This window comes from Ensifer sp. GW821-FHT05G01, from assembly GCF_059419585.1.
The window spans coordinates 1-911,247 of the sequence record NZ_JBWKSC010000001.1; the positions used below are offsets into that span (position 1 = coordinate 1).

The window sequence follows — 911,247 nt, forward strand, 5'->3', positions numbered from 1 at the left end:
CCCGGTAGCTCGTCAGGCTCATAACCTGAAGGCCGCAGGTTCAAATCCTGCCCCCGCAACCAAATCATAAAAGCCCGCTAGGTGAAAACCGGCGGGCTTTTGGCGTTCTCGAGCCATCGACAAAGCGAGCCAAGCGAAGCTCGAACCGACCTTGTGGCCGCCTTCGAAAAAACTTCACGGTGACGCACAATTCCGGCTTGCAGCTCTAGTCGCTAGAGGTCGTAGCCTTGCGGCAAGATATGCAAGGAGCAGGTCATGGCAGGCAATATTCGTGAAAACCGCTATCGGGTCGAGGGCATGGATTGTGCGTCCTGTGCCTCGAAGATCGACACCGCCGTCCGGCGTATGCCGGGTGTCGAGGATGTCTCGGTTTCCGTTGCCGCGGGTACGATGTCGGTCAAGCACGCCGACGACGGCGCGCTTGCGGCGAACATCGTCAGTAAGGTCGGAAAACTCGGTTACCGGCTGCATCCAATCACCGGCCACCAGAAGCCGGCCATTGTTGCCGCACACACTTGCTCGGGCGACCATTCTCACGACCACGACCACGACCACGACCACGACCACGACCATTGCCATGGGCATGGGAATGACGGCGGCAAGCACGCGCACGCCAGCCATCACACGCATGATCATGGCAACAGCCACAACGCTGCCCGGCCATCCGTGTCACAGCCGCCAAATTCCCATGCACACGATCATGGCCCAACGACCGGTCCCTGGTGGCGATCGGGCAAGGGCCGGCTGACGATTGCCTGCGGTGTGGCGTTGGCCGCCGCCTACGGCCTCGGTCACCTTGTTCCGGCCACCGAGCCCTGGATCTTCACGCTTGCCATGCTGGTCGGTCTGCTGCCGATCGCGCGGCGCGCCTTCGCTGCCGCAACCTCGGGCACGCCGTTCTCGATCGAGATGTTGATGACGATTGCCGCCGTGGGAGCCGTCTTCATCGGCGCGACGGAAGAAGCGGCCATGGTCGTCTTGCTCTTTCTCGTCGGCGAACTGCTCGAAGGCGTGGCCGCAGGCAAGGCGCGGGCGAGCATCCAATCGCTGACGGCACTGGTGCCCAAGTCGGCCTATCTTGAGCGCAACGGCCGCGTCGATGAAGTGCCGGCCGAAAGTCTTCATGTCGGCGCCGTCATCCTCGTGCGCCCCGGCGACCGTGTTCCAGCCGATGGCATCATCCTCTCGGGCGAAAGCGCCGTCGACGAAGCACCAGTCACCGGCGAAAGCACGCCGGTGCACAAGGCTGAAGACGACGCACTCGTTGCCGGAACGGTCAATGGCGACGGCGCCCTGCGCGTCCGCGTGACGGCTGCCGCCTCGGACAATACTATTGCCCGCATCGTACGGCTGGTCGAGGAGGCGCAGGAAAGCAAGGCACCGACCGAGCGCTTCATCGATCGCTTTTCGCGCTACTACACACCCGGCGTCGTCGTCGTCGCAGCACTCGTCGCGATCCTGCCGCCGCTTCTGGGTGGCGGCGTCTGGAGTGAATGGATCTACAAGGGGCTGGCGATCCTGTTGATCGGTTGCCCCTGCGCCCTGGTGATCTCGACGCCGGCAGCGATCGCCGCCAGCCTTTCGGCCGGTGCGCGCCGCGGCCTGCTTTTGAAAGGCGGCGCCGTACTGGAAAATGTCGGCAAGATCACCGCTGCGGCCTTCGACAAGACCGGCACGCTGACCGAAGGCAAGCCCCGGGTCACGGATGTCGTCGGCTTCGGCCGCGCCGAAAACGAAGTGCTGGGCCTTGCCGCAGCGCTCGAGCAAGGATCGAGCCATCCATTGGCACGAGCGATCCTGCAGCGTGCCGGAGAGTTGAAGTTGCCGATCCCGGGCATAGCGACGGTAAAGGCGATCGGCGGCAAGGGCCTTGAGGGCGTAGTCGGCACGGCCGATGTGTTCCTCGGTTCGCCGCAGGCTGCAAACGATCGCGTGCCAATGTCACCGGAGCAGAACACGCGCATTGCGGCACTCAACGACGAGGGCAAGACGGTTTCGGTGCTGATTGCTGACAACGCGATCGTCGGTGCAATCGCCATGCGCGATGAACCGCGTCCGGATGCCGCCGCCGGCGTGAAGGCGCTGACCGATGCCGGCATCCATGTGGTCATGCTGACCGGTGACAACCGCCGCACGGCAGAGGCGATTGGCCGGCAATTCGGCATGGAGGTGCGTGCAGAACTGCTGCCTGAGGACAAGCAGCGAATCGTCGGCGAATTGAAGACGTCCGGCTTTAACGTCGCCAAGATCGGAGATGGTATCAACGATGCGCCGGCGCTTGCTGCGGCCGATGTCGGCATCGCCATGGGTGGCGGCACCGATGTGGCCTTGGAGACGGCCGACGCAGCCGTGCTGCATGGCAGGGTTGGAGACGTCGCGGCGATGGTGAACCTTTCCCGCTCTACAATGCGAAACATTTTCCAGAATATCACTATTGCGCTTGGCCTGAAGGCCGTTTTCCTCGTCACCACGATTGCCGGAATCACCGGTCTGTGGCCGGCCATTCTGGCCGATACCGGCGCCACGGTGCTGGTGACCATGAATGCGCTGCGCCTGTTGCGGCCCGCCAGAACGGCTTGAAGCAAAGACATAAAACGGAGCCGGCGGCATCGAATGTCGCCGGTTTTTTGTTGCGATGACCGTTGATCTGCCTGTGTATATTCATGCTGGACTCTCATCAGCGATCCGGTGAGAGTATAAGGAGATCTCGATTGAGGGCTTCCGTGCCGGGAAATCGATGATAAACTTATACCAAATGGTAAAAAAATCGCCGGCACGGTTTCTGGGAAGAAGACCGAAGCGGGCCAGTTTGGGGATCGCAAGGCCAATATGGACAGTATTGCCATCGAACTGCGTGGGATCGACAAGAGCTTCGGTCCGGTTCACGCCAACAAGAATATCAATCTGAAAGTCCGCAAGGGTACGATCCACGGCGTCATCGGCGAAAACGGTGCAGGCAAATCGACCCTGATGTCGATCCTCTACGGCTTCTACCAGGCCGACAGCGGCGAAATCCACGTGGACGGCAAACAGGTGACGATCCGCGACCCGAATGCGGCGATCGCCGCCGGCATCGGTATGGTGCATCAGCATTTCATGCTGGTCGAGAACTTCACCGTTCTCGAAAACATCATGCTCGGCGCGGAAGAAAGCCAGATCCTCAACAAGGGCATTGCCAAGGCGCGTGACGAGTTGAAGCGGCTGGAGCGCGAATACGCGCTCGAGGTCAACCCGGACGCGGTCATCGAGGAATTGCCCGTTGGCCTGCAGCAGCGCGTCGAAATCCTCAAGGCGCTCTACCGCCGCGCCGATATCCTGATCCTCGACGAGCCGACCGGCGTGTTGACGCCGGCCGAAGCCGACCATCTTTTCCGCGTTCTCGAACAGCTGAAGAGCCAGGGCAAGACCATCATTCTCATCACCCATAAGCTTCGCGAAATCATGGCGATTACCGATGAGGTTTCGGTGATGCGGCGCGGCGAGATGGTGGCGACACGCACGACGGCGGAAACCTCGGTCGAGGAACTGGCCGAACTGATGGTTGGCCGTCGCGTGCTGCTGCGCGTCGAAAAGGGCGAAGCCAAGCCAGGCGACGTCAAGCTGTCCGTCAACGGACTGACCGTCAAGGACGGCCGCGGCGTCACCATGGTCGACAATGTCTCGTTCAACCTCAGGGCCGGCGAGATCGTCGGTATTGCCGGCGTTGCCGGCAATGGCCAGTCGGAACTGCTCGAGGCAATCTCCGGTATCCGTCGAGCCGTTTCGGGCGAGGTGCTGCTCAACGGCAAGCCGATCAACGTCACTGGCCATGTCGATCCCAAGGAGCTGCGCGATCGCGGTCTCGCCCACGTGCCGGAAGACCGGCACCACGTCGGCCTGGTTCTGAAGTTCGAGGAATGCGAAAATGCGATCCTTGGCTATCATCACGACAAGCGTTACCTCAATGGCGTCTTCCTGAATGTCGATGCCATCCGCAAGGATGCCGAGCAGCGGATCGCCGAATACGACATCCGCCCGCCGAACGCCCGGTTGAAGACCGCCAATTTCTCCGGCGGCAATCAGCAGAAGATCGTTCTCGCCCGCGAGATGGAGCGGAGCCCGGATGTGCTGATCATCGGCCAGCCGACCCGCGGCGTCGACGTCGGTGCCATCGAATTCATCCACAAACGGATCATCGAGATGCGCGACCAGGGCAAGGCTGTCCTGCTTGTCTCCGTCGAACTCGATGAAATCCGCGCCCTGTCGGACCGTATCCTGGTCATGTTTGCCGGCCGTGTCGTCGGCGAGCGCGATCCCGATGCGACCGAGGGCGAGCTGGGCCTGTTGATGGCCGGCGTCGAAGGCCGCAAGGAGGCCGCAGAATGAGCAATCCCTATGCAAAGCTTCCGGGCTGGGTCGAATACGGCCTCGTCCCGCTGGTCAATCTCGCCGTCGCGTTTCTCGTTGCCGGTCTCGTGGTTCTGCTCGTCGGCGAAAACCCGCTCGAAGCCGCCTACCATCTGATCAACGGTGCCTTCGGCCGCGGCGAATACATCGGCTTCACGCTCTATTACGCCACGACCTTCATCTTCACCGGCCTTGCGGTCGCAGTCGCCTTCCACGCCGGGCTTTTCAACATCGGCGGCGAAGGTCAGGCCTATGTCGGCGGTATCGGCGTCGCGCTCGCGTGCCTCTGGCTCGACCAGACGATGCCGTGGTTCGTGGTTTTCCCGCTGGCGATCATCGGTTCGGCCCTGTTCGGCGCCGCCTGGGCGTTCCTGCCCGGCTGGCTGCAGGCCAAGCGCGGCAGCCATATCGTCATCACCACCATCATGTTCAACTTCATCGCGTCGAGCCTGATGGTCTATCTCCTGACCCGGGTGTTGAAACCGCTCGGCTCGATGTCGCCACAAACCCGCACCTTTGCGGAAGGCGGCCAGCTTCCCAAGCTTGACTGGCTGCTGTCGATCTTCGGGCTCGATATCGGAACCGCGCCGTTCAACGTGTCGTTCCTGCTGGCGCTGGTCGCCGCCTTTGGCGTCTGGCTTTTGATCTGGCGCACCAAGCTCGGCTATGAGATGCGCACCATGGGCCACAGCCCGTCGGCCGCCCGTTATGCCGGCATGAGCGAGAGCCGCATCACCGTCATTACCATGATGATCTCAGGCGCGCTTGCCGGCATGATGGCGCTCAACCCGATCATGGGTGAGCAGGGCCGCATGCAGCTCGATTTCGTCCAGGGTGCAGGCTTCGTAGGCATCGCGGTTGCTCTCATGGGCCGTTCGCATCCCGCCGGCATCATCCCTGCGGCCGTTCTCTTCGGTGTGCTCTATCAGGGCGGCGCCGAGATCTCGTTCGAAATGCCGTCGATCTCGCGCGACATGATCGTCATTATTCAGGGCCTCGTCATTCTGTTTGCGGGCGCCCTTGAAAACATGTTCCGGCCGGCGATCACCCGGTTGTTTTCCACCTCCAGCCGGCGCGCCGCGGTCGTTGCCCAGACCAAGGGAGCTTGAGCCATGGATTTCTTCCACGTCATCGTGGTGCTCCTCGAGTCCACCATCCGCGTCTCCGTACCGCTGATCTTTGCCGCCCTCGCCGGGCTCTTCACCGAGCGTGCCGGTATCTTCGATATCGGCCTTGAGGGCAAAATGCTGGGTGCGGCCTTTGCCGCCGGCGCGGTCGCCGCCATCACCCAGTCCGTCTGGCTGGGGCTGCTTGCCGCCATCCTCATCTCGGTGGCCCTGTCGCTGGTTCATGGTTACGCATCGATCACCCAGCGCGGCAACCAGATCGTTTCCGGCGTCGCCATCAACTTCATCGTCGCCGGTTCCACCGTCATCTTGGGCGAAGCCTGGTTCCGTCAGGGTGGGCGCACGCCGGCGCTGGCCGAAGGCGCCCGGTTCCAGACGATCAATTTCCCCTTCGCGGACACCATTCGCGAGGTTCCCTTCATCGGACCGATCTATGCCGACCTGCTGTCCGGCCATTTCATACTGACCTATCTGGCCTTCGCGATGGTGCCGCTCAGCTGGTGGATCCTTTACCGCACCCGCTTCGGCCTCAGACTGCGCGCCGTCGGCGAAAACCCGGGTGCCGTCGACACAGCCGGCATTTCGGTGATCTGGATGCGGTATCGCGCCGTCATCTGCTGCGGCATCCTGTGCGGCTTTGCCGGCGCCTACCTGTCGCTGGCGATGACCGCAGGCTTCGTCAAGGGCATGACGGCCGGCAAGGGCTATATCGCTCTTGCAGCCTTGATCTTCGCCAAGTGGCGGCCGTTCAACATCATGCTTGCCTGCCTGCTCTTCGGCTTCCTCGATGCATTTGCGATCCGTCTGCAGGGCAATCCCCTGCCGCTGATCGGCCAGGTGCCGGTGCAGCTGATGCAGGCACTGCCCTATATTCTCACCGTCATCTTGCTTGCCGGCTTCATCGGCAAGGCCATCCCGCCGAAAGCCGGCGGTGTCCCCTATGTGAAGGAGCGGTAAGACCATGGAAAACGAGCTCTTCGAGGCCGCCCGCGAGGCGATGGCCAAGGCGCATGCGCCCTATTCCAAGTTTCCGGTGGGTGCCGCGATCCGTGCTGAAGACGGCCAGATCTATACCGGCGCCAACATCGAGAACCTCTCCTTCCCGGAGGGATGGTGTGCCGAGACCACTGCCATCAGCCACATGGTCATGGCCGGCCAGCGCAAGATCATGGAAGTTGCCGTGATTGCCGAGAAGCTGGCGCTCTGCCCGCCTTGCGGCGGCTGCCGGCAGCGGCTTGCGGAATTCTCCGGCGCCAGTACCCGGATCTATCTCTGCGACGAGACGGGCGTGAAGAAGACGCTGGCTCTGTCGGATCTGCTGCCGCACAGCTTCGAGACCGAGATCCTCGGATGAACAGCGCTGCGGAATTTCTGCGGGACAGGCTCGGTGGCCTGTCTCCACGCTATGGCATTGTCCTCGGGTCAGGACTTGGCACACTTGTCGAAGCGGTCGGCGGCGCAATCCGCATTTCCTACGCGGACATTCCCGGTTTCCCTGTCAGCAGCGTTTCCGGCCATGCCGGCGAGCTCGTCGCAGGTTTGCTTGGCGACGTTCCGGTCGTGATGCTGTCCGGCCGGGTGCACTACTACGAGAGTGGTGATGCCAACGCCATGCGCGTGCCGCTGCAAACCCTGAAGGACCTCGGCGTCGAGAACCTGGTGCTGACCAATTCCGCGGGCTCGCTCAGGGACGATCTGCCGCCCGGTTCGGTGATGCGGATTTCGGATCACATCAATTTTTCCGGCTTCAACCCGCTGATCGGCGTTGAAAGCGACGATCGCTTCGTCGGCATGACCAGTGCCTACGATGCAGAGCTTGCCGCGCGCATGCAGGGTGCCGCCGAGCGACTGGGAATTCCCCTGCAGGCGGGCGTCTATATGTGGTTCTCCGGGCCGAGTTTTGAGACGCCGGCGGAAATCCGCATGGCGCGCGTGCTCGGAGCCGATGCCGTCGGCATGTCGACCGTGCCGGAAGTGATCCTTGCGCGCTTCATGGGCCTGAAGGTCGCGGCAGCCTCGGTGATCACCAATTTCGGCGCGGGCATGACCGGTGGCGAACTCAGCCATCATGAAACCAAGGACATGGCCCCCGTCGGCGGCAAGCGGCTCGCCGCGATTCTCAAGGAAATGATTTCCACCGAAGCGGCGGCCAACTGACCATGCTTCCCCAGGAGATCATCCGTCGCAAGCGAAATGGCGGGAGCCTCGAAGCGGCAGACATTGCACGCTTCGTCCGCGGTCTCTCCGATGGCTCGATTTCGGAGGGCCAGGTTGCGGCCTTCGCCATGGCCATCTGGTTTTCAGGCATGAGCCGCGACGAGACGGTGGCGCTGACGCTGGCGATGCGCGATTCCGGCGATACGCTCGACTGGAGCAGCATCGCCCGCCCCATCGTCGACAAGCACTCCACCGGTGGTGTCGGCGACAACGTCTCGCTGATGCTTGCCCCGATCGTTGCCGCATGCGGCCTGGCCGTTCCGATGATCTCCGGGCGGGGATTGGGTCACACCGGCGGCACGCTCGACAAGCTCGAATCCATACCCGGCTATGATATCCAGCCGTCGGCGGCACTGTTTCGCAAGACGGTCGACGAGGTCGGCTGCGCCATTATCGGCCAGACCGCCAATCTGGCGCCGGCCGACAAGCGCCTCTACGCCATCCGGGACGTCACCGCGACCGTCGATTCCGTTCCGCTGATCACCGCATCGATCCTGTCGAAGAAGCTTGCTGCCGGCCTGCAGTCGCTGGTACTCGACGTCAAGGTCGGCAATGGCTCGTTCATGAGCGATGCCGGCGAAGCAGAGGTGCTGGCCCGATCGCTGGTCGATGTCGCCAATGGCGCCGGCGTGCGCACGTCGGCGTTGCTCACGGACATGAATCAGCCTCTGGCCGATGCGGCCGGCAACGCGCTCGAGATCTGGAACTGCCTTGCCTTTCTCAAAGGCGACAAGCGTGGCACCCGTCTGGAAACCGTCGTGATGGCTTTCGCCGCCGAAATGCTTGTTGCAGCCGGTGCGGCAGTCGATCCGCCGGCCGGCGAGGCACTCGCCCGTGGGGCGCTTGAAAACGGTGCGGCGCTCGAGCGTTTCGCCGGGATGGTGCATGCGCTCGGCGGTCCCGCGGATTTCGTCGATCGGCCGGGACAATACCTGGTGCCGGCGCCGGTCATCTTGCCAGTGGAAGCCGAAAGCGACGGCTTTTTGCAGTCCTGCCGGACTCGCGATCTCGGGATGAGCGTTATTGCTCTGGGCGGCGGGCGGACACATCCGAGCGACCAGATCGATCATCGCGTTGGCTTCTCCGCGTTGAAGCCTCTGGGAACGCCGATCGCCAAAGGGGAGCCCTTCGCGTTCGTCCATGCTGCGGACGAGAATGCGGCGGTGCGGGCGCGCCAAGAGATCCGGTCACTCTACGTGATCGCCGACATCCAGCCGGAGACGCGTGCGCCGGTCCTTTCAAGGATCACCTGACCAGGTGCAGAGCGCCGTCTTCGACGCGATAGGATGATAGCCGGCTGAGGAAGCTCATGCCCACGAGCATTCCGGAAAGCGACTTGTCAGGCAGCACGAAGGCGTCGACGTCCCGCAGGGATATGCCGCCAATTTCAACCCTGCTCAGCTTCGTGCGTGCTGCGTCGACCTGGCCATTGGCCGTTCCAACCCGAACGTCGAATTTAAGTGTCGCCGGTGAAAGGCCGAGCCTGCGCGCGGTCGAGACATTGATCGCGATCGTGCTGGCGCCGGTATCGACCATGCCGCGTTCGGTGCGGCCGTTGATGCGGAAGGCGCCGAAGAAATGGCCCGAGCGGTCGGCTTCGAGTACCACCGCCTTGCCCGATGCATATGTTGCCGTCGTTGCCGGAACGGGGGTGCTTGCCGCCGTCTTGCCCGCATCGGTGGTCTCGGGGCTTGAGAGATAGGAACTCGCAAGGTCTGGGATGACCAGGGCCGCAACCGCGATGCCGCCGGCAAATGTCAACAAACGTCCGAACAATGGCCTGGCCTCCCGTGCATTCAAGCATGTCGCGCAAGAACGTGCCGATCGAGCGTTCAGTAGAGCAGGGGAAGGCTAATAGGGCACAAAAAAACCGCCGGTTTGCCGGCGGTTTTTGGTCAATTCTTCGCTCTGGTTAAGAAACGGAAAATTACTTCGTTCCGTACATGCGGTCGCCGGCATCGCCAAGCCCGGGCATGATGTAGCCGAGTTCGTTCAGATGGCTGTCGATCGATGCAGTGAAGATCGGCACATCCGGGTGCGCAGCCTGGAAGTTGCGGATACCTTCGGGCGCTGCGAGCAGGCAGAGGAAGCGCAGGTTCTTCGCGCCGCGTTCCTTCAGCTTGTCGATCGCCGCGATCGAGGAGTTGCCGGTCGCAAGCATCGGATCGACGACGATGATCAGCCGCTCGGACAGGCTTTCGGGTGCCTTGAAGAAGTATTCCACCGCTTCCAATGTATCGTGGTCGCGATAGACGCCGATATGCGAGACGCGGGCCGAAGGCACCAGTTCGAGCATGCCTTCCAGCAGGCCGTTGCCAGCGCGCAGGATCGAAGCGAAGACAAGCTTCTTGCCTTCCAGCACCGGCGCGTCGATCTCCTGCATCGGCGTCTCGATGCGCTCCATCGTCAATTCCAGATCGCGCGTTACCTCGTAGCAGAGCAGCGTCGAGATTTCCCGAAGCAGTCGCCGGAAACCCGCGGTCGAGGTTTCCTTCTTGCGCATGATGGTCAGCTTGTGTTGCACAAGCGGATGATCGATCACTGTTACGCCGTCCATGGCCACCTTCCCGGAAGTTTCTGTATACGCCCTTTTTCCATGGAATGCTCCGCGGCCGCAAGGGCGTTGGGCGGCTCGTTGCGTTCATCCCCAGCCGTGCCGTTCGCCCGGACAGGCACAGGCACGGGTCAGAGGCGTGAAATCAGGGCCTGACGTGTCGCCTCGTCGACGAACGCCGCCTCGATCGCGGTCCTGGTCATGCCGTTGATGTCGTCGTCTTCGAAGCCCATCACCGACGAAGCGATGTCGTATTCCTGGGCAAGGGAGGTGTGGAAGAAGGGCGGGTCGTCAGAATTGAGGGTCACCCGAACGCCGGCCTCGTGCAGGGCCCGCAAGGGATGGGAGCCGAAATCCGGGAAGACCTGCAACGAGATGTTGGATCCGGGGCAGACTTCCAGAACGACACGCTCATCGGCGATCCGCTTGACGAGATCCGCGTCCTCGATCGCGCGCACGCCGTGGCTGATGCGCGACGGCCTGACATGGTTGAGCGCATCGCGCACGCTGAAGGCGCCCGAAAGCTCGCCTGCATGGATCGTCAGACCCAGGCCGGCATCGCGCACGATATCGAAGGCCCGGGCAAAATCGGCGACGCTGTGCATGCGTTCCTCGCCTGCCAGATTGAAGCCGGTGACCAGAGCGTGCTCTCTTTTGGCGGCAAACTCGGCCGTTCTGACGACAGATTCCGGACCGAGATGTCGGATGCCGGTGATCAGCATGCGGGATTCGATCCCGGTCTTTGCCTTCGCCGCCTCCATGCCAGCGGCCAGGCCCTCGAGGTAGGCGTCGGCGCCAAGCCCGATGGTGTTACCGTGATCCGGCGAAACGATGATCTCGCTGTAGATCGTTCCGGCTTCTGCCAGTTCCGTAAGATAGGTTTCGGCAAGAAGCGCATAGTCTTCCTGCGTTCGAAACAGCGAGGCGACTGCGTCGTAGCATTTCACGAAGCTGGTGAAATCCGCCCAGACATAGGCGCGGTCGGCGATGATTTCACTGGTATCGAGCCCGTACTTCTCCGCCTGCAACAGCGCCAGTTCCGGCGGTGTCGCGCCCTCGATGTGGCAGTGCAGTTCCGCCTTCTTCAGATGTGCGGTCAAATGAGGCTTCTCCCGTGTAGGCCCGGTGCGATCCCGAGATGTCTGGCGACCGTTTCGCCGATATGTGCAAAGGTGTTGGCGATCCCGAGCGAACGGCTGCGTACCGCCGGCCCGAACATCAGCACCGGCACGCGCTCGCGTGTATGGTCCGTTCCGCGCCAGGTCGGGTCGCAGCCGTGATCGGCGGTCAGGATGATGATATCGCCGGGTTTCAGCCTCCGGTCGAGATCGGGCAGCCGTGCGTCGAAGGCTTCGAGGGCTGCGGCATATCCCGCGACATCGCGGCGGTGGCCGAAAAGCATGTCGAAATCAACGAAGTTGGTGAAGACGAGGTCGCCATCCTCGGCCTCATCGATTGCGGCAAGGCTCGCATCGAACAGCGCCATGTTGCCGTCGGCCTTGGTCAGCTTCGTCACGCCCTGGTGCGCGAAGATATCGCCGATCTTGCCGATCGCGTGCACCGTGCGGCCGGCGTGCGCCAGCCGGTCGAGAACCGTCGGCTCCGGCGGCAGAACCGAGTAGTCGCGCCGGTTGCCGGTTCGAACAAAGGTCTGTGGGCTTTGCCCGATGAAGGGGCGGGCAATGACGCGGCCGATATTGTGGTCGTCGACGAGGCGGCGAACGACCTGGCAGAACTCCAGCAGTCGGTCCAGCCCGAAAGTGTGCTCGTGTGCGGCAATCTGAAAGACGCTGTCGGAGGAGGTGTAGCAGATCGGCTTTCCCGTCTGCATATGCTCCTCGCCGAGGCGGGCGATGATATCCGTACCGGAGGCGTGGCAATTGCCGAGAATGCCGGGGATGTTGCCCTCGCGGCAGATCGCCTCGACCAGCTCGGCGGGAAACGCGTCGCCTTCGGCCGGGAAATAGCCCCAGTCGAACATGACAGGCGTACCTGCAATCTCCCAATGGCCTGAGGGCGTATCCTTGCCGCGCGAGACTTCGCTCGCAGCGCCGTAGGCGCCGTAGACCCGGCCTGGCACCGGCATGCCCACCGGCACCCGCCCCGTTGCCAATTTCGCCGCGTGCATGAGCCCGAGCGCCGACATGTTGGGAAGATTGAGCGGCCCTTCGCGCAAGCCTGCGCGATCTGCCGCCCCGGTCGCGCAGAATTCGGCGATGTGGCCAAGCGTGTCCGCGCCCAGGTCGCCATAGGTTTCTGCATCCGGCGCACCGCCTATGCCGAAAGAATCGAGGACAAAGAGAAACGCGCGCGCCATGAACGATCCGGTAAGCCGGAGCGCGGGGCAAAGCCCACGGTCCGTTGCTGCAACGAGCGCGGAAGCAGATGCCGCCAGCGCAATCCCGAAGGAATAGCGCCGGCGAAGTCGCATTGCAATTGGGTTCGGTTATGCTGCGATCAGCAGTCGGGGCACTTTATGATTTCCGCCTGGCGCGAACGGAAATAGGCCGTCTTGGACAGGTTGATCGTCTTGAGTGTGCTGGACCCCAGGCCCTCGGCAAAGAGCAGAAGCTCGTGCGGAACGACGAGTTCGGTGCGAACGACGAAGGCTTCGGTGGTGGCAAACTGCGCCGGTACAGTTGTCGCAGAGTTTGCGGGGTAGGGTATCGCGCCACTCTGATCGCGCGACCAGATCACAGTGCCTTTGTTGGCGGCGTCGACTTTGATTCCGGTTATCTTCAGGGTGTATCCAGAATTCTGGTAGGGTGCGAGGATGCTCTTGGCGACACTCGACATGTTGCCGAGATAGGTTTTGTTAACCTCTGACTGTTGCGCCACCATATCCGCCACCGAGCTTGCGGCCCGTTCGACCTTGTTCTTCACCGAGAACCCCAGGGTCACTTCGAACGCCCCGATATAGGCGACGATCAACATTGGGATCACCATGGCGAATTCGATCGCGCCGAAACCGCTGCGGTCTTTTGCGAGCAACGTAATCGCGCCGCGAGTACGGGCAAACAAGGCGATTGTCTTCTTCGTAAGAGAGGTCACGGACGCCCTCATTCGTTTTCGTTGCGGAAAGTCGCGGTCGCGACCATGAGATAGTCTCGTGGCATGCTCGCACCGGCGGGGCGCAGATTGGTCACGAAAGGACGGACAAGGTCCGTGATCACGCTCCATCGGTAGTACGCGCGCAGCACGTTGTATGTGCCCGGTCCTCCCGGTGCGAAGGAGAAGTTCCCGGTATTGATGTCGTTGGATTTGGCCATTCGCGGTATATCGACTGGCAGTTGAGCCAGGTCGGTCGTGCTCTTGACATCGATAAGCAACCTGCTCGGAATGTTCACTTCGTTGCCGGTGCACGTCAGCATCACCGAGATCTCGGCGCAGAACGCCTGACGGAACTGTTTCTCCGTCATGTCGGTGGGCTTGCCTCTGGCGAAGGTGATCTCGCCAGTGCGAACTTTGCGCGCCATCACCTCCGTCGCGTTGGCCAGGAGGCGCTCGCCCGCAAAGGCAAAGAATGTCTCGAAGCAGGCAAAAGTGACCACAAGGAACGGGATCGCCAGAATCGCGAACTCGATCGACGCCGCGCCACTTCTATTCCCAAACAGACGCCGCAGCGGACCGCGATTTGATCTCGAAGATTGCCTAGAGCCTTGAACTTCCTGTTCGGCCAACATCTCGTCGTCCCATCATGTTACGTTTGATGGGTGAGAAATAAGGGGTAACTCTTGATATTTCGTTCTCGATGATCATCGGCATTTTAATGATCGCCGGCGTTTTTTACCTGATTCTAATTGGTGGCGCCGGTCGTTTTGCGTTCGGCATGCCGCTCACAGTTCGGGGTGCACGACAGCACGGTACGTGAAGTCTGCTTGTAGACACGCACGGTATTGCCCTCGTCGATAGAGACGAGAATGCGCTCGTCGACAATCGCATTGCCATCCTGGTCCAGGATCACAAGGTTCGTCGTGCCGAAATTGCGGCCTGTGACGACGATGGTCTTTGCGTCGGCGACCGTTGCGTCGGCAACATCAGCGTTGCCGATGATCACTTTGCTTACGGGGCGATCAAGCTTGAGGACGCGCGCGTGATCCATGTAGACGCGCATGATGTCATCCTGGGCAAGGGCGGGCCGGGTTGGAGACACCGCAAAAAGCCCGACGAGCACGAGAAGAGATAAACTGGCTTGGGCGGTCGTGGAGGGCACAGACATGGGGCGTCCTTGAGGTGACATCGCCGCATCCTCGCGCGTCTTGGTGAATGAAGCGTTAAGGTACAAGCGTCTCGCCAGCGGCCTGGAAATGTTTGCCGTTCGTTTACCCAAAAATCAGCGATGCGACGTTCATCTTTTAGTAACCGCCTTCCTTAAGTCGGTAGCAATCCGGCGGGCATAGGTTGGGCTCATCCGATCAACGGCAACAGTTGGCGGACGTGCTGAACAACAATCGCGAAGTAGGAGAATCATCATGAAGAAGATTTTTGCCCGTCTGATGAAGGACGAGTCTGGCGCAACTGCAATCGAATACGGCCTCATTGCTGCCCTCATCTCCGTTGCGCTGATCGGTGGCGCGACCCAGCTGGGCAACGTTCTCGACGGCCAGTTTACGTTCCTCGCCGATCAGGTGACCGGTTCGCAGACCGCGCCGTAAGGCAACCTTAAGCCTCACGGAATGAAAAGCAGAAAGCCGCCCTTGTTGGCGGCTTTTTGTTACCTTGGCAGATATGTTCAAGAACATCCCGCCTTTAAGACGAATCGCTGAAGGCGGATAAGATGCTCAGGAATCAAAGTGCCGGAGCTCCCTGGTGCGTTCTTCCGAACGCACGGCGCTCTAAGTCTCGCTCGCGGAGTGGATTTCGATAAATGCTCTTGTTGGCCTTCCTTGCAATCTTTCCGCTGTGTCTGATTTGGGCCGCTGCCTCAGATCTGATGACGATGACGATACCGAATCGTCTGTCGCTGCTTCTTGCTGTTGGCGCGGTCCTCGCGAACGTCGCCGCCGGCTCCGGTTTCGTTGACATCGGTTTCGATGTGGCTGCCGGTCTGCTGGTCTTCCTTTTGTGCTTTTGCCTTTTTGCCTCCGGTGTCATGGGGGGCGGTGACGCAAAACTATTGAGCGCCTGCGCTCTTTGGTATGGGCTGAACGGCTCTCTTCTGGCGTTCCTGCTGTATGTCTCGCTTATGGGCGGCGTCTTGACTGTGCTCATTGTGATGTTGCGGTCCAGCCAGCATGTGTTGCTTGCCGCCGGCATTCCAATCCCTGGTCTTTTGCTGACCGCAAAGAAAATTCCCTATGCAATCGCCATTGCTGCCGGCGCCTTCCTGGCCTTTCCGGCCTCGCCCTTGTATCGAATGGCTCTCGCGCAGTTTGGCCTCTAGCGTTGATGGGTGCGGAAAGCTGCTCGGAAGGAGACTGTTAACCATACCCGTAGATGGGTCGTTAACTATAATTACACCAATTCCTGATCAATCTGATCCCGGCATATCTGCGGGGCACAGAAACGATCATGAAACCGGTTCGCATCATCATACTGACGGTGGCCGTCGCGTCGGCGGCGATGGCCGGGTTGTTGGCGATGAAGCTGACCCGCGGTCCTGCCCGGCTAACGGCCGAGCCCGTCATTGAGCGGGCTCCGACTGTCAATGTCCTCGTAGCCAGCAAGAGCTTACCTGTCGGGTCTCGCCTCGGCGGAGACGCCGTCCATTGGATGGCCTGGCCCAAGGACGGCATCGTCGATGGCCTCATCACCGAAGAAAACCGCCCATCGGCGATTGAAGACCTGACCGGCGCCGTCGTTCGGCTGCCGATATTCAATGGTGAGCCGGTGCGCAACGAGAAGGTTGCCGACTCCTCAAGTCGAATCATGTCGTCGCTCCTGCCTGCCGGCAAGCGCGCGGTTGCTACGGAAATTACCGTTGCGACAGGCGCCGGCGGTTTCATCCTGCCGAACGACCGGGTCGACGTCATCATGGTCCGCAAGTCGGACAACGATGTTTTCCTGACGGAAACGGTGCTCAGCAACGTCCGCGTTCTGGCGATCGACCAGCAGGTCGAGGAGAAGGACGATGGCTCCAAATCCGTGGTCGGCACCACGGCGACCCTGGAGCTGACCCCTGATCAATCAAAGGTCATGACCGTCGCCCAGCAGATGGCCGAGCGTATCTCGCTCGCCCTTCGCAGCGTCGCGGATGCTCAGGAGCCCGATACGAACGCAGCGGATTATCTTTTGAGCGGTGATGGCCAACCCAGCATTCAGGTCATCAAGTCTGGCTCCATCGTCAAGGGCGACGGTTCAAGTCAGGGCCAGCAACAATGAGCGATCGAGTGGAGCACAAGGTGAAGCGGATCGGAAATAAGTTTCGGGCGTCTGTTGCTGCGGGCCTGTCGTTTTGCCTGACATTTTCGGGCATCGCGCTGCCAACGCTCCCGTCCGCCCATGCGGCTGCCTCCTCGGTCGTCAGGATCGTCGAAAGCGGGCCGGGGGCGAAGAAGAAGGTCAGCCTTGGGCTGAACAAGGCCGTTGTCGTCGATCTACCTTCCGATGCCCACGATATTCTCGTTGCTGACCCATCCCTCGCCGATGCCGTTACGCGCACATCCAGACGGATTTATCTCTTTGGTAAATCCGTGGGGCAGACCAACATTTTCGTATTCGGGCCGAACGGCGAAGAGATCGTCAGTCTTGACGTCGAGGTCGAGCGCGACATCGCCAACCTGCAGTCAAACCTGCGCCGTTTCATTCCCGATGCCGACATCAATGTCGAAATCATCTCCGACAACATCGTCCTGACAGGCACCGTGCGCACGCCGCTCGATTCGACACGCGCCGTCGACCTCGCCAAGGCCTTCCTCCAGGGCGGTGAAGCGACCACACGCAACATTACCGCGCAGGGCAACAATGGTGATGCCGATATCTTTGCTGAGGATCGGCAGGTCTCGCAGATCGTCAACCTGCTGACCATCGATGGCGATGATCAGGTCACGCTGAAAGTTACGGTTGCCGAGGTCAGCCGCCAGGTCCTCAAGCAACTCGGCTTCAACGGCAGCGTCTCCGATGGCGACAGCAGCATCGGATTCCGCAACCCCGCCAACCTCGGAGACGCCATCGGGCTCGGCGCAAACGCACTCATCAAGGGCTCGATTGGTGGAACGACGATAGCAAGCTACATCAATGCGATGGAGCAGGCAGGCGTGATGCGCACGCTTGCCGAGCCGAGCTTGACCGCGATTTCGGGCCAAGAGGCGAAATTCTACGTTGGCGGCGAGTTTCGGCTGCCCGGCATGCAAGAGGTCGAAAGGGACCCCACCACCGGCCTGAGTAAGGTCAAACGCGAGGTCAACGACGTCGAATACGGCATTCGCCTGAACTTCAAGCCTGTCGTTCTCGGTCCTGGCAGGATCAGCCTGCAGGTCGAGACCGAAGTGTCGGAGCCGACCTACGAAGGCAGTGTCGTTACCGGCAACGGCTCCAACGCCATCCCCGGCAACACCTTCCTCGGCATTCGCAAGCGCGAGGCATCGACCAGCGTCGAGCTTCCTTCTGGTGGTTCGATCGTCATCGCCGGTTTGGTGCAGGACAACATCCGTCAGGCGATGTCCGGCGTGCCGGGCGCCTCGAAGATCCCGGTCCTCGGAACGCTCTTCCGCAGCAAGGATTTCGTCCGCAACGAGACCGAACTCGTCATCATCGCGACGCCCTATCTCGTGCGGCCAGTGGCCAGAAGCGCGATCTCCAGGCCCGACGACAATTTCAATGCAGCCAATGATTGGGAGAGCTTCTTCCTTGGTCGCGTGAACCGGATCTACGGGCGCCCGGAAGCATCCGCTCCGGCTGGCCGCTACCACGGCAACGTTGGCTTCATCTACAAATAGGCTGGGTCATGCAAACGCGAAGCAGCTTCCACGAGAATTCTGAAAGGCCGAGTGCCATGCCCCTCAACAGATCCGGAATGCCCGCCCGTCATTTGCGGCATGTTGCAATCCTCGTCGTTGCCGCGGGGCTGCTTGCCGGCTGCGGCACCAAGGACAATCTTGCAACGGGCTCCATCCCGGATGACTACCGTACCCGCCACCCGATCGTGCTTGCCGAAGGTGAGCGTACGATCGATATCCCGATCGCCTCCGGCGATCGCCGGTTGACGCAGGGCACGCGCGACGTCATCAGCGGCTTTGCGGCCGACTATCGCAATTTGTCGACCGGTGTTGTCCAGATCATGCTGCCGCGCGGCTCGGCAAACAGCCACGCAGCCCAGGCCATGCGCAAGGAGATCCGCAGCGTTCTCGTTGCCGCCGGTGTCCCGGCCAAGCGATTGATCGAGGCGGGCTACGAGGCCGGTCCGATGGGTGACGCTGCACCTGTTCGCATTAGCTATGTGGCGATCACCGCCCAGACGTCCCCCTGTGGTGAATGGCCCGAGGACGTTGCGCTCAATACGATCCAGAACCGCAACTACTATAATTTCGGCTGCGCATCGCAATCCAATCTGGCGGCGCAGATCGCCAATCCGACCGATCTGCTCGGCCCGCGTCAGATGTCGCCGATCGATGCCGAGCAGCGTGGTCAGGTCATCAAGGACTGGCGCGGAACCGAAAAGAGTGACGGACCCGTCATCGTCTTCAATTGATATCGTTGGGATCATCAGATGAGCACCATTGAGTACAGGATCGAAACGGGCGCCGCGGCCGGCGACCTCGCCTTCGATACCGTGCAGCCGGGTGACCTCGAGCAGGTCCGCCCGCTGCCGCGCATCTCGATCCACGCGTTTTGCGAAACCGAGGCGATGCAGCGACTGATGGAGCGTTGCGGCCAGGATCGCCGTATGGCGAAGGTCAGCTTGCGCATCAACAACGGCGGCATCGATGCCGCGGCCAACATGTTTGCGAGCGTGTCGACGCCGAACCTGATCATTCTGGAAACATCGGCCGATCCGCGGTTCCTGCTGAGCGAACTTGCGCCGCTGGCCGCGGTCTGCGATCCGAGCACCAAGGTGATCCTCGTCGGCAAATACAACGATATCGGGCTTTATCGCGAGCTCATCCGCAACGGTATTTCGGAATACATGGTCGCGCCCGTGGCAATGCCAGACGTTCTGTCCGCGGTCGCATCGATCTTCGTCGATCCCGACGCCGAGCCATTGGGACGCAGCCTGGCGTTTATCGGCGCCAAGGGCGGCAGCGGTTCGTCTGCCATCGCGCACAATTGCGCCTGGGGAATTTCGAACCTCTTTTCGACGGAGACCATCCTTGCCGATCTCGACCTGCCTTATGGCACCGCCAACATCGATTTCGACCAGGACCCGCCGCAAGGCATATCGGAGGCGGTTTTCGCGCCGGAGCGGCTCGACGAGGTTTTTCTCGATCGGCTTCTGACCAAATGCTCCGACCATCTTTCGCTGCTTGCGGCGCCGTCGATGCTGGATCGTGCCTATGACTTCGAGGGCGGTGCCTTTCATCCGATCCTTGAGATCTTGCAACGCAGCGCGCCGGTTTCGGTGCTCGACATCCCGCATATGTGGACGGATTGGACACGCTCGGTGCTCGGCGAATCCGATGAAATCGTCATTACGGCGGTGCCGGATCTCGCTAGCCTTCGCAACACGAAGAACCTGCTTGATGCCTTGAAGAAGCTTCGGCCGAACGACAAGCAACCCCACCTTGTCTTGAACCAGGTGGGCATGCCGAAACGTCCGGAGATCGCGGTGAACGAATTCTGCGAATCGCTGGAAATCGAAGCGGCAGCCATAATTCCGTTCGATGCGGTCCTGTTTGGCAATGCATCGAACAGCGGCCGCATGATTGCGGAGATCGACAAGAAGTCGGCAGCAGCCGAAACCTTCTCCCAGCTCGCGCACCTGCTCACCGGCCGCGCGTCGATGAAGAAGGCGCGGCGCGGCGGTCTCGGCAAGATGCTTGCGGCGCTCGGCAGAAAATAGACGGCGCACAGAACGGGCGGATCAGGAACATGTTCGGCAAACGCGGAAACGAAGGCTTCGGCAAGGGCGGCACCACAGGTGCCGCGATGCCGCCGATCGCCCCGGTCACGCAATCGGCGGTGATCGAGCGCGCCGCGGTGCCGGTGCTTGCCGACCCGCAAACGTCCGCCGCTCGCCCACAATCTCCAGCCCCGGCACAAAGAAAGCGACCCGCGCGCACCGAGGACTACTACGATACCAAATCGCAGGTCTTCTCGGCTCTGATCGATACGATCGACCTGTCGCAGCTGGCCAAGCTCGATACGGAAAGCGCTCGCGAGGAAATTCGCGATATCGTCAACGACATCATCACGATCAAGAACTTCGCGATGTCGATCTCCGAGCAGGAAGAGCTGCTCGACGATATCTGCAACGACGTGCTTGGCTACGGGCCACTGGAGCCGCTGCTCGCGCGCGACGACATCGCCGATATCATGGTCAACGGTGCCGGCCAGACCTTCATCGAAGTCGCCGGAAAGACCATCGAGTCCGAGGTCCGCTTCCGCGACAATGCCCAGCTTCTGTCGATCTGCCAGCGGATCGTGGGGCAGGTGGGGCGGCGCGTCGACGAATCCAGTCCCATCTGCGATGCGCGTCTTCCCGACGGCTCGCGCGTCAACGTCATCGCGCCGCCGCTCGCCATCGACGGCACGGCACTGACCATCCGCAAATTCAAGAAGGACAAGCTGAAGCTCGACCAGCTGGTGAAATTCGGTGCGATCACGCCGGAAGGTGCCGTCCTTCTTCAGATCATCGGCCGCGTCCGCTGCAACATCGTCATTTCGGGTGGTACCGGTTCGGGCAAGACGACGCTCCTCAATTGCTTGACCGGCTTCATCGATCTCGACGAACGGGTGATCACCTGCGAAGACACGGCCGAACTGCAATTGCAGCAGCCGCATGTGGTTCGTCTCGAAACCCGGCCGCCGAATATCGAAGGCGAGGGTGAGATCACCATGCGGGATCTCATCAAGAACTGCCTGCGCATGCGACCCGAACGCATCATCGTCGGCGAAGTGCGCGGACCTGAGGTGTTCGACCTTCTGCAGGCGATGAACACCGGCCATGACGGCTCGATGGGAACCATCCACGCCAATACGCCGCGAGAATGCCTCGCCCGCATGGAATCGATGATCGCCATGGGTGGCTTCACGCTGCCGGCCAAGACTGTCCGCGAGATCATATCCGGATCCATCGACGTCATCATCCAGGCTGCGCGCCTGCGCGATGGTTCGCGCCGTATCACCCACATCACGGAAGTGGTCGGCATGGAAGGCGATGTCATCATCACGCAAGACCTGATGCGTTACGAAATTGAAGGCGAAGATGCCAACGGCCGCATTATTGGCCGCCACGTTTCGACCGGCATCGGGCGTCCGCATTTTTGGGACCGCGCCCGCTACTTCAACGAAGACAAGCGCCTGGCGGCGACGCTCGACGCCATGGACAAGGGCTAGGATCCGCGATGTTCGGCATAGGCCTTCCCGTCCTCGCCTTGGCTGCCCTGGTCGCGATATCGGCGTCGGCGCTGGCCTATGGCGTGATGTATTCGCGCATCGAAAGCGAGAAGAAGACGGAAGGTCGTGTGCGCAGAGTGAGCGCGGCCGAAACAGATCGGGTCAAGGTCAAGGCGGCCCGTGACCGCGTCAACGAGATGTCGAAGCGGCGCAAGTCGGTCCAGGATTCGCTTAAGGAGCTCGAGAAGAAGCAGCAGGAAAAATCGGCGAAAGCCGCGCCCTCGATGAAGGCGCGGCTGGCGCAGGCAAATCTGTCTATCTCGTTGGCAAAATTCTATGTTTTCAGCGCACTGTTCGGTCTCTTTGCAACCTTTGTCGCGTTGATCCTGGGTGCCGGTCTGGCCATAGCCGCGGGCATCGGCGTCATTGTCGCTGCAGGCCTGCCGCGTTGGCTGGTCAACTTCCTGATCAAGCGCCGTTGCAAGAAGTTTCTTGAAGAGTTCCCGAACGCGCTCGACGTCATGGTTCGGTCGATCAAATCCGGCCTGCCTTTGAACGACGCGCTCCGCCTCATCGCCAATGATGGGCAGGAACCGGTAAAGAGCGAATTCCGTAGGGTGGTGGAATCGCAGCAGGTCGGGCTGAGTGTCACCGATGCCTGCGCCCGTATGATCAATCACATGCCGCTGTCGGAGGTTAATTTCTTTGCGATCGTGATCGGCATTCAGGCTCAAGCCGGCGGTAACCTGTCCGAAGCGCTTGGCAACCTGTCGAAGGTCCTGCGCGAGCGCAAGAAGATGAAGGCCAAGGTCAATGCTCTGTCGATGGAAGCCAAGGCTTCGGCCTGGATCATCGGTGCCTTGCCATTCATCGTGTCGACCCTCGTCTATCTGACATCGCCTGACTACATGATGATCCTGTTCACCGATCAGCGCGGGCATCTGATTATCGGTGCGGGTCTCGTCTGGATGAGCATCGGCATCCTGATGATGCGCAATATGATCAACTTCGACATCTGAGGTGCAATTATGGGCGAAGGATTGGTCAAGGCGCTCACGGATCCCAACATCATCCTTGCTGTTCTCGTCTCGTTTGCGGTGCTGGCGACGTTCTATTCGCTGGTGGTGCCATTCTTCGAGCGTGGAGATCTCGGCAAGCGGATGAAATCTGTGGCCACCGAGCGGGAGCAGATACGCGCGCGGGAACGCGCCCGCCTCGCCACGGAGGTCTCGAACGGCAAGGCCAGTCTGCGCGGGCAGAACAACACGTCCGTTCGCCAGGTCGTCGAACGGTTGAACCTGCGCAAGGCCCTCGTCGACGACAATACCGTCAACCGCCTCAAGACTGCCGGCTATCGCTCGCAGAATGCGCTCAATACGTTCCTTTTCGCGCGGTTCTGCCTTCCGTTCCTGTTTCTGGTCGTCGCGGTCGTCTACATCTTCGTGCTCGGCAATTTCGCCGAGAAACCTTTCATGATGCGGTTCGCATTCGCCATCGGATTTGCCTATGTCGGTTTCTATGCGCCGAACATCTTTGTCGCCAATGCCATCGCCAAGCGACAGCACTCCATCCGTCGCGCCTGGCCGGATGCGCTTGATCTCCTCTTGATCTGCGTTGAATCCGGTGTGTCGATGGAGCTCGGCATGCGACGCGTCGCCGACGAGATCGCCTCCCAGTCGCCGGCCTTGGCAGAAGAACTGGTGCTGACGACGGCCGAGCTTTCGTTCCTGCCCGAACGCCGTATCGCGCTTGAGAACCTTGGACAGCGCACCGGGCTAGATGACGTCAAATCGGTGGTACAGGCGCTGATCCAGGCGGATCGCTACGGAACGCCGATCGCCCAGGCGCTGCGCGTGTTGGCACAGGAAAGCCGTGACCAGCGCATGAATGCAGCGGAAAAGAAGGCGGCCGCTTTGCCGCCGAAGCTCACCGTGCCGATGATCCTGTTCTTCCTGCCGGTTCTCGTCGCCGTCATCCTCGGTCCGGCCGGCATCCAGGTCGCCGACAAATTCTGACATCCCGGATCAAAGGTAACGCAAGGGAAGGGCGGGCAGGTGCAGCGCGCCAGAGGGCACTTTGAGTGCGTCAGCCGACAATATGGCGATTGCCAGCTGGCAAAGCTCAGTTGGTGTTCGCGTCGTCCGCCTTGGCAAGCTCTTTCCATGCGCCCTGCTGTGACAGCATCGAGCGCAGATACGTCACATTTGCCTCGGCCTGATCGCCCGACAGTTCCTGGCGGGCGATCGTTTCGGCCTCTTGAAAGCGTCCCTGCAGGCCCACGGCAAGTGCCAGGTTCTGTCGCACGCTGCTGTCGGCGCCCGGTTGGCCCGCTGCCGATTTCAAATAGGTTTCGGCCGTGCGCAGGTCCTTGGTCAGAAGATAGGACATGCCGAGGTTGGAAAGCACCGACGGCTCGTTCGGCTTGAGTTCCAGCGCCTCGCGGTAGCGCAGGCGTGCCTCCTGGGATCGGCCGAGTTGGTCGAGGATTGCGCCTTCTGCCGATTTCAGCTTCCAGTCCGGCCGGTCCGGTGTCTGGGCGCGGCTGATCGTGTTCAATGCCTGTTCCAGCTGGCCGGCGGCCGCCTGCGCCTTGCCGTAGGCGCCGAGAACTTCGCGGTCCTGCGGATGGTTGATCGCGACCTGCTGCATGACGGCGAGTGCCTGTTCGTTGCGTCCGGTCATACGCAGGAGGTTGGCGTAGTTGAGCCCGGCCTCGCGGTCCTTGGGGTTCTTCTCATAGGCCTGGCCGATGCTTTCGGCCGCCTGCGACAGCTCCGATGCGGTCATTGATTGGACGGGCTTCGACGTGCGCGAGATCGAACCGGTCGTCAGTTCCTTCTTCGGCTGGTTGGCGCAACCGGCCACAGACAGGGCGACGATCGCGATCGCAGCGCCTTGTATGAGACGGGTGACATTTCGGGATGAGATCGTGTTGTGTTTGGCCATCGGCGGTGTCCCCAGCATGCATTCGCGCACCAGAACTCCAAACAACATCGGCGCAACTTTCACTCCAGCAATAATCTGTTAACCCTAACAGAGCGTTAATTGCGCGAATCCATCTCTGTCAGCCGAGGACTTCCATGGCCCCCTATCAGTTCATCGAACGGCCGTCGCCGTTCAACACCAGCGCAGGCAAGACGCTGCCGATCTTCGCAGTCACGCCGGCGCATATCGAAACGGGAGCCATCGATCCGATCGCGCTTGATTGGGCGCGCAAGGCCGGCTTCAAGGCCGAATCGGGCGCCGTGCTGCTGATCCCGTCTTCGGATGGCCATCTCGGCGGCGCGCTCTTCGGTCTGGGCAGCAACCCGTCCGAGGCGCCGTTCCTGACCGGCAAGCTCGCGCGCGCTCTGCCGGCCGGAAAATGGCATATCGAAACCGCACCGCTGACAGCCAACCGCCTGGCGCTCGGCTATGGCCTCGGCTCCTATCGTTTCGAGCGCTACAAGTCGGCAAAGGGCGAGCCGCCGACCTTGTTGATCCCGAGCGATGCCGATGCGACCGACATCAAGCGCCAGCTCGCCGGCGTCTTTCTTGCCCGCGACCTCATCAACACGCCGACCAACGACATGGGACCGGAAGCGCTGGAAGGGGCATTCCGCGCGCTTGCGACGCATTACAAGGCCGATGTCTCGGTGATATCGGGCGAGGCGTTGCTGACGCAGAACTTCCCGCTCGTGCACACCGTCGGCCGGGCCAGCGCCGAAGCACCCCGCCTTCTCGAGCTGCGCTGGGGCAAGAAGGGCCACAAGAAGGTAACGCTGGTCGGCAAGGGCGTCTGCTTCGACACCGGCGGCCTCGACATCAAGCCCGCGTCCTCCATGCTCCTGATGAAGAAGGACATGGGCGGTGCCGCCAACGTCATGGGCCTCGCGCTGATGATCATGGACGCAAAGCTCAAGGTCGACCTGCGCGTCATCATTCCTGTCGTCGAGAACTCGATCTCGGCCAATGCCTTCCGCCCCGGCGATATCTATCGCAGCCGCAAGGGCCTGACGGTGCAGATCGACAACACCGACGCCGAAGGCCGGCTCATTCTTGCCGATGCGCTCGCCTATGCCGATGAGGAAAAGAACGATCTTCTCGTCGATATGGCAACGCTCACCGGTGCCGCCCGCGTTGCGCTCGGCCCCGACCTGCCGCCGTTCTTCACCGACGACGCTGAGCTGGCGCACGACTTGACGGAAGCGAGCCTCAGCGTTGACGATCCGATGTGGCGCATGCCCTTGCACATGGGGTACGACAAGGATGTCTCGGCGCGCATCGCCGACCTGACGAACGCGCCTTCCGGCGGCATGGCAGGCTCGATCACCGCAGCACTCTTCCTCAAGCGCTTTGTCACCAACACCAAGAGCTGGGTGCATTTCGATATCTTCGGATGGGCGCAGTCCGAACGGCCGCATTCGCCTATTGGCGGCGAGGCCCAGGCCATTCGCGCGCTTTACCAGCATATCGGGCAGATGGCCAAGTAAGGCTTAGATCAAGACGACCGGCGCTGTCCCTGCGCCGGTCGCTTCAAAAAGAAACGCTTGCGTAACGGTCCGTGTCTATGGTGGGGCGGGACAGCGCTGCGCTTTGATTACAGCGCACAGGCTGCTGTCGCCGTTAATCGTCTGCATGACACTTCAGCCGAAGAGGCATGCGGCTGCGCAGGAGTTGCCATTGCCGGTCGAGCTTACGCCTTCCCAGGCCCTTGGGCTCTGGCACACGGTTTCGCTGGAACAGGTGCGTGTCGACGGTCGCGATCTGACGCTGCGCCAGATGGCGATCTTGCTGCAGATCTATCTCGTGCCACCGCCCCACACCGTTCGCGGCCTTGCCGCAACGCTCGGCGTCACCAAGCCGGTCATCACGCGCGCGCTCGATACCATGGGCGCGCTCGGGCTTGTCGATCGCGTCCGTGATGATCGCGATCGACGCAATGTCGTCATCAAAAGGACAGTTGACGGTGCTCTTTATCTTGAAAAGTTCGGCGATCTGATCATTGATCAGGGCCGCAAACAGCCTAAGTGAGTTGACATGTCGACACTTCCCGATCGCCGCCTGAATGCCTATCGAGCCGACCTCGCCGAAAGCCGCCTTCGCGGCGTCGTCGATGCCGAGCGCTACGTCGAGGGAAGCGTCGCGCGCGTCTCCGTGCCGGTGACGCCGCTTCGGGCAAAGCCCGATCTTGCCTGCGGGACCGATACCGAGCTGCTGCTCGGCGAATCGGTTCGCGTGCTCGATACCAATGAGAGCTGGTGCTGGGTGAAAGCTGATCTCGACGGCTATGTCGGGTACCTTCCGGAATATTGCCTGGCACCCGTAGTCAAAAGCCCGACGCATGTCGTCTCGGCACCGCGCACCTTTGTCTATTCCGGGCATGACCTGCGTTTTCCGACCGTCTACCCGCTGTCGATGGGGAGCCGACTGACCGTCATCGACGAGCGCGAGACCCGCGGCACCCGCTATTTCCTGCTTGATGGCGGCCAGGCCGTGGTTGCCAACCATTGCATCGAGGTCGGCAAGGTTGTCGAAGGCGACTATGTCTCCGTTGCCGCCCGTTTTGTCGAAACGCCCTATCTCTGGGGCGGCCGCTCCGGTTTCGGCATCGATTGTTCCGGTCTCGTCCAGCTGTCGATGATGATGGTCGGCAAGCTGGCGCCGCGCGATTCGGACATGCAGGCGGCCGGCCTCGGCACGCCGATCTCCCGCGAAGAGCTGAAGCGCGGCGACCTCGTCTTCTGGAAGGGACATGTCGCGTTGATGGAAGACGACGAGACGCTGATCCACGCCAATGGCCATACGATGACCGTTGCGCGCGAAGGTCTGGAAGCCTCGATCGAGCGCATCGGCTGGCTCTACGAACAGCCGACGGGCTATCGCCGTCCCTGACGATTCAACGGCTCAGTAGCCGGCTAATTTGTCGACGACGTGCTGCAGCGGCTGCCCGCTTTCGAGGCGGGAGATCTGCTGTTCGACGTGGCGGAACAGCGCCTTGACGTCCGAGGACGCGGCGACATGCGGTGTCATATAGACGTTCGGCATCTGCCAGAAACGGCTGTCGGGCGAAAGCGGCTCCTGCTCGAAGACGTCGAGGGAGGCCGCGTGGAGAATGCCCGCGTCCAGTGAACTCAGGATATCGGCTTCGTTCTGGCTGCCGCCGCGGCCGCCATTGATGAAGACCGGGGCGCCAAAGGGGCCATTGCGGCTCAGCTTGGCAAAAAGCCCGGCGTTGAAGATGCCTTGGGTCTCAGGCGTCAGCGGCAGCAGGCCGACCAGGAAATCGGTACGCGCCAGGAAGGCATCCAGTTCGTCGCCGCCATAGGTCTCGATGCCGTCGACGGCCTTCTTGCCGCGCGACCAGCCGACGACCTTGAAGCCCATGACGGAAAGCTTGCGGGCCGCATCCTGGCCGAGCACGCCCATGCCCATGATGCCGACAGTAACGTCGGCCGCTTCCGGCTGCGATAGATCGCGCCACTCGCGCTTTGCGGCAAGCGCTTCATAGGTCCGGTGCTGACGCAGATGCATCAGGCATTGCATCACCACCCATTCGCTCATGCGGGTCGTCAGGCTGCGATCGACGAAACGAACAAGCGGCACCTCCGGCAGCCCCGGCAACGTCAGCACATGGTCGACGCCGGCGCCGCCGGAGAAAACCACCTTGAGATCGGGCGCCCTGTCGAAGAGGTCGGGGGCCGATTTCCAGACCACGGCGTAGTCGACACCCGAGAGGTCACGATTGTCATGGACGGCGTCGGCGCGGTTGATCACTTCCCGATCCGGAAAAGCACCTTTGAGCGCTGTTTCCACTTCTTCCGGGATGAATTTCAGATCGACGATGACAGGGCTTTTTGCGGGCATGGCGGGAACTCTACTGGCGGATGGCGGTGAGGTTGACGGCTTCGAGGTTGAAGGCGGCGGCCATCAGGGCCTTGGTGTAATCTTCCTGCGGCGCATTGAAGATGCGCTCCGCCGGGCCCTGTTCGACGACCTTGCCCATGCGCATGACGATCATCTCATTGGCCAGCGCCCGCACCACCTTGAGGTCATGGCTGATGAAGAGATAGGCGAGGTCGTGCTTGTGCTGCAGGTCGCGCAGGAGATCGACCACCTGCGCCTGAACGCTCATGTCGAGCGCCGATGTCGGTTCGTCCAACATCACGAATTTCGGTTTCAGCACCATCGCACGCGCAATCGCGACGCGTTGGCGCTGGCCGCCAGAGAATTCGTGCGGATAGCGCCAGCGGGTGGCGGCATCGAGACCCACTTCCTCCAGTGCCGCAGCAACGCGGGCATCGCGCTCGTCGTCCGACAATGTCCGCTCGTGGATTTTCAGTCCTTCGGCGATGATGTCGGCAACCGACATGCGCGGGCTCAGCGAACCGTAGGGGTCCTGGAACACCACCTGCATCCGGTTTCGAAGCGGCCGCATCTCGCGGAAACTATAGGCATTGATGTCCTTGCCGACGAATGCGATGCGCCCCTTGGACGAGATCAACCGCGTCAGCGCCAGGCCGAGCGTCGTCTTGCCCGAGCCCGATTCGCCGACGACGCCGAGCGTCTGGCCGGCGCGCAATTTGAGATCGATACCGTCGACCGCCTTCACATGATCGACGACCTTGCGCAAGAAGCCGGCCTTGATCGGAAACCACACCTTCACGTCATCCGCTTCCATGACGATCGGCTTGGAGGCGTCGGAAGGAGGCGGGTTGCCCCGCGGCTCGGAAGCGAGCAGATGGCGGGTATAGGCATGCTGCGGATTGGCGAAGATCTCGGCGGTCGGTCCGGTCTCGACGATCTTGCCCTTGGTCATCACACAGACGCGATCGGCGATCTTGCGCACGATGCCGAGGTCATGGGTGATGAACAGCATCGACATGCCGTGTTCGTCCTTGAGCTTCTTGAGAAGTTCGAGGATCTGCGCTTGCACGGTCACATCGAGCGCCGTCGTTGGCTCGTCGGCGATCAGCAGCTCCGGCCGGTTGGCAAGCGCCATGGCGATCATCACACGCTGGCGCTGGCCGCCGGACAATTCGTGCGGGTATGCTCCGAGCCGCTTCTCCGGTTCGCGAATGCCGACCTGGTTCAACAGTTCGAGAATGCGCGTACGCGCAGCAGCACCTTCGAGCCCCTGGTGCAGCTCGAGGATCTCGCCGATCTGCCGCTCGATCGGGTGCAGCGGATTGAGCGACGTCATCGGCTCCTGGAAGATCATCGTGATGTCGTTGCCGCGCACCTGGCGCAGTTCCGCATCGTTGGCCTTCAGAAGGTCCTTGCCGTTGAAGCGGATTTCACCGCCCGGATGGCTTGCCGAAGGGTAGGGCAAAAGCTTCAGGATCGAGTTGGCGGACACGGACTTGCCGGAGCCGGACTCGCCGACAAGCGCAACCGTTTCGCCGCGCTTGATGTCGAAGGAAATGCTGTCGACCGCAATCGAGGTGTTGCCGCCTTGGTGGAAGGCGACCGACAGATCACGGACGGAAAGAATGGGATCGGTCATCGTCGCGCTCACCGGAATGTCTTTCTCGGATCGAAGGCATCGCGGGTCGCTTCGCCGACGAAGATCAACAGAGACAGCATCACCGACATCACGCAGAAGGCCGTTAGCCCGAGCCAGGGAGCCTGCAGGTTGGATTTGCCCTGGGCGATCATTTCTCCAAGGGACGGCGAGCCCGGCGGCATGCCGAAGCCGAGGAAGTCGAGCGAGGTCAGCGTGGTGATCGAGCCCGACAGGATGAACGGCAGGAAGGTCAGCGTCGCCACCATCGCATTCGGCAGCAGGTGCCGGTACATGATCGTGCCGTTGCCGACGCCAAGTGCACGCGCTGCATTCACATATTCGAAGTTGCGTGCCCGCAGGAACTCGGCGCGCACGACGCCGACGAAACCGACCCAGGAAAAGAGCAGCATGATGCCGAGCAGGATGAAGAAGCCGGGCGGCAGGATCGCGGCGATGATCAGGAGAATGTAGAGCACCGGCATCGACGACCAGATCTCGATGAAACGCTGCATCAAAAGGTCGGTCCAACCGCCGAAATAGCCCTGCACCGCGCCGGCCGTCACGCCGATGACCGCCGAGGCGATGGTGAGCACCAGGCCGAACAGCACCGAGATGCGGAAGCCGTAGATCATGCGCGCCGTCACGTCGCGCGCCTGGTCGTCGGTGCCGAGCCAGTTGAGATTACCGGCGATGCAGTTGCGGTCGGCCGAGCCTTCCGGATAGGCCGAGCAGCGCTCGTCCTTGCTCATCAGCCAGAAGGGCTTTGTCGGCGCCGAATGCGGAATGTTGGAGTTGACCGTCTGGTAGGAGTAACGGATCGGCGGCCAGACCATCCAGCCGTTGGCCTCGATCTCGTCGCGGATGAAATCCGAGCGGAAGTCGGTCTCGGCGAGGAAGCCGCCGAACTTCTCCTCCGGATAATCCACCACGGCAGGAAACAGGATCTCGCCCTTGTAGGAGGCGATGATCGGCCGGTCGTTGGCGATGAACTCGGCAAACAGGCTGAGCACGAACAGCAGAAGGAAAATCCAGAGCGACCAGTAACCGCGCCGGTTCGCCTTGAAATTCTGCCATCGCCGTTGGTTCACTGGTGAAAGGAAACCGCGTGGCGGGGCCGCAACCTGCGTGACGGTCGGGGTGACGGTGTTCATCACACGTCCCTCCGCTCGAAGTCGATACGCGGATCGACCCAGGTATAGATCAGGTCGGAGAGCAGGCTGACGACCAGTCCCATCAGCGAGAAGATGAACAGCGTCGCAAAGACGATCGGATAGTCGCGCTTGACGACGGAATCATAACCGAGCCGGCCAAGGCCATCGAGCGAGAAGATGTACTCGATCAAAAGCGAACCGGTGAAGAAGGCCGAAATGAAGGCGCTCGGGAACCCGGCGATGATGATCAGCATCGCGTTGCGGAAGACGTGGCCATACAGCACCTGGCGGTCGTTAAGGCCCTTGGCCCGTGCTGTCGTCACATACTGTTTCTTGATCTCGTCGATGAACGAATTTTTGGTCAGCAGCGTCGTCGTTGCAAAGGCCGAAAGCAAAAGCGTGATCAGCGGCAGCGTCATGTGCCAGAAATAGTCGAGGATCTTCTGCCACCAGGGCAATTGCCAGAAATTGTCCGAGACGATGCCGCGCAGCGGAAACCAGTCGAGGAACGATCCGCCGGCAAAGACGACGATCAGGAGGATGCCGAACAGGAAGCTCGGAACGGCGTAGCCGACGATGATGATTCCGGATGTCCACACGTCGAAGGTCGATCCATCAGACACCGCCTTCTTGATGCCGAGCGGGATCGAAATCGCGTAGGAGAACAGGAGGATCCAAACCCCTAGCGAGATCGAGACCGGCATCTTCTCCTTGATGAGGTCGATGACCGAGGTGTTGCGGAAGAAGCTCTCGCCGAAATCGAAGCGAATATAGTTCCACATCATCGTGCCGAAGCGTTCGAGCGGCGGCTTGTCGAAACCGAACTGCTTTTCGAGCTTGGCGATGAATTCCGGGTCGAGCCCCTGGGCACCGCGGTACTGGCTGCCCTGATCGCCACCGGCCTGCATCAGGTCGCCGCCGCTGCCGCTCAAGCGGTCGGAGCCGCCGGCGTTGGTCAGGTCGGAGATCACCTGCTCGACCGGTCCGCCCGGCGCAAACTGGATGACGGTGAAGGAAATCGCCATGATGCCGACGATCGTCGGGATCATCAAAAGCAGGCGACGCAGGATATAGGCACCCATCAGGCCAGCCTCTCGATCGACGTGTTGCCGGTGGCCCGGACCCGCGAAGCGTTGGCGTGCGCCCTATGGTGTTTCAATCCTCACGTCTCCTTGCGGCTCTCAGGCCCAAGCCGGGCCTATATTCGTTATCAGTGATTCGTTTTTCTGCATTTGGAATCGAGACGGCTTCCGAGTGCAAGGGCTTCATTTGGCCGTGGCGTTTTTCGACCACCAGGTATCCGGGAAGCCAGTCCCGTAATAGGGGAGCTCCTGTGTCCGGGCGAGGTGGTTCCAATAGGCAACGCGGATCGCCTTTGAGTAGAACAGCGGCACGACGTAGCGGTGGGCGAGAAGGACGCGGTCGAGCGCCCGTGTCGTCGCAATCAGTTCGTCGCGGTTCGGCGCGAAGATGATTCTTCGGATCAGCTCGTCGATCGCCGGGTCGGAAATGCCGACATAGTTTCTCGACCCCGGTTGGTCGACCGAGCCCGAGCCCCAGTAGTCGAGCTGTTCGTTGCCGGGCACCAGTGTCTGCGCCCAGATTCCGTAGATCATGTCATAGTCGAAGCTTCTGACGCGATTGGTGTATTGCGAATCGTCGACGGTGCGGATGCGCGCATCGATGCCGATTTTCTTGACGCTGTTGATGAACGGCGTGACCGTGCGCTCAAAGGACGGATTGGACAGAAGCAGCTCGAAGGAGAAGGGCTCGCCGGTCTTGACGTTCACCAGCCGGTTGCCCTTGAGCTCGTAGCCCGCCTCCTTGAACAGTTCGAGCGCCTTGCGCAGGTTGCCGCGCACCTTCTGCGGGTCACCGTTCACGGGGTTCTTGTAGGGCGTGGTGAAGACTTCGGCCGGAACCTTGTCCTTCAGCTCCTCAAGGATTTCCTTTTCGCGGCCCTCGGGAAGGTTTGAGGAAGCAAGCTCGGTGCCCCAGAAATAGCTGTCAACGCGCTGATAGGCGTTGTAGGCGAGATTGCGGTTCAGATCCTCGAAGTCGAAGGCGTAGTTCAGCGCCTCCCGCACCCGCTGATCCCTGAATTTCTCACGGCGCATATTCGGCACCAAGGCCTGCATGACTCCCGTTGCACGCAACGGATTCTCGATCTCCTCGCGGACCACACGGCCGTCCTTCATGGCCGGAAAGTCATAGGCCGTGGCCCAATGGCTTGCGCTACTGTCCTGGTAGAAGTCGACATTGCCGGCGCGAAAGGCCTCGAACTGCACGTTCCGGTCACCGAAGAACGCGTAGCTGATCGCGCCGAAATTGTGCTGCCCGACATTGACGTTCAGGTCCTTGCCCCAATAGTCGTCCCTCAGCTCAAAACGGATCGAGCCACCCGGCTGGAACGAGGCGATCTTGTAGGGGCCGGAGCCCATGACCGGCTCCAGTGTCGTGCGGGCGATATCACGTTTGTTGCCCTTGGCGTCCTGGCCTTCCCACCAATGCTTCGGCACGATGGGGAACTGGCCGAGAATGTTCGGCAGTTCGTGGTTGTTCTTCTCGTCAAAGCGAAAGGTAACGTCGCGCTCGCCGGTTTTTTCCGCCGAAACCACGTGGCGGTAGTAGTTGGACAGGAGCGGATTGTGCTCTTTCACCATGTTGAAGGAGAAGATGACATCATCAGGCGTTACCGGCATGCCGTCCGCCCACTTGGCCTCTGCGCGCAGGCGAAACGTGGCCGACGAAATGTCGTCGGGATAGGAGACGCCCTCGGCAAGCAGGCCGTAAGCGGTGGTAATCTCGTCCTCGGCGGATTTCAGCAGCGTATCGAAGACGAGGGACGCAACACCGCTCGCCGCCTCGCCTTTGGCGAGAATCGGATTGAACGTGTCGAACGTGCCGGTCTCCGAGAGCCGTAATTCTCCGCCTTTCGGGGCATCCGGATTGACATAGTCGAAGCGGGCGAAGCCGTCCTTGTGCTTGGGTTCGCCGATCGACGACGTGCCATTGCGCCAGACCGGCTGTTCTTCGGCATGCGCTGCAGGAGGAAGAAGAACAAGTGCGGCCGCCAGAAGCGAGGCCGCCAGGCCAGGTTTCACGGTCCTGCAGAAAATTGGCATCCAGCCGGTACCCCTTATATTTCAACGTTCTTTTACGAGAGAATAGGCGAAATCGGGCCAAATGACAGGCGCCGCCGCAAATCAGGCGAAATTTTTGCGTCACATCCCGGTGATCCGCAAGGCTGAGGCAAAGGCGGCACCTTAGGATCAGGGGATATCGGGCATCTCGCACCCATTGCCGGTGCGGTTCGCCCTTGGGGAATGAACGGAACGGAATTGGATATGGTTGCTGCAATACGACGCTGTGGCTCGGCGCTTCTGGCGCTCTTGCTCGGAACGAGCGTCTTGATCGCCGATGCCGCCAGCGCAGACGACACGCCGGCCAAGGCGCTGTTTGGCGCCAAATCACTGCCGGCGCAGATGGCGCCCTCGTCCTACGGTTTCTATGCCAAGGGTTGCCTTGCCGGCGGCGTGGCGATCCCGACGGATGGCCCGACCTGGCAGGCCATGCGGCTGTCGCGCAACCGTCGCTGGGGCCATCCGCAGATGATCGCGCTGATCGAACAATTCTCCCATGATGCTGCCGAAAAGGTCGGCTGGCCCGGTCTGCTGCTCGGCGATATCTCGCAGCCGCGCGGCGGCCCCATGCTGTCCGGTCACGCTTCGCACCAGATCGGCCTCGATGCCGATATCTGGCTGACGCCGATGCCGCAAAGGACCCTGACGGGCCGCGAGCGCGAGGACATTTCCGCGACATCCATGCTGCAGAAGAACAAGTTTCTGACCGTCGATCCGTCGATCTGGACGCCGTCGCATGCGCGGTTGATCATGCTGGCGGCAAGCTACCCTCAGGTCGAGCGGGTTTTCGTCAATCCGGCGATCAAAAAGAAGCTCTGCGACACCTGGAACGGCGACCGCTCGGCGCTCGGCAAGGTCAGGCCGATCTATGGCCACGACTATCATTTCCACGTCCGCATCAAATGCCCCGAGGGGTCGTCGACCTGCAAGGACCAGGCGGCGGTGCCGGCCGGCGATGGCTGCGACAAGTCGCTTGCCTGGTGGTTTACCGATGAGCCTTGGGCGAAGCCGAAGAAAAAGCCGGGCGAAAAGCCGGTGAAGCCCCGCCTGACAACCATGGCCGACCTGCCGAAGGCGTGCACGTTGGTGCTGAACGGCCCAGCGCCGGCCTCCGAGCAGGATGTGACCTTTGGAATGGCCTATCGCGCCGCCTCACCGGCACCCGCAGAGCAAGGCATCGAGCAGGTGATCGGCAATGCCGCAAGCGATTTGCCGCCATCGGACGTGCCGGTGCCGCTGCCGCGTCCGACGCTGCAATAGGCGTCTTGGCTTGCGGCTTTTCAATCCTGTTACGCTCATGTATACGGCGATCAAATCGATTTAAATTTGATGGCGGGGAGATGGCATGGCGGATCGGAAATGCGTGGCCCTGATCGCGCACGATCAGAAGAAGGACGATCTTGCCGCCTTTGCCAAGGCAAACGAAGCGGTCTTTGCGCAGTGGAAGATCGTCGCCACCGGTACGACCGGTGGCCGCGTTCTCGATGTTTGCCCTGGTCTCGATGTCACGCGGCTGAAAAGTGGCCCGCTCGGCGGCGATCAGCAGATCGGCGCGATGATCGCGACCGGCGATGTCCAGCTGCTGATCTTCTTCGTCGATCCGCTGACGGCGATGCCGCATGATGTCGACGTCAAGGCGCTGATGCGACTTGCGATCGTCTATGACATCCCGATGGCGCTCAATCGCGCCACAGCCGAGCAGTTGATCGACTTCAACCACAACTGATAGAGAATTTTTCGAAACCTCACGGCGACGATCAGGATGGACAGTGCGATGCCCGGTGCGAGTGACAACAGCTTTTCCTTTCCGATCCTGATCGGCGATATCGGCGGCACAAATGCGCGCTTTGCCTTGCTGCTCGACGCCTTTGCCGAGCCGAAGCAACTGCAGCCGATCAAGACAGGCGATTTCGAGACGATCGAAGAAGCGCTGCAGAAGAGCATCCTCGACAAGACGTCCGTCCAGCCGCGTTCGGCAATCCTTGCGGTCGCCGGTCCGATCAAGGGCGATGAAATCCCGCTGACCAATGCCGGCTGGGTGTTACGCCCGAAGGACATGCTCGAAAGCCTTGGCCTTGAGGACGTGCTGATCATCAACGATTTCGAGGCGCAGGCGCTGGCCGTTGCTGCTCCGGCGGCTGAAGATCTGGTGCAGATCGGCGGTGGCAGCGTCCGCCCTCTGACCTCTCGCGTCGTTCTCGGCCCAGGTACCGGGCTCGGGGTGGGCGGTCTGGTCTTTGCACAACACACCTGGTTTCCGGTTCCGGGCGAAGGCGGCCACGTCGATATCGGTCCGCGCACGGAGCGCGACTTTCAGATCTGGCCTTTCCTGGAGCCGATCGAAGGGCGCATGGCCGGCGAGCAGATCCTCTGCGGTCGCGGTATCATGAACCTCTATCGCGCTGTTTGCGCGGCCAATGGTGAAGAGCCGGTGATGAAGGATCCGGCCGAGGTCACGACAAGCGCGCTGTCCGGCAACGACGCTGCCGCCGTCGAGACCATATCGCTGTTCTCGACCTATCTCGGGCGGGTGGCCGGCGACATGGCGCTGATCTTCATGGCCCGCGGCGGCGTGTTCCTGGCCGGAGGCATTTCGCAGAAGATCTTGCCGGCGCTGCAAAAACCGGAATTCCGCGCCGCCTTCGAAGACAAGGCGCCGCACTCCGCTCTGATGAAGACAATTCCGACCTTCGCGGTTATCCATCCGATGGCGGCACTTTCCGGTTTGGCGGCTTTCGCGCGCACGCCGAGAGACTTCGGTGTTGCAACAGAGGGACGGCGCTGGAGAAGCTGAAGCGGCCGGATCGCGCAAAGACTCGCCAAAGCCGCATCAAACCACTATAGAGCCCGGGAAAGGTAGCGTCGGCGTCCGACGCACCGCACAGGCTCAGGGAAGACAGGCTTTTTGAGCGCTAAAGATAAAAAACAGCATACGGTCGATTCCGAAACCATCACCGGAATCCTGAAGCGGGTCATTGCAGAAAACGGTCGCGATCACATCCGCGGCTATGTCTTTGCCATTGCCTGCCTGGCCGTCGTCGCTGCGACGACCGGCTTTACCGCCTCGATCATGGAGACCGTGATCAATGAGGCCTTTGCCAACAAGAACGCGAGCATCGTGCTGCTGGTCTGCGGTTCGATCTTTGGCGCTTTCGTGCTGCGCGGCTTTGCCACCTACGGCCAGGCCGTCGCGTTGTCGAAGATCGGCAACAATATCGTCGCAAGGTACCAGAAGCGGCTCTACGCGCATCTGATGGCGCTCAGCGTCGGCTATTTCAGCGAGCAACGGTCGGCACAGCTTGCGGCCCAGATCAGCCAGAACGTCAGCGGCATCCGCGACGTGCTCAATCTGACGGTAACGTCGATCGCCCGCGATCTGTTGACCCTGATCGGCCTGATCGGTGTCATGTTCGTCAAGGACTGGCTGCTGTCGATCATCGTCTTTGTGACGGCGCCGCCTTTGCTTCTGGGCCTGCGGTATGTTTCCAAGCGGCTGCGCTCTGCGACCCGCGAAGCCATCGATGTCAACAGCCGTGTCCTTGGTGCCATGCAGGAGACGATCCAGGGGATTTCCATCGTCAAGGCCTTCACGATGGAAGGCGAACTGCGCAGCAAAGTCGACGCGATCGTCGATCGCGCTGAAAATCGTGCCAACCGGATTGCTCGCCTGAGCGAACGCACGGCGCCGATGACCGAAACGTTTGCTGGCCTGGCCATCTCCAGCGTGCTTGCCTATTCTGCATTCCGGGCAATCTACAACGATGTTCCGCCAGGTGCCTTCTTCGCTTTCGTCGTCGCTCTGTTGATGGCTTATGACCCGGCGCGACGGCTGGCCCGCCTTCAGGTGTCGCTGGAGCGCGCTGCGGTCAATGCCCGCATGGTCTACGAGATTCTCGATACCGTTCCGCATCAGCGCGACAAGCCGGGTGCAAAGCAGCTTACCTTTGATGGCGCGACCGTCGAGCTGCGCGATGTGCGTTTCCGCTACGCCAATGGCGATGAAATCCTGAAGGGTGTCAGCTTCGTCGCCGAAGGCGGCAAGACCACCGCTCTCGTCGGTCCGTCCGGGGCAGGGAAGTCGACGGTCATCAGCCTCGTTCCACGGTTCTACGATCCGGCCTCCGGCCAGATCCTGATCGACGGACAGGACATAGCCGATGTGACCAAGCAGTCGTTGCGCAACGGCATCGCCTATGTCTCGCAGCAGCCTTACCTTTTCGAAGGCTCGATCCGCGACAACATCCGTTACGGTCGTCCGGATGCGACCGATGCGGAAATCGAAGAAGCCGCGCGTCTCGCCTATGCGCATGATTTCATTCTCACCCAACCGCAGGGTTATGACACCGCGGTCGGCGAGAACGGGGTCACGATGTCCGGCGGTCAGAGGCAGCGGCTGTCGATCGCCCGCGCGCTCGTGCGCAATGCGCCGATCTTGCTGCTCGACGAGGCGACTTCGGCGCTGGATACCGAGTCTGAGGCGGCCGTACAGAAGGCGCTCGACGAGGCGATGCACGGACGCACGGTGATCGTCATCGCCCACCGGCTTTCGACGGTCGTCAATGCCGACAAGATCATCGTCATGAAGGATGGCCTTGTCGTCGAGGAAGGCACGCACGAGGACCTGTCGCGCCGCCAGGACGGGCTGTACGCGCGCCTGCACAATCTCCAGGGCAAGGTCCCACAGGCGTCGGTCGACGCTGAAATCTAAACGTGAGTAGGAAGGAAAATCGCCGATGAGCACAACGGACATGAAGCTTGTGGTCGTCGGCGCGGCCGGTCGCATGGGCCAGACGCTGATCCGTATGATCAATGGCATGGATGGCGTCCGCCTGCATGCGGCGGTGGAGCGTCCAGGCTCGCCTTTCATCGGCCGTGACGCCGGCGAGATCGCCGGTCTCGGATCGATCGGCGTCTCGGTCACCGACAAGCCGCTCGAAGCCTTCGTCGAAGCCGAAGGCGTTCTCGATTTCACTTCGCCTGCCGGCACTGTCGAATTTGCCGGCCTGGCCGCGCAGGCACGTATCGTGCATGTCATCGGCACCACCGGCTGTGGCGCGGACGACGACGCGAAGATCCGTGCCGCCGCGCGTCATGCCCGCATCGTCAAATCGGGCAATATGAGCCTCGGCGTCAACCTTCTCGGCGTGCTCACGGAGAAGGCGGCGCGTGCCCTTGGTCCGGCTGGCTGGGACATCGAGATCCTCGAGATGCACCACAAGCACAAGGTGGACGCCCCCTCCGGTACAGCGCTGCTCCTTGGCGAAGCGGCGGCGAAGGGGCGTAGCATTGCCCTTTCGGAAAATTCCGTGCGTGTGCGCGACGGTCACACCGGCGCCCGCCCGCAGGGCACGATCGGGTTTGCGACGCTGCGCGGTGGCTCGGTGATCGGCGAACATTCGGTCATTCTCGCCGGCGAAGGGGAGCAAGTGACCTTGTCCCACAGCGCCACCGACCGCTCGATCTTCGCACGCGGTGCGGTGACTGCAGCGCTCTGGGCGCGGGACCAGAAACCCGGCTTCTACTCCATGCTCGATGTTCTCGGGCTCGACTGACACCATCTCTATCATCTCAAGGGGAAATCATATGAGCGGCACCCTCGTCCTCGTCCGGCATGGCCAGAGCGACTGGAACCTGAAGAACCTGTTCACCGGCTGGCGTGATCCTGACCTGACCGAGCTTGGCGTCGAAGAAGCCAAGGCCGGCGGCCAGGCGCTCGCCGACTACGGTATCAAGTTCGACATCGCCTTTACATCGTCGCTGATCCGCGCTCAGCGTACCTGCCAGTTCGTGCTCGATGCCGTTGGCCAGCCATCGCTCGAAACCATCCGCGATCAGGCTCTGAACGAGCGCGACTATGGCGACCTCTCCGGTCTCAACAAGGATGATGCTCGCGAAAAATGGGGCGAAGAGCAGGTGCATATCTGGCGCCGTTCCTACGACATTCCGCCGCCGGGCGGCGAAAGCCTGCGCGATACCGGCGCCCGCGTATGGCCCTATTACCTGACTGAAATCCTGCCGCGCGTGCTGGCCGGCGAGAAGGTCCTCGTCGCCGCGCACGGCAACTCGCTGCGTTCGCTGGTCATGGTTCTCGACCGTTTGACGAAGGAAGAGATCCTGAAGCTCAACCTCGCGACCGGCGTGCCGATGGTCTACATGCTCAACGCCAATTCGACGGTCGCTTCCAAGGAAGTGCTGGGCGACATGTCGGCCGCGCATTGAGCCGAGCATGCATCAACAAGCAAAAGGGGCGCATCGCGCCCCTTTTTCGTTTTCAGGCCTTACCGGCCTCCCAGCCGAGGATGGCGCGCTTGCGTGTCAGCCCCCAGTGATAGCCGGTGAGAGCGCCGCTCTTGCCGACCGCCCGGTGGCAAGGAACGACGAAGGAAATCGGGTTGGCGCCGACAGCCGCTCCGACGGCGCGCGAGGCGGTCGGCTGACCGATCTCTCCGGCGATCGTCGAATAGGTCGTGGCGCGGCCAAGCGGGATCTTCAAGAGCGCCTGCCAGACCCGGATCTGGAAGTCGGTGCCGATCAGGAAGATCCGCAAGGGCTGGTCGTCGCACCAGCGTTCCGGATCGAAAATGCGAGCGGCATATTGCGCCGTCGCCGCGCTGTCCTCGACGTAAGCGGCGTTCGGCCAGCGACGCGCCATGTCCTCGAAACTCTCCTGCTCACCGCCGCCATCGGCAAAGGCAAGGCCGGCCAGGCCGCGGTCGGTGATCATCACCAGTGCCGTGCCAAAGGGGGAAGGGTGATAGCCGTAGCGGATGACAAGGCCGGCGCCGCGGGCCTTCCACTCACCCGGCGACATTGCCTCATGGGTGACGAACAGGTCGTGCAACCGGCTCGGGCCTGATAGTCCGACCTCGATGCTAGTCTCCAAGAGCGGCATGTCCTCCTGGCGCAACAGCCGCTTGGCATGGTCGAGCGTGACCGCCTGCAGAAAGGCCTTCGGGGAAAGCCCGGCCCAGCGCGTGAAGACCTTCTGCAACTGCGTCGGCGATTGCTTCAGCCTCTGGGCGATCGCGTCGAGCGAAGGCTGCTCGCGATACTCTTCGGTGAGCATTTCGATCACGCTTCTCACCGTGTCGTAATCGGTGCCGCCGGGCGTGATATCGGTCGGGAGGGTTGTCGCTATGTTCATCGGTCATCTCCTGTCGTGACACAGGTAATCATGGCGCTGGTGCCGTTGCCACCCGAAACTTGATCGGTTTTCGTCAGCGGCGGCGCACGGTTGCAAGTGCCCCGGAAAACGCGGTGGCGAAGGTTTCCCGGTCGTCGCGGTTGAGGAAGGAGCCGACATCGGTCCGGTTCCCGCCGTCGCTGACGCTCATCGAGACGATGCCGATCTCCTGGTGCCGCGCGATGTTGAAGCGCGCCCAGAACGGGTTGAAACGATGCTCTGTCATCCGGCCTGATGGCGTGAATTTGCGCACTGAAACGTCGGTGCGCGAAACGCGCACCTCTTCTCGGGCGCGTGCCGAGCGGTAGTTCAGCCAGAAGGCGCCGAACAGCAGCGCGAAATCCAACCCGAAGAAGAACACGATCGGCCAGGCGCCGATCACCATGAACACGACTGCATGCACCAGGCTGAGCAACCCGGCGATCAGAAAAAACACCTTGAACCCCTTGAAGCCGAGCGAGCGGTAGGGGGTCAATTCGGCGCTGAACACCGGCTCTTCGCCGGCAGCCGTCTCGTCGTTGCCATCAGTCATGACCATTGACTATAGATGCATCATGAAAAACGTGAAGCCGAAATTGCCGGGCACGCCCGCGAAAAAGAAGCCGGCGTCGAAACGCCCCGCTCCGCGAACGACGGGCGTCTACAGTCGCGAGGAAATCGCGGAGATTTTCCGGCGCTTTTCAATCCAGCGGCCGGAGCCGAAGGGGGAGCTGGAACACGTCAATCCTTTCACCCTGGTGGTGGCCGTCGCCCTGTCGGCACAGGCGACGGACGCCGGCGTCAACCGGGCGACTCGCGCGCTCTTTGCCATTGCCGACACGCCGGAAAAGATGCTGGCGCTGGGCGAGGAGAAAGTCCGCGATTACATCAAGACCATCGGGCTTTTCCGCAACAAGGCGAGGAACGTCATCGCGCTCAGCGAAAAGCTGATCACCGATTTCGGCGGCGAGGTGCCGCGCACGCGCGAGGAACTGGTGACGTTGCCGGGCGTCGGACGCAAGACCGCCAATGTCGTGCTGTCCATGGCCTTCGGCCAGGCGACGATCGCCGTCGACACCCATATCCTGCGTATAGCCAACCGGCTCTGTCTGGCGCCGGGCAAGACCCCGGACGAGGTTGAAGCGAAGCTCTCGCGTATAATTCCCGACGAATATCTCTACCACGCGCATCACTGGCTGATCCTGCATGGCCGTTATTGTTGCAAGGCGCGCAAGCCGGAATGCGAGCGCTGCGTCATTGCCGATATCTGCAAGTCGCCGGAGAAGACCTGCGACATTCCGGCGCCGCTGGTCGAGTTGCCGCAGCAGGTTCTTCCGGTGGCTGGCTGATCCGCTCCGCGTGACTGTATGCGCCATCGGCCGGAGGCGGGCTCAGGTGGAAATCAGTCCGTCGATCAGCTGACTGATCGCTTCAACGTAGAGGTCCGTCGGAGCGCCTTCGGCAATCTCCAATGCCGCACGATCAAAAGCCGCCGACAGAAGAGTTGCTGTTGCAGCCAATGTGTCTCGGTCAATGACCTTCGGCGCCATCGCTTCCGCCAAACCGTCTTCCAGCGTCCTCTGGGCATTGGCCGCATCGATCGCGGCCATCTCGCGCGTGCCGAGCACGGCCGGCCCCTCGAGCAGCAGGATGCGGATTCGACCGGGTTCTGCCATCGCGTCGAAGAAGGCTCTTGCGCCCGCTATCAGCGCATCGCGCGGCGTCAGGTCATCGACGGTCGCCTGCTCGATCTGCGCCGCCACGGCACCGGCTTCGCGCTCGGCAACCGCGCGAAACAGCGCCCTCTTATCTTCGAAATGGTGGTAGAGCGCCCCGCGCGTCAGGCCGGCGGCCGCCACGATGTCCGGAGTCGACGTCTCCGCATAACCGCGCGCGACGAACAGTCCGTGGGCCGCGTCGAGGATGGCAGCGCGGGTCGTGTCGGAGCGTTCGCGGTTGGTGCGGCGTGGCGATTCAATTTGCATACATTCAGCCTGTATGTTAATTCGATAAATACATGCAGACTGTATGATAATACGAACCCGAGGAAAAGCCATGAAATCGACGAGCTACTATCCCGTCATCATGACGTCAGACGTTGCGGCAACCGCGGCCTTCTACGTCGACAATTTTCGCTTCAAGGCACTGTTCACCAGCGATTGGTACGTGCATCTGCAATCTTCCGAATCCGAGACGGTGGCGCTCGCCATCCTCGACTATCGTCATGAGACCATTCCGGAACAAGCCCGCAAGCCTGTTGGTGGATTGCTTCTCAACTTCGAGGTCGAGGACGCGGATGCCGTTTATGCCGACTGCCGCGCGGCTGGTCTGCCGATCCTGCTGGCCGTCCGCGATGAGGATTTCGGTCAGCGCCATTTCATCACCACCGATCCGAACGGCGTCCTGATCGACATCATCAAGCCGATTCCGCCGAGTGCCGAGTTTGCTGCCGCCTATGACGTCAGCGCACTTCCGGCGGAATGATCGCGGTGTGCGCGTGTTTTGTCTTCCAAATGGCTGGAAAACCGCTATTAACGAACACCGGCCATTAGGGAAACTGGACGGAGTTCATGACAAAATACGACGTGCTGACGATCGGCAATGCGATCGTGGATATCATTGCGCGCTGCGATGACGGCTTTCTGAGCGAAAACGGCATCATCAAGGGCGCGATGAACCTCATCGATGCCGACCGGGCGGAGCTGTTGTACTCGCGCATGGGCCCAGCCGTAGAAGCTTCCGGCGGCAGCGCCGGCAACACCGCAGCCGGCGTCGCCAGCCTTGGCGGCCGTGCCGCTTACTTCGGCAAGACGACGAACGACCAGCTCGGCGAGATCTTCGCGCACGACATTCGCGCCCAGGGCGTCTACTTCCAGACCAGGCCGCTCGAAACCGTGCCGCCGACGGCGCGCTCGATGATCTTCGTGACCGAGGACGGTGAGCGCTCGATGAACACCTATCTCGGCGCCTGCGTCGAGCTTGGCCCGGAAGACGTCGAAGCCGACGTCGTCGCCCAGTCCAAGGTCACTTACTTCGAAGGCTACCTCTGGGATCCGCCGCGCGCCAAGGACGCGATCCGCGAGGCTGCCAAGATCGCCCATGAAAACGGTCGCGAAACTGCAATGACCCTGTCGGACAGTTTCTGCGTCCATCGCTACCGCGACGAGTTTCTCGAGCTGATGCGCTCCGGCACGGTCGATATCGTTTTTGCCAACAAGCAGGAAGCGCTCGCACTTTACGAGACCGAGGATTTCGACCTGGCGCTGGAAAAGCTGTCGAAGGACTGCAAGCTTGCAGCCGTCACCTTGAGCGAGGAAGGCTCCGTCGTCGTGCGCGGCGCAGAACGCATCCGCGTCGGCGCGACGCCGCTTGCGCAGGTCGTTGACACGACAGGGGCCGGCGATCTCTACGCAGCCGGCTTTCTCCACGGATATACGACCGGTCGGTCTATCGAGGATTGCAGCAAGCTCGGCAATCTCGCAGCCGGTATCGTCATCGGCCAGATCGGTCCGCGGCCGATGGTCTCGCTCGCTGCTGCCGCCAAGCAGGCCGAGCTCGCCTGAGGCGAGCCGGATTTTCTCTCCAAACGAAAAGAGGGCGTAGCCTTTACTTGAAGGCTTCGCCCGGATAGGCGCCCCAGATCTCGCTCTGGACGATCCAGCCGTCGACGCCCTGGGTTTCGATGTGGCACCAGTCACCGTTGCATTCACCCACGCGGATGACCACGCCGGGCTCCATGCGGGCGACGATCGCCGCGGTGCTTTGGGGCTCGCGCCGCAGGTTGACGAACACGCCTTCGCCCTTGCCGCGCATCCATGGCGCGGTGACGGCGGTGCGGTCGCCCGACAGAAGCGCCTGATTCACCCAGCCTTCGGTGCCATCGGCGTCTCGGATGCGGCGCCAATTATCGTATTCCTGAATGATTTCCACCGGCACGCCGGGCCTGAGGTAACGGAACGCCACCGCATAGTCGACGCTCGGGCCGATGCGCAGATTGACGCTCTTGGCCTTGAGGCTGACGAATCGCGGCAGCGGCAACCCGCTGGCTCCCTTGGCGGCCTGGGCATGGGCGCCCGAAGTCGTAATGACCGCGCCGACGAAGGCGGCGATCAACGCGAACGAGAATTTGGAAATGACGTGACGCATGACGAAGCTCATTTTCCGTGGCAACTTGCAGGCGCAGTTCACCCAGGGCGCTTGGCCGGGGCGTAAATCGCGGGGACGACGCAGCGAGTTTTGTTTGTCTTCCCGACCGGGTCTGGTAGAAATTGCGGCTACAGGGAGAAAGTATCGCCCAACTTGGTTAAGGACCCGTCAACGAGGCCCATCGCAGCAATGACAAGCAAGAAGAAGCCCAAGGTCTACATCACCCGGAAACTGCCGGACATCGTCGAAACCCGCATGCGCGAACTGTTCGACGCCGAGCTCAACATCGACGATACGCCCCGCAGTCAGCCGGAGCTTGTGGCGGCGGTGAAGCGCGCCGACGTGCTCGTGCCGACCGTGACCGACCGGATCGACGCGGCGCTGATCGAGCAGGCAGGCCCCCAATTGAAGCTGATCGCGAGCTTCTCCAACGGCGTCGACAACATCGACGTCGATGCCGCCGCGCGAAAGGGCATCACGGTCACCAACACGCCGAACGTCCTGACCGAGGATACCGCCGACATGGCGATGGCACTGATCCTGGCGGTGCCGCGCCGGCTTGCGGAAGGTGCGCAGATACTGACCGATCGCAAGGGCGAGTGGGCCGGCTGGTCGCCGACCTGGATGCTTGGCCGCCGCATTGCCGGCAAACGCATCGGTATCGTCGGGATGGGCCGCATCGGCACCGCTGTCGCCCGTCGTGCCAAGGCTTTTGGCCTGTCGATCCACTATCACAACCGTCACCGGGTCAAGACCGAGACCGAGGAGATGCTGGAGGCGACCTATTGGGACAGCCTCGATCAGATGCTTGCCCGCGTCGACATCGTTTCGGTCAATTGCCCCTCGACGCCGGCGACCTATCATCTTCTTTCTGCCCGCCGCCTGGCGCTGATGCGCCCGGAAAGCTACATCGTCAACACCGCCCGCGGCGGCATCATCGACGAGACGGCGCTAATCAAGTGCCTGCGCGAAGGCAAGATCGCCGGGGCCGGGCTCGACGTTTTCGAGAACGAGCCTGCAGTCAATCCCAAGCTCATCAAGCTTGCCGGCGAAGGTAAGGTCGTGCTGTTGCCGCATATGAGTTCGGCGACGCTCGAGGGCCGTATCGACATGGGCGACAAGGTGGTGATCAACATCCGCACCTTCTTCGACGGTCATCGGCCGCCGGACCGGGTGCTGCCCGGTCGCGACTGATCAGAGTGTCTTGCGCATTTCGATGGTGGTGGGGCGGGCAAAGCCCGGATGCGCCGTCCTGCCGGTTTCGACAAAGCCCCAGGCCGCAAACGTCCGGTGGTTTTCGGTGAGTTCGATCCGCGTCTGCAGTCTCAGGGCGGATAGGTTGCGACTGCGTGCCGTGTCTTCGGCCTTTGCCAGCAACAGCCGGCCAACGCCCTGACCCCGATAACCCTCAGCGACTGCAAGCTTGCCGACGTAGAGGCAATCGGTCTCCGGCTTGCAGAAGATGCAGCCCGCCAGTTCCGGTCCATCGAGGGCGATCAATCCGATTTCTGCCGAAGCTTTCTGCTTCAAACCTGCGACCGTCAGCGCATGGGCTGACGACGGCGGGTCGATCCGCCCATCCATGTAGGCAAAAGCTTTCAGGATCAGATCCTGTAATTCCCAGTAGCGATCGAAGGTCGCGTCGATTTCGATGATCTGCATCAGTCCGCCTTGTCGGTCCCGCGCCTGCGATAACGGATGGTGCTGAACTGCGCCGAGAGCGCATCATACATCAACAGTCGGCCGACGAGCGGCTCGCCGATGCCGGCGATCACCTTGATGGCTTCCATAGCCTGCAATGTTCCGATGACGCCGGTCAACGCGCCGATGATGCCGGCCTCGGCGCAAGACGGTACCACGCCTGGCGGAGGCGGCTCAGGAAAGAGGTCGCGGTAGGACGGGTTGGGCGCGCCATCCTTGCCGGTGCGATAGGGCATCAGCACCGTCAGCGACCCGTCGAAGCGACCGACCGCGCCGGTGACGAGCGGAATGCCGGTGCTTGCCGCCGTATCGGCGGCGAGATAGCGCGTGTCGAAATTGTCCGAGCCGTCGATCACCAGGTCGTATTCGGCGAACAGTGCCTCGGCGTTGTCGGGGGCAAGGCGAAAGGGATGCGGCTCGACCGCCACATGCGGATTGAGTGCGCCGATTGCCGTAGCGGCGCTGTCGACTTTTGCCAGGCCGATGTCGGCGGTGCGGTGGATCACCTGCCGTTGCAGGTTCGACAAGGACACCACGTCGTCGTCGACGATGCCGAGTGTGCCGACGCCGGCGGCAGCCAGATATTGCAGCACGGGAGCGCCGAGGCCGCCGGCACCGATGACGAGAACGCGCGCGGCTTTCAGCTTCTGCTGCCCTGCACCGCCGAGTTCCGGCAGGATGATGTGGCGCGCATAGCGCGCGATTTCCGATGGGTCGAGGCTGGTGTTGGTCATGAGCGCACACTTTCCATCATCGGCTCCATCATCCCGAAACGCTCCCATGTTCCACGGTCAGGAACCGGCCGCGCTCGCCGAGCGCATCGAACATCGCACGGTCCGTTCCGGTCATGAAGGCCTGGCCGCCAAGCCCGTCGACGAGATCGAAAAGGGCGGCGCGGCGGCCCATGTCGAGATGCGCGGCGATCTCGTCGAGCAGCAGGATAGGGGCGTGGCCGGTCATATCGCCGACAAGGCGCGCATGGGCGAGCACCAGGCCGACGAGCAGCGCCTTCTGCTCGCCGGTCGAGCAGCGCTCGGCCTCCATGTCCTTTTCGCGGTGACGGATCAACAGGTCGCTGCGATGCGGTCCGTCCAGCGTCCGGCCGGCGGCCGCATCGCGCGGCCGGCCCTCGCGCAGCATGGTCAGATATTGCTCTTCAAGGTCGAAGGCCGGCCTGTGGCTCTCATTGTCGAAGAAGCCAGAGAGCGCCAGACGCGCGGACGGAAAGACGCTGTCGCCGGTATTTCTTTCAACCAGCGCCGTCAGCAGGCCCAGCATTTCCTGTCGGGCCAGCGCCATCGACACGCCGAGCCCGGCCATTTCCTTTTCGATGGCAGTGAGCCAGGCCGGATCAGGACGAAATTCGCTGAGGAGCCGATTGCGGCTGCGCATGGCGCGGTCGAATTCGCTGGCGCGCCTGCCATGTTCGGGATCGAGCGAAAGCACCAGCCGGTCAAGGAAGCGGCGGCGGACGGCCGAGGGGCCGGTGAAGAGGCCGTCCATGGCCGGCGTCAGCCAAAGCACGCGCAAATGGTCGGTCAGTTCATCGACCGTGCTCGCCGCCGTGCCGTTCAGCCGCAGCCGTCGCGATTGTCCTTCGTTGGTGCCGGCGGTGCCGGTGCCGATCTCGACCGGACCTTCCATGCCGACAACTTCGGCGAATACCGAGAAGCCGTCGCTGGCGCCGACGCGGGCGACATCGGCATAGGCCGCGCGCCGAAGACCGCGGCCGGGCGATAGAAACGACACCGCTTCCATCAGATTGGTTTTGCCGGCGCCGTTCTCGCCGGTCAGCACGATATGCCGCTGGTCGAGCGAAAGCGACAGCGCCGCGTAATTGCGGAACTCGCTCAGCTTCAGACGATTGAGAAAGACCTTCTGTGGCATTTCGGGTCCGGATTCGACTTCGGCGCCAGTAACAGCGCGCCGGAAAGGACGCGCAAGGACGCTCCAACACTTTCAGCGCACTGCATAATTCTCGACCTAAATCGATGCCGATATAGGAAATCATGCAGTAGGACGAAAGCGGCCGCCAAGGCAAGGCGAAAGGCAGCCTCGGCCATTTGCAGCGAAAAATGCGCGATAACGGCGGGGAAAGCCTTGCAATCCCTGTGTTTCAGCGCTTTTCTTGATGGCCTGCGTACAATATGACAGCCGCATGACAATCCACGAACGGATATATGTGTGATGCTGGCTTGGTTCCGCAAACTCCTTCCCCGCGAAGACCGCTTCTTTGATCTCTTCGCTCACCATTCGCGCACCGTCGTCGGTGCCGCCGAAGCGCTCGAAAAGCTTCTGGCCGGTGGTAGCGACCTCGAAAAACATTGTGACCGCATCGTCGCGCTCGAGGACGAGGCTGACAACATCACCCGCGACGTGCTTCTGGCCGTCCGCCGCTCCTTCATCACGCCGTTCGATCGCGGCGACATCAAGGACCTCATCCAGTCGATGGACGATGCCATCGACATGATGCACAAGACGGTCAAGACGATCCGGCTGTTCGAACAGAAGACCTTCGATCCGGGCATGCAGGAAATGGGCGCCATCGTCGTTCAGGCGGCGCATCTGATCGCCGAAGCCATTCCGCTGCTCGATCGCATCGGCACCAACCATGGCCGGCTCATTGCCATTGCCGAAGAGATCACGCGCATAGAAGGCCGGTCCGACGAGCTTCATGACCAGGGCCTGAAAGATCTCTTCCGCCGCCACGGCGCCAACAACGCGATGGCCTACATCATTGGCAGCGAGATCTATGGCGAACTCGAAAAGGTCGTCGACCGCTTCGAGGATGTTGCCAACGAGGTCAGCGGCATCGTGATCGAGAACGTCTGATGGACGCGACGCTCGCCCTGCCGCTGCTTGTCGCGCTGATCGCGATTGCGCTGTTCTTCGACTTTCTCAACGGGCTGCATGACGCCGCCAACTCGATCGCGACGATCGTGTCAACCCGAGTGCTGCGGCCGCAATACGCGGTCCTTTGGGCGGCGTTCTTCAATTTCATCGCCTTCCTGTTTTTCGGCCTGCACGTGGCCGAGACGCTCGGAAAGGGCATCATCGATCCCAGCATCGTTACGCCGCTGGTGATCTTCGCGGCGCTGATGGGCGCGATCTTCTGGAACATAGCGACCTGGATCTTCGGCATCCCGTCGAGCTCCTCGCATGCGCTGATCGGCGGTCTCGTCGGTGCCGGCCTGGCGCGCACCGGCGGTGACGCCATCGTCTGGACCGGCCTCCTCAAGACCGTTGGTGCCATCTTCATGTCGCCGATGATCGGCTTCTTCCTGGCGCTCCTGTTGATCCTCATCGTATCCTGGATATTCGTGCGCCAGACGCCGTTTGCCGTCGACCGCAAGTTCCGGGTGATGCAGTTCATCTCGGCCTCGCTCTATTCGCTCGGCCATGGCGGCAACGACGCGCAGAAGACCATGGGCATCATCGCCGTGCTCCTGTTCTCTCAGGGCTATCTCGGTTCGGAGTTCTACGTGCCGTTCTGGGTGGTAATCACCTGCCAGGCGGCAATCGCTCTCGGCACGCTGTTCGGCGGTTGGCGCATCGTGCACACTATGGGTTCGAAGATCACCAAGCTCAATCCGATGCAGGGCTTCTGCGCGGAAACCGGCGGTGCCATCACGCTGTTTGCCGCCACCTGGCTCGGCATTCCGGTATCGACGACCCACACCATCACCGGTGCCATCATCGGCGTGGGCGCGGCCAAGCGCGTGTCTGCGGTGCGGTGGGGCCTTGCCGGCAACATCGTCATCGCCTGGTTCGTGACCATGCCGGCCGCTGCGGCTATCTCGGCGCTCACCTACTTTGCAGTCGCCCTGTTCCTCTGAGTTCATCCGCCTCCGGCACATTGCCGGGGGCGGCCCCCTCTGAATTCGAGACGCGTCAGTCCCCGACGCGCGCGGCCGGGCTATCCTGGCCATTTTGATGCAGCGTCAGGCTTGCGGCGCGCGCGCCCGCTGGGACCTCGAAGGTCATCTGCGCATCGACCGACCTTGCAAAGAAGCGATGTTCCGCCTCGGCGAAAATTTCGATCGGTCCCTGGCCCGTTGCCTGCGCAAACAACCGGTTGCCATCCCGAAAAACCGTCAGATCGAAACCGGGCGCCAGCCGATAGGTGCCGACATAGGCGTCGTAGGTTGCCGGGTCGGCGGCGATGGCGACCCGCTGAACCGGGGCGGGTGCGAGCGACCTCTCGCGATCGAGCAGATGCACGCCGATGTCATCGACGCCGACTTCCGTCGAGGTGTTCGACAGGACCACGACGCCGACGCCAGTCGACGGTCGGAAGCCGACGAACGATCGGTAGCCGCCGGTGCCGCCATTGTGCCAGACGATCTGCCTTTCGCCGGAGCCGGAGATAACCCAGCCGAGTGCCTGCTCTTCGCTGCCGTCGCCAAGCGGCTTCCGCGTCGCAATCATCGTGGCAAACGCAGGCGCAAGGGATGAGGGCTTCTTGCCCATCGCCGCCTGGAGGAAGGTCAGAAGATCGTTGGTGGTCGAGCGCAGTGCGCCTGCCCCTGGCAGCGCGCCGAGATCCCAATCGCTTGTCGGCTCCAGGCCAGCATCGTGCCCTGTTGCGCGCCGCCCCTCCCATTCGGGACGCGCGGTGATCGCGGTATCGGCCATGCCGAGCGGAATTGCGATGCGCTCCCTGACGAGCGCCTCGTAGGACTGGCCCGACTGTAACGCGAGCACATGGCCAAGCAGGCCATAACCGAGGTTGGAATACGCGTGCTCACCGCCGGGTTGTCGGGTCGGCTGGTGACTGGAAAGGAAGGCGTAAAGCTTGGCGACGCCATAGTCGGCATAGGGATCGTTATCGTCGGCCGGCATCAGATTGTCCGGCAATCGCGGCAGGCCGGACATGTGCATCGCCAGATGTTCAAGCGTGATCGGCTTGCCATCGGCTGCTTGCCTCAGGACAACGCTTTCCGGCAGCAGCTGCGAAACCGGTGTGTCGAGCTGGACACCGCCGCGTTCGGCCATGTCGGCAAGCGCGAGTGCAGTGAAGACCTTGGTCACCGAGCCGATCTCGAACACGGTGTTGCCATCGAGCGGGCGCGGATCGTCCTTCTCCAGGCGGCCGTGCGCGACGACCCGTTGTCCGGCCGCATCGATAATGCCGACGACGATGCCGACCGACTGTTTCTGCTCGTCGATACGCGTGGTCAGTATTTCCAGGATTTCGTTATCGGTTGCGGAGAGAGGGGCTGCCTGGGCGGTGGTGCCGAGCGTCATGATGGTGATCCAGTTGAGGAGGAGGTGCCGCATGGAGGGGAGATAAGCATCCTATTTTCGGTTGCAATACCCGTGCGGCGCATTGCAACCCTCGATCGTCAATGCTTGGTCAAGACCCGGTCGAGGCACCGCGAAGTGCGGGGGCAGCGCAGCGCAGTCGCGGCCAAAACGCTGCTGTTTCACGGATCCCAATGCGGCGGATCGCCAAAAGCCTTTTTCAGGTGCTCGGCGATTGCCTTTAGTTTCGCCGAGGATCGCCGACCCTCGGGGTGAGCCATGTAGATGAACTCCGGTTCGGGACGAAGCCCGATATCGATCTCGCGTAAACGGCCATCGCGCACGGCGGGGCCGCAGAGGAAGGCCGGCAGCAGCGCGATGCCGAGCCCGGCGACAGCCGCATCGTGGATCATGTCGCCGTTGTTGATCCGGAGCGCCATGCGGGCGCGGATGACGGTCGAGCCGCCCGGCCCTTCGAACCGCCAGTCGGAGGCGCCGCGGTTGGTGTAGAAGATGCCGCGATGGTCGTTGAGTTCGGCCAGCGAGGCCGGCGTGCCGTGGCGGCCGAGGTATTCGGGCGAGGCGACCAGCAGGCGCCGGCTCTTGGCAAGTTTCCACACGACCAGCCGTGAATCGGCGATGACCCCGTGACGAACGATCGCGTCAAAGCCCTCCGAGGCGACGTCGACCCGACGGTCGTCGAGATCGAGCGTCAGTTCGATCTCGGGATGTGCCGCCAGAAACGGATAAAGCGCCGGTCCGAGATGCAGATGCCCGAAGCTGACGGGCGCGGCGATCCGGAGCGGTCCCGTCAGTGTTCCCCTGCGCTCGGCCAGATCGCTGGCGGCGGCCTGAACCTCGCTGACGATCCGTACGGCACGCTCGCGAAAAGCGATGCCGTCCTCGGTCAGCGTCAGCTTGCGCGTGGTGCGATGCAGGAGCGTTGCGTTCAGGCTGCGTTCCAGGTCGGAAACCCGTTCACTGATCACAGATTTCGACAGCCTCAGCCGGCGCGCCGCCTCGCTGATCGAGCCGGCTTCCGCAACCGCGACAAAGGCGGCGATTCCTTCGATTTTCAGCATCGTTCGGTTTTCCCGAATTCGAGTTCCATCATTGGCAGACTAATCCGAACGGAAATCTTCGGCCATATCTATCGGCATCGAAGGACAGCGGTCGATGCAAAGACGATCGGTCCCAACCCAACGCAACAAAAGGAAATCCATCATGACACGCTTGCAGAACAAGACCGCGCTCGTCACCGGTGGCACCAGCGGCATCGGCCTGGAGACGGCGCGGCAGTTCATCGCCGAAGGCGCACGCGTCGCCGTGACCGGCACCAACCCGAAGAACATCACCGAGGCACGCAAAGTGCTCGGCGAAGGCGCTCTTGTCATCGAGGCCGATGCCGGAAACGCTGCCAGCCAGGCCGCTGTTGCGGAGCAGGTCAAGGCCGCCTTCGGCCATCTCGATATCCTCTTCGTCAATGCCGGCATCGCCAAGCTGCAGCCGATCGAAAATTGGGATGAAGCCAGCTTCGACCGGTCGCTCGATATCAATGTCAAAGGTCCGTTCTTCCTGATCCAGGCGCTGTTGCCGATCTTTTCGAAGCCGGCCTCGATCGTGCTCAACACCTCGATCAATGCGCACATCGGCATGCCGACCTCCAGCGTCTATGCGCTCAGCAAGGCGGCCTTGCTTTCGCTTGCCAAGACCCTTTCCGGTGAACTGATCGGCCGCGGCATTCGCGTCAATGCCGTCAGCCCCGGCCCGATCAGGACGCCGTTGCATGATGGCCACGGCGCGACGCCGGCGGAAAACAAGGAGATTGTCGCATCGATCGCCGCACAGATCCCACTCGGCCGTTTCGGCGACGCAAGCGAGATCGCCAAGGCAGTCGTCTTCCTCGCCTCCGACGAGGCCGCGTTTACCGTCGGTGCCGAGCTGATCATCGACGGTGGCATGGCCACGCTCTGATATTGCTTGTCGCCGCCGCCCGCCGTTCGGCACCGGGCGGCGGCGACCGCGCCGCCTCCGACGTTGGCATTGGTCGCCGAGAAGAGTATATTTTTTCGTTCTAATAAATCGTCGTGCATTGGAAGAGAATGAGGCAAATTCCACACCGATCAGATCCGGGAGGAGACGATGTCGAGTGTCAGATGGACCATAAAGGGCCGGGAATTCATTCACTGCAATTGCGCTTATGGCTGCCCCTGCCAATTCAACGCTCTGCCGACCCACGGCAATTGCTGCGCCGTCGGCGGGATCGAGATCGAGACCGGCCATCACGGCGAAACGCGGCTCGACGGCTTGCGATGCGGACTGATCGCGGCCTGGCCGGGCGCGATTCACGAGGGCAAAGGGGCGGTCGTGCCGATCGTCGATATCCGCGCCACTCCGGCGCAACGGGAGTCGTTGCTGCGCATCATGAGCGGCCAGGATACCGAGCCTGGAGCGACCTTCTTCCAGGTCTTTGCCACCACATTTGAAACCTTTCACGACCCGGTCTTTGCCGAGATCGATTTCGATGTCGACGTGAGCGCCCGCACAGCACGGCTGAACGTTCCCGGCTGGATCGTCGCGCGCGGCGAGCCGATTCTGAACCCGGTGACGGGGAGCCCGCATCAGGCGCGCATCAACCTGCCGAAGGGCTTCGAATACGATATCTGCGAAGTCGGGCGCGGCTGGGCCGATACCAAAGGGCCGTTGGCTCTGTCGATCCCGGATTCGCACGCCCATTTTGCCAGCATGCATCTGACTGAAAGCGGCGTGGTGCACTGACTGTTATGGCCGACACCCCGCTCGAAACGCTTCTCAGGCGCGACCGGGTGATCGTCGCGTTCTCGCTGCTGGCCCTAACCGGGATTACCTGGCTCTATATCCTCTGGTTGGCAGTGGGAATGGATAGCATGGCCGTCATGCCCGCCTCGGGCGATGGCATGAGCATCATGGATATGGGCACGGGCGGCGGCATGGACATGGACATGACGGCGGATGCCATCGCGTCGATGGGTGATACGACCCTCCGCCCGTGGAGTGCTTCGACATTCGGCTATGCCTTCGTCATGTGGGCGGTGATGATGATCGGCATGATGACGCCTTCGGCGGCGCCGATGATCCTGCTCTATGCCCGTGTCGGGCGGCAGGCGGCGCGCGACAACAAGCCATTTGCCGCCACCGGCTTCTTTGCCGGCGGCTATCTTTCCGCCTGGGCTCTGTTTGCCGCCCTCGCAACATCAGGGCAATGGCTGCTGGAGGAAGCGCTGCTGCTGACGCCGATGCTGGCGAGCGCCAGCCGCGGTCTGAGCGCTGTCATCCTGATTTCGGTCGGGCTTTTTCAATGGACGCCGCTGAAGGACGCCTGCCTGAGGCAGTGCCAGGCACCGTTCCTGTTCATCCAGAACCATGGCGGCTTTCGCCGCGATGCCGGCGGTGCCTGCCGGCTCGGTCTGCTGCACGGTCTTTATTGTGTCGGTTGCTGCTGGGCGCTGATGGCGCTCTTGTTCATCGGCGGGGTGATGAACGTCCTGTGGATCGCGGCGATCGCCATTTTCGTCCTTGCCGAAAAGATCGTGCCGGGCGGCCGGCTGTTGTCGCGCATCGCAGGCGCCCTGATCGTCATGGCCGGGCTGTGGCAGCTCGCGGCCATGACGTGATCTTTAGAGGCAGCCGCTGAGCGTCAGTCGCTCAGCGTGTCGAAGAAGTCCTTCATCCGGGCAAAGAAGCCGGCGGATTCCGGATTGTTGTCCTTCGACGAGATCTGCTCGAATTCCTGCAGCAGCTCGCGCTGGCGCTTGGTCAGCTTCTGCGGGGTTTCGATCTGCATCTGGATGTAGAGATCGCCGGTCTGGCTGGAGCGCAGCACCGGCATGCCCTTGCCCTTCAGGCGGAACTGTTTTCCGGCCTGGGTACCTTCCGGCACGGTGACGCGCGACTTGGTGCCGTCGAGCGTGGTGACGTCGAACTTGCCGCCGAGGGCTGCCGTCGTCATGGAGATCGGCACGCTGCAATAGAGATCGGCGCCATCGCGCTGGTAGAACTCATGCGGCTTGACCGAGAGGAAGATGTAGAGGTCACCCGCCGGCCCGCCACGCACACCTGCTTCCCCTTCGCCGGAGAGGCGAATGCGGGTGCCGTCTTCGATGCCGGCCGGGATGTTGACGGAGAGCGTGCGCTCTTCGGTGACGCGGCCATGGCCGTGGCACTTGGTGCAGGGGTCGGTGATCGTCTGGCCGCGGCCGCCGCAGGTCGGGCAGGTGCGTTCGATCGAGAAGAAGCCTTGAGCGGCGCGCACACGGCCGGAGCCCTGACAGGTGCCGCAGGTTTTCGGGCTGGTGCCGGGCTTGGCGCCGGAGCCGGTGCAGACGTCGCAGGTGATCGAGGTCGGGACCCGGATCTGCGCGGTCTTGCCGGAATAGGCCTCTTCCAGCGAGATTTCCATGTTGTAGCGCAGATCGGCGCCGCGCTCGCGGCCACCCGATGAACGCCGCTGGCGTCCGCCACCCATCATCTCGCCGAAGATGTCTTCGAAGATGTCGGAGAACCCGCCGGCGCCGCCGGCACCACCGCCGAAGCCGTTGCCCATGCCGCCCTGCTCGAAGGCTGCGTGGCCATAGCGATCATAGGCCGCGCGCTTCTGCGGGTCCTTGAGCGTCTCGTAGGCTTCGTTGATTTCCTTGAAGGTCTTTTCCGAGGCGGCGTCGCCGGGGTTCTTGTCCGGATGATACTTCATCGCCAGTTTGCGGAAGGCGCTCTTCAGCTCCTTCTCATCCGCGGTCTTGGCAACGCCAAGCGTTTCGTAAAGATCACGTTTCATTCTTCAAAGATTGTCCTGTTGACAAGGCGTGCCAGCGCGGGGGCCCGGCGGCTGCCTGGTTACCTTGCCACAGGATTTAGTAAACCTTGAAGCGCGATACCATAGCCCATCGAGCTGCAGATGCGGTTTTTTGTCGGAAAAATGACGTTTCTGCCGGTCTTGCGCCTCGCTGGCGCCGCTCGTTGCCATTCCAGCCCATGACGTTGTCCCATGGCGGCCGTCTCAGAGGCTTGGGTCCCAGTGCCGCCGCCCGTGAAAAAGCCGTTCGACGCGAGCCTGCGGGGGGATAAAGAGCAACAAAAAAGCCCGGGTCACCCCGGGCTTTTTCGTCTCTAGCAGAGAGCGACTTAGGCCGAACGCTTGCGGTCGTCTTCGTCGTTGACTTCTTCGTAGTCCGCATCGACGACATCGCCGTCGCGGGCGGCGTCAGCGGCGGCGTCCGCATGGGCGGCGTCCGTCTGCTGGGCCTCATAGATCGCCTGACCGAGCTTCATGGAGACTTCCATCAGCGTGTTGGTCTTGGCCTTGATGTCTTCGGCATCAGGCTCGGAAGCCTCGACGGCGGTCTTCAGCGCGGCAATCGCGTCGGAGATCGCGTTGCGGTCGGTTTCCGAAACCTTGTCGCCATAGTCCTTCAGCGATTTTTCCGAAGAATGGATCAGGCTTTCTGCCTGGTTCTTCGCTTCTACGCCTTCGCGGCGCTTCTTGTCGGTTTCGGCATTGGCTTCGGCGTCCTTGACCATCTTCTCGATGTCGGCGTCGGACAGGCCACCGGATGCCTGGATGCGGATCTGGTGTTCCTTGCCCGTACCCTTGTCCTTGGCCGAGACCTGGACGATGCCGTTGGCGTCGATGTCGAAGGTCACTTCGATCTGCGGCATGCCGCGCGGTGCCGGCGGAATGCCGACGAGATCGAACTGGCCGAGCAGCTTGTTGTCGGCTGCCATTTCGCGCTCGCCCTGGGAGACGCGGATCGTCACGGCCGACTGGTTGTCGTCGGCGGTCGAGAAGGTCTGCGACTTCTTGGTCGGGATCGTCGTGTTGCGTTCGATCAGGCGGGTGAAGACGCCACCAAGCGTTTCGATGCCGAGCGACAGCGGGGTCACGTCGAGAAGCAGAACGTCCTTGACGTCGCCCTGCAGAACGCCGGCCTGGATCGCAGCGCCCATGGCCACGACTTCATCCGGGTTCACGCCCTTGTGCGGCTCCTTGCCGAACAGCTGCTTGACGGTTTCCTGCACCTTCGGCATGCGGCTCATGCCGCCGACGAGAACGACTTCGTCGATCTCGGCAGCCGAGACGCCGGCATCCTTGAGGGCTGCCTTGCACGGCGCAACGGTGCGCTGGATCAGGTCGTCGACAAGCGCCTCGAACTTGGCACGGGTCAGCTTCATCGTCAGGTGCTTCGGACCGGACGCGTCGGCCGTGATGAACGGCAGGTTGATTTCGGTCTGCTGCGACGAGGACAGCTCGATCTTGGCCTTTTCGGCTGCTTCCTTGAGGCGCTGAAGAGCGAGCTTGTCGTTCTTCAGGTCGATGCCCTGTTCCTTCTTGAACTCGCCGGCGAGGTACTGGACCAGACGCATGTCGAAGTCTTCACCGCCGAGGAAGGTGTCGCCGTTGGTCGACTTCACTTCGAAGACGCCGTCGCCGATTTCGAGAACCGAGATATCGAACGTACCACCGCCAAGGTCATAAACGGCGATCGTCTTGCCGTCCTTCTTGTCGAGGCCGTAGGCAAGCGCTGCAGCAGTCGGCTCGTTGATGATGCGCAGCACTTCGAGACCGGCGATCTTGCCGGCATCCTTGGTTGCCTGGCGCTGAGCGTCGTTGAAGTAGGCCGGGACGGTGATGACGGCCTTCTCGACCTTTTCACCGAGGTAGGATTCAGCCGTTTCCTTCATCTTCTGAAGGATCATGGCGGAGATCTGCGACGGCGAGTAGTTCGTGCCGTGCGCTTCGACCCAGGCGTCGCCATTGTCGGCCTTGGTGATCTTGTAAGGCACCATGTCCTTGTCTTTTTGCGTGGTCGGATCCTGGAAGGTCCGGCCGATCAGGCGCTTGATCGCAAAAAGCGTGTTTTCTGGGTTGGTGACCGCCTGGCGCTTGGCCGGCTGACCAACGAGACGTTCGCCGTCTTCGCTGAATGCCACCATCGAGGGGGTCGTGCGCGCACCCTCGGCATTTTCAATGACCTTCGCATCTTTTCCGTCCATGACGGCGACGCAGGAGTTGGTCGTTCCCAAGTCAATACCAATAACTTTAGCCATGTCGTTCTCTCCTTGCAGCGGACTGTCGGAACCCGGTCAGGCATTCGTGAGACAGCCCCTAACGGGATGGTCTTTGGATTTCTTCGCAGCGTTGGCTGCGCCGATGCGGCGTATATAAGGACCGGCGTTTCGGACTGCAAGGCATTCTGCGGGGCGATTGGGGGCAAAAGCAAGCCTGCGATTGGCGTGCGGCGGACAATCGGCGTTTCGCCGAAGGCCGGGACGGCCCGAAAGCGGCGGGACGGCGCCGTTTGCGCCGCCTCAACCGCCTGTCAGGATATCGAAAAGTGTCGTGCGCTTGGTGGCGCCGGTGGTCTCGCCGACATCGGCCGGCGGTACCATGCCGCCGTTGCCTTCGGGCAAGGGGCGGGTCTGCTGGACGGCCATCGAACCGTCGACGCCGACAGGCGGTGCTGGAAAGGCGTTCGGATCGCCCGAAAGAATGTCGCCCGTCGCGGCCGGAGGTGTGCCGCCGTCGTCGAAGACCGGCTGCACCCCGGTGGTGCCGAACAGCGGCGAGGGCGAAAGCCCCTCGTGCGCGGCCAGCATGTAGTCGTGCCAGGCCTTGGCGGGCAGGCCGCCGCCGGTGACCTTCTTCATCGACTTGCCGTCGTCATTGCCGAACCAGACGCCGGTGGTCAGGTTCGAGGTATAGCCGACGAAAAGCGCGTCGCGGAAGGATTGCGTGGTGCCGGTCTTGCCGGCCGCTTCCCAGCCCTTCAACTGCGCCTTCTTGCCCGTGCCGTTGGTCAGCACCCGCACCATCATCTGGTTCATTTCGCTGACGATGGCCGGATCGAGCACCCGCGGCGGGTTGTCGTAGGTGTTTTCGTAAAGCACCGTGCCGTCGGCCTTGGAAATCCGGCGGATGACATGCGGCGTCGCCTTGAAGCCGCCGTTCATGAACGGGGCATAGGCAGACGTCAGCTCGACGAGGCTTACCTCCGAGGTTCCGAGCGCGATCGAGGCATTGGCCTGCATCTCGGAATCGATGCCGAGGCGGTGCGCGACCTTCACCACATTTTGCGGACCGACTTCCATGACGAGCTGCGCGGCGATGGTGTTCAACGAATTGGCAAGTGCGTCGGCGAGCGTGACCTCGCCGCGGTATTTCTGGTCGTAATTTTCAGGCGTCCAGTTGCCGATCCGGACCGGGCCGTCATTGCGGATCGACATCGGTGTGCGACCGATCTCGAGTGCTGCCGCGTAGACGAAGGGCTTGAAGGCGGAGCCGGGCTGGCGCTTGGCCTTGGAGGCGCGGTCGAACTGGCTTTCGGCATAATCCTTGCCGCCGACGAGCGCGCGAATGGCGCCCGTGCCGTCGATCGACACGAGGGCTGCCTGCGAGGCGTCGAGCTTCTTGCCGTCGGCGTCAAGCGTGGCGCTGATCGCCTCCTCGGCCTTCTTTTCGAGGTTGAGGTCGATCGTCGTGTCGATGACCAGGTCTTCCTTGATCTCGCCGATCATGCCGGGAAGCTGATCCATCACCATGTCGGCGACATAGTGCTCGGCGCCCGACCAGTAACTCTTGGCCTTGGTCGGCGTCTGCGACATCGCGGTCTTGATTTCGCTTTCGGTGACGAAGCCTTCCTCGCGCATGGCGCCGAGAACTACCTGGGCGCGCTCTTCCGCAGCCTTCGGGTCGCGGGCCGGCGACAGGCGCGAAGGCGCCTTCAGAAGGCCGGCAAGCAGAGCCGCCTCGCCGAGGTTCACGTCGCGCGCCGACTTGTTGAAATAGCGTCGCGACGCCGCTTCGACGCCATAGGCGTTCGAGCCGAAGAACACCCGGTTGAGATACATCGCCAGGATCTGGTCCTTAGAATATTTCTGTTCCAGCCAGAAGGCGAGCAGTACTTCCTGCACCTTGCGTTCAAGCGTGCGCTCCGGCGACAGGAACAGGTTCTTGGCAAGTTGCTGGGTCAGCGTCGAGCCGCCCTGGACCATTCGGCCGGTGGTGACATTGGTCAGCATGGCGCGTGCCAGACCCAGCGGGTCGACGCCGAAATGCGAATAGAACCGGCGGTCCTCGATGGCGATCACCGCCTGGGGAATGTAGGGCGACATGTTTTCGAGCGACAAAGCTTCGCCGCCGGTCGTGCCGCGATTGGCGATGATGTCGCCGTTGACGGAAAGAATCTTGACGTTGGGCGGCCGCTCGGGGATCGACCAGCTTTCGGCGCTCGGCATGCGCGCGCCGTAATAGAGCACCAGGCCGCCGACGCCCATCGCACCCCAGATCCCGAGCACGATGCACCAGTAAAACAGGGTGCGCACGAGGCCGATGAAGCCGCCGCCATTGCCGGAGCCGCGTCGCGATCCGCCACGCTTGCTGCGCTTCGCCTTCTTCTTCTGCGCGGGAGCCGATTTTCCACGGGCCGGTTTGCGGCCGCCGCCGGTCACGCGATCGCTGGCCTCGATGCGAAAATCGTCATCATCGTCGTCGGTGCTTGCGCCGAACGAGGGCTCGATCCGTTGTCCTGACTTGCCGCTTGCTGCCATGCTGTTTGGATTTACCCCTCATGCCGCATCGCGGGCGCCCAGTCGTTTTGCCCCAGCGGCAAATGCAATCTCAAGGGCGGGGAAAGTTGATCGATCGACCCGCCACGGCGATGCGGTGAACTTTAAATGCGGCAATTTAAGGGGGGGTTAAAAACCCAATTGTAAAATATGCATGCTCTTCAACAGCTTGCCGGATCTGGCGTCACGGAGCGTTGCCGTTTCGTTCGCATGATGACACTCGTCCGAGAACCGCGGACCGTTCGGGCGGGCGAGGCGCCTGGAAACAGGCATCAAAGACCAGTCGTACCACGCCCCATATAGCGGCTCCTGCGGTCCCTCGAGGCCCGCGTCTTTGCGCGGACACGAATCCATGGACGAGCCCATTCCTTGGCGCGCGTGACATAGGCGACCGCCGACGCTGTGGCAGACATGAAGATCCGGTACTGGGTCTGTCGATGCCGGACTATTCGGCAGTCTTTTCGTCCTGCACCAGGCGATCGGTCTTTTTCAGGACTACCATTTCTTCGGATACCGGCTCGCTTTCCGTCGATATGCTCGCTGTCGTCGTTTCCGTGTCGATCGCTGCATTGGTCTTGGCGTGATAGGCGCATTCGGCAAATGCCGCGGAGGTCGACAGGCCGATGGCGGCTACGGTCACTAGAAGCGTCCTCATGATCTTCTCCTTCTCGCTCACCGGTCAAATCTAACGCGCAAAGCGATCTGCTCGAAATCACGATTTTGTTCCGGCGGGAGGCCGGGCCAGGTAGTGCCATGACGTCGCCGAAGCGCGTGGGGTCGGCGGGGCGATTGCAGAATGCTTGCGGACTATCGATCAGCCGATAGCCTTCAACTTCGCTCCCTAAATCAACAGTCAGGTGTCTATCGACGCGGCTAGGGATTAAAATGGTGCGATGCAGCAAATTGCCCTTGAAAATATTGCGGCGCATGATTATTATACGACTTATCGAAGCGCTGCACCTCCTCCCGCGGCGCCCGATGCGGATCGGTGGCACTCCTCCTCCCAGTCACCGGTCAAGTTTGAGAGCCCCGTGCACCTCCTCCCGCGCGGGGCTCTTTTCATGTCTGGGCCTCTCTCCTGCCTGACGAAGTCAACTCACCTTCGGCGCAGATTAGACTGGTCCTGCAAGGCTTGCGGGTGTATCGGCGCGGACATGGGCTCCAAGGCAAACGGCTACATCTACGCGCTACTGGCAATCGTCATCTTTGCGATCCAGGACGGCATCTCCAAACATCTGGGCAGCCTCTATCCCCCTGTCTTTGTGGCAATGATCCGCTATTGGGCCTTTGCCCTGTTTGCAGTCGTGCTCGCCACCCGGGCAACAGGCGGGCTCAAGGTGACGGCCGCGACCAGAAGACCGCTGCTGCAGGTGCTGCGCGGGCTGCTGTTGCCGCTGCAGATCGTCATGGTGATCACCTCGTTCACGCTGGTGGGGCTGGCGCATTCGCAGGCAATCCTTGCGGCGACGCCCTTGTTTGTTGCCCTCCTGTCTATGCCGCTCCTGGGTGAGCGTGTCGGCTGGCGCCGGTGGCTGGCGATCTCGGTCGGGCTTATCGGCGTTCTCCTGATCCTGAAACCGGCCGAGGGCCTGTTCGAGACGGCATTCCTGTTGCCCTTGGCGGCAGCCCTTGTCTTTGCCCTCTATGTCATCGTCACCCGTCTGGTCAGCCGCGACGATCAGGCCATGACGAGTTTTTTCTATACCGGCATTGTCGGCGCCCTGGCGATCAGCCTTGTCGGTCCGTTCTTCTGGACGACGCTGTCGCCACCGGATTGGGGCTGGATGCTGCTCCTATGCCTTACCGGGACCTCGAGCCACTATTTCCTCATCCGCGCCTATGACGTGCTGGACGCGGTCGCCGTCCAGCCGCTGACTTACCTGCAACTGGTTTTCGCGTCGGTCATGGGCGTCAGCATTTTCGGCGAGACGCTGACCACCAACATGATTGCCGGTTCGGTGCTTGTGGCGGCGGCCGGCATCTTCACCGTCTGGCGCGAGCGCGTTGTTGCCCGCCGCAAGGCAGGCCTGCCGCCGGCCTGATCGGCGATATCGATGTTTTCGCGAATCCTGCTATGGCTTCGCCTTGATGTTGTGCTCGCCTGGCTGCCCCGAAAGCCGATGAGGAGGAATGCCGTGAAGTTTCCGTCCGCCGCTGTGCTGGCCTTTTCCACGCTTACCACCGTGAATTCCGAAGTTCTGGCGCAGGATAGTGTCGCCTATGTCGACGATCGCTCTGATGGTGCCGCTGTCGTTCGATCGCTCTACAACGCCATCAATCGCAAGGAATACGCGCGCGCCTACGGCTATTTCGGCGAGACGAAACCCGTCGGCGGGTACAAGACTTTCACGCGCGGCTACGAGCGGACCGTTTCGGTCGAAGTGAAGCTCGGCAAGGTGAAGACCGAGGCGGGCGCCGGAAGCATCTACTCAGCGGTGCCGGTTGCAGTGAAATCGATCGAGAAACGCTCACGCGTGCGCTTCTTCGCCGGCTGCTACGTGACGCGGATCATCAATCCGTCGCTGCAGGTGCCGCCGTTCACGCCCTATCAGATCGAAGCTGCACGGCTGAAGGAAGTGAAGGGGCCGCTCGAAGCGGCCCTTCCGGCCGTGTGCAAGGTACCGTGACGGCCCTTGCCTTACTGAACCGGGCCGCGCCGCTCGGCAAGGAAGCGCGACCGTTCGAACACCAGGATCACGGCAAGCGCCATGATGAACGGTATGACCAGGTAGAGAATCCGGAAGATCGCAAGGGCCGCCAGCACGTCGGCCGGGTCCATTTCCGGAAGGGCGGCGATGAAGACCAGCTCCAGCACGCCAAGCCCGCCCGGCGCGTGCGAAAGCAGGGCTGCCGAGAACGATGCGAGAAAAATCCCCAGAATGACGATGAAACCCGGATTGCCCGCTTCCGGCAGGGCGAAATAGATGATTCCGGCCGCACCGATCAGCTCGACCGGCGCGATCACCAGCTGCCGCAAGACGATGGCGGGTTTCGGATAATGCAGCTGGAACCAGCGCGTGCGGATCGACGGGAAGCCGACGAGGCTGCCGACGACATAGAGCGTGATGACGATCAGGATCAGCACGCCTGTCGTCAACGACATTTCGACCGGCAGGAATTCGGCAAACCGTTCGATGATTTCCGGTTTCACCAGAAGCACGATCGCCGACAGCATCAGGGTTCCGAGCGCGAAGGTGAACGAGCAGAAGGCGACGAGGACGCCGACTTCTCCCGGCGTCAGCCCCTTCGATCGGTAGGCCCGGTAGCGCACGACAGCGCCGGAAAAGACGGATGCGCCGAGATTGTGCGAGAGCGCATAGGTGGTGAACGAGCAGACCGTGATGAACCACAGCGAGATGCGGTGGCCGAGATGATCGAGCGCCAGCTTGTCGTAGCCGGCAAGGGCGGCATAGGCGACCAGTGTGGCGCCGATCGCCAGAAGCCAGCTTTTCAGGGAAATCGCCGTGAAGCTGGCAAGGAAATCGTCCAGCGAGAGACCGCTCAGTTCGTGATAGAGTGCATGCACCGAAAAGATGATCGCTGCCAGCCCGACGACGGGCCAGAAGTACGCGCGCAGCCTGCTCATAGCGGGGTCGCGATCGCTGCAACAAGCTTGGCCGAAGGCTCTGTCGACGGCGCCGCCACTATCTCGGGACGCATCTGTTCATGAAAGCAGCCACCATCGTGGCTCCAGCTCGTCACAGTTTCGCGCCCAGAACGCGACGTCTCGGTCCTTACACTTGCCAATGATCCAATTTCCCATTCTGATTTGTTTTGCAAAAGGGAAGCACCTGAGGCCGGTGAGGTCAAGGATCGATGCCCCGGCAGAGGCGGGAGTTTGGTCAAGAAATCGCGAAGACGACACGGTAAAGCGGAGGCGGTCGGATGCAGAACGACGAGGAAAAACTGATCGAAGCGGTCTTTCGCAACGGAACCGTGACGGTCGTCGGCGTGGTGCTGTCGTTTTCGCTGGGATTTCTCACCCAGTGGGCGGCCAATCCGCTGCCGTGGAACATGGGCGATCTTCCCGCCGTCATCCTCTTGGCGATCGGCATCCTCCTGCAGATGCGTGCGCTGTGGGACTTCCTCCATCTGCGCTCGCTGCAGCCGAAGGTCTACGAGCAGGCGACGCGTGTGTTCTTCATCGGCGTGATGGTTACCGGCAGCGGCGTGTTTGCCGCGTTGATTGCCGACTTTGTCGAGATGATCTCCAAAGTGGCGTGACCGTCGTGGCGGGCTGACCCGCCACGACGTCGTTGCTGCAAAATTCCTTAAGTCAGAATCGATTCAAGGAGAAATTATGCAGCAAATTCATGGTATTACAGCGTCCATAGCGCGCCATGTTTGGCGCGCGGCGCAGTAACATCAGGCCGCAAGCGCATTCAGGATGCGGATCCAGGAGCGAATGCCCTTGTGATAGGACTGCAGCTCATACTTTTCGTTGGGCGAGTGGATGCGGTCGTCCGAAAGGCCGAAGCCGACCAGCAGCGATTCCATGCCGAGCATCTTCTGGAAATCGCCGACGATGGGGATCGAGCCGCCCATGCCGATGACCACGGCCGGCTTTGGCCATTCGTCGGAAAGGGCAAGTTTGGCCGTGTTGAGCAGGCTCGAATCGTAAGGCAGCTGGATCGCCGGCGAACCGCCATGCGCGTGAAACTCGACGGTGCAGTCGGCCGGCACCTTCGAGCGCACATAGGCGCGGAAGGCTTCGCGGATCTTTTCCGGATTCTGGTTACCGACCAGGCGGAAGGAGACCTTGGCGGAAGCCTCAGCCGCGATCACCGTCTTGAAGCCTTCGCCGGTATAGCCGCCGGTGATGCCGTTGATCTCGGCGGTCGGGCGGGCCCAGGTCAATTCCAGCACCGAGCGGTTCTTTTCACCCGAAGGGATCGAAAGACCGATTTCGCCGAGGAACTTTTCGGCCGTCTGGCCGAGCGTCTCCCATCCGGCCTTGATCTGGGCCGGAGTTTCCTCGACGCCTTCGTAAAAGCCTTCGAGCGTCACACGGCTGTCATCGTCGTGAAGCCCGGCGAGGATACCGGTCAGGATGCGGATCGGGTTGGCGGCAGCGCCACCGAAATAGCCCGAGTGCAGGTCGCGGTCGGCCGCCTTGATGACGACTTCCTCGCCGACGAGACCGCGCAGGCCCGCCGAGATTGCCGGCGTGTCCCGGTCCCACATGCTGGTGTCGCAGACAAGTGCATAGTCGGCTTTGAGTTCGGCCGCATTGGCTTCGAGGAAGGGTTTCAGCGACGGCGAGCCGGATTCTTCCTCCCCTTCGAACAGGATGGTGACGCGGCAGGGCAGCGAACCGTGAACGTCCTTGTAGGCGCGGGCTGCCTCGACGAAGGTCAGCAGCTGACCCTTGTCGTCGGCCGTGCCGCGGCCGGTGATGACCTTGCGGCCGGGCTCAAGCTCCTTGAGGCCGGGTTCGAACGGATCGGTATCCCACAGGTTCAAGGGATCGACCGGCTGCACGTCATAATGTCCGTAGAACAGCACATGCGGCGCATCGGCGGTTGCGCCGGCGTGATGGGCGACCACCATCGGATGTCCGGGGGTGTCGCGGACCGAGGCAGTGAAGCCGAGGCCGTTCAGTTCCGCGACCAGCCATTCGGCGGCCTTGCGGCAATCGGCCTTGAAGGCCGGATCGGTCGAGATCGACTTGATGCGCACGAGGTCGAAAAGCCTGTCCAGGCTCTTCGGCAGGTTGGCGTCTGCGCGCTCGAGAATGGGGGTGATATCTGCCATCATGCATATCCTTGCTTCAAGTTTTGCCGGAACCTACTGCATGATGTCGCGAATCGGAATCGATTTCGTGGGCGAAATCACGCAGCCGTTCAACGGGCGGCAGCGACTTTGGCGTGTCCGAACGAACCCGCTCTGGTTGTTTAGAGCCTCGGGCGGGCGGGTTTAAGCCAAATTTATTGATGGATCGATCAGAGGGGCGTGTCGCTGTTACGCGGTGCCGCCATCGCGCGGGGCATGGGCAAGCGCCATGCGCATGTATTCGAGCATGAGTTCCCGTTCGAATTGCCTGAGGCCTGATAGCAAGGACTGATCGGCCGCAAGTGCCGCCTCCTTGGCCGCGGCCTCGATTTCCCTCGCCCTCTGCGTCAGGAAGATCTGTTGCGAGCGTTTATCCTGCGGGTGTTTGCGCCTGACGATGAGCCCGTCGCGCTCCATCCGCGCCAGCGTATTGGCCATGGTCGCCTGTTCGATGTCGAGCCTGTCGAGAAGTTGCTTCTGCGTCAGGCCTTCCTCGGCCCATAATTCCAGGAGGACGGGGAATTGGCCGGGCGCGAAGCCGAGCTTCTGGCCGCGCTCTTGAAGGGCACGCGAGAAACTTTTGGCCAGCAGGCTGGCCAGATAGGTCGCAGATTCCATACGATTGAAGGCCATACGCCAATGGGTACGCCCGATGCGGCGCGAAGACAAGTTACAAAGCAGGCGATGGACTTGAGAAAGCCTTGTCTCACAACGATTTGACCCGAACAACGAGAAACCGCCACGGCGCGGAGGCGGCGCCGTGGCGGTTCTCTGAAAACGGGACAAAGGCCCGGAGAGGGGGATAAGGCCTTTGTCCTCATCTGGTGCGGGCGGGGGACAGGCCAATCACCAGAAGACGGCATCACTCGGTGCCGTTAAGTAAGATTTGAGGAGTCAAATGTGGCTTTTCAAGGATTGGGCCGAGGAATCGCGCATTACAAATGCGTAACGTTTCCGTGAAGCTTGGGGCCGCATCCAAAGGCTTTTCCGCGGCGCGCCGAAACCGAACAGGACGCGTGACCGCCATCGTCATCCTTGCCACGACCACCACGCAGCGCACCGTTGTGCGCTGCTGCCTTGTCGCAGCCGGAGATAGGCGCCGCATGCCCAATACGCGAGCCTGTAGATCGGTCCGCGTCCGACCGTAAGGACGGCCGAACGACAGATGGTTCGTGCAAGGGGCGGACGTTGTCGAACACGGCACGATCGCTCGCAACAATGGGGTGAGAATGTCGCGAGCGCGGAAAACCGCAATGGACGTTTGGCTCACCCCGCGCTATCCATTGCCGATGAAAAACGGTGATCACCTCTTCCTCGTCGACGGCTCCGGATTCATCTTCCGGGCGTTCCACGCCATCCCGCCGCTCAACCGCAAATCCGATGGCCTTCCGGTCAACGCGGTGTCCGGTTTCTGCAACATGCTGTGGAAGTTGCTCACCGATGCGCGCGATACGTCGGTCGGCGTGACGCCGACGCATTTCGCCGTCATTTTCGACTATTCCTCCAAGACGTTCCGCAACGAACTCTACGATCTCTACAAGGCCAATCGCTCGGCGCCGCCGGAGGATCTCATCCCGCAATTCGGGCTGATCCGTCACGCCACGCGTGCCTTCAACCTGCCCTGCATCGAGAAGGAAGGCTTCGAGGCCGACGACCTGATCGCCACCTATACGCGCCTTGCCGAACAGGCGGGTGCCAGTGTCACCATCATCTCCTCCGACAAAGACCTGATGCAGCTGGTGACGCCGAATGTGTCGATGTACGACAGCATGAAGGACAAGCAGATCTCGATCCCGGAAGTGATCGAGAAATGGGGTGTGCCGCCGGAAAAGATGATCGACCTTCAGGCGATGACGGGCGATTCCACCGACAACGTGCCGGGCATTCCCGGCATCGGCCCGAAGACGGCGGCCCAATTGCTGGAAGAATACGGCGATCTCGATACGCTGCTCGCGCGCGCCGGCGAGATCAAGCAGGCCAAGCGCCGCGAAAACATCATCGCCAATGCTGACCTCGCCCGCCTGTCCCGCCAGTTGGTGACGCTGCGCACCGACACGCCGCTCGACGTCCCGCTCGAAGACTTTCAGCTCGAACCGCAGGATGGACCGCGTCTCGTCGCCTTCCTGAAGGCGATGGAATTTACCACGCTCACCCGTCGCGTCGCCGCTGCCACCGGCACGGACGCCGATGCGGTCGAGCCGGCCACGGTACCGGTCGAGTGGGGCGCGGATGCGCGCGGGCCGGATCTCGACAAGGTTTCGGCTGCACCGGCGCCTGCAAGCGCCACAGATGCCGCACCTGCGGCCAAGGGCGACGTCGTCTCCACGGGCGAGGCCGGCGAGGCGACGCCCGAGGCGTTGACGCAGTCGCGCGCAGCCCTTTTTGCCAATGCCGCCATCGACCACGCGCGTTACGTCGCGATCCGCGATCTGCCGACGCTCGATGCCTGGATTGCCGACGCCAGGGAAGCGGGCCTCGTCGCCTTCGATACCGAAACGACGTCGCTCGACGCCATGCAGGCCGAGCTTGTCGGCTTCTCGCTGGCGATCGCCGACTATGCCAAGGATCCCGCGGGAACGGTGATCCGCGCTGCCTACGTGCCGCTGATCCACAAGACTGGCGTCGGTGATCTTCTCGGCGGCGGCCATGCGGAAAACCAGATCCCGGTGCGTGAGGCGCTGAGCCGGCTCAAGGTCTTGCTTGAAGATCCGTCGGTGCTGAAGGTCGCGCAGAACCTGAAATACGATTACCTTATCATGAAGCGGCACGGCATCACCGTGAAGGGCTTCGACGACACCATGCTGATGTCCTATGTCGTGGATGCCGGTAACGGTACGCACGGGATGGACGCGTTGTCGGAGCGCTGGCTCGGCCACAAGCCGATCGCCTACAAGGACATGACCGGCAGCGGCAAGTCGTCGGTGACCTTCGACTATGTCGATATCGACCGCGCCACCGCCTATGCCGCCGAGGATGCCGACGTCACGTTGCGGCTCTGGCATGTGCTGAAGCCGCGGCTTAGCGCCAAGGGGCTGGTGCGCGTCTATGAACGGCTGGAGCGGCCGCTTGTGCCGGTTCTGGCGAATATGGAAGAGCGCGGCATCACCATCGACCGCCAGATTCTGTCGCGCCTCTCCGGCGAGCTGGCGCAAGGGGCTGCAGCCCTCGAGGACGAGATCTACAAGCTGGCCGGCGAAACCTTTACCGTCGGCTCGCCCAAGCAGCTCGGCGATATCCTGTTCGGCAAGATGGGGCTGCCGGGCGGGTCGAAGACCAAGACCGGCCAATGGTCGACCTCGGCGCAGGTGCTGGAAGATCTCGCGGCTGAAGGCCACGAGTTGCCGCGCAAGATCGTCGACTGGCGCCAGATGACCAAGCTGAAGTCGACCTATACCGACGCCCTGCCGGGCTTCGTTCATCCGGAAACCAAGCGCGTCCACACCTCCTATGCGCTGGCGGCGACGACGACGGGACGGCTGTCCTCGTCCGACCCGAACCTGCAGAACATCCCGGTGCGCACCGCCGAAGGCCGCAAGATCCGCACGGCCTTCATTGCGACGCCCGGCCACAAGCTGGTTTCGGCCGACTACAGCCAGATCGAGCTGCGCGTGCTGGCCCATGTCGCCGACATCCCGCAGCTGCGGCAGGCCTTTGCCGATGGCGTCGACATTCACGCCATGACGGCTTCGGAAATGTTCGGCGTTCCGGTCGAGGGCATGCCGAGCGAAATCCGTCGGCGGGCGAAAGCCATCAACTTCGGCATCATCTACGGCATCTCCGCCTTCGGTCTTGCCAACCAGTTGTCGATCGAGCGGTCGGAAGCGAGCGATTACATCAAGAAGTACTTCGAGCGCTTCCCCGGCATTCGCGACTACATGGAAAACACCAAGGCCTTTGCCCGCGAGCACGGCTATGTCGAGACGATCTTCGGCCGGCGCGCGCACTATCCCGACATCCGCTCGTCGATCCCTTCGCATCGCGCCTTCAACGAGCGTGCGTCGATCAACGCGCCGATCCAGGGCTCTGCGGCCGACATCATCCGCCGCGCCATGGTCAAGATCGAGCCGGCGCTCGCCGAGGCGAAGCTTTCCGCCCGCATGCTGCTGCAGGTGCATGACGAACTGATCTTCGAGGTCGAGGATGCCGAGGTCGAGCGCACCATTCCGATCGTCGTCTCGGTGATGGAGAACGCCGCGATGCCGGCGCTCGACATGCGCGTGCCGCTCAAGGTCGACGCCCGCGCCGCGATGAACTGGGACGAGGCACACTGAGGCTTTTCTGAGGGAATCCATCAGAAAGCTTGCAACGACAGCTGCGGGTATTCTTGCAGAAGGCGGCCACCACGGCCGCCTTTTGTCTGTCCCGATATCACGATGAGAGAAAGCGCATCCGCCTGCCACGTCAGCCGTTGCGGCTTTGCTCGTCGCCCCCTAGGCAGCAATCGGGAAGGGCGCCAGCGCGCCCGGCAGAGCCGCCGATCGGAGGGACCATGGCCGCCAATACATTCATCCTTGTGCTGTCCTGTGACGACAAGCCGGGCATCGTTGCCGCGGTGACGACGGAGCTGGCCGGCCTTGGCGCCAACATTGCCGAAAGCAGCCAGTTCTGGGATCGGCACACCAACAGCTTCTTCATGCGCATCGCCTTCCAGGCACCCGATGGCATGGTGCGTGACGATGTCGAGCGGGCGCTGCGGCCGGCTATCGACCGGTTCCAGATGCGCACCACGCTGACGGAGCCGACGCGCAAGCCGAGGATCGTCATCCTGGTGTCGAAGTTCGACCACGCGCTGTTGCACCTGCTCTACCAGATCCGCGTCGGCTGGCTGAACGCCGAAGTCGTCGCCATCGTTTCCAACCACGAGGACAGTCGGCGGACGGCGGACCTCGAAGCAGTGCCCTATCACCATTGGCCGGTGTCGAAGGCCAACAAGGCGGAGCAGGAGGAGAAGCTACTGCATCTCGTGCAGGAGACGGGCGCGGACCTGGTGATCCTGGCGCGTTACATGCAGGTCTTCTCCGACACCTTGTCGAAGCGTCTTTATGGCAAGGCGATCAACATCCACCACTCGTTCCTGCCGTCCTTCAAGGGGGCAAAACCCTATCACCAGGCCCATGAGCGCGGCGTCAAGCTGATCGGCGCTACGGCCCATTACGTCACCCCGGATCTCGACGAGGGCCCGATCATCGAGCAGGAGACCGAGCGTGTCAGCCACGCTTTGACGGCAGACGATTTCGTCGCCAGCGGCCGCGACATCGAAAGCCGCGTGCTGGCACGTGCCGTCAAGCTGCACCTGGAGCGGCGCGTCATGCTCAACGGTCACAAGACGGTCGTGTTCAGCTAACGGGGGTCTGCGGGATGCGGGCGGCGCTAGGGGTGCGGAAACTGGAAAACAGTCGCCTCAACCCATCACGACCTTCCGCGACGATGTCAAAGCTGCGGCCGAAGAGCAGCCACTGCGTGCAGAGGCCCAGCATCATCCAATGAAGCGTGCGGGTCGCCGATGTCGGCGTCCAGCTGTCGCGCATGTAGCCGCTGGCAAGGGCACGGGCGAATGCCAGCTCGAGCAGGGAATTGTGATGTTCGTCGAGTTCCCTGTGACGCGTCAGGACCTCGCTCATGTCGCCGTCGTAGTTGGTGCGCAGCATGATGGTGAGGATGCGCTGGCGTTGCTCGTCAGCAGCCAGAATATCGATCCAGGCACCCATCGCATCCTCGACGATTGCCAGCGTATCGGCGGTCTCGGCCTCGATCTCCTGGGCGATCATGTCTTCCTGGGGCAGGGGGACTGCGTCATGCAGGGCCAGGAAAAGATCGGTCTTGTTGGAAAAGTGCCAGTAGATGGCGCCGCGGGTCACGCCCGCTTCCTTGGCCACTTCCTCCAGCGTCGTGTTCGACACACCCTTTGCGTAGAACACACGTTCGGCAGCACTCAGGATCTTCTGCCGGGTTGCCTCCGCATCGGCTTTCGTTCGGCGCATTCATTCCTCCTTGCAGAACGGCCCGCCGAGAAGGCGGGCCGTCGATTGTCGTGTTACTCGGCGGGTGTCGGGGTCTCGGCTGCAGCCGGTGTGGCTTCGGTCTTCTTGCGTCCGAACAGCCTCGTGACGAACACGAAGAACACCGGAACGAAGAAGATCGCCAGCACCGTTGCCGAGATCATGCCACCCATCACGCCGGTGCCGATGGCGCGCTGGCTGCCCGAGCTTGCGCCCGTGGCGATCGCCAGCGGCAGAACGCCGAGCGTGAAGGCGAGCGACGTCATCAGGATCGGGCGGAAGCGCAGGTGCGCTGCCTCCAGCGTCGCGTCGATCAGCGACTTGCCCTGTTCACGCAGTTCCTTGGCGAACTCGATGATCAGGATGGCGTTCTTCGCCGACAAGCCGATGATCGCGATCAGGCCGACCTTGAAGTACACGTCGTTCGGCATGTCGCGCATGGTCACGGCCAGAACTGAGCCGATGACCCCCAGCGGAACCACCATGATGACCGCAACCGGGATCGACCAGCTCTCATAGAGCGCGGCCAGGCACAGGAAGACGAGCAGGCACGACAGCGCGATCAGCAGAGGCGCCTGGGTACCGGACTGGATTTCCTGGAGGGACTGGCCGGTCCATTCGTAGCCGAAGCCCGCCGGCAACTGTCCGGCAAGCCGCTGCATCTCGGCGATCGCGTCACCGGAGGAGTAGCCATGGGCCGCTTCGCCGCTGATGCGCACCGACGGATAGCCGTTGTAGCCAATCGTCTGGGTCGATGCCTTGACCCACTCGACGGTCGCAAAGGCCGAGAGCGGAACCATGCCGCCATTGGCGTTGCGGACGTTGAGGTTCAACAGATCAGCCGTCTGCATGCGCTGACCTTCGTCCGCCTGCACCGTCACGCGCTGCATGCGGCCGGCATTCGGGAAGTCGTTGACATAGGACGAGCCGAGGTTGGTCGAGATCGTCGAGTTGATGTCGGCAAACGTCACGCCGAAGGTATTGGCCTTTTCGCGGTCGATGGTCACGCTGACCTGAGCCGCATCGGGCATGCCTTCGAAGCGAACGCCGGTGACGATCTTGCTCTCAGCCGCAAGGCCGAGAAGCTGGTCGCGGGCCTGCGAGAGCGCCGCTTCGCCGAGGCCGCCGCGATCCTGCAGGCGGAAGGAGAAGCCGCCCGTGGTGCCGAGGCCCTGGATCGCCGGCGGCGACAGCGCAAAGCTGATCGCATCCTTGATCTGGCTCATCGCCATCGTCGCCCGCATCGCGATCGACTGCGCGGCGTTGTCGGCATCGCGTTCCTTCCAGTCCTTCAGCGTCACGAAGGCGAGCGCTGCGTTCTGTCCGGTGCCGAAGAAGGAGAAGCCGTTGATCGCGATGATGCGTTCGACAGCCGGCTCCTGGCCGAAGATCTTCTCCGCCTGTTCCACAACCTCGGTCGTGCGGTTGCCCGTCGCCTCAGAAGGGAGCTGCATCATGACGATCACGAAGCCCTGGTCTTCGTCCGGAAGGAACGACGACGGCAGCTTCATGAACAGCCAGCCGAGACCGGCCAGAACCGCAAGGTAGACGATCATGTAGCGGCCGGTCCGGTGGACCATATGCTTCACGATGCCGCTATAGCCATGCGAGGTCTTGTCGAAGCTGCGGTTGAACCAGCCGAAGAAGCCCCGCTTGGCGTGGTGGTGGCCCTTGGGAACCTGCTTCAGGAAGCTGGCGCACAGCGCCGGCGTCAGCGACAGCGCGAGCAGCGCCGAGAACAGGATCGACACGACCATCGTCAGCGAGAACTGGCGATAGATCACACCGACGGCGCCCGGGAAGAAGGCCATCGGAATGAACACCGAGGCCAGAACCAGCGTGATACCGATGACGGCGCCGGTGATCTGCTTCATCGCCTTGCGGGTGGCGTCCTTCGGCGTCAGCCCCTCTTCGGACATGATGCGTTCGACGTTCTCGACGACGATGATCGCATCGTCGACGAGGATGCCGATCGCCAGCACCATGCCGAACATGGTGAGCACGTTGATCGAGAAGCCCATTGCCAGCATCACCGCGCAGGTGCCGAGCAGGGCGACCGGCACGACGAGCGTCGGGATGATGGTGTAGCGGATGTTCTGCAGGAACAGGAACATCACGATGAAGACGAGCGCGACCGCTTCGACCAGCGTCGAAAGCACCTTCTCGATGGAAACGGCAACGAACGGCGAGGTGTCGTAAGGCACCGAATATTCGAGGCCCTGGGGGAAGAACTTCGACAGTTCTTCCATGCGCTCCTTGATCGCCGCAGACGTCGACATGGCGTTGCCGCTCGGCGACAGCTGCACGGCGATGGCCGCGGACGGCTTTCCGTTGAGTCGGGTCGAGAACGCATAGCTTTCGCCGCCGATTTCGACGCGTGCGACATCGCGCAGGCGGACGGAGGAGCCGTCCGGATTGGCGCGAAGCACGATCGCTCCGAATTCCTCGGCACTCGACAGCTGGCCCTTGACGACGACAGGAGCACTGATCTGCTGCGTGATCGGGTTCGGCTGCGCGCCGATCGAACCGGATGCGATCTGGGCGTTCTGTGCCTGGATGGCATTCGTCACGTCGGCGGCCGTCAGGTTGAGGCCGAGCATCTTGTCGGGGTCGAGCCAGATGCGCATCGAACGTTCGGTCGCAAACAGCTGCGCACGGCCGACGCCGGGCACACGCTGCACTTCGTTCAAAACGTTGCGGCTGAGATAGTCGCCGAGACCGATGGCATCCATCGAGCCGTCGGTCGAGGTAAGCGCGACGATCATCAGGAAGCCGGAGCCGGCTTCATCGACCTGCACGCCCTGGCGCTTGACCGAATCGGGCAGGCGCGGTTCGACGCGGCGCACGCGGTTCTGGATGTCGACGGCCGCCTGTCCCGGGTCTGTACCCGGTGCAAAGGTGGCACTGATGTCGACCGAGCCGGAAGCGCTGGAGGTCGATTCGAAATAGAGCAGGCCTTCGACGCCGTTCAGCTCGTTTTCGATCAGCCGGGTAACGCTCTGATAGGTGTCCTGCGACGACGCGCCGGGATAGCTCGTGTTGATGGAGATCTGTGGCGGTGCGACATCAGGATATTGCGATACCGGCAGAAGCGGTATCGCAATGATGCCGGCGATCATGATGAAGATCGCCACCACCCAGGCAAAAATCGGCCTGTCGATGAAAAAACTGGGCATTAATCAGCACTCACTTTGTGGCTTCAGCGGGCTTTTCTTCGGCCGCCGCGGTCGTCTGCGCTGCTTCGGCCGCGGGCTTGGCGTTCGGGTCCCAATCGGTTGGCTCGACCGGCGCACCGGGGCCGATCTTCTGGAAGCCTTCGACGATGACCTTTTCGCCGGGCTTCAGACCTGCCGTTACCTGCCAGCGGGTTCCGACGGTGCGTCCAAGCGTGACGTTGCGGAACTCGACCTTCTTGTCGGCGGTGACGACATAGACCTGCGACTGGCCGGCAACGTTGCGCTGGACGGCCTGCTGCGGCACGGTGATCGCGTCCTTCTCGACACCCTGCTGGACAAGCACGCGAACGTACATGCCGGGCAACAGGTCACCCTCGGGATTGGGGAACTCGCCGCGCAGCGTCACCTGGCCGGTCGTCGCATCGACCGCGGCCTCCGAGAACAGGAGCTTGCCCTTGTGTTCGTAGGGCGTGCCGTCGTCGAGGATCAGCTGAACCTCGGCTTCCTGCTCGCCGCTCAGCATCTTGCCGTCCTCGAGCGCCTTGCGCAGGCGGATGAGGTCGGTCGCCGACTGGGTAAAGTCGGCATAAAGCGGATCGAGCTGCTGGATCGTGGCGAGGTTTTCCGAGCTGTTGGCGCTGACCAGAGCACCCTCGGTGATCAGCGCGCGGCCGATCTGGCCGCTGATCGGTGCCGTCACGTTGGCATATTGCAGGTCGAGCTTGGCAGCAGCGAGACCGGCCTGCGCGATGGCGACGTCGGCAGCCGCTGCAGCGAGCAGGGCGGATGCATCGTCGAACTGCTGGGCGGCAACGACGTTGGCCTTCTTCAACGCTTCCTGGCGGGCGGCTTTCTGCTCGGCCTGGAGGCGCACGGCCTCGGCGCGGCGCAGCGTCGCCTCGGCCTTCTCGACCTGCACCTGGAAGGGAGCCGGGTCGATGCGGTAGAGCACGTCGCCTTCCTTCACCTTGGTGCCCTGCTGGAAGACGCGTTCGACGACGATGCCGGATACGCGCGGACGAACCTCGGCGACGCGTGTCGCTGTGATGCGGCCCGGCAGTTCGTTGGTGATCGGCAGCGTCTCCGACGCGGTCGTGAAGACGGCGACAGCCGATGGCGGGAAGGCGGGAGCGGCCTGTTCTTCTTGTTTCTGGCAGCCGGAAAGCAAAATCACGGTTGCCAAGGCGGCGGCCAGTGTCGGTCGGTTCATGCGCATAGCGATGTCCATATTCGGTGACCGTGCGCAGCCAGCGTGGGTCGCAGGGCTGCGCGGTCCGGAAGTGAAGGGAAGCAAGACCGGCATCGGGAACGGAAAATACCGGAACGCTAATATACAAACACAAATGTATGTTAATTTGCGCCGCAGTGCAACACCGTGATGCAGCGCGTTGAATCAACGAAAAAAATCAGCCGCCGCAGCGCTTTCGGCGCCACGGCGGCTTGATATCACCAAGCTGTGATCCGGCTATTTCGCCGGACTTGTCGCGTCAGGCCAGAACGCGGTCGTCGGCACCGAAGCGGTGCATGCTGCCGACCATCGGCGTCGCATAGACGATGTCGTCGGGGGCGTAGCGGTGTTCGCCGAAAAGCCGGACGGTGATCAGGCCGACCTGTTCGGACTCGAGATAGACGATCGTGTCGGCACCCAGATGCTCGACATGGACGACCTTGCCCTTCCAGTCGCCGCTCTCGCGCGACAGGCCGAGATGTTCCGGGCGGATGCCGATCGTCTTGGCGTTCTTGTCGCCGAGCCTGGCGCCATCGATGAAGTTCATCTGCGGTGAACCGATGAAGCCGGCGACAAAGACGTTGGCCGGACGATTGTAGAGATCCATCGGCGAGCCGATCTGCTCGATCTGGCCGGCATTCAGCACCACGATCTTGTCGGCAAGCGTCATCGCCTCGACCTGATCGTGGGTCACGTAGATCATCGTTGCCTTGAGGCTGCGGTGCAGCCGGGCGATCTCGAGCCGGGTGTTGACGCGTAGCGCGGCGTCGAGGTTCGACAACGGCTCGTCGAAGAGGAACAGTTTCGGCTCGCGCACGATGGCGCGGCCGATAGCGACGCGCTGACGCTGGCCGCCGGAAAGCTCCGCCGGGCGCCTTGCGAGATAGGGGTCGAGCGACAGCATGCTCGCAGCCTTGCCGACCTTGTCCTCGATCTCCGCCTTCGGCTTGCCGGCCTGCTTCAGGCCGAGGCCCATATTGTCCTTCACCGTCAGATGCGGATAGAGCGCATAGGACTGGAAGACCATGGCGATGCCGCGTTTGGCCGGCGCCACATGCCCGACCTCGACGCCGTCGATCTGGACGCTGCCGGAGGTCGCGTCCTCGAGGCCGGCGATGGTGCGCAGCAAGGTCGACTTGCCGCAGCCGGAAGGGCCGACGAAGATGACGAACTCGCCGTCTTTTACCTCGAGATCGATGCCCTTGAGAACCTCATGGCTGCCATAGGCCTTGCGGATGGATTTGAGTTGAAGTGATCCCACCTGATTGCCCCTCTTAAAGTTTGACCGGCTGGCCGCTACGCACGCTCTCATCCGCCGCAAGGCAGATGCGCAGCGACTGGACGGCGTCGTTCATGTGGCGGTCGAGATTGATATCTTCGCGGATGGCCTTCAGCACATAGGCCTGCTCACGATCGCACAGTTCCTGATGGCCCGGTTCGCCGTCCATGGTCAGGTCTTCGTCCGGTTTCAGGAACCGGCCGCCCGGACCGGTCTCGGCATTGTGCACGCGAATGACCGAGGTCTTGGTGTGGGTGTCGATATCGTCGGACTTGGCATTCGGATCCATGACGATTGACACCGAGCCCTTCGGCGACATCACGTCCTTCACGAAGAAGGCGGTCTCGGAGATCATCGGACCCCAGCCGGCTTCATACCAGCCGGCCGAACCGTCTTCGAAGATCACCTGCAGGTGGCCGTAATTGTACATGTTCTCAGCGATTTCGTCGGAAAGACGCAGGCCCATGCCGCGCACTTCCACCGGCTTGGCATCGGTGATCTGGCACATGACGTCGACGTAATGCACGCCGCAATCGACGATCGGCGGGGTCGTCTGCATCAGCGACTTGTGGGTTTCCCAGGTCGGGCCGCTCGACTGCTGGTTCAGGTTCATGCGGAAGACGTAAGGACCGCCGAGCTTGCGGGCTTCGGCAATCAGCCGGATCCACGAGGGGTGATGGCGCAAGATATAGCCGATGATCAGCTTGCGGCCATGCTTCTTGGCCGCCGCAACGACACGCTCGGCGTCGGCGACCGTCGTTGCCAGCGGCTTCTCCACGAACACGTCGCAGCCGGCTTCGAAGGCGGCGACCGCATAGTCGGCATGGCTGTCGGAATAGGTGCAGACCGAGCAGAGTTCCGGCTTCAGGTCTGCGAGCGCCCTGTTGAAATCCGGATGGATTTCGTAACCGCGAAGCTCTTCCGGAAGCTCGACCTTGGAGCGATTGACCAGGCCGACGATCTCGAAGCCGGGATTGTTGTGGTAGGCGAGCGCATGGCTGCGCCCCATGTTGCCGAGACCCGCGACGAGGACCCGGACCGGTTTGCTATCTGAACTCACTTGACTGCTCCTGCGGTGATGCCGCGGATCAGCTGCCGCGAGAAAATGACATAGAGGACGAGAACCGGAAGGATGGCGAGTGACAGGGCCGCAAGCACCGCATTCCAGTTGGTGACGAATTGGCCGATAAAGATCTGCGAGCCGAGGGTGACCGTCTTGGTCGCTTCCGCCGGCGCCAGGATCAGCGGGAACCACAGGTCGTTCCAGATCGGGATCATCGTGAACACGGCAACGGTCGCCATTGCCGGCCGGATCAGCGGCAGGACGAGGCGGAAGAAGATCGAGTATTCCGACAGCCCGTCGATGCGACCGGCGTTCTTCAGGTCATCGGACACCGTGCGCATGAATTCCGACAGGATGAACACCGCAAGCGGCAGGCCTTGCGCGGTATAGACGAGGATCAGCGCCGTCAGCGTGTTGACGAGGTTGGCCGCGACCATGCCCTGAAGGATGGCGACGGTGCCGAGCCGGATCGGGATCATGATGCCGATCGCGAGATAGAGCCCCATCAGCGTGTTGCCGCGGAAGCGATACTCGGAGAGGGCAAAGGCGGCCATGGCACCAAACAGCAGTACCAGCGCGATCGAAACGACCGTGACGATGAAGCTGTTCTGGAAGTAGGTGGCGAAATCGCCCTGGCCGAGCACCGTCTGGTAGCCGATCAGGCTGAAGGTCTGCGGTGTCGGGACCGACAACGGCGCGCGGAAGATGGCGTTTCGATCCTTGAACGAGTTGATGAACGTCAGGAACACCGGAAACAGCGAGATCAAAGTATAGGCGATCAGCGCGGCATGGACGAAGCCGGTGCGGAAAATGGAGTGGCGTGCTTGCATCTCGGCCTCCCTTAGAACTGATAGCGGCGCATGCGGCGCTGGATGACGAAGAGGTAGAGCGACACGCCGGCAAGGATGATCAGGAACATCACTGTCGCGATCGTCGCGCCCATCGAGCGGTCGCCGAGCTGCAGCTGGAAGCCGAAGAAGGTCCGGTAGAGCAGCGTGCCGAGAATGTCGGTCGAACCATCGGGACCGGCAAGTGCGCCCTGCACGGTGTAGACCAGGTCGAAAGCGTTGAAGTTGCCGACGAAGGTCAGGATCGAGATGATGCCGATGGCCGGCAGGATCAGCGGCAGCTTGATCTTCCAGAACTGGCTCCAGCCGGTGACGCCGTCGCATTCGGCGGCCTCGATCACTTCATCGGGAATATTGAGCAGCGCAGCATAGATCAGCATCATCGGGATGCCGACATATTGCCAGACCGAGATCAGCGACACGGCGATGAGCGCCGAGCCGGGCTTGCCGAGCCAGGGGGCGAACATCGACTTCAGGCCGACGAGATCGAGCATCCAGGGGGCCACGCCCCAGATCGGCGACAGGATCAGCTTCCAGATGAAGCCGACGATAACGAAGGAGAGCAGCGTCGGCAGGAAGATCGCCGTGCGGTAGAAGGTCACGAAACGCAGCTTCGGGATCGACAGCATGGCTGCGAGCGCTACGCCGATCGGGTTCTGCACGCACATGTGAATGATGAAGAAGATGACGTTGTTCTTCAGCGCGTTCCAGAAATCATGTGCCCAGCGTTCTTCGCCGAACAACACCTGGAAATTCGCCAGACCAACGAAGGTCGGCTGGCCGTCGACCGTGTTGAACAGGGAAAGGCGCAGCGTCTCGATCAGCGGCAGGATCATGACCGCAGAGTAGACCAGCAGGGCCGGCAGCAGAAAGACGAGGATGTGCCAGCGTTTCGGCCGTCTCACGGTCGGCTGTCCCTCTTGCAGTGAAGTGGCGTTGCTCATGGATCGTACCCGCTTGTTCGACCGGTTCCCTCAGGGATCATGATGCGTGTCGACGCCACGCGGCCGGTCTTGCCGCATAACGCCTGCCCCGATCCGGGCTCATGACGAAGGTTAAGGCTATCGCGTTCTTTTGCAAACGACTGCGTCGGGGACCTCCCCATCACGGGGAGGTCGGTGACGCTGCGGCTGGGGGAGTGCCTTCTTGGGCAATGTCCTCCCGCCCGGCCCTTGCTGCACCTTTCCTCGGGTCCCGCGGATCCGAGGATGAGAACATGCAGCAATTCATAGTGCTACGGCGACGGTAGCGCATCTTGACAGACGCTTGGCGCCGTAGGGCCGACCCTCCCCGTGAAGGGAGGGAACCAGTTGCGCTTACTTTGCCGGCTTGTACCAGCCGTCGAGACCCTTCTGCAGCTTTTCTGCAGCCACCTCAGGCGTATCCGTGCCGTTGATGACGTTTGCAGATTCGACCCAGGTCTCGTTTTCGAGGTTCGGCGTGCCGCGCGACAGGATCTGGTAGGTCGAGCGGATCGTCGGCTTGCACTTTTCGCGCCAGGAAACGAATTCCTGGGCGAGCGGATCGGCCATCTTCACGGCCGTCGAGTTCAGGCTGAAGAAGCCCGGCAGCGAGTTGGCATAGATGTCGGCGAATTCCGGCGACGAGATCCAGGTCAGGAGCTTCTTGGCTTCTTCGGCGTGCGCGCTCTTGGCATTGAGGCCGACGCCGATGTCGTTGTGGTCGGAGATGTAGCAAGCGTCGCCGGCGTTCTTAACCGGAGGCGGGAAGGCGCCCATCTTGAACTGGGCCTGGGTGTTGAACAGGCCGATTTCCCACGAGCCGGCCGGGTAGATCGCAGCGCGGCCGAGCGTGAACAGGTTCTGACTATCCGGGTAGGTCTGGGCTTCGAAACCGTCGCCGAGATAGTCCTTCCACTTGGCCAGAACCTTGTAGGGCTCGACCCAGGCAGCGTCGGTCAGCTTTTCTTCGCCCTTGATCAGCTTGGCGCGGCCTTCTTCACCCTTCCAGTAGGTCGGGCCGATGTTCTGGTAGCCCATGGTCGCGGCTTCCCAGAGGTCCTTGGTGCCCATCGCCATCGGGATGTAGTTGCCGTCGGCCTTGATCTTGTCGAGAGCCGCGAAGAATTCGGCTTCCGTCGTCGGGATCTGGATGCCGAGCTGGTCGAAGGCGTCCTTGTTGTAGATGAAGCCGTGGATGACCGAGGCCATCGGCACGCAGAAGGTGGCCGAGCCATCGTCCGTCGTCCAGGCGGACTTGGCGACCGGCGAGAAGTTCTCCATGCCCGGAAGCGCTGTCAGGTCGGCCAGGTGCTTCTTGTTGTAGAGTTCGAGCGAGGCGTCGAACGGGCGGCAGGTGATGAGGTCGCCAGCCGAGCCGGCGTCGAGCTTGGCGTTCAGCGCCGCGTTGTATTCGGTGGGCGCGGTCGGAGCGAACTTGACCTTGATGCCCGGATGCTTGGCTTCAAACGCCGGGATCAGCTTTTCCTGCCAGATCGCCAGGTCGTCGTTGCGCCAGCTTTCGATCGTCAGCGTCACATCCTCGGCGTGCGCCAGGCCGGCCGAGCCGAGAATGCTCGACGCGAGCAGCAGGCCCTTGAGTGTCGTACGGGTCATTTAGCTTCTCCCTCTTATATGCGCCGTTCTGGCGCGGTTTGAATCCCAGGTTTTTGTCAGGCCGAGACGATGTCGATCGCCCGGCGCAGATTCTGTTTGGTCTGGTTGAGCGCCGCCTCGGCGGCTGCAACGTCCTTCGCGCCCGAGGCGAGCAGGATGGCGATCTTGACCGAACCGGATGCGGCATTGATCAGCCGCCCGGCCTCAGGCGCGCTGACGCCGGTAATGTCGGTGACGATGCGCACCGCCCGGCCATGCAGCTTGATGTTGTCGGCGCGCAGATTGACCATGTGGCCATCGAGCACGTGGCCGAGATGGATGCCGACCAGGGTCGAGAACATGTTGAAGGCGATCTTCTGCGCCGTGCCCGCACCCATGCGCGTCGAGCCGGAAACGACTTCCGGCGGCGTCTGCAGCAGGATGGCGACATCAGCGTCCTTGAAGAGGGCCGCACCCGGATTGTTGGCGACGGCGATCACCTTGGCGCCGAGCTTGCGCGCCTCGTCGGCTGCGGCGAGCGCATAGGGTGTCGAACCGCTGGCCGACACCGAGACCAGACAGTCGCCCGCAGCGATGCCAGCCTTGCGTACGTCTTCGCGCGCCAGATCCATGTCGTCTTCGTAACCGCCGGCAAGGTCGCTGAGGCTGGCGGCGCCGCCTGCAAGCAGAATGACGATCTGGTCGTGCGGGATACCATAGGTGCCGGGGAGTTCCAGCGCATCGGCCATGGCCATCAGGCCCGAGCTGCCGGCGCCGGCATAGGCGAGCCTGTGTCCGGCACCAAGCGCTTCTGCGGCCAGGGACGCAGCAGTGGAAATCTGCTCGATCGCAGCGTCTACGACCTTTGCTGCCGCCTGCTGCCCGGATGCGAGCAGCCGAAGCGCGAGGGCTGGATGCATGACATCCAGGCCTTTGGCATTGTCGTGACGCTCCTCGGTCTTCACTGAAGGCATAGGTTGTGTCTCCTCTGGGCGAATTAATGCCAAAAAAATACCAATTGTCTAGGAGAATTTACATTTTGAAGCCAGAAAAAAGCAATCGCTGAAATTATCCATTGTTATTCAGTGCGTTATTTCAAAATCGCATGTCGAGACCAATTCGGACTTGGTTATTGGTATTTTTTTGGTATCTTCAACGGGCGGAGGTGCTCATGCCAAACTACCTGATTGGAATCGATGGCGGCGGAACAAGCTGCCGGGCGGCTGTGGCTGCGGGGGATGGCCGTATTCTCGGCCGCGGCAAGGCTGGTGCCGCCAATATCCTGACGGATCCCGAAACGGCGCTCGCCAATATCGCCGGCGCCGCGCGCGCTGCGTTCGAAGAGGCCGGCCTTGATCCCGCTGGTATAACGCAGGCGCGGGCGCTTGTCGGTGTCGCCGGACATAACGTCGGCGATGCGGTGCACTATGTGAAACGCCGCCTGCCGTTTGCCGCGGCCGACATCGAATCGGATGGCTTGATCGCCCTGCAGGGCGCGCTCGGCGACGAGGACGGCGCCGTTGCCATTCTGGGCACCGGCAGCATCTATATCCTGCGCCGGGGCGACGCGATCAGCTATGTCGGCGGCTGGGGCTTCACGATCGGCGACCATGGCAGCGGTGCACGCATCGGCCATGCCCTCTTGCAGGAAAGCCTGCTCGCCTTTGACGGCATTCACGAGGCTTCGCCGGTGACGGATAGCGTCATGGCCGAGTTCAGAAACGATCCGAGCAATGTCGTCGATTTCGCACGCCTGGCAAAGCCAGGCGAGTTCGGCCGTTATGCCCCGCGTGTGTTCGAAGCGGCGCAGCTAGGCGATCCGGTCGCCGTGCGCCTGTTGAAGACGGCGGCAATCACGGTCGACGAAGCGCTCGACGTCGTTGTCGCTCGGGGAGGGAGGAAGCTCTGCCTGCTCGGCGGTCTCGCGCCGCTCTACCGTCCATGGCTTGCAGAGCGCCACCAGCCGCTTTTCGTCGAAGCCGAGGCCGACGCCCTTACCGGCGCTGTGGCGCTCGCCGCACAGCGCTTCGGCTCCCGCAAGGAGGTTGGCGCATGACCGACCATCTCGCCGCCATTCTGCCGCTCGAAGGCCTGCAGGCGGGCGGCTCCGGCCCGCTCTATCTCAAGCTGCGCCAATCCCTCGAAGACGCGATCCAGTCGGGCAAGCTCAATCATGGCGACGCCCTGCCGCCGGAGCGCGATCTGGCGGACTACGCCAATATCAGCCGCGTTACCGTGCGCAAGGCGGTCGACGATCTCGTGCGCGACGGCTTGCTGGTGCGCCGCCACGGTTCCGGCACCTTCGTCGTCAAGCCGGTGTCCAAGGTGCAGCAATCGCTGTCGCGGCTGACCTCTTTTACCGAGGACATGGCGCGCCGTGGCTTGAACACCCATGCGCGCTGGCTCGAGCGCGGCCTGTATCATCCATCCCCGGACGAGATGATGGCGTTGGGCCTGCCGGCCGATGCACTGGTGGCAAGGCTCGGGCGTCTGCGTATCGCCGACGACATGCCGCTGGCGATTGAGCGCGCAAGCATCTCGGCCGAGTTCTTGCCGGATCCGCAGTCCGTCACGTCGTCGCTCTATACTGCGCTCGACAAGACCCGCTCGCGTCCGGTCCGAGCCGTGCAGCGCATCTCCGCCTGCAACATCAAGGATCCGGATGCCTCCATGCTCGGCGTCGCCGTGGGCTCTGCCGGCCTTTCCATCGAACGCGTCTCCTATCTCGCATCGGGACGTGTCGTCGAATTCACCCGCTCGCTCTACCGGGGCGACGCCTATGATTTTGTCGCGGAACTGACCCTGTCGGAATCCTGACCGACGGAACCGCCAAGAAAGGAACTGACTATGCAGACCAACATGCGCCGAGAAATCGACGAGATCCCCGAAGCGGCAGCCCGTCTTCTCGACCGTTCGTCCGAAGCCTTGAAGCAGGCCGGCGCAGCGCTCCGCGCCAAGGACCCGGCCTTCCTGGTGACGATCGCGCGCGGCTCCTCGGACCATGCGGCGCTGTTCCTGAAATATGCGATCGAGCTGCAGGCCGGTCGCCCGGTCGCCTCGCTCGGGCCGTCGCTGGCCTCGATCTATGGTGCCAAGCTCAAGCTCGGTGGCGCTGCGGCGATTGCCATTTCGCAATCGGGCAAGAGCCCCGACATCGTCGCGATGGCGCAGGCGGCAACCGATGCCGGTGCCGTATCGATCGCGCTCACCAACACTCTGCCCTCGCCGATCTCGAAGGCCTGCACCCATCCGCTCGACATTCTCGCCGGCCCGGAAATCGCCGTTGCCGCGACCAAGTCCTACGTCAACTCCATCGTCGCCGGCCTTGCCGTACTCGGCGAATGGACCGGCGACGCGGCGTTGCAGCGCGCCGTGGCCGATCTGCCGAACCAGTTCGCCAAGGCGGTGAAGCTTGACTGGCACGAGTTTGCCGCCGACCTCGGCGAGGCGGAATCGCTCTACGTGCTCGGCCGCGGTCCGGCACTGGCGATCGCCAGCGAAGCGGCGCTGAAGTTCAAGGAAACCTCCGGCATGCATGCCGAAGCCTATTCGGCAGCCGAAGTGTTGCACGGGCCGGTCGCGCTTGTCGGCGCCAAGTTCCCGGTGCTGACGCTTGCAGCGCGCGATGCGGCCGAAGGCTCCGTCGCCGAGATCGCCGACGGCATGGCCGAGAAGGGCGCCGTGGTGCACGTAACGTCGAGCCGCGCCGGCAAGGCAAAGCGCCTGCCGTTCGTCGAGACGGGACACCCGATCACCGACGCGCTGACGCTGATCCTGCCGTTCTACGGCTTCGTCGAAGCCTGGTCGCGCTCGCGCGGCCTCAACCCCGATGCACCGGCCAGCCTCAAGAAGGTAACGGAGACGAGATGACCGAGAAGAAGGCAATCATCGGCGCCCGCCTGTTCGATGGCATCGAATGGCACGATGGCGCCGCCCTCCTGATCGAGGCCGGCCGCGTCAAGGCCATCGTGGCTGCCGGTGATGTGCCGGCGGATGCCACGGTCATCGACACGCACGGTCTGCTGCTGGTGCCCGGCTTCATCGATCTGCAGGTCAATGGCGGCGGTGGCGCACTGCTCAACGCGCAGCCGACGCTGGACGGCATTCGCCAGATCTGTTCGGCCCATGCGACGTTCGGCACCACGGCGCTGTTGCCGACGCTGATCACCGATACGCGCGAAGTGCGCTCGGCAACGATCGCAGCCGGCCTCCAGGCGAAGGCGGCTGGCGTGCCGGGCTTTCTCGGCCTGCATCTGGAAGGCCCGCATCTCTCGGTCGCTCGCAAGGGCGCGCATGATCCGGCGCTGATCCGCCCGATGGATGATGCCGACCTCGCGGAGATGGTCGACTGTGCCAGGGCGCTCGGTGTACTCATGGTCACCGTCGCGCCGGAGAACGCCACGAAGGAACAGGTACGCGCGCTCGCCGATGCCGGCGCCGTCGTCAGCCTCGGCCATACGGATGTCGGCTATGAGACCGCGGTCTCCTACGCCAAGGCGGGGGCGAAGACGGTGACGCATCTCTTCAACGCCATGAGCGGCCTCGGTCATCGCGAGCCCGGCATCGTCGGCGCAGCGCTTGCGACCGGAACCTTGCATGCCGGCCTGATCGCCGACGGCTACCATGTCGATCCAGCCTCGATGGGTGTGGCGCTGCGCGCCAAGATGGGTCCCGGCCAGATCTTCCTGGTCACCGACGCGATGTCGCCGATCGGAACGGATATGACGAGCTTCGAGCTTAACGGCCGCGAGATCCTGCGTCACGGCGGCCGGTTGACGCTTGCAGACGGCACGCTTGCCGGCGCCGATATCGACATGCTGTCGTCGGTGCGTTTCGTGCACGAGAGGCTTGGGCTTCCGCTCGAGGAGGCGCTGCGTATGGCATCGGCCTATCCCGCCGACGCCATGGGCCTCTCCTCGCACAAGGGCCGCCTGCTGCCCGGTGCGGACGCCGACTTCGTGCTGCTGACGCCGGAGCTAGGCATGGGATCGACCTGGATCGGCGGCGAGAAAGTCTACGCCGCCTGATCGCATAGACAGGCAAAACCTGTGGCCCGACGATCAGAGAAGGTCGTCGGGCTTTTTCTTTGGTGCGGACCGAAAGAGCGGCGAAAGGGTCGGAGCGGAAACGGCCTACTGCGCCGAAAGGCGCGCCTTCATCGCCCGAACGGTTGCCACGTCCGTGCGACGCCGATCTTCGGCCACAAATCCCATGCTGACCAGTCGTGGATCGTGAGCCGGCTCACGGATCGAGCAGGACGAATGCACTTCGCTGACCGACAGGTTTTCAAGCAGCGCGTCTACGGTCTCAAGCGTCACGCCCGAGCCCGGCATGATCGAAAGACGCCCGGCGGCGAGCGCCACAAGCTCCGCAAGCTTTTCGATCGCCTGCGGCGCGCTTCTGGCGCCGCCGGATGTCAGGATCCGCTCGAAGCCGAGTTCGACTGCCATTTCGATCGCATCCTTGAAATCCGGCACCAGGTCGAAGGCGCGGTGCAGCGTGAGGCCAAGGCCCGCGGCGTGACCCGTCAGCTTTCGCAGCATCGTAGCATCCAGCTGGCCATCGGCGAGCGAAGCGCCAAGCACGACACCGGCAAGGCCGGCATCGCGCACCGCATCGATATCGCGACGCATCATGTCGAGATCGCCGGCACCGAAGACGAAGTCGCCCGGCCGCGGTCGGATCATCACATAGACGGGCACCCGGGGCGGACCGGCGAGCGCCATCAGCCCGGCCGTCGGCGTCAGCCCGCCGACGGAGAGCGCTGCGCAGAGCTCGATGCGGTCCGCTCCGCCTTCCACCGCCGCTGCAAGCCCGTCGGCGTCGTCGACGCAAACCTCAAGTCCAGTCACGCTCATGCTTTTTCTCCTCCAAGGCCAAGCAAAGCGGCGCCGATCAGCCCGGGCTCGACCTGACATTCGCCGCGCACGACCAGCGGCCGTTTGAACTGGCGCAGAATCCGGCTACGAACCGCCTTGTCGATCTCCTCCAACAACGGCTCGACATTGGAAAGCCCGCCGCCGACCGGCACGATGGTCGCGCCCGTCGTATTGATGACCACGGCGAGCGGCGAACTGACGAGATCGACAAGCACTTCGACGGTCCGTTTTGCCTCCGCGTCGCCTTTCAGCCATGCCTCGATGATCTCGTGGCTCGACAGCGTCTTGCCGTGAATGGTGTCGTGCAGGCGTTCGAGCCCGCGCGCGCCGCCGACGGTATCGACGCAGCGCCGCTGTCCGCAACCACAGGCATAGGCCGGAATGGCGATCGGTGGGTCTCCCGCTTCCGCCGCCAATGCGGGCCCGTGACCCCATTCGCCCGCAAAGCCGCCGTCGGCGTTGATCAACTCGCCGCCGACCACCAGCCCGCCGCCGACGCCGGTGCCGAGGATGGCCCCGAAGACGATGCGATGTCCGCGCCCGGCGCCAGCGCCAGCTTCTGCAAGCGCGAAACAGTCGGCATCATTGGCGATCTTGACCGGGAGATGCAGCTCGCGTTCGAGCTCGGCCACCAGCTCGCGGCCGTCGATGCAGGGGATGTTGGCGCATTTGATCCGGCGCGTCTCCGGGTCGATGACGCCGGTGATCGAGATCGCCACGCATTCCGGATGGCCACCGGCCTCGTCGAGCACCGATTCGAGCACCTGGACGAATTGGCGAAAATTGCTGAGAGGGGTCGTGCGGCGCGGCAGCGGAAAGATCCGGTCGCGCGAATGCACGATCGCGCCCTTGATCGCCGATCCGCCGATATCGAAACAGACGATCATGCTTCTCCCCGGATCACGGCCTCGGCGGCAAGGGCGATCGACAGCAGCCGGTCGTCGTGATGATGCGGCGCCGCCAGCTGCAGCCCGACGGGCATTTCCCCGGCACCGGTGCCGCAGGGGATCGAGATGCCGCAAAAATCGAGGAAATTGCCGATGAGCGTGTTGCGCAGCGTCCTGGCATTGGTCTTGAAGAACAGCTCGTCGTCGGCGAGCAGCAGCGCCACCGGCGGCGCGACGTGTGGCAATGTCGGGTGGACGATCAGTTCGCCCGGCTTCAGGCTTTCGACCGTTTCGTGGATCAGCTGGTCGCGGGCATCGAGAAGCGCGATGTAGTCGGGCATGGTGATCTTCTCGCCGAGCCGTGTGCGGGCGACGACGCGCGGATCGATGCGTTCGGCCTCGGGACCGGCCAGGCGCTCCCGGTGCAGCGCGTAAGCCTCGGCGGTGACGAGAGCGCCGTGGCGTGCCATCAGATCGAACACTGCCTTGAACGTCGGGAACGGGCGGCGCGTGACCGTGGCTCCGGCCTTTTCCAGCCGTTTGATCGCATCCTCGAAGGCTTCGACGACTTCGCTCTCGGCCTCGTCGAACACGATGGTTTCAGGAATGACGATCGAGAGGCCGGCGACCTCACCGCGGCGCACCACCGGTGCGGTCAATCCATGCATGGCGGCGTCGAGCCAGACCGCATCCTGCACCGTATGGCAGAGAGGCCCAAGCGAATCGAGGCTTTCGGCGAGCGGAAACACACCCTTCATCGAATAGCGGCCGCGTGTCGCCTTGTAGCCGACGATGCCGGTCATTGCCGCCGGGATGCGCACGGACCCGCCGGTGTCGGTGCCGATTGCCGCCGGCACGAGGCCGGCCGCGACTGCCGCCGCCGATCCCGACGAGGAGCCGCCCGGAATGCGCTCGACATCAGTCGACGCCGGATTGTGCGGCGTGCCGTAGTGCGGATTGATGCCGAGGCCGGAAAAAGCGAACTCGCTCATATTGGTTCGTCCGACGCTGACCATGCCGGAACCGGCAACAGCTGCGACCACTGCGGCGTCGCTGCCGGCGGGCGGAGTGTCGCGTAGAACCGCCGAGCCGGCGGTGGTCACGCTGTCCTTGACGTCGAAGAGGTCCTTCCAGGCGACGGGAAGACCGTCGAGCAGGCCGAGCGAACGGCCGGCCCGGATCCGGCTGGAGGCGGCCGCCGCCTCCTTCAGTGCGCGCTCGCGGGTGAGGCCGACGAAGATCGCCTGGTCGCCATGTGCTTCGATGCCGGCAAGCGTTTCCTCGGCAAGCGTGACCGGGTCGAGTTTGCCGTCCTGGACGAGGACCGAAAGCCCGGCGAGCGTTTTCTGTCTGGTCATAGTCTCCCCTTGTCCGCCTGCCATCGGTGGCGTTCGTCTATTCTGTCGACCTGTCAGGCCGCTGATTGAATGCGTGTTGCAATCGCTTGGGCGCGTTTCTTGCGCCGGCTGTTATCGTCTACATCACTTACCATATCGCTCCCGATGGCGTTTGCCATGGCTCGCCCGTCTTCGCCGCAGGAATTTTACCGAATGAAGGCGATGCCGATTGTCCTGCCTTGTCGATGCGACAGCTTCTGCCTACATGCCTCATCGAACCTGCCCGACACTGGAGACATGCGGATGATTTTGGACGCGGCGCGACTTTCCCTCGCCAATCTCTTTGCGCCGGAAACCCGCTCGGTATTCTGGAAAGTGCTCGCCCTGACGCTTCTCGCGCTCGCAGCACTCTGGTTCTGCCTGCGCGAACTCTTCATATGGCTGGCTTTGCCCTGGCTCGATGCCTTGATGCCCGGTACGCCCGCATGGGCCGGCTGGCTCACCTTCGTGCTCGGCATCTTCGCGAGCCTCGGTCTGGCACTGGCGCTGGCCCTGCTTCTGGCTCCGGTGACGGCGCTGATCGCCGGCCTGTTCCTCGATGATGTCGCCGAAGTGGTGGAAGCGCGCGACTATCCGAACGAGCCGGCGGGCAGGCCCCTGCCGCTTGGCGAGGCGATTGCCGGCTCCGCCAAGTTCCTTGGCGTCGTCATTCTCGGCAACATACTGGCACTGTTTCTGCTGCTCGTGCCCGGCGTCAACCTGATCGCCTTCTTCCTCGTCAACGGATACCTGCTCGGGCGGGAGTTCTTCGAATTTGCCGCCATGCGCTACCGGTCGCCGGCCGAGGCCAGGCTCTTCCGCGCCAAGCACCGCTCGACGGTGTTTCTGGCCGGGCTGATCCTTGCCGCCTTCCTTGCCGTGCCGCTGCTCAACCTGCTGACGCCGCTTTTTGCCGCCGGCATGATGGTGAATCTCCACAAGAGGCTGTCGGCAAGCGACCCGGGATTTTCGCTCGCGCGTGGATCTGCGGCCGGGGCCTGAGGCGCAATCTGCTTGACAGCGCACATTCGCTGGCCAATCTGCCGGCAAATCCACATGATGTCGTGCGCCCAGGTGGCGGAGACCGGACGGAGCAGCTGTAATGAACCATGCCGAAGACCGGATCACCCGTCTCGAAGAGACGGTGGCCCACCAGGCCAAGACGATCGAGGAGCTTTCCGATCAGCTCGCCGAGCAATGGAAGGTCGTCGAGCAGACGCGGGCCAAGCTCGACCGGCTGACGGAACGCTTTCTCAGCCTCGAGGAGCAATCGCTCGACGCGCCGCCGATCACCCGACCGCCGCACTACTGAGCCGCAATCTCATCGCAATTGACCAAGGGTAGAAAACAAAAAAGGCCGCCGTTCCTGCGAACGGCGGCCTTCTTCATATCAAGCGGAAGCCCTTAGTAGGGGCAGGCTTCGTCGCTCATGTAGTCGTGAACCTGGACCTTGCCGGCGATGATTTCGGCCTTCACCTTTTCGACCGCGTCGAGCATTTCCGGGGTGATCAGGGCCTTGTTGTTGTCGTCGAGCGCGTAGCCGACGCCATCTTCCTTGAGGCCGAGGTTGGAGATGCCGAACTCGAACTTGTCGTTCTTGGCAGCCGTGAAGGCTTCGTAGACGGCGACGTCGACGCGCTTCAGCATCGAGGTCAGAACCTTACCCGGCTGCAGGCCGTTCTGGTTGGAGTCGACGCCGATGCCGAGCTTGCCAGCGTCAGCCGCTGCCTGCAGGACGCCGACGCCGGTGCCGCCAGCTGCGTGGTAGACCACGTCCGAACCCTGGTCCATCTGCGACTTGGCGATTTCGCCGCCCTTGACCGGGTCGTTCCAGGCGTCAGGCGTCGTGCCGGTGTAGGCTTCGAGAACCTTGACGTCAGCGCCGGTCGACTTGGCGCCGCCGACATAGCCGCAGGCGAACTTGTGGATGAGCGGAACGTCCATGCCGCCGATGAAGCTGACGGTCTTCGACTTCGAAGCGAGACCGGCGAGCACGCCGACGAGGTAGGAGCCTTCCTGTTCCTTGAACACGATCGACTTCACGTTCGGCTTGTCGAGCACCATGTCGATGATCGCGAACTTGGTGTCGGGATATTCGGCGGCGATCTTTTCGAGCGGTGCGGCCCAGTTGAAGCCGGCCATGACGATCGGGTTGTTGCCGTCGCTGGCGAAGCGGCGGAGCGCCTGCTCGCGCTGTGCGTCGTTGGCGATTTCGAACTCGCGGTATTCGACGCCCGATTCAGTCTTGAATTTTTCGGCGCCGTTAAAGGCCGCTTCGTTGAACGATTTGTCGAACTTGCCGCCCAGATCGTAAATGATGGCCGGCTTGATGTCGGCGGCCAGAGCCGTCGCGGACATCATGGAAAAGGCAAAGAGACCGAGAATTGTTTTTTTCATCGTGCAGCCCTGTTGTCGCTATTGATCTTTATCGGGTCCTCCCGCGGGCCCCGAATGGAGCCTGTCTGCGGAACCCACCCCTCTCGCGGGGGCTAGGGTGGCGGCATCCTTGCACGGTCGCGGCAAAAAAACACTCAAAATTTTTCAGATGGTAAAAATGTCGGCCGGCATTCACAGGCATCGTTAAAATGCCGGTTCCCTTGACCTTTTAGGGTTCGAGGGGTGACGCCGTGCGCCGTGCGCCCGGTTTAAAAGTCCAACGCAGCTCGCGCAAAAGTAAGCGGCGGTCTTGCGACGGCAACCCGCCCAAATGAAAGCGGAAGCGCAGCAAGCGTATCCGGGGGATCGTGATGCGCCTTAGCCGCCGATCGGGCAGCTGACGCCGGTGCCGCGCAGGCCGCAATAACCATCAGGGTTCTTCGCCAGATACTGCTGGTGGTAATCCTCGGCAAAGTACAACGGGCCGGCCATTTCGATCTCGGTGGTAATCTTGCCGGTATGGCCGGACATTTTCAGCGCCGCCTGGAAGGCGTCGCGTGCGTCCTTCGCCGCTTTCAGCTGCGCATCGTCGTAGACATAGATGGCGGAGCGATAGGTCGTGCCGATGTCGTTGCCCTGACGCATGCCCTGGGTCGGGTCGTGCTGCTCGAAGAAGGTCTTGAGCAGGCGCGACAGGGCAACCACCTTCGGGTCGTAGACGACCAGAACCACTTCGGTGTGGCCGGTCAGCCCCGTGGTGGTTTCCTGATAGGTTGGGTTCGGCGTCAGCCCGCCGGAATAACCGGCCGCAGTGACGTAAACGCCAGGGATGTTCCACAAGAGCCGCTCGGCGCCCCAGAAGCAACCCATGCCGAGCAGGATCTTCTCTGTGCCTTCGGGGTAGGGGCCTTTCAGCGGGTGTCCCGAGACAAAATGATTGACGGCGGTCGCCATGGCGTCCTCGCGCCCGCGCAGCGCCGTCTCGGCGTCTGGCAGGATGGTCTTCTTGTTGAACATGTCGATCAGGAACATCGTGGAAACTCCATGTCGTCGACGCGGGTGGCTGCGCCCCGCGATGATCAGGCAGCGAAGCGGCCGGCGGCCGGTCGCTTTTTGTATCCGGCCATCCAAAGCAGGAGGGCGAGAAGGGCAAGCACCGCAAAGGCCGGCTGCGTCAACAGCCAGTGCAGCATCGAATGCCAGAAGGTTGGTCCGGTATCTGTGCGTTGCGCGAACTGCACCCAGCTGGCGGTGTCGGCGCCGAGGACTTCGAGATCGTCACCGAGCGACGTCGTCACCAACTCGGATGCGGCAACGGACTGGATGGCATCGACCGCACCGGCAAGGACGGCCCCAAGCAGCACCACAAAACTCGCCAGTCTCAGCACGAAGCGCATCGATCCCTTATTCTCCAAACGTTATCACGCCAGACCGAGGAAGCCCCCGCCTTTCGGCACCGGCTCGGCTTTCAGGGGGCAAAGCCGACGAGGTGGGCGAGCGTTGCAATCCGATATGGCGCAGCGTCCAGGCGGCCTCAGAAGGGAGGCGCCGAACAACTCTGCCGCAAGAGATAGGCCCGGTCGGCGACCAGCGCAATGGCAACCGCCGACTGCCAAGTTATACAAGATGTCAACAATCTGTCAGAAAGCAGTTGATCCCACGCAAATCATCGGTATATATCCCGCCCGTCCGCCGGTTCGCGCCGGATGACACGAAGGGCCGCGGCCCTTCCCATCCAGCCGCATGACCATCGGCTGTTGACGGATGGACAGGTGGCCGAGTGGTTGAAGGCGCACGCCTGGAACGCGTGTATACGTGAAAGCGTATCGAGGGTTCGAATCCCTCTCTGTCCGCCATTTCTTCATGTAAAATGTTGTTTTTCTGGGCTTCGTCTTTGCCGCCCATCATCTGGCGCATCACTTTGCGTTGAAGCTGGATGCTTCTCTGTCCGGGAGCTCCATGCGGCCATCTCGCGGTGGCTATGGCCGGATTGTCGTGGCGGCTGATCGGCTGCGCATCGTGGTTGAGGATGCCGTCTTTCGATAGGTATGGAGCCCCTGGCCCCAAGTGCGATGGGCACCGTAAAGCAATCCTATCGATATCAAGCCAGACGCCGAGGGTGCAAAGCAGCAAGATGCCCAGATTGGTGTCGAGCAAAGATGTGTCAGCACGAGAAAGCTTGTCATTACGTCGGAATGATTGCTACCCTCGCGTCCTGCACTCAAACAGAGCGAGGGACTGCAATCGGTGCAGGAACCGGCGCAATCGTCGCCGGAGTTGTGCGTGATAGCTGGGGTGATGCGGCTGTTGGTGCCGTGGCCGGTGGCATCATGGGCAACCTGATGGGTCGTTCCCGTGAGGGGGAAGGCTGTTGCATCTATCGTGACCGCTATGGGCGCCGCTTCGAAGCGCGCTGCCGATGACAGCAGCCCAACTTTCTCCGAACGCGTGGAGGGTGTCGATTTCCGGACCGGGCTCGGTGTACCCTGGAAGGTGACGACAAGGTTCAGAGTCTAGTCTCTGACGGATCTGCGGCGCGACGGGTGATACTGTACGTTGGGGTAAGAATTTACGACGAACTGGCACATAGCCGAATGAAGGCAAACTCATGGTCCAGCTATCGCATGCCCAGCAATCCGTCCAGTCAACGCCCGGCTCGCTGCGCCCGGATATGATCGCGGGCCTGACGGCAGCGGCAGTGGTGCTGCCGAAGGCAATGGCCTATGCGACCGTTGCCGGCCTTCCAGTCAGCGTCGGGCTCTACACCGCCTTCGTACCGATGATCGTCTACGCGCTCCTCGGCACCTCGCGCGTGCTCAGCGTCAGCTCGACGACCACCCTCGCGATCCTGACCGCAAGCCAGCTCGCGCTCGTCGTGCCTGGCGGTGAGCCGGATAAACTGCTCACGGCAACCGCGACACTGACGGCGCTGACAGGTCTGCTGCTGATCGCTGCGTCAGCCCTGCGTCTGGGGTTCGTGGCAAACTTCATTTCGTCGCCGGTCCTGACGGGTTTCAAGGCCGGGATCGGCCTGGTCATTGTGCTCGACCAGGTGCCCAAACTGTTCGGGCTGCATTTTACCAAGGAGGGGTTCTTCCGGGATATACTGAACCTCATCCACCATTTGCCCGAAACGTCGCTTGTCACACTCACGGTCGGCGCTACGGCACTGGTGCTCCTGCTGCTCCTGGAACGCCGCTGGCCACATTCCCCTGCTCCCCTTGCCATCGTCGCGGCGGGCATAGCCGTTTCGTGGTTGGCGGGCCTTGGCTCCGCAGGTGTTGCGACAGTGGGGCACATCCCCCAGGCCCTGCCGTCCCTGGTGCTGCCGGATGTCGACCTGATCCTCCAACTTGTTCCCGGCGCATGCGGCATCGCACTGATGAGTTTCACCGAGACGATCGCCGCGGGCCGGGCTTTTGCGGTCGCCGGCGAGCCGCCGATCCTGCCAAACCGCGAACTCGTGGCGACCGGCGCTGCCAATCTCGCTGGCGGGCTCTTTGGCGCGATGCCGGCCGGCGGCGGGACATCGCAGACGGCGGTGGTGCGCGCTGTCGGCGGGCGCACGCAGAAGGCCTCGTTGGTCACGGCGGCGGCCGCTGCGGCGACGATGCTCTTTCTTGCGCCACTACTCGGCCTTTTGCCGCAGGCCGTGCTCGCGGCAATCGTCATCGTCTACTCCGTTGGTCTCATAAGGCCTGCCGAATTTGCCTCGATCCGCAAGGTCCGCCGTATGGAGTTTCGCTGGGCGCTTGCCGCCTTCCTCGGCGTGCTCCTGTTCGGCACGCTCCAGGGCATCCTCGTTGCCATTACCCTTTCGCTCGTCGGTCTCTCCGGCCAGGCAGCCAACCCACGTGTCCACGTCGTTGGCCGTAAACGCGGCGAGGACCTCCTGCGGCCGCTTTCGACCGAGCATCCGGACGATGAAACATTCGAAGGCATGCTGATCCTGCGCCCGGAGGGACGGCTGTTCTTCGTCAACGCCCAGCAGGTCGGCGACCGTATTCGCGCGCTTGCCAGTGAGCAGAAGCCGCGTGTCCTGATGCTGGACCTCAGCCGCGTCGTCGACATCGAATACTCGGCGCTTCAAATGATCATCGACGGCGAGCGGAGCCTTGCGCGGGGGAACATCCAGCTCTGGCTCGCGGGCCTCAACCCGGATGTGCTCGCCTACATCAGGGCTTCGGGGTTTGCCGACCAGCTTGGACCGAACCGCATGTTTTCCAACACCCGCGCCGGGATCCGTCACCATCAGGATAGCCACGCGGCAGCGCCGTCACCGCCCGTTGAGGGTGCAGCAACCACCTGACCTTGCGCAAAGTGCCTGACATCAGGTTTTTGCTTTCGGTCTTCGTGTTTTCGGACTGCATCGCATGGAACGCTGCTGCCACGAGAGTATGTGTCTGCCTATCCGGCTGGGGAAAGCGCAGCGAACGTACTTCAAGGGCCTGAGAATAACACAACAATACACTAATCTCGTGCGCTCCATGGTCCCAGTTAAAACTTCAGATATAGTATTATTTTATTCCAAATAGCTCCTTGAAACGAGTGAAGAAGGGTGTATTCTCGCCAAAATAGCGATGAGCATTTAGTCAGATTTGGTTCCCGATTTCCGAGTATTTGGGGGAAGCTCTATGGTTGACTGGTTCGTAAGCACGCTTCGCACTTATCCTGAAATTGCAATATTTCTCTCATTGGCGCTCGGATACTACTTCGGGTCGTTCACGTACAAAGGCCTTGGCCTTGGCGCGGTCACAGCGACGCTGATTGCGGCCGTCATCATCGGGCAGCTTGGCATCACCATATCGCCCCCGCTCAAGGCCACGTTCTTTCTGATGTTCCTGTTTGCGATCGGCTACGGCGTCGGGCCGCAATTCGTGCGTGGCATTGCCAAGGATGGCCTGCCGCAGGCGTTGTTCGCCGCGGTCGTCTGCGTCTTCTGCCTTGGGGCCCCCTATATCGCCGCCAAGATAGCCGGCTATGATGTCGGTTCGGCACTGGGACTTTACGCCGGCTCGCAGACCATCTCCGCCTCCATGGGGCTGGGGACGGACGCCATCAATCGTCTTGGTCTGGCACCGGAAGAAACCAAGCGTCTGCTGGATGCGATGCCGGTCGCCTATGCCGTCACCTATATTTTCGGCACGATCGGATCGGCGATCGTGCTGGCCCTGATTGGTCCGGCGCTGATGGGTATCGATCTGGAGGCGGAATGCAAACGCTACGAGGCGGAGCAGGGCGGCAAGAAGGAAGTGGGCGGGGCCGGGACCGCCTGGCACCATTACGAGTTGCGTGCCTACCGCGTGCGGGAGGGCGGGCCGGTCGTCGGCAAGACGGCGCATGAAGCCGAATCCATGATCCCGGAGCAGCGGATCTTCATTGAACGTATTCGCCGCGGCGGAAAGATCGAGGATGCGACGGCAAACACGGTGATCCAGGCGGGCGACGTCGTTGCCGTGGCCGGCCGGCGTGAAGTGCTGGTCAGCCTGATCGGGCACGCGGCCGAGGAAGTGGACGACCGCGAATTGCTGGCCGTGCCGGTCGAAGGGGTCGATGTCCTTGTCACGACCAAGGAAGCGAACGGCAAGACGCTGGCGGAACTGGCGCAATGGCCAACGTCTCGTGGCGTGTTCCTGCGCCGGATCGCCCGGGGTGCCACGGCGACGGAAATTCCGATCCTGCCGAACACGCAAATCCACCGCGGCGATATCCTGACGATCGTCGGGCGGACGCAGGATACCGCGGCTGCCGCCAAGGCTTTGGGCGTGGCCGACCGGGCGACCGACGTTGCCGACGTCGCCTTCATCGGGGCTGCGATTGCCATCGGTGCCCTGATCGGTGCGCTGGTGTATAAGGTCGGGGATGTGCCGTTTACGCTCTCCACCTCAGGGGGCGCGCTGATCTCCGGGCTGTTTTTCGGCTGGCTGCGCTCCGTTCGGCCGAAGTTCGGGCGCATACCGACATCGACGGTCTGGTTCATGAATTCCGTCGGCCTCAATGTCTTCATCGCCGTGGTCGGCATTTCGTCGGGCCCAGGCTTTGTTGCCGGCTTGCAGCAGCTTGGTTTCAGCCTGTTCCTTTGGGGCATATTCGCAACGACCGTGCCGTTGGTGCTGGCCATGTATGTCGGGAAATATGTGTTCCGGTTCCACCCCGCCATTCTCCTGGGGTGCTGCTCGGGCGCGCGCACGACGACCGCCTCGCTCGGCATGATCAATGATCGGGCCAAGAGCCAGATCCCCGGGCTCGGTTATACCGTGACCTATGCCGTCGGCAACACCCTGCTGACGATTTGGGGCATGGTGCTTGTGATGATGATGACCTAGGGCGTTCCCCGGAAAATTGCGAAGCAGCTCTTCGTCAGGAAGTGCGTAAAAACAAAGAGATAGAGCGTTGCTCCTGTCCGTGTTGTTTCGCAACGCTCGAGCGGCCTGTTCCGGCCGTTCCACACCATCTTTCGAAGCGCGGACCGGCAGCACAAGGTCCGATTTTCAAAGTGCATCAATCGCGTATTGCGACCAGAATTGTAGCTGCCGCTGAATGAGGACCTCGGACCGGTGGCAGCGGGCAGCCCATTCGAAACAGAGTTGGGAGCACGTCATGCCAGACGAGACCGCACATGTAGATCAGTTTCTGCTCATCCATTCGGCGCGCGCCGATAATTGGCGAGAAATCACGACGCTGGCCGACGCCTGGGCCGCCAACCGCGGCGAACGGGCAGCACTGGAGAGGGCGATTGCAGCTGTGGCGCCGGCGGAGGAGTACCACGCCTATCCGGGTGGGCGATTGCTGTCGGCGATGGCAGAACGCATCGCCACCAACGATGCCGGCGGGGCGGCAAAACTTGCGCGGCGCATCTCCAACGGACTGCTTACCCATTCCTACCGTGGGCGCCCAGGCGAGTGGGACGTCCACGACGAGATGTCGGCGACCGAAGTGGTCGATATCATGCCGCCCGGAACCGGTGAGCCCGGCGGTCGTCGGCCCTATTTCGAAGTCCTCTACGTCAACAGCCAGCCGGCCGCCCGATGGGATGCCTTCGCAGCGGAGATCCGCAGGCTGCGCCGGCCGGAGGATGGTTTCATCTACGAGCCTGTTCTGGTGGGCTCGTTCGAGGATGCCTTCTGCGCGGCCGCGCTGAACCCCGATATCATAGCCGTCGTTCTCGCCGAGGGATTTCCCTACCGCTCGCGCCACGACGCGCCGGTGCTTCGCTCGGTGCTCGATCCGCTTGGGGAGGCCGAGGGTCCGGATATGTCGGCGCTGCGCCTGGCGCGCGGCTTGAAGCAGATCCGGCCGGAACTCGACGTCTATCTTCTGTCTGACCGCCAGGTCGAAAAGATTGCCGGAGACCCGACGGCCGATGCCGTCAGGCGCGTGTTCTACGCGGTTGAGGAGCCGCTGGAACTGCACCTCGCCATCCTTGAAGGCGTGCAGGCGCGCTATGAGACCCCCTTCTTCGACAATCTGAAGAAATATGCGCGGCGGCCGATCGGCACATTCCATGCCCTGCCGATTGCCCGCGGCAAATCCGTCTTCAAGTCGGACTGGATCCGCGACATGGGGGAATTCTATGGCCTCAACCTGTTCCTGGCGGAAAGCAGTGCGACCACGGGGGGTCTCGACAGCCTGTTGGAGCCAACCGGCACCATCAAGCGCTCCCAGGAGCTGGCGGCCCGTGCCTTCGGCGCCGACCACGTCTTCTTCGTCACCAATGGTACGTCCACCTCCAACAAGATGGCCGTGCAGGCGCTTCTGGCGCCAGGCGACATCGCGGTGGTCGACCGCAATTGCCACAAGTCGCACCACTACGGCATGGTGCTGACAGGCGCACAACCCTATTACGTCGAAGCGTTCCCGATGACGGAGTATTCGATGTATGGCGCCGTGCCGCTTGCCACCATCAAGCGCGCGTTGCTGGCGCTGAGGGCGGAAGGCCGCCTCGACCGCTTGAAACTGCTCGACCTCACCAACTGCACGTTCGACGGCCATATGTACAATGTCCGGCGGGTCATGGAGGAATGCCTCGCGATCAAACCCGACCTGATCTTTCTCTGGGACGAGGCTTGGTCCGGATTTGCCCGGTTTTCCCCCTTCCTGCGCCCGCGCACAGCCATGGGGGCGGCGGCCGACATCGAGGACTGGCTGCGCGATCCGGCCTCGGTCGAGGCCTATGAAAAGCAGCGCGCCGATCTCGGCAAGGATCCTTCGGACAAAGCCCTGCTCGCCGCACGTCTGATCCCCGATCCTCGTCTTGTCCGTCTGCGGGTCTACCAGACCAACTCCACGCACAAATCCATGTCTGCAATCCGGCAGGGCTCGATGCTGCTGGTCAAGGATGTCGATTTCCACACTGTCGAGGCGCAGTTCCACGAGGCGGTTTTCACCCATGCCTCGACCAGCCCGAACCAGCAGCTGATCGCCAGCCTCGACGTCGCGCGCCGGCAGATGGAGCTCGACGGTTACGGCCTGGTGATGAATGCGATCGAGATTGCGCTGAAGATCCGCCGCGCAATCAACGAGCATCCGCTGATCTCGAAATACTTCCACGTCCTTGGCGCCGATCAGATGATCCCGGCCGAATATCGGCAGTCAGGCTTCAAGGATTACCTGGCACCTGGTTCCACCTGGGCAACCGCCGTCAAGGCGATGAAGGAGGACGAGTTCTATCTCGATCCCACGCGCATGACGCTGGTGTGCGGCACGGCCGGTTTCGACGGAACGCAGTTCAAGGGGCTGCTGGCGAACGAGTACGATATCCAGCTGAACAAGACCTCGCGCAACAGCGTGCTGCTGCAGTCCAACATCAACAACACCCGCAGCGATATCGCGCATCTGATCCGTGTGCTGGTCGAGATCTGCCACGGTATCGAGAAGCGCCTGGCCGACGGCGGGGAAGAAGAGCGGACGTCCTTCGCCGCGCGGGTCAAGTCGTTGATGACCGACGTGCCTGACCTTCCCAACTTCAGTCACTTCCACGAGGTGTACCGCAGCGATGCAGGCCGCACGACGCCGGAGGGCGATATGCGCGCCGCCTTCTTCCACGCCTATGACGCGTCCGTGTGCGAGTACGTGCCTCTTATCGGCGCCGAATGCGACAAGAGGCTGAAGCAGGGGCCGGAAATGGTCTCGGCCAACTTCGTCATTCCTTATCCGCCCGGATTTCCGATCATGGTGCCGGGCCAGGTGCTGACGCAGGAGACGATCGACTTCATGCGCAAGCTCGATGTGAAAGAGATCCATGGTTACGAGAAGGCGCGCGGACTGAAGCTGGTGAAGCCCGACGCCGTCGCCGCCAAGGCGAAGCGTCCGTCAAAGGCAAAGTAGCGCCGGGATGCGGGCGGCGCTCGATCGCTTCGACGTGGTTATACGCATGGTGATGCCTGCGCTTCCTTTGGACTGGCGCACGTAGTCGATTCAGGGAGGCGGGGCGACCGAGGCGGCGTTCGTCGCGAAGGTTCGCTCCGTCGTCTCGGTTTTGCAGGAGCGTTGGCGGTGGGAGCGAACGCAACATAGCCTTTGATCTGGGCGAGGGGGGACCAGTCTGGACATGATTTGGGTCGAGCAATTTCTGATCAAATATCCCGAGCTTGCGGTATTCCTTGCGATCAGCATCGGATATCTGATCGGTGGCCTCAAGGTCGGTGGCTTCAGCCTCGGGCCGGTGACCGGCTCGCTGTTTGCGGGCATCCTGATCGGACAGTTCGCGGATGTCCCGATTGCCGGCATGGCGAAATCGTTCCTGTTCCTCCTGTTCCTCTTCGGCATCGGCTACTCGGTCGGGCCACAATTCCTGCAGGCACTGAAGCGGGACGGCATGAAACCCGTCCTGCTTGCCGTCGTCGTTTGTGTCACCGGCCTGCTCACGGCTGTCGTCGTTGCCAAATTCCTGGGCCTGGATCCGGGCTTTGCAGCAGGCCTCCTGTCCGGTTCCCTGACCGAAAGCCCGGCGATGGGTACCGCAACGGAAGCGATCAATGCCCTGCCGCTGGCCGAGGCGGATCGCACGCGGTTCGTGGCGCACATCGCCGTGGCTGACGCTGTCTGCTACGTCTTCGGTGCGGTTGGCGTCATTCTTTTCTGCAGCGTCATAGGCCCCCGGCTGCTTGGCATCGATCTCGTTGCCGAGGCGCTGAAGCTGGAGAAGGAGTATGGCATTACCCGCAAGGCGGCTGGTGTCTCGTCCGCCTGGCACAGGTTCGAGATTCGCGCTTATCAGATCGCGGATGGCGCACCGGTTGCCGGGCAGTCGATCGCCACCGCCGAGGCGGCATTTCCCGAACACAGGCTTTTCATTCAGCGCCTGCGCCGGGGCGGCACGATCATCGAAGCGGCCCCGGATGTGGTGATCAAGCCCGGTGACATTGTGGCTGTCTCCGGGACGAGAGAGGCGCTGGTCAGTGTACTTGGGCCGCGCGCCGAAGAGATCGAGGATCGTGAACTGCTCGATGTCCCGGTATCGATCTGCGATGTGCTGCTGACAAGCCCCGACCTCAAGGGGCGAAGCATCGCCGATCTCGCCAAGGAAAGCTGGACCCGCAGCCTTTATCTGCGCTCCCTCACGCGTGGGGGCCAGGATATTCCCATTGCGCCGGGGATCACGGTCGAACGCGGCGATATCCTGCGCCTGGTGGGGCCGGAGGCCGTCGTGTCGAGCTCCGTTGAGCGCGTTGGCGTCGTGGTCGCCCCGCCGGCGGCGACAGACTTCCTGGTCCTCGGTCTTGCGATTTTCCTTGGCGGGCTCGTCGGCGTTCTCGTCACGTTTCCCATTGGTGACATGCGGATTTCGCTGAGCACCAGCGTGGGCACGCTGCTCGCCGGTTTGGTCGTGGGTCACCTGCGCACGCGCTTCCCGCTCTTCGGCCGGATACCGGACGCCGCAGTCTCGCTCATGACGTCGCTTGGACTGGCCGCCTTCGTCGCGATGACCGGTCTTCATGCCGGACCTGTGTTTGCCTCGGCAATCGCCGAGGCGGGCATCGGGCTTCTGTTCGGCGGCATGATCGTCACCATGGCTCCAATGATCGTGGGCCTTTACTTCGGGCGCTACGTGCTTGGGATGAACCCGATCCTGCTGCTGGGCGGGCTCGCGGGGGCGCAGACGATGACAGCCGGGATGGCAGCCGTTCAGGACAGATCCGGCAGCACCGTTGCAGTCCTTGGCTACACGCCTGCGGTCCCTATCGGCCATATCCTGCTCACGACGTGGGGAACTGTGATCGTCGGTATTGTTGCGTGATGAAAAACCGCAGGCTCAATCGATCGGGGCAACACTTCTGCACGGCTAGATTTCGCAACAGACTTAAACAGTAAAAAGGAAAATACTGGCTGCGAATCGACAATGCTACCCACCAATGATCTGAAAGGTGCCTTTGATGCGACAGACCTTATACATTGTTCCGCCCGCACTTCTCATCGTTGCACTGACAACCGCGGGGACCGTGGCGGCGCAAGAGCCGGCAAAGCCGGCAGCGCAGCCCACGGAGACCAGCAAGGCGCCGGAACATTGGATCCCCAAGCTGCGGCTGGGCGACGACAATGCCTACTTCGAATTCTACGGCCAGATCAACAAGGGCCTGCTGATCTACGATGACGGCGGACAAACGAACAATTATTTTCCGGTCGACAACGGCAACTCGTCCTCGCGCGCGGGATTCCGGATCTACAGCCTCATGGAAAAGGGCTGGTCATTCGGTGCCAATCTCGAATGGGAATGGAACCCCTACTCGACGACCAACGTGAACCAGCTGAACGAGGATCACTTCGATTGGGGAACCGACCTGCTGCGCAAGGCGGAAATTTACCTCGACTCGAAGGACTACGGCAAATTCTGGTTTGGTCAGGGCAGTATGGCGTCGGATGCGACCGCCGAGGTCGATCTGTCCGGGACCACCGTGGTCGGTTATTCGCTTGTCTCGGATATGGCCGGTGGGCCGTTCTTCCGCAACGATGACGGCACGCTCTCGACGGTCCACGTCAAGGATGCGTTCACCAACTTTGACGGCCTCAGCCGCAAGCTGCGCGTCCGCTACGACACCCCTTCGTTTGGTGGCTTCAGCTTTGCGACGTCTGTCGGCACGCAGGTCGTGCCGGAAACAACCGACGTCACGGTGTGGGATATGGCAGTTCGATACGACGAGACCTACGATGCCTTCAAGGTCGGTGCTGCAATTGCCTTTTCCAGGCCGGGGGACGGCAACTCGATCTACGACGCGTCCGTTTCCGTCCTGCATCTGGATACCGGTCTCAGCCTCACCCTTGCGGCGGCCCTTTCCGACAAGGAAACGGTCGATGGGCACTATGGCTATGTGAAGGTCGGTTATCAGGCTGATATTTTCGAGGTCGGCAAGACGGCGTTTTCGGTTGATGCCTATTTCGGCAAGGACATTGCGGGACGGGGTAGCAAGAGCGATTCCTACGGGGCGCAGGTGGTCCAGAATCTCGACTATCTGCAGACCGAACTCTACCTCGGTGCCCGGACGTACTCCCTGGAGCAGGAGACTGCAAATCTCCAGGATAGCTTCGCTGTTCTTGGAGGAGCCAGGATCAAGTTCTGAAGCCATGCCGGCGGCAGCTGCCGGCCATGCCGCCCGCTCATCGCGCATTCGTTCGTTTCGACTTCTTTGGTGGGCGATGTGCGTGCGTGCGGTCGGGCGCGGTTATGTGGACACGTTCAACGCGCTGAAGGAAAAGTAACACGGGAAGAGTTCGAATATCCGATCCCTTATGGGGAGGCCGAAGAGATGCTTACGCATGCTTTGGGCGTGATCGAGAAAACGCGATACGAAATTGAGTTCCAAGGCGCATACTGGGAAATCGACGTCATTACCGGCGCATATCTCGGGCTGGTGACGGCGGAAATCGAGCTTGCGGACCCCGACGATGAGCCTTCGATGCCGCCTTGGCTCGGGCCGGAGATAACCGGGAACCCGCTTTGTTCGAACCGCGGTCTGGCCCTTGAAGCGGGCCGACCGGGCTGAGGCTTCGCAAGGCAGGGTGAGGCGGCATAGCCGTGTCGGTCCTTCGATGATCCCGAAGGTTGAATTTCGTCTCAAGTCAGGAAATGGAGCCAATAACATGGAAAAGAAAGAGATCGATCCCAACGCGGCGCCGATCAGTGCCAAGGATCTGCGCATGCAGATGCTGCAACGCGAAATGGATGAAATGGACAAGGAACGCAAGCTGCGGTCAATTGAGGAGCAGAAGCTCTCCAAGTTCACCGACGAGTTCCTTCATGATCACGTAACGCCTGAGGAAATCGCTGTCGTGCGTCGGCTGGTCACAAATGCCGTGCGTGACGGAAAGTTGGAGGCGCTGGTCTACAGTTTCCCTTCGGACCTCTGCTCGGATCGTGGTCGTGCCATCAATAGCGCTGACAAGGACTGGCCCCAAACGCTTCAAGGCAAGGCCAAGGAATTCTTCGAGCGCTACCAGCAGTTCGGCAAACCTCAGGGCTATAAATTGAAGGCGATGATCATCAACTTCCCAGGCGGGGTCCCTGGAGATGTTGGATTTTTCCTGAACTGGGCGCCCGACGATATCAAATAGCCAGCCAGGCGGAGGACAGCGAAGCGGCGGTGCGCACTGCCGCTTAGACGCAATCCTGTCTGTCGCACCCTGACACTTATCGGGATAGCGGGCGGTCGCGAGAAAACGCGTGATAGCAATCTTCGATGCTCTCGAAGATCATCGGCCTGCCGATTTCCTCGACCAGGCCCGATCGCTCAAGCATCTCCAGGGCATCGGTGTGCAGCTCGGCAAGACCGAGCGCAATTCCGCGGTCGGCCATATAGGCTCGGACCTCTTGCAGCATGATCGCTGCGCTACTGTCGATCTGCGGAATCGCGCTCGCGTCGATCACGAACCAGCGGGTATCCTCGGGCAGATCGTCCACAAGAGCGCGCAGCTTTTCGGCGATGTAGTCGGTATTGAAGAAGAGCAGGCTGCCCTGGATCATGCAGACTGTCAGTCCCTCGACGGCGAGCGCGTCGGGAGCGCGGTGAAGCTTGAAAAAACCGTCGCGGCCCGGGATCCGCCCAAGGATCGCGTATCGCGGAAACATGCTTTTCTGCAAGAGATAGACCAAGGTTGCCGCGATCGCGATGACAACACCGTTGAGCACGCCGAGGCCGATCGGCCCCCACATCGCGATGAGAGCGAAAGCGAACTCCATTCTGCTGATGCGCCACGTTTGTTTGAGAGCATCTATGTCGATGAGGCTGAGCGCCGTTGCGGCAAGAATGGCTCCGAGCGCCGGGATCGGTAGGATCCGCAGCGAGTCGCCGAGAAAGACAATGGTAGCCAACAGGCCCGCGGCCGCAACGAGGCCGGCAATCTGGGATTTGCCTCCCACCAGCAAGTTCACGGCAGTTCGCGAGTCCGAAGCCGTGACGGGAAATGCACCAAACAGGCCGGCCGCAATGTTCGCCGCGCCGAACCCGGACAATTCACGATTGGGATCGACGCGCTCACCCGTCTGCGCCGAAAAGCTTCTGGCGGCAATGATCCCGGACCCGAAGCTGACAAGGAAGATCGCCGCTGCGCCGAGCAGCAGCGGCTGCAAGGAAATTCCGGCCAAGGACGGGATGGCAAGCGGCGGCATACTGCCGGGTATGTCGCCGACGACGGCAATGCCGAGAGCCTCGAAGTCGAACATCGCCGAGAGTGCGGTGGCAAGCACGACGACGATGATCGGGCCTGGGATCGGCGATCGGAATATGCGTGCGGCCTGCAATAGGGCGAAGGCCGAAACGGCAAGTGCAAGAGACGGTAGATGGATGGCGTCGAGTTTGCCGAGCAGCTCGAAGATGGGTCCGATCAGGCCGTCCGATCCGATCTTCAAACCCGTCACACGCCCGATCTGACTGACCAGGATGGAAAGCGATATCCCCGCGAAAAAGCCGGTGAGGATCGGCCGCGACAGGAAGGTGGCGAGAATGCCGAGGCGTGCCAGACGTGCTGCAAGACAAAGCCCGCCGACGATCATGGCCAGCAGGGCTGCGACGGTCGTCCTGCTTGCCGTGAGTCCAGGATCGGCAAAGAGCGTCGTGAGCACGGCAGCGAGCACCGTCATCGTCCCTGCGTCCGGGCCGACGATCAGTTTGCGAGACGGCCCGAAAAGGGCGTAAGCCACGAGAGGTGCGATGCTGGCATAGAGGCCCGTTTCCGCGGGCAAACCCGCCAGAGCCGGATAGGCGATGGCACTTGGCAGGCCGACCGCCGCGATCGCAAGGCCGGCGGACACATCGCTCTTGAGCCACGCGGCCCTATAGCCTGAGAGACCGGAAATCAGCGGTATGTAGGAAGCGACGGAGGGCATGTCTCAGAATACTCGCTTCGCAGTTCGAGGCATTGATCGCAGTCAATCCGTACCAGGGAGATCTCGACACAATTCGACCCACACGAGCGCTGACGGGCGCGGCGTTGAGGTAGGTTCTCGTATTATACTAGGGCGAATTCCCCGGTCGTGTAGGATAGGCCACACATGATCACTGCACATCTGGACGCAGCTGGCTGTTGTCCCTTGCACGGAGTGGAGAGGCGGCATGAATGATCGACCGACTGAGGACGGCGATGGGCGGGCGCCGGGATCGGACGGCATGTCGATAGAGGCCCGCGTCACCATCTTTGCCCGATTGGCTGTTGTCGGTCTTTTCGCCTATCTATCCCTGACCTTGATAGCGCCGTTTGCCATCATCATTCTGTGGGCGGCCGTCTTGGCGGTCGCACTCAATCCCGCCTATCAACGGATATGCAGATGGCTTGGCAACAGGCGAAAGCTTGCGGCGTTCGTTCTGACCCTTGCTTGCCTGGTGTTGATCGTCGGACCGCTTGCAGGGATCGCTGTCAGCTTCGTCGAGCTTTCCCACACCCTATTGACGCGATTGTCTGCCGGCACTTCGTTTGTTCCCGTTCCGCCGGAGGCCGTAAAGAACTGGCCTGTCGTGGGTGAACGTGTCTACGAAGCATGGCTGTTGGCTGCCAGCAACATCAAGGCCGCCCTGATCCGGTTCGAGCCATACCTGCTCCAAGCCGGCACCTCGTTTCTGGCAAAACTGGCGCGCTTTGGAGCAGACCTTGTCGGCTTCGTCTTTTCCGTTCTTGTCGCCGGGTTTCTTTTCGGATCGGCCCAGCGACTGTCGGAACATTTCCAGACGTTTGCAGATCGCATTGGTGGTGAGCGCGGTATCGGCTTCGTCCGGCTTGCCGCAGCAACCATTCGCAACGTTGCGCGTGGCGTCCTCGGGATTGCGTTGCTGCAGGCCATCCTTTGCGCGCTCGTTCTCGGTCTTTTTGGGGTGCCGGCACCAGGTGCGATCGCGTTTGCGGTTCTGGTGGCCTGCATCGTTCAGATCGGGCCACTGCTCGTCATACTGCCGGTGGTGATCTGGGCGTTCTGGCATTTTACCTTCGGCACCGCGATTGCCCTGACCCTGGCGTTGCTGCCTCTCGTCATCATCGACAATGTCATGAAACCGATCCTCGTGGCGAAGGGGCTGTCGACACCCACGCTCGTCATCTTGCTGGGGGTCGTCGGCGGCACGATTTCCTATGGTTTGATCGGCCTTTTCCTCGGTCCTATCGTCCTCAGTGTCTTCTACGACTTGCTGATCGTCTGGGTGCGTGCCGATCGCCCCAGATGACCCGTGACGACCGCACTGAACGGGTGCGGCCGCAGCCTTGTCAGAAAACGTCTGGAACCAAGTTTCTCGGAACGTTCGGCTCCACATAGTCGTCAGGGCGCTTCTGCCTCTTGCCGAGAGCCGGCGCCTGATATTTCACGCGCTCGTAAGGTATGGATTTGAGAAGGTGGCTGATGCAGTTGATCCTCGCCCTTTTCTTGTCGTCCGACGGCACGATCCACCAGGGCGCGTGCTGACTGTCGGTTATTCGGATCATCTCGTCGTAGGCACGCGTGTAGTCCCACCACCGACGATAGGATTCGAGATCCATCGGGCTCAACTTCCATTGGCGCAGCGGGTCATCAATGCGCTGGCGGAACCGTCGCTCCTGTTCGTCCTCGCTGACAGTCAGGAAATACTTTAGAAGCGTGACGCCGCTTTCAACGATAGCAGCCTCGAACCGGGGAGTAAGTTCAAGAAAGCGTCGCGCCTGTTTGTCCGAACAATAGCCCATGACGCGCTCGACGCCGGGGCGGTTGTACCAGCTACGGTCGAAAATGACGATCTCGCCGGCTGCCGGCATATGAGCGATATAGCGCTGCATGTACATCTGTGACTTTTCGCGGTCGGTCGGCGCCGGCAGGGCAACGACCCGGAAAACGCGCGGACTGACACGTTCGGTTATGCGCTTGATGGTCCCGCCCTTGCCGGCTGCATCGCGGCCCTCGAAGATGATGACGATCCGTGCACCCGCCTTCTTCACCCAAGCCTGAAGGTGCGCGAGTTCCACTTGAAGACGGGCCATCTCCTTTTCATATCGCTTGCGCCCGTCCTTCCGTCCCTTGTTCTTCTTCGTTCCTTTTGCCGCTGATTCCAGCAGGGCTTCGTCGTCCTCAGATCTGTCCATGACTTCCCACTCCTTTAGTCAGGCAAGAAACGATGAAATACACTGCGAACAAACTCTGCATCCGAGGCGCGCGGACACGTCAGGGCGTACGGCGCTCCCCGCTCAAACAGGTGTGGCTCCCGCCACTCAATGATCACCCTATTGCGAGCGGCGCACGTATCCCCCCGCTCCGCGGCAGGCGGTGGTGCGGGAGCATCGCCGAACGGAGCGAGCGACATGATAACCATCGGCCATCTCTTCGTTGTCAGGCGGTTTCGATAATAACGCCAATCCGCCTTTCTTTCGTTGATCGCAATCAAGCGGAAATGGCTTCTTTCGCTGGCGCAAGGTGGCGCGAGGTAACGAACAGGGGACACTTGGTATGTTCGCGTATCTTACGCCTCGCGGGACTGCGGCTGTACTATCATCGCCAACGAGACAATCGATTAAACCGAAGAAACCTCTGGCTGCCAGAAAAGCAGTTGCGATGTGAAATTTTCGAAGCGGCATTTCGAGATAACACCCAACCGTGTTGAGGTCACATGACTACCGGAATTGCAGTTACCAGGCGAACAGACCAGCAGCAGGCATCTCGAATCGCGATATTCGCCAACGGCCAGACCATCTACGCAGACGGAGAGAAGTGTGATTGGGCCTACCGCGTCGCATTCGGTGCGGTTAGCCTCTATAGGGTGCTTGCCTGCGGCAGGCGACAGATTATTGCCTTCCACCTCGCGGGCGAGTGGTTCGGAATTGAACAGGGGCGCCGGCGGCAGTTCACCGCGGAAGCCATAGGGCCGACAGGGATACTGTGTGCAAATCTCGCGGCAGATCAGTGCCCGGCCTTGTTGCCCGCCGTGCTGGACGCTCTGTGGTCCGCCCGAGAACATCAGCTGGTCATAAGTCGACAGAGTTCGCATGAGAGGGTTGCTGCGTTTCTCCTGGAAATATCAGAGCGCACGCAGGACAAGCGCAGGTTCGATCTGCCGATGCCGCGGGCTGATATCGCCGACTACCTTGGTTTGACGATTGAATCCGTGTCCCGGGCAGTCACGAGATTGAAGTGCAGCAATGCGATCAGGCTGGTTGGCCCAAGGGGGATCGAGATCCTCGATAGGGACCGATTGAGATCGTTCTGCGACTAAAGCGCGTCGCGATCTTTCAGATTCGCTTGGTGCGCTTTAAGCTCTTGTCTTTGCGTATGTCGTTATCGCAAAACCGCGGCGCACTTTTGCGCGACATACTTTAGGCTGCCGATGATGCATCGCGCGTCGTTCGCGGACCAACTGTTTATCGGAGCCACTGGTGGACCCCAACGTCACAACCGTCGTCGAGGCGATAGAAACTGCGCTGACACCGGTGTTCCTGCTTGCGGGCACGGGCGGGTTTCTCAATGTTTTCGTCGCGCGACTGGCTCGCATCTCCGATCGTGTGAACGAAGTCGTCGACATCGTTGCAAGTCGCGAGGGGGAAATCCGTTCACGACAGATCCAGTTGGCCCATCTGCGGCGACGTACCTTGGCCTTGGAAATTGCAGTTATTCTCGCGTCATTGTCCGGTGTTTGCACGTGTATTTCAGTGATAGGATTGCTGGCGGGTGCCATTCGCGAGCACGTCCGCGACCAGTTGCTGTTCTGGTTTTTCGGCGCGGCTGTGGCGGGTCTCATCGGCGCACTGCTCGCCTTCCTGTTTGAAATGCTTGTCGCCGGATACAGCATGATTCGGCAAATGGCCGGCCGCGATGCCTACCACTCTCCACCGAACCGCCAGCACACGCCGGATTGAGCACGCGCCAGGCATCGAGCGTTAACGCCTCCGGAGCGGCTAGGTCAGAAACTGCTTCAATTCGTCGGCGAGGCTGACGATCAGTTCTTCGAACTCGCGGCGGCGCTCTTCGCGAACATCCGCCTCGAACGTATCGATCTTTTCCAAAGCTCCCTCGGCCAGCGCCAAATCTTCGCAAAGCCCCCTGAAGCTTTCGCTGCCCAACATGAGTTGTCTGATCCTGAGCGGCTTGTCCGGGAAACGCCTCAAAGCCGCTTGCAGGCCGTCATTGTTCAGGCCGCCCCTGGATTGCGTTTCCATGGCCCCCTCCAGAACCGAGAGCTTTCGCGTTACTGCCATATTACGGTGGAGCTTTGAGTTTGAAAGGTATGTTACGCGACGATACATCAGGTACGCGCCAAGCCATGCCCGGCTCCCCGTCGGAAGGGTGACGCCATTTTCAGGTCAGGTCTCGACGATCCTACCTTGGGACAGGCGCTCGACCCGAATCCGCCTCCAGGTCCGCCGGGATCGAAACCCCTGCCTGCCGCAGACCGTCAAGGATATGGTTTTGGTCCTCGTGCCGTCTGATTCGAAGGGCGACTTCGTGTCTTATGTTCGTCAGGTAGGAAGGTGCGTGTGTCTCAAGCCACTGGCGCTCGCGAGCAGCTTCTTCCATTTTTCTCAACTTCCCGAGAATCGCCAAGAGGATCACATGGTAGATTGGATTGGCCTGCAGGTCGGCCATATGCACCCAGCGTTCGGCCGCGACATAGTCATCCTTCATGTAACGACACACGGCCATTGCCGCCTCGAAATATCCAACTGGTCCCGGGTTCAGCGACAGCGTCTTGGAAATCAGCGCGCAGCCTTGATCCCATTGGCCAGATAGCGCCAGCCGGAAGCCGTATTCACCCGCCAGTTCAGTATCGTTGGGGTTGAGCGCGGCCGCCCGGGCGCCGACGGCGAGTGCGGCGTCCAGGTGGCCGCGAAAGAACAGCACAAGCATTTGCGCCTGGAGGCCCCTTACATTCTGCGGATCGAGTTCGACCGCACGTGCGGCTGCTTGCGAGGCGAGATCCAGCGAGACGGTCGGGGTGCGGCTCGCGCGATACCGAAATCGCATTTCGTCCAGATATGTGAGCGACAGGAGCGCCCATGCGGTCGAGTAATTCGGGTAATGCCTTGTCGCCTGTTCAAGGCAACTCTGGACTGACTGGTGCGTCTGCGAATTCAGGTCACTGCGATAGCCGTAATAGGCGAGCGTGCAGGCATAGGCGTCCCAATTGTCCGGAGCCGAGTTGGTCAACTGCTTGGCATTGGCCTGGAACAGGATGCCGTATGGCTGCGCGATGGCCGTTGCGACCGATGCGGCCGCCTTTTCCTGGAGCCTGATGATCTTCTCAACCAACAAGCTTTCATCGTAGCTTTCGGCCCAAATGACGGCTCCGTCTGATTGGCGCAGTACCCGCACACTCAGCCTCAGTTGCTGGCCTTCTATCCGCACCCTCCCTTCCAGCGCAAAGGTGGATGGGGCATCTGTTGCCGCGCCATTAGGGCGTTCGCTGGCGATGACGGTGATTTCCTTGAACTTTGCGATGTTGCGAACGACCTCGTCCCCGAGACCGCGCGTAATCATCGCGGAGTTCCCGACTGCAGTCAGATCTTCAAACGTTCCGACGACCAGTGTTGGCTGTATTGGTTGGGGCACGTCAGCGCCCGCGCGCAGAGACCAAAGCATTGCCATGGCGACACCAGCAAGACACCCCAGCAACGCGGCGATGATCAAGTTGATCGTGGCGTGTTTGGAGACATGAGGTGCTGCCGGGCTCTGGGCGGAGCGGGGAGCGGCGTTCGTCGAGTTCGCATTGGCGATTGCGTGCCGACTGAAGTTGGGCGCGTAGCCGCCTTTGGGTATGGTAATCAGGACCGGGTCCTCGATCCCGCAGACAAGGTAGTAACGCTCAAGGGCGCGACGAACGCGCCCCGCCTCAATCCTTACGACCGGATCGAACTGCGCGTTGAACGATGTGTTCCGACCAAATACCGTGGTTGCAATCGAATATGCCTTGATCCGTTCCGCTCGACCTGCCAGCGCCTCATGAACGACATATGCCAAGAAATTGCGCGCACGTTCGGGCACGCCGAATTCCGGGCTACGCCGGATACGGTCCAATTGCTCCAAGATCTCGTCGCTTGTGGGGTCGAAGGTTCCCTCACCTTCAATCCCCTTTTCCACGTCCGCCATGTAGCCCCCAATGCCACAGAAGTCGGCTAGTACGTCGTGAAAGTTGTGCGCAGTCTACCTTTTGAAATCGTACTACCTGTCCGCGCGAACGTCTATTCGTAATACATAATACTTGCGGTGGTCGCGATGCGCACACGTTGCCTGACGAAGCTCGGCGTTTAGGATGGGGGCTTGCTGAAGGTCGATCGGACGCCGTCCCATACCCATATTCAACCTGTGGGTCACGAGGCGTGTTTCAAGGCGTCGCGTACGACATCTTCTGATCCTTGAAGAGCCGCTCTCGATATTTCTGAACCCGGTTCGAATCCTTCCCGCGTGCCGGCAATCGGCTATTCTCCTATGCAATCGAAGATGAGGTGGTTGTTCGGCAAATCCACAATCGCCCTGTCTCGATTAGATCGTCGCCGGTATCGTCAGCGATACGGAGTTGCCCGCAACCGTCTGTGTGTTTGTGCGTGTAACGGAGCGAGGCCGTGTCCGCGGGAAGATGCTCGTCAGGCGTCGTCAACATTGGTTGACGTTTCAGCTACCGTCAACTAATGTTGACGGTATGATTGATCCCGACGCCTTTCAGCTCTCCGACGATCCAGCAGAAACGCTTGCCACCGTTGTCGCTCTCAGGCGGCTGGCAGATAGCCTGGAGCGCCAGGCCGTCGCATCGGCGTTGGGAAAGGGATGGTCATGGGCGAGGATTGCGCAAGGTCTCGGCATCTCCAAACAGGCCGCGCACAAGCGCTTGTCGGATCTCGTCACAGGCAACGAGTGATAGGATATCTCCATGTTTAGCCGTATCAAGCAGCGCTTCAACGACATGGGCACGATCAAGGCACTTTGCGAACGTGCCGAATATCATGCCTTGCAAGACCAGCAGCGCGAGCCGGGCGCCGAGCACTTTCTGTTGTCTGCTCTCGATCTTCCAGATGGCACGGCGCGCCGGGCATTTGCGCGGGTGGGGGCCGACGCGTCCGATCTGCTGCAAGCCATTGCGCGCCAATACGCCGAGGCGCTTCGTCCTCTGGGTCTCGATCCTCGGCTTTCCGAGCAACTTGCGCAGGGGCAGGTACCGTTGCCGCGCAACGGTGGAACCTATGCGGCAGCGCCCTCGGGCGACAATGTCATGCAGGCATTGGCTGCCGACCGCGCAAGCCACCGACCGTTGCTCGGTGCCGATGTGGTGGCAAGGGTTGTGGATCTTCGTGAAGGCGTCGCCGCGCGCGCCCTGCGCATGATGGGCGTCGATCCCGATGCACTGAAAGCCGCAGCCGAGGCCGAAGGTGATGCCTTTCGCCAAGCGTCGAAACACTGATCCGACAGCCACGGATCTCGATGGCGGCAGCGCCGTTGCAGCCAGCATGCGGAAGGGGCTGGTGAGGTGGTCGTCGAGGTCGGCGGTAACCTCTGAGGAAAAATCCGCACCGTCTTCACTGCCCCTCAGTGACACCAGCCCGCTCCGCGTGCCGAAGCATCGCTTTCGAGAAACGCGATCGATGGCAAGCCGGAGGGGCACAGATGGAACACAGTGTCCCATAAGGCGGGGCAGCTGGCTGCGTCCCTTTGAGGGCGCGATGTCCGCCCTGGCAGTGGGGGCGCTGCTTCACTCTTCGAGCTGATTACGGGGGAGGATACTTATCCATTGCGCTAAGTATTAGATCGTGATACTTAGCCTTATGGAACAGTATTCGGATCCGCTCGACGGAATTTTTCAGGCGCTGGCAGACCCGACGCGCCGTGCCGTGCTCGCAAGGCTCGGCAGCGGCCCGGCCAGCATCAGCGATCTGGCAGGGCCTTTCGACATGGCGCTGCCGTCGTTCATGAAACACATCCATTTCCTCGAAGGCAGCGGCCTGATCCGCACGGAGAAGCAGGGCCGGGTGCGCACCTGCACCATCAACAAGAACCGGTTCGCGGCCATCGAAGCGTGGATGTCGGCGCAGCGCCTCCTTTGGGAAGGTCGCACCGACCGGCTCGAACAGTTCGTGATGGCAGCGCAAAACAAGGAGAAATGACATGATCCGATCTCCCGATCCCGATCTCGACCTGACGATAGCGCGCCTGATCAAGGCGCCGCGTTCGGTGATCTGGAATGCCTGGACCGATCCCGCGCGCTTCGAGCAATGGTGGGTGCCGGCGCCGGCCAGATGCCGGGTGGTGGATATGGATCTTCGGCCGGGTGGCGCCTTCGTCACCCGGATCAGCGAAGGCGGCGGCGCATTCACCCCGCATCTGGATGCATGCTTCCTCGCAGTCGACGATCACGAGCGCATCGTCTTCACCAATTCGCTGGTCGCGGGATGGCGCCCCGCCGAGAACCCTTTCATGACGGCCATCATCACGCTCAAGGATCATGCAGACGGCACGGACTATGCCGCCCACGTCATGCACAGGAGCAATGCCGACCGGACCATGCACGAGGAAATGGGCTTTTACGACGGCTGGGGCACGGTGATCGGGCAGCTCGCCGGCCTCGTCGAGGGCAAGGTCCAATAGGGGAGGCGGGTATGCGCAAGATTGTCCTGCAGATGATGACGACGCTCAATGGACGCCTTGACGATCCGCTCGCCTGGATGGGCACCGTCGGTGAAGACCAGTACCGGGCGATCGATCGGCTCTATGCCACCTACGACACCGTGCTCGTCGGCCGCGTGACCTACGAAGAGATGGCAGCTTATTGGCCGGGTGCCCTTTCGGAAGACGTCGGAACCGAAACCAATCGCAAGATGGCGCGCCGGATGAACGACTATCGCAAGCTGGTCTTTTCGCGCTCGGGGTCCGAGATGCTGACCGAATGGAACAATGTCGATCAGGTTGTTGTCGCCGATGACGATGCGCTTGCCGCCTATCTCCTTCAGCTGAAGGCGCAGCCGGGCGGGGATATCCACCTCTCGGGCGGTGCGAGCCTGGCGCGGACTGTTATTGGCCTTGGTCTCGTCGACACCTTCCACTTCTTTGTCTACCCCCGTTACGTCCCCGGGCGTCGCCTGGTTTTCCGGGCTTCCGCAACGCTATGATCTGCAACTGATGGGCACGGACACCTATGCGAACGGTGTGGTCGGGCTTCACTACGAACCGCTTCACGGGCAGAATGCGGAGCGGGCTGGCAGCTTTTCCGAGCTGCTCGCTTGACGCTGGCTCGCTCCTGCAGTTGGCCCTGTTTGGGCGAAACCCGCCCGCAGGGCACCTGATCCGGCGTGTCGCAAAGCCTGATATTATTCGTGCGGTTTGCTACAGTCGATGACGCCGATATCCTTCAGCAACATGGCGCAAAGAGCGGCAAGGACGCAAAGCGAAGACACCCAGCGTCGTTGTCTCGGAGCGCATCTGGCCGGAAATCCCGCTCGGCACAGTCTTGGAAATGCCTTAGCCGCCGTGCTCCAGCGCCACCTTCAGCCGGTCATAGGTCGGGGCTAGGGCCCGCAAGCTGGCGGCCGCATCGGCGTCCTTTCGCGCCACCAATGGATGCTGCAGCGCGCCGATGAGCCGGGCCTGGTCATCGGCGATGCGTGCGGCCTGGTGGTAACCGGCCCGTGCAAGGCAGGCGGCGGCGTCGGCTGAGCGGCGCGCGCCGACGCGGACGGCGAAGTGGATCATGTGCGCCCTCAGTCCCTTGTCGCAAGCGGTCTCGATGCGATCGGCGAGCATTTCGGCGGCTTCGGCATTGCCAAGGGTTCTCTGGGGAACGGGCCGGTCCGTTTCCATCGACAACCAGTGGATGGCGGCTGGGACCGACGCCCGTATGGTTTCGATATCCGACATCTCGGCGACACGGACAAAGTCGGTCCGCATCGTGTAGGCATCACCGTAGCTCAACGTGTCGGCGCGCCATGCGGCCATGAAGTTGGCAAGCGGCAGGCGCGCATAGGGGTGACCCTGCGGATCGTGCATCAGCACGCTGTCCTCGTCCATCTCGAGCACCACGACGTAGTGGTCGGCATCGATCGGTCCGCTCATTCCCGGCTGGTGGCGCAGATGCCCCATCTCGACCGGGCCAATCCACACTGGTCCATCCTTGAGGGCTGCGCGCAGGCGGGAAAGCGCATCGTCCGCGTCGCCACCCTTGCTCAGGGTGGATGTCCAGCCGAGGGCCGCAAGCGCACCGTCGAATCCGGCTTCCGGATCCCAGCCATAGGGGTCGAAGAAAGGCAGGGTGCCGCCGATGAGCTGCATGCCGAACGGGCTGCCGGTGGCAAATTCGATCACTGCGGTGGAGGGCGCCTGTGCGCCGAACATCATGGCAAACGAGTTGGCGTAACAATAGGGACCGGAGCCCGTATAGGCAAAATGCATCATGATCGTCTGTCCTGTTGGTCGTCTGTAAAGTCAGGTGATGGGGTAGGCGACATCGAAGGCGGCGCCCTGGCTTCCGGGGTAGATTTCGTAGGGGCTGCCGATGCAATGGACGTCGCTTCGCGCGTCGAGCCAGCTCTCGATGGCGTCGTAGACGCGCAAGATCTGCGGGAAGTTCTCACAAGTCGGCGCTACCGGCAGAAAGACCTCGCGCCGTTTCGCCTGAAAGCGGATGCGCAGGTCTTCGGCAGGCTCGACGCTGCCTTCATAAGCAATGGCGACCTCCACCAGTCCTTCGCTGTCTCGGCTGACGGTCTCGTGGAAATGCACGGTCATGGCACCGCCGTCGGCGACCCCGCAGTCGCGGAGGTATCTTCGAATATTCGCCTCGGCACTTGCCATGAACCCATCGAGCGCCTCGATAGTGAGTTGCCGCTCGCAGGAAATCAGCTTGCAGGCCCCAACCTCGCGCATCGCAATCTTCGAGACCATCCCGGCGCCGCGGCCATCGCTCTGGCGTGCTATGGCATCGACAAGCTCGGTCTGCTCAACTAGTCGCTCGCCTTGGGCTTCGAGCCAGGATCGCAATTCGACAAGCCGGCTGTCCGCATCGAGCTCGATCAATTGGGCAATGCGCGCTATCGGAAGGCCAAGCCTGCGCAGGCGCGCGATCAGCCGCGCCCGGGCTGCCTGCTCGGGCGCATAGTAGCGGTAGCCGGTCGCTGGATCGGTATAGGCAGGCACGAGGATGCCCTGCTCGGCATAGAGCCGCAGCGCCTTCGGCGACAGTCGCGTGGCCGCACCGAAGCGGCCGGCAAGAAGATAAGAATCGCTCATGGATCCGACTGTGGGGCTCGCCCCTGGGGCGAGGTCAAGAGGCATTCTTGGCCGATGTGCTTGTCTCTGACCGGCGCTCCTTTTTACGTCCATTGGGTGCGGGCGGAGGAGGGGGTGCCGCAGGGCGTCGCGACATGGCCGGAACGCCCTGTGGCGGTTTCAAGGGATCAGGCTTCCGCAGCCCGTCGCCGTGTCAACCGGCCGAGAGCGATCAGCGTGCCTATCGCCATGATCGACGAATAGCCGGCTAATGGAAATGCACTATCGCCCCCGAGCAGCACCACGGCCACAGTGCCGAGCACCCCGACGATCAGGCTTTGGATGCAGAAGTAGAGTGCGACTGCCGTACCCGCCATGTGGCCGAAGGCCTGCAGCGCTCCATTTGCGGTGACCGAGCCGGTGAAGACGATGCCGACGGCAATGACCCACATTGGAGGCACGAAGCTCCAGAACGACGGCGCGCCCACGCTCTCGCCGGTGACGAGCAGCGCCGCGCCGAGAATGAGCAGCCCCATCCCGCGGGCAAGACTGCCGGCGATGCCCCAGAGCGCCACGAAGCGTTTGGCGAAGCGGGTGGTCACGATCATCACCACCGCTACCGTTGCAAAGACCAGGCTGAAGCCGAGTTCAGAGTAACCCGCCCGATCGATGAGCACGCGCGGCGCCGTCGAGAAGAACACGAAGAACGAGCCCATCGCCGCGCTGAAGCCGAGCGTATAGGTCCAGAACGTCCCGTTCGTGAGGATCGGGCCAAAGGCCCGCCTGTGGCTTTCGGCGCCGACAGGTCGTGTTTCGTGCCATCGCAGCATGGCGTTCGCCGTCGCGACGATCGCGAGAACGCCAAGCGTGACGAAGATCGCTCTCCAGCCGAAGTGGCTGGCCAGAAGCGCGCCGGCAATCGGCCCGAACGCCGGGACGAAGGCGAGCATCGCGCTGAAGAGCCCGTAGATGGTCACGCCCTCCGGCCGCTCCGCATAGACGTCGCGGACCGTCGCAAAGGTGGCGACAAGGGCCGCCGATGCGCCGATCGCCTGAAGGAGGCGCAGCGCGAGGAAGGCCGGCGCCGACGCGGTCGTGGCCATTAGCAGCGAGGCCGCCGCAAACAGCAGCGCCCCGCCGATCAGTACCGGACGCCGTCCGATGCGGTCGGAAACCGGCCCGAAGACGATTTGGCCGACGCCGAGAACGATCATGTAGAGGCTCAGGCTCAGCTGGATGATTGCCGGGGTGGTGCCAAGAATGCCGGGCATGGCAGGCACGATGGGAAGATAGATATCCATCGCCAGCGAGGCGAGGATGTCGAAGGGTGCCATCAGCAGCAACGCTGCCGGCACCAAATAGGTCCAGGTTGGTGATATATGGTTGGGCACGATGGAACATCCGCTCAAATGAATGACATTCGGCGGCGCTCTGCCTTGGTATCGGTGGTGTGAAATGACCGGACAGACGCCGCAACAACGATTGAAGTGTTGTTGCGGCTTACCTGGTTGCTGACTCGGTGGTCCCCATTCCGGTCTCCAAAGAAATTCTGCGCGCCTTGGTTTATGCGTGACCCGTTTACCAGCCAAGGCAGCAAACGACAACCACTTGCTGTCTCGTGACCATGATCACGACGGCGCCTTGCATCCAGAAGAATGCACCAGGCACGCTCCAGCACGTTGATTCCAAAGCATGCTATCCGCCCTGAGCGAAATCACCTCAAACCGCGATACTCTGCTGATGTGTCGCCTCGCGCTGGCGTTATGGGTGTTGGCCCGGTTTCACCGTCAGCCGGTTCTCGACGGTCGTCACACCGATAACCGACCTTGCGGCGTCACCGGCGCAAGCCACGTCGGACTCGCTCTGAACCTGACCCGACAGCACGATCATTTCGCCGAGCGCAAACACGTCCATATCGGTGATATCGATGAAGGTGGCGTAGCGGATGAAGCGCAGGACCTTACCCGCCAGATCGTCATCCTTCAGATGAGGATCGTCGTCCTGGTGGGAGTAAATGGGCTTCTCTGTTGGCATTGGCTTTATCCCGGTGCTGTTCGGGAACGCCCCGGACAAGGGAATGTTCCGGTCTTCTTGCCCCGGATCTGCGGCCTCGACCGATGCACGCAACGGGTCGCGCAACCTTGCGGGGGTGACGCGAACGGGTCTATTCCTGTCGAACCGTTCCCAAGGTTGACGCATGTCCGATATTTTTCTGAACGTCCTGCCCGTCTTCATCCTGATCCTCACAGGCTGGTTGATCGTCCGGTTTGGCTACCTGAAGCCGACCGTCGGCGATGCGCTCGGCGATTTCGTTTTCCGGGTCGCGGTGCCCGTTCTTCTGTTTCGAACGATCGCCGAGGCGGATTTCAAGGACGGCTCGCCCTGGCCGCTCTGGGTCGCCTATTTCTCCGGCGTCGCCGTCACCTGGACCATCGGCCATCTCGCAGCGACGCTCGTTTTTGGCCGCGATGCCCGCATGGGGGTGCTCGCCGGTGTTTCCTCGGCCTTCGCCAACACCGTCTTTATCGGCCTGCCGCTGGTGTCGCGCATCGTCGGCGAGGAGGGGATCGTGGCGCTCTCCATCCTGCTCTCCGTTCATCTGCCTGTCATGATGATCGCCGGCACGGTGCTGATGGAGCGCGCCGAGCGCAAGGTCAGCGGCAAGCCGGGGCAAAGCCCGCTGACGCTTTTGGGGGGTGTTGCCCGCAACCTGGCGCGCAATCCGCTGGTCATCGGCCTTGCCTGTGGCGCTGCCGTCCACCTTATCGGCCAGCCGCTGGGCGGACCGGTCAAGAGTGTTGTCGATCAGCTTGCCGCCGTTGCCGCGCCGGCCGCACTCGTGTCGATCGGCATGGCGCTCGACAAGTATGGCCTGGTCGGCAATCTCGGTCTGGCGACGGTGACTAGCCTGTTGAAGCTCGTGGTCCTGCCGGGTGTCGTCTTTGTTGCCTGTCACCTGCTCGGCCTCAACGACGACTGGACGGCGGCACTTGTCCTCACGTCCGCAGTGCCGACCGGCGTCAATGCCTGGCTGATCGCCAATCATTTCAACGTCGGTCACGCACTGGCGTCATCGACCATCACGCTGACGACCGCACTTGGTGTGGTCAGCGTTTCGGCGTGGGCCTACCTCCTGATGTAGAGCCGGTCGCCCGGGCGCAAGACAGCAAAAAGCCCGGCGCGATGGCCGGGCTTCTCGAAATCAGATCGATTGCACGCTCTGGCTTATTGGGCCGGTGCGGGCTGGCCTTCCGGAGCAGCCTGGCCTTCAGCCGGCTTGGCTTCCGCTGCAGGCGCTTCGGCCGGCTTCTCGGCGGCGCCTTCGGTGGCCGCAGCGGGAGCTGCTTCCGCAGAGGCGGCTGCATCCGGGAGAGCGGCCGGAGCGTCGGCATGTTCGCGCAGGTAGGCAATCAGGTTGGCGCGTTCGTCAGGCTTCTTGACGCCGGCGAAGCCCATGGCGGTGCCCGGAACGTGCTTCTTCGGTGCTTCGATGAAGAAGCTGAGGTGGTCGTAATCCCAAACGACCTTGCCGCCTTCGGAGAAGGTCTTCATGCCAGCCGAGTAGCTGAAGCCTTCATGCGAGGCGATCGGGCGGTTGACGAGACCCCACAGGTTGGGACCGACCTTGTTGGCCCCTCCCTTATCCACGGTGTGACAGCTTGCGCATTTCTTGAACACGGTTTCGCCGGCTGCAACGTCTGCCTTGAGGAGCAAGGGCTTGATATCGACTTCAGCCTCTTCCTGGGCGCCCGCACCAGCGTCCGCCGTGCCTTCTTCGGCAACGATCGCGAAGCCTTCCTTCTCGGGAGCCTCGGAATGGAAAATGCCTTCCGACGCAATGGATACGGACATCAGAACGAAAACCGTACCCAGAAAGGCACCCACGCCCATGTTCACATATGAGTTCATCTGCAAACGCTCCCTTTGCCACCGGCGTAAACAAAAACCCGGCCCATCTTGAAATCGCGCGGAACCTATGTCTTTTGGCTCTGCGTTGCAACAGAGATTATGGACCCCGAACTGAGACTTTTTGACACCTTCGGCGGGGTTCTTGAAGGCCACATCATGAAACGCGAAAATTCAGGCAAAGCCATCGTGCTCATTCCGGCACGCATGGCCTCCACCCGTCTGCCGGGCAAACCGCTCGCCGATATCTGCGGCCTGCCGATGATCGTCCAGGTTGCCAAGCGTGCGGCGGAAGCCGATGTCGGACGCGTCGTCGTGGCCGTTGACGACCAGACTGTGTTCGATGTCGTGCGCGATGCTGGTTTCGAAGCGATCATGACGCGGATCGATCACCAGTCCGGATCAGACCGGATCTATGAGGCGCTGACGAAGGCCGATCCGCACCGTGAGGCGGAATTCGTCATCAACGTCCAGGGCGATCTGCCGACGATCGAGTCCGCTCCGATCCGCGCCTCGCTAAAGCCGCTCGTCGACAATGCCTCGACCGATATCGCCACTCTCACGGTGGCAATCACCGATGAGGAAGAGAAGAAGAGCCCCAACATCGTCAAGATCGTCGGTTCGCCGTTGTCGGCCACGCGCCTGCGCGCTCTCTATTTTACCCGCGCCACCGCGCCCTACGGCGAGGGGCCGCTCTACCACCACATCGGCCTTTACGCTTACCGGCGCCAGGCGCTCGAAAACTTCGTCGCTCTGAAGCCGTCGACGCTGGAAAAGCGCGAATCGCTAGAGCAGCTCCGGGCGCTCGAGGCCGGCATGCGCATCGATGTCGAAATCGTCGATACGGTTCCGCTCGGCGTCGATACGCCGGTCGAGCTGGAAAAAGCCCGCCGCATCCTTTCCGAAAAAGCCTGAGAAGGAAGACAGTGTGACCACGAAGACCAACAGGATCTCCTTCCAGGGCGATTACGGCGCCAACTCCGACATGGCCTGCCGCGACATGTTTCCGTCGATGGAGCCGCTTCCCTGCCAGACGTTCGAAGATGCCTTCGTCGCGGTGGAGAACGGCGAGGCGGATCTGGCGATGATCCCGATCGAAAACACCATTGCCGGCCGCGTTGCCGACATTCACCACCTGCTGCCCGAATCGCGTCTTCATATCGTCGGCGAATACTTCATGCCGATCCGCTTCCAGCTGATGGTGCTGCCGGGCGTGACGCGCGACGAGATCCGCACGGTTCACAGCCACATTCATGCGCTCGGCCAGTGCCGCAAGATCGTGCGCGCCAATGGCTGGAAGCCGGTGGTTGCCGGCGATACGGCAGGGGCTGCCAAGCTGGTATCGGAACAGGGCGACCGCTCGATGGCGGCACTCGCGCCGCGGCTCGCGGCCGATCTCTACGGGCTCGAGATCGTTGCCGAGAATGTCGAGGACACGGAAAGCAACGTGACGCGCTTCGTGGTGCTGTCGCGCGAGGAAGAGCGGCTCGCCCGCAGCGCCGACGATGAACTGATCATCACCACCTTCGTGTTCAATGTGCGCAACATTCCGGCCGCCCTCTACAAGGCGATGGGCGGTTTTGCCACCAACGGAATCAACATGACGAAGCTCGAGAGCTACCAGCTCGGCGGCAAGTTCGTCGCCACGCAATTCTATGCGGATATCGAGGGCCACCCGGATGATGTCGGCGTACGTCACGCCATGGACGAGCTGCGCTTCTTCTCCGAGAAGGTGCGCATTCTCGGTACCTACAAGGCGCACCCGATGCGGGGCGTGCTCTAAGCACGCCCGAAGCGCGATTGCAGATAAGGCTTACCGGTTGGTTAACCGGCTACGCGTCTGGTGCATGCCTAGTCTGCAATCGCGGCGGTACCTAAATAATGTGCAAATGCCTATTTGACGCTCGTTCACATATGGAGTGTTAAAGATGAAGATCCGTCAGAAGATCGTTGAATATGCAAAAATGCGCCGTGCGATCCGCGAGCTGAATTCGCTGGATGACCACGCCCTGAGCGATATCGGTATCTCCCGTTCGCAGATCCAGGCTGCCGTTTACGGCCGCTAATCAGCACCATTCGCCGTATCCCGCCACCCAAGCTGGCGGGATACGCGCAAACCCTTGATCTAGTCATCGAAGAGGCACACGCGCAGGCGGTGTCCATCCGGGTCAAGCGCCACGAAGGTCGGTCCGAAATCCATCTTCGTCAGCTCCTGCGCAATCGTCAGGCCAGCACCTTTCCACTTTTCATAGTGCTCCCGCACCGCCTCTTCGTCTTTCACCATGAATGCCAGTTCGCAACGGTTGCTCATCTTTGATGGCTCCGGCGTGACCGTGGCCTGCGCCCAAAGCCCGAGGACGAAGCCGTCCTGCAGTTCGAACGACGAAAAGGTTGGGAAGGAGACGAGTGGCTCCTTGTCGAGCAGCTTGCTGTAGAAGCCGACGCTTGCCAGCGGATCGGCGACATAGAGAATAATGAGATTTGCCTTGGCCATGATCTGTCTCCTTTTCGGGAGTTGCAGATTAGCGTGCACCGCTGCCAGTTTCTGTCAGCATTGATTGCCGTCTTTGTTGCGCGTCTTGTCGATGGAAGATGCGCTCCAAGCATTTCGCTCGAAATGCCTCAGGCCGAACCGACACGCCTGCTCTCTGGCGGGCCGATGTTCTGGGTCTCCCGCCATTCCCGAAGCAACACCTGCCGGCGGCGCCCATAGCGCGTCTCGCTGATGTCGGCCTGCCAGATGCGGTCGGTCCGGAAGTGCCGGAACCCCTGGCGCAGCTCGCACCATGCAACCAGCACCCGGACATTCTCGAAGAAGCCGAGCGCAAACGGCCAGACGGTGCGACGCGTCTCGCCGCCATCCGTATCGATATAGCTGAGATCGAGCTTGCGCTCGTGGCGTATAGCCTTGCGCAACAGCGAAACGTCGATGCGGTCGGCGACGGGCGCGACTGGCCCGACAAGCAGCGTCGAGGCATCGAGTTCTTCACGAAGATCTGCCGGCAGAACCGCCGCGATCTTGGCGAGCGCATTGCCGGCTGCCGTCGCCAGATGGGTGTCTGCGCGTTTTGCCACCCAGCGTGAGCCAAGCACCAAGGCCTCGATCTCCTCCTGCGAGAACATCATCGGCGGCAGCATGAAACCGGGTTTGAGGACATAGCCGAGCCCCGGCTCGCCCTCGATATCGGCGCCCTGGGCCTGCAGGCTGGCGATATCACGATAGAGCGTCCTGAGGCTGACACCGGTTTCCTCCGCCAGCCGCCGGCCGCTGACGGGCTGACGGTAGCGTCTGAGAACCTGCAGCAGGTCGAGCAGCCGTTCGGAGCGGGACAAGGCAAGTCTCCTCGTATCGGCCGGTCTGTGCTCAGCCGTGCTCGCCCCAGGCCAGCCAGTCGCGCATCAGCCGGTGGGCGATGGCGCCCTTCGGCGGCGGGATATGCTCGTTGCCGGTGTCGGCGACACCCGTCGTGCGCTCCAGCATCGCCGCCGTCTCGTCGCGCGTGAACCAGCGAACGTCTTCGAGTTCCTGCTCGTCGCGCTTGATCACTGTGGATTTCGCTTCGGCATAGCAGCCGATCATCAGCGTGTGCGGCATCGGCCAGGGCTGCGAGGCATGGTAGCGCACGCGGCCGACATGGATGCCGGATTCCTCGTGGGTTTCGCGGCGCACGGCATTTTCGATGGTCTCGCCCGGCTCGACGAAGCCGGCGAGGCACGAATACATGCCGGCGGTGAAGTGCGGGCTGCGGCCGAGCAGGCAGAGGTCGCGCTCCAGATCGATGGTCATCATGATGACGACGGGGTCGGTGCGCGGGAAGACCATGTGACCGCAGGCGGTGCAGATCCGGCGATAACCGCCTGATTTGCCCTCCATCGGTCCGGCACAACGGCCGCAGAAGCGGTTGTTGGCGTTCCAGGTGATCAGGCTCGAGCCTTGAGCGAACTGGCCGAGAAGCTCTTCCGGCAGCATCTGCTGACGATAGAGTGTGCGCCCGTCGGCGATCTTGAACGGCTCGGCGACATTGTCCTCGGTCAAGCCCGTCGGCACGGCCAGCCGCGGCTCGCCGTTTGGCAGGTAGCCGAGCAAAATGGTCTCGTCGAGCACCGGATCCAGCCCCTCGAGCTCATAGGGGGCAAACAGCGGATCGATGATCTTCTCGTCGTGCTTGACGATCAGCTTGGGTCCGGAAAATGCGAGGAAATGGGCGCCAGGATGCTTGAGCGCAACCTCGATGCAATCGTCGGCGCGGTGCTCCGACTGGCGATCCAGGTGGTTCTCGGAAAAGGCGACGAGGGTGCTCGGCTCCGGATGGGGGCTTCGAAGGTCAAAGATCGATTTCGTCATGTTCAGAGATTTTCCAGAATGCGGGCTGCAAATGCCTGGTGGTCTTTCTCGCCCCAGGGCTCCGACTTGCCGAAGCCCCAGACGGGGCCGGGCCAGTTCGGGTCGCCGTCGCTGCGGGCGATGATATGCACATGGAGCTGCCGGACGATATTGCCGAGCGCACCGACATTGATCTTCTCGGCACCGGTGACTTTTTTCAAGGCGGTTGCCACCATGTTGGTCTCGAATGTCAGCATCGTCTGGTCGAGCGGCGACAGATCGAAAATCTCGGAGATACCCCCGCGTTGGGGAATGAGCACCAGCCAGGGCCAGCGGCGATCGTTCATCAGGCGCATTTGGCAGAGGCCGATCGAGGCGATCGGGATGCCATCGCGTTCAAGCCGCTCGTCAAGGGTGAATGTCGTCAAGAAGGTCTCCTTGGGCCGTGAGCGGATTCGCCTTGTTTTGCATATCGATATCAGTTTTTTGATGGCTTGGCTTGCATTTGCTTGCGATATTGCCGATATGGGAGCCGGGAGGTTGGTGGTGGACGAGCCACTCGCCAACCGGGTCAGGTCCGGAAGGAAGCAGCCCTAACGAGCCCCGGCACGGGTCATCGTGCCAGCCTCCCACCTGCCTGATTGCTGAGATCGAAACCGCTCTCAGCAATCAGGCAGCACCACACGCTGTTGCGGTGACCAGGCGCATCCCATGCGACGCGTGGTGCCGTAAATCCGTCCTGTCGGGACACGAATTCATTAAGCGGCAGGGTCGATGAGCGACGAAACGTCCATTTCATCCGAACAGAAACCAGCCGCCTACCGCGTTCTGGCGCGCAAGTATCGCCCCAAGGATTTCTCCGACCTGATGGTCGGCCAGGAGCCGATGGTGCGCACGCTGACCAACGCGTTCGAAACCGGCCGTATCGCGCAAGCCTATATGCTGACCGGCGTACGCGGGGTGGGCAAGACCACCACCGCCCGCATTCTCGCCCGTGCGCTCAACTACAAGACGCCCGACATCGATCGACCGACCATCGACCTGCGCGTGCCCGGCGAGCACTGCCAGGCGATCATGGACGGGCGCCATGTCGACGTCATCGAGATGGACGCCGCGTCGCATACCGGTATCGACGATATCCGCGAGATCATCGAGCAGGTGCGCTACCGCCCGGTTTCGGCGCGCTACAAGGTCTATATCATCGACGAAGTGCACATGCTGTCGACGCAGGCATTCAACGGCCTCTTGAAGACGCTGGAAGAGCCGCCGGAGCATGTGAAGTTCATCTTCGCCACCACCGAAATCCGCAAGGTGCCGATCACGGTCCTGTCGCGCTGTCAGCGTTTTGACCTCAGGCGCATCAGCGGCTCCGACCTCGTCGGCCTGTTTTCGACCATTCTCGGCAAGGAAGGCGTTTCCTTTGACCCGGAAGCGCTGGCAATGGTGGCGCGTGCGGCCGAAGGCTCGGCGCGCGACGGCCTGTCGCTGCTTGACCAGGCGATCGCCCATGGCGGCGGTTCCGTCGAGGTCGAGACCGTCCGCTCGATGCTCGGTCTTGCCGATCGCGCCCGGATCGTCGATCTGTTCGATCATATCGTCCGGGGCGATGTTGCCGCAGCGCTTGGCGAGTTCACGGCCCAATACGAGGCGGGCGCCAACCCGACGGTGGTGCTGACCGATCTTGCCGATTTCACCCATCTCGTCACCCGGCTGAAATACGTGCCGGATGCCGCCAGCGATCAGTCCCTGAGCGAGATCGAGCGGACGCGCGGCGCGGACTTTGCCGGCAGTGTCGCCGTCAGCACGCTGTCGCGCATCTGGCAGATGCTGTTGAAGGGCATTCCCGAGGCCGAGAGCTCGTCGCGCCCGGCGGGTGCTGCGGAAATGGTGCTGATCCGGCTTGCCCATGCGGCCCATCTTCCCTCGCCGGAAGACGCGGCAAGACGTGTGCTCGAACTGTCGGGCAGCGATGGCGGCGGTGCCCGTCCGGCCCCAGGTGGCGGCAATGGCGGCGGCATGCAGGCGTCAGTCGGTGCACCCGTGCAGGCACAGGCCATCCAGCCGGCATCGATGGGACGACCGACCGGCAACGGCGCAACGATGCTGCGCGCGGTTCCCGATGTCAGCCCTCAGCCGATCAGCGTCGGACAAATCGAAGAGCGGCCCGCCATCGCGCCTGTCGCCAAGGCGCAAGCCTCGGTTTCGGTCAATTCGGTCAGCGACATCGCCGACCTCTGCGGCAAGAACAAGGACATCAAGCTGAAGACGCTGGTGCGCGGCTTCGTGCGGCTGGTTCGCATCGAGCCCGGGCGTCTCGATGTCAATGTGACCGATGATGCGCCCAAGACCTTGCTCGGCGAACTCGCCGTCAAGCTCAAGGAGTGGACCGGCATTCACTGGATCGTCAGCTACAGCCGCGAGCCCGGCGAGCCGACCCTGATCGAAGCCGAGCAACGGGCCCAGGAGAAGCGCGTCAGCGACGCGCGCCAGGATCCTGATGTGGCGGCCATCCTCGCCCGTTTTCCGGGCGCCAAGATCACCGACGTGCGCATCCGCGCCGTCGAGGAAGAGGAGGCCGAGAGCGTTGCTCCGGCCACAGCCGAATCTGCCGATGGCGATATCGTCCCCGGCGACGATATCGAATAGTCCGTCGGAACGAACGACCGGACATTTTTGAGAGAACAGGAGACGACGATGCGCGACATCATGGGGATGATGGGCAAGGTCAAGGAAATGCAGGCCAAGATGGAGAAGATGCAGGCGGAAATCGCCGCGCTCGAAGTCGACGGCACCTCCGGCGGCGGTCTCGTCACCGTCCGTCTCGATGGCAAGGGCACCCTGAAGAGCCTGAAGATCGATCCGTCGCTGTTCAAGGAAGACGACGTCGAGATTCTTGAAGACCTGATCGTCGCAGCACACAAGGACGCCAAGGACAAGGCCGAGGCAGTGCAGGCCGAAAAGACCCGCGAACTCACGGCCGGCCTGCCGATCCCGCCCGGCATGAAGCTGCCGTTCTGATCGCCTTCTTCGTCTGGCGTTGGATGGCGACCGACGCTCACTGGTATCGGTGAGCGTCTGTTCGCATCTCGCGATCCATGTGCTTTGCAATGTGCCGGCGGCTCGTCCGCATGGCGCATTGGTGTCTGGCACTTCGCGTCGGCCCGGACTGGCGCCGGCTGCAAAGCATGGTAAATTGCCGCCTCCCGAGGAGGATCGCGCATGACCATGACGTCCCTGCTTATCTTTGCCGGCGCCTTGCTGGTTGCGGCCGGATCGCCCGGACCGAGTGTCGCAGCGCTTGTCGCACGTGTTCTCTCGAAGGGCGCACGCGATGTCCTGCCCTTCCTCGTGGCGCTCTGGATCGGCGAGGCCATCTGGCTGTCGTTTGCGGTGGCGGGTCTCGCAGCGATTGCCGAAAGCTTCCATCTACTGTTTGTCGCCATCAAATGGCTCGGCGTCGCCTACCTTCTCTATCTCGCCTGGAAGATGTGGACGGCCGAACCGGATATGCCCGGCGACAGCCTGCCGCAGTCGCGCTCCGCCTCCAAGCTGTTCTTCGCCGGCCTGACGGTCACGCTCGGCAATCCCAAGGTGATGATGTTCTACGTCGCGCTGCTGCCGTCGATCATCGATCTGCGCTCAGTGACCCTGATCGGCTGGATGCAGCTGGTTGCGACCATGCTGGTGGTTCTGGTCGTGGTCGATCTCGGCTGGGTGACGATGGCTGCCAATGCCCGCAAGCTGCTGAAGAGCAAGCGCGCCGTTCGCATCGCCAACCGCGCCAGTGCGGGAACCATCGCCGGGGCGGCCGTCGTCATCGCCACCCGGTGAGTTCTGCTTCGACGCATCTTTCGGCCCCTGTGCTATCGCGGCCGGAAGCCGCGTCATATTCCGGCAAGGCGATTCCGTTTGTCGGCGATATGGGCTAAAAGCGCCGCATGGCAAAGCGAGTCACCGGTCCCGAAATCGAAAAACTGATCCAGCTTCTGGCAAAGGTGCCGGGGCTGGGGCCGCGTTCGGCGCGGCGCGCGGCACTGCATCTGGTCAAGAAGAAGGACCAGCTGCTCGGGCCGCTGGCGGAAGCCATGGGCGAGGCCCATCGCAAGGTGCGCATCTGCTCGTGCTGCGGCAATGTCGATACGATCGACCCCTGCACGGTCTGCGCCGACGAACGCCGCGACCACACGGTGATCATCGTTGTCGAGGATGTCGCCGATCTCTGGGCGCTGGAGCGTGCCGCAGCCATGAACGCTGCCTACCACGTGCTCGGCGGCACGCTGTCGCCGCTCGATGGCGTCGGTCCCGATGATCTCAACATCAAGGGGCTGGTGCAGCGCGTGGCCAATGGCGGTGTGCGCGAGCTGATCATCGCCGTCAACGCCACCGTGGAAGGCCAGACCACCGCCCACTACATCACCGACCAGCTCGAAGGCATGGCGGTGAAGATCACCCGGCTTGCCCATGGCGTGCCGGTTGGCGGCGAGCTCGACTATCTCGACGAGGGTACGCTGGCTGCCGCCCTTCGTGCCCGCACCTCGATCTGACGCCATGAACGTGCGGGGTCTTCGCCCCGACCGCCCGCGATCCAACCGATAGGGAACCGGATGCTGAGATTTCTATCACTGTCGACCTTGCTGTTCTGCGTTCTCGCGGGCTTGGCCCAGGCGGCCTCCAAGGCTGATGTCGAGACCCAGTTTCGCCAGTGGCTTCAGCGCGATCTCTGGCCGGAAGCCGAAAAGTCTGGGGTTTCGGCACGCTCCTTCAAGGCGGCATTCGCCGACGTGAAGCTCAACTGGGACCTGCCAGACCTCGCACCTCCCGGTTTTCCCAAGCCCAAGGAGCAGAAGCAGAGCCAGGCGGAGTTTTCCTCGCCCGGCAGCTACTTCTCGGAAAAACGTCTGCAGGGACTGGCGGCAACCGGGCGCAGCCTTGCCTCCACCCACGCCTCCACCTTGAAGCGGATCGAGAAGACCTATGGCGTTCCAGCATCGGTGGTCGTGGCGATCTGGGGTCGCGAATCCGGCTTCGGCCGCGCCAAGATCCCCTATCCCGTCGTCGACGTGCTGGCGACGAAGGCCTTCATGTCGACCCGGCCGGACCTGTTCCGCCGCGAGCTGATCGCCGCCTTGCACATTCTGGAAAGCGGCGACGTCGAAGAGGCATCGATGCGCGGCTCCTGGGCCGGCGCCATGGGGCAGCCGCAGTTCATGCCGTCGAGCTTCCTGCAATATGCCGTCGATTTCGACGGCGACGGTCGCCGCGACATCTGGAATTCGGTTCCAGACAGCCTGGCCTCGATCGCCAACTACCTCGTCAAGAAGGGCTGGCAGCGCGGCCGCGACTGGGGATTCGAAGTGTCGATCCCGGCTGGCGTCTCCTGCGCGCAGGAAGGGCCCGATCTCGCCCGGCCGATGTCCGACTGGGCGGCCAAGGGCATCACCCGCATTTCCGGCAAGGCGTTTCCCTCGCATGAGCTTTCCGCGCCCTCGATGATGCTGGTTCCGGCCGGCACCCACGGGCCCGAGTTCATCGTCACGCCGAATTTCTACGTGCTCAAGGAGTACAACAACTCCGACCTCTATGCGCTGTTCATCGGCAATCTTGCCGATCGCATCGGCTCGGGCGGCGGTGCGTTCCGGGGCGCCTGGGGCGATGTCGGCAACATGCTGCGCTCCGATGTGCTCGCGATGCAGAAGGCGCTGGTTGCCAAGGGCTACGACGTCGGCAAGGCCGACGGTCTTGCCGGTTACAAGACCCGCCGCTCGCTCGGCGACTGGCAGGCCAAGAATGGTCTGGCGCCGACCTGCTTTCCCGATGCCTCGCTGAAGGCGAAGCTTCGGTAAGCCGGCACTCTCCGTCAGCGGCGAGCAGTCCGGGCCGTTCGGCTTCGATTGGATGGGACTGCGCCCGCGACCGGGCGCAGTCGGTCAGTGCATGTCGACGTCGACTTGGCGCTTGTAGCGCTCGTAATGGGTCGGAACGATCGTCTGGCGCTCGATCATCCGGTGGACCCGCGGTGGTGCAGCACCCCGATGTAACGCGGTCAGCTTCTCTCCGACCGAGGCGTCGGCCTGGGTGCGCCGCTGGTTGTGGCGCACATACTCCACCCAGGTCGGCACATGATAGGTTTCCGTCCAGGTCGTCGGGATTTCGAGATCCCGCATCAGCGCCCAGTGGCCGGCACCGTCGCGGATGCGGATGCGCCGCCGCTCTGCCATGGTCTCCAGGAACTCGGGAATGTCGGCATCGTCGATCTCGTAATCGATCATGATGACGATCGGTCCGCTGCGGGGTTTCAGGTCCAGTTCGAGCAGCGGCTCGTTGAAGCGGTTGAGCGGATCGAGGTTGAGCGACTTGAACTCCGGCAAGGGCAGGCGCAGCCCGACGACCGCCCCCGCCAGCATCAAGAGACAGGAGACGAAAAGCGCGTTGGTGGCGCCATGGAGTTCGGCCGTCGTGCCCCAGAGCCAGCTGCCGCCGGCAATGCCGCCGAAGGTCATGGTCTGGTAGAGCGACAGCGCCCGGCCGACCACCCAGCGTGGGGCCGAAAGCTGGACGGTGGTGTTGAACAGCGACAGCGCCAGCACCCAGGATGCTCCTGAGGCCAGCAGCATGAGACAGCTCAGCCACGCATAGGCGCTGAAGGCGATGACGAGAGTACTCACGGCAAAGCCGCCGAAGGCCAGGCGCACGATCGCCTCGCTCGACATCATTTCGCGCAATCTTGCGCTCAGCAACGCCCCGCCGATCGCGCCAAGGCCAAAGGCGCCGAGCATCAGGCCGTAGGTCAGCGGACCGCCCTTGACGAGATCGCGCGCCACCAGCGGCAGCAGCGCCAGAATGGCGCTTGCCGACAGGCCGAACAGGAAGCCGCGCACCAGCACCTTGCCGATATTGGGCGACATCACGACATAGCGCAGGCCCGCCGTGATCGCCCTGCCGAGCGTTTCGCGCGGCAGCGGGCTCATGGTCACTTCGCGTCGCCAGCGCACCAGCGCAAAGAGGATGGCGAAATAGCTGAGCGTGTTGGCGGCAAAGGCGGCCGCCGCACCCGCGGTCGCGACGATCACGCCGCCGATGGCCGGGCCGACGCTGCGGGTGATGTTGAAGCCCATGCTGTTGAGGGCGACGGCCGCCGGCAGGTCGTCGCGCGGAACCATGTCGCCGACCGAGGCCTGCCAGGACGGGTTGTTGAGCGCGGTGCCGCAGCCGATCAGAAATGTGAAGAGCAGAAGCAGCCAGGGCGTGATGATGCCGAGATAGGCGCAGACGGTCAGAAGCGCCGACACCGTCAGCATGAAACACTGGGCCACAAGCATGATCCGCCGCCGGTCGAAATTGTCGGCGAGCGCACCGGAGACCAGCGAGAACATCATGATGGGAAGCGAGGTCGAGGCCTGCACCAGCGCGACCATGTTGGCCGATGAGGAAATCGACGTCATCAGCCAGGCGGCGCCGACCGTCTGGATCAGGCCGCCGAAGTTGGAGGCGAGGCTTGCGATCCAGATGGTGCGAAAGATGTCGTGCTTGAAGGGGGCAAGTGGCGAAATACGGGTGGGCACCTCGTCTTCTCTCTCGTGTCTTTTGATTGCGATATCGAAGCGGTTCGTTGCCTGTTATAAACCTCGAAGACCGAAGTGCCAGCCGCTGAAACTTGCCGTCGCATCGATTGACTGTCGCCCGCACCCCGCAGGCGCCTTAGGCGGCCTCCGGTCGAACACCTTGCAATTTGCGGCAACGAGGCGTATATGGGCCTCAAATTCTTGATCGGTAGATGAAGAGTGGGCCCGTCAGGACCCGCTCTTTTTTATTACCCGGTCCCATGAGGAGACATCGTTTGTCCGATCCGACAACCGCTGAAAATGAACTTGAACCCCGCCTGATCACCGAAACCGGTCTCGATCAGCGCATTGCCGACATCATCGAACCGGTGCTGATACCGATGGGCTATCGCCTGGTGCGCGTGCGCATGTCCGGCCAGAACGGCATGACGCTGCAGATCATGGCCGAGCGCAACGACGGCACCATGACCGTCGAAGATTGCGAAGCGATCTCGATGGCCATTTCCCCGGTTCTCGATGTGGAAGATCCGGTCGACAAGGCGTATCATCTGGAAGTGTCGTCGCCCGGCATCGATCGCCCGATGGTTCGCAAGTCGGATTTCTTCCGCTGGCAGGGTCACCTCCTGAAATGCGAAACCTCGGTGCTGGTCGAGGGCCGCAAGCGTTTCCGTGGTAAGATCGTGTCCGTGGATGCGGATAGTTTCCAGATCGAGCGCGATCAGCCTGCCTATGGCGAGGAAGTGACGGTCACCATTCCGTTCACCACGCTTGCGGAGGCGCGGTTGATCCTGACCGACGATCTGATCCGCGACGCCCTGACAGCCGACAAGAAGGCGAAGGCAGCGCGTGCCGCGAACGAGAATTTCGAAGACGAAGATTCACCTATCGAAGAATAAAAGCCGGGGCGGTGCTTGAGGCCCCCTGCAACCAGACGGAGACATGAGATGGCAGTCAGTGCTAACCGGCTCGAGCTTCTGCAGATCGCAGATGCAGTGGCACGCGAAAAGGTGATCGACCGCGAGATCGTTCTGGCCGCGATGGCCGATGCGATCCAGAAGGCCGCGCGCTCCCGCTATGGTTCGGAATCCAACATCCGCGCCGACATCAATTCCAAGACCGGTGAAATTCGCCTGCAGCGTCTCCTGGAAGTGGTCGAGAAGGCGGAAGACTATTCCACCCAGATCCCGCTCGAACTGGCGCGCGACCGCAACCCGGACGCCAAGCTCGGCGACTTCATTGCCGACCCGCTGCCGCCGATGGATTTCGGCCGTATCGCCGCCCAGTCGGCCAAGCAGGTCATCGTGCAGAAGGTTCGCGAAGCCGAACGTGACCGCCAGTTCGACGAATTCAAGGATCGCGTCGGCGAGATCGTCAACGGCACCGTCAAGCGCGTCGAATACGGCAACGTCATCGTCGATCTCGGCCGTGGCGAAGGCATCATCCGTCGCGACGAGATGATCCCGCGCGAGAACATGCGTTACGGCGACCGCGTTCGTGCCTTCGTCTACGACGTCCGGCGTGAACAGCGCGGCCCGCAGATCTTCCTGTCGCGCACGCATCCGCAGTTCATGGTCAAGCTCTTCACCATGGAAGTGCCTGAAATCTACGACGGCATCATCCAGATCAAGTCGGTTGCCCGTGACCCGGGTTCGCGCGCCAAGATCGCCGTGATCTCGAACGATAGCTCGATCGATCCGGTCGGCGCCTGCGTCGGTATGCGCGGTTCGCGCGTTCAGGCCGTCGTCGGCGAGTTGCAGGGCGAAAAGATCGATATCATTCCGTGGTCGCAGGACCCGGCATCGTTCATCGTCAACGCGCTGCAGCCGGCGGAAGTCGCCAAGGTCGTTCTCGATGAAGACGCAGAGCGCATCGAAGTCGTGGTTCCGGACGAGCAGCTGTCGCTCGCCATCGGCCGCCGCGGCCAGAACGTTCGCCTCGCGTCGCAGCTGACCGGCTGGGATATCGACATCCTCACCGAGCAGGAAGAAAGCGAACGCCGTCAGAAGGAATTCAACGAGCGCACCAACCTGTTCATGGATTCGCTCGACGTCGACGAAATGGTCGGCCAGGTTCTGGCTTCCGAAGGCTTTGCCGCCGTCGAGGAGCTTGCCTTTGTCGATCTCGACGAAATCGCTTCGATCGACGGCTTCGACGACGAAACGGCCACCGAGATCCAGACCCGCGCCCGCGAGTTCCTGGACAGGCTTGAAGCCGAGATGGATGCCAAGCGCAAGGAACTCGGCGTTGCCGACGAACTGCGCACGATCAATGGCCTGACCAGCCCGATGCTGGTCGCGCTCGGCGAGGAAGGCATCAAGACCATCGAGGACTTTGCCGGTTGCGCCGCCGACGACCTGGTCGGCTGGAGCGAACGCAAGGATGGCGAGACCAAGCGCTTCGAGGGTACGTTCTCGAAGTTCGAGGTTTCGCGCGCCGATGCTGAAGCCATGATCGTTCAGGCACGTCTTGCTGCCGGCTGGATCACGGAAGACGATCTTGCCGTCGAACAGGAAGAAGAAGAGGCGATCGAGGTTGCCGAAGGCGCGGAACAGGACGCCTGATGGCGACCACCGCATCGACTGACGCTGACGCTCTGCCTTCGGACAACGGTCCGAAGGACAAGAGCGGCAGCACCCGGACTTGCATCGTCACGCGCGAGAGTGGCTCGCCCGACGATCTGATCCGCTTCGTCGCCGGACCCGACGGCCGCATCGTTCCCGATCTGAAGCGTCAGCTTCCGGGCCGCGGCTGCTGGATCAAGGCGGAGCGGGCGCTGGTTGAAAAGGCAATGGCGAAGAAGCTCTTCGCCCGTGCCTTGAAGGCCGACGTCAAGGTCGATGCGACGCTGGCCGACGACGTGGACAGGCTGCTCGTCGAGCAGCTTGCCGGCATGATGAACATGGCGCGCAAGGCGGCCCAGTTCATCTCCGGCGCAACGAAGACGGAGCAGGCCGTTCGTGGATTGGCGGCGCTCGCCGTCTTTCACGCGAGCGATGCGGCCGCCGACGGCGTCCGCAAGATTGACCAGGCCCGCAAGGCAATGAGCTTTGTGGTTGAAGATGAAACGGAAATACCCGCGTTCCGCCCCTTTTCGGCGGCGGAAATGGAGGGCCTTTTGGGAAGTAATGCTTTTATCCATGCCGCAACGCTTGCAGGGCAGGCGGGTGAGGGTGTAGTGAAGCGCGCAATCATGCTCGAAAAGTACCGTGGATCCGTCCCGGTCCGGGCCGAAGGCGGCGCTGGCAAGCCACAGCAATGACCCGCGTCACCGGCAAAATCCGGCATCGCGTACATTGTTTGAGACAATTTGGAAGACAGGGTCAGGTGATACGCATCCGGCCCTGATCGCTAGGAACGGAACGGAATGACCGACAACAACGACGACAAGACAGGCAGCGCAGCAGGCAAGAAGACGCTGACCCTGAAGCCCTCCGGGGTTTCGCAGGGGACCGTGCGTCAGGACATGGGCCGTGGCCGCACCAAGGCGGTCGTGGTCGAAACCAAGAAGCGCCCCTTCCATCGCCCCAAGGACGAGCGACCGATCACGCCGGTGGCCGCGGCTCCCGCTGCCCGGCCGGCCGAGCAGCAGCGTCCGGCCCAGCCGCAGCCTTCGGGCCGTCCGGCGCCGCAGCCGCAGCAGCATCAGACCCGCCAGGAAGCCAACCAGGCGAACCGTCCGCGCGTCGGCGTCGTTCTGAACCAGCTTTCCGCCGGTGAGATCGATGCGCGCCGCCGTGCTCTGGCCGAAGCGCAGATCCGCGAAGCGGAAGAAGCGGTCATTCGCGCGGAGAACGAAGCGCGCCGCAAGCGTGAGGAAGAAGCCCGTCTCCTGCAGGAGAAGGAAGAAGCCGCACGCCGCGCCGCAGAAGAAGCGGCCCGCCCGGCTGTCGAGCCCGAAGCAAAGGCCGAAGAGGTTGTCGAAGAGCGCCCCGTGGCTGCTCGCGCACCGGCTTCCCCCGAGCGTCGCCCCGACAACCGTCCGCAGGCCGGAAGGCCCGCTGCCGCGCCGGCAGCTGGAGTTCCGACGCCGGCACCGGCCGGTGCTCTGCGCGGTCGCAAGGTCGACAACGAAAAGGATGACGACCGTAGCAGCCCACGTCCAGGCGCAGGTCCGGTTCGTGGCAAGGTCGTGCGTCCGGAGCCGGCAAAGCCGGTCACGCGCCCGAAGGGGGACGATGGTCGCCGCCAGGGCAAGCTCACGCTGACGACCGCTTCCGACGAGGATGCCGGCCAGCGCGCCCGTTCGCTGTCGGCGATGCGTCGCCGCCAGGAAAAGTTCAAGCGCAGCCAGATGCAGGAGACCCGCGAGAAGATTTCGCGCGAAGTCGTTCTGCCGGAAACCATCACCATTCAGGAACTGTCGCAGCGCATGTCCGAACGGGCCGTTGACGTCATCAAGTACCTGATGAAGGAAGGCCAGATGATGAAGCCCGGCGATCTGATCGACGCCGACCTGGCAGAACTCATCGCCGGCGAATTCGGCCACACCGTCAAGCGCGTCTCCGAGTCCGACGTCGAAGAAGGCATCTTCAACGTCTCCGACGTCGACGAAGAGCTGGAATCGCGTCCGCCGATCGTCACGATCATGGGTCACGTCGACCACGGCAAGACCTCGCTGCTCGACGCCATCCGTCATGCCAACGTCGTTGCCGGCGAAGCGGGTGGCATCACCCAGCACATCGGCGCCTACCAGGTCGAGCAGAACGGTAACAAGATCACCTTCATCGACACCCCCGGCCACGCGGCGTTCACCGCCATGCGTGCCCGCGGCGCCCAGGCGACCGACATTGCCATCCTGGTGGTGGCGGCCGACGACAGCGTGATGCCGCAGACGATCGAATCCATCAACCACGCCAAGGCGGCTGGTGTTCCGATCATCGTGGCGATCAACAAGATCGACAAGCCGACGGCCAATGCCCAGAAGGTTCGCACCGAACTTCTGCAGCACGAAGTCTTCGTCGAATCCATGGGTGGTGAAGTTCTCGACGTCGAAGTCTCGGCGAAGGCCGGCACCAACCTCGACAAGCTGCTCGAAGCGATCCTGCTTCAGGCCGAAATCCTCGACCTCAAGGCCAATCCGAACCGGACGGCCGAAGGTACTGTGGTTGAAGCCGAGCTCGACCGTGGCCGCGGTGCGGTTGCGACCGTGCTCGTCCAGAAGGGCACGCTGCGTCCAGGCCAGATCATCGTTGCCGGCGACCAGTGGGGCCGTGTGCGCGCTCTGGTCAACGACAAGGGTGAACACGTCAAGGAAGCGGGACCGTCCATGCCGGTCGAAGTTCTCGGCCTGTCGGGCACGCCGGCAGCGGGCGACAAGTTCGCCGTCGTCGAAAACGAAAGCCGCGCTCGCGAGATCTCGGAATACCGTCTGCGGCTCGCCCGCGACAAGGCGGTTGCCCGCCAGTCCGGTTCGCGCGGTTCGCTCGAGCAGATGATGACCCAGCTCCAGACCTCTGGTCTCAAGGAGTTCCCGCTCGTCATCAAGGGTGACGTGCAGGGCTCGATCGAAGCGATCGCCGGTGCGCTGGACAAGCTCGGAACCGACGAAGTGCGTGCGCGCATCGTCCATTCGGGTGCCGGTGGTATCACTGAGTCGGATATCTCGCTCGCAGAAGCTTCGAACGCCGCCATCATCGGCTTCAACGTTCGCGCCAACAACCAGGCCCGTTCGGCAGCCGAGCGTGCAGGCATCGAAATCCGCTACTACAACATCATCTACGATCTGGTGGATGACGTTAAGGCGGCGATGTCCGGTCTGCTTTCGCCCGAGCGTCGCGAAACCTTCCTCGGCAACGCCGAGATCATGGAGGTGTTCAACATCACCAAGGTCGGCAAGGTCGCGGGTTGCCGCGTCACCGAAGGCAAGGTCGAGCGTGGCGTCGGTGTCCGTCTGGTTCGCGACAACGTCGTCATCCACGAAGGCAAGCTCAAGACGCTCAAGCGCTTCAAGGACGAAGTCTCGGAAGTCAACGTCGGTCAGGAATGCGGTATGGCGTTCGAGAACTACGAAGACATCCGCGCCGGCGACACGATCGAGTGCTTCCGCGTCGAACACATCACGCGGACGCTGTAAGATCCGTCCGATTAGAAATTGTGCGGGCGCCGGGTTATCCTTCGGCGCTCGCATTTTTTTGAGGTATTGACCAATGACCAGAGCCACATCCTCTGCCCCTAATCAGCGCATGCTGCGCATCGCTGAACAGGTGCGCGCCGCGATCACGCAGGTTCTGCAGCGCGGCGACGTCCGCGACCCTGTGATCGAGAAGACGCTGATCGCGATTTCCGAAGTCCGCATGTCGCCCGATCTGAAGATCGCCACCGCCTTCGTGACGCCGCTCGGTGTTTCCGACCATGCCGAGGTCATCGAAGCGCTGAATAAACACGCCAAGTACATCCGCGGCCGTCTCGGCCCGCAGCTGCGCCAGTTGAAGTACATGCCGGAGGTTCGCTTCCGCGACGATACGAGCTTCGACAACTACAAGAAGATCGACGCCCTCCTTCGCTCACCGGAAGTCAGCCGCGATCTCGATCCGAATACCGACGACGAAGAATAGAAGAGTTCATGTCCAAACCGCGCAAACCCAAGGGCCGCCCGATTTCCGGCTGGCTGATCCTCGACAAGCCGCTCGATTTCGGCTCGACCGAAGCCGTTTCCAAGATCAAGTGGCTGTTCAAGGCGCAGAAGGCCGGCCATGCCGGAACGCTCGATCCGCTGGCCTCCGGCATGCTGCCGATCGCCCTTGGCGACGCGACGAAGACCGTCCCTTACGTCATGGACGGCCGCAAGATCTACGAATTCACCGTTGCCTGGGGCGAGGAACGCTCGACCGACGATCTCGAAGGGCAAGTGACCCATTCTTCGGCCGACCGCCCGACGGAAGAGGCGATCCGCGCGCTGCTGCCGAACTACACCGGCGTCATCAGCCAGGTGCCGCCACAGTTCTCGGCGATCAAGATCGACGGCGAGCGCGCCTACGATCTCGCCCGCGAAGGCGAAACCGTCGATATCCCGGCGCGTGAAGTCGAAGTGTTCCGCCTGACCCTGCTTGGTGCCACCCCCAATCTCGCCCAGTTCGAGATCGAGTGCGGCAAGGGCACCTATGTCCGTTCGCTTGCCCGCGACATGGGCCGCGATCTCGGCTGTTTCGGCCACATCGCTTCGCTGCGGCGCACCTTCGTGGCGCCGTTCGGCGAGGACGACATGGTGCCGCTTGCCGATCTGGTTGCGCTCGAAAAGATCGAGAACGAAGAGGAGCGGCTGGCAGCCCTCGACGCCTTCGTCATCGAGACCGGCGAAGCGCTCTCCAGTCTGCCGCATATCGCCGTCAGCGATGACCAGGCGCACCGGCTGAAGATGGGCAACCCCATCATCCTGCGCGGCCGCGACGCGCCGCTGGCAACGCCCGAGGCCTATGCGACAACCCGCGGCAAGCTGATTGCCATCGGCGAAATCGCCGAGGGCGAGTTCCGTCCCAAGCGCGTCTTTGCCGTCGGCTGATTTCTTCGTTCCCCGGCATTTGCGTTTGCCTCATTGCTGACGCATGATCCCGCCAAAGCTCGGGCGACTGCTTCGAACCGGCGCCGTTTCGCCTTCGCAAACGGGCCCTTGTCGCCCGTCTCGACCGCCGTTCGGCGGTCGCGATTGCCGCATGATTGTCCAGATCGCTTTCGATCTGGTGTCACGATCATGACGCAGTTTTAAGGTGTTGCGGTGGCCTTCGCGCGCTATATTCGACGCGCGACGCTGGAGTTGAGAGGCGGTGCATTTGGCGCAGGTTTCGCAAGAGGGAAGAAAGACTGCCGTCGGTCGCCTGGCGACAGCTCTTGATTTTGTCCGCCACCGTATGACGCGGCCTTTCCGCTTCTATCTGACATCGCTGCTGCTGATCGCCATCGTTCCCGCCTTCATCTTTTCGCTCGTTGTGCTGAAGCGCAGCGTTGATGCGCAGGAGCAGGTGATCACCGCGCTGCTGCAGGCTTCGACCGGATCGGTGACCCGCATCGTCGAGCGCGATGTTGAGGGCATGCTCACGACGCTGAAGGTGCTCTCGACCGCACCGGCGGTGGAGGGCGGCAACATGGAGGCCTTCTACCGCAGGGCCTCGACAGCGCTTGCCGAGACCGGCTCCTACCTGCTTGTCATCGACCGCAAGCACGAGCAGCTCATGAACACCCGGGTGCCCTTCGGCACGCCGCTCGGCAAGGGGTCCGATCCGGAATCCGTCGAGCGTGCCTTCACCAACAATGGCGCACCGTTGGTCTCCAATGTCTTCTTCGGCCAGACGGCCGGAAAATGGGTCTTCAATGTTTATTTGCCGGCGAAGCTTCCAACCGGCGAAGATTATCTGCTGACTCTGACGCAGAACGCCGAGAGCATGGCCAAGGCCGTCAACCGGGAAACGCTGTCGCCCGGCTGGAACGCCGCCCTGGTCGACGGCAACGGCAAGGTCATCATCTCCTCCGACGCCGCGGTCAAGGCGGGTGAACCGTTCTTCCTCGACAAGGTGCCGGCGATCAGCATCGGCGTGCGCAACATCACCGAGAATGGTACGGCCTATCGGGTAGCGACGGAGTTTTCCGTCCTGACCGGCTGGCGGATCATCGCCTGGGCACCGCGCGCCACGGTCGATGGGCCGGCTACGTGGTCGTTTCTCTGGCTGTCGCTCGGTGGCATCATCTTTGCCGGCATCGCCATTGCGGGATCGCTGACCATCGCAAGGCTCCTGTCGCAAGGCGTCAAGCTCGTCGCACTCGATGCGCGCCGCCTCGGCGCCGGCGAGCGCATCGAGCCGCGCCCGCATATTATCGCCGAAGTCGAAACCGTCTCCGCTGCCCTTGCCAAGGCGGCTGCGTCGCGCACCAAGGCCGAGGGCGAAATCCGCTTCCTCATGCGCGAGGTTGCCCACCGCTCGAAGAACCAGCTGACGGTGATCCAGTCGATGCTGAACCAGTCGGTGCACTCCGCCGAGAGCGTCGCAGATTTCGCCGAATCCTTCCGCAAGCGCATCGCCGGCCTTGCCCGGTCCACCGATCTGATGATCGCCAATGCCGCGCAGGGCGTTGATTTCCGCGAGCTTGCCCAGAATCAGCTGCAGCCGTTCACGCCCGATGATCCCAAGCGCGTGGTCCTGTCGGGTCCGCCCTTAAGGCTGGACACGGAGAGCGCGCAGACGCTCGGCATGGCGCTGCATGAGCTGGCGACGAACGCCACGAAGTATGGCGCGCTTGCCAATACCACAGGCGTGGTCAAGCTCTCCTGGGCGCTGTCCGACGAGGGTATTGCCATCCGCTGGCGCGAGGAAGGGGCAGACATCGAGGCGCCGACGACGCCGCGCCGCAAGGGTTTTGGAACGCTGGTGCTGGAGCGCATGCTCGGCATGGCACTGAAGGCCGAACTCGAACGGATCATGCACCCCGATGGCATCGAGTGGCGGATCAATATTCCGAGGCATGCGAAGGACGGCGACGGAGATGATGCGGAACCTTGAAGCCATTCGGTTTTGAGGGGCGTTTTGAAAGGGGCGGCAATGCAGGTTCGCAAACGTCAATTTGGCATTCTGTCGGTCGCGTTGAGCCTGATGGCGGTGGCGCCTGCAGCCGGCCAGGATGTCGCTTGCGTGGTTGCCGATCCGACCGGAACGCCGCTGAACGTCCGCACGGAACCGACGGCCGGGTTGTCATGTCGCTGGCCAATGGCAGCAAGGTTCGCCGCATCGGTGAGCGCCTGCACGCCGGCAAGCGTTGGGCGCTCGTTTCAAGCGACGAGGGAGACCTTGGCTGGGTGTTTGCCGCCTTTCTCGACTGTGTTCCGGTTGACGGCGACCAGCTGAAGTCGGCACCGATGCGCCCGCGGCCGTCGGGGAATTGAGAGGCGCTCCACCATTGCTGAAGGGCCATTTTCATGACCCTTTCCTTTTTCATCCAATTCGGTTATAGGCACGCCAGCAAAAGGCGCATGCCCATTGCATTCACGGCCGCAGCTGGACGACATCCCGGCTGAAGGCGTCCCTAAATCCTCGAAATCGAAAGGATCATCCGATGTCGATTGCTGCAGAGCGTAAGGCTCAGCTCATCAAGGAATACGCAACCGTTGAAGGCGACACCGGTTCTCCGGAAGTCCAGGTTGCTATCCTGACGGAACGGATCAACAACCTGACCGAACACTTCAAGGGCCACAAGAAGGATAACCATTCCCGCCGTGGTCTTCTCGCGATGGTTTCCAGCCGTCGTTCGCTCCTCGACTATCTGAAGAAGAAAGACGAAGCGCGCTACACCAAGCTGATTGGTGCCCTCGGCATCCGTCGCTAAGCGACTTGCCCGGCGGATCGCATGCGGTCCGCCGGCCTTTTTTATTATGGGCGCAGAGCGCTCGAGAAATGAACTCTCCGCAAGCGCACTAGGCGCGGAAATGGAGAGGTATCCAGCGGGCCGGATGGGCCGGATCCGCGGATCAACCGATGGCCCGTCATGGGGCAGGATTGCAGGATGCTTCGGCGCCTGCTTGCAGAACCCGCTGCGGGGCAGCCAGGTTTTGCACAGCGGAAAGCGGCCGGTCTCTTTTGAAGCCTCCCGTTGTCTTGCCCGTGATGCGCCATACCAGGCGGTTTTCCGACCACCCGCGCTGCAACAGCCGCGGAAAGGTCTGCCGCACACGAAGGACAGAACATGTTCGATACCCATAAGGTTGAAATCGAATGGGCTGGGCGTCCGCTCAAGCTCGAAACCGGCAAGGTCGCCCGTCAGGCTGACGGCGCCGTTCTCGCCACCTACGGCGAAACCGTCGTTCTCGCCACCGTCGTTTCGGCCAAGGCGCCGAAGCCGGGCCAGGACTTCTTCCCGCTGACCGTCAACTACCAGGAAAAGACCTATGCCGCCGGCAAGATCCCGGGTGGCTACTTCAAGCGCGAAGGTCGTCCGAGCGAAAACGAAACGCTGGTTTCGCGCCTGATCGACCGCCCGATCCGCCCGCTCTTCCCCGATGGTTACAAGAACGACACCCAGGTCGTCGTCACGGTCATGCAGCATGACCTCGAAAACAATCCCGACATCCTGTCGATGGTTGCAGCTTCCGCTGCGCTGACGCTGTCCGGCGTTCCGTTCATGGGCCCGATCGGCGGCGCGCGCGTCGGCTACATCAACGGCCAGTACGTCCTCAACCCGCATCTCGACGAGATGGACGAATCGACCCTCGACCTCGTCGTCGCCGGCACGCAGGAAGCCGTGCTGATGGTCGAGTCGGAAGCCAAGGAACTGGGCGAAGAGATCATGCTCGGCGCCGTCGTGTTCGGCCAGAAGGGTTTCCAGCCCGTCATCGACGCCATCATCAAGCTCGCTGAAGTTGCTGCCAAGGAGCCGCGCGACTTCCAGCCGGAAGATCATTCCGCGCTCGAAGCCGAAATGCTCGGCATGGCCGAAGCCGAACTGCGCGATGCCTACAAGATCACCGAGAAGGCTGCCCGCTACGCTGCCGTCGACGCCGTCAAGGCGAAGGTGAAGGCACACTTCTTCCCGGAAGGCGCAGAGCCGAAGCACACTGCCGAAGTCATCGGTGCCGTCTTCAAGCACCTTCAGGCCAAGATCGTTCGTTGGAACATCCTCGACACCAAGAGCCGTATCGACGGCCGCGATCTGGAAACCGTTCGTCCGATCGTCTCGGAAGTCGGCCTTCTTCCGCGCACGCACGGTTCGGCGCTCTTCACCCGCGGTGAAACGCAGGCGATCGTCGTTGCCACCCTCGGCACCGGCGAAGACGAACAGTACGTCGACAGCCTGACCGGCATGTACAAAGAACGCTTCATGCTGCACTACAACTTCCCGCCCTACTCGGTCGGTGAAACCGGTCGCATGGGCTCCCCGGGCCGCCGCGAAATCGGTCACGGCAAGCTCGCATGGCGCGCTATCCGCCCGATGCTGCCGGAAGCCGAGCAGTTCCCCTACACGCTGCGCGTCGTTTCCGAGATCACCGAATCCAACGGCTCCTCGTCGATGGCAACGGTCTGCGGCACCTCGCTCGCACTCATGGATGCAGGCGTTCCGCTCGCAAAGCCGGTTGCCGGTATCGCCATGGGCCTGATCAAGGAAGATGAGCGCTTCGCCGTTCTCTCCGACATCCTCGGCGACGAAGACCACCTCGGCGACATGGACTTCAAGGTTGCAGGCACCGACGCCGGCATCACCTCGCTCCAGATGGACATCAAGATCGAGGGCATCACCGAAGAGATCATGGGCATCGCGCTCAACCAGGCCAAGGGCGGCCGTCTCCACATCCTCGGCGAAATGGCCAAGGCCATCTCGGAAAGCCGCGGCCAGCTCGGCGAATTCGCACCGCGCATCGAAGTCATGAACATCCCGGTCGACAAGATCCGTGAAGTCATCGGTTCGGGCGGCAAGGTCATCCGCGAAATCGTCGAAAAGACCGGCGCCAAGATCAACATCGAAGACGACGGCACCGTGAAGATCGCCTCTTCGTCGGGCAAGGAAATCGAAGCGGCCCGCAAGTGGATCCACTCGATCGTTGCCGAGCCGGAAGTCGGCCAGGTGTACGAGGGTACTGTTGTCAAGACCGCCGACTTCGGCGCCTTCGTCAACTTCTTCGGCGCCCGCGACGGCCTCGTCCACATCTCGCAGCTCGCCTCCGAGCGCGTTGCCAAGACCACCGACGTCGTCAAGGAAGGCGACAAGGTCTGGGTCAAGCTGATGGGCTTCGACGAGCGTGGCAAGGTTCGCCTTTCCATGAAGGTTGTCGACCAGGCGACCGGCAAGGAAGTTGCTGCAGAAAAGAAGGGTGACGGCGAAGCCGCTGAATAAGCGGTCTCTGCCCGAACGCATTCGGGGCGCGGAGCGGATCGCTCCGCGCCCTTTTCTTGTACGAGATCGACGGAAGAAACCGATGAGCCGAGATGCATTGAAGACCCTGTTCCACCCGTTCGAAACCGGGATTATCGACCCGCCGGGCGAGGGCGAGCGTGTGCTCTTCCTCGGCGCAGAGGCGGGCTACAGGCTGCCTGAGGGCTTCGGAGCGTCGATCGCCGCCGTCCAGCCGCTAAGGCCGCTCTACCGCGCGCTTGAGGCCCAGCGTGGCGATGTGGCACCTGTTGTCACCGGCGAGGACTATGACCTAGCCCTGATCCTGTGCGGCAAGCACAAGGGCGAGAACGAGGACCGCATCGCCGAGGCGCTGAAGCGCACCCGCGACGGCGCGCTCATCGTCATCGCCGGCGGCAAGGAAGATGGCATCCAGTCGTTGAGGAAGCGCATCGCCAAGTTCGAATGGGATGGCGATCACCTGCCGAAGTATCACGGCGTCGCTTTCTGGTTCACCCGGCCGGAAGATGTCACCGATGCCGTGCAGAAGCTTGCCAAGGTGCCGGTCCGCGTCGACGGCCTGTTCGAGGCGTCTCCCGGGATGTTCTCGCACGATCGCATCGATGCCGGTTCGGAGCTGCTGGCCTCGCGCCTGCCGCGCGACTTCAACGGCCATGCCGCCGATTTCGGCGCTGGCTGGGGCTATCTCGCGGTCAAGCTTGCCGAGGCGTCGCCGGGCACCAAGGGCATCGACCTGTTCGAGGCCGATCACGATGCGCTGGAGGCCGCCCGCGTCAACATGATGGCAAACGCGTCACGCATGCCGGCGCGTTTCTACTGGTTCGACCTGACGAGCGAAGAACCGCGCGACAAATACGACCTCATCGTCATGAACCCGCCGTTCCACGAGGGGCATGCCGCCGAGCCGTCACTGGGCGTGGCGATCATCAAGGCAGCGCACAAGGCGCTGAAGCAGGGCGGCAAGGTCATGCTGGTTGCCAATCGCGGCCTGCAGTACGAGCAGACCTTTGCCGAGACCTTCAAGGAATATGGCGAGACCTGCCGCAACGCCCGCTTCAAGGTTCTCTGGGGCAAGCGCTGAGCGCCCAGCCGACGTTCTGATCCATTGGAAAGGCCGGGCCAAGCGCTCGGCCTTTTTGCATTTGCAAGGGCTGCAAGACTGGCAGGCAGCTGTCCTCAAATCCCATTGCCATTGGTCGCGAACAGGCACACGATAAGGTGTCAGTCGGTATTTCCTATCGGAGGTGCGGTGCTATGCCATTCGGGCCGGGAAGGTCGCCTTTGACCGAGGATGTGGCGGAAGTGATCGCCAAGGATATCAAGCAGGCAGAGGGGCATGGTGCGACGTCGGAAGTACCGATGCCGTTCCTCAGAAGTCTTTATCGCCTGCCGCTGATACCGAACCCCATTCGCAGGACGCATGTATGCCTGATGACCGCTGCCGTTGCTGCAGCCTTGGTCGCTATCCTGCTGCTTTCGGGGCTGCTCAGCGTCTGACGAGGCGCATGAAAAAGCCCACGGACCGGGATGATCCATGGGCTTTCATGAAAGGTTGTGGCCGGGTTTACTCGGCGTCGGCGGTCCTGAGCGCGTCGAGCGCCGGCATGGACGTGATGTTGTAACCCGAGTCCACATAGTGGATTTCGCCGGTGACGCCGCGCGACAGGTCGGAAAGCAGATAGAGCGCCGAGCTGCCAACATCGTCGATCGTGACCGTGCGGCGAAGCGGAGAATTCTTCTGCTGCCAGGAGAGCATGGCGCGGGCGTCGGAAATGCCGGCACCTGCAAGCGTACGGATCGGGCCGGCCGAAATCGCGTTGACGCGGATGCCGCGCACGCCGTAGTCGGCCGCCAGGTAACGCACGGAGGCTTCGAGTGCCGCCTTGGCGACGCCCATGACGTTGTAGTTCGGCATCACCCGCACCGAGCCGCCATAGGTCAACGTCAGCATCGAGCCGCCGTCGTTCATCAGTTCGGCGGCCCGCTTGGCGATCTCCGTGAAGGAGAAGCACGAGATCACCATGGTGCGGCTGAAATTGTCGCGGCTGGTGTCGGCGTAAAGGCCCTTCAACTCGTTCTTGTCGGAAAAGCCGATGGCATGAACTATGAAGTCGAGCTTGCCCCAGCGCTCCTTGATGGCCGCGATGACCGTATCGACCGACGCAATATCCTCGACGTCGCAAGGCAGCAGGAAGTCGGAACCGACTTCGGCCGCCAGCGGCTTCACGCGTTTGCCGAGCGCTTCACCCTGGTAGGTGAAGGCCAGTTCCGCACCTTGCGCTGCCAGCGCCTTGGAGATGCCCCAGGCAATGGAGTGGTTGTTGGCCACACCCATGATGAGGCCACGCTTACCGTTCATCAGTCCCGTCATGGTGTTATCCGTTGTGGCGCTGGAAGACGAGCGTTGCGTTGGTTCCGCCGAAGCCGAACGAGTTGGAAAGAACCGTATCGATCTTGGCGTTGTCGATGCGCTTGCGCACGATCGGAACACCATCGAATTCCGGGTCGAGCTCGGTGATATGGGCGCTTTCGCCGATAAAGCCGGCCTGCATCATCAGGAGACCATAGATCGATTCCTGGACACCGGCTGCACCCAGCGAGTGGCCTGTCAGCGACTTCGTCGACTGGATGTGCGGGATCTTGGAGCCGAAGACTTCGCGGATCGCGCCGATTTCCTTGCTGTCGCCAACCGGGGTCGATGTGCCATGCGTGTTGATGTAGTCGACGTCGCCCTTTACGGTCGACAGCGCCTGACGCATGCAGCGGATCGCACCTTCGCCAGACGGGGCGACCATGTCGTAGCCGTCTGATGTCGCGCCGTAGCCGACGATTTCGGCGTAGATCTTGGCGCCGCGCGCCTTGGCATGTTCCAGCTCTTCGAGCACCAGCACGCCGGCGCCGCCGGCAATGACGAAGCCGTCACGGCTGGCGTCATAGGCGCGCGAGGCGGTCGAGGGCGTGTCGTTGTACTTCGACGACATCGCGCCCATGGCGTCGAACAGGTTGGACATCGTCCAGTCCAGGTCCTCGTGGCCGCCGGCGAACATCACGTCCTGCTTGCCCCACTGGATCATTTCCGCGGCATTGCCGATGCAATGCGCCGAGGTCGAGCAGGCCGAAGAGATCGAGTAGTTGACGCCGTGGATCTGGAACCAGGTCGCAAGCGTGGCAGACGCCGTCGACGACATCGCCTTCGGCACGGCGAACGGGCCGATGCGCTTGGGGCTGTTGTTCTTGCGGGTAATATCCGACGCTTCCACAATGGTGCGGGTGGACGGACCGCCCGAGCCCATGATGATGCCGGTGCGCTCGTTGCGGGAAATGACCGCTTCCTCGAGGCCGGAATCGGCAATCGCCTGCTTCATCGCCACGTGGTTCCAGGCGCCGCCCTGCGACAGGAAGCGCATGGCGCGCCGGTCGACGAGATCGGTCGGATCGAGCGTCGGTGCGCCCCAGACCTGGCACTTGAAGCCGTTTTCGGCAAAATCGGGAGAAAACGTGATGCCCGATTTGGCGTCGCGCAGCGATGCCGTGACTTCGTCGGCATTGTTTCCGATCGAGGAAACGATCCCGAGGCCCGTGACAACAACCCGTCTCATGGTAATGACCTTTTCTTTATCTCATTCGGTGCGGAGAACCCGCGGATTATTCGGTCTTTTCCTTCGACAGACCGACACGCAGGTCGGTTGCCTGGTAGATGGTCTCGCCGTCGGCCTTCAGCCAGCCGTCGGCAGTGCCGAGCACGAGGCGGCCGCGCATGACGCGCTTGAAGTCGATACCGTACTGGAGCAGCTTGGTGTGCGGGCGAACCATGCCCTTGAACTTCACTTCGCCTGTCGAAAGCGCCATGCCGCGACCGGGCTCGCCGAGCCACCCGAGGAAGAAGCCGGTCAGCTGCCACATACCGTCGAGGCCGAGGCAGCCGGGCATGATCGGGTTGCCCTGGAAGTGACAGGGGAAGTACCAGTCATCAGGGCTGACGTCGTATTCAGCGCGGATGAAACCCTTGTCGAAGGCGCCGCCCGTTTCGGAGATTTCCGTGATGCGGTGAACCATGAGCATGGGCGGCAGCGGCAGCTGCGCGTTGCCGGGGCCAAACAGTTCACCTCGGCCGCAGGTCAGGATTTCCTCATAGCTGAAGCTTGATTGTCTGGTCGTCATCAATGGTTGTTTCCCCGAGTAACATAAAGTGTTGTCAGACCTGCTTTAGAGCAAGTTCGCTGTGAAATGAAGCGCATCAATGGCCGTTTTCGATGTTTCCGACGCCGGCTACGCCCATTCCGGTGGCGATATCGTTCTGCCGTCGCTTACAGGATCAATGTGGGCCCGACCAGAGTTAAATACCAGCCTTTGCCGAAATAGGCCGGTTTTTCAGGCATTCCAGCCTTTCTGCACCTTAGAATCTATTGAAAGAACAGCGCGCAAAAGTTATATCGCAACGAAAGTATTGTAAATTTTACGGGATCCATGGAACGCTCCTTGATGACGAAAGCAACCGAAGTGAGTTCGGAAGAGAGATTGCGCAGCTCGGGCCTGCGCCCGACGCGTCAGCGCGTCGCGCTTGCCGATCTGATCTTCGCCAAGGGCGACCGTCACCTGACCGTAGAAGAGCTGCATGAAGAGGCTGTTGTCGCCGGCGTGCCGGTTTCGCTGGCAACTGTCTACAACACGCTGCATCAGTTTACCGAGGCCGGCATGATCCGCGTGCTCGCGGTGGAAAGTGCCAAGACCTACTTCGACACCAACGTTTCCGATCACCACCATTTCTTCGTCGAAGGTCAGAACGAAGTTCTCGATATCCCGGTCAGCAATATCGAGATCGGCAACCTGCCGGAACCGCCCGAAGGCATGGAGATTGCCCATGTCGACGTGGTCATCCGGCTCCGCCGCAAGCGCGAACGCGCGTAAGGCGTTTCTTCCTACATCACATCGTCGGGGTCGCGGCCGGGGCTTGCCTTGCCGATCGGCAGCGTCCAGCCGTATTTGAGCGCGCCGGCGCGTATGGTGAAGGCTGACATCACGCCAAGCGCCGAGGTGGCCACCAGCGGCAGTCCGATCATGGTGGCGACGACAAAGACGCCGGAGCCGATCAGGGCAGCCGTCACATAGACTTCCGGGCGCAGCAGCACCGAGGGCTCACCTACCAGCAGGTCGCGCAGGACGCCGCCGAAGGTCGCCGTCAGCATACCGGTGACAAGGGCGACCGCGGGCGAGCCTGTTGCCGCCAACCCCTTTGCCGCACCCATGACGCAATAGGCCGACATGCCGATGGCATCGAGCCAGACCAGTACGCGGTAACGCGAATAGAACAGGTGCGCCGTGAAGAACAGGACGACGCTGACCGAGGCGCAGACGAGCAGGTAGTTCGGCTTGAGCACCCAGAACACCGGCGTTGCGCCAAGGATGACGTCGCGCATCGTTCCACCGCCGATGCCGGTGACCGAGGCAAGGAAGAGATAACCGATGATGTCGAGCTGTTTGCGCGAAGCCGAGAGCGCGCCTGTGGCCGCGAAGACGGCGACGCCGGCATAATCGAGGATTTCGAGGATCGTCATGGCCGCTCCGTTGAAAGGCGCATCGCGGAAGTCTGTCGCATCGCAAGCTGGAGCATCCGGGGCCGTCGCGTCAACGGGGTGACGCGTTGGGCGGTGAGACGCCGGGAAGCAGGCTGTCCGTGCGACCGCCGAAATAGTAGGCCGCCAGTCCGATCCATTCGCGCACCGCTGTCGTTGTCAGCTGGGCATTGAGAGATGGCTGGGTAAAGTCGAAGCCTGGTTTGACCATGCCGCTGGTGCGGTAGTCCGTTGGCCAGGGCGTGACCTTGAGCCCGAGCTTGCGGAAAAGCCCGACCGAGCGTGGCATATGGAAGGCCGACGTCACCAGCGCGCAGTTGGCAAGGCCGTTTGCTTCAAGCAGCCCATGCGTGTTGCGTGCATTTTCGAATGTCGTTCTCGACTGCTCCTCGCGGATCAGCCGATCGGGACCGATGCCGAAGGCGGCAAAGAAGGCGTCCGATGCCTTGGCATCGCCGTCATAGGCGCCGCTGAACGAACCATCGCCGCCGGACACCAGAATGCGCGCCTCCGGGTAGCGCTTGGCCAGCATGGCCGTCTCGATGAAGCGGTCGGCCGCCTGGTTGAACTCGATGCCGCCACGGCTTGCCATCACTTCGTTCTCGAAGGCGCCGCCGAGCACGATGATGCAGGAGAGGGCTACGGGTGGCTCAGCCGGCCGAGGGAAGCGGTCCTCGAGCATCTGGAGGAAATAGGATCCCGTCGTCGTGAACAGGCTGATGAAGAGCACGAGCGCGCCGAAAAGGCCGAAGGCGACGCCTATACGCCTGAGCCCCGCCGCCGTCATGATGAGGCCGGCAAGGGCAGCAAAAAACGCCAGGGAAAGGGGCTGCGCGACGAGCCAGAAGATCTTGGAAAGCAGAAACATCAGGCCCGTGTTCTTCCCTGCGATCCCTTAATATTTCGCAAAGGCATGGGGTCAGGCGTCCAGCGACCAACCCATTCGTCAGGCCGTCACGCCAGCGGCGAGCGGTTTCGCCTTGCCGGCACGAAGATAGCCGATGCCGAAGGCAACGAGCGCGCCGACGGCGACGATCGCCAGCGACAGCAGCGGGCGATAGGCAAACCAGGCGATGGCGATGACCAGGGGGCCGATGATGAGCGTCAGGATCGCCGCGATGATGCCAGTGCCAAATGCGACCACTGAACCAAGGACCGGAATGACGTCGGCGATGATGGAAATCAGCGACAGCATCAGCGTGAAGCCGATGAACAGGCCGATCAGTCCGCCCACGCGAACCAGCCAGGTAATCAGCGTGTTCTCGCTCTGGGCTGCGTCGAACATCTCGGCGGCGCTGGCAATGCCGGCCGAACTCAGGAACAGGTCGCGGCCGTTCGATGTGCGATAGGGGGCGAGGCTGCCGCCTTTCTGCGCCGCGACGAAGCTCGCGGTTTCCGTGTCTTCGCGGGTAAAGCCGATGCGCAGATCGCCGACGGCTGGGTTCTGGCGGTCAGCGGAGACGAAGATCGTCTGACCGTCGGTCTTGACAGGGCGGTTGGTGTCGAGCGCATCGGCCACGCGCTGCAGATCGGCGTCCGCCATCTTCACCGGGCTGTCGCGACCGAGGTCGGCTACGGCCCTGCCGTCGACCGAAAACGCGCCGAGCATCGCGCGCTCGACCGTGAAGCGCTCGCTCGAAAGCGGCATTTCCGGGTTCTGGTGCCCGTTGCCGTCACGGAAATCGGCCGAATCAGCGCGGTCGCTGCGCCACTCCTTGGCGTAGGAATAGGTGGTGACCGTTTCCTCGCCGCCGCCGAGCGTCTTGCGCGTCTCGCTCTTCTTTTCCTCGACCCATTGGTACATCTCGACCGAGCGGCGCAGACCCGCAGCCCCATTCGCAGACACTTCCAGCAGGCTATCGGTGGGCGTCCCGACAGGGTCGATCCGTCCGGCGATGTGGACCAGCTTGCCCTCGTTGCCAGCCTCGACGGCACCGCTGTCGACATCGACAACCGCACCGGCGCCCTCGACGAGCGCCCGATACGTCTTGACCGAACGGCCCTCGTTCCAGGCCAGCAGCCAGATCATGCCGAAGACCAGGATGAGCCCGATGAAGATGCCGACGACACCGTTCTTGAGGCGCGCAAACCACGACGTTCTGGTCGTTTCGGTAAAACTCATCTGATCCCCCGGCACGTGAATTCAATCCGGTTCACCAAGCGACCGGTTCGGTTTTCCCCGTTGGTAGCAGAAAAAAAGCGCAAGGGAATATATCGGCCGGACGGCGCAGACGATTGGCCCAAATATGGTGAAGGCCGTCAGTTCAAGGAGCTGTATTCGATGGGAAGTTTGGTGGAGCTAAGCGGGATCGAACCGCTGACCTCTTGCATGCCATGCAAGCGCTCTCCCAGCTGAGCTATAGCCCCATATCGGGTCCGGCGAGGCCGGTTCCGGGAAACTTGTCGGGCTGTTGTGCCCGGCGAGTGGCGGCTTATTACTTCTGCTTTTCGCGGATAGCAAGCCGAAAATGTCAGGCCGGTGGAAATAATTTCTGGACCGGCCCAATTTCCCCCCGTCCGCGCCAAAGGGCTGTGGACGGGAGGCATTCGCGTATTATTCTAAACCCTTAGACGTCGTCGTCGTCGTCGGACACGCCGATGAGGTCGCTCATGTCGTCGTCATCGTCTTCGTCGTCGGTCTGCAGGAAGGTATCGTCGTCGTCGTCGCCGTCGATCTCCACTTCGTCGTCGCCCAGATCCGGAATCTCGTCGCCGCCGGCTGCTTCGTCGTCAGCTTCCTCGAGCGATACGAGTTCGACTTCCGTGTTCTCGGTGTCGACTTCAGCGACCTCCTCTTCCTCTTCCTTCTCGAGCACCTTGGCAACCGAGGTTTCTTCGAAGAAGGACAGCGGGTAGGACTTGCCGGTGTAGGGGGAAACGATCGGATCACGGTTCAGATCGTAGAATTTGCGCCCCGTTTCCGGGTCAATGCGCTTTGTTCCGAGTTCCGCTTTTGCCACAGTCAAAGCCTCTTGAATGGCCGGCCGAGCCGGCGCTTGCCGGAAAGCCGGCGGGTGGAAAGGATATCAAGCCTATGATGATTAGCCGGTCCCCATAATCATCTTGGCCGCATCTGTCAAAGATAAAACTCGAAAGCCCTGCGCCGCCTGCTTTTTCTTCGTCCGGGATGATGATCGTGCAATCGCATTGTGTTAGGCAGCGGCAGCGCAGGATGGTCGCGCTCCGTTGCCGTTTCGCGGGTCGCGTTCCGGGCGAGCGGCCGCAGGTTCAAGGAAGGTTTGTATGTCCGCTGGCGTGATCGCAAAGCCTGCCGTTGCGCGCAGATCCGGGGCGCTCCGTGGAGAAGTGCGTATCCCCGGCGACAAGTCGATGTCCCATCGCGCCCTGATGCTCGGCGGGCTTGCGGCCGGCCAGACGCGCATTGGCGGCCTGCTCGAAGGTGAGGATGTCTTCAACACTGCAAGGGCGATGCAGGCCCTCGGCGCCACGGTGCGCAAGGAGGACGGCAGCTGGATCGTCCACGGTGTCGGCAACGGTGCGTTGCTCGCGCCCGAAGCGCCGCTCGATTTCGCCAATGCCGGTTCCGGTTGCCACCTCATCATGGGGCTCGTCGGCGTTTATGATTTCGCGACGACCTTCGTCGGCGATGCCGCGCTATCCAGGCGACCGATGGACTGTGTGCTCGATCCCTTGCGCCAGATGGGCGTTCAGGTGGCGTCGGCCGAAGGTGGCCGGTTGCCGGTGACGCTGCGCGGGCCGAAGACGGCAAACCCGGTGAGCTACCGCTTACCGATAGCCTCGGCCGAGGTGAAATCCGCCGTGCTGCTCGCAGGCCTGAACGCGCCCGGCATCACCACGTTGATCGAGCCGGTACCGACCGGCGATCATACTGAAAGAATGCTGCAGGCCTTTGGTGCCAACCTGACAGTCGACGTGGGTGCTGAAGGCGAACGCATCATTCGGCTCGAAGGGCAGGGCAGGCTGACCGGTCAGGACATCGACATCCCCGGCGATCCGTCCTCCGCTGCCTTTCCATTGGTGGCAGCGTTGCTGGTTCCGGGTTCCGACATCACCCTTCTCAATGTGCTGATGAACCCCACCCGCGCCGGACTTATCGTGACACTGCAGGAGATGGGCGGGAAGATCGATGTGCTGAATGCGCGGATCCAGGGCGGCGAGGACGTGGCCGATCTGCGCGTCCGTTCTTCCGCGTTGAAGGGCATCACCGTGCCGGAAGACCGCGCCCCCTCGATGATCGACGAATACCAGGTGCTTGCCGTTGCGGCGGCGTTTGCCGAGGGGCACACGGTGATGCGTGGTCTTGAAGAACTGCGCATGAAGGAATCCGACCGCCTTGCCGCGGTCCTATCGGGACTGAAGCTCAACGGCGTCGATTGCGACGAAGGGCCAGCCTCCCTCGTCGTCCACGGTCGCCCCGGTGGCAAGGGCCTCGGCAATGCCGCCGGGGCTGCGGTTGCGACCCGCCTCGACCATCGCGTCGCCATGAGCTCTCTCGTCATGGGGCTCGCATCCGAACATCCGGTCACCGTCGACGACGCGACGATGATCGCCACCAGCTTTCCCGGTTTCATGGAACTGATGGCGGGATTGGGTGCGACGATCGAATGAAGAAGCCGGGCGTATCCTTCGCGCAGCCGCGCCCTCTGATCCGTTGGTCCGTCCATGCTGCGATCGTCATACTGTTGACGGCTCTGACGCAGATCGGTGGCTTGGCCTGGCTTGCCGCCATGCTGCTGTCGCGCCGCTTTCGAGGCACCAGGCGCGCTATTGCCGTGCTTGCCATGTTCGTGCCTCTCTATGGGCTCGGCAGCGCTCTCGCCTCTGTGGCTGCACCCGTCTTTGGCCGTGTCCCGCTACCATGCCTTGCCGAGCAAGGGGCGACGATGCACATGCAGTCCATGCTTTACTGCGTGCTGAACCGGCAATATGTCGTGCCGGAGCTGAAGACGGCCGCATTGGCATTGGCGGCTCATATGAACAGTTCCTTCCCTGGAACGACGACACTGACGCTCGACGGCAACTTCCCGTTCTTTGACGGCTTTGCGCTGCTGCCGCATCTTTCCCATTCGGATGGCCGCAAGCTTGATATCGCATTCTATTACAACGATGTCGCCGGCGTGTTCCGCGACGGAGAAACACGCTCGCCGCTCGGTTATTTCGCCTTCGAGCAGCCGCGTGAGGGTGCTGCTTCGCCGTGTGAAGGGCGCGACGATGTCGTGACCATGCGTTGGGATCTCGCGGCTCTGCAATCGCTCTGGTCGCCGATGGCGCTTGAGGAAAAGCGCACCAGCGAAGCGATCCGCTGGCTGTCTGACGAGGGCCGGGCCTACGGCATCGCAAAGATCTTTGTCGAACCACATCTGGCCGAACGGCTTGGCGTTTCGGCGGAAACGATTAAATTCCAGGGCTGCCGTGCCGCAAGGCATGACGACCACATTCACATTCAGGTTTCAAAATGACACTCACCATCGCTATCGACGGACCCGCAGCGGCAGGCAAGGGCACGCTCTCGCGCCAGATTGCCGAAGAGTACGGCTTTCACCATCTCGATACCGGGTTGACCTACCGCGCGACGGCAAAAGCCCTGCTCGACGCCAGCCTGCCGCTCGATGACGAGGCGGTGGCCGAGCGCATGGCGCTCGAGGTCGAGCTTTCCGGCCTCGATCGTTCGGTGCTGTCGGCCCATGCGATCGGCGAGGCGGCATCGAAGATTGCCGTCATGCCAGCCGTGCGACGGGCGCTGGTCGAGGCGCAGCGGGCGTTTTCGAAGAAAGAGCCGGGCACCGTGCTGGATGGCCGCGACATCGGCACCGTCGTCTGCCCCGATGCGGCGGTAAAGCTCTACGTCACTGCGTCGCCGGAAGTGCGGGCGAAACGCCGCTTTGACGAGATCGTCGGCAATGGCGCCGTCGCCGATTATGCGGCGATCTTCGACGACGTGAAGAAGCGCGACGAGCGCGACATGGGGCGGGCTGACAGTCCTTTGCGCCCCGCCGATGACGCGCACTTGCTTGATACGTCTGAAATGAGTATAGAGGCGGCGTTTCAGGCCGCGAAATCTCTGATCGATGCGGCCCTGATCAAGAAGATCTGAAGAAGAGCCTTTTTCCGACGCTGTCAGGATCGCTCTTCTTGCATAAGCCTGAAATTCCGTCCACGCGCCGGATTGTCCCTTCGATGGGACGGACTGGGTTCAGGCCTGTTCAACACCAGCCCCCGGCGCATGTGCGTCTCATATTTGAGATGCATGCAGGAGATTCCATGTCTGCTACCAACCCAACCCGTGATGATTTCGCAGCGCTTCTCGAAGAATCCTTCGCGAAGACCGATCTGGCCGAAGGCTATGTTGCCAAGGGCATCGTCACGGCCATCGAAAAGGACGTCGCCGTTGTCGACGTCGGCCTGAAGGTCGAAGGCCGCATCGCTCTGAAGGAATTCGGCGCGAAGGCCAAGGACGGCTCGCTCAAGGTCGGCGACGAAGTCGAAGTCTACGTTGAGCGCATCGAAAACGCGCTCGGCGAAGCTGTTCTTTCGCGCGAAAAGGCTCGCCGCGAAGAAAGCTGGATGCGCCTGGAAGTGAAGTTCGAAGCCGGCGAACGCGTCGAAGGCATCATCTTCAACCAGGTCAAGGGTGGCTTCACCGTCGATCTCGACGGCGCCGTTGCCTTCCTTCCGCGCTCGCAGGTCGACATCCGTCCGATCCGCGACGTGACCCCGCTGATGCACAACCCGCAGCCCTTCGAAATCCTCAAGATGGACAAGCGTCGCGGCAACATCGTCGTTTCGCGTCGTACCGTTCTGGAAGAATCCCGTGCCGAGCAGCGTTCTGAAATCGTTCAGAACCTTGAAGAAGGCCAGGTTGTCGAAGGCGTCGTCAAGAACATCACCGATTACGGTGCGTTCGTCGACCTCGGCGGCATCGACGGCCTGCTCCATGTCACCGACATGGCATGGCGTCGCGTGAACCATCCGTCGGAGATCCTGAACATCGGCCAGCAGGTCAAGGTTCAGATCATCCGCATCAACCAGGAAACCCACCGCATCTCGCTCGGCATGAAGCAGCTCGAGTCGGATCCGTGGGATGGCATCGGTGCGAAGTACCCGGTCGGCAAGAAGATCTCCGGTACCGTCACGAACATCACCGACTACGGTGCGTTCGTCGAGCTGGAGCCGGGCATCGAAGGCCTGATCCACATCTCCGAAATGTCCTGGACCAAGAAGAACGTACACCCCGGCAAGATCCTGTCCACGAGCCAGGAAGTCGACGTTGTCGTTCTCGAAGTCGACCCGACCAAGCGTCGCATCTCGCTCGGCCTCAAGCAGACGCTCGAGAACCCGTGGCAGGCATTCGCGCACAGCCATCCGGCTGGCACGGAAGTTGAAGGCGAAGTCAAGAACAAGACCGAATTCGGCCTGTTCATCGGCCTCGACGGCGACGTTGACGGCATGGTGCACCTTTCCGACCTCGACTGGAACCGTCCGGGCGAGCAGGTCATCGAAGAGTTCAACAAGGGCGACGTCGTTCGCGCCGTTGTTCTCGACGTCGACGTCGACAAGGAGCGCATCTCGCTCGGTATCAAGCAGCTCGGCAAGGATGCTGTCGGCGATGCCGCCGCTTCCGGCGAACTGCGCAAGAACGCTGTCGTTTCGGCCGAGATCATCGCCGTCAACGACGGTGGTATCGAAGTGAAGCTCGTCAGCCACGAGGACATCACCGCGTTCATCCGCCGCGCCGATCTGTCGCGTGACCGCGACGAACAGCGTCCGGAGCGTTTCTCGGTTGGCCAGGTTGTTGACGCTCGCGTCACCAACTTCTCCAAGAAGGACCGCAAGATCCAGCTGTCGATCAAGGCTCTGGAAATCGCGGAAGAGAAGGAAGCCGTTGCTCAGTTCGGTTCGTCCGACTCGGGCGCTTCGCTCGGCGACATTCTCGGTGCCGCTCTGAAGAACCGCCAGACCAACGAGTAATCGTTGCCTGACGTCTGAAATAAAAGGCCCGCGGAGAGCGATCTCCGCGGGCTTTTGTTTGGGTGTATTTCGCTCGGCTGCAGCATGGCTGCATGCAGCGCATTGTCCTTGCAATTGATCCGGTCGAGCGCATCCGACTTAAGGTGATCAAATTGCGGGAGCGTCGCCGTTGTGTTCTTCCGGACGCACGGCGCTCTGAACGTTCAATGTAAGGGTCAGCCGAGACCGCCGAGCTTGCGATAGAGCTCGTAGACATCGGGCTCATCGGTCTGTTCGTCGCCCGTTTCGCTTCCTCCGTCTTCCATCTGCTGCCCGTTCTTCGTGCCTTCGTCCTGCGCAGCCTCGCCGTCATCTCGCGCGGCTTCGCCGTCGCCTCTGCCTTCTTCCCGTTCGCTCTTTTCCGCCTCGTTCCTCACGTCCTCAACTGCGATCGGATAGGGGATCATCGCAAACGGGATCGCTTCGCGTGGCAGGCCGTTCTCGATCAGCCGCGCGATTGCCTGCTGCATTGCCTGGTCTTCAACGGCCTTCTGAGGGCGCTGGGTGGCCGTGGCACCCGCGGGGCCTGATTGCTCCGTATCGTCGTCCGCAACGCTCAGAGCGGCAAGCTCGGCGCCTGCAGTCGCGTCGCGTGGTCGCAGCGGGTTTGGGCGACCCGTCTCTGCGCCCTCCGCCTCTGGGAGGCTAGCCGCTGCCTTTGCTTCGGCGTTTTCGAATTCGGATGGGATCGTTTCGGGCGCATCTGCACCTGCAGGTTCTCCGGGCAGACCGAGCGCGTCGCGCACGATCACCTTCAACGCGTCGGAAAGCGCACGATCCGTGCGGCTCTGGTCGCTGCGTGTCGCTGCCCTGTCGTTCTGCATATGGTCCTCGCCATCGGGGTGCGGGCGATAGGTGCCGTCCGGCTCCTGGTCTTCGTCGGCGTGACCCGCCTCGCTGCCGGCATCCGTCCGTGCAGCGCCATTGCGTGCCTCCGCTTCTCTGGCCTTTAGCGGCAAATCGCCATCTTCGGCTGCGGCGGAAGGCTGCAATGGCGCATTTTCCTCTTCACTGAACCGAGCCTTGTCGGCGCCGGCCTCCGGATCGACGACGTCGGGATCGGTCTCTCCGTTGATGGTGGCGGTCAGGGATTCGATCTCCGGGCCGTCCAGTGATGGCGGTCGGCCGGGTATTGTTCTCGGCTCCGATCGCTCCGGCACGGTCTGTCGCCGTGCCGTTGCCTCGCCCTCGGCAGGCAGCCTCGCCTCCGCCTCCTCGGTCACCAGGCCCGACGCGTCATTCTCGCTGCCGACCCCAAAGGTCTTCTTCAGCACGGACTGCAGCAACGCGACCTCGCTTGCGACCGGGCTCCGGGCGGTGGCCAGATGCAGCGGAATGGCCGGCTGCAAAGGCGGGTTGCGGAGGCTGGGCAACGCAGCGCCCGTGGACGGCGATGCTGCGCCGTTTCGGATGGCCGGCAGATCAGCGAGGATACCGACCCGCAGCGCCAGGTTGCGCCCGCCCAGCTGCCGCTCAAGCGCCACGCGTTCCGGCATCGGCATGGATTCGAGAAAAGTGACGAGTCGACGCACGAAGTCGCGTCCGCCCTCCTGCGGCAGCGGCGGAAACTTGAGAATGCGGGCGAGGTCCTCCATCAGCCGCACGAGGGCGTCCTTGGAAAGGATCTCGCGGCCAGCCAGATGCCGGGTCAGCGCATCGAGGATCTTCTGTATCGCTTCGCCCCGTTGTGCGGCCGTAAGGGGGGCTGACGGCTGCTGGGGCCGCGTGCTCGCCTCTTCGGCTGGCCCGGTCGCGGTTCTGACCGTGAGAATGGGTGTCAGCATTCTGGTCTCCCTCTCGCTTGACCCTCGGGTTGAAGCGCCACCGTCGGCAGGCGGCATCCAGATTCCATGCGTTTCGACGGACCAATTCGATATCCGCCGTAGAGATTGGCTGTTCTATTCGGGCTGGCGCCTCATGCGCGTCTCGGCCAACCGGCCAGACTTGCCGCAGCTTGGCTGCGGATACGGGAATCGGCATGATGCTTCGACGTTAGGTGAGATAAGTTTATAAAATCTTAACCATGCGACGAGGCGGCCCATGCCCTTGGGAAGCCTTGTAGAGGCCATCGCCGCCAGCCAGGGTCGTGCACGATCCCTTTGCATCGGGACCGATCTGGCGGCAAGATCGGACACTGCCGTCGCCATCGTGCACCCTGGTCGGCGCGCGGCGCTATCCCAAGTCCATGCCATGGAGTTTCGGATGACTGTTCGCCCTCCAAAATCGCTCAGCCCATCCCATTTCGCTTCCGGCGCCATCAGCGCTCTCGAATACGAACTGTTATCGGAGCGCGCCGACGCGCTCGGGCGGCACGGCCTCAAGGTCGAAAAGGCGATCGCCGCCTTGCAGGCATGCGAGGGGAAGGAAACCCCGCCGGAATTGCGCGAGCGGTTGCTCGACGATGCGGCTGACGCCGTCTGGGCGTTTTTTATCCAGCGCGAGATCTGCGGCCTGCGCGACAGTCGCGATGCGGTGCGGCGCTACGGCATCCCCAAGGCGGTGATGGCGAGATTGGGGATTGTCCGTCGAAAGTGATCAGGCGGCGAACAGCGCCTGGCTGGCGAGACTGTAGAGGCCGATCTCGTCGATCCGGACTGGCAGCGGGCGCTCGGCTTCGGCCTCGCGGGCGTCACGCACGTCTTCCAGATTGTCTTTGGCCTCGAGCGCTTGCAGTTCCTTCTGCTGCTCGGCCAGGGTCTCCGCGTCGGCAACGCGCGTCGGATCGCTCGTCAGACTGTCCAGCTGCAGCTCATCCAGCGACTTCACCTCCGCCGCATCCGCAAGGCGTTGGATCGCCTTGGCCGCGTCGCTGCTGTGGCCGGCCTTTTGGGTGCCCTTGCTGTCGAGCGCGTCCTGCAGCTTCTTGCCCTGGCTACCCTGCGGATCCTTGATCGCATCGACGAGCTCGGTCAGCGAGATGTCGATATTCGTCAGTCCCAGCTGCTTCTCGATGTCGCGAAGCATATCCGTCGGCAGGTTTTCGACGATCTTTTCCAAGGCGCTGCCGAAGGCGAAATCGGACTTGAAGTCCTCACGCTTCAGATCGAAGAACGCGCCGACTTCTCGGATGAGCACCATCCGGTTGCTGTTGGCATCGTTTCCAGCCTGATTGAAGAAGTGATCGTTGATCTTGGTGTTGGCCGCTTTCTGGGCGTCGTCCGATTTGACCTGAGCCTTCAGGATCTTGTCGTCCTTGGTGCCCTTGGCCTTCTCTTCCTCTTCCGCCTGACGCTTCTCGATATCCTTCAGGATCGAACCGACCAGATTGGTCGTTGCGGTGGCGCTGGATTGCTGGGTGGGCAGCAGCATCGTTTCATTCCGGCAAAAGTTGCGAACGTTATGAAACGGTAAGATGGCGAGGTTAATTGCAGCTTAACCTGTCATTCCCAGATATCGGCCCAGATATCGGCCCAGATATCGGCCAAGAAATCGGCCACTATGCCGGATCGGGGGGAAGCGGCGCAACGCGGTCGCTGCGCCGCCAGGGCGTGAGCTATCGATAGGGCGAGTAGCAGGCGCGATAGACGCCGCTGTAGGTAAGGAACCGGTTGGTTGCCGGATTGTAGGAGCGATAGCGCGACAGGCACCAGTTCACATGGGCGCTGTAGCCGCGGCGAACATAGTTGTCGCGATAGTAGTAGCGCTCCCGATAGTAGCGGCGTGGATAGTAGTCATCGTAGTAGCGGGGGTAGTTGTTGTAGTAGCCGCCGTAGCTCTGCCCGAAATAGAGGCTGAAGCCCGGCCGGTAGTAGGAGTTCCATCCACCGCCGTAGTAGCCAGGTCCCCATCCGCCGCCCCAGCCGCCACCCCAGCCGCCGCGGCCCCAGCCGTTGGGATACATGACGCCTCCGTATCGCCTGTACGGATAGTATTGTGCGTTCTGGACGTCGCCTTGCACCTTGATCTGAACGTCGCTTGCTTGCAGCGGCATAGCCCGGGCGGGTCCGGCCGGGGTCGCCAGAGAGGCGGCGGCCAGGGCGCAGCCGACAACGAAATTCCGAAATCCCGTCATGCTTTCCTCACTTTCCGAAAGGGTTGCTTTCAGGTTGTGTCCCTGCTTCACATTACGTGTCTTTTTCTTGGTTTATTCATGGCGAAACCGTGCGGATCCGTTTGGCCAGCCGCCGGATTTTTGCTCCGTCTGTTTTCGGATATAGGGTGCGCCGGAACGTTTGCCATGTCACTGTTATTCTTGCCTATTGCCGGTCGTCAGCGTTTACGGAGCATGAGATGCAATTGAAGTTCGGTACCAGCGGCCTGCGCGGCCTGTCGGAAGAGCTGACGGGCGAGCCGTCTGCACGCTATGCGAAGGCCTTCGCGCGGCACCTGATCGCCTCCGGGCAGGCGAAGGCGGGGGATCCGATCCTGATTGCCCGCGATTTTCGCGATTCCAGCCCCGAAATCGCGGCCGTATGCACCGACGCTCTGAAGAGCGAAGGGTTTCGCGTCTTCGACTGCGGTACTGTGCCGACCCCGGCACTGGCCCTCTATGGTCTTGTCCACAAGGCCGCGGGCCTGATGATCACCGGTTCGCATATTCCCGCCGACCGCAACGGCATCAAGTTTTACCGGCCGGACGGTGAAATCGACAAGAACGACGAACTGGCGATCAGCGCTCTTGCCGATGCGATCGTCGGCGAGGCCGTGCCTTTGGCAGGTGTGGGAGAGGACCATGCGTCGTCGGCCGCAGAGCAGTTCCTTCAGCGCAACCGGGATCTGTTGCCGCCGGACTCGCTTGCCGGTCTGCGCATCGGCGTCTATCAACACAGCACCGTCGCCCGCGACCTCCTGGTCGATGTGCTCTCGTTTTATGGTGCTGAGACGGTGGCCTTGGGCCGTTCCGAGGATTTCGTGCCTGTCGATACCGAGGCCGTTTCGTCTGAAACGCTTTCCAGGCTTGCCGCCTGGGCGTCGGAACATGGCCTGGATGCGATCGTCTCGGCCGATGGCGATGGCGACCGACCGCTGGTGGCCGACGAGAAAGGCGCACCGCTGCGCGGCGACCTCTTGGGTCTTGTCGCCTGCGAGTTCCTCGGCGCGCAGGTGGCCGTGACGCCGGTCACCTCCAATTCCGGCCTCGAACGAGCCGAAGGCCTTTCGGTCATCCGCACTCGCGTCGGCTCGCCCTATGTGATTGCCGCAATGGCGCAAGCGATCCGCGAGGGTGTGATGAAGGTCGCCGGCTTCGAGGCGAACGGCGGTACGCTGACGGCGAGTGATTTCTCGGTTGGCAATGGCGTCCTCAAGGCCCTGCCCACCCGCGACAGCTTCCTGCCGATCCTTGCGCTGCTTGCACGCGCGGCCGAGAGTCGGATGACCCTCTCGGCGCTGGCGGCGTCCTATCGCCTTCCGGTCGCGCTCAGTGACCGGCTGGAAAACTTCCCGGTGGAAACCAGTGCACGCCTTATGGCGCATCTGCGGGGTGGGGCAGAAAATCTCGGCGCGTTCCTCGCTCCGATCGGTCGTCCGGCCGCGGTCAGCGACATCGACGGCCTGCGCGTGACCCTCGCCGATGGTCGCGCCATCCACTTCCGCCCATCCGGAAACGCACCGGAGATGCGCTGCTATGTCGAAGCCGAAACGGCGGCAGAGGCGGACGAGCTGCTTGCTCAAGGACTTTCCACAATCAGGTCCTGGGCAAAAGCGACGCCAAACTGACTTTTTTGCGTCCTGACACGAAAACTTCAAAATGCCTGTTGACACTTCGGCTCGGGCCTTTTACACCCCCGCTCGTCGCCCAGATGGCGGAATTGGTAGACGCGCCAGCTTCAGGTGCTGGTACTCGAAAGGGTGTGGAGGTTCGAGTCCTCTTCTGGGCACCATTCCTTTAACCAAACATTTGTTTTGGTTTGAAAAACCCCGGCTTGCCGGGGTTTTTTCGTTTCTGGCTTTTGGCCTGCCCCGACGGCATCACCACCAGTTTCCCTGATGAAAAATGGCCTGTTTCGTGCGCGCGAAGCGGCGCAGTCGAGGCTGCGTTGCTGCATCGGGTTTGCGGGCTTGCCATCGCGCCACAGGCGCCGTTTCGAAGCATCTGGTGTTCTTGCGCGGTCGTGGGTCGTTCATCCTTCAGGAGGGCCCTTGTGGCGGCGCATCTTGCGATCCATGTCAGGCTCACTACTATCTCATGATCCGCTGCGGCGGCGGATTTCAAGCGAGGATCAACCGTGATGGCTGAAACGCGTCGCAAGCTGACGACCATCTTCTCCGCTGACGTCCAGGACTACTCCCGCCTGATGCGTGCGGACGAGGAGGGTACGCTTGCCACTCTCAAGCGGTACCGGGATGCCATGACACGCCTGATCGAGGCGCATGGCGGCCGGGTCATCAATACCTGGGGCGATGGGCTGATCGCCGATTTCCCGAGTGTCGTCGAGGCTTTGCGTGCGGCGATCGACGTCCAGAGCGAGCTTGCCGGATACAACGCGAAAAGCGCAGACAGCGCGCCGATGCTTTTTCGTATCGGCATCAACCTCGGAGACGTGATCACCGAGGATGACGACATCTACGGCGATGGCGTCAACGTGGCCGCGCGCCTGCAGGCCTCCGCCCCCGCCGGCGGCATCGTGATTTCCAATACAGTCTACGACCAGGTGCGCAACAAGGTTGCCGTCGGCTTCGAATTCTTGGGCCAGCTCGAGGTCAAGAACATCGACGGCGGCGTGCCGAGCTACGCGGTGCGCATCGGCGCGGCCGATGACGCCGCGGCCGGATCGGACCCTGGGGGCGAATGGGGGCGGCCGGTCGAGCGTCCCGTTCAGCCCGCACTGGTACCTGTCGAAACCACCGCCAGACCGATGAGCCTGACCGGCAAGCTTCTGGGCGCGCTGGCCGTGATCGGAGCCGGCCTCGTCGCGCTCAATCTGTTGAGCTGGCGCGGTGTGTTCTGGGCGACCTGGCCACTTCTGGGACTTGCGGTCGTCGCTGCCCTGGAATGGGTGCGGGCAAACAACAGGATCGACCGGGTGATTGGCACGCTCGCGATCGTTGGTCTGACGCTCGTCGCAATCAATGTCCTGTCCTGGCGGGGAGTGTTCTGGGCGGTGTGGCCGCTGCTTGCCATTGCTGTTGCCGCCGGAATCCGTTGGGTCATGCGCGGGAGAGATGGTGCGAAGTTTTGACCGAGCGAGCAGTCCAGCCCGTCAGGAGGGCGCTTGCTGCGGCGTTGCCTCGACAACCGGGCGCGCGCTGACCACCTCGTAGATTTCCAGCGCCGTGGCGCGCCCCTTGGCCTGCGCAGTGCCGAGAGGCCGGAAGGTGATCGCATCGGATGCCTGGGCGACGACGGCATCGCTTGCCATGATTGTCGTGCCGTAGTTCTTGTTCATGCCTTCGAGCCGCGAGGCGACGTTCACCGTGTCGCCCATAGCCGTGTATTGCAGCCGCTCCTTCGCGCCGACGCTGCCGACGACGGCGGTGCCGGTGTGAATACCGAAGCGGGTGCGGAATTCGGGCAATCCCTTCTTGCGTTGCGCGTCGTTGAACACCTGCAGCCGTGCCTCGACCGCCAGTGCGCAACGACAGGCATTTTCCGCATGGCGTTCGTCAGCGGCGGGCGCGTTCCACATGGCAAAGACCGAATCGCCGAGGAACTGGATGATCGTGCCGTCATGGGCATCGACCACCTCGCTGAAAATGTCGAAATACTCCGAAAGCATCGCCACCACCTCTTCCGGCGCGTGCTGCTCGCTCAAGGTGGTGAAGTCGTAGATGTCGGTGAAAAGCGCCGTCACCTCCTGGCGCCAGGCCGCGCGGCCACTGAACTGACCGGATTCGATGCCCTTGCGCACCAGTTCCCTCGGGACGTAGAGCGCGAAGGTGAAGATCGCGTCGCGCGCGCGGTTCATCGCGCCGCCGAGGGTGGAGATCTCGCTGACATGCGACGACACGTCGATTGGCGTGGTGAAGTCCAGGTCCTGCAGCCGGTTGGCGCTGGCGGTCAGCTGGTTGAGCGATTTGGTGATCAGGTGCGCAAGCACGAGCGACGACAGCACGGCAAGCGCGACGACGGCGCCGGATATGGTCAGTCCCTGGACCAGCGTCCTGTTGGCGTCGGCCATGAGCTCGTCGAGCGGTGCGGCCACCACGGCGCGGTTGCCGGAGAGAAGCAGCGCGGATTCGAGCGGCGTCACCATGACGAGATAGGTTCGGTCTCCGACTTCGACGAAGTCGGCCTTGCCGGGCGCTGGCGGATTGAGACGGATGCTCTTGATCAGGGGGTCGCTCTCAGCCTGAACGATCGGCCCATCCTTATCCTTTGCCGCCATGATGCGTCGCATCATCACCCGGTCGGAATGGATGATCGGTTTACCGACGGCATCGAGAATGAAAGAGACCGAGCCCGCCGTCAGCCGCTCGCGGGCGAGGAAGTCGGTGATCGTATCGAGGACGACGTCGGCGCCAATGACGATCTGCGGATTGCCGCGATGGGCCTGCGAGATCGTCATTTCAAGCGTTTCGGTCGTGGCACTTTCGTAGGGGCCGATCGAAACCGCAGCCTTTCCGTTTACGGCCGCTCGATACCAGGGCCTGGTTCGTGGGTCGAAGCCTGAGGGCGGCACAAGCCGTTCGGAGAATTGCGTACCGTCCTTGTCCAGGAAGAGCACCCGTTGGAGGGGATTGCCGCTTGCATCCTTTTCCATCGAGCGCACGGCAATGGCCGCGCCGCGCGGCGCATCGAGTGCCACGCGCCATGCGACCTGCTTGAGGTCGACCATCTGAAAGAAGGCGCCGTCGGGGTAGCCGACATAGACACCGTCGATATGTGGCGAACGGGTAATGCCCTCGCGCAGGACCGCCACCTTGTCGTTCATCCGCTCCGGTGGCGGCACGAGGAAGGAGTTGGCAACCGATGAGACGAGGCTGACGAGTGCGGAGGTATCACCTGAGAGAACGCCCAGCCGGTCGACCAACCGGCTCATGAAGCCATGCATATTGGCCTCTGCATCCGCGATCGCGGCATTGCGCGAGCGGTTATAGTCAAGTCCGACGAGGATCGTGGAAACGGCGATCAGCATGGCGACCATAACCAGGCTGAACAGTGACCGCAGCGAACTGTTCCAGCCATCGCCTGTTCTGCTTTGTCGAGCGTCGGGCGCCTTGTCTGCCATTCCGGGCCTCTGGTTTCGCTCTACCCTACGGTTTGTACTGTTCCGGCGCCTTTTGCGTGTGCCGATGACGCACATGTCGCCGTTACGTTGAACTCTATATGCAATTCCCATAAAACACGTTAATCGGCGGGAGGAACGAACCCGCCGAAATCCACCCGTGAAAAACGGTGGCTCAGTTGACGGTCACCGGCTTGGAGCGCATCCGCGCCACCGTTTCGCGCTCGGCGCGCTTGCAGCGCATCGGCGGCAGATCTCGGTCCATCAGGTCCATGTCTTCCAGTACCATGTCGCCCATCTTCTTGAAGGCGCTGTCGAGCGCGCCCGCCCGGTGTGCCGAGCGCAGGAAGCCGGGCAGGCGGCGTACCTTGTGGTCGAGCGGCAGCGGCTCTTGCGGAAACACGTCGCTGGCCGCAACGATGTGTCCGCTTTCGACGGCCGACATCAGTGCGTCGAAATCGACGACGCCGGCACGGCTGAGCAGGATGAAGGCCGCACCTGGACGCATGCTGGCAAAAGCCCTTGCGCCGAGAAAACCTTCGTTTTCGCTGGTGACCGAGGCGACGACGAAGACGAAATCACTTTCCGTCAGCACGGTTTCGAGCGCCGCCGGCTCGACGCCATTTTCCCTGAGGATCGAGGCTGGCATCCAGGGATCGAAGACGCGGATTTTCGCGCGGAAGCCTGAAAGCACCCGGTTCAGCGCCTTGCCCAGGTCCCCGAAGCCGATGATGCCGATGTCCGCGCCGGACAAGAGCCGCGCCGAGCGATTGCCGTCTCCGCCCCAAAGCTCCCGGCCGTCGCGAAAGGCGACATCGGCCTCAACGATGCCGCGCGCGATGTTGAGGGCCATGGCGAGCCCCAGTTCTGCCACCGGCTCGGCAAACACCTGGCCGGTCGTGACCACGTGAATACCGCGTTCGAACAGCACCTCGTAGGGCATGTTGTTGATCAGGTTGCTCTCGACATTGAGAATGGCGCGCAGCTTCGGCATCCGCCGCAGCGTATCGTGATCGAGCGGCGGCTGGCCGATGATGTAGCGTGCCTGTGACAGCACTTCGTCGCCGAGGCCGGCGATATCTTCGGGGTCGACTTCGACGATGCGGTAGCGCGCGTGCAACTGCTTGAGGGCGTCGTCCGTGAAGATCAGGTCGAGCGTGCGGGGCGCGGGCGCGCTGATGGCAAGCGGCCGGTTGGTGTCGAGCATTGTTCCTCCTCGGCGAAGGCATGGCCCCCGCGTTTCCTCTTTCAAATTTCTAGGAACAAATCCACGCCTTGCCAAGCGCGAGCCGGAATGGCCCGGAGCATCTCTCCTTCAAGCGGCTTCATTGAAGGCGGCTACGTTGCTTCAGTAGCCGAGCCCGCGCTTCTGCCGGTAGAGCGACGGTGGCAGATCGGTACCCTGGAACACCGGACCGTCGCCGCGGCGGCAATTGTAGATCGTGTCGTATCGCGGTCCGCCGCGTGAACTCGATTCGAACGGATAGTCGCGGTCGATGAGCGACTGTTCGCACACCACCTTGTCGCCGTTGTCGTTCAGAGGATCCATAGGGCGCACGCCCGGCAGATCCGTATAGTTCTGTGCCAGCGCCGGCATGGTGAAGAGGCCAAAAGCGACGGTGAGGACTGAAAGAGCGAGGGCAGGGCGTCGGGATGTCATCAATGCGAGCTTTCGAAGACAGCACCCGCAGGGAGGTGCCATGACACGGTTTCGCCAGAACCCAACTTGCGCTATAGGCGACACCACTTCCGTTTCATCTGGGGATTTTCGATGGCGAATGCAATACGGTTTCACGAAGGCGATATTTCCGCAGCCGATGCCGCTCGCTACAGAGGCGCGATTGCCATCGACACCGAAACGCTTGGCCTTGTCCCCCGCCGTGACCGGCTCTGCGTCGTCCAGCTTTCACCGGGAGACGGCACGGCCGACGTGATCCGGATTGCCGCCGGCCAAAAAGAGGCGCCGAACCTCGTCGCCATGCTCGAAGACCCGGCGCGCCAGAAGATCTTTCATTTCGGCCGTTTCGATATCGCCGTGCTGTTCCACACCTTCGGCGTGACGACGACGCCGGTGTTCTGCACCAAGATCGCCTCCCGCCTGACCCGTACCTATTCGGACCGCCACGGATTGAAGGACAATCTCAAGGAAATGCTCGACGTCGACATTTCCAAGCAGCAGCAGTCCTCCGACTGGGGGGCGGCGGTCCTGTCGCCGGCACAGCTCGAATATGCCGCATCCGACGTGCTGTACCTGCATGCGCTGCGCGAAAAACTGACGGCGCGGCTCTTGCGTGATGGCCGCATGGAGCACGCGGATGCCTGCTTCGCCTTCCTTCCGACCCGCTGCAAGCTCGACCTGCTCGGCTGGGACGAGACCGATATTTTCGCACACAGCTGAAGCGTCAGGGTGTCAGCCAGAGAACGACGCCGTAACGCGCTGCCTTGCCGATCGCCACGAACACCAGGAACAGCGCGAAAGGCATGCGCAGCAACCCGGCGACGAGCGTCAGCGGATCGCCGACAATGGGCAGCCAGGAGAGCAGCAGCACCGGCTGGCCATAGCGCGCAAACAGCGTCTCCGCCTTCTGTCGCGCTGCGGGCGAAATCGGGAACCAGCGTCGCCCCTCGAAGCGGATCAAAAACCGCCCAAGCACGAAGTTGACGACAGCGCCGAGCACATTGCCGGCCGTGGCCGCAACGAAAAGGGCGAAACGGCTCGTTTCACCATGAAGCGCCGCAGCGACGATCGCCGCCTCCGACATGCCGAACAGAAGTGTCGCTGAGAGGAAGGCTGCCGAAAAAACGCCAGCAAGAATGCCGAAATCCAGGATCAGCTCCTGTCCGTATGGCCGAGATCGCGCTCCGGCTCGATGATGTCGCGGATGCGCTGCTTCAGTTCCTTGGGTCCTGGGAAGCCGCCGTCGCGCTTGCGCTCCCAGATCAGTTCGTCATTGACGCGGATTTCGAAATTGCCGCCGGTGCCGGGAATGAGCGCCACTTCGCCCAGCGATTGGCCGAAGGTCTGCAGCAGCTCCTGCGCCATCCAGCCGGCGCGCAAAAGCCAGTTGCACTGCGTGCAATAGAGAATGGTTATCCGCGGTTTCTCATCCATCTGTGCTTCCCGGGTGGTTTGTGCGCGGCAACATACTGCATAACGCCGCAAGACAGGAACCTGTCTGCGCAGAAAAATAGGCTGTAAATTTCGGGCGTTACCGCGTCCTTTGGCGAAAATGGCCGTCTGTTGCGCAGACGCGACGACGGACAGCAGCTTGTGGTCACGCGCCTCTCACATATTTGTCAACTGAACTAGTCATGTTTTTATCGATGGCACCCTTGCAAAGGGAAAGGCGCCCGGCGAGACATTGCTGCATTGCACATATTGTCGCAGCCACCTCCAAGAGGACTTAACCATGACTGATGCCACCGTTTCGACTTCCCGTCCCCGTGCAATCTTGCCGGCACTGGAAAAGATCTATCTGCCGCTCGACACCTTTGCTGAAACGCTGCTGCGCGTTCTTTGCGGCGTGCTGCTCGTAACTCACGGTTACGGCAAGATCGTCAATCCCTTCGGCGCCGTCGGGATGGTCGAAAGCCTCGGCTTTTATCCCGGCGTCTTCTGGTCGCCGTTGCTTGCCGCGACCGAGTTCTTCGGCGGCATTCTGATCGCCATCGGCCTTTTCACCCGCCCGGCCGCTTTCGCCGCCACGATCGTGCTGCTCGTTACCGTCTACTTCCACGGCATCGTGCAGGGAGAAGGCCTCGGCGGTGCCGAGAAGTCGATTCTCTGGGCAGCGATCCTGTTCTTCTTTGCCATTCGCGGCGCCAACAGCCAGTCCGTCGACGCCAAACTCGGCAAGCAGTTCTGACAGGCTTCTGCCTCGTGAAATGCGGGGAGGGCGGTTTGACCACCGGCCTCCTCGACTCGTTTTTGGGGAAGGGATGCGCATCCTCAAACTTCCCCATCGGCCGCCGCGAGGATTTTCGCCACCCCGCGGTTGAAGCAACGCGTTTAGGCCTTCTCGGCGGCGGTCACGTTGCGGATGGTCATCCGGTGCACCTTGCCGGAGCGGTCGTGCCAATCGATCGACTGGCCGACCGAGAGCCCGATCAAGGCTGCGCCGATCGGCGTCAGCACCGAAATGCGTCCGGCCTCGATATCGGCTTCGCCGGGATAAACCAGCGTCACCTGCTTGGCAAAACCATTGTCGGCCTCGAAGGAGACGGTGGACCCCATCTGCACGCTGTCGGCCGGGAGCTTTGCTGGCGGGGCAATGCGCGCCCGCTCGAGCTCCGTCAGGAGCGCCTCGGCGACTTCGGGAATGCGATCGAGGGCGGAAGAGGCAAGCGCCGTCAGGCGCTTGTGGTCCTCGGCATTGATGATGATTGCGGGAAGCTTGTTGCGGGCGGTGGTCGCCATGATGATACCTGACATTTTCTGCGACGGGCCATGAGCGCCGTCGTTGCTGTTCTAGGATAATTCTATCGGGAAAAACTCGGCGCTCGGATCGCGGCCAGGGAACGGGCGTTCTCATTTGCCGACGCGAAAGGCTCCCCTGACCCGGAGAGCGCAAGCATCCGGGCTGGGGTCAGGTTCCTGCGATCGGGCACACCCGGAAGCAGCGAAGAGAAGAAATCGCGAGCATCATGATGCCGGGAAGGTCGGAAAGTTTGGCGCGGAAGTCAAGTCCCGGATGCTTCGTGCCCGATTGCCTGGCAATGCGCATGGCGTGCTTTCTCGCCTCTTGAACCGAGACGCCTGTCGTGTTCAATCTTCAGCCGAGACGGCGAAGGGAAGGTTCTGATGCGGGTACTGGTGGTGGAAAACATGGCGAAGACCGAGCTCGGCCAGGTCGGCACGGCGCTTCGCGAGGTCAAGGCGGAGATCGAGGTTCGCCGCGCCTATGCCGGCGACCCGGTTCCGGAAACACCCGATGGTTTCGATGCGCTGGTGGTGCTGGGCGGCGAGCAGAGCGCGCTTGACGACGCGGCTTTCCCCTACCTGCCGCAGCTCGCGGCTCTGATGCGCCGGTTCGGCGATAGCGAACGTTCCGTGCTCGGCATCTGCCTCGGCAGCCAGCTGCTCGCGCGTGCCTATGGTGCGAAAAACCTGCTCGGTGAAGCCAAGGAATTCGGCTGGCACGAGGTGCGGGTGCGCACCGAAGGGCAGAGCGATCCGGTGCTGGCATCCGTCGGCGAAAGCTTCCCGATCTTCCAGTGGCACGGCGATACCTTCACACTTCCGGAAGAGGCCGTGCACCTTGCCGAAAACGACGTAACGCGGCATCAGGCGTTTCGCGTCGGGCGTGCGGCCTATGGAACGCAGTTCCACTTCGAGGCCGATACGGATCTTGTCGAAGACTGGAACCGTTCGTTCCCGCAGACCATCAATCGCCTCGATCCGACCTGGCTGGCGCAGTATCCCGCCCATGCAAGGCGGCATGGCGAGAAGGCCAATGCAGCGGGCCTCGCCTTGGCGCGCGCCTGGGTCGCCACCATCAGGCGCGACGATGCCTCTGTCGCGGCGCCGAGCAACGAGGTGCTGGAGGAGGCCTGCTGATGGACGAGGGGATCGGCGGCGGCTGCTTCTGCGGGCGCATCCGCTATCGGCTGAAACAGCTGCCAATGTTCGTCAATTGCTGCCATTGCACCGATTGCCAGCGCCAGGTCGGAAGCGCCTTTGTCGTCAACGGCGTCATCGAAAGGGAGAATATCGAGCTGACGGCCGGCGACCCCATCCTCGTGACGCTGCCGACCGAGAGCGGCCGTCCGCACGACGTCTATCGCTGCGCTGAATGCCAGACGGCGCTCTGGAGCGATTACGGTCGGCGCGGCTGGCTTTCCTTCCTGCGCATCGCAAGCCTCGATCGCCCATCGGATTTCCCGCCGGATGCCCATATCTTTACCCGCTCGAAGGTCTCCTGGCTGTCGCTGCAAGGTGGGGCCCCGGCCTTTGAGATCTACTACGACATGAAGACGCTGTGGCCGGCCGAGAGCCTGGCGCGGCGGGAAGCAGCCGAGGCAAAGGCAAAGACGTGAGCGTCGGCGAGCGCGACAAGATGGCGGCGGGCGAATGGTATTGCTGCCTCGATCCGGAGCTCGAGCAGCTGCGCCAGCGGGCGCGTGACGCCGTGCACCAGCACAATACCATGGCGCCTGACGCCCGCGGATCGATGGCTCCAGCACTCCGGGCGCTTTTTTCCAACGTTGGCGACCATGTCTTCATCGAGGCGCCGTTTCACTGCTCCTATGGCATCAACATATCGCTCGGCCCCCGCGTCTATCTCAATGCCGGCTGCACCATGCTCGACAGTGGTCGCATTTCGATCGGCGAAGGCTCGATGCTCGGTCCAGGCGTGCAAGTCTATTGTGCCGAGCATCACAAGGAAGTGCCGCTTCGAAGCCGCGGCATCGAGATCGCGAGGCCGGTCGTGGTCGGCAAGGACGTCTGGATCGGCGGCGGCGCCATCATCCTCGGGGGTGTAACCATCGGCGACGGCGCCATCGTCGGGGCCGGATCTGTGGTCACGAGAGGCGTGGCGGCCGGTGCGACCGTTGTCGGCAACCCGGCGCGGCTTCTTCCGCCATCCGGCAAGCGATAATTCAACAAGGAGATTTTTAGTGGTCGACGAGATGGCAACGATCAAGGTGCGCCCGGCAACCCCTGTCGACGTGCCGGAGCTCTGCAGCTTCCTCAACGAGATCATCCGGATCGGCGGCACCACCGCCAACGAAACGCCGTTCACGCCCGAAAGCTTCACCGCGCATTATCTCGCCGGCCCGGGCTTCGTCAGCTGCTTCGTCGCCGAGGATACGGATGGCCGCCCCTGCGCGTTCCAGGCGCTCGAGCGCTATGACGCATTGCCGGAGGGCTGGGCCGATATCGGCACGTTCTCCCGACCCGACGCCAAGGTGCGCGGCGCCGGCACGGCACTCTTTGCCGCGACGAAAGACAATGCCCGTGCGTTGGGTCTGACGGCGATCAACGCCACCATCCGCGCCGACAATGTTGGCGGCCTCGCCTACTACGGCAAGATGGGCTTCGTTGATTACAAGGTGGACAAGGCGGTGCCGCTGAAAAGCGGCCGACTGGTGGATCGGGTTTCCAAACGGTACTTGTTGACCGAAACCTGAGGCGAGCGTTTCCGCTTCCGCTTGTGCGTGTTTAGCTCACGCGTTCCCACCCTTGGCCGACGCATGGATCAAACAGAACGGGCGACCCTCAGGTCGCCCGTTCTCTACGTTGATGGAGCGGCAGTCGAACCGCTACTCGTCGCCCATCTTGAGCGCAGCGATGAAGGCTTCCTGCGGGATCTCCACCTTGCCGAACTGGCGCATGCGCTTCTTGCCGGCCTTCTGCTTTTCCAGAAGTTTGCGCTTGCGGGTGGCGTCGCCGCCGTAGCACTTGGCCGTCACGTCCTTGCGGAGCGCTGAGATGGTTTCGCGGGCAATGACGTTGCCGCCGATCGCTGCCTGAATCGGGATCTTGAACATGTGCTTCGGGATCAGCTCCTTGAGCTTCTCGCACATTTCGCGACCGCGCTTTTCGGCGGCCATCCGGTGCACCATCATCGACAGCGCGTCGACCGGTTCGCCGTTGACGAGGATCGACATCTTCACAAGGTTGCCTTCCTTGTGGTCGGTGATCTGGTAGTCGAACGAGGCGTAGCCCTTGGAGATCGACTTCAGCCGGTCGTAGAAATCGAACACGACTTCGTTGAGCGGCAGGTCGTAGGTCAGCATCGCGCGGGTGCCAACGTAAGTCAGCTCGATCTGGATGCCGCGCCGGTCCTGGCAGAGCTTCAGGATGCCGCCGAGATAGTCGTCGGGCGTCAGGATAGTCGCGCGGATCCACGGCTCGTGGATCTCGGCGATCTTGACGACGTCGGGCATGTCGGCCGGGTTGTGCAGTTCGCGCTCCGAGCCGTCGGTCATGAACAGCTTGTAGACGACCGAAGGGGCCGTCGCGATCAGGTCGAGGTCGAACTCGCGCTCCAGGCGTTCCTGGATGATTTCGAGGTGCAGCAGGCCGAGGAAGCCGCAGCGGAAGCCGAAGCCGAGAGCGGCAGACGATTCCATTTCGAACGAGAACGACGCGTCGTTGAGGCGCAGCTTGCCCATCGCCGAGCGCAGGTCCTCGAAGTCGGCGGCATCGACCGGGAACAGGCCGCAGAACACCACCGGCTGTGCCGGCTTGAAGCCCGGCAGGGCCTTGGCGGTCGGGCGCTTGTCTTCGGTGATGGTGTCGCCGACGCGGGTGTCGGCCACTTCCTTGATCGAGGCGGTGATGAAGCCGATCTCGCCGGGGCCAAGCGCATCCATCGCCACCATCTTCGGCGTCAGCACGCCGATGCGTTCGACGGAATACTTGGCATCCGTGCCCATCATGCGGATGGTCATGCCCTTCTTCAGCGTGCCGTCGATGATGCGCACGAGAACCATGACGCCGAGATAGGTGTCATACCAGCTGTCGACCAAGAGCGCCTTCAGGGGAGCCACATCGCCGCCCTCGCTCTTTGGCGCCGGCAGCTTGGTGACGATCGCTTCGAGGACGTCAGGAATGCCGAGGCCGGTCTTTGCCGAGATCAGCACGGCGTCGGACGCGTCGATGCCGATCACTTCTTCGATCTGTTCCTTGATCCGCTCCGGTTCGGCGGCGGGAAGGTCGATCTTGTTGAGCACGGTAACGAGCTCGTGGTTGTTGTCGATCGCCTGGTAGACGTTGGCGAGCGTCTGGGCTTCGACGCCCTGGGAGGCGTCGACGACCAGCAGCGAACCTTCGCAGGCCGACAGCGAACGCGAGACTTCGTAGGCGAAGTCGACGTGGCCGGGCGTGTCGATGAGGTTTAGCACGTAGGTCTCGCCGTCATTGGCCTTGTAGTGCAGACGCACGGTCTGGGCCTTGATGGTGATGCCGCGCTCGCGCTCGATATCCATGCTGTCGAGCACCTGCTCGGACATTTCCCGCTCGGCAAGGCCGCCCGTCGACTGGATCAGTCGGTCAGCCAGCGTCGATTTGCCGTGGTCGATATGGGCCACGATCGAGAAGTTACGGATATGCGACAGGGGCGTCTTGGAAGATGTTGTGCTCATGGGCCGCATATAGCAGTGCCTTCAAGCCGCGCAAAGCGGGAAATGAAGGCTTCGTTCACTATAAATCGCAGGGCGCGCGCGGTTATTCGGCTCTCGCCTCGGCGTCGATCAGCGCACCGGCATTCGGGATCTGCGCGCTCTTCAGTTCGAAGGTCTCGCGCTCGCCCGCCGGCACCTCGTCGCGTTTCCTCAGGCGGGCAAGCACGAACAGCGCGTAGAGGGCTGCAACGGCCATGGCGGCATAGATGAAGGTACGTGGCCCGAACACCGGCGTCAGCACCGTCACCAGCATCGGCACCAGGGTTGCGGCCACCGACCAGGCGACAAGCATGGTGCTTGCCAGCGGTACGAAATCTGCCGGATCGGTGCGGTCGTTGGCATGGGCGTTGGCGATGGAATAGACGGTCTCGACGGCACCGGCAAAGAGCGCGAAGACCACCATCAGCAAGAGGAGATTGCCGAAGGTTGCGGAAAGCGCGAAGAAGCCGGCGATAACGATGATGAGGCAGGTGGCGATCAGCACCAGCCGGCGGTCGACCCGGTCCGACAGCGTGCCCATCGGATACTGGATGGCGATCAGCCCGAGCTGCATCACGAACATCAGGTTGGCGACGTCGCCCTGGCTCACCTGGTTGGCCGCCGCGTAGATCGGCGTGAAGCCCTGCACCACCATCGAAAGACCACCGGCGGCCAGCACACCGATGAAGGCGACGGGCGAAGCGCGCCAGACCATCGGAATGTCGATGCTGACCTTGGCGGGTGCCGGCGGCGTCGGCAGGCGGGTGAGGCCGATCGGCAAGATGGCAAGAGCGGTGAAGAAGATGGTGATGAGCGGCGGCAGGTTGCCGTCGGCGGGGATCTGCCCGAACAGCCAGGCGCCGGTGCCGAGCCCGATCACATAGGCCATGTAGAACATCGCCATTGCCCTGCCGCGCCAACGATTGTCGCTGGCATGGTTGAGCCAGCTCTGGCTGATGATGAAATTGGTGTTGCCGGCAGCGCCGTAGAGGCCGCGCGCGAGCACCCAGAGGATCGGGTGCATGCCGAGGCTGATGGTCAGCGCTGAAAGGATGACGAGCGCCATCGAGCAGGAGAACGCCCGGGCATGCCCGACGCGGCGGATCATCGGCCCAGCGATGACGCAGCCGACAAGACCACCAAAGGCAATCATGGTGACGGCGGCGCCCGGAACCCATTCCGGCGCATCGGATCGGGTGAGCATGAAAGGCACATAGGCGAGCATCATGCCGTTGCCGATCGCCACGGATGTCATCGACGTCACGATGCTGGCGATCGAGGTCAGCGAGGAGGGTTGCTTGTCCATGTCGTGCCGATCCGTTTCGTAAGGCGCAACGGTTTGTTGCATGAGGGGCGTCTAAATTATTGAGGTGGAACGTCTTTTCGCTTCGGATACTCGTTGCCGACCTTAGCCGAAATCGCCTCGTCGCAATGTCGCCAAAGCGGCATCTGCCGCCTCTATTTTCAGATGGTTATGGTCTTGACTCTAATATATGAGAAATGCAATCTCAAATAATGGAAAACATGAGCGACCCACTCGAACAGGCCATCGGCGACCGCGTCCGTTCGCTGCGTATCGAACAGAACCTGACGCTCGACGATCTGGCGACGCGGTCGGGCGTCAGCCGGGCGATGATCTCGCGCATCGAGCGCGGCGAGGTCAGCCCGACGGCGCAATTGCTGGCTAAGCTCTGCAGCGCACTCTCGACCACACTCTCGGCGCTCTTCGCCTTTGAGGTCGAGCAGGCTTCGCCGGTTGCGCGGCGCGCCGATCAAAGACTTTGGCGGGATCCGGAATCCGGCTATCTGCGCCGCTCGGTCTCGCCCGAGGGTGTCGGCTCGCCGGTCGATATCGTCGAGGTCGAGTTTCCTCCGGGCGCGCGCGTCGTGTTCGAGCGGCAACCGGCCGACCGCGGCATCACCCAGCATCTCTGGCTTTTCTCCGGCCGGCTCGAACTGACGATGGAATCGGGGCTCTGCGTGCTCGAGGCAGGCGACTGCCTGTTCATGGGGCTCGAACAGGCCCACGTCTTTCACAATCCTCATGATGAGCCGGCTCACTATGCCGTTATCCTCAGCCGAACCAGGACCTGACCATGCCTGACATCAAAATCAGTCTCCTCGAGGAAATCGAGGCCCGTTCCGCCATGCCGGCGCTTGCCGAAGTGCTGTCCGATTGCGTTGAGGGTGGCGCATCCGTCGGCTTCATGCAGCCCTATCCGCCGCAGGCAGCGCTCGCCTACTGGCAGGGCGTTGCCGATGCGGTCGCCGCCGAGGAAACGCTGTTGATGGTCGCCGAAGACGAAGGGCGGATCGTCGGGACCGTCCAGGTCGGTGTCGCGCAGATGCCCAACCAGCCGCATCGCGGCGACCTGAAGAAGCTGCTCGTCCATCGCGCCGCCCGCGGCAAGGGCGTCGCCCGGCTGTTGATGCAGGCCGTCGAGCAGGAAGCAGCTCGGCGCGGCAAGACGCTGCTGGTGCTTGACACGGCAACCGGCAGCGAAGCCGAAGCGATCTATCCGCGACTTGGATGGGAGCGCGTCGGCGTCATCCCCGATTATGCGATGTGGCCGGAAGGCGGCCTTTGCGCCACCACGCTCTTCTACAAGCGCATCGCGGCTTAGGGATTGTTGCTCTTTTTTTGCATGCGCCCCTCATCCCGACCCTCTCCCCGCTTGCGGGGAGAGGGTGAACGGGAGGCTGCCGCATGTCTCCTTCGCCCCGCGTGCGGGGAGAAGGTGGCCGGCAGGCCGGATGAGGGGCGTCCGCGGCGGTAGCCAGCGGCCCGGACCCTGGGCTAGGTTGACGACGCTTCTTTGCTTCGCCAACTCAACCGGGACATTGCCATGCGCGTTTTCTTTTCCGACGACCACAAGCTCCGCGACGCCAGGACCGAACTGTTCGGCGGAGAGCTCGTGTCGCCGTTCGAAGCGCCGTTTCGGGCCGAATGGATCCTCGCGGCGGTGAAGGAAGCGGGCTTCCGTGACGTTGTCGCGCCGGCTCGCCATGGGTTGGAAACGGCCGCCAAGCTGCACGCGGCCGACTATCTCGAATTCCTCGAAACCGCCTGGTCGCGCTGGGTCGCCGACGGCTATCGCGGCGAGGCGATCCCGACCAGCTTTCCTGCCCGCCGCATGCGCCAGCACCCGCCCAGGGATATCGACGGCGCACTTGGCTACTACGCCTTTGCCGCGGAAACGTCGATCACCGAAGGCACCTATGCGGCCGCGCGAGCGGCGATGGATTGCGCGCTTTCGGCGGCCGAGCACATCAATGGTGGCGCAAAAGCAGCCTTCGCGCTTTGTCGTCCGCCCGGCCATCACGCGGCGATCGATCTCTACGGTGGCTATTCGTTCATCAACAATGCCGCCTGCGCCGCTGAGCGTCTGCGCGATCTCGGTGCCGCCAGGGTGGGCGTGCTCGATGTCGATTTCCATCACGGAAACGGCACTCAGGACATTTTCTACGAGCGTGGCGACGTCTACTTCGCCTCCCTGCATGGCGATCCCGTCGACGCCTTCCCTTATTTTCTCGGCTTCGCCGACGAGGAGGGGGCAGGCGAAGGGCTCGGCTCCACGAAGAACTACCCGCTGCCGCGCGGCACCGAATTCGCCGCCTGGTCGGCCGCGATGGACGATGCGCTTCACCGCATCGAAGCCTTCGGCGCCGAAGCGCTGGTGGTCTCGCTCGGTGTCGACACCTTCGAGCGCGATCCGATTTCGACATTCAAGCTGAAGTCGGAGGACTATCTTCTCATGGGCGAGCGGTTGAAGAAGGCCGCCCTGCCTGTTGTCGTCTGTATGGAGGGCGGTTATGGCGTGCCGGAAATCGGGCTCAACGTTGCCAATGTGCTCAAGGGCATTGCCTCCTGAGCTGCTCCGGCCGTCAGGCGGTAATGAAGATTTTTCCCGGCTCCCTGTTGACCTCAACTTTGCTTGAGGTCGTAGGCATGTTTCTGCCCGCTGCCGAATGGTCGCCGGTGGGCCTTGAAGAGACACGTAAGGGAGAATTTCATGAGCAGCAGCACACAGGCTGACGTCATCGCGCCACTCTATCGCATCAACAAATTCGTCGTCCCTGCGTCGGCGCGAGCCGATTTCGTGGACCTGGTGGAAAAGACGCTTGCGGTCATCCGCAGCCAGGAAGGCTACGTCAAGGATCTGTTCCTCGAGCAGCATGCCGGCCCGGGAAAGTTCAACTTCTGCACCATGATCGAATTTGCAAGCGAAGAGTTTGCGCCGAAGGTCGCAGCAGCGATTGGCGCGTTCGATAGGAGCCTTGGTATCGATCGTGCGGCTCTGATGGAAAAGCTCGGCGTCGAGACCGATTCCGCCAGCTACAAGAGTTTCCAGGCGGCCTGACATTCCGTCGCTCCGGCCTCTCTGCCGGACCGGCACCCGACGCGTCGATCGTGACGCGTCAGGATCGCTGTGGCGATGCGGATTAGGAAACGAAGAAGGTGGACAGGCCCTGGCCGGCCGCAAAGGCCATGTAGGCGAGAACGGTGAAGTAGATCGTCGTGGCAATCAGGAACAGATAGCCGCCGGCGACCATCAGCCCGTCGCGTTGGATGATGCCGAGCGACAGGAGCAGGATGGCAATGCCCGGCAGCGTGTTTGACAGCGGGATGAGGCCGAGCGGGAACATCAGGAGCACGCCACCGGCCATGATCATCAGGCCGTTGAAACGGTTCATCAGCGCCCCTTGCGTCAGGAAGCCGAAGCGCGGCCGCACGAAACGGTCGAGCTTGGAGACGAGCGCCGCCCCCTTCTTGAGCGTCGGCACCAGTTTTTCCGTCTCGATCTGCCGGTCGAGGATGCGTTGCGGCATCCAGGGCAGGCGGTTGAGCGTGATCGAAATCGAAATCAGGATGATGGCCGCGCCGAAAACGGTGCTGACGCCGGGAATGGAAACCGGCAGCAGAAACGGCAGCGTCAGCAGTGCGCACAAGAGCAGAAAGCCCTGTTCGCCGATCCCCGTCATCAGGTCGCGAAGGGTGATCGTGTTGCCGCGGATGGAGCCGATCATGCCGTTCAGCGTGTCGCTGAGACTGCGTTGCGTGTCGCCAAACTCGATTGCCATCAGATCGTCCGCCTCGATTTTTCCAGAACGCCCTTGCTATCAACGGCGTGTGAAGGATCGGTTAGTGTCCGGCCGTTTCGTGACTTCGTTGCGGCCGATGCGCCATTTGTCGTCAAACCGTGGCATCAGTGGGACGCCTCTTCATCTTCCTGCCGCAATCGCTAGTATGAAGCACTTTAGAGCACGAATAGGGACCATTGATTCTATGATCAAGAAATGCGCCATATTGGCTGTTGCGGCCATCTATCTCTCGGGATGCACGACCACCGATCCCTATACGGGTGAGCAGAAGATGTCGAACACGGCCGGTGGCGCGCTGATCGGCGCGGGCCTCGGTGCGGCGACCGGCCTTCTCGTTGGCGGCAGTGCTGCAGGGCGGCGCGATGCAGCGCTCGTCGGCGCCGGCATCGGCGCGCTCGGCGGCGGCCTCGTCGGCAACTACATGGACAGCCAGGAATCGGAACTGCGCGCCCAGCTGCAGGGTACCGGCGTTTCGGTCACCCGCGCCGGCGACCGCATCATCCTGAACATGCCGTCGAACATCACGTTTGCCACCGACCGCGACCAGGTAATCCCGGCCTTCTACGACACGCTGAACTCCGTGGCGATCGTGCTGCGCAAGTTCAACAGAACCTTGATCGACGTCGACGGCCATACCGATTCCACCGGCAGCGCCTCGCACAACCAGGGCCTCTCCGAGCGCCGCGCCGCGTCCGTTGCCAACTATCTGGCAAGCCAGGGCGTCGACCAGCGCCGCATGGCCACCATGGGCTTCGGCCCGCAACGGCCGGTCGCCTCCAACAGCACTGAAGCCGGCCGGGCGCAGAACCGCCGCGTCGAAATCTCGATCGCGCCGATCAAGCAGGGCTGATCGGATCGCATCGATCGCTGATATCGAAGGGTCGCGCCGCAACCGGTGCGGCCCTTCTTCTTTTCGGGTAACTCAGCGGCAGTGGCGTCAGAAGCGGTAGCGCAAGAGCCGCCCCATCCGGTGCAGGGTGGGAACCATGCTGAAGACGTGGACGGCGATGCGGGCTGCGGCCGACATCCTGTCGATCTGGCCCGGATCGTAGGCCGTGACCTCTTCCAAAAGGCTGAGACCCGGCACCTGGCGCTCCAGCATGCGGGGATCGTCGATACCCCAGGAAAGCGCGGCACCCGTGGCGCGGATGGCCGGATTGAAGCGCAGCAAATGCAGGCCGAGATGGCTGTATCCGTCGAAGACGATCTCGCCAGCGGGCAAATGATCGACAAGACGCCGGAGCAGGCGGTAGACGTCGTCTGCCGCCAGATAGGGCAGGAGGCCTTCGGCGACGACGATCGCCGGCCTGTCGTCTGGTATGGTCGCAAGCCATCCCGCCTCCGTCACCGATGATCCGATCAATGTGGTGTTGGCGCGATCCGGATAGAGCCGGCGGCGCAAGGCAATCACATCAGGGAAATCGATGTCGAACCACCGCACCTCGGGCGCCGGGTCGATGCGGAAAACACGGCTGTCGAGGCCGCAGCCGAGATGGAGGACGGTGGCATCCGGGTTCCGGGTGATGAAGGATTGCGTCCATTGGTCGACCAGATAGGCGCGCAGGGCGATGCCGATCGTCATGTCGTGGCCGACGTCGAGATGTGGTGCCGCCTGCCCGAGCCGCCGCATGGCATCGGCGGCGAACCGGTCGCCGAGCAACGAATCGGGCAGCGCGCTTTCGGCGGCCTTTGCCTGCAGAGTGATCAGCAGCGTTTCCCGAGCACCACTCAGGCCGATCCCGTCGGCATCCATCGTTTCCTCCACTAGAGCATTTCCAGGAAAAGTGCGAAGCGGTTTTCCGTCAGAAAATGCGTAGAAACAAAGCGATAGGGCGTTACTATGAATCCGTTTACACCGGAAATGCCCTAAAGTGCCGCGTGTCCGATAGGACCCGTAGAGGACGTCGCAGCGCTTCAAGCCTGCCGCATATTTTATCCCCGAATCCGATTCAATTTAAGGGTTTATGCAGGGCAGGCGGCCGAGGAGGCGATGGCGCAGATCTGCGTCTTACGCGTCAGCGGCTCTTGCCGCTCGCGCCCGGCGGACGCGCCTCGCCGTCAGCATCGCCAGCGCCGGCGCCAGCGCAAACAGCCAGAAGAGCCACTGCGTCGCGCGCGCGACGCCTTCGGCGCTGCTCGCCTCGATACCCGCCAGGTTGGCGGTCAGGCCGGCAAGCGCGGCGCCGAGGGCAGCGGCGAAAAGCTGCACGGTGGTGATCGAGCTCGATGCTTTCTCCTCTTCGCCCTTGGGCGCCAGCTCGTAGACGGCCGTGACGATATGCGGCCAGGCGAAGCCCATGCCGAAGCCGACCGCCGTGATGCCGATGGACAGCGGTATTGCGATGGTGGCGAAGCCGAAACCGGTCATCGGCATGAACACGGCGATCAGCGCAAGGCCGGCAAAGCCGAAGCCTGGTCCGGCGAAAATCGTGCGCTGCGCCCTGTCGCCATGCCAGTGCGCGCTCGTCATCGATCCGGCGGTCCAGCCGATCGACATCAGCGCGGCGATGTAGCCGGCTACAAGTGGCGACAGCCCATGCAGTTCCTGCAGCAGATAAGGCACGTAGATCTCCGGCTGCATGCCGATCATCAGAAGCGTGATCGTCGCATAAAGGGCTGCCAGTGGGGCGGTTATGGTGAAGCTGCCGGTCGGCAGGAGCTTGCCGACGGCCCGGCGTTCGGCGAAGAGAAGCACGGCGAACATCAGGCAGGCCGCGCCGACGGAAGCAAGCTGTTCGGCCGATGTCGACAGTGTGCTGGCGATCGACAGCGCAAGGACAATGCCGATGAGAAGCAGGAGCTGCAGCACCGGCAGCGGGCTGCGGCTGCCTTCGGAGGAGGCGTTGCGCGGCAATGTCCAGAAGGCCAGCGCCGCCAGAAGTGCGGTCAGCGGCAGCAGCGACCAGAAGGCCGCGCGCCAGGTGGCAAACTCCGCAAACATGCCGCCGACGGCCGGGCCAATCAGCGTTGCCGTGCCCCAGGTCGCCGAGATCAGGCCGATGGCGCGGGTCCAGAGAACAGGCGCAAACACCAGGCGGATAACGCCATAGGCGAGGGCGTAGAGCAGGCCGCCGCCAAAGCCCTGGATTGCCCGGCCGCCGAGCAGCAGCAGCATATCGGGGGCAGAGGCACACAAGAGCGTGCCGAGCCCGAAGACCAGCGCGCCGATCGCATAGGCCGATCCGGCGCCGACGGCGGCAAGCAGCCGGGCCGAGAGCGCCGCGCCAAGGATGGAGGCAGCGACGAAGACTGTGGTGCTCCAGGCATAATATTCGAGCCCGCCGATCTCGCGCACGATCGACGGCATGATGGTGGTGACGACATAGATGTTGAGCGCATGCAGAGCCACGCCGCCGCTCAGAACGATGGAGTGGATGGCGTTTTCGCCTGACAAGAGCGCGAGCCAGCCGCTCTCGGCCTTCTCGGTGGTTTCAGGTGTCTTGTCGAGCATATGTCTGCGCCTTTCCTGTGCGTCACGACGGTGCATCTCGACTGCGGCGCATCTGTCTGCGCCCGTCGACATGACCCTTCGGTCGCAAGAGAACGCTCCCGCCTTGAACAGGGCCGGGGAGCCGCTCTATCCGTTTGTTGCCACGCATGTCCCGGCGGAAGACCGCCTCGCGCTTTTCCCTGGAAATGTTCTAAGTCAATGGACCGCAGCGTCACCGAGATGGGTGAGCTTGTCCGGATTGCGAACGATGAAGATATCGTTGACGTTTCCATCGCCGTCATAGCCGAAGGAAACGCTGGCGGCGATATCATTTTCATCCTCGCCCCGGAGCACAATGCCGCGGCCGCCGTTGATCTCGGCGATTTCCCAGGTGTAGTGCGCCCAGTATTCGGTGAGCCGGTCAGCGATGAAGGCAACCACGGTCTCCTTGCCAGCGAGCACGCCGAGCACGGTCGCCACCTTGCCGCCGCCGTCGGCTGTCAGGCGCACGTCGGCGGAGAGCAGGCTCGAAAGGCCGGCAATGTTGCCGCCGTGGATCGCCGCGTGAAAAGCTGACAGCAATTCGTCCTGGCGTTCGCGCGGCGTCTGGTGACGGCTCTTTTGCACCCCGATATTGCTCTTGGCGCGCGACACCAGCTTGCGCGCTGCTGCCTCCTGCATGTCAAGCGTTTCGGCAACCTCCTCATAGGGTTGCCCGAAGATCTCGTGCAGCAGATAGGCAGCCCGCTCCTTCGGCGTCAGCCGCTCCAGCATCAGGAGGAAAGCGGTGGTGAGCGACGAGGTGAGCGCCAGCTTTTCCTCGGCATTGTCTTCGCTTGCCGTGTGGATCGGTTCCGGCAGCCAGGCCCCGACATAATCGACGCGCTTGCGGTGCGCCGCCTTCAAAAGGTCGAGGCAGCGGCGGGTGCAGGCCGTCGTCAGCCAGGCGGCCGGCGTTTCGATCGCCTTTTGATCGGCTTCCTGCCACTTGACGAACGTGTCCTGCACCGCGTCTTCCGCGTCCGCGCGTGACCCGAGGATGCGGTAGGCAAGTCCGAGAAGGCGCGGACGCGCCGCTTCAAAGATATCGATACTGTTCATGCCACCCATCTCAGCGCCTTGGTTACAGTTCAAACGGCCGATGGCCGCGATCGTTGCTCATGACCGTCTGACGATTGGCATCGCGCAGCTGTGACGTCGGCTTGAAAATTTTCTCAGATCTTTGGCGGGTAGGTGTGCTCGTTGCCGCGGAAGTCGGTAACGGTGTAGCAGCCGCCGCCGTCCGCCGCGATCGACGCGGCGCTGATAACTGCCTTGCCGTGGCCGCCGGGTATATCGAGGATATAGGCTGGCTGGCAAAGGCCGGAGACCCGGCCGCGCAGCGACGCGACAAGGGCCTGGCCTTCCTCGATTGACAGCCGGAAGTGGCTGGTGCCGGGCGCAAGGTCCGGATGATGCAGATAATAGGGCTTGATGCGGGTTTCGACGAAGGCGCGCATCAGGCTGGCCAACACGTCCGCATCGTCGTTGACGCCTTTCAGAAGCACCGACTGGCTGACCATGACGATGCCGGCATCGATCAGCCGGGCCGAGGCGTCGCGCGCTTCCGGCGTCAGTTCACGCGGATGGTTGGCATGCAGCGCCACATAGGTCGCCTTGCCACTCGCCTTCAGCGCCGCGACAAGATCGGCATTGATGCGCTCGGGCTCGACCACTGGCACGCGCGTATGAAAGCGGACGATCTTGACATGGTCGATCGGCTTCAGCCGTTCCATGATTTCGGCAAGACGGCGCGGCGACAGCACCAGCGGATCGCCGCCGGTGAGGATGACCTCCCAGATCTCCTCATGCTCAGTGATATAGGCGATCGCCGCGTCGAGTTCGGCCGGCGTCAGCGTGCCCAGTCCCTGCGGGCCGACCATTTCGCGGCGGAAGCAGAAGCGGCAATAGACCGGGCAGACATGCACCGCCTTCAAGAGCACGCGATCGGGATAGCGGTGGACGATGCCGGCAACGGGGCTATGCGGTTTGTCGCCGATCGGATCCTCGCGCTCCTCGGGCAACAGCGTCAGCTCGGCGGAATCCGGCACGAACTGGCGGGCGATCGGGTCGTTCGGGTCGTTACGGTCGATGAGTTTTGCGATCACCGGGCTGATGGCCACGGCATAGCGCTCGGCCACACGCGAAACGGCGCCGTGCTGCGACGGTTCGACAAGGCCGGCGTCGACGAGTTCTCCGGCCGTCTTGATCGGGCGGTGGACGTTCATGATGCCGTCTCCGCCACCGGCGCCCAGAGCACCTGGTCGATGCGCGTCGCACCGGTCGCCAGCATGACCAGGCGGTCGAAGCCGAGCGCGATGCCGCTGGCTTCGGGCATAATGGCGAGCGCTGCCAGAAAGTCCTCGTCGAGCGGGTAGGTTTCGCCATAAACGCGGGACTTTTCCGCCATTTCCATCTCGAAACGGCGGCGCTGCTCGGAAGCATCGGTCAGTTCACCGAAGGCATTGGCGAGTTCGACACCGCAGGCATAGAGCTCGAAGCGTTCGGCGACACGGCGGTCGCGCGCGGTCGGCCGGGCAAGGGCTGCTTCTGCAACGGGGTATTCATCGAGGATCGTGGCGCGGCCGAAGCCGAGATGCGGTTCGACCTTTTCGACAAGCACGCGGCTGAAGAGATCCGCCCAGGTGTCGTCGGCGGCAACCCGCAGGCCCGCCGATCTCATGGCGGCGGCGAGCATCTCGCGGTCGGTTCCGCCATCGGGCGCGATCGAGGCGAGCAGGTCGATGCCAGCAAAACGCGCGAAGGCTTCGGCCACCGCCAGCCGTTCCGGCGCGGCGAAGGGGTCTGAGGTGCGGCCCTGGAAGGTGAACTGGTGCGTGCCCGTCGTCTCCGCCGCGAGCGCCAGGATCTCGGCACAGTCACGCATCAGCGTCTCGTAGGTCTCGCCGGCCCGATACCATTCGAGCATGGTGAACTCAGGATGGTGCAACGGCCCGCGTTCACGGTTGCGGTAGACATGGGCAAAGCAGGCGATGCGTTTCTCGCCGGCGGCGACCAGCTTCTTGCAGGCAAACTCGGGCGACGTGTGCAGATAGAGCGGATGGGCCGAGTCGTCATGGTTGAGCGCCTCGGTGGCAAAGGCGTGCAGGTGAGCCTCGTTGCCGGGTGAAATCTGCAGCGTCGCGGTGTCGACTTCGATGAAGTCGCGCGCGTCGAAGAACCGGCGCAAAGCCGACTGGATCCGGTTGCGCCCGAGAAGAAACGGACGCCGGTCGGCATGGACATCAGGCGTCCACCAGGGTGAGGCATGCGACATGGTCGTTCGGTCCAGGCTTTCTTCGCGCCCCAGGGCTTTCTTCGCGCCAATGCCGGCGCAGGCTGGCTATTTGCACGAAATTAGGGTAGTGGCGGCGCGATATCATATTTTCGCGTCTTTCGGGGCCGGCTTTCCCGGCGCGCCGTGTCGCGCATACCTCTGTTACAAGGAAGACTAATGGTCAAGGTCATCGCTTCATCTGTCCGCAAGGGCAACGTTCTCGACGTTGACGGCAAGCTCTATGTCGTTCTTACCGCGCAGAACTTCCATCCGGGCAAGGGCACGCCGGTCACCCAGGTCGACATGCGCCGCATTTCCGACGGCGTGAAGGTCTCCGAGCGCTACCGCACGACCGAGCAGGTCGAGCGCGCCTTCGTCGAAGACCGCGAGCACACCTTCCTTTATGAAGATGGCGAAGGCTTCCACTTCATGAACCCGGAAAGCTACGACCAGCTGGTCATGACCACCGACGACATCGGCGACCTCAAGGCCTACCTGCAGGAAGGCATGGCCTGCATTCTTTCGATCCACGAAGGCCTGGCGATCGCCATCGACCTGCCGCGTCACGTGACGCTCGAAATCACCGAGACCGAGCCGGTCGTCAAGGGCCAGACGGCATCGTCGTCCTACAAGCCGGCGGTTCTTTCGAACGGCGTTCGCACGCTCGTGCCGCCGCATATCCAGGCCGGCACCCGCGTCGTCATCGCGACCGAAGACGGCTCCTATGTCGAGCGCGCCAAGGACTGACACGGTCTGAAGACCGGCACGATCGAACGATCGCATGAAACGGGGACGGCAGGTAGAACCTGCCGTCCCCGTCGTCGTTTCTTCGACAGACCTTTTCCTTGGTCGTTGACATCCCAGGGGGCAGAACCCTTTGCGCGGCCACGGCGTTCCGTGCGCGTCGGCGCGCGCCGTGACCTGCAGGCCGTGCCAAAGGCTCGATAAGCAACCACAAATTTAGGGGGAGCATTTCGAAAAACGGGTGCTAGGATGCCGGCGCACCGACGTTTCTGTCACGAGAGGGTCCGCATGTTTCCATTGTCGCACATGATGAAGTCGTTCATTCGCAAGGGTCGCCTGACGGTGATCGACGCCGATGGCAAGAGGCACATTTTCTCCGGCGAGCCCGGACCTCACGTGACGATGCGGCTCACCGACAAGAAGCTCTATCGCAGCCTCGTCTTCAATGCGGAGCTGGCGGCCGGCGAGGCCTATATGGACGGCACCATGCGCTTCGAGGAAGGCTCGACGCTCAAGGATTTCCTGACGCTGTTTTCGATCAACCGGTTGTCGCTCGGCTCCTACCCGATCCAGAAGGTGCTGCGCGCGATCAAGATGCGCTTCCGCAAGCGCCAGCAGGCCAATCCCAAGGGCAAGGCACAGGAGAACGTCGCCCATCACTATGACCTCGGTAACGACTTCTACAAGTTGTTCCTCGACGAGAACATGCTCTATTCCTGCGCCTATTTCCGCGAGCCGGACGAGAGCCTGGAAAAGGCCCAGCGCAACAAGCTGCGCCTGCTCGCTTCCAAGCTCTGCCTGGAGCCGGGCATGAAGGTGCTCGATATCGGTTCCGGCTGGGGCGATCTGGCCATGTACCTGGCCAAGCTCGAAAACGTCGAGGTGCTTGGCGTCACGCTTTCGAAGGAACAGCAGGCGCTGGCGACCCAAAGGGCAAAGGCCGCAGGGCTTGCCGACCGCGTTCGCTTCGAACTCAAGGACTACCGCGATGTTCAGGGGCCATTCGACCGTATTGTTTCCGTCGGCATGTTCGAGCATGTCGGCGTGCATCACTACGACGAGTTCTTCAAGAAACTCAATGCCTTGATGCCGGATGACGGCGTGGCCGTGCTGCATTCGATCGGTCACATGAGCCCGCCGGGCATGGCGAGCGCGTGGCTGCGCAAGTACATCTTCCCCGGCGCCTATTCGCCGGCACTTTCCGAGGTCTTCGACGTTGTCGAGCGCAACAGCCTCTGGGTCTCCGATCTCGAATTCCTGCGGGTGCATTACGCCACCACGCTGGCGCATTGGGGCGCGCGGTTCGAAGCCAACCGCGACAAGGTGATCGCGATGTATGACGAGCGCTTTGCCCGCATGTGGGAGTTCTATCTGATCAGCGCCGAGATGATGTTTCGCACCGGAAGCCAACTCGTCTTCCACATGCAGCTGTCGCGGTCGCGCGACGCGGCGCCGATCGTGCGCGATTACATCACCGACCGCCAGCGCGACTTCATAGAACGCGAGCAGGCGCTCGACCTCAACATCTGACCGGCTTTTCTGCCGGTCAGTCTCCGTTCCAGCGCAGTCGCTTGTAGTCGAAGCCGAATTCGAGGGTCGGCTTGACGATCGAGAAGAACGGCGAGAGGTCGAAGTCGCGCGGCGTGTAGAGCGAGTAATGGCGGATATGCAGGATTTCTTCGCGTGAATAGGTGGAGGTTGCCGATGCCCGCCCTGGTGCGCGCGTAACCTCCGGCAAGATCGGGTATCGTATCTGCTCGAAGGCTTCGGCAATCAGCGTCGAGCAGATCGCCCGCGTCGGATCGCCGGAGCCGAGCGCCAGCAGGCGTCGTCGCCAGCGCACCGGCACCGGCGGTGCCGGCATGAAATAGCGCAGCATGTCGAGAATGTTCTTCAGGTCGTACTTCATGCCGAGCCGGGAGATCATGAAGCCGACCAGCGCGGACCGGTCGTCGGGCGTCAGCGCCACCGGTCGGCAGATGCGGGTGTTGAACGACGCATATTTCTTCAATGGCACGGCGACACAGCCTTCCCCGATGTTCACTTCGATCAGCTGTGGCCTTTCGATGATCGGCAGGGTTGCCTGGTCCAGCGTCAACGGCATCTGGTCGCCGGCAAAAAACGCCGCGTGCGACCAGGTCGACTGGGTCAGATACTTGATCGCAGCGGAAACCTTCTGGTTGCCCTCGATCAGCAGGACGTCGCCGGGGCGCAGCGTGCGTGCCAGCGTTTCCTGGTCGGATGGCGTGTAGGGTTCATAGCCAAGCGTCTGCGTCTGCAGCCTGGCGGCCATGCGGGCGCCAAGCCGGTCCAGAAACGTATCCTTGCTTTCGGAAAGCGGGTAGATGGTCTTCATGGAGGCGATTGCTCCAGCGACGGGAGAGGGATTCGCATGCACGTATATGGTGGCCGAGCCGCGACACTCTGTCGAGTGATTGTCGCGTGATTGCATGGCTTTGGCCTTGACGCACATTCTCGGGGTTTCTATTTTAGAATAATTCTAAAGAAGGTTTTTCGTCGATGTTCTCCCGTCTCTTCTCCCGCTCCAAACGTCCGTTTCTCTCCCTCAACGAACAGGAAATCCTGGCGCTGGCGATTTCCTCCGAGGAGGATGATGGCCGCATCTATCTCGCCTACGCCGATGCGCTCAGAGAAAAATATCCGCACTCGGCAAAAGTGTTCGAGGAGATGGCCGAGGAAGAGAGCCATCATCGGCAATGGCTGATCGACATGCATGTGCAGCGTTTCGGCAACCGCATCCCGCTTATCCGCCGCGAGCATGTTCGCGACTTTCCCGATCGCAAGCCCGACTGGCTGATCGGAGAAATGCCGATCGAAAAGGCGCGCGCGGAAGCCGAGGCAATGGAGGAGACGGCGCACCGTTTCTATGTCGAAGCGGCAGCGCGCACCCAGGATGCGGCGACACGCAAGCTGCTGGGCGATCTCGCCATCGCGGAAAAATCGCATGAATCGCTTGCCCGAAGGCTGGGCGAAAAGCACACGCCGAACGATGTGCGCGAGGAGGAGGATCAGACCGCCCGCCGGCAGTTCATCCTGACTTACGTTCAGCCGGGGCTGGCGGGGCTGATGGACGGCTCGGTATCGACGCTGGCGCCGATCTTCGCGGCGGCTTTTGCCACTCAGGATACCTGGCAGACCTTTCTCGTCGGCCTGTCCGCCTCCGTCGGTGCGGGGATTTCCATGGGCTTCACTGAAGCGGCCCATGACGATGGCAAGCTCTCCGGACGCGGTTCGCCGATCAAGCGCGGCCTTGCTTCGGGCATCATGACGGCGCTCGGTGGTCTCGGGCACGCGCTGCCCTACCTCATTCCGCATTTCTGGACGGCGACCATCACGGCGGCAGTCGTTGTCTTCTTCGAGCTTTGGGCGATCGCGTTCATTCAGAACCGCTATATGGAAACGCCGTTTCTGCGCGCCGCATTCCAGGTTGTGCTGGGCGGCGGGCTGGTGCTGGCCGCGGGCATCCTGATCGGCAATGCCTGATCAGGCGTACGCTTGAAACGAAGAAGGGCCGGTTCGACCGGCCCTTTCATGAAACTCTATTGCTGCGCTATCAGTTGCCGACCGAGCCGACGACCAGTTCCGCTCCGTTGTCGATGGTCACCCAGCGACCGCTGTTGAACGAAGCCTGGCGCTTGAGATAGCGGTAGGGCGTCTGGGTCCAGAGCTTCACGCCGTTTTCGAGATTGTCGAGCACGAAGTCGCCCTGGGCGGTGCGCACCGTCAGAACCGCGTGGCCTTCGCCGTCGGGTTTGCGAACGACGGTGATCAGCAGCTCGCCTGCGGAAAAGCCCTTGCGCATCAGGCGCTTGCGCTTTTCGAGGACAAAGTCCTCGCAATCGCCGGCGTCTTGCGGGTAAGCCCAGACTTCATCCCTGCCGAAGAGCTCCTGATCGGTGACCGGTGTGATCTCCCGGTTCACCTGGGCGTTGACCTGACGGATCGTCGCCCAGCCGCGTTCGGTGACGCGCGGTGCCACGGTCGCCTTCGACTTGACGTTGCATTCGCCCTTGTGCTTCTGGCAGAACTCGTAATGTCCGATTGGCTGCGACGTAACCGAGCCAGTCTGCATCCAAGGAGTGGATCCCGCCTGTGCGGGAATTGCCGTGTTCGCTGAAATGAAAAGTGCGCAAAACGCCGCGATACTTCCCTTAACTCCAGTCCAAGACGCCATTCATGTCCCCTGCGTAACGCGGTATGCCGAACTCTCATGTTCGGACGTATTCGCGCAATCCTGAGTTGCGGGCAGCTTGTTCAGGTCTTCCGCCTCACGCTGCTCTAATCGTTAATAAAGAGTTAATAGCGTTGGGGTCGGAGAGTCAATCTACTGATTCGGGCATTGGACTTTATGGTTAAAGTCGTTGCCGGAAAGCAGCGCAAAGCCCTGCACCGCAGGGGATCTGCAGCGCATGGAGCCGAAAATCGGGGGGAGAAGGGGTGTCGCGCGCCGTCCTTGCGGCTTAAACCGAAGGCAGCATGTTGCCGATTGCCTGCTTCATTTTAGCAATGTCTTCCTCGCGCGAAAGACGATGGTCGCCGTCGCGGATCAGCGTCATGACGACGTCGTCTGCGGGCAGATGCTCCATCAGTTTCAGCGCGTGCGTGTGGGGGACGTCGGGGTCGCGCATGCCCTGGAGGATGTGAACCGGGCAGCCGGTGGTGATCGTGCCGACGAGCACGCGGTTGTCGCGGCCATCCTCGATCAGGGCGCGCGTATAGATGTTGGGCTCGGGGCTGTATTCGGACCGTTCCTCGAAATAGCCGCGCTCTTCAAGCGAGCGCTGCTCTGTCTCGGTCAGGTTCGGTTCGATGAGGTCGGCGGTAAAGTCGGGGGCGGGGGCGATCAGCACCAGCCCGGCGACGCGCTCGCCCATGCCGCGCAGGCGCAGTTCCTGGATCAGCCTGAGGGCGATCCAGCCGCCCATCGACGAGCCGATCAGGATCAGGCGTTGCTTGGGCGCCGCGTGTTCGACCACGGCAAGGCTCTCCTCCAGCCAACGCGAGATCGTTCCGTCCTTGAAGGCGCCGCCGGAGGCGCCATGGCCGGAATAGTCGAAGCGGATGCAGTCGGTTGCGCGGTCTCTCGCCAGGTGTTCCACCGCGACGGCCTTCGTGCCCGTCATGTCGGAGCGGTAACCGCCGAGCCACACGAGAGCCGGCCTTTCGGAGGGCTTTTGCGCGCGCAGAATCCGCATGGCGATGCGTCGACGGGCGGCATCCTTGCCAACCTCGATGAAGGTCGTTTCGGTTTCGGCTGTCGTCGTTTGCATCGCAATTCTCTCCAAATGCCCGGATTGGCGGCGAATTTCTTTCTAAAACAGATTCGTCTTGGCTTCGACAGGTGGTGATTTTCCCTGCAAGCCATGCTATTGACTCTCGCGTCGCAATTCACACATTGCCGTCGGCGGCAGATTGAAGCATTTCGGCCAAGGCCGCGCCGACTATTAATTGAACCGCATTTCGGAAACAGCTCGAGGAGAGTACGACCATTCGCAGACCGTTCAAAACGGACGCCCCCGTCAAGGAGGGACCGCGCTCAAACAAGGAAATCCGGGTACCCCGGGTTCAGCTTATCGATGCCGAAGGCCAGAATATCGGTGCCGTCCCGATCGACCAGGCGCTCCGCATGGCGGAAGAGGCCGGTCTTGATCTGGTTGAGATCGCACCGAACTCCGAACCGCCGGTGTGCAAGATCCTCGATCTCGGCAAGCTGAAATACGCCAACCAGAAGAAGGCGGCCGAAGCGCGCAAGAAGCAGAAGATCGTCGAGATCAAAGAGATCAAGATGCGTCCCAACATCGACACGCATGACTATGAAGTGAAGATGCGGGCGATGAATCGTTTCTTTGAAGAAGGCGACAAGGTCAAGGTGACCCTGAAGTTCCGCGGTCGCGAAATGGCGCACCAGGAACTCGGCATGAAGCTCCTGCTTCAGGTCAAGGACGACACCCAGACGATCGCCAAGGTCGAAGCCGAGCCGAAGCTCGAAGGCCGCCAGATGATGATGGTCCTCGCTCCGCGTTGACCGCCGCTGTCGGACGGATCGTCCGTGCAACGTATCAGGTAGGAAGCCGCCCTTGGGGCGGCTTTTTGCGTTTGAGCGCATCCCGATGTCCCAAACGATCTCCGGTGGCGTCATTCTCTGCGCCTTGCTGACAGAATGCTGACAACCGGCCTCAGCGACCTGTCAGCGGCGGCATGGCAATCTGGCGTCATCGAATTCAGGAGAAGGACGAAAATCATGTACGTCACGCTTCGAAAAGCTTTGCTTGTGTCCACCATGGGCGTTTGCGGCCTCGTCTCGGCGCCTGTCGGGTTCTCGCTGGTGGCCACCGGTCCGGCGCATCCATTTGCCATGTCCGCACTTGCCAGCGGCGACGACGACAACAGCGGTCGTGGCGGCAGTGATGATCGTGGCGGCGACGACCGCAGCAGCGAAGATCGCAGCCACGACGATCGGGACGATCACGGCGGCAACAGCGGCCGCGGCAGCGATCATGATGACAACGAGAACGACAACGATGATGACAACGATCATCGCGGTCGCCACGGCCATGACAATGCCAATGACGATGATGCGGACGATGATCGCGACAATGACCGCAATGACCGTGACGAAGTCACACTCAGCGTTTCCGAGGACAGCCTGCGCGGACTGCGCGACGGCTCATTGGTTGCAGTCGACAATCTCGGCCGTGCGCTTGAGGTGGAAGTCGAGTTCGAACACGGTCAGCGCGTGGTGACGGTCAAGCCGCATGGTGGCGATGCCCGCCGCAATCCGGGTCCCATTACCAGCGTTTCGATCGTGCCGGCTTCGGCTCGCTGATCTGAACAACGAATGTCCGGTGCATCCGCCCCCGTAGTGCACCGGAATGATGGGCTCCTTCCGCTTAACGCCCGCCCAGCGGATTGGCCCAAGGAACGCATGACCCCCTGCGCCGGAACCGACGCAGGGGGTCATGCGCTTTTCCATGTCTTGCCCACGCATCTGGCCTCTTGCGCTCGGCAGCGCAGGGGATCAGTCTGAGGCCAGACGAGCGAGGGGATTTTACAAGCGCATTGGGGGAATGCGCCTTCGGAATGCGGGCCGCCGGACGATGTCGCGAAGGACGCGGCGTTTTTCGCAAAGGTTTGAAAATGTGGAACTGGACGAAACCATGCCGATGACGCGACGAAATCTGATTGCGATGGCCTGCTGCTCGTTGCTGCTGTCGCTTGCGCCGCAGGTGGCAGGCATTTCCGCCTTTGCCAAGGACGGTCGCGATGATGACGACAGCAGCGGCAGCGGCAGCAGCGGCGGTAGCGGGTCGAGCGGGTCCAGCGGCCACGGCGGCGATGATTCCGACGACGACCGCAGCGGTCGCGGCGGCGGCGATGACGACGACAACAGTGGGCCTGGCGGCGGTCACGATGACGATGACGACAACTCCGGCCGCGGCCGGCGCAGCGATCAGGAACGGGCTCGCGACGGCGTCGAGAAGGGGCGTATCCTGGCGTTGAAAGATGTGCTGCGGCTCGTCGACGAGGACAAATACGGCGCAGTCATCGCTGTGGATCTGAGAAACAATGGCGAAGTCTACCGGCTGCGCACGCGCGACCGGCAGGGCACTATCCGAAATCTGCGTATCAATGCGCGCACGGGAAAATTCATGAACATATTCGGATTCTGAGGACAGAATGCGCATTCTTCTGGCGGAGGACGATCGCAACATCGCCACCCATGTGGTGACGAAGCTGGAGGCCGAAGGTTACGGCGTCGATACGCTGGCCAATGGTCCCGACGTGTGGGAGCAGGGTGAAAACGGCACCTATGCCGCGATCATTCTCGATCTGGGCCTGCCGGGCATGGACGGCCTGTCGATCCTCAAGCGCTGGCGCAAGGCAGGGCTGGAAACGCCGGTGCTGGTGCTGACGGCGCGCGGCTCCTGGATGGAGCGGGTCGACGGTTTCGACGCCGGGGCCGACGACTACCTGCCGAAGCCGTTTCGAGCCGAAGAACTGGTCGCGAGGTTGCGCGCGCTGCTCAGACGCGCCGGTCCGCGACTGCAATCCGTGCGCTCCGCCGGACGCTTCACCCTTGATGAAACGACGCGCCGGGTCACGTTCGACGGTCAGGTTCTGGAGTTGAGCCCGCTCGAGTACCGCATGATCGCGCTGTTCATGGAGCGAAAGGGCCAGGTTTTGACGCAGCTCGAACTGGCAAGTCACGTGCAGGGTCGAGAGGACGACGCGGCCAAGAATGCTGTCGAGGCGATGATTGCGCGGCTACGCAAGAAGACCGAGAGTTCGGCGATCGAGACCCGGCGGGGCTTCGGTTACCTGTTGCCGGACGACGGCAGATGATCCGTTCGCTTCGGCTGCGACTGGCGATCGGCGCGCTGATTGCCGTCGGCGTGGTGCTGCTGGTGGTCTGGTTCTCGCTTTCTCGCCTTTTTACCGATTATGTCGTCGGCCGCTATCGCGCGGAAATGATCACAACCGTCGATACGATTGCCGCCCAGGTGGTCGTCAGGGACGGCGAACTCGCTCTGCCGCGCGAGCCGGCGGATCCACGCTTTTCGCTGCCGGCCGGCGGTCGTTACTGGCAGCTCACGCCGAAAGCGGGCACGCCGATCCGATCTCGTTCCCTTTGGGATACCGTCATCGATACCAAGACCCCCTCCGCCGGTCATTACAAAGACTTTGTGGAACTCGAAGGTCCTGACGGCGCGCCGATGCTTGTTCATACCCAGACGCTGGCTCTCGGCGATGGCCCCGACGCCGAACGCTTTTCCGTTCAGGCCGGATTTGGTCGCCAGGAGCTCGACGATGCGCTCGAGTCATTTCACGGGCGGATGCGGCTGATGCTGCTTGCGACCGCCGCCGTGCTTGCCGGCGCAGCCTTCCTGCAGGGCGCACTCGGTCTGGCGCCGCTGCGAAAACTGCGTGAGCGGGCAGCGCTCGTGCGTGCCGGCAGTGAAAAGGACTTCGGTTCGGCCGGCCCCAGCGAGGTCGGACCCGTTGTCAACGAGATCAACCTGCTGCTGGCCGAGCGCGAGCAGGCCGTCGAGCGCGCCCGCGCTCGCGCCAGCGATCTCGCCCATGGCCTGAAGACGCCGTTGACCGTGCTTGCCCAGCTTGCCGAAAGCCTGCCCGACAACGAACGCCGGCTGGCCTTGCAGCAGGTCGATCTGGTACGCCAGCGTGCCGACCGGCAACTGCAGGCCGCCCGCATGGGCGTCGAGCGCATGGCGACCACATCGGTCGCCAGCATGGCGGGCAAGCTCGTCAGCGTGTTGCGGCCGGTCACCGCCGAGCGTGGCATCGCCTGGGACGTGACGATCGATCCTGGCCTGTCTCTCGATATGGATCCGGCCGATCTGGCGGAATGCCTTGGCAACCTGCTCGACAATGCCGTCAAATGGGCGCGCTCGCGCATCCGCGTTTCTGCCGCGCGCAACGACGATCGATTGCACATCGTCGTCGGCGACGACGGACCGGGCATCGCCGACGGCGATCGCGAGAGGGTGATGCAGCGGGGCGGCCGCGTCTTGGATGGCGAGGCTGGCCAGGTGCCCGGCACCGGGCTCGGCCTTGCCATCAGCGCGGATATCGCCGATGCCTATGGCGCGACGCTGACACTCGGGCAGTCGCCGCTCGGCGGGCTGGAGGCGGTCCTGACCTTTGAAACGGTGGGCCGGCGCAAGCGTCCGCGCGATCCGGTTTGATGCGGCCTGTCGCTTCTGCAGCGCTTCTTCGATTCCGCAGTTGCGCTTTTGGGGATGTCCGGGTATAAGCCCCCGTCCGAACGGTCCGGCAGGGCATGCCGTGGCCGTTCTTAACGCTGGAAATGGACCTCGTCTGTCCGTTTCGAATTCTTAAGAAAATGGAGTAGCAAAATGCCCAAGATGAAGACGAAATCGTCTGCCAAGAAGCGGTTCAAGATCACCGCTACCGGCAAGGTTCGTGCAGCTGCTGCTGGCAAGCGCCACGGCATGATCAAGCGTTCCAACAAGTTCATCCGCGACGCACGTGGAACCATGGTTCTCGCGGAGCCCGATGGCAAGAAGGTCATCAAGAACTACCTGCCCAACGGTCTCTAAGACTTTCAGGCATTTTGGACACGTTAAGGAGATCATGACATGGCACGTGTAAAACGCGGCGTAACCGCTCACGCCAAGCACAAGAAGACACTCAAGGCAGCCAAGGGCTTCTACGGCCGCCGCAAGAACACCATCCGCGCTGCAAAGGCTGCGGTTGATCGTTCCAAGCAGTTCGCTTACCGCGACCGCAAGGTCAACAAGCGCAACTTCCGCGCTCTCTGGATCCAGCGCATCAACGCTGCCGTCCGCGAATTCGGCCTGACCTACGGCCGCTTCATCGACGGCCTGAACAAGGCTGGCATCGAAGTCGACCGCAAGGTTCTGTCCGACATGGCTATCCATGAGCCGGCAGCATTCGGCGCCCTCGTCGAAGCTTCCAAGAAGGCGCTTGCCTACCTCAAGGAAGCCGGTACGACCAACGAGTTTGAAACCGCTGTTCGTTAAGCCAGCGTTTTCCCAAAACCGTTCTTGAATTTTGTTGGGAAACCCGCGCTGGCAGGGCTAGCGCGGGTTTTTCTTATTTTGCGAGACGAAAGTGCACGACGATCGAAGAGGGCCGCTTGCGGTTCCGCAGCTTGACGACGACGACATGGCGGCTCTGCTGGCAGCACTTGCCGGCGGATCGTCCCGTGTCGAGCACTGCCAGCTCAAGAAACGTGCGGTCTGGATCAAGCGTTACCAGCGCCTCGGTGCCCGTATCGGCCAACGCCTGCAGTGGCTTGCCTCGCGTCTGACCGGCGTTACCATTCTTCGCCCGGCGCCCATTCTTGATCCGCAGGGCATGCTCGACCGCGAGGTCCGGCAGATCAACGCTTTCTCCGTCGCCGGCTTCAAGACGCCGCAAATCCTCTATCGCGGCACGACGGCGCTGGTGCTTTCTCATCTGGGCCTGCCAGTCAGCAAACAAATGGGCGCATTGCGCGACACGGATGCCGACGGGCACGACGCGCTCCTGGTGCGCTGCGCCGCCGAGCTCGGCCGTCTGCATGCAGCAGGGCTTTGCCATGGCCGCCCGCATCCCCGCGATTTCATCATCGACGACGGCGAGTTCTGCTTCCTCGATTTCGAGGAGGAGCCAGCGGCGGTCATGCCGCTTGCCACCGCTCAGGCGCGCGACGTCTGGCTGTTGTTCCTGCAGATCGCAAGCCGCGCGCTGAAGGCCGAAACGCCGGATCGGGCCTTTGCCGCCTGGAAACTTGCCGCTCCGGCCGAGACAGCCGTCGCTCTCTCGCAGATCATGCCATTTTTCACGCGACTGCTTCCGCTGGCGCGCTTCCTCCTGCGTATCCAGAACGGCCAGGATCTCGTGCGCTTTGTGGCGGCCACGGACTACCTGGCAGGCGCGACGCAATCACAATCCTGAAGACAACAACCGATTGATACCAAGTCTCGATGATAGGAACCTATAGGATGGACCATGGCTGACCTCTGGCTAGGCGCGGTGCGCAGCGCGATGCTGACGCATCGGGCAAGCGCCGCAACGACGCCGGAGGTCAACCATGGACCACCTTCGGCAGGCTTCTCGGGCTTTCTGGCGGTGTCAAGGTCCTTGACCGATGCATCAGCATCGCTCCGCGTACCTCTCCTGGCCAGAAAACCCGATCGAGCCTGTCCTATAGGTTTCTATCATCGAGACTTGGTATTAGAACCGAACCCATTCCCGCATCGAGGCAGGACAGAATGAGCGAACTGGAAACACTGGAACGGACACTGCTGGCGGATATCGATGCCGCTGGCGACGAAGGATCGATCGAGGCGGTGCGCGTTGGCGCGCTCGGCAAGAAGGGCTCGATCTCCGAGCTCCTGAAGACGCTCGGGACGATGACGCCGGAAGAACGCCAGACCCGCGGCGCCCAGATCAATGCGCTGAAGACCACGGTTGCAGACGCGATCACCGCCCGCAAGTCGGCGCTGAAGGACCAGGCGATTGCCGAGCGCCTTGCCCGCGAAACCGTCGATATCAGCCTGCCAGTGCGCTCGTCGCCGGCCGAGCGCGGCCGCATCCATCCGATCAGCCAGATCGTCGACGAGATCACCGCGATCTTCGGCGACATGGGCTTCTCGATTGCCGAAGGTCCGGATATCGAAACCGACTACTACAATTTCACGGCGCTGAACTTCCCCGAAGGCCACCCGGCCCGCGAGATGCACGACACTTTCTTCTTCAATGAAGACGAGAAGGGCGAGCGCAAGGTGCTGCGCACGCACACGTCGCCGGTGCAGATCCGCACGATGGAAGCGCAGGACCCACCGATCCGCATCATCATCCCCGGCAAGACCTATCGCCAGGATTCCGACGCCACCCACTCGCCGATGTTCCATCAGGTCGAAGGCCTTGTTGTCGACAAGTCGGCAAACGTCGCCAACATGCGCTGGGTGCTGGAAGAGTTCTGCAAGGCCTTCTTCGAGGTTGACCAGGTGACGATGCGGTTCCGCCCGTCGTTCTTCCCGTTCACCGAACCGTCCTTCGAGGTGGACATTCAGTGCGACCGCTCCGGCCCGATCGTCAAGTTCGGCGAGGGCAACGACTGGATGGAAATCCTCGGCTGCGGCATGGTCCACCCGAACGTGCTGCGCTCCGGCGGTCTCGATCCGGACGAGTACCAGGGTTTTGCCTGGGGCATGGGTCTCGACCGTATCGCCATGCTGAAATACGGCATGCCGGACCTGCGTGACTTCTTCAACGCCGACGTCCGCTGGATGAACCACTACGGCTTCCGCCCGCTCGACATGCCGACGCTGTTCGGCGGCCTTTCGGCCTGATCGCGCAAAATTAGGACACAGGTGAAATCATGAAATTCACGCTTTCCTGGCTCAAGGACCACCTTGAAACCGAAGCTTCGCTGGACGAGATCTGCGCGCGCCTGACGATGATCGGGCTCGAGGTCGAGGACGTCGACGACAAGGCCGCCTTCAAGCCATTCGTCATCGCCAAGGTCGTTTCCGCCGAGCAGCATCCGAATGCCGACAAGCTGAGGGTGCTGAAGGTCGACACCGGAACAGGCGCGCCAGTTCAGGTCGTCTGCGGCGCGCCCAACGCGCGCGCCGGCCTCGTCGGCGCCTTCGCGGCCGCCGGCACATACGTTCCGGGCATCGACGTCACGCTCTCCGTCGGCAACATTCGCGGTGTCGAAAGCCACGGCATGATGTGCTCGGAAAAGGAGCTTGAAATCTCCGACGACCACAACGGCATCATCGACCTTCCGGACGATGCGCCCGTCGGCACGAGCTATGCGACTTACGCCGGCCTCGACGATCCGATGATCGAGATCAACCTGACGCCGAACCGTCCGGACTGCACCAGCGTCTACGGCATCGCCCGCGACCTCGCAGCTTCCGGCCTCGGCCGTTTGAAGAGCCGTGCGACGCCATCCTTTGCGGTCGAAGGTGAAACGACGACCAAGCTGACGATCGACCTTGGCGACGACCGTCATCTTTGCCCCGGCTTCGGCTTGCGCCTGGTGCGCGGCGTCAAGAACGGACCGTCTCCGAAGTGGATGCAGCAGCGGCTGCTGTCGATCGGTCTTCGCCCGATCAACGCGCTGGTCGATATCACCAACTACATGACCTTCGACCAGGGACGGCCGATGCACGTCTTCGACGCCGCCAAGGTTGCGGGCAACCTGACGGTTCGCCGCGCCAAGGAAGGCGAAACCGTTCTCGCGCTCGACCAGCGCGAATACAAGCTCGGCCCCAACAATGTCGTCATCGCTGACGAAAACGGCATCGAGTCGATCGGCGGCATCATGGGTGGCGAACACTCAGGCTGCGATGAGAACACCACCGACGTGCTGATCGAATCCGCACTGTGGGATCCGATGAATATCGCCAAATCAGGCCGCACGCTCGGCATCATCACCGATGCGCGCTACCGCTTCGAGCGTGGCGTCGACCCGGAATATATGGTTCCCGGTCTTGAGCGCACCACCGAACTGGTCGTCGAGCTTTGCGGCGGCAAGCCGGCCAAGGCCGAAGTCGTCGGCTATGCGGGCTATACCGCGAAGATCGTCGATTTCCCGATGTCCGAGGTCAAGCGCCTGACCGGCCTTGAAGTGTCGTCCGAGGAGAGCGTCGCGATCCTGACGAAGCTCGGCTTCGGCGTCGAGGGTTCGGGCGAGCGCGTCAAGGTTTCGGTGCCGTCCTGGCGCCCTGACGTCGACGGCAAGGCCGATCTCGTCGAAGAGGTGATGCGCATCCACGGCGTCGACAACATCGTTGCCGTACCCCTGCCGAGCCATGGCACCGTCAATGGCAAGATCCTGACGACACTGCAGATCCGCACTCGCCTTGCCAAGCGCGCGCTTGCAAGCCGCGGCATGCTGGAGGCCGTTACCTGGTCGTTCATTTCGGAGGATCAGGCCAAGCTCTTCGGCGGCGGTTCGCCGGCGCTCAAGCTTGCCAACCCGATTGCCGCTGATATGTCCGACATGCGCCCGTCGCTGTTGCCGGGCCTGCTGTCGGCGGCTCAGCGCAACGCCGACAAGGGTTTTGGCGACGTCGCGCTCTTCGAAGTCTCCGGCACCTACGAGGGTGACGGCCCGGACCAGCAGCGCCGCGTTGCCGGCGGCGTGCGCCGCGGCACGGCATCGCTCACCGGCGCCGGTCGTCTCTGGTCGAATGCGGCAAAGGGTGGCGGCAAGCCGGTTGACGTCTTCGACGCCAAGGCTGACGCGATCGCGGTGCTCGAAGCCTGCGGCGTGCCGATGGGCAATGTCCAGTTCGAAGCCGGTGGTCCGGCCTGGTATCACCCCGGCCGCTCCGGCACGATCAAGCTCGGCCCGAAGATTGTGCTCGGCTCCTTCGGCGAATTCCATCCGAAGACGCTCGAGGCGCTCGACGTTTCCGGCGCGCTCTGCGGCTTCGAGATCTATGTCGACGCCATGCCGGAACCGAAGAAGAAGGCGACCCGCACCAAGCCGGCCCTCGATCTTTCTTCGCTGCAGGCCGTCAAGCGCGACTTCGCCTTCGTCGTCGACAAGGGCGTAGAGGCAGGCGCGATCCTGCGCGCGGCCTCCGGCGCCGATCGCAAGCTGGTCGCCGGCGTCAGCGTCTTCGACGTGTTCGAGGGGGCATCGCTCGGCGAGGGCAAGAAGTCGATCGCCATCGAAGTGACGATCCAGCCGATCGAGCGCACGCTGACCGACGAGGATTTCGAAGCCTTGACGGCCAAGATCGTCGCCAACGTCACCAAGACGACCGGCGGCGTGTTGCGCGCCTGAAGGCCGTTCAAGCCATAATCACAGCAAAGGCCGCTGCTCGCAGCGGCCTTTTGTATACGGCGTGGGTCGATCGCCGCATCGGATGCAAGTCTCGGCTCGGTCTCGTCATCAGCCGTGAAGATGGTAGATCTTGTTGACGATGACCCAGCGTCCGTCGATCTTGACCAGCGACAGATAGTCAGAAAAGCGCTCGCCGGCAAAGCTGTCGATCACCTTGACCGTCGCCGCGTCGCCGGCAATGTCGGTCATCTCCACATCCATTTCCGGCTGGGTCCCGGGCGGCGCGCCTCCCTGATCCAGAACCGCTTTGATGAAGCCGTCGCGCGTCATCCATTCGAGCGCGCCTCTGTAGTTGCCGATGATCGCCGCATCAGGGTGAAACGCCTTGCGCAACGCACCCTCGTTGGCAAAGGCCATGCCGTCGACATAGAGATGCACCACCGCGCTGATCGCCTGCTCGTCGGACATTCCCGCTCCTCCGCAATTGTTGGTCACGACGGAAGAGGTAGTGCGCCCGGCTCAAAATTCGATGGGGATATGCCCCGCCTCGGCAAGGAGGCGGGGCCTGGGCGTTCAACGATTGGTGAGCGCCAGCGACGCCTCGTTGTAGCGCTTGCCGGCAACGAGCGCCGGCGACAGCGCATCGCCCAACCGGGCGCGTTCGTCGACGGTGAGAACGATATCGGCCGCCGCCGCATTCTGTTCCAGGTGGTTGAGCTTTCTGGCGCCGGGAATGGGCACGATGAAGTCGCCCTGGTTGATCACCCAGGCGAGCGCCAGTTGCGCCGCGGTCACGCCTTTTTCGCGCGCGAGCGTCTCCAGGGTATCGACGAGGGCGGCATTGGCGCCGAGGTTTTCCGCCTGGAAACGCGGCAGTGAGCGGCGGAAATCGTCGGCGGCCAGATCGTCCGCCTTGCGGATCGTGCCCGTTAGCATGCCGCGCCCGAGCGGACTGTAGGGCACAAAGCCGATGCCGAGCTCGCGGCAGGCCGCAAGCACGTCCTCTTCCGGGTCACGCGACCAGAGCGAATATTCGCTCTGAACCGCTGCGATCGGGTGCACCTTGTGGGCGCGGCGGATGGTTTCGGCGCTTGCCTCGGAAAGGCCGAGTGTGCGCACCTTGCCCTGGCGCACCAGATCGGCCATCGCGCCAACCGTTTCCTCGATCGGAACGGCGGGGTCGACGCGGTGCTGGTAGTAGAGATCGATCACATCGATCCCCAGTCTTTTCAGCGAGGCATCGGCCACGGCCCTGGCGTTTTCCGGACGTCCGTCGATGCCCTTGATCGCCTCTGCCGCCGGCTTGCCCGGCTCGATGTGGAAGCCGAATTTGGTAGCGATCGTCACCTGGTCGCGCAAGGGTTTGAGCGCCTTGCCGACAAGCTTTTCATTCTCATAGGGGCCATAGACTTCGGCCGTGTCGAAGAAGGTGACGCCAAGGTCGACGGCGCGCTGCAGCGTGCGGATCGATTCCGCCTCGTCGGCACCGCCATAGGCAAAGCTCATGCCCATGCAGCCAAGACCGACGGCAGAGACGGTCAGTTCATTCCCGAGTTTGCGGGTCTTCATGTGGTGTCCTTTCGGGGTGGGGGCGGCCATGCAGGCGAGCTGAGGTGGCCCGCAAACTCATGGCATGGAACGCCCGTCATTCGTCAGCGGCCTGCCAGCAGGATTTGAGCGGTGCTGCTTCTGCGTGCCGCGTGGCCGTGACGACAGTGAAAGAGTAGGCCCGTGGCGTACGCGTGAAAATCCCTGTCAATTCTCACGGGCCGTTCTATAATTTAGATCAATGAACAGAACCCAGCTTTCTCAACTAGCAGTCCTTGCCGCCGTTGCCGCCCATGGCAGCTTTCGTGGTGCCGCCCGCGAGCTTGCGATCGCGCCTTCGGCGGTCAGTCATGCTGTCGGCAGTCTTGAGACAAGCCTTGGTGTTCGGCTTCTGGCGCGCACCACCCGCAGCGTCGCGCCGACCGAGGAGGGGCGACGGCTCCTGGAGCGGCTCGCGCCGGCGCTCGACGAGATCGCCCACGCGCTGGAGGCCGTGGCCGATACGCGTGACCGGCCTGCCGGTAATCTGCGCATCACCGCGCCGCGGTTTGCCGCCGATCTCATCCTGGCGCCTCGGCTCGGCGAATTCCTCGATCGCTACCCGGACATCGTGCTGGAAATCGCCAATGAAGACGGGTTCACCGATATAGTCGAGGAGGGATACGACGCCGGCATTCGGCTGGGTGAAAGCCTCGAAGCCGACATGATCGCCGTCAAGGTCGGCCCGGAGCTCGAAAGTGCTGTCGTCGCCTCGCCCGATTACTTCGCGCGTTTCGGCGGGCCCTCGCATCCGCGCGATCTCGCGGCCCATCGCTGCATCCGGCGACGCTTTTCCAACGGCACGCTCTATCGCTGGGAGTTCGAGAGAGAGGGCGAAGAGCTGACGGTCGCAGTGGAGGGGCCGTTGATCCTCGGTGAAGACAGGCCGATCATCAAGGCGGCGATCGGTGGGGCAGGGCTTGCCTATCTCTTCCTCGCGCGCGTGGAAACGGCGATCGCCGAAGGACGGCTGATCCGCGTGCTCGAGGACTGGTGCGCGCCCTATGCCGGCCCGTTTCTCTACTATCCCAGCCGGCGGCAGATGCGCCCGGCTCTTCGCGCCTTCATCGACTTCTTCAAGTATGCCGGATAGGGGCGTCAGCCGAACGTGCCGAAATTCAGCTTGTAGCGCACAGGCCGCGCCAGTGCGCTTCATCGCCGGCGGTCGCCGCCCGTACGCTCAATGCCATGGCCTTCGTCTTGCCCCTGCTATTCGCTGACGTCGTTGAGCTTGCGCATGGCCTCATCGCTCAATGTCAGCTCCGCCGAGCGGATGAGGCTCGCCAGTTGGTCGAGATTGGTGGCGCTGGCGATGGGGGCGGTGATGCCCTTGCGATTGCGGACCCAGGCGAGTGCTATCTCCGCCTGCGTCGCTCCGGTTTCCTCCGCAAGTTCGTCGAGAACGCCGAGAATGCGCATGCCGCGGCCATCGAGATACTTCTCGACGCCGGAGCCTCGCACTGAGCCTTCCAGATCCTTGTGGGTGCGGTACTTGCCCGAGAGGAACCCGCGCGCCAGACCGAAGTAGCTGATGACGCCGATTTCTTCGCTGACGCACAGATCGCGCACGGGGCCGTCGAAACTGTCGCGGTCGTAGAGATTGTATTCCGGCTGCAGCACCGCATAACGCGGCAGGCCGCCACTGGCGGCGACATCCAGCGCTTCGCGCAGTTGCAGCGAGTTGAGGTTCGAAGCGCCGATCGCGCGCACCTTGCCGTCAGACAGCAGCTGGTCGTAGGCGGCAAGCGTTTCTTCGTAAGGGGTTTCGGGATCGGGCCAGTGCGACAGGTAAAGGTCGATGTAATCCGTCTGCAGCCGCTTCAGCGAATCTTCGACCGCCTGCAGAATCCAGCGGCGCGACAACCCCTTGCGCTCAGGCCCAAGCTCGGAGCCGACCTTGGTGACGATGACGGCCTTGTCGCGGCTATGACCGGACTGTTTCCGCCATTTTCCGATGATCGTCTCGGATTCGCCGCCCTGGTTTCCTGGCGCCCAGGAGGAGTAGACGTCGGCGGTGTCGATGGCATTGAGGCCGGCATCGAAGAAGGCATCGAGCAGGGCGAAGGACGTCTTTTCGTCCGCCGTCCAGCCGAAGACATTGCCGCCGAAGACGAGCGGCGCGATTGCGAGGTCGGTGCGGCCAAGTCTGCGTTTTTCCATGGTTTCGCTCCATTGGACTGGATGAAAGCAAGTGCGCGATCGGGAGGATTGCCGGCAGGAACATAAGGCAAGCGAACGAAGTTTGTCACCTGCCGCCGGTCTTTTTTATCGCGTGTCGCCGCTTGATAGGTACGTACCTCGCCGCTAATCTCCGGCGCTTAATCAGGGAGCCCCGCCATGTTTCGTTTCGGAATTCTGTCTACGGCCAAGATCGGCCGCGATCTCGTTGTGCCCGCCATCCAGGACGCCGAGAACTGCGTCGTTTCGGCAGTTGCCAGTCGCGACCTTTCAAAGGCGCGCGCCATGGCCGACCGCTTTTCCGCGCCGCATGCCTTCGGCTCCTATGAGGAGATGCTCGCCTCCGACACGATCGATGCGGTCTATATCCCGCTGCCAACGTCTCAGCATGTGGAATGGACGATCAAGGCCGCCAATGCCGGCAAGCATGTGCTCTGCGAAAAGCCGATCGCACTTCGGGCGTCCGAGATCGATCAGCTGATTGCCGCGCGTGACCGCAACAAGGTGCTGATCGCCGAGGCCTTCATGGTCACCTACAGCCCCGTCTGGCGCAAGGTCCGCTCGCTGCTCGAAGAAGGGGCGATCGGCCGGCTGCGGCATGTGCAGGGTGCCTTCACCTATTTCAACCGCGACCCCGGCAACATGCGCAACATCCCGGCGCTCGGCGGCGGCGGCTTGCCGGATATCGGCGTCTACCCGACGATCACCACCCGTTTCGTCACGGGCAAGGAGCCGGTGCGCGTGCAGGCGAGCACCGACCGCGATCCGGAATTCGGCACCGACATCTATTCGAGCGTGCGCGCCGATTTCGGCGATTTCGAACTGAGCTTCTATATCTCCACCCAGCTTGCCGCCCGCCAGGTCATGGTCTTCCACGGCGACAAGGGCTTCATCGAAGTGAAGTCGCCGTTCAATGCCGACCGCTACGGTCGTGAGGAAGTGGAACTGACCAATCAGAACCACGCCCAGTCCCAGCTCTTCCGCTTCCAGGATGCGCGCCAGTACAAGCTGCAGGCCGAAGCGTTTGCGCGCGCGGCCAAGGGGGAGCAGGAGGAAGTTGTGACGCTCGAAAACTCCAGGCTTAACCAGAAGTTCATCGATGCCATCTACCGCGCCAGCGACAAGGACGGCTGGGAGAAGATCTGATCCGGCAAAACGCGTTTTCAGGCGGACTGTGAAGCAGCTTTCTATCGGGACTTGTGTCAGAGCGAATAGAAGGGCGCTTTCGCAGCTCTTCCCGGGCTGTTGAAGTCCCCAGGGAGCTGCAATTGCCGCCGGCTTGCGTCGGCGGCCTTGCAAGAATGACAACGTGATTGCGCCTTCCGACCTGTCTCCTGTCATCCTCGGGCTTGACCCGAGGATCTAGCCTTCCCCATGGTGTGCGGCTTGAGGGTACTGGATGCTCGGGTCAAGCCCGAGCATGACGGAGAAGGTGATCTGCTTGCGATCCGTTTCACCCAGCGCGCATTTGTCAGCAGGCTTTTGTCCCCGCGGCTTCACGCAAGCGCTGCGCGCTCCCTCGAAAAACCCTTCAGCTTGAAGAACAGGAAGTCGGCGACCCCGATGATGCCGATGATCACGAGGCCGATGCCAATGGCGGTGAGCGAACCGTAGGCGGTCGCCAGCAGCGCGAGGCTTGCTACCTGCCACAGGATGTCGCCGCCGATGCTGACACGGGCAGCAGTCGATACAGGCCCGCCGTTGCGGGCGGTGGCGAGATGGAAAATGCCCCAGGCAAACAGTCCGACGCCGAGCAGCTTCATCATCAAGGGTGTGGCGGCCGGGCTGATCAAGACGGCGAGCGGTGCCGCGTCGACGATAAGGATCGCGCCGACGAGGAGCGAAAATGCGCCGTCGGCGATGAAGGTCTTGTTGAGCAGGCTGCGGTTGGAAAGGGTCAACATATCAGGCTCCATTGGTTGTCGATGCCAGGAGTTTGCTGCCGCAGGATCATGAAACCAATTACCTCAGGGGTAATGCGTTCATTACGCCGGGTGTGTGCATGCATTGCCTCGGCATAATTGTTTCCATTACCCAGGACGTAATGGATTTTCCCTGGCGTCTGCGCCAATCTGCCGGCGCAACGGAGATCGGGATCGATGGAATTCGGCAATCATCTGAAGGAATGGCGCGGGCATCGCCGCATGAGCCAGCTCGACCTCGCGGTCGCCGCCGGCATCTCGACGCGACACCTCTCCTTCCTCGAGACCGGCCGCTCGAAGCCGTCGGAAGGCATGATCCTGCGGCTGGCCTCGGTGCTCGACATTCCCGCGCGCGACCAGGGCACACTGTTTTCGGCTGCCGGCTTCCGTCCGCGCATGACGACCCGTCCTGCTTCGGGCCTCGATGCCATGCCGCCGGCCGTTGCCAATGCTATCCGGCTGATCCTGGCGCGCCACGATCCCTATCCGGGCCTGGTGCTCGATCACGAATACACGCTGCTGATCGTCAACCCGGCGTTGGCGGCGCTCGCCGTGTCGGCCGATGTCCCGTTCAACCCCGGCCAGAACTTTCTCGATGCCTTTCTTTCCTCGGAGAATGTCCGCTCCCTCGTCGTCAATTGGGAGGCGGCCGCGGCCGACCTGGTCCAGCGCGTGCGCACCGAAGCCTGGCTACAGGGGCCAAGGAGCCGTCTTGGCAAGCGGCTCGAGAGGCTTGCGGCCGATCCCGCCGTCAAGCGTGCGGTCGAAAACTATCCGGATACCGACCGTCTGCCGGTCTTGCCGGTCGAGTTGCGGGTCGGGCCGGTGACCTTGAGCTTCATCACCACGCTCCAGACCTTCGGCTCGACGCAGGACGCCCTGGTGGAAGGTGTGCTGATCGAATCCTTCTTTCCTGCTGACGAGGAAACGAAAAACTTCTTCGAAAGAAAGGGCTGAACGGGCCTAGCGGTCGTGTGACAATCCGACGGCGATGGCGCCGCACAATGCGAGCGCGACACCCATATTGTAGCCGCCAATCGCCGCCGCAATCTCCAGCCAATTGTCGGTTCCGGCGATCGAGCCGGACAGTGCGCCAGCAGCAGCCAGCGCCACGGCAATGAGCACGCAGACCGGCGCCGACCGCAGGCAGCAGGTGGCAATGCCAAGAACGAAGGCGGCTATGACGATCATGGAATTCCGTTTCTGGAAGGATGCCGATCATCCTGCCGCAACGGCGCTAAATTTCGTTTAACCGACGCGGCCAACTCTAGCCATGTCTGCTTCAAGCGCGCTTGAAATGGCAAAAGGTCTGTTGAGCGTGGCGCCAAAGGCTGGCCTTCGGCAGGCGCTGGCGGCAAACTGGTGCGATGAGCTCCATCTTCGACAACGATTCTCCGAGCAATCTCGCCGAATACTCGGTCTCCGAGCTTTCCGGCTCGATCAAGCGCACGGTCGAGCAGGCCTTCGATCAGGTCCGCGTGCGCGGCGAAATCTCGGGCTATCGCGGGCCGCACTCCTCGGGGCACGCCTATTTCGCGCTCAAGGACGACCGGGCGCGCATCGATGCGGTGATCTGGAAGGGCACGTTCTCGCGCCTGCGTTTCCGCCCGGAAGAGGGCATGGAAGTGATCGCCACCGGCAAGGTCACGACCTTCCCCGGGTCGTCGAAATACCAGATCGTCATCGAGACGCTGGAGCCGGCAGGCGCCGGCGCGCTGATGGCACTGCTCGAAGAGCGCAAGCGCAAACTGGGCGCCGAAGGCCTGTTCGACGCGGCGCGCAAACGACCGCTGCCCTATATGCCCAGGGTGATCGGCGTGGTGACCTCGCCGACCGGCGCCGTCATTCGCGATATCCTCCACCGCATCGCCGACCGCTTCCCTGTGCACGTGGTCGTGTGGCCCGTCAGGGTTCAGGGCGAAGGATCTGGAGACGAAGTGGCGGCGGCCATTCGCGGCTTCAACGAATTCGAACCCGGCGGGCCGATCGCCCGGCCGGACGTCCTGATCGTCGCGCGCGGCGGCGGCAGTCTCGAAGACCTCTGGGGGTTCAACGACGAGGCGGTCGTGCGGGCGGCAGCCGCGTCCGTCATCCCCTTGATCTCGGCCGTCGGCCATGAGACCGACTGGACGCTGATCGACTATGCCGCCGACCAGCGGGCGCCGACCCCGACGGGGGCAGCGGAAATGGCCGTTCCGGTCAAGGCCGATCTTGAGGCTGAGGTTTCCGGCCTTTCGGCGCGGTTGAAAGCCGGCATGGTCAGGCAGATGGAAAACCGCCGTCAGGCGGTGCGATCGCTTGCCCGGGCGCTGCCGTCGCTCGACCAATTGCTGGCACTGCCGCGCCGCCGTTTCGACGAGGCCGCTCTCGGCCTCGGGCGCGGCCTGATGATGAACACCGTAAACAAGCGCCGGCTGTTCGAGCGCGCTTCCGCCGAGCTCAGGCCGGATCTGCTCAAGGCAAAGCTCGGCGATCGCCGGCAGCGGATCAACGATGCGATGAGCCGTGCGGACCGGGTCGTCGAACGGCAGGTGCACCGGGGGCAGTCGCGCGTGTCGGCGGCGGATGCCGCGCTGCGCGGACTACCCTCGCGCCTGCTCGCCCAGATCCATCGTTCGACCGATCGTGTCGCCGGTCTTGCAGCCCGCTCCGACGCAGCAATCCGCACGGATATCCGCCGGTTGACGGGCGTCATCGCCGCGCAGGACCGCATCCTGCAGTCGCTGTCCTATCGCAATGTCCTGCAACGCGGTTTTGCGCTGGTGCGCGACGGGGAGGGTGGTCCGGTTCGCCAGGCTGCTGCCGTTACGCCGGGAATGGCGCTGTCGCTGGAATTTGCCGACGGCAGCGTTTCGGCGATCGCCGGTGAAGGCGGTGAGCCACCGGCGCAGGCGGCCACCAGGAAGAAGCAGCCGAAACCCGGCAATCCCGGCGGCGATCCGCCGAAACAGGGCGACCTGTTCTAGCGGAGCGTAACGCCATACGGTCGCAAATGCGGTCCGTTGCGCGCCGATCCGCTTGGGTGTGCCTGCCTTCATCCGCCTGTTGCGGGAACGGCATACCCCGACCGACAGCGGCATTCAGCGGAACGGACATCAGACATGGTCGAACGAGCCAGGATCATCTTCATTCACGGCGCTTCCAGCAGCGGAAAATCCACGCTGGCGCGTGCGGTCCAGGCGCAGCTCAACGAACCGTTCTGGCATGTTTCGATCGATCATCTTCGTGACTCGGGCATGGTGCCGATGGAACGGTTCCGGCGCGGCGACTTTCGCTGGAAGGAATACCGGGCCCGCTTCTTCGATGGGTTCCACCGCTCTCTGGTCGCCTATGCCTCGGCCGGCAACAATCTCCTGCTGGAGCATATTCTCGAGGAGCCCGGCTGGGCGTCTGCCCTGGCGCTGATGCTAGAGCCGTTTGATGTCTTCTTTGTCGGGCTTCACTGCGAGCTCGATGAACTCGTCCGGCGGGAAACGCTGCGCGCTGACCGGCCTGTCGGCAGTGCCGCAGACGATTTCCATCGGATCCACGAGGGGCAAAGGTACGATCTTGAGCTTCGTTCGGGGGTGGCTGTTGAAGAAAACGCCGCGCAACTGATTTCTGCGTGGGTGCCCTCCGTTTTCGAGGAGTTTGCGCTGGAGGCACGGGCGAAGCGCACCGACCAGTCTGCCTGACTGGGCGGATTCCCCCGAGCCGCAGACGCCCGGAAACGCCGGTGTCTTGCTGGCGTCGGGTTTCCTGTCCTGGAGAAGCACAGTTCTTTGCAAGTGGAGCGAATATGGTTGCAGCGAGCTGATTTTTCACAGCATTTGTTCTGCGATCATTTCGATGCCAGCTCTATGCCATGGGAAACAATGGATGCGCATTCTGCTCGTGCTTGCCCACCCGCTCGAAGACAGCTTTGCCGCAAGCGTTGCCCGGCAAGCGCATGAGGCGCTTGTCGGCGGTGGCCATTCCGTCGATCTGCTCGATCTTTATCGCGAGGATTTCGATCCGAGGCTGAGCAAGGCGGAGCGCGGTAGCTACTTCGGCGATCGCTACGATGCCAGCCTGACGGCCGGGCTGATCGCGCGGCTACAGGCAGCCGATGGGATCGTTCTGGTCTTTCCGCAATGGTGGTTCAATTTCCCGGCGATCCTGAAAGGCTTCTTCGATCGCGTCTTCGTGCCGGGCGTCGCTTTCGACAACGATCCGGCCGGCGGCCGCATCATCCCGCGGCTTAAGAACATCAAGCTATTCTGGGCGTTGACGACGACCGGATCGCCCTGGTGGGTGGTGCATCTCTATATGGGCAACCCCGTGCGGCGGCTGTTGAAGCGCGGCATCGCCGCCTTCTGCGCCAAGGGTCTCGATTTCCGCATGCTCAGCCTGCACGACATGGACCGGGCAACCGACGAGACGCGCAAGGCGCATCTGGCGCGCGTGCGCCGACTGGCGGCAAGGATCTGAGCCGACCTGTTCGCCCGGTCTATTCGCCCCGTTATTCGAAAGCCGCGAGATACTTGCGCAGCAGCGCGTCCAGGTTCGCCCGCTCCTCGGGCGACAGCTCGGCAACGACCCGGTGCTGGTTGGACACATGGGCGGTCGCGGCCTCGTCGACGCGTTTCAGCCCTTCCTCGGTCAAGGCGATGATCACGCCGCGCCGGTCATCGGGATTGTCGAGCCGCTCTACCAGGCCTGCTTTCTCCAGCTGGTCGATACGATTGGTCATCGTGCCGGAGCTGACCATGGTGGTCGCCAGGAGGTCGCCGGGGGAAAGCCTGAAGGGTGGGCCGGAGCGGCGCAGCGTCGCCAGCACGTCGAAGCTCGACGAGGAGAGACCGCGTTCGGAAAAGGTCTTCTCGATCTCCCGGCCGATATGGGTCGACAATCGTCCGAGGCGGCCGAGGAGCCCCATGGCAGAGACGTCGAGATCAGGCCGTTCCCGGTGCCATTGCGCCAATATCCTGTCGACACGATCCATAACAAACCCTCCGCTACTTCAGTGCCAGCTATAGAGTATCTTGACGTAGAGAGAAACTCTGCTATCGTCAATTTATCTTGATGTAGAGATTCTTGAGGTAAAGATATGATCGCGACCCGCAACCTCGACCTCGCTTTGACTGCGCTGGCACCCGCCATCTGGGGCAGCACCTATCTGGTGACGACCGAATTGCTGCCACCGGGCTATCCTTTGACGGTCGCCATGTTGCGTGCCTTGCCGGCGGGGCTGTTGCTCCTCCTCATCGTTCGCCGGCTGCCCTCAGGCATCTGGTGGCCGCGCACATTCCTGCTCGGAGCGCTCAATTTCTCGTTCTTCTGGGCGATGCTGTTCGTGTCCGCCTATCGGTTGCCGGGTGGAGTGGCCGCGACCGTCGGCGCGATCCAGCCGCTGATCGTCATTCTCCTGTCGCGCGTCTTTCTGGGCTCGCCGATCCGTGCGCTCAGCATCGTCGCCGGCCTTGCCGGCATTGTCGGCGTCGGCCTGCTGGTGCTGACGCCCGGAGCCACGCTCGATCCGCTTGGCGTGCTGGCCGGTCTTGCCGGCGCCGTGTCCATGGCCTTCGGCACGGTGTTCAGCCGCCACTGGGCGCCACCGGTGCCGCCGTTGACCTTCACCGCCTGGCAACTCGCCGCCGGAGGACTGTTGCTGGTCCCGGTCGCCCTGTTCTTCGAACCGACCTTGCCGAGCCTGACAGCCGCAAACGTGGCCGGCCTTGCCTATCTCGGCCTTGTTGGCGCAGCCTTCACTTACCTTCTCTGGTTCCGGGGGCTGTCGCGCCTCGAGCCCACGGCCGTCGCGCCGCTCGGCTTCCTTAGCCCTGTTGTCGCCATCCTGCTCGGCTGGGGCGTTCTCGATGAGCGGCTGACACCGGTCCAGGCGCTTGGCATTCTGGTCGTGCTCATCAGCGTCTGGCTGAGCCAGCGAGCGCAACTGGCGCCCCGGGTTCGGCCTGCCCGTGCATGAAAGGCCGAGCCTGCCACAGGACAGGCTCGCTCGAAAAGTTTGAGAAACGTGCTTCCGCCGCGCAGAGTGGGCGCTTCAGCAAACTGTGGCTGACCTATTGCCTTCGCGTGCCGGCCGCCGCCTTCGCCGCGGCGGCCGCCAGACCGCGTGCGATCGGCGTGCGGATATCCGCCGCGGCCATGGCCTCAAGCCCGGCGGCAGTCGTACCGGCGTAGTCGAGGAACGTTTGTACGATTTCGGTGGGCGTCTGCTCGCTGCCAGCCATCAGCGCGCTGCCGCCAAGGAAAAGCTGGCGCACGGCGCGCTCGGCAATGCCATGCTCTATGCCTTTCGTCACGGCGTCGGAGATCATGGCATCGGCAAAGGCGGCGAGAAAGGCCGGGCCGGAGCCGGTCAGCGCGGTAAAGTAGTCGAGCTCCGCTTCCGTCGTGATCCTCTGCGCTTGACCGGATGCATTGAAGAACCGATCGGCAAATGCGCAATCCGCATCCGTCGCATCGGGGCTGGCAAGCCAAGGCGTAAAGGAGAGCCGCTTTTCGGCGGCAGCGTTCGGCATTGCCCGGATGATGCGGCGAGCCTTGAAGCGGGTGGCAAGGTCGTCAAGCGAAACCATCGCCATCACCGAGATGACCAGCTTGCCGGAGAGGTCGAGCGCGATGGCGTCAAGATCCTGCGGGCGCACGGACAGCACTACCACATCTGCGTTGGCGGCAAGCTCAGGATTGCTGTTCGTCTGGCGGACACCCGGCCAGGGCTCGAATCCTGCCACAGAGCCGCTGCGCGAGGAGACTATCAGCGCCTCCCCGGCAATCACCCCATCGGCAAGGGCGGCCAGCAACAGGGCCTTGCCCAGCCAGCCGCCGCCACCGATGACGCCTAGTCGCGTCAAGCCCACTCGCCCTGGCGCATGACGGGGACGCGGCTGCCGTCGGCGCGCACGCCGTCAATATCCACCTGGCCCGAGCCGATCATCCAGTCGATATGGATCAGGCTCGAATTGCCGCCCTGGGCGCGGATCTGCTCTGGGGTCAGGCTGGTATCGTCGACGAAGCAGCCTGAGTAGCACTGCCCGAGCGCGATGTGGCACGAGGCATTTTCGTCGAACAGCGTGTTGTAGAACAGGATGCCGCTTGCCGAGATTGGCGAGGAATGAGGCACCAGCGCCACTTCGCCGAGCCGGCGCGCGCCTTCGTCGGTATCGAGCACCTTGTTCAGCACTTCCTCGCCGCGCGAGGCCTTGGCCTCAACGATGCGTCCGCCCTCGAAGCGGACCTGGATGTTGTCGATCAGCGTGCCCTGGTGCGACAGCGGTTTGGTCGAGGAGACATGGCCTTCGACGCGCAGCGCATGCGGCGTGGTGAACACCTCTTCCGTCGGGATGTTCGGATTGCAGATGACGCCGTTTTTCGCTTCCGAGGCGCCGCCGCACCAGAGATGGCCATCGGCCAGGCCGACGACCAGATCGGTGCCGGGCCCGGTGAAATGCAGCGAGGCGAAGCGTTCGCCGTTCAGCCAGGCCGAGCGGCGCGCCAGGTTGGCGTTGTGCGCGTTCCAGGCGGCGACCGGATCATCGAGATCGACGCGCGAGGCGGCGAATATGGCGTTTGCGAGCTTCTCCACCGCGATCGGCTCGGGGTCGTTCGGGAACACCAGCCGGGCCCAGGAGGGGTTCGGGTAGGAGACGATGTTCCAGTTGATGTCGAAGTTCGAGATCTTTTCCAGCGCCGGTTTGTAGGCAATGGAATTGGCCTTGTTGGCGCGGGCGACTTTGCTCGGGTCCTGGGCGGACAGCATCATCGGGTTGTCGCCGGAAATGGCGAGGCGCGCCGCACCGCCGGCAAAGGCCTTGGCCATGCCTTCATAGAGCCAGTCGCTCGCCCGGTCGAAGCTTTCGTCGGGCGCATATTCGTAACGCGCCAGCGTCGTCTCCTCGTCGGAGTAGAAGGTCGTCACCAGCCCGGCGCCGGCCTTGTAGGCGTGCTTGGTGATGTCGCGCACCAGCGGCATGGCGGCGATCGGCGCCGTCATCACCAGGTCCTGGCCCTTCTGCAACTGCAGGCCGACCTTGATGGCGACTTCCGCGAGCTTGTCGAGTTTGACCGGATCGATCGGGGTGGGGGTGTTGGCGGGATAGGTCATGATCTGCCTGTCGTTATGAAATCGGACGCACAAGACTTAGTGCTGTTTGCGGCGAAAATGAAGGCTGACGGTTGCAAACCTCAGTTGGCCTCGGCTGCGGCTCGCATTCTGGCGACATTGCTGTCGTGGACGTCTTCATAGGGCGCGAAATAGAGGATCGAACCGGCAGCGATCTCGTCGGCGACAAAGTCCTTGAGCGAGCCGATCTGCGCTCCCTCCGCTGCCGCCTTCTCCAAGCGTTCAAGGTAGCTTCGGTTCGCATCGATCAGCGTGCCGTCGTAACCGCCGGCGGAGATGCGGTCGCGGTCGCCATGGCTCGGCAGGATGTGGGCGATCGGCAAGCGACGCAGGCGCTTCAACTCGGCGATATGGGTGGCGACATGCTCGGCTTCGGCGATGAAGGTGGCGCAGTCTTCGACCGTGTCGCCGGCCAGCAGCAGCTTTTCCTCAGGCAGCCAGAGCACATTGCCGTCGGCGCTGTGAATGGCGAAGTGGTGCAGTTCCACCATCCGCTGCCCGACTTTCAGGTCGAGCCTTCCTTCGAACAGGCGCGTGGGCATGACGAGGGGGTGGATCGGCGGCGTCGCCGTTTCGATTTTTTCGCGGTTCTCGGCAAGCCGTTCTGCCGTCAACGCCAGTGCGATGATCTCGCAATCGACAAAGACGGCGTTTCCGGCCACGTGGTCCTTGTGCCAATGGCTGAGAACGACCCGGATCGAGGTGACGCCGAGGCTTTCGAGATGGGTCCGGATCGCTTCGGCGTGTGGCAGCGAGATGTGGGTGTCGTAGACGAGCGCTTCGCCGCCATCGACGATGGCATAGGACGCGACGCCGAGCGCATAGGCGCCGTCGTCCAACCAGTTCGGTCCCTCCGAGTGCAGCCGGGTCCCGGCAATCCGGCCGTCGTAATAGGCGAAGATACCGGGATAGGGCTGCAGTATCGTCAGGGTTGACGTCATATCAGGCATGGCCGGCTTCTCCTTCGCCAGGTTTGCATCCGTCATAGGACGGCGCGTAGCGAAAAAGAAGTGCGAGCACGCGCTCTGTTACGCGCGCAGCAGATAGGCGTCGTGCTGTTTCAGGAACGTCATCAGCCGCTCGCCGTAGTCAGATGCCACGGCAGCCTTGACGCTCGGGCGTTCCGCCAGGGTCCGCCGCCAGGCGGAAACACGGGTAAGCCCGTCGAAAATCCTGTGCTCGACCAGAGTGTCGAAAAGGTCGAAGTAACGGAAGATCGGTGCAAAGACCGCATCGACCAGCGAGAAGCCATGGCCGGCGAAATAGGGGCCGTCGCCGAGCACGGCTTCGACTGTCGCGAATTTTGCCGCGACCGCCTGTCGCTTCTGCTCGAAGATGTCGGCATCCCCGGTGGTCTCGAAGCCCCAGAGGTCCGAGAGGATCGACGAGCCATATTCCATCCAGCCGCGGTGGCGCGCCCGTTCGAGCGCGTCAGTCGGATGCAGCGGGACACCGGTCTGCGTTTCCTCGAGATATTCGCAGATCACCGAGCTTTCAAACAGCACGGCTTCGCCCGACGTCTGCGGGATCTGCAGCAGCGGCACCTTGCCGAGCGGCGAGATGTTCAGGAACCAGTCGGGCTTGGCCGCGAGATCGATATTGACGCGATCGAAGGCGACGTTCTTTTCCGCAAGCGCGATTGCAGCCCGCTGGACATAGGGGCAGAGATGATGGCTGACCAAGGTGAGGGTGCTTGTCACAGGCGATCTCCAGGGTTGGATCTATGTAGATGCAATTGCATGTATGTAGGCTTGCCAACGATTTCAAGATCGATGTAATTGCATCTATGAACGATTTTTCCGAGAATATAGAGCCGCATCCGACACAGGCTGTCACCCAGGCCTGGATCGGCCTCATGCGCGCGCAGCGGCGCGTGCTCCAGGCGATCGAAGCCGACTTCAAGAAGGCTGGCCTGCCGCCGCTTGGCTGGTACGACGTGCTCTGGGAACTGGTGCAGGCGGACGGCGGCAAGCTGCGCCCCTTCGAAATCGAGTCCCGCACCCTGCTTGCCCAATATAACCTCTCGCGCCTGATCGATCGGCTTGAGCGGGGAGGGCTTGTCCGTCGCGAGACATTTGATGCTGACGGCCGCGGGCTCTGGGTGGTCGTCACAGACGAGGGGCGCGCCATGCGCAAGCGCATGTGGCAGGTCTATTCCGGCTCGATCGAGACCCACCTGGGCGCGAAACTGAGCGCAGATGAAGCGCAAGAACTGGCGCGGCTGCTCGGTAAATTGCGCTGAAACGCTAGCTGTCGAGCCCGAAGGATTTCTCCAGCGCTTCCCAGGTCTCGTCCATGGCGAAGGTCGGGGAAAAGTAGGGCAGGGCCACATGGCCGTAGATCGGCGACAGCTGCCATTCGGCCGTCTCTTCATCGACGCCGGCAATCTGTTGCAGGTAGATCGTCGACACCAGGCCGGTCCGGTCGGCGCCGGCCTTGCAATGGATCAGGAGCGGCTTCGGCGCATCGCGCAGGATCGCCATCAGCGCTTCTGTTTGCTTCAGGCTGATGGCCGATGACGAGGACATCGGGAAATTGATGAGACGGATGCCGTTGCGCTGGGCGGCTGCCGCTTCGTCGCGGTACCAGCGGGCATCGCTCTCGCCGCGCAGGTTGAGAATGGTGCGGATGCCGTAGGCCTTGGAATAGGCGGCAATCGAACGCGAACTCGGCTGGGCCGACCGGTAGACCTCGCCCGCAACCAGCGTGTGGAAGTTGCCCGTCCATTGCAGTGCCATGAGATAAAGCACGCTGACTGCGGCGGCGACCGCGACCGCAAGGATGAGGCGACGGGCAAAGCGCTTCGGGCGCCAGATCAATCCTGATCGCATGGACGGGCTTTCAAAAACCTCGAGGAATTGAGGTGTAGCCGGCATCCGTGATGTTTTGATGGCGTGTTTCAGGCAATCAGCGGCACTGCCGCTGCCTTCAGGACATCCCGCGCGTCGGCAGGCGCAAGCCGCACCTGCAGCCCGCGCTGGCCGCCATTGATATAGACCTGCGTCTCGGAAAGGGCGGCCTCTTCGATTGCTGTCGGCACCAGCTTTTTCTGCCCGAACGGGCTGATGCCGCCGACATGATATCCGGTCAGCCGTTCGGCATCGGCCGGCTTCATCATCGCCGCCGATTTGCCCCCGAAGGCTGCGGCCAGCCTCTTCATGCTGACCTCACGATCGGACGGCACGACGCAGCAGACCGGCTTGCCGTCGACCTCGGCCATCAGCGTCTTCAGCACACGGCTCGGATCCTCGCCCAATGCTTCCGCCGCCTGCAGGCCGACGCGCTCGGCATTCGGGTCGTAGTCGTAGGTGTGGACGCTGAAGGCAACACCGGCCTTGGCCAGCATCTGCGTCGCGCGGGTGGTCTTGGACATCGTGCGGCTCCGGGCGTCAGGCGTTCGCCTTGTCGAACAGGGCTTCGTAGAGGTCGGGCTTGAAGCCGATCATCAGGTTGCCGTTGGCCTCAAGCACCGGGCGCTTGATCATCGACGGCTGGGCCAGCATCAGTGCGATGGCCTTGTCGGCATCGAGGTTCTGCTTGTCGGCGTCCGGCAGGTTGCGGAAGGTGGTGCCGGCGCGGTTGAGCACGATTTCCCAGCCAGCCTGCTCGCACCAGCGATCGAGATGGTCGCGGTCGATGCCCTCGGCCTTGTAGTCGTGGAAGCGATAGGCGATGCCCTGCCCGTCGAGCCAGGTGCGTGCCTTCTTCATCGTGTCGCAGTTCTTGATGCCGTAGATCGTGACCGTCATTCCCATGCCTTTCCTGCCTTGCGGGCAATTCGTGCCGGGAGTGATAGCCTCCCTCGTTCACAGAGGGAAGACGTTGTCTCAGGTCACGCCGGCATAGCGACCCGGCTTGTGGTTGATGGCAAGTGTCATGTTGACGACGGCAGCACCCACCACGGACAGAACGAGGTTCGCTGGCGGCAGTACGAAGAAGGCCGCAGCCAGGATCGCAAGGTCCACGGCCAGCTGGAAGTAGCCGGCGCGGATGCCGAACTTCTCCTGCAGATAGATCGCCAGAATGTTGATGCCGCCGAGCCCGGTGCGATGGCGAAAGAGGATTAGCAGCCCGGTTCCCATCAGCCCGCCACCGACGATGGTTGCGTAGATCGGGTCGAGCCTGGCGAACTCCACCCATCCCGCCGTCAACTTCGAAAACAGCGCCACCAGGGTGACGGCAAGGAAAGTGCGCAGCGCAAACATCCAGCCGAGCCTTTTGATCGCCAGCACGTAGAACGGCAGGTTGATCAGCGAGAACACCAGCCAGAACTGTGCGCCCGTTGCATACTGCAACAAAAGCGCGAGGCCGGAGGTGCTGCCGGTCAAGAGCATCGCCTTGCTGTAGATGATGACGCCGAGCGACATGATCAGCGTGCCCGTCAGGATCGCCAGCGCGTCCTCATAGAGGCGGTGGCGTTCCGTGGGAACTTCGGTTGTATCGATCATGCGCTCGGTCTTCATCCTGGCTGTCGGTCCTTAGAGGTTCTTGAGCTTGTCGATGACGTCACCGACTTCGGCCGTCTTCAGTCCGGCAATGTTGATGCGGCCGGAGCCCGGCATGTAGATGCCGTGTTCGTTGCGGAGCCGCATGACATCCGCCTCAGCCAGCGGCAACAGCGAGAACATGCCCTCTTGGGCCGCGATGGCGCCAAGCGCCTGCCAGCGGTCGCGCAGGCCCTCCGCCAGCGACTGGCGGATGCCGGATATGCGCAGGCGCATGGTTTCGAGCTCTTCTTTCCAGTCGCGCGCCAGGTCCGCGTCCGACAGGATGGTGCGCACGATCGCAGCACCATGGTCCGGCGGCATCGAATAGCTGGTGCGGGCGAGACCGGCGAGGTTGGAGCGGACCGTGTCGGCCGACGAGGATGAGGTTGTGACGGCAAAGATTGCGCCGGTGCGTTCGCGGTAGAGGCCGAACGACTTCGAGCAGGAGACGGCAATCAGCGTTTCCGGAACGATACCGATGAGATGGCGAAGACCGACGACATCTTCCTCGAGGCCGCGGCCAAAACCCTGATAGGCAAGGTCGACCAGCGGCAGCAGGCCGCGCTCGGCGACGACGGCCGCGATCTCCAGCCATTGCGCCTCGCTGATGACGCCGCCGGTCGGGTTGTGGCAGCCGGCATGCAGCAGTACCGCGTCGCCGGCCGAAGCACCCTGCAGCGCGCTCATCATGGTGTCGAAGAGAACGGTCTGGGAGGGCACATCGAAGAATGGATAGCCGGCTGTCTCAAGGCCCGCAGCCTTGAAGATGCTGGCATGGTTCATCCAGCTCGGCAGGCCGATCCAGATACGCTTGCCGCCCATCTGGCGGATCAGGTCGGCGGCAAGTCTGAGTGCGCCGGAGCCGCCGGGCGTCTGCACGCCGGCAAGATGGCTGCGATTGATCGTGTCGCCGCCAACTAGCGTCCAGAGACGATCGACGAAAACGAGATCGCCCTCGGGGCCGACATAGGCCTTGCTGTCCTGTGTTTCGTGCAGGCGCTTCTCCGCTTCCTTGACCGCGCGGAAGATCGGCGTGTGGCCTGTCTCGTCGCGGTAGACGCCGACGCCGAGATCGACCTTTCCGGGGCGCTCGTCCTTGCGATAAAGCCCGATCAGGGCCAGCAACGGATCGTCGGGTTGGCGGGTCAGAGCGTCGAACATGCCGGAATTCCCCCTTGGCAGTGACAGAGTAGCGATGAGCGGTCGAGAAAGGTCGTGCCGGTGGCCGCCCTCCGGCCGCCCGACTGGCCTCTTCATTAAGGCAACCACCGCGCAAAATCGACGACGTATTTGCCGCAGGGACAATATTCGCATAGATCGAATTGCGTAGATCGATGCATTTCTTTTGCCGATTTGCGCGGATCGCGGAAAATGCAGGAGAGGGTTGTCTGATGGCGGAGCGCGGAGCCACCGAACTCGATGCGATCGACAGACGGATCATCCGGCTGCTTGTCGAGGATGCATCGCGAAGCAACAACGAGCTTGCCGCGCGGGTCGGGCTGTCGCCGGCGCCGCTTTCACGCCGTCTGGCGCGGCTCTATTCGGCAGGCATTATCCGGCAAACTGTCGTCGTCGACCCCAAGGCCGCAGGCGTCGGCTTCCAGGCTTTTCTCGAGGTGACGCTGGAGCGCACGGCGAGCAAGGTCGGGCAGCGTTTCATCGAGCTGGTGTCGCGCATGCCCGAGGTGGTGGAATGCCACACCGTCGCCGGCGATTTCGATTTCCTGTTGAAGATCGCGGTGCGCGATGTCGCCGATTACAAGCGGCTGCTGTGGAGCGAGTTCGAACAGGTCGCCGAGATCAAGACGCTGCGTTCGACGATCCTGCTCGACAGTCCGAAGATGGCGGCGACGCTGGCGCTGTGATCAGGGAAACGCCCGGCGGGCGTTCCCGACAAGGACCAGAGTGCCGTCTTGGCATTAAGCTTCGAGCGGTCCCGGTTTGCGTGCGGCGCTGGAAGCCGTCTCGCAGGCGATCTTCATCAGGTCAGCGCGGCGGCGGGCGTGCCTGGTCGATACCCGGGTAACGATCAACCCGTCTTGCGGCGCACGCACTTCGATGGCGCCGTCCGGCTGACCGGGACGGTTGAGGATCGTCACCAGCAGATCGCCGGCCTTTACCTTGTCGCCGATATCGCGATGGAACAGGATGGCGCCGGATTGGGGCGCGCGGATCATCTCGATGTTGTCGAGCGGTGCGACGATACCACCGTAGGCGGGAAGCGCAGCCCTCTCGCCGGCGATCACGCCGCGCGCTACGAGGAAGCGCAGCACCCCTTCGGCATCCTTGCGCGCCGTATCGGGATAGACGTCGCGTGTGCCGCGAAGCTCGACCGTAACCGAAAGCCGTCCCGGCAGGCTCGCCTTTTTCTGTCCCTCCGTCTCGTATTTCCAGGCATAGGCGACGGCCTCTTCGAAGGCCGTGCTTTCCCCGTCGGAGAGAAACACCGCTTCCATGTCGAGCGCTGCTGCAAGGTCGGAGGCTTCCGGCCAGAAGGCGTCGTCGATATAGGCATATTGCAGCGCTTCGTCGTCGCAATGCAGGTCGAGCATCAGGTCGGCGCCGAGCGCCATATGCAGCAACTGCCGCTTCAGGCGGTCCGTTGCCGAGTAACGATCAAGTTCCATGAGGAGGCTGTCGCGCTCGCCGAGCGCGATCAGCGGAAAGTCGCGGTTGAAATTGGTGCGCGAGCCGAGATCGAACCGACCCTGCAGCTCGCCGAAGTGCGATTGCGCCGTGCCGATCGGGTTTGCCTGCGGCACGACGGTGATGTCGCCGAGAATGGCGCCGGTCTTCTCTGCCTCAGTGAGCCTCTGCAGGAGGAAATGAGCGAGTGCGGTGCCCGGCAATTCGTTGGCGTGCAGGGCCGCTTGAATGTAGGTCTTGGGCGCATCGGGGTTTTTGCCCTCGAAGCGGAAGACCGGCAGCCGCCATTCGATGCCCGCGGTGTCGCCGGCGATGATGATTTCCTGGATGTCCATGGTCTCCCCCGAGTGTCTCTTCTCGAAGGCTTATCGGCATTCCCGATAGGCTCTGCAAGTGGCTAGAAACGGGGAGTGGCGGGGGCGGAGCAAGGCTTTGACTTTTGACCCGAAACCGTTGTTTTCTGGTGTTGTTCGCACCGGAGGGCAAATCGCAGATGATCCTGATCGGCCAGTATGATTCTCCCTTTGTCCGTCGCGTCGGTATCGCGCTCACCCTTTACAGCATGCACTTCGAACACCGTCCATGGTCCTCGTTCGCCGATGCGGACAGGCTTCGCCCCCACAATCCGCTGACGCGCGTGCCGACCCTGGTGCTGGACGATGGCACTGCGCTCATCGACAGCCACATCATCCTCGACTACCTCGACAGTCTGGTTCCCGAGGATCGCGTGATGTTTCCAAGGTCCGAACCGGACAGGCATCGGGCGCTGAGGATCGCGGCGCTGGCATGCGGGCTCGGCGACAAGGTCGTCAGCCTGTTCTATGAGAAGCGGCTGCACGAGAACGTTTCCACTCTCTGGATCGACCGCTGCCGAGCCCAGATCGAAGCAACGCTTGCCGTCTTGGAGGCCACCCGGGCGGAAGGAGTTCAGGAATTTTGGTTCGGGGAGCGCATCGGTCATGCGGATATCGCCGTGGCGGTGGCGCTGCGGTTTCTGTGCGAAGTCCATCCCGAACTGATCGCGATTTCCAACTATCCGGCCTTGCGGGCGCATAGCGAAAAGCTGGAAGCGCTCCCGGTATTCGAGACGATCAGCCAGCCTTTCATCGCGCCAACGTAGGGCCAACCCGAGCGTAAGAGCCAACGAGCCCCGGACGGAAAGCGTGGGCAGGGCCGGCACAAAACGCTTGCGCCGACCCGTGCCGATGTCAGGTTCACATAAAGTGCAGATCATTCTGCATCGAGAAAGCTACGGATCGCTTTCACCGTCGCTTCCGGCTGTTCCTCCATCAGCCAATGCCCGGACGCCGGGATGACCACTTCGGTCACGTTGTCGGCGGCCGCGCGCGCGACGACGGCCATGGTCGGGCCGAAGGATTTCTCTCCGCCAACGGCCAGCACTGGCATGCCGAGCTTGCCCTTTTTCAGGAAGCCCTGGTTGTCGATGACGTCCTGATCGAAGGCGGCGAACTGGGCAAAGCCGGCGCGCATCGCGCCCGGCTGCGCATAAAGCTTGGCATAGTGCTGGCGCGATGCCTCGCTCCACTTCTTCGGATCGGCGGAGAATTCGTTCCAGAAGCGATCGAGGTAGATGCGCTCGCGGCCGGCAACGAGGCGTTCCATGTCCGGCCCACCGAAACGGAAGTGCCAGAGCAGCGGGCTTTTCAGGATCTCGTCCCAGGGGCCGACGCCTGGAAGCGGAGCATCCATCAGCACCAGCTTCGTCGTGCGATCCGGATACTGCGCGGCAAACGCGTAGCCGACCATGTTGCCGATGTCGTGCGCCACGACATCGACCTTGTCGACTTTCAACGCGTCGAGCACGCCGGCGATATCCTGCGCTTCTGTCTTCTTGTCGTAGCCGGTCGCAGGCTTTTGCGAGAGCCCCATGCCCCTGAGATCGGGAACGATGACGCGATGATCGCGGGCAAGGTCGGCCGCAAGCGGGACCCACATGTCGCCGGTCTCGCCGTAGCCGTGCAAGAGCACGACCGCTTTGCCGGAACCTCCGATGCGCACGTGAAGGGTCGTGCCGTTGGTGGCAATGTCCTGCGTTGCAAATGTCGCCGGATAGGGCTTGGTGTCCGCCAGCGCCGGGATGGCAAAGGCGATCGTGGCAGCGGTGACGAAGGAACGAAGCATGGGGCTCTCCTGTTTGCCGGCGTCTGCCGAATGGCGTTTCGATGGAGAGACCATGACAGTCGCGTGCCGTTCGCACTAGCCGCCGGAAAGCGGATTTGCTGTTCGGTCAAGCCGAACAACGTAACGCGCCCGGGCTCAAACCGCCTTGGAAGCGGCCAGCGCCGCGGAACCTCCGTTTCACGCTGGCCCCTGCGGGTGTGGATCAGAGCAAAGTCGATTGTCGTTCAGGTGATGGGCGCCCTCAGAACCCTGCAGGGCGCGGAACGATCGTCGTAAAAGAGCGTCCTGTGTGCAACGACTTCGTCCTTTCCCGGGCTGTTACGCCGGCGGCATCTTGTCGAACTTCGGCAGCGCTGGATCGAGGTGATCCCAGGCATAGCCACGTGACCCATAGGTGACGGCATCGGGCTTGTAGCGGCGCGGATCGTCGAGGCTCGCCGCGCGCACGGTGAAGACGTCGGGCATTGCCGCAAATGTCATGTAGACGGGCGAACCGCAGGTGGGGCAGAAGGCCCGCGTCTTCACATTGCCGCTATCGGCGACCATGTCCCAGAGCGTTGCCTTTCCCTCGAGTTTTACGCCCTCTCGCCTGAAGCTCAGGTGCGATCCGTGCCCGGTGCCGCTCTCGCTCTGGCAGTCGCGGCACTGGCAATCGTTGGAGAAGATCGGTTCTCCGGAGATTTCATAGCGGATCGCGCCGCAGGCGCATCCGCCGATATAGGACTTGCTCATCTCATTCCTCCTGGGTTGGGTCGTTAAAGCAGGGCGTGAAGCAGCCCACGGCTAAGCCAGCCGTCTCTTCCATTAGTCTCGATGGTTTGGGCCGGTTTCGGCGTGGGCACGGCACATCTCAGCCGGTCAGTGCGCCGGACGAGCGGGCACCTTGCTGGTCCAGTCTGAAACTGGGTGGCAGTCCGCGCGCGGCGATCAGCTCTCCTCGGCGGTGACGGTGCCGATCTGCGACAGGACTTTCTTCCAGCCCTGGCTCATGTTCTTGTAGGCCGTGTCGTTTCTCGGCGTGACGAAACCGGAATGGACAAGGCGAAGACGGGTGCCATTATCGACCTCCGACAGTGTCCATGTGACGACGGTGTCGAGACGCGACCCATAGCCGTCGTTGGCCTGGTGGCCGCCTCTCCAGGCGTAGACGAAACGCTCATTGGGACGGACCTCCAATACCTCGCAGTGGATGACGCCGTCCCATTCGCCGGCTGGCGTCGTCTGGAAGGTGAAGCGATTGCCTTCGATCGGTTCGAAGCCCGTCGGGGCCATGATCCAGCGGCTCATCAAGGCGCCGTTCGTCAGCGTCTTCCAGATCGTCTCCCGGGCGTGTGGGAAGACCTCGTCGACCACGATGTCCTGCGTATGAGACTGCAAGGCTGTTTCGGTCATGGATCGATCTCCTTCAAGAGAGTGCGCAGATCTGCAAACCGTTCGCGCCAGAAGACGCCGTAATGGCTCATCCAGTCGGCAAGCGGTTCGAGGCCTTCAGGTTGGGCGCGGTAGTAGACGTTGCGGCCCTCGGGTCGTTCGGCGACGAGACCCGCCTGCTTCAACGACTTCAGATGCTGCGAAATGGCGCCCTGCGTCACGCCGCTGCCGCGGGTCAACTCGACCACCGTGATCTCGTCGGCATTGGCGATGCGCTCGAACACGGCGCGCCGGGTCGGGTCGGCAAGTGCGCGCATGATGGTGGTGATGGGTGCGGCTTCAATCATGGAAAAGAATTAGCGCGCACTTATCAATTAGTCAATACTATTGTTTTCCGACTGCAAGCGGAGTTCGCCCGAGAGGGGGCGTGCCGTCGGCCATCGCGGCGTTGCATCCGGACGGAAGGGCCTGGCTCTACCGATCCTCCTTCTGAGAATTTTTTTAACGCCGCGATCCGTTTTCACCCTTTCGGTCGTCATTGATGTGTTCGAAACGAAAGGAGACACGCCATGACCGACGCGCCCGCCATCTTGATCAACCTGCTGAAGGTAAAGCCTGGAAAGCAGGATGCGCTGATCGCGCTCTTGAAGCAGAACACCGACACGGTCGTCCGCACGCTTGAAGGCTGGAAGACAACGCGGTTAATCGCCGCAAATGACGGCGCCGGCGTCGTCATCTATTCCGAATGGGAGACGCCTGAAGCTATCGACGCGATGCGCAGCGACCCAAGAATGAAAGCTTATTTCCCTCAGATTCTTGAGCTGGCGAGCCTTGACTCCGTCACCGGCTCGGCGGTGTTTGGCGAAACCCGATGAGTGGTGGCAGATGGCAAGGTCCGTGTCAGCGACGACCGATCGCGCACGCGCAGTCCCGCCGCTCGCCAGGGCAGCAGAAATCGTAAGATCAGTTCGATGGATTGAGGGAATGGCAATGACTACAGCAGTTTTCATCCTTGTCCACGGTGGTTGGCACGACCGCTCGACATGGGACAAGGTGACGCCGATACTGGACGCCAACGGCTTCTCTGCCTTGACGCCTGATCTCCCTGGCGCAGGGGTCAATGCCATAGCCCCACCTTCGCTGGGTCTTTCCCCGTTCGACCCCGTTGCATTTTCCACCGAGCCGTCACCCAGCGCCGGCATTACCCAGCTGGAGAGGACGGAAGCGGTTGTCAAACTGGTCGAAGAGGCCGTCGCACTCGGCGGCGGCAAGGTCATTCTGGTCGGACACTCGGCCGGCGGGATGACGGTTTCGGCCGTCGCCGAGCGGGTTCCGGATCTGCTTGCGGCGATCGTATACATTGCCGGGTTCCTGGTGCCGAACGGCATGCCGTTGCTGGCGATGCTCCAGCACGAGACCATGTCTTCAGCTCTGTCGCCTGGGCTGTTTATCGGTGACCCCGTCGCCATCGGTGCGACAAGGATCAATCCGGGATCGACGGACGAAGCCTATCGCTCGCTCCTCAAGGCTTCATTTTATGGCGATGTGTCAGAGGCTGAATTCGCGCATGCAGCGTCGCACCTGCACTACGACGAATCGAATGCCGGCGCCCTGGCCTCATCGGGCATCACGTCCGAAAGATTTGGCACCGTGCCGCGTCACTACGTCAGGACCACGCGGGATTGCGCGGTTCCGTTGGCCGGTCAGGATCATATGATCGCGCTTGTCGACGGTTCCATCGGCGGCAAGACAACGACCCACACCTTGGCAAGCAGCCACTCGCCATTCCTGTCGCAGCCGGACCAGCTGTCGAAGATATTGATCGAAATCGGTACCTGCCCGCACACGGAACGGTCCCATGCCGAAGGTCTTGGTGCATGAACACGGATCAATTCGAGGACCGTCTGAACGCGCTTCGACCACGTCTCCATCGCTACTGCGCGCGCATGACGGGGTCGGCGGTCCATGGCGAAGATGTGTTGCAGGACACGCTCGTCAAGGCGCTGCACGCACGCACACAAGGCGTCGAAGTCGAAAACCTCGAGGGCTGGCTGTTTCGCATCGCTCACAATACGAGCCTCGATTTTTTGCGCGACAGGTCGCGCAATACCGTCGTTTCTCTTACCGAAGACATGGAGGCGGCGCCCATGTCCGAAACGGATGTGGTCGCGGTCAGCTTTCAGACATTTCTGCGACTGCCTGAACTTCAGCGCTGTAGCGTTATCCTCAAGGATGTCCTGGGCCATTCGGTCGACGAGATCGCCGGGATCGCCGGTTGCTCTTCGGCGGCCGCCAAATCGGCGCTTCAGCGTGGGCGCATTGCCTTGCGTCAGTTTGCCCAGGCACCCGAAGATATCAGGCTGCCGCTGATGTCCGAGCCGGACCGGCGGAAGATTGCCGCCTATGTTCGCCTCTTCCAGAACGGTGATTTCGACGCGATCCGGGCCATGCTTGCCGATGACGTCAAGCTCGATCTGATCAACCGCCTCCAACTGGAAGGGCGCGATCGGATCGGCCAATATTTCACGCGTTACGGAGAAGTAACGAAATGGCAGTTCGCCTTTGGCGCTGTCGAAGGTCAGCCGGCCATGCTGGTCTTCGACAGCACCGGCCCGATGGAGCGACCTGCCCATTTTGTCCTGGTCGACTGGTCGGACGACCGGATCATCAGGATTAGGGATTTCCTGTTTGCGCCCTATGTCCTCGACGTCATCGATTGGGCGCGGTTGGACTGAACGGCTGGACGCGCCAGGCGTCCGATCGGTATGATTTCCGAAGCGCTCGCGTCGAAGCGTCTGCCATCCCATCCGCCGAGCCATTGCTCGACGACGAGGCCTGCCTCATTCATCATCGAGACGAGGTCTTCGTGTGATGGGAAGGCGATCTTCGACTGCGCCGCGAAGGTGCGTCCGCCAGCGGCGATCCGGTAAAACGTATCGTATTCCACCACACCGGTGTCGGGGTCGTGCCGGACATCGTTCCAGGCGAGCACGTCGCCCAATTCCGGGTGGACAATCACGCGCTCGGACAAGGCCGGCGTCCATTCTTTCCATTCCTCGACGCGTGGGTTTCGACTGTCGAAGATGAAATGTCCTTGCGGGGAGAGATGTGCGGCTATGGTCTTCATAGCTGCAAGCTGATCGTCTCGGGTGAGAAAAACTTGAAAAGCGTGGCCGCTGAGCAGCACCAGATCGAAGGTCTCTCCAAGGCGGACGGTTCGCCCGTCGCCTTCAACCCAACGCACGCGGTCGCCGCCGGGCCGCTGCCTTGCGATATCAAGCATCGCAGCGGCCGGGTCGACGCCGACGACCCGTTTGCTGCCCTCTCGGGCGATTGCTGCTGCCAAAAGACCGGTGCCGCACCCGAGATCGAGGATCGAGGTGCGGCTAGCCGCCATAGTCTTGAGGTATTCGCTGTCGGCGGTCCAACCGTTCTCGATGTCGTAGAATTCGACAAGCTCCGGATCGTTATAGAGTTTGTCCGACGTCATCGAGAGGATCGGATCATTCCCACTCGATCGTGCCGGGCGGCTTCGACGTCACGTCGTAGACCACACGGTTGATGCCACGGACCTCGTTGATGATGCGCGTCGCCGCACGGCCGAGGAATTCCATGTCGTAGTGGTAGAAGTCGGCGGTCATGCCGTCGACCGAGGTGACGGCGCGAAGGGCGCAGACGAACTCGTAAGTGCGGCCATCGCCCATGACGCCGACGGTCTGGACCGGAAGCAGCACGGCGAATGCCTGCCAGATCGCATCGTAGAGCCCAGCCTTGCGGATTTCGTCGAGATAGATCGCATCGGCTTCGCGCAGGATCTCGAGCTTCTCGCGGCTGATGCCGCCCGGGCAACGGATGGCAAGGCCCGGACCCGGGAAGGGGTGGCGGCCGATGAAGCTGTCGGGCAGGCCGAGTTCGCGGCCGAGCACGCGGACTTCGTCCTTGAACAGTTCGCGCAGCGGCTCGACCAGCTGCATGTTCATGCGTTCCGGCAGGCCGCCGACATTGTGGTGAGACTTGATCGTCACCGACGGGCCGCCGGTAAAGGAGACGCTTTCAATGACGTCGGGATAGAGCGTGCCCTGCGCTAGGAAGTCGGCGCCGCCGAGCTTTTTTGCCTCTTCTTCGAACACCTCGATGAACAGGCGTCCGATGATCTTGCGCTTGGTCTCCGGGTCGCTCTGGCCTTCCAGTTCGCCGATGAAGCGGTCGGAAGCGTCAACGTGCAGGAGGTGCAGGTTATAGTGCTCCTCGAACATGGCGACGACGTTCTTCGCCTCGTCCTTGCGCATCAGGCCGTGGTCGACGAGGATGCAGGTCAGCTGATCGCCGACCGCCTCGTGGATCAGGAGCGCCGCAACCGAGCTGTCGACGCCGCCCGAAAGCGCGCAGATGACCTTCTTGTCGCCGACCTGCTTGCGGATCGCGTCCACCGCCTTGGCGCGGTAGGCCGACATCGACCAGTCGCCCTTGATGCCGGCGATCTTGTGCACGAAGTTGGCAATCAGCTTGGCGCCATCAGGCGTGTGCACCACTTCCGGATGGAATTGTACGGCGTAGTACTTGCGCTTCTCGTCGGCGATGAAGGCGAACGGGGCGTTCGCCGAGGTGGCGACGACTTCGAAGCCTTCGGGGATCGCGGTGACGCGGTCGCCATGCGACATCCACACCTGGTGGCGCGAGCCGAGCGACCAGACGCCATCAAACAGCGCACAGTCCTTTTCGACTTCGAGGAAGGCGCGGCCGAACTCGCGGTGATGGCCGCTCTCGACCTTGCCGCCGAGCTGGGCGCAGATCGTCTGCTGGCCGTAGCAGATGCCGAACACCGGCAGGCCGGAATCGAAGATCACCTGCGGCGCGCGCGGCGAGCCGATGTCGAGGGTGGAGGCCGGGCTGCCGGAGAGAATGACGGCCTTCGGCTTCAGCCGCTGAAAACCTTCTTCCGCCGACTGGAACGGCACGATTTCGCAGTAAACACCGGATTCGCGTACGCGCCTGGCGATGAGCTGTGTCACCTGGCTGCCGAAGTCGACGATAAGAACGGTGTCGGGATGGGCTGTCTGGGTCATGTCGGGCCTTCAAACAAGCTTGATCATGGCGAGCCTTTAATCAAAGCCCGTCTTCTGCGCAACGATTCAATTGCACCCCGACAATCCCGGGCTTTCAGAGCCGGATCTGTCCGGTGCCGATCGCAGTCTCGAGCCTGTCGATGACGTCGGCAAGCTTCTCGTCGATGACATGGAGATATTCGGTCCAGTCGCTGACGTGCTTGAGCTCGGCCTTGCCGTCGGAAATGCCGCGAAGGGCAATGAGCGGGACCTGGAAAGACTGGCAGGCGCGCAAGACCGCATAGGTCTCCATCTCCACCATGTCGGCGTCGATGCCGTCATAGGCGACACCGGAGACGATGTTGGCGCCGGTCGACAGTCTCGCTTCCTTGACGCCGGGGATGCGTAGCGGCAGCGATACGACGGCAGGAAGATCGAGAAACGGCGTTGCCCCCTTCTCGAAACCGAGCGCCGAGGCGTCCATGTCGCGGTATCCGACCGTTACAGCCTGGTAGACTTCCGTCTGCTCGAGTTTGGCGGCCCCCGCCGATCCGAGCGAGACGACCAAGTCTGGGAGGTTGCCTTCGGCGGCAAGGCCGGCCAGCGTCTTCGTCAGGGTTACGGCGGCCTCGACCGGGCCGACGCCGGTCATCAGCGGTGCGATCCGCGCCTTCAGGTGCGGGCCATACTCGGCATCGACAGCCATGACATAGAGAACCTTGCGGCCGGCGACGTCCTTCATTGCAAAACTCATCCTTCGATATCCTCGCGTCCGCGGATCACCATCATCGTGCCGGTCATCGAGGCGATCAGCTTGGCCGGTCCGTCCGAGCGGATCGCGTAGCCGCGTCCGTCGGAGACGATGATCGTCGTGCCCGGCTTGGTGACTTCGCCGCGAAACAGGAAGCGCTCGCCGCGCCCCGGCGACAGGAGGTTGACCTTGAATTCGATCGTTAGGATCGAGGCATCCGGGTCGATGACCGAATAGGCGGCGTAGGTTCCAGCCGAATCGAGTGCCGCAGAAATCACCCCTGCATGCAGGAAGCCATGCTGCTGCGTCAGCTTTTCGTCGAAGGGAAGTTCGATCTCGACCGTGCCCTGCTCGACCAGCGTCAGTTCCGCGCCGATCGTTTTCATGGCGGCCTGTCTCGCGAAGCTTTCCCTTATGCGTCTACGGAAATCTGGGGGATCGCTGTCGTCCATCAGTCACCACGGCCCTGGTTGTAACGGAAGGCCCATTGCCTTCCAGATCGACGGACAGTGGCATGGCCGCACCGGTGCGACAAGCTCAATTCATGAGGAAAATCGAGCCGTTGAGCACTGTCGCAAACGCCACCCAGGCGAGGTAGGGCAGGAACAGCAGCGCCGAAACGCGGTCCCTGTTCCAGCTTGCGACGATGACGCCGGCAACGGCGATCAACAGCGCGATGATGACGATCAGCGCCGAGGAGACGTCCTGCAGGCTGAAGAACAGCGGCGACCACAGGAAGTTGAGGATCATCTGCGCCAGCCACAATCGCATTGCGGCGGAGCGGCGATGGTCGAGAAACAGCCGGGCGCCGACAAAGCCGATGATCACGTAGAGGATCGACCAGACGGGGGCGAAGATCCAGTTGGGCGGATTGAAGGCCGGCTTCGCCAGCGCCTGGTACCATTCGCCGGGAATGTTATTGTAGCCGATGAGGAGCCCGAGACCGAGGACGGCTGCGATGAAGACTGCGTAGACGAGGGTTCTGTTCATGTCCTCGACAGATAGAGCGCGTTCGAGCGCTTTCCAGCGGGGATGGCTGTTTCGAAGTGGCGAAGCGCTCCCTATATCCCTGCCATGAAAAGCTTCCGCCGCATCGACATCCGGCCGGCCGGCCCGGATGACGTCATGATGATCGCCACCGTCATCGTCGAAACCTGGCGATCGGCCTTTCGCGGGCTGATTTCCGATGCCTTCCTCGATGCCATGAGCATCGAGGAACAGGCCCTGCGTCATGCAAGGCGCATGCGCGTTGCCGACGTCTTCCACTTGGTCGCCGTCGACATGGGCACCAACCGGGTGATCGGCGTTGCCAATTACGGCAAAGCCCGCTCGATGCCGCCGCGGTTCGATCGCGAGCTTTACGCGCTTTACATCCTCAAGGAGTTTCAAGGAGCGGGCATTGGTTCGGCACTGGTGCGCAGCGTTGCAGCCCATTGCCGCGAGATGCGCGCGGCATCGCTGTTTGCCTGGGTGCTGTCCAGCAATCCCAACCGGGCGTTTTACGAGCACCTGGGTGCCATTGCCGTCGGTCAGGGCCAGGTGAGCCTCGGTGGCGAGAACCACGATCAGACCGCCTATCGATGGGACAATCTGGCAAAGCTTGCCGGTGAGGGCCGGTTTTCGGCCTGACGCCTGCGGTCAGGACCGCGCGAGCCGGACGATATGCTGATCCCAGGCAACGGGGTTTTCACGGTCCCTGAAGCGCCCGTTATAGGACGACACGGCAAAGCCGTGATCGGCGGCGGCGACACCGGCGGCGTCGGTCACGTGCTCCTGTTTCAGCACTGCGCCCGAGCGCGCATCGAGCGTGACGGCGATGCTACCCTTCGGCGAGGTCAGGCCGATCAGACCGTCGTTACGGTTGACGGCGATGGCGCCGACATAGTTGGCGAGCGCCGCCGTCGTGGTTTCGGGTAGCGACAGGAACGCGAGATCTTCGCCGTGGGAGAAATGGCCGACAAGCGGCGGCAGGTCGTCGCGGGCACCCTCGTACTGGCAGGCAAACCAGATCTCGCCCTTCGGGCCGATATCGACATGGCGGGTGGAAAGCCGGCTGAGATCGGCAGGCAGCGTGTGCTTCTGGATCAGGGCGCCGGTTCTGGTGTCGACCAGCGCCAGGCTCGGCTCCATATGATCGAGATTGAGCTTGGTGCGGCCGAAATCCGGATGGGTCTCGATGCCGCCATTGGCAATCGCCAGCATCCGGCCATCGGCGGAAAGCGTCATGTCGTGCGGGCCGATGCCGTAGGTCGGGAATTCGCCGATGCGGGCAAAGGCACGAGTACCGTCGTAGATGCCGATCATGCCGCGATTGCCTGCAAAGTCGTTCTCGGTGGCGTAGAGCAGGCGGCCATCGGCGGAAAAGCAGCCATGGCCGTAGAAATGCCGGCCCTCGGCCGCGGCAATGACGACGGGTTCGGCTTGGCCGTCCGTCGCAAGGATCATCGCATAGGTGCCCGGCCGGCGGGCAAAGGCGACCGTGCGCTTGCTGGCGGCGGAATAGGCCATGCCGTGGGCGCGGGCGGGCAGCGCCGCGCGCGCGACGATTTCGCCCGCTTCCGTCAGTGTCGCGACGCCAAAGCTGCCGTCAGGCGCCATGAAGGCCGAGGCAAAGACCGCGTCGGCGCGCTCAAGCGCAAAGGTGCTGCGTGCCCCGAGCGTCGCCACCCAGGCGGCGCCGGCCATCTTTATGAAACTGCGTCGGTCGATCAGACCCGTGGTGGCGCGCATGCCATTCCCGCCTGCCATGTTGGGCCCGGCAGACGAATTCCGCCGCCGGACCTTGTCTTACGGTTTAGCAGATTGCTCTCTCAGAGCCAGCCCCGCCGCTTGAAGTAGAGGAAGGGAACGATTGCCGAAAGCACCATCAGCGCCAGGGCATAGGGGTATCCGAAGCGCCATTGCAGCTCGGGCATGACCTCGAAGTTCATGCCGTAGATCGAGGCGACCAGCGTCGGCGGCAGAAACACCACGGCGGCGACCGAAAAGATCTTGATGATCTGGTTCTGCTCCAGATTGATCAGTCCGAGGGTCGCGTCGAGCAGGAAGTTGATCTTGTTCGACAGGAACAGCGCGTGATCGCCGAGCGACGTCGCATCGCGCTGGATCAGCTTGATCCGCTGCCGGCTTTCCTTTGCCGCCTTGCGCGGACCGATGCCTTCGAGCGCCACGTGGTAGGCGACCAGACGACCGATGCTGACCAGGCTTTCGCGCACGATCGTCAAGAGGTCGCCCTTCTGGCCGATCTGTTCGATCAGTGACTGCAGGTCGCGCGTCTTCTTGGTCGCGCTGGCATTGGTCTTGCGGAACACGTCACGCGAAATACCGTCGACCTCGCTGCCGGCCCGCTCCAGCGCGTCGGCGGTACGGTCGATCATTGCTTCCAGAAGCCCTAGCATCACCAGTTCGCCCGTCTCGCAAACCTGGCCGTTGGCCTTCTGCAGACGATTGGCATAGGTCTGGAACGGCTTCGGGTCGGCGTGGCGCACGGTCACGAGCGTTGCGCCCTTGACGATGAAGGTCACCGGAACCTTGACCGGATAGTCGCTGTCGAGCTTGGCGACCGCCGTCATGGTCATGAACTGGGCGCCGTCTTCCTGGTAGAGCCGGTCGGACAGCTCGATTTCCTGCATTTCGTCACGGGTCGGGATCTCGATGCCGAGCTGGCCCTGGACCAGCCGGGTCTCTTCCACGGACGGGTTGAGCAGATCGTACCAGATGACCTGAGACGGCGAGGCGAGGCCGTCGAGCATATCGACGAGCACGAGGTGGCTGTTCTGGCTTTTGTAAATGCGCAGCATATTGGGCTCCATAGGGCGAGTCATCCGACCGCCTTGAAGCCCTGATCAATCAGGACCGAACGGTCGTGAGCATGAAGGCTCGACTTCGACTGTCGGGGTTCATTGCAAGTTGATCCTTGTGGTGAAACGTGCCCGCGAGAGCGGACACGGGGAGCGCTTTGCGCCCAAACGGGGGTATTGTCAACACCTCCAGAGCCGTGCGTCTTTTCAGGCGCGGAACGGCCGCTGCGGCACGTTGAATCGCCGCATCTTTTTGGCCTTTGGTCGAAGACGATTTAAGCGAACATGCAGTCGGTCCAACGCTGCCTTCTCAGTCGCCGTCGGCAAAGGAGAAGCCGGCGCCAAGGCCGATGGCGCCGCCGAAATCCCTGTTCAGCCGGCCGAGCAGATCGGCGGTATTGAGGGTCAGAAAATCGAGCTTGGCGCGGCTCTTGTCGTCGGCAATCGCATCAGCGATCGGACCGTCGATGGTCTGCGAGATGCCGATCACCGACTTGAAGACGAAGTCCGCCGACCCGGCGACAGAACGACTGTCCTCGGGCAGCAGGCTTTCCATGTCGGCCACGTCGAACAGGGTCTTGAGGCCGGCGAAGTTGGCGGCGATCGAGGGCATGGTGTTTTGCGACCGCCAGTAGATCGCCGACTTCGGATGACCCTTGTCCGACGCGCCGTCGACCGTTCCGGCATAAAACGGCTTCAGCCGCTGGTCTTTCACCATCTCTACGCCGTGCACGAAAATGCCGAGCAGCTCGGTTGCCGCTTCCTTGCTGTCGCGAAACTCAGGGTTTCCTGGGCCGGGCTTCTTCCAGGCCGCCTGGATGCCGTCTGGCTTTTGCCATTCCGCCAGGAACTCGTTGGCAATCATGTTGAGGTTCTGCGCGATCGCCACGCCGTAACGGCAGCGGAAGTCGCCCTCCTTGCTTGCCAGGACCTCGGAGCCGTTGCCGTAGAGCACATATTCCAGTGCGCCCAGCCCTTGCGCCGCGACGCTCTTGCCCTTGAGCGATGCAACGTCGGTTGCCGTCTCGTCCTTCTTGGCAAGAATGGCCTGAACCTGCTTCAGGCCCGTACTCTTGCGGTCGGGGTAGAACAGGAAGCGCTCGAAACGGTTCTGCTCGAGTGCCGGCCCGAGGCGAATGATTTCGACCGTGGACCAGGCTTCTACCAGTTCGGAAAATGCGGCTTTCGCTTTCTCCCTCGACGCCGCCGACGGCGTTTCACAAAGGGCTGCCGATGCCTTCGTCAGCGCCGCGGTCTTGTCCGACAGGTTGCGGTAGCCGGGAATGATGAAGTCGTCGACCGCCTTCGCCATCACGGCCGGCACCGCAGCCTCGTTGACGACGCGCGGCGACAGCGCACTTCCTTCCTGCGCCATGGCGGGCAGGGATAGGGCGGTCAGCGCAAGGCCGAAGGCAAGCGAGGGCATGGGGGACATCAAAGGGACTCCAGGAATGCGATGAGGTCACGGCGGTCGCGCGTGGGAAGGCGGGCGAAGGCGTCGCGGGCAGCCTGCCCTTCGCCGCCGTGCCAGAGGATGGCTTCCGTAAAATTACGGGCGCGCCCGTCGTGAAGCAGATAAGTATGACTGCTGACAGTTTTCGTCAGGCCGACGCCCCAGAGCGGCGGCGTGCGCCACTCGCTGCCGCTTGCGCTGCCCACGGCCTGGCCATCGGCAAGGCCTTCGCCCATGTCGTGCAACAGGAAATCGGAATAGGGCCAGATCAACTGAAACGCCTGTGCCTTGTGACCGGCATCTCGGCGCGTCACGAATTTCGGCGTATGGCAGGCGGTGCAGCCGATGTCGTAGAAAACCTGCTTGCCGCGCAAAGTCTTGGGAAAGCTCGCCTGGCGGCGCGCAGGAACGGCGAGGTTGGCGGTGTAGAAAGTCACGAGACCAAGCACCGGATCAGGTGCTTCGACCGTGCCAAGGCGTGCTTGCACGCCGGTGGGCATGGCAAGGCAGGCGGCCTGCGCCTGGGTGCAGTCACCATGGCTACGATCGGCGTCCGGCGTCGACAGGCCGATGTCGGACGCGAAGGCATCCGCCGTCTGCTGCCGTATCGTTGGGTTTTGCGCCTTCCAGCCAAAACGGCCGAGCATGATGTTGCCGGTGTCGCCGTCGCGGGCAAGCGCCGCACGTCCGCTGATGCCGTCGCCGTCACGATCGTCGGGATCGGCGCCCGCCAGGATGTCGGCCTCGTGAATGGCTTCGATCAGCCCGAGACCGATCATCTGTGGTGCCACGCGAGGAGAGAGCGTCGTTGTCGGGTCGAGATCGCCATAACCGAGCTCAGTCACCGTGTAGGTTGGCTTGCGCAGGAAGACGAGTTCGCCGTCGGCCAATGTTACCGGCAGCTCCGAGTAGGTCATTTTCATCTGACCTTCCGCAGCAAGTCCTGGAACGGCGCTATCCTGCAGCTGACCACCATAGACGGGATCGGGAAAGTTCGGCAGATCGTAGTTGGCCACCATCTCGCGCTCGCGCTCATTGCTTGGCGCGCGCGCCAGACGGTAGAGCATCGATGTGCCGTCAGGCGAGCCCTCCGGCGGACGGCCCCGCCCATCGCGCGGATGACAGCTTTCACAGGCCCGGGCGTTGTAGAGCGGCCCCAATCCATCCGACGCCTGGGTCGAGGAGGGCGATGACACCCAAAGTTTCTCGAAGAGCGCATCGCCGAGCTTGAAGGCTTCCTCGTCCGAGAAGGGAAGATTGGCGGAAAACAGCGTGAAGCTGTCCTGGTCGACGGGGGCGATCGAGGTGCCGGCACCACCGGACATTGCTTCGTATCGTTCGGCTTTGGAGAAGTCGGTCGTTGGCCGGACGATGGTTTCGACACGGCTGCGGTCGGATTCGGAAAGATCGTCGCGCGTCCGTGGCAGGTTGGAGGCGTCGTCGGACGCTGCAACGGATGTTGCAAGCAGGCAGAGCAGCGCTGCGAGCTGTCGCGACAGGAATTGGACAGTCCGTGCATTCATCGACTGAGGATCGGGCCGCGTTGTTGCGACGCGGCCCGCCTTTTCAACTCATTGGAACACAGCGTTAGGATTATCCAAGCTGTCGGAACCTTCAAGCTCAATTGTTCCAAGATCGAGCGAAGCGATGACGCGCTGCACAGTCTTGGCCTGGGCGATGAGGCCGTCGATCGCAGCCTGGACGGTGGCATTACCCTCGGTATTGCCTTCGCCGATCATCTGGTCGTAGGCCTCGACGGTTTCGGCGCGCTTGGCCATCGCCTGCATCTTCTCGACGGTGGTGGCCAGATCCTTGGTCATTTCCTTGTCGAGAGCCGCATCCTTGGCGGCAACCAGTTCGGAAAGCGAGGCGCCGGTCAGCTTGGTGCCGTCGACGCGGGTATAGTCGCCGGTATAGGCCGACTGGATGCCGATCGCGTCATGCAGGTGCGAGTTGTGGGTGTTGTCGGAGAAGCAGTCGTGCTCTTCTTCCGGATCGTGCAAGAGCAGGCCGAGCTTCATGCGTTCACCGGCAAGCTCGCCATAGGAGAGCGATCCCATGCCGGTCAGGATGGCGGTAAGCCCGGCCTTCGGGTCGGCTTCGACGGCCTTGGTCGCAGCTCCATCCGGCGTCCAGTTGGCGACCATTTCCTTGAGGTCCGAAACGAGAAGTTCCGAGGCGGCCTTCAGATAGGCGGCACGGCGATCGCAATTGCCGCCGGTGCAGGCCTTGGTGTCGTAATCGGTGTAGGGGCGGTTGCCGGCGCCAGCCTTGGTGCCGTTCGTGTCCTGACCCCAGAGCAGGAATTCGATCGCATGATAGCCCGTGGCGACGTTGGCCTCGATGCCGCCTGCTTCCTGGAGGGTGCCTGCCAGCAATTCCGGCGTGATGTTGGTGGCATCGACGTCCTTGCCATCGATCTTGATCGTCTTGTTGGCGATCACGTTGGCGGTGAACAGGCCGTTCTCGTCGCTTTCGCTGCCGTAGCTCGGATCGACGTAGTCGATCAGGCCTTCGTCCAGCGGCCAGGCGTTGACCTTGCCTTCCCACTCGTCAACGATGGCGTTGCCGAAGCGGTAGACTTCCGTTTCCTGGTAGGGGTTGCGGGCCTTGAGCCAGGCTTCGCGCGCCGCCTTCAGCGTCGCTTCGCTCGGTGTCGCGATCAGCGCGTCGATCGCCTTGTCGAGCGCCTCAGCCGTGATCAGCGCATCTTCGAACTTGGCATGCGCAACGACGGTGTAGTGCTTGACGACGGCGGCGGCATCGGTGGCGGCCTGTGCCGGCTGCAGGGCCAGCGTCGACGTTGCCGTCATGAGCGCCAGCGCCGCGGCACGGATGAAATTCTTGGTCATGACCCTCTCCTGTTCTTTTCCCGGCGGGACCGGAACGGACACCGCGGGACGGCGTCATAGCTCGGCAAGGGTCGTCAGAAATCCCCCGCCGACCCGCCGGAGCCCGATTGTCATGAACCAAAAGTAAACTGGTGTCAAAGTGTATAGTTTAGAACGTTTTCAATCTGATGTGCGTGTTCTGACTGTTGTCAAAAGCCATCAACCCTTGCGCTGCATCAGGCAGAAGAAGAAGCCGTCGGTGCCGGTCGAGGCCGGCGTCAACGTCACCGTCTTCATGTCGGCAGACCACGGCTGCGGCTTGTCGGTGCCGAAAAGCCCGGCCCAGATGTCGGCGGCCGACAGGATCTCGAATTCCGGATTGTCCTCGCAGAAGCCGTAGACCTGCGCCTCGTTCTCTTCGGGAAGGACCGAGCAGGTGACGTAGATCAGGTGTCCGCCTGGCCGCACGAACTGCGCCGCACTTGCCAGCGCCTCTTCCTGCTGGGCGATGCGCTCTTCGAGGTTCTTCTGGTTGAGCCGCCACTTGGTGTCGGGGCGACGGCGCCAGGTTCCGGTGCCGGTACAGGGTGCATCGACGAGAACCCGGTCGAAACGGCCGGCAAGCGGCGCCAGGCTCTCGGTGGATTCGTGCACCTGAACATTGCGCGTTCCCGCGCGCTTCAGCCGCTCGATGATCGGCGCGAGACGCTTGCGGTCGGTGTCGTAGGCGTGCACTTGGCCCTTGTTGTTCATGGCTGCCGACATCGCGAGTGTCTTGCCGCCGCCGCCGGCACAATAGTCGAGCACCTGCTCGCCTTCCTGCGGGAAGGCAAGGTCGGCGACGATCTGCGATCCCTCGTCCTGAACCTCGAACCAGCCTTTCTGGAAGGAAAGCTCGGCAGTGACGTTGGGTAGGCGCGAGGCGCCTTCGCCGGCGGGAATACGGATGCCGTTGCGTGCGATCGTCGCAGCTTCCGCGCCGCTGCGCTCCAGCGCCTTCAGCACCTTGGCGCGCGTTGCCTTCAGCGTATTGGCGCGCAGGTCGAGCGTCGGGCGGCCGGCAAGCGCCTTGGCCTCGTCGAGCCAATCGTCGGAAAAATTTTCCTCGAAGGAGGCCTGCACCCATTCGGGAATGTCGCCCTGGATGTGAGGCGCAGCGTCCTCGAGACGACGGGTGGCGAAAGCCTGCGCCATGTCGGCAGACGGCATCTCGGGCGCGAACTTGTCGCCGTCGAGTTCGGCGGCCAGCTTTTCGGGCGAAAAGCCCCATTGGCGATACATCACCGCATGGCCGAGAGCCGCAGCGCTGTCGCTGTCCATCAGATAGGCGTGGGAGAGCTTCATACGAAGCGCGTCATAGACGATGTTGCCGATCGCAGATCGATCGCCGGAGCCGGCGAACCGATGGGAAAGGCCCCAGTCCTTGAGTGCGTCGGCGACCGGGCGCTTCCGCTTTTCGATATCCTCAAGAACCTCAATGGCTCCAGCGAGCCTGCCGCCCAATCGCATCTTCGATCTACTCCTTTTTCGCCGTGGTAGCGGCGATGGCATCGAAGAGCAAGACGCTGGCCGGGATTAATATCAGTGCTGGTTGTTATAAGCGCGGGGAACAGTACTTATCAAAGCAGAACCGCCCGGATCGGATGCCGGACGGAAGTATTCCGTGATCAGGAATTGACGACTCGATAACAGATGCTGGCGTGGCCGGAGCTGATCATGCCGATCTGCGAGGCGGCTGCCTTGGAAAGATCGATCACACGGCCACGGATGAACGGCCCACGATCGTTGATGCGAACGATGACACTCTTGCCGTTGCGCTTGTTGGTGACCTGCACCTTGGTGCCGAATTTCAGACTGCGATGGGCGGCGGTGAGGCGGGCGGCGTTCATGCGTTCGCCGGAAGCCGTCTTGGAGGTCAGCGCATACCATGAGGCGCCACCGCAGCCGGCGCCTGCTGCCTGGCTGTCGGAAACGGAAACGAGGCCGATCCCGGCGGTGAACAGCGCTGCCGCGGCAACAGTCTTGATTTTCGCTGGCGTCAAACTGGCGACCCTTGGTTAGAGCCCTTGGGCAGAGGCTCTTGGTTAATTCTTTCAAGGATCGGTAATTGGGGCGAAAAATGGCGAAAACGTGCTTCAACCATTTACGTTCTATTAGGATTTATTGAAAAAGGACGAAAATTAAAAATCGAAGATTGTTTGAAATAGTTTAAATGATGCCCGGAAGTTCTTTGGAATCAGCGGTTGAACATCATTGCCGGCACGCACGTGCGCCGAGATCTCGGCCTCGCGATAAAAATCATTAAAAATTTCGATTTGAACGATTCGCCGGGAATCCGAATGGTTCAAAACGTGCTACTATCGCTCAGGTTGCGCACAATTCACAAAGTATAGAATGAATATCTCACGGGGGTCACAATTGAGCTCCCCGTGAGATTGCCATTACTAACGTTCGTGCAATCGGCAATGTTCCATTGCAAAAGGGATATGTTGACCCTTTCGCGCAGCAATTGTTCATTGGCCGCGCCAGCTGTCCGTCTGCCACATTTGCGCAAGCGAGACGCGATAGTCGGGGTAGGCGAATTCGAAGCCGGTTTCCCGCACGCGTGCATTCGAGACGCGCTTGTTCTCGCCATAGAAGGAGCGCGCCATCGGTGAAAGCTCGGCAGTTTCGAACGGCATCTCCGGCGGCGGCTCGACCCCCATCAGCCGCGCTGCCTCGGCAACGATGTCCTGCGGCGGCGCCGGTTCGTTGTCGGTGATGTTGAAGATCCCGCCCTGAAGCCTTTGCGAGAGGTAGGATGTGGCAGCGCCGATATCTTCCACGCGAATGCGATTGAACACCTGGCCGGGCTTGATCAGCCGGCGGGCCGTGCCATTGGCAAGATTGCAGAAGGCATTGCGGCCCGGGCCGTATATGCCGGAAAGCCTGAGCACGGCGACAGGGATGTCATTCCTTGCGCCAAAGGCGAGCCAAGCGTCTTCCGCCTCGACCCGCTCAACGGAGCGCGCCGAGACAGGCTTCGACAGCATGTCTTCCGTCACCCACGCGCCGCCATGGTCGCCATAGACGCCGACCGTGGAGAGATAGCCGACCCACTGAAGGGCAGGGGCAAGCGTGGCGAGGTCTTGGCTGCCGGCGCGGAACATCGGATCGCCGTCGCGGCCGGGCGCGATCGACTGGATCAGATGGGTCGTCTGCCGCAAGGCGGCTGCCAGTTCGTCTGAGACCGTGTCGCCGTCAAAGACGATCGGGCGGATGCCAGCCTTTTCCAGCTTCGCGGCCTTTTCCGCGCTGCGGGTCGTACCAGTGACGCTGGCGGCCTTGCCGGCCAATGCGCGGGCGATCGCCATACCGGAATAGCCGGCACCAAGAACTAGGACATGCATCGGCTCACTCCTGCCATTTGCCATTCGGACAACACTTCCTCGTCGCTCTCCGCGCCGCACTGCCGCTCATGGGCAGCAAGCGCGCCAGGTGAAATCAACCGTGACAGAGCCCATACCGCCATTGCCCGCACCACCGGCGAGGTATCGCCGGTCAGCGTCTTGCAGGCTTCCACCAGGCTCTCATCGCCGGAATTGCCTGCTGCGATCAAGACATTTCTGACGAAGCGGTCGCGACCAATGCGCTTGACCGGCGAGCCGGAGAAGAAGGTTCTGAACGTCGGGTCGTCGAGGGTCAGGAGAAAGTCGAGCGACGGCGCCTTCAGGTCGTCTCGCGCCTTCAGTTTCATCTCGGATGCCGTTCGCGCGAACTTGTTCCAGGGGCAGGCGGCGAGACAGTCGTCGCAGCCATAGATGCGATTGCCGATCAGCGGACGCAGCGCCGGATCGATCGGTCCCTTGTGCTCGATCGTCAGGTAGGAAATGCAGCGGCGCGCGTCGATCCGATAGGGGGCCGGGAAGGCGGCGGTGGGGCAGGCATCGACACAGGCGCGACAGGAGCCGCAATGGTCGCGCTCGGCCGTGTCGAAGGCAAGGTCCGCCGTGGTGAACAGGCTGCCGAGAAACAGCCAGGAGCCGAATTCGCGGCTGACGAGATTGGTGTGCTTGCCCTGCCAGCCGAGGCCGGCCTTCTCGGCGAGCGGCTTTTCCATGACAGGCGCCGTGTCGACGAACACCTTCACGTCCTCGCCGGCACGGGCTGCAAAGCGGGTCGCGACCTCTTTCAGCCGGCCCTTGATGATGTCGTGATAGTCGCGGTTCTGGGCATAGACCGAGATCGCGCCGCGATCCGGCTGGTCGAGGATGCCGCGCGGGTCTTCCTCGGGGCCGTAATTCATGCCGAACATCACGACCGAGCGCACGTCGCTCCAAAGGGTTCGCGGGTCGGAGCGGCGCTCCGCCGTTTCGGCGAGCCACTCCATCGTCCCGTGAAAACCCTCGTCGAGGAAATCGGCAAGCCGCGCCGGCGCCTCCGGTATGGCATCGGGCCGGGTGATGCGACAGACGTCAAAACCCTTGTCGGCCGCCTCGGCCTTCAGGAAGTCCGTCAGCTTCTGCCGCCGTCGCTCCTGGTTTTCAGCCTTGGCGGCACTGCCGGGCACGGCATTATCCTCAGAAGTCGAGATCCGCATAGTGCGGAACCGGAGTGACGCCGCGCACGCGCTCGGACAAGAGCGGGCGGAACGAGGGACGGGACTTCAGCCGCTGGTACCATTCCTTGGCGGTGGGCGCGTCCGACCAGTCGATCTCGCCGAGATAGTCGAGCACCGAAACGGTCGCCGCGGCGGCAAGATCGGCATAGGAAATCCGGTCGCCGGCAAGCCACGGGCGCGAGCCGGCAAGCCACGACAGGTATTTCATGTGCTGGCGAATGTTGGCGCGCGAGGTGCGCAGCACCTTGCTATCAGGCGCGCCGCCGCCCTGGTCCGGCGTCATCTGCAGCTTGTAGATCCGTTCGCGCACCAGCGGACGCGTCACGTCGGCTTCCATCTTGTGCAGGAACCATTCGGCGAGCCTGCGGATTTCGGCGCGCTGGAACGGGTCCTCGGCCAGGAGCCTCCGATCTCGTTTCATGATGCCGTTCGTCTCGTCGAGATATTCCGAGATGATCGTGGCGCCACAGAGCGCCCTCATACTGTCGTCAACATAGACCGGTAACGTGCCCGCCGGGTTGAGCGTCAGAAAGTCCCGCCGGTTTTCCCACGGCTGTTCCTCGGTCAATTCCGTCTGGTAGCCGTATTCCGAAAGGATCAGGCGCACGAACCGCGAAGCGGATGACATGGGGTGATGGTACAGTGTCGGCATCGATGATCTGGCTTCTTATGGTCTTTTTTCAGGGGACGTCAGCGTGGCGGCGCATGCGTCTGGCCACGGCTCATCAGAAAAAGCTATAGGAACTTGTGGTGGCAAACACAAGCGAATCAGCCTTTTCCTCCCACTCCAAAACTTGTCAGGAAATTCTTATATATGGCGGATCAATCGATCATCAGCGCGCTCGTCCTCGGCCTCATCGAGGGGCTCACGGAGTTCATTCCGGTGTCTTCGACGGCGCATGTGCTCCTTGCCGGGCATTTCCTCGGCTTCCGGTCGCCGGGCAACACCTTCGCTGTTCTGATACAGCTCGGCGCCATCCTGGCGATCCTGCTCGTCTATTTCCAGAGGCTTCTGGCGATCGCGCTGGCGTTGCCGACGAGCGTCAAGGCCCGGCGCTTCGTTGTGTCGGTGCTGCTTGCCTTCCTGCCGGCGGCCGTCATCGGCGCGATTGCCCATGACTTCATCAAGACCGTGCTGTTCGAAACGCCCGTGCTGATCTGCCTCGTGCTCATCGTCGGCGGTTTCATCCTGCTGGCGATCGATCGCCTGCCGCTGACGCCGCGCTACACCGATGTCATGGACTACCCGCCATCCTTGGCACTCAAGATCGGCCTGTTCCAGTGCCTGGCAATGATTCCCGGGACGTCGCGCTCAGGCGCAACCATTGCCGGTGCGCTGCTGATGGGCACGGACAAGCGGTCGGCGGCGGAATTTTCGTTCTTCCTGGCCATGCCGACCATGCTCGGCGCCTTTACGCTCGATCTCTACAAAAACCGTGATGCGCTGTCGTTCGACGATTTCACCGTCATCGCGGTCGGTTTCATCGCGGCGTTCGTTGCCGGCATCTTCGTCGTCCGCTCGCTGCTCGACTTCGTCTCGCGCCGCGGCTTCACGCCGTTTGCCATCTGGCGCATCATCGTCGGCACGGCCGGCCTCATCGGCCTCTGGATGCTCGGCTGAGTCTTCCGCTTTGCGCGTCTGCTGAGGCGCGCAAAGCCCTGCATGATGCCTTTGATCGGCTTCGACTTCATGGGCCATGCTGCAGCCAAAACAAAACCGCGTGCGTTTCAGATGAAACGCACGCGGTCCCTGGCCCCCGCCAAAAACTTTAAAGTCTATCGCCCTGTGGGCGCCGGCTTACTTGCCGGAAAGGTCGATCGACGCCGTGGTGCACGGGTCGACGCCATAGGCCGGCGTGCATCCCTTGCGGCTGCTCGCGACCGTATTCGGCGCGATGAATGAGCCAGCCAGAATGATCAGTGCCGCACACGCAAAAAAGATTGCGATCGACTTGCCCATGGACGCTATGCCTTTCGAGAGTGATGCTGTTGCCGCCGAGACGTACCTTGCGATCGGGGCGCGGGGCGGTTTTTATGCGTTGGATATGTCTTGATCAATATCAGGACATGTTGAATCTGCGGTAAATGCCATTCGCTTTTACGAGTGCGGCAGAACTGCAACGCTGTTGCCCTGATGCCACAACGAAAAACGCCGCCGGCAGGGCCGACGGCGTTTGAAAATGCCTAACGAGGCTGGTCGATCAGGCGGCGCGGCCGCTGCGCGTGTACTGGCCCTGCGGGCGATAGCGCACGAGATAGGTCGACAGGATCGATTCCAGCATCGTCGGCGTAATGCCGATGCCACGAAGTGTGCGGCCTTCGGATTCGGCCTTGGCCGAGACGATATTGTCGGATTTCAGCAACACCACCTGGTCGGGTGTGATCGGCGGCGTGATGAAGGGGATCATCGACGCGACGCTGCCCATCAGCGAGGCGATGCCGAAGGGCACCGAGACCAGCGGGCGCTTGCGGTCGATCGTCTGCAGCATGATCTCGAGACATTCGCGGAAGGTGAGAACGTCCGGTCCGCCGAGTTCGTAGGTCGTGCCAGCCGACAGCGTGCCGTCGACGGAGCGGGCAACCGTTTCGGCGACGTCGGTGACATAGACAGGCTGGAACTTGGTGTTGCCACCGCCGATCAGCGGCAGGGCCGGTGCGAACCGAGCCATCTGGGCAAACTTGTTGAAGAAGCCGTCTTCCGGTCCGAAGACGATCGACGGGCGCAGGATGATGGCATCCGGCAGCGTTTCGCGGATGGCGGCTTCGGCACGTCCCTTGGTGCGGGCATAGCTCGATTCCGACTTGGCATCTGCGCCGATCGCAGAGATGTGCGTGAGCTTCGCGCCGACATTGCGGGCGGCTTCCGCAACCGCGCGAGCGCCGAAATCCTGCACGGCGTCGAAGGTGTTGCGGCCGCTCTCGAACAGCACGCCGACGCAGTTGATGACGTGATCGGAACCTTCGACAGCGCGGTCGACCGACTTGCGATAGCGCAGATTGGCCTGGACGAAGGAGATCTGTCCGACATTGCCGAGCGGCTGCAGGTGACCGGCAAGATCGGGACGGCGCACGGCGACCCGGATGCGATAGCCGCGCTTGGCAAGCGCGCGCACGACATGACGGCCGACGAACCCGGATCCGCCGAAAATCGTCACCAGCGGCGGAAGGTTGGACAAGGTCATGGGAAACGCACTCCTGATCTCATTTGGAAGAATTGTCTGCTACATAGCCCAACAGCCGCGAGAGGTGAAGGCCAATCCTCGCGGCGGCGGCGTTGCATCCGCTTGGCAGCGTTCGGCGCGTCAGACGCCCTCGACGACCACCATCTCGGCGTCGGCCACCTCTTGGCGGATCGCCGCGGCAATCTGGTACTCGGGCGAATTGTAACAGTCGACGGCGGCCTGCAGCGATGGAAACTCGATGACGACGTTTCGGGCGCGAACCCCACCTTCAAGGCGTTCGAACTGACCGCCGCGCGCCAGAAAATTGGCGCCGTATTTCTCAAAGGCAGGCTTTGCGGCCGCCACATAGTCCTTATAGCGTTCCGGGTCCCGCACATCGACCCGCGCGATCCAGTATCCTTTTGCCATGCTGAACTCCTCGTCTTCAGGCATCAAAAGCAGACGGGAGTGTTACTTCCGGCAAATTCCGATCAAGGTCAAGCGCAACGGTTGCAGTGGTCGACGATGCATGACGTTGATCGCCGACCTGTTGCAAGAGGGTGCCATGATCAGCGCGAAAGCGCGCCTGTCATTTCGTCGAGAATGCCGCGGGCGGCGGCGAGCGGGTCTGCTGCTGCGACGATTGGGCGCGCAACCACCAGGTGGCTCGATCCGGCCTTCAGGGCATCTGCCGGCGTCATGACGCGTTTCTGGTCGCCCTTGTCGCTGCCGGCCGGACGAATGCCCGGGGTCACCAGCGCCATGTCGGGGCCGATGATCTTGCGAACGGCGGAGGATTCCTCGGCCGAGCAGACGATGCCGCCCATGCCGGCGATGCGCGCCTGTTCGGCCCGGCGCAGGACCAGCGTGTGCGGGTCGTATTCGTAGCCTGCGTCGATCACGTCCTGCTCGTCCATCGAGGTGAGCACCGTAACGCCAAGCAGGCAGAGGTCCGATCCCCTGGCCGCTTCGACGGCCGCCTTCATCGCCTTGGGATAGGCATGCAGAGTGAGCATCGACATGCCCATCTTGGCGATGTTCTCGACGCCCTTGGCCACCGTGTTGTCGATGTCGAGCAGCTTCATGTCGAGGAAGACCTTCTTGCCGCCTGCGGCCAGATCGCGGGCGAACTCGAGGCCGCCGGCAAACACCAGCTGGTAGCCGATCTTGTAAAAGGCCACGTCGTCACCGAGCGTGGTGACGATCTTTTCGGCCTCTGCGATTGTCGGAAGATCCAGGCCGACGATCAGTCGGTCGCGTGCGGTCTCGGTCATGTCGCGGTCACCCCTGCCAGAATTCCATCGGGGTCCAGTCGCATGCGAGGGCACGATCCGCAAGGCGGAATGCGAAGAGATTGCCGCCGCCGCCGCCCTTCTGGTCGGCGCTCCGGCTGATGGCGGTAGCGCCCAGCTTGCACTTCAACAGCGTCCCGACGCCGCCATGGCCGACGAAAGCGATGGGAATGCCCGGATCGTGTTCATCAAGGATGCGGAAGACGGCAGCCGAGATGCGGGCCTGCGCGTCGATGGCGCGTTCCCAGCCGTTAAAGCTTTCGCTGGGGTTGGCAAAGAACCAGTCTGCCGCCTTCTCGAATTCGGGAGGCGGCAGGAAGCCGGTGGCCGAGCGATCGTTTTCGCCCATCGTCTCGTCGATTTCGACGGCGATGCCGGCAGCGCCGGCCAAAAGGTTCGCCGTCTCGATCGCCTTGGTCTCGTCGCTCGACACGATCCGCCCGAGCGAGCGAACCCAGGGCTGGCGCGTCGTTACCTCCGCACGGGCGCGTCCGATCTCCGACAGTCCCCATTTCGGCACGGGCACTGCCGGATCGATCTGCACCTGCGGGTGCGTGATGTAGAGGCCGAACAAGGTCGTGCTCCGTCAGTGCGCCTTGCGATAGACCCAGAGCTGCGCCGGCGGAATGTTGCGCACGACGAAGTCGAGATGCTGGATACTGTAGCGATCGGGCATTGCAACGACCGGCGATAGCGGACCGTAGGAAATCTGCACGACCGGACGACCGACCGGGATGCGCGACAGGAGATCCTCGATCAGCTCGACGCGACGGTACATCGGGAAATTGAGCAGTGGCACGGCGGAGATGACGCTGTCGAAGGTTCGGTCCTTCATCGCCCCAAGCGTCTGCTTCAGATCGAACGCGTCGCCGTTGATGAAGTTGACGTTGGCGTAGTTCGCCTTCAGCTGCTGGTAGAAGTCGGTGGAGTACTCGACCGAAACCAGATCTTCGGGTGCGATGCCGCGCTCCAGGATCGCCTTGGTGATGACGCCGGTGCCGGGCCCGAGTTCCAGAACCGGCAGTCCGGAATGGGGATTGATGACGCTCGCCATGCGGCGTGCCGTGACGGAAGACGTCGGCAGGATGGCCCCGACCGCCTTCGCATTGCTCATCCACCCCTTGAAGAAACGGATCTCCTCGTCGAATTTCCGGCCAAGCCGTTCCTTCACCTTCACGCGCAAATTCATTGAACCCCTCAAAACCGTCGTCCTCTCATACGGATCGTCCGGTCTCGCTGATTCGAGCGGGGCACGGACATTGCGAATATAATGTGATCCCATCTGCGGCAAAAACAAGTCTGTCTACGCCTGAAAGCGTCGTCTTATCAACAACGCACGAATATCCACGCCAACAAAAAACCCGCCACGCGGGGCGTGACGGGTCGCTGTCTTCATCGCGGCACGGGCGACTAAACCCGCATTGGCATCAATACGTAGAGCGCGTCTTCGGCCGCCAGATCGCGCACCAGCGTCGGCGAGCCCGGGTCTGCGAGCATGAAGATGGCGTCGGTTCCGGTCAGCTGCGAGGTGATGTCGAGCAGGTACTTGGCGTTGAAGCCGATTTCGAGCGGATCGTGCTCGTAGCCCACAGGCAGCTCTTCGGTCGCACTGCCCGAATCCGGGTTGTTGACCGTCAGTGTCATCTGGCCGTCTGTCAGCGCCAGCTTCACGGCGCGTCCGCGCTCGGAGGAAATCGTCGAAACGCGGTCGACGGCCTGGGCGAAGGACTGGCAGTCGACGCGCAGTTCCTTGTCGTTGTTGGCGGGGATGACGCGCTGGTAATCCGGGAAAGTGCCGTCGATCAGCTTCGAAGTCATCACGATCGAGCCGATCGTCAGGCGGATCTTTGCGTCCGAGACTTCGACCGTCACGACGATATCGGGATTGTCGAGCAGCTTCTGCAGCTCGCTGACGGTCTTGCGCGGAATGATGATGCCGGGCATGCCCTCGGAGCCGGACGGCGCCTCGACGTCGGCGCGCGCAAGGCGGTGACCGTCTGTCGCCACGGCGCGCAGCTTCAGGTCGCCCTTGCTCTCGACCGTGTGCACGAAGATGCCGTTGAGATAGTAGCGGGTTTCCTCGGTCGAGATCGCGAACTGCGTCCGGTCGATCAGCATCTTCAGGTCTGTCGCCTTGAGGCGGAAGGTATGGGAGAAGCTGCCGGCCGTCAGGTCGGGGAAGTCGGATTGCGGCAGGCACTGCAGCGAGAATTTCGACCGGCCGGACTGGACCGTCATCGCCGTGCCCTCGGCGTTGGTCGCCAGCAGGACTTCCGAGCCATCGGGCAGCTTGCGCACGATATCGTAGAGCAGATGCGCGGGAACGGTGGTGGCGCCGGCCTGTTCGACCTGGGCCGGTGTCGCCTCGGTGATCTCGAGGTCGAGGTCGGTCGCCTTCATTTCGAGGCTGGCACCGTCCGAGCGCAACAGGACGTTCGAGAGGATCGGGATCGTGTTTCGCCGTTCGACCACGCGGTGAACGTGGTTCAGCGACTTCAGAAGATTGGACCGCTCGAGAGTAATGCGCATGGGATGCTACCGCTTTCAACCGTTGCTCGGCGGGCGAGGCTCCCGCCGCAGCGTCAACTGCGAGTGTCCCGGCCGACCGACCGGAAGGATGTGGACCGGCAAAATGGCAGAAACATCGCCTGAAAAGCAAGGGGTTTGACGGGCGCTGTCCCCAGATGACGCGCGCGCCGGGTGCTTGCCGCCCTTGCCCTGCCATGTCGGCTCACTCATAAAGGCTAAAACCGGTCAGCCGGCACAGTCATCAGGAAGCTGCAGTTGGAAAAACACAAGACGTCGGACGCTACGGACGGGCAGAAGCAGCGCGGCTACCGCCTGCACAATGCCACCATTCCTGCACGCCCGCTCGATGTTGCACTTTATCTCGTGGCGACGCCGATCGGCAATTTGGGCGACATTACCCTGCGTGCGTTGGAAACGCTTGCGGGCGCTGACGTGCTCGCCTGCGAGGACACGCGCGTGACCCGCGTGCTGCTCGACCGCTACGGCATCGTCAATCGGCCCTATGCCTATCATGAGCACAACGCCGACGAGGTCGGCCCGCGGCTGCTCGCGGCTCTTTCAGAGGGCAGGTCGGTGGCGCTGGTCTCCGATGCCGGCACGCCGCTGGTCTCCGATCCCGGCTACAGGCTGGCGCAACTGGCAATCGAGGCCGGCCACCGCGTCGTGCCAATCCCCGGCGCCTCGGCGCCGCTTGCAGCCCTCGTCGGTTCCGGTCTGCCGAACGATGCCTTTCTCTTTGCCGGCTTCCTGCCGACAAAGGACAAGGCCAAGCGCGATCGGCTGCAGGAGCTGGCGACGGTGCCGGCGACGCTGATGTTCTTCGAATCGCCACACCGGATCGCGGCCACGGTAACGGCCGCCGCTGCCGTGCTCGGCGAAAACAGAAGGGCGACGGTCTGCCGCGAACTGACAAAGACCTTTGAAGAGTTCCGCCGCGGTACGCTGGGTGAGCTCAAGGCGTTCTATGAAGACGCCGGCGCGGTCAAGGGCGAGATCGTGTTCGTCATCGGCCCGCCGGACGCGCCGCCGGAGCCGGAGGCCGCCGACGTCGACGCGCTGCTCGTGCGGCTGATCGCCGACATGTCGACCGGCAAGGCGGCGACCGAAGCCGCCAAACAGACGGGCCTTCCGCGCAAGGAGCTTTACGACCGGTTGCTGGAACTGAAGGACCGCGATGGCGACTGACGGCCCCGATCGACGCAAGCTTCAGGCTCAGAGGCGCGGTCGGTTCGCCGAGTATCGCGCGGCCCTTTGCCTGATCGTCAAGGGCTATCGCATCGTCGCCATGCGCCATCGCACCAGGCTCGGCGAAATCGATATCATCGCCAGGCGGGGCGATCTCATTGCCTGCGTCGAGGTCAAGGCCCGCCGCTCGGCTGACGACGGTGTTTTTGCCGTCACCGCAACAGCGCAGCACCGCATTCGCGCTGCAAGCGATCTCTGGCTCGCGCGTCAGCCCGATTTCTCCAGACTTTCCGTGCGTTACGATATCATCACGGTGACACCCTGGCGCTGGCCGCGACATCTGCCCGATGCTTTCTAAATCGGCGCGAGACGAGGGAAGATGATTGCGGTGTTCCGCCTGCGCCTCGTCTTGGAACAAATTCGCGAATTTGTAATCGTCCCGACATAAAAGCGTTACCGGCCTGTCATGGAAGGCCACTAGTCCACTGCCATCCGCAATCCGGTGGAGAGGACCAGTCATGTTCAAGAAAATTTCGCTCGCAGCTTTCACCCTTGCTTTTTCGGCAACCTCGTCGCTTGCCGCAACCGATATTACCTGGTGGCACGGCATGGCCGGCCGCAACGGCGAAGTCATCAACGAGATCTCGCAGAAGTTCAACGAAGCCCAGAGCGCCTGCGCCCTGACGCCGGTTTCGAAGGGCACCTATGAGGAAGCGCTGGCTTCGGGCATCGCCGCATTCCGCTCGGGCGAACAGCCCAACATTCTGCAGGTTTTCGACGCGGGCGCCGCGACCATCATCAACGCCAAGGGCGCCGTCGTTCCTGCCGAAGACTTGATCATCAAGGCCGGCCACACCTTCGACCGCAACGCCTTCATTGATGGCGTGCGCTACTTCTACGCTGACAGCGAAGGCAAGTTCGTCGGCATGCCGTTCAACTCCTCGGCGCCGATCATGTACGTCAACGACGAAGCCCTGAAGAAGGCCGGCGTCGAAGCCCCGAAGACCTGGGAAGAGTTCGAGGCCGCTGCACCCAAGCTGAAGGCTGCCGGCTACATCCCGCTCGTTCAGTCGCAGCTGACCTGGCAGTTCACCGAGAACTTCTTCTCGCGCAACAACATCCAGTTCGCCACGAACAACAACGGCTACGACAGCGTCGTCGACACCACGTTGAAGGTCACTGACCCGAACCTCATCATGATGTTCGACAAGCTCAAGGCCTGGAAGGACGAAGGCTACTTCGCCTTCTACGGCGCCGGCTGGAACGACAACCAGAAGGTCTTCGAAGAAGGCAAGGCTGCATTCTGGATCGGCTCGTCCGGTTCGTTCGGCGGCCTGCAGAAGACGGCGCAGATGCCTTTCTCGGCAACATTCCTGCCCTATTGGAACGCGATCGAGGGTGCCGGCACCAACTCCTTCATCGGTGGTGCTGCCCTGTTTGCGATGTCGGGCAAGACGGATGAGGAAAACAAGTGCGTTGCCGACTTCTTCCAGTTCCTGACCTCGCCTGAAATCCAGTACTTCTACCACAAGGCTACCGGCTACGTGGCCATTACCAAGGCAGCCTACGAGCTTGCCCAGAAGGACGGCTACTACAAGGAAAAGCCGGTCGCGGAAGTCGGCATCAAGCAGCTGATGCTGCCGGCTGGTGACTGGTCGAAGGGCTACCGCCTCGGCTTCTACCCGCAGATCCGCGAGATCATGGAGCGCGAATACGGCCGCATTTTCTCCGGTGAAACCACCGTCAAGGACGCCTTCGACACCATCGAGAAGGAAGGCAACGACCTGCTCGCCCGCTTCGCCAAGACGGCCGGCTGATCTCGATGACAACTGGAACGGAACGCCTCCCCGCGACGCGGGGAGGGACTGCAACGGATGGGCGTCGCTCGGGCGCCCTCCGGCTGTTCGGCGGCAAGGCGAAGGGCGGCGATGAAGCGGCCAAGCGCGTGCAATTCTCTTCGCCCTACCTGCCCTACCTCTTCCTGGCGCCGCAACTGGCGATCATCTTCGTATTTTTCTATTGGCCGTCGATTCAGGCGATCCAGTCGTCCTTCTATCTGGAAGACCCCTTCGGCTTCGGCTCGACCTTCGTCGGCATGGCGAACTACACCGACGTGCTGAAATCCGGCGAGTATCTGGGTATCGCGCGCTTCACGGCGATCTTCACCGCGCTCGTCACTTTCTTCGCGCTGTCGATCGGCCTGCTGCTGGCCGTCAAGGCGGATGGCGTCATCCGCGGCAATGCCAGCTACAAGACGCTGCTCATCTGGGTCTATGCGATCGCGCCGCCGGTTGCCGGCCTGATCGGCATGATGTTCTTCGACCAGCATATCGGCCCGATCGTCGAACTTGCTCGATGGTTCGGCTGGGACATCAAGGTCGGCCTCAACTATTCCGATACTGCCTTCGCGATGATCGTCGTCTCGGTCTGGAAGCAGATCCCCTACAATTTCATCTTCTTCCTCTCCGGCCTGCAGGGCATCCCGGTGGCGGTGCGCGAGGCCGCGGCGATGGATTGCCGCTCGGGCTTTCGCCGCTTCTGGACGGTGATCCTGCCGCTGCTCGCACCGACCGCCTTCTTCCTTCTGATCATCAACGTCACCTATGCGCTGTTCGACACCTTCGGCGTCATCGACGTGATGGTGAAGGACAAGGCAGCAAACAATCCGATCACCCTTGTCTACAAGGTCTACATGGATGGTTTCCGCGGCAACGACCTTGGCGGCTCCTCGGCCCAGTCGGTCATCCTGATGCTCATCGTCTTCGTTCTCACCATCTTCCAGTTCCGCTTCATCGAGCGGCGCGTGCACTACAATTGAGGCGGGGCCGATGTATCGCACCAAGTTTTTCGACCACGTCATCCTGCTCTTCGGCGTCTTCATCATGGTGGCGCCGGTCGTGGTCGCCTTCATGACCTCCACGCACGAGGCGGCCGATATCCACCGCAACGGCCTCAGCCTCACCTGGGGCGGCCATTTCGTCGAGACCTATGAGACCGTCTTGACGCGCAAGGGCGGCTTTACCGGCAAGATCACCGGTCTCAACATGATGATGAATTCGATGATCCTGGGCCTCGGCTTCGCGGTCGGCAAGATCGTCCTGTCGATGCTGGCCGCCTATGCGATCGTCTATTTTCGATTCCGGCTCGGCACCTTCTTCTTCTGGATCATCTTCACGACGCTGCTGCTGCCGCTCGAAGTGCGCATTCTTCCGTCCTATGAAGTGATGAACACGCTGAAGCTGACCAACACCTATACCGGCCTGATCGTGCCGCTGCTGGCGTCGGCGACGGGCACCTTCTACTTCCGGCAGTTCTTTAAGTCGGTGCCGGATGAGCTGCTCGAGGCGGCGCGCATCGATGGCGCCGGGCCGTTCAAGTTCTTCATCGACGTGCTGGTGCCGCTGTCGCGCACGATGATGGCGGCGATCTTCATCATCATGTTCGTCTATGGCTGGAACCAGTATCTCTGGCCGACATTGATGACCACCGACGAAGGCTTCTTCACGCTGGTGCGCGGCATCAAGCAGATCCTGCTCGTCTGGGTCGGCTCGAACATCCCCGATTACAACGAGGCCTTTGCGCTGGCGATCCTCGCCATGCTGCCGCCGGTCCTGATCGTGGTGATCTTCCAGCGCTGGTTCATCAAGGGCCTGACGGAAAGCGACAAGTAGACAGCGCGGAGGCGGGATTGTCCCCGCCGCGCGCTCCAACGCAATTTTACCAACGGAGGCAGCCATGGCGGCCATCACCATAGCCGAAGTCTCGAAGATCTATACCGGCAACGTCGAGGCGGTGAAATCCGTCTCGATCGATATCGAGGACGGCGAATTCATCGTTCTGGTCGGCCCGTCCGGCTGCGGCAAGTCCACGCTCCTGCGCATGGTCGCGGGGCTTGAAGGCATTTCCAGGGGCACGGTCAAGATCGGTTCGCGCGTCATCAACGAGGTCGACCCGGCCGAGCGCGATATCGCCATGGTCTTCCAGAATTATGCGCTCTATCCGCATATGACCGTATACCAGAACCTTGCCTACGGCCTGAAGAACCGCAAGACGCCGAAGGCCGAGATCGACGCCCGCGTCGCGGAAGCCGCGCGCATGCTGGAGATCGAGCCCTATCTCGACCGCAAGCCGCGCGCGCTTTCCGGCGGTCAGCGCCAGCGCGTGGCCATGGGCCGCGCCATCGTGCGCAAGCCGGCAGCCTTCCTCTTCGATGAACCCCTGTCCAATCTCGATGCGAAGCTGCGTGTCTCCATGCGCGGCGAGATCAAGCGGCTGCAGAAGCGCCTCGGCACCACGTCGCTCTACGTCACCCACGACCAGCTGGAGGCGATGACGCTTGCCGACCGGCTCGTGGTGCTGAACGGGGGCCGGATCGAGCAGATCGGCCGTCCGCTCGATGTCTATCATCGCCCGGCCTCGACCTTCGTCGCGAGCTTCATCGGCTCGCCGGCCATGAACCTGATCAAGGGCAATATCAAAGGCGCAAGCCTGCATATCGGCGCCTACCGGATCGAGCTTGGCGATCATGCTCCGGTCGAAGGACCTGTAACAGTCGGCCTGCGCGCCGAGGATCTGAGGCTTGCCGGCGTCGGCGAGGACGCGATGCTGTTCCAGGTCGACTATGTCGAGGAGCTGGGCGCACAACGCCTCGTCCACGGCACCCTCGAGGATCAGGCGCTGACGGTGGCGCTTTCTCCCGAAATCCCGCTCCCCGGCGATCTCGCCGTGACCATCGCGACAGACCGCCTGCATTTCTTTTCGCCCGACAATGGCAAGCGACTGGAGCGCGGCGCGTCCTTCGCCAATATGGGCGAAAGCGCACGTCCCCTCAGCCTGGAGCCGGCACTGTGATCGACGAGACTGTCAGCATTCTGTCCGTGCCGTCGCAGGAAACCCGCGCCGGTTTCACGGCGATCGAGCGCTCGATCGCGGCCCACGACGCCGTGCTGGCGACGTTGCCCGAGATGAGCAGCATCGAAATCGGCGGCGAACCATCGTCGCGTGAACCGCTGTCCTTCCCGTTCACCGTTGCTGCCTGGAACCTGGAACGCTGCCTGTTCGCGCCTGAGAGTGCGGCCCATCTGGCGGCAACCGCTGCGCCGGTCGTTCTGCTTTCGGAAATGGACAACGGCATGGCCCGTACCGGCCAGCGCCACCCGACGGCAGAAGTCGCCGCCACGCTTCGGATGCAGTACGCCTATGGTGTCGAATTCATCGAGCTTGGCCTCGGCTCCGATACGGAGCTGGAATTCTGCAAGGACGATTTTAACGCAAAAGGCTTTCACGGCAACGCACTGATGGCCGCGGTGCCGCTCGCCCGACTGTTCATGCTCCGTCTCTGGGGCGAGCGGCTCTGGTTCATGGATGGCGGCGACCAGCCGCGTGTCGGCGAACGTTTTGCCATCGGTGCGGTGATCGAGACCGAAGCCGGCCCCTTCGTTGCCGTCTCCACCCATCTCGAAAGCGCCACCACGGCGCCGTACCGCGAGCGGCAGGTCAAGGAACTCATCGATGCGCTCGATGAAGCCTTCCCCGACATGCCGGTCCTGATCGGCGGCGATCTCAACACTGGCAACCATGCCGGCGGCGATTTCGAGGCCGAAGGGCTGTTTGCCATGAGTGCGGCGCGCGGCTTTACCCGCCATGGCGGACCGATCGATCAGATGACCACCCGCCCCAGCCTGATCACACGCTGGCCGGAGCGGGCGATGAAGCTCGACTGGTTTCTGTCACGGGGCATGAAGATCGGCGAAAGCCGCGTCATTTCCTCGCTCGACGCAAACGGCCGCCCGCTGTCCGATCATGATCTCATCACCTGCGTCGTCGAGGGCTTCGAGTAGCCTTGCCTAAGGCGGGTCCGCATTCTACATGTTGCGGGCTCTTTTGGAGCGGGCGATGAAACGGGTGTGCGACCTTCTGCACGCCCCCGCTCTAACGTATTAGATTCGATCACGATCCTGGACGAGTTGATCCGGTGTCATCGTGATCCAGCGGGGACGGGAATATGGCGAAAATCGTCAATGTCGGGGTCCAGATGGACCATGTTTCGGGCATCAATATCGCGGGCGATTCCACCTTCGCGATGAGCCTTGAGGCACAGGCCCGCGGCTACCGGCTCTTCCACTATACCCCCGAGAAGCTGTCGCTGCGCGACGGCAAGGTTTTCGCGACGGCGCAGCAGATGACGCTTCGCGACGTCAAGGGCGACCACTTCACGCTCGGCGAGCCCGAGCGGCTCGACCTTTCGACAATGGACGTGATCATGCTGCGGCAGGATCCGCCCTTCGACATGGCCTACATCACCTCGACCCACCTGCTCGAGCGCCTGCATCCGAAGACGCTTGTCGTCAACGACCCGGCCTGGGTGCGCAATTCGCCGGAAAAGATCTTCGTCACCGAATTCGCCGATCTGATGCCGAAGACGTTGATCACCCGCGACGCGGCCGAGATCGCGCGTTTCCGCGAGGAGATGGGCGACATCATCCTGAAACCGCTCTACGGCAATGGCGGCGCCGGCGTGTTCCACTCGGCGCGTGACGATCGCAACATGTCGTCGCTGCTCGAAATGTTCGGCCAGATGTTCCGCGAACCCTTCATCGCGCAGGAGTATCTGCCGGCGGTGCGCAAGGGCGACAAGCGCATCCTGCTCGTCGACGGCGAGCCGGTGGGAGCGATCAACCGCGTGCCGGCTGAACACGACGCCCGCTCCAACATGCACGCCGGTGGCCGGCCCGAGCCGACCGAATTGACGGCGCGCGAAAAAGAAATCTGCGCCCGCATCGCCCCGGCGCTGAAGGAGCGCGGCTTCCTCTTCGTCGGTATCGACGTCATCGGCGACTACATGACCGAGATCAACGTGACGTCGCCGACCGGCATCCGCGAAGTCAAGAAGTTCGGCGGCGCCGATGTTTCCAGCCTGCTTTGGGATGCGATCGAGCGCAAGCGCGCCTGACGCTTGGCGCGCAACAGCGCGGTTTGTGATAGCGACATGGACGAAACAGCACCGTGCTCTAAGCGGACCTGAGGGATCGCACGCGGTGCCTCGACCATTCATTCGGCCTTCCGGTCGTACCCCGCCACCCGAAGCGGGTGACGTTCGGTGAATGCAATGTTCTATTATTGTTCTTGTTTTTGTACGTGTTCCGTGCAAGATTTTCCGCTGCAACCAAAAGGGTTGCGGCGGCACGGCGGGCCGTCCCGTTGAAAGAGGCGGTCATGGTTGCGCGTGTCAGTACGATTGCATTCCAGGGAATAGAAGGCGTGCCGGTCGACGTTCAGGTGATGGTCGCGCCCGGACGGGTCGGCATGCAGATCGTCGGTCTGCCAGACAAGGCTGTCGCCGAAAGCCGCGAGCGGGTGCAGGCGGCCCTTCATGCATCTGGTCTGGCGCTGCCGGCAAAGAAAGTCACCGTCAATCTCGCGCCCGCGGACTTGCCGAAGGAAGGCAGCCACTTCGATCTGGCGATCGCGCTTGGCCTGATGGCGGCACTCGGCGCCATCCCCGGCGATGCGCTTGCCGGCTATGTGGTGATCGGCGAGCTTAATCTCGACGGCACGGTCGCCTCTGTCGCCGGCGCGCTGCCGGCGGCAATCGGGGCCAATGCGCTCGGCAAGGGATTGATCTGCCCGGCCGAAAGCGGACCGGAGGCGGCCTGGGCCGGCGCCGACATCGATATTCTGGCACCCCGCAGCCTGATCGCCGTCGCCAATCATTTCCGGGGAACGCAGGTGCTTTCCCGGCCCGAACCGGCCATCCGCGCCGGTGCCGCGGATCTGCCCGATCTTGCCGATATCAAGGGGCAGGAGAGTGCCAAGCGCGCGCTCGAAGTGGCGGCAGCCGGCAACCACAATCTCTTGATGATCGGCCCACCGGGCTCGGGCAAATCGATGCTGGCTTCGCGCCTGCCGTCGATCCTGCCGCCGTTGACGCCGGCCGAACTGCTCGAAGTCTCGATGATCCACTCGATCGCCGGGCAACTTCCGGGCGGCAAGCTGTCCGACCGGCGGCCGTTCCGCACCCCGCATCATTCCGCCACCATGGCGGCCATGATCGGTGGCGGCTTGCGCGCCAAACCCGGCGAGGCGTCGCTCGCCCACAACGGCGTGCTGTTTCTTGACGAGTTTCCGGAGTTCACGCCGCAGGTTCTCGACGCGTTGCGTCAGCCGCTGGAAACGGCCGAATGCATCATTGCCCGTGCCAACCACCGGGTCAGCTATCCCGCCGCAATCCAGCTGGTGGCGGCGATGAACCCATGCCGGTGCGGCATGGCGGGTGAACCCGGCCGCAGCTGCGCCCGCGGACCGCGCTGCATGAGCGATTACCAGGCGCGCATCTCCGGCCCGCTGATGGACCGGATCGATCTTCGCATCGACGTGCCGGCCGTCAGTGCCGCCGACCTGATCCGGCCGATGGCGGCAGAGGCGAGTTCGGGCGTGGCGCGACGTGTGGCCCGCGCCCGCGAGCTGCAGCTCGATCGCTTCGCCGCGCTCGGCAGTCGCGAATCCACAAGCAACGCCCGTTGCTCGACGGCGATGATCGAGCGCATTGCCGAGCCCGATGCTTCGGGGCTGCAATTGCTGCGGGACGCGGCCGAGAAGCTGAAGTTTTCCGCGCGCGGTTATCATCGCGTGCTGAAGGTCGCGCGCACGCTTGCGGATCTCGACGGGGCGGCGACGGTCGGTCGCGTTCATCTTGCCGAGGCGATTTCCTACCGCATCGCCGGCGAGCGTCTGCAGGCGGCGGCGTAAAGCTATCGTCGGGTGCGGTGTGTGTTACCGCAGGTGCGGCAGTCGGCGTCCTTGCTTTCATGCCGCCGCCTGAAAAGCATCGCCGAGCAACAAAAAGGGCGCCACAGCGCCCTTTCGTGCATCACCTATAGCAAAACGCTTACGCGCCCAGACCGTCGAAAAGCACTGTCGAAAGATACCGTTCCGCAAAGGACGGAATGATGACGACGATGTTTTTGCCGGCGTTTTCCTCGCGTTGGCCGATCTCGATGGCCGCGGTGAGCGCAGCACCCGAGGAGATGCCGACTGGCACGCCTTCGAGCCTGGCGACGAGCCGCGCGATCTCGACGGCTTCGCCGCTGTTGACGGTGACGACTTCGTCATAGATGCCGGTGTCGAGGATCGCGGGCGCAAAGCCGGCGCCGATGCCCTGGATCTTGTGCGGGCCGGGGTTGCCGCCCGAAAGCACAGGCGATTCCTCGGGCTCGACGGCAATCACCTTGATCGACGGCTTGCGCGCCTTCAACACCTGGCCGGCGCCGGTGATGGTGCCGCCGGTGCCGATGCCGGAGACGAAAATGTCGACTGCGCCGTCGGTGTCGTTCCAGATTTCCTCAGCCGTCGTCTTGCGGTGGATTTCCGGGTTGGCCGGGTTTTCGAACTGCTGCGGGATGATGGCATCCGGCAGCGTCTCGACCAGTTCCTGCGCCTTGGCAATCGCCCCCTTCATGCCCTTGGCGCCCTCGGTCAGCACGAGTTCGGCGCCAAGCAGCGCCAGCATCTTGCGGCGCTCGACCGACATGGTTTCCGGCATGGTCAGGATCAGCTTGTAGCCCTTGGCGGCGGCGACGAAGGCAAGCGCGATACCGGTATTGCCCGAGGTCGGCTCCACCAGCGTGGTGCGACCGGGTACGATCTTGCCCTGCGCTTCCAGGCTCTCGATCATGGCGACGCCGATGCGGTCCTTGACCGAAGCGATCGGGTTGAAGAATTCGAGCTTGGCGAGAAGGTTGGCTTTCACGCCCTTTTCCTTGGCAAGCTTGTCGAGCCGCACGATGGGAGTGTCGCCGATCGTTTCCGTGATCGAGGAATAGACGCGGCCGCGGCCGGGCTTGCGCGTGTCAGACATTGAGTTTCTCCCTTGGGTTCGATCTGTTTGGTTGTGACAATAGGGACAATGCTCGTTCTATTCCAGAACGGTAACCGCGACGGGGCGATCCGCCGAAGGAAAAAACACCGGCGTAAGTGCTTTCAAGGGAATGTTTTTTCAGGCAGCGCGGGTGGCGATATAGGCCGCAGTGCCGGCAAGCACGCCTGCCGCAACCCGGTTCAGCGCCTGCAACGCTTTGGGCTGCTTGAGCAACGTGCGCGCCCGGGCAGCAAGCAGGATATAGGGCAGAAGCACGGTCAGCAGCACAAGGAAGGTCGCGATCAGCAACAGCCCGTATTCGCGCGGTCCGATCACGGCGATGTCGATCAGCGTCGGAACCAGCGCCACATAAAACAGCATGGTCTTCGGATTGCCGAGCGTGACGAGCAGACCGGAAAGGAACGATATCGACATGCTCTTCGACGTCTTCGCCTTGATGTCCTGTGGCAACAGGCCTGATGTCCAGAGCTTCCAGGCGATGTAGCCGAGGTAGAGAACGCCGGCGAACTTGACGATCAGGAAGGCGGTGGTGAAGGTCTGCGCGATCAGCGCCAGGCCGAGCACCACGGCGGTCAGGTAAACCATGTCGCCGACGATCAGGCCGAGTCCCATGAAGAAGGTCTCGCGAAAGCCGGAGCCGAGCGCCCGTGCGACGAGCGCGGTCACGCCGGGGCCGGGAATGATGGCCGCGATGAACAGAGCGCCACTATAGGCAAGCAGGGCTGCAAGCGTCATGATCGTTCCTCATGGGTGGCGACGCCGCTTTTTAACGCAGAGCGTCGAAAATGGAAATCGGGATTGGCGGGCGGGCGGCAATTTCGCGACAAAATTGATCGGGTGACAAGTCCGGCATTGTCCGGGCTGTGCGGATGCGTAGAGCTTTGGCAGACACTCAATGAAGGCGCCCTCATGCCCGAGCTCCAGAACCTCATCGGCTTTGCCCTTATTGCCCTCGGCATGGTGCTGACACCAGGGCCGAACATGATCTACCTGATCTCTCGCTCGATCAGCCAGGGGCCGGCCGCGGGCCTGATCTCGCTTGGCGGCGTCGCGCTCGGCTTTGTCGTCTACATGATCTCCGCGGCCCTCGGCATCACCGCGCTGCTCCTAGCCGTGCCTTTCGCCTATGACGCCCTGCGGCTGGCCGGTGCCGCCTATCTCGTCTATCTCGCCTGGCAGGCAGTACGGCCCGGCGGGCGCTCGCCGTTCCAGGTCAAGAACCTGCCGAAGGACGGCCCGCGCAAGCTGTTCCTGATGGGGTTTTTGACGAGCCTTCTTAACCCGAAAGTCGCCGTCCTCTATCTCTCGCTTCTGCCGCAGTTCATCCGCCCCGAAGCGGGCAACGTGCTCGCGCAGTCGATGATCTTCGGCTCGATCCAGATTGCCACTAGCGTCACGGTCAATGCGATGATCGCGCTTGCCGCAAGCTCGATCGCCGCCTTCCTGGCCGGTCGCCCGCTGTTCATGGTGGTACAGCGCTGGGCGATGGGCACGGCTCTGTTCGGCTTCGCCGTCAGCATGGCCGCCGAGGCGCGCCGCTGACGGGCCTCGGCCAGGGTCTCCCTTATTCGAACATCGGCCGCATGAAGCTGCGTTCGTAGCTGACGATGCAGCGTGTCTTTTCGCCGTAGGCGAAAGCCTCCAGGCATTCCGGATCCCTGGCCATCTTCTCGCGATAAATCTCGTATTCGGCGAGGCTGGGGAAGGTGAAGAGCGCCAGCGCGATGTTGTTGGCGCCCTCGTGCGGCATGAAGTAGCCGTGGTGGGTGCCACCCAGCCGGTTGACGAGCGGTATCCAGAGTTTAGCGTAGTGCTCGAACTCGGCCAGCTTGTAGGGGTCGATAACGTATTTCAGATAGCAGGTGATCATGCGGTTCTCCCTTCGCGTCTGCGCTTGATAGGGGAGGCGAGCCGAAGTTTCCAGCCAAGATTCATGCCGGCAGCAGCCAGCAGGATGGCGATCGATCCGAGGATCTGGATCGGCTGCAGCGCATGCCCGAAGGCGAGACGATCGACGACGATGGCAGCGATCGGGTAGATGAAGGACAAGGCCCCGGTCATGTGCGTCGGCAACCTCTGAATGGCGCCATAGAGCAGCACGTACATGATGCCGGTATGGATGACGCCGACGGCAATCAGGATCGACCATTGCTCGGTACCGGAAGGGGTGGGGGCGGCAAGGGCCATCGGTGCCAGCATCAGCGTGCCGGTCACCACCTGGATCAGGGCTATCAGGTGCGGCGGCGTTCCCTTGAGCAGCTTGGTGAGCAAGGCCGCGATCGCGTAGAAGAAGGCAGCACCGATCGAAAGTGCGATGCCAACAAGGTAATCCTCCGGCGCAAAGCCGCCGCCGGGCTTGGCCGAGATGATCGCCAGCATGCCGGCAAAGGAGATCGACAGCCAGAAGACCTTGGTCGCGGTGATCTTTTCGCCGAGGAACAGGGCGCCGAGCCCGAGAAGCATGAACGGCTGGGTGTTGTAGACCATCGTCGCGATCGAGATCGACGCATGCGAATAGGCGGCAAACAGCAACAGCCAGTTGACGACGATGGCGATGCCGCCGGCAATCGACAGCAGCACGACCCGCCGGGTGAAATGGCGCCGGTCGAGGAGGCCGAGCATGGCCGCGATCGCCACCAGCGTCACCGCGCCGAAAACGCAACGCCAGAAGACGACGCTGGTCACCGGCTGACCTGACATCAGCACGAACCAGCCGATCGTGCCCGATATCAGCATCGCCGCCGTCATTTCGGCACTGCCTCTTTTGATGTCTGCGCCCATGGCGATCACTCCTCGATTGATGGCTCAAGATTAATCGGCATCATCAGCAGTTTATATGGAAGATCGCAGGCATTTAAGTTATTTTACCTAAACATCGAAGACGGTTTCGATGTTTTGGCTTATGAGGTTTGCCGATGCTGGATGAACTCGATCGCCGCATTCTGGATATCCTGGCCGCAAATGCGCGCGTGTCGCTGAAGGAGCTGGCGCAGGAGGCGGGCCTGTCCTCGCCCAGTGCCGCCGAGCGCCTGCGCAAGCTGGAGGAGCGCGGCGTGCTCGACGGTTTCACCATCGCCCTCAACCCTGTGAAGCTCGGCTATCCCCTGCAGGCGATCATCCGCGTCCGGCCGATGCCGGGCATGCTGCATATCGTCGAGAAACTGATCCAGGAGACGCCGCAGGTCGTCGAATGCGACAAGGTCACCGGCGACGACTGTTTCATCGCCAAGCTGTTCGTGCGGGATATGGCGGAGCTGGACACGCTGCTTGATCGCATCGCCGAGAAGGCGCAGACCAACACGTCGATCGTCAAGTCGACGCCGGTGAAGCGGCGCTTGCCGCCGCTTATCTGATTGGGGTTTTCAGATCATGCAATTGCGGACGGAAAACCGCTTCGCGCTTTTCCTGGAAGTGCTTCAGACGCCGGTCGAGCCGAAGCCACCGGCGCCGCGTGTCGTCTCGCTGGCGCTGTCGGCCTCGCGCACGCTCACCTGGGTCACCGGCGCAATCACCATCTGCGCGATGCGCATGCCGCGCTCGATGACGAAATCCGCGTCACCGAGATTGACGAGCAGCACCTTCACTTCGCCGCGATAATCGCTGTCGATCGTGCCCGGCGTGTTGAGGCAAGTGATGCCGTTCTTGAAGGCGAGGCCCGAGCGCGGTCGGATCTGCGCTTCATAGCCGGCCGGGATCTCGAAGATGAAGCCGGTCGGAACCAGCGCTCGCTGTCCCGGTGCAAGTGTCATCGGCTCGTTTGCGCTAACTGCGGCGCGCAAATCCATGCCGGCAGCACCCTCGGTCTCATAGGTCGGCAGGTCCAACGCCTCGGCATGCGGCAGGCGAATGAGGGTCAGGGCGGGTTTTGTCTGGGGCGTGTGCATGGTCATTGATCCATAAGCCGGGCGCTCGCAGCACCGGTCAATTGCATAATGAGGGCCGAGCCTGTAAAGACGCCGCAACTCACAGGATTCTACGATATGGCCGAAAGTCTCGCCGAGGCGGTATCCCGCCGCCGCACATTTGCGATCATCGCCCACCCCGACGCGGGTAAGACCACCCTCACCGAAAAGCTGTTGCTGTTCGGCGGCGCCATTCAGCTCGCCGGCGAAGTCAAGGCCAAGAAGGATCGCATCCAGACCCGTTCGGACTGGATGAAGATCGAGCGCGAGCGCGGCATCTCGGTCGTCACCTCGGTGATGACCTTCGAATATGGCGGCAATGTCTTCAACATCCTCGACACGCCCGGTCACGAAGACTTCGCCGATGACACCTATCGCACGCTGACGGCGGTCGATGCCGCGGTCATGGTCATCGACGCCGCCAAGGGTATCGAGCCGCGGACGCTGAAGCTGTTCGAAGTCTGCCGCATGCGCGACATCCCGATCATCACCTTCGTCAACAAGATGGACCGCGAGAGCCGCGACCCCTTCGAGATCCTCGATGAGGTCGAAGAAAAGCTGGCGCTCGACTGTGCGCCGGTGACCTGGCCGATCGGTCGCTCCAAGACCTTTTGCGGTTCCTACCACCTTGCCGACAACACCGTGCGCGGCGCCGATACGCAGGAAGTGCTGACCCGGGTCAACGGTCCCGAGATGGTCGCCCACCGCCTGCCGGAAAACGAACGCGAGGCCTTCATCGAAGAGACGTCGCTGGCGATCGAGGCCTGCAAGCCGTTCGACAAGAAGGCCTTCCTCGAAGGCCATCTGACGCCGGTGTTCTTCGGCTCGGCGCTCCGCAACTACGGTGTGCGCGACCTGATCAATGCGCTTGGCGAGATCGCCCCGCCGCCGCGCGACCAGGTCGCCGATACGCGTACCGTACATGCGACCGACGACAAGATGACCGCCTTCGTCTTCAAGATCCAGGCGAACATGGACCCGAACCACCGCGACCGCATCGCCTTTGCCCGTGTCTGCTCCGGCAAGCTCGAGCGTGGCATGAAGGCGCGTCTGGCGCGCACCGGCAAGCAGCTGGGCCTGAGCGCCCCGCAGTTCTTCTTCGCTTCGCAGCGCCAGCTGGCCGATACGGCCTATGCCGGCGACGTTGTCGGCATTCCGAACCACGGCACCTTGCGCATCGGCGATACGCTGACGGAAGGTGAACATCTGGTCTTCCAGGGCGTGCCGAACTTCTCGCCGGAAATTCTGCGCCGCGTGCGGCTCGAAGATGCGATGAAGGCGAAGAAGCTGAAGGAAGCGCTGCAGCAGATGGCCGAAGAGGGCGTCGTTCAGCTGTTCTCGCCGGAAGACGGCTCGCCGGCGATCGTCGGCGTCGTGGGCGCGCTGCAGCTCGACGTTCTGAAGGAGCGCCTGCAGGGAGAATACGGCCTGCCGGTGTCGTTCGAAATGTCGCGCTTCTCCGTCTGCCGCTGGATCTCGTCCGACCAGCCCGCCGAACTCGACAAGTTCGTCACCGCGCGCCGCGGCGATATCGCCCGCGACCTCGACGGCGACCCGGTGTTCCTGGCGCAGGACAGCTTCTCGCTGCGTTACGAGGCCGAGCGCTATCCGGCGATCAAGATGGTCGCGATCAAGGAGTACCACGTCGCCAAGGCGGCGTGATCGACAGCGATATCAGCCGGCGGCATCCGCCGGCTGCCCCCCCCAGCCGTTCAGGGAGTGGCCCCTCGAGGGTCGACATGCGCAGAGCCAGCACCAGCTGTGTCACCCGGTGGGTGACGAAGGCATAGATCGCCAACAGCAGGATCTGCAGCGCCAGATGCCGACGCACCTTCGACAGCCTGTGCAGGCCATCCGCCAGATTGAGCAGAAACAGGACGACGCCGATGGTGGAGACGATGTAACCCGCCACGGCGGTGTTTGGCAGCCCCTTGATATCGAGGCTGCGACCGTTCTCGACCGCATGCATGCCGGCGGCGATCACCAGCGTCGCGACCACCAGGTTGCGCACGTGGTGAAAGATCTCCTCGAGCCCGCCATTGTCGAACAGCATCCGCCGCGCCAGGCTGAATTTCGAACGCATGCCTTCTGTCATCGTCGCCTCTTGTTGAGTGCATAAACCTTCAGACCAGCCTTGATCCAAGGGCGTAACCCTGTGGCATATCCGGTGAGCGGCGGTGTCGCGCCCGATGTCTACGCGCACGCTGCCTCTTGCCGCGATGGTATGTCCGCCTGGCCCTGCGTCAAAGACTTTCGCTGCGCGCTGCCTGCCCGCGGGACGCAAGGGCAAAGCGCGGTGCGCTTCGGCTGAGCTGCGCCGACGTCGGGCGAATGTGCCAGGTGGCGCCGATGGCTTCCTCGAGGGCTGCGACAAGCTCGGCCATATCCTCAGCCGCGGTGTCATGCAGCGCTTCTGCGACGATGAGGGCTGACGTGGTCTGCGGACGGATCGCCGAATGGCCGCTTTGCCGGTTGGTCCACCGGCGCGCATGGGCGCATCTCGCCGCGTCGCGAAAGATCACTTCATCCGGTTCAGGGTGTTCCGTCTCGCCGGAGAAGGTGGCGTAGACCTCGTCCCCTTTCGCACGGGTCACTTCGAGATCGCCGACGATGCGCGAAAGATCGAAGACGGCGATGGGAATGGCAAAGGCCAGCGACACGGCGTTGCAAAGGTCGATCAGCGGATGGATCGACGGCAGGTCGCCCTCTTTCCGGAACCGGCGCAGCAGGGCTTCCGATGCGCAGCGATACTGCGTCGGCTTCAAGCCCATCCTGGAAAATGTCCGGCGCCAGGCCTGAATTTCCGCGAGTTCGCCTTCCGCACGCGTTGCAAGGACGGTCCTGGCGATCGCTTGAAACCGTGCGACGGCGTCGGCGACCGAAACGTCGCTGCTGATACCTTCGACATGGAGCGCACCCGCCGCAAGCTCGGGAAAATCGCGCCAGATGCTGTCTGAATGCTGGAAATGCATGGAATGCCTCGAAAGAAGGGGATGAGAATGGCGTCAGATCTGGGCCTGACCTGCAGTCTTGGACCGGAGATGCGGCATGGCAAGGCTGAGGACGGCGACAAGCACGCAGCCGATGCCGGCGAGCTGGTTGATACTGACGGGTTCGCCGAGAAGAACGAAGGCCAGCAAGACGGCGGAGACGGGCGCGAGAGCGGTAAAGACCGAGGCTTCCGTTCCGCTGACCCTGGCGGAACCCGCGTACCAGAGGATGAAGCCGGCGACCGTGGGCACCAGGGCATAATAGAGCACGGCCGCCAGAGATTGCTCCGCGACGCCCTGCATCGAAGGAACCTCGAAGAGAGCGGGGACGATCGCCACGCCGACGCCCATGCCGGCCATGATGGTTGAAAGGGCGAGAGGCGCGATCGGCGTTCGGATACGCTTGTTGATCAGGATGAACAGCCCTTCGCAAACCACCGCGCCAAAGACGAGCGTGATGCCGAGGGCAGAATGGGATGTGCCTTCGCCGGGCCGAAGCACGATCGTCAGAACGCCCGCTGCCGCCAACCCGATCGCGATCAGGGTCGACCGGCTGGGGCGTTCGCCGAGAAGCAGGATGGCGATGGCAGCGGAGACGACCGGAAGCGTGCCGATGACGACGCCGGCATCCGTCGCCGAACTGTAGCGCAATCCGGCAATCAGAAGCGTCGTATAGCCGACGCTGCCGGCGCCTGCCTGCAGGAGGAGGATCAGCCACTCGCGCCGTTCAAGCTTTGGCCAGGGCGTCCGTGTCAGGTGCATCAGGGCGAGGAACAGCGGAAAGGCGACAGCAAAGCGTAAGGCCGTGGCAACAAAGGGCGGCAGGCCGGAAGCGATCAGCTTGCTGGCGATCACCGTGCTGCCGACCATGATCATCGCCAGCGAAAGATAGAGATATCCTTGAAATTTTTCCGACATGCGGCCACTCCTGCGTTGGTGCGCAAGAGACCTCATCCAGGTCTTTCGGTCTTGAACGGAATTGCAGGCGGCAATGCCGTTTGTGCGGAAATGTTCGGCGGGCCTGCATCAATGACCCGCACGAAAACGAGAGTTCAAGGCACGGCCTTGGCTCAGTGGAAGGAACCGGCGTAGGCGCCGGGCGAGATGCCGTATTTGCGCACGAAGATCCGTGTCATGTGGCTCTGGTCGGCAAAGCCGCCTTCCGCCGCGGCCTCGGCCAGCGGCATGCCGCCGGCGATCAGCCGCCGCGTCAGATCGATCCGGCGCTGCACGAGATAGGCATGCGGCGTCAACCCGAAGCTTTTCGAAAATCCGCGCACCACCTGAAACCGGCTGAGGCCCGCTGCCTGTGCAAGATCGGTCAGGGTGACCGGGACGGCCGGATCGTCGTCGATCAGGCTCTGCGCCCTGGCGACCGCCGACGGCACGTGCCCGACATGGCTTTGCCCGTCCCGCTCGTGCATCACGTCGGCCAGCAGCAAAAGTGTGCACTCCTCGTCGAGCATCTCGCCTCGATCGCCACCGGGCGCGGTGATCGCGCTGAAGAGGGTCTGAAAGTGTCTCGACGTCCGCACATCATGGAAGGCGGGGGCGGTGAACTCCGCAATCCGCGTCCGGCCCTGGCTGATGTCCTCCATCGCGTTGCCGATCACGGCAGGGTCGAAATAGAGCATCCGCCACGACCGACCGGCATCGCCGATCGGCATGCCGTCATGGACCTCGCCGGGGTTGACCGTGATCATGTCGCCCGCACCCGCTTCGACCACGCCGCGGCCGCTTAGCGATTTCTGGGCGCCCTGGTGGATGAGGCCGATGCCGAACTGCTCATGGGTGTGGCGTGCAAACACGTGCCCCGACGAGGCAGCGACGGCCTCGACGCCGGCAATGCGGCAACGGAGTATCGTGAACCTGCCTTTTGTCATCGCCTCGCCTGTTCGGGCACCGGCGGCCCGTCGGATGTTTCTGTCTTTCTCTTACAACGGCCGCGGCTTTCCGGCCATGGGGATCGGCCAAAACTGCCGGCCGGATCTGCCGGGCGGCGCGACGAAAGGCACCGGCCGGGGCTGATGCTTTCGCCCTTGCGGCGTTGCAATCGGCGTCCGCATGGCTAAATTCCGCCGTCGAAAGACGATGACGACCGGAGAATTGCCGAATGCTGGACCTGCGCCTTCACTTCCTCGAGGCCGATGGATCGCTTGCACCCTGGCGCGAGACGATTCTCGACGACGTGCGGACGACGGCTGAGCGTGTCGGCGGCAGCGTTTCAGCATCCGACAGGTCCGCACCCGTCGATGTCCTCGTCGAGCGCCGGCCGGGGGACACGATTCCGGAGCTTGGTTTGTCGGGCGCCTGCTACCGCCGTGGGCTCGTCACGGTCACGCTGGATCCGGATAACCCCAACTTCGAGACCAGCCTCGTAAGAGGCGAATTCCGAAAGACACTTACACACGAACTTCACCATTCCTTCCGCCACGCGACTTGCGGCTATGGTCTCAGGCTGGGAGAGGTGCTCGTCACCGAAGGCCTGGCCGACGCCTTCGACGCGGAAATCAACGGTGGCGACGGCAATCCGTGGAACCACGCTATTCCCGCGCAAGACTGGTTGGGGCTTATCGAGCGGGCCGAACTGGAGCTGTGGGCTGACGGCTACAACCACGGCGCCTGGTTCTTCGGCTGGAGCGGACAAGATAACCCGCTGCCGCGCTGGGCCGGCTACTCGATCGGCTACCATCTCGTGAAGACCTACCTGGCCGCCAATCCTCAAGCGCGGCCATCGCAGATGACGGCGACCCCGGCGCCGGAAGTGATCGGCCGGGCGTGGGCGCATCTGAAGGCCAGGTTAGCGACCGCCTGACGCCGATTAGTCCCGGTCGTGACCGGGCAACGTGCCGACGCTGTGGATCCAGGGCAGGGCGGAAGAACGCCAGATCTGTGATTTGGGAGCAAGGTCGCGGCGCTGATTGATCGTGCCGAGGCGAATGCCGACCTCTTCGGCGTCCTCATCCGTGCCGGTGGTGTAGACCGGCGAACCGCAGTTCGGGCAGAAGAACTGCAGGCGTTTGCGGCCGTTTTCCGCGGTCTTGACGTAAAGCTTCGGCTCGCCACCGGTGAGCCGGAAATTTTCGCGCGCTGTCCCCGCACTCACGCGGTAGGCCGTTCCCGTCAGCTGCTGGCAATCGGTGCAGTGGCAGATCGCGACATCGTCCGGATCGATGTCCGCCTCATAGGTCACGAAGCCGCAATGGCATTGTCCGTCAATCCGCATGGCACAGCCTCCCTGAAAGGCCATAACCTAGGACGGAGACGCGCGTCCGTCCATCGTGCTTGCGCCGGAGGCGATCGGCCTAGAGCGCTTCATCTTTAAACGGAAGCATTCTGCCGGAAGGAATTTCGGCCAGAACCAAGTCGGATGGTGAAGAACGCAGCAGAAGCTGCGGTCGAGACGGACGCCGCCGGTAATGGCCGAAATTCATCCGGCCCTTCGGGTTGGCTGAAAACGGCCGTCCACTGTGTCGGATGACTTGACCGATGGGTCCGCATCGCTCTGCGCCATCCTTCGTGTGGAACGGCCGTTTTGAGCCAACAGAATCGCTTCCGTTTAAAGATGAAACGCTCTAAACGCCGGTAAACAGCCACTCGTGTTCGCGGGCGTTGTGGAATTTCCACACCCGCTTCGGCCCGGCCATGACGTTGAGATAGTAGACGTCGTAACCGTGTACGGCGGCAACCGGGTGATATCCCCGCGGTACCAGCGTCACGTCGCCGTCTTCCACCGCCATGGTCTCGTCCAACGAGCGGTCGTCGGTATAGACGCGCTGCATGGCAAAACCCTGCGGCGGGTTCAGGCGGTGGTAGTAGGTCTCTTCCAGATAGCTCTCGGCCGGCAGATCGTCCTGATCGTGCTTGTGCGGCGGGTAGGAGGAGGTGTGTCCGCCCGGCGTGATCACTTCGACCACCAGCAGCGACTGGGCCGAACTGTCGTCCTCGGGCATGATGTTGGTGACATAGCGGGTGTTGGTGCCCTTGCCGCGCGTCATCTGCGGGTGCGTGCCCGGCCTGATCACCTTGGCCTTGAAACCGTCGCCGCCGGGGGCCGAGCAGATCGCGAGATCGAGATTGGTCGTCGCCGCCACCTGCCAGCGGCTGCCCTTCGGCACGTAGACGGCATAGGGTTGCCCCTCGAACGGCGTCATGCGCTGGCCAAGCTCGCCGAAATCTTCGCCGTCGACGGAGACCTTTGCCTTGCCGGAAACCAGTACGAGGCAGATCTCCTTGTCGCCGGCCTCGCCGTCAGCCGTCTCGCTCGGCTTCAGCCGGTTGAGCGCGAAGCCGACATAGGTCCAGCCGGCGCTTTCCGGCGTGACGTTCTGCATCAGGCCGGAGTTGGCCTTCGGTTTGACGAGCAGCTTGGACATGTGACGGTCTCCTGATTCATTTTATCGAGCGCGCCGAGTCTTTGGCTTGCCCCTCACCCTAACCCTCTCCCCGCAGGCGGGAGAGGGGACTTTCGCGCTTACCGTTTCTCTTCTCCCATATCGCGGGAAACCTGGACGGTGCGGCATACCCCTTCTCCCCACGTGCGGGGAGAAGGTGGCGGCAGCCGTATGAGGGGCGGCTACGCCCGGTCCAAGCCCGCTTCCTTGGCAAAAGCCTTCAGCGACTTCAGTCCGAGCGACTGATACTCGAAGGGATTGCGCACGGCCGAATCTTGCTCGGCCTCGATCACCAGCCAGCCATCATAATTGTGTTCGGCGGCGATTTTCAGAACGGGCAGGAAATCGACGCCGCCTTCGCTGTCGCCGGGAACGGTAAAGACGCCACGGCGCACGCCCTCAAGGAAGGAGAGGCCTTCGCCTTCGACGATCTTGCGCACGGCGGTGCGGACGTTCTTGCAATGGATGTGGCGAACGCGGTGCATGTACTTCTTCGCGACCTCGGCCGGATCTGAACCGCCGAACCAGGCATGGCCGGTGTCGAGCAGGAGCTTGGTCGCCGGACCGGTGTTCTGCATCAGGAGGTCGATTTCCTCGCCGGTCTGGACGATCGTGCCCATGTGGTGGTGATAGACGAGATCGATGCCCTGGTCGGCGCAATACTCAGCGATCGCCTCGAGGTCGGCGCCGAATTTCTTCCACTGGTCGGCCGGCAGTACCGGCTTGTCGCCCACGACCGACTTCGTGTCGTCGCCATGGATGGCATTCGAGGTCTCGCAGACGATCGCTACCTTGCAGCCGTTGTGCTTCAGGAGATCGAGATGCGGCTGGATAGCCTTCTTCTCCGTTTCGACGTCGTGGGTGAGCAGGTTGGTCGAGTGCCAGCCGGAAACGAAGACCAGGTCGTAGGAGGCAAGTTTCGCCTTCAGCGCTTCCGGGTCGGAAGGCATCTTGTGGCCCTTCTCGATGCCGTCGAAGCCGATCTTCTGGCAATCGGACAGGCAATCCTCAAGCGTCAGATGCGCGCCGATCGAATGGTCGTCGTCGTTGCTCCAGGCGATCGGGTTGGTTCCGTAGCGGATCATGTCTTTCACTTTCTGATGCCATCCGCAACCATGCGGACAATGGACGTGGAAAAGCGCCTGCGATGGGGTCGCAGGCGCCGGATTGTTTGTTCTCAGCCGAAGCGTTGGGAGGCGAGCGCCTTCTCGTAACCCTTGCGGGCCTCGTTGACCTGGGCGCGGTCCGAAACCTCGGGGACCGCGACATCCCACCAGTGGCCGCCTTCGTCGGTGGTAACAAGCGGGTCGGTGTCGATGACGATGACGGTGGTGCGGGCTTCGCCGGCCGTTTCCTTCAGAGCCGATTCCAGCTCCGAGATCGAGCCGACCTTGCGCGTCAGCGCACCCATCGCGCCGGCATGGGCGGCGAAATCGATCTGCGGCAGTTCGACATGGTGCGTATCGGCGAGCAGGTTGTTGAAGTTGGCGCCGCCGGTTGCCATCTGCAGCCGGTTGATGCAGCCGTAGCCGGCATTATCGAGCAGCACGATGGTGATCTTGGCGCCGAGCATGATCGACGAGGCGATCTCGGAGTTCAGCATCATGTAGCTGCCGTCACCGACCATGACGATGACGTCGCTATCCGGCCGGGCGAGCTTGGCGCCGAGGCCGCCGGCGACTTCATAACCCATGGTCGAGAAGCCGTATTCCATGTGGTAACCCCCAGGCGTTTCCGCCTGCCAGAGCTTGTGCAGCTCGCCGGGCAGACCGCCCGCCGCGCAGACAAGCACGGTGTCCGCGCCACCGCGGGCGCGCTGGACGGCGCCGATCACCTGTGCATCCGACGGCAGCGTCGCATTGGTGGTCGCCGTCGCCTTGTCGGCGGCTTTCAGCCACTCGGTCTTTCCGGCCCTGGCCTTGTCGGTCCAGGCGGCGTCGACCTTGTGGTTGCCGAGCCCGGCGGAAATTCGCTCGAGGCCGATGCGTGCGTCGGCCACCAGCGGCAGCCCCTCATGCTTGGCGGCATCGAACGGCTGGACATTGAGGCCGACAATCTTCAGGCCCTCGTTCTTGAACAGCGCCCAGGAACCGGTGGTGAAATCCTGCAGCCGTGAGCCGACGGCGAGCACGACGTCGGCAGCCTCCGCCAGCTGGTTGGAGGCCGACGTGCCGGTCACGCCGACGGAGCCCATGTTGAGCGGGTGGCTGTGCGGCAGCGAGGACTTGCCGGCCTGGGTCTCGACGACGGGAATGCCGTGTTTTTCCGCAAAAGCGGCCAGCGCCTTGCTGGCTTCCGAATAGAGCACGCCGCCGCCGGCGATGATCACCGGGTGTTTCGCCGCCTTCAGCGCCGCAATCGCCGCTGCCAGTTCGTCGGCATCGGGCTCGATGCGGCGGGAAGACCAGACCTTCTCGTCGAAGAAGGCTTCCGGATAGTCATAGGCTTCCGCCTGCACGTCCTGGCAGAGCGAAAGCGTGACCGGCCCGCAATCGGCCGGGTCCGTCAGCACCTGCATGGCGCGGCGCAACGCCGGGATGATCTGCTCGGGCCGGGTGATGCGGTCGAAATAGCGCGAGACCGGACGGAAGCAGTCATTGGCCGAGATCGTGCCGTCGGCAAAACCTTCCACCTGCTGCAACACCGGATCGGGCCGGCGATTGGCGAAGACATCGCCGGGCAGGAACAGGACCGGCAGGCGGTTGACATGGGCAAGCGCCGCCGAGGTCACCATGTTGAGCGCGCCGGGGCCGATCGAGGTGGTGCAGGCCATGAAGCGGCGACGGAAGCTCGCCTTGGCAAAGGCGATCGCCGCATTGGCCATGCCCTGTTCGTTCTGGGCGCGGTAGGTCGGCAGCGTGTCCTTGATGCCGTGCAACGCCTCGCCGACGCCGGCGACATTGCCGTGGCCGAAGATGGCGAAGACGCCGCCGAAGATCGGCACCTTATTGCCGTCGATGACGGTCATCTGGCGGGTCAGGAACCGCGCCACGGCCTGTGCCATGGTCAGGCGCACGGTCTTCTGGCTCATACTCTGTTTCCTCCTCGTGGCGAAATCATCCCGTTTCGCCCACTGTATCGTTGCCTGGACTGGGGCCGGTACGAGAACCAGCCCCGATCCTATGCCGCCTTTGTTTCACCCAGCTGCAGCCAGAGATCGACCAGCGCCTTGAATTTTCCCGCCATGTCGGCGATCGCCTGCTCGTCGGTCATCGTGCCGCCGAGCCAGGCCTTGCTGGCATCGGCAAAGATGGTGCGGCCGACAGCAAAACCCTTCACCGTCTTCGAGGTGCGGGCCGCTGCAAAGCCATCCTTCAGCGCCTCGTAGGGCGCTTCGAGGCCGAGCAGCACCACGCCGCGGCAGAGCGGGTCGCGCTGTTCGATCACCGCATCGATCGCGGCCCAGGCGCCACGGCTTGCCTGTGGCTCGAGCTTCCACCAGTCGGGCTTGAGGCCGGCATCGTAGAGTTCTTTGAGCGCGCGCGGAATGGTCTGGTCGTCGAGCTTGCCGTGTTTGCCGGCGATGATCTCGATCAGGATTTCGCGGCCGACCTTGCGTGCCGCCTCGAAGGCGGAGCGCAGCTTGGCAACCTGCGTCGCCTTCATCTCGGCCGGATCGTCCGGGTGGTAGAAGGACAACACCTTGATGCAGTGGTCGACCGGCCAGTCGATCAGGCGGCTGCCGAGATCCTGGCTGAATTCGAACTGCAGCGGCCGCGAGCCCGGAAGCTCGATCGGTTTGCCGATCCAGAAATCGCGGTGGGCGCCGGCGGCATAAAGCGCGTCGCGGCCGTATTTGTCGTCGATCAGCATGCCGAAGCCGGAGCGCCCGGCGGCAACTTGCGCGGCAGCCTTGACCGCCAGAACCTTGAAGGCGGGGATGCGGGCAAGCAATTCCGGATTGCCGGCGGCTGCGTCTTCCAGCTGGCTGCGATGGTCGATCGCCAGCGCCATCAACAGCGGAATCTCGCGGCGGCGGGTCGTCGCCCAGTGAACGTGGTTGATCGCCTCGTCCTTGCGCAGCGCCCGTTCCGTGCTGCCCTTCTCCAGGAAGAATTGCAGTTCGGTCCAGGTCGGGATCTCCGGCGCGCAGAGCAGGCGGGAAACGGCAAAGGCGCCGCAGGCATTCGCCCAGGTGGCCGAGGTCGCGTGCGGTTCGTTCTTAAGCCAGCCGCGCAGGAAGCCGGACATGAAGGCGTCGCCGGCGCCGAGCACGTTGTAGACCTCGATCGGGAAGCCTTTGCCAATGATGCCGTCTTCAAGATCGTCGGAGATCGGACCGTCATAAACGATGCAGCCCATCGGACCGCGCTTGAGCACGATCGTCGCCTTGGACAGCGAACGGATGGTCTTCAGCGCCTGCAGCAGGTCGCTTTCGCCCGATGCGATCAGCACCTCTTCCTCGGTGCCGACAATCAGGTCGCAATCGGCAAGAACTGTCTTCAGATGTGCCGAGACGCGGTCAGAGGCGATGTACCGGCTTTCGCCGGCGTCATGGCCGGCAAGGCCCCAGAGGTTCGGGCGGTAATCGATGTCGAAGACGATCTTCGCGCCGGTTTCCTTGGCGATACGCATCGCCTTGCGCTGCGCCGCATCGGTATTGGGCTTTGAAAAATGGGTGCCAGAAACGAGGATCGCCCGTGCCGAGCGGATGAACTCTTCGGAAACGTCGTCTTCGCACAGCGCATTATCGGCGCAGTTGTCGCGGTAGAACAGCAGCGGGAAGGACTTGTCGTTCTCGACGGCGAGGATCGCAAGCGCCGTCAGGCGCTCCGGATCTGTGACGATGCCGCGGGTCTCGACGCCTTCGCGCGTCAGCTGCTCCCGGATGAAGCGACCCATCTGTTCGTCGCCGACGCGGGTCAGAAGCGCAGACTTCAGCCCGAGGCGCGCCGTGCCGACGGAGATGTTGCAGGGGCAGCCGCCGACCGATTTGGCAAAGCTCGAAACGTCCTCGAGCCGGGTGCCGATCTGCTGACCGTAAAGGTCGACCGAGGCCCGGCCTATGGTGATGAGGTCGAGCGGCTTTGCTCCCTGTGACGAAACGTTCTGGCTCACTGCTTCCTCCCCGCGGACGCCTTTGCGGCCCCGACCATTCTCGTTCTGTGGGTGATGCAGGTATGAAACATAAATTCCGGCGTTTCGTCAATATAGAATTTTCATTCTATCCGTTCTATTCCGTCCTCGCCTCTTCCTGCAGGCGGTGGCGCTTCTCGGCGATGGCCACCGTCAGCGCCATGGCGAAGGCCATGCTGGCGGACAGCGAGCGGAAACCGGCATGGTCGGCCTCGACCAGCTCGAACCAGACTTTCGAGGATTCGGCGAGCGGCGAGAATGCAGAATCGGTCAGCGACACGACCGGCACCTTGCGCTCGGCGAGCAGCCGCGCCTGGGCGGCGCTTTCGGAGGCATAAGGGGAAAAGCTGACGGCAAATGCCGCATCGTTCTTGCCGGCCATCGCCAGCATGTCGTCGTCGATGCCGGCGGCCGTGCCGACCAGCTGGTACTTCACCTTCAGCTTGCCGAAGGCATAGGCCATGTAGCTGGAGATCGGATAGGAGCGGCGCTTGGCGATCAGGTAGACCGTCTCGGCCTTGGCGAGGATATCGACCGCGCGCTCGAAGGCTTCCGGGTCGACGGAGGTCGCGATGTTGTCGAGCGAGCGGTGGGCGGCGGCGACGAACCCGTTGAAGATCGAGCCGCTCTCGAGCTTGCTGTGCTCGTTTTCGCTGAGCGCCTTCAGCCGGTCTTCGTAGCCGGGCGTGCGCTCGCGCAACCGGGCACGGAAGATCTGCTGCAGGCTGGAGAAGCCTTCGAAGCCGAAGTGCTGGGCGAAGCGCACCAGGGTCGACGGCTGGACGTCGGCCGAGGTAGCGATGCTCGCGGCCGTGCCGAAGGCGATCTCGTCGGGATTGTCGAGCGAATAGGCGGCCACCTGCTTCAATCGTTTCGGCAGCTGCGCCTTTCGCTCCAGAATGACCGTCTTCAGCGCCTCGAAATCCTGCGGGACCTCCGTCGTCGTTTCAGGCGTTGCCATTCTTGTCCGTCTCCAGTGTGACCCGAGTTGCGTTATGCCCTCACACTAATCGATTGGTGATCATTGGGATAGAACAGGCGTTCCATTTTTTGTCGCCTCTTCCATTTTGGCTTTCTCAGCCGATCTGCACCCATTCATTGGTCTTGGCAGACTGGTAGGTCGCCGACAGCACCTTCTGGACTTCGTATCCTTCGCGGAAATCGGTCGATGGCGATTTGCCCTTGGCGATCGCCTCCAGAAACTCGTTGACCTCGATCGCCTTCAGATCGTTGAAGCCGATCTGGTGGCCGGGGGCGACGCAGAAGGCGCCATAAGGCGGATGCTCTGGGCCGGCCCAGATGGTGCGGAAGCCGCGCGTGCGGATATCGTCGCCAGTCTTGTAGAGGCGGATCTCGTTCAGCCGTTCCTGGGTAAAGACGATGCTGCCCTTGGAGCCATAGATCTCGAAATCGTGCTGCATCTTGCGGCCGGTGGCGATCCAGTTTGCCTCGAAGCTGCCGGTCGCGCCGCTCTCGAAGCGCACGAAAGCGCGGGTGATGTCGTCGACCTCGACGGCGCGCATCTCGGTGGCACCGGCAGAGACCGGGCGCTCGGGGATCTGGATGATGGTTTCGGCCAGCACCGAGCGGATCGGCCCGACGAGGTGGCGCATGGAGGCGATGATGTGGCTGCCGATATCGGCAAGCGCGCCGCCGCCGCTGGCCGGGTTGAGCCGCCAGCCCCACGGCACGGAGGCATCCGCCATGAAGTCCTCGGCGTGCACGCCGCGCATCGAGCGGATCTCGCCGATCTCGCCGCTTTCGATGATGTCCTTGGCAAGGAAGATCAGCGGGTTCTTCAGGTAGTTGAAGCCGACCTGGGTGACGACGCCGGCCTTCTCGGCGGCTGCGACCATTTCGGCGCAATCGGCGACCGTCGGTGCCAGCGGCTTTTCGCAATAGACATGCTTGCCGTGGGCAATCGCCGCCAGTGCCATCTCCTTGTGCAGGAGGTTCGGCGTGGTGATGTCGATGATATCGATGTCGGGATCCGTCAGCAGCTCACGCCAGTCGGCCGTCGCCTTGCGGAAGCCGAGGCGTTGCCGGGCGTTCTCAGCGCTCTCGGTGGTCACATCGGCGACCGACACCAGGTCCAGTTCGAACGGCAGGTCGAACACCCGCGCGGCGATGGTGAAGCCGAGCGCATGCGCCTTGCCCATGAAGCCCGTGCCGATCAGGCCGACGCCCAGTTTTTTCTTGCTGCTCATGCCATTCCTCCGGGGCCAGCGACCTGTGTCGCGGTTCAGAATGAAATGAAATGTGCATGATTTGTCAATATGGAATATTTGTTCGAAAATGCGTTTGGACACGATCGAAGGCTATTGCCCCATGTTTCGATCAAAACGGCGCGACCCGTTCGCCTAAGATGCGCTCGTCAGCGCCCAGATGAATTTGTTAACGCATTTTTACCATGTTTCGTCGGAACATCCCCCATGGTTAACGAATCGCATCCGTATGAGCGGGCGAAACCGGAGTGATGTCAGCATGTGCCGCTGGGCAGCCTATCGCGGGGAGCCGCTCTATCTCGAGGAACTGGTGACTTCTCCGGCGCACTCGCTGATCGAGCAGTCCCATTGCGCCACACGGGCGAAAACGGCGACCAACGGCGACGGCTTTGGCGTCGCCTGGTATGGCGACCATCCGGAACCCGGGCGTTACCGCGACATCCTTCCCGCCTGGTCCGACTGCAATCTGAAAAGCATCGCCCGCCAGATCCGCTCGCCGCTGTTTCTGGCCCATGTGCGCGCCGCAACCGGCGGCGGCACGCGCCGCGACAACTGTCATCCTTTCGTCTTCGGTCGCTGGTCGTTCATGCACAACGGCCAGATCGGCGACTTCGAGCATCTGCGCCGGCCGATGGAGAGCATGCTCGACAACGACCTCTATTCGGCCCGCACCGGCACGACGGATTCGGAGTTGTTATTTCTGCTCGCCATGCAGTTCGGGCTCGATCACGATCCGCTCGGCGCGATCGCCGAGGCACTGGCCTTCATCGAGCAACTGGCGTCGCATCTGGAGCGGCAGGTGCTGGTGCGCTTTACCGCCGCCTTCTCCGACGGCCACGATCTCTACGCCGTGCGCTACGCCTCCGACTGGAAGGCGCCGACGCTCTATGCAGCCCCGATGGGGCCGAGCGGCGGCTACTGCCTCGTCTCCGAACCGCTCAACGACGATGACAGCGCCTGGGTCGAAATCCCCGATGGCACCGCCGTGATCGTGGGCGAAAACGGCGTCGATGTGCGGCTGTTTTCGACGCAGGGCACGCCGGTGCGGAAGTATCGCTCGGCCTGAGACATTATCCTGTCTGGCGGGTGAAGGCGTCCGCATGGTTCGCGACGCCATCGCTGCCCCTCATCCCGCTACCGCGACCTTCTCCCCGCCGGCGGGGAGAAGGGATATGCCGCACTCTCACCGAACCCATCAATCGACTGCGAACGCTCTGCCCGCGCAGGGCACGTCCCCTCGCCCCGCTGGCGGGGAGAGGGTTAGGGTGAGGGGGCTCTTTGTTGGAAAGGTGAGGGGCGCTGCCTGACAAAGGAACAACTGGATCAGCCCCGCTCTTTCCGCTCCAGCTCCGCCGCAATCAGCGCCGCCAGCTTCTCGGCGACCGCGTCCTTGTCCATGTCGGGCCAGTCGTCGTTGCCGGCAGCCGAGATCAGCTTCACCCGGTTGCGATCGCCACCCATGATGCCGGTTGCCGGCGAGACGTCGTTGGCGAGAATATAGTCGGCGCCCTTGCGCTCGAGCTTGGAGCGGCCATTGTCGGCGACGTTCTCCGTCTCGGCGGCAAATCCGACGACCAGCTTCGGCCTGTCGGCATGATGGCCGATCGTCTTGAGGATATCCGGGTTCTCTGTGAGTTCGAGCGGCGGCGGTGCTTCGCCGGGCTTCTTCTTGATCTTGTTGCCGGCGGCACTGGCCACCCGCCAGTCGGCAACGGCCGCCACCATCACCGCGATATCGGCGGGAAGGGCGGCAAGCACCGCATCGCGCATTTCCTCGGCGCGCTCCACATGGATCACCTTGACCCCCGACGGGTCGGGGATGGTCACCGGACCGGAGACCAGCGTCACGTCGGCGCCGAGCCTGGCAAGGGCGGCGGCAATGGCGTGGCCCTGCTTGCCCGAGGAACGGTTGGCGATGTAGCGCACCGGATCGATCGGCTCATGCGTCGGGCCTGATGTCACGATTGCCTTGCGTCCGGCAAGCGGCTTCGCGCCGCCCGAAAGCAGGGTCTCGACGGCAGCGACGATCGCCAGAGGCTCGCTCATCCGGCCTTCGCCGGCTTCGCCGCTTTCCGCCATTTCGCCGGCTTCCGGGCCGATGAAACGGATGCCGTCCGCGCCAAGCGTCGCGCGGTTGCGCCGGGTGGCCGGATGAGCCCACATCTTCGGGTTCATGGCCGGAGCAACCAGCACCGGACGATCGGTCGCCAGCAGAATAGTCGAAGCGAGGTCGTCGGCATGGCCGTTCGCCATCTTCGCTATCAGATCGGCGGTGGCGGGCGCGACGACGATAAGATCGCATTCCCGCGCCAGCCGAATATGGCCGACATCCTGCTCGTCCTCGCGCGAAAACAGGTCGACGTAGACGTGTGAGGCCGAGAGTGCGCCGGCGGCAAGCGGTGTGACGAACTGCTGCGCACCCGCCGTCATGACCGGACGGACGCTGGCGCCGCGCTCGCGCAGGCGGCGGATCAGATCCAGGCTCTTATAGGCCGCAATGCCGCCGGAGATGATCAGGAGAATGCGTTTGCCCGACAGTGTCATCGCGTCCCGGCCTTCCAGCCGCCTTCTTCACCGGCGCTTTGCGCCGGTCCAGCCATGTTGTTCGACAGCATCCTTCCAGCAGGTTTGCCGAAGAAGAATGTGGTTGGCGGCGACCCTACTTGAGCGTTTCATCGGGCGCAATGTGCCTGACGGAACGCCGCGATGGCAGTCGCCGCGGCAGGGCACGGCGAACGCACGGGCAAACCATCCGGCAATCGGTGCACGGTGCCAGTCGATCACGGGAGCCTGATGGCGCCGCGTGGCCAGACGGCTTCAAACGGCGAATATCCCTTGGTATCGCGCCGTCGAAGGCGCATAGTGCAGTCATCATCGACCGATCGAACGGGCGTCGATGGCTGAGAGATCGTAGCGCTTTCGCCCCAACAGGAGATCGCGTGATGTATCCCATCGACGGATTTCGCGGGCGACCGATCCTTCCCAGGGAATTCCCGATGGTTGCCGATGTTTTTCGGGATGCTGTCCAGGTGCGATACTCCGCGCTCGACCATGAAGAAGGCGAGGCAATCCTTGCCGGGCTCATGGACTTGCACCGGACCGTTATCAAGACTTGGTTGCCCTCCGTCCAATAGCTGCTGGCCTGCGGATCCGAGGTCCTCAATCGTCGAAGTGCCGCCCAACCGCCACTTCAGACCCGAGCGCGGCCAGCATCAGAGCACTTACAAAGCGACACGCAGGCGATCGCGTGGCTCCGGCTGCAACGGCCGTCGGGCATTTCGACGCCAGGGAGAATGCGATGCTTCATACCTTCGCCACGCATATTCGCCGCTACGACTACGCACTCGCGGCCATCAAGATCTCGCTCGTTCTGTCCCTGCTGGTGGTCGCGCTGATCACGCTGAACGGCCTTGCATGGTAGTTGCTCAAGAGGCGGCGCAGACTACCTGTGACCGGTTGCTTACGCATGCGTGCCGTCCACGCCGTTTTTTCGGCTCCCTCTCCAATCGGCCGACGCCGAACGGCTGGCCTTGAAGAAGCCACGATCGGTGCTATCTTTGCGCCGATAGAAATTGCCACAGGATACACGCATCGATGGATTTCCACCTGACAGCAAAACCCACTCCTTTTGCCATCAGGGACATCCGTATCCATGCCTGTTTCGATTTCTCTCTCCCACCTCTCTTGGTCCACGCCTGACGGCCGCAGCCTCTTTTCCGATCTGAACCTGACCTTCGGGCCGGGCCGCTCCGGCCTTGTCGGACGCAATGGCGTCGGCAAGAGCACGCTTTTGAAGTTGATTGCCGGATCGCTCCAGCCGCAAGCCGGTACCATCTCCGTCGATGGCAGCCTCGGCATTCTGCGCCAGACGGTGCAGGTCGCCGATCATGAAACCGTTGCCGACCTCTTCGGTATTTCCGACGCACTGGCACTTCTCGGCCGCGCAGAGAACGGCACCGCCAGCATCGACGAGCTGTCGATTGCCGACTGGATGCTCGAGGCTCGGCTGGAAACCGCTCTGGCGCGCCTCGGTCTTGCGGCAGAAGCACGTACACCGCTGACATCGTTCTCGGGCGGGCAGCTGACACGGGCAAAGCTTGCAGCACTGGCTTTTGCCGATCCCGATTTCATTCTGCTCGACGAACCCACCAACAACCTGGATCGCGCCGGCCGCGAGGCGGTTATCGAGCTGATGGCGAACTGGCGCGGTGGCGCCGTCGTCGTCAGTCATGATCGCGAACTGCTCGACGGGATGGATACGATCGTCGAGCTCACTTCTCTTGGCGCTACCAGCTATGGCGGGAACTGGAGCCTCTATCGTGAGCGCAAGGCGATCGAGCTCGCCTCTGCCCGGCACGATCTTGCCGATGCCGAACGACGCCTTGCCGAGGTCGACCGCAAGACGCAGGAGATCGCGGAGCGCAAGGCCCGCAAGGACGGCGCCGGCCGCCGGAAGCGCGCCAAGGGTGACGAGCCGCTGCTGTTGCTCGATGCGCGGAAGGAGCGCAGCGAGAAGACCGGCGGCGACAATGCACGCCTTGCTGAACGCCGGCGCGACCAGGCGCTCGGCGATCTCGCAACAGCTCGCGACCGCATGGAGATCCTGCAGCCGTTTTCGGTGCGGCTCCCTTCGACGGGGCTACCCCCCGGCCGAATCGTTCTACAGGTTGACGATGTCAGCGCCGGCTATGTCACCGACCACCCGGTGCTCGCCGATCTTTCCCTGACGATATCAGGGCCGGAACGGGTGGCGATCACCGGCCGCAACGGTTCGGGCAAGACGACGTTGCTGTCGCTGATATCGGGCAAGCTTGCACCGTGGTCGGGTCATGTCAGGATCCTGACGGACTTTGCCATGCTCGATCAGCAGGTGAGCCTGCTCAATCCGGAGATCTCGATCCGCGACAATTTTCGTCGGCTCAATCCCGGGGCGGGCGAAAATGCCTGCCGCGCGGCGCTCGCGCGCTTCATGTTCCGCGCCGACACGGCGCTTCAGCGCGTCTCCAGCCTCAGCGGCGGCCAGATGCTGCGGGCGGGACTTGCCTGCGTGCTCGGTGGCGAACGCCCGCCACCGCTCCTGATCCTCGACGAGCCGACAAACCATCTCGATATCGATTCCATCGAGACGGTGGAGGCGGGGCTGCGGGCTTACGACGGCGCACTTATCGTCGTCAGCCACGACGAGCCGTTCCTGGAGGCGATCGGCATTACGCGTCGGGTTGATCTATTCGGAGTGTCGGAGGGCCGCCGCACCGTTGCCCGCTAGAGGTGGACGGTCTGGGCTCGGCTACTGCGCCCACTTCACGTCACCGGTGAAGGCGATCGTCAGCCAGCGGTCGCGCCCGGCCTCGCCGATCTCCGTGCCGATCTCGGCGCGGATCGCATCGAGGCTCGCAAGCGTCTCCACTTTGGTGTCGGCCGATCCGATCAGATAGATCTCGATCAGCCGGGCGCGGCCGACCTTGGCGACATAGGTGCGGTAGTCGGAAAAGCCGTGGCGGCTGGCAGCGCCCCGGGCGGCCTCACGCACTTTTTCGTCCAGCTCGGCCGGCGCCACGAGGAAGATTTCCTTCAGTGCGGCATAGACCGTTTTCAGCGGCAGCGGGATCAGGCAGAGCGTCAGGACCACCAGGATCGCCGGGTCGGCATAGGGCGTCCAGCTTTCATAGGCCGTGCCCTTCAGCATCGCGGCGACGACGAAGGCGGCGAGCAGGGCTGCGGTGATCGTGCCGGACATCGCCCAGGCGCGCACATCCAGTGCCAGGAATTCCGAGCCGATCGTGCGGTTGGCGCGCCGGCCGTAGAAAAACATCACGATGCAGATGACGACGACGACGGCGGCATAGGCGATCGCCCAGTCGAAGGCGAGTTCGCGCCCGCCTGTCAGCAGCGAGTCGACCGCGTTGATCAGCGCGTAGAAGGAAAGCGTAGCCAGCAGCCCGGCATTGAGCAGCAGCACCATCGGCTCGATATGCCAGAACCCCATCTGGAAGCGGCTGCTTTCCCTCGGGATCAGTCGCGTCACACCGAGCGCCAGCAGCGTCATGGCGGCGTCGACAGCGGAAAACACCCCGTCGAACACGATCGACACCGATCCGGACAAAAGGCCGAAGAGCACGCCTGTCGCACCGACGACAATGGTTGCAGCGATCGATCGCTTGAGGACGGTTTGTTCGGTGGCGGTGGTCATGATCTTGTATTCACTCCTGTTTCGACGCGGTGCTTAGGCGGTGCCGGTGACGAAATGGTGACGATGATCACTTAAGTGGCGGGATGTTAGCGTTTGGCGTGAGCAAGCGAAAGCGACAGGAGCGCTCTCTTGCGGTCATGCTGTGAGGCATCCGCCGGCGAACGGAGGCTCCGTTGATCGGCGAGTCCGGACGGGGGCGTGTCAGGCCGCGGGAGCCGGCCTCGTCTTACGCAAGTTGACCCAGCCGCATGAGATCCCCGCCCATGGCGCCGCCATCGACGGTGCCGGGACGTGCGGCTTGCGGGCGTGGCGGCGGCATGGAATGGCCGATCGCAAACAGGAGCGCGCTTGCCGCCGAAAGCAACGCGAACAACAGGAACATGCCGGCGCCGCCGATCGCGCCAAGCGCCAGGCCGCCGATAAGCGGGCCAAGAAAATTGCCGAGCGAAGACAGCGAATGCGCGCCGAAATAGGTGCCGCGATTGCCGGCATTCGAAATGCCATCGACCAGCACGTATTCAGAGGGCACGACCAGCACCTCGCCGATGGTGAAGAGGATCATCGAGGCGATGAGCATTTCCATCCCGGACGAGGCCGCAAAGCCGATTTCGCCCAGCAGGAACAGCAGGCAACCGAGCGAGAGCGCCGGCAGCGCGCCAATCCGCTCGATAACGAAGCGGGCAGGCGTGCTGGCGATCAGCACGGTCGCGGCGTTGGTCGACACCAGCAGCGCGAAGAGCGTGACGCCATCTTCGAAACCGGTGTTCAGATATTGCGACAACGTCACCGACCACTGACCATGCACGGCCAGGAGCAGGGTGCCGCCGATGACGAAAAAGACCAGGCGCCGGTCGCGCAAGGCGGCGACGAGCCCACGCCAGCCAGCGGTGGCCGGGGAAGCCGTCCCGGTCTCTGCCACCGGCCTGTTGCTTGCGTCGGGAACGGTGAAGAACAGCACGAGACCGAAGGCGGCATGCATCAAACCGGCAATGACGAAAAGCGTCGCATAGGCAGCCCCGATCCAGACGCCGATCAGGGGACCGACGGCCCAGCCGGCATTGATGGCGAGGTAGCGCCAGGAAAACACCCGCAGGCGCAGATGCGCCGGTGCGGCATCGCTCATCAAGGCCCGCGACACCGGCTCGTAGACGGCGGCGGCGACCGCGGAAACGATGTGCGCCAGCGCGAAGGCGGCGATCGACTGCGCCAGTCCGAGCCCGGCGAGCGCCAGTCCGGCCATGCAAAGTGCCGCAGTCAGCATGCCCTTTCGGCCGATGCGGTCCGACAGCGTGCCGGCAAAGGGGCTGACGATGGCACCAAGGAGCGGACCCGCGCCGATCAAGGCGCCGATGCCGGCCGGGCTGAGCCCGAAATCCTTTTGCAGGCGGATCGCGAGGAACGTCAGGCTCATGCCCTTGGCAATCGTCACCACGCCGGAGCCGGCGATGAGGAGCAGCGCAATCAGGCGACCGGCACGTTCGGAATAGGCATTCATCGCAGACACTCGCAGACTTGCGACCGCCGATGTTCGGTGACGAACGCCGGCGGCAGGGAGAGATCTCGTTTGCGCGATTACACCCGTCGCGTGTGGGCGACAAGAGGTTGATTGTGGTGCAGTCAGCGGTTGCCGCGCGGGGATGCCGGTACCCACTGCGTTGTTGACCCGCCGGTCCGCCGCGCGAGAGGCAATGATGATCTGTCGGATCGTGGTCGCGGCAGGCTGTTCGGGGATGGGACGCGTTTGCCGGCCCGGGCACGCTTAGTCGTTCTTCATCCTTTGTTGCCATTGCGCATAGAGCGGCACTGCCTCGGCGTCGTCGACAGGATTATGGCGGAAGCGCATGGCCTGCTCACCCAAGGGTTTTGCCAGTTCGGCATAGATGGCCGCCGTCGAGAGGCCATAAGGCTCGGCGTCGGCATTGGAATGGGCGTAGGCAATCTCGGTAATGCCGGCCATGCGCATGGCCGCAAGGCACATCGGGCAGGGCTGGCCGCTGGCATAGATAGCGACTCCTTCAAGGCGGGGAGAGCCGAGGCGCTGGGCCGCCGCGCGAAGGGCATTCAACTCCGCATGCGATGTCGGATCCCCGGTCTCAAGCATCCGGTTGACGCCTTCGGCGATCACCTCGCCGTTGCGCACGGCAACCGCGCCGAACGGTCGGCCGCCTTTTTCGATGTTGGCGCGGGCAAGGGCGATGGCCTCGCGGAGAAAGCGCTTTTCCTGATCCATATCCCCTCCGGATTTCATTTGGCGCCAGCAGCGACGAGCAGTTTTTCCATGTTGCCATAGCCACGCTGGCGGGCATGGCTGAGCGGGCTCACGCCCTCGCTATCGGCCAGATTGACGTTTGCGCCGGCGTCGATCAGCAGCCGTACGATCTGCGTGTGCTTTTCGCCGCCGGTGCCGAGGATGATCGCTTCGATCAGTGCCGTCCAGCCGAGCCGGTTGACGTGGTCGACATCGACGCCCGCCTCGATCAGCGTCCTGACGGTTTCGACGTGACCGCGTTCGGCGGCCGGGATCAGCGCGGTGCCGCCGTAGCGGTTGGTGCTTTTCAGGTCGGCGCCGTTCTCAAGCGTCAGCTTGAGGATTTCGAGATGGCCGCCCGCGCCGGCATAGAGATAGGGGCTGTCCTGAATGTTGTCCTTCGCGTTGACATCCGCGCCGGCTTCGATGAGGGCGCGCGCCGCATCAACGCGGTTTTCGTGCGTTGCAACGAGCAAGGCGGTGGCGCCGCTTGCATCGCGCGCTTCCAGTGTCGCTCCGCGCTTGATCAGATCATTGAGTTCGGCGGCATTGCCGGCGTGGGCCGCGGCAATCATTTCCTTTTCAAGCATGGCAGCTCCGGCAGAGGCGGGAAGGAAGGTCGAGGCGAAGAGGGAAGCCCCGAGCAGCCACCCGGTCGATGGTGATTTCATCGTTGTCATTCCAGTCCTATGGCAGTCGTGTCTTCAGTCGGGCAAACGTCGCCCGGCTGAAGATTTACTGCATATCCCCTGAGACCGGCATCAAATTGCGGTGAAGGCCATCCGTCCCGGCAAGCCGCTTGAGTGGCAACCCCGACGAGAAGTGCGTCTATTCAGAGCATCGATCGGCTGAGGCCGCCGTCGACCGGGAGCGCCACGCCGGTGACGTAGGCTGCCGGCCGCCCCGCCAGAAACGCGGCGGCGGCGCCGAATTCCGCCGGCGTGCCGTAGCGGCCGATCGGAATGTCGGCCTGGCTGCGTGCGGCAACCGTCGCAATGTCGAGCCCTTCGCTCTCGGCGTCCATGCGGTCGAAGCTCAAGGTGCGGTCGGTCGCAAGCCGCCCCGGCAACAGCATGTTGACGGTGACGCCGTCGGCGGCGACTTCGCCGGCCAATGTCTTCAGCCAGCCGGCAACGGCACTTCGAAGCGCGTTGGATGCGGTCAGCCCCGGGATCGGTTCGCGGATACTGGTCGAGGCGACGGCAATGATGCGGCCAAAACCGCGCTCCCGCATGCCGGGCAGGACCCGGCCGGTGATGCGCATGCCGGCGAGCACCATGGTCTCGAACTGCGTCCGCCAGAAGTTCGGCTCGATCGCGGATGCAAGCGATGGCGGCGGTCCGCCGCCATTGAGGACGAGAATGTCGATCGCGCCGAAATCGGCGGAGAGCCGATCGAGCAGCCCGTCGAGGCTCTCGGGCTTGGAGAGATCGAGTGCAAAACCGCGAGCGGCCGGGCTGATCTCGGCGGCGGCCTTTTCGGCGGATCCGGCGTCGCGGCCGGTCAGTGCCACGACAACGCCTTCGGCTGTAAGTGCTTCGGCAATGCCGCGTCCAAGCCCCTTGCTGCCGCCGAGCACGAGTGCCTTCTTGCCTGTGATGCCGAGGTCCATGGCTGTCTTCCTTCCCATGCGATTTGTGTTGTTGCTTTTGGAGCCCGGCCGCAACGCGGCGTCAATGGGGTCGGAGGCGGAGCGAGCAATTCGGATCTGAGAGGGCGAGGACCAGACGTCAAAAAGCCCGGCCGAAAACCGACCGGGCTTCGTGCCCCTCGCCCTTGGCCGCCGTCAGCGGCAGACGCGGATGCGCTCGTAATAGACGTTGCCGTAATGATCGTAGCGCCTGACCTTCTTGATGAAGCAGTAGGGCCGGTACTCGTAGTAACCGCCGCCGTAGTAGCCATCGACATAGCCGATCTGGCCACTCCAGCCGTGACCATAATGGCCATTGCTGAAGCCGATGGTCACACCGCCAGCCTGTGATGGCGCGGCAAAGGAGATGACTGCGGTGATTGCGACAGCGGCTGCGATGATAATCCTGCGCATGATGGTCTCTCCTCCAGAGGTCGGGATGAACTCCCTTCATCCATGAGAGGACGATCGCATGGGCTCAGAATATGCGCAGTTCCGAATGGAACATGGGTTGCTGGAGGCCGACAGAACGCAACGTGCTGCCGGCCTCCAGCTCTCCGGCGCACCGTCCGGGCGCGGTCAGGCACGAATGCGCGCCATGGCGATGACGTCGGCAAGCACGCCGTTGCGCAGCGCATAGGCCCGATGCGTGCCTTCGTGTTCGAAGCCGGCCTTGCGATAGAGCGCGATTGCCGCCTCGTTGTCGGTAAAGACGGTGAGCTCGATGCGGCTGATGCCGAGCCAGTTGTCGGCGGCATCGATCAGAGCCGTCAGCAGCGCCTTACCGATGCCCTCGCCGCGATGGTTGTCGTCGACGCTGATGCCGAGCATCGCGGAGTGATACCGGCGTCCCTTGTTGCGGTGCAAACCGGCCATGCCGACGATCCGGTCGTCGCGCTCGGCGATGATTACCGTGTTGTCCTCCGACAGGCCCTCCAGCCACTTGCGTGTCTGCTCCGGGGTCGAATAGGGCAGTCTCAGCGTGCCGGAGCGGATGCCCGGCTGGCTCATCAGTGCGGCGATCGCTTCCCAGTCGACAACGCGCGCCGCTCGGATCCTGAATGTCGGGGAGGGGGTTCCTTCGGTCATTGTTTCCTCTGCCTTTAAGGTTCCGAGGAAACAGGACCACACCCTGCTCGCCTCGGCAGGGTTGGTCGGGGGACAGTCCGCTTAACGCAAATGGTCTCCCGCACACCCCAGGGCGTGCGTGCAAAGCACCATTGCGATCATCGAACGATTGTCCATGCCGCAACGATAACAAGAGGCAGGGGAATTGCAAGCCGGTCGAGCGACCCGCTTGCGGTTGTCGATCAGGTCACCTGTCGATCAGGTCACCTGATGTCCATCAGGTCACCTGCCAGGCGATATAGACGAGCGTGGCGGCAATCAACCACAGGGCAATCCGGCCGGACCGCGTGTGGCGCGCCTCGGCCTTCCCGATGGCGTGCGCCGTCTCTGCATCGAAACGCAGGCCATTTTCGGTCATGGCCATGATGTCGCTCGAGAACTTTTCCGTGCGCGCGGCGATTTCGGGGGCCGCTTCGGCCAGCCGAAGGGCCGCATGCAGGCCGTCGCGCAGGTCGGCGACGATGCGCTTCGGTCCGAGATTGTCGCGGATCCACTTGCCGACGACAGGCTCGGAAGCCTTCCACATGTTGAAGCGCGGGTTGAGCGTGCGCGCGACGCCCTCGACGACGACCATGGTCTTCTGCAGCATGACCAGTTCCGGCCGTGTCTGCATGTCGAAAAGTTCGGTGACTTCGAAGAGGAGGGTCAGCAGCTTCGCCATCGAGATGGTTTCGGCCGGTTGGCCGTGGATCGGTTCGCCGATGGCGCGGATCGCCTGGGCGAAGCTGGCCGCATCGTGATGCGACGGCACGTAGCCCGCCTCGAAATGCACGTCGGCGACGCGCTGGTAATCGCGAGTGATGAAGCCGAACAGGATTTCGGCAAGGAACCGGCGCTCCTTCTTGCCGAGACGGCCGACGATGCCCATGTCGACGGCGACGATATGGCCTGCGTCGTCGACGAACAGGTTGCCCTGGTGCATGTCGGCATGGAAGAAGCCATCGCGCAGCGTGTGGCGCAGGAACGACTGGATCAGCGTATCGGCGAGCGCGTCGAGGTCGTGGCCTGCCGCCTTAAGCCCTTCGATATCCGACATCTTGACGCCGTCGATCCATTCCATGGTGACGACATCGCGGCCGGTGCGTTCCCAATCGACCTTCGGCACGCGAAAGCCGGAATCCTCCTTGGTGTTCTCGCCGAGTTCGGAAAGCGCTGCCGCTTCCAGCCGAAGATCCATTTCGATCTTGGTCGTCTGCTCCAACGTCTTGGTGACTTCGACCGGCTTCAGGCGCCGCGTATGGGGCAGGAAACGTTCCTGCATATGGCTGACGAGATACATCGCCTCGATGTCGGAGGCGAAGCGTTGACGGATGCCGGGGCGGATGACCTTGACGGCAACCTTGTGCGGTTGGCCGTCACGCATCACGATGGATGGGTGCACCTGGGCGATCGAAGCGGCTGCCATCGGTTCGGAGAATTCGGCATAGAGGTCCTCGACCTTGCGACCGAGCGATCCCTCGATTGCGGCTTTCGCTTCGCTTTGCGGGAAGGTCGCCATCTGGTCCTGCAGCAGCGACAGGTCGGCTGCAAATTCCGCGCCGACGACATCCGGTCGGGTCGCCAGGAACTGGCCGATCTTCACATAAGACGGGCCGAGGCGGGCAACGGCGCGCGACAGCCGGTCGCTGCGCTCCTCGCCGGGCACCTTGCGGCGGGCAAGAAGTCCGGCTGCCTTCTGGGCGAAGCGGGCAAAGGGCGGCAGATGTTCTGCCGGGACCGCCGAGACGACACCTTCGCGCACGAGAACCCAGCCGATCCGCGCGAGGCGGACATATGCTCCTGCAGTGCTCATAAGATCAGATTTTCCAGCCGGAATGCAGCGCTGCGATGCCGCCGGTGTAGTTGGTGAAGGAGACGCGGGAGAAGCCCGCCTCCTTGATCATGGCGGCAAAATCGCGCTGGTTCGGGAACTTGCGGATCGATTCCACCAGATACTGGTAGGGCGCCTCGTCGCCGGTGATCAGCTTGCCGAACTTCGGGATCGCGTTGAACGACCAGGCATCGTAGATCCGGTCGAGAAGCGGCATCTCCACTTCGGAAAATTCGAGCACAAGCAGCCGCCCGCCACGCTTCAGCACCCGATAGGCTTCCTTGAGCGCGACATCGATGCGAGGCACGTTGCGGATGCCGAAGGCGATCGTGTAGGCGTCGAAGGAATTCGCCTCGAACGGCAGTTCCTCGGCATTGGCCTCGACGAAATCGAGATTGGCCGAAAGCTTCTTCTTCTCGGCCCGCTCGGCGCCGACGGCAAGCATCGAGCCGTTGATGTCGAGGACCGTCGAATGCGCCTTGCGGTCGGAGGCTTCGATGATGCGGAAGGCGATGTCGCCGGTGCCGCCGGCAACGTCGAGCGTGCGATAGCCCTCGCGGCGCGGCGGGTTGAGCGCGGCAATCATCGCATCCTTCCAGGCGCGGTGCAGCCCGGCCGACATCACGTCGTTCATGATGTCGTAGCGCTTGGCGACCTTATGGAAGACGTCATTGACGAGCGGCTGCTTTTCGCCCGTACCGACGTTGCGGAAACCGAAGGAGGTTTCCATGCCGCCATTGGCCGATACCCGCTGATCCGTCATACGAAAAACTCCACCTGAACCAATTTTGCCGGCACCATAGCGAAATCGCCCGGCCCGCGCTATCTCGGGGGCGGGGCCATGGCTGCGGCATAGCGCACCCCTATAGGATAAGTGGACCGCCAAGGAAATGCCAACCGCCGGGCTTATGGTGGTTAAGAAAAAAGGAGACGACGGATGCCGGAACTGCCGGAGGTCGAAACGGTGAAACGAGGCCTGGCGCCGACCATGGAAGGCGCGCTCCTCGTCAATGCGGAACTGCGCCGGCCGGATCTGCGGTTTCCTTTTCCCGTTGATTTTTCCTCGATTGTCGGCGGCCAGCGCATCGTCTCGCTGTCGCGCCGGGCAAAGTACCTGATGATCGATCTGGAAGCCGGCGACGTCATCATCGCCCATCTCGGCATGTCAGGCTCGTTCCGGATTGAGCAAGGGGCGCTGCCGGAAACACCGGGCGAATTTCACCACCCGCGTGGAAAGGACGAGAAACACGATCACGTGATCTTCCATCTGGAAGGTTCAGCCGGCCCGGCCCGCGTCATCTACAATGACCCGCGCCGTTTCGGCTTCATGGATCTGGCCCGCCGCGAGACGGTCTCGGCCCATGCCTTCCTTCGCGGGCTCGGCGAGGAGCCGACCGGCAACGCGCTCGACGCCGCCTATCTCGCCGGGCGTTTTGCCGGCAAGGCACAGCCCCTGAAGGCGGCCCTGCTCGACCAGAAGAACATTGCCGGCCTCGGCAACATCTATGTGTGCGAGGCGCTCTGGCGGTCTGGCCTGTCGCCGCTGAAGCCGGCCGGCGCGCTCGTCGACGGACAAGGCAAGGCCGGCTCGGCACTGCAGGACCTGACCGTTGCGATCCGCGAGGTCATTGCCGATGCCATCGCGGCGGGCGGTTCCTCGCTCAAGGATCACATTCAGGCCGACGGATCGCTCGGTTATTTCCAACATTCCTTTTCGGTCTACGACCGGGAAGGGGAGGCTTGCCGCACGCCCGGTTGCGGCGGTACGGTCGCCCGCATCGTGCAGGCTGGACGCTCGACGTTCCATTGCCCGCGCTGCCAGAAATGAACAGGAGGGGTCCGGCCGGACCCTGCCGCTGACACGAATTCGGAGGAGACGAGAATGAGTTACGAGACGCTGCTGGTCGAGACGCGCGGACGCGTGGGCCTGGTCACGCTCAATCGCCCGCAGGCACTGAATGCACTGAACTCGACCGTGATGCGCGAACTCGCCGCGGTGCTGAAGGCATTCGATGCCGACAAGGAGATCGGCGCCGTCGTCCTCACCGGTTCCGAAAAGGCTTTCGCCGCCGGTGCCGACATCAAGGAGATGCAGACGCTCGATTTCGTCGACAGCTATCTCGGTGATTTCATCGGCGGCTGGGACCAGGTGGCCGCCGCCCGCAAGCCGGTCATTGCTGCCGTCTCCGGCTATGCGCTTGGCGGCGGGTGCGAGCTGGCGATGATGTGCGACATCATCATTGCCTCCGAGACCGCAAAATTCGGTCAGCCGGAAATCACGCTGGGCGTCATCCCCGGCATGGGCGGATCGCAGCGCCTCACCCGAGCCGTCGGCAAGGCCAAGGCCATGGATCTAGTCCTGACCGGACGGATGATGGACGCGACCGAGGCGGAACGCGCAGGACTCGTTTCGCGTGTGGTGGCACCGGAAAAATTGATGGAGGAAGCGCTGGCTGCTGCCGAGAAGATCGCGTCGTTCTCGCTGCCGGCGGTGATGATGGCCAAGGAGGCCGTCAATCGCTCGCTGGAGGTCACGCTGGCCGAAGGCCTGCGGTTTGAACGCCGGCTTTTCCATTCGCTGTTTGCGACGCAAGACCAGAAGGAAGGCATGGCCGCCTTTGCCGCCAAGCGCAAGGCGGAGTTCAAACACAGGTAGATCAGGGGCCGACGCGCAGTTTTCTCCAAATTGCGCGTTGACGGGGCGGCTGTTTCTCGTTATATGCCGCCCTCAGTTTGGAACGCCAAATCTGGGCTTTCCGATAATGCTCCCGAATTGCTTTGATGACAGGTCGCAGTGACCCGGCACGGCGAGGGCGGAGTTCATGTCAGTTTTCGAAGAGAGGCATCAATGGCCAATACAACTTCGGCGAAAAAGGCGACCCGCAAGATCGCACGCCGCACTGCAGTGAACAAAGCCCGTCGTTCGCGCGTCCGTAACTTCGTCCGCAAGGTCGAAGAAGCGATCGCAACCGGCGATCAGGCCGTCGCAGCCGCCGCTCTGAAGGCCGCTCAGCCCGAGCTGATGCGCGCTGCCACCAAGGGCGTGCTGCATTCCAACACCGCTTCGCGTAAGGTTTCGCGCCTTGCACAGCGCGTGAAGGCGCTTTCGGCCTAATCCGGCTAATAAAAATCTGTTAATTGAGAGCCCGGCCCTTGCGCCGGGCTTTCTCGATTCATACATCTGTCACAGCGATGGTTAACCTGCGCAGTGTTTCTCGTGTCAATGTGATGACAGAATTTCTATAGTCATTTCAGATGCTTACGAGAGGTCCTTGGCAAAAGGGTGTCTCTGACTGGGGGTCTTCTGGGCCCATGATGAGTCAAGAGAATTTTTATTTTTTTTCTTTTTCGCCAGCTAATCAAAGAGCTGAAAATCAAAACCCTTGATTCAACAGCGATTCTTCCCGGACTCGGATTGCGGCAAGCAAATGGCGGGATGAGAGTCAACGGGCAGCGCTTAAGGTTGCGTAAAAATCGCGATTGATCTTGCCCATCGATCCTGCCTAAATGCCCTCCACAGGGGACACGGACCATATCTGTAAAGGGAAGTGCGGAGGCCATTTCAACGAGATGGTTTCAGGCTTTCTGTTCCCTGTATCAGGGCGGCTCCACGTCGTTCAATCAGACATGTCGAGGACGAAAAACCGGATGGACCAACCATTCCGGACGAGGACCTTTCGACTTCTGGTTGCCGGTGGCGCCGCGCCTCAAAGTCAGGTGCAAGCGGTGCCTGACGCGAGGCAGAATCCAGCGCTCGACTGTCCGCTTCGTACGAGGGTGCGAGACAGTTGTTGACGAGGAGGAGGATCCGGCACGGTCCAGGGCGGACCGGGGGATTTGTTGACATTGAGGCGCGAGGGGACATCAGCCGGCCGATAAGGTCTGGCAGGTGCGCGTAGCGCGCAACCAGTCGGGAGATGAGGAGCCCGGTTGGATTGCGACTGTGACGTTCGGCGAAGCGGCATGACCTCCATGAGGAAGCCGTGGGTGCCGGACATAAGAGATGGGGCCGGCAGAGATGACGGCGTCTGAACATAATCGGAAGGCGGCAAAATGCAGATGAATTTGGCGACGGCGGCGGGCGCGTTTCAAAAGGACGGCGACGCGTTTCAGGCCGGAAGCAATCTATCTCAGGCGGCGGGGGATAAGCACGACATGAGGCATGACGCACTGTTCGAGCGGGTGAGTGCGCGTTTGAAAGCCCAGGTCGGTCCCGATGTCTTCGCCAGCTGGTTTGGGCGTCTGAAGCTCCATTCGACTTCCAAGAGCGTCGTGCGCCTCTCGGTTCCCACGACATTCCTGAAATCCTGGATCAACAACCGTTATCTCGATCTCATCACCCAGATCTTCCAGCAGGAAGACGGTGAAATCCTGAAGGTGGAGATCCTGGTGCGCACCGCCACCCGTGGCGCTCGCCCGGTTTCGCAGGAAGAAGCGCTGCCGCAGGCGACGGAAACGACCCCGTCAACACCGGCACGCCGTCCGACTTCGGCCCAGTCCGTCGCTTCGGTCGCGGCCACGACGGTTGCCAGCGTGCAACGGCCGACCCAGGCGCCGCTTTTCGGCTCGCCGCTCGATCAGCGCTACACCTTTGACAGCTTCGTGGAAGGCTCTTCCAACCGCGTTGCGCTTGCAGCCGCCCGCACGATCGCGGAAGCCGGCGCCGGTGCCGTGCGCTTCAACCCGCTGTTCATTCATTCGAGCGTCGGCCTCGGCAAGACCCACCTTCTGCAGGCGATCGCCATCCAGGCACTGCAGAGCGCCCGCGCTCCGCGCGTCGTCTATCTGACAGCCGAATACTTCATGTGGCGCTTTGCCACCGCGATCCGCGACAACGACGCGCTGTCGCTCAAGGAGTCGCTGCGCAACATTGATCTTCTTGTCATCGACGACATGCAGTTCCTGCAGGGCAAGTCGATCCAGCACGAATTCTGCCATCTTCTCAACATGCTGCTCGACTCCGCCAAGCAGGTCGTCGTTGCCGCCGACCGCGCCCCTTGGGAGCTGGAATCGCTCGATAGCCGCGTTCGTTCGCGCCTGCAGGGCGGTGTCGCCATCGAGATGGACGGCCCCGACTACGACATGCGCCTCGAAATGCTGAAGCGCCGTCTCGACTGCGCCCGCCAGGACGATACCTCGCTGGATATCCCCGGCGACATCCTGAGCCATGTTGCCCGCAACGTCACGGCCAGCGGTCGCGAGCTGGAAGGCGCCTTCAACCAGTTGCTTTTCCGCCGCTCGTTCGAGCCGCAGCTGTCGATCGAACGGGTCGATGAACTGCTCGGGCATCTCGTCAACGCCGGCGAGCCGCGCCGCGTCCGCATCGAAGACATCCAGCGCGTCGTTGCCAAGCACTACAATGTTTCGCGCCAGGAGCTGGTTTCGAACCGCCGCACCCGCGTCATCGTCAAGCCGCGCCAGATCGCCATGTATCTGTCGAAGACGCTGACACCGCGCTCCTTCCCGGAAATCGGTCGTCGCTTCGGTGGTCGCGATCACACCACCGTTCTGCATGCCGTGCGCAAGATCGAGGAGCTGATCTCCGGCGATACCAAGCTCAGCCACGAGATCGAGCTTCTGAAGCGCCTGATCAACGAATAGGCGTTGGACGCGCTTTCGAATTGAGACAAAAGCCCGGGAAACCGGGCTTTTGCAGTTTCAGGCGCCCCGCGCCTGCTCGACGATCCACGCGCGGAACGCGGCGACCGCCGGCCGATCGAGCGCCGATGGCGGGTAGACCAGGTGATAGGCGAGGTCTGTTGCAATCCCGATCGGAAAGGGTGCGACCAGCACGCCCTCGGCAAGCTCGCGCGAGACCAGCGACAGTCGCACGAGAGCGACGCCATCGCCGGCTCTCGCCGCTTCGATGGCGCCGTTGCTGTTGACGAACACCGGGCCACGCGTCGTCTCGACGCCTTCGGCGCCGACCGCTTCAAGCCACAGCTGCCAATCCAGCCTCTGGACATCATGCAGCAGCACATGGGCCGACAGGTCTGTTGGTGTGGCGAGCGGCCGCTTGCGGGCGAGCGCCGCATTGACCACCGGCACCAACTCGTCGTCGATCAGCCGCTCACTCGCCAGGCCCTCGTAGCGACCGAAGCCATGACGGATGGCGATATCGACGCCATCGGATACGAAGTCGGTCAGCCGGTTTGACGCGCTGATGCGTACATCGATGCCGTTGAGAAGTTGCTCGAAATCGCAAATGCGCGGCACCAGCCATTGGGCGGCAAATGTTGGCGTGCAGCTCACCGTCAGCACCGGCATACGATTTCGTGCCGTCAGTTCCTCGGTCGCCTCCCGCATCATCCGGAAAGCGCGGCGCAGTGTCGAAAAATACGTACTGCCATCCTCGGTCAGGGCCAGTTGTCGCGGTCGCCGCTCAAACAGCGTCACGCCCAGCGCCTGTTCCAGCTCGCGCACCTGAAGGCTGACGGCGCCGGGCGTGACGCTAAGCTCGCGCGCGGCCAGAGTGACGCTCAGATGCCGGGCGGCGGCTTCGAAGGCCCTGAGGGCAGCGAGGGGTGGAAGTGAGGTCATGATGATTTAGATAAACTCAATCATATAGAGAGGAATGCTCGTTTGATTAAATCATAACACACTGACAATATTCATGTAAATTCCATGATCAATGACGGGATCATGGAGGCGCGAGTGAAAAAATAAATCATGGAAGGGGTGCGAAGATGTCTGGACCGGCGAATGCAAAGGTGATGGGGCCCGGCGAGTGGGCCATGCTGATCGCCCTGTCCATGTTGTGGGGCGGCTCGTTTTTCTTCGTCGGCGTCACCGTCAAGGCGCTGCCGCCGTTTACCATAGTTGCGCTGCGGGTCGTCCTTGCGGCGGCGGCGCTCCTCATCTTCCTGCGCTTCACGGGTCGCAGGATGCCGGGCGACCCGCGCATCTGGCTTGCCTTCTTCGGTATGGGCCTGCTCAACAATCTGATCCCGTTTTCGCTGATCGTCTGGGGACAGACCCATATCGCCAGCGGCCTTGCTTCGATCCTCAACGCCACCACGCCGCTCTTCGGCGTCGTCGTCGCCCATCTGCTGACCGACGACGAAAAACTGACTGCCAACAAGCTCACCGGCGTGCTGATCGGTTTTCTCGGTGTGGCCGTGATGATCGGCCCGGCAGCGCTCGGTGGCCTTGGCTCCAACGTGCTGGCACAATTCGCCGTGCTGGGCGCTGCGCTTTCCTATGCCTTTGCCGGCGTTTTTGCCCGCCGTTTCAAGCGCATGGGTGTGGCCCCCATCGTCACCGCGACCGGGCAGGTCAGTGCGTCGAGCCTCATGCTGGTGCCGATCGCGCTGCTCGTCGATCGTCCCTGGGCCTTGACCGCGCCGGGCCCTGAGGTGTGGGGCGCGATCGTCGGCATCGCCCTGATCTCGACGGCGCTTGCCTATGTGCTGTTTTTCCGCATCCTCGAGACGGCTGGTGTGACCAACCTGATGCTGGTGACGTTCCTGATCCCGGTCAGCGCCATTCTGCTCGGTGCCCTGTTTCTGGGCGAGAGCCTCGAGCCCAAGCACGTCTTCGGCATGGCGTTGATCGCAGCCGGCCTTGCCGCCATCGATGGCCGTCTGTGGCGGCGTTTTCGCCGCAAGACACCGGTCGACCCTGATCTCGCCTGCGGTGAAAATATCTGAAATCGACTGCTTTTGCTGATGGTCGCGGCGGTGCGCAGGCACGCGCCGCGATCTTCGTGTCTGAACCCGCGGTTGCGGGTATTTTTTTTGTCAACGCTGTCGACTATCTCTTCTTCAGATCGTCCTTGTATCAGGAGCAGGAGAGTTCCAATGCTTTACGCCGTATTTTGCTACAACCAGGAAGACGTGACCGCCAACTGGTCGAAGGAAGAGGACGACAAGGTCATGCGCGACCTTGCCGCCGTCCAGCGCAAATATGGCGATGCCGGCAAGCTCGGGCCGGTGGCCCGCTTGCTGCCGACCACGGCAGCAACAACCCTGCGTCATAGCCCCAGCGAAACCGTCGTGATCGACGGTCCGTTCGCCGAAACGAAGGAGCAGCTGCTCGGCTTCTATGTGGTCGATTGCGCGTCGCTCGACGAAGCGCTCGACTTCGCCCGCGAACTGAGTGCTGCCAATCCTGCAACCGGCTCCTATGAAATTCGTCCCCTTGCCATCTACAAGCCAAGTGAGCTTCCCGCATGACAGACACGACCTGGATCGACCTCGCACTTGTTTCCGCTCGGCCGCAGGCAATGGGCGCGCTTCTGCGCTATTTCCGCAATCTCGATACGGCCGAGGAAGCATTTCAGGAGGCCTGTATCCGGGCATTGAAGGCGTGGCCGAAAAGCGGCCCGCCGCGCGATCCGGCCGCCTGGCTGATCTTCGTCGGCCGCAATAGCGGCATCGACAAGGTACGCCGCCAGTCGCGCGAGACCGCGCTGCCGCCAGAGGAATTGCTGTCGGATCTCGAGGATCAGGAGAGCGATCTGGCCGACCGGCTGGACGGCTCGCACTATCGCGACGATATCCTCAAGCTCCTGTTTGTCTGCAGCAATCCGGTTCTGCCGGCAACGCAGCAGATCGCGCTGGCGCTGCGCATCGTCTCCGGCCTTACGGTCAAGCAGATTGCCCGCGCCTTCCTCGTCGGCGAGGCGGCGATGGAGCAGCGCATCACCCGGGCAAAGGCCCGCGTCGCTGCCGCCGGCATCGAATTCGAAACGCCTGATGCGGCCGATCGCTCGGAGCGGCTGGCGGCCGTCGCAACGATGATCTACCTGGTCTTCAACGAGGGCTATTCGGCGATGAACGGGCCGGACAGCGTCTCGGCCGATCTTTGCGAGGAGGCGATCCGGCTTGCGCGGCTGCTGTTGCGGCTGTTCCCCTCCGAGCCTGAAATGATGGGGCTGACGGCGCTGCTCCTCCTGCAGCATTCACGCTCGCGTGCGCGCTTCGATGCTGATGGCGGCATCATCCTGCTCGACGATCAGGATCGCAGCCTCTGGAAGAAGCCGCTGATCACCGAGGCGCTGGCGATGATCGACAAGGCTGTGCGCCATCGCCAGCCCGGTCCCTACCAGATTCAGGCGGCGATCGCCGCCCTGCACGCGCGGGCGACGCGCCCTGAGGAAACCGACTGGGAAGAGATCGACCTGCTCTACCAGGCGCTGGAACGGTTGCAGCCGTCACCAGTGATCACGCTCAACCGCGCGGTTGCGGTGTCGAAGCGGGATGGGCCGGAGGCAGCCCTCGCATTGATCGAGCCACTTGCCGAAAAACTCGCAAGCTATTTCTACTTCCATGGGTTGAAGGGGGCGCTGCTGAAACAGGCAGGCCGGGTCCGCGAGGCGCGCGTCGCCTTCGACCGTGCGATCGCCCTTGCCACCAACGCCGCAGAAGCCTCCCACATCCGCATGCAACTCGATCATCTGTGCAAGGATGAGTGCGACAAAGACCTCGCAAAAGAAAAAAGATAAAAATCCTGTCGGCGGTTGTCGGAACCGTCGCTGCAACTTCGTCCTTGGAATGAACCCGCTGACGGAGTTGCTAAAATGACCATTGTCACTGAAATCAAAGCCGCCGACGACCGCGAACTGGTCATCACCCGCCTGATCGATGCGCCGCGTGAACTCGTCTACCGCTGTTGGACCGATGCCGAACTCATGAAGAAGTGGTTCGCACCGTCACCCTGGACGACGCCGGAGGCAAAACTCGACGTGCGCGCCGGCGGCGCCAACCGCATCGTCATGCGCTCGCCCGAGGGCGAGGACTATCCCAACCTCGGGGTCTATCTCGAAGTGGTGCCGAACGAAAAACTGGTCTTCACCGACGCCTTCACCGGCGCGTGGGCACCCTCCGACAAACCGTTCATGGTGGTGACCATCACCTTCGAGGATGTCGGCGCCCAGACCCGCTACACTGCGCGTGTCCGCCATTGGTCCGTCGAGGATCGCGATGCGCACGAAAAGATGGGCTTTCACCAGGGCTGGGGCCAATGCGCCACCCAGCTCGAAAGGGCAGCCAGGCAACTTTGAAATCCGCCGCGTGAAGTTGCGGCCCTCACGCCATCAGCATAGGGAAAGGAGACCCACCATGTCCGTGATCGACAACAAGAGTGCTGCCGTCGCCGAAATCCGTGCGGTGATCGACGATTGGGCGGATGCCCTGCGCGTGAAAGATGCCAAACGCGTTATCGCGCATGGCACGCCCGACTGCGTGCTCTTTTCGCTGGCGCCGCCGCTGAAGACCATCGATGCCGGCGAGGCCGGGCTTCAGCAGTGGTTTGCCTCCTGGCGCGGGCCGTTGGGCTATCGTTTCGAGGATCTCGATATCTCGGCCGGCAGCGACGTCGCTTTCGTCTCGATGCTGACCGAGCTCTCTGGCGAGAAGATCGATGCGGGCAAGATCTCGGTCTGGTTTCGCCAGACCCTCGGTTTGAAGCGCCTGGCTGCCGGCTGGAAGATAGCCCATCAGCACGAGTCCGTGCCGTTCTACATGGATGGCAGCCTCAAGGCGGCCGTCGATCTCAACCCGGCCTCGTCAGTCGACTGGCAAGCGCCGGCATCGCCGCCGATGCCGGGACCGATCGCCTATCTCTGCGTCGAGGATGCGGCCGCCACCGCCGATTTCTACACACGCGCCTTTGCCGCGACCGATGGCGGACGCATGCTCGCCGAAGACGGCAAGCGGCTCGTGCACTGCCACCTGACGATCAACAACGGCGCCTTGATGCTCAACGACCCGTTCCCGGAACATGGCATGCCCTATGCCGAGCCGCAGGGTGTCGTGCTGCATCTGGTGGTCGAGGACGCGCAGTTCTGGTGGGACCGGGCGGTTGCCGCCGGCGCCGAGGTGACAATGCCGCTTGCCGTCGCCTTCTGGGGCGATCTCTACGGCCAGCTGCGCGATCCCTTCGGCATCCGCTGGGGTATCGTCGGACCGGTGAAGAAGACAGACTGAAAACGATTTGTGATAACGGGAAATGAGGAGTCCTCCCCGAATGAACACTGCGCTTGTGATGCCGGCTCGGGCCGGAAAAATGGTAATTCTCGGCCGCGTGCTGAGCGGTCTGGTGATTGCATTCCTTGCATTCGACGGTGCGATCAAGCTCGTGCCGCTGGATGTAGTGACCGAGACTTTGGCGGTCCTCGGTTATCCCGCTGACGTTGGCCTTGCCCGGCTGCTCGGCGTGCTCACGCTCCTGTGCGCTCTGCTCTATGCGATCCCGAGGACATCGGTGCTTGGCGCCATCCTGCTCACTGGTTATCTCGGTGGCGCCATGGCGACACATCTGCGTGCCGACAGTCCTCTCTTCACCCACCTGCTGTTCGGCTTCTATCTCGGCGTCATCGCCTGGGCCGGTCTGTGGCTGAGAGATCGTCGGGTGCGCGCGCTGATTCCGTTCAAGATCGAGACGCAGGCTTAAGGGGGAAACGACAATGAGCAAAACGGTCAACGACTACATCTCAGGCCTTTCCGGTACGCCCGCCGACGTGGCCAAGGCGTTGCACGGCGCCATCCTCGCCGCCGGCGGTACGAAGGACAGCGTGAAATGGGGGCATCCGATCTATGAGGCCGGTGGCCCGGTCTGCCTGATCAAGGCGGCCAAGGACTACGTAACGCTAGGCTTCTGGCGCGGTGCCGACATGCTTGACCTCGATCCGCGTCTGGCCAAGGGCGGCGGCAAGGGCGACATGGCCTTTATCAAGGTGAAGGCGCTGGGCGAGGTCGACCAGGCTCAGGTGGCGCGGCTCGTGGCCAAAGGCATCGCGCTTAATGCCGAGAAGGGCGATCCGTTCAAATCCTGAGGGACGAAACAAACTTGCGAAAGGCGCTCTGAAACAGAGCGCCTTTCTCTTGGTCGATGCAATACATCTTCGCGGGACCGCCAATTTCCCAACGCTCGCGAGGCATCATGATCCTCTACTACCAGACCCATTCCCCCTTCGCCCGCAAGGCGCTCGTCTTCGCCCACGAGGTCGGCATTGCCGAGCAATTGCAGGTGATCCATCACGAGACGAGCCCGACGCTGCGCAACGAGCAGGTCCATGCGGAAAACCCGCTCGGCAAGGTGCCGGTTCTCCTACGGCCCAATGAGGAGGCGATCTTCGATTCCGACGTCATCTGCGCCTATTTCGATACGCTGCATGATGGCCACAGGCTGATCCCCGAAGGCGGCGAGCCACGCTGGCGCGCCTTGAGACTGCAGGCCGTCGCGCAAGGCCTGGCGCAGGCAGGCATCGGGTTGCGCTGGGAAACGGATCGGCGCCCGGAAGGTCTGCGCTACCCGGCCTTGGCTGACGGCTACACCGAAAAGGTCGAACAGACCTATGACTGGCTGGAGCAGACGCTCGATGTCGACGCGCCTCTCGATATCGGCCACATCGCGCTCGCGACCACCTTGTCCTGGATGGCCTTCCGCCACCTGCCATCGTTCCGTGACCGCAAAAGGCTGGCCGATTGGTTCGATGGCTTCGAAGAAAGACCATCGATGCGGGCGACGCCGCTTTCCGGCGAGACGCACGATTAATTGTAACCCGTTGGACCGTTGCAGGCCGGGCGCCAGCGCGCCTGCAAGACTTCAGCAGGCAAGGTCGGCGACGACGGCGTCGAGGATCAGCATGCCGGAGGGGGTGCATCTCAGCCGCGAATTGCCGAGCCGCTCGATGAAGCCATGATCGATGAGGAACTGTTCGCGGTCCGGATCGGGATCGCGGCCGGACAGTGACTGCCAGCGGGCGAGATCGACGCCTTCCTTGAGCCGCAGCCCCATCAGCAGCAATTCGTCCGACTGTGCCTCAAGATCGAGGACTTCGCGCTCGACCATGCCGTGGCCATAGGTTTCGACCAGCCGCAGCCATTCCTCCGGCTTGCGTTCCGTGGCCGTTGCCACCTTCGCGCCGCCGACGCTGAGGCGGCCATGGGCACCGGGGCCGATGCCGGCATAATCGCCATAGCGCCAGTAGGTCAGGTTGTGCCGGCTTTCGGCACCGGGACGAGCGTGGTTGGAGACCTCGTAAGCCGGCATGCCGATCGACGCGGTGATATCCTGCGTCGCCTCGTACAGAACCGCCGATTGCTCGCCGTCCGGAACGATCAGCTTGCCGGCCTTGTGCAGGCCGTAGAAGGGCGTGCCCTCTTCGATCGTCAGCTGATAGAGCGACAGATGGTCGACCGCGTAGGAGACGGCCTCCTTGAGCTCGCGCTCCCATTCCTCGACGGTCTGGTTGGGGCGGGCATAGATCAGGTCGAAGGACATGCGCGGGAAGATTTCGCGCGCCAGCCGGATCGCCTTCAGCGCGTCCTCGACATTGTGCAGCCGCCCGAGAAACTTGAGGTCCCGGTCGTTCAGGGCCTGGACGCCGAGCGAAACGCGGTTGACGCCGGCGGCGCGGTAGCCGTGGAAGCGCGTCGCCTCGACGCTCGAAGGGTTGGCCTCCATGGTGATCTCGATACCATCGGGCACATGCCATTCGCGCGCGATGCCCGAAAGGATCGCATCGACCGTGGCAGGATCCATCAGCGACGGCGTGCCACCGCCCATAAAGATGCTGGTGACGGTGCGCGGACCTGAAAGCTCGCGCGCCTCCGCCATCTCCTTGAGGAAGGCGGCGACGAAGCGCGGCTGGTCGATCGGCTGGTGGCGCACATGGCTGTTGAAGTCGCAATAGGGGCATTTGGCCGCGCAGAACGGCCAGTGCACATAGATCCCGAAGCCGGGATCCATGCCGTCACCGATCGCCGATAGCGTGGCCGTGTGCATTGTCGCGTCTCTCATGCGGTCGATCTCGATGACGTTGGGTCGATCGACCTGGGATCATCGACAAGTTTGGTTCTCATAAACTGGAGCCGGGGCGGCAGCGGAAACCCGCATACACGTTTCCGCGTCACGCTCCAAGGCAGGTTTCTGCGAAGATCTTGAACGCGCGGGCACGGTGCGACAAGGCCTGCGCGTCACCCGGCTTCCACCCGTGTTTCTCGTCTGCGCTCATCTCGCCAAATGTGGTGTCGTAACCCTTCGGCTGGAAGACCGGGTCGTAGCCAAAGCCCTGGTCGCCGCGCGGCGGCCACACGACGTGGCCCTCGACCTCGCCGCGGAACAGTTCGACATGGCCGTCCGGCCAGGCAAGGCAGAGCACCGAGACGAAACGGGCGGTGCGTTTGTCATGCGCGCTGGCACCCTTGTCCTGGAGAGCGTCCTCGACCTTCTGCATCGCCATGGCGAAATCGCGGCTACCGTCTTCGCGCTCGGCCCAGTTGGCGGTGTAGACGCCGGGCGCACCGTCAAGCGCGTCGATCGCCAGGCCAGAATCGTCCGAAAGCGCCGGCAGGCCCGAGGCCTTGGCCGAGGCAAGCGCCTTGATCGTCGCGTTTTCTTCGAAAGTGGTACCGGTTTCATCGGGTTCGACGAAGTTGAGGTCGGCGGCAGACTTGGCCTCGAAGCCGAGCGGGCCGATCAGGTCTCGGATTTCGCGGATCTTGCCGGCGTTGTGGCTGGCGACGATGAGCGTCTTGTCATCCAGTGTGCGCATGATGTGTCTTCTCTTAAAAGATGCGGGCGCAGGGGCCACGTTTCATTCGATGGACCAGAGGCCCGGTTCCGCGCATTCGAGGCTGTTGCCGGCCGGATCGCGAAAATAGAAGGACCGCGCACCGTTCGGCCAGGCAACATCGGCCTCGATCGCGACGCCCGCCGTTTCCAGCCTGGACTTCCATGCGTCGAGCGCCTCTCGTGCGACGCGGAAGCACATATGGCCCTGGCCGGTGGTCCCGTGCGGCGGCACCTGCAGGGCGGCATCCGGCGAGGGCGGCTTGATCGTCTCCGTCGGATTGAAAACCAGCAGAACGCCCGGGCCGCAACGGAAGAACACATGCCGATTGCCGGCGCGCGTGATCTTTTGCAGCCCGAGCACACCGCCGTAGAAGGCCTCGGCGCCATCGAGGTCCGGCGCGTAGAGCGCTGTCTCGAGAATGCCTTCCAGCGCCGGGGCCATCGTTTCCGTCCCTTTTGTCAGCCTGATATCGCCTGCTTCTGCAGCGCGACCAGTTCGGCAATGCCGGTCTTTGCAAGTCCGAGCAGGCCTGCGAATTCCTCTTCCGAGAAGGGCTTGCCCTCGGCCGTTCCCTGGATTTCGACGATGCCGCCGGTTCCGGTCATCACGAAATTCGCGTCGGTCTCGGCAGCGGAGTCTTCGAGATAGTCGAGGTCGATGATCGACTGGTTGGCGAAGATACCACAGGAAATGGCGGCGACGTGGTCCTTCAGGACCTTCTCCACCTTCACCATGTTGCGGGCTTCCATCCATTTCAGGCAGTCGTGCAGAGCCACCCAGGCGCCGGTGATCGAGGCCGTGCGCGTGCCGCCATCAGCCTGGATGACGTCGCAGTCGATCGAGATCTGGCGTTCGCCGAGCGCCGGCAGATCGACGACGGCGCGTAGCGACCGGCCAATCAGGCGCTGGATCTCCTGGGTGCGACCGCTCTGTTTGCCGCTCGAGGCTTCACGGCGCATGCGCTCGCCGGTGGCGCGCGGCAGCATGCCGTACTCGGCCGTCACCCAGCCCTTGCCGCCATTGCGCAGCCAGGCCGGAACCTTTTCCTCAAGGCTGGCAGTGCACAAGACGTGCGTGTCGCCGAACCGCACCAGACAGGAGCCTTCCGCGTGCTTGGAGAAATTGCGCTCGAACGAAACCTTGCGCATTTGGTCGATTTTTCTGCCGGATGGCCGCATCATCAAACTCCTATCGTATCTGGTGAGCCTTCTAGAGCATGGCAGAGGTAAAGGGAACCGGTGGATACTAGGCGACCGGGGCGATTTTTCCCTTTTGCTATCGGCCGCGGGGATCACTATATTTCCGGCGGCAGGATTGGCCTGCGAACATGGAGCGACATGGTACTGCGCAATCCCGGAGTGACCGATATCGCGGCGGCGCTGGACGAGCGTTCCGGTGAAATCTTCCGTCGCATCGTCGAAACCTATTTGAACAACGGCGAACCGCTCGGCTCCCGCAACCTTTCGCGGTTGCTGCCGATGTCGCTGTCGCCGGCTTCCGTGCGCAATGTGATGAGCGATCTCGAAGATCTCGGGCTCATCTATTCGCCGCATGTCAGCGCCGGTCGCCTGCCGACGCAGACGGGCCTGCGCTTCTTCGTCGATGCCTTCATGCAGGTCGGCAATCTCTCGGCCGAGGATCGTGCCTCGATCGACCGCCACGTGCGGCGCAGCGACCATACCCAGCCGGTCGACACGCTGCTGGCAGAGGCGAGCCAGATGCTGTCGGGCATGTCGCGCGGCGCTGGTCTTGTCATCACCGCCAAGAACGATCCCGTTCTCAAACATGTCGAATTCATCCGACTGGCGCCGACGAAGGCGCTGGCGGTGCTCGTCGGCGAGCACGATCAGGTCGAAAACCGCATCATCGAGCTTCCTGCCGGCGTGACGAGCTCGCAGCTGACGGAGGCCGCGAATTTCCTCAACGCCCATCTCGCCGGCCAGACGATCGGCGAGGTGCGCTCGCAACTTGAAACGGTCAAGCAGACCGTGCGCAGCGAACTCGATGCGCTGTCGCAGGATCTGGTCGAGCGCGGATTGGCGATCTGGTCGGGCAGCGAGGGCGATGAAAAGCCGGCACGGCTAATCGTGCGCGGTCGCGCCAACCTGCTCGAGGGTCTGGAAGGAACCGAGGACATCGACCGCCTGCGCATGCTGTTCGACGATCTGGAAAAGAAGGACAGCCTGATCGAATTGCTCGATCTCGCCGAAAGCGGGCCGGGGGTAAGGATCTTCATCGGTTCGGAGAACAAGTTGTTTTCATTGTCCGGTTCTTCGCTGATTGTTGCGCCCTATCGTGACAGCGAGGATCGGATCGTCGGCGCCGTCGGCGTCATCGGTCCGACGCGGCTCAACTATTCGCGCATCGTGCCGATGGTCGACTATACCGCGCAGCTGATGTCGCGGCTTTCGCGCTGAACGAGCGCTTTTGGCCGCAGACAGCATTGAACCCTTGATTTTTCGGCCCTAAACCTCGATATCGGCATCAAATCCAGTCACTGGGCATTTTCTCGCCATGCGGCCATCGTTGCGCGCGGGTGTGAAAATGCGAAAGACACGACAGACGATACACCGGAGAACGTCATGACCGACGAAACAAACAAGCACGGACACGAAGCTGCCGCCAACGACGAGGCAGACAACGCTACGCCCGAGGTTGTGGAAGCAGCGCCGGTTGCCGAAGCCGATCCGCTGGAACTTGCCAGAGCCGAGAACAACGACCTGCGCGACAAGTATCTGCGGCTCGCCGCCGAGATGGACAACCTGCGTCGCCGCACCGAGCGCGACGTCAAGGATGCCAAGTCCTATTCGGTCGCAGGCTTTGCCCGCGACATGCTGGCCGTCTCCGACAATCTGCGCCGGGCGCTCGATGCCATTCCGGCGGAAGCCAAGGAAGCCGGCGAAACCGGCCTCAACGCTCTGATCGAAGGCGTCGAGATGACCGAGCGCGCCATGCTCTCGGCGCTCGAGCGCCACGGCGTGAAGAAGCTGGAGCCGGAAGGCCAGAAGTTCGATCCGAACTTCCACCAGGCCATGTTCGAAATCCCGAACGCCGATGTGCCGAACAACACGGTGCTGCAGGTCGTCCAGGCCGGCTACACCATCGGCGACCGCGTCCTGCGTCCGGCCATGGTCGGCGTGTCCAAGGGTGGCCCGAAGGCCGCCGCGACAGAGGGCGACAGCCCGGCGGCCTGAGCTGCAGTCTGATCTGTTTCAACGCCGCGCGTCCCTTAGGACGCGCGGCGTTTTCGTTTTCGGCGGTCCCGGCGATGCAGGCCGGTATCAGCCAAACAGCTGCCGCAGGTGGTCGTTGAGGAAGCGTCCCTCCGGGTCGATTTTTGCCCGCAAGGCTCGGAAGTCGCCGGCGCGCGGATAGAGCGCTGTCACGTCGTCGGCGCCGAGGAAATGCAGCTTGCCCCAATGGGGTCGCGATCCGTACTGGCGCAGGATCGTGTCGACATCCTTCAAGTATTCCCAGTAGTCCGTGCCCGGTTCGCCCGAGACCGATAGCGTGATCGAATCCTGCTCGTAGAACGGGCTGATCCAGCCGGTGTCGCCGGCCGTGAAGCGATACTCGATCGGGTAGATGCAGGTCGGATGCTTTTCCAGCATCAGCTTGCGCACCGCTTTCACGGCATCCTTGCCGTGGGCAACGGGCACCGCATATTCCAGCTCGTGGAAATTCGGAACGTATTCGATCGGATAGATCTCCGAGGAATAGGCGATCTTCTCGAAGCCCTCCTCCATCGGCGGCCGGTCGGTGATGTCGATCACCTTCATCTCGCAGACATCAGAGGTCTTGACCGTCGTCGAAACCGACGCGGTATCAGGCAGGCAGTAGCAATGCCGGCTTTCGGGCACCGGGCACCAGAAGAAGCCGAAGTGCCGGTGCCTGGCGGCGAGTTCGTCGTGCTGCTCGATCATCTCGTCGAAGGTGCAGCGCCAGAGCTTTTCATGCAGGTTGTAGCTGTCCATCGCCTGCAGCGTGATCTCGGAGATGACGCCGAGCATGCCGATCGAAACACGCGCCGCCTCCAGGAGGTCGGGCGTGGTCTCGTCCACGACGAGAACGCTGCCATCCGGCTGCACGAGCCGCATGCCGACGATCTGCGAGGCCATGTTGCCGAGCGTGGCCCCGGTGCCATGGGTGCCGGTGGTGAGCGCGCCCGCCAAGGCTTGGCTGTCGATGTCACCCTGGTTGATGAGCGAGAGACCGTTCGACTTCAGGACCTTGCCGAGCTGGTTGATGGTCGTGCCGGCCTTCACGGCGACACGTTTGCGCGCCTGGTCGATATTGACGGCGCCCTGCATGTTCGACAGCGTCAGATGCAGCCCGCTGGTCAATGCCACCGGCGTAAAGGAATGACCGGAGCCGGCGCAGCGGACGTTGAGCCCCTGCGACGTTGCCTCGCGGACCATCTCGGCGAGCGCCGCCTCGCTCTCCGGCGCGCCGCGCTGGCGCACGATGCATGATTGATTTCCGACCCAGTTGCGCCAGTGGCCACCTGATTGAAGCATGTCTTTTCCTCCCCTCAGACCGCTGTGAAGCAATTGTCGACGAACAGATGCGTGCCGTTGACGAAGCTCGCCTCGTCGCTGGCAAGAAACAGTGCGGCGTTCGCCACTTCCTTCGGGTCGCACATGCGGCCCTGCTGGGCGGCGATCGCTGCCTCCGACACGTCGACGCCGTATTTGCTGAGACCGACCAGTTCGCGCTTGCCGTGATCGGTGGCGATGAAGCCGGGGCAGACCGCGTTGCAGCGGATGCCGCGGTCGCGGAATTCGACGGCGATGGCGCGGGCAAACATGTGGCAGGCGCCTTTGGTCGTATCGTAGAGAACCTCCATCGGCGTTGCGGCAACCGCCGAGATCGACGAGGTGCACACGATACTACCCCCACCGGCGGCGAGCATGCCCGGCAGTACCGCCTTGGTCATCAGGAACATGCTGCGCACGTTGACGGCCATCAGCCGGTCCCACTCGTCCTCTTCCGTTTCGAGGAAGGGGCCGACTGCCAGGATGCCGGCGTGATTGAAGAGAACGGTGATCGCGCCGAAGGCCGCCTCGACCGCCTTGACTGCGGAACTGACCTCTGCCGAGACCGAGACATCCGCCGGCGCAAAGATCGCCTCGCCGCCGTTCGCACGGATGGCGGCGGCCACCTCTTCGCCTTTGCTGCGCGGCAGGTCGACGATGCCGACCTTCGCACCTTCACGGGCGAAGAGTTCGGAGGCGGCAAGCCCGCAGCCTCCAGCCCCACCACTGATCAACGCCACTTTTCCAGAAAGCCGGCCTGCCATCGCATCCCCCTTGCGCTCAAGCGCCACACGGTCTGATGCGGCGATCTCGGTCCTCATGGGATGGATTATTGTTGACGAAGCAGGGGCTGTCGATATCCCATGGGGGATACGCGGGCAGGGGGAGAGTTCGACGCGCATGCTGGCTCGGGAATCGGCCGATATTTCGGCCCTGATCGGATTGATCGGAACGCAGGATTTCGGCGGCGCGCTCGACCGCATGCTGCGCTCGGTCGCAAGTTTCGACCTCTCGGTCGCCTTCGCCTATCCCTATGACAAAAGGCCGATCGTGCTGCATGACGGCTATACGGCGAAGGTGTCCGCCAGCGCGCTTTCCGCCTATCTCGGCGGCGCCTATCTGCTCGACCCGTTCTATGTCGCCTGTAGCGGCGGTCAGCCACCGGGGCTGTGGCGCATGCGCGAGCTGGCGCCGGACCAGTTCTTCCATTCGGATTTTTCAAGTTCGGCCGAAGTGCATCCCTGCATCTCGATGGAAAGCGGCGTTCTGGTCGAGGAGATCGGCTTCGTCATTCCGCTCGATGACCAGGTCCAGGCGACGTATTCGCTGATGCGCGGTCGCGGCGCCGCGCCGTTCACCGACGCCGAGCTGGCGAGCCTGAGGATCTACGAGCCGATCGTCAGGGAGGCCGTGCGGTCGAACTGGCGCCAGCAGAGTGAAGTCGTCGCGGCGGCACCTCGGGACGACGACGCGATCGAGACCGCGTTCGACAGTCTCTGTGCCGACCGCCTGACCCGGCAGCAGCGCAACATCGTGCGGCTGATCCTGCGGGGGCATAGCAACCTGTCGATCGGCAAGACGATGAACATCGCCGAAGGAACCGTCCGCATTCACCGCAAGAACATTTACCGCCGGCTCGGTATTTCGAGCCAGGGCGCACTGTTTCGGATTTTCATAGATCATCTGAACCGCCGGCAGATTTACTGACGGCCAGATTTACTGACCGCAGGTGCGGTGGTTGCTCAGGCGGCGTGCGAGGTCGTGTCCTCGTTGAGCAGCGTGTAGATCGCGTTGGCGGAATCGCTTGAGCGGATCTTTGCCACCATATCGTGGTCACGCAGCACTCGGGCGATGCGCGAGAGTGCCTTGAGATGGTCGGCGCCGGCGCCTTCGGGCGCAAGCAGCAGGAAGACGAGGTCGACAGGCTGGTCGTCGAGGGCTTCGAAATCCACCGGCGTGTCCAACCGGGCAAAGATCCCGATGATCGACGGCAGGTTGTTCAGCTTGCCGTGGGGAATGGCGATGCCGTTGCCGACCCCGGTGGAGCCGAGCCGTTCGCGCTGCAGGATGACATCGAAGATTTCGCGCTCTGGGAGCCCGGTGATCTTTGCCGCTTTTGCCGCCAATTCCTGAAGGAGCTGTTTTTTCGAGTTGGCCCTCATGGCCGGGATGATCGCATTTTGGTGCAGTAGACCTGCCAATGCCATTCTTTTGTCCTCGTTCGCCGGTTAGAGCCGGACAACATCATCACAAATGCGTCGCAATGGCTCTAACCATCTTTGTCTTGGCGGGTCCCATGCACAGAAAAGTCGTATTTTCCGGCCTGTCCGCTGATTGAAGTGGAGGGAACGCCGGCACACCGGCGCTCCCCTTTTCCACTCATCCCTTGATATTGGCAGCGTCAATCCAGCCAATGTTTCCGTCGTTGCGTCTGTAGACGATATTCAACTCTGCCTTGCCGGGCGTCCGGAACATCAGGACAGGCTCGTCCGTCATGTCGAGCGCCATCACAGCGCTCGCGACAGACATCGTCCTCAATTGTTTCGAACTCTCGGCAACGATCGTCGGTGCGTAATCCTCGGGGACTTCGTCATCCTCGAACGGCACCGAGTCCATCACTGTGTAAGCCACCTCGGTACCTTGACCATTACCGTTGTGGTGGTCCTTGAGCTTGCGCTTGTAGCGACGAAGGCGCTTTTCGATGCGCTCCGACGCTGCGTCAAAGGCAGCCTGAGGGTCGTTCGCCTGTCCGCTCGCCTGCATAACCACGCCCGTATCGAGATGAAGCTTGCAGTCGGCGCTAAATCGCGGTCCAGACTTTTCCACAGTGACCTGGCTTGAATATCCTCCGTCGAAATATTTGGTAACGGCCTGCTCGATCTGGTCGCCAATGCGGGCGCGGAACGAATCGCCGATTTCCATTTGTTTACCGGATACACGCACACTCATGGAGTTTCCTCTCTATTTCGTGATTTGCGCAGCCAGTCTATTCCAAGCGCCCCCGTCATCCAAGCCTTTCACGCTTGCGGAAGCCTCTGTGTCGCACCTGCCGGTCGTACCGGCCGCTCGAGGAAGACCGTGTCCTCGGCAATTGCGGCGGGCTCATATCCCCTGCGTCGCGGAGAGTCAATCGAAGGTCGCAAAAAAGTTAACGCGCCTTAACTTAAAGGCGGCTCTTTTGATGGGTTCAGAAGCCCGACACCTTGGCCATCGCCCGCTTTTCCCGGCGTCGCTGGACGGAGGAGGGGATGTTCATCGCCTCGCGGTATTTCGCAACCGTACGGCGCGCGATATCGATGCCGGCCTGCTTGAGGCTGTCGACGATATCGTCGTCGGACAGCACGGCGTCGGCCCTTTCCTCATGGATCATCGTGCGGATGCGATGACGCACGGTCTCGGCCGAATGGCTGTCGCCGCCCTCGGCCGAGCTGATCGAGACGGTGAAGAAATATTTCAATTCGAACAGCCCGCGCGGCGTCAGCATGTACTTGTTCGAGGTGACGCGGCTGACCGTCGACTCGTGCATCTTGATAGCGTCCGCGACGGTTTTCAGGTTCAAGGGCCGCAGATGCCCGACGCCGTGGACGAGGAACGCGTCCTGCTGACGAACGATCTCGGTGGCGACCTTCATGATCGTCTTGGCGCGTTGATCGAGACTGCGGGTGAGCCAGTTGGCGGTCTGCAGGCACTCGTTGAGAAAGGCCTGGTCGGCGCTGTTCTTTTCGGTGCCGCGTGACACTGACGTGAAATAGGCCTGATTGACGAGGACCCTCGGCAGGGCGTCCGGATTAAGCTCTATGAGCCAGGTTCCATCAGGTGCTGCGCGCACGACGATATCGGGAACGATTGCTTCGCTGACGCTGGTCTCGAAGCTCGTTCCCGGCTTCGGGTCGAGTTTGCGGATCTCGGCCAGCATGTCGATCAGGTCTTCTTCGTCGACGCCGCAGATTTTCTTGAGACTAGCGAAGTCGCGCCGCGCCAGAAGCTCCAGGTTGGCGACGAGAGCCTCCATCGCCGGATCGAGGCGATCGCGAAGGCGCAGCTGGATGGCGAGACATTCGCTGAGCGTGCGCGCAAACACGCCTGGCGGGTCGAACTGCTGCAGGGTAAGGAGGACGCGCATCACGTCGGCATCATCAGCGCCGAGGCGTTCGGTGACCTCACCGAGGTCGGCCTGGAGATAGCCTGCCTCGTCGAGCTGGTCGATCAAGTGCTGGGCGATCAGCCGATCGGATGCGGCGGAGAGCGCAAAGGGCAGTTGCTCCAGCAGCGTCTCGCGCAGACTTTTGCGACTGGCGACGAAGTCGTCGAAATCGTAGTCGCCGCCTTCGCCGCTGCCGGGCATCGACTTCCATTGGCCGAGCAGTTCCGGCGCGTCGGCGCGTTGTGGCGCTGTGTCGTCCTGGTAGATGTTGCCGAAGTCCGCGTCGAGCTGTTCGTTGAGCCGCTCGCCCCCGGTTGCCATGGCGTTGTCGTAGAGGTCTCGCTGGCCGGGCGCTTCCTCCGCTCCACCGAAATCGTCGCCGGATCCGGATGTCGGCTCTTCGCGGCTGCCGTGTTCGGAGCTGGCGCCGAAGTCGTCGTCATTGCCCTGAAGCTCGAGCAACGGGTTCTTCTCGACTTCCTGCGCGATGAACTGGTTGAGTTCCAGATGCGTCATCTGCAGCAGCTGAATCGATTGCATCAGCTGCGGGGTCATGACCAGCGACTGGGACTGGCGCAGATGAAGGCTGGCCGACAATGCCATGCGGACCTGAAACTCCCGACGAAATCTCCACCGGACGCGTCATTGGACGGTCCGGTTTTTCATTTGGCCCAAAAATTGCTTATTGGAGGGGTTTGGTCAAGCACGACCGTGGACGAGATGTCGGATTCGCCCACGGATCACGTCAAAGGCTGAAATTATCGCCGAGATAGAGCCGGCGCACATCCGGATTCGTGACGATATCGTTGGCGCGGCCGTGGGTCAGCACTTCGCCGGCATGGATGATATAGGCCCGGTCGATCAGGCCCAGCGTCTCGCGCACGTTGTGGTCGGTGATCAGCACCCCGATGCCGCGCGACGTCAGATGGCGCACCAGTGCCTGGATGTCGGCAACCGAAATCGGATCGACGCCGGCAAACGGCTCGTCGAGCAGCATGAAGGTCGGGTCGGTCGCCAGCGCCCGGGCGATTTCAAGGCGTCGCCGCTCGCCGCCGGAAAGGGCGATGGCCGGCGACTTGCGCAGGTGCGTGATGTTGAATTCGCCGAGCAGGTCGTTGAGCTTGCTTTCGCGCCGCTCGAGGTTCTTGTCGTGCACTTCGAGCACGGCGCGAATGTTGTCCTCCACCGTCAGCCCGCGGAAGATCGAGGCCTCCTGCGGCAGGTAGCCGACGCCGAGGCGGGCGCGGCGATACATCGGCATCGTCGTGACGTCGTTACCGTTGATCTCGATCGAGCCTTCGTCGACCGGCACCAGGCCGGTGATCATGTAGAAGCAGGTGGTCTTGCCGGCGCCGTTGGGGCCGAGCAGGCCGACGGCTTCGCCGCGGCGAACGACCAGCGACACGCCGTTGACAACGCGCCGCTCGCGATAGGCCTTGGTCAGGCCACGGGCGATCAGCGTGCCGTCGTAACGCGCCTTGTCGACCGCATGGCCGGCGACGGCAGGCGTTGAAGCCGACGGCTTGCGGACGCGCTTGCGCTTGTGAAGGAAGGGGAGTTGCACGAGCGGATCTACGTCAGTTCTTTTTCTGCGACTTCGGGTCGAGCTGGATCTGCACCCGACCACCACAGGCGTCGAGCTGCGCTTCGCCCGTGTTCATCTGCACATTCAACTGGCAACCGACGAACACATTCTTGCCTTCCGACAGCACGACCTTGTCGCCCTTCAGGACGAAGGTCTGCTTGGTCATGTCGAACTCGCCGCTGTCGGCAGTCGCCTGCTGCGTGCCGGAGCTCAGGAAGACGCGCTGGCTGACCTCGATGCGGTCGATGTCGGCGTCGCCGCTCGAGACCGAGCCGCCACCGGACTTGTAGAAGACCGTCATGCTGCCGGCCTGCAGCGTCGTGGTGCCCTGTACGACCTTGACGTTGCCGGTGAAGATCGCCTTGCTTTCCGGATCCTTGATTTCAAGCTTGTCGCTTTCGATCTGGATCGGCTTGTCGTTCGACAGTTCGAGGCCCTTCATCTTGCTCGATGTGGCCTGGGCTGAAGCGCCCGAAACAATCATCAATGCGCCGATGCCGGCAACGGCCAGGCTGGCTGAAATCCTGAAAAAAGTAGCGGGTACCGACATGGATGCACCAGATCCTAATTCGTGTTCTTGCGGATGGAAGTGGGTTCGAGATTGACCCTCACCATGCCCTCAAATGTTACTATGCGTCCCTTATCCGTCATTCGCAGCCGCTGCGCAATGATCGAACCGCCCTTCATGCTGATCGCAATCGGTTGTTTCGTTTCCATTTCGCCGGCATTGATGTCCAGATAGGCCGACTGGAAGTCGGCGTTGACGCCATTATTCATGGTAATCGTGAACGGGGCGTTCATATCGAGCGTATTGGCGCCGCGATCGTAGATGCCGTTGGTCGCGTCCACCGTGGCGATCAGCGTTTCGTTGACAGGCATTTCGGCATGGATCGTCTGCAGCGTGATGATATCGGGATTGGCGATATCCTGCAGCGCGCGCTGCGCCTTCATCGAATAGCTGATGCCCTGTTTGTTGCGCCCGGCAATGGCAGGGTTCTGCATGACGATCTTGCCGTCCTCGATCGTTGCGCTATCGAGTTGCAGATCGACCGGCATGAAGGCGCGCACGAAGGAAATGACCGCAAAGATCGCGGCGATGATGCCGGCCACCACGGGCAGGATGATCTTCAGGCGCCTGACGCGCGCCGAATGCCGCGCGGCGAGCGCGTAGGCGTCCGACGAGCTCGCACCCGTGTCGGCAAAGAAGCCGGGGGCTGGCGCATGATCTAACATGTGAAGACCTGTTGGTTCCGTTGCTTTTCAGCGTTCTCGCGAGAGCCGCCTTTTACATACATTCGTGTAAGTCGTCGCAAATATGGATATTTTTTGTTGCGGTACAATGCTGCCGCAAAAAACTTCGTGAAGACAGGAAAACGGCGGGCACGGCTTTTAACCGTGACCGACCGCGTCTATTGAGTATGCCACTTGCCGTGCAGATAACATGCCCGATCGAAAACGGACAGAAGCTGGGCCAACAATTCGGGAGAAACCCACATGGATGAACTTGCCATTGCCGATCGCCGCAGCCTGCGCAGGAAGCTGAGCTTCTGGCGCTGGATCGTCGCCGGCCTGCTTGCCGTTGTGGCTCTGGTGACGCTTTCCTGGTCGGGCTGGGCCGACAGCGCGGGACGCGCCCGCGATCATGTCGCCCGCGTGACGATTTCTGGCCTGATCCAGGACGATCGCGAATTGCTGGAGCGGCTCCAGCGGATCGAGAAAAATGATTCCGTCAAGGCGCTGGTGGTGACCATATCGTCGCCCGGCGGCACCACCTATGGCGGCGAGGTCATCTACAAGGCGATCCGCAAGGTCGCCGCCAAGAAGCCTGTCGTCTCCGACATCCGCACGCTGGCTGCCTCCGCCGGCTACATGATCGCGCTTGCTGGCGATACGATCGTTGCCGGCGAAAGCTCGATCACCGGCTCGATCGGCGTCATCTTCCAGTATCCCCAGGTCAAGGAGCTGATGGACAAGCTTGGCGTCTCGCTGGAATCGATCAAGTCGAAGCCGCTGAAGGCCGAGCCTTCGCCTTTCCATCCACCGAGCGACGAAGCCAAGGCGATGATCCAGGCAATGATCGACGACAGCTATGGCTGGTTCGTCGACCTCGTTGCAGACCGCCGCAAGCTGTCGCGCGACGAGGCGCTCCTGCTTGCCGACGGACGGATTTTCACCGGCCGACAGGCGCTCGGCCTCAAGCTTGTCGACAAGCTTGGCGGTGACGACGAAATCCGCGCCTTCCTGGCCGACAAGAAGGTGTCGAAGGACCTTGCCGTGGTTGATTGGGAAGAGCCGCGACAGACCCTGCCGTTCGGCCTCGGATCGGCCGTCTCCGAGTGGGTCAAGATGTTGGGATATGACGCTTTTCCGGCGATGAAAGGCCTCGAAAAAATCGGGGGTGACAAGTTGTTTCTTGACGGTCTTGTTTCGGTTTGGCAGGTTGATGCTCAATGAGGATGGCAGCATATGCCCAGCCTGATCCGTAACGTGGCCGTCCGCGCCCGATGAGCGCCGGTCATTTTCTTGCGGCAATCACAATGCAGACCGAAAAAGCAAAACAAACAAGAATTTAAGGGGGCGACAGTGATCAAGTCAGAACTGGTGCAGATTGTTGCAGCTCGCAATCCGCATCTCTACCACCGCGACGTCGAAAACATCGTCAACGCGGTGCTCGATGAGATCACCGACGCGCTGGCTGCCGGAAACCGTGTCGAACTGCGCGGTTTCGGTGCTTTCTCGGTCAAGAACCGGCCGTCGCGCTCCGGCCGCAATCCACGCACCGGCGACTCCGTTTTCGTCGAGGAAAAGTGGGTGCCGTTCTTCAAGACCGGCAAGGAGCTGCGCGAGCGGCTGAACCCGGGCATGAACGACGAAGAAGACTGATCGTCCTGCCCGATCGTCATGAATCCGGATTGTCGTCTTCGCCGCTAAGGCCTGTGCGGTGATCCGGAAAACGGGAGCGCCGAATGCTCAAGAAACTGATCAACATCGTTTTCCTCGTCCCGGTCGGTGTCATCCTGATCGTGCTCAGCGTCGCCAATCGTCAGAGCGTCACGTTGGCCCTCAATCCGTTCCGGCCCGAAGACAGCGTGCTGTCGGTGAGTGCGCCCTTCTTCGTTTTCCTGTTTCTTGCTGTTGTCGTCGGTCTGATCCTCGGTGCTGCCGCCACCTGGTTCAGCCAGGGCAAATATCGCCGGCGCGCGCGCAATGAGGCGACCGAGGCGCTGAAATGGCACCGCGAAGCTGAAAAGCACCGCAGCCAGGCGGAGAAGCTCGCCACGCAGGCAACTCTCGCTGCCCCGCAGAACTGAAGGCGAGGGCGTCGCCCCTTAGACCGCTTCCGCAGGCCCACCGACAGCGGCGCTGAAATCCGTAAAGAACTGCTGCGCCAGCTTCTTGGCGGTCGAGTCGATCAGCCGGGAGCCGAGCTGTGCCAGCTTGCCGCCGATCTGCGCCTTGACGTCGTAGCGCAGGAGCGTCTCCGCACCGTCGTCGACGAGCGTCACATCCGCGCCGCCCTTGGCAAAACCGGCAATGCCGCCCTTGCCTTCGCCGGAGATGGTGTAGCTTTCCGGCGGGTTGAGGTTCGACAGAATGACGTCGCCGGTAAAGGAGGCCGAGACCGGACCGATCTTGATCTTGACCACGGCCGAAAGCTCGGTCGGCGATTTCATCTCGATCGACTGACAGCCGGGGATGCATCGCTTCAGGATATCCGGGTCGTTGAGGCCCCGCCAAACGGCATCACGCGGTGCCGAGATGCGTTCTTCGCCGGTCATGTCCATGCGCATTCCTCCCATTGACGGTGCCACGCGGCCAGAAGGGCGCGCGAAGGTTCATGTAATTCTCTGAATTCGCCTTGCAATCCTGTCCTGAATTCGATTTCGACCGATGGATTGATGCAACTCTCGCTCCCGCGTTGATCTTGGCAAATCGGAAACGGCTTTGCCAAGAGCATGAGCGGTGCTATTTGCACCAACAGAATACGCCTCGCCTCGAAATCCGGGGTGCGGCGGCATACCTCATGGTGCCGGCCCGATTGCATCCGATATTCGGGAGGGTAGCGCCTCGTGACAAAACAAAGCCCAGGGATCTCAGCGTGAAGGAAAAGGACCGGCGGTCGAAGAATGCCTCCGTGACGACGGCGAAGGGCCGCGGAGCCGAGGCGCGTGGTGGTGGCCGCCTTGACAAGAAGCGTCCACCTTTTGCCAAGTCAGGCGAGTTCAAGGAGCGTGCCGCCGTCCAGGCGACGGCGAAAGCCGCAGAGCCACGCGACAGGCCGCCGAGGGCACAGGCCGAAAACGAGGCTCCGGTCCGCGTCATCCCACGCCGCTCCGGCGACAAGCCGGGCGAACATGTGCCGCTCATTCTCGAGACTTCGGGCGTTTCCGGTTATCATCTGATCGACAGCGGCGCCGGCGAAAAGCTCGAACAGTACGGACCCTATCGGATCGTGCGCCCCGAGGCGCAGGCGCTCTGGCCGCGAGCCCTGCCCGATAGCGTGTGGGAAAACGCCGACGCGATCTTCACCGGCGATACCGACGAGGACGGCATGGGCCGCTGGCGGTTTCCGGGCTCGGTTCTTGGCGAGACCTGGCCGATGCAGCTTCTGGGCACCGACTTCCATGGCCGGTTCACCTCCTTCCGCCATGTCGGCGTGTTTCCAGAGCAGCTGGCGCACTGGAGCTGGGTGAAGGATCAGGTGGAGGCGTCCCGCCGCCCCCTGAAAGTCCTCAACCTCTTCGGCTACACCGGGGTTGCCTCGCTGATCGCTGCCAAGGCCGGTGCCGAGGTGACCCATGTTGACGCATCGAAGAAGGCGATCGGCTGGGCCCGTGAAAACCAGGCGCTGGCGCGCGCGGAAAAGCTACCGATCCGCTGGATCTGTGACGACGCGATGAAGTTCATCCAGCGCGAGGAACGGCGCGGCAGCCGCTACGATATCATCCTGACCGATCCGCCAAAATTCGGGCGCGGTCCGAACGGCGAAGTCTGGCAACTGTTCGACCACCTGGCGGCGATGCTCGACATCTGCCGCGAAATCCTGTCGCCCGAGGCCCGCGGCCTTGTGCTGACCGCCTATTCGATCCGCGCCAGCTTCTACTCGATCCATGAACTGATGCGCGAGACGATGCGCGGCCGTGGTGGCCGGGTTGAATCGGGCGAACTCATCATCCGCGAAGGCGGGCTCGACGGCCGCGAGCCGGGACGGGCGCTTTCGACATCTCTCTTCAGCCGCTGGGTGCCGTAATGAGCAATGACAGAAGCGAACACGGCGCAGGCCGGGTCGGACAGGTGAAGGAAGTTACCAGCCTCACCAATCCGATCATCAAGGACATCAAGCTGCTTGCGCAGAAGAAGCACCGCGACGAGACGCGGTCCTTCATGGCCGAGGGCTTGAAGCTGGTGATCGATGCACTCGATCTCGGCTGGAAGATCAAGACGCTGATCTACGCCAAGGCGGCCAAGGGCAAGCCGCATGTGGAGCAGGTGGCGGCAAAGACCTTCGCCCGCGGTGGCCTCGTGCTCGAAGTCAGCGAGAAGGTGCTGTCGACGATCACCCGGCGCGACAATCCGCAGATGGTCGTCGGTATCTTCGAGCAGCGCTACCGGGCGCTGAAGGAGATCCGCCCCGAGCTCGGCGAGACCTATGTGGCGCTCGACCGCGTTCGTGATCCCGGCAATCTCGGCACGATTATCCGCACGGCCGATGCGGCCGGCGCCTCCGGCATCATTCTCGTCGGGGAAACGACGGATCCTTTCTCGCTCGAAACCGTGCGCGCGACCATGGGTTCGGTCTTCGCCATGCCGGTCGTGCGCGCCAGCGCCGACGACTTCGTCAAATGGCAGAAGCAGGCGGGCGTGAAGGTCGTGGCGACGCATCTTGCCGGTTCGGTCGACTACCGCACGATCGACTACAAGTCGAAGCCTGTGGTGCTCCTGATGGGCAACGAGCAGGCGGGCCTACCCGAAGAGCTTGCCCGCGAGGCCGGAGCGCTTGCCCGCATTCCGCAGGCCGGCCGTGCCGATTCCCTCAATCTCGCCATCGCCACCGGCATCATGCTGTTTGAGGCGCGACGTCACCTGCTGGCGCTGGATGCCGGCGCATGAGTGAAAAGCAGGTCCTGTTTTCGAGGCCGCTGCCGATCGCGGTCTTCATCGCCCTGGCGCTCGCCGCCGACCAGCTGATCAAGTATCTGGTCGAGGCCTATCTGCCGTTCAATGAAGCGGTTCCTGTCGTGCCGATGCTGGCGCTCTACCGTACCTACAACTACGGCGTCGCCTTCTCGATGTTGTCGGGCATGGAAGGCTGGTTCATCGTCGGCATGCGCCTCACCGTCGTCGCCTTCGTTTTGTGGCTGTGGCGGCGCACGCCGAAGGACCGGTTCTTTGCGCATTTCGGCTATGCACTGATCATTGCCGGTGCGCTGGGCAACCTCGTCGACCGGCTGATCTTCGGCTACGTCATCGACTACATCCTGTTTTACACGCAGACATGGTCCTTCGCCGTCTTCAACCTGGCCGATAGTTTCATCACCATTGGCGCCGGCGCGATCATTCTCGACGAGTTGCTGCAGGCGAAAAAGGCCAACGCTTAAGATTTTATCGATGCGCTGAAGCCATTCGGAACGCTTGCCGTGTTAGCCAAGGGGCATGAGCGAGCCGTCACGATTGTTGGAGCAGATCGAATCCGGTTTCGGTGCGCAAGCCCGATCCAGCGATGCGATGGCTGCTGGCACCATGGCGGATGGCTCCGGAGCGATATCCAGGGACGGTGCAACCGCTTACTCCCTGCGCCGTGTTTCGCTGGCATCTCTCGGTGTCATCGCGTCCGGTCTCGTGCTGGCGATCGGTATCGCCGCCGGTCTCTATCTGTTTTCCGCAGCGGTTGCGGCAGCCGGCCTTGCAGGTGTGCTGTTGTTGATTGCCGATGGCATCAGGGCTGTCGACAGCGACAGGACGGGTGCGGAAGCCAGGCAGGACGGCGACTGGGATCGCCATGAAACCTCGGCGCTGCTTTCGACCATCCACGATGCGCTCGGAGACCTGGCGATCATGCGTGGCATGGACGGCAAGATCGTCCATGCCAACGCCGCTTTTCATCGCGCCTGCGGAGTTGACGATGCAAGAGGGCTGACCTGCGCTGCCATTGGCCTCGGTTTTGAGCCGAAGATCGAACCCAACCACTATCTCGTGCGGATCGCGGCACCTGAAGGGCTGCGCCTCTACGATTGGCACGATGTCATTGCAAGGGATCCGGGCAGCGGAAGGTTGATGCGCCACAGCATCGCACGCGACGTGACGCAGGAGGCACGCGCCGCGCGCGAACGCGAAGACGCAAGGCGCCGCGCCGAAGAGGCAAGCCAGGCGAAATCACGATTGCTCGCAACCGTCAGCCATGAAATCCGCACGCCATTGTCCGGTATCCTCGGCATGAGCCACTTGCTCGGCCAGACCCGACTGTCGAGCGAACAAAAGAACTATCTGGCCGGCATGCAGCAGTCCGGCCATGCGCTGGTGCAGCTTGTCGAGGACCTGATCGATTTCTCGTCGCTTTCGGCCGGACGCTTCCAGTTCCGCCCTTCGCGGCAGGATCCGCGCGGCGTCATCGAGAGCGTCGTCGAAATGCTCTCCAATCGCGCCCATGAAAAGGGCATCGAGATCGGCGCAACCGTGAGCGCCGATGTGCCAGTGCTGATGGAGTTCGATGCGGCCCGCCTGCGTCAGGTCCTGTTCAATGTCGTCGGCAATGCGGTGAAGTTCACGGAGATCGGCGGCGTCTTCGTCAGCGCCGATATTGTCGAGGATTGTGTGCGCATCCTCATCGATGACACCGGCCCGGGCATGTCGGGCGACGAATTGAAGCGTATCTTCGAAGAGTTCGAGCAGGCTGGCAGCGATGAGCAGCGCGCTAAGGGCACGGGGCTTGGGCTGGCGATCTCGCGCCGGATCATGCAAGCCTGCGGCGGCAGCCTGACGGCGTCGAGCGCGCCGGGGCGCGGTAGCCGCTTTGAGATCCGCCTGCCGCTCGCCGAAGTCGAGCGTGTCACGCCGGAGCGGCGCGTCAGGCTCGCCCGATCGCATGTGCTTGTGATGGCCCCGGATGGCCCGGCATCCGCTGCATTGTCCTCCACCATCGCCACCCTCGGCGGACGTTGCCATCGCGCAACCACGCTGGCGGCCGCGCAGAATGTCATCTCGGACGTCCTTGCCGGCGGCGCTGCGTTGACCGACATCATCGTCGATCACCGCCACGCCGGTCAGTTCAAGCAGCTTCTCGCCCTGCAGCCGGCGGTGGCGCGCCTCGACGTGCGCCGGACCTATCTGATTAATCCGGAGGAGCGCAACAACCATCCGGTCGACCAGATGGATGGCTATGAGGCCTGGCTGATCCGCCCCTTGCGCGAGAAGTCATTGGTCGAAGTGCTGCTCGGGAGGCTGAAAGGCATCGAAAAACGCGACGCCATCAACGACAACCGGCCGATCCTGCGGGAGGAGCCGACGATTGCGCCCTCCAAACAGAGCCCGCGCGGCATCCTTTTGGCAGAGGACGATCCGGTCAATGCGCTGATCGTGCGCACCGTGCTGGAGCGCGCCGGACTGACGGTTCGGTTGGTGACTGATTTTGGCGCCGTCGATCAGATCCTTTCCGGCACCGGCGATCCGGCCCAGGCGATGCCGGAGCTTGTCGTCACCGATCTGAACATGCCGGGCGGTGACGGGTTCTCAATGGTCAAGCGCCTGCGCGAGAACGAGGCCATGGGGCCGGGTCGGCGTCTTCCGGTGGTCGTGCTCACATCCGACGTGCGGCCAGAGGTGAGGGACAGGCTGATTGTGGCCGGCGCCGATGTCGTCATGCCCAAGCCCGCGGATCCGCAGCGGCTGATGGCGGAAATAAGCCGCCTTCTCGGGATACGGTAAGCGCTGAAGTCGTAACGGTATCACCGTCCCGGCAGGGGTTGTGCGCCGTTTTCATGTCACTATGTTGTTGCAGAAACGTGGTCTAAGCCCGGCAGATATGATTGATTCGGGATGACGCGGATGACGATCGAGCTTCTGGATTCGACGAGCGTGGTAGACACTTCTCAGGCTTGCGTCGGCAAGACAATGACCGCCCCGACGACCGACGTTCTCGGACGAATAGCCAACCTGGAGACCCGGCTTGCGCGCAACGCATCGGAGATCGATGCGGCACAGGCTGTGCGCTACAAGGTTTTCGTCGACGAGATGAAGGCGCAGGTCGGGCCCGACCTCGATCGTCGCAAGCGCGACGTCGATAGCTGGGACGCGATCTGCGACCACCTGCTTGTGCTCGACACGGCGATCGAGGGCGATCCGGAAGACCAGATCGTCGGCACCTACCGTCTGCTGCGCCAGGATGTGGCCGAGCGGGCGGGCGGCTTCTACTCCGCGTCGGAGTTCGATGTCGGAGCCCTTGTCTCGCGCCACTCCAACAAGCGCTTCATGGAGCTCGGCCGCTCCTGCGTGCTGCCGGAATACCGCACGAAGCGCACGGTGGAGCTGCTGTGGCAGGGCAATTGGGCCTACGCGCTCAGATACGGCGTCGATGCGATGTTCGGCTGCGGGTCGTTCCCGGGCACCGTTCCGGCCGAGCATGCGCTGGCGCTCTCCTTCCTTCACCACAACATCCGTACGCGCGACGAGTGGGCCGTCTCCGCGAGGCCCGAATTGCACCGGACGATGGACATGATGCCGGTCGAGGCCATCAATCCAAAGAAGGCGCTGGCCGCCTTGCCGCCGCTGATCAAGGGTTACATGCGCCTTGGCGCGATGGTCGGCGACGGCGCCGTGGTCGATCATGCATTCCGCACCACCGACGTGCTGATCGTTTTGCCGATCAGCAACATCTCCGGCCGGTACCTCAATTATTACGGTGCGGATGCCGGGCGGTTCGCGACTTCGGTATCCTGACAGGCGTCCGACGCAATTAACCAGATATTAAGGATCGATTTGACTTTCGACCTCGAAAGAGACGATAGTCTTGTCAAGGAGAATTTTGGTTTTATGACGAAATAATAGAAGGATCAACGGAGAGAGCCGTCAGCTTCAAATGAGATTGGCGTGTATTTTGCTCTATCTCCACATTATTTCATCGCATAGGAAGTAAGTCTTCCATTATGTATTGAGCTCGACCCCTTTCCCAAGGGTGTCGAGCTCTTCTTTTGTGCGCAGGTCTATGTTGTTTCTGTGTTGGCTCGACACACCCTGCTCCATCGATGGACAGGGTGTGTCTCGAAATCGGACATTGTGCGCCGATGTCACATTCCGGCGTTGTAGGCCGCGATTGCCGCCATGTTGACGATGTCGGAATCCTTCGCCGACATCGAAACGATCTGCACCGATTTGTCGAAGCCGACCAGCAGTGGCCCGATGACGGTCGAGCCGCCGAGTTCCTGCAGCATCTTGGTCGAGATCGAGGCGGAGTGGAACGCCGGCATGACGAGCACGTTGGCCGTGCCCGAAAGGCGGCAGAAGGGGTACTGTTCCATCACCTTCGGATTGAGTGCCACGTCGGCGGCCATCTCGCCGTCATATTCGAAGTCGACGCGGCGCTTGTCGAGAATGTTGACCGCCTCGCGCACCCGTTCCGAGCGTTCGCCGGACGGGTGGCCGAAGGTCGAGTAGGCCAGCATCGCGACGCGCGGTATGTAGCCGAGGCGCTTGGCAAGACCAGCTGCTTCCTCGGCGATATCGGCGAGCTCCTCCGACGACGGCATGTCGTGTACCGCCGTGTCTGCGACCAGCACGGTGCGGCCACGGCAGAGCGCGATCGACACACCGATCACCCGATGACCCGGCTTCGGATCTATGCAGCGGCGCACGTCTTCCAGCGCCGTCGAATAGTTTCGGGTGATGCCCGTCACCATGCCGTCGGCATCGCCGAGCGCGACCATGCAGGCGGCAAAGTGGTTGCGGTCGTTGTTGATCAACCGCTGGGCATCACGGAAGAGGTAACCCTTTCGCTGCAGCCGGGCGTAAAGATAGTCGGTGTAAGCGCCGACCCGCTTGGAGACCCGGGCATTGACGATCTGGATCCCGGGGCGGTCGAGATCAATGCCCTCGCGCTCCGCCGTCTCGCGCATGCGGTCCTCGCGGCCGAGCAGGATCGCCGTGCCGAGCTGCTGGTTGGCATAGGCGATCGCCGAACGCATGACCTGCACCTCTTCGCCTTCGGCAAAGACGATGCGCTTCGGCTGGCGACGGACGCGCTCGTAGATCCGCTGCAGCGTCGAGGCGATCGGGTCGCGGCGGGCGGAAAGCTGGCGGCCGTAGGCTTCGAGATCGGTGATCGGCTTGCGGGCGACGCCGCTTTCCATCGCGGCCTTGGCGACGGCCATGGGGATCGCCGAGATCAGCCTGGGGTCGAAGGGAACCGGGATGATGTACTGCGCGCCGAAGCGCGGGCGGTTGCCCTGGTAGGCGGCTGCCACATCGTCAGGGACATCTTCCTTGGCAAGGCTTGCCAGCGCCTCGGCGGCCGCGATCTTCATGGCGTCGTTGATCGTCGAGGCGCGCACGTCGAGCGCGCCGCGGAAGATATAGGGGAAACCGAGCACGTTGTTGACCTGGTTCGGATAGTCCGAACGGCCAGTCGCGACGATCGCGTCGTCACGGATGCGCGCGACTTCCTCGGGCGTGATTTCCGGATCCGGGTTGGCCATGGCGAAGATGATCGGCCGCGGCGCCATCGAGCGGACCATGTCTTCGGAAAGCGCGCCCTTGGCGGAAAGGCCGAAGACCACGTCGGCACCCTCGATCGCCTCGGCAAGTGTGCGGCGGTCGGTCTTGACCGCGTGCGCCGACTTCCACTGGTTCATGCCTTCGGTGCGGCCTTGGAAGATCACGCCCTTGGTGTCGCAGAGGATAACGTTTTCAGGGTTGAAGCCCATCGCCTTGATGAGTTCGATGCAGGCGATGGCCGCAGCACCCGCGCCGTTGCAGACGAGTTTGGTGGTCTTGAAGTCGCGACCGGTCAAGGCCAGCGCGTTGATGAGGCCGGCCGCGGCAATGATGGCAGTGCCATGCTGGTCGTCGTGGAACACCGGAATGTCCATGACCTCGCGCAGCTTCTGCTCGATGATGAAACAGTCCGGCGCCTTGATGTCCTCGAGGTTGATGCCGCCGAAGGAGGGGCCGAGGAAGCGTACGCAGTTGATGAACTCATCGACATTCTCCGTATCGACCTCAAGGTCGATGGAATCGACGTCGGCGAAGCGCTTGAACAGCACCGCCTTGCCTTCCATGACCGGCTTGGAGGCGAGCGCCCCGAGATTGCCGAGGCCGAGAATGGCCGTGCCGTTGGAGATGACCGCGACCATGTTGCCGCGCGTGGTGTAATCGTAGGCGGTGGAGGGGTCCGCGGCGATTGCCTTGACCGGCACGGCAACGCCGGGCGAATAGGCAAGCGACAGGTCGCGCTGCGTGGCCATGGCCTTGGTAGGGGAAATCTCCAGCTTTCCGGGGCGACCCTGCGAGTGAAAATCGAGCGCTTCCTGCGCGGTGACGCTCGTCATTGTGCGATCGGTCTTGTCGTTGGCCGGCATGTTTCCTCTATCCTCCTGTGGGCGACCCTGTCGGGCCGCCTCTTTATGGTTGTCGTCTATAATTGCTTGGCGATAGTGTGCCATCTCTTTTTTCGGGACAATCATGAATTTCGTGACAGACCAATCGAGCCGCTCCGGCGAGGTGTTTTCTGCAGCTGAACTGGCGACCGAGGAGAGCCGCTCCACGGCCACGCCGATGATGGAGCAGTTCATCGAGATCAAGGCGAACAACCCGGATTCGCTGCTGTTCTACCGCATGGGCGACTTCTACGAGCTGTTCTTCCAGGACGCCGTCGAGGCATCGCGGGCGCTCGGTATCACGCTGACGAAGCGCGGCCAGCATATGGGGCAGGAAATCCCGATGTGCGGCGTGCCGGTGCATGCCGCCGACGATTACCTGCAGAAACTGATCGGCCTGGGCTTCCGCGTCGCCGTCTGCGAGCAGGTCGAGGATCCGGCCGAAGCCAAGAAGCGCGGCGGCAAATCCGTCGTGCGCCGCGACGTCGTCCGGCTGGTGACGCCGGGAACGATCACCGAGGAAAAGCTGCTTTCGCCATCCGAGACCAACTATCTGATGGCGCTCGCGCGCATCAAGAGCAGTTCGGAACCGGCCTATGCGCTCGCTTGGATCGACATCTCGACCGGGGTCTTCCGGCTTGCCGAAACGGCTGAGAGCCGGCTGCTCGCCGATATCCTGCGCATCGAGCCACGCGAACTGATCCTCGCCGACACCGTCTTCCACGATCCGGAACTGCGTGCCGTGTTCGACGTGCTCGGTCGGGTGGCGGTGCCGCAGCCGGCCGTGCTGTTCGACAGCGCGACGGCCGAGGGCCGCATCGCCCGCTACTTCGGCGTCAAGACGCTCGATGGTTTCGGCAGCTTTTCGCGCGCCGAAATGGCGGCCGCATCCGCTGCCATCTCCTATGTCGAAAAGACCCAGCTTGCCGAACGTCCCGCCCTCGGCACGCCCGAGCGCGAGAGCGCGGCCTCGACGCTGTTCATCGATCCGGCGACGCGCGCCAACCTCGAACTGGTCAAGACTTTGTCGGGCGCCCGCGAAGGCACGCTGCTGAAGGCGCTCGACCGGACGGTGACGAGCGGCGGCGCGCGGCTCTTGGCCGAGCGGTTGATGTCTCCGCTCACCGATCCCGATCGCATCAACCAGCGGCTCGATTCAATCGAGATCCTGGCCGGCCAGCCGTCCTTTGCGGGCGATCTCAGGGATCAACTGCGGCGCGCGCCCGATATGCCACGCGCGCTGTCGAGGCTCGCGCTCGGCCGCGGCGGCCCGCGCGATCTCGGCGCCATCCAGGCCGGTCTCCGGGCGGCGGCATCGATCTCGGGGCTGATGGCCTCGGGCAATCTTTCCGAGGAACTCGTTGAGGCGCGCGCAGCGATCGACGCCTTGCCGTCGTCCGTTCTCGACCACCTCGATGCGATGCTGGCCGACGAGCTGCCGCTCCTCAAGCGCGATGGCGGCTTCCTGCGCGAGGGGGCAAATGCCGACCTCGACGAAGTGCGGGGACTGCGCGACCAGTCCCGCCGCGTCATCGCCGGGCTGCAGCTGCAATATTCCGAAGAGACCGGCATCAAGTCGCTGAAGATCAAGCACAACAATGTGCTTGGCTACTTCATCGAGGTGACGGCGGGCAATGCCGGCTCGATGACCGACACCGATGAGGGCCGCGCCCGTTTCATCCATCGCCAGACCATGGCGAATGCAATGCGCTTCACCACCACTGCCCTTGCCGAGCTTGAGAGCAAGATCGCCAACGCCGCCGATCGGGCGTTGTCGATCGAACTTGCCGCCTTCGAGGCGATGACGGCTGATGTCGTTTCGGCGGCCGAGGTCATCAAGGCGGCGTCGCTGGCGCTTGCGACCGTCGATGTTTCAGCCGGCCTCGCGATCCTTGCGGAAGAACAGAACTATGCCCGCCCGGTCGTCGACCACACGCGCATGTTCGCCATCGAGGGCGGCCGCCATCCCGTCGTCGAGCAGGCGCTGAAGCGCCAGGCGGCCAGTGCCTTCGTTGCCAATGGCTGCGATCTGTCGCCGCCATCTGGCGAAGAGGGTGGGGCGATCTGGCTGCTGACCGGTCCGAACATGGGCGGTAAGTCGACTTTCCTCAGGCAGAATGCGCTGATCGCGATCATGGCGCAGATGGGCACCTTCGTGCCTGCCGCAAGCGCCCATATCGGCATCGTCGACCGGCTGTTCTCGCGCGTCGGCGCCTCCGATGATCTTGCCCGCGGCCGCTCGACCTTCATGGTCGAGATGGTCGAGACGGCGGCGATCCTCAACCAGGCGACCGATCGCTCGCTTGTTATCCTCGACGAAATCGGCCGCGGCACCGCCACCTTCGACGGCCTGTCGATCGCCTGGGCCTCGGTCGAGCACCTGCACGAGGCCAACCGCTGCCGCGGCCTGTTTGCGACCCACTTCCACGAACTGACCGTGCTTTCGGAAAAGCTGAGCCGGCTGTCGAATGCCACCATGCGCGTCAAGGAGTGGCACGGCGACGTGATCTTCCTGCACGAGGTCGGGCCGGGTGCGGCCGACCGCTCCTATGGTATCCAGGTCGCCCGTCTCGCCGGGCTGCCGGCCTCGGTGGTCTCCCGGGCCAAGGACGTGCTCGCCAAGCTCGAAGACGCCGATCGCAAGAACCCGGCAAGCCAGCTGATCGACGATCTGCCGCTGTTCCAGGTGGCGATCCGCCGCGAAGAGGCCAAGCCCGCCGGCAACTCCAGGGTTGACGAGGCGCTGAAGGCGCTCAACCCGGACGATATGACGCCGCGCGAAGCGCTCGATGCGCTTTACGCGCTGAAGAAGGAACTGAGTGCCCGGTGACGGGCGCGCTGTTTTTGCTGTGCATGCGTCGATGAAAAAGGCTATACAGCGCCGCGCGCCTTGAAAGGGCGTGGCGATCAGCCGGTAGTAATTCGAAACGCTGCACGGTCCCGGTTCGGCCTTGATCGGATGGGAGCATGCAGGAACGCTGTTCAAACAGCGGATCACGCAACCAGTCGGACAGGACGCCCCTCGGCACTTCATGGGCAGACACGAAACTTCCTTTCCCGAAATTCTCGATGTCGCAGCGCTTCGGGCGAAATGCGACTTCATCGCATCGGCCCATGCCGAGCAGCGCGAGCCGATGCGCCAGGCATTGCTTGCTGCCTTCAAGCAAGCGAATGTCGCCGGCCGCGCCAAGGCGCGCGAACTGTTTGCCGGCGACGGCGGCGGCATTCTTTGCGCCGAACGCATTTCGTGGCTGCAGGACCAGCTGATCACGGTGCTGCATGATTTCGTGCTCAACGAGATCTTTGACGCGGCCAATGCGCCGCCGGCAAGCCGCATCGCGGTTGCTGCCGTCGGCGGCTACGGCCGCGGCACGCTGGCGCCGGGTTCCGACATCGACCTGCTCTTCCTGCTGCCGGTGAAGAAAGCCGTCTGGGCAGAGCCCGCCATCGAGTTCATGCTCTATATTCTGTGGGATCTGGGCTTCAAGGTCGGTCACGCCACGCGCACGATCGAGGACTGCATCAGGCTCTCGCGCGCCGACATGACCATCCGTACCGCGATCCTCGAAACCCGCTACATCTGTGGGTCGGAAACGCTGGCCGCCGAGCTCGAAACGCGCTTCGACCATGAGATCGTGCGCAACACCGGGCCGGATTTCATCGCCGCCAAGCTCGCCGAGCGTGACGAGCGCCACCGTAAGGCTGGCGACACGCGTTATCTCGTCGAGCCCAATGTCAAGGAAGGCAAGGGCGGGCTTCGCGATCTGCACACGCTGTTCTGGATCGCCAAGTATTTCTACCGGGTCAAGGATTCGGCCGATCTGGTGAAGCTCGGCGTTCTCTCGCGAACGGAATACAAGCTGTTCCAGAAGGCCGAGGACTTCCTATGGGCAGTGCGCTGCCACATGCACTTCCTGACCGGCAAGTCCGAGGAGCGTCTGTCCTTCGACATCCAGCGCGAGATCGCCGAGGCGCTCGGTTATCATGACCACCCCGGCCTTTCGGCGGTCGAGCGCTTCATGAAGCACTACTTCCTGGTGGCGAAAGACGTCGGCGATCTCACCCGCATCTTCTGTGCAGCACTCGAGGATCAGCAGGCAAAGGACGCGCCGGGCCTGTCCGGCATCATCGGCCGCTTCACCCATCGCAGCCGCAAGATCGCCGGCACCCTCGATTTCGTTGACGATGGCGGGCGTATCGCGCTGGCAAGCCCCGACGTCTTCAAGCGCGATCCGGTCAATCTCCTGCGCTTCTTCCACATCGCCGACATCAACAATCTCGAATTCCACCCGGCGGCCCTTCGCCAGGTGACGCGCTCGCTCGGCCTGATCAAGCCGCAGCTGCGCGAGAACGAGGAAGCCAACCGGCTGTTCCTGTCGATCCTGACCTCGCGCCGGAAGCCGGAGCTGATCCTTCGCCGCATGAACGAGGCGGGTGTGCTTGGCCGCTTCATTCCGGACTTCGGCAAGATCGTCTCGATGATGCAGTTCAACATGTATCACCACTATACGGTGGACGAGCATCTGCTGCGCGCAGTCGACGTTCTCTCGCGGGTCGAGCGCGGCATCGAGGAGGACGCGCACCCGCTGGTCGCCAAGTTGATGCCGGGGATCGAGGAGCGCGAGGTGCTCTATGTCGCCGTGCTTCTGCACGATATCGCCAAGGGTCGGCCGGAGGATCATTCGGTTGCCGGCGCCAAGGTGGCGCGCCGCCTATGCCCGCGCTTCGGCCTGACGCCGAAGCAGACCGAGCTTGTCGCCTGGCTGATCGACGAGCACCTGACGATGTCGATGGTCGCCCAGACCCGCGACCTCAACGACCGCAAGACCATCGTCGATTTCGCTGAGCGGGTGCAGTCGCTCGACCGGCTGAAGATGCTGTTGATCCTCACCGTCTGCGACATCCGTGCCGTCGGCCCGGGCGTGTGGAACGGCTGGAAGGGGCAATTGCTCCGCACGCTCTATTATGAAACCGAACTCCTGCTTTCGGGCGGCTTCTCCGAGTTGTCGCGCAAGGAGCGTGCGGCCCATGCCGCAACGATGTTGAGCGACGCCTTGACCGACTGGCAGGAAAGCGAGCGCGAAGCCTATGTCCGGCTGCACTACCAGCCCTATCTGCTGACGGTGGCGCTTGAAGACCAGATCCGCCACGCCCGCTTCATCCGCGAGGCCGACGCCGCCGGAAAGGCGCTGTCGACCATGGTGCGCACGCACCAGTTCCACGCGATCACCGAAATCACCGTGCTTTCGCCCGACCATCCGCGGCTTTTGACGGTTATCGCCGGCGCCTGCGCGGCGGCCGGCGCCAACATCGTCGATGCGCAGATCTTCACGACATCCGACGGGCGAGCGCTCGATACCATCCTTGTCAACCGCGAGTTTCCGGTCGATGGCGACGAGACGCGACGCGCAGCCAGCATCGGCAAGCTGATCGAGGATGTGCTGTCAGGTCGCAAGCGCCTGCCCGAGGTGATCGCCAGCCGCACCAAGGTGAAGAAGCGCAACAAGGCCTTCACCGTCACCCCCGAGGTGACGATCAGCAACACCCTGTCGAACAAGTTTACGGTCATCGAGGTCGAGTGCCTCGACCGCCCCGGCCTGCTGTCGGAGATCACCGCCGTGCTCTCGGACCTTTCGCTCGACATCGCCTCGGCGCACATCACCACCTTCGGCGAGAAGGTCATCGACACCTTCTACATCACCGATCTCGTCGGCCAGAAGGTCACCAGTGAAAACCGCCAGATGAACATCGCCGCCCGCCTGAAAGCCGTCATGGCCGACGAGGCCGACGAGGTTCGAGACCGGATGCCGTCCGGCATCATCGCGCCTGCTGCAGGCACGTCCTCCGCTCAAAGAACGACAAAAGCCGAAACATGAGTCTGGTCAAGAAATTTGCAACCGTCGGCGGCGCCACGCTCGGCAGCCGCCTGTTCGGCTTCATCCGCGAAACCTTCATGGCGGCAGCCCTTGGCACCGGCCCGGTCGCCGATGCCTTCAACACCGCCTTCCGCCTGCCCAACACCTTTCGGCGGCTGTTTGCCGAGGGCGCGTTCAATTCCGCCTTCGTGCCGCTTTTTGCCAAGGAGATCGAGGCGAACGGCATGGAAGGCGCGCGGCGCTTCTCGGAGGAAGTCTTCGGCGTCCTCTTCACGGTTCTGTTGTTCCTGACGATCGCGATGGAACTGACGATGCCCTTCATCGTCAGCAACCTGATCGCGCCCGGTTTCGCCAACGATCCGGCAAAGCTCGGCAACACCGTCATCTTCGCGACGATCATGTTCCCCTATCTCGCCTGCATGTCGCTGGCCGCGATGATGGCCGGCATGCTGAACTCGCTGCACCGCTATTTCGCCGCGGCGATCGCGCCGGTGTTCCTCAACATCATCCTCATCGGTATCCTGGGTTATGCTTGGTACGTGGGCCAGGATCCGATTGCCGTCGGTTATGGCCTCTCCTGGGGCGTGATGGCCGCCGGTCTCGTGCAACTGGCGATCGTCTGGGTCGCCGTGCGCAATGCCGGCATCAAGATCGGCTTCCGTCGGCCGCGGCTGACGTCCAATGTCCGGCGGTTGCTGGTGTTGGCGCTGCCGGCCGCAATCACCGGCGGCATCACCCAGATCAACCTGCTGATCAACACCAACATTGCCTCGGCGCAGGCGGGCGCGGTCTCCTCGCTCGTCTATGCAGACCGCATCTATCAGCTTCCGCTGGGCGTCGTCGGCATCGCGGTCGCAACCGTGCTGTTGCCGGAACTGGCGCGGGCGCTGCGCTCCGGCAACCTCAACGAGGCGTCGAACCTGCAGAACCGTTCGGTCGAGTTCACCCTGTTCCTGACCTTGCCGGCGGCAGCTGCCCTGTTGGTGATGTCCGAGCCGATCGTCCGGCTGCTGTTCGAACGCGGCGAGTTTCACGCGTCGTCGACCGTGGTCGTCGGCCATATTCTGGCTATCTACGGCCTCGGCCTGCCGGCCTTTGTGCTGATCAAGGCCTTCATCCCCGGCTTCTTCGCCCGCGAGGACACGCGCACGCCGATGATCTTTGCCGGTATTTCGGTTGCGGTGAACGTGTCGCTGGCGCTGACCTTGTTTCCTCGGCTGGGGGCAAGCGGTATCGCCACGGCGGAAATCGTTGCCGGCTGGGTCAATGCCGTGCTCCTGTTCGGCATGCTCGTCTGGCGCGGCCACTGGGGGCGCGACATTCCGCTTCTAACCCGCATCCCCCGTCTGGTCATCGCCGCCGCCGGCATGGCGGTCGCATTGCACTTTGCCCTGCAATGGCTGACCTACGAAGTGTCGTCGGCAGCGCCCCTGATCGTGCGTGCGACCACGCTCTGCGGCCTGGTCGCCGTTGCCATGGTAATCTATTTCGCGATCGCCTTCGGTATCGGCGGCGCCAATCTCGGCATGATCCGTCGCAACATCAAGCGCAAGGCGAAGGCCAAGGCCGACCCTGCACCGACCCCGGACGCGGACGCCTGAACCATCCGGCAATGAAGCGGCGATGCCTATCTTAATCGGCATCGCCCGCTTGGATTTGGGCCACTTGATTGCGCACCGTCCGACGTGCATAAGCCATGCCGTTAGCTACATGGGCGACAAGCCCTGGGGCCCTCCACCAGCCTATTGAGGACGACATGAACGAATTCAAGCCGCTCGTATTTTCCGGTGTACAGCCGACGGGCAACCTCCATCTCGGCAATTATCTCGGCGCGATCCGCAAGTTCGTGGCTTTGCAAGAAAACAACGATTGCATCTATTGCGTCGTCGACCTGCATTCGATCACGGCCCAGCTCGTGCACGAGGACTTGAAGGGGCAGATCCGCTCGATCGCCGCTGCCTTCATCGCCTCCGGTATCGACCCGGAAAAGCACATCGTCTTCAACCAGTCGGCTGTGCCGCAGCACGCCGAACTCGCCTGGATCTTCAATTGCGTCGCCCGCATCGGCTGGATGAACCGGATGACCCAGTTCAAGGACAAGGCCGGCAAGGACCGCGAGAACGCCTCGCTGGGCCTGCTTGCCTATCCGAGCCTGATGGCTGCCGACATCCTGGTCTATCGCGCCACCCACGTTCCGGTCGGCGATGACCAGAAGCAGCACCTCGAACTGACGCGCGACATCGCCCAGAAGTTCAACATCGACTTCATGGAGCACATCCGCGCCCGCGGCTACGGCGTCGACACGGTCGTTGGCGAAGAGCCCGTTCATGCCTATTTCCCCCCGGTCGAGCCGCTGATCGGCGGTGCTACGCCCCGCGTGATGTCACTGCGCGACGGCACCAAGAAGATGTCGAAGTCCGATCCGTCGGATCTTTCACGCATCAACCTGATGGACGACGCCGAAACCATCTCCAAGAAGATCCGCAAGGCCAAGACCGATCCGGACGCGTTGCCGAGCGAGCTCGACGGCCTCAAGGGACGTCCCGAGGCGGACAACCTCGTCGGCATCTACGCAGCCCTTTCCGACAAGACCAAGGAACAGGTGCTGGGCGAATTCGGCGGCCAGCAGTTTTCGGTGTTCAAGCCGGCTCTGGTCGACCTGGCGGTCGAGGTTCTCGCACCGATCACCGGCGAGATGCGCCGCCTGATGGGCGACACCGCCCATATCGACGCCATCCTTCGCAACGGTGGCGAGCGGGCGCGGGCGCGTGCGGAAAAGACGATGACCGAGGTTCGCGATATCATCGGCTTTCTGCAGTAAAAGGCGAAAATGAGACCTTGCGGCGGATAATCTGGAATGTAATGTTCGCCGCATGGTCTCGACCCGACTCTCACGACTTGAAGGTCACCGCCGCAAATTCATGGCGGTGATCGACGATACCCCGGAATGCGGCCGCGCCGTGCACTATGCTGGCATGCGCGCCAAGAATTCCAATGGCGGTCTCGTCCTGCTCTACATCATCGCCGACGGCGACTTCCAGCAATGGCTGGGGGTCGAGGAAATCATGCGCGCCGAAGCACGCGAAGAAGCGGAAGCCACCCTTGCCAAGGTGGCGCAGGCCGTGCGCGAGCGCATCGGGATAGAACCGGAAATCGTCATTCGCGAAGGGGCGGCGACCGAGCAGATCCACTCGGCCATCGAAGAGGATCGCGACATCGCCATTCTGGTTCTGGCCGCAGGCTCGGCAAAGGAAGGTCCCGGTCCGCTGGTGTCGTCGATCGCCGGCAAGGCGGCAGCCTTCCCGATCCCGGTGACGGTCATCCCGGATCTTCTGACCGACGAGGAAATCGACGCGCTCAGCTGAGCTGCGTCCCTTTGCGCCCTTGCGGGGGCGGAACGAAGATCATATATTCTTTTGAACTATTCTAAAGAGCCGGTTGAGGACCCATCCCGGCGAGACGGAGAAAAACATGTTCATCCAGACCGAAGCCACGCCGAACCCGGCCACGCTCAAGTTCCTGCCGGGCAAGGTCGTGCTGGAAAACGGCACTGCCGAGTTCCGCGACGAGGAAGAAGCCCGCGCCGGCTCGCCGCTTGCTGCCCGGCTGTTCTCGATCCCCGGCGTCAGCGGCGTCTATTTCGGCTACGACTTCATCACCGTCAGCAAGGACGGGCAGGAGTGGCAGCACCTGAAGCCCGCCATCCTCGGCTCGATCATGGAGCACTTCATGTCCGGCGCGCCGATCATGGCCGGTGCCGGCCGTGCCGAGCAACTGGATGAGGAAGACGAATTCTTCGAGCCCGGCGACGAGACCATTGTCGCCACCATCAAGGAATTGCTTGAAACCCGTGTTCGCCCGGCCGTTGCGCAGGACGGTGGCGACATCACCTTCCGCGGCTTCAAGGACGGCACGGTGTTCCTGAACATGAAGGGTGCCTGCTCGGGCTGCCCGTCGTCGACGGCGACCTTGAAGCATGGCGTGCAGAATCTGCTGCGTCACTTCGTTCCCGAGGTGGAAGCGGTCGAAGCCGTCTGATATCGCGATGGCGAACGGCTGCGCCCTTCGGGGCCGTGGCCGGTCTGTTTGTCGAGTAAGCGTGACCGCGATGCCATGGGGCGTCGCGGCAGAATGCGTCTGGAACTGCTGCAACTGAAATGATCGTCCTTGCCATCGACACCTCCGGGTCCGGCTGTTCCGCTGCCATCTATGACAGTGGCTCTGACGCCATTCTCGGACAATCCGGGGCCGATATCGGCCGTGGCCATGCCGAACGGCTGATGGAGTTCGTCGACGAGGCCCTCGCCAGCGCCGATCGCCCGATTGGCGATATCGATCGCATCGCCGTTACCATCGGCCCGGGATCGTTTACCGGCATTCGTGTCGGGGTCGCGACCGCGCGCGGTCTGGCGCTTGCGCTAGGCAAACCGGCAGTCGGCATTTCCTCACTTCACGTTCTTGCGGAGGAAGCCCGCGCCGCGGCGCCGGGCAAAGCGGTGCTGGTCGCCATCGACGCCAAGCGCGACGAAGTCTATGTCCAGGCGTTCGATGCGGCAGGCCAGGCCGTCACGGAGCCGGAAGCGCTCGCCGTCATGACCGCCCGCGACCGCTTTGCCGGTTTTGAGGGGGGCGTTGCCGGTTCGGGTGCCGAACTCCTGACCTCCGTGACACCGGTCAAGACCGCCGATCTTGTCGATATTGCAGTGGTCGCGCGGCTTGGAGCCGGCGCAGATCCAGCCTCGGCCAAGCCGAAGCCGCTATATCTTCGGGGGCCCGACGCCAAGCCGCAAGCGGGCTTCGCTGTGACCCGAGCCTAGACCCCGATGAGCTTCACCGACTACTTCACGCGCCGTGCCGAGTTCGACATCTTCCCGCTGGAGGAGCCTGATCTGATCGCCGCCGCCGGTCTGCATCGCCAGCGCTTCGCCTCTCCTTGGAGCGATGGTGAAATCCATGCCCTGCTGGTCCAGGACACGGTGTTCGGTTTCGTCGCCCGCCAGACCAACGGTTCGTTGCGGCCCGCCTTTGGCGGTTTCGTGCTGTCGCGCGCTGTTGCCGGCGAGGCCGAAATCCTGACGATCGGCGTCGATCCCCGTTATGCCCGCTCCGGTCTCGGCTGGCGGCTGATGCAGGCGGCGATGCGCGAAGCCTCCGTCAAGGGATCGGACACGCTCTTCCTCGAGGTGGACGAGACCAATCAGGCCGCGATCGGGCTTTACCGTAAGCTCGGCTTCCTCAAGGTCGGCGAACGCCGTGCCTATTACCAGGACAAGACAGGACAGCGCACCGCCGCGCTTGTCATGCGCCTCGATCTTCGCTAGTGCGAAGCCGACTGGTTTGGCACGTATCGGATGAGCCAAACCTTCGCACAACCATGCGGAGTGGTGCGTGAACGGCGCAGGAAATCCTTTTCGATGATCAATTGGCTGCGCATCGCCCTGTTCGCGCTGGTGCTGGCGCTGGCCTCGCTCGTGCTGATACCGGTGCAGATCGTCTGCCTGCGGCTGGACCTGAAGCCACGCCGCCTGTTGCCGCGCTACTGGCACCGCATGGCCTGCTACCTGCTCGGCATCAAGGTGCGAGTGCACGGCATACCGGACCGCCGGCGGCCCCTGCTTCTGTGCGCCAACCACGCCTCGTGGAAGGATATCCTGGTTTTGTCCTCAGTGGCCGATGTCGTCTTCGTCGCCAAGTCCGAGGTCAAGCAATGGCCGGTCTTCGGCGTTCTCGCACGGTTGCAGGCTTCGATCTTTGTCGTGCGGGAACAGAAGCGTGCAACGGGAAAACAGGTGAGCGAGATCGGTCAGCGGCTGGCCGGCGGCGAGATCGTCGTGCTCTTCCCGGAAGGCACGACCTCGGACGGCAACCGCCTGCTTGAGATCAAGACGTCGCTGTTCGGCGCTGCCGCCTCTGCCGTACCGCATTCGCCGACCGGCCTGGTTCACGTCCAGCCGGTGGCGATCTCCTACACCGGCATCCACGGAATGCCGATGGGACGCTTCAACCGGCCGATCGCCGCCTGGCCGGGCGATACCGGTCTTGCGCCCCATCTGCTCGGCATCCTGCGCGAAGGCGCGATCGAGGTGGATGTCGATTTCGGTGAGGCCGTGGACTACGACCATCACACCAACCGCAAGGAAGTCAGCCGCGTCATCGAGCAGCGCATCCGCTCGATGCTGTCGGATCGCCTGCGCGGGCGGGCCTGACGCCGCCAGCAACTCGAAAGCCGGGCAGCGAAAATACTTCAATTCCGGCCCGCTTTGCACTAAAGAACCGGCATGACCCAGGAAACAGCTCTTCTGACGACGCCCGCAGCGGGCGACGAACGCACGCCGGCCCGCAAGGTTTTCGTCAAGACCTACGGCTGTCAGATGAACGTCTACGATAGCGACCGCATGTCGGATGCGTTGACGCGTGACGGCTATGTCTCGACGGATGTGCTCGAGGATGCCGACTTCGTCCTGCTCAACACCTGTCACATCCGCGAGAAGGCGGCAGAAAAAGTCTATTCCGAGCTTGGCCGCCTGCGTGATCTGAAAAAGGCAAAGGCGCTCGAAGGCCGGGAGATGGTGATCGGCGTCGCCGGCTGTGTCGCGCAGGCCGAGGGCAACGAGATCCTGCGCCGCGCGCCGGCCGTCGACCTCGTCATCGGCCCGACCACCTACCACCGCCTGCCGGAAGCATTGAAGCGCGCCCGCAACGGCGAGCGAGTCGTCCAGACCGATTACGCGGTCGAAGACAAGTTCGAGCATCTGCCGGCACCCGACAAGGCCAGAACCCGGGCGCGCGGCGTCACGGCGTTTCTGACGGTGCAGGAAGGTTGCGACAAGTTCTGCACCTTCTGCGTCGTTCCCTATACGCGCGGCTCGGAGGTTTCCCGCCCCGTCGCCCAGATCCTGTCCGAGGCACAGAAGCTGGTCGAGGCCGGTGTGCGCGAAATCACGTTGCTCGGCCAGAACGTCAACGCCTGGCATGGTCTCGGCCCTGATGGTCGCGAGTGGGGCCTGGGTGATCTCCTGCAGTGTCTTGGCGACATCGAGGGGTTGGCACGGCTGCGTTATACGACCAGCCATCCGCGCGATATGGACGACAGCCTGATCGAGGCGCATCGCTCGATGCCGAAGCTGATGCCCTATCTGCACCTGCCGGTGCAGGCGGGCTCCGACCGCATCCTCAAGGCGATGAACCGGCGGCATACGGCAGCCGAGTATCTGGCGCTCATCGAGCGCATCCGCGCGGTGCAGCCCGACCTTGCCCTGTCGGGCGATTTCATCGTCGGCTTCCCCGGTGAAACCGACGAGGACTTCGAAGACACGATCCGGCTCATTGAAGCCGTGGGTTATGCACAGGCATTTTCGTTCAAATATTCGACCCGTCCGGGCACGCCGGGTGCCGACCTTGACGATCAGGTTCCGGAGGACGTCAAAGCCAAGCGTCTGGAAAGATTGCAGGCTTTGCTGTTTTCGCAGCAACGCGCCTTTGCCGAATCCTGTGTCGGGCGCGAGATCGACCTGCTTCTGGAGAAGCCCGGCCGCATGCCCGGGCAGCTCGTCGGCCGTTCCCCCTGGCTTCAGCCTGTGAATGTTGATGCAAAAGCATCGCAAATCGGTGACATTATCAAGGTGCGAATCATCAAGGCAGGAAACAACAGTCTGTTTGCCGAGATGATCGGGTAAGGACCGAAAACAGGAGCCTGAACCGCTTGAACGGACACGAACTGATCTCTTCATCATCGCGCCAGTCGAAAACAACTGCGACAGACGCCAATCACTTCGTGCTCACATTTGAGAACAACCGGTTCGCCAGCGAACTCTTCGGGCAGTTCGACCAGAACCTGAAGCTCCTGGAGGAGCGGCTCCGGATCGAAGCGCATCCACGCGGCAATTCCGTTGCGATCTCAGGCGATGTCGTCGCCACCAATCAGGCCCGTCGCGCACTCGATTTTCTCTACGGACGGTTGCAGAGCGGCGGATCGATCGATACGTCGGATGTGGAGGGTGCGATCCGGATGGCGGTCGCTGCCGATGATCAGCTACAATTGCCGACCATGGAGAAAAAAGCCAAATTGACGATGGCGCAGATTTCAACGCGCAAGAAGACGATCGTTGCCCGCACACCGACGCAGGATGCCTATATCCGCGCGCTGGAGCGCTCCGAGCTCGTCTTCGGCGTCGGTCCGGCCGGTACCGGCAAGACCTACCTTGCGGTTGCCCACGCGGCCCAGTTGCTTGAGCGTGGCGCCGTCGACCGCATCGTGCTCTCCCGTCCGGCCGTCGAAGCCGGCGAGCGCCTCGGCTTCCTGCCGGGCGACATGAAAGAGAAGGTCGATCCTTATCTCAGGCCGCTATACGATGCGCTCTACGACATGATGCCGGGCGACAAGGTGGAGCGTGCCATCACGGCGGGCGTCATCGAAATCGCGCCGCTTGCCTTCATGCGTGGTCGCACGCTCGGCAATGCCGCCGTCATCCTCGACGAGGCGCAGAACACCACGTCGATGCAGATGAAGATGTTCCTGACCCGTCTCGGCGAAAACGGCCGGATGATCGTGACGGGTGACCCAAGCCAGGTTGACCTGCCGCGCGGCGTCAAGTCGGGCCTGGTCGAGGCCCTGCAGATCCTGCGCGGCGTCGAAGGCGTTTCGGAAATCCGTTTCAAGGACGTCGATGTCGTGCGCCACCCGATGGTCGCACGTATCGTCAGGGCCTACGAAGCCCAGACGGCCGTGCACGATGAAAGCGAGCAGGGCGACCGCCGATAGCGGTCGTCGCAATCATGAGTGCATTGGATATCCAGATCAGCGTCGAAGAGGGCAATTGGCCCGACGAAGACACGCTTCTCGCTTTTTCGTCGCCGGTGCTTGAGGCCGCGGCCGCCTTCCTGAAGGCGGAAGAAGGCCAGCCATTCCCGAAGATGCAGCCCGAGTTGTCGCTGGTTTTCACCGACGACGCCTCCATTCGCACGATCAATGCGGAGTGGCGCAGCCAGGACAAGCCGACCAATGTTCTATCCTTTCCGGCGTTCCCGGTAACGCCCGGCAAGATGCCGGGACCGATGCTCGGCGACATCATCGTGGCACGCGAGACGCTGGAGCGCGAAGCGGCGGATCTTGAAAAAACCTTCGACGCGCATCTGACGCATCTTCTCGTGCATGGATTCCTGCATCTTTTCGGTTATGATCATATGGTAGATGATGAAGCCGAAAGAATGGAAAGCCTGGAGACTCGCATTTTAGCGCGTCTTGGCTTATCTGATCCCTACGGGGACCGATCCCCGGATTAACAGTTTGGACCAATGAGCGACTTTAAAACACAGCCCGTCGCAATGGCGACCGAGGAGGCCGATGCCTCCGGAGAGGCGGAGGCGGGCAGTAGTAGCACCGCCACTCGACAAGAGGGCACCAAATCCACATCGTCCTTCTGGAGCCGGGCCGCGCGCATTTTGCGTGGCGCCAATCCTTCGAGCCTCCGCGAGGACCTCGCCGACGCACTGCTGACGGATGCCGACAGCAACACGGCATTTTCGCCCGAAGAGCGGGCGATGCTCAACAACATCCTGCGCTTCCGCGAAGTGCGCGTCGAAGACGTGATGGTTCCGCGTGCCGATATTGAGGCCGTCGACCAGAGCATCACCATCGGCGAGCTGATGGTGATCTTCGAGGAGTCCGGCCGCTCGCGCATGCCGGTCTACAATGAAGGCCTCGATGATCCGCGCGGCATGGTGCATATTCGCGACCTGCTCGCCTATGTGACCAAGCAGGCCCGCAACCGCCGTCGCAACGGCAAGGCGCAGACCGTTGCTGCGTCGGCTTCCGCCGAGAAGGCGCCGCGATCGCCGAAGGCGACCTTCGATCTGTCGCGCGTCGATCTTGGCAAGTCTCTGGAAGAGGCAGGCATTATCCGCCAGCTCCTGTTCGTGCCGCCGTCGATGCTGGCGTCGGACCTGATGCAGCGCATGCAGGCCGCCCGTATCCAGATGGCGCTCGTCATCGACGAATATGGCGGCACTGATGGTCTCGTTTCGCTCGAAGACATCGTCGAGATGGTCGTCGGCGACATCGAGGACGAGCACGACGATGACGAGGTCATGTTCGCCAAGACCTCCGAGGATATCTTCGTCGCCGATGCCCGCGTCGAACTGGAGGAGATCGCCGAGGCGATCGGCTCCGATTTCGACGTGCGCGAACAGCTTGAAGATGTCGATACGCTCGGCGGCCTGATCTTCGCGTCGCTTGGGCGCATTCCGGTCCGGGGCGAGGTGGTGCAGGCCCTGCCGGGCTTCGAGTTCCAGATCCTTGATGCCGATCCTCGACGCGTCAAGCGCGTGCGCATCATGCGCAAGCGTCCGCCGGCCCGTCGCCGCGTGGTGCGCCCCGAAGGCGAGTTGTCTCAGGAGCAACTGTCCGCCAATCGCGGCAACGGCACCGAGCCGCAGCAAGCCTCGGCCAGCGAACAATAGCCTTCTTCACAAAATGCATTCCCCGCGAAGCTCTCGATCTCGAACTTCGCTGGGAACGGCAACCGGTCATCGACCGGTGATGTCCCGTTTGCGCATCAAATTCGAAGCCTGGTGCTGCAATGGGGACAAGCAGCCACTTTTTTGGAACACTGCCGGCAACTGATTCGGTTGTTCTTCCCGCGCAGCGTCCGTGTTCTGCGGCCTGCGCCAACAGGAGGCTGTATGGAAAGACTGGCTGGCAGGATCATGCTTCTATCGGGCGCGCCCCGGCTATTTCTGGCATTTGTCGCGGGGCTCCTGGCTGTTCTGACACAGCCGCCGTTCGGCATCTTTGCGGCCGCCTTTCTCTCCTTTCCGATCCTGGTCTGGCTGCTCGACGGCGCGACCGGTCACCCGGATGGCGGTTTGATCCGCCGGCTTTGGCCGGCAGTGTCGATCGGATGGGCCTTTGGCTTCGGCTACTTCCTCGGAGGGCTGTGGTGGCTTGGGAACGCGCTGCTGGTGGAGGCGGACAGCTTCGCCTGGGCGCTGCCGCTCGCGGTGGTCGGCCTTCCGGCCTGCCTTGCCGTGTTCTACGCACTCGCAACCCTGATTGCCCGCATCCTGTGGTCGGATGGCGTGGGGAGGATCGCGGCGTTGGCATTGGGCTTCGGCCTGGCCGAATGGTTGCGCTCATTCATCTTTACCGGCTTTCCCTGGAACGCCATCGGCTATGCGGCGATGCCGATGCCATTGATGATGCAGTCGGCCAGCGTGGTCAGCCTCGCGACCATCAACATGCTGGCGGTATTCGTCTTCGCGGCCCCGGCCCTTGCCGGGACGGGCAAGGGTGGCCGGATTGGTCTCAGCCTTGCCGTCGCACTCTGTGCCGCCCATATCGGCTTCGGATTTTATCGGCTTGCGCTGCCGGCGCCGGCCGGGCCGGACCAGCCGCTTGCCGTTCGTCTCGTCCAGCCGGTGATCGATCAGGCAAAGAAGCTCGATGATAGCGAGCGCGGCGCGATCTTCGAGGAACATCTCGCCTTGACCGCGGTGCCCGCCGAAGGCGGCGCCAGGAAGCCCGACATCGTCGTCTGGCCGGAAACCTCGATCCCGTTCGTCCTCACCGACAGCCCCGATGCGCTCGCACGCATTGCCGAAGTCCTCGATGACCAGCAGATCCTCATTGCCGGCGCGGTGCGCGCGGAAGACGCAGGCGCCGGCCTGCCGCCACGCTATTACAACTCGATCTACGTCATCGACGGGCGTGGCCAGATCATCGGCGCCGCCGACAAGGTGCACCTCGTTCCCTTTGGCGAATACCTTCCGTTCGAAGATCTGCTGACATCCTGGGGCTTAAGCTCGGTTGCAGCCGCCATGCCGGGCGGCTTCTCGGCCGCCAAGACCCGCTCCCTGTTGACCCTGCCGGGTGGGCGCACCTTCTACCCGCTCATCTGCTACGAGGCGATCTTCCCCGGTGAGATCGGCGCGGATGCGCGCGGCGCCGACGCACTGCTCAACATCACCAATGACGCCTGGTTCGGCGACACGCCGGGCCCGCGCCAGCACTTCCATCAGGCACAGTTGCGTGCAGTGGAATCAGGAATACCCCTTATCCGTGCAGCCAATAATGGTATATCAGCAATTGTTGATGCACGTGGGGTTTTAGTGGTAGGATTAGCCTACAATTATAGGGGAGTGGTCGACACAATTCTGCCGGGAAGGCTTCCTACGCCCACGAATGAGGTCATACGTAGCCGAATTTTCGGGTTGTGCGCAATCTTCCTCCTGTTGGTTGCAGTCTTCTCGCGTGTTAGTTTTAATATTAGGAAGAATTGACCTAAAACCCCTAAAATTGCATAGTGGTCCGCACCATCGGTTTATGCTGTGGCGACACTTTTGTCTTCACCGTTGCGGTTGCAGCGGTGTGCGGTGTCCTCATGTCAGTCCGTGGATGATTGAAACAGCGTGTTTAGGAACGCAGATATGATGGAAAACAAGAAGAAGCCGAACCCGATCGACATCCACGTCGGTAGCCGGATTCGTCTTCGCCGCACGATGCTTGGCATGAGCCAGGAAAAGCTGGGCGAAAGCCTGGGCATCACGTTTCAGCAGATCCAGAAGTATGAAAAAGGCACGAACCGCGTTGGTGCCAGCCGGTTGCAGAACATTTCCGGCATCCTGAATGTCCCTGTTTCCTTCTTCTTCGAAGATGCTCCCGGTGAAAACACCAGCGCTTCCGGCCTGGCCGAAGCCTCGAGCTCGAACTACGTCGTCGACTTCCTCTCTTCCTCGGAAGGGCTTCAGCTCAATCGTGCTTTCGTCAAGATCACCGATCCCAAGGTGCGTCGCAAGCTCGTCGATCTCGTCAAGGCGCTGGCTGCGGAAGCAGAGAGCGAATAGTCCCAAAACCCATCGGAATTGGAAAACAAAGCGGCCATTAGTGCCGCTTTTTTCTTGCCCGCCGTTTCCCTCTGATATTCGAAGTGATTGGCGCCGTTGTCGATATAAAGATATATTTATGTCGTTGTTCGCTTGTTTTTCGGGCGTAAAACCACTAACACGATGCCAGCGCTTTATCTTCTTGAGGGGAATTCCCGCATGCGTTCAAACTACCTGTTCACGAGTGAATCCGTGGCCGAAGGCCATCCGGACAAAGTATGTGACCGTATCTCCGACGAGATCGTCGATCTGGTCTACCGTGAAGCTGCCAAGACCGGTGTCGATCCCTGGGGCGTACGCATTGCCTGCGAAACGCTGGCAACGACGAACCGCGTCGTGATCGCCGGCGAAGTCCGTCTGCCGCCGAGCCTTCTGAAGAAGGACAAGAACGGCAACGACGTCATCAACCCCTCGAAGTTCAAGTCTGCCGCGCGCAAGGCGATCCGCGACATCGGCTACGAGCAGGACGGTTTCCACTGGAAGACGGCGAAAATCGACGTTCTCCTCCACTTCCAGTCCGCACATATTGCTCAAGGCGTCGACAACGCGTCTGACAAGCAGGGCGAAGAAGGTGCCGGCGACCAGGGCATCATGTTCGGTTACGCCTGCCGCGAAACCTCGGAACTGATGCCGGCGCCGCTGTATTATTCGCACCGCATCCTGCATCTGCTCGCCGCAGCCCGCAAGAAGGGCGACGGCGAAGTCGCAAAGCTTGGCCCTGATGCCAAGAGCCAGGTCACCGTCCGCTACGTCGACGGCAAGCCGGCGGAAGTCGTCTCGATCGTTCTGTCCACCCAGCATCTCGACGAGAGCTGGGATTCGGCCAAGGTTCGTGCGGTCGTCGAGCCCTACATCCGCGAAGCGCTCGACGATCTGAAGATCGCCGCCGATTGCACCTGGTACATCAACCCGACCGGCAAGTTCGTCATCGGCGGCCCGGATGGTGACGCCGGCCTGACCGGCCGCAAGATCATCGTCGACACCTATGGTGGTGCCGCTCCGCATGGCGGCGGCGCCTTCTCGGGCAAGGACACGACCAAGGTCGACCGTTCGGCTGCCTATGCAGCCCGCTATCTTGCCAAGAACGTCGTTGCTGCCGGTCTTTCCGATCGCTGCACGATCCAGCTGTCCTACGCCATCGGCGTCGCGCAGCCGCTCTCGGTCTATGTCGACCTGCACGGCACTGGCAAGGTCTCCGAGGACCAGGTGGAAGATGCGATCCGCAAGACGATGGATCTGTCGCCGACCGGCATCCGTCGCCACCTCGATCTCAACAAGCCGATCTACGCCAAGACTGCGGCCTATGGCCACTTTGGGCGCAAGGCCGGCCGTGACGGCTCGTTCTCCTGGGAGAAGCTTGATCTGGTCAAGCCGCTCAAGGAAGCCATCGGGGCTTGACGCTTCGACATTTGCCGGACACAGAACGTCCGGCCGCTAAAGCTGAAAGGCGGATGCCCCCGAAAGGGGTGTCCGCCTTGCTCGTTGAAGGAAGATTGTCATGACTGAACCGCGCCGCAGCCGCGCTACGGAAGCCTTCTTCGGACGCCGCAAGGGCAAGCCCTTGCGCGAGCGCCAGGCGGCCCATCTCGAAACCATCCTGCCGAAACTGAAGCTCGATCTCGGTGCGGCCGCGCCGCAGGACATGAAGTCGCTCTTTCCCGTGCCGATCGATCGCATTCGGTTGGAGATCGGCTTTGGCGGCGGCGAGCATCTCATCCACCGTGCGGCGGAAAACCCCTCGACCGGTTTCATCGGTGTCGAGCCTTTCGTCAATTCCATGGCGAAGTTGATCGGGCAGATCGAGGAGAAGGGTGTCTCCAACATTCGTCTCTACAATGACGACGCCACGCAGGTGCTGGACTGGATGCCGGAGGCCTGTGTCGACCAGATCGACCTGCTCTATCCGGATCCATGGCCCAAGCGCAAACACTGGAAGCGGCGTTTCGTCTCAGCCGTCAATCTCGACCGCTTCGCCCGCGTGTTGAAGCCGGGCGGTCACTTCTGCTTTGCGTCCGATATCGATACCTACGTCAACTGGACGCTGCTACATTGCCGCGACCATGCCGCCTTCGAATGGACGGCGGAGCAGGCTTCGGACTGGTTGACGCCGTTCGATGGCTGGCCGAGCACGCGCTACGAGGCCAAGGCACGCAGGGAAGGGCGGAGTTCCGCCTATCTGACGTTCCGCCGCGTGTAAGCGACGGCTTCTCTCAGAAATCATGCCGCAACCTGAAAGCGTCCGTTGCGCGTCAGACCTGACGCGCGGCGCTTTTGCATTCCCATGGCGAAGCGTCGCCGCGGTTGACGGTCAATGCAGGCTGACAGTCCGCAATTCGTCCTCAGCCGCCTTGTAGAAGGTGCTGGAGCGGTTGTCGGTCAAAAGGATCGGTGTGCCGTCGGCACCGAACAGGGCCCACAGATCGATGCCCGGTCCCATTTCCGGTGCTTCCGGGAAGCAACGGGAAACCTCTTCCGACCGCATCTTTCTGATATAGCCGACTTCGCCCTCGCCGAGATGTGCGAGGTCGTTCATGGACAATGACGAGGTGATGGCTTTCAGTCCCATGGTGGTACTCCGTGGTCGCCGGCCAGGGGAAAATCCCGCCGGTTATCCTACTCTGGGACTGAAATGTTAATTTTCTTTACCATACGCACCGGTTCCGGACGAACGAGATCGACCGAAAGCAGGCCGTTGCGCAATTCGGCGCCGAGAACCTTCATGCCGTCGGCAAGCACGAATGTGCGTTGAAACTGCCGGGCGGCAATGCCGCGGTGCAGGTATTCGCGATCGCCGGTATCGACCTGGCGGCCACGAATGACGAGTTGGTTTTCTTCGGTTGTGACGTCGAGATCGTCTTCGGAAAAACCGGCGACAGCAAGGGTAATGCGCAAACGCTCTGGCGCGTCGACCGAATCGTCGCCGCGGATGCGTTCGATATTGTAGGGGGGATACCCGTCATTTCCCTTGGCAATACGCTCGAGGGTCTTTTCCATCGTGTCGAAACCCAGCAGCAGTGGGCTCGTGAAAGGCGTAATTCGGCTCATTCCCAAGTCCTTGTAAGATCAAGCGACCATTAACCGGACCTGCCAAGCAGCATCCTTCCCTTAATATGGTAGCTGTGCGCAATGAGCGCAAGCCGCTTGCCTCCGGCGTGCACGCAAATCATAGTCCGCAGCGCGAGAATCCCAAGGAGGAACACAAGCGTGCCTGTGCCGAGAAAAATAATCATAGACACTGATCCCGGGCAGGACGATGCCGCCGCCATCATGCTCGCTTTCGGCAGTCCGGAAGAGATCGACCTCCTGGGGATCACGACCGTAGCCGGCAATGTTCCCCTGGCAATGACGGCGCGCAATGCCCGCATCATCTGCGAACTGTGCAACAGGACCGAGGTCAAGGTCTTTTCCGGTGCCGACCGGCCGATCGCCCGGCCGCTGGTGACTGCCGAACACGTGCACGGCAAGACCGGCCTCGACGGCCCCACGCTCGACGAGCCGACGATGGCGCTCGAGGCGCAGCATGGCGTCGATTTCATCATCGAGACGCTGCGTGCCGAGGCGCCGGGTACGGTCACGCTCTGCACGCTCGGTCCGCTGACCAACGTCGCGCTCGCGCTTCAGAAGGCGCACGACATCGCGCCGAAGGTGCGCGAACTGGTGATGATGGGCGGTGGCTTCTTTGAGGGTGGCAACATCACGCCGGCCGCCGAATTCAACATCTATGTCGACCCGGAAGCCGCCGACATCGTCTTCCGGTCGGGCATTCCGATCGTCATGATGCCGCTCGACGTGACCCACCGCGTGCTGACGCACAAGGCGCGCGTGGCAAAGATCCGCGAGATTGGCAGCGCACCGGCCATCGCCATGGCCGAGATGCTGGAGTTCTTCGAGCGGTTCGATATCGAGAAATACGGCACCGATGGCGGCCCGCTGCACGACCCGACCGTGATCGCTTATCTCCTGAGGCCGGAGCTTTTCACCGGGCGTGACTGCAATGTCGAGATCGAGGTTCAGTCGCCGCTGACGACGGGCATGACCGTGGTCGACTGGTGGCAGGTGACGGGCCGCAAACACAATGCCAAGGTCATGCGCCACATCGATGACCAGGGCTTCTTCGATCTGTTGACGGAGCGACTGGCACGCATCTGATCGTTGCAAGCCGGGACTACAAATGAAAACGGCGCCCCGAGAGGCGCCGTTTTGCATTTCATGGGTTCTGGATCAGAACTCTTCCCAATTGTCCTGGGCGAGCGCATTGGCGCCGGAGGTCTGTGTCAGCACGCGCTGTGTCGATGGCGTGTAGCCGGCACGCGCCGGGCTTGAGGCCGGACGGGCTTCGCGGGCAGGGGCAGGCGCCGGTGTCGGGCGTTCCGCCGTGCGCATGCGCTCGGCCGTGCCACGCAGCATCTCCGCCGAGCTTGGCTGAGCCGTGGTTCCCGAGCGTTGTGCAACGCGGAAGCGGGCGACCAGCGTGCTGAGCGCGCGTGCTTCTTCGTTCAGTGCCATGCCGGCGGCGGTGGTTTCTTCCACCATGGCGGCGTTCTGCTGGGTCACCTGGTCCATCTGGTTGACGGCCGAGTTGATTTCCTTGAGGCCGACGGCCTGCTCGGAAGCAGAGCTCGAGATCTGGCGGATCAGGCCGTTGATCTGCACCACCTGTTCGGCGATCTTTTCAAGCGCGCCACCGGCGCGACCGACGAGGTCAACGCCTTCGCGCACCTGGCCGGCCGAGGTGTTGATCAGCGTCTTGATCTCCTTGGCGGCGTTTGCCGAGCGCTGAGCCAGTTCGCGGACTTCCTGGGCGACGACGGCAAAACCCTTGCCGGCATCGCCGGCGCGGGCTGCTTCGACGCCGGCGTTGAGCGCCAGCAGGTTGGTCTGGAAGGCGATCTCGTCGATGACGCCGATGATGCGGCTGACCTCGTGCGACGACTGCTCGATGCCCTTCATCGCGGCGATCGCCTTCTGCACGACTTCGCCGGACTGCCCGGCATCGCTGCTGGCGACGTCCACCGACTTTGCGGCGACCTTGGCGTTTTCGGCGCTGGCGTTGACCTGCGAGGTCAGCTCGTCGAGGGCTGCTGCCGTCTCTTCGAGGCTTGCCGCCTGCTGTTCGGTGCGGTGCGACAGGTCGTTGGCGGCACTGCTGATCTCGCTGGTGCCGTTGCCGATGTTGACGACCGAGTGGTTGACGGTGCGGATCGTCTCTTCGAGGCTATCCATCGTCGCGTTGAAGTCGCGCTTCAGCTGGGCATATTCACCGGGGAATTCGTCGGTGATGCGGAAGGCGAGATCGCCGGAGGAGAGGTGGGACAGACCCTTGCCGAGGCGGGCGACGATGTCGCGCTGAAGGGCGCTGGACGAGGCCCGCTCCGTCTCGGAACGGCTGCGCTCATGCTCGGCCTGCTCACGTTCGTGGCGGGCTTCGCCCTCGAGGCGCTTGGTGTCGGCCAGCTGGTGGCGGAAGCCTTCGAGCGCCTTTGCGACCTGACCCGTCTCGTCGGAGCGGTCCTGGCCGGTGATCGAATTGCCGTAGTCGCCGTTGCTGAGGTTGCGGACATCCTTGACGAGGCCTGCAAGCGGCTTCTGAACGAAGCCACGGACAGCGAAGTAAAGGCCGAAAAGCACCGCGGCGAGGACGACGAGGCCGCCGATGATCATCATGTAGGTCTGGTCACGGACCGGAGCGTTGATCGCGCTGCGCGGTACGTCGACGAGTACGATCCAGCTGGCGTTCACGCCGGATAGGGCAAAGGGATAGACGACGCGATCGAACGGTTCGTTGCCGTCATAGGACAGGTTCTTGATGACGCCCGACGCGCCGGAGGCCAGCGCCTTCTTGACGATCTCGTTGCCTTCGCCGTCATATTCCTTGAGCAGCAGGTCCGGAATCGGGGCCACCAGCCACTTGCCGGATTCAGAAAGCAGGTAGACGCGGCCGGTATCAAACGGCTTCAGCTTGGAAAGGCCGTCGGCCAGCGATGCAAGCGAAATGTCGACGCCGGAGACGCCGATCAGCTTGCCGTTGGACATGACGGGGTAAGCGATCGAGCTCATCGCGGTGGGCACGTCAGTGTCCTGCGCGGTGTAGGGCGGCGTGATCGCGCCCTTGCCGCTCTTTGCCGCAAGGCTGTACCATTCCGCATTGTAGTCCGCGCCGAAGGTCGAGAACTGGATCTCGTTGTTGCGATTTTTCGACCAATAGGGAGCGAAGATGCCTTCCTTGTTGGCGCCCAGCTCCTTGTTGTCGGCGATTTCCTCCTTGCGGCCGTCGAAGGCCTTGGGCTCTTCGGCAAACCAGCTGCCGAAGGCAAAGGGGTTCTGCTCGACATTGGCCCTGAGGATGTTGATCACACCGGCGCGTTCCATCGATTTTTCCGCATGGGCGCGGCCAAGAATGCCGGCCATCGAACGCGACGCGCTTGCAAGCTCGCCGATGCCGCCGGCGATATCAGAGGCAATGGCTTTTGCCTCGCCGCTTGCCTGATCGAGCACCAGCGTTTCGACGCGGTCCTGTGTCTGGGAGATGAGAACGAAGTTCGAGGCGAGCAACACGAGCGCGATCGTGCCGCCTGTCACCGCGATCAGCTTGGTCGCCAGCGATTTGGCTTGGAACTTGAACATGAAATCCTCACGTGCTGGGAGGTCCGCAGGCGCAAACCTGCGGCGAACGCATTTCACAATGTGGGTGAAACTCCATCATGGAGCGCCAGATGCCGACCGGCATATTGGAGGCTGCCCATTCCCCAGGGGAAATGGCTTTCTCAGGGTCTTGAATAGACGAGCAAATCTTAAGATAGGGCCAACGCGATGGCTAATTCATGCCCCGCTCATGGAGAATCTGCGCCCAGAGTTTCGCCTCCGCGACATAGACTGTCCGGATTGCGCAAAGGCCGATAATGCGGTGGTTTCAAGCGCTTCTGGTGCTGCGGATCACGCATTATGCACGAGCGCTCCGCTCGATAGAGACAGTGTGCATGCGTCGTGCGAAACAGTTTCCTCACGACGCGTGGTAATTCAAGTCGGCCAAGACTGCGCAACCATTCTTGACCGGGTCGCACTAAAGCGCGTCGCGATCTTTCAGATACGCTTGGCGCGCTTTAAGTTCTTGTTTTTGCGCCTGTCGTTATCGCAAAACCGCGGCACACTTTTGCGCCATGCTTTAGGGAAACGGGCGCTTGACGTGCGGTCGGCGAGTGATCGCGCCGCACGTCAAGATGGAAGTGGCGTCCTCAGATGCGCGGTTCCACCTCGGAGGCAAGCGGGATCGAGGGCTGGGCGCCACGCTTGAGGCAGGCGAGCGATCCGGCAACGGCGGCACGACGGAGCGCGTCGGGAAAGGCGAGCTTTTCGTCAAGGCTTGCGGCGAGATAACCGCAGAACGTGTCGCCGGCGCCGACGGTGTCGACCGGATCGATCTTCAGGCCACGGGCGCGATGGACCTCGCCCGCGTGCACGGCGACGACGCCTTCGGCACCCAGCGTGACAATAACGGTGTGACCGGTTTCGGCGTGCAGCGTCTTCATCGCCTCTTCCCGTTCAGTGCTTCCGATGCCGGTCTTGCCGGCCAGAAGTTCGAACTCCGTTTCGTTGGCGATGACGATATCGGCCAGTCGACCGAGGCGGGCCGCTTCCGGGGTTAGGGGCGCGATGTTGATCACCGAGCGAATGCCCTTGCGCCGTGCCTCGGCGAGCGCCTTTTCCACCGATGCGGCCGGGATTTCCAGCTGCAGCATCAAGGTGTCGCCGGCGTGCATGCCGTCGACGGCGGCAACGGCATCGGCTTCGTTGACGGTCGCGTTGGCGCTGGCGACGACGACGATGACATTCTCGCCGTCACCGCCGACGAGAATGTGGGCCGTGCCTGTCGGCTCGTCCACCGTTTTGGTCAACGACAGGTCGGCGCCAGCTTCCTTCAGCAGTTCGAGCGCGCCATCGGCAAAGCTGTCCGAGCCGACGGCGCCGGCCATGTGGACGATGGCGCCGGCGCGGCGGGCGGCCAGCGCCTGGTTAGCGCCCTTGCCGCCGGCCGCTGTCGAAAAGCCCGAGCCGGCAACGGTTTCACCCGGCTTCGGCAGGCGCGCGGTCGTGGCGATCAGGTCCATGTTGATAGACCCAAATACAGTGATCATGTGAAGATGTCCCGTCGATTTGCTGATTTTGGCCGGAGAGTGCCCGAGACCGTCAGTCCTCGTCAACCACCCTGAGGCGCAATTGCCCGACGCGATTGTCGACTGCATGACGTGGTTCGTCGTCCGGCCGACCGGCGCCATCGGCCTGAAGTTCCAGCGCCTCGATCTTGGCACCGCGGCGCGCAAGCTTGCCCGAAGAGATGAGGATCTCCTCGACATCCTTCTGGCTCATGGCAAAGTGGCCCTGCAATTTGCGAACCCGTTCATCGAGGCGCGTCAGGTCCTCCATCAGTCGCGCGACCTCGCCCTGGATGAGATGCGCCTGCTCGCGCATGCGGGCGTCCCGCAGGATCGACTGGATAACCTGGATCGACAACAGCAGCAGCGATGGCGAGACGATGACGATGCGCTGCCGGTGCGCTTTCTGGACGATCGCTTCGAAGTGCTCGTGGATCTCGGCGAAGATCGATTCGGAGGGAACGAAGAGGAAAGCCGTCTCCTGCGTCTCACCGGGGATCAGGTATTTGCTGGCGATATCGCGGACATGCACCTCCATGTCGCGGCGGAAGAGCTGCACCATCTGCTGGCGCCGTTCCGGGGTGGCCGCGTCGCGCATGCCGTTCCAGGCTTCGAGCGGAAATTTCGCGTCGATCACCAGCGGCGGCTGGTCGTTGGGCATGCGGATGGTGCAATCCGGGCGGGCACCGTTGGAAAGCGTCGTCTGGAAGGCAAAGGCCCCCATCGGCAGGCCGTCGGCGACGATCGTTTCCATGCGTGACTGGCCGAAGGCGCCGCGCGTCTGCTTGTTCGTAAGGATCGCCTGCAGCCCGGCCATGTCCTTCGCCAGCGACTGGATGTTGTTCTGGGCAGTGTCGATGACGGCAAGCCGCTCCTGCAATCGCCGCAGGTTCTCGTGCGTTGCCTTGGTCTGCTCGCTGATCGAGGTGCCGATCCTGTGGGTCATGCCGTCGATGCGCTGGCTCAGCGTCTGGTTTAGTTCCGCCTGGCGGGTGCCGAAAACGTCGGCCATGGCGGCAATGCGACCCTGCATTTCCGCTTGTGCCGCCAGAAGCATGGCCATCTGTTCGTGACGCTCGTCGTCACCTGCCCGACGCCGCCGCGAAACGGACATCAGCACGAAGCCGACGGCCAGCACGGCCAAAAGCATGCCGAAGTGAACGACGGTGACCGGCACGGTGCCGATGAGAAAGACGGGCTGATCGAAAGAAATGGGCGCAGGTTCCATGCGGCGAGCCTAACAGATTCTCTTTTGAAGGCCAGATCAAAACAAGAACATTTGCGCCGAGCGGTTAACGAGATCCGGGCATTCGCACTGAGCACTCAAGAGTGCGCGCCAATTTTCTTGCACCGGCAAGGAAAGATCGGTTATGGGAGCGATATGACGATCAAGCCACTCATCATCCTCCCCGATCCTGTCCTGCGTCAGGTCTCGACCCCGATCGAAACCATCGACGCCGACATCCGTCGCCTGGCCGACGACATGCTCGAGACCATGTATGACGCCCCCGGCATCGGGCTCGCCGCCATCCAGATCGGCGTGGCGAAGCGCATGTTGGTGCTCGACGTCTCCAAGGAAGGCGACGAGAAAACGCCACACGTCTTCATCAATCCCGAAATCGTCGCTTCGTCCGACGAGTACTCGGTTTATGAGGAAGGCTGCCTCTCCATTCCGGACTACTACGCAGAAGTCGAGCGTCCGGCCGAAGTGACCGTCAAGCATCTCGATCGTGACGGCAAGGAACAGATCGTCAAGGCCGATGGCTTGCTTGCGACCTGCCTGCAGCACGAGATCGATCATCTGAACGGCGTGCTGTTCATCGACCACATCTCCAAGCTCAAGCGCGACATGGTGATCCGCCGGTTCACCAAGGCCGCCAAGACCCGCGGCGCCAAGGCGATCTGACCCCCGAGCAAAGCGCGGCAGCAGCGCTTTGTCATTGAAGGGCTTGATTTGAGGCGCGTAAACCCGTTTGAAGGGGCCTGATTTCAAACGGTCGGAGTACGCGCCTTGTCGCTTCGCATCATCTTCATGGGAACGCCGGAATTTTCCGTGCCGACGCTCGCAGCACTTGCCGGCGCCGGTCACGAGATCGTCGCCGTCTATACCCAGCCGCCCAGGCCCGGCGGCCGCCGCGGGCTCGATATGCAGAAGTCGCCCGTACACCAGGCAGCCGAATTGCTCGGCATTCCCGTGCTGACGCCTGTCAATTTCAAGGACGAGGCCGACCGCCAGACCTTCCGCGAGTTCGATGCGGATGTCGCCGTCGTCGTTGCCTATGGCCTGCTCCTGCCCGAAGCGATCCTGACCGGAACGCGGCTCGGCTGCTACAATGGCCACGCCTCCCTGCTTCCGCGCTGGCGCGGTGCGGCTCCGATCCAGCGCGCCATCATGGCCGGAGACCATGAGACCGGCATGATGGTGATGAAGATGGACAAGGGGCTCGACACCGGCCCGGTCGCGCTCACGAAGGCGGTGCAGATCGGCGAGACGATGACATCAGGCGAGCTGCACGACAAGCTGATGCAGGTCGGCGCCAGCCTGATGAAGGAGGCGATCGGCAAGCTTGAGGCCGACGATCTGCCGCTGACCGAGCAGGCGGAAGAAGGCGTTGTCTACGCCCAAAAGATCAGCAAGGCCGAGACCCGCATCGATTTCAGCAAGAGCGCACGCCAAGTGCACGACCACATTCGCGGTCTGTCGCCCTTTCCGGGCGCCTGGTTCGAGCTGGAGATCGCCGGCAAGCCGGAGCGCGTCAAGGTTCTGAATTCCGAGCGTGTGGCGGGCGAAGGGCCCGCCGGCACCGTTATCGACGACAGCCTGACCATTGCCTGCGGCGAAGGGGCCGTGCGGCCGACGCGGCTGCAGCGGGCCGGCGGCAAGGCGCTTGATCTCGCCGACTTCCTGCGCGGCACACCCGTCGTCGCCGGCACGAGGGTCGGCTGATGCCGCGTTTTCGGCTGACCGTCGAGTATGACGGCTCTGATTATGTCGGCTGGCAGCGGCAGGATAACGGCGCCTCCGTCCAGGGCGCGATCGAAAAGGCGATCCTGTCCCTGACCGGTGAAACCGTCTCGATCCGCGGCGCCGGGCGCACCGATTCCGGCGTGCATGCCGTCGGCCAGGTGGCGCATGCGGACCTGACGCGCCAGTGGAAACCGCACACGCTGCGCAATGCGCTGAACGCCCATCTCGGCATGGCCGGCGAGGGTGTCTCGATCCTCGATGCCCAGGAGGTGACGGACGCCTTCGACGCGCGGTTTTCGGCGCTGCGCCGCCACTACCTCTACCGCATCATCTGCCGGCCGTCGCGGCTGGCGCTGGAGGCAAAACGCGCCTGGTGGGTGACGAAGCCGCTCGATCACGAGGCGATGCATGAGGGCGCGCAGCGGCTTATCGGCCATCACGACTTCACCACCTTCCGCTCGGTCCATTGTCAGGCGACAAGTCCGATGCGCACGCTCGACCGGCTGGACGTCACCCGTACCGGCAATCTGATCGAAATTCGCGCGACCGCGCAAAGCTTCCTGCACAATCAGATCCGCTCCTTCGCCGGCTCGCTGAAGCTGGTGGGGGAGGGAAAATGGACGCCGGACGACCTGCAGGCGGCGCTTGAGGCGCGCGACCGGAAGGCCTGCGGCCCGGTGGCGCCGCCCGACGGGCTTTATTTCATGCAGGTCGATTACTGAGAAAGAGACCGGCGCGCGCAAACGGCGCGCGGACGTCGAGGTTGGCGTACTGTTTGTCAGCTCGGGATCAGGCCGAAAAACCGCTGCAGAAATTCACCCATCATCATCGACGGCAGCAGGAAGAGTGCCGTCAGCGCCGTGGCCAGCAGGGTCTGGTTTCCGGTGATGATGCGCATCAGCCGGAAGAGTACACCGATGCTCACGAAGAGCAGCACCAGCCAGATCAGGCTGGTCAGCCCCTCGCTGCCGGGAATGACGAGGCGGATCGCCGCCGGCACCGCCATCGCGTAGGATAGCGGTACGGACAGCCAGTTGGTGGTGACAATGATCGGGACGACAGCGGTGGTAAAACCGAGCGGGCGGGCCAGCATGAAAACCAGCACCAGCGGCAGCAGCCAGCTGACGAGATCGACGACCAGAAGCTTGAAGACGAAGCCGAAGCCGACCGTGGTTCCCGACGGCATCGCCGAGAGGTAGTAAAGCCGCCAGGACGCCCAGGTGACGGCGATCGCCGGCAGGCACCAGAGCATCGCCGCAAACGAGCGCCAGAGGCCGCTCTCGCTGAAATCGAGCCAGCGGAACCCTTCGCCATTGCCCTGGATCAGCAGCCAGAGCCCCTTGATATAGGCGAGAACCTCCTCAAGCAGCGGCATGGCCGAACCAGCTGAGGATGAAGGTTTCGTAGATTTGCGTCAGCGTTTCGAGATCGGCGACGGCGACGCGCTCGTCGACCATATGCATGGTCTGGCCGACGAGGCCGAATTCGACGACGGGGCAATAGTCCTTGATGAACCGCGCGTCCGAGGTGCCGCCAGTGGTCGAAAGCTTCGGCTGCTGGCCGGTGACCGCTTCGACGGCGCCCGACAGAGATGAGATCAGCGCATTGTTGCGCGTCAGGAAAACGTGGCTCGGCCGCTCGTTCCAGGTGAGCTCGTAGCGGACCGGATCGCGACCCGGTCGCAATGCGCCGTCAGCCGCCGCACGGTCGAGCCGGGCGATGATCTCCGCCATCAGGCTGTCGGCGGTCCAGGTGTCGTTGAAGCGGATGTTGAAGGCCGCGCTCGCCTTTGCCGGTATGACGTTGACGGCGCCGTTGCCGACGTCGATCGTCGTCACTTCCAGGTTCGACGGCTGGAAGTTTTCCGTACCGTTGTCGAAGGGCGGGTCCATCAGCGCCTGGGTCAACTGCAGGATGCCGCGCACCGGGCTGTCGGCGAGATGCGGATAGGCCGCGTGACCCTGAACGCCATTGACGGTGATCCGTCCGGAAAGGGAGCCGCGCCGGCCGATCTTGATCATGTCGCCGAGACGATCCGGGTTGGTCGGCTCGCCGACCAGGCAGGCATCCCAGCGTTCGCCCTTGGCGGCCGCCCAGTCGAGAAGTTTCGTCGTGCCGTTGATGGCCGGGCCTTCCTCGTCGCCGGTGATGAGGAAGGAGACCGAGCCCTTCGGGGGCCCGTGCTTTTGGATATGCCGGGCAACGGCTGCGACGAAGCAGGCGATGCCGCCCTTCATGTCGACGGCGCCGCGGCCATACATTTCACCGCCCGCGATGTCGGCCGAGAAGGGGCCGTGGGTCCACGCATTTTCGTCGCCCACCGGCACCACGTCGGTATGGCCGGCAAACATCAGGTGCGGGCCATCATTGCCGAGCCGGGCATAGAGGTTCTCGATATCGGGCGTGTTCGCGTCCGTCGCGGTAACCCGGTCGACGGCAAAGCCGAGCGGCTTCAGCATGGCTTCGAGCGTTGAGAGCGCGCCGCCTTCGGCAGGGGTAACGGAGGGGCAACGGATGAGGGTAGCGAGATTGGCGATCGGATCGGTAGAGGTCATGTAGCGATATGCCGTCTGCGTGGCGCTAAGGCCAATGGGATTGAGGCTGCTGGTTTATCCGATCGTTGCGCGCCTGTCACGCAGGATGCAACGCGGCGCTGCATCGGGGGCGGAGATGCAGCGCCGCAGCGTCAGCGGGCCGGATTGGATCCGGCCCGCCCGAAACGCATATGGGGCAGGGTTACCTCATTCTCCGGGTGCGAGATGAGGCGCTTCGATATGCGCTCCGGCGTGCTTCAAAGGCCGCTCGCCCGAAAGCTTGCGGATCAGCACGTAGAACACCGGGGTCATGAAGATCCCGAAGGCGGTGACACCGATCATACCGGCAAAGACCGCGACACCCATGGCCGAGCGCATTTCAGCACCGGCGCCGGTGGAGATCACCAGGGGCACGACACCCATGATGAAGGCCATCGAGGTCATCAGGATCGGCCGCAGACGCAACCGGCTCGCCTCGATCGCCGCCTGGACTGCGGTGCTGCCCGACAGTTCCAGTTCGCGGGCGAACTCGACGATCAGGATGGCGTTTTTGGCCGATAGCCCGACGAGCACGATCAGGCCGATCTGGGTGAAGACGTTATTGTCGCCTCCCGTCAGCCAGACCCCGGCAAGGGCCGCCATGATGCCCATCGGCACGATCAGGATGATCGCGATCGGCAGCGTCAGGCTCTCGTACTGGGCGGCAAGCACCAGATAGACCAGGAGCAGCGCCAGCGGGAAGACGAGCATGCCCGAATTGCCGGCAAGGATCTGCTGGTAGGTGAGGTCCGTCCACTCGAAGGCGATGCCGGGCGGCAGGGTTTCGGCAGCGATCTTCTCGATTGCCGCCTGGGCCTGGCCCGAGGAGAAGCCCGGTGCCGGGCCGCCGTTGATGTCGGCCGACAGGAAGCCGTTGTAGCGGATCGCCCGCTCGGCGCCGACCGTCTGCTCGACCTTCAAGAGCGCCGACAGCGGGATCATCTCGCCCGACTGCGACCGCACCTTCAGTTTGCCGATGTCGTCGGCGTGGCTGCGATAGTTGGCATCGGCCTGGACGCGAACGCTGTAGGTGCGGCCAAAGGCATTGAAGTCGTTGACGTAGAGCGAGCCCAGATAGATCTGCAGCGTCTCGAACACATCGGTTACCTCGACGCCAAGCTGGCGCGCCTTGACGCGGTCAAGATCGGCATAGAGCTGCGGCACGTTGATCTGGAAGCTCGAGTAGATCCCAGCCAGCTCGGGCGTCTGGTAGGCCTTTGCGAGGAACGCCTTGGTCGCCTCGTCGAGAGCCTGGTAGCCAAGACCGTTCTTGTCCTCGATCTGGAGCTTGAAGCCGCCGGTGGTGCCGAGACCCTGGACGGGCGGTGGCGGGAACATGGCGATAAAGGCATCCTGGATCGCGCCGAACTCCTGGTTCAGCTGCATGGCGATCGCTCCGCCGGAAAGCTCAGGCGTCTTGCGCTCCTCGAACGGCTTCAGCGCCACGAAGACGATGCCGGAGTTCGACGAGTTGGTGAAACCGTTGATCGAGAGACCCGGGAAGGCGATGGCGTTTTCGACGCCGGGATGCTTGAGGGCGATATCGCTCATACGGCGGATGACGTCTTCCGAGCGGTCGAGCGTCGCGGCATCCGGCAGCTGGGCAAAACCGATCAGATACTGCTTGTCCTGCGCCGGCACGAAGCCGCCGGGAACAGCACGGAACAGCACGAACGTGACGCCGAGCAGCAGGACGTAGACGACCATGATCAGCGACTTGCGCGACAGGATGCGGCCGACGCCGCGGCCATAGGCCTCGGAGCTCCGACCGAAGAAGCGGTTGAAGCCGCGGAAGAACCAGCCGAACACCTTGTCCATGGCGCGGGTCAGCCAATCCTTCGGAGCGTGGTGATCCCGCAGCAGGAGGGCCGCGAGCGCCGGCGAGAGCGTCAGCGAGTTGATGGCGGAGATCACCGTCGAAATGGCGATGGTCAGCGCGAACTGGCGATAGAACTGCCCGGTCAGGCCGGTGATGAAGGCCAGCGGCACGAACACGGCGACGAGCACCAGTGCGATCGCGATGATCGGCCCGGACACTTCCTGCATCGCGCGGTAGGTCGCTTGAACAGGCGAAAGGCCCTGCTCAATGTTGCGCTCGACGTTTTCGACCACGACGATGGCGTCGTCGACGACGATGCCGATCGCCAGCACCAGGCCGAAGAGGCTGAGCGCATTGATCGAGAAGCCGAACACGTACATCACCGCGAAGGTGCCGACGATCGAGACGGGAACGGCGACGAGCGGGATGATCGAGGCGCGCCAGGTCTGCAGGAAGACGATGACGACGATGACGACGAGAGCGATCGCTTCGAGCAGGGTATGGATGACCGACTCGATCGAGGCGCGTACGAACTGGGTGGTGTCGTAGACGATCTCATAGTCAACGCCTTCCGGCATGGTCAGCTTCAGCTCGGCCATGGCCTTGTGGACGTTTTCCGAAATCTGGATCGCGTTCGAGCCCGGCGCCTGGAAGACGCCCATGCCGACAGCGGCCTTGTTGTCGAGCAACGAGCGCAGCGAGTAGTCGGCAGCACCCATTTCGACACGGGCGACATCGCCGAGGCGCGTCACCTCGCCGCCGGTGCCCGACTTGACGACGATGTTGGCAAAGTCCTCAGGCGTCTGCAGGCGCCCTTGTGCGTTGACGGAAAGCTGGAGGTCGAGGCCGGGAACCGAAGGAGAGGCGCCAATGACGCCGGCAGCCGCCTGGACGTTCTGCGCCCGGATGGCGTTGGCGATGTCGCTCGCCGCCAGGCCGCGTTCGGCCGCCTTCTGCGGGTCGATCCAGACGCGCATCGAATAGTCGCCACCACCGAAGATCTGCACCTGGCCGACGCCGTCGATCCGGGCCAGCCGGTCCTTGACGTTGAGAACGCCGTAATTGCGCAGGTAGTTGATGTCGTACTGGCCGTTGGGCGAGAGCAGATGCACCACCAGCGTCAGGTCCGGTGAGCTCTTGACGGTGGTAACGCCGAGACGGCGCACTTCCTCCGGCAGTCGCGGCTCGGCCTGCGAAACGCGGTTCTGGATCAGCTGTTGCGCCTGGTCCGGGTCGGTGCCGAGCTCGAAGGTGACGGTGAGCGTCATCAGGCCGTCGGCCGTCGCCTGGCTCTGCATGTAGAGCATGCCTTCGACGCCGTTGATCTGTTCTTCGAGCGGAGTTGCTACGGTTTCGGCGATGACAGCCGGGTTGGCACCGGGATATTGCGCCCGCACGACGATCTGCGGCGGAACGACTTCGGGATATTCGGAAATCGGCAGGCCGGTCATGCCGAGCAGGCCGCCCACGAAAATCAGGACCGAAAGAACGCCCGCGAAGACCGGGCGGTCGACGAAGAAGCGTGAGAAATTCATTGACGTATCCCCCTTGGGACGAGTTCAGGCAAACCTCCAGCGGTCGCGGCAAGAACTCTCGCCACGCGCCGGGTTTGCAGAGTGATGTCTGGGCGGCCAGATCCGCGTCGGCCATAGCCGAGGCGGATGCCGTCATGTCCTACTTGGTGGCGATCGACGCCGTCGTTTCTTCCACCTGCTGCGGTGCCACGAGGACACCAGGGCGCACCCGCTGCAGGCCGTTGACGACGATGTTTTCGCCGGTCTTCAGGCCACTTTCGACGATACGCAGCCCGTCGGAGTTCGGGCCGAGTATCACCTGGCGGTACTCGACCTTGTTGTCGGCGCCGACGACAAAGACGAACTTCTTGTCCTGGTCGGAGCCGATGGCGCGATCGCTGATGACAAGCTTTTCCTCGGGCTCCGGTTCGCCGATGCGGATGCGGACGAACTGGCCGGGGATCAGACGCCCGTCGGCATTCTCGAGTGCTGCGCGAACGCGGATCGTGCCGGTTGCCGCATCCACCTCGTTGTTGATGAGCTGGATATGGCCCGAGATCGGCGTGCCCTCGTCGGCAGCGGTGCCGACCTGCACCGGGATGCGCTCGATGGCGTTGCCGCCGGCCGAGGCCTGGAGCCGGGCGAGTGCGGTCGTCACCACCTCTTCGCTGGCGCTGAAGCTTGCATAGATCGGGTCGACCGAAACAAGCGTCGTCAGGACTGGCGAGGCGGAGCCGGCGGCAACGAGGTTGCCGGCGGTCACTTCCAGCCGACCGACGCGGCCGGAGATCGGTGCCCTGACCTCGGTGTATTGAAGGTCAAGCTCGGCCGTGCGCAACGCCGCCTTGGCCGAGCGCACGCTTGCCTGCGCCTCGTCGAAGGCGCTGAGGCGCTGGTCGACGCCGCTCTGCGGTATCGCACTTGTGGTGACGAGTTTGCGCCCGCGGTCAAGTTCGGTCTTGGCAAGGGCGACGCGGGCTTCAGCCGCCGAGACTTGGGCTGCGGCTCGGTCGACGGCCGCCGCATAGGGCTCGGGATCGATGGTCAGCAGCAGGTCGCCCTTCTTCACCAGGGCGCCCTCGCGGAAGTGGCTTTCCAGAATGGCGCCGCCGACGCGGGGACGGATCTCGACGCGTTCGATCGCTTCAAGTCGCCCGGAAAAATCCTCCCAGGTGGTGATGCGGCGCGATTGGGCCTTGGCCACCGAAACCGGTACGGCCGGCGGCGGGGCCGCTGCCGTTTCGGTCGCGGCGTCCGCCTCGAAATGCTGCGGCAGGCCGAGAAGAACGGCGGCTGCGCCAGCGGTAGACAATAGGATGCTCAGGCCGGCGCCCCAGAGGGCCCGGCGGGTCACTGTCGATGTCATTTTTCTCTCCTTGCCGGTTGGGAGCCGGCGCTTTTGCTGCTGTCGTCAGCGAAGGGGAGGGCCGGCGGCCCTGTCGTCCGTTGCTAACGCATCGTCATTTCCGCCGGCTTTGCCCCTGCCTGTTGAAAGAAGCGGGAAAAGATGCCGGTAATCGTTTCTTCCTGGGCGGCCCAGGTTTCGGCGTTCACGGTATTTTGCGGTATCCACCCGGCCCGGCCGGGAAGAATTTGGGATTGAACGCTCACACCCGCCTGGCGCAGGCGCTCCGCATAGGCCGCGGTCTCGTCGCGCATCGGGCATTCCTCGCTGGTCAGGATCAAAGCGGGCACCAGACCGGCGAGCCGCGTACAGTGCGCGGGCGCAGCGTAAGGGTGCGTGAAGCCACCGCATTCGCCGAGATAGCGTTGCCAGCCCTCGGCGATCGATTGCACCGAGGTCTCGGGACAGTATTTGCGAAATGACGCGGTCGCCAGGCAAGGGTCGAGCATCGGCGACAGCAGGATTTGCCCCTTGAGGTCGGTCAGGAACTGGTCGCGGGCCATCAGCGCCACGCCGGCGGCAATGTTGCCGCCGGCTTCTTCGCCGGCGATGAACAGCATCGACTTCTTGTGCGCGAATTGCGGGCAACGCGCCCGCATGGAGGACAGCATCGAATAGGTGACGTCGAGTGCTGCCGGAAAGGGATTGAGGCAGGCCGAGGAATATTCCGGCGAGATAACGACGGCGCCAGCCGCCGCAAGCGCCTTGGCGACGCGCTCGCCGGCGGCAATCGAACTGCCGACGAAGGAACCGCCATGCAGGTGCAGAACCACCGGCGGCGGATTGAGCAGCGTGTCGCCACTATAGACACGCGCCGGGCACGCGCCTTGGCCCGTCTGCATCGTCTCTAGTTTAAAGCGTTCACCCATCTCTCTTGCCTTTGCCACGGGGTCATCCCACATGAGGCGACAACCCGCCATGATGGGAGAATAACATTGTCTTCTGTCTGGAATAGTCAGTTCAATCCGACTACACTATTCATTATCTCGAACAATCACGGCTATTGAAAATGGACCAGCTCACGGCCATGCGCGCGTTTCTCCGCGTTGTCGAAACCGGCAATTTCACACGGGCTTCCGCATCGCTCAATATGCCCAAGGCAACCGTCACCAATTTGATCCAGGGGTTGGAAGCGCATCTGCGCACCAAATTGCTCAACCGAACGACCCGTCGGGTTCTCGTCACGCCGGATGGCGCGCTTTATTATGAACGCGCCGCCCGGCTCGTCACCGATCTCGACGAGCTCGACGGCAGCCTGTCGAGCGCCCAGACCTTGCCGAAAGGGCGGCTGCGCGTGGAGATGGCCAGCGCCATCGCCAACCTCGTCATCATCCCGGCGCTGCCGGAGTTCCACAAGCGTTATCCCGACATCCAGATCGACCTCGGCGTCTCGGACCGCACTGTCGATTACGTTGCCGAGAATGTCGACTGCGCCATTCGCGTCGGCACCCTGACCGACCAGTCGCTGATTGCCCGTCGCATCACCGACATGAGCTTCATCGCCTGTGCGGCGCCCGACTATCTCGACCGCTGCTCGACGCCGCAACATCCGTCCGACCTTTCGAAGAATTGTTATGTCGTCGGCTATTTTCGCCCGCAGACCGGTCAGCAGATGCCGTTCTATTTCAAGCGCGGCGCCGAGGAGATCGAGGTTCACGGCCGCTATGCGGTCGCCGCCAACGAATCGACGACGTACCTTGCCGCCGCGCGCGCCGGCCTCGGCGTCATCCAGGCGCCCCGCTTCATGGTGCGCGACGATCTGCAGAGCGGCGCCATGCGGCCGGTTCTGACGGACTGGCAAATTGATTCGATGCCGATCTATCTGGTCTACCCGCCCAACCGACACCTGAGCAGCCGGCTGCGCGTCTTTGCCGACTGGGTGGTGAAAGTCATCGCCCAGTCGCAGCTCGACGGCGAATAGACCTATTTGGCGCGTTCCGCGTCATAACGTTCACGCGCCGCATCGAGCGTGCCGAAATGCGTCTCGGCCCAGCGATCAAGCACCAGCAGGGTTTCGCTGAGCGAACGGCCGACAGGGCTCAGGCTATATTCCACGTGCGGTGGCACGGTCTTCTTGTCCTCGCGCATGACGAGGCCGTTGCGTTCCAGTTCCTTCAACGTCTGGGTCAGCATCTTCTGCGAGACATCGCCGAGGCGGCGCATCAGTGCGGCGTTGCGCATCGGCCCTTCTTCGAGCGCCGAGATGATCAACATCTGCCACTTACCGGCGATCAGCTCCAGAGCGTGGCGAGACGAGCAAGTCGGGTCGAAGACGTCAGGAACGGAGGCAGCGTGTGCTTGCGGCAGGTCTGTCGACATTTTCATAGTTACCAAAAGGTGCGTAATTGCTCTTCGGTGCCTATCCTACCAGATTGGTCTCCAGATGGAAATTTCGATGGAGACGGCAATGGCATGGATCATCCTGATAGCGGCGAGCCTGATTGAAATCATCATGGGCCTGGCGCTCAAATATGCGGAGGGCTGGACGAAACTGGTGCCGAGCGTCATCGGCGTCGCCGCGGCCCTCGGCAGCGTCTACCTGCTGACGATCGCCATGCGCGACCTGCCGGCCGGCACCGCCTATGCCGCCTGGACCGGCATAGGCTCGGTCGGCATCACCGTGCTCGGCATCGTGCTGTTCGGCGACCCCGTCTCCTGGATGCGGATCACGTGCATCGCCATGATCATCGTCGCCGTCGCCGGCCTTCGCTTCCTCGAAGCCTGACGCGCTCAGCCTCGATAGCCGAGACGAAAAAAGCGCCGCGATCGGATCGCGGCGCTTTGTGATTGGTTGTGGCGATGTGCCTGGATCGAGCTTAGCTCTGGCGGTTCTTGGCGTTGTTGCCCTTGGGCTTCGGCTTGAAGCCGCCGTCCTTACCGGCGTTCGGCTTGGGCTTCTTCTTGGTCCAGGCCTCGCGGTTTTCCGGCGGCTTGTCGTCGGTGTGGGCCGGGGCGGCGGCGTAGGCCGGCTTCTTGTCGAACTTGCGCTTCGGCTTGAAGTCGCCGTCGCTGCGCGCCGCATCGTCGGAATAGGGGCGCTTCTTGGCAAAGGCCGGCTTGTCCTTGGAATAGGCGGGCTTGTCCTTGGAGAAGGCTGGCTTGTCCTTCGAGAAGCTCGGCTTCTCCTGGCGCTGTTGCGAGAGATCCGGCGCGCCGGGAAGCGTCTTAACCCGGATGCCCTTCTCCAGCATGCCTTCCTTGCCGATCGACGACAGGAAGCGCTCGGCGCCGTCGGACGTCATCTCGACGAAGGTTTCGTCCTGCTGCATGCGGATCGCGCCGATGTCGCGCTTGGTCAGCTTGCCGTGACGGCACAGCATCGGGATCAGCCAGCGCGGCTCGGCGCTCTGCTTGCGGCCGACCGAGAGCGAAAACCAGCTGCCGTCGCTGAAGTCGGCGCGCGGCGCGTCATAATCTTCGCGCGGCGCGGATTTCTCGTCGCGACGCGGCTTGGCGCGGCTGTCGCCGACGGCAACTTCGATCAGGTCTTCAGGCGCGGAGCGGCCCGAGCGGAATTGGCGCACGAAGGCGGCAGCCATCTGTTCGGCACCATGAAGCTCGATCAGGGCGCGTACGATTTCTTCTTCGTCTTCGCGGATAGGCTCGGCAAAGCTGGTGTCGGCAAGCAGGCGCTCGTCGTCGCGGCGGCTGACTTCGTCGGCCGACGGCGGACGGGCCCAGTTGGCGGTGATGCGGGCGTTTTCGAGCAGGCGCTCGGCCTTGCGGCGCTGGCTCACCGGCACGATCAGGGCGCTGACGCCCTTCTGGCCGGCACGGCCGGTGCGGCCGCTGCGGTGCAGGAGCGTATCCGGGTTGGTCGGCAGGTCGGCGTGGATGACCAGCTCCAGGCCGGGCAGGTCGATGCCGCGGGCGGCAACGTCGGTGGCGATGCAGACGCGGGCGCGACCGTCGCGCATGGCCTGCAGCGCGTGGGTGCGTTCGTTCTGGCTGAGCTCGCCCGACAGCGCCACGACCGAGAAGCCGCGGTTGTTGAAGCGGGCGGTCAGATGGTTGACGGCAGCACGGGTCGAGCAAAAGACGATCGCGTTCTTCGCTTCGTAGTAGCGCAGCACGTTGATGATCGCGTTTTCGCGGTCGTTCGATGCGACGGTCAGCGCGCGGTATTCGATGTCGACGTGCTGCTTCTGTTCCGAAGCGGTGCTGATGCGAACGGCGTCGCGCTGATAGTTCTTGGCAAGCGTAGCGATCGAGCGCGGCACGGTTGCCGAGAACATCAGGGTGCGGCGATCGTCCGGGGATTCCTCAAGGATGAATTCAAGGTCTTCGCGGAAGCCGAGGTCGAGCATCTCGTCGGCCTCGTCGAGCACGACGGCGCTGAGCGACGAGATGTCGAGCGAGTTGCGGCGGATATGGTCGCAAAGGCGGCCGGGCGTGCCGACGACGATGTGGGCGCCGCGCTCCAGCGCGCGCTTCTCGGTGCGCATGTCCATGCCGCCGACGCACGACGTGATCGTCGCGCCGGTCTGCTCATAGAGCCATTCAAGCTCGCGCTTGACCTGCAGCGCCAGTTCGCGCGTCGGTGCAATGACGAGCGCGAGCGGTGCGCCGGGGGCGCTAAAGCGACGCTCGTTGCCGAGCAGGGTCGGGGCCAGCGCCAGGCCGAAGGCGACGGTCTTGCCGGAGCCGGTCTGGGCCGATACCAGCGCATCCTTGCCCGCAAGCTCGGGATCGCGCATCGCCTTTTGAACCGGCGTCAACTCGTTGTAACCGCGTTTTGCCAACGCCTCGGCGATCGCAGGCGCGATCCCTTCGAATTCTGTCATCTCTCGTCTTTCGGATTTCGGTTTTCGCGCCGGTAAACGAACAAGACCTTGGATCAGGTCGTCATCAGGCGCCGATTGCCGCGGCCAGCATCTTATCGCCGGCCTGTTCATGGCGCGCTACATACCCGTTCGGGCCTTAAATGTACAGTGCGCCGCTCAGGCGCCGGGTTCGTCGCTGCGCCGACCGAATTCGTTCGGCCCGTTGACGCCCGGCCAGAGGCAGAGCGCGATGAAAACGACGGGGCTCAACACCGGGATGAACAGGCAAAGCGCCAGCGGTCCGGGATAACCGATGTCGTGCAGCCGCTTGATGGCCAGCATGGCGATCGACAGCGTGGAAGCGAGGCCGGACACGATCAGCGCCAGCGTCCAGAGTGCCAGCGCTGTGTTGTGATTTTCGTTGGCGAACATCTGCGCGACGACAAAACCGCCGATCAGAAGCCAGAAGAGCCAGGACAGGAAAAAGGGCAGGCGGGTGATGCGGCCGGAGGGGCTGAAGAACAGCCAGATCATGTTCGGCTGCCGCCCCTCCGGTGTCATCTCATCAGTCTCGAAGCAGTTCGTTGATGCCGGTCTTGGAGCGGGTCTTCTCGTCGACGCGCTTGACGATGACGGCGCAGTAAAGGTTCGGGGCCGGCTGGCCATTGCCCATGGTCGAGCCCGACGGCATCGAGCCGGCGACGACGACGGAGTAGGGCGGCACTTCGCCATAGGTCACTTCGCCGGTGGCGCGGTCGACGATCTTCGTCGACTTGCCGATGAAGACGCCCATGCCGAGAACCGAGCCTTCGCGCACGATGCAGCCTTCCACGACCTCGGAGCGGGCACCGATGAAGCAGTTGTCCTCGATGATCGTCGGACCAGCCTGCATCGGTTCCAGCACGCCGCCGATGCCGACGCCGCCGGAGAGATGCACGTGCTTGCCGATCTGGGCGCAGGAACCGACCGTTGCCCAGGTATCGACCATTGTGCCTTCACCGACATAGGCGCCGAGGTTGACAAAGGACGGCATCAGGATCGCGTTCGGGGCGATATAGGCCGAGCGGCGCACGACGCAGTTCGGCACGGCGCGGAAGCCGGCCTTTTCGAATTCGTTGACGCTCCAGCCGTCGAACTTGGAGGCGACCTTGTCCCACCAGACGGATTCTCCCGGGCCGCCCCGCACGATCTCCATCGGGTTGAGACGGAAGGAGAGCAGCACGGCTTTCTTCAGCCATTGATTGACGGTCCAATTGCCGTCGGCGCCGCGCTCTGCCACCCGCACCTTGCCGCTGTCGAGCAGGTTCAGTGCCGTCTCCACGGCATCGCGCACCGCTCCGCGCGTTCCGGTGTTGACGGAATCGCGGTCATCAAAAGCGGTGTCGATCGTCTGCGACAGGGAGGTCAGGTCGTGGTTCGTCATCGGAATTCCTTAAAGTTCGGCGGTTATCCTGGCAAAGCTCTACTGCATAATTCCGCAAATCGGAATCGATTTAAGGACAAAATTAAGCAGCAACACGATCTGCGGCTAAGGGTGTTCCCAGCCGGCTGGAGCCACGTGGCGCCCGAGGCCGTTCCGGAAAAGTTGAACCGCTTTTCGGCGCGACCGTCCCGCCAGGGCTTGGCAAGCTCGGACGACTCCGGCATCAGGGGCATTCATGACCGATGAAACAGGATAGGACGCGTCCGCCCGAGATGCCGATTGTCCGGAACGCGACGGGAAAGACGATAGCATGGCACGCATGAAGAAGCGCAACCTGCGCCGTAAGGATGGGGTTTGGGATCCGCTGGCGGATAGCTCGCAGAGCCGGCAACGGGCGCAGACGGTTCCGCTGACGCCCCAATCGGCTTCGCCAGCCTATCGCCTCGCCTATATCGACGATGATTTTCTCTGCCGCGAGGAGCTGCGCCCGGTGCGTTTGCAGCTCGAACTCTTGAAGACCGAAATGATGCTGGAGGAACACGGCATCAACTCGACCGTGGTGATGTTCGGTGGCGCCCGCATCCCCGAGCCCGGCGGTGACGCCTGGGCGGCCAAGAACGAAACGCAGCGCAAGAACCTCGAGGCAGCCTCGGTCTACTACGACGAGGCGCGCAAGTTCGCGCGGCTTTGCTCGGAGCATTCAGCCAAGCTGCACCACAAGGAATACGTGGTCGTCACCGGCGGCGGGCCGGGTGTGATGGAGGCGGGCAACCGTGGCGCCGACGATGTCGGTGCTCCGTCGATCGGTCTCAACATCGTCTTGCCGCACGAGCAGGCGCCGAACCGCTTCGTGACGCCGGAGCTGTCGTTCAACTTCCACTATTTCGCGATCCGCAAGATGCATTTCCTGCTGCGCGCAAAGGCAGTGGTGGTCTTCCCGGGCGGATTCGGAACGCTCGACGAGTTGTTCGAGACAATGACGCTGATGCAGACCGGACGTATGGCTCTGGTCCCGCTGATCCTCTTCGGCGAGAAATTCTGGCGAACCATCATCAATTTCGAGGCGCTCGCCGAATTCGGCACGATCGCACCGAACGACGTGGACCTGCTGCGCTTCGTCGATACCGCCGATGAAGCCTGGGAGATCATCTCCAGCTTCTATCAGACCGTCGATTCCAAAACCGTGCCGATGGCAAACGGCAGGCGCTAGAGAGCTCTGCTTGTTCGGGTGCAATGCTCGTTTGGCGGATAGACAACGCCGCGCGCCATATCTGGCGCGCGGCGTTGTCGTATCGGGATCTGAAATTCACGCCTCCCCCTTGCGATCGTGTCCGATGCCAGGGGGAGGCGCCACGCAGACGACACGCTCCACCGGGGGGAGGGAGAGTGTCGTCATCCGGGTTTGATTTTACTGGCTTAGACCTTCTTGCTGAAGTCGGCCGCGTCGATGACTCCATCGCCATTCTTGTCGCGACGCTTGAACATCTTCTCGGAAGCACTTGCGACCTCGGCAGCGCTTAGAGAGCCGTTGCCGTCGGTATCGACGCGCTTGAAGGCCTTCGGCCGCATGCCGGGCACCATGGCGGGCCGGGCTTCCCTAAGTTGGGCAAGGGCTGCGTCGCGCTCCTTGCCGTCCTTGCCCTTGGCTTCGTGCCACGCCTTGCGGGCGTCGCGGAACGCCTGGCGCTTCGCCTTCATCTCGTCGGCGCTGATCTGGCCATCGCCATTGGTGTCGAACGTCTTGAAGTTCGTGGTCATGCGCGCCTGAAACTCATCGAGCGAAACCTTGGAATCACTGTTGGTGTCCAGTCGCTTGATCATGCGCTCGGCGCGCTGTTCGGGCGTCATCTTGTCTCTGGCGGCGAATGACGGCGCAGCCATTCCCGTGACGGCTATGGCAAGGGCGGTCACACCAAGGATCAGGGCTCTGTTACGCATTATGCTTCCTTTCGCTAGGGGTATCCCTGAGCGAATGATAGGCAGCTGGACGATGCGCACCAGTTAAACTTTGGTAATTTAAGTCTTTGGCGGGAAAGGGGTTTTTCCCTGGCCAAATTGTGTCGGCGTCAGAGGTCGGCGATCACGCGCTTGAGGAAGCCGGCGAGATCCTCGGTGACGTAGTCGATCTGCTCGTCCTCGTCGTTGGACTGCTCCCAGGATACGGCGAACTCGTATTCGAAGTTGCGCGGCACCAAGAGAACCGTCTTCATTCCCAGCGTCTTGGGGACGAGCAGGTTGCGCGGCAGGTCCTCGAACATCGCCGCGTTGCGGGTGTCGACCCGGTGCAGGCTCATGAACTTGTCATAGGTTTCGCCCGCCGGCTTCGGCACGAAATCGGCAGCGACGATATCGAAGATATCGTTGAAGTGATCGAGGATGCCGAGCGCCTGCGCGGTCATCTCCGCATGCGCGACGCTGCCGTTGGTGAAGATGAACTTGCGTCCCGGCAGCGCCTTGATGGCGTCGCCCAGCGTCGGGTCCGGTGGCACGATGCTGTAGTCGATCGCGTGGGCTTTTTCGAGGAACTCGTTCGGGTCGATGCCGTGGTGGATCATCAGGCCTTTGAGCGTCGTGCCGTGATCGCGGTAATAGTCCTTCTGCAGCTTCTTCGCATCCGCCGGCTCCAGCGACAAAAGTGCGGCAACATAGGCCGTCATGTTGCGGTCGATCTGCGAGAACAGATTGACATGATGCGGATAGAGCGTGTTGTCCAGGTCGAACACCCAGTCGGTGACATGGGAGAAATCGTCGTGGGTCGGCAGGCGATCGAGCTTTTTCATGACTGCCTTATGACATGGCGGTGATGGGCGGCAAACGACAAAATGCAAAGTCGCAGCCCGGGTTGTCCTTCAGGTGAAAACATTTCCACTTTGAATTGCCAAAACGGCATGGCATCTTTCGTCCGGGGCGGTTCTTCACGCGGGACGGCAGATGCACATGTCGGACGAAGTGTTCTATCTGCTGTTTCTGTTCGGGTTTTACGCAACGACCGTCGTCACCTATTTCGCTTTAGGCTACGGTCTGACCTGGTTCAACGCGCGCAATCCGGAGCGCAAGATCCAGAAGGGACGCGGCTCTGACAGGCGCCGCAAGGCGGAGATCCGCCAGAGCCTGGCGTCGATGTTCAGCGCCTGCCTGCCGCTGACCATCGGCCTCTACGTTCAGCAGAAAGGCTGGGCGCCGGCGCCCTGGGCGCTGCGCTGGTGGGCAGCGGTACCGCTCTTCGTGCTCTGCATGTTCCTCTACGATACCTGGTTCTATTTCATGCATCGCCTGCTGCACACCCGGTGGCTCTACCCGCTGCACGCCCTTCATCACAAAAGCGTCGCGCCAACGATCTGGAGCACCTATTCGGAAGATGTCATCGACAACTTCCTCTTGCAGAGTTTTTCGGCTGTCATCGTTTTCATCGTTCCGTTTCCGCCGGCAATCCTCATCGGGCACCGATTGTTCGAACATTTCAACGGCATGATCGGCCACTGCGGCTTTGAGTATTTCGCCGCTTCGTCGGCGCGCTATCCGTCGCCCCTGTTGTGCACCACGTTCCATGACCAGCATCATTCCAGCTTCCGGTACAACTACGGCAACTATTTCTCCTTCTGGGATCGCCTGCTCGGCACGATCGCGCCGACCTACGACCAGAGCGTGAAGGTCTTCGAAGAAGAAGGCCCGCCGCTCATCCTCCGGCGGGCCGGCGAACTGGCGGACGTTCAGGAAAAGCCGGACTGATATCGACCTGCGCTGGTATAATTCGCCTTGGCTGTACGGAGTTCTTGGCAATCTCAGGATCGGCATGCTAGCTCGCAGCCATGGAAACCTGGGTACTCATCACCGTCGCTGCGGCCTTCCTTCAGAATGTCCGCTCCGCCATGCAGAAACACCTGAAGGGCGTGATGGGCACGACCGGCGCGACCTTCGTGCGCTTCGGTTTCGGTCTGCCTTTTGCGCTTCTTTATCTCTTCGTGCTCTGGCAGGTGGTGGGCCGTCCGCTGCCGGTGCCGAACGGCACCTTCTTCCTCTGGGCGGTGATCGGCGGGCTTGCGCAGATCGCGGCGACCTTCCTGCTCGTCCATCTGTTCTCCTTCCGCAACTTTGCGGTCGGCACCGCCTATTCGCGCACCGAGCCGGCCCAGGCCGCCCTCTTTGGCCTCATCTTCCTCGGAGAGCATGCGAGCCAGGGCACGCTGGTGGCGATCGCCATCTCGGTCGTCGGCGTGATGCTTATCTCGGTCGCGCGCACGACACTCAGCCCACGCTCGCTGGTCACGTCGGTTTTCAGCCGCACCGCCGGCATCGGCCTTCTCTCGGGAACGTTCTTCGGGCTTTCGGCCGTCGCCTATCGTTCGGCCTCTCTGGCGCTGGCGCCCAGCCTGCCGGCACCCGATTACATGATGCAGGCGAGTTTCACGCTCGGCTTCGTCATCCTGCTGCAGACGATTGTCATGCTCATCTGGATCGTGGTGCGCGAGCCGGGCGAACTGAAGCTCATCGCCGCCGCCTGGAAGCCGGCCTTCGTCGTCGGCTTCGTCGGCGCCTCCGCCTCGTTCGGCTGGTTCATGGCGATGACCTTGCAGCAGGCGGCGATCGTCAAGGTGGTGGCGCAGGTCGAGATGCTGTTCACATTCGCCTCGTCCTTCTTCATCTTCCGCGAATGGATCAATCGTCTCGAACTTCTCGGGTGCCTGCTGATCGTGCTCGGCGTGGTGACGCTCGTCCTGATCTGACAACGTGCTGATCTCAAGAAATAGACGCCCGAAAACCGGCGTCTCTTCGCCCTGCGGTCGTGGTAGAACCACGCCATGTTGTTCGATCTTCCTTCCGATGAAACGCTCTACGACGCCTTGATGGCGCGAAGCACCGAGTACGAAGGTTCAGCCTTCGTCTGCGTCAAGACGACAGGCGTCTTCTGCCGCCTGTCCTGCCCAGCCCGCAAGCCGAAGCGGGAAAACACCATTTTCGTGGGCTCGATCGGCACCTGCCTGGAGACGGGGTTCCGTCCCTGCCAGCGCTGCCGGCCGCTCGCCACCTTCGGCGCCAAGGATCCGCTGGTGCAGGAGCTGCTGCAGGCGCTGGAGGCAGCACCTGAGCGGCGCTGGAGCGAGGATGATATCGTGCGCCGCGGGCTCGATCCGTCGACTGTCCGACGGGCGTTCAAACGCAATCTCGGCATCACCTTTCTCGATCTGGCGCGGTATCGCCGCCTGGGGCTTGCTGCCCGCCAACTCGCCGACGGAGGGCGCGTGATCGACGCCCAGCTCGAAGCCGGCTACGAATCGCCGAGCGGCTTTCGTGCCGCCTTCCAGCGATTGCTTGGCGACGCGCCGGCCGCCGCTTTCGGGCGGGAGCTGCTCTCCTTCGATTGGCTCGAGACGCCGATCGGCCCCATGGTCGCGATCGGCGACGCCACACATCTGCATCTGCTCGAGTTCCACGATCGCAAAGCATTGCCGACGGAACTCGCGGCGCTGAAGCGCGCGACACGCTCGGCGATTGTCCCCGGCAGGACGGCGCCGATCGACAGGATTGAAGGCGAGTTGAAGGCCTATTTTGCGGGCGATATGGGCGCATTCCAAACGCCGCTTGCGCCCGGCGGGACGCCTTTCGAGCGCAACGTCTGGGAGACGCTTGTCAAAATTCCCGCCGGTGGGACGCGGTCCTATGGTGACATTGCCCGCGAGGTCGCTACGATCCAGTCCGCGCGTGCCGTGGCCAGTGCCAACGGATCCAACCGGATCGCCATCGTCATACCCTGCCACCGCTGCCTTGGCGCAGACGGTTCGCTCACGGGTTACGGCGGTGGGCTCTGGCGGAAACAGTGGCTGTTGCGGCACGAGGCGAAAGCGAAACCTGTCAGCCCGTTCGTGGAGGAAACGCAATGAACCAGAAGGAAAAGGCGCTCGCCTTTGCCGCCCTGCATAAAAAGGGCGATCCGGTGGTGCTCTACAACATCTGGGATGCCGGCAGCGCCAAGGCGGTCGCCGAGGCCGGAGCCAGGGCGCTTGCGACCGGCAGCTGGTCGATTGCCGCCGCCCATGGCTTCGGCGATGGCGAGAAGGTGCCGCTGGCGCTGCTGACTGATATAGCCCGGCTGATCGTCGGCTCGACGGAACTGCCGGTGACGGTCGATTTCGAGGGTGCCTATTCCGACGATCCGGCAACGGGGGCGGCCAACGTCTCGCGCTTGATCGACGCCGGCGCCATCGGCATCAATTTCGAGGATCAGGTGGTCGGCAAGTCAGGCGTGCATGCGATCGAGAAGCAGGCGGCCCGCATCCGTGCGATCCGCGAAATGGCGGACCGCCGCGGCGTGCCGTTCTTCATCAATGCCCGCACCGACCTGTTTCTGCAGGCAAGCGATGCGGCTGAGCACGCCGGCCTCGTCGATGAGGCGATTGCGCGTGGAAGGGCCTTTGCCGAAGCGGGCGCCAACGGCTTCTTCGTGCCGTGGCTGGTCGACGCGGACCTGATCGCCAAGGTCTGTGCCGCATCAAGCCTGCCGGTCAATGTGATGATGCGGCCCGGCGCACCGGATCTGAAGACGCTGGCGGGCGCCGGCGTCGCCCGTGTCAGCTACGGGCCGTTCCCCTATCGGGCGATGATGGAAAAGTTGAAACAGGACGCTCAGGCCGTCTATCAGGCCTGAGCCAGGCGAAAAATGAAAGCGGGACACGGCCCGAAGGTCGTGTCCCGCTTTTTCATACGTCCTGGGTCGCGCCGATCAGGGAACGATCAGCGTGCCGGCGCCGCGCTCGGTGAAGATTTCGAGCAGCACCGAATGGGCCGTCTTGCCGTTGAGGATGACGACGCCCTGGACGCCGGCCTTGATGGCTTCGATGCAGGTCTCGACCTTGGGGATCATGCCGCCGGAAATGGTGCCGTCGGCGATCAGGGCGCGCGCCTGCGCCACCGAAAGTTCCTTGATCAGCTTTCCGTCCTTGTCGAGCACGCCGGGAACGTCGGTTAGGAACAGCAGGCGCGTGGCGTTGAGCGCGCCGGCGATCGCACCGGCAAAGGTGTCGGCGTTGATATTGTAGGTGTGTCCGTCGCGGCCGGGCGCCACCGGGGCGATCACCGGGATCATTTCCGAGCGGGCCAGCAGATCGATCAGCGTGCGGTCGACCTCGACCACTTCGCCGACGAAGCCCAGATCGAGCACACGTTCGATGTTGCTATCCGGGTCCTTGATGGTCTTGCGCGCCTTTTCGGCGAAGACCATGTTGCCGTCCTTGCCGCAAAGGCCGATCGCCCATTCGCCGGTCTGGTTGATGAGGGCGACGATCTCCTTGTTGATCGAGCCGGCGAGAACCATCTCGACGATCTCGACGGTCTTTTCGTCGGTGACGCGCAGGCCGCCTTCGAACTTCGATTCGATGCCCATCTTGGTCAGCATGGCGCCGATCTGCGGGCCGCCGCCGTGCACGACGATCGGGTTGACGCCCGACTGCTTCAACAGCGCGATGTCGCTGGCAAAGGCGCGGCCGAGCTCGGCATTGCCCATGGCATGGCCGCCATATTTGACGACGATCGTCTTGTTCTCGTAGCGCTGCATGTAGGGCAGGGCCTGGGTGAGCAGGCGTGCCTGGATTTCACTTTCATTGGCGGACATGGCGGACCCTCGAAAAATACCGGCTGCTGTTTAACGCATGTTTCCCGTCGATGGAATGATCGGGGAGCAACATAAAACAGCAATGACGATGCACGCTGGCGGATGGCGATTTGTGCCCTATGTCCTGTCTCAAGAATGCATCGGGTCGGGTAGGCAATGATCGACGAGGAAATTTCCGGACTGCTCGGCCGTGTTTCGCTCAGGGATCGCGCGGCCTTTGCCGAGCTTTACCGGCTGACCAGCCCGAAACTTTTCGCCATTTGTCTGCGTATCCTGAGAGACAGAGGTGAAGCGGAAGAAACGCTGCAGGAAGTCTACGTCAGAATATGGCAGCATGCCGACCGTTTTTCTCCGGGCCAGTCAACGCCGATGTCCTGGTTGGCAGCGATTGCGCGCAACCGCGCCATCGACCTGATCCGGGCACGCAAACCCATCGCCAACGCGATTGACGAAGCCTATGATTTGGCTGATCCTGCTGCCGATCCGGAAAAATCGGCAGTGGTGAGAGCGGAGGGCAGGCGGATCGATGCGTGCATGGAGGAGCTCGAGTCCGACAGGGCAAATGCCGTGCGGCGCGCCTATGTCGAAGGTCTGAGTTATCAGGAGCTGGCCGAAGTGTATGCTGTGCCGCTGAACACGATGCGAACCTGGCTGAGGCGCAGCCTGTTGAAGTTGAGAGAGTGCATGGAGCGATGACAGCGTCCACCCCAGACAAGGGAGACTTCCGCCGCGACGAGGTGATCGCCGGGGAATATGTGCTGGGCGTGCTGTCCGCCGACGACCGCCGCAAGGTCGAGGCTCGCCTTGCCTCCGACCGCAACTTTGCCGCCATGGTCACGCGCTGGCAGAACAACCTGTCGACCTTCGACGAAGCCTATGATCCCGTCGCGCCGCCCGCCCGGGCCTTTGCCGCGATCGAGCGCCGGCTGTTCGAAACCGGATCGCCGGTCGGGGCCCCGGTGCGCCCAAGTATCTGGCAATCGCTGGCGCTCTGGCGCGGGCTGGCACTCGCTTCGCTGGCTGTTGCCGGCATCCTGGGCGCCTCGCTGGCCGGATTGTTTGCGCTGCCATCGGGCGGCCGTCCGCTTGTCGCCGAGATGGCCGGCAAAGGCATCTCTGTCGATCTCGTTGCCCGTTTCGATCGGGATACGGGCCACCTCCGGGTGACGCCCGTTGCTACGCGACAGGCCGAGGAGAAATCGCTGGAGCTCTGGCTTATCAACGGCGACAACCCGGCCCTTTCGCTTGGCGTTCTGCCTCAGACCGGCGAGGGCGAAATCATCATCGCCCCGGCGATGCGCGAGAAGTTCTCGCGCGGCTCGGTCCTTGCCGTCAGCATCGAGCCGCTTGGCGGCTCGCCGACTGGTTCGGCCACCGGGCCGATCATCGCGCTCGGCAAGGCGCGCGACCTCTGACTGAGCACGTGCTGTTCTTCGTGCGCCTGTGCCGCGATCAGGACGCGTTTTCGCCCGGACGACCGGCAATCTGAAAAATTCCTGAAACTCTTTTTCGAAGGCTTCCGTTGCTTGTCATGTTCCCGAGGAGGGAATGGCAGTTTCAACGAGGCGGCTTGTTCGTCGCCTCCCTGACAGGTTCAACAGGAAGGAAGACTACGATGTTCACCTCTGGACTCCGTTCGTTCGCTACGATCGCCATACTGACGGCAAGTGCTGCAATCGCCCAGGCCGAGAACCCGATGGTCGGTGGCGCTGCGATGTATGCGGACAAGAATATCGTCGAAAACGCTGTCAACTCGAAGGATCACACGACCCTGGTCGCCGCGGTCAAGGCCGCCGGACTGGTCGAAACCCTTGAGGGCAAGGGCCCGTTCACGGTCTTTGCGCCGACGAACGAGGCTTTCGACGCCCTGCCTGCCGGCACGGTCGACACGCTCTTGAAGCCGGAAAACAAGGACAAGCTGGCGAAGGTGCTCACCTGCCATGTCGTCTCCGCCGACGCGATGTCTTCGGCCATCGCCAAGATGGTCAAGGACGATGGTGGCGAACACGATGTCAAGACGGTCGGCGGTTGCGTTCTCAAGGCCAAGGATGACGGCGGCAAGATCACGCTCACCGACGAGGCGGGCGGTACGGCCACGGTCACCATCGCCGACGTCAAGCAGTCGAATGGCGTGATCCATGTGATTGACAAGGTGCTCCTGCCCAAGGGCTGAGGTCTCTCTTCCTCCGGATCGCCGCGGCAGACATTCGCAGGCGATCCGTCGCCGGTGGTCTCATCCGTGGCACCGGCGCTCCTGCCACCGATCGCTTGCGATCGGTGGCCTTTTCAACTGGGCGCCATCACGGCGCTTTGATCGGTCTTGTTTTGCCGCCTGACCGGACGATGGTTATCTTCGACACGGCAGCGTCAGGGGCATGAAAAGGAGGGTTCGATTGTGAACCGGCGGAACTTTCTGATCTTCGGCGGAACGCTGAGCGTGATCGCGATCGCGGCGGCGAAAGGGTTTCCGCTACCGGCGCGTGCGGCCTCTGGCGAAACCTTCGCGGTCACCAAGACCGACGCCGAATGGCGGGCAATCCTGACCGACGAGCAGTACCGGATCCTGCGCCACGAGGACACCGAGCGGCCGTTTACCAGCGCGCTCAATAACGAGAAGCGCAAGGGCATCTTTCAATGCGCCGGTTGCGCGCTCCCGGTCTACTCATCCGAAGCCAAGTATGACAGCGGCACCGGTTGGCCGAGTTTTTGGCAATCCCTGCCCGGTGGCGTGGCAACGCGCGAAGACAAGTCGCTGTTCATGACACGCACGGAATGTCACTGCCATCGCTGCGGCGGGCATCTCGGTCACGTCTTCGACGATGGCCCGCCGCCGACAGGCATGCGCCATTGCATCAATGGTTTCGCGCTGACATTCGTGCCGGCAAGCGCCTAGCGGGCTGTTCCTGCGGGTTACTACTAGAGCGCCGTGCGTTCATATGAACGCACAAAGGACGCTCTAGGACTTCAATTCTAGAGCATCTTTCTGCCCTCAAGTGATTCCACTTGAGGGCAGGATGCTCTAGCGCCCGCAGGAAAGATCACGCGGCCGGAGCGCCTCAGAACGTTCCGGCTTGCGGCGAAGGCGTCTGGGCGTCGGAGAGAGCCGCCTGGAGCTTCTGCTCCTGCTCGGGCGACAACGATGTTTTCAGCACACGACCGCGCAGGCCCGAGAATTCCGCGAGAACCTTTTCCGGTTGGACCTTGCGCACCAGGATGAACAGCGCCGACGAGTTGTTCGGAATGGTGTTGCCGAGCGATTTGATGAAGTCGTCGTCGATGCCATAGTCGGTGAGCGAGCCGGAGAGCGCGCCGGCGCCGGCGCCAAGCGCGCCGCCGATGGCAAAGCCGGCGAGCGGATTGAGGAACAAGAGCCCGACGAGCCCGCCCCAGATCGAGCCGGACAGGAGCCCGGATGTCGCCCCGATCGCGGTCAGGTTGAGGCTCTGCTTCAGGTGAACCTTGCCTTCCGCGTCGCGCACGACGACGACGGCGTCCTCGAGGTCGATCAGATATTCCTTCTTGAGGCCGGCGAGCTTGACGAGAACCTTGTCTGCTTCGTCAGGCGTATCGAATCCCACAACGATCAAATCGGACATGTGTCTCTCCTATCCTTGACGCCATCGCGCAAGGAAAAGCGCGACCGCACGGCAGAGATAGAGCGGTTTGCATGTCAGGGTAGTGACGGAGATCAAAGACTTGTCGGAGGTTTCCGCTATCAGCGCGAAAGTGCAAGCTCGATCGTCGCGCGCAGCTCGTCGATGCCCTCACCCTTTTCCGACGAGGTGGAGAGAACCTCGGGAAAGGCGGCAGGATGCTTCTTGATCTTCTCGAGCGTTTCGGCAATCAGCCGCGGCACGCCGGCGGCCTTGATCTTGTCCGTCTTGGTCAGGATGATCTGGTAGGACACAGCCGCCTTGTCGAGCAGTGACAGCACGTCCTCGTCGTTCTTCTTGATGCCGTGGCGGGAATCGATCAGCACATAGACGCGCTTCAGCGTCGCGCGACCGCGCAGGTAGTCGAACACCAGCTTGGTCCAGGCATCCACCTGTTCCTTCGGCGCCTGGGCATAGCCGTAGCCGGGCATGTCCACCAGCGCCATCGGCGGCAGGTCGCCCGCCTCGCCGGAAAAGCCATCCGGCACGAAGTAGTTGAGTTCCTGGGTGCGTCCGGGGGTGTTGGAGGTACGCGCCAAGCCCTTCTGGCCGACCAGCGCATTGATCAGCGACGACTTGCCGACATTGGAGCGGCCGGCAAAGGCGATTTCGGTCGGGCCTTCCGGCGGCAGGAACTTCATCGCCGGGACGCCGCGAATGAAAATCCACGGCCGGCCGAACAGCGGCTTGTCGTCTTTTGTCTTTGTGTCGGCCATCGATGTCAGTTCCTTCGTCGAGATTGGACTTGGCTTCACGGTTTTGGCCGGCGATGTCAAGCTTTCGGCGGGCTGCGGCTACCGAACGGGCCGGATTTGCTCGCGCAGGAGCTCAACCGTCAGGTAAACCAGGAGGGCCGCAAGGACGATCAGTCCGCCGACGATGGTGTTGGTGCGCGGGATCTCGCCGTGGATCGCGGCGACCCAGAGCGGTGCCAGCACGGTTTCGAGCGTGCCGAGCAGAGCGGCAAGCGCCGAGGGGATGAGCCGTGCGCCAGTGACGAACAGTGCTAGGCCAAGGCCGAAGTTGAGCGCGCCGAAGGCGACAAGGATGGCAAGGTCGATCGTGGTGACGGCAAAGCCGGAAGCCTGCGTCGCCGCAATCGTGCCAGCGACGATGGTGCCGAAGCAAGCGGCCGGTGCCATGCGGACATGGGCGTAGCGGCGGGTGATCACAGTGGCCGAGGCAAAGGCGAAGGCAATCAGCAGCGCCAGTGCATCGCCGACCGGCGAGACGCCGCCGCCAATCGAATCCGATACCATCACGACGACGCCGGCGATCACCGCGGCGATTGCCGCCCAAGTGGTGGTCGAAATACGTTCGCGGAAAAGCAGCCAGCCGATGAGGGCTGCGATCAGCGGTACGCCGGCCTGGATGAGCACGATGTTGGCGACCGTGGTGTAGGCGAGTGCCAGGATGAAGCTGGTCGAGGCGATCGCAAAGCAGCAACCGACCGCAATGCCCGGCCAGCCCATCTCGCGAAACAGCCGCGCCATGTTGCCAGCGCCATCGCGCACCAGCATGAAGCCAGCGAGGAAAAGGGCCGCGAACGTCGAGCGCCAGAAGACAATCGTCCAGCCGTCGGTGATATCGAGGAACCGCGCCAGCGTGCCGCCGAAGCTCCAGACAATGGCTGAGCCGAGCACGAGCAAAACGCCGCCTGTACGGCTTTGCGCTGGCGTCGTCGCTGGGCGGAGGGTCGACTGCGACATCGTCAGGATCCGGATGGCGATGGTCGGAGAATAAAGCACGATGTGCGCGCAGGCTCAGGTATCCGCGACAAAGGCTCGTCGCAAACAGGGGTAAGTACCAACGAAAAAGCCCCGGACCTTTCGATCCGGGGCCTTGCAAGCGCTCTGTCTGCCGGCGTTATTCCGCCGGCTTGGGTTTCTTCGAGAACAGGTTCTTCAGATTGTCGAATAGCTCGATCTTCACGCCCTGGCGCTTCATGATGATCGACTGCTGCGCCACCGAAAGCGTGTTGTTCCAGGCCCAGTAGATGACCAGACCGGCCGGGAAGGAGGCCAGCATGAAGGTGAAGACCACGGGCATCCAGGTGAACAGCATCGCCTGGGTCGGATCGGGCGGTGTCGGGTTCATGCGCATCTGCACGAACATGGTGATGCCCATGATGATCGGCCAGACGCCGAGGTGCAGGAACGACGGTGCGTCGAACGGCAAGAGGCCGAAGAGGTTGAAGATCGTCGTCGGGTCCGGCGCGGAGAGGTCGTGGATCCAGCCGAAGAACGGTGCGTGGCGCATTTCGATGGTGATGTAGATCACCTTGTAGAGCGCGAAGAACACCGGAATCTGGATCAGGATCGGCCAGCAGCCTGCAAGCGGATTGATCTTCTCTTCCTTGTAGAGCTGCATCATTGCCTGCTGCAGGCCCATGCGGTCGTCGCCGAACTTCTTCTTCAGCTCTTCCATCTTCGGCTGAACCTTCTTCATGTTCGCCATCGAAGCGTACTGCTTATTGGCGAGCGGGAAGAACAGGAGCTTGACCACGATCGTCGTGATCAGGATGGCGATGCCGAAATTGCCGATCAAACGATAGAAGTAATCCATCATTTTGAACATCGGCTTGGTGATGAAGTAGAACCAACCCCAGTCGATCAGCTTGTCGAAGTTGGGGATCGAATAGGCGGCCTCATAATTGTCGACGACGGGAACTTCCTTGGCGCCGGCAAAGACGAGGTTCTTGAGTTCCGAGGACTGGCCGGGGGCAATGGTGATTGCGTCGCTCTTGTAGTCGCTCTGGAAGCGGGCGCGACCGTCGGTGAAGTGCGAGAAGCGGGTCTCGAAAGGGGTTGCCTGCGGCGGAATGACCGCTGCGGCCCAATATTTGTCGGTGATGCCAAGCCAGCCGCCAGTCGCCTTGCCGGGCTCGATCGCCTTGTCGTCCTCGATCTTGGAATAGCCGACTTCCTGCAGGCCATGCTCGCCGATGTAGCCGATGAAGCCTTCATGCAGAACGTAGACGCTCGGTGTCGTCGGCTTGTTGAAGCGCGTCACGCGGCCGTAGGACGACAGCGATACAGGTTCAGCCGTAGCATTCTTGATGCTGTCGACCACCTGGAACATGTAGCGGTCGTCGATCGAGATCGTGCGGTTGAAGGTGATGCCCTTCTCGTTGGTGTAGGTGAGCGTCACCGGTGTCGCGGGCGTCAGCTTGTCGCCGCCCGAAAGCGTCCAGACGGTCTGCGGACCTGGCACGCTGCCGCTTGCCGCGTCGCCGACATAACCGATTTCGGTGAAGTAACCGTCGGTGGTCTCGGCCGGGCTGAACAGGGTGATGATCGGGCTCTGCTTGCTGACGGTCTCGTGGTAGGCCTTGAGCTTGAGATCGTCGAAGCGCGCGCCAGTCAGGTTGATGGAACCGGAAACCGCAGGCGTGTCGATCGCAACGCGGGCCGACTTTGCCAGCGCCTGGTCGCGGTTTTCGCCCGTACCGGGAACTGTGCCACCAGGCAGAGCCTGTCCGGTCGCCGGCTGTTGCGCCGTTGTACCCGGCTGCGATTGGGCCTGCTGAGCCTGTTGGGCCTGCAGCGCTTCCGCAGCGATGCGTTCCTTTTCAATCTTCGGATTGACGTAAAGGAACTGCCAGGCGACGAGGATCAGCACGGACAGGCCAATCGCCACGAAATAGTTGCGGTTTTTTTCCATCATTGTTTCCTGGAACCGGCCGGCGGCCGCTTCTGTTTCGGCTTGTTTTCGATGCGCTCGCCAAGCCCCCGGGTCAAGGCGTCGAAGGGGGCATTCAGGAGATCGCGTCGGGCGACAATCACATAGTCGTGTCCGGGTTTCATTGCAAACCCGGCGGAAAGCCGCACCGCCTCTTTCAGGCGTCGGCGCATCCGGTTTCGCTCGACGGCATTGCCGTGTTTCTTGGTGACGGTGAAGCCGACGCGGGCTTCGCCCTCCGGATCGTTGCGGTCGAGCACTTCGAGGAGAAACAGCGGGCCTCTACGGCTTTCTCCTGCCCGAACGGCCAAAAACTGCGGACGGCTTTTCAGCCGCCCGACAGTCGTTTTGTCTTTATCTGACGTCATGTGCCCGGACACTGGTTTCGGGCAACTTCGGCTTAAGCCGAAAGACGCTTGCGGCCACGAGCCCGGCGGGCTGCGAGGACCTTCTGGCCACCAGCGGTGGACATGCGTGCGCGGAAGCCGTGACGGCGCTTGCGAACAAGCTTGGACGGTTGGTAAGTACGCTTCATTTATTTAATACCGCGGTGTGCGGCCCTTCTTGGGTTTGCATGTAGCAAGGAGCGTTTACGTTCAGGACATAGCTCCGCCTGTCGGGCAGGCAGGCTTGGCCGGACGTGGGCGGCTTATAAAGGCAATTTTCCCGGAAAGTCAATCGCGCGGGCCGGTCCAACAGGCAAAAGTGATCGTAACCCGGTGTCGGCGCGACCTCGATTTCGCGCGCATGCACCGCGGCGCGCTATCTCACGTTGGTAAACAGAGAGCTAACACGCCCTCCCTAGAATGCCTGCTGTCCACGATGATCTTTATTAACCATGGATGTTTTAGCGTGGCCGCGGTGCAATAGCCGCGACCTTCCGATAACCGGGCAAGTCTCGCGGTGTCGTGGAGGCAGGGATGAAAATACGCGGTAAGATCAATCTGATCGTTGGGGTCATGAGCCTCCTGGCGATCGCGGTGACCGGCATGTCACTGTTGGTCGTTTCTCAATACAACAGCCGGTTCCATCAGTATCAGAACGCCTCAGAGCGTGCCTTCAACGGCGAGCACCTCAATCGACTGGTCACCGGCGTCGTCATGGAAGCGCGCGGAATTTACGCAGCGCCGACCACCGAAAAGGCAAAGCCCTTTGCCGAGGGCATTCTGAAGAATCTCGAAAAGATCGATGTGCTGTTCAAGGAATGGCGCCCACTCGTGCCGGCCGACAAGCTCGGCTCGTTCGACGCGCTGATGAAGCGCGCCGACGAATTCAAGGCGTTCCGCGTTGAAACAGCGCGTCTTAGCCAGGAAGTTTCGCCGCAGGCGGCCAACGAGCAGGGCAACAACGACGCCAACCGCGCCAACCGCAAGGCCTTCCAGGCCGAGATCGACGCCGTCGTCGAAGCGAACCTCGCAACGCTCGAGACTGTCCAGGCCGACATCGCCTCGTTCGAGCGTTCGGTCATCGTCATCATTCTCGGCATCGCCGGGCTCGGGCTTGCCGTCGGTATCGGCACCGCCTTCTATATCGGCACGAACCATCTGAGCCGGCCGATCCTCGACCTGACGGGCAAGATGAAGCAGCTCGCCGGTGGCGACCTCTCCGCCGACGTGCCCTTTGCCGACCGCAAGGACGAAATCGGCGAAATGGCTGCGGCCGTGCAGATCTTCAAGCAGAACGGCCTTGCCGTTCGCGATCTCAACGCCCAGGAAGCGGCGCTGCGCGAAAAGAGCGCCGACCTACAGACCAGCATTGGCGTCGTCGTCTCGGCCGCCGCCGCCGGTGACTTTACCAAGCGGATCGGCAAGGACTACGAGAACGACGATCTCAACCGCTTCGCGTCGAGCGTCAACGAGCTCGTCGGCAGCGTCGATGCCGGCATCGCCGAAACGCGCCGCGTCATCGCCAGCCTTGCCGGCGGCGACCTGACCCAGAGCATGAACGGCCAGTTCCAGGGCGCCTTTGCCGAACTGCAGAAGAACGTCAACGAGACGCTGTCGACGCTGCAGAAGACGCTGCGCGAAGTGCGTGTCACCACGGACTCGATCAACGGCAACTCGTCCGAGCTTCGCTCTGCCGCCGATGACCTGTCGAAGCGCACCGAGCAGCAGGCGGCGGCCCTTGAAGAGACCTCGGCCGCACTCGACGAGATCACCGTGGCAGTGCGCAGTTCGACCGAGCGGGCGCAGGAAGCGACCGTGATGGTCAACGAAGCCAAGGAGAGCGCTGCCGAATCCGCCGCCGTCGTGCGCAATGCGGTCGAGGCCATGGGCCGCATCGAGCAGGCATCGAGCGAGATCGGTCAGATCACCAACGTCATCGACGAGATCGCCTTCCAGACCAACCTGCTGGCGCTGAACGCTGGCGTGGAAGCAGCGCGTGCCGGTGATGCCGGCAAGGGCTTTGCCGTCGTCGCCCAGGAAGTCCGTGAGCTTGCCCAGCGTGCGGCAAGTGCGGCCAAGGACATCAAGGCTCTGATCTCGAAGTCCGGCTCGGAAGTCGCAACCGGCGTCCGGCTGGTGCAGGAGACCGGCTCGGCGCTTGGAGAGATCGAGGAGCGCGTCCTCAAGATCAACGACCATATCCACTCGATCGCCACGGCCGCGCGCGAACAGTCGACCGGCCTTGGCGAAGTCAGCACCGCCGTCAACCAGATGGACCAGGTCACCCAGCAGAACGCCGCCATGGTGGAAGAGGCCAATGCCGCGACCCACAAGCTGTCGGCGGAGGCCAACAACCTGGCGAGCCTGATCGCCTACTTCAAGCTCGACGGGACCCAGGCCGCGCGCTCGATCGCACCGGCGCGGGAAACCAGCCGTCCGGTGGAATCGCCCGCACGTCGGATGATGGGCAACGTCGCCCGCGCCTTCAGCGGCGGATCCTCGGCCGCTGTCGCCAGGGACAACTGGGAAGAATTCTGATCCGTCCGGTTTGACGGATCGCAGCCATCGACGCCCGCGGACGGTTGACGCCTCCGCGGGCGTTTTTCGTGGATAAACAGCGATCCTGGTACTGCCGTTGACGCAACGGCTTTCGTCTCACGGCAACGTGAGTTGTCTTGCCGGCCCGTTCACGCTGACGTTTTGCGACGCGACCATTCGTTATTGGTCGCCGGCGCGGATTGCCGATACTGCAAGGACAGAGTTTTCCAAGAAACGAAATCACATGTACCGAAGCGCCACCAACAGAGCCGGGGATACCCCTCCAACGCCATCACAGGCGCTTGACGAGGGGTCGTCCGAAGACCGCGGCAGGATTGCGTGGCGACTGGTACTGCTGATGCTTCTCGTCGCCGGCGGTTTTGCCGCCTACGCGTTCGGTCTGCAGCGCTATTTGTCGCTGGGCGCACTCGTCCATCACCGCGAGGCGTTGCGTCTCTATGTCGAAGCCTATCCTGCCCAGGCGGCCGGTCTGTTTTTCCTCGTCTACATCGCGGTCGTCGTGTTTTCGATCCCGGCCGCTTCGGTCCTGACGATCTTTGCCGGCTTTCTCTTCGGCTGTGCCGGCGGCGGGCTTCTTGCCGTGGGCGCCGCGACGCTCGGCTCCTGCCTCCTGTTTCTGGCGGCCCGCAGCATGTTCGGCGATCTCTTGCGCCGACGAGCCGGGCCATTCCTCGCACGCTTTGCCGACGGGTTCTGCCGCAATGCGTTTGTCTACCTTCTCGTGCTGCGGCTGGCGCCGATCTTTCCCTTCTTCATCGTCAATATTGCGCCGGCGTTCTTCGAGGTGAGATTGCGGACGTTCGCCATGGCGACCTTGATCGGCATCATCCCCGCCACCTTCGCCTATGCCTGGCTCGGCGGTGGGCTCGATGAGGTGATCGCGCGCTCGGCCTCCGCCGGTCGCGAGCTGTCTTTGTCGGATTTTGCAACGCCGAAGCTGACCCTGGCGCTCGTGGCACTTGCGCTCATTGCGGCATTGCCACTCGCCTTCAAGCGGGTATGGTCGCGTCGCAAGGCTGTTTGAAGGGCATGGGGCAGGCGTGGCGAAGGTCATCAATCCGGATATCTGCGTGATCGGTGGCGGTGCCGCCGGACTTTCCGTTGCGGCTGGTGCCGCCGCCTTCGGCGTTCCGGTGGTCCTGATCGAGCGGGGCCTGATGGGCGGCGATTGCCTGAACCATGGGTGCGTGCCGTCGAAGACGCTGATTGCCGCTGCCAGGCACGCCCAGGCGATCCGCACGGCCGGCCGGTTCGGCCTGACGGCAAGCGAGCCCGTCGTCGACTATGAACACCTTCATGCTCGCATCCACGAGGTCATCGCCGGCATCGCCCCGCACGACAGCGTCGAGCGCTTTGCCGGCCTCGGCGTCGAAGTGCTGCAATCCTCCGCCCGGTTCGTCGATGAAAACACCATTGCAGCAGGCGACCACCTCGTCCGCGCCCGGCGGTTCGTGATCGCGACCGGTTCGTCTCCCGCGATCCCTGATGTTCCGGGCCTCGACAAAGTGGCGTTCCTGACCAACGAAACGCTGTTCGATCTGACCCGGCTGCCGGCTCATCTGATCGTTGTCGGTGCAGGTCCTGTTGGCACCGAGATGGCGCAGGCCTATCGCCGCCTCGGTGCTGAAGTCACCGTGATCGAAAGCCGACGGGCGTTATCGGGTGCCGATCCGGAACTGGCCGCGATCGCGATTGCCGCGCTTCGCAGCGAAGGCGTGGTCCTGCACGAGGCAACGACGATCCTGGAGGCCGTGCAAAGTGGCGGGCGGATCGTTCTGCGATGCGAGAATGGCACCGGCGCTTTCCAGGTCGAAGGCAGCGATCTCCTGCTCGCCGCAGGCCGTCGCCCGAACCATGCATCGCTCGGCTTGTCTGCAGCCGGTATAGACCACGACGCCAAGGGCATAGAGGTCGGGTCGAACCTTCGCACCAGCAATCGCCGCGTCTATGCGATCGGCGATGCTGCCGGCGGGCTGCAGTTCACCCATGTGGCGAGCTACCATGCTCGGCTCGTGCTGCAGCAGATGCTGTTCCGATTGCCGGCGCGGGAAGACCGCGCGATCGTACCGAAGGTCACCTACGCCGATCCTGAGATCGCCGAGGTCGGATGGAGCGAGACCAAGGCGCGGGAGGAATTCGGCGCCGTCGGGATCATCAGGACCGACCTCGCCCTGAGCGATCGCGCCCGCACGGACGGGGCCGAAGCTGGCCTGATCAAGATTATCGTCGGCCGCCGTGGACGCATCCTCGGCGTCGGCATTGCCGCCCCCGGCGCGGGAGAGTTGATCAACATGTGGTCGCTTGCGGTCGCGAATGCCATGACGCTCAAGCAGATCCGCGGCTATGTCGCACCCTATCCGACCCTTTCCGAGATTGGAAAACAGGCGGTCATCTCCTATTATGCGCCCCTGGCGAAGAATGCCGTCGTGCGGTCCGCCATCAGGGCCTTGCGGGTTTTCGGCTGACGGACAGGGAATTTTCGGAACGATGAGCGAAGAGCCGCAGCCGACGACGGGGAGGGAAGCGCCGCGGGCTGCCGCGGGTTTCTTCCGTGGGCTCTCGGGCAAGCTGCTGCTTTTGACGATCGTTTTCGTCATGCTGGCGGAGGTGCTCATCTTCGTGCCCTCGGTTGCCAACATGCGCATTCGCTGGCTTCAGGATCGGTTGAACACGGTTGCCGCCGCCGCCGTCGTCGTCGACGGCCTGCAGAATGTCGAGCTGCCGCGCAACGTCCAGGACGACACGTTGATGGCGACGGGGACCAAGGCAATCGTCATTCGCCGCAAGGACGCCTCGCGGATGATCGCCGCCGCTGACATGCCATCGGAGATCGACGGCGAATACGACACGGCCAATTTTACCGCCTTTGCGGCAATCCACGATGCCTTCGATACGCTCCTGTTCGGCGGCAACCGCGTGGTGCGCGTCTACGGGCCGCTCGGCGAAAGCGACGCGGTGATCGAGCTGGTCATGGCGGATGCCAGCCTGCACAAGGCGATGCTGGTCTATTCCCGCAATGTCTTCTTCCTGTCGATCATCATCTCGCTGATCACGGCGACCTTGATCTTTCTTGCCATCAACCGGATGCTGATCGTGCCGATCCGCCGGATGACGGCGAGCATGCAGGAATTTTCCGACGACCCGTCCAATCCGGCGCGCGTGCTCGTTCCGCCGGAGGGACGTGACGAACTGGCGGTGGCCGGCCAGCATCTGGCCAGCATGCAGCGCGAGCTGCAGAAGACGCTGAAGCAACAGAAGAGCCTCGCTGAACTCGGTCTCGCCGTGTCGAAGATCAACCACGACATGCGCAACATCCTGTCGTCGGCGCAGCTGATCTCCGACCGTCTCGCCGATGTCGACGATCCCGTAGTCAAGCGCTTTGCGCCGACACTGCTGCGGGCGATCGACCGCGCCGTCGGCTATACCCGCGAAGTGCTCTCCTACGGGCGCACCACAGAGGCCGAGCCGCATCGCCGTTTCGTTGCTCTGAAGCCACTTGTCTCGGATGTCGCCGAGTTGCTTTCGATCGACCCGCAATCCGGCATCGAGTTCCAGATCCAGGTGCAGGACGATCTCGAGGTCGATGCCGACAGCGAGCAATTGTTCCGCGTGGTGCACAATATCTGCCGCAACGCTGTCCAGGCGCTAACGAATCACGAGGCCGATGATGGACGGCCGCGTGTGATCAGCGTTTCGGCGATGCGCATGGGCAGCGTCGTCACCATTTCCGTCGATGATACCGGCCCGGGTATGCCGCCAAAGGCCCGCGAGAACCTTTTTGCCGCTTTTCGCGGCTCGGCGCGCTCCGGCGGCACGGGTCTCGGGCTGGCGATTGCCCGCGAATTGGTGCTCGCCCATGGTGGCACCATCGCCCTTGTGGAAAAGCCGACGCCGGGAACGCTGTTTCGCATCGAACTACCGGACCGTCCGGTTCCACTCGATGCATTTCGCTCCAAAGCCCGCCATTGAAGGGGTTTGCGGGTGAGATCGCGCGCCGATTTCGCCGTGAAAATCCACAGCTTGAAACCTCGCCGTCGTAAAAATGAAACTTTTTTGCCGAACGGCGCTTGCAATCCCCGAAAGGACTCTTTAGAGAACCGCTCACGCAAGCGGTTCGCCGCTTCGAGACGCACCCGTAGCTCAGCTGGATAGAGCACCAGACTACGAATCTGGGGGTCAGGAGTTCGAATCTCTTCGGGTGCGCCATTCTTCTCAATAACTTAGCAGTTCAAGTGATAGCACCGCAAGGTGCGGTGGCGGCGCGTTTGCGCCCGGGGTTCTGCCAACATTCCATTCCGTCTACCTCTCCAAGCCAGTCCACTTGAGCGCGATACGTCTTTCGGTCGGCGGGCAAAAACGCCTGTGACAATCCTATATATATTAGTATAATGTGATTTATAAAAGTCGATTGCGTCGCGCCTGAGCAAGGGGCGGGCGGATACGATCCGGAGGCGCTTGCAGCGACCGGAAAAGGGAAGCGACCTCACAATTTTTTGAAGTCGGCGTGTCAAAACCGCCGCGTGCGATTCCCATATAGAGGGTGACGCATCGCGGCTGCGTGAGTCTTCAGATCGGTTTCGATTGGAAGAAAAAATCATGCAGCGGGTGGAGCGTTGCCGTACCCGTCGCGCATTGGGTTTGCCGTGCGACGGCGGAATGGAAAGGAGGTGCCCGATGTATCGTTACATGATGAAAGAGCTGCTGGTGATTGTTGCCGGGCTATCTGTCTGCGCTTTCGTGATCCTGTTCTTCCTGGCGAGCGCCGCACACGGCGTCTGACGGGATGCGCGGGCCCGAAGCCCGTTGCGCTTGTACGCACTCATGCCGAAGGCTGGCCGAGCAGGTCGAGCGTCCGCCGATCCATTTCCCCCGCGAAGTAAAGCTCAAGTGCCTGATCGAAGACGTTGCCGGCGGCTGAGGCCTTCGAAAACAGGGTCATCGACGAGCGAAACTTCATGTCGTCAGGGCTGGAGAAGATGTCGAGTGCTGAACGCCCGGTAATGCCGTTGACGGTCTCGGTGCAATCGATGAGCCTTGGCCCGAGGATCGAGTGGGCGAGGTAGGCGCGAGCCTCCGGAAGGCCTGAAATGGAATAGCGTTGGGCCATGGGCGAGTGTCCGAGGCCGGCAAGCTGGGGGAAGACGAACCACATCCAGTGTGTCTCCTTGCGGCCGCGCCGCAGTTCGTCGAGCGCCGCCGCGTAAATGCGGCTCTGGGCGTCGACGAAGCGTTGCAGCGTGAAAGGGTCGGTCATGGTCCCTACTTTCGCCCTGGCGCGTCTGTGTGCCCGCCAGGGCCATGTCAATTGCCGCCGGTCATGCCCATTGGCGGCCGCGGTGCATTCTACCAGCGATGATGAACATGAACCTTGACCTGCCGCTCGTAAAGCGCAGCGATGGCGGCCTTGGTTTTCTCGTCGATGGCAGGCAGTGCGCTTGCAGCCGCATTGGACTGCGCCTGCGCCTCGTTGCGGGCGCCGGGGATGACGACGGAGACCGCCTCCTGCTCCAGGATCCAGCGCAGCGCGAACTGTGCCATCGGCACGCCTGCGGGCACCAGCGGGCGCAACTGCTCGACGGCGTCCAGTGCCGCGTCGAAGGGCACGCCGGCAAAGGTCTCGCCGACGTCGAAGGCTTCGCCGTGGCGGTTGAAGTTGCGGTGATCGTCGGCGGCAAAGGCCGTGTCACGGCTGATCTTGCCCGACAGCAGCCCGGAGGCGAGCGGCACGCGGACGATGACGCCGACATTCTTCTTCTTCGCCTCGTCGAAGAACAGGTCCTGCGGCCGTTGGCGGAAGATGTTGTAGATGATCTGGACGGTGGCGACACCCGGATATTCGATCGCCTTCAGCGCTTCCTCAACCTTCTCGACCGAGACGCCGTAGTGGCGGATCTTGCCCTTGGTGATCAGCTGGTCGAGCGCGCCGAACAGATCCGGACGGTAGTAGACCTCGGTCGGCGGGCAGTGGAGCTGCACGAGATCCAGCGTCTCGACACCGAGATTGCTCAAGCTGCGGTCGATGAACGCCTCGATGTTGGCGCCGGTGTAGCCTTCTGTCGCGTGCGGGTTCAACCGGCGCCCTGCCTTGGTGGCAACGAACGGCCTTTCGCCGCCACGTTCCTTCAGGACGGCGGCGATGATCTTTTCGGAGCGGCCGTCGCCATAGACGTCGGCGGTATCGACGAAGGTGACGCCGCTGTCGAGGGCCGCGTTCAGCGCGCGCTTGCCGTCCGCTTCGCTGACGTCGCCCCAGGAGCCGCCGATCTGCCAGGCGCCGAAGCCGATTTCAGAAATCGTCGCGCCCGTCTTGCCCAAAACTCTCGTTTTCATGCTGATCATCTCCTTGGCGAACCTGTTACAGGATTGAATATTATCGAGTTTGTCGGTCGTTTTTATGATGATTTGGCCTGCAAAGGAAGCCGTTCAGTCTTCGGTCGAAATGACCGCACGGCCTCGGCTGAGGTCGGTGACCATGGCGAGAATGCCGTCCGCTTCGTCCTTGCGCATGTCGACCGTCATCACCGGCCCCTTGTCAGTGAAGGTCTCGCTGGCAATCGTCACGTCGCGGGCAAGCAGCCTTGCCTTGATCAGTGCCAGATCGGCAAAGTCGCAGGCGATGGTGGCACGCACCGTCTCGATCATCTCGATCTTCTCGGCTGCCCGCAGGCAGAGCGCAGCGGTGCCGCCATAGGCGCGGATCAGGCCGCCGCTGCCAAGCAGGATACCGCCGAACCAGCGGGTGACCACGACAACGACGTGATCGAGTGCCTGACCGTCGATTGCCGCGAGGATCGGCTTGCCTGCGGTGCCGCTCGGCTCGCCGTCGTCGTTGAAGCGGTACGCCTGGCCGATGCGCCAGGCCCAGCAATTATGATTGGCCGTCGGGTCGGAATGCTGAGCGAGGAAAGCCTTTGCCGCCTGCTCGTCGGGCACGGGGGCGCAGATTGCCACAAACCGGCTCTTCTTGATTTCCTGCGTCGAGGTTTCCGTGCGCTTGAGGGTGAACATCCGCTGCTTCCGTTTGGATAACGCTGATAACGGATTGTGCGGATTGGCGCCACCGTGGTTCGGCTTCGACCGGACGCGGGCATGCACATCAGCCTCACCAGCCCTCATTGCTGTGCTTGTCACAGGAATCCAGTCACGGCGCGTCTGCGCCGTGAGAATATTCGGTTTGCGGTGTCGCGTTGAAAGGTTCTTTCGCGCCGCCGACACGGCGCAGCTGGATCTCTGTGACAAGCGCAGAGATGAGGAGGAGAGGGGAGGGCCATCGCCACCGGGTTGACCCCAGCCCCTTCATCGCCTCTCCCGCGTTCGGGAGAGGCAGTCTTGACTCGTGGACCCGGTCTCGATCAGCCGATTGCCATCAGGCTGGCATTGCCGCCGGCAGCGGCCGTGTTGATCGAGGTGGAGACTTCTTCGAGCAGCCAGTTGAGGCAATAGGCGTCGGGGTTGCGACCGATCTCGTCGGTTGAGGCCGCCTGGACCAGGACCAGCGGACCCGGCAGGCCGGCAATCACCTTGCTGACCTGCCGGACGCGCTCGCCGTCGCCTTCGACCAGTGCCCCGGCGAATGGACCATCGGCAGACCAGTCCTTCGACCAGGACAGCCGGGTGGAAACACTGGCCGGCAGGCCCTTCAGTGAAGACTGCAAGCCGGAAGCCGCGTCGATAACGACGGTGTTGCCGGTCGCAAGCGCCGCGCCGAGCTGGCGATAGAGGCCGGTTTCGGTCGCCGGCACCAAAAGCACGCGGCCGCGCGGATGAAGCGCATAGAGGTTGCGCTCGCCAACCGGCCCCGGAAGCTCGGAGATAAGGCCGAGGGCCGAGTTGCTGCCGGCGGTACGGGCGGCTTCCGCCTCGTCCTTGGCGCCCTTGCCGTCGAGCCACTTGGCGAAGTCGAGCAGCGCCGGATCGGTGTGCACGGAGCTGTGCTGCGGCGGCACCGGGGCGGTGGCGACGAGGCGGCCGAGATAGAGCGGGCCGCCGGCCTTCGGGCCGGTGCCGGAGAGGCCACGACCACCGAACGGCTGCACACCGACGACGGCGCCGATGACGTTGCGGTTGACGTAGAGGTTGCCGGCCTTCACCCGCGACGTAACGTGGGCAATGGTTTCGTCGAGGCGGGTGTGCAGGCCGAAGGTCAGGCCGTAGCCGGTCGCGTTGATATCGTCGATCAACCGGTCGAGATCGTCGCGGCGGTAGCGGATGACGTGCAGGACGGGGCCGAACACTTCGCGCTTGAGGTCGGCGAGCTTTTCAAGCTCGACGATCGTCGGCGGCACGAATGTGCCGAGGCCGGTTTCGGATGCGAGGCCGATCTGCTCGACCTTGCGACCCATGCCGCGCATGGTCTCGATGTGCTTCTCGATGATCCCTTGTGCTTCTGCGGTGATGACAGGACCGACGTCGACGGAAAGCTTGTCCGTGCGGCCGATCTTCAGTTCGTGCAGTGCGCCCTTCAGCATTGCCAGAATGCGGTCGGCGACATCTTCCTGCAGGCACAGCACCCGCAGGGCCGAGCAACGCTGGCCGGCACTGTCGAAGGCCGAGGCGATCACGTCGCCGACGACCTGTTCGGCGAGCGCCGAGCTGTCGACGATCATGGCGTTCTGACCGCCGGTCTCTGCGATCAGCGGGATCGGCCGGCCCGACGGCGACAGCCGGTCGGCAAGCTGCGCCTGGATCAGACGCGCGACTTCGGTCGAGCCGGTGAACATCACGCCGGCTATTTCAGGGGCAGCAACCAGTGCCGCACCGATGCGTCCGTCGCCGGGCAGCAGTTGCAGAGCGTCGGCCGGAATGCCGGCTTCGTGCAGGATGCGCACGCCTTCGGCGGCGATCAGCGGTGTTTCCTCGGCCGGCTTTGCCAGCACCGGGTTGCCGGCAACGAGGGCTGCGGCAATCTGGCCGGCGAAGATCGCCAGCGGGAAGTTCCAGGGGCTGATGCAGACGATGGGCCCAAGCGCCTTGTGGGCAGGACCAAGCGTGCGGCGGGTCTGTTCGGCGTAGTAGCGCAGGAAGTCGATCGCCTCGCGCACTTCGGCAATGGCGTTCGGCAGCGACTTGCCGGCTTCGCGCACGATCAGGCCGAGCAGCGTCGGCATGCGGGCCTGCATGATGTCGGCTGCGCGCACGAGGATCGCCGCGCGCTCTCCCGGCGCAACCGCCGACCAGCTTGCAGCTGCCTTCGAGGCAAGGCTTGCCGCCTGGCGGGCGTCGGCTTCCGAAGCCTCGGTGACAGCGCCGACGACATCGCGGTGGTCGCCTGGGTTAAGAACGGGACGGGTCTCGCCTGCGGCAGGTCCGGTTGCCAGCTGCGGAACGGCACGCCAGTCGACGGCAGCGCTTGCCTGCAGAGCCTCGGTCAACGATGCGAGCGAGGTTTCGTTGGAAAGGTCGAGTCCGCTGGAGTTCGGGCGTGCGTCGCCGAACAGGCCGACGGGCAGGGCGATCTGCGCATGCGTCGCGCCGACGACCGGCATGGCGCGCACGATGTCGACGGGATCGGCGACCAGTTCGTCGATCGAGACCTTCGGGTCGGCGATGCGGTTGACGAAGGAGGAGTTGGCGCCGTTTTCAAGCAGGCGGCGCACCAGATAGGCAAGCAGCGTCTCGTGCGTGCCGACAGGCGCGTAGATGCGGCACGGCCGGTCGAGATTACCCTTGCCGACGACTTCGTCATAGAGCGGCTCACCCATGCCGTGCAGGCACTGGAACTCGTACTTGCCGACCTGGAAGTCCTTGCCGGCCAGTTCGTAGATGGTGGCGAGCGACTGGGCGTTGTGGGTGGCAAACTGCGGGAAGATCACGTCCGTTGCCGCCAGCAGCTTGCGGGCGCAGGCGATGTAGGAAACGTCGGTGTAGATCTTGCGGGTGTAGACCGGGAAGTCTTCCAGGCCGTCGAGCTGGGCGCGCTTGATCTCGGCGTCCCAATAGGCGCCCTTGACCAGGCGAACCATGACGCGGCGACCCGAACGGCGGGCAAGGTCGATGATGAAGTCGAGCACGAAGGGGCAGCGCTTGCCATAGGCCTGGACCACGAAGCCCATGCCTTCCCAGCCGCTAAGGTCCTTGTCGAGGCACAGCTCTTCCAGGAGGTCGAGCGAGAGTTCGAGGCGGTCGGCTTCCTCGGCGTCGATGTTGAGGCCGATGTCGTATTTCTTCGCGATGACGGCGAGCGCCTTCACCTTCGGCAGCAGCTCTTCCATGACGCGGGCGGATTGCGCGCGCACATAGCGCGGATGCAGCGCCGAAAGCTTGATGGAGATGCCGGGACCTTCATAGATGCCGCGCCCGGCCGAGGCCTTGCCGATGGCGTGGATCGCCGTTTCGTAGTCCTTGTAGTAGCGCTCGGCGTCTTCGGCCGTGGTCGCGGCCTCGCCCAGCATGTCGTAGGAGTAGCGGAAGCCCTTCTGCTCGAGCGCGCGCGAGCGACGCAGCGCCTCGTCGATGGTTTCGCCGGTGACGAACTGTTCGCCCATCATGCGCATCGCCATGTCGACGCCGCGGCGGATCACCGGTTCGCCGCAGCGAGCGATCAGGCGCGTAAGGGCTGCCGAAAGGCTACGGTCGTTGACGGTCGACGTCAGCTTGCCGGTGACGACGAGACCCCAGGTCGCGGCGTTGACGAACAGCGAGCGACCGCCGCCCAGATGCGACTTCCAGTCGCCGTCGGCGATCTTGTCACGGATCAGCGCGTCGCGCGTTGCTTTGTCGGGAATGCGCAGAAGCGCTTCGGCCAGGCACATCAGCGCCACGCCTTCCTGGCTCGACAGCGAGTATTCGTGCACCAGACCTTCGACGCCGGAACCCTTGTGCTTTGCGCGCAGCGCTTCAATCAGCTTGCGGGCCGTCCGTGCGGCCGCCTTCTGTGTCTCGACCGGCAGCGTCGCGGCCTCGACGAGTGCCGGCAGGGCTTCGGTCTCGGGACGGCGGTAAGCGGCGGTGATCGCCTGGCGGAGCGCGCTCTGTTCGCGGATCGGCGGTGCGAAATCGGCAAAGGGTGCCGGCGCCTGGTCGGCCGTTGGGCTGGATTTGTGAAGCTGGTTCTGGCTCATCGAACGCGGTCCTTTGGAAGGCGGTGACAGGGCGCAATACGCCCTGGATATCGTGGGCAGAAAATAAGCGTCGTTCCGCCGAACATCCATCCGGCAAATTCGACCAACCTCGGAATATTTCACTATGCAAGCGCTGCGAAACCGATGGGAATGCGGAATGTATCCGTGAGTCCCGGATGATCCGAAGTCTTATGCGGCCTGTCCGAAGTGCCGTTCGCGCGCCATCAGACACTCGTCGTCACCCGGCATGCAGGTGCGACAGACGATTGGCCTGACCGCGTAGACCTTGCAGGCGACATGGACGCCAAGCTTGCCGCCGAGCGCTGTGCAACGGTCGTCTTCGCAGCGCATGCCGCCGAGATCGGCCGCGACATACTCTTCCGGTATCAGGTCGAGTTCCTCGTCCGTCTCCATCGAGAAGCGCGGCCAGTCGGAGGAATAGGCGCAACAGGCGCCGCAGCTCTGACAGTCGAGGGTTTCATCGGTCGCGGTCAATTGGGTCATGGGCCAACCTAGCATGAAGGCCGGCTGGCCGAAATGCCCCTCAGGCGATGGCGGCGTCCCTGCAGGCGATTTCATAATCTTCGGTGTGAACCAGCACGCCGTCCCTCGTAACCACGGCAATGCCGTACGCGGCGGGTTCATCGACCGAGAGCGAGGGATCCGGCGCATCGAACGGCATCGGCTGCTGGTGCACAGGGCTCTTGAAAACGGAGAAGGGTATGCCGCGGCAAGAGCCACCGATCGTGCGATGCACGTGGCCGGCGAAGATGTGGCGCACATTGCCGTGCTTCTTCGCCAGCGCATAGAATTCCACCTCGTTGACCAGGCGGATCATGTCCATGCCGGTAAAGCCGGTCGCATGTGGCGGATGATGCATGAAGATCAGCACTGGCCTGTCGCCGGCATCAGCCAATTGCCGGTCGAGCCAGGCAAGGCGCTTCTGGCACAACAGGCCGGCATGGCTGTTGGGGTAGTCGTAGGGCGGCGCAAACAGCGTGTCGAGCAGGATCGCCCGGCAGTCGTCAAAGTCGATCACCTGTTGCACGAAGCCATCGTCGTCCGTCACAGCGTCGGTAAAGACGTCCAGGAACACATCGCGCCGGTCGTGGTTGCCGACCATGATCGCCGCGGGTGGGCCCAATTGATCGACAAGGGTCTTCAATCGCTCGTAGGAAACACGATCGCCGTGGTGGGCGAGGTCGCCGGTGAAGATCACCCGATCGGCATCCCCATGGTAGCGGTTCACATGGGCGATACCGTTGGCCAGTCGTTGATAGGGGTCGATGCCGATGATGGTCGTACCTTCTGGCACCATGTGCAGATCGGTAAAGATAATCAGCTTCGTCATCGCATTTCCAGGGGCGGGGGTGTCTTCCCGTCCAAGCTGTCGTGCGCCCGGCTGGCCGTCAAGCTGCATCTTTGGGTGGGATTTGCTGGTCGCTCATCGCTGGCCGATGGCCGCTGAACGGAGAGCATTTGCTCGCCAGCCGGCCGACATAGCGCGATACGGACCCGCAAAATTCGCGCATTTTCGTAGGCGAGGCAGGATTTTCAGGGGGAGGCACCCAAGAGCGATTGCGGGCAGTAGGCTTTGCGGGCCGACCCTTGCAGGTCGCCCCGCAAACATCACTTGATGCGGCTCGTCTTGTCGAGCATGGCCGTCTCGAAATCGCTGGCGCCACTCAGTTCGGCGACCTTGCGCTCCGCATAGGCGTCGCCTTCGGCTGCCGCCTTGCGGAAGACGGCGCGGGCTGCGGGCAGATCCCTTACAACACCTTCGCCGGTTTCCAGCATCAGGCCGAGGTTGACCATGGCGTCGACATTGCCGCGCTCGACGGCGAGACGATAGAACCGGGCCGCCTTGGTATTGTCTTCTGGTACCAGCTTGCCTTCATCCAGGATCACCGCGAGGTTGAACGCCGCGACGCCATCGCCTGCAAGTGTCGCCCGCTCGAACCATTCGATCGCAAGTCTGCCGTTTGCCGCGGTGCCCATGCCGTCGCGATAGGCGACGCCGAGATTGTAGGCGGCCAGGATGTTGCCGGCAGCCGCGGCCTTCTGGTTGAGCGCGAATTCGGTTTTGGTATCGCCCTGTTCGCCGACAAGCACCGCATAGTTGGTCATGGCCAGCGCATGACCATGGTCTGCCGCTTCGCCGAGAATATGGTGCGACTGGGTCTTCTGACCGGCCTTGTCGAGAACGCGCGCCAGCTGGAACGCGGTGCGGCCACCGGCATGCTGGTTATAGGCCTCGCGGCAGGCCGAAAGGGCGATGCCGATCTTCAGATCTTCGGTGGCAACGGCCGGGTAGGCCTGATTGCGCTGCAGGTCGAAGATGCTGCCCGCTTCACGGTCGCAGATGTCGGCGGCCGAGAGATCGGCCGCACGCGCAGAGGGGAGCGCGATCGCTGCCAGTGCCACGACGCTGACAATGGCAAGAAGCACGGCGTTGACGATGCGAATGCCTGTTTTGCGCTGGTTTTCCATGATGCTCTCCCGTCTCGTGAGGTGAAACTAGCGCGACGGGTTCCACCTGCCTGTTCCGGCGGGAACAGCCGGATTGTGAGGGCTCTGGCGAAATGACGGACACTGTCGGGCAGACCACCAAACGGCTGCGGCTTGTTTCCCCTGATATCGGGGATATCCTCTGGGATAGTCTGACGCTCGAAGGCACGACCACATCGAAAAGGAAGGTGGACCATGAAGGACCGGGAGCCGATGCGGCAGGTGCTGGTGAAGAGGCGCGTCGTGGTTGGCGGCCTGTTGCTGGCCGCCTTGGGCGGCGGCGTCGCAACGACGAGGGCGAGCCCCGTGATCGGCAAGGCGACGGAAATCCGTGGCGATGTTCGTCGCCGGCAGGCAGAGCAGGAAGACGCTCTGGCCGTCGGAGCACAGCTTTTCGACAACGACCATGTCCGCACGCAGGCCGAGAGTTTCGCCACTCTGGCGCTGGGCGCCGACACCCGCGTTCTGCTGGGTGCTGAGACCGATCTGCTGATCGATCGTTTTATCGCCGGACAGGGCGGGACACTGGAACTCGGCACCGGCCGAATGGTGTTCGATCGCCCCGAGGGGCTGCCCAAGGTCGATGTTGCCGTCAGGACCGCCTTCGGCATGATCGGCGTTCGCGGCACCAAGTTCTTCTGCGGCCCGAGCAAGGTCGCCTTTGCCGTTTTCGTCGAGCACGGCAGCGTCGCGGTTGCGGCGGGCGGTGTCACGCAGATTGTCGCCGCCGGGCAGGGCGTCGAGTTCAAACAGCGAGGCGACGCGCCCAGCGCCCCGGTCAACTGGGGACAGGCGCGGATCCGCGAAGCCTATGCCAGCGTCGGGCTGTAGCAGTTCGTCAGGCACCGCAAGCGGAATGCGGCGAGGCGGCAACGCCACGACGCTCTAAATCTGCCCTCTGTCTTCCGTCAGATTTCCTGCCCCTTGCGCGGCGACTGGCACGCTAGACCTGTTCGGGATCGGCGACGGTGAAGAGCTCCATCGGGGCAAAGCCGCGGATCTCATGGCTGCCGAGCGAGCGAAGGTGCTGCTTGCTTTGCGCCGCGGCCGCCGGGCCGACGCAGATGGCCGTGCCCAGAAACTTGTTGGCCTCCTGCAGTCGCGCCGCAAGGTTGATGGCGTCTCCATGGGCGGTGTAGTCGAGCTTGCCACCGGCGCCGACTTCGCCAACGACCGCCTGGCCTGTCTCGATGCCGATGCGCGTGCGGCCGAAATCCCTCATGGCAAACTGCGGCCGCCGCCGCATTTCCTCGGTCAGCGCGTGGATCGCCTTGGCGCATTCGATCGCCTTGTCGACATGATCGGCGAGATCCTCCGGCGCGTTGAAGAAGGCGTGCACGGCATCGCCGACCACCTTGTCGACCATGCCGCCATAGTGCGCCACCAGCGCGTTGACCTCGGTGAAATAGATGTCGAGCAAGGTGATGAGGTCACGCGGACCGAGCTTCTGCGACAGCGTCGAAAAGCTCTCGATGTCGGTGAAGAGCGCTGTCACCGCCCGTTCCTCGCCCGCAACCCGCTCAGCACCCGGATTGTCGATGTAGCGCGCGACGACGGATTGCGGCAGATATTGCGAGAATTTCTCCCGCGCCGTCGCCTCCGCCCGCCGGATATGGGCAAATTGCAACGTGCTCGTCACCGCCAGCACCGCGGCCAGCGCGACCGAAATGCTGACGGCATCCACCAGCCAGCCGCTGGTCCGGTAGATGGCCATCGTTGCCGCGACGACCGCTGCAACCGCGATGATGCCGAGCGTTGCCGATGTCATTGGTCTGAGCCTTGCCGCGCCGTAGGCGGCCGCAATTCCGGCGGCAAGCGAGAACAGGGCTTCGATGACGGGAAGCCGTGCGTCGCGCCGGGGAACGAAGCCGGTGGCGATGGCGTTGGCGATATCGGCGTGGATCTGCACCGAGGGCTCGAGGGGCATCGAGGCGCTGGGCCTGAGGCCGCCGAGATTGGGCAGGCTGCTGCCGACAAAGACGAGTTTTCCCGAAAGCCTGTCCTTGCCTGCCGTCCTTGCCAGAATGTCGGCCGCGGAAATCGTCCGCGCGGCAATCCTCTCGGGATCGCTCGCCACGAAGCGCAGGCTACCGGTATCGTCGAGTGTCACCACTTGATGGTCGAGGCGCAGCCAGGCCGGGTCGCCGCCCAGGATCGGCGTTCCGGCGCCGACCATCAGCCGGGTCGCTTCGATGCCAAGCGTTGGAAAGGCTTCCTCGCCCAGGACCGCGAACGCTTGCACTCGCCGGATGCGGGCGTCTTCATCGCCGACCAGAAACGATGCGGCGGCCGCCTTGGCACGGTCCATGAAGCCGGGACAGGAGGTCTCCGCGCCGTCAAGGAACCAGAGTTCGGGGGCTGCGAAAGGGCGGCTCAACGCCAGTGGCGGAACGGGGCGCGGGCGCTCCTGCAGCGTGTCGGCAATGAGAAAGCCGAGGACGACGGGTACCTTCGAAAGCGCTTGCGAAAGCGGCCCGTTGCCCGGCAAGTCTGCCGCGCAATCGGAACTGAAGACGAAGTCGACGGCGACGACCTTGGCGCCGGCGTCGGACAGTGCGGACAGAAGCTCGGCCGTTGCCGCCCTGTCCCAATCGCCGCCCGGCCTGCTTTGATAGGCTGCGCGGTCAATGTCGACGACGACGATGTCAGGCGACTGGGGTGAGGGCACCCATTGGGTGAGGCTGTCGAAGAACAGTTCCCGCTGCGTTTCGAATACCGGTTCCGCATAGAAATAGAGTGCCAGTGCGACGACCAGGCTCGTCAGGATCCCGCCGGCGAGCGGTGTGAAGCGAAAGCGCCGGCGAGATTGAGCGGTCATGTCGCCTAATCCTCTTCCGGATCGGCGATGCTCAAGAGCTTGCCGACCTTGCAGGCGATGATGCCATCCATCCGTTTGATCGCGCCGCTTTCCTCGAGCCACAGGATGGCCCGGTTGACCTTGGGCCGGCTGGCGCCAAGCACGCCGGCGATATCCGTCTGGCTCATGGTCAGCCTGAGGTTGGCGCTTTCGGGAAGTTCGTTGCCGTGGATCTGCCGGAGCGTGGCCAGGAAGAACCGGGCGACGCGGGCATTGAGGTCGTAGAGCGCGATGGTTTCCAGCCGCTCGGTGGTGTCGCGCAGCTGGGCGCAGAGAAAGCGGACGACGGATTCGGCTGCGGCCGGCCGGGTGGTCACCATGTCGAGAAACGCCTTCTTGCCGATCACATAGCCTTCCGCAGCCGTTTGCGCCGTGGCATCGGCCGACCGCGTCTGGCCGTCGAGCACCGCCATCTCGCCGAAGATCGCTCCGGCTTCGTGCTGGCGCAGCATCAGTTCGCGGCCCTGAGGCGTGATCAGCGACAGCTTGATGCGGCCCGATACGACAACGATCATATAGTTGCCTTCGTCGCCGCGCTGGAAGATCACCGTGCCCGCCGGCCACTTGCGATAGGTGGCGATCTCGGCAAGATCCTCGATGGACTTCTTGTCGAACCCTTCGAAGATCGCGAATGAGCGCCAGAAGGCCGGGCTCCTGTTGATTTCGTTCATGAGATGCCCCCTAGCGGCGTCCCCTGCCGCGCCTGAAATTCTTCGCCCACACGACCCGTCCTTGCAACAGAAAAGAACGTTCCGGGCCTGAGCAGGGGGTATGGTGCCGAAAAGGACTGCACAGATCGCGGCGTGACGCAAATGTCGGTTGACGATAATTCCCGGTTGTCTCTAGGTTGTGAACGATCTGTCGCCGGTCGTGCGGCTAGATGAATTTGAAAATGCTGATACTTCTGCTGCCAACACTCGTTTCTCACAGGAGCCTCGCATGTCTCAGAATGTCGTCGTCCTCATCGGGCGCATTCTTCTTTCGATCATGTTCATCACCGCCGGTTTCGGCAAACTGACAGATCCCGCCGGCACCGCCGGAATGATCGCCAATGCCGGCTGGCCTGCGCCGACAGTGCTCGCCTATCTCGCCGGTATCTTCGAATTGGTTGCGGGTCTCGCCGTTCTTGTCGGCTTCCAGACCAAGATCGCGGCTTACCTGCTGGCGGCGTTCACGCTTGTCACCGCTTTCGTCTTCCACAGCGGTGCGATCAACATCCCGACCTTCCCGCCGGAAGCAAACGGTCTGCTGACCGTCTTCAACGGCCTGATGATGATGAAGAACATCTCGGTCGCCGGTGGTTTCCTGGTGCTTGCAGCCTTCGGCCCGGGCGCACTGTCGATCGACGCACGTCGCGCCTGAGACATTTCAGACTTCAAACAAAAAACCCGCCGGTTCCGCCGGCGGGTTTTTTCGTTCGTCTTGCGAAGTTACGGATAGATCACGCCCTTGCGCAGGATGACATTGCCGTAAAGCCGCGGCTCGCTGGTCTGCACCACCGTGTGAGCTGCCTGCACCCGGGGATAGAATTCGGGGCCGAGCAGGGGAACGACCGTCCGTGCGGGTTCATGCTTGCCGCAGCAATCGATGATCTCCCGATGCACCGGGTCGAGCGCGTCTCGGTCGTGCTTGACCGTGGCACGGAAAATCGCGGCCGGCACGAAATCGTCGATCGGCATCACGCTCAAAATGGCGTCGAGCACCGGGATCAGCCCGTGGCCGTCCAGCCGAACCAGCCGGCGGGCATGTTCCTGGCCGGGATAATTGCCGTCGACCAGCGCGATCTCGTCGCCGTGGCCCATGGCTCGAAGCGTCGCCAGCAATTCGGGGCTGAGGATCGGGTCTATGCCTTTCAGCATCAGCTGAGCTCCTTGAAGAGGACATTGGTGTCGAGCAGGTAGCGGGAGAACAACGGCAGGCTGGCGCCGCCGATGGCGCGGGCGTGGCTGCCGACCATGCCTTCCACCAGTTCCGGGATCGTCACGCCCTGGAGGTCGAGTTCGTGCAGGGCCTTGCGCGTCGCCGTCAGCAACCGCGCGCGCACCCAGGGCGGGAAGCCGCCGTCGATGACGACGGCCGAGAAGTCGACGATCGAGACGGCGGAGACGACGGCCTGGGCAAGGGCCGCGGCGCTGTCGTCGATCCACACGGTCAGCGGTTCGCCGAAATCGATCCAGTCGTCGGCGGAGTACCAGAGCGGCTTTGGGTCGATGCCGCGATCGCGCAAGAGGTTTTCGAGCACGAACACCGAAGCGATCTTCAGGAGCTGGACGGTCTTGCCGTCTTTGCCCGACACCGGCAGCGGACCGACGGCACCGGCGGCGCCTGTCCGGCCGGAAAACAGCGCGGAATTGATGACGACGCCGCCGCCGATGAACGAGCCGATGTAGAAATAGACGAAGTCGGGATAGCTGGCGCCGACGCCGAAGGCGAGTTCGGCGCCGCAGGCGCTGGTTCCGTCATTCTGCAGAAACACCGGGTGACGGGTGCGTTGCGCAACGATCGCCTGCAGGTCGATATCGCGCCACCGGTTCATCTGTTCCCGCGGTGCGCCCACTTCTTCCGCCCAGTTCCAGAGCTCGAAAGGTGTGGCGATGCCGATGCCGGCGATCCGCTTGCGCTCGTCCGGCCTCAGTTGCTGCTCGAGCTTCTCGATGCCGCCGATGATGAAGTCGACGAGGTCGCCGGGCAGGGGATAGGCGTGGATCTGGTGCAGGTGCAGGCGGATGTTGCCGACGAAATCCATCAGCACCAGGTCCGCACTGCGCCGGCCGATCTTCACGCCGAAGGAGAAAACCGCATCCGGGTTGAGCCGCATCGGCGTCGAGGGCTGGCCGACGCGGCCGCGCACCGGTTCGCCGCGCACCAGCAAGCCATCGCTTTCAAGGGCGCGCATGATTACGGAGACCGTCTGCGCCGAAAGGCCGGAGCGCCGGGCGATGTCTGCCTTCGAGAGCTCGCCGTGACGACGCACCAGCGACATCACCAGCCGTTCGTTATAGGCGCGCACGCGTGTCTGGTTCGCCCCGCCGCTGGGGTCGATCACTTCAGGTTGCATCGGTCCCCTGTCGGGGCCGTCTGTCAATGACATGCCACCGTCTCCTCCCGTTGGCATTAGTGCCCGCTTGGCGCGGGTCTGTTGTTTCCGCTCTGGGCGGGCCTGTCAATTTGCGTGTCGGCCCGGATGGCTCCGGACCGGCGTTATCCCAAGAATGACACATCGAAATAATAATTCAATTTGATTTATTTATTGACACCCTCGAAATTTAGTGTTTGTTTTTGATCCGGAAGCGCCTGTTGCAGCGGAGGAGAAATGCTGCGGCGGCGAGGCCCCTGCCGGTCCGCCGGCGCGTTTTTCATCCTTGGGAGGATTACATGAAGAAGACTGTTCTCTCCGCCGCGTTCGGCGTGCTGTCGCTCGGCGTCGTTTTCGCCGCCCCGGCACAGGCCGCCGATGTCAGCGCCTGCCTGATTACCAAGACAGATACCAATCCCTTCTTCGTCAAGATGAAGGAAGGCGCTGCCGCCAAGGCCCAGGAACTCGGCGTCACGCTGAAGTCCTACGCCGGCAAGATCGACGGCGACCATGACAGCCAGGTGGCTGCAATCGAATCCTGCATCGCCGATGGCGCCAAGGGTATCCTGATCGCCGCTTCCGACACCAAGGCGATCGTCGATCAGGTGAAGAAGGCGCAGGAAGCCGGTCTTCTGGTGATCGCGCTCGACACGCCGCTTGATCCGGCAACCGCTGCCGACGCGACCTTCGCCACCGACAACCTGCTTGCCGGCAAGCTGATCGGCCAGTGGGCCGCCGCCACGATGGGCGAGGGCGCCAAGACCGCCAAGGTCGGCTTCCTCGATCTGACGCCGTCGCAGCCGACCGTCGATGTCCTGCGCGACCAGGGCTTCATGATCGGCTTCGGCATCGACCCGAAGGACCCGGCCAAGATCGGCGATGAAGACGATGCCCGCATCGTCGGCCACGACGTTACCAACGGCAACGAAGAAGGTGGCCGCAAGGCGATGGAAAACCTTCTGCAGAAAGACCCTGATATCAACGTGATCCACACCATCAACGAGCCGGCAGCCGTCGGCGCCTATCAGGCGCTGAAAGCCGTCGGCAAGGAGAAGGACGTGCTGATCGTGTCGGTCGACGGCGGTTGCCCCGGCGTCAAGTCGGTCGCAGAAGGCGTCATCGGCGCGACCTCGCAGCAGTATCCGCTGATGATGGCAGCGCTTGGCATCGAGGCGATCAAGAAGTTTGCCGACACCGGCGAAAAGCCGAAGCCGACCGAAGGCAAGGACTTCTTCGACACCGGCGTTTCTCTGGTCACCGACAAGCCGGCTGCCGGCGTCGAATCGATCGACACCAAGGTCGGCACGGACAAGTGCTGGGGCTAATCGCCTCAACTCTTAGAACGCATGGCTGAACAACGGAAGGGCGGCCCCGGCCGCCCTTCGCATAAGCGCCGATGTCTTTGACAAGGCGGCGAAAACCGCGCAGCTTCTAGAGCGCCGTGCGTTCCTATGAACGCACAAAGGACGCTCTAGCACTTTAGTTCTGGAGCACCTTTCTGCCCTCACGTGATTCCACTTGAAGACAGGGTGCTCTAGAGTGAGTGCTGATGCCCGCCACTGGTGGGCGGGCTGTGCACCAGATTGCATCGCAACCCCTTGGGAGTGGGGTTCACCGGAGGAAGGTCCATGGGCGAGCCCAACGCAGCCGCACAGCCATCCCAGGAATTCGAAAAAGTCCTGGTCAACAGTTCGACGCAGGTCGCGTCGTTCGACACGCATGACAAGACGCCGATCCAGAGGATCCAGCATTTCCTGCATTCGACGCCGGCGGCCGTGCCGTTCATCGTGCTCGTTGCAGCGATCCTGATCTTCGGTCTGGCGATCGGCGGAAAGTTCTTCTCGTCCTATACGCTGACGCTGATTTTGCAGCAGATCGCCATCGTCGGCATCCTTGGGGCTGCGCAGACATTGGTCATCCTGACGGCCGGCATCGACCTTTCGATCGGCGTGATCATGGTGCTTTCCGCTGTCATCATGGGCAACAGCGCCGTGACCTACGGCCTTCCGGCGCCGATCGCGATCTTTCTCGGATTCCTCGTTGGCGGTGCCTGCGGCTTCCTCAACGGTTTCCTCGTTTCCAGGGTCAAGCTTCCGCCGTTCATCGTGACGCTCGGCACCTGGTACATCATCATGGCGACGAACTTCATCTATTCGGCCAATGCGACGATCCGCGAGGCCGACGTGACGGCTGTCACCCAGATGCTTCACGTCTTCGGCGTCAGCTTCAAGATCGGGTCCGCCGTCTTCACGCTCGGCGTGGTCATGATGGTCGTCCTGGTTCTCGGCCTCTGGTACGCGCTCAATCACACCGCTTGGGGGCGGCATCTCTATGCGGTCGGCGACGACCCGGAAGCGGCCAAGCTTTCCGGTATCCGCACCAGCCGCGTGCTGCTCAGCGCCTATACGCTCGCCGGCCTGATTGCAGCACTTGCCGCCTGGGTCTCGATCGGCCGCAACGGCTCGATCTCGCCGTCGGCAGCGGTCACCGACTACAATCTGCAGGCCATCACCGCGGCCGTGATCGGCGGCATCTCGCTCTTCGGCGGACGTGGGTCGATCCTTGGAACCCTGATCGGCGCGATGATCGTCGGCGTGGTCTCGATGGGCCTCAACATGCTGGGCGCCGATCCGCAATGGAAAGTCTTCTTGACCGGCGTCTTGATCATTACCGCCGTTGCAATCGACCAGTGGATCAGAAAGGTAGCAGGCTGATGGCTCAGGAACCCCTTCTCACCGCACGCGGCCTGGTCAAGCGCTATGGCCGGGTTACGGCTCTCGACCATGCCGATTTCGACCTCTACCCGGGCGAAATTCTTGCCGTCATCGGCGACAACGGCGCCGGCAAGTCCTCGATGATCAAAGCGATCTCGGGCGCCATCACGCCCGATGAGGGCGAGATCCGGCTCGAAGGCCAGCTGATCAACTTCCGCTCACCGATGGAGGCGCGCTCCGCCGGCATCGAAACGGTTTACCAGAACCTGGCGCTATCGCCGGCGCTGTCGATCGCCGACAACATGTTCCTCGGTCGCGAGATCCGCAAACCCGGCATCATGGGTAAGCTGTTCCGCACGCTCGACCGGGCGGAGATGGAGAAGCGGGCGCGGGCAAAGCTCTCCGAGCTTGGCCTGATGACGATCCAGAACATCAACCAGGCGGTGGAAACCCTCTCGGGCGGCCAGCGCCAGGGCGTGGCCGTGGCGCGTGCTGCGGCCTTCGGCTCCAAGGTGGTGATCATGGACGAGCCGACGGCAGCGCTCGGCGTCAAGGAAAGCCGGCGCGTGCTGGAACTGATCCTCGACGTGCGTTCGCGCGGCCTGCCGATCGTGCTGATCTCGCACAACATGCCGCATGTGTTCGAGGTCGCTGACCGCATCCACATCCACCGGCTTGGCAAGCGCCTCTGCGTCATCAACCCGAAGGAACACACCATGTCGGATGCCGTCGCCTTCATGACCGGCGCCAAGGAACCGCCGCGTGAGGCGCTCGCGGCATGACTGTTGTGCCGTTGGTTGACGACCTTCTGGAACGGGCGGCAGGTGCTGCCCGTTTCATCGTCGCGATTGCCGGCCCGCCCGGCGCCGGAAAATCGACCCTGTCCGACGCGCTCGCCGAAGCGCTGGTGGCAGTCGGTGAAAAGGCGGCGGTGCTGCCGATGGACGGCTTTCACATGGACAACGCAGTGCTCGAGCAAAAGGGCCTGCTTGCCCGCAAAGGCGCTCCCGAAACTTTTGATCTGAGGTCGTTTCTGGCGACGATCGCGGCCGTCAGGGCCAATGACGGCGAGGTGCTGGTGCCGGTCTTCGATCGCTCGCGCGAACTGGCGATCGCCTCGGCGCGGGTGGTGGCCGCCGATACCCGCATCATTCTCGCCGAAGGCAATTATCTGCTGCTCGACGAGGCGCCCTGGACGAAGCTCGATGGCGCCTTCGACTTCTCCATCTTCATCAATCCCGGCATCGAGGAGTTGGAGCGGCGCTTGCTGAAGCGCTGGCGCGATCATGGTTATGACGAGGAGGCGGCGCGGCGAAAGGCGCTCGGCAACGATATCCCGAACGCCCATCGGGTGGTCGGTCATCAGCGCCCTGCCGACCTCGTGCTTGCGGATTTCTGAGCGATGGTCGGATTGCGGATTGTGTTTTCGGGCGCATTGGTGATATCGAGACGCGGTTTCACCACATGAGTAACCACCCGCCACCCGCACCTGCCGGCTCGCAAAGCCGCGCGCGCGGATCGGGTGCGAGCCGAGAGCGGGATGAGGAAAAATGTCTTCGGTTTTCCATCGGCATTCCGCTCTGACCTAGGAGAACGCTGACCATGCAAGACCTCGTTATCCGCCGGCCGGATGATTGGCACCTTCACCTGCGCGACGGCGACATGCTGAAGGGCGTCATCGCCGATACCAGCCGCCATTTCGCCCGCGCGATCATCATGCCCAACCTCGTGCCGCCGGTCGTCACCGCGGCGGATGCTGAGGCCTATCGCGAGCGGATCGTTGCCGCCATTCCGGCCGGCGACCGCTTCGAGCCGCTGATGACCCTTTATCTCACGGCGGGTACCAACCCCGACGACGTCGAGGCTGGCCACAAGAGCGGCCTCGTCAAGGCGGTCAAGCTTTACCCGGCTGGCGCCACCACCAATTCGCACAGCGGCGTTCGCAACATCGACGAGGCTATGCCGGTACTGGAGCGCATGGCGAAGATCGGCCTGCCACTCTGCGTCCATGGCGAAGTCACGGCGTCGGATGTCGACATCTTCGACCGCGAGGCAGTGTTCATCGAAACCGTGCTCGACCCCTTGCGCAAGCGCCTGCCGGAACTGAAAGTGACGATGGAGCACGTCACCACCAAGGACGGCGTCGACTACATCAAGGCGTCGAAGGCCAATCTCGCCGGCTCGATCACCACGCACCACCTGATCATCAACCGCAACGCCATTCTCGTCGGCGGTATCAAGCCGCACTACTATTGCCTGCCGGTCGCCAAGCGCGAGAACCACCGTCTGGCTCTGCGCGCGGCTGCGACCTCGGGCGATGCCCGTTTCTTCCTCGGCACCGACTCGGCGCCGCATGTCGATCCGCTGAAGGAATGCGCCTGCGGCTGCGCCGGCATCTACACCTCGATCAACACCATGAGCTGCCTTGCCCATGTGTTCGAAGAGGAAGCAGCACTCGACAAGCTCGAAGCCTTCGCGTCGTTGAATGGTCCGGCCTGGTACGGCCTGCCTGCCAATGACGAGACGATCACACTTCGCAAGCAGGCGGACGCCGTCAGCTATCCCGCCAAGATCGACACCGGCGCCGGCCCCGTCACCGTTTTTGATCCGATGTTCCCGCTGCACTGGGCCGTCGTCTGATCACCCGAAGTATTTGAAGGAGAGTTTGATGTTTTCCAACGCGTTCACCGACAAGGCCGTGATGGCCGAACTGGTCGCAAAGATGCTCTGGGAGATCAAGGCGGTGCATTTCAGCGCCGACAAGCCCTACAAGCTGTCATCCGGCATGGCGAGCCCTGTCTATATCGACTGCCGCAAGCTGATTTCCTATCCGCGCATCCGCTCGGCAGTGATGGATTTTGCTGCCGCATCGATCCTGCGCGAGGCGGGCTTCGAGCAGTTCGACGTTGTGGCCGGTGGCGAGACGGCGGGCATTCCCTTCGCCGCCATGCTGGCCGAGCGCCTGGGCCTGCCGATGATCTACGTGCGCAAGGCGCCGAAGGGCCACGGCCGCAACGCCCAGATCGAAGGTCACATGCCGGAAGGCGCCCGCGTTCTCGTCATCGAGGACCTGACGACGGCCGGCGGCTCGATGTTCAAGTTCATCGACGCCATTCGCGCTGCCGGCGGCGTCGTCGATCACGGCATCGCGCTTTTCTACTACGACATCTTCCCGGAAGCGGTCGGCGAGATGAAGGGCAAGGGCGTCGACCTGCACTGGATCGCCACCTGGCGCAATGTCCTGGCCGTTGCCCGCGAGCAGGCGCTGTTCGACGAAAAGACGCTTGGCGAAGTCGAGGCCTTCCTCAACGATCCGTTGGCCTGGTCGGGCCGCAACGGCGGCGTCAGCGCTCTGGCCTAGTTCGCGGCGAGGCCCCGGTCGTGCCGGGGCCTCGCAGCTCTCGATATGCAGTCTTTAAATCGATTGAAATTCTACCGAGGAGGAAGAGCCGATGATCGTATGTTGTGGTGAAGCGCTGATCGACATGCTGCCGCGGGATACGACCGCGGGCGAGAGTGCCTTTGCACCCTATGCCGGCGGGGCGATCTTCAACACGGCGATCGCGCTCGGCCGGCTCGGCATTCCCACCGGCTTCTTCACCGGCCTCTCCGACGACATGTTCGGCGATATCCTGCGCGAAACGCTGAAGGCGGCGAATGTCGACTTCGCCCCTTGCGCGACCTTGTCGCTGCACACGACGCTCGCCTTCGTCAAGCTCGTCAACGGCCATGCCACCTATGCCTTCTTCGACGAGAACACGGCCGGCCGGATGATCACGAAGGACCATCTGCCAGCGCTCGGCGACTTCTGCGAGGCGCTGCATTTCGGTGCGATCAGCCTGATCCCCGAGCCATGCGGCTCGACCTACGAGGCGCTGATGACCCGCGAACACGAGAAGCGGGTCATCTCCTTCGACCCGAACATCCGGCCCGGTTTCATCAAGGACCGGGACGCTCATCTCGCGCGGATGAACCGCATGGCGGCGATGTCCGACATCATCAAGTTCTCGGATGAAGACCTCGACTGGTTCGGCATGGTCGGCAGCCACGATGATCTCGCTGCCGAATGGCTGACGCGCGGGCCGAAGTTGGTGCTGATCACTAAGGGTGCCGATGGCGCCGTTGGTTACACCGCTCGCCACAAGGCGGACGTCGCCGGCGAACGCGTCACGGTCGTCGACACGGTCGGCGCCGGCGATACCTTCGATGCCGGTGTACTGGCGTCGCTGAAGCTGAGCGGGCTCCTGACGAAGGATGCCGTTGCGAGCCTCTCGGAAAGTGCCGTCCGCGATGCCCTGGCGCTGGGCGCCAAGGCCGCTGCCGTCACCGTTTCGCGCGCCGGCGCCAATCCGCCATGGAAACACGAAATCGGGCTCTGAGAAGAGCCCGATTTCAGTTCAATCCTTTTCCTCCGGGCGGTATTCGAGGATGTCGCCGGGCTGGCAATCGAGAACGGCGCAGATCTTTTCCAGCGTGTCGAAGCGCACGCCTTTGACCTTGCCGGATTTCAAGAGAGATATGTTCTGCTCGGTGATGCCGACCTGCTCGGCAAGGTCACGTGAGCGTACCTTGCGTTTTGCCAGCATGACATCGAGGTTTACGACGATCGGCATCCGCTAGACGAAGCTCCGGTTCTCGGCTTCGATCCCCGATGCGATGACCATGACGTGACCAAGCACCAGAAGCAGCCCGGCCATCAGCATCAAGATCAGCGTTCCGCCGTTGATGTCGATGAAGACCGAGTGCCCGGTTGCCGCCGGATTGTCGTAGGTGACGGCCATTATGCCGATCGCATTGCTGATGATCATGCACACGGATCCGATGATCGAGATGATCCCGATCCGTTTCAATAGCACGCCATTGCGGCTGGAGAGAATTTCTCCGCGCTCGAAGCCGTCGAACAACTGCCAGGCAAAGGCAAGCCCGGCGATAACCAGCGCATTGTTCAAGGCGGTCAGAAACACGACGGTTGCGATCGCGCGATAGGAGAGCGTGATGGCCGAGACCCTCGGGAAAACCACATCGCGGATGCCTTGCTCGAAGCCGGCTCTGTCGAAGAAGATCTGCCAGTGGCCATAGACCACGGCCGAGCAGAACAACGCGCCGCACAGGACGACCATCAGCTTCATGATGCGGCTCAGCTTCCGCAGTCGCTCCGGGGATCCGGTCATTAGAAAATTCCTTATCGGCTCACTTGTTTTTTTAATGTAAAACGATAATTAATTCGCGTCAATTGTGATTTGGTGCTTTTCATGTCGTTCCGTATTTTGATGAATCCCTGCCTTTTCCTGTCGCTCAATGTGCTCGCCGCCTGCGCAGCGCTCAATGTCGGCTCGCTTGAAAAACTGTCTGGTATCGATCCGCTCAGGTCCGATCCCGCGGAACTGCGCGTCGCGCTGTTGGTGCCGGAAGCGCTCTCGCTCAGGCGGGGCGATGCGACGCTCGGGATCTCCTGGAAGGCGGATGGTTCGCCGCTCGACACGCGCCGTTTCTCGCTTCAGGTCCAGTCCGGCAATGCCGGAGCGCCTGATCTGACAGAGCGGATGCGGGATGGCCAGACGCTCTATGTCCTGACCTTGACGCCTGCCGATGCAGAGCGCCTGCGCGATATGCAGGAGAAGATTGCGGCGACCAAGGGGACCGAAACAAAAGGCCGAGGCAGCCTTTCGGTCGGTTTTTCCGGCGGCTGCTGGACGGGTGCGTTCCCCACCGACCGGAAACTTACCGTCGATGCATGGATCCGCACCCGCTCAGACGAAAGCTATTTCCAGATCCTGTCGGGACTGGATGTGATGGACCTGCTCCACCAGTCCGGCGTAAAGGCATTGCCCGCCTGCGCCGCGTGAGAGGACAGGGCGCGCCACGCGCCCTGTCATTGGTTTTTAGCGGGCAGCCTTGAGCAGCACGGCCACAAGGCCTGCCGTCGACGAATCATGACCGGCAGCACTTTCCTTGCCCTCGACAACCGGCAGAAGGCCCGTTGCCAGCTCCTTGCCGAGCTCGACGCCCCACTGGTCGAAGGAGTTGATGTTGAAGAGCGCACCTTCGACGAAGACGCGGTGCTCGTAGAGGGCGATCAGACGGCCGAGCGCGAAGGGATCGAGCTGGTCGTAGACCAGCGTCAGCGACGGGCGGTTGCCGGCGAAGACGCGATGCGGCGCAATCTTATCCGCCTTGGCGTCCGCCATGCCCTTGGAGGTCAGCTGCGCCTTCGCCTCGGCAAGCGTGCGGCCCTTCATCAGGGCTTCGGACTGCGCAAGGCAATTGGCGATCAGCAGCTCGTGCTGGTGGCGCAGGGTCTTCTCGTGACCGTTGGCGGCGATCATGAACTCGGCCGGGATGACATCCGTGCCCTGGTGGATCAGCTGGTAGAAGGCGTGCTGGCCATTGGTGCCGGGCTCGCCCCAGACGACCGGGCCGGTCGAAAACTCGACCGGCTTGCTGTCGAGCGTGACGGCCTTGCCGTTCGATTCCATGTCGAGCTGCTGCAGGTAGGCCGGAAAGCGCGACAGGCGCTGGTCGTAAGGCAGGATCGCGCGCGAGGGGTAGCCGAGGACGTTGCGGTTGTAGAAGCCGAGGAGGCCGAGCAGCATCGGCAGGTTCTCACGGATCGGCGCGGTGCGGAAATGCTCGTCGATGGCGTGGCCGCCATCGAGGAAGTGGCCGAAATTCTCCTTGCCGATGGCAATCATCAGCGGCAGGCCGATCGCCGACCAGATCGAATAGCGGCCACCGACCCAGTCCCAGAAGCCGAAGACGCGCGCCTGGTCGATGCCGAAGGCCGCGACCTTGTCGAGTGCCGTCGAGACGGCAGCGAAGTGATGGCCGACGGCTGCTTCGCCGAGCTTGTCGGCGATGAAGGCGCGGGCCGTTGCCGCATTGGTCATCGTTTCGATGGTCGTAAACGTCTTGGAGGCGATGATGAAGAGCGTCGTTTCCGGTTCAACGAGCTTCAGCGTGTCGGCGATATGCGCGCCATCGATGTTGGAAACGAAATGCAGGCGCGGGCCGTCATGGAAGGGTGCGAGCGCCAGCGTCGCCATGACAGGCCCGAGGTCGGAGCCGCCGATGCCGATATTGACGACATCAGTAATCTTCTTGCCGGTCGCCCCCTTGAGCGCGCCGGAGCGGATGCCGTCGGCAAAGGCGCCCATGGTTTCGAGCACGCCGTTGACGTCGGGCATCACGTCCTTGCCGTCGACGAGGACAGGGCGATTGCCGCGGTTGCGCAGCGCCGTGTGCAGGACAGCGCGCTCTTCGGTGATGTTGATGATATCGCCGCGGAACATCGCGTCGCGCTTCTCTTCGACCTTGGCGGCTTTCGCCAGCGCTTCGAGGCCGTCGAGCACCTGTTCGTTCACCGCGCATTTCGAATAGTCGAGCAGCAGATCGTCGAGTGAGGTGCTGAAGCGCGAGAAGCGTTCGGCATCGCTCGCGAAGGCGGCGCGGATATCGGTCGCATTGGTCTGCGCGGCGGTTGCTTTGAGTTGATCGACAAGCGCTTTCATCGCGGGGCTCCTTGTGTCGGACATTCGCTTGCGTAGCTATTCGCTTTGCATTGTCCGAATCAAGCCCGCAAAACCGCCGGAGTGGCGGTTTTCAGGATTTTTTAAATCGTTTTAAGTCGAGGTGGCTTTTAGCCCCGGAGGTCCTTGCGCAGGATCTTGCCGACATTGGTTTTCGGCAACTCGGTGCGGAACTCGACGAAGCGCGGCCGCTTGTAGTTGGTGAGATAGGCTGCGCAGTGCTTCTTGACGTCCTCTTCGGTCAGGGCCGGATCCTTGCGGACCACGAACAGCTTGACCGCCTCGCCCGAATGTTCGTCGGGAATGCCGATTGCCGCGCATTCGAGAATGCCGGGGTGCGTCATCGCCACTTCCTCGACCTCGTTCGGGAAGACGTTGAAGCCCGAAACCAGGATCATGTCCTTCTTCCGGTCGACGATCTTGACGAGGCCGACGGCGTTGATGAAGCCGATATCGCCGGAGCGGAAGAAGCCGTCAGGCGAGATCGCCTTGGCGGTCTCGTCCGGGCGCTGCCAGTAACCGGCCATGACCTGCGGTCCGCGAATGCAGATTTCGCCGACGTCCCCGATCGGCAAGGTGTTGCCCTGGTCGTCGCGGATCTCGATCTCGGTCGAGGGGATCGGATAGCCGATCGTGCCGGTAAATTCGGTCGAGTCGAGAAGGTTGGCGGTGGCGACCGGCGATGTCTCGGAAAGGCCGTAACCTTCGGCGATCGGGCATCCCGTCATCTTCTGCCAACGTTCGGCAACAGGTCTCTGGATCGCCATGCCGCCACCGAAGGTCAGCATCAGCGACGAGAAATCGAGCTTCTGGAATTCGGCGTTGTTCATCAGCGCGTTGAACAGCGTGTTGAGCCCCGGGAAGATGTTGGTCTTGTACTTGCCGAGTTCCGCGACGAAGCCTGGAATATCGCGCGGGTTGGGGATCAGGATGTTGTTGCCGCCGGTGGCAAGGCCCATCAGCGAGTTCACCGTCAGCGCGAAGATATGATAAAGCGGCAGCGCGCACATGAAGACGAGATTGTCGGGACGCGGGCGCGAACGGAACGCCGTGTCGAACCAGATTTCCATCTGCGCCATGTTCGACAACAGGTTGGAATGGGTGAGCGTCGCGCCCTTGGAAACGCCTGTGGTGCCGCCGGTATATTGCAGGAAAGCGACGTCACCAGGAGCGACATTGGGCTTGGTCAGCTTCCGACGACCGCCTTCGGCAAGCACGGACCTGAAGGAGTGATGGCCGGGGATCGACCAGGCGGGCACCAGCTTCTTCACCCGGCGCACGACCAGATTGACGATCACGCCCTTGAAGCCGAGCATGTCGCCCATCGTGGCGACCACCACATGCTTGACGCTGGTCTTGGCCGCAACTTGCTGGACGGTATGGGCGAAGTTTTCGAGAACGAAGATCGCCTTGGCGCCGGAATCGACGAGTTGATGCTCCAGTTCGCGCGGCGTGTAGAGCGGGTTGACGTTGACGACCGTGAAGCCTGCCCTGAGGATACCGTAGACGATGACGGGGTTTTGCAGGATGTTCGGCATCATCACCGCGACGCGGTCGCCCTTCGACAGCCCGCGTGCCTGCAGCCAGGCGCCGATCTTGGCGGATTCGGCATTAAGTTCTGAGAAGGTCAGCGACTTGCCCATGCAGGTAAAGGCGAAGCGGCGCGAATAGCGCGCGACGGCATGGTCGAAGAAATCACCGATCGATCTGTAGGGCAGTGGGCCGATCTCGGCAGCGATGCCCGGCGGATAGGACTTCAGCCAGATTTTCTCCGGGCTGGTGCCTGTTGGTTGCGTGTTGAGTTCCGCCATGACCTCTCTCCCTCTGGTCGCCACAGGCTGGCCTTGCTTGCGGCCAGAGAAGAAACCCTCCCGGTCTTCTCTTGCCGATGAAGATGATGCTTTTGCGACACCTCTTCAAGCCGAGATTCGGAATTATATAACTTTGACGTAAACGTCAACTCAGCTAACGGTTAACCGGCCTGCTGCGCGCGCACGAAAAAGTATGATGAGTGCCGCAAAGCCTTTGCTATCAGGGGTCAAAGCCTGTATTGCATTGCAACATACCCCCATCGGACTCCATCCGATATCTGCTGCCAGCACCCACAGATTTGTTCCGCTCCCAGAGAGCGGACGACACAGGTATTGCTCATGTGTGACGAAGCCTATTCTTCCGCCGTCGATCCGCGCCGGAGCCGCATTTCCGTTGCCGAGATTGCGCTCGCCGTCGGTGGGTTCGGGATCGGCACGGGAGAATTCGCCATCATGGGCCTGCTGCCGCAGGTGGCCGATGACGTCGGCGTTTCGGTGCCGAAGGCCGGCGCCGTGATCAGTGCCTATGCGCTCGGTGTCGTCGTTGGCGCGCCGCTGATTGCTGTGCTTGCGGCGCGGTTTTCACGTTTCCGGGTGCTTCTCGTGCTGATGCTTCTGTTTGCGATCGGCAATTTCGCCAGTGCCATCGCGCCGGATTTCTACACGCTGGTTGCCGCGCGCTTCTTTGCCGGTCTTCCGCACGGCGCCTATTTCGGCGTGGCGGCGCTGGTCGCCGCCGGGCTTGCCGCACCCAACCAGCGGGCGAGGGCCGTCGGGCGGGTGATGATGGGCCTGACGATCGCCACCCTGTTCGGAACGCCGCTGGTCGCCTGGTTCGGTCAGGCGCTCGGCTGGCGCTCGGCCTTTGCCATCGTCGGCGCCATCAGCCTTCTGACCATTGCGCTGACCTGGTCTTACGTGCCGCGCGACAAGGGCAATCCGCAGGCCACGCCGCTGCGTGAACTCGGCGCCTTGGGCAAATTGCAGGTCTGGCTGATGCTCGGCATCTGCGCGATCGGCTGCGGTGGCATGTTCGCCGTCTTCAGCTACATCGCCCCTGCACTGACAGAGGTCGCAGGCGTTTCCGTCGCCAATGTGCCGATCATGCTGTCGGTGTTCGGTGCCGGCATGATCCTCGGCAACATCGTCGGTTCGCGGCTTGCCGACTGGGCGCTGCTGCCGGCGATCGGCATCGCGCTCGCCTTCAACATCCTCGCCTATGTGCTGTTCTATTTCACCATGGGCAACCCGTGGATCGCCATCGTCAACGTGCTCTTCATCGGCGGCGGCTTTGCCGTCGTGCCGGGTGTGCAGACCCGGTTGATGGACGTGTCGGGCGAAGCGCAGACGCTTGCCGCAGCGCTCAGCCATTCGGCCTTCAACCTTGCCAATGCGCTTGGCGCTTGGCTTGGCGGCTGGTCGATTGCCGCAGGCTACGGCTGGACCTCGACCGGCCTCGTCGGCGCCGTGATGGGCGTTGCCGGTTTCGGCATCTTCCTCGCCTCGGTTTTCGTCGACCGCGCCGAGACGATCAAGCGCGCCTCGATGCGTGCGGCAGAATGACCGCCGCGATCAAATAAGGCCTTGGAGCTTGCGCGCCGCTAAATTTTTCTGTCATGTCCCGCCGCTAGCCTCGGTCGCGGCCCTGAAACTACCGTAAACCGGGGGCATGGGGCAGCCGAAGGCTGGCAAGGCCTCGGGTTTGCTGTAAAGTCGTTTGAAGACGGAGGAATGTTGGTGCAACTGGGCAATCGCGAACGAGAAAACCTTCCCGCAGAGCCGCGGCTCTTCGGGTATCCGGCGACGTCGCGCTCCGCACTTGTTGGACCGATCACGGCGGCGCGCTGGATGCTCGTCTTCGTGCTTCTCGCCGGCGTCTATTTCTTCAACGGTTTCGTCGTTCCGGTTCTGGCCGCCGTCGTCATCGGCTTTGCCAGCTGGCCGATCTATCGCCGCCTGCTGGCTGCTGTCGGCGGCAATCGGACGTTCGCAGCGACCATCGCCATCATCAGCGTCGTCGCCTTCATCGTCGTGCCGATCTCGGTTGCTGCCGTCTATGCGGTCGACGAAGTGCGCGACTGGCTGGTCTGGGCCGTTGAAACCAATGCCAACGGCGCGGGCGTGCCCGTCTGGCTGACGACGATCCCGGTTGCCGGCGTCTGGCTCGGCGAACAATGGGTGAAATATGTCGGCCATCCCGGTGCGCTCGGCGAACTGGTCCAGCTCGTCAGCGGTTCCAACATCGGCAACATCTATCGCGGCGTGCTGGTCATCGGCGCTTCGGCGTTTCACGCCTTCCTGACACTGCTCTTCATGCTGATCACGCTGTTCTTCGTCTATCGCGACGGACATTCCTTCTCCAAGCAGCTCGACCATCTTGGCGAGCGCATCTTCCCGATGCGCTGGGAGCGGCTGTCGCGCGTGGTGCCGCTGACGATCAGCTCGACGGTAACAGGCATGGGCATCATCGCCATCGGCGAGGGCATCGTGCTCGGCGTCGCCTATTGGCTGGCGGGCGTTCCCTCACCGGTCACGCTCGGCATCATCACCGGCCTGATGGCGCTGATCCCCGGCGGTGCGCCGCTCTGCTTCACGCTGGTTTCCGTCTATCTCGTTGCCAGCGGTTCGCCGGTTCACGGCATCGCGCTGTTTGCCTGGGGCACGACGGAACTCTTCATCGTCGACAAGACCTTGCGTCCGCGCCTCGTCGGCGGCCCGATCAAGCTGCCCTTCCTGCCGACCTTTTTCGGCCTTGTCGGCGGGGTGAAGACCATGGGCTTTCTCGGCCTGTTCGTCGGCCCAGTGCTGATGGCGCTGCTCGTCGCCATCTGGCGCGAGTGGATGCGCGAAGTGACCAGCGAAGCCGCACCGACGGTCAGCCCGATCATCAAGGGCTGATGGTGCCGATCTGCCAGCCGCCTTTGGGCGGCGGCAGTGTCCTTATCTTTTCCTTATGCCCGCGCAAAACCATCCCAATCGATAATTGACCCGCGGAGGGTGCATCATCCGGCTATAACCAGTCCCGGAGAATGCACATGCCCGATCTACTTTTTCTTGCCGCCGGTATCGGCGGCCTTGTCGTGTTTGCGCTCTATGCGCGCACGCTCAGCCGGCTCTAGGAGGCATCGATGTTCGAAGCCTTCGTCGGCATCTCCGTCGCGGCCGCACTGACGGTCTATCTCATCGTGACCCTCGTTCGACCGGAACGGTTCTGACCCCAGGTCGAAGCTTCGTGCTCCGGTCGAAACTTCGTACCGGGCCGAACTTTGTACCGTCCGGTCGTCTTTCGTGGAGAATTCCTCATGTCTATTATCGGGTGGCTGCAGATCGGCCTCCTCTTTCTCGCCGTTTTGATTGCGATCAAGCCGCTTGGCCTCTACATGGCCCGGGTGTTTGCCGGCGAGCGCAACTTCCTCTCTCCGGTGCTTGGACCCGTCGAACGTGGCCTCTATCTGGCGGCCGGCGTTGATCCGAAGAAGGAGCAGGGCTGGCTCGCCTATACGCTGTCGATGCTTGCCTTCAGCGCCGCTGGCTTCGTGCTTCTTTACACCATCCTGCGCTTCCAGGGGGCGCTGCCGGTGAACCCTCAAGGCTTTGCCGACGTGCCGGCGGACCTCGCCTTCAACACGGCGGTCAGCTTTCTCACCAACACCAACTGGCAGTCCTATGGCGGCGAGACCACCATGAGCCATTTCAGCCAGATGGCTGGCCTCACGGTGCAGAACTTCGTCTCTGCAGCGACCGGCATTGCCATCGCGCTTGCCGTTACCCGTGCATTTGCCCGTTCCGGTGCGGCGACGCTCGGCAATTTCTGGGTCGATCTGACCCGTTCGACGCTCTACGTCCTCCTGCCGCTGGCCGTCGTCGTTGCACTCGCCTTCGTGGCGATGGGCATGCCGCAAACCTTCAATGCTTCCGTCAGCGCCACCACGCTCGAGGGCGTACAGCAGACGATCGCGCTCGGCCCGGTCGCAAGCCAGGAGGCGATCAAGCAACTCGGCACCAATGGCGGCGGATTCTTCAACGCCAATGCGGCGCATCCGTTCGAAAATCCGAGTGCGCTCAGCAACTACCTGTCGATCTTCGCAATGCTGTCGATCACCTCGGCATTGGTCTACACCTTCGGCCAGATGGTCGGTGACCGCCGCCAGGGCTGGGCCTTCATCGCCGCCATGGCGACCCTTCTGATCGCCGGCATCGGCGTCATCTATTGGGCGGAAAGCTACGGCAACCCGATCCTGCACGGCCTCGGCCTCGAAGCTTCGCTCGGCAATATGGAAGGCAAGGAAGTTCGCTTCGGCCAAGCGATGTCGGCAGCCTATGCCGGCGTCACCACCGGTATCTCGACCGGCGCGGTCAACGGCATGCACGGCTCCTTCACCGGCATCGGCGGTCTCGTTCCAATGCTCCTGATCCAGCTTGGCGAAGTGCTGCCAGGCGGTGTCGGCTCCGGCCTTTACGGCATGGTCGTCTTCGCGATCCTCGCCGTCTTCGTCGCCGGCCTGATGGTCGGGCGCACGCCCGAACTGCTCGGCAAGAAGATCGAGGGGCGCGAGATGAAATACGCCATGCTGGCGATCCTCATCCTGCCGGCCTCGATCCTCGGCTTCACCGCGATCTCGGCTGTCATGCCCTCGGCCGTGGCCAGCATCGGCACGTCAGGTCCGCATGGTCTGTCGGAGATCCTTTACGCCTACACCTCGGCCACCGGCAACAACGGCTCCGCCTTCGGCGGCCTCTCGGCCAACACGCCCTGGTACAACACCACGCTCGGCTTTGCGATGCTGCTGGGCCGCTTCGCCTATGCGATCCCGGTTCTGGCGATTGCCGGCTCGATCGCCGCCAAGACCCGCGTTCCAGCTTCCACGGGAACCTTCCCGACGCACACGCCGCTCTTCGTTGGCCTGCTCATCGGCATCATCCTCATCCTCGGGGGCTTGCAATATTTCCCGGCCCTCGCGCTCGGTCCCATCGTCGAGCAATTCGCCATGCTCTCGGGCCAGACCTTCTGAAGGAACAGACCATGTCTTCGAAACCCGTCGCCCCGAGCTTACTCGATCCGGCGATTATCCTGCCGGCCTTCAAGGCCGCATTCACCAAGCTCGACCCGCGCCAGCTCATCCGCAACCCGGTGATCTTCGTCACCGAGGTGGTGGCCGCCATGGTCACGGTCTTCTTCATTCGCGATCTGGCGACCGGGACCGGAAGCCCGCTGTTCTCAGGGCAAATTGCCGCCTGGCTGTGGTTCACGGTGCTGTTTGCCACCTTCGCCGAGGCCGTCGCCGAAGGGCGCGGCAAGGCGCAGGCCGACAGCCTGCGTCGCACCAAGTCCGAGTTGATGGCCCGCAAGCTGGTCTCGGCGGAAGGTCGTGAAACCCAGACCATCGCCGCCACATCGCTGAAGGTCGGCGACCTCGTGCTCGTCGAAGCCGGCGAATTGATCCCCGGCGACGGCGACGTCGTCGAGGGCGTCGCCTCGGTCAACGAAAGTGCGATCACCGGTGAATCCGCGCCTGTGATCCGGGAATCCGGCGGCGACCGTTCCGCTGTCACCGGCGGCACGCAGGTGCTGTCCGACTGGATCAAGGTGCGCATCGGCACGGCGCCTGGCGATACCTTCGTCGACCGCATGATCGCGCTCATCGAAGGCGCGCAGCGCCAGAAGACCCCGAACGAGATCGCGCTGTCGATCCTGCTGTCCGGCCTGACGCTGGTCTTCCTCGTTGCCGTCGTGACGCTTTGGGGTCTTGCCGGCTACTCCGGCACGGTTCTGTCGGTCACGGTTCTTTCGGCCCTGCTCGTCACCCTGATCCCGACCACCATCGGTGGCCTCCTGTCGGCCATCGGCATTGCGGGCATGGACCGGCTGGTGCGCTTCAACGTCATCGCCACATCAGGCCGCGCAGTTGAGGCGGCCGGTGACGTCGACACGCTGCTGCTTGACAAGACAGGTACCATCACCTTCGGCAACCGAATGGCCGCCAATTTCATGCCGGTTCCAGGCGTCACGGATGCCGAACTGGCCGATGCGGCGCTGCTGGCAAGCCTTGCCGACGAGACGCCGGAAGGCCGCTCGATTGCTGCGTTGGCAACCGGCGAATTTGGTCGCCAGACGCCGGCCGTGTCCCTGCCCGTTTCCGGCAAGCAGGCCAACCGCGAGGTCATGGCTCTGGCCGTCGGTGGCGGCTCGGTTCAGTCAGGCGCGCTCACAATCGACGCCGTCGTGCCGTTTGCCGCCGAAACGCGCCTGTCGGGTGTCGATTTCGCCGGACGCCGCCTGCGCAAGGGGGCTGTCGATTCGATCCTGAAGTTTGCAGGCGTTCGCGACGAGAACGTGCCGGCCGAGTTCCGCCGCGCGGTCGACCAGGTCGCGCGCACCGGCGGCACGCCGCTCGCCGTTGCCGATGGCAACCGCCTGCTCGGCGTCATCCACCTCAAGGACGTGGTCAAGCCCGGCATCAAGGAGCGCTTCGCCGCTCTGCGCGCCATGGGTATCCGCACCGTCATGGTGACCGGCGACAACCCGGTGACGGCAGCGGCGATCGCGTCGGAAGCCGGCGTTGACGACTTCCTCGCCGAGGCGACACCGGAAGACAAGCTTGGCTATATCCGTAAGGAGCAGCAGGGCGGCCGCCTGATCGCCATGTGCGGCGACGGCACCAACGACGCGCCGGCGCTTGCCCAGGCCGATGTCGGGGTGGCGATGCAGACCGGCACGCAGGCGGCGCGCGAGGCGGCCAACATGGTCGACCTCGATTCGAGCCCGACGAAGCTGATCGAGATCGTCGAGATCGGCAAGCAACTGCTGATGACGCGCGGCTCGCTGACGACCTTCTCGATCGCCAACGACGTGGCGAAATACTTCGCCATCATCCCGGCGCTGTTCATCACCACCTATCCGGCGCTGGCGGCCCTCAACATCATGGGCCTGACATCGCCGCAGTCGGCGATCCTGTCGGCGGTGATCTTCAACGCCTTGATCATCGTCGCGCTCATCCCGCTGGCGCTGAAGGGCGTCAAGTACCGCCCCGTTGGTGCCGCAGCCCTCTTGCGCCGCAACCTGCTGGTCTACGGTCTCGGCGGCCTGATCCTGCCCTTTGCCGGCATCAAGCTCGTCGACGTCGTCGTCTCTGCTCTTAATCTGGTGTAACCATGTTGAACAATCTCCGCCCCGCAATCGTCATGGCCCTGCTTTTGACCGCGATCACCGGCCTTGCCTATCCCTTCGCGATCACCGGTGTCGCCCAGGCATTGATGCCCGCGCAGGCCAATGGCAGCCTCATCCGCATCGACGGCACCGTTGTCGGCTCCGATCTGATCGGGCAGAATTTCGCCGCCGACAAATATTTCTGGCCGCGCCCCTCCGCGACTGGGCCCGAACCCTACAATGCCGGCGGCTCGACCGGCTCCAATCTCGGCCCGACCTCGGCCAAGCTGAAGGAGCGGGTGGCCGCCGATGTCGAGAAGCTGCGCGCCAGCGGTGTAACAGGCGAGATTGCCGCCGATGGCGGCACGGCGTCGGGCTCCGGCCTCGACCCGCATATTTCGCCGACCTTCGCCCGCGAGCAGGTTTCGCGCGTTGCCAAGGCGCGCGGCGTCGCGGAAGCCGATGTGGCCACGCTTGTCGAGCAGGCGACCGAAGGTCGTCTGTTCGGGATCATAGGCGAGCCGCGCATCAATGTGCTAGAACTCAACCTTGCTCTGGATGCCCGGAGAAGCTGAGTGCGAAGCCTGAGATGCCACCAGAGATCTTGAATGCCTGAAACCGATCGCGAATCGAAAAGCCGTCCCGACCCGGATGCCCTGCTGGCGCTGGCCGGGCAGGGGCGAAGGGGAAAGCTGACGGTTTTCCTCGGCGCAGCCCCAGGCGTGGGCAAGACCTATACCATGCTGACGCGCGCGCGTCGGCTGAAGTCAGACGGCGTCGACATTGTCATCGGTCTGGTGGAGACCCATGGGCGCGGCGAGACCGCCGCGCTCGTCGAAGGATTGGAGATACTGCCGCGCCGCGATGTGAACCATCGCGGCCGCGTGCTTTCAGAATTCGATCTGGACGCCGCACTTGCACGCCGCCCAAAGATCATCGTCGTCGACGAACTGGCGCATAGCAATCCCGAGGCCAGCCGCCATCCCAAGCGCTATCAGGATGTGGAAGAGCTGATTGCCGCCGGCATCGACGTCTGGACGGCGCTCAACATCCAGCATCTGGAAAGCCTGTCCGATGTCGTCGCCCAGATCACCGGTGTTGCGGTGCGCGAGCGCGTGCCCGACACGGTTCTCAGCCGTGCCGACGACGTGTTGCTGGTCGATCTGCCGCCGGCCGAACTCATCGAACGGCTGAACCAGGGTAAGGTCTACCTGCCCGACAGCGCCAAGCGCGCCACCGAGCGCTTCTTCCGCCTCGGCAATCTGACGGCGCTGCGCGAGCTGGCACTCAGGCGCACCGCCGACCGGGTCGATGACCAGATGGTCGACTATCTCAAGCAGAACGCCATTGAAGGGCCTTGGGCCAGCGGCGAGCGCCTGTTGGTCTGCATCGGCCCTGATCCGCTTTCGGAAAAGGTGGTGCGCACTGCCAGCCGCCTGGCTTCCGGGCTGAACGCACCCTGGATCGTCGTCTTCATCGAGCGGGCCGACCGTGAAAGCGGCGACGGCGAGGCGGCGAAAAGGCTCGACGAGACCTTCCGTCTTGCCGAACAGCTCGGTGCGGAGACCCGCCGCATCGTCGGCAACGATTTCGTCGAAGAGATCCTCAAGCTTGCGCGCCGTGAGCACGCGACGCAGATCGTCATCGGCACGAAGCGCCAGCCTTTCCCGATGCGTCTTTTCCGGCAATCGCTTCCCGATGCACTGGCCGAGCGCATCACCGGTGTCGGCATTCATCTCGTGACCGACAAGGAACAGCCGCGCCCGAAGCGAAACGTCACCGGCAAAGGGAAAATGCCCGAGGGTTTTGGGCGGGCACTTGTCATTGCCGCCGCCACCGTGGCAGCGGCAACGGCGCTCGGCGTGCTCATCGAGCGTTTCATCATCCTGCCGAACATTTCGCTGCTGTTCCTCCTCGCGGTGCTGGCATCGGCAACCTATGCCGGCCACGTCTCGGCAATCGCGGCAGCCCTTCTTTCGGTGCTTGCCTACAACTTCTTCTTCATCAATCCGGTCGGCACCTTCACCGTGGCGGAGCCGCACGAAGTCTTCGCGCTGTTCATTTTCCTGGTTGCCGCAGCCCTTGCCGGCAGCCTCGCCTCCCGGGTGCGCGAACAGGCAAAATCCGCCCGGCGCCGTGCAGCGGCAACGCAGGCGCTCTATGATTTCTCTCGCAAGCTCTCTGGAACCGCCAATGTCGACGATGTGCTCTGGGCAGCAGTCACCCAGATGCAGACGACGCTGAAGCGCAATGTCGCGGTGCTGCTGCCGGAGGAGGGAGACCTGCGCTTGAAGGCCGCCTGGCCGCCGGATACCGAGCTTGATGTCACCGACACCATGGCCGCACGTTGGGCCATGGACAAGAAGGAGGCGGCCGGAAACGGCACCGGTACGCTACCGAACAGCCCGTTCCATTTCCGGCCGCTGACGAGCCCGCACGGCGTCGTCGGCGTCTGCGGTTTCGCGCAGGCCGGCAAGCCGCTGGAGATCAACGAGGAGCGGGCGTTCGCTGCCATCCTCGACCAGACGGCGATCGCGATCGACCGGGCGCGCCTGTCGCGCGAGAGCCTGGATCACGCCGCCAAGCTGGAAGGTGAGCGGTTTCGCGCGGCCCTCCTGTCATCGATCTCGCACGATCTGCGCACGCCGCTTGCCACCATCACCGGCGCCGTTACCAGCCTGCGCCAGCTCGGCGACCGCATGCCGCCGGAAAGTCGCGACGACCTCTTGCAATCGATCGAGGAAGAGGGGGGGCGGCTCACCCGTTTCGTCGCCAATCTCCTGGACATGACCCGCATCGAAGCTGGCACCGTCAATGCCAAGCGCGATTGGGTGGATGTCGCCGATGCCGTGCGCGCTGCCGTTGATCGGGCGCGCAAGTATTTTCCCGACCGCGAGATCGAGACCAGCATCGCGCCGGAACTGCCGTTGATGCGCGGCGACAGCGTACTTTTGGGCCAGGTACTCTTCAACCTGCTCGACAATGCCAACAAATACGGCGGCGACGAGCCGATCAGCATCTATGCCAGACGCGACGGCAACGACATCGTCTTGTCGGTCACCGATCTCGGCAAGGGGATCGCTGAACGCGATCTCGAACAGGTCTTCGAAAAATTCTTCCGCCGGGGAAAGGTGGACGGCCGCGCACCGGGCACCGGTCTCGGACTGTCGATCGCCAAGGGCTTCGTCGAGGCTATGGGTGGCCGCATCAAGGCCGAAAGCCCGGCATTGCGCCGTCGCGGTACGCGCATCTCCATGCGCTTCCCTGCCGCCGAAGCTGAAATATCTGAAAAGGACCGTGCATGAGCGTGGAGCGCATCCTCGTTGTCGACGACGAACCCCAGATCCAGCGCTTCCTGCGACCGGCCCTGAGCGCTGCCGGTTATGACGTGCTGGAGGCCTTGACTGGAACAGAGGCGCTGAAGGCGGCCGCGACCACTGCGCCCGACGTGGTCATCCTCGATCTCGGCCTTCCCGACATGGACGGCAAGGACGTCATCGCCAATATCCGCGCCTGGTCGCAGGTGCCGATCATCATCCTGTCGGCGCGCGACCGGGAGAGCGAGAAGATCGCCGCCCTTGACCTTGGCGCCGACGACTACATCGAAAAACCCTTCGGAATCGGCGAGCTGACGGCGCGCATCCGCGCTGCCCTTCGCCACCGCATCCAGATGGAGGGCGGGCATACCCAGCTTTCGGCCGATGGCGTTGCGATCGATACCATCAAGCGGATTGTGACGCGCGACGGCGAACCGGTGCGTCTGACGCCAAAGGAATATGATCTGCTGGTCATGCTGGCGCACCATGCCGGACGCGTCGTCACCCACAAGACGCTGCTGACCTCGGTCTGGGGCGCGGCGCACGGCGAAGATCTGCATTATCTGCGCGTCTTCATCGGCCAGTTGCGCGGCAAGATCGAGCGCGACCCGGCCGATCCCAAGATTATCCGAACGGAACCGGGCGTCGGCTACCGCTTCGTCGGCGACGGCGACTGATATCAGGTCTCGATTTTCTATCATCGAGACTTGATACGAGGTCGCCCGGTCCGCCCAGCGATCAGGCGCCACGGCGATCAGTTGGCCGCAACCGGCTTTGGTTGCTCGCCAGCGAGCGTTTCGCCGACGACGATCTTTTTCTTCGCTGCCGGCCGCGGGTTCTCGATGATGTTGACTGGTGCGGACAACGTCGTCGCGGCGACATTGCCGACCCCTCGCGCCGTACCGGCGACAACGGCGGCGATGCCTGTTCCCACGGAAATGTTCGAGTCGGTCAGCGTCTGGCCCTTGATCAGGCGTTGGCCGATCAGCTGGACGATTTCCGGGCTCTCGGCGAATTTTCCATGGTGCAGCCCGTCGTCGGTCTCGACCTTGGTCAGGTCGATGGCGGTGATGCCGGATTTTTCAAGGTCCGTACGATAGGGTTCCTTCGACGGGTCGATGGCGCCAAGGCGCGAAACGTCACCGGAAATGAAGCTCGAAAGCGCCAGCGCGCGGTCGTCCTGCGAGACGAAGATCGTGAACTTCGGCTTCTTCTTGCCCATCTCCACCCATTGCTTGGCAAAGACGTCGAGGTCGATATCCGGCGAGGCCAGGATCACGTTCTGGATCTTTGACGGCACGTTGCCGTCGCGAATGCCCATCTGCCGGAGCGATTCCATCGTCAGCCAGGTACCCATGGAGTGGGCGAGGATGGTGATGTCTTTGACGTTGGGGGCCTGCGACAGGATGCGCAACGTGTCCTCGAGCGCGGTGCGCGAGTAGTTGGTGCTTTCCTTGTCGTAATTGTACTCGAACACATTGGCGCGCGAGGGCCACGTGAACAGGATCGGCGTCGTCTGGGCGCCGGAATCATGGATGATCTGCGCCAACCGGAAGACCGAATCCTCGTAGCGGTTGTTGAAACCGTGAACGAAGACGAAGGCGTGGCCGCCGACATTGTGCTGCTTGAACCATTCCCGGCCGTCGGCGAGCGTGTCCAGTTCCCGAACCCGCGTCACCGCAAAGTCGGTCGCCGGATCGGGCGGCAGCTTGCGTGGCCATTGCACCGTGCCGGCCTTGCGCACGGTGTCGGGCGGGATCGAGACCGCGACGTCGGTCATGAAGGTGTTGGCGTCCCGCTCGCCCGAAAACAGTGTCGCGGGGTCGCCCGAAGGCTGCCTTGTGGTTGCGACCAGCATCTCCACTTGCGCGGTTTTCGGTGTCTGTGCGGTGAGCGCAACCGGGGTCATGACGCCCTCGGGTTTTCCGGCACAAGAGGAAAGCCCTAGCGACAGGGCAACAGCCGCCGCGATTGTCATCATTCTCCGCGTCCGTGCCGACGAGATCGTAACACGCGCATTGTCAATCATCGGCGCCCCACGCAGAAACAAGACCGAGCCGCATCAGACTGTGCGTTCGCGACAGCGCGATGACACCACTCCATGCCGGCAGATGCAAGCGGGTATTTCGCCATGTCTCGCGCTATGATTTTGCTTTGAGATTGCGCCGGCTCGGCCGGGACTCTCTGCGTGGCGTCTCCATCGGTCTCGCCGGGCTGGTGACCGCAGTATCTGCCGCGACAGGGCGAGCGTCGCCCACGAAATGCATTTGGTCACCGTCGGCGGCGTGAGCGGTTCGGGCGGCGCCTTTGTTGCCGATCAGGACGCGGTGGCAGACAGAGGCAGGTTGATCGCCGGGCCGGGGCCGACGCCGTGCTGTCGGCGGACCTGCCGCGACGCGCTGCCGTCGAACAGTGACATCGGCAAGGTCCCGGTCAGGATCCAGCGATAGGGCGAGCGGGCATCCGGCTCGCGCACCTGATACGGTATGGAATTGAGCGGCAACACGTATTCCGGCCGGCGCAGGCCAGCCTCCCTGTTGCCGAGCCATGTCAGCACGACCAGCACTTCGCCGCCGATCTCAAGCGCTGACAAGGAACAGGTCCGGCCGGCGACATTGGCCTGAACGGCATCCTCGTGAACTTGAAAACGGCTAACTTTAAGCGACATCGTTCGGCTTCCTTGAAATGGACCTCTTGCCAGCCGCTCGTTCGCAGCAAGGCGCGCCGGCCTTCGGCCAGCTTCAGACTTTCATCCCGCTACAGTGCTCATTTCTTTGAAGGAAAATGGTGCCGCTTAGCAGACTCGAACTGCTGACCCCATCATTACGAATGATGTGCTCTACCGACTGAGCTAAAGCGGCCCTGAGGCGGTTCCGCGAAAAGACCGCGGAACGAAGTGTGAGGCGCTGATAAACGCAAAGCGCCAAGATTTCAAGCCATCAGTTTCGAGAACTTGAAAATTCCTTGTTGGTAGCGATCGTCGGCGCGGAGTGGAGCCCGAGACGGGCGCGTGCGGCATCGTATTCGCGCTCCCAGCGATCGACCATATGTGCGACCGAGGTGATCTCGCGCACGGCGCCGATGCCCTGGCCGCAGCCCCAGATGTCCTTCCAGGCCTTGGCGCCCTCGGTTGCCTGGGCAAAATCCATCTTCGACGGATCGGCTTCCGGTAGGTTTGCCGGATCCATGCCGGCGGCTGCGATCGATGGTTTCAGGTAGTTGCCGTGGATGCCGGTGAAGTAGTTGGAATAGACGATGTCGGCGGCATTGCTGTCGACGATCATCTGTTTGTAGGCGTCGCTGGCACGCGCTTCTTCCGTGGCGATGAAGGGCGAGCCGATATAGGCCATGTCGGCGCCCATCGCCTGGGCGGCGAGGATGGCGCCGCCATTGGCGATCGCGCCCGAGAGAAGCAGAGGGCCGTCGAACCAGGAGCGAATTTCCTGGACGAGGGCGAACGGGGAAAGCGTGCCGGCGTGGCCGCCGGCGCCGGCGGCAACAGCGATCAGCCCGTCAGCACCCTTGCGGATCGCCGAATTGGCGTGGCGGTTGTTGATGACGTCATGCAGCACGATGCCGCCGTAGGAATGAATGGCGGCGTTGACCTCAGGCACGGCGCCAAGCGAAGATATGACCACCGGCACCTTGTACTTGATGCAGAGCATCAGATCCTGCTCGAGGCGGGTGTTGGACTTGTGGACGATCTGGTTGACGGCAAAAGGCGCGGCCTTGTGGCCGGGATTCCGGGCGTCGTGGTCGGCGAGCGTCTCGGTGATTTCGGCAAGCCACTCGTCGAGTTGCGATTGCGGGCGGGCGTTCAATGCCGGAAAGGAGCCGACCACGCCAGCCTTGCACTGCGCGATCGTCAGCTTGGGATGCGAAATGATGAACAAAGGTGCGCCGACTACCGGCAGTCTCGTCGTTCCGGAAAGAATTGGCGGCAGCGACATCGAGTTCTCCATCCCGTAGAATTTTTGACGTTTGCGTAAACGTCAAAATAGATAGCAGCAAGTTGCGCGCTTGCAAAGATGCGGATTTTCGTGGCGGCGCGATGGTGGTCGGGCAGTTTTCCCCGACGTTGCCGGGGTCGCCCGCGCGTCGGACTTGCGGATTTTGAAAGCAGCGGTTACGCAATTGTTAACAAAACCAACGGCGTGCATCCGGAATTAACCGATAAGAGCTTGCGGATGACAAAGAAGGCGCCGATCGAAATGACGAGCGCCGGCGGGGCTACGGCATAATCCTTTAAATCGGATCCGATTTAAGGCTAGGATTATGCAGCAGATTTAAAGCGTTACAGCGTCCTTTGCGCGCCAGATTTGACGCGCGGTGTTGTAAGGCCCGGTATGCACAGAAGGATTTGACGTGAGCGGACTCGAGACTGCAATCCGAAATGCGCTGGAGCGCTCCGACAGGACCAACGCCGAGACGCGGGCGCGTATCTATCAATCCGCGCGCCAGGCGCTCGAAGCCGGGCTGCAGAAGCAGGGGATCGAGGATCAGAACGTCGTCGCCCAGCAGCGCCATCGGCTGGAAGCGATCATCCACGCGATCGAGACCGAGGAGCGCGCAGCCCTGAAGGCGCGCCCGGCGCCGGCCCCGTCTGTCAGCCTCGATGATGCTGTCGCACCGCGCGCTGCGGCAGCGGCAAGGTCCGAACCGCAGCCGTCCGCGCCTTCCGATGGCCGCCGCGAGCCGGCTTTTGCCGGCCAGACTCCGCGCGACGGACAGAATGACGGTGGACTTGGTGGCCTTCGTGCCGACCGCGACGGCCCTGTTGTCTCTACGGCTGCGGCCGGCGAGGTTGCGGCCAGGCAGTCGAATGAAGGCAGGGGAGCGGTCGCGCCGGAATTGCGCGCAGCCGACGGCCGCAAGCGTCGACGCAAGCGCGGCAGCCTGCTGTCGCTCGCCATGGTCGTCGCGACGCTGTTGGCCGCGGTCGTCGCCGCCGTCTGGTGGGTCGAGACCAACAATCTTCTGCAGTCGCCGGCCGCGCGCGACACCAATGTCGCCAATCCGCCGGCAACCGTGGCGTCACAGGATTTCGACGGGGCTGCCGGTCTGCCGACGCTCGGCGCCCAGGAAGGCTTCACCGGCGATTGGGTCGAGGTGTACACGCCCGGCAAGACGGGGGCGATCACGCCTGGCCCGCAGGCGACTGCCGAGCCTGTCAATGACGACGGCGGCCAGCGCATCCTGCTGACCTCTGGCGATCCCGATGCGGACGGCGACGTGACCATCGAGATTCCTGCGGCGATCCTGACCGAACTTTCGGGCAAGACGTCGACGCTGGCGCTGACGGTACAGGCCACGCCCGGCAAGTCGACGGAGTTCGCGGTGGAGTGCAACTTCTCTTCACTCGGTGAGTGCGGCCGACACCGTTTCACCCTGCATGATGAGCGGGTCGACATGCTGTTCAAGGTGACGTTCGACCGAAGCCTCGCGCCAAGCGCTGCCGGGCAGATCGTCATCAACAGCGACATCAGCGGCGGCGGCAAGGGCTTGAACCTTTACGCCATCCGCGTCCTGCCGGGCCAATAAGCCTGCACGAAAGGCCGGCTCGCCGGCTTCGGCTATTTCAGGAAGCCGGGGCCTGAACCGACGATCTTGTCGTCGATCTCGCCGATTGCATCCTTGTCCTTGCCCTCGTAATCGAGCTTGGACAGGATGTGGCGAATGAGATTGATCCGTTCGCGTCGTTTGTCGTTGCCCCGCACGATTGTCCACGGCGCATGGTCGGTGTGGGTCGCCTTCAGCATCTGGTCGCGCTTCTCGGTGTAGTCGTCCCATTTGTTGAGTGCAGCGATATCCATCGGCGACAGCTTCCAGATCTTCAACGGATCATGGCGACGGTCGTGAAAGCGCTTGAGCTGCATTTCGCGGCCGATATCGATCCAGAATTTGAACAATTGAATGCCCTCGTGCACGATCATCTTCTCGAAGCGCGGCACCTGCTTGAGAAATTGTTCGTGCTGCTCTGGCGTGCAGAAGCCCATGACCGGCTCGACGCCGGCGCGGTTGTACCAGGAGCGGTCGTAGAGCACGAGTTCGCCCGCGGTCGGCATGGTCGCGATGTAGCGCTGGAAGTACCATTGCCCACGCTCGGTCTCGGTCGGCTTCGTCAAGGCGACCACGCGGGCCCAGCGGGGATTAAGGTTGCTGCTGGTGGCATGGATGGCGCCGCCCTTGCCGGCCGCGTCCCGGCCCTCGAACAGAGCGATGATGCGCTTGCCGGTCGCCTGCTGCCAGAGCTGCAGCTTGACCAGTTCGATCTGAAGCGTTTCCAGCGTCTTCAGGTAGTCGTCGTCGTCGTCGAGCTTCTTCTTGTAGGGAAAGCCGCCGGAGGCAAAGGCCGCCTCGTCGATCCACTTCGGCAATTCCGGGTTGTCGACGTCGAAGAGCCGCTTCTTGCCGCCGATATCGAGCTCCACCGCCCGGCTTTCGGTCTTCGTTGCCGCCTGCGTTGACGCCATGTGGTCTTCCTCCAGCCCGAGCGATTTCCTGTGAGGAGGCCACAATAGCATTGCGGATTCAAGCGCGTCGTGAAAATCATGTCATGAAGCGTCGTTATCTCTCGACCATTTGAGGCCGGGAGGAAGACCAAAGTGATTCATGAGGATATGGTGCTGGACGGTTCCAAGGCGTTCTGGCGGACGCTCGTGCCGCGGTTGAAGGCGGAGCGCTGGCTGCTCGGCCTGACGGCGCTGCTGGCAGTCCTTGCGACCATTGCTGGCATTCATTTTCTCGCTGTCCTGCCGTTCTGGATCGTGCTTGCCGCCGCCCTGCTCAACCGCAGTGCGCCCTCGGCGCTGCCAAAGGCCGCAAAAGCGGCCAAGGTGGCAGCCGTGACGGGTGGCGCCAGCGACGCGCTGATCCCGGCCTTGAACGCGCTCGATATGCCGGTTCTGGTCGTGGCGGTCGATGAAACCGTCGTCTTCCAGAATATCGCGGCCGAAAAGGCTTTCGGCACCATTCCGCCCAACAGCTATCTCGCAGCCCGCGTCCGTTCGCCCGGCATTCTCGATATGGTTCGCGAGACGATCGCGACCGGCAAGATCAACCAGATCGAACACACCGAGCGTCTGCCGTCCGATGCGGTCTACGTGGTCAGGGTGGCGCCCGCCGAAATCGGCGGCGACGGTCCGTGGAGCCGGGTCTTCCTGCTCACCTACCGCGACATCTCGCAGGCCCGCCGCATCGATCGCATGCGCTCGGATTTCGTTGCGAATGCCAGCCACGAGCTACGCACGCCGCTGGCATCGTTGCGCGGCTTCATCGAGACGATGCAAGGCCCGGCGCGCAACGATCTGAAGGCGCAGGAAAAGTTCTTCGGCATCATGCACGAGCAGGCGACACGCATGAGCCGGCTTGTCGACGACCTCCTGTCCTTGTCGCGGCTGGAGCTGAAATCCCACATCGCACCTGACGATACGATCGACCTACGCCCGCTGCTCGGCCATGTCCGTGACAGTCTTGCGCCGCTTGCGAGCGATCTCGACGTGACGATCACGCTGACGATGCCGGATAGTCCCGTTGTCGTTCAGGGGGACCGCGACGAGCTGACCGAGGTGTTCGAGAACCTGATCGAGAACGCCTGCAAATACGGCCAGGAAGGCAAGAAGGTCGATGTCGAGCTTTCCGGCGGCGAAGGCGGGCAGGCCGAGGTCGTCGTCAGAGACTATGGCCCCGGCATTCCTGCCGAACATGTGCCGCGCATCACCGAGCGGTTCTACCGCGTCAATGTCGAGGCGAGCCGCTCGAAAAAGGGCACCGGTCTCGGCCTTGCGATCGTCAAGCACATCCTGACCCGCCATCGCGCGCGGCTCCTGATCCACTCGGAGCTGGGCAAGGGCACGGTGTTTACCGTGCGTTTTTGACATATTGGCGCCGGATAACGTTGCGCTGTTCATTTTTCATTATGATTTTCAATGACATGAGCTGTCATAAATGTTTCGCGAAACTGACATAAAAGGTGTGGCTATCGGCGGCTAGTTAGGGGCAGCCGATCAGACGGCGAAGAGCGCTGCAACGCTTGGCGCACTCAACACAAGCCCATTCCGGGAGAACTTTTATGAAAGCTCTTAAACTCACTGTCGCGGCGCTCGTCGCATCCGCCGCGTTCGCTGGCGTGGCTGTCGCGCGCGATCAGGTTCAGGTCGCCGGCTCCTCGACGGTTCTTCCCTACGCAAAGATCGTCGCCGAGACGTTCGGCGAGACCTTCCCGGACTTCAAGACCCCGGTTGTTGAATCCGGCGGCTCCTCGGCTGGCCTGAAGGAATTCTGCAAGGGCGTCGGCCCTGACACCATCGACATCGCCAACTCCTCGCGCAAGATCAAGGACAGCGAAGTCGAGGCCTGCAAGGCCGCCGGCGTCACCGAAATCCAGGAAATCCAGATCGGTTACGACGGTATCGTCTTCGCAACCGACGCCGGCAATGCCGACCTCGCTCTCAAGCCCGTCGATCTCTACAAGGGTCTGGCTGCTGAAGTCGTCGTCGACGGCAAGCTCGTCGCCAACCCCTACAAGAAGTGGTCTGAAGTCAACGCCGCTCTGCCGGACGCCGATATCGCCGCCTTCATCCCGGGCGAAAAGCACGGCACGCGCGAAGTCTTCGAAGAGAAGATCCTGGCTGCAGGCTGCAAGGAAGCCGGCGCCCTCGACGTCATCAAGGCTGCCGTTGCCGATGAAAAGCAGCAGCACAGCAAGTGCGTCGCAGTCCGCAAGGACGGCCTGGCTGTCGACATCGACGGCGATTACACCGAAACGCTGGCGCGTATCGCCGCCAACAAGAACGGCATCGGCGTCTTCGGCCTGTCTTTCTATGAAAACAACGCCGACAAGCTGAAGGTCGCCACCGTCAACGGCATCGTTCCGTCGACCGAAACGATCGCTTCCGGCGAATACCCGGTTTCGCGCCCGCTCTACTTCTACGTCAAGAAGGCGCACCTCGGCGTTATCCCGGGCCTCAAGGAATATGTTGAGTTCTTCCTCGACGATCAGATGATCGGCCCGGAAAGCCCGCTTGCCGAATACGGCCTCGTCGCTGCTCCGGATGCCGAGCGCGAAGAGATCCGCAAGGCTTTCGCAGCCGGCAACATGCTCTGATACTGACAAGCCCCGGCGCGACATTGCTCGCGCCGGGGCATGCCTCCATCCGAACTGCCGGCAGCGCCTTGAGCGCCACGCCGCGGAGACGTGCCGATGAGTACTTCATTTCTTCTTTTGCTCATTGTTTTAATTGGCTTTATTTCTTATTTTGCGGGCCGTGCGCGCTCCTTCGCGCAGGCTGGCGGCAAGCTCTCCAATCTGCATTCCTTGCCCGGCTATCATGGCAGTTACGTTGCGATCTGGGCGATCCTCCCGGCAGCCCTGGTGCTCGGTGCCTGGCTCGTCGCTGCACCTGTCTATATCGACTCCAGCACCCGGGCGGTGTTGCCCGAAACGGTGCAGGCGCAGGGTGGCGCGACTGTCGAACTGGCACTTGGCCAGGTCAAGTCGGTTGCCGGTGGACTGAAGCGGCTGACGGCCGAAGAAGTTTCCGCGCTTGAAAGCGGTTCGGCCAATCTTCGCTCCACGCTTGCTGCCAAGGGCGTGGCCCTGGCGGGTGAGGGTGAGCCCTACATGATCACTGCTGCCCAGCATTTCAACGCGATGACCGTCACCAATCGCTGGCTGATGAGCGCGGCCGTGCTCCTGATCGCCATTGCCGGCGGCGTTTATGCCATCCGCAACATCGCCACCCGTTTTCGCGCCCGCAATCAGGTCGAGCGCGTCATGCTTGGCGCACTGGTCGTCGCCTCGTCGATCGCCATCCTGACGACGGTCGGCATCATCGCTTCGATGCTGTCGGAAGCGGGCCGCTTCTTCACCATGGTTTCGCCCTTCGAGTTCTTCTTCGGCACCGTCTGGGACCCGCGGTTTGCGGCTGCAGGCAGTGGCGGCGCCTCCGGCCAGTTCGGCCTGATCCCGCTGCTCGCCGGCACGCTCTACATCGCCTTCGTCGCCATGCTCTTCGCGGTGCCGATCGGTCTTTTCGCAGCCATCTACATGGCGGAATATGCAAGCCCGCGCCTACGTTCGACGGCAAAGCCGCTGCTGGAAGTGTTGGCGGGCATCCCGACCATCGTCTACGGTTTCTTCGCACTCGTTACCGTCGGCCCGTTCCTGCGCGATATTTCCGCCCAGCTGAACGGTCTGGTCACCGGCAACTATCAGAACTTCATCCAGGCACAGAGCGTCCTCACTGCCGGCATCGTCATGGGCATCATGCTGATCCCGTTCGTTTCATCGCTGTCGGACGACATCATCACCCAGGTGCCGCGGGCGCTGCGTGACGGATCGCTCGGTCTCGGTGCCACCCGTTCCGAAACGGTTAAGAAGGTCATCCTTCCCGCAGCACTTCCGGGCATCGTCGGCGCTCTGCTGTTGACCGCCTCGCGTGCCGTCGGCGAAACGATGATCGTGGTGCTGGCCGCCGGTGTCGCCGCCCGCATGCAGATCAATCCCTTCGAGCCGATGACGACGGTGACGGTCAAGATCGTCAACCAGTTGACGGGCGACCTTGAGTTCACCTCGCCGCAGACGCTCGTCGCGTTTGCGCTCGGTATCACGCTCTTCGTCATCACGCTCGGCCTCAACATTTATGCGCTCTACATCGTGCGCAAGTATCGGGAACAGTACGAATGACCGACATCGCTTCCCCGGCCGTCCGGATCTCCACCCGTCCCGCATCCGCAAAGCGCGATATCGGCATCAAGCGCCGCTACGCCGCCGAGCGTCGGTTCCGTGCCTATGGCATCGGCGCCATAAGCCTCGGCCTGTTCTTCCTCGCCCTGTTGCTGTGGACCGTGTTTTCCAACGGCTACACCGCGTTCCAGCAGACGACGATCACGCTGCCGATCGAATTCACCGAAAAGGTCATCGACCCCAAGGGTGAGCGTACGACCGACGGCAAGGTGCTGATGACCGCCAACTATCCGCTCCTGGTGCGCGATGCGCTGATCAAGCAGCTCGGCATCGACGCAAGCAAGCGTCCGCTGGTCAAGCAGGCGACCGACATGGTCTCGGCGAGTTCCCGCACGCTGTTGCGCGACATCGTCGTCGCCGACCCCACGGTCATCGGCAAGACCATACCGGTGACGTTGCTCGCAGAAGCCAATGTCGACTCCGCCTTCAAGGGGCAGATCGACCTGGCGGTCGACCAGAGCAAGCGCAAGGTCAAGGACCAGCAGGTCACCTGGATGAACGAGCTGGCCAGCGCCGGCGTCCTGAAGAAGAGCTTCAACACCGGCATCTTCACCTTCGGTGCGTCCAGCCGTCCGGAAGCCGCCGGTGTGGGTGTTGCCGCTCTGGGCTCTCTCTACATGATGCTGATCGTGCTGGTGCTGTCGCTGCCGATCGGTGTCGCCGCCTCGATCTATCTCGAAGAGTTTGCGCCTAAGAACAGGCTGACCGACCTGATCGAGGTCAACATCAACAATCTCGCTGCCGTGCCGTCGATCGTCTACGGTCTCCTCGGTCTGGCAGTCTTCATCAACTTTGCCGGCATGCCGCGGTCTGCGGCGGTCGTCGGCGGTCTGGTGCTGACGCTGATGACGCTGCCGACGATCATCATCGCCACCCGCGCGGCGTTGAAGGCGGTGCCACCGTCGATCCGCTCGGCAGCCCTCGGTCTCGGTGCGTCGAAGATGCAGACCATCTTCCATCACGTGCTTCCGCTGGCGATGCCTGGCATTCTGACCGGCACGATCATCGGCCTTGCCCACGCGCTTGGCGAAACCGCGCCGCTGCTGTTGATCGGCATGGTCGCCTTCGTCGTCGACTATCCCGGCTCGCCGATGGAACCGTCTACGGCCCTGCCGGTGCAGATCTACATGTGGGCCAACGAGGCGGAACGCGCCTTCGTCGAGCGCACATCCGGTGCGATCATCATTCTTCTCATCTTCCTCGTCGTCATGAACCTTGGCGCCATTCTGTTGCGACGTCGCTTTGAGCGCCGTTGGTAGTGAGGTAATTACTATGAACATCATGTCAGAAGCAGCAGTCGAAAAAGCCTTGGATCAGAAAATGAACACCGTGCCTTACAAGATGATCGGCAAGGATGTGTCGGTCTATTACGGCGAGAAGCGCGCGCTTTTCGACGTCAATCTCAACATCCGCGAGAACACGGTGACCGCGCTGATCGGCCCGTCGGGCTGCGGCAAGTCGACCTTCCTGCGCACGCTGAACCGCATGAACGACACCATCGAGAACTGCCGCGTCACCGGCAAGATCACGCTCGATGAAGACGATATCTACGATCCGACGATCGACGTCGTCGAACTGCGCGCCCGCGTCGGCATGGTGTTCCAGAAGCCGAACCCGTTCCCGAAGTCGATCTATGACAACGTCGCCTACGGCCCGCGCATCCACGGGCTTGCCCGCACCAAGTCGGAGTTCGACGATGTCGTTGAAACCAGCCTGCAGAAGGCTGGCTTGTGGAACGAGGTGAAGGACCGCCTGCAGGAGCCCGGCACCGGGCTTTCCGGTGGCCAGCAGCAGCGTCTGTGCATCGCGCGCGCCGTTGCCGTCAGCCCGGAAGTCATCCTGATGGACGAACCGTGCTCGGCGCTCGACCCGATCGCGACGGCCAAGGTCGAGGAGCTGATCCACGAACTGCGCACAAACTTCACCATCGTCATCGTCACCCACTCGATGCAGCAGGCAGCGCGCGTTTCACAGCGCACCGCCATGTTCCACCTCGGCAATCTTGTCGAGGAGAACGATACCGACAAGATGTTCACCAATCCGGATGACCAGCGTACCCAGGACTACATCATGGGCCGCTTCGGCTGATCGCTGAAGCTCGCCTTCACCCCGTTTCCTGAACGCGCCCGCAAGGATCACAGATTATGTCCATGCACATAATGTCCGCCTATGACGAAGAACTGAAATACCTGACACGCCGCATCTCCGAGATGGGCGGCATTGCCGAGCAGATGGTGGGCGAATCCGTCCGCGCGCTGGTCAATTCCGACCTCGCATTGGCGCAGAAGGTGATTTCCGACGACACCATCCTCGATGAAGCCGAGCGCCAGATCGGCGAAAAGGCGATCATCACCATTGCCAAGCGTCAGCCGGTGGCTGCCGACCTGCGCGAGATCATGGGGTCGATCCGCATCGCCTCCGATCTGGAGCGCGTCGGCGACCTCGGCAAGAACAACGCCAAGCGCGTCATCGCCGTTGCCGGCTCCGGCATCCCGCGCAAGCTGGCACGCGGTCTTGAACACCTGGCAGAGCTTGCCCTCGTGCAGCTCAAGGAAGTCCTCGACGTCTACGCCTCCCGCTCGCCGGAGAAGGCCAACAGCATCCGCGAGCGCGACGAGGAGATCGATGCGATCTACACCTCGCTGTTCCGCGAGCTGCTCACCTACATGATGGAAGATCCGCGCAACATCACGCCCTGCACGCATCTTCTGTTCTGCGCCAAGAACATCGAGCGCATCGGCGACCACGCCACCAACATCGCCGAGACGATCTACTACATGGCGACGGGTGCGCAGCCGGAAGGCGAGCGCCCGAAGGACGACAATACGTCGACGCTGGGTGCCGTAAAGGACTAAGCCCGAATACGTTCGAGTGCCTGCTTTTGAACCTCATCCGGTCGCAGCCACGGTTGCGGCCCCGCTTTGCTGCGTCTGTAGCCACCCGATTTCGCGCGTGCGTTTGAAATCGCCCGTAACGCTTCAGATGCTATATGTTCGAGCATCACGTCGCGTTCGATCGAACACGGGATGCTCTGGGTAAGGAGACGTTACCTGATGTTGCCGAAAATCGCCGTTGTCGAAGACGAAGAGGCGCTGAGTGTGCTCTTGCGCTATAACCTCGAAGCCGAGGGTTTCGATGTCGATACGATCCTGCGTGGGGATGAGGCCGAGATCCGTCTGCAGGAGCGCCTGCCGGATCTCTTGATCCTCGACTGGATGCTGCCGGGTGTTTCCGGCATCGAGCTTTGCCGACGCCTTCGCCAGCGCCCGGAGACCGAGCGCCTGCCGATCATCATGTTGACGGCGCGGGGCGAGGAGAGCGAGCGGGTTCGCGGCCTTGCCACCGGTGCCGACGACTATGTGGTCAAGCCGTTCTCGACCCCTGAGTTGATGGCCCGCGTCAAGGCGATGCTGCGGCGTGCCAAGCCCGAAGTTCTGTCTACGCTGCTGCGCTGCGGCGATATTGAACTCGACCGCGAAACCCACCGGGTGCATCGCCGCACGCGCGAGGTCCGCCTCGGTCCGACGGAATTCCGCCTGCTCGAATTTCTGATGTCCTCTCCGGGTCGGGTTTTCTCGCGGTCGCAGCTTCTCGACGGCGTCTGGGGCCACGATATCTATGTCGACGAGCGTACCGTCGATGTGCATGTCGGCCGCCTGCGCAAGGCGCTGAATTTTTCGAGCATGCCGGATGTCATCCGCACCGTTCGCGGTGCCGGCTACTCGCTCGAGAGCTGAGCCATTCATCCAATAAAAAAGGGGCCGCGCGGCCCCTTTTTTATGTGTTGTCTTCGAAGCCTTAGCGAGCGCGGCGGCGCTCGGCGGACGGCTGGTAGGCAAGCCGCGCATGGAAAGTGCAATAGGGCGAAGCTTCCGGAGAGTCGTTGCCGCAGAAGTGGAACTCTTCCTTCAGCGGGTCGCCGATCGGCCACTTGCAGGTGCGCTCCGTCAACTGCGTCAGCTCAAGGCGGCGCGACATCGGTACGACCACATCCGTCCGAACGCTGAAATCCTGTTCGGCAACGAAATCGACTTCGACCTCTTCCTTGAGAACGGTGGCGCCAGCCGGGCGGGTAACCGTGCGGGTGGTGACGCGCGAAGCGTAGTTCGGAGCGCGCGGCGCCGAGGTGGCCGGGCGCTGCTTCGGCCGGGTCGCGGCGGCTGTGCCGCCAGCCTTGGCCCTGCCGGGCAGGCTCAGCCGGTGAACCTTGCCGATGACCGCATTGCGGCTGACGCCGCCAAGCTGTGCCGCGATCTGGCTCGCGCTCAGGCCCTCGGACCAAAGCTTCTTCAGTTTTTCCACCCGCTCGTCAGTCCAGTTCATTTCTGCACTCTCCGTTCTCAGCGTTGGCGATGACAGAATCCCTCACCACGCTCCGGACAGGCTCCGGAGCTGCAACGCGATAACACTTTTGGTGACTAGGTCCGCCGCATGCGTCTAGTAATTGAACGTTAACCTACTGACCGGCGGACTCCGTGGCAAGAGTCCGCGGAATCACGCCGAATCGATTTCTTGGTTTTCCCCAACTTGCTCGGTGGGCGTTGTATTTTTGCAAGCCCTGCCGGGTGATTTTTTCGTCGCATGGATGAGCCCGGTCCGACCGCACTGCAAGGCTTGGTTTTGTTGACATTGCGCTGCGAAATAGGAATAGTGCCTGCGCCGCCGCAAGGCGGCATTTTTAATTTTCTGCCGCGCTTAACAGGGCGCGGATCGATGCCGATAGCAATGAAGGAGAGGCTCGCCATGACTGCAACCACGCCGCTTTACGACACCTACATGCGTGCGCCGTTGCGTTTCGAGCGAGGAGAGGGTGTCTGGCTGATTGCGGAAGACGGCACGCGCTATCTCGACTTCGCCGCCGGTGTCGCCGTCAACTCGCTTGGCCATGCGCATCCGCATCTGGTCGAGGCACTGAAGGCGCAGGCCGAGAAGGTCTGGCATCTGTCGAACCTCTACGAGGTTCCCGGCCAGGAGAGCCTCGCACGCCGGCTGGCGGCAGTGACTTTCGCTGATCGTGTCTTCTTCACCAATTCCGGTGCTGAAGCGCTTGAATGCGCGATCAAGACCGCTCGTCGCTACCACTATGCCAAGGGCAATCCGGAGAAGTTCCACGTCATTACCTTCGAGGGTGCCTTCCACGGACGCACGATCGCGACGATCGCCGCCGGCGGCCAGCAGAAGTATATCGAGGGATTTGGCCCGAAGGCTCCGGGTTTCTATCAGGTGCCCTTCGGCGACATCGCGGCGGTCAAGGATGCGATCACCGACGAGACGGCGGCGATCCTGATCGAGCCGATCCAGGGCGAGGGCGGCATCCGCCCGGTCACCAAGGAATTCATGCAGGAACTGCGCGCGCTTTGCGACGAATACGGCCTGTTGTTGATCCTCGACGAGGTCCAGACCGGCGTCGGCCGGACCGGTAAGCTTTTCGCCTATGAATGGGCTGGCATCCACCCGGATATCGTCGCTGTCGCCAAAGGCATCGGCGGCGGCTTTCCGCTCGGCGCGTGCCTCGCGACGGAAGAGGCAGCTGCCGGCATGGTCGCCGGTACACACGGTTCGACCTATGGCGGCAACCCACTTGCCATGGCGGTCGGTAACGCTGTGCTCGACGTCATCCTGGCCGACGGTTTCATGGAGCATGTCCGCGACGTCGCCCTGGTCTTCCGCCAGGGGCTCGCGTCGCTCAAAGATCGTTTCCCCGATGTGATCGAGGATATCCGCGGCGACGGGCTGATGCTCGGCATCAAGGTCAAGGGGCCTTCGGCGGATCTCCTGAAGGCAATCCGTGCCGAGAAGCTGCTGGCCGTTCCGGCCGGCGAGAACGTGCTGCGCCTGCTGCCGCCGCTGACCGTGACGGCCGAAGAAGCGCGCGAGGGTCTGGCGCGCATCGAACGCGCAGCTGAAGCGGTGAGAAGCGCGAGCGGCACTGCCGCAGCCTAATTTTTGAACCCGGAGATCGGCAGCGATTTTCCTAAGGGTCCATGCGTGAACCCGAGGCGTCGAAGCGTTTTTTAATCTTCGGCCCCGGCCGCGCTTCAGGGCCATTCTGAGGACAGGAATTGACTACGATGGCAGGCACAAGACACTTCATCGATCTTTCGGCCATGACGGCAGCGGATCTCAGGACGATCATTGACGACGCGCGCGTGCGAAAGACGGCGACCAAGGCCGGAACCGCCGAAAAGCCGCTCGCCGGCAAGATGCTTGCGATGATCTTCGAAAAGCCGTCCACCCGTACCCGCGTTTCCTTCGATGTCGGCATGCGCCAGCTCGGCGGCGAGACCCTGTTTCTCTCTGGCACCGAGATGCAGCTCGGCCGCGCCGAGACCATCGGCGACACCGCCAAGGTGCTGTCGCGCTACGTCGACGCGATCATGATCCGCACAACCGATCACCGCCGGCTTCTCGAACTTGCCGAACACGCGACCGTGCCTGTCATCAATGGTTTGACCGACGACACGCATCCCTGCCAGATCATGGCCGACATCATGACCTTCGAGGAGCATCGCGGACCGGTGAAGGGCAAGACCATCGCCTGGACCGGTGACGGCAACAATGTGCTGCATTCGCTGATCGAGGGCTCGGCCCGCTTCGGCTACCGTATGAACATGGCGGTGCCGCTCGGCTCCGAGCCGCATGACAAGATCCTCAACTGGGCGCGCAACAACGGCGGCGAGATCCTGCTGTGCCACGAGGCCGAACAAGCCGTTGCCGGCGCCCACTGCGTCGTCACCGATACCTGGATCTCGATGAACCAGGAGCATCGCGCCCGCGGCCACAACGTCTTCCAGCCCTTCCAGGTCAACGAGGCGTTGATGAAACACGCCTCGTCGGACGCCCTGTTCATGCACTGCCTGCCGGCACACCGCGGCGAGGAGGTGACCGACGAGGTCATCGACGGCCCCCAGTCGGTGGTGTTCGACGAGGCGGAGAACCGGCTGCATGCGCAGAAGTCGATCATCGCCTGGTGCATGGGGCTCGTCTGACCGGCGAGCGCGCCCCTTGAAATTTGCCGCGTGCGACCCGATTTAGGCCGCATGCGGGACGTTCCTGGGTCGAAACCACGGACGCACCCCGACGACAGGCAGGGCATGACGGGCCGGAAAATGGCACATGCCTGCTGGACAAATCCGTTTATGGCGGGATCAAATAGGATGACGGGCAGGCTGCGCCGGGGGATGTTCATGTCCTTCGCGCGGCCTTCTCCGGTTACGTAAGGAGCTGCAGATGACTGAGATGGCGCCCGGACTTGGCGAATTCGATTTTGCCGGTGACGACCATGTCGTGCCCTTCCAGGTGGAAGGCCTCGATGTTCGCGGCCGCGCGGTCCAGCTCGGCCCGATGCTCGATGCCATCCTTGAGCGCCACAACTATCCGCTTCCGGTCGCCCGGCTCGTCGCCGAGACCGTGGTGCTGACTGTGCTGCTCGGCACGTCGCTGAAGTTCGACGGCAAGCTCATCGTCCAGACGAAGAGTGACGGTCCCGTCGATCTCGTGGTCGCCGATTTTGCCACGCCCGACAAGGTGCGCGCCTATGCCCGCTTCAACGAGGAAGCGCTTGCCGATGCCTTGAAGGACGGGCGCACGCAGTCGCACGAACTGCTCGGCAAGGGCATTCTCGCCTTCACCATCGATCAGGGCGCCCATACCCAGCGCTATCAGGGCATCGTCGCGCTCGATGGCGCCACGCTCGAGGAAATTGCCGGCGTGTATTTCCGCCAGTCGGAGCAGATCCCGACCAAGGTGCGCCTCGGCGTCGCAGAGTTGCTCGACCGCGACGAGAACGGCAAGCCGCGCCATCGCTGGCGTGCCGGCGGCATGGTTGCGCAGTTTCTGCCGGATGCACCGGACCGCATGCGCCAGCCGGATCTTTCGGGCGGCGACGGTGACGACAACGACGATCTCTTCGACGAGGACGATCTGTGGGCGGAAGCCAAGGTCATGGTCGAGACGATCGATGCCGACGAGCTGACCGATCCGATGGTCGGCACGGAGCGCCTGCTCTATCGGCTGTTCCACGAACGCGGCGTTCGCGTCTATCAGCCGCAGGCCGTCTATGATCGCTGCAGCTGTTCGCGCGAAAAGATCCGTTCGGTACTGACCGGGCTGCATGCCGACGACATCGAGAGCACGATCGAGGACGGCTTGATCAAGGTGACGTGCGAGTTTTGCTCGACCACCTATCGCTTCGAGGCAAGCGAAGTCCGTCAGCAGTAGACTGGCTAATTCAGGGTTCGCACGAGCCCTGGTGAATCGAGCGAGAAGGCGGGGATGGCCACGTTGAAGTGTTCTCCGCCTTCCGATTCCATGCTGTAGTGGCCGAACATGACGCCAGACGGCGTATCGAGCGGGCATCCGGAAGAGTATTCGTAGGTGTCGCCCGGGTTCAGCAACGGCTGCTCGCCGATGACGCCGGGTCCGCTGACCTCGTCCACCTGACCGTTCTCGTCGGTAATATGCCAGTAGCGCGTCATCAGCCGGACCGCCTCGGTCGAATGGTTGGCGATGACGATGCGGTAGCCCCAGACATAGCGGCTGTCATCCGGATCAGATTGCTCTTCCAGATAGTACGGCTCCACCGTAACTTCTATGTCGCGAGTGAGCGCGCGATACATGGGCAACACCTTGTTTCAAGTCTTTCAGGGTATTCTACAGCAATATGGTTTCGTCAAGAATAACGGCAGGATTGCATGCGTTGCCTGCAACACGGCGGGAAGGCTGCGCCGATGCTTGATGGCGCGGTGAGAAAACATCTGGATCCGATGCTGGATCGCGTGGGCGCCGCGCTCGCCCGCGGGGGCATCAGCGCCAATGCTGTCACGATCGCCGGCCTGGTGCTCGGCCTCGTTGCCGCTGCCCTGATAGCCGGGCAATTCTATCTCGCAGGCGCCATCCTTATCGTCGTCAGCCGGCTTTGCGATGGGCTCGACGGCGCCGTGGCGCGGGCAACGCGCAAGACGGATTTCGGCGGTTTCCTCGATATCGTGCTCGACTTCGTCTTCTATGGCGCCATCCCGCTTGGCTTCATCCTCGCCGATCCGCAGGCCAATGGGCTCGCCGGCGGGCTGCTGCTCTTCTCGTTCTACGTCAATGGTGCGAGTTTTCTTGCCTATGCCATCATGGCCGAGAAGCGAGCGATGACGACGGATGTGCGGGGGGGAAAGTCGCTCTACTTCACCACAGGGCTCGCCGAGGCGACGGAGACGATCGCCGTCTTCCTGGCCTTCTGTCTGTTCCCGGCGTGGTTTTCGGTACTGGCGACGCTGTTTGCCGTCGTCTGCCTCTACACGGCCCTCTCGCGCATCATGCTCGCGCGAATGGGGTTTCGCGACCGGCAGTAGTGGCCGCCCGCTGTCCGGGCGGCCATCCTGTCCGTCGATGTCAGGCCTTGACGCTCTTCAGCGCGCGGGCAAAGTCCTCGACGATGTCGTCGCTGTCCTCGATGCCGGCGGAGAAACGCACGGTGCCGGCGGAGATGCCGAGTTCGTCGCGCGCCTCGTCGGTCAGGTTCTTGTGCGTCGTCGTTGCCGGATGCGTGATCAGGCTCTTGCTGTCGCCGAGATTGTTGGAAATGCGGGCGATCTGCAGTGCGTTCTGCAGCGCGAAGGCCGCGTCCTTGCCGCCCTTGAGTTCGAAGGCGACGAGGGTCGAGCCGCCGGTCATCTGCTTGGCGATGATGTCGGCCTGCGGGTGGTCCTTGCGGCCCGGGTAGATCACCTTGGCGACCTGAGGCTGCTCGGCCAGGAAGTCGGCGACGCGGCGGGCATTCTCCGTCTGCTGCTTGACGCGCAGCGGCAGGGTCTCGATGCCCTTCAGCAGCGTCCAGGCGTTGAACGGCGACATTGCCGGGCCGGTGTGGCGGAAGTAATCGTGCAGATGCTCGTTGATCCAGTCCTTGTCGGACAGAACCACGCCACCGAGGCACCGGCCCTGGCCGTCGATATGCTTGGTGGCCGAGTAGACGACGATATGAGCGCCCAGTTCAAGCGGCTTCTGGAACAGCGGCGTGGCGAAGACGTTGTCGACCACGACCTTGGCGCCGATCTGGTTGGCCAATTTGGCAACGCCGGCAATGTCGATGACTTCGAGCGTCGGGTTGGTCGGGCTTTCCAGGAAGAAGACCTTGGTGTTCTTCTGGATTGCCTTTTCCCAGTTGGCGAGATCGCGTCCATCGACCAGCGTGCATTCGATGCCGTATTTTGGCGCCAGCGTCTCGACCACCCAGCGGCAAGAGCCGAAGAGGGCGCGGGCAGCAACGATGTGATCGCCGGCCTTCAGCTGGCAGAGAATGGCGGCGGCGACTGCGGCCATGCCCGATGCCGTGGCGCGCGCATCTTCGGCGCCTTCCAGCATGCACATGCGCTTTTCGAACATGTCGTTGGTCGGGCTGCCATACCGGGCATAGATGAAGCCTTCGGTCTCGCCCTTGAAGCGCGCTTCCGCCGCCTCGGATGTCTCGTAGACGAAACCCTGGGTGAGGAAGATTGCTTCGGACGTCTCGCCGTGCTGGGAGCGGGTCGTTCCGCCGTGGACGAGTTGGGTTGCCGGGCGCCAGTTTTTGCTCATGTGACGGTCACCTTCAAAAACAAAAAAACCGGCCGCGTGAAGGGCCGGTTTGATACCCGGCCTTTTTAGCTACTTGTTTAACGTGGCTGCAAGCCGACCGGCCAAATCACCACGGGATAAAGCTCCAATACTGCTTGGGTGCGCTTGCGTCAATTCCTGGAGTTTGGTTTTGTCTCGCAACTGAAAAGAGGATCGAAATGGGCCGCGAGACTGGGATTTTGGCCGACCGCGCGATCGCCGCGCTGTTTGAAGCCGGACGCTTGAAAAGCGAGAAGGCGCTGGATGCCGATCAGATCCAGCCGGCAAGCCTCGATCTGCGCCTCGGCGCCAAGGCGTTTCGCGTGCGGGCAAGCTTCATGCCGGGCCCGTCGCACCTCGTTGCCGACAAGCTTGACCGGCTGAAGCTGCATGTCGTCGATCTCTCCGAAGGTGCGGTGCTGGAGACCGGCTGCGTCTATATCGTGCCGTTGATGGAGAGCCTAGACCTGCCGGAAACCATGTCGGCGTCCGCCAACCCGAAGAGCTCCACCGGTCGCCTCGACATCTTCACCCGCGTCATCACCGATCGCGCCCAGGAGTTCGACAAGATCCCGGCCGGCTATCGCGGACCGCTCTATCTCGAAATCAGCCCGCGCACCTTCCCGATCGTCGTCAGGCGTGGTTCGCGCCTGTCGCAGATCCGCTTCCGCACCGGCCAGGCGCTGCTCTCCGAGCAGGAACTGCTGGCGTTGCATGAAAGCGACGTGCTGGTTGCAAGCGAAAAGCCCAATGTCAGCGGCGGCGGCATCGCGCTGTCGATCGATCTCAAGGGCACCGGCCCGGACGGGCTGATCGGCTATCGCGGCAAGCACCACACCGCCGTCGTCGATGTCGACAAGAAGGCGCAGCACGCGGTCTTCGACTTCTGGGAGCCGCTCTATAGCCGCGGCCGTGACGAGCTGATCCTCGATCCCGACGAGTTTTACATTCTGGTGTCGCGCGAAGCCGTGCACGTTCCGCCGCTTTATGCTGCCGAGATGACCCCGTTCGATCCGCTGGTCGGCGAGTTCCGCGTGCACTATGCCGGCTTCTTTGACCCGGGCTTCGGGCATGCGTCAGCCGGCGGAACCGGCAGCCGCGCCGTACTCGAAGTGCGCAGCCACGAGGTGCCCTTCATCCTCGAGCATGGCCAAATCGTCGGTCGGCTGGTCTATGAGCATATGCTTGAACGTCCGGCAGGGCTTTACGGCCTCGGTCTCGGCTCCAACTATCAGGCGCAGGGCCTCAAGCTCTCCAAGCATTTCCACGCGGAGTAACAGAAAAAGTGCCGTTGCGCGTCGGCGCGGCGCAACGGTGCTTGACAGATGCATGCGGTTGAGGAAGTTTCCGAAACGCTGCGGGTGTAGTTCAGTGGTAGAACGCCAGCTTCCCAAGCTTGATGTCGTCGGTTCGATCCCGATCACCCGCTCCACTTTTCTCTTCAATAACAGCCAGCCAGGCTTTAAGCCGGCATCCCTGCGTGCGACGGACCGACCCGCAGCGCGCCGAAGCCAGTAGCCAGCCCGGTTCCATCCGGCTAATCTCCGCGTCACCCATGAATCATCCGCGGCTTTGCAGGCCGTATGGCATCACGAAGAGACGCGCTGGCCCTTGCCCATGAAAATTCACCGACTGCTGGCCCTCTGCGTCTATCTGATCGCGGCGCCGCTTGCCGCCCAGCCCAAGGACCTGCCCAATCTGTTCGATGCGCGTGAGCGCATCGCCAAGCCGGACCTTACCGGCCTTGCGCGGCTCAGGTTCCTGACGACGGTGGATTTCCCGCCGTTCAACTTCATCGACCAGTCGGGCAAACTTTCGGGTTTCCATGTCGACCTGGTGCGCGAGATCTGCCGCGAACTCGATATCGAAGCCAAATGCCAGATCCAGGCGGTGACCTATGCCGAGCTGCTGCCGGCGCTGGAAGAAGGCCAGGGCGAGGCGGTCGCAGCCGGCATCGCCGTCAGTCCGGAACTGCGCCAGCGCTTCGGCTTTTCGCGCCCCTTCATGCGGCTTCCCGCGCGCTTCGCCGTCAACACCAAGGCGGCCGGCGCGGTCACGGACCCATCGGGCCTCAAGGGCAAAGTGGTCGGCGTCGTTTCCGGCACCACCCACGAGGTGATGTTCAGGGCTTTCTTCCCCAAGCTCGAAGCCAAGGTCTTTCCGGATCGTGATGCGATGCTCGCCGCCCTGCAGAAGGGCGAGGTAGCGGCCGTCTTTTCCGACGGCATGCAGCTTTCCTTCTGGGTGTCGGGCGGCGCTGCTGCGGGATGCTGCGGGCTTGTCGATGGTGCCTATTTCTCGCAGCGCTTTCTGGGGGAAGGCCTGACGATCATGAACCGAAAGGCGGAGCCGGCGCTGACGCAAGCGATCGATCACGCCCTGCTGGCTCTTTCACGCAGCGGGCGGCTCGACGAGATTTACCTGCGCTATTTCCCGAACGGCATCTACTGAAGCCCGTATGTCGTCCGCGCAAAACCGCTGCGCACTTTTGCGCAACATGCTTTGATCAGTTACGCCGGAACGGCAGGAGCAACGACCACAACAACCTGGTCGGCGCACTGCGCCCATAGTCGGTGAGCCCTGTTTCGATCGCCTCGTCGCCCCGTCTAGGCCGGTCGGTATAGGTCGAGAACAGCCGGTCCCAGATCGCCAGGTTGAAGCCGTAGTTCGAATCTGTCTCCGAGCGCTCGGTCGAGTGGTGGATGCGGTGCATGTCGGGCGTGACGATCAGCGGCCGCAGTGCCCGGTCGAGGCGGGGCGGCAGCCGCAGATTGGCGTGGTTGAACATGGCAGCAGCGTTGAGCACGATCTCGAACAAGAGAACGGCGACGGCAGGCGCCCCGAGCGCGACGATGATCGCGATCTTCCAGGCCATCGAGACGATGATCTCCAGCGGATGAAACCGCAAAGCCGTGGTCAGATCGACGCCCGGGTCGGCGTGATGGACCCGGTGCATCCGCCAGAAGAGCGGAACCTTGTGAAAGGCGACGTGTTCCAGCCAGATGGCAAAGTCGAGCACGACGAAGGTGATCACGCCGGCGACGAGCGGGGGAATGCTCAGTGCAGGTAGCAGACCGTATCCCCGCGCCCCGGCCCAGAATGCCGCACCGGTCGCTGCAGCCGGGAAGATCAGCCGCAGCGAAAGCGAAGACAGGACCAGAATGGAGAGGTTGGTAAGCCAGCGGCGTGCCTTCAGCGCCTTTTGCAACTCCGGCCGCTCCAGCCGCGGGTGCCAAAGTTCGAGCACCGCCATGGCGGCAAAGACCGAGAGAAAGGCCGCAAGGCGCCACAGGGGTTCTGTCACGCCGAAAAGCTGCATCCGTTACGCCCTCGCTGCCGTCTTTCTGTGAAGCGATATCATGCTTCGGCGGCGCTGCGCCAAGACACGTTGACGTGAGCAGGTCGCGTGGGCGCCGTTACTTGCGAAAACGGGCAAGAGCACCGCGCTCGATTGCAGCGCAGGTAAGCTTGTCGAGGCCCAGGCGATCGCGCAGCAGCTGAAGCAAACGGATTTCCTCGTTGCGGATGCGCTGGTCTGCGGCCGCAATCTCGACGGCAAGTGCATAGGCGGTTTCGTGCAGCCGCTCGGGCAGGGCTTCGCGCACGATCTCGAGCACGATGTCGAGACCCTCGGGGGCGGCGAGTTGTGCGGCGCATTCGTGGCCGACGAGCACGAGCTGGTCCTCGTCGAAGCCTTCGAAGGCGGGAAGAAACTGCACCAGCCTGCCGATGCGCGCGAACTCGTCGTCGCTCATCTCCCGGTCGACCGCCGACATCATCACCATGACATAGACAAGGGCTTCGTGCTGGCTGAGGCTGGGGGGCATGACGGCTTTCCGGCAAGTGGTTGCAAAGAACTGGTGTGCTTCGCCGTTCCTTACAAGTCCGGTGCCGGTTCGTCCATCGTCGCTGCCGCGCTCGGGTCGTCGAACGGCATCGGCGTCTGGCGAAAATCGCGCGGATCGTCGCCGTAAAATCCGACCTTTGCCTTGCGCGCCGCTTCGGCTTGCTCTTCGAGCGCCGAGCCGGCCAACGGCGTCGCCCAGCCGTTGGCGACGAGCCAAGCTGCCAGGTCCTGGCCGCCGACGGTGCAGTGCGCGGTGACGGTGTCGCCCGTTCCGTCGCCGGGAATGTCGCAGCTGACCGCCCGGGCGCGCAGGAAATTGCGAAACGCCGTGCGGGCGACCATGCCGCAGGGCCAGCTCTTGCCGCCGCTTTCGCAGGTCCGTTCCGCCGCCTCCGGCTCGATGCCGTCGAGCTGCAACGTCATCTTGTCGAAGCGGATGAGACCGGCGGCGAGCGCCACCGGCTGCAGGAGGATCGTCGGCGCCTGCGGCTTGTCCTTGGACGTGTCCGACAGCGGTTTGCGCGGCTCGATGCGTTCGAGCGGCTTCGTCGTCACTTCGTCGGGCAGCCCGAACTGCTGCGGTTCGATTGCGCGGGCTGTGGTCTCGGTAGCGTGGGAGCTGCTTTTGCCTTGGCTGCCTGCATCGGGCGCCGTGTCGGCTGCCTGGGGGTCGGACATGTCGAACGGCACGTCTTCAGGCGCGACCGAAGGTTCCGCTTCCCCCATGTCGGGCGTTTCCAGCACGAAGTCCGGCGAGGCAGAACTTTCGCGGTCGCGGATCGTCGCAGCACCCGCATAGAGGATGCCGGTATAGAGCGCCAGGGCGGCAATCCCGCCTGCAAGAGTGATCAGTTGCTGCCGCATCAGGAAAGATGTCCTATTGGCTGGCCCAGATGATCCGGGCGATCCATTCGACTTCGCTCATTTCGAAACTCCGGTTGGGATGTTCCGGGTTGAGCGATAGCAGTTCGATGTTGCGCGGAGTATGCCGCACCAGGATTTTCGCCATGACCTCGCCTTCGCGGGTCTTGACCACGACGCGGTCGCCGCGCCGGACCTGCGCGCCAGGGTCGACGATCAGGACGTCGCCATCGCGATAGAGCGGCAGCATGCTGTCGCCCTGGATCTCCAGCGCATAGATGCCGTCGCGCCGCTCGGCGCCCGCCGGGAAATCGACGACGTCCCAGCCCTGGCCGGCGGGAAACCCGCCATCGTCGAAGAAGCCGCCGGCGCCGGCCTGGGCAAAGCCGATCAGCGGTATGGCGCCCTTGTAAGGTTCGCTTCGGATCGCGTCCGGCCGCATCAGCGCCATGAACTGGTCGATGGTGGCGCCGGTGGCATCCAGCACCTTGGCAATCGATTCCGTCGACGGCCAGCGCTCGCGGCCATCGGCGGACTGGCGCTTGGATTTGTTGAAGGACGTCGGGTCGAGCCCGGCGCGGCGCGCAAGCCCTGATGGCGAGAGCTGATGGCGCTCGGCCAGGGCGTCTATGGCGTGCCAGATTGTGTTGTGTGACAGCATGAATGTCTGGTCCGGGCAGGTGAGCGACGGCCGCTATGCCTGTGTTGGCCAGTAGATTAGCCAAGCGCGCCGGGATGGTAAAGAAGAAGGAGGAAAATAATCCTTGCCCACTCCGATTGAAATAGAGTTTCCCGCTTCTATAGTCCTTATCGTTGCTTGGGTTTGGCCGGCGAGGGGCTGATGTGTTGGCGGTGCTGAAATCCGAACGTCTGCTGCTCGCCGCGTTCCTTGCCGCGGTCGCCGGTTTTGTGCTGGAACACCGCGTGCTTGAGATGGGGCAGACCGCTTCCCTTGTCGGGGCGGCAGCGCTGGTGGCCGCCATCGTGCTGGCGTCGATGCGGGTTGCGCACCATGCCGAAGTTCTGGCGGCAAAGGTCGGCGATCCCTATGGCACGATGATCCTGACGCTTTCCGCCGTGCTGGTGGAAGTGATCATCCTGGCGATCATGATGACCGGCGAGAGCTCTCCAACGCTGGTGCGCGATACGATCTATTCCGCTGTGATGCTCGATATCAACGGCATTCTCGGTCTCGCCGCATTGCTTGGCGGGCTGAAACATGGCGAACAGCCCTACAACGACAATTCGGCGCGCACCTATAGTGTCATGATCCTGACGGCGATGGGGATTTCGATGGTCGTGCCGGAATTCGTGCCGGCCTCGAAATGGCATTTCTATTCGGCCTTCACCATCGGCGCGATGATCATGCTTTACACGCTGTTCCTGCGCATGCAGGTGGGGGTGCACAGCTACTTCTTCAGCTACAGCTATCCCCGGGTGAAGAGCGACGGCGTCGACAAGGCAGAAGAACCCGGAGAACCGGTGCTGCCGTCGATCGTGATCCTGCTCGTCGGCGTGGTGGTGATCGGCGCACTCGCCGAAATCATGTCGGGGCTTCTGAATTCAGGGCTCAAGGGGAGCGCCGCGCCGCCGGCGGTCGCCGCCATCGTCGTTGCGGCCATCTCGGCATCACCGGAGATCATGACGGCCATGCGCGCGGCACTTGCCAATCGCATGCAGGCGGTCGTCAATATCGCGCTGGGCGCCTCGCTATCGACCGTTATCCTCACCGTTCCGGTGATGGAGGCGATCGCGCTTTACACCGGCCAGCCCTTCATCATGGCGATGTCGCCGGCGCAGACGGTGATGGTGGCGATTACGCTGATCGTAGCGGCGATCAACCTCAATGACGGCCAGACCAACGCCATAGAGGGCATGACGCATTTCGTGCTGTTTGCCACCTTCGTCATGCTCTCGATCATCGGTTTGTAGCCGTCAGGCGACAACGCCTTCCCGGGTCTTCCTTGCGATGACATCCTCGTAGGCTGCCTGCAGGGTGGCGCGCACGCGCGGCGGGCCGTCGAGGGGTAGGCCGAGATGCTCACAGCGAAGCTCGTCCATGAAGCGGTCCCAGAGATCGGGGCCGCCGGTTTCCATCAGTTCGGCCCGGATGCTGAGCTCTTCGCTCACAGCTAAGTAGCGTCGCCCCCAGGCGCCCAGATGCGCCATGATCGGCACCAGCGCGATGGTCATTTCGGTGAGGCTGTAGATCGCCTTCTGCTTGTGCGTCGGGTCGTCGGTCTTGGTCAGCATGCCCTCGTCGACCAGCATCTTCAGCCGATCGGCGAGAATGTTCGAGGAGATGCCTTCCTGCGATCGCAGCAGTTCGCGAAAATGCCTTTTGCCGCCGAAGATCATGTCGCGGATGATCAGCAGGCTCCATTTGTCGCCGAAAACCTCGAGCGAGAGATTGATCGGGCAGCCGGAGCGATGATCGTCTTTCATGGGGACCTCTTCAAAACTGCTTGCATTATTGCAGCAGTGGAATTATCTTGCAACTGCTTTTGAAATGAAAGCAGTTTCCGATGGGCGAATACGGGCGATGAAACGCGCGCACCGGCCCTTCAGGACGGAACGAGGAGGAGGAGAAGATCATGAGCGCCAATTCCGTGGAGCATGCGAGCTTCACTATCGAGCGGGTTTTCAAGGCGACGCCTGAGCAGGTCTTTCGTGCCTTTGCCGATCCGGCAGCGCACGACCGCTGGTTCGTCAAGGCCGATGGTTGGCCCGTTGCCGAATACAGCCACGACTTCCGCGTCGGCGGACGCGAGAACGGCCGGTTCAGCAAGGACGGCAAGACCTTCTATACCAACGACACCATCTACCTGGACATCGTCGAGAACCGACGCATCATCTCGGCCTATACCATGGCGGAGAACGAGCGGCGGATTTCCGCTTCGGTGGCAACGGTCGATATCCAGCCGCATGGCGCCGGCGCGCGCATCGTCTTCACCGAGCAGGCCGCCTTTCTCGACGGGTTCGACAAGGTTGAGTATCGCCGGCAAGGTTGGGAAGAATTGATCGCGGCGCTTGGCACCGAACTGGGCGAGGCTCAGGCTGCCGCCTGATCCGATTGGCGACTGGTGTCAGGCGAGGGCGGCCAGCGCGCTGCCGGCAATGCCGAAGGAAAAGACGGCGAGGCAGACGGCGGCAATGCGGCGCGGCAGACGCGACGTTCGCGCGCCACGCGAGAGCTGCACGAGCATGGCTCCGGCGCCGATCCACAACGAACCGCCGACAACAACCAGCAGCGAAAACCCGGCAATCCAGGGCAGCGTCGCCGCAAGGCCCGTCTGCGGCAGAAGCACCAGTGCCACGATCAGGGCCTTGGGATTGAGCAGCGTCGTCACGAACACGTGCCGAATGGTGATCTCCGTCGAGGTCCGGCTGTCGTCGCCGGTGGTCCAGAGTGCGTAGGCAAGGAAGAGCACCCAGCAGGCCGCAACGATCCTGAGCGCCAGCCCGATCTGTGGATGCGCCGCCAGAAACGGTGCCAGCAACCCCACGGCCGGAATGATCACCGAGAGATAGCCACCGAGTTCGCCCAGAAGCAGCGGCGTCGAGCGCTTGAAGCCGGCGGATGCTCCCGAAAGCCAAAGCAACGTGTTGGTCGGGCCGGGTGTGGCCAGAAGCACGAGGGCGGCGAGGGTGAAGGCGAGCGGCTGCATCTTTGAAGACCCGGTTTCGCGGCAATAGAGCCGTCATCTACAACATTGCGCGTCAATCTGCATACCGTCCAGTTGGCGCGGGACTGAGACATTCTGCGGCACCCGGGACGGGCGACCTCGCCCCGTTTCTCCCTCTGTAGCGACGCGGTCGGCCCGAGGTCTTGATCTCCATCAAGTGTTGGCCGTAGCGCCACACCAAGATTTCGCGACAGGGCTGGCTGTCGGCACCTCTTCCACGCACAACGGCGGCACGCTATCAGACGGGCGCTGCCGCCTTCTCTCCCGGCTGCCTTCGGGGTTTTCCATGAACAAGACAGTGCTTTCCGGCATCGTGATGACGACGTTTTCCTATTTCCTGTTCTCGCTGCAGGATGCGTCGGTCAAATGGCTGGTGGTCGGCTACTCGGTCTGGCAGATCCTGTTCACCCGCAGCATCACCATTCTCCTGCTTTGCCTGGTGATCGGCCGGGGCAAGCTCGTGCGCCGCGCGATCTCGTCGCCCGTCATCAAGCCGCTGTTCGTGCGCAACCTGTTGCTGCTCGCCGCCTGGCTGTCCTATTTCAATGCCGCCCGCGATCTCGGTCTCGCCGAGATGACCACGCTCTACTATGCCGCGCCGATCGTGGTGACGCTCTTGGCCGTGCCGATCCTGAAGGAAGACGTGCCGCCGATCCGCTGGTTCGCGGTGCTGCTCGGCTTCGTCGGCGTGTTGATTGCCTGCGATCCGCTCGGAACCGGCATGAAACTGTCCCTGCCGGTCTTCCTGGCGCTGATGGCCGCCGTCTTCTGGGCGATCGGCACGGTGATGCTGCGCAAGACCGCCCTTCAGGAAACGACGCTGACGCAGATGACGATCTCCAACGTCTTCTTCATCGGCATGACCGGTGTTGCCGTCGGCTTCTTCTGGACGCCGCCGGCGCTGTTCGACGTCGCGCTGATGGCGGGCACCGGCGTCATTGCCGGCATCGGGCAATATGCGATGTTCGAGGGCATGCGGCGGGCACCGATCTCGGTGATCGCCCCGTTCGAATACACCTCGCTCGTCTGGGCCTTCGGGCTCGGCTTCCTGATCTGGGGCGATATTCCGGCCACCAACGTCTTTGCCGGCGCCGCGCTGATCTTCATCGCGGGCGTGACGATCATCGTCGGCGAGCGTCTTGCGCATCGGCGTGCTGTTGCCGTTCAGGGTGTAGGCCCCCAGGCGTAACGGCCGACGCCTGCAGGCGTCGCATCAAGAAAGAAAAGCAGCCGGGGCTTCTGGTCTTTCAGCGTCCCGAGGCCTCCCGCATGCCGGGAATACGACCGCTCACCCGGAAGAACAGGTGCGAGGTGACGAGGACCGAGGGATCGGCGAGGTGCCGATCCAACGCCTGTAGTTCGACTTCGAGTTCGGCGCGGCCGATGAAGCCTTCATCGACAAGGCCCTCGCGGACATTGGCGATGAAATCGCGCAGGATCGGCCGCCGGTCATGCCCGGGCGGATAGACGTGGACGACCGCATCCGTGCTGAGCGCCTCGACGCCAGCCTCGCGGAAGAGCCGCTGTGTGCGGCGGCCGATATGCAGGTCGATGCCGCGCGCCGCCGAATACGCGACATAGGCGGCCAGAAGCCGATCCCAGGCGGCAAGCGGCGGATCGCAGACATGGGCGAGGAAATCGGCCTCGAAGCTGGCGATCCAGCCGCCCGGTTTCACCAGGGAAACCATCTCGCGCACGATGCGTTCCGGCTCGGGCACGTTGACGAGCACCAGGCGCATATGGGCACCATCGAAGGAACCGCGCGGCAGGCCGGTGGCGTAGGCGTCACCCTCTCGCACCTCGACCTGTCGCAAGGCATGGCTCGCGACGAACCGACGCGCCAGCTCGACGAAGTGGGCATCGCGCTCGATGCCAAGCACAGAGCCGGTCGGCCCCACGCGTTTGCCGAGCAGATGCAGCACGCCGCCGGGACCGCAGCCGAGATCGAGCACGCGTTCACCCGGTCGAATACCGATCCGCTCGAGCTGTTGGTCCGAGTCTGGCGCGAGATTGGCGATCTGCCGTTTCAACCGTTCTTCCTCGGGCCCGGCGCGTCCAAGCAGATAGAGATCAGGCTCGCTCATGGCGTCTCCCCCTCTGGTCGACAGGAGGATGCGCCTGCACAATTCGCCCGTCAACGTTCGCGGCGTCGGCGGATTCTGGTTAGTGCGAAGGTCGTGGCGCACCGCTCGCGCGTGTCTCTGGGCCCGCAACTCCTTGCTCCGTTCGGAGGCAAAAGCCGTGTTGACGACAAACAAGCCGAGCGTAATGGCTTGCTCGTTTGGTCCTACAGGCGCAGGAGCGCCAACGCCACCGTGATCCGCGGACGGATATCCGTCGCCGGAACCGGGGCCACCAGACCGAGTGCCATGCGTCGCAGTGGTTCGGCGATCACCATGGACAGGATCAGGTCGCTCGCCATCGTCGCATCGGCCACATCGATGAGGCCGCGCGCCTTGTGACGGGCGAGCCAGTCGGCCAGCAGCGCTCGCGAACGCTCGACCCCGTTGCGATCGTAGATCGAAAGGATCTCCTCTCGCGCCGGGATGTCACCGACGAGCAGTCGGAACAGTCCGACTGCGTCCTCGCAAAGCACCCGCTGCGCAATGGTCGACAGGATCGCCTCCAGGATCGCCGGCACCTCTTCGGCACTTGCCGCCTCGGTCGTGAAAGCGGGCAGGAACGTATCCGTCCAGTTTTTCACGATCAGGCCGAACAGCGCCTCCCGGTCGCCGGCAAAGCGGTAGACCGTCTTCTTGGCGACGCCGGCCTGTCTGGCGACCGCCTCCATCGTCATCGCGGCATAGCCGTGCTGGAGCATCAATTTCGTTGCAGCAGCGATCACGGCCGCGGCGAGTGCCTCTTCCGGCCTTGCCGGCCGGCCCCGTCGTTTTTGCGTCTCCGCCTCTGTCGTCGGCAAGGCATGGCTCCGTTTGACAAATCTCGCCGACAGGCATAGTGGATATTTAGGAAACGTACAACGTTTCCTAAATTGATTTCTCACATAAGAGGATGAAACATGTATGTCAGTACCGATCACGCCCGCGCCGGTATCGGCTTTGTCACCGACTTACTGGATCCTGTGCCGATGCGGCTCGAAACCGGCATCAGCCGGCTCGAGACCGGCGCCCTCGTGGTCGCCGTCAGGACCGAGCTTCCCGGCTGCAAGGGCCGAATGCTCGATTGGTGGTTCAAGCATTTCGACACAACGGAACACCTGTCCTGGTGGCACCCGCTCGATCACGTCGCCCACAACGGCTGGGACGCGCATCGCATCAAGGGAGAGCGTTATGTCGGCGCCACCATCCGCGCGGTCGAGAGTCTCGGCGATATTCCGCCGGTGCCCGCAGTCATCAAGTTTCATGAACCGGGCGAGGTTTTTGGTCAGGGCATGTTCGACCAGGCGATGACGACCGGCCGCGCCTCCGCCGCCGTTTACGCCCGCATTGGGTTCGGCGAGCAAGTGCGTCTGGATGAAAACGGCGATCCGCGCGACGGCCAGATGGTGCATGTCGTGCGCGATACCGACCAGGGCGCGGTGCTGCGCAGCCGCTTTGTTCTCGGCCTGGACGCTGGCGTAAGCCATCCTGTGCCGGATGCCATAGGCCTCGGCCTCCTGCAGCACTGCTACACCGAGTTCAGCTATCTCGCCAAAGTGCTACCGTCGCTCTACTGGGCCGATCCGGCCAATCGCGCTGATGTGCCGGTATTGTGGTAACCGAGGGCAGGTTATCCGTGCCCCGAAACGAAAACAGGCTCCGCGAGGAGCCTGTCTGCATGTTTGCCCAGAGGCTGCTTAAGCCGCCTGCTTCTTCTCGCCATAGGGGTCGAAGCGGCCGTAGAAGGTCTCGCCACGCTCGGCCATTTCCTTCAAGAGCGCTGTCGGCTTGAAGTGGTTGCCATAGTCCTTGGCGAGCTTCTCGCACAGCGCGACGAAGGCCTTGGCGCCCATGCCGTCGATGTAGGAGAGCGTGCCGCCGGTGTAGGGCGCAAAACCGAAGCCGAGGATCGAGCCGACGTCGGCTTCGCGCGGATCGGTAACGATGCCTTCTTCCATGGTGCGGGCGGCTTCGAGCGCGATCGTTGCGAGGAAGCGGCTCTTCAGCACCTCGACGTCGATCTTGTCGGCGTTCTTCTGCGGATAGAGCGTCTTCAGCTCCGGCCACAGATACTTCTTCGCCGGCTTTGCCGGATACTCGTAGAAGCCCTTGCCGTTCTTGCGGCCGCGGCGGTCGAGATCGTCGACCATCTTGTTGATCAGCGCCATGTGCTTGGGATCGACGGCCTTTTCGCCGAGATCGGCAACGGTGGCCTTCAGGATCTTCTGGCTGAGGTCGATCGCGACTTCGTCGTTGAGCGACAGCGGCCCGACCGGCATGCCAGCCATCTTGGCGGCATTTTCGATCATCGCCGGCGGCACGCCTTCGATCAGCATGTCATAGGCTTCGTGGATGTAGCGGAAGACGCAGCGGTTGACGTAGAAGCCGCGCGTGTCGTTGACGACGATCGGCGTCTTCTTGATCGCGGCGACATAGTCGAGTGCTGTCGCGAGCGCCTTGTCGCCTGTCTCCTTGCCGAGGATCACTTCCGTCAGCATCATCTTCTCGACCGGCGAGAAGAAGTGGATTCCGATGAACTGGCCGGCACGCTTGGAATTCTTGGCAAGGCCGGTGATCGGCAGCGTCGAGGTGTTGGAGGCAAAGATAGTGCCTTCGCCGATCACGGACTCGACCTTCTCGATCACGTCCTTCTTGACCTGTCGGTCTTCGAACACGGCTTCGACGACGAGACCGACATCCTTCAGGTCGTTGTAGTCGGCAGATGGCGTGATGCGGGAAAGCAGCGCTTCGCCTTCTTCCATGGTCAGGCGGCCCTTGCCGACGGACTCCTTCACCAGGCCTTCCGAATGGGCTTTGCCTTTTGTCGCCGCTTCCATGTCGCGGTCGATCAGTGTCACGGCGATGCCGGCGGCAGCCGTCACATAAGCGATCGAGGCGCCCATGAAGCCGGCGCCGACGACGCCCACATGCTTGAACTCGGACTTCGGCACGCCGGCCGGACGGCGGGCGCCCTTGCCGAGTTCCTGCATCGAGACGAACAGCGAGCGGATCATAGAGAAGGCTTCGGTCGTCTGCAGGATCTCGGTGAAGTAGCGCTGCTCGATCTTCAGAGCCGTGTCGAACGGAACCTGCAGGCCTTCATAGACGCATTTGAGGATCGCGATGGCGCCGGGATAGTTGCCTTGAGTCTCGCGACGCAGGATGCCGGAAGCGGCCGGCCAGAGCTGGGCGGACGCCGGCGTCCAGATACCGCCGCCGGGCACCTTGTAGCCCTTTTCGTCCCAGGGCTGGACCGGCTTCAGGCCGTTCTTGATCATTGCCTTGGCGGCATCGACCAGCTTGTCGGGGTCGACCACTTCATGCACCAGGCCCATCGCCTTGGCGCGGGCTGCCGTCAGCGACGAGCCTGTCGTCATCATCTGCAGCGCGTCCTGCGCATTGGTCAGGCGCGGCACGCGCTGGGTGCCGCCGGCGCCCGGGAAAATGCCGACCTTGACTTCCGGCAGCGCGATCTTGACCGACTTGGAGTTCGAGGCGACACGGCCGTGGCAGGCGAGCGAAAGCTCGAAGGCGCCGCCCATGCAGGTGCCGTTGATCGCCGAAACCCATGGCTTGCCGCAGGTTTCGAGCTTGCGGAAGAGACCGGTCATCCGGCCGACGAGGTCGAAAAGCTTCTGGGCGGCATTGGCCGGATCCTTCTTCTTTTCTTCCTGCTGGAAGGTGAACATCGACTTGATCATCGAAAGGTCAGCGCCGCCGGAGAACGACGACTTGCCCGACGTGAAGACGACGCCCTTGACGGCGGCATCGGCCGTCGTCGCGTCGACGATGGCGTTCAGCTCTTCCATCACCTCCTGGGTGAAGACGTTCATCGACTTCTCGGGCATGTCCCAGGTGACAAGGGTTATGCCGTCGGCATCGGTCTCGATCTTGAAATTGGTATAATTCGTCATGGTTCTCCCCCTCAGTAGAGAATGGGTTCGATGCGCAGCGAGATGTTCGATCCGCCGCTGTAACGTTGTTTGGTGGTGTTGGTGGCGATCAGCCTGCCGTCGCGCTCGACGCGGATGGTGAAGCCTGCATCGACAGCCTTGTCGAGTTCGGGTTTCGGCACCTGCAGCACGAAGGGCACGCGGTTCGCCTTGCCGTCGCTCGACACGGAAGTCTCGGCAATCAGCTTGGCGGCCACATCCATCACGCCCTGCTCCTCGAGCCGGATGGTGACGGTGCCGGCCGGAACCGGGCCATTGGCGACATTGGTGATCGCACCGGTCAGCGTGAAGCTGTCGCCGCCTTCCTCCTCGTCGGACACGCAAGCCGAGACTGCAAGCAGCCCCAGGCTCATCAGTCCGAGAAGTGTGCGGCGGGTCGCATCCATCGTCAGACCCTTTCGATGATCGTGGCGGTGCCCATGCCAGCGCCGATGCACAGCGTCACCAGCGCGGTGTTGAGATCGCGCCGCTCCAGCTCGTCGAGCACGGTGCCGAGGATCATTGCGCCGGTCGCGCCGAGTGGATGGCCCATGGCGATCGCGCCGCCGTTGACGTTGATCTTGTCGTGCGGAATGTCGAAGGCCTGCATGTAGCGCAGCACGACCGCGGCGAAGGCCTCGTTGAGCTCGAAGAGGTCGATGTCGGAGAGCTTCATGTCGGCGCGCTTGAGCAGCTTCTCGGTGACGTCGACCGGGCCGGTCAGCATCAGCGCCGGATCGGAGCCGATATTGGCGAAAGCGCGGATGCGGGCGCGGGGCTTGAGCCCCATGCTTTCACCGCCGGCCTTGGAGCCGAGCAGCACGGCGGCAGCACCGTCGACGATGCCCGAGGAGTTGCCGGCATGGTGCACGTAGTTGATCTTCTCGATCTCCGGATGCGCCTGGATGCCGACGGCTTCAAAGCCGCCCATTTCGCCCGGCATCTGGAACGACGGGTTGAGCGAGGCGAGCGCCTGCATGTCGGTGCCGGGACGCATGTGCTCGTCGCGGTCGAGAATGGTGAGGCCGTTCTGGTCCTTGAAGGGGACGACGGACTTCTTGAAGTAGCCCTTTTCCCAGGAATGGGCGGCGCGCTTCTGGCTTTCGACCGCATAGGCATCGACGTCGTCGCGGCTGAAACCGTATTTGGTGGCGATCAGGTCGGCGGACACGCCCTGCGGCATGAAATAGCCCGGCAGGTTGACGGAGGGATCCATGAACCAGGCGCCGCCGGACATGCCGAGGCCGACGCGCGACATCGATTCGACGCCGCCGGCAATGACGATATCGTCGGCGCCCTGGGCGATCTTCGCCGCGCCGAAGTTGACGGCATCGAGACCCGATGCGCAGAAGCGCGAGATCTGCATGCCGGGTGCCCGGGTGGAATAGCCCGCTTCAAAGGCGGCGGCCTTCGGGATCACAGCGCCGGCATCCATCACCGGATCGACGCAACCCATGATGATGTCGTCGACGGTCGCCGTATCGAGCCCGTTGCGGTCACGCACGGCCTCCAGCATCTTGGCCGCAAGGCGAACGGACGGCACTTCGTGCAGCGATCCGTCCTTCTTGCCACGGCCGCGCGGCGTGCGCACGTGGTCGTAAACGAAGACTTTCGTCATGTCTCATCTCCCTTTCGGCAGCACCATCCGGTGCCGCCCGTCAAACAGTTTGAAATCGAACGGCTCAGAACGCGGCCGCGTCGAGCGCCATCACGGTGTCGGCGCCGGTCTCGATGCGGGCCTTGCGCAGCGCCGTTTCCGGCAGGATCCTTTCCATGAAGAAGGTCGCGGTGATCAGCTTGTTCTTCAGATAGTCCGCGCGTGCCGTTTCGCCAGAGGCCAGTTTTTCCTCTGCCGTCTTGGCGATCTTCGCCCACATGTAGCCGAGCACCACGAGGCCGAAGAGGTGCATGTAGTCGGTCGAGCCGGCACCCGCATTGTCGGGTTTGGCCATGGCGTTCTGCATGAACCACATCGTGGACGCCTGCAGGTCGTTGAGGCCCTTCTTCAGCGCCTTGGTATAGGCGGACAGCTTCTCGTTGCCGCGGTTTTCTTCGCAGAAATCGCCGATTTCCTTGAACAGCGCCATGACGGCGCGGCCGCCGTTCAAGCCCAGCTTGCGGCCGACGAGGTCGAGCGCCTGAATGCCGTTGGCACCTTCGTAGATCATCGCGATGCGGGCATCGCGGACATACTGGCTCATGCCATGCTCTTCGATGTAGCCGTGGCCGCCGAACATTTGCTGCGCCATGACCGCGTGGTCGAAGCCCTTGTCGGTGAGCACGCCCTTAAGGATCGGCGTCATCAGGCCGAGGATGTCGTCGGCCGACTGGCGGTCGGTTTCATTGTCGGAGCGATGGGCGATATCGGACTTGAGCGCAGTCCAGAGCGTAAACGCGCGGCCGGCCTCGTTGAAGGCGCGGATCGTCATCAGCGTGCGGCGCACGTCCGGGTGGACGATGATCGGGTCAGCCTTCTTGTCAGGAGCTTTCGGGCCGGAGAGCGAGCGGCCCTGGATGCGGTCGCGGGCATAGTTGGCGGCGTTCTGGTAGGCGGTTTCGGCGATCGACAGGCCCTGGAGGCCGACGCCGAGCCGGGCTTCGTTCATCATCACGAACATGGCGTTGAGGCCCTTGTTCTCCGTGCCGATGAGGTAGCCCTCGGCTTCGTCATAGTTCATGACGCAGGTCGAGTTGCCGTGGATGCCCATCTTGTGCTCGATGGCGCCACAGGAAACGCCATTGCGCTCGCCCGGTTCGCCGTCACCGTTCAGCTTGAACTTCGGCACGATGAACAGCGAAATGCCCTTCACGCCTTCCGGCGCGCCCTCGATGCGGGCAAGCACCAGATGGATGATGTTGTCCGACATGTCGTGTTCACCGGCGGAGATGAAGATTTTCTGGCCGGAAATCTTGTAGGCGCCATTCCCATTTGGAACGGCCTTGCTGCGCAGGAGACCGAGGTCGGTGCCGCAATGCGGCTCCGTCAGGTTCATGGTGCCGGTCCAGGTGCCGTCCACCATCTTCGGCAGGTAGGCCTTCTTCTGCTCGTCCGAGCCGTGTACCAGGATCGCGGCGATCGCGCCCTGGGTGAGGCCGGGATACATCGTCAGTGCCATGTTGGCCGAAGACATGTATTCGCCGACGGCGGTGTGCAGCGTGTAGGGCAGGCCCTGGCCGCCGAATTCCTCCGGCACGGAAAGCCCGAGCCAACCGCCTTCGCGGTAGAGGTCGAAGGCCTGCTTGAAGCCCTTGGGCACGCTGACCGAACCGTCCTCACGCCGCTTGCAACCTTCCTGGTCGCCGGAAAGGTTGACTGGGAACAGCACTTCTTCCGCAAGCTTGGCAGCTTCGCCGATGATCGCCTCGATCATGTCGGGCGTCGCATCGGCAAAGCCGGGCAGGTTGTTGTATCGCTCGATGCCGAGCACGTCGTTCAGAATGAAGAGGGTATCGTCGACCGGTGCCTTGTAGGTGGGCATTCTTTCCTCGCCTTTTTCGCTTTCGGATCGCCGCCTCCACGTGGCCGACGTCCGGTTGCAACATGCCGGATGCACCGCCATCTGAGGGCGGCCTCGCATCGTTGGCAGGATGCTACAAAATTTTGACGTTTGCGTAAACGTCAAAAATAACGCGCGATCGAAGTTTCGTTTGTCGCTGGCTGGGCGCTGAAATCGCTGCCGCGCCGCACTCTCCATCGCCTACCCCTGCCAAATCGTTAAAAAATCCGCAGCAGTTAACCGGTTGTTTACCACGTTTAATGAAAGGTGCGTGTTGAGATGGTCAAAGCTGCAACCGGTCCGGTCCTCGCATTGTTGTAGCTTTGCCCACGTCGGAAGTGCCGCAGGGGTGAAGGAAGCCGTTTCCTTCCGTGGCGACTTTCGAGATGGCCGACGGACAGGGGCGAAGAGCACAATGAATGGATCGCGATCAAATCCTCAGCGCGCTGGCACCCAGAGCTATGGCGAGCGACCCTCGCTGGACGCCCTGAACCGGACGATCGAGGGTCTGGAGGCCCGGATCGAAGGGCTGATGAACAGTGCGAGCCGCGAACAGCCGGCTCGTCCGGTCGAGCGCGAACGTGTCGCTCCCCGCGATATCCCGTCCCCCCGTGATGCCGTTTCCGAGATCATGCAGCGCCAGCGGGCGTTGAGCACGTCGCGCGAGCGGCCGCCTTTGAGAGACCGCGTGCCGCAGCGCGAGCCGGAACGCCTGGCCCATCGCGAGCCCGAGCGTTACGTCGACGATATCAGGTCGCAGCCGGCCCGCGCCGCCGTCGCCCGGCCACAAGCTGCCGTCAATGATATCGCCGAGGCGCTTGTCGGCCTGCGCCAGGATCTGAAGCGCGACATCACCGATGGCCTCACCCGCGAAATGAACTCCCTGCGCGCCGAAATTCGCGGCATCAAGGCGCAGGCCGAGGATCACAGCTTCGCCGAGGACGTGCGCGGCGACATGCAGCGCCTTGCCGACAGCATCCAGCAGCTCGGCCGCCAGGCATCGCCCGCCCAGGCCGATGCGCTGCGTGGCGATTTCGACGATCTGCGTACGATGATCGACGGGTTGGCGCGCGAAGACAGCGTTCGCCGGATGGAAAGCCGCTGGAACGGCGTCGAGGATCGGCTGATCGCCTTCGATCAGAACCGCGATGATGAGCTGGTGGCGCTGGCCTACAGGCTCGACGAAATCAAGTCGCAGATCGGTGCGCTCGGCAACAGCTCTGCTGTCGACGTGCTTGAAGACAAGATGATCGCGGTTGCCCAGGCAATCGAGATGCTCGGCCGCCAGATACAGCCCGATGACCGTCGTCTGGTGTCGCAGTTTGCCGATCTGGATGCGCGCCTCGACGAAATCAGCCGGGCGATCGCCGCCAACAGCCGCACCGCCAGCAGCGCGGACAGCGGGTTTACCAATCGCCTGGAGAGCCGCCTTGGCGATCTCTCGCGACAGATCGACGGCCTTTCACGCCCAGTTGACACCGGTCTTGGTGCCCGCCTGGAGGCGCTGGCTGCCCGCGTCGAGGATCTCGCCAGCGAGAAAGCGGCCGCCGGCCTCGAAGAGCGCCTGGATCAGCTTTCCCTGATGATGGAGCGCAGCCACCGCAACGCCCAGCCGGATCTGACCGGTTACCTCAACGACATTTCCCGCAAGATCGAGGCCCTCGACCAGGGCAGCGTCAACGACGCGCTGGCCGAGCGGCTCGACTATCTTGCCCGCCGCATCGACGACCTCGACACGCTGAGCGCCCAACCGGTCTCCGATCCGCGTTTCGACCGGCTGGAAGACCGTCTCGCCGGCATCGCCCAGCGGCTGGAAGAAACCTATGCGGCGCCCTTCGACGACCGCGCCGCCCTGCACAATCTCGAAGCGCAGATCGCCAATCTGTCGACCCTCGTCAGCCAGCCTCGTGCCGAGGCCGCTGCCATGCCGGTGGAATTCGAGAGCCGCATGAATGCGCTCGAAGATTATTTCTCCACCAGCGACGAGTACATCGTCGAGGCCGCCCGTCAGGCGGCCGAAGCGGTGATGGAGGCCTACTCCAAGCGCGGCATGCCGCAGTCGTCAGGTGGCGGCGATCTCGCGGCGATCTCGGCCCTCGCCGACGACCTGCGCACCCTTGAAGATCTGAGCCGCTCCAGCGAGGAGCGCACGGCGCGCACCTTCGAGGCGCTGCACGAAACCCTCGTTCATATCGCCGATAAGCTCGAGCGCATCGAGGGACGCGAGCCCGCCATGGCTTCGGCGCATTACGAGGCGCCGGTGGCGCGCGAAATGCCTGTCATGCCCAAGGCGATGCAGCCGGAATTCACCGGTCCGTTCACGGGCGCCGACCTCGATGATCGCTATCAGGATCTGCAGCGCAATGTCCGCGCCCTGCAGGCGGAAGACGACGGCGTCATCGCCGCCGCGACCGCCTCTACCCATGCAACCGCCTTTGCCGGCGACGACGGCCAGGTTTCGACCATCGAGCCCGACGGCGGGCGCGAACAGCCGGCTTCCCCCCGCACCGGCCTGCTTGCCGGTCTGACCCGGCGCTTCTCGGCAAAGCGCGCCGAACCGGCTCCGGAGCAGACAAGACAGCTGGTCGAGCCCGCCCCGTCCATCGACCCCTCGGAGATGCTTGCGCCGGAAGAGGCCAATCAGTTGCTGGAGCCCGGCTCCGGCGTTCCCGACGTCAAGAAGATCCTCGAGCGCGTGCGCGCCGGCCAGATGAACCGTGGCGGCAAACAACCTGCTGACGGCGACAAGGCCGACTTCATTGCAGCGGCCCGCCGGGCAGCACAGCTGGCGGTCGAGGAAGCCGATACGCTCAACAAGACCAAGGACGGTGGGGCTGCCAGCGGCATCGGTGGTGCCTTTGCCCGTCATCGCCGGCCGATCCTGATGGCCGTCGGCGCCGTGCTGCTGGCGATCATGTCCTATCCGCTCGTCGGCACCATGCTGAAGGGCAGCAATGCGCCCGCTGCCGAACCGGTGGCGATCATCGAACAGAACGCAAGCCCCGTCGTCGAGCAACCAGCTGTCGCCAAGCCAGCGGAGATCGCCGGCAACGAGGCGCCGGCAGCCGCCGCCGTTGCGACCCAAACACCGCTCGAGGCGTTGCCGCCACTTCCAGGCGCGGCGCTCGATGAGGTCGAGCAGTCGTCCAGCGCCGTCCAGACACCTGCCGTCTCGACCCTGCCGGCAGACACACCCGCATCGACGACGGTGGCTCACGAAGCGCAGGCTCCGCTGCTTCAGCCGGTGCCGGAGGTCAAGCAGCCGACGGCCGCTTCCACATTCCAGGCAGCCCCTGCCGATGCCACGCAGGCAGGAACCTTCGCGCCGGTCACCAAGCCCGCCGACGTCGTTCTGCCTGAGGGCTTCGGCCCCGTTGCACTGGTGACGGCTGCCAAGGGCGGCGACCCGCTGGCATTCTATGAAATCGGCGCGCGCTTCACCGAAGGTCGCGGCGTCAAGGAAGATTTGGCGGAAGCCGCCAAATGGTATCAGCGCGCTGCCGACGCCGGGGTCACCCCGGCCGATTATCGCCTTGCCAGCATGTACGAAAAAGGCTCCGGCCTGACGCGCGACGCGGCCAAGGCCAAGGCCCTTTATCTGAAGGCCGCCGGTCAGGGCAACGCCAGCTCCATGCACAACCTCGCTGTCATGCTGGCCAGCGGTCGCGATGGTGCGCCGGATTTCGCTGAGGCGACAAAGTGGTTCGCCAAGGCGGCCGAACTCGGCGTTCGCGACAGCCAGTTCAACCTCGCTGTCCTCTATGCCCGCGGCAATGGCGTGCCGCAGGATCTCGAATCTTCCTACAAGTGGTTTGCCGCTGCCGCCCGCGAGGGCGATCTCGACGCAGCCGCCAAGCGCGACGAAGTCGCCAAGGCGATGAAACCCGAGCAGCTTTCGAGCGCCAAGGCCAAGGCTGACGCCTGGAAGCCGCAGGCGGTCGACGCCAAGGCGAACACGGTTGACGTGCCGGATGCCTGGATCGGCCCGGCCAACAAGACCGCCTCGATCGACATGAGCAAGGCCATCCGCAACATTCAGGCGATCCTCAACAACAACGGCTTCGACGCCGGCAAGCCGGACGGCCAGATGGGCAAGAAGACGGTTGCCGCGATCAAGGCTTTCCAGACATCCGTCGGCCAGGAGCCGACAGGTGAAATCACCGACCAGCTGGTGAAGGAATTGCTCAAGCGCAATTCCTGATCCGGCAGGGTTCGACGCCGCAATAAAGCCGCAGAACCGGGCCACAGGCTCTGCGGAGCCGAAGCTGTCCGCCATGTCGCTGAAAAGGTTGACAGCTCCGGTTGAGGAGCGCATGACGGAAGCCTATGCCACCTCGCCTTCGGGAGGGGTGTCGGCTTTCTAAGATAATCCCCCTTCTGTGGTGAATAGCTTGCCACTGTGACGTTTTCGCCCGCGCCGCGGGCCGTTGGCATATCGAGGTCCCGGCGTGTCGATCTATCTGCCCATCGCAGAGTTGTCGGTGAACATACTCATCATCCTCGGCATGGGTGCGGCCGTTGGCTTTCTGTCGGGCATGTTCGGTGTCGGCGGCGGATTCCTGATCACGCCTCTCCTGATCTTCTACAACATCCCCCCCGTCGTCGCCGTTGCGACCGGCGCCAACCAGGTCGTGGCCTCCTCGATCTCTGGTGCCATCACCCACTTCCGCCGCGGCACGATCGACATCAAGCTCGGCACGGTGCTCCTATGCGGCGGCTTGGCAGGCGCGACAGTCGGCGTCTGGCTGTTCTCCCTGCTTCGCCGCGTCGGCCAGCTCGATCTCGTCATCTCGCTGCTCTACGTCGTTCTGCTCGGTTCGGTCGGCAGCCTGATGCTGTGGGAGAGCGTGCGCGCCATGCGCAAGGCGGCCAACAACCAGGCGACGCCGCTTCGCCGTCCCGGGCAGCACAATTGGGTGCACCGGCTGCCGCTCAAGATGCGGTTCAAGAAATCGAAGATCTATCTGAGCGTCATTCCCGTGGCGACCCTCGGCTTCTGCATCGGCATCCTGACGTCGGTCATGGGCGTCGGCGGCGGCTTCATCATGGTCCCGGCGATGATCTATCTGCTGCGCATCCCGACCAATGTCGTCGTCGGCACCTCGCTGTTCCAGATCATCTTCGTCTCCGCCTACACGGTCATCGTCCAGGCCTCGACCAACTACACTGTCGATATTGTGCTCGCCTTCGTGCTGATGATCGCCGGCGTCATCGGAGCACAGTATGGCGTTCGCGTCGGCCAGAAGCTGCGCGGCGAACAGCTGCGCGCGTTGCTGGCGCTGCTCGTGCTTGCCGTCGGCATCCGCCTGGCGATCGAACTGGTCATTCCGCCGAAGGACGTCTACTCCGTCGTATCCGCGGGGTTCGGCTTCTGATGCTCCGTCTCGCTCGCATCGTCCTTGCTGTCACGACGTTCGCCTTCGCCGCTCCGGCCTTCGCCCAGCTGCAGGACGAGAATGCCAACGACTTTACCGAAAAGCTGGAGATCGGCATCTCGACCGACGAGATCGCCATTACCTCGGATTTCCGCGGCGCCGACCTGACGATTTTCGGTGCGGTCGACGGCTTCGACCCCAACCTGCTGGCGCAGGGCAAGTACAACATCATCGTCTCGCTCGAGGGCCCGAAGGACAATGCGACGGTGCGCAAAAAAGAGCGCGTCTTCGGCATCTGGGTAAACACCAGCTCCATGACCTTCGAGCTGGTGCCGGAATCCTATTCGCTGTCGAGCACGCGTGACATCGAGACCATCGCGCCCCCGGGCGAGATGGGCAATATGGGCATCGGCGTCGACCATATGCGGCTGGTGCCGCTCGGTTTCGTCGGCGACGGCAGCAATCTCGGCGAATTCCGCAATGCCTTCCGCCGTATCCGCGAGACCAGCGGCGTCTATGAGCGCGATCCGGGCGGCGTGCAATTCATCAGCTCCAGCCTGTTCAAGGCATCGGTGCGCCTGCCGGCCAACGTGCCCAACGGCGTGCATGTCGTGCGCGCCTATCTCTTCCGCGACGGCACCTTCGTCGCCGCCAAGGCGCTGCCGCTGCGCGTGGTCAAGACGGGTGTGGAGCAGGTGATCACGCAGACAGCGCATGAGCAACCGTTCTTCTACGGCCTGTTTGCGGTGCTGCTCGCCGTCATCACCGGTTGGGGCGCAAGCCTGCTCTTCCGCAAGGATTAGTCCCTGAGGTCGCCGGCCGCCGTTCCCTTTTGTGCGATGGACGGCTAAAGAAGGCCTGCTGCATCTTTCCTTAAGTCGGAATCGATTTAAGGAGAAAATCATGCCGCAGGTCTAGAGTGCTACAGCGGCCTTGGTGCGTCATATTTGAAGCGCGGCGTTGTAGGGCAGAAACAGAGGAAATTCCATGAAACCGATTTTCGTCCAGTTGCAGTGCGCTCCCGGCAAGACCTACGAGGTTGCCGACGAGATCTACCGCAAGGAGATCGTTTCGGAAATGTATTCGACAAGCGGCGACTACGACCTCTTGCTCAAGATCTACATCGAAGAAGGCCAGGATATCGGCAAGTTCATCAACGACAACATCGCCACGGTTCCGGGAATCTCGCGGTCGCTGACGACGCTGACCTTCAACGCATTCTGACGGATGCTCAAGCGATCAGGTTCGTAAAGCGGACCGAATAGATCCGGTCGCGGCCGAGCATATGCGCGACCAGCCTGGCGCGGTCGAACAGGCCGGTCATCGCCCGATGGCGCAGGTCGAGACCGCCGGTAGTGACACCGAAGGCCGGCATCAGCATGCGCGTTCCGTCGGTGGCAAAACAGGCGCGCCGCACCGACTTCTCCCGCCGGACGACGGTTGCCGCCGGATGCAGATGGCCGGCGATTTCGCCCGCGGCCTCGCCTCGCGACGGTTCATGGCGAAAGATAAGACCGGCGTGCCGGAACTCGTCCAGCGAAATGCCGGGCAGGCCACAGGCGCCATAGGGGTCGTGGTTGCCGTTGATCCAGATCCATTCCCGCCCCATGGCCATCGCGGCGATCATGTGACGGAACGTCTCGGGCATGGCAACGGATCCGACCCGGTCATGAAAATTGTCGCCGAGGCTGATCACCAGTTTCGGATCGTGGCGGCTGATCGCCGCTTCCAGAACGCGCAAGGTGGCAAGCGTGTCGTAGGGCGGGAGCATCATGCCGCGTCGCGCGAAGGCCGCTCCCTTTTCCAGATGCAGATCGGAAACGACGAGTGTTCTCGTCTCGGGCAGATAGAGGCTGCCGAGCGGATCGCAGACCGCTTCGACGCCGTGGACGATGGCGCGCGCCGAAACCAGCGTGCTGTCTGCGGGAGCTGATAATGCGTGGGCCAGCCTGTGCATGCGTTTCTTCACTGTCCTTCTAGCGCCGCGCGTCGGATAGGACGCGCAAGGGACGCTGCAACATTTTGGATCTGCTGCCTACTTCCCTAGATCGGATCGGATTCAAGGAACTATGCAGTCGTGTGTTCACGAGAACACGGGGGGGGCGCATCCTATAGTGGTTCGGCGCCCATCGCCTCGTTGATCAGGTCGTCGGCGGCCTCCGATAGCAGGAAGTCCTGCGCCTCGCCCTGAACCGCCTCCTTGCCGATTTCGAGCATCACGGGCACGGCGAGCGGCGAAATCCGGTCGAGCCGGCGATGGGTGATGTGGCCCTTGATTCGCTTCAGCATATCCCCGAGACGGCCGATGTCCAAAAGCCCCGTTGCCGCATCGTTGCGCGTTGCCTCGAGCAGCAGGTGGTCGGGCTCGTGCGCGCGCAATACGTCGTAAATGAGGTCGGCCGAGACGGTCACCTGGCGGCCGGTCTTCTCCTTGCCGGGATGTCGCTGGTCGATCAGCCCGGCAATGACGGCGCAGTTGCGGAAGGTCCGCTTCAAGAGAAAGGATTCGTTCAACCAGGCTTCGAGATCGTCGCCGAGCATGTCCTCGTCGAAGAGGTCGGCAAGCGCTTTCCGCCGCAGCTGGAACGTCGCGCCGAGATCGTCCAGAGCCCAGACGGCAAGCGAGTAGTCGGTGGCGACGAAACCGAGCGGCTTCAGGCCGGCACGGTCGAGCCGGCGGGTGAGCAGCATGCCGAGCGTCTGGTGCGCCAGCCGTCCCTCGAAGGCGTAGATCACCATGTAGTGGCGGCTGCCGCGGGGAAAGGTCTCGATCAAAAGCTCGTCTTCGCGCGGCAGCATCGAGACATTCTTCTGCAGCGACAGCCAGTCGCGCACCTGTTCGGGCAGGGCCGCGCGCCGCGCCGGATCGGCGAGCATCTTGCGCACCTGCTCGGCGAGGTAGGTCGACAGCGGAAACTTACCGCCGGCATAGCTCGGCACCTTCGGGTCGAAGGAAAACGCCTGGCTGACGAGACACTCGCCTTCGCGGATGCCTTCGAAGCGCAGCACCTTGCCGGAAAACAGGAACGTATCGCCCTGCGACAGCATCTCGAGGAAATACTCCTCGACCTTGCCGAGCGACATGCCGCCACGGCCAAGCGAGCCGCGCTGGTTGCGCTTCACCATGCGCACGTTCAGCATCGGCGATTCGACGATGGTGCCGACATTGAGCCGGTATTGCTGGGCGACCAGCGGGTTGGAAACGCGAAAGAGGCCCTCCTTGGTCCTGCGGATACGGGCATAACGCTCATAGGTCTTCAGTGCATAGCCGCCGGTCGCGACGAAATCGATGACGCGCTCGAAGGTTTCCCAGGGAAGTGAGGCATAGGGCGTGGCGCTGGTGATCTCTTCGTACAGCGACAGCGGATCGAAGGGGGCTGCGCAGGCCATGCCGAGCACATGCTGGGCAAGCACGTCGAGCGCGCCCTTGCCGACAGGAGGCGTATCCTGCGCGCCGATATAGTTGGCGTCGAGGGCCGCCTGGCACTCCATCACCTCGAAGCGGTTGGCCGGCACCAGGATCGCCTTGGAAGGTTCGTCCATGCGGTGATTGGCGCGGCCGATGCGCTGGGCAAGTCGGCTTGCCCCCTTCGGTGCGCCGACATGGACGACGAGGTCGACATCTCCCCAGTCGATACCGAGGTCGAGCGTCGAGGTGGCAACGACCGCGCGCAGGCGGTTCTCCGACATCGCCGCCTCGACCTTGCGCCTCTGGGCGACATCGAGCGAGCCGTGATGAAGCGCGATCGGCAGGTTGTCTTCGTTGATGGTCCAGAGTTCCTGGAACAGAAGCTCCGCCTGACTGCGGGTGTTGACGAACAGCAGGGTGGTGCCGTGCTCCTTGATCGCTTCGTAGACATCCGCAATGGCGTAGCGTGCCGAGTGTCCCGCCCAGGGCACGTGCTCGTCGGTGCGCAGGATGGAGATCTGCGGTTTGGCGCCGCCCTTGACGGTCACGAGGCCGGCCAGGCCGGCTGTGTCGGGCGACTGCGGCGCCAGCCAGTGCTGCAGATCCATCGGATCAGCAACCGTCGCCGAAAGCCCGATCGTCTGCAGCGACGGCGCCAGTCGGCGCAGCCGGGCAAGGCCGAGCGACAGCAGATGCCCACGCTTCGACGTGACCAGCGAATGCAGCTCGTCGAAGACGACGTAACGCAAATCCTTGAAGAAGCGCTCGGCCTCGCCGTTGGCAAGCAGCAGCGCCAATTGCTCCGGCGTCGTCAAGAGAATGTCGGGCGGGTTGAGTTTCTGGCGCTGGCGCTTGGCCTGCGGCGTGTCGCCGGTGCGGTTTTCGACGCGCACCGGCAGACCCATCTCGTCGACCGGCTTCATCAGATTGCGCTCGATATCGACGGCCAGCGCCTTCAGCGGCGAGAGATAGAGCGTGTGAATGCCCCTGAAGGCCGAGCCCGGCGGAATTTTTCCGCGACGGGTAAGGTCGACGAGGGAAGGGAGAAAGCCTGCGAGCGTCTTGCCCGCTCCGGTCGGCGCGATCAGAAGCGTGCTTTCGCCAGCCTCCGCCCGTGCCAGCAGTTCCAGCTGATGGGCGCGGGGTTGCCAGCCCTTTTCGCCGAACCAGCGAAGGAAAGGGGTGGGCAAGGTTAGCGCATCGCCTTGCGGGCGCGGGGAATCGATCCTGTTCACGGAGAACAAAGGTAGATCAAATCCGGCAAAAGAGAAGACCGGAGCCTGGGCGATCATGCGGCGATTGACCAGTTGTCGAATCGCGGATAAAAAATATCCATGATTAAGAGGGTGGGCGAATGAAACTCGGGGACGGTGTCGAGCAGGCAATCCACAGCGTGACCATGCTGAGCTGTCTTCAGCCCGGCAGCACTCTGTCGGCGGCAGCTCTTGCCGAATTTCATGGGGTGTCCACGAGCTATCTCCTGAAGCACCTGCAGGCGATGTCCGGGGCAGGGCTGCTTGAAGCGGTCCCCGGCCCGAAGGGAGGCTATCGGCTCGCTCGCCTTCCGGCAAAGATCAGCCTGCTCGATATCGTGCTCGCGGTCGAAGGGCCGGAACCGGCGTTCCGCTGCAACGAGATCCGATTGCGCGGTCCCAATCCCTATGCCTGCAAGCCGAAGGCGCCGTGCACGATCAACGTCGCGATGCTGAAAGCCGAGCAGGCTTACCGTGCCGAGCTTCGGCGCGTGACCATCGCCGACATCAAGCAAGATCTGGGCGCCCTGGACGACGGCAGCATCTCGGCGCGAACCAACACATTCCTGGCGGCCAACGAGCGCAAATCGGCCGCCGGCGCCTGAAACCTCGATCCAGCTACCTGAAGGAGAAGACCATGCATCCGCGTTTGAACCCCGTCAAAGCCGCTCCTGACGCTTACAAGGCTGCGGCCGCTTTCGACAATTACATCATCAAGGACTCAGGGCTGGAGCCGCGCCTGATCCACCTGATCAAGCTGCGCGCCTCGCAGATCAACGGCTGTGCCTATTGCATTGACATGCATGTGAAGGAGGCGCGCCATAGCGGCCTGAGCGAGCAGTGGATCCACCTGATCTGCGCCTGGCGCGAATCGCCGATCTATGACGCCCGCGAACGGGCGGTGCTGGCCTGGACCGAAGCGCTCACCAACCTGGCCCAGACCGGCGCGCCCGACGCGGACTTCGAGCCGCTGAGAGAGCATTTCGACGAGGCTGAGATCACCAAGATCACCATGGCCATCGGCGTCATCAATGTCTGGAACCGCGTCGCCGTCGGCTTCCGATCGCAGCACCCGGTCGATGCACCGGCAAAGGCCGCCTGAGACCAGCCATCATCGAACAACGACAATGCCCCGGTCCTGGATGCCGGGGCTTTTTTCGTTTCGGCGTCTCAGAGTGCGATGTACCGATCGGCGCGGTGGTTGATGGCGACGAACAGGTTGAGCACGACCGCGCCGAGCACCGACCAGGCGACGACCGAGGGGCTGGTGACGCCGAAGGCGGCGACCAGAACGACCATGTCGATCGCCAGCTGCACCAGCCCGGCGCGAACGCCGAAGCGCTCCTGTAGATAAATGCCGAGAATGCCGACGCCGCCGAGGCTGGCGCGGTGGCGGTAAAGTGCCAGCAGGCCGTAGCCGAGAAGCAGTCCGCCGATGAGGGCCGCCCATGCCGGGTGGATGTCACCGATCTGGAACAGGCGCGACTGGATGTCGGTCAGGAACGAGGTCACGCCGATGGCGATGAAGGTCTTGACCGTGAAGGCCGGTCCGAGCCGTTTCCAGGAGAGATAGAAGAACGGCAGGTTGAGCAGGAAGAAGGCAAGGCCGAAGTTCACGCCCGTCGCATAATGCAGCAGGAAGGCGACGCCGGCAGTGCTGCCGGTGAGCAGGCCGGCGCTGGCGAGGAAATAAAGGCCGAGCGCTGCAATCAGGCTGCCGGAGAAAATGCCCTGCAGGTCCTCGAGCGGCGTGTGCCGGGTCGGGCTGGTGTTCCAAAGACCGAAAACGCTGCTGCTCAGAGCCATGGCAAAAACCTCGATTGCGATGGCCAAGCAATGCTGCAATGCACAAAAACAATCAAGAAAAATACGTCAGTAAAGCTGACGTATTTTTGCGAACCAGCCCTGCGTTTTTAGAGAGGCTTGCGGGCGAGAAACAGGATGCCGGTGATCGGCTGGCCTGCATCCATGCGGATGACGGTCCGCTCCACGGCCACCATGTCCAGGCCGTGTGAAGCGAGAAGGTCGCGGATATAGGTCTCGCTGTGCGCGTAGCGTAGCGACGGGCGCAGGACGAAGCCATCCACCGCGCCGGCATCCTCAACCGAGAAGGCAAACAGGCCCTGGCTGGAAAGCAGTTCGCCGACGATCCCGGCGACGCCATCGAGACCGCCGAGATACATCAAGACGTCGGCCGCACTGACGAGATCGGCGCGAGCGGCGGCGAAATTGCCGAAGACACCGGATTGTTCGGGAGGCTGAGAAAGATCGGCCCGCGCCAGCCGGTCATAGACGGCCTTCGTCTCTGCCTTCGCCAACATGTTGGCGGAAATGTCGAAACCTTCGAGAAATGCAGCACGCTCGCGGATGCGCTCGCCGAACAGCCCGGTGCCACAACCGAGGTCGACCACATGCTCGAAATGCGCGCCCGCCGTCGATCGTTCGATCAACGCGGCAAGTTTTTCCGGCACGGTGTAGTCGAGCTTCTCGACCAGCGCATGGTCAAAGCGATCGGCGTAGTCGTCGAACAGCCGCTCGACATAGAGGCTTGGCGGTTGTTCCGGCATCTCGGTGGCACCCAAGAGCGCCAGTTTCAGCCCCGCGCCAAAAATGTCTTTCGGGTTGAGGACCAAGGTTTTGCGCAGCGCATCGATCGCCGCCTCTTTCCGGCCCGATTTTTCCTCATAGTCCGCCAGCCGGAACCAGCCGGCAGCCCACTCGGGTACGCGCTCGAGCGCTTGGCCCATGAGATCGGCCGCACTCTCGGGCTCGCCGGCCTCGGCAAGCATTTTTGCGTAGTCGGCGCGGCGGTCGGCGATCAGGTCGCCGGAGGAGAGCTGGTTGAGCGTCATCAATGTGAGATGTTGGTTGCGATCAGCGCTTCTGACGCCGGGCTGGGCAAAACACAAGCGGAATCTGAAAGGCGGGCGGATGCCCGCCCTTTCCGGTGACTTGCGAGGGTGCGAATGGCAGCTTATGTGAAGGGAAACAGGAGTATTTCGCCGATGTCGGACGGAGTGAACAGATTTTTGGGGGATTCGCCGCTGCGCGTCCTCGTCAAGCTCGTCGTGGTGTCGATCCTCGTCGGCTTCGTCATGACCGTTTTCGGCTGGTACCCCGCCGATATCTATTTCGGCATCCGCAACTTCCTGCTCGATCTCTGGCATACCGGCTTTTCTGCTCTGGGTCGTGTTGGCGATTATCTGCTCCTGGGGGCTGCCATCGTCATTCCGGCGTTTATCATCCTGCGTGTGATGAGCTACCGGCGGTGAATATGAAGGACCAACTTTTCGTCATCGAGCGGCGCGCTCTTTTGCGCGCCGGCGCCGTCCTGTCGCTCGGCATGCTCGCCGGCTGCACGACATCCAACGTCCTGACGCCGGCAACCGGTACCGGCAGCGACCAGACTGCGGCGAGCCTCGGTTATGTCAATGCGCTGCGCAAGACCAAGGGCCTGTCGCCACTGGTGGCCGACAAGGCCGCTTCGGTTGCAGCCATGAACCAGGCCGCGCGGATGGCCAAGGTCGGCAAGATGCAGCATCTGATCGGTTGGAACGACAGCTTCTACAACCGGATGAAAAGCGACGGCGTCACCTTGCCGGCTGCCGAAAACATCGCCGTCGGCCAGGACGACGCCGAGCGCGCCTATGACGCCTGGTATAGGTCGCCGAAGCATCTGGAAAACATGCTCGGAAACTATCGCGGCCTCGGCGTCGCCGTGGTGCAAAACGCCGCTTCCGGCAATCGACCCTATTGGGCCATGGTGCTTTCGGGCTGACTGCCTGTTTTTCTGTCTACGGCGGATGCTGCCGCTCATCCCCCTGCCGGGACCTTCTCCCCGCGCCGTTTCGCCTGCCATCGGCATGTCGCGCTTGTTTCAGAAGCCTTTTCGATAGAGCGGCAGCCCTGCCTGCAAACGGACCATACAGCGGGTAGCTGCAGCCGGTACATGTTCCCTCTCCCCGCGCGCGGGGAGAGGGTTAGGGTGAGGGGCCTTGCGCCGTTGCGTTGGTGTCGATTGCAACGGTCTCTCGCGACACCTTGCGTCCGCCTATGATCTTTCCCTAAAACGGTCGTCCCGCACTCATTCCGCCGGAACCGTTCGATGACCGCTGCTTCTCCCGCTTCGCCGAGCGATCCCGCCGGGCCATTCCACGTTACCCACCGGCTGATCCTTGCGATCGCGCTGCCGATGACGCTCGGTTTTCTCACCACGCCGTTGCTCGGTCTCGTCGATACGGCGGTCGTCGGCCGCATGGGGCAGGCGACGTTGCTCGCCGGGCTCGCGGTCGGGGCGATCATCTTCGATCTGATTTTCACCACGTTCAATTTCCTGCGCGCTGCCACAACGGGTCTCGTCGCCCAGGCCTATGGCCGGGGTGACCGGCGCGAACAGCAGGCCGTGTTCTGGCGCTCGCTGGTCATTGCGCTTGCCGCCGGTGTTGCGGTCGTCGCCCTGTCACCGCTGTTGCTTGCCGGTGGTCTCTGGCTCATGGACCCGCCGGCAGAAGTGGCGGCTGTGACGCGCACCTATTTCCTTTGTCGCATGCTCTCGGCCCCGGCGGCACTCGCCAACTATGCCATCCTCGGCTTTGTGCTCGGCCGCGGCCAAGGCACGACCGGGCTGTTGCTGCAGGCCCTGATCAACGGGGTCAACATCGTGCTGTCGATCCTGCTCGGGCTGGTTTTGGGCTGGGGGGTCCTGGGTGTCGCGATCGCAACCGTCACCGGCGAGGTCATCGGCGCCATGGCCGGCTTTGCCATCGTCTATAGCCGTTTTGACAGAAAGGACGCGCCGAGCTGGACGATGATCTTCGACCGCGAGAGGCTCCGGCCGCTGTTCGGGCTTAACCGCGACATCATGATCCGCTCCTTCGTTCTCGTCGCGGCCTTCGCGCTGATGACACGCATAGGCACTGCTTTCGGCCCGGTGACGCTGGCTGCGAATGCGGTGTTGATGACCGTTTTTCTCGTCGCCGGCTACTATCTCGATGGCCTTGCCAACGCTGCCGAGCAACTGATCGGCCGTTCAATCGGCGCCCATTACCGTCCTGCCTTCGATCGGGCGCTGAAGTTGACGATGACCTGGTCGCTCGGCCTTGCCGTCGTGACAACCGTGGCGCTTCTGCTTTTCGGCCACGGGCTTGTCGACCTCCTGACGACGGCGCCGGATGTCCGCGCGGTCGCTTACGCGTATCTGCCCTGGGCCGCCCTGACGGCGATGACCGGCGCGCTCGCCTTCCTGATGGATGGCGTCTTCATCGGCGCCACCTGGTCGCGCGAGATGCGCAACATGATGCTGGCAGCGCTTGCCGGATATGTCGCAGCCTTGGCGATCCTTGTGCCCGCCTTCGGCAATCACGGCCTATGGGCGGGGCTCAACCTGTTCCTGTTGATGCGCGGCCTGTTCCTGCTCGCCAGAATTCCGGCGAAGGCGGGTCAGACCTTTCGCGCGGCCCAGTAGTCGAGGCGGCTGTCGCGCAGATCGCGGATCGATGTCAGTCCCTCGCGATCGCAGAGATCGGAAAGCCCGCGTACGATCCTTCCTGGAAGCGCCGGTCCTTCGTAGACCATGCAGGAATAGAGCTGCACCAGATCGGCGCCGGCGCGCATCTTCTCTGCAGCGGTTTCGGCCGAACTGACGCCGCCGACGCCGATGATCGGCAGGTCAGGGCCGACGCGTTTGCGCATGCGGGCAAGAACAGCCGTCGATTTTTCAAACAGCGGCTTGCCGGAAAGGCCGCCGGCTTCCTTTGCCTGGGTCTGGTCCTTGAGGCCATCGCGCGCGAGCGTCGTGTTGGAAACGATCAACCCGTCGAGCTTGTGCGCCAGTACCTCGGCGGCGATGTCGTCCATGCCTTCTTCGGTCAGATCGGGTGCGATCTTGAGGAAGACCGGCACGTGCCTGTTGCTGCGCGCGGCTTCCTCGTCGCGTGCGGCAAGCACGGCCGAAAGCAGTGCCGAGAGACTTTCGCGCGCCTGCAGGTCGCGAAGGCCCGGCGTGTTCGGCGAGGAGATGTTGGCCGTGAAATACTTGGCGACGGCGTAGAAGGTGTGAATGCCGCTGACATAGTCGCCGATACGGTCGGCGCTGTCCTTGTTGGCGCCGATATTGACGCCGATTAGCGCGCTGCGCGAGCATGCCTTGAGGCGCGCCAAGGCGGCGCCATGGCCCTCGTTGTTGAAACCGAGGCGATTGATCACCGCTTCGTCTTCAACCAGGCGGAAGATGCGCGGCTTGTCGTTGCCCGATTGCGGGCGCGGCGTCACCGTGCCGATTTCGGTGAAGCCGAAGCCGATCTTCAACAGTGCTTCCGGCACTTCGGCGTTCTTGTCGTAGCCGGCGGCCATGCCGAGCGGATTGGGGAAGACGAGGCCGGCAACGGTCTGGGCGAGCCGCTTGTCCTGCCCGGTCGGACAGCTCGGCACGAGGCCGGTCTTCAGCGCCTTGATCGACAGGCCGTGAGCGGCTTCCGGATCGAAGAGAAAGAGGCCGCGGCGGGCGAGATTGGCAAAGGGATTGTTCATGCGTCGAGTTCCGGGAAGACGTGACGGCCGTCGGCGCCGAGCGGCAGCGGCTTTTCCCAGAGCACGGCCGAAAGGAACAGCGGTGCGTAGAGATGCGGAAACAGAGCACCGCCGCGCGACGGTTCATACACCAACTCTTCGCCCAGCGCATCGCCATCGATCGCGACCAGCAGCAGGCCTTCCTGCCCTTCGAAGTGGCGGGCGGCGGTTTCGATTGCCTGCTCACCGGTCGAAAAGTGGATGAAGCCGTCTGTAAGGTCGATGGGCGCGCCATCGAAACGGCCGGTGCGCCTGGCTTCCTGCCATAGTGCGGCCGGAACGATCTTGTATATGATTGAGCTCATGATGCCCGCTTGTCCGTCGTGATATCCTGTCGTGGCCTTGCCGCAAATATCGGCGATTGTCCATTGCTGAAGGTCGTTCACCGGCGGATTTCCGCCCTGATGTCCGCAACGGAGAGGAAGCAATGAACAAAGCAATCGCAGTTCTGCTGGTCGCCGCTAGCTTTGGCGTAGCCGCAGGCGCGCGCGCCCAAGAGCCGGCACCCGGTCGCTACGCCATGCAGAAGTCTGACACCGGCATCGCCCGGCTCGACACCCAGACCGGCGAAGTCTCGCTTTGCCAGGAGAAGGACGGTCAGCTCGTCTGCCGCATGGCCGCTGACGAGCGTACGGCCTTCGAGCTGGAGCTGGATCTGCTAACCAAGCGGGTCGAGACCCTCGAAAGGGTTGTCGAATCCGGTGGAGGCGTTGCAAAACCGGACCTTCCGACCGATGAAGAGATTGACCGGACAATGGGCATCATGGAAAGAATGATGCGCAAGTTCATGGATATCGTGAAGGATCTTGAAGGCAGCAGCGACCCCGCGTCGCCGCAGAAGACCTGACGGGTCGGACGGACCGTGCGGCGACAACCGGCGTGGGGACGCGGGTTGTAGCCGAAGCTCTTGGGAGGGAGCGACATGACGCCGGACATGACCATCATCATCGCAGACGATCACCCGCTGTTTCGTGGCGCGATGCGGCAGGCTTTGAGCGGCATGGCCGGTGCGCCTGCCATCGTCGAAGCTGGCGACTTTGCCGCCGCCCGCAAGGCCGCCGCCGATTGTCCCGATGCCGACCTGATGCTGCTCGACCTGACCATGCCCGGCGTCAGCGGCCTGTCAGGCCTGATTGCGCTGCGCGCCGAATTTCCGAGCCTGCCCGTCATGGTGGTGTCTGCCCATGACGATCCCGCGACGATCCACCGGGCGCTCGATCTCGGCGCGTCGGGCTTTCTGTCGAAATCGGCGGGCATCGAGGAAATCCGCGGTGGTATCGAGAAAGTCATGGCCGGCGAAGTCTTCGTGCCGGCCGGCTACACGCAGGGGCAGGAATACGAGCCCGAGGTTGCCGATCTCCTGCAGCGGCTGCAGACATTGACGCCGCAGCAATCGCGTGTGCTCAGCATGCTCGGCGAGGGCCTGCTCAACAAGCAGATCGCCTATGAACTCGGGGTTTCCGAGGCGACCATCAAGGCGCATGTCTCGGCCATCCTGTTGAAGCTCAACGTCGACAGCCGCACGCAGGCGGTCATCCAGCTTTCGAAGATAGGAACGGTCGCGGCGGCCTGAAGTCACCGGATCAGCGCTTACTCCGCCGCCGCTTTCGCTGCCGTTGAAAGCTGGGTGAGCCATGCCCGCATCGCGGCGGGGCGAACCGGCTTGTTCTGCAGGCCGACGCCGTCGCGTTCCGCAGCACCTCGGACTTCCGGCGATCGGTCGGCAGTGACCAGCAGGGCCGGGATGTTTTCGCCAAACAGCGCCCGGATGCGCGCGATCGCCTCGATGCCGGTGCCGTCGTCGAGATGGTAGTCGGCAATGATGGCGTGCGGGCGCTCCTGCGCGGATGCCGACATCTCAGTGCAGGCGGCCAGCGATTCCGCCGTCGTGACGATACATCCCCAGCCCGACAGCAGCACCCGCATGCCTTCGATGATGCGCGGCTCGTTATCGATGCAGAGCACGCGCAACCCGTTGAGCGCCTCGCTTGCCTTTGTCGTCGGGGCAGGCCCGACGGTGACCTGTTCTCCAGCGGTCGGATCGAGCGGCACGGTGACCTTGAAGCCGGTGCCCTTTCCGGGTTTCGACTGCAGGCTGACGGGGTGGTTGAGCACGCGCGAAATACGGTCGACGATGGAAAGCCCGAGGCCGAGGCCAGATGCGGTGCGCGCGCCCTCGTCGAGCCGTGCGAACTCCTTGAAGACCGTGCGGAACTTCGATGCGGGAATGCCGATGCCGGAATCCAGCACTTCGATCGTCACCATCTTGCCGCGCCTGCGCACGCCGACGAGCACCTTGCCCCGGAGCGTATATTTGACCGCGTTCGAGACCAGGTTCTGGACGACGCGCCTGAGCAGGTTCGGATCGGTGCGCACCACTAGCGATGTCGGCATCACCACCAGTTCGAGGTCCTTTGCCCGCGCCATCGGTGCAAAATCCGTTTCGACGCGGCGCAGGAGATCGTTGAGCGGCACCGACTGCAGCCGCGCCTTCATCGCGCCGGTATCGAGCCGGGAAATATCGAGTACGGCGCCGAGAATGGCCTCCACCGATTCCAGCGACGAATCGATGTTTTCCACCAGCGTGCTGTTGTCGGATTCCCCCAATCGCTCGACCAGCGAAGACGAGTAGAGCCGGGCGGCATTGAGCGGCTGCAGGATGTCGTGGCCGGCGGCGGCAAAGAACCGCGTCTTGCCGATATTGGCCTCTTCGGCCGCAGCGCGCGCTTCGGCCAGCTCGTGGTTGACCCGGGTCAATTCACCGGTACGCTCGGCGACACGCAGCTCCAGCGTCTCGTTGGCCTGTTTCAGCGCCATGTCGGCGGCGACCCGCTGGGTGATGTCGGTATAGGTCGTGACGATGCCCTTGTCGGGCATGGCATTGGTGCGCACTTCGATGATCTGCTGGCCATTTCCAAGCTCGAGCAGGAACGGCTTGTCGAGCGTCAGGAAGTTGGCGATCAGCCGCTTCTCGTCCTCCTTGCGGATGTCGCCGCGCTTGGTGAGGATCGCGACGATGTCGGCGAGCGGAAAGCCCACCTGGCCCGCCGCCTCCGGCAGGTCGAGCAGCTGGCGGAAGCGCCTGTTCCAGATGATCAGGTTGTTGGCGTTGTCGAAGACGGCAATGCCCTGGTCCATCTGCGAAAGCGCGGTCTGAAGCATGTCCTGATTGTACTGCAGCGCTTCGCTTGCCTGGTCGAGCAGCCAGGCCGTGTCCGACGAGGTGTCGTCGACTCGTTGCAGCACCAGCGAAAAGACGAGGCGGGCCGAAGACGAGCCGATGGCGCTGCCAAGCAGTTGTTCGGAAAAATGCACCAGTGCCATGTCGGCCGGCGCATTGTCGTCGAGCCAGCGCCCGGACTGGCGCTCATAGGTATGGAACGAACGCTGCATGCGTTCGTCGCCCATGTAGCGCGCGATAGTCGCCTTGAGGTCGCGAACGGTGACCTTGGTCTTGCGGCCGCGAAACGCTCTTTCGCTGCGCGAACGCCTGGTGATGAAGACCCCGGCCTGGAACCGTTCGAGCGGCTTGGGCGCGCGCGTCAGGGAGGCGAGCACATACATGGTCAGGTTGACGAGCAGGCTGAGGGTCGTGGCGTTGACCAGCGGGTCGGCGTCGGCTCCGGAAAAGACGTCGGTGAAGGGCAGAAGGAAGCTCAGCACCGTCGTTGCGACATGCGAATTGTCAGGCCCGCCGAGGCTTGGCAGGAACAGGAGATAGGCCCAGACGAAGAAACCCGAGACCATGCCGCAGATCGCGCCACGGGCATTAGCCTGGCGCCAGACCAAGCCACCGAGCAGGGACGGGGCCATCTGTGAGATCGCGACGAAGGAGAGAAGGCCGAGCGAGGCGAGGCCGGCGCTGATGTCGGCGGAGCGGTAATAGGCATAGCCGAGCAAAAGCACGACGAAGATCGCCGTGCGCCGGATGTTGAGCAGGGTACCGGCAAGATTTTCCTGCAGCCCGCCGCGCTGGCCGAGGTTTCGGCGCAGGAACACCGGCATGACGATATCGTTGGAGATCATGATCGACAGCGCCACCGAAGCAACGATGACCATCGCCGTCGCGGCGGAAAAACCGCCGATGAAGGTGATCAGCGTCAACAGCGGCAGGCCGTTGGCGAGCGGCAGCGTCAGCAAATAGAGGTCGGCGTCGCCGGAGCCGGAGAAGGTCAGGATGCCGGCAATGGCGATCGGCAGGACGAAGAGGTTGATGGCGACGAGATAGAGCGGAAAGAGAATGCCGGCGGTACGCAGTTCGCCTTCCGTGCGGTTCTCGACGACGGTGACGTGAAACTGCCGCGGCAGCATGATGATAGCGAAGGCCGAGGTGACGATCAGGAGGATCCAGCGCGCGATCGGCGTTTCGTAGTGGAGCGCCTGCTCGACCGCCGGGCTTTGCTGGGCGAGTGCCCACAGGTGCGACGGCCCGTCGAAGATCACGAAGACGATGTAGAGACCGGCAGTGATCAGCGCCACCAGCTTGACCACCGATTCCATCGCGATCGCCAGGATCAGGCCGTCCTGGTGTTCGGTGGCATCCGTATGGCGGGTGCCGAAGACGATGGCGAAGCAGGCGAGAAACAGGGTGACGAGAAGCGGCAGGTCGATGAAGCTTTGCCCGGCGCCGATCCCATAGTCACTGGTGTTGATCATGGCCGCGACCGAGCTTGAGATCGCCTTCAGCTGCAGCGCGATATAGGGCACGGCGCCGACCAGTGAGATCAGCGCGACGATCGCCGCCACCGCCGGGTTCTTGCCGTAGCGGGCGGCAATGAAGTCGGCGACGGATGTCAGCTTCTCGGTCTTGGCAAGCCGTATGATCTTGCGGATCAGCGGCATGCCGAGCGTGAACATCAGGATCGGGCCGATGTAGATGCCGGTGAATTCAAGGCCGCGCTCGGCCGCAAGCCCGATGCCGCCGAAATAGGTCCAGGACGTGCAATAGATCGCAAGGCTCAGCGCATAGACCAGCGGCCTGCCTTTGACCGCAGTGCTTTTTCTCCTGGCCCGCCTGTCGCCGTAGCTTGCGACTGCGAAAAGCAGCAGCAGATAGGCGAAAGCCGAGGCGAAGATGACCGAACCCGAGAGCATGCCTCATTCCTCCGGGCGTCAGCATAGGCCAAGTCCGGGAGGTTGAGAATTGCCTCCCGCATCAGTCTTAAGTCCAAGGCGAGACTGGAAAAAACGAGGCCGGCCTCAAGTCTTGGACCGCGTGCGGCCCGCGACCGCAGAACTCGCTTGCACGCGATTTGATCAAAGGCAAAGAAAGGTTTCTTCGCTGGCCGCTTTGGTTTAGATTTCGTGAACGGTTGCAGCGCGGGACAGCGCCGGCGGTCGCCTTCAACGGGGATATACGGAGAGACGTATGCTGAATGAGTTCAAAGAGTTTATTGCCCGCGGGAACGTCATGGATCTCGCGGTCGGTGTGATCATCGGCGCTGCCTTCAGCAAGATCGTCACGTCCATTGTGGAAGACCTCGTGATGCCGGTCGTCGGTGCTCTGACGGGCGGCGGTTTTGATTTCTCCAATTACTTCCTGCCGCTCTCGGCCAATGTGACGGCGACGTCTCTGGCTGCTGCCCGTGCTCAGGGTGCCGTCTTCGCCTATGGCAATTTCATCACCGTCCTCATCAACTTCCTGATCCTTGCCTGGATCATCTTCCTGATGATCAAGGCGGTGAACCGCGTGCGCGCATCCGTCGAAAAGAAGAAAGAATCCGAACCGGCTGCTCCGCCGCCGGAAGATGTCCGTCTGCTTTCGGAAATTCGCGACCTGTTGAAGCAGCGCGCCTGAGTTTTGTCTTCGCGGGCTCCGCCTGGAGCCGGACCCGCGAAACATCACAGAAATCAATAAACCGGTCAGATAAAGTCGTGTGATCGCAGCTGCGAAAGCAGCTAGAAGCGATGGGCAATTGCGGAGCAGGCTTAAGGAAAGGCATGTGCGGCCTTCCGAGCGCCTCGCTCTAACATATGAGAATCGTTCACGTTTATGATCTTGAGGACGATCCGTCCCAAGATCGTCGTGATCCAGGAGCCCGTCGATGACCATCATGACCACCATCAGCCCCCGTGCACTCGCAGCGCCGGAAAGCGGCATCGTCGAGGTTGTGAATTATGCCCGTGGGCGCGACGGTTTGATCCCGCTCTGGGTGGGTGAAGGCGATCTTTCGACGCCAGCCTTCATTTCCGAGGCGGCCAGCGAAGCGCTGCTCGCGGGTGAGACCTTCTACACCTGGCAGCGCGGCATCCCACCATTGCGCGAGGCGCTGTCGCGCTACTATCAGCGCCGCTTCCAGAAGGATCTGTCTCCGGACCATTTCTACGTCACCGGCTCGGGCATGCAGGCGATCAAGCTTGCGATCGAGGCCATCACCTCCCCGGGTGATGAAATGGTGCTTCTGACCCCCGCCTGGCCGAACTTTGCTGCCGCTGCCGAACTATCAGGCGCCAAGCCGGTCCCGGTGCAACTCCGTTTCGAAAACGGCATGTGGCAACTCGACCTCGAGCGGCTCGAAGCGGCGATAGGCCTGAAGACCAAGGCCCTGTTCATCAACACGCCATCGAACCCGACCGGCTGGACCGCGAGCCATGACGACCTGCGCGCCATCCTTGGGCTTGCACGCAAGCACGGCCTGTGGATCGTCGCCGACGAGATCTATGCGCTTTATCATTACGCCGGCGGCCGGGCGCCTTCCTTCCTCGACGTGATGGACGATGACGAGCGCATCATCTTCGTCAACTCCTTCTCCAAGAACTGGTCGATGACCGGCTGGCGCGTCGGCTGGATCGTGGCGCCGCCGGCAATCGGCCAGGTGCTTGAAAACTTGGTGCAATACGCGACCTCGGGCGTTGCGCAGTTCATGCAGCGCGGCGCCGTCGTGGCGCTGGACGAGGGCGATGCTTTCGTCGACGCCAACATTGCCAAGGCGGCACGGAGCCGCGACCTGCTTTGCGACGCGCTGATTGCCACCAATCGGGTCGAGACGCTGAAGCCCGACGGCGCGATCTACACGTTCCTCAAGATCGACGGCGTCACGGATTCGCGCGCGGCGGCCATCGACATCGTCGACAAGACGGGTGTCGGCCTTGCGCCGGGAACAGCCTTCGGCGATGGCGGCTCGTTGTTCATGCGCGCCTGCTTCCTGCGCGATCCGGCGCGGGTCGCCGAAGCGGCAAGCCGCCTGCAGAATTACATTCTCGGCCGCTGAGCCCCCGTCCTGGCCTCGGCCCGTGGGTGTTTCGGCCCGCGGGTTCCCGGTGTGACCCTTTCTTAACTCTACACCAAGGAATTGTAGCCACGCGACCGTGCGGGCGTGCCGCCTTTACCTATTCCGAAAGCATCGATGGGCTTTGCTGTCTGCGATGGTCTAGGGAACGGGACGTAGCGAATGGCCGTGTTGGTAACGGGCGGTGCCGGCTATATCGGCAGTCACATGACGTGGGCGTTGCTCGACGCGCATGAGGATGTGGTCGTGCTCGATCGGCTGTCGACCGGTTTTCGCTGGGCCGTACCACCCGAGGCACGCTTCTATCGCGGCGACGTCGGCGACAAGGCCTTGCTGGCGCGGATCTTTGAGGAACACGCGATTGACGCGATCGTGCATTTTGCAGGCTCTGCGATCGTGCCGGAATCCGTTGCCCATCCATTGGCCTACTACCAAAACAACACTGCCAATACCTGCACGTTGATCGAGGCGGGCGTAAAGGCGGGTATCGGTCATTTCGTCTTTTCGTCGACGGCCGCCGTTTACGGTAGCCAGGACGGTGAAGACCCGGTGCGCGAGACGGCGACGCCCCACCCGGAAAGCCCATACGGACTGTCGAAGCTGATGGCCGAACTGATGCTGCGGGATGCGGCGGCTGCGCATGCATTCCGCTATGTGGCGCTGCGCTATTTCAATGTTGCCGGCGCCGACCCCAAGGGCCGAACCGGCCAGTCGACCACGGGAGCGACGCATCTGATCAAGGTCGCCTGCGAGGCGGCCCTCGGCAAAAGGTCGAAGATCGATGTATACGGAACCGACTATCCAACAACGGATGGCACCGGTGTGCGCGATTACATCCACGTCACGGATCTGGTCGAAGCCCATATGCGTGCGCTTGCCTATCTCAGGGCCGGCGGGGAGCCATTGGTCAGCAATTGCGGCTATGGCGAGGGTTTTTCCGTGTTGCAGGTCATCGACACCATCAGGCGCCTCTCCGGTCGTGACATCGCAGTCGAGCATGGGCCGCGGCGGCCGGGCGATATCGCTCGCATCGTCGCCGATCCGTCGCTGGCGCGGCTGAAGCTGGATTGGGTGCCAAGGCATGCAAGCCTTGAAGAGATCGTCCAGAGTGCATTCGCCTGGGAAGAACATCTTGCCCGCAAGAACAGCTACGATCTGGCGCGTCCTCTGATCCGACTGGTGTGAGTTGCTCGATCAGGGCGCTTGATCGTCGCCGTCCGTCTCGCCCAGTATCTTCTGCTCGTGCGCGATGGCGTGGTTGATCAGCCGTGCCCAGATATCCTCGTAGAAAGCTGGATCAAGACCCTGGCTTTCCGCATTCTTGCGGGCATTTTCCCGCACTTCCATCACCCGTGCCGGAATATCCGCCTTCAGCTTCAGTGGTCGTTTGATCTCGGCGGCGCGGTCTATATAGCCCCAGCGCTCGGCGAAAAGCGCCATCAGCGCCTGATCGAGCCGATCGATCTCGGCGCGCACATCGGCCATATCAGTGCATTCGGCTGGGGTCTTTTGCATCTGTCTCGTCCGGTTGCGGCAGGGATGCCGTGCGCCCGCATGGGCACGCGGCGCTCTTGCGGCGCACTGCTAACAAACGGCGGGTGATCTGAGAAGAGGCAACAGGGTCGCACGGTCCAGGCGCCACCAGGATGGTGGTCACCTCAGCAGGCGATCGCTTGGCGGGGGAGGAGGGTGCGGTCCTGTCTCCGTCCGCGGCGATCGCCTGCTGACGTGTTGAGGAAAGCTAACCCGCCAAGCTTGAGCGAGGCTTTTTGCCCTGTCACCGAACGATTACAATCAGGTGCCGATCATCAGCTTGATCACGAGCCCGATGACGGTGACGGTAGCAACGCCCGCACACCAGAGGCCGACGAACCAAAGAAGCTTTCGGCCGGTTCCCGTATCGCTCTTCAATGGTAACCCTCCTCCGGGTCGATCTTGCCGCGGAAGACCCAATAGGCATAGCCGGTATAGGCAAGGATGATCGGCACCAGCACCAGGGCGCCGGCCAGCAGGAAGGACAGGCTCGCGTCGGGTGCCGCCGCATCCCAGATCGTCAGCGATGGCGGTACGATGTAGGGAAAGAAGCTGATGCCGATGCCGGCATAGCCAAGCACGAACAGCCCGAGCGCGGCAAGGAACGGCCTGCTGTCATGGCGGGTCCTGATACCTGAAATCAAGAGGTAGAGGCAGCCAAGCACCAGGAGCGGCACGATGATGCTGAAGATGGCCGTCGGCCAGCCGAACCAGCGCTGCAGATAGAGCGGCTCGAGGAACGGTGTCCACAGGCTGACGATGCCCATGGCGGCGACCGTGCCGAATGAACATTTGAGGGCCAGGCTGCGGGCACGATCCGCAAGGTCCCCATGGGTCTTCATGACAAGCCAGGTGGCGCCGAGCAACGCATAGCCGACGACGACGGCAATACCTGTCATGATCGAGAACGGCGTCAACCAGTCCCACCAGCCGCCAGTATAAGCACGGTTCTCGACGGGGATCCCCTGAACCAATGCCCCGAGCGTGATACCTTGCGCGAAGGCGGCGAGCATCGAGCCCCCGGCAAAGGCCCAGTTCCAGAGATATTCGGCGCGCCGCGTGCGCCAGCGATACTCAAAGGCGACCCCGCGGAAGATGAGGCCGATGACCATGGCGATGATGGGCGCGTAGAGAGCCGGCAGGATCGTGGCGTAGGCGAGCGGGAACACCGCCATCAGGCCGCCCCCGCCGAGTACAAGCCAGGTCTCGTTGCCGTCCCAGACCGGTGCGACCGAGTTCATCATCACGTCGCGATCATGTTTTTCCGGAAAGAACGGAAAGAGGATGCCGACGCCGAGGTCGAACCCGTCGAGGATGACATAGGCGAGCACCGCAAAGGCGATGATGCCGGCCCAGATCAGCGGCAGATCAATGTCCATGATGACCTCCATGGGGGTTGGCGATGGCGGCACCGGCCGTGCGGATCGGGCCCTCGTCGAGATCGGGTGTCGGGTCACGCGGAAGTCGCGCCATCAGCCGCAGGATGTAGAAGGTGCCGGCGCCGAAAACGAAGAAGTAGACGATGATGAAGGCGAGCAGTGAAGCGCCGACGGCGGGCGCCGCAATCGGTGCGACCGAGTCTTTTGTCAGCAGATGGCCGTAGACAGTATAGGGCTGGCGGCCGACCTCGGTGGTCACCCAGCCGGCGAGCACGGCAACGAAGCCGGCGGGTCCCATCGCGACGGCGGCGCGATGCAGCCAGGCATTGCTGTCGAGGGTGCCGCGATACCGACACCACAGGCTCCAGAGCCCGATACCGAGCATGGCGAAGCCGAGGCCGACCATGATGCGGAACGACCAGAAGACGATGCCGACGGGCGGATGCAGTTCTTCCGCAATGGTGTCGAGGCCGGCAAGCGGCGCGTTGAGATCGTGCTTGAGGATCAGGCTGGACAGCTTCGGCACCTCGATAGCGTAGTCGACGCGCTTCTCGGCAGAGTTCGGAATGCCGAAGAGAATGAGCGGAGCCCCATCCGGGTGGCTCTGGTAATGGCCTTCCATCGCCATCACCTTGGCCGGCTGATGCTCCAGCGTGTTGAGCCCGTGCATGTCGCCGGCAAAGATCTGGATCGGCGCGACGATCGCCGCCATCCACATCCCCATCGAGAACATCTTTCGCGCGCGACGGGGTGCGGTCCTGCGGATGAGATGCCAGGCACCGCAGGCGCCGACGACGAAGGCTGTCGTCAGGTAGGCGGCAAGCACCATGTGCACCAGGCGATAGGGGAAGGATGGGTTGAAGACGATTGCCCACCAGTCGACCGGTACGAACTGTCCAACGTCGTTGATTTCAAAGCCTCTCGGCGTCTGCATCCACGAATTTGCCGAAAGGATCCAGGTGGCCGAGATCAGTGTGCCGATCGCGACCATGGCAGTCGCCAGGAAATGCAGCTTTGGCCCGACGCGGTTGAGGCCGAAGAGCATGACGCCGAGGAAGCCTGCCTCGAGGAAGAAGGCGGTCAGCACTTCATAGCCCATCAGTGGCCCGATGATCGGTCCGGCCTTGTCGGAAAAGACGCTCCAGTTGGTGCCGAACTGATAGGACATGACGATGCCGGAGACGACGCCCATGCCGAAGGCAACGGCAAAGATCGTCTTCCAGAAATTGAAGAGCTCGAGATAGACCTCGTCCTTCTTCCACAGCCACAACGCTTCAAGCACCGCAAGGTAGCTTGCAAGCCCGATCGAAAAGGCGGGGAAGATGATGTGGAACGAGACGGTGAAGGCGAACTGGATGCGGGCAAGTATCGTCGCATCGAAACTTTCAAACACGGCACAATCCTTTCAGACATGCAGCGTCGTGCGCATGTTCTGGCGCGCAAAGACCGCTGCAACTCTCTGTCTGCTGCACACTTTCAGCCTCGGATCATTGTGATCCCAGGCATTGCACTATGCCTTCCACGGCGGGGCCAATCCTGTGGTTGCATCCGCGTTTCAGCATGCGCTTGAATCTGCGCCAAAATTGCCAAAGGTCAATGTTAGGCCGGCCGCCACGTTGTCACACTGCGGCAATGTCTCGCTTGCGGCAAAAGGGAGCGGGCGCGCCGGTGATGGACGGCGCGAAGAAATTCGACGTGCATTGCGGTCGAAGGGCCGGCGTTCACCGGGTCGGCAGATAGGCCTCGGCAAGCTCGGTCCAGAAGGCGGCGCCGATCGGCAGAAGATCGTCGTTGAAATTATAGGCAGGATGGTGGAGCGGCTTCTCCTCGCCCGACACTTTCGAGCCAAGGAAGAAATAGGTCCCTGGCCGCTCCTGCAGCATATAGGCGAAATCCTCGCTGCCCATGAAGGGGCGTTCGAGATCGATCACCTTGTCGGCGCCAGCGAAACGAACGGCAAGATCGCGGACGAAATCCGTCTCTGCCTTGTGGTTGATCGTCGCGTCGTAGCTGCGCAGGTAGTCGACCGTTGCGCGCATGCCGAAGCTCGTGGCTTGTGCCTCTGCGATCATGCGGATGCGGCGCTCCAGTTCGTCGCGAACGCCGGGATCGAAGGAACGGATGCCGACGACGATTTCGGCGCGCTCCGGGATGATGTTGCTGGCCGAACCCGCATGGAAGGCGCCGACGGTGACGACCGACGGATCCATCGGGTGGATGTTGCGCGAGACGATCGATTGCAGCGCCATGATGATCGAGGCGCCGCAGACGATGGGATCCGCCGTCTCCTGCGGTTCGGCGCCATGGCCGCCGCGGCCGTGCACGGTGATGCGCGCTTCGTCGACCGCCGCCATGATCGGCCCTTCGCGCAGGGCAAATTGTCCAAAGGGCAGGCCCGGTTCGTTGTGGAGGGCGAAGACGGCATCGCAGGGGAATTTCTCAAACAGCCCTTCGTCCATCATGATCTTGGCGCCGCCGAAAATTTCCTCGGCCGGCTGGAAGATCAGGTGAATGGTGCCATCGAAATTGCGCCGTTCGGCAAGCGCGCGGGCCGCTCCGAGCAGCATCGTCGTGTGGCCGTCGTGGCCGCAGGCATGCATCAGCCCCGGTGTCTTGCTGGCGTAGCCGAGGCCGGTTTCTTCCAGGATCGGCAGTGCGTCGATATCGGCGCGGATGCCGATCGAGCGCGATCCGCTGCCGTTGCGCAGGGTCCCGACGACACCGGTTTTCGAAAGCCCAGTCGTCACCTCGTAGCCGAGTTCGGCAAGGTGCCGCGCGATGAAGGCTGAGGTCCGGGTCTCTTCCAGCCCCAGTTCCGGATGGGCATGCAGGTCGTGGCGGATGGCGACAAGGTCCGGCATGGCGTTGTCGATGGAAGAGGAAAGCTTCATGTCAGGCACCACGGGTTGGTATGCGGTTTTCGAATGTGCGGAAGGCCACCACCAGAATGCCGGTGAGGCACATGTAGATGAGTGCGAGCAACAGCAGCGGCTCGTAGGTCAGGAAGGTTTCCTGCCGGACCTTGGAGATGACGGCATAGACGTCGACGACGGTGATCGTCGCCACCAGCGGCGTCGATTTCAGCTGCAGCACCGTTTCGCCGTTGAGTGTCGGCAATGCGCGATGGATGGCACGCGGCAACCAGATGCGGCGAAACATCGTCCAGCGGCTCATGCCATAGGCTTTCGCCGCCTCCAGCTCGCCGGCGGGAACACCCGCAAAGGCGCCGCGCATCACTTCGCCTTCGTAAGCGGCGAAGGATATCGTCAGCGCCGCGACGCCATAGGGCCACGCCTCGCGCAGATAGGGCCAGAGGAAGGATTGGCGGATGGCGGGAAACTGCGGGAACAGCGAGCCTAGCCCGTAATAGAGCAGCCAGAGCTGCAAGAGCAGCGGCGTGCCGCGAATGACGGTGCAGAACACCTTTGCCGGCAACTTGAAGAACCAGGGGCCGGTCACCTGCGCGAGCCCGATCGGCACGGCGAGCAGGAAGCCGAGGATCGCTGTGCTGAACAGCATCACCAGGCTGACGAGAATGCCCCAGCCGAGCCGTGGCAGGTAACGGGGCAGCCAGTCCCAGCGCATGAAGACGGCGACGCAGACGACGAAGGCGGCAAAGACCAGCATCATCACGATGCGATGTGGCTGGAAGAAGCTGCGCGCGGTCGGCAGGTCTTCGGGGGTAAAGGCGACGGCGTGGGTGGTTTGATCCGTCATCGCTGCTCCGCGAAACCGCGCCTCGCATGCCGTTCCAGCATGCCGATGAAGATGTTGGAGACGAGCGTCAGCGCCAGATAGAGCGCGCCTGCGGCGAGGAAGAACAGGAGATAGGCCTTGGTCGTGCCCGCGGCCTGGCGTGTGACCAGCGTCAGCTCGCTGAAGCCGACGACCGCCAGAAGCGCCGTGTCCTTGGTGGCGATCAGCCAGAGATTGGAGAGGCCGGGGATGGCGTAGGGTAGCATCGCCGGCAGGGTGATGCGCCGCAGCACCTTCAGTGGTGACATGCCATAGGCGCGCGCGGCCTCTATCTGACCGGCCGGAACAGCCTTGATCGCACCGCGAAGCACCTCGGTGGAATAGGCGCCCTGCACCACGCCGATGACGAAGATGCCGGCCATCAGGCCGCTGATGTCGACGGGGCCGATCGAGAACAGTGCGAGCAACTGGTTCAGGAGATCGGTGCCGGCGTAATAGAGCAGGAGGATGAGCACCAGCTCTGGCACAGCCCTGACGACCGTGGTGTAGCATTCGAGCAGATCACGCAGGATCGGCCCGCCATAGAGCTTGCCGAAGGCGCCGCCGACGCCGAGCGTCAGGCCGAGCGCAAAGCCGCCAATGGCGATCTGGATCGAGTTGACGAAACCCTGCAGCAGCACTCCGCCCCAACCGGGCGCGGAGAGCGCAAGCAGGCTCCAATTGACGATAGAATCCGATGCCATGCGTCTTCGACCTCCGAAGGCATCGGCCGGCAGCCTCAATGACTGCCGGCCGGCTGTGCCTTATTCGCCGTAGATGTCGAAGTCGAAGTACTTCTTCGAGAACGTGTCGTAGGTGCCGTTGTCGCGGATCGCCTTGATCGCGGCATTGAGCTTGTCCTTGAGCTCGGTCTCGCCCTTGCGCAGGCCGACGCCGACGCCCGGGCCGATCACGGCCACGTCTTCGGCGACGTCACCCTTGTAGTCGCAGCACTCCTTGCCCTGGTCGGTGGCAAGGAAAGCCTTGAGCGCGATCGCGTCCGCCTGGACCGCGTCCACGCGTCCGGCGGCCAGATCGTTGTTGGCCTCGTCCTGCGTCTGGTACTCCTTGACCTCGATGCCGGCCGCGGCGAAATGCTTGGCGGCATAGGCCTGGTGCACGGTCGAGACCTGGACGCCGATCGTCTTGCCGGCAAGGCCTTCCGGTGTCGGCTTGAAATCCACGCCCTTGGTGCCGATGACGCCGGTCGGCGTGTTGTAGTACTTGTCGGAGAAGTCGATCGTCTTCAGCCGCTCGTCGGTGATCGACATCGAGCTCATGATCATGTCGATCTTCTTCGATGTCAGCGCCGGAATGATGCCGTCCCAGGCGACCGGCGTCAGCACGCATTCTAGCTTTGCTTCCGCACAGACAGCGTTCATGAGTTCGACTTCCCAGCCTTCCCATTTGCCGCTGGCATCTGGCGCGGTGAAGGGCGGGTAAGGTTCGGCGGCGACGCCGACCTTCAGGGCTTCCGCCGAAGCGGCAATGCCGCCGCTGACGGCAATGGCGGCTGCGACCGCCAGGACTTTCAATGTCTTCTTCATGCTGTTCCCCTTTTTTGGTTGTTGAGCATTGCTGAATTCAGTGAATGGAGCTGATGAACTTCTTGAGCCTTTCGGATCTGGGCGCGCCGAAGATAGCCTCTGGTGGGCCTTGCTCCTCGATGACGCCGTTGTGCAGAAAGACAATGTGATTGGCGACGTCGCGCGCGAACTTCATCTCGTGGGTGACGAGGATCATCGTGCGCTTTTCGCGGGCGAGATCGCCGATGACCGAAAGCACTTCGCCGACCAGCTCCGGATCGAGCGCCGAGGTCGGCTCGTCGAAGAGCATGACCAGCGGTTGGATGGCAAGTGCGCGGGCAATGGCGGCGCGCTGCTGCTGGCCGCCGGAGAGGAAGGCCGGATAGGCATCGCGCTTCTCATAGAGCCCGACACGCTTGAGCAGGGTTTCGGCCGTCGCGATCGCCTCGGCCTTCGGTTTGCCGAGCACGTGGATCGGCGCCTCGATGACGTTTTCAAGGATGGTCATGTGCTGCCAGAGATTGAAGCTCTGGAACACCATGCCGAGCTGGCTGCGCAGGCGCTGGACCTGCTTGCGATCTTCCGGCACAAGTCCGCCGCGCCCGTCCGGCTTCATCCGGATCTTTTCGCCGTGCACGCTGACGGTGCCGGCAGAGGGCAGTTCCAGCATGTTGATACAACGCAGGAAGGTCGATTTGCCGGAGCCGCTGCCACCGATGATGGCGATGACGTCGCCCTGTTTCGCCGTGAGCGAAACTCCCTTCAGCACTTCCAATGGCCCGAAACGCTTGTGCAGGTCAGTGACCGCGATTGCCTGGGCCGCATCCGTCATCGGCGCGCCGCTCCCATGGCTCTGCGAGCTTTTTTTGAAGGCATGAAACAGTTCCCCTGTCGTCTTTCCGCGCAGCATCTTTGGCTTGTCACGGTGTTTGTTGGCAGGCATGGTTGCACTTGTGTCGCTATTGTTCAAGCGTATAATAATGCGTATCGTCGTTTTTTTTATCGCCCGCCGCCTACCCGAATTTCCCTGAAGGAGCCTCCATGCGCCCGTTTCGTTCGAAGGATTTGACGAACCCGTTCGCCGGCCCCCGGGCGCGAATGGCAGCGCGGATGGCGGCATGAATCGCCGCACGTTTCACCGGGCCCCCGAGGGAGAACGCCGCCAGGAACTGATCGAAGCGACGCTCGACTGCATCGCCGAGTTTGGCCTGAAGGGCGCGACGGTCCGCCAGATTGCCATTCGTGCCGGGGTGACGGCCGGGCTGGTCCGGCACTATTTCGAATCGAAGGACCAGATGGTCGCCGAGGCCTACCGCGCGGTGATCGCTTCCTTGACGGACAAGGCGGCTCATGTCGAAGGCGATCCGGAAACACGGCTGAGGGACTTCATTGCCATCAACCTGACCGAGCCGGTCGCCGACAGCCGCAGCATCTCGCTCTGGGCGGCCTTCATCAGCCAGGTGCGCGTCGACCCGATCCTCGCCGAGATCCACCGCGACGGCTATGTAACCTTCCGCAACACGCTGCAGGATCTGCTGGCCGACTTCCTCACCTTGAAGAACAAGCCGGCCGACGCAGAAACCTGCCGCGCCTACGCGATCGCGATCAACGGTCTTGTAGATGGCCTGTGGATCGAAGGATGCCTAGCGGGAGACCTGTTCCGCGAGGGCGAACTGGTCGCCATCGCCATGGCCTCGGTCGAGGCGCTGCTCGGCGCGTCGATCGGCAGTGACAAACAATGAAAACGGGAGAGAACACCATGCGCTACGCCTCGATCACCGATCGGCTCGCAGACCTCGGTTCGGGAAAATGGTCGCTGCACATCCGTGCGCGCCAGTTGAAGGCGGGTGGTGCCGATATCATCGAGCTGACGATCGGCGAGCCGGACGTACCGCCGGACCGTGCGCTCATTGACGAATGCCAGCGCGCCATGAATGCCGGTCGTTATCGCTACTCCAACGGCCGCGGCGAGCACGCGGTCGTGGCCGCGCTCGTCGAGAAGTATCGCCGTCGTCGCGCCGATGTGAGCATGGAAAACGTCCTCTGCTTCCCGGGCACGCAGACCGCACTTTTCAGCGTCATGCTGGGCCTGGTCGAGGCTGGCGATGCCGTCCTCGTCGGCGATCCGCTCTACGCCACCTACGAGGGCGTCATCCAGTCGACGGGTGCGCATCAGGTGCTGGTGCCGCTGAAGCCGGAATTCGGTTTCCACATGCAGGCCGCCGATATCGAAAAGGCGATCACGCCGGAGTGCAGGGTGCTGCTGCTCAACACGCCGCACAATCCAACGGGCGCCGTGCTGACCGCTGCCGAAATCGCCGAGATCGGCGAGGTCGCGCGCCGCCACGACCTCTGGATCGTCTGCGATGAGGTTTATGAGGAGCTGGTGTTCGACGCCGTCTTTGCGTCTCCGTTCGACAATCCGGATCTGGCCGAGCGCACCATTGTCGTCTCATCGATCTCCAAGTCGCATGCAGCTCCGGGTTTTCGCAGCGGCTGGGCCGTCGGCCCGGCGGAATTTACCGGCCGGCTGCTGCCGGTGTCGGAAACGATGCTTTTCGGCGTGCAGCCGTTCATTGCCGATATGACGGCCTATGCGCTGACCCATGAGATCGATACGGCGCGGCGGATGCGCGAGAGCTACAAGTCGCGCTCGCGCCGCGTCGTCGATGGCCTCGCTGATGCACCCGGTATTCTGGTCCTGCCTCCGGAGGCCGGCATGTTCACGCTGATCGATGTCTCTGCAACGGGCATGTCGGGCGAGGCCTTCGCCTGGGCGCTGCTGGAGGAAGAGGGGGTCGCGGTGATGCCCGGATCCTCCTTCGGCGATGAGGCGCAGAACTACCTACGGATGAGCCTGACCGTGCCCGACAAGGACATCGATGAGGCCTGCCGCCGCATCACCGCGCTTGCCGAGCGCGCCACACTGCGAAAGGAGCGCCGCGCATGACCACGAAAACGGTAGGCGAAGCCCTGGTCGATCTGCTCGAGGCCAATGGCGTCGAGGTGGTCTTCGGCATTCCAGGCGTCCATACGGTCGAGCTCTATCGCGGCCTGGCCGCTTCGAAGATCCGTCACGTTACGCCCCGACACGAGCAGGGCGCAGGCTTCATGGCCGACGGCTATGCCCGCGTCAGCGGCAAGCCGGGTGTTGCCCTTGTCATCACCGGGCCGGGTTTGACCAACACCATCACCGCCATGGCGCAGGCGCGGCAGGATTCGATCCCGATGCTGGTGATCTCTGGCGTCAACCGTCGCGATTCGCTCGGCCATGGCCGTGGACTGTTGCACGAGCTTCCCGACCAGCACGGCATGATCAAGACGCTGGCGCTCTATTCGCACACCTTGCTCAATCCAGACGATCTGCCTTTCGTTGTCGACCGGGCTTTCTCGGTGCTTCTGTCCGGTCGGCCAGGGCCGGTGCATATCGAGATCCCGACGGATGTCATGACGGCGCGTATCGAGCCGAAGACCATCCGCTCGGCCGCAGCCACGCGCCCGCGCTCCGACAGCGAGACGCTGCAGCAAGCCGCCATCCTCTGCGCCGACGCGAGCCGTCCCGTCATCATTTGCGGCGGCGGTGCCCTCACTGCCGAGGCGGAGGTGAGGTCGCTTGCCGAACAGATCGGCGCGCCCGTCGTTACCACGGTCAATGCGCGCGGCATGCTCGCCGGCAGTCCGTTGCGCGTTCCCGCAAGCCCCAGCCTCAAGGCAGTGCGATCGCTGCTGAAGGAGGCCGATCTCGTGCTGGCACTCGGCACGGAGATGGGGCAGACCGACTACGACATGTACGCCGATGGCGGCTTTCCGGTGCTGCGCAACCTGATCCGAACCGACATCGACGCGGCACAGCTCGCCCGCGGCCCGCATGCCGCACTTTCGATCCTCTCCGGCGCCAAGACGGCAACGGCGGGCATTCTCGCCTTCCTGCCGGGGCATGCGCCAAAGGATGGGGCAGCCCGCGCCGAGGTCGCGCGAAAGGCGGCGCTGAAGGAACTGACGGCCAAGATGCGGGCCGAGATCGCCGTGGTCGATGCGGTCTACAAGGCGCTGCCCGATTGCACCATCGTCGGCGATTCCACCCAGGCCGTCTATGCCGGCAATCTTTATTGCGATGCGCCGCGTCAGCGCAGCTGGTTCAACTCGGCGACCGGTTACGGTGCACTCGGCTACGCCCCGCCGGCTGCCGTCGGCGCTGCCGTGGCCGACCCGTCGCGACCCGTTGTCTGCCTTGTCGGCGACGGCGGTTTCCAGTTCTCGCTTGCCGAAATCGGCTCTGCCGTCGACGTTCAGGCGCGGGTGATCTTCCTCGTGTGGAACAATGACGGCTACCAGGAGATCGAGTCCTACATGATCGAGACCGGGGTCACGCCCGAGGGTGTCAGGCCGTCTGCGCCGGACTTCACCCTCGCCGCCAAGGCCTATGGCATCGAGGCGGAAAGGCTGGCCTCGGTTGCCGATCTCCCGCGTGCGCTGGCGGACGCGGGCGCACGCAGTGGGCCGTCGCTGATTGAGATCCACCAGGTCACCACGACCGGCGCAACCGCGTAAACTGACGACCCAGACACCTTTTGCGCGGCGCGAAATTTGACATTTCGCGTCCGCAATGGTGTTAAGAGCGCCTCGTGCTCGATTCCGGCCATGTTCTTCGGCTAGATTTGCTGCATTCCGGCTGAATTGAACTTTCAGGCGCTAAGCGCCGAGGAAGGGGCGGCGTCCCGAATGGACCCAGTGTGTGGTGGCAACAGAGGCAAGTTTGCCGGCCGGCTAATCGCCGTCCTGTGGCTGTTCTGTGCTTCTCTGGCCATGCAGCTGATCGTCGTGGGGCAGGGGTTTTCCTCGCGTCTTTCGGCCGAACAGCAGGCGGGCAATCTCGCCTCCACCGATACTGTTCCTTCAGACCACCCCGCCGCGCGCCAGATTTCGCGCGCGACCCCGGTGTCGGACCTGCGCTTTACCGCCGAACGCAAGGATGCCAAATCCGCGACCGGCGACGGCGCCTCACCGATGCTGTTTGCGTCGGTCATCCTTCTACCGTTCGAGCCGCTGGGCGAAGATCTCGCCTTTGGCCGCGTTGCCTTCACCGACGGCTTGTCGAACCGCGGTCCGCAAATCCGCGCGCCTCCGCGCGCCTGATCGACACCGATATTCGGGCACGACGATCCCTGCGATGCTGCTCGTGCCCCCAATGAAACAAAGTCCTGACGATGCGCTCGACGCCCGCACAGGCTCTCTTGGAACCACAACATGCGTACATCCAAATGGGCGATTTTCGCCTATGTCGCTGTCATCCTTTTCGGATGCATAGCGGCGCTACCAAACGTTCTCTCGCCGGCACAACGCGAGCAATTCGGCGCCTGGCTGCCGGTCAAGCCTGTCACCCTCGGTCTCGACCTGCGCGGCGGTTCCCATCTCGTCCTTGAGGTCGATGGCAACGGGCTGCGGCAGGCCAGATTGAACTCGCTCCTGGACGACGTCCGCCGGGTACTTCGCACCGAGCGCGTATCGGCCTCCTCGGCGCGCATCAGCGGCAATACGATCACCGTGACGCTTGCGGATCCGGCTGATCGGGAAAAAGTCCAGCCGAAACTGCAGGAGCTGGCAACGCCGGTTAGCGCGATCGGCTTCGGCGGTTCCGCTCCGGAGATCGAGGTCGCGACAAGCGGTGATGTCATCACCGTCGCGCTGACGGAGGCAGGCATTTCCGACCGCATGACCAAGGCGGTCGAGCAGAGCCTCGAGATCATCCGCCGGCGCGTCGATACCGTCGGTGTCGCCGAACCGCTGATCCAGCGCATCGGCGCAAACCGCATCCTTGTCCAGCTCCCGGGCCTCCAGGACCCGACAGGCCTGCGCCAGCTCCTTGGCTCGACCGCCCAGATGAGCTTCCACATGGTCGATCAGACCACGGACCTGACCCAGCCTCCGCCGCGCGGCGTTGATATCCTGCCGGGCGCCAACGACAACAATCGATATGCGGTGGAGAGCCGTGTCGCGCTTTCTGGCGAGCGACTTTCGGACGCCAAGGTTGGCTTCGACCAGCGGACCAACCAGCCGATTGTCGATTTTACCTTCGATTCACTCGGCGCCCGCCAGTTTGCTGAAATCACCCGCGACAATGTCGGCCGGCCCTTCGCCATCGTGCTCGACGGCAAGGTGTTGACGGCTCCCGTCATCAACGAGCCGATCATCGGCGGCCGCGGCCAGATCAGCGGCAACTTCACGGCGGAATCGGCAACGGTTCTTTCGGCGCTCTTGCGCTCGGGCGCTCTGCCGGCCCCGCTGACGGTGATCGAAGAACGCTCGGTCGGCCCGAACCTCGGCAGCGATTCCATCCGCATGGGCATCTTCACCGGCCTTGCCGGTTTTGGCCTGGTCGTCACCCTCATGGTCGTGCTCTACGGCGCATGGGGCATGATCGCCAATGTCGGTCTGGTGCTGCACACCATCCTGACGATCGGTGTGCTGGGCATGATCGGCTCGACGCTGACGCTTCCCGGTATCGCCGGTATCATCCTCGGCATCGGCATGGCGGTTGACGCCAACATTCTGATCAATGCCCGTATCCGTGAAGAAACCGAAGGCGGTGCCGGCGCCATGAAGGCGCTCGATATCGGCTTCAACAAAGCTTACGCGACGATTATCGACTCCAACGTTACCACGCTCTCCGGCACCTTGCTGCTGTTTGCCTTCGGTTCCGGACCGGTCAAGGGCTTCGCCGTCACGATGATGCTCGGCATCGTCATCTCGATGTTCACGTCGGTGACCGTCGTGCGCCTGATGATGCGCGAAGTCGTCGTGCGCCGGAAGATGAAGAAGCTCGAGATTCCCTCGCTCTTCGGCAAGGTTCCGAAGCTGCCGAGCTTCTCCTTCATGAAGGGGCGCTTTGTCGCCATCGGCATGTCGGCGTTCCTGTCGATAAGCTCGGTCGTGCTGTTCTTCACGCCGGGCCTCAACTACGGCATCGACTTCGTCGGCGGTATCCAGGTGGAGGCGACGTCGAAGCAGACGCTCGACCTGCCGGCGCTGCGCCACAGCCTTGAATCGCTCAATATCGGCGAAGTGGCGCTGCAGGAGTTCGGCCAGGACAAGTCGGTCCTGATCCGCGTCCAGCGTCAGCCGGGCGGCGAGCAGGAACAGACGGTAGCCCTCAACAAGATCAAGGACGCGGCGGTACAGACCATCTCCGACGTGACCTTCGAGCGGACGGAAGTCGTCGGGCCGACGATCAGCACGGAACTGGCAAAATCGGGCTTCCTGGCCGTCGGTCTCGCGATGGTGGCGATCCTGCTCTACATCTGGTTCCGCTTCGAATGGCACTTCGCCGTCGGCGCGATCGCGGTCCTGCTGCTCGACATCACCAAGACGATCGGCTTCTTCGCGCTGACCGGTATCGACTTCAACCTGACGGCCATAGCGGCGCTGCTGACGATGATCGGTTACTCCGTCAACGACAAGGTCGTGGTCTATGACCGCATGCGCGAGAACCTGCGCAAGTACAAGTCGATGCCGTTCTCCGATCTCATCGACATGAGCATCAACCAGGTGATCGCGCGATGCATCTTCACTTCGATGGCCACCGCGCTGTCGCTGGTGCCGATGGCGATCTGGGGCGGCGATGCTGTGAAGAGCTTCGCCTGGCCGATGATCTTCGGCGTTATCGTCGCGACGACGTCTTCGATCTATATCGGCGGGCCGATTCTGTTGTTCCTCAATCGCTGGTGGAAGGATCGCGAAGCGACCCGCACCGGCACGGGAAGCACGCAGCCGGGTGCTCCGGCAGCCTGAGCTCAGGTCCAAGGATACAAAACGTGAAGGGGCGGCCTCATGGGCCGCCCCTTTTTTGTCCGAAAGTGCTGTCTTTATCACCCTCGCCCTTGCAGGTTGATTCGACGCTTCCTAGATAGTGAGGGCCTCCGGTTTCGGATCGGGAGAACGGATCTTGCATCCTGACCCCCTAAAATTTGATGGGTTGAGAAATATTTTTCGCGACATCATCTTTTTAATTGACGGAATTGGTAGATTATTCTAGTTTGCAGCTCTGTGAAGCGGATGAGTCCGCCTCACGGTTGTTCATGAACCGCTCCGGCATTGCGATGCCGGACACAAGCCAAAGGAGTGTGACATGTCCGAAACCGTCTCGACCGCCGCCTTCTTCGGCACGCGTTCCCATTGTCGTGCAACAGTGAAGAAACGTCTCATTCGCCTCTGCCGAATGTGATCCTCGAACTCTCGAAATTCATCCTTTGCCGAAATTGAAATGTCCGCGCCTTCGGGTGTGGAAGGAGCGTTATTTGCATGAGCAAGCAGGTTATCGAATATGGCGGCGAAGCCGTCGGGGTCGTCGTCCCGGACGAAGGCCGTTTCAAGTTTCTCGCAGTCAAGTACCATGTCTGGGATCTGGACGCACAGCGGTTCCGCTCGGCTGACGAAGCCCGCGCGGCCATCCGCCATCTGCTCGCCCGCCAGACCATGCCAACCGAGCGTCATGGTGATGCGGCCGCGGCTTAGTACAGACGGCGGCCGTATCCCGCATGTCTGGCAGGTTTAAAGACCAGGTTTTGCGTTGATTCCGCGCCACAATTGTGTGTTGGCCGCACGTTTCTTGTGCTATGCCAAACACACGATTGCGTTTGCGCGGATGATTCCCGTTTTTGAGGGAGCCGCAGGGGAAGCTTGCCGGAATGCTGACGAAGAAGGGAAAGTACGGATTGAAGGCTCTTGTCGACCTGGCGCGACTGGAGCCCGGAGAGACGGCTTTCATCACCGAGATCGCCCAGCGCAACAACATCCCGAAGAAGTTTCTGGACACCATCCTGCTGGAACTGCGCAACGCCGGCATGCTTCGCTCGAAGAAGGGCCCAGGTGGCGGCTATTCGCTGTCGCGCCCGGCGGCAGAAATCCGCATCGGCCATGTCATCCGTACGCTTGACGGCCCGCTCGCGCCGATCCGCTGTGCCAGCCGCACGGCCTACGAGGTCTGCGAGGATTGCAACGATCCGGAGACCTGTCAGGTCCGCGTCTCGATGACCACCGTGCGCGACGCGGTTGCCTCTATTCTCGATTCCATGACGCTTGAAGAGTTTGCGGCCGACAAGTCGATGCCGCTCGAAGCGCCGGAAGAAAAGCGCGTCGGCTGACGAAAACGTCTTCTTTGCGGGATTTCCTGCGCAAACTCGACGGCTTCGGCTTGGTTTGCCAAGAAAAAGCGCCTATCTGCCTGCAATGGATCTGAGAAACGCCGCTGCTAGCCGGCGCAAACGTCTTTGCGGGAATGGAAACACAATGGGTTTGAGACACGCATCAGCGGATGAGCGGCGCGGTTTGGCTGCATTGGAGTCGGTCGGCAGGACTTTGACGACGGCGATGGCCGGCATCAAGGCGCTCTCCGATCACCTCGGCGCCGATACGGCGTTTGCCCAAAGCATGGTTGAGGCGATCGAACTCATCGGCGAAAGCCAGGGCCGCGTTGTCGTTTCCGGTATCGGCAAAAGCGGGCATATCGGCCGCAAGATGGCGGCGACCATGGCGTCGACAGGCACATCGGCCTACTTCGTCCACCCGACCGAAGCGAGCCATGGCGATCTCGGCATGGTGACGTCGCAGGACGTGCTGATCCTGTTGTCCTGGTCGGGCGAGACGGCGGAACTCGCCAACATGCTCACCTATGCCAAGCGCTTCAAGGTGCCGATCGTTTCGATCTCGTCCAACCGTGATAGCGTGCTGGCGCGCAACTCCGAAGTGCCGATCGTTCTGCCGAAGGTTCAGGAAGCCTGTCCGCATGGGTTGGCGCCGACGACGTCGGCGATGCTGCAGCTTGCGGTCGGCGACGCGCTTGCCATTGCTCTGCTCGAGCGCCGCGGCTTCTCGGCCGAAGACTTCAAGACGTTCCATCCGGGCGGCAAGCTCGGCGCACAGCTGCGCCTCGTGCGCGAGCTGGCGCATGTGGGCGAACAGGTGCCGCTCTTGAGCGTCGGTCACCCGATGAGCGAAGCGGTCATCGAAATGTCTTCCAAGGGCTTTGGCGTTGTCGGCATTGTCGACGAGGACGGCAAGCTTGCCGGCGTCATCACCGACGGCGACTTGCGTCGCCACATGTCGGGCGATCTGCTGGCGCAGACCGTCGAGGCGGTGATGTCGCGCAACCCTCGTGTCATCAGGGGCGATGTTCTGGCAAGCGGTGCGATGGAGTTCATGCAGGATCACAAGGTGACCGTGCTGTTCCTCGTCGACGACGAGGGCCTTCCGGTCGGCATCCTGCACATTCACGACCTGCTCCGCGCCGGCGTCGTCTGACCCCTGTCAACGTTTTGATCCCTGACGGCCGGCCTAGGCGGATGGCGGGGCTGGCCGTTGTTTTTTCTGCGGCTTGCGCCGTGGCGGGGGATCGACGAAGGCGCCCGGCTGATTGACCGTGTTCTCGTGCAGGCGCTCGGCGATCGCCTGCGCACCGGCATCGGTTCCTGCTTTCGAATAGAGATTGCCGCGAACCTGGATCGAGGCGGCAAGCAGCCGGAACATGGCGGAGCTTACCTCGGCGTCAGGCGCAGCAGGCGCTTGCCAGAAGTCGTCCAGCGGCTGCTGGTCCGTCAAGCCGGCAATGTCGAACACCGCGGTACCCAGCACCTTGACCGGCCGCCCCTGTTTCAACGCATGCAGACCCGCGGTCGAGTTGACCGTGACCATGCCCGCGCTGGCCTCCGCCAGCACATCCAGATTGCCGCCATCGAGATAGAACACGCGCCCGGCAAGGCCAAGCTTGGACGCCCCACCATCGATGAACTTGCGCCAGGCAATCAGGTCGTTGTCGAGCGGATGAACCTTGAAGACCAGGCTGGTGTTCTCAGCCGCGTGAGCTGCAAACGAGCGCAGAACCTCGCCGATTGCATCTTTCTGACTGTGGAACGGCGAATGGGCGCGCAACTGGAAATCGGTTTCGAGCTGCAGCGGATAGACGAAGTAAGGCACGCGTCGCGAAAGCAGTGAACGGACGGTCTCCTCGGCCTCGGCTGTGCGCCGCTTTCCGGTCACGAGGCGGCGGATCCAGCCGGCATACTCGGCCAGCGGATGAAAGATCGCATGACGCCGGTAATGCGGAAACAGGAACCACAGGAAGACGTTGGGGAGATTGTAGAGGAGGTCGTAGCTGGCGTCGGCCAGAAAGGTCTGGCTGTAATGCTTGCGCCAATCCGGCTCCGGCAAATGACGGGCGGCTTCAACGATGTGGGCGGCGTCGGCGGGAAAGTGGGAGTTCGACGACATGCCGTCGCGCTCCAGCGTCAGCCAGTCCGGCCTGAGATAGCCCATCTCGACGATCGATATCGCAACCCCCATACGCCGCGCGACCGCCGTAGCTGCCTGATGATAGGGCCGCTCCTCGCCAAGGAGGATCATGTCGGTAACTTGGTGGGCGCCGATGAAGCGGTCGAGATAGGCAGGCCAGTCCGCCACCGTTCCACGGTAGTTGAACGCCCCTTTGCGCCGCCAGATAATCTGGTCGCCGACATTGAGGTTAATCCGCACGCACGTGTGGCCATAACGCTCGAGCTGATCGGCAATCTTGCGGAAGATCGGCGATGACGGGCCTTGAAGGAACAGGAGCACCCGCCGGCTTGGCCGCTCGGTTGAACCGCGAGTATTGGGCGCAGCGTTTTCCATCGTCTCGCCGCCGCTAACGCAGCGTGTCCTTCTTGAGGTTGGCGTGGTTGAGCAACGCCTCGATCAGATCCCAGGCGGCCACATCCTGCGGTTCGGTCGGTCGATGATGCGGCGATTTTGCCTTGGCGAGCGGCACGATGAAATAGTCCGTGCGCGGATCGGGGAAGGGGTCGGCGAAAGACTTCAAGAGCGGCGCATGATCGCCATAGAAGACAAACCAGACGGGACGGTCGAGCTTGTCGAGACGATCTGTCAGTTGCTTCAATGCTGCGTCGGATTGCTCCAGGATCGCCAGGTAGATTTCCACCGGATTGGTGAGGTCGGCAACGCGGCCCGGCTCCCACGGGCCGTGGTTCGCCATCGAGGCGACGAAAACGAAACCGCTCGTGTCTTCCGGCAACTTCTCACAGGCATCGATGACCTTGGTCGCGAGCTTCTCGTCGGAGACATAGGGTCCATCACGGGCGGGCACATGGTCGAACCCGTCGAGCATCGTCAACTCGGCAAAGCCGAGTTGCGGCATCGCCTTGTGGCGCAGGAAGAAGGTGCGGTCGTAAGGATGTATGAAATGGGTGTGCCAGCCGGCACGCTTCATTTTTCCCGGCCACACGACGTCGGAATAGTGCGATGCCCGCAGGTAGGGGTAGCTCGCATCCACGTGGATGTCGTCGGGCACGAGGCCGCTGATGACGGCAAATTCGGTGCGCAGTGTATAGCCGCCCTCAAAGACGCTGCTGAGGCGGCCCCATTGGGCGGCCTGTCGCCGCAATCGGTCAAGCGTCGGCATCTTCAGGGTATCGACACCGAAGTGTCGCATGTCGATGAAGGACTCTGATTGCCAGACGACGATCAGCGGCGAGCCATCGTCACCGATCAGGTCCTGGACGGCGGCCCGCACGATTTCCGAGAGTTCGGCGACGATCTTCTCGCGCTTGACGCCGAGCCAGATGATGAAGCGGAAGATGACCGATCCGAAGGTGCCGAAGCGCACCGTGTTCATCTTGACGTCGAGCACCTTGACGAGCCGTTGCACGAGCGCCGCCGTCGGTCGGTTCACCGGGCCGTAGAACAGGAGAAGCCACGGTCCGGCAGCGACCGCCACCATGACCATTATCCAGAACGCCTTGCCGCGGTCGGGCAGAACCGTCGGTTCGAAATACAGGTAAAGCCCGGAAACGCCGAAGACATAGAGGAATGCGACCGTCCAGAAGACGATGTTCAGCGAGCTGGCATAGAAGATCGTCTTGTATTTGAAGACATCGACGACGAGGGCGATGTCGGAGAAGATCAGCGGCTCGCGGATGAACTTGAACTTGGCCCGCGAAATCCCGGTGAAGATGATGAAGAAGCTCATCGTGCCGGCGGCGGCATAGAGCGGCCGCCAGGAGCCTGCAAAGAAGCCGGCAAACACCAGTGCGATGACGGGCAAGCGGGCGAGGACGTCGATGACGTCCTGTTTGCGCCCGAAGGGTGAAGGGTTTGCCCGACGCTCGCGTTTCGGCAGTGCGAAGCGGTCGGTGAAGAAGATCACCGCGCAGGACAAGATGAAACAACAGATCGTCAGCGTTATCGGATAGTCGTGCAATTGAACGGGGAGTAACGCCAAGCGGAAACCTTCATGCTTTCTTGCACGCCGACACCGCCTCATGCAGCACGGGAACGGTCTGAGACTTAGAACCTATCGTCGGCACGCACAAGCGCCGTCACTGACCGCGCTTTGATACTCCACCGCTACGGCGCGCGATCGCTCGGTCGAACCACCAGTCGAGAACCGGTCTGACCGCCGGGCCGAACCGGCCAAGGAGAAAAAGTGTGAGGCCAAAATAGATCTCGAACCGCCCGCGCTCGATGCCGTCGACGATCTTGCCGGCAACCGCTTCTGCCGGCCACGGGCTGACCGTACCCATGACCGCGGCCGCCTCGGCGGGGCGAAAGGCAAGTTCGCGCTGAAACTGCGGCGTCTCAGTGTCGGGCGGAAAGCAGACGGAGACGTTTACGCCGTGCCCGCGTGCTTCTGAACGAAGCGCCTGCGCAAATCCGTGAACGGCGAACTTCGACGCACAGTAGGCGGAATAGCCGTAAATGCCGAGAAGGCCGGCGCCGGATGAGATCATCATGATTTTTCCACGCCCGCGTTGCGTCATTCCGGCGTAGACCGCGCGCACCGCATGGACGGTGCCGGAAAAATTCGTGTCCATTTGCCGCTGGAACGCGGTGCTGCCAAGCTCTTCGAACCGGCCGGGCTCAACGACGCCGGCTGAGGTCACCAGGATGTCGCAGGGTCCGAACGCGGCTTCGCAGCGATGGATAGCAGCGGTGATTTCGTCCTCCCTCGCAACGTCGGCCGTCTCGATCCGGATGTCCCCGACTGTCGATGCCTTCGCGGCGAGTTCATCCTGTGCCTGTTTCAGGATCTCGGCGGAGCGTGCAATCAGGGAAAGGCGCGTGCCGCGACTGGCATAGATCGATGCGATCGCCAGCCCTATGCCGCTCGAGCCGCCGGTGATGATCACATGGGTCATGCTGCTTTCCGTCCGCGGCATCCGGCCCTGGAGGGCGTTTGCGCTTCGTCAACGCGCCGAGAGCGCCTTCATCATCTGGTCGATATCGATGCCGCCGAGACCGAAGTTGCGTTCGGTCAGATCCTTCAGGCGCTCGGCCGTAAGCGTCACCGTTTTGCGGATCTGCTCTTCCGTATGGTCGCTGGTGATGAAGAAGCGCAGCCGCGCCAGGCCTTCGGGAACGGCTGGGTGGATGATCGGCAGCGCATTGACGCCGGCCGCCAGCAGATCGTTGGAGAGCTGGACGGCGCGCAGAGAATCGCCGACCAGAACCGGCACCACCGAAAAGCCGCTGCTGAGACCGGTGTCCAGACCTGCCTCCTTGGCAAGCTTCAGGAAGAGCGCACCGTTGCGCCTGAGGGCGGCGGTGCGTGACGGCTCGCGCGCAAGCACGTCGAGGCTTGCGGCGGCCGATGCGGCCAGAACCGGAGCAAGGCCGACGCTATAGACGAAGCCTCCAGCCGACGCCTTGAGCACGGCGACGAGTGCTTCGCTGCCGGCGATGTAACCGCCGCAACTGGACGTCGTCTTCGACAGCGTGCCCATCCAGATGTCGATCTCATTCGGATCGACGCCGAAGTGCTCCGCAAGGCCGCGGCCATGTTTGCCGACGACCCCCAGGGAATGGGCCTCGTCGACCATCAGCCAGAAGCCGTACTCGGCCTTGAGTTTCAGGAGAGCCGGCAGATCGGCAACGTCGCCGTCCATCGAGTAGATGCCCTCGACGATGACAAGGATACGGCGATAATCGCCAGAGACCGTGCGCAGCACATGCTCAAGGTCGCTGGCGTCATTGTGCTTGAACAGGCGGCGCGTGGCCCCGGAAAGCTTGATGCCGGCAAGCGCGCTGTTGTGGATGAACTCGTCGTGGACGACGAGGTCCTTCGGTCCCATCAGGCAGCTGATGGCCGCGACATTGGTCAGATAACCGCTGACGAAGCAGACGGCGGCATCGACGCCGTAGAAGCGCGCGATCTTCTCTTCCAACTCGACATGAACAGGCCGCTCGCCGGCGACAAGCCTGCTGGCCGAGGCGGAGATGCCGAAGGTGTCGACGGTTTCCTTTGCCCTTGCCAGCACCTCCGGGTGCCGGTTGAGGCCAAGATAGTCATAGGACGCAAAGTTGATCAGCTTGCGGCCGTCGATAACGGTCGTGGCGCCGGCCGCCGTCTGATGCGCCCGGTAGAACGGGTTGGCGATCCCAAGCTGTTCGCTGGCAAACTTCTGGGTCTGAACCTGTTTGTATTCCGGCAGATCCTCGAAACGGGCCTGCTGCCGGCGGGCCGGCGGCGGCATCTCTCGCTCCGATCGCGCCATGCGGTTGCGCTCGGAGGATTGATGCGTGTTTCTCATCCGGTCCAGCAGGTTCTCCTTGAGGCTGCTGGTCATCTTGGATGAGCCGGGACCGTTTCCGTTCGTGCTCATTGGCTCTGTGCTTTTTCCTTTGCCGTGCCGACGTGCCGTTGCGCCAACTCGGTGACCAACTTGTCATCCGCACCGTCGCTGTCGTCGCCCTGGTCGCGCTTGCTGACCTTCTCATAGAGCTTACGGGCGACGTCGCCAACCGTCGTGTTGTCTGCGACGCCACTCAGTGGCATGTCGAAGCCGGTATTCTGCTGGAAGCTCATGCCGAGTTCGACGGCCATAAGGCTGTCGAGGCCGATTTCCTTCAAGACCTTGCTGCGCGTGACCGTATCCTTCGAGACCCGCAGGATGGCGGCAATTTCGCCTGCGACCAGATCGAAGAGAATATCCTCGGCTTCCTGAGCAGACTTGCCTTCGATCATCGCGACGAGGTCCATCTTGGTGCCTTCGCCGCCGGACGAATGCTGATCGGCACTGCGCAGGATGACTTCGAAGAGCGCGTTGCGGGCGACCGGCAGGTTGCGGGCGGCCGACCAGTCGATCTCGGAGATCATAACGACGGCGGCGTCGACCGTGCCGGGGTCGCAGGCAAGGTGGCTTTCCACCATGTCGAGCGCCGTCTGCGCTTTCAGCGCCGTCTTGCCGATGCGCTTGGCCAAGAGGTCGTTGACGTCGGTGTTCTGTACCAGATAGCCCTTGTCGGCGATCGCGCCGAACCCGACCGCAAGACCGGCAAGCCCTTCGGCGCGCCGGGCACGGGCAAGACCTTCGAGGTAGCCGTTGGCCGCAACGTAGTTCGCCTGGCCGGGATTGCCGACCAGCGTCGTTGCCGACGAGAACAGGATGAAGTTGTCGAGCGCATCGCCACGGGTCAACTGATCGAGAACAGCGGCACCCTTTGCCTTGGTGTCGATGACCGGCCGGTTGCGCTCGCGATTGAGATTGCTGATGAGCGCGTCGTCCAGCACCATCGCTGCGTGAACGATGGAGCGTAGCGGCGCAATGCTTCGCAATTCCGCAAGCAGGCTGTCGGCTGCCGTCGCATCCGTGATGTCGCAGGCATGAACCGTCGCCGAGATGCCGGCCTTGGCCCAAAGCTCGATCATCGCCGTCGTTTCCGCGTCCGCAAGGCCGCGCCGCGAGCAAAGGGCGATATTCTTCGCACCCTTGTCGGCAAGCCAGTTGGCAGCGGCCAGGCCGAAGCCGCCGATGCCGCCGACGACGAGGTGCATGCCTTCAGGGTCGATCGTGACACCACCGCGCGGCCGGGTTGCGACCTTGTGTTTGCCGGCCACTGGCGGCAGCACGACGATCTTGCCGATATGGCCTGCGTTCTGCATCAGGCGGAACGCATTGCCGATCTCGTCGAAATCGAAGGCGCGGTACGGCAGCGGTGTCAGCTTGCCGTCTTCAAACAACGCGCCGATCTCGGTGAAGATGCGCTTGGTGAGTGCCGGCGCGTTGACCAGCAATTGGTCCGCGTCGATGCCGAAGTAGCTGACATTGCGACGGAACGGCCGAAGGCCGATCTTGCTGTCGGCGTAGTAGTCGCGCTTGCCGAGTTCGAGGAAACGGCCGAACGGTTTGACGAGCGCCAAGCTCTGCTCCATCGCTTCGGCGAAGAGCGAGTTCAGGACGAGGTCGACGCCTTCGCCGTTTGTCACGGCGCGCACGTCGTTGACGAAACCGAGCGAGCGCGAATCGAACACATGGTCGGCGCCGAGCATCGAAAGGAAGCGGCGTTTCTCGCGCGTGCCGGCCGTGGCAATGACTTTCGCGCCCTTCAGCTTGGCAACCTGCAGTGCTGCAAGGCCGACGCCGCCGGCGGCACCGTGGATAAGGATGGTTTCGCCGGCCTGGATGCGGCCGAGTTCCACCATGGCATAGTAGGCGGTGAGGAACGCGACCGGTACGGTGGCAGCCGCGACCGGGCTGACCGATTGCGGCAACCGGGCGACACCGGCGCGCGAAACGACCGCGTGGGTGGAGAAGGCCGCCGAGGCGATCGCCATGACGGCGTCGCCGACCGAAAGATCGTCCACGCCCTTACCGACGGCAACGACGTGACCGGACAGTTCCATGCCGATCGTCGCACCGGCAAAGCCGTCTTCAAGCGCTTCTTCGGGCAGAAGACCCATGGCCCACATCACGTCGCGGAAGTTGAGGCCGGTGGCAGCCACCTTGACGACAACGTCGCCTGGGCCCGCGGTCGGCACATTACTTTCTTCCCAAACGATGCTGCCGACCTGAGAGGCGACCCGTTGACGAATGGTGGCTGCGTCGAAGGACGCCGTCGAACCATGGGCGCTGTCGGTCGGACCGGAAACCGCGCGGATTTCCGAGAGCGATCCGTTCGGCCCTTCCAGCAGCCATTCACGATTGGTGCCGGAAACGGCAAGCAATGGAAGCGCCGCAGCAGTCTTCTGCTCGTCAGACGTCGCGCTGTCTGCGGCAAGATCCAGAGCGTGGACGTCGAGGAACTCGTACTCGTTCTGCAAAACGCGGGCGAAAGCCCAAAGGCCGGCATTGGTGCCGGAGCTTACCGCCGTCGTGCCCGACACACGGGCGGCAACCGGCGCCCCGTCAGGTGCGACAAGAACGAGCCTGGGGCGTGCGTCGCCGTTTGGATCGGTGTCGCCGACGTGCTGGCGCAGCACTTCCGAAAAGGCGCTGAGCGCGAGAACCTGGGCCTGCAACGAGGCGGAGTCGTCTGTCCGGCTTTTCGGCGCAGGCGACGATAGGAAGACGGCCCGAACGGGTCGATCGCCGAAGGTCTCGAGCGCATCGCGAAGCAACGCCGTATCCGTGGACGTGTCACCCGTCAGATTGACCGGGACGGCGCCTGCGGACGGCTGCGTTTTCTGGCGCGGGCCGACCTGCAGCAGCAGGTAGGTCCCAACTGCCGCGACGGCAGCATCGGTACCGGTCTCGGCAGGCACCGGCGTTTCCACGCCGCGTGCTTCGAGAACGATGATGTTGCCGCTGGCGCATTCGCGATCCGTAACGTCGATCTCGCGAAGGTCGAGATCAGCCAGACATTTCTGCCAATGCGGAACGGCTGCGAGATTGCCGATCGGGAATTCCGCGGCCTGGCTGCGGGCAAACCAGCCGTCCGACAGTCCGAGCGCAAAATCGTTGAAGAGCGATGGCGCGCCGACTGCGGCGACAAGGCCACCGGTCCGGCGGAGCGTCGAGCGAAGTGCCGCGCGAACGTCGATATCGTCTTCAATCAGACCGTAGAGGCGATCGGATGCGCTGATGGCGAGATCGAACGGCGCCTGGGTCGCAAGCTCACCCTTCTTGAGAATGCGGACATGGGCATCGTTTTCAAAGGCGAGTTCCAGGCCACGTTGCGCGTTGTCACGCGGCTCGACCACGCTGAGGCTCGCGCCGTGTTTGGCGGCAAGCGCCGACAGGCGACGGGTGAAGCCGGCGGAAACGCTACCGAGTTCGACAATGCGTAGGCGCATCCCGGCTGGCTGAGCGCGCAGCGCCGCTTCCACGGCGTCGAGAACGAGCGCCATGCGCTGGCGACTTGCCTCGGAGTGCACGGCCTGATGGTCGAGCGTCGCATCGCTGATGAAGCCGGAATTGGCGACGGTTTCGCTTTCTCCACCGGCTGGAGCCGCCAACAGGACATCAAGACGCGCCAAGGCTTCGGCGTAGGCGTTGTTGATCAGAACCGCCTCGACGGCGCGATCCGGGCGCTCGCCATAGAGTTCGCGCAGGATTTCGGAAACGCTCGGAAGGCTGAATTCCTGCGCGACGGTCCAGACGCCGTCCTTGTGTTCACAGAGACCGGCATCCTCAAGTACGTAGAGGCAGCTCGCCAGGAAACACTGGAAGGCGAAATCGCCGGGCAGGCTGTCGCTGCGCACGACCGATCGTCCCTTGCCGAGCTTCAGCGCAATTTCCTGGCAGGCGCGATAGATGGCTGCGTTGAACAGCAACGTCGTGTTGTCGATACCGGTATCGGCTGCGGTCGTGACGCTGAGGGTCACCGGCGCGTGGACGCCAGCATCAACCGTCGGCAGGAGCGCTTCGGAAAGCACAGTCTCGTAGTGGAACGAGAGGGCGTCCAGCGTCTTGTGCTTGCGCAGATAGGTACGCCGGAAGCGGCAATCCTCGAAATAGGCAACCGGGCCGCCGGACTTGTCGAAGAAGTGGAACTTGGCCTTGATCGAATTGGCGCTGACACGCTCGATCTCGATCGTGGCGCGCGCAATCGGCTTGCCGGCATTGACGACGCGCACTGAACCGAACCGCACCGGAATATAGGGTGCACCGCTCTTGTCGCCGGTAAAGCGGTCAAAAAGCGCAACAAGCCCGTGGAATGTGGCGTCCACCGAGATTGGGTTGAGGGCATAGGTGATCAGCGGATGTCCGGACTTGTCCGGGCTCTTCAGCTCGACGTCGACGAAACGATCGTCATAGGCGACGGCCTTGGCGAGCAACTGGAAACGCGGACCGTAGTCGAGGCCGAACTGCCGTGCGGTATCATATGCCTTGGCCGGAGCGACGGTTGCCGTCTTCTGCATGCCGGCAAAGGACGGCAGCGGGCGTTCTTCACTCGGCAACGGCTTGCGGGACCGGGCAACCGCGTGAACGGCCCAGTCGTCTTCCGACAGCCGTTCGCGCGAGCGGATTTCGATGTCGCCGGTTTCCGGCGACAGGACGGTCGACAGCTCCATGATGCGGCTGTCGCTGAGCTCCAGCGGCCGGACGATCTCCAGATTGGTGATCTCGACATCGTCGGTACCATAAAACTGCTGTGCGGCTGCGACGGCGATTTCGATGAAACCGCTGCCCGGCAGGATCGCCTTGCCGTCGACGACATGCTCGGCCAGATCCGGAAACAGCGGTGCGTCGATGTGGTTCTTCCAGCTGCCGCTGTTCGGATCGCTGCGCCAGCCGGTCAGGCGATAGGGTTTTGCGGTGCGGCCGAAGAGGTCCGTGGCGTCGGTGGTGGCAGCCGGTCGCAGTTCGACCGGCTCGAACGGCAGGCTCGGCAGCGAGATCGCCGCATTGCGCTTGCCGAAGACGCGTGTCGTGTCGACGATGGCGCCGTGGGCGACGGCTCGCGCCATGGCGGCCGAAATCGGATCCTGACCGGTCTCTCCGACGTCTCTGAGCAGTGTCGGCACGACCATGCCCGGAGAGGCCGCTTGCTTGATCGTCTCCTTGACGTAGGAAGAGAGGATCGGGCGCGGAGAAATCTCGACAAAGAGCCGGCAACCGAGTTCGATCGCCGCCTCTGCCGCCGCCTGGAAGCGAACCGGCTCGCGGACATTCTTCCACCAGTAGTCCGGGTCGAGGTGCGTGCCGTCGAGGGCCGCACCCGTAACCGTCGACAGATAGGTGACTTCTGCACGGCGGGGCGCGATGTCGGGAATGTCCGACAGGAACGCGTCCTTTGCCCGGTCGATGATCGGGTGGTGGAAGGGGTAGTTGATGTCGAGAATCTGGACCGGGATCTTGGCCTTGCGCGCCGCGTCGCGGAAAGCGGAAATCTGATGCGCCGGGCCCGAGATCGTCACCGAATTATGGGCGTTGACGGCAGCGACGCAAAGCTCGTCGAGGCCGCGTGCCTCGGCAAAGGCGCGTGCGGCATCTTCACCCAGCATGACGGCGGCCATCGTCCCATGGCCGGCGAGCAGATCCTGGTGCAGCGACCGCTTGGCGACGATCGAGACGGCATCGACCATCGACAGCGCGCCTGCCGCATAGGCAGCGGCGATTTCGCCGACCGAATGACCGAAGACGGCGACCGGCTTGATGCCCATGGCGACAAGCGAATCGGAAAGGGCGGCCTGAACCGCAAAGAGCAGCGGCTGGGCGATCTTCGTATCGGACAGCTTCTTGTCCAGGTCGGGATCCGTCAGAAGCTCGGTCAGCGAGATGTCCGAATGGAACTTGAAGAGCGCACTGACCGAGGTGAAACACTGGCGGAAGTGAAGGTTTTCACGGAACGCTTCGACGCCCATGCCGGCCCATTGCGAGCCGTTGCCCGAAAAGACGAAAGCGACCTTGGCATCCCTCGTGACGGCTTCGCCCACTTCGCCGATATCGGAGCCCGGTTTTTCCACATGGCTGGCGATCGCGCGTACGATATCTTCGGGATGGTCGCTGCGGGCTGCGAACCGATAGCGCATATGCGTGCGGTTGGCGCCGGAAGCCGCGACCATCGAGCGGATCTCACCCTTGGACGCGTTGGCAAAGCGCGTCTTGTAGTCCTTCAGCAGGGCTTCAAGGCTCGATGCGGTGTGGGCGCTTGCGAGGAAGACATGCCCTGACGACGGCGGATTGTTGATCTTGTCTTCGGAAATCGGCTCCGGGTCGCTGATGACCACGTGGGCGTTGGCGCCGCCGAAACCGAACGAGTTGATGCCGGCAAGCCGGGCACGCTTGCCACGCAGCAATTCGATCGGGCTCGCCGTGACGCGCACGTTCAGGCCGTCGAAATCGATATGTTCGTTCGGCGTGTCGAAGTGCAGCGATGCGGGCAGGTAGTTGTTCTCGAGCGCCAGGATCGCCTTCATCATGCCGAAGAGGCCGGAAGCCGGCTCGGTGTGGCCGATGTTCGATTTGATCGATCCGATCGGGACTGGTGCCCGACGGTTGGCGCCGATGACCGTGCCGATCGACCAGACTTCTGCGGGATCGCCGACCTTGGTGCCGGTGCCGTGACCCTCGACGAAGGCGACCTGGTTGGCATCAATGCCGTTGCCTTCGTAGATCGCCCTGAGCAGGTTTGCCTGGGCTTCGCGCGAAGGCAGGGAGATGCCGTTGGTCCGGCCGGCCGAATTGACGCCCGACGCAACGATCCGGGCGTAGCTCCGGTCTTTTTCCTTGCGGGCGCGGTCAGAGCGGCGCAACACGAACACGACGCCGCCCTCGGCGCGCACATAGCCTGCCCCATCGTTGTCATAGGCGCGGCAGAGCCCTTCGGGCGAAAGCATGCGCGCCTGCGCAAAACCGACGAACGGCAGGGGATGTGCCAGAATATTGACGCCGCCGACGATCGCCGTATCGATCTCGCCGGCGTTGAGTGCCCGCATCGCCTGATCGAGCGCGACGAGCGAGGAGGAACAGGCCGTATCGACGGTCATGCTCGGGCCACTTAAGCCGAAAATGTGAGAAATGCGATTGGAGACGATCGACAGAGTGTTGCCGGTCATGAAGTACGGCCCGGCGGCAGCCGGATCTTCGACCGTCAGGTTGGCATGGTCGAGGCTCGATGCGCCAATATAAACGCCGACATTCTCGCCATGCAGCGAGGTCGTCGAGATATTGGCGTCTTCGAGCGCGCGCCAGGCAAGCTGCAGAAGCACGCGCTGCTGCGGATCCATATACATGGCTTCGCGCTGCGACATGCCGAAGACGGCCGGATCGAAATCATAGAGTTGATCGAGTACGCCGGCAGCAAAGGAGTAGGTCTTGCCCTGCGTACCCATGACCGGGTGCCAGAAACGCGCAACGTCCCAGCGATCGGAGGGGATGCTGGTAACAGTGCACTTGCCCTGACGAAGAAGTTTGAACAACGCCGAAGGCGATTCTGCTCCAGGGGCGAGGCATGCACGCCCAATAATCTCAACAGCCATGTATGATCGAACGCTCTAAACTGACGTTAAAGTTGCATCTGCGATTGCGGCTCCAAACGGAAAACGCAACCGCCAATCGTCCCGCCCCAGGGTTATCCCCATGTATATTCGTTCCGCCTCATTAGTCAGCTTTTAACTTAAAGTGCCTAGCTTTCAAGTCCAAAGGCCTAACATATACATGCCAAGAACCTTCATCCAAGACAAATCGGGCGGCAAACCCGGCAAGGTGTAGGAGGTATGACCGGAAAGGCGCAGGGCCAATTATTTTGCTCGTCATCGTCTGCAAGTGACTTGTTGTGAGACGGCTATTGTGCTTTTCAGAGACCGGCGGATTCCCGACCGGGAGATCATGCGGCGCAGAACTATGAACAGAATCATACCTGTGCCGAATTCGGAGTATCTTAGTTGAAACGTGTAGCTGCCCTTCTGCTTTCTACCGCACTTGCGGGATGTCAGGCTGTTCCGGGCGAAGGGCCACTGGCCGGAGCCATTGTTGCGGATGCTGGTCAATCCGGCGCCGAAATCGGTCGAAAGAATGCCACTGTCTTTGATATCGTCGATGTAACCGGTCAGTCGGCGCGCCTTGTTTCCGACTATGTGTCGTCGACGCTCAACCGCCGGTTCGGCGTTGGCGGCGGCGTCGGCCGCGTCGTCATCGGTGTCGGTGACGCCCTGAAAGTGTCGATCTTCGAGGCCGGCAGCGACGGTCTCTTCTCGACGCAGGATTCCAAGCAGACAAGCATCGATCTGGTCGTTCAGCCTGACGGCAAGGCAGCCATTCCCTATGTCGGGCCGGTCCAGTTTGCCGGCTTGACCCTGGAGCAGGCGCGCCAGGCAATCCTGGAAGCGCTGAAGCAGAAGGCGGTGGAGCCTGACGTCATCGTCACGAGCATGAGCACCGCGTCGCGCAACGTCACCGTTTCGGGGGCCGTCGGCAAGTCCTCGGTCGTGCCGCTCAGCCTCGTCGACGAAACGATCAACGAGGTCATCGCCAAGGCAGGCGGCCCGGTCGCTCAGCCCTACGAGACCTATGTGACGCTGGTGCGCGGCAAGAAGACCGGTACGGTCCTGCTGAAGTCGATCATCGAGAACCCGTCGGAAAACATCCATGTGAAGCCGGGCGACCAGATCTTCGTCGCGCGCGATCCGCGCCGCTTCACGATCCTCGGCGCCGTCAAGGCGAACCAGCGTGTCGAATTCGGCGCCAACGATCTCAATCTGCTGGAAGCGATGGGGCTTGCCGGCGGTGGTTCCGACTACGCGCTCGACATGAAGGGCTACTTCATCTTCCGTTACGAAGAGCCGGATGTGGTCATGAGCCTTCTCGGCCAGCAGCGCTTCAACGAGATGTTGCGCAAGGGCATGAAGACCGACAGCCAGGGACGTTACCCGATCGTCTACCGCTTCGACATGAGCAAGCCGGACAGCCTGATCGTCGGCCAGACATTCCCGATCAAGAATCGCGACGTGATCTACGCATCGCGCCATCCGTCGGTCGATTTCTCGAAGTTCCTGAACTTTGTTGCTCAGCCGGTCGGCATTGCCAATTCCGGCTTCTCGATCGCAGACAACATCAACAGCATCAACAACTGATCCATTCGAAATACAGTATAAGAGGGGCGTCGACCGCGGTCGGCGCCCTTTTTCTTTTGCGTTCGAGGAACGGGCCGCGAAGCGTTCGAAGCGGGTTGCCGTCACTCAAATTCTGTGATTGATCTTGGACTTAAATCGATTTTGGTGATCGATAGGGATTGGTCCGGTCGAAGGAAAAGCGATGGCTGGTGAAGCGTTGATCGTCGTCGACGTGCAAAACGATTTCTGCCCGGGTGGAGCGCTCGCCGTCGCCGGCGGCGGTGAGATCGTGCCTGTGGTCAATGATCTGATCCGGACATTCGAACATGTGGTGCTGACGCAGGACTGGCATCCCGACGGACATTCGAGCTTCGCCTCCGTCCACTCGGGAAAAGCGCCGTTCGAAACGATAACGATGCCCTATGGTGAGCAGACGCTTTGGCCTGATCATTGTGTTCAGGGCAGCGCAGGTGCTGATTTTCACCCGGCGCTGGAATGGACGCGTGCCGAACTGGTGATCCGCAAGGGCTTTCGCACCGGCATCGACAGCTACTCCGCCTTCTTCGAGAACGATCGCCTGACGCCGACCGGCTTGACCGGCTACCTCCGGGACCGCGGTATCGACAGCGTCACCCTGTGCGGTCTGGCGACCGATTTTTGTGTGGCCTTTTCAGCGCTCGACGCGGTTGCGAGAGGGTTTTCGACCTCGGTCGTGCTCGATGCCAGCAGGGGTATCGATCTGAACGGCTCGCTCGCCGCCATGATCACGCGCATGCGGCAAGCCGGCGTGCGGATGCTTTAGCCCTGTGCCCCTCTGCATATTTCCTTAATTCGCATTCGGATTAAGGAAATATGCTGAAGTTCAACGTGTGGCAGCGACCTTTGCGCGTCTCGTAAGACGCGTGGCACTGCAGGAGGAGCAATTCCTGAGATGACCAAGACCGATATCGCCAGGCGCGTCTACAACCACGCCTGGAAGCTCGACCCGATTGTGCGTAGCCTGCTCGACACGGATTTCTACAAGCTGTTGATGCTGCAGATGATCTGGCAGCTCTATCCGGATGTGGACGCGACCTTCTCGCTGATCAACCGCACCAAGACCGTGCGGCTCGCCGACGAAATCGACGAGCACGAGCTGCGCGAGCAGCTCGACCATGCTCGCGACCTGCGGTTCTCCAAGAAGGAAATGATCTGGCTTGCCGGTAATTCGTTTTACGGCCGCAAGCAGATCTTCTCGCCCGAGTTTCTGGCCTGGCTGGCAAAGTTCCGCCTGCCGGACTACGAGCTGTCGCGACGCGACGGCCAGTTCGAGCTGACCTTCCGCGGGCGCTGGGCCGAAACCACCATGTGGGAAATCCCGGCGCTTGCGATCATCAACGAGCTGCGCTCGCGCTCGGCGATGAAGGGCCTTGGCCCCTTCACGCTCGACGTTCTCTATGCCCGCGCCAAGGCGAAGATGTGGTCGAAGGTCGAGCGCCTCAGGCAATATCCCAGCCTCAGGATCTCCGACTTCGGCACCCGAAGGCGCCACAGCTTCCTGTGGCAGCGCTGGTGCGTCGAGGCCCTGAAGGAAGGCATCGGCGCATCCTTCTCCGGCTCCAGCAACGTGCTTCTGGCAATGGATACGGATCTGGAAGCGCTTGGCACCAACGCGCACGAGCTGCCGATGGTGGCAGCGGCGCTCGCCCGCAACGACACCGAACTCGCCCAGGCGCCCTACAAGGTGCTCCAGGACTGGAACCAGCTCTACGGCGGCAATCTGTTGATCGTTCTTCCCGATGCTTTCGGCACAGCTGCGTTCCTGCGCGATGCGCCAGCCTGGGTGGCGGACTGGACCGGTTTTCGCCCGGACAGCGCCCCGCCGATCGAGGGCGGCGAGAAGATCATCGCCTGGTGGAAGAAGATGGGGCGAGACCCGCGCGAAAAGCTGCTGATCTTTTCCGACGGCCTCGATGTCGAGACAATCATCGAAACCTACCGGCATTTCGAAGGGCGCGTGCGCATGAGCTTCGGTTGGGGAACGAACCTCACCAATGACTTTGCCGATTGCGCGCCGACGGAGATCAAGGGCCTCAACCCGATATCGATCGTCTGCAAGGTCAGTGATGCCGACGGCCGGCCGGCTGTCAAACTGTCGGACAACCCCCGTAAGGCGACCGGTGACGCGGCAGAGGTTCAGCGCTACCTTAAATTCTTCGGAAGCGAGGATTTCGTCGAGCAGGCCGTCAAGGTCTGATAGCGGCGAGAAGGCTGTGCAACGCGCCGGACAAAAAGAAACCGGCGAGAGCCGGTTTCAAAAGGGGATTTAAGCGTTGGGATTGTCCATCATCGCAATATCAAATCTAGGGGGCGAATCTTAAGGTTGCGTTAAGGCGCATTCTTCGCCGCCTGCAACTACAAATTAAATCTTCCGCTTGAATGCTTTGATAGCCGGATCGCCTCGGTGAGCGGTTAAAACACGAACATGTAAAGCAGGATGATGGCGATCAGGGGTACGCCCATGAGCCAGAGAACGATGCCTTTCATTTCAAAACCTCCACGTCATTGCCGTTGAAGAGGTAACGCCGGCTGTCGCAAAACGTTCCCTGCGTGCGATCGAAGCCTGGTCGTGCTGCCGCCGAGCAGGACGCGCTGGTGGCGCTGTGCTGGCTTGAGCCCGCTGCATATTCCAGCTTGGACCGCCGCCGATTTTTAGAGAGATCTGTCCGTCGCCGGTGACATCAGGGCAACAAAAAAGGCCGGGCGAACCCGACCTTCCCATTCGCTGTGCCGCCGCCCGCACATCTGCGTTCGGCAGCGACGCGCGAAAATTACTTGGCCTGCAGGTTGTCTGCAGAAGACTTGCCGGTCTTGCGGTCGCGCGTCAGCTCGTAGCTGATCTGCTGACCTTCGTTGAGGCCGGAAAGGCCTGCGCGCTGAACGGCCGATATGTGAACGAACACGTCCGGGCTGCCGTCGTCAGGCTGAATGAAGCCGAAACCCTTGGTGCTGTTGAACCACTTTACTGTGCCTGTAGCCATGACGATTCCCTTTCAATCGTTCGTAATAGACATTCCCGGAAACAAACCTCCGGATCAGGATAACCGATTTTGAAGAGGGAAGTCCGTCTCTCACGCGCTTAGGGCGCCGACACAAAGTTCGTCAGCAATATCGATTTCCGCCAAATAAGAGCTGAATGTGACGATTGCAAGGCTTTGTTTGTCGATGCCTGGGCGGGCTGTGCGGCTATGCACATATGAGCGCCCAGCGCGGTTTGGCGCCGCCGAATGCTGGCAATGTTTCAAGCATGTCTAAGAGGGAAATGGTGCTGCTAGAGAGATTTGAACTCTCGGCCTCTCCCTTACCAAGGGAGTGCTCTACCCCTGAGCTATAGCAGCATCTCGCGGCCGGTTCGTTGACAAGCCGCATCAAGCGAGGCGGCTATTGCCATAGCTGGACGGGGAGCGCAAGCAGCATTTTGAAGTTTTCGCTGTTGTCCTGTGAGAAAATCCGTTTCGGCTTCCGAACCCCCTGCTTTTGCGCTAATGCATCCACCATGCAAACAGACGACAAGAAAAGCGCTGAGGGCGAAGCTTCGTTGACCGAGCCGGAGAGCGCGCCGGCAAAGCGCCGGCAAAAGGATACGACCGAGCAGGACCTGAGGAAGGCGCGCCTCGCCAAGACGCTGCGCGACAATCTCCAGCGCCGCAAGCAGCAGATGCGCGCGCGCCGGTCCGGCGCCCCCGACGAGGCGATCGGCCTGCCTGCCGCAAAAACGGACGAATCGGAAGATTAGTACGGGCAGGGCGCCGTTCGGCGGTCTTTCGTGGGAGCAGGCGGCCGTGGCTGCCATGCGTTCAAGGCACTTCTAATTTCGCGGCGTCTCCCCTAAAGAGGCGCCTTCAGACACACTTCACTTTTTTGGAAAGGCGGGCCAAGCCCGTTCGAGAGGCCTCATGGATCGCATCAGGATTGTAGGCGGGAATGAACTTCACGGGGTCATCCCGATTTCCGGCGCGAAGAATGCGGCCCTGCCGCTGATGATCGCATCGCTGTTGACCGACGATACGCTGACGCTGGAAAACGTTCCGCATCTGGCCGACGTCGAGCAGTTGATCCGCATCCTCGGAAACCATGGCGTCGATATCTCGGTCAACGGCCGGCGCGAGCGCCAGGGCGAAAGCTACGCCCGCACGGTCCATTTCACCTGCCGCAACATCGTCGACACCACGGCGCCCTACGAGCTGGTGTCGAAGATGCGCGCAAGCTTCTGGGTCATCGGCCCGCTTCTGGCGCGTGAAGGCAAGGCCCGCGTGTCGCTGCCGGGCGGCTGCGCCATCGGCACGCGTCCGGTCGACCTGTTCATTGAGGGCCTGCAGGCGCTCAGCGCCAACATTGAGATCGACAGCGGCTACGTCAATGCGACGGCCCCGGCCGGCGGCCTGATCGGCGCGCGTTATACCTTCCCGAAAGTTTCCGTCGGCGCCACCCACGTGCTGATGATGGCAGCGACACTTGCCAACGGCACCACTGTGCTTGGCAACGCCGCGCGCGAGCCTGAGGTTGTCGACCTTGCCAACTGCCTGAACGCCATGGGCGCAAAGATCACGGGCCAGGGCACCGCGACGATCACCATTGAGGGCGTGCGCTCGCTGTCGGGCGCCCGTCACCGCGTCCTGCCTGACCGCATCGAGACTGGCACCTACGCCATGGCCGTTGCCATGACCGGCGGCGACGTCATCCTCGAAGACACCGACATGGCGCTGCTCGACACCGCGCTGGAAGCGATCCGCCGCGCCGGCGCCGAGATCACCGAGACCAACAGCGGCATCCGCGTCGTGCGCAACGGTGCCGGCATCAAGCCGGTCGATATCGTCACCGATCCCTTCCCGGGCTTCCCGACCGACCTGCAGGCGCAGTTCATGGGCCTGATGACCATGGCGAAGGGCACGTCGCATATCACCGAGACGATCTTCGAAAACCGCTTCATGCACGTGCAGGAGCTTGCCCGCCTTGGCGCCAAGATCTCGCTGTCGGGCCAGACCGCCAAGATCGAGGGCGTCAGCCGGCTGAAGGGCGCGCCCGTGATGGCAACCGACCTTCGTGCCTCCGTCTCGCTTGTCATCGCCGGCCTTGCGGCGGAAGGCGAAACCATGGTGTCGCGCGTCTACCATCTCGACCGCGGCTTCGAGCGGTTGGAAGAAAAGCTCACCCGTTGCGGCGCCCATGTCGAGCGCGTCAGCGACTGATTTTACCCGTCGCGCCTGATGCCGTTGCGGTTTCAGGCGCGACGTCCTATGTCCATTTCAATTGTGGCACGCAAAATGTGCGACGAAAGCGAAAGGAATGGATGGCATGGATGGTCTGAAGCTGCTGGCGCTCGATGAAGAGGATCTGGCCGTCGTCTCCGCCCACGTCCAGGATGCCGTGTTCAAGGTTTCCGGGCTGGAATACGATGCGCGCCGCAAGCAGTTTTCGCTCAGCGTCAACCGGTTCGTCTGGGAGATGGCCGATGGCAAGCGCCGTTCCTTCGAGCGTCGACGGGCCGTGCTCCTGTTCAAGCGGGTGGGTGCGGTGCGTTCGCTCGGTTTTGATCGTGGCAATGGCGAGGCCGTGCTCGACCTGCTGGCAGTAACATTCAAGGTCGCCGGCGAGGGGCCGGAAGGCACAGTCGAACTCGTTCTTGCCGGCGACGCGTCCATTGCCCTTGATGTGGAATGCATCGAGGTGCAGCTTGCAGATACCGGCGGGGCATGGGAAACCGCTTTCAAGCCCCGGCATCCCGAAGGCGTTTGAGCTCCGCGACACAGGCATACGACAAGGACATTTTGCGTTGGCAATCAGGCTGAACTATCTCGACGGTAACTTCGAACAGCAGTTCGCGGCGTTTCTGACCACCAAGCGTGAAGTTTCCGAGGACGTCAATGCGGCGGTCAAGGCCATCATCGACGATGTGCGCCTGCGCGGCGATGCGGCGGTGGCGGAATATTCCGCCCGCTTCGACGGTATCGACTTCGCGACGACGCCTATGCGCGTCAGTGCCGAGGAAATCGACGCGGCAATCCAGGCCGTAGAGCCGGAAGTGCTGGGCGCCCTCAAGGTCGCCGCCGTTCGCATTGAGTCGCATCACGCCCGCCAGCGGCCGAAGGACGATATCTACGAGGACACGATGGGCGTCGGCCTCGGCTCACGCTGGACGGCGGTCGATGCCGTCGGGCTCTACGTGCCCGGTGGCACGGCGAGCTATCCAAGCTCGGTGTTGATGAACGCGCTGCCGGCCAAGGTCGCCGGTGTCGAGCGCATCGTCATGGTTGTGCCGGCCAATGGCGGCAAGATCAACCCGGCTGTGCTGGCGGCAGCGCGTCTTGCCGGCGTCGAGGAAATCTACCGCATCGGCGGTGCGCAGGCCGTGGCAGCCCTTGCCTATGGCACCGCCACCATCGCGCCGGTCGCAAAGGTCGTCGGCCCGGGCAATGCCTACGTGGCTGCCGCCAAGCGCCAGGTCTTCGGCACTGTCGGTATCGACATGATCGCCGGCCCGTCGGAAGTGCTCGTCATCGCCGAGCGCGACAACGATCCGGACTGGATCGCCGCCGATCTTCTGGCGCAGGCCGAGCACGATGTCGGCGCCCAGTCGATCCTGATCACCGATGATGCCGCCTTCGGCGAGGCCGTCGAGGCGGCGGTCGAACGGCAGCTGAAGACGCTGCCGCGTGCTGAGACGGCTTCTGCGAGCTGGCGCGATTTCGGAGCGATCATCCTGGTACCGGATCTGGAAAGGGCGATACCGCTTGCAAACCGCATTGCCGCCGAACATCTGGAGCTGGCGCTTGCCGATCCCGAGCCGATGGTCGCGAAGATCCGCAATGCCGGCGCCATCTTTGTCGGACGCCACACGCCCGAAGTCATCGGCGATTATGTCGGCGGCTCGAACCACGTGCTGCCGACCGCCCGCTCGGCGCGGTTCTCCTCCGGCCTCGGTGTTCTCGATTACATGAAGCGCACATCGATCCTGCGGCTCGATGCGGAGCAGCTGCGCATCCTCGGGCCGGCGGCAATCGCTTTGGCGCGCTCCGAAGGGCTTGAGGCCCATGCGCGCTCGGTCGCGATCCGCCTCAATCTCGGGGATGCGGGATGAAGGCAGACCGCAATCAGCGCCTCTGCGATGTCGTACTGGACGAGACGATCGGCCGTTCGACGCCCGACGTGGAGCATGAGCGCGCGGTTGCGATCTTCGATCTTCTCGAAGAAAACCTGTTCGAGCCGGTCGGCCATCCGGGCGGCCCCTACAAACTCAACCTCTCCTTGATGGACGCAAAACTGGTCTTTGCGATCTCGACCGAGAAGGGATCCGACGTCGCCACCCATATTCTCTCGCTGACACCGTTTCGCCGGATCGTGAAAGACTATTTCCTTATCTGCGAAAGCTACTACGAGGCGATCCGTTCGGCGACGCCGAGCCAGATCGAAGCGATCGACATGGGGCGTCGCGGCATCCACAACGAGGGTTCGCAGACGCTGATGGATCGCCTGTCAGGCAAGATCCGGCTCGACTTCGACACCGCCCGCCGCCTGTTCACGCTCGTCTGCGTGCTCTACTGGCGCGGATGACGGCGGAGACCGGAATGACGGGAACCGCGACGCGCCAGCCGAAAACGCCACGCTCCGTTCTCTTCATGTGCGGCATGAACGCGATCCGCTCGCCGATGGCGGAGGCTCTCGCCAAGGCTGCGCTGCCCCCAGGTACGTATGTTGCCTCGGCCGGCGTGCGCCACGGCGAGCGCGATCCCTTCGTCGACGTGGTGCTGGACGAGGTCGGGCTGTCCATCGGGCGGCATCAGCCGCGCACGCTCGACGAGCTCGAGGACGATTATTTCGACCTCATCGTCACGCTGGCGCCGGAGGCTCATCACCTGGCGCTGGACCTGACGCGCTCCATGGCCGTCGACGTGGTCTATTGGCCGACGCCGGACCCGACGGTTGCCACCGGCACGCGCGAGCAGATCGTCGATGCCTATCGCGCCGTTCGCGATCACCTGGCCACGCTGATTAATCGCCGTCTGGTAGTGGCGCCCGCGGACGAAAAGGCTTAAGGCAGTACAAAAGCTGAAAAGCCGGCGCAAAGCGGTTCACAAATCCTCGTCGATTGTGTAGTTTCCGGCGAATTTTTCGGGATGCGTGTCGTATCCCCGAACAAACACAGAAAGACAGTCCTACATGGCGAAAGAAGAAGTCCTCGAGTTCCCGGGCGTGGTCACGGAATTGCTTCCCAATGCGACCTTCCGCGTGAAGCTCGAAAATGAACATGAAATTATTGCCCACACCGCAGGCCGCATGCGCAAGAACCGCATCCGCGTTCTGGCAGGCGACAAGGTGCTCGTCGAAATGACGCCCTATGACCTGACCAAGGGTCGCATCACCTACCGCTTCAAGTAAACCGCCAGACCGGTGGCTTCATCATATCTCTGGGGTGACGGCGCGTTCCGATGACAACGGCTCAAAAACTGATATTGGCGTCCGGTTCGCCGCGTCGCGTCGAGCTTTTGGCCCAGGCAGGCATCGAGCCTGCGCGCCTGATGCCGATGGATCTCGACGAGACGCCGAAGCGTTCCGAGCATCCGCGCTCGCTGGCGCGTCGTCTTTCGGCCGAGAAGGCGAAGGCGGCGCTGGCCGCGATCAAGGGTGAGGCCGGTTGGGATGGCAGCTATATCCTGGCGGCCGACACGGTCGTCTGCGTCGGCAGGCGCGTCCTGCCGAAGCCCGAGCTCGTCAGCGAAGCGTCGAGCGCCCTGCATTTGCTGTCTGGCCGCAGCCACCGGGTCTATACGGGTGTCTGCCTGATCACGCCTGACAAGACGCTGCGCCAGAAGGTGGTCGACACCAAGGTCCGCTTCAAGCGTCTTTCCGGTTTCGACATCGAGAGCTATCTTGCTTCCGGCCAGTGGCGCGGCAAGGCAGGGGCCTACGGCATCCAGGGCATCGCCGGCAGCTTCGTCGTCAAGCTCGTCGGCTCCTACAGCAATGTCGTCGGCCTGCCGCTCTATGAGACCGTCGGCCTTTTGGTCGGTGAAGGCTACGACGTTCACAATCGTTGGCTGGAAGGCTGAAGGCAGTGACGGACGAAGACAAGAAAAGCGGCTCGAACGTCGCACCCTTGCGCGCACCGCGTCCTTGCCCCGAATGCGCTCGCCCCTCGCACCGCGAGCACTATCCCTTCTGCTCGGATCGCTGCCGCAATGTCGACCTCAACCGCTGGCTCTCGGGCTCCTACGCCATTCCTGTGGCAGACGACGAGTCGAAAGCCGACGACGACGATCGCTGACCGCGATCTGCCTGAATATCCTCAGTTTTTCGGCTTTTTCCACACTCTTTGAAATAACTGCCAAAAAACTTTCATTTGGTGCTGGACACCGCCGAACATCATGTTATAACCCCGCTCGCTTCCGGGGCACAAACAACGCCCCGAGGGTTCCGAAAGGAACCGCTGCCCGCAACGGCAGGATGCCCGGATAGCTCAGTTGGTAGAGCAGCGGATTGAAAATCCGCGTGTCGGTGGTTCAAATCCGCCTCCGGGCACCATTCATCTTTCAAAGACGAATGGTTTTTGCAAAGCTGTTTTGTTTCCCCTTTTATGGAAATAGGCTCCTACGCTGTAACGCGAGCCCCGCCAATGCTCTTCCATTCAAGGGTCATCGTGCTGTTGGTCTGCACTGAGAACTGGTCCGGCCCCACCAGATATTTCCATCGAGAATTGCACGCCAATAAGGTGTCGACTTCGTGCGCCGGTTGACAAGTCGAACTCCTCTGCTCCATGAAACGACAGCGGATGAGGCCAGACCAAGACTTCTTGGAAGTGATGAAAATGAAAGCTGTGATTCTGGCCGGAGGGCTGGGAACCCGTATTTCCGAAGAGACGCATCTGAGGCCCAAGCCGATGATCGAGATCGGCGGTCGGCCGATCCTCTGGCATATCATGAAACTGTATTCCGCCCATGGCGTGAACGAGTTCGTCATTTGCTGCGGCTACAAGGGCTATGTCATCAAGGAGTATTTCGCCAACTACTTCCTGCACATGTCCGATGTCACCTTCGACATGGCCTTGAACGAGATGCAGGTCCATCGTCGCAGCGCCGAGCCGTGGAAAGTCACACTGATCGACACCGGCGAAACGACGATGACCGGCGGTCGCCTGAAGCGCGTCGGTGATTATTTGCGCGACGAGGACAGCTTCTGCTTCACCTATGGAGACGGGCTGAGCGACGTCAATATTACCGAGCTCATCAAGTTTCATCGCGGGCACGGCAAGCTTTCCACAGTCACGGCCGTGCACCCACCGGGCCGCTATGGCGCTCTGGAACGTAGCGGTAACCAGGTCACCGGTTTCGTCGAGAAGCCACGCGGCGATGGCGGCTTGATCAACGGTGGCTTCTTTGTCCTGTCGCCAAAGTGCATTGATCTGATCCAGGGTGACAGCACGCCTTGGGAATCGGACCCCATGACGACACTGGCCGCCAAGGGCGAGATCATGGCCTATGAACATGACGGCTTCTGGCAGCCGATGGATACGTTGCGCGAGAAGAATATGCTCGAAGACCTGTGGGCATCGGGAAAGGCACCATGGAAGATCTGGCAGTGATGGGCGGCGCCAGACCAAACAGAAGTTTCTGGACGGGAAAATCCGTTCTTTTGACAGGGCACACCGGTTTCAAAGGCGCCTGGTTGGCGATCTGGCTGAGGCAGCTGGGCGCCACGGTCACCGGTGTTTCTCTCGCTCCCGAGACACGGCCAAACCTCTTTACGCTGGCACGCACCGACGCGGAAAGCCATATCCTCGATATTCGTGACGGCGTCAGGCTTGCAGAAACCGTGCAAGCCGCTCAGCCCGAGATCGTCCTGCATCTCGCCGCGCAGGCGCTGGTGCGGCCGAGTTATCAAGATCCGCTCGGCACGTTCGCCACGAATGTCCTGGGCACTGCCAACCTTCTCGACGCGGTACGTTCGACACCTTCCACCCGTGTTGTCTTGGCGGTCACCACCGACAAGGTCTACCGCAATCTCGAACACGCCTTTCCCTACCGGGAAACGGATCATCTCGGCGGCCACGATCCTTACAGCGCCAGCAAGGCCGCCGCCGAAATCGTCATTGCGAGCTATCGGGATTCGTTTCTTCGCGAGCGAGGCGTGGCTGTTGCCACTGCACGCGCCGGCAATGTCATCGGCGGCGGCGACTGGTCGACCGACCGGCTGCTGCCGGACGCTGTGCGGGCGTGGCAATCTGGCGATGTTCTGCATGTGCGACGGCCGGAAGCGCGACGCCCTTGGCAGCATGTCCTTGAACCGCTTTGCGCCTATCTCGTCTTGGCCGAACGGCTGTGGAGTGATCCATCTTTGTCCGACGCCTTCAATTTCGGACCCGTCAGCAACGATGCCGCTTCCGTAAGGCAGGTGATCGACATTGCCCGCGCGTCCTATGGCCGCGGCGAAGTCGAATATGGCGACGGAACCGAGGGGCCGCACGAGGCAGGCTGGCTTGCCCTCGAAACGGCGAAAGCGCGGCATATGCTCGGGATAGAACCACGATGGTCGCTGGCCGAGGCCGTTGACCGGACGATGAAATGGTATCGCGCTCAGGACGACAATGCTGACGTGCGGACTCTCTGCGAAGCTGAAATCCGCGATTACGAGGCCCAGCCTTGAGCCGGTTCACCGTTATCGACCTGCCGCTGGCTGGTCTCAAACTGGTCGAACGCCAGAACCTTGGCGATTCGCGCGGCTTCTTCAGCCGCATGTTCTGTGCAGACGAACTTGGCGCTGCTGGATGGTTGAAGCCGGTTGCCCAGATCAACCTTACAATGACGGCGAAAAAAGGTGCCGTTCGCGGAATGCATTTCCAGCATCCACCACATGCAGAGATGAAGCTGGTCAGCTGCGTCCGCGGCGCTGTTCTCGATGTCGCCGTCGATCTGCGGGCGGGTTCTGCTACATTCCTCAAATGGCATGCGCAGGAGCTTTCTGCAGAAAATCGCCGTGCGCTGTTGATCCCGGAAGGTTTCGCGCACGGTTTCCAGGCGCTGACCAGCGACTGCGAGCTGATCTATCTGCACTCCAAGCCATACATCGCCGGTTCCGAAGGTGCGCTGCATGCGAAGGACCCGGCTCTTGATATTGCATGGCCGCTCGAGATCACCGAAATGTCCGAGCGCGACCAAAAACACCCCTATCTGACAGATCAATTTGCGGGACTGACGCCATGAATTGCCGCCACTGCGGTTCCACACTTCGGTGCGATTTCCTGGACCTCGGCTTCGCGCCCCCGTCCAATGCCTACCTGACTGTCGAGGATCTCGCCAAGCCGGAAACCTATTTCCCTTTGCGGCTCAAGGTCTGCGAAGAGTGCTGGCTAGTGCAGACAGAGGATTATGCCGCTGCCGATGCGCTGTTCAGCGCCGAATACGCTTACTTCTCCAGCGCCTCGAGCAGTTGGCTCGCGCATGCCAAGCATTATACCGAGATGATGACCACACGGCTCGGTCTGGGCTCGAGCAGCATGGTCGTCGAGATTGCCTCCAATGACGGCTATCTCCTCAAGAATTTCGTCGCCGCCGGAATCCCATGCCTGGGCGTGGAGCCAACGGACAGCACTGCCGATGCCGCGGAAAAACTCGGCGTGCCGGTCTTGCGTGCGTTTTTCGGCGAGGCGATCGGCTCCGCACTGGCGGCAGAGGGCAAAAGCGCGGATCTCATTCTCGGCAACAATGTCTATGCTCATGTGCCTGACATCAACGACTTCACCCGTGGCTTGAAGGCTGCGCTGAAAGCCGGCGGTACCGTGACGCTCGAATTCCCGCACTTGATGCGGATCATCGAACACAATCAGTTCGACACGGTCTATCACGAGCATTTCTCCTATCTGTCGCTCTTTACGGTGGCAAAGATCTTCGACAGCGTCGGCCTGAGGGTCTTTGACGTGGAAGAGCTGCCAACCCACGGCGGAAGTCTGCGTATCTACGGCTGCCATGCCGACGACAAGCGCCAGGCAACCGATGCGGTCGCTGCACTGCTGAGCGAAGAGGAAACGCAAGGACTGCGGACCACCGCGCCCTATTCCGCATTCCAGCGGCAGGCCGAGCAGGTCAAGAACGATGTGCTGGCTTTCTTGCTGCAGGCCAAACGCGACGGCAAGACGATCGCCGCCTATGGCGCCGCCGCCAAGGGCAACACGCTGCTGAACTTTGCCGGTGTCAAACCCGATCTGTTGCCTTTCGTCTGCGATGCAGCAGCGGCGAAGCAGAACAAATTTATGCCCGGTAGCCATATCCCGATCCTGCATCCGGACGAAATCATCAAGAACCGCCCGGATTATGTGATGATCCTGCCCTGGAACATCGCGGCGGAAGTCCGCCAGCAGCTTGCATCGCTCGCCGGACAGGGCACGAAATTCGTCACCGCCGTGCCCAGGTTGCAGATCACATGACGAACCGCGTTCTTCTGACCGGGGGTACGGGTTTTGTCGGTCGGCAGGTGCTGCGCGCCCTGACCGAAGCGGGCGCTTCCGTGCGGCTGGTCATTCGCGAGGGATCATCCGAAAGCCGGCTTGGGGATCTTTCCGCTGTGGAAGAGGTCGTTACGACACCGGATCTGTTTCGCCAGTCGGTCGAATGGTGGGCGAAGGCGTTCGAAGGCATCGATACCGTCATACATGTTGCCTGGTATGCGGAACCCGGCAAGTATCTCCATTCGGCAGAAAACATCGTCTGTCTCGAAGGCACGCTGCGGATGGCGCAGGCGGCGGCGCTGGCGGGCGTCAGGCGGTTTGTCGGTGTTGGCACCTGTTTCGAATACGACCTGTCGGCCGGTATGCTGTCGACGGACACTCCGCTTCGTCCGATCAGCCCCTATGCAGGTGCGAAGGCCGCGGTTTTCATGGCGCTGTCGCAATGGCTGCCGCTACACGGTATTGCTTTTGCCTGGTGCCGGCTGTTCTATCTGTTTGGCGAGGGTGAAGACGAGCGGCGACTGTTTCCCTATCTGCGGGCGCAGCTTTCCGCCGGCAATCCGGTCGAGCTGACCAGCGGCAACCAGATCCGCGATTTCATGGACGTCCGCGATGCGGGAAAACAGATTGCAGATATCGGGCTCGGGGACAAAACCGGGCCGGTGAACATCTGCTCGGGCACACCGGTCACGGTGCGGCAGATAGCCGAGCGGGTGGCCGACGAATATAACCGCCGCGATCTTCTGCGATTCGGCGCGCGCCCCGACAATCTGGTAGATCCTCCATGCGTCGTGGGATTAACTGGGTGATGAGATGACGACCAAAGACAAAGCGCTGCTTTATGAGCAGTCACAATTGCCGACATTCCAGAACCGAGTCTATTCGACGGCGGCGGAAGCGCAAAGCTGCGCCAAGGGCGATATCCGGCTGGTGCAGGATCTGAAAACCGGGCTCATCGACAATGATGCGTTCGACCCGAAGCTCATGGACTATGACGGCAACTACAACAACGAGCAGGGCGTCAGCCAGCATTTCCACCAGCATCTGGAAATGGTCTCCGGCATCGTCGAGCGCACGATGGGTCGTCAGAACCTCGTCGAGGTCGGTTGCGGCAAAGGCCTATTCCTTGAAATGCTGCTCGAAAAGGGTTTCGACCTAACCGGTTTCGACCCGACCTACGAGGGCGACAATCCGCGCGTCAAACGACACTATTTCGAGGCGGGCGTCGATGTGCAGGGCGAGGACCTGATCCTTCGCCATGTGCTGGAGCATATCCAGAACCCTTACGATTTCCTCGTCGAACTCTGCAAGGCGAACGGCGGCAAGGGGCGCATTTATCTTGAAGTGCCCTGCTTCGACTGGATCATGGAGCACCGCGCCTGGTTCGATATCTTCTACGAGCACGTCAACTATTTCCGCCTCTCCGATTTCCACCGGATCTTCGGCACGGTCATCGAAAGCGGCCGCATTTTTGGCGGCCAGTATCTCTACGTGGTGGCGGAGCTCGACTCGCTGCGCCCGCCGGTGTGCGAAGAAGCCGATCGGGTGCGTTTCCCCGCCGACTTCACCCGCACGCTTGGTGACACGATCGCGCCCGGCGGCAGCTCGGCGATCTGGGGCGGCGCGTCGAAGGGCGTGACCTTCTCGCTGCTCAAGTCCCGTCAGGGACAGCCGGTCGATATGGTCATCGACATCAATCCGGCCAAGCAAGGCAAGTTTCTGCCGGCGACGGGCCTCATGGTGCATTCACCGGAAGACGCGCTGGCGAAACTTCCACATGGATCGATCATCTACGTCATGAACTCCAATTATCTCGAGGAAATTCGAATGCTGTCTCATAACGCCTATACCTATGTGGGGATCGACAATGAGTGACTTCGCCAAGGAGGTTGAAGCCCGAGTGGCAGCCGTGCCGGCAAACAAAGACCTGAACGACAGCGCCGCCCAGTTCATGCGCACGTCGATCGCCTCACAGTATTCCTACAACTATTTCTGGCTAGGACGGCCGATCATCCAGTATCCGCAGGATATGGTCGCCATGCAGGAACTGATCTGGGCCGTGAAACCGGACCTGATTATCGAAACCGGCATTGCCCATGGCGGCTCGCTGATCCTAAACGCCTCGATGCTGGCCTTGCTGGAACTGTCGGAGGCCGCCGAGAAGGGCGAAATGGTTGATCCGGCGAAGCCGAAGCGCAAGGTTCTTGGCATCGACATTGATATCCGCGCCCACAACAAGGCCGCGATCGAGGCCCACCCGATGGCGTCGCGGATAGAGATGATCCAGGGCTCGAGCACAGCGCCGGAGATCGTGGAGCAGGTTCGCAAGGTGGCGGCGGATTACTCGCGCGTTCTTGTCAGCCTCGACAGCAACCATACGCATGCACATGTTCTCGAAGAGCTCAATCTCTATGCACCCCTGACCAGCGTCGGCAGCTATTGCGTTGTGTTCGACACCGTGGTCGAGGATCTGCCAAAGGAACTGTCGGGCGACCGCCCATGGGGCCCTGGCGACAGTCCGAAATCGGCCGTAGCCGAGTATCTGAAGGTGCATCCGGAGTTCGAAGTCGATCAGTCGATCGACAACAAACTTCTGATCACGGTCGCCCCTGGTGGATACCTGAAGCGTCTTAGCTAGCTTGAGCGGGACAGTGGTGAAGCGGGACCGGTTTGCCGACCTGTCCCACTTGCCCGGATGCAGCCTATCGAAGATCTCCAATAGATCTGCGTTACACTGAGACGCGATCTATTGCTTCAGCAAGCCATCGGCGCATCCGCCGGCTTGCGCTCGATGGAGCTTTTCAGCCAAGGCAGTCGACGAGCGCCAGTCCTGAGTTGGCATTGACAGGCCCCTTTCCAGCTCATTTGGAGCTGGGTGTTTCAGGCCAGCGATCTACCGAGCAGTCGAGCGCCAAGTCGGCGAAGCTTGCGCCCATATTTCATACGTCCCAGCGCAATCGGATAGAGCAGCAGGTAGCCGATCCGAAACGATGCCGGACCGAGTGATAGGAATTGGCGCAACATGGTGCGCTCGAAGATGGATGCCCGTTTCTCCTTCACCGCACCGGGCAGACGCGGAGGTGCAGCCCTTTTGAACAGGCGACTGTGGCCGCCGCAAACGATTGGGAGACGGCCGAGGCACTCGGTCATCATCATCACATCGCCAGGTGCGCCGTAGGTTGAGAAAACTCTGAGGCTCTCCTCAGTAATCGCGTCCGTCGGGAAGATGCCGTAGATGACATTCGCCTTTCCAAGGTTCGCGGGCTCGATAGCATATGCCAGTTGTCGCGACCACGCCGGCCCCACATACTGCAGCTCCCGCCCATTGGCCTGATGCGTCATGTTCTGACCGTCGTAAGTCACCATTTGCAGCTGGCCGAAAACAATAGCGCGCTGGTCTTTTGCGACAGGCACCAGAACAGACAGCCAATCCGGATCGATCCAGTCATCATGAGCTGCCCACTTGAACAATGGTGCGGTTGCCTGCGCGTGTACAAAGCGGAAGTTATTGACGGCGCCAATGTTCTTCGTCTGCCTGAAGTATTTTATCCTGCTGTCGCAGTTCGCAAACTCCCGGCAAATCTCTTCTGTTTCATCGGTGGATGCGTTGTCGGAGATGATGATCTCAAAATCAGCAAAGCTCTGCTTTAATATCGAGTCGATGGCCAGTCGGAGGTGATGTCCTCCATTATAAACAGCCAAGCCGATACTAATTTCGGGCATTCTAACCTCCACACCACGCACGCGTGCGTTCCTCGCGCTCTTATGGCAGAGATGACTTTCCCTTTAAAGAAGCATTTGGAAATCCGTAGAGGAACGAGATCGAACCTAGCGTTCGGGTTTAAAGCGAAGCTGAGGGTTTTCTGGTCATCTCCGACCGCCGGTTCGAACATCGTCTTGGAGGATGGCCAAGTTCTTTCTTCTTACCCGCCGTGGGCGGCGTATCACCAAGCGTCGGGGAGATCTTGTTAACCAATTGTTAACCATGTCGGCTCAACCTCGTTCATTGATAGCAGATTGTGCACGGATCCGATGGGATCATGCCAGTCGGACGTTTCAAGCCTGGGTCGTTTCAGGCATGCCGCGCCCCAAAAGCAGACGCATTCGTTCATTCCTGAGGGAGTAGAGGCAAGGATGTACGAAATGGCAGATCACATGATGAAAATGCTGATGAGCATCATGGCAGCGCTGTCGCTCGGTTCGCTGCTGTTTCTGATGGCTGTTCTGTAAAGCGCGTCGCGATCATAAGGGCCCGCGCTTCAAGCTTTCGTTCCTTCGCGGTACCGCTATCGCGAAAACGCTGAACATTTTTGCACGAAACGACATGCTGCTGCGAGAAGGCAGGTTCTGCCTTCATGTCTGCGCCTCATGCAGCGCTGCGTCTCTTCAAAAGCCCTTAGTCTGCGATCGCAGCTTGAAAGGTTGAATATTCCGCCTTTTAACCAGATGCGATCCACAGGCCGTACCTGGCGCCAGGCCCGTCAGGGATAGAGATAAAACTCGTCCCAGCTGTCGCGAGGCACGAGTTCGCCGATCTTGTATTCGAAGGACAGGATATCCAGGTGCTCGGCGTCGGTCAGGCACTTGAACTTCAGCTTGTACCATTCGCCCTTGCTGCGGAACACCGCGCCCGGCGCCTTCATCTTGTCTTCTTTCATGACCGGTTCGGCGAAGGTGTAGGCGATCACCTTGTCCGGCTTGAAGGTCGACTTGTCGGCGTTGATGCGCTCCATCGCCTCGGTGTCGCAGCGCTGCTCCAGCCGGGTCTGCGGGTCGAGCTTTTCGAACTGGCGCACAAGGGACTGATCCATCGCCAAGGCCGGGGAAAATGTGGCGGCGAAGATGAGCGGGTACGCGACTGTCTTCATGCTGGACGGTTTCCTGATTGTGCAAGGGGCGGCCGCGGCAAATCACCGCCGTGGCGCAACGTCGGTTTCAGGTAAGCTTTGTGGCCATACCAAGGCACGGACCACGTTTCCGAAAGGTGGATCACGTTTCGGAAACATCGATCCATTCGGCGCCGGTCAATTCGACGATGCGCTGCGGATTGATATGGACGGCCGCATTGGTGGCGCCGGCGGCTGGAACGACGATGTCGTAGGCCTTGAGCGACAGGTCGCAATAGATGCTGTGGGGCTTGGCAAGGCCGAAGGGGCAGACGCCGCCGACCGGATGCCCGGTCTCCGCCTCGACTTCGTCGAAGCCGAGCATGCGGGCCTTGGTGCCGAAGCGGGCCTTGTATTTCTTGTTGTCGAGCCGCGCATCGCCGCGGGTCACGATCAGGATCACGTCGTCGCCGACGCGAAGTGCGAGCGTCTTGGCGATCTGGGCGGGTTCGACGCCGTGTCCTTCGGCGGCCAGCGCCACGGTGGCCGTGCTCTGTTCGAGTTCGATGACGTCGATATCCGGCGCGCGCTCGGAGAAGAACTGTTTGACGGAGGTAAGGCTCATGATGGGACTTCAGGCTCTGGCAATGGTTTGGGGATGGCAAAAGAGCGGACGAACGCCTTCAGGCCGCGGCAGCGCTGCCGACGGCGAGGCTGTCTCAATCGTCGTTGGAGGCGTCAAGGTTTTCGGGGCGCGTGCCTTCCTGCTGTGTCGGCAGGTAGCCATGGGTGGTGAACCAGTTTTCGAGGATCGCCGCGATTGCCTGCTCGCGCGTCAGCTTGCCGGGATGATCGGCCATGAACGCCTTCAGCGCCGTCTCGATGTTGTCGGTGTGGAGCTCGCTCATGATGTCTTCCTTCCGTTGGTCTCGGCACGGCCCGCCGGGTGGCGAGCCGTCCGACTTGGATGCGTGGCGCTATGTCGTCACGCCTGTTTGACGATGCGGATCAGCACCAGGAGGATGACCGCGCCGATCGTCGCGTGCAGGATCGCGGAAAGCACGCCCGTTCCAAGGCTGATGCCGATGGCGGGAAAGAGGAAGCCGGCGATGAAGGCGCCGATGATGCCTACGACCATGTTGCCGATCAGGCCGAAGCCGAATCCCTTGACGATCAGGCCGGCAAGCCAGCCGGCGATCGCACCGACAATCAGGAATACGAGAATGCTTTCGATACCCATGAATGGTTCCCTTTGCGTTGGACCTCCTGCATGTTTCGTCTAGCCGGTTTGCGGATAAAACATGCAGCATTCAAAGTGCTACAGCGACCTTTGTGCGGCCGCAGGACGCGCGGTGCTGTAGAGGGAAAGATAGACCAGGATTTCAAATCAGATAGGGGGCAATTTCATCGCGCGGCGATTTTTTGGATGAATACGGAGATTTGTTTCAGGCAATCCAATGCCACGCGTCGAAATGGGCGCTCAATGGATGCCGTCACACGCGCCGTATGACGCTTGTCTGTGGTCGATGCCGATGCATGGAAGCGCGGATATAACGAAAACATGCAGAGCAGCGGTCGTTGCTCTGCATGTTGCTTTTGAGATGCGGCCGAGAGCGTATCAGACGATGCCGCCGCCACCGCCGGCGACGGCCGGTCGCTCACCGGCCACCCTGGCGCGGTAGCCGCTCGCCCGATAGGTCGCAACCGGTGCTATCGCCCCACCGCCTTCGAGGCGTGCCATCGCGAGGATTGGTTCGACGTCGGTGCGAAACGCTGCCTTCAGCGTTTCCGTTGCCATCAGCGCGTCGTTGTCCTGCTGGAAACCGTCGAGTGCCGCGCGGTCGACGAGGAGCGCCTGCGCATAGGCGCGGCAGACCTCCATCGCGCTGGTCATCAGGCTTTCGATCGGATCGGTGACATTGTGGCTCTGGTCGAGCATGTGAGCCGGCTCAAACCCTTCCGCGCCAAGCGCCTCCGCATCGGCGAGTTCGTTGAAGACGAGAAACAGGCGATAGGGGTCGATTGAGCCGGTATCGAGGTCGTCGTCACCATATTTCGAATCGTTGAAGTGGAAGCCGCCGAGTTTCTTGAACTGGATCAGCCGGGCGACGATCATCTCGATATTGACGTTGGGTGCGTGGTGGCCGAGGTCGACAAGGCAAAATGCCTTGGGGCCGAGTTCCTGGGCAATCAGGTAGTTGGTGCCCCAGTCCTGGACGACAGTCGAATAGAAGGCCGGCTCGAACATCTTGTGTTCGGTAAAGACGCGCCAGTCCTCGGGAAGTGCGGCGTACACTGATTTCATCGCATCGAGGTAACGCTCGAACGACTTGGTGAAGTTGCTCTGACCGGGAAAGTTGGAGCCGTCGCCGACCCAGACGGTCAGTGCCTTCGAGCCGAGCTGCCGGCCGATGTCGATGCATTCGAGATTGTGCGCGACTGCCTGGGCGCGCGTGGCCGCGTCGCTGTGCGACAGCGAACCGTACTTGTAGGAATGCGCCTGTCCGGGTGCGTCCGAAAAAGTGTTGGAGTTCATCGCGTCGAAGCCGAGGCCGAGGGCGGCGCCCTTCTGCTTCAGTTCGGAGATGTCGCTGACCTTGTCCCAAGGGATGTGCAGCGAGACGTTGGGCGTTGCCCGGGTCAACTGCTGGATGACGGCGCAATCTTCGAGCTTGTCGAAAATGTTGCGCGGCTCGCCCTTGCCGGGAAAGCGGGCGAAACGTGTGCCGCCGGTGCCCACGCCCCAGGAAGGCACGGCGACGCCATAGGCTGCGACCTTGCGCTTGATGGCGTCTATGTCGACGCCGCGGCGGGCCAGTCTTTCGCCAAGGCTGGCATAATCCTCGCGAAGAGCCGCCTCGCGCCGTTGGTTTTCCGCTTCGACGACGGTCTTGCCGATCATGGTATTCATCAAAATCTCCGGCTCAGCGGGTGAACGACTGGGCGTTGCCCGCGTCGACGTTGACGATGTTGCCGGTCGATTTCGCCGACATGTCGGAGGCGAGGAAGTAGATCGCATCGGCGATATCCTCCGGGAACACGCTGAGCTTCAGCATCGAGCGTTCGCGGTAGTGCGCCTCAAGGTCGTCGACATCCATCTTGTAGGCGGCGGCGCGCTGCTCCTTCCACTCGCCGGTCCAGATTTTAGAGCCGCGCAACACGGCGTCCGGGTTGACGACGTTGACGCGGATCTGGGCAGACGCGCCTTCGAGCGCCAGGCAGCGAGCGAGATGGATTTCGGCCGCCTTGGCCGTGCAATAGGCCGATGCGCCGGGCGAGGCGGCAAGGCCGTTCTTCGAGGCGACGAAGACGACGTTGCCGCCCGCCTTCTGGTTGCGGAAGACGCGGAAGGCTTCACGCGAAACGAGGAAATAGCCCGTCGCGAGAATGTCCATGTTCTTGGTCCAGAGCGCCAGCGTCGTGTCCTCGATGGTGGCGGAGGAGGCAAGGCCGGCGTTGGAGACCAGGATGTCGAGGCCGCCGAAGGCAAGCAACGTGTCGCCGAAGCCGGCTTCGACGGCCGCTTCGCTGGTCACGTTCATGCTGATTGAACGCACGAAATCCTTGCCATGGCGGCCCGCAAGCTCGCTTTCGGCAGCAGCCAGCGCCGTCTCGTCGATGTCCGCGATGACGACGCATGCACCTTCCTGCATCAGTCGGTGGGCCGTCGCCTTGCCGATGCCGCCGGCGCCGCCGGTGACCAGCGCGATGCGGCCTGCGAGGCTCTTCGGCTTCGGCATGCGCTGGAGCTTGGCCTCCTCGAGCAGCCAGTACTCGATGTCAAAGGCCTCCTGCTCCGGCAGGCCGACATAGGTCGAAACCCCGGAGGCGCCGCGCATGACATTGATGGCGTTGACGTAGAACTCGCCGGAGATGCGGGCCGTCGCCTTGTCCTTGGCAAAGGTGATCATGCCGACACCGGGCACGAGATAGACGACCGCGTTCGGATCGCGCATGGCAGGGCTGTCTGCGTGCTTGCAGCGTTCGTAATACGCGGCGTAGTCGGCGCGATAGGCGTTGATCGCATCAGGCAGCCCGGCCAGCGTCGTGTCGACATCCGGGTTTGCCGGATCGAAGTCGACGACCAACGGCCGGATCTTGGTGCGCAGGAAATGGTCCGGGCAACTGGTGCCGAGCGCTGCCAGCGGCTTCAGGTCGCGCGCGGCAACAAAATCGAGCACGGCCTGGCTATCGTCAAAATGGCCGACTTTCTTCTCGTCGGTGCTGATAAGGCCGCGGATTACCGGCATCAGGCGTTTGGCGATTGCCGCTCGCTCGGCCGCCTCTAGCGTCGGCTTGATGGCGCCGCCAAAGGCTGCGCCGACATTGTATTCCTCGAACCAACCGATCGCGACATTGATGATCTCGATCGTCGTCTCATAGGCCTCTTTTGCCGTGTCGCCCCAGGTGAACAGGCCGTGGCTTTCAAGGATGACGCCGCGCGCCTGCGGGTTCTTGGCGCAGAAATCGCTAAGCCACAGACCGAGCTCGAAACCGGGCCGCTTCCAGGGCAACCAGCCGATCTCGCCGCCGAACAGGTTGTCGGTCAGGTTTTGACTGTCCTTGCTCGCCGCAATCGCGATGATGGCGTCGGGATGCATGTGGTCGACATGTTTTTTCGGCACATAGGCGTGCAGTGGCGTGTCGATCGAGGCCGCACGCGGGTTGAGATCGAAGGTGCAGTGGGGGAGATAGCCGACCATCTCGTCTTCGAACGCGACGCCGCGATAGATGCCCTTCAGTGCATTGAGCTTGTCCATGTAGAGCGTGGCGAAGCCGTCCAGCTTGATCGTGCCGACGTCGCCGCCGGAGCCCTTGACCCAGAGAACCTCGACCATTTCTCCGCTCAGCGGATCCTTTTCCATCACCTTGGCCGAGGTGTTGCCGCCGCCGTAATTGGTGATGCGCGTGTCGGAGCCGAGCAGGTTCGAGCGATAGAGCAGACGCTCTGGCTCGCTCATGCCCGCAGCCTTCGCATCATCCCAAAGGTTTGCAAGTCCCGCGCCCTGCTGCTTGTCGAGCATCTCGAATTCCTCCCGGTCCGTTGCCTCGCAGCTTGGCGGCCGCGTGGAGATGTGGTTGGCATCAGATCACATGGGTCGAAAGTCGTTGTCAATCAAAAACGATCAAATTCGCGCATATCGCACTGCACAATGAAAAAATATGATTGATTGTGATTGACAATGTTTGGTCGTGATGGAAGCATGCACATTATCGGAGGAGCGGATGCACGAGAAAGAAAGACATCGGATCATTCTGTCGGCGGTTCAGGAAAAGCCCGTCGTCACGGTGCCGGAACTGGTCGACTTGACCGACAGTTCCGAGGCGACGATCCGGCGCGATATCGCAGCACTCCATGTCCAGAAGCGACTGCGACGCGTGCGCGGCGGGGCCGAAGCGATCAATCCGCCGCAATTCGTCGGGCTGGCTGGCCGCCCCTTTAAGGTCAATGAGAGCCTGCATGCACGGGAGAAGCAGGCGATCGCCAAGGAAGCTGTGGCGCTCTGTGAAGACGGCGAGCCGATCATCATCAATGGCGGCACGACCACCTTCCAGATGGTGCACTTTCTGACCAATCGCCGGATGCAGGTCTTCACCAACTCGTTTCCGATCGCCGAGCATCTGCTCAAGCATTCGAAGAACACGGTGATGCTGTCGGGCGGCACGATCTACCGCGAGCAGAACATCATCCTGAGCCCCTTCGACAATGACGTGACGCGCAATTTCTATGCGCGCCGCATGTTCATGGGCGCCCAGGGGCTCGGTCCGCTCGGCCTGATGGAAGCGGATCCGCTGCTGATCCAGGCCGAACAGAAGCTGATCGATCAGGCCGACGAACTCGTCGTGCTGGTCGACTCCTCGAAATTCCACAAGCGCTCCAGCCTCATCCTGTGCGGGTTGAAGCGGATCGCCACTGTGATCACGGATTCGGGCATCGAGGACAGGCATGCCGCGATGCTCGAAAATGCCGGCGTGCGCCTGGTAATCGCCAGTGCCAGGACCGGTACGGATGCGGAGACTGCGTCCTCGACCGCTTGAGACGGCCGAGGGGAGGGGAAGACCGGTATCGGTTGCAAAAGGCCGGGCCGGTTTTGAATTGGAGAAGGTCAGTACCGGACGATGCGGTCATCCCGATCGCGTTCCGGTCCATGGGAGGAGTCGAAATGAAGATCCTGAAATCATTGATGGTCACGGCCGCCGTTTCGCTGGCGTTGATGGCCAATGCCGCGCATGCGGAAAACAAGAAGATCGCGCTCGTCGTCAAGGCGCTCGGCATCGGATTCTTCGAGGCCGCCAACAAGGGCGCGCAGGAAGCCGCCAAGGAACTGGGCAATGTCGAGGTGATCTACACCGGCCCGACGACGACGACCGCCGAAGGCCAGATCGAAGTGATCAACTCGCTGATCGCCCAGAAGGTCGATGCCATCGCCGTTTCCGCCAACGACACCGACGCGCTGGTTCCGGCGCTGAAGAAGGCGATGGATCGCGGCATCAAGGTCATCTCCTGGGATTCGGGCGTCGCCAAGGACGGCCGCCTGATGCACCTCAACCCGTCTTCGAGCCCGCTGATCGGCAACATGATCATCAAGCTCGCCGCCGACAATCTGCCGGAAGGTGGCGATGTCGCCGTGCTCTCGGCAACCGCGACCTCGACCAACCAGAACGTCTGGATCGAGGAAATGAAGAAGGTTCAGGGCAACTACAAGGGCATCAATGTCGTTGCGACCGTCTACGGTGATGATCTGGCCGACAAGTCCTATCGTGAAACGCAAGGGCTCATTCAGTCCTATCCGAACCTGAAGGCGATTATCGCGCCGACCTCTGTCGGTATCGTCGCCGCGGCGCAAGCTGTCACCGACGCTGGCAAGGTTGGCCAGATCAACGTCACCGGCCTTGGCCTTCCCTCGGAAATGGCCGGCCACGTGAAGTCGGGCGCATCCAAGTCCTTCGCGATCTGGAACCCGATCGATCTCGGCTACTCCGCAACGATGATCGCCAATGATCTCATCAACGGTGCGGAAGCCAAGCCGGGTGCGGAACTGAAAATGGGCCGAATGGGCGCCGTCAAGCTCGACGACAACAATGAAGGCGCCATGGCCGACCCGTTCGTCTACGACGCCTCGAACGTCGAAGAGTTCGCCAAGATCTTCTGATCGGCGAGGGGCGTTTGATCGCATCCGCCCCTCATCCGCCTGCCGGCACCTTCTCCCCGCTTACGGGGAGAAGGGACAAGCGGCATACTCGCCCGTCCCCCTGCCACCAGTGAGTGGCTGGTTCCCAACGGACACCCTCTCCCCGCGAGCGGGGAGAGGGTTGGGGTGAGGGGCCATTTTCAGACTGCGGTGCGCTCGGTGTGAGGCACACAAATCAGGCGGAACTGAACTTGCTGCAGGATACGACCACATCGCGGATGAAACCCGCCATCGCGCTCGAGGGGATTTCCAAGTCCTTTCCCGGCGTCAAGGCATTGTCCGATGTTTCGCTGTCGCTTTACCCGGGCTCGGTCACGGCGCTCGTCGGCGAGAACGGCGCTGGCAAGTCGACCCTCGTCAAGATCCTGACAGGGATCTACCAGCCTGATGGCGGCAGCATCCGTGTCGCCGATACGGAAACGACGTTCCCGACAGCGCTTTCGGCCGCACGCGCCGGCGTCACCGCCATTCACCAGGAAACGGTGCTGTTCGACGAGTTGTCTGTTGCCGAAAACATCTTCCTCGGCCACGCCCCGCGCAACCGTTTCGGCCTGATCGACTGGAAGAAGCTGAATGCGGATGCGCGCGCGCTGCTGCATCGCGCCGGTGCCGATTTCGATCCGACCATCCGCCTGCGCGATCTCGGCATCGCCAAGAAACATCTGGTGGCCATCGCCCGGGCGCTCTCGGTCGACGCCCGCGTCGTGATCATGGACGAGCCGACGGCGGCGCTGTCGCACAAGGAAATTCACGAGCTCTATGCGCTGGTCGAACGGCTGAAGGCGGACGGCAAGGCGATCCTGTTCATCAGCCACAAGTTCGACGAGATCTTCCGCATCGCCGATCGCTACACCGTGTTTCGCGACGGAACGATGGTGGGCGAGGGGCTTATCGCCGACGTCGCCCAGGACGACCTCGTGCGCATGATGGTCGGCCGCGCCGTCGGCTCGGTCTATCCGAAGGAGAATGTCGCTATCGGCGAACCAGTGCTGACGGTCTCCGGCTACCGCCACCCGACCGAATTCGAGGACATCAACTTTGAACTGCGGCGCGGCGAGATCCTCGGTTTCTACGGGCTGGTCGGTGCCGGCCGTTCCGAATTCATGCAGTCGCTGATCGGCATCACCCGCCCGTCGGCGGGCGCCATCAGGCTCGACGGCGAGATCCTGGTGATCCGCAGCCCGTCGGAGGCGATCAGGAGCGGCATCGTCTATGTGCCGGAGGAGCGCGGCCGACAGGGCGCGATCATCGGCCTTCCTATCTTCCAGAATGTGACGCTGCCGTCCTTGTCTCGCACCTCACGCTCCGGCTTCCTGAAGCTTGCCAACGAGTTCGCGCTTGCACGGGAATATACCTCGAGGCTCGATCTGCGCGCAGCGTCGCTTGACCAGGATGTCGGCACGCTTTCGGGAGGCAACCAGCAGAAGGTGGTCATCGCCAAATGGCTGGCAACGAAGCCGAAGGTGATCATCCTGGACGAGCCGACCAAGGGCATCGACATCGGCTCGAAGGCCGCCGTGCACGCCTTCATGAGCGAACTTGCGGCCCAAGGCCTCAGCGTCATCATGGTCTCATCGGAAATTCCCGAGATCATGGGCATGTCGGATCGCGTCATCGTCATGCGCGAGGGTCGCATCGCCGGCCGCTTCGAGCGCAGCGAGCTGTCGGCGGAAAAGCTGGTGCGCGCGGCCGCCGGCATCACGGAGGCCGCATGATGTCCAAGCTTCTGAAAAACCGTGAACTGCTCCTCGTCGGCGCGATCCTGGTGTTGATCGCCCTGATCGCCTGGCGCTTCCCACCTTTCGTCGCGCCCGCCAATCTGGCGCGTGTCTATAACGACACCTCGATCCTGATCATCCTGGCGCTCGGCCAGATGGCCGTCATTCTGACGCGCTGCATCGACCTTTCGATGGCGGCAAACCTGGCCCTTTCCGGTATGGTCGCGGCGATGCTGAACGCGGCCTTTCCCGGCCTGCCGATCCCGGTCATCATCCTCACGGCGATGGCGCTTGGCGCGGTCCTCGGCATGGTCAACGGCGCGCTGGTCTGGAAGCTCGACATTCCGCCGATCGTCGTCACGCTCGGCACGCTCACCATCTATCGCGGCCTGATCTTCCTCTTGACCAACGGCAAGTGGATCAATGCCCATCAGATGAGCGATGCCTTCAAGAGCTTTCCACGCGCTGATCTTGCCGGCATTCCGGTGCTCTCCTGGCTGTCGGTCGTGATGGTCGCGGCGATGTTCCTGGTGATGACCCGCACCCCGCTCGGGCGTGCCTTCTTTGCCGTCGGCGGCAATCCGCATGCCGCCGTCTATACCGGTATCGATGTCGGCCGCACCCGCTTCTTCGCATATTGCCTCTCCGGCACGCTGGCCGGCCTTTCCGGCTACCTCTGGGTGTCGCGTTATGCGGTCGCCTATGTCGATATCGCTGCCGGCTTTGAGCTCGACATCATCGCCGCCTGCGTCATCGGCGGCATCTCGATTGCCGGCGGCATCGGTTCGGTGCCGGGCGCAGTGCTCGGCGCGCTGTTCCTCGGCGTCATCAAGAACGCCCTGCCGGTGATCAACATCTCGCCCTTCGCCCAGATGGCGATCTCCGGCATGGTCATCATCATTGCCGTTGCCGTCAACGCGCGGGCCGAACGGCGCAAGGGTCGCGTCATCCTCAAAAAGGCAGAGGCTGTCTGATGGCCGAAACGCATCTCTCCCCCCGCAACATTCCCGATCGCCTGGAAGGGCGCGGTGTGCGCCTGCTGAAGAGTTGGGAAAGCCTGCTGCTCGTCGTCGCGTGTCTCATCTTCCTCGGCAATTCGCTGGCTTCGCCCTATTTCCTCGATCCGTGGAACCTGTCCGACGCCACCTTCAACTTTACCGAAAAGGCGATGATCGCCTTCGCCATGGCGCTGGTGATCATTTCCGGCGAGATTGACCTTTCGGTCGCATCGATCATTGCGCTCGCCTCGACGGCGATGGGTTATGCCGTCCAGCTCGGCTTCGACACGCCGGCGTTGGTGATTGTCGGCCTGTCTGTCGGGTTGATCTGTGGTGTCGTCAACGGGCTGCTGATCACCGGCCTCGGCCTGCCGTCGATCGTCGTCACCATCGGCACCATGAGCCTGTTTCGCGGCCTGTCCTTCATCATCCTCGGCGATCAAGCGTTCACAGGCTATCCCGACAGCTTTGCCTGGTTCGGGCAGGGTTATGTCTGGTGGGTGTTCTCGTTCGAGTTCACGCTGTTCGTCGTGCTCGCCGTCATCTACGGCGTGGTGCTGCACAAGACCAATTTCGGCCGCGCCGTGTACGCGATCGGCAACAATCAGACCGCAGCGCTGTTCTCCGGCATCCGCGTCAACAGGGTGAAGTTCACGCTGTTCCTGCTGACAGGCCTGATGGCCGGGCTCGCCTCGATCTGCCTGACCTCGCGCCTCGGCTCCACCCGTCCGTCGATCGCGCTTGGCTGGGAACTGGAGGTCGTGACCATGGTGGTGCTTGGCGGCGTCAGCATTCTCGGCGGTTCCGGCACCATTCCGGGGGTGGTGCTCGCCGCCCTGATCATGGGCATGGTCACCTTCGGGTTCGGCCTTTTGAACGTGCCGGGCATCGTCATGTCGATCTTCATCGGTTTGCTGTTGATCTCGGTGATCGCCCTGCCCATCCTGTGGCGCCGCGCCCGCCGCCGTCTCGCCCACTGAGGTTTTCATGGAAAAATACGCCTTTCGCATGCGGCTCAATCCGGGAATGGCCGCCGAATATACCGCGCGCCACGACGCCATCTGGCCGGAACTGGTGACGCTGCTGAAAGATGCGGGCGTCACGGATTACTCCATCCATCTCGACGAGGAGAACGATCTGCTCTTCGGCGTTCTCTGGCGCACGGACGATCATGGCATGGCCGATCTGCCGTCCCATCCGGTCATGCAGAAGTGGTGGGCCCATATGGCCGACATCATGGAAACCCATGGCGATAACGAGCCGGTCGCGGTGCCGCTCAAAACCGTCTTTCACATGAGCTAAGCCGATGCGGATCGTGGGCGTCATCGACATCGGCAAAACCAATGCCAAGGTCGCGGCTGTTGATCTCGATCGTTTCGAAGAGATTGCCGTGCGCAAGACTGCAAACGGTGTCGTCCGGAGCGATCCCTATCCGCATTTCGATGTCGACCATCTCTGGGCCTTCGTGCTCGATAGCTTGAAGGCGCTCAACGCCGAGTACCCCTTGCAGGCGATCTCGATCACCACCCACGGGGCGACGGCAGTCGTTCTCGACCAAGCCGGCGGACTTGCCTTGCCCGTGCTCGACTACGAATTTGGTGGGCCGGATATCCTGTCGGAAGCCTATGAGCGCGTTCGCCCGCCCTTTACTGAAACCGGGTCCGCCCGGCTGCCGATGGGGCTGAACGTCGGCGCGCAACTGTTCTGGCAGCAGCAGACCTTTCCCGATGCCTTTGCCCGGGTCGCGACAATCCTGACCTATGCGCAATACTGGACCTTCCGGCTGACAGGTGTGCGCGTCAACGAACTGACCTCGCTCGGTTGCCACACCGATCTCTGGAACCCGAGGGCCGGCACCTTCTCGACCCTGGTGGACAGCCAGGGTTGGGGCCAACTGTTCGCGCCGGTTCGCAGGGCAGACGAGATCGTCGGTGCGCTGCTGCCCGAACTTTGCGCCGCCACGGGCATTCCCGAGGGCATACCCGTCTATTGCGGCATCCACGATTCCAACGCATCGCTGTTGCCGCACCTCTTGACCCGAAAGGCGCCGTTCTCGGTCGTATCGACCGGCACTTGGGTCGTGATGCTGGCGGTGGGCGCCGCCAAGGTAACACTCGATGAACATCGCGACACGCTAATCAACGTCAACGCCCTTGGCGACCCGGTTCCCTCGGCGCGCTTCATGGGCGGTCGCGCTTTCTCGCTGCTGCTCGGCGACAATCCGACGCCCACCTTGTTCGAAGACGAGCAGGCCATCATTGCGGCCGGGCACATGCTCTTGCCTTCGCTTCCCGAAGGCTCTGGGCCTTTCCCGTCAGCCAAGGCCCGCTGGACCGTGGATGAAGAGACGTTGACGCCAGCCGGCAAAGTCGCCGCCGTCTCATTCCATCTGGCTCTAATGACGGCGACCTGCCTCGATCTCATCGGTGCGCGCGGCGATATTGTCGTCGAGGGACCGTTTGCCGCAAACGCCGCCTATCTGCGCATGCTGCAGGCGGCAACCGGACGTCCGGTCCTTGCCGACAGCCAGAACGTTACCGGCACCAGCCTTGGCGCCGCAAGCCTTGTCGACGGCAGCCACGTGCGGACCGGGGTGCAAGCTTTTGACGGCGCGGTGCCTCAGAGCTTTGCGCGCTATGCAGAAGATTGGCGATCGCTCACGAAAGACCATTGCAAAATGGCACAGGCGATCAGCTATCCTGAAATATTGGAAGAGTAACGGCGTCCTATGAGAGACGCTCGCGACAAGACGAAGCGCGTTCTTCCGCTCAGAAAACCGAGCTGCGGTTTGCCGAACGGTTATGCTCGAGATTGAGCACGATGGATACGGCCATCATTGTCAGGATTGCTGTGAGAGCGGCGCCAATTCCAAGAACAATCATTGTTCGTTTCCCGTCAGCGCATCGTCATGATGTCGCTTTGCTTGCTGCAAAGGTTTCTTTCGCGCGACACGCGCCCACTTCACTTTCGCTTCGATACGCGAGCGCAAGTAGAAGTACAATTCTAAACTCTTGTGAGTGAAAACCTGTTGAAATTCGCCGCTAATAGTGCGGCATTGCTGCGTTGCAAAAACACTGCCCAAAAACGTCCGGCGAATTTTAGTGATTCCGGTTACAGGCTATCAACCGTTAACCTTCAGGCAAGGAATTAACCATAAACATTGTCCCACACGTCGGAATGGGAAAATTCACAGTCTCCTCAAGGCATGATGCCGCCCCGCCGTACCGGTTCCGGTCCGGTATCGATTCTTCACCGAATTTACTTGCGGGATGGACGATAGCAGACGCCAGATGGCGGAGGCTGATCGCATCGATGTGGCGTGCACGTCCGGTGGACCGTGGACTGTCCTGTTCCTCCCCAGGTGAATTCCAAGCATGAAAAACCGGGGATTGAGCGTTGAGGCAGGAACCATCGTCAGAACAGGCAAGGAAGGGCCAGGCAGGCAGTCTGCTGGAGCGCTTGCGTTTTGCCGGGCTCGACGACGAGAGCTGTTCCCGCATCCGTGACACCCGGCAGAAGCTTTCCCCCCGTATCGACGCAGCGCTTCGCGATCTCTTCCAGCGCCTGCAGAGCTATCCCGACGCAGCCCGCCATTTCGACAACGACCGGCAGCTCGATCGCCTGCAGGACATCCAGTCCTCCCATTGGAACGTGCTGACCGATGCGCGTTTCGACGGCCTCTATGCCGAGCGCGTCAAGGTGCTGGCCGACACATCGAACCGCATGGGCCTCGACCCGCGCTGGCAGATGGCAAGCCATGCCGTTGTATTGGAACACTTGCTGGTCGGCCTCATCGAAGAGGCCTGGCCGAAGTCCTTCCTGCCGATGGGCCGGGGACGTCGCAAGGAATTGTGCGACCTGGTCGCGGCCCTCGTCCGCACCGTCTTCGTCGATACAGAGATCGGCGTCTCGCTCCGCTTCAACGGTCTGCGCCAGCAGCACCAGCGCCAGCTCGCCGAACAGCACAGCGCCGACGAGCAGGCTGTAACGACGCTTTTCGGCGATTTCGCCAAGGGTTTGAACGAGGGAGACCTCGGCGTACGCCTTTCGCAGACGGCGCCCGACGCCTATCAGCCGATCGTTGCCAGCCTGAATGCGGCGCTCGACACGATCCAGCAGAGCCTGCAGTCCGCCGATCAGCGCGGCCAGGCGGCCGAGGCTTTTGTCGGACGCCTGCGCGAAGGTGCTGCCGGTTTCTCCGATAAGGCAGCCGCGGAAGCCGATGCCCTCACGGGCCATATTGCGGCACTTTCCGACATGACCGAGCGCATGGCCACCGGTTCGAGCCGCATCAGCGCCACCGAGACGAAGGCCAACGAGACCCGGGTTGCCGTCGAGCGCAGCGGCGAGATCGCCGGCCAGGCTATTTCCGCCATGGCCGACATCGAGGCATCGGCCGAAAAGATCGGCCAGATCATTGGCGTCATCGACGAGATCGCATTCCAGACCAATCTCTTGGCGTTGAATGCCGGCATCGAGGCTGCAAGGGCGGGCGACAGCGGCCGTGGCTTTGCCGTCGTGGCCCAGGAAGTGCGTGCGCTTGCGCAGCGTTCCGGCGAGGCCGCGCGTGAAATCAAGCAACTGGTGTCCGGCACTAAGTCGCAGGTCGAGACCGGCGTCGAGATCGTTGGCCGCACGCAGGATGCGATCAGCAGCATCGTCCAGCAGGTCACATCGATCAATGCAGCGTTCTCCGGCATCGCCCGCGAGGCCGAGCAACAGGTCGGCGACCTCAAGGGCGTGACATCCGACATCGGGGCGATCTCGCGCGCCGTCACGGCAAGTGCGGCGATGGCGGGCGAAACGGTTCGCTCCTCCGACGATCTGCACAATGTCATCGTCGAGCTTGGCGAGACGATCCGCAGGTTCCGTGTCGAACGCCGCCACGCGGCTTCACCAACACCGGCTGCCAGCCAGGGACGCAGCCTCACGGCTCGTCTTGATGTGGTCGATGACGAAATCGTGGCGCCATTGTTCGATGACGCTCCGCAACGTCAGTTCGCCGGTTGGCAACGCTGATCCCAGGGACACTCAAGAGTTAGCAGTCGAGGAAAACAGGAATGGCCAGCAAGAAGACCGCCCGGAAAACGCTCAGCCTCGCTCCGGTGTTGGACCTGAACGAAGCGACGACGCTGCACGAGAAGCTTTTGGGCCTGAAGGGCAGCGATCTGACGATTGACGCCTCCGCGGTCGAGCGCGTGGGAACGCTTTGTGTCCAGGTCCTGATGGCTGGTGCCAAGACTTGGGAAGAAGAACATTTGTCTTTCACCTTCAGCAAGGTGTCGGACGCTTTCGAGAAAACGACACAGCTCATCGGGGTCGACATCGACCACCTGATGGCAAAGGAGATTTGAAGAATGAAAAAGCGAGTTCTGACAGTCGACGACTCCCGGACGATCCGGAACATGCTTCTGGTCACGCTGAACAATGCCGGTTTCGAAACGATCCAGGCAGAAGACGGCGTCGAGGGCCTCGAGGTTCTTGAGGAAGCCAATCCCGATGTCATCGTCACCGACATCAACATGCCGCGTCTCGACGGCTTCGGCTTTATCGAAGGCGTACGCAAGAACGACCGCTATCGCGCTGTGCCGATCCTGGTCCTGACCACGGAAAGCGATGCTGAAAAGAAGAACCGTGCCCGTCAGGCCGGTGCCACCGGCTGGATCGTCAAGCCGTTCGACCCGACCAAACTGATTGATGCAATCGAGCGCGTAACGGCCTGAAGTCCGAGGATAGCCTCCAATGGATATGAACGAAATCAAAGAGATCTTCTTCCAGGAATGCGAGGAACAACTCGCCGAACTGGAATCGGGTCTGCTGAAGCTCAATGATGGCGACCGCGATCCGGAAACGGTCAATGCCGTGTTTCGCGCGGTGCACTCGATCAAGGGTGGCGCCGGTGCTTTCGGGCTCGACGACCTCGTCTCCTTCGCTCACGTGTTCGAGACGACACTTGATTGCGTTCGTTCCAACAGGCTCGATCCCGGCCCTGAGGTTCTGAAGGTGATGCTGAAGTCGGCCGACGTGCTGGCCGACCTGACGAACGCTGCCCGCGACGGCGGCAGTGTCGACGAGGCGCGCAGCCGCCAGCTGATCAAGGAGCTCGAGGCGCTTGCCAATGGCGAAGTGCCCCAGGCATCGGCCGTTGCCGAGCCGGTTGCCCCGGTTTCCAAGGCAGCGCCGGTTGCCGTAGCACCGGTCGTCAACGACGAAGGCTTCCAGCCTGTCGCCTTCTCCTTCGACGATTTCGAGACGGAAGAGCCGGCCTCGATGGAGATGCCGACCTACGAGATCGTCTTCAAGCCGAAGTCCGATCTCTACGCCAAGGGCAACGACGCCACTTTGCTTCTGCGCGACCTCTCGCGCCTTGGCGAGATGAGTATCCATTGCGACATGGACACGCTTCCGTCGCTTGATCGCCTGAGCCCGGAAACGGCCTACTTCTCCTGGAAGGTGTCGCTGAAGACGGACAAGGGTGAGGACGCGATCCGCACCGTGTTCGAATTCGCCGAGTGGGATTGCGACCTCGATGTTTCGCTGGTCTCGGGCGAGACCGCGCCTGTCGGCGAGGAGCTGCCGATGCAGCCGGTGCCGTTCGATTTGTCGATCCTCGATGACGAGCCGGTAGGCCCGATCGGCGTGATCGAGGAAGAAGAACAACTGGCAGCACAGCAGGAGATCCGCAACGCGGCCGTCGCTGCTGCCGGCACCGCTAGCAACGTGTTGCAGATGGCCCAGTCCGCCGCCCGCGCGCCCGCTGAAAAATCGGTCGGCGCCGCCGCCAGCGCCGCTGCGCAATCCGCAGCCGCGCAACAGGCAGCAGCATCTGCCGCCACTCCGACCATCCGCGTCGATCTCGATCGCGTCGACCGCCTGATCAACCTCGTCGGCGAACTCGTGATCAACCAGGCAATGCTGTCGCAGAGCGTGGTCGAAAACGACGCCAACGGCACCTCGTCGATCAACATGGGCCTCGAAGAGCTGCAGCAGCTCACCCGCGAGATCCAGGACTCGGTGATGGCGATCCGCGCGCAGCCGGTAAAGCCGGTGTTCCAGCGCATGTCGCGCATCGTTCGCGAAATCGCCGACATGACCGGCAAGTCTGTCCGTCTCATCACCGAGGGTGAAAACACCGAAGTCGACAAGACGGTCATCGACAAGCTGGCCGAACCGCTGACGCACATGATCCGCAATGCCGTCGACCACGGCCTTGAAACGCCCGAGAAGCGACTTGCCGCCGGCAAGAGCGCCGAAGGCACCGTGCGCCTGACCGCAAAGCATCGTTCTGGCCGCATCGTCATCGAGCTTGCCGACGACGGCGCCGGCATCAACCGCGAGAAGGTGCGCCAGAAGGCGATCGACAACGACCTGATCGCCGCCGACGCCAATCTATCCGATGAGGAGATCGACAACCTGATCTTCCACGCCGGCTTCTCGACGGCCGACAAGATCTCTGACATTTCCGGCCGCGGCGTCGGCATGGACGTGGTCAAGCGTTCGATCCAGGCGCTCGGCGGCCGCATCAACATCTCGTCGAAGCCCGGCCATGGCTCGGTCTTCACCATGAGCCTGCCGCTGACGCTGGCCGTGCTCGACGGCATGGTGGTCACGGTCGCCAACCAGACGCTGGTGGTGCCGCTGACGGCGATCGTCGAAACCCTGCAGCCGGAAGCCGCTGCGATCCATTCGTTCGGCTCCAACCAGCGGCTGATCTCGATCCGCAACTCCTTCTGCCCGCTGGTCGATGTCGGTCGCATCCTCAACTTCCGCGCCAGCCAGGCAAACCCGGTCGAAGGGGTCGCCCTGCTGGTGGAATCGGAAGGTGGTGGCCAGCGCGCGCTGATGGTCGACGCCATCCAGGGCCAGCGCCAGGTCGTCATCAAGAGCCTCGAGGCCAACTACACCCATGTGCCGGGCATCGCAGCCGCGACCATTCTCGGCGACGGTCGGGTGGCACTCATCCTCGACGTCGACACGATCGTGGCTGCTTCGCGTGGCCAGTCGCTGAAGCCTGAAATGTCTCTCGCTGCTGCTGGATGAATGTGATGACCTATGCCGCAAAGAATCTGACCACGGACGGACGAGAGCTGATCGCTTTCCGCGTCGGCGATCAGGAGTTCTGCGTGAACGTGATGTCCGTGCGCGAAATTCGCGGGTGGACACCGGCGACTGCGATGCCACATGCACCGTCCTACATGCTCGGCATCATCAATCTGCGCGGTGCGGTGTTGCCGATCGTCGATCTGTCGGCACGCCTCGGCATGAAGCCGGCCGAGCCGACCGTCCGCCACGTCATCATTGTCGCCCAGGTGAAGAGCCAGGTCGTCGGTCTGCTCGTTGACGCGGTCTCCGACATCCTGACGATCACCGACGACAAGATCCAGCCGACGCCGGATGTCATCTCGTCCGAATTCGAAAGGAGCTTCGCCCGTGGCGTGCTCGCGATCGAAGGTCGGTTGATCTGCCTAATAGAACTCGAATCTGTCTTCCCGCAGGAAGAAAGGGAAGCAGCATGAGAAACCAGGCCGTTCTCGAACAGAAGCAGTCGCCCGACGAATGCCTGGCAAGCGGCGAGTATCCGCTGACGCGCCGCGATCTCAATGAAATCGCAGCGATGATCTACGCCGATGCCGGCATCTACCTCAACGAGACCAAGGCATCCCTGGTCTATTCCCGGCTGTCGAAGCATATCCGCAACCTCGGTCTCAAGGGCTTCCGCGAATATTGCCAGCTCGTCTCTTCGCCTGCGGGTGCCGCTGCCCGCCGCGATATGCTCTCGCACTTGACGACGAACTTCACCCGCTTCTTTCGCGAGAACCATCACTTCGAACATCTGAAGACGGATGTTCTGCCGGAGTTGATTGCCCGCGCCAAGGCCGGAGGTCGCGTGCGTATCTGGTCTGCCGCCTGCTCCGACGGGCAGGAGCCCTATTCGATCGCGCTGACGGTGCTGTCGCTGTTGCCGAATGCGGCTGACTACGACTTCCGAATTCTCGCCACCGATATCGACCCGAAGATCCTGGCGCTGGCCCGGGCCGGCGCCTATGACGCCACCGCGCTTGAGACAGTCAATCCGGCCATGCGCAAGCAATGGTTTGACGAGGTCAATGCCGGCGGCCGCTTCAAGTGGCAGATCGACGATCGCGTCAAGCGGCTCATCACCTTCAACGAACTGAACCTGATGGCGCAATGGCCGTTCAAGGGGCCGTTCGACGTCATCTTTTGCCGCAACGTCGTCATCTATTTCGACGAGCCGACACAGATGAAGATCTGGTCGCGCTTTGCCGGCATGCTCGGCACCAACGGCCATCTCTACATCGGTCATTCCGAGCGCGTGTCGGGCGACGCCAAGTCGCAGTTCGACAACATCGGCATCACCACCTACCGCCACACCGGCAAGTTTCATGGAGGACGGGTATGACAGCACCCGCTCGCGTTCTCGTCGTCGATGACTCGGCCACCATGCGTGGCCTGATCACCGCAGTTCTCAATTCCGATCCGGGTGTAACCGTCGTCGGCCAGGCGGCGGATGCGATGGAAGCGCGCCAGGCGATCAAGCAGCTCGATCCTGATGTCGTCACCCTCGACATCGAGATGCCGAACATGAATGGCCTGGAATTCCTCGACAAGATCATGCGCCTTCGGCCGATGCCGGTCATCATGGTCTCGACGCTCACGCACAAAGGTGCCGAGGCGACGATTGCAGCACTTGAAATCGGTGCGTTTGACTGCGTCGGAAAGCCGCTTCCGGGCGACCCCAACCCTTTTGCCGGTCTCGTCGACAAGGTAAAGGCGGCCGCGCGCTCGCAGCGCAAGTTCATCATCACCGGCAACAAGACGGCCGCACCCGCTGCAGCCAATGCCAATGGTGCTTCTGATTATCGGGCCGGCCGCAAGATCATCGCGATCGGTGCCTCCACCGGCGGCGTCGAGGCGCTGATCACCGTGCTGCAGAAATTCCCGGCGAACTGCCCGCCGACGGTGATCACGCAGCACATGCCGCACACCTTTACCAAGAGCTTCGCCGAGCGGCTCAACCGCCTGTGCGCACCAACGGTACAGGAAGCAACCGATGGCGCGCGGCTGGAAATCGGCAAGGTCTATCTGGCTCCAGGTGGCGAGCGCCACCTCCAGGTCGCCAATCCGACAGCACCCTGCTGCCGTCTGGTCGACCGCGATCCCGTCAACGGTCATCGTCCTTCGGTCGACGTGCTGTTCGATTCGGTCGCCGAACTTGCCGGTCGCAACGCGATCGGCGTCATTCTGACCGGCATGGGCCGTGACGGCGCATCCGGTCTCCTGAAAATGCGGCATGCCGGAGCAAAGACCTTCGGCCAGAACGAAAAGACATGTGTCGTCTACGGCATGCCGAGAGTTGCATATGAATTGGGTGCCGTCGAAACGCAGCTCCCCCTCGGTTCCATCGGGGAAGAGATACTGAAGACAGCGGCGCTCCGGAAGGAAGGAAGCGAATAATGTCCATCGCCGAAAAAATAAAAGTACTGATCGTCGACGATCAGGTCACGAGCCGCCTGCTTCTGGGCGACGCCTTGCAGCAGCTGGGCTTCAAGCAGATCACGGCTGCTGGTGACGGGGAACAGGGTATGAAGATCATGGCCCAGAACCCGCATCACCTCGTCATCTCTGACTTCAACATGCCGAAAATGGACGGCCTTGGCCTGCTCCAGGCCGTGCGCTCCAACCCGGCAACGAAGAAGGCCGCCTTCATCATCCTGACGGCGCAGGGCGACCGCGCGCTGGTCCAGAAGGCGGCCGCGCTCGGGGCGAACAACGTGCTGGCAAAGCCGTTCACCATCGAAAAGATGAAGGCCGCCATCGAAGCCGTATTTGGGGCATTGAAATGAACATGGAAGCCGGCGGCAAGCGCGTGCATGTCATCCAGGGCGAGTACAAGGTCTTCAACGATCCCAATGTGGTGTTGTCGACCATTCTCGGTTCCTGCGTGGCAGCCTGCATGCGCGATCCCGTGGTCGGAGTCGGCGGCATGAATCATTTCCTGCTGCCGGGATCGGCGTCATCGCCAGCTTCCGGCGGCGACGCTACCCGCTACGGTGTTCATCTCATGGAGCTGTTGATCAACGGCCTGCTGAAGCAGGGCGCTCGCCGCGATCGACTCGAAGCCAAGATCTTCGGCGGTGCCAAGACGATCGCGCGGTTCTCGAATGTCGGCGAACAGAACGCCGCCTTTGCCCGCCAGTTCCTGCTCGACGAAGGCATTCGCATCGTCGGTGAGAGCACGGGCGGCGAACACGGCCGCAAGCTCGAATACTGGCCGTCTTCGGGGCGCGCCCGACAGTACGCACTGACTGGCGTGGAAACCCAGCGCACCGTGCAGCTGGAAGAGCGTCCGGTGGTGGCACCGCGTCCGGTCGAAAGCTCCATCGAATTCTTCTGATCCTGCGGGGGGTGTCCTGCAGGCCGACCATACACCTGCGCTATCGCTGGAATAACCACGTGAGAAACGACAATGCAGACTGACTACCAGGGCCACATGCCACACGTGGAAGAATCACTGCCCGAAGTGCTGATGCGCGTGGTCACCGAGCTTCACGACGTCGCCTATCTCATCGAACGGATCGAGCCGCAGCTGCTCGGTGGTCGAGGCGCCTCGGCGCTGGACAGCCCCGAAGAGATGATGGTGCTGCAGGGCATCGATCTGGCCGTGCAGAAGACCCGCGGACTTGCCGAGTTCATCGATACGATCACGGCGGCGATCCCCGATACCTGCCTCGTCGACGTCACGACCGCCGTCAATCTGGTCAAGCTCGCCGACATGAAGAAGGCGCTCGGCAACGGCATGTTGCGTCACGGCCATTCTCAGCCGCTGACGAAAGCGGCGGGCGACTTCGAAGCGTTCTAGGTCGCCGCGCGTTCGGAAGAGCGCGCCAAGGACGTTTCGACACTTTCGTGCCAGCGCATCCTGTCCGCCTTCGGTGGATCCGCTCGAAGGCGGGATGCTCGAGAGCATTTCCAGGAAGCGCGCGAGGCGGCTTTCCACCAGGAGATTTAAAAAAACAAAGGGATAGAACGTCCCCACGCCCCCGTTCAAGACGGAGGCGCACCCGCGATCGAAACCGTATCGATCGTCGATACAGCCAGAATTCTCTACAGCGATATCCCCCGAATTCGCCGAAACTGTCGACAAAAGCCAAGTTCGCACAAGTTTCGTTTCCTACGGTCCCGATCGGGGCTGATGGATTCGTGTGTATTGCAAACCGTTACGGGGCACACGACACCCATCAAACCCGAATGTTGGAACTGCGCAGGGCGCTCGTCGGATGACCGGCTTGAACGTTCTGCGATACTGGGTGCGGAAACAGAATGAGTCTGTTGAATCAATTTTCGATGTTCACGAAGAACCTCGCCGGGCTGGGGCAAGGCAAGCTGATAGCGCTGGCCGCCGCCGGCATTATCGCTGTCGGCATGGTCCTTGGGGCCGGCATCTACGTCAACAGACCATCGTTCGAGACGCTCTATGTCGGGCTCGAGCGAAGTGACGTCACTCAAATCAGCATTGCGCTTGCGGAAGCCAATATCGACTTCAATGTCGGTGCCGATGGTGGCAGCATCCAGGTTCCCGTCGGCATGACCGGCAAGTCCCGTCTGCTGCTCGCCGAGCGCGGCCTGCCGAGCAGCGCCAATGCCGGCTATGAACTCTTCGACAATGTCGGCTCGCTCGGCCTGACCTCCTTCATGCAGGAAGTCACCCGGGTTCGCGCGCTTGAAGGCGAAATCGGACGCACCATCCAACAGATCTCCGGTATCGCCGCTGCCCGCGTCCACATCGTCATGCCCGAGCGCGGCAGCTTCCGTAAGGCAGACCAGAACCCGACCGCCTCGGTGATGATCCGTGCCAGCGCCACGGTCGGCCGCAATGCCGCAGCCTCCATCCGCCATCTCGTCGCCTCGTCCGTACCGGGGCTCGATGTCGATGACGTGACCATTCTCGATTCGACCGGTCAGCTTCTCGCCTCGGGCGACGATCCGGCCAACAGCGCCCTCAACCAGTCTCTGGGTGTGGTTCAGAACGTCCAGACCGAGCTTGAGAAGAAGATCGACAACGCGCTCGCTCCATTCCTCGGCATGGACAACTTCCGCACCAGCGTCACGGCACGCCTCAACACCGACACGCAACAGATCCAGGAGACGATGTTCGATCCGGAATCGCGAGTCGAGCGTTCCACCCGCGTCACCAAGGAAGAGCAGAAGTCCAGCCAGCAGCAGCCTGACAATGCCGCAACCGTGCAGCAGAACATTCCTCAGGCCGCCCCGAAGGGTGGCGCCGGCCCGCAGTCGAGCGACCAGGCAGAGAAAAAGGAAGAGCAGACCAACTACGAGATCAACAGCAAGACGATCGCGACCGTAAAGAACAGCTACACGGTCGAGCGCCTGTCGATTGCCGTCGTGGTCAACCGCGGTCGCCTTGCCGCCATGGTCGGCGAACCGGCCGACCAGGCGAAGATCGACGCTTACCTGCAGGAGATGCAGAAGATCGTATCGTCGGCCGCCGGCATCGATGCGAACCGCGGCGATGTGGTGACCCTCAACGCAATGGACTTCGTCGAGACGCAGCTGCTCGACCAAGCCGTCGCCGGTCCGGGCATCATGGAGACGCTGACGCGCAATCTCGGTGGCATCATCAATGCGCTCGCCTTCGTCGTCGTCGCCTTCCTGGTGGTCTGGATGGGCATGCGGCCGCTGGCTCGCCAGCTTGGCCTTGGTGGAAGCTCCGGCCAGCTCGCCAATGAGTCCGCCGGTCTCGAACTGCCCGATTTCTCCCCTGCGACGGCAGGTGCCGGTGGCGCCCTCATGGACGGCTTCGGTTCCGACTTCGGCTTCGACAGCACCGACGACCTTCTCAGCATGGGCGAGGACGCCGGCAGCTTCAACCGCCGCGTCAAGGAAGGGCCGGAAAGGCGCCTTGCACGCATGGTCGAGATCAGCGAAGAGCGCGCCGCCAAGATTTTGCGCAAATGGGCGATCGAGAAAGCCGCCTGATTACACACGGAAATCGTCTGACAGGGGAAAATCCCGCCACTTCGGCGGGATTTTTCGTTTCCGTGGTGATGCGGATGCCATCATGTCCGGCGCAACTATTGTGCGAGTCTCTGCGGATTCTACGGTCAGTCGCTCGATGCGCGGCAAGAATCGTTGATCATTCGTCAGAGTCATGGGTGTGGCCGGCGATCGTATTGCTTTAACGAGATCTTAATTTGTAGATTCCGCAGTCGCCGTCGACGTGCTCCAGGCGGGCTGGTTTACTGCTTCGGCCATGATCAATACATAGATAAATTGTAATATAAATTTGACTATTCGATAATAATCAATGTCGTATTCTGTTTTTATATAGTGAAAGACTACGGTTGTTCGATCAAACAACTGATGCATTTCCGCAACAGGCGCTGCTCTAAAGTAAAAAATGCATCTATTCGACGATTTTCCCGACTCCCTCGGGCGGCGGAATTTCCGTTGGAATTGTGCTCAGCACTGTATCCGGCGCTGCGCGAAATCGATGCGGCAGCGGAGCAGGGGCAATTCGAAAACAAAAACTCTTTTAAATATCAACGCTATGTCAAAACACATGCTGCTCGATGCCGGAATTCGGAAAAGCCGAAGCGGCATCTTTGCGAATCGTTTCATGAAAGGTGGGTGAAGTAAATAGCGAGAAGATGGCGGTGGTTTTTTTTGAGGACGGATGTACATTTTTAACAGTTGATTCGCGTCCTGAATTGCGACTGGTGGTGATGTTCGGCTTGAGCCGGCTGTCGGCGGCGACAGTGCAAGCACAGGTTCCAGGGCGGTGAATCCGGCACGGGGGCTGACATCATGGACATTTCGCAAGCAGACATAACTGTCTGGCCTTTGCCGACAGCGTCGACACGCATACGCGGTGGTGGGCTCACACGTGACCAGTTGTTCCGGCGGCTGGGCGACATGGCCGGGCGCGCCAACCTGGGAGCCGGGCTTGCGGCCCTGACCGAGTATGTCGGCGCGAGCCATTACCTCCTGGCACGATATGATCTCTCGCAAGATAACGGCCTCGACTTCGTCGTCTGCTCAGATTGGCCATTCGATATTGTCCGGCGCCTTTCGGGCATCGTCACCGGGCTTCACGCCAAGACTACCGAGCTAGAGAAGTGCCTCTCGGTGTTGCAGCCAATGTTCTATTCGCTGCCCGACGACATCGATCTGCCACGCGGCATCAGCCGGGAGTATTGCGCGGTCACCTTCAATGTCGGGCGGCTGCGCTTCTCGTTGATGCTGCTCGTTCCCGAGGACGTGATCCTCTCGCAGGAGAATCTTCGCGATGTGACCTTGCTTGCCGGATACCTGGCAAGCTTCACCACGCGCGCTGAAGTGCGGCACGATCGCGACTTCGAACTTACCGATCGCGAGCTGGAATGCCTCTTCTGGATCGCCGAGGGCAAGACGAGCGAAGAGATCGCCGTCATTCTCGGGATTTCCCGCAACACGATCAACAACTACATCACCAGCGTCATGCGAAAGACGGCGACGCGAACCCGCTCCGAAGCGATTGCGTACGCCGTCCGAAACAACCTGGTCTGAGAGGCGAGACTGATGACCCATTTCCTCGCCAATGGACGCAACGACGACGACCAGCGGCACAGCCGCAGCGGCAGAGCGGCGCGCGCGGCGACGCTGATCACGCGGTTGCAGGCGATGCAGCGTCAGATCAACGCCAAGCATTTCGCTGTCCTGCGCCTCAACAGCAAGGGCATGGGCGCGGTGCGCAAGATGACCTGCGTGCTCGACAATTGGGGTGTTTCCTCGGAGGCGAATGCCCACGATCTCATAACCGTCTACGGCGAGGAACTGACGGCCCATCTCGATACGTCGCTGCTGCCCGTGCTTTGGAATGGCTCAGGCGAACACCAGGCGGCGGAGATGTCCGAGTTCGGGCACTTCGCTCACCGTCTGAAGGGTCGCAAGCTTCCCTATTCCGGTATCGCCTTTCCCGTGCGCCTGGGTGCGCAAGGCAACGGATATGTCGTGTTTGCCGGCAGTTATGTCGACGCGACGACAGAGCAGGTCGTTGACCTGCACGGCCGCAGCTGCACGATCATGACCGACCTTCTGGCTGCCGACGAGAAACGTATGGTGCAGGCCGAAACGCTCAGCGATCGTGAGATCGCTTGCCTGCAGATGGCGGGTGACGGCCATATCAGCGAGGAGATCGCCGAGCGGATGGGTCTTTCCGTCCACACCGTGAATGCCTATCTCGGCGCCGCCACGACCAAGCTCGATTCGGTCAACCGGATCCAGGCGATCGCCAAGGCCATTCGCCTCGGCTACATCAGCTGACGACACAGCGGTTCAGCTCGCCAGAGGCAGCTGATACGACGTTATGAACTTCGCTTCGGCGAGGCTCTTTGCAAGAAAGGCCGTGTTCTCGTCCGGGTCGGCCGACGGATTCTGGAACGTGATATGGCTGATCTCGATGCCGGCCGTTTCGTTGCCGAGAGACAGCCGCACATAGATGGTCACGCCGCGAAGCTTAAGCTCAAGATCGAGCACGATTTCCGGCTCGCTGTCCCAGTCGAGATTGTAGTTGCCGCCGAGACCGAAATTGACCGTCCCGGGCAGGAAATACAGCTCGGCGGCCGATTCAACGAGGTCAGCGAGGCTGGCGTAGGATTCGAACCGCAGGAGAGCGATGAAGTCCGCAGCGTCGATGAGACGCAATTCGGTCGCCACTGGGCGGATCGCTTCGGCTACTAATTGTTCCCGTCTCTCGGAGAATTCGCACTTTTTCATCGGCGTTACGTCATCCGTTTTGGTTGCGATTGCGCGTGCACCCTGTGAATGAGTTCGGCGACTGCCTTGTAAAACACGGGTGGAATCACACTATCGACCGAGACTTGTGCAAACATGGAGCGTGCAAGCGGCGGATCCTCGAAGACGGGGATGCCGTTTTTCTCAGCAATTTCACGGATTTTCAGGGCAACGAGGTCCTGGCCGAGCGCAACGACGACCGGCGCGTCGCTCTCTTCGCGGACATAACGCAGCGCAACGGCATAGTGAGTCGGGTTGGCGATCACCAGCGTCGCGCGCGGCACGGATGAAATCATGCGCTTGCGCGCCCGATCGCGCTGCATCGAGCGCAGGCGCGACTTGACGATCGGGTCGCCCTGCGCCTGCTTCATTTCCTCTTTCACTTCCTGCTTGGTCATCATCAGCTCGGTGTACCAATGATGGCGAGACCAGAAGATGTCGGCGATCGCCAGAACGGCCGTGGCCAGCATGATGACGATCATCACCTGGTTGAGATCGGACGTCATCGTCGCAAAGATCGTCACCGGATCGGAGAACATCAGGTCGAGCGTGGCGAAATAGTCGTTCCAGAGAACCAGCACGACGAAGATCGACACGACGATGATCTTGAACAGCGACTTTCCGAATTCCACCAGGCCCTGAACACCGAAGATGCGCTTCATGCCCGCCATCGGCGAGATCCTGTTCATCTTAGGCTGGATGCGATCGAGCACCGGCCGCGGCAGGTTCTGGAAGATCGACGAGCCGACACCGAAGACGATGAGCAGCACGAAGGCGGGAATGAGCAGTGCGGTCGATTTCCAGGCGAGATGCGTCATCAGCGCGACGACATCCGTGGCGTTGTTCAGCCGCCAGGCCTCCGGCTGTTCGAAAATGTCCTTGAGCGCCTCGGCGACCGTGCCAGCGCCATCGGCGAGGAAGAAGACGAAAAAGATATAGATCGCCACCGTCGAGGCAAAGGTTGTCGCCTCGCGGGAGAAGGGCAGATTACCCTTGTCGGCGGCGTCGGAGATCTTCTTCTCCGACGGGGACTCTGTTTTACTGTCCTTATCCTGATCGTCCGACATGCGACAGGAAGTCTCCCGACCGGTTCCACAAGCCAGCGCTGATCTTGCGCTGCCTGTAGTGAACCCGGAAAACAGGCCAGACAAGAGCCTCGTCGGGGCAATCATGCGGGGTCAACAGGAAATGCGACCCTCCGATCCCGCCAACGCAAAAACGCGGGCCCCGGGGACCCGCGTCATCGATCTGTGATTGGCAATTGTGCCTGCCTCTGGAAGCGTTCCCGGCGGCCGGGGTCGATCAGGCGGCCCGCGCTTCCTTGTCCTTCAACTCCAGCTGACCGCTGGCGGCGAGACGGATCGCCTCCTGCGTGATCGAGCGGCGGGCAATGGCGATATCGCGCGGGTTGATGCCGGCGTCGCCCATGGCGAGATCGGATTCGATCATGCGGCGCTGACGTGCGCCGATCGAGGCGAGGACCGATTCGCGCAGGTCCGAGGTCGAGCCACGCAGCGCCATGGTGATGATGTCGGTCGAGACATCGTTGAAGAGCTGAACGCGGCTGCGCTGCGGCATGTAGAGAACGTCGTCGAAGAGGAAGATCTTCGGGCGAACCTTCTTGGCCGATTCCGTGCTGAGGGTTTCGAGCGAGGCAAGCAGGGTGTCGACCTGCGGCTTGTCGAGTTCGTTCATAACCTCTGCGATCTTTGTCGGGCCGGCGGAGTTGCGCTCGGCTTCCATCTCGCCGATCATTTCCATGACGCGGTTCTCGATGATGGATGCAGCCTTGGGGCTGACGTCCTTCATGTTGACGGCACGCTTCAGGATGTCGGGTCGCTGCTCTTCGGAGAGCTGCAGCAGAACCTTTGCGCCGAAGCTCGAAGGCATCATCGACAGCACATAGGCGATGGTCTGCGGATGTTCCTTGGCCAGTTGCAGCGCGACTGCCACCGGGTCGCATTCCTGCAGTCGGTCCCAGATATTGGCTTCGTAGGACTGGAAGGTGGCGCGGCGGCCGAGCAGGCCGTCGACTTCATCCGGCGTCAGGCCTTCCTCGAGAATGCTCTCGATCGCCTTGGCGTTGTCCATGAGGCCCGCGCCCTCGGTGAAGAGGTCCTCGAACTCGTTGACCAGCGCTTCCAGCTCGTGGGGAGGGATGGCCCGCAGCGACTGCGCCGAGGCGATGATCGCCTGCAGTTCGCTCTGGGTGAAGAACTTCAGCAGCTTTCCGGCGACGGTCTTGCCCATCGCCAGCAGAACGGCCGCTGCCTTATCCGTCTGGTTGAGAGGCCTGGAAAGTGCCTGAGCCTCAAAACTTTCGAAATCCATCATGGATTCATCCCTCGCCCAATAATTGGGTTCTATGACTTCTTGCTGCCCTTGATCTCGATGAGCTTGACGCCGAACCGGGTGTCGTCGCCTTCGAGAACGGTAATTTCACCACGGCCGATAATGCGGCCGTTGACCATGATTTCGACTGGTTCGCCGATCCGCCGGTCGAGCGAAATCGTAGCACCTTCGGTTAGGTTCATGAGGCCCGATACCTGCATCCGGCTGGTGCCGAGAACGATCTGGACATCGATCGGAATGTCCATGATCAGGTCGAGATTGGCGGTCATGCCGCTGCCGGGCGGCGTATCGGTGACAGCTTCACCGGCATCGAACGTCGACGCGCCGAAATCGCTTGCACCGAAGCTGCTGCCGCCGCCGAAATCGGTGGAGGCCGGGGCGGACGACAGGTCGCTGCCGAAAGTGTCCGAGCCGAAGTCGCCGCCAAAGGCGCCGAGGCCATCGGCAGGAGCCGCGAAATCGCCGCCGAATTCGGCGGTTCCGCCGAACGTGTCTTCGCTGCCGAACTCAGCGCCGAAACCAGCCGGTGCGTCCGTGTCCTTCTTGAGAACACCGCGCAGATCGTCGATCGCCTGGTCGAGTTCCATGTCTCCGACAGCGACTGCGGCCTGTTCGTTGATTGGTGCTTTCTTGGGTGCCATGTGCGAACTATTCCAGTTGAAGCTTGCCTCAGGCCTACTGCCTGTCGACGGCGAGCCGAATTAACTCATGATGTGGCGAAGGATGTCCTGCTCGGAACCGTGGGTATCCTTGACCCGCACGGTATATTTCGCACCCGAACGGCCGAACTCGCAGACGTAGAGGTCGCGGCCGTTGGCGTTCACGTCGACGCGAACGTCCTGGGCATCGTGGAAGGGAATGACGTCGCCGGCCTGGAGACGGCTGATCGTCTCGAGCGTCAGGCTCTCCAACCGGATCCGCGCCTCGATCGTGACGGCGGAGCGACGAACCTGCTCCTCCATCTGCTCGGTCCATTCGGTCTTCTGCTTGCGGTGCTGTCCGGCGCCCTTTGGAAACACGACCTGCGTCTTCAGGAGCACGCTTTGCGGCACGATGATCGAGAAGGTAGACAGGACAGGACCGAACCCGATCGTCATGTCGATTGCCGCCGCATGCACGTCCTCGACCGTCGGGTCAGGTTTGCCGCGCGCAGCGCTGTTCTGTGCGCGCGCAACGATCGGCTCGAAGCCGCCCGGCGCGTTGACCGCGGTGCGCAGCACGTCGGCAATCTTCTCCAGGATCGGTTGGGCGACGTCGATTTCGATCGGAGAAAGCGTACGCGGTTGCGGCTCTTCTATATCCGTCGGCTCAGCCCCCAGCAGCGCCTCGACCAGGGTGATAATGATCGGGCTGTCGCAGCTGATCTGAAAGTCAGGGCACCAGTTGCGCAAGGAGACGTCGCCGATCAGCACGCCGCTGCCGAGCTCGGCGATCAGATTGTTGCGAAGTCCGGTGCGGAAGCCCGCATAGGCGATTGCGATGTCGAGACCGGTTTCCGCCTTGCAGATGTCGGGAAGGAATTCGCCGAACACGTGGCCGAGATCGAGTGCCACCCGGCCGATCGCGCGGTCGTCGCCAAGCGCGCCGGTCATGCGTGCCAGCAGTTTCCTGTCGAAGGGATGAACGTTTGTTGTTGTACCTGACATCATCGGATCAAGCCGCCTTGCTTTCGCTGCCGCCGCCGGGGTTCATCATTTCCTGCTCGACCGCGTCGATCGAAGGACGCTCATAGGCCGAAATCGTCTTGCGGCCATATTCGAGCGCGACCTGCGGAACCGAGCCGTTCATGTAGGCAAGCAGCGTCTGCTTGACGATGATGTAGAGGCGGTTCTGCTTTTCACGCACCGATTTGATGTTGGCGACGATGGGCGCGACGATAGAGTAGGAAAGGAACACGCCGAGCAGGGTGCCGACGAGTGCGGCTGCGATCTTGGCGCCGAGAACCTCGGGCGCCTCGCTGATCGCGCCCATGGCTTTGATAACGCCGAGAACCGCCGCGACGATGCCGATCGCCGGGAAGGCGTCGCCCATGATCGTCAGTGCGTGGTAGGACTTCATCTTGTCGTGGGTGATGGTCTGGATTTCCTCGTCCATCAGCGCCTCGATCTCGTGCGAGCGGGCGTTGCCGATGATGATCAGCCGGACGTAGTCGCAGATGAAGGCCGTCAGTTCCTTGTTCTTAAGGACGGTTGGCGCCGACTGGAAGATCGACGATTCCTCGGGGTTGTCGATGTGGCTTTCGATCTCGTTGCGCGACTTCGTTCTGAGATCGCGCATCAGCGAGTAGAGAACGCCGAGCGTATCGAGATACTCCCGCTCCTTGGGAACCTTGTGGCGAAAGGCTTCGCCGAGAGCTTTGCCGGTATCCTTCACCACCTTCATGGAGTTGGCCATGATGAAGCCGCCGATACCGGCGCCGCCGATAATCAGCAGTTCGAAAGGCTGGTTGAGGACTTCCATATGGCCGCCCATGGCCACGTAGCCGCCGAGAATACAGCCGAAAGTCACAAGAAGCCCGATGATGATGTTCATTTTCGATACCCGTCACGATCCCATTTTCGTCTATCGGGATAAGGTCTCTTCCTTGTGTGAGGCTGGCCGCCTAGGTCGCGGGAATCATTGCATGGAACAGGTTCGCGCAAGCCAATCCGGGCAGGGTTTGGTATGGCCGGCTCTCCAGTCGCGCCCGTCTCATTCCGCTAAGGGCGATCCGACCGTGACCACGACCTATACGAGCTACAAGCTGATCACAGCCGACTTGGGCAAGTCGCTGGAGCGTGTCGCCAAAGAACCTGACGTCGCCCGCGAGACCGAATATTACCTCTCGAAGATCGGCGACATCAAAACCATCGACCAGTTCTTCGCCGACACGCGGCTGTATAATTACGCGATCAAGGCGCACGGCCTGGAAGACATGGGCTACGCCAAGGCCTTCATGCGCAAGGTGCTGACCGAAGGCGTCGACAACGAGGATGCGTTCGCCAACAAGCTGACCGACAGCCGCTACAAGCAGCTGGTCGAATCGCTGAATTTCGCCCGCCATGGCGAGGCCGCCACGTCCTTCGATCGTGCCCAGAAGGGTGTCGTCGACAAATACGCCCGCGAGACGCTCGAGCAGAGTGCCGGCGAAGAGAACGCCGGTGTGCGCCTTGCGCTCTATTTCGCGCGGATGGCGCCGTCGATTACCAGCGGCTATGCCATCATTGCCGACGAGGCATTGGCGCAGGTGGTGCGCACGACGCTGCAGCTCCCCAACGAATTCGCCGGAACCGAAGTCGATCGTCAGGCGGCCGCCTACGAGGCCGCAATCGATCTCAAGGACTTCCAGGATCCGGCCAAGCTGACGGATTTTCTCGATCGCTTTACGGCTCTCTGGGAAATCGACAATTCAACGGACGGTTATGACCCGCTTGCGGTTTTCGGTGCGTCGAGCGGCTACGGCATCTCTTCCGACCTGCTTCTGTCCATCAACAGTCTGAAACTCGGGGGACGCTGAACGTGCAGACCGGTCTTTACGTCGCGATTTCGTCGCAGATGGCGCTTGAAAAGCGCCTCAACACCCTTGCCGACAACATCGCAAACTCCGGCACCGTCGGTTTCCGCGGCACGGAAGTGAAGTTCAACCAGATGCTCGGCGACACCAAGCCGACGAAGGTTTCCTACGTCAGCAAGGGCGAGGAATTCCTCAATACCAACAATGGTTCGCTGACACGCACCGGGGCCGCGCTCGACTTTGCCGTCAAGGGCGATGCCTGGTTCCAGATCGACACGCCTTCCGGTCCGGCGTTGACGCGCGACGGTCGCTTTACCCTGACGGAGACCGGCGAATTGGTGACCATTCGCGGTTATCCGGTTCTCGACGCCGGCGGCGCGCCGATCCAGATCAACGGCTCGGGCGGTGAGGTAACCGTCGGCGCTGATGGCGCCCTGCACCAGAACGGTGTCGCCGTGGCGTCGCTCGGTCTCTACCAGGCGGACTTCAGCAAGGGTTTCATTCGCCTCGACAACAGCGCCGTGCTTCCGACGGTACAGCCCGAACCGGTCGTCGATCGCTTCGATGTTGGCGTCATGCAGGGTTTCCTCGAGGAATCCAACGTCAACGCCGTCGCTGAAATGTCGCAGCTGATCATGGTCACCCGCGCCTTCGACAACATCACCGCGCTGATGCGTGACAGCGAAGGATCGCTCAGTGAAGCGATCAAGACGCTCGGTGGCAGCCGCTAAGGCGTGACAGGAAACGGCATGGAACGCGAAGGCCTGAAGACGAGCGCCGCATCGACATCGCTGGCTGCCCTTGCCGGCCTGGTCGAGCGTTACGCCAAACCCGAACATTCGATCGCGCCGGGCGGCCATGTCCAGACGATCTCGCCGGGCCACTACACCGTGACCGGCCTGTCGCGGCATGTGCGGCTAGGCGATTTCGTCGCGCACAAGAGTTCGACCGGTACGCATCTCGGCGAAGTCGTGCGGGTCGAGCCCGAGCGCGTCGTCGTCTGCCCGATCGAGCCCGGCGATCCCATTGGCATCCACGATACCGTCATCCGCAAGGGCGCCTTCCGTGTCGCGCCGACCGACCAATGGTGCGGCCGGGCGATCAATGCCCTTGCCGAGCCGATCGACGGCCTCGGCCCGCTGTTGCAGGGTGACGTTCGCCGCTCGATTTCCAACACGGCACCGCCATCGATGACACGCAAGCGCGTCGAGCAAGGCTTCCGTACCGGTGTGCGGGCTATCGACATCTTTTCGCCGCTCTGCCTTGGGCAGCGCCTCGGCATTTTTGCCGGTTCCGGCGTCGGAAAATCGACGCTGCTGTCGATGCTGGCGCGCGCCGATGCGTTCGACAAGGTGGTCATCGCGCTGGTCGGCGAACGCGGCCGCGAAGTGCGCGAATTCATCGAAGACACGCTAGGTGACAATCTCTCCAAGTCGGTTGCCGTTGTTGCCACCAGCGACGAAAGCCCGATGCTGCGCAAGATGGCGCCGCTGACGGCCGTCACCATTGCCGAGCATTATCGCGACAACGGCGACAACGTGCTGTTGATCGTCGACAGTGTCACCCGTTTTGCCCACGCCATCCGCGAAGTGGCGACCGCATCCGGCGAGCCGCCGATCGCCCGTGGTTATCCCGCGTCGGTCTTTACCGAATTGCCGCGCCTGCTCGAGCGCGCAGGCCCAGGCGCCGAGGGCGCAGGCACCATCACCGCGATCATCTCGATCCTGGTGGACGGCGACAACCACAATGACCCCATTGCCGACTCGACGCGCGGCATTCTCGACGGGCACATCGTGCTCGAACGCAGCCTGGCGGAAGAAGGGCGTTATCCGCCGATTAATCCGCTGGCATCGATCTCCCGTCTGGCCCGCAAGGCCTGGACGCCGGACCAGGAAAAGCTGGTGTCACGGCTGAAGTCGTTGATCCACCGCTTCGAGGAAACGCGCGACCTGCGCCTGATCGGCGGCTACCGCCCAGGCGGCGATCCCGATCTCGACATGGCGATCAAGCAGGTTCCTGTCATCTACGACGTTCTGACGCAAACGGCGGGCGAGCCGCCGACGCAGGATGCATTTTCCGATCTTGCCGGCGCGCTGAAGGCCGCTGCGATGGGCAATCAGCCGGGTGCTGCAGGGATGAGGCCGAGGTGATGGGTGTGACGGATTACGACGCGGATGAAACGATTCATCAGCGCAAGCGCGAAGGCGGCATGCCGATGATCGACAAGGCGCTGGCGGCAACCGGCATCATGCTGGCGGCACTTGCGACCTTCTTTCCCTGGTATGCCTTCTTCAACCAGGACAAGTTCACGATGCCGCCGTTGTGGCAGGGGTCGACGCGCGATCTGCCGGAGAAGCCGGCACGCAATGTTCTGTCCGTCTCGCCGTTGGCGATGTCCGACATGGACGGCGAGACCGTCGCCGCAATCGACCAGCTGACGACGGCAACCGTTCCAAGCCTTGGCGGCGGTCCTGCCGCCGAGGGTAAGGCACCGCAGGAAGGGCTAGAACAGCCGTTCCCGGGCAAAACCGGCTTCAAGCTGATGCATGTCGCCAACGGGCGCGCTCTGATCGAGGACACGACCGGCATGTATATCGTGCGCATCGGCTCGATCCTGCCCGACAACAGCCGCCTGGCGACGCTTGAAGAGCGCGATGGCCGCTGGGTAATGATCACCTCGAGCGGCGACATCTACCGGGCCGACTGACCAGCCATCGCATTTTCAGTATAAATTGTCCGTTGCGGGTTCATCGCGATCCGCAACGGACAATGTCGTGCGTAATCCGAATGCGCCCGGCCTCCGCGGCAGGCTTGTTTCTGACGACAAGTCCCACGCAAGATTACCCACCTAGGTTCGCATCACCAAGCATGGAGCTTTTGATGCAACCGATTCAGCTTTTCGAACTCGCGTCCCGGCAGGCCCAGTGGCTGACCGTCCGCCAGAACGTGGTGGCCGGCAACATCGCTAATGCGAATACGCCGCACTACAAGGCCAAGGACGTCAAGCCGTTCGAAAGCGTGTTGCAAAACACCGGCATTCAGATGGCTGCGACCAACAAGGCCCACTTCACCGAGAGCCTTGCAGCCTCGCAGGTGGCCGAGGTCGGCATGCTCGACGGCGTTCAGATCCAGCAATCCGGCAACAGCGTCGCGATCGAGCAGGAAATGATGAAGACAGGTGAGATCAAGCGCGACTACGAGCTCAGTGCCGGGCTCGTCAAGGCGTTTCACCGTATGATGCTCATGACGGTACGGAAGTAACAACCATGGATCCTTTGACTTCGGCCATGAAGGTCTCGGCATCTGGTCTGCAGGCAGAATCGACTCGCCTGCGCATCGTTTCCGAAAATATCGCCAATGCACGCTCCTCGGGAGACGTGCCCGGCGCCGATCCGTACCGGCGCAAGACCATCAGCTTTGCAGCCGAAGTCGACAGGGCCAGCGGTGCGTCGCTCGTCGAAATCGAGCGGCTCGGCACGGATGATTCGAACTTCACCATCGAGTTCGATCCGGGCAACCCGGCGGCCGACGAGAAGGGCATGGTCAAGATGCCGAACGTCAACATCCTGGTTGAAATGGCCGATATGCGCGAAGCCAATCGCGCCTATGAAGCCAACCTGCAGACGATCAAGCAGTCGCGCGACCTGGTTTCCCAAACAATCGACCTGTTGAGAGCATCACAATAATGATCGACGCAATTAATTCAGTCGGCGCATTTTCGGTCATGAAAGAGGCCGAGGGTACCCGCCTTACGTCCTCTTCGTCGTCGGTTTTCGGCGCAGCTGCCGCAGCGCCCGCAGCCCCCCAATCCCAGAGCTTCGCTTCGGTTCTCGGCGATATGGCGACCGACGCCATCGGTGCCATGAAGAAGGCCGAAGGCGCCTCGCTCGACGGCATCCGCGGCCAGGCCAACACCCGTGAAGTCGTCGATGCGGTGATGAACGCCGAACAGTCGCTTCAGACAGCAATCGCGATCCGCGACAAGGTGGTCACCGCCTATCTCGAAATCGCGCGCATGCAGATCTAAGGAACGAGACATGAAGGCCCTTTCCATTGCCGCAACTGGCATGAACGCCCAGCAGCTGAACCTTGAAGTGATCGCGAACAACATCGCGAACATCAACACGACCGGCTACAAGCGTGCCCGCGCAGAGTTTTCCGACCTGCTCTATCAAACCGAACGCGCCCAGGGCGTGCCGAACCGCTCCAACCAGGCGATCGTTCCGGAAGGCGCGATCATCGGTCTCGGCGTCCAGACGGCCGCTGTGCGCAACCTGCATATCCAGGGCAGCCTCGTCAGCACCGGCAACGACTACGACCTCGCACTCGTTGGCCGCGGCTGGTTCCAGGTGGAAACGCCCGATGGCGAAACGGTCTATACCCGTGCCGGCGCCTTCAACAAGAATGCCCAGGGCCAGCTCGTCACGATTGACGGCTACACCGTTGTGCCCGGCATCACGGTTCCGCAGGACGCCACCGAAATTGCCTTCACCAGCTCCGGTCAGGTCATGGTGCGCGTCGGCAACGATCCGGCGATGCAGGAAATCGGCCAGTTGACGGTCGCCAACTTCGTCAATGAAGCGGGCCTCGAGCCGCAGGGCGAAAACCTCTTCAAGCAGACGCCTGCCTCTGGCGAGCCGATCGTCGGCACGCCGGCTGATCCGGGCTTCGCGCTGATCAAGCAGAAATATCTCGAAGCGTCGAACGTCGATCCGGTCAAGGAAATCACCGATCTGATCTCGGCCCAGCGCGCCTATGAGATGAACTCCAAGATCATCCAGGCCGCAGACGAAATGGCGGCTACGGTGAGCAAGAACCTCAGGTAACGGAAGAGGGGGCAAACATGACGTTTCGCCAAGCCGCTGGCATGACAGCTCAGAAAGACGGTTCCGCGCCAGGTGCGCGGCGCGTGGTGGCGGGCATTTTGCTTGCCGCCGCTTTCCTGTCGCCTTCGGCAGGCTTTGCGGAACGGCTGACGGCAGTCATCCCCAAGCAGACGATCTACCCCGGCGAAGCGATCGACGCGAGCCGGCTCGAGGTCGTCGATGTGACCAACCCCGATCTGACGGACGGCTATGTCAGGACGTTGAGCGAGATCGACGGCAAGGTCAGCAAGCGCACGCTGCTGCCCGGCCGCGTCATTCTGGCTTCGGCCCTGCGCGAGCAATATGCAGTCGAGCGCGGCTCCACCGTCCGTCTGGTCTTCAGCAATGGTGGCCTCACCATCAGCGCGGCCGGTTCGCCCCTTCAGGACGCCGCGATCGGCGATCTGATCCGGGCTCGTAACATTGATACTGGCGTTATCGTCTCCGGAACGGTGATGGCCGACGGCACGATACATGTGGTGGCGAAATGAAAATGCTTGCCTGCAAATGGTTCCTGACGCTGGCCGTCGCGCTGTCTACAGCGATGACGCCTGCCTTTGGCGCGTCGCGAATCAAGGACGTCGCCTCGCTGCAGGCCGGCCGTGACAACCAGCTGATCGGCTACGGCCTCGTCGTCGGTCTCCAGGGAACGGGCGACAGCCTGCGCTCGTCGCCGTTCACCGATCAGTCGATGCGCGCCATGCTGCAAAACCTCGGCATCTCGACCCAGGGCGGAGAATCGCGCACCCGCAACGTCGCGGCTGTTCTCGTCACCGCGAACTTGCCGCCCTTTGCCAGCCCGGGCAGCCGCGTCGACGTGACGGTCGGATCGCTCGGCGACAGCACCTCGCTTCGTGGCGGTACCCTGGTGATGACCTCGCTTTCGGGCGCTGACGGTCAGATTTACGCGGTGGCCCAGGGCTCTGTCGTCGTCACCGGCTTCACGGCGCAAGGGGATGCCGCATCGCTCAACCAGGGGGTTACCACCTCCGGCCGCGTGCCGAATGGCGCCATCATCGAGCGCGAACTGCCGTCGAAGTTCAAGGACGGCTTCAACCTCGTGCTGCAGCTGCGCAACCCCGACTTTTCCACCGCAGTCGGCATGGCCGCCGCGATCAACAAATACGCCGCCGGGCAATATGGCGGCCGTATCGCCGAGGCCCGCGATTCTCAGGCCGTTCTCGTCGAAAAGCCGAAGATGGCGGACCTGGCGCGGCTGATGGCGGATATCGAAAACATCGTCATCGAGACCGATGTTCCGGCAAGGGTGGTGATCAACGAACGCACCGGCACGATCGTCATCGGCCAGGATGTGCGCGTCAACGAGGTGGCTGTCAGCTACGGCACCTTGACCGTGCAGGTCAGCGAGACGCCGACGGTGGTTCAGCCGCTGCCGTTCGCGCGCGGCCAGACGGCAATGGAGCCGAACACCACGATCGAGGCCCAGTCCGACGGCGGCACGGTCGCGATCCTCAACGGGTCCAGCCTCCGGTCTCTCGTTGCCGGTCTCAACAACATCGGCGTCAAGCCGGATGGCATCATCGCCATCCTGCAAAGCATCAAAACGGCTGGGGCCCTTCAGGCGGAGCTTGTCCTGCAATGATGAACATCGACCGCTTTCTCGGAAGATCCCGCAACATCCTGCTCGCGTCGGCCGCCGTCGCGTCGATGCTGGCGATGCCCGGCGCCTTTGCCCAGGACGTCACGGCGCCGCCAGCCGCCAACGCCACGGCCAACGAGATCCAGCAGTTCTGCACCAACATCGCTGACGCTGCCCGCGACCAGCGCTATGTCCTGCAGCGCAAGGAACTCGAAACGCTTCAGGCGAATGTCGACGACCGGATCGCGACGCTCGAAAAGCGGCGCGAGGAATACGAAGACTGGCTGAAGCGTCGCAACGACTTCCTCAAGCAGGCCGAGATCGGCCTCGTCGGCATCTACAAGACGATGAAGCCAGACGCTGCCGCGGGCAAACTTGAAATGGTCAGGCCGGAGATTGCGGCCGCAATCGTCATGCAGTTGCCGGCGCGGCAGTCGTCGCTGATCCTTAGCGAAATGAGTGACGAGAAGGCCGCCGCTCTTACCAACATCATCTCGAGTGCCAGCGATCCGAACACCTCGAAGGAACCATCATGAAATTGCGTCTAACGGCCGTTTTGGCCGCGGGCCTCCTCGCAGGATGTCAGAACCAGGCTTTCAACGAGATTGGCCGGGCCCCTGCCATGAGCCCGATCGGAAGTGGCCTGCAATATACGCAGACGCCGCAGCTTGCGATGTATCCCAAGCAGCCGCGCCAGGTCTCCAACGGCTTCTCGCTCTGGAACGATCAGCAGTCGGCGCTCTTCAAGGATGCGCGCGCATTGAACGTCGGCGACATCCTGACGGTCGAGATCGCCATCAATGACAAGGCCTCGTTCGACAACAAGACCGATCGGAGCCGCAAGAACACCAGCGGCTTCAACATCGGTGCGAGCGGCCAGTCGGAGGCCAGCGACTTCGGCTGGTCGGGTGATCTGAAATATGGTTCGAACACCAAGACGGAAGGCGACGGCTCGACCGAGCGTTCCGAAAAGCTGCAGTTGCTCGTCGCCGCCGTTGTCACCGGCGTGCTCGAAAATGGCAATCTCCTGATCAGCGGCTCGCAGGAAGTTCGCGTCAACCACGAGCTTCGCATCCTCAATGTCGCCGGTATCGTGCGCACGCAGGATGTCGACGCCAACAACGTGATCTCCTACGACCGGATTGCCGAGGCACGCATTTCCTACGGTGGCCGTGGCCGCCTGACCGAAGTGCAGCAGCCGCCTTACGGCCAGCAGGTCATGGATCTGATTTCGCCGATCTGATCGGCAGGGAATGGCAAGATGGAAGAACTCGACACAGCCGCGCCTGCCAAGTCACCGTCGAAGGTGATCACGATCGCCATCGTCGCCGTCCTGACGCTCGTCGCCGGTGGCGGCGGCTGGCTGGTCGGCGGCATGCTGGCGCCGCCGCCGCCCAAGGAGCAGGTGGACGCGGCGAAGGAAGTCGCCCCGAACGCAACAGGCGAGGAGGGCGTGCCGAAGATCGCGACGGAGGCCAACGGCGTCGTTCAGCTGGAGCCGATTACCACGAACCTTGCCTACCCTTCTGAAAACTGGGTCCGGCTCGAGGTGGCGTTGCAGTTTGACGGTATCCCGGACCCGGCCGTGGCCGAGCAGATCCACCAGGATATCGCCGCCTATCTGAAAACCGTATCGCTGCAGCAGATCCAGGGACCGCGCGGGTTTCAATATCTCAGGGATGACATCCAGGAACGGGTTGACCTGCGCTCGGATGGGCGCGTAACCAACGTTATGTTCAGAACCTTCGTCATTCAATGATTCGCTAAATGATCCGGCTCATCGCCTTCATAGTCGCCATGACGGCGATGTCCGGAATTGCCGGCGCCCAGAGTTTTCCCTCTGACATCCTGAACACGCCTATCGACGGCTCTGCTGCGTCCTGGATCATCCGGACCTTCGGCCTTCTGACCGTTCTGTCGGTCGCGCCCGGCATCCTGATCATGGTCACCAGCTTTCCACGCTTCGTGATCGCGTTTGCCATCCTGCGCACCGGCATGGGCCTGGCAACGACGCCGTCGAACATGATCATGGTTTCGCTGGCGCTGTTCATGACGTTCTATGTGATGGCACCGACCTTCGACCGCGCCTGGCGCGATGGCATCGACCCCTTGATGAAGAACCAGATCACGGAAACGGAGGCGTTGCCGCGCATCGCGGAGCCGTTCCGTGAATTCATGCTCGCCAACACTCGCGACAAGGATCTGCAGCTCTTCATCGATATCGCCAAGGAAAAGGGTCAGACCGTTGTGGTCGACGACAAGGTCGACCTGCGCGCCGTCGTTCCCGCCTTCATGATCTCGGAAATCCGCCGCGGCTTCGAGATCGGCTTCCTCATCATGCTGCCGTTCCTGGTGATCGACCTGATCGTCGCCACCATAACCATGGCGATGGGCATGATGATGCTGCCCCCGACGGCAATCTCCTTGCCGTTCAAGATCCTCTTCTTCGTGCTGATCGACGGCTGGAACCTGCTCGTCGGCAGCCTGGTGCGCTCGTTTAGCTGAACAGTTTTCGCCTGTTCTGGCCGCAGCAACGGCATCGCCTTGCCGACATGTGGCGCGCTCCATATGGGATCTCGGCACGTCGGTCTTGCCGTCTGCCTGTCGCGTTTTACAGATTTATCCGGTCCGTCCAGAGTGACGTGCGTTCAGAAGAACGCACCAAGGACACTCCAGCACTTCGATTCCAGAGCATCTGATCCGCCTTCAGAGAACCTGCTCGATAGCGGCATTCTGCAAAGCGTCGCCGCGTCCTTGCCGCGCAGATGCGAAACTATGGCGCGGTGTACCCGCTTCCGGTCCGCGACCCCGAACGAAAAACCCCGCCGTGTGGGCGGGGTCAAGGGGAGACAAGGCGTGTCGGCGGTTGCGCCGCCGTGGTGTTTTACTGAGCAAATGTCCCTGTTCGCGCCGGCAGGGCCGGCACGTCGATCAGCGCAGGCTCCAGTCCGTCCCTGGCGCGTTCGGCCATCATCTCGTAAGCCTGCTCGAGGTGGCGGCAGAAGCGCTCTGAATCGAAGAGCGGCTTCAGCATTCGGTTATCCGTGAGCCGCTCTCTGTACTTGGCGACCTTGTCACGGTTCTCGTAAAGAGCGACCGCCTGCTCGATGTAGTCCTCGATGTCTGCTGTGACGAGTTCCGGCACGCCGATCGCGTGCAGCAGGCTTTCGCTGACGCGTGACGCGAAGTGGGTGCCCTTGGGCGTCAGGACCGGCAAGCCCATCCACAGCTGTTCGGAGGTTGTGGTGTGGCCGTTGCAGGGGAAGGTATCGAGGCCGAGATCTGCCGCCGGGATACGGGCAAGGTGCTTTTCATAGTCGACCTTCGCGCAGAAGATGATGCGCTTGGTGGTGATGCCGTAGCTTTGGAAGCGACGGAGAATATGAGCCTGGGCTTCGGGCTTCGGGCACATGAGCCAGAGCACGCTATCGGGCGTTCTGCGAAGGATTTCCGCCCATGCCTTCATCGTCTCAACCGTGATCTTGCGGTTGGCGTTGAACGAGGCGTAAACGAACGCGTCTTCCGGCAAACCGATCTCGGCGCGGCTCGTCGTTGCGGGCAGGGGACGGCCGGCGGGGTCGTTCGGCTGGTAGGTCTCCGGCAACCGGCAGAACCGCTCATGGTAGTGTTCCTCGCTGCCATCCGGCAGGACGTAGTGGTCGCCGATGATATAGTCGAGGTCGGTGTTGACGGTGGTGCCGGGGAAGCCGAGCCAGGCGACCTGAACCGGAGCGACCTTGTGGTTGAGAATGGAGACGCGACTGTTCATCGTGTGCCCCTTGAGGTCGACGAGAATGTCGATCTTTTCGTCGCGGATCACCTGGGCCGCGTGCTCGTCGGAAAGGTGTTCGACGCGCACGATCCTGCCCCAGCTCTCCCGCCCTTCGCCGACGACCTTGAGATATTTTTCCGGCGTGTAGCAGAACAGGACGATCTCGAATTTTTCAGGATCATGGGCGGTCAGCACGGCCCGCAGCAGCTTCATGGTGGCGTGCAGGCCCCAGAAGTCGTTGGACAGATAGCCGATCCGGATTTTCTTGCCCCAGCTATGGGGCATGGAGCGACGCTCCTTTGGCAGGCCGGGCGGGAATGGCTGATCGAGTGCTGCAGCCAGGCGGTTCAGCTTTTCGTCGCGGCACCAGTGGATATTGTAGAATGGCGTTTCCGCGCGCAGGAATTTGCTGTTGTTCGACTGAATCACGCGCTCCAGCGCTTGCGCATAGTTTTCGATTTCATTGAAGTTGTTCACTTCCTGCATGAAAACGAGATAGGCGGACAACAGGACCGGGTTCGAAGGCGTCCGCCGGAACAGGTTGGTGACGATCTCTCGGTCTTCGTTGTTGCCGACGTCCGACGTCAGCAGCTTGGCCGCAAGCACCTGATGTTCCTGCCGGGCGCTCGCCGAGAGCGTCGACTTGAAGGGGCCGAGGATATCGGCCTGGTCGCGCTTCAGGAACAAGGTCACGATGATGTAGGCAAGTTCGGGATCAGTCTTGGCCTGCTCGAGCAAGGGTCGGCCGAGGCTCAAGGCCTGATCGTCATTGCCGCAGGCGAAATGCAGCTTCATGGCCTCTGCCAGGAAATGCTCCGAACGCAATCCGCCTTCTTCACCCGCCAGTTGATAGGCTTGCGCCGCATCGCTCCGGAAGCCGAGCTTCAGCAACACCTTTGCCAAAAGCGCATACGTCTTGGCATCACGGGTAAGATCGAGCAGCTGATTAAGGGAATCGAGGGCCTCGGTGTACTGGCCTTTTTGATACTGCCGAGAAGCGGAAGAAAAGATGGTGTGGGCGTTCAAGGGAAGCTCCATGGAATAAGCGCAACCGTTGTCACCGCGCAAGCCTGTGCAACGTCAATGTACCAAGATACCGTTTTGAAGCAGAAACCTTGCCCGAGGCCGGATTGCCGGGCGAATAGCGTATTGTTTTCCAATAAATCCAGTGTCGCCGAAGTCATTCTCGCGAGCTTGGGTGAAGCGAAAGTAACGTACTGTTAACCATAGGATTTTGCTTCGAAAATATCTTGCCGCCTTAATGAAATCGCAAGCATTGGGGGCGATATTCACCCTCACATGACGGGTTTGGTTTCCTTCACTTGAGTGAGCGGAGCCGAGTGGCATGAAGCCGGTCCGTCATTACCGGTAGACGTTTTAGTCCGGTATGTCCCCAACCATGTAACCTTGTAAATTTGAGGGACAGTCTCATGACTTCTATTATGACCAACAACTCGGCAATGGCCGCACTCTCCACGCTGCGTTCGATCAATTCCTCGATGGAAACGACGCAGGACCGTATTTCGTCCGGCTTCCGCGTTGGTAACGCTTCCGACAACGCTGCTTACTGGTCGATCGCAACGACCATGCGTTCGGACAACAAGGCCCTCGGCACCGTTCAGGACGCACTCGGCCTCGGCGCTGCCAAGACCGACGTTGCTTACACCGGCATGAAGGCTGCGATCTCGGTCGTTGACGAAATCAAGGCAAAGCTGGTTGCTGCCAGCGAGCCGGGCGTTGACAAGTCCAAGGTCCAGAAGGAAATCACGCAGCTTCAGGATCAGCTGAAGAGCGTCGTCAAGTCCGCTGGCTTCTCCGGCGAAAACTGGCTCTACACCGCTTCCGGCGCAACTGCTCCGGGCACCAAGTCGATCGTCGGTTCGTTCAACCGCGACTCCAACAGCAATGTCAGCCTGACGACGCTCGACGTCGACACGACCAAGACCATGCTGATCGACGAAGCTGCAACGGCAAACGGCCTGCTGACGGCAGAACTCAAGGATGCAGGCGGCACGGCTATCGCTGGCGTCAGCGTTCTGAACCTCAACATCACTGCTGCCGACACGACCGCGCTGAAGAACTACCTCAGCGGTGTTGACACCGTGCTGAAGAGCATGACCGATGCCGCTTCGGACCTCGGTGCTGTCAACAAGCGCGTCGACCTCCAGAAGGACTTCGTCGACAACCTGATGGACTCGATCGAATCGGGCGTCGGCAAGCTGGTTGATGCTGACATGAACGAAGAGTCGACCCGCCTGAAGGCTCTGCAGACGCAGCAGCAGCTCGGCATCCAGGCTCTCTCGATCGCCAACAGCAGCTCGCAGAACATCCTGTCGCTGTTCCGTTAATCGGTCCAGACACCGGCGATTTCGGTCCCGGTCTGCAATACGAAAAACCGCGTCTCGATCGAGGCGCGGTTTTTCTTTTGGCTATACGATTTTTTTGGGTCGCGGCTTCAACGTTCGTTAACCATCTTGGTGTTTTCTATGCCTATCGAAACGGCGGGTTAACCAACAAGATTAACGCGTTAGCAGGCATGAAGCTGGCCGCCGTTTCCCGGTAATCCCGGAATGTCCCTTTCAATCCAGAATTCCCAAGGGGCACTCAGCCAATGACTTCTATCATGACCAACAACGCCGCGATGGCCGCACTCTCCACGCTGCGTTCGATCAATTCCTCGATGGAAACGACGCAGGACCGTATTTCGTCCGGTTTCCGTGTTGGCAATGCTTCCGACAACGCCGCCTACTGGTCGATCGCAACGACCATGCGTTCGGACAACAAGGCTCTCGGCACCGTTCAGGACGCACTCGGCCTCGGCGCTGCGAAGACCTCGGTTGCCTACACCGGCATGAAGGCTGCGATCTCCGTCGTTGACGAAATCAAGGCAAAGCTGGTTGCTGCCAGCGAACCGGGCGTTGACAAGTCCAAGGTCCAGAAGGAAATCACGCAGCTTCAGGAACAGCTGAAGAGCGTCGTCAAGTCCGCCTCGTTCTCCGGCGAAAACTGGCTCTACACCGCTTCCGGCGCAACGGCTCCGGGCACCAAGTCGATCGTCGGTTCGTTCAACCGCGACGCCAACGGCAATGTCAGCCTGACGACGCTCGACGTCGACACGACCAAGACCATGCTGATCGACGAAACGAACACGGCAAGCGGCCTGCTGACCGCAGAACTCAAGGATGCAGGCGGCACGGCTATCGCCGGCATCAACGTTCTGAACCTCAACATCACGGCTGCCGATACGACCGCGCTGAAGAACTACCTCAGCGGTGTTGACACCGTGCTGAAGAGCATGACCGATGCCGCTTCGGACCTCGGTGCTATCGACAGCCGCATCGACCTCCAGAAGGACTTCGTCGACAACCTGATGGACTCGATCGAATCGGGCGTCGGCAAGCTGGTTGACGCTGACATGAACGAAGAGTCGACCCGCCTGAAGGCCCTGCAGACGCAGCAGCAGCTCGGCATCCAGGCCCTGACGATCGCCAACACCAACTCGCAGAACATCCTGTCGCTGTTCAAGTAATCAGCGCATCGAGCGTGGGGGCGCATTCGCCCTCATGATCATCCACTCCAGGAAACCGCGTCGCCCGAGAGGGCGGCGCGGTTTTTCCGTTTCCGGTCTGTGGCTTGCTGCCATTAACGCCTGCTTCATATTTCCTTATTTTTGTTCACCTTCGTTACTGACTTATGAATGGCGTTAACCGTTTGTTAACCAAACAATCGTTACACATTCGTTAAGAGCGAAGGGTCGCCCCCAGGGCAAAACAGGGGCGGTTCGCATGACGCTGGTCCCGTCGCTGCCGGTCATTCACACCGGGATGTTCTCAGAAAATCATTCGGGGCAAGTGACCAATGACCAGCATCATGACCAACACGGCCGCCATGGCCGCACTCCAGACGTTACGCTCGATCAACACGAACATGGCCGAAGTGCAGGACAGGATCTCGTCCGGCTACCGGGTGCAGACCGCAGCGGACAATGCCGCCTACTGGTCGATCGCAACCACCATGCGATCCGACAACGCCGCTCTGTCGACGGTACAGGACGCACTCGGCCTCGGTGCGGCCAAGGTCGATACCGCCTATGAAGCGATGAAAGCTTCCATCGACATCGTCACGGAAATCAAGACGAAACTGGTTGCCGCGCGCGAGCCAGGTGTCGACAAGCTCAAGATCAACAAGGAAATCACCGAGCTGAAGAACCAGCTCATGTCCGCCGCGCAATCGGCGTCGTTCTCGAGTGAGAACTGGCTCTACAACACCAATACCGCCGCCGTCGGCACAAAGTCGATCGTCGCCTCCTTCAACCGCGACGGAAACGGCAATGTTTCCATTACGACGCTCGACTTCGACACGGCGCAATCGATGCTGATCGACTCAGGCAGCTCGGCGCGCGGCCTGCTGACCAGAGGCTATGATGCCGACGCGCTCCTGGGAACTCCGACCGGCACCGCGGCTCCGTACTATCTGATCGTCGCACCGCCCGCAGCTCCTCCGACCGGCACCGAAATCAAGCTGTCCGCATCCACCACGCCTGCCGACATGGACGCGATGATCCGCGTCGTCGACAAGATCCTCGGACAGTTGACGGACGCCGGCTCGACACTTGGCGCGATTACCAAGCGCATCGACATGCAGGAAAGTTTCGTCGCCAACCTGATGGATACGATCGACAAGGGCGTCGGCCGTCTTGTCGATGCCGATATGAATGAGGAATCGACGCGGTTGAAGGCGCTGCAGACGCAACAGCAGCTCGGCATTCAGGCGCTCTCGATCGCCAACACCAATTCCGAAAACATCCTGCGTCTCTTCCAGCAGTAAGGTTTTCCAGCCGGTGGCGCTCTAGCCCGCCGGTTTGAGATCGCTCGGCCGCATCCGCTGAGAAGCGGATGCCGGAACGGGTTGAGTTCTGCCATGTCGTCGGTCACGGCACCCGGTGGAAACGGTTGGACCGCGCTAATTGCCCTGGCGCGGTCCAACACATTCATTTTCGCACAAGTTTGACCGAATAGCCTTCCCTCGCAGTCCTGTCGGTTGACTGCCGGCCAATATGAGATTTGCGCCGCCGCCTGCATTGGTCCGCCGCTTGGACGAGAGTTTTCGAGCGCGACCTGTGTAAGTCCAAGCATGCAGGGTTCGCCGCTATCGGCGACCGGACCCGAGGGAGACATTTCAGCAGTGTCAGCATCATGGGAATTCTGCGCCGTAAGGCGGCGCCTGTCGGGCAGACGGGGATCGCCGGCTGTCGGTCTGCGCGCATCGAGGTTCCAGCCATGAGCGCGATGCTGTCCCGCTATCTCAAGGATTTCAGCGCGCCGAAAGTCGAACTGTCGATGATGCCGCCGAAATATTTTCCCGATCTGGATATCGACTACTCCGATAGCGACCGGTCCGCACCGCGGTCGATCGCCCCTCAGATCGATGTCGATGCCGAGCGTCGTGAAGCATTCGAGCAGGGCCGCGCGGAAGCGCAGGCAGAGCTTGCCTTTGAACATGCCAACCAGATTGCCGACCTCCAGGCCGCCCACGCAGCCGAAATCGAAGCCCTGACCAAGCGCTTCGAGGATGAGGCGGCAAGCCGCGTTGCCGAACGATTCAACGAGATGACGGACCAACTGGCCGTTTCGCTGGGTGACCAGACCGCCCGTGTGCTTGCTCCCGTCATGGAGGATGCGCTCTTGCAGCGGGCCGTTGCCGATATGGCCCAGATGATCCGGCAGGGGATCGTCGCCGGCGAAGGGTGTGCGATCACCGTCAAGGGGCCGCTTCCCCTGTTCGAAGCGTTGAAGAGCAGCCTCGGCGACGACATGCCGGTGTTCCGCCACATTGAAACAATGGACGTCGATCTCGCCATCGAAATGGATGGCACGATCCTCGTCACCAGAATGGCGGCTTGGGCCGACACTGTCCGGAAGGTTCTCGCATGAGCGACGAAAGCCACCACAACGGCAAGAACGAAATCATCATCGTCAAGCGCGTGAGCGGCCATCATGACGGCCATCACGGCGGAGCGTGGAAGATCGCCTACGCCGACTTCATGACCGCGATGATGGCTTTCTTCCTCGTCATGTGGCTGATCAATGCTGCCAATGAAGAGACCAAGGCGGCGATCGCCTCCTATTTCAACCCGGTGCAGTTGACCGACCAGAAGCCCGCCGAACGTGGCCTCAAGGACCCCGCCAAGGATGCGCAGGGCGAAGAGACGCAACAACGATCGAAGGTGGACGGCGAGCAGGAAAAGTCCGGTGGCTCTGCCAAGACCGGCGACCAGCTGACGGCGACCTCGGGCGAGGAAACGAAATATTCCGACGCCGACTTTTTCGAAAATCCCTATTCCGTGCTTTCCGAGATCGCACAGGAAGTGGGACAGCAGGCAAACATCAGCGTCAAGGGTGACGGCGGCGCGGCGCAATCCGGGCCATCGACCGGTGCGGAGGGCGGCGAAGCCTATCGCGACCCGTTCGACCCGGATTTCTGGACCAAGCAGGTCGAAGTCAAGGATGCCGGCAACACGGCCGAGACAGATGTAGCCCTGGCGTCCAAGTCGGCCATGGAAAGCGGCGCAGCGCCGCTGCAGAATACCGCGGAAGACCAGAAGACCGAGGATGGCGCGAAGCCTGCCGATGCCGGCAAGAGCGATGCCGAAAAGGCCGAGCTGCTGAAGCAGGATGCCGCGGCGCAAGCGGAAGCGCTGAAAGCCGAGATCACCAAGGAGCTCGGCGGCGATGCCGGCAAACTGGCGGAAGGCCTCGTCGTGACGCCGGCAGAGGGCGGCCTGCTGGTGACGATCAGCGAGCAGACGGATTCCCAGATGTTTGCCGTCGGTTCGGCAGTGCCGCAGAAGGAACTGGTCATGGCGATGGAAAAGATCGGCAGGCTGTTGTCTGAGCGCCAGGGCGCCGTTGCCATCCGTGGCCACACCGACGGTCGGCCGTTCAAGGATGGCACCTATGACAACTGGCGCCTTTCGGCAGCGCGAGCCCAGAGCGCCTACTACATGCTCGTTCGCGGCGGTCTGAAGGAAGATCGCGTCAGCCAGATCACCGGCTTTGCCGACAGACGGCTGCAGATCCCTGGCGATCCCTACGCGCCCGGCAACCGCCGTATCGAAATCCTGCTGCAGTCGGCAAAGGGCTAGGACCGATGCTGCGACGCCTGAGATCCGCCTTGATGATGTCGGTCCTTGCCATCCCGCTTTCGGCGGGAATGGCCGGTGCCAACGATCTCGAGGAGCTTGCACCGTTCAAGATGATACGATCGCTGCAGTATGTGCAGGACTCGGTGGTGCTCGGCGATCATTCGGCCATCGAGATGCAGCGCTTCATGCTGGGGGCGATCGACAAGCGGCTGAGGGCCGCAGACGCATCCGTGTTCCGCGATCCGCGCAACGTCGATGCCGCACTTGTCTACGCCATGAGCGGCGGCAATCCGGAGACGCTCAACTATCTCGCCGACCACGATGTCGACGGCAATTTCGATTCGCGCGTTACCGATGCGCTGCGCCAGTATCTCGGCGGCAAGGGCGGCCTGATCGTCGAGAGCCTGTCGAAGGCGGCGCCCGAGTACCGCAACTCCCGTGTCGGTCCCTACCTGTTTCTGATTCTGGGCAATGCCGCCTCACAGCAAGATCCGGTTGGGGCGATGAAATTCTACGACTGGGCGCGATTGACGGCTCCGGGCACGATCATCGAAGAGGCGGCGCTTCGCCGCTCCGTCTACCTCGCAGTGCAAGCGAACTTGCCGGAGAAGGGCTTCCGCTACGCGCTGAACTACGCCCGCCGCTTCCTGACGTCGCCCTATGCGAGCCAATTCGCCGATGTCTTCGTCGAGCTGGCCGTGGGGCATTTCGAAGAAGGCGCGCATGAGCGGATTTCTGAAATCCTGACTTTCATGGACGCGCCGCGCCAGCGGGAGGTCTATCTGCGCGTCGCGCGCCGCGCCGCCATCAGCGGCAAGCAGACCCTGGCAAAGCTTGCATCCGAGCGAGCCGAACAGCTTGCAGCCGATGGCGCCTCCGAGCCGCGCGTGCTTGCCAATTTTTATGCCGGGCTGGCGGCGGTACCGTCGTCCGACGTGTTCGCCGCGACCCAGAGCATCGCCGCGATCCCGGACGCGGAACTCTCACCGCGCGACCGCGCCCTGCGCGATGCCGCCAAGGCGGTTGCAGATGCGGTCGTCAGACCACCGGACGATGAAAGCCTCACGCAAGCGTTCTCCGCTAGACCGGTTGAACCAGTCACGCCGAACGAAGATGTCGAAGGCGCGGAAACGGGAAGCGGCATGAGCCCGTTCGGGAAACCGACGGCGCAGGCCAGCGCCCCGACAGCGGAAGAGACGACACAGGTCAGCGCCGACGCTGCCGCCGCCTCCGACCCCGCCCACGATGGTTTCGTGGCGAAGGGCCGGTCAAAGGTCGACGAGATCGATGCGCTGCTTAGGGGGGAAGGCAAATGAGAGCTCTGGATGAAAGCCTGCGCGCACCGCCTCAAACCCCGACGGGCAAGGCGGGCGCCCGCGCGGGTGGCAAGGACCAGGCCCCAGGTGCCTTCGAGGATGCCGTCGCGACCGCCGGGCGCCAGAAGGCGAACGGGCAGGGCGCACAGGGTTCGATCGCGGGAGCCGGCGATGCCGCAGAGGGCGACAATTCGGGAGCTGCGGCTTTGATCGGTAACGGTGGCATCAAGGGCGGTGACGCTCAGATCTCGATCTCCAAGCCGACGCACAGGGCGACCGGGGATCTCGAAGATCCGTCGCCCGAGAATCAGAATGGTCAGAACGAGCGCTTCTCGCTCGCTGCGCGTGACAAGGACGCCAAACGTCTTGCTGCCGCCAGGGCAACGCTGGCGCGCGAGAATGCGGGCGCGTCCGACCCGGCCGGCAACACGGACGACGTGGCTGCGCACTTAGCTTCGCTGTCGCACGGACTTGGCAAAGCCCAGGCCGGCGGCACTCAAGGCGTCGAAGGCAGCGGCGAGGCGACTGACGGGCAGGCGGCTTCCGATGCCAAACAATCGCCGAACGCCAGCGTGGACGATCTGCTGACGTTGCTCGGCGGCAGCGCGATGCCGTCGGCGCGTGCGGAAGCGCAGGGCGGTGCAGCCGGAACGGCCGGCGTCCATGCGCTCGGCGACGGCAAGGCCAAGGGCGCAGCGCATGGCGAGATGGCCGATGCGCATGGTACGAACGGCGAAGGCGGCGAAGGCGAACAGGGCACGGACAGGCTGTTTCGCTTTGCCCGCGCCGATGGCAAGGGCCAGGAGATCTCGATGAGCATATCGAGAGACGGTGAACGCGCGACGGTCGACGCGGCGCGGTCGTCGGCCAAGGCCGAAAACGTCACCGTGCTCGAGGCACGCCGGTATCTCGGCATTTCGATGAACACGAACTCCAGCAATGTCACCAGCGCGATCGCCGGGGACACAGGTTTTGCCCAGTCGTTGCAGCCCAGTGCGGCCCTTGGCCAGCCGGGCGCATGGACCCAGGCAGGCAAGACCTTGAACACGCTCAAGATCCAGATGCATCCGATCGAGCTCGGCCTTGTTACCGCGACGTTGCGGTTGAAGGACGACGAGCTGCAGGTGGAGCTGAAGGTCGAAAACGCCGACGCTTTCCGCCAGTTGCGCGACGACCAGAGCGAAATGGTCAAGGCACTGCGGGCCCAGGGCTTCGCAGTCGATCAGATCAACGTCGTGTTCAATTCGGGCGGCGATGCCTCTGCAGGCGGCGGCAGTTCGCAGCAGCAGGCTCAGGCGGGCCAGCAGGGCCGCGAGCGCGCCGAGGACGGTGGCGGCCAGGGACGGCAGCGACAGGATGGCGACAGCCAGGCTTCAATGGCGGAAAGGCGAGTTGGCAATGGCGGTACGGATGATGCGGTTGCCGGCACTGAGCGTTCTCGCACTGGTCACGTCTACATGTAGCGCATTCGCCAGTGCTGACTCCGGCATCTGCGAGCGCGAGATCATCTCGGCAGCGTCGAAATACGGCGTCCCCGCAGGCATTCTCTATTCCGTCGGGCTGACGGAGACGGGCCGCAAGGGATCGCTGCAGCCATACGCGATGAACATCGAGGGTAAGGCCTACTTCGGCAACAGCACCCAGGACGTCCTGGTCCGCTTTGCCAACGCCCAGGCGCAGGGTGCCAAGCTCATCGATCTCGGTTGTATGCAGATCAATTACTACTTCCATGGCGATCAGTTCGCATCGCCGACGGAGATGCTTGACCCGCGCAAGAATGTCGAATATGCCGCGCGCTTCCTGTCCAACCTCCGCGCGAAGCACGAGAGCTGGACCATGGCCGTTGCGCGCTATCACGCCGGCCCGAACAACGACCCGGCGCAGAAGAAATATGTCTGCCGGGTGATCGCGAATCTGGTCGCGACGGGCTACGGCAAGTGGACGTCTAACGCCACGCAGTTCTGCCAATAAACAACCATTGAGTGCTTGATCGCGAGCCTTGCCGCATTGTGGCGACAATGCGCGGAGAATGTGACGGCAAGTGGTTTTGTCGCGGACCGTTAACTTTTCCACATTATTTTAGTGTGATCATTAACGTCAAGCCACTAGATGTAGATCAAATCGGTGCGACATGGTTAATCAATTATTAATTCCACCCATTAACTTCCTCTAGTTGTTCATGAATCCCTCGATTCGTACCTCTCAATCAGTGCGGTGCCATACTGATTCGGAGGCGGACGAATGATCGTAGTGGTTGATGATAGAGAACTCGTGAAGGACGGCTATACGTCGCTTTTCGGGCGTGAAGGAATTCCCTCGACGGGCTTCGATCCCAAGGAGTTCGGTGAGTGGGTGAATGCGGCGGCGGATTCGGATATCGATGCGGTCGAAGCGTTTCTGATCGGTCAGGGTGACAGCACCTTTGCCTTGCCGCGCGCGATCCGCGACCGGTCGATGGCGCCCGTCATCGCCGTCAGCGATACGCCCTCGCTCGAAAACACGCTGGCGTTGTTTGACTGCGGCGTCGACGACGTCGTTCGCAAGCCGGTTCATCCGCGCGAAATCCTGGCCCGGGTGGCGGCGATCCGCCGGCGTCTGAAGGCCATCAACAACTACACCGATATCGGTCCGATCCGCGTCTTTGCGGATGGCCGCGATCCTGAGATCAACGGCGACGTGTTCGCATTGCCGCGCCGCGAGCGCCGCATTCTCGAATACCTGGTCTCGAACCGCGGTCGCCGCGTCTCCAAGTCTCAGATTTTCAACGCGATTTACGGCATCTTCGATGAAGACGTCGAGGAGAACGTCGTCGAGAGCCACATCAGCAAGCTGCGCAAGAAACTGCGCAAGAAGCTCGGCTTCGACCCGATCGATTCCAAGCGTTTCCTTGGCTACTGCATTGACTGGAACTAAGGCGCGCTCAAGCGGTCGAATGCGGCACCTAAGACAGGTTCACGCAAGGCCCGCTTCCTAGTGTCGCTGCAACGTGGAAATGAGGATCCGATATGAGTCTCTATGGCAGCATGAGAACGGGCGTCTCCGGTATGAACGCTCAGTCGAACCGTCTCGGCACAGTGGCTGAAAACATCGCCAATTCGAACACGACGGGCTACAAGCGCGCCTCGACGGAATTCTCATCGATGATCCTGCCCTCGGGCGGCGGCAACTACAATTCCGGTGGCGTCGAGACCCAGGTGCGCTACAGCATCTCGCAGCAGGGCGGCACCAGCTACACGACGTCGGCAAGCGACCTTGCGATCAACGGTGGCGGCTTCTTCATCGTCCAGGGCAATGGCGGCGAGAACTTCCTGACCCGCGCAGGCTCTTTCGTGCCCGACAAGGACGGCAACCTCGTCAACACCGCCGGCTTCAAGCTGATGGGCTACGAATACAAGGCTGGCGCCGACCCGACGGTTGTCGTCAACGGCTTCGACGGCCTGACGGAAGTCAAGCTCAAGGACGAGGGCCTGGTGGCTTCCGGCTCGACTAAGGGTGCGATGGAAGCGAACCTGCCGTCGGGTGCTGCCATCGGCGACGAAAAGCCGACGTCGCTCGTCGTCTACGACAGCCAGGGCAACACCCGCATCCTCGACTTCGTTTACAAGAAGACCGGCGTGAACCAGTGGTCGGTTGAGATCAGGGACCGTTCGACATACACGGCTGGCCCGCCGGCAACGGGCGTGATCGGCTCGCAGAGCATGACTTTCGATGCGGCCGGCAAGCGCATTTCGGCCACGCCCGCTACGCTGACGACGACGCCTATCAACAACCTGCCGGGCACAGGCGCCAATCTCGGCGCCCTGACGATCGACACGACAAAGACGTCGCAGCTCGGTGGCGATTTCACCAGCACCGGCGGCGGCATCGACGGTTCGAAGCCGAGCAAGATGTCGGGCTTCGAGATCGACAAGGAAGGCATCGTCTACGTCAAGTACGGCGACGGCAACCTCATCCCGAAGTTCCGTATCGCGCTTGCCACCGTACAGAGCCCGGATAGGCTCCTGCCGCAATCTGGCAACGTCTATTCGCAGGGCACCGATTCCGGCGTCATCGTCACCGGTTTTGCCGGCTCCGGCGCTTTCGGCAACATCCAGTCCAAGGCGCTCGAGAACTCGAACGTCGACATCGCCAACGAGCTGACCTCTATGATCGAGGCGCAGCGTAACTACACGGCAAACTCCAAGGTGTTCCAGACCGCGTCTGACCTGCTTGAAGTTCTGGTCAACCTGAAACGGTAATTGAAAGAGATACGGTCCGCGTCATGTCGCTGTCCTCCGCAATATCCATCGCACAACAGGCCTTCAGCAACACGGCGCAGCAAACCGCGATCGTGTCGAAGAACATCGCGAACGCGGGCAACGCGGACTACTCGCGTCGGCTTGCGCTGCTCGGGAGCACGGCGAACGGAGCGCAGGTCGTATCCATCTACCGTGCCCAGAACGAGGCGTTGCTCAAACAGGGCATCGCCGGCATGGGCGCGGCCTCCGGTCAGGCAAGGCTCCGCGAAGGCTTGGAGCTGATGAAATCGGCGCTCGGCGGCAACAATTACGAGATGGCGCCGTCCAAGCTGCTGGCCGACTTCCGCAACAGCCTTCAGACCTTTGCCGCAACCCCGGGCAACAAGACGATTGCAGCCGCCGCAGTCTCCGACGCCGGAGACCTGGCGGATTCGCTGAACAAGGCCTCGAAGGCCGTTCAGGACATGCGTGGGGACGCTGACAAGGAAATCGCGCTGGAGGTCGACAAGCTGAATGGCTTGCTGGCGGAGTTCGAAAAGGCCAACAACGCGGTCAAGGCGGCAACGGCGCAGGGGACCGACCCGAACGACGCGCTCGACCAGCGCGACAAGATCCTGAAGCAGGTTTCCGAGATCGTCGGTATCTCGACCACGACGCGCAACAACAACGACACGGTGATCTTTACCACCGACGGAACCGTTCTGTTCGAGACCATTCCGCGGTCCGTCACCTTCGCTTCGCAAAACACCTATGACGCAACGACTGTCGGCAACAAGATCTATGTCGACGGTGTGCCGATCGCCGCCGGCACCGGCGCCGATACGACGGCCAAGGGCAAACTTGCCGCACTCGTGCAGCTGCGCGACGACGTCGGTCCGAAATTCCAGTCGCAGCTCGACGAGATCGCGCGCGGTCTGGTGACCTTGTTCCAGGAAAGCGGCCAACCCGGTCTGTTTACCTGGGGTTCGCCCGGTATTCCGCCTGTCGGCATCGTGCCTGGCATGGCATCGAAGATCGCGGTCAATGCGCTTGCCAAGGCAAACCCGCTGATGCTGCGCGATGGCGGTTTCGACGGCACGTCGAACAACCCGACCGGCAATGCCGGCTATACCGATCTGCTGGATGGTTTCGTCAACAAGATGGGCGAGAACATGGCGTTCGACCCCTTGTCCGGCCTCGACAACAGCAGCAGCATCATGAACTTCGCCACCAGCTCCGTTGGCTGGCTGGAGCAGTTCCGCAAGACGGCGTCGACAGCCGACGACAACAAGTCCGCGCTCTTGTCACGCACGGCGGAAGCACTGAGCAAGCAGACGGGCGTGAGCATCGACGAGGAACTGTCGCTGCTCCTCGATCTCGAACAATCCTACAAAGCATCGGCCAAGTTGGTCAGCACGGTGGACGCCATGATGGCGGCCCTTATGGAAGCTGTGAGGTAATCATGAAGACGTCCTTCGTTTCGAACCTAGCGATCCAGAGCGCCATGCGCCTGACGATTCAGCAGACTCAAGCCGAGTTGCTGAAGCGGTCGCAGGAACAGACAACCGGCATCCATTACGATCTCGGGCTGACGCTCGGCGCAACGACGTCGCGATCGCTGAACCTTCAGCGTGAGCTGGACAGGATGTCGGCGATGAAGAGCACCAACGCCGTCGTCACGCAGCGCCTTTCGGCGTCCCAGGGTGCGCTCGAAACGATGCAGAAGGCGGCCGAGAAGGTGCGCGATACGCTCGTTACCTACAAGGGTAACGACGGCGTCGACGCGATGAAGATCCTGAAGACGGAAGTGAACGGCGCCCTTCAGATCTTTACGTCGGCGGCCAATACCTCCTTCAACGGCGAATTTCTCTTCTCGGGCATCAACACCGACGTCAAGCCGTTGACCGAATACAACTCCGTGCCTCCGTCTGCGGCAAAGGCCGCCTTTGATACGGCGCTGACCACCTACATGTCGGCGAACAGCCTCACTGACATGAGCCAGTTCACACCGGCGCAGATGCAGGATTTCATCAGCAACACGCTGGAGCCGATGTTCACCGGCCCTGGCTGGGATGCCAACTGGTCGGATGCGTCGAGCCAGAACATGACGAGCCGCATCAGCGCGAGCGAGGTCATCGAGAGCTCGACCAACGCCAACACCAAGAGCTTTCGCATGTTCGCGCTTGCAAGCGTGATTTCGTCGGAGCTGATGGACAAGAACGTCAATTCGCAGGTTCGCAACACGATCAGCAATGCCGCATTCGGTTACGCCGAGCAGGCCATTGCCGGTCTGAATGGCGAACGCAGTTCGCTCGGCATCTCCGAATCGCGCGTCAAGAAGGCGACCACGTCGCTCGAGGCGCAGCAGAAGCTGCTCAATACCCACATCCTGGACATCAATGGCATCGATCAGATCGAAACGGCGACCCGTGTGAACACCTTGAAGACCCAGCTCGATACATCCTACGCGCTGACGTCGAGACTGCAGCAGATGAGCTTGCTCAACTACCTCTGAGAAGAGGCGACCGGACAAACATGAAGGATGTCTGAATGTACCAATTTTCCTATGCCGAGATCATGGAGGACGGCGTTGCCGACTCCAAGAATCGAGAACGGCAGGTACTCGATCGCTCGATCGCGCTCCTGGAAGCCGCGAGACAGCAGAACGGGTATTCGAGAGAGGCCATCGAGGCCATCTACTTTACCCGGCGCGTCTGGATCCGCTTCATCGAGGATCTTCGTGCACCGGAAAACCAGCTCAACGAAGAGCTGCGCGCCAATCTGATTTCGATCGCCATCTGGATACTCAACGAGACGGAAAAGATCCGCAAACGCGAATCCTCCAACTTCCAGGGCATAATTGACATTACCACCATCATCAGGGATGGACTGAAATGAAGAGCACACTGCGTATCTCGCTGAAATCGGGCGAAAGAATTTTTGTAAACGGCGCGGTGCTTCGCGTTGACCGCAAGGTCGCCGTCGAATTCCTGAATGACGTGACCTTCCTTCTGGAAAACCACGTGCTTCAGCCGGAAGATGCAACGACGCCGCTGAAGCAGCTCTACTTCATCGCCCAGATGATCCTGATCAACCCGGAAGGTGCCGAGCAATCGACCGCCATGTTCCGCAAGTCGATCGTCATGCTGCTTAACTGCTTCAAGAATGAAGAGATTCTGGCGGAGCTGAAGCGGGTCGACGGGCTGGTCACCAATGGCCGCGCCTTCGAGGCGCTGAAGGCGATCCGCGGGCTCTATGCAATCGAAGACCGCATCCTCAACACGCAGGAAATCACGCCGGCCACGGTCGAGCAGATTCGCAAGGAGATTGCACCATGGCGGTAAGTGGCGTCAGCAACAATGACTACACCCCGATCGTCTCGGGTGCCGATTCCGGCAACGACGCCAGCAAGGCGTCGCTGAACTATGAGAGCTTCCTCAAGCTGCTCGTCGCCCAGATGAAGAATCAGGACCCGACCCAGCCGATGGACGCCACGCAGCAGATCGCGCAGCTTGCGACCTTCTCGCAGGTCGAGCAGACGATCAAGACCAACAAGAACCTCGAGAGCCTGCTGCAACGCACGTCGCTCAGCGAGGCGGATGCGGTGATCGGCAAAACTGTCACCAATGCAGACGGAACGGTCACTGGCGTCGTCAAGGAAGTCAAACTATACTCTGACGGAATCATTGCAGTGCTGGATAACGGCAAGGAGCTCGTTATCGGCCCAGGCGTCAAGGTAAAGTGATACCCGAATGAATGAGGCGGATGCCCTCGATATTGTACAGGCTGCGATCTGGACCGTGATCGTGGCCTCAGGGCCCGCCGTTCTCGCCGCGATGATCGTTGGTGTCGTCATCGCCTTTATTCAGGCGCTGACACAGGTTCAGGAAATGACCCTGACCTTCGTCCCGAAGATCCTTGCGGTGATGATCACGGTCGCCGTTTCTGCGCCTTTCATCGGCGCTCAGATCTCTATTTTCACCGACATCGTCTTCTCCCGAATCCAATCCGGATTCTGATTGCGCGTTCGCGCTACCACCTTCGCGCAAGCTTGGGCCTCTATCTCCAGTCTTAGATTGGGGCAGCGCGTGTGAATGCTGCCCGACCTCTCATGAAGAGACGGAAGAGACATGGCACAACAAGCAGCGTTGATTATCCCGAAAGTAGCACCAAAGGGCCGGGACATCGGCTTTGCGCTCGGGATCGTGGCGATCCTCGCAATTCTCTTCCTGCCGATCCCGCCGTTCCTGATCGACATGGGGCTGGCTTTCTCGATCGCCTTCTCGGTCTTGATCCTGATGGTGGCGCTGTGGATCCAGCGGCCCCTCGAATTCTCGTCCTTTCCGACGATTCTGCTGATTTCGACCATGGTTCGCCTGGCGTTGAACATCGCAACGACCCGCGTCATCCTTTCCCACGGTCATGAAGGCCACGGCGCTGCCGGCGGTGTCATCTCCGGTTTCGCCAGCCTCGTCATGTCCGGCGATTTCGTCATCGGCCTGATCGTCTTCCTCATCCTGATCACGGTGAACTTCATCGTCATCACCAAGGGTGCGACGCGTATCGCCGAAGTCGGCGCGCGCTTCACCCTCGATGCCATCCCCGGCAAGCAGATGGCGATCGACGCCGACCTTTCGGCCGGTCTGATCGACGAGAAGGAAGCGCAGCATCGCCGTCGCGAGCTGGAGCAGGAGAGCTCGTTCTTCGGCGCCATGGACGGTGCCTCGAAGTTCGTACGCGGCGATGCGATCGCCGGCTTGATCATCACTGCGATCAACATTTTCGGCGGGATCATTATCGGCTATCTGCGCCATGACATGCCGATCGGCGAAGCTGCCGACGTCTTCGTCAAGCTTTCCGTCGGTGACGGTCTGGTCTCCCAGATCCCGGCGCTGATCGTTTCGCTCGCCGCTGGCCTGCTCGTGTCGCGCGGCGGAACCGCCGGTTCCACCGACCAGGCTGTTGTCGGGCAGCTCGGCGGCTATCCCCGCGCCTTGATGGTTGCCTCCGGCCTGATCATCCTGCTCGCGCTGGTTCCGGGCCTGCCGTTCTTCCCGTTCGCGGTTCTCGGCGGTGGCATGGCGTTCCTGAGCTGGATCATTCCGCGGCAGATCGCAGCGGAAAACGAGGCGCGCCGGATGCAGGAAGCGGCGACGGCCCAGCAGACCAAGGATGGCGAAGCAGACTCGGTCAAATCGGTGCTGAGGACCGCCGAGATCGAGCTGCTGCTGGGCAAGCAGGTGTCGACCCGGTTGCTCGGCGCCCACCAGGAACTGGCGTTCCGCGTCGGGAAGATGCGCCGCAAGTTCGCCGGTCAATACGGCCTCGTCATTCCGGAGATCAAGGTCTCCGACGATATCAGCATTCCCGACAAGGCCTACCACGTCCGCATCCACGGCACGACGATCGCCTCCAACACGGTGCGTGTCGGTGAAGTTCTTGTCGTTACCGGCGGCGGCCGCCGTCCGAGCGTGCCGGGAGACGAGATCCGCGAACCCGCCTTCGGCATGCCGGCGGTCTCGATCCTCGAAACCTTCACCGAAGACTTGAAGCGTGAAGGTTTCCACCCGATCGACAACGTCTCGGTGGTGCTGACGCATCTTTCCGAAGTGATCCGCAACAACCTGCCGCATCTCCTGTCGTACAAGGACGTGAAGGTGCTGATCGATCGGCTGGATCCGGAATACCGCAAGCTCGCCGACGAAATCTGCACCTCGCACATGTCCTACTCCGGGCTGCAGGCGGTGTTGAAGCTGCTCCTGGCGGAGCGGGTATCGATCCGCAACCTGCACCTGATCCTCGAAGCGGTGGCCGAACTCGCGCCGCATGTCAGAAAGACAGAACAGATCGTCGAGCATGTGCGCGTGCGCATGTCGCAGCAGCTGTGCGGCGACCTCGCCGACAACGGCATCCTGCGTGTCCTGCGCCTCGGCAACAAATGGGACATGGTATTCCACCAGGCGCTGAAGCGTGATGCCAAGGGGGAGGTCGTCGAGTTCGACATCGATCCGCGCCATCTCGAAGAGTTCAGCGAACAGGCGACGAAAGTTATCCGTGAACATCTCGATCGCGGCATGCCCTTCGTACTGGTAAGTTCGCCCGAATCCCGCTCTTATGTCCGCATGATCATCGAACGTCTTTTTGCCACTTTGCCCGTGCTCTCGCATGTCGAGCTTGCCAAGGGACTCGAGATCAAGATCATCGGCTCGATTTCATGATAACCGACCCCGAGGGCACGGTGCTCGCGCTGTTTGCGGCGTTCTGCCGGATCGGGGCGTGCATCATGATCATGCCGGGGTTTTCGACCGCGCGCATTCCCATGCAGATCCGGCTGTTCATCGCGGTCGCCATCTCCATGGCGATCCTGCCTGTCATGTGGACCGACATCTACCCGCAGGTGACCGGCAAGGGCCACACCTATATCTACCTGATCGCGGCCGAAACGGCGGTTGGCGCGGTGATCGGTCTGGTCGCGCGCTACTATGTGCTCGGCCTTCAATTCGCCGGCACGGCGATAACGATGCTGATGGGCTTCAACCCGCCGCCATCGTCGGACGTGCTCGAAGACACGGCGGAGAACCAGATCACGAGCATGATCAGCTTTGCCGGGCTGATGATCCTGTTCATGCTCGACTTTCACCACGTCATGTTCGAAGCGATCGCCCAGTCCTATCGGGTCATGCCCGTCGGCAGTGTCTTCGATCCGCAGGGCGTTCTGATTACCTTGACGGATTCGCTCGAGCAGACCTTCATGATCATGGTGAGGCTTGCCAGCCCCTTCCTGATCTACGGCCTCCTGTTCAACGTCGCCATCGGCATGGTCAACAAGCTGGCGCCGCAGATCCCGATCTACTTCATCTCGCAGCCCTATCTGATCATGGGGGGCATGTTCCTGCTCTATCTCGGCATCGCCGCGATGCTGCGCCTGTTCGGCGACGGCTTTGCACCCGTCATGCAGGGAGGTTAGGGAAATGAAGACGCGGTCACAGAAGCTCAAGCGCCTGGTCGCCGTTCAGCGTCATCTCGAGCAGATGGCTGAGGCGGACTTCGTCGAGATGACGCGCCAGCGCGACGTCCTGGCCGAGACGATCGACGTCGTCGTCGATGCCATGGGCTCTGGCCATCCGATGCATCGCATGTTTTCCGGCCACTATTCCTCTCAGGTCGGGCGCCTTGTGCAGAAGGACCAGATGCTGCTCGGCATCCAGCAGACGCACGAAGCGCGCATGCTGAAGGAGCGTGCCAAGGCCGACCGGCTTGAGGAAAACATGAAGGAGGCCCGGCAGTCGGAAGACCGCGAGGAGGCCGATAATTCCATCTACGACCTGATCGACCAACACGTCGGCGGCCAAGCGCCAGCTTCCGGTAAGGTTGAGCGGCGATAGTGTGACATCCGCAACGCTCGCCGATCGGCAGGGCGTTCGGATCGAATGTTGAACGCGCGATTGCGTCGGTCCTGATCAAGGACGCCGCGGTACCGTTGTCGAGAGGAATTGTCATGGCTATCTCTCCGCCCAGCGATCTGGTGATGGACGTCGTACGCGCCGCCGATCCGGCCGAGGTGCAGGAAGCGCAGGCCCGGCTCAAGGCCAATCGCGCCGCCTTTCAGGCGACGAGCCTTGCGGAAAACGGCAATGGCTTCGCCGCTGCGGTCAACGTACTCAACTCTTCGCAAGGATCGAGCGGTCTCGGCGACATCAACAACCGCGTCGAACAGAAGAAGGTTCCCGAGACCTACCGCAAGTTCGAGGCGATGATCTTGCAGAACTTCGTGAAATCCATGCTCCCGAACGACAGCGAGAACGTTTTCGGCAAGGGCACATCCGGTGATATCTGGAAGAGCATGATGGCCGAGCAGATCGGCGACGTCATCTCCAAGAGCGGCGGTATCGGCATTGCCGATCAGCTGGCCGCGGGCGATGCGCGTGAGCGCGTCAATGCCTCGCTCGATGGCAACAGCCGAAACCTGGCCGCAAGCCTCGTGCAGGAATACGAGCGCAAGACGCTCACTGGTTATTCGACTGACGACGATAAAAACAAACAAGCTTAATTGGGAGTTCATTTATGGAAGCTGTGGCATCCAACGACGTCCGGATCCAGAACGTGCTCGGACGGCTGGAAATGATCATCGACAATGAAAACAGCCGGATCGGCGTTGATCCGGAGTTCGATATCAAGACGTCGAACGCGCACAAGAGCCGTTGCCTCTACGAATTGACGATGCTTCACCGCGATACGCTGCCGGGTGAGTTTTCGCCGGCCTTCGCATCGCAGACCCGTCACCTGCGCGACAAGCTCGAGGTCAATTCACAAAAGGTCGAAGCCCATCTCGATGCCGTGCGATCGGTCGTCGATCTCTTGAAGACCGCAGCTCAGGACGCCGATGCCGATGGCATCTATTCCGAAGCGCAGTTCCGCTACAGCGATTTCTAATGCTTAAGCTCATTCTCACCGGGGTTTGGGTCTGCGCCGTCACGCTCGGATCCGTCTATTATTCCATGCAGAGCGCTTCGGCGCCCGTCGTCTCGGATGCGGAAGCAACGCGGCGTGCATCGGAACAATATGTTCCGGGGGAAATGATCACGGTCCCCGTCATCAAGGACGGGGCCGTACAGGGCTATTTCCTGACGAAGCTTTCCTTCTCGGCAACGAAGGAAGGCATCAACAATCTGCGGGCGCCGCTTCGCCAGATGGTCACGGACGAGCTTTACGACATGCTCGTCGGCTCGCGCTTCATCGACGTTGCTGACACCGGCACCTTCGATCTGCTGACCTTCAAGTCGACGGTCAAGGATGGGCTCAACAAGAAGCTCGGCGGCGAGGTGATCACCGAGGTCCTCGTCGAACAGCTCGAATATCTGACCAAGGACGACGTCAAGCGCGTGGCCAACGGCCAGAACGTCCCGCGCCAGAAGCCTGTCGCCATCGTCGACAAGAATGGCAACGTTGCCAACGACAAGCTGCCTGAAGGCGGCGTCAGCGCCAGCAGCGGCCACTGATCGCCTACGCAACAGCTGAGGACCAGCGCAGGGTCGTATCAGTTCTTTTCCGGATTGCGGTACTGTTCGTTGACGAAGCCGAACTCAGCCATCAGCCGGCCTACGGCCACATAGAAGTGGTAAAGCCCGGCTGAGAAGAGACCGGTCTTCCTCCATAATCTGATGCCGCGCGGCAGCGAGGCAGCGAGCAGGGCAAGCGACTTCGCGAAGGTTTTCACCCGTCCGCAAAAGCTTGAATCCCGGCGGTGCTCTAGCATTGTCGAAATCGCCCCGTTTCTGAGACTGCGCGCGCGAACCCATGATGAACTGGTGCGCCGCGCCGGCACCGTTTCCGCCACCCACGCCTCGTTGGCCCAGGCGAACGAAAACCCCTTTTCCTTGCCGCGGCTGTAGAAGTCGGCGTCGCCGCCGCCGATGAAGTTGAAAGCGGGATCGAGAAACGGGCGCGGCATGGCGTCCAGAACCCGCCGCGTCACCAGCACGTTACCGGAGGAAAAGAGGATCGGCACAGGTCCGGTCGCTTCATAATGGGGCGTAAACACCGGGTGCCGCTTCCATTTCTGTCCGCTCACATCCTCGAAAACGGGCAGCTGAGGTCCGCCGACCATGTCAGCCTGGGTCGCTTCCTGTGCCGTGATGAGGCAATCGAGCCATTCGGGTGCGGCGATCTCGTCGTCGTCGATGATGGCGATGGCGCGCAGGTTGGGGTAGGTTTCAAGCGCTGTCGCCCATCCGGCATTGTAAGCGTAGCAGTTTCCGCGCTGGTGGGCGACGATGACGATGGAGTCCGACGGATGTCCGAGGAAAAAATCTTTCGCAGCCGCAGCGCCTGCCAGATCTTTATCGTCGTTCTCGACGACGACGGTCGCAAAGGCGATGTCAGGCCGTTGGGAAACAATCGTTTTCAGCGTCTTGATGACATGTTCGGGCCGCCGAAAGGTCGGCAGCACGACGACAAGCTCGATGTCACCGACGTCCTCCAGCTCGGTCCGGAAATAGATGGAAATATCCTGGCCGGTAGACGTCATCATGAAACCTGTGCAAGCGGATTGCTGGCCACCACTAAAGCAAATCTTCCTAAACAGATGCTGAACCGGGAAAACGACTTTTGAATGAATGCTTTAAGTGGTCCTTCACCCCGTCCTGCTAAAGAAGGACGCAATGCTCCATCCATGACGTTTGGCACAATGCACCTGGTTCTGGTCTCCTCGCTCGTTCCCGTCGAAAATCCCGCTTCCGGTTTCGACATCGCCAACCGTGCGCTGCTTGACGGTCTGCTTGCGCTCGGCCATCGGGTCAGTGTCGTCGGCTTCCTGCAGCCCGGACGCAAGCCCGCACCCGGTTGCGAGATGCGCTTGCTCGGCGAGCTGGAGGTGACCAATGCCAAGGTTGGCCGTCGGCAAAAGCTGCGCTGGCTCGGGGCCGCCTTTCTCAACCGGACTTCCGTGTCTTCAGCCAAGATGCTCGGTGTATCGGCAGGCCGGATCCAGTCGATCCTGGACAGTCTCGCACCGTTCGATGGCCTGGTGCTCAACTCGGTGCAACTGCCTGCCGCCTTTGCGCAGGTCTTCCGCCCGTACCCTTCGATCTACGTCGCGCACAATGTCGAAGCCAATTCCGCATTGGAGAACGCCGATCGCGCCAAGGGGGCCGTCGAGCGGCATCTGTTCAGGCGAGAGGCGGGTTATCTCGAACGCTACGAGCAGCAATTGGCACAAGACGCAGTGGCGTTGTGGACGTTTGCCGAAGCGGATCGTCTCGGTTTTGGTCGAGCGGTTGCCGATCGGGCGTTCGTGCTGCCTTTGGTGACGGGATGGGACGCGCCGGCCTGTCCGGATGTTCCGCGCCAACATGACCTCGGGCTGATCGGGACTTGGAGTTGGCGGCCAAACCGGCTCGGTCTGGACTGGTTTCTGCACGAGGTCGTGCCGCATCTGCCGGGGGACATATCGATTGCAATTGCCGGCCAATTGGAGGCGACACCTGCCGCTTCACATCCCGGCATTCGTTTCGTCGGTCGCGTCCCGGACGCGCGCACCTTCGTTGCAGCGAGTGCAGTCGTGCCGCTGATCAGCCGCGGCGGCACCGGGGTCCAGCTGAAAAGCATCGAGACCTTTGAGCTCGGCATGCCGTCGGTTGCCACCAGCGCTTCGTTGCGCGGCATCGAAACCATCCCGGCAAACTGCACCGCGAGCGATGATCCCGCGGAGTTCGCCCGGCTCTTGGTCGAAAAAGTTGGCCGCGCGCGAGCGGGCGCTTCGCAGCGCCTGGATGGAACGCTGTTCCACGAGGTCCAGAAGGTCCGGATGATGCAGGTGATGCGGGATGTCCTGCCCAACCTTGCCGTGCGCGGCAAAAGCGATCGCGCGGCGCGGCCTTCACATGCTCGATGGACCGTTCACGACGGAGGGCGGTGATGACGGTTATGCCCACCGCCACGAACACATCTCTGTCGCAGCGGGTGATCCTCGGCATTCCCGTTGCCGATCCGGGCTGGGCGAATGCGTTCGACTTTGCCACCGACGCGGCGTCTCGCCCGACAGGTCAGGTCAGGATCGCCTTTCTCAATGCGAACAACGCCAACTTGATGATGAAAGACGCCGAGTTTCGCGAGGTCCTTCGCCGACAAGTCGTCTTCCCAGATGGACACGGCGTCGATATCGCCTCCTATGTGTTCCACGGCGACATGTTTCCGGCCAATCTGAATGGAACCGATTTCGTTCCGGCCCTCCTCACCTATATCGATCGGCCCATGCGGGTCGCGATGATCGGTGCGCGGCCGGACGTCTTGGTGCAGGCGGCGGAGAACCTTGGCAGACATGCGCCCTGGCATGAGTTCGTGCCGGTGTCAGACGGATTCTTCGATCGCAACCGCTCGCGGGATATCCTTGCAGAGGTGCGGGCTTGCAAGGCGGATATTCTTATCGTTGCCATGGGGAGCCCGATGCAGGAAAAATGGGTCGACGCCTATGTCGGTGCTCAGGATGCCCGGCTGGTGATCACCGTCGGCGCGCTGTTCGATTTTGTTGCCAATGCGATCCCGCGTGCGCCGAAGCTCATGCGCAGGCTTCGGCTCGAATGGCTGTATCGACTTGCCCTGGAGCCGAAACGCATGTGGCGACGCTATATTCTTGGCAATCCCCTGTTTCTTTGGCATGTCGCTGTTCACAAGCTGACGGGCAGGGGCCGCAAGAATGTCGGCGAAGCCAGCCTTGGAGCGCGAAAATATTGACCCGCCCTTCCACGCGAACCGCTGTTGTGACCGCATCCTACGCCAATGATTTCGAGCGCTGTCGCCTGATGTGCGAGAGCATGGATCGCCGGCTGCAAGGGGACTGGGTGCATTATCTGCTGGTCGCCGATTTCGACGTGACGCTCTTCCGGCAACTCGAGGGATCTCGGCGGCAGGTCGTGAGCGAGCGCGACCTCTTGCCCTGGTGGTTGCGTCCCGTCACCGATCCCCTGTCGGGCGGGCGCCGAAAGATCTGGCTCAGCCCCTTTGGCCTTCCATTGCGCGGCTGGCACGTGCAGCAGCTTCGCCGTCTGGCGCTCGCGCGTCATATCGATGAACCGGCGATGTTTGCGGTCGATTCGGATGTGGTTTTCCTGAGGGATTTCGACCCCGCCGCGCTCTGGCAGGATGGACGCCTGACGCTTTATCGCAAGGATGCCGCGATTGACGCGAACATGCGATCGAACCATCTGGCGTGGCTTGCCCACTCGGACCGGCTTCTCGGCATCGGCCCCTATGCGCTGCCGGCCAACGATTATATCAACACCTTGATCGCCTGGCGCAGCGACACATGCCGTAAGCTGGTCGAGCACATCGAGGCGCTGCACGGACGCAACTGGGTGCGCGCGATCACCAAGACCCGCGCCTTTTCCGAATGCACGATCTATGGCCGCTTCGTCGACGAGGTGCTCGGTGGGGAAGGGCACATGCCGTCGCCCGATGCGCTGTGTCACGTGCTGTGGTTCGACGACAGCTATCGGCAGGGTATCGCAGGTCTGAGGGATTTCTTGAAGGATATGGCGCCGCACCAGATCGGCATCGGCGTGCAGTCGTTCGTGGGCCACGACCTGGACGATATCCGCAAGGCGGTCGTCGAACTCGCCGCCTGAGCTTCGCGTCCGTCAGATGACCCGGTTGGCCGGCTTGGTGAGCGCCGTGTAGGTCAGGCCGAAGGATAGAACATACAACACAAGGAAGATCAGGTTGAGCGACGGCGCCCACCCAGCGACATCCGTCGTCGCCATCAGCAACAGCGATAACAATCCGGCTTTCACCACGCCCGCGACGAGCAGATTGGCCATGCGACGGACCGTGCGCCCGGTCGCGTAAAGCAATTCCGAATGATACTCGATCAGATTGCGGAAAGAGGGCACCAGCAGGATCATCGCCACGATCGGTGCGGCGGCCGAAACATTGTGCCCAAGGCCGTTCGGGAAAACGTGGAGATAGATCGCCATCGCGGCAATGGCTGCGAACGAGGCTACCGCCACGGCAAGCTCGATCGACAGGCGTACCGGCCATCGGGCGATTGCGTCGGGCGTGCGCATGATCCGCTGGACGAGCAGTGTGTTGAACGAGCGCACGGGTAGGGCCGTCAGATCGGCGAGCCGCATCAGGATGGCATAGATGCCGGATACGGCCGGGCCGCCGATTGCCAGCACGACGATCTTGTCGAATTCCGACTGGACATAGAACAGAATCTCGGCGCCGGCGACCGAAACCGAATCGGCCCAGCGTCGCACATATAGCCGGGGCTGCCAGCGAAGGCGCACCCTTGGATAAAAGACGACCAGCGCGACGACGAGGCTGATGGCATTGGCAGCAAGATAAAACTGCGACCAGGCCGCGAGCGTCTTGGCCTGCAACAGCGCAAACAGAACGGCCGCTGCCGTACGGATGGCCGTGGCGATGACGACAAGCAGGGCACCGCGGCCGAACCGGCCAAGGCCGTTGAGAACGATGACCGCAGTTTCAAGACCGCGCCAACAGACGATCTCGGCGATCATGAAGGCCGCAAAGGTGCCGGCCGACATGTCGCGTGAAAAAAGCGCCAGGAAGGTGCCGGCGCAGATGAGTGCGATCATTGGCAGGGAAAGCAGCGCGCCCACAAGAAATCCGGCACTGTAGGTGCCAACCAGCAGCGGCTTGACCGTCGCCACACGGTAGAGTGGCGACATGAAGCCGAAGGCCAGCGCCCTGGAGATCATGATGCCGGCGGCCGACGCCGTGGCAAAGAGGCCGAAGTCGGAGATCGCAAGGGTATTGGCGATCGCGATAAAGTAGGCAAGCGACAGGACGAGGCGGCCCGCCGAGCCCCCCGTCATCGAGAGGTAGGCGTGGATAAGCGCCTGATGGCGAAGGTAAAGCGCTTTGATGCGAGGCAACAAGGTCCAGCTTCCATTAGTCCTTCTCCTCATATGCGGGAATGTTTAATAAGGCGTGAGATTGGCCGGTTGCATGACCGCTTCTTTCGCCAAAATTAACCATTTGTTTTCCCTGTTTCCTTAGGTTGAGTTCACTATTCGGAATTCGCCATATCGGCAGCCGCGGGATAAGTCATGTTCAACGTCGACGACGAAAAACGCCCGGTTCCGCGTGCATCGTTGCTCGATATCTCAGCAGGGAGCTCGCGAACCTCGAAGCCGGCGACAGGATCGGACGCCGCGCTGCGTGCATCCTCAAGCGCGTCGTTGCTCAATCGCTTCGTCGAAGTCGATGAAGCTGCCGCGCAATCGCACACCGCCATCCGTCCGACATCCCAGGCTCGCGAATCCCAGCCAAAGGCAGCCCAACCGCAACCGCAGGCAGCCCAACCCAAGACAAGGTCGGCACCCAAGGCCGCCGCTACCCGCGCGCGACCCAAGCGCGCGCTCGGCGATGCCGGGGGCAGGATGGCGCGGTGGTTGGCGGGCAACGATGCGTCCGGCACCGGCGGTGGAGACACGCCGCCTCCCGGCGACCGTCCCCTGGTCGATATCAAGGCCGTGCTTCGCTCCGTCTGGCAGCTTCGTTTCGTCATCGCCGCCACGACGGTTCTCGGCGCCGTCGCCGGCGTGGCGATCGCGCTGTCGACACCCAGCATCTACCTCTCGGAGAGCCGGCTCTATATCGACCCGCGCGAGGTGCGGCTGACGGATTCCGATCTCTCCAAACAATCGCTGGCAACGGAAGGCATTCTTGCGCTTGTCGACAGCCAGCTCGAAGTGCTGCGCTCGCGCACCGTTATGGAGAAGGTCGCACGCGATCTGGACCTGCAGAACGATAGCGAGTTTTCCGGAACCGGCGCAGCGGACGGCGAGGTGCCACCACGCACCCTGCAGAAGCTGAGCGACGCCATCCGCGTCTGGCGCGATCCCAAGACCTTCATCGCCATCGTCGAGGCGCAAAGCAGAAGCCCGGAGAGATCGGCGCAAATCGTGAACCACTTGGTCGAAACCTTCCTCGGCGAGGAGACGGCTGCGCAATCGGGCTTCTTCCAGAAGACGACCGCGGCTCTCGACCAGCGCATCGCCGGCCTCAAGTCCGAGCTCGACACTGCGGAAAAGGCGATCGAGGAGTATAAGGCGCGCAACGATATCGTTGGCGCAGGCGGCGAGCTGATTGCAGACAAGCAATTGCTCAGTCTCAGCGACCAGGTCGCGGCTGCCCGCAACCGCATTGCGGAAGCAAAGGCGAAGGCCGAAGTCTCCGGAAGGGTCCGGATCGACGATGTGCTGACGGGCGCGTTTCCCGAAGAGGTCGGTTCGATTGCGCTTGCCGAACTGCGCAAGCAATATGCCGCAACCCGGGCGCAACTGAGCTCGCTCGATGCAAGCCTCGGCCCCCGTCACCCGCAGCGCATCGCCGTTGTGCAGTCGCTGGATTCCTCCCGTGCCGAGATTGCCAACGAGCTGCGGCGTATCGCTGCCGCTTCGCAGACCGATCTCGAGCGTGCGCAGCGGGCGGAACAGGACCTCGTGAGGCAGTTTGCGGCACAGAAGGCCCGCCAGATCAACTCGTCCGGCGAAATGGTCGAGTTGCGTGAGCTGGAGAGAAATGCGGCAGCGACCCGCGAGATCTACGAATCCTTCCTGAAGCGCGCCAGCGAAACGCGCGAAGAAGAAAAGCTGACGACCAAGAACATCCGTGTCGTTTCGCGGGCGGAACCTGCACTGTTGCCCAAGGGGCCGTCGCGAAAGATCATCGTCATCGGCGCAACTTTGGCCGGTTTCTTCGCCGGCTTCGGTCTCGGTATCCTGCTCGGAATCTATCGCAGCCTGAACGGCTTGTTTGTCAGGCCGAAGGGCGGGCCGACGGAAACCGTCGACCCGGAGCCGCCGGAGCCCGGCACGGACCCGGATCCCTTGCCCGGCACACACAGTCAGCGGGAGGAGCAATTGCGCGAGATGGACCTGCCGCCGCCGTTCTCGCCGGCGGCGCACCACGCCCAGTCGCTGACCGCCGCCTATCTCGCTTCCCGCGAACTGGTGAAGCAGGAGCCCTCCGGCAAGCGCTCGCCTCGCGGTTTCGAACCTGACGAGGATGTCGGTATCGCCCAAGTTCAGGACGATCTTCGTGCGCTCAGGTCCCGCGTCGAGAGCTATTCCCGCCAGAAAGTCGCGCGTCGCTGAACCTCAGGATTTGCGGGTGTCATCAATGCGGCCCTTCAGTGATGAGAGGAAATGACGCTGCCTGCACTGTAAACGTGCGTCTGGCGATGCCTGCCCCTTGCATTTATGCGTTTGGGACAGCATAGGGCGCTTTGAGGCAATCGCCTTTCCCGAGGCGAATTAGAGTGTGCCACGAACAGGAAGCCAGGAGGAATGCCGTGACGACTGTGATTGATGGCAAGCAGGTCGCCGCTTCGGTTATCGAGGCCGTAAAATCCGCGACGCAAGCGCTTGAAGCGGATGCGGGCGTGCGTCCCGGTCTCGCGGTGGTGATCGTCGGCAACGATCCGGCCAGCCATGCCTACGTCTCCTCCAAGAGCAAAATGGCCAAGGAATGCGGCTTCCAGTCAGTCCAGCACACCCTGCCTGAGGACACGAGCCAGGACGATCTGGCGGCCCTCGTTGCCAAGCTCAACGCGGACGCCAGTATTCACGGCATTCTCGTCCAGCTGCCGCTGCCCAAGCATCTCAATTCCGAGCCGATCATCCAGTCGATCCTGCCGGAAAAGGACGTGGACGGTCTGCATGTGGTCAACGCCGGCAAGCTGGCGACCGGCGATCTCGAAGGCGGTCTGGTTTCCTGTACGCCCGCCGGCGCGATGGTGTTCGTGCGCCAGACCCACGGTGAGGACCTTTCGGGCCTGAACGCAGTTGTCATCGGCCGCTCGAACCTTTTCGGCAAGCCGATGGCGGCTTTGCTGCTTGCCGCCAACGCGACGGTGACGACGGCGCATTCGCGCACGAAGGATCTGCCGGCGGTCTGCCGCAATGCCGATATTCTGGTCGCGGCTGTCGGTCGACCTGAAATGGTCAAGGCGGATTGGGTGAAGCCTGGCGCAACCGTGATCGATGTCGGCATTAACCGCGTGTCCGCACCGGAAAAAGGCGAGGGCAAATCCAAGCTCGTCGGCGACGTCGCTTTCGGTGAAGTGGAAAAGGTCGCAGGCGTGATCACGCCGGTGCCGGGTGGCGTCGGCCCAATGACCATTGCCATGCTGATGGCAAACACCGTGATTGCCGCCTATCGCAAGGCGGGACGCAAGCCACCACGCTTCTGATCAGCGCCAGCTGGTATCTGTCGTTACCGGGCGCGCCGCGTCCGCGGCGCGTTTTTTACTTCTGCGGGGCCGGGCCAGTCGAGGCTCGGACGATCAATTCGGCGCGCCAGAGTTCCTGGTCGGGAAAAGCGCCGCTCTTGAGGATGCCTGCAATCAACCGAGTGGCGATGCGCCCGCCGGCTGCCCGCAGCGATGAGCGCGTCGTCGTCAGCGGCACGCTGAAGTTTTCCGGCTTCAGCATCGGCAACACATCATCATGCGCGATCAGCGAGATGTCGCGACCGATCGCCATTCCCGCCTGATTGACGGCCCTGACGGCGCCGAGCGCCAGCACCGTGCTCGAACACAGAACGGCAGTTGGCGCGTCGGGCTGCTGCAGGAAGCGCTGCATGCTGCGGTAGCCGTGTTCGTCGGTCATCAGCGAGTGATGGACAAGCGCCTCGTCGATATTGAGGCCGTGTTCGGCCAGCGCCTTCGCCATGCCTTTCCGGCGGCGAATGGAAAAGCTGAGATAATCCGGACCGTTGATCAGTGCGATCCGCTGGTGGCCGAGCTGGATCAGCAGGCGCGTCGCATCGTAAAAAGCACCGGTGTTGTCGATGTCGAGGAAAGGATAATCCCGTGTCTCGCCGATCGAGCGCCCATGCACGACAAAGGGCATGGACAGCGATTTGAGCATCGCGATGCGCGGATCGTTCGCGCGCATATAGGCAAGAAACAGCGCATCGACATTGCCGCTGGCGGCAAGCCGCTGGAAGGTCGCCTCTTCATCCTCCGGCGCACTGGGATTGAGGACGAAGTGGAAGTCGTGTTTGACCGCTTCCTCGCCAAGCCCCGCCAGGAATTCCCCGAAATGCACGTCGGAATCGATGCCGGCGGCGATCGGCATCACCATGCCGATTGAATAGGCCCTGCCGGTGGCAAGCCGCTGCGCCGCCCGGTTCGGCCGATAGCCGGTTTCGCGCACGGCCTGCAGCACGCGCTGGCGGGTTTCCGCATTGACTTCCGGAAAGCCGTTCAACGCCCGGCTCACTGTCGTCTGTGACAGGCCGAGAAGTTCCGCGAGCTGCTTGAGATTGACCGCCATGGTCAATTTTCCTCCCAAAGCGCTTTGGATATCCCTTTGATTTTTGTGGTTTCATCCAGCGCCCTCAATTTCTGTAGCACTCGTTTTTCATCATACAAAGCAGAATTAGCCGGCTTCGCGCTGCAAAAAGTTGCCGCAAAGCAAAATAATGTCGGATGAGAGACGGTGAATCGAAAGCGCTTGACTCCTGGAGTGTCGCAATGGTTTGTTAGCAAACTCAAAGCGCTTTGAATTTTGCGCATTGATGATCTGCCCGGCGGGGTCCGGGTTCATCTTGGGAGGAGAACAACGTGAAGAGATCATTTCTGTTGAGCGTGGCCGCGCTGGCGCTGTTTGCGGGCGCTGCCGGCGCTGCGGATCTGAAGTTCAAGCCTGGCGAAGACAGCAAATTCAACTGGGCGAGCTTCGAGGAATTCAAGAAGGGTCATGACCTCAAGGGGCAGACACTGACGATCTTCGGCCCCTGGCGCGGCGAGGACGAGGCGCTCTTCAAGAGCGTCTATGCCTATTTCGTCGAGGCGACCGGCGTCGAGATCAAGTATTCGTCCTCTGAAAACTACGAACAGCAGATCGTCATCGACACCCAGGCCGGCAGCCCGTCCGATATTTCCATCCTGCCGCAGCCGGGCCTCATCGGCGATCTCGCGTCCAAGGGTTACCTGACGCCGCTCGGCGATGACACCCAGAAGTGGCTGCTCGACAATTATGCCGCCGGCCAGTCCTGGGTCGACCTTTCGACCTACAAGGGCAAGGACGGCAACGCCGCCCTTTATGCCTTCCCCTACAAGATCGACGTGAAGTCGCTGGTCTGGTACTCGCCGGAGAACTTCGAGGACGCCGGCTACGAAGTGCCCAAGACCATGGAAGAGCTGAAGGCGCTGACCGAGAAGATCGCCGCTGACGGCCAGAAGCCCTGGTGCATCGGCCTCGGCTCGGGCGGCGCGACCGGCTGGCCCGCCACCGACTGGGTCGAAGACATGATGCTGCGCACGCAGCCCGCCGATGTCTACGACAAGTGGGTCAAGAACGAGATCCCGTTCAACGATCCGGCCGTCGTTGGTGCGATCGACGAGTTCGGCTGGTTCGCCAAGAACGACAAGTTCGTCGATGGTGGCGCGGCTGCCGTCGCGTCGACCGACTTCCGCGACAGCCCGAAGGGCCTCTTCGCATCGCCGCCGAAGTGCTACCTGCATCACCAGGCATCGTTCATTCCGTCGTTCTTCCCTGAGGGCACGGTGATCGGCGAGGATGCCGACTTCTTCTACATGCCGCCTTACGAAAGCAAGAAGGACCTCGGCAATCCGGTTCTGGGCGCCGGCACGCTGGCGATGATCACCAAGGACACGCCGGCAGCACGCGCCTTCATCGAGTTCCTGAAGACCCCGATCGCGCATGAAGTCTGGATGGCGCAGACGAGCTTCCTGACGCCTTACAAGAGCGTCAACGTCGACACCTACGGCAATCCGCCGCTGAAGAAGCAGGGCGAGATCCTGCTGAACGCGACGACGTTCCGCTTCGACGGCTCGGACCTGATGCCCGGCAAGATCGGCGCAGGCGCATTCTGGACCGGCATGGTCGACTTCGTCGGCGGCAAGTCGGCGATTGACGTTGCCGACAGCGTTCAGAAGGCCTGGGACGCCATCAAGTAAAAACCGGACGGCGGGCGGTGATTGCGCCGCCCGCCCAGTCCTCCGGGTCCGTTGAACGTTCAGTGCGACGGGACCCCAACGAGAACGGCGACAATCGCCATGCCCTGCGCGAAATGTGCACTTGGGGGAGGGACATGTCATGCAACAGCTCGTCTTTGCGGTAGGCACCATGGTGGCCGGGGTGCTCGGCTGTGCGGCCTATTTCTGGGGAACCAGCTACATTCTCGATTTGATCTTCCCGTCGAAAGGGCGATCCGGTGTCGAGGCGTCGCGCAACCTGCGCATTACCAACGCCATCCGGCCATGGCTGTTTCTCGCCCCGGCGCTGTTTGCGCTGACGATCTACCTCATCTACCCCGTGATCATGTCGGTCTGGTTCAGCGTGCATGATCGCGCCGGCCAGAATTTCGTCGGTGCCAGCAACTACATCTGGATGCTGAACGACGGCGAGTTTCGCCAGTCGATCTTCAACAATTTCCTCTGGCTGCTGGTGGTGCCAGCGCTCGCCACCTTCTTCGGGCTTGTCATCGCCGCTTTGACCGACCGGATCTGGTGGGGCAACATCGCCAAGACCCTGATCTTCATGCCGATGGCGATCTCCTTCGTCGGCGCTGCCGTCATCTGGAAGTTCATCTACGATTATCGCGCCGAGGGCACCGAACAGATCGGTCTCTTGAACGCGATCGTCGTCGCTTTCGGCGGCGATCCGCAGGCCTGGATCACGCTACCGTTCTGGAACAACTTCTTCCTGATGGCGATCCTGGTCTGGATCCAGACCGGCTTTGCCATGGTGATCCTCTCGGCGGCGCTGCGCGGCATCCCCGAGGAAACGGTGGAGGCCGCCGTGATCGATGGCGCCAACGGATGGCAGATCTTCTTCAAGATCATGGTGCCGCAGATCTGGGGCACGATCGCCGTGGTCTGGACGACGATCACCATCCTCGTCCTCAAGGTGTTCGATATCGTGCTGGCGATGACCAACGGCCAGTGGCAGAGCCAGGTGCTCGCCAATCTCATGTTCGACTGGATGTTCCGCGGCGGTGGCGACTTCGGACGTGGTGCTGCGATCGCCGTCGTCATCATGGTGCTGGTCATCCCGATCATGGTCTGGAACATTCGCAACGCGGCCAAAGAAATGAAGGGGCACTGAGATGAACCCGGCGACCCGCTCCCCTCTCACCTGGGCCGTACACCTCTCGGTCCTTCTCCTGGTCGCGCTCTGGACCCTGCCGACCGCGGGCCTGTTGATCTCGTCGCTGCGCGACAAGGATCAGCTCGCAGTCTCCGGCTGGTGGACGGCCCTGTCGACCTCGACCCAGAACATCGTCGCCCGTGCACCGGGGGCCGATACCCAGGTCGAACGCGACGGCAAGTTCGTGATCTCAGGCGATGTACTCGAAGGCACCGCCGCCGGCGAAGTTTCCGCCTTCGGCTTTTCGAGCCAAAAGCCGACGGCGTTCAAGGCCGGCGAAACGGCCGAGCTGAATGACGGCGAGAAGCTGACGGTACAGGCCGATGGCAGCTTCGAGATTGTCTCCGACACCAAGATGGAAGGTTCGCGCGGCCAGCGTATCTTCTTCACTGCCGCCATTCCACCTCGCTTCACTTTCGACAACTACGTCGAGGTCCTGAGTGCCGAAGGCATCGGCGCCTCCTTCATCAACTCGCTGACGGTTGCCATTCCCTCGACGATCATCCCGATCCTGATTGCAGCCTTTGCCGCTTATGCGCTCGCCTGGATGCCGTTTCCGGGGCGCGCGATCCTGATCGCCGTCGTCGTCGGCCTGCTCGTCGTGCCGCTGCAGATGTCGCTCATCCCGCTTCTGAAGCTCTATAACGGCGTCGGCGCCTTCTTCGGCGTGCCGGCCAAGACCTATGTCGGCATCTGGCTTGCCCATACCGGCTTCGGCCTGCCGCTGGCGATCTATCTCTTGCGCAACTACATGGCCGGCCTGCCGCGCGAGATCATGGAATCCGCGCGTGTCGACGGCGCCAGCGACTTCGACATCTTCGTCAAGATCATCCTGCCGCTGTCGTTTCCGGCGCTGGCGTCGTTCGCGATCTTCCAGTTCCTGTGGACCTGGAACGACCTGCTGGTCGCCATCGTCTTCCTCGGCGCAGGCCAGGATGAACTCGTGCTGACCGGCCGGCTGGTCAATCTTCTCGGCTCTCGCGGCGGCAACTGGGAGATCCTGACCGCCTCCGCCTTCATCACCATCATCGTCCCCCTGATCGTCTTCTTCAGCCTGCAGCGCTATCTCGTGCGCGGCCTGCTGGCGGGATCGGTCAAGGGCGGCTGATCTCACAGGGACTTCTGAACGCAATGAGCATGACTGAAATGAGCGAATCCATCTTGCAGGTCGATAAGGACTGGTGGCGCGGCGCGGTGATCTATCAGATCTATCCGCGCTCCTACCAGGATTCTAACGGCGACGGCATCGGCGACTTGAAGGGCATCACCGCCCGGCTGCCGCATGTTGCCTCGCTCGGCGCCGATGCCATCTGGATCTCGCCCTTCTTCACCTCACCGATGAAGGATTTCGGCTACGACGTTTCGAATTACACCGACGTCGACGGCATCTTCGGCAATCTCGCCGATTTCGATGCGCTGATCGCCGAGGCGCACAGGCTCGGCATTCGGGTGATGATCGACCTCGTCCTGTCCCACACTTCGGACCAGCACCCCTGGTTCGTCGAAAGCCGCTCAAGCCGGACCAACGCCAAGGCGGACTGGTATGTCTGGGCGGATTCCAAGCCCGATGGAACGCCGCCCAACAACTGGCTGTCGATCTTCGGCGGCTCGGCCTGGGCCTGGGATCCGACGCGGCTGCAATACTACCTGCACAACTTCCTGACCTCGCAGCCGGACCTCAACCTGCATAATCCGGATGTGCAGGAGGCGCTTCTGGGCGTCGAGCGTTTCTGGCTGGAGCGCGGCGTCGATGGCTTCCGTCTCGACACCATCAATTTCTACTTCCACGACAAGCAGCTGCGGGATAACCCGGCGCTGGCGCCCGAGCGCCGCAACGCCTCCACCGCACCCGCGGTCAATCCGTACAACTATCAGGAACATCTCTACGACAAGAACCAGCCGGAGAACCTGGCGTTCCTGAAGCGTTTCCGTTCCGTCATGGACGAATTTCCGGCAATCGCGGCCGTTGGCGAAGTCGGCGACAGCCAGCGCGGCCTCGAGATCGCCGGCGAATACACCTCCGGCGGCGACAAGATGCACATGTGCTACGCCTTCGAGTTCCTCGCGCCAGAAGCGCCGACGCCGGAACGTGTCGCCGAAGTCCTGCGTGATTTTCACAAGGCGGCCCCCGAGGGCTGGGCCTGCTGGGCCTTTTCCAATCACGACGTCGTTCGCCATGTCAGCCGATGGGGCGATGGCGTGACCGATCAAGACGCCTACGCCAAGCTGCTCGCCAGTCTGCTGATGTCGCTGCGCGGTTCCGTATGCATCTATCAGGGCGAAGAGCTGGCGCTCACCGAAGCCGAGCTTGCCTATGAAGACCTGAAGGATCCCTACGGCATTCAGTTCTGGCCCGACTTCAAGGGGCGCGACGGCTGCCGCACGCCGATGGTCTGGGACAGCGCTGCGGTCAACGGCGGCTTCGGCGATGCCAAGCCATGGTTGCCGGTGCCGGCCGAGCATCTGAAGCGGGCAGTCTCCACGCAGAAGGGCAACGAGGCCTCCGTCATGGAGCATTATCGCCGCTTCCTGCAGTTCCGCAAAGCGCATCCGGCCTTTGCCAAGGGCGAGATCGAGTTTCGCGGCACCGATGGGCCGGTTCTGGCCTTCGTGCGCAGCCACGGCAACGAGAAGCTTTTCTGCGCCTTCAACATGAGCGGCGCGGCCGCGACGGCTGATCTGCCTGGGGAGCCAGTGGAAGCGCTTGAAGGTCATGGCTTTACAGCCGAGATCAGGGACAACAGGGTCAAACTTCCGGCTTGGAGCGCATTCTTCGCGCGCCTGGTTTGAGACAGACATAAGAGACGAAGGGGAGGGTGCGATGACAGGTCTGACGCTTAAAGATATCCGCAAGTCCTATGGTGCGGTCGATGTCATTCACGGCATCAACCTCGAGATTAAGCAGGGCGAGTTCATCGTGTTCGTCGGTCCGTCCGGCTGCGGCAAGTCGACATTGCTGCGCATGATCGCCGGCCTGGAGGAGATCACCGGCGGCGACATGTTCATCGATGGAGAGCGCGTCAACGATGTGCCGCCGTCGAAGCGCGGCATCGCGATGGTGTTCCAGTCCTATGCGCTCTATCCGCATATGACCGTCTACGACAACATGGCTTTCGGCATGCGGATCGCCAAGGAAAGCAAGGAAGAGATCGACCGGCGCGTGCGTGCGGCCGCCGATATCCTGCAGCTGACCAAATATCTCGACCGCCTGCCGAAGGCGCTTTCGGGCGGCCAGCGCCAGCGCGTGGCGATCGGCCGGGCGATCTGCAGGGATCCCAAGGTCTTCCTGTTCGACGAGCCGCTGTCGAACCTCGACGCAGCCCTTCGCGTCGCCACCCGCATCGAAATCGCCAGGCTCAACGAGCAGATGGCCGACACGACGATGATCTATGTCACCCACGACCAGGTCGAGGCGATGACGCTTGCCGATCGCATCGTCGTGCTGTCGGCCGGTCATATCGAGCAGGTCGGCCCGCCGCTCGAGCTATACGAGCGCCCGGCGAACCTGTTCGTCGCCCGCTTCATCGGCTCCCCTGCGATGAACGTCATTCCCGCCGCGATCACGGCGACGGGTCCACAGACGACAGTCAAGCTTGCCGGTGGCAAGTCGGTGACGCTCGATATCCCCACCAACGCCTCCGAGAACGGCAAGACGGCGAGCTTCGGCGTACGTCCGGAAGATCTGCAAACGGCGAGCGGCGAAGACTTCCTCTTCGAAGGCACGGTGGCGATCGTCGAGGCGCTCGGTGAAGTGACGCTGCTCTACATCGAAGGGCTGGTCGAGAAAGAGCCGATCATCGCCAAGATCCCCGGCATTCTGCCCGTGCATCGCGGCGAGAAAGTCCGGTTCACCGCCGACAAGACCAAGCTGCATCTGTTCGACGCCGCCGGCAAGAGCTACCGCGCCTGAGAAAAAGCATCGCTGTTTTTCCCCATCAACCCGTCCGATTTTCGGACGGGTTTTTCTGTGTCCGTGCCCTCAATCTACCCTCTGTTAAATTTCTTCCTCTAGCCTGATGGGCAGGGGATATTAAGAGGCCTGTTGAATGACGACCGCGGCACCGATGATGCAGCAGCACTTCCTGAACAAGGAAGAATCTTTCATGTACGATCGCGAAACCACGTTCCCGATGGAGGACACGCGGAACGAGGCGCGCATCGAATATACGGAAAAAGGCATGACGCAGCTGAGCTCGCGCCGCTGCGAAATCATCAAGCTGTCGAAAAGCGGCGCCGTCCTCGGTATCCTGACGAAGTACCAGCTGCCGCAGAATTTCTACCTCGACATTCCAAGCGCCCGCATCCAGATGGTCGGTTGCCTGCTGAAGCGCGTGCACGCCAACAATGTCGTCGAAGCGCGTTTCCTGCGGCTATTGACCGACCGCGATCTCAATCGCATCTTCGTCTACAGCACGCATCCGAACCACCGGAACCGCACGCTCGACATCTATCGCTGAACGACGGAAATCCGTATGAAACGCCGGCCCAAACCAAGCGGGCTGGCGGTTGATGCATCGTTGCGGGACGGGCAGTCATCACCTGGTGGCGGCCGCATGCACTTGACTTCGTGCTTCAGTTTGGAACTGTTTTCGTCTTCACCGGAAGCGAGGCAATCCATCGATGGCGCCACCCTACCGTCTTTCCTGCCATTGTGGCGACATCGCCATTGAAGTCGATGTGGAGCTTTCAGGGCTGATCGAGTGCAATTGCTCGACCTGCCGGCGCACCGGTTTCCTTCACTGGAAGGTCGATGCCAGCAAGATCCGGCTGATCACGGAGAAACGGCGCCTCTCTACCTATGTCTGGCGCGGTGTGACCGAGGGGCATCATTTCTGCCCCACCTGCAGCGTCGCCATCATGCGCAGCGGCTATCCGAACGATCGCGTCTCGCTCAATGCGCGCTGCATCGAGGATATCGACATCTTCACCCTCGAGGTCGAGCGTTATGACGGTCGAAACGATATGTATCCGGGACCACTGAAGTAACGCGCGCCTTCGCGCGCCGGCTCACTGCCGACGGCGATGCTCGGCAGTGAGGGCTCGGTGGAAGTGAACGCCTCGGCGATGCCACCGAGGCTTCCTTCAGTTGAACAGCACGCTGGCGCCGTGGTCGGCAGAGCCGGCAATGGCGCGGAACGGTGCGAACAGCTCGCGACCCATTCCGAACTCGTTGTCCGAAAGATCGGCATGGGCGGGAATGCGCGTTTTCAGGGCGATATCCTCGACCAGCACCTCGATCGTGCCGGTCACGGCATCGATGCGAACGATGTCGCCTTCCTGGATGCGGGCGATCGGCCCGCCGTCCTTGGCTTCCGGCGTCACGTGAATGGCGGCGGGAACCTTGCCCGATGCACCCGACATGCGGCCGTCGGTGAGGATCGCCACGCGCTGGCCGCGATCCTGCAGGATGCCGAGCACGGTCGTCAGCTTGTGCAGCTCGGGCATGCCGTTTGCCTTCGGTCCCTGGAAGCGCACGACGGCGACGAAATCGCCTTCGAGCTTGCCGGCCTTGAAGGCGGCGTTCAGCTCGCCCTGGTCATGGAAGATCTTCGCCGGTGCCTCGATGACGTGGCGATCGGGCTTGACGGCTGAGATCTTGATCACCGCCTTGCCAATATTGCCGGTCAGCATCTTGAGGCCGCCCGAATGCTGGAACGGATGGTCGATGGTGGAGAGCACCTTCGGGTCACCGCTCTCAGCCGGCGTCGGCACGCGCTCGACGCCGCCATCCGCCCCGAGGCGGACATCGATCTTGTAGGCGTCGAGGCCCTGGCCGACGACGGTGCGCACATCGTCGTGCAGCAGACCGCCACGAAGCAACTGGCTGATCAGGAAGCCCATGCCGCCGGCCGCGTGGAAGTGGTTCACGTCGGCAAGGCCGTTCGGGTAGACGCGCGCAAGCAGCGGCACGATGTCCGAAAGCTCGGAAATGTCCTGCCAGGTCAAGAGGATGCCGGCGGCACGCGCCATGGCGACAAGGTGCATGGTGTGGTTGGTGGAGCCACCCGTCGCATGCAGGCCGACGACGCCGTTGACGATCGAACGCTCGTCGATCATTTCGCCGGCCGGCGTAAACTCGTTGCCCATGGCCGTGATCGCCAGCGCCCGCTTCGTTGCTTCCTTCGTCAGCGCGTCGCGCAGCGGCGTGCCGGGATTGATGAACGAGGCGCCGGGCAGGTGGAAGCCCATGATCTCCATCAGCATCTGGTTGGAATTGGCGGTGCCGTAGAAGGTGCAGGTGCCTGGGCCGTGATAGGATTTGGATTCCGCTTCGAGCAACTCGTCGCGGCCGACCTTGCCTTCGGCAAAGAGTTGGCGCACGCGCGCCTTCTCGTCGTTCGGCAGGCCCGTCGTCATCGGTCCGGCCGGCACGAAGACGGCTGGCAGATGGCCGAAGGTCAGCGCTGCGATCACGAGGCCCGGCACGATCTTGTCGCAGACGCCGAGATAGACGGTGGAATCGAACATGTTGTGCGACAGGCCGACACCGGCAGACATGGCGATCAGGTCGCGCGAAAACAGCGACAGTTCCATGCCGGGCTGGCCCTGGGTCACGCCGTCGCACATAGCGGGCACGCCGCCGGCAACCTGGGCGACGCCGCCTGCCTCACGCGCCGCGTCGCGGATCATCGCCGGATAGGTCTCGAACGGCTGATGCGCCGAAAGCATGTCGTTGTAGGAGGTGATGATGCCGAGGTTGGCGACGCGGTCGCCCGCGAGCGCCACCTTCTCGGCGGGGGAACAGACGGCAAACCCGTGTGCAAGGTTGCCGCAGCCGAGAACGCTGCGATGCGGTCCGCTTGAGGCTGCACGGCGCACGCGATCGAGATAGGGTTCTCGGTGCGGCTTAGAACGCTCGACGATGCGGGCGGTGATTGCGGCAATGCGGGAATCGGCGGACATGGCAAATCCTGTTCCGGAGCGCTCACGCTCCTCATCTTCATCCAGTCATCGATCCGGAGCGTTGCCTGCCTGGGAGAACGTGCAGGCCACGCCCCGGTATGAGCTCTCTCAACACTTTCGCGTTCCGGTGGGGCGTCCACCGGTTGAAAGCGTCCTGAACCGGCCGGTGATCCGGCCGTTATGGCGCCCAGTATATCTGCAGCGGCGAGGCTGCACGGCGCAGCATGGTGCGGATCGGCATCTCGGCTTCGTCGCCTTGACCTTCCGCCTTGGCAAGCACCACCTTTTTGCCCTCACCTTCGATGTGCAGGACCAGGAGCCGCGCATCGTGAAGGCTGGAAAAGGTAAAGGTCAGGCGCGGTTCGCCGGCCCCTTCCGCTTCCATAGTGATGACGCCACGCGGCGTCGCCGCGTCGATCGCCCTTGAAAGCTGTGTGCCTCCCGGGAAGAACGACGCCGTATGGCCATCCGTTCCCATGCCGAGCACGACGACGTCGAAGGGCACGCCGATCTTGGCCGTTTCGTTGCTTGCGAGCACGGCCGCATCTTCTGCCGAAGCGGCAGCATGGTAAAGCGGCAGGAAATGTGCTTTCGCAGCAGGCCCGTGAAGCAGGTTTGCCGTGACCAGCGCGTGGTTGGAACGATCGCTTTCCGGCGGAACGAAGCGTTCGTCCACCAGCGTGACCGTCACCTTGTCCCAGGCAATGTCCTTCTGGGCGAGCGCCTGGAAGAAGGCCTTGGGCGTGGATCCGCCGGAAACGGCAATGCTTGCCGTTCCGCGCGCGGCAATACCGGCGGCAAGGGCTGCGCTGACGGCGTCGGCCAGGCCTTCGGCAAGCGCGGCGCCAGTGTCGAATGTGTGAAGCGTCGTGCTCATTTCCAACCTATATCGCATCGTGCCAGGTGCGGCCGTCGCGCTCGATCAGCGCGATCGACTGGCTCGGACCCCAGGTGCCGGCGGTATAGCCCTGCACCTGCTGTCCGGTTTCTTCCCAGGCTTTGAGGATCGGATCGACCCATTTCCATGCCGCCTCGACCTCGTCACGGCGCACGAACAGCGTCTGGTTGTTGCGAACGACGTCGAACAGCAGCCGCTCATAGGCATCGGCATTGCGCACGTCGAAGGCCTCGGCAAAGCTCATGTCGAGCGAAACGTTGCGAAGGCGCATGCCGCCCGGACCTGGGTCCTTGATCATCAGCGACTGCTTGACGCCTTCGTTCGGCTGCAGGCGGATGACGAGCTGGTTGGCGGAAATCCGACCGGCACTGTTGTCGAAGATCGAGTGCGGGATCTGTTTGAAGGTAATGACGATTTCCGACATGCGACCGGCAAGGCGCTTGCCGGTGCGAATGTAGAACGGCACGCCGGCCCAACGCCAGTTGCTGACTTCGGCCTTGATCGCGACGAAGGTTTCGGTGTTCGAGACGCCGCCTTCGAGCTCTTCCAGATAGCCCTTGACCGGGCCGCCGGCAGATGCGCCCGCGCGATATTGGCCGCGTACCGTCACCTGCTCCACATTGGAAGCGTTGACCGGCTTCAGCGCGCGCAGAACTTTCAGCTTTTCGTCGCGCACGGCTTCCGCGTCCATCGAGGTCGGCGCTTCCATCGCAACAAAGCAGACGAGCTGCAGGATGTGGTTCTGCACCATGTCGCGAAGCGCGCCAGCCTTGTCGTAGTAGCCAGCGCGGTTTTCGAGGCCGACGGCTTCCGAAACGGTGATCTGGACGTGGTCGATATGGGCGGAGTTCCACAGCGGCTCATAGAGCGCATTGGCGAAACGCAGCGCCATCAGGTTCTGCACCGTCTCCTTGCCGAGATAGTGGTCGATGCGGAAGATCTGTTCTTCGCGGAACACCTTGCCGATCGTGTCGTTGAGTTCGGTCGCCGACGCCAGGTCGCGCCCGATCGGCTTTTCGACGACGATGCGGGTGGTCTTGGTGATCAGCTTGTGATCGCGGATCTTTTCGGAGATGTCGCCGAAGATCGCCGGCCCGACGGCGAGGTAGAAGGCGCGAATGCGCTCCTTGCCCTCTTCCAGGATCTTCTTCAGCTGATCCCAGCCCTGGTCGGACTTGGCATCGACCGAGACGTAGAAGAGGCGGGCGGTGAACTTCGCCACTTCCTCTTCATTGTATTCGGCCGGCTTCAGGTGTTCCTTCAGCGCATCGGCGGCAAACTTGCGATATTCCTCATGTGTCAACGCGGCGCGCGAAGCGCCGATGACGCGGGTCGGCTCAGTGATCTGGCCTTCCATCTGGCGGTGGTAGAGCGCTGGCAGCAGCTTGCGCTCGGCGAGATCGCCGGTGCCCCCGAACACGACATAGTCAAACGGTTCGACGGGAATGATCTGGCTGCTCATGGGATAATCTCGATCTTGTTCAGGTCAGGGACACATATAATCTAATCGATTTAAAGGCGCTAGGGTGCGACGCAATAAAATGCCCTTCAATGCGGTTTCTAGAGTTTGTCGCGAAGCGCGTACCAGCTGAGCGCCAGGAACAGAAGCGGCGAACGGAAGCGTGCTCCGCCGGGAAAAGCCGGTATTTTCAAGGCTTTCAACAGGTCGAGTTCCGTCTCTTTGCCAAGTGCGAGGTCAGCGTAGAGCTTGCCGCAATAGTTGGAAAGCATGACCCCGTGGCCGGAATAGCCGCCGATCGACGTGACGCCCGGCATCACCTCGCGACAGAACGGCGTGCGCGGCATGGTGATGCCGACGGAGCCGCCCCAGCCATGGGTGATCTGGACGTTGCCGAGTTCCGGATAGATCTCGCTGATCTGCCGGCGGATATGGGTGGAAATGTCGCGCGGATTGTCGGCGGTGTAGGCTTCACGCCCGCCAAACAGCAGCCGTCCGTCTTTCGATTTGCGGAAATAGCGCACGACAAAGCGCGAATCGTCGACCGATTCGCCGCCGGGTAGCACATTCGGATGAGCGGAAAGCACCTCGGTCGCGCCGATGAAGGAGCGGATGGGCATCACATGGCTGGCGCTGACTGGCTCGAGATTGCCGATATAGGCGTTGCAGGCGACAAGCACCCGGTCTGCCGTGATAGTACCGCGATCGGTGGTGATGACGACAGCCGATCCCTTGCGCTCGATCTTCTCGGCCTTGGTCCGCTCGAACAGGTTGGCGCCGGCAAGGGCTGCCTGCCTGGCGAGCCCCACCAGCAGTTTCATCGGATGGATATGCCCCGTGCCGGCGTCGCGGATGCCAAAGTGATAGCGGGTCGATCCGAGGCGACTTGCCGTCTCCTCACGCTCCATGAACGAGAGATGCGGATAACCGAAGCGGCTCGCCATCGCCTCGACGTGGTCGCGATAATCCTTCTCCAGGCTCTTCTTGTGGCCGACAGAGAGCTGCCCCGGCATGAACTCGATGTCGATGGCGTGTTCCGCGGCAAAATCGAGCACGTGCCGCTTGGCATTCTCGGCCATGTCGAACAGCGCTTGCGCCCGTTCACGGCCGAGCGTTTCCTCGGTCTCGTCGGCCCAGGCGCGCTGGCCGGTGCCGAACTGGCCGCCATTGCGCCCCGAGGCGCCATCGCCGAAGCGGCAGGCGTCGATGAGGGTGACATCGACGCCCTGCCGGGCAAGATTGTAGGCCGCCTGAAGCCCCGTATAGCCGCCGCCGATGACGGCGACATCGGCCTTGCGCGATCCCGGCATCTGAGGGAATTCCGGTCGATCCGGAACGGTCGCCTCATACCAGGAGTAACCGGGCGAGATCGGGCTTTGCCAGGGCATAGGGTGGCCTTTCAGGTCAGACGTTCAGCAACAGGAACTCGCGTTCCCAAGGGCTGATGACCTGCATGAAGGTTTCGAACTCGCCGCGTTTCACCCCGGCATAGATGGCGATGAATTCGGGGCTCAGCACCTCGGCAAGCGAGGGTGCCGATTCCAGCAGCGCGACGGCCTCGAGCAGCCCGCGCGGCAGATCGATCTCGCCTTCGTTGGCCGTGTCTTCCGTCGGCGCCGAGGGCTCGCGACCCTCGATGATCCCGAGATAGCCGCAGGCAAGCGAGGCGGCCAGCGCCAGATAGGGGTTGGCGTCCGAGCTTGGCAGCCGGTTTTCGATCCGTCGGGCAACCGGCTCGGAAACCGGGATGCGGAAGGCTGTCGTGCGGTTGTCGTAGCCCCAGGCCGTATTCACCGGCGCCGACATGTCGGGCGTCAGCCGGCGGAAGGAGTTCACATAGGGCGCCATCATCACCAGCGTGCGCGGCACATAATGCTGCATGCCGCCGATGAAGTTGAAGAACTCCTTGGAGGCGGAACCGTCAGGATTGGAAAACAGGTTGCGTCCGGTGTTGATCTCGATCACCGACTGGTGGATGTGCATGGCAGAACCTGGCTGCCCCTGCATCGGCTTGGCCATGAAGGTGGCGTAGATGCCGTGCTTCAGCGCCGCCTCGCGGATGGTGCGCTTGAACAGGAACACCTGGTCGGCAAGCTCGATCGGATCGCCGTGACGAAGGTTGATCTCGAGCTGAGCCGGACCTTCCTCGTGGATCAGCGTGTCGATCTCCAGACCCTGCTTCTCGGAGAAATGATAGATGTCGTCGATCAGTTCGTCGAACTCGTTGATCCCAGCGATCGAGTAGCCCTGGCCGCCGAGGATCGAGCGGCCGGAGCGGCCTTTCGGCGGATGCAGCGGATAGTCGGGATCATCATTGGTGGCGACGAGGTAGAACTCGATCTCAGGGGCGACGACCGGCTTCCAGCCCTTCTGGCGATAGAGGTCGACCACGCGCTTCAGGACGTTGCGCGGCGTGTAGCTGATCTGCTCGCCTTCGGAGCCGACGATGTCGCAGATCACCTGCGCTGTCGGGTCGGTTTCCCAAGGGACGACGGAGAGCGTCGACAGATCGGGCACGAGCTTGATGTCGCTGTCGCGCGAATCGTAGCGGAACTGGCCGGTCTCGTCAGGATATTCGCCCGAGATCGTGTGGCGATAGACGGCGGACGGTAGTGCCAACGAGGTGTTAGACGTGAACTTGGAGGTCGGCATCATCTTCCCGCGGGGAACGCCGGCAAGGTCGGGCGTGATGCATTCGATGTCTTCGATCCCGCGGATCTTCAGCCAGTCCGTTGCTTCCTTCCAGGTCTTGACCCCTCGAAGGGAATGCAGGGCGGCGGGTATTTTCGAGGATTTGCTGATTTTCGTTGTTTGTTGGGCAGCACTTCTCTTGGAGGGCATAAATCACCGGTTTTGGCTTCGGATGGCGCATCATAACCGGAGATTGCCAATTGGCTAGAGCGGGACGATTGACTTTCGCTTGCTTGACCGGAAAGGAATGCGCTGAAGAGCTCAAAGGTGTTTCGTGGCTGAAAAAAAGGATGTGGTGATCATTGGCGCCGGTGCCGCCGGCATGATGTGCGCCATCGAAGCGGGCAAGCGTGGCCGGCGCGTGCTCGTCATCGACCATGCCAGGGCCCCGGGCGAGAAGATCCGCATCTCCGGCGGCGGCCGCTGCAACTTCACCAATATCCATGCCGGTCCGAAGAATTTCCTCTCGGCCAATCCGCATTTCTGTAAATCGGCGCTTGCGCGCTACGGCGCGCGCGATTTCCTGGCGCTTGTCGAAAAATACGGCATCGCCTGGCACGAGAAGACGCTCGGGCAATTGTTCTGCGATCATTCCGCCAAGGACATCATCAGGATGCTGCTCACCGAAATGCGCGAAGTCGGTGCCGAGCTTCGGCTGGAGACAACGATCGACAGTGTCGAGCGCCACGGCGACGGCTTCCGGGTGATGACCGGCGATGGGCCTGTCGATGCCCAGTCGCTGGTTATTGCCAGCGGCGGCAAGTCCATCCCGAAAATGGGGGCGACCGGGCTTGCCTATAAGATCGCCGAGCAGTTCGGCTTGGCGCTGGTCGAAACCCGTCCCGGGCTCGTGCCGCTGACGCTCGATCCGGCCCAACTCGAGACGATCGGCGAACTGGCAGGCGTCGCCGCCGACGCCGAGGCGCGGTCCGGCAAGACGGCCTTTCGCGAGGCGGTGCTGATCACCCATCGCGGCCTCAGCGGCCCGGCGATCCTGCAGATATCGTCCTACTGGCGCGAGGGGCAGGATATCGTCTTGAGGCTGATGCCCGATATCGACATCGCCTCGATCCTGAAAGCTGCGCGCCGCAGCAACGGCAAGCAGGCGGTCCAGACAGCGCTCGCCGATATCCTGCCGCGGCGGCTGGCGCAATTCTTTGCCGATGGCGCCAAGCTCACGGGAAAGCAGCTTGCCGACCTTTCCGACAAGACCATCGACGCGCTGTCGGCGTCGATCCAGGCTTGGACGGTCAAGCCGGCCGGTTCCGAAGGGTATCGCACAGCCGAGGTAACGCTCGGCGGTGTCGATACCAGCGGTCTCGATTCCAAGACGATGCAGGCAAAGACCGTCCCAGGGCTCTATTTCATCGGCGAATGCGTCGATGTGACCGGCTGGCTCGGCGGCTACAATTTCCAATGGGCCTGGGCCTCGGGCTTTGCGGCCGGCCAGGAGGCCTGATCCCCGCATTTGTGGCGCGCCGCTTCAGCCATTGTTAACGGATATGCCTGAACCTCTTTCGATGTCGGCACAGCCGGCGGTTGGCGAGATGGACTGTTCCGCAAACGGAAATCACACTGTTTCCATTTTTAGGGCTTTTCTCCGCCGCGGCATGGCTGCAATATGATCTCGACTGGCAAGCCGGTTTATCCGGGCCGAACGTTGCCGGTCAGTGAGAAGGACAGGATGTCATGAACCAGCCACGCCGTCGTCCCCGCGCCATCGCGATCGCTCGCACCGACGAGAGCCGCGCCCAGAGAGTGATGCTCACCCGCATTGCTCTGCTTGCCTTCTTTGCCGTCGCTGCCTTCGCAACGCTTCCGGCCCTTTGGCATTGACGCTGCCGGTCGGCCGCTTGGCGGCCGAACTTCTGGCGCGCCTTGAGTGCGCGAGCGCCTTCGGAAATTCGTTGGCGAGTGTTGCGCGCTTATACAATTTTTAATCGTTCAAAATGATTATTGCGACGAAGTGAGTTCCGTCAGGACTTCGCTGCCGGGGAGGTGGCGTGGTCCCGCAATGATTGCTGACGGACTGGCGGTGTGCGCCGCATGATTTTTCCGAAAAACATCAGCCTGTTTGCGCATCGGGTGGCTCTCGATCGTTTCGTCCTTTCGGCGGTTACGCTCAAAGGCGAGACATGTTTCGAGCCGCCGGGGGAGGCGAATGCGAGCTGCGAGCCAAGGTGTTTTCCATGTTCATCGATAGAATTCTTGCCCGTTTCAAGATCCAGACGAAGGTGCTTTTCTTCATTCTGCCCTTCGTCGTCAGCATCTGTGCCGTCGGCATTACCGGTCTTTATGCGTCCGGCCTGCTTCAGGGCCGGATGGAGATTTCAAACAGCGTCCTGCAGACGCTGAGCGGGTTCAAGGACGTCTATGCGGGGATGAACAACTTCCTGCATTCGACCACCGAGGAAACCCGCGACGCCTTGCAGGGCAAGATTTCTGCTCAGAAGGAAATCCTTGCCGACACCGCCGCACAGGTCGCCGGCCAGAACGGCCAGGACGAACTCAAGGCCGCGATTGCCGCAACCAACGACATCGAAGCCCGCATCGACGGACTGTGGAAGCTGCATGTCGGCGAGCAGGAAATGCGCGCCGCGATGTCGGCGAACCTCGATGCTCTCCTGGTCGAGCGCGCCAAGATCAACGACGAGTCGAACCGGCTGCAATATGCCGTGCGCAAGAACGAGAACGCCGCCAAGACCATGCTGCGCGAAGCCGAAAAGCTGATGCGCGCCAGCCGCTTCTTCAACGAGTTCGGTACTGAAGTCGCCAAGGCGACGACGGTCGAGGACAAGCTCAAGGCGGTCAAGGAACGGTTCCCGATGATCGGCCGCACCGAGCGCGACATCTTCCGGCTGCTGCCGAAGGACGAGAAGTCGCTGACCGAGACGATCACCTCCGCATCGAGCGAGATCGGCGCACTTCTGAAGGCGCCCGCCGGGCCGGAAACGCTTGCCGGTATCTCGAAATACGTCGACCGCTTCCGCACTGCGAGCTTCCGTCTTGAAGCCGCGTCGGTCGGCAAGATGCGCGATGCGACACGGATCTTCGCCGAGCTTGACCAGTTGATCGTCAGCACCGAATCCGTCCTGACAGCCACACGCCGACTTTCAAGCTCGATCACCGATATCCAGATCTCCGCGGCGACCTTCATGGGCACGACCACGGAAAGCAACCGACAGAAGCTGCTCGACAAGTTCCTGGCGGTTCAACAGAACATGGCGACCCTGCGTGGTGTTGCGAGCGAAGGCGCATCCTTCGATGCGATTGCCGATACGCTGATGCCGATCATCACCGTGATGAAGAAGGACGCGGCGTCGCTGGTCGAAATCACCGTGAAGCGGACAGCCGATTTCGACGCGGCCGGCCAGTCGATCAACCAGATCTGGAGCGATCTCACCGGCTTTGCCGAACAGCAGAAGGTTGCCGCCGGCACCGAGCGCCAGGAAGCAAACCAGATTTCGGTCGCCGCCACCGTCGCAGGCGTCGTCATCGCCCTGCTTGCCGGCATTGCACTGACGCTGACGCTCAAGAAGCCGATCGGCCAGATCACCGCCGCCATGCGTCGCCTGGCAGACGGTCGCCTTGATACGTCGATTGACGGCGATGCCCGCCAGGACGAGATCGGCGACATGGCCCGCGCCTTGGGTGTCTTCAAGGAAAATGCGCTCTCCAAGGTGCGCATCGAGGCTGAGAGCGAAGAGCAGCGCGCCCGCGCCGAAGTCGAGCGGACCCGCAACGATGCTGAAAAGCGCGAACTCGACCGACAGATCGATCTTGCCGTCAGTGAACTGGCGGCCGGCCTCGGCCGTCTGGCACAGGGCGACCTGTCGCGTCAGATCGACATTCCCTTCCATGGGCGTCTCGAGCAGTTGCGCACCGACTTCAACGGCTCGCTGATCCGCCTGCAGGACACGTTGGCTCAGATCCGTGGCAATGCGCAGGCGATCCAGCAGAGTGGCGCCGACATGCACCACGCCGCTGATTCCCTGTCGAAGCGGACGGAAGCCCAGGCCGCCTCACTCGAAGAAACGGCGGCTGCGGTCGACCAGATCACCGTGACCGTTCGCTCGTCAGCAGAGCGGGCGAACGAGGCCAACGTCGCCGTGACGCAGACGAAGAAGAGCGCCGACAGCTCGGCAACCGTTGTCACCAATGCGATCGCCGCCATGGGGCGCATCGAAGAGGCGTCACGCCAGATCGAGCAGATCATCGAGGTCATCGACGATATCGCCTTCCAGACCAACCTCCTGGCGCTGAACGCGGGCATCGAGGCAGCACGCGCTGGCGAAGCCGGCAAGGGCTTTGCGGTGGTCGCACAGGAAGTCCGCGAACTGGCGCAACGCTCGGCTGAAGCGGCCCGCGAAATCAAGGGCCTCATCAACAAGTCGACCGACGAGGTCAATTCCGGCTCGCTGCTGGTCAAGGAAACCGGCGCCGTGCTGGCTTCGATCAGTGCCCAGATCGTCACCGTCAGCCAACATGTCGAAATGATCGCGACCGCAAGCCGCGACCAGGCGGTAGCGCTTAACGAAGTCAACGGATCGGTCAACCAGATGGATCAGATGACCCAACAGAACGCCTCGATGGTGGAAGAGGCAACGGCAACGAGCCTTGCGCTTTCCAACCAGGCCGACACGCTGATGATGCTGGTCGAGCAATTCCGGCTGGAGCCGGAAACGGCCGATATCCACGCTTACCGCGCGGCCTGATCGGCCAGCACCGCGACAGCTTTGTCATCCTAGCACTGCACCGCGCAACCCACCGGTTGCGCGGTGCATTTCGTTTGCGCAGTCTGTTCGACGCTTTCAATCCGTCTGCGTGCCGCAAGCGCGGCGATGCAGCGGCAAAACATCCGCCGCAACAAGCTCGGCGGCTTGGGATCGAAATGCTCGTCCCAGCGGCGGGATTTTAGTATCAGATCGGCCATATAGGCGGCTGCCAGCGTTTCCATGGTGATGCTCCTCATCGAGTGGCATCCTCGCTTTTATGCAGCAAAAGCTGTTTTACATACGCAAGATATCGGCCTATGTCTTTCACCAATGAAAGACATGGATTGGGACATCTATCGCTGCTTCATGAGTGTGGCGCGCACCGGCGGCCTGACCGGCGCCGCGCAGGCGCTGGGATCAAGCCCGGCAACTGTCGGCCGGCGCATGCTGGAAATCGAGGAGCGTACCGGGCGCAGCCTGTTCGTGCGCAGCCAGACCGGCTATCAGTTGACCGGCGACGGGCAATTGCTGTTCGAACAGCTTGAAGAGATGGAGGCCGCCGCCCGCCGCGTCGAGAGCTGGCGACGGGAAGGCGAGGGGGCTGTCGTTCGCATCACTGCCGGAACCTGGGTGTCCTGGCTGCTTGCCGAAAACTTTCCGGCGCTCTGTACGGAGCGTGACGGTTTCAGCCTCGCGATCAATGTCGGAGAGACACGTGCAAATCTTGCATATCGTGAGAGCGATATCGGTATCCGCGCCTTCGAGCCGGAGGAAAGCTACCTGGCCGCCCGCCCGGTGGGCGACGTCGCCTACGCCGCCTATCGGCAGAAGAATGCATTGCCGGCGTCAAATGGCCGATGGGTCGCCGTCGGCGAGGAGGATGCGATCTCGTCCTATCTGCGTTGGCCGCATGAGCATGCGACCGGTCGCATCGTGGCGACGGTGACGCGGCCGCGCTCCCTGCTCGACCTTGCACGCGCCGGTGCCGGTTGCGCCGTGCTGCCCTGTTTCGTCGGTGACCTCGACCCGCTGCTGGAGCGGACGGGCGAGGAGATTCCGGCGCTTCGACATCGCCAGTGGATCGTCATGAACAACGAGGATCGCCACCGCCAGGAAATCCGCACGGTCGTCGATCGCATGACAAAGCTTTTGAAAAGCCACGCTGACATCTTCGCCGGAAAGCGCCCGCGCCGTGGCTGACGTGGTCAGCGCATCAACAGGCTGACGAGCGCCGCCTGCGAGTTCACGTCGGTCTTGGTGTAGATGTTCTTCAGCTGCGTGCGGATGGTCTCGTAGCTGACACCGTTGGCCTGGGCCATCTCCCGGAGCGACAGGCCGGCCGCAAGGCCGGACGCGATGCGAACTTCGGCGGGCGTCAGGCCGTGAATGTCCCTGAGATGTTCCCGTCGTTCCTCAGGCAAAAGCGATGTCGCCGGCTCGATCAGAACCGCGACCGTCGGTCCGTTCAGAAGTTCGACGAAGATATCGGACCGCAGTCGCACCAGTGTGATGCGATAGGCCGCGCCATCCGTGGCTCTGGCAAGGGAGACATGTGGCTCCGCATGGGTATTGATCCGCAAGGACAACAGTTCGAGAGCTACTGCCGATCCCGCGCTTGGCAGCGTCACACGCCCACCTGCCGAAATCCGAAGAGGCGCATTGTTGGCGATCATGCGCTCGGCGCTCTCGTTCATCGAGCGGATCCGAAGATTCTCGGTGACATAGACCACGCCGACGCCGACGCTATCGAGCAAATCCCGGCCTTCGCCGTTCCCGGGCGCCAACATGTCACGCTTGCGCAGCAGATCGAAAGCCCGTTTCAAGTGCGGCGCCAGAAAGGTGTATTGCTCGGCGGCCTGCTGATTGAGGTCGTCATCTGTCGAGGAAGTGCAGGTCGAGAGCATGAAGGTTCGGCTTGCGCTTCTGATAATCGTCACGCCGACGCTGGTCTCGCATCCGGTCTGTCGCTTCAGCCAGTCGTTATAGAATTCGGATTTGATCAGCTCGCCGCGCGCGACGATCTGCTCCCCGCAGATGCCCTGGCCTGCAGGCACGAGCATCGCCTTTGGGATCCAGGGATTGACCGCGGCAAAGTGCTGGTTGAACTGCTCGATATCCTCGGCGTCAAACCCCGAGACGGAAGGGACATAGCTGCGGGGTGTTGCCAGATCGTGATAGTGCAGCGCTGATCGGCCGTTGGGCAGCGTATTGGCCAGCCGATCGAGAAAGTCTTGCCAGCTGCACTCGCCGAAGGCGGCGCCGTAGATCAGCTCAGTCAGCTCTTCCGTTCCGGAATGTCCCGGCTGCAGCATGCGCGCCCCCGCTCGCAATAGTCACAGCTAATATAGGTGAAGCTCGCATCAGAAGCAACTTGAAATGGTATTTTGCGCCGCGGGCCGGGCGCTGAAAAGCAAACAGCCGACATTGCTGCCGGCTTGTTCCCGTTAAAGGTGTATTGGTTGGGCGTGCTACGCATATGGCCGGCGACCGGCGGCAACGATTGGTATCACTCGCCGCGACCCTACGCCCGGACCGGCCGTGCACAGAGACGCGATGAACGCGACCGCTGCCGCAAGCGCCATCATCATGCCCGTCCCTGGGTGACGATGACGGGGATCAGCAGGTCGCCCCAGTTGCCTTCGCCACCGTGGTGGCGGGCCGAGCGCACGAGCTCGACCGATACGCCGGCGTCGACGGCTTTCATGACGGCCTGGTTGAGGCGGTGCAGGTCGTTGGCGACCATGCGGATCGCGGCTTGCTGGTCCGGGGTCATGGCCGAAGACTGTTCCTCGGCCCGTTCCTTGACGCGTGTCTGGACTGTCATTGGGGTTCTCCTTGGTGTCAGCTAGGTCTGTTCGATTGCGCGGGGAGCGCGGCGGGCAGGGATTGCCGCGCCCCCCGGCCCTTCACTCTGCGGCCGGGCGGAACTGGTCGTGCTCGGTCGATTCCTTCATGGCCGTCGTCGACGACTGGCCGCCGGTAATGGCGAGCGACACCGCATCGAAATAGCCGGTGCCGACTTCGCGCTGATGCTTGGTTGCGGTATAGCCGTTGACCTCGGCGGCGAACTCCGCCTCTTGCAGCTCCGAATAGGCGGCCATCTGTCGAGCCTTGTAGCCGCGGGCGAGCTCGAACATGCCGAAGTTCAGCTGGTGGAAGCCGGCGAGCGTGATGAACTGGAACTTGTAGCCCATCGCACCGAGTTCGCGCTGGAACTTAGCGATCGTCGCGTCGTCGAGGTTTTTCTTCCAGTTGAACGACGGCGAGCAATTGTAGGCGAGCAGCTTGCCCGGATGCGCCTTGTGCACGCCCTCGGCAAATCTGCGGGCCTGTTCCAAGTCTGGCTTCGAGGTCTCGCACCAGATCAGGTCGCAATGCGGCGCATAGGCGATGGCGCGCGCGATGCACGGCTCGATGCCGTTCTTCACCTGGTAGAAGCCTTCGACCGTGCGTCCGGCGTCGTAGTCGACGAAGGGGCGATCGCGCTCGTCGATATCAGACGTCAAAAGCTTGGCGGCTTCCGCATCGGTGCGGGCAATCACCAGCGTCGGCGTGCCCATGACGTCGGCTGCAAGCCGTGCCGCGTTGAGGTTGCGGATATGGGCCGCCGTCGGGATCAGAACCTTGCCGCCGAGATGGCCGCACTTCTTTTCGGACGCGAGCTGGTCTTCGTAGTGGACGCCAGCGGCACCCGCTTCGATGAAGGCCTTCATGATCTCGAAGGCATTGAGCGGGCCGCCGAAGCCGGCTTCCGCATCGGCAACGATCGGGGCGAACCAGGTGTCGACCGAAAGACCCTTGCCTTCCGAGGTCTCGATCTGATCGGCGCGCTGAAGGGTGCGGTTGATGCGCTTGGCCAGTTCCGGGGCGGCGTTTGCCGGATAGAGCGACTGGTCTGGATACATCGCCGACGCGGTATTGGCGTCGGCCGCGACCTGCCAGCCGGAAAGGTAGATTGCCTTCAGGCCGGCGCGAACCATCTGCATGGCCTGGTTGCCGGAGAGCGCGCCGAGCGCGTTGACGAAGTCTTCTTCGTGAATGAGCTTCCACAAGCGGTTGGCGCCCATTTCGGCCAGCGAATAACGGATCTCGACCGAGCCGCGCAGCCGCTTCACGGTTTCGGCGGTGTAGGGGCGTTCGATGCCGTCAAAGCGGCCCTGCTGGGCACTGGGAACAAGCTTGTAAAAATCAGTCATTACTTCCTCCTGCTGGAATTCATTCACCATTCGACATTTGTCGTATGGCCTCTCTATCTCCGAGTTGATGTGACAGTTTTTACATTGCGCTGCGCAATAGAGCCACAAGAATTGCAGCTATGGCTGTTTCAAAAGGGTTATCTTGTCTTGCGTTTGACAATCACAAGCAGTAAATTTGTAAATTATGTAAATCGTCATTCGGTGTCGATATTGTAAAGGCAGTGACAAATGGCTGAGAACAAGATCTTTGCCGGGCCACGCGTCCGCCGCATCCGCAACGGGCTTTCGCTGACGCAGACGGCCATGGCGGAAGCGCTTGGCATTTCGCCGTCCTACCTCAATCTCATCGAGCGCAACCAGCGTCCGCTGACCGTCCAGCTGCTTCTGAAGCTCGCATCGGTCTACAAGGTCGACCTCGAGGAGTTGCAGGGCGAGACGGGCGGTGGGCTGGCGCAATTGCGTGAGGTCTTCGCCGATCCGCTGCTGGCGGCGGAACTGCCGGGGGATCAGGAACTGATCGAGGTGGCCGAAGCGGCACCGAACGCCGCCGGCGGGGTGGTCAAGCTTTACCGTGCCTATCGCGAGCAGGCGGCGCGACTGAAGGACCTTGCCGACCTCCTTGCGGGCCAAGGGCACATGGAAGCGCTGTCGGGAACACGCCTTCCGATGGACGAGGTGCGCGAGACGCTCGAAGCCAGGCCCAATCATTTCGCCCGGATCGAGGAGGTGGCCGAGGCGTTTCATGCCACGCTTTCACCTGGTGACGATCTGATCGGTGCGCTCAAGGCCTGGCTGAAGAAGGAGCACGGCCTCGTGGTGCGCAATCTGCCCGTTCACGCCATGCCCAATCTGCGCCGCCGCTTCGATCGGCATTCCATGCGACTGTTCATCTCCGAGCGCCTGTCGCCCTATGACCAGTTGCGCGAGATCGCCATGGAGGTCGCCTCCATCGCCTGCCACGAGGCGGTCGTCCAGGAGCTTGAGACGCTGCGTCTGTCGACTGCCGAGGCGCGCCGCATCGGTCGTTTCGAACTCGCTCGTTATGCCGCCCATGCCTTGATGATGCCCTACGGGGCGTTTCATGCGGCGGCGCTGCGGGCCAGATACGACATCGACGTGCTGCGCGCGCGTTTTCAGGTGTCGTTCGAACAGGCCGCAAACCGACTGACCATGCTGCAGCGGCCGGGTTCGACAGGCGTTCCGTTTTTCCTGATGGAGATCGACAATGCCGGCCATCGGCTGCGGCGGTCAGGCGCATCGGGTTTTCCGCAGGCAAGGTTCGGCGGCGGCTGTCCGAAGCTCAACATCCACACAGCATTTTCCGTGCCGGGGCAGATCCTCGTCGACCGGGTGGAGACCACCGAAGGGCTGGCATTCCTCACCGTGTCGCGCACGCTCGACGGTCCACAGGCGGGCTTTGAAGAGCGGGTTCGCCGCACGGCGCTGTTGGTCGGCTGCGAGGCGTCCTTTGCCGATGACGTCGTCTATGGGGCGGTACGCTCGCCGGCGATCGCCATCGGGGCGGCCTGTCGTCTTTGCGAGCGGCAGGGCTGTCTAGCGCGCGCCGAGCCTCCCGTGACGCGCCCGCTCGGGCTCGACGAGATGGCGACGGGCCTCAGCGTCTTTGATTTTCAGTAGGCGCTGGCGCTTTCAGTAGCTGACCGGGTGATGGTTCGGCAGCAGCGGTGCGCTGGGCGAAAAGCATTCGGCCGGCAGCCCGGTGGTGTAACCGCGCGTGATGTGCGCCTTGCCCGCATAGGTTTTGTCGCGCATCAGGATCGCATGCAGTTCCGGCAGGTTGTAGAACGGCACGCCGGGATAGAGGTGATGCTCCAGATGGTAATTGATGTTGTGTGGAGCGAAGAACAGCTTTTCCCAGACATGCGGATAGACCGTGCGTGAACTCGTCAGCTCGTCGCCATAGTCCATGCTGCCGAAATGTTCCGCAACGCTGCGTACATAAAGGAACAGGCAGAAGACGGTGAAGAACGGCACCAGCCAGTAGAGTGCGAATTCGCGCCAGATACCAAGCACGCTGAAGAGGCCGGCGGCAGCGATATAGAATGCCAGGCGCATTGCCTTGTAGCCGCGCGTCGAGCGATCGTTCTTCGACATGCGTTTGGCCATGTGCATCATGTCGCGGATCGAGTTGATGGCCACGAGGTAGCCGAGCAGCTGCACCACGCCGCGCGCGACCTTCTGTGGAAAGGTGAACTGGGCCATGCCGAGCTTGGCCATCCAGTCCGGGTCGTCGTCGGTGTTGGCGTGCTGATGGTGGGCAAGATGGTTCAGCCGATAGCCGTCGACGGTTGCCAGCATCGGCCAGGCGAGCAGAAGATCGCTGATCCAGTCGCTGAGCTTGCGGTTCTTGATGATGCGGTAGTGCGCCGCCTCATGAACAAGGCAACCGAACGCATGCATGCGCCCGGCAATCACCGCCACGGACAAGAGGTAGACGAAGGCATTGCCGGCAACTTCGCTGGCGGCGATGGCGGCGGCGATGATCGCCCAGTCGGCAACGATCGCGGCAAGCGATTTCCGTGGGTCGAGGATCGAAAGGCGCTTCAAGTCCCTCGGATCGATCCTGCGGTTCCGTTCACTCATGACGCTACCCAGACGCTGATGCACAACCTGAGGGAAAATCGCATGTCCACTATGGTTAATCAATCGTAAACGGGAGCGTGGACCGGCTGGTTGCTGCCATGGTTAACGGCCGTCGTCGGACTGCCAGTTGCCGCCGGACGCGCTGCCGTCCGGATAAGTGCCCGAATTTCCTTGGCTTGCTAAAACAAGGAGCGCTGGAAGAGGTCCGCCTCTTTCCGGCACGAAACCGCTTGAGGTTGTCGAGAAACATGCCTAACTTCGCCACGGAGCGATCCAGAATGGGCCTGGATCCGTGTCACGGGTCGGCCTTGTCCGGACCGATAATAACGAGGGAACTGCATGTCCAAATTCATCGTTACAACCATGGCGACGGTCATGTTGGCCGGCTCGACCATGCTCGCTTCTGCGCAGGAGCGGGTGGTCAACGTCTACAACTGGTCTGATTATATCGACAGCAGCATTCTGGAAGATTTCACCAAGGAAACCGGCATCAAGGTCGTGTACGACGTCTTCGATTCCAACGAGATTCTTGAAACCAAACTGCTCGCAGGCGGCTCGGGCTATGACGTCGTCGTGCCGACGGCGACCTTCCTGCAGCGCCAGATCGCGGCCGGCGTGTTCCAGAAGCTCGACAAGTCCAAGCTTCCGAACCTCACCAACATGTGGGACGTGATCACCGAGCGCACCGCCAAGTACGATCCCGGCAACGAGTACGCCATCGACTACATGTGGGGCACCACCGGCATTGGCTACAACGTCGACAAGATGAAGGCGATTCTCGGCACCGACGAGAAGCCCAACTGGGACGTCATCTTCAAGCCGGAGCTTGCCGCCAAGTTCAAGGATTGCGGCATCCACGTGCTCGATTCCCCGACGGATGTGATGCCGTCGGCGCTCGCCTATCTCGGTCTCAATCCGGATAGCCATGAGGCGGCGGATCTGGAAAAGGCGGCCGAACTGCTTGCCAGCGTTCGCCCCAATATCCGCAAGTTCCACTCGTCGGAATATATCAACGCCCTTGCCAACGGCGACATCTGCCTCGCCGTCGGTTTTTCCGGCGACGTCTTCCAGGCGCGTGACCGTGCCGCCGAAGCCAAGGCCGGCGTGACCGTCGATTATGCGATCCCCTCGCAGGGCGCGCAGATGTGGTTCGACATGCTCGCCATTCCGGCGGACGCTCCGCACGTTGCCGAAGCGCATGAGTTTCTCAACTACATGATGAAGCCGGAAGTCGTCGCCAAGGCGTCGAACTATGTCTTCTACGCCAACGGCAACAAGGCCTCGCAGCAGTTCCTGGATAAGGCGGTTCTCGAAGACACCGCCATCTATCCGACGGACGAAGTGATGCAGAAACTGTTCACGGTCACGCCGTTCGGGGCGAAGGAGCAGCGGGTGCTGACCCGGCTCTGGACAAAGGTTGTTACCGGCCAGTAAGAGCGAAACGAATTGCCCGGACCTCAAAATCCGGGCAATTTTCTTTCAAGGGGGCACCGGGGAAAACGAGAGTGCCCATCGGCTGTATCATTCGGGGATAGATGATGAAGTCACTCGGCAGTATCAGGCGCTCGTTCGCCCCTTGGGCGGATCCCGCTTCCAAGCCATTCATTTCCGTCAAGAACGTCACCAAGCGGTTCGGTGATTTCACCGCCGTTGATGATCTTTCGCTCGACATCTACACGCGTGAGTTCTTTGCGCTGCTTGGCGCGTCAGGCTGCGGGAAGTCGACGCTCCTGCGCATGCTGGCCGGTTTCGAGCAGCCGACCTCGGGCGAAATCATCCTCGACGGCCAGAGCCTTGCCGGCATCCCGCCCTATCGTCGGCCGGTCAACATGATGTTCCAGTCCTATGCGCTGTTTCCGCATATGACCGTCGAGACCAACATCGCCTTCGGTCTCAAGCAGGACGGCATGCCGAAGGCCGATATCGCCGAGCGCGTCGGCCAGATGCTCAAGCTGGTGAAGCTCGAGAAGTTTGCCAAGCGCAAGCCGCACCAGCTTTCCGGCGGGCAGCGCCAGCGCGTCGCGCTCGCGCGTTCGCTCGCCAAGCGACCGAAGGTGCTTCTGCTCGACGAGCCGCTTGGTGCGCTCGACAAGAAGCTGCGCGAGGAAACTCAGTTCGAACTGATGGACCTGCAGCAGGAGCTCGGCTTGACCTTCGTCGTCGTTACGCACGACCAGGAAGAGGCCATGACCATGGCCGACCGCATCGCGGTCATGAGCCACGGCAAGGTTGTGCAGGTGGCGACGCCCGCAGAAATCTACGAAGCGCCCAATTCCCGCTTCGTCGCCGACTTCATCGGCGACGTGAACATCTTCGACGGAACAGTTTCCGCCGTCGAAAACGGTTACCTCCGCATTGAAACCGGCAACGGTTTTCCGATCCGCATGGCATCGCCGGACAAGCCGTCCGTTGGCGCCAAGGCCGCGGTCGCCATTCGTCCGGAAAAGATCCGCGTCAGCCGACAGCCACCGGCCCATGCGCCCCTCAACGCTGTCGAGGGAGAGATCTGGGACGTCGGCTATCTCGGCGACATGACCGTTTTCCATGTCAGGTTGAAGGATGGGAGGGTGGTAAAAGCGTCGTCGCTCAATGCGGTGCGCGCCGTCGAAGACCCCTTCGGCTACGACCAGCAGGTGTGGATCTCGTTCGGCGAAGACGCCGGCGTCGTCTTGAAGGATTGAAGCCATGGCGAGAGTTGCATCAGCCCTCTTCAGCCGCCTGGTCATCATCATCCCCTATGCCTGGCTGCTGTTCTTCTTCCTGATTCCGTTCTTCATCGTCTTCCGCATCTCGTTGTCGCAGACGGCGGTGGCAATGCCGCCCTACACGCCAGTCTTCGACCTCTTCGGTGGTCTTTCCGGCATCATGGAAAAGGCGCGGGAGTTCTCGCTCGACAACTATGTCTGGCTGACCGAGGACGTTCTCTATTTCAATGCCTATGTGTCGAGCGTCATCATCGCCGCCATTTCGACGGTCCTGACATTGATGATCGCCTATCCCGTTGCTTACGGGATGGCGAAGGCGCCGAAATCGATCCGTCCGACGCTTCTGATGCTGGTGATCCTGCCGTTCTGGACCAGCTTCCTGATCCGTGTTTACGCCTGGATCGCCATCCTGAAGCCGGAAGGGCTGCTCAACCAGTTCCTGATGAGCATCAATGTCATCGACCAGCCGCTGATCATCCTCAACACCAATTGGGCGATCTATATCGGTATCGTCTACTCCTACCTGCCGTTCATGGTGCTGCCGATCTACTCGTCGCTGGAGAAGATGGACCACACCCTGACGGAGGCGGCGCTGGATCTCGGCTGCACGCCATTCTCGGCCTTCTGGCAAGTGACGTTCCCGCTGTCCCTGGCCGGCGTCGTTGCCGGCTGCCTGCTCGTCTTCATCCCGGCGGTCGGCGAGTTCGTCATCCCCGATCTGCTCGGCGGCTCGGAAACGCTGATGATCGGCAAGACACTCTGGAACGAGTTCAACGCCAACCGCGATTGGCCGGTCTCTTCGGCGGTTGCCACGATCCTGCTTTTGATCCTGGTGATACCGATCGTGTTCTTCCAGAACGCACAAGCCAAGGCCGACGGCGAGGGGAGGTAGTTCATGGGCAACTGGTCACGCTTCAACATCGCCTCGATCGTGCTCGGCTTCGGCTTCCTCTATCTGCCGATCGTGCTTCTGGTGATCTTCTCGTTCAACGAATCGAAGCTCGTTACCGTCTGGGCCGGGTTCTCGACCAAGTGGTACGCGCAGCTCTGGCACAATCAAGCACTGCTCGACGCCGCCTGGGTCACCATCCGCGTCGCGCTGATCTCGGCCACCTGCGCGACGGTGCTTGGAACGCTCGCGGCGCTTGCGCTGGTGCGCTACACGCGCTTTCGCGGTCGCATGCTGTTTTCCGGCATGGTCTATGCGCCGCTGGTCATGCCCGAGGTCATCACCGGCCTCTCGCTGCTCTTGCTGTTCGTCGCCATCGGGCTCGACCGCGGCTTCTGGACGATCACGCTCGCGCACATCACCTTCACCATGTGCTTCGTTGCCGTCGTCGTGCAGTCGCGGCTCCTGAGCTTCGATCAGTCGATCGAAGAGGCAGCACTCGATCTGGGTGCAACGCCGGTCAGGACCTTCTTTGCGATCACCCTGCCGGTGATCGCGCCGGCGGTGTTCTCCGGCTGGGTCCTGGCCTTCACGCTATCGCTCGACGATCTCGTGATCTCAAGCTTCACGACGGGACCTGGGGCGACCACGCTGCCGATGAAGATCTACAGCCAGGTGCGCCTTGGGGTGACGCCTGAAATCAACGCCATCTGCACGATCCTGATCGGCATCGTCGCCATTGGGGTCGTCGTCGCCTCCGTTGTAACCAAACAGCGTGAAGCACAGCGAGAGAGGGACGAGCGCGCCGCTTTCGCGCAGTAAAGCTTAAATCCGTTCTTCGCGACGGCCGGTGCGTCAAGCGCCGGCCGTTTCAGTTGGGCTCGCCGAGAACCGAAAGCGGCGAGATCACCGCGTTCGGCCAGGAGCCGCCGACGAAGAACCGCAAGCGCTGCGCCGCATTGTTGGCGTCGGTAAAGGTCCCGGCGAGAGCCAGGCTGCCGGTGCGATAGGGAATGACGCCGTTGATCGACAGGCTGCCCGAAGGCCCGGTAAAGGTTGCGCGGTTCAACCGGGCCGATCCGTTGCTGAAACGCGCCTCGATATCGGCGCGCTGAAAATCGAACGTGCCGCTGCTCGCCTGCGACAGCGAGAAGAACTCGCCCTTGCGCACCAGGTCCGAAAAGGCGTTGGCGTCGAACTCCGAGAGCTTGCCGTTGGCAAGCGACAAGGTCAGGCGCCCGGATGCGTCGGCTGCCTGCGGCGTCCAGAACGGATGGTCGGTGGCAAGGTCGAGATTGACGCTGCCGCGTCCCGTCGGCACGGGGCCGGCAAAGCCGAAGTCGGCAGCGGCCGCTGCAAGGTCAGCGTCCTTCAGAACCAGCGCCAACTTGCCGCCACGCGCAAGGCCAGCTTCAGACAGCACGAGCCGGCCGCTGAGCCTGCCATTGGCATAGGTGCTGTCGCCGATATCGAGCGAAGCACGCCCGTGATCGACCATGACGCCGGCGGCCACGTCGGTCAGCCGCAGCGGACCGATCGCCGCCTCCTGCGTCGACAGGCGAACGTCGACGCGCCAGGTGCGGGCGAAGGCGTCGGTCATATGTCTGGCAAGTTCCTCGGGATCGACCGGAAGCTCGACGAACAACGGTTGCAGCCCGTTGAGGTCGATCTTGTCGAAGGCGAGCGTGCCCTCGACACGCGGCGTGTCGTCGGCCGGAATGGCAACGTCGAGCACACCGGTTGCGTTTGCCCCGCCGAGCGACAGATGCAGGTCATCCAGCTTCAGCGTCGCATCGCCGGTGGTGACATTGGCATTGAGGTTGAAGCTGCTTTCAGGCAGCCCTTCGTGCGAAGCGCCCTCGAACCAGGCCGCAAGTGCGGGCAGCGACGCGGTGGAAACCTGGAGCCGGCCCGACGCGAAGGGTTTCATCGACAGATTGCCGACGCCGTCGAAGGAAAAGTTGAGAGGTGCTGAGGTCAGCGACGTCTTTAGCGTCGTGTTGCGGCCGGCCAGCAGTGTCAGCGGCTCGTCGCAGGCGAGGGACCAGCTCACTGTCTGGCCACCGATCACGCTCGACAGTTGCGCGTTGAGCCGCCCGGCAAAGGCGGGCCACTTCACCGTGCCGGATATGCCGGGAAATTCGCGCGCATAATTGGTCGTCCGATCAAACACCTGCAAGCGGCCGTTCTCGATCGTGATGTCGCCGAAGGGTGTGTCGCCGTTGGCAGCGGCAGGTTCGCGCGGCGCAAGCCAGCGCGGCCGCTCCCAGTTGAGCGTGCCGTCCGCGCCGCGCTCCAGCGTCACCACCGGCTCGATCAGGCGGATGTCTTCAAGTGCCGGTTCGCCGCGAAGTGCTGAAAGCAGGCTGAAGGCTGCCGTGATGCTGCCGATCCGCGCGAGTGTGCGGGGGGTGCCGTCGGTCGTCTCGATCGTGGCGCCGTACAAAGTCAGCGTCGGGTTCGGCCAGAAACGGATGTCCGGCTCGCCGGTGATCCTGCTTTTGCCACCCGACCAGGCGTCGAGCATGCGCTCCATCGTCGGTCGCACGTCCGTGGTCGAGATCACCAGCGGCAGGGCCGCGTTGTACCCGACGGCAAGCGCGATGCCGATCGCCGCGGGCCAGAGGAAATGGCGACGGCGAAGCCGCGACCAAAGGCGTGGTCGACCCAACATATGCAGGATTTTTCTTGTCATTTCCGCCTGGTTGCCCATCCCTAGGGATCACGCAGATTGGATAGGCTTTCGGCTTGCATAAATCAAATGCAGCCGACATGGAAATGTCGCCAATGCGACGCCCGCGCAGGTTCTCCTGCTGTTTATTTTGCGTTGCAGCATGATATAGAGGGCGTGGAGTAGGAGTGGAGGAAAGCATGCAGTCTGAGCAACCTTTGTGGGTTCCCGGTCCAGAGATCCGCGAGCATAGCCCGATGGCGCAGTTCATCGCCTGGTGCAGCGAGCGCTTCGGCAAGGACTTTGCCGATTATGACGCGTTTCACGCCTGGTCGGTTGCCGAACGCGGCGACTTCTGGACGGCGGTCTGGGAGCATTGCGAGGTGATCGGCGATCGTGGCGCGACGGCTCTCGTCAACGGCGACCGCATGCTCGACGCGCGGTTTTTTCCCGATACCAGGCTGAATTTCGCCGAGAACCTTTTGCGCCGCGTCGGCAGCGACGACGCGCTGATTTTCCGCGGCGAAGACAAGGTCGGCTACCGGCTTTCCTGGGATGATCTGCGCGCACTGGTCTCGCGGCTGCAGCAGGCGCTGAAGGCGCGTGGTATCGGCAGCGGCGACCGCGTCGCCGCCATGATGCCCAATATGCCCGAAACGATCGCGCTGATGCTGGCGACGGCCTCGATCGGTGCGATCTGGTCGTCCTGTTCGCCTGATTTCGGCGAGCAGGGCGTGCTCGATCGTTTCGGCCAGATCAGCCCGAAACTCTTCATCGCCTGCGACGGCTACTGGTATAACGGTAAGCGCCAGGACGTTGACGCAAAGGTTCGCGCGGTTTCCGCGGCTCTCGGCGTTCCCACTCTTATCGTCCCCTATGCGGGCGAGGCGAGAGCGCTGGCTGCTTCTATTGCCGAAGGTGTGACGCTCGAGGACTTCATCGCGCCATTCGAAGCCCGGTCGCTCTCTTTCGAGCGCCTGCCGTTCGGCCATCCGCTCTATGTGCTGTTCTCCTCCGGCACCACGGGCGTTCCCAAGTGTATCGTACATTCCGCGGGCGGCACGCTCCTGCAGCATTTGAAGGAACATCGCTTCCACTGCGGGCTCGGTGACGGCGAAAAACTCTTCTATTTCACCACCTGCGGCTGGATGATGTGGAATTGGCTCGCCTCGGGTCTGGCGGTCGGCGCGACGCTCTGCCTGTTTGACGGCTCGCCGTTCTACCCGGATGGAAACGTGCTCTTCGATTACGCGGCGGAAGAGACGTTCGCCGTGTTCGGCACGTCGGCAAAATACATCGATGCGGTCCGCAAGGGCGGTTTCGAGCCGGCAAAAACCCACGATCTCTCCCATCTGCGCCTGCTCACCTCGACAGGCTCGCCGCTGTCGCCCGAAGGCTTTACCTTCGTCTATGAGGGCATCAAGCCGGATGTCCAGCTTGCCTCGATCTCCGGCGGCACCGACATCGTCTCCTGCTTCGTGCTCGGCAATCCGCTGAAGCCCGTGTGGCGCGGCGAGATCCAGGGGCCGGGCCTTGGCCTGGCGATGGATGTCTGGGACGACGAGGGTCGCTCCGTGCGCGGCGAAAAAGGTGAATTGGTCTGCACCAAGGCATTCCCGTCGATGCCGGTCATGTTCTGGAACGATCCCGAAGGCGTCAAATATCGCGCGGCCTATTTCGAGCGCTTCGAGAACGTCTGGTGCCATGGCGATTTTGCCGAATGGACGTCGCATGGCGGCATCATCATCCACGGCCGCTCCGACGCGACGCTCAATCCGGGTGGCGTGCGCATCGGCACGGCGGAGATCTACAACCAGGTCGAGCAGATGGAAGAGGTCGCGGAAGCCCTCTGCATCGGCCAGGATTTCGAGGATGACGTGCGCGTCGTGCTGTTCGTGCGCTTGGCGTCCGGCGTGTCACTCGATGAGGGGCTTGAGAAGGCGATCAAGAACCGCATCCGCACGGGTGCATCGCCCCGTCATGTGCCGGCGAAGATCATTGCTGTTGCCGATATTCCGCGCACGAAATCCGGCAAGATCGTCGAATTGGCTGTCCGCGACGTCGTTCACGGGCGCCCGGTCAAGAACAAGGAGGCGCTTGCCAACCCGGAAGCGCTCGATCTTTTTGCCGGGCTCGATGCCCTTAAAAATTGAAGGGGCGTTAACTTGTTCGCGCTTTTGGAATTAACCAAGGCTTCAGACTTGCTGATAAATCCCTAAAATTGTCGGATCGGCTGGTAAGGTCTTGTTAAGGATTGGGAGCGCATGGTCATCCCAACTTGAGGCCGGCCGATGAGTGGTCGGCGCCTGGCAGCGATGCCGCCGCAGACATGATGTCATTACTTCTCGAGCATTTGTTGGTTTAGCATTCGATTAACGAGGTGGCCTCCCAGCCGCCTCTTTTTTTGCCTTGAGGGTGCCGGGTCTTGCCGCGCTTCAGGCGGAGAGAACCTCTTCTCCCTTTTCCGGGATAGACCTTAGGGCCGCCGTTCCATCGATCGCGACACCAGGATCACGGGGATCATGCCGGCTATAACGATGATCATCGCCGCCACCGACGCATCCTCGACCTTCGCACGCGAGGCGTCCTCATAGACAAGGGTGGCAAGGGTGTTGAAGTTGAACGGGCGCAGCATGATCGTCGCCGACAGTTCCTTCATGGTCTCGATGAAGACGAGCAGTGCCGCGGTCAGGACGGCAGGGCGCATCATCGGCAGAAGCACGGTACGCAGCGTCTGCCCGCCGGTGCGGCCGAGCGCGCGCGCGGCCATGTCGAGATGCGGCGACAGTTTCTGGAAGCCCGCCTCCAGCGTGCCTTCGGCCATGGTGAGAAACCGCACGGTGCAGGCATAGATGATGGCAAAGCCCGTTCCGGTCATCAGCAGGCCGGTGGAGATGCCGAAGGCGCTGCGAAAGCCGGCATCGACCCAATTGTCGAGCGCTGCCAGCGGAAAGAGCACGCCGATGGCCAGAACCGTGCCGGGCACGCCGTAGCCGAAGGAGGCGAGGCGGCCGGCCGTGTCGGTGAAGCGCGAGCGCCCGGTCCGCGCCGCATAGGCGAGCACGAAGCCAAGCAGCACCGTCACCAGAGCGGTGGCACCGGACACCAGGATGCTGTGGAAGAGTGCGTTCAAGAGCCTTGGCTCGATGAATTGATCGAGCCGCTTCAGCGCGTAATTGCCCAGAATCAGGAACGGTACCGCAAAGCCGGAGAGAACCGGAAGCAGGCAGACGATCGTCGCGGCCCACTTCTTCCAGCCGGATAGCGAAAGCCTGGAGGCGTCATGCACGGCCGATGTCGTCTTCTGGCTGGAGAAACGCTGCCTGCGCCGCGCCGCTCGTTCGATCATCATCAGCCCGATGACGAAGACGAGCATGATGCAGGCGATCTGGGCCGCGCCGGCAAGGCTGCCGCGGTTCAGCCAGGTGTCGAAGATCGAGAAGGTCAGCGTTTGCACGCCGAGAAATTCGACGGCGCCGATGTCGTTGAGCGTCTCCATCGCGACCAGCGTCAGGCCGATCATGATCGCCGGTCGCGCCATCGGGATCTGGATGCGGAAGAACACTTTCAGCGGCCCGGCGCCAAGCGTGCGGGCAACGTCGGCGGCTGCGCGCCCCTGCATCAGGAACATCGAGCGGCAGGCGAGATAGATATAGGGATAGAGCACGGAGCTCAGCACCAGCACGGCGCCGCCGAGCGAGCGGATGTCGGGGAACCAATAATCGCGGCTCGTCTTGAAGCCGAAAAGGACGCGGATCGCCCCCTGCACCGGGCCGGTGAAGGTAAACAGCTCGCCGAAGGCATAGGCCGCCAGATAGGCGGGAATAGCGAGCGGCAGCACGAGTGCTGCAGACAGAAACCGGCGCAAGGGAAACTCGCAGCTTGCCACCAGCCACGCGGTCAGGATGCCGACGACGGCTGTCGTCGCCCCGGTCAGCCCGATCAGCAGCACCGTGCGGATGGTGGCGCGCGGGATGACGTTTTGCATGAGATGCGGCCAGTCTGCGCCGCCGCCCGAGATCGCCAGCCAGGCAATGGCGAGGATCGGCATCAGCACAATCAGCGAGGCACCCCCGGCCCACACGGCGAGCAGTGGATGCGAAAGACCGGTTTTCGCGCCGGTGCGGCGCCGCTTGAGGCTTTGTGACGTGGACTGCAATCGATCGGATCCGGAGCGAAACGGCAAGGAATGGCCGTGAGGACGCCAACAAACTGGCTTCCCCAAGTCAACATTTCCTTACAGCATCTGTCGTCAGTTCGCCAAGACGCGTTGTGACGGGAAGGAAATTTCCACCAGCGTGCCCTCGTTCGGTGCGGAGGTGATGGCGAACTGCGCGCGGTTGGCTTCAGCCATGGCCTTGGTCAGCGGAAGGCCGAGGCCGGTGCCGTCGCCGCGCTTGCGGCCACCTGTTGTCACCTGCCGGAACGGCTTCATCGCCTGATCGAGTTCGACGCGCGTCATGCCGACGCCGGTGTCGCGGATGCGAAGGATGACGCTGCCGTTCGCTTCATAGGAGGTGGATACGACGATCTGACCGCCCGATGGAGTGAAGCGGATGGCGTTCGCCAGGATGTTGAGCGCGATCTGCTTGATCGAACGGCTATCGGCGACCACGCTCGGCACCGTTGCCGAAAGCGACGTGCGGATGATGACGCGCTGGCTGTTGGCCTGCGGCTGCACCAGCGAGACCGCCTCGGAAACCGCATCGTTGATTTCGACCGAGCCGAAGTCGAGATCCATCTCGCCCGCCTCGATCTTGGAAATATCCAGGAGGTCGTTGACGATGTCGAGCACGTGGCGGCCGGAGCGGCCGATGTCGCCGGCGTATTCGATGTAGCGGGGATGGCCGACCGGGCCAAAATGCTCGCTGGCCATCATGTCGGAAAAGCCGATGATCGCGTTGAGTGGTGTGCGGATTTCATGGCTGACGCGCGCCAGGAACTCGGTCTTGTGGGCGTTTGCGGTCTCGGCCGCGCGCTTGGCGTTGCGCAACTCTTCTTCGGTGCGCTTCCACTGGGTGATGTCGCGGATGACGGCGCAATAGCCGTTGGAGGCGGACAGGCGGCCGATAGTCATGAACAGCGGCAGGAAGCCGCCCGCTGCCTCGCGGCCGATCACCTCGCGGCCGTCGTTGAGTACGCTGGCAACGCCGTGACCGGACAGGCCCTGCAGGTAGTCGATAACAGCCTTCTGGCTCTCATGGGCAAAGAGCGCCGCAAACGGCTTGCCGCGGATTTCGCTCTCATCGTAGTTGAAGAGAGCGCTCGCCGAGCGGTTGACCGAGCGGATATCGCCGTCATGCCCGAGAATGACGACGCCATCAGTCGCCGTCTCCAGGATCGAGCGCAGCTCGTCGATTTCAGTCTTGAGCTTGCCGACCTGTTCGTCGGGGACGACGGCAGGCTGAACGGTTTCAGCCGGGTCGGCTTCGCTCTCGTGCGGTTGCGAGGCTTCGGTCGATGCCAGCGCCAGCATCAGCGCGCTCTTGCCGTCCCAGCGGATCGAATGCAGGTGGGCCGTCACCGCAACCAGCTGGCCGGTCTTGCGGATCAGCGTCATCGTGCCATCAGGCTCTGCGTCGCCGATCTCTTCGTCATTGGCAAACAGCGCGTCGATGCCGCCTTCCTGCTCGAAATCGTCGAGGGTTTCGTATCCCGTCAGTCGCAGGAATTCCGGATTGGCGTGCAACAGATCGTCGCCACGATGCACCAGCAGGCCGACAGGCAGGCTGTCGAGGATCTCGCCGCTAAAGCCAACGGTTGCTATTGCCGCCGGATCGATGCCCGCTTCGGCCAGGTCGTCGGAGCGAGGTTCGGCTGCAGCGGCTTCGCTCGATGTCGGCGTCGCAAGCGTCCGTTCGGGCTCGCTGGCGGCAGTCGGGATCGCCTCAAGATCTGCTTCATTGTCAAGCTGCGATGCCGGTCGTTCGCTTTCGCCATGGGTGGCGTCGGCCGAAGCCTCGTCCGAGGACGTATTCTGGGCCTCTGGCATCGCTACGAAATTCTCGCCGAGCTGCCGCGCGATTTCGCGAAACGCCGCCTGCTCGCCGCGGGTAAGCGCGCTTGACCCGGCCGGGCGGTGCTGCTCGAGCTCGATGATCTTGTCGGAAGTCCGTCGTCCTGGCGTCTCGACGATGCGAAGCGCCGGCCGCTCGCCAAGGAATGGATCGGTCGACAGCTGAGGTTCGTCGGCGGTCGTCGTCGTCTCGTTCGCCTGCGGCTCGTCGACAAAAAGCGAGGGCTCGTCAGTATCGCTGTCGCTCTGAACCGCATTGATCGCCTCTTCGGCGACCGGCAGGTGCTCCGCAGCAGCCGGGGCGGTGGTGATATCGTCGGCCTCTGCCGGATCTTCGTCCCGGTCGAGCGAAAGGCCGTTGGCGTTTTCGTCTTCGATCGCGTCTGCAACGCGCACAATGCCGAAGCCGCGGAAGCCGTCGAATTCCCGCGAGCGCGAATAAGTCGGCAAAGCGGCGAGATCGACGGGAACCTTGAGGCTCGTACCTTCGACCGGCCAGAAGATCGTCTTTCCGGACCACGTGTCGCGGCGATGCAGGAGTTCGTTGATCTTGTTGTCGGGGTCGAGCCCGTAGCGGGCGGAAACCGAAGCGAAGCTGGCGCCGATCACGTCGGCGGCCTTCGGCCCGACGGCCGAGGCAAATTCCTCCGAGATTTCGCTGAACTGTCCTGCTGCGTCGATCTTCCAGACGAACCGCACCGCCCGTCCGCCGGCGGTAAAGGCGAAGTGCGACGGAGCGTCGGTGACGTCCGTTTGTGCAGGGGGTGCCGTCGGCAGCGCGTCGGTGGCAGGTGCCGTGTCGGCGATCAGCGATTGTACGGGCGCGTCCACGACAGCATCGGTTTGTTCGCGCGCATCTTCCGCCATTGTAGCGGGCGCCGTTTCCACGGGCGTCTCGCCAGCTCCGACGACTTCCTGATTGGGGAAGGGGGCATCAGCTTCAGTCGCGCCGACGGTTTCGTCGGCTTCCGCAAGCGGCTGCTCGATTTCGTCTTCGGCGATGACCTGATCATCCGCCGATACCGCCGCCTCGGCCGGTGCCTCGTCCGGATCGAGGTTGCCGAGAATGGTTTCCACCGCGAAGAGAAGATGCAGCGCCGGCTCGTCGGCAATCTTGCCGATGGCGGCCGGCAGGTGTCCCTTTGCCGTGGCGACCGGGCGCTTGATCAGCCAGTCGTGGTCGCGGGCAACAGCCAGCACGAGCTGGCGGCGCGTCTCGTCGGACATGCCGAGATTGGCAAAGCCCGGCGACTGCGCAACGATCGCGCCGTCGGCATCGAGCACCGCCATGTGCGTGTCCGGGCCATCAAGGCCGGCGATCATGCGTGCTGCGCGATCCTCCGTCGAAAGCGGCTTGCCGGAATGGGGGGCCGTAAACAGCACGCCGAGTTCGTCCGGCCGGACGCGGATCAGCTCGACGGCCGTATTGAGCGGCACGCTTCGAAAGCCCGCGGCAATGCGCATCAGGAGCTGGCGGCGGTCGCCGACCGAAACGAGCTGTGTCGCCGCCGCCTTCAGCTGGCGCGCCGACAGGTCGTTCGGGCTAGGCCCGGATTCGATGAAGTCGTAGATGGAGTCTGCGCCGAAGAAAGCGGCACCCTGATCGTTGGCCCAGAGAACGCGGCTCAAATCCCGCGAAAACAGGATCGCCGCATCGCCGCGCGCAAAATGTTCGCGCACCCGCTCGTGCACGGCAATGTCGATGAAGGGGTACTGTCTTGCGGGCATGGACGGGCCTATTGACGGGTCGCGGGTACGTTAACACTCTATTAATACCCGCCGAGCGGCTGAGGGTCCAGCAATCCGGGCCTTTCGCTCACCCCTTTCACCGCGAAGGGTTAACGCAGGTGAATTTGTGCACTGCACAATTTTATTGCAATGCACAAGAAGATCGATTATATAAGGTGCATCAATCAACGGCGCCTCAAATGAGGGCCCTGACACCAAGGAGCGCTTTCATGGCTACCAAGAAGATCGACGACGCATTTTCCTTCTCCTCTTTCGACCCGGCCAAGGTTGCCGACAGCTTCCGCGACTTCGCGGAAAAGGGCGCTGCCCAGTCGAAGGATGCCTATTCCAAGATGAAGACCGCTGCCGAGGAAGCCAGCAAGACCGTCGAAGCGACGCTTGAAAGCGCCCAGACCGGTAGCGTCGAGCTCGGCCTCAAGGCTATCGACGCGCTGCGCACCAATGCCGAAAACTCGCTGTCGCACATGGAAGCGCTGCTCGGCGTGAAGTCGCTGTCCGAATTCGTCGAACTGCAGACCTCGTTCTTCCGCAAGCAGGCTGAACTTGCCGTCGAGCAGACCAAGTCGATGCAGGAAGCAACCAAGAAGGTTGCCGAGAATGTCGTAAAGCCCGGCAAGGATGCCGCTGAAAAGGCGATCTCTTCTTTCAAGAAGGCCTGATCCGCGCCGGCCCCTGGCCGCGCTGGGTTTGAATGGGACCGGGTGGCTTGCCATCCGGTCTTTTTGCAGGATAATCTCAAGTTTAGGCTTGCAATGCGACGGAAGTCTCCGTATGTGAGCCGCCAAGCGACTGATGTCGCTTGTTTGTGCGGTTGTAGCTCAGTTGGTTAGAGCGCAGGTTTGTGGCACCTGAGGTCGGAGGTTCGAGACCCCCCAACCGTACCATTCTTTCCACAATAAAATCATACTCGCTGTCAAATGTTTGCAGTCGTAACCTTGGTTGTGGCCCATTTGCTATCTGCTGCGGGACTAAGCTTCGTGAAGGTCGTTTTTCCGTCGCGTTGCCACCCAACGTGGTTCCCAACTTGAACGAAGGCTCGGCGCGCTGGACGTTACGTGATGCTGGTAATTGTGCCTAAGAAGAGCAAGCAAAAATGGGGTTCCAAATGCTGGATACGTACGCCGTAAAGTGGTCTGCAGATCAACCCGGTGAGTATGAAGGTCACGTTCTTCATCTCGGGCTTTCGCGATCCGAAAAAGAAGCTGCCGAGCGTGGTGCTGAGCATTTTTCCGTCGAGACTGAAGACGTCGATGTGAAGTTGGGGCGTGACCGAGGCGACAAGGATTGCTTCTATGTGTCTGAAAAAGAACACTACGCTTCTGCATTCACCCGGTGAGTTGGCTTGCTTGGCCATCTGCCTCCTCGCTTCGGGGAGTTAAGGAAAGCTTTGTGCATCGTGCGAAGCGCGTTATCCGACAAGGCCTGACTGTGATTAGCTATCCGCATTGAATGCACAGCTTCCACGCCCAGACCTGCGCCCGCCGGCACCTTTTCCCCTCAAGCAAACATCTGATGCTCGGCGGTCACCAATTCCTGCAGAAACGCGGCGACGGTGCGCACGCGCACAAGGTCGCGGGCGCTTTCGTGGTAGGTGGTCCAGTAGGCGCGCCGGATCGTCGTTTCCGGCAGGATGCGTTCCAGCTCCGACGTGTGCCGGGCGATGTAGTTGTGCAGGATGCCGATGCCGGCGCTGGAGCGCACGGCTTCCGTCTGGCCGGTGGCGCTGGAGATCTCGAAGGAGGCGTCCCAGCTGCGCATGATCTCGGCGGAAAAATTGAGTGACGGCGTGAAGATCAGGTCTTCGACATAGCCGATCCGGCGATGGTGTTTGAGGTCGTCGATGGTCTTCGGCGTGCCGTGCTGCGCCAGATAGGTCATCGACGCGTAGAGGCCGAGCGTGTAGTCGGTCAGTTTCGATGAGACCAGCCGTCCCTGTTCCGGCCGTTCGATGGTGATGGCGATATCGGCCTCGCGCTGCGACAGCGAGAAGGAGCGGGGGACCGGCACGAGCTGCAGCTTCAGTTCCGGATAGCGCGCCGTCAGCCGGCCGAGGCGGGGTGCGAGGAAGGAAACGCCAAAGCCATCAGGGGCGCCGATGCGCACGGTGCCGGCGATCGCCGTGTCGATGCGGCCGATCTGCGACTGTGCGGCGAGCATCTCCGTTTCCATGCGCTCCGCGGCCGACAGGAAGATCTCGCCCTCTGCCGTCAGCTCGCAGCCGTTCGGCCGGCGCACGAGGAGGCGGGTCTTCAGCGTTTCCTCAAGCGCCGTCACCCGCCGACTGAGCGTGGCATGGTTGAGGCCGAGCCGCTTTGAAGCGGCAAGGATCTGCCCGGTGCGGGCGACCGCCAGGAACATTCTCACATCGTCCCAATTCATGTTTCTGACCTCGTGGACTTCAATTTACGCACAACGGTTGCTGAATATCGGAAATTGCTTTGTTCAAATCGTAGTGCGATCATGCCGCCACAATCAAGATCAGGAGGAGACATCCATGTACGAACTCGGTCATTTCATCGATGGCAAGCGCGTTGCCGGCACCAGCGGCCGCACGAGCAACATTTTCAACCCGGCAACGGGCGAAGTGCAGGGCACCGTGGCGCTGGCAAGCGACGCGGAACTGGGCGCAGCCGTCGCCAGCGCCAAGGCTGCGCAGCCGAAGTGGGCCGCCACCAACCCACAGCGCCGCGCCCGCGTCTTCATGAAGTTCGTCGAACTCTTGAACACCCACATGAACGAGCTTGCCGAGATCCTGTCGCGCGAGCACGGCAAGACGATCGAAGACGCCAAGGGCGATCTCGTTCGCGGCCTGGAAGTCTGCGAATTCGTCATCGGCATTCCGCATCTGCAGAAGAGCGAGTTCACCGAGGGTGCTGGCCCCGGCATCGACATGTATTCGATCCGCCAGGCTGTCGGCATCGGCGCCGGCATCACGCCGTTCAACTTCCCCGCCATGATCCCGATGTGGATGTTTGCGCCGGCGATCGCCTGCGGCAACGCCTTCATCCTGAAGCCGTCCGAGCGTGATCCGTCCGTTCCGATCCGCCTCGCCGAACTGATGATCGAAGCAGGCCTGCCGGCCGGCATCCTCAACGTCGTCAACGGTGACAAGGGCGCGGTCGACGCGATCCTCACCAACCCCGACATTTCTGCCGTGTCCTTCGTCGGCTCGACGCCGATTGCCCGCTATGTCTATGGCACGGCTGCCATGAACGGCAAGCGCGCCCAGTGCTTCGGCGGCGCCAAGAACCACATGATCATCATGCCGGACGCCGATCTGGACCAGGCTGCCAACGCACTGATGGGTGCGGGCTACGGCTCGGCCGGCGAGCGTTGCATGGCAATCTCCGTTGCCGTTCCGGTTGGCGAAGACACCGCCGACCGCCTGATCGCCAAGCTGACGCCGATGGTCGAAAGCCTGCGCATCGGCCCTTACACTGACGAGAAGGCCGACATGGGCCCAGTCGTCACCAAGGAAGCCCAGGCGCGCATCAGGAGCCTGATCGACAGTGGTGTTGAGGCGGGCGCCAAGCTCGTCGTCGACGGCCGCGATTTCAAGCTCCAGGGCTATGAGGATGGCTACTTCGTCGGCGGTTGCCTGTTCGACCACGTCACCCCCGACATGGACATCTACAAGACAGAGATCTTCGGACCGGTTCTTTCGGTTGTTCGCGCCAAGAACTACGAGGAAGCCCTCGACCTGCCGATGAAGCACGAATACGGCAACGGCGTCGCGATCTACACCCGCGACGGTGATGCTGCCCGCGACTTCGCCTCGCGCATCAACATCGGCATGGTCGGCGTCAACGTTCCGATCCCGGTTCCGCTCGCCTACCACTCCTTCGGCGGCTGGAAGTCCTCGTCGTTCGGCGACCTCAACCAGCACGGCACGGACTCGATCAAGTTCTGGACCAAGACCAAGACGATCACCGAGCGTTGGCCGTCTGGTATCAAGGATGGTGCCGAATTCGTCATGCCGACGATGAAGTAACAACGGGATAAAGATCCTCCCGCCTCCAGGGCCTCCTTCGGGAGGCCCTTTTTTGTTGCATTCTGCAATCCAGCACAACTAGGATGAGAATCGCGGAGAGGGTGCGAATGCTGATGGCGGCACCGATGTCCTTCGCGGAAACTGGTGAGCGGGGGCACACCAAGCCAGTCATGTGTGATTTTGTGCGGTTGCGCGCGGCGGCGATTTTGGAGCTGCTGTCGTATGGGATGGATCTAGGGGGATTTCCATGGTCGTAGCTGAGGCGACGTCGTTTCAGGCAGTGCAAGAGCGGGATGTGTCGAGCGATTTTCACCGCTTCTCGTTCATGGGAAGCGGCAAGGAATACTTCGGGATCTGGATCGTCAACGTGCTTCTGACGATCGTCACGCTCGGCATTTATTCCGCCTGGGCGAAAGTGCGTCGCAACCGGTACTTCTATGGCAACACCGTTCTCCTCGGTCGTGGCTTTGAATACCACGCCAAGGGCAAGCAGATCCTCATCGGGCGGCTCATCGTTCTTGGAGTATTGGTGGTGCTGAACATTATCGCCACGCTCGTGCCGATCCTGGTGCTGCTGCCCACACTCGCCGTCATCGTCGCCCTACCTTGGCTGGTTGTCAGGGGGCTGCGGTTCAATGCGCGCGTGACGAGCTATCGCAATGTCCGCTTCGACTTCGTTGGGGGAGTCGGAGGCGCTTTCAAGGCGTTTATCCTCGGTGGTCTGCTGGCGGTAATCTCGCTTGGTCTGCTGGCGCCGCTCGCCAGCCGTTGGGTCGGACGATACGTCGGATCGAACTTGCGCTTTGGCGGCAAGGCCTTTCACACGGACCCACCGCTTGCGCCGCTTTATCGTGGGCTGCTCATCGGCGCTGCGTTCGGGGTCGCCATGGGTATCTTGGTCGCGGCAATCATCATGGGTACGCTTCGAGCGACGGGTCTGGCGGCGACGGGAGTGGGTTCCCCCACGCTACTCTTTGCCGTTGCGAGCAGCAGCTATGTCCTGCTCCTACTCGTCTATGGTGTAGCAACGCTGTTCTATCGCGCTGCCGTACGCAATACAGTCTGGAGTTGGTCGAAGTTCGATGAAAAGCATCGGTTTCTCAGCAGCCTTTCCCGCGGGCGCTACACTTGGATCGCGATTTCGAACCTTCTCGTCACGATCCTGACGCTCGGTCTCATGCGGCCCTGGGCCGCCGTGCGAATGGCGCGCTATACTTGGGAGCATACCAGCGTGCTGGTCGTCGGATCGGTCGGAATCCTCGTCAGCGAACTTGAACAACAAGGTTCGGCAGTCGGCGCAGAATTCATCGAATTCGAAGGCTTCGATTTTGGTTTCTGATCGCGCGTCAATCGCCTCAGGAGAATGGCATCCGCCCGGTTCGAGCCGGTCGGTGCCTTCGCGGCTTGTGGAGACGGGCGGCAAGATTGCCGCGCAAGACGAGACGCGCGCCAACCTCGCGGTTGCGGATTTCGTGCAGCTCGATATCTCTGCGCGTGTCGGCACGATTGCGCGGCGGGTCGAGTTCCCGGACGGATCGCTTTTCGAGACGACCGACAACGACGCCATCGATCGGCTGATGATCGAACGCGGCAAGAGCGTCCACGGCGTTGTTCACCAACTGGAACGCTTCCGTCCGCACCTGGTCCTCGTGGTCGCAGCAACGGTATTTCTCGGATGGGCCGTTTATCGCTTTGCTGTTCCGGCATTGGTCGAAGTCGCCGTTTTGGTGACCCCTCCCGTCGTGCCAGAGCTCATGTCGGCAAGCACCATGAAGGCGCTGGACGGCGGCATCCTGGACCAGTCGCAGGTGACGGCCGAGCGGCAAGAAAGGATCCGGGCAGGCTTCACGTCGATTGCTGCCCTCTCCAACCGCGGTGAAGCGGGCTATACGCTCAATTTCCGCAAGGGGGGGCTCATCGGACCCAACGCCTTCGCGCTCCCGGACGGCACGCTGATCGTCACCGATGAACTGGTCGAGCTTGCCGGCGACGACACCGAAATGATCGTCGGCGTGCTGGCGCACGAGATCGGTCACGTCGAGCTGGAACATAGCCTGCGGCAGATCTACCGCGCGGCCGGTGTTGCTGGACTGGTGATGATGATTGGCGGCGACATCGGCTCAGGTGCGGAAGACATTCTGGTGCAGGGCGCCGGCCTTTTGTCGCTCTCCTACTCGCGGGCAGCGGAGGCGGCGGCGGATCGGCATTCCGTCGAGTTGATGGTGAAGGCCAAGCGGGATCCCACGGCGATCGCCCGGTTCTTCGATCTGCTCGAAAAAGAGCTTGGCGACAGTTCCGATACCAGCATCCTTGCGACCCATCCCGGCACGCCGGAGCGCCGCAAGGCAATCCTCGACTATGCCGGCGAACTCAAGGCGCAGGGTCAGTAGGGGAAGGGGCTTCGAACTTTGTCGCCCACGGTAGATCAAGAAACGAAAACGGCGGGCACATGGCCCGCCGTTTCCCGTTCATGCAATGGGTTTTGATCAGTCCTGCGGACCGTCGTTGTAGCCGACCTTGTCGACCAGCTCGGATGCCTTCTTGCGGTTGGCGGCAATCTCGGCCAGCGGCAGCTCGTCCGGCTTGATCGTGCCGAAGGATTTGACCACGTCGGAGGGCTCGGCACCCGGCAGCACCGGATATTCGTAGACCTGCTCGGCATAGATCTTCTGCGCTTCGCCTTCCGACAGGAATTCCATCAGCTTCAGCGCGTTGTCCTTGTTCGGGGAATTCTTGGCGAGCGCCATGCCCGAAATGTTCACATGCGTGCCGCGGTCCTTGGCGTTCGGGAAGAGGACCTTGATGGCCGCTGCCCATTCCTTCTGCTCCGGCTCTTTCTCGTTGGTCAGCATCAGGCCGACATAGTAGGTGTTGCCGAGCGCAAGGTCGCATTCGCCGGCGAGGATCGCCTTGGCCTGGTCGCGGTCGCCGCCATCGGGCTTCTTCGCCAGATTGTTCTTCAGGCCGGTCAGCCACTTCTCGGTCTCGGCTTCGCCGTTGTGGGCGATCATCGAGGCGAACAGGCCGATATTGTAGGAGTGCTGGCCGTCACGCGTGCAGATCTTGCCCTTCCACTTGGGATCAGCGAGCTCTTCGTAGGTGATGTCGTTCTCAGCGACGCGGTCCTTGGAGGCGTAAACGACGCGACCGCGGGTGGTCAGGCCGAACCAGTTGCCTTCAGGATCGCGGAAATGTGCTGGAATGTCCTTGTTGATCGTCTCGTTGACGACAGGCTGGGTCACGCCTGCGTCCTTGGCTTCGGTGAGGCGGCTGATGTCGACTGTCAGGATCACGTCCGCCGGCGAGTTTGCGCCTTCGGCCTGGATGCGCTCGACGAGGCCCTTGTCGAGGAAGAGCACGTTCGTCGTGATGCCGGTTTCCTTGGTGAAGGCATCGAGCAGCGGCTTGATCAGGTCGGGCTGACGATAGGAATAGATGTTGACCTCGCCATCGGCCCAGGCGGCCGTGGACGCGAGCAGGCTTGCGGTGAGGGACAATACGCCCATTGCAGCTCTTGAAACGGACATGGTTTCCTCCATTTTTTGGTTTGAGCTAAGTTAACAAAATCGCTCATCTTTTTGATCCGCAGCTGGCCAACAGTCAACCGGGTAACGGTTAACGATCAAGCAGATGTGACTTTTTCGGTTTTTTGGAATTGTTCCAAACTACGATCCGTCCTATATGAAGGTTCGATAAACCTCTCGATTCCGGAGCAAATGATGCGACTGACGAAACAAACGAACTACGCAGTTCGCATGTTGATGTACTGCGCTGCAAACGGCGAGAGGCTCAGCCGCGTTCCCGAAATCGCCAAGGCCTATGGCGTCTCCGAGTTGTTTCTGTTCAAGATCCTTCAGCCGTTGACCCGCGCCGGCCTGGTTGAGACCGTGCGTGGCCGCAACGGCGGCGTACGCCTGCCGAAGCCCGCTTCGGCCATCACCCTGTTTGATGTGGTCAAGGTGACGGAAGACAGCTTCGCCATGGCCGAATGCTTCGAGGCCGGCGAAATCGATTGTCCGCTGGTCGACAGCTGCGGTCTCAACTCCGCTCTGCGCAAGGCTCTGAACGCATTCTTCGAAGTGCTGCAGGGCTATACCATCGACGATCTGGTCAAGGCGCGTCCCCAGATCAACTTCCTGCTTGGTATCGAAGAGACCAAGCGTCCGCAGACGACTGCGGCCTGAACCCAGTTTCGCGGCGCCGCGTGTCCGTCATGACGCCCGGCGCTGCACCGCCTGATTCTGCCGCATGATTTCGCGGTTCAGGGCTGCTTCCGGCCACCGTTTCAGTGCGGCGCCAGATACTCCCTCAGTATGAACTCTATTGCCGTCGGATCGATCTCTGACTTGTCGATGCGGAAATCCGCGCCGTATTCTTCCAGGTTCTGGAAATAGGGCTCGACGAGCGACCCCGAGATAACACCGATCGGGCCGATGAAGCCTTGGTGCCGGAGCGCCGGTACCGTTTCGCGGAAGTCGCGCTGCGGCTGAAGGCGGTTGTCCATCAGCACCATCGAGACCGGTTTTCCCGACCGTAGGAATTCGAGCGCGCTTTCGATCGTCTGGCAGTAATGCAGTTCAATCGCGATCGTGCTGACCTTCTTGATCAGCCCGCGCAGAATGAGGTTCTCCGCAGGGTCGTCGTCAACGAGCAGGATATGGGCTTTTTGTGTCATGATCGTCCAAGTACCTGAGTGACCGGGAGCCATTCTGCGGTGCTCGCCTGCCATCGGCAAGCGGCTGGGTGGTGGGTGTGTATTGTTTCTGCGGCGTCCGATTGCAGCCTTTCCGCCTTGCGGCGCTGCCATGTTCAAATCGTCCCGTCGACCGGCGTCACTGAATGATCTGTTCGCGTATCGCCTTCGCCACCATTTGCGTCCGATTGACGACATCCAGCTTCTTCAGGATCGTCGCCGTATGCGAATTCACGGTGTGTTCCGATACCGATACGATCAGTGCAATCTCGCTGGCTGTCTTTCCATGGGAAATCCACTTGAGAATCTCCGTTTCGCGCGGCGTCAGGCCCATCCCGGCCTTGTTGGAAAGCGCGATGCGGTAGAAATAGTCGAAAGCGCAGATGGCATCGTAGGTCAGCTCGAAATGCTCGGAGCGGGCGATATCGTTGCCGTCGCCCAGGAACAGTACGGCATACCGCGCGCCCGTCGCCGCCGCGTGCACCGGCACGCTCAAGAGCAGCTCGAAGCCGAGCTGGACAAGCAGGTTCTGGCCGTTGGCGCAGTCAGGGTCATCAGCTCTCCAGACGGAGGAAATAATCGACGTGTGCAGGGTCTTGTAGAAGAGCGAATCGCCGAAGCGGTGACGTTTGTCGTATTCTTCCGCCAGACCCGACGGAAGATCGTGCAGGACGAGCCGGGTGGACAGCATGCACGCGTCGTTCTCGTTGCCGAGCTGCAGAATGCCGAAATGATTGAAGCCGAACCGCAGCGCCATCGTGTGAAAGATGCGGAAGAAGTCGACGCGGTTGAGCGCTTTCTCCAGATCGTTGCGGAGATCATAGCGCCTGTGATTTTCCAGCAAACTTGCCACGAATGCGCTACCCCTTTGTCGCGAGGCGGCAGTCTACGCGCAAGGCCGGCTCAATCAACCGCATGAGGCCGGTGGCGAAATTGCGGATTGGCATCGTCACGACCGTCTCTCGGCGGCATTGCCGCGAGACCGAAAGCGCCGTGAGGCGGATGCCGCCCCCTCCCAAGGACGTTGTGGCACGTCGATTGTCTCCCCCGAGATTTTGTCTAGGTTCTATTGCACAATCGGTCGGGTGATTTCTACCCAACTATCTTGGGATTGACCGTTTCTTGCGATTTCATCGAATCGCTGCCCCTTGCGTCTGTGGCGATACACGCAGGGCGGGTGAATGGGAGCGAAGGATGGCTACAACCAGTCCGTTCTGCGCATGCGCTTTGCCCGTCGAACATCGCTCCGCACCGTCGACGATAGACCGGATGAGCACGCGGCGCACTGCCCGTGCAGGGGCTGTCAAAGGCCACGGAAATGTCAGGGTATTCTAAAACAGTGGACAGATTTCCAGCTCCGCTGCGGGTAGAATTTTTCGCATAGACAAATTTGTTGGGCGACTTATTGCAATGCGACGCCAAATGTCGTTCCATCCGGCCTTGACCGGGGGCAATCGTCATTCCGCGTCAGGAAAACACGAGAACAAAAACAAATCTGGGAAGCAAAGCTCATGAAAAAGCTCACTACTCTCTTTGCAGCGACGGCGCTTGCCACGCTGATGGCCGGCTCTGCCTGGTCGAAGACGTTCGTCTATTGCTCGGAAGGTTCGCCTGAGGGTTTTGACCCGGGCCTGTACACCGCCGGCACGACGTTCGACGCGGCTGCGCACACGGTCTACAACCGCCTGCTCGAGTTCAAGAAGGGCACGACCGAAGTTGAGCCGGGCCTCGCCGAGAGCTGGACGATTTCCGATGACGGCCTGGAGTACACCTTCAAGCTGCGTCCGGGCGTCAAGTTCCAGACGACCGAGTTCTTCACGCCGAGCCGTGACCTCACCGCAGACGACGTGGTTTTCTCGTATGAGCGCCAGCTGAAGGCTGACAACCCCTGGAACAAGTACATCGCCGGTACTTCCTGGGAGTATGCCGCCGGCATGGGCTTCCCGGAAGTCATCAAGTCGGTCGAGAAGGTTGACGACCTGACGGTCAAGTTCACCCTGACGCGCAAGGAAGCGCCGTTCCTCGCCAACATCGCGATGCCGTTCGCTTCGATCCTGTCGAAGGAATACGCCGACAAGCTGCAGGCTGACGGCAAGATGGAACAGATGAACCAGATGCCGCTCGGCACCGGTCCGTTCGCTTTCGTCGCCTACCAGCAGGACGCCGTCATCCGCTACAAGGCAAACCCGGACTATTGGGGTGGCAAGCAGAAGATCGACGACCTCGTCTTCGCGATCACGTCCGACGCTTCGGTTCGCTACCAGAAGCTGCAGGCCGGCGAATGCCACCTGATGCCGTTCCCGAACGCTGCCGACGTTGCAAAGATGAAGGCTGACCCGAACCTGAAGGTCATGGAACAGGCCGGTCTCAACGTCTCGTACCTCGCCTACAACACGACCCAGGCTCCGTTCGACAAGCCGGAAGTGCGCAAGGCGCTGAACAAGGCGATCAACAAGCAGGCAATCGTCGACGCCGTCTTCCAGGGCGCAGCCCAGCCGGCCGTCAACCCGATCCCGCCGACGATGTGGTCCTACAACGACAAGCTCGAAGACGACACCTACGAGCCGGAAGTCGCCAAGAAGATGCTCGAAGACGCAGGCGTCAAGGACCTGTCGATGAAGCTCTGGGCAATGCCGGTTTCGCGTCCGTACATGCTGAACGCCCGTCGTGCGGCTGAACTGATGCAGTCGGACTTCGCCAAGGTCGGCGTCAAGGCCGAGATCGTGTCCTACGAATGGGCCGAATACCTCGACAAGTCGAAGGCCAAGGATCGTGACGGTGCCGTCATTCTCGGCTGGACCGGCGACAACGGCGACCCGGACAACTTCCTCGACACGCTGCTCGGCTGCAACGCTGTCGGCGGCAACAACCGCGCACAGTGGTGCAACCAGGAATTCGACGCCCTCGTGAAGAAGGCCAAGGAGACCTCCGATCTCGCGGAGCGCACCAAGCTCTACGAAGAAGCTCAGGTCGTCTTCAAGCGCGAAGCGCCGTGGGCCACGATCGACCACTCTCTCTCGGTCGTGCCGATGCGCAAGAACGTTGAGGGCTTCGTTCAGAGCCCGCTCGGCGATTTTGCCTTCGACGGCGTGGACATCACCGAGTAATTTAGTTAACTGATCCTTAAGGGGGCGTTTGCCAAGGGCAAGCGCCCCTCTTTGCATCCACTATAGCGACCCGAGCTCCAGCTGGAGCGCACAAGGTCGCTGTGGCATTTCGACTTACTGCATGTTTCGCCGTCAAGGTGGGAAGGCATGCAGTGGTGCCAGCGGCGGGATACAATGCCGCGGCAACATGGCGCGGGGTTTAACATGTTCCGATTTCTCTTGGGGCGACTGGCTGTCCTGATACCGACGTTTATCGGTGTCTCCATCATCGCCTTTTCCTTCATTCGCTTGCTGCCGGGCGATCCGGTGGGTCTGCTTTCGGGCGAGCGTGTCATGTCGCCGGAGCGACATGCCGAAATTTCGCACGCGCTTGGCTTCGACCGGCCCATCGTCGTCCAGTACCTCGATTATCTCTGGGGCGTGCTCCACGGTGATTTCGGTACGTCGATCGTTACCAAGAAACCGGTCCTCGACCAGTTCTTCGATCTGTTCCCGGCAACCGTCGAGCTTTCGCTTTGCGCGATCTTGTTTGCGATCATCCTCGGCATTCCCGCCGGCGTGATCGCGGCGATCAAGCGCGGTTCCGCCGTCGATCAGGCGATGATGGGTACGGCGCTCGTCGGCTTCTCCATGCCGATCTTCTGGTGGGGCCTGCTCCTGATCATGCTGGTCTCCGGCATGCTGCAGTGGACGCCGGTCTCGGGCCGCATCTCGCTGATGTACTTCTTCCCTCCGGTCACCGGTTTCATGCTGATCGACTCGCTGTTGTCCGGCCAGGCCGGCGCCTTCAAGTCGGCGGTCAGCCACCTGATCCTGCCGACGATCGTGCTCGGGACCATCCCGCTTGCGGTCATCGCGCGCCAGACGCGCTCGGCGATGCTCGAGGTTCTCTCCGAAGATTACGTGCGCACGGCGCGCGCCAAGGGCCTTTCGACCTTCCGGGTCGTCGGCGTCCATGCGCTGCGCAATGCCATGATCCCGGTTATCACCACGATCGGCCTGCAAGTGGGCGTCATGCTCGCCGGCGCGATCCTGACCGAGACGATCTTCTCCTGGCCGGGTATCGGCAAGTGGATGGTGGATTCGGTTTCGCGTCGCGACTACGCGGTCATCCAGGGCGGCCTCCTGGTCATCGCTGCTGTGATCATGCTGGTCAACCTCATCGTCGACCTGCTCTACGGTCTCATCAATCCGCGCATCCGGCATTAAGGAGGGCGTCATGTCTCAAGCTGCTGCAACAAGCACCGTTTCGACCGATCCGTCCCGCCGGGCGCGACTGGCCGAGTTCTGGTATTATTTCTCCGAGAACCGTGGCGCCGTCATCGGCCTCGTGTTCTTTGTCTTCCTCGTTCTGCTCGCGGTCTTTGCGCCGTGGGTCGCCCCGCACGACCCGGTGGCGCAGTACCGCGATGCGGTGCTGGTCCCGCCGATCTGGCAGGAGGGTGGACGCGCCGGCTTCCTGCTCGGCACGGACGCCGTCGGTCGCGACATGCTGTCCCGGCTGATCTACGGCACCCGCTTCTCGCTGTTCGTCGGCGTCATCGTCACGACCCTGTCGCTCGTCGGCGGCATCGCGCTCGGCGTCATCGCCGGCTACTTCCGTGGCTGGGTCGATACCGTCATCATGCGCGTGATGGACATCATCCTTGCCTTCCCGTCGCTGCTGCTCGCTTTGGTGCTCGTGGCCGTTCTCGGCCCGGGCCTCGTCAACGCCATGATCGCCATCGCGCTCGTCTTCCAGCCGCACTTCGTGCGCCTGACCCGCGCGGCCGTCATGAGCGAAAAGACCCGTGACTATGTCGTTGCCGCCAAGGTTGCCGGCGCCGGCCACGGTCGTCTGATGTTCAAGACGATCCTGCCGAACTGCATGGCACCGCTGATCGTCCAGGCGACGCTCTCCTTCTCGAGCGCCATCCTCGACGCCGCCGCGCTCGGCTTCCTCGGCATGGGCGCCCAGCCGCCGACACCGGAATGGGGCACGATGCTCGCCGAAGCGCGCGAGTTCATCAGCAGCCACTGGTGGGTGGTCACGCTGCCTGGCATCGCGATCCTGATCACGGTGCTGGCGATCAACCTGATGGGTGACGGCCTGCGCGATGCGCTCGATCCCAAGCTGAAGAGGTCCTGATCATGGCGCTTCTCGAAATCGAAAACCTGGTCGTCGAATTCCAGACGGCCTCCGGTCCCTTCCGCGCCGTCAACGGCGTGTCGATGAAGGTCCATGAAGGCGAAGTGCTCGCGATCGTCGGTGAATCCGGATCGGGCAAGTCCGTGTCGATGCTGGCTGCCATGGGTCTTCTGCCCTGGACGGCGAAGGTTACCGCCGACAAGCTCACCTTCAACGGCCGTGACCTGCTCGGCATGTCGGCGAACGAGCGGCGCAAGATCATCGGCAAGGATATCTCGATGATCTTCCAGGAGCCGGTCGCAAGCCTCAATCCGTGCTTCACGGTCGGCTTCCAGATCGAGGAGGTGCTGCGCATTCACCTCGGTCTCGACAAAGCCGGTTGCCGCAAGCGGGCGATCGAACTGTTCGAAGCGGTCGGCATTCCCGATCCGGCCGAGCGGCTGGGCCACTATCCGCACCAGATGTCGGGCGGCCAGTGCCAGCGCGTGATGATCGCGATTGCGATTGCCTGCAATCCGAAGCTGCTGATTGCCGATGAGCCGACCACCGCGCTCGACGTGACGATCCAGAAGCAGATCCTCGACCTCTTGATGAAGCTTCAGGCCGAGCACAACATGGGCCTGATCATGATCACGCACAACATGGGCGTGGTTGCCGAAACGGCCGACCGGGTCGTCGTGCAGTACAAGGGCCGCAAGATGGAAGAGGCCGACGTGCTGACGCTCTTCGAAAACCCGAAGAGCAACTACACGCGGGCACTTCTGGCTGCCCTTCCTGACAACGCAACCGGCGACCGTCTGCCGACGATCTCCGAACTCTTCGTCGATGAAGGAGCGGCCCAATGAGCGTGATCCTCGAAGCGCGCAACCTGGTGCGCGACTACCACATCCCTGGAGGCCTTATCAAAAAGGCAAAGACCGTTCACGCCCTGAAGGGCGTGAGCTTCAGCGTGGAGGAAGGCAAGACGCTCGCAATCGTTGGCGAGAGCGGTTGTGGCAAGTCGACGCTTGGACGCATCCTCACCCTGATCGATCCGGCGACCGCAGGCGATCTGCTAATCGAAGGCAAGAAGATCGACATTTCCAAGGGCGACATGACGCCGGAGATGCGCCGCAAGGTTCAGATCGTCTTCCAGAACCCCTATGGCTCGCTCAACCCGCGCCAGAAGATCGGCGATATCCTGATGGAGCCGCTGGTCATCAACACCGATACGCCGGCTGACGAGCGTCGCGACCGGGCAATGACGATGCTGAAGAAGGTCGGTCTCACCGATCTGCACTTCAACCGCTATCCGCACATGTTCTCCGGCGGCCAGCGCCAGCGTATCGCCATTGCGCGCGCGCTGATGCTCAACCCGAAGCTTCTGGTGCTGGACGAGCCAGTATCGGCGCTCGACCTTTCGGTCCAGGCTCAGGTGCTGAACCTGCTCGCCGATCTGCAGGACGAGCTCAAGCTGACCTACGTCTTCATCAGCCACGACCTCTCGGTCGTGCGCTACATCGCTGACGACGTGATGGTGATGTATTTCGGCGAAGCGGTCGAATACGGCAGCCGCGACGAAGTCTTTGCCGATCCCAAGCACAGCTACACCAAGACCCTGTTTGCAGCGACGCCGCGTGCCGACGTTGCCAGCATCAAGGCACGGCTTGCCAAGAAGCAGGCCGCCTGAGCCTTATCGGCAGCGTCTGACAAAAGCGGAGGCCGGGGAAAGAGTTCCCCGGCTTCTTGGCCTTGAGGGGCCGATGGTGTAGAGCTTTCGCGCCGCCATTCACTTCTCGCCTTCCGGCGGCGGGCAGCCGCTTTTCGGCCGACCATTCAGCGTTCGGCCCAACTTCAGGAACACGATCATGGAAATCAAGCGTTTCGAAACCGGCCCCCGGATGAGCCAGGCCGTGGTTTACAACAACACCGTCTACCTCGCCGGCCAGGTCGGCAATGCCGGTGACGATGTCGTGACCCAGACGAAGCAGGCGCTTGCCGAAGTCGACCGTCTTCTGGCGCTCGCCGGCACCGACAAGACCCGCATCCTCTCGGCCACCATCTGGCTCGCCGACATGGCTGACTTCCCGAAGATGAACTCGGTCTGGGATGCCTGGGCACCCCAGGGCAACACCCCGGCACGCGCGACCGGCGAAGCCAAGCTCGCAACCCCGGAATACCTCGTCGAAGTCATCGTCGTCGCAGCCGCCGCCTAAGGCACAGCAATCGCATCTGAAAGATTGCGACGCGCTTTCAGTCGCTTGCCAAAACCGAGCGGTCTTGCCGCCACACTGCATCTCCGCCGCCGTGCCCTGCGCACGGCGGCGTTTTCTTTTGCCGGACCTGCCCCCGCATTCCCTCGTCCAGGAACCATTCGCCAGTCTGCACGTTTACCTTCAGTTCCACAAAAACATGGGAGGGCATTCGATGCTCTACTGGCTGCCGCGGATCTGCGTGCTTGCTTTCGCAGGTCTATTGATTGGTTTCGGCTTCGTCCCGGACACCGCCACCGGCGTAGCGCACACGCTGCTCGTCATCGTCCTCGGTCTCGGGCTCTTGTCGCTGACCTTGCACGTGTTTCCACCGGAACGACACTGAACGACGAGGTATGCCGAAAGGTGTCCGCGTGACAAAAAGAGGCGAGGGACGGCATTGGATACATCCGGCCACACGGCTGCTTACTACAAGCTGAAACGCATCGCCGAGGAGGAAACGGCCACGGCCGAAGCGGCCTTGCCCGCTGAACCGAAGCGGGACGGCATCGATTTGATGGTCGCCTGGAGCATCATCGGCCTGTTCGTGATTGCCGGGTCGGCCGCTGTCTACTCGATGGAAACGATTCTGATGCCGATCACGCTGGCCGTCGTCGTCGGTATCGTGCTCGGGCGCGCGGCCGACAGCCTGTCAAAGTTCGGCCTGCCGCCAATCATCGGCGGGCTGCTGCTGGCGCTCGTCTTCGTGCTTGGTCTTGCATCGGTGGTCAGCGTCCTGCTCGGACCGATCACGGAGCTGGCGCAAAAGGCGCCGGCCCTGGCGGAGGGGGTGGTCGAGCGCGTGCTGCCGTTCATCGAACGCTTCGAGTGGCTCCGCCTGGCGGTGGCGAAAGGCACCGGCAGCGAAGCACTCGCTGATACCGTCATGAAAAATGCCGCCCCTGTGCTCGGCGCCGTCGCCGGCGGGCTGACGCCCGCTTTGGTCCAGACATTGATTTTTCTGGCAGCACTCGGGCTGTTCCTGCTGGGGCGCCTGCATTTGCGCAGAACCATCATTCTTGCCTTTACCAGCCGAGAAAGACGCCTGAGCACGATCCGGATCATGAACGCGATCGAAACCGCCTTGGCACAGTATTTTTCGATAGCAAGCCTGATCTATCTGGCCCTCGGCGTCGTCACCATGATCATCGCGCTGGTCGGCGGCTTGGCCATGCCGCCGCTTTGGGGGCTGTTCGCCTTCGTCTCCAGCTTCATTCCTTATCTCGGCGTTACAATGATGACGCTGGCGCTGCTCGTCGGCGGGCTGATGACGCATGACGCCATTCTGCTGGCGTTGGCGCCGGCTGCCACGTTCTTCGTGGTTCATCTCGTCATGGAAAATCTGGTGATACCGTCGATCCTGGGCAACAGGCTCGAGGTCAACCCGTTCCTCGTCTTCGTCGCCATCATCTTCTGGACATGGATGTGGGGCGCGGTCGGCGCCATGCTGGCGCTGCCCTTGTCGCTGATCGCCATGACGATTTTCGAAGAGGTGCGCGAGCAGCCGCCCGAACGGCAGCTGCCGGCATGATGCGCCCGAGCTGTGTAATTATCCGCGGGTCGAGCGGGCGTGTTCGTCGAAGAAAAGCGCTTGGCTGATCAGCGCCTTGACCATATCCGGATTGAAGGGCTTGGTCACCAGGAAGGCCGGTTCCGGCCGCTTGCCGGTCAGCAGCCGCTCGGGGAAGGCGGTGATGAAGATCACCGGCACTGCCGCGTCCTTCAGGATCTCGTTGACGGCGTCGATGCCCGAGCTGCCGTCGGCAAGCTGGATGTCGGCCAGCACCATCTTCGGGGCCGTCTTGTGATAGAGATCGAGCGCTTCCTTGTGCGTGCGGGCGATGCCGGTCACGCGATGGCCGAGGCTCGTCACCATGTCCTCGATATCAAGTGCGATCAGCGGTTCGTCTTCGATGATCAGAACTTCGGTTGCCACCTGGCGCGATATGTCTTCAGAAGCAACCGTCAGCAGCTTGGAAAACGCCGCCTGGCTCTGCCCCATGATCTCGGCGGCATCGGCAATCGAGAAGCCCTCGACCGAGACGAGCAGAAAGGCTTGGCGCGCTGCGGGCGCGATCAGCGAAAGATTGGCCGCTGCCTGCTGCTCCCAGGCGAAGGGAGAGACGTTCCCGGTCCGGTCGATGGAGACTTTCTCGAACAGCGAGCAGAACAGCTTATAGAGGGAGATCCGGTCGTTGGAACCGTCGGGAAAAAGGCTGATGTCTTCGATCAGCGCTTCCAGAACTGCAGCCACATAACCGTCGCCGGCAGCCTGCGAACCGGTAACGGCGCGGGAGTAACGGCGCAGAAAGGGAAGGTGTGGCGCAATACGGGTCGAAAGTGACATTAAGTACTTCCTTGGGTCTGATGTGATTCGCTTGTTTTCTGAGGACAATGGACATCCCGCGAAAGACGTGAATGTTTTGAACACGTTTTTCGGCCTATGGGAAGCTGGCAACAGCGATGCGCGCTCGAGGTGTTTCGAGCGCCGTGCGACGTGGGGATAGGTGGGATGGAAGATCCTGTGGACGAACGCAGTGCCAAGGAGGGCGGAAGAGCGAAGGCCGAAAGCGGTTTGGATCCGAATGGCTTGATTGGCTCGAAACTGAAGGCGCTCTATCGGACTATCGAACAGGAGCCCGTACCCGACCTCTTCATCGACCTTTTGCAAAAGTTGGATGATGCCGAGGCGCACACGCGGGTCGACGAGACGCTTTCGTCAAAGGCATGAGAAACGGGCCAAAGCCCGTTTCTGTCGCTCTCTCGAGACGTTTTTGCCTTAGCAGGCGGCTTCGTAGCGGCGGCCGTAGCGGTCGCGGTAGATGCAGCGCCCAGGCTCATTGGCGTTACCGATGAGCGCACCGGCGACACCGCCGACGGCGGCACCCACGGCAGCGCCTCTGACATTGCCTGTTGCGGCACCGCCGATGATCGCACCGCCGGTCGCGCCGATCGCCGCACCCTTCTCCGTTTGCGTGCAGGCCGCGAGGGGGAGGATCAGGCTTGCTACAATAAGTATCTTCTTCATGACGCGTTCCTATCCGAGGTTTTCTTTGTTGGACATTGAAGGATGCATTCGGCCTAGGCCGTTTGCGGGGAATGAGGACGAACAGAATGACGACAATGAGGCCGCTCACCGAGGCAGGCGCCCGTTGTCGACACCAGCCCTGACCCGAGCCTCACGATCAACTTAGCGGCCTTTGGTTTGCTCGCAACGGGCGGGAATGCACCGCTCATCAATGTCTCCCTGTGTGGTATCGCTGCGGGCGCAGCGCTTGTTATTGCTATGGAAACGACGATCACGCCGATTTGTTCCATTGGGCGAAGTCTTCCTGGAACTTGCCATCGATCCGGCGTTTTGGCGGGTGGTCCGCAGCAACCGCCCGCAGACGTGCCCGACGCCCCGTTCCGCCCGACAATGCCCAGGCCGTTACCCATCGTACCGACGTGAAAGGCCGCGCCGAATGAGCAGGGCCCAGCAAGGTTACGACAAAATTTCGGTCCGACCGATGGAACTTCATACGGTCCATGATCGTTTGCTTATGAAGTTTTTGATCGAAGGAGCATGCGAATGGAACATATCGCTGCCATCATGGTCCTCGTCGGCTGCATGCAGGGCGGTACCGCCTGCCGTGAGGTCCCGACACCGGTCGTCGGTTTTGAAACCGTCGAAGAATGTCACGAATTGCTTTCGCCATCGATCGAAGAGGTCGGGAAGGTGTTCAAGGGCGCCTACGGCCAATGCGCCGAAGTGGATCCGGCCCTGTTCGTCGAAGACGCAACGATCGAGTGGCGGATCACGCCGTCACGCCAGCTCGAAGTCAAAGTGATTGCCGACGACAGCCCCTACGTTGTTGCCACACGCACGGACGATAAGCCCAAACTCCGCAACTGAACTTGCCATCGAGAAGTGCGACGACCTCCGCCGCTTTATGTCGCTGGCAAGAGTGTCTCACAGCCATGCAGAACGAAAAACAAACGCCGCCGCGGTAATTAAGCGCAGCGGCGTTTGCTTTTGTGGTCTTCGCAAAGAGCAGTTGCGCAGCAACTATCTCTTCGGTTTGGGCTCAGTCTTTTTCAGTTTCTCAAGAAGACTTTCCAAGTTTTTGCTCTGTTTGTCTGCGTTGTGTGCGTAGAGATCACGCATCGTTCTACCGATGTGAAGATTACTGTCCGGCCGTTCGGCGTTTCGGCGTGCCGTTTCAGCCGCGGACTTCCAGATATGTGACATTGGCATCTTCATGTCGAACCTGCTTTATTCCTTGAGGGAACAACGTAGGACTATCTCGAAGGTTCCTGGCGGAATTCGTCTCGGCTGTGCCATTTCGAAACTGATTTGATGATTGTGGTTAATAGATCGTTTCGATCCTCATTTGGCAGGGTCGAAGATTTTTTCCATCTTTACGGATGCGCCGGAACAAAGTCCGGGATCATGACGTTTCTTCTCCAGCGACGCACACAAGGAGATATCCTATGCTTTACTACGCTCTCGTCTTTCTGGTGGTGGCGATTATCGCCGGTGTACTTGGTTTTGGCGGTATTGCTGGCGCATCCGCAGGTATCGCGCAGATCCTGTTCTTCCTGTTCCTGGCCTTCCTGGTGATCTCGCTGGTTGCAGGCTTGATGCGCAGGACCTGATCCAGGGAAAGATCCTCTCGCTGGACATGAACAAGGGACGAATGTCGAAAGACTTCGTCCCTTTCGCGTGTTCGGTCACGGTCCGCGACATCCCTTGCCCTCACAGATGTGCTTGGCTATTCATGCCGAAACGGATCTGACGCGCACCAAAGGAATGCGAACACCATGAAATCGCTGGAGCTCCTCGTAGAGCGGATCATCTTGTCCAGTCGCTGGCTGCTGGTCATCTTCTATCTCGGGCTTGTTGCAGCATTGGGCCTCTACGGAATCTCGTTCATGTACAAGCTCGCAAAGATTGCCGGCATGGTTTTCGTCTACGACGATGCCCAGATGATCCTGGCGATGCTCGGGCTGATCGATGCCGCGCTGGTGGCGAGCCTGATCGTCATGGTGATGATCTCGGGATACGAGAATTTCGTCAGCCGCTTCGACGAGGCCGACGCCGAGGTCTCCTTCCTTGGCAAGCTCGATGCCGGCAGCCTCAAGATCAAGGTCGCCTCGTCGATTGTCGCGATCTCGTCGATCCATCTTTTGCAGATCTTCCTCAATACGCAGCAATATACAAACCAGCAGCTGATGTGGGCGACGATCATGCATCTTGCCTTCGTGGTTTCGGCAGTTCTGCTCGGCTATCTCGAGCAGATCATGACTGGACTGAAGAAGAAGTAGCGTTTGGCCCCGGCGGCGAATGGCGCCGTGGCCGGTAGGGATCGAGGAGCGAGGCAGTGGGATATGAAGACTGACGTAGTGGTTCTCGGCGCCGGCATCGTCGGCATATCCACCGCCATCCACCTGGCGCGGCGCGGCAAATCGGTGGTGCTGCTCGATCGCCGCGGTGCAGGCGAAGAAACATCCTACGGCAATGCCGGGCTCATCCAGCGCGAGGGTGTGTTTCCCTACGGTTTCCCGCATGATTTCGGAGCGCTGTTCCGCTACGCGCTCAACAACACCATCGATGCGCATTACCACATCCGCGCCTTGCCGGGCCTGGTGCCGTTCCTGGCGCGCTACTGGTGGCATTCGGGTTTCACCCAGCACCAGCGTATCGCCCACATGTATGCCCCGCTGATCGAACATTCGATCGTCGAGCATGAGGATCTCATCAACGCATCCGGCGCCGGCGACCTGATCCGCAAGGACGGCTGGATGAAGGTCTTCCGCACCGAGAAGGAACGCGACGCCGCCTACAAGGATGCGGAGAAACTGTCGGCCGGTTTCGGCGTCAATCACCAGAAGCTCTCGACCAGCGAATTGAAGACGATCGAGCCTTCCATCAAGGCCGATCTCGTCGGCGGCCTGCGCTGGAGCGATCCCTGGTCTATCCGCGATCCGCACAGCCTCAACAAGGCTTATCTTGCCTATTTCCAGTCGCTCGGCGGGCGTCTCGTTTCCGGCGACGCGGCAACGGTGGAGCACATCCTTGAAGGCCCAGGCTGGCGGGTGGCAACGCCCGAAGGTCCGCTTGAGGCGCATGAGGTGGTCGTTGCGCTTGGCCCCTGGGCCGATACCGTGACGCGCAAGCTCGGCTACCACTTCCCGCTTGCCGTCAAGCGCGGCTATCACATGCACTACGGAACTCAAGAGGGCGCACAGCTCAACAACTGGGTGCTGGACGCAGAGAAGGGCTATTTCCTGGCGCCGATGCAACGCGGTATCCGCCTGACGACGGGTGCGGAATTTGCTTGGCGCGATGCGCCGAAAACACCGGTGCAGCTCACCCGCGCCGAGCGCGTGGCGCGTGAATTCTTCCCGCTGGCGGAGCGCCGCGACGAGGAGCCGTGGATGGGCGCTCGGCCCTGCACGCCCGACATGATGCCGATCATCGGCAAGGCGCCGCGGCATCAGGGCCTGTGGTTTGCCTTCGGGCATGCCCATCACGGCATGACGCTCGGGCCTGTCACCGGCCGGGCACTCGCCGAAGCCATGACCGGAGAGAAGACCGTGATCGATATCGCGCCCTATCGGCCAGAGCGCTTCTTCTCCTGATCGTTGTTCCGATCGACAAAAGAGGCCGGAAGCATCGCATCCGGCCTCTTTGCATTTGATCTGCATCCGCGCAGATGGCGCTCTAGGCGTTGGTGCCGCCGTCGATGGTAAATTCGGCACCGGTTACGCCACGCGCGTCCGATCCAGCGAGCCAGGCGACGAGAGCCGCCACTTCGTCCGCATCGTTGAAGCGGGGGATTGCCATCAGGCCGCGCTGCGGATCCGCATGCGCGCCATCCTGCGGGTTCATGTCGGTATGGGTCGAGCCGGGATGGACGATATTGACGGTGATGCTTTTCGGCCCGAGGTCGCGCGCGACCGCCTTGGTAAAGCCGACGAGCGCAGACTTGCTGAGCGCATAAAGACTGATGCCCGGAAAGGGGACGCGCTGGGCCAGATTGCTGCCGACCGAAATGATGCGCCCGCCATCCGGCATGTGTCTGGCCGCAGCGCTCGTGGCCAGCACCACCGCCTTCACGTTGATGTCCACCGTGCGATCGAAATCCTCCGCCGTTACCTCGGTGATGGCGGTCGCTTCATAAATGCCGGCATTGTTGACGAGAATGTCGATGCGTCCGTACCGTTCGACGACCGCCTTGACGGCGGCTTCCACCGCCTCGCCGTCGCGGTTGTCGGCACGAATGGCGAGCGCCTTGCCACCCGATTGCTCGATTTCGGCAACCAGCGCATCGGCCTTGGCCTGCGATTGGCCATAGGTGATGGCAACAACGGCCCCCTCGCTTGCCAGCCGCCTGGTGATCGCCGCACCAATGCCGCGCGCGCCGCCTGTCACCAACGCTATCCTGTCCTTCAAATTCGTCACGTCCAGCTCCATATTTGTAGTGATCGATACATATAAGGATGTCGACTTGCTTCATCCTGTCAAGTCATTTATGTATTGCTCGATACAAAATGGAGTTCAGGCGATGTCCAGCCGCGGCCGACCCCGCACCTTTTCACGGGACGAAGCGCTGAAAAGTGCCATGGAAATCTTCTGGGACAAGGGTTTCGACAACACTTCGCTTGCCGACCTCACCCGGGTGATGGGGCTCAACCCGCCGAGCCTCTATGCCGCCTTCGGCAGCAAGGCGAAACTTTTCCTGGAGGCTGTCGATCTCTATGGCCGCACCGACGGCGCCGGCATCTGGGAGTTTCTCGACAGCGCGCCGACGGCAAAGGAGGCGGTCCACGACCTGTTGCGACGATCGGCCGAGAATTTCACCCAATGGGCAGAACCGCGGGGCTGCATGGTCGTGCTTTCGGCTCCGCAGATGGAGGGTGGCGAACCGGCGGTGTGCGACGGTCTGAAGGCCCGACGGTTGGAAAAGCAGGTCGCCTTGCAGAGCCGCCTCAAGCGTGGCGTGGCGGAGGGCGATCTTCCTGAGGGCACTGACTGCGATGCGGTTGCCGCCTATGTGACGGCGATCCAACACGGGATGTCGATTCATGCCCGCGACGGAGCGACGCGCCAGACCCTCCTGGCGATCGCCGACTGTTGTGCGGCGGGATGGGACACAATGGTAGCGGGCGTAGCGACGAAGGCTCAAGGGTAATTTCGGCCGTCGATGCCTCCGCGGGCGTCGGCCCGCCTAGCTGGTCTTCAGACCGCATGGATCCTGGCCCAACTTATGTGCCTGCCCCGCGCCGTCTTGTCATTTCGAAGGACGCAATAGCAGACCTTTGCCGGAAGAGATGCTTCCGGCAAAGGCAAAGCATGGCGACAGAACCGTTACTGCGCCGGTGCAGGCTGTGTAGTCGTGCCATCCGTTGCCGGCGGCGTCGTACTCTGCTGCGGCGTCGCTTCCGGAGCGGTCATCGTTCCGCCCGACGGCGCGGTGGTCGTGTCTGCCGGCGGCGTGGTCGTCGTATCCGTTGCTGGCGGGGTCGCCGTCTGGCCTGATGTCGACTGGTCTGTCGTGGCCGGTGGCGTTGCCGTTTCCGTCGTATCCCGCGACAGTTCGGCCGGCAGCCAAGCGATCAGGGCGAGCACGAGGCCGGCAAGCAGGATGATGACGAGCGGCCAGCTGCTACGCCCGGAGCGGACCGGTGCGGGATCGTTTGGCAGCGGTGTCGGCTGACCTGTCACCGGGTCGACGAGCGGCTTTTCCTTAAACTCTTCATGTTGATTCATCGCGTTTACATCCTTTCTGGGCGTCCACCGGCTATGGGTGTTGTCTGGCCGGAACGGCCTCGGCAAGGACCGGGGACCGGATTGTGCGGCCGCAAACCTGTCGTTGCGAACCTGCATGCTCGACTGGACGCGTTCTGCAACAAAAACGCGCGAAAACTTGCAATGTTCCATCGGGTACAACCGGTTGGATCGCGCACGCTTTACAGCCCGCTGTTTTCGCTGCAAGAAAGTCGTCTCTTTGGGGGGGGCGATCATGACGCTTGAGGCATACCGAAGCGGAACCTTTGTCGGACGTGTCTGGCGCTCCGATGTCGACGGTCCGGCGCTCGTGACCATCAGGGATGGCGCGATTGTCGACATCACCTCGAAACTGGCGCCCACCATGCGCGACCTGTTGGAGCTTCCCGACCCGATCGCCCATATCCGCCAGCTGGATGGTGAACGGCTTGCGTCGGTGACGGATCTGCTCGCGGCCGAGGGAGAGGGCTCGAGAATTCGGCTGCTTGCCCCCTGCGATCTCCAGGCGGTGAAAGCCTGCGGCGTCACCTTTGCGCGCTCGATGATCGAACGCGTCATCGAAGAGCGGGCGGCCGGCGATGCCGCTCGCGCCGAGGCGATCCGCGCGCGCGTCACCGCCGTCATCGGCGATAGCCTGCGCAACCTGAAGGCCGGTTCGCCCGAGGCGGCGCGCGTCAAGGCCGCGCTGATCGAGGAGGGCGTCTGGTCTCAATATCTTGAGGTCGGCATCGGCCCGGATGCGGAGGTTTTTACCAAGGCGCAGGTGTTGTCTTCGGTCGGCTCAGGGGCGGAGGTCGGGCTCCATCCGATCTCGCGCTGGAACAATCCGGAGCCGGAAATCGTGCTGGCCGTCGCCTCCGACGGCGCCGTCAAGGGCGCGACGCTCGGCAACGATGTCAATCTGCGCGACGTCGAGGGCCGCTCCGCCCTGCTGCTCGGCAAGGCAAAGGACAACAATGCCTCCTGCGCCATCGGGCCCTTCATTCGCCTGTTCGACGAGACCTATACGATCGATCATGTCCGAAGGGCCGAACTCGAATTGCTGGTCGAAGGCGCCGATGGCTACCGCCTGAAGGGAGCGAGCAGCATGGCAGAGATCAGTCGTGATCCGCTCGACCTCGTTGCCCAGACCATCGGGCCGCATCATCAGTACCCCGATGGACTGATGCTGTTCATGGGGACCCTGTTTGCCCCGGTCGAAGACCGCGACGAGAAGGGCCAGGGTTTTACCCACAGGATCGGCGACGTCGTGACGATTTCAAACGCCGAACTCGGCAGCCTGACGAACACCGTGCGCCTGTCGACGGACTGCCCGCCCTGGACCTTCGGCACGGCCGCGCTGATGCGCAACCTCGCCAGGCGCGGCTTGCTTTAACATCGCCCTTTGCTGCTTGCCCATGCAGCCCGAATCCAGCGTCCAGATCAGCCGCTTGGCAAGGTGGCCGGCCTAAACGACGAAGGGCCCGCCGATCTTCATCGGCGGGCCCTTCATGTGACTGTACGGCTTAGGCCTGGCTGTTGTCTTCAACAGGTGCGTCCGGTCCGTTCTTCTTGATCGAATCGATAGCGTTTTGAGCGCTGGCCTTGCTTGAGTAGCCTTCGGTCGAAAACATCACTTCGCTGTTGTACTTGAAGCGAACCCGGTACTCGCCGGCCTTGTCTTTGTAGATCTCGAACTTATGAGCCATGTGCCCTCCCATATGTAACGGTGAATCACGCAAGGACTAGCGTGGCAGTTGCAAGCGGCGTTGACAAGATGTCGGCGGTCTCATTCAAATCGACACGTCCGCTTCATGTGGTCTTGATGAGCGCATGGCTGGTTGCGCAATTTTCGCGCACCAACCAACTCCGCACTGGAAAGGCAGAACCCACGATGAGCACGGAGACCGAAGCCCGCTTCTGGAATCGGACGTCGCGGGCGTACGCAGCCGGCAAGATTGTCGACCGCGCCGGATATCAGTGCACGTTGGAGCGAACCCGCGCGCTGTTGGGATCAAGTGACAGGGTCCTCGAGCTTGGCTGCGGCACCGGGACGACGGCGCTCGAGCTTGCCGGCCACGTATACAGCTATGTCGCGACAGATCTTTCGACCGAAATGATCGCGATCGCCGAGGAAAAACGCGCCGTCGACCCCGTCGCGGGCTTGAGCTTCCGCACCGCGACCGCCGACATGCTGTCACCCACCGACATGCAGTTCGATGTCGTCATTGGGTTCAACTATCTGCATCTGCTGCGAGACCTGCCCGGCACGCTCGGCCGTATCTACGCCCTGCTTGCAAGGAACGGCCAGTTCATTTCCAAGACACCTTGCATCGGCGATATGAACCCTCTCATCCGGCATGCCCTGTTGCCGGCGATGCGCGCGCTGGGCAAAGCGCCCTATACCGGCATCTTTCGGGCTGCGGACCTGTGCCGGAGCATCGATGCTGCGGGCTTCGATATCGTTGCAACGGAAGATCACGCAGCCAGGGGTAACGACAACAGTCCCTACATCGTGGCGCACAAGCGATGATTGGAAGTTCGAGGCGGTCGCCTTCGCAAGTGTTGCCGCGCCGGAGCCTGCGATCTCGGGCTTGCCAAGCATCACCTGATTGATTGCGCACCGGGGCTTGGAGCGGCCGTGCCGGCCATGGTGGCAAGCCCGGTTCGGCAGAAATTCGTCGCGATGTTCGGCATGCGACGTCCTCTATGGACGCCGAAGCCGTTGCCACACAACGAATGGCCTTGCGGTCAGAATGACCGGGTGTTGTTCGACCAGATCGGTCCCAGGCGCTCTTCTTCCTTGATGCTGTTCGTCCCGTAGGAGAACCGCAGGCCACCGAAGATGGTGCTGGTGTCGCCCGACACCGAAGAGCCGAAACCGGAAATCTCCTCGTTGGCGTACTTGTAGCCGCCGAACACGGTGACCGGGAAGTATGCAGGGCGATAGTTGGCCGTCAGCTTCAGGCTACTGATGTCGTAGTCGATGCCGCTGTCGGTGATGCGGTCGAGCGCGCCGTCGAGATCGAAACGTATATGGTCGGTGGCATAGACGCGGGCGCCGAGCGCGACCATGTAATGATCGGCGTCCAAACCTTCCCACCGCGCCTGGCCGTAGCCGGCCGCGCCGTGAATGGTCCACGTATCCTGGAAATAAGCGCCTTCGATGCCGCCCATATAGTCGTTGATGTGGCTGTCGAACCCTGCATCGAGACGCGCCGCCTGAACGAACGCGCCGACGGCATAGACACTGTCGCGGTAGTAACCGTGCAGGGTGCCGCTGTAGCTATTCGTGCTGGCGTCCTCGATCGAGGCGCTGGTGTAGCCGAGATCCGTCTGGAGATTGAAGCCGCCGCCCGCGTCGAAGTTGACGGCGCCCCGCAGCGCCCAGGCATCGGCATCGATATCGCCGGGCGAATCGATGACGCTTCCATAGGCGCCTTCGATGTATCCCGTGACGCCAAGAGACGGTTGTTCGACCGGCGCCTCATAGTAGTCGCCCGTCCCGACCAGCGGCCCGTCAATATCGGCGGCTGCTGCGAGCGGTGCGCTCGACAAAAGAAAAACAAGAAAACTGTTTGCCCGAAACATCTGCCCACCCCGCTGGAAACCCTGCCGAAGAGTAAGCAAACATCGTTAATGCAATCTGAAGGCGTATCGAGCTTGCACGGCATCTGACGTGAAGGCAGCGAACGCGTTGGTGTCTTTTTGAAAGAGGCGCTCAAGGCGGCGGCGCAGTGCGCGCAAAACACACGCTTGCCGGCGCGATCATGTTACTGCACTTGTTTTTGAAAGAGTTTGGCTGGGGAACCTGGATTCTCACATGATTTCAGAGACTTAATGAAATCGCCTTTGAATTCCCTCTGTTTTTCCATCGCGAGCGGCCGTGGATGCCACCTTTGTGCCCTGGCTTTGGGCATCAGTCAATATGGGTGTGGAGCGGAAATAATTTCCGCTTCGAGGCCGAAGCTCACCGTCCTGCGGTCGCCGCGCGGATGGCCGCTTTACGCCATCGAACGAACCCGCTCGCAATGAGCGACCGAGTTGGGGGCGGTAGCGGTGAACTTTAATAGGCAGACGTTAATCTGCCAGGCGCGGGTATCGCCGGACGAGCCCAGCAGTGGTGTTTAGGGTAGCGCATCAAATTCCCGCTGATGGCCATGCACCATCTCCCGCAGCCTAGCTGGCTGCAGCACTTCGACCGACTTGCCCCACGAGTAGAGGTGCCAACACATTTCAAGGTGGCCCGAAGCCCTAAAACGGACCAGCAACGAGCCATTTGCTTCCTCCTCGACAGTCTGCGTTGGGTGAAACACGAACCTTCTCGCGTGCGGCGCAGCGTCAGGGCTGAAGCGCCACACGACGTCGCCATGCTCGGCGGCGCTTTCGTAAGAGCCGAAGCCCTTCTCGGCGTGGGCGCGGATGCTGAAGCCGGGGTCGAGCTCGAAGCTCTCGCCCAGGACCTCGGCTGAGTATATCTCCTCTACACGGTAGTGCTGGAGCCCCCCGCCTTTCTTCGCCATGTCGCGGGCAACGAGATAGCGACGCACGCCGAGCAGCAGCCCGTGCGGCGCGACAACGCGCTCGCTCGGCTTGTCCTGGGTACGCTTGCGGTAGACGATTCGTAGCAAAAATGGCCCCTTCAGGGCTTCCGAGATCGCTGCATCGACCTCGCTGCTGATTGCCGGCCGGGGGCCGGGACGGGCTGCATGGCCCAGCGCCTCAAGCAACGCCTCCTCATCGACGGCGAGCCGAGTCCCGGCGCCGGGTGGTAGGAGCGCGCGGACTTTGGATTGAAGCTGTCGTAGCATCGCAGCCTCCGCCGTCATATGTTGCGCCTCGAGCTCGCTGATCGCGGTGGCTATGGCTGCAAGTTCCTCGGCCGACGGAGTCAGCAACGGCGCGATTGCCTTAGCGTGGATGCGCCACCGGCGCTTGCGGTCCTCTCCGTCCTCGGACTCGGTCTGGGGAAATGCGGCCTGGAGCGCCTCCATCATTCGCTGCGCGGTGCGATGGGAGCAGCCCCATTCCTCGACGATCTCCTCCAGCGATACGCCACTCCGGCGCGTCGCCATCATTGCGAGCTTGAGCAGTTCCTGAGCCTTCGCAAACGACATGGAAATCACCACGACAGCTTTTGTCACCCTTATATGCTATATGGCAGGAAAGGGGAATGCGCATAAGGAAAGGGAAATGCGCATGCGTAAGATAGACGACGCTTTGAGGCTCTCGGCCTCTGACCTGATGCGCTTTAAGGGTTGTCGGCACGCGACCGCACTCGACCTACGCTTGATCGAAGTCGGCGACCTTGAGCCACGCAAGGACGGCACCGAGGCCGAATTGCTGCAGCGTCAGGGCGATGAGCACGAGCTCGCGTTCCTCGAGCAGATCAAGGCGAGCGGCCGCCGGGTCGTCGAGATACCCAAGGATGGAATCCCGCTCGAAGAGTCTGTGCGCCTCACCCTAGATGCGATGCGGGATGGACCCGACATCATCTTCCAGGGCGCACTGCTCGATGGCGCATGGGGCGGCTACAGCGACTTCCTCGAGCGTGTCGAACGGCCGTCCGATCTCGGCGTCTGGTCATACGAGGTCGTCGACACCAAGCTAAAGCGTAAGCCCGACCCAAAACATGTCCTTCAACTCTGCCTCTACAGCGACCTGATCGCGAAGGTGCAGGGGGTGGCGCCCGAGGCGGCCCATCTGCAGCTTGGCGACGGCAGCCGCTTCACCGTGCGTCTTTCGGAGGTATCCTCCTATGCGCGCCACGCCCGCCTTTTGCTAGAGACGTTCCTCGTCGAACGGCCCGAGACGCGACCCGAGCCGGTGTCGGCATGCGCGCTCTGTCGCTGGAGCGACCTGTGCGGGAAGCAGTGGGAGGTGGAAGACAGCCTCGCACTTGTCGCCGGAATCAGCCGGTCGCAACGCCAGAAGCTTGAGGCGGTCGGCGTGAGCACAATGGCAGGCCTCGCCGCCCGCGGTGAGCGCGTCCCGAGGATGGCGGCCGAGACACAGCGCAAACTGGTCGCGCAGGCGCGCCTCCAGTCGGCGCGACGCGCTGGCGGCCCACCCTCGTTCGAGCTGCGCGACGCGGAACCCGGCATGGGCTTCGGCCTCCTTCCCGCCCCCGACGACGGCGACATCTTCTACGACATCGAGGGCGATCCCTACTTTCCGGGCGGCCTCGAATACCTTCATGGCGTCTGGTATCGTGAGGGCGCGAACTGGCAGTTCCGGGCCTTCTGGGCGCATACCCGCGAGGACGAGGGCCGCGCCGCCGCTGACCTGCTGGCTTTCCTCGTCGACCGCATACGGCACTTCCCGAACGCGCACGTCTATCACTACGCCAACTATGAGATCGCCGCGCTCCGTCGGCTAACCGCGCAGCACCGCACCGGCGAGGCAGCGATGGACCAGCTCCAGCGGGAGCGGCGCTTTGTTGATTTGTTCAAGGTGGTCGCTGGCGGGATGGTCGCGTCCGAGAAGGGCTATTCAATCAAGGACCTCGAGGCCTTCTACATGGAGAAGCGGGCGGCTGACGTCGCGACCGCCGGCGCTAGCGTCGTCTTCTATGAGGAGTGGCGGCAGACGCGGGAGCAGCGACTTCTCGACGAGATACAAGACTACAACCGCACCGACTGCGTCTCGACGCAAATGCTCCGCGACTGGCTGATCCGCGACGTGCGCCCGGCAGGTATGCCGTGGCCCATGCTCGGCGCCATGCCCGAGGATGGCAATCTCTCCAACGTCGATGCCGAGGACGAGGAGGTCGCGGTGCTGCGTACGCGCTTGCAGCCGGCCCGCGCGCGGCTCGGCGAGCGCGTTGCCGACTTGCTCCTTGACCTCAGCCAGTTCCACAAGCGCGAGGACAAGCCGACCTGGTGGGCGATCTTCGACCGCCTCGCGCAGGAAAGCGAGGAACTGCTTGACGACCTCGAGTGTATTCAGGGACTTGAGGCCATAGGTGAGCCTGTAAAAGTCACCGCGAAGTCGTTCGAGCGTACCTACCGCTTCCCGCCGCAGGAAACGAAGCTGCGCGCGGGCAAGTCGCCGTGCGTGAAGCCGGCGGCTATGCCCGAGGACGTCAACCTCCGTTCCATTAACCACGAGGCAAACACTCTGGTGCTACGGCGCTCGACGGCGAAAGGGTCGCTTCCCGACAGGCTCGACCTCATACCGCCGCAGCCGCTCCGCAACAGCGTCCTCAAAGACGCAGTCGCTGCGGTGACCGAGGAGATCATCGCCAACACCGGCCGGCTCCCGGCTGTCGAGCATCTGCTGACGCAGTCGCCGCCGGTATTTGTCGATGGCCTGCGACCCGTCAGTGTAATTCCGACCGATGGCGACCTTCCCATCGAGACTAGCCGCGCGATCGCGGCGATGGCGGGAACGACGCTCGCGATCCAGGGCCCGCCGGGCACCGGCAAGACCTTCGTCAGCGCGCTCTCGATCGTGGACCTCGTCCGCGCGGGCAAGCGCGTCGCGGTCTCATCCAACAGCCATAAGGCGATCAGCAACCTCCTCGAGGCGGTGGTCGATCGGGCACGCTCAGAGGGCGTGGCGTGCCGCGTCGTCCAGAAGGCGTCCGATGACGGCGATGACGAGGGGCACCCCGGCATTGTCGTCGTTAACGACAACGACGCGCCAGAGATCGCGACGGCGCACGTGGTCGGTGCGACTGCTTGGCACTTCGCTCGCTACGCTGATTTCGCCTTCGACTACCTTGTCGTCGACGAGGCAGGGCAGGTCTCAATCGCCAACATCCTCGCCATGGCCCGCTGCGCTCGCAACATCGTGCTTGTCGGCGACCCTATGCAGTTGCCGCAACCACTGCAGGGCAGCCATCCCGGTGACAGTGGCAGGTCGTGTCTGGAATACCTAATCGACGGCCATCGGGTCGTGCCGTCCGACCGTGGTGTCTTTATGCCGATCAGTCGCCGCATGCATCCGCGGGTATGCGGCTACATCTCGACGGCAGTCTACGAGAGCCGACTAAGGAGCGACGAGGAGGCCGGCGGCCAGACGCTCGTCTCCCGCAGGGGCGACGACTTGGTCGGCGCTGGCATGCGTGCCGTCGCACACTTCGGCCGTTCGCAGGTCAGCCCTGAGGAAATCGACGCCATTGTTGCACGGATCGCGGAGGTGGAAGGCTCGACATATCGCGACAGAGATGGTCGCGAGCGTATCGTCGGTCATGCCGATATCCTCGTCGTTGCGCCCTACAACGCACAGGTAAACGCGTTACGGGCGCGGCTGCCGGGGACGGTCCGGGTCGGCACGGTCGACCGTTTCCAAGGCCAAGAAGCGCCCATATGCTTAGTGTCCATGACAACCTCGAGCGGCGAGGAGCTGCCGCGCGACATCGCATTCCTGTTCTCGCTGAACCGGATCAACGTGGCAGTCTCGCGTGCCCAAGTCGCAGCGATGGTATTTGCCGCTCCAGCGCTTCTTGAGACTCCGTGCCGGACGATCGAGGAAATCGCGCTGGTCAACGCACTCTGCACGTTACGCGAATATGGGGGTGACAGCTTCTGACACCCGCGTGTGCGACTGTGCGGTGATGAAGTGGCACCTTTGAGACATCAGCTTTCGTCACATAATCGACAGCCATAGCCATGGCGGCGATCCCAATTCCACGCGAGGCTTACCCAAGGCGCTGAGTGGCCTGGAAAGGGATCGATATGAACCAGCGAGAAACATTCCCAATGAACGAACTGCCTAAAGGTATTCACAACATAACCCGTCTGCCGAGCGCGCCGCTCGGCGAGCTCTGGAATTCGATTGTCTTAGACGAGGGCACCAAGGCCAAGCTGCTGTCGCAGGCCGTGCTCAATTTCACGCTGCGTTCGAAGGTTTCGCGCTCGGTGATCCCGTTGCATGGCGTCATTATGCTTACGGGCGTTCCTGGGACGGGGAAGACCTCGCTCGCCAAGGGGCTGGCACATCGCGTTGCCCAAGCTTTCCGCAGCGATGCCTTCCGCCTTCTCGAAGTGGAGCCTCATTCTCTCGCCAGTGCTGCCCACGGCAAGACCCAGCGCGCAGTGACCGATCTTTTCGGCCAGGCGATCTCAGAGGCCGCACAGGTCGGTCCGACGATCGTCCTGCTGGACGAAGTTGAGACTTTGGCGGCGGACCGCGGCAAGCTAAGCCTTGAGGCAAACCCCGTCGATGTCCACCGCGCCACGGATGCAGTCCTTGTCCAGCTCGATGCCCTTGCAGAAAAGCATCCAAACCTTCTGTTCGTAGCTACGAGCAACTTCCCCAAGGCCGTTGACGACGCGTTTCTCTCGCGTTGTGATCTCATTCTCGAAGTCCCGCTCCCCACCAAGGAAGCCTGCCTGCTCATCCTGCGCGATTGCCTTGGCGGCCTTGCTAAGGTCTTCCCGGAGATGGGGAAGCTCACGGACGCTAAGGGTTTGGAAGAGTGCGCTGCTGCCTGCGTCGGTTTGGATGGCCGCGCCATTCGCAAGATGGTGGCTAACGCACTGGCTTCCGACCAGGCCACCGCGATGAACCCGGGCAGCGTGACAATGTCGGCAATCATCGCTGCCGCAAAATCAGCCCATAAGACTCGCGTCAAGGAGACCCGTACATGAGCAGCACCTACTCCCGCGTCTTCCGCAGCAATCCTCACCGCGATGCGCTCGACACCTGGGAGGAGATTGTCGAGCTGCTCACGCAGGGGCGTAATGGTTCAGATCGGAACGAACTTCTCGCGGCAGGCGGCACGGCGGCGAGCGTCATCGCCGACCAGGCGGCCAAGGACGCTGCGATTGTAGTGACCTGCGACGGCCCGCGCACGCGCATATACACCCTCCATGATGACGATGCCATCGATGGGTCGGATGCAAAGGAAGACACGCTGGGCTACGACCCTCTGAAGGGCGATTGGAAGTTGTCGCTACCTTGCCCCACCGACGACCTCGAATGGGTCAACAACTCGCTGAAGAAGCAGAGCAACCGGATCACCGCCCGCGACAGCGCGGAAACCGCTGGCAGTGATACCACGAAGCCCTCCACCAGCGGCGCGCTCGTCCTCAATCCGAAAGGTTTCCTCGGCTCATGACCACCGTTGCCGTAAACACCTACACCCACTCGGTAACCTACGTGGCCGACAATATCCTCAAGAGCCTCAAAGACATCATCCGTCTGAGTGGACTCGATCCTTCGAACCTTGTCAACGACTGGGACACCAACATGCGGGCTCTCAAGACGTGGTTGGGGACGCAAGACCTCGAAAGGGTTGTGCTGGAAATCTACAACAAGACGACAGGTGCGCTCATCGTCCGCTGGGACATCGACATCGTCTATAGCTGGAACGGCGGCGGCGGCTTTTGGACTGACACTGATCAGCTCAAGTATCACCTTCGCAAGGCGGGTGTCGCACCTTCCGACGCCTGCTACGACATCAAGATGAAAAGCAAACCGGGACGACCGGACGTGCAGGGCTGGGGCCCCGGCTCTTACCGTTCTACCGATGGCTTCATTCGTCACAATCTCGGATCGACGATCGACCACAATGGCCTAGGCGGAAGCGCAGCCTACTGGAGGAAGAGCTGATGCTTACGACCGACGACGCGTTCAGGAAATTCAAGTCGAGGCTTGAGCTTAACGACCGCGAACAGGAAAACGCGTCAAAGAGGCAGAACGAGGTGAGAGACTATCTCGATACCAAGTTCGCCATAGCCAACAGCTTCTTGACAGGGTCTTACAAGCGTCACACCAAGACCAAGCCGCTCAAGGACATCGACATCTTCTTCGTCCTCAAGGAAAGCGAACGTTCCAAGTACCGTGACAAGACCCCCTCTGTTGTCCTCGACGATTTCCATAAGGCACTCGTCGAGAAATACGGCGAGAAGGCGGTGCGCAAGCAGGGCCGTTCGGTGAACGTCGACTTCGGCGTTGCGGTAGACGCCGAGGACAATACCGACTACCGCATCCTGAGCGTCGACGTCGTTCCTGCCTTCCCGTCTGGCGACGACTTTGAAATCCCAGACACGGACAAAGGCGAGTGGATCAAGACGAATCCCAAGATTCACGCTCAGAAAGCGATTGATGCGCACCAGGCTTTCTCCAACGAATGGAAGGGCCTGGTCCGCATGGTCAAATATTGGAACAACAATCCAAGGCACGGAGCCGACAAGCCCGTCAAGCCGTCGTTCCTCATCGAGGTCATGGCGCTCGAGTGCCTCTACGGCGGATGGCAGGGCCGCTTCGACTACGAAATCGAGGGGCTGTTCTCGACACTGGCCGACCGCATCTTCGACACCTGGGCCGATCCCGCCAGGCTCGGCCCGCCGATCAGCGACGGCATGGACGGCACCCGCAAGCAGCGTGCACGCGATCTTCTCATGGCAGCCGGCCGCGATGCTCGAAGCGCCATAAATCTCGCCAAGCAGGGACGCAACGGCGACGCCTTGAAAGCATGGCGCGCACTGTTCGGTCCCAAGTTCCCGCTCTCCTGAAGAAAAGGAAGACCTGATGTCCGAATGGTCCCTGTCACAACTCCTTTCCTCGTTGCACGAAGACATCCAATCGCGGCTGTCGGTGGCGCGCAAGAGCTTCCAGCACCCCGGGATGAAGGGCGACGCGAGCGAAAGCGTCTGGATCAGCCTGCTGGAGAAGTACCTGCCCTCCCGATACAGCGTCGCCAAGGCCCACGTCGTCGACAGCAGGGGGAAATTCAGCGAGCAGATCGACGTGGTCGTTTTCGACCGGCAGTATTCGCCGTTCATCTTCACCTACGAGAACCAGACGATCATTCCCGCCGAGAGCGTTTACGCCGTCTTCGAGGCGAAGCAGACTGCCGACGCGCAGCTCGTCAAATATGCTCAGGAAAAGGTTGCTAGTGCCAGGCGGCTCCATCGGACGAGCCTGCCGATACCGCACGCGGGCGGCGTCTATCCAGCGAAGCCCTTGATCCCAATTTTCGGCGGAATCCTGACTTTCGAGAGCGAATGGAGTCCGCCAATGGGCAAGTCGCTTGAAGCGATCCTCCTCGATGGCACCGGCGACCGCCAGTTGGATATCGGGTGTGTGGCGTCGCACGGCCACTTCGCACGCAACGGCGCAGGCGGATATGACTTCGTGTCCGAGAACAAGCCAGCCACCGCATTCCTGTTCAAGCTGATCTCTCGGCTACAATTCAGCGGCACCGTCCCTATGATCGACATCGACGCCTATGGTGAATGGTTGGCGAAGTGATCGACGACGTCCAACAGTGTTGGCATGTCATGGGTTAACAAATGGGGCCTCGCGATAGCGCATCGTCACGATAGGCGGTGAACAATCCGCTGCCCGAGGGAACCGACGCATGCTCATTGATTGGAGACAAAGCTCCACCATCTGCACCGATGTTCGCAATCGGCAGTGGGTTCAATTGATCGCCGCAACACACTCTGCAAATCTTTCCGCGGGCGTCTGATAAAGCACGGTCTTCCTTGGACGTTCGTTGAGCTGCCTGGCGATTGCGGACGAGGCCCATTGTGTGTCGAAGTAGTGCGACGATTTTAGGCGCGACTACCGCTAGTCAGCCGCTTTATCAAGGAACATCGGGCGATGAAACGCCTGCTCAGGTGCTTTGCCTAACCGCCACCGCGTCGAAAAGCTTGGGGATCGTGCGCGCCGCGGCGCCCTGCCGGCTGACAAGAGAAGGCTTTTCGGGCACTGCGCATCAATTCAACCAGTTGCGGTGTCTGACGCGAATTGACACCCATGGCGTTTATTTTAGAAGCTGCGATCCGGTGAAACGATTCTTCTTCGGCTCATTCTTGTTCGAGATTGTAGGGCGACCATGAAAGACATTGCGGCAGTATCTGTTTTTCGGCAACCGACTTGATGCTGCGGTGCGGCGAGAGACCGGAGCCTGGTGAGGACAGCGAAGATGCGGCCCTGCTGCAGAGACAGGGCGAAGCACACGAAGCGGCGCACTTAGAAAATTGAAGCCTCCGGCTGGTCGGCGTTCGCCATCCCGCGTGATGATCTGACCGCCGATGCCGACGCCACTTGAGATGCCTTTAGCGCTAGGGACTGAGGTCGTGTTGCAGGGAGCGTTCCTGTCGGGCAACTGGGGCGGATGGTTGAATTTCTGATGCGAGTGGACCGCCCTTCGGCGCTTGGCGGGCTCGAGTATGTGCACGGTATCTGGCACGACGGGCAGTTTTGGGCCTTTTGGGCGCATGATCGCGCCGTGGAGGCACGGGCGCTTGAGGGTCTTCTGACTTTCTTTAGTACGCGTTTGGAGGAATACGCGAAACGAAATGTGGGACGGGTGAGCAGATTCGGTTGGTGAACACGTTGTGTGCATTGAGCATTATGGAAATTCAGAGTGAAACAAACGATGACAGAAGATGAAAGCGGTTGGGTTCAGATCCAAAAGGAACAAGCTGTAGCCTTTGGCAAGCCAGTCCCTTCTGGTTTCGTTGTTCGCCAGGGTTCAACCGCGATGCGTGTGGGATCTCCAGACAAGAAACGGGATAGGCCCGAGCGAGATCGATTGTTAGAGCAGGGTGTTTTAGTTCCCGATGAGAACCCAGCGCTTTTCCGTTTTGCTGTCGATCATGTATTCAACAGTCAGAGTCGCGCGGCGGGAGTGGTAATCGATGGAAATAGCAATGGTAGTCATTGGCGACCAGCTACAAGCGTTCCTCCGATTGAAGCCGATGCAAGGAGTATCTTCACGAGAGCCGAGATTGAAGCGGCTATGGATGCCTTTGATCGCCACAGCCTGACCGGTGAAAACGCAGAGATATTCAGTCAGTTCGGAGAACCTCGTGATTACTGGGTGCGCTCCAGTCGTGAGCGCCCAAAGCGCGTTTATCCCACGAAGCCACTGGTCGGCTTCATCTTGCAGAAGATCGACCTGAACGGAGGATGGGGGCAGAAAGCGGATGCGGCTGCGCGACTACACAATTCGGGCTTCATTATTGTGGACCAGGATGACAAGCCTGTTCCGCCTCCCGAACGCTACGACCACCTTATACGCGACGCTGACCGCATTCGTCTTTGCGCGCGAAATTATTTCATTGAGCCGGGGCGAGAGCGGAATGCTCCAAAGGTGGCTATTCGCGCCAGCCAGATCGCCGAGGCAATGGACCTACCAGACGCATTTCCGAACATCTGCAGTGCACTTGGTGGCAAGAAGTTCCAGCAATTGGCTCAGGTGCCACCCCCAACTCATACCGAGCCGAACCCCAGCAGCTCAACCATCTTCACTTACAAGCTCGCATCGCAAGCGGAGGTAGCCACCGTGATAGAAGCAAAAACAACACCAACACGCTCGGCAACCAACCTGATTCTTTACGGCCCGCCGGGAACCGGCAAGACTTACGCCACCGCATTGGAAGCCGTTCGACTGTGTTTGGGCGACTCAGCGGCCGAACTTCTGCGCGCTGAACGCGAGGCCCTGATGGTCGAGTATCACCGTCTTTCCAGCGAGGGTCGGATTGAGTTCGTTACCTTTCACCAGTCGATGACCTATGAGGATTTCGTCGAGGGCCGTCAGCCCATGACAGGATCGGACGATAGTGAAGAAACGTCTTCAGCGGGTTTCCGGCTAGAAACCGTGCCTGGAATTTTTCGGCGCATTGCCAAGCGAGCCGAAACGGGCTTAGGCAAGACGGCGATCTGCAATCGGATCACGATTGATGGTAGACAAATCTACAAGATGTCAGTTGGCTTCAGCCGAGACGCCGGAGATCAAGACCTCTTCGAGGAAGTGATTGAGGGCGGCTACACCGTTCTGGACTGGGAAGACATCGACTGGAGCGACCCAAAGTATGAGGCTGCTGAGGAAATCCTGAAAACTTGCCAGTCAGAAGGAAAGATCGAGGGACCGGTCACTTTACAGTCTGGCCAGGTGTCAATCACCGACACGTTTCGAAATCGTCTCAAGCGAGGCGATATCATTGTCGTGTCGAAAGGGAACCGGTTGGTCCGAGCTATAGGTGAAGTGATCGGCGACTACGAATATCATCCGCGGCCAGAGGGAAACTATGGCCACAGGCGTGCCGTTCGCTGGCTCTGGCACGACGTTGCGGGTGTGCCGGTCACCGAGATCTATGATGGCAATTTTACGATGCGGTCGATCTACGGGTTGAGGAAAGAGCGCCTCAATATTCCTGCCCTCGAGCGCTACATGAATAGCACGATCAAGGGGGTTGATGCCGGCGCTGAACGCGAGGCTTTTGTGCTGATCATCGATGAGATCAACCGGGCCAATATTTCAAAGGTCTTCGGCGAACTGATCACGCTCTTGGAGCCCGACAAGCGGTTGGGTATGCCGAACGAAATCCGTCTTGCGTTGCCATATTCCAAATTGCCGTTCGCTGTGCCCGCGAACCTGCACATCATCGCGACGATGAATACGGCCGACAGGTCAATTGCGCTTCTGGACACTGCGCTACGGCGTCGGTTCGCGTTCCGCGAGCTAATGCCAGATCCTCATGTGCTGCCAAATAATGTTGAAGGGATCAATCCTCAGAAGCTTCTGCGCACAATCAACGAACGGATTGAGTATCTGTTCGACCGCGAACATCAGATCGGTCATGCCTATCTCACCGGCTGCGATACCCGCGCCAAGATCGCAGCGGCGATGCGATACAAGGTGATCCCCTTGTTATCCGAGTATTTCTACGAGGATTGGTCAAAGGTTGCCGCGGTCCTCGGCGACGCGGCGCAGAGCAATCCGCGGTTCTTGGTGCGAGATGTCATATCCGCGCCACCCGGATTGGACTCTGACACGGTATCTGGCGTTCGCTATCGCTGGCGCGTCCGTCCCGAGGTTCAAGGTGATCGCGATGGCGGTTTTGACTTCACGGAGTTCGAAGTCGAATGACCGCTTTCAGCGTGCTGGAATACCGGTCGCTCCCCCGCGGTGACGGGCCTGGCTGTATCCCGGACAGGATGGCCGACCGCCTGGCCGCAGTTAGCAAGACGTCGATTTTTGCTGGACGGGGCGAAAGGGGCGTGCTCGAGGACCGCCGGCATGAGTTGCGCGCCCGCGGGGTGGTTGGTGTCATCGCGGCCGAGGATTGCAGCCTGGAGATCCTTCCTAAGATCGACGTACCGGCCGCACATGGCTCGATAGAAGAGCGGGGCGAAATCCGCAAGCGTCTTGTCCACATGCTCGCCGTGGCGCTGGACATGAAGATCGAGACTGGGCGCTTGTCGGAACTGGACTGGCAGCACGAAACGCTTCTCGAAATCCTGGTCCGGATATTTTGTGGAAAGCTCACGGAAGCTGTCCGTCGCGGTATGCCACGTAAATATATTGGCCAAGAGGACGACTTACCCGCGTTGCGCGGGACGCTTGACGTGTCCCGCCAATTCACTCGCCATGCGGTTAATCCCAGCCGCCTCGCTTGCCGATTTGACGAGCTGTCCACCGACATCGCGTTGAACCGCGTCATGAAGGCGGCACTTGCCCATCTTTCCAAGCTGTCGCGCAGTACGTCCAATCTCCACCGGCTTCGGGAGTTGGCATTTGTCTATGCGGACATTTCGGCCATTCCGGTTCCCGCTCTGCGGTGGGATGAAGTCGTGATCGACCGGACCAATCGTGGCTGGCAGGATCTAGTCGGAATGGCGCGGATGTTCTTGCGCAGCCAATTCCAGACCACAAGCGCCGGGGCCGGCCAGGGAACAGCGCTTCTGTTCGAAATGAACACGCTTTTCGAGGAGTACGTCGGACGGTTGGTTGCACGCGCGATGGCAGGAACAGAGTACAGCGTCACGCTACAGGGCGGGCGGGAGTATTGTCTGACGGCTCAAGACAGCGGGCGTCAGGTTTTTCAAACCAAACCTGACATCCTGATCCGCCGTGGCAGCGAGGTTGTGCAAGTGATAGACACCAAGTGGAAAAGGATTTCCTCTAGGATTGATGATCCTAAACAGGGCGTTTCCCAATCTGATGTTTACCAGATGATGGCCTATGCCCACCTTTACAAGGCACCTCACTTGACCCTGCTTTACCCCCACCACACAGGACTTTCGGGGCACGATGGCATCCAAGGGCAGTTCTGGATTTCGGGACAAGCCACGACACTTGAAACTGTGAGCATCGACGTGGCACTTGGCGCTGACGACGATATCGTTGCACGGCTAAAAAAAATCATTGTTCCCGCAACCGGCAAAGGCGTCATGGTACCCGGTTAAGCCATGAATAAATCAGACGCTTAAAGGTGGAACGGGCGTTATGCCGCCATGACGTTAAAGCGTGCCTCAATTGGTTTCCGGGGCCTTGAAAGGCGTGGGGGGCTCCTGGCTATAAAAATACTTCATCCGCCTTCGATGCCGGCACGCGGTTCGATGTGCCGAGATCAAGGATTCCGATGGATCGGAAGCCGGCAGGATGCCGTCCGAGCAGCTTAATCCTCCGTCGCTGCCATCGCCAGTTCGTTGAGCTGCATTCCATCTGGTCGATCAGGTGCGCCCTGTGCTCGGAAACGCCCGCCGCGCAGTTCACGCCTCAGCTTCTTCTTGAATTTTGAGGATGGCTGCCATAGAACAGAAAGTGAACATAGCTATTTTCTATGCCGTGATCGAACGTCTGTTTGCGATTGCTTATCCATCAACATGGTTTTGTAGCCTTGGGAGCCCAGCCAATTGACGAATCAGGGCCTTCCGCCGAGAACTTGGCCGACACAGGGGAATGGACATTGGGTGATCTGAAGTGGGAAAAGCTGCTCAATTCGCAGCGCCGTAAGGACAAGGCCAAAGGAAAGAGGGCAGAGCGCTCTGCCAAGACCGCCGAACATCGTACCGAACTCGAGCGCGACCACGACCGAATTCTGTTCTCTACGCCGGTCCGGCGCATGCAAGACAAGACCCAAGTCTTTCCCCTTGATCCTCATGACAGTGTTCGCACCCGCCTGACACATAGCCATGAAGTAGCTAACATGGCGCGCAGTTTTGGTACGGCCCTTGTGTACGTCTATCCAGAACAGTTCAATCTGCCAGAGAGCCTCAACGCGGAACGAAACGTTCCAGCCCTGCTCGAAGCAATTGGTCTTGCACACGACCTCGGCAATCCACCGTTCGGCCACCAAGGCGAGGACGCCATACAGTCCTGGATGAAGGCTCGGGCACCAGATATTTTCGAGGGGCTCGACGGAGCCGCACTCAGGGAAACGCCCAGGCTTTCCGACTTCTGACGCGACTGCAAATAGTCAATGATTCTTACGGTCTGAACATGACCTATGCGTTCCTCGCAGCGCTCATGAAGTATCCCAGCCCGTCGGACAAGGTGAACAAGAAGATCTTGGCGCGCAAGAAGTTCAACTATTTTCAATCGGAAGCCGATATCGCCAAGGAAGTGTGGGCGGAAACAGGCTTGGCGGAGGGTGTTCGGCATCCACTGACCTTCATCATGGAGGCTTGCGATGACATCGCCTATTCCATTGTCGATGTCGAAGATGCTGCCAAGAAGGGCTTGGTAAACTTCGATCGGCTAGCAGGGTTCCTTGAGTTCGAAGGCTCTGATGATGCATGCATTGCTTCTGTCATCGTCAAGGCAAGGCAGCAACACCAAGAATTTCGTGCGCAGTCTTTGTCTGCCGCCGAACTCGACGACATCACCATGCAGATGTTCCGAGTTAATGCCATCGGCGTCATGATCGTGGCGGCGACCAAGGCTTTTGCCGAAAACTTGCCGGCCATGATGGCGGGCACTTTCGACAAGGAACTCATGGCTGAATCCGATGCCAAACGCTTGTGGACACTGCTGAAAGAGTTCGCCGGCAAGCACATATATCCGCACCGCCAGGTGCTGGAGGTCGAGTTGAAGGGACATCAAACGATTCATGGGCTCATGGACATCTTCTGGGCCGCGATCACCAACCGGAAAGATCCGCTTGATATAGGGTCGAAGCGAACCTCTCCCGTGCACAGCTACGTCTATTCACGTATCTCGGAGAACTATCGGCGAGTTGCTGAATCTCCGGACAATCGCATGCCAATCCGCTACCGTGAACTGCAACTGATGACGGACATGATGTCGGGCATGACGGATAGCTTCGCGATTTCGCTGCTGGAGGATCTGCGTGAGCGAGGAGCGGTATGAGTGCTGTCCACCACGTTCGGGACCTGGATCTAAGTCACGACATTGCCGACTTCATCAGAGGATCGCACGGCGGCGACATCGGCAGCCTGGTAGATATTCTGAGCGGTGCTGGCGATAGTGCAATTTTTGGCGGTCTGCCGCGTGATTTCGCGCGCGAAGGGCGTAACGCCTTCAACTCCGATGTCGATGTGGTGGTGGATGCGTCGCCGGATGTGTTGGATACCCTTCTTGCCGCGCTTGGCGGTCACCGCAACCGCTTTGGCGGATACAGGCTCAAATATGGTCGGTTCGATTTCGACGTGTGGGCGCTGCAATCGACATGGGCCGTAAGCAATGGCTACGTGGCCGCGCACTCTCTGAACGATCTGATCAAGACCACGTTCTTCGACTGCGATGCCGTGCTCTTCCATTGTCGCACGCTTGAAATCACAAGTTCGGACCGGTTCTGGACAAGTATCAAACACGGCATCGTCGATATCAACCTCGAAGCCAATCCACATTATATCGGCACGCTGGCACGCACCTTGCGGATTTTGTTGGATTGGCGTCAGGACCTGGGTCCCAAGCTTACCAGCTATTTGGTAGAGGGCATGGCCCGCAACGGTGGCGAGATTGTGGACTATGTTGCCCGCAACGGCCTTGGGCGCCGCCTAGCAGCAGGGAGCGATCCGAATGCCGTGATTTTGGAAATCTGCAAACACGCGGCGGGCCGATCATCTTGCAATCGCTTGGTTAAGTTCAACCCACTTCACTACGGCCCGTACGTGGCAGGAGACCAGGGGACGTGTCCGGAGACCATCAGGGGCCTTGTGGCGCGGTAGCGTCGGAGAAACAGTCCTCATGTCGCTCCCCTGCGGGACGAACGATCGCGGCTCCGTCGAAAAACTCGGGTTGGATGGAAAACGCTTTCGATTGATCGTACCGGCGCCACGGCAAATGGACTGACCACAAGACGGAAATTATTTCCGATATCTCAGCGCACAAAAAGATCTTCTAATTGATCCAACCTTCGCTCATCAGCCGCTCATAAGCGACCTTGATATGCGCCGGCTTCATAAGCTCGCGCTTGCGAGCATTCCAAGCGTGGACTCGTTGGATAACCTCGTCCAAGCTCTTGCTCTCGCTCTCCCCAGCGGCCCAATGGACTGTGCCCAGAAGTTCCATGCCGTAAGGTGACTCAAAGCCATCGATCAGTTTAGCAATTCGCTGAACGCGCTCATTTGTTGTCGGATCGCCGGCAGCAGAAAAGTAACTTTCCGCATCGTTCAGTGCTGCATCCAGAACTGTGATTTCTGAAGGTTTTGTTCCGTCACCGACACCCTTCAAGTAGGCTCCATCCATCTTTGTCAGGACGTGCCTAAGGGCAGGCGCGTAGGGCCCGTAGGTATATTTTTGGAATTTAAGGGTTCCCAGGTCCTGACCTGCACGCATCAGAAAGTAAGCGAGCTTCTGCACCTCAATCTGACTCAATGGGTACATCATCTGCCGATAGATCGAGAGTACCTTGATAACCGCTGCCCGACCTGCGGTCATCTTCGGTTTAGCGGCTTCCGGAGCCAATTCGCGCACGTTTTCGGCTGCACTGGGTTCGAAAAGCTTGACCTCAACGTTCGGCACTTCTGCGAACGCCCCAAGAATCAGAGGCTTTACCGCACTCCACTCAAGTCCACCGTTGCCACATCCGAGTGGCGGCAGTGCGATGGATCTGATTTTGAGCCTCCGGATCTGCTCTACGAGGTCCTCAAGGCCACATTCGATATCGGACAAACGCGACGGCTGCCGCCAATGGCGCTTGGTGGGGAAGTTGATGATAAATTTCGGTTCTGCAAGTTGCCCGTTGTCGAACACGAACATCTTGCAGGGCACAACCTCACCGGCCTTGCACGCCGCTTCGTAGGCTTTGAAGTTGGAAGGCCACTTGCGCTTGAACTGGAGGGCAATGCCCTTGCCCATGACGCCGACCGTGTTGACGGTGTTAACAATCGCGTCAACGCGCTGCTCTAGCAGATCGCCGTGAGCAATCTCGACCGCCATGATTTCCTCTCAATAGTACCAACCCGGAACGATCTGGATCGGTGGATTCCAGCCCGTATTCGCCAGCGCCATTTGAACTTGGCTGGCCATTTGCGGGGACTTTACCCCGATTTGGGTAATTACAGCAAGCGGCACCGAGTCACGTACTAGAAACTCTGCCTGGCGTGTCTCCATCCGCATCATATGGGCTGGAGTCGATCGATTCTGCCAATACTTGCAATATCCGCCGAGCAGCGGATTCTCGAAAAAGATACTCCAGTTGATCTGATTGAGATCATTCAAATCGCTGAAAAATGAAGCGATTGCCATGACCGCGTGGTAGTCGGTGAATACAAATGGAGCACCTTGGTTGGCGATGATCTGCGCTGTTGTCGTCAAGTAGACGATATCATTCTGAGTTAAGTCACAGCCAGGAACGTTGCCTTTGTCGATCGTCATCAGCATTGGCGATCGCGGAGCGAAATGAAACGGCACATAATGATGGAGTGTCCCTCCGGGAGCTATTGGCACCATTGTACGCGCCCGGCGGTCCTGAATTGTCTCGTACGCGATGTTGGTGGGACTGAGCCCATTTGCCGTCAATCGCTCCTTAGACAACAGCGCCCCCGATGACGCGATCGCCGCAAGGTTGGCGATCGCGGTTATGTGAAACAGGTGCGTAGGGACCGGCACAGCCATTCGAGGGATGCTCCTGGGGCTAGCTATTCACGCTTGACTCAATGCTGAATATAGCAAATATAGCAAACATGACAAACGCACAAGACCCCTCCGCCATCCTTCGCGCCATCCGTGCGAAACTCGATTTAACCCAGGAGCAGCTCGCCGAACGTCTCGGCGTCTCCTTCGCCACAATCAACCGATGGGAGGGTGGTCTGAACGCGCCCCAAAAGGCCGCGCGCGCAGCCATAACCGCGCTGGCGGTCGAGGCGGGCGTGGACGTCGGGATCGGCGAATTCGCTGAAACGGCTGCGGCAGTCGGCGTGACCAGGCGTAGGAGCGTAAGAACGTTAGCGCCTTCGACGAAATCAATGGAGCAAATGCTGTGGGACGCCGCCTGCTCGATCCGGGGCGAGAAGGATGCTGCCAAGTTCAAGGACTATCTGCTGCCGCTGCTGTTCCTGAAGCGCCTGTCCGATGTCTTTGACGATGAGATCGAGCGCTTGTCGGAAGAGTATGGCGACCTTGAGACAGCTTTGGAGATCGCGGAAAGCGATCATTCCCTGCTTCGCTTCTATCTGCCTCCAGAGGCACGTTGGGGTGTCATTAGCGGCCGCGCCACCTATGATTGGCCGCTTGACGGCAAGGGCGAGACAACCAAGCCGAAGGATATCGGCGAGCATCTGACCAAAGCGGTCCGTACCGTGGTTAAGCAGAATCCCGCGCTGTCTGGCGTCATCGACGTGGTCGACTTCGCCGCCGAACGTAATGGCGAGCGGGATGTCAACCCGGCCAAGCTTCGTGGCGTGATCGAAACCTTCTCCGATGCCCGCTACCGCCTCGGCCTTGCCGATGTGCAACCGGATTTCCTCGGCCGCGCCTATGAGTACCTCTTGCGGAAATTCGCCGAAGGTTCGGGGCAGAGCGCGGGAGAGTTCTTCACGCCGACCGAGGTCGGCTTTCTCATGGCGCACATCATGCGGCCCCGCCCCGGCGAAGACTGCCACGACTATGCCTGCGGTTCGGCCGGTCTTCTAGTGAAGCTGCAATTGGTCGCGCGCGAACTCGATCCCACCAGCAGGGTGCCGCTCAAGCTCACCGGCCAGGAGCTTCAGGCCGAGAGCTACGCCGTGGCGCAGATGAACGGCATCATCCACGACATGAGCATCGAGATCGCGCGCGGTGACACGATGATCAATCCGAAGTTCCGCACAGCGGACGGCAAGGTGAAGACGCATGACGTCGTCGTCGCCAATCCGATGTGGAACCAACCCTTCGCGCCGGATGTGTTCGCCAACGATCCGTTCGATCGCTTTCGCACGGCGGGCGGCATCACAACCGGCAAGGGCGATTGGGCCTGGCTTCAGCACACTCTCGCCTGCCTGGGTGATCACGGTCGCGCCGCCGTGGTGCTCGATACCGGCGCGATGACGCGCGGCTCGGGCAGCAAGAACGAGGACAAGGAACGCAACATCCGCAAATGGTTCGTCGATCATGACCTGATCGATGGAGTGATCCTGCTGCCGGAAAACCTGTTCTATAATACAGGCGCCCCAGGTGTGATCGTAGTGCTGAACAAGCGCAAACCGGCGGTGCGCAAGGACAAGATCGTCCTTCTCAACGCCAGCAAGCGGCTCAAGAAAGGCAAGCCCAAGAACTACATCCCTGAGCATGACATCCGGCCGCTGGCGGCTGCCTTCCTGAAGGGCGAGCCGGTCGAGGGCGAGATTGCCGTCATCACCAAGGCGCAGGCCGAGGAAGCGGATTACAACCTCAGCCCGAGTAGATGGGTTGGACAATCCAGCTCCGCCGAAGTGGGCTCTGTTTCCGCGCTAGTGCGTGAACTCGGCGAACTGGACAAGGAAGCGCATCGGCTTTCTGCGACGCTCACCAAGTTGTTGGCGGGGGTGGTCGATGAGCTTGCTTGAAACCGATCTTGGCGCAGCTCGGCACTGGTCGCGGGTCGGCGATGGCTATGAAGTGACCAAGAAGCCTCGTAATCTTGACCGCGCAACCCTTCCAGAAATCGCCTTTGCCGCGATGGACGCCATTCCGCAGGATGGCACCTACATGCCGGCGTTCGCGCTGAAAGCGCCGAGTGCGATTGCAAGCGGTACCTATTTTGAACGTGGTGATCTTCTTATTGGCAAGATCACTCCCTCGTTTGAAAACGGCAAGCAGGCACTTGTCCAGAATCTGGATGCTGATTTTGGGTATGCAACGACTGAAGTGATCCCCCTGCATCCCCGAACGGAAGAACACGACCCTCGCTTCTTGTTCTTTTATCTACTTCACCCCGACGTTCGGTCCTACGTTGCCGAGCGGATGGAAGGATCGACCGGGCGTCAGCGTGTTCCCGAGAATGTCTTGCTCGATTTGTCGATCCCGGCTTTTCGACAGCAAGAACAACGGCGCGTTGCCGATTGCTTGGAAATGATACAGAAAGCCCGCGCCGCTGAGATGAACTGTGAGCGGCTGGCCCAGGACCTCAAGCGCGCCGCGATGCGGGCGCTGTTCACGAAGGGCCTGCGTAGCGAGGCGCAGAAGGATACCAAAATCGGCCCGGTGCCGGACAGTTGGAATGTTGTTCGGCTCGACGAGTGCGCAAAAGTTGTTTCGACGCGAATGTCTTATTCTGAACTCGAAGCGTTGGAGAATGAGCACAACGAGGATGCAATCTCTGTCCTCGGCATTAAAGTCGCCGACATGAATTTGGACGGCAATGAAATAAGACTCCAATCAGCTTTTTTGGAAAAGACGGTTGCTCGTAGCGTCGTGACGCACCGTTGTGCGCCTCCTCGTACGATCATTTTTCCCAAAAGGGGAGCGGCGATCGCAACGAACAAGAAGCGCCTTTCAACCGGATGGACAGCATTTGATCCCAACGTGATTGGCGTCCTAGCCGGAGATGATCTGGATCAGGACTTCTTGTTTCAATGGTTTCAGGCATTCGATCTGCGGACGATCACAGAGCCGGGACCGACACCGCAGCTCAACAAGAAGAACCTTGATCCCTTGGTCATTCCTGTGCCGCCGACCCTTGAGGAGCAACGCGAAATCGTCGCTGTCTTCGATGCGATTGACCGCAAGATCGACCTGCATAGGCGCAAACGGACGGTCCTTGATGAGCTGTTCAAGGCGTTGCTGCACAAGCTCATGACGGGCGAAATCCGCGTCGCCGACCTTGATCTGTCGGCGCTCGAACCGGTGAAGGAAACGGAGGTCGCGGCATGAGCGAACTGAAAATCAGTGAAGCCGGCACCGTCCAGTTTCCGATGGTCAAGCACGCCGTCGAGATCGGCTGGGCGCCGCTCACCCCCGATGTCGCCAAGCAGAAGCGCGGCGGCGAGGCCGGGATGCTGCTGCGCGACGAGCTGGAGGAGAAGCTTTCCCAGTTCAATGGCTGGATGAGCAAGGACGCCATTCGCTCGGTCATCGAGACGCTCGACGCCCTGCCGCCGACCGTCGAGGGTAATCGCGAGATGCTGTCCTGGCTGCGCGGCGAGCGGCAATGGTATGACGAGGAGGAGAAACGCCACCGCCGGGTGACGTTGATCGACTTCGAGCATCCCGAAGCCAACGCCTTTCATGTTTCCTGGGAATGGGCGCTGAAGCCGCCAGCCCGCAAGGGTAACCGCGCTGACGTCATGTTCCTGATCAACGGCGTTCCGGTTTGCATCGTCGAGCACAAGAACCCAAAGGATGGCGATGCCATCGAGCGCGCCATAAAGCAGTTGCGCCGCTATGAGATTGAGACGCCGGAGCTGATCGGCTCACCTCAACTTTTCAACGTCACTCACCTCATCGATTACTGGTACGGCGTAACCTGGAACTCCAATCGCCGGTTTCTCGCCCGTTGGAAGCAAACCCCCGACGAGGCCTATCGCTTCGCCGTTCAAGCTTTCTTCGAGCGCACTGACTTCCTGCGCACACTCCAGCACTGGATTTTATTCTACGTCGAGGACGGCGAGACCCGGAAGTCGGTTCTACGTCAGCATCAGCGGCGCGCCATCGACAGCGTGATTGAGCGCTGCGCCGATCCCTCCAAGGGGCGCGGGCTCGTCTGGCACACGCAAGGGTCCGGCAAGACCTTCACTCTGCTTACAGCGGCGCGCCTGATCCTTGAACAAAAAGATCGCTTCAGTAATCCTACGGTCATTGTAGTGATCGACCGCAAAGAGCTCGAAACCCAGATGAGCGGATGGGTCGAAAAGCTACTCGGCGAAATGCAGAAGCAGGACATCGCGACCTGGCCGGCTAACACAAAGGCCGAATTGCAGGACTTGCTCAAGAGCGACAAGCGGGGCCTGATCCTGTCGATGATCCACAAGTTCGAGGGCGTCGACAGGGATAGCAACACCCGCGACAATATCTATGTCTTCATTGATGAGGCCCACCGCTCGGTCGCCAAGGATCTCGGCACCTACCTGATGGCCTCAGTGCCGAATGCCACCATCATCGGCTTCACCGGAACGCCGATCGCCAAGACCGAACAGGGCGAAGGTACGTTCAAGATCTTCGGCAAGGACGACGACAAGGGCTATCTCGACAAGTATTCCATCGCCGAATCGATCGACGACGAAACGACGTTGCCGATCAAGCATGTGATGGCGCCGAGCACGATGACTGTTCCAGCCGAGCGGCTAGACAAGGAATTTTTCGAGCTAGCCGAGACCGAAGGCGTCACCGACATCGACGAGCTCAACAAGGCGCTCGACCGGGCCGTCGGCTTGCGCACCTTCCTCACCGCAGACAACCGCATCGAACAGGTGGCAGCCTTCGTAGCCGAGCACTTCAGGGAGAACGTGCTGCCGCTCGGCTACAAGGCGTTTCTGGTCGGCGTGAACCGCGAGGCCTGCGCCAAGTACAAGCGGGCTCTGGACAAGCTGCTGCCGCCCGAGTGGAGCGAGCCGATCTATACCGAGAACGTCGCCGACATCGTCGACCGCCCGTTGGTGGCCGAGTTGCAGGTGAGCGACGAGCGCGAGGCAGATGTCCGTCTGTTGTTCAAGAAGGCGGACAAGAACCCTAAAGTCCTGATCGTCACCGACAAGCTGCTGACCGGCTATGACGCCCCGCTACTGTATTGCCTCTATCTCGACAAGCCGATGCGCGACCATGTGCTGTTGCAGGCGGTGGCGCGGGTCAACCGGCCCTATGTCGATCCGCAGGGTATCCAGAAGCGCGTCGGCCTAGTCGTGGATTTCGTCGGCGTGCTGCGGGAGCTGAAGAAGGCGCTGAAGTTCGATTCGTCCGACGTGAACGGGGTGATTGAAGACCTCGACTTGCTGCTGAAGGATCTTCTCGAAAAGATAGCCAAGGCAGAGACGGACTATCTCGATGCCGGAGAAGGCGGCGACGCCGACGAGCGACTGGAGCGCATCGTCTATGGCCGCTTCCTTGAGCCCGAGCCACGCAAGGCGTTTTTCGAGGCCTACAAGGACATCGAGGCGCTTTGGGAAATCCTGTCGCCGTCGCCGGAGCTGCGTGACCATATCGCCACTTTCAAGCGTCTGGCGCAGCTCTACGCCGCCGTACGTAACGCCTATGCCGAAAAGATCGGCTTTGTCGCTGACCTCGCCTACAAAACAAAACGGTTGGTGGAACAAAGCGCCACACAGAGCGGTCTCGGCACGCTCACAAAGAGCGTGACATTCGACCTGAAGACGCTTGAGGCTCTTCGCGGAGAGAAAGGTACTGACGAGGGTAAGGTCCTTAACCTTGTAAGGGGTCTCCAACACGAGATCGACGAAGATGCCAACGCCGCACCGGTTCTGCAGCCGCTGAAGGATCGTGCCGAGCGAATCCTGAAAGACATGGAAAGCCGGAAAGTGACCGGTCTAGCCGCCATGGACCTACTGGCAGCACTTGCCGTCGAGAAGGACGCGGCGGCGAAGGCGGCGAAGGAGACCGGACTTTCGCCGAAGGCCTTCGGCATCTTCTGGGTGCTCAAGGACGACGAGGCGCTCAAGAAAGGCAGCGTCTTACCCTTGGACCTCGCCAAGGAAACCGAGAAGCTGATGGCCAGATTCCCCAATGCTCCGGTCAATGCCGATGAGCAACGCCAGCTCAGGGCGGCTCTATACCGCCCGCTTCTTGGCGTCGATCGTGAAGCCCGCACGAAAATCGTCGACCTGATCGTCGAAATCGTCACTCGATGAAGTGGCCGATGGAGGCCTGCCTCACGCCCGCAATGCGCCTGAAGCGCCGAGTGGACGCCTGGACGGTGAGGTTGCGGGTAATGCCGCGCCATGTCCGGGTCCAAAGGATGACCCGGAAGTGGGGCTCTTGCTCGACGTCGGGGATTGTCACGTTGGCGATCGATCTGGACGAGCAGCCAGTGGACTTTCAGGATTTTGTCATAGCACATGAGCTGCTTCATCTTCGCGTGCCGAACCACGGTCGGCTTTTCAAAGCGCTCATGACCACCCATGTGCCGAATTGGCGGCAATTGGATCTGCAGAGGCGGAAATAATTTCCGCCACCCTTATCCCTTAAACATGTACTCGCGATGATACTGCAGGAACTGCGAATGCGGTCGTTCGTCCCCCCGTGTCGGCACGAGCAAGCGCCGCTCCGAGTTGATCAGCCGCGTGATCGTGTCGGGAACACCCCCGCCCGCAATCAGCAGACTGTAATCGTCATCGACTGAAATCAGCCCACGATCAAACATCCAGTGCACAGTTCCCGACAGTGCGAGGCCGTTGCGAACGCTGTCCGGCCCACCGTGTGCCACCGGGCGAATGTGGGCCGCCTGGACTTCCGAGCGCCCACCACCATTGATGAGCTTTATGCCGGTGACGGCGCAGGTGTCGTGGTAGGCCGCCTTGATGGCAGCAGAGAAAGCGCGGTCCCGGAAGGGGCGTTGAAGCACTTGGGTGACGATACGGCGATCGATGCTGTCGGCCCCGTAGGGCATCTGCGGGTTTTCACCAAATCCGACGCTCGCTTCTTCGGCCGGATCTGGCGTCGGCCGTTCGCGGTCTCGCTTCCCGAGGACATGCGCGAAGCCCGCGGCGAGGATCAGGTCATATTCGACGTCGGGAATGTTCCGGACGGCGCGGCCGAACGCCCCCTTGTTTGTCGAGCCATCCTCCTTGCGCAGGCCGCTCTCGTAATAATGATCCGCTTCTTTGAATGGGACGGCATGATCGAAAGGCAGAAAGTCCTCCATCAGCGCGTAGAAATGATCGGGTTTCGAGGGATCTTCGATGATGTCGGCAATGCGCGCCGTCGCGAAATACGCCTGTCTGCCACCGGTCTTCATCAGGTCGCCGCTCGGACGCCGCGGTTCATAATAGACGATCCAGTCGCCGCGGGCCGCCTCGACCTGACGTAAATAGGTCCGCGGAAAATGATACCGCTCTTCCGGCAGATCGTCGTAGGTCGGGTCGACCTTGGTCGTGAGTATGGCCTTGGCCATCGGATGAATGTGCTCTCACTCTGCAAAACAGGCTGTGGGACCTTGTTACCAGGAGGTAGGCTGACTTGAAAAGGCCCGGATGCTCCCACCTTTTCAGCCCCGACTCGAGGGGAGACTGTGCACGCATTAATTGCAGTTGTTACTTTCGCGCCCCGAAGTAAAAGTTTTTTTATTGATGCAGTCATAGCGGATATTTAATGAATATATAGGTATTAATTTGAATATTAAATGAGTTTTTACTTGGATACAATTTATTGCAAAACTTACAATTGCTTCCTGTTCTCTGGGTGATCTGAGATAATAGAGGGGTAGAAGCGGATATGCTTTTACGATCTTTCCTCTTACATGGAGACCCCCCATGGGCAACACTACCGACGCATTCGCTCTCGCATCCACCGCCGCCACGTTCTACGAAGTCTATCCTCTCGCCGAGGAGGCCAAAAGCCAGCTCGAAGAGACGGCCTTGTTCCTCATCAGCGTGTCGCGCCGTTCGACCGAAGAAACCTTCAAGCTCGGCGAGCATCTTGAACGCGCAGCCGGGCTGCTCCCGGAAGGAACCTTGGAAAGGTGGGCGGTCGAGCGCTGCGGCTACACCGCGCGCCACGTCCGGACCCAGCGCGCTGTGTTTCGCAACCTGGCTCGTTACAAGGACATTCTGGTGGAAATGGCCGTCGGCCCGACGGTTCTTGGAAAGCTGAGTGCTGCGGAGCCCGAGCAGATCGAGCAGGCTATTGGCTTCGCCGCCAAGAACGGCAAGCTCAGGGTCCAGGACATCGCAGCGATTATGGCTGGCTCGAAGAACAATGCTGAGGCCCGGCCGCAGATCGATCCGTACGATGTCGGCGGCCTTGACGGTCTCAAAGCGATCATTGCGATCAAGGTCCGGGATGGCATCAAATCCTTCGTCGGACACATCGAGGAGATCCGCGCCCATGTTTGCGAGGCGCTGCCGAAGAAGAACATCGTCAAGAAGGCCCTTGCTGAAAAGACACATCTGACGGCGCGCGTCGCTCATAAGGAACTGGAGAGCCTGGCGCAGTTCGTTGAGCCCTATCCAACCGCAGCATATGTGATCTCCAATACTGCCCTTCCAGGCAAGTCTGGTTGGGCCGCGGTCAGCAAGCTGCTCTACAAGATGGGCAGCGAAACGACGTGGCCGGATAAAGGTGAGCTTCGGACTTGGTTGGAAGCAGATGTCGTGCCGATCCTGGAGTGGGCCGTCTCCAAATCACGTGCCCCGGCCTGGTCAGGTGTCGAAACCAACGAAGCTTCGAGTGCGAGCGTCGCTGTCGCGGTTGATGCGGCCGAGCCGGTTCCTGCGGATGCCAGTGGCAGCCCCGATTTGGTAGTTGCCGATACCCGCTTGATGAAAGAGAGCCTGACGTCAATCGCTGAGGCTTTTGGAGCGACAGCCACGATCGAGGCACCTAAGTCCAAGCGCACATCGAACGCCGACATTCCTTCCGTCGCTGAAGCACTTGCCAGGCCTGAAAAGCGCCTGACGCGTCCGGAGATTATCGACCGGATCAAGTCCGAGTCGAGGATCGGTACGAAATCCGCAACGCCACCGAACGCCGCCGCGTAATGTGCTTGGCGCAAGACCGGACGACTGGAAGCCCTGCTTTCCCACCAAACTCGAAAGGGCCGCATGTCGGCCCTTTTCTTTTTGCCTCGGTATGGCGGCGCGAACTCGCTTCCCGGCGAATTCGATCGCCCGACAGCGTCATCGGTCATAGGCTTTGTGAGCCCGCCATTAACTTTGTGCCGGCTTTGTTCTAAATTTGCGTTCCGGGTCCTTGAGCCCGGCTCCCGGTCCTGCCAGGTTAGGGCTGTTCGGAAGACCGAACACAAAACGGCCCAAGCCAGTGTTTGCACCACTGACAAGGGCCTGACCCTCAGCCTTCGTACAAAGGAATCGGGCTATGACCACGTTTACATCGACACTCCCCGCCGGGGAAGTTCTCCGTTCGACCGCCGCCGCGGCCTCCATGTTCTCCCAGCGTCCGTTCGGTCCCGGTGCCCGGGCCGGCATCCACGAACCGGCCGCACTGCGCCGCCATCCGCATATCGTTCGCTTCGCCGAGGTCGAGGCCGATCTCGATCTGCTGATCGATCGCGCCATCGCCGCCATCGCCGACGGCGAACCGATCGACGACGAGATCCTCGGCCACTACGTTCACATCGCCTCGCTGGTCCGCGCAGTCTCGTTCCGGGAAGGCAAGCTGCTCGAGCAGGCGGTCGAGCGCCTGGCGAAGGCCAACCCGAACATCACGGTCCTGACCCAGTCGCTCAAACTGCCGCTGGTCAAGGCGGCGCTCGAAGCCGTTTCCGGAAACGACTGGTCCTGCCTCGATGGCATCAAGCTCGACTGCGAGGCGCCAGCCAAGGGTAGCTATACGCCGGACCTGATCGTCGTGAACCGCGCCCGTCGTACTGCCTACATCCTCGACCTCAAGCGTTCGCTCGCTTCCTATGGCGACACCAGCCGTCTGGAAGAGTTGAAGCTGAAGATGATGACGTCGGCGATGGTGCTTCCGGATTGGCTTTACAAGCACCACAAGCGCATGATGGTTGACACCGTCGAGGTCGCCATCATCGATGGCGCCAGCCGCCCGAGCGATCATGCCACCGGCATCTGGGCTCTGTCAGAGATCGACGACCTGCTGGAGATCGACGGTGTCGCCGCCTGCATGGCCGAACTGCGTCTCCGCTTTGGCCGCCGTGTGCAACAGCTTCTCGAAGCCGAAGCGCGTAAGGCGCTGGGTGTGATGGCAACGGTCGCGTTGGGTGCGGCGCATTCCTCGACGATGCCGAGCAAGTCGCTGATCGCATTGAACGGTCCGGCACGCAGCTACGAGGATGAGCAGGCGATTGCCGCGCGGGACGAGGACGATGGCGACTGCGATCTCGGTTACTTCGACGACGATCAGGACGAGCCGGAACCGGTCCGCATCCGGGTCGGCTTCGCCCGCCGTCCCCGCCGGCACTGACAGACCGCTCGGATAACGGCACTGAACACAGCCGAGCCGTCTAGCGCGCGGCCGGATTCCCATTCCTCCATTCCGAGAACGCCGGATGCCGATGTGCTCCGGCGAGGAGATCCTCATGTCCATCGATACCCGCAATCCGTCTGTGGCCGGCTTCTGTTGTGAAGCGGTCACGCCTGATACCGTCGCTCCGCTTTGCGTTCACAGCAGGCTGGCGAATATCCCCGACTCTCAAGCCCCTGGCGTCGGTTACGCCGATGGCAGCCGCGACCATCCCGCCGTTCTGATCGGCCTCGCGCTCGCCTGCGTCCGGCAAGGTCCACTGGTGCCCGTGCCTCTGACGGCCAAGTTGAGTGTGCTTGCCGATCATGACGACGCCGCCTGCCGCCTCGTGCTCGACTGGCTTAGAAACCGCAATCGGCATCTCGGTCTGCTCTCGGACGAGTTGACCCGGTCGGCTCCGGCTGCCATGTCGGCGAAGACACAGGCGCTTTCTCGCTCTATCGGCGAGCGCGTGGAGGCAACCTTCGCGAAACCGGGTCACCTTGATGGGCGACGGCGCATCCGGACAAGGCCGCGTGATCCGATGCTAAACCCCGAAATGGCAATTATTGCTGCGGAGACCGGAGGGCGCGCCGATGGATAAACTCGCTCGTCTGCTCGTCCATCGTCTGCGGCATCTCGCTCGCCGCGAGGCACGCCGGGTCGCCCTGCGCAACGGTCTGCTCGAAGCCAGGATCGTTGATGTCGATGGTCATGTGCTTTGCCGCTACACACCAGCCTTCGACACGGCTGGGCTGACCGGCGATCTGGTTCGTGATGGTCTCTGGTTCCGGCGGCATTTTGGCACGAGGCTCGTCGCGCCGAACAAGAAGACCAACCTCACACCCGGCAGAGGTGGCGATCTCGCCCTGGCGACGGAGGCTGATGGCGAGACGCTTCCGTCGCCGCTGGTGGTCTTCCCCCTGAAGCGCCGTAGCGAGACCGCGCAGGACGCGTCCCTGAGTAACGACATTGATCGACGTGCCTACTCGGTTCGGCTTGTCGATCTGGCAGCCGCCTCCCCACTGGTCAGTCATGTCGTGGCAGCGCTGGTGTTGGCGCGCGCGGTGCGCAGTAGCGGACGGTCGCTTCGGGAAATCGTTCACACCCTGACCCATGTGACGCCGGTCGTCACGCTCCATGCGCCGCTTGACGGCTTCGAGCGGGAAGTGCTGCGGCTCCTCGAAAAGTCCCGGCTGGTGCCGGGCGGTCCGTTTGCAATGATCGAGTCAGATCTGATGTTCAATGACGATCACTTCGATGTCCTTGAAGGTGAGCCGCGCAGTTGTCTTATGACATTCTCTGGCGCAGGCCTGCATCGCGTCACCGGCAACGCCTTGCGTCGACGCATGATCAGCGCGTTGTCCCGCGACTTCCCGATCCTTGCCATTGCCGAGAAGCGATCGGACATTCCCACGCTTCTGCGCATCTCCGCCGACCTGTCGCTCGCAACGGGTAAACTCGATCGGAGGTTCGTCGCTGATCTGGTCGAGACACTTTATCCGGACACGGCAATCGAAAAGCTAGGCCTGCCGTCGGATTCGCATGCGCGTTGGCTGTCGCTTGAGGATCTGGTCCTTGCGTTCCGGCCGGGACGGCATGTTCGCGACGTGCTGCATGTCCTTGCCACGCTGATCGAACGCAATCGCGGCGACTCCGAGAAAGAGGACGTTGATGGCAAGGGGGCTGGATCGGAGCCCTCCACGAAATCCGACGAGAAGGCGTCAGGATCGGACGAGAAACCGAAGGCTTCCGACAGTGACAGCAATAGTCGCTGGAAAAAGGACAAACCATCAGGCGCGGACGTCATCCAGCCTGAGCCATTGCTGACGACAGGAGAGATCGGTGGGAGGTCAGCGATGACGGTCGAGACGCTCTCCGGATACGGCAGGGCCAAGGGCTGGGCGCTCGATCTCAAGGCTGACCTCGATGACTACCGGGCCAGCATCCTCACCTGGTCGGAGATGAGCACCAAGCTGTTGCTGTCTGGCCCGCCCGGGACCGGCAAGACCACCTTTGCTCGGGCGCTCTGCAACAGTCTGCAGGTCCCGCTGGTCGCCACCTCGGTCTCGACCTGGCTGCAGGGTGGGCATCTGAACGATGTCATCGACAAGATGGTCAAGACGTTTGTCGAGGCGCGCGTCATGGCGCCGGCGATCCTGTTCATCGACGAGATCGACGGCATCGGCAAACGGCAGCCGGCGGAGCGTGAGTATTCCGACTACTGGAACGCCGTGGTCAACAAAGCGCTGGAACTGCTCGATGGTGCCGTGAAAAACGAAGGGCTGATCATCGTCGGCGCCACCAATCGTCCAGACGATATCGACGAGGCGATCAAGCGATCCGGACGGCTGGAGACCCATATCGAAATCCCCAAACCCGATGTGCCGACACTCGCGGACATCCTGGCTCATCATCTCGGTGACGATGTGCAGGCTCTGTTCCGGGGGCCGGTACCAGGCGCCGAGCGAGAAGCCAACGACGGATTCTCGCTGAGGAGGATCGTCGCCGACCATCTGAGGGAGGAAGCAGAAAGCGAACGGAACGGAGCAACCCGATGACAGCGACGCAGAACATCAATACGACCGAAACGCCGACCGCCGCGCACCAGGCCAATCCCGCCGACTCGATCCTGCGGCGTCTCGCCACGCGCGCCATGGGACTGACAGGCGCCGATATCGAACGCATCGTCCGGGAAGCGCGACTGAAGGCGCGTCGTGGCAAGCGGGCGATCAGCTACGAGGACATCGAAGAGGGCATTCGCGGCAATCGTCCACCGGTGCCCTACGATCTACGCTGGCGCTTTGCCTTCCACGAGGCCGGGCATGCGGTTGTTCATCACGCCCTCGATCTCGGACCCGTCCGCGGCCTCAACATCGACACCGGGCTGGGTGGCTACAATCTCGTCGGCTTCCACTTGTGGGCGACCGATACCCGTGACTGGTACGAAAACATGCTGACCATGCTGATGGCCGGGCGGGCCGCCGAGCTACTGGTGCTCAAGCGCGTCTCGAGCGGTTCCGGTGGCGCCGACAACAGTGATCTGGCGCGAGCCACGCGGATCGCCTTCGACATGGAGCGGACCTTGGGCTTCGGGGCCGAGCATCCGCTCCTCTATCGACCCCATCGCGATCCGGGAGAGGTGTTCGTTCGTGATTCCGAACTGGCCGCGCGCGTCCATGCCAGGTTGGAGGTGGCGCTCGATCGCGCGACGGCGATCCTCAGGAAGCGCAGGCCGACCTTTCATGCCCTCGCCAAGGCGCTGTTCGATGCCCAGGCAATGGATGAGACGGCGGTGCTGCAAATCCTGACAGACGGTGATCTGCCACCCTAAACCTGATAGTCATGCGGCCGATGAGGATAAGCGGAGTGCAGGATGAGCGTCGCGGTTGTCGCCCATTGCGATTGGAGCATGGCGCAGAAAAAGCGCTGGATGGCTGTGGCCATCAAACGCGGCGGAAACTGGCATGTTCAGCCTCCGGAACTCGTCGGTGACACGTCGAGCTTGTTCGACCGGCTGCAGCGTCGCGCCGTAGATCCTGGCTCGCTCCTCATCGGCTTCGACTTCCCGATAGGCCTGCCGGAGGCCTATGCACGAGCAGCCGACATCGGCTCTTTCCGGGAGGCACTGGCATCATTCGGCTCCGGGATCTGGTCGGATTGGTACAATGTTGCTGATCATCGCGACCATATCTCGCTGCAGCGCCCGTTCTATCCCGTCCGCCCAGGTGGCACGGCGCGTGCCCATCTCTTCTATGCCCTCGGGATTTCTGACGCGTCATCGCTCCTTCGCATCTGCGAACGGGCGACCGCCGATCGGCAGGCCGCCTGCATGTTGTTCTGGACGCTTGGCGGCAATCAGGTTGGCAAGGGTGCGATCTCGGGATGGCGGGAAATCATCGTGCCGAGACTGAATGAGATCGGGCTGTGGCCGTTCGATGGAAACTTGGCCGAACTCGCGGGCAGCCAGCCGGTCATCGTCACGGAAACCTATCCCGGTGACGTGTACCGTCGGCTCGGCATGCCCCGAAGTGGATGGAGCAAGCGGCGCCAGGCGGACCGGATTGTGATGGGACAGACTATGTTGCCCTGGCTTGCAACGCGGCCGAATCTCGATACCAGTCTGCTTCAGCCGTTCATCGATGATGGTTTTGGCTCGGACAAGGCAGGCGAGGATCGTTTCGATGCCGTGGTTGGACTGCTGGGCATGCTCGATGTCGTCGGCGGCCGGAGGAGTGAAGGCATTCCAGCAATTGGGGCTGTTCGCAAATGGGAAGGCTGGATCCTCGGACATCATCGTGGTGATGTGACGTGACTTGAAAAAAGGTGCGGCACGTTGGCGGCAACTCACATCAAGTCTCCGGCACCCTGAAACAAATTGCGCTCATTTGATTCCGACTCCCAGATTTTTGATTCGGAACTCGAATACGACGATTCACCAACGCCGTTCGAGGTCGAACAGGTCGTCTTGACGTGAGATGACGTGCCCGCAACTCGAAACAAATTGTGGTCATTTGATTCATAGTTCAGCGCCGTCGATTCAAATCCCGATATTTCCGATTCTGCCGAACAAGGCTTGCGCCGGTGGACCGGTCCCCTGACCATTGAAGAGGTTAGGCACCGGGAGGAACAGCATGAACCTGAAGGCAGCAAGGCAACGACAGAAGGCGTTTCGCGACGCCAACAGAAGGGCGAAGCGGCCTGACAGGGATGATGTTGCCCGGGTGGCGCTGTTCTGGCTAATCCGGCGGGCGATCGAAATGGGTCAGCAGATGGAGCTGGAGAAGTTCCAGAGCAAGATCGTCTCGATGCTGGCAGACCAGGGGTTCGATGAGCGCGAATCCGACGCAGTGTTCGACGACCTGGTCGCCAAGTACCGTACGGGTGGCTTGCCGTTTCGCAGGAAAATTCACCTGATCTATCCCGACGGCTTCGACGAGGAGGATTGAGCGCGCCCACGTCCATTTGGTCTTTTGGCATCGGCTCTGCTTGCCCGCCGAAGCCGATCAACGCCTAACGGCGTTTGACGGGATTACGACTGCTCCCCCCATTACTTCGTAAAACGCCGTTTGATTCTGAATCGGATTTCCCGAGAAGCAGGCGGCTCCAATCCTTCCTTAATTCGCTTCGCTTAGCTCGGCCGGCCCCTCCTCGTGGAGGGTCCGAGTAACGAACATCATGAAGTGAAATGACCAAGCTAACTGCAATCAAAGCCTTCCAGCGTAAGATCGACGCCTATTGCGAACTGCGCCTCTCGACCGCCTTCTCCAGCGCCGAAGCCGAAGCCCTTAGGGCATACATGCGGCGACTCATCGAGCGGAGGTGCGGGCCGCCCAGGACGGCGGGCCGCACCGAGTGGGATGTCGTTGCCCGCATGACTGGGGTCGATGTTCGATCGCTTGCATCCCATCACCGTTTGATTGACCCCGGCTTTGATGCCATCGTTCGTTGGAACCGGGACGGCGGACAAACTGCTGAAGCGGCGCAAGAGGGCCTCCCGAAGCTCGGAGACGCACCGAGGTCAAAGAAGGCCAGCACCGAGAAACCGAAGCCGATAATCAAGTCGGCACCTCCGAAAATTGCGCGTCCCCAAGTTGCCGCCGCGGTGCATTCGCCTAGCGTGAAGGTCGAGTTTCCGGAACCCTTGTTTCGAGAGTGGGATGACCCTGCCGATTTCGCCGCCGCGCTTCAGCTTCACATGCGTCGCCACGGTGAGACCTACTGGGTTCTCTATCGATCGGTGGTGCGACCTGATGAGCCCATGGACAAGAATACGCTGCTGAGTTGGATCGAAGGTCGGCGTGTCCCGCGCAGCACCGACAGCTTCGATGTCCTTGGCCGTATCGAACGCCGTTACCGCCTCCCGGAAGGCTATTTCAAAGCGAAGCTGCCGCACCAGTCACGATCGGCGTCCGGGTTTAATCTCTCGGGTATCGATCCTGCGGAGCGACGGAGGATCGCATGGCATCTGCCAGATGACTTCAATTCTCTTCCGTTCGCCAAGCGCGAGGAAATCCTCGATTGGGTCCGTCGCGTCATCATCAGCGGGTCGACGGACTATCGCAAGTTTCAGGCTGCCGCGGCGAAGCAGCGCTATGCCATCCGCTTTCCCGGCGTATCGTATGGTGGGCGCGCGCCGCGTGATGGAAAGATCGCGGTACCGGCCAACTATGAGGAGACTTGGATTGAGGATCCCGACCTGTTGTCCGGCGTCATCGATGCGCCGCCGACACTTGCCATGGAGATGGCCGATCTGGTTCGCTTCAAGACATCCGCGCTGACCTCGATTGGATTTCAGCGAAATGGTGTCTGGGGCGAGGAAACTGCTTCCCAGAAGATCGAGCATCTCGGCCTGATGTTCGGCGCACTTGCGGCGTCAAAGGCGGGAGAGATCAAGGGATATGGGGTGCCACTGCGTCAACTGACCTTCGGGCTGCTAGTCTTTCCTGGCGTCTGGGACTGGTATTTGCAATGGCGCGAAAGCCGCCGGGGCTTCTATACGGCGTGGGAAGTTGACATGCTGCGGATCGCCTTGGCAATCACCAAGGAAAGCACCGGGTGGCTTCGGCAACATCCTGAACTCTTGGCGCGTGTCCAGCCTATTGCCGGTCTCGTCTCGCAGAACGAGATCGATTATGCCCGGGAGGACTGGCATGGCGCCTGCGAGGATTTTCACAAACACGCATCCCACCGTGTCAAAGAGATCCAGCGCATCGCCCGGGTGCATCGTGATCCCTTCGAGCCGATCATGCCCGTGCTTGAAGCCGACAGCCCGGTCGGCGAATACCGGAAGATTACCGAAGAGATCATCCGCCTGATGCCTGACGAGGAGCGCTATCCGCGTCCGGCTGCCGAGGCGGTTCGCTCGTTCCTCATGCTGAGGCTAGGGCTGCATCTCGGGCTTCGCCAGAAAAATCTGCGGCAGTTGATGCTATGCCCACGGGGACAGATGCCGCGTCCGGAACGGGTGCTCGAAAAGCTCAAGCGCGGAGAAATCCGCTGGAGTGACCGAGACGGTGGCTGGGAGGTGTTGATCCCGGCAGTGGCTTTCAAGAACGCCCATTCGTCGTTCTTCGGAGACAAACCATTTAGGCTGGTGCTGCCCGATCTGCTCGACCTCTACCGCCACATCGATGACTACGTCGAGCGGCATCGTTCGGTCCTTCTTAAAAGTGCTGCCGATCCCGGGACGTTTTTCGTGAAGACGGTCAAGATAACGAGTACCGACGCAGCCTACGACATCACCAGCTTCTATGAGGCATGGCGGCTCACGATCCAGCGCTATGGGATCTACAATCCATACACCGGCCGTGGGGCGATTAAAGGTTTGTTGCCCCATGGGCCTCACAACATTCGTGATGTGCTGGCGACCCACATCCTGAAGCAGACCGGCTCATACGAACAGGCGAGCTATGCGATCCAGGATACGGCGGACATGGTGGCAAAGCACTACGGCCGGTTCCTTCCGCAGGACAAGGCGGCATTGGCTGCACGAATTCTCAATCAGGTTTGGGAAGCGGCCTAGTCACGCAGCATGCCCGGGGCGGAAATCATTTCCGCCCCGGGCTTCACTTCTTGCCTTCTCGCGCCCATGGCGGCGGCTGCTTGTTCTCGATCCACGGAAGAAGTCGCAGCGGCTTCGGTTCGATGGTCGACGTAATGATGGGATAGTGCTTGAGCGCGCTGCGCATCAATGGAAGGCCGGCCGGATTTGTGTATCGCGTGTTCGTTTCACTGCCTTCGCTCAATCGCCCCGAGATGTCATCGATCACTTCAGACGGGACGCCGGCCTGCTTCAGGGTGTCTGCCATGCCGTGGCGAAGGGCATGAATGGATCGCTCCCACATCTTTTCGCCGAGCGCGCTCCGCATGACAGGGGTGAAAGTGTCGTAAAAACGATCTCCCGGATCGTTCTCTGTCTTATCCGAGAACAGGTCTGGGAAGAGAGCTTCGTATCCTAGTCCTTTGATCGCCTGATAATAGTCGAGGAAGCCCAATCGGACCAATTCGTCGGGCATGGGTAGTAGTCGTTTTGATTGCGCGGTCTTCAATCGCCTAATGCCATTCGTGCGAAGGAGGATGACATATCCGTCCTCGTCTTTTGCAATGTCGTCGACCGCGAGTCCCGCGAACTCTTTGCGTCGGGGGCCCAGGTAAGTGAACAGGATCGGCAGATAGTAAAGCGAATCGTGGAAGACGTGCTTGCCCGTTTTCCTCCGTTTTCCGCGTAGATGATCCTGCGACCCCGTATAGATCGGACTTGCGAAAATCGGAGCGATGTCTTCGGGCTTCGGTTTGTATTGTTGGTGACGGATGTCGCCTGCTTTGGACTTTCGTGGGCGCAGGCCTTCAAAGGTCCAGTTTTCGATTTCGAACCCATGGCCTTTCAGATGCTTCAGGAAGTGCTGTAGGTTTCCGAAGTGCTTTCGGATCGTTCCGGCAGCAAGGCCAACCTTCGCATCGGCACCCGAGGCCTCGGCTGCTTTGCGCAGCTCATGGCCTTTGGCGCGCAGTTCCGGCGCCGACATGATCCTCATCCGGCTGCTTCGACCCCAGTCTGTCGGGATGTCGTTGAAGTGCTGACGCAGCAGGCCGATGTGGTACTGCTCGACCTGCCCGGAATGCTCCACGCCATGTTCTACAAGAACCGATTTGAACATCCGCACCAGCGCCATGGCGTCTCGCCCCGTTTCTGCGGTCCATTCTTCGCCCATGTTCGCGATGAGTTTCTCGCACTCTTGCTCGAAATCCGCGACAGCAACCATTCTCTGGCTGGGCTTTTGAATGCCGAGCGCCTCATTCTCGGTTGGCGGTGCCGTCCGTGGCGAAAGTTCGAGGTAAGCAATTTCCGGTGCTTCCGGGATGTCGGTCTCCTTCGGCGCCGGCTTGCTCACTTTGGCCAGCCTCAACGAAGAAGCGGCAGCAGGTTCAAGCTCGACGGTCTTCTTCTCGATCACGGATCTGTTTGCTCTGCCGCCACCCGTGAATTCGCTTGAAGTCCGGTCGACCAGCTCATGCCGTTCGTCGATATCCAGGAGAGCCGCAGCGCGGCCTTCGAACATTTTTGACATGGCGCGTTCGCGATTGAGCGCCGTGTCCTCAATCTCGAAGTGGTAGATCAGTCGTCTGATGCCGTCTTCAAATCCAGGGCTACGCGCCGTACTCAGCTCGCCGCGATAGTTCGCCCGGATGGCATCGACATGCGAGGCGGGGACGCCGTTCTTCAGCAGATAGGTGAGACCAGGGCAATCGCCTTCTAAGATGAGCTCCGACCGGGTCCCGAACTTTGCCAGGAGTTGGCAAGCCCATCCAACCTCGAGATCGAGCTCCATCTCGACGACATCGCCACCGCGGCCGTTGCGCTTGGCCATCGTGCTGATGTCATTGAGCCTCTCGATTTCTTCATCCCGTACGTGCTCGAACAGGATCTGGAGCTGCTTCTTGGTGGTCATCACGTCCTTCGAATTCATCTTCAGTTCGGCCAGCCGCGTATTGAGCTTCCGGCCGATCATCTGAGCCTTTCTATGGTCGGAACAATGAAGGCTGAGTGAAAGGCGAGTGCCGGGACGGCAGTGGACGAAGACGGCCGGTACGCGTGCCCGCCAATAGAAGATGTTTCCGCGGCGGATCAGATTCTCGACCTCGTGGCGTACGGCCATGACGAATGCCCTGTCTTCCCCAGGGCTCGTCCATCGCGTTGTTTCGCGTGGGCATCACCTCTGGGCACCAGCTTTGGGCATCAGGTCGCCGATGATGCCAAAACGATATCCGGCACGACTGGAAAATCAAGGAATTAAGGGCTTTTAGGGAGAATTGGCTGGGGAACCTGGATTCGAACCAGGACTAACGGAGTCAGAGTGTTCTTCGCTGCGTTGAAAACATGCGATTTTATTGCGGGATGTCGCGTCTATGTCGCGGCAGCTGCGAATAGAGCACGTTCCGCAGCGGCCATTTCGGCACCCTCGTCGAGCGCCGGGAACAGGTGGCCGTAGGTATCAAAAGTGACCTGAATGGAACTATGACCCATGCGCGTCTGGACGGCCTTGGCCGTCAACTCCAGGCCTCCGTCTGCTTTCCGGTTGATACACCAACTCGCGTACCAGTGCCGTAGGGCATGGAATCCAGAATACTTCGCCGCCAGGATCGGCTTCCCCTCCTCGTCCAATTGGTCGGTGATGATAGTGACGCCCGCAGCTATCTCGATTGGCCACAAACCACGCCTGAGCATGTTCTGATGGTTCTCGATGTTCCCGGCCGTATTTGGGAAGACGAGCCCGGCCTCGCTCTTGGGGCAAGCCAGTTTCCATTCCTTCAGTGTGTTGACTGCGATTGGGGGAAGGGGAATGGTTCGCTGCCCCGCTTCTGATTTTGGCATCCCGATATCTCCGTAGCGGTCCGCACGCTGCCTGACGTGCAAGACAGCCTTCTGCAGGTCCACGTCTTCCCACCGAAGCCCGCGCGCCTCGCTGGACCGGATGCCGGTGAAGATCATCGTCACAATTAGGGGGCGATATCGGCCCGTGGCAGCATCAAGGATTGTCCGGATCTCGGCATTAGTCGGGATGTCCACGCCGACGCGCAGTTTCGCCTTGGCGCGCTTCTCTGAAGCCTTGGTGCCGGAGCGGGCCTTCGATAGCTCATGCACCGCGTTGCGCACCACGAGGCCGCGTCCCTGAGCGTCTGCGAGGATGCTCCCGAGGCTCACGGTAATGCGTTTCACCATCGCGGCAGATCGACCCTTATCGCGCAAATCATCCTGGAAAGAGCGCACCCATGGCGCCGTGACCTTCGTCAACTTCACAGCGCCGGCCGAGGGGACTATGTGGAGATTGAGGTGCTGTCGGCGCTGATCCATCGTCGTGCGCTCCAGCCCCGTCGCATCGCCAGATTTAAGCCAGAGCTTGCCGGCCTCCTCAATAGTGATGGTGGCGCTATCCGCGACATGAACGCCTTCCCGAACCTCAACAGAGGCAGTCGCGGCGAAAGCATCCGCATCCTTCTTTTTCGCGAAGGTCTTGAGGCGGCGCTTACTCTTGGTGTCAGTATAATCGACCACCCAAGCCGACTTAGTCATACCCTTCGGAGTGGTCCATTCACGTTTGCGGACAGACATCTTATTTCAAATGCCTCGGCGGCAAGTATGACTTTTCAAGTGTATCGATAGCCTGATCTTCCATTGTCCTTTTCATAAATTCAGCGGCTTGGCTGATTTTCTCGGCCAGATCCTCAGGCAAACGAACGATTAGATGATCCTCATTCTTGTCGAGGTTGATTTCGTGGCGCTCTTTCGACAGCTCCAGCAGCTCAGCTTTCAGGCTCTCAAGGTATTGAGACTGAGCTTTCAGGTCGTTGAAGCTCTTCTGGATCTCTTCCTGGGCCTGAATGATAGCTTGCTCATCTTCCGCGATTTTCTGCAGGCGTTGTCGAAGGTCTAGGTTTGCCATCTGCTGGTTTGCCAAGGCCCCTTCTCTGGCATCCAATTGCTCCGCGAGTTGTTTTTTCTCTGCCACTAGTTGGTCCAAATTCCATCGGAGCATCTCGTATCCTTCGAGACGCTCAACGATTTCGGTATTCATGGAGCGGCCGTTCTTTTCAGCCTCTTCCTTAATTCGGTCGCGGAGGCCCTCTGGGAACCGCACCATGTACTGAGCATCACCACGTCCGGCTTTAGCCATTTTCCCCAACTCCGAAATTTTACATAGCACTGTCTTAGGTTTCGCTTGACGTCAACCCTATTACCGTATTACCCCTAATACCGTAATATCTAACGAAAGGTTACCACTTCATGTCGAATACTGAAGAAAGTGCCGGCGGGTTCGACCTTATCTGGGGAGCTGAGAACATCGCGAAGATCATCGGTCGCTCCACCAGAGCAACCTTCCATATGCTCGATAGCGGGGAGTTGCCCGCGAAGAAGGTTGGCGGGCGTTGGGTCGCTGAGCGAAACAAACTCATCGACTTTTTCATGGAGGCGGCGTGACCATGTTCAGAAATGCAAATGACCCGGCGAATGTTGGCGCATCCCCAAGCTGTGTTCCACGCGCGGAATACAGCAAGCCTATCCGTCTCGACGCTAGGACAGAACGAGAGTTGTTGCTTTGGAACACCTACGTCTCGGCGCTGACTATTGCCAACCGGACACTGAAGTTCGAGGACGGCAGGGCGGCCGCAATAGCCTTCCGGCAGTTCATGAAAGTTTTCTGCGCGCCGGAAGACGCTGCCCCATGACGACCGCCCGCTGAACGGCGTCGAAGAGCTCAATCGGATTTCCGATCAATGGGCCGGCTTTTAGATGCGCTCGGCGAGCTTCGCAAATCCTTTACCCCGAACATGGTCACCGCTGCCGCGCTCTATTGCGCTGGTCGCCTACGGATAGGACGAAACGCAATGAGTAAACCGAAGGCGAGGCGTGTTGACTTCTTCCCCGACGAGTACATCGCGGGTGTTGGCGGTGTCCTTCGCGCTGATGAACAGGGCATGTATTGGATGATTTGCACACTGATTATGTCAGAGGGCGGAGCGATCGAGCCGAACGAAAGACGTCTCGCTGCCCTTTGCCAAATCCGGCCGGCGGACGTTCGAAAGCTCATCGAAGGGCTCGTGGAAAAGGGGAAGATCGTTCGTCAAAGTGACGGCAAACTGTCCCAGAAACGTGCTCAAAGTGAGGTAGAAAAGTCCCTAAACCGCATTCAAACTGCATCCGAAAATGGATCAAACGGCGGGCGACCGGGCCGGAAAGTCGAAGAAAAACAACGAACCGATAAAGCGGACGGTTCTTTTCCTGAAAAACTAACCACCAACCAGCAACCACCAACCAGCAACCAGATAGAAAAAGAAGAACCTGACGGTTCTTCCAAAAAGCGGGGCTCTAGGCTTTCGCAGGATTGGGCACTGCCGCACGATTGGCGGGCCTATGCTGTCGGAAAGGGGCTTCAAGATCGACAGATCGCCCTGGAGGCAGAGAAGTTCAAAAACCACTGGATCTCTCAGCCTGGCCAACGCGGGGTCAAGGTCGATTGGCTTGCCACCTGGCGTAACTGGATCATCAACTCGGGCGGCAATCTCGGGAAATCATCGGTGGCACAGTCTGGCAGGCATCGCGGTCCCACTGGCGATCTGACCAACGATTTCCTGTTCGCTAGGGGCTGACCATGGTGGACGTAAGATCAGCACTAGCCGAGCACGGCATCCGTCTGCGCGATTACAAGATCGGGGGCCATAAAACGACTTGCCCGAATTGTTCGAGCAGCCGTCGCAAGAAAAACGATCCCTGCCTTTCTGTCACGATCGATCAGGACGACCGAGCCATCTGGAAGTGCCACCACTGCTCGTTCGCTGGTGCAGCGGGTGGCGAAGGTTTCCGCCCAGCCGTCGAGAGGCGCGTTTACCGCAAGCCAGCTAGGCCGGCCCGTCGGGAACAGCCTGATACGATGCTTGCGTGGTTCCTCAAGCGGGGTATCACCCCGGAGACTGTTCAAGCATTCGGCGTCCACAAGACCCGAGCCTGGTTCCCCCAAACGAACCAGGAGGAGGACTGCATCGCGTTCCCATACGAGTGGGACGGCGAACTGCGCAACGTCAAGTACCGGACCGCGAGCAAGCATTTCCGCCAGGAGAAGGACCCGGAGCCGGTTTTCTTCAACGCGGATAGCATCGGTGCCGGCGAAGAACTGATTATCTGCGAGGGCGAAATCGACGTCATGTCTTTCACGCAAGCGGGTTTCCCTCACGTGGTGTCGCTTCCAAATGGTGCGCCATCGGGCCCAGAGACGAGCGATAAGCGCTATGAGCCCTTCGGCACACATTGGGACCTGATCACGAAGGTTTCCCGCATCCTGATTGCGACGGACATGGACGAAGCGGGGGAGGCGCTTGCGCAGGAAATAGCGCGCCGCGTCGGTAGGGACCGTTGTTACCGAGTCAAGATGACAGCAGGCAGCAAGGACGGGAATGAATGCCTCGTTGCGCACGGCGAGGAAGAATTGCGCCGTTGCGTCGATCAAGCGACGCCGTGGCCAATTGACGGGCTGTATGGCGTCGAGGACTTCAGCACCGAGGTCATGGACCTTTACCACGGTCGCGGACCTCAACCGGTCTCAACCGGATGGCCGGAGATGGACAGGGCGTTCCGGTATATACCGGGGCAGTTCATCGCTCTCACTGGCGTGCCGAACCACGGAAAATCCCGATGGCTGTCTCAGGTCATCGTCCAGACAGCACGGCTCAGAGACGAGAAATGGGCCATTTTCTCGCCCGAAACCGGCCAGGCGAACCAGATCGCGGATCTCTGCGAAATCTGGGCAGGAAACCCGTTCTACGACGGACCCTCATTGCGGATGTCGCCTCAGGACGTCTCCAATGCAATGCAGTGGCTTCAGGAGCGGGTGTTCCTCCTAGGCACCATCGAGCACACGCCGTCAATCGATTGGCTATTAGAGCGGGCGCGCGCCGCCGTCATACGTCACGGCGTCAGAAACATCGTCTTCGATCCCTATAACGAGATCGAAGCTTCGCGCCCGGACAAGTTGACCGAGACCGAATTCGTTTCGCAGCTCATCTCCAAATGCAAACGGTTCGGGAAGCTGCACGACTGCACCGTCTGGATGGTCATCCATCCCACAAAGCTGAAGGCCACCGACGACGGCAAGGACCCGGTGCCGAATCTCTACGATCTGGCTGGCAGCGCTCACTGGCGCAACAAAGCCGACGCCGGCCTGGTGGTCTATCGCGACTACGCGAAGGAGGCGACCTACGTCATCGCCAAAAAGATCCGCCGGCAGCCAATGTGCGGCACGGTCGGATCGGTGAAGTTCCAATTCGTCGGCGCCGATCGGCGCTTCGAAGCAATCCCAGAAAGCTACCAGCCGCTCGGAAAGGAAGGTGCATGAACAAGTCTCTCATCGTCGTCGTTCGCGAGAGCGCGACGTACACCATCTCTCGCGACCGCGATTTCGGCGCGAAACTGGCTCATGCGGCGGAATCGTTTGACCGAACCCGCACGCCACAGACCGTAAGCGTTGGCCCCTTCGGTTCAACGGCAAAGGTTGTCGGCGGTGACTTCCCTGGGGCCACTCAGGTCTATGTCGTTCAGGAGAACGACGCCGAGCGCGTGACGTCCGATCGCGGCTCGCAAGCCGCCCTTGATGCCATGGTCAACGTCCTACGCGGCCACGGTTACCAGTGCATTCGCTCAGCCCAGAAGACTCCACGGAAAGGATCGCCTGTTGCCTAAGATCCGGAAGACACGACAGCCGAAGACTGGAAAAGCGCAGCTTCCGGAGAACATATATCGGGTGACCGTTATTCATCGTCTTCCGAAGCAGCCGCCACGCCGGCCGGCGCCACGGGTGGTCTCCAATGCGCGATTGCCTCGCACCGAAGTCGAGGAGCGTGTTCTTAGGGCCATGAATACGTTGCGAGTTTTGCCAGACAACGAACGACGCTATTTCATCGTCCGTTCGTCTTCGCCAGACTACGTGCAAGAGGCGGTGACCGCCTACAGCCCAGACAACGACTATGAGCCTCGTTTCCGCCCAACGCCCAATGACGTCTCCGATTGCCTCACGGCGCTCGCCTGGCTTCGACATTTGGAGAAGGCGGAATGGCGCATCGTCTGGTGGCGCTCTTTCGGCCTTTCCTTCGGTCTCATCGGGAAGCAGATCGGCCGGAGTGATGAGGCGGCGCGCAAGCGATACGAAAACGCGATGACCGACGTCTGGTTGGCTGCGAACAGGCCGTGAACGAAAGCAGAGGATTCCCGCAACTTTGCGGTTGGCAAACGTGGCATTATCTGCCACATATACGGGTAAGGTGCGTGATTTGCGTATCTTCGAAAGGGTGGCCGGAAAGCCACCCTTTTTGTTTGGCTAGGGGCCTAGCGCTCCAGTGTTCAGGCTGAAACATACTTTCTGAACCATTCCGGAGCGCTTTCGTTTACACTCCTGGTGCCCCACTGACCTCCCGATTGCAGTTGAACAACCATCAAGCCGTCGTCTGCGTCCATGTGAGCCGAGAGCGCGTCACGAATGGTAGTGCCGGTTCCGTTGAGATAACCCAGCCAGACGGATTCCAGTGGGGATATGCAGCCCCACTGGCGGAGGGTCTTCAGGAGAGTGTCGTAGTTTCGTACTTTCCTCAGGTCGTAGCTGATCACGTATGGCGCAGCCATTGCTTTCTCCGTTTCTAGTTGCATGAGCACGAAACGATGAACGACCTTGAGTCGCAACATCCATTTTAGAAATCCCAGCAATTCACAAGCAAAAGTCGGCGAAGGCTATCTCCCAGATCGAATGGTTCGGATAGGCGGCTGCGGCCGTCGCTTTCAACATGAGGAAATGACAATGGCAATTAAGCTCGACAACCACCTGATCGAATACAAGGTTCGCCCCGTCACTCGGTACGTGGTCACCCGCTTCGAAGGTTACGACCTCGCCAACGGTGGGAACTGTGCCGGCTCCGACGGCAAGGGGGAGTTCGATAGTTTCGATACGGCCTATCAGGTCGGCTACACCCTGTGCCGCGACGAACACCAGCGCTTGGGCTGGCCGCTCGATGACGACCGCATCAAATACCCAGAGCCGCCCACCCCGCCCAACGACGCTGTGCAGGTCGAACCGCATTTGGTCCCGCCTCGGATGGCAAGGGCGGCAGACAATGGCCGCTAAGGCAGGAGGGAAGCCGAAAAAGCAGCCGGCCAAGGCACGCAAGCCCCGCACATCACAGTGGGGTCAGTCAACCCGAGATCGCATCCTCGAAAAGCTTTCCATCGGCAAGAGCCTTCGCGAAATCTGCGCGGTCAAAGGCATGCCTTCGGAAGGGTTGGTTAGAAAGTGGATTAGTCAGGACGAGGACTTCGGTACGCAGTTCGCACGCGCGCGCGAAGCCGGGATGGAAGCGCTCGCCGACGAGATCCTGCAGATCGCCGACAGCCAGGAAGGCGACATCATCAAGACGGACGACGGTCGCGAGATCGTCAACCACGACGCCATTCAGAGGGCGAAGCTGCGGGTCGATACTCGCAAATGGATCATGAGCAAGATCGCTCCAAAGAAATACGGTGATCGGCTTGACCTCAACCATTCGGGCAGCATCGACAATCTCACCGATGACGCCCTCGATGCTCGCCTCTCTAAGCTCCTCGGAAAAACGGGAGCTGCTGCAGTTGCTGGAGGAGAAGGCGAGGCGGAAACGTCAGAACCGGCTGGCGACGTATAAGCCGTATGCCAAGCAGGTCGAATTTCACAAGGCGGGCGCGGCCTATCGCGAACGTCTGTTCATGGCAGGTAACCAGCTGGGCAAGACGCTATCTGGTGCTGCCGAAGCGGCGATGCATCTCACCGGGCAATATCCAGACTGGTGGCCAGGTCGGCGATGGGAGCGGCCGATCACGGCGCTGGCAGGTTCTGAATCGTACGAGCTGACCCGCGACGGCGTGCAACGCCTTCTGATCGGTCCGCCGCTCAATGACGAGGATTGGGGTACTGGCTATATTCCGAGGACCGCCATTCTGGACACAACGCGCCGCGCTGGCGTGTCTGGCACCCTTGATAGCGTCACGGTTCGGCATGTGTCGGGTGGAGCGTCGACGCTCTTGCTCAAAGGCTATGACCAGGGGCGCAGTAAGTGGCAGGCAAACACGGTTGACTATGTGTGGTTCGACGAAGAGCCACCAGAGGACGTTTATCTAGAGGGTATCACCCGCACTAATGCGACCGGCGGCTCTGTTGCTGTCACGTTTACGCCTCTGAAGGGAATGAGCACGGTCGTTGCGAGGTTCATCATGCCAGGTGACGACGAGGGCGCCAAATATCGCACCGTCATCACCATGACGATCGACGACGCGGAACACTACAGCCCAGAGGAACGGGCACGTATCATTGCCAGTTATCCAGCGCACGAGCGCGAGGCCCGCACGAAAGGTGTGCCGTCGCTCGGCTCCGGCCGCATCTTCCCGATTGCGGAAGAGAGCATCGTTGTCGATCCTTTCGAGATCCCGAAACATTGGGTGCAAATCGGTGGCCTCGATTTCGGGTGGGATCACCCATTCGGTGCTGTCTGCCTGGCTTGGGACCGGGACGCCGACGTCATCTATCTGACGAAGGAATATCGCGAGCGCGAAGCAACGCCGCTCATTCACTCCGGGGCATTGAAGCCCTGGGGCGCATGGATGCCGTGGGCTTGGCCTCACGATGGTTTGCAGCATGACAAGGGCAGCGGTGAGCAGCTTGCGGCACAATATCGGGGGCAGGGCCTCATGATGCTGCCAGAACGCGCCACGTTTGACGACGGCACCAACGGCGTCGAGGCCGGTCTGTCAGACATGCTGCAGCGGATGCAAACCGGGCGCTGGAAGGTGTTTCGGACTTGCCCGCTCTGGCTGGAAGAGTTCCGTCTCTACCACCGCAAGGACGGCAAGGTCGTGAAAGAGCGCGACGACGTGATTTCGGCGTCTCGGTACGCACTGATGATGAAGCGGTTTGCCAAGGTCAAGGCTGATGCAACCGCCTGGAAGTTCCAAGATCGGAAGGTTGTCTAATGCCGGCATTGTCGACGCAGCAGCTTGCTGTCCAGGTCTCACAGCTGGTCAAAGACTGCGAGAGCTTCCGCGACCAGCTGTCGAAAGACCGTATGACGGCGATGGAGTATTACGATGGCACAATGAAAGACGTGCCGGCCGACGCCAACCGATCGAAGGTGGTTTCGCGTGACGTCCGCTCGTCAATCAAGAAGGTTCTGCCGTCCCTCATCCGCACGATCCTCGGCAATGACAAGGTCGTTGAGTATGAGCCCGTCAACCAGGGCGACGAAGCCAGCGCCGAGCAGGCAACCGACTACATCAACTACATCGTCTTCCCCGAGAGCGATGGATACGACGCGGTCCAGGATGCTGCCCACGACGCGCTGAAGCTGCGCAATGGCGTCATTCGCTGGTGGTACGAGAAGAAGCGCAGCGTTGCCGTTTCGAGCCACACCGGCCTTGATGAGGCGTCGATGGTCCAGCTCGTGGCCGGTGACGATGTGGAGGTGCTGGAGCAAGCTCAGTCGCTCGCAACCATCGACACGCCGCAGGGACCGGCACAGGTGCCCGTCTTCGACCTGAAAATCAGGCGCACAATCGAGAAGGGATGCACTCGACTTGCGGCGGTGCCGTTGGAAGAGTTCCTAATCCACCCGGACGCGATGTCGATCGAGGACAGCCTCTGCACCGGCATCAACATGCGGATGCGTCGTTCCGACCTCGTTGCCATGGGCTACGATAGGGCCAAGATCGAGAGCCTGGCCGAAGCGACCAGCGACGACGACAAGGAAGCGGAAGAGTTCACCCGCCGTCGTGATGTCGTCGACAGCAAGGACCAGATCGACAAGGCCTCTCAGGAGGTCGAATACTACGAGGTGTATGTCCGCATCGACGCCGACGACGACGGCATTGCCGAGTTGCGCCGCATCGTGTTCGCGGGTGGTCTCGCCGAGAAAAACCTCCTCGAAAATGAGGAGTGGGACGAGGCGCCTTTCGCCGACCTCATCACCGAGCGCCGTCCGCATCAGCGCGAGGGCAATTCGATCACCGACGATATGGCGGAAATTCAGCGCATCAAGACGGTGCTGCTGCGCCAGACGCTGGATAACCTGTACTGGCAGAACAACCTGCAGCCGATTGTCCAGGAAGGCACGATCGAGAACCCGGAATCGGTGCTGAACCCGAAATTCGGCCAGCCCATCCGCGTCAGCCAGGGCACGGCCGTGGGGAACGCGATCGGTTACAACACGGTGCCGGTGGTCGCCGACAAGTCGTTCAACATGCTTGGCTATCTCGATCAGGAGGCGACCGACCGCACCGGCATTTCCGACGCCTCGAGCGGTATGGCGCCGGATGCATTGCAAAACATGACCGCCAAGGCCTCGTCGATGATCGAGGCTGCCGGCATCGGCCAGACTGAATTGATGGTCCGTACCTTTGCGCAAGGTTTGAAGCGGGTGTTCCAGGGGCTGTTGCGCCTCACGATCAAACACCAGGACAAGCCGCGAGCGGTCCGGCTGCGCGGTGAGTGGGTGACGTTCGACCCGCGCCACTGGAATGCCGACATGGACGCCACCGTGAACACCGGCCTCGGCGCCGGTACGCGTGAGCGCGACATGATGATGGTGCAGATGATCCAGCAGCTACAGGAGAAGCTGCTCGCGTCGCTCGGCCCCGACAATCCATATGTGTCGCCCGACAACCTCTATAACGGCATCGCCAAGATGGTTGAGGCGGCCGGCTTGAAGTCGCCGGATCTGTATTTCACGAAGCCATCGCCTGAAGAGGTCCAAAAGCGCATGCAGGCGCAGGCCAACCAGCCGAACCCCGATGTGCAGAAAGCCCAGATGCAGGCTCAGGCGGATATGGAGAAAGCCAAGCTCGACGCCGAGCTCGAACGGGAGAAGCTTGCGGCGCAAACGCAGGTCGACCTGAAAAAGATCGAAACCGAAGCCGAGTTGAAGCGGTACCAGATCGACCAGGAAATCACGCTGAAGCGGCAGCAGAACGCCGCGCAGCTTCTGACAAGCCAGAGTGTCACAGCGACGCAAATCGGAGGCATGCCAGGATGAAGCCCGCAGAGAAGCAGGCCGCCGCGCGTGCCATGCTCGACAATCCGCTCTTTCACCTCGTCATGGATGATCTGGAAGCCGCAGCGATCAACGGGTGCATCAACGCACCGGTCACCGACGACGAGACCCGCGGCGCCTATGCGGCCGAAGCGCGGGCCATCAGGAAATTCCGCAGCAAGCTCAAGTTTCTCGCCGAGGAACAAGCCAATGCTGACGGGAAGGACGCCCCGGCATAGGGCCCGGGCCAAACCTTAGAAGGCAACCACGCACATGACAGACGCAGCCACCAACTCCCCGTTCGTCGGGGAGAGTGATAGCGGTCGCCCCGCACTCACCATCGACGACGCCGCGAATCTCGACTTTGCCGAGCCCGAAGAGGCCAACGCGCAGGAAGAGGAAGACGGGCAGTCGACGAATGCGACGGATGAGACCATCGAGGATGGTCAAGAGACCGACGACACCGCAGACAATGCCGAAGGCGACGAGCTGACCGATGCCGAGAATGGCGAGGCAGCCAACGAAGCCGACAGCCAGATCATCACCCTGAAGGGTGGCGAACAGGTGCCATTGTCCGAGCTCAAGCTCGGGTACATGCGGGATCGTGACTACCGCCATAAAACTCAGGAAACCGGCAACAAACGCCGCGCTCTTGAGGGCATGACAACCCGCGTGACCAACACGGTCAAGGGTATCGCTTCCTATCTGGCGGAACGTTTGCCGCCTGAGCCGCCGCGCACTTTGGCGTTTCAGAACCCCGTCGAATATACGCGCCAGAAGGCGATGTACGATGAGGGATTGGCAAACATCAACCAGATCATCGAACTTGCGAACGACTCCACCTCGGTTGCCGGCGAGCTGACATCGTCGATGAGCGAGGAGACGCTTCAAGCCGAGAGCGAGAGGCTGGCCCAAGTGTTCCCGCAGACGTTGAAGGAAGATGGCCGCAAGGCTTTCTTCGATCAGGCGTTCACGGCGGCGCGTGAGCTTGGTTTCTCGGATCAGGAGCTGCAGGGCGTTTCGGATCATCGGCTGTTCGGCCTGGCCTACTATGCCCAGATCGGGATGAAGGCCGAGCAGGCCCGCACCAAGGCGCTAACGAAGGTCACGGCGGCACCACCTGCCACGCCGAACCCTCGACCGAATGGCGGCGCCAACCAGCAAGTTCGGAAGAACAAGGATGCGATGCAGCGGTTGTCGAAAACCGGGTCGATCAAGGACGCAATGTCGATCGACTTCGACTAACCCCTCAATCGAAGGAATATGGACATGGCCGCACTGGCTAACACGTTCACGACCAACCAGGCCGTGGGCAACCGCGAAGAACTGTCCGACGTGGTGTCGCGCATCACGCCGGAAGATACCCCGATCTATTCTCTGATCGAGAAGGGCACGACCAAGTCGGTGCATCCTGAGTGGGAAACCGACGAACTCGCCGCGCCGGTCGCGAACATCAAGGCTGAAGGCGACGAATATAGCTTCGGCGCAATCATCCCGCCGGAGCGTCTGGGCAACTACACCCAGATCATGCGCAAGGACTGGATCATCTCCGGCACGCAGGAAGTCGTTTCCGAAGCCGGCAACGTCCAGAAGCGCAAGTACCAGAAGCTGAAGAAGGGCGTCGAACTCCGCAAGGATGTCGAATTCGCCATCGTTGACACAAACGCCTCTGTTGGCGGTGCGACGCGCGAAGCCGGTTCGCTGCCGACCTGGATCGAAACGAACGTCTCCCGCGGTGCCGGCGGCGCCAACGGCGGCTTCGATACCCCGACCGGTCTCACGGTCGCGCCGACCAACGGCACACAGCGTGCGTTCACCAAGGCCATCCTGGACAGTGTCATGCAGCAGGGCTTCCAGAACGGGGCGAACTTCCGTCACGTCTCCGCATCGCCCTACGTGAAGAGCGTGTTCGTCACCTTCATGTCGGACAGCAACGTGGCACCGTTCCGCTATGCCGTCTCCAAGGGCGGTGAGCGCAACACTATCGTTGCCACGGCCGACTATTACGAAGGTCCGTTCGGCACGGTGATGATCCACCCGAACCGCGTCCAGGCCGGCAGTGCTGGCCTTGCTCGCAATGCCTTCTTCCTGGATCCGGACATGGCAGAGTTCCTCTGGCTCCGCAAAATCCAGGAAGACAAGGAAGTCGCCAAGACCGGCGACGCCGACAAGGGTGTTCTTATCGGTGAGGGCACCCTCAAGGTGAAGAACGAAAAGGGTCTCGGGGTGGCCGCTGACCTCTTCGGCCTGTCCGCCGCGAGCTGATCGCGTCGGTTTCATCATCATCTGTGAAAGGGCGGGCTTCGGCTCGCCTTTTCCGTTTCAGGAGAAATGGAAATGACCGATCCAATCAAGCCGGCCGATGGCGCCAAGGAAAAGAAGCTTGTTCCCGTCAAGCTGTTGCGCGATGTCTGGGACGAGGAAGGCACCCGCCTGCCGAAGGGCGACGAGCTCGACCTTCCCCTCGATTTTGCCAAACAGCTCATCGAGGAAGGCAAGGCGAAGCGCAATGATCCGCTTCCGGGCGATTCCAAATGATCATTCGTGACGGGGGCTGGACGCTCTACGAACACGATATGATGACGGGCCGCACGGTCTGGCATTATTTCGACGGGGAGAAAGACGTGTTTCGCGTCGACTACCCCGTCGACAATCTCATCAGCGAAAACCAGGACGTCCGCAACAGCGCCGAAAAGGCATGGCGCGGAGACTGGCACCGGGTCGCCTCGATCCCGCTGAATATCGCCCACGATTCCGGAATTGTTCAGGCCCACTCCGAGGGTGACGACAAGTTCGTGAAGCGCTTCCTCAACAACTCCGACAATCGCGCCTGGCGGACCAAGGAAGGCCATTTATGAGCGTCGAGTATGATCGCATCAGATCGCAGGTGAAGGCCATCGAGGCGACCCGGCCCAGTGCCGAGGACGCCCCGGAGGTTCACCGAGAAGCAAATGAGCGAATTACCCGCCTCATCGATCATTCCCGCATGTTCACAGCTGCCGATCGCGCGCGGAAGGTTCCGCTATGACCATCTCGGACTATGCGTCGTTGCTTGTCGATGCTGGCGAGTATTCCGGCCGCAACGACATCGCGCATCTCTTCCCGCGTTTTCTTGGCCTGGCGGAGCTGAAGCTCAACCGGGGCCTTCGCGTCGCTGACATGGAAGTCGTGGGCACGGTGTCGCTCGTCAACGGCGAAGGACCGGTGCCGACCGATTTCCTAGAGGCGCGTGAGGTGAAGACGGCGGCCGGCCATCCGATCCGCGCCGTTGCCCTGCAGCAGCTGACCGACAGTTTTGGCGCTCGCAGCGGCATTCCCTCCGGATATGCGGTCGTCGGCGGCAATATGCGCGTACGGCCCGTCTGCGATCAGGATTTGACCGTCACCTATTATGGCAAGATCCCGGCGCTGACGCCGGAAAACCCGACGAACTGGCTGCTCGACAAGGCGGCGGACCTCTACCTGTATTCGCTGGTTGAGGAAATCGCGATCTGGGAACGCGACGTCGGCAAGGTCGGCGCCGCCCAACAACTCAAGCTGCTTGCGCTTTCGGGCCTGAAAATCGGCGACGAGCGCTCGCGTTGGGGCAATGCGCAGGTTGTTGTCGGAGGGCCTACGCCATGACCCTGCTTTCTGCCATCAATCAGGTCTGCGACGTTGTCTCCCTCAGCCAGTTCGAAAGCGTCTACGGCTCGAACGATCCGAACGCTCAGACCATGGTTGCGCTTGCCCAGGAGGCAGGCGACGAAATCGCGCGCCGTGCCGACTGGCAGCAGTTGCTGAAGGAACGGGTTGCTCTCAGCTCGCCTGAGCCTTTGCCGGAAGACTACGAGCGTTTAACGCCTGGCGGCGCCGTGCGCAGCGCAGCCGGCTTGTTCTATCGGCCGATCACGAACGGCTCGCAGTGGGCCGTAATCGTCGGCGTGGTATCCGCGCAGCCGTATTTCTTCATCAAGGGCAACCAGATCCTGTTTTCACCGGCTGCTACCGGTGTCGGCTCGGTCATCGAATACGTGTCGAAGTTCTGGGTGCTCCATGATCCGGACGGCCCAGGTGACACGCTTGAAGCCGACGACGACACGACGCTCTTCCCGGAGCGGTTGCTCGTAAAGGGCGTGTTGTGGCGCTGGAAGCGGCAGAAGGGCCTGCCTTTCGACGACAATCTTGCCGAGTTCGAGGCCGACCTCCTGCAGGAGATTAACGCCGATCGAGGTGCATCATGAAAATGACCGTGAGGCCGGCTCGTGTGGGCCAAAGCAATCGAGGGTCGGTGAGCGTGGGCCAGATGCAGTCATCGCAGCCGGTGACGTTCCCTGCGCCGCGCGACGGCCTTGTGACCGCGACGGACATGGCGTCGCAAAAACCGGGATCGGCAATCGTGCTGCGCAATTTCTTCCCGACGCTGGTGGGGTGCAAGATCCGCGGCGGTTCGCAGAAACGGGCTCTCGCGGCCGACGGCGGCGATATCAAGAGCGCGTTCAAGTACAAGTACGGGATCAACGAAAAGCTGTTCGTGGCGACCGGTACCGCAATTTACAATGTGACCGCGCCGGCCGCTCCGCCGACTACAACCGCAGCAGACGTTTCAGGTCTTGCTGGCGGTGACTGGTGTACTTTCCAGCATACCAACGCGGGCGTCTCGAACCTGATTTGCCTTAACGGTGCGAACGATCGGCAACTCTACAACGGCACGAGCTGGACGACATCACCCGCCATCACCTTCGTCGACGGCACGACTATGCCCCAGCTCAATTATGGCTGGCTGTTCAAGAACCGGCAGTTCTTCCTGAAGAACGCAACGCTTGATGCCTACTATCTGCCCGTCAATGCGATGGGTGGCGCGGCTGTCGTCTTCCCGCTCGGTGGGGTTATGAAGCGCGGCGGTTCGTTGCTGACCGGCTTTTCCTGGTCGCTCGAAAGCGGCGACGGCCTGTCGGACATGTGCGTCTTTGTCTCTTCCGAAGGTGAGGTTGCGGTCTACGCCGGCTCCGACCCGAGCGATGCCAACAACTTCGCGCTGAAGGGCGTCTATCAGATCGGCAAGCCGCTCGGAAAGAATGCGTGGATCCGGGCAGGTGCCGACATCCTCATTGCCACGAGCGATGGGCTCACCCCGATTTCGCAGGTTTTCCAGCGTGACCGGCAGGCCCTCAGCCTCGTTTCCGTCTCGCGGCCGATCGAGGATGATTGGAAGCGGGCGGCCAACGCAACAGGCGGCGGTTGGACGCTAAAGCAATGGCCGGAGCAAAACCTTGTCTTCGTTGCCTTCCCCGAAAACACCGTCGTCACCGACACCACGTTCGTCCTGAATGTCCTGACCGGTCGATGGTCGACCATCACGAACTGGCAGGCGTTCTGCTACGAAACCCTGCAGGGCGGGCTCTTCTTCGGCTCCTTCGACGGGTATGTCTGGCAGGGTGATACCAGCGGTACCGACGACGGCCTGACGTTCAGTGCGACCTATCTTTCGCAGTTCGCCCCGGCGGGCCAGTTCGGTCAGCGGGCGACCGGCACCATGGCGCACATGTATTTTCGCGGGAAATCCCGGCCGAAAGTGCGGTTGTTCGCAAGGGCTGATTTCGACAAGAGCACGCCAAACTTCAACAGCGTGACCGAGGGCAATACGACGTCGTCCGAGTGGGACGTTGGCCTCTGGGACGTTGCTGTTTGGGACGGCGTGTCTGAGTTGATGCGCTACGACTTCCGCCAGAACGTCAGGGCGACCGGCGATATGCTTGCCGTGGGTTGTGTGATCACCTCCGGCGGGGCCGTCAAGCTCGACATCGAGGTTGACCTCGCCACGCTACAAGTCTCGGTCGGCGAGGCCAGCGCATGAGGCTTGTGTGGGGCGGCGCAGCCAACCCGATCGACAACGTCACCATCGCTCAGTTCGTTGCCAGTCATATTCCCGGCTGCGATCGGGGTTTTGAGAACTTCACGACGCTCGGCCTCGTCGACCGGGAGCGACTGGTCGCGGGCGTCGTGTTTCACAACTACGCGCCAGAGGCAGGCGTCATTGAACTATCGTCTGCGTCAGTCAGCCGGCGCTGGCTCACGCGGCCGATGCTCAAAGGCATGTTCGGCTATCCGTTCGATCAGATCGGCTGCCAGATGGTCGTCTTGCGGGTTTCTGAGCGCAACCCGGTCATGATCGAAATTGCCGAGCGGTTCGGCTTCAAAGCATATCGCATTCCTCGCCTGCGTGGTCGCGACGAGGCGGAAATCCTCTTCACTCTGACAGATGACGACTGGCGGGCGCACCCCGTCAATCGGAGGTAAAATATGGGCAAGTCAAAAGCTCCTGCAGCACCAGACCCGAAGGCGACGGCGGCGGCTCAGACGTCGACGAACATCGGCACGGCAATCGCCAACGGCTATCTCGGCAACGTAAACCAGGTCACGCCCGACGGCAGCCTGACGTATTCGCAGACCGGCACCAACAAGTGGACGGATCCGATGAGCGGCGCCGTTTACGATCTGCCGACGTGGACAGCCACTCAGACGCTGTCACCTGGGCAGCAGGCCATCAAGACTCAGAACGACGCGGCAGAGCTCAATCTGTCGAAGCTCGCAAATTCTCAGTCGGGACGGCTGCAGGATCTCCTTGGCAAACCGTTCAATCTGAGCGGCGCGCCGGCTGCCGGGGACCCGTCCAAGGTCGGACTTCCGCAGTACGCGCAGTATGGCCAGGGCCCGAACCTGCAAACCAGCCTCGGCAATGCCGGCAACGTTCAGAGCACGATTGCGAACGCAGGAAACATCCAGAAGGGTGTCGCCGACGCCGGCACGATCCAGAAGACACTGGGCGACGCGGGCGACATCACCAAGACGTACGACTACAGCGCCGACACCTCCCGCTATGAAAATGCGCTGATGGAGCGGATGAACCCGCAGCTCGAACGCAGCCGCGCCGCCCTAGAAACGCAGTTGGCGAACCAGGGTCTGCAGCCGGGTTCAGAGGCGTTTAACCGTGCGATCGATTCTGCGACGCGGCAGGAGAATGACGCTCGGTTCGGCGCGATCCTCAATGCAGGTCAGGAGCAATCGCGCCTCGCCGGCCTCGCGCGTGATCAGGCAGGTTTCCAGAATAGCGCTCAGCAGCAGGCCTATAACCAGATGCTGTCGAGCGGCCAGTTCGCAAACACCGCGCAGCAGCAGCAGTATGGGCAGAACGCGAATAACATGCAGCTCGGCAATGCTGCCCAGCAGCAGCAGTTTGGCCAGAACCAGGCACAGCAGCAGGCGAACAACGCTGCTCAACAGCAGAAGTTCGACCAGGGCTTGGCCTCGGCGACGTTCGGGAACTCCGCCAATCAGCAGATGTTCCAAAACAACCAGACGACCACTGCGGCGAACAACGCGCTCAAAGACCAGACGTTCAATGCTCAGCAGGCTCAGCTGGCAGCGCAAAACGCTGCTCGCTCGCAGTATCTCAATGAGCAGTACGCGCTGCGCAATCAGCCGATCAACGAAATCGTCAGCCTCATGTCCGGCGCTCAGGTGAACAACCCGAATTTTGTACCGACGCAGGGGCAGAGCATCCCGAACATCGACTACGCCGGCATGGTCCAGCAGGATTATGCCAACAAGGTCGGCGCCTACAATCAAAAGCAGGCGGGCATCGGCTCGATCCTTGGTGGTCTCGCAGGCTTCGCGGCACTATCGGATGAGCGCGCCAAGAAGGACAAGAAGCTCATCGGCGGGCTCTATGAGTACCGCTACAAGGGCGAAGGCAAGAACGCTCCGAAGCGCATCGGTGTCATGGCGCAGGAAGTCGAGAAGGTGCGTCCGGAAGCCGTGACCAAGGGCGCCGATGGCCTCCGCCGTGTTGATTACGGCATGCTGTTCTCCACCCCGGCTAGAAAGAAGAGCGCATGAACCCGTTTGCTCTCTACGCCGGCTTGCAGAAGCCCGACAGCGCCCAGAACCGCCAGAAGCTTGCCGAGCAACTGCAAGCAAAGATCATTGGGCAGCCGATGCCCCAGAACGTCGCCGACGGCGCCGGCGCGCTCATGACCGGCGTTGCCGCTGGCATGGCGAAGCGAAATGCCGCGTTTCCCGTGGCGCCAGGGGGCGCGAACCCGTCGGCGCTGACGGGCCTCGCCAACTTCTTCACGATGGGCCGTAATGGAGGGCTCTACTAATGGTCGGATTTCTCTTTGGCGGTGATACCGGCGAGACGGCGCAGTCGCTCGCTCGCAAACGGCAGGTGATCGATGCCTTGTCTCAGCAGATCATGGGTGCTCAGCCGAAGACGGCCGCTGAAGGGATCGGGGCGGTGCTGAAGGGCGCAGCTGTTGGTTTCGGCAAGTATCGCGCCGACAAGGCAGAGAAAGCCGGGACGGATGCGGCCTCGACCCTCTACAACTCGATCCTGGGCACGCCCGCGCGTTCGACGGCGCCAGTGCCCGGCGCCATGGGCGGCAACATGCCTAAGGTTGACAGCAAGGGGAACACGCCAGTTGCGACCGTCGGCAATGACGTGATCCGCAACGGCATCATTTCCTCAGCTTCTGCGCTCGGCATCGACCCGGTCGACCTGGCCACGGCGATTTCCTACGAGACCGCCGGCACGTTCGACCCGAGGAAGAAGGGGCCACGGACCCAATGGGGCCAGCATGAAGGCTTCATTCAGTTCGGCGAGCCCCAGGCGAAAGAGCACGGCGTCGACTGGAGTAACCCGGTTGGATCGCAGCTCGGCGAGAACGGTGCCGTCGTCAGTTACCTGCGCAAGGCGGGCGTGAAACCGGGCATGGGCATGATGGACATCTATTCCGCCATCAATGCCGGTGGGGTAGGGCGCTACGGTGCCTCCGACGCCAACAACGGCGGCGCCCCGGGTACGGTTGCCGACAAGGTCAATCAGCAGATGGCCGGCCACCGAGCAAAGGCGCTTGCTCTCATCGGTGACGGTGCCGGCGGCGCGACCGTAGGCGGCCCGATGGCCTATTATGATGACAAGGGTCTGTCGGTCGAAAACCGTCAGCCTGCGTTCTATCCGGATGCACAGACGCGGCCGGCGGGCGATGCTCGATCGACAGTCGATGGCCGCGCCCCCCAAAATGCCGCCGAGGCGGTGACCGCGATGGCCGGTGGCACGATGCCGGCGACGAGCCCATTTGCCTCGCCCTTCGTCGATCCCGCCATGCAACAGGGCGGCGGCTCGCTTTCCGACGAGGTTGCAGCCTATGAACAGACGCCAGAATATGCGGCTCGGTTCCCAGGAAGAGACGCCCCGCAGGCGTCGGCACCTCAATCGGCGGCTGCCCAGTCTCTCGCCATCCCGGCGGAGTTTCAGGGCTCGCAGCAGTTGATGAACGCAAGCGGTGGAATCATGAACGCGCTCAATAGCGGCACGCCGGCCAGCGAAGCGCAGATTGCGCAGGCGAGGGCGGCGGGCAGCCAGGGAGTAGCAGCGGGTGGGGAACAGGCAGCCGCTCAACAGGTGTCGGCAGGCGGCGTAGATCCGCGTCTATATGAGCTTCTGTCGAACGACTTCGCTACGCCGGAAATGAAGGCCGTGGCCCGGTCGATGATCCAGCAGCAGCTTGCCCGGCAGGAAGCCGCCCGCGAGGACCAGACGTGGCGCCAGCGGCAGGAATACGAGCAGCAGGCGGCGCAGAGCGACCCTTTGTATCGTCTGAAGCTTCAGCAGGCCCAGAAGGAGCTTGAGGACGGCAAGCGTCAGCCGCTCATCAATGCCGGGAACGGGAACGTCTACGACCCGAACGACAAGACGTGGATTACTCCGCCCGGTGCTTCGGGTGCTGCCGGCGAGTTCCGTTTCAGCGGCAATTCTGTCGAGGCGCAGGCTCTCAATGGCCTGATGGACAGCAAGCAGCTGACGCCAGACCAGGCGCAGCAGCTCGGCGCCGGCAAGACGATCACCGGCCCGAACGGCGAACTCATCTTCCTGACGCCGCAAGGGGTGTTCGGCACCTCTCCTCAGGCCGGCGGGGCGGTTCAGTCGATCACGCCAACCGCAGCACAGACAGCGCCGCAGAGTGGCAGTCAGGTCGGTCTGCAGACGGTGCCGCAGGCCGCTCCCGAGGCGTTGCCACAGGGCCAGCCTGACCAGCGCTCACAGAACCAGCCGGCTGCATTGCCGCCGGGGCAAGCTGTGCGCGGTGGAAATATCCAGCTCACCGAGCCAAAGGTTCCGGAAGCTCAGAAAAACCGGCAAGCATCCGTTGATCAGGCTTACAAGGCGCTCACGACTGAACTGGATCGATATTCAGACCTTGTCGGGAAAACCGGTATCGAAGCGATGCCTGGGGCGCAAAAGGACCAACTGAACTCGGTTCGGCAAGGCGTGATGCTTCAGCTGAAGGAGCTGTTCAACCTCGGCGTCCTCAACGGCCCCGACCTCGGGCTGATGGAGCGCATGATCTACGATCCCGTCGTCGACCCTTTCAAGGAGGGTGGAATCGTTAACATGCCGGATCAGCTTTTCACGGCGGTAGTCGGAGACCCCGGCGCTCGGGCGAAAAGCTCGGTCGAAGAGTTGAAGCGGATGATCGGGAACATCAGAAACTCGGTGAAAAACCCGGGGCAAACCGACCAGAGTATCGACGACCTCGTCAAGAAATATGGGGGCTGAACGTGGCCACACTCGAACAACTGAGCACGGCGCTGCGCAACGCCGACAAGGCTGGTGACGTCGCGGCCGCAACGCGCATAGCTGCCGAAATCACGCGGATGCGGTCGGGAACGCCCGCTCCGGATTCCGGCCGTCACTTGTCTTTCGAGGAAGGTGCGGCGATGCTCGATCGAGAAGAGCGAGCTACTGGCGGAAGTGGTGCTTTCGGAGCCGCAACGACTAGCTACCTCGAGGGGATGCCCATCGCCGGCCCTGTCCTCCTCGGTGGCGCTCAGCGTGGCGCCGCTGCGCTCTCGTCTGCGATCAACGGCAGGAGCTACGACGACAACCTGAAGGAAGCCCAGGCGCTCACGGATGCGGCCCAGGAGGCGCACCCGAATATTTCGACCGCTGCCGGTGTTACTGGGGCCGTCGCCGGCACCCTGCCGATGGTCGTCGCTGCCCCTGCTGCCTTCGGCGGTGGCAGTGCGGGATTGCTGGCGCGATCCGGCATGTCCATGCTCGGCGGAGGCGTCGTCGGCGGTACTGATGCTGCCGTCCGATCTGGTGGTGATGCGGGCGAAATCTGGAACGGCACCAAGTGGGGCGGCGCCCTGGGCTTGGCCGGACCGACGGTCGGAAAAGCAGTTGGCGCGGGCGCACGTAAGGTCATGGATGTCTACCGCACGGCGCAGGCGGCAAAGGCAGCTGGCACCAAGGCATCGACAATCAACCAGCTTGCGAAGGCAATTGCCGGTGACGGGCTTGATGAAGCGGCTGTTCGGTCACGCCTCGACGCGATGGGTCCGCAAGCCATGATCGCCGATCTCGGTCCGAACACCCAAGGCAAGGCGGCCGCGCTCGCGGCTATGCCAGGCCGTGGGCAGGAAGTCATGCGATCGGCCCTTGAGGCACGCCAAGCCGGCGCAAACGCTCGTATCGCGAACGTGGTCGACGAAACCATGGGGCGCAATGTCGTGCCTTCGACGATCGACGAGGGAATTCAGGCGAACCAGCGTGTTCTGGCGCCGGAGTATCAGCGGCTTTTCCAGAATGTGAGGCCACACGATTTCCTGCCGATCGCGGACAACCTCGATCGCCAGATCCACACACTTCGCGGTGATGCGCAGCGTGCGTTGCAGCGTGTCCGGGGCATGCTCAACACTAATGGAACCGACCGAGTTTCGAACGATCCCAATGTTGCGTTCCAGACGCGCCAGGCCATCGACGGCATGCTCGAAACGGAAGCCGACACAAAGGTCATCGCCGCACTGTCGGATGCTCGGCAGATGATTGACGATTCGCTTGCGCAGGCGGTGCCGCGGTTGAAAGAAGTCGATGCCTCCTATGCCGAGCTTGCCCGCCAACGAGGGGCAATCACGCGTGGCCAGTCGGTTCTCGACCACGGCAGAACCGCTCCACGGCCGGCAGAGTTGGCACGCGAAATCGAAGAGGGAGCACTGCCTCAGGGCCGGCAAATCGGGCCGTCGGCGGTGCCGCTGCGCTTGTCTCAGGGCGCGCGTGCGGAGGTCGATCGCATCCTTGGCAGCAACGCCAACGATATCGCGCGGCTCAACAAGCTGGTGAAATCTGATGGCGATTGGAACCGGGCTCGACTGGCCCAGCTATTCGGGCAGGAGAAGGCGGACAGGCTTTTTTCGGTGCTGGACAACGAGTTGCAGTTCGCTCGTACCCGCGACGTCGTCACCCGCAATTCGGAGACCGCTCGCCGGCAGCAGCACATTGCCGACCTCGGCGGCGCGGAAGATCCGAATTTTGCTCGGAACGCCTATGCTGCCGGCGGCACAGGTGGCGCTATCCGGGCTGCTGGTGTCAGGACGGTCGATAAGCTGATCAATGCCATTATGGGCGGCCGGCGTGAGGTGGCAAACGCTTCGCTGGCTAATGCGATGGTGAGCAATCGCACCGCGCTCGTCGACGCTATCGCCCAGGCGCAGCGCAGCGGGCAAAACCCGAGACTGGTTGAGGATCTGACCAGATCAATCCTGCTTGGAAGCGGAACCTCTGGGGCGCGATGACGGGTCAATCCAGATGATGAGCAGGTAAATACCTACCGCGAATAACATACCGAACACGAAACCCGGGTCAAATCCTTCGCCGAAGTACCCCGCAAGGACATCAGTTCCCCTGCCGACGGCGTATAGGATGGCGGCAGTCACTGCGATGCAGGCTATTTGGACGATCCGGAGCATGGGCTTAAAATACACGAGAACAGCATTTGCTCAATCCTCGTCGACAAAAGCCAGATAGCCGTTGCCAATCAGCCAGTCGCGAAGGATCCGCTTCACTGCTTCCTCACGGCTTATGTCCTGTTCGGCCATGAACCGGCGAACGCCACGCTCAATATCTTCCTCGAGCTCCATCAAGAACCATCCTTGGTTTCCCCGAGGCGATGAAACCGAAATCCCGCAGAACTTGCAAGGCTCCCGCTTCGGGGGCCTTTTTCTATGGAGAATGCTCATGCCCAGAACAGGCGGCGTCTATAGCCCTCCGGCCGGCACCAAAGGTGTGCCGAACACGACCATCCAGAGCGTGCCGTACAACACGCTGATCGACGATCTGACGGCCGATGCCAACGCTGCCCGTCCAATCACGGCAGGCGGGACCGGTGCGACGTCGGCAAGCGCTGCCCGAACCGCGCTCGGCGTGGCCATAGGAACCAATGTGCAGGCGTATGACGCCGGTCTTCAGTCGATCTCGGGACTGGTGACCGTCGCCGATCAGATGATCTACACGACGGCGCTGGACACGTACGCGACGACTGCGCTGACGCCTTTTGCCCGTACGCTGCTTGATGACGCAAATGCGTCGACGGCGCTGACCACGCTCGGGGTGTCGACCTTCATTAAAACCCTGCTTGACGATGCGGACGCTGCCGCCGCGCAGTCGACGCTGGGTCTGACGATCGGGACCAACGTCCAGGCTTATGACGCGGGGTTGGCTTCAATCGCCGGCCTCACCACGGCTGCCGACCGGATGATTTACACGACGGCCTCCGATACGTATGCGGTGACCACGCTCACGGCATTCGGTCGAACCCTGATCGATGACGCCGACGCGACAGCAGCCAGATCGACCCTCGGTCTTGTGATCGGAACGAACGTTCAGGCGTATGACGCCGGTCTTGCCTCTATCGCAGGCCTGACGACGGCTGCAGATCGCATGATCTACACGACTGCACTCAACACCTACGCCGTCGCCACCCTGACATCTTTCGCCCGCACTTTGCTCGATGATGCTGATGCGGCAGCGGCTAGGGCTACGCTAGGCGTGACGATCGGCACGCAAGTGCAGGCCTATGATGCGGGCCTGGCTGCCATTGCAGGGCTCGCCGTCACGGATAGCAACTTCATCGTCGGCAACGGCACGACTTGGGTTGCGGAAAGTGGCGCCACGGCTCGTGCGTCCATGGGGGCTGCTGCTTCCGCTCAGCAAGTCATCGCCGGCAACGGTCTGACTGGTGGCGGAACCTTGGCGGCCGACCGCACGCTGACTGTCGGGCAAGGCACAGGCATCACCGTTGCTGCGACCACGGTCTCTGTAGATACCACCGTCTGGCGTGACGGCAACCAACCTACAGCCGCTCAGATAGGCAGCCTCTACGCGGGTAACGCGCAAGGCGCGATCGGAACATATGCCTTCGCCCTCAAGAAGACGGCGGGCACGATCAATCCGGGCTCCACAGTTGCCGGCACTGATCTCTATTGGTCGAACTCCACCAACAGCGCCGTGCTCGGAATTGATGCCGGGACATGGCGAGCCCTGGGCGTAATCACCAACGCTTCCGCCTCTGTCGCAATGAGGATTTCCTGATGACAACCCTGACAATCGAAACCGTATCTGACCTTCGCTGGGGCGATGCTGCACATGACGCGCTCACTGCCACCATCAAGTTTGCGGAGTTCGAAGAGCCACACCCGTTCGGAATGAGCGCAAGCACTGTGGTGAATTACGAGCATGAAGCCGAGTTTTGGCAGAAGGCAAACGCTGGCGACTACGGCGTGATTGCCGCGTTTATCCCGCCGACCGTCGAGGAATTGCGCGCGGCCATGCCATCCCTGACGGCTCGCCAGCTTCGGCTTGGCCTGGTGAGCAATGGCATTTCCCTTTCATCGGTCACAGCGACGATCGGCGGCATGCCGGCCGGGCCAGACAAGGACAAGGCCCAGATCGAATGGGAGTACGCCAGCACGTTCAACCGCATGCATCCGCTGATCGCGACCGTTGGCGCCGCGTTGGGCCTGAATGACGAGCAGATCGACAACATGTGGTTGGCGGCAATCAGCCTATGAGCGCAGAACGTGACGCGAAATAGGCGGGGCACACGGCTTGAATTCTCCACGTTTTCAGTGATAGGTCCGCCGGTCTGTGAATTCGAACGCTCAGACGGAAAGGCTCCGGATCATCCTCGTAGGATTCTGGGGCCTTTTGCGTTTTAAAGCGTCCTCGGCACGACAGCGTTGCCAAAAGGGTCTGGCCTTTCATCCGTGAAATCCTTCAGAGCCTCTGCCGCGTCATCTTCGCTGCATCGCGACAAGTCTCCAGAATGTCCTCTTTTTGCATACTGCGGGCCGTTCCGCAGACAGAGCACTGAACCACTTCTCTCGCCTTCATGTTCGAGATTGTGAGTCTTTCGCGCGTACCGCACGTCGGGCACTGAATTTCAAAGCTGTCGGAGCAATCCAAGGCTGCCTCCCGCTTGCTTCAGAGTTGCATATCCAACCTGGCTCACCGAAAGGTAATTTCAAGATGACCTACCGCCTGCCGCTGGAATGGCTCCATCCGGTGAAGATGTCGCGTATCATCGCGCATTGGAGCGCCGGCGCTTATCGAGCCTCTGATCTCGACAAAGAGCACTATCATTTCATCATCGAGGGAACTGGCAACGTCGTCCGCGGCGACCATACCGTTTCCGACAACGTGAACACGGCTGACGATGACTATGCAGCCCACACGCGCAGCTGCAACACCGGCTCGATCGGCGTTTCACTCGCCTGCATGGCCGGGGCCATCGAAAGCCCGTTCAACCCGGGCAAATTCCCGATGACGGAAACGCAGTGGCATCGCGCCATGGACGTGATCGCTCACCTTGCCGCCTTCTACAAGATCCCGGTCACCTCGAAGACGATCCTCTCCCATGCCGAGGTTCAGCCGAACCTGGGCATCAAGCAGGCCGGAAAGTGGGATTTCACCCGGTTGCCGTTCGCTCCGAACGTGATCGGCGCCAAAGCATGCGGCGACAAGATGCGCGCCGAAGTAAAAGCCCGCCTCTAACCAACCTCCCAACATCGAAGGAAACCACATGCGCTCTCTGCTTTTCGTAGCAGCGGCGGCCCTTGGGCTGTCCGCCTGCACCACCACCTCGTCGATCGACACGGCAATCAAGACCAGCCTGCCGAAGACCTGCGCTTTGCTCGAGACGGCGCATGCCGCGTTCGTGGCGGCATCTGTCTCCGGCAACATCAAGGCATCCACCATCGCCAAGGAAGCGGCGGCCTACAACGGCGTCCGCGTCATCTGCACCGATCCTGGCAGCGTCACGGCGGCCAACGCGCTTGTCGTCGTGGCCACGGCCTACGCGACTGTCTCTCTCGCACTCAAGGAGGCTCAATAATGGGCGGCATTTCGAAAGCGCTGGCTGCGGCAGCCGGCGGCGCTGGCGTCGGCACTGTCGGCATTCCCTTCATGCCGGATGACACGCCCTGGTACGGCTATCTGGCGCTCTACGCGATCACGATCGGCCTGCCGGCGGTGCTGACCTATCTGGCGCCGAAGAACCAACAGTGACGGCATAGCGGGGCGCTCGGCGGCGGGCGCCCTTCCACCGCGAACAGCATTGCATGGCATGCATGCACGAGGGGCAGGAATGGGCATTGAGGATCAACCGATGGAAACCGACCTTCGCTCACGCGTGGTTGCCTTAGAGCACAAATCAGCGGCCAGCGACCAACGCTTGACCAATCTTGAGGCTTGGAAGCAGCTATCCGACATCGCCGACGCGAAGAAGGACGAGCAGTGGAAAAGTTTGCTCGAGAAGTTCGGCGTCATGGATCGGAAGATGGATGATCTGACAGGGACGCTGAAATGGGTCAACAAGCTGATCATCGGCGGATTGATCGCCGGGGTGATCGGCTTCATGATCAAGGGCGGGTTTCACATCCCTTGACGCGCGATTATGGCGCTAGGGCGAGAGCGGTCAGCCAAGCTGCCAACGCGATTAAAAGCCAAAGGCGTGCCTGTCTATAGCGACGCCGACGGGCGCCTTGCCAATCATAGGACATGATCTTGCTCTCCTCTCGGTGGCGCATAATGCACAATTGCAATCATGAGGAAATACGCATTCTACCGGATGCACAGCCGCCGCCGCTTGCAGTCAGCAATCCGGCGACCTGAAGGTGATGCGCGAGATCCTGCAGCGCATCGAGGTAGGGCAGCGCGACGGGAATCAGTTGCGACGCTAGATCTCACTAAAACGTGTCGGGTCTCTCTGTCTGCATTAGTGCCCATTAAGCGTCAGTAGCAGTCTGTAGCTCACATTAGAGGTCTGTAGCCGTTAGTAGGCGTCATTAGATGACCATGGCTTCATTAGACGTCTGTAGCTGTCAGTAGGCGTCTGTAGGTTCCATTAAACGCTTGCAGATCCATAGCGGAAGTTATCCAAGGTGCGAGCGGCGGATCAAGGTCCCTCATCAGAATCCGGCAAGTGCGCTCCACTGGCCTTGGCCTTTTTACGAAGGCTGATCCACGCAGCAAACGATCGGTTGGGAAGTTTGTAGAAGCCCGCCCGGGTTTCATCTTGGACGATGATGTCTTTCCCCTTCAAAGCCCGCAAGGCATTATCGACAGTTGAAGGTTTGAGGCTGGACTCGGAAATCAAAGTCGCCCTGTTAACCCAGCTGTCGGCGTGCTCCGACATAGCGTCCAGAACTTTGCGGTAGTCGTCAGACCCAGGCGTCGAATAATTCTTGTCGAAATACTTTACACCCAGTTGGTCGAAGGCTCCATTTTCTTCAAAAAGGCTATTCAGAAAATCCTTGGGCGTTATCTCGTTGTCACTATCCGCTTCAAAGGCGCAATAGGCAAACTCTTGAAGGAAATGGGGGTACCCTTCCGAAAAATTTCCGATCATGTCGTATGCCATCTCGTCGATAACTACGGGCGTCGGGTTCTTGCTATTTGCTTCCTTAATGCCGGCGTCGAGGACGGCTCGTCGTTCGGCCGGTTCAAGAGGCTTGAGATTTAGAACATGAAATAGTCTTAGGGACGATTCATGGCTCTCCCGCAATTTGGAAGTAAGCGCTGGGAGACCTGCCAGACCGATGCAAATTTTATCGCAGCCGCGCATCGACATTTCTTCTGTAAGCAGCTTACAGAAAAGGCCCAAATTAGCATCTGATCCTGGTCGGTCGGCCTCATCTATCAGAAGCAAGATGCCGTCCTTCGCATCTCCCATTTTTAGTATGGTGTTTTCGAAATCATCTTGCAGCGACGCCATGCTTTCTTCTTCGCTGCCCGCAAGGCTATCCCTGTTGAATCGCACTCCTGCCGCCTCGATGCGGGACAAGAAGTCGATGGATTTTAGAACGATGCTTCCTAGAGCATTTTCCTTTGAGATTTGTTTGCGTAGTTCGCGGGCTATGCGATCGATGATCGAAAGGAACGTATCCTCTCGTCTAAGCGCCACGTTGATCACCATGAAGGTGTAACGGGTATCCCCGGCCACAGAAACTCTGCCAGAAGCAACCATTTGTTGCAGCAAAACGAGTGACGACTTCCCGATGCCACGCTCGCCGGTGATCAGGAAATGCTTCGGATTGCCATGCTTTGTTTGTCGCAAACATCCATCGATGAATTGGATCTCGGGGTATCGGCCCGCGAACATTCCTGGAGGAGCAACCTTGTCAGGTCGATAAGGGTTGAATTTTCCAGGCATAATTGTACTCCACGACTCCTAGGAAGGAGCGGGAAGATTGCTGGGGCCAACTCCGGAGTCAAGTTATTAGGCTGTCAGTCGTCTTCCATTTCGAAGGTGCGGTACTCGCCACTTTCGCTGTCGTAAACTTCGATCTCAACGCCCGATCCATGGCGATTTATGTCTTCGATCGTCACGTCACGATAGTCGCCAGTCTCGTTGTCGTAGATCTCGATGTCCCGCCCTTCGCGAACCAAGTTGCCCTTTCCGATCTCAATCGACGCGCCCGTTTCCGTGTCGGTCCCATCCCAGCTGTAAGCGGGGCTCGAAAGCAGAGCGGCTACTACGAGCAAAATCACGCGGTTCATTTAGTCCTCCCTTTGGGCTTGATCTCAGTGGCAATGTACGGAGCCAGCTTTCTTGTCCATGTGGCAGCATTGACCAGGAGGCGAGCTTTTTCTGCATCCGCCGCCGTGTGCCGTTGCGAAGCTGGTTGAAGTGACAATCAGCGCTATAGCCAATGCAAGCGTGAGGATCGGAAACTTCTCAAACCGCATTACCATCCCCCCGGCTTAGAGGAGGCACTTCTTCTGCCACAACGGTTGCCCGCGGCGTCTCGCTGCCAGTCGTATTGGCAATTCCCCCGGTAGGTAGGATAGGAGCCGCCACCGCAGTCATTGTTTGCGCAGACGGCAATGGCGGTCCCCACCAGTGCGACAGCGACAACAGCGGCCGCAGCTTGATTCTCCTGCTGCACCATGTTGACGCATTCGATTGGGTCGATGCGGCGACGTGCCAACTCGCCGGTGAGTTCCTGCGTAAAGGCTAGATCGGTATTCGTTATGAAGGTCCGACAGAGCGCGGACTTGGTCACGCGCGCGGGATCTTTGCGAAATTCTGCCTGCGTCGTTGTGCAGCTCGATAAGGCAAACGCGATCGTCGCGGCCAAGCTTAGCCGCGAAAAGATAAAAGATTTCAATTGTATTCCCCTCAATACCCATGGGGATCATGGCACAACTTAACGAAGAGTCGAGTCTGCGCTGCTAAATTAGCGTTGCTGCTTCGGTTCTCAGTTAACGCATGAAGCCTCGTGCGCGCCACGCGCGCCGTCTCGCCCTTGCGGGCTTTTTCTTTGCGCGCTTCCATGGCTTCATGCCTGGGGGAATCGATTGAGGGACCAATTATGCGCCAGACTATTGCCACGCTCGTTCTGCTTGGCTCTGCAGCACAAGCTCAGGCATTCTGCAGTGAGGGTTTTGGATACGACTTCGACAGCAAGCTCAACAAGCGGCTGGAGTATCTCGTGTGCTTGCACAATGAGCAGAACGACGCGATTAACCAGCACGCGAATATAATCAATGCCCTCAACACCAAAATCGGCGACCTTGAGCGGAAGCTGCGGGAGACAGAGAGCGCACTCCAGGACCGCGAGATGGAAATTCTCAACCTGACCAGTGAGATAAGTAGCGTCAGGAGTGATGTCGACGATGTCGAGAGCAGAAATCAGTCGCTCGATAGCCGCGTCTCGGCCCTCGAATAAATGCGTCCCTGCCGGCCCGGGGAAGAGGGGCCTTGGTGGTTGATACGTTGGGGCGCTCGTATAATTCGCGTGCGGCAACGATGGTCCATCGCGGCGGTCGACAATCACCGTCGCTGTTTCCCCACCCGGATCATATTTCCGCTGTTGTTGCTGCACACTTTGCAGCGCATGCGTCGACCAAGTGCGACGATCGACTGCGTCGTGCCGAACCGACGCGCCAGGCCGTGTCGATCGAGGTGACGTTCTCGGCCGCAGCGTTTGCATTGGCAGAAAAGCTCATACCACTCCGGCAGATTGGCGAAGGTGATTTCTTCCGGTCGTCCGGCTGGCTCCGCATTGCCAGCCGGTACGATCGGGAGGGCGGGGCCTCCGAAGGCATTGGGTCGCTGTATTTCAGCTGGCAGCGATCATTGAAGGTGTTTTTGGTTTTCGAGCAGCCATTGGCCTCGGCCAGCTTGCCCAAGAGAGAGGGCATCGGCATGTCGCCGACACGCTCCAGCAGCGCCTTGGCGTCATATTGTTTCTTCATGCCGCATGAACATTCGACCCGAACCTTGGCGACCAGTTCGGAAAGCCACCAGGCACCGTTCCTAGGCATTGCCCTTCTTCCATTCAGGCCGAGGCTCGAGGCAGAACCAGTTTGGGGTGGCTCTTCCGACGGCAAAGCCGAAGCTGCCCCATTTCTTGCAGCCTGGGTGTTCGCAATAGTGGAAATACGGGCCGGCTGTCGCAGCCTTCACCGCGCCGGTTTCGTCGCTCATGCTCGTCGCCTTCAGAGTTCATTCGTTCTACAAATGTTCTCATTGGTTCAGAGAGTCAACGACCAGATTTAGGAAGGGGCGTCAGTGATGTTTCGGTGCGAGCAGCACAGCGCCGGCGCCACGCTCGAACATCTCGGCGTTGCCGTTCATCCCGAGGAAGTGGTTTGCCGCATCCTGAACCATTAGATCAATGGCGATATCCACACGCGACCAGCCCTTTTCTTCCATTCGATCAGCCAGCGTCTGGTAGTGGGACTTCATCGCATCATGGCTAAGGATGTCGCGATCTGGATGTTTCGGCGTGGGAACTTTCGACATGGCGAGTCCTCCTGCCGAGAATAGTAGGGCGCGCCCCACGTTCTGCAAGGCCTCACTAATTTACCGAGACTGTCTCGATCGAGACGCGCCTATCCGTCCAACCGCGCCGATAGGCCTCATCGAGGACGTCCCGCCACATATCGTCGTCGGACCCTTCGGCCCAGTTTGCTTGGGCAAGCAGGAACACGGCCACCAGGCAGACCTCTCGGAGCTCGTTGTCGGCAAGGTCGGTGATTGCAGAGATTTCATCCATTAGCGTCTCCTCTTGTGCGGAGGCTACGCTGATCCCATCCTCGTTGGCTATTGCAGTATTCTACAAGCTAGATTTCGGGACAGGGGCGAACGTCAGGCAAAGAAATGGCCGCCCAAGTTTTAGCTTTGGCACTGCCTTGAGCAGATGCAGGCTAGTCCCGACGTTCAGGGAAATCGTCACGCTGCCAGGTGACTGTCAGCTTTGCCTGGACCGGTTTCGGCACAACGACGCCTTGAGTGTACCACGCTGTCAAAGTCAGGTTTTGAGCCGTGTCGTAGAAGGGCGGCATGCCGATCAGGAGTTCGTGCTCCCACGTCTCGCCGTTCTTGTTCAACATGTGCGCGACAACTTTGATGCCCTCAACAGCATCGGTGCGGGCCAACTTAATAAACGCGAGATAAGGTGAGTTCGCGAAAAACCTCCGCAACTCTCCTGGCGGGCCTGAAGGGTAGTCTTTCGGAAATCGAGGCTGCCAAGTTTGTGTCGGCATTGCTAATCCCCCAGTTGTGACCTGACAAGACACTACCTTTCCGCGGCAGGCAAGCAGTCTCGTTCATTCCTTCCCATCCAGAATTATCCGCAACGTCCGGATCATATCCGCCGCGTCGAGCAGTGCTGCCTTGATCTGCTCTCCGGTTCGATTGTCGATCGCCGCGGCGGTCGTCTGAAGGTCGATCACAGCGTCGGCCGCCGTCTTGCTGCTGGGAATGCCAATTTGCTCGCGCATGTCGCGGATCGTCGCCACAGCACGCTCCAGCAAGCGCTGGTTCTCAAAGGCGGTCAGATTTCCCGCTTGGTTGGCGGCCCAGACGAGTTCGGAGATGAAGGCAGTGGTCAGCGACATCTACTAAGCCCACCCGACATGGTCTTTCTTTTGAAGCTTCATGAAAAGGTCGAACCAGAACCTGGACTCCGGGCTATCGCCGTTCAGTTTCGCCTCAAGCCCACAGTAGGCGACGGAAGTTGTCGCGTCCTTTCCGTGCTCTTCGATTGCGAATTCGATGGCTTCTTCGTCCGACACAGTTTCCCATTCAAGCATCGCAGCGTCCTCCACGGCGGTAAACGTATCGGGCCATCGGCGGGCGTCAACTATCAGACTTGGGAGGGATCGGCGGTTTCTACAATTCGATCTGCCAACGTCTCGTCGTTCATTGCGTGCCCATAGGTGGCAAAGACGTGGTGGGCTGATTTCCAGCCTCCCAGCTTGGCGACTGTGATCGGATCGACCCCTTTGTGCAGCATCGCCGTAGCGAACCCATGCCGACAGGCGTGATAGGTCAGGGGCTTGATTCCGGCGCGCTGGACGGCTCCGCGCCATGGCGACCTGGCGCTGTTCAGCGATGAATACTTGAACACCTTCGAACTCGGTTCTCTATTGCTCTGAATGCCGCCTATCGCCTCGACGAGGACCGACGGCATGTGAGCCTTCCGCTCTGTTCTGACCTTGCTCTGTCGGATAAGCGCCGTACCCGAAGACAAGTCCAAGTCTTTCCAACGAACGTTCACGGCTTCCGATATCCGGGCTCCAGTCAGAAACATGAAGCAGCACAGCGCCCCAAGATGCGGGTTCGCCTGCGCCATGAACTTCTGCACCCATTCCCAAGTTGCCGGTTCCTTGGCTTTCGTCTCGACCGGGAAGCGCTTCACCTTGAGATGCCGGCACAGATCCATGTCCGCTGCATGGTTGATGACCGCCTGCATCGGCACGATGACTTGTCTGTTCCTCGTGGCCGCTGAGCCGTTCGGATAAAGAGCGACTGCTGCCTGCCTTACCTTTCCGGAGTTGATTGAACGGACAAGGGTATCCTTCCAGTAGCTCACTAGCTTAACGAGGAAGCGATCGGACTTTTGGGCATCTAGGTAGAGCGAGACGGCTTGTGAAAATGTCAGGACTGCCTCGGGACCGTAGAGTTCGCTTTTCCACTCGGTCGACTCCCTTTGGGCGACGATCCTTTCTGCTGTTTCTTTGTCAGTCGTGCGAGTAGAGCCTCGTAGCCGCCTTCGGGCAATCGTGCCCCGGTAATGCCAGATCTTGCCACGACGATAGATGATGAGGGACATGGCCGACTAGCCTCCAGGATCGTGTCGACATCCTCAGGCAGCAGAAACATAGCTCGCCCAATGATACGGCAAGCGCCAAGTTTTCTCGCTCTCTCGCGGAGAGCGCGCTCCGAAACAGCGATATTTAGTCGCTGAAGGATCGCAACTGCGTCAGCGGGCGTTATGGCGCGATCGAAGCGAGTTTCACCGTCCGGATTGGCCCAGTTGCCGGGGATGCCTTGGGGCATAGTTTCTCTCTCCGCTGCAAAGGGGAGCCCACCGAGAACGCCTCTTTCTGGCGCGTCGTCGGCATTGTTCTATGCTAAATCATGAGGGACTTCTACGCGAGCCTTCGCGCCGTACTGTGACCGATAAACGGACTCGTGAAATGCGCAAAGGTCTCTTAGAGAATTGGGTACTTTTGATGATGGGAACGCTGATCGCGCATTGCTTTAGCACCGGTGCTCGTCAGCCATATCCTGTCCGGATTGCCCAACCTATCCTTCTCCTCGCCGACTCCAATAAAGCCTCGGTCTGAAAGCTTCTTCTGTGTATCTTTTCCGAAACCTTTCAGAGCATACCAGTCTATTGGTTGGTCAATACCAACCGATACCAACTGCGCCATCGCACGTGCTTCGCGATGGTTTAACGGCGGTTGAATTGGCTCCCTGGGTATCTGACTGAAGGGTATATCGAGATTTTCGTGGCGGCTTCTCCACTGAGCTAAGCTGCCGCCTCTGCTGGGTTCGCTGATCTCTTTCAGTTGCTGGTTGTCAGGCCGGACTCTGATAACAGCGCCGTTTACCTCCATTTCGACGCACACACCGTACTCGCGAGCAACGGAGGCCATTCGGCGCAAATCTGATTGTCTGACGACGGCCGGTGCGGTCATTTTCGAGCAGGCGATCCGCCAGACCGCTCAAAACGGTCAACTTCTTCCCACGAAATTCTCACAAGCCTCCCTCCAAACAGGAATGACCGAATGTCTCCCCGTTTTAACATGTTCCGCACGTGCCTTTCTGAGCAGCCCCATCGATCGGCTAGCCCCTGCGGAGTGAAGGCATTTGGGCGGTCGACATCCGAATGGCTCCCTGGCCGCGTTCGCTTTTGCTTCCGTTTTGCAAGAATCTCCCGGAGAGCTTCTTGAGCAGAGATCTGGCTCGACTTAGGAGGCTCGGGTGCCGGCGAGGAGAACTTACACCGGTCGATCATGCTCCTAATGGCATTGCGCGTTACGAAGTCCTTGTTCGCAATCCGCACAATTTCCAGGTTGCCTTTCCGGGCTTCAGTGCGGAGGGCCGATTTTGTCAGTGCGCCGTGGAAGAAAACGCTTGCGGCCTGGGCGAGGGGGATAGGGTCATCATCGCCTATTGCGTCGCTCATGGCCCGATCCTCATGCATCGCGTGCTTTTGCGACCTTCACAGTCAGCGACGTGTTGTGCTCATGTCAAGCACCTGTCTATTCGCTCTTGCGAAGCCGTACTCCCGGCTGCCCATGATTAAGAAACTCGATTCCGAAATTTTCCAGAGCGCGCTGCACAGCCTGAACATTCTGAGCGCGTCCGCTGATCGGCGATGCTCCCGAGGCTTCCATCGCCCGGATTGTATTGACGTGAACGTTGGCCGCAGTGGCGACCTCGGTCTGCTCCACGCCCGCCAGCGCCCGCGCGGCCTTAAGTTGGTTCCCAGTTGTCAGCATTCCCGATCTCCTAATATCGAAAACATGTACCACACACAGGTTTACGTTGACAGCATACGAATTAACATATAGTTACCATACACAGTTAATAGTAGCTCAGATACAGGGAGACTTCGATGCCGACGATGAAACCGGCTGCCGGCGAAGCTATGACCAGCAGAAAGCGGGTAGACAGATTGCTTGCCTATCGCGATCTGGAAAATGAAATCTGCTCGATCGACCACATGTCGGAAATCCTATCCGACATGCTCGAACGCAGCTTGAAGCCGACGAGGGAGGTTGAGGGTATGCCGGCCATTCTCATCACCAAGTCGGAACTCAGCACTCTCAGCTTTGCGTGGAATGACGTTGCCATGCGCGCGACCAAGCTCCGCGATGCTTTCTACGCGATCGAGCAGGAGAACATCCAATGAACCGGAGAGGCTTTCTGAAAGGGGCTCTAGTTGCTGCCACTACCCCGGCCGTGGCTGCTGCCGCCACTCCATTCATCCAGGTCGACACTGTAGCCCCGGAGCTAACGCCACAGGAACAGCTTGAGGCAGCTGTCGCCGCGATGGAGGCTGCCATGGTCGCCGTACATGGCGAGGGCGTCCGGATCATCCGTAACGAAAACCACATCGTCAGCTTTCTTGAGCCGGAAAAGCCGCGGATCGTGCCGTTTCAAGGCGACGGGGATTATGAGATCCGTCTCTCGGATAGACACCGTCCTATTCACAACGTCGCGCGCTTTGGCGCCTTCGATCACGTTAAGGAAGGGCGGTGTTTTCGGCTAAGGCCCACCCACTCATCCAAGAAGAAGGACATCTACTACATGTTCGAGCGTGAACTTGAGCGCGCTTTGATCCGCAAGATTCGGTAGGAGCACGAAGAAAGGGGCGCAACATGTTGCATTTCATGTCGCGTGGAGTTGCCGGCGTCTCTGGGAAACCGTTGTGAATCAACGGAATCCCGTTGCAACATGCGCGACATGACAAAGGCGGCAACGAAATCGATTTCGCACGCTAAGTACTTGATTTTGCCGTGAAAGTGGTTGGCTGGGGAACCTGGATTCGAACCAGGACTAACGGAGTCAGAGTCCGTGGGTCTACCGTTAACCTATTCCCCAAAGCCGCCGTCGGGGCGAAGCCCGTCGGTGTGGTTGGCGGGCTTATAAACAAATCAGCGGCCGATGCAAATACCTTTTGCAAAAAAATCGTGCATGAAGCGAAGATCGTCTCGCGGTGGTGAAGGGAACGGGACGGCTTGGCGCTGAACTTGCCTTGTTTGCGAGGGGATAGGCCGGACCGGCCGCTCGTCCGAATTGTTGTGCACAAGCCGTTTCTCAAAAAAAGTTTGGCGAATGGGGGCGGCGCTGGTACAGTCGCCCCAACGAAAAATCGAGAAAGCGCCTTGAGCGGCTGATAAAGCTTTGCGCGGCGCGATGGTTGAGACAAGTGAAAGACCCCGATCACGGCGAAAAGCCGTCCGAATCCGGGGCGTCGGCAGCAGGCCGTAGCGATGGACACAAGATGGTTCCGCGCAACGGCAAGGGCAAGCGGAAACGGCGCAAGTCGTCTGCTTCGCCGTCTGCAATTGCCAGCCAACCCGGCGGTGCCGGCATGGCAGGGCGTCCCGCAGGACCAGACGATGCGGAACCGGCGCGCAAGCGCAAACGGCGTCGTCGTTCGAAATCCGCAAAACAGCAGGCTCAGGCTGCACCCGCATCTGCGGGTAGCCGCGATGTGCAGCTTGTCGACCCGGCCATGGGCGACAGGAAAGGGCACAAGCGCAACAAGAAGGCGCGGCATCGTCGTGGCATTCAGGGGCGGCCACTCACCTCGGGCGAGCGGCAGCAGGCGCAGTCGCGCCCCAATGACGGGGCGGCCGTATCCAGGCCCGCGGCGCCTCAGCCTGGCGGACAAGCGCCGTCGCGTTCCGACCAGCCTCGCGCACCCTTCGTTGCCGCCAGCGAGCCGCCGGCGCCGCTTTATGCGGCACTGGATCTCGGCACCAACAATTGCCGTCTGCTGATTGCGCAGCCGACTCGTCCCGGCCAGTTCCGGGTGGTCGACGCCTTCTCGCGCATCGTCAGGCTGGGTGAGGGACTGGGCGCCAGCGGCCGGTTGTCCGACGACGCGATGGACCGCGCCGTCGAGGCGCTGAAGGTCTGCGCCACCAAGCTGGGCGGGCGTCTCATTCGGCGCAGCCGGTTGATCGCAACCGAGGCCGCGCGTGCGGCCGAAAACGGCGAGAGCTTCCTTGAGCGCGTCGCCAAGGAAACGGGGCTCGAGCTGGAGATCATCAACCGCGAGACGGAGGCGCGGCTTGCCGTGTCCGGCTGCTCGTCGCTGGTTGATCGCGAGACGCGCTCCGTCGTGCTCTTCGACATCGGCGGCGGATCCTCGGAGATCGCCGTTATCCGCATTGGCGACAACAGATCCAACCGCCTCGCCAACCACATCACCCACTGGACCTCGCTGCCGGTCGGCGTCGTGACCCTTTCCGAGCGCCACGGCGGCCAGCATGTGACGCCCGCAAGCTTCGAAGCCATGGTGCAGGAAGTGGAGGGCATGCTGTCGCGTTTCGACAGCCCGCCGGTCGAGGCGCTCGCAACGGGCATTGCCGGCAGCGGCTTCCACCTGATCGGCACCTCGGGCACGGTGACGACGCTTGCCGGCGTTCACCTGGATCTGCCGCGCTATGACCGCCGTCGCGTCGACGGGCTCTGGCTGTCCGACGACGAGGTCTCCGCCATGCAGGCGCGGCTTCTGTCCTGGGATTTTGATGCGCGGGCGGCAAATCCCTGCATCGGCCCCGATCGCGCCGATCTGGTGCTGGCCGGTTGCGCGATCCTCGAAGCGATCCGCCGCCGCTGGCCCTCGACACGCATGCGCGTTGCCGACCGCGGGCTGCGGGAAGGCTTGCTCACCGACATGATGGCCGACGATGGCGCCTGGCGACGCTCGCGGCCGCGCAGGCATCAGCGCAGCTCGACCACATAATTCCTTCAATCGGAAATCGATTTAGGCAATTGTGCGATAACATCTGCAGATACGGCAGGCCCGGCGCGTCCGAAGCGATGCGCGGCCGTCGCCGCCACGAAGGATAAAACATATGACGAAACCTCCTGTTGGCGGCAACCGCAGCGGCCGAAAGCTTGGCCAGAAGGTCAAGAAGGGCAAGCTCAAGGCGTCGTCCCGTCGCTGGATCGAGCGCCACATCAACGATCCCTATGTCCAGCGCGCCCAGCTCGAAGGCTACCGGGCCCGCGCCGCCTTCAAGCTTCTGGAGATCGACGAGAAGCACAAGATCCTCAATGGTGCCCGCCGCATCATCGACTTGGGGGCCGCCCCCGGCAGCTGGTCGCAGATCGCCGCCAAGGTGACCAATTCGACGGATGGCGACCCGCGTGTTGCAGCGATCGACTTCCTGGAGATGGATCCGCTGCCTGGCGTGCGCATCCTGCAGATGGATTTCCTTGACCCTCAGGCGCCTGAAAAGCTGATGGAAGCGATCGGCGGCACGCCGGACCTGGTCATCTCCGACATGGCGGCGCCGACGACGGGGCACCGCCAGACGGACCATTTCCGCACCATGCATCTGTGCGAAGTGGCGGCGCATTTCGCCGTCGACGTTCTCGCCGAAGGTGGGCATTTCCTGGCAAAAACCTTCCAGGGAGGCACCGAGCGCGACCTGCTCAACATGCTCAAGCAGAACTTCCGCCAGGTCATTCACATCAAGCCGGCGTCTTCGCGCGCCGAATCGGTGGAGATGTTCCTGCTTGCCAAGGGCTTCAAGGGACGCCGTGCGACCGACGCGGATGAGCCCGCAGAAGACGAGGCGGCGGACTGAGCCATGCTGCTTTACGTGACGGTCGGCACCAACGATCTCGACGGCGCGGGCGCGTTTTACGACCCGGTTCTGGCGACGTTGGGGTACCGCCGTCAGCGGCAGGACGAGACCGAAATCGGCTATGGCGCCGACGGCGACATCAGGTGCCGGTTCTGGGTGGTGACACCGTTCAATGGTAAGCCGGCAACCTTCGGCAACGGCGTAACGATCGCGCTTGTGGCCGAAACGCGCGCGGCGGTCGATGCTTTCCACGCGGCAGCCCTTGCCCAAGGTGGCATCGACGAGGGAGCGCCGGGCCTGCGTCCATTCCACGCCCATTTCTACGGCGCCTGGGTGCGCGATCTCGACGGCAACAAGCTGTCGGCGGTCTGCGAGCGGCCGGAATAGCCCTTAGGTCAACCCGCCCCGATATTATTTTCCTGCCGACGTTTCGATCTCGCGCACGGGCAGCCTGTGTCCGGAGACCGAGGCGCCGGCATTCTTCGCCATCGTCAGGAAAGGTATTGCCGCCAGAAGGTTGGCGATCGCAATGATCATGAACGCTGTGTGGAAGTTGTCGAGCTGCAGCGGTTGGCCGCTTACCGTTGTCTCGATTTCGAGGATTGCGCCGGCAACGGCAACCCCAAGCGCCAGACTGATCTGTTGCAACACGGCGCTCATCGACGTTGCCTTGCTGGCGTCGGCGTCGTCGATATCGGCAAAGGACAGCGCATTGACGCTGGTGAAGAAGAACGAGCGGGCAAAACCGGCGATCAGGAGGATCGTGATCATCACAAGATAGGGCGTTGCCGGTGTGAAGAAGCCGTTGGCGAAGGTGGTGACTGCAGCAATGATGGCCGCGATGATCAGCGTCGTGCGGAAGCCGGCAAAGGCGAGCACCCGGCGCGCGTAGAACTTGGTGGTGATCGCACCGACCGCGCCGATGAAGGTGATCATGCCGGACTGGAACGGGTTGAGGCCGAAGCCGACCTGCAACATTAGCGGCATCAGGAAGGGCACGGCGCCGACGGAGATGCGGAACACCGTGCCGCCGATCTGGGCGGCGCGAAAGGCGCTGTCGTGAAACAGCTTGAGGTCGAGGATCGGGTGCGGATGGCGCCTGGCATGGGCGATGTAGAGGAGCGTGGCAATCACGCCCGTGATCACCGAACCGATGCCGATGATCGGCGGCAGTGCTGGCAGGCTGATGACCGACAGGCCGAAGACGACGCCTGACGCCGCCACGCCGCCGAGCAGGAAGCCGACAATGTCGACCGGCGGCGGATTGCGTGGTTCCATGTGGGGCAGGTAGATGCCGGAGAGGATATAGCCGGCGATGCCGACGGGCACGTTGATTAGGAAGATCCAGTGCCAGGAGAAGTAGGTGGTGATGAAGCCGCCGAGCGGCGGGCCGGCAAGCGGCCCGACCAGCGCCGGGATCGTCAGGAGCGCCATCGCCGAGACGAGCTCGCTGCGCGGCGCGCTGCGCACCAGCACCAGGCGGGCGACCGGCGTCATCATCGCGCCGCCCATGCCCTGCAGGAACCGCGACAGCACGAAGGCGAGCAGGCTGTTGGAGATGGCGCAGAGGATCGAGCCGGCGATGAAGACAAGGATAGCCGCGCGAAAAATCTTCTTGGCGCCGAAGCGATCGGCCATCCAGCCGCTCAAGGGAATGAAGATCGCCAGCGACACCATGTAGGCGGTCAGCGCCAGCTTGAGAGTGATCGGCCCGACGCCGATGTCGCGGGCAATGGCCGGCAGCGACGTGGAAATGACGGTGGAATCCATCTGCTCCATGAAGAGCGCGACGGCAAGGATCATCGGGACGATACGGTTCATGCGAATGTGCCTTGGGCGTGGGCGGCGTCAGCTTGGGCTCCAAGCTAGCGCTTCCGATGGCTTTGTCGGGACCAAACCGACGATTGCAGATCAAAAGCCTGTGATCCCGCCTGTCCATTGCTGTCAAGACGCTACTTCTCGCCCGGTGATAGCAAGAGGCAGTGATCGCGGGAGAAAATGATGACGAGTGACATGAAGATGAAGCGCCGCACCTTGATGACGGCGGGAACAATGGGTGTATTGGCGGCACCCTCATTCATGACCGGGTTTGCCACGGCCCAGGAAAAGACGGACAGTCAGAACATGCAACCAGCCCATCCGCCCATCCGGGCGCTCAAACTCGGCGCTTTCAAGGTCGTGGTCATCTGCGATGGCACACGCACCTCTGCCAAACCGCACGAGACCTATGGCACCAACCAGTCGGAACAGGCGGTATCCGAGCTGCTGGCGCTGAACTTTCTACCGACCGACGCGCTGGTCAACAGCTATTCACCAGTCCTTGTCGATACCGGGACAGAGGTGATCCTGTTCGACACCGGCTTGGGCGAAGCCGGGCGCGAAGCGGGATCCGGCCGTCTCATCGATGGTATCCGCGCTGCCGGCTACACGCCCGAGGGCGTCTCCGTCGTTGTCCTCACCCATATGCACGGCGATCATATCGGTGGTCTGATGGAAGGCGGAAAGCCGGCCTTTGCCAATGCCCGCTATGTCATCGGTGAAGCGGAATTTGCCTTCTGGAAGGATCCGGCCCGGGTCGGCACGCCGGCAGAAGGTGGCCACAAGGGCGTGCTGGAAAAAGTGGTGCCGCTCGCCGAAAAGGCGACGTTCATCGGCGACGGGGCGCAGGTCGCTCCGGGCATTTCGGCGATCGCCGCCTTCGGTCATTCGCCCGGCCATATGGTTTTTCGTCTGGAATCGGACGGTAAGGCGATGATGCTGACAGCCGATACCGCCAACCACTATGTCCTGTCTCTGCAGCGACCGGACTGGGAGGTCCGTTTCGACATGGACAAGGCGGCAGCTGCCGCCTCGCGCCGCAAGGTTTTCGGCATGATCGCGAGCGAAAGGTTGCCTTTCATCGGCTATCACATGCCATTCCCCGCCGTCGGCTTCGTGGAAGCGCAGGACCAGGGTTATCGGTTCGTGCCGGCAAGCTATCAGCTCGATATCTGAGCATTTGACAGCCAAAATGTTGCTCCGCAACAACAATAGGGGAAGCCCGGGACATTTCCCGGGCTTTGCTATTTTCATCCTGACATATCCGTGTTACGAGCCCTCGCCAACTTCCAAGACAAGCTTTGAAGTCACCCGGTGGGCAAATCGCAGCCCGTTTCCCGGGGATTTTCGTTATTGAAGGGAATTGGCCATGGCGCGTATCATCGAAACGGCAACCGGTCTGGAGGCTCTGACCTTCGACGACGTTCTGCTCCAGCCCGGGCATTCCGAAGTCATGCCGGGACAGACGAATATCTCGACCCGCATCGCGCAGGATATCGACCTCAACCTCCCGATCCTTTCCTCGGCCATGGACACCGTGACCGAAGGCCGCCTGGCGATCGCCATGGCGCAGGCCGGCGGCATCGGCGTCATCCACCGCAACCTGACACCGGTCGAACAGGCCGAAGAGGTTCGTCAGGTCAAGAAGTTCGAAAGCGGCATGGTGGTCAACCCGGTGACGATCGGGCCCGATGGCACGCTGGCAGATGCGCTCGGCCTGATGAAGATCCATGGCATTTCCGGCATTCCGGTCGTCGAGAACGGCGGCAACGGTGGCCAGAAGCAGGGCCGCCTCGTCGGTATCCTCACCAACCGCGACGTTCGCTTCGCGTCTGATCCGAACCAGAAGATCTACGAGTTGATGACGCGTGAAAACCTGATCACCGTCAAGGAAAGCGTCGACCAGCAGGAAGCCAAGCGCCTCTTGCACATGCACCGCATCGAGAAGCTGCTGGTCGTCGACGGCGATGGCCGCTGCGTCGGCCTCATCACCGTCAAGGATATCGAAAAGTCACAGCTGAACCCGAATGCCTCCAAGGATGCGCAGGGTCGTCTTCGCGCCGCCGCCGCCATCTCCGTCGGCGATGATGGCTTCGAGCGCGCCGAACGTCTGATCGATGCCGGCGTCGACCTCATCGTCGTCGATACCGCCCACGGCCATTCGCAGCGCGTTCTCGACGCGGTCACCCGCGTCAAGACGCTGTCGAACTCGGTTCGCATCATGGCCGGCAACGTCGCCACCGCTGATGGCACCAAGGCGTTGATCGACGCCGGTGCTGACGCGGTCAAGGTCGGCATCGGCCCGGGCTCGATCTGCACCACGCGCATTGTCGCCGGTGTCGGCGTCCCGCAGCTGGCCGCGATCATGGCAGCCGTCGAAGCCGCTCAGGCCTCGGACATTCCGGTAATTGCCGATGGCGGCATCAAGTTCTCCGGCGACCTCGCCAAGGCGATCGCTGCCGGCGCTTCGGCCGTCATGGTCGGCTCGCTGCTCGCCGGCACTGACGAAAGCCCGGGCGAAGTGTTCCTCTACCAGGGCCGCTCGTTCAAGGCCTATCGCGGCATGGGCTCCGTCGGTGCAATGGCGCGCGGCTCGGCCGACCGCTATTTCCAGGCCGAAGTCCGCGACACGCTGAAGCTCGTTCCCGAAGGCATCGAAGGCCAGGTTCCGTACAAGGGCCCGGTCTCCGGCGTCCTGCATCAGCTCGCCGGCGGCCTGAAGGCGTCGATGGGCTATGTCGGCGGCGCGACGATCAAGGACTACCAGGAGCGCGCAACCTTCGTGCGCATCTCCGGTGCCGGCCTGCGCGAAAGCCACGCCCATGACGTCACCATCACGCGCGAAAGCCCGAACTATCCGGGGTCGCACTAAGCATCTTCTCGGGCGCGCCTTCCGGCGCCCCCGTTCCTTCCTGATACGAGGCGCCGCCCGGCGCCCCTGTCTTTCCTGAGTGGATTGTTTCGAGTGGAGTAAGAGCGATGACGGGCTTCGAGATCTTCTGGCCGATGGTGGCGCATGTGCTGCTCGTTTTCGTCCTCTACGCCCTCCTGTCGTTCCGTCGCGTCGGCCTGGTGCGGGCGGGCAAGGTGCAGGTCTCGCAGTTTCGTGAGAACCGGGACGAGCCGGGCGAGAGCCTGGTCGTTCGCAACAGCATCGCCAACCAGTTCGAACTGCCGGTGTTGTTCCACGTCTGCTGCGTGCTCCTCTACATCACCGAGGCGGATAACATCGTCTCGCTGGTCCTCGCCTGGCTGTTCATTGCCTCGCGCTATCTGCATGCCTTCGTTCACGTGACCAGCAACCGCATCCGCTACCGTCGACCACTGTTCATGGCGGGCGTTGCGACGCTCGGAGGCATGTGGATCTGGCTTTCCGTCTGGATGGCGAACAGCTGACCGCTGCCTATGCCTTAGGGCCTGCGGTGTTATCGAGCGCGTGCCGATCAGGGGTTTCTGACGCAAATCTGCGACACTTTCCAAGGTGATCTTCGCGCCTTGATGCGTATCAATTGCTCGTCACTACTTTGCGGATAGTCTGGCTGTTGTTAGCGTAGCTCCGTCGTCGGCGCCCTCGTGCCCATCGACGTCGAACAGACAGCATCGGAGATCGAGATGACCGCAACGATGAAAGCCGCCGTGGTGCGCGAATTCCGCAAGCCGCTCGTGATCGAGGAAATGCCGATACCGGAGCCGGGCCCCGGCCAGGTGCTGATCAAGTTTCAGGCGACCGGCGTCTGCCACACCGACCTGCATGCGGTGAACGGCGACTGGCCGGTCAAACCCAACCCGCCGTTCATCCCGGGCCATGAAGGCGTCGGTTATGTCGCCAAGCTCGGTGCCGGCGTCAAGCGGCTGAAGGAGGGCGACCGTGTCGGCGTGCCGTGGCTGCACACCGCCTGTGGCGGCTGCACCCCCTGCCGCACCGGCTGGGAAACGCTCTGCGGCAGCCAGCAGAACACCGGCTACTCCGTCAACGGCACCTTTGCCGAGTATGGTCTCGCCGATCCTGATTACGTCGGACGCCTGCCGGACAAGCTCGAATTCGGCCCGGCAGCCCCCATCCTGTGTGCCGGCGTCACGGTCTACAAAGGCTTGAAGGAAACCGAGGTACGCCCCGGCGAATGGGCCCTGATCTCCGGCATCGGTGGCCTCGGCCACATGGCGGTTCAATATGCCAAGGCCATGGGCATGCATGTCGCCGCCGTCGATATCTTCCCCGACAAGCTGGCGCTGGCGAGAAAGCTTGGCGCCGATCTCGTCGTCGATGCCCGCGACAAGGACGCCGTCGAGCAGGTTCAGAAGGCGACCGGAGGGGTGCATGGCGCCCTGGTGACGGCGGTGGCCCCGAAGGCGATGGAGCAGGCCTTCAACATGCTGCGCTCCAAGGGAACGATGGCGCTGGTCGGCCTGCCGCCGGGCCAGATGTGCGTGCCGATCTTCGATACGGTGCTGAAGCGCATCACCATCCGCGGCTCTATTGTCGGCACCCGGCAGGATCTCGAGGAATCGCTAGAATTTGCCGGCGAGGGCAAGGTCGCCTCCCATTTCACCTGGGACAAGATCGAGAACATCAACGCCATCTTCCAGCGCATGGAGGAAGGCAAGATCGACGGCCGCATCGTGCTGGATCTCAACAGCTGAGCCTTAGGTAGCCAAGCGCGACCATGGCCGCGCATGAGTGGTAACGCAAGTTTGTATATCCGGAGCCGCCCGCTGACCTATTCTGGTGCGGGCGGTTGTCCGTTGGGCTGCCGCGGAGGAAGAAACCGAAGGAGGCCGTCATGAACAAACCTGTCATCACGCAGGCAATGATCGACGCTTACGACGAATATACACACCTCAGTCTTGATCGCCGCCGGTTCATGGAAACGCTGACGGGGCTTGCCGGCTCGGCCGCGGCCGCCGCCACCATCGCACCACTTCTTGCCGCCAGCAGCGCCAAGGCCGAGATAATCGCCGATACTGACAATCGCATCGTCGGCGAGGACATTTCCTATCCCGGTGCTGACGGTGACATGAAGGGTTATCTGGTCCGTCCGGCGAACATGACGGGCAAGCTGCCCGCCGTCATCGTCATCCACGAGAACCGCGGGCTCAATCCGCATATTCGCGATGTCGCCCGCCGGATGGCACTTGAAGGTTTCATCGCGCTCGCACCTGATTTCCTGTCGCCATCGGGCGGCACGCCTGTTGACGAAGACAAGGCACGCGAGATGATCGGCGCCCTCGATGCCGGCGAAACCAACGCGGATGCCGTGGCAACCGTCGCGTTTCTCGAACAGCACGCGCAGTCGACCGGCAAGGTCGGCGCCATCGGCTTCTGTTGGGGCGGCGGGCTGGTCAATCGGCTTGCGGTCAATTCACCGGATCTCAAGGCTGGCGTCGCCTACTACGGTGCCCAGGCCAAGGCCGAGGACGTGCCGAAGATCAAGGCAGCGCTTCTGCTGCATTACGCGGGCCTCGACGAGCGCATCAATGCGGGTATCGACGCCTATCGCAAGGCCCTGACGGACAATGGCAAGGACGCGACGATCTATGTCTATGACGGCGTCAACCATGCCTTCAACAACGATACGTCGGCCGCCCGCTACGACAAGGCTGCAGCCGACCTCGCCTGGAGCCGCACCGTGGAGTTCCTGAAGGCGAAGCTCGCCTGAGCGGCGCGATCGAGCAGTCGGTTCGGGCCGACCGGGCAGGGATGATAATCCTCCTGCCGCCCGGACTCCGCGTTGCAACAAAAAGGCCGCGCGCCCTGGGATGCGATGTCGTGTGCGCCGAAGTGCCTACCAGCCCGGAAGCATATGGCTCTGCCGCAGGCGCGGATAGCGCGGAAAGCCCTTGATGTCGCCATCGATGTCATCGTTGACGGTGATCGGCGTGATGTTGTCGAGGCAGGCGGTGATGTGGTTGGTGATCGCGTTCGACAGCGACGGCGAAAGGCCCGGGCGCTTCATGATGCCGATCTGTACCGGCGCAAGCGCCGGAAAGCCATCAGCGAGCGTCAGCACCTTCATGCCTGGACGGAGGGCCGATTCCGGCAGGACCGAAACCGCCATGCCGGCGAGCACGGCCGCGGCGACCACGGTCGACGACCAGCTGGTAAACAGGATCTGGTATTCCTTGCCGGTCGCGTCGAGTGCCGCACAGGCCGCCTGCCGCCACTGGCAGTCGCGTCGCCCGACCGCAAGCGGGATCGGCGCGTTTTCCGGTAGCGGATGGTTGATCGAGCTCACCCAACAGAGCGGTTCGGTGCGCACCACGTCAGACGCGCGGGCGCGCGGATTGTGCGTGACCAGCGCGATGTCGAGATCGCCCTTGGCCATCTTTTCCGCAAGGTCCACCGACGGTTCGCAGATGATGTAGAGCTCGACGTTCGGATGGGTTTTGGCAAACCGCACGATGATCTCGGGCATGTAGCGGTCGGCATAGTCATCCGGCGTGCCGATGCGTAGCGTGCCTTCCAGGCGATTGTCGTCGAAGGAGGCCATCGCCTCGTTGTTGAGGCGGATCATCCGGCGGGCGAAATTGAGCAGCCGGTCGCCCTCCACGGTCAGCCGGTTGCCGCGGCCGTCCTTCATGAACAACGGTTTGCCGATGCGCTCCTCCAGGCGCCGCATCTGCATGGATACGGCCGACTGTGTCTTGAAAACCCGGTCGGCGGCCTTGGTGAAGCTGCCCGTGTCGGCGATCGCGACAAAGGTTTGCAGCTGATCAATGTCAAGCGGTGCGGACATGGCCGTGATACATCCATAAGATTGTTTGATGAATATCATTAAAAACATTCGTTGGACTGATCAATAAGGATTTGCGATCTATCAGGGGCAAATTTCATTGATCCCGGCCGGCAGCAAGTGCCGGTTCACCCCAAGTTCCCTGGCCCACCCCTGCGCATGACCTCGCGCAGGGGACGGGTTTCTTCGTGCCTGAAAAAGGAGTCCCGTCATGCGCACGACCGACCACGTCCTCGATCTCGACCTCGTTGCAGGAAAGCAGTCCCATGCTTCCCGCGCCGCTGGCGTTGTCGGCGTGATGACGGCTGCATGGCGCATGTTCAGGAACCGATGCGAAATCGCGCGTCTGAATGAACTGGATGACCGTCATCTGCTCGATATGGGGTTACGACGCGAAGATGTCCGCGAGGCGATCACCTCGCCCTTCTTCGACAATCCCGCCAGCTATCTGACGCGCGCGTCGCGAAACCGCGTGAGCCTCTTCTACAAGGGGATCCGTCACGACTGATTTCCCCATGGCGCATCCCGCCGCTTGAGATGCGCCAATCGAGCATGATCCGCGCAAGCTGCCGCCAACGCGGATCATGCTCCGAGTTTCGAAAGTTTCGGTGCTGCCGCTTCTATCGCGCGCCAAACGTTCCCCGCAGGGTAGAGCCAATAGACCCTGCCGCTTGGCCCGGTACATGAACCAAGACATGTACCGGGCCTTTTTCTTGTCCGCGCAGTTTGAATGTGTGGGGAGTGCCTGGGCTCAGGCCTTGTTGCCGTTGCCCGACTTGTAGCTGTCGAACAGCGCCTCGATGTTCTTCTGATATTCCTTCTGCATCTCCAGTCCGCTGTCGAACATGCTGTTCATCATCTGCGAGAACTGGGCGGCGGCAGGGTTCTCCGCAGCCGGCTTGGCTGTCGCGCCTGCCCCTGGTGGCTGCATCATGTCCTGGAATGCCTTCAGGAAGGGATTATCGGCAAAGAAGTCGGGCGCCTTGGCAGTCTCTTCCTTCTTGCCGGCGCCGAAGAAGCCCTGCATTGCCTGGGTAAAGGGATTGTCGAAGGGGTTGGCCTGCGGCTCCGGCTTCCTGGCAAGACCGGACGCCTCCATCCACTGTTGCATCATCGTCGCCATCGGGTTGTTGGCAAAGGCAGCATTCGCCCCGGCAAACTGGCCGGTTGCCTGCTTGAACAGACCGCCCATCAGCGTATCGGCCATGGCTGGCAGCATCTGCTTGTAGATCTCCTGGCTGATGCCGGTGACCTGGGCCGCCTGGGCTGCGATCGCGCGCGACATTTCCTTGGAGCCGAAGAGCTGCCCGAGAATGCCGTTGCCGTCGGCCATGCCTTGCGGCGTGAACGCCTGGCTGACGTCCTCGAAATATTTGGCATAGTTGCCGCTGGACATGGCCGTCAGCAGGGCGCCGAAATCGTAAGGGTTGGTCGTGTTGCGCTTGAAGGCGGCGGAAAAGGCCGGCAGCAGTGCAGCCGTGGCCTTGGCCATCTGCTCCTGGGCAAGCCCGAATTGCCGGGCCATCAGCTCCGTGGCCTGTCCGTTCTGTGCCTGCGTGAACATGTCAAAAAGCGGTGCCATCCCCGGTTCCCTTCGGCCAAACGACGTATGTCGTTGCACTATAACGGGAAATGTGACGTGGGAAACCGCTTTTTGATCCCAGACTTACGGTCTCAGTACTGGTACTCGGCAAAGACCGGATCGACCGAGCCGTTCCAGCGGCCGTTGTAGAGCGACAGCAGATCCTCGGCGAGCGTCGCCTTCTTGGCGAGCACTTCGTCAAGCGGTGCCAGGAACTGGCTTTCGTCGATGCCGTCGCCGTTCAGCCGGTTGCGCCGCTTCAGGCCTCCACGCGAGATGAATACCGCTTCACGGGCGATATCGTAGAGGTTGCCGGTGCGGAATTTGGTGTTGAGTGCCTGGGCGGGGACCGCGTCACGCAAGGCGCCGACCTCCTCGAAGGTCCAGTCGCGCGTCAGTTCTTCTGCGGCCGAGAGTGCTTCGCCGTCGTAGAGCAGGCCGACCCAGAAGGCCGGCAACGCGCAGATCCGGCGCCAGGGGCCGCCATCGGCGCCACGCATTTCCAGGAAGCGCTTGAGGCGGACATCCGGGAAGAGCGTCGAGAGATGGTTGGTCCAATCGCCCATGTTCGGCTGCCAGTCGGCAATCTCGCCCTTGAGCGCCCCGTTCATGAACTGACGGAAGGTGACATGGGTGCAGTCGTGATAGTGACCGTCACGAACGACGAAATACATCGGCACGTCGAGCGCCCACTCGACATAGTCGATGAACCCGAAGTCTGGCCTGAAGGCTGCCGGAAGCAGGCCGGAGCGCTGGTTGTCGGTGTCGCGCCAGATGTCGCCGCGCCAGGACAGAAGCCCGTTCGGCTTGCCGTCGGTGAAGGGCGAGCTTGCAAACAAGGCGGTCGCCAGCGGCTGCAGCTTCAGCGACACCTGCATCTTGCGGCGCATGTCCTCTTCCGAGGAGAAGTCGAGGTTCACCTGGATCGTGCAGGTGCGGTACATCATGTCCAGACCCTGGGTACCGACCTTGGGCATGTAGCGGCTCATGATGCCGTAGCGCGATTTCGGCATCTGCGGCGTTTCGTCAAGCGTCCATTTCGGGCTGCCGCCGATACCGAGGAAGCGAATGCCGAGCGGCTCGGCCACTTCACGCAGGACGGCCAGATGCTGGTTCGATTCCTTGCAGGTCTGGTGCAGGTTTTCGAGCGGCGCACCGGAAAGTTCGAACTGGCCGCCCGGCTCCAGCGAGATCGCGCCATTGCCCGAATGTTCGGCAAGGCCGATGATGTTGCCCTCGTCGACGATCGGTTCCCAGCCGCTCTTTGCAGCCATGCCGTCGAGCAGCGCCTGGATGCTGGCATCGCCGAAATAGGGCACAGGGCTGTTGTCCGCCTTAAAGAAGGCGAATTTTTCATGCTCCGTTCCGATCCGGAACCGTTCCTCCGGTTTCGAGCCCGCCGCGAGGTAAGCGGTCAGGTCAGCGACAGAGGTTACCGGCGTCTGGTCGGTGGTATCTCGGGCCATGAGCGTCTTCTTTTGCTTGAGCGGTTCCGCCGGAAGGCGGAAGTGGATGGTGGCTGCTTGAACCGTAATCAGGTGCGGTGCAAGTCAATTTCTTTCAAGATCTATTCAAAAAAAGTATGTGCCGTGCTTGCTTGCAGGCGACCGGTCAATGCCAATCACCGACCGTTGCCTGTATGACGGCCATCGCCGCAACCGCTGCGGTATCGGCCCTGAGAATGCGGGGCCCGAGTGGGATGGCGGTGACGAAATCGAGGCTGCGCAGCTGGGTTCGCTCGCTGTCGGAAAAGCCGCCTTCAGGCCCGATCAGCAATGCCAGCTTCCTATCCTTGATGCCGGTGAGGATCGGCAGTGGGTTCTGGCTGTCGCTGCCTTCGTCGCAGAAAATGATGCGACGATCCGCAGGCCACCCCTGCAGCAGGTCTTCAAGCCGCCGCGGCTCTTCCACGGTGGGAATGCCGAGCACGCCGCATTGTTCTGCGGCTTCGACGACATTGGCGCGTACCCGATCGAGATTGCCGATCTTGCCCTGGACATGTTGCGTCATCACCGGCTGCAACACGCCGGCGCCCATTTCCACGGCCTTCTGCACGAGATAGTCGAGGCGGCCGACCTTGAGCGGCGCGAAGAGATAGACGAGATCGCAAGGGGCCGGCTGCGGCCGGGTCTGCTCGACGGCGGTCAGGATCAGGCGTTTCTTGGAGGCAAGCGAAAGCTCGGCCCGCCACTCGCCGTCACGGCCGTTGAAGACGAGAATGGAGGCACCGTCCTCGTAGCGCAGCACGTTGATCAGATAATTGAACTGTTCCTTGGTCGCCTCGTGTGTCGAGCCGGTCAGAAGGGGGTGCTCAACGAAAAGACGCTGCATGCGAAAATTGGCGCGCATGGGAATACCTTCACATGAAAATGGCGGAAAGAACGAGATAGACGACGGCCGAAAGGGCGGCAGAGGCGGGAACGGTAATCACCCAAGCGGCAATGATCGTCAGGAAATGCGAACGACGGACAAGACGGCGGCGGCGGACCTCGGCAAAGTTGGTCTCGGTCTGCTCCATGAAGTCTGCGTGTCCGGTCTTCTGGCGGACATATTCGAGCCGCCGTTTCGAGTGGCGGGTATACCATTCGCGGAAGAAGCCGACGCCGAAGACGGCGCCGACCGCCGTGTGGGTCGAGCTGATCGGCAAACCCAAGGCAGACGCGAGCAACACGGTGACCGCGGTTGCGAGCGCAACGCAGAAGGCGCGCATCGGGTTGAGGCGGGTAATTTCCTGGCCGACGACGCGGATCAGGCGCGGGCCGTAGAGCAGCAGGCCGATGGAAATGCCGATGGCGCCGATCGCCAGTTCCCAAAGCGGCGTCGGCGATGTCTGCGTGGTGATGACGCCATCAAGCGCGGAGACGATCGCTGCGAGCGGGCCGATGGCGTTGGAGACGTCGTTGGCGCCATGAGCGAAGGAGAGCAGCGCGGCCGACAGGATCAGCGGCGCACGAAACAGCTTGCGCAGCGACTGGTTGCGATTGTCCAGCCCCTCCGATTGGCGGCGGATCCAGGGCTTGCTGAGGAAGTAGGTGGCTATGCCGACGGCAACACCGAGGCCGAAGCCTGATGTCAACGAGATTGCGGCAACCTGAACCAGCGCGATCACGGCGAGATAGGTGGTGAAACTCCCGGCCGTCACGCCCAGAAGCACCGGCATCCAGCGTCGGGCCGATGCGATCTTGTCCTCGCGGTAGATGATGAATTCCTTGAGAAAGGCAAGGAAGGCGGCGGCGATGACGCCGCCGAGGATGGGAGAAATCGACCAGCTCGCGGTAATGCCGGCCAGCGGCCACCATTGCACGCTGGAGACGCCGGCAGCGGCGATGCCTGCGCCGACGATGCCGCCGATGATGGAATGTGTGGTCGACACCGGCGCGCCGGAATAGGTGGCGATGTTGATCCAGACGGCCGATGAGGCAAGCGCCGCCATCATCACCCAGACGATCGTCTCAGGGCCGAGAATATGCTCGCCGTAAATAATACCCGCCTCGACGGTCAGGGTTACCTGCCGGCCGGCCAGCATGGCGCCGGCGATTTCGAAGACGGCGGCGATCGTCAGCGCCGTCACCATCGACATTGCCTTGGCGCCGACCGCCGCGCCGACGTTGTTGGTCACGTCGTTGGCGCCGATGTTCATGGCCATGTAGCCGGCGATCGCTGCGGCGGCGATGATGATCGGCGCGGTTGCCGAGTTCGTCACGAAGCTTGCGGCAAAGGCCATGCTGAGCAGCAGGAACAGGAAGGCGAGGCCAGGTGCGGCCAGACCACGCATCACTTGCTGCGACGCCTCCTCGGCAAGGCTGAACTTGTCGAGGTCCTTGTCGAGCGTCTGCTTTTCAAGGCGCATGCGCGGCTTTGCCAATGGTGATCTCCTTTGTCACAGTGGCCACTACTGCCACTGTGGGACGCATTCAAGCGGAATTGATGTTGGTCTGCAAAGCTGTGCAAAAGGCAGCGGCAAGATCGCCCGCTGGGGCTAGCCGCTGACGACCTTCGGGGCGGGCGAGGGCGGCGTCGCCATTCGGCTGCCAAAGGCCAGGATGAGATCCTTCAGCGTCGGCTCGGCGACGCGGCTCGCGGCTTCCTGGTAGGCGACCCATTCCAGTTTCCGCGTGCCTTCCTCGGGGAAGTGCTTGCAGAGGTCGTCGACCTCCAGGGCATGCACCTGGACCTTGACCGAGATCTTCAGGCCGTGATCCATGCGCTTCTTGTAGAGGTAGTGGCCGGCTGCAGCCTTCTGCACCCGACCCTTCACGCCAGCCTCTTCGTAGGCTTCACGTTCGGCCACTTCATGGGCGCGCTTGCCTCGCATCGGCCAGCCCTTGGGAATGACCCAGCGGCCGGTGTCGCGGCTGGTGATCAGCAGAATCTCGAGCGCCTTGGACTTCTTGCGAACCCGGTAACAGAGCGCCGCATATTGCATGCGCGCCGGTCGACGCAGCATAAGCTGCACATCGGATGCGAGCCGGTTCAGGAAGTTCAAGGTCGTTTGCTCTCCTCTTAGCGAATCAGTGTTCCCTGGGTTTACCGGCCAGTATGCCAGCGCAGCGTTGCGTGTAAATGTCGCGCCGCATCGGCTGGCGGATATGCGGCCAGCATCGCTGCAAACTGTGGTCCCTATGCGACAGAACATGGTGCTTCCGCGCCGGCCTTGCCAGCAGGGTGGCAACCGGGCGCTGGCCAGGCTTCAGCTCGCCTGGTCGCGTTGCTGCAGCCGCAGCCTTGCAATGCGTGCCCATTCGCCGGTGCGCTCCGCCTCGCGGGTGGAAGCGGCGACGAAATCGATATGGCTTTGGGCGGCGGCCTTGGCGGCTTTCGGGTCGCCTGCCATGATCGCGTCGTAGATCGCTTCGTGCTGCGAAAGCAGCCGGTCGCGCGCGCCGGGTGCATCGAAGACCGAATTGCGGTGAAAGAAGATCCCCTGCGTCAACAGCCGATAGCAGGCGCGCAGCGTGTGCATCAGGATGATGTTGTGGGCGCTTTCGCCAATTGCCTGATGCAGCTCGACGTCTGAGGCCAGTTCGTCGTTGAAATCGCCATCGCGATGGGCGGTTCGCATGCGCTCGATGATGCGCGTGAGGATGTCGCGATCGAAATCCGTGGCGCGGGTCGCTGCCAGTTCCGCAGTCAGGCCTTCCAGTTCGCGGCGATATTCCAGATAGTCCTGCGTCGCCTTGTGGTGGCGGCCGATCAGCTCGATCAGCGGCTTGGAAAAGACTTCGCCGACGACATCGGCAATGAAGGTGCCGCCGCCGTGGCGGCTCTCGACCAGTCCACGCGTCTCCAGTTCCTTCAATGCTTCGCGCAGAATCGGCCGCGATACGTCGAAGCGCTTCGACAGTTCCCGTTCGCCTGGCAGCCGGTCGCCGTCGCGCAGGATGCCTTCGAGGATGAGAAGCTCGATCTGCTGGACCACCTCGTCCGCAGTGCGGCTGTGGCTGATGCGGGCATAGAGGTCGATCTGGTCTTCGGTCACGCTTGGGTCTCCCATGCGCCGCAATCTAGGCATCGGCAGTCAACTGGTCAATTTCCTTGTCCACTTCGCGGCCCTCACTCGCTGCGTCTGACAAAAGTCAAACTGCGGCAATGCGTCCTTTTGCTTTTGCTCATTCGGTTGATAAGAAAGTGATGATGAACGCGTGAGGGGGACAAAGCGCTTCATGGCTAAGGGAAGTTTTGCATTTCCGGTTGCGCCGATGCGAGCGCAGGCACTGGGCGAGGTCCATTCGCGGCCTTATGCCCTGGTGGCGACGCCGCGCGTGATCTTTCAGCTCGCCTTTATGACCGAGGGCGGCTCGATCGTCGATCATGCGGTTCTGTCGGAACTGTCGCGTTCGCGCGGTATCGCCCCGCCCGGACGCGATGCCAACCACCACGCCATGGCCTGGGGGCAGGGAACGCTGCGCTGGGAGCGGCATACGGAATTTTCCACCTATTTCTGGGACGGCCCGGCGCCGGACCGGTTTGGCGGCGAGGTGGCGATCCACCCGTTCGGCGATGGCTTTTCGCCCCCCGGTTCGCTCATCTCGGGCATTCGCCTCGAGATCCGCGCGGATTCGCCGGAGACCCGCGAAGCGATCAAGGCCTTCGACCCGACCAGCCTCTGTTACAGCGAGACGAAAAACGGCCAGGCGATCCTCGTCACCGATTTTCGCCAGAACGGCGACGGCCTGACACAGATCCTGGTGATCGACCGCGGCATGACCGAGGCCGGCACCGGCGCGCTGATCCAGCGTCTGCTCGATATCGAAACCTATCGCACGCTGGCGATGGTCGGCCTGCCGCTGGCGCAGTCGCTGTCACCGGAAATCCGCCGCACCGAAGACGGCCTGACGGCGATCACCCAGTGCATGAAGGAGAACGTCCGCGAAGAGGCGGACGACATGCTCGCGGAGATCACGAGGCTTGCAGCCGATCTGGAAGCAGGGGCGGCCCTCAGCCTCTATCGCTTTGGCGCAAGCCGTGCCTATTACGGCATCGTCCAGGAACGCATCCGGACGTTGGCCGAGACGGCCGTTCCCGGTTACGAGACCATCGGCACCTTTCTAGAACGCCGGCTGGCGCCGGCCATGCGCACCTGCCAGTCGGTCGAAGAGCGCCAGGCGAACCTGTCGCGCAAGCTCGCCCGCGCCACAGCCCTTTTGCGCAGCTGGGTCGATGTCGAACTGGAACGGCAGAACAGCGCGCTCTTGAACTCGATGGATCGTCGGGCAAAGTTGCAGCTGCGGCTGCAGCAGACCGTCGAGGGCCTGTCGGTCGCCGCCATTTCCTATTATGTCGTCGGGCTGTTCGGCTATCTCGCCAAGGCCGTCAGCCACGAGCTGCCGATCGATCCCGGCCTTTTGACCGGTCTTGCGGTGCCCTTCGCGGTGGCTGGCGTCTGGCTCATCGTTCGCCGTATCCGCCACCATCACGGCGACGGTGAGCACAAGTAGCGCCTACTGCTCCCAGTAGGGAACGGGCCCGTAGAGCGTGGCGAGATAATCGATGAACAGGCGCACCTTGGCCGGCAGGAACTGCCGGCTCGGGTAAACCGCCGACAGCGTCAGGTTCTTCGAACCTTCCCATTGCGGCAGCACCTGCACCAACTGGCCGCTGCGCAGCTCCGGGCCGATATCCCAGGTCGAGCGTAGCGCGATGCCGGCACCGGCGATCACCGCCGCGCGTACGATCTCCGACGAGTTGGTCACAAGCGGTCCTTCGGGATGCCAGACCAGCGAGCCTTCGGGGCCTTCGAGCTTCCAGTTGTCGTTGTTGTGGGCGGGCAGGCAGAAATGTCGGGCGAGTTCGCCGATCTCGGTCGGCGCGCCGTTGCGGGCAATGTAATCGGGCGAGGCGCAGAGCAGCCGGCGGACCGGCGCGAGCTTGCGCGCCACCAGGCTCGAATCGGTCAGTTCGCCGATGCGCACCGCCATGTCGAAGCCGTCGGCGACGATATCGGTGAAGTCGTCGGTCAGCACGATATGCAGCTTGAGGTCCAGATGGTCCTTCATGAAGCCGGTCAGATGTGGCGCGATATGCATGCGTCCGAAGGATGTGGGCGCCGAAATGCGAAGCACGCCCTGTGCCTGCGAAGAACGCCCCGAGGCATAGGCTTCCGCCTCCTCGATGCCCGTCAGGATACCAAGCACCCGGTCGTAGAAGCCCTGTCCCGCCTCGGTCAGCGAGATCTGCCGGGTGGTGCGCTGCAGGAGCCGCGTGCCCAGCCGATCTTCCAGCCGCTTGATGCGTTTGGAGATGACCGCCGGCGAAAAGCCGAGCGTCCGTCCGGCCGCCGACATGCTGCCTGTGGAAACGACGCGTGCAAAAATCTCAAGATCGCCTAAATTCGTCATCAATCGTTGCCATTGTTTCCGAAATGGAAAAACTCAATAGCATTTGCGAGGGCGCAGTCCTAGTGGTAAAGAAAATGAACCAATTGACATCCGGGCGGAGGATTTGATGGCGGAAACGATCGGCTTTCTGCAGCCAAGACCTGCCGTCATTGCCCGGCGTCGCGAGATCGCCGCCGATCTGGCTGACCTGCTGCCGGCAGGCTGTCTCATCAGCGACGAGCGCGGGTTGAAGCCGTTCGAGACCGATGCCTTCATCGCCTATCGCCGCATGCCACTTCTTGTCGCCTTGCCCGAGACGACCGAACAGGTCGCAGCAGTGCTCAAATATTGCAGCCGCTACAACATTCCCGTCGTGCCGCGCGGTGCGGGCACGTCGCTTTCCGGCGGCGCCATCCCGCAGGAAGACGCTGTCGTGATCGGGCTGTCGAAGATGTCGCGGATCCTCGACGTCGACTTCTTCAACCGCACCGCGACGGTGCAGGCGGGCGTCACCAATCTCAACATTTCCGAAGCCGTTTCCGCCGACGGCTTCTTCTACGCGCCCGATCCGAGTTCGCAGCTCGCCTGCACCATCGGCGGCAATATCGGCATGAATTCCGGCGGCGCCCATTGCCTGAAATACGGCGTCACCACCAACAATCTCCTGGGCGTCAAGATGGTGCTGTTTGATGGCACGATCGTCGACATCGGCGGCAAGGCGCTCGATGCCGCGGGCTACGATCTGCTCGGTCTCATCTGCGGTTCGGAGGGGCAACTCGGCATCGTGACAGAAGCAACCGTGCGGCTGATCGCCAAGCCCGAAGGCGCCCGCCCGGTGCTGTTCGGATTTGCCTCGTCGGAAGCGGCCGGCGCCTGCGTCGCCGACGTCATCGGTTCGGGCATCGTTCCGGTCGCCATCGAGTTCATGGACAAGCCGGCGATCGAGATCTGCGAAGCCTTTGCCCATGCCGGCTATCCCCTGGATGTCGAGGCGCTACTGATCGTCGAGGTGGAGGGCTCAGAAGCCGAGATGGATGCGATGCTTGTCAGCATCATCGAGGTTGCCCGTCGCCATGGCGTCACCACCATCAAGGAAAGCCAGTCGGCGCTCGAGGCGGCGCTGATCTGGAAGGGGCGCAAGTCGGCATTCGGCGCGACCGGACGCATCGCCGATTACATCTGCATGGACGGCACGGTGCCGCTCAGCCAGCTCTCCCACGTTCTGCGCCGCACCGGCGAGATTGTCGCCTCCTATGGCCTGCGCGTCGCCAATGTCTTTCATGCCGGCGACGGCAACATGCACCCGCTGATCCTCTACAACATCAACGACCCCGAGGATGCGGCGCGCGCCGAAAGTGCGGGCAACGATATCCTCAAGCTCTGCGTTGACGCCGGCGGGTGCCTTACTGGCGAACATGGCGTCGGTATCGAGAAGCGCGATCTCATGCTGCATCAGTTCACCCAGACCGATCTCGACCAGCAGATGGCGGCGCGCGCCGCCTTCGATCCGCAATGGATCCTGAACCCATCCAAGGTCTTTCCGCTCGAAGGGCGCCCCGCCGCATGATCGTGCATTTCGAACCCGCGAGCGAAGAGGGGATCGCGACAGTCGTTCGGGCGATGGCCGCTGAAAGGGCGTCGCTTGCCGTCATCGGCGGCGGTACGCGATCCGGTCTCGGCAATCCCGTGCGTGCCGATCGGGTGCTGTCCACCCGTCGCCTCTCCGGCATCGTCAGTTACAATCCGGCAGAAATGACCGTCAGCGCGCTTGCCGGCACACCACTCTCCGAGATTGAGGCGGCACTCGCCGAAAACCGGCAGATGCTGTCCTTCGAGCCGATGGACCATCGCCCGGTCTTTGCAACGACCGGCGAGCCGACGATCGGCGGGGTCTTTGCGGCAAATGTCTCCGGGCCGCGGCGGATTATCGCCGGCGCCGCCCGCGACAGCCTGCTCGGCGTGCGCTTCGTCAATGGCAGCGGCGATGCGATCAAGGCTGGCGGCCGGGTGATGAAGAACGTCACCGGCCTCGACCTGGTCAAGCTGCTGGCCGGCTCGCACGGCACGCTCGGCATTCTGACCGAGGTGACATTTCGCGTGCTGCCGAAGCCGCCGACCTCAGAGACCGTCGTGGTCTCCGGCTTGAACGATGCGGAGGCTGCGGCCGTGATGGCGGAAGCCATGGCGCAGACGGTCGAGGTTTCGGGGGCTGCGCATCTGGCCGAAAGCGTGCGCGGCCGGTTCATCGGCGGTGGCCTGCCGGATGGCGCCGCGACCGTGCTTCGGCTCGAGGGTTTGCCGGCGTCTGTCTCGATCCGCGCCGAAAAACTGGCAAAGGCGCTCGAAAGGTTTGGCGCGGTCACGCGGCTCGACGGGGAACGGACGGCGGTGCTCTGGTCGGAGATCCGTGATGTGAAACCCTATGCCGACGGTACGGACCGACCCCTCTGGCGCGTCTCGGTGGCGCCCTCGGCAGGCCATCAGCTGGTGGCCGCCTTGCGGCTGCAAACCGGGGTCGATGCCTTCTACGACTGGCAGGGCGGACTTGTGTGGTTGCGCATGGAAGCCGATCCCGAGGCGGCGCTGGTGCGCCGTTACATCAAGGCACTCGGCGGCGGCCATGCGACCCTCGTTCGCGCGAACGACGGTTTCCGCGCGGCCATCCCATCGTTCGAGCCGCAGCCGGCGCCCGTCGCGCTCTTGAGCGAACGCGTGCGAGAGAAATTCGACCCGCAGCGGATCTTCAATCCCGGCCGGATGCAGGCCGTCTCCTGAAAAACCGACACATGAGCAGACAGGGAGGTATCGATGAGTGACAATGGTCCGCAGGCTCCGCTTCCCAGAGAGACCGATCGCTGGCTGGAGCCCGGAAAGATCAACGTCCAGGTCATCTATGTGCTCTACCTCGTAGCTTTTGCCGTCGGGATCACGGCCATCATCGGTGTGGTCATCGCCTATCTCAATCGCGGCAAGGGGGCGCCCTGGGTCCAGACGCATTATACCTGGGCGATCCGGACGTTCTGGATCGCAGTGCTGTTCAGCGTCATCTCGGCTCTGTTGATGGTCTTGCTGATCGGGTTCCTGGGGTTTATCGCCACCGCCGTGTGGATCGTCGTGCGCTGTGTTGTCGGGCTGCAACGCGCCGCCCGCGAAGAGCCGATCAGCAATCCCGAAAGCTGGATGGTCTAATCGCGCGCCGCGCGGAACCAGTGCCGCCTTGCGAGAACGGCACGCGAATACAAGAGCTTGAAGCCGCAAACGATCTCCGGGGGATCGCGATGCGCATCAGGGGCAGGGCCCCGACATTGGAGTAAGCGTTTGCAGACCAATTTTACGCCCGCGCAGCTTGCCGATCCGCATGTGGCCGAATCCGAGGCCATCCTGCGCAAGTGCGTACATTGCGGTTTTTGCACCGCCACCTGTCCCACCTATGTGACGCTCGGCGACGAGCTCGACAGCCCGCGCGGTCGCATCTACCTCATCAAGGACATGCTGGAAAACGGCCGGGCCGCCGACACCGAGACCGTGACCCATATCGATCGCTGTCTGTCCTGTCTTGCCTGCACGACAACGTGCCCGTCGGGTGTCGACTACATGCATCTGGTCGATCACGCCCGCGTTCACATTGAAAAGACCTACAAGCGGCCGTTGAAGGACAGGCTGGCCCGCGCGGTTCTGGCGCAGGTTCTGCCTTACCCCTCGCGCTTTCGCTTCGCATTGAAGGCGGCGGCTCTTGGAAGGCCCTTTGCCAGTGTCCTAAAACGAGTGGCGGCGCTCAAGACCTTTGGCGTGATGCTCGATCTGGCGCCGAAGGCGGTGCCGGAGCCTTCGATAACTGCGGTACCGGGCACGCATGCCCCCAGCGGCAAGCGCGTCGGCCGCGTCGCGCTTTTGAACGGTTGCGCCCAGCCGGTATTGAAGCCGGAGATCAACGAGGCAACCATCCGCCTCCTCACCCGTCTCGGCATCGAGGTGGTCGTCTCTCCCGGGGAGGGCTGTTGCGGTGCGCTGGTGCATCACATGGGGCGGGAAGGCCAGGCGCTCGCTGCCGCCCGGCGCAATGTCGATGCCTGGCTGAGTGTGGCGGAGGAGGGTGGTCTCGATGCGATCATCATCACCGCCTCCGGCTGCGGCACGACGATCAAGGACTACGGCCACATGCTGCGCCTCGACCCCGCCTATGCGGAAAAGGCGGCACGGGTCTCGGCCATGGCGAAGGACATCACCGAATATCTGGCGACGCTCGACCTGCCGGCGCAAGACCCGCGCGGCATGACGGTCACCTATCATTCCGCCTGTTCGATGCAGCACGGCCAGAAGATCACCATGGCACCGAAGCAACTGTTGAAGCAGGCGGGATTCGTCGTGCGCGATCCGGCCGAAGGCCATCTCTGTTGCGGCTCGGCCGGCACCTACAACATCCTGCAGCCGGAGATCTCTGAAAAGCTGAAAGCCCGCAAGGTGAAAAACCTTACGGCGACCAAGCCCGATGTGATCGCCACCGGCAACATCGGCTGCATCACCCAAATCGCCACCGGTACGTCCATCCCGATCGTCCACACGGTGGAACTGCTCGACTGGGCCTATGCCGGCGCCAAGCCAGCCGGATTGTAAAACGAAAAATGCCGGCGCCATGCGCCGGCATTCGTGTCTCAGGCAAGCGGATCAGCCGCCGAAGATCTGGCGGAAGATGTCGACGCCGCGGTCGTTGAAGTAGGTATCGCCGGTCTTGCTGCCAGGCCCGATGACGATGACCTTGGTGCCGACGTCGGCGCGCTCATAGAGGTGCTCGACGTCGTCGTTCATCATGCGGATGCAGCCGGAAGACATGTTCTGGCCGATCGTCCACGGCTGGTTGGTGCCATGGATGCGGAAGATCGTGTCGCGGCCGCCCTTGTAGAGATACATGGCGCGCGCGCCGAGCGGGTTGTCGATGCCGCCCTCCTGGGTGACCGGCAGGATGCGGCCCTTGGCCGCTTCGCGTACACGCATTTCCTTTGGCGGCGTCCAGGTCGGCCATTCCGCCTTGCGACCCACTTTCACCACGCCCGACCAGCCGAAGCCTTCCCGGCCGACGCCGATGCCGTAGCGGGTCGCGCGGTTCGGCCCGTCGATGTAGTAGAGAAACTTGTTGTTGGTATCGACAATGATCGTGCCCGGAGCTTCGTCGGTGCTGAAGCGAACCTTGGTGCGCCAGAACTGTTTCGGCGGCTTTTTCTGTGCCGCGACAAGAACGACATCGCTGCTCTTGGGAGTGCTTGAGGATGTCGGCGCTGGCGTGAAAGCCTGGGCATTGGCGGCGGCAAGAATAGTGCTGGTCGCGATGACGATCGCGACCAAATTGCTGGCATGACGTTTCATATATGATTCCCTCTGAGCCCTCGTTACATCAAGGCTATGCAAAACGACCCGAAGTGCAAGTCCGGGACACAACCGATAGATCAAACGTGATCACGGATTTTGTATCTTGGGCCTCGCCTGTTGCCTGAAGATCACGAACAGACAACAGCAAGACGTGCGGAGCGGGGGGAATATTCTATGGTCGGTGTCAATTATATGACGATAACCTTCGTGCCGACATTCACCCGTTCATAGAGATCGACCACATCCTCGTTGCGCATGCGGATGCAACCTGACGAAACGGCGTAACCGATCGTCCAGGGCGCATTGGTGCCGTGGATGCGGTAGAGCGTCGAGCCGAGATACATGGCGCGGGCGCCAAGCGGATTTTCCGGGCCGCCGTCCATGCGTGCCGGCAGGTAGTGACCTTTGGCCGCTTCGCGCGAAATCATTTCCTTCGGCGGCGTCCAGCTCGGCCATTCCGCCTTGCGCGTGACCTTGTGGGCGCCGGCCCATTCGAAGCCCGGCTTGCCGACGCCGACACCGTAACGGCGCGCCTGGCCGTTGCCGGTGACGAGATAGAGGAAGCGATTGTTGGTATCGATGACGATCGTGCCGGCCTTTTCCTTGCCGTCATAGGCGACAGTCTGCGGCAGGTACTGCGGATCGAATTTCGACTTGACGGGGCGCTGGGCGGCGCGGGTGGCGTTGACCGGCTGGACCAGCGGCGCGCCGACGCGGCGCTTTGCCTGCGGCTGCACCGTCTGGCCCTGATAAAACTGTTTTCGGGTGGTTGCCGGAATCTGCTGGCGGTAGAGGACCCGGCGCGCCTGCTGTGGCTGGCCGCCGAGCTGCATGACCCACGGGGCAGTCAGGTCGGGGCTGACGATCACCGGCGGCCGGTTTTGGTACCGGTCCTGGGCTTCCACCTGGCCCGCGACGAGGGTGAGCATGGATGCGGCTACAAGAAGGGATTTTTTTAACATCGGACGGACTCGCTACCTTTCGCCGAAACGTATCAAAATGGCGCGGCCAGCCGGAGAACGGGTCTCCTGGACGGTCGGCATGCGCCTTGGCAATGCGGCGATCGTGTCATCGCGGCGCCACGGAATGGTAAACGGCAGCCTGTCAAAGGGGCGAAGCGCCGATAAAGCTTTGGGTAGGGTTATCCGTCGCTTTAGGAATCTGGTTTGTGAATGGTAAATGGGCAGGAACAGGATGAAACGGGGCGGATGATGACGACCAAGGGCATAATGATCGGCGAAGACGGCCTTGGGCGCTGCGCCTGGCAGAGCAATCTCGACGACTACAGACGTTATCACGACGAGGAGTGGGGACGGCCGGTGACGGACGACCGACGCCTGTTCGAGAAGATCTGCCTCGAAGGCTTTCAATCCGGCCTCTCCTGGCTGACGATCCTCAGGAAGCGCGAAGCGTTCCGCGCCGCCTTCGCCGGCTTCGACTTCGATGAGGTCGCGACCTTCGGCGACGCCGACATCGAGCGCTGCCTTGGCGATACCGGCATCGTGCGCCATCGCGGCAAGATCGTTTCGACCATCAACAACGCCCGGCGTGCCCAGGCGCTCAAAGCCGAATTCGGCTCGCTTGCCGCCTATTTCTGGTCGCACGAACCGGGTGTCGACGAGCGGCCCGCATTTGTCAGCTACGAGGTGATCGCCGCCAACCCGACGACACCGACCTCGACGCGCATCTCCAAGGATCTGAAGAAGCGCGGCTGGACCTTTGTCGGCCCGACGACGATCTATGCCTTCATGCAGGCCATGGGCCTCGTCAATGATCACATCGAAGGCTGCCATTGCCGTGGCGTGGTCGAGGGCCTGAGGCAGGGCCTCTCGCGGCCGGTGCCGCAACTGGCTTGAGTATTCTTGGTCGCGGCTCGCAAAGATAGGCGAGCAGGGTCGAAGGCGCAGGCAAGAAGGCGCTTTGCGCCGCGCAAACCCTTGCCGCCCATGCCTCGATCCGGTAGGGAAAGCTCCAAACCCGCTGACAGCCCGGAATGCTCCCCATGACCGAGAAACAAAAGAAACCGCAGAAGCTCAAGGCGCGCCTGCCGCGCGGCTTCGTCGATCGTTCGGCCAACGATATTCGCGCCACCGACGAGATGATCGTCAAGATCCGCGAAGTCTACGAGCGGTACGGTTTCGATCCGGTCGAAACGCCGCTGTTCGAATACACGGACGCGCTGGGCAAGTTCCTGCCCGACAGCGATCGCCCGAACGAGGGCGTGTTCTCGCTGACGGACGACGACGACCAGTGGATGTCGCTGCGCTACGACCTGACGGCGCCGCTTGCGCGCCACGTTGCCGAGAACTTCAACGAGATCCAGCTGCCCTTCCGCACCTATCGTGCCGGCTATGTTTTCCGCAACGAGAAGCCAGGCCCGGGCCGGTTCCGTCAGTTCATGCAGTTCGATGCCGACACGGTCGGTGCCGCCGGCGTCCAGGCGGACGCCGAAATGTGCATGATGATGGCCGATACCATGGAAGCGCTCGGCATCAAGCGCGGCGACTACGTGATCCGCGTCAACAACCGCAAGGTTCTCGACGGCGTCATGGAGGCGATCGGGCTTGGCGGCGACGACAAGGCTAATGATCGCCTGACGGTGCTGCGCGCCATCGACAAGCTCGACAAGTTCGGCCCCGAAGGTGTGCGCCTGCTGCTCGGCGAGGGCCGCAAGGACGAAAGCGGCGACTTCACCAAGGGTGCAGGACTGAGCAGCGAGCAGATCGACAAGGTCCTGTTCTTTGTCGGCATCCAGAACTATGCCGAAAGCGCCGACGACCTCGCAGCACTCGTGTCAGGCACCGCCAAGGGCGGCGAGGGTGTCCAGGAACTCAACACCATCCGCAGCCTGGTTGTCAGCGCCGGCTATGAGGCCGACCGCATCAAGATTGACCCTTCGGTCGTTCGCGGCCTCGAATATTACACCGGCCCGGTTTTCGAGGCCGAGCTACAGTTTGCCGTCACCAACGAGAAGGGCGAAAAGGTCGTCTTCGGTTCGGTCGGCGGCGGCGGTCGCTACGACGGTCTCGTCTCGCGCTTCATGGGCCAGCCGGTTCCGGCCACAGGGTTCTCGATCGGCGTCTCGCGCCTGATGACCGCGCTCAAGAACCTCGGCAAGCTCGGTTCGGCCGAGGTTGTCGCTCCGGTTGTCGTATGCGTCATGGATCGTGACATCGACAGCATGGGCCACTACCAGCGCTTCGTGCAGCAGCTTCGCCATGCCGGCATTCGCGCCGAGATGTACCAGGGCAACAAGAAGAATTTCGGCGACCAGCTGAAATACGCCGACCGTCGCGGTGCGCCGCTGGCGATAATCCAGGGCGGCGACGAGCGCGCTGCTGGTCTGGTACAGATCAAGGACCTGATCGAGGGCAAGCGCCTCTCGGGCGAAATCGAGGACAATGCGGCCTGGCGCGAGGCGCGGGTGGCGCAGGTCTCGGTGCCAACAGGCGATCTCGTTGAAAAGGTGCGTGAGATGCTCGCGGCACAGGCCGAGGATCGGGCAAGGGCTGGCTGACGGCGATGCCTCTGATCAACCTTCCCGCTTTCTCCGCTGACCTGCTTGCCGACTTCGAACGTCTCGGCACGCTCCGGGTCGACACGCCGGTGATCCAGCCGGCCGAACCATTTCTCGCCATGGCCGGCGAGGATCTTCGTCGCCGCATCTTCATGACCGAGAGCGAGACCGGCGAGAGCCTCTGCCTGCGGCCGGAATTCACCATTCCCGTCTGCCTTCGCCACATCGAAACGGCGACGGGCACGCCCAAGCGCTATGCCTATCTTGGCGAAGTGTTCCGCCAGCGCCGCGAAGGCGGCAATGAATTCTATCAGGCCGGCATCGAGGATCTCGGCGATACCGATATCGCCGCTTCCGACGCGCGTGCGGTCGGCAATGCCATGCGGGTGGTTGCCAATCGGCTTCCCGGCCGCAGCCTGACGGTAACGCTCGGCGACCAGGCGGTGTTCGAAGCGGTCGTTGGTGCCTGCGGCCTTCCCGGCGGTTGGCAGAAGCGGTTGATTCACGCCTTCGGCGATCAGAAACATCTGCAAAAGCTGCTGGCCGAGCTTGCCGATCCTAAAGCCGCTGGCGTCTTCGGGCCCGAAGTCGAGCGACTCGCGATCAATGGCATGCTCGATGACGAGGCGCGGCTTGTCGCCCATATCGGCGAAACCATGGAGGCAACCGGCTATTCGACCAATGCCAGCCGCTCTCCGCAGGACATTGCCCGCCGGCTCAAGGAAAAGATGGAGCTGGCCAATACAAGGCTCGATCCGGAAACGCTGGACCTCGTGCGTGAATTCCTGGCGCTCGACATGCCGCTCGCAGAAGCGCCGGCCGCCCTTTTCCGCTTTGCCGAGAAGACCGGCCTGACGCTCGACGGCGCACTCTCGCGTTTCGACGCCCGGGTGGCAGCGCTTGCCGCTGTCGGTGCCGACGTCTCCGTCATTCGCTATCGCGCCGCCTTTGGCCGCCCGCTCGATTATTACACAGGTCTCGTCTTCGAAGTCGAAGTCGAGGGCACACAGGCCGTGCTTGCCGGTGGCGGGCGCTTCGACCGGCTTCTGACCCTGTTGGGCGCGCAGGAGCATATCCCCGCCGTCGGCTTCTCGCTCTGGCTCGACCGGATCGAAGCGGCAATCGCTGCCAGCGGAGGTGCCGCATGACCATCACCATCGCTCTACCGTCCAAGGGGCGGATGAAGGACGACGCCTCGGCGATCTTCGAGCGCGCCGGCATGAAGATCGTCGCCGTTGGCAACGACCGCTCCTATCGCGGTCGCGTCGAAGGCTGGGATGATGTCGAGATCGCCTTCCTGTCCGCCTCCGAGATCTCGCGCGAACTCGGCAACGGCTCGATCGATTTCGGCGTTACGGGAGAGGACCTTGTGCGTGAGGGCCTTGCCAATGCCGACGCCCGCGTCGAATTCTGCGCCCGCCTCGGCTTCGGCCATGCCGACGTCGTCGTCGCCGTTCCGGAGATCTGGTACGACGTCGACACCATGGCCGATCTCGGCGACGTCGCCGCCGACTTCCGCGCCCGCCATGGCCGGCGCCTGGCGATCGCCACCAAATACTGGCGGCTGACGCAAAACCATTTCTCCGGCAGTCACGGCATCCAGCTCTACCGGATCGTCGAAAGCCTCGGCGCGACCGAGGGCGCGCCGGCGTCCGGCTCGGCCGATATCATCGTCGACATCACCTCGACCGGCTCGACCCTCGTTGCCAACCACCTGAAGATCCTGACCGACGGCGTCATCCTCCGGTCGGAAGCCTGCCTGGTGCGTGCCCGCAAGCCGGCGCATGATAGTGACCCGGTCGTCGGCCGCATTCTTTCGGCCGTGCGCGACGCGCTTTGAACTCTGAAACGCGCCGCGCCGGTATGCTTCCGGGCGGCAGCTATCAGCCTTTGGAGACGTGCACCCAGCCGCCGGTCTCGCCGGCGAGCACGCCCTGGTCGGCGGGCGCCGGGCGCTGCATGGCCTTGAACAGGGTTTCGGTCGCCGTCCAGTAGGGCACGTACCACTCGCGATCGATGTCCATAACCAGCACGCGGTCGTGCGTCGCATCGTAGGCGCCAATCGGCGAGACATGCGGGCCATCCCAGTCGCCGGTGACCACGCCCTGGTTGAAGTAGACGACGATCATGTCGTTGGCCGACTTTTCGTTTTCGGCAAGTGCCTTGCGGAAGGCGTCGAGTGTGGCGTTCGCATCGGGACCGACATGGTTGGCGGAAACCGTCGCCTTGATGTCGAATGACCTGAGGCTTGCATCCGTCTGCGCGACAAGCTCTGAGAAAAGAACGCCGTCACCGTCCTCCTTCGTCTGCTCACGCCATTTGCGGCTGTCGACGGCTTCCAGCAATCCCTCCTGAGTGACCAGATTGTCTTGCGACCCGCCGGGCAGACCGCGCAACGCGTTCGTCAGCATTGCGAGCGAGGCGAGCGAACAAGCACTCGATGTCTGCTGCGGCACGTAGAAGGATGCCATCGCCCAATAGTCGGGGGCCGCCGACATCCGCAGATGGCCGTTGTCGACGGTAACCGGCACGGCCATGGGGCCGAACTTCGGCTTGTTCGTCTCCTCGGCGTGAAGCGGTTGGGCAAGCGCCATCAGGCTGATAAGGGCAAGCCAGCGGGTGGACTTTTCTAGCATGTTTTCCTCGTTGATCGCCGCCCGCGAGCGCGGGCCGTATCGTCCTCGTCCGGACGAGGCGATTAACGCAGCGCAGTAAATTTTGCCTCACCGGCTGACAAATGCGCATGAATGACCTTATCTACGCGGCGCAAGCGGCGGGCGCTGCCTGCGCCGTTCGTTTCGAGGAGCATTTGATGGCCGATCTTTCCGCCTTTCCGATCACCAAGCGTTGGCCCGCGAAGAACCCTGGTATCGTCCAGCTTTATTCCTTGCCGACGCCGAACGGCGTGAAAATCTCGATTGTGCTCGAAGAACTGGGATTGCCCTATGAGCCGCATCGGATTTCCTTCGACACCAACGACCAGAAATCGGTCGAATTCCTGTCGCTCAATCCGAACGGACGCATTCCGGCGATCATCGACCCGAACGGCCCTGGCGGTAAGCCGATCGGCCTCTTCGAGTCCGGAGCCATCCTTCTCTATCTTGCGGAAAAGACAGGGAAACTTCTGCCTTCGGATGCGGCCGCTCGCTATGAGACGATCTGCTGGGTGATGTTCCAGATGGGCGGCGTCGGCCCGATGCTCGGGCAGTTCGGCCACTTCTTCAAATTCGCTGCCGACAAGGTCGCCAACAATTCTTATCCGGTCGAGCGCTACCGCGATGAATCGAAGCGGCTGCTGAGCGTTCTGGAGGGCAGGCTTCAGGGACGGCAATGGCTGATGGGTGAGGAGTATACCATCGCCGATATCGCCACCTATCCCTGGGTGGAGGGCGCGCGCCGGTTTTATGGTGGCGCCGACGAACTCGATTACAGGAGTTTCCCCAACGTGATGGCCTGGGTCGAGCGTGGTCTGGCGCGTCCTGCGGCGCAAAAGGGCATGGAAATCCCCGCCAAGGGTTGAGCGATCGGTGGGCATGGCCGTTCGTACGAGTTGACGAGGCTCGGGCGGAAAGGCTACGCCTTGTTGTACGGACGGATAAATGACGGGTGAGAGCGTGACCGGAAGGCTTGTTGTAATCGGTGGTGGTCAGGCCGCCTTTGCGTTGGTCGCCAAACTGCGGGCGTTGAAGGACGAAAGGCCGATCACCATCGTCGCGTCCGAGGCTAGTCTGCCCTATCAGCGTCCACCGTTGTCCAAGAAATTCCTGCTTCGCGAGATGAGCCTCGACCGGCTGCTCTATCGGCCTGAGGCCTGGTACGGCGAGCACAATGTCGACGTCAGGCTATCGACCACTGTAACGGAACTCGACCGCGTCGCCCGCCGCGTGACACTGAGCGACGGAACGTCGCTCGACTACGAGACCCTGGCATTTGCAACCGGCGCCACCCCACGCCGTTTGCCGGCGTCGGTCGGCGGCGACCTGGACGGTGTTTTCACAGTCCGCGATTTCAGGGATGCCGATCTCCTGGCCGAAGAGATGAAGCCCGGCAAGCGGGCGCTCGTCGTTGGCGGCGGCTACATTGGCCTCGAGGCTGCCGCGGTCGCGCGTACGCTCGGGCTCGAGGTGACGGTCATCGAGATGGCCGACCGCATCCTGCAACGCGTTGCGTCCGCCGCGACGTCGGGCATCGTGCGCGAAATTCATCGGTCGCGCGGTGTCGACATCCGCGAGGCAACGGGCCTGAACCGGCTGATCGGCGAAAATGGCCGCGTGACCAGCGTCGAATTGTCCGATGGCTCGGTGCTGCCGGTCGATCTCGTCATCGTCGGCATCGGCGTCACCGCCAACGATCACCTTGCGCATGGCGCCGGCCTCGAAACCGCTGGCGGCATCGTTGTCGACAGCCATGGGCGGACCGCCGACCCGGCGATTTTCGCAATGGGCGATTGCGCCGTTCAGCCCTGGGACAACACGCGTATCCGCCTGGAATCGGTGCAGAATGCCGTGGATCAGGCCGAGGCTGTTGCCGCCGTAATTGCCGGCGGGACGGAGCCCTATGCGCCAAAACCGTGGTTCTGGTCCGACCAGTATGACGTGAAACTACAGATTGCCGGTTTTGGCCTCGGTCACGACGAAACCATCGTTCGCCCCGGCCAGCGCGAAGGCAGCGTATCGGTCTGGTATTTCCGCGAGGGAAAGCTCATCGCCGTCGACGCCATCAACGATGCCAAGGCCTATGTCACCGGCAAGAAGCTGCTGGAAACGGGCATCCATCCGGACAGGGCCGTCATTGCCGATCCGCAGTCGGATCTGAAGGCGCTTTTGGCACAGGCCTAGCCGCACGACCGTCACGGTCTCATTGAGCCGGTTTGAGATGCTCAACTACAAGGCGGTGGCGTTTCAACCTTCGTTAAGGACGAAAGCATCGTCCAGTTTCCAAACGGCGGTTGCGTGCTGACTTTCACCATTCCTTAAATGGCAGGACGCCAACAGAAGCGATGAACCGGAAGTGGGAAACCACTTTCGGACCAGAAGTTTCATTTAGGCGTTTGGCGATGTTCAAGGTTCTCACATGCCTCGTGGTCGAGCATGATCTCAAGCTGGTCGTGCTCGCTGCCCTGATCTGCTTCCTCTCAAGCTACGGTGCCGTGACCTTGCTGCAGCGAGGGCGTGCATCTGCAGGCAAGGCGAGGGCGATCTGGGCGGTAGCTGCCGGCATAGCCAGCGGCTTCGGCATCTGGGCAACCCACTTCATCGCGATGCTTGCCTATGATCCGGGCGTCGTGCTCGGCTATCAGATCGATCTGACGGCCCTGTCGCTGGCCGTCGCGGTCGTTCTGACGACGATGGCGCTTCTGATCGCCACCTATGCGCAGGGGGCTGTCTCCTGGATCGTCGGCGGCATCGTTCTCGGCTTCGGTGTGGCCTGCATGCATTTCCTCGGCATGGCAGCACTCGATGTTCCCGGTCGCATCCGCTGGGACTGGACGCTGGTTGTTGCCTCGATCGTGGCCGGCTCGCTGTTCGATATCGGCGCACTGCGGACCATCGCGTTCGTCGGTCGACCGCTGAAGGCCAAGGTTCTGGCGACGCTGTTCATGACGCTCGGCATCGTCGCCTTGCACTTTACCGCCATGGGCGCCGTGACGATCGAGGCCGATTTTCTGCTGGCGCCACCCCAAGGCATGATACAGCCGCATTTTCTGGCCTTCGTCATCGCCGGAACCGCCTTCTTCCTGCTGACGACGGTTTTGCTTGCCGCCGGCTTCGCACACCATGCCGAGCTTTCGGCCGCCGCTTCCGAACGCGAATTCGCCCGTTTCGTGCGCAGCGTCAAGGATTACGCCATCTACATGCTCGACGTGAAAGGCAACGTTGCGAGCTGGAATGCCGGAGCCGAAGCCAACAAGGGCTATACTGCCGACGAAATCATCGGCCTGAATTTCGCATGTTTCTATTCGCCTGAAGACCAGCGGGTAGGGCTGCCGCAGCGGGCACTCGACGAAGCCTGCGCCAACGGCAAGTTCGAGTGCGAAGGCTGGCGCTACCGCAAGGACGGCACCCGGTTCTGGGCGCATGTGGTGCTCGACCCGTTCCTGCACGACGATGGGACCCATGCGGGTTTCATCAAGATCGTCAAGGACATCACCAAGCAGAGGGCCGATGCGGATCACATCGCCGAAGTGAGCAAGAACCTCGACATCGCGCTCGAGAACATGTCGCAGGGCATCTGCCTCTTCGACAGCGGCGACCGTCTGTTGCTGTCCAATCGGCGCTGCCGCGAGATCTTCGGCTTCACTGAAACGCTCGCCGGAAAGGGACTGACGTTCCATCAGATTCTGGATGAGGTCTTTGCCCGGACATACTCCGATCCGGCAATCGCGCGGGCCAAGTCCGACGAACTCTATCAGAAGCATCGCGTCGATATGGTCGGCAAGGGCGGTGGCGACATCGTCGAAAAGCTGCCCAATGGACGCTCGATCCTGACCAAGCACCGCACCCTTTCCGATGGCGGCTGGGTCAGCACCTACGAGGACATCACCGAGCGCCTCGACAGCGAGGAACAGATTTCGTTCCTTGCCCGCCACGACAGCCTGACTGGCCTTCCGAACCGCTTGCAGTTCAGCAGCTACCTCGAAGAAGAACTCGGCGCGGCTGCCTGGTTCTCACGCAAGGTCGCCGTCATCGGCCTCGACCTCAACAAGTTCAAGGAAGTGAACGACCTGCACGGCCATGCCGCCGGCGACTTTGTGCTTGTCACGATCGCACAGCGAATGAAGTCGCTGCTCCAGGAGGGCGAATTCGTGGCGCGCTTCGGCGGCGACGAGTTTGCTGCCGTCAAGCGCTTCGAGGAGCTGTCGGAGCTCAACGACTTCGTCCGTCGCATCGAAAAGAGCCTGCATGAGGAAATGCGCTTCGGCGATTTCGAGTTGAAGTCCGGTGGTAGCATGGGTGTCGCCATCTATCCGCAGGACGCCGAGACGGCGGAAACGCTGATCAACAATGCCGACCTTGCGATGTACCGCGCCAAGGCGGCGCTCAACCAGACCGTCTGCTTCTACGAGGTGTCGATGGATGAGGCGGCGCGCCAAAGGCGCAGCCTTGCCAACGATCTGTGGGATGCGATCGAGAAGAGGCAGCTGGCACTGCATTATCAGGTGCAGAAGTCGGTGATGTCAGGCGACGTCATCGGTTATGAAGTGCTGCTGCGCTGGAACCATCCGGAGCGCGGCATGGTGCCACCGAACGAGTTCATTCCGCTTGCAGAAGAGTGCGGCGCGATCCTGCCGATCGGCGAGTGGGTTCTGCGCGAGGCCTGCCGAGAAGCGGCAGGATGGCAAAGTGCCCACAAGATCGCCGTCAATCTCTCACCGGTCCAGCTCGCCAACGGCGACATTGTCAGCCTGGTGGAAGCGGTTCTTTCCGAGACCGGCCTCGACCCGAAGCGGCTCGAACTTGAGATCACCGAGTCGACGATCATCGACGACAAGGAGCGTGCGCTGCTCACCCTGCGCCAGATCAAGGAACTGGGTGTCACGATCGCGATCGATGACTTCGGCACAGGCTATTCGTCGCTCGAGACGCTGAGGGCCTTCCCGTTTGACAAGATCAAGCTCGACAAGAGCTTCATGTGGGAAGTCGAGGCAAGCCCGCAGGCAAAGGCAATTGTCCGTGCCATCCTCGCGCTCGGACAGAGCCTCTCCGTTCCTGTTCTGGCCGAAGGCGTCGAGACACAGACGCAGCTCGACATCCTGCAGGCGGAAGGCTGTGACGAAGCGCAAGGCTACCTGCTCGGCCGGCCGGCGCCGATCTCAAGCCTCGTTTCCGGCAAGTCCAAGGTCGCGGCGGCCTGAGGGGACGCCATTGCGCCTTACCCTCGGGGATGCCGCTCCCGCGGTTGCCAAACCTTGCGAAAATGACGAGGCGCGCCTACTGGCGCAGCAGAGCCTTGCCGGCGCCTTCGACGAGGAAGCGTGGAAAGAAGAAGATGCCGTGGATCGTGCCCGAGTAGCGCTCCTCGAGGCCGGAGGATTCGCCGATACAGAACACCGGCTGCTTGTGGCCGGTTTCGAGGCTGATCGTCGTGGAAAAGCAGAACGACGAGCAACTGGTTGCCGCCTGCTCGAAAAGCTCGAGCACGTGATTGCGGTCGGCGGGGTCGTAGCAGCGAACGAAGTTGAGCAGCCCGCACTCGCTCTCGTTGAGACCATGGATCGCGGACGCCTTTTCGCCGAGCCGGAACAGGCCCGTCGACAGATCGCCCGACCAGCCCTCGGACACGCAGAACTGCTCCAGGAATTCCTGATGCGGAAGTCCGGAATGCATCTGTCCCGGGACACCGAGGGGAACTGAATTTGTTCTCGTGATCTTAAACACGGTCTACCCCAGCACGGCCCCTGGCGACTGTCGTTGTTCGACCAGGCGGGCACATCCCCACTATACAACCCTCGCCAACCATCAACCCATAGGAAGAAGAACACGCACGATAAGTCGTTTGCGTCTTTCTGTACGGAAAGGTCACCAAACTGTGACGTAGCTCGCCAAGCGAAATGATTTCGCAGGAAAGGCCGGCTTAATTTGCGATTAAATACTTATATGCTTTGCGTGATATTCTCAAAGAGAGCTTGGACACACAGTTAATATGAAAAGTTTGAGCTATTTTTCGCTCTCTTTAGGCCCGCCATCCAGTCTCTCGTGAATCTCTGTCCACTTGGGGCGTTGTTATAGTTCGTTTTTTTTCGACTTCAACGCTTTTTTAGTGCCGCTACAGCCGCCGGGTAATTTTTCGTGCGGACAGCTTAGGCGTGCGCATCCGATGCGGCCCGCGGATTGCCCGCAAAACAAGAAAGGGCGACCCGAGGGTCGCCCTTTCCGATCCGGATGGATCATCGTGGATCTGCTTGAACAGGTCCGCGACAGAGCTTTCGCCCTATCACATCATGTCCATGCCGCCCGTTCAGCGCGCTTGACGCGCTGAACCGCTCTTAGTGCATGGGCGAAACTTTATGGACAGTGCTGCGATTGGGCTGGCGCCCTATCACATCATGTCCATGCCGCCCATGCCGCCCATGCCGCCCGGCATTGCCGGAGCGTCCTTCTTCGGCAGTTCGGCAATCATGGCTTCCGTCGTGACGAGGAGGCCAGCAACCGAAGCTGCGTCCTGAAGGGCGGTGCGAACGACCTTGACCGGGTCGATGATGCCCATGGCAATCATGTCGCCGTATTCGCCGGTCTGGGCGTTGTAGCCGAAGTTGTCCTGGTCCTTGTCGAGGATCTTGCCGACAACGATCGAAGCTTCGTCACCAGCGTTCTCAGCGATCTGGCGAGCCGGAGCCTGCAGAGCGCGACGAACGATGTTGATGCCGGCTTCCTGGTCGTCGTTCACACCCTTGACAGTGATCTTGACGGAGGAACGCAGCAGGGCAACGCCGCCGCCCGGTACGATGCCTTCCTGAACAGCAGCGCGCGTCGCGTTGAGGGCGTCGTCGATGCGGTCCTTCTTTTCCTTCACTTCAACTTCCGTCGAGCCGCCAACGCGGATCACGGCAACGCCGCCAGCGAGCTTGGCAAGACGTTCCTGCAGCTTCTCGCGGTCGTAGTCGGAGGTGGTGTCTTCGATCTGAGCCTTGATCTGGGCAACGCGGCCTTCGATGTCGCTCTTCTGGCCGGCACCATCGACGATCGTGGTGTTTTCCTTGGAGATCGAAACCTTCTTCGCACGGCCGAGCATGTCGAGCGTGACGCTTTCGAGCTTGATACCGAGGTCTTCCGAGATCACGGTACCACCGGTCAGGATGGCGATGTCTTCGAGCATGGCCTTGCGGCGATCGCCGAAGCCCGGAGCCTTGACGGCAGCAATCTTCAGGCCGCCGCGCAGCTTGTTGACGACGAGCGTTGCAAGAGCTTCGCCTTCGACGTCTTCAGCGATGATCAGGAGCGGCTTGCCGGTCTGAACGACAGCTTCGAGAACCGGGAGCATGGCCTGGAGGTTCGAGAGCTTCTTCTCGTGGAGGAGAACGAAGACGTCGTCGAGGTCAGCGACCATCTTTTCCGGGTTGGTGACGAAGTAGGGGCTGAGGTAGCCGCGGTCGAACTGCATGCCTTCGACGACTTCGAGTTCGGTTTCGGCGGTCTTGGCTTCTTCAACCGTGATGACGCCTTCGTTGCCGACCTTCTGCATCGCTTCTGCGATGTCGAGGCCAATCTGACGCTCGCCGTTGGCCGAGATCGTGCCGACCTGTGCAACTTCTTCCGAAGTGTTGATCTTCTTGGCCTTGGCCTGGAGATCCTTGACGACTTCGCCGACAGCGAGGTCGATGCCGCGCTTCAGGTCCATCGGGTTCATGCCGGCAGCAACTGCCTTGGCGCCTTCGCGAACGATCGCCTGGGCGAGAACCGTTGCAGTCGTGGTGCCGTCGCCGGCGATGTCGTTGGTCTTCGAAGCAACTTCGCGGACCATCTGGGCGCCCATGTTTTCGAACTTGTCTTCGAGTTCGATTTCCTTGGCGACCGATACACCGTCCTTGGTGATGCGCGGAGCGCCGAAGGACTTGTCGATGATGACGTTACGACCCTTCGGGCCGAGCGTGACCTTTACGGCGTCAGCGAGGATGTCCACGCCACGCAGCATCTTTTCGCGCGCGGTGCGGCCGAATTTAATTTCTTTTGCAGCCATTTGAGAAAACTCCCGGGCTCATTGCCCATTGGTTGTCATGGAAAGGTGTGGACGACGGCTGATCAGCCGATGATGCCCATGATGTCGGCTTCCTTCATGATGAGAAGGTCTTCGCCGTTGATCTTGACTTCGGTGCCCGACCACTTGCCGAACAGAACGCGGTCGCCAGCCTTGACGTCGAGCGCGACAACCTTGCCGCTTTCGTCACGGGCGCCCGAGCCAACAGCGACGATTTCGCCTTCCTGCGGCTTTTCCTTTGCGGTGTCCGGAATGATGATGCCGCCCTTTGTCTTTTCCTCAGACTCGACGCGGCGGACGACAACGCGGTCGTGCAGCGGGCGGAAATTGGTGCTTGCCATTAGTCTAATCCCTCGATCAAATGACATTACGGATCGCTCATCGACCCGATGGATGGGTGTTAGCACTCTCATTTGTCGAGTGCTAGCGAGGCCGAGATAAGGCTGGGTCCGAGGCGAGTCAAGGATTGGCCGTTCAAAAAATTTCAGGCGACATGGTTATCGGCGGCGCAGGAAAGGCAACGAACGGCGGCCGAGCCGGAAGGTTGGCTTGCATACGGCATGAAGCAGTCGGAATTTGGGCAGGCCGGTCCAGGAGGCTTTGCCAGGCACCGAGGTTCGGTCCGGTGGCCTTCGCGATGCTTTGGATCAGCGATTTCTGGTTGTTGTGAAGCAGTTCGCATTCGATGTCTGGCGGGCTGCGAGCGGCCTTCTCGGCGCGAGCGGCGATCGCGTGTCGAATCCTTGGGAATGGCAGCGTTTTTCGTGAGGCGAGGCTTGTATTCTCGGCCCTTCCTTGCCATGCAAGCCGGAAACCGAGTTTGCAGGAAGCCCGCATGGCCGCAAGGATCAACAGTTTTCGGGAAATCGCAGGGCGTTATGACGTCGTGCTCTGTGACGTCTGGGGTGTTCTCCACAATGGCGTTCAGGCGTTTGCGTCCGCATGCGAAGCCCTGGCGGAGGCGCGTGCGGCCGGGCTGACGGTCGTGCTCATCACCAACTCGCCGAGGCCCAGCCCAGGCGTCAAGGTGCAGATCCGCGGACTTGGCGTTCCCGATGAAGCCTATGACCGCATCGTCACGTCGGGCGATGTGACGCGCGCGTTGATCGCCGCTGCCGACAAGAAGATCTTCTTCATCGGCGCCGAACGCGATCTGCCGCTGCTCGAAGGGCTCGGTACAGAGATCGTCTCGTCGGAAGATGCCAAGACCGTCGTCTGCGCCGGCTTCTATGATGACGAGACCGAAACGCCGGAACACTACCGTGCGACGCTGACCGGCCTTGCCAAGCGTAAGATCCCCTTCATCTGCGCCAATCCTGATCTGGTGGTCGAGCGCGGACATCGGCTGATCCCCTGCGCCGGCGCCATTGCCAAGCTCTATGAAGAACTGGGCGGCGAAGCCCGCATTGCCGGAAAGCCGTACATCGCCATCTATCGCGCGGCTCTGACGGAGGCCAAGGCCGTGCGCGGCGGGCTCGATCTGACGCGTGTCATTGCCATCGGCGACGGCATGCCGACCGATGTCAAGGGCGCCCAGGATGCTGGCTTCGACCTGCTCTACATCAGTGCCGGCATTCACGCGCAGGAATATATGAACGAAAGCCGGACCGACGAGGCGAAGCTTGCAGCCTTCCTGAAAAAGGAAGGCGCCTCGCCGAAATGGTGGATGCCGAGGCTCGCCTGACGGGAAGATTGAGATGACGGTTTTTCATCGCAACGAAACCCGCGACCCGCTGCCCGAGCATCTGCGCGGCGGCGTTGTCGCCATCGGCAATTTTGATGGCGTGCATCGCGGCCACCAATCAGTGCTGGAACGGGCGCTGGAAGAGGCGAAGGCCCGCGGCGTGCCCGCGCTGGTGTTGACCTTCGAGCCGCATCCGCGCACCGTCTTCCGGCCGGATACGCCGGTTTTCCGGCTGACGCCCGCGCCGCTCAAAGCCCGTATCCTTGAAGGCATGGGGTTCGGTGCCGTCATCGAGTATCCGTTCGACCGCACCTTCTCCGAGCTCTCCGCGTCCGATTTCATCCATCGGGTCCTCCTGGAATGGCTGCATGCCTCGCATGTCGTCACCGGCTTCGATTTCCATTTCGGCAAGGGCCGTGAAGGCGGTCCCGCCTTCCTGATGGCTGCGGGCGGCGACAATGGTTTTGGCGTCACGCTGGTCGATGCCTTCCGCGACGAGAACGCCTCGGTGATCTCCTCGAGCTTCATCCGCTCGCTTCTCGGGCAGGGTGACGTTTCCCATGCGGCCGGTCTGCTCGGCTATCGCTACACGGTCGAGGCGGAGGTGATTGACGGCAAGAAGCTCGGACGGACCCTCGGCTATCCCACGGCCAACATGCGGTTGCCACCCGAGGTCGAGCTTAGGGCTGGCATCTATGCCGTGCGCTTCCGCAGGGCCGACGGCTCGCTTCATGACGGCGTTGCCAGCTTCGGCCGGCGCCCCACCGTCGACAGTGACGGCGAAGCGTTGCTCGAGACCTTCGTCTTCGACTTCTCCGGTGACCTCTATGGCGAAATCTGTTCGGTTTCGTTCTTTGGTCACCTGCGCGACGAACTGAAGTTCGACGGGCTCGATCCGCTGGTGGCGCAGATCCGGCAGGACGAGGAAGAGGCCAGGGCCCTGCTCTCCGGCGTTGCGCCCTTGAGCGACATCGATCGTCGGATCAACTTTGCTTGAAAGAAATCCGCCGTGCCGAAGCGGCGGACCTTTTCAAAAGGCCGAAAACGCCTTAAACAACCGGCCACCATGACCCGGCACCGTCGACTGACCATCGATCAGCGAATTATTGGCCCGGCTTTCCGCGCGCTCTAGGCCGCCGGAAGGTCCGGGATTTTGGCGTTTCCAACGCCCCAGTCATCTCTAGAGCGCCGCGCGTCTCCTGGGCGCGCCAAGTCGCTCTAACACTTTGAAGCTGCGCATGATCCTTTCCGAAGATCGATCCCGATTTCCGGGTCATGCGCCGGATACCACCCTTTCGCATGCGCGATGATCCGCGCGGAAAAGATGATTGCAAAGACCATGACAGAGACCGCTGAGAAGATCGACTATTCCTCCACCCTCTACCTGCCGCAGACGGAGTTTCCGATGCGCGCCGGCCTGCCGCAGAAGGAGCCGGAAACGGTTGCCCGCTGGCAGAAGATGGGCCTCTACAAGAAGCTGCGTGCCTCGGCCGCCGGTCGCGAGAAATTCGTGCTGCACGACGGCCCTCCCTATGCCAACGGCAACATCCATATCGGCCACGCGCTGAACAAGATCCTCAAGGACGTCATCAACCGTTCGTTCCAGATGCGCGGTTTCGATGCCAACTACGTGCCCGGCTGGGACTGCCACGGCCTTCCGATCGAATGGAAGATCGAGGAAAAGTATCGCGAGAAGGGCCAGAACAAGGACGAGGTCCCGGTCAACGAATTCCGCAGGGAATGCCGCGACTTTGCCGCTGGCTGGATCCAGATCCAGGCGGAAGAGTTCAAGCGTCTCGGTATCGAGGGCGACTTCGACAATCCTTACACCACGATGAACTTCCACGCGGAAGCCCGCATCGCCGGCGAACTGATGAAGATCGCCAAGATGGGCCAGCTCTATCGCGGCTCCAAGCCGGTGATGTGGTCGGTCGTCGAACGCACGGCGCTGGCCGAAGCCGAAGTCGAGTATGCCGACGTCGAGAGCGACATGATCTGGGTGAAGTTCCCGGTCACTGAAGGTGCGGCAGATCTCGCCGGCACCTTCGTCGTGATCTGGACGACCACGCCCTGGACCATCCCCGGCAACCGCGCGATCGCCTTCTCCTCGCGTTACGCCTACGGGCTCTATGAGGTTGCGACCGCCGAAAACGACTTCGGTCCGCAGCCCGGCGAAAAGCTGATCTTCGCCAAGCGTCTGGCAGACGAGTCTGCCGCCAAGGCCAAGCTCACCTTCACTTTCGTCCGCGATATCGAAGGCGATGAACTGGCCGCTGTTACCTGCGCGCATCCGCTGCATGGCCTGGGTGGTGGTTACGCCTTCAAGGTGCCGCTGCTCGACGGTGACCATGTCACCGACGATGCCGGCACCGGCTTCGTGCACACGGCGCCCAGCCACGGTCGCGAGGACTTTGACGCCTGGATGGATAACGCGCGCGCGCTCGAAGCACGCGGCATCTCCTCGGCAATCCCCTTCACCGTCGACGACGCCGGCTACTTCACCGCCGACGCCCACGGCTTCGGCCCGGACGCCGAAGGCGGTGCCGGTCGCGTGCTCGACGACAAGGGCAAGAAGGGCGACGCCAATGATCGCGTCATCAAGGCGCTCATCGGCCGTCACGCCCTGTTTGCGCGTGGCCGCCTGAAGCACTCCTACCCGCATTCCTGGCGCTCCAAGAAGCCGGTGATCTTCCGCAACACGCCGCAGTGGTTCGTCTACATGGACAAGGGTTTCGGCGACGGCACGACGCTGCGTTCGCGCGCGCTGTCTGCCATCGACGATACCCGCTTCGTTCCCGGCGCCGGCCAGAACCGCCTGCGCGCGATGATCGAGGGACGTCCGGACTGGGTACTGTCGCGCCAGCGCGCCTGGGGCGTGCCGATCGCGATCTTTGCCGACGACCAGGGCGAAATCCTCGTCGACGAAGCCGTCAACGCCCGCATCCTCGAAGCCTTCGAGCAGGAAGGTGCGGACGCCTGGTTCGCTGATGGTGCCAAGGACCGCTTCCTCGGCAACGACCATGACCACGAAAAGTGGCACCAGGTCATGGACATTCTCGACGTCTGGTTCGACTCGGGCTCAACGCACACCTTCACGCTCGAAGATCGTCCGGATCTGAAGTGGCCGGCCGACGTCTACCTCGAAGGCTCCGACCAGCATCGCGGCTGGTTCCACTCGTCGCTGCTCGAATCCTGCGCGACGCGCGGTCGTGCGCCCTACAACGCCGTTGTCACCCATGGTTTCACCATGGACGAGAAGGGCGAGAAGATGTCGAAGTCGAAGGGCAACACCGTCACACCGCAAGAGGTGATGAAGGATGCCGGCGCCGATATTCTGCGTCTCTGGGTGATGACCACGGACTACTGGGAAGACCAGCGTCTCGGCAAGACGATCATCCAGACCAACATCGACGCCTATCGCAAGCTGCGCAACACCATCCGCTGGATGCTGGGCACGCTGGCGCACGACCAGGGCGAGGAGATCGCATACGCCGAACTGCCCGAGCTGGAAAAGCTGATGCTGCACCGCCTGGCCGAGCTCGATCGGGTCGTTCGCGAAGGCTACGATGCTTTCGACTTCAAGCGGATCGCCCGCTCGCTGATCGATTTCTCGAACGTCGAGCTTTCCGCCTTCTATTTCGACGTGCGCAAGGACGCGCTCTATTGCGACGCACCCTCGAGCCTTCGTCGCCGCTCGGCGCTCGCCGTCATCCGCAAGCTGTTCGATAGCCTCGTGCTGTGGCTGGCGCCGATGTTGCCATTCACCTGCGAAGAAGCCTGGCTGTCGCGCAAGCCCGATGCGGTTTCGGTTCATCTCGAGCAGTTCCCGGCGATCCCGGCGGAATGGAAGAACGACGCTCTCGAGGCGAAGTGGGAAAAGATCCGCGCTGTCCGTACGGTCGTCACGGGTGCGCTGGAAATCGAACGTCGCGAAAAGCGCATCGGTTCGTCGCTTGAGGCGGCTCCCGTCGTCTACATCGCCGACCCGGAGCTGTTGAAGGCGCTCGAAGGCGAAGATTTCGCCGAGATCTGCATCACCTCGTCAATCACGGTGGAAGTGGGCGAGGGCCCTGCCGACGCCTTCCGTCTGCCTGAGGTCGCCAAGGTCAGCGTCCTGCCGAAGTCGGCCGTCGGCCGCAAGTGCGCCCGCTCCTGGCGGATCACGACCGATGTCGGTTCGGACGCACTCTACCCTGAGGTGTCTGCCCGTGATGCTGCCGCACTTCGGGAACTTGGCTTCAAGGCTTAAGGGATCATTTACCGGATGAATTGCGCTTACTGCATTCATCCGGTAAAACCTGCCCGAAATTTGGCGGATTTCTCCGCCATGGGCGCTGAGTGGCCGCGCAGGTGACGGTGGCCGGCTGGAAGGAATCTCATGGAAATGACGCGAGAGTTGCGACTGTTTGCTAGCGTTGCCGCCATCATGGCGAGCGGCCTGGTGCTTTCCGGCTGCATCGGCGGCCCGACCTACGGCACCGACAAGACCGCCGGCGAGCAGCTGATGGACGATCTCGGAAGCGCTGTGAGCATTGCTCCCAAGAGCGGTGCTCCGGTCAAGTATCAGCCCCGCCCTGGCTTGGTGCTGCCGCCGTCCGGCCAGCAGACGGCCCTCGTGGAGCCGCAGAAATCGCTTGCCACCCGCGAAGCGAATCCGGAGTGGGTCGAGTCTCCGGAAGAAGCACGCAACCGCCTGCGCGAAGAAGCCGACGCCAACAAGAATAACCCGAACTATGTTTCGCCGCTCGCCAAGGCCAGCGCCAATGGTCGCCGTCTTTCGGCCAAGGAGCAGCAGGAAGCCTATCGCGAGGCCCGCAAGATCGAGATGGGCGCCTATTCCGACAAGCGCCGCTTCCTGAGCGACCCGCCGCTTGAATACCGCCGTCTGCCGGAAGGCTCGGAGGCCGATCTGGGCGAGCCGGAGAAGACCAAGGAACGCCGTCGCAAGAAGGAAGCCCAGGTCAAGGATTCCGGCAGCAAGTGGTACTGGCCCTTCTAAGCCATGACGATCAGCATTCGCGACGCCCGCCCGGAAGACGCCGAAACCATTCTGCGCTTCATCACCGAACTTGCCATCTACGAGAAGGAACCGGACGCGGTCGAAGCGACCGTCGAATTGATACAGGCCTCGCTTTTTGGTCCAGGTGCGCTCACCCGCGCAGTGATCTGCGAGAAGGACGGTAAGCCGGCCGGTTTCGCCATGTGGTTCTACAACTATTCCACCTGGCAGGCCCGCAAGGGGCTCTATCTCGAAGACCTGTATGTCACACCGGATTGCCGCGGCTCCGGCGCCGGCAAGATGCTTTTGAAGCATCTCGCCAAGATCGCCGTCGAGGAAGGGTGTGGCCGATTCGAGTGGAGCGTTCTCGATTGGAACGAGCCAGCAATCCGCGTTTACGAGGCTGTTGGCGCCGAGCCGATGTCGGAGTGGACGCGCTATCGGCTCGCAGGCCCGGCACTGGAAGCCTTTGCGGCCGGCTGAGAGGTTCGCTCGCCTCAGCGTTTCGCGGCAAAGAAATCCCTGAGAATGTCCGCGGCTTCGCGCTCTGCCAGCCCGGAATAGACGTCGGGGACGTGATGGCATGTCGGCGAGCCATAAAAGCGCACACCGCTGTCGACAGCACCGCCCTTGGGGTCTTCGGCGCCATAATAGAGGCGACGGATGCGGGCAAAGGAGATTGCCGCCGCGCACATCGTGCATGGCTCCAGGGTGACATAGAGGTCGGCGCCGGACAGCCGCTCATCGTCGAGCACGATGGATGCTTCGCGGATGGCAACGACCTCGGCATGGGCGGTTACATCGTTGAGTTCCCGGGTCCGATTTCCGGCGCGCGCGATGATCTCGCCATCGAAAACGATGACGGCGCCGATCGGCACTTCGCCGCGCTGGCCCGCCTTTTTGGCCTCTTCGAGGGCCGCATCCATGAAGCGTGTCGTATCAGCCATCGCTCAAACAATAATTTCTCTTAACCCACGGGCTTTGACCTGATAGGACAGCCGCAAAAGGCAGGCAACACAAATGACATCCAAAGACAAGCCCACACGGCCTGGCGGCAAGCCCGCCGGCCGGGACAAGAAACCTCACTTCGCTGGCAAGAAGGCGGCAGCGCCTCAGGCCGGAGCTTCGCGTCCGCCCAAGGCTGCTCCGAAGACCGCCGCCGCAAGCGCCGACGAACCGCAGCGCATCTCCAAGATCCTGGCGCGCGCCGGCGTAGCGTCCCGCCGCGATATCGAGCGCATGATCATGGAAGGTCGGGTCAGTCTCAACGGGGTTGTCCTCGACACACCCGTCGTCAATGCGACGCTTGCCGACCATATCGAAGTGGATGGACACGCGATCCGCGGCATCGAGCGTACACGCCTGTGGCTCTACCACAAGCCGGCCGGACTGGTGACCACCAATGCCGATCCGGAAGGCCGCCCGACGGTCTTTGACAATTTGCCGGACGAGTTGCCGCGCGTGCTGTCGATCGGCCGCCTCGACATCAATACCGAAGGCCTGTTGCTGCTGACGAATGACGGCGGGCTTGCCCGCGTGCTCGAACTTCCCTCGACCGGTTGGCTGCGCCGCTATCGCGTGCGCGCCCATGGCGAAATCGACCAGGACGAACTGGACAAGCTGAAGGACGGCATTGCCGTCGACGGCGTGCTTTACGGCGGCATCGAAGCGACCCTCGACCGTGTGCAGGGTTCCAATGTCTGGATCACGATGGGCCTGCGCGAAGGCAAGAACCGCGAAATCAAGAACGTGCTCGGCGCGCTCGGCCTCGACGTCAATCGCCTCATTCGCATCTCCTACGGCCCGTTCCAGCTCGGCGAATTGCCCGAAGGACACGTGCAGGAAATCCGTGGTCGGACGCTGCGTGACCAGCTCGGACCTCGCCTGATCGAAGACGCCAAGGCGAACTTCGACGCGCCGCTCTATAATGATCCGTCCGCAACCGTCGCGAACGAAGCGTCGGAAAGCGAAGCCTCCGACACGCGCAAGCCCGAACGTGCCAATCGCTGGGAAAAGCCGGAAGACAAGCGTGAGCGCGCGCTTTCGAAGCTCGACACCCGTCGTGACGACCGCCGCGACGGTGGCCGCGGCAAGGATGCGCCCCGTGGCAAGGGTGGGCCGCGCGACGACCGTAGCGACGCCAAGTTCGAAGACCGGCCGAAGCGTACCCCGGCGCAGCGCGCCCGCACGGCCAATGTCTGGATGGCGCCCGGCGCGCGTCCGCTGGCCGAGAAGAAGCCGAAATCGGCGGAAGGCGATGCTTCGGCAAAGCCGGCCCGTCGCGAGCGCCCCGAAGGCGCCCCGAACACCAAGCGCTATGGCCGGACCAAGGACGGCTTTGCAACGAAGTCGTCAGGCAAGTTCGACCCCGACCGCAAGGGCGGTGCGCCCAGGGACTTTGACCGTCCTGCGTCCTCCGCACCGGTCAAACGCCGGGACGAAGAGGGCGAGTGGATCAGCGCCAGCGAACCCGCACGTCGCGGCAAGGATGAAGGCCGCGATGGCGGTTTCGGCCGACGCAAGTCGGGCGACGCCGGCGACCGCAGGTCGCGCGACCACGGTGACCGTCCTGCCCGCCGCGAAGGCGGAGACCGGCCGGCCCGTTCCGAAGGCGGCCCGCGCAACTTCTCCGACAAGCCGCGGTTCCCACGCGCCGACGGCGACCGCCCAGCGCGTCGCGAAGGTGGCGACCGCCCGCGTGGCGATCGGCCGGCCCGCGCCGAAGGCGGCCCGCGCAGCTATTCCGACAAGCCGAGGGCTCCGCGCGCCGAGGGCGACCGTCCGCCGCGCCGCGAGGGGGGCGACCGCCCGTTTGGTGATCGGCCCGCCCGCGCCGAAGGTGGCCCGCGCAGCTATTCCGACAAGCCGAGAGCCCCTCGCGCCGAGGGCGATCGTCCGCCGCGCCGCGAAGGCGGTGACCGGCCGTTCGGCGACAAGCCCCGCGGCAAGTCCTTCGGTGGCAAACCGTCCGGCGGCAAGTCTTTTGGCGAACGCTCCGGCGGTCCGCGTGGCGGTAAGCCCGGTGGCGGCAAGCCGGCTGGCGGCGGCCGTCCTGGTGGCGGTGGACGTCCGGCTGGTGGCAAGCCGCGTGGCAGAGGAAACTAAGCGGTCGTGCGCATTGTCGGCGGAGAGTTCCGTGGCCGCAGTCTGGCCACGCCCAAGTCGAATGATATCCGCCCGACGACCGATCGGACGCGCGAGAGCCTGTTCAACATCCTGAGCCATTCCCATCCGGAGGCTCTCGATGGCACCCGTGTGCTGGACCTCTTTGCCGGCACCGGCGCCGTCGGGCTCGAAGCCCTGTCGCGGGGGTGCCGCCAGGCGCTCTTCGTCGAGCAGGGCGTCGAGGGAAGAGGCCTCCTGCAGAACAATATCGAGGCGTTCGGCCTTCAGGGTCGTGCCAAGGTCTTCCGCAGGGATGCGACCAGCCTCGGTTCCGTCGGCACGATGGAGCCGTTCCACCTGGTTTTTGCCGATCCGCCCTATGCAAAGGGGCTGGGAGAAAAGGCGCTGGAATCGGCGGCTCTCGGCAACTGGCTGGTTCCGGATGCTTTGGTGGTGCTGGAGGAACGTGCAGACGTTCAGCCGGCGCCAACAGCCGTTTTCGAGCGGCTGGACGTCAGGGTATTCGGCGACACACGCATGCACTTCTACCGCTTCCGTGGCGTCTGACGTCACACTTTTGATTCGCTTGCACAGTTAGACTGCCGATTGAACTGAGGCGCACGTCGATGAAGCAGGACGTATCCACCGTGAATGTTTCGCCGGCCAGCGCGAGCGAGCCGTCGGTCGCGCTGGCGCTCGGTGGCGGCGGTGCCCGCGGGCTCGCCCATATCCATGTTATCGAGGCTTTCGACGAGTTGGGCATCCGCCCTGTTGTTATCGCCGGTTCGTCGATCGGCGCCATCATGGGTGCCGGCATGGCGGCGGGCGTTAGCGGCAAAGAAATCCGCGAGCACACGCTGGCGACGGTTGGCCACCGCCGCGAAATCGTCAATCGCTTGTGGCAGTTGCGACCGGCAACTTGGTCGGAAGCGATGACCAACGGTTTCCGTTTCGGACAGTTCAACGTCGAGCGTGTCTTGAAGGCGTTCCTGCCTGAAGCCATCCCGGCGACGTTTTCGGAATTGGACGTGCCGCTCAAGGTCGTCGTCACCGACTATTACGGCCAGACGGAGCACGTTTGCGAGACGGGCGATCTGCAGAAGGCTCTGGCCGCATCGGCGGCGCTGCCTGCGGTCTTCATGCCGGTGAAGATCGAAGGACGGGTGATGATCGATGGCGGTATCTACAACCCCATTCCCTTCGATCATCTGCGCGGCCTTGCCGAGATCGTCGTCGGCGTCGACGTCGTCGGCGGCCCGGACGGTGACGGCAAGACGATCCCGAGCCGTATCGACAGCCTGTTCGGGGCGAGCCAGCTGATGATGCAGTCGATCATTGCGATGAAGCTGAAGGAGGGCGCGCCGGATATCCTGCTGCGGCCCGATGTCGGCCGCTACCGGGTGATGGATTTTCTGCGCGCAAAAGAGATCCTGGCGGCGACCGCTGGCATCAAGGATCAGTTCAAGCGCACGCTTGAAGAGCGAATGAAGGTGGTGAGCGTCTCCGGCTGAGGCCGCTGCACCGCTTCAGTACTGACACGCACGGTTCTGGGCCGGGAACCGCGTCTCGCTTTTCCTGGAAATGCCCCTATGCACTTTCCCGCAGATCGACAGGCAGCCCCGGCAGGATGCTCTCGCCGGTTTCCGAGGAATGATCGACATCGCGCTTGGGCTTGACCAGCGGTTCGGGACGCACGGGCTGCGAATGCAGCATGTCGCGGCCGGCGGTAATGCCTTCGGCCTCCTGCAGAACGAGACGCGCTTCGTCGCGCCTGCGGATATCGTCCATGATGGCGAGCGCTTCGTCGTTGCCGACGCCCAGTGCCTCCAGCGTCTTTCGGCCGAACAGCAGGCCGGACTCGAAGGTCTCGCGCAGTTCGTAGTCCACTCCCTTTGCCCGCAGTTCAAGCGTATGCAGCCGGTCATAGGAACGGGCGAAGATACGGGCGTCCGGATATTCAGCCTGCACCAGATCGACGATCCGGTCGGTCGTTTCCTTCTTCTGGGTGCAGATGGCGATGAGTTTTGCCCGCTCGATGCCGGCGGCGCGCAGCACGTCGAGCCGGTGGCCGTCACCGAAGTAGATCCGGAAGCCGAAGGTCGCCGCCTGGCGAACACGGGCGGCGGAGTGATCGATGATCGTCACGTCACGACCGCCGGCCAGCAGGATCTGGGCTGCGATCTGGCCGAAGCGCGAAAAGCCGATCATCAGAACGTCGGCGTCGGCACCTTCGAAATCTTCTTCCATTTCGTCGACCATTTCGTCCTGTTCGCGCATCAGCCGCGGCGCAAGCATGGAGGCGATCGGCGTCAGCGCCATCGACAGCGTGACGATGGCAACGAGCAGCGAGGCGTTGCCCTGGGAGAAGACGCCTGCGGTGGCCGCCGCCGTGAACAGCACGAAGCCGAACTCGCCGCCCTGCGGCAAGAGCAGGCAGACGCGCACAGCATCGTTGTGATGGGAGCCTGCCAGCCGGCAGAGCCAGTAGAGCACGAAGCTCTTCACCAGCATCAACAGCGGCACTGCGATGATGATGACAAGGTATTTGTCGATGATCACGTCGAGCTGCAGCGACAGGCCGACGGCCATGAAGAACAGCGCCTGCAGGATACCGCGAAAAGGCTCGATATCGGCCTCGAGCTCGTGGCGATAGGAGGATTCCGCCAGGAGCACGCCGGCGAGAAAAGCGCCCATCGCCATGGAAAGGCCGGCCAGCTGCATCAGCGTTGCCGCTCCCATGACCACCAGAAGGGCCGCGGCAATCATCACATCGCGCGCACCGGTGCGTGCGATGATCTGAAACAGCGGGTTCAGCAGATAGCGGCCCGCGGCGAAGAGGACGGCGATCGCGGCAATCGCGATGGCGAAATCTTCGAGCGGTGGCGTTGTATCTTCCGGTGCCTGCGCTGCCAGAAGTGGGATCAGGGCGAGCAGCGGCACGATCGCCAGGTCCTGCAGCAAGAGGATCGAGAAAGCGCGCTGGCCGAAGCGCGTGTTGCGGTCGTTGCCTTCGTCGAGGATCTGCATGGCGAAGGCGGTAGAGGAAAGGGCGAGGCCGAATCCGGCGACGATGCTCCCGCCCCAGTCGAGCAGGCCGGAAAAGGCGATCACGTAGGAAAGGATGATGCCGGTCAGCATGACCTGTGCGGTGCCGAGACCGAAGATGTCGCGCCGCATCTGCCAGAGCCGTGACGGTTTCAGTTCCAATCCGATGATGAACAGCAGGAAGACGACGCCCAGTTCCGACACATGCAGGATCTCTTCCCCCTCGGTGATCCTCTGGGCAACGGGGCCGATAAGGATGCCGGCTGCGAGATAGCCGAGGATCGTGCCGAGCCCGAGGCGCTTGAAAATCGGTGCCGCCAGCACGGCGCCACCGAGCAGCATCAGCGCCTGGGTGTAGAGGATCGGGGTCGTCGTCATGCGTGCGGCTTTCGATATCGCCTCGTCCTGCCCGGGGGCAGACGAGCGTTTCGGCGGGAGTAACATTACGGTGTCTGGGCGGGAATCATGCCAATGCCCTTGATGCATGCTTCAGTGCACAATAAATGGGGCAGGAATGAAAGGCCACATCATGTCAGAAACGATCGATTCCGCCTCCCTCGAAAAACGCGCCGCCGAACTGGTGGATCTTGCCCGCAAGGCAGGCGCCGATGCGGCTGACGCCGTCGTCGTTCGCGGCCGCTCCCGCTCTGTCTCGGTTCGCCTCGGAAAGGTCGAGGCGACCGAAGCATCCGAAAGCGACGATTTCTCGCTGCGCGTCTTCGTCGGCAACCGTGTCGCCAGCGTATCGGCCAATCCCGGTTTCGACCTGAAGGTACTCGCGGAGCGGGCCGTGGCGATGGCAAAGGCCTCGCCGGAAGACCCCTTCGCTTCGCTCGCCGATCCGGATCGGCTGGCGAAATCCTACCCGGATCTCGAACTCTTCGATGATCGCGAGGTTTCGACGGACGCCCTGACGGAAGCGGCGCTGGCCGCCGAAGAAGCGGCGCTGGCGGTGTCTGGCGTCACCAATTCCAGCGGCGCGGGTGCGTCGGCGGGCATGGGCGGGCTGGTGCTCGTCACCTCGCAGGGCTTCTCCGGTTCCTACATGGCCACCCGCTTCGGCCGCTCCGTCAGTGCGATTGCCGGCGAGGGCACCAAGATGGAGCGCGACTACGATTACGACAGCCGCATCTATTTCGACGAGTTGCGGGCGGCCGATGATATCGGCCGGGTTGCCGGCGAACGCGCGGTTGCGCGCATCAACCCTCGCCAGGTGCCGACCGCCAAGAACGTCACCGTCGTTTTCGATCCGCGCATGGCGCGCGGCTTCGTCGGCCATCTCGCCGGTGCGATCAACGGTGCTTCCGTCGCGCGCAAGACCAGCTTTCTGCGCGACATGATGGGCAAGCAGATCATGAAGGCCGGTCTGTCGGTGACCGACGATCCCCTGATCGTGCGCGGCTCGTCTTCGCGTCCGTTCGATGGCGAGGGTGTCAGCGGATCCAAACTGACGATGGTCGAGGATGGCGTGCTGAACCATTGGTTCCTGTCGACCTCGGCTGCGCGCGAACTCGGCCTTGAGACCAACGGTCGCGGTGTGCGCGGTGGCCCGACGGTCAATCCCGCCTCGACCAATCTCGCGCTCGAGCCGGGCTCCATTTCGCGCGAAGATCTGATCCGTGGTGTGGGAACCGGCTTCTACGTGACCGAGCTCATTGGCCAGGGCGTCAACATGGTGACGGGTGAATATAGCCGCGGCGCCTCGGGTTTCTGGATCGAAAACGGCGAATTGTCTTTTGCCGTGTCCGAAGTCACCATCGCATCGAACCTCAAGCAGATGTTCATGGCCATCACGCCGGCCGACGATATCGACCGGAAGTTCGGCGTTGCCGCGCCGACGCTCGCCATCGAAGGCATGACGCTCGCCGGCCTGTAAGCTGCGCACGTCAATGCCATGACAAAAGCGTTCGGCGATATGCCGTCGCGTAAGGATTGGAATGTCACACAAAGCACCATCGATCGCGACGTGGAGGGAGGATCTGGACTTGATCCTTTCCGCCGCGATTGCCGCGGGCGAAACCGCACTCCGCTACTTTCGCAACAAGCCCGATGTGCGCTGGAAGAACGAAGGACGCTCGCCGGTCAGCGAGGCCGATATCGCCGCCAACGACATTCTGAAGGAGCGTCTGCTTCTCGCCCGTCCGAACTATGGCTGGCTTTCGGAAGAGACAGACGACGATCAGAGCCGCCTGTCCTGCGAGACGGTCTTCGTCGTGGATCCTATCGACGGCACGCGCGCCTTCATCGCCGGCAAGGATCTCTGGTGTGTGAGTGTCGCGGTCGTCCACCGAGGTCTGCCTGTCGCCGGCGTGCTCTATGCGCCGGCGCTCGACGAGATCTACGAGGCAACGGTGGATGGCCCGGCGCTGAAAAACGGTGCGAGCATCCGTGTGCGTGACGCCCAGGACGGCGACGCCCTGCACGTGGCGGTCGCCGAAGACATCGTTTCGAGCCTGGCGCCTTCCTACCGCAACGGTATCGTTCGGGTGCCGCATGTGCCGTCGCTCGCCTACCGGCTGGCAATGGTTGCCGATGGGCGGATCGACGGCACCGTGGTCAAGAAGAACTCCCATGATTGGGATCTCGCCGCTGCCGATCTCATCCTTGAGAGGGCGGGCGGAGGGCTCAATACACTTCAATCCCAAGCTCTGTCCTACAATCGCCCCAATGTGGTTCATGGCCTACTTTGCGCGGCGTCGAAGGCGGCGTTGCCGGGATTGCTTGCCGCGTCCAGGACCCTTGAGGGCCATTGACCTTTCAGGCCGAATGCCGCAAACCAACGCCCATATCCTATAAGAAAATGGAACTCCAATGGCTCACGACTCCGAGAAGAAACAACGTCTGCATTTGGTCTTTGGTGGTGAACTGACCACGCTCACCGATGTTCATTTCCGTGACCTGGACAAGCTCGATATCGTCGGCATTTTTCCTGACTACGAAAGCGCACACATTGCCTGGAAGTCGAAGGCGCAGATGACCGTCGACAACGCGCATATGCGGTATTTCATCGTTCATATGCATCGCCTGCTCGATCCGGAAAACGATTGATGCCGATGCCGAGGGCATGCGTGGCGCGTTTCCGCGCGCTCGCTGCGTCTGACCTTCGCCCGAGCTTTGCATCGGGCGGGGGACTGAAGCCATGAGCAGCTTTCGCGCCCGGCTGGCGCTTTCGAGCTACCGCTGGATCGGTTCGGCGATCTATCCGTTCGTGTGGTCCTATCTTGCCCTGCGCGCCGCGAAGGGCAAGGAGGACCCGGCCCGTCGCCGTGAGCGCTACGGTTATGCCAGCGTGCCGCGGCCGCAGGGGCCTCTCGTCTGGTTCCATGCCGCAAGCGTCGGCGAGACGAATGCGGTCATCCCACTGATCAAGGAAATCCATCGCCGCGGCATCAACGTCGTCCTGACGACCGGCACGACGACCTCGGCACGGGTCGCGGCCGGACGCCTGGGTTCGGCGGTCATTCACCAGTACGTGCCGCTCGATTTCAAGCCGGCGGTCAACCGCTTCCTCGAATACTGGCAACCGGATCTGGCGATCATCGCCGAGTCCGAGATCTGGCCGATGACGATCCTCGAACTCGGGCGGCGCCACATCCCGCAGGTTCTGGTCAACGGACGGCTTTCCGACCGGACATTCGCCCGCTGGAAGAAGCGGCCGGCGCTTGCCGACGCGCTGTTTGAGAACCTCGCGCTGGTCATCGCTCAATCCGATGTCGATGCCGAGCGCTTTCGCACGCTGGGCGCCCTGCCGGTGATGGTTTCGGGCAACCTGAAGGTCGATACCGACGCACCGCCGCACGATCCGCAAGCGTTGAAGGAATATCGCCAGCAGATCGGCACGCGCAAAACCTGGGCGGCGATCTCGACCTTCGACGGCGAGGAAGCGGCTGCCGGCGTCGTGCATCGGGCGCTGAAGGAGCGCACCGGCCTTTTGACGATCATCGTGCCGCGGCACCCCGAGCGCAGCGATGCGATCGAGGCGGCGCTGACGGCCAAGGGGCTGAAGGTCGCACGCCGCACCCGCCGCGATCCGCTGACGCCGGATGTCGATATCTTCCTCGGCGATACGATCGGCGAGATGGGGCTCTATCTGCGCCTGACCGAGGTTGCCTTTGTCGGCCGTTCGCTGTTTGCCGAAGGCGGCCAGAACCCGCTCGAGCCGGCCATGCTCGGCTGTGCCGTTCTTTCGGGCGGCAACGTCCAGAACTTTCGCGAGACCTATCAGATGCTGGCCAAGAACGGCAGCGCCAAGATCGTCCGCGATGTCGAGATGCTGGCCAAGGGCGTCAACTATCTGCTCGCCAACGACGACATGCGTCGCTCGATGATCGATGCCGGCCTCGAAACCGTGCAAGAGATGCGCGGAGCGCTTTCGGCGACGATGAAGGGGCTCGAGCCCTATATCAATCCGCTCGTCGTCAAGGCACGGCTCGAGCCGCGCAACGACCTCTGACCGCACCGGGAGACTTGAGATCACCATGAGCGCACCGACAGCCATCGCTGGCATCCTGTTCGACAAGGACGGGACGCTGCTCGACTATGCCAAGAGCTGGGTGCCGGTGAACTATGAGCTGGCAAAGATCGCCGCCAAGGGTGACGAGGCTCTGGCCCGCACGCTGCTCAGGGCAGGCGGCATGGATGCGGACACCGGCCATGTGCTGCCCGACAGCCTGCTTGCCGCCGGTAACACGGTCGAGATCGCAACCGGGTTCGTTGCCGCCGGTGCGCCCTTTTCCGTGGAAGCGTTGACGACGCTGTTTGATGGGTTGTTTGCCCGCTCCGCCGAATATGCGGTACCGGTCACCGACCTCGGCTCGTTCTTCGCAGACCTGCATGCCAAGGGCTACCGCCTTGGTGTCGCCTCCAGCGACAACGAGCGCTCGATCCGCGAGACAGCTCGGCGCTTCGGCTTCGACGGTTATCTGCATTACGTCGCCGGCTACGACAGCGGCTATGGCGTCAAGCCGGAGCCCGGCATGGTGCTCGGCTTCTGCGCCGCCACCGGGCTCGATCCGCGGCAGGTCGTCGTCGTCGGCGACAACAATCACGACATGCACATGGGCCGCAACGCTGGCGTCGGCCTGACGGTCGCGGTGCTCACGGGCACCGGCTCGCGCCAGTCGCTTGCCGCTGCCTCCGACCATTGCCTGGCGGATATCACCGAGCTCGAAGCCGTCCTTTAGGTTTCCCGCCGAGCCGCAATTCGTCCATTGCAGCCGTCACGGGGGGGCAATCACGGATGCCAGACGGCCGCTAGTGACAAGGCCGACAGATAGAGCCCCAAACCGAAGACGGCGTGCGTAGCCAGGCTGCGCAGCCGTGCAATATTCGGGGCCGGCGTTTTCGAGGCGGCGATGCCGGCACCCATGCCCGGCTGCATCAGGAAGAACGGCGCGGCCACCGTCGCGAGACCGACAATCAGTGCCGGGGCAAGCGTCGGCAGCATCGCCCAGTCCTGGCCCCAGATCGACAGAAGAAGACCGGCGAAGACAATCCCGATCGCATAGTGGGCGCTCCAGCCGATCAGGCGTTCGCCCGAAACCGGCGCCGCTGCTGCGATCCGCTGGTGCCGGAAGCGGCCTTGCGGAAAATGGCCGATCCAGCGTCCGGCCATGGCGTAGTCCAGCGAGGGTATGCCGAGAAAGCGTTTCAGCGCCACGGCCCAGAGATCCATGATTATGGTCGCGCCGATCCCGATGAGGACGGCTCGCAACACCAAAGTCGTTTCCATGTTCTTTTCCCTTCACATCATGTTCATGGCCGCACGTCGGCAGATTGCACAGTGCGGGCATTCAATCCGTCATCGGCAGGTCAAAATATGATTCAATTGATTCATTGAATGATTGATGGAGAAATGCTAGGCTCCTGTCAATGACCGATGTTCAGCTTCATGTCTTCGAAGAATTCGCCGACCTCGCCCGCACGCTGGCGAGCGCTCATCGCCTGCTCCTGCTCGAGCATATCGCTCAGGGCGAGCGCTCGGTGGAGCGCCTCGCCGAGCTGTCCGGCCTCAGCATTGCCAATGCGTCGCAGCATCTGCAGCAGTTGCGGCGCGCGGGTTTCGTCGAAACCAGACGGGACGGCAAGCGCGTGCTCTATCGGCTGGGGACAGGCCCGGTGATCGGGCTGCTGTCGGCGCTGCGCCAATATGCCGAGCACAATCGCGCCCAGATCCAGGGCCTGGTTGCTGATCGTCTGCATCGACCTGACCGCCTCGAAGCGATTTCGCGCGAGGAACTGCTGCTGCGGCTGCGCGGAGGAGGCGTTACGTTGCTCGACGTGCGGCCTGAGGAGGAGTTCGCCTCCGGTCATCTTCCCGGTGCGATCAACATTCCGATCGAAGAGCTTGAACGACGCCTTGCAGAACTGCCTGCCGGAGGCGAAATCGTCGCCTATTGCCGCGGCCCCTATTGCGCCCTGTCGTTTGATGCGGTGACGGTCCTGCAGGGCAGGGGCTTTGTTGCCCGCCGGCTCGAGAGCGGATTTCCGGATTGGAAGGCAGCCGGCCTTGCCGTTGAGAACAGCACCCTGAGTTAGGCGAGACGTCTGACGGAACCGCACATTGTCTTGTGCCGCTTGCCTTTTTCCGCGTTCTGACGTTTTTTGTCGGCCAACAATGCCGTCGCCGTTTTTTTGGGCAGCGACAGTCAAGATGTGCATCGTCCTTCGCGGAAGGACCAGACGGGGTTACGGAAAGAACTATGGTATCGGAAGCGCCGCCGTTCTGGTGGACCAAGGCGGATTGGCGTGCCCGGGCTTTGTGGCCGTTTTCCTGGATCTATGGACGTGTTGCCGGCTTGCGCATGGATCGCGCCCGTCGCGCTTCCGTGCCGGTGCCGATCATCTGCATCGGCAACTTCACGGTCGGCGGTGCCGGCAAGACGCCGACGGCGATCGCACTTGCGCGCGCCGTCAAGGCGAAGGGGCTGAAGCCCGGATTCCTCAGTCGCGGTTATGGCGGTTCACTCGATGTGACGACGGTCGTCGAACCCGAGCACCACAGGGCACGCGACGTCGGCGATGAGCCACTGCTGCTGTCGCGTGAGGCGTTGACGGTCGTCTGCCGTCGCCGCGTCGATGGCGCCCGCCGGCTGGTCGCCGAGGGCGTCGACATCATCATCATGGACGATGGTTTCCAGAGCGCGCGTCTCGCCTTCGACTTTGCCCTTTTGGTCATCGATTCCCGCCGCGGCATCGGCAACGGGTACCTCGTCCCGTCTGGGCCCGTGCGTGCACCCATCTCCAACCAACTGCGCCATGCGACGGCCCTGTTGAAGATCGGAGGCGGCGCCGAAGCCGACGCCTTGATCCGCCGTGCCGCGCGGGCAGGCAAGCAGATCTACGAAGCGGAGGTCGTGCGCCTCGACGACGGCTCGCTGAACGGCGTCAAGGTGCTGGCCTGGGCCGGCATCGCCGACCCGGAGAAATTCTATCGCACCGTGCTCGAAACCGGTGCCGTGATCGAGGAAACCCGAAGTTTCCCCGACCATCATCATTTCTCGGAGGACGAGATATCGGACCTGCTCGACCGCGCCGCGGCACTCGGCTGCATCCTCGTGACGACCGCCAAGGACATGGTTCGTCTTGAGCCGGGCCACGGCCGGGCGGCGGAGCTGGCGGCAGCCAGTCGGGTGATCGAAATCGACGTGCGCTTCGACGATCCGACGGCACCGGCAAAGATCGTCACGTCAGCGCTCTCGGCGGCGCGCGCCCGAAAGCTGCGGGAAGCGGAGCGGAAGTAAGCTGGGGACAGAGGCACAAGGCAACTTCGCCTTGACCAGAGTTGCGGCAAGGCCCGATCACCGGGGTGATACTTATGTCCCGATGGAACGTCGCCTCGCCCGCCGGGGTTTCAGAAGAATGGACCAGGGGCGCTCCAGCATTGTGATGCTGGCGCTTTTGAAAGCGGGATGCTCTAGTTTTTTCCGGCGAAGTCTTAGCGGCGCTGGTTCGGCAGGGCGCCGGCGCGCTTCTCGGCTTCGAGCGATGCTTCCGCATCGATGTAGGGCTCCTGGCGCGCGACGCTCCAGTAGCGCAGTTCGTCGACCGGAATGGTCTTGCCCGTCATCGCGCAGATGACGTGCGAGCCGGCAAGAACGATCTGGAAGTCACCGTCGAGATAACGGATCTTCGCTTCGCGCGAGGCGCTTCCTTCAAACCGGTTCATCATCGTCTATGCCCATTCCGTCTGCTTGGTCTGGTCTCTGATCTAGCCCGGCGTTCGGCAAAATGCCAGCGTATTTCGCCTTGCCGATCGTTCGGGGTCAGCTCCTGCCGAACAGCCGCTCGATGTCGGAGAGCTTCAATTCTATATAGGTCGGTCGGCCGTGATTGCACTGGCCGGAGCCAGGCGTTGCTTCCATCTGGCGCAGGAGCGCGTTCATTTCCTCGGTGCGCATCCGGCGGCCCGACCGGACCGAGCCGTGGCAGGCCATCGTTGCGGCGAGATATTCAAGACGGCTTGAAAGCCCGTTGGCCGTGTCCCATTCGGCAATCTCGTCGGCGAGTTGGCGCACGAGGCCCGCGGCATCCATCTCGCCCAGCATCGCCGGCGTTTCCCTGACTGCGATAGCCCCTGGCCCGAAGCGCTCGATGCCGAGACCGAGGCGACCCAGTTCGTCTGCATGCGTCATCAGCCGGTCGCAATCGTCTTCCGAAAGATCGACGATTTCCGGGATCAGCAACGACTGGGCGGCAACCGGCTTTGAATGAAGCGCCGTTCGCATGGTTTCGAACACGAGACGTTCGTGCGCGGCATGCTGGTCGACGATGACAAGGCCGTCCTGGGTCTGCGCGACGATGTAGTTTTCGTGAAGCTGGGCGCGCACGGCACCAAGCGGAAACGATTGCGGCGCGGGCGCGTCCGCGACGGTCCGTTGAGGTTCGGGTGAAAGTGATGCCGTGCGGGCCGACGGGGCGGAGAAGGCGGCAAAGCTCGCCTGCGGCGTCTCCGACAGGCCGCGAAGCATGGTATCGAAATGCGTCGGCCGGGAAGGAGAGGTCTCCGCGCTCCAGGGCTGCTGCGGTCGATACTGCCCGGAGCGGAACGCTTGCATCATTCCGCTCGCGCCCGTCGTCGACGCCCGGTCGCCCTCGCGCGCCAGAGCCTGGCGGATCGCGCCGATGATCAGCCCTCGGATGAGGCCCGGATCGCGGAAGCGGACATCTGATTTTGCCGGATGCACGTTGACGTCGACGAGCGCCGGGTCAAGCGTGATCGACAGAACCGCCACGGGATAGCGGCCATGCGGGATCGTTTCGGAATAGGCCGCGCGAATGGCAGACAGCAGTTGCTTGTCCTGGACCGGGCGCCCGTTGACGAAGACATACTGCTGCAGCGAGTTGCCGCGGTTGTAGGTCGGCACGCCTGTAAAGCCTGTCAGCTTTATGTCCTCGCGCTCGGCGTCGATCTCGATGGCGTTGTCGCGAAAGTCCTTGCCGAGCACTTGCGCCATGCGCGCGAGCCGGTCTTCGCCGGTTGCCGGAAACTCCAGCGTCGTTCGATCCGACCCGGACAGCACGAAGCGCACCTTCGGAAATGCAATCGCCATGCGCCGCACGACGTCAGAGATCGCCGATGCCTCAGCCTTTTCCGACTTCATGAACTTGAGCCGGGCAGGTGTCGCAAAGAACAGGTCGCGGACTTCGACGACCGTGCCGGTATTGGCAGGCGACGGACGAACAGGATCCGTCCTGCCGCCGGCGATGGTGATGACGGCGCCCTCGGCCGCACCGGCCGTTCTGGTGGTGATCGAAAGCCGGGAGACCGACCCGATCGAGGGCAGGGCCTCGCCGCGAAAGCCGAGCGTGCGGATATCGAACAGGTTGTCGTCCAGCTTCGAGGTGCAGTGCCGCTTGACGGCCAGCTCCAGATCCGCGGGCTGCATGCCGGCGCCATTGTCGGTCACGCGCAGCAACGTCTTGCCGCCGCCGGCGGTGGCGATCTCGATCCTGGTCGCACCGGCGTCGAGCGCGTTCTCGATCAGCTCCTTGGCGGCACTGGCCGGACGTTCGATGACTTCGCCGGCGGCGATCTGATTGATGAGGGTTTCGGAGAGCTGCTTGATGGCCATCGCCTATTTTCCCGGATTCGGCGGCGGAACGGAAGCGAAAATAAAGGTCTGTCCCCGTCCGCTTGCCCGGATCTCCGGGCTTTGGTTGTGCAACCACTTGGTGCACCCAAAAATGAGGTGAGGATTTAATTGCCCCTTAATATTCTGCTGCGATTTTCCACAACAACCTGAATGATCACGGGTTTTGTCTTCGAAGCACTGCGGCGTTGCTGGACGTCGTGTCACCCCGCTCGAAGGCCTGCCTTCCCAGGCAATCCCAGCATGTCCCGAACTGAAACCGCCGCAGGGGCGAGTGAGGACAGCGCAATGAACGATGGGGCGCCGAACGGCGCGGACATCAACAGGATCATTCTCGAGTCGAGCTGCGATGCGCTCGGCTTTGCGATGCTTGTCTGCGGTCGGGACGACACCATCCTTTTTGCCAGCCGCACGATGCTGCAGTATTTTCCCGTTCCATCCGAGATGCTGCTGCCGGGAACGCGACTGCGCGATTTCCTCGGCGCCGTTTACGACACCGGCGTTCGCCCCGGCACCGTTCCGGAAAACAGCCGTCGCCGGACGAACCGCGAGGATTGGATTGCCGAGCACATGGCGCTGCATTGGCGCGAGCGCTACGAGAATGTCGAGAGGGCCGGTCGCACGCGCTGGGTATCGATGCGCAAGCGGCGTCTCTCCAGCGGTATCGGCATCCTGTCGATTACCGACGTCTCCGATCAGAAGAAGCGCGACGAGCAGCTGCAGACCGATCTCGAAAGGGTCGAGCTGACGGAAGAAATCCTCGACGCTCAGCCCAATCCGATCTGCGTCAAGGATCGCAACCTTAACTACATCGCGGTCAACAAGGCGTTCTGCCTGATCCACGATCTTTCACAGGACGCGATCCTCGGGCGTTCGGCCTGGGATCTGGTTGAAAGCGATCTTGCCGAACGGTTCGAGCAGTCCGATCGGCACGTGCTTGAAACCGGCAAGCCGCATTCCGAAGCGGAGCATATCGTGCGCGCCGATGGCAGCGATCTCTGGGTTCTCACCCGCAAGTATCGCGTCGGCATGCCCGGCCGTCATTTCGTCGTCACCTGCATGAACGACGTGACCGATATCGCCGGCTGGTACAATGGTTCGGAGGACGGCTCCGTTGCCGCGGGCGGTCTCCAGATCAGCGACTACAGCATTTTCGCGCCCGCTCAGAATTTCTACGATCCCTTTCGCGCGCTGAACGTGCAGCAGCTGGTGGAGGCGGGCTCGATGATCGAGACGCTTCCCGCGCGGGGCTTGCGTGTTCTGCTTGCGACGGCCGATCGGCTGACGGAAGATCGCCTGGTGACGCGCCTGCGCGGCTCTGGCCTGGAAGCGTGCGCTGTGCGCAATCTCGACGAATTGACCGCCTTCGGCATGGCGTCCGAGAGCGCCGGCCTGAAGCTCGACGTTCTGCTTCTTGACGTTGCTTTTCCAGATGGTCAGCATGTGCCCACGGCCTGGCGCAACTGCCCCGTCCTTGCGATCGAAGCCGATCAGGACGCTGCCGCAGTGCTGGCCGAAGTGTTCCGCGTTTGCGCCGAGCGCCCGCAAGCTTCGCCGCTGTTGCAGCCGGACTGGTCGCTGTCGTTTGAGGACGAGGGCGCCGCGACCGTGCCTGTGTCGCAGGTCGATGTCCTCGTTGCCGAGGACAACCAGATCAATCAGTTCGTCTTCACCCAGATCCTTGAAGGCCTGGGGGTCTCGCACCGCATCGCTGCCAATGGGCGTGAGGCGGTCGAACTCTGGCACGAGCTGCAGCCGTCGCTGATCCTCATGGATGTGTCCATGCCTGTCATGAACGGTTTCGATGCGGCGGTGGCCATTCGCGCCGCTGAAAAGACCAAGGGACAGAAGACCCCGATCATCGCGGTGACCGCGCAGGCCCTCGATATCGACCTGCAGCAATGCAAGGCATCGGGCATGGACGATCACATCATGAAGCCGGTCAGCCCGGACATGATCGAGGCGGTGTTGCGAAAATTCATGCCGGTAAAGGCCATGCGAACGACAGGTTGAGCGAAAATCGTGTCAACTCGCTAGAATTGGGGATGTCGATGGCAGATGTTGGAGCAAGGCGATATCGGATTGTTAACTCCCGATTGCGATCTTCTGCACCGAATTGCCCGAAAGCGTAGAGCCCCACCGTAATGCATCGCAGCCCCTCAGCCGTCCAAGCCCATACCCTGCCGGAGGCGCATTTCCGCTCCGCAGGTCTGAGCGTGGCGTCGGCTAAAGTGGTCGGTCGCTCGCCTCGCTCGCTTTCTGTTCGGGTGGCCGGCAAATGATGTCAGGCGAAACCCCTTATCATCGTGTCGGCAAGGAGCCACCGGCTGTCGCAAGCTCGGTCGATCCGTTGACCGGGCTTGGAAATGCACGCCAACTCCGCAAGACCGTTTGCGACCTGGCTGAAGAGCGCGCCAGCGATCCCGCTCCCTTTACGATCGGCCTTGCCAACATCGACGGCTTCAAGCCGATCAACGACCTGTTCGGCCCGCGAGCCGGAGACGAGATCCTCTGCCAGGTTGCGCACCGGTTGCAAGCCTGCGCGCCGGAAGGCGCCACGATCATCCGCTCGGAGAGCGACGAGTTCGCTTTCGTCCTGCCGCTCGTCTTCGAGCGCAAGGGCGCCGAGAAAGTCGGCCAGATGCTGAAGGAGGTGCTTTCGGCGCCCTTCGATCTCGGTGACCGCAACGTCCGCCTCTCGGCCTCGTTCGGCTTTGCTGTTTATCCCTTTGCCGGCGAAGTGTTCGAAGATCTGCTGAAGAGCGCGGACACGGCCCTCTATCGTTCCAAGCGCCGCGGTCGCGGCCAGATCACCGTCTATTCCCAGGAAATCGCCCAGGAAATGAAGCGGGCGACGCAGCTTGAGCAGGCTCTGCGCAACGCCATCATCGCCAACGAGGTCGATGTGCATTTCCAGCCGATCGTCGACCTGCGCAACGACGCAGTCGTTGGCTTCGAAGCCTTGGCCCGGTGGTGCGACGCCGATCTCGGCTATGTGTCGCCAGCCGTGTTCGTGCCCTTGGCGGAAGAGCGCGGCTTCATCGAATCGTTGGCCGAGACGCTGTTGCGCAAGGCGGCCCACGCGGCACTCTCCTGGCCGAAGGAACTGTTCCTGTCGTTCAACCTGTCGTCGGCACAGTTGATGGATCCGGCCACCAGCTCGCGGCTTTTGACGATCATCAACCAGATCGGCCTCGACCCGAGACGGCTGGAACTGGAGATCACCGAAACCGCCGTTATGGCCGACGCGGAAATCGCCCAGAAGATCGTGACCGAGCTGCGGGCGGCGGGCGTTCGCGTCTCCCTCGACGACTTCGGCACGGGCCAGTCGAGCCTTGGGCGCCTTCGTGATTTCTCGTTCGACAAGGTCAAGATCGACCGGGCCTTCGTGTCGCGGATCTCGGTTGATCGGGCGTCCGAGCATATCATCAAGGCGATTGTTTCGATGTGCGAAGGTCTGGAGCTTCAGGTCGTCGCCGAAGGTATAGAGGATTTTTCCGAAGCCTTGAAACTGAAGGCGCTCGGCTGCGGCATGGGCCAGGGCTATTTCTACGGCAAGCCGGCCGATGCCGTTGCCACCATGCGCTACCTTTCGGACCGCTATCGCGGCGTCGCAGCCCAGCTTTAGGTACTGCTCGGGGCATTTCCGGGAAAAGCGTGAAACGGCTCCTGCCAGGGAATGCTTGAATACAGAGAGATAGAGCGCTTCTGCGACACCACCCAAAGCGACTTCATGTCGGATTCAGTTCTTGGCGCTCTCCACCCGGTTTCGTGTCCCTTCCGCCAGCAGCCAATCCCTCACGCGTCGCGCCTGGTTATTGAGCTCGCGCGAGCGCGGCCAGACGACGTAGAACGCCAGTCCGGTCTTCAGCACGTGATTGCCAACCGGCACAAGGGCGCCGGAGCGCACCTGCGGATCGGTCAGATGTTCCCAGCCGAGCGCCACGCCTTCGCCCGATAGCACCGCCTGGATCACCAGGACATAGTCGTTGATCGCAAGCCGTCGTGCCTGTGGCGGATAGGCGAGGCCGGCGCTGGCAAACCATTCGGTCCAGTCGCAGGCGCGGCGCACCGGTTCTTCCAGGTGAATGAGGTTGTGGCGCAGCAGATCGGCCGGCGTGGCGGGCAGCCCATGCTGCTCGATATAGGCAGGCGTCGCCACCGCGTTGACGACCTCGTCGGCCAGAAGGGCTGCATGATAGCGCGGCCAGTGGCTGGGATCGCCGCCGCGTATGCCGAGCGGGATCGGCTCCTCATCGAGGTCGAGATCGCGCACGCTCGTCTGGATCCGCAAGTCGATCTCCGGCAGATCCTCGCGCATGCGGTTGAGCCGCGGCAGCATCCACATCGAGGCAAAGGCGGTCGAGGCCGCAAGCGTCACATTGGTCTCGCGCCCCTTGGAGCGGATGTCTTCTGCGGATTTCTGTATACGCGACAGGCCGACGGACACGTCGGCATGGAATTTCTCTCCCGCTTCGGTCAGCTCGACGGCGCGGTGCACGCGGTGGAAGAGCGGAACGCCCAGCTGTTCCTCCAGTCCGCGAATGGCGTAGGAGACGGCGGCCTGGGTCATGCCGAGCTCGTTGGCGGCGCGGGTGAAGTTCTGGTGGCGGCCGGCGGCCTCGAACACGATGAGGCTGGCTGCCGACGGAAGCAGGCGGCGTAGATTCTCCATAACTTAGGCTTATCGCATGGCTCAATTTTTTCCAGCGTTACAACGCAATTTTTCGCCAATACCATCATCTCAAATGATGGGAGAACGGCAATGGAAATGGCAGCTGTAGCAGCGGGTGAAGCGCCGAGACGGACGCGAGGGGCAAGGCCGCAGCGCGGCGGTGTTGGCGCCAAAGGCCTTGGCGTGCCCTATATCATCCGCAACATTCCGACCTATGATATCCTGAGCGAGGAAAATCTGCTGAGGATCGAGGCGATTGCCGACCGCATCCTTGCCGAAGTCGGCATCGAGTTTCGCGACGATCCCGCGGTCCTCGATCACTGGAAACGTGCCGGTGCCAAACTCGATGGCCTCCGGGTGACGTTCGAACCGGGCATGCTGAAGGAGATCGTTCGCTCTGCACCGCGCCAGTTTACCCAACATGCCCGCAATCCCGCCCGCAGCGTCGAGATCGGCGGCAACAACGTCGTGTTCTCGCCGGCCTATGGCTCGCCGTTCGTCACGGATCTCGACAACGGCCGGCGCTACGGCACGATCGAAGACTTTCGCAACCTGATCAAGCTGGCGCAGTCGAGCCCGTGGCTGCACCATTCGGGCGGTACGATCTGCGAACCGGTCGATGTGCCGGTAAACAAACGCCACCTGGACATGGTCTACAGCCACATCAAATACTCCGACCGGGCCTTCATGGGCTCGATCACCGCGGAGGATCGCGCCGAAGACTCGATCGAAATGGCGCGCATTCTCTTCGGTCGCGATTTCGTCGATGCCAATTGCGTGATCCTTGGCAACGTTAACGTCAATTCGCCGCTCGTCTGGGACGGCACGATGACGAAGTCGTTGCGCGCCTATGCCCGGGCAAACCAGGCGGCAGTCATCGTGCCCTTCATCCTCGGCGGCGCCATGGGGCCGGTCACCAACGCCGGAGCGATTGCGCAGTCCTATGCCGAGACGCTAGCCGGCTGCGCCTTGACCCAATTGGAGCGCAAGGGCGCGCCTGTCATCTTCGGCAACTTCCTGTCCTCCATGTCGCTTCGCTCAGGCTCGCCGACCTTTGGGACGCCGGAGCCGGCGATCGGCAGCATGGTCATCGGCCAGTTGGCACGCCGTCTCGGCCTGCCGCTACGCTGTGCCGGTAATTTTTCCAACTCCAAGCTGCCGGACGCCCAGGCGATGCAGGAAGGCGTCATGTCGATGCTGTCGGCGGTTCATTGCGGCGCAAACTTCATCCTGCACTCGGCCGGCTTCGTCGACGGGCTGCTGGCGATGTCTTACGAGAAATTTGTCATGGACACGGACTTCTGCGGCGCGCTGCATTCCTATCTCGCCGGCGTCGTCGTCGACGACAACACGCTCGCCATGGACGCCTTCCTTCAGGTCGGGCCCGGCAGCCATTTCCTCGGCTGCGACCACACCATGCGCAACTACCAGACGGCCTTCTGGGATTCAGGCCTGTCTGACAACGAGCCGTTCGAGAAATGGACGGAGGAGGGCGGCACTGACATGGCGACGCGTGCCAACCGCAGCTGGAAGAAGACGCTCGCCGAATACGAAGCGCCGCCGCTGGACGTGGCAATTGATGACGCTTTGACCGACTATGTCACTCGCCGCAAGAACGACATGGCGGACGCCTGGTACTAAGCTGCCGTCAGCTTGCCGGAATACAAAGAACAAGAATGATGCAGTGTCCCCGGTCCGCCTCAGCGGACAGGCGGCGCTCAAGGGAACAGAAATGACGCTGCCGAAAGACCCGCTGCTCCAACCCTACAGCTTGAAACACCTGACGCTCAAGAACCGGATCATGTCGACGGCCCATGAGCCGGCCTATTCCGAAGACGGCATGCCGAAGGATCGCTATCGCCTCTACCACCTTGAAAAGGCCAAGGGCGGCATGGCGCTGACCATGACGGCCGGCTCCGCCATCGTTTCGGAGGATTCACCGCCGGCCTTCGGCAATCTCCATGCCTATTCCGACGAGATTGTGCCGTGGCTGAAGAAGATCGCCGACGACTGTCATGAGCATGATTGCGCGGTGATGATCCAGCTGACCCATCTCGGTCGCCGCACCGGCTGGAACAAGGGCGACTGGCTGCCGGTTCTTTCCGCCTCTCCTGTTCGCGAAGCCGCGCACCGTTCCTTCCCCAAGGAGATCGAGGATTGGGATATCGAGCGCATCGTCGCCGACTATGCGGCAGCGGCCGCCCGCATGCAGGCAGCCGGCCTCGACGGCATCGAGCTCGAGGCCTACGGCCACCTGATGGACGGCTTCTGGTCGCCGGCGACCAACCAGCGCGACGACGACTTCGGCGGCTCGCTCGACAACCGCCTGCGTTTTACCCACATGGTGCTCGACGCGATCCGCACATCCGTCGGCCCGGATTTCATCGTCGGCATGCGCATGGTCGCGGACGAGGATTGGGACAAGGGGCTTTCCAAAGAAGAAGGCATCGAGATCGCCCGCCGCATGGCGGATTCTGGCAAGGTGGATTTTCTTAACATCATCCGCGGGCATATCGATCACGATGCGCCACTCACCAAGGTCATCCCGATCCAGGGCATGGCGGCCTCGCCGCATCTCGATTTTGCCGGTGAAGTCAGGGCGGCGACGAAATTTCCAGTGTTCCATGCGGCCCGCATCGCCGATGTCGCGACTGCCCGCCACGCGATCGCCGAAGGCAAGCTCGACATGGTCGGGATGACCCGCGCCCATATCGCCGACCCGCACATCGTCAGGAAGATCAAGGAAGGCAGGGAGGCCGAGATCCGACCTTGCGTCGGCGCGACCTACTGTCTCGACCGCATCTATGAGGGCGGCGGCGCGCTGTGCATTCACAATGCGGCGACCGGCCGTGAGGCGATCGTGCCGCATGTGATTTCCAGGAGCTCCGGGCCGAAGCGAAAGGCTGTGGTTGTTGGCGCCGGGCCGGCCGGTCTCGAAGTGGCGCGCGTGCTTGCCGAGCGCGGCCACAGTGTCGAGATCCTTGAGGCCACCGGCCAGGCCGGCGGGCAGATCCTGCTTGCCCAGCGCAATCCGAGGCGCCGGGAGCTGATCGGCATCGTCGACTGGCGGCTGTCGGAGCTGGAGCGGCTCGGCGTGCCCGTCCACTACAATGTTTTTGCGGGCGTCGACGACATTCAGGAGCGTTCGCCCGATCTCGTCGTCGTCGCTACCGGCGGCATTGCACAAAACCCGGCTCTGGAGGCCGGGGACGATCTGGTCGTTTCGAGTTGGGATATCATTGCCGGTGCGGTCAAGCCGGAAGGACCGGTGCTGCTCTACGACGACAACGGCGCCCATAGCGGCATGACCGCGGCCGAACTCATTGCGCGCGCCGGCGTCGAGCTGGAGATCGTGTCGCCCGAGCGGATGTTTGCGCCCGAAGTCGGCGGCATGAACCACGTGCCCTATGCCAAGACCTTCGCGGATCACAATGTGCGTGTAACGATCAATACCCGTCTGAAATCGGTTCGGCGGGACGGCAATGGGCTGGTCGCGACGCTCGGGTCCGATTTTTCGGACACCGCATTAAGCGAGCGGCGGGTGGCGCAGGTGGTGGTCGAGCATGGCACCGTGCCGATGGACGATCTCTATCGCGAATTGAAGCCGCTTTCCCGCAATCTGGGCGCCGTCGACTATAAGGCGCTGCTTCGCGGTGAAAATCCGATCGCGCTTCGCAATCCCGACAGCAGCTTCGACATGTTCCGTATTGGTGACGCGGTTGCAAGCCGCAACATCCATGCCGGCATTTACGATGCACTGCGTTATGGCGTTCTGATCTAGAGCGTTTCATCTTTAAACGGAAGCGATTCTGTTGGCTCAAAACGGCCGTTCCACACGAAGGATGGTGCAGAGCGATGCGGACCCATCGGTCAAGCCATTCGACACAGTGGACGGCCGTTTTCAGCCAACCCGAAGGGCCGGATGAATTTCGGCCATTACCGGCGGCGTCCGTCTCGACCGCAGCTTCTGCTGCGCTCTTCGCCAGCCGACTTGGTTCTGGCCGAAATTCCTTCCGGCAGAATGTTTCCGTTTAAAGATGAAGCGCTCTAACAAAGAAAAGCGGCGGTGAAAGCACCGCCGCTCCATCTCCTGGTCGTCTCTTGATCCAGCTTACTGCTGGGTACCCTCAGCCGGTGCCGGCTCAATCGCTGTCGCCGGTGCCGTTCCGGTGGTCGAGGAGGTCGTCGAGGTGTCAACCGGCTGGTTGGCGTTCTGCTCGGCGACCTGCTGCGCCTTGGTCTTGAACTCCGGGGCCGCCTTCAAGGTTTCGGCGGTTTCCGTCGTCGTCAGCTTCAGGGCATCCGTATTGGCCTGTTCGGAAATCTGAATGCGATCGAACGGGACCGCAACATTCTTCTCGCCGAGTCCCAGGAAGCCACCGACACCGATCACCGCGGCTTCGACACCGCCATCCTTCTTGATGATCAGGTCGTTGATCTCGCCGACTTTTTCATCGCCGGCGTTGTAAACGGTCTGGCCGACATAGGTGCTGGTCGCGATCTGGTCGGCGGCCTGCTCGGTTATGTAGGTGCCGTCAGACTGCGCCATGTCGGCAGGCGCTTCGGTGGTCGCGGGCGGTGTCGTCTGCGCCTGGTCGGCAGGCGTTTCGGTGCCCGGAGCCGGCTGGATTTCCATCGCCTGCGGCTCGGCCGGCTTAGGCTGAGCAGCGTCCTGGGCGAAGGCCATCGGAGCGAACGCAACACTTGCGATAAGCGCACCGGCCGCAACGGAAGATACAAGTTTCTTGGTCATGTCAAAATGCCTTTCCTTGACGTTGTCGATCAAGGCGCGGTCCTGAAAGAGCCAGGGTTCCACCGCACCGGTGATATCAAAGCAACGCTTGACTGCAGAGACGGTTCCAAAAAAAATGAATTGATCACATTGGAATTCCGGTAGTCATGCGCCAGCTTTCGATGGCCGCAGATCAATATCTCCGGAGACCGTTGTCGTTCGTTCGGCCGATATCTGATGCCATCATTCAAACTTCGTATTTTAGTGATTTATTGATTGCTTCTTTACATTCACTCAATCTTGAGTGTTCTTGGCGATACTTGGCGAAGGCGGGAAACGGATCATATCGTGGATAGTCAATCCTGCTGATCTGGACGGTTCCCAATGTTTCTGCCGCGGCGATTTCTCTCCGTTTCCCTGCTTTCTGTTTTGGTGATGGTCTGCCTTGTCGGCATTGAGCGCAGCCTGTTCGGCGTGCGCTATTTCTCGGAGCGAATGCCGCGGGTCGAGCCCTATAATCTATGGCATGCATGGGTCGCGCTCAGCCTTTCGCTTGCGGCCATTCAAGGTTTTACGCGTGATGCCTCCTGGCTGGGCGCGCCTATGCTTCGCGTGGCTTCGCGCCGCGAACTGTCGATCAGCATCGCCACGCTGGTCCTTGCGGCCGCCGCCGCCCTGCTTTTCAGCGTCGACGCCGTGACTTTCAGCGCCCTGGCCCGCGAGGACAACATCTTCGAGTGGCTTTCTGCTCTGTTGATCTTCGCCTCGAGTGTGTTCTTCGCGCTGGTGGCGACAGGTCAATTGCGTGCGGCGCGCGGGGAGGCCGGTCGCGATGCATGGCTTGCAACTGGCGCCGCCGCATCTTTCAGCCTTGTCCTCTTCGTTGTCGGCATGGAGGAGATATCCTGGATGCAGCGCGTTTTCGGCCTTGCCACGCCTGACGCATTGCTGGGGCTGAACAAGCAGCAGGAACTGAACCTGCACAACATCTCCACCGGCTTTTCCGAGTTGCTCTACTACACCGGCAGCTTCGTGTTGCTGACGCTCGTGCCCTTTATCTGGCTCTATCTTCGCAAGGGCTTTGCGCTCGGACGGCTGGAAGCTTTCGTGCCCAGCGTGCTGGTGCTGGCGGCAAGCGCACCGATGGCGGCCTTCAACAGCGACAACTGGAGCATGCTGCCGACGCAGATGATGGTGATGATGACGGTGATCATCCTCTTGGTGATCGCCGATCTCGCTCTGCGGGGTGGACTGTGGCGGGAGTTCGTCCTGCTGACCGCAACCGCCATTTTGATCGTCGCGATCCAGGAACTGTTCGTTCTGCAGGCACACGACCTCGTGCGCATCTGGGATCCGACCGAATACAAGGAACTCTTCATTGCGGTCGGTCTTGCCATTTATGGCTACGAGACCTGGTCGCGCCTGCGCTCGTCGGCGCCGGTCGGCGAGGTGCGGATCGGGCGGCGACCAATGGCGGGATGAAGAAAACCCCGCCGAAACGGCGGGGCTCGTACTGCAGTGCCGTTTGATGCGACGGCAGTCTCAGTGGCTTTCGCGAAGAACCTCGCTGCCGCTGCCGCCAACGAGGAAATCGAGGTCCGCGCCCTTGTCCGCCTGCAGCACCGTGTCCTGGTAGAGCTTGTAGTAGCCGCGGGTCCATTTCTGCTCCGGTGGCTGCCAGGCGGCCATGCGGGAGGCAAACTCTTCGTCACTGATCATCAGGTTGAGTTCCCCCTTCAGCGCATCGAGGCGGATGCGGTCGCCGGTTCTGACGATCGCCAGCGGTCCGCCGGCGTTCGATTCCGGGCTGACATGCAGCACGACGGTGCCAAAGGCCGTGCCCGACATGCGGGCGTCTGACACGCGCACCATGTCGCGCACGCCCTTTTCGACCAGCCGGCGCGGGATCGGCATGTTGCCGACTTCCGCCATGCCGGGATAGCCCTTGGGGCCGCAACCCTTGAGCACGAGGATCGTATCTTCCGTCACCGGCAGGTCCGGATCGTCGATCTTGGCCTTCAGGTCTTCGATCGTCTCGAACACATAGGCGGGCCCCTCGTGCGCCAGCAGATGCTCACTGGCGGCAGACGGCTTGATGACCGCACCGTTTGGCGCAAGGTTGCCCTTGAGCACGCGAATGCCGGCTGCGGCGCGCAAGGGGTTGTCGAGCGGACGGATGACGTCGTCGTTGAAGACTTCGGCGTCTTCCCAGTATCGGCTGATCGGCATGCCGAAAACGGTCGGCGCATCCGGATGCAGCAGATGCTGGATGCGGTTCATGACGGCAGGCAGGCCGCCGGCATAGGCGAGATCCTCGATCAGATACTTGCCAGACGGCATGCAATTGACGATGCAGGGCACCTGGCCGCCGACGCGGTCGAAGTCCTCGAGACAGAGATCGACGCCGGCGCGGCCGGCGATCGCCAGCATATGCACGACCGCATTGGTCGAACCGCCGACGGCCGCGTTGGCGATGATGCCATTTTCAAAATTCTTCTTGGTCAGGATCTTCGACAGGCGCAGGTCCTCATGCACCATTTCGACAATGCGCTTGCCGGTCATGTGGGACAGCGCCATGCGGCGGGCGTCGACAGCGGGAAGGGCAGCGTTGGTCGGCAGCGACAGGCCCATCGCCTCGACGATCGAAGCCATGGTGGTGGCGGTGCCCATGGTCATGCAGACGCCGGGCGAACGCGACATGCCGCTTTCGGCCGCCATGAATTCCTGAACGCTCATCTCGCCGGCGCGCACCGCTTCTGAAAACTTCCAGACGTCGGTGCCGGAGCCGATGTCCTTGCCCTTCCACTTGCCGTTCAGCATCGGCCCGGAGGAAACGACGATGGTCGGCAGGTCCACGGACGCAGCCCCCATCAGCTGGCCGGGGGTGGTCTTGTCGCAGCCGCCGAGCAGCACGACGCCGTCGATGCCATAGGCGCGGATCGCCTCCTCGACGTCCATGGCGAGCAGATTGCGAAACAGCATTGCCGTCGGCCGCATCTGCGTTTCGCCGAGCGAGGACACAGGAAACTCGACCGGAAAGCCGCCGGCCTCCCACACGCCACGCTTCACGCCCTCCGCCAGAATGCGCAGATGGCTGTTGCAAGGCGTCAGTTCCGACCAAGTGTTGCAGATGCCGATGATCGGACGCCCGTCGAAGACGTGATCCGGGAAACCCTGGTTCTTCATCCACGAGCGGTGGATGAAGCCGTCCTTGTGGGTGCCGCCGTACCAGTGGCGACTGCGCAGTTCTTTCTTCTTGTCGCTCATGCGAGCTTCCTCCTCACCATGCGTTTGATCGCGTGGATGAATTGTATGACTTTTTATTGGCGTTCCGCCAACACTTTCCGATCAGAGGCGGAACGACGGTTCGAAACGACCCTTGACGCTGACGCCGAGTTCGAAGGTCTTGCCGGCATGTGGATCGGCCGTGCGCGCGGTGTCATCGAGATCCTGCCAGGCAGACGTCACCAGCATGCGGTCGGCCTTGGGGCCGATGAAGGCCGTGCAGCTCGGCTGCGTCGTCGGCATCGCGTAGCGCGCGATCCGCAAGCCGTCTGGGCGGTAGACGTCGACCGTGCCGCTTCCCCAGCGGGCGTTCCAGATCAGGCCGTCGGCATCGCAGACCGAGCCGTCGATGCCGCCTTTCTCGCCACTGCCGTCGACGAGCAGGCTGGGCTCGCCCTTCGGCAACCCCGTCTCGGCATCGATGTCGACGCGCATCAGGTGGTTGATGTCGGTGTCGACGAAATAGGCAACGGTTCCATCAGGCGAAAAGCAGATGCTGTTGGGGATGGTGACCCGATCATAGAGCTTGGTTACCTTTGTCCCGGCGACGTGATAGATCGCGCCCGCGCCCTTTTCCGCGCTGCGGCCCATGGTTCCGATCCACAGCGAACCGGAGGCGTGAACGCGGCCGTCATTCGAGCGATTGCCGGGCTTGTCTTCAAGCGTTGTCAGCAGGCTGAACGCGCCCGTCTGCGTATCCCTGATAAAGAGCCCCTGATCGGAGGCGATCAGTTGCCGGGACGGATCGATAACCGCAAGGACGCTGCCGAGGAACGGAAGGTCATGCACGGTCTTGCGCCCGGATTCCAGATGCAGCTCATGCAGCTCCTGACCCTTGATGTTGAACCACCAGGCTGTGCCGGTGCCGGGGTCATAGGTCGGGCCTTCTCCGAGGATCGAGGTCGATTGGCAGAGGATGCTGCCGGAAAAGGGAAGGGTATCGCTCATCAGCGTGCTCCATAGACGGCGTCGTAGGCTTTGATCGTCGCGATGGCCCGCTTGCCGACGTCTGCAGCAGTCATGCCTGGCTTGTAGAGGCTCGATCCGAGCCCGAAGCTTCTGATGCCGATCCTGGCGTAGTCTGCGAAATTCTCCTCCGACACGCCGCCGACGGCCGCCACTTCGACGTCGGTCGGAAGCACGGTACGGATCGCGGCGATGCCGGACGGGCCAAGCACGCTTGCCGGGAAGAACTTGAGGCCGGTGGCACCCGCCGCGGCAGCGGCAAGTGCTTCCGTCGGGGTGAAGACGCCGGGCATTGTCACCATACCCTTTTGCGCCGCCAGCCGGATGACCGCCGGTTCGACATTCGGGCTGACCATCAGCTTTCCGCCGACATCGGCAAGCTGTTCGACCTGCTCTGTCGTCAGCACCGTGCCGGCGCCGATCAGGCAGCCTTGCGGCGCCATCTTCACCGCTGTTTCGATCGAGCGGAACGGGTCGGGCGAATTGAGCGGGATCTCGATCGCGGTAAAGCCGGTCTCGATCAGCGTGCCGACGACGCCTTCAGTTTCTTCAGGCTTCAAGCCGCGCAGAATGGCGACCAGCGGGTATTTCATCGGTGGAAAGGGGATACGGTTCATCTCAGCAGTCTTTCGGTCAGAGGGGCCAGATTGCCTGAGCGGCAGTCGAAAGGCCGGCGCGCACGGCCTCGTCGGCATCGACGATCCGCGGGCTAAGGTTGAGGCTTGTTAGTGCTGCGCGGTAGAGCGCGCCGAGCGAGCCGGAGGCAACGAGGCAGACGCTGTCGACCGCACCGGCTGCTGCGAGTGCCCCGGCAATCTCAAGCCCGATCAGCGTGCCGGAGAGCGTCGCCTTGGCGTCGGTCGCCGTCGCGCCGTGAAGCAATTGACCGGCACGCACGCCGAACGTCAGGTTGGTGGCGAGCGCCGGGTTGGCGCAGGCCGCTGCAACGGCTGCGAGGAACGCCGGATGCTCGCCGGAAAAGACCTGCGCATCCGCGATCGAGTGGCTGAGGATCGAATGCTTGGAGATCACATCGAACAATTCTCCGGTCATGAAGGTCGAGAAACCTGTGACCTTGCCGCCCTCGAGGCGCACCCATTTGCTGTGGGTTCCGGGCATGCAGACGAGATGCCGGCCGTCGCCGAGGCTGGTCGCGGCACCGAGCAGTTGCGTTTCCTCGCCGCGCATCACGTCGGGATGCTGCGGATCGCGCTGGGCGAGACCTGGAAGAATGCGAATGTCGCGGTCGATATCAGGCACAGCGACGGCACCTGCGGCAATCGTCGAGAGGGCGGCGGGGGTGTCGAGATAGCCGGCCTCCACCCAACCCTGCTTGGCGCCCGCCATCCCGCAGATGATCACCGGCAGGTGCGCGGGCGCAGCCACCGCGGCCAGATGCGCCTCCAGGACGGTCGAAAAGCCGGTCTTGGCAGCCGTGGTCATGCCTTCACCGCTGCGTCGTTCGGCAAGCACCGCGCCGTCCTCCGCAATGATCCAGAGCCGAAAGCTCGTGGTTCCCCAGTCGACTGCGGCATAATAGGCTGCGGTCATCAAAGTGCGCCTCCATCAATGATCATCGTTTGGGCCGTCATGCCCGTGGAACAGTTCGAAGCCAGGTAGAGGCAAGGGCCCACGAGGTCGTCTGCGGTCAGGCTTCGTTTCAGGCACTGCTTCTCCAGCATCGCCATGATCGCCGCTTCGTCCAGCCAGAGCTTTTTTTGCCGCTCGGTGACAATCATGCCGGGAAGGATCGCATTGACGCGGATATTGTCGGGGCCGAGCTTGCCGGCGAGCGACTTCGTCAATCCGACAATGCCGGCCTTGGCCGTCGCATAGGCCGGGATTTCCGCCATGTTCAGCAGGAAGGCGATCGACGAGAAATTGATGATCGATCCGCCGCCGGCCTGCCGCATGTGCGGCGCCACCGCCTGACTCATGAAAAACAGGTGCCTGAGATTGACCGCCTGGCTTTCGTCCCAGCTTTCTTCGGTGACATCTTCGAGTGGCTGTCGGTCGTCGCGGGCCGCATTGTTGACGAGCACGTGGAGCGCGCCGAGCGTCGCCGCAGTCGTTTCGACGGCCCGTCTCACCGCGTCGATATCGCGCAGATCGGCATGAATGAAGAGCGGTCTGTATCCGGTCTCGGCCGAGAGCCTGTCGGCGAGCTCCAAGCTTGCCGTCGCGTCGATGTCGACGAAGGCGACCTGCGCACCCTGACGAACGAAACCTTCGACGAGTGCCGCACCGATGCCGGCGCCACCGCCGGTGACAAGGACACGGCGATCCCTGAGATCGTGAAATTGGGCCGCAGGCAACGGCATCTGATCGGCACTCCCGTTCGCGCCGCTTTGGCACGTTTGTCGATCTTAATGTTCCGATATGTGGAACGCGATTTTATTATATGGAATTATCGGGCGGCAACGGTTATTTTGTCAAGATCGGATTGGCGGACCCAGAGCTGTATGGGCGGGAATGAAACGGGCGACATGAGCGTGGAACTCACAGGAATTGCGCACGGCGAGGCGGCCGGCACCGGTACGCTTGGCAAGGCCATGGCCGTTCTTGAAGCGGTGGTCATGGCGGACGGGCCACAGCGGTTCACCGATATTCTGGCGAGATCCGGCCAGCCGCGCGGTACCTTGCATCGGCTGCTCAGCCACCTCGTCGAGGAAGGGCTGCTCGTGCAGCGCCGCGATCTCTCCTATGAGCCCGGCCTTCGCCTGTTGACGCTCGCCTCTCGCTCCTGGGCCGGCAATCGTTTTCGCGATGTTGCCGAGCCGCATCTTCGCAGCCTGCACGAGCTGACCGGAGAAACCGTGCATCTCGGCATCCTCAGGGAAACCGAAATCGTCTATGTCGACAAGGTCGAAAGCCGGCAAACGGTGCGCATGAGTTCGCAGATCGGCAAGGCCTCTCCCGTCTATTGCACCGGCATTGGCAAGGCGGCGCTGTCGCTGTTGCCGCAACCGGAACTTGAGCGGCTTGTGGCGAAAATGGCCTTTCACGCCTTCACTCCGCATACCCATCGCTCAGCCGAAACGCTGCTGGCGGAGATTGCGGACATCCGCCGCGACGGACACGCTTTCGATCGGGAAGAACATGAGATAGAGATCCGTTGCGTCGCTGCGCCGATCCGTGTGTCGGGCAGCGATCTGACAGCTGGAATCTCGGTTACGGGGCCGGCCTACAGGGTGAGCATGGAGCAGTTGATCGCCTGGTCGGGGGCGGTGCGGGCGGCGGCGGCGGCGATCGGGGAGGAGGCCGCGATTCGCCTCGGTCCGGGCCGCGGTGGACCTTGAGTTCACTTTACGGTAAATTAGAAACTTCGACTGGACGTGGTGTTCCAACCTCGATAACGTTAATATATCAGGTTAGCTTTGCGGTTGACCGCGACCAGGTTTGATTTTGTCATTAAGAATAATTTTGACGTAATCTTCATGCGGCGTCAGCGGCCGTGCTCCTCCCCGGAGCCGGATGTGGAGAAGGGCGGAAGATGATCGATTTCAGCGCGAATATGGCGTCGTTGATGCTCCCCGACGGGCGGTCCGTGAGGGGGCCTATCTGTTGCGAGGATGATATCAGACGGGTGATCGGGCAGGTTGCGGACGCCTACGGCTTCCGTGGCTTCCTTGTGCTCGCCGTTCCGGATACCGGCTGCAATAGCCTTGAGGCCAACGCGATCATGACGACCTATCCGGTCGAGTTCCTGAAAGGTTACGACAGCGCTGGCCTGATCAATGGCAGCCCTGTGATCCAGCGCCTGCGCCGCAGCACCATACCCTTCACCTATGACGCCCACCAGCTGGCGCGCCGGCGCGCCGATGGCAAGGGCGACGCGGCGATCTGCGTCTTCGAGCAGGCGGGCATGCCGCGCGGGATTTACCTTCCGGTGCACGACGCCGGTGGCCACCGCGCTGCCATTGCCTTTGGCGGCGATCGCCCCGTCGTGTCGAACGATGAAATGCAAGAACTCAATCTGTGGGCCGGCATCCTCTTCAGCAAGCTGGTCGAGGTGCGCGAGCGCGATCGGCGCGGGTCGGGAAGCCTGTCGCGCCGTGAGGTGGAATGCCTGCGCTGGGCCGCTGCCGGCAAGACCACGAGCGAGATGGCGCGGATCCTTGCGCTGTCGGAGTATACAGTGAACCACTATCTCAACCGAGCGACGCGAAAGCTGGATTCGGTCAACCGCGTGCAGACGGTCGCCAAGGCCATGCGCGCCGGTTTGATCAACTGAGAACTGGCACTTTCTGCACATCAAAGCTGGATGCTGCGGCATGGCGCAGTTCGCTTGCAGGGAAATACACAGGCTTTTGGGCGCGTAGGGCAGGGAATCTCGATCATCTGTTGGCATTGGCCTGCGGGTCGGTCTATTTGATAATTGATGAATGCCATGGAACGCGCGAATGCAGGATACGATGACCACCGGGACGACTGACGCAGATCTGCCCCGGGGCGGTGATTTCGCGTCCGAGATCGCAAAACTGGAGACCCAGTTCGATATCATCCGCTATATGCGGAGGGTCACGCAGATGTTTGGCTTCAAAACCTTTCTCATCTGCTCGATCCCGTCCATCGACGTGGACCGCCTGGCTGCAACCACCGTTATATCCAACATGCCTGCCGAGCTGCTGAACAAGTATGACAGCCTGTCGATGCTGCGCTTCAGCACCGGCGTCAAACGGCTGCGGGAAACGACGACACCTTTCCAGGTGACGCTCGAAGCCTGGGAAGGCGAGGGTGGCAAACCCGATTCGGCCAGCGAATACATTGCCATGCTGCGCGACAACGGCATCTTCCAGGCGAGCTATTTCCCGGTGCACGACGCAGAAGGTGGTCGCGGCGCGGTGATCCTGATGGGGCCGGAAGCCGAACTGCCGATGACCGTGACCATGGAATTGCAGATGATCGCAATCCATATCTACAACCGGCTGGCAGAGATCGGCTCGGTCTGGAAGAACGCCAGTGCGTCCCTTTCCGAGCGCGAGATCCAGTGCCTCAGCTGGACGGCGGCTGGAAAGACCAGCGCCGAGATCGCCGGCATCCTCGGCCTCTCCGAGCACACCGTGAACCACTACCTCAACCACGTCACCAAAAAGCTCGATGCGGTGAACCGCACGCAGGCCGTCGTCAAGGCGATGAAGAAGGGCTACATCAGCTAGCCTTAAAGCGCGTCGCGATCTTTCAGATTCGCGTGGCGCGCTTTAAGTTCTTGTTTTTGCGCATGTCGTTATCGCAAGACCGCGGCACACTTTTGCGCGACATTCTTCAGTTCTGGAGCGGCGCATTCGCGCGTGCGCGAAGCCGCCGTCAAACGTGGTGCGCCCACGCAGTTGCTGCCATACTGTGCGATTTTGAGATCATTGCTCATAAACTGGGCAGATGCTCTCGCGGGCGTCGGCGTGCGGTAATTCCGTTATCTTATTGAAAACATTATAGGTTCATTTTCAGTTTGAATCTGGCACGCATCCTGCATTGCTATTGGCATGTCCAGAGGGGACTAAAACAAGACAGCGCCCAAGAAGGTCGCGACAAAAAGGGCCGCCACCTTATTCCACTGTGATCCCGGATGTACGGACACAAGGGATGAGTGGCGGCTCTGCTTTTTCCGTTATGTCGCATTGGCGAAGCGCCCGGCCTCGATTATCTAAGAGGACAGTAGAATGAGAGGACGCGATGCCGGAAGTCTCCAGAGACGTGGTACTTGATAAGCTGCGAACCGTGCGCGGTCCGGATATGGAAGGAAACATCGTCGAGCTTGGGCTCGTGTCGGATGTCTTCATTTCGGATGGCAAGGCCTATTTTTCGATCACCGTGCCGGCCGACCGCGCCAAGGAGCTGGAGCCGATGCGGGCTGCAGCCGAGCGCGTGGTGCGCGAAATCCCTGGCATCAGCGCCGCAATGGTTGCCTTGACCGCGGACCGCAAGGCGGCACCCGCGGCTGCCCCGGTGCAGCGCCCGCAACCGGCCGGCGCTCATGCCGGCCACGCGCATGGTCAGCGTCCGGCAGGCGGCGCGCCTGCAAAGGCCGGCATTCCCGGCGTCGGCGCCATCATCGCCGTCGCCTCCGGCAAGGGCGGTGTCGGCAAGTCCACCACATCGGTCAACCTGGCGCTGGCGCTGAAGGCCAACGGCCTGAAGGTCGGCCTGCTCGACGCCGACATCTATGGCCCGTCCATGCCGCGCCTCCTGAAGATTTCGGGTCGGCCGCAGCAGATCGAAGGACGAATGATCCGCCCGATGGAAAACTACGGCCTCAAGGTCATGTCCATGGGCTTCCTCGTCGACGAGGAAGTGGCGATGATCTGGCGCGGCCCGATGATCCAGTCGGCATTGCTGCAGATGCTGCGCGAAGTCGCCTGGGGCGATCTCGATGTCCTGGTGGTCGACATGCCTCCGGGCACCGGCGACGCACAGTTGACCATGGCGCAGCAGGTTCCGCTCGCCGGCGCGGTGATCGTCTCGACGCCGCAGGACCTGGCCCTGATCGACGCCCGCAAAGGGCTGGCGATGTTCCGCAAGGTCGAAGTACCGGTGCTCGGCATCATCGAGAACATGAGCTATTTCGTCGCCCCGGACACCGGAAAACGCTACGATATCTTCGGCCATGGCGGTGCGCGCAAGGAAGCCGAGCGTATCGGCGTGCCGTTCCTCGGCGAAGTGCCGCTGACCATGGGCATTCGGGAAACCTCCGATGCCGGTACGCCGCTGGTCGTTTCCGATCCGGAGGGGGAAATCGCCCGCATCTATCGTGAGATCGCGACGAAGGTCTGGCGCGAAGTCTCGGCAGCACGAGACGACAAGAGCCGCGCGATGCCGAATATCGTCTTCGAATAGGCCGTCGTCCGCGGCCTGTTCGATCGGGTCGACCCGTCACGCGACACAGGCCGGGTCGGCTCCGAAGCCCTGCGAATAGCGGCACAATTTTGTCCGAAACCCGATTTCGATTCGGCGAAACATGCAGTAGGGTGGCGCCGGAACGGTAGACGGCGCCTGTGTCATGTATCGAGGGGGCATTGATTTTGCGTCTGTGTTGCGCCATATGCCGTGCCGCACTTGCGAAGGTGCCCAACTTAGCGCCCTCTCGCCGGAGACCTTGTCCTCCCGCGATGACCGAGTTGAGGATTTTGTCCTGACTGGGAACGCTTCATCCGATGGATTTCGATAGTGGGAATAATGTGGCGCCAATGCGGTTGCTCACTTTCGCGCGGGCTCGCATCTCCACCCGGGACCGCAGCCGCGGGAAGGGCGCCTGAATGATCACGGGCTATTGCTCCAATGGAGAGATCGTCTCCCTGTCGGTGGCGGACGAGCCGGTTGCGCTGCGTCCCGACATCGTCTGGGTCGATCTCGTCGAGCCGAACAAGGCCGAGGATCTGATGATGGAGAAGCTCCTGGGCATCTCCATCCCGACACGCGAGGACCTGAAGGACATCGAGCCGTCGAGCCGGCTCTATTCTGAGGCTGATGCGGTTTTCATGACGGCGTCGCTGGTCTACCGCTCCGAAACCGATATTCCAGATCTGACTGACGTTGCCTTCATCCTGCATGGCGGACGGCTGGTGACCATTCGCTACGCCGAACCACGCGCTTTCGCCCTCTTCAAGGCGGCGATGCACCGGATTCCCGGCGGCTGCCCGAACGGCGTCGTGATGTTGACGCGGCTGCTCGAAACGATCGCCGACCGCACAGCGGAAATCCTCGAGCAGGCCGTCGGCAAGATCGACGATCTGTCGCTGCAGGTCTTTGGCGACAAGGCGGTCGTCAAGCGCCGGCCGCCGCACTTCCTCGAGGCGCGCCTGCGCGACGTGGCCGGTCATCACCGTCTGGTCGCCAAGACCCGCGACAGTCTTGCCTCGCTCTCGCGCCTTTTGACCTTCGTCTACACCGTTCCCGAAGTCCAGGCGGACAAGGACAGCCGCGAACTCTGCCGCTCGATCTCGCGCGACATCCAGACATTGTCGGAGCATGCCTCGTTCATCTCCGGCAACATCACCTTTTTGCTCGACGCCTCGCTCGGCCTCATCAATGTCGAGCAGAATGCCATCATCAAGATCTTCTCGATCGCTTCGGTGGTATTGTTGCCGCCAACGCTGGTCGCCTCCGTCTACGGTATGAATTTTCGCGCGATGCCGGAACTTGAATGGCAGCTCGGCTATCCCTTCGCGCTTGCCGCCATGGTGATATCCGCCGTGATACCCTTTTTCTTCTTTCGCTGGAAAGGCTGGCTCTAACAGCCAGTAGGACACGCATGACCCAATCGCATGCCCCTTCCACACAAGGGTCGAAAGACCTGCGCCGGCTGCTCGTCCTCGGCCTCGGCTCCATCGGCGTGGTCTACGGCGATATCGGCACCAGCCCGCTCTACGCGTTTCGCGAAGCACTCCGCCCGGTGTCCCACGACGGCGTGACCGATGTCGAAATCATCGGTCTGATCTCGCTGATGATCTGGACCCTGACGATCATCGTGACGATCAAATATGTGCTGTTTCTGCTGCGCGCCGACAACCAGGGGGAGGGCGGCACGCTCTCGCTGCTGGCGCTGTTGATGAAGACCGGGAACGGCCACACGGCAATCCTGTTCTTCATGGGCATTGCCGGTGCCGCACTCTTTATTGGCGATGCGATGATCACGCCGGCCCTATCCGTGCTTTCGGCCGTCGAGGGTCTGAAGCTCGTGACCCCGGCGCTGTCGGACTACGTCGTCCCGATCGCGGTCGTCATTCTGCTTTTGATGTTTGCGGTGCAGTCGAAGGGAACGGCCGCCGTTTCCAACTTCTTCGGCCCGATCACGCTCGTCTGGTTCCTGGTGATGGGCGGTATCGGCGTCATCCACATTTCCGACGACCTGTCGATCTTCAAGGCCTTCAATCCCTATTATGCCGCCAGCTTCATGTTCAATGAGGGCTATGTCGGCATCATCGTGCTCGGCGCCGTCTTCCTGACGGTGACCGGCGCGGAGGCGCTCTATGCGGACCTTGGCCATTTCGGCCGCCGCCCGATCCAGTGGGCCTGGTTCCTGGTGGTCTTTCCCGCGCTGACACTCAACTATCTAGGCCAGGGCGCTTTCGTCCTGAAAAACCCCGAGGCGATGTCGGACCCGTTCTTCCTGATGTTCCCGAAATGGGCGCTGCTGCCAGTCGTCATCCTCGCGACGTTCGCGACGATCATTGCCAGCCAGGCGGTGATAACCGGTGCGTTTTCGCTGACGCGGCAGGCGATCCACCTCGGCTTCCTGCCGCGCATGGCGATCTTCCACACCTCGGAAACCCATACCGGCCAGATCTATCTGCCCAACGTCAACACCCTGCTGATGTTCGGCGTCATGGCGCTGGTCTTCGTCTTCGGCTCGTCGGAATCGCTTGCCACCGCCTACGGCATCTCGGTGACCGGCGCGATGGTGGTGACGACGGTTCTCTCCTTCGAGTTCCTGCGCGCGCGCTGGAACTGGTCGGCGCTCTGGGCCGGCGCCGTGCTTTTGCCGCTGTTTGCACTGGAGTTCGTGTTCCTCGGTGCCAACATGCTGAAGATCCATGATGGCGGCTACGTGCCCGTGCTGATCGCCGCTACTTTCATCGTCATCATGTGGACCTGGAAGCGCGGTACGGAAATCCTGCATGCCAAGACCCGCCATATCGACATTCCGCTCGCAAGCTTCGTCAAGTCCATCGAGCGCAAGAGCGAGCACGCACCGGTTTCTGTACCCGGCACCGCGGTGTTCCTGACCAGCGACCCGGAATCGACACCGGCGGCCCTGCTGCACAACATCAAGCACAATCACGTGCTGCATCAGCAGAACTTCATTCTGACGATCCGCACCGCCAACACGCCGAAGGTTCCCAAGACCGAACGCGTCAGCGTGCAGCCGCTGTCGGAGCGCTTCACCCTGCTCGAAATGCGCTTCGGTTTCATGGAGACGCAGAACGTCTCGCAGGCGCTTGGCCTGTTCCGCAAGTCTGGGCTGAAGTTCGACATCATGTCGACGTCGTTCTATCTCGGAAGGCGCAAGCTCGTTCCGGACGCGCAGTCGGGCATGCCGCATTGGCAGGACCGCCTGTTCATCGCGCTCGCCAACGCGGCGATCGACCCTTCCGACTATTTCCGCCTGCCGACCAACCGCGTGGTCGAACTCGGCTCGCACGTCATCATCTGACGTCACCGGTGGCGGAGGCGGCTGGCGGGCCAAAAGTCCGCCACCACTGTCTTTCAGTGAACACGCATTAACCAAACATCAAGGTTAATGCTTCATTTTCAAGGCTCGAACGAAGCGTTGCCGGCCATGCGTCCGGCAGCTTCATTGTCCTAGCGTCCCCGCGCGGAATCTGTCCGCTGGCCCATCGCCGGCGAGGGCAGCGCCGTGCCTTCGATCAGCGTTGCGTGGAGTGGGTTGGTGCGTAAGAGTCAAAAACTGCGTCGCGAATCTCGTGTGAACGTCTCCGCCTGGCTGGCTCCGGCTCTCATCGGACTAGCGGTCTATATCGGCTTCCCCACGGTCGCCGCCTATTCCGACCTGGCGACCTTCCTCTCCGGTATCAATCGTGGCGGCGAACGCTGGCGGATGTACATGACGCCGTCGCCGGCGGGATCGATCCACGACGTCGAGATGGTCTTTGCCGACCCGATCACCACGAGCGCGCTCGATGGTGGGGCCGGTATCGAACTTCCCGATGGCAGCCGCGTCGCGTTGACCGCGGAAAGCAAGCATGCCGGCACGCCGGACGAAGACCGCGTCAACCGCCGGGGAAAGAAGGGGCGTATCGTCGCCGTCACCCCCGTCACGCCGCCGAAGGATTTCACCGCCGGCTCGATCCTGCAGCGCACGAGTTCGCTGATGGAGCCCGGTTTCGAGGGCGCCGAAAAGATGGTCTTCGCCAAGCCGAAGATCAAAGGCAAGGAGATCGAGATCGCCACGGCCTTCTACAAGAAGAAGCCGCCGAAGATCGAGCCCGGCCTCTCGCCGATGCTGGCCAAGCTTGTGACCAACGACAAGCCCGACATTCTTGCTACTGCCTATGTCCGGCCCGAGCCGGACTATGCGCGTGAATCGCCCTTCGATTCGATCCTGAGAGAAGACAAGAACGCCGGGCGCTTCATTCCCGACATCGCCCCGGAAGATCATGCCTGGGCCGCGACCCCCCTTCCGGCTGAGGTCTTCAGCAAGGAAGAGCAGACCTGCCTTGCCGAAGGCATATACTTCGAGGCTCGCAGCGAACCTTTGAAGGGGCAGGCGGCCGTCGCGCAGGTGATTCTCAACCGCGTCCGCAATCCGACCTATCCAAAGACGATCTGCGGCGTCGTCTATCAGAACAAGGCCTGGCGCAACCGCTGCCAATTTTCCTTTGCCTGCGACATGATCCGCGATCTGGTCTATTCGAGGTCGCACTGGAAGGAAGCCAAGGATGTCGCGATGGCCGTCACCGCCGGCAAGATCTGGTTGCCGGAAGTCGGCTCGGCGACCCACTACCACGCCACCTACGTCAACCCCGCCTGGGCGAAGACGATGAAGCGGGTCGGCAAGATCGGCCTGCACATCTTCTACCGGACCTATGGTGGCGGCTGGAGCTGACGCAGGGCCGGCTTTGATCCTGCAGCGTTTTGAGCATTGATCGCGGGCCGGAGATTCTGGCCCGCGATCTGCCGATTCCTGCCTTTGTCTGCCAGCCGCGGGCGCGGGATGCGGTCAAGATGATGAAATCATTGCGAAATATTGTCCACGCCGAAGCGCTGCGCACGCCTTGACTATGCGAATGCCTAAAACTATGTTGCGCGCGACTTCAAATGGGGCTGAAACGTGGCTTGAACAGCAGCCTTTTGTGTGACCGAAATCACGGTCGTGACCGTGTCGGACAACAATGGGAGAGCCACGTGACGGAGAAACCCGAGGAAAGTCTGGAAGCGCGGCTGAAGCAGCTCGGCGAAAAGATTGAGTCCAAGCGACCCAGTCAGCCGGATGGTGCCGAGGCCAGAGCCGCCGAAAGCCGCAAAGGCTATGCGGCGGCAATGAAGCTCTCCAGCGAGTTCATCGCTGGCATCGTGGTTGGGGCGTTTCTGGGCTATCTTTTGGACCACTTTGCGGGTACAGGGCCGTGGGGCATGATCATTTTCCTGCTCCTTGGCTTTTGCGCCGGCGTGTTGAATGTACTGCGTTCGGCCGGGATGGTGGCAACACTCGACTCGGTAAAGCGCAGTTCGGGAAATGACAAGACGGACGGAGATGGCGCCTGAGGCGTCGCCCGGAAAACACGGTATCCGCTCTAAAGGCGGGCAGAACGAAAGAGAAGCGCGGTGTCAAACGATCCGACCCACCAGTTCCTGGTCAACAAGATTGTCCCGATCGAAATTGGCGGAATTGACTTTTCCTTCACCAACGCGTCGCTGTTCATGGTTGCGACCGTGGGTGCTGCGGCCGGTTTCCTCTACCTGACGACATCGCAGCGCGGGCTGGTCCCGACGCGCCTGCAGTCGGTTTCGGAAATGTCCTATGAATTCATCGCTTCCATGCTGCGCGAAGGCGCTGGCAACGGCGGCATGAAGTTCTTCCCGATGGTGTTCTCGCTGTTCATGTTCATCCTGACGGCGAACCTGCTCGGCATGTTCCCTTATTTCTTCACCATCACCAGCCAGATCATCGTCACCTTCGCCTTGGCGCTCTTCGTCATCGGCACGGTGCTGTTCTATGGTTTCTACAAGCATGGTTTTGGCTTCCTGAAGCTCTTCGTGCCACACGGCGTGCCGGGCGTGCTTCTGCCGCTGGTCGTGTCGATCGAAATCATCTCGTTCCTTTCCCGTCCCATCAGCCTCTCGGTCCGTCTCTTCGCCAATATGTTGGCCGGCCACATCACGCTGAAGGTTTTCGCTGGCTTCGTTACCTCCCTGAGCGCGCTTGGTGCGCTCGGTATCGGTGGTGCGATCCTGCCGCTCATCATGACCGTCGCTATCACCGGTCTTGAATTCCTCGTCTGCTTCCTCCAGGCCTATGTCTTCGCGGTACTGACCTGCATGTACCTCAACGACGCTGTCCATCCCGGAAGCCACTAAGGAATACAGTCGCTTGCTTCCGGCCGGTCCTCCGCCGGAAGCGCAATCCTAAGCCGCAACACCATTCGAAGGAGTTCAATCATGGAAGCGGAAGCAGCAAAGTACATCGGCGCAGGTCTGGCTTGCCTCGGTATGGCCGGCACGGCTCTCGGCCTCGGCAACATCTTCGGCAGCTACCTCTCTGGCGCGCTGCGCAACCCGTCGGCTGCTGACGGCCAGTTCGGCCGCCTCGTATTCGGCTTCGCCGTTACGGAAGCTCTGGGCATCTTCTCGCTGCTCGTAGCCCTGCTCCTCCTCTTCGCCGTCTAATAACGGCTGGAGTTTCGGCCGCGACCCGTAAAGGGTCGCGGCCGCGCATATTCTTGAGTGCACCTGGAGGTGAGCATGTTTGTGACCGCGGCCTATGCCCAGCAGTCAACCACCACTGAAGGCGCCGAAGCACACGATGCCGCTGCGGCCGGTGAGGTGCACACCGAAACGGGTGTGGCCCACGAAGGCGAGGCTGGCTCCGGCGTGTTCCCGCCCTTTGATTCGACCCATTTCGCATCGCAGCTGCTTTGGCTCGCGATCACGTTTGGCCTCTTCTATCTCCTGATGTCGAAGGTCATCATTCCGCGCATCGGCGGAATTCTGGAAACCCGTCACGACCGGATCGCTCAGGATCTCGACGAAGCGTCGCGCCTTAAGGGCGAAGCTGACGCTGCCATCGCATCCTATGAGCAGGAATTGGCAACCGCCAAGGCCAAGGGTCATCAGATTGCCGACGGTGCGCGTGAAGCCGCCAAGTCCAAGGCTGTCGCCGACCGCAACGCTGTCGAGGCCGATCTTTCCAAGAAGATCGCCGCTGCGGAAGACCGTATCGCCGATATCAAGACCAAGGCACTTGCAGACGTCGGCGCAATCGCCGAGGAAACTGCAACCGCTGTCGTCAAGCAGCTCATCGGTGGCACCGTCACCAAGGCTGAGATCGTCGCTGCCGTCAAGGCATCGGGTAACTGAGGAGCACTGAACCATGCATCTTGATGCGACCTTCTATGCCCTCGTCGGCTTGATCCTGTTCTTCGTCCTGATTGCCTATCTCAAGGTCCCGGGCATGATGGGCAAGGCGCTTGACGCCCGCGCCGACAAGATCACCAATGAACTGGCAGAAGCTAAGCGCCTGCGCGAAGAAGCCCAGGCTCTCGTTGCCGAATACCAGCGCAAGCGCAAGGACGCCGAAGCGGAAGCGGCCGGCATCGTTGCCGCCGCTCAGCGCGAAGCCGAAATGCTGACCGCCGAAGCCAAGCAGAAGACGGAAGAATTCGTCGCCCGCCGGACCGCACTGTCGGAGCAGAAGATCAAGCAGGCCGAAAGCGACGCGATCAACGCCGTTCGTTCGGCCGCCGTCGATCTGGCCATCAGCGCTGCCGAAAAGGTTGTTGCTGCCAAGGCCGACGCTGGTGCGCAGAACGAACTGTTCAAGAAGGCACTTGGCGAAGTCAAGTCGCGCCTGAACTAAGCCTCGGCTGCAAGCTACGATTTGAAAGCCCCGCCTCGAGCGGGGCTTTTTCGTTTTTGAGGCCACATTGTTGTGGCAAGCAAAGTTCGGGCTGGAAGGCGGCGCAGGAGGGCCAGGGTTACGGTTTGGGCCCGGCTCCGGCATAAGGCGTTCGCCTGAGGTCGGCTCGATGGAGCGTGACAAGGTGACAGGCGGAAGGTAAATGCGCGGCTGAACGGCTTCGCCCGGGTATCCCGGTTTCAAGTGACATCACGGAAGCGAACAAGATGCTCTAAAAACACGCTCTCGAGCATCCGTGGTGCCATTCTTCCGAACGCACGGCGCTCCAGGAATCGCCAGGAGAGTGCGGGAGCGGCTTTTCGTCCGAGCAGGCGCAAGTGCTGAACGCTAGCGCCTCTCCGCCGCTCCGGCTGCAGGGGACGCGCTCCAGATCTCCGGCGGACAATTGGGCAAGGCGCTGTAGCCCACGCTCGTCTGGTCCTTTGTTTGGGGCACAGTTGCAAGCGGGTTTCGAGCGCTTACGCGCCGTAGGCCGGTACCTGCGGCAGTCCAGATCGCCGGGCTTCGGCGATGCCAACCGTCAATCCTTGCGCAGCGGGCGGAAGCTCATGCGATGCAGCGGGCAGGGGCCTTTGGCATCGATCGCCCTGCGATGCACCACTGTTGCGTAACCGGCATGGACCGCAAAGCCGTAGCCGGGGTGGGCGATATCGGCACGTTCCATCATGCGGTCGCGCGTAACCTTGGCGACGATCGATGCTGCCGCAATCGAAAGCGAGCGGGCGTCGCCCTTGACCACCGCCTTGGCGTGACAGCCAAGGCCGGGCGGCACATCACGGCCGTCGACCAGGACGAAGCGGGCCGCAAGCGACAGACCGTCGACGGCGCGGCGCATCGCTTCAAGGCTCGCCTTGCGAATGTCGATGGTATCGATGGTCGCGGCAGAGGACGAGGCGATGGAAACCGTGGCGGTTGCCAGGATCTCGTCGAACAGCTTTTCGCGCTGAGCTGCGCTCAGCTTCTTGCTGTCGTTCAGACCTTCGGGGATCGCATCGGGATCCAGGATGACGGCAGCCGCAACCACGGGGCCGGCAAGCGGTCCGCGTCCGGCTTCGTCGGCGCCGGCGACAGGCCAGGCGCCTTCCTTTCTTGCAGCCAGTTCGAAGCTGAAATCAGGTCCGAGGAGAAGATCCGGGAAAAGGGGAGAATCGGTCGATCTGCGATGTGACATGCGGCGAAACTCGCATGATCGACCGATTCTCTTCAAGTCCCCCGATCTGAGTGCGGCAGCAGCCGGGGGGTATGCCAGCGTCATCCTGAGGCACAAAGGAGACGCCGGAATTCACCAAAGTCATCTCGCGTCGGCAATGACGCGGCACGCATGCCTTTGCCCGAGCCGGTGGCATCTGCGCCACCCAGCTCGACATTGATCAAAAGGTGCAAGCCCTAACACCTAAGCGCGGGGTTGCAGCGGCCTTGTCCGGTCGGCCAATGAGGCCATCGGAGCTGCCGTCCCACCTCCCACTCCATGACGTCTTCAATCCAAGAACCTCCGTCCCCAGCGACTTACGCAAGACCTGTTGCCGCTAGAGCAGCGAAAGCTGGACGCCGGTCCCAAGCGGCGGGACGAAGATGTCGTCGCGCAGCTGTCGGCGGTTGAGGTTGAGGCCGAGGCGTTTGGCCGCAAGTTCGAACCTTCGGCCAATCTGCCAGGCATAGGGCCCGGCACCCTTCATGCGCTTGCCGAACTCGGCGTCGTAATCCTTGCCGCCGCGCATCGAGCGGATGAGCGACATCACATGCCGGTAGCGGTCGGGATAGTTGCGCAGCAGCCAGTCGCGAAAGAGCGGGCTGACCTCAAGCGGCAGGCGCAACAGCACATAGGTCGCCTCCAGCGCACCTGCTGCCCGCGCAGCTTCCAGCACTCGCTCTATCTCGTGGTCGTTCAGGGCCGGGATGATCGGGGAGACCAGGACACCGGTCGGAATGCCGGCTTCAGTGAGCGAGCGTATCGCCTCAAGCCGCTTGGTCGGCGTCGAAGCGCGCGGCTCCATCGTGCGCGCCAGCTTCCGGTCGAGCGTCGTTACCGAAATACCGACCCGCGCCAGTCCCTTTTCAGCCATGGGGGCAAGCAGGTCGATGTCGCGCGTCACCATCGCCGACTTCGTCACGATCATGACAGGATGGTTGGCCGCCTGCAGCACTTCGAGGATCTGGCGCATGATCCGCCATTCCTTTTCGATTGGCTGATAGGGATCGGTATTGGTGCCGATCGCGATCGGCCGCACCTTGTAGTCCGAGCGGGCGAGTTCGCGTTCCAGCAGGCGCGGGGCGTCCGGCTTGGCGAAGAGCTTCGCCTCGAAATCAAGTCCGGCCGAAAGCCCCATAAAGGCGTGCGTCGGGCGGGCAAAACAATAGATGCATCCGTGCTCGCAGCCGCGATAGGGGTTGATCGAGCGGTCGAAAGAGATATCGGGAGAATCGTTGCGACTGATGACCGAACGCGGCTTTTCCACCTGCACTTCTGTCTTGAAGGGCGGCAGATCCTCCAGGCTCTCCCAGCCGTCGTCGAAAGCCTCGCGCGCCTGCTGTTCGAACCGGCCCGACATGTTCAGCCCGGCGCCTCGTCCGCGGCGACGATCAACCTCGATCCTGAGACCGGTTCCGCTCATCAAAGCTTCGGCAACCTCTGCCGTGTTGGCGGGTGCAAGAGCACCCTGCCTGATCTGAGACAGCTCGTTCATCGGAATCTCCGAGGGATCAGATGTTTGATCCCGTTTTGTTCTGATTATTTTCCTAACGCGAAAGCGAGAACAATTCAAGAACAAAAAATCATGCGCCCTGAATTCGGAGCGAAAGCCATCGGACGGAACATGAGCCTGACGAGAGTGGTCATGCCATAGGGTTGTAGCATTTTACGCTGCAATGCGGTAGGAACAGCTATGCTGACGATCATCATGGAAACACGCGACAACGAGGCGGAACTGGCGCAGACGCTATCGGTGCTCGTGGCAGGTGCCGTGGAGGGCCTGGTCAGCGATGTCATCATCCTCGATTACGGCTCCAAGGATGGTTCGGTGCGTGTAGCCGATGCCGCTGGCTGCCGCTTCTGCGTCGATTGGGATCTGGGCGAAATCGTGCGTTCGGCACGTGGCGAATGGCTGATGCTGCTTGAGCCGGGCGCGCGGCCGATCGGGCGCTGGGTGGACGAACTCGTCGAATATGTGTCCCTGCACAAGGGACCGGCCCGTTTCTCGCCGTCCCGGATGCATCGCAAGCCGCTGCTGCATCGCCTGGCGCGGCGGGTGAAGCCGCTGGAGGCTGGTTTCCTCGTGCGCAAGGGCGACGCTCTCGCGGTCGCACGCGGGAAGATGCAGCTGAGCGAGATGGCGAACGTCCGCAGCGTTCGAAAGCTGGCAACTGAGTTGGTGCCGGCCTGGGTTGCCTTCGACAACAGGCAGGATGCCTGAAGCCTGTTGCGCCGAAGTTTGCGGCAACGACATTCGAAAGAACAACATCGTAAGGTCCGCCAAGCGGATCTGAACGAGCGCGACGCGCTCCAGGGCATGTTCGGCGCCAACAAAAAAGGTGCCAGTCCTGCGGACGGCACCTCCAAGCGGCTACCAAATATCCTTGCTAGCAAATTCGTATCCGAGCGACCGGGCGAGCCGCGCGTCGTATGTTTGATTTCCCCTCGCCGGGGGGACATCGGCGATGGGCTCGTCTTTGCTCCGTTCGAAGGATTTGCTCGGGTCTCATTGCGACCCTTCGAAGTGGGCTGACGGATGAAGCTTTAGCAGACCGGCAGGTGCTTGCCAGTTCCCCAGGGAACAGGCTTGGGGCACGGTGCGGCCGCGATCATCGATTGCCGCGCGTTTCCCGGAATCTTTCAAAGCGTGCCAGCTGTCGATTACTTGGCCGCTCAGCCCCGTTTCAGATGCTCGTCGAGCCGCGGCATGATCTCGACGAAATTGCACGGCATGTGCCGATAGTCGAGCTGCTGCTTGAGAATGCCGTCCCACGCGTCCTTGCATGCCCCTGGCGAACCAGGCAGGACGAAGATGAAGGTGGCGTTGGCGACGCCGCCGGTCGCGCGCGACTGGATCGTCGATGTGCCGATCTTCTCGTAGGAGATCCGGTGAAATACTTCCGAGAAGCCATCCATCCGTTTCTCGAACAGCGGCTCGAGCGCCTCGGGCGTCACGTCGCGGCCGGTAAAGCCGGTTCCGCCCGTCGTGATCACCACGTCGATCGTGTCGTCAAGCGTCCAGGCTTCCACCTGGTCGCGGATCTTTTGGCGATCGTCAGGCACGATCGTGCGTGCTTCGAGACGATGGCCGGCGTCGCGGACGCGCGCCTCAAGCGTATCGCCGGATTTATCGTCGGCCAGCGTGCGCGTGTCGGAGACTGTCAGAATGGCGATGCCGACGGGGACGAAGGGGCGATTGTCATTGATCCCGGCCATACTAATTCCCTCTGCCCACGGTTCTTGCGGCGAGAACGTACCATTCGGGGTGGGCGGCAGAAAGAGTGTGTGCAGCGTGCTGTGCGCTTTCGTCGCTATCGAACAAGCCGAAGCAGGTGGCGCCCGAACCGGACATCCGAACCAGCGCGGCGCCGGCCGTTGCCAGCGCGCCGGAAACGTCGGCGATAACAGGCTGCAACAGGCACGCCGGCGGCTCAAGGTCGTTGCGCATGGTGGCCATGGCCGTAAGCCAGGCAGCGGCGGATAAGGGGCCGGCCGGCATGGCAAGCGGCGGGTTGGTCTTCTTCTCCAATGTCCGGAAGATCACCGGCGTCGAAACGGCGACCAGGGGATTGACCAGCACGATTGGAAAAGCGGGAAGCTCCGGGGCGGGGGTGATCTCCTCGCCGATGCCGCGGGCAACAAGCGGCCACCCGTCGAGACACATCGGCACGTCGGCACCAAGCTTGAGCGCCAAGGTGGCGAGCAGCAGATGGTCGATCCGGGCGTGCCAAAGATCGAGCAATCCGCGCAGTGTTGCGGCCGCGTCGGCGGATCCGCCACCGATTCCCGAAGCAATGGGCAGGTTCTTTTCGAGATGAATATGGACCGGGGTGGTGTCGACGCCCTCAAAGGCCAGCGTCCCGCGCAGCAGGTCCCGCGCCCTGAGCACGAGATTACCGTCATGGTCATCGTCCGTCACTGAAAGTTCGGCGGCAAATGGCCCGGAGAGTGTGAACCGGTCCTCGCTCGACGGCGCGAGGCCGATGCGGTCGCCCCGATCGGCAAAGGTAACGAGACTTTCGAGGAGATGGTGGCCGTCGGCCCGTTGGCCGACGACATGCAGTGCCAGATTGATCTTGGCGGGCGCCGCCCGTGTTAACGCGAAGCCCGCGATCTCGCCTTCAGGCATGCTGGTATCAGGACTTCTTGTCCGGCGCAGGTGCTTCCGGGGTGACCTTCTTCGGCGCGGTTTCCTTGGCGTCGGCGGAGGCCGGAACCTCTTCCTTCAGCGCCGGCAGACCGTTTTCGATCTTGGCCTTGATCTTCGGGATCTCGGCTTCCTCGGGTTTCAGCTCAAGCGTCTGCGTCCATTGGAACACGGCTTCCAGCTTGCGACCGACGCGCCAATAGGCATCGCCGAGATGGTCGTTGATCGTCGGATCGCCGGCCATCAGCTCGGCTGCCTTTTCAAGCTCGACCACCGCATCGTCGAAGCGGTTCATGCGGAAGTAGGCCCAGCCGAGCGAATCGACGATGTATCCGTCATCCGGCTTCAGCTCGACCGCCTTGCGGATCATGTCGAGCCCTTCTTCCAGGTTGATGTTCATGTCGACCCAGGAATAGCCGAGGTAGTTCAGCACCTGCGGCTGGTCCGGGTTGAGCTCCAGCGCCTTGCGGAAGCTCGGCTCGGCCTTGTCCCAAAGCTTCTGACGCTCATAGGCGATGCCGCGCTGGAAGAACACGGTCCAGTCGCTGCGCTTCGGCACGGGTCCGATCTGGTCAACGGCCCGGTCGTAAAGCTCGCCCATCTCCTTGTAATCCTTGGCATCGGAAAGCACGCTGCCATAGGCGAGATAGTTGCGGATGTTCTTCGGATCGACGTCGATCAGCGCCTTCAGGTGCTTTTTGGCTTCATCCACCTTGCCGATGCTGGCAAGGCTGAGGCCGAGCTGCAGCTCGGAAAGCCTGCGCATCGGCGAGGCTTCGGGCACGCTCTGGTAAAGCTCGATTGCTTCCTTCGGCTTCTTGAGGTTTTCGGCGATGCCGGCCAGCATCACCAGGATGTCGGCACTTTCCGGGTCGAGACGACGGGCCGTCTGGAGATAGAGCGAGACGATGTCTTCGGCGCCGTCACGGTTGAGCGCGCCGCCGATGGAAAAGAGCACGGCTGCCGCACCCTGCGATGCGTTCTTGACCTGCTGCTCCTGCGGTATGCCGGCCTCGATATTCTTCCTGAGCGCCTCGAGTGGCGTGTAGTTGTTGACCATGTTCTCGCCGACGGCGATCGTGTCCAGGGCCTTCTGCTTGTTTTTTTCACGCGCCTCGAAACGCGCCAGGGCCTCGACTGCACGCATGAACGTGTCGGGCGCAGCACTGCCGCCTTCGCGATCGAGGATAGCGTCGTTGAGCTTGGCGCGTGCGGTGTCCTTGTCGCCGGAAGCGATCGCAATGGCGCCGGCGTGGTAGTTCTTGAACACGCGGAACCACTCCGGCCCTTCAAGGCCGTTGACCTGCGCCAGCGCTTCCTTGGGCTTGCCCTGGCCGAATTTGGCCCAGGCGGAAAGCAGGCCGTTCATCAGCCGGTCGAGATCGTTCGGCCCCTCGTAGTTGAGGAGCTTCTGCGCGTTGCGGTACTCGCGCTTGCGGATCGCCTCGATCGCCCGGATCACGGTGGTGATGCGCTCGACGGCCGGATCGGACTTCAGCTGCTCGGCAATCTTGGCGCCCTCGTCGAACTTGCCGGCCATCAGCAGCGTGATCATCAGGCGCTGCTTGACTTCGTTGTTGTTCGGCTCGAACTGCAGGGCGATGTGGTAAAGTTCGTTGGCCGCGGCAAAGTCACGGTCGGTATCTGCCGTGCGGGCGGCAAGGAATGCGCCGGAAAAGGTGTTGACGGTCGTGATGTCGAAAGGCTCGGTCTCCTCGACGGCGGCCTTTTCCTCGGCGAAAGCCTGGTAGCTGCCGCCGACGGTGGCAAGAGCCATCAGTGCAGCGCCGCTCAGAAGGCGGAGGATCGTCTTTTGCCGCATGTCAAACCTTTCATTGCCGATCTCTCGGCCTTGCGCACGACTGAGGGTTGTTCTGGAATCAGCCACGTGTTGCCCGGCACAACTCTTGAGGAACAGAATGGCTTTTTTGGCGCAACGCGGCAAGAAATTCCTCTTGTATGTCCCGGTTCGGCCGAAGGTCGCGTCAGCTCACCCGGTCGATGCAGAAGTCGATGACCTCGACCAGTGCCGATTTCCACGGCGAAACCGGGAGCGGTGCCAAGGCATCGCGTGCGATCGTGCCGTAGTGCTGGGCGCGGGCGATGGTATCGCTCAAGCCGCCATAACGCTTGATCAGGCCGAGTGCCCTTTCGAGGTTCGCATCGCTGCTGTCGCCGCCTTCGATCGCCTCACGCCAGAAGGCGCGATCCTCCGGCGTACCGCGGCGATAGGACAGGATCACCGGCAGGGTGATCTTGCCTTCACGGAAATCGTCGCCGACATTCTTGCCGAGGTCGCTGGCCGAGCCGCCATAGTCAAGCACGTCATCGACGAGCTGGAAGGCGAGGCCGAGGTTCATGCCGTAGGATTTCAGCGCATTGCGGTCGGACTTGCTGGTCTGGGCGACGATCGGGCCGACTTCGGCGGCCGCAGCAAAGAGCGCTGCGGTCTTGGCACGGATGACCTGGAGATAGTCGTCTTCGGTCGTCTCCATGTTCTTGGCGACGGAAAGCTGCAGCACTTCGCCCTCGGCGATCACCGAGGCTGCGGTCGAAAGCACGTCGAGCGCATCGAGCGAGCCGACATCGACCATCATGCGGAAGGCCTGGCCGAGCAGGAAGTCGCCGACAAGCACGCTTGCCTGGTTGCCCCAGATCGTGCGGGCGGTGGACTTGCCGCGGCGCAGATCGCTTTCGTCCACGACATCGTCATGCAGCAGTGTTGCCGTGTGCATGAACTCGACGCTGGTGGCGAGCTTGACGTGAGCGTCGCCCTCGTAGCCGAACATGGCGGCAGAGGCGAGCGTCAGCATCGGTCGCAGGCGCTTGCCACCCGACGAGATCAGGTGGTTGGCAACCTCGGGAATCATCTGGACGTCGGAGCCGGCCCTCGACAGGATGAGCTGGTTGACGCGTTCCATGTCGGGAGACGTCAGGTCAACGAGCGGCTTGACGGACGCCTGTTTGTTTTTGCTGTCTTCCAGCGGTATCACTACGCCCAACACCGGGACTCCTGTTTTCATTGTCGCTTTCGACAATAGGAAGGGGGGGCACGTGCGGCAAGAGGCGAATTGTCCCGCTTGCTGAAATAGGACAGGAAAAACCGCTGGATGAAGGAATTGATCCGCACCAACGACGTCGTTCTGCTCTCTTTTGCCGAGAGCCTGATGAAGGACGCCGGTATCAACAGCCTGATCGCCGATCAGGGCATGAGCATTCTGGAGGGATCCTTGGGCCTGCTGCCGCGCCGTTTCCTGGTGCCGGACGACGATGCCGATGCCGCGCGCCGCATTCTCGTCGAAGCGGGGTTGGAAGCGGAGTTGCGGGCATGATTGCCGGTTCGTTGGCATCCGGCGGTGATGGCCGGCCATGAGTGAAGGACCTGTTACACTTGTCGAGTCCGAGACCGTCGACGCGTTCCACCGCGGCAGGTTTCATGTCGTGCAGCCGCTGGGGCAGGGCCATCGTTCCGGCATGGATGCGATGATGCTCGCCTCGTTGGTCGCTTCCGACCGTGCCTGCCGTGTAGCCGATCTTGGTGCGGGTGCGGGTGCCGCCGGCATGGCGGTTGCCTCGCGGCTGGATCTGGCCGACGTGGTTCTGGTGGAGCGCTCGCCGACTATGGCGGAGTTCGCGCGCCGAAGCCTCGCGCTTCCGGAAAACGGGCGTTTCGCCGCGCGGGTTTCAGTGATCGAGGCTGACGTTTCGCTTGCCGGGCGGGCGCGCCGGGCCGCCGGTTTGCCGGATGATGTCTTCGATCACGTGATCATGAACCCGCCGTTCAACGATGCGTCCGACCGGCGCACGCCTGATAGCCTCAAGGCCGAGGCGCACGCGATGAGCGATGACCTCTTCGAGGTCTGGATCAAGACGGCGGGCGCGATCACGAAGCCTGGTGGGCAATTGTCGCTGATTGCCCGGCCGGAATCGATCGCCGATGTCATCGCCGCCTGCGGTCGTCGTTTCGGCGGCATCGAGATAACGCCGCTGCATCCGCGCATCGGTGAAAACGCCGTGCGCATCCTCGTCACCGCGATCAAGCAGAGCCGCAAGCGGCTGGTACTGCGGGCGCCACTGATCGTGCACGAAGAGGGCAGCCATCGCTTTTCCAGAGATGTCGACGACCTCAACAACGGGCGCGATTCCTATCGGCGCCGTTGATTTACCGTATGCGGCATTGCGTTTGGGCGACCAGTGCATACATGCAGGAACAAGTGTTGGTATTGCAGGAGTTGACATGGCCGGGTTCTTCAAGAAGCTGATGCCGAAGCGTTTTCGGCGGGATGGCGTTGCGATCCCCGTCGTGCGGCTTCACGGCGCCATCATGGCCGGTGGCGGCCAGTTTCGCCCGGTGCTTAATATTGCTTCTGCCGCGCCTTTGCTGGAGAAGGCCTTCGCGGTGAAGGAAGCGCCGGCCGTTGCTATTTCGATCAACTCGCCCGGCGGTTCGCCGGTGCAGTCGCGGCTGATCTACCAGCGCATCCGCGATCTCGCCCAGGAAAAGAAGAAGCGTGTGCTCGTCTTCGTCGAGGACGTGGCCGCATCCGGCGGTTACATGATCGCGCTTGCCGGTGACGAGATCATTGCCGATCCGACCTCGATCGTCGGTTCCATCGGCGTCGTTTCCGGCGGTTTCGGCTTCCCGGAACTGTTGAAGAAGATCGGCGTCGAGCGGCGGGTCTATACCGCCGGCGAAAACAAGGTCATGCTCGATCCGTTCCAGCCTGAAAAGGAGCGCGACATCGAGTTCCTGAAAAGCCTGCAGCTCGATATCCACGATACCTTCATCCAGATGGTGAAGGCCCGCCGCGGGCAATTGCTCGCCGACCATCCCGACGTCTTTTCCGGTCTGTTCTGGACCGGTCGGCGCGGATTGGAACTCGGCCTGATCGACGGTCTCGGCGATCTGCGCGGCGAGGTGAAGAAGCGCTACGGCGAAAAGGCACGGCTCGAACTGATCCAGCCGGCACGCAGTCTGTTCGGGCGTCGGCAAACGGGCGCATCGATTTCCGCCGATATCGCCGCGCCGATCGCCGCTTCTGCCATGGCGGGTCTTGCCGAAGCAGTCGAGGAAAGGGCATTGTGGGCGCGTTTCGGGCTTTGAGCCGCGACCGGCGCGACGGGCCTGCAGCGCCGCGCGTCTGATGGGACGCGCAAAGGTCGCTGTAGCACTTTGAATGGCTGCATATTCTCATCGTTAAATCGAGTTCGATTTAACGATGAGAATATGCAGTAGGGAGGAAAAATGCCGCAGCTTATCCTGCTCCTGATCGCAGGCTTCGTTCTATGGATCGGTTACCGCAAGTTCATCGCGGACGCCCAGAAACTGACGCGTCAACGCGATCAGACGCGCCGCGAGCAGCAGACCGGCGCCAGTGGAACCCTCGTCAAGGATCCCGAGACCGGTGAATACAGGCTGAAGCGCGAAGACGACTGAGATTTTTCGCGCCCTTTTGCGTGCACGCAGGTCGCCTTGAGCGCTTGACCCCTGCCGCCCGGCGTGGCACCTGTCCGGCTCTCATTTCATGAAGAATTCGGACGTTCCCCATGACCACCGCCTCGCTGCCCGACCATATGAACCCCAAGCGCTCGTTCCAGGCCCTGATCCTGACGCTGCACAACTATTGGGCCGACAAGGGTTGCGCGGTGCTGCAGCCCTACGACATGGAAGTGGGCGCCGGCACGTTTCATCCGGCAACGACGCTGCGTGCGCTCGGCCCCCGCCCATGGCGCGCGGCCTACGTTCAGCCTTCCCGCCGCCCGACCGACGGCCGCTATGGTGAGAACCCGAACCGTCTTCAGCACTACTATCAGTATCAGGTGATCCTGAAGCCGAACCCGTCCAACCTGCAGGAGCTCTATCTCGGCTCGCTGGAGGCGATCGGCCTCGATCCGTTGCTGCACGACATCCGCTTTGTCGAGGACGATTGGGAAAGCCCGACGCTCGGCGCCTGGGGCCTCGGCTGGGAATGCTGGTGCGACGGCATGGAAGTGTCGCAGTTCACCTATTTCCAGCAGGTCTGCGGCATCGAATGCTCGCCGGTTTCCGGGGAGCTGACCTATGGTCTCGAGCGTCTGGCGATGTATGTCCAGGGTGTCGACAACGTCTATGATCTGAATTTCAACGGCCGCGAAGGCGCCGAGAAGATCAGCTATGGCGACGTTTTCCTGCAGGCGGAACAGGAATATTCCCGCTTCAATTTCGAGTACGCCAACACTGCCATGCTGCACCAGCACTTCATCGACGCGGAAACGGAATGCCAGGCGTTGCTGGCCGCCGGCGCGCCTGACGACGGCACCAACAACCAGCTGCACAAGTGCGTATTCCCTGCCTATGACCAGTGCATCAAGGCGAGCCACGTCTTCAACCTGCTCGATGCGCGCGGGGTGATTTCGGTGACCGAGCGCCAGAGCTATATTCTGCGCGTGCGCGCGCTCGCCAAGGCCTGCGGCGAGGCGTTCCTCTTGACCGACGCCGGCGGCGCGAACCTCAACCGGGACGCCGCTTGATCGCCGAGCCAGCCAGCCTCATCGTTCATATCAATGGCTGGCCGGGCACCGGGAAGCTCACCATCGCGCGCCATCTCGCCGGCCATCTCGGCGCGAGGCTTGCCGACAATCACACGCTGATCAATCCCGCCGAGGCGCTGTTTGCGAGGGGCACGCCGCTCTATCGGTCGCTACGGGCGACGGTCAGGACGGCCGTTCTCGACCACGTGCGCAGGGCTGATGCCGCGCAATCCTTCCTCTTCACCGATGCACTGTCGGATGATGCATTCGACAGCCGGGCGTTTGACGATTATGCGACACTGGCTGCCGATCGTGGCGCCCGTTTCGTTGCAGTCGTTCTCGATTGTTCGATGGAGGAAAATCTGAAGCGGTTGACGCGTGCCGGTCGTGCCAAGGCGCACAAGCTGACGGATCCGCAGGTGCTGATAGATCTTAGGGGTCGGCACGTCCTGTTGAAGGGAAAAAGCGATCAGCTGGTCGAGCTCGACGTCACCAGCCTTGGCGCCGACGAAGCGGCGCGCGAGATTGCAGCGCGGATGGCTTGACGTCAGGCTTCAGCGGTATCGCGCGGGCATCCGCTCTTCTTCGTTATCTGCTCAAGTGTGGGGTAGGCGCCATCGTGAGACTGGCTGGAGTAGGTCTGCAGCGCGCGGCGGACGCCTGAGGGCCTTTCGATCGAGGTGACGCTCGCATAGGCAACGAACAGCGCCGAAAAGGCGACTAGGTTGGTGAGGGTTGCGAGCGTTTTCATGGTCTTCACTTCGTCTTCGGGGTTATTCGATATCCCGACTATCGTCCATCATCCGGATCCTCGCCGTTCCCGATGGAACAGGAATCGATGTGTTTTGACGTTGGGACGGGCCGCGGCTGTGAACAGAGCGTTCACCGCCTTCGGCCGGCATTTCGGGAGGGGTGTTTTTCTCCGTCCGGATGCTGCAGAAAGAGCTTTGAAGCTGGAGAGCCGATCTTGCAGCGCCGCGCATGGAACATGGCGGGTCAAGGACGCTGTAACGCTTTAAACTTGCTGCATAATTTTGCGCCTAAATCGATTCCGATTTAAGAATTTATGCAGTAATCTCTGCCGAGCTTTTTTGGAGGGTGTCCCATGATTGGTCTGGCCATCGGCGTTGCCGTTATCCTGTATCTGGTTTTCGTCTATAACGGCCTCGTCAAGGCGCGGCAGATCGCCGAGGAAGCCTGGTCGGGCATCGATGTGCAACTGAAGCGGCGCGCCGACCTCATCCCCAACCTGATCGAGACCGTGAAGGGCTATGCCGCGCACGAGAAGTCGACGCTTGAGGAAGTCATCGCGATGCGCAATCGCGCCCAGGCCGTGCCATCAGGCGATGTCGAGGGACGGGCGGCGGCCGAAGGGGCCCTGTCGCAGGCACTCGGAAAACTCTTTGCTCTTGCCGAAGCCTATCCGGATCTGAAGGCCAACGAGAATTTTGCCGAACTGCAGCGCTCGCTGGAAACCATCGAGGGCGAGATCCAGATGTCTCGCCGCTATTACAACGGCGCGGCGCGCGATCTGAATGTCAAGGTCGAGAGCTTCCCGTCGAACCTCATCGCCAACGCGTTCCGCTTCGTGAAGGCCGGCTATTTCGAGATCGCCAACGAGGCGGACCGTGCGGTGCCGCAAGTTAAATTCTGATCGGGACGTTACCCGAGACCGCAACCAGATGATATGAGACCTGCCGAAGCCGAGAGCGCGGCGTTATTTGCATCAAGAGACCTAAGCATGAGTGATACCGTGAAGAAGCTGACCATCCTGCCGACCGACCATCCCCTGCGCGGTCACGTCCGCCCGCCGGGTTCGAAGTCGATCACCAATCGGGCGCTGCTTCTTGCGGGTCTTGCCAAGGGCACGAGCCGGTTGACCGGCGCGCTGAAGAGCGACGACACGCGCTATATGGCCGATGCGCTGCGGGCGATGGGCGTCCAAGTCGATGAGCCGGACGACACCACATTCGTCGTCACCGGAAACGGTCGGCTGGCATCGCCGTCGGCACCGCTGTTCCTCGGCAATGCGGGAACCGCGACACGCTTCCTGACGGCGGCTGCCGCCCTCGTCGACGGCCCGGTGGTCGTCGATGGCGACCAGCACATGCGCAAGCGTCCGATTAAGCCGCTTGTCGACGCGCTCCGTACGCTTGGCGTCGAGGTGACGTCGGAAACAGGTTGCCCGCCGGTCACCGTCAACGGCAAGGGCGGTTTCCCTGCCGGCCGTATCGAAATCGACGCGGGCCTTTCCAGCCAATACGTGTCGGCGCTGCTGATGGCGGCCCCCGGCGCCAAAGGCCCTGTCCGCATCGAGCTTGCCGGCGACGAGATCGGCGCGCGTGGCTATATCGATCTGACCGTTGCGGCGATGCGCGCCTTCGGCGCCGAGGTCGAGCAATTGAGCCCATCCGTCTGGCAGGTTGCGCCGACGGGCTATCGCGCCGCCGATTTCGCTATCGAGCCGGACGCATCGGCGGCGACCTATCTCTGGGCGGCGGAAGTGCTGACGGGCGGTGCCATCGACCTCGGCGTGCCGGCGTCGGTTTTTTCGCAGCCCGATGCCCGCGCCCACGACGTCATCGCCCAGTTCCCGCATCTTCCTGCCGTCATCGACGGATCGCAGATGCAGGACGCGATCCCGACGATTGCGGTTCTTGCCGCATTCAACGAGACACCGGTGCGTTTCGTCGGCCTTGCCAATCTGCGGGTAAAGGAATGCGACCGCGTTCGCGCTCTGTCGCTGGGCCTGACCGCCATCCGGCCGGGATTGGCGCACGAGGAGGGCGACGATCTCATCGTCTCTTCCGATCCGGGACTGGCCGGACAGACGTTGCCGGCGTCGATCGACACGTTTGCCGACCACCGCATTGCCATGAGCTTTGCCCTTGCCGGGCTGAAGATCCACGGCATTGCCATTGAGGACCCCGGCTGCGTCGCCAAGACCTATCCGGCCTATTGGGACGCGCTGGCATCGCTCGGCGTCGCCTACACCGGTGACCGTCCTTGATATCGCGCCTCAAGCCTTTTCGGGAAAGGTGCGAAGCGGTTTTCCGTCAGGAAATGCGAAAAACCATGAAATCGTCCCTCAAGATCGATCGAAAGGTCTGAGACCGTATGGCCCGTTTCGTCGCCCTGCTTGGCATGTTGTTGTTCCTGCTGGCGACGGCGGGTGCCGGGCGTGCGGACGAAGTGTTCTCGTCCTATCATTCGGTGATCGATGTCGCCAAGGACGGCACGCTGACGGTGACCGAGACGATCACGGCCAATGCCGAAGGCAACCAGATCCGGCGGGGGATCTTTCGTGACCTGCCGTTGACCTTTACCGACGCCAAGGGTCGCCGCAGCAAGGTGGATTTCAAGCTGCTTTCGGTCGAGCGCGACGGCGAGGAGGAGCCTTACCGCACTGAATCGATCTCGGGCGGCATCCGTATCTACACCGGCTCGGCGGAGATATTTCTGCCGCACGGCGAGCACACGTTCCAATTCACCTATGAGACCAGCCGGCAGATTCGCTTCTTCGAGGATCACGACGAACTCTACTGGAACGTGACAGGCACCGAATGGGCGTTCCCGATCGATGAGGCGAGCGCCACCGTCAATCTGCCGGAGGGTGTGCGACCCGAGGCGCTTGACGTTTTCACCGGTGGCTACGGCGCGACCGGCAAGGATGCGCGGGCTTCCGAGGAAGGCAGCGAGATTTTCTTTGCGACCACCCGGCGGCTGGAGCCGAAGCAGGGGCTGACCATTGCGGTCAAGATGCCGAAAGGCAGCATCGAGCAGCCTTCCTCCAGCCAGGAAAATGCCTGGTGGATTCGCGATCATATGGCGCTTCTGATCGCCGCATCGGGTCTTCTGGTGGTGGCGCTCTACTACGGCCGCGCCTGGCTGAAGGTGGGGCGGGACCCGGCACGCGGCGTCATGGTGCCGCGTTGGGACGCGCCCGAAGGCATTTCGCCGGCGCTGGTCAACTACATCGACAACAGGGGCTTTTCCGGTGAGGGCTGGACGGCGCTGTCTGCGTCGGCGCTCAGCCTTGCGGTCAAGGGCCATGTGGTGCTTGAGGACCTTAAGAGCGCCATCGTCATTGCCGCAACCGGCAAGGGCAGCAGCGAAAAGCTGCCGACCGGCGAGGCGAGCCTGATGAAGGCCGTCAATGCCGCCGGCGGCAAGCTGAAGATCGACCGGGCCAACGGCACGAAGGTGCAGGCGACCGGCGCGGACTTCCGCAATGCCATGGAGCGCGAGCATCGCGGCAAGTACTATCTGGAAAACACCGGCTATATCGTCGCTGGCGTGGTGCTCTCGATCCTGGCGATCGCTGCCGTGTTCCTGTTCGGCGATTTGAGCGAGGACAGCATCCCGCTGGTGATCGTCCCGGTCTTCATCGCCTTTGTCATTTCGATCCTCGCCGTTTCCTTCGGCAAGTCCTTGCAGCGCGAAAAGAGCCTGATGAGCCGCATCATGTCGATCGTGGTGATCGCTTTCATCGGCTTCGTCGCCTTCACCATCTTTTCCAGCATTCTGGCGGTGGTGTTCTATTCCGCCGCCGAGACGGACGACTTGCCGCTGCTGTTTGCGATCGGCGGCATCGTGCTGGTCAACGTGCTGTTCTTCTTCCTGATGGGGGCCCCGACGCCGCTCGGCACCCGGATGATGGACGGCATCGACGGCCTCCGGCAATACATGACGCTTGCCGAGAAAGACCGGATGAACATGCAAGGGGCACCCGAAATGTCGCCCCGGCATTTCGAGACGCTGCTGCCCTATGCCGTGGCCCTCGGGGTTGAAAAGCCGTGGACGCAAACCTTCGATCGCTGGCTGCTTGCAGCCGCCGCAGGCGCCGCTGCAGCCGCCGCCTACCAGCCCACCTGGTACCATGGCGATGGCTTCGGCTCGACCTCTTTCGGCGATCGCATCGGCGGCTTTGCCGGCTCAATGGCCGACACCATGACCTCCTCTCTGCCGCCCCCGCCGAAATCCTCGTCGTCAAGCTTTTCCACCGGCGGCGGCTTTTCCGGTGGCGGCGGCGGCGGTGGTGGCGGCGGTGGCTGGTGATCCCGCCACGAGCCTCTTGCCTGCGGGTCAAATTCATCGTCGGGCTTGGTGACATTTTCACCAGAGCTTGCTAAGTCGGCGGCAACCGTCCGGAACAGAAAAAGTCATCTCCCATGCCCGATCTTCTTATCGAACTCCGCTCCGAGGAAATTCCCGCCCGCCTGCAGCGCAAGGCGGCCGGCGACCTCAAGAAGCTCTTGACCGACGCACTGGTCGAAGCGGGTTTGACCTATGAGGGGGCGCGCGAATACTGGACGCCGCGCCGGCTGACGCTCGATATCCGCGGCCTCAATGCCCGTTCCGCCGATGTGCGCGAGGACCGCAAGGGCCCGCGCACCGACGCCAATGAAAAGGCGATCGAAGGCTTCCTGCGTGGCGCCGGCCTGTCCTCGATCAGCGAGGCCCATGTTCACAGCGATCCGAAGAAGGGCGATTTCTACGTTGCCCATATCGTCAAGCCGGGCCGTCCCGCCGAAGAGATCGTCGCCGAGGCGATGCCGGACATCATCCGCAACTTTCCCTGGCCGAAGCCGATGCGCTCCGGTGCCGCCTCGGCCAAGCCGGGGGCGCTCCGCTGGGTGCGCCCGCTACAGTCGATCGTCTGCACCTTCGGCTCGGAAACCGACGAAACCCATGTGATCCCCTTCGAGGTCGACGGCATCATCGCCTCCAACGTCACCTATGGCCATCGCTTCCATGCGCCCGAAGCGATCACAGTGCGCCGCTTTGCCGACTATGCCGAGAAGCTGGAGCGCGCGAAGGTCGTGCTCGACGGCGAGCGCCGCAAGCAGATGATCCTGGCCGACGCGCACAATGTAGCTTTCGCCAACGGCCTCGAACTCGTTGAGGATGAAGGTCTGCTCGAAGAGGTCTCGGGCCTCGTCGAGTGGCCGCAGGTTCTGATGGGAAGCTTTGAAGAGAGCTATCTCGAAATCCCCTCGGAAATCATCCGTCTGACGATCAAGACCAACCAGAAGTGTTTCGTGACCCGTGCGCCGGGTGCCGAGACGCTGTCCAACAAGTTCATCCTCGTCTCAAATATTGAGGCGAAGGACGGTGGCAAGGAGATCGTGCACGGCAACGGCAAGGTCGTGCGCGCCCGCCTGTCGGACGCCGCCCACTTCTGGCACCGCGACCAGGGCAGCCTGCCGGATCTGGAGACCTTGAAACCGTCGGCCGAAAAGTTTGGCCTCGATCTCGGCAAGCCGCTCGACCAGCGCATGGCGAAACTCGACGCGCTGAACGTGACCTTCCATGCCAAGCTCGGCACGCAGGGCGAGCGTGTCGCCCGCATCCGTGCGCTTGCCGCAGAACTCGCCAAGGTGACCGGCGCCGACGCCAAGCTGGTCGACCGGGCCGTGGTGCTGGCAAAGGCGGATCTGCGCACCGAGGCCGTCGGGGAATTCCCTGAACTCCAGGGCATCATGGGCCGCAAATATGCGCTGCTCCAGGGTGAAGACGGCTCTGTCGCCACGGCGATCGAAGATCACTGGAAGCCGAATGGTCCCTCGGATCGCGCGCCAACCGATGCTGTCGCAGTCACCGTTGCGCTTGCCGACAAGCTCGACACGCTCGTCGGCTTCTGGGCGATCGACGAAAAGCCAACTGGCTCCAAGGATCCCTACGCCCTGCGGCGCGCTGCTCTCGGGGTCATTCGTCTGATCCTCGAAGGCAAGGCCCGCCTGCCGCTCGTGCCGTTCCTTGAGATCGCGCTGACAGCGCTCAGGGCACAGAAGCCGGCGTTGGCGAACGATGTGTCGGCGGACCTGCTCTCCTTCTTCCACGATCGCCTAAAGGTCTATCTGCGCGATCTCGGCGCCCGTCACGACCTGATCGATGCGGTGCTGACGCCGGATGCCGACGATCTGCTGATGATCGCCCGCCGCGTCGAGGCGCTGACCGCCTTCATTACTGACGAAGAGGGCAAGAACCTGCTGGCCGGCACGAAGCGGGCCACACAGATCCTGGCCGCCGAAGAGAAGAAGGGCACGGCGGTTGCCGACGCAGTTGATGCCGGCCTCTTCCGCCTCGATGCCGAAAAGGCGCTGCATTCCGCAGTCCAGCTCGGCTCCGGCGAAGCCCGCGAGGCGATCGCCAAGGAAGACTTCCGCTCGGCCATGCAGGCCCTGTCGAAGCTGCGCGAGCCGGTCGACCAGTTCTTCAACGATGTTCTCGTCAACGACGATGACGTGTCGATCCGGGCAAACCGCCTGGCGCTGCTTGGTCTGATCCGCTCGGCGACCGGCACGGTTGCCGACTTCTCCAAGATCGCGGGATGACGGGGAGGGGCGCATGACGGCGAAGATCCTCGTCAGCGCCTGTCTCATGGGGCATGCGGTGCGCTACGATGGGGCGTCGAAGCCGCTTGTCCACCCGGTGATCGACCGCTGGCGCGAAGAGGGCCGGCTGGTCACCATCTGTCCCGAGATGTCGGCCGGTATGCCGGTGCCGCGCCCGCCCGCCGAGATCGCGTCGGGCAAGTCAGGTGTGGATGTACTCGACGGTGGTGCGACTGTGGTCGAGAACACCGGCCGCGACGTAACCGGCGAGTTCCTTGCCGCCGCGGAAAATGCGCTATCGCTCGCGCTTGAAACGGACTGTCGTTTCGCGCTTTTGATCGACGGCAGCCCGTCCTGCGGATCGGGCTTCGTCTATGACGGCACGTTCTCCGGCGCCCGGCACGCAGGACAAGGAGTGACGGCAGCGCTGCTCGCAAGGAACGGCATCGAGGTTTATTCCGACAGGGAAATCGAAGCGTTGATCGAACGGGTCGATGGGGTGTGCGACGCAGATAGAAAGCCCGGATAAGAAGATTGCGCCCCTGCTTCTCTCAGGAGCGCAATCTCTCGCTTTTCAGCGAAACGCCCGTCAGCCCTTGAATGCAGGGGCGGCTGACTGGGGCAGGGAACTTTCCCGTTCAGGCCCTCAGTTTAGCCGAAGTTCGAGGCTGGTCGGATCAAATTGCCGTGAGGCTTCGCCGGTCGCCGCTGCCGCAACGGCAGGCTTCGCCTGTGTCATGGTTTGAACTGCGGCGGTCTTGGCAGTCTCGTCGATCGTTGGGGCGGCCGTGCCATGATCGCCCGGGTTTACGAGGTCGCCGAGCGCAGCCGCTGTCGCCACATCAGCCTGGCCGGTTCCATCGGATGCCTTGACCACATCCACGGGTGGCTTGCTGACGAAAACAACGGGCGAACCGCCGAGCCAGGCTTCGGTGCGCACCAGCTTCATCTCGCCATTGATTTTCTTGAGTTCTACCTTGTCGCTGCCCTTGTCGATTTCGGGCACCACATAGGTGATCTTCTTCCTGGTCTGCAGGGGAGGGCACTGTGGGCAAGTCACCGCCGCCACGCTGGAGTTGACGGCTTCGCCCGAAACGATGGTGTCGATCGACGATGCCCAGGCGCTGCCGGCTGTAAGCGCAACGGCGGTGGTGATCAGCAACAGGCGCATCGGTCTTCTCTCCGAGTTTGTTCTCGGCGAGAATATGCGTTCTCTCTTACTTTCCCGTCAGGAGAATTGGTAAAAATTGAATGATCCGGTGTATTTGCCGACGGCGGTCAGGCCTTCTCGCGGGCAACCGCCCGCCAGCCGATATCGTGGCGATAGAAGCCGTTGTCCCAGGAAACACCGGCAACAGCCGAATAGGCGCGATCCCTGGCCGTGCTCGCGCTTTCACCGATCGCGGTGATGTTCAACACCCGGCCACCCGTTGCGACCAGGCTGCCGTCCTTCATCGCTGTTCCGGCATGAAACACCTTGGTCTGCGCCGAGGCTGCCGGCAGCGCGCCGATGGGCGTGTTCTTGTCGTAGCTGCCCGGATAGCCCTTTGAAGCCATGACCACGGTCAATGCCGTCTCGTCGCGCCATTCGGCTTCCATGCCTGCCAGCGTGCCCGTTGCCGCGGCGTAGAGCAGCGGCAGCAGGTCGCTCTTCATGCGCATCATCAGCACCTGGCATTCCGGATCGCCGAAACGCACATTGTACTCGATCAGCTCCGGCCCCTTGGCGGTGATCATCAGCCCGGCGAAGAACACGCCGGAAAAGGGATGCCCGCTTTCGGCCATGCCGCGCATGGTCGGCTCGATGATCTCCTTCATCGTGCGTTCAGTCATCTCGGATGTCATCACAGGTGCTGGCGAATAGGCGCCCATGCCGCCGGTGTTCGGGCCGGTGTCGCCATCGCCGACGCGCTTGTGATCTTGCGCCGAGGCGAGCGCCAGCGCGGTCTTACCGTCGCTCAGGCAGAAGAAGCTTGCCTCCTCGCCGTCGAGAAAAGCTTCGACCACCACTTCCGCGCCAGCCGCTCCGAAGGCGCCGTCGAAACAGTCATCGATCGCATCGAGCGCTTCGTCGAGTTCCATGGCAACGGTCACGCCCTTGCCTGCGGCAAGACCGTCGGCCTTGATGACGATCGGCGCGCCCTGGTCGCGCACATAGGCCTTGGCTGTCTCAGCGTCGGTGAAGCGGCCGTAGGCGCCGGTCGGGATATCGTATCGGGCGCAGAGGTCCTTGGTAAATCCCTTGGAGCCTTCAAGCTGGGCCGCAGCAGCGGAAGGGCCGAAAACCGCGATGCCGGCGGCGCGCAGCACATCCGCGAGACCTGCCACGAGCGGACCTTCAGGTCCGACGACGACGAAGTCGATCGCCTCTTTCAGGCAGAAGTCGACGATTGAAGCGTGATTGTCGGTGTCGAGCGCGACGAGGGTCGCTTCCTCGGCAATACCCGGATTGCCGGGCGCGGCGTAAAGCTTGGTCAGTTTCGGCGACTGCGCAATTTTCCATGCCAGCGCATGTTCGCGTCCACCCGATCCGATCAGAAGAACCTTCATTGCCTGCTCCCGACATGCTGAAATTGTTGCGTTGCGGTTAAGGCGAGGCGGCTGTCAGGTCAAGGGGGCAGGGAGGGTTGGCGCACGATTCCCGCGACGCAAAGCACCCACCGGGGGCGCTGCGAGATGAAACGCGCGACGGTGCGTTCAGGCGATTGCCTGCTGGTTCTTGCGATCATCCCTTTCGTTGCCGTAGCGGGCCGTGCGCGTTAGCGCCCAGATGCCGAGATCCTCGAGCGGCAGCGGTTTGCTGATGAGGTAGCCTTGGAACAGGTCGCAGCCTGCAGCCGTCAGCATTGAGAGTTTCTCCGGCGTATCGACGCCTTCGCCGACCACGGCAACGTCCTTGGCGTGGCAGAGTGCGATCAACGCCTTTAGAACCGGCAGCGATTGTGATGCGGTCAGGTTCGAGACGAGCGCTCGGTCGAGTTTGATTGTATCGGCGGTGTATTCGATGATCTGCTGGACGGAGGTGTATCCGGCTCCGAAATCGTCGATCGACAGGCGGAAGCCCTTCTGGCGAAGCTCGTCGATGTTGCGGCGAAGCTGGTCGCTGAACTTGACCGCGAATGTCTCCGTCAGCTCGATCTCGATTGATTGCGGCTGCAGGCCATGTCGGTTGAGGCAATCGGAGAAATAGTCGGCAATGGCCTTGGAATGCAGTTCGGCCGAGGAGATATTGATCGCCAGGATCGTATCGGGACCAAACAGTGCCTTGAGCTGCGCGCAGTCGGACATCGCCTGGTTGATCACCCACCAGTCGATCTTGGTGAAAAGGCCGGAGCTTTCGGCGATCGGTACGAATTCATCGGGCGTCACATTGCCAAGCACCGGCGAATACCAGCGCAAAAGCGCTTCGCAACCCGTGACCCGCCCATCGGTATCGACAATCGGCATGTAGACCAGATGGAATTGTTCGTCCGGATCGAGCGAGCGCAGCTCATCCTGGATCTGGCGCAGGCGCGTGCGCTTGTCGTGAAGGGCGCGCGAGAACCTTGAAGAGCGGTTCTTGCCGCTGGTCTTTGCCTGATACATCGCGGCATCCGCATTCGAGATCAGCTCGGCGAGATTGGTCGCATCATCGGGGCAGATGGCAGCGCCGATGCTGGCCGTGACCGGGTAGCTCTTGCCCGCGACTTCGAAGCCGTCTTCAAACAGTGCGAGGATGGCGGCCGAGACTTCCCGTACGGTGCCGTCACCCGGTCGGGAGCGCACGAGCACCGCGAATTCGTCGCCTGAAAGCCGTGCGAGAATTGCCGGCTTCTGGCCACGCCGCTCGGTGATCGCTTCGACGTTCTCGGCGATCCGCGTCGCCAGCGTCTTCAAGAGTTCGTCGCCGATCTCATGGCCATGCTTGTCGTTGACGAACTTGAAGTTGTCGATGTCGATGAACAGCAGGCTGCATTTTTCACCCGAGACGATCGCCTCGCGCACGATGCCGGCAGCAACGGCGTTGAAATGGCCGCGATTGCTGATGCCGGTCAACGTATCGGTCCAGGAGCTGCGCTGCACCAGCTTGAGCGATTGTTCCGACTGGCGATGCAGCTCTCTGATGTTTTCGGTCAGGCGCCCGATCTCGCCCTTCTCCGCCATGTTGCGGATCTCGTCATGGGCACCGACCATGACCGCCATGACGTTGGCGTCGAGCGTAGCAATGGGATCGGTGATGAAGCGGCGGATGAGCACGATGATCAGCCAGATGGAGAACAGGCTCATGGCCACGGCGCCAAGCGCCAGCAGCAGCTTCTGCTGTGCCATCAGCCGGTCGAAATGATCGCTCGAAACCGTCAGCGTCGCATAGAGCGATGGTCCGAGGTGCACGCTTGCGGAAAGGTCGTCAGTGACCGCCAGCGGCCACGGCTGAAGCACGACGTCGGCGCCGTATTCCTGCTTCAGGGTTTCCTGCATATCGAGGAAACGGTCCGGCTGGATTGCTACCTGGATCAGCAGCGCACCCGATTTCTTGCTCGGTAGCGGCCGCGTGAACGTAACGGGATCGAGGAAATACGAATAGACGATACGGGCCTTCTGTCCGACGTCGGAGAGATAGGTCCAGTCGGCTAGCTTCTCTTCGCGGATCAGTCGCCGCGACAGGTTGAGCTGCGCCTCGTCGATTTCGGCGAAGGGATCCCAGCTGTTCTCAAAATAATACTCGGACTGCAGGTCCGATGTCAGGATCGCCAGCGACACGTAGCCCATCGGGTCGTCGGAAAGCGATTTCACGCTTTCCTGCAGCCGCACGCCGAGCGCATTGGCCCGGTAGTTCTTGTCGGTTTCGGAGATGTACTGGCGCAGCGAATTGCTGTTCAGCAGCGCGTTGAGGAAGCCCTTGCTGCGGCCGATCTCGTTTTGGAAGACGGCGGCGGCGTGCTCCAGCCGCTGCGACAGCTTGGCATGTTCGAGCGCCCGGATCGAGCGACTCTGGGTGACATGGACCGAAACCGCCGCCAGCAGGTAGCCGGCCAACACCACGGGAAAGATCAGGATGAGTGCGCGCTTGCCGAGGGTCACTGGAAATTCGCCAATGTGCTGATGATGCGCCGGCGCAGCTGCACCGACGTCGTTGACAGTTCCTGCTGGTACTGGCTCTTGGCCAGAATGTCCGGCGACGGGTAGATCGCCTGGTCCGCGCGGATCGCTTCCGGCAAGAGGGCAAACGCGGCCTTGCTGGGCGTCGGCATGTTGAGCGTCTGCGCATTTGCGGCAGCACTTCCGGGCGAACCGATATAGTCGAGGAAAGCGAGCGCTCGCGCCTTGTTCGGCGACTTGGCGACGACCGACATGCAGTCGAGCCACGAAAGCGTGCCTTCCTTGGGCACGACATAGCGCCAGACGCCGGGGGTGCCGGCCTTTTCGTTCAGGACGTGCTGGTCGCCGCTGTAGCCGAGCGCCAGATGGATGTCCTTGCCGATCGCCTGGTTCTGGATCGAGCTGATGACGTATTCATAGGTGAGAACCGACGGCGCCTGTTCCTTCATCATGTTGAAGGCGGTCTTGAGCGTTTCGGGTTCGTTGGTATTGATCGACTGGCCGAGCAGCATCAACGGCGCAACGAAAGCCTCGTTGTGATCGTCATACATCGCTACGTGTTTGTGGAGTGCCGGCGCCGGCTGCATCAGGTCTCGCCAGGATGTCGGCGCTTCCGGCAGCACGTCCGATCGATAGAGAATGCCCATCGTGCCCCAGAGGTACGGCAGACCGTGGTTCGAGCAGCGCGTGCGCCAGCTTTCGTCATAGTCCCTGAGCGAGGCGACATTGCTTTCGTCGACCGCTTCCAGCACCCCTTTGCGCCCGAACAGCGCAGCACCGTTCTCCCCGGTCACCACCAGATCGACGATGCTGTTCGGATCGGCCAGCACCTCGTCGCGGGTGTCGCCGCTGTCGTAGTAAACCTGGTGGATTCCGACGCCGGTTATCGCCGTCCAGCGATCGAGGATCGCCTGGTCGATATAGGATTCCCAGATCAGCAGGTTGAGCGTTTCGGCTTGCCCTGCCGTTGCCAAAAGCAACGTCGTCAAAAAGGCAGGAATCGCCGATCGCCTTCGCATTGTCTACCCTTGCCCAAGCCCCATTCAGCGACCGTAGCGCGCAAAAATTGATGAATGATTACGCAGGGCTGCGGGAAATAGCAGGGTTGGTGCACAGCACTGCCACGCGGAAAACAGAACGGGCGCCGCAGGGCGGCGCCCGTTGAAGATCTGCGGTTCGATGCACGCGCTAGTGGCGCGCAGGCATCTTGGGCAGAAGGATCGTCAGAATGCCGAGCAGCGGCAGATAGGAGCAGATGGTGTAGACGAACTCGATGCCCTGCCGGTCGGCAAAAATACCGAGAAGAGCGGCACCCATGCCGCCGAACCCGAAGGCGAAGCCGAAGAAGACGCCGGCAATCAATCCGACCCGGCCCGGCACCAGTTCCTGCGCAAAGACGACGATAGCCGAAAACGCCGAGGAGAAGATGAAGCCGATGATGATAGACAGAACGCCCGTCCAGAAAAGGTTCGCATAGGGCAGCATCAACGCGAACGGGATGACGCCAAGGATCGAGAACCAGATGACGAAGCGTGCGCCGTAGCGGTCGCCGATCGGACCGCCGAGGAAGGTGCCTGCAGCGGCTGCACCCAGGAACAGGAAGAGCATCAGCTGCGCCTGTTGCACGGAAACGCTGAACTTCTCGATGACGAAGAAGGTGAAGTAGCTGGAGATGCTCGCCATGTAGACGTTCTTGGTGGCCGTCAGCAGTACCAGCACGGCAACGGCCCAGATCACGCGGTTCTTAGGCAGTGGAAGCGCGCGGCTCGGCGCCGGCTTGCTCATCGACGAGCGGCGGTGGCGCACGTACCAGGTGCTGACCCAGGAAAGCACGAAGAAACCGATGATCGCAACGATCGAGAACCAGCTGAGGCTGCCCTGGCCGAACGGAAGCACGATGAAGGCGGCAAGCAGCGGCCCCATGGCGCTGCCGGCATTGCCACCGACCTGGAACAGCGATTGCGCCAGGCCATGCCGCCCACCGGAGGCAAGGCGGGCGATGCGCGAGGATTCCGGATGGAAGATTGCCGAGCCGACGCCGATCAGGCTTGCAGCCAGAAGCAGCATCGAGAAATCATGGGCGTTGGCGAGCAGGATCAGGCCGGAGCACGTGGACAGCATCGCCACCGGCAGCGAATAGGGCAGCGCCCAGCGGTCGGTGATGATGCCGACGGCCGGCTGCAGCATCGAGGCTGTCAACTGGAAGGTGAAGGTGAGAAGGCCGATCTGCACGAAATCGAGCGAATAGTTCGCCTTGAGCAAGGGATAGAGCGCCGTCAGCAGCGACTGCATGATGTCGTTCAGCATGTGGCAGAAGCTCACTGCCAGGATGACGGAAAATGCCGTCTTTTCCGGGGTTATGCCCCCGGTTGAAGTAACCGTTGCCATGGAATGTGTCCTTGCCGTCTCGATGGTTGTGTGCGGCGCGGGATATCTCTACTGATCTTGCTCGTGGCCTGCTTTTGTGATGTGGTCGACTTCTTTCGCGAGTGGGCCAATGCCGATCCATCGAGTAAACTTGCCCGAACTGCCGGATGCCGACCATTTCAGGAACCTGGACTGGATCGAGACAGGGAATTCGGCCGTCCTCGCCCTTGGCCGCGATTACGGCGCGGGCCTGACCGTTCCGCTGCACAGCCACACCCGCACGCAATTGTGGTGGGCGCGCCAGGGTGTTGTTCTTGTGCGCACGGCGCACGGGCGCTGGCTCGTTCCACCGGGGCACGCGCTTTTGATCCCGGCCGGGGTCGAGCATTCGACCGAGATGATCAGCGATGTGCGCATGCACTCGATCTATTTCACTCAGTCGCTGCTGCGTGCCGAGCGGCCGATGGTCATGGAGATCACCCCGCTTGCGGGCACTCTTGTCGATGCCTTGGTCAGCGTCGAGAGCGAGACCATGTCCGAGCGGCGGGAGCAACTGATCATGGATCTTCTGCTGGAAGAGATCGCCCTTCTGCATGAACGGCCGCTCGGCCTGCCTTTTCCGCGCGAGCAGAAGCTGGCGCTTTTGTGCCGGCAGTTCCTGGAGGCGCCATCGGCGACCGCGAACATCGACCAATGGGCCGATCGGCTGGGTTTGAGCCGACGGACATTCACGCGGATGTTCCGCAACGAGACAGGCGTCAGCTTCGTCACCTGGCGCCAGCAGGCCTGCATTTTCGCATCGCTGCCGCGGCTGGCGGACGGTGAGCCGATCACCAACGTCGCGCTCGATGCTGGCTACGAGAACGTCGCGGCGTTCACGACAATGTTTCGGCGCATGCTCGGAAGTGCCCCCAGCCACTACTTGAAAATGTATCAAGGGCGATAGCTGCGGCCGTCATGGGAAACGGGAGCTGAATTGACCTGGTTAACGGAATCGTAGGAACAAGGGGCAATAAGTCGCCCCGTGCCCATTCAGATTGCGCCATTGTCGCGCGCATGGGGCACGGTTCAAACTTCGCCCCGGCGAATGATTCTTCCGGAGTTGTTCCTTGCGTATCCGTTCTTTTCTCTTCCTTTCTGGAACCCTTTTGTTGTCCGCAGGCACCGCCTCTGCCGGTGACGGCCAGTATTTCTGGTCCGGCGACTGGTATTTGAAGGTCGGTGCCACCGGCTTTCTCGGCCCGAAGTACGAAGGCGCCTCCAAGCGCATGTTCCAAGCCGCACCGCTGGTATCGCTCGGCAAGGCCGGCAGCACCGTTCGCTTCTCCTCGCGCAACGACAACATGTCCTATGCGCTGCTCGATCAGGGCGGGTACCGCGCCGGTGTCGCAGGCAAGCTGATCTTCGAACGCGATTCAGGCACATCCAGTGATCTGAATGGCCTCGCTCCCGTCAAGTTCGGCGGCGAGCTTGGCGGCTTCGCCGAAGTGTATCCGACCGATTGGATGCGCGTGCGCGCGGAAGTCCGCCAGGGTATTCGCAGCCATCACGGCATTGTCGCCGATGTCACCGCCGACGCCTTTACCGACATCAGCAGCAATGTGCGCATTTCTGCCGGTCCGCGGATGACCGCTGCCACCAGCGATTATTTCGGCGCCTATTACGGTGTGAACGATGCCGAATCGGCAGCGTCGGGCCTCAGCCCCTACAGTCCGCATGGCGGCATTCATTCTGCCGGTGTTGGCGCTGCGATCAACTGGCAGGCAACCGAGAAACTCGAAACCGGCGCCTATGCCGAATATCGCCGCCTGATGGGATCGGCCGCCGATTCCAGCCTCGTGCGCGAACGCGGCAGCCGCAACCAGGTCCTCGTCGGCCTGTCGGCCACCTATCGCTTCGACTTCACGCTTCACTGACCGGCGCCACTCCGCTTCGGGACGGTGCGGCATCGAACCGCTTGACCGTCCCGGCGCGTGGCGTCAAACAGGGGCATGAACACGTCCTCCGCCGATTCCGGGCGCGTCCACGACGCGCCGTCGAACAACTGGGTCTATCGCGCGTTGCCGCGCGCGCTCTGGCCCTATGCGCAACTTGCTCGCTGGGACCGTCCGATCGGCTGGCAATTGCTGATGTGGCCATGCCTGTGGTCGGTCGCCCTGGCCTCGGGCGCGGCGGCTGCTGCCGGACAGTTCTCGGTCGGCCGGTTCGTCTTTCACAGCTTCCTCTTCATTGCCGGCGCCATTGCCATGCGCGGGGCTGGCTGCACCTTCAATGACATCATCGACCACGACATCGACATGGAAGTGGCGCGCACACGTTCGCGGCCATTGCCATCGGGTCGGGTCTCCCGCTTTCAGGCAAAGGCCTTCATGGTGCTGCAGGCGCTCGTGGGGCTGATGATCTTGCTGCAGTTCAATGCCTTCAGCATTCTGCTCGGCATTCTCTCGCTTGGGCTTGTGGCGATCTATCCCTTTGCCAAGCGCTTTACCGATTGGCCGCAGTTCTTCCTCGGGCTTGCCTTCTCTTGGGGTGCGATCATGGGCTGGACGGCGGAGTTCGGAACGCTTTCGCTGGCGCCCGTGCTGCTTTATGGCGCAGCGATCGCCTGGACGATCGGTTACGACACGATCTATGCCTACCAGGACAGGGAAGATGACGAGTTGATCGGCGTGCGGTCGACCGCTCGCCGCTTCGGCGACAACCCACGTCCCTGGCTGATCGGACTCTACGGGCTTGCCGTCGTGCTGATGCTGTTGTCGTTCCTCGCGGCCGGCGCCGGGCTGTTTGCTTATTTCGGGTTGCTTGTTGCAGCCGGGCTGCTGATCTATCAGATCCTGGTGCTGAACATTCACGACCCAGAACAATGCCTGGCCTTGTTCAAGTTCAATGGTGTCGTGGGGCTGATTATCTTCACCGGGCTCGTCGCGGCGCTGCTCGTGCGCGCGGTATGAAAAATCCTCCGTCTTGGCGGAGGATCGGGCAGTCTACGCAATCTGCTTGATGCACGCTTTCTGTCTTTGCCGATGTGTCGGCAAAGCTGGGACCGGGTTAAGCCCAGCTGACGTCCGTCACGGCCTTGCGCTTCTTCGCCTTGGCACGCGCGCGGAAAATGGCGGTGACTGCGGCAACGGTGGCGGCGATATGTTTGCGCATCGGATATCTCCTTCTTCCTGACCTTGGCTATGGACCGGATATGGCACGAAGAAGGCGAAGCGGCTGTTTCCGAAGGAACATCCCGGTTTTCACGATGGCAATTTGGCATTGGCCGCAAACAAAAACCGGCCGCAGGGAACGGCCGGTTTTTGCACTGGAGGAATTCGGGAATACTTAGCTGCGGGCGATGATTTCTCGCCCGTCGATCTTCATGGCAACGCCAAGCCGGCCGGTGGAGCGGCGCACGAGGAACCGTGGCCGGCGGTCGGCGAAGAAGGAATGGCGGCGTCGCGGCTTGATCGGCGCGGTGCGCACGTCGCCGAGATGCTCTTCCAAAGCGCGAGCCACACCATCGGCTTCGACCATCAGCATCGGGATGCGATAGGCTTCGGCCCAGGCGCGCCAATCGGCAGCTATGTCGGAAAGATCATGTGCGACGAGCAGCGGAACGCAAAGGTCCGGATCGTCATGATGAAGTTCAAGCGTCACTGTAACGTCTCCGTCGCCGTGGTCGATCGCGCGTGCCGCGACCCCTTTGAATGCCCGCGCCGGCAGTGCGATCGAAAGCGGCAGGCCGCTTGATGGTAGCACCTTGCGCAGAACCGCGCCACGCTCGTCCAGGCTGATCGTGACATTGCCTGTGTGGCCACGCAGGACGTAGCTTGCCTGCTGAGGAAAACGCTTCGGATCGAGCCGGAGCGTATTTTCGACCCATGCGGGTTGAGAGAGTGTATTGCGCATTTCAATCGCCCTTGTTTTTCCTTGAGAGCCGATTTCCGGTCTTCTCTTCGGGACTTTTCGTCCTCTATGGGCTGGAGAATAGGCGGCTCCCCTTCCGGCCGACTTAAAAATCGCGGTTAAGAAAACTTTGCGTTTTTCGATGGTTAGCAAAAGCCGACCGGCCAAGGTTTCTGTTTCGTCAACAGGGTCAGCGGCATTTGTCGCATCGTGGTGGAACGCCGGCGAAAAGCCACACACAAGCCTGTCGTGCAATCATGCCGCGTCAGAATTCTGTTTCGGGGGAGGGTGTGACCCACCCCTTGAGTTAAGCGACGGGGCAGCAGGCATGGTTTCGACCTATCTCAACTACAGCCGGATCACGAGCGATTTGAGGACCAGTCTCAATCGCGTGGCCGACCAGCCGCTGGTCGCGCGCGAGGCCCAGTACTACAAGGAAAAGATCGGCAGCGTGAAAACCGTCGATGCGTTCCTCGACGACTACCGCCTCTATGCCTATGCCATGAAGGCGCATGGCCTTGAGGATATGGCCTATGCCAAGGCCTTCATGCGCCAGGTGCTCGAAAGCGACCTCAAGGATAAGGACAGCTTTGCCAACCGCCTGACTGATGAGCGCTACCGCAACTTTGCCGAGGCGTTCAACTTCAGCACATCGTCGGCGACCGCACAGACGACGGCACAGCAGGACGCGCTGATCGGTCTCTACAACGAACGTGTCTCCAATCTCGACACTGTTCTCAAAGGAGACAACGCCTACTTCAACGCGGCGATGGACCTTGTCACCAACGTCGATCAATTCCTTGGAAATGAACGCCTGCGTTCCTATGCCTTCGGAATTTTCAACATCGACAAGCGCAACTACTCCTACGATCAGGTGCGCTACGCGTTGACAGCCGAGCCGGCGGATCTCGCCAACTCCCAGACTGCGGCGCAGACCCGGCGCACTGAAGCCGAAAAGACGCTGACCGACCTTGAGACGCGCGAGACAGCCGTCAATGACATCAGCACGCTGACGGCACAGCTCGCCGCCGCGGCAGAGGCTGACAAGCCGGCGATCCAGGCGCAGATCGACGCCAAGAACGCCATTGTCGCCGATCTCAACACCAAACTGCCGCCACGCGGTGATCAGACGAATGCGTTGGCTTCGCAGCTTTCGACCGAAGTGAGCCTGTTGACGCGCCAGATCAGCATGCTCGACTCGTATCGCCAATTGAACGCCGCGTTCAACTTCGAGCCCGATGGCAGTGTGCCGTCGGGCGGCAAGGCGATCACCGACGAAAAGAAGAAGATGCTGAATGAGGCTTATATCTTCAGCAGCCCGCGTCTGACGCCGTCAGGCGCCGTGCTCAACAGGGATTACTTCGAACAGAAGATCGGTTCGATCACCACGGTGGCCGAGCTCGTGGCCGATACGCGTATGCTCAACTATGTCAGAACGGCCTTCGGGCTGCCTCCGACAGCCGTCGGCGCGACGATCGAGAACATTCTCACCAGCGACATCAACGATCCGAACAGCTACGTGAACAAGTTCGGTGGTGAATACAACAAGGCCTACAAGGCTCTGCTTGCCGCGTTCAATTTCAAACCGGACGGCACATTGCCGGCGGACACAAAGCCGCAGACGGCGGAGCAGACCAAGACGACCACCGACGGCTACATGGTCCACTACAACGACGCTGACGATGAGGACGACGAGTCCAAGATCGGCCGGTACAAACTCCAGATCAAGACGCTGAAAACGGTCGATGATCTCATTGGCAACAGCGAATTGCGATCGTTCGTGCTGAGCGCGTTTGGTCTTGAAAAAGAGGATCTGACGCCGCGCAGGCTCAAGCAGATTCTGACGAGCGATCTCAACGATCCGGCAAGCTACGCCAATTCCCTGCGGGACGAGCGTTACACCAAGCTGGTGAAGGCGTTCAATTTCAACCCCGATGGCACGCTCGGCGCGCCGAAGCTGGCGCAGAACGAGGCCGACATCGTCAATATGGCCAAGGCCTACATCGTCGAGAAGTCGCGTTTTGGCACTGAGGACGAAAAGAAAACCGCCAAGACGAAGGCTGAAGAGGAAAGCAAGTACTATACGACGCAGATCCAGAAGGTCGAGACGCTCGACGATTTTCTGAAGGACAAGCGGCTCGTCGATATCGTGCTCATCGGCGCCGGCATCGATCCTGAAGGCGTCAAGACCGACTACCTCAAGCAGATGTTCGCGTCCGATCTCGACGATCGCAAGAGCTTTATCAACACCGATCCGAACGGCTTGAAGTATCGCGAGATCGTGTCAGCCTTCAATTTCGACAAGGACGGAAAGATCGTCAGCGGTGAGGCCGGGCAGATACAGACACGGCGCGGTCTGATCACCACCATCGATCTCTACCTCAACCAGACGCTCGAGGAGAACGAAGGCGCGGACAATGCCGGTGTTCGCCTGGCGCTCTATTTCAAGCGCAAGGCGTCGGAAATCACCACGCCCTACGATCTGCTCGCCGACAACGCCCTGATGCAGGTCATCCGCACCGCCTACAGCATGCCCGAAGGCATGGCGAGCGCCAAGATCGAGATGCAGGCCGCCTACATCGAGCGCACGATGGATATAAAGGATCTGCAGGACCCTGAAAAGCTTGCGAAGCTGATGCAGCGCTTCACCGCATTGTACGACGTCGAGAACAATACCGACGTCTCTCCCGGTCTCGCTATCCTCACCGGCGGCAGTGGCGGCGGCATCAGCGCCGATGCGCTGTTTTCGCTCGCGCAGTTGAGGTCTGGCGGGCGGTAGGCCCCCGCGCCATCAGTCCGCCCGCAAGACCTTGTCCGGGTTCATGATGCCGGCCGGATCGAAAGCGTGCTTGATGCGGCGCATCAGCTCGATCTCGATCGGAGTGCGGACTTCGGCGAGCTCGTCGCGCTTCAGTTGTCCGATGCCATGTTCGGCCGAGATCGAGCCGTTGTATTTCGCGACGATGCCGTGAACGATGGCGTTCATTTCCCGCCAGCGATCGAGAAAGACCTGTTTGTCGGCACCGATGGGCTGCGAAATATTGTAGTGGATGTTGCCGTCGCCCATGTGGCCGAACGAGCAGATGCGCGCCCCCGGCATCGCCCGCATGACAGCGGCATCGGTCTCTTTCATAAAGGCGGGAATGCTTGAAACGGGGACGGAAACGTCGTGTTTGATCGAGCCGCCTTCCGGCTTCTGCGCCGGCGACATGCTTTCGCGCATGTGCCAAAGGGCCTTGCGCTGTTCCTCGCTCGTGGCAATCACGGCGTTTTCGACCAACCCGGCGACGATGCCCTGCTCAAGCAGTTCATGCACCATGCGCTCGGCACTTTCTGCGGAATCGGACGTGGAAATGTCGATGAGCGCGTACCATGGGTGAACGGTGTCCATAGGGTCGCGCACGCCAGGAATATGCTTGGCAGTAAACTCGACACCGAGGCGTGGCATCAGTTCGAAACCGGTCAGCGCCGACCCGCAGAGGCTTGATGCCCTGTCGAAGAGGGCAAGCGCATGCTCGACGCTGCCGACGCCGGCAAAGGCCACCTGGTGACCAAGCGGCTTCGGAAACATCCTGAGGACGGCACCGGTGATCACGCCGAGCGTGCCTTCGGCGCCGATGAACAGATCGCGCAGGTCGTAGCCGGTATTGTCCTTCTTCAGCCGCCGCAGCCCGTCCCAGATCTCGCCGGTTGGCAGCACCACCTCGAGGCCGAGGCAAAGCTGGCGCATGTTGCCGTAGGCAAGCACCGCCGTGCCGCCGGCATTGGTCGAGAGGTTGCCGCCGATGCGGGCCGACCCTTCAGACCCCAGAGACAGCGGAAACAGCCGGTCGTTGTCGTCGGCCGCCTTCTGGATATCGGCGAGGATACAGCCGGCGTCGGCAACGATGACATTGCCGACGGGGTCGACGTCGCGAATTTGGTTCAGTCTCTGCAGTGACAGGACGATGTCGGCCTTGCCCTCGCGCGGGATCTGTCCCGCCACGTGGCCGGTGTTGCCGCCCTGAGGAACGATCGCCGTCCGGGTTGCGCTTGCAAGTTTCATGATGCGCGACACTTCCTCGACCGAACCGGGTCGAAGCACCATGGGCGTGGTGCCCTTGTAGAGCCCGCGGGATTCGATGAGATAGGGGGCAAGGTCAGCCGGGTTCGTCAGCGCATTGGCGCTGCCGACGATGTCGATGAAGGAGGCGATCAGTTCGGGAGAGGGGAGCGTCGTCGTCATGGCCCTGCCTTCGCAAATGCGCCCGGCGGCGCTACTGCATAATTCGTTAAATCGGAATCGATTTAAGGAGAAAATTGTGCAGCGAGCTTAAAGCGTTACAGCGTCCTTTGCGCGTCATATTTGACGCACGGCGCTGTAAAAATGTCTGTCGGTCAGTCTCTTGGGGCTGCCGCACGCTGCAGCCGGTCAAGGATCGCTTCGCCCAAACCTTCCGGGGGGATGGGAGCGAAGGCAATGGTCGCGGCGCCGCTGGCATCGGCTTTCTTCATATAGTCGAACAGATTGGCAGCTGCCTCGCGCAGGCTGCCTGCCGGGCTGAGATCGAGCACGATCGCTGCATGCTCTTCGCCGGGGAGCACTGTGTTGCCAAAGCGGATCAGGGCTTCTCCCGGGCGCACGTCGCCTGCGTCGAGTCGGACTGCAGCGCCCGGCGCATAGTGCGAGGCGAGCATGCCCGGAGCCTCGATTGTCGCGCCGGCACTTTCGGGTCTCGACACGGCAAGGCCGGTCAGATTTTCGATATCGAGGACGTCGAGACCGCCCGGACGCAGCAGGCGCAAAGCCCCGTCCTCGACCTTGATGATCGTCGATTCAAGCCCGATCTCGGCCGAGCCGGCGTCGAGAATGAGCTTGAGGCGTGGGCCGAGATCGGCGTCCACATGGGCAGCGCTCGTCGGGCTGATCTTGCCTGACGTATTGGCGCTCGGTGCGGCGAGCGGGCGGCCGAAACGGGCAATTACCCGACGGGAGAAGCCATCGGGCATGCGGATGCCCAGGGTGTTGAGGCCGGCCGAGGCGAGCGCATGCACGGAGCTTGTCGGGCGTTGGGGCAGGATCAGCGTCAGCGGGCCGGGCCAGAAGGCGTCGGCCAGGCGTCGCGACAACGGATCGAATATCACATGGGCTTCAGCCATCGCCATGTCGGACACGTGCGATATCAGCGGGTTGAAGCGCGGGCGCCCCTTCATCTCATAAATGCGGCTGATCGCATCCGGGTTGGTGGCATCGGCGGCCAGGCCGTAGACCGTTTCTGTGGGAATGGCGACGGGCTCGCCTTCGGCAAGCACAGCGCAGGCGCGCTCGATCGCGCGTTCCGGCTCGGTCCGTGTGTCGATGATTTCGGCCATATCGCTTCCGTTTCCCTTTCGAGGTCTCCTTAAAGGAGCCACGATGAAAACAGAACGATTTTCTTCAAGGGAAGCGTGCCGGTGGTTCAGAGGCTGCGGATGATGCGCCGCAGCGCCTCGTCGCGCGCACCGAGCATCAGAACGTTCTTGAGCGCGACCTTCGGGTCGTCGGTGCGAAAGAGCAGGCCATTGTCGCTGACGCTGCGATTGATGGTCATCTGACCTTCCTGCGCGTCGGGTTCGATGGCGACGGCGAAGTACATCCGGGAATAGCCGGTCTGGATACGCTCGAAGAAGTGCTTTTCGTCGCCGAGATCGCAGAAGAAGTTGGCGAAGTAGAAGGACCAGGTCACGTCCTTGGATTGGGCGAGATGTGTTCTCGCCGCCGTCACATGGCAATAGCCCAGATGCGGCCGACCGGCGAGCGTGCGGTGGAAGATCATCTTGGGAAACTGGATCGAGGTGTGGAAGCCGTTCATCCGCTTGTGCGTCGTTTCGCCGGCGGTTGTCAGCTTGTGGCCGGTGCGCTGGGCAACCTCGTCATAGCTGAGATAGCGCCGTTCGCGCTGCGACCATTGCCGCCTTTCGATGCGGCCGGTGCGCAGGAACTCGGTATGGACCGCTGTCTTCGGAGCGATCGTGGGCAGCTTCTCGGCTGCGGCGTCGTAGTATTTGAGCTTTGCCATGGACTTCAATGCGCTGTTTGCCGGTTCGGCCGGTTTCTCCGTCAGGCGACGCTAATGCATTATGGTTAATGGAAGATTTCATTGCGCCGGCCAGGATGGATGAGCCGACGCCGCAACGGATGTCGCAAAATGGCGAAGGCTTCGCGCTTTCGCGCCGGCTTTGCCGGAAAAAGCGACAACTGCCCAATATTTGATCTATCTCATTGTTTATAATGACAAATAGTCGGCCTTGTGGTGTTTCAGACACGGGATGCACTGTGTCGTCTTTCTGGAATTGGATGTCGTTAATCGGCAGCTGCGACGACGGCTTCCGCGATTAGATATGCCTACTCAAGGTGCCGCCTCTTAGGGAAGACGGAGAATTGGGAAGCCGGTCAAAACCCGGCGCTGCCCCCGCAACGGTGGTGGAGCGAAAGCCTCGGCAAAAAGCCACTGGACGGTTCCGTCCGGGAAGGCGCCGGGCTGGTCCTTGCGGATAGCTCCTGAGCCCGGAAACCAGCCTTGACACGAATAGACCGTAACGGGTTGCGGCGGGCAGCCGGATCGGAGCCGTCATCGCACAGGCATTGCGCCTGCGTGGGTTCCAGTCCTGCCTCTCCGAAACAAGGCCAACGAGGATAGGACATGGACATCAAGGGCGATATGCTCCGCAAGCTGAAGGGCCGACGCGACGGCTACAGCCTCGACCGGGCCTTCTACATCGACCCCGACTACTACAGGCAGGATCTCGAGAGCATCTGGTACAAGGACTGGCTGTTCATCGGCCACGACTGCGAGGTCCCGCGCGCCGGCAACTATTTCACCGTTCAGGTCGGCGATTACCCCGTCGTCATCGTCCGCGACCGGCAGGGCACGATCCGCGCGCTGCACAATTCTTGCCGTCACCGCGGTTCCCGCGTCTGCTCGCAGCACAAGGGCTCATCGGCCAAGCTCGTCTGTCCCTACCATCAGTGGACCTACGAGCTCGACGGCACGTTGCTCTTTGCCCGTCAGATGGGCGAGGATTTCGACAAGGCCGCCCACAGCCTGAAGCCGATCCACTGCGAAACGGTCGGTGGCTACATCTTCATCAACCTGTCCGAACAGCCGATGGACTTCGCTCCGTTCCGCGACATGGTCGCGCCCTATCTCGCGCCGCACCGCCTTGGCGAAACCAAGGTCGCCTTCGAAAGCACCATCATAGAGAAGGGCAACTGGAAGCTCGTCTGGGAAAACAACCGCGAGTGCTACCATTGCGCAGCCAACCATCCCGAGCTTTGCCGGACCTATCCGGAAGCCCCGACGGCGACCGGCGTGCAAGGCGCCAAGGATGATCCTGTCATCGCCGCCCATTGGGAAAAATGCGAAGCGTCCGGGCTTCCGAGCGAGTTCCGCATGTCCGAGACCGGCCAGTTCCGCTCGGCGCGCATGCCGTTGATCGACGACGCCGAGAGTTACACCATGTCCGGCGCCCGCGCCGTGCGGCGGCAATTGTCGGCGGATGTCAGTCAGAAGCATATCGGTACGCTGCTTCTGTTCCATTATCCGTCGACCTGGAACCATGTGCTGGCCGACCATGCGATCACCTTCCGCGTTTTGCCGCTCGGGCCTGAGCTGACGCAGGTTACGACCAAGTGGCTGGTCAACAAGGATGCGGTCGAGGGCGTCGACTACAATCTGGAAGAACTGACGCACGTGTGGACCGAGACCAACGATCAGGATCGCCAGATCGTCGAGGAAAACGCTTTCGGTATCCGCTCGCCGGCCTACCAGTCAGGGCCCTATTCGCCCGATCACGAAGGCGGTGTGATGCAGTTCGTCGAATGGTACTGCAAGTTCATGGAGCAGCGCCTCCAGGGCGAAGCTGCTCCGCTCTTTAGGGTCGCCTGATATGCAGATGGCATCCTCGTTCCATCACTTCGATGAACTCCATGTCTGGATCGACAGGCAGAACATGCTCGAATGCACATCCGCGGTCATGGAGACCGCGGATGTGATGACCTTTACCTTCCGGCCCGAGAAGCCGGCCTGGTTCCGTTATCTGCCCGGTCAGTTCGTCACGCTCGAACTGCCGGTGACCGACGACGAGCCGGTGATGCGCACGTACACGCTGTCGTCGACGCCTTCCCGGCCGCTTTCGATCGCCGTCACCGTCAAGGCGCAGGCCGACAGCATCGGCACGCGCTGGATGTTCGATCACCTGAAGCCGGGCATGCGGCTGAAGGCCTTCGGCCCGCTCGGCGATTTCAGCTTCGTGCGCCATCCCGGCGAAAAATACCTGTTCATCTCGGCAGGCTCCGGCGTCACGCCGATGATGTCGATGACGCGATGGATGGCAGACTGCATTCCGGAGACCGACGTCACCTTCATTTCCTGCGCGCGCCGGCCGGATGATATTCTGTTTCGCTCAGAGCTCGAAGTGCTGGCGCGCCAGATGTCGGGGCTGAACCTCGGCTTTGTGGTCGAGGGGCATGAGGCCCGGCACGGCTGGCACGGCCTGCGCGGCCGCATCGACGGCGCCAAGCTGCCGCTGCTTGCGCCCGACTTCCTGGAACGCACCGTATTCTGCTGCGGTCCGGAGCCGTTCATGCGCGGCGTGCGCGAGCTGTTGACGGCCGCCGGCTTCGACATGAGCCGCTATCACGAGGAAAGCTTCCAGCCGGCCGCAGCACCAGCCGCCGAGGAGATCGCAGTCAGGGCAGGGGTGGCAACCGATGCTGACGCGCAGGTCGCCAAGGTGGTGTTCACCATGAGCGGCAAGGAGATCGAGGCCAAGCCCGGCCAGACCATCCTGCAGGCGGCACGCGCCAATGGCGTCAGGATCGGGGCTGCCTGCGAAGGCGGCATCTGCGGCACCTGCCGGGTGATGAAAGTCGCCGGCGAGGTCGAGATGAACCACAACGGCGGCATTCTCGACGACGAAATTGACGAAGGCTATATCCTTGCCTGCTGCTCGCGCCCGCTCGGGGACGTGCAGATCGAGGCCTGATCGCGGGCAATGGTTGCGGGGAGGTTCCTCCCTGCAGCGATTGGGAGATCGACAGCAACGTTCGTGTGTTTGAAAAGACGCACGGGCCTGTAGGCCCGTCAGCGGCTGGCGGCAGCCAGCCGCACCGCGCGATCATGACGGCCGAAATCGATCGATCCGGTCGCCATCATGTCGACGCCTTCGCCCGCAGCGCTGGCGGCTTCCGCGCGGCTAATGAGCAGCGGCTGGGTTTCGATTGTGGCCTCTGCCTGGGCAGAGCTGGATACGCCGGCCCCTTTGTCGGCCTTCGCCAAGAGAACGAGGGGCATCGGTTTTTCCGGCAACAAGACACCGTCCGCCCAGATCGACCGCAAGGCGGTGCTGGTCATCGCGGCGACATTGACGTCGATGTCGTCGAGCGTGCCGGGCACACGATAGGGACAGCGGCGCTTGCCGCAATTGACGCCTGACGAGAACTGCCACAGCGCGTAGCTGTCCCAGTTGCCCATCGGGAAAACCTGACGGATATCCGGCTTGTAGCGGGCATACCAGAGCGGCAGCCGCGACAGCAGCCGATACCTGGAGCGGTTGGCCGCGATGTATTTCGCCGTCACATGGTTGGTGTAGAGCATCGGATAGCGGCCGGTGCGGGTCTTGATGTGACCGGCAAAGATCGCCGCGTCTTCGAGCGACATGTATTTTTTGGGGTCGATGCCTTCGAGATCGAGCACCATCAGCTCGTCGTCGCGGGGCTCCGCATAGTCGAGGAAATGGTTGGCCTGATCGACCGGGTTGCCGGGGCGGGCGAGATGGTAGGCGCCCCAGAGCAGCCCATGGGAGCGCGCGATCATCCGCCGTGTCTGATATAGCTCGCGGCTGACCGCGTATTTGCGCCACATCGTCTTGCAGTGGGCAAACGTGTCGCCACCATGATCGCCGGTGCAGGAGAAGCTTTCCGGCAGACCGTCGGAAGCCTTGGCAATGAAGCCGGAGATGCGCTTGTCGGCAAACATTGCCTCCCAGTCGATGCTGTTCATCTCATAGGCATCGACGATGATGGCGTTTGATTTCGTCTTCCAGGGCTCCAGCTCACCGGCGCGCGCGTTTGCCGCCGCGAATGCCAGACCCAGAAGGGTCGCGAGGCGCAGAATCATCCGTACAGTGGAGATATACCGCTTTGCCATTCAGTGAGATTGCCGACACTACAGTTAATGGATCGTAAATCCCAGTCCCCGAGCCGACTGTGCTTGAGACCGCGGCGAATGTATAGAGACTTGTGGCTGTATATCAGCTGCGCCTACTATTGCTGTCATTTCGCTCGGCCATTGCCCTGTCTGCAGCGTCACAGAAGCGCAAGGGGCCTCTCATGATTGGTACGCCAGCGTCTCACGATGCGCCGTCGCGTCGGCGGAGGCGCGATTTTTCGTTCCGGATCATGGAACAAAACCCGTCACTTAGGCGTTGATGGACGATTTCGCTTCTTTCGATCAGGCGACGCCGGCGCGCGGTGCCGAAACGGGATGAGATCGCACAGAACTCGTGATGGTGGTTCGCAGGCGCCGGAAGCGCGCATGGCTCTTATGGAGGGTTAAATGAGAACAATGACGGGCAATTGGTTCGCCACAGTGATTGCTTCGGCAGTCTTGATGACGTCGGCCGCGCCGTCCCAGGCTTTCATGCCGGCTCCGCCGCGTGTCGAGCGCCAAGTCGAACGCCTGAGCGACGCAACCGAGATCCAGTATCGCCGACCCGGCTACGAACGCCGCGGCGGATATTATTATTATAATGGCTATCGCGGTTATAACTATCGCAGGCCCGGATATCGCTACTACGATGGCTGGTGGTACCCGATGGCCGCCTTCGGCACCGGCGTGATCGTCGGCGGTGCGATCGCCCAGCCGCCGCGCTACGAGCGTCCCGCTCCTGCCTATGGCAGCCGCCACGTGCAGTGGTGCTATGACCGCTATCGGTCTTATCGTGCCTACGACAATACCTACCAGCCCTATGGCGCCCCGCGCCGGCAGTGCTACTCGCCTTACAGCTGAGTGCTAGGAAATAGATGGTGCAAAAGGCCGGACAATCTCCGGCCTTTCGCATGTCGGCAAGGTCAGAGAATGCCGATCCGCCGGAGGATCCACCAGGCAAGGCCCATCGAAAGCGCGATGAACAGCGCCGCATAGAGCGTGCCGCCGCCATCGGCAAAGGGCAGCGCGCCGGTGTTCATGCCGAAGAAGCCGGTGACCAGTGTCGGCGGCAGCAGGAAGGCCGTCATCAGCGACAGGATGTAGAGGTGCCGGTTGGTTTCGGACGAAATCTTGCTGTCGATCTCCTCGTGCAGCAGACGGGCACGTTCCTGCAGCGCAAAGACGTCGCGGTCGACAGCCTCCAGCCGATCCGAAAGGCGCTCCGTGACGTCGATGAAGCCGGGTGGCACCTCGTCTTCCTCCGACGCGCCGGCGCGCCGAAGCAGGGCGAGGATCGTGCGCAGGTGCCGATGAAGACGCACGACGGTCCGGCGTAGCGGCGCCAGGCCCGGCTGCTGACGGTGGCCGGCCTCGCCATAGACGTGGTCCTCGATAACGTTCAGCTCTTCGGTCAACTCCAGTACGAGCGAAATCAGCGTGCGCTGGAATTCCACCACCAGCATTTCGAACAGATCGATCGGCCGCGCGCATTTGGTGCTTTTTTCGACCGCGGCTTTCACTCGGTCGATGCTGCGCAGCGGGTGCAGCCGGGTGGTGATGATCACTTTGTCGCTGACGGCGAAATGCAGCCAGCCGATCGTTTTCGTCACCGCGTCGAACGTACGCTCGAAATCGACAAGGGTTCCATGCACGATGTCGTCCGACACGGTGATTGCGGCCTGGGTATCGTGGCTGGTCAGCGTCGTCACCGCGGCCGGCGGCAGGTTGCCGATCCGCTCGATCAGGCCTGGCGTGCGGGCGTCCGACAGCGCCAGATGCAGCCAGATCCAGCCGTCGCCCTTCAGCAGTCCGTCGATCGAGGCATCGTTGGCGATGCGCTGGCATCGGCTTTCGCCCGGCAGGAAGCGGTAGGCCCAGACGAGGCCGGGTATTTCTGGGGAAATCAGGTTCATGTGAACGCCTTGGCGAGAGCCATCGTTACTGGCTTCTATGCGCCGTTGATGACAGTTTTGTTACGGTGCGGCCTGCGCCGGCAGCCATCGTATGGTGGTCTGAATTGACGTTGACGTTTACGTAAAAATCAATAGTGTTCGGCCAAACGAAGATGCGCCGGCGGCCGCGTGAGCGGCCCGGAATCTGGGAGGATCATCATGTACAAGGCACCCGTTGACGAGATTGCGTTCACCTTGAAGCACGTGGCCGGCATGGCTGGCGCGCTGGAAAGCGGCGCCCTCGGCGATCTCGGCGAAGACCTCGTCGATGCAATCCTGTCGGAGGCCGGACGGTTCGCGACCGAGGAAGTGGCGCCGCTCGGCGATGTCGGCGACAGGCAGGGTTCGCGCCTCGTCGATGGCAAGGTCCAGACACCGGATGGCTGGCGCGATCTCTACCACAACTGGATCGGCGGCGGCTGGAACGGGCTAACGGCGCCGGATGAATTCGGCGGCCAGAACCTGCCGCATATGCTGCATGTCGCGGCGATGGAAATGTGGAATGCCGGCTCGATGGCCTTCGCGCTCGGGCCCACGCTCACAATGGGTGCCGTCGACGCGCTGGAGAAGCACGGCTCCGCGGCGCTGAAGGCGACCTATCTGCCGAAGATGGTTTCCGGCGAGTGGACCGGCACCATGAACCTGACGGAGCCGCATGCCGGCTCCGATCTCGGTGTTCTGAAGACCCGGGCCGAGCGCCGCGACGACGGCAGCTATCGCATTTTCGGCCAGAAGATCTTCATCACCTGGGGCGAACACGACTTTACCGACAACATCGTCCATCTTGTGCTCGCGCGGTTGCCGGATGCGCCTGCGGGCACCAAGGGTATTTCGCTGTTCCTGGTGCCGAAATTCCTGGTGAATGACGACGGTTCGCTCGGCGAGCGCAACGATCTGTTCTGCCATTCGCTGGAGCACAAACTCGGCATCCACGGTTCGCCGACCTGCACGATGATTTACGGCGACGGCAAGTTCGGCGCCGAGAAGGGTGCGATCGGCTACCTGATCGGCGAGGAAAACCGCGGCCTTGCCTGCATGTTCACGATGATGAACAACGCCCGGCTTGCGGTCGGGATGCAGGGTGTCGCGATTGCGGACGCCGCCACCCAGAAGGCGATCGCCTTTGCCAAGGAACGCACGCAGGGCAAGGCACCCGGTTGGGCCGGCCAAGGCATGAGCCCGATCATCGAGCACCCGGATGTCGCCCGCATGCTGCTGACGATGAAATCCCTGACGCAAGGCTCGCGCGCCATCGCCTATGCCTGTGCCCACGCGGTGGACATGGGCCACGCTGACGGCGCCAAGGCGACCTACTGGCAGGAGCGCTCCAGCCTGTTGACGCCGATCGCCAAGTCGTTCGCCACCGATGCCGGCGTCGACGTCGCTTCGCTCGGCATCCAGGTTCAC

The 911,247-nt window shown here is 62.1% G+C and carries 864 protein-coding genes, 10 tRNA genes, 1 other RNA gene and 2 riboswitches (1 of these 877 only partly in view); of the genes, 518 read left to right on the plus strand and 357 right to left on the minus strand.

Features of this window, described 5'->3' with window-relative positions:
- Positions 1-255: 255 nt before the first annotated feature.
- From AC07UR_RS00005 to deoA, 7 genes are all read left to right on the plus strand, one after another.
- Positions 256-2,580: a heavy metal translocating P-type ATPase gene (locus AC07UR_RS00005; protein WP_209788420.1), complete on the plus strand. Its 2,325-nt coding sequence runs from the start codon at positions 256-258 to the stop codon at positions 2,578-2,580.
- A 249-nt stretch (positions 2,581-2,829) separates the two neighbouring features.
- Positions 2,830-4,365, plus strand: coding sequence for an ABC transporter ATP-binding protein (locus AC07UR_RS00010; protein ID WP_209788418.1), 1,536 nt, complete (start codon positions 2,830-2,832; stop codon positions 4,363-4,365).
- The gene (locus tag AC07UR_RS00015) at positions 4,362-5,495 is read left to right on the plus strand and encodes an ABC transporter permease (protein WP_173418523.1); all 1,134 of its coding nucleotides are present in this window, start codon (positions 4,362-4,364) and stop codon (positions 5,493-5,495) included. The genes AC07UR_RS00010 and AC07UR_RS00015 overlap by 4 nt, the downstream gene beginning before the upstream one ends.
- Before the next feature lie 3 nt (positions 5,496-5,498).
- Entirely contained in the window at positions 5,499-6,470 is a 972-nt protein-coding gene (locus AC07UR_RS00020; protein ID WP_077499548.1) for an ABC transporter permease, read from the plus strand.
- Positions 6,471-6,474: 4 nt separating this feature from the next.
- On the plus strand, positions 6,475-6,867 hold the full coding sequence (locus tag AC07UR_RS00025) for a cytidine deaminase (protein WP_077499546.1): 393 nt from the start codon (positions 6,475-6,477) through the stop codon (positions 6,865-6,867).
- Positions 6,864-7,670, plus strand: coding sequence for a purine-nucleoside phosphorylase (locus AC07UR_RS00030; protein WP_209788415.1), 807 nt, complete (start codon positions 6,864-6,866; stop codon positions 7,668-7,670). Before AC07UR_RS00025 ends, AC07UR_RS00030 begins: the two co-directional genes overlap by 4 nt.
- On the plus strand, positions 7,667-8,983 hold the full coding sequence (deoA, locus tag AC07UR_RS00035) for a thymidine phosphorylase (RefSeq protein ID WP_209788570.1): 1,317 nt from the start codon (positions 7,667-7,669) through the stop codon (positions 8,981-8,983). The genes AC07UR_RS00030 and deoA overlap by 4 nt, the downstream gene beginning before the upstream one ends.
- Here deoA and AC07UR_RS00040 read toward each other — a convergent pair.
- The 7 genes from AC07UR_RS00040 to AC07UR_RS00070 form a co-directional block, all read right to left on the minus strand.
- Positions 8,976-9,506, minus strand: a complete 531-nt coding sequence (locus tag AC07UR_RS00040; protein WP_209788412.1) for a retropepsin-like aspartic protease family protein — start codon at positions 9,504-9,506, stop codon at positions 8,976-8,978. The genes deoA and AC07UR_RS00040 overlap by 8 nt on opposite strands.
- Before the next feature lie 151 nt (positions 9,507-9,657).
- Positions 9,658-10,287: a uracil phosphoribosyltransferase gene (gene upp, locus AC07UR_RS00045; RefSeq protein WP_077499538.1), complete on the minus strand. Its 630-nt coding sequence runs from the start codon at positions 10,285-10,287 to the stop codon at positions 9,658-9,660.
- 128 nt (positions 10,288-10,415) lie between these two features.
- Positions 10,416-11,384: an adenosine deaminase gene (locus tag AC07UR_RS00050; RefSeq protein ID WP_209788410.1), complete on the minus strand. Its 969-nt coding sequence runs from the start codon at positions 11,382-11,384 to the stop codon at positions 10,416-10,418.
- Positions 11,381-12,601: a phosphopentomutase gene (locus tag AC07UR_RS00055; RefSeq protein ID WP_209788407.1), complete on the minus strand. Its 1,221-nt coding sequence runs from the start codon at positions 12,599-12,601 to the stop codon at positions 11,381-11,383. Before AC07UR_RS00055 ends, AC07UR_RS00050 begins: the two co-directional genes overlap by 4 nt.
- Before the next feature lie 140 nt (positions 12,602-12,741).
- Positions 12,742-13,347, minus strand: coding sequence for a TadE/TadG family type IV pilus assembly protein (locus tag AC07UR_RS00060; protein ID WP_173418529.1), 606 nt, complete (start codon positions 13,345-13,347; stop codon positions 12,742-12,744).
- Complete coding sequence (locus AC07UR_RS00065; protein ID WP_173418530.1) at positions 13,344-13,967, minus strand: TadE/TadG family type IV pilus assembly protein; 624 nt, start codon at positions 13,965-13,967, stop codon at positions 13,344-13,346. The genes AC07UR_RS00060 and AC07UR_RS00065 overlap by 4 nt, the downstream gene beginning before the upstream one ends.
- Before the next feature lie 113 nt (positions 13,968-14,080).
- Positions 14,081-14,503, minus strand: a complete 423-nt coding sequence (locus tag AC07UR_RS00070; RefSeq protein ID WP_173420924.1) for a pilus assembly protein N-terminal domain-containing protein — start codon at positions 14,501-14,503, stop codon at positions 14,081-14,083.
- A gap of 253 nt (positions 14,504-14,756) precedes the next feature.
- Between AC07UR_RS00070 and AC07UR_RS00075 the strand changes: the two genes are divergently transcribed.
- From AC07UR_RS00075 to AC07UR_RS00115, 9 genes are all read left to right on the plus strand, one after another.
- Positions 14,757-14,939 carry a Flp family type IVb pilin gene (locus AC07UR_RS00075; protein WP_173418531.1) on the plus strand — a complete coding sequence of 61 codons (183 nt, stop codon included), beginning with the start codon at positions 14,757-14,759 and terminating at the stop codon, positions 14,937-14,939.
- A gap of 212 nt (positions 14,940-15,151) precedes the next feature.
- Positions 15,152-15,667 carry an A24 family peptidase gene (locus AC07UR_RS00080; protein WP_209788405.1) on the plus strand — a complete coding sequence of 172 codons (516 nt, stop codon included), beginning with the start codon at positions 15,152-15,154 and terminating at the stop codon, positions 15,665-15,667.
- A 128-nt stretch (positions 15,668-15,795) separates the two neighbouring features.
- Positions 15,796-16,605 carry a Flp pilus assembly protein CpaB gene (gene cpaB / locus AC07UR_RS00085; RefSeq protein WP_173418533.1) on the plus strand — a complete coding sequence of 270 codons (810 nt, stop codon included), beginning with the start codon at positions 15,796-15,798 and terminating at the stop codon, positions 16,603-16,605.
- Between the two features lie 20 nt (positions 16,606-16,625).
- Positions 16,626-18,161 (plus strand): type II and III secretion system protein family protein, encoded by a 1,536-nt coding sequence (locus tag AC07UR_RS00090; RefSeq protein WP_173420925.1) that lies wholly within the window; start codon positions 16,626-16,628, stop codon positions 18,159-18,161.
- A 77-nt stretch (positions 18,162-18,238) separates the two neighbouring features.
- Complete coding sequence (locus tag AC07UR_RS00095; protein ID WP_412728328.1) at positions 18,239-18,913, plus strand: CpaD family pilus assembly protein; 675 nt, start codon at positions 18,239-18,241, stop codon at positions 18,911-18,913.
- Between the two features lie 18 nt (positions 18,914-18,931).
- Positions 18,932-20,221 carry a CpaE/TadZ family protein gene (locus AC07UR_RS00100; protein WP_209788403.1) on the plus strand — a complete coding sequence of 430 codons (1,290 nt, stop codon included), beginning with the start codon at positions 18,932-18,934 and terminating at the stop codon, positions 20,219-20,221.
- Between the two features lie 29 nt (positions 20,222-20,250).
- The gene (locus tag AC07UR_RS00105; protein WP_209788401.1) at positions 20,251-21,717 is read left to right on the plus strand and encodes a TadA family conjugal transfer-associated ATPase; all 1,467 of its coding nucleotides are present in this window, start codon (positions 20,251-20,253) and stop codon (positions 21,715-21,717) included.
- 8 nt (positions 21,718-21,725) lie between these two features.
- Complete coding sequence (locus AC07UR_RS00110; protein WP_209788399.1) at positions 21,726-22,736, plus strand: type II secretion system F family protein; 1,011 nt, start codon at positions 21,726-21,728, stop codon at positions 22,734-22,736.
- A 9-nt stretch (positions 22,737-22,745) separates the two neighbouring features.
- Positions 22,746-23,732 carry a type II secretion system F family protein gene (locus AC07UR_RS00115; RefSeq protein WP_209788398.1) on the plus strand — a complete coding sequence of 329 codons (987 nt, stop codon included), beginning with the start codon at positions 22,746-22,748 and terminating at the stop codon, positions 23,730-23,732.
- 106 nt (positions 23,733-23,838) lie between these two features.
- Here the strand turns inward: AC07UR_RS00115 and AC07UR_RS00120 are convergent, their stop codons facing one another.
- Complete coding sequence (locus AC07UR_RS00120; protein WP_209788394.1) at positions 23,839-24,663, minus strand: tetratricopeptide repeat protein; 825 nt, start codon at positions 24,661-24,663, stop codon at positions 23,839-23,841.
- A 134-nt stretch (positions 24,664-24,797) separates the two neighbouring features.
- On the opposite strand from AC07UR_RS00120, the gene AC07UR_RS00125 reads away from it, so the two are divergent.
- The 3 genes from AC07UR_RS00125 (at position 24,798) to AC07UR_RS00135 (ending at position 27,591) form a co-directional block, all read left to right on the plus strand.
- Positions 24,798-26,189, plus strand: coding sequence for a leucyl aminopeptidase family protein (locus AC07UR_RS00125; protein WP_209788392.1), 1,392 nt, complete (start codon positions 24,798-24,800; stop codon positions 26,187-26,189).
- Positions 26,190-26,379: 190 nt separating this feature from the next.
- Positions 26,380-26,730 (plus strand): MarR family transcriptional regulator, encoded by a 351-nt coding sequence (locus AC07UR_RS00130; RefSeq protein ID WP_053252495.1) that lies wholly within the window; start codon positions 26,380-26,382, stop codon positions 26,728-26,730.
- Between the two features lie 6 nt (positions 26,731-26,736).
- A complete protein-coding gene (locus AC07UR_RS00135; protein ID WP_173418541.1) occupies positions 26,737-27,591 on the plus strand; it encodes a C40 family peptidase in 855 nt (284 codons plus the stop codon).
- A gap of 12 nt (positions 27,592-27,603) precedes the next feature.
- Here AC07UR_RS00135 and AC07UR_RS00140 read toward each other — a convergent pair whose 3' ends face one another.
- The 5 genes from AC07UR_RS00140 to AC07UR_RS00160 all read right to left on the minus strand — a co-directional run bounded on the left by AC07UR_RS00140 (position 27,604) and on the right by AC07UR_RS00160 (position 34,478).
- Positions 27,604-28,563: a 2-hydroxyacid dehydrogenase gene (locus AC07UR_RS00140; RefSeq protein ID WP_209788389.1), complete on the minus strand. Its 960-nt coding sequence runs from the start codon at positions 28,561-28,563 to the stop codon at positions 27,604-27,606.
- 10 nt (positions 28,564-28,573) lie between these two features.
- Positions 28,574-30,202, minus strand: a complete 1,629-nt coding sequence (locus tag AC07UR_RS00145) for an ABC transporter ATP-binding protein (protein WP_209788386.1) — start codon at positions 30,200-30,202, stop codon at positions 28,574-28,576.
- 8 nt (positions 30,203-30,210) lie between these two features.
- A complete protein-coding gene (locus AC07UR_RS00150; RefSeq protein ID WP_209788383.1) occupies positions 30,211-31,353 on the minus strand; it encodes an ABC transporter permease in 1,143 nt (380 codons plus the stop codon).
- A complete protein-coding gene (locus AC07UR_RS00155; protein WP_173418545.1) occupies positions 31,353-32,435 on the minus strand; it encodes a microcin C ABC transporter permease YejB in 1,083 nt (360 codons plus the stop codon). The genes AC07UR_RS00150 and AC07UR_RS00155 overlap by 1 nt, the downstream gene beginning before the upstream one ends.
- A 183-nt stretch (positions 32,436-32,618) precedes the next feature.
- Complete coding sequence (locus AC07UR_RS00160) at positions 32,619-34,478, minus strand: extracellular solute-binding protein (protein WP_209788380.1); 1,860 nt, start codon at positions 34,476-34,478, stop codon at positions 32,619-32,621.
- 222 nt (positions 34,479-34,700) lie between these two features.
- Here AC07UR_RS00160 and mepA point away from each other — a divergent pair, with 222 nt between their 5' ends.
- From mepA to AC07UR_RS00190, 6 genes are all read left to right on the plus strand, one after another.
- A complete protein-coding gene (gene mepA / locus AC07UR_RS00165; protein ID WP_209788376.1) occupies positions 34,701-35,756 on the plus strand; it encodes a penicillin-insensitive murein endopeptidase in 1,056 nt (351 codons plus the stop codon).
- Positions 35,757-35,841: 85 nt separating this feature from the next.
- A complete protein-coding gene (locus tag AC07UR_RS00170) occupies positions 35,842-36,222 on the plus strand; it encodes a methylglyoxal synthase (protein WP_173418548.1) in 381 nt (126 codons plus the stop codon).
- Positions 36,223-36,270: 48 nt separating this feature from the next.
- A complete protein-coding gene (locus AC07UR_RS00175) occupies positions 36,271-37,290 on the plus strand; it encodes a glucokinase (protein WP_173418549.1) in 1,020 nt (339 codons plus the stop codon).
- A 111-nt stretch (positions 37,291-37,401) separates the two neighbouring features.
- Complete coding sequence (locus AC07UR_RS00180; RefSeq protein ID WP_209788366.1) at positions 37,402-39,204, plus strand: ABC transporter ATP-binding protein; 1,803 nt, start codon at positions 37,402-37,404, stop codon at positions 39,202-39,204.
- 25 nt (positions 39,205-39,229) lie between these two features.
- Positions 39,230-40,048 (plus strand): 4-hydroxy-tetrahydrodipicolinate reductase, encoded by an 819-nt coding sequence (gene dapB, locus AC07UR_RS00185; RefSeq protein WP_209788364.1) that lies wholly within the window; start codon positions 39,230-39,232, stop codon positions 40,046-40,048.
- A 31-nt stretch (positions 40,049-40,079) separates the two neighbouring features.
- Positions 40,080-40,715 (plus strand): 2,3-bisphosphoglycerate-dependent phosphoglycerate mutase, encoded by a 636-nt coding sequence (locus tag AC07UR_RS00190; RefSeq protein ID WP_077499491.1) that lies wholly within the window; start codon positions 40,080-40,082, stop codon positions 40,713-40,715.
- 52 nt (positions 40,716-40,767) lie between these two features.
- Here the strand turns inward: AC07UR_RS00190 and AC07UR_RS00195 are convergent, their stop codons facing one another.
- Both AC07UR_RS00195 and AC07UR_RS00200 read right to left on the minus strand, forming a co-directional pair.
- The gene (locus AC07UR_RS00195) at positions 40,768-41,640 is read right to left on the minus strand and encodes a methylated-DNA--[protein]-cysteine S-methyltransferase (protein ID WP_173418553.1); all 873 of its coding nucleotides are present in this window, start codon (positions 41,638-41,640) and stop codon (positions 40,768-40,770) included.
- 73 nt (positions 41,641-41,713) lie between these two features.
- Positions 41,714-42,211: a DUF2244 domain-containing protein gene (locus AC07UR_RS00200; protein WP_173418554.1), complete on the minus strand. Its 498-nt coding sequence runs from the start codon at positions 42,209-42,211 to the stop codon at positions 41,714-41,716.
- A 22-nt stretch (positions 42,212-42,233) separates the two neighbouring features.
- Here AC07UR_RS00200 and nth point away from each other — a divergent pair, with 22 nt between their 5' ends.
- On the plus strand, positions 42,234-43,007 hold the full coding sequence (nth, locus tag AC07UR_RS00205; RefSeq protein WP_173418555.1) for an endonuclease III: 774 nt from the start codon (positions 42,234-42,236) through the stop codon (positions 43,005-43,007).
- 42 nt (positions 43,008-43,049) lie between these two features.
- Here nth and AC07UR_RS00210 read toward each other — a convergent pair whose 3' ends face one another.
- Positions 43,050-43,643, minus strand: a complete 594-nt coding sequence (locus AC07UR_RS00210; protein WP_209788361.1) for a TetR/AcrR family transcriptional regulator — start codon at positions 43,641-43,643, stop codon at positions 43,050-43,052.
- Positions 43,644-43,713: 70 nt separating this feature from the next.
- Here AC07UR_RS00210 and AC07UR_RS00215 point away from each other — a divergent pair, with 70 nt between their 5' ends.
- Together AC07UR_RS00215 and AC07UR_RS00220 are read left to right on the plus strand one after the other, a co-directional pair.
- Positions 43,714-44,142 carry a VOC family protein gene (locus AC07UR_RS00215; protein WP_209788358.1) on the plus strand — a complete coding sequence of 143 codons (429 nt, stop codon included), beginning with the start codon at positions 43,714-43,716 and terminating at the stop codon, positions 44,140-44,142.
- A gap of 86 nt (positions 44,143-44,228) precedes the next feature.
- Complete coding sequence (locus AC07UR_RS00220; RefSeq protein WP_173418558.1) at positions 44,229-45,221, plus strand: adenosine kinase; 993 nt, start codon at positions 44,229-44,231, stop codon at positions 45,219-45,221.
- A 43-nt stretch (positions 45,222-45,264) separates the two neighbouring features.
- On the opposite strand, the gene AC07UR_RS00225 is transcribed toward AC07UR_RS00220, so the two are convergent.
- Positions 45,265-45,816, minus strand: a complete 552-nt coding sequence (locus AC07UR_RS00225) for an SH3 domain-containing protein (RefSeq protein WP_209788355.1) — start codon at positions 45,814-45,816, stop codon at positions 45,265-45,267.
- Between the two features lie 177 nt (positions 45,817-45,993).
- On the opposite strand from AC07UR_RS00225, the gene AC07UR_RS00230 reads away from it, so the two are divergent.
- Positions 45,994-46,998 carry a 2-hydroxyacid dehydrogenase gene (locus AC07UR_RS00230; protein ID WP_209788352.1) on the plus strand — a complete coding sequence of 335 codons (1,005 nt, stop codon included), beginning with the start codon at positions 45,994-45,996 and terminating at the stop codon, positions 46,996-46,998.
- Here AC07UR_RS00230 and AC07UR_RS00235 read toward each other — a convergent pair whose 3' ends face one another.
- From AC07UR_RS00235 to recF, 3 genes are read right to left on the minus strand one after another with little or no spacing between them, the layout of a single operon-like run.
- On the minus strand, positions 46,999-47,466 hold the full coding sequence (locus AC07UR_RS00235; protein ID WP_209788349.1) for a GNAT family N-acetyltransferase: 468 nt from the start codon (positions 47,464-47,466) through the stop codon (positions 46,999-47,001).
- Positions 47,466-48,239, minus strand: a complete 774-nt coding sequence (locus AC07UR_RS00240) for a molybdopterin-synthase adenylyltransferase MoeB (RefSeq protein ID WP_209788347.1) — start codon at positions 48,237-48,239, stop codon at positions 47,466-47,468. The genes AC07UR_RS00235 and AC07UR_RS00240 overlap by 1 nt, the downstream gene beginning before the upstream one ends.
- A gap of 28 nt (positions 48,240-48,267) precedes the next feature.
- Positions 48,268-49,392 (minus strand): DNA replication/repair protein RecF, encoded by a 1,125-nt coding sequence (gene recF, locus AC07UR_RS00245; RefSeq protein WP_494700012.1) that lies wholly within the window; start codon positions 49,390-49,392, stop codon positions 48,268-48,270.
- Positions 49,393-49,692: 300 nt separating this feature from the next.
- Here recF and AC07UR_RS00250 point away from each other — a divergent pair, with 300 nt between their 5' ends.
- A complete protein-coding gene (locus AC07UR_RS00250) occupies positions 49,693-50,337 on the plus strand; it encodes a DUF47 domain-containing protein (protein WP_173418564.1) in 645 nt (214 codons plus the stop codon).
- The gene (locus tag AC07UR_RS00255; protein ID WP_209788341.1) at positions 50,337-51,341 is read left to right on the plus strand and encodes an inorganic phosphate transporter; all 1,005 of its coding nucleotides are present in this window, start codon (positions 50,337-50,339) and stop codon (positions 51,339-51,341) included. The genes AC07UR_RS00250 and AC07UR_RS00255 overlap by 1 nt, the downstream gene beginning before the upstream one ends.
- 55 nt (positions 51,342-51,396) lie before the next feature.
- Here AC07UR_RS00255 and AC07UR_RS00260 read toward each other — a convergent pair whose 3' ends face one another.
- Together AC07UR_RS00260 and AC07UR_RS00265 are read right to left on the minus strand one after the other, a co-directional pair.
- A complete protein-coding gene (locus AC07UR_RS00260; RefSeq protein WP_209788325.1) occupies positions 51,397-52,785 on the minus strand; it encodes a serine hydrolase in 1,389 nt (462 codons plus the stop codon).
- 146 nt (positions 52,786-52,931) lie between these two features.
- Positions 52,932-53,831, minus strand: a complete 900-nt coding sequence (locus AC07UR_RS00265; protein WP_209788322.1) for a LysR family transcriptional regulator — start codon at positions 53,829-53,831, stop codon at positions 52,932-52,934.
- Between the two features lie 142 nt (positions 53,832-53,973).
- Here AC07UR_RS00265 and AC07UR_RS00270 point away from each other — a divergent pair, with 142 nt between their 5' ends.
- From AC07UR_RS00270 to AC07UR_RS00280, 3 genes are all read left to right on the plus strand, one after another.
- Positions 53,974-54,723 (plus strand): SDR family oxidoreductase, encoded by a 750-nt coding sequence (locus tag AC07UR_RS00270; RefSeq protein ID WP_209788320.1) that lies wholly within the window; start codon positions 53,974-53,976, stop codon positions 54,721-54,723.
- 168 nt (positions 54,724-54,891) lie between these two features.
- On the plus strand, positions 54,892-55,527 hold the full coding sequence (locus tag AC07UR_RS00275) for a DUF1326 domain-containing protein (RefSeq protein ID WP_173418568.1): 636 nt from the start codon (positions 54,892-54,894) through the stop codon (positions 55,525-55,527).
- Positions 55,528-55,532: 5 nt separating this feature from the next.
- Complete coding sequence (locus AC07UR_RS00280; RefSeq protein WP_209788317.1) at positions 55,533-56,402, plus strand: DUF2182 domain-containing protein; 870 nt, start codon at positions 55,533-55,535, stop codon at positions 56,400-56,402.
- 23 nt (positions 56,403-56,425) lie between these two features.
- Here the strand turns inward: AC07UR_RS00280 and dnaJ are convergent, their stop codons facing one another.
- The 4 genes from dnaJ to AC07UR_RS00300 form a co-directional block, all read right to left on the minus strand.
- Positions 56,426-57,562, minus strand: coding sequence for a molecular chaperone DnaJ (dnaJ, locus tag AC07UR_RS00285; protein ID WP_077499455.1), 1,137 nt, complete (start codon positions 57,560-57,562; stop codon positions 56,426-56,428).
- A gap of 347 nt (positions 57,563-57,909) precedes the next feature.
- A complete protein-coding gene (dnaK, locus tag AC07UR_RS00290; protein WP_077499453.1) occupies positions 57,910-59,832 on the minus strand; it encodes a molecular chaperone DnaK in 1,923 nt (640 codons plus the stop codon).
- A 261-nt stretch (positions 59,833-60,093) separates the two neighbouring features.
- The gene (locus AC07UR_RS00295; protein ID WP_173418570.1) at positions 60,094-62,331 is read right to left on the minus strand and encodes a transglycosylase domain-containing protein; all 2,238 of its coding nucleotides are present in this window, start codon (positions 62,329-62,331) and stop codon (positions 60,094-60,096) included.
- 463 nt (positions 62,332-62,794) lie between these two features.
- Positions 62,795-63,004 (minus strand): hypothetical protein, encoded by a 210-nt coding sequence (locus AC07UR_RS00300; protein ID WP_173418571.1) that lies wholly within the window; start codon positions 63,002-63,004, stop codon positions 62,795-62,797.
- A gap of 499 nt (positions 63,005-63,503) precedes the next feature.
- Here AC07UR_RS00300 and AC07UR_RS00305 point away from each other — a divergent pair, with 499 nt between their 5' ends.
- Positions 63,504-64,391, plus strand: coding sequence for a DMT family transporter (locus tag AC07UR_RS00305; RefSeq protein ID WP_209788314.1), 888 nt, complete (start codon positions 63,504-63,506; stop codon positions 64,389-64,391).
- Between the two features lie 93 nt (positions 64,392-64,484).
- Positions 64,485-64,976: a hypothetical protein gene (locus AC07UR_RS00310; RefSeq protein WP_412728327.1), complete on the plus strand. Its 492-nt coding sequence runs from the start codon at positions 64,485-64,487 to the stop codon at positions 64,974-64,976.
- A gap of 11 nt (positions 64,977-64,987) precedes the next feature.
- Here the strand turns inward: AC07UR_RS00310 and AC07UR_RS00315 are convergent, their stop codons facing one another.
- Positions 64,988-65,935 carry a lysylphosphatidylglycerol synthase transmembrane domain-containing protein gene (locus AC07UR_RS00315; RefSeq protein ID WP_173418574.1) on the minus strand — a complete coding sequence of 316 codons (948 nt, stop codon included), beginning with the start codon at positions 65,933-65,935 and terminating at the stop codon, positions 64,988-64,990.
- A 299-nt stretch (positions 65,936-66,234) separates the two neighbouring features.
- Between AC07UR_RS00315 and AC07UR_RS00320 the strand changes: the two genes are divergently transcribed.
- Positions 66,235-66,573 (plus strand): hypothetical protein, encoded by a 339-nt coding sequence (locus AC07UR_RS00320; protein WP_173418575.1) that lies wholly within the window; start codon positions 66,235-66,237, stop codon positions 66,571-66,573.
- A gap of 141 nt (positions 66,574-66,714) precedes the next feature.
- Here the strand turns inward: AC07UR_RS00320 and AC07UR_RS00325 are convergent, their stop codons facing one another.
- Positions 66,715-68,106 carry a M20/M25/M40 family metallo-hydrolase gene (locus AC07UR_RS00325; RefSeq protein WP_209788309.1) on the minus strand — a complete coding sequence of 464 codons (1,392 nt, stop codon included), beginning with the start codon at positions 68,104-68,106 and terminating at the stop codon, positions 66,715-66,717.
- A 204-nt stretch (positions 68,107-68,310) separates the two neighbouring features.
- Positions 68,311-68,754, minus strand: coding sequence for a MarR family winged helix-turn-helix transcriptional regulator (locus tag AC07UR_RS00330; protein WP_173418577.1), 444 nt, complete (start codon positions 68,752-68,754; stop codon positions 68,311-68,313).
- A 656-nt stretch (positions 68,755-69,410) separates the two neighbouring features.
- On the opposite strand from AC07UR_RS00330, the gene polA reads away from it, so the two are divergent.
- Both polA and purU read left to right on the plus strand, forming a co-directional pair.
- Positions 69,411-72,392 carry a DNA polymerase I gene (gene polA, locus AC07UR_RS00335; protein ID WP_494700014.1) on the plus strand — a complete coding sequence of 994 codons (2,982 nt, stop codon included), beginning with the start codon at positions 69,411-69,413 and terminating at the stop codon, positions 72,390-72,392.
- 218 nt (positions 72,393-72,610) lie between these two features.
- Entirely contained in the window at positions 72,611-73,465 is an 855-nt protein-coding gene (gene purU, locus AC07UR_RS00340) for a formyltetrahydrofolate deformylase (protein ID WP_209788306.1), read from the plus strand.
- On the opposite strand, the gene AC07UR_RS00345 is transcribed toward purU, so the two are convergent.
- The 9 genes from AC07UR_RS00345 to AC07UR_RS00385 all read right to left on the minus strand — a co-directional run bounded on the left by AC07UR_RS00345 (position 73,458) and on the right by AC07UR_RS00385 (position 85,243).
- Complete coding sequence (locus AC07UR_RS00345) at positions 73,458-74,102, minus strand: TetR family transcriptional regulator (protein ID WP_173418579.1); 645 nt, start codon at positions 74,100-74,102, stop codon at positions 73,458-73,460. The two genes, purU and AC07UR_RS00345, sit on opposite strands and share 8 nt — an antisense overlap.
- Before the next feature lie 53 nt (positions 74,103-74,155).
- The gene (locus AC07UR_RS00350) at positions 74,156-77,296 is read right to left on the minus strand and encodes a multidrug efflux RND transporter permease subunit (protein WP_209788304.1); all 3,141 of its coding nucleotides are present in this window, start codon (positions 77,294-77,296) and stop codon (positions 74,156-74,158) included.
- 10 nt (positions 77,297-77,306) lie between these two features.
- On the minus strand, positions 77,307-78,512 hold the full coding sequence (locus AC07UR_RS00355) for an efflux RND transporter periplasmic adaptor subunit (protein ID WP_486599030.1): 1,206 nt from the start codon (positions 78,510-78,512) through the stop codon (positions 77,307-77,309).
- Positions 78,513-78,783: 271 nt separating this feature from the next.
- Positions 78,784-79,785 (minus strand): ABC transporter ATP-binding protein, encoded by a 1,002-nt coding sequence (locus AC07UR_RS00360; protein WP_173418582.1) that lies wholly within the window; start codon positions 79,783-79,785, stop codon positions 78,784-78,786.
- Between the two features lie 13 nt (positions 79,786-79,798).
- The gene (locus AC07UR_RS00365; RefSeq protein ID WP_209788303.1) at positions 79,799-80,863 is read right to left on the minus strand and encodes a Gfo/Idh/MocA family protein; all 1,065 of its coding nucleotides are present in this window, start codon (positions 80,861-80,863) and stop codon (positions 79,799-79,801) included.
- The gene (locus AC07UR_RS00370; RefSeq protein ID WP_209788300.1) at positions 80,860-81,696 is read right to left on the minus strand and encodes a carbohydrate ABC transporter permease; all 837 of its coding nucleotides are present in this window, start codon (positions 81,694-81,696) and stop codon (positions 80,860-80,862) included. Before AC07UR_RS00370 ends, AC07UR_RS00365 begins: the two co-directional genes overlap by 4 nt.
- An 11-nt stretch (positions 81,697-81,707) precedes the next feature.
- Positions 81,708-82,658, minus strand: coding sequence for a carbohydrate ABC transporter permease (locus AC07UR_RS00375; protein ID WP_209788297.1), 951 nt, complete (start codon positions 82,656-82,658; stop codon positions 81,708-81,710).
- 372 nt (positions 82,659-83,030) lie between these two features.
- Entirely contained in the window at positions 83,031-84,290 is a 1,260-nt protein-coding gene (locus AC07UR_RS00380; RefSeq protein WP_173418586.1) for an ABC transporter substrate-binding protein, read from the minus strand.
- Positions 84,291-84,346: 56 nt separating this feature from the next.
- Positions 84,347-85,243, minus strand: a complete 897-nt coding sequence (locus tag AC07UR_RS00385; protein WP_173418587.1) for an N-acetylmuramic acid 6-phosphate etherase — start codon at positions 85,241-85,243, stop codon at positions 84,347-84,349.
- Between the two features lie 197 nt (positions 85,244-85,440).
- Here AC07UR_RS00385 and AC07UR_RS00390 point away from each other — a divergent pair, with 197 nt between their 5' ends.
- The 4 genes from AC07UR_RS00390 to nagA are packed head-to-tail and all read left to right on the plus strand — an operon-like array spanning position 85,441 to position 89,296.
- Positions 85,441-86,325, plus strand: coding sequence for a glucosamine kinase nucleotide-binding domain-containing protein (locus AC07UR_RS00390; RefSeq protein WP_209788294.1), 885 nt, complete (start codon positions 85,441-85,443; stop codon positions 86,323-86,325).
- The gene (locus tag AC07UR_RS00395) at positions 86,322-87,086 is read left to right on the plus strand and encodes a GntR family transcriptional regulator (RefSeq protein ID WP_173418589.1); all 765 of its coding nucleotides are present in this window, start codon (positions 86,322-86,324) and stop codon (positions 87,084-87,086) included. Before AC07UR_RS00390 ends, AC07UR_RS00395 begins: the two co-directional genes overlap by 4 nt.
- 30 nt (positions 87,087-87,116) lie before the next feature.
- Positions 87,117-88,139 carry an SIS domain-containing protein gene (locus AC07UR_RS00400; RefSeq protein WP_173418590.1) on the plus strand — a complete coding sequence of 341 codons (1,023 nt, stop codon included), beginning with the start codon at positions 87,117-87,119 and terminating at the stop codon, positions 88,137-88,139.
- Positions 88,136-89,296, plus strand: a complete 1,161-nt coding sequence (gene nagA / locus AC07UR_RS00405; protein ID WP_209788291.1) for an N-acetylglucosamine-6-phosphate deacetylase — start codon at positions 88,136-88,138, stop codon at positions 89,294-89,296. Before AC07UR_RS00400 ends, nagA begins: the two co-directional genes overlap by 4 nt.
- A 105-nt stretch (positions 89,297-89,401) precedes the next feature.
- Here nagA and AC07UR_RS00410 read toward each other — a convergent pair whose 3' ends face one another.
- From AC07UR_RS00410 to AC07UR_RS00420, 3 genes are read right to left on the minus strand one after another with little or no spacing between them, the layout of a single operon-like run.
- Positions 89,402-90,127 carry a copper homeostasis protein CutC gene (locus tag AC07UR_RS00410; RefSeq protein ID WP_209788288.1) on the minus strand — a complete coding sequence of 242 codons (726 nt, stop codon included), beginning with the start codon at positions 90,125-90,127 and terminating at the stop codon, positions 89,402-89,404.
- Positions 90,124-91,035 carry an ROK family protein gene (locus AC07UR_RS00415; protein WP_209788285.1) on the minus strand — a complete coding sequence of 304 codons (912 nt, stop codon included), beginning with the start codon at positions 91,033-91,035 and terminating at the stop codon, positions 90,124-90,126. The genes AC07UR_RS00410 and AC07UR_RS00415 overlap by 4 nt, the downstream gene beginning before the upstream one ends.
- Positions 91,032-92,393, minus strand: a complete 1,362-nt coding sequence (locus AC07UR_RS00420; protein ID WP_209788282.1) for an amidase — start codon at positions 92,391-92,393, stop codon at positions 91,032-91,034. The genes AC07UR_RS00415 and AC07UR_RS00420 overlap by 4 nt, the downstream gene beginning before the upstream one ends.
- Before the next feature lie 282 nt (positions 92,394-92,675).
- On the opposite strand from AC07UR_RS00420, the gene AC07UR_RS00425 reads away from it, so the two are divergent.
- Entirely contained in the window at positions 92,676-93,413 is a 738-nt protein-coding gene (locus AC07UR_RS00425) for a sulfate transporter family protein (RefSeq protein ID WP_209788279.1), read from the plus strand.
- A gap of 100 nt (positions 93,414-93,513) precedes the next feature.
- Positions 93,514-93,723 carry a SlyX family protein gene (locus AC07UR_RS00430; RefSeq protein WP_173418596.1) on the plus strand — a complete coding sequence of 70 codons (210 nt, stop codon included), beginning with the start codon at positions 93,514-93,516 and terminating at the stop codon, positions 93,721-93,723.
- A gap of 92 nt (positions 93,724-93,815) precedes the next feature.
- Here AC07UR_RS00430 and AC07UR_RS00435 read toward each other — a convergent pair whose 3' ends face one another.
- From AC07UR_RS00435 to AC07UR_RS00445, 3 genes are all read right to left on the minus strand, one after another.
- Positions 93,816-94,808, minus strand: coding sequence for a BMP family lipoprotein (locus AC07UR_RS00435; RefSeq protein WP_112809329.1), 993 nt, complete (start codon positions 94,806-94,808; stop codon positions 93,816-93,818).
- 357 nt (positions 94,809-95,165) lie between these two features.
- On the minus strand, positions 95,166-95,819 hold the full coding sequence (gene msrA / locus AC07UR_RS00440) for a peptide-methionine (S)-S-oxide reductase MsrA (RefSeq protein WP_173418597.1): 654 nt from the start codon (positions 95,817-95,819) through the stop codon (positions 95,166-95,168).
- 47 nt (positions 95,820-95,866) lie between these two features.
- The gene (locus AC07UR_RS00445; RefSeq protein WP_173418598.1) at positions 95,867-96,184 is read right to left on the minus strand and encodes a hypothetical protein; all 318 of its coding nucleotides are present in this window, start codon (positions 96,182-96,184) and stop codon (positions 95,867-95,869) included.
- Positions 96,185-96,553: 369 nt separating this feature from the next.
- On the opposite strand from AC07UR_RS00445, the gene AC07UR_RS00450 reads away from it, so the two are divergent.
- The 9 genes from AC07UR_RS00450 to AC07UR_RS00490 all read left to right on the plus strand — a co-directional run bounded on the left by AC07UR_RS00450 (position 96,554) and on the right by AC07UR_RS00490 (position 108,335).
- Positions 96,554-96,643 (plus strand) — tRNA-Ser (locus AC07UR_RS00450).
- 339 nt (positions 96,644-96,982) lie between these two features.
- Positions 96,983-97,210, plus strand: coding sequence for a YMGG-like glycine zipper-containing protein (locus tag AC07UR_RS00455; protein ID WP_412728338.1), 228 nt, complete (start codon positions 96,983-96,985; stop codon positions 97,208-97,210).
- 185 nt (positions 97,211-97,395) lie between these two features.
- Positions 97,396-99,096, plus strand: a complete 1,701-nt coding sequence (locus AC07UR_RS00460) for a SulP family inorganic anion transporter (RefSeq protein ID WP_209788273.1) — start codon at positions 97,396-97,398, stop codon at positions 99,094-99,096.
- Positions 99,097-99,421: 325 nt separating this feature from the next.
- Entirely contained in the window at positions 99,422-101,113 is a 1,692-nt protein-coding gene (aspT, locus tag AC07UR_RS00465) for an aspartate-alanine antiporter (RefSeq protein WP_173418601.1), read from the plus strand.
- A gap of 274 nt (positions 101,114-101,387) precedes the next feature.
- Positions 101,388-104,114 (plus strand): aminotransferase class I/II-fold pyridoxal phosphate-dependent enzyme, encoded by a 2,727-nt coding sequence (locus AC07UR_RS00470; RefSeq protein WP_209788270.1) that lies wholly within the window; start codon positions 101,388-101,390, stop codon positions 104,112-104,114.
- 223 nt (positions 104,115-104,337) lie between these two features.
- Positions 104,338-106,026: an aspartate-alanine antiporter gene (aspT, locus tag AC07UR_RS00475; RefSeq protein WP_173418603.1), complete on the plus strand. Its 1,689-nt coding sequence runs from the start codon at positions 104,338-104,340 to the stop codon at positions 106,024-106,026.
- Positions 106,027-106,162: 136 nt separating this feature from the next.
- Positions 106,163-107,344 carry a porin gene (locus AC07UR_RS00480; protein ID WP_173418604.1) on the plus strand — a complete coding sequence of 394 codons (1,182 nt, stop codon included), beginning with the start codon at positions 106,163-106,165 and terminating at the stop codon, positions 107,342-107,344.
- Between the two features lie 69 nt (positions 107,345-107,413).
- A complete protein-coding gene (locus tag AC07UR_RS00485; protein WP_209788267.1) occupies positions 107,414-107,767 on the plus strand; it encodes a CYTH domain-containing protein in 354 nt (117 codons plus the stop codon).
- 97 nt (positions 107,768-107,864) lie between these two features.
- Positions 107,865-108,335: a histidine kinase gene (locus AC07UR_RS00490; protein ID WP_173418607.1), complete on the plus strand. Its 471-nt coding sequence runs from the start codon at positions 107,865-107,867 to the stop codon at positions 108,333-108,335.
- Between the two features lie 76 nt (positions 108,336-108,411).
- Here the strand turns inward: AC07UR_RS00490 and AC07UR_RS00495 are convergent, their stop codons facing one another.
- Positions 108,412-110,106, minus strand: coding sequence for a SulP family inorganic anion transporter (locus AC07UR_RS00495; protein ID WP_209788264.1), 1,695 nt, complete (start codon positions 110,104-110,106; stop codon positions 108,412-108,414).
- A gap of 226 nt (positions 110,107-110,332) precedes the next feature.
- Here AC07UR_RS00495 and AC07UR_RS00500 point away from each other — a divergent pair, with 226 nt between their 5' ends.
- The gene (locus tag AC07UR_RS00500) at positions 110,333-111,430 is read left to right on the plus strand and encodes an AI-2E family transporter (RefSeq protein ID WP_173418609.1); all 1,098 of its coding nucleotides are present in this window, start codon (positions 110,333-110,335) and stop codon (positions 111,428-111,430) included.
- A gap of 40 nt (positions 111,431-111,470) precedes the next feature.
- Here AC07UR_RS00500 and ppk2 (AC07UR_RS00505) read toward each other — a convergent pair whose 3' ends face one another.
- The gene (gene ppk2 / locus AC07UR_RS00505; RefSeq protein ID WP_173418610.1) at positions 111,471-112,316 is read right to left on the minus strand and encodes a polyphosphate kinase 2; all 846 of its coding nucleotides are present in this window, start codon (positions 112,314-112,316) and stop codon (positions 111,471-111,473) included.
- A 521-nt stretch (positions 112,317-112,837) separates the two neighbouring features.
- Between ppk2 (AC07UR_RS00505) and AC07UR_RS00510 the strand changes: the two genes are divergently transcribed.
- Both AC07UR_RS00510 and AC07UR_RS00515 read left to right on the plus strand, forming a co-directional pair.
- Positions 112,838-113,440, plus strand: coding sequence for a helix-turn-helix domain-containing protein (locus AC07UR_RS00510; protein ID WP_209788261.1), 603 nt, complete (start codon positions 112,838-112,840; stop codon positions 113,438-113,440).
- A 160-nt stretch (positions 113,441-113,600) separates the two neighbouring features.
- Positions 113,601-114,080: a DUF2721 domain-containing protein gene (locus tag AC07UR_RS00515; protein WP_327795811.1), complete on the plus strand. Its 480-nt coding sequence runs from the start codon at positions 113,601-113,603 to the stop codon at positions 114,078-114,080.
- Between the two features lie 39 nt (positions 114,081-114,119).
- Here AC07UR_RS00515 and AC07UR_RS00520 read toward each other — a convergent pair whose 3' ends face one another.
- Both AC07UR_RS00520 and AC07UR_RS00525 read right to left on the minus strand, forming a co-directional pair.
- Positions 114,120-114,467 carry a hypothetical protein gene (locus tag AC07UR_RS00520; RefSeq protein ID WP_234902754.1) on the minus strand — a complete coding sequence of 116 codons (348 nt, stop codon included), beginning with the start codon at positions 114,465-114,467 and terminating at the stop codon, positions 114,120-114,122.
- A 73-nt stretch (positions 114,468-114,540) separates the two neighbouring features.
- Entirely contained in the window at positions 114,541-116,307 is a 1,767-nt protein-coding gene (locus AC07UR_RS00525) for a hypothetical protein (RefSeq protein WP_209788258.1), read from the minus strand.
- A gap of 550 nt (positions 116,308-116,857) precedes the next feature.
- Here AC07UR_RS00525 and AC07UR_RS00530 point away from each other — a divergent pair.
- From AC07UR_RS00530 to AC07UR_RS00550, 5 genes are all read left to right on the plus strand, one after another.
- Complete coding sequence (locus AC07UR_RS00530; protein ID WP_173420930.1) at positions 116,858-117,073, plus strand: helix-turn-helix domain-containing protein; 216 nt, start codon at positions 116,858-116,860, stop codon at positions 117,071-117,073.
- Positions 117,074-117,085: 12 nt separating this feature from the next.
- Positions 117,086-117,613: a Clp protease N-terminal domain-containing protein gene (locus AC07UR_RS00535; protein WP_209788255.1), complete on the plus strand. Its 528-nt coding sequence runs from the start codon at positions 117,086-117,088 to the stop codon at positions 117,611-117,613.
- Between the two features lie 361 nt (positions 117,614-117,974).
- The gene (locus AC07UR_RS00540) at positions 117,975-118,313 is read left to right on the plus strand and encodes an ArsR/SmtB family transcription factor (protein ID WP_209788250.1); all 339 of its coding nucleotides are present in this window, start codon (positions 117,975-117,977) and stop codon (positions 118,311-118,313) included.
- Position 118,314: 1 nt separating this feature from the next.
- Positions 118,315-118,794: an SRPBCC family protein gene (locus AC07UR_RS00545; RefSeq protein WP_209788247.1), complete on the plus strand. Its 480-nt coding sequence runs from the start codon at positions 118,315-118,317 to the stop codon at positions 118,792-118,794.
- Positions 118,795-118,805: 11 nt separating this feature from the next.
- On the plus strand, positions 118,806-119,315 hold the full coding sequence (locus tag AC07UR_RS00550) for a dihydrofolate reductase family protein (protein ID WP_209788245.1): 510 nt from the start codon (positions 118,806-118,808) through the stop codon (positions 119,313-119,315).
- 349 nt (positions 119,316-119,664) lie between these two features.
- On the opposite strand, the gene AC07UR_RS00555 is transcribed toward AC07UR_RS00550, so the two are convergent.
- The 4 genes from AC07UR_RS00555 to AC07UR_RS00570 form a co-directional block, all read right to left on the minus strand.
- Positions 119,665-120,594, minus strand: coding sequence for a YobF C-terminal domain-containing protein (locus AC07UR_RS00555; protein ID WP_209788243.1), 930 nt, complete (start codon positions 120,592-120,594; stop codon positions 119,665-119,667).
- A 30-nt stretch (positions 120,595-120,624) separates the two neighbouring features.
- Positions 120,625-121,428 carry a MerR family transcriptional regulator gene (locus AC07UR_RS00560; RefSeq protein ID WP_209788242.1) on the minus strand — a complete coding sequence of 268 codons (804 nt, stop codon included), beginning with the start codon at positions 121,426-121,428 and terminating at the stop codon, positions 120,625-120,627.
- 167 nt (positions 121,429-121,595) lie between these two features.
- On the minus strand, positions 121,596-122,786 hold the full coding sequence (gene cml, locus AC07UR_RS00565; RefSeq protein WP_412728337.1) for a CmlA/FloR family chloramphenicol efflux MFS transporter: 1,191 nt from the start codon (positions 122,784-122,786) through the stop codon (positions 121,596-121,598).
- Between the two features lie 382 nt (positions 122,787-123,168).
- Positions 123,169-123,441: a BON domain-containing protein gene (locus AC07UR_RS00570; RefSeq protein WP_173418619.1), complete on the minus strand. Its 273-nt coding sequence runs from the start codon at positions 123,439-123,441 to the stop codon at positions 123,169-123,171.
- Between the two features lie 163 nt (positions 123,442-123,604).
- Here AC07UR_RS00570 and AC07UR_RS00575 point away from each other — a divergent pair, with 163 nt between their 5' ends.
- The gene (locus AC07UR_RS00575; protein ID WP_209788240.1) at positions 123,605-124,549 is read left to right on the plus strand and encodes an AEC family transporter; all 945 of its coding nucleotides are present in this window, start codon (positions 123,605-123,607) and stop codon (positions 124,547-124,549) included.
- Positions 124,550-124,632: 83 nt separating this feature from the next.
- On the opposite strand, the gene AC07UR_RS00580 is transcribed toward AC07UR_RS00575, so the two are convergent.
- On the minus strand, positions 124,633-125,316 hold the full coding sequence (locus tag AC07UR_RS00580; protein WP_173418621.1) for a c-type cytochrome: 684 nt from the start codon (positions 125,314-125,316) through the stop codon (positions 124,633-124,635).
- Between the two features lie 156 nt (positions 125,317-125,472).
- Between AC07UR_RS00580 and AC07UR_RS00585 the strand changes: the two genes are divergently transcribed.
- The 3 genes from AC07UR_RS00585 to AC07UR_RS00595 all read left to right on the plus strand — a co-directional run bounded on the left by AC07UR_RS00585 (position 125,473) and on the right by AC07UR_RS00595 (position 127,379).
- Complete coding sequence (locus tag AC07UR_RS00585; RefSeq protein ID WP_173418622.1) at positions 125,473-126,228, plus strand: 3-deoxy-manno-octulosonate cytidylyltransferase; 756 nt, start codon at positions 125,473-125,475, stop codon at positions 126,226-126,228.
- A gap of 13 nt (positions 126,229-126,241) precedes the next feature.
- Positions 126,242-127,096 carry a prephenate dehydratase gene (locus AC07UR_RS00590; RefSeq protein WP_173418623.1) on the plus strand — a complete coding sequence of 285 codons (855 nt, stop codon included), beginning with the start codon at positions 126,242-126,244 and terminating at the stop codon, positions 127,094-127,096.
- 145 nt (positions 127,097-127,241) lie between these two features.
- A complete protein-coding gene (locus tag AC07UR_RS00595) occupies positions 127,242-127,379 on the plus strand; it encodes a DUF1127 domain-containing protein (protein ID WP_065784874.1) in 138 nt (45 codons plus the stop codon).
- Positions 127,380-127,438: 59 nt separating this feature from the next.
- On the opposite strand, the gene AC07UR_RS00600 is transcribed toward AC07UR_RS00595, so the two are convergent.
- The 4 genes from AC07UR_RS00600 to AC07UR_RS00615 all read right to left on the minus strand — a co-directional run bounded on the left by AC07UR_RS00600 (position 127,439) and on the right by AC07UR_RS00615 (position 130,065).
- On the minus strand, positions 127,439-127,807 hold the full coding sequence (locus tag AC07UR_RS00600; RefSeq protein ID WP_494700011.1) for a VOC family protein: 369 nt from the start codon (positions 127,805-127,807) through the stop codon (positions 127,439-127,441).
- Positions 127,808-127,935: 128 nt separating this feature from the next.
- Positions 127,936-128,646, minus strand: a complete 711-nt coding sequence (locus tag AC07UR_RS00605; RefSeq protein WP_209788238.1) for a helix-turn-helix transcriptional regulator — start codon at positions 128,644-128,646, stop codon at positions 127,936-127,938.
- A gap of 31 nt (positions 128,647-128,677) precedes the next feature.
- Positions 128,678-129,658, minus strand: a complete 981-nt coding sequence (nudC, locus tag AC07UR_RS00610) for an NAD(+) diphosphatase (RefSeq protein WP_209788235.1) — start codon at positions 129,656-129,658, stop codon at positions 128,678-128,680.
- A gap of 2 nt (positions 129,659-129,660) precedes the next feature.
- The gene (locus tag AC07UR_RS00615; protein ID WP_176351162.1) at positions 129,661-130,065 is read right to left on the minus strand and encodes an HIT domain-containing protein; all 405 of its coding nucleotides are present in this window, start codon (positions 130,063-130,065) and stop codon (positions 129,661-129,663) included.
- A 107-nt stretch (positions 130,066-130,172) separates the two neighbouring features.
- Between AC07UR_RS00615 and ffs the strand changes: the two genes are divergently transcribed.
- From ffs to AC07UR_RS00645, 6 genes are all read left to right on the plus strand, one after another.
- An RNA gene (gene ffs, locus AC07UR_RS00620) (signal recognition particle sRNA small type) lies at positions 130,173-130,270 on the plus strand.
- Between the two features lie 141 nt (positions 130,271-130,411).
- The gene (locus AC07UR_RS00625) at positions 130,412-132,283 is read left to right on the plus strand and encodes a DNA polymerase III subunit gamma/tau (protein WP_209788233.1); all 1,872 of its coding nucleotides are present in this window, start codon (positions 130,412-130,414) and stop codon (positions 132,281-132,283) included.
- A gap of 48 nt (positions 132,284-132,331) precedes the next feature.
- Positions 132,332-132,655 carry a YbaB/EbfC family nucleoid-associated protein gene (locus tag AC07UR_RS00630; RefSeq protein WP_029742357.1) on the plus strand — a complete coding sequence of 108 codons (324 nt, stop codon included), beginning with the start codon at positions 132,332-132,334 and terminating at the stop codon, positions 132,653-132,655.
- A 201-nt stretch (positions 132,656-132,856) separates the two neighbouring features.
- On the plus strand, positions 132,857-133,468 hold the full coding sequence (locus AC07UR_RS00635) for a LysE family translocator (protein ID WP_173418629.1): 612 nt from the start codon (positions 132,857-132,859) through the stop codon (positions 133,466-133,468).
- A 107-nt stretch (positions 133,469-133,575) separates the two neighbouring features.
- Positions 133,576-134,181 (plus strand): recombination mediator RecR, encoded by a 606-nt coding sequence (gene recR / locus AC07UR_RS00640; protein ID WP_173418630.1) that lies wholly within the window; start codon positions 133,576-133,578, stop codon positions 134,179-134,181.
- Between the two features lie 60 nt (positions 134,182-134,241).
- The gene (locus tag AC07UR_RS00645) at positions 134,242-135,480 is read left to right on the plus strand and encodes a lytic murein transglycosylase (RefSeq protein WP_209788230.1); all 1,239 of its coding nucleotides are present in this window, start codon (positions 134,242-134,244) and stop codon (positions 135,478-135,480) included.
- 84 nt (positions 135,481-135,564) lie between these two features.
- Here the strand turns inward: AC07UR_RS00645 and AC07UR_RS00650 are convergent, their stop codons facing one another.
- Positions 135,565-137,199, minus strand: a complete 1,635-nt coding sequence (locus tag AC07UR_RS00650; RefSeq protein ID WP_209788227.1) for an MFS transporter — start codon at positions 137,197-137,199, stop codon at positions 135,565-135,567.
- A 275-nt stretch (positions 137,200-137,474) separates the two neighbouring features.
- Here AC07UR_RS00650 and rimP point away from each other — a divergent pair, with 275 nt between their 5' ends.
- From rimP to AC07UR_RS00710, 12 genes are all read left to right on the plus strand, one after another.
- Positions 137,475-138,095, plus strand: a complete 621-nt coding sequence (gene rimP, locus AC07UR_RS00655; RefSeq protein ID WP_209788224.1) for a ribosome maturation factor RimP — start codon at positions 137,475-137,477, stop codon at positions 138,093-138,095.
- Positions 138,096-138,143: 48 nt separating this feature from the next.
- A complete protein-coding gene (nusA, locus tag AC07UR_RS00660) occupies positions 138,144-139,760 on the plus strand; it encodes a transcription termination factor NusA (protein WP_173418634.1) in 1,617 nt (538 codons plus the stop codon).
- On the plus strand, positions 139,760-140,458 hold the full coding sequence (locus AC07UR_RS00665; RefSeq protein ID WP_173418635.1) for an RNA-binding protein: 699 nt from the start codon (positions 139,760-139,762) through the stop codon (positions 140,456-140,458). The genes nusA and AC07UR_RS00665 overlap by 1 nt, the downstream gene beginning before the upstream one ends.
- A 105-nt stretch (positions 140,459-140,563) precedes the next feature.
- Positions 140,564-143,272, plus strand: a complete 2,709-nt coding sequence (gene infB / locus AC07UR_RS00670) for a translation initiation factor IF-2 (RefSeq protein ID WP_173418636.1) — start codon at positions 140,564-140,566, stop codon at positions 143,270-143,272.
- A gap of 73 nt (positions 143,273-143,345) precedes the next feature.
- The gene (gene rbfA / locus AC07UR_RS00675) at positions 143,346-143,753 is read left to right on the plus strand and encodes a 30S ribosome-binding factor RbfA (protein WP_173418637.1); all 408 of its coding nucleotides are present in this window, start codon (positions 143,346-143,348) and stop codon (positions 143,751-143,753) included.
- Positions 143,754-143,761: 8 nt separating this feature from the next.
- Positions 143,762-144,697: a tRNA pseudouridine(55) synthase TruB gene (gene truB, locus AC07UR_RS00680; RefSeq protein WP_209788221.1), complete on the plus strand. Its 936-nt coding sequence runs from the start codon at positions 143,762-143,764 to the stop codon at positions 144,695-144,697.
- Positions 144,698-144,965: 268 nt separating this feature from the next.
- Positions 144,966-146,687 carry a sensor histidine kinase gene (locus AC07UR_RS00685; RefSeq protein ID WP_209788218.1) on the plus strand — a complete coding sequence of 574 codons (1,722 nt, stop codon included), beginning with the start codon at positions 144,966-144,968 and terminating at the stop codon, positions 146,685-146,687.
- A gap of 125 nt (positions 146,688-146,812) precedes the next feature.
- On the plus strand, positions 146,813-147,067 hold the full coding sequence (locus AC07UR_RS00690) for an SH3 domain-containing protein (protein WP_494700010.1): 255 nt from the start codon (positions 146,813-146,815) through the stop codon (positions 147,065-147,067).
- Positions 147,068-147,237: 170 nt separating this feature from the next.
- Positions 147,238-147,507 carry a 30S ribosomal protein S15 gene (rpsO, locus tag AC07UR_RS00695; RefSeq protein ID WP_025425494.1) on the plus strand — a complete coding sequence of 90 codons (270 nt, stop codon included), beginning with the start codon at positions 147,238-147,240 and terminating at the stop codon, positions 147,505-147,507.
- Positions 147,508-147,864: 357 nt separating this feature from the next.
- Positions 147,865-150,006 (plus strand): polyribonucleotide nucleotidyltransferase, encoded by a 2,142-nt coding sequence (gene pnp / locus AC07UR_RS00700; RefSeq protein WP_173418641.1) that lies wholly within the window; start codon positions 147,865-147,867, stop codon positions 150,004-150,006.
- A gap of 82 nt (positions 150,007-150,088) precedes the next feature.
- A complete protein-coding gene (locus AC07UR_RS00705; protein WP_209788212.1) occupies positions 150,089-151,105 on the plus strand; it encodes a class I SAM-dependent methyltransferase in 1,017 nt (338 codons plus the stop codon).
- 200 nt (positions 151,106-151,305) lie between these two features.
- Positions 151,306-151,521, plus strand: coding sequence for a hypothetical protein (locus AC07UR_RS00710; RefSeq protein WP_234941623.1), 216 nt, complete (start codon positions 151,306-151,308; stop codon positions 151,519-151,521).
- 67 nt (positions 151,522-151,588) lie between these two features.
- On the opposite strand, the gene fabI is transcribed toward AC07UR_RS00710, so the two are convergent.
- Genes fabI through fabA form a run of 3 tightly spaced genes read right to left on the minus strand, consistent with a single transcriptional unit; the run spans position 151,589 to position 154,185 of the window.
- Positions 151,589-152,395 (minus strand): enoyl-ACP reductase FabI, encoded by an 807-nt coding sequence (gene fabI, locus AC07UR_RS00715; protein WP_209788208.1) that lies wholly within the window; start codon positions 152,393-152,395, stop codon positions 151,589-151,591.
- Between the two features lie 4 nt (positions 152,396-152,399).
- A complete protein-coding gene (gene fabB / locus AC07UR_RS00720; protein WP_209788203.1) occupies positions 152,400-153,623 on the minus strand; it encodes a beta-ketoacyl-ACP synthase I in 1,224 nt (407 codons plus the stop codon).
- Positions 153,624-153,669: 46 nt separating this feature from the next.
- Positions 153,670-154,185 (minus strand): 3-hydroxyacyl-[acyl-carrier-protein] dehydratase FabA, encoded by a 516-nt coding sequence (fabA, locus tag AC07UR_RS00725; protein WP_077499331.1) that lies wholly within the window; start codon positions 154,183-154,185, stop codon positions 153,670-153,672.
- A gap of 321 nt (positions 154,186-154,506) precedes the next feature.
- On the opposite strand from fabA, the gene irrA reads away from it, so the two are divergent.
- On the plus strand, positions 154,507-154,932 hold the full coding sequence (irrA, locus tag AC07UR_RS00730) for an iron response transcriptional regulator IrrA (RefSeq protein WP_077499560.1): 426 nt from the start codon (positions 154,507-154,509) through the stop codon (positions 154,930-154,932).
- Positions 154,933-154,943: 11 nt separating this feature from the next.
- On the opposite strand, the gene AC07UR_RS00735 is transcribed toward irrA, so the two are convergent.
- The 5 genes from AC07UR_RS00735 to AC07UR_RS00755 form a co-directional block, all read right to left on the minus strand.
- On the minus strand, positions 154,944-155,579 hold the full coding sequence (locus tag AC07UR_RS00735) for a trimeric intracellular cation channel family protein (protein WP_173418646.1): 636 nt from the start codon (positions 155,577-155,579) through the stop codon (positions 154,944-154,946).
- 70 nt (positions 155,580-155,649) lie between these two features.
- Entirely contained in the window at positions 155,650-156,465 is an 816-nt protein-coding gene (locus AC07UR_RS00740; RefSeq protein ID WP_209788201.1) for a YdcF family protein, read from the minus strand.
- A 78-nt stretch (positions 156,466-156,543) separates the two neighbouring features.
- Positions 156,544-157,719 (minus strand): TMEM43 family protein, encoded by a 1,176-nt coding sequence (locus tag AC07UR_RS00745; RefSeq protein WP_209788197.1) that lies wholly within the window; start codon positions 157,717-157,719, stop codon positions 156,544-156,546.
- A gap of 169 nt (positions 157,720-157,888) precedes the next feature.
- Positions 157,889-157,964 (minus strand) — tRNA-Ala (locus AC07UR_RS00750).
- 200 nt (positions 157,965-158,164) lie between these two features.
- On the minus strand, positions 158,165-158,557 hold the full coding sequence (locus AC07UR_RS00755) for a TIGR02300 family protein (protein ID WP_173418649.1): 393 nt from the start codon (positions 158,555-158,557) through the stop codon (positions 158,165-158,167).
- A gap of 283 nt (positions 158,558-158,840) precedes the next feature.
- On the opposite strand from AC07UR_RS00755, the gene aroA (AC07UR_RS00760) reads away from it, so the two are divergent.
- The 4 genes from aroA (AC07UR_RS00760) to rpsA all read left to right on the plus strand — a co-directional run bounded on the left by aroA (AC07UR_RS00760) (position 158,841) and on the right by rpsA (position 163,547).
- Positions 158,841-160,187, plus strand: coding sequence for a 3-phosphoshikimate 1-carboxyvinyltransferase (gene aroA, locus AC07UR_RS00760; RefSeq protein WP_209788194.1), 1,347 nt, complete (start codon positions 158,841-158,843; stop codon positions 160,185-160,187).
- Positions 160,184-161,038 (plus strand): hypothetical protein, encoded by an 855-nt coding sequence (locus AC07UR_RS00765; RefSeq protein ID WP_209788192.1) that lies wholly within the window; start codon positions 160,184-160,186, stop codon positions 161,036-161,038. Before aroA (AC07UR_RS00760) ends, AC07UR_RS00765 begins: the two co-directional genes overlap by 4 nt.
- Positions 161,035-161,673 carry a (d)CMP kinase gene (cmk, locus tag AC07UR_RS00770; RefSeq protein WP_209788190.1) on the plus strand — a complete coding sequence of 213 codons (639 nt, stop codon included), beginning with the start codon at positions 161,035-161,037 and terminating at the stop codon, positions 161,671-161,673. Before AC07UR_RS00765 ends, cmk begins: the two co-directional genes overlap by 4 nt.
- 167 nt (positions 161,674-161,840) lie before the next feature.
- Positions 161,841-163,547: a 30S ribosomal protein S1 gene (rpsA, locus tag AC07UR_RS00775; RefSeq protein WP_077499319.1), complete on the plus strand. Its 1,707-nt coding sequence runs from the start codon at positions 161,841-161,843 to the stop codon at positions 163,545-163,547.
- Positions 163,548-163,762: 215 nt separating this feature from the next.
- On the opposite strand, the gene AC07UR_RS00780 is transcribed toward rpsA, so the two are convergent.
- The gene (locus AC07UR_RS00780; protein ID WP_209788188.1) at positions 163,763-165,370 is read right to left on the minus strand and encodes a hypothetical protein; all 1,608 of its coding nucleotides are present in this window, start codon (positions 165,368-165,370) and stop codon (positions 163,763-163,765) included.
- A gap of 418 nt (positions 165,371-165,788) precedes the next feature.
- On the opposite strand from AC07UR_RS00780, the gene AC07UR_RS00785 reads away from it, so the two are divergent.
- Positions 165,789-166,121: a DUF6665 family protein gene (locus AC07UR_RS00785; protein ID WP_209788186.1), complete on the plus strand. Its 333-nt coding sequence runs from the start codon at positions 165,789-165,791 to the stop codon at positions 166,119-166,121.
- Here the strand turns inward: AC07UR_RS00785 and AC07UR_RS00790 are convergent, their stop codons facing one another.
- Entirely contained in the window at positions 166,122-166,895 is a 774-nt protein-coding gene (locus tag AC07UR_RS00790) for a hypothetical protein (RefSeq protein ID WP_209788184.1), read from the minus strand. It lies immediately after the preceding gene.
- 184 nt (positions 166,896-167,079) lie between these two features.
- On the minus strand, positions 167,080-167,598 hold the full coding sequence (locus AC07UR_RS00795) for a BA14K family protein (RefSeq protein ID WP_209788181.1): 519 nt from the start codon (positions 167,596-167,598) through the stop codon (positions 167,080-167,082).
- A 218-nt stretch (positions 167,599-167,816) separates the two neighbouring features.
- Between AC07UR_RS00795 and AC07UR_RS00800 the strand changes: the two genes are divergently transcribed.
- Positions 167,817-169,244: a phosphomannomutase gene (locus AC07UR_RS00800; protein ID WP_209788178.1), complete on the plus strand. Its 1,428-nt coding sequence runs from the start codon at positions 167,817-167,819 to the stop codon at positions 169,242-169,244.
- Positions 169,245-169,321: 77 nt separating this feature from the next.
- A tRNA-Leu gene (locus tag AC07UR_RS00805) sits at positions 169,322-169,408 on the plus strand.
- A 5-nt stretch (positions 169,409-169,413) separates the two neighbouring features.
- Here the strand turns inward: AC07UR_RS00805 and AC07UR_RS00810 are convergent.
- Positions 169,414-169,704 (minus strand): hypothetical protein, encoded by a 291-nt coding sequence (locus AC07UR_RS00810; protein ID WP_209788174.1) that lies wholly within the window; start codon positions 169,702-169,704, stop codon positions 169,414-169,416.
- Positions 169,705-169,756: 52 nt separating this feature from the next.
- On the opposite strand from AC07UR_RS00810, the gene AC07UR_RS00815 reads away from it, so the two are divergent.
- Positions 169,757-170,707 (plus strand): adenylate/guanylate cyclase domain-containing protein, encoded by a 951-nt coding sequence (locus AC07UR_RS00815; RefSeq protein WP_209788171.1) that lies wholly within the window; start codon positions 169,757-169,759, stop codon positions 170,705-170,707.
- A 21-nt stretch (positions 170,708-170,728) separates the two neighbouring features.
- Here AC07UR_RS00815 and AC07UR_RS00820 read toward each other — a convergent pair whose 3' ends face one another.
- The 3 genes from AC07UR_RS00820 to AC07UR_RS00830 form a co-directional block, all read right to left on the minus strand.
- Positions 170,729-172,696 carry an adenylate/guanylate cyclase domain-containing protein gene (locus AC07UR_RS00820; RefSeq protein ID WP_209788168.1) on the minus strand — a complete coding sequence of 656 codons (1,968 nt, stop codon included), beginning with the start codon at positions 172,694-172,696 and terminating at the stop codon, positions 170,729-170,731.
- Positions 172,697-172,868: 172 nt separating this feature from the next.
- Positions 172,869-173,900, minus strand: a complete 1,032-nt coding sequence (locus tag AC07UR_RS00825; protein WP_209788165.1) for a hydroxyacid dehydrogenase — start codon at positions 173,898-173,900, stop codon at positions 172,869-172,871.
- A gap of 141 nt (positions 173,901-174,041) precedes the next feature.
- Positions 174,042-174,353, minus strand: coding sequence for a hypothetical protein (locus tag AC07UR_RS00830; protein ID WP_173418661.1), 312 nt, complete (start codon positions 174,351-174,353; stop codon positions 174,042-174,044).
- A gap of 111 nt (positions 174,354-174,464) precedes the next feature.
- On the opposite strand from AC07UR_RS00830, the gene AC07UR_RS00835 reads away from it, so the two are divergent.
- Entirely contained in the window at positions 174,465-175,091 is a 627-nt protein-coding gene (locus tag AC07UR_RS00835; protein ID WP_176351193.1) for a ribonuclease D, read from the plus strand.
- A 4-nt stretch (positions 175,092-175,095) separates the two neighbouring features.
- Here the strand turns inward: AC07UR_RS00835 and AC07UR_RS00840 are convergent, their stop codons facing one another.
- Complete coding sequence (locus AC07UR_RS00840) at positions 175,096-175,440, minus strand: YqaA family protein (protein WP_173420932.1); 345 nt, start codon at positions 175,438-175,440, stop codon at positions 175,096-175,098.
- Between the two features lie 83 nt (positions 175,441-175,523).
- Positions 175,524-175,805, minus strand: coding sequence for an Rdx family protein (locus AC07UR_RS00845; protein ID WP_025425523.1), 282 nt, complete (start codon positions 175,803-175,805; stop codon positions 175,524-175,526).
- A gap of 298 nt (positions 175,806-176,103) precedes the next feature.
- Here AC07UR_RS00845 and AC07UR_RS00850 point away from each other — a divergent pair, with 298 nt between their 5' ends.
- Entirely contained in the window at positions 176,104-176,559 is a 456-nt protein-coding gene (locus AC07UR_RS00850) for a DoxX family protein (protein ID WP_173418663.1), read from the plus strand.
- Positions 176,560-176,702: 143 nt separating this feature from the next.
- On the opposite strand, the gene rnk is transcribed toward AC07UR_RS00850, so the two are convergent.
- Positions 176,703-177,110, minus strand: coding sequence for a nucleoside diphosphate kinase regulator (gene rnk, locus AC07UR_RS00855; RefSeq protein ID WP_494700009.1), 408 nt, complete (start codon positions 177,108-177,110; stop codon positions 176,703-176,705).
- A 169-nt stretch (positions 177,111-177,279) separates the two neighbouring features.
- On the minus strand, positions 177,280-177,417 hold the full coding sequence (locus AC07UR_RS00860) for a hypothetical protein (protein ID WP_173418665.1): 138 nt from the start codon (positions 177,415-177,417) through the stop codon (positions 177,280-177,282).
- Between the two features lie 77 nt (positions 177,418-177,494).
- Between AC07UR_RS00860 and AC07UR_RS00865 the strand changes: the two genes are divergently transcribed.
- Genes AC07UR_RS00865 through AC07UR_RS00880 form a run of 4 tightly spaced genes read left to right on the plus strand, consistent with a single transcriptional unit; the run spans position 177,495 to position 179,824 of the window.
- On the plus strand, positions 177,495-178,250 hold the full coding sequence (locus AC07UR_RS00865; RefSeq protein ID WP_209788162.1) for a type 1 glutamine amidotransferase: 756 nt from the start codon (positions 177,495-177,497) through the stop codon (positions 178,248-178,250).
- Positions 178,250-178,729, plus strand: coding sequence for a GFA family protein (locus AC07UR_RS00870; protein ID WP_209788159.1), 480 nt, complete (start codon positions 178,250-178,252; stop codon positions 178,727-178,729). Before AC07UR_RS00865 ends, AC07UR_RS00870 begins: the two co-directional genes overlap by 1 nt.
- A 20-nt stretch (positions 178,730-178,749) precedes the next feature.
- Positions 178,750-179,292, plus strand: coding sequence for a sugar O-acetyltransferase (locus tag AC07UR_RS00875; protein WP_234941649.1), 543 nt, complete (start codon positions 178,750-178,752; stop codon positions 179,290-179,292).
- Between the two features lie 40 nt (positions 179,293-179,332).
- Positions 179,333-179,824 carry a GNAT family N-acetyltransferase gene (locus AC07UR_RS00880; protein WP_412728336.1) on the plus strand — a complete coding sequence of 164 codons (492 nt, stop codon included), beginning with the start codon at positions 179,333-179,335 and terminating at the stop codon, positions 179,822-179,824.
- Positions 179,825-179,956: 132 nt separating this feature from the next.
- On the opposite strand, the gene lepA is transcribed toward AC07UR_RS00880, so the two are convergent.
- A complete protein-coding gene (lepA, locus tag AC07UR_RS00885; RefSeq protein WP_412728326.1) occupies positions 179,957-181,783 on the minus strand; it encodes a translation elongation factor 4 in 1,827 nt (608 codons plus the stop codon).
- An 82-nt stretch (positions 181,784-181,865) separates the two neighbouring features.
- Positions 181,866-183,107 carry an MFS transporter gene (locus AC07UR_RS00890; protein WP_173418669.1) on the minus strand — a complete coding sequence of 414 codons (1,242 nt, stop codon included), beginning with the start codon at positions 183,105-183,107 and terminating at the stop codon, positions 181,866-181,868.
- Between the two features lie 209 nt (positions 183,108-183,316).
- On the opposite strand from AC07UR_RS00890, the gene AC07UR_RS00895 reads away from it, so the two are divergent.
- The 4 genes from AC07UR_RS00895 (at position 183,317) to AC07UR_RS00910 (ending at position 186,162) form a co-directional block, all read left to right on the plus strand.
- A complete protein-coding gene (locus AC07UR_RS00895; protein ID WP_209788558.1) occupies positions 183,317-183,895 on the plus strand; it encodes a helix-turn-helix domain-containing protein in 579 nt (192 codons plus the stop codon).
- 2 nt (positions 183,896-183,897) lie between these two features.
- Positions 183,898-184,425, plus strand: a complete 528-nt coding sequence (locus AC07UR_RS00900; protein ID WP_209788143.1) for a GNAT family N-acetyltransferase — start codon at positions 183,898-183,900, stop codon at positions 184,423-184,425.
- Positions 184,426-184,647: 222 nt separating this feature from the next.
- Positions 184,648-185,673 carry a histone deacetylase family protein gene (locus tag AC07UR_RS00905; protein ID WP_209788140.1) on the plus strand — a complete coding sequence of 342 codons (1,026 nt, stop codon included), beginning with the start codon at positions 184,648-184,650 and terminating at the stop codon, positions 185,671-185,673.
- Positions 185,674-185,814: 141 nt separating this feature from the next.
- Complete coding sequence (locus tag AC07UR_RS00910; protein WP_209788137.1) at positions 185,815-186,162, plus strand: antibiotic biosynthesis monooxygenase; 348 nt, start codon at positions 185,815-185,817, stop codon at positions 186,160-186,162.
- 82 nt (positions 186,163-186,244) lie between these two features.
- Here the strand turns inward: AC07UR_RS00910 and AC07UR_RS00915 are convergent, their stop codons facing one another.
- The gene (locus AC07UR_RS00915; RefSeq protein ID WP_173418673.1) at positions 186,245-186,883 is read right to left on the minus strand and encodes an exopolysaccharide biosynthesis protein; all 639 of its coding nucleotides are present in this window, start codon (positions 186,881-186,883) and stop codon (positions 186,245-186,247) included.
- 205 nt (positions 186,884-187,088) lie between these two features.
- Here AC07UR_RS00915 and AC07UR_RS00920 point away from each other — a divergent pair, with 205 nt between their 5' ends.
- Positions 187,089-187,754, plus strand: a complete 666-nt coding sequence (locus AC07UR_RS00920) for a YiaD family glycine zipper/OmpA-like lipoprotein (protein ID WP_209788135.1) — start codon at positions 187,089-187,091, stop codon at positions 187,752-187,754.
- Positions 187,755-187,841: 87 nt separating this feature from the next.
- On the opposite strand, the gene AC07UR_RS00925 is transcribed toward AC07UR_RS00920, so the two are convergent.
- The 5 genes from AC07UR_RS00925 to epmA form a co-directional block, all read right to left on the minus strand.
- Positions 187,842-188,657, minus strand: a complete 816-nt coding sequence (locus AC07UR_RS00925) for a class I SAM-dependent methyltransferase (RefSeq protein ID WP_209788132.1) — start codon at positions 188,655-188,657, stop codon at positions 187,842-187,844.
- Positions 188,658-188,912: 255 nt separating this feature from the next.
- Positions 188,913-190,355, minus strand: coding sequence for an MFS transporter (locus AC07UR_RS00930; RefSeq protein WP_209788129.1), 1,443 nt, complete (start codon positions 190,353-190,355; stop codon positions 188,913-188,915).
- Between the two features lie 195 nt (positions 190,356-190,550).
- The gene (gene sigJ / locus AC07UR_RS00935; RefSeq protein WP_234941622.1) at positions 190,551-191,435 is read right to left on the minus strand and encodes an RNA polymerase sigma factor SigJ; all 885 of its coding nucleotides are present in this window, start codon (positions 191,433-191,435) and stop codon (positions 190,551-190,553) included.
- Between the two features lie 113 nt (positions 191,436-191,548).
- Complete coding sequence (locus tag AC07UR_RS00940; RefSeq protein WP_209788126.1) at positions 191,549-192,601, minus strand: lysine-2,3-aminomutase-like protein; 1,053 nt, start codon at positions 192,599-192,601, stop codon at positions 191,549-191,551.
- Positions 192,598-193,650, minus strand: a complete 1,053-nt coding sequence (gene epmA / locus AC07UR_RS00945) for an EF-P lysine aminoacylase EpmA (protein WP_209788123.1) — start codon at positions 193,648-193,650, stop codon at positions 192,598-192,600. The genes AC07UR_RS00940 and epmA overlap by 4 nt, the downstream gene beginning before the upstream one ends.
- A 177-nt stretch (positions 193,651-193,827) precedes the next feature.
- On the opposite strand from epmA, the gene efp reads away from it, so the two are divergent.
- Complete coding sequence (gene efp / locus AC07UR_RS00950; RefSeq protein WP_065773805.1) at positions 193,828-194,397, plus strand: elongation factor P; 570 nt, start codon at positions 193,828-193,830, stop codon at positions 194,395-194,397.
- A gap of 285 nt (positions 194,398-194,682) precedes the next feature.
- Entirely contained in the window at positions 194,683-195,924 is a 1,242-nt protein-coding gene (locus AC07UR_RS00955; protein ID WP_173418680.1) for an SAM-dependent methyltransferase, read from the plus strand.
- Between the two features lie 16 nt (positions 195,925-195,940).
- On the opposite strand, the gene AC07UR_RS00960 is transcribed toward AC07UR_RS00955, so the two are convergent.
- Complete coding sequence (locus AC07UR_RS00960; protein ID WP_209788121.1) at positions 195,941-196,750, minus strand: C40 family peptidase; 810 nt, start codon at positions 196,748-196,750, stop codon at positions 195,941-195,943.
- A 164-nt stretch (positions 196,751-196,914) separates the two neighbouring features.
- Between AC07UR_RS00960 and mbfA the strand changes: the two genes are divergently transcribed.
- Positions 196,915-197,898: an iron exporter MbfA gene (mbfA, locus tag AC07UR_RS00965; RefSeq protein WP_173418682.1), complete on the plus strand. Its 984-nt coding sequence runs from the start codon at positions 196,915-196,917 to the stop codon at positions 197,896-197,898.
- A gap of 70 nt (positions 197,899-197,968) precedes the next feature.
- Here mbfA and AC07UR_RS00970 read toward each other — a convergent pair whose 3' ends face one another.
- Complete coding sequence (locus AC07UR_RS00970) at positions 197,969-198,589, minus strand: transglutaminase-like cysteine peptidase (protein WP_173418683.1); 621 nt, start codon at positions 198,587-198,589, stop codon at positions 197,969-197,971.
- A gap of 286 nt (positions 198,590-198,875) precedes the next feature.
- Positions 198,876-199,685, minus strand: coding sequence for an alpha/beta hydrolase (locus AC07UR_RS00975; protein WP_173418684.1), 810 nt, complete (start codon positions 199,683-199,685; stop codon positions 198,876-198,878).
- A gap of 218 nt (positions 199,686-199,903) precedes the next feature.
- Between AC07UR_RS00975 and infC the strand changes: the two genes are divergently transcribed.
- The 10 genes from infC to pheT all read left to right on the plus strand — a co-directional run bounded on the left by infC (position 199,904) and on the right by pheT (position 209,716).
- Entirely contained in the window at positions 199,904-200,440 is a 537-nt protein-coding gene (gene infC, locus AC07UR_RS00980; protein ID WP_077503129.1) for a translation initiation factor IF-3, read from the plus strand.
- 216 nt (positions 200,441-200,656) lie between these two features.
- A complete protein-coding gene (locus tag AC07UR_RS00985; protein ID WP_209788120.1) occupies positions 200,657-201,241 on the plus strand; it encodes a hypothetical protein in 585 nt (194 codons plus the stop codon).
- A 133-nt stretch (positions 201,242-201,374) separates the two neighbouring features.
- Positions 201,375-202,085, plus strand: coding sequence for a PepSY domain-containing protein (locus AC07UR_RS00990; RefSeq protein ID WP_234941621.1), 711 nt, complete (start codon positions 201,375-201,377; stop codon positions 202,083-202,085).
- Between the two features lie 7 nt (positions 202,086-202,092).
- Positions 202,093-202,758: a response regulator transcription factor gene (locus tag AC07UR_RS00995; protein ID WP_173418686.1), complete on the plus strand. Its 666-nt coding sequence runs from the start codon at positions 202,093-202,095 to the stop codon at positions 202,756-202,758.
- A complete protein-coding gene (locus tag AC07UR_RS01000) occupies positions 202,755-204,122 on the plus strand; it encodes a sensor histidine kinase (protein ID WP_209788119.1) in 1,368 nt (455 codons plus the stop codon). Before AC07UR_RS00995 ends, AC07UR_RS01000 begins: the two co-directional genes overlap by 4 nt.
- A gap of 171 nt (positions 204,123-204,293) precedes the next feature.
- A complete protein-coding gene (gene rpmI, locus AC07UR_RS01005; RefSeq protein ID WP_025425550.1) occupies positions 204,294-204,497 on the plus strand; it encodes a 50S ribosomal protein L35 in 204 nt (67 codons plus the stop codon).
- Between the two features lie 39 nt (positions 204,498-204,536).
- A complete protein-coding gene (gene rplT / locus AC07UR_RS01010; RefSeq protein WP_077503124.1) occupies positions 204,537-204,941 on the plus strand; it encodes a 50S ribosomal protein L20 in 405 nt (134 codons plus the stop codon).
- Positions 204,942-205,032: 91 nt separating this feature from the next.
- A complete protein-coding gene (locus AC07UR_RS01015; protein ID WP_209788117.1) occupies positions 205,033-205,860 on the plus strand; it encodes a BUD32 family EKC/KEOPS complex subunit in 828 nt (275 codons plus the stop codon).
- Positions 205,861-206,177: 317 nt separating this feature from the next.
- Positions 206,178-207,260: a phenylalanine--tRNA ligase subunit alpha gene (pheS, locus tag AC07UR_RS01020; protein WP_209788115.1), complete on the plus strand. Its 1,083-nt coding sequence runs from the start codon at positions 206,178-206,180 to the stop codon at positions 207,258-207,260.
- Positions 207,261-207,289: 29 nt separating this feature from the next.
- Entirely contained in the window at positions 207,290-209,716 is a 2,427-nt protein-coding gene (gene pheT, locus AC07UR_RS01025; RefSeq protein ID WP_209788113.1) for a phenylalanine--tRNA ligase subunit beta, read from the plus strand.
- Between the two features lie 108 nt (positions 209,717-209,824).
- Here the strand turns inward: pheT and AC07UR_RS01030 are convergent, their stop codons facing one another.
- Positions 209,825-210,184 carry a nuclear transport factor 2 family protein gene (locus tag AC07UR_RS01030; protein WP_173418691.1) on the minus strand — a complete coding sequence of 120 codons (360 nt, stop codon included), beginning with the start codon at positions 210,182-210,184 and terminating at the stop codon, positions 209,825-209,827.
- Between the two features lie 105 nt (positions 210,185-210,289).
- Positions 210,290-211,285 carry an aldo/keto reductase gene (locus tag AC07UR_RS01035; RefSeq protein WP_209788111.1) on the minus strand — a complete coding sequence of 332 codons (996 nt, stop codon included), beginning with the start codon at positions 211,283-211,285 and terminating at the stop codon, positions 210,290-210,292.
- Positions 211,286-211,505: 220 nt separating this feature from the next.
- Between AC07UR_RS01035 and AC07UR_RS01040 the strand changes: the two genes are divergently transcribed.
- The gene (locus tag AC07UR_RS01040; RefSeq protein WP_209788106.1) at positions 211,506-212,396 is read left to right on the plus strand and encodes a LysR family transcriptional regulator; all 891 of its coding nucleotides are present in this window, start codon (positions 211,506-211,508) and stop codon (positions 212,394-212,396) included.
- A gap of 116 nt (positions 212,397-212,512) precedes the next feature.
- Here AC07UR_RS01040 and AC07UR_RS01045 read toward each other — a convergent pair whose 3' ends face one another.
- Entirely contained in the window at positions 212,513-213,463 is a 951-nt protein-coding gene (locus tag AC07UR_RS01045; RefSeq protein WP_209788103.1) for an aldo/keto reductase, read from the minus strand.
- 177 nt (positions 213,464-213,640) lie between these two features.
- Between AC07UR_RS01045 and AC07UR_RS01050 the strand changes: the two genes are divergently transcribed.
- Entirely contained in the window at positions 213,641-214,627 is a 987-nt protein-coding gene (locus AC07UR_RS01050) for a Gfo/Idh/MocA family protein (protein ID WP_209788100.1), read from the plus strand.
- Between the two features lie 350 nt (positions 214,628-214,977).
- On the opposite strand, the gene AC07UR_RS01055 is transcribed toward AC07UR_RS01050, so the two are convergent.
- Positions 214,978-215,385, minus strand: a complete 408-nt coding sequence (locus AC07UR_RS01055; RefSeq protein ID WP_209788096.1) for a hypothetical protein — start codon at positions 215,383-215,385, stop codon at positions 214,978-214,980.
- A gap of 195 nt (positions 215,386-215,580) precedes the next feature.
- Between AC07UR_RS01055 and AC07UR_RS01060 the strand changes: the two genes are divergently transcribed.
- The gene (locus AC07UR_RS01060) at positions 215,581-216,360 is read left to right on the plus strand and encodes a helix-turn-helix transcriptional regulator (RefSeq protein ID WP_173418698.1); all 780 of its coding nucleotides are present in this window, start codon (positions 215,581-215,583) and stop codon (positions 216,358-216,360) included.
- Between the two features lie 6 nt (positions 216,361-216,366).
- Here the strand turns inward: AC07UR_RS01060 and AC07UR_RS01065 are convergent, their stop codons facing one another.
- On the minus strand, positions 216,367-216,594 hold the full coding sequence (locus tag AC07UR_RS01065; protein ID WP_173418699.1) for a hypothetical protein: 228 nt from the start codon (positions 216,592-216,594) through the stop codon (positions 216,367-216,369).
- 176 nt (positions 216,595-216,770) lie between these two features.
- On the opposite strand from AC07UR_RS01065, the gene xseA reads away from it, so the two are divergent.
- The 3 genes from xseA to AC07UR_RS01080 all read left to right on the plus strand — a co-directional run bounded on the left by xseA (position 216,771) and on the right by AC07UR_RS01080 (position 219,852).
- Positions 216,771-218,369 (plus strand): exodeoxyribonuclease VII large subunit, encoded by a 1,599-nt coding sequence (xseA, locus tag AC07UR_RS01070; protein ID WP_209788093.1) that lies wholly within the window; start codon positions 216,771-216,773, stop codon positions 218,367-218,369.
- A gap of 135 nt (positions 218,370-218,504) precedes the next feature.
- Entirely contained in the window at positions 218,505-219,077 is a 573-nt protein-coding gene (locus AC07UR_RS01075) for a chloramphenicol phosphotransferase CPT family protein (protein WP_209788090.1), read from the plus strand.
- A gap of 184 nt (positions 219,078-219,261) precedes the next feature.
- Complete coding sequence (locus tag AC07UR_RS01080) at positions 219,262-219,852, plus strand: NAD(P)H-dependent oxidoreductase (protein ID WP_209788087.1); 591 nt, start codon at positions 219,262-219,264, stop codon at positions 219,850-219,852.
- 31 nt (positions 219,853-219,883) lie between these two features.
- Here the strand turns inward: AC07UR_RS01080 and AC07UR_RS01085 are convergent, their stop codons facing one another.
- Entirely contained in the window at positions 219,884-220,366 is a 483-nt protein-coding gene (locus AC07UR_RS01085) for a MarR family winged helix-turn-helix transcriptional regulator (protein ID WP_173418703.1), read from the minus strand.
- A gap of 105 nt (positions 220,367-220,471) precedes the next feature.
- Here AC07UR_RS01085 and AC07UR_RS01090 point away from each other — a divergent pair, with 105 nt between their 5' ends.
- A complete protein-coding gene (locus tag AC07UR_RS01090) occupies positions 220,472-221,350 on the plus strand; it encodes an EamA family transporter (protein WP_234941620.1) in 879 nt (292 codons plus the stop codon).
- A gap of 94 nt (positions 221,351-221,444) precedes the next feature.
- Here AC07UR_RS01090 and AC07UR_RS01095 read toward each other — a convergent pair whose 3' ends face one another.
- The 4 genes from AC07UR_RS01095 to AC07UR_RS01110 form a co-directional block, all read right to left on the minus strand.
- A complete protein-coding gene (locus AC07UR_RS01095; RefSeq protein ID WP_209788084.1) occupies positions 221,445-222,239 on the minus strand; it encodes a pyrroline-5-carboxylate reductase family protein in 795 nt (264 codons plus the stop codon).
- Entirely contained in the window at positions 222,236-223,489 is a 1,254-nt protein-coding gene (locus tag AC07UR_RS01100) for an aminopeptidase (RefSeq protein ID WP_209788082.1), read from the minus strand. The genes AC07UR_RS01095 and AC07UR_RS01100 overlap by 4 nt, the downstream gene beginning before the upstream one ends.
- 80 nt (positions 223,490-223,569) lie before the next feature.
- On the minus strand, positions 223,570-224,457 hold the full coding sequence (locus AC07UR_RS01105) for an MBL fold metallo-hydrolase (protein WP_209788079.1): 888 nt from the start codon (positions 224,455-224,457) through the stop codon (positions 223,570-223,572).
- A gap of 78 nt (positions 224,458-224,535) precedes the next feature.
- Positions 224,536-225,207 carry a glutathione S-transferase family protein gene (locus AC07UR_RS01110; RefSeq protein ID WP_173418708.1) on the minus strand — a complete coding sequence of 224 codons (672 nt, stop codon included), beginning with the start codon at positions 225,205-225,207 and terminating at the stop codon, positions 224,536-224,538.
- An 86-nt stretch (positions 225,208-225,293) separates the two neighbouring features.
- On the opposite strand from AC07UR_RS01110, the gene AC07UR_RS01115 reads away from it, so the two are divergent.
- Positions 225,294-225,749 (plus strand): MarR family winged helix-turn-helix transcriptional regulator, encoded by a 456-nt coding sequence (locus AC07UR_RS01115; protein ID WP_234941619.1) that lies wholly within the window; start codon positions 225,294-225,296, stop codon positions 225,747-225,749.
- 4 nt (positions 225,750-225,753) lie between these two features.
- Here AC07UR_RS01115 and AC07UR_RS01120 read toward each other — a convergent pair whose 3' ends face one another.
- From AC07UR_RS01120 to tatA, 5 genes are all read right to left on the minus strand, one after another.
- A complete protein-coding gene (locus tag AC07UR_RS01120; protein ID WP_209788075.1) occupies positions 225,754-226,338 on the minus strand; it encodes a dual specificity protein phosphatase family protein in 585 nt (194 codons plus the stop codon).
- 68 nt (positions 226,339-226,406) lie between these two features.
- Positions 226,407-226,880, minus strand: coding sequence for a Cys-tRNA(Pro) deacylase (ybaK, locus tag AC07UR_RS01125; protein WP_173418710.1), 474 nt, complete (start codon positions 226,878-226,880; stop codon positions 226,407-226,409).
- Between the two features lie 16 nt (positions 226,881-226,896).
- Entirely contained in the window at positions 226,897-227,256 is a 360-nt protein-coding gene (locus AC07UR_RS01130; RefSeq protein ID WP_209788073.1) for an ArsC family reductase, read from the minus strand.
- Positions 227,257-227,334: 78 nt separating this feature from the next.
- Positions 227,335-227,955, minus strand: a complete 621-nt coding sequence (locus tag AC07UR_RS01135) for a YitT family protein (protein WP_209788070.1) — start codon at positions 227,953-227,955, stop codon at positions 227,335-227,337.
- 30 nt (positions 227,956-227,985) lie between these two features.
- Positions 227,986-229,155, minus strand: a complete 1,170-nt coding sequence (tatA, locus tag AC07UR_RS01140; RefSeq protein ID WP_209788067.1) for a tyrosine aminotransferase — start codon at positions 229,153-229,155, stop codon at positions 227,986-227,988.
- Between the two features lie 230 nt (positions 229,156-229,385).
- Between tatA and AC07UR_RS01145 the strand changes: the two genes are divergently transcribed.
- Positions 229,386-229,859, plus strand: a complete 474-nt coding sequence (locus AC07UR_RS01145) for an Lrp/AsnC family transcriptional regulator (RefSeq protein WP_209788064.1) — start codon at positions 229,386-229,388, stop codon at positions 229,857-229,859.
- 54 nt (positions 229,860-229,913) lie between these two features.
- On the opposite strand, the gene AC07UR_RS01150 is transcribed toward AC07UR_RS01145, so the two are convergent.
- Entirely contained in the window at positions 229,914-230,975 is a 1,062-nt protein-coding gene (locus tag AC07UR_RS01150; protein WP_209788061.1) for a M14 family zinc carboxypeptidase, read from the minus strand.
- A 158-nt stretch (positions 230,976-231,133) separates the two neighbouring features.
- Between AC07UR_RS01150 and AC07UR_RS01155 the strand changes: the two genes are divergently transcribed.
- A complete protein-coding gene (locus tag AC07UR_RS01155; protein ID WP_209788058.1) occupies positions 231,134-231,760 on the plus strand; it encodes a glutathione S-transferase family protein in 627 nt (208 codons plus the stop codon).
- 110 nt (positions 231,761-231,870) lie between these two features.
- On the opposite strand, the gene AC07UR_RS01160 is transcribed toward AC07UR_RS01155, so the two are convergent.
- The 4 genes from AC07UR_RS01160 to AC07UR_RS01175 all read right to left on the minus strand — a co-directional run bounded on the left by AC07UR_RS01160 (position 231,871) and on the right by AC07UR_RS01175 (position 234,500).
- The gene (locus AC07UR_RS01160; protein WP_209788055.1) at positions 231,871-232,782 is read right to left on the minus strand and encodes an alpha/beta fold hydrolase; all 912 of its coding nucleotides are present in this window, start codon (positions 232,780-232,782) and stop codon (positions 231,871-231,873) included.
- Between the two features lie 318 nt (positions 232,783-233,100).
- A complete protein-coding gene (locus tag AC07UR_RS01165; protein WP_209788052.1) occupies positions 233,101-233,514 on the minus strand; it encodes a GFA family protein in 414 nt (137 codons plus the stop codon).
- A 195-nt stretch (positions 233,515-233,709) separates the two neighbouring features.
- Positions 233,710-234,174 (minus strand): SRPBCC family protein, encoded by a 465-nt coding sequence (locus AC07UR_RS01170; protein WP_209788049.1) that lies wholly within the window; start codon positions 234,172-234,174, stop codon positions 233,710-233,712.
- Positions 234,171-234,500, minus strand: a complete 330-nt coding sequence (locus AC07UR_RS01175) for an ArsR/SmtB family transcription factor (protein WP_209788046.1) — start codon at positions 234,498-234,500, stop codon at positions 234,171-234,173. Before AC07UR_RS01175 ends, AC07UR_RS01170 begins: the two co-directional genes overlap by 4 nt.
- Before the next feature lie 222 nt (positions 234,501-234,722).
- Between AC07UR_RS01175 and AC07UR_RS01180 the strand changes: the two genes are divergently transcribed.
- From AC07UR_RS01180 to AC07UR_RS01190, 3 genes are all read left to right on the plus strand, one after another.
- Positions 234,723-235,028 carry a putative quinol monooxygenase gene (locus AC07UR_RS01180; RefSeq protein ID WP_209788043.1) on the plus strand — a complete coding sequence of 102 codons (306 nt, stop codon included), beginning with the start codon at positions 234,723-234,725 and terminating at the stop codon, positions 235,026-235,028.
- A 115-nt stretch (positions 235,029-235,143) separates the two neighbouring features.
- Complete coding sequence (locus tag AC07UR_RS01185) at positions 235,144-236,034, plus strand: alpha/beta fold hydrolase (RefSeq protein WP_209788040.1); 891 nt, start codon at positions 235,144-235,146, stop codon at positions 236,032-236,034.
- The gene (locus AC07UR_RS01190) at positions 236,031-236,888 is read left to right on the plus strand and encodes a sigma-70 family RNA polymerase sigma factor (RefSeq protein WP_209788037.1); all 858 of its coding nucleotides are present in this window, start codon (positions 236,031-236,033) and stop codon (positions 236,886-236,888) included. The genes AC07UR_RS01185 and AC07UR_RS01190 overlap by 4 nt, the downstream gene beginning before the upstream one ends.
- On the opposite strand, the gene AC07UR_RS01195 is transcribed toward AC07UR_RS01190, so the two are convergent.
- From AC07UR_RS01195 to AC07UR_RS01215, 5 genes are all read right to left on the minus strand, one after another.
- Positions 236,849-237,643, minus strand: a complete 795-nt coding sequence (locus AC07UR_RS01195) for a class I SAM-dependent methyltransferase (protein WP_209788034.1) — start codon at positions 237,641-237,643, stop codon at positions 236,849-236,851. The genes AC07UR_RS01190 and AC07UR_RS01195 overlap by 40 nt on opposite strands.
- Before the next feature lie 13 nt (positions 237,644-237,656).
- On the minus strand, positions 237,657-239,219 hold the full coding sequence (gene guaA, locus AC07UR_RS01200; protein ID WP_173418724.1) for a glutamine-hydrolyzing GMP synthase: 1,563 nt from the start codon (positions 239,217-239,219) through the stop codon (positions 237,657-237,659).
- Between the two features lie 94 nt (positions 239,220-239,313).
- Entirely contained in the window at positions 239,314-239,952 is a 639-nt protein-coding gene (locus tag AC07UR_RS01205) for a 5'-methylthioadenosine/S-adenosylhomocysteine nucleosidase (RefSeq protein ID WP_209788030.1), read from the minus strand.
- The gene (locus AC07UR_RS01210; protein WP_173418726.1) at positions 239,949-240,401 is read right to left on the minus strand and encodes a PaaI family thioesterase; all 453 of its coding nucleotides are present in this window, start codon (positions 240,399-240,401) and stop codon (positions 239,949-239,951) included. Before AC07UR_RS01210 ends, AC07UR_RS01205 begins: the two co-directional genes overlap by 4 nt.
- An 85-nt stretch (positions 240,402-240,486) precedes the next feature.
- Positions 240,487-240,939 (minus strand): TspO/MBR family protein, encoded by a 453-nt coding sequence (locus AC07UR_RS01215; RefSeq protein ID WP_209788027.1) that lies wholly within the window; start codon positions 240,937-240,939, stop codon positions 240,487-240,489.
- 84 nt (positions 240,940-241,023) lie between these two features.
- On the opposite strand from AC07UR_RS01215, the gene AC07UR_RS01220 reads away from it, so the two are divergent.
- On the plus strand, positions 241,024-241,578 hold the full coding sequence (locus AC07UR_RS01220) for a GNAT family N-acetyltransferase (protein WP_209788549.1): 555 nt from the start codon (positions 241,024-241,026) through the stop codon (positions 241,576-241,578).
- A gap of 9 nt (positions 241,579-241,587) precedes the next feature.
- On the opposite strand, the gene AC07UR_RS01225 is transcribed toward AC07UR_RS01220, so the two are convergent.
- The 10 genes from AC07UR_RS01225 to AC07UR_RS01270 all read right to left on the minus strand — a co-directional run bounded on the left by AC07UR_RS01225 (position 241,588) and on the right by AC07UR_RS01270 (position 253,285).
- Entirely contained in the window at positions 241,588-242,679 is a 1,092-nt protein-coding gene (locus AC07UR_RS01225; protein ID WP_209788024.1) for a DUF1513 domain-containing protein, read from the minus strand.
- 80 nt (positions 242,680-242,759) lie between these two features.
- Positions 242,760-243,749 (minus strand): magnesium transporter CorA family protein, encoded by a 990-nt coding sequence (locus AC07UR_RS01230; protein ID WP_209788021.1) that lies wholly within the window; start codon positions 243,747-243,749, stop codon positions 242,760-242,762.
- 310 nt (positions 243,750-244,059) lie between these two features.
- Positions 244,060-245,184 carry an imelysin family protein gene (locus AC07UR_RS01235; RefSeq protein WP_209788018.1) on the minus strand — a complete coding sequence of 375 codons (1,125 nt, stop codon included), beginning with the start codon at positions 245,182-245,184 and terminating at the stop codon, positions 244,060-244,062.
- The gene (locus AC07UR_RS01240; RefSeq protein ID WP_209788015.1) at positions 245,184-246,725 is read right to left on the minus strand and encodes a di-heme oxidoreductase family protein; all 1,542 of its coding nucleotides are present in this window, start codon (positions 246,723-246,725) and stop codon (positions 245,184-245,186) included. The genes AC07UR_RS01235 and AC07UR_RS01240 overlap by 1 nt, the downstream gene beginning before the upstream one ends.
- A gap of 48 nt (positions 246,726-246,773) precedes the next feature.
- A complete protein-coding gene (locus AC07UR_RS01245) occupies positions 246,774-248,054 on the minus strand; it encodes an imelysin family protein (RefSeq protein WP_209788012.1) in 1,281 nt (426 codons plus the stop codon).
- 198 nt (positions 248,055-248,252) lie between these two features.
- Entirely contained in the window at positions 248,253-249,542 is a 1,290-nt protein-coding gene (locus tag AC07UR_RS01250) for an RsmB/NOP family class I SAM-dependent RNA methyltransferase (RefSeq protein ID WP_173418734.1), read from the minus strand.
- A 158-nt stretch (positions 249,543-249,700) separates the two neighbouring features.
- The gene (locus AC07UR_RS01255; protein ID WP_077503071.1) at positions 249,701-250,075 is read right to left on the minus strand and encodes a septal ring lytic transglycosylase RlpA family protein; all 375 of its coding nucleotides are present in this window, start codon (positions 250,073-250,075) and stop codon (positions 249,701-249,703) included.
- A 471-nt stretch (positions 250,076-250,546) separates the two neighbouring features.
- Positions 250,547-251,422, minus strand: coding sequence for an SDR family oxidoreductase (locus AC07UR_RS01260; protein WP_209788009.1), 876 nt, complete (start codon positions 251,420-251,422; stop codon positions 250,547-250,549).
- On the minus strand, positions 251,410-252,582 hold the full coding sequence (queG, locus tag AC07UR_RS01265) for a tRNA epoxyqueuosine(34) reductase QueG (protein WP_327795810.1): 1,173 nt from the start codon (positions 252,580-252,582) through the stop codon (positions 251,410-251,412). The genes AC07UR_RS01260 and queG overlap by 13 nt, the downstream gene beginning before the upstream one ends.
- 10 nt (positions 252,583-252,592) lie before the next feature.
- Positions 252,593-253,285 (minus strand): glutathione S-transferase family protein, encoded by a 693-nt coding sequence (locus AC07UR_RS01270; protein WP_173418737.1) that lies wholly within the window; start codon positions 253,283-253,285, stop codon positions 252,593-252,595.
- 162 nt (positions 253,286-253,447) lie between these two features.
- Between AC07UR_RS01270 and AC07UR_RS01275 the strand changes: the two genes are divergently transcribed.
- On the plus strand, positions 253,448-254,254 hold the full coding sequence (locus AC07UR_RS01275; protein ID WP_209788003.1) for an undecaprenyl-diphosphate phosphatase: 807 nt from the start codon (positions 253,448-253,450) through the stop codon (positions 254,252-254,254).
- A gap of 177 nt (positions 254,255-254,431) precedes the next feature.
- Here AC07UR_RS01275 and AC07UR_RS01280 read toward each other — a convergent pair whose 3' ends face one another.
- From AC07UR_RS01280 to dnaN, 7 genes are all read right to left on the minus strand, one after another.
- Positions 254,432-254,593, minus strand: a complete 162-nt coding sequence (locus AC07UR_RS01280) for a hypothetical protein (protein WP_173418739.1) — start codon at positions 254,591-254,593, stop codon at positions 254,432-254,434.
- Positions 254,594-254,834: 241 nt separating this feature from the next.
- Entirely contained in the window at positions 254,835-255,815 is a 981-nt protein-coding gene (locus AC07UR_RS01285; protein WP_209788000.1) for a complex I NDUFA9 subunit family protein, read from the minus strand.
- 120 nt (positions 255,816-255,935) lie between these two features.
- Positions 255,936-256,223, minus strand: coding sequence for a DUF1330 domain-containing protein (locus AC07UR_RS01290; protein ID WP_173418741.1), 288 nt, complete (start codon positions 256,221-256,223; stop codon positions 255,936-255,938).
- A gap of 140 nt (positions 256,224-256,363) precedes the next feature.
- Positions 256,364-257,068, minus strand: a complete 705-nt coding sequence (gene pyrF / locus AC07UR_RS01295; RefSeq protein ID WP_173418742.1) for an orotidine-5'-phosphate decarboxylase — start codon at positions 257,066-257,068, stop codon at positions 256,364-256,366.
- Between the two features lie 7 nt (positions 257,069-257,075).
- Positions 257,076-257,660, minus strand: coding sequence for a histidine phosphatase family protein (locus AC07UR_RS01300; RefSeq protein WP_209787996.1), 585 nt, complete (start codon positions 257,658-257,660; stop codon positions 257,076-257,078).
- A gap of 12 nt (positions 257,661-257,672) precedes the next feature.
- Positions 257,673-258,275: a phospholipid N-methyltransferase PmtA gene (gene pmtA / locus AC07UR_RS01305; protein WP_173418744.1), complete on the minus strand. Its 603-nt coding sequence runs from the start codon at positions 258,273-258,275 to the stop codon at positions 257,673-257,675.
- Positions 258,276-258,496: 221 nt separating this feature from the next.
- Positions 258,497-259,615: a DNA polymerase III subunit beta gene (gene dnaN / locus AC07UR_RS01310; protein ID WP_173418745.1), complete on the minus strand. Its 1,119-nt coding sequence runs from the start codon at positions 259,613-259,615 to the stop codon at positions 258,497-258,499.
- A gap of 255 nt (positions 259,616-259,870) precedes the next feature.
- On the opposite strand from dnaN, the gene rsmI reads away from it, so the two are divergent.
- From rsmI to AC07UR_RS01355, 9 genes are all read left to right on the plus strand, one after another.
- On the plus strand, positions 259,871-260,800 hold the full coding sequence (gene rsmI, locus AC07UR_RS01315) for a 16S rRNA (cytidine(1402)-2'-O)-methyltransferase (RefSeq protein ID WP_209787993.1): 930 nt from the start codon (positions 259,871-259,873) through the stop codon (positions 260,798-260,800).
- Entirely contained in the window at positions 260,790-261,158 is a 369-nt protein-coding gene (locus tag AC07UR_RS01320) for a YraN family protein (RefSeq protein ID WP_209787991.1), read from the plus strand. Before rsmI ends, AC07UR_RS01320 begins: the two co-directional genes overlap by 11 nt.
- A gap of 160 nt (positions 261,159-261,318) precedes the next feature.
- Positions 261,319-262,617, plus strand: a complete 1,299-nt coding sequence (locus AC07UR_RS01325; protein WP_173418748.1) for an extracellular solute-binding protein — start codon at positions 261,319-261,321, stop codon at positions 262,615-262,617.
- A 5-nt stretch (positions 262,618-262,622) separates the two neighbouring features.
- Positions 262,623-263,618: an ABC transporter permease subunit gene (locus AC07UR_RS01330; protein WP_234902759.1), complete on the plus strand. Its 996-nt coding sequence runs from the start codon at positions 262,623-262,625 to the stop codon at positions 263,616-263,618.
- A gap of 10 nt (positions 263,619-263,628) precedes the next feature.
- Positions 263,629-264,471, plus strand: coding sequence for a sn-glycerol-3-phosphate ABC transporter permease UgpE (gene ugpE, locus AC07UR_RS01335; RefSeq protein ID WP_173418749.1), 843 nt, complete (start codon positions 263,629-263,631; stop codon positions 264,469-264,471).
- 64 nt (positions 264,472-264,535) lie between these two features.
- Positions 264,536-265,651: a sn-glycerol-3-phosphate import ATP-binding protein UgpC gene (locus AC07UR_RS01340; RefSeq protein ID WP_209787990.1), complete on the plus strand. Its 1,116-nt coding sequence runs from the start codon at positions 264,536-264,538 to the stop codon at positions 265,649-265,651.
- Positions 265,648-266,640, plus strand: a complete 993-nt coding sequence (locus AC07UR_RS01345) for an endonuclease/exonuclease/phosphatase family protein (protein ID WP_209787989.1) — start codon at positions 265,648-265,650, stop codon at positions 266,638-266,640. Before AC07UR_RS01340 ends, AC07UR_RS01345 begins: the two co-directional genes overlap by 4 nt.
- A 164-nt stretch (positions 266,641-266,804) precedes the next feature.
- Entirely contained in the window at positions 266,805-267,752 is a 948-nt protein-coding gene (gene gshB, locus AC07UR_RS01350; protein ID WP_209787988.1) for a glutathione synthase, read from the plus strand.
- A 263-nt stretch (positions 267,753-268,015) separates the two neighbouring features.
- Positions 268,016-269,548: a YifB family Mg chelatase-like AAA ATPase gene (locus AC07UR_RS01355; RefSeq protein ID WP_209787987.1), complete on the plus strand. Its 1,533-nt coding sequence runs from the start codon at positions 268,016-268,018 to the stop codon at positions 269,546-269,548.
- A gap of 139 nt (positions 269,549-269,687) precedes the next feature.
- On the opposite strand, the gene cysK is transcribed toward AC07UR_RS01355, so the two are convergent.
- Both cysK and AC07UR_RS01365 read right to left on the minus strand, forming a co-directional pair.
- Positions 269,688-270,656, minus strand: coding sequence for a cysteine synthase A (cysK, locus tag AC07UR_RS01360; protein WP_173418754.1), 969 nt, complete (start codon positions 270,654-270,656; stop codon positions 269,688-269,690).
- Between the two features lie 138 nt (positions 270,657-270,794).
- Complete coding sequence (locus tag AC07UR_RS01365; protein WP_173418755.1) at positions 270,795-271,412, minus strand: LysE family translocator; 618 nt, start codon at positions 271,410-271,412, stop codon at positions 270,795-270,797.
- Between the two features lie 174 nt (positions 271,413-271,586).
- On the opposite strand from AC07UR_RS01365, the gene AC07UR_RS01370 reads away from it, so the two are divergent.
- On the plus strand, positions 271,587-272,219 hold the full coding sequence (locus AC07UR_RS01370; protein WP_209787986.1) for a LysE family translocator: 633 nt from the start codon (positions 271,587-271,589) through the stop codon (positions 272,217-272,219).
- A 22-nt stretch (positions 272,220-272,241) separates the two neighbouring features.
- Here the strand turns inward: AC07UR_RS01370 and AC07UR_RS01375 are convergent, their stop codons facing one another.
- Positions 272,242-272,547: an NIPSNAP family protein gene (locus AC07UR_RS01375; protein WP_077503050.1), complete on the minus strand. Its 306-nt coding sequence runs from the start codon at positions 272,545-272,547 to the stop codon at positions 272,242-272,244.
- Positions 272,544-273,458 (minus strand): DMT family transporter, encoded by a 915-nt coding sequence (locus tag AC07UR_RS01380; RefSeq protein ID WP_209787984.1) that lies wholly within the window; start codon positions 273,456-273,458, stop codon positions 272,544-272,546. The genes AC07UR_RS01375 and AC07UR_RS01380 overlap by 4 nt, the downstream gene beginning before the upstream one ends.
- Positions 273,459-273,592: 134 nt before the next feature.
- On the opposite strand from AC07UR_RS01380, the gene AC07UR_RS01385 reads away from it, so the two are divergent.
- Complete coding sequence (locus tag AC07UR_RS01385; RefSeq protein ID WP_209787981.1) at positions 273,593-274,030, plus strand: Lrp/AsnC family transcriptional regulator; 438 nt, start codon at positions 273,593-273,595, stop codon at positions 274,028-274,030.
- A 63-nt stretch (positions 274,031-274,093) separates the two neighbouring features.
- On the opposite strand, the gene dut is transcribed toward AC07UR_RS01385, so the two are convergent.
- Positions 274,094-274,561 carry a dUTP diphosphatase gene (gene dut / locus AC07UR_RS01390; protein ID WP_209787978.1) on the minus strand — a complete coding sequence of 156 codons (468 nt, stop codon included), beginning with the start codon at positions 274,559-274,561 and terminating at the stop codon, positions 274,094-274,096.
- Positions 274,562-274,657: 96 nt separating this feature from the next.
- Here dut and AC07UR_RS01395 point away from each other — a divergent pair, with 96 nt between their 5' ends.
- The gene (locus AC07UR_RS01395) at positions 274,658-276,241 is read left to right on the plus strand and encodes a peptide chain release factor 3 (protein ID WP_173418761.1); all 1,584 of its coding nucleotides are present in this window, start codon (positions 274,658-274,660) and stop codon (positions 276,239-276,241) included.
- Here the strand turns inward: AC07UR_RS01395 and AC07UR_RS01400 are convergent.
- The 4 genes from AC07UR_RS01400 to AC07UR_RS01415 all read right to left on the minus strand — a co-directional run bounded on the left by AC07UR_RS01400 (position 276,210) and on the right by AC07UR_RS01415 (position 279,452).
- Entirely contained in the window at positions 276,210-276,674 is a 465-nt protein-coding gene (locus AC07UR_RS01400) for a hypothetical protein (RefSeq protein WP_234941618.1), read from the minus strand. The two genes, AC07UR_RS01395 and AC07UR_RS01400, sit on opposite strands and share 32 nt — an antisense overlap.
- Positions 276,675-276,822: 148 nt before the next feature.
- Positions 276,823-277,551, minus strand: coding sequence for a B3/B4 domain-containing protein (locus AC07UR_RS01405; RefSeq protein WP_209787975.1), 729 nt, complete (start codon positions 277,549-277,551; stop codon positions 276,823-276,825).
- 33 nt (positions 277,552-277,584) lie between these two features.
- The gene (locus tag AC07UR_RS01410) at positions 277,585-278,487 is read right to left on the minus strand and encodes a DMT family transporter (protein ID WP_209787971.1); all 903 of its coding nucleotides are present in this window, start codon (positions 278,485-278,487) and stop codon (positions 277,585-277,587) included.
- Positions 278,488-278,639: 152 nt separating this feature from the next.
- Positions 278,640-279,452: an AraC family transcriptional regulator gene (locus AC07UR_RS01415; RefSeq protein ID WP_209787967.1), complete on the minus strand. Its 813-nt coding sequence runs from the start codon at positions 279,450-279,452 to the stop codon at positions 278,640-278,642.
- Between the two features lie 230 nt (positions 279,453-279,682).
- On the opposite strand from AC07UR_RS01415, the gene AC07UR_RS01420 reads away from it, so the two are divergent.
- On the plus strand, positions 279,683-280,384 hold the full coding sequence (locus tag AC07UR_RS01420) for a DUF2268 domain-containing putative Zn-dependent protease (protein WP_209787964.1): 702 nt from the start codon (positions 279,683-279,685) through the stop codon (positions 280,382-280,384).
- A 6-nt stretch (positions 280,385-280,390) separates the two neighbouring features.
- Here AC07UR_RS01420 and AC07UR_RS01425 read toward each other — a convergent pair whose 3' ends face one another.
- From AC07UR_RS01425 to AC07UR_RS01455, 7 genes are all read right to left on the minus strand, one after another.
- Positions 280,391-280,795: a GFA family protein gene (locus AC07UR_RS01425; RefSeq protein WP_173418767.1), complete on the minus strand. Its 405-nt coding sequence runs from the start codon at positions 280,793-280,795 to the stop codon at positions 280,391-280,393.
- 349 nt (positions 280,796-281,144) lie between these two features.
- A complete protein-coding gene (gene iolB, locus AC07UR_RS01430) occupies positions 281,145-281,945 on the minus strand; it encodes a 5-deoxy-glucuronate isomerase (protein WP_209787961.1) in 801 nt (266 codons plus the stop codon).
- 200 nt (positions 281,946-282,145) lie between these two features.
- Positions 282,146-283,048 carry a myo-inosose-2 dehydratase gene (gene iolE / locus AC07UR_RS01435; protein ID WP_209787958.1) on the minus strand — a complete coding sequence of 301 codons (903 nt, stop codon included), beginning with the start codon at positions 283,046-283,048 and terminating at the stop codon, positions 282,146-282,148.
- A gap of 92 nt (positions 283,049-283,140) precedes the next feature.
- On the minus strand, positions 283,141-284,994 hold the full coding sequence (gene iolD, locus AC07UR_RS01440; protein ID WP_173418770.1) for a 3D-(3,5/4)-trihydroxycyclohexane-1,2-dione acylhydrolase (decyclizing): 1,854 nt from the start codon (positions 284,992-284,994) through the stop codon (positions 283,141-283,143).
- An 89-nt stretch (positions 284,995-285,083) separates the two neighbouring features.
- Positions 285,084-287,021, minus strand: a complete 1,938-nt coding sequence (locus tag AC07UR_RS01445) for a bifunctional 5-dehydro-2-deoxygluconokinase/5-dehydro-2-deoxyphosphogluconate aldolase (RefSeq protein ID WP_209787955.1) — start codon at positions 287,019-287,021, stop codon at positions 285,084-285,086.
- Between the two features lie 115 nt (positions 287,022-287,136).
- A complete protein-coding gene (locus AC07UR_RS01450) occupies positions 287,137-288,000 on the minus strand; it encodes a MurR/RpiR family transcriptional regulator (protein ID WP_173418772.1) in 864 nt (287 codons plus the stop codon).
- Between the two features lie 115 nt (positions 288,001-288,115).
- Positions 288,116-289,246 (minus strand): Gfo/Idh/MocA family protein, encoded by a 1,131-nt coding sequence (locus AC07UR_RS01455; protein WP_209787952.1) that lies wholly within the window; start codon positions 289,244-289,246, stop codon positions 288,116-288,118.
- A gap of 277 nt (positions 289,247-289,523) precedes the next feature.
- On the opposite strand from AC07UR_RS01455, the gene AC07UR_RS01460 reads away from it, so the two are divergent.
- Positions 289,524-290,330: a class II glutamine amidotransferase gene (locus tag AC07UR_RS01460; protein ID WP_173418774.1), complete on the plus strand. Its 807-nt coding sequence runs from the start codon at positions 289,524-289,526 to the stop codon at positions 290,328-290,330.
- A 257-nt stretch (positions 290,331-290,587) separates the two neighbouring features.
- Here the strand turns inward: AC07UR_RS01460 and coaBC are convergent, their stop codons facing one another.
- Positions 290,588-291,808: a bifunctional phosphopantothenoylcysteine decarboxylase/phosphopantothenate--cysteine ligase CoaBC gene (gene coaBC, locus AC07UR_RS01465; RefSeq protein ID WP_209787949.1), complete on the minus strand. Its 1,221-nt coding sequence runs from the start codon at positions 291,806-291,808 to the stop codon at positions 290,588-290,590.
- A 398-nt stretch (positions 291,809-292,206) separates the two neighbouring features.
- Here coaBC and AC07UR_RS01470 point away from each other — a divergent pair, with 398 nt between their 5' ends.
- From AC07UR_RS01470 to AC07UR_RS01480, 3 genes are all read left to right on the plus strand, one after another.
- Complete coding sequence (locus AC07UR_RS01470; protein WP_173418776.1) at positions 292,207-292,398, plus strand: hypothetical protein; 192 nt, start codon at positions 292,207-292,209, stop codon at positions 292,396-292,398.
- Between the two features lie 164 nt (positions 292,399-292,562).
- Positions 292,563-292,685: a hypothetical protein gene (locus AC07UR_RS01475; protein ID WP_268833697.1), complete on the plus strand. Its 123-nt coding sequence runs from the start codon at positions 292,563-292,565 to the stop codon at positions 292,683-292,685.
- Positions 292,686-292,916: 231 nt separating this feature from the next.
- Entirely contained in the window at positions 292,917-294,530 is a 1,614-nt protein-coding gene (locus AC07UR_RS01480; RefSeq protein ID WP_209787946.1) for an ABC-F family ATP-binding cassette domain-containing protein, read from the plus strand.
- A 21-nt stretch (positions 294,531-294,551) separates the two neighbouring features.
- Here AC07UR_RS01480 and AC07UR_RS01485 read toward each other — a convergent pair whose 3' ends face one another.
- From AC07UR_RS01485 to ubiE, 9 genes are all read right to left on the minus strand, one after another.
- Positions 294,552-295,454 carry a cation diffusion facilitator family transporter gene (locus AC07UR_RS01485; RefSeq protein ID WP_209787943.1) on the minus strand — a complete coding sequence of 301 codons (903 nt, stop codon included), beginning with the start codon at positions 295,452-295,454 and terminating at the stop codon, positions 294,552-294,554.
- 226 nt (positions 295,455-295,680) lie between these two features.
- Complete coding sequence (locus tag AC07UR_RS01490) at positions 295,681-296,949, minus strand: MFS transporter (RefSeq protein ID WP_209787940.1); 1,269 nt, start codon at positions 296,947-296,949, stop codon at positions 295,681-295,683.
- Positions 296,950-297,213: 264 nt separating this feature from the next.
- Positions 297,214-297,684 (minus strand): nucleoside deaminase, encoded by a 471-nt coding sequence (locus AC07UR_RS01495; RefSeq protein WP_209787937.1) that lies wholly within the window; start codon positions 297,682-297,684, stop codon positions 297,214-297,216.
- Between the two features lie 14 nt (positions 297,685-297,698).
- Positions 297,699-298,292, minus strand: coding sequence for an ankyrin repeat domain-containing protein (locus tag AC07UR_RS01500; RefSeq protein ID WP_209788546.1), 594 nt, complete (start codon positions 298,290-298,292; stop codon positions 297,699-297,701).
- Positions 298,293-298,534: 242 nt separating this feature from the next.
- Positions 298,535-299,314, minus strand: a complete 780-nt coding sequence (locus AC07UR_RS01505; protein WP_209787935.1) for an SDR family oxidoreductase — start codon at positions 299,312-299,314, stop codon at positions 298,535-298,537.
- Positions 299,315-299,488: 174 nt separating this feature from the next.
- Positions 299,489-299,746: a hypothetical protein gene (locus tag AC07UR_RS01510; protein WP_209787933.1), complete on the minus strand. Its 258-nt coding sequence runs from the start codon at positions 299,744-299,746 to the stop codon at positions 299,489-299,491.
- Positions 299,747-299,911: 165 nt separating this feature from the next.
- Positions 299,912-300,421: a GNAT family N-acetyltransferase gene (locus AC07UR_RS01515; protein ID WP_209787930.1), complete on the minus strand. Its 510-nt coding sequence runs from the start codon at positions 300,419-300,421 to the stop codon at positions 299,912-299,914.
- A gap of 256 nt (positions 300,422-300,677) precedes the next feature.
- Positions 300,678-302,252, minus strand: a complete 1,575-nt coding sequence (ubiB, locus tag AC07UR_RS01520) for a 2-polyprenylphenol 6-hydroxylase (protein WP_209787927.1) — start codon at positions 302,250-302,252, stop codon at positions 300,678-300,680.
- Between the two features lie 4 nt (positions 302,253-302,256).
- Positions 302,257-303,033, minus strand: coding sequence for a bifunctional demethylmenaquinone methyltransferase/2-methoxy-6-polyprenyl-1,4-benzoquinol methylase UbiE (gene ubiE, locus AC07UR_RS01525; RefSeq protein ID WP_173418785.1), 777 nt, complete (start codon positions 303,031-303,033; stop codon positions 302,257-302,259).
- 174 nt (positions 303,034-303,207) lie between these two features.
- Here ubiE and mutM point away from each other — a divergent pair, with 174 nt between their 5' ends.
- The 4 genes from mutM (at position 303,208) to dnaA (ending at position 307,871) form a co-directional block, all read left to right on the plus strand.
- On the plus strand, positions 303,208-304,098 hold the full coding sequence (mutM, locus tag AC07UR_RS01530; protein WP_173418786.1) for a bifunctional DNA-formamidopyrimidine glycosylase/DNA-(apurinic or apyrimidinic site) lyase: 891 nt from the start codon (positions 303,208-303,210) through the stop codon (positions 304,096-304,098).
- A gap of 54 nt (positions 304,099-304,152) precedes the next feature.
- Positions 304,153-304,926 carry an enoyl-CoA hydratase gene (locus tag AC07UR_RS01535; RefSeq protein WP_209787925.1) on the plus strand — a complete coding sequence of 258 codons (774 nt, stop codon included), beginning with the start codon at positions 304,153-304,155 and terminating at the stop codon, positions 304,924-304,926.
- Between the two features lie 192 nt (positions 304,927-305,118).
- The gene (gene rpsT / locus AC07UR_RS01540) at positions 305,119-305,385 is read left to right on the plus strand and encodes a 30S ribosomal protein S20 (protein ID WP_053248916.1); all 267 of its coding nucleotides are present in this window, start codon (positions 305,119-305,121) and stop codon (positions 305,383-305,385) included.
- A 1,040-nt stretch (positions 305,386-306,425) separates the two neighbouring features.
- Positions 306,426-307,871: a chromosomal replication initiator protein DnaA gene (dnaA, locus tag AC07UR_RS01545; protein ID WP_412728325.1), complete on the plus strand. Its 1,446-nt coding sequence runs from the start codon at positions 306,426-306,428 to the stop codon at positions 307,869-307,871.
- A gap of 57 nt (positions 307,872-307,928) precedes the next feature.
- On the opposite strand, the gene gcvA is transcribed toward dnaA, so the two are convergent.
- A complete protein-coding gene (gene gcvA, locus AC07UR_RS01550; RefSeq protein ID WP_173420939.1) occupies positions 307,929-308,813 on the minus strand; it encodes a transcriptional regulator GcvA in 885 nt (294 codons plus the stop codon).
- 143 nt (positions 308,814-308,956) lie between these two features.
- Here gcvA and AC07UR_RS01555 point away from each other — a divergent pair, with 143 nt between their 5' ends.
- From AC07UR_RS01555 to AC07UR_RS01590, 8 genes are all read left to right on the plus strand, one after another.
- On the plus strand, positions 308,957-309,919 hold the full coding sequence (locus AC07UR_RS01555; RefSeq protein WP_234941617.1) for a DMT family transporter: 963 nt from the start codon (positions 308,957-308,959) through the stop codon (positions 309,917-309,919).
- Positions 309,920-310,069: 150 nt separating this feature from the next.
- Positions 310,070-310,444: a YciI family protein gene (locus AC07UR_RS01560; protein ID WP_173418789.1), complete on the plus strand. Its 375-nt coding sequence runs from the start codon at positions 310,070-310,072 to the stop codon at positions 310,442-310,444.
- Positions 310,441-311,715 carry an RNA polymerase sigma factor gene (locus AC07UR_RS01565; protein WP_209787921.1) on the plus strand — a complete coding sequence of 425 codons (1,275 nt, stop codon included), beginning with the start codon at positions 310,441-310,443 and terminating at the stop codon, positions 311,713-311,715. Before AC07UR_RS01560 ends, AC07UR_RS01565 begins: the two co-directional genes overlap by 4 nt.
- A gap of 75 nt (positions 311,716-311,790) precedes the next feature.
- Complete coding sequence (locus AC07UR_RS01570) at positions 311,791-312,273, plus strand: SRPBCC family protein (RefSeq protein WP_209787919.1); 483 nt, start codon at positions 311,791-311,793, stop codon at positions 312,271-312,273.
- A 58-nt stretch (positions 312,274-312,331) separates the two neighbouring features.
- A complete protein-coding gene (locus AC07UR_RS01575; RefSeq protein ID WP_209787917.1) occupies positions 312,332-313,198 on the plus strand; it encodes a nuclear transport factor 2 family protein in 867 nt (288 codons plus the stop codon).
- A gap of 40 nt (positions 313,199-313,238) precedes the next feature.
- Positions 313,239-313,664: a DoxX family protein gene (locus AC07UR_RS01580; RefSeq protein ID WP_209787914.1), complete on the plus strand. Its 426-nt coding sequence runs from the start codon at positions 313,239-313,241 to the stop codon at positions 313,662-313,664.
- Positions 313,665-313,677: 13 nt separating this feature from the next.
- Positions 313,678-314,046: a DUF1801 domain-containing protein gene (locus AC07UR_RS01585; RefSeq protein WP_209787910.1), complete on the plus strand. Its 369-nt coding sequence runs from the start codon at positions 313,678-313,680 to the stop codon at positions 314,044-314,046.
- A 107-nt stretch (positions 314,047-314,153) separates the two neighbouring features.
- The gene (locus AC07UR_RS01590) at positions 314,154-314,768 is read left to right on the plus strand and encodes a glutathione S-transferase family protein (protein ID WP_173418794.1); all 615 of its coding nucleotides are present in this window, start codon (positions 314,154-314,156) and stop codon (positions 314,766-314,768) included.
- A 51-nt stretch (positions 314,769-314,819) separates the two neighbouring features.
- On the opposite strand, the gene hemW is transcribed toward AC07UR_RS01590, so the two are convergent.
- The 4 genes from hemW to rph form a co-directional block, all read right to left on the minus strand.
- Positions 314,820-316,001 (minus strand): radical SAM family heme chaperone HemW, encoded by a 1,182-nt coding sequence (gene hemW, locus AC07UR_RS01595; RefSeq protein ID WP_209788540.1) that lies wholly within the window; start codon positions 315,999-316,001, stop codon positions 314,820-314,822.
- Positions 316,002-316,125: 124 nt separating this feature from the next.
- Complete coding sequence (gene rdgB, locus AC07UR_RS01600) at positions 316,126-316,770, minus strand: RdgB/HAM1 family non-canonical purine NTP pyrophosphatase (RefSeq protein ID WP_173418795.1); 645 nt, start codon at positions 316,768-316,770, stop codon at positions 316,126-316,128.
- Positions 316,771-316,812: 42 nt separating this feature from the next.
- Positions 316,813-317,232, minus strand: a complete 420-nt coding sequence (locus AC07UR_RS01605; RefSeq protein ID WP_209787907.1) for a VOC family protein — start codon at positions 317,230-317,232, stop codon at positions 316,813-316,815.
- Positions 317,233-317,249: 17 nt separating this feature from the next.
- Positions 317,250-317,969, minus strand: a complete 720-nt coding sequence (rph, locus tag AC07UR_RS01610; RefSeq protein ID WP_173418797.1) for a ribonuclease PH — start codon at positions 317,967-317,969, stop codon at positions 317,250-317,252.
- Positions 317,970-318,128: 159 nt separating this feature from the next.
- Between rph and hrcA the strand changes: the two genes are divergently transcribed.
- Complete coding sequence (gene hrcA, locus AC07UR_RS01615; protein ID WP_173418798.1) at positions 318,129-319,208, plus strand: heat-inducible transcriptional repressor HrcA; 1,080 nt, start codon at positions 318,129-318,131, stop codon at positions 319,206-319,208.
- A 165-nt stretch (positions 319,209-319,373) separates the two neighbouring features.
- Positions 319,374-319,985, plus strand: coding sequence for a nucleotide exchange factor GrpE (gene grpE / locus AC07UR_RS01620; protein WP_209787902.1), 612 nt, complete (start codon positions 319,374-319,376; stop codon positions 319,983-319,985).
- Between the two features lie 87 nt (positions 319,986-320,072).
- Here the strand turns inward: grpE and AC07UR_RS01625 are convergent, their stop codons facing one another.
- The gene (locus AC07UR_RS01625) at positions 320,073-321,308 is read right to left on the minus strand and encodes a D-arabinono-1,4-lactone oxidase (protein ID WP_209787899.1); all 1,236 of its coding nucleotides are present in this window, start codon (positions 321,306-321,308) and stop codon (positions 320,073-320,075) included.
- 14 nt (positions 321,309-321,322) lie between these two features.
- Positions 321,323-322,090, minus strand: a complete 768-nt coding sequence (locus AC07UR_RS01630; RefSeq protein ID WP_115421080.1) for an SDR family NAD(P)-dependent oxidoreductase — start codon at positions 322,088-322,090, stop codon at positions 321,323-321,325.
- A 136-nt stretch (positions 322,091-322,226) separates the two neighbouring features.
- On the opposite strand from AC07UR_RS01630, the gene AC07UR_RS01635 reads away from it, so the two are divergent.
- The gene (locus tag AC07UR_RS01635; protein WP_173418802.1) at positions 322,227-323,033 is read left to right on the plus strand and encodes a response regulator transcription factor; all 807 of its coding nucleotides are present in this window, start codon (positions 322,227-322,229) and stop codon (positions 323,031-323,033) included.
- Between the two features lie 35 nt (positions 323,034-323,068).
- Here AC07UR_RS01635 and ptsN read toward each other — a convergent pair whose 3' ends face one another.
- The 6 genes from ptsN to lptC form a co-directional block, all read right to left on the minus strand.
- Entirely contained in the window at positions 323,069-323,533 is a 465-nt protein-coding gene (gene ptsN / locus AC07UR_RS01640) for a PTS IIA-like nitrogen regulatory protein PtsN (protein ID WP_077503002.1), read from the minus strand.
- A gap of 172 nt (positions 323,534-323,705) precedes the next feature.
- Positions 323,706-324,275, minus strand: a complete 570-nt coding sequence (gene hpf, locus AC07UR_RS01645) for a ribosome hibernation-promoting factor, HPF/YfiA family (protein ID WP_077503001.1) — start codon at positions 324,273-324,275, stop codon at positions 323,706-323,708.
- 238 nt (positions 324,276-324,513) lie between these two features.
- A complete protein-coding gene (gene rpoN / locus AC07UR_RS01650) occupies positions 324,514-326,073 on the minus strand; it encodes an RNA polymerase factor sigma-54 (protein ID WP_209787896.1) in 1,560 nt (519 codons plus the stop codon).
- 142 nt (positions 326,074-326,215) lie between these two features.
- A complete protein-coding gene (gene lptB, locus AC07UR_RS01655) occupies positions 326,216-327,034 on the minus strand; it encodes an LPS export ABC transporter ATP-binding protein (RefSeq protein WP_209787893.1) in 819 nt (272 codons plus the stop codon).
- 13 nt (positions 327,035-327,047) lie between these two features.
- Positions 327,048-327,605, minus strand: a complete 558-nt coding sequence (locus tag AC07UR_RS01660; protein WP_077502998.1) for an LptA/OstA family protein — start codon at positions 327,603-327,605, stop codon at positions 327,048-327,050.
- Between the two features lie 14 nt (positions 327,606-327,619).
- Entirely contained in the window at positions 327,620-328,288 is a 669-nt protein-coding gene (gene lptC, locus AC07UR_RS01665) for an LPS export ABC transporter periplasmic protein LptC (RefSeq protein ID WP_173418805.1), read from the minus strand.
- 261 nt (positions 328,289-328,549) lie between these two features.
- On the opposite strand from lptC, the gene sppA reads away from it, so the two are divergent.
- From sppA to AC07UR_RS01680, 3 genes are all read left to right on the plus strand, one after another.
- A complete protein-coding gene (gene sppA, locus AC07UR_RS01670) occupies positions 328,550-329,509 on the plus strand; it encodes a signal peptide peptidase SppA (RefSeq protein ID WP_173418806.1) in 960 nt (319 codons plus the stop codon).
- Positions 329,510-329,638: 129 nt separating this feature from the next.
- Positions 329,639-329,938 (plus strand): integration host factor subunit beta, encoded by a 300-nt coding sequence (locus AC07UR_RS01675; protein ID WP_077502995.1) that lies wholly within the window; start codon positions 329,639-329,641, stop codon positions 329,936-329,938.
- A gap of 83 nt (positions 329,939-330,021) precedes the next feature.
- A complete protein-coding gene (locus tag AC07UR_RS01680; RefSeq protein ID WP_173418807.1) occupies positions 330,022-330,366 on the plus strand; it encodes a DUF1049 domain-containing protein in 345 nt (114 codons plus the stop codon).
- Between the two features lie 18 nt (positions 330,367-330,384).
- Here AC07UR_RS01680 and AC07UR_RS01685 read toward each other — a convergent pair whose 3' ends face one another.
- On the minus strand, positions 330,385-330,840 hold the full coding sequence (locus AC07UR_RS01685) for an SRPBCC family protein (protein ID WP_209787890.1): 456 nt from the start codon (positions 330,838-330,840) through the stop codon (positions 330,385-330,387).
- A gap of 314 nt (positions 330,841-331,154) precedes the next feature.
- Here AC07UR_RS01685 and AC07UR_RS01690 point away from each other — a divergent pair, with 314 nt between their 5' ends.
- From AC07UR_RS01690 to olsB, 5 genes are all read left to right on the plus strand, one after another.
- Positions 331,155-332,306, plus strand: coding sequence for a class I SAM-dependent methyltransferase (locus AC07UR_RS01690; protein ID WP_209787886.1), 1,152 nt, complete (start codon positions 331,155-331,157; stop codon positions 332,304-332,306).
- Complete coding sequence (locus tag AC07UR_RS01695; RefSeq protein ID WP_173418810.1) at positions 332,306-333,166, plus strand: TrmH family RNA methyltransferase; 861 nt, start codon at positions 332,306-332,308, stop codon at positions 333,164-333,166. The genes AC07UR_RS01690 and AC07UR_RS01695 overlap by 1 nt, the downstream gene beginning before the upstream one ends.
- Positions 333,163-333,654 (plus strand): signal peptidase II, encoded by a 492-nt coding sequence (lspA, locus tag AC07UR_RS01700; RefSeq protein WP_209787882.1) that lies wholly within the window; start codon positions 333,163-333,165, stop codon positions 333,652-333,654. The genes AC07UR_RS01695 and lspA overlap by 4 nt, the downstream gene beginning before the upstream one ends.
- 55 nt (positions 333,655-333,709) lie before the next feature.
- Positions 333,710-335,977 (plus strand): hybrid sensor histidine kinase/response regulator, encoded by a 2,268-nt coding sequence (locus tag AC07UR_RS01705; RefSeq protein WP_209787879.1) that lies wholly within the window; start codon positions 333,710-333,712, stop codon positions 335,975-335,977.
- Between the two features lie 120 nt (positions 335,978-336,097).
- Positions 336,098-336,988 (plus strand): l-ornithine N(alpha)-acyltransferase, encoded by an 891-nt coding sequence (olsB, locus tag AC07UR_RS01710; protein ID WP_173418813.1) that lies wholly within the window; start codon positions 336,098-336,100, stop codon positions 336,986-336,988.
- Positions 336,989-337,335: 347 nt separating this feature from the next.
- Here the strand turns inward: olsB and AC07UR_RS01715 are convergent, their stop codons facing one another.
- Positions 337,336-339,621: an NADP-dependent malic enzyme gene (locus AC07UR_RS01715; protein WP_209787876.1), complete on the minus strand. Its 2,286-nt coding sequence runs from the start codon at positions 339,619-339,621 to the stop codon at positions 337,336-337,338.
- Between the two features lie 103 nt (positions 339,622-339,724).
- Here AC07UR_RS01715 and mutS point away from each other — a divergent pair, with 103 nt between their 5' ends.
- From mutS to trmB, 17 genes are all read left to right on the plus strand, one after another.
- A complete protein-coding gene (gene mutS / locus AC07UR_RS01720) occupies positions 339,725-342,469 on the plus strand; it encodes a DNA mismatch repair protein MutS (RefSeq protein WP_209787871.1) in 2,745 nt (914 codons plus the stop codon).
- Positions 342,470-342,671: 202 nt separating this feature from the next.
- The gene (locus AC07UR_RS01725; RefSeq protein ID WP_173418816.1) at positions 342,672-345,515 is read left to right on the plus strand and encodes a [protein-PII] uridylyltransferase; all 2,844 of its coding nucleotides are present in this window, start codon (positions 342,672-342,674) and stop codon (positions 345,513-345,515) included.
- Positions 345,512-347,116 carry a murein biosynthesis integral membrane protein MurJ gene (murJ, locus tag AC07UR_RS01730; RefSeq protein WP_209787868.1) on the plus strand — a complete coding sequence of 535 codons (1,605 nt, stop codon included), beginning with the start codon at positions 345,512-345,514 and terminating at the stop codon, positions 347,114-347,116. The genes AC07UR_RS01725 and murJ overlap by 4 nt, the downstream gene beginning before the upstream one ends.
- Before the next feature lie 155 nt (positions 347,117-347,271).
- On the plus strand, positions 347,272-348,336 hold the full coding sequence (gene trpS, locus AC07UR_RS01735) for a tryptophan--tRNA ligase (protein WP_173418818.1): 1,065 nt from the start codon (positions 347,272-347,274) through the stop codon (positions 348,334-348,336).
- A gap of 52 nt (positions 348,337-348,388) precedes the next feature.
- On the plus strand, positions 348,389-348,880 hold the full coding sequence (locus AC07UR_RS01740; protein ID WP_077502983.1) for a universal stress protein: 492 nt from the start codon (positions 348,389-348,391) through the stop codon (positions 348,878-348,880).
- Positions 348,881-348,986: 106 nt separating this feature from the next.
- Positions 348,987-349,553 carry a NifU family protein gene (locus AC07UR_RS01745; RefSeq protein ID WP_077502982.1) on the plus strand — a complete coding sequence of 189 codons (567 nt, stop codon included), beginning with the start codon at positions 348,987-348,989 and terminating at the stop codon, positions 349,551-349,553.
- A 119-nt stretch (positions 349,554-349,672) separates the two neighbouring features.
- Positions 349,673-350,332, plus strand: coding sequence for a tRNA (adenosine(37)-N6)-threonylcarbamoyltransferase complex dimerization subunit type 1 TsaB (gene tsaB / locus AC07UR_RS01750; protein ID WP_209787864.1), 660 nt, complete (start codon positions 349,673-349,675; stop codon positions 350,330-350,332).
- A gap of 6 nt (positions 350,333-350,338) precedes the next feature.
- The gene (locus AC07UR_RS01755) at positions 350,339-350,836 is read left to right on the plus strand and encodes a GNAT family N-acetyltransferase (protein ID WP_209787861.1); all 498 of its coding nucleotides are present in this window, start codon (positions 350,339-350,341) and stop codon (positions 350,834-350,836) included.
- 93 nt (positions 350,837-350,929) lie between these two features.
- Entirely contained in the window at positions 350,930-351,721 is a 792-nt protein-coding gene (olsA, locus tag AC07UR_RS01760; RefSeq protein WP_209787860.1) for a lyso-ornithine lipid O-acyltransferase, read from the plus strand.
- Between the two features lie 72 nt (positions 351,722-351,793).
- A complete protein-coding gene (gene miaB / locus AC07UR_RS01765) occupies positions 351,794-353,191 on the plus strand; it encodes a tRNA (N6-isopentenyl adenosine(37)-C2)-methylthiotransferase MiaB (RefSeq protein WP_209787858.1) in 1,398 nt (465 codons plus the stop codon).
- 26 nt (positions 353,192-353,217) lie between these two features.
- The gene (locus AC07UR_RS01770) at positions 353,218-354,276 is read left to right on the plus strand and encodes a PhoH family protein (protein WP_173418823.1); all 1,059 of its coding nucleotides are present in this window, start codon (positions 353,218-353,220) and stop codon (positions 354,274-354,276) included.
- A gap of 14 nt (positions 354,277-354,290) precedes the next feature.
- Positions 354,291-354,797, plus strand: a complete 507-nt coding sequence (gene ybeY, locus AC07UR_RS01775; RefSeq protein ID WP_209787856.1) for an rRNA maturation RNase YbeY — start codon at positions 354,291-354,293, stop codon at positions 354,795-354,797.
- Between the two features lie 12 nt (positions 354,798-354,809).
- Positions 354,810-355,973, plus strand: coding sequence for a hemolysin family protein (locus AC07UR_RS01780; protein ID WP_173418825.1), 1,164 nt, complete (start codon positions 354,810-354,812; stop codon positions 355,971-355,973).
- Positions 355,974-356,195: 222 nt separating this feature from the next.
- A complete protein-coding gene (gene lnt, locus AC07UR_RS01785) occupies positions 356,196-357,791 on the plus strand; it encodes an apolipoprotein N-acyltransferase (protein ID WP_209787841.1) in 1,596 nt (531 codons plus the stop codon).
- Between the two features lie 147 nt (positions 357,792-357,938).
- The gene (locus tag AC07UR_RS01790) at positions 357,939-358,355 is read left to right on the plus strand and encodes a helix-turn-helix domain-containing protein (RefSeq protein WP_077502973.1); all 417 of its coding nucleotides are present in this window, start codon (positions 357,939-357,941) and stop codon (positions 358,353-358,355) included.
- A gap of 198 nt (positions 358,356-358,553) precedes the next feature.
- Positions 358,554-359,792 (plus strand): methionine adenosyltransferase, encoded by a 1,239-nt coding sequence (metK, locus tag AC07UR_RS01795; RefSeq protein WP_173418827.1) that lies wholly within the window; start codon positions 358,554-358,556, stop codon positions 359,790-359,792.
- A 100-nt stretch (positions 359,793-359,892) separates the two neighbouring features.
- Entirely contained in the window at positions 359,893-360,591 is a 699-nt protein-coding gene (gene trmB / locus AC07UR_RS01800) for a tRNA (guanosine(46)-N7)-methyltransferase TrmB (RefSeq protein ID WP_209787839.1), read from the plus strand.
- Between the two features lie 111 nt (positions 360,592-360,702).
- Here the strand turns inward: trmB and AC07UR_RS01805 are convergent, their stop codons facing one another.
- Together AC07UR_RS01805 and AC07UR_RS01810 are read right to left on the minus strand one after the other, a co-directional pair.
- On the minus strand, positions 360,703-360,960 hold the full coding sequence (locus AC07UR_RS01805; RefSeq protein WP_053248868.1) for a BQ00720 family protein: 258 nt from the start codon (positions 360,958-360,960) through the stop codon (positions 360,703-360,705).
- 47 nt (positions 360,961-361,007) lie between these two features.
- The gene (locus AC07UR_RS01810; RefSeq protein ID WP_077502970.1) at positions 361,008-361,439 is read right to left on the minus strand and encodes an Hsp20 family protein; all 432 of its coding nucleotides are present in this window, start codon (positions 361,437-361,439) and stop codon (positions 361,008-361,010) included.
- 159 nt (positions 361,440-361,598) lie between these two features.
- Here AC07UR_RS01810 and AC07UR_RS01815 point away from each other — a divergent pair, with 159 nt between their 5' ends.
- Entirely contained in the window at positions 361,599-362,543 is a 945-nt protein-coding gene (locus AC07UR_RS01815) for a nucleoside hydrolase (RefSeq protein WP_209787836.1), read from the plus strand.
- Between the two features lie 72 nt (positions 362,544-362,615).
- On the opposite strand, the gene AC07UR_RS01820 is transcribed toward AC07UR_RS01815, so the two are convergent.
- From AC07UR_RS01820 to AC07UR_RS01830, 3 genes are all read right to left on the minus strand, one after another.
- Positions 362,616-365,018, minus strand: a complete 2,403-nt coding sequence (locus tag AC07UR_RS01820; protein ID WP_494700008.1) for a methyl-accepting chemotaxis protein — start codon at positions 365,016-365,018, stop codon at positions 362,616-362,618.
- Positions 365,019-365,626: 608 nt separating this feature from the next.
- The gene (locus AC07UR_RS01825) at positions 365,627-366,526 is read right to left on the minus strand and encodes a ribokinase (RefSeq protein WP_209787828.1); all 900 of its coding nucleotides are present in this window, start codon (positions 366,524-366,526) and stop codon (positions 365,627-365,629) included.
- Between the two features lie 52 nt (positions 366,527-366,578).
- Entirely contained in the window at positions 366,579-367,772 is a 1,194-nt protein-coding gene (locus AC07UR_RS01830) for a DNA recombination protein RmuC (protein ID WP_173418832.1), read from the minus strand.
- Between the two features lie 153 nt (positions 367,773-367,925).
- Here AC07UR_RS01830 and def point away from each other — a divergent pair, with 153 nt between their 5' ends.
- From def to truA, 3 genes are all read left to right on the plus strand, one after another.
- Complete coding sequence (gene def, locus AC07UR_RS01835; protein WP_173418833.1) at positions 367,926-368,450, plus strand: peptide deformylase; 525 nt, start codon at positions 367,926-367,928, stop codon at positions 368,448-368,450.
- A gap of 105 nt (positions 368,451-368,555) precedes the next feature.
- Positions 368,556-369,491: a methionyl-tRNA formyltransferase gene (gene fmt / locus AC07UR_RS01840; RefSeq protein ID WP_209787825.1), complete on the plus strand. Its 936-nt coding sequence runs from the start codon at positions 368,556-368,558 to the stop codon at positions 369,489-369,491.
- Positions 369,491-370,234: a tRNA pseudouridine(38-40) synthase TruA gene (gene truA, locus AC07UR_RS01845; RefSeq protein WP_209787821.1), complete on the plus strand. Its 744-nt coding sequence runs from the start codon at positions 369,491-369,493 to the stop codon at positions 370,232-370,234. The genes fmt and truA overlap by 1 nt, the downstream gene beginning before the upstream one ends.
- 56 nt (positions 370,235-370,290) lie before the next feature.
- Here truA and AC07UR_RS01850 read toward each other — a convergent pair whose 3' ends face one another.
- The 5 genes from AC07UR_RS01850 to AC07UR_RS01870 all read right to left on the minus strand — a co-directional run bounded on the left by AC07UR_RS01850 (position 370,291) and on the right by AC07UR_RS01870 (position 377,692).
- Positions 370,291-370,887 carry a hypothetical protein gene (locus AC07UR_RS01850; protein ID WP_173418836.1) on the minus strand — a complete coding sequence of 199 codons (597 nt, stop codon included), beginning with the start codon at positions 370,885-370,887 and terminating at the stop codon, positions 370,291-370,293.
- A complete protein-coding gene (dapE, locus tag AC07UR_RS01855; RefSeq protein ID WP_209787818.1) occupies positions 370,874-372,067 on the minus strand; it encodes a succinyl-diaminopimelate desuccinylase in 1,194 nt (397 codons plus the stop codon). Before dapE ends, AC07UR_RS01850 begins: the two co-directional genes overlap by 14 nt.
- A gap of 186 nt (positions 372,068-372,253) precedes the next feature.
- Entirely contained in the window at positions 372,254-375,439 is a 3,186-nt protein-coding gene (locus AC07UR_RS01860) for an efflux RND transporter permease subunit (protein WP_173418838.1), read from the minus strand.
- Between the two features lie 139 nt (positions 375,440-375,578).
- The gene (locus AC07UR_RS01865) at positions 375,579-376,784 is read right to left on the minus strand and encodes an efflux RND transporter periplasmic adaptor subunit (RefSeq protein ID WP_173418839.1); all 1,206 of its coding nucleotides are present in this window, start codon (positions 376,782-376,784) and stop codon (positions 375,579-375,581) included.
- Positions 376,785-376,867: 83 nt separating this feature from the next.
- A complete protein-coding gene (locus AC07UR_RS01870; protein ID WP_173420943.1) occupies positions 376,868-377,692 on the minus strand; it encodes an alpha/beta hydrolase in 825 nt (274 codons plus the stop codon).
- A gap of 140 nt (positions 377,693-377,832) precedes the next feature.
- On the opposite strand from AC07UR_RS01870, the gene AC07UR_RS01875 reads away from it, so the two are divergent.
- Positions 377,833-378,744 (plus strand): LysR family transcriptional regulator, encoded by a 912-nt coding sequence (locus AC07UR_RS01875; RefSeq protein WP_173418840.1) that lies wholly within the window; start codon positions 377,833-377,835, stop codon positions 378,742-378,744.
- Positions 378,745-378,746: 2 nt separating this feature from the next.
- Here AC07UR_RS01875 and AC07UR_RS01880 read toward each other — a convergent pair whose 3' ends face one another.
- Positions 378,747-379,142 (minus strand): winged helix-turn-helix transcriptional regulator, encoded by a 396-nt coding sequence (locus tag AC07UR_RS01880; protein ID WP_234941615.1) that lies wholly within the window; start codon positions 379,140-379,142, stop codon positions 378,747-378,749.
- An 88-nt stretch (positions 379,143-379,230) separates the two neighbouring features.
- On the opposite strand from AC07UR_RS01880, the gene AC07UR_RS01885 reads away from it, so the two are divergent.
- Positions 379,231-379,548: a DMT family transporter gene (locus tag AC07UR_RS01885; RefSeq protein WP_209787812.1), complete on the plus strand. Its 318-nt coding sequence runs from the start codon at positions 379,231-379,233 to the stop codon at positions 379,546-379,548.
- 91 nt (positions 379,549-379,639) lie between these two features.
- On the opposite strand, the gene AC07UR_RS01890 is transcribed toward AC07UR_RS01885, so the two are convergent.
- The 3 genes from AC07UR_RS01890 to dapD all read right to left on the minus strand — a co-directional run bounded on the left by AC07UR_RS01890 (position 379,640) and on the right by dapD (position 383,009).
- A complete protein-coding gene (locus tag AC07UR_RS01890; protein ID WP_209787809.1) occupies positions 379,640-381,607 on the minus strand; it encodes a DEAD/DEAH box helicase in 1,968 nt (655 codons plus the stop codon).
- A 156-nt stretch (positions 381,608-381,763) separates the two neighbouring features.
- A complete protein-coding gene (locus AC07UR_RS01895; RefSeq protein WP_173418844.1) occupies positions 381,764-382,147 on the minus strand; it encodes a DUF805 domain-containing protein in 384 nt (127 codons plus the stop codon).
- A gap of 4 nt (positions 382,148-382,151) precedes the next feature.
- Positions 382,152-383,009: a 2,3,4,5-tetrahydropyridine-2,6-dicarboxylate N-succinyltransferase gene (dapD, locus tag AC07UR_RS01900; protein ID WP_173418845.1), complete on the minus strand. Its 858-nt coding sequence runs from the start codon at positions 383,007-383,009 to the stop codon at positions 382,152-382,154.
- A gap of 310 nt (positions 383,010-383,319) precedes the next feature.
- On the opposite strand from dapD, the gene AC07UR_RS01905 reads away from it, so the two are divergent.
- Complete coding sequence (locus AC07UR_RS01905; protein WP_173418846.1) at positions 383,320-384,219, plus strand: LOG family protein; 900 nt, start codon at positions 383,320-383,322, stop codon at positions 384,217-384,219.
- Positions 384,220-384,425: 206 nt separating this feature from the next.
- Here AC07UR_RS01905 and AC07UR_RS01910 read toward each other — a convergent pair whose 3' ends face one another.
- Positions 384,426-384,947 carry an EF-hand domain-containing protein gene (locus tag AC07UR_RS01910; RefSeq protein WP_209787806.1) on the minus strand — a complete coding sequence of 174 codons (522 nt, stop codon included), beginning with the start codon at positions 384,945-384,947 and terminating at the stop codon, positions 384,426-384,428.
- A 128-nt stretch (positions 384,948-385,075) separates the two neighbouring features.
- Positions 385,076-385,789: a pyrimidine 5'-nucleotidase gene (locus AC07UR_RS01915; RefSeq protein WP_209787802.1), complete on the minus strand. Its 714-nt coding sequence runs from the start codon at positions 385,787-385,789 to the stop codon at positions 385,076-385,078.
- A gap of 157 nt (positions 385,790-385,946) precedes the next feature.
- On the opposite strand from AC07UR_RS01915, the gene AC07UR_RS01920 reads away from it, so the two are divergent.
- From AC07UR_RS01920 to AC07UR_RS01935, 4 genes are all read left to right on the plus strand, one after another.
- Positions 385,947-386,738, plus strand: coding sequence for a sterol desaturase family protein (locus AC07UR_RS01920; protein ID WP_234941614.1), 792 nt, complete (start codon positions 385,947-385,949; stop codon positions 386,736-386,738).
- A gap of 80 nt (positions 386,739-386,818) precedes the next feature.
- Positions 386,819-387,733 (plus strand): EamA family transporter, encoded by a 915-nt coding sequence (locus AC07UR_RS01925; RefSeq protein WP_173418850.1) that lies wholly within the window; start codon positions 386,819-386,821, stop codon positions 387,731-387,733.
- A gap of 75 nt (positions 387,734-387,808) precedes the next feature.
- Positions 387,809-388,888: a bifunctional transcriptional activator/DNA repair enzyme AdaA gene (locus AC07UR_RS01930; protein ID WP_209787799.1), complete on the plus strand. Its 1,080-nt coding sequence runs from the start codon at positions 387,809-387,811 to the stop codon at positions 388,886-388,888.
- On the plus strand, positions 388,885-389,652 hold the full coding sequence (locus AC07UR_RS01935; RefSeq protein WP_209787796.1) for an isocitrate lyase/PEP mutase family protein: 768 nt from the start codon (positions 388,885-388,887) through the stop codon (positions 389,650-389,652). Before AC07UR_RS01930 ends, AC07UR_RS01935 begins: the two co-directional genes overlap by 4 nt.
- Positions 389,653-389,727: 75 nt before the next feature.
- On the opposite strand, the gene argB is transcribed toward AC07UR_RS01935, so the two are convergent.
- Positions 389,728-390,615: an acetylglutamate kinase gene (gene argB, locus AC07UR_RS01940; protein WP_077502945.1), complete on the minus strand. Its 888-nt coding sequence runs from the start codon at positions 390,613-390,615 to the stop codon at positions 389,728-389,730.
- 156 nt (positions 390,616-390,771) lie between these two features.
- Here argB and AC07UR_RS01945 point away from each other — a divergent pair, with 156 nt between their 5' ends.
- The 4 genes from AC07UR_RS01945 (at position 390,772) to msrB (ending at position 393,508) form a co-directional block, all read left to right on the plus strand.
- Positions 390,772-391,311, plus strand: a complete 540-nt coding sequence (locus AC07UR_RS01945) for a sigma-70 family RNA polymerase sigma factor (protein ID WP_173418853.1) — start codon at positions 390,772-390,774, stop codon at positions 391,309-391,311.
- Positions 391,308-392,030 (plus strand): anti-sigma factor, encoded by a 723-nt coding sequence (locus tag AC07UR_RS01950; RefSeq protein ID WP_173418854.1) that lies wholly within the window; start codon positions 391,308-391,310, stop codon positions 392,028-392,030. The genes AC07UR_RS01945 and AC07UR_RS01950 overlap by 4 nt, the downstream gene beginning before the upstream one ends.
- A 200-nt stretch (positions 392,031-392,230) precedes the next feature.
- Positions 392,231-392,788: a fasciclin domain-containing protein gene (locus AC07UR_RS01955; protein WP_173418855.1), complete on the plus strand. Its 558-nt coding sequence runs from the start codon at positions 392,231-392,233 to the stop codon at positions 392,786-392,788.
- 219 nt (positions 392,789-393,007) lie between these two features.
- Positions 393,008-393,508 carry a peptide-methionine (R)-S-oxide reductase MsrB gene (msrB, locus tag AC07UR_RS01960; RefSeq protein ID WP_173420944.1) on the plus strand — a complete coding sequence of 167 codons (501 nt, stop codon included), beginning with the start codon at positions 393,008-393,010 and terminating at the stop codon, positions 393,506-393,508.
- Positions 393,509-393,671: 163 nt separating this feature from the next.
- On the opposite strand, the gene AC07UR_RS01965 is transcribed toward msrB, so the two are convergent.
- From AC07UR_RS01965 to rpmH, 6 genes are all read right to left on the minus strand, one after another.
- Positions 393,672-394,211: a DUF1269 domain-containing protein gene (locus AC07UR_RS01965; protein ID WP_173418856.1), complete on the minus strand. Its 540-nt coding sequence runs from the start codon at positions 394,209-394,211 to the stop codon at positions 393,672-393,674.
- A 119-nt stretch (positions 394,212-394,330) separates the two neighbouring features.
- Positions 394,331-394,984, minus strand: a complete 654-nt coding sequence (gene yihA / locus AC07UR_RS01970) for a ribosome biogenesis GTP-binding protein YihA/YsxC (protein WP_173418857.1) — start codon at positions 394,982-394,984, stop codon at positions 394,331-394,333.
- A gap of 78 nt (positions 394,985-395,062) precedes the next feature.
- Positions 395,063-395,977, minus strand: coding sequence for a DMT family transporter (locus AC07UR_RS01975; protein WP_209787793.1), 915 nt, complete (start codon positions 395,975-395,977; stop codon positions 395,063-395,065).
- A gap of 157 nt (positions 395,978-396,134) precedes the next feature.
- Positions 396,135-397,931 (minus strand): membrane protein insertase YidC, encoded by a 1,797-nt coding sequence (yidC, locus tag AC07UR_RS01980; protein WP_173418859.1) that lies wholly within the window; start codon positions 397,929-397,931, stop codon positions 396,135-396,137.
- Entirely contained in the window at positions 397,931-398,329 is a 399-nt protein-coding gene (rnpA, locus tag AC07UR_RS01985; RefSeq protein WP_025425750.1) for a ribonuclease P protein component, read from the minus strand. The genes yidC and rnpA overlap by 1 nt, the downstream gene beginning before the upstream one ends.
- Before the next feature lie 20 nt (positions 398,330-398,349).
- A complete protein-coding gene (rpmH, locus tag AC07UR_RS01990) occupies positions 398,350-398,484 on the minus strand; it encodes a 50S ribosomal protein L34 (RefSeq protein ID WP_077502936.1) in 135 nt (44 codons plus the stop codon).
- Positions 398,485-398,869: 385 nt separating this feature from the next.
- On the opposite strand from rpmH, the gene AC07UR_RS01995 reads away from it, so the two are divergent.
- The 5 genes from AC07UR_RS01995 to AC07UR_RS02015 all read left to right on the plus strand — a co-directional run bounded on the left by AC07UR_RS01995 (position 398,870) and on the right by AC07UR_RS02015 (position 405,100).
- Positions 398,870-400,873, plus strand: coding sequence for a methyl-accepting chemotaxis protein (locus tag AC07UR_RS01995; protein ID WP_209787790.1), 2,004 nt, complete (start codon positions 398,870-398,872; stop codon positions 400,871-400,873).
- Positions 400,874-401,231: 358 nt separating this feature from the next.
- Positions 401,232-401,918, plus strand: coding sequence for a TVP38/TMEM64 family protein (locus tag AC07UR_RS02000; RefSeq protein WP_412728334.1), 687 nt, complete (start codon positions 401,232-401,234; stop codon positions 401,916-401,918).
- 16 nt (positions 401,919-401,934) lie between these two features.
- Positions 401,935-403,359, plus strand: a complete 1,425-nt coding sequence (locus tag AC07UR_RS02005; protein ID WP_209787782.1) for a dihydrolipoyl dehydrogenase family protein — start codon at positions 401,935-401,937, stop codon at positions 403,357-403,359.
- A gap of 22 nt (positions 403,360-403,381) precedes the next feature.
- Positions 403,382-404,863, plus strand: a complete 1,482-nt coding sequence (locus AC07UR_RS02010) for a sensor histidine kinase (RefSeq protein WP_209787778.1) — start codon at positions 403,382-403,384, stop codon at positions 404,861-404,863.
- Positions 404,864-405,023: 160 nt separating this feature from the next.
- Positions 405,024-405,100 (plus strand) — tRNA-Arg (locus AC07UR_RS02015).
- Positions 405,101-405,713: 613 nt separating this feature from the next.
- On the opposite strand, the gene AC07UR_RS02020 is transcribed toward AC07UR_RS02015, so the two are convergent.
- The 7 genes from AC07UR_RS02020 to AC07UR_RS02050 all read right to left on the minus strand — a co-directional run bounded on the left by AC07UR_RS02020 (position 405,714) and on the right by AC07UR_RS02050 (position 414,444).
- A complete protein-coding gene (locus AC07UR_RS02020; RefSeq protein ID WP_209787774.1) occupies positions 405,714-406,148 on the minus strand; it encodes a DUF1810 domain-containing protein in 435 nt (144 codons plus the stop codon).
- Positions 406,149-406,237: 89 nt separating this feature from the next.
- Entirely contained in the window at positions 406,238-407,224 is a 987-nt protein-coding gene (locus AC07UR_RS02025; protein ID WP_209787770.1) for an aldo/keto reductase, read from the minus strand.
- A gap of 93 nt (positions 407,225-407,317) precedes the next feature.
- Positions 407,318-407,902, minus strand: coding sequence for an IMPACT family protein (locus AC07UR_RS02030; protein WP_173418866.1), 585 nt, complete (start codon positions 407,900-407,902; stop codon positions 407,318-407,320).
- Positions 407,903-408,246: 344 nt separating this feature from the next.
- Entirely contained in the window at positions 408,247-411,954 is a 3,708-nt protein-coding gene (putA, locus tag AC07UR_RS02035; protein ID WP_209787767.1) for a trifunctional transcriptional regulator/proline dehydrogenase/L-glutamate gamma-semialdehyde dehydrogenase, read from the minus strand.
- 189 nt (positions 411,955-412,143) lie between these two features.
- Positions 412,144-412,458, minus strand: coding sequence for a YkgJ family cysteine cluster protein (locus AC07UR_RS02040; RefSeq protein WP_209787763.1), 315 nt, complete (start codon positions 412,456-412,458; stop codon positions 412,144-412,146).
- 40 nt (positions 412,459-412,498) lie between these two features.
- Complete coding sequence (gene spdA, locus AC07UR_RS02045; RefSeq protein WP_173418869.1) at positions 412,499-413,305, minus strand: 2', 3'cyclic nucleotide phosphodiesterase SpdA; 807 nt, start codon at positions 413,303-413,305, stop codon at positions 412,499-412,501.
- Positions 413,306-413,583: 278 nt separating this feature from the next.
- On the minus strand, positions 413,584-414,444 hold the full coding sequence (locus AC07UR_RS02050) for a tetratricopeptide repeat protein (RefSeq protein WP_173418870.1): 861 nt from the start codon (positions 414,442-414,444) through the stop codon (positions 413,584-413,586).
- A 231-nt stretch (positions 414,445-414,675) separates the two neighbouring features.
- Here AC07UR_RS02050 and AC07UR_RS02055 point away from each other — a divergent pair, with 231 nt between their 5' ends.
- Positions 414,676-415,293, plus strand: coding sequence for a FecR family protein (locus AC07UR_RS02055; RefSeq protein WP_173420945.1), 618 nt, complete (start codon positions 414,676-414,678; stop codon positions 415,291-415,293).
- 112 nt (positions 415,294-415,405) lie between these two features.
- Here the strand turns inward: AC07UR_RS02055 and AC07UR_RS02060 are convergent, their stop codons facing one another.
- Positions 415,406-417,280: a CHASE2 domain-containing protein gene (locus AC07UR_RS02060; RefSeq protein WP_209787760.1), complete on the minus strand. Its 1,875-nt coding sequence runs from the start codon at positions 417,278-417,280 to the stop codon at positions 415,406-415,408.
- Between the two features lie 5 nt (positions 417,281-417,285).
- Positions 417,286-417,990, minus strand: a complete 705-nt coding sequence (locus tag AC07UR_RS02065; protein ID WP_173418872.1) for a Crp/Fnr family transcriptional regulator — start codon at positions 417,988-417,990, stop codon at positions 417,286-417,288.
- Between the two features lie 199 nt (positions 417,991-418,189).
- Here AC07UR_RS02065 and AC07UR_RS02070 point away from each other — a divergent pair, with 199 nt between their 5' ends.
- Complete coding sequence (locus AC07UR_RS02070) at positions 418,190-418,681, plus strand: DoxX family protein (protein WP_345791033.1); 492 nt, start codon at positions 418,190-418,192, stop codon at positions 418,679-418,681.
- 68 nt (positions 418,682-418,749) lie between these two features.
- Here AC07UR_RS02070 and AC07UR_RS02075 read toward each other — a convergent pair whose 3' ends face one another.
- A complete protein-coding gene (locus AC07UR_RS02075; RefSeq protein ID WP_209787757.1) occupies positions 418,750-419,178 on the minus strand; it encodes an RbsD/FucU family protein in 429 nt (142 codons plus the stop codon).
- Positions 419,178-420,410: an ROK family transcriptional regulator gene (locus AC07UR_RS02080; protein ID WP_209787752.1), complete on the minus strand. Its 1,233-nt coding sequence runs from the start codon at positions 420,408-420,410 to the stop codon at positions 419,178-419,180. Before AC07UR_RS02080 ends, AC07UR_RS02075 begins: the two co-directional genes overlap by 1 nt.
- A 284-nt stretch (positions 420,411-420,694) precedes the next feature.
- Here AC07UR_RS02080 and AC07UR_RS02085 point away from each other — a divergent pair, with 284 nt between their 5' ends.
- From AC07UR_RS02085 to AC07UR_RS02115, 7 genes are all read left to right on the plus strand, one after another.
- Complete coding sequence (locus AC07UR_RS02085; protein WP_173418876.1) at positions 420,695-421,720, plus strand: sugar ABC transporter substrate-binding protein; 1,026 nt, start codon at positions 420,695-420,697, stop codon at positions 421,718-421,720.
- Between the two features lie 303 nt (positions 421,721-422,023).
- Positions 422,024-423,109, plus strand: a complete 1,086-nt coding sequence (locus AC07UR_RS02090; protein ID WP_173418877.1) for an ABC transporter permease — start codon at positions 422,024-422,026, stop codon at positions 423,107-423,109.
- Positions 423,109-423,891: an ATP-binding cassette domain-containing protein gene (locus AC07UR_RS02095; protein WP_173418878.1), complete on the plus strand. Its 783-nt coding sequence runs from the start codon at positions 423,109-423,111 to the stop codon at positions 423,889-423,891. Before AC07UR_RS02090 ends, AC07UR_RS02095 begins: the two co-directional genes overlap by 1 nt.
- Positions 423,888-424,508 (plus strand): nucleoside triphosphate hydrolase, encoded by a 621-nt coding sequence (locus tag AC07UR_RS02100; RefSeq protein WP_209787749.1) that lies wholly within the window; start codon positions 423,888-423,890, stop codon positions 424,506-424,508. Before AC07UR_RS02095 ends, AC07UR_RS02100 begins: the two co-directional genes overlap by 4 nt.
- 203 nt (positions 424,509-424,711) lie before the next feature.
- Positions 424,712-425,749 (plus strand): dihydroorotase, encoded by a 1,038-nt coding sequence (pyrC, locus tag AC07UR_RS02105; protein WP_173418880.1) that lies wholly within the window; start codon positions 424,712-424,714, stop codon positions 425,747-425,749.
- A gap of 28 nt (positions 425,750-425,777) precedes the next feature.
- Entirely contained in the window at positions 425,778-426,470 is a 693-nt protein-coding gene (locus tag AC07UR_RS02110) for an orotate phosphoribosyltransferase (protein ID WP_209787746.1), read from the plus strand.
- Positions 426,471-426,561: 91 nt separating this feature from the next.
- Positions 426,562-427,488: a carbohydrate kinase family protein gene (locus AC07UR_RS02115; protein WP_173418882.1), complete on the plus strand. Its 927-nt coding sequence runs from the start codon at positions 426,562-426,564 to the stop codon at positions 427,486-427,488.
- Between the two features lie 18 nt (positions 427,489-427,506).
- Here the strand turns inward: AC07UR_RS02115 and AC07UR_RS02120 are convergent, their stop codons facing one another.
- Together AC07UR_RS02120 and AC07UR_RS02125 are read right to left on the minus strand one after the other, a co-directional pair.
- Positions 427,507-427,722: a helix-turn-helix domain-containing protein gene (locus tag AC07UR_RS02120; protein WP_025425777.1), complete on the minus strand. Its 216-nt coding sequence runs from the start codon at positions 427,720-427,722 to the stop codon at positions 427,507-427,509.
- Positions 427,723-427,725: 3 nt separating this feature from the next.
- A complete protein-coding gene (locus AC07UR_RS02125; protein WP_173418883.1) occupies positions 427,726-428,280 on the minus strand; it encodes a DUF2975 domain-containing protein in 555 nt (184 codons plus the stop codon).
- 81 nt (positions 428,281-428,361) lie between these two features.
- Here AC07UR_RS02125 and AC07UR_RS02130 point away from each other — a divergent pair, with 81 nt between their 5' ends.
- Positions 428,362-428,955 (plus strand): hypothetical protein, encoded by a 594-nt coding sequence (locus AC07UR_RS02130; RefSeq protein WP_209787743.1) that lies wholly within the window; start codon positions 428,362-428,364, stop codon positions 428,953-428,955.
- Between the two features lie 36 nt (positions 428,956-428,991).
- Here the strand turns inward: AC07UR_RS02130 and pgi are convergent, their stop codons facing one another.
- Positions 428,992-430,617: a glucose-6-phosphate isomerase gene (gene pgi, locus AC07UR_RS02135; protein WP_209787740.1), complete on the minus strand. Its 1,626-nt coding sequence runs from the start codon at positions 430,615-430,617 to the stop codon at positions 428,992-428,994.
- Positions 430,618-430,745: 128 nt separating this feature from the next.
- The gene (locus AC07UR_RS02140) at positions 430,746-432,446 is read right to left on the minus strand and encodes a long-chain fatty acid--CoA ligase (RefSeq protein ID WP_209787737.1); all 1,701 of its coding nucleotides are present in this window, start codon (positions 432,444-432,446) and stop codon (positions 430,746-430,748) included.
- 339 nt (positions 432,447-432,785) lie between these two features.
- On the opposite strand from AC07UR_RS02140, the gene AC07UR_RS02145 reads away from it, so the two are divergent.
- The 8 genes from AC07UR_RS02145 to AC07UR_RS02180 all read left to right on the plus strand — a co-directional run bounded on the left by AC07UR_RS02145 (position 432,786) and on the right by AC07UR_RS02180 (position 443,587).
- Positions 432,786-434,009 carry an MFS transporter gene (locus tag AC07UR_RS02145; protein WP_209787734.1) on the plus strand — a complete coding sequence of 408 codons (1,224 nt, stop codon included), beginning with the start codon at positions 432,786-432,788 and terminating at the stop codon, positions 434,007-434,009.
- 174 nt (positions 434,010-434,183) lie between these two features.
- The gene (locus AC07UR_RS02150) at positions 434,184-435,344 is read left to right on the plus strand and encodes an AI-2E family transporter (RefSeq protein ID WP_209788537.1); all 1,161 of its coding nucleotides are present in this window, start codon (positions 434,184-434,186) and stop codon (positions 435,342-435,344) included.
- A gap of 230 nt (positions 435,345-435,574) precedes the next feature.
- Positions 435,575-435,661 carry a potassium-transporting ATPase subunit F gene (locus tag AC07UR_RS02155; RefSeq protein WP_077502908.1) on the plus strand — a complete coding sequence of 29 codons (87 nt, stop codon included), beginning with the start codon at positions 435,575-435,577 and terminating at the stop codon, positions 435,659-435,661.
- Positions 435,662-435,748: 87 nt separating this feature from the next.
- A complete protein-coding gene (gene kdpA / locus AC07UR_RS02160; RefSeq protein WP_209787731.1) occupies positions 435,749-437,458 on the plus strand; it encodes a potassium-transporting ATPase subunit KdpA in 1,710 nt (569 codons plus the stop codon).
- Between the two features lie 11 nt (positions 437,459-437,469).
- Positions 437,470-439,596 (plus strand): potassium-transporting ATPase subunit KdpB, encoded by a 2,127-nt coding sequence (gene kdpB, locus AC07UR_RS02165; RefSeq protein WP_209787728.1) that lies wholly within the window; start codon positions 437,470-437,472, stop codon positions 439,594-439,596.
- A gap of 2 nt (positions 439,597-439,598) precedes the next feature.
- A complete protein-coding gene (kdpC, locus tag AC07UR_RS02170) occupies positions 439,599-440,168 on the plus strand; it encodes a potassium-transporting ATPase subunit KdpC (RefSeq protein WP_209787725.1) in 570 nt (189 codons plus the stop codon).
- Between the two features lie 33 nt (positions 440,169-440,201).
- Entirely contained in the window at positions 440,202-442,898 is a 2,697-nt protein-coding gene (locus AC07UR_RS02175) for a DUF4118 domain-containing protein (protein ID WP_209787722.1), read from the plus strand.
- A complete protein-coding gene (locus AC07UR_RS02180; protein ID WP_209787719.1) occupies positions 442,895-443,587 on the plus strand; it encodes a response regulator in 693 nt (230 codons plus the stop codon). The genes AC07UR_RS02175 and AC07UR_RS02180 overlap by 4 nt, the downstream gene beginning before the upstream one ends.
- Positions 443,588-443,664: 77 nt before the next feature.
- Here the strand turns inward: AC07UR_RS02180 and AC07UR_RS02185 are convergent, their stop codons facing one another.
- The 4 genes from AC07UR_RS02185 to AC07UR_RS02200 all read right to left on the minus strand — a co-directional run bounded on the left by AC07UR_RS02185 (position 443,665) and on the right by AC07UR_RS02200 (position 446,860).
- Positions 443,665-444,891 (minus strand): alpha/beta hydrolase, encoded by a 1,227-nt coding sequence (locus AC07UR_RS02185; protein WP_234941612.1) that lies wholly within the window; start codon positions 444,889-444,891, stop codon positions 443,665-443,667.
- 336 nt (positions 444,892-445,227) lie between these two features.
- A complete protein-coding gene (locus AC07UR_RS02190; protein ID WP_209787713.1) occupies positions 445,228-445,578 on the minus strand; it encodes a hypothetical protein in 351 nt (116 codons plus the stop codon).
- A gap of 117 nt (positions 445,579-445,695) precedes the next feature.
- Positions 445,696-445,771, minus strand: a tRNA-Thr gene (locus tag AC07UR_RS02195).
- Between the two features lie 78 nt (positions 445,772-445,849).
- Positions 445,850-446,860 (minus strand): NAD(P)H-dependent flavin oxidoreductase, encoded by a 1,011-nt coding sequence (locus tag AC07UR_RS02200; RefSeq protein WP_209787710.1) that lies wholly within the window; start codon positions 446,858-446,860, stop codon positions 445,850-445,852.
- A 415-nt stretch (positions 446,861-447,275) separates the two neighbouring features.
- On the opposite strand from AC07UR_RS02200, the gene AC07UR_RS02205 reads away from it, so the two are divergent.
- Positions 447,276-448,451, plus strand: a complete 1,176-nt coding sequence (locus AC07UR_RS02205; RefSeq protein ID WP_209787707.1) for a biotin transporter BioY — start codon at positions 447,276-447,278, stop codon at positions 448,449-448,451.
- Between the two features lie 32 nt (positions 448,452-448,483).
- On the opposite strand, the gene ppk2 (AC07UR_RS02210) is transcribed toward AC07UR_RS02205, so the two are convergent.
- Complete coding sequence (gene ppk2, locus AC07UR_RS02210; protein ID WP_173418897.1) at positions 448,484-449,383, minus strand: polyphosphate kinase 2; 900 nt, start codon at positions 449,381-449,383, stop codon at positions 448,484-448,486.
- Positions 449,384-449,530: 147 nt separating this feature from the next.
- Between ppk2 (AC07UR_RS02210) and phoR the strand changes: the two genes are divergently transcribed.
- The 7 genes from phoR to phoB all read left to right on the plus strand — a co-directional run bounded on the left by phoR (position 449,531) and on the right by phoB (position 457,394).
- Positions 449,531-450,787 (plus strand): phosphate regulon sensor histidine kinase PhoR, encoded by a 1,257-nt coding sequence (gene phoR, locus AC07UR_RS02215; RefSeq protein WP_210264429.1) that lies wholly within the window; start codon positions 449,531-449,533, stop codon positions 450,785-450,787.
- 194 nt (positions 450,788-450,981) lie between these two features.
- On the plus strand, positions 450,982-452,016 hold the full coding sequence (locus AC07UR_RS02220; RefSeq protein ID WP_173418899.1) for a substrate-binding domain-containing protein: 1,035 nt from the start codon (positions 450,982-450,984) through the stop codon (positions 452,014-452,016).
- 96 nt (positions 452,017-452,112) lie between these two features.
- Positions 452,113-453,597 carry a phosphate ABC transporter permease subunit PstC gene (pstC, locus tag AC07UR_RS02225; protein ID WP_209787704.1) on the plus strand — a complete coding sequence of 495 codons (1,485 nt, stop codon included), beginning with the start codon at positions 452,113-452,115 and terminating at the stop codon, positions 453,595-453,597.
- The gene (gene pstA / locus AC07UR_RS02230) at positions 453,594-454,916 is read left to right on the plus strand and encodes a phosphate ABC transporter permease PstA (protein ID WP_209787701.1); all 1,323 of its coding nucleotides are present in this window, start codon (positions 453,594-453,596) and stop codon (positions 454,914-454,916) included. Before pstC ends, pstA begins: the two co-directional genes overlap by 4 nt.
- Positions 454,917-454,929: 13 nt before the next feature.
- Complete coding sequence (gene pstB / locus AC07UR_RS02235) at positions 454,930-455,745, plus strand: phosphate ABC transporter ATP-binding protein PstB (protein ID WP_115418563.1); 816 nt, start codon at positions 454,930-454,932, stop codon at positions 455,743-455,745.
- Between the two features lie 53 nt (positions 455,746-455,798).
- Entirely contained in the window at positions 455,799-456,512 is a 714-nt protein-coding gene (gene phoU / locus AC07UR_RS02240) for a phosphate signaling complex protein PhoU (RefSeq protein ID WP_112809004.1), read from the plus strand.
- 198 nt (positions 456,513-456,710) lie between these two features.
- Complete coding sequence (gene phoB, locus AC07UR_RS02245) at positions 456,711-457,394, plus strand: phosphate regulon transcriptional regulator PhoB (protein ID WP_025425800.1); 684 nt, start codon at positions 456,711-456,713, stop codon at positions 457,392-457,394.
- 61 nt (positions 457,395-457,455) lie between these two features.
- On the opposite strand, the gene AC07UR_RS02250 is transcribed toward phoB, so the two are convergent.
- Positions 457,456-457,980, minus strand: a complete 525-nt coding sequence (locus AC07UR_RS02250; protein ID WP_173418902.1) for a GcrA family cell cycle regulator — start codon at positions 457,978-457,980, stop codon at positions 457,456-457,458.
- A gap of 420 nt (positions 457,981-458,400) precedes the next feature.
- On the opposite strand from AC07UR_RS02250, the gene AC07UR_RS02255 reads away from it, so the two are divergent.
- From AC07UR_RS02255 to AC07UR_RS02265, 3 genes are all read left to right on the plus strand, one after another.
- On the plus strand, positions 458,401-459,600 hold the full coding sequence (locus AC07UR_RS02255; RefSeq protein ID WP_173418903.1) for an aspartate aminotransferase family protein: 1,200 nt from the start codon (positions 458,401-458,403) through the stop codon (positions 459,598-459,600).
- 128 nt (positions 459,601-459,728) lie between these two features.
- A complete protein-coding gene (gene argF / locus AC07UR_RS02260) occupies positions 459,729-460,646 on the plus strand; it encodes an ornithine carbamoyltransferase (protein WP_209787698.1) in 918 nt (305 codons plus the stop codon).
- Between the two features lie 241 nt (positions 460,647-460,887).
- Positions 460,888-461,877 (plus strand): Hsp33 family molecular chaperone, encoded by a 990-nt coding sequence (locus AC07UR_RS02265; protein ID WP_173418905.1) that lies wholly within the window; start codon positions 460,888-460,890, stop codon positions 461,875-461,877.
- A gap of 5 nt (positions 461,878-461,882) precedes the next feature.
- Here AC07UR_RS02265 and apaG read toward each other — a convergent pair whose 3' ends face one another.
- Complete coding sequence (gene apaG / locus AC07UR_RS02270) at positions 461,883-462,275, minus strand: Co2+/Mg2+ efflux facilitator ApaG/CorD (RefSeq protein WP_173418906.1); 393 nt, start codon at positions 462,273-462,275, stop codon at positions 461,883-461,885.
- A gap of 111 nt (positions 462,276-462,386) precedes the next feature.
- On the opposite strand from apaG, the gene AC07UR_RS02275 reads away from it, so the two are divergent.
- On the plus strand, positions 462,387-463,001 hold the full coding sequence (locus tag AC07UR_RS02275; RefSeq protein ID WP_209787695.1) for a CDP-alcohol phosphatidyltransferase family protein: 615 nt from the start codon (positions 462,387-462,389) through the stop codon (positions 462,999-463,001).
- A 40-nt stretch (positions 463,002-463,041) separates the two neighbouring features.
- Here the strand turns inward: AC07UR_RS02275 and AC07UR_RS02280 are convergent, their stop codons facing one another.
- Positions 463,042-464,226, minus strand: coding sequence for an O-succinylhomoserine sulfhydrylase (locus tag AC07UR_RS02280; protein WP_209787690.1), 1,185 nt, complete (start codon positions 464,224-464,226; stop codon positions 463,042-463,044).
- Between the two features lie 44 nt (positions 464,227-464,270).
- Positions 464,271-464,349, minus strand: a riboswitch (SAM riboswitch).
- A gap of 74 nt (positions 464,350-464,423) precedes the next feature.
- Between AC07UR_RS02280 and AC07UR_RS02285 the strand changes: the two genes are divergently transcribed.
- From AC07UR_RS02285 to AC07UR_RS02295, 3 genes are all read left to right on the plus strand, one after another.
- Positions 464,424-465,521: a 2'-deoxycytidine 5'-triphosphate deaminase gene (locus tag AC07UR_RS02285; RefSeq protein WP_173418909.1), complete on the plus strand. Its 1,098-nt coding sequence runs from the start codon at positions 464,424-464,426 to the stop codon at positions 465,519-465,521.
- Positions 465,522-465,601: 80 nt separating this feature from the next.
- Positions 465,602-465,676: transfer RNA gene (locus tag AC07UR_RS02290), tRNA-Gly, on the plus strand.
- Positions 465,677-465,861: 185 nt separating this feature from the next.
- On the plus strand, positions 465,862-466,695 hold the full coding sequence (locus AC07UR_RS02295; protein ID WP_173418910.1) for a transporter substrate-binding domain-containing protein: 834 nt from the start codon (positions 465,862-465,864) through the stop codon (positions 466,693-466,695).
- A gap of 55 nt (positions 466,696-466,750) precedes the next feature.
- Here AC07UR_RS02295 and AC07UR_RS02300 read toward each other — a convergent pair whose 3' ends face one another.
- The 4 genes from AC07UR_RS02300 to AC07UR_RS02315 form a co-directional block, all read right to left on the minus strand.
- A complete protein-coding gene (locus AC07UR_RS02300; RefSeq protein WP_209787687.1) occupies positions 466,751-467,563 on the minus strand; it encodes a sterol desaturase family protein in 813 nt (270 codons plus the stop codon).
- Between the two features lie 97 nt (positions 467,564-467,660).
- Entirely contained in the window at positions 467,661-468,071 is a 411-nt protein-coding gene (locus AC07UR_RS02305) for a tellurite resistance TerB family protein (RefSeq protein WP_173418912.1), read from the minus strand.
- A gap of 50 nt (positions 468,072-468,121) precedes the next feature.
- Positions 468,122-468,955, minus strand: a complete 834-nt coding sequence (locus tag AC07UR_RS02310) for a thermonuclease family protein (protein ID WP_209787684.1) — start codon at positions 468,953-468,955, stop codon at positions 468,122-468,124.
- 13 nt (positions 468,956-468,968) lie between these two features.
- Positions 468,969-469,613, minus strand: coding sequence for a S24 family peptidase (locus AC07UR_RS02315; RefSeq protein ID WP_173418914.1), 645 nt, complete (start codon positions 469,611-469,613; stop codon positions 468,969-468,971).
- Between the two features lie 182 nt (positions 469,614-469,795).
- On the opposite strand from AC07UR_RS02315, the gene AC07UR_RS02320 reads away from it, so the two are divergent.
- Complete coding sequence (locus AC07UR_RS02320; protein WP_209787681.1) at positions 469,796-470,884, plus strand: calcium:cation antiporter; 1,089 nt, start codon at positions 469,796-469,798, stop codon at positions 470,882-470,884.
- 3 nt (positions 470,885-470,887) lie between these two features.
- On the opposite strand, the gene AC07UR_RS02325 is transcribed toward AC07UR_RS02320, so the two are convergent.
- Positions 470,888-471,397 carry a winged helix-turn-helix transcriptional regulator gene (locus AC07UR_RS02325; RefSeq protein WP_209787679.1) on the minus strand — a complete coding sequence of 170 codons (510 nt, stop codon included), beginning with the start codon at positions 471,395-471,397 and terminating at the stop codon, positions 470,888-470,890.
- A 149-nt stretch (positions 471,398-471,546) separates the two neighbouring features.
- Between AC07UR_RS02325 and AC07UR_RS02330 the strand changes: the two genes are divergently transcribed.
- Positions 471,547-472,020 carry an SRPBCC family protein gene (locus AC07UR_RS02330; RefSeq protein WP_209787676.1) on the plus strand — a complete coding sequence of 158 codons (474 nt, stop codon included), beginning with the start codon at positions 471,547-471,549 and terminating at the stop codon, positions 472,018-472,020.
- A gap of 18 nt (positions 472,021-472,038) precedes the next feature.
- Here the strand turns inward: AC07UR_RS02330 and AC07UR_RS02335 are convergent, their stop codons facing one another.
- Complete coding sequence (locus tag AC07UR_RS02335; protein ID WP_209787674.1) at positions 472,039-472,620, minus strand: LysE family translocator; 582 nt, start codon at positions 472,618-472,620, stop codon at positions 472,039-472,041.
- A 304-nt stretch (positions 472,621-472,924) separates the two neighbouring features.
- Here AC07UR_RS02335 and AC07UR_RS02340 point away from each other — a divergent pair, with 304 nt between their 5' ends.
- A complete protein-coding gene (locus AC07UR_RS02340; RefSeq protein WP_209787672.1) occupies positions 472,925-473,827 on the plus strand; it encodes a DMT family transporter in 903 nt (300 codons plus the stop codon).
- Positions 473,828-473,885: 58 nt separating this feature from the next.
- On the opposite strand, the gene AC07UR_RS02345 is transcribed toward AC07UR_RS02340, so the two are convergent.
- Both AC07UR_RS02345 and AC07UR_RS02350 read right to left on the minus strand, forming a co-directional pair.
- A complete protein-coding gene (locus tag AC07UR_RS02345) occupies positions 473,886-474,722 on the minus strand; it encodes a methyltransferase domain-containing protein (RefSeq protein WP_209787670.1) in 837 nt (278 codons plus the stop codon).
- A 203-nt stretch (positions 474,723-474,925) separates the two neighbouring features.
- Positions 474,926-475,558, minus strand: coding sequence for a TetR/AcrR family transcriptional regulator (locus AC07UR_RS02350; RefSeq protein ID WP_209787668.1), 633 nt, complete (start codon positions 475,556-475,558; stop codon positions 474,926-474,928).
- A gap of 99 nt (positions 475,559-475,657) precedes the next feature.
- On the opposite strand from AC07UR_RS02350, the gene AC07UR_RS02355 reads away from it, so the two are divergent.
- A complete protein-coding gene (locus AC07UR_RS02355) occupies positions 475,658-476,356 on the plus strand; it encodes a DAPG hydrolase family protein (RefSeq protein WP_209787666.1) in 699 nt (232 codons plus the stop codon).
- A 78-nt stretch (positions 476,357-476,434) separates the two neighbouring features.
- Here AC07UR_RS02355 and AC07UR_RS02360 read toward each other — a convergent pair whose 3' ends face one another.
- From AC07UR_RS02360 to AC07UR_RS02375, 4 genes are all read right to left on the minus strand, one after another.
- Complete coding sequence (locus tag AC07UR_RS02360; RefSeq protein ID WP_209787663.1) at positions 476,435-478,651, minus strand: FAD-dependent oxidoreductase; 2,217 nt, start codon at positions 478,649-478,651, stop codon at positions 476,435-476,437.
- 11 nt (positions 478,652-478,662) lie between these two features.
- Positions 478,663-479,076, minus strand: a complete 414-nt coding sequence (locus AC07UR_RS02365) for a YbaY family lipoprotein (RefSeq protein ID WP_173418924.1) — start codon at positions 479,074-479,076, stop codon at positions 478,663-478,665.
- A gap of 2 nt (positions 479,077-479,078) precedes the next feature.
- Positions 479,079-480,287: an acetyl-CoA C-acetyltransferase gene (locus tag AC07UR_RS02370; RefSeq protein ID WP_077502872.1), complete on the minus strand. Its 1,209-nt coding sequence runs from the start codon at positions 480,285-480,287 to the stop codon at positions 479,079-479,081.
- Between the two features lie 64 nt (positions 480,288-480,351).
- Entirely contained in the window at positions 480,352-482,148 is a 1,797-nt protein-coding gene (locus tag AC07UR_RS02375) for an acyl-CoA dehydrogenase C-terminal domain-containing protein (RefSeq protein WP_209787660.1), read from the minus strand.
- Between the two features lie 433 nt (positions 482,149-482,581).
- On the opposite strand from AC07UR_RS02375, the gene AC07UR_RS02380 reads away from it, so the two are divergent.
- The 4 genes from AC07UR_RS02380 to AC07UR_RS02395 all read left to right on the plus strand — a co-directional run bounded on the left by AC07UR_RS02380 (position 482,582) and on the right by AC07UR_RS02395 (position 488,765).
- A complete protein-coding gene (locus tag AC07UR_RS02380) occupies positions 482,582-486,367 on the plus strand; it encodes a peptidoglycan-binding protein (protein ID WP_209787657.1) in 3,786 nt (1,261 codons plus the stop codon).
- A gap of 247 nt (positions 486,368-486,614) precedes the next feature.
- Positions 486,615-487,541 carry a sulfite exporter TauE/SafE family protein gene (locus AC07UR_RS02385; protein ID WP_173418927.1) on the plus strand — a complete coding sequence of 309 codons (927 nt, stop codon included), beginning with the start codon at positions 486,615-486,617 and terminating at the stop codon, positions 487,539-487,541.
- Positions 487,541-488,344 (plus strand): TIGR02186 family protein, encoded by an 804-nt coding sequence (locus AC07UR_RS02390; protein ID WP_209787654.1) that lies wholly within the window; start codon positions 487,541-487,543, stop codon positions 488,342-488,344. Before AC07UR_RS02385 ends, AC07UR_RS02390 begins: the two co-directional genes overlap by 1 nt.
- 184 nt (positions 488,345-488,528) lie before the next feature.
- The gene (locus tag AC07UR_RS02395; protein ID WP_053248765.1) at positions 488,529-488,765 is read left to right on the plus strand and encodes an Lrp/AsnC ligand binding domain-containing protein; all 237 of its coding nucleotides are present in this window, start codon (positions 488,529-488,531) and stop codon (positions 488,763-488,765) included.
- Positions 488,766-488,772: 7 nt separating this feature from the next.
- Here AC07UR_RS02395 and pdeM read toward each other — a convergent pair whose 3' ends face one another.
- Complete coding sequence (gene pdeM, locus AC07UR_RS02400) at positions 488,773-489,498, minus strand: ligase-associated DNA damage response endonuclease PdeM (RefSeq protein ID WP_209787652.1); 726 nt, start codon at positions 489,496-489,498, stop codon at positions 488,773-488,775.
- Positions 489,499-489,650: 152 nt separating this feature from the next.
- The gene (locus AC07UR_RS02405) at positions 489,651-492,194 is read right to left on the minus strand and encodes a ligase-associated DNA damage response DEXH box helicase (RefSeq protein WP_412728333.1); all 2,544 of its coding nucleotides are present in this window, start codon (positions 492,192-492,194) and stop codon (positions 489,651-489,653) included.
- Between the two features lie 110 nt (positions 492,195-492,304).
- On the opposite strand from AC07UR_RS02405, the gene AC07UR_RS02410 reads away from it, so the two are divergent.
- Positions 492,305-492,808 carry an Rrf2 family transcriptional regulator gene (locus AC07UR_RS02410; protein ID WP_173418931.1) on the plus strand — a complete coding sequence of 168 codons (504 nt, stop codon included), beginning with the start codon at positions 492,305-492,307 and terminating at the stop codon, positions 492,806-492,808.
- A 32-nt stretch (positions 492,809-492,840) separates the two neighbouring features.
- A complete protein-coding gene (locus tag AC07UR_RS02415) occupies positions 492,841-493,305 on the plus strand; it encodes a carboxymuconolactone decarboxylase family protein (RefSeq protein ID WP_209787647.1) in 465 nt (154 codons plus the stop codon).
- Positions 493,306-493,373: 68 nt separating this feature from the next.
- On the opposite strand, the gene AC07UR_RS02420 is transcribed toward AC07UR_RS02415, so the two are convergent.
- Positions 493,374-494,009, minus strand: coding sequence for a YitT family protein (locus AC07UR_RS02420; RefSeq protein WP_209787645.1), 636 nt, complete (start codon positions 494,007-494,009; stop codon positions 493,374-493,376).
- A 107-nt stretch (positions 494,010-494,116) separates the two neighbouring features.
- Positions 494,117-495,055 (minus strand): class I SAM-dependent methyltransferase, encoded by a 939-nt coding sequence (locus tag AC07UR_RS02425; protein ID WP_209787643.1) that lies wholly within the window; start codon positions 495,053-495,055, stop codon positions 494,117-494,119.
- Positions 495,056-495,208: 153 nt separating this feature from the next.
- On the opposite strand from AC07UR_RS02425, the gene AC07UR_RS02430 reads away from it, so the two are divergent.
- From AC07UR_RS02430 to AC07UR_RS02440, 3 genes are all read left to right on the plus strand, one after another.
- Positions 495,209-495,475, plus strand: a complete 267-nt coding sequence (locus AC07UR_RS02430) for a DUF6460 domain-containing protein (RefSeq protein ID WP_077502863.1) — start codon at positions 495,209-495,211, stop codon at positions 495,473-495,475.
- A 2-nt stretch (positions 495,476-495,477) separates the two neighbouring features.
- Positions 495,478-495,981: a CAP domain-containing protein gene (locus AC07UR_RS02435; protein WP_209787640.1), complete on the plus strand. Its 504-nt coding sequence runs from the start codon at positions 495,478-495,480 to the stop codon at positions 495,979-495,981.
- A 327-nt stretch (positions 495,982-496,308) separates the two neighbouring features.
- Positions 496,309-497,667, plus strand: a complete 1,359-nt coding sequence (locus AC07UR_RS02440; protein WP_209787637.1) for an MATE family efflux transporter — start codon at positions 496,309-496,311, stop codon at positions 497,665-497,667.
- Here AC07UR_RS02440 and AC07UR_RS02445 read toward each other — a convergent pair.
- Together AC07UR_RS02445 and AC07UR_RS02450 are read right to left on the minus strand one after the other, a co-directional pair.
- The gene (locus AC07UR_RS02445; protein WP_209787634.1) at positions 497,643-498,731 is read right to left on the minus strand and encodes a quinone-dependent dihydroorotate dehydrogenase; all 1,089 of its coding nucleotides are present in this window, start codon (positions 498,729-498,731) and stop codon (positions 497,643-497,645) included. The genes AC07UR_RS02440 and AC07UR_RS02445 overlap by 25 nt on opposite strands.
- Entirely contained in the window at positions 498,728-499,075 is a 348-nt protein-coding gene (locus AC07UR_RS02450) for a DUF952 domain-containing protein (RefSeq protein ID WP_209787633.1), read from the minus strand. The genes AC07UR_RS02445 and AC07UR_RS02450 overlap by 4 nt, the downstream gene beginning before the upstream one ends.
- Positions 499,076-499,197: 122 nt before the next feature.
- Between AC07UR_RS02450 and AC07UR_RS02455 the strand changes: the two genes are divergently transcribed.
- Together AC07UR_RS02455 and AC07UR_RS02460 are read left to right on the plus strand one after the other, a co-directional pair.
- On the plus strand, positions 499,198-499,617 hold the full coding sequence (locus AC07UR_RS02455) for a hypothetical protein (protein ID WP_209787630.1): 420 nt from the start codon (positions 499,198-499,200) through the stop codon (positions 499,615-499,617).
- Between the two features lie 75 nt (positions 499,618-499,692).
- A complete protein-coding gene (locus tag AC07UR_RS02460) occupies positions 499,693-500,343 on the plus strand; it encodes a response regulator (protein WP_173418940.1) in 651 nt (216 codons plus the stop codon).
- Between the two features lie 17 nt (positions 500,344-500,360).
- On the opposite strand, the gene AC07UR_RS02465 is transcribed toward AC07UR_RS02460, so the two are convergent.
- On the minus strand, positions 500,361-503,864 hold the full coding sequence (locus tag AC07UR_RS02465; RefSeq protein WP_494700007.1) for a PAS domain-containing hybrid sensor histidine kinase/response regulator: 3,504 nt from the start codon (positions 503,862-503,864) through the stop codon (positions 500,361-500,363).
- 274 nt (positions 503,865-504,138) lie between these two features.
- Here AC07UR_RS02465 and mscL point away from each other — a divergent pair, with 274 nt between their 5' ends.
- The 3 genes from mscL to galE all read left to right on the plus strand — a co-directional run bounded on the left by mscL (position 504,139) and on the right by galE (position 507,184).
- The gene (mscL, locus tag AC07UR_RS02470) at positions 504,139-504,567 is read left to right on the plus strand and encodes a large conductance mechanosensitive channel protein MscL (protein WP_173418942.1); all 429 of its coding nucleotides are present in this window, start codon (positions 504,139-504,141) and stop codon (positions 504,565-504,567) included.
- A gap of 247 nt (positions 504,568-504,814) precedes the next feature.
- A complete protein-coding gene (locus tag AC07UR_RS02475; RefSeq protein WP_209787626.1) occupies positions 504,815-505,981 on the plus strand; it encodes a pyridoxal phosphate-dependent aminotransferase in 1,167 nt (388 codons plus the stop codon).
- A gap of 180 nt (positions 505,982-506,161) precedes the next feature.
- Positions 506,162-507,184 carry a UDP-glucose 4-epimerase GalE gene (gene galE, locus AC07UR_RS02480; protein WP_209787622.1) on the plus strand — a complete coding sequence of 341 codons (1,023 nt, stop codon included), beginning with the start codon at positions 506,162-506,164 and terminating at the stop codon, positions 507,182-507,184.
- Positions 507,185-507,193: 9 nt separating this feature from the next.
- On the opposite strand, the gene AC07UR_RS02485 is transcribed toward galE, so the two are convergent.
- From AC07UR_RS02485 to AC07UR_RS02520, 8 genes are all read right to left on the minus strand, one after another.
- Positions 507,194-507,514, minus strand: a complete 321-nt coding sequence (locus AC07UR_RS02485) for a chorismate mutase family protein (protein ID WP_173418945.1) — start codon at positions 507,512-507,514, stop codon at positions 507,194-507,196.
- Between the two features lie 392 nt (positions 507,515-507,906).
- The gene (gene cydB / locus AC07UR_RS02490; RefSeq protein WP_209787619.1) at positions 507,907-508,911 is read right to left on the minus strand and encodes a cytochrome d ubiquinol oxidase subunit II; all 1,005 of its coding nucleotides are present in this window, start codon (positions 508,909-508,911) and stop codon (positions 507,907-507,909) included.
- Positions 508,901-510,304, minus strand: a complete 1,404-nt coding sequence (locus tag AC07UR_RS02495) for a cytochrome ubiquinol oxidase subunit I (protein ID WP_209787614.1) — start codon at positions 510,302-510,304, stop codon at positions 508,901-508,903. The genes cydB and AC07UR_RS02495 overlap by 11 nt, the downstream gene beginning before the upstream one ends.
- Before the next feature lie 328 nt (positions 510,305-510,632).
- The gene (locus tag AC07UR_RS02500; RefSeq protein ID WP_209787611.1) at positions 510,633-511,802 is read right to left on the minus strand and encodes a M20 aminoacylase family protein; all 1,170 of its coding nucleotides are present in this window, start codon (positions 511,800-511,802) and stop codon (positions 510,633-510,635) included.
- A 1-nt stretch (position 511,803) separates the two neighbouring features.
- Positions 511,804-512,628 (minus strand): ABC transporter permease, encoded by an 825-nt coding sequence (locus tag AC07UR_RS02505; RefSeq protein ID WP_173418949.1) that lies wholly within the window; start codon positions 512,626-512,628, stop codon positions 511,804-511,806.
- Positions 512,625-513,350 carry an ABC transporter permease gene (locus AC07UR_RS02510; protein WP_115418528.1) on the minus strand — a complete coding sequence of 242 codons (726 nt, stop codon included), beginning with the start codon at positions 513,348-513,350 and terminating at the stop codon, positions 512,625-512,627. Before AC07UR_RS02510 ends, AC07UR_RS02505 begins: the two co-directional genes overlap by 4 nt.
- Positions 513,351-513,410: 60 nt before the next feature.
- Complete coding sequence (locus AC07UR_RS02515; protein WP_077502847.1) at positions 513,411-514,193, minus strand: transporter substrate-binding domain-containing protein; 783 nt, start codon at positions 514,191-514,193, stop codon at positions 513,411-513,413.
- A 37-nt stretch (positions 514,194-514,230) separates the two neighbouring features.
- Entirely contained in the window at positions 514,231-515,004 is a 774-nt protein-coding gene (locus AC07UR_RS02520; RefSeq protein ID WP_173418950.1) for an ABC transporter ATP-binding protein, read from the minus strand.
- Between the two features lie 286 nt (positions 515,005-515,290).
- On the opposite strand from AC07UR_RS02520, the gene AC07UR_RS02525 reads away from it, so the two are divergent.
- The 8 genes from AC07UR_RS02525 to AC07UR_RS02560 all read left to right on the plus strand — a co-directional run bounded on the left by AC07UR_RS02525 (position 515,291) and on the right by AC07UR_RS02560 (position 524,468).
- A complete protein-coding gene (locus tag AC07UR_RS02525) occupies positions 515,291-515,914 on the plus strand; it encodes a TetR family transcriptional regulator C-terminal domain-containing protein (protein ID WP_173418951.1) in 624 nt (207 codons plus the stop codon).
- A 17-nt stretch (positions 515,915-515,931) separates the two neighbouring features.
- Positions 515,932-517,122: a pyridoxal phosphate-dependent aminotransferase gene (locus AC07UR_RS02530; protein WP_209787609.1), complete on the plus strand. Its 1,191-nt coding sequence runs from the start codon at positions 515,932-515,934 to the stop codon at positions 517,120-517,122.
- Positions 517,119-518,723 (plus strand): 5-guanidino-2-oxopentanoate decarboxylase, encoded by a 1,605-nt coding sequence (locus AC07UR_RS02535; protein WP_209787606.1) that lies wholly within the window; start codon positions 517,119-517,121, stop codon positions 518,721-518,723. Before AC07UR_RS02530 ends, AC07UR_RS02535 begins: the two co-directional genes overlap by 4 nt.
- Before the next feature lie 171 nt (positions 518,724-518,894).
- Positions 518,895-519,308 (plus strand): hypothetical protein, encoded by a 414-nt coding sequence (locus AC07UR_RS02540; protein ID WP_209787604.1) that lies wholly within the window; start codon positions 518,895-518,897, stop codon positions 519,306-519,308.
- A 111-nt stretch (positions 519,309-519,419) separates the two neighbouring features.
- Entirely contained in the window at positions 519,420-521,960 is a 2,541-nt protein-coding gene (gene secD, locus AC07UR_RS02545) for a protein translocase subunit SecD (RefSeq protein ID WP_173418954.1), read from the plus strand.
- Positions 521,961-522,470: 510 nt separating this feature from the next.
- Positions 522,471-522,683: a hypothetical protein gene (locus tag AC07UR_RS02550; RefSeq protein WP_077502841.1), complete on the plus strand. Its 213-nt coding sequence runs from the start codon at positions 522,471-522,473 to the stop codon at positions 522,681-522,683.
- A gap of 173 nt (positions 522,684-522,856) precedes the next feature.
- Complete coding sequence (locus AC07UR_RS02555) at positions 522,857-523,312, plus strand: RrF2 family transcriptional regulator (RefSeq protein WP_053248737.1); 456 nt, start codon at positions 522,857-522,859, stop codon at positions 523,310-523,312.
- Between the two features lie 145 nt (positions 523,313-523,457).
- On the plus strand, positions 523,458-524,468 hold the full coding sequence (locus tag AC07UR_RS02560; RefSeq protein ID WP_209787602.1) for a KpsF/GutQ family sugar-phosphate isomerase: 1,011 nt from the start codon (positions 523,458-523,460) through the stop codon (positions 524,466-524,468).
- A gap of 33 nt (positions 524,469-524,501) precedes the next feature.
- Here the strand turns inward: AC07UR_RS02560 and AC07UR_RS02565 are convergent, their stop codons facing one another.
- The 5 genes from AC07UR_RS02565 to AC07UR_RS02585 are packed head-to-tail and all read right to left on the minus strand — an operon-like array spanning position 524,502 to position 537,357.
- On the minus strand, positions 524,502-525,830 hold the full coding sequence (locus AC07UR_RS02565) for a capsule polysaccharide biogenesis protein (protein ID WP_209787600.1): 1,329 nt from the start codon (positions 525,828-525,830) through the stop codon (positions 524,502-524,504).
- Positions 525,831-525,843: 13 nt separating this feature from the next.
- The gene (locus AC07UR_RS02570) at positions 525,844-527,478 is read right to left on the minus strand and encodes an LTA synthase family protein (RefSeq protein WP_209787597.1); all 1,635 of its coding nucleotides are present in this window, start codon (positions 527,476-527,478) and stop codon (positions 525,844-525,846) included.
- Between the two features lie 55 nt (positions 527,479-527,533).
- Positions 527,534-528,352, minus strand: coding sequence for an SDR family oxidoreductase (locus tag AC07UR_RS02575; protein ID WP_209787594.1), 819 nt, complete (start codon positions 528,350-528,352; stop codon positions 527,534-527,536).
- 48 nt (positions 528,353-528,400) lie between these two features.
- Positions 528,401-529,816 carry an aminotransferase class I/II-fold pyridoxal phosphate-dependent enzyme gene (locus AC07UR_RS02580; RefSeq protein WP_209787591.1) on the minus strand — a complete coding sequence of 472 codons (1,416 nt, stop codon included), beginning with the start codon at positions 529,814-529,816 and terminating at the stop codon, positions 528,401-528,403.
- Entirely contained in the window at positions 529,813-537,357 is a 7,545-nt protein-coding gene (locus AC07UR_RS02585) for a type I polyketide synthase (RefSeq protein WP_494700006.1), read from the minus strand. The genes AC07UR_RS02580 and AC07UR_RS02585 overlap by 4 nt, the downstream gene beginning before the upstream one ends.
- A gap of 405 nt (positions 537,358-537,762) precedes the next feature.
- Here AC07UR_RS02585 and AC07UR_RS02590 point away from each other — a divergent pair, with 405 nt between their 5' ends.
- From AC07UR_RS02590 to pncB, 3 genes are all read left to right on the plus strand, one after another.
- Positions 537,763-538,950: a polysaccharide biosynthesis/export family protein gene (locus AC07UR_RS02590; RefSeq protein ID WP_173418960.1), complete on the plus strand. Its 1,188-nt coding sequence runs from the start codon at positions 537,763-537,765 to the stop codon at positions 538,948-538,950.
- Between the two features lie 181 nt (positions 538,951-539,131).
- Positions 539,132-539,731, plus strand: a complete 600-nt coding sequence (gene pncA / locus AC07UR_RS02595; protein WP_173418961.1) for a bifunctional nicotinamidase/pyrazinamidase — start codon at positions 539,132-539,134, stop codon at positions 539,729-539,731.
- 129 nt (positions 539,732-539,860) lie between these two features.
- The gene (gene pncB / locus AC07UR_RS02600) at positions 539,861-541,165 is read left to right on the plus strand and encodes a nicotinate phosphoribosyltransferase (RefSeq protein WP_209787588.1); all 1,305 of its coding nucleotides are present in this window, start codon (positions 539,861-539,863) and stop codon (positions 541,163-541,165) included.
- Between the two features lie 574 nt (positions 541,166-541,739).
- Here the strand turns inward: pncB and AC07UR_RS02605 are convergent.
- Positions 541,740-541,949: a cold-shock protein gene (locus AC07UR_RS02605; protein WP_025425871.1), complete on the minus strand. Its 210-nt coding sequence runs from the start codon at positions 541,947-541,949 to the stop codon at positions 541,740-541,742.
- Between the two features lie 282 nt (positions 541,950-542,231).
- A tRNA-Thr gene (locus AC07UR_RS02610) sits at positions 542,232-542,306 on the minus strand.
- Positions 542,307-542,464: 158 nt separating this feature from the next.
- On the opposite strand from AC07UR_RS02610, the gene AC07UR_RS02615 reads away from it, so the two are divergent.
- The 17 genes from AC07UR_RS02615 (at position 542,465) to AC07UR_RS02695 (ending at position 555,041) form a co-directional block, all read left to right on the plus strand.
- Positions 542,465-542,704, plus strand: a complete 240-nt coding sequence (locus tag AC07UR_RS02615; RefSeq protein ID WP_173420949.1) for a hypothetical protein — start codon at positions 542,465-542,467, stop codon at positions 542,702-542,704.
- 160 nt (positions 542,705-542,864) lie between these two features.
- Positions 542,865-544,157 carry a UDP-N-acetylglucosamine 1-carboxyvinyltransferase gene (gene murA / locus AC07UR_RS02620; protein WP_209787586.1) on the plus strand — a complete coding sequence of 431 codons (1,293 nt, stop codon included), beginning with the start codon at positions 542,865-542,867 and terminating at the stop codon, positions 544,155-544,157.
- Between the two features lie 106 nt (positions 544,158-544,263).
- Positions 544,264-544,704, plus strand: a complete 441-nt coding sequence (locus tag AC07UR_RS02625) for a DUF2948 family protein (RefSeq protein ID WP_173418964.1) — start codon at positions 544,264-544,266, stop codon at positions 544,702-544,704.
- Positions 544,705-544,741: 37 nt separating this feature from the next.
- Positions 544,742-546,046 (plus strand): histidinol dehydrogenase, encoded by a 1,305-nt coding sequence (gene hisD, locus AC07UR_RS02630; RefSeq protein ID WP_234941610.1) that lies wholly within the window; start codon positions 544,742-544,744, stop codon positions 546,044-546,046.
- On the plus strand, positions 546,043-546,519 hold the full coding sequence (locus AC07UR_RS02635) for a UPF0262 family protein (protein ID WP_115418517.1): 477 nt from the start codon (positions 546,043-546,045) through the stop codon (positions 546,517-546,519). The genes hisD and AC07UR_RS02635 overlap by 4 nt, the downstream gene beginning before the upstream one ends.
- 14 nt (positions 546,520-546,533) lie before the next feature.
- Entirely contained in the window at positions 546,534-547,001 is a 468-nt protein-coding gene (locus AC07UR_RS02640; RefSeq protein WP_209787580.1) for an arsenate-mycothiol transferase ArsC, read from the plus strand.
- A gap of 124 nt (positions 547,002-547,125) precedes the next feature.
- The gene (gene infA / locus AC07UR_RS02645; RefSeq protein WP_004435948.1) at positions 547,126-547,344 is read left to right on the plus strand and encodes a translation initiation factor IF-1; all 219 of its coding nucleotides are present in this window, start codon (positions 547,126-547,128) and stop codon (positions 547,342-547,344) included.
- Positions 547,345-547,394: 50 nt separating this feature from the next.
- Positions 547,395-548,015 carry a Maf-like protein gene (locus AC07UR_RS02650; RefSeq protein WP_209787577.1) on the plus strand — a complete coding sequence of 207 codons (621 nt, stop codon included), beginning with the start codon at positions 547,395-547,397 and terminating at the stop codon, positions 548,013-548,015.
- Positions 548,016-548,020: 5 nt separating this feature from the next.
- A complete protein-coding gene (gene yacG / locus AC07UR_RS02655; protein WP_209787574.1) occupies positions 548,021-548,230 on the plus strand; it encodes a DNA gyrase inhibitor YacG in 210 nt (69 codons plus the stop codon).
- A gap of 181 nt (positions 548,231-548,411) precedes the next feature.
- A tRNA-Phe gene (locus AC07UR_RS02660) sits at positions 548,412-548,487 on the plus strand.
- A 283-nt stretch (positions 548,488-548,770) separates the two neighbouring features.
- A complete protein-coding gene (gene rfbF / locus AC07UR_RS02665; protein ID WP_209787571.1) occupies positions 548,771-549,544 on the plus strand; it encodes a glucose-1-phosphate cytidylyltransferase in 774 nt (257 codons plus the stop codon).
- Complete coding sequence (gene rfbG, locus AC07UR_RS02670; RefSeq protein WP_209787568.1) at positions 549,526-550,605, plus strand: CDP-glucose 4,6-dehydratase; 1,080 nt, start codon at positions 549,526-549,528, stop codon at positions 550,603-550,605. The genes rfbF and rfbG overlap by 19 nt, the downstream gene beginning before the upstream one ends.
- On the plus strand, positions 550,602-551,162 hold the full coding sequence (locus tag AC07UR_RS02675; protein ID WP_209787566.1) for a dTDP-4-dehydrorhamnose 3,5-epimerase family protein: 561 nt from the start codon (positions 550,602-550,604) through the stop codon (positions 551,160-551,162). The genes rfbG and AC07UR_RS02675 overlap by 4 nt, the downstream gene beginning before the upstream one ends.
- Positions 551,159-552,382 (plus strand): class I SAM-dependent methyltransferase, encoded by a 1,224-nt coding sequence (locus AC07UR_RS02680; protein ID WP_209787564.1) that lies wholly within the window; start codon positions 551,159-551,161, stop codon positions 552,380-552,382. Before AC07UR_RS02675 ends, AC07UR_RS02680 begins: the two co-directional genes overlap by 4 nt.
- Positions 552,379-553,212, plus strand: a complete 834-nt coding sequence (locus AC07UR_RS02685; protein ID WP_209787562.1) for an NAD-dependent epimerase/dehydratase family protein — start codon at positions 552,379-552,381, stop codon at positions 553,210-553,212. Before AC07UR_RS02680 ends, AC07UR_RS02685 begins: the two co-directional genes overlap by 4 nt.
- Before the next feature lie 4 nt (positions 553,213-553,216).
- Complete coding sequence (locus AC07UR_RS02690) at positions 553,217-554,278, plus strand: class I SAM-dependent methyltransferase (protein ID WP_209787560.1); 1,062 nt, start codon at positions 553,217-553,219, stop codon at positions 554,276-554,278.
- Positions 554,271-555,041, plus strand: a complete 771-nt coding sequence (locus AC07UR_RS02695; protein ID WP_209787558.1) for a cephalosporin hydroxylase family protein — start codon at positions 554,271-554,273, stop codon at positions 555,039-555,041. Before AC07UR_RS02690 ends, AC07UR_RS02695 begins: the two co-directional genes overlap by 8 nt.
- Positions 555,042-555,283: 242 nt before the next feature.
- On the opposite strand, the gene AC07UR_RS02700 is transcribed toward AC07UR_RS02695, so the two are convergent.
- The 7 genes from AC07UR_RS02700 to AC07UR_RS02730 form a co-directional block, all read right to left on the minus strand.
- On the minus strand, positions 555,284-556,126 hold the full coding sequence (locus AC07UR_RS02700) for a glycosyltransferase family 2 protein (RefSeq protein ID WP_209787556.1): 843 nt from the start codon (positions 556,124-556,126) through the stop codon (positions 555,284-555,286).
- A gap of 758 nt (positions 556,127-556,884) precedes the next feature.
- The gene (locus AC07UR_RS02705; protein WP_173418968.1) at positions 556,885-557,271 is read right to left on the minus strand and encodes a DUF930 domain-containing protein; all 387 of its coding nucleotides are present in this window, start codon (positions 557,269-557,271) and stop codon (positions 556,885-556,887) included.
- A gap of 121 nt (positions 557,272-557,392) precedes the next feature.
- On the minus strand, positions 557,393-557,854 hold the full coding sequence (locus tag AC07UR_RS02710; RefSeq protein WP_173418969.1) for a YbaK/EbsC family protein: 462 nt from the start codon (positions 557,852-557,854) through the stop codon (positions 557,393-557,395).
- 94 nt (positions 557,855-557,948) lie between these two features.
- Positions 557,949-558,137 carry a hypothetical protein gene (locus tag AC07UR_RS02715; protein ID WP_077504366.1) on the minus strand — a complete coding sequence of 63 codons (189 nt, stop codon included), beginning with the start codon at positions 558,135-558,137 and terminating at the stop codon, positions 557,949-557,951.
- 77 nt (positions 558,138-558,214) lie between these two features.
- Entirely contained in the window at positions 558,215-558,469 is a 255-nt protein-coding gene (locus tag AC07UR_RS02720) for a GlsB/YeaQ/YmgE family stress response membrane protein (RefSeq protein ID WP_053250496.1), read from the minus strand.
- 378 nt (positions 558,470-558,847) lie between these two features.
- Positions 558,848-560,140, minus strand: coding sequence for an L-rhamnose catabolism isomerase (rhaI, locus tag AC07UR_RS02725; RefSeq protein ID WP_209787554.1), 1,293 nt, complete (start codon positions 560,138-560,140; stop codon positions 558,848-558,850).
- 13 nt (positions 560,141-560,153) lie between these two features.
- Positions 560,154-562,253 (minus strand): bifunctional rhamnulose-1-phosphate aldolase/short-chain dehydrogenase, encoded by a 2,100-nt coding sequence (locus AC07UR_RS02730; RefSeq protein ID WP_209787552.1) that lies wholly within the window; start codon positions 562,251-562,253, stop codon positions 560,154-560,156.
- A 202-nt stretch (positions 562,254-562,455) separates the two neighbouring features.
- On the opposite strand from AC07UR_RS02730, the gene AC07UR_RS02735 reads away from it, so the two are divergent.
- The 20 genes from AC07UR_RS02735 to visR all read left to right on the plus strand — a co-directional run bounded on the left by AC07UR_RS02735 (position 562,456) and on the right by visR (position 583,482).
- The gene (locus tag AC07UR_RS02735; protein WP_209787550.1) at positions 562,456-563,268 is read left to right on the plus strand and encodes a DeoR/GlpR family DNA-binding transcription regulator; all 813 of its coding nucleotides are present in this window, start codon (positions 562,456-562,458) and stop codon (positions 563,266-563,268) included.
- Between the two features lie 125 nt (positions 563,269-563,393).
- Complete coding sequence (gene rhaS, locus AC07UR_RS02740; RefSeq protein ID WP_077504362.1) at positions 563,394-564,383, plus strand: rhamnose ABC transporter substrate-binding protein; 990 nt, start codon at positions 563,394-563,396, stop codon at positions 564,381-564,383.
- Positions 564,384-564,640: 257 nt separating this feature from the next.
- Positions 564,641-566,137, plus strand: a complete 1,497-nt coding sequence (locus AC07UR_RS02745) for a sugar ABC transporter ATP-binding protein (protein ID WP_209788534.1) — start codon at positions 564,641-564,643, stop codon at positions 566,135-566,137.
- Positions 566,134-567,114 carry an ABC transporter permease gene (locus tag AC07UR_RS02750; protein ID WP_209787548.1) on the plus strand — a complete coding sequence of 327 codons (981 nt, stop codon included), beginning with the start codon at positions 566,134-566,136 and terminating at the stop codon, positions 567,112-567,114. Before AC07UR_RS02745 ends, AC07UR_RS02750 begins: the two co-directional genes overlap by 4 nt.
- The gene (locus AC07UR_RS02755; protein WP_173418975.1) at positions 567,114-568,118 is read left to right on the plus strand and encodes an ABC transporter permease; all 1,005 of its coding nucleotides are present in this window, start codon (positions 567,114-567,116) and stop codon (positions 568,116-568,118) included. Before AC07UR_RS02750 ends, AC07UR_RS02755 begins: the two co-directional genes overlap by 1 nt.
- A 7-nt stretch (positions 568,119-568,125) precedes the next feature.
- Positions 568,126-568,440, plus strand: a complete 315-nt coding sequence (rhaM, locus tag AC07UR_RS02760; RefSeq protein ID WP_173418976.1) for an L-rhamnose mutarotase — start codon at positions 568,126-568,128, stop codon at positions 568,438-568,440.
- A gap of 4 nt (positions 568,441-568,444) precedes the next feature.
- Complete coding sequence (locus tag AC07UR_RS02765; RefSeq protein WP_209787546.1) at positions 568,445-569,857, plus strand: FGGY-family carbohydrate kinase; 1,413 nt, start codon at positions 568,445-568,447, stop codon at positions 569,855-569,857.
- Positions 569,858-570,534: 677 nt separating this feature from the next.
- The gene (locus AC07UR_RS02770) at positions 570,535-572,157 is read left to right on the plus strand and encodes a globin-coupled sensor protein (protein WP_494700005.1); all 1,623 of its coding nucleotides are present in this window, start codon (positions 570,535-570,537) and stop codon (positions 572,155-572,157) included.
- Positions 572,158-572,198: 41 nt separating this feature from the next.
- Positions 572,199-572,492, plus strand: a complete 294-nt coding sequence (locus AC07UR_RS02775) for an STAS domain-containing protein (protein WP_077504355.1) — start codon at positions 572,199-572,201, stop codon at positions 572,490-572,492.
- Positions 572,493-572,495: 3 nt separating this feature from the next.
- The gene (locus AC07UR_RS02780) at positions 572,496-572,861 is read left to right on the plus strand and encodes a response regulator (protein ID WP_065784641.1); all 366 of its coding nucleotides are present in this window, start codon (positions 572,496-572,498) and stop codon (positions 572,859-572,861) included.
- Between the two features lie 19 nt (positions 572,862-572,880).
- Positions 572,881-575,178: a chemotaxis protein CheA gene (locus tag AC07UR_RS02785; RefSeq protein WP_209787542.1), complete on the plus strand. Its 2,298-nt coding sequence runs from the start codon at positions 572,881-572,883 to the stop codon at positions 575,176-575,178.
- 5 nt (positions 575,179-575,183) lie between these two features.
- Positions 575,184-575,654: a chemotaxis protein CheW gene (locus AC07UR_RS02790; protein ID WP_077504418.1), complete on the plus strand. Its 471-nt coding sequence runs from the start codon at positions 575,184-575,186 to the stop codon at positions 575,652-575,654.
- Entirely contained in the window at positions 575,651-576,559 is a 909-nt protein-coding gene (gene cheR, locus AC07UR_RS02795; protein ID WP_077504353.1) for a protein-glutamate O-methyltransferase CheR, read from the plus strand. The genes AC07UR_RS02790 and cheR overlap by 4 nt, the downstream gene beginning before the upstream one ends.
- Complete coding sequence (gene cheB, locus AC07UR_RS02800) at positions 576,556-577,614, plus strand: protein-glutamate O-methylesterase CheB (RefSeq protein WP_077504352.1); 1,059 nt, start codon at positions 576,556-576,558, stop codon at positions 577,612-577,614. The genes cheR and cheB overlap by 4 nt, the downstream gene beginning before the upstream one ends.
- Positions 577,614-578,003: a response regulator gene (locus AC07UR_RS02805; RefSeq protein ID WP_025425902.1), complete on the plus strand. Its 390-nt coding sequence runs from the start codon at positions 577,614-577,616 to the stop codon at positions 578,001-578,003. The genes cheB and AC07UR_RS02805 overlap by 1 nt, the downstream gene beginning before the upstream one ends.
- Positions 578,000-578,554, plus strand: a complete 555-nt coding sequence (cheD, locus tag AC07UR_RS02810; protein WP_173418982.1) for a chemoreceptor glutamine deamidase CheD — start codon at positions 578,000-578,002, stop codon at positions 578,552-578,554. The genes AC07UR_RS02805 and cheD overlap by 4 nt, the downstream gene beginning before the upstream one ends.
- A gap of 72 nt (positions 578,555-578,626) precedes the next feature.
- Entirely contained in the window at positions 578,627-579,019 is a 393-nt protein-coding gene (gene cheT, locus AC07UR_RS02815; protein WP_176351509.1) for a chemotaxis protein CheT, read from the plus strand.
- Between the two features lie 461 nt (positions 579,020-579,480).
- Entirely contained in the window at positions 579,481-581,157 is a 1,677-nt protein-coding gene (gene fliF, locus AC07UR_RS02820) for a flagellar basal-body MS-ring/collar protein FliF (RefSeq protein WP_209787540.1), read from the plus strand.
- A gap of 828 nt (positions 581,158-581,985) precedes the next feature.
- Entirely contained in the window at positions 581,986-582,726 is a 741-nt protein-coding gene (gene visN / locus AC07UR_RS02825; protein WP_173418986.1) for a transcriptional regulator VisN, read from the plus strand.
- A 12-nt stretch (positions 582,727-582,738) separates the two neighbouring features.
- The gene (visR, locus tag AC07UR_RS02830; RefSeq protein WP_209787538.1) at positions 582,739-583,482 is read left to right on the plus strand and encodes a transcriptional regulator VisR; all 744 of its coding nucleotides are present in this window, start codon (positions 582,739-582,741) and stop codon (positions 583,480-583,482) included.
- Positions 583,483-583,494: 12 nt separating this feature from the next.
- On the opposite strand, the gene AC07UR_RS02835 is transcribed toward visR, so the two are convergent.
- From AC07UR_RS02835 to motA, 6 genes are all read right to left on the minus strand, one after another.
- Complete coding sequence (locus tag AC07UR_RS02835) at positions 583,495-583,935, minus strand: BspJ family T4SS effector nucleomodulin (protein ID WP_209787536.1); 441 nt, start codon at positions 583,933-583,935, stop codon at positions 583,495-583,497.
- Between the two features lie 5 nt (positions 583,936-583,940).
- A complete protein-coding gene (flhB, locus tag AC07UR_RS02840) occupies positions 583,941-585,020 on the minus strand; it encodes a flagellar biosynthesis protein FlhB (RefSeq protein ID WP_077504344.1) in 1,080 nt (359 codons plus the stop codon).
- 235 nt (positions 585,021-585,255) lie between these two features.
- On the minus strand, positions 585,256-586,287 hold the full coding sequence (gene fliG, locus AC07UR_RS02845; RefSeq protein WP_209787534.1) for a flagellar motor switch protein FliG: 1,032 nt from the start codon (positions 586,285-586,287) through the stop codon (positions 585,256-585,258).
- 29 nt (positions 586,288-586,316) lie between these two features.
- Positions 586,317-586,946 (minus strand): flagellar motor switch protein FliN, encoded by a 630-nt coding sequence (fliN, locus tag AC07UR_RS02850; RefSeq protein WP_209787532.1) that lies wholly within the window; start codon positions 586,944-586,946, stop codon positions 586,317-586,319.
- A 60-nt stretch (positions 586,947-587,006) separates the two neighbouring features.
- Positions 587,007-587,954: a FliM/FliN family flagellar motor switch protein gene (locus AC07UR_RS02855; RefSeq protein ID WP_173418992.1), complete on the minus strand. Its 948-nt coding sequence runs from the start codon at positions 587,952-587,954 to the stop codon at positions 587,007-587,009.
- 4 nt (positions 587,955-587,958) lie between these two features.
- On the minus strand, positions 587,959-588,837 hold the full coding sequence (motA, locus tag AC07UR_RS02860) for a flagellar motor stator protein MotA (RefSeq protein ID WP_077504340.1): 879 nt from the start codon (positions 588,835-588,837) through the stop codon (positions 587,959-587,961).
- A gap of 184 nt (positions 588,838-589,021) precedes the next feature.
- Between motA and AC07UR_RS02865 the strand changes: the two genes are divergently transcribed.
- From AC07UR_RS02865 to fliP, 14 genes are all read left to right on the plus strand, one after another.
- Positions 589,022-589,801, plus strand: coding sequence for a DUF1217 domain-containing protein (locus tag AC07UR_RS02865; RefSeq protein ID WP_209787530.1), 780 nt, complete (start codon positions 589,022-589,024; stop codon positions 589,799-589,801).
- 2 nt (positions 589,802-589,803) lie between these two features.
- Positions 589,804-590,529: a flagellar basal-body rod protein FlgF gene (flgF, locus tag AC07UR_RS02870; RefSeq protein ID WP_173418994.1), complete on the plus strand. Its 726-nt coding sequence runs from the start codon at positions 589,804-589,806 to the stop codon at positions 590,527-590,529.
- 18 nt (positions 590,530-590,547) lie between these two features.
- On the plus strand, positions 590,548-591,948 hold the full coding sequence (gene fliI, locus AC07UR_RS02875; RefSeq protein WP_173418995.1) for a flagellar protein export ATPase FliI: 1,401 nt from the start codon (positions 590,548-590,550) through the stop codon (positions 591,946-591,948).
- Entirely contained in the window at positions 591,948-592,505 is a 558-nt protein-coding gene (locus tag AC07UR_RS02880; protein WP_209787529.1) for a flagellar protein, read from the plus strand. Before fliI ends, AC07UR_RS02880 begins: the two co-directional genes overlap by 1 nt.
- A 173-nt stretch (positions 592,506-592,678) precedes the next feature.
- Positions 592,679-593,059 (plus strand): flagellar basal body rod protein FlgB, encoded by a 381-nt coding sequence (gene flgB, locus AC07UR_RS02885; protein WP_173418997.1) that lies wholly within the window; start codon positions 592,679-592,681, stop codon positions 593,057-593,059.
- Positions 593,060-593,064: 5 nt separating this feature from the next.
- Positions 593,065-593,484: a flagellar basal body rod protein FlgC gene (gene flgC, locus AC07UR_RS02890; RefSeq protein ID WP_053250468.1), complete on the plus strand. Its 420-nt coding sequence runs from the start codon at positions 593,065-593,067 to the stop codon at positions 593,482-593,484.
- Positions 593,484-593,825, plus strand: coding sequence for a flagellar hook-basal body complex protein FliE (fliE, locus tag AC07UR_RS02895; protein ID WP_077504336.1), 342 nt, complete (start codon positions 593,484-593,486; stop codon positions 593,823-593,825). Before flgC ends, fliE begins: the two co-directional genes overlap by 1 nt.
- Before the next feature lie 10 nt (positions 593,826-593,835).
- Positions 593,836-594,624, plus strand: a complete 789-nt coding sequence (gene flgG / locus AC07UR_RS02900; protein WP_115420949.1) for a flagellar basal-body rod protein FlgG — start codon at positions 593,836-593,838, stop codon at positions 594,622-594,624.
- 17 nt (positions 594,625-594,641) lie between these two features.
- Entirely contained in the window at positions 594,642-595,154 is a 513-nt protein-coding gene (gene flgA / locus AC07UR_RS02905; RefSeq protein ID WP_209787527.1) for a flagellar basal body P-ring formation chaperone FlgA, read from the plus strand.
- Entirely contained in the window at positions 595,151-596,266 is a 1,116-nt protein-coding gene (locus AC07UR_RS02910; protein ID WP_077504333.1) for a flagellar basal body P-ring protein FlgI, read from the plus strand. The genes flgA and AC07UR_RS02910 overlap by 4 nt, the downstream gene beginning before the upstream one ends.
- Positions 596,266-596,799 (plus strand): MotE family protein, encoded by a 534-nt coding sequence (locus tag AC07UR_RS02915; RefSeq protein ID WP_209788531.1) that lies wholly within the window; start codon positions 596,266-596,268, stop codon positions 596,797-596,799. The genes AC07UR_RS02910 and AC07UR_RS02915 overlap by 1 nt, the downstream gene beginning before the upstream one ends.
- Complete coding sequence (flgH, locus tag AC07UR_RS02920) at positions 596,796-597,506, plus strand: flagellar basal body L-ring protein FlgH (RefSeq protein WP_209787524.1); 711 nt, start codon at positions 596,796-596,798, stop codon at positions 597,504-597,506. Before AC07UR_RS02915 ends, flgH begins: the two co-directional genes overlap by 4 nt.
- A gap of 18 nt (positions 597,507-597,524) precedes the next feature.
- The gene (locus AC07UR_RS02925) at positions 597,525-598,022 is read left to right on the plus strand and encodes a flagellar basal body-associated FliL family protein (RefSeq protein WP_077504330.1); all 498 of its coding nucleotides are present in this window, start codon (positions 597,525-597,527) and stop codon (positions 598,020-598,022) included.
- Between the two features lie 8 nt (positions 598,023-598,030).
- Entirely contained in the window at positions 598,031-598,768 is a 738-nt protein-coding gene (gene fliP / locus AC07UR_RS02930; RefSeq protein WP_173419001.1) for a flagellar type III secretion system pore protein FliP, read from the plus strand.
- Positions 598,769-599,147: 379 nt separating this feature from the next.
- Here fliP and AC07UR_RS02935 read toward each other — a convergent pair whose 3' ends face one another.
- Positions 599,148-601,073 carry an O-linked N-acetylglucosamine transferase, SPINDLY family protein gene (locus tag AC07UR_RS02935; protein WP_209787522.1) on the minus strand — a complete coding sequence of 642 codons (1,926 nt, stop codon included), beginning with the start codon at positions 601,071-601,073 and terminating at the stop codon, positions 599,148-599,150.
- A 392-nt stretch (positions 601,074-601,465) separates the two neighbouring features.
- Here AC07UR_RS02935 and AC07UR_RS02940 point away from each other — a divergent pair, with 392 nt between their 5' ends.
- From AC07UR_RS02940 to AC07UR_RS03045, 22 genes are all read left to right on the plus strand, one after another.
- Positions 601,466-602,383 carry a flagellin N-terminal helical domain-containing protein gene (locus AC07UR_RS02940; RefSeq protein ID WP_209787520.1) on the plus strand — a complete coding sequence of 306 codons (918 nt, stop codon included), beginning with the start codon at positions 601,466-601,468 and terminating at the stop codon, positions 602,381-602,383.
- Positions 602,384-602,646: 263 nt separating this feature from the next.
- Positions 602,647-603,564, plus strand: coding sequence for a flagellin N-terminal helical domain-containing protein (locus tag AC07UR_RS02945; RefSeq protein WP_209787518.1), 918 nt, complete (start codon positions 602,647-602,649; stop codon positions 603,562-603,564).
- A 329-nt stretch (positions 603,565-603,893) separates the two neighbouring features.
- Positions 603,894-604,862 (plus strand): flagellin N-terminal helical domain-containing protein, encoded by a 969-nt coding sequence (locus tag AC07UR_RS02950; RefSeq protein WP_077504326.1) that lies wholly within the window; start codon positions 603,894-603,896, stop codon positions 604,860-604,862.
- A gap of 452 nt (positions 604,863-605,314) precedes the next feature.
- Positions 605,315-605,968 carry a hypothetical protein gene (locus AC07UR_RS02955; RefSeq protein ID WP_209788528.1) on the plus strand — a complete coding sequence of 218 codons (654 nt, stop codon included), beginning with the start codon at positions 605,315-605,317 and terminating at the stop codon, positions 605,966-605,968.
- Positions 605,965-607,179, plus strand: coding sequence for a MotB family protein (locus tag AC07UR_RS02960; protein WP_209787516.1), 1,215 nt, complete (start codon positions 605,965-605,967; stop codon positions 607,177-607,179). The genes AC07UR_RS02955 and AC07UR_RS02960 overlap by 4 nt, the downstream gene beginning before the upstream one ends.
- 5 nt (positions 607,180-607,184) lie before the next feature.
- Complete coding sequence (gene motC, locus AC07UR_RS02965; RefSeq protein ID WP_209787514.1) at positions 607,185-608,495, plus strand: chemotaxis protein MotC; 1,311 nt, start codon at positions 607,185-607,187, stop codon at positions 608,493-608,495.
- Entirely contained in the window at positions 608,492-609,958 is a 1,467-nt protein-coding gene (gene fliK / locus AC07UR_RS02970) for a flagellar hook-length control protein FliK (RefSeq protein ID WP_209787505.1), read from the plus strand. The genes motC and fliK overlap by 4 nt, the downstream gene beginning before the upstream one ends.
- Positions 609,909-610,466 carry a transglycosylase SLT domain-containing protein gene (locus tag AC07UR_RS02975; RefSeq protein WP_209788525.1) on the plus strand — a complete coding sequence of 186 codons (558 nt, stop codon included), beginning with the start codon at positions 609,909-609,911 and terminating at the stop codon, positions 610,464-610,466. The genes fliK and AC07UR_RS02975 overlap by 50 nt, the downstream gene beginning before the upstream one ends.
- Before the next feature lie 270 nt (positions 610,467-610,736).
- A complete protein-coding gene (gene rem / locus AC07UR_RS02980; RefSeq protein WP_025425938.1) occupies positions 610,737-611,408 on the plus strand; it encodes a transcriptional activator Rem in 672 nt (223 codons plus the stop codon).
- A 92-nt stretch (positions 611,409-611,500) separates the two neighbouring features.
- Entirely contained in the window at positions 611,501-612,733 is a 1,233-nt protein-coding gene (locus AC07UR_RS02985; RefSeq protein ID WP_173419008.1) for a flagellar hook protein FlgE, read from the plus strand.
- A gap of 23 nt (positions 612,734-612,756) precedes the next feature.
- Entirely contained in the window at positions 612,757-614,172 is a 1,416-nt protein-coding gene (flgK, locus tag AC07UR_RS02990) for a flagellar hook-associated protein FlgK (protein WP_209787503.1), read from the plus strand.
- 2 nt (positions 614,173-614,174) lie between these two features.
- On the plus strand, positions 614,175-615,227 hold the full coding sequence (locus AC07UR_RS02995; RefSeq protein ID WP_173419010.1) for a flagellar hook-associated family protein: 1,053 nt from the start codon (positions 614,175-614,177) through the stop codon (positions 615,225-615,227).
- Between the two features lie 35 nt (positions 615,228-615,262).
- The gene (gene flaF / locus AC07UR_RS03000; protein WP_025425942.1) at positions 615,263-615,610 is read left to right on the plus strand and encodes a flagellar biosynthesis regulator FlaF; all 348 of its coding nucleotides are present in this window, start codon (positions 615,263-615,265) and stop codon (positions 615,608-615,610) included.
- Entirely contained in the window at positions 615,607-616,056 is a 450-nt protein-coding gene (flbT, locus tag AC07UR_RS03005; RefSeq protein WP_034800746.1) for a flagellar biosynthesis repressor FlbT, read from the plus strand. The genes flaF and flbT overlap by 4 nt, the downstream gene beginning before the upstream one ends.
- Positions 616,047-616,457 carry a flagellar hook assembly protein FlgD gene (gene flgD / locus AC07UR_RS03010; RefSeq protein WP_025425944.1) on the plus strand — a complete coding sequence of 137 codons (411 nt, stop codon included), beginning with the start codon at positions 616,047-616,049 and terminating at the stop codon, positions 616,455-616,457. The genes flbT and flgD overlap by 10 nt, the downstream gene beginning before the upstream one ends.
- A gap of 7 nt (positions 616,458-616,464) precedes the next feature.
- The gene (fliQ, locus tag AC07UR_RS03015) at positions 616,465-616,731 is read left to right on the plus strand and encodes a flagellar biosynthesis protein FliQ (protein WP_025425945.1); all 267 of its coding nucleotides are present in this window, start codon (positions 616,465-616,467) and stop codon (positions 616,729-616,731) included.
- A 111-nt stretch (positions 616,732-616,842) separates the two neighbouring features.
- Entirely contained in the window at positions 616,843-618,930 is a 2,088-nt protein-coding gene (flhA, locus tag AC07UR_RS03020; protein ID WP_173419012.1) for a flagellar biosynthesis protein FlhA, read from the plus strand.
- The gene (gene fliR / locus AC07UR_RS03025; protein WP_176351536.1) at positions 618,927-619,679 is read left to right on the plus strand and encodes a flagellar biosynthetic protein FliR; all 753 of its coding nucleotides are present in this window, start codon (positions 618,927-618,929) and stop codon (positions 619,677-619,679) included. The genes flhA and fliR overlap by 4 nt, the downstream gene beginning before the upstream one ends.
- Before the next feature lie 4 nt (positions 619,680-619,683).
- A complete protein-coding gene (locus tag AC07UR_RS03030) occupies positions 619,684-620,097 on the plus strand; it encodes a hypothetical protein (RefSeq protein WP_173419014.1) in 414 nt (137 codons plus the stop codon).
- 113 nt (positions 620,098-620,210) lie between these two features.
- Complete coding sequence (locus AC07UR_RS03035; RefSeq protein ID WP_173419015.1) at positions 620,211-620,762, plus strand: rod-binding protein; 552 nt, start codon at positions 620,211-620,213, stop codon at positions 620,760-620,762.
- A 14-nt stretch (positions 620,763-620,776) separates the two neighbouring features.
- Positions 620,777-621,145, plus strand: coding sequence for a hypothetical protein (locus AC07UR_RS03040; RefSeq protein ID WP_173419016.1), 369 nt, complete (start codon positions 620,777-620,779; stop codon positions 621,143-621,145).
- Positions 621,145-621,711: a hypothetical protein gene (locus AC07UR_RS03045; RefSeq protein WP_209787501.1), complete on the plus strand. Its 567-nt coding sequence runs from the start codon at positions 621,145-621,147 to the stop codon at positions 621,709-621,711. Before AC07UR_RS03040 ends, AC07UR_RS03045 begins: the two co-directional genes overlap by 1 nt.
- A 38-nt stretch (positions 621,712-621,749) precedes the next feature.
- On the opposite strand, the gene AC07UR_RS03050 is transcribed toward AC07UR_RS03045, so the two are convergent.
- Positions 621,750-622,739, minus strand: coding sequence for a glycosyltransferase family 2 protein (locus tag AC07UR_RS03050; RefSeq protein ID WP_209788512.1), 990 nt, complete (start codon positions 622,737-622,739; stop codon positions 621,750-621,752).
- Between the two features lie 144 nt (positions 622,740-622,883).
- Between AC07UR_RS03050 and AC07UR_RS03055 the strand changes: the two genes are divergently transcribed.
- From AC07UR_RS03055 to AC07UR_RS03065, 3 genes are read left to right on the plus strand one after another with little or no spacing between them, the layout of a single operon-like run.
- Positions 622,884-624,128 (plus strand): glycosyltransferase family 4 protein, encoded by a 1,245-nt coding sequence (locus AC07UR_RS03055; RefSeq protein ID WP_209787499.1) that lies wholly within the window; start codon positions 622,884-622,886, stop codon positions 624,126-624,128.
- Positions 624,128-624,943, plus strand: coding sequence for a WecB/TagA/CpsF family glycosyltransferase (locus tag AC07UR_RS03060; RefSeq protein WP_209787491.1), 816 nt, complete (start codon positions 624,128-624,130; stop codon positions 624,941-624,943). The genes AC07UR_RS03055 and AC07UR_RS03060 overlap by 1 nt, the downstream gene beginning before the upstream one ends.
- A gap of 26 nt (positions 624,944-624,969) precedes the next feature.
- Positions 624,970-625,833, plus strand: a complete 864-nt coding sequence (locus AC07UR_RS03065) for a DUF6492 family protein (RefSeq protein ID WP_327795808.1) — start codon at positions 624,970-624,972, stop codon at positions 625,831-625,833.
- A gap of 12 nt (positions 625,834-625,845) precedes the next feature.
- Here the strand turns inward: AC07UR_RS03065 and AC07UR_RS03070 are convergent, their stop codons facing one another.
- A complete protein-coding gene (locus tag AC07UR_RS03070; protein ID WP_209787489.1) occupies positions 625,846-627,111 on the minus strand; it encodes a lipopolysaccharide biosynthesis protein in 1,266 nt (421 codons plus the stop codon).
- 171 nt (positions 627,112-627,282) lie between these two features.
- Here AC07UR_RS03070 and AC07UR_RS03075 point away from each other — a divergent pair, with 171 nt between their 5' ends.
- A complete protein-coding gene (locus AC07UR_RS03075; protein ID WP_209787487.1) occupies positions 627,283-629,334 on the plus strand; it encodes a GumC family protein in 2,052 nt (683 codons plus the stop codon).
- Positions 629,335-629,531: 197 nt separating this feature from the next.
- Positions 629,532-630,431, plus strand: coding sequence for a bifunctional methylenetetrahydrofolate dehydrogenase/methenyltetrahydrofolate cyclohydrolase FolD (gene folD, locus AC07UR_RS03080; RefSeq protein WP_209787485.1), 900 nt, complete (start codon positions 629,532-629,534; stop codon positions 630,429-630,431).
- 55 nt (positions 630,432-630,486) lie between these two features.
- Here folD and AC07UR_RS03085 read toward each other — a convergent pair whose 3' ends face one another.
- Positions 630,487-631,518 carry a substrate-binding domain-containing protein gene (locus AC07UR_RS03085; RefSeq protein WP_173419024.1) on the minus strand — a complete coding sequence of 344 codons (1,032 nt, stop codon included), beginning with the start codon at positions 631,516-631,518 and terminating at the stop codon, positions 630,487-630,489.
- 290 nt (positions 631,519-631,808) lie between these two features.
- Between AC07UR_RS03085 and AC07UR_RS03090 the strand changes: the two genes are divergently transcribed.
- From AC07UR_RS03090 to AC07UR_RS03120, 7 genes are all read left to right on the plus strand, one after another.
- The gene (locus AC07UR_RS03090) at positions 631,809-633,167 is read left to right on the plus strand and encodes an ABC transporter substrate-binding protein (RefSeq protein ID WP_209787483.1); all 1,359 of its coding nucleotides are present in this window, start codon (positions 631,809-631,811) and stop codon (positions 633,165-633,167) included.
- A 139-nt stretch (positions 633,168-633,306) separates the two neighbouring features.
- Positions 633,307-634,317: a carbohydrate ABC transporter permease gene (locus AC07UR_RS03095; protein WP_209787482.1), complete on the plus strand. Its 1,011-nt coding sequence runs from the start codon at positions 633,307-633,309 to the stop codon at positions 634,315-634,317.
- A gap of 1 nt (position 634,318) precedes the next feature.
- Complete coding sequence (locus AC07UR_RS03100; RefSeq protein ID WP_173419027.1) at positions 634,319-635,467, plus strand: carbohydrate ABC transporter permease; 1,149 nt, start codon at positions 634,319-634,321, stop codon at positions 635,465-635,467.
- 29 nt (positions 635,468-635,496) lie between these two features.
- The gene (bglA, locus tag AC07UR_RS03105) at positions 635,497-637,149 is read left to right on the plus strand and encodes a beta-galactosidase BglA (RefSeq protein ID WP_412728331.1); all 1,653 of its coding nucleotides are present in this window, start codon (positions 635,497-635,499) and stop codon (positions 637,147-637,149) included.
- A gap of 31 nt (positions 637,150-637,180) precedes the next feature.
- Positions 637,181-638,269, plus strand: a complete 1,089-nt coding sequence (locus tag AC07UR_RS03110) for an ABC transporter ATP-binding protein (protein WP_209787480.1) — start codon at positions 637,181-637,183, stop codon at positions 638,267-638,269.
- Positions 638,270-638,405: 136 nt separating this feature from the next.
- On the plus strand, positions 638,406-638,816 hold the full coding sequence (locus tag AC07UR_RS03115) for a hypothetical protein (RefSeq protein WP_173419030.1): 411 nt from the start codon (positions 638,406-638,408) through the stop codon (positions 638,814-638,816).
- A gap of 163 nt (positions 638,817-638,979) precedes the next feature.
- On the plus strand, positions 638,980-639,345 hold the full coding sequence (locus AC07UR_RS03120) for a GFA family protein (RefSeq protein WP_173419031.1): 366 nt from the start codon (positions 638,980-638,982) through the stop codon (positions 639,343-639,345).
- 96 nt (positions 639,346-639,441) lie between these two features.
- On the opposite strand, the gene edd is transcribed toward AC07UR_RS03120, so the two are convergent.
- The 5 genes from edd to AC07UR_RS03145 form a co-directional block, all read right to left on the minus strand.
- Positions 639,442-641,262 (minus strand): phosphogluconate dehydratase, encoded by a 1,821-nt coding sequence (gene edd / locus AC07UR_RS03125; RefSeq protein WP_209787479.1) that lies wholly within the window; start codon positions 641,260-641,262, stop codon positions 639,442-639,444.
- A 178-nt stretch (positions 641,263-641,440) separates the two neighbouring features.
- A complete protein-coding gene (gene pgl, locus AC07UR_RS03130) occupies positions 641,441-642,139 on the minus strand; it encodes a 6-phosphogluconolactonase (RefSeq protein WP_173419033.1) in 699 nt (232 codons plus the stop codon).
- 7 nt (positions 642,140-642,146) lie between these two features.
- A complete protein-coding gene (gene zwf, locus AC07UR_RS03135) occupies positions 642,147-643,622 on the minus strand; it encodes a glucose-6-phosphate dehydrogenase (protein ID WP_173419034.1) in 1,476 nt (491 codons plus the stop codon).
- A gap of 98 nt (positions 643,623-643,720) precedes the next feature.
- Entirely contained in the window at positions 643,721-645,007 is a 1,287-nt protein-coding gene (locus tag AC07UR_RS03140; RefSeq protein WP_209787478.1) for an NAD(P)/FAD-dependent oxidoreductase, read from the minus strand.
- Positions 645,008-645,023: 16 nt separating this feature from the next.
- On the minus strand, positions 645,024-646,460 hold the full coding sequence (locus AC07UR_RS03145; protein ID WP_115420921.1) for a glutamine synthetase family protein: 1,437 nt from the start codon (positions 646,458-646,460) through the stop codon (positions 645,024-645,026).
- Positions 646,461-646,584: 124 nt separating this feature from the next.
- On the opposite strand from AC07UR_RS03145, the gene AC07UR_RS03150 reads away from it, so the two are divergent.
- The 3 genes from AC07UR_RS03150 (at position 646,585) to AC07UR_RS03160 (ending at position 651,025) form a co-directional block, all read left to right on the plus strand.
- A complete protein-coding gene (locus AC07UR_RS03150) occupies positions 646,585-647,769 on the plus strand; it encodes a BaiN/RdsA family NAD(P)/FAD-dependent oxidoreductase (RefSeq protein ID WP_209787476.1) in 1,185 nt (394 codons plus the stop codon).
- Between the two features lie 230 nt (positions 647,770-647,999).
- Entirely contained in the window at positions 648,000-648,146 is a 147-nt protein-coding gene (locus AC07UR_RS03155; protein ID WP_173419037.1) for a hypothetical protein, read from the plus strand.
- Between the two features lie 353 nt (positions 648,147-648,499).
- Positions 648,500-651,025, plus strand: coding sequence for a methyl-accepting chemotaxis protein (locus AC07UR_RS03160; RefSeq protein WP_209787474.1), 2,526 nt, complete (start codon positions 648,500-648,502; stop codon positions 651,023-651,025).
- Between the two features lie 29 nt (positions 651,026-651,054).
- On the opposite strand, the gene AC07UR_RS03165 is transcribed toward AC07UR_RS03160, so the two are convergent.
- A complete protein-coding gene (locus tag AC07UR_RS03165) occupies positions 651,055-651,267 on the minus strand; it encodes a hypothetical protein (protein ID WP_209787472.1) in 213 nt (70 codons plus the stop codon).
- An 88-nt stretch (positions 651,268-651,355) separates the two neighbouring features.
- Here AC07UR_RS03165 and AC07UR_RS03170 point away from each other — a divergent pair, with 88 nt between their 5' ends.
- Positions 651,356-652,225 (plus strand): LysR family transcriptional regulator, encoded by an 870-nt coding sequence (locus tag AC07UR_RS03170; RefSeq protein WP_209787470.1) that lies wholly within the window; start codon positions 651,356-651,358, stop codon positions 652,223-652,225.
- 5 nt (positions 652,226-652,230) lie between these two features.
- Here AC07UR_RS03170 and AC07UR_RS03175 read toward each other — a convergent pair whose 3' ends face one another.
- The 3 genes from AC07UR_RS03175 to aceA form a co-directional block, all read right to left on the minus strand.
- Positions 652,231-653,337 (minus strand): helix-turn-helix transcriptional regulator, encoded by a 1,107-nt coding sequence (locus AC07UR_RS03175; protein WP_173419041.1) that lies wholly within the window; start codon positions 653,335-653,337, stop codon positions 652,231-652,233.
- Positions 653,338-653,609: 272 nt separating this feature from the next.
- Positions 653,610-653,849, minus strand: a complete 240-nt coding sequence (locus AC07UR_RS03180; protein WP_025425977.1) for an SMc00767 family acetate metabolism repressor — start codon at positions 653,847-653,849, stop codon at positions 653,610-653,612.
- Between the two features lie 82 nt (positions 653,850-653,931).
- Positions 653,932-655,221 (minus strand): isocitrate lyase, encoded by a 1,290-nt coding sequence (gene aceA / locus AC07UR_RS03185; RefSeq protein WP_209787468.1) that lies wholly within the window; start codon positions 655,219-655,221, stop codon positions 653,932-653,934.
- A 228-nt stretch (positions 655,222-655,449) separates the two neighbouring features.
- On the opposite strand from aceA, the gene AC07UR_RS03190 reads away from it, so the two are divergent.
- Entirely contained in the window at positions 655,450-656,859 is a 1,410-nt protein-coding gene (locus tag AC07UR_RS03190) for a helix-turn-helix domain-containing protein (RefSeq protein ID WP_209787466.1), read from the plus strand.
- 12 nt (positions 656,860-656,871) lie between these two features.
- Here AC07UR_RS03190 and AC07UR_RS03195 read toward each other — a convergent pair whose 3' ends face one another.
- The gene (locus tag AC07UR_RS03195; protein ID WP_209787464.1) at positions 656,872-657,825 is read right to left on the minus strand and encodes a fatty acid desaturase family protein; all 954 of its coding nucleotides are present in this window, start codon (positions 657,823-657,825) and stop codon (positions 656,872-656,874) included.
- 339 nt (positions 657,826-658,164) lie between these two features.
- Between AC07UR_RS03195 and AC07UR_RS03200 the strand changes: the two genes are divergently transcribed.
- The 4 genes from AC07UR_RS03200 to AC07UR_RS03215 all read left to right on the plus strand — a co-directional run bounded on the left by AC07UR_RS03200 (position 658,165) and on the right by AC07UR_RS03215 (position 662,241).
- Positions 658,165-659,259, plus strand: a complete 1,095-nt coding sequence (locus AC07UR_RS03200; RefSeq protein ID WP_173419045.1) for a polyamine ABC transporter substrate-binding protein — start codon at positions 658,165-658,167, stop codon at positions 659,257-659,259.
- Positions 659,260-659,363: 104 nt separating this feature from the next.
- Complete coding sequence (locus tag AC07UR_RS03205; RefSeq protein ID WP_173419046.1) at positions 659,364-660,506, plus strand: ABC transporter ATP-binding protein; 1,143 nt, start codon at positions 659,364-659,366, stop codon at positions 660,504-660,506.
- 4 nt (positions 660,507-660,510) lie between these two features.
- Positions 660,511-661,422 (plus strand): ABC transporter permease subunit, encoded by a 912-nt coding sequence (locus tag AC07UR_RS03210; protein ID WP_173419047.1) that lies wholly within the window; start codon positions 660,511-660,513, stop codon positions 661,420-661,422.
- 3 nt (positions 661,423-661,425) lie between these two features.
- Complete coding sequence (locus tag AC07UR_RS03215) at positions 661,426-662,241, plus strand: ABC transporter permease (protein ID WP_173419048.1); 816 nt, start codon at positions 661,426-661,428, stop codon at positions 662,239-662,241.
- Positions 662,242-662,290: 49 nt separating this feature from the next.
- Here AC07UR_RS03215 and AC07UR_RS03220 read toward each other — a convergent pair whose 3' ends face one another.
- The gene (locus tag AC07UR_RS03220; RefSeq protein WP_209787462.1) at positions 662,291-664,114 is read right to left on the minus strand and encodes an AsmA family protein; all 1,824 of its coding nucleotides are present in this window, start codon (positions 664,112-664,114) and stop codon (positions 662,291-662,293) included.
- A 176-nt stretch (positions 664,115-664,290) separates the two neighbouring features.
- Between AC07UR_RS03220 and AC07UR_RS03225 the strand changes: the two genes are divergently transcribed.
- Positions 664,291-666,243 carry an acetoacetate--CoA ligase gene (locus tag AC07UR_RS03225; protein ID WP_209787460.1) on the plus strand — a complete coding sequence of 651 codons (1,953 nt, stop codon included), beginning with the start codon at positions 664,291-664,293 and terminating at the stop codon, positions 666,241-666,243.
- Between the two features lie 323 nt (positions 666,244-666,566).
- Here the strand turns inward: AC07UR_RS03225 and AC07UR_RS03230 are convergent, their stop codons facing one another.
- Entirely contained in the window at positions 666,567-668,249 is a 1,683-nt protein-coding gene (locus tag AC07UR_RS03230; RefSeq protein ID WP_209787458.1) for an ABC transporter permease, read from the minus strand.
- Between the two features lie 93 nt (positions 668,250-668,342).
- Positions 668,343-671,834 carry a PAS domain S-box protein gene (locus tag AC07UR_RS03235; RefSeq protein WP_494700004.1) on the minus strand — a complete coding sequence of 1,164 codons (3,492 nt, stop codon included), beginning with the start codon at positions 671,832-671,834 and terminating at the stop codon, positions 668,343-668,345.
- Positions 671,835-672,064: 230 nt separating this feature from the next.
- Here AC07UR_RS03235 and AC07UR_RS03240 point away from each other — a divergent pair, with 230 nt between their 5' ends.
- The 3 genes from AC07UR_RS03240 (at position 672,065) to AC07UR_RS03250 (ending at position 673,191) form a co-directional block, all read left to right on the plus strand.
- Positions 672,065-672,514 carry a phasin gene (locus AC07UR_RS03240; protein ID WP_077504281.1) on the plus strand — a complete coding sequence of 150 codons (450 nt, stop codon included), beginning with the start codon at positions 672,065-672,067 and terminating at the stop codon, positions 672,512-672,514.
- Between the two features lie 148 nt (positions 672,515-672,662).
- A tRNA-His gene (locus tag AC07UR_RS03245) sits at positions 672,663-672,739 on the plus strand.
- Between the two features lie 221 nt (positions 672,740-672,960).
- Positions 672,961-673,191, plus strand: coding sequence for a hypothetical protein (locus AC07UR_RS03250; RefSeq protein WP_209787454.1), 231 nt, complete (start codon positions 672,961-672,963; stop codon positions 673,189-673,191).
- A gap of 161 nt (positions 673,192-673,352) precedes the next feature.
- Here the strand turns inward: AC07UR_RS03250 and AC07UR_RS03255 are convergent, their stop codons facing one another.
- Positions 673,353-674,234, minus strand: coding sequence for a LysR family transcriptional regulator (locus AC07UR_RS03255; protein ID WP_209787452.1), 882 nt, complete (start codon positions 674,232-674,234; stop codon positions 673,353-673,355).
- A 115-nt stretch (positions 674,235-674,349) separates the two neighbouring features.
- Between AC07UR_RS03255 and AC07UR_RS03260 the strand changes: the two genes are divergently transcribed.
- From AC07UR_RS03260 to AC07UR_RS03270, 3 genes are all read left to right on the plus strand, one after another.
- A complete protein-coding gene (locus AC07UR_RS03260; protein WP_209787450.1) occupies positions 674,350-675,846 on the plus strand; it encodes a CoA-acylating methylmalonate-semialdehyde dehydrogenase in 1,497 nt (498 codons plus the stop codon).
- A gap of 247 nt (positions 675,847-676,093) precedes the next feature.
- The gene (locus tag AC07UR_RS03265) at positions 676,094-677,185 is read left to right on the plus strand and encodes a YjgN family protein (protein ID WP_209787448.1); all 1,092 of its coding nucleotides are present in this window, start codon (positions 676,094-676,096) and stop codon (positions 677,183-677,185) included.
- Positions 677,175-678,236 carry a M48 family metallopeptidase gene (locus tag AC07UR_RS03270; RefSeq protein ID WP_209787446.1) on the plus strand — a complete coding sequence of 354 codons (1,062 nt, stop codon included), beginning with the start codon at positions 677,175-677,177 and terminating at the stop codon, positions 678,234-678,236. The genes AC07UR_RS03265 and AC07UR_RS03270 overlap by 11 nt, the downstream gene beginning before the upstream one ends.
- A gap of 96 nt (positions 678,237-678,332) precedes the next feature.
- Here the strand turns inward: AC07UR_RS03270 and AC07UR_RS03275 are convergent, their stop codons facing one another.
- Complete coding sequence (locus tag AC07UR_RS03275) at positions 678,333-679,352, minus strand: Fe(3+) ABC transporter substrate-binding protein (RefSeq protein WP_412728330.1); 1,020 nt, start codon at positions 679,350-679,352, stop codon at positions 678,333-678,335.
- A 213-nt stretch (positions 679,353-679,565) separates the two neighbouring features.
- On the opposite strand from AC07UR_RS03275, the gene rirA reads away from it, so the two are divergent.
- Entirely contained in the window at positions 679,566-680,030 is a 465-nt protein-coding gene (gene rirA / locus AC07UR_RS03280) for an iron-responsive transcriptional regulator RirA (protein ID WP_173419063.1), read from the plus strand.
- Between the two features lie 101 nt (positions 680,031-680,131).
- On the opposite strand, the gene AC07UR_RS03285 is transcribed toward rirA, so the two are convergent.
- On the minus strand, positions 680,132-680,521 hold the full coding sequence (locus tag AC07UR_RS03285) for a response regulator (RefSeq protein WP_494700003.1): 390 nt from the start codon (positions 680,519-680,521) through the stop codon (positions 680,132-680,134).
- 157 nt (positions 680,522-680,678) lie between these two features.
- Positions 680,679-681,392, minus strand: coding sequence for a helix-turn-helix transcriptional regulator (locus tag AC07UR_RS03290; protein ID WP_173419065.1), 714 nt, complete (start codon positions 681,390-681,392; stop codon positions 680,679-680,681).
- A gap of 658 nt (positions 681,393-682,050) precedes the next feature.
- Between AC07UR_RS03290 and AC07UR_RS03295 the strand changes: the two genes are divergently transcribed.
- From AC07UR_RS03295 to AC07UR_RS03330, 8 genes are all read left to right on the plus strand, one after another.
- Positions 682,051-683,646, plus strand: a complete 1,596-nt coding sequence (locus tag AC07UR_RS03295; RefSeq protein ID WP_209787441.1) for an ABC transporter substrate-binding protein — start codon at positions 682,051-682,053, stop codon at positions 683,644-683,646.
- 204 nt (positions 683,647-683,850) lie between these two features.
- On the plus strand, positions 683,851-684,855 hold the full coding sequence (locus AC07UR_RS03300; protein ID WP_112808838.1) for an ABC transporter permease subunit: 1,005 nt from the start codon (positions 683,851-683,853) through the stop codon (positions 684,853-684,855).
- A gap of 10 nt (positions 684,856-684,865) precedes the next feature.
- Positions 684,866-685,774, plus strand: coding sequence for an ABC transporter permease subunit (locus AC07UR_RS03305; protein ID WP_209787439.1), 909 nt, complete (start codon positions 684,866-684,868; stop codon positions 685,772-685,774).
- Positions 685,775-685,776: 2 nt separating this feature from the next.
- A complete protein-coding gene (locus AC07UR_RS03310) occupies positions 685,777-686,619 on the plus strand; it encodes an ABC transporter ATP-binding protein (RefSeq protein ID WP_209787437.1) in 843 nt (280 codons plus the stop codon).
- On the plus strand, positions 686,616-687,443 hold the full coding sequence (locus AC07UR_RS03315; protein WP_209787434.1) for an ABC transporter ATP-binding protein: 828 nt from the start codon (positions 686,616-686,618) through the stop codon (positions 687,441-687,443). Before AC07UR_RS03310 ends, AC07UR_RS03315 begins: the two co-directional genes overlap by 4 nt.
- Before the next feature lie 178 nt (positions 687,444-687,621).
- The gene (locus AC07UR_RS03320) at positions 687,622-687,969 is read left to right on the plus strand and encodes a RidA family protein (RefSeq protein ID WP_025426006.1); all 348 of its coding nucleotides are present in this window, start codon (positions 687,622-687,624) and stop codon (positions 687,967-687,969) included.
- Positions 687,970-688,180: 211 nt separating this feature from the next.
- Entirely contained in the window at positions 688,181-688,351 is a 171-nt protein-coding gene (locus tag AC07UR_RS03325; RefSeq protein WP_171986904.1) for a hypothetical protein, read from the plus strand.
- Positions 688,352-688,405: 54 nt separating this feature from the next.
- A complete protein-coding gene (locus AC07UR_RS03330) occupies positions 688,406-689,536 on the plus strand; it encodes an AI-2E family transporter (RefSeq protein ID WP_173419071.1) in 1,131 nt (376 codons plus the stop codon).
- A gap of 18 nt (positions 689,537-689,554) precedes the next feature.
- On the opposite strand, the gene AC07UR_RS03335 is transcribed toward AC07UR_RS03330, so the two are convergent.
- Entirely contained in the window at positions 689,555-690,352 is a 798-nt protein-coding gene (locus AC07UR_RS03335; protein WP_173419072.1) for a response regulator, read from the minus strand.
- A gap of 165 nt (positions 690,353-690,517) precedes the next feature.
- Here AC07UR_RS03335 and AC07UR_RS03340 point away from each other — a divergent pair, with 165 nt between their 5' ends.
- Complete coding sequence (locus AC07UR_RS03340) at positions 690,518-690,736, plus strand: NepR family anti-sigma factor (RefSeq protein WP_209787432.1); 219 nt, start codon at positions 690,518-690,520, stop codon at positions 690,734-690,736.
- Between the two features lie 48 nt (positions 690,737-690,784).
- On the opposite strand, the gene AC07UR_RS03345 is transcribed toward AC07UR_RS03340, so the two are convergent.
- Positions 690,785-691,033 (minus strand): YMGG-like glycine zipper-containing protein, encoded by a 249-nt coding sequence (locus tag AC07UR_RS03345; RefSeq protein ID WP_173419074.1) that lies wholly within the window; start codon positions 691,031-691,033, stop codon positions 690,785-690,787.
- 543 nt (positions 691,034-691,576) lie between these two features.
- On the opposite strand from AC07UR_RS03345, the gene AC07UR_RS03350 reads away from it, so the two are divergent.
- The 4 genes from AC07UR_RS03350 to AC07UR_RS03365 all read left to right on the plus strand — a co-directional run bounded on the left by AC07UR_RS03350 (position 691,577) and on the right by AC07UR_RS03365 (position 694,629).
- Positions 691,577-691,900 (plus strand): hypothetical protein, encoded by a 324-nt coding sequence (locus AC07UR_RS03350; protein ID WP_209787430.1) that lies wholly within the window; start codon positions 691,577-691,579, stop codon positions 691,898-691,900.
- 578 nt (positions 691,901-692,478) lie between these two features.
- Positions 692,479-692,643, plus strand: a complete 165-nt coding sequence (locus AC07UR_RS03355; protein ID WP_037105882.1) for a DUF1328 domain-containing protein — start codon at positions 692,479-692,481, stop codon at positions 692,641-692,643.
- A gap of 165 nt (positions 692,644-692,808) precedes the next feature.
- The gene (locus AC07UR_RS03360; RefSeq protein WP_173419076.1) at positions 692,809-693,312 is read left to right on the plus strand and encodes a TIGR00645 family protein; all 504 of its coding nucleotides are present in this window, start codon (positions 692,809-692,811) and stop codon (positions 693,310-693,312) included.
- 63 nt (positions 693,313-693,375) lie between these two features.
- On the plus strand, positions 693,376-694,629 hold the full coding sequence (locus tag AC07UR_RS03365; protein ID WP_173419077.1) for an NAD(P)/FAD-dependent oxidoreductase: 1,254 nt from the start codon (positions 693,376-693,378) through the stop codon (positions 694,627-694,629).
- 82 nt (positions 694,630-694,711) lie between these two features.
- Here the strand turns inward: AC07UR_RS03365 and AC07UR_RS03370 are convergent, their stop codons facing one another.
- Positions 694,712-695,458: an SDR family NAD(P)-dependent oxidoreductase gene (locus AC07UR_RS03370; RefSeq protein WP_209788506.1), complete on the minus strand. Its 747-nt coding sequence runs from the start codon at positions 695,456-695,458 to the stop codon at positions 694,712-694,714.
- Positions 695,459-695,555: 97 nt separating this feature from the next.
- Here AC07UR_RS03370 and AC07UR_RS03375 point away from each other — a divergent pair, with 97 nt between their 5' ends.
- Positions 695,556-696,182, plus strand: a complete 627-nt coding sequence (locus AC07UR_RS03375; protein ID WP_209787424.1) for a TetR/AcrR family transcriptional regulator — start codon at positions 695,556-695,558, stop codon at positions 696,180-696,182.
- 176 nt (positions 696,183-696,358) lie between these two features.
- Here the strand turns inward: AC07UR_RS03375 and AC07UR_RS03380 are convergent, their stop codons facing one another.
- Positions 696,359-696,760: a hypothetical protein gene (locus tag AC07UR_RS03380; RefSeq protein ID WP_173419080.1), complete on the minus strand. Its 402-nt coding sequence runs from the start codon at positions 696,758-696,760 to the stop codon at positions 696,359-696,361.
- Positions 696,761-697,013: 253 nt separating this feature from the next.
- Here AC07UR_RS03380 and AC07UR_RS03385 point away from each other — a divergent pair, with 253 nt between their 5' ends.
- Complete coding sequence (locus AC07UR_RS03385; protein ID WP_209787422.1) at positions 697,014-698,153, plus strand: fumarylacetoacetate hydrolase family protein; 1,140 nt, start codon at positions 697,014-697,016, stop codon at positions 698,151-698,153.
- 130 nt (positions 698,154-698,283) lie between these two features.
- Here AC07UR_RS03385 and AC07UR_RS03390 read toward each other — a convergent pair whose 3' ends face one another.
- Positions 698,284-698,466: a YegP family protein gene (locus AC07UR_RS03390; RefSeq protein WP_053250386.1), complete on the minus strand. Its 183-nt coding sequence runs from the start codon at positions 698,464-698,466 to the stop codon at positions 698,284-698,286.
- Positions 698,467-698,651: 185 nt separating this feature from the next.
- On the opposite strand from AC07UR_RS03390, the gene AC07UR_RS03395 reads away from it, so the two are divergent.
- The gene (locus AC07UR_RS03395) at positions 698,652-699,290 is read left to right on the plus strand and encodes a class I SAM-dependent methyltransferase (protein ID WP_209787420.1); all 639 of its coding nucleotides are present in this window, start codon (positions 698,652-698,654) and stop codon (positions 699,288-699,290) included.
- Between the two features lie 218 nt (positions 699,291-699,508).
- Here the strand turns inward: AC07UR_RS03395 and AC07UR_RS03400 are convergent, their stop codons facing one another.
- Together AC07UR_RS03400 and AC07UR_RS03405 are read right to left on the minus strand one after the other, a co-directional pair.
- Entirely contained in the window at positions 699,509-700,348 is an 840-nt protein-coding gene (locus tag AC07UR_RS03400; protein WP_209787418.1) for a porin family protein, read from the minus strand.
- 536 nt (positions 700,349-700,884) lie between these two features.
- Positions 700,885-701,874 carry a helix-turn-helix transcriptional regulator gene (locus AC07UR_RS03405; RefSeq protein ID WP_113473258.1) on the minus strand — a complete coding sequence of 330 codons (990 nt, stop codon included), beginning with the start codon at positions 701,872-701,874 and terminating at the stop codon, positions 700,885-700,887.
- Here AC07UR_RS03405 and AC07UR_RS03410 point away from each other — a divergent pair.
- The 11 genes from AC07UR_RS03410 to AC07UR_RS03460 all read left to right on the plus strand — a co-directional run bounded on the left by AC07UR_RS03410 (position 701,873) and on the right by AC07UR_RS03460 (position 716,638).
- Entirely contained in the window at positions 701,873-705,292 is a 3,420-nt protein-coding gene (locus AC07UR_RS03410; protein WP_234941606.1) for a TM0106 family RecB-like putative nuclease, read from the plus strand. The two genes, AC07UR_RS03405 and AC07UR_RS03410, sit on opposite strands and share 2 nt — an antisense overlap.
- Before the next feature lie 170 nt (positions 705,293-705,462).
- Positions 705,463-706,353, plus strand: a complete 891-nt coding sequence (locus AC07UR_RS03415) for an AAA family ATPase (RefSeq protein ID WP_209787416.1) — start codon at positions 705,463-705,465, stop codon at positions 706,351-706,353.
- Positions 706,350-706,823, plus strand: coding sequence for a CBASS system Cap8 protein (locus tag AC07UR_RS03420; RefSeq protein WP_209787414.1), 474 nt, complete (start codon positions 706,350-706,352; stop codon positions 706,821-706,823). Before AC07UR_RS03415 ends, AC07UR_RS03420 begins: the two co-directional genes overlap by 4 nt.
- Positions 706,820-707,317, plus strand: coding sequence for a hypothetical protein (locus AC07UR_RS03425; protein WP_003508389.1), 498 nt, complete (start codon positions 706,820-706,822; stop codon positions 707,315-707,317). Before AC07UR_RS03420 ends, AC07UR_RS03425 begins: the two co-directional genes overlap by 4 nt.
- Entirely contained in the window at positions 707,317-708,222 is a 906-nt protein-coding gene (locus tag AC07UR_RS03430) for a CBASS oligonucleotide cyclase (RefSeq protein ID WP_209787412.1), read from the plus strand. The genes AC07UR_RS03425 and AC07UR_RS03430 overlap by 1 nt, the downstream gene beginning before the upstream one ends.
- Positions 708,223-708,238: 16 nt before the next feature.
- On the plus strand, positions 708,239-708,961 hold the full coding sequence (locus tag AC07UR_RS03435; protein ID WP_209787410.1) for a DUF6602 domain-containing protein: 723 nt from the start codon (positions 708,239-708,241) through the stop codon (positions 708,959-708,961).
- Between the two features lie 1,123 nt (positions 708,962-710,084).
- On the plus strand, positions 710,085-712,592 hold the full coding sequence (locus AC07UR_RS03440) for a DUF4357 domain-containing protein (protein ID WP_327795807.1): 2,508 nt from the start codon (positions 710,085-710,087) through the stop codon (positions 712,590-712,592).
- On the plus strand, positions 712,589-713,911 hold the full coding sequence (locus AC07UR_RS03445) for an McrC family protein (protein ID WP_209787408.1): 1,323 nt from the start codon (positions 712,589-712,591) through the stop codon (positions 713,909-713,911). Before AC07UR_RS03440 ends, AC07UR_RS03445 begins: the two co-directional genes overlap by 4 nt.
- 503 nt (positions 713,912-714,414) lie before the next feature.
- A complete protein-coding gene (locus tag AC07UR_RS03450; RefSeq protein WP_234941605.1) occupies positions 714,415-714,909 on the plus strand; it encodes an HD domain-containing protein in 495 nt (164 codons plus the stop codon).
- Positions 714,910-714,920: 11 nt separating this feature from the next.
- Positions 714,921-715,817, plus strand: a complete 897-nt coding sequence (locus AC07UR_RS03455) for a deoxyguanosinetriphosphate triphosphohydrolase family protein (RefSeq protein ID WP_494724398.1) — start codon at positions 714,921-714,923, stop codon at positions 715,815-715,817.
- The gene (locus AC07UR_RS03460) at positions 715,814-716,638 is read left to right on the plus strand and encodes a hypothetical protein (RefSeq protein WP_209787406.1); all 825 of its coding nucleotides are present in this window, start codon (positions 715,814-715,816) and stop codon (positions 716,636-716,638) included. Before AC07UR_RS03455 ends, AC07UR_RS03460 begins: the two co-directional genes overlap by 4 nt.
- A 172-nt stretch (positions 716,639-716,810) precedes the next feature.
- On the opposite strand, the gene darG is transcribed toward AC07UR_RS03460, so the two are convergent.
- Together darG and darT are read right to left on the minus strand one after the other, a co-directional pair.
- Entirely contained in the window at positions 716,811-717,851 is a 1,041-nt protein-coding gene (gene darG / locus AC07UR_RS03465) for a type II toxin-antitoxin system antitoxin DNA ADP-ribosyl glycohydrolase DarG (RefSeq protein WP_209787404.1), read from the minus strand.
- 9 nt (positions 717,852-717,860) lie between these two features.
- Entirely contained in the window at positions 717,861-718,529 is a 669-nt protein-coding gene (darT, locus tag AC07UR_RS03470; protein ID WP_209787401.1) for a type II toxin-antitoxin system toxin DNA ADP-ribosyl transferase DarT, read from the minus strand.
- 68 nt (positions 718,530-718,597) lie between these two features.
- On the opposite strand from darT, the gene AC07UR_RS03475 reads away from it, so the two are divergent.
- Genes AC07UR_RS03475 through AC07UR_RS03490 form a run of 4 tightly spaced genes read left to right on the plus strand, consistent with a single transcriptional unit; the run spans position 718,598 to position 724,983 of the window.
- Positions 718,598-720,436, plus strand: coding sequence for an N-6 DNA methylase (locus AC07UR_RS03475; RefSeq protein ID WP_209787399.1), 1,839 nt, complete (start codon positions 718,598-718,600; stop codon positions 720,434-720,436).
- Positions 720,423-721,742, plus strand: a complete 1,320-nt coding sequence (locus tag AC07UR_RS03480; protein WP_209787397.1) for a restriction endonuclease subunit S — start codon at positions 720,423-720,425, stop codon at positions 721,740-721,742. The genes AC07UR_RS03475 and AC07UR_RS03480 overlap by 14 nt, the downstream gene beginning before the upstream one ends.
- Positions 721,739-724,669: a type I restriction endonuclease subunit R gene (locus tag AC07UR_RS03485; protein WP_209787395.1), complete on the plus strand. Its 2,931-nt coding sequence runs from the start codon at positions 721,739-721,741 to the stop codon at positions 724,667-724,669. The genes AC07UR_RS03480 and AC07UR_RS03485 overlap by 4 nt, the downstream gene beginning before the upstream one ends.
- 32 nt (positions 724,670-724,701) lie before the next feature.
- On the plus strand, positions 724,702-724,983 hold the full coding sequence (locus AC07UR_RS03490) for a M48 metallopeptidase family protein (protein ID WP_268833701.1): 282 nt from the start codon (positions 724,702-724,704) through the stop codon (positions 724,981-724,983).
- Between the two features lie 12 nt (positions 724,984-724,995).
- On the opposite strand, the gene AC07UR_RS03495 is transcribed toward AC07UR_RS03490, so the two are convergent.
- The gene (locus AC07UR_RS03495; RefSeq protein WP_209787393.1) at positions 724,996-725,931 is read right to left on the minus strand and encodes an HNH endonuclease; all 936 of its coding nucleotides are present in this window, start codon (positions 725,929-725,931) and stop codon (positions 724,996-724,998) included.
- Between the two features lie 358 nt (positions 725,932-726,289).
- On the opposite strand from AC07UR_RS03495, the gene AC07UR_RS03500 reads away from it, so the two are divergent.
- From AC07UR_RS03500 to AC07UR_RS03535, 8 genes are all read left to right on the plus strand, one after another.
- Positions 726,290-727,516: a hypothetical protein gene (locus tag AC07UR_RS03500; RefSeq protein ID WP_209787392.1), complete on the plus strand. Its 1,227-nt coding sequence runs from the start codon at positions 726,290-726,292 to the stop codon at positions 727,514-727,516.
- 337 nt (positions 727,517-727,853) lie between these two features.
- Positions 727,854-728,921, plus strand: a complete 1,068-nt coding sequence (locus AC07UR_RS03505) for a hypothetical protein (protein WP_209787390.1) — start codon at positions 727,854-727,856, stop codon at positions 728,919-728,921.
- Positions 728,922-729,036: 115 nt separating this feature from the next.
- Entirely contained in the window at positions 729,037-729,564 is a 528-nt protein-coding gene (locus tag AC07UR_RS03510; RefSeq protein ID WP_209787388.1) for a hypothetical protein, read from the plus strand.
- Positions 729,557-731,521, plus strand: coding sequence for an AAA family ATPase (locus AC07UR_RS03515; RefSeq protein WP_209787386.1), 1,965 nt, complete (start codon positions 729,557-729,559; stop codon positions 731,519-731,521). The genes AC07UR_RS03510 and AC07UR_RS03515 overlap by 8 nt, the downstream gene beginning before the upstream one ends.
- The gene (locus AC07UR_RS03520; protein WP_209787384.1) at positions 731,518-732,294 is read left to right on the plus strand and encodes an ATP-dependent metallopeptidase FtsH/Yme1/Tma family protein; all 777 of its coding nucleotides are present in this window, start codon (positions 731,518-731,520) and stop codon (positions 732,292-732,294) included. Before AC07UR_RS03515 ends, AC07UR_RS03520 begins: the two co-directional genes overlap by 4 nt.
- A 42-nt stretch (positions 732,295-732,336) precedes the next feature.
- A complete protein-coding gene (locus AC07UR_RS03525; RefSeq protein WP_209787382.1) occupies positions 732,337-733,275 on the plus strand; it encodes a DUF429 domain-containing protein in 939 nt (312 codons plus the stop codon).
- Between the two features lie 319 nt (positions 733,276-733,594).
- A complete protein-coding gene (locus AC07UR_RS03530) occupies positions 733,595-733,909 on the plus strand; it encodes a hypothetical protein (protein ID WP_209787380.1) in 315 nt (104 codons plus the stop codon).
- A 239-nt stretch (positions 733,910-734,148) separates the two neighbouring features.
- On the plus strand, positions 734,149-736,485 hold the full coding sequence (locus AC07UR_RS03535; RefSeq protein ID WP_209787377.1) for a hypothetical protein: 2,337 nt from the start codon (positions 734,149-734,151) through the stop codon (positions 736,483-736,485).
- A 43-nt stretch (positions 736,486-736,528) separates the two neighbouring features.
- Here the strand turns inward: AC07UR_RS03535 and AC07UR_RS03540 are convergent, their stop codons facing one another.
- The 3 genes from AC07UR_RS03540 to AC07UR_RS03550 all read right to left on the minus strand — a co-directional run bounded on the left by AC07UR_RS03540 (position 736,529) and on the right by AC07UR_RS03550 (position 740,635).
- Positions 736,529-738,619 carry a site-specific integrase gene (locus AC07UR_RS03540; protein ID WP_209787375.1) on the minus strand — a complete coding sequence of 697 codons (2,091 nt, stop codon included), beginning with the start codon at positions 738,617-738,619 and terminating at the stop codon, positions 736,529-736,531.
- Between the two features lie 248 nt (positions 738,620-738,867).
- Positions 738,868-740,073 (minus strand): tyrosine-type recombinase/integrase, encoded by a 1,206-nt coding sequence (locus tag AC07UR_RS03545; protein WP_494700002.1) that lies wholly within the window; start codon positions 740,071-740,073, stop codon positions 738,868-738,870.
- Between the two features lies 1 nt (position 740,074).
- Positions 740,075-740,635: an Arc family DNA-binding protein gene (locus AC07UR_RS03550; RefSeq protein WP_494700001.1), complete on the minus strand. Its 561-nt coding sequence runs from the start codon at positions 740,633-740,635 to the stop codon at positions 740,075-740,077.
- Between the two features lie 110 nt (positions 740,636-740,745).
- Here AC07UR_RS03550 and AC07UR_RS03555 point away from each other — a divergent pair, with 110 nt between their 5' ends.
- The 6 genes from AC07UR_RS03555 to AC07UR_RS03580 all read left to right on the plus strand — a co-directional run bounded on the left by AC07UR_RS03555 (position 740,746) and on the right by AC07UR_RS03580 (position 744,700).
- Positions 740,746-740,940: a DNA-binding protein gene (locus AC07UR_RS03555; protein ID WP_494700000.1), complete on the plus strand. Its 195-nt coding sequence runs from the start codon at positions 740,746-740,748 to the stop codon at positions 740,938-740,940.
- Entirely contained in the window at positions 740,937-741,188 is a 252-nt protein-coding gene (locus AC07UR_RS03560) for a hypothetical protein (protein ID WP_494699999.1), read from the plus strand. The genes AC07UR_RS03555 and AC07UR_RS03560 overlap by 4 nt, the downstream gene beginning before the upstream one ends.
- 159 nt (positions 741,189-741,347) lie before the next feature.
- Positions 741,348-742,109, plus strand: a complete 762-nt coding sequence (locus AC07UR_RS03565) for a DUF1376 domain-containing protein (RefSeq protein WP_494699998.1) — start codon at positions 741,348-741,350, stop codon at positions 742,107-742,109.
- Between the two features lie 2 nt (positions 742,110-742,111).
- Positions 742,112-743,848 (plus strand): bifunctional DNA primase/helicase, encoded by a 1,737-nt coding sequence (locus AC07UR_RS03570; RefSeq protein WP_494699997.1) that lies wholly within the window; start codon positions 742,112-742,114, stop codon positions 743,846-743,848.
- Positions 743,845-744,192 (plus strand): hypothetical protein, encoded by a 348-nt coding sequence (locus AC07UR_RS03575; RefSeq protein WP_494699996.1) that lies wholly within the window; start codon positions 743,845-743,847, stop codon positions 744,190-744,192. The genes AC07UR_RS03570 and AC07UR_RS03575 overlap by 4 nt, the downstream gene beginning before the upstream one ends.
- 172 nt (positions 744,193-744,364) lie before the next feature.
- Positions 744,365-744,700: a DUF6362 family protein gene (locus AC07UR_RS03580; RefSeq protein ID WP_494699995.1), complete on the plus strand. Its 336-nt coding sequence runs from the start codon at positions 744,365-744,367 to the stop codon at positions 744,698-744,700.
- Between the two features lie 149 nt (positions 744,701-744,849).
- On the opposite strand, the gene AC07UR_RS03585 is transcribed toward AC07UR_RS03580, so the two are convergent.
- Positions 744,850-745,188 carry a hypothetical protein gene (locus AC07UR_RS03585; protein ID WP_494699994.1) on the minus strand — a complete coding sequence of 113 codons (339 nt, stop codon included), beginning with the start codon at positions 745,186-745,188 and terminating at the stop codon, positions 744,850-744,852.
- Between the two features lie 112 nt (positions 745,189-745,300).
- Between AC07UR_RS03585 and AC07UR_RS03590 the strand changes: the two genes are divergently transcribed.
- From AC07UR_RS03590 to AC07UR_RS03670, 17 genes are all read left to right on the plus strand, one after another.
- The gene (locus tag AC07UR_RS03590; protein ID WP_494699993.1) at positions 745,301-745,624 is read left to right on the plus strand and encodes a hypothetical protein; all 324 of its coding nucleotides are present in this window, start codon (positions 745,301-745,303) and stop codon (positions 745,622-745,624) included.
- Positions 745,614-746,174 carry a terminase small subunit-like protein gene (locus AC07UR_RS03595; protein ID WP_494699992.1) on the plus strand — a complete coding sequence of 187 codons (561 nt, stop codon included), beginning with the start codon at positions 745,614-745,616 and terminating at the stop codon, positions 746,172-746,174. Before AC07UR_RS03590 ends, AC07UR_RS03595 begins: the two co-directional genes overlap by 11 nt.
- Complete coding sequence (locus AC07UR_RS03600) at positions 746,077-747,495, plus strand: terminase large subunit domain-containing protein (protein WP_494699991.1); 1,419 nt, start codon at positions 746,077-746,079, stop codon at positions 747,493-747,495. The genes AC07UR_RS03595 and AC07UR_RS03600 overlap by 98 nt, the downstream gene beginning before the upstream one ends.
- On the plus strand, positions 747,495-749,549 hold the full coding sequence (locus AC07UR_RS03605) for a portal protein (RefSeq protein ID WP_494699990.1): 2,055 nt from the start codon (positions 747,495-747,497) through the stop codon (positions 749,547-749,549). Before AC07UR_RS03600 ends, AC07UR_RS03605 begins: the two co-directional genes overlap by 1 nt.
- Complete coding sequence (locus tag AC07UR_RS03610; RefSeq protein WP_494699989.1) at positions 749,546-749,785, plus strand: hypothetical protein; 240 nt, start codon at positions 749,546-749,548, stop codon at positions 749,783-749,785. The genes AC07UR_RS03605 and AC07UR_RS03610 overlap by 4 nt, the downstream gene beginning before the upstream one ends.
- A 34-nt stretch (positions 749,786-749,819) precedes the next feature.
- Positions 749,820-750,791, plus strand: a complete 972-nt coding sequence (locus tag AC07UR_RS03615) for a hypothetical protein (RefSeq protein ID WP_494699988.1) — start codon at positions 749,820-749,822, stop codon at positions 750,789-750,791.
- Between the two features lie 24 nt (positions 750,792-750,815).
- A complete protein-coding gene (locus AC07UR_RS03620) occupies positions 750,816-751,811 on the plus strand; it encodes a DUF5309 domain-containing protein (protein ID WP_494699987.1) in 996 nt (331 codons plus the stop codon).
- 72 nt (positions 751,812-751,883) lie between these two features.
- Positions 751,884-752,084 (plus strand): hypothetical protein, encoded by a 201-nt coding sequence (locus AC07UR_RS03625; protein ID WP_494699986.1) that lies wholly within the window; start codon positions 751,884-751,886, stop codon positions 752,082-752,084.
- Positions 752,081-752,404, plus strand: a complete 324-nt coding sequence (locus tag AC07UR_RS03630; RefSeq protein ID WP_494699985.1) for a hypothetical protein — start codon at positions 752,081-752,083, stop codon at positions 752,402-752,404. The genes AC07UR_RS03625 and AC07UR_RS03630 overlap by 4 nt, the downstream gene beginning before the upstream one ends.
- A 166-nt stretch (positions 752,405-752,570) precedes the next feature.
- Positions 752,571-753,170 carry a phage adaptor protein gene (locus AC07UR_RS03635; RefSeq protein ID WP_494699984.1) on the plus strand — a complete coding sequence of 200 codons (600 nt, stop codon included), beginning with the start codon at positions 752,571-752,573 and terminating at the stop codon, positions 753,168-753,170.
- Positions 753,167-753,769, plus strand: coding sequence for a phage adaptor protein (locus AC07UR_RS03640; protein WP_494699983.1), 603 nt, complete (start codon positions 753,167-753,169; stop codon positions 753,767-753,769). Before AC07UR_RS03635 ends, AC07UR_RS03640 begins: the two co-directional genes overlap by 4 nt.
- 2 nt (positions 753,770-753,771) lie before the next feature.
- A complete protein-coding gene (locus tag AC07UR_RS03645; protein ID WP_494700013.1) occupies positions 753,772-755,382 on the plus strand; it encodes a hypothetical protein in 1,611 nt (536 codons plus the stop codon).
- Positions 755,379-755,825 (plus strand): GNAT family N-acetyltransferase, encoded by a 447-nt coding sequence (locus tag AC07UR_RS03650; protein ID WP_494699982.1) that lies wholly within the window; start codon positions 755,379-755,381, stop codon positions 755,823-755,825. The genes AC07UR_RS03645 and AC07UR_RS03650 overlap by 4 nt, the downstream gene beginning before the upstream one ends.
- Before the next feature lie 3 nt (positions 755,826-755,828).
- Positions 755,829-757,424, plus strand: coding sequence for a tail fiber domain-containing protein (locus tag AC07UR_RS03655; protein ID WP_494699981.1), 1,596 nt, complete (start codon positions 755,829-755,831; stop codon positions 757,422-757,424).
- Positions 757,421-757,690 carry a hypothetical protein gene (locus AC07UR_RS03660; RefSeq protein ID WP_494699980.1) on the plus strand — a complete coding sequence of 90 codons (270 nt, stop codon included), beginning with the start codon at positions 757,421-757,423 and terminating at the stop codon, positions 757,688-757,690. Before AC07UR_RS03655 ends, AC07UR_RS03660 begins: the two co-directional genes overlap by 4 nt.
- Positions 757,690-760,146 (plus strand): hypothetical protein, encoded by a 2,457-nt coding sequence (locus AC07UR_RS03665; RefSeq protein WP_494699979.1) that lies wholly within the window; start codon positions 757,690-757,692, stop codon positions 760,144-760,146. Before AC07UR_RS03660 ends, AC07UR_RS03665 begins: the two co-directional genes overlap by 1 nt.
- Positions 760,147-760,148: 2 nt before the next feature.
- On the plus strand, positions 760,149-762,164 hold the full coding sequence (locus AC07UR_RS03670) for a hypothetical protein (protein ID WP_494699978.1): 2,016 nt from the start codon (positions 760,149-760,151) through the stop codon (positions 762,162-762,164).
- Between the two features lie 204 nt (positions 762,165-762,368).
- Here AC07UR_RS03670 and AC07UR_RS03675 read toward each other — a convergent pair whose 3' ends face one another.
- Positions 762,369-762,509 carry a hypothetical protein gene (locus tag AC07UR_RS03675; RefSeq protein WP_494699977.1) on the minus strand — a complete coding sequence of 47 codons (141 nt, stop codon included), beginning with the start codon at positions 762,507-762,509 and terminating at the stop codon, positions 762,369-762,371.
- A gap of 97 nt (positions 762,510-762,606) precedes the next feature.
- Between AC07UR_RS03675 and AC07UR_RS03680 the strand changes: the two genes are divergently transcribed.
- The 6 genes from AC07UR_RS03680 (at position 762,607) to AC07UR_RS03705 (ending at position 766,312) form a co-directional block, all read left to right on the plus strand.
- Entirely contained in the window at positions 762,607-763,959 is a 1,353-nt protein-coding gene (locus tag AC07UR_RS03680) for a tail fiber protein (protein WP_494699976.1), read from the plus strand.
- Positions 763,959-764,438: a hypothetical protein gene (locus AC07UR_RS03685; RefSeq protein WP_494699975.1), complete on the plus strand. Its 480-nt coding sequence runs from the start codon at positions 763,959-763,961 to the stop codon at positions 764,436-764,438. The genes AC07UR_RS03680 and AC07UR_RS03685 overlap by 1 nt, the downstream gene beginning before the upstream one ends.
- Positions 764,439-764,895: 457 nt before the next feature.
- Positions 764,896-765,420: a peptidoglycan recognition protein family protein gene (locus AC07UR_RS03690; protein WP_494699974.1), complete on the plus strand. Its 525-nt coding sequence runs from the start codon at positions 764,896-764,898 to the stop codon at positions 765,418-765,420.
- Between the two features lie 28 nt (positions 765,421-765,448).
- Positions 765,449-765,760: a cell wall anchor protein gene (locus tag AC07UR_RS03695; protein WP_494699973.1), complete on the plus strand. Its 312-nt coding sequence runs from the start codon at positions 765,449-765,451 to the stop codon at positions 765,758-765,760.
- On the plus strand, positions 765,760-765,933 hold the full coding sequence (locus tag AC07UR_RS03700) for a hypothetical protein (RefSeq protein WP_494699972.1): 174 nt from the start codon (positions 765,760-765,762) through the stop codon (positions 765,931-765,933). The genes AC07UR_RS03695 and AC07UR_RS03700 overlap by 1 nt, the downstream gene beginning before the upstream one ends.
- Positions 765,934-766,033: 100 nt before the next feature.
- Entirely contained in the window at positions 766,034-766,312 is a 279-nt protein-coding gene (locus tag AC07UR_RS03705) for a hypothetical protein (protein ID WP_494699971.1), read from the plus strand.
- A 510-nt stretch (positions 766,313-766,822) separates the two neighbouring features.
- Here AC07UR_RS03705 and AC07UR_RS03710 read toward each other — a convergent pair.
- The 3 genes from AC07UR_RS03710 to AC07UR_RS03720 all read right to left on the minus strand — a co-directional run bounded on the left by AC07UR_RS03710 (position 766,823) and on the right by AC07UR_RS03720 (position 769,037).
- Entirely contained in the window at positions 766,823-768,079 is a 1,257-nt protein-coding gene (locus tag AC07UR_RS03710) for an ATP-binding protein (RefSeq protein WP_494699970.1), read from the minus strand.
- A gap of 74 nt (positions 768,080-768,153) precedes the next feature.
- A complete protein-coding gene (locus AC07UR_RS03715; RefSeq protein ID WP_494699969.1) occupies positions 768,154-768,426 on the minus strand; it encodes a DUF5334 family protein in 273 nt (90 codons plus the stop codon).
- A gap of 188 nt (positions 768,427-768,614) precedes the next feature.
- Entirely contained in the window at positions 768,615-769,037 is a 423-nt protein-coding gene (locus tag AC07UR_RS03720; protein WP_494699968.1) for a hypothetical protein, read from the minus strand.
- Positions 769,038-769,241: 204 nt separating this feature from the next.
- Between AC07UR_RS03720 and AC07UR_RS03725 the strand changes: the two genes are divergently transcribed.
- Both AC07UR_RS03725 and AC07UR_RS03730 read left to right on the plus strand, forming a co-directional pair.
- Entirely contained in the window at positions 769,242-769,598 is a 357-nt protein-coding gene (locus AC07UR_RS03725) for a hypothetical protein (protein ID WP_494699967.1), read from the plus strand.
- A gap of 32 nt (positions 769,599-769,630) precedes the next feature.
- Positions 769,631-770,431 carry a hypothetical protein gene (locus AC07UR_RS03730; RefSeq protein WP_494700015.1) on the plus strand — a complete coding sequence of 267 codons (801 nt, stop codon included), beginning with the start codon at positions 769,631-769,633 and terminating at the stop codon, positions 770,429-770,431.
- Between the two features lie 9 nt (positions 770,432-770,440).
- On the opposite strand, the gene AC07UR_RS03735 is transcribed toward AC07UR_RS03730, so the two are convergent.
- From AC07UR_RS03735 to AC07UR_RS03770, 8 genes are all read right to left on the minus strand, one after another.
- The gene (locus tag AC07UR_RS03735) at positions 770,441-770,677 is read right to left on the minus strand and encodes a hypothetical protein (protein WP_494699966.1); all 237 of its coding nucleotides are present in this window, start codon (positions 770,675-770,677) and stop codon (positions 770,441-770,443) included.
- Between the two features lie 55 nt (positions 770,678-770,732).
- Positions 770,733-770,930, minus strand: a complete 198-nt coding sequence (locus AC07UR_RS03740) for a hypothetical protein (RefSeq protein WP_494699965.1) — start codon at positions 770,928-770,930, stop codon at positions 770,733-770,735.
- Positions 770,931-771,081: 151 nt separating this feature from the next.
- Positions 771,082-771,420, minus strand: coding sequence for a hypothetical protein (locus tag AC07UR_RS03745; RefSeq protein WP_494699964.1), 339 nt, complete (start codon positions 771,418-771,420; stop codon positions 771,082-771,084).
- A 63-nt stretch (positions 771,421-771,483) separates the two neighbouring features.
- Positions 771,484-771,774, minus strand: coding sequence for a hypothetical protein (locus AC07UR_RS03750; RefSeq protein WP_494699963.1), 291 nt, complete (start codon positions 771,772-771,774; stop codon positions 771,484-771,486).
- Positions 771,775-771,777: 3 nt separating this feature from the next.
- Positions 771,778-771,969, minus strand: coding sequence for a Y4oE-related protein (locus AC07UR_RS03755; protein WP_494699962.1), 192 nt, complete (start codon positions 771,967-771,969; stop codon positions 771,778-771,780).
- Positions 771,970-772,022: 53 nt separating this feature from the next.
- Positions 772,023-772,991: a tyrosine-type recombinase/integrase gene (locus AC07UR_RS03760; protein ID WP_494699961.1), complete on the minus strand. Its 969-nt coding sequence runs from the start codon at positions 772,989-772,991 to the stop codon at positions 772,023-772,025.
- A 382-nt stretch (positions 772,992-773,373) separates the two neighbouring features.
- Positions 773,374-773,862 (minus strand): hypothetical protein, encoded by a 489-nt coding sequence (locus AC07UR_RS03765; RefSeq protein WP_494699960.1) that lies wholly within the window; start codon positions 773,860-773,862, stop codon positions 773,374-773,376.
- Positions 773,863-774,429: 567 nt separating this feature from the next.
- On the minus strand, positions 774,430-774,669 hold the full coding sequence (locus AC07UR_RS03770; protein WP_494699959.1) for a hypothetical protein: 240 nt from the start codon (positions 774,667-774,669) through the stop codon (positions 774,430-774,432).
- A gap of 116 nt (positions 774,670-774,785) precedes the next feature.
- Between AC07UR_RS03770 and AC07UR_RS03775 the strand changes: the two genes are divergently transcribed.
- Positions 774,786-775,082 carry a hypothetical protein gene (locus tag AC07UR_RS03775; protein WP_494699958.1) on the plus strand — a complete coding sequence of 99 codons (297 nt, stop codon included), beginning with the start codon at positions 774,786-774,788 and terminating at the stop codon, positions 775,080-775,082.
- Positions 775,079-775,528 (plus strand): twin-arginine translocation signal domain-containing protein, encoded by a 450-nt coding sequence (locus tag AC07UR_RS03780; RefSeq protein WP_494699957.1) that lies wholly within the window; start codon positions 775,079-775,081, stop codon positions 775,526-775,528. Before AC07UR_RS03775 ends, AC07UR_RS03780 begins: the two co-directional genes overlap by 4 nt.
- Before the next feature lie 172 nt (positions 775,529-775,700).
- On the opposite strand, the gene AC07UR_RS03785 is transcribed toward AC07UR_RS03780, so the two are convergent.
- Positions 775,701-775,774, minus strand: a tRNA-Gln gene (locus AC07UR_RS03785).
- A 328-nt stretch (positions 775,775-776,102) separates the two neighbouring features.
- On the opposite strand from AC07UR_RS03785, the gene AC07UR_RS03790 reads away from it, so the two are divergent.
- The 3 genes from AC07UR_RS03790 (at position 776,103) to AC07UR_RS03800 (ending at position 778,887) form a co-directional block, all read left to right on the plus strand.
- Positions 776,103-777,650 (plus strand): Ppx/GppA phosphatase family protein, encoded by a 1,548-nt coding sequence (locus AC07UR_RS03790; protein ID WP_209788494.1) that lies wholly within the window; start codon positions 776,103-776,105, stop codon positions 777,648-777,650.
- A gap of 112 nt (positions 777,651-777,762) precedes the next feature.
- A complete protein-coding gene (locus AC07UR_RS03795; protein WP_173419101.1) occupies positions 777,763-778,500 on the plus strand; it encodes an RlmE family RNA methyltransferase in 738 nt (245 codons plus the stop codon).
- Positions 778,501-778,503: 3 nt separating this feature from the next.
- Positions 778,504-778,887 (plus strand): VOC family protein, encoded by a 384-nt coding sequence (locus AC07UR_RS03800; RefSeq protein ID WP_115420889.1) that lies wholly within the window; start codon positions 778,504-778,506, stop codon positions 778,885-778,887.
- Between the two features lie 24 nt (positions 778,888-778,911).
- On the opposite strand, the gene AC07UR_RS03805 is transcribed toward AC07UR_RS03800, so the two are convergent.
- Positions 778,912-780,321 (minus strand): DHA2 family efflux MFS transporter permease subunit, encoded by a 1,410-nt coding sequence (locus AC07UR_RS03805; protein ID WP_209787373.1) that lies wholly within the window; start codon positions 780,319-780,321, stop codon positions 778,912-778,914.
- Between the two features lie 180 nt (positions 780,322-780,501).
- On the opposite strand from AC07UR_RS03805, the gene AC07UR_RS03810 reads away from it, so the two are divergent.
- The 5 genes from AC07UR_RS03810 (at position 780,502) to AC07UR_RS03830 (ending at position 785,975) form a co-directional block, all read left to right on the plus strand.
- Entirely contained in the window at positions 780,502-781,494 is a 993-nt protein-coding gene (locus AC07UR_RS03810; protein WP_209787370.1) for an MBL fold metallo-hydrolase, read from the plus strand.
- A gap of 193 nt (positions 781,495-781,687) precedes the next feature.
- Positions 781,688-783,190, plus strand: a complete 1,503-nt coding sequence (gene guaB / locus AC07UR_RS03815) for an IMP dehydrogenase (RefSeq protein ID WP_173419105.1) — start codon at positions 781,688-781,690, stop codon at positions 783,188-783,190.
- A gap of 107 nt (positions 783,191-783,297) precedes the next feature.
- Positions 783,298-783,714, plus strand: coding sequence for an MAPEG family protein (locus tag AC07UR_RS03820; RefSeq protein WP_173419106.1), 417 nt, complete (start codon positions 783,298-783,300; stop codon positions 783,712-783,714).
- A gap of 216 nt (positions 783,715-783,930) precedes the next feature.
- Positions 783,931-784,959 (plus strand): alcohol dehydrogenase AdhP, encoded by a 1,029-nt coding sequence (adhP, locus tag AC07UR_RS03825; RefSeq protein WP_077504248.1) that lies wholly within the window; start codon positions 783,931-783,933, stop codon positions 784,957-784,959.
- A gap of 140 nt (positions 784,960-785,099) precedes the next feature.
- Complete coding sequence (locus AC07UR_RS03830; protein ID WP_209787368.1) at positions 785,100-785,975, plus strand: dienelactone hydrolase family protein; 876 nt, start codon at positions 785,100-785,102, stop codon at positions 785,973-785,975.
- A 126-nt stretch (positions 785,976-786,101) separates the two neighbouring features.
- Here the strand turns inward: AC07UR_RS03830 and AC07UR_RS03835 are convergent, their stop codons facing one another.
- Complete coding sequence (locus AC07UR_RS03835) at positions 786,102-787,052, minus strand: LysR substrate-binding domain-containing protein (RefSeq protein WP_025426032.1); 951 nt, start codon at positions 787,050-787,052, stop codon at positions 786,102-786,104.
- A gap of 208 nt (positions 787,053-787,260) precedes the next feature.
- Between AC07UR_RS03835 and AC07UR_RS03840 the strand changes: the two genes are divergently transcribed.
- Positions 787,261-787,557, plus strand: a complete 297-nt coding sequence (locus AC07UR_RS03840) for a YjiS-like domain-containing protein (protein ID WP_209787365.1) — start codon at positions 787,261-787,263, stop codon at positions 787,555-787,557.
- A 243-nt stretch (positions 787,558-787,800) separates the two neighbouring features.
- Here AC07UR_RS03840 and AC07UR_RS03845 read toward each other — a convergent pair whose 3' ends face one another.
- The 6 genes from AC07UR_RS03845 to AC07UR_RS03870 all read right to left on the minus strand — a co-directional run bounded on the left by AC07UR_RS03845 (position 787,801) and on the right by AC07UR_RS03870 (position 794,110).
- Positions 787,801-788,631: a DUF937 domain-containing protein gene (locus AC07UR_RS03845; protein WP_209787363.1), complete on the minus strand. Its 831-nt coding sequence runs from the start codon at positions 788,629-788,631 to the stop codon at positions 787,801-787,803.
- Positions 788,632-788,723: 92 nt separating this feature from the next.
- Positions 788,724-790,097 carry a glutamate--cysteine ligase gene (locus AC07UR_RS03850; protein WP_209787361.1) on the minus strand — a complete coding sequence of 458 codons (1,374 nt, stop codon included), beginning with the start codon at positions 790,095-790,097 and terminating at the stop codon, positions 788,724-788,726.
- A gap of 145 nt (positions 790,098-790,242) precedes the next feature.
- Entirely contained in the window at positions 790,243-790,980 is a 738-nt protein-coding gene (locus AC07UR_RS03855; protein ID WP_209787359.1) for a 16S rRNA (uracil(1498)-N(3))-methyltransferase, read from the minus strand.
- 10 nt (positions 790,981-790,990) lie between these two features.
- Positions 790,991-792,496, minus strand: a complete 1,506-nt coding sequence (locus AC07UR_RS03860) for an inorganic phosphate transporter (protein ID WP_173419112.1) — start codon at positions 792,494-792,496, stop codon at positions 790,991-790,993.
- Between the two features lie 114 nt (positions 792,497-792,610).
- Positions 792,611-793,117: an NUDIX hydrolase gene (locus AC07UR_RS03865; protein WP_173419113.1), complete on the minus strand. Its 507-nt coding sequence runs from the start codon at positions 793,115-793,117 to the stop codon at positions 792,611-792,613.
- 204 nt (positions 793,118-793,321) lie between these two features.
- Positions 793,322-794,110 carry a FadR/GntR family transcriptional regulator gene (locus AC07UR_RS03870; RefSeq protein ID WP_327795805.1) on the minus strand — a complete coding sequence of 263 codons (789 nt, stop codon included), beginning with the start codon at positions 794,108-794,110 and terminating at the stop codon, positions 793,322-793,324.
- Between the two features lie 184 nt (positions 794,111-794,294).
- Here AC07UR_RS03870 and AC07UR_RS03875 point away from each other — a divergent pair, with 184 nt between their 5' ends.
- Positions 794,295-795,569, plus strand: a complete 1,275-nt coding sequence (locus AC07UR_RS03875; RefSeq protein WP_209787349.1) for a DUF3422 family protein — start codon at positions 794,295-794,297, stop codon at positions 795,567-795,569.
- Between the two features lie 3 nt (positions 795,570-795,572).
- Here the strand turns inward: AC07UR_RS03875 and AC07UR_RS03880 are convergent, their stop codons facing one another.
- A complete protein-coding gene (locus AC07UR_RS03880) occupies positions 795,573-796,469 on the minus strand; it encodes a LysR family transcriptional regulator (RefSeq protein ID WP_173419116.1) in 897 nt (298 codons plus the stop codon).
- Positions 796,470-796,575: 106 nt separating this feature from the next.
- Between AC07UR_RS03880 and AC07UR_RS03885 the strand changes: the two genes are divergently transcribed.
- The 4 genes from AC07UR_RS03885 (at position 796,576) to glcF (ending at position 801,062) form a co-directional block, all read left to right on the plus strand.
- Positions 796,576-798,015 carry an FAD-linked oxidase C-terminal domain-containing protein gene (locus AC07UR_RS03885; RefSeq protein WP_209787347.1) on the plus strand — a complete coding sequence of 480 codons (1,440 nt, stop codon included), beginning with the start codon at positions 796,576-796,578 and terminating at the stop codon, positions 798,013-798,015.
- Entirely contained in the window at positions 798,012-799,223 is a 1,212-nt protein-coding gene (gene glcE, locus AC07UR_RS03890; protein ID WP_209787345.1) for a glycolate oxidase subunit GlcE, read from the plus strand. The genes AC07UR_RS03885 and glcE overlap by 4 nt, the downstream gene beginning before the upstream one ends.
- A 33-nt stretch (positions 799,224-799,256) precedes the next feature.
- On the plus strand, positions 799,257-799,637 hold the full coding sequence (locus tag AC07UR_RS03895) for a DUF4870 family protein (protein ID WP_173419119.1): 381 nt from the start codon (positions 799,257-799,259) through the stop codon (positions 799,635-799,637).
- Between the two features lie 129 nt (positions 799,638-799,766).
- Positions 799,767-801,062 carry a glycolate oxidase subunit GlcF gene (gene glcF / locus AC07UR_RS03900; protein ID WP_209787343.1) on the plus strand — a complete coding sequence of 432 codons (1,296 nt, stop codon included), beginning with the start codon at positions 799,767-799,769 and terminating at the stop codon, positions 801,060-801,062.
- Positions 801,063-801,113: 51 nt separating this feature from the next.
- Here glcF and AC07UR_RS03905 read toward each other — a convergent pair whose 3' ends face one another.
- Together AC07UR_RS03905 and AC07UR_RS03910 are read right to left on the minus strand one after the other, a co-directional pair.
- Entirely contained in the window at positions 801,114-801,809 is a 696-nt protein-coding gene (locus tag AC07UR_RS03905; RefSeq protein WP_173419121.1) for a L,D-transpeptidase, read from the minus strand.
- 191 nt (positions 801,810-802,000) lie between these two features.
- The gene (locus tag AC07UR_RS03910; protein WP_209787341.1) at positions 802,001-802,774 is read right to left on the minus strand and encodes a L,D-transpeptidase; all 774 of its coding nucleotides are present in this window, start codon (positions 802,772-802,774) and stop codon (positions 802,001-802,003) included.
- A 249-nt stretch (positions 802,775-803,023) separates the two neighbouring features.
- Here AC07UR_RS03910 and AC07UR_RS03915 point away from each other — a divergent pair, with 249 nt between their 5' ends.
- The 4 genes from AC07UR_RS03915 to hisG all read left to right on the plus strand — a co-directional run bounded on the left by AC07UR_RS03915 (position 803,024) and on the right by hisG (position 807,169).
- Positions 803,024-803,668 carry a DNA-3-methyladenine glycosylase I gene (locus AC07UR_RS03915; RefSeq protein ID WP_173420956.1) on the plus strand — a complete coding sequence of 215 codons (645 nt, stop codon included), beginning with the start codon at positions 803,024-803,026 and terminating at the stop codon, positions 803,666-803,668.
- A 146-nt stretch (positions 803,669-803,814) separates the two neighbouring features.
- Positions 803,815-805,329, plus strand: coding sequence for a histidine--tRNA ligase (gene hisS / locus AC07UR_RS03920; RefSeq protein WP_412728314.1), 1,515 nt, complete (start codon positions 803,815-803,817; stop codon positions 805,327-805,329).
- Positions 805,330-805,334: 5 nt separating this feature from the next.
- Positions 805,335-806,477 (plus strand): ATP phosphoribosyltransferase regulatory subunit, encoded by a 1,143-nt coding sequence (locus AC07UR_RS03925; RefSeq protein ID WP_209787337.1) that lies wholly within the window; start codon positions 805,335-805,337, stop codon positions 806,475-806,477.
- Complete coding sequence (hisG, locus tag AC07UR_RS03930; RefSeq protein WP_173419125.1) at positions 806,474-807,169, plus strand: ATP phosphoribosyltransferase; 696 nt, start codon at positions 806,474-806,476, stop codon at positions 807,167-807,169. The genes AC07UR_RS03925 and hisG overlap by 4 nt, the downstream gene beginning before the upstream one ends.
- Before the next feature lie 43 nt (positions 807,170-807,212).
- Here hisG and AC07UR_RS03935 read toward each other — a convergent pair whose 3' ends face one another.
- Positions 807,213-807,965, minus strand: a complete 753-nt coding sequence (locus AC07UR_RS03935; protein WP_209787335.1) for a phytochelatin synthase family protein — start codon at positions 807,963-807,965, stop codon at positions 807,213-807,215.
- A 176-nt stretch (positions 807,966-808,141) separates the two neighbouring features.
- On the opposite strand from AC07UR_RS03935, the gene AC07UR_RS03940 reads away from it, so the two are divergent.
- The 3 genes from AC07UR_RS03940 (at position 808,142) to AC07UR_RS03950 (ending at position 813,184) form a co-directional block, all read left to right on the plus strand.
- The gene (locus AC07UR_RS03940; protein ID WP_209788491.1) at positions 808,142-808,849 is read left to right on the plus strand and encodes a glutathione binding-like protein; all 708 of its coding nucleotides are present in this window, start codon (positions 808,142-808,144) and stop codon (positions 808,847-808,849) included.
- 94 nt (positions 808,850-808,943) lie between these two features.
- Positions 808,944-810,167 (plus strand): NAD(P)/FAD-dependent oxidoreductase, encoded by a 1,224-nt coding sequence (locus AC07UR_RS03945; protein WP_209788488.1) that lies wholly within the window; start codon positions 808,944-808,946, stop codon positions 810,165-810,167.
- 218 nt (positions 810,168-810,385) lie between these two features.
- Entirely contained in the window at positions 810,386-813,184 is a 2,799-nt protein-coding gene (locus AC07UR_RS03950) for a bifunctional diguanylate cyclase/phosphodiesterase (RefSeq protein ID WP_209787333.1), read from the plus strand.
- 76 nt (positions 813,185-813,260) lie between these two features.
- Here the strand turns inward: AC07UR_RS03950 and AC07UR_RS03955 are convergent, their stop codons facing one another.
- The 3 genes from AC07UR_RS03955 to groES form a co-directional block, all read right to left on the minus strand.
- Complete coding sequence (locus AC07UR_RS03955) at positions 813,261-813,707, minus strand: hypothetical protein (RefSeq protein WP_173419129.1); 447 nt, start codon at positions 813,705-813,707, stop codon at positions 813,261-813,263.
- 661 nt (positions 813,708-814,368) lie between these two features.
- Positions 814,369-816,006: a chaperonin GroEL gene (gene groL, locus AC07UR_RS03960; protein WP_173419130.1), complete on the minus strand. Its 1,638-nt coding sequence runs from the start codon at positions 816,004-816,006 to the stop codon at positions 814,369-814,371.
- Positions 816,007-816,068: 62 nt separating this feature from the next.
- Positions 816,069-816,365 (minus strand): co-chaperone GroES, encoded by a 297-nt coding sequence (gene groES, locus AC07UR_RS03965; protein WP_004675403.1) that lies wholly within the window; start codon positions 816,363-816,365, stop codon positions 816,069-816,071.
- A gap of 494 nt (positions 816,366-816,859) precedes the next feature.
- Here groES and AC07UR_RS03970 point away from each other — a divergent pair, with 494 nt between their 5' ends.
- The 5 genes from AC07UR_RS03970 (at position 816,860) to AC07UR_RS03990 (ending at position 823,190) form a co-directional block, all read left to right on the plus strand.
- Positions 816,860-817,708: a TIGR01459 family HAD-type hydrolase gene (locus AC07UR_RS03970; protein ID WP_173419131.1), complete on the plus strand. Its 849-nt coding sequence runs from the start codon at positions 816,860-816,862 to the stop codon at positions 817,706-817,708.
- A gap of 13 nt (positions 817,709-817,721) precedes the next feature.
- Positions 817,722-818,705, plus strand: a complete 984-nt coding sequence (locus AC07UR_RS03975) for a bifunctional riboflavin kinase/FAD synthetase (RefSeq protein ID WP_209787331.1) — start codon at positions 817,722-817,724, stop codon at positions 818,703-818,705.
- A gap of 342 nt (positions 818,706-819,047) precedes the next feature.
- Positions 819,048-821,957, plus strand: coding sequence for an isoleucine--tRNA ligase (gene ileS, locus AC07UR_RS03980; RefSeq protein WP_173419133.1), 2,910 nt, complete (start codon positions 819,048-819,050; stop codon positions 821,955-821,957).
- 129 nt (positions 821,958-822,086) lie between these two features.
- Complete coding sequence (locus tag AC07UR_RS03985) at positions 822,087-822,707, plus strand: hypothetical protein (protein WP_173419134.1); 621 nt, start codon at positions 822,087-822,089, stop codon at positions 822,705-822,707.
- A 3-nt stretch (positions 822,708-822,710) separates the two neighbouring features.
- Complete coding sequence (locus tag AC07UR_RS03990) at positions 822,711-823,190, plus strand: GNAT family N-acetyltransferase (protein WP_173419135.1); 480 nt, start codon at positions 822,711-822,713, stop codon at positions 823,188-823,190.
- 14 nt (positions 823,191-823,204) lie between these two features.
- On the opposite strand, the gene AC07UR_RS03995 is transcribed toward AC07UR_RS03990, so the two are convergent.
- Positions 823,205-823,654: a nucleoside deaminase gene (locus AC07UR_RS03995; RefSeq protein ID WP_173419136.1), complete on the minus strand. Its 450-nt coding sequence runs from the start codon at positions 823,652-823,654 to the stop codon at positions 823,205-823,207.
- A 73-nt stretch (positions 823,655-823,727) separates the two neighbouring features.
- Between AC07UR_RS03995 and AC07UR_RS04000 the strand changes: the two genes are divergently transcribed.
- From AC07UR_RS04000 to AC07UR_RS04010, 3 genes are read left to right on the plus strand one after another with little or no spacing between them, the layout of a single operon-like run.
- On the plus strand, positions 823,728-825,812 hold the full coding sequence (locus tag AC07UR_RS04000) for a pseudouridine synthase (protein WP_209787329.1): 2,085 nt from the start codon (positions 823,728-823,730) through the stop codon (positions 825,810-825,812).
- A gap of 6 nt (positions 825,813-825,818) precedes the next feature.
- Entirely contained in the window at positions 825,819-826,379 is a 561-nt protein-coding gene (rsmD, locus tag AC07UR_RS04005) for a 16S rRNA (guanine(966)-N(2))-methyltransferase RsmD (protein ID WP_209787327.1), read from the plus strand.
- A gap of 59 nt (positions 826,380-826,438) precedes the next feature.
- Positions 826,439-827,323, plus strand: a complete 885-nt coding sequence (locus AC07UR_RS04010; protein ID WP_173419138.1) for a patatin-like phospholipase family protein — start codon at positions 826,439-826,441, stop codon at positions 827,321-827,323.
- Between the two features lie 76 nt (positions 827,324-827,399).
- Here the strand turns inward: AC07UR_RS04010 and AC07UR_RS04015 are convergent, their stop codons facing one another.
- Positions 827,400-829,235 carry a monovalent cation:proton antiporter-2 (CPA2) family protein gene (locus AC07UR_RS04015; protein WP_209787325.1) on the minus strand — a complete coding sequence of 612 codons (1,836 nt, stop codon included), beginning with the start codon at positions 829,233-829,235 and terminating at the stop codon, positions 827,400-827,402.
- A 151-nt stretch (positions 829,236-829,386) separates the two neighbouring features.
- Between AC07UR_RS04015 and AC07UR_RS04020 the strand changes: the two genes are divergently transcribed.
- From AC07UR_RS04020 to AC07UR_RS04040, 5 genes are all read left to right on the plus strand, one after another.
- Complete coding sequence (locus AC07UR_RS04020; RefSeq protein WP_173419140.1) at positions 829,387-830,733, plus strand: TldD/PmbA family protein; 1,347 nt, start codon at positions 829,387-829,389, stop codon at positions 830,731-830,733.
- A 61-nt stretch (positions 830,734-830,794) separates the two neighbouring features.
- On the plus strand, positions 830,795-831,610 hold the full coding sequence (locus tag AC07UR_RS04025) for a 3'(2'),5'-bisphosphate nucleotidase CysQ (protein WP_173419141.1): 816 nt from the start codon (positions 830,795-830,797) through the stop codon (positions 831,608-831,610).
- A 58-nt stretch (positions 831,611-831,668) separates the two neighbouring features.
- Positions 831,669-831,905 carry a DUF4170 domain-containing protein gene (locus tag AC07UR_RS04030; RefSeq protein ID WP_077504213.1) on the plus strand — a complete coding sequence of 79 codons (237 nt, stop codon included), beginning with the start codon at positions 831,669-831,671 and terminating at the stop codon, positions 831,903-831,905.
- A gap of 91 nt (positions 831,906-831,996) precedes the next feature.
- On the plus strand, positions 831,997-833,310 hold the full coding sequence (waaA, locus tag AC07UR_RS04035) for a lipid IV(A) 3-deoxy-D-manno-octulosonic acid transferase (RefSeq protein ID WP_173419142.1): 1,314 nt from the start codon (positions 831,997-831,999) through the stop codon (positions 833,308-833,310).
- Between the two features lie 25 nt (positions 833,311-833,335).
- Entirely contained in the window at positions 833,336-834,040 is a 705-nt protein-coding gene (locus AC07UR_RS04040; RefSeq protein ID WP_173419143.1) for an HAD family hydrolase, read from the plus strand.
- Between the two features lie 50 nt (positions 834,041-834,090).
- Here the strand turns inward: AC07UR_RS04040 and AC07UR_RS04045 are convergent, their stop codons facing one another.
- Positions 834,091-834,588, minus strand: coding sequence for a DUF2938 domain-containing protein (locus AC07UR_RS04045; protein WP_209787323.1), 498 nt, complete (start codon positions 834,586-834,588; stop codon positions 834,091-834,093).
- A 140-nt stretch (positions 834,589-834,728) separates the two neighbouring features.
- Between AC07UR_RS04045 and AC07UR_RS04050 the strand changes: the two genes are divergently transcribed.
- Together AC07UR_RS04050 and lpxK are read left to right on the plus strand one after the other, a co-directional pair.
- Positions 834,729-835,394: an ArsR/SmtB family transcription factor gene (locus AC07UR_RS04050; protein ID WP_209787320.1), complete on the plus strand. Its 666-nt coding sequence runs from the start codon at positions 834,729-834,731 to the stop codon at positions 835,392-835,394.
- 164 nt (positions 835,395-835,558) lie between these two features.
- Positions 835,559-836,599 (plus strand): tetraacyldisaccharide 4'-kinase, encoded by a 1,041-nt coding sequence (gene lpxK / locus AC07UR_RS04055; protein WP_209787319.1) that lies wholly within the window; start codon positions 835,559-835,561, stop codon positions 836,597-836,599.
- A 194-nt stretch (positions 836,600-836,793) separates the two neighbouring features.
- Here the strand turns inward: lpxK and AC07UR_RS04060 are convergent, their stop codons facing one another.
- Both AC07UR_RS04060 and mutL read right to left on the minus strand, forming a co-directional pair.
- Positions 836,794-837,027 (minus strand): DUF2093 domain-containing protein, encoded by a 234-nt coding sequence (locus AC07UR_RS04060; RefSeq protein WP_077504207.1) that lies wholly within the window; start codon positions 837,025-837,027, stop codon positions 836,794-836,796.
- 94 nt (positions 837,028-837,121) lie between these two features.
- On the minus strand, positions 837,122-838,930 hold the full coding sequence (gene mutL, locus AC07UR_RS04065) for a DNA mismatch repair endonuclease MutL (RefSeq protein WP_173419147.1): 1,809 nt from the start codon (positions 838,928-838,930) through the stop codon (positions 837,122-837,124).
- A gap of 306 nt (positions 838,931-839,236) precedes the next feature.
- On the opposite strand from mutL, the gene AC07UR_RS04070 reads away from it, so the two are divergent.
- Positions 839,237-840,961, plus strand: a complete 1,725-nt coding sequence (locus AC07UR_RS04070) for a response regulator (RefSeq protein ID WP_209787317.1) — start codon at positions 839,237-839,239, stop codon at positions 840,959-840,961.
- A gap of 268 nt (positions 840,962-841,229) precedes the next feature.
- On the plus strand, positions 841,230-842,576 hold the full coding sequence (locus AC07UR_RS04075) for a putative bifunctional diguanylate cyclase/phosphodiesterase (RefSeq protein ID WP_234902852.1): 1,347 nt from the start codon (positions 841,230-841,232) through the stop codon (positions 842,574-842,576).
- A 114-nt stretch (positions 842,577-842,690) separates the two neighbouring features.
- Here AC07UR_RS04075 and AC07UR_RS04080 read toward each other — a convergent pair whose 3' ends face one another.
- Positions 842,691-843,623 carry a LysR substrate-binding domain-containing protein gene (locus AC07UR_RS04080; RefSeq protein ID WP_209787315.1) on the minus strand — a complete coding sequence of 311 codons (933 nt, stop codon included), beginning with the start codon at positions 843,621-843,623 and terminating at the stop codon, positions 842,691-842,693.
- 90 nt (positions 843,624-843,713) lie between these two features.
- Between AC07UR_RS04080 and AC07UR_RS04085 the strand changes: the two genes are divergently transcribed.
- The gene (locus AC07UR_RS04085) at positions 843,714-845,264 is read left to right on the plus strand and encodes a trimethylamine methyltransferase family protein (protein WP_209787313.1); all 1,551 of its coding nucleotides are present in this window, start codon (positions 843,714-843,716) and stop codon (positions 845,262-845,264) included.
- 91 nt (positions 845,265-845,355) lie between these two features.
- Positions 845,356-847,404 carry an NADH:flavin oxidoreductase gene (locus AC07UR_RS04090; protein ID WP_327795804.1) on the plus strand — a complete coding sequence of 683 codons (2,049 nt, stop codon included), beginning with the start codon at positions 845,356-845,358 and terminating at the stop codon, positions 847,402-847,404.
- A 330-nt stretch (positions 847,405-847,734) separates the two neighbouring features.
- Here the strand turns inward: AC07UR_RS04090 and AC07UR_RS04095 are convergent, their stop codons facing one another.
- Positions 847,735-848,376: a PRC-barrel domain-containing protein gene (locus AC07UR_RS04095; RefSeq protein WP_173419152.1), complete on the minus strand. Its 642-nt coding sequence runs from the start codon at positions 848,374-848,376 to the stop codon at positions 847,735-847,737.
- A gap of 363 nt (positions 848,377-848,739) precedes the next feature.
- Between AC07UR_RS04095 and AC07UR_RS04100 the strand changes: the two genes are divergently transcribed.
- Positions 848,740-849,837, plus strand: coding sequence for a hypothetical protein (locus AC07UR_RS04100; protein WP_209787311.1), 1,098 nt, complete (start codon positions 848,740-848,742; stop codon positions 849,835-849,837).
- A 60-nt stretch (positions 849,838-849,897) separates the two neighbouring features.
- On the opposite strand, the gene AC07UR_RS04105 is transcribed toward AC07UR_RS04100, so the two are convergent.
- The 5 genes from AC07UR_RS04105 to AC07UR_RS04125 all read right to left on the minus strand — a co-directional run bounded on the left by AC07UR_RS04105 (position 849,898) and on the right by AC07UR_RS04125 (position 854,927).
- Positions 849,898-851,622 carry an IlvD/Edd family dehydratase gene (locus AC07UR_RS04105; protein WP_209787309.1) on the minus strand — a complete coding sequence of 575 codons (1,725 nt, stop codon included), beginning with the start codon at positions 851,620-851,622 and terminating at the stop codon, positions 849,898-849,900.
- 81 nt (positions 851,623-851,703) lie between these two features.
- Positions 851,704-852,588, minus strand: coding sequence for an SMP-30/gluconolactonase/LRE family protein (locus tag AC07UR_RS04110; protein ID WP_209787307.1), 885 nt, complete (start codon positions 852,586-852,588; stop codon positions 851,704-851,706).
- Complete coding sequence (locus AC07UR_RS04115) at positions 852,588-853,223, minus strand: 2-dehydro-3-deoxy-6-phosphogalactonate aldolase (protein ID WP_209787305.1); 636 nt, start codon at positions 853,221-853,223, stop codon at positions 852,588-852,590. Before AC07UR_RS04115 ends, AC07UR_RS04110 begins: the two co-directional genes overlap by 1 nt.
- Positions 853,224-853,239: 16 nt before the next feature.
- The gene (locus tag AC07UR_RS04120) at positions 853,240-854,160 is read right to left on the minus strand and encodes a 2-dehydro-3-deoxygalactonokinase (protein WP_234902773.1); all 921 of its coding nucleotides are present in this window, start codon (positions 854,158-854,160) and stop codon (positions 853,240-853,242) included.
- On the minus strand, positions 854,157-854,927 hold the full coding sequence (locus AC07UR_RS04125) for an SDR family NAD(P)-dependent oxidoreductase (RefSeq protein WP_173419158.1): 771 nt from the start codon (positions 854,925-854,927) through the stop codon (positions 854,157-854,159). Before AC07UR_RS04125 ends, AC07UR_RS04120 begins: the two co-directional genes overlap by 4 nt.
- Positions 854,928-855,092: 165 nt before the next feature.
- On the opposite strand from AC07UR_RS04125, the gene AC07UR_RS04130 reads away from it, so the two are divergent.
- The 12 genes from AC07UR_RS04130 (at position 855,093) to AC07UR_RS04185 (ending at position 867,139) form a co-directional block, all read left to right on the plus strand.
- The gene (locus AC07UR_RS04130; protein ID WP_209787303.1) at positions 855,093-855,905 is read left to right on the plus strand and encodes an IclR family transcriptional regulator; all 813 of its coding nucleotides are present in this window, start codon (positions 855,093-855,095) and stop codon (positions 855,903-855,905) included.
- A 194-nt stretch (positions 855,906-856,099) separates the two neighbouring features.
- Complete coding sequence (locus AC07UR_RS04135) at positions 856,100-856,840, plus strand: helix-turn-helix transcriptional regulator (RefSeq protein WP_077504194.1); 741 nt, start codon at positions 856,100-856,102, stop codon at positions 856,838-856,840.
- A gap of 169 nt (positions 856,841-857,009) precedes the next feature.
- On the plus strand, positions 857,010-857,765 hold the full coding sequence (locus tag AC07UR_RS04140; protein WP_077504193.1) for a LuxR family transcriptional regulator: 756 nt from the start codon (positions 857,010-857,012) through the stop codon (positions 857,763-857,765).
- 514 nt (positions 857,766-858,279) lie between these two features.
- On the plus strand, positions 858,280-859,440 hold the full coding sequence (apbC, locus tag AC07UR_RS04145) for an iron-sulfur cluster carrier protein ApbC (protein WP_209787301.1): 1,161 nt from the start codon (positions 858,280-858,282) through the stop codon (positions 859,438-859,440).
- Between the two features lie 419 nt (positions 859,441-859,859).
- Entirely contained in the window at positions 859,860-860,837 is a 978-nt protein-coding gene (locus AC07UR_RS04150; RefSeq protein WP_209787299.1) for a magnesium transporter CorA family protein, read from the plus strand.
- Between the two features lie 17 nt (positions 860,838-860,854).
- Positions 860,855-862,756: a potassium transporter Kup gene (locus AC07UR_RS04155; protein WP_173419162.1), complete on the plus strand. Its 1,902-nt coding sequence runs from the start codon at positions 860,855-860,857 to the stop codon at positions 862,754-862,756.
- A 237-nt stretch (positions 862,757-862,993) separates the two neighbouring features.
- Positions 862,994-864,169, plus strand: coding sequence for a cell wall hydrolase (locus AC07UR_RS04160; protein WP_209787297.1), 1,176 nt, complete (start codon positions 862,994-862,996; stop codon positions 864,167-864,169).
- A gap of 299 nt (positions 864,170-864,468) precedes the next feature.
- Positions 864,469-864,828 (plus strand): AtpZ/AtpI family protein, encoded by a 360-nt coding sequence (locus tag AC07UR_RS04165; protein ID WP_077504188.1) that lies wholly within the window; start codon positions 864,469-864,471, stop codon positions 864,826-864,828.
- 60 nt (positions 864,829-864,888) lie between these two features.
- Positions 864,889-865,641: a F0F1 ATP synthase subunit A gene (locus AC07UR_RS04170; RefSeq protein ID WP_173419164.1), complete on the plus strand. Its 753-nt coding sequence runs from the start codon at positions 864,889-864,891 to the stop codon at positions 865,639-865,641.
- An 81-nt stretch (positions 865,642-865,722) separates the two neighbouring features.
- Positions 865,723-865,950 carry a F0F1 ATP synthase subunit C gene (locus AC07UR_RS04175; RefSeq protein WP_025426100.1) on the plus strand — a complete coding sequence of 76 codons (228 nt, stop codon included), beginning with the start codon at positions 865,723-865,725 and terminating at the stop codon, positions 865,948-865,950.
- 75 nt (positions 865,951-866,025) lie between these two features.
- Positions 866,026-866,640, plus strand: coding sequence for a F0F1 ATP synthase subunit B (locus tag AC07UR_RS04180; protein WP_173419165.1), 615 nt, complete (start codon positions 866,026-866,028; stop codon positions 866,638-866,640).
- Between the two features lie 13 nt (positions 866,641-866,653).
- Positions 866,654-867,139 (plus strand): F0F1 ATP synthase subunit B, encoded by a 486-nt coding sequence (locus AC07UR_RS04185; protein ID WP_112808705.1) that lies wholly within the window; start codon positions 866,654-866,656, stop codon positions 867,137-867,139.
- A gap of 580 nt (positions 867,140-867,719) precedes the next feature.
- Here AC07UR_RS04185 and rnhB read toward each other — a convergent pair.
- Positions 867,720-868,370, minus strand: coding sequence for a ribonuclease HII (gene rnhB / locus AC07UR_RS04190; RefSeq protein ID WP_209787290.1), 651 nt, complete (start codon positions 868,368-868,370; stop codon positions 867,720-867,722).
- A 355-nt stretch (positions 868,371-868,725) separates the two neighbouring features.
- Positions 868,726-869,883, minus strand: a complete 1,158-nt coding sequence (locus tag AC07UR_RS04195; protein ID WP_173419167.1) for a PA0069 family radical SAM protein — start codon at positions 869,881-869,883, stop codon at positions 868,726-868,728.
- Between the two features lie 198 nt (positions 869,884-870,081).
- Here AC07UR_RS04195 and AC07UR_RS04200 point away from each other — a divergent pair, with 198 nt between their 5' ends.
- Positions 870,082-870,609: a glycosyltransferase family protein gene (locus AC07UR_RS04200; RefSeq protein WP_209787288.1), complete on the plus strand. Its 528-nt coding sequence runs from the start codon at positions 870,082-870,084 to the stop codon at positions 870,607-870,609.
- A 452-nt stretch (positions 870,610-871,061) separates the two neighbouring features.
- Here AC07UR_RS04200 and moaB read toward each other — a convergent pair whose 3' ends face one another.
- From moaB to AC07UR_RS04220, 4 genes are all read right to left on the minus strand, one after another.
- Complete coding sequence (moaB, locus tag AC07UR_RS04205) at positions 871,062-871,604, minus strand: molybdenum cofactor biosynthesis protein B (RefSeq protein WP_173419169.1); 543 nt, start codon at positions 871,602-871,604, stop codon at positions 871,062-871,064.
- A 1-nt stretch (position 871,605) separates the two neighbouring features.
- Positions 871,606-872,517, minus strand: coding sequence for a 4-(cytidine 5'-diphospho)-2-C-methyl-D-erythritol kinase (locus AC07UR_RS04210; RefSeq protein ID WP_209787286.1), 912 nt, complete (start codon positions 872,515-872,517; stop codon positions 871,606-871,608).
- 7 nt (positions 872,518-872,524) lie between these two features.
- Positions 872,525-874,357, minus strand: coding sequence for a tetratricopeptide repeat protein (locus tag AC07UR_RS04215; protein ID WP_209787283.1), 1,833 nt, complete (start codon positions 874,355-874,357; stop codon positions 872,525-872,527).
- Between the two features lie 163 nt (positions 874,358-874,520).
- Positions 874,521-875,537 (minus strand): polyprenyl synthetase family protein, encoded by a 1,017-nt coding sequence (locus AC07UR_RS04220; protein ID WP_173420959.1) that lies wholly within the window; start codon positions 875,535-875,537, stop codon positions 874,521-874,523.
- Positions 875,538-875,645: 108 nt separating this feature from the next.
- Here AC07UR_RS04220 and AC07UR_RS04225 point away from each other — a divergent pair, with 108 nt between their 5' ends.
- The 6 genes from AC07UR_RS04225 to AC07UR_RS04250 all read left to right on the plus strand — a co-directional run bounded on the left by AC07UR_RS04225 (position 875,646) and on the right by AC07UR_RS04250 (position 879,590).
- Positions 875,646-875,867, plus strand: a complete 222-nt coding sequence (locus tag AC07UR_RS04225; protein ID WP_025426110.1) for a putative signal transducing protein — start codon at positions 875,646-875,648, stop codon at positions 875,865-875,867.
- 37 nt (positions 875,868-875,904) lie between these two features.
- Positions 875,905-876,696, plus strand: coding sequence for a tRNA1(Val) (adenine(37)-N6)-methyltransferase (locus AC07UR_RS04230; RefSeq protein WP_209787281.1), 792 nt, complete (start codon positions 875,905-875,907; stop codon positions 876,694-876,696).
- Positions 876,697-876,772: 76 nt separating this feature from the next.
- Positions 876,773-877,639 (plus strand): S49 family peptidase, encoded by an 867-nt coding sequence (locus AC07UR_RS04235; RefSeq protein WP_209787279.1) that lies wholly within the window; start codon positions 876,773-876,775, stop codon positions 877,637-877,639.
- 141 nt (positions 877,640-877,780) lie between these two features.
- Positions 877,781-877,972, plus strand: a complete 192-nt coding sequence (locus tag AC07UR_RS04240; RefSeq protein ID WP_025426113.1) for a membrane protein — start codon at positions 877,781-877,783, stop codon at positions 877,970-877,972.
- Positions 877,973-878,082: 110 nt separating this feature from the next.
- Complete coding sequence (locus AC07UR_RS04245; protein ID WP_209787277.1) at positions 878,083-879,045, plus strand: glycine--tRNA ligase subunit alpha; 963 nt, start codon at positions 878,083-878,085, stop codon at positions 879,043-879,045.
- Positions 879,042-879,590 carry an AAA family ATPase gene (locus tag AC07UR_RS04250; protein ID WP_209787275.1) on the plus strand — a complete coding sequence of 183 codons (549 nt, stop codon included), beginning with the start codon at positions 879,042-879,044 and terminating at the stop codon, positions 879,588-879,590. Before AC07UR_RS04245 ends, AC07UR_RS04250 begins: the two co-directional genes overlap by 4 nt.
- Positions 879,591-879,592: 2 nt before the next feature.
- Here AC07UR_RS04250 and AC07UR_RS04255 read toward each other — a convergent pair whose 3' ends face one another.
- A complete protein-coding gene (locus AC07UR_RS04255) occupies positions 879,593-879,796 on the minus strand; it encodes a hypothetical protein (RefSeq protein ID WP_173419176.1) in 204 nt (67 codons plus the stop codon).
- Positions 879,797-880,150: 354 nt separating this feature from the next.
- On the opposite strand from AC07UR_RS04255, the gene AC07UR_RS04260 reads away from it, so the two are divergent.
- The 5 genes from AC07UR_RS04260 to AC07UR_RS04280 all read left to right on the plus strand — a co-directional run bounded on the left by AC07UR_RS04260 (position 880,151) and on the right by AC07UR_RS04280 (position 886,911).
- Entirely contained in the window at positions 880,151-880,699 is a 549-nt protein-coding gene (locus AC07UR_RS04260; RefSeq protein WP_077504170.1) for a LemA family protein, read from the plus strand.
- An 87-nt stretch (positions 880,700-880,786) separates the two neighbouring features.
- The gene (aroA, locus tag AC07UR_RS04265; RefSeq protein ID WP_209787274.1) at positions 880,787-882,055 is read left to right on the plus strand and encodes a 3-phosphoshikimate 1-carboxyvinyltransferase; all 1,269 of its coding nucleotides are present in this window, start codon (positions 880,787-880,789) and stop codon (positions 882,053-882,055) included.
- Between the two features lie 107 nt (positions 882,056-882,162).
- The gene (locus AC07UR_RS04270; RefSeq protein WP_209787273.1) at positions 882,163-884,103 is read left to right on the plus strand and encodes a DUF2207 domain-containing protein; all 1,941 of its coding nucleotides are present in this window, start codon (positions 882,163-882,165) and stop codon (positions 884,101-884,103) included.
- Positions 884,104-884,216: 113 nt separating this feature from the next.
- On the plus strand, positions 884,217-886,382 hold the full coding sequence (glyS, locus tag AC07UR_RS04275) for a glycine--tRNA ligase subunit beta (protein WP_209787272.1): 2,166 nt from the start codon (positions 884,217-884,219) through the stop codon (positions 886,380-886,382).
- 13 nt (positions 886,383-886,395) lie between these two features.
- Entirely contained in the window at positions 886,396-886,911 is a 516-nt protein-coding gene (locus AC07UR_RS04280) for a 2-thiouracil desulfurase family protein (RefSeq protein ID WP_209787271.1), read from the plus strand.
- 117 nt (positions 886,912-887,028) lie between these two features.
- On the opposite strand, the gene AC07UR_RS04285 is transcribed toward AC07UR_RS04280, so the two are convergent.
- The 5 genes from AC07UR_RS04285 to AC07UR_RS04305 all read right to left on the minus strand — a co-directional run bounded on the left by AC07UR_RS04285 (position 887,029) and on the right by AC07UR_RS04305 (position 893,849).
- Positions 887,029-887,553, minus strand: coding sequence for a plant virulence effector HPE1-like domain-containing protein (locus AC07UR_RS04285; protein WP_209787270.1), 525 nt, complete (start codon positions 887,551-887,553; stop codon positions 887,029-887,031).
- A gap of 107 nt (positions 887,554-887,660) precedes the next feature.
- The gene (gene purD / locus AC07UR_RS04290; RefSeq protein ID WP_209787269.1) at positions 887,661-888,932 is read right to left on the minus strand and encodes a phosphoribosylamine--glycine ligase; all 1,272 of its coding nucleotides are present in this window, start codon (positions 888,930-888,932) and stop codon (positions 887,661-887,663) included.
- 147 nt (positions 888,933-889,079) lie between these two features.
- Positions 889,080-891,443: a putative bifunctional diguanylate cyclase/phosphodiesterase gene (locus tag AC07UR_RS04295; RefSeq protein WP_209787268.1), complete on the minus strand. Its 2,364-nt coding sequence runs from the start codon at positions 891,441-891,443 to the stop codon at positions 889,080-889,082.
- Positions 891,440-892,480, minus strand: coding sequence for an ABC transporter substrate-binding protein (locus AC07UR_RS04300; protein ID WP_209787267.1), 1,041 nt, complete (start codon positions 892,478-892,480; stop codon positions 891,440-891,442). The genes AC07UR_RS04295 and AC07UR_RS04300 overlap by 4 nt, the downstream gene beginning before the upstream one ends.
- A 169-nt stretch (positions 892,481-892,649) precedes the next feature.
- Positions 892,650-893,849, minus strand: a complete 1,200-nt coding sequence (locus tag AC07UR_RS04305) for an MFS transporter (RefSeq protein ID WP_173419185.1) — start codon at positions 893,847-893,849, stop codon at positions 892,650-892,652.
- Between the two features lie 109 nt (positions 893,850-893,958).
- Between AC07UR_RS04305 and AC07UR_RS04310 the strand changes: the two genes are divergently transcribed.
- The 3 genes from AC07UR_RS04310 (at position 893,959) to ubiA (ending at position 896,779) form a co-directional block, all read left to right on the plus strand.
- Positions 893,959-894,774, plus strand: coding sequence for an AraC family transcriptional regulator (locus AC07UR_RS04310; protein WP_173419186.1), 816 nt, complete (start codon positions 893,959-893,961; stop codon positions 894,772-894,774).
- Between the two features lie 163 nt (positions 894,775-894,937).
- The gene (locus AC07UR_RS04315) at positions 894,938-895,744 is read left to right on the plus strand and encodes a MipA/OmpV family protein (RefSeq protein WP_209787265.1); all 807 of its coding nucleotides are present in this window, start codon (positions 894,938-894,940) and stop codon (positions 895,742-895,744) included.
- 75 nt (positions 895,745-895,819) lie between these two features.
- The gene (gene ubiA / locus AC07UR_RS04320; RefSeq protein ID WP_209787263.1) at positions 895,820-896,779 is read left to right on the plus strand and encodes a 4-hydroxybenzoate octaprenyltransferase; all 960 of its coding nucleotides are present in this window, start codon (positions 895,820-895,822) and stop codon (positions 896,777-896,779) included.
- A 376-nt stretch (positions 896,780-897,155) separates the two neighbouring features.
- Here ubiA and AC07UR_RS04325 read toward each other — a convergent pair whose 3' ends face one another.
- Positions 897,156-897,722, minus strand: a complete 567-nt coding sequence (locus AC07UR_RS04325) for a DUF6101 family protein (RefSeq protein WP_112808618.1) — start codon at positions 897,720-897,722, stop codon at positions 897,156-897,158.
- A gap of 325 nt (positions 897,723-898,047) precedes the next feature.
- Here AC07UR_RS04325 and AC07UR_RS04330 point away from each other — a divergent pair, with 325 nt between their 5' ends.
- A complete protein-coding gene (locus AC07UR_RS04330) occupies positions 898,048-900,498 on the plus strand; it encodes a DUF1217 domain-containing protein (protein ID WP_173419189.1) in 2,451 nt (816 codons plus the stop codon).
- Positions 900,499-900,510: 12 nt separating this feature from the next.
- Here AC07UR_RS04330 and AC07UR_RS04335 read toward each other — a convergent pair whose 3' ends face one another.
- From AC07UR_RS04335 to AC07UR_RS04345, 3 genes are all read right to left on the minus strand, one after another.
- The gene (locus AC07UR_RS04335; protein ID WP_209787260.1) at positions 900,511-901,944 is read right to left on the minus strand and encodes an FAD-binding oxidoreductase; all 1,434 of its coding nucleotides are present in this window, start codon (positions 901,942-901,944) and stop codon (positions 900,511-900,513) included.
- A 152-nt stretch (positions 901,945-902,096) separates the two neighbouring features.
- Positions 902,097-903,071, minus strand: a complete 975-nt coding sequence (locus tag AC07UR_RS04340) for an L-threonylcarbamoyladenylate synthase (RefSeq protein ID WP_209787258.1) — start codon at positions 903,069-903,071, stop codon at positions 902,097-902,099.
- A gap of 86 nt (positions 903,072-903,157) precedes the next feature.
- Positions 903,158-903,757, minus strand: coding sequence for a DUF6656 family protein (locus AC07UR_RS04345; RefSeq protein WP_209787256.1), 600 nt, complete (start codon positions 903,755-903,757; stop codon positions 903,158-903,160).
- A 316-nt stretch (positions 903,758-904,073) separates the two neighbouring features.
- Positions 904,074-904,275: riboswitch (cobalamin riboswitch) on the plus strand.
- Positions 904,276-904,381: 106 nt separating this feature from the next.
- On the opposite strand from AC07UR_RS04345, the gene AC07UR_RS04350 reads away from it, so the two are divergent.
- Both AC07UR_RS04350 and AC07UR_RS04355 read left to right on the plus strand, forming a co-directional pair.
- Positions 904,382-905,626 (plus strand): aromatic ring-hydroxylating oxygenase subunit alpha, encoded by a 1,245-nt coding sequence (locus AC07UR_RS04350; protein WP_173419193.1) that lies wholly within the window; start codon positions 904,382-904,384, stop codon positions 905,624-905,626.
- Between the two features lies 1 nt (position 905,627).
- Entirely contained in the window at positions 905,628-906,725 is a 1,098-nt protein-coding gene (locus AC07UR_RS04355) for an FAD-binding oxidoreductase (protein WP_173419194.1), read from the plus strand.
- 98 nt (positions 906,726-906,823) lie between these two features.
- On the opposite strand, the gene AC07UR_RS04360 is transcribed toward AC07UR_RS04355, so the two are convergent.
- Positions 906,824-907,888: a glycoside hydrolase family 25 protein gene (locus AC07UR_RS04360; protein WP_173419195.1), complete on the minus strand. Its 1,065-nt coding sequence runs from the start codon at positions 907,886-907,888 to the stop codon at positions 906,824-906,826.
- 417 nt (positions 907,889-908,305) lie between these two features.
- On the opposite strand from AC07UR_RS04360, the gene AC07UR_RS04365 reads away from it, so the two are divergent.
- Positions 908,306-908,749, plus strand: a complete 444-nt coding sequence (locus AC07UR_RS04365; RefSeq protein ID WP_209788480.1) for a BA14K family protein — start codon at positions 908,306-908,308, stop codon at positions 908,747-908,749.
- 62 nt (positions 908,750-908,811) lie between these two features.
- Here AC07UR_RS04365 and AC07UR_RS04370 read toward each other — a convergent pair whose 3' ends face one another.
- Positions 908,812-909,801, minus strand: a complete 990-nt coding sequence (locus AC07UR_RS04370) for a transporter (protein WP_209787253.1) — start codon at positions 909,799-909,801, stop codon at positions 908,812-908,814.
- A 198-nt stretch (positions 909,802-909,999) separates the two neighbouring features.
- Here AC07UR_RS04370 and AC07UR_RS04375 point away from each other — a divergent pair, with 198 nt between their 5' ends.
- Positions 910,000-911,247, plus strand: the 5' portion of a protein-coding gene (locus AC07UR_RS04375) for an acyl-CoA dehydrogenase family protein (RefSeq protein WP_209787252.1). It continues 531 nt past the right edge of the window; only the first 1,248 of its 1,779 coding nucleotides appear in the window; its start codon is at positions 910,000-910,002; its stop codon lies off the right edge, out of view.

Coding starts and splice junctions, on each gene's coding strand:
- trpS (WP_173418818.1), top strand. CDS start 347,272: ATGAACGAATTCAAGCCGCTCGTATTTTCCGGTGTACAGCCGACGGGC.
- AC07UR_RS02705 (WP_173418968.1), bottom strand. CDS start 557,271: ATGAAGACAGTCGCGTACCCGCTCATCTTCGCCGCCACATTTTCCCCG.
- AC07UR_RS03635 (WP_494699984.1), top strand. CDS start 752,571: ATGACCATCTCGGACTATGCGTCGTTGCTTGTCGATGCTGGCGAGTAT.
- apaG (WP_173418906.1), bottom strand. CDS start 462,275: ATGTATCGCGCGCTCACTCGCGACATAGAAGTTACGGTGGAGCCGTAC.
- AC07UR_RS02715 (WP_077504366.1), bottom strand. CDS start 558,137: ATGAGCGAGCTCCACACCGACAACATCGAGACGGCGCTGAAGGCGTTC.
- AC07UR_RS02145 (WP_209787734.1), top strand. CDS start 432,786: ATGTGTGACGAAGCCTATTCTTCCGCCGTCGATCCGCGCCGGAGCCGC.
- AC07UR_RS01245 (WP_209788012.1), bottom strand. CDS start 248,054: ATGACCAAGAATTTCATCCGTGCCGCGGCGCTGGCGCTCATGACGGCA.
- AC07UR_RS01450 (WP_173418772.1), bottom strand. CDS start 288,000: ATGGCAACGCCTGAAACGACGACGGAGGTCCCGCAGGATTTCGAGGCG.
- AC07UR_RS02085 (WP_173418876.1), top strand. CDS start 420,695: ATGAAGAAGACTGTTCTCTCCGCCGCGTTCGGCGTGCTGTCGCTCGGC.
- AC07UR_RS03935 (WP_209787335.1), bottom strand. CDS start 807,965: ATGCTAGAAAAGTCCACCCGCTGGCTTGCCCTTATCAGCCTGATGGCG.
- AC07UR_RS01535 (WP_209787925.1), top strand. CDS start 304,153: ATGAGTTACGAGACGCTGCTGGTCGAGACGCGCGGACGCGTGGGCCTG.
- AC07UR_RS01805 (WP_053248868.1), bottom strand. CDS start 360,960: ATGGGACTGAAAGCCATCACCTCGTCATTGTCCATGAACGACCTCGCA.
- AC07UR_RS02120 (WP_025425777.1), bottom strand. CDS start 427,722: ATGCCGATCGTCGTAAACCTCGATGTCATGCTGGCAAAACGCAAGGTA.
- AC07UR_RS01090 (WP_234941620.1), top strand. CDS start 220,472: ATGATCGCGACCCGCAACCTCGACCTCGCTTTGACTGCGCTGGCACCC.
- AC07UR_RS02370 (WP_077502872.1), bottom strand. CDS start 480,287: ATGACGAAAGTCTTCGTTTACGACCACGTGCGCACGCCGCGCGGCCGT.
- flgA (WP_209787527.1), top strand. CDS start 594,642: ATGACGTTTCGCCAAGCCGCTGGCATGACAGCTCAGAAAGACGGTTCC.
- AC07UR_RS00645 (WP_209788230.1), top strand. CDS start 134,242: ATGCTGAGATTTCTATCACTGTCGACCTTGCTGTTCTGCGTTCTCGCG.
- iolB (WP_209787961.1), bottom strand. CDS start 281,945: ATGTCCAAGCTGCTCGTCAAACCGAAGGCCAACTCCGGCCTGATGCAG.
- AC07UR_RS02515 (WP_077502847.1), bottom strand. CDS start 514,193: ATGAAGAAGACATTGAAAGTCCTGGCGGTCGCAGCCGCCATTGCCGTC.
- AC07UR_RS03975 (WP_209787331.1), top strand. CDS start 817,722: ATGACGGTTTTTCATCGCAACGAAACCCGCGACCCGCTGCCCGAGCAT.
- AC07UR_RS03360 (WP_173419076.1), top strand. CDS start 692,809: ATGAAATCGCTGGAGCTCCTCGTAGAGCGGATCATCTTGTCCAGTCGC.
- flgC (WP_053250468.1), top strand. CDS start 593,065: ATGGATCCTTTGACTTCGGCCATGAAGGTCTCGGCATCTGGTCTGCAG.
- AC07UR_RS00015 (WP_173418523.1), top strand. CDS start 4,362: ATGAGCAATCCCTATGCAAAGCTTCCGGGCTGGGTCGAATACGGCCTC.
- AC07UR_RS01780 (WP_173418825.1), top strand. CDS start 354,810: ATGAGCGACTTTAAAACACAGCCCGTCGCAATGGCGACCGAGGAGGCC.
- AC07UR_RS01705 (WP_209787879.1), top strand. CDS start 333,710: ATGAGCGAGCCGTCACGATTGTTGGAGCAGATCGAATCCGGTTTCGGT.
- AC07UR_RS00425 (WP_209788279.1), top strand. CDS start 92,676: ATGATTTTGGACGCGGCGCGACTTTCCCTCGCCAATCTCTTTGCGCCG.
- AC07UR_RS00635 (WP_173418629.1), top strand. CDS start 132,857: ATGACCATGACGTCCCTGCTTATCTTTGCCGGCGCCTTGCTGGTTGCG.
- groL (WP_173419130.1), bottom strand. CDS start 816,006: ATGGCTGCAAAAGAAATTAAATTCGGCCGCACCGCGCGCGAAAAGATG.
- AC07UR_RS01035 (WP_209788111.1), bottom strand. CDS start 211,285: ATGAAGACCCGCAAACTCGGGAATGAACTGACCGTCTCTGCCGTCGGT.
- AC07UR_RS03225 (WP_209787460.1), top strand. CDS start 664,291: ATGCAGTCTGAGCAACCTTTGTGGGTTCCCGGTCCAGAGATCCGCGAG.
- moaB (WP_173419169.1), bottom strand. CDS start 871,604: ATGGCCGGGATCAATGACAATCGCCCCTTCGTCCCCGTCGGCATCGCC.
- AC07UR_RS03295 (WP_209787441.1), top strand. CDS start 682,051: ATGAAAAAGCTCACTACTCTCTTTGCAGCGACGGCGCTTGCCACGCTG.
- AC07UR_RS04270 (WP_209787273.1), top strand. CDS start 882,163: ATGGCCCGTTTCGTCGCCCTGCTTGGCATGTTGTTGTTCCTGCTGGCG.
- AC07UR_RS01055 (WP_209788096.1), bottom strand. CDS start 215,385: ATGTTGACCCTTTCCAACCGCAGCCTGCTCAACAAGACCTTCATCGCC.
- AC07UR_RS01485 (WP_209787943.1), bottom strand. CDS start 295,454: ATGACCACCGCCACCGAACAAACCGTCCTCAAGCGATCGATCGCTGCA.
- AC07UR_RS00005 (WP_209788420.1), top strand. CDS start 256: ATGGCAGGCAATATTCGTGAAAACCGCTATCGGGTCGAGGGCATGGAT.
- rplT (WP_077503124.1), top strand. CDS start 204,537: ATGGCACGTGTAAAACGCGGCGTAACCGCTCACGCCAAGCACAAGAAG.
- AC07UR_RS03805 (WP_209787373.1), bottom strand. CDS start 780,321: ATGAACCGTATCGTCCCGATGATCCTTGCCGTCGCGCTCTTCATGGAG.
- AC07UR_RS03630 (WP_494699985.1), top strand. CDS start 752,081: ATGATCATTCGTGACGGGGGCTGGACGCTCTACGAACACGATATGATG.
- upp (WP_077499538.1), bottom strand. CDS start 10,287: ATGGACGGCGTAACAGTGATCGATCATCCGCTTGTGCAACACAAGCTG.
- AC07UR_RS00020 (WP_077499548.1), top strand. CDS start 5,499: ATGGATTTCTTCCACGTCATCGTGGTGCTCCTCGAGTCCACCATCCGC.
- AC07UR_RS00125 (WP_209788392.1), top strand. CDS start 24,798: ATGGCCCCCTATCAGTTCATCGAACGGCCGTCGCCGTTCAACACCAGC.
- AC07UR_RS03365 (WP_173419077.1), top strand. CDS start 693,376: ATGAAGACTGACGTAGTGGTTCTCGGCGCCGGCATCGTCGGCATATCC.
- visN (WP_173418986.1), top strand. CDS start 581,986: ATGGACATTTCGCAAGCAGACATAACTGTCTGGCCTTTGCCGACAGCG.
- hemW (WP_209788540.1), bottom strand. CDS start 316,001: ATGCACACGGCCACGCTATCGGCGATCGGTGACGGCATGGATCCCGGC.
- cmk (WP_209788190.1), top strand. CDS start 161,035: ATGACACTCACCATCGCTATCGACGGACCCGCAGCGGCAGGCAAGGGC.
- AC07UR_RS03045 (WP_209787501.1), top strand. CDS start 621,145: ATGCTTAAGCTCATTCTCACCGGGGTTTGGGTCTGCGCCGTCACGCTC.
- AC07UR_RS03485 (WP_209787395.1), top strand. CDS start 721,739: ATGAGCGAACTGAAAATCAGTGAAGCCGGCACCGTCCAGTTTCCGATG.
- AC07UR_RS00120 (WP_209788394.1), bottom strand. CDS start 24,663: ATGGCCAAACACAACACGATCTCATCCCGAAATGTCACCCGTCTCATA.
- AC07UR_RS00600 (WP_494700011.1), bottom strand. CDS start 127,807: ATGGCCAAGGCAAATCTCATTATTCTCTATGTCGCCGATCCGCTGGCA.
- AC07UR_RS04260 (WP_077504170.1), top strand. CDS start 880,151: ATGATTGGTCTGGCCATCGGCGTTGCCGTTATCCTGTATCTGGTTTTC.
- AC07UR_RS04240 (WP_025426113.1), top strand. CDS start 877,781: ATGCCGCAGCTTATCCTGCTCCTGATCGCAGGCTTCGTTCTATGGATC.
- tatA (WP_209788067.1), bottom strand. CDS start 229,155: ATGTTCGACGCTCTGACCCGCCAACCCGACGATCCGTTGCTGGCCCTG.
- bglA (WP_412728331.1), top strand. CDS start 635,497: ATGACTGAAATGAGCGAATCCATCTTGCAGGTCGATAAGGACTGGTGG.
- AC07UR_RS02310 (WP_209787684.1), bottom strand. CDS start 468,955: ATGCGGCAGCAACTGATCACTCTTGCAGGCGGGATTGCCGCCCTGGCG.
- AC07UR_RS01415 (WP_209787967.1), bottom strand. CDS start 279,452: ATGACAAAAGGCAGGTTCACGATACTCCGTTGCCGCATTGCCGGCGTC.
- fliN (WP_209787532.1), bottom strand. CDS start 586,946: ATGGCACCCAAGAAAGCACCAATCAACGAACAGGCCGCAGTCGCTGTC.
- AC07UR_RS00225 (WP_209788355.1), bottom strand. CDS start 45,816: ATGAGCTTCGTCATGCGTCACGTCATTTCCAAATTCTCGTTCGCGTTG.
- AC07UR_RS04045 (WP_209787323.1), bottom strand. CDS start 834,588: ATGGAAACGACTTTGGTGTTGCGAGCCGTCCTCATCGGGATCGGCGCG.
- AC07UR_RS02555 (WP_053248737.1), top strand. CDS start 522,857: ATGCTGACGAAGAAGGGAAAGTACGGATTGAAGGCTCTTGTCGACCTG.
- fliE (WP_077504336.1), top strand. CDS start 593,484: ATGATCGACGCAATTAATTCAGTCGGCGCATTTTCGGTCATGAAAGAG.
- AC07UR_RS02955 (WP_209788528.1), top strand. CDS start 605,315: ATGAGCGCGATGCTGTCCCGCTATCTCAAGGATTTCAGCGCGCCGAAA.
- hpf (WP_077503001.1), bottom strand. CDS start 324,275: ATGAGTGTGCGTGTATCCGGTAAACAAATGGAAATCGGCGATTCGTTC.
- rbfA (WP_173418637.1), top strand. CDS start 143,346: ATGACCAGAGCCACATCCTCTGCCCCTAATCAGCGCATGCTGCGCATC.
- AC07UR_RS00960 (WP_209788121.1), bottom strand. CDS start 196,750: ATGAAGACCATCTACCCGCTTTCCGAAAGCAAGGATACGTTTCTGGAC.
- flaF (WP_025425942.1), top strand. CDS start 615,263: ATGTACCAATTTTCCTATGCCGAGATCATGGAGGACGGCGTTGCCGAC.
- AC07UR_RS01475 (WP_268833697.1), top strand. CDS start 292,563: ATGCTTCATACCTTCGCCACGCATATTCGCCGCTACGACTACGCACTC.
- nth (WP_173418555.1), top strand. CDS start 42,234: ATGAAAAACGTGAAGCCGAAATTGCCGGGCACGCCCGCGAAAAAGAAG.
- AC07UR_RS03430 (WP_209787412.1), top strand. CDS start 707,317: ATGCTTACGACCGACGACGCGTTCAGGAAATTCAAGTCGAGGCTTGAG.
- AC07UR_RS00480 (WP_173418604.1), top strand. CDS start 106,163: ATGCGACAGACCTTATACATTGTTCCGCCCGCACTTCTCATCGTTGCA.
- AC07UR_RS03685 (WP_494699975.1), top strand. CDS start 763,959: ATGACAACCCTGACAATCGAAACCGTATCTGACCTTCGCTGGGGCGAT.
- AC07UR_RS00970 (WP_173418683.1), bottom strand. CDS start 198,589: ATGGCGTCTTGGACTGGAGTTAAGGGAAGTATCGCGGCGTTTTGCGCA.
- AC07UR_RS01280 (WP_173418739.1), bottom strand. CDS start 254,593: ATGGGCAAGTCGATCGCAATCTTTTTTGCGTGTGCGGCACTGATCATT.
- AC07UR_RS01180 (WP_209788043.1), top strand. CDS start 234,723: ATGACCGACGCGCCCGCCATCTTGATCAACCTGCTGAAGGTAAAGCCT.
- AC07UR_RS03300 (WP_112808838.1), top strand. CDS start 683,851: ATGTTCCGATTTCTCTTGGGGCGACTGGCTGTCCTGATACCGACGTTT.
- AC07UR_RS03355 (WP_037105882.1), top strand. CDS start 692,479: ATGCTTTACTACGCTCTCGTCTTTCTGGTGGTGGCGATTATCGCCGGT.
- AC07UR_RS00870 (WP_209788159.1), top strand. CDS start 178,250: ATGGACGAGGGGATCGGCGGCGGCTGCTTCTGCGGGCGCATCCGCTAT.
- AC07UR_RS02445 (WP_209787634.1), bottom strand. CDS start 498,731: ATGAACAATCCCTTTGCCAATCTCGCCCGCCGCGGCCTCTTTCTCTTC.
- AC07UR_RS02280 (WP_209787690.1), bottom strand. CDS start 464,226: ATGAGCAAAAACTGGCGCCCGGCAACCCAACTCGTCCACGGCGGAACG.
- AC07UR_RS01500 (WP_209788546.1), bottom strand. CDS start 298,292: ATGCTTGAAAAGGAAATGATTGCCGCGGCCCACGCCGGCAATGCCGCC.
- AC07UR_RS03195 (WP_209787464.1), bottom strand. CDS start 657,825: ATGAGTGAACGGAACCGCAGGATCGATCCGAGGGACTTGAAGCGCCTT.
- darG (WP_209787404.1), bottom strand. CDS start 717,851: ATGGCGGTCGAGATTGCTCACGGCGATCTGCTAGAGCAGCGCGTTGAC.
- fliF (WP_209787540.1), top strand. CDS start 579,481: ATGAGTCTGTTGAATCAATTTTCGATGTTCACGAAGAACCTCGCCGGG.
- AC07UR_RS00540 (WP_209788250.1), top strand. CDS start 117,975: ATGGAACAGTATTCGGATCCGCTCGACGGAATTTTTCAGGCGCTGGCA.
- spdA (WP_173418869.1), bottom strand. CDS start 413,305: ATGACGAAGCTGATTATCTTTACCGATCTGCACATGGTGCCAGAAGGT.
- AC07UR_RS02055 (WP_173420945.1), top strand. CDS start 414,676: ATGCGGCAGGTGCTGGTGAAGAGGCGCGTCGTGGTTGGCGGCCTGTTG.
- flgB (WP_173418997.1), top strand. CDS start 592,679: ATGCAACCGATTCAGCTTTTCGAACTCGCGTCCCGGCAGGCCCAGTGG.
- AC07UR_RS02295 (WP_173418910.1), top strand. CDS start 465,862: ATGAAAATTCACCGACTGCTGGCCCTCTGCGTCTATCTGATCGCGGCG.
- AC07UR_RS02155 (WP_077502908.1), top strand. CDS start 435,575: ATGTTCGAAGCCTTCGTCGGCATCTCCGTCGCGGCCGCACTGACGGTC.
- AC07UR_RS01340 (WP_209787990.1), top strand. CDS start 264,536: ATGGCGGCCATCACCATAGCCGAAGTCTCGAAGATCTATACCGGCAAC.
- pyrC (WP_173418880.1), top strand. CDS start 424,712: ATGCAAGACCTCGTTATCCGCCGGCCGGATGATTGGCACCTTCACCTG.
- AC07UR_RS00850 (WP_173418663.1), top strand. CDS start 176,104: ATGACTGATGCCACCGTTTCGACTTCCCGTCCCCGTGCAATCTTGCCG.
- AC07UR_RS04050 (WP_209787320.1), top strand. CDS start 834,729: ATGACCGATGTTCAGCTTCATGTCTTCGAAGAATTCGCCGACCTCGCC.
- fliR (WP_176351536.1), top strand. CDS start 618,927: ATGATAACCGACCCCGAGGGCACGGTGCTCGCGCTGTTTGCGGCGTTC.
- AC07UR_RS01260 (WP_209788009.1), bottom strand. CDS start 251,422: ATGCATGTCCTAGTTCTTGGTGCCGGCTATTCCGGTATGGCGATCGCC.
- AC07UR_RS03425 (WP_003508389.1), top strand. CDS start 706,820: ATGACCACCGTTGCCGTAAACACCTACACCCACTCGGTAACCTACGTG.
- AC07UR_RS00705 (WP_209788212.1), top strand. CDS start 150,089: ATGAGCCGAGATGCATTGAAGACCCTGTTCCACCCGTTCGAAACCGGG.
- AC07UR_RS03795 (WP_173419101.1), top strand. CDS start 777,763: ATGACGAAACCTCCTGTTGGCGGCAACCGCAGCGGCCGAAAGCTTGGC.
- AC07UR_RS00915 (WP_173418673.1), bottom strand. CDS start 186,883: ATGGCAATCGAGTTTGGCGACACGCAACGCAGTCTCAGCGACACGCTG.
- AC07UR_RS00210 (WP_209788361.1), bottom strand. CDS start 43,643: ATGCAAATTGAATCGCCACGCCGCACCAACCGCGAACGCTCCGACACG.
- AC07UR_RS00455 (WP_412728338.1), top strand. CDS start 96,983: ATGATTGCTACCCTCGCGTCCTGCACTCAAACAGAGCGAGGGACTGCA.
- AC07UR_RS01130 (WP_209788073.1), bottom strand. CDS start 227,256: ATGACGGTCACGATCTACGGCATCAAGAACTGCGACACGATGAAGAAG.
- AC07UR_RS03570 (WP_494699997.1), top strand. CDS start 742,112: ATGGTGGACGTAAGATCAGCACTAGCCGAGCACGGCATCCGTCTGCGC.
- AC07UR_RS00260 (WP_209788325.1), bottom strand. CDS start 52,785: ATGCGGCACCTCCTCCTCAACTGGATCACCATCATGACGCTCGGCACC.
- AC07UR_RS02750 (WP_209787548.1), top strand. CDS start 566,134: ATGATGTCCAAGCTTCTGAAAAACCGTGAACTGCTCCTCGTCGGCGCG.
- AC07UR_RS03495 (WP_209787393.1), bottom strand. CDS start 725,931: ATGGCCAAGGCCATACTCACGACCAAGGTCGACCCGACCTACGACGAT.
- AC07UR_RS03510 (WP_209787388.1), top strand. CDS start 729,037: ATGTCCATCGATACCCGCAATCCGTCTGTGGCCGGCTTCTGTTGTGAA.
- AC07UR_RS00580 (WP_173418621.1), bottom strand. CDS start 125,316: ATGAACTCATATGTGAACATGGGCGTGGGTGCCTTTCTGGGTACGGTT.
- AC07UR_RS02520 (WP_173418950.1), bottom strand. CDS start 515,004: ATGACGGATGCGGCCCAGGCAATCGCGGTCACTGACCTGCACAAGCGT.
- AC07UR_RS00625 (WP_209788233.1), top strand. CDS start 130,412: ATGAGCGACGAAACGTCCATTTCATCCGAACAGAAACCAGCCGCCTAC.
- groES (WP_004675403.1), bottom strand. CDS start 816,365: ATGGCAAGCACCAATTTCCGCCCGCTGCACGACCGCGTTGTCGTCCGC.
- cysK (WP_173418754.1), bottom strand. CDS start 270,656: ATGTCTGACACGCGCAAGCCCGGCCGCGGCCGCGTCTATTCCTCGATC.
- AC07UR_RS03155 (WP_173419037.1), top strand. CDS start 648,000: ATGAACCAGCCACGCCGTCGTCCCCGCGCCATCGCGATCGCTCGCACC.
- AC07UR_RS01755 (WP_209787861.1), top strand. CDS start 350,339: ATGAGCTTCACCGACTACTTCACGCGCCGTGCCGAGTTCGACATCTTC.
- AC07UR_RS02530 (WP_209787609.1), top strand. CDS start 515,932: ATGCGCTACGCCTCGATCACCGATCGGCTCGCAGACCTCGGTTCGGGA.
- AC07UR_RS00140 (WP_209788389.1), bottom strand. CDS start 28,563: ATGCCCGCAAAAAGCCCTGTCATCGTCGATCTGAAATTCATCCCGGAA.
- AC07UR_RS04255 (WP_173419176.1), bottom strand. CDS start 879,796: ATGAAAACGCTCGCAACCCTCACCAACCTAGTCGCCTTTTCGGCGCTG.
- AC07UR_RS00345 (WP_173418579.1), bottom strand. CDS start 74,102: ATGCGCCGAACGAAAGCCGATGCGGAGGCAACCCGGCAGAAGATCCTG.
- rpsT (WP_053248916.1), top strand. CDS start 305,119: ATGGCCAATACAACTTCGGCGAAAAAGGCGACCCGCAAGATCGCACGC.
- AC07UR_RS03760 (WP_494699961.1), bottom strand. CDS start 772,991: ATGTCCCTCATCATCTATCGTCGTGGCAAGATCTGGCATTACCGGGGC.
- AC07UR_RS00990 (WP_234941621.1), top strand. CDS start 201,375: ATGCGCTTTTCCATGTCTTGCCCACGCATCTGGCCTCTTGCGCTCGGC.
- AC07UR_RS01865 (WP_173418839.1), bottom strand. CDS start 376,784: ATGACATCGACAGTGACCCGCCGGGCCCTCTGGGGCGCCGGCCTGAGC.
- AC07UR_RS02880 (WP_209787529.1), top strand. CDS start 591,948: ATGGGTGTGACGGATTACGACGCGGATGAAACGATTCATCAGCGCAAG.
- AC07UR_RS03675 (WP_494699977.1), bottom strand. CDS start 762,509: ATGGAGCTCGAGGAAGATATTGAGCGTGGCGTTCGCCGGTTCATGGCC.
- AC07UR_RS02745 (WP_209788534.1), top strand. CDS start 564,641: ATGAAACCCGCCATCGCGCTCGAGGGGATTTCCAAGTCCTTTCCCGGC.
- AC07UR_RS02475 (WP_209787626.1), top strand. CDS start 504,815: ATGACCATCATGACCACCATCAGCCCCCGTGCACTCGCAGCGCCGGAA.
- AC07UR_RS02570 (WP_209787597.1), bottom strand. CDS start 527,478: ATGAGGCGGTGTCGGCGTGCAAGAAAGCATGAAGGTTTCCGCTTGGCG.
- AC07UR_RS03055 (WP_209787499.1), top strand. CDS start 622,884: ATGACGTTTGGCACAATGCACCTGGTTCTGGTCTCCTCGCTCGTTCCC.
- AC07UR_RS04325 (WP_112808618.1), bottom strand. CDS start 897,722: ATGCGCAATACACTCTCTCAACCCGCATGGGTCGAAAATACGCTCCGG.
- AC07UR_RS04125 (WP_173419158.1), bottom strand. CDS start 854,927: ATGCCGTTGCCTGCGGCCCAATTTCACGATCTCAGGGATCGCCGTGTC.
- AC07UR_RS03405 (WP_113473258.1), bottom strand. CDS start 701,874: ATGTCGTTTGCGAAGGCTCAGGAACTGCTCAAGCTCGCAATGATGGCG.
- AC07UR_RS00780 (WP_209788188.1), bottom strand. CDS start 165,370: ATGCTGACACCCATTCTCACGGTCAGAACCGCGACCGGGCCAGCCGAA.
- fliG (WP_209787534.1), bottom strand. CDS start 586,287: ATGATGGATTTCGAAAGTTTTGAGGCTCAGGCACTTTCCAGGCCTCTC.
- phoB (WP_025425800.1), top strand. CDS start 456,711: ATGTTGCCGAAAATCGCCGTTGTCGAAGACGAAGAGGCGCTGAGTGTG.
- AC07UR_RS02605 (WP_025425871.1), bottom strand. CDS start 541,949: ATGGCTACAGGCACAGTAAAGTGGTTCAACAGCACCAAGGGTTTCGGC.
- AC07UR_RS02575 (WP_209787594.1), bottom strand. CDS start 528,352: ATGACCCATGTGATCATCACCGGCGGCTCGAGCGGCATAGGGCTGGCG.
- AC07UR_RS01065 (WP_173418699.1), bottom strand. CDS start 216,594: ATGATCGTCATAGCCGCCTTCGTTCTTGGCATTGCCACCTGCTGCCTG.
- AC07UR_RS02420 (WP_209787645.1), bottom strand. CDS start 494,009: ATGGCTCTGAGCAGCAGCGTTTTCGGTCTTTGGAACACCAGCCCGACC.
- AC07UR_RS01075 (WP_209788090.1), top strand. CDS start 218,505: ATGGTCGAACGAGCCAGGATCATCTTCATTCACGGCGCTTCCAGCAGC.
- waaA (WP_173419142.1), top strand. CDS start 831,997: ATGAGCAGCTTTCGCGCCCGGCTGGCGCTTTCGAGCTACCGCTGGATC.
- infA (WP_004435948.1), top strand. CDS start 547,126: ATGGCGAAAGAAGAAGTCCTCGAGTTCCCGGGCGTGGTCACGGAATTG.
- AC07UR_RS03970 (WP_173419131.1), top strand. CDS start 816,860: ATGGCCGCAAGGATCAACAGTTTTCGGGAAATCGCAGGGCGTTATGAC.
- AC07UR_RS04080 (WP_209787315.1), bottom strand. CDS start 843,623: ATGGAGAATCTACGCCGCCTGCTTCCGTCGGCAGCCAGCCTCATCGTG.
- AC07UR_RS03925 (WP_209787337.1), top strand. CDS start 805,335: ATGCCTCTGATCAACCTTCCCGCTTTCTCCGCTGACCTGCTTGCCGAC.
- AC07UR_RS03555 (WP_494700000.1), top strand. CDS start 740,746: ATGTCGAATACTGAAGAAAGTGCCGGCGGGTTCGACCTTATCTGGGGA.
- aroA (WP_209788194.1), top strand. CDS start 158,841: ATGTCCGCTGGCGTGATCGCAAAGCCTGCCGTTGCGCGCAGATCCGGG.
- AC07UR_RS03700 (WP_494699972.1), top strand. CDS start 765,760: ATGGGCGGCATTTCGAAAGCGCTGGCTGCGGCAGCCGGCGGCGCTGGC.
- AC07UR_RS03550 (WP_494700001.1), bottom strand. CDS start 740,635: ATGGCTAAAGCCGGACGTGGTGATGCTCAGTACATGGTGCGGTTCCCA.
- AC07UR_RS04115 (WP_209787305.1), bottom strand. CDS start 853,223: ATGAACCGTATCCCCTTTCCACCGATGAAATACCCGCTGGTCGCCATT.
- AC07UR_RS00195 (WP_173418553.1), bottom strand. CDS start 41,640: ATGAACATAGCGACAACCCTCCCGACCGATATCACGCCCGGCGGCACC.
- AC07UR_RS00940 (WP_209788126.1), bottom strand. CDS start 192,601: ATGAACGTCCACCGCCCGATCAAGACGGCCGGAGAACTCGTCGACGCC.
- iolD (WP_173418770.1), bottom strand. CDS start 284,994: ATGAGCCAGAAGACCGTGCGCCTGACCATGGCACAGGCCGTGGCGCGG.
- AC07UR_RS03140 (WP_209787478.1), bottom strand. CDS start 645,007: ATGCCCTGGCAAAGCCCGATCTCGCCCGGTTACTCCTGGTATGAGGCG.
- putA (WP_209787767.1), bottom strand. CDS start 411,954: ATGAGCCAGAACCAGCTTCACAAATCCAGCCCAACGGCCGACCAGGCG.
- AC07UR_RS01590 (WP_173418794.1), top strand. CDS start 314,154: ATGATCCTCTACTACCAGACCCATTCCCCCTTCGCCCGCAAGGCGCTC.
- AC07UR_RS03655 (WP_494699981.1), top strand. CDS start 755,829: ATGGGCAAGTCAAAAGCTCCTGCAGCACCAGACCCGAAGGCGACGGCG.
- AC07UR_RS04095 (WP_173419152.1), bottom strand. CDS start 848,376: ATGACCAAGAAACTTGTATCTTCCGTTGCGGCCGGTGCGCTTATCGCA.
- iolE (WP_209787958.1), bottom strand. CDS start 283,048: ATGATCCGCTACGGAACCAACCCGATCGCCTGGAGCAACGACGACGAC.
- AC07UR_RS01570 (WP_209787919.1), top strand. CDS start 311,791: ATGACCATTGTCACTGAAATCAAAGCCGCCGACGACCGCGAACTGGTC.
- gshB (WP_209787988.1), top strand. CDS start 266,805: ATGGCGAAAATCGTCAATGTCGGGGTCCAGATGGACCATGTTTCGGGC.
- AC07UR_RS02010 (WP_209787778.1), top strand. CDS start 403,382: ATGAGCGAAGAGCCGCAGCCGACGACGGGGAGGGAAGCGCCGCGGGCT.
- AC07UR_RS01470 (WP_173418776.1), top strand. CDS start 292,207: ATGTATCCCATCGACGGATTTCGCGGGCGACCGATCCTTCCCAGGGAA.
- cheR (WP_077504353.1), top strand. CDS start 575,651: ATGAGAAACCAGGCCGTTCTCGAACAGAAGCAGTCGCCCGACGAATGC.
- AC07UR_RS02835 (WP_209787536.1), bottom strand. CDS start 583,935: ATGAAAAAGTGCGAATTCTCCGAGAGACGGGAACAATTAGTAGCCGAA.
- AC07UR_RS01185 (WP_209788040.1), top strand. CDS start 235,144: ATGACTACAGCAGTTTTCATCCTTGTCCACGGTGGTTGGCACGACCGC.
- AC07UR_RS00630 (WP_029742357.1), top strand. CDS start 132,332: ATGCGCGACATCATGGGGATGATGGGCAAGGTCAAGGAAATGCAGGCC.
- AC07UR_RS02040 (WP_209787763.1), bottom strand. CDS start 412,458: ATGACCCAATTGACCGCGACCGATGAAACCCTCGACTGTCAGAGCTGC.
- AC07UR_RS01580 (WP_209787914.1), top strand. CDS start 313,239: ATGAACACTGCGCTTGTGATGCCGGCTCGGGCCGGAAAAATGGTAATT.
- AC07UR_RS00420 (WP_209788282.1), bottom strand. CDS start 92,393: ATGACCAGACAGAAAACGCTCGCCGGGCTTTCGGTCCTCGTCCAGGAC.
- AC07UR_RS03040 (WP_173419016.1), top strand. CDS start 620,777: ATGGAAGCTGTGGCATCCAACGACGTCCGGATCCAGAACGTGCTCGGA.
- AC07UR_RS01880 (WP_234941615.1), bottom strand. CDS start 379,142: ATGTCGACAGACCTGCCGCAAGCACACGCTGCCTCCGTTCCTGACGTC.
- AC07UR_RS00845 (WP_025425523.1), bottom strand. CDS start 175,805: ATGGATGAGAAACCGCGGATAACCATTCTCTATTGCACGCAGTGCAAC.
- dnaJ (WP_077499455.1), bottom strand. CDS start 57,562: ATGAAACGTGATCTTTACGAAACGCTTGGCGTTGCCAAGACCGCGGAT.
- AC07UR_RS04360 (WP_173419195.1), bottom strand. CDS start 907,888: ATGGCAAAGCGGTATATCTCCACTGTACGGATGATTCTGCGCCTCGCG.
- pncB (WP_209787588.1), top strand. CDS start 539,861: ATGACCAAGACCGATATCGCCAGGCGCGTCTACAACCACGCCTGGAAG.
- AC07UR_RS01575 (WP_209787917.1), top strand. CDS start 312,332: ATGTCCGTGATCGACAACAAGAGTGCTGCCGTCGCCGAAATCCGTGCG.
- AC07UR_RS03165 (WP_209787472.1), bottom strand. CDS start 651,267: ATGGAAACGCTGGCAGCCGCCTATATGGCCGATCTGATACTAAAATCC.
- pgi (WP_209787740.1), bottom strand. CDS start 430,617: ATGAAAGCGCTTGTCGATCAACTCAAAGCAACCGCCGCGCAGACCAAT.
- AC07UR_RS03755 (WP_494699962.1), bottom strand. CDS start 771,969: ATGCTTGAATGGGAAACTGTGTCGGACGAAGAAGCCATCGAATTCGCA.
- AC07UR_RS00500 (WP_173418609.1), top strand. CDS start 110,333: ATGAATGATCGACCGACTGAGGACGGCGATGGGCGGGCGCCGGGATCG.
- AC07UR_RS02415 (WP_209787647.1), top strand. CDS start 492,841: ATGCATCCGCGTTTGAACCCCGTCAAAGCCGCTCCTGACGCTTACAAG.
- rfbF (WP_209787571.1), top strand. CDS start 548,771: ATGAAAGCTGTGATTCTGGCCGGAGGGCTGGGAACCCGTATTTCCGAA.
- AC07UR_RS02685 (WP_209787562.1), top strand. CDS start 552,379: ATGACGAACCGCGTTCTTCTGACCGGGGGTACGGGTTTTGTCGGTCGG.
- AC07UR_RS02330 (WP_209787676.1), top strand. CDS start 471,547: ATGAGCGCCAATTCCGTGGAGCATGCGAGCTTCACTATCGAGCGGGTT.
- AC07UR_RS03160 (WP_209787474.1), top strand. CDS start 648,500: ATGTTCATCGATAGAATTCTTGCCCGTTTCAAGATCCAGACGAAGGTG.
- galE (WP_209787622.1), top strand. CDS start 506,162: ATGGCCGTGTTGGTAACGGGCGGTGCCGGCTATATCGGCAGTCACATG.
- AC07UR_RS03250 (WP_209787454.1), top strand. CDS start 672,961: ATGCTGGATACGTACGCCGTAAAGTGGTCTGCAGATCAACCCGGTGAG.
- AC07UR_RS01850 (WP_173418836.1), bottom strand. CDS start 370,887: ATGCCGCTGCTTGAGGAGGTTCTCGCCTATATCAAGGGGCTCTGGCTG.
- AC07UR_RS02680 (WP_209787564.1), top strand. CDS start 551,159: ATGAATTGCCGCCACTGCGGTTCCACACTTCGGTGCGATTTCCTGGAC.
- AC07UR_RS02580 (WP_209787591.1), bottom strand. CDS start 529,816: ATGAGCACGAACGGAAACGGTCCCGGCTCATCCAAGATGACCAGCAGC.
- AC07UR_RS03460 (WP_209787406.1), top strand. CDS start 715,814: ATGAGTGCTGTCCACCACGTTCGGGACCTGGATCTAAGTCACGACATT.
- AC07UR_RS03595 (WP_494699992.1), top strand. CDS start 745,614: ATGGCCGCTAAGGCAGGAGGGAAGCCGAAAAAGCAGCCGGCCAAGGCA.
- AC07UR_RS01585 (WP_209787910.1), top strand. CDS start 313,678: ATGAGCAAAACGGTCAACGACTACATCTCAGGCCTTTCCGGTACGCCC.
- apbC (WP_209787301.1), top strand. CDS start 858,280: ATGCCGGAAGTCTCCAGAGACGTGGTACTTGATAAGCTGCGAACCGTG.
- AC07UR_RS01205 (WP_209788030.1), bottom strand. CDS start 239,952: ATGAGTTTTGCAATGAAGGACGTCGCCGGCCGCAAGGTTCTCTATGTC.
- AC07UR_RS03835 (WP_025426032.1), bottom strand. CDS start 787,052: ATGTCCGCACCGCTTGACATTGATCAGCTGCAAACCTTTGTCGCGATC.
- AC07UR_RS04300 (WP_209787267.1), bottom strand. CDS start 892,480: ATGCGAAGGCGATCGGCGATTCCTGCCTTTTTGACGACGTTGCTTTTG.
- AC07UR_RS03210 (WP_173419047.1), top strand. CDS start 660,511: ATGGCGAGAGTTGCATCAGCCCTCTTCAGCCGCCTGGTCATCATCATC.
- AC07UR_RS01385 (WP_209787981.1), top strand. CDS start 273,593: ATGCTGGATGAACTCGATCGCCGCATTCTGGATATCCTGGCCGCAAAT.
- AC07UR_RS00925 (WP_209788132.1), bottom strand. CDS start 188,657: ATGGATGCCGACGGGATCGGCCTGAGTGGTGCTCGGGAAACGCTGCTG.
- AC07UR_RS01725 (WP_173418816.1), top strand. CDS start 342,672: ATGGGCAGACACGAAACTTCCTTTCCCGAAATTCTCGATGTCGCAGCG.
- AC07UR_RS03535 (WP_209787377.1), top strand. CDS start 734,149: ATGACCAAGCTAACTGCAATCAAAGCCTTCCAGCGTAAGATCGACGCC.
- argF (WP_209787698.1), top strand. CDS start 459,729: ATGGCAGGCACAAGACACTTCATCGATCTTTCGGCCATGACGGCAGCG.
- AC07UR_RS02780 (WP_065784641.1), top strand. CDS start 572,496: ATGAAAAAGCGAGTTCTGACAGTCGACGACTCCCGGACGATCCGGAAC.
- AC07UR_RS01270 (WP_173418737.1), bottom strand. CDS start 253,285: ATGCCGACACTGTACCATCACCCCATGTCATCCGCTTCGCGGTTCGTG.
- AC07UR_RS03585 (WP_494699994.1), bottom strand. CDS start 745,188: ATGTTGCGACTCAAGGTCGTTCATCGTTTCGTGCTCATGCAACTAGAA.
- AC07UR_RS03205 (WP_173419046.1), top strand. CDS start 659,364: ATGAAGTCACTCGGCAGTATCAGGCGCTCGTTCGCCCCTTGGGCGGAT.
- AC07UR_RS02395 (WP_053248765.1), top strand. CDS start 488,529: ATGAAACCGATTTTCGTCCAGTTGCAGTGCGCTCCCGGCAAGACCTAC.
- AC07UR_RS00060 (WP_173418529.1), bottom strand. CDS start 13,347: ATGAGGGCGTCCGTGACCTCTCTTACGAAGAAGACAATCGCCTTGTTT.
- AC07UR_RS03415 (WP_209787416.1), top strand. CDS start 705,463: ATGAACGAACTGCCTAAAGGTATTCACAACATAACCCGTCTGCCGAGC.
- ubiE (WP_173418785.1), bottom strand. CDS start 303,033: ATGACGGATCAGCGGGTATCGGCCAATGGCGGCATGGAAACCTCCTTC.
- AC07UR_RS02640 (WP_209787580.1), top strand. CDS start 546,534: ATGACGGGAACCGCGACGCGCCAGCCGAAAACGCCACGCTCCGTTCTC.
- AC07UR_RS03735 (WP_494699966.1), bottom strand. CDS start 770,677: ATGTCGAAAGTTCCCACGCCGAAACATCCAGATCGCGACATCCTTAGC.
- AC07UR_RS01165 (WP_209788052.1), bottom strand. CDS start 233,514: ATGAGCAAGTCCTATATCGGCGGATGCGCCTGCGGCGCGATCCGCTAT.
- murA (WP_209787586.1), top strand. CDS start 542,865: ATGGATCGCATCAGGATTGTAGGCGGGAATGAACTTCACGGGGTCATC.
- AC07UR_RS01230 (WP_209788021.1), bottom strand. CDS start 243,749: ATGCTGCGCATTTACAAAAGCCAGAACAGCCACCTCGTGCTCGTCGAT.
- AC07UR_RS01060 (WP_173418698.1), top strand. CDS start 215,581: ATGGAATTCGGCAATCATCTGAAGGAATGGCGCGGGCATCGCCGCATG.
- AC07UR_RS02430 (WP_077502863.1), top strand. CDS start 495,209: ATGTCGGACGGAGTGAACAGATTTTTGGGGGATTCGCCGCTGCGCGTC.
- AC07UR_RS01235 (WP_209788018.1), bottom strand. CDS start 245,184: ATGTCCCCCATGCCCTCGCTTGCCTTCGGCCTTGCGCTGACCGCCCTA.
- AC07UR_RS03325 (WP_171986904.1), top strand. CDS start 688,181: ATGCTCTACTGGCTGCCGCGGATCTGCGTGCTTGCTTTCGCAGGTCTA.
- AC07UR_RS02060 (WP_209787760.1), bottom strand. CDS start 417,280: ATGACCGCTCAATCTCGCCGGCGCTTTCGCTTCACACCGCTCGCCGGC.
- AC07UR_RS04365 (WP_209788480.1), top strand. CDS start 908,306: ATGACGGGCAATTGGTTCGCCACAGTGATTGCTTCGGCAGTCTTGATG.
- tsaB (WP_209787864.1), top strand. CDS start 349,673: ATGATCGTCCTTGCCATCGACACCTCCGGGTCCGGCTGTTCCGCTGCC.
- AC07UR_RS04335 (WP_209787260.1), bottom strand. CDS start 901,944: ATGACGACGACGCTCCCCTCTCCCGAACTGATCGCCTCCTTCATCGAC.
- AC07UR_RS00800 (WP_209788178.1), top strand. CDS start 167,817: ATGCAATTGAAGTTCGGTACCAGCGGCCTGCGCGGCCTGTCGGAAGAG.
- AC07UR_RS00495 (WP_209788264.1), bottom strand. CDS start 110,106: ATGCCCTCCGTCGCTTCCTACATACCGCTGATTTCCGGTCTCTCAGGC.
- AC07UR_RS01480 (WP_209787946.1), top strand. CDS start 292,917: ATGCCTGTTTCGATTTCTCTCTCCCACCTCTCTTGGTCCACGCCTGAC.
- AC07UR_RS01820 (WP_494700008.1), bottom strand. CDS start 365,018: ATGTTCAAGTTCCAAGCCAAATCGCTGGCGACCAAGCTGATCGCGGTG.
- AC07UR_RS01560 (WP_173418789.1), top strand. CDS start 310,070: ATGCTTTACGCCGTATTTTGCTACAACCAGGAAGACGTGACCGCCAAC.
- AC07UR_RS00995 (WP_173418686.1), top strand. CDS start 202,093: ATGCGCATTCTTCTGGCGGAGGACGATCGCAACATCGCCACCCATGTG.
- AC07UR_RS04245 (WP_209787277.1), top strand. CDS start 878,083: ATGACCACCGCCTCGCTGCCCGACCATATGAACCCCAAGCGCTCGTTC.
- AC07UR_RS01380 (WP_209787984.1), bottom strand. CDS start 273,458: ATGGGCGCAGACATCAAAAGAGGCAGTGCCGAAATGACGGCGGCGATG.
- argB (WP_077502945.1), bottom strand. CDS start 390,615: ATGTCCGCCAATGAAAGTGAAATCCAGGCACGCCTGCTCACCCAGGCC.
- AC07UR_RS04100 (WP_209787311.1), top strand. CDS start 848,740: ATGTTTCTGCCGCGGCGATTTCTCTCCGTTTCCCTGCTTTCTGTTTTG.
- AC07UR_RS01225 (WP_209788024.1), bottom strand. CDS start 242,679: ATGCGCGCCACCACGGGTCTGATCGACCGACGCAGTTTCATAAAGATG.
- AC07UR_RS01195 (WP_209788034.1), bottom strand. CDS start 237,643: ATGACGTCGGACAAACTCTATAACGATCCGGAGCTTGTCGAATTCTAC.
- AC07UR_RS03095 (WP_209787482.1), top strand. CDS start 633,307: ATGCAACAGCTCGTCTTTGCGGTAGGCACCATGGTGGCCGGGGTGCTC.
- AC07UR_RS02000 (WP_412728334.1), top strand. CDS start 401,232: ATGCTTCTCGTCGCCGGCGGTTTTGCCGCCTACGCGTTCGGTCTGCAG.
- glyS (WP_209787272.1), top strand. CDS start 884,217: ATGCCCGATCTTCTTATCGAACTCCGCTCCGAGGAAATTCCCGCCCGC.
- AC07UR_RS01145 (WP_209788064.1), top strand. CDS start 229,386: ATGGCGGAGCGCGGAGCCACCGAACTCGATGCGATCGACAGACGGATC.
- AC07UR_RS00030 (WP_209788415.1), top strand. CDS start 6,864: ATGAACAGCGCTGCGGAATTTCTGCGGGACAGGCTCGGTGGCCTGTCT.
- AC07UR_RS03845 (WP_209787363.1), bottom strand. CDS start 788,631: ATGGCACCGCTTTTTGACATGTTCACGCAGGCACAGAACGGACAGGCC.
- AC07UR_RS03145 (WP_115420921.1), bottom strand. CDS start 646,460: ATGCCCTCCAAGAGAAGTGCTGCCCAACAAACAACGAAAATCAGCAAA.
- cydB (WP_209787619.1), bottom strand. CDS start 508,911: ATGGACATTGATCTGCCGCTGATCTGGGCCGGCATCATCGCCTTTGCG.
- AC07UR_RS01605 (WP_209787907.1), bottom strand. CDS start 317,232: ATGGCCCCGGCGCTGGAAGGCATTCTCGAGACAGCGCTCTACGCGCCG.
- polA (WP_494700014.1), top strand. CDS start 69,411: ATGAAAAACGGTGATCACCTCTTCCTCGTCGACGGCTCCGGATTCATC.
- AC07UR_RS03240 (WP_077504281.1), top strand. CDS start 672,065: ATGGCTACCAAGAAGATCGACGACGCATTTTCCTTCTCCTCTTTCGAC.
- AC07UR_RS00200 (WP_173418554.1), bottom strand. CDS start 42,211: ATGACTGATGGCAACGACGAGACGGCTGCCGGCGAAGAGCCGGTGTTC.
- AC07UR_RS03050 (WP_209788512.1), bottom strand. CDS start 622,739: ATGACGTCTACCGGCCAGGATATTTCCATCTATTTCCGGACCGAGCTG.
- AC07UR_RS03310 (WP_209787437.1), top strand. CDS start 685,777: ATGGCGCTTCTCGAAATCGAAAACCTGGTCGTCGAATTCCAGACGGCC.
- AC07UR_RS02335 (WP_209787674.1), bottom strand. CDS start 472,620: ATGCAGCCGCTCGCCTTCACCCTCGCCGCCCTCGTGCTTCTGGCCACA.
- AC07UR_RS04215 (WP_209787283.1), bottom strand. CDS start 874,357: ATGCGGCAAAAGACGATCCTCCGCCTTCTGAGCGGCGCTGCACTGATG.
- AC07UR_RS02440 (WP_209787637.1), top strand. CDS start 496,309: ATGACCGCTGCTTCTCCCGCTTCGCCGAGCGATCCCGCCGGGCCATTC.
- grpE (WP_209787902.1), top strand. CDS start 319,374: ATGACCGACGAAACAAACAAGCACGGACACGAAGCTGCCGCCAACGAC.
- lptC (WP_173418805.1), bottom strand. CDS start 328,288: ATGTTAGATCATGCGCCAGCCCCCGGCTTCTTTGCCGACACGGGTGCG.
- AC07UR_RS00330 (WP_173418577.1), bottom strand. CDS start 68,754: ATGGCCTTCAATCGTATGGAATCTGCGACCTATCTGGCCAGCCTGCTG.
- AC07UR_RS00550 (WP_209788245.1), top strand. CDS start 118,806: ATGCGCAAGATTGTCCTGCAGATGATGACGACGCTCAATGGACGCCTT.
- AC07UR_RS03320 (WP_025426006.1), top strand. CDS start 687,622: ATGGAAATCAAGCGTTTCGAAACCGGCCCCCGGATGAGCCAGGCCGTG.
- AC07UR_RS02265 (WP_173418905.1), top strand. CDS start 460,888: ATGACTGAGATGGCGCCCGGACTTGGCGAATTCGATTTTGCCGGTGAC.
- rem (WP_025425938.1), top strand. CDS start 610,737: ATGATCGTAGTGGTTGATGATAGAGAACTCGTGAAGGACGGCTATACG.
- AC07UR_RS02585 (WP_494700006.1), bottom strand. CDS start 537,357: ATGGCTGTTGAGATTATTGGGCGTGCATGCCTCGCCCCTGGAGCAGAA.
- AC07UR_RS00820 (WP_209788168.1), bottom strand. CDS start 172,696: ATGGCAGACAAGGCGCCCGACGCTCGACAAAGCAGAACAGGCGATGGC.
- AC07UR_RS02975 (WP_209788525.1), top strand. CDS start 609,909: ATGCGGTTGCCGGCACTGAGCGTTCTCGCACTGGTCACGTCTACATGT.
- AC07UR_RS03260 (WP_209787450.1), top strand. CDS start 674,350: ATGTACGAACTCGGTCATTTCATCGATGGCAAGCGCGTTGCCGGCACC.
- nudC (WP_209788235.1), bottom strand. CDS start 129,658: ATGACGAAATCGATCTTTGACCTTCGAAGCCCCCATCCGGAGCCGAGC.
- AC07UR_RS02375 (WP_209787660.1), bottom strand. CDS start 482,148: ATGCCCACCTACAAGGCACCGGTCGACGATACCCTCTTCATTCTGAAC.
- AC07UR_RS03780 (WP_494699957.1), top strand. CDS start 775,079: ATGAACCGGAGAGGCTTTCTGAAAGGGGCTCTAGTTGCTGCCACTACC.
- AC07UR_RS00460 (WP_209788273.1), top strand. CDS start 97,396: ATGGTCCAGCTATCGCATGCCCAGCAATCCGTCCAGTCAACGCCCGGC.
- hisG (WP_173419125.1), top strand. CDS start 806,474: ATGACCATCACCATCGCTCTACCGTCCAAGGGGCGGATGAAGGACGAC.
- AC07UR_RS03395 (WP_209787420.1), top strand. CDS start 698,652: ATGAGCACGGAGACCGAAGCCCGCTTCTGGAATCGGACGTCGCGGGCG.
- zwf (WP_173419034.1), bottom strand. CDS start 643,622: ATGAGCAGCCAGATCATTCCCGTCGAACCGTTTGACTATGTCGTGTTC.
- AC07UR_RS02200 (WP_209787710.1), bottom strand. CDS start 446,860: ATGTCGCTGCCGCCAATTCTTTCCGGAACGACGAGACTGCCGGTAGTC.
- irrA (WP_077499560.1), top strand. CDS start 154,507: ATGACGAAAGCAACCGAAGTGAGTTCGGAAGAGAGATTGCGCAGCTCG.
- AC07UR_RS03610 (WP_494699989.1), top strand. CDS start 749,546: ATGAAGCCCGCAGAGAAGCAGGCCGCCGCGCGTGCCATGCTCGACAAT.
- AC07UR_RS04135 (WP_077504194.1), top strand. CDS start 856,100: ATGATCGATTTCAGCGCGAATATGGCGTCGTTGATGCTCCCCGACGGG.
- AC07UR_RS00375 (WP_209788297.1), bottom strand. CDS start 82,658: ATGAGCAACGCCACTTCACTGCAAGAGGGACAGCCGACCGTGAGACGG.
- mutL (WP_173419147.1), bottom strand. CDS start 838,930: ATGGCCATCAAGCAGCTCTCCGAAACCCTCATCAATCAGATCGCCGCC.
- AC07UR_RS01505 (WP_209787935.1), bottom strand. CDS start 299,314: ATGGACCTCGGCATCACAGGCAAGAAGGCACTCGTGCTCGGCGGCAGC.
- AC07UR_RS02110 (WP_209787746.1), top strand. CDS start 425,778: ATGTTTTCCAACGCGTTCACCGACAAGGCCGTGATGGCCGAACTGGTC.
- dnaK (WP_077499453.1), bottom strand. CDS start 59,832: ATGGCTAAAGTTATTGGTATTGACTTGGGAACGACCAACTCCTGCGTC.
- AC07UR_RS01695 (WP_173418810.1), top strand. CDS start 332,306: ATGAGCAATGACAGAAGCGAACACGGCGCAGGCCGGGTCGGACAGGTG.
- AC07UR_RS03770 (WP_494699959.1), bottom strand. CDS start 774,669: ATGCTGACAACTGGGAACCAACTTAAGGCCGCGCGGGCGCTGGCGGGC.
- AC07UR_RS03875 (WP_209787349.1), top strand. CDS start 794,295: ATGGCTAAGGGAAGTTTTGCATTTCCGGTTGCGCCGATGCGAGCGCAG.
- AC07UR_RS02510 (WP_115418528.1), bottom strand. CDS start 513,350: ATGGCATCGGATTCTATCGTCAATTGGAGCCTGCTTGCGCTCTCCGCG.
- AC07UR_RS00170 (WP_173418548.1), top strand. CDS start 35,842: ATGGCGGATCGGAAATGCGTGGCCCTGATCGCGCACGATCAGAAGAAG.
- AC07UR_RS01515 (WP_209787930.1), bottom strand. CDS start 300,421: ATGACCGAAGGAACCCCCTCCCCGACATTCAGGATCCGAGCGGCGCGC.
- AC07UR_RS03030 (WP_173419014.1), top strand. CDS start 619,684: ATGAAGACGCGGTCACAGAAGCTCAAGCGCCTGGTCGCCGTTCAGCGT.
- AC07UR_RS01460 (WP_173418774.1), top strand. CDS start 289,524: ATGTGCCGCTGGGCAGCCTATCGCGGGGAGCCGCTCTATCTCGAGGAA.
- AC07UR_RS00860 (WP_173418665.1), bottom strand. CDS start 177,417: ATGCGCATTGCCAGGCAATCGGGCACGAAGCATCCGGGACTTGACTTC.
- AC07UR_RS01220 (WP_209788549.1), top strand. CDS start 241,024: ATGAAAAGCTTCCGCCGCATCGACATCCGGCCGGCCGGCCCGGATGAC.
- AC07UR_RS01330 (WP_234902759.1), top strand. CDS start 262,623: ATGACAACTGGAACGGAACGCCTCCCCGCGACGCGGGGAGGGACTGCA.
- AC07UR_RS03650 (WP_494699982.1), top strand. CDS start 755,379: ATGAGGCTTGTGTGGGGCGGCGCAGCCAACCCGATCGACAACGTCACC.
- AC07UR_RS02735 (WP_209787550.1), top strand. CDS start 562,456: ATGCACGAGAAAGAAAGACATCGGATCATTCTGTCGGCGGTTCAGGAA.
- AC07UR_RS03170 (WP_209787470.1), top strand. CDS start 651,356: ATGAAAGACATGGATTGGGACATCTATCGCTGCTTCATGAGTGTGGCG.
- AC07UR_RS03910 (WP_209787341.1), bottom strand. CDS start 802,774: ATGTTAAAAAAATCCCTTCTTGTAGCCGCATCCATGCTCACCCTCGTC.
- AC07UR_RS02050 (WP_173418870.1), bottom strand. CDS start 414,444: ATGGAAAACCAGCGCAAAACAGGCATTCGCATCGTCAACGCCGTGCTT.
- AC07UR_RS04310 (WP_173419186.1), top strand. CDS start 893,959: ATGCCGATCCATCGAGTAAACTTGCCCGAACTGCCGGATGCCGACCAT.
- AC07UR_RS00530 (WP_173420930.1), top strand. CDS start 116,858: ATGATTGATCCCGACGCCTTTCAGCTCTCCGACGATCCAGCAGAAACG.
- AC07UR_RS02450 (WP_209787633.1), bottom strand. CDS start 499,075: ATGAGCTCAATCATATACAAGATCGTTCCGGCCGCACTATGGCAGGAA.
- AC07UR_RS04285 (WP_209787270.1), bottom strand. CDS start 887,553: ATGCGCCTGTTGCTGATCACCACCGCCGTTGCGCTTACAGCCGGCAGC.
- AC07UR_RS03905 (WP_173419121.1), bottom strand. CDS start 801,809: ATGAAACGTCATGCCAGCAATTTGGTCGCGATCGTCATCGCGACCAGC.
- flhA (WP_173419012.1), top strand. CDS start 616,843: ATGGCACAACAAGCAGCGTTGATTATCCCGAAAGTAGCACCAAAGGGC.
- rph (WP_173418797.1), bottom strand. CDS start 317,969: ATGCGGCCATCCGGCAGAAAAATCGACCAAATGCGCAAGGTTTCGTTC.
- AC07UR_RS00905 (WP_209788140.1), top strand. CDS start 184,648: ATGCGCGTTTTCTTTTCCGACGACCACAAGCTCCGCGACGCCAGGACC.
- AC07UR_RS01790 (WP_077502973.1), top strand. CDS start 357,939: ATGATGGAAAACAAGAAGAAGCCGAACCCGATCGACATCCACGTCGGT.
- AC07UR_RS00525 (WP_209788258.1), bottom strand. CDS start 116,307: ATGGCGGACGTGGAAAAGGGGATTGAAGGTGAGGGAACCTTCGACCCC.
- AC07UR_RS01745 (WP_077502982.1), top strand. CDS start 348,987: ATGTTCATCCAGACCGAAGCCACGCCGAACCCGGCCACGCTCAAGTTC.
- AC07UR_RS03445 (WP_209787408.1), top strand. CDS start 712,589: ATGACCGCTTTCAGCGTGCTGGAATACCGGTCGCTCCCCCGCGGTGAC.
- AC07UR_RS03615 (WP_494699988.1), top strand. CDS start 749,820: ATGACAGACGCAGCCACCAACTCCCCGTTCGTCGGGGAGAGTGATAGC.
- AC07UR_RS03335 (WP_173419072.1), bottom strand. CDS start 690,352: ATGTCACTTTCGACCCGTATTGCGCCACACCTTCCCTTTCTGCGCCGT.
- AC07UR_RS02615 (WP_173420949.1), top strand. CDS start 542,465: ATGCAAACAGACGACAAGAAAAGCGCTGAGGGCGAAGCTTCGTTGACC.
- AC07UR_RS00900 (WP_209788143.1), top strand. CDS start 183,898: ATGCCTGACATCAAAATCAGTCTCCTCGAGGAAATCGAGGCCCGTTCC.
- AC07UR_RS02560 (WP_209787602.1), top strand. CDS start 523,458: ATGGGTTTGAGACACGCATCAGCGGATGAGCGGCGCGGTTTGGCTGCA.
- metK (WP_173418827.1), top strand. CDS start 358,554: ATGCGTTCAAACTACCTGTTCACGAGTGAATCCGTGGCCGAAGGCCAT.
- AC07UR_RS01250 (WP_173418734.1), bottom strand. CDS start 249,542: ATGCGATTGGGCGGCAGGCTCGCTGGAGCCATTGAGGTTCTTGAGGAT.
- aspT (WP_173418603.1), top strand. CDS start 104,338: ATGATTTGGGTCGAGCAATTTCTGATCAAATATCCCGAGCTTGCGGTA.
- AC07UR_RS02935 (WP_209787522.1), bottom strand. CDS start 601,073: ATGGAGCTTCCCTTGAACGCCCACACCATCTTTTCTTCCGCTTCTCGG.
- AC07UR_RS03600 (WP_494699991.1), top strand. CDS start 746,077: ATGCTCGCCTCTCTAAGCTCCTCGGAAAAACGGGAGCTGCTGCAGTTG.
- AC07UR_RS01995 (WP_209787790.1), top strand. CDS start 398,870: ATGAAAATACGCGGTAAGATCAATCTGATCGTTGGGGTCATGAGCCTC.
- AC07UR_RS03190 (WP_209787466.1), top strand. CDS start 655,450: ATGGCTGAGAACAAGATCTTTGCCGGGCCACGCGTCCGCCGCATCCGC.
- AC07UR_RS03285 (WP_494700003.1), bottom strand. CDS start 680,521: ATGACACAAAAAGCCCATATCCTGCTCGTTGACGACGACCCTGCGGAG.
- AC07UR_RS03345 (WP_173419074.1), bottom strand. CDS start 691,033: ATGAAGAAGATACTTATTGTAGCAAGCCTGATCCTCCCCCTCGCGGCC.
- AC07UR_RS04155 (WP_173419162.1), top strand. CDS start 860,855: ATGACCCAATCGCATGCCCCTTCCACACAAGGGTCGAAAGACCTGCGC.
- AC07UR_RS02285 (WP_173418909.1), top strand. CDS start 464,424: ATGGGCCGCGAGACTGGGATTTTGGCCGACCGCGCGATCGCCGCGCTG.
- AC07UR_RS01045 (WP_209788103.1), bottom strand. CDS start 213,463: ATGGAAAAACGCAGACTTGGCCGCACCGACCTCGCAATCGCGCCGCTC.
- rhaS (WP_077504362.1), top strand. CDS start 563,394: ATGAAGATCCTGAAATCATTGATGGTCACGGCCGCCGTTTCGCTGGCG.
- AC07UR_RS02710 (WP_173418969.1), bottom strand. CDS start 557,854: ATGAGCCTTACCTCCGTCAAACAGTTCTTCTCCGAGCGCGCGCCGGAT.
- AC07UR_RS03810 (WP_209787370.1), top strand. CDS start 780,502: ATGACGAGTGACATGAAGATGAAGCGCCGCACCTTGATGACGGCGGGA.
- AC07UR_RS00190 (WP_077499491.1), top strand. CDS start 40,080: ATGAGCGGCACCCTCGTCCTCGTCCGGCATGGCCAGAGCGACTGGAAC.
- AC07UR_RS02250 (WP_173418902.1), bottom strand. CDS start 457,980: ATGAACTGGACTGACGAGCGGGTGGAAAAACTGAAGAAGCTTTGGTCC.
- AC07UR_RS00490 (WP_173418607.1), top strand. CDS start 107,865: ATGGAAAAGAAAGAGATCGATCCCAACGCGGCGCCGATCAGTGCCAAG.
- AC07UR_RS00930 (WP_209788129.1), bottom strand. CDS start 190,355: ATGCTCGACAAGACACCTGAAACCACCGAGAAGGCCGAGAGCGGCTGG.
- flgH (WP_209787524.1), top strand. CDS start 596,796: ATGAAATTGCGTCTAACGGCCGTTTTGGCCGCGGGCCTCCTCGCAGGA.
- AC07UR_RS01930 (WP_209787799.1), top strand. CDS start 387,809: ATGTTGTTCGATCTTCCTTCCGATGAAACGCTCTACGACGCCTTGATG.
- AC07UR_RS00390 (WP_209788294.1), top strand. CDS start 85,441: ATGCCAAACTACCTGATTGGAATCGATGGCGGCGGAACAAGCTGCCGG.
- ybeY (WP_209787856.1), top strand. CDS start 354,291: ATGAGTGCATTGGATATCCAGATCAGCGTCGAAGAGGGCAATTGGCCC.
- AC07UR_RS00095 (WP_412728328.1), top strand. CDS start 18,239: ATGCCCGCCCGTCATTTGCGGCATGTTGCAATCCTCGTCGTTGCCGCG.
- AC07UR_RS03605 (WP_494699990.1), top strand. CDS start 747,495: ATGCCGGCATTGTCGACGCAGCAGCTTGCTGTCCAGGTCTCACAGCTG.
- AC07UR_RS02275 (WP_209787695.1), top strand. CDS start 462,387: ATGCTTGATGGCGCGGTGAGAAAACATCTGGATCCGATGCTGGATCGC.
- AC07UR_RS03800 (WP_115420889.1), top strand. CDS start 778,504: ATGCTGCTTTACGTGACGGTCGGCACCAACGATCTCGACGGCGCGGGC.
- AC07UR_RS01740 (WP_077502983.1), top strand. CDS start 348,389: ATGGTCTCGACCCGACTCTCACGACTTGAAGGTCACCGCCGCAAATTC.
- AC07UR_RS03475 (WP_209787399.1), top strand. CDS start 718,598: ATGACAAACGCACAAGACCCCTCCGCCATCCTTCGCGCCATCCGTGCG.
- AC07UR_RS00665 (WP_173418635.1), top strand. CDS start 139,760: ATGGCGACCACCGCATCGACTGACGCTGACGCTCTGCCTTCGGACAAC.
- murJ (WP_209787868.1), top strand. CDS start 345,512: ATGAGTCTGGTCAAGAAATTTGCAACCGTCGGCGGCGCCACGCTCGGC.
- AC07UR_RS00560 (WP_209788242.1), bottom strand. CDS start 121,428: ATGAGCGATTCTTATCTTCTTGCCGGCCGCTTCGGTGCGGCCACGCGA.
- AC07UR_RS04130 (WP_209787303.1), top strand. CDS start 855,093: ATGAGCGTGGAACTCACAGGAATTGCGCACGGCGAGGCGGCCGGCACC.
- AC07UR_RS00985 (WP_209788120.1), top strand. CDS start 200,657: ATGTACGTCACGCTTCGAAAAGCTTTGCTTGTGTCCACCATGGGCGTT.
- rpsO (WP_025425494.1), top strand. CDS start 147,238: ATGTCGATTGCTGCAGAGCGTAAGGCTCAGCTCATCAAGGAATACGCA.
- AC07UR_RS02950 (WP_077504326.1), top strand. CDS start 603,894: ATGACCAGCATCATGACCAACACGGCCGCCATGGCCGCACTCCAGACG.
- recR (WP_173418630.1), top strand. CDS start 133,576: ATGGCAAAGCGAGTCACCGGTCCCGAAATCGAAAAACTGATCCAGCTT.
- AC07UR_RS02775 (WP_077504355.1), top strand. CDS start 572,199: ATGGCCAGCAAGAAGACCGCCCGGAAAACGCTCAGCCTCGCTCCGGTG.
- pheS (WP_209788115.1), top strand. CDS start 206,178: ATGAGCGAACTGGAAACACTGGAACGGACACTGCTGGCGGATATCGAT.
- AC07UR_RS01810 (WP_077502970.1), bottom strand. CDS start 361,439: ATGAGCCGAATTACGCCTTTCACGAGCCCACTGCTGCTGGGTTTCGAC.
- AC07UR_RS01715 (WP_209787876.1), bottom strand. CDS start 339,621: ATGCCGGCCAACGACAAGACCGATCGCACAATGACGAGCGTCACCGCG.
- AC07UR_RS03120 (WP_173419031.1), top strand. CDS start 638,980: ATGGCGCCACCCTACCGTCTTTCCTGCCATTGTGGCGACATCGCCATT.
- AC07UR_RS04355 (WP_173419194.1), top strand. CDS start 905,628: ATGCAGATGGCATCCTCGTTCCATCACTTCGATGAACTCCATGTCTGG.
- AC07UR_RS03410 (WP_234941606.1), top strand. CDS start 701,873: ATGGAAATCACCACGACAGCTTTTGTCACCCTTATATGCTATATGGCA.
- AC07UR_RS03850 (WP_209787361.1), bottom strand. CDS start 790,097: ATGGCCCGAGATACCACCGACCAGACGCCGGTAACCTCTGTCGCTGAC.
- phoR (WP_210264429.1), top strand. CDS start 449,531: ATGGTGCTGGACGGTTCCAAGGCGTTCTGGCGGACGCTCGTGCCGCGG.
- AC07UR_RS03515 (WP_209787386.1), top strand. CDS start 729,557: ATGGATAAACTCGCTCGTCTGCTCGTCCATCGTCTGCGGCATCTCGCT.
- AC07UR_RS03265 (WP_209787448.1), top strand. CDS start 676,094: ATGGTCGTAGCTGAGGCGACGTCGTTTCAGGCAGTGCAAGAGCGGGAT.
- mutM (WP_173418786.1), top strand. CDS start 303,208: ATGCCGGAACTGCCGGAGGTCGAAACGGTGAAACGAGGCCTGGCGCCG.
- AC07UR_RS01950 (WP_173418854.1), top strand. CDS start 391,308: ATGACAGCGTCCACCCCAGACAAGGGAGACTTCCGCCGCGACGAGGTG.
- AC07UR_RS04175 (WP_025426100.1), top strand. CDS start 865,723: ATGGAAGCGGAAGCAGCAAAGTACATCGGCGCAGGTCTGGCTTGCCTC.
- AC07UR_RS01395 (WP_173418761.1), top strand. CDS start 274,658: ATGGCCGAAAGTCTCGCCGAGGCGGTATCCCGCCGCCGCACATTTGCG.
- ubiB (WP_209787927.1), bottom strand. CDS start 302,252: ATGAGCACTGCAGGAGCATATGTCCGCCTCGCGCGGATCGGCTGGGTT.
- lnt (WP_209787841.1), top strand. CDS start 356,196: ATGGAAAGACTGGCTGGCAGGATCATGCTTCTATCGGGCGCGCCCCGG.
- AC07UR_RS01240 (WP_209788015.1), bottom strand. CDS start 246,725: ATGAATGCACGGACTGTCCAATTCCTGTCGCGACAGCTCGCAGCGCTG.
- AC07UR_RS00975 (WP_173418684.1), bottom strand. CDS start 199,685: ATGCAAACGACGACAGCCGAAACCGAAACGACCTTCATCGAGGTTGGC.
- AC07UR_RS01135 (WP_209788070.1), bottom strand. CDS start 227,955: ATGATCGATACAACCGAAGTTCCCACGGAACGCCACCGCCTCTATGAG.
- nusA (WP_173418634.1), top strand. CDS start 138,144: ATGGCAGTCAGTGCTAACCGGCTCGAGCTTCTGCAGATCGCAGATGCA.
- AC07UR_RS04185 (WP_112808705.1), top strand. CDS start 866,654: ATGCATCTTGATGCGACCTTCTATGCCCTCGTCGGCTTGATCCTGTTC.
- AC07UR_RS03990 (WP_173419135.1), top strand. CDS start 822,711: ATGACGATCAGCATTCGCGACGCCCGCCCGGAAGACGCCGAAACCATT.
- AC07UR_RS01150 (WP_209788061.1), bottom strand. CDS start 230,975: ATGGACATCCAGGAAATCATCATCGCCGGCGACACCGCGGGCATCGAA.
- AC07UR_RS02220 (WP_173418899.1), top strand. CDS start 450,982: ATGAAAGCTCTTAAACTCACTGTCGCGGCGCTCGTCGCATCCGCCGCG.
- AC07UR_RS01915 (WP_209787802.1), bottom strand. CDS start 385,789: ATGAAAAAGCTCGATCGCCTGCCGACCCACGACGATTTCTCCCATGTC.
- AC07UR_RS00155 (WP_173418545.1), bottom strand. CDS start 32,435: ATGGGTGCCTATATCCTGCGTCGCCTGCTTTTGATGATCCCGACGATC.
- AC07UR_RS01400 (WP_234941618.1), bottom strand. CDS start 276,674: ATGACAGAAGGCATGCGTTCGAAATTCAGCCTGGCGCGGCGGATGCTG.
- AC07UR_RS04040 (WP_173419143.1), top strand. CDS start 833,336: ATGAGCGCACCGACAGCCATCGCTGGCATCCTGTTCGACAAGGACGGG.
- AC07UR_RS02540 (WP_209787604.1), top strand. CDS start 518,895: ATGGACCCAGTGTGTGGTGGCAACAGAGGCAAGTTTGCCGGCCGGCTA.
- AC07UR_RS00300 (WP_173418571.1), bottom strand. CDS start 63,004: ATGAGGACGCTTCTAGTGACCGTAGCCGCCATCGGCCTGTCGACCTCC.
- AC07UR_RS00395 (WP_173418589.1), top strand. CDS start 86,322: ATGACCGACCATCTCGCCGCCATTCTGCCGCTCGAAGGCCTGCAGGCG.
- AC07UR_RS02185 (WP_234941612.1), bottom strand. CDS start 444,891: ATGATGACAATCGCGGCGGCTGTTGCCCTGTCGCTAGGGCTTTCCTCT.
- AC07UR_RS02425 (WP_209787643.1), bottom strand. CDS start 495,055: ATGACGCTCAACCAGCTCTCCTCCGGCGACCTGATCGCCGACCGCCGC.
- AC07UR_RS03695 (WP_494699973.1), top strand. CDS start 765,449: ATGCGCTCTCTGCTTTTCGTAGCAGCGGCGGCCCTTGGGCTGTCCGCC.
- AC07UR_RS03100 (WP_173419027.1), top strand. CDS start 634,319: ATGAACCCGGCGACCCGCTCCCCTCTCACCTGGGCCGTACACCTCTCG.
- AC07UR_RS02390 (WP_209787654.1), top strand. CDS start 487,541: ATGCTCCGTCTCGCTCGCATCGTCCTTGCTGTCACGACGTTCGCCTTC.
- AC07UR_RS03620 (WP_494699987.1), top strand. CDS start 750,816: ATGGCCGCACTGGCTAACACGTTCACGACCAACCAGGCCGTGGGCAAC.
- ugpE (WP_173418749.1), top strand. CDS start 263,629: ATGTATCGCACCAAGTTTTTCGACCACGTCATCCTGCTCTTCGGCGTC.
- ybaK (WP_173418710.1), bottom strand. CDS start 226,880: ATGTCCAAGACCACCCGCGCGACGCAGATGCTGGCCAAGGCCGGTGTT.
- AC07UR_RS01945 (WP_173418853.1), top strand. CDS start 390,772: ATGATCGACGAGGAAATTTCCGGACTGCTCGGCCGTGTTTCGCTCAGG.
- AC07UR_RS00110 (WP_209788399.1), top strand. CDS start 21,726: ATGTTCGGCATAGGCCTTCCCGTCCTCGCCTTGGCTGCCCTGGTCGCG.
- AC07UR_RS03110 (WP_209787480.1), top strand. CDS start 637,181: ATGACAGGTCTGACGCTTAAAGATATCCGCAAGTCCTATGGTGCGGTC.
- dnaN (WP_173418745.1), bottom strand. CDS start 259,615: ATGCGCATTACTCTCGAGCGGTCCAATCTTCTGAAGTCGCTGAACCAC.
- lepA (WP_412728326.1), bottom strand. CDS start 181,783: ATGAGCACAACATCTTCCAAGACGCCCCTGTCGCATATCCGTAACTTC.
- dut (WP_209787978.1), bottom strand. CDS start 274,561: ATGCACACGCCCCAGACAAAACCCGCCCTGACCCTCATTCGCCTGCCG.
- AC07UR_RS03380 (WP_173419080.1), bottom strand. CDS start 696,760: ATGAATCAACATGAAGAGTTTAAGGAAAAGCCGCTCGTCGACCCGGTG.
- AC07UR_RS01490 (WP_209787940.1), bottom strand. CDS start 296,949: ATGAATGCCTATTCCGAACGTGCCGGTCGCCTGATTGCGCTGCTCCTC.
- AC07UR_RS01910 (WP_209787806.1), bottom strand. CDS start 384,947: ATGCGTAACAGAGCCCTGATCCTTGGTGTGACCGCCCTTGCCATAGCC.
- ileS (WP_173419133.1), top strand. CDS start 819,048: ATGACAGAGACCGCTGAGAAGATCGACTATTCCTCCACCCTCTACCTG.
- AC07UR_RS03690 (WP_494699974.1), top strand. CDS start 764,896: ATGACCTACCGCCTGCCGCTGGAATGGCTCCATCCGGTGAAGATGTCG.
- AC07UR_RS00175 (WP_173418549.1), top strand. CDS start 36,271: ATGCCCGGTGCGAGTGACAACAGCTTTTCCTTTCCGATCCTGATCGGC.
- cheT (WP_176351509.1), top strand. CDS start 578,627: ATGCAGACTGACTACCAGGGCCACATGCCACACGTGGAAGAATCACTG.
- AC07UR_RS03255 (WP_209787452.1), bottom strand. CDS start 674,234: ATGAATTGGGACGATGTGAGAATGTTCCTGGCGGTCGCCCGCACCGGG.
- AC07UR_RS01685 (WP_209787890.1), bottom strand. CDS start 330,840: ATGGACATGACCGGCGAAGAACGCATCTCGGCACCGCGTGATGCCGTT.
- AC07UR_RS04195 (WP_173419167.1), bottom strand. CDS start 869,883: ATGAACGAGCTGTCTCAGATCAGGCAGGGTGCTCTTGCACCCGCCAAC.
- AC07UR_RS01210 (WP_173418726.1), bottom strand. CDS start 240,401: ATGGACGACAGCGATCCCCCAGATTTCCGTAGACGCATAAGGGAAAGC.
- rhaM (WP_173418976.1), top strand. CDS start 568,126: ATGGAAAAATACGCCTTTCGCATGCGGCTCAATCCGGGAATGGCCGCC.
- AC07UR_RS00370 (WP_209788300.1), bottom strand. CDS start 81,696: ATGCAAGCACGCCACTCCATTTTCCGCACCGGCTTCGTCCATGCCGCG.
- rpmH (WP_077502936.1), bottom strand. CDS start 398,484: ATGAAGCGTACTTACCAACCGTCCAAGCTTGTTCGCAAGCGCCGTCAC.
- AC07UR_RS03175 (WP_173419041.1), bottom strand. CDS start 653,337: ATGCTGCAGCCGGGACATTCCGGAACGGAAGAGCTGACTGAGCTGATC.
- mscL (WP_173418942.1), top strand. CDS start 504,139: ATGCTGAATGAGTTCAAAGAGTTTATTGCCCGCGGGAACGTCATGGAT.
- AC07UR_RS02505 (WP_173418949.1), bottom strand. CDS start 512,628: ATGACGGATCAAACCACCCACGCCGTCGCCTTTACCCCCGAAGACCTG.
- AC07UR_RS02175 (WP_209787722.1), top strand. CDS start 440,202: ATGCCTGAAACCGATCGCGAATCGAAAAGCCGTCCCGACCCGGATGCC.
- AC07UR_RS03035 (WP_173419015.1), top strand. CDS start 620,211: ATGGCTATCTCTCCGCCCAGCGATCTGGTGATGGACGTCGTACGCGCC.
- AC07UR_RS01160 (WP_209788055.1), bottom strand. CDS start 232,782: ATGCTTCGTTCCTTCGTCACCGCTGCCACGATCGCCTTTGCCATCCCG.
- AC07UR_RS02460 (WP_173418940.1), top strand. CDS start 499,693: ATGACGCCGGACATGACCATCATCATCGCAGACGATCACCCGCTGTTT.
- AC07UR_RS03950 (WP_209787333.1), top strand. CDS start 810,386: ATGTTCAAGGTTCTCACATGCCTCGTGGTCGAGCATGATCTCAAGCTG.
- fliI (WP_173418995.1), top strand. CDS start 590,548: ATGGAACGCGAAGGCCTGAAGACGAGCGCCGCATCGACATCGCTGGCT.
- coaBC (WP_209787949.1), bottom strand. CDS start 291,808: ATGACACTGTCGGGCAAACGCATTCTCCTGATCATCTCCGGCGGCATT.
- AC07UR_RS01215 (WP_209788027.1), bottom strand. CDS start 240,939: ATGAACAGAACCCTCGTCTACGCAGTCTTCATCGCAGCCGTCCTCGGT.
- AC07UR_RS02925 (WP_077504330.1), top strand. CDS start 597,525: ATGGAAGAACTCGACACAGCCGCGCCTGCCAAGTCACCGTCGAAGGTG.
- AC07UR_RS03820 (WP_173419106.1), top strand. CDS start 783,298: ATGACGGGCTTCGAGATCTTCTGGCCGATGGTGGCGCATGTGCTGCTC.
- AC07UR_RS03215 (WP_173419048.1), top strand. CDS start 661,426: ATGGGCAACTGGTCACGCTTCAACATCGCCTCGATCGTGCTCGGCTTC.
- AC07UR_RS01895 (WP_173418844.1), bottom strand. CDS start 382,147: ATGACACCGGAGGGGCGGCAGCCGAACATGATCTGGCTGTTCTTCAGC.
- AC07UR_RS01885 (WP_209787812.1), top strand. CDS start 379,231: ATGGCATGGATCATCCTGATAGCGGCGAGCCTGATTGAAATCATCATG.
- AC07UR_RS00545 (WP_209788247.1), top strand. CDS start 118,315: ATGATCCGATCTCCCGATCCCGATCTCGACCTGACGATAGCGCGCCTG.
- AC07UR_RS04345 (WP_209787256.1), bottom strand. CDS start 903,757: ATGGCAAAGCTCAAATACTACGACGCCGCAGCCGAGAAGCTGCCCACG.
- AC07UR_RS02765 (WP_209787546.1), top strand. CDS start 568,445: ATGCGGATCGTGGGCGTCATCGACATCGGCAAAACCAATGCCAAGGTC.
- AC07UR_RS04000 (WP_209787329.1), top strand. CDS start 823,728: ATGACATCCAAAGACAAGCCCACACGGCCTGGCGGCAAGCCCGCCGGC.
- AC07UR_RS01405 (WP_209787975.1), bottom strand. CDS start 277,551: ATGCATTTCCAGCATTCAGACAGCATCTGGCGCGATTTTCCCGAGCTT.
- aroA (WP_209787274.1), top strand. CDS start 880,787: ATGAGTGATACCGTGAAGAAGCTGACCATCCTGCCGACCGACCATCCC.
- AC07UR_RS00270 (WP_209788320.1), top strand. CDS start 53,974: ATGACACGCTTGCAGAACAAGACCGCGCTCGTCACCGGTGGCACCAGC.
- AC07UR_RS01565 (WP_209787921.1), top strand. CDS start 310,441: ATGACAGACACGACCTGGATCGACCTCGCACTTGTTTCCGCTCGGCCG.
- AC07UR_RS01425 (WP_173418767.1), bottom strand. CDS start 280,795: ATGCGGATTGACGGACAATGCCATTGCGGCTTCGTGACCTATGAGGCG.
- AC07UR_RS01375 (WP_077503050.1), bottom strand. CDS start 272,547: ATGATCACCTGCTATCTGAAATACGTTATCGACCCCTACAAGCTGGCC.
- AC07UR_RS01965 (WP_173418856.1), bottom strand. CDS start 394,211: ATGTCCGATTTGATCGTTGTGGGATTCGATACGCCTGACGAAGCAGAC.
- ptsN (WP_077503002.1), bottom strand. CDS start 323,533: ATGGCATTGGCAGGTCTACTGCACCAAAATGCGATCATCCCGGCCATG.
- AC07UR_RS00380 (WP_173418586.1), bottom strand. CDS start 84,290: ATGACCCGTACGACACTCAAGGGCCTGCTGCTCGCGTCGAGCATTCTC.
- AC07UR_RS04140 (WP_077504193.1), top strand. CDS start 857,010: ATGCAGGATACGATGACCACCGGGACGACTGACGCAGATCTGCCCCGG.
- AC07UR_RS03060 (WP_209787491.1), top strand. CDS start 624,128: ATGACGGTTATGCCCACCGCCACGAACACATCTCTGTCGCAGCGGGTG.
- AC07UR_RS00520 (WP_234902754.1), bottom strand. CDS start 114,467: ATGTATCGTCGCGTAACATACCTTTCAAACTCAAAGCTCCACCGTAAT.
- AC07UR_RS01630 (WP_115421080.1), bottom strand. CDS start 322,090: ATGGCAGGCCGGCTTTCTGGAAAAGTGGCGTTGATCAGTGGTGGGGCT.
- AC07UR_RS02020 (WP_209787774.1), bottom strand. CDS start 406,148: ATGACCGACCCTTTCACGCTGCAACGCTTCGTCGACGCCCAGAGCCGC.
- AC07UR_RS00795 (WP_209788181.1), bottom strand. CDS start 167,598: ATGACGGGATTTCGGAATTTCGTTGTCGGCTGCGCCCTGGCCGCCGCC.
- AC07UR_RS01510 (WP_209787933.1), bottom strand. CDS start 299,746: ATGCGCAGGATTATCATCGCAGCCGCTGTCGCAATCACCGCAGTCATC.
- AC07UR_RS00080 (WP_209788405.1), top strand. CDS start 15,152: ATGCTCTTGTTGGCCTTCCTTGCAATCTTTCCGCTGTGTCTGATTTGG.
- AC07UR_RS04015 (WP_209787325.1), bottom strand. CDS start 829,235: ATGACGACGACCCCGATCCTCTACACCCAGGCGCTGATGCTGCTCGGT.
- flgK (WP_209787503.1), top strand. CDS start 612,757: ATGTCGCTGTCCTCCGCAATATCCATCGCACAACAGGCCTTCAGCAAC.
- AC07UR_RS00250 (WP_173418564.1), top strand. CDS start 49,693: ATGCTGGCTTGGTTCCGCAAACTCCTTCCCCGCGAAGACCGCTTCTTT.
- AC07UR_RS01975 (WP_209787793.1), bottom strand. CDS start 395,977: ATGTCGCAGTCGACCCTCCGCCCAGCGACGACGCCAGCGCAAAGCCGT.
- AC07UR_RS04110 (WP_209787307.1), bottom strand. CDS start 852,588: ATGAGCGATACCCTTCCCTTTTCCGGCAGCATCCTCTGCCAATCGACC.
- AC07UR_RS00470 (WP_209788270.1), top strand. CDS start 101,388: ATGCCAGACGAGACCGCACATGTAGATCAGTTTCTGCTCATCCATTCG.
- AC07UR_RS02345 (WP_209787670.1), bottom strand. CDS start 474,722: ATGAGCGAGCCTGATCTCTATCTGCTTGGACGCGCCGGGCCCGAGGAA.
- AC07UR_RS00435 (WP_112809329.1), bottom strand. CDS start 94,808: ATGAAAAAAACAATTCTCGGTCTCTTTGCCTTTTCCATGATGTCCGCG.
- AC07UR_RS02365 (WP_173418924.1), bottom strand. CDS start 479,076: ATGGATGCGACCCGCCGCACACTTCTCGGACTGATGAGCCTGGGGCTG.
- AC07UR_RS02075 (WP_209787757.1), bottom strand. CDS start 419,178: ATGCTGAAAGGCATAGACCCGATCCTCAGCCCCGAATTGCTGGCGACG.
- AC07UR_RS00350 (WP_209788304.1), bottom strand. CDS start 77,296: ATGCCCAGTTTTTTCATCGACAGGCCGATTTTTGCCTGGGTGGTGGCG.
- nagA (WP_209788291.1), top strand. CDS start 88,136: ATGACCGAGAAGAAGGCAATCATCGGCGCCCGCCTGTTCGATGGCATC.
- AC07UR_RS01920 (WP_234941614.1), top strand. CDS start 385,947: ATGTCGGACGAAGTGTTCTATCTGCTGTTTCTGTTCGGGTTTTACGCA.
- AC07UR_RS02805 (WP_025425902.1), top strand. CDS start 577,614: ATGTCCATCGCCGAAAAAATAAAAGTACTGATCGTCGACGATCAGGTC.
- lspA (WP_209787882.1), top strand. CDS start 333,163: ATGAGTGAAAAGCAGGTCCTGTTTTCGAGGCCGCTGCCGATCGCGGTC.
- AC07UR_RS03895 (WP_173419119.1), top strand. CDS start 799,257: ATGAGTGACAATGGTCCGCAGGCTCCGCTTCCCAGAGAGACCGATCGC.
- AC07UR_RS02565 (WP_209787600.1), bottom strand. CDS start 525,830: ATGGAAAACGCTGCGCCCAATACTCGCGGTTCAACCGAGCGGCCAAGC.
- AC07UR_RS03545 (WP_494700002.1), bottom strand. CDS start 740,073: ATGTCTGTCCGCAAACGTGAATGGACCACTCCGAAGGGTATGACTAAG.
- hisS (WP_412728314.1), top strand. CDS start 803,815: ATGACCGAGAAACAAAAGAAACCGCAGAAGCTCAAGGCGCGCCTGCCG.
- AC07UR_RS03275 (WP_412728330.1), bottom strand. CDS start 679,352: ATGGGCGTATTGTCCCTCACCGCAAGCCTGCTCGCGTCCACGGCCGCC.
- AC07UR_RS01495 (WP_209787937.1), bottom strand. CDS start 297,684: ATGGATCAGGAAAAGCGCTTTCTCCGCGAGGCCATCGCCCTTGCCCGC.
- pstA (WP_209787701.1), top strand. CDS start 453,594: ATGACCGACATCGCTTCCCCGGCCGTCCGGATCTCCACCCGTCCCGCA.
- AC07UR_RS02790 (WP_077504418.1), top strand. CDS start 575,184: ATGACCTATGCCGCAAAGAATCTGACCACGGACGGACGAGAGCTGATC.
- AC07UR_RS02340 (WP_209787672.1), top strand. CDS start 472,925: ATGAACAAGACAGTGCTTTCCGGCATCGTGATGACGACGTTTTCCTAT.
- AC07UR_RS01040 (WP_209788106.1), top strand. CDS start 211,506: ATGAACAGAACCCAGCTTTCTCAACTAGCAGTCCTTGCCGCCGTTGCC.
- AC07UR_RS00055 (WP_209788407.1), bottom strand. CDS start 12,601: ATGGCGCGCGCGTTTCTCTTTGTCCTCGATTCTTTCGGCATAGGCGGT.
- efp (WP_065773805.1), top strand. CDS start 193,828: ATGGTCAAGGTCATCGCTTCATCTGTCCGCAAGGGCAACGTTCTCGAC.
- miaB (WP_209787858.1), top strand. CDS start 351,794: ATGACCCAGGAAACAGCTCTTCTGACGACGCCCGCAGCGGGCGACGAA.
- AC07UR_RS00955 (WP_173418680.1), top strand. CDS start 194,683: ATGTTTCCATTGTCGCACATGATGAAGTCGTTCATTCGCAAGGGTCGC.
- AC07UR_RS00835 (WP_176351193.1), top strand. CDS start 174,465: ATGGCGAATGCAATACGGTTTCACGAAGGCGATATTTCCGCAGCCGAT.
- darT (WP_209787401.1), bottom strand. CDS start 718,529: ATGGCTGTGCCGGTCCCTACGCACCTGTTTCACATAACCGCGATCGCC.
- AC07UR_RS02940 (WP_209787520.1), top strand. CDS start 601,466: ATGACTTCTATTATGACCAACAACTCGGCAATGGCCGCACTCTCCACG.
- fliK (WP_209787505.1), top strand. CDS start 608,492: ATGAGAGCTCTGGATGAAAGCCTGCGCGCACCGCCTCAAACCCCGACG.
- AC07UR_RS02325 (WP_209787679.1), bottom strand. CDS start 471,397: ATGAAAGACGATCATCGCTCCGGCTGCCCGATCAATCTCTCGCTCGAG.
- AC07UR_RS01925 (WP_173418850.1), top strand. CDS start 386,819: ATGGAAACCTGGGTACTCATCACCGTCGCTGCGGCCTTCCTTCAGAAT.
- AC07UR_RS04150 (WP_209787299.1), top strand. CDS start 859,860: ATGATCACGGGCTATTGCTCCAATGGAGAGATCGTCTCCCTGTCGGTG.
- AC07UR_RS00825 (WP_209788165.1), bottom strand. CDS start 173,900: ATGCTCGACACCAACCGGCCGCTTGCCATCAGCGCGCCCGCGCCCCGC.
- AC07UR_RS04230 (WP_209787281.1), top strand. CDS start 875,905: ATGAGTGAAGGACCTGTTACACTTGTCGAGTCCGAGACCGTCGACGCG.
- AC07UR_RS02300 (WP_209787687.1), bottom strand. CDS start 467,563: ATGCAGCTTTTCGGCGTGACAGAACCCCTGTGGCGCCTTGCGGCCTTT.
- AC07UR_RS00275 (WP_173418568.1), top strand. CDS start 54,892: ATGTCGAGTGTCAGATGGACCATAAAGGGCCGGGAATTCATTCACTGC.
- yihA (WP_173418857.1), bottom strand. CDS start 394,984: ATGGCCGACACAAAGACAAAAGACGACAAGCCGCTGTTCGGCCGGCCG.
- fabB (WP_209788203.1), bottom strand. CDS start 153,623: ATGAGACGGGTTGTTGTCACGGGCCTCGGGATCGTTTCCTCGATCGGA.
- AC07UR_RS01050 (WP_209788100.1), top strand. CDS start 213,641: ATGTTTCGTTTCGGAATTCTGTCTACGGCCAAGATCGGCCGCGATCTC.
- visR (WP_209787538.1), top strand. CDS start 582,739: ATGACCCATTTCCTCGCCAATGGACGCAACGACGACGACCAGCGGCAC.
- AC07UR_RS03480 (WP_209787397.1), top strand. CDS start 720,423: ATGAGCTTGCTTGAAACCGATCTTGGCGCAGCTCGGCACTGGTCGCGG.
- AC07UR_RS02755 (WP_173418975.1), top strand. CDS start 567,114: ATGGCCGAAACGCATCTCTCCCCCCGCAACATTCCCGATCGCCTGGAA.
- AC07UR_RS00400 (WP_173418590.1), top strand. CDS start 87,117: ATGCAGACCAACATGCGCCGAGAAATCGACGAGATCCCCGAAGCGGCA.
- AC07UR_RS01275 (WP_209788003.1), top strand. CDS start 253,448: ATGGCGGATCAATCGATCATCAGCGCGCTCGTCCTCGGCCTCATCGAG.
- AC07UR_RS00070 (WP_173420924.1), bottom strand. CDS start 14,503: ATGTCTGTGCCCTCCACGACCGCCCAAGCCAGTTTATCTCTTCTCGTG.
- AC07UR_RS00570 (WP_173418619.1), bottom strand. CDS start 123,441: ATGCCAACAGAGAAGCCCATTTACTCCCACCAGGACGACGATCCTCAT.
- AC07UR_RS03305 (WP_209787439.1), top strand. CDS start 684,866: ATGTCTCAAGCTGCTGCAACAAGCACCGTTTCGACCGATCCGTCCCGC.
- rnk (WP_494700009.1), bottom strand. CDS start 177,110: ATGGCGACCACCGCCCGCAACAAGCTTCCCGCAATCATCATCAATGCC.
- ppk2 (WP_173418897.1), bottom strand. CDS start 449,383: ATGGCGTCAACGCAGGCGGCAACGAAGACCGAAAGCCGGGCGGTGGAG.
- AC07UR_RS00430 (WP_173418596.1), top strand. CDS start 93,514: ATGAACCATGCCGAAGACCGGATCACCCGTCTCGAAGAGACGGTGGCC.
- AC07UR_RS04340 (WP_209787258.1), bottom strand. CDS start 903,071: ATGGCCGAAATCATCGACACACGGACCGAGCCGGAACGCGCGATCGAG.
- AC07UR_RS00235 (WP_209788349.1), bottom strand. CDS start 47,466: ATGCAGATCATCGAAATCGACGCGACCTTCGATCGCTACTGGGAATTA.
- AC07UR_RS01030 (WP_173418691.1), bottom strand. CDS start 210,184: ATGTCCGACGAGCAGGCGATCAGCGCGGTGGTGCATCTCTATGTCGAC.
- AC07UR_RS03715 (WP_494699969.1), bottom strand. CDS start 768,426: ATGAACCGCGTGATTTTGCTCGTAGTAGCCGCTCTGCTTTCGAGCCCC.
- AC07UR_RS00230 (WP_209788352.1), top strand. CDS start 45,994: ATGACAAGCAAGAAGAAGCCCAAGGTCTACATCACCCGGAAACTGCCG.
- AC07UR_RS02695 (WP_209787558.1), top strand. CDS start 554,271: ATGAGTGACTTCGCCAAGGAGGTTGAAGCCCGAGTGGCAGCCGTGCCG.
- guaB (WP_173419105.1), top strand. CDS start 781,688: ATGGCGCGTATCATCGAAACGGCAACCGGTCTGGAGGCTCTGACCTTC.
- AC07UR_RS03985 (WP_173419134.1), top strand. CDS start 822,087: ATGGAAATGACGCGAGAGTTGCGACTGTTTGCTAGCGTTGCCGCCATC.
- AC07UR_RS02915 (WP_209788531.1), top strand. CDS start 596,266: ATGAACATCGACCGCTTTCTCGGAAGATCCCGCAACATCCTGCTCGCG.
- AC07UR_RS00145 (WP_209788386.1), bottom strand. CDS start 30,202: ATGACCGATCCCATTCTTTCCGTCCGTGATCTGTCGGTCGCCTTCCAC.
- AC07UR_RS03200 (WP_173419045.1), top strand. CDS start 658,165: ATGTCCAAATTCATCGTTACAACCATGGCGACGGTCATGTTGGCCGGC.
- AC07UR_RS01175 (WP_209788046.1), bottom strand. CDS start 234,500: ATGATTGAAGCCGCACCCATCACCACCATCATGCGCGCACTTGCCGAC.
- AC07UR_RS01935 (WP_209787796.1), top strand. CDS start 388,885: ATGAACCAGAAGGAAAAGGCGCTCGCCTTTGCCGCCCTGCATAAAAAG.
- AC07UR_RS02305 (WP_173418912.1), bottom strand. CDS start 468,071: ATGCCCCCCAGCCTCAGCCAGCACGAAGCCCTTGTCTATGTCATGGTG.
- AC07UR_RS04280 (WP_209787271.1), top strand. CDS start 886,396: ATGACGGCGAAGATCCTCGTCAGCGCCTGTCTCATGGGGCATGCGGTG.
- AC07UR_RS03765 (WP_494699960.1), bottom strand. CDS start 773,862: ATGACCGCACCGGCCGTCGTCAGACAATCAGATTTGCGCCGAATGGCC.
- fabI (WP_209788208.1), bottom strand. CDS start 152,395: ATGACGGGACTGATGAACGGTAAGCGTGGCCTCATCATGGGTGTGGCC.
- AC07UR_RS01625 (WP_209787899.1), bottom strand. CDS start 321,308: ATGCTTCAATCAGGTGGCCACTGGCGCAACTGGGTCGGAAATCAATCA.
- AC07UR_RS04020 (WP_173419140.1), top strand. CDS start 829,387: ATGTCAGAAACGATCGATTCCGCCTCCCTCGAAAAACGCGCCGCCGAA.
- AC07UR_RS00010 (WP_209788418.1), top strand. CDS start 2,830: ATGGACAGTATTGCCATCGAACTGCGTGGGATCGACAAGAGCTTCGGT.
- AC07UR_RS03505 (WP_209787390.1), top strand. CDS start 727,854: ATGACCACGTTTACATCGACACTCCCCGCCGGGGAAGTTCTCCGTTCG.
- AC07UR_RS00875 (WP_234941649.1), top strand. CDS start 178,750: ATGGCGGCGGGCGAATGGTATTGCTGCCTCGATCCGGAGCTCGAGCAG.
- ubiA (WP_209787263.1), top strand. CDS start 895,820: ATGAACACGTCCTCCGCCGATTCCGGGCGCGTCCACGACGCGCCGTCG.
- AC07UR_RS01000 (WP_209788119.1), top strand. CDS start 202,755: ATGATCCGTTCGCTTCGGCTGCGACTGGCGATCGGCGCGCTGATTGCC.
- AC07UR_RS00105 (WP_209788401.1), top strand. CDS start 20,251: ATGTTCGGCAAACGCGGAAACGAAGGCTTCGGCAAGGGCGGCACCACA.
- AC07UR_RS00320 (WP_173418575.1), top strand. CDS start 66,235: ATGCAGAACGACGAGGAAAAACTGATCGAAGCGGTCTTTCGCAACGGA.
- AC07UR_RS00215 (WP_209788358.1), top strand. CDS start 43,714: ATGAAATCGACGAGCTACTATCCCGTCATCATGACGTCAGACGTTGCG.
- AC07UR_RS00415 (WP_209788285.1), bottom strand. CDS start 91,035: ATGATCGTCTGTTTCGATATCGGCGGATCGGCGATCAAGGGCGCGATC.
- pmtA (WP_173418744.1), bottom strand. CDS start 258,275: ATGAATTTGCGCGTGAAGGTGAAGGAACGGCTTGGCCGGAAATTCGAC.
- kdpC (WP_209787725.1), top strand. CDS start 439,599: ATGTTGAACAATCTCCGCCCCGCAATCGTCATGGCCCTGCTTTTGACC.
- AC07UR_RS03520 (WP_209787384.1), top strand. CDS start 731,518: ATGACAGCGACGCAGAACATCAATACGACCGAAACGCCGACCGCCGCG.
- AC07UR_RS01105 (WP_209788079.1), bottom strand. CDS start 224,457: ATGCCTGATATGACGTCAACCCTGACGATACTGCAGCCCTATCCCGGT.
- AC07UR_RS03580 (WP_494699995.1), top strand. CDS start 744,365: ATGAATACGTTGCGAGTTTTGCCAGACAACGAACGACGCTATTTCATC.
- cheD (WP_173418982.1), top strand. CDS start 578,000: ATGAACATGGAAGCCGGCGGCAAGCGCGTGCATGTCATCCAGGGCGAG.
- AC07UR_RS00115 (WP_209788398.1), top strand. CDS start 22,746: ATGGGCGAAGGATTGGTCAAGGCGCTCACGGATCCCAACATCATCCTT.
- AC07UR_RS01830 (WP_173418832.1), bottom strand. CDS start 367,772: ATGGAACCTGCGCCCATTTCTTTCGATCAGCCCGTCTTTCTCATCGGC.
- AC07UR_RS02945 (WP_209787518.1), top strand. CDS start 602,647: ATGACTTCTATCATGACCAACAACGCCGCGATGGCCGCACTCTCCACG.
- fliP (WP_173419001.1), top strand. CDS start 598,031: ATGATCCGGCTCATCGCCTTCATAGTCGCCATGACGGCGATGTCCGGA.
- msrA (WP_173418597.1), bottom strand. CDS start 95,819: ATGTTCCTGATCGACATGTTCAACAAGAAGACCATCCTGCCAGACGCC.
- AC07UR_RS03750 (WP_494699963.1), bottom strand. CDS start 771,774: ATGTCGCTGACCACTGCCTTCATCTCCGAACTCGTCTGGGCCGCCAAC.
- AC07UR_RS02500 (WP_209787611.1), bottom strand. CDS start 511,802: ATGAAGCTTTCCTCTTCCATCGACAACGCCATGCCGGACCTTGTCGCC.
- AC07UR_RS02550 (WP_077502841.1), top strand. CDS start 522,471: ATGAGCAAGCAGGTTATCGAATATGGCGGCGAAGCCGTCGGGGTCGTC.
- AC07UR_RS01635 (WP_173418802.1), top strand. CDS start 322,227: ATGCTGGCTCGGGAATCGGCCGATATTTCGGCCCTGATCGGATTGATC.
- AC07UR_RS04075 (WP_234902852.1), top strand. CDS start 841,230: ATGTCAGGCGAAACCCCTTATCATCGTGTCGGCAAGGAGCCACCGGCT.
- AC07UR_RS03725 (WP_494699967.1), top strand. CDS start 769,242: ATGCGCCAGACTATTGCCACGCTCGTTCTGCTTGGCTCTGCAGCACAA.
- AC07UR_RS01455 (WP_209787952.1), bottom strand. CDS start 289,246: ATGAGCAGCAAGAAAAAACTGGGCGTCGGCCTGATCGGCACGGGCTTC.
- pstB (WP_115418563.1), top strand. CDS start 454,930: ATGAACATCATGTCAGAAGCAGCAGTCGAAAAAGCCTTGGATCAGAAA.
- AC07UR_RS00790 (WP_209788184.1), bottom strand. CDS start 166,895: ATGCTGCTGCCCACCCAGCAATCCAGCGCCACCGCAACGACCAATCTG.
- AC07UR_RS03665 (WP_494699979.1), top strand. CDS start 757,690: ATGGTCGGATTTCTCTTTGGCGGTGATACCGGCGAGACGGCGCAGTCG.
- AC07UR_RS01680 (WP_173418807.1), top strand. CDS start 330,022: ATGCTCAAGAAACTGATCAACATCGTTTTCCTCGTCCCGGTCGGTGTC.
- AC07UR_RS02090 (WP_173418877.1), top strand. CDS start 422,024: ATGGGCGAGCCCAACGCAGCCGCACAGCCATCCCAGGAATTCGAAAAA.
- AC07UR_RS01100 (WP_209788082.1), bottom strand. CDS start 223,489: ATGACCTATCCCGCCAACACCCCCACCCCGATCGATCCGGTCAAACTC.
- AC07UR_RS00265 (WP_209788322.1), bottom strand. CDS start 53,831: ATGCTGAAAATCGAAGGAATCGCCGCCTTTGTCGCGGTTGCGGAAGCC.
- AC07UR_RS02190 (WP_209787713.1), bottom strand. CDS start 445,578: ATGTCGCTTAAAGTTAGCCGTTTTCAAGTTCACGAGGATGCCGTTCAG.
- AC07UR_RS00785 (WP_209788186.1), top strand. CDS start 165,789: ATGACTGTTCGCCCTCCAAAATCGCTCAGCCCATCCCATTTCGCTTCC.
- AC07UR_RS00160 (WP_209788380.1), bottom strand. CDS start 34,478: ATGCCAATTTTCTGCAGGACCGTGAAACCTGGCCTGGCGGCCTCGCTT.
- AC07UR_RS03235 (WP_494700004.1), bottom strand. CDS start 671,834: ATGCCCGCAAGACAGTACCCCTTCATCGACATTGCCGTGCACGAGCGG.
- AC07UR_RS00585 (WP_173418622.1), top strand. CDS start 125,473: ATGAAACGCGAAAATTCAGGCAAAGCCATCGTGCTCATTCCGGCACGC.
- ppk2 (WP_173418610.1), bottom strand. CDS start 112,316: ATGGACAGATCTGAGGACGACGAAGCCCTGCTGGAATCAGCGGCAAAA.
- flgG (WP_115420949.1), top strand. CDS start 593,836: ATGAAGGCCCTTTCCATTGCCGCAACTGGCATGAACGCCCAGCAGCTG.
- AC07UR_RS02720 (WP_053250496.1), bottom strand. CDS start 558,469: ATGGGTATCGAAAGCATTCTCGTATTCCTGATTGTCGGTGCGATCGCC.
- AC07UR_RS04090 (WP_327795804.1), top strand. CDS start 845,356: ATGACGCTGCCGAAAGACCCGCTGCTCCAACCCTACAGCTTGAAACAC.
- AC07UR_RS04105 (WP_209787309.1), bottom strand. CDS start 851,622: ATGAGCGACAAGAAGAAAGAACTGCGCAGTCGCCACTGGTACGGCGGC.
- AC07UR_RS03915 (WP_173420956.1), top strand. CDS start 803,024: ATGACGACCAAGGGCATAATGATCGGCGAAGACGGCCTTGGGCGCTGC.
- AC07UR_RS02730 (WP_209787552.1), bottom strand. CDS start 562,253: ATGCTCGACAAGCAGCAGGGCGCGGGACTTGCAAACCTTTGGGATGAT.
- AC07UR_RS00410 (WP_209788288.1), bottom strand. CDS start 90,127: ATGAGCGTGACTGGACTTGAGGTTTGCGTCGACGACGCCGACGGGCTT.
- AC07UR_RS00815 (WP_209788171.1), top strand. CDS start 169,757: ATGGCTGAAACGCGTCGCAAGCTGACGACCATCTTCTCCGCTGACGTC.
- yidC (WP_173418859.1), bottom strand. CDS start 397,931: ATGGAAAAAAACCGCAACTATTTCGTGGCGATTGGCCTGTCCGTGCTG.
- AC07UR_RS02690 (WP_209787560.1), top strand. CDS start 553,217: ATGACGACCAAAGACAAAGCGCTGCTTTATGAGCAGTCACAATTGCCG.
- AC07UR_RS03880 (WP_173419116.1), bottom strand. CDS start 796,469: ATGACGAATTTAGGCGATCTTGAGATTTTTGCACGCGTCGTTTCCACA.
- AC07UR_RS02855 (WP_173418992.1), bottom strand. CDS start 587,954: ATGATGTCAGGTACAACAACAAACGTTCATCCCTTCGACAGGAAACTG.
- AC07UR_RS02030 (WP_173418866.1), bottom strand. CDS start 407,902: ATGTTCACCCTCAAGCGCACGGAAACCTCGACGCAGGAAATCAAGAAG.
- kdpB (WP_209787728.1), top strand. CDS start 437,470: ATGTCTTCGAAACCCGTCGCCCCGAGCTTACTCGATCCGGCGATTATC.
- AC07UR_RS03315 (WP_209787434.1), top strand. CDS start 686,616: ATGAGCGTGATCCTCGAAGCGCGCAACCTGGTGCGCGACTACCACATC.
- AC07UR_RS00865 (WP_209788162.1), top strand. CDS start 177,495: ATGCGGGTACTGGTGGTGGAAAACATGGCGAAGACCGAGCTCGGCCAG.
- fabA (WP_077499331.1), bottom strand. CDS start 154,185: ATGACGACCAGACAATCAAGCTTCAGCTATGAGGAAATCCTGACCTGC.
- AC07UR_RS02985 (WP_173419008.1), top strand. CDS start 611,501: ATGAGTCTCTATGGCAGCATGAGAACGGGCGTCTCCGGTATGAACGCT.
- AC07UR_RS01660 (WP_077502998.1), bottom strand. CDS start 327,605: ATGTCGGTACCCGCTACTTTTTTCAGGATTTCAGCCAGCCTGGCCGTT.
- pncA (WP_173418961.1), top strand. CDS start 539,132: ATGGCTGGTGAAGCGTTGATCGTCGTCGACGTGCAAAACGATTTCTGC.
- trmB (WP_209787839.1), top strand. CDS start 359,893: ATGACTGAACCGCGCCGCAGCCGCGCTACGGAAGCCTTCTTCGGACGC.
- AC07UR_RS00075 (WP_173418531.1), top strand. CDS start 14,757: ATGAAGAAGATTTTTGCCCGTCTGATGAAGGACGAGTCTGGCGCAACT.
- AC07UR_RS03885 (WP_209787347.1), top strand. CDS start 796,576: ATGGCGGAAACGATCGGCTTTCTGCAGCCAAGACCTGCCGTCATTGCC.
- AC07UR_RS02455 (WP_209787630.1), top strand. CDS start 499,198: ATGAACAAAGCAATCGCAGTTCTGCTGGTCGCCGCTAGCTTTGGCGTA.
- AC07UR_RS02380 (WP_209787657.1), top strand. CDS start 482,582: ATGAATGGATCGCGATCAAATCCTCAGCGCGCTGGCACCCAGAGCTAT.
- AC07UR_RS03350 (WP_209787430.1), top strand. CDS start 691,577: ATGGAACATATCGCTGCCATCATGGTCCTCGTCGGCTGCATGCAGGGC.
- glcE (WP_209787345.1), top strand. CDS start 798,012: ATGATCGTGCATTTCGAACCCGCGAGCGAAGAGGGGATCGCGACAGTC.
- olsA (WP_209787860.1), top strand. CDS start 350,930: ATGATCAATTGGCTGCGCATCGCCCTGTTCGCGCTGGTGCTGGCGCTG.
- AC07UR_RS01875 (WP_173418840.1), top strand. CDS start 377,833: ATGGACCAGCTCACGGCCATGCGCGCGTTTCTCCGCGTTGTCGAAACC.
- AC07UR_RS03565 (WP_494699998.1), top strand. CDS start 741,348: ATGAGTAAACCGAAGGCGAGGCGTGTTGACTTCTTCCCCGACGAGTAC.
- AC07UR_RS01115 (WP_234941619.1), top strand. CDS start 225,294: ATGAACGATTTTTCCGAGAATATAGAGCCGCATCCGACACAGGCTGTC.
- AC07UR_RS03840 (WP_209787365.1), top strand. CDS start 787,261: ATGCGCACGACCGACCACGTCCTCGATCTCGACCTCGTTGCAGGAAAG.
- AC07UR_RS02095 (WP_173418878.1), top strand. CDS start 423,109: ATGGCTCAGGAACCCCTTCTCACCGCACGCGGCCTGGTCAAGCGCTAT.
- AC07UR_RS02080 (WP_209787752.1), bottom strand. CDS start 420,410: ATGTCATTGACAGACGGCCCCGACAGGGGACCGATGCAACCTGAAGTG.
- AC07UR_RS00445 (WP_173418598.1), bottom strand. CDS start 96,184: ATGCGCTTCGTGCTGAGACTGGCGAGTTTTGTGGTGCTGCTTGGGGCC.
- AC07UR_RS02410 (WP_173418931.1), top strand. CDS start 492,305: ATGAAACTCGGGGACGGTGTCGAGCAGGCAATCCACAGCGTGACCATG.
- AC07UR_RS01285 (WP_209788000.1), bottom strand. CDS start 255,815: ATGACCTTGTCCAACCTTCCGCCGCTGGTGACGATTTTCGGCGGATCC.
- AC07UR_RS03830 (WP_209787368.1), top strand. CDS start 785,100: ATGAACAAACCTGTCATCACGCAGGCAATGATCGACGCTTACGACGAA.
- AC07UR_RS03490 (WP_268833701.1), top strand. CDS start 724,702: ATGCGCCTGAAGCGCCGAGTGGACGCCTGGACGGTGAGGTTGCGGGTA.
- AC07UR_RS03640 (WP_494699983.1), top strand. CDS start 753,167: ATGACCCTGCTTTCTGCCATCAATCAGGTCTGCGACGTTGTCTCCCTC.
- pdeM (WP_209787652.1), bottom strand. CDS start 489,498: ATGCACAGGCTGGCCCACGCATTATCAGCTCCCGCAGACAGCACGCTG.
- AC07UR_RS00355 (WP_486599030.1), bottom strand. CDS start 78,512: ATGCGCATGAACCGACCGACACTGGCCGCCGCCTTGGCAACCGTGATT.
- pheT (WP_209788113.1), top strand. CDS start 207,290: ATGAAATTCACGCTTTCCTGGCTCAAGGACCACCTTGAAACCGAAGCT.
- AC07UR_RS03710 (WP_494699970.1), bottom strand. CDS start 768,079: ATGCCTGGAAAATTCAACCCTTATCGACCTGACAAGGTTGCTCCTCCA.
- AC07UR_RS03220 (WP_209787462.1), bottom strand. CDS start 664,114: ATGACAAGAAAAATCCTGCATATGTTGGGTCGACCACGCCTTTGGTCG.
- rfbG (WP_209787568.1), top strand. CDS start 549,526: ATGGAAGATCTGGCAGTGATGGGCGGCGCCAGACCAAACAGAAGTTTC.
- AC07UR_RS03435 (WP_209787410.1), top strand. CDS start 708,239: ATGTCCGAATGGTCCCTGTCACAACTCCTTTCCTCGTTGCACGAAGAC.
- AC07UR_RS00280 (WP_209788317.1), top strand. CDS start 55,533: ATGGCCGACACCCCGCTCGAAACGCTTCTCAGGCGCGACCGGGTGATC.
- AC07UR_RS00240 (WP_209788347.1), bottom strand. CDS start 48,239: ATGACCAACACCAGCCTCGACCCATCGGAAATCGCGCGCTATGCGCGC.
- AC07UR_RS02065 (WP_173418872.1), bottom strand. CDS start 417,990: ATGAACGAAATCAACAGGAGCCCGGCCTTCTGGCGCTCATTCGCGATC.
- AC07UR_RS03085 (WP_173419024.1), bottom strand. CDS start 631,518: ATGGCGGTCAATCTCAAGCAGCTCGCGGAACTTCTCGGCCTGTCACAG.
- AC07UR_RS03625 (WP_494699986.1), top strand. CDS start 751,884: ATGACCGATCCAATCAAGCCGGCCGATGGCGCCAAGGAAAAGAAGCTT.
- flgD (WP_025425944.1), top strand. CDS start 616,047: ATGGCGGTAAGTGGCGTCAGCAACAATGACTACACCCCGATCGTCTCG.
- AC07UR_RS02360 (WP_209787663.1), bottom strand. CDS start 478,651: ATGACGAATTATACCAATTTCAAGATCGAGACCGATGCCGACGGCATA.
- AC07UR_RS01825 (WP_209787828.1), bottom strand. CDS start 366,526: ATGATCACTGTATTTGGGTCTATCAACATGGACCTGATCGCCACGACC.
- rirA (WP_173419063.1), top strand. CDS start 679,566: ATGCGACTGACGAAACAAACGAACTACGCAGTTCGCATGTTGATGTAC.
- xseA (WP_209788093.1), top strand. CDS start 216,771: ATGAGCTCCATCTTCGACAACGATTCTCCGAGCAATCTCGCCGAATAC.
- sppA (WP_173418806.1), top strand. CDS start 328,550: ATGGATGAACTTGCCATTGCCGATCGCCGCAGCCTGCGCAGGAAGCTG.
- AC07UR_RS03705 (WP_494699971.1), top strand. CDS start 766,034: ATGGAAACCGACCTTCGCTCACGCGTGGTTGCCTTAGAGCACAAATCA.
- AC07UR_RS00555 (WP_209788243.1), bottom strand. CDS start 120,594: ATGATGCATTTTGCCTATACGGGCTCCGGTCCCTATTGTTACGCCAAC.
- truA (WP_209787821.1), top strand. CDS start 369,491: ATGCCGCGTTTTCGGCTGACCGTCGAGTATGACGGCTCTGATTATGTC.
- AC07UR_RS03390 (WP_053250386.1), bottom strand. CDS start 698,466: ATGGCTCATAAGTTCGAGATCTACAAAGACAAGGCCGGCGAGTACCGG.
- def (WP_173418833.1), top strand. CDS start 367,926: ATGACGATCAAGCCACTCATCATCCTCCCCGATCCTGTCCTGCGTCAG.
- sigJ (WP_234941622.1), bottom strand. CDS start 191,435: ATGAACAGTATCGATATCTTTGAAGCGGCGCGTCCGCGCCTTCTCGGA.
- AC07UR_RS00575 (WP_209788240.1), top strand. CDS start 123,605: ATGTCCGATATTTTTCTGAACGTCCTGCCCGTCTTCATCCTGATCCTC.
- AC07UR_RS03340 (WP_209787432.1), top strand. CDS start 690,518: ATGGAAGATCCTGTGGACGAACGCAGTGCCAAGGAGGGCGGAAGAGCG.
- AC07UR_RS03075 (WP_209787487.1), top strand. CDS start 627,283: ATGTTCAACGTCGACGACGAAAAACGCCCGGTTCCGCGTGCATCGTTG.
- AC07UR_RS02700 (WP_209787556.1), bottom strand. CDS start 556,126: ATGCCCGAAATTAGTATCGGCTTGGCTGTTTATAATGGAGGACATCAC.
- rpoN (WP_209787896.1), bottom strand. CDS start 326,073: ATGGCATTGTCGGCCAGCCTTCATCTGCGCCAGTCCCAGTCGCTGGTC.
- AC07UR_RS00830 (WP_173418661.1), bottom strand. CDS start 174,353: ATGACATCCCGACGCCCTGCCCTCGCTCTTTCAGTCCTCACCGTCGCT.
- AC07UR_RS00510 (WP_209788261.1), top strand. CDS start 112,838: ATGACTACCGGAATTGCAGTTACCAGGCGAACAGACCAGCAGCAGGCA.
- AC07UR_RS01120 (WP_209788075.1), bottom strand. CDS start 226,338: ATGCGATCAGGATTGATCTGGCGCCCGAAGCGCTTTGCCCGTCGCCTC.
- AC07UR_RS03375 (WP_209787424.1), top strand. CDS start 695,556: ATGTCCAGCCGCGGCCGACCCCGCACCTTTTCACGGGACGAAGCGCTG.
- AC07UR_RS01365 (WP_173418755.1), bottom strand. CDS start 271,412: ATGACGCTTGCAGCCCTGCTTGCCTATAGTGGCGCTCTGTTCATCGCG.
- epmA (WP_209788123.1), bottom strand. CDS start 193,650: ATGTCGCATGCCTCACCCTGGTGGACGCCTGATGTCCATGCCGACCGG.
- hrcA (WP_173418798.1), top strand. CDS start 318,129: ATGGTACTGCGCAATCCCGGAGTGACCGATATCGCGGCGGCGCTGGAC.
- pnp (WP_173418641.1), top strand. CDS start 147,865: ATGTTCGATACCCATAAGGTTGAAATCGAATGGGCTGGGCGTCCGCTC.
- AC07UR_RS01320 (WP_209787991.1), top strand. CDS start 260,790: ATGGCGACTGACGGCCCCGATCGACGCAAGCTTCAGGCTCAGAGGCGC.
- truB (WP_209788221.1), top strand. CDS start 143,762: ATGTCCAAACCGCGCAAACCCAAGGGCCGCCCGATTTCCGGCTGGCTG.
- flbT (WP_034800746.1), top strand. CDS start 615,607: ATGAAGAGCACACTGCGTATCTCGCTGAAATCGGGCGAAAGAATTTTT.
- lpxK (WP_209787319.1), top strand. CDS start 835,559: ATGGTATCGGAAGCGCCGCCGTTCTGGTGGACCAAGGCGGATTGGCGT.
- AC07UR_RS04180 (WP_173419165.1), top strand. CDS start 866,026: ATGTTTGTGACCGCGGCCTATGCCCAGCAGTCAACCACCACTGAAGGC.
- AC07UR_RS02995 (WP_173419010.1), top strand. CDS start 614,175: ATGAAGACGTCCTTCGTTTCGAACCTAGCGATCCAGAGCGCCATGCGC.
- AC07UR_RS02625 (WP_173418964.1), top strand. CDS start 544,264: ATGGATGGTCTGAAGCTGCTGGCGCTCGATGAAGAGGATCTGGCCGTC.
- AC07UR_RS01170 (WP_209788049.1), bottom strand. CDS start 234,174: ATGACCGAAACAGCCTTGCAGTCTCATACGCAGGACATCGTGGTCGAC.
- adhP (WP_077504248.1), top strand. CDS start 783,931: ATGACCGCAACGATGAAAGCCGCCGTGGTGCGCGAATTCCGCAAGCCG.
- dapB (WP_209788364.1), top strand. CDS start 39,230: ATGAGCACAACGGACATGAAGCTTGTGGTCGTCGGCGCGGCCGGTCGC.
- AC07UR_RS04030 (WP_077504213.1), top strand. CDS start 831,669: ATGGCTCACGACTCCGAGAAGAAACAACGTCTGCATTTGGTCTTTGGT.
- AC07UR_RS00100 (WP_209788403.1), top strand. CDS start 18,932: ATGAGCACCATTGAGTACAGGATCGAAACGGGCGCCGCGGCCGGCGAC.
- AC07UR_RS03745 (WP_494699964.1), bottom strand. CDS start 771,420: ATGCCGACACAAACTTGGCAGCCTCGATTTCCGAAAGACTACCCTTCA.
- kdpA (WP_209787731.1), top strand. CDS start 435,749: ATGTCTATTATCGGGTGGCTGCAGATCGGCCTCCTCTTTCTCGCCGTT.
- cpaB (WP_173418533.1), top strand. CDS start 15,796: ATGAAACCGGTTCGCATCATCATACTGACGGTGGCCGTCGCGTCGGCG.
- AC07UR_RS03115 (WP_173419030.1), top strand. CDS start 638,406: ATGACGACCGCGGCACCGATGATGCAGCAGCACTTCCTGAACAAGGAA.
- AC07UR_RS01085 (WP_173418703.1), bottom strand. CDS start 220,366: ATGGATCGTGTCGACAGGATATTGGCGCAATGGCACCGGGAACGGCCT.
- AC07UR_RS00740 (WP_209788201.1), bottom strand. CDS start 156,465: ATGTTTCTGCTTTCCAAGATCTTCTGGCTCGTCGCGCAGCCCCTTTCC.
- AC07UR_RS01890 (WP_209787809.1), bottom strand. CDS start 381,607: ATGACAGAATTCGAAGGGATCGCGCCTGCGATCGCCGAGGCGTTGGCA.
- AC07UR_RS04210 (WP_209787286.1), bottom strand. CDS start 872,517: ATGCCTGAAGGCGAGATCGCGGGCTTCGCGTTAACACGGGCGGCGCCC.
- mbfA (WP_173418682.1), top strand. CDS start 196,915: ATGTTCTCCCGTCTCTTCTCCCGCTCCAAACGTCCGTTTCTCTCCCTC.
- AC07UR_RS01955 (WP_173418855.1), top strand. CDS start 392,231: ATGTTCACCTCTGGACTCCGTTCGTTCGCTACGATCGCCATACTGACG.
- AC07UR_RS02025 (WP_209787770.1), bottom strand. CDS start 407,224: ATGAAAACGAGAGTTTTGGGCAAGACGGGCGCGACGATTTCTGAAATC.
- motC (WP_209787514.1), top strand. CDS start 607,185: ATGCTGCGACGCCTGAGATCCGCCTTGATGATGTCGGTCCTTGCCATC.
- secD (WP_173418954.1), top strand. CDS start 519,420: ATGCGTACATCCAAATGGGCGATTTTCGCCTATGTCGCTGTCATCCTT.
- AC07UR_RS01410 (WP_209787971.1), bottom strand. CDS start 278,487: ATGTCGGAAAAATTTCAAGGATATCTCTATCTTTCGCTGGCGATGATC.
- AC07UR_RS02255 (WP_173418903.1), top strand. CDS start 458,401: ATGACTGCAACCACGCCGCTTTACGACACCTACATGCGTGCGCCGTTG.
- AC07UR_RS01290 (WP_173418741.1), bottom strand. CDS start 256,223: ATGGCAAAAGGATACTGGATCGCGCGGGTCGATGTGCGGGACCCGGAA.
- motA (WP_077504340.1), bottom strand. CDS start 588,837: ATGAACATCATCATCGGGCTTCTTGTGACTTTCGGCTGTATTCTCGGC.
- mepA (WP_209788376.1), top strand. CDS start 34,701: ATGGTTGCTGCAATACGACGCTGTGGCTCGGCGCTTCTGGCGCTCTTG.
- infB (WP_173418636.1), top strand. CDS start 140,564: ATGACCGACAACAACGACGACAAGACAGGCAGCGCAGCAGGCAAGAAG.
- AC07UR_RS02140 (WP_209787737.1), bottom strand. CDS start 432,446: ATGGCGGAACTCAACACGCAACCAACAGGCACCAGCCCGGAGAAAATC.
- AC07UR_RS01905 (WP_173418846.1), top strand. CDS start 383,320: ATGGCACGCATGAAGAAGCGCAACCTGCGCCGTAAGGATGGGGTTTGG.
- AC07UR_RS02910 (WP_077504333.1), top strand. CDS start 595,151: ATGAAAATGCTTGCCTGCAAATGGTTCCTGACGCTGGCCGTCGCGCTG.
- cheB (WP_077504352.1), top strand. CDS start 576,556: ATGACAGCACCCGCTCGCGTTCTCGTCGTCGATGACTCGGCCACCATG.
- dapE (WP_209787818.1), bottom strand. CDS start 372,067: ATGACCTCTACCGATCCGATCGCCAATCTCGCTACCCTCATCCGTTGC.
- AC07UR_RS02785 (WP_209787542.1), top strand. CDS start 572,881: ATGGATATGAACGAAATCAAAGAGATCTTCTTCCAGGAATGCGAGGAA.
- rnhB (WP_209787290.1), bottom strand. CDS start 868,370: ATGTCACATCGCAGATCGACCGATTCTCCCCTTTTCCCGGATCTTCTC.
- AC07UR_RS04060 (WP_077504207.1), bottom strand. CDS start 837,027: ATGATGAACCGGTTTGAAGGAAGCGCCTCGCGCGAAGCGAAGATCCGT.
- AC07UR_RS02635 (WP_115418517.1), top strand. CDS start 546,043: ATGAAGGCAGACCGCAATCAGCGCCTCTGCGATGTCGTACTGGACGAG.
- AC07UR_RS03645 (WP_494700013.1), top strand. CDS start 753,772: ATGACCGTGAGGCCGGCTCGTGTGGGCCAAAGCAATCGAGGGTCGGTG.
- AC07UR_RS04330 (WP_173419189.1), top strand. CDS start 898,048: ATGGTTTCGACCTATCTCAACTACAGCCGGATCACGAGCGATTTGAGG.
- AC07UR_RS04200 (WP_209787288.1), top strand. CDS start 870,082: ATGCTGACGATCATCATGGAAACACGCGACAACGAGGCGGAACTGGCG.
- AC07UR_RS02315 (WP_173418914.1), bottom strand. CDS start 469,613: ATGCTGTCACACAACACAATCTGGCACGCCATAGACGCCCTGGCCGAG.
- aspT (WP_173418601.1), top strand. CDS start 99,422: ATGGTTGACTGGTTCGTAAGCACGCTTCGCACTTATCCTGAAATTGCA.
- AC07UR_RS04370 (WP_209787253.1), bottom strand. CDS start 909,801: ATGAACCTGATTTCCCCAGAAATACCCGGCCTCGTCTGGGCCTACCGC.
- flhB (WP_077504344.1), bottom strand. CDS start 585,020: ATGTCGGACGATCAGGATAAGGACAGTAAAACAGAGTCCCCGTCGGAG.
- AC07UR_RS04235 (WP_209787279.1), top strand. CDS start 876,773: ATGGCCGGGTTCTTCAAGAAGCTGATGCCGAAGCGTTTTCGGCGGGAT.
- AC07UR_RS02960 (WP_209787516.1), top strand. CDS start 605,965: ATGAGCGACGAAAGCCACCACAACGGCAAGAACGAAATCATCATCGTC.
- AC07UR_RS00315 (WP_173418574.1), bottom strand. CDS start 65,935: ATGAGCAGGCTGCGCGCGTACTTCTGGCCCGTCGTCGGGCTGGCAGCG.
- rhaI (WP_209787554.1), bottom strand. CDS start 560,140: ATGAATACCATGATCGGCAAGACCGTCGTCGAAGCGGAAAACCAACGG.
- rdgB (WP_173418795.1), bottom strand. CDS start 316,770: ATGCGCACACTGGATGACAAGACGCTCATCGTCGCCAGCCACAACGCC.
- AC07UR_RS03540 (WP_209787375.1), bottom strand. CDS start 738,619: ATGGCCGTACGCCACGAGGTCGAGAATCTGATCCGCCGCGGAAACATC.
- AC07UR_RS00295 (WP_173418570.1), bottom strand. CDS start 62,331: ATGGCAGCAAGCGGCAAGTCAGGACAACGGATCGAGCCCTCGTTCGGC.
- AC07UR_RS00065 (WP_173418530.1), bottom strand. CDS start 13,967: ATGTTGGCCGAACAGGAAGTTCAAGGCTCTAGGCAATCTTCGAGATCA.
- AC07UR_RS03590 (WP_494699993.1), top strand. CDS start 745,301: ATGGCAATTAAGCTCGACAACCACCTGATCGAATACAAGGTTCGCCCC.
- pstC (WP_209787704.1), top strand. CDS start 452,113: ATGAGTACTTCATTTCTTCTTTTGCTCATTGTTTTAATTGGCTTTATT.
- AC07UR_RS00890 (WP_173418669.1), bottom strand. CDS start 183,107: ATGGACAAGCAACCCTCCTCGCTGACCTCGATCGCCAGCATCGTGACG.
- AC07UR_RS00150 (WP_209788383.1), bottom strand. CDS start 31,353: ATGAACACCGTCACCCCGACCGTCACGCAGGTTGCGGCCCCGCCACGC.
- AC07UR_RS02465 (WP_494700007.1), bottom strand. CDS start 503,864: ATGCTCTCGGGTTCGGTCATCTTCGCCTCGGCTTTCGCCTATCTGCTG.
- fliQ (WP_025425945.1), top strand. CDS start 616,465: ATGAATGAGGCGGATGCCCTCGATATTGTACAGGCTGCGATCTGGACC.
- mutS (WP_209787871.1), top strand. CDS start 339,725: ATGAATTTCGTGACAGACCAATCGAGCCGCTCCGGCGAGGTGTTTTCT.
- AC07UR_RS03740 (WP_494699965.1), bottom strand. CDS start 770,930: ATGGATGAAATCTCTGCAATCACCGACCTTGCCGACAACGAGCTCCGA.
- edd (WP_209787479.1), bottom strand. CDS start 641,262: ATGTCCGCCGATTCCCGCATTGCCGCAATCACCGCCCGCATCGTCGAG.
- AC07UR_RS02485 (WP_173418945.1), bottom strand. CDS start 507,514: ATGCAAAAGACCCCAGCCGAATGCACTGATATGGCCGATGTGCGCGCC.
- AC07UR_RS00220 (WP_173418558.1), top strand. CDS start 44,229: ATGACAAAATACGACGTGCTGACGATCGGCAATGCGATCGTGGATATC.
- AC07UR_RS02180 (WP_209787719.1), top strand. CDS start 442,895: ATGAGCGTGGAGCGCATCCTCGTTGTCGACGACGAACCCCAGATCCAG.
- AC07UR_RS03995 (WP_173419136.1), bottom strand. CDS start 823,654: ATGGCTGATACGACACGCTTCATGGATGCGGCCCTCGAAGAGGCCAAA.
- AC07UR_RS04025 (WP_173419141.1), top strand. CDS start 830,795: ATGTCACACAAAGCACCATCGATCGCGACGTGGAGGGAGGATCTGGAC.
- AC07UR_RS00765 (WP_209788192.1), top strand. CDS start 160,184: ATGAAGAAGCCGGGCGTATCCTTCGCGCAGCCGCGCCCTCTGATCCGT.
- AC07UR_RS01190 (WP_209788037.1), top strand. CDS start 236,031: ATGAACACGGATCAATTCGAGGACCGTCTGAACGCGCTTCGACCACGT.
- dnaA (WP_412728325.1), top strand. CDS start 306,426: ATGAGGCATGACGCACTGTTCGAGCGGGTGAGTGCGCGTTTGAAAGCC.
- AC07UR_RS00745 (WP_209788197.1), bottom strand. CDS start 157,719: ATGAGTTTTACCGAAACGACCAGAACGTCGTGGTTTGCGCGCCTCAAG.
- AC07UR_RS02355 (WP_209787666.1), top strand. CDS start 475,658: ATGTATGTCAGTACCGATCACGCCCGCGCCGGTATCGGCTTTGTCACC.
- purD (WP_209787269.1), bottom strand. CDS start 888,932: ATGAAGGTTCTTCTGATCGGATCGGGTGGACGCGAACATGCGCTGGCA.
- AC07UR_RS01080 (WP_209788087.1), top strand. CDS start 219,262: ATGCGCATTCTGCTCGTGCTTGCCCACCCGCTCGAAGACAGCTTTGCC.
- pyrF (WP_173418742.1), bottom strand. CDS start 257,068: ATGACCGAGACCGCACGCGACCGACTGATCGTCGGCCTGGATCTTCCG.
- AC07UR_RS02125 (WP_173418883.1), bottom strand. CDS start 428,280: ATGACCGGATCCCCGGAGCGACTGCGGAAGCTGAGCCGCATCATGAAG.
- AC07UR_RS00305 (WP_209788314.1), top strand. CDS start 63,504: ATGGGCTCCAAGGCAAACGGCTACATCTACGCGCTACTGGCAATCGTC.
- AC07UR_RS04010 (WP_173419138.1), top strand. CDS start 826,439: ATGAAGCAGGACGTATCCACCGTGAATGTTTCGCCGGCCAGCGCGAGC.
- purU (WP_209788306.1), top strand. CDS start 72,611: ATGGCCGCCAATACATTCATCCTTGTGCTGTCCTGTGACGACAAGCCG.
- AC07UR_RS01325 (WP_173418748.1), top strand. CDS start 261,319: ATGTTCAAGAAAATTTCGCTCGCAGCTTTCACCCTTGCTTTTTCGGCA.
- AC07UR_RS01420 (WP_209787964.1), top strand. CDS start 279,683: ATGCTGGACCTGCGCCTTCACTTCCTCGAGGCCGATGGATCGCTTGCA.
- AC07UR_RS00385 (WP_173418587.1), bottom strand. CDS start 85,243: ATGCCTTCAGTGAAGACCGAGGAGCGTCACGACAATGCCAAAGGCCTG.
- aceA (WP_209787468.1), bottom strand. CDS start 655,221: ATGACTGATTTTTACAAGCTTGTTCCCAGTGCCCAGCAGGGCCGCTTT.
- AC07UR_RS04305 (WP_173419185.1), bottom strand. CDS start 893,849: ATGGCAACGGTTACTTCAACCGGGGGCATAACCCCGGAAAAGACGGCA.
- olsB (WP_173418813.1), top strand. CDS start 336,098: ATGACGATCGAGCTTCTGGATTCGACGAGCGTGGTAGACACTTCTCAG.
- AC07UR_RS01155 (WP_209788058.1), top strand. CDS start 231,134: ATGATCCTGATCGGCCAGTATGATTCTCCCTTTGTCCGTCGCGTCGGT.
- AC07UR_RS03530 (WP_209787380.1), top strand. CDS start 733,595: ATGAACCTGAAGGCAGCAAGGCAACGACAGAAGGCGTTTCGCGACGCC.
- AC07UR_RS04225 (WP_025426110.1), top strand. CDS start 875,646: ATGAAGGAATTGATCCGCACCAACGACGTCGTTCTGCTCTCTTTTGCC.
- AC07UR_RS01870 (WP_173420943.1), bottom strand. CDS start 377,692: ATGGGTGAACGCTTTAAACTAGAGACGATGCAGACGGGCCAAGGCGCG.
- AC07UR_RS02100 (WP_209787749.1), top strand. CDS start 423,888: ATGACTGTTGTGCCGTTGGTTGACGACCTTCTGGAACGGGCGGCAGGT.
- AC07UR_RS01555 (WP_234941617.1), top strand. CDS start 308,957: ATGTCTGGACCGGCGAATGCAAAGGTGATGGGGCCCGGCGAGTGGGCC.
- AC07UR_RS04350 (WP_173419193.1), top strand. CDS start 904,382: ATGGACATCAAGGGCGATATGCTCCGCAAGCTGAAGGGCCGACGCGAC.
- rpsA (WP_077499319.1), top strand. CDS start 161,841: ATGTCTGCTACCAACCCAACCCGTGATGATTTCGCAGCGCTTCTCGAA.
- AC07UR_RS03180 (WP_025425977.1), bottom strand. CDS start 653,849: ATGACAGTCCAGACACGCGTCAAGGAACGGGCCGAGGAACAGTCTTCG.
- AC07UR_RS00535 (WP_209788255.1), top strand. CDS start 117,086: ATGTTTAGCCGTATCAAGCAGCGCTTCAACGACATGGGCACGATCAAG.
- AC07UR_RS02525 (WP_173418951.1), top strand. CDS start 515,291: ATGAATCGCCGCACGTTTCACCGGGCCCCCGAGGGAGAACGCCGCCAG.
- AC07UR_RS03680 (WP_494699976.1), top strand. CDS start 762,607: ATGCCCAGAACAGGCGGCGTCTATAGCCCTCCGGCCGGCACCAAAGGT.
- dapD (WP_173418845.1), bottom strand. CDS start 383,009: ATGACGAACCACGACCTGACCTCCCTGTCGCAGACGATCGACACCGCT.
- AC07UR_RS00135 (WP_173418541.1), top strand. CDS start 26,737: ATGTCGACACTTCCCGATCGCCGCCTGAATGCCTATCGAGCCGACCTC.
- AC07UR_RS00735 (WP_173418646.1), bottom strand. CDS start 155,579: ATGACGATCCTCGAAATCCTCGATTATGCCGGCGTCGCCGTCTTCGCG.
- AC07UR_RS03500 (WP_209787392.1), top strand. CDS start 726,290: ATGGGCAACACTACCGACGCATTCGCTCTCGCATCCACCGCCGCCACG.
- rpmI (WP_025425550.1), top strand. CDS start 204,294: ATGCCCAAGATGAAGACGAAATCGTCTGCCAAGAAGCGGTTCAAGATC.
- AC07UR_RS00920 (WP_209788135.1), top strand. CDS start 187,089: ATGATCAAGAAATGCGCCATATTGGCTGTTGCGGCCATCTATCTCTCG.
- AC07UR_RS01370 (WP_209787986.1), top strand. CDS start 271,587: ATGCCCGAGCTCCAGAACCTCATCGGCTTTGCCCTTATTGCCCTCGGC.
- AC07UR_RS02130 (WP_209787743.1), top strand. CDS start 428,362: ATGTCGTTCCGTATTTTGATGAATCCCTGCCTTTTCCTGTCGCTCAAT.
- AC07UR_RS01860 (WP_173418838.1), bottom strand. CDS start 375,439: ATGAATTTCTCACGCTTCTTCGTCGACCGCCCGGTCTTCGCGGGCGTT.
- AC07UR_RS03420 (WP_209787414.1), top strand. CDS start 706,350: ATGAGCAGCACCTACTCCCGCGTCTTCCGCAGCAATCCTCACCGCGAT.
- AC07UR_RS00595 (WP_065784874.1), top strand. CDS start 127,242: ATGAAGATCCGTCAGAAGATCGTTGAATATGCAAAAATGCGCCGTGCG.
- AC07UR_RS00895 (WP_209788558.1), top strand. CDS start 183,317: ATGGAAAACATGAGCGACCCACTCGAACAGGCCATCGGCGACCGCGTC.
- AC07UR_RS03660 (WP_494699980.1), top strand. CDS start 757,421: ATGAACCCGTTTGCTCTCTACGCCGGCTTGCAGAAGCCCGACAGCGCC.
- AC07UR_RS03385 (WP_209787422.1), top strand. CDS start 697,014: ATGACGCTTGAGGCATACCGAAGCGGAACCTTTGTCGGACGTGTCTGG.
- AC07UR_RS02435 (WP_209787640.1), top strand. CDS start 495,478: ATGAAGGACCAACTTTTCGTCATCGAGCGGCGCGCTCTTTTGCGCGCC.
- AC07UR_RS02535 (WP_209787606.1), top strand. CDS start 517,119: ATGACCACGAAAACGGTAGGCGAAGCCCTGGTCGATCTGCTCGAGGCC.
- AC07UR_RS04070 (WP_209787317.1), top strand. CDS start 839,237: ATGAACGATGGGGCGCCGAACGGCGCGGACATCAACAGGATCATTCTC.
- AC07UR_RS03775 (WP_494699958.1), top strand. CDS start 774,786: ATGCCGACGATGAAACCGGCTGCCGGCGAAGCTATGACCAGCAGAAAG.
- AC07UR_RS00025 (WP_077499546.1), top strand. CDS start 6,475: ATGGAAAACGAGCTCTTCGAGGCCGCCCGCGAGGCGATGGCCAAGGCG.
- AC07UR_RS03525 (WP_209787382.1), top strand. CDS start 732,337: ATGAGCGTCGCGGTTGTCGCCCATTGCGATTGGAGCATGGCGCAGAAA.
- AC07UR_RS03940 (WP_209788491.1), top strand. CDS start 808,142: ATGGCCGATCTTTCCGCCTTTCCGATCACCAAGCGTTGGCCCGCGAAG.
- recF (WP_494700012.1), bottom strand. CDS start 49,392: ATGCCACAGAAGGTCTTTCTCAATCGTCTGAAGCTGAGCGAGTTCCGC.
- AC07UR_RS02650 (WP_209787577.1), top strand. CDS start 547,395: ATGACAACGGCTCAAAAACTGATATTGGCGTCCGGTTCGCCGCGTCGC.
- AC07UR_RS00255 (WP_209788341.1), top strand. CDS start 50,337: ATGGACGCGACGCTCGCCCTGCCGCTGCTTGTCGCGCTGATCGCGATT.
- AC07UR_RS00325 (WP_209788309.1), bottom strand. CDS start 68,106: ATGATGGCAGATATCACCCCCATTCTCGAGCGCGCAGACGCCAACCTG.
- AC07UR_RS04085 (WP_209787313.1), top strand. CDS start 843,714: ATGGAAATGGCAGCTGTAGCAGCGGGTGAAGCGCCGAGACGGACGCGA.
- AC07UR_RS03855 (WP_209787359.1), bottom strand. CDS start 790,980: ATGCGCGCCAATTTTCGCATGCAGCGTCTTTTCGTTGAGCACCCCCTT.
- AC07UR_RS00910 (WP_209788137.1), top strand. CDS start 185,815: ATGAGCAGCAGCACACAGGCTGACGTCATCGCGCCACTCTATCGCATC.
- guaA (WP_173418724.1), bottom strand. CDS start 239,219: ATGACCCAGACAGCCCATCCCGACACCGTTCTTATCGTCGACTTCGGC.
- AC07UR_RS01355 (WP_209787987.1), top strand. CDS start 268,016: ATGGTTGCGCGTGTCAGTACGATTGCATTCCAGGGAATAGAAGGCGTG.
- AC07UR_RS03400 (WP_209787418.1), bottom strand. CDS start 700,348: ATGTTTCGGGCAAACAGTTTTCTTGTTTTTCTTTTGTCGAGCGCACCG.
- pgl (WP_173419033.1), bottom strand. CDS start 642,139: ATGAGCACGACGCTTCACACATTCGACACTGGCGCCGCGCTTGCCGAA.
- AC07UR_RS03575 (WP_494699996.1), top strand. CDS start 743,845: ATGAACAAGTCTCTCATCGTCGTCGTTCGCGAGAGCGCGACGTACACC.
- AC07UR_RS02115 (WP_173418882.1), top strand. CDS start 426,562: ATGATCGTATGTTGTGGTGAAGCGCTGATCGACATGCTGCCGCGGGAT.